Annotated in this window: 873 protein-coding genes, 5 tRNA genes, 34 pseudogenes and 3 riboswitches (2 of these 915 only partly in view); of the genes and pseudogenes, 485 read left to right on the top strand and 427 right to left on the bottom strand. The window is 63.6% G+C overall.

The features are described from left to right. A protein-coding gene (locus EJ070_RS34990; protein ID WP_126095419.1) for a LacI family DNA-binding transcriptional regulator crosses the window boundary here: on the bottom strand, window positions 1-585 show its 5' portion. It extends 438 nt beyond the left edge of the window; only the first 585 of its 1,023 coding nucleotides appear in the window; the start codon lies at window positions 583-585; its stop codon lies off the left edge, out of view. A gap of 231 nt (window positions 586-816) precedes the next feature. Here EJ070_RS34990 and EJ070_RS34985 point away from each other — a divergent pair, with 231 nt between their 5' ends. Together EJ070_RS34985 and EJ070_RS34980 are read left to right on the top strand one after the other, a co-directional pair. Then, window positions 817-1,764 carry a sugar kinase gene (locus tag EJ070_RS34985; protein ID WP_126095418.1) on the top strand — a complete coding sequence of 316 codons (948 nt, stop codon included), beginning with the start codon at window positions 817-819 and terminating at the stop codon, window positions 1,762-1,764. Then, window positions 1,761-3,047, top strand: a complete 1,287-nt coding sequence (locus EJ070_RS34980) for a D-tagatose-bisphosphate aldolase, class II, non-catalytic subunit (RefSeq protein ID WP_126095417.1) — start codon at window positions 1,761-1,763, stop codon at window positions 3,045-3,047. The genes EJ070_RS34985 and EJ070_RS34980 overlap by 4 nt, the downstream gene beginning before the upstream one ends. Here EJ070_RS34980 and EJ070_RS34975 read toward each other — a convergent pair. Next, window positions 3,044-3,583: an Lrp/AsnC family transcriptional regulator gene (locus EJ070_RS34975; protein WP_126095416.1), complete on the bottom strand. Its 540-nt coding sequence runs from the start codon at window positions 3,581-3,583 to the stop codon at window positions 3,044-3,046. The two genes, EJ070_RS34980 and EJ070_RS34975, sit on opposite strands and share 4 nt — an antisense overlap. 47 nt (window positions 3,584-3,630) lie before the next feature. Between EJ070_RS34975 and EJ070_RS34970 the strand changes: the two genes are divergently transcribed. Together EJ070_RS34970 and EJ070_RS34965 are read left to right on the top strand one after the other, a co-directional pair. Continuing rightward, window positions 3,631-4,818 (top strand): MFS transporter, encoded by a 1,188-nt coding sequence (locus EJ070_RS34970; protein ID WP_126095415.1) that lies wholly within the window; start codon window positions 3,631-3,633, stop codon window positions 4,816-4,818. 116 nt (window positions 4,819-4,934) lie between these two features. Next, complete coding sequence (locus EJ070_RS34965) at window positions 4,935-5,357, top strand: GNAT family N-acetyltransferase (RefSeq protein ID WP_126095414.1); 423 nt, start codon at window positions 4,935-4,937, stop codon at window positions 5,355-5,357. Window positions 5,358-5,360: 3 nt separating this feature from the next. On the opposite strand, the gene EJ070_RS34960 is transcribed toward EJ070_RS34965, so the two are convergent. Continuing rightward, a complete protein-coding gene (locus EJ070_RS34960) occupies window positions 5,361-6,476 on the bottom strand; it encodes an anhydro-N-acetylmuramic acid kinase (protein ID WP_126095413.1) in 1,116 nt (371 codons plus the stop codon). Window positions 6,477-6,684: 208 nt separating this feature from the next. Here EJ070_RS34960 and EJ070_RS34955 point away from each other — a divergent pair, with 208 nt between their 5' ends. The 6 genes from EJ070_RS34955 (at window position 6,685) to hpaR (ending at window position 12,464) form a co-directional block, all read left to right on the top strand. After that, a complete protein-coding gene (locus tag EJ070_RS34955; RefSeq protein WP_126095412.1) occupies window positions 6,685-7,374 on the top strand; it encodes an SDR family NAD(P)-dependent oxidoreductase in 690 nt (229 codons plus the stop codon). Between the two features lie 186 nt (window positions 7,375-7,560). Further along, window positions 7,561-8,412 carry a MetQ/NlpA family lipoprotein gene (locus EJ070_RS34950; protein WP_126095411.1) on the top strand — a complete coding sequence of 284 codons (852 nt, stop codon included), beginning with the start codon at window positions 7,561-7,563 and terminating at the stop codon, window positions 8,410-8,412. A gap of 91 nt (window positions 8,413-8,503) precedes the next feature. After that, complete coding sequence (locus EJ070_RS34945; RefSeq protein WP_126095410.1) at window positions 8,504-9,601, top strand: methionine ABC transporter ATP-binding protein; 1,098 nt, start codon at window positions 8,504-8,506, stop codon at window positions 9,599-9,601. After that, window positions 9,582-10,235 (top strand): methionine ABC transporter permease, encoded by a 654-nt coding sequence (locus tag EJ070_RS34940; protein ID WP_126095409.1) that lies wholly within the window; start codon window positions 9,582-9,584, stop codon window positions 10,233-10,235. The genes EJ070_RS34945 and EJ070_RS34940 overlap by 20 nt, the downstream gene beginning before the upstream one ends. Window positions 10,236-10,460: 225 nt before the next feature. Then, on the top strand, window positions 10,461-11,480 hold the full coding sequence (locus EJ070_RS34935) for an isopenicillin N synthase family oxygenase (RefSeq protein WP_126095408.1): 1,020 nt from the start codon (window positions 10,461-10,463) through the stop codon (window positions 11,478-11,480). 579 nt (window positions 11,481-12,059) lie between these two features. Next, window positions 12,060-12,464 carry a homoprotocatechuate degradation operon regulator HpaR gene (gene hpaR, locus EJ070_RS34930; RefSeq protein ID WP_126095407.1) on the top strand — a complete coding sequence of 135 codons (405 nt, stop codon included), beginning with the start codon at window positions 12,060-12,062 and terminating at the stop codon, window positions 12,462-12,464. A gap of 123 nt (window positions 12,465-12,587) precedes the next feature. Here the strand turns inward: hpaR and EJ070_RS34925 are convergent, their stop codons facing one another. Then, window positions 12,588-13,490, bottom strand: coding sequence for a LysR substrate-binding domain-containing protein (locus EJ070_RS34925; protein WP_126095406.1), 903 nt, complete (start codon window positions 13,488-13,490; stop codon window positions 12,588-12,590). A gap of 102 nt (window positions 13,491-13,592) precedes the next feature. On the opposite strand from EJ070_RS34925, the gene EJ070_RS34920 reads away from it, so the two are divergent. From EJ070_RS34920 to EJ070_RS34865, 11 genes and pseudogenes are all read left to right on the top strand, one after another. Further along, window positions 13,593-14,579: a zinc-dependent alcohol dehydrogenase family protein gene (locus tag EJ070_RS34920; protein ID WP_126095405.1), complete on the top strand. Its 987-nt coding sequence runs from the start codon at window positions 13,593-13,595 to the stop codon at window positions 14,577-14,579. A gap of 49 nt (window positions 14,580-14,628) precedes the next feature. Then, complete coding sequence (locus EJ070_RS34915) at window positions 14,629-15,150, top strand: hypothetical protein (protein WP_189350260.1); 522 nt, start codon at window positions 14,629-14,631, stop codon at window positions 15,148-15,150. 262 nt (window positions 15,151-15,412) lie between these two features. Continuing rightward, on the top strand, window positions 15,413-16,063 hold the full coding sequence (locus EJ070_RS34910) for a glutathione S-transferase family protein (RefSeq protein ID WP_126095404.1): 651 nt from the start codon (window positions 15,413-15,415) through the stop codon (window positions 16,061-16,063). A gap of 192 nt (window positions 16,064-16,255) precedes the next feature. After that, window positions 16,256-16,618: a hypothetical protein gene (locus EJ070_RS34905; protein ID WP_126096033.1), complete on the top strand. Its 363-nt coding sequence runs from the start codon at window positions 16,256-16,258 to the stop codon at window positions 16,616-16,618. Between the two features lie 173 nt (window positions 16,619-16,791). Further along, window positions 16,792-17,835 carry a substrate-binding domain-containing protein gene (locus EJ070_RS34900; protein ID WP_126095403.1) on the top strand — a complete coding sequence of 348 codons (1,044 nt, stop codon included), beginning with the start codon at window positions 16,792-16,794 and terminating at the stop codon, window positions 17,833-17,835. 36 nt (window positions 17,836-17,871) lie between these two features. Then, entirely contained in the window at window positions 17,872-19,143 is a 1,272-nt protein-coding gene (locus EJ070_RS34895) for an ABC transporter substrate-binding protein (RefSeq protein ID WP_126095402.1), read from the top strand. Window positions 19,144-19,227: 84 nt separating this feature from the next. Next, window positions 19,228-20,073 (top strand): sugar ABC transporter permease, encoded by an 846-nt coding sequence (locus EJ070_RS34890; protein WP_126095401.1) that lies wholly within the window; start codon window positions 19,228-19,230, stop codon window positions 20,071-20,073. 13 nt (window positions 20,074-20,086) lie between these two features. Next, window positions 20,087-20,932 (top strand): carbohydrate ABC transporter permease, encoded by an 846-nt coding sequence (locus tag EJ070_RS34885; RefSeq protein ID WP_126095400.1) that lies wholly within the window; start codon window positions 20,087-20,089, stop codon window positions 20,930-20,932. Window positions 20,933-20,953: 21 nt separating this feature from the next. Next, window positions 20,954-21,994, top strand: coding sequence for an ABC transporter ATP-binding protein (locus EJ070_RS34880; protein ID WP_126095399.1), 1,041 nt, complete (start codon window positions 20,954-20,956; stop codon window positions 21,992-21,994). A gap of 16 nt (window positions 21,995-22,010) precedes the next feature. Then, window positions 22,011-23,288: a trehalase family glycosidase gene (locus tag EJ070_RS34875; protein ID WP_126095398.1), complete on the top strand. Its 1,278-nt coding sequence runs from the start codon at window positions 22,011-22,013 to the stop codon at window positions 23,286-23,288. A 245-nt stretch (window positions 23,289-23,533) separates the two neighbouring features. Beyond that, window positions 23,534-23,740 (top strand): annotated as a pseudogene (locus EJ070_RS34865) (hypothetical protein); the annotation flags it as partial. A 17-nt stretch (window positions 23,741-23,757) separates the two neighbouring features. Here the strand turns inward: EJ070_RS34865 and EJ070_RS34860 are convergent. From EJ070_RS34860 to mtnK, 6 genes are all read right to left on the bottom strand, one after another. Beyond that, window positions 23,758-24,483 (bottom strand): MgtC/SapB family protein, encoded by a 726-nt coding sequence (locus EJ070_RS34860; RefSeq protein WP_126095397.1) that lies wholly within the window; start codon window positions 24,481-24,483, stop codon window positions 23,758-23,760. A 114-nt stretch (window positions 24,484-24,597) separates the two neighbouring features. Beyond that, complete coding sequence (locus tag EJ070_RS34855; RefSeq protein WP_126095396.1) at window positions 24,598-24,756, bottom strand: peptide ABC transporter permease; 159 nt, start codon at window positions 24,754-24,756, stop codon at window positions 24,598-24,600. Between the two features lie 155 nt (window positions 24,757-24,911). Beyond that, on the bottom strand, window positions 24,912-25,976 hold the full coding sequence (gene fba, locus EJ070_RS34850; RefSeq protein WP_059185845.1) for a class II fructose-bisphosphate aldolase: 1,065 nt from the start codon (window positions 25,974-25,976) through the stop codon (window positions 24,912-24,914). 153 nt (window positions 25,977-26,129) lie between these two features. Then, on the bottom strand, window positions 26,130-26,597 hold the full coding sequence (locus EJ070_RS34845) for a 6,7-dimethyl-8-ribityllumazine synthase (protein ID WP_126095395.1): 468 nt from the start codon (window positions 26,595-26,597) through the stop codon (window positions 26,130-26,132). Window positions 26,598-26,674: 77 nt separating this feature from the next. Beyond that, window positions 26,675-26,819, bottom strand: a riboswitch (FMN riboswitch). Between the two features lie 340 nt (window positions 26,820-27,159). Continuing rightward, window positions 27,160-28,254 (bottom strand): S-methyl-5-thioribose-1-phosphate isomerase, encoded by a 1,095-nt coding sequence (gene mtnA, locus EJ070_RS34840; RefSeq protein WP_126095394.1) that lies wholly within the window; start codon window positions 28,252-28,254, stop codon window positions 27,160-27,162. Next, entirely contained in the window at window positions 28,251-29,519 is a 1,269-nt protein-coding gene (gene mtnK / locus EJ070_RS34835) for an S-methyl-5-thioribose kinase (protein ID WP_126095393.1), read from the bottom strand. The genes mtnA and mtnK overlap by 4 nt, the downstream gene beginning before the upstream one ends. 138 nt (window positions 29,520-29,657) lie before the next feature. Between mtnK and EJ070_RS34830 the strand changes: the two genes are divergently transcribed. The 3 genes from EJ070_RS34830 (at window position 29,658) to EJ070_RS34820 (ending at window position 33,330) form a co-directional block, all read left to right on the top strand. After that, window positions 29,658-31,169 (top strand): sugar ABC transporter ATP-binding protein, encoded by a 1,512-nt coding sequence (locus EJ070_RS34830; RefSeq protein ID WP_126095392.1) that lies wholly within the window; start codon window positions 29,658-29,660, stop codon window positions 31,167-31,169. Between the two features lie 77 nt (window positions 31,170-31,246). After that, a complete protein-coding gene (locus tag EJ070_RS34825; RefSeq protein WP_126095391.1) occupies window positions 31,247-32,242 on the top strand; it encodes an ABC transporter permease in 996 nt (331 codons plus the stop codon). A 35-nt stretch (window positions 32,243-32,277) separates the two neighbouring features. Further along, window positions 32,278-33,330 (top strand): substrate-binding domain-containing protein, encoded by a 1,053-nt coding sequence (locus EJ070_RS34820; RefSeq protein WP_126095390.1) that lies wholly within the window; start codon window positions 32,278-32,280, stop codon window positions 33,328-33,330. Window positions 33,331-33,662: 332 nt separating this feature from the next. On the opposite strand, the gene EJ070_RS34810 is transcribed toward EJ070_RS34820, so the two are convergent. The 4 genes from EJ070_RS34810 to EJ070_RS34795 form a co-directional block, all read right to left on the bottom strand. Beyond that, window positions 33,663-34,739 carry a D-alanine--D-alanine ligase family protein gene (locus EJ070_RS34810; RefSeq protein ID WP_126096032.1) on the bottom strand — a complete coding sequence of 359 codons (1,077 nt, stop codon included), beginning with the start codon at window positions 34,737-34,739 and terminating at the stop codon, window positions 33,663-33,665. Between the two features lie 11 nt (window positions 34,740-34,750). Continuing rightward, complete coding sequence (locus tag EJ070_RS34805; protein WP_126095389.1) at window positions 34,751-35,371, bottom strand: C39 family peptidase; 621 nt, start codon at window positions 35,369-35,371, stop codon at window positions 34,751-34,753. A gap of 218 nt (window positions 35,372-35,589) precedes the next feature. Then, a complete protein-coding gene (locus EJ070_RS34800; protein ID WP_126095388.1) occupies window positions 35,590-37,644 on the bottom strand; it encodes a bifunctional aldolase/short-chain dehydrogenase in 2,055 nt (684 codons plus the stop codon). A 192-nt stretch (window positions 37,645-37,836) separates the two neighbouring features. Beyond that, window positions 37,837-38,802 (bottom strand): sugar-binding transcriptional regulator, encoded by a 966-nt coding sequence (locus EJ070_RS34795; protein WP_126095387.1) that lies wholly within the window; start codon window positions 38,800-38,802, stop codon window positions 37,837-37,839. Between the two features lie 173 nt (window positions 38,803-38,975). Here EJ070_RS34795 and EJ070_RS34790 point away from each other — a divergent pair. Next, a pseudogene (locus EJ070_RS34790) lies at window positions 38,976-40,049 on the top strand (IS630 family transposase); the annotation flags it as partial. A gap of 123 nt (window positions 40,050-40,172) precedes the next feature. Here the strand turns inward: EJ070_RS34790 and EJ070_RS34785 are convergent. Beyond that, window positions 40,173-41,219, bottom strand: a complete 1,047-nt coding sequence (locus EJ070_RS34785; protein WP_210211964.1) for a helix-turn-helix domain-containing protein — start codon at window positions 41,217-41,219, stop codon at window positions 40,173-40,175. On the opposite strand from EJ070_RS34785, the gene EJ070_RS34780 reads away from it, so the two are divergent. Further along, window positions 41,209-41,997, top strand: coding sequence for a class II aldolase/adducin family protein (locus EJ070_RS34780; protein WP_126095386.1), 789 nt, complete (start codon window positions 41,209-41,211; stop codon window positions 41,995-41,997). The genes EJ070_RS34785 and EJ070_RS34780 overlap by 11 nt on opposite strands. A 379-nt stretch (window positions 41,998-42,376) precedes the next feature. On the opposite strand, the gene EJ070_RS34775 is transcribed toward EJ070_RS34780, so the two are convergent. Then, entirely contained in the window at window positions 42,377-42,733 is a 357-nt protein-coding gene (locus EJ070_RS34775) for an MTH938/NDUFAF3 family protein (protein ID WP_126095385.1), read from the bottom strand. Window positions 42,734-43,081: 348 nt separating this feature from the next. Here EJ070_RS34775 and EJ070_RS34770 point away from each other — a divergent pair, with 348 nt between their 5' ends. The 5 genes from EJ070_RS34770 (at window position 43,082) to EJ070_RS34750 (ending at window position 51,067) form a co-directional block, all read left to right on the top strand. Further along, window positions 43,082-44,722, top strand: a complete 1,641-nt coding sequence (locus tag EJ070_RS34770; RefSeq protein ID WP_126095384.1) for an acyl-CoA synthetase — start codon at window positions 43,082-43,084, stop codon at window positions 44,720-44,722. 456 nt (window positions 44,723-45,178) lie between these two features. Further along, window positions 45,179-45,412, top strand: coding sequence for a hypothetical protein (locus EJ070_RS34765; RefSeq protein WP_126095383.1), 234 nt, complete (start codon window positions 45,179-45,181; stop codon window positions 45,410-45,412). Between the two features lie 435 nt (window positions 45,413-45,847). Continuing rightward, the gene (locus tag EJ070_RS34760; RefSeq protein ID WP_126095382.1) at window positions 45,848-46,453 is read left to right on the top strand and encodes a TetR family transcriptional regulator; all 606 of its coding nucleotides are present in this window, start codon (window positions 45,848-45,850) and stop codon (window positions 46,451-46,453) included. Window positions 46,454-46,506: 53 nt separating this feature from the next. Further along, window positions 46,507-47,670, top strand: a complete 1,164-nt coding sequence (locus tag EJ070_RS34755) for an efflux RND transporter periplasmic adaptor subunit (RefSeq protein WP_126095381.1) — start codon at window positions 46,507-46,509, stop codon at window positions 47,668-47,670. Window positions 47,671-47,917: 247 nt separating this feature from the next. Continuing rightward, window positions 47,918-51,067 carry an efflux RND transporter permease subunit gene (locus tag EJ070_RS34750; RefSeq protein ID WP_126095380.1) on the top strand — a complete coding sequence of 1,050 codons (3,150 nt, stop codon included), beginning with the start codon at window positions 47,918-47,920 and terminating at the stop codon, window positions 51,065-51,067. Between the two features lie 156 nt (window positions 51,068-51,223). On the opposite strand, the gene EJ070_RS34745 is transcribed toward EJ070_RS34750, so the two are convergent. The 21 genes from EJ070_RS34745 to EJ070_RS34645 form a co-directional block, all read right to left on the bottom strand. Then, the gene (locus EJ070_RS34745) at window positions 51,224-51,850 is read right to left on the bottom strand and encodes a sarcosine oxidase subunit gamma family protein (RefSeq protein ID WP_126095379.1); all 627 of its coding nucleotides are present in this window, start codon (window positions 51,848-51,850) and stop codon (window positions 51,224-51,226) included. Continuing rightward, window positions 51,843-54,824: a sarcosine oxidase subunit alpha gene (locus EJ070_RS34740; protein ID WP_126095378.1), complete on the bottom strand. Its 2,982-nt coding sequence runs from the start codon at window positions 54,822-54,824 to the stop codon at window positions 51,843-51,845. Before EJ070_RS34740 ends, EJ070_RS34745 begins: the two co-directional genes overlap by 8 nt. A 202-nt stretch (window positions 54,825-55,026) precedes the next feature. After that, window positions 55,027-55,302, bottom strand: a complete 276-nt coding sequence (locus EJ070_RS34735; protein ID WP_126095377.1) for a sarcosine oxidase subunit delta — start codon at window positions 55,300-55,302, stop codon at window positions 55,027-55,029. Window positions 55,303-55,312: 10 nt separating this feature from the next. Continuing rightward, window positions 55,313-56,566 carry a sarcosine oxidase subunit beta family protein gene (locus EJ070_RS34730; protein ID WP_126095376.1) on the bottom strand — a complete coding sequence of 418 codons (1,254 nt, stop codon included), beginning with the start codon at window positions 56,564-56,566 and terminating at the stop codon, window positions 55,313-55,315. 93 nt (window positions 56,567-56,659) lie between these two features. After that, window positions 56,660-57,967 carry a type III glutamate--ammonia ligase gene (gene glnT / locus EJ070_RS34725; protein WP_126095375.1) on the bottom strand — a complete coding sequence of 436 codons (1,308 nt, stop codon included), beginning with the start codon at window positions 57,965-57,967 and terminating at the stop codon, window positions 56,660-56,662. A 36-nt stretch (window positions 57,968-58,003) separates the two neighbouring features. Beyond that, on the bottom strand, window positions 58,004-59,332 hold the full coding sequence (locus EJ070_RS34720; protein ID WP_126095374.1) for an FMN-binding glutamate synthase family protein: 1,329 nt from the start codon (window positions 59,330-59,332) through the stop codon (window positions 58,004-58,006). An 8-nt stretch (window positions 59,333-59,340) separates the two neighbouring features. Then, complete coding sequence (locus EJ070_RS34715; RefSeq protein WP_126096030.1) at window positions 59,341-60,057, bottom strand: GXGXG domain-containing protein; 717 nt, start codon at window positions 60,055-60,057, stop codon at window positions 59,341-59,343. Between the two features lie 19 nt (window positions 60,058-60,076). Further along, on the bottom strand, window positions 60,077-60,973 hold the full coding sequence (locus EJ070_RS34710; RefSeq protein ID WP_126095373.1) for a glutamine amidotransferase family protein: 897 nt from the start codon (window positions 60,971-60,973) through the stop codon (window positions 60,077-60,079). Between the two features lie 84 nt (window positions 60,974-61,057). Beyond that, a complete protein-coding gene (locus tag EJ070_RS34705) occupies window positions 61,058-61,390 on the bottom strand; it encodes a hypothetical protein (protein ID WP_126095372.1) in 333 nt (110 codons plus the stop codon). Then, window positions 61,387-62,076 carry a hypothetical protein gene (locus EJ070_RS34700; RefSeq protein WP_126095371.1) on the bottom strand — a complete coding sequence of 230 codons (690 nt, stop codon included), beginning with the start codon at window positions 62,074-62,076 and terminating at the stop codon, window positions 61,387-61,389. Before EJ070_RS34700 ends, EJ070_RS34705 begins: the two co-directional genes overlap by 4 nt. Before the next feature lie 45 nt (window positions 62,077-62,121). After that, window positions 62,122-63,528, bottom strand: coding sequence for an amino acid permease (locus EJ070_RS34695; protein ID WP_126095370.1), 1,407 nt, complete (start codon window positions 63,526-63,528; stop codon window positions 62,122-62,124). A 13-nt stretch (window positions 63,529-63,541) separates the two neighbouring features. After that, on the bottom strand, window positions 63,542-63,703 hold the full coding sequence (locus EJ070_RS34690) for a hypothetical protein (RefSeq protein ID WP_126095369.1): 162 nt from the start codon (window positions 63,701-63,703) through the stop codon (window positions 63,542-63,544). Between the two features lie 33 nt (window positions 63,704-63,736). Next, window positions 63,737-64,114 carry a hypothetical protein gene (locus tag EJ070_RS34685; RefSeq protein ID WP_126095368.1) on the bottom strand — a complete coding sequence of 126 codons (378 nt, stop codon included), beginning with the start codon at window positions 64,112-64,114 and terminating at the stop codon, window positions 63,737-63,739. Between the two features lie 11 nt (window positions 64,115-64,125). Next, the gene (locus EJ070_RS34680) at window positions 64,126-64,413 is read right to left on the bottom strand and encodes a hypothetical protein (protein ID WP_126095367.1); all 288 of its coding nucleotides are present in this window, start codon (window positions 64,411-64,413) and stop codon (window positions 64,126-64,128) included. A 246-nt stretch (window positions 64,414-64,659) separates the two neighbouring features. Then, complete coding sequence (locus EJ070_RS34675) at window positions 64,660-65,382, bottom strand: XRE family transcriptional regulator (RefSeq protein WP_126095366.1); 723 nt, start codon at window positions 65,380-65,382, stop codon at window positions 64,660-64,662. Between the two features lie 138 nt (window positions 65,383-65,520). Beyond that, window positions 65,521-65,745 carry a hypothetical protein gene (locus EJ070_RS34670; protein WP_189350258.1) on the bottom strand — a complete coding sequence of 75 codons (225 nt, stop codon included), beginning with the start codon at window positions 65,743-65,745 and terminating at the stop codon, window positions 65,521-65,523. A gap of 147 nt (window positions 65,746-65,892) precedes the next feature. Further along, entirely contained in the window at window positions 65,893-66,678 is a 786-nt protein-coding gene (locus EJ070_RS34665; protein ID WP_126095365.1) for a glucose 1-dehydrogenase, read from the bottom strand. Window positions 66,679-66,690: 12 nt separating this feature from the next. After that, complete coding sequence (locus EJ070_RS34660) at window positions 66,691-67,455, bottom strand: SDR family oxidoreductase (RefSeq protein ID WP_126095364.1); 765 nt, start codon at window positions 67,453-67,455, stop codon at window positions 66,691-66,693. Between the two features lie 107 nt (window positions 67,456-67,562). Next, on the bottom strand, window positions 67,563-69,071 hold the full coding sequence (locus tag EJ070_RS34655) for a sugar ABC transporter ATP-binding protein (RefSeq protein WP_126095363.1): 1,509 nt from the start codon (window positions 69,069-69,071) through the stop codon (window positions 67,563-67,565). 29 nt (window positions 69,072-69,100) lie between these two features. Continuing rightward, complete coding sequence (locus EJ070_RS34650) at window positions 69,101-70,039, bottom strand: sugar ABC transporter substrate-binding protein (protein ID WP_126095362.1); 939 nt, start codon at window positions 70,037-70,039, stop codon at window positions 69,101-69,103. Window positions 70,040-70,154: 115 nt separating this feature from the next. Further along, window positions 70,155-71,072: an ABC transporter permease gene (locus EJ070_RS34645; protein ID WP_245464980.1), complete on the bottom strand. Its 918-nt coding sequence runs from the start codon at window positions 71,070-71,072 to the stop codon at window positions 70,155-70,157. 309 nt (window positions 71,073-71,381) lie between these two features. Between EJ070_RS34645 and EJ070_RS34640 the strand changes: the two genes are divergently transcribed. After that, window positions 71,382-72,344 carry a sugar-binding transcriptional regulator gene (locus tag EJ070_RS34640; RefSeq protein ID WP_126095360.1) on the top strand — a complete coding sequence of 321 codons (963 nt, stop codon included), beginning with the start codon at window positions 71,382-71,384 and terminating at the stop codon, window positions 72,342-72,344. Between the two features lie 11 nt (window positions 72,345-72,355). On the opposite strand, the gene EJ070_RS34635 is transcribed toward EJ070_RS34640, so the two are convergent. From EJ070_RS34635 to EJ070_RS34615, 5 genes are all read right to left on the bottom strand, one after another. Then, a complete protein-coding gene (locus EJ070_RS34635; RefSeq protein ID WP_126095359.1) occupies window positions 72,356-72,943 on the bottom strand; it encodes a hypothetical protein in 588 nt (195 codons plus the stop codon). A 68-nt stretch (window positions 72,944-73,011) separates the two neighbouring features. Further along, entirely contained in the window at window positions 73,012-74,496 is a 1,485-nt protein-coding gene (locus EJ070_RS34630) for an FGGY family carbohydrate kinase (protein WP_126095358.1), read from the bottom strand. Between the two features lie 123 nt (window positions 74,497-74,619). Continuing rightward, on the bottom strand, window positions 74,620-75,942 hold the full coding sequence (locus tag EJ070_RS34625; protein ID WP_126095357.1) for a homoserine dehydrogenase: 1,323 nt from the start codon (window positions 75,940-75,942) through the stop codon (window positions 74,620-74,622). A 311-nt stretch (window positions 75,943-76,253) separates the two neighbouring features. Then, window positions 76,254-77,144: a DUF427 domain-containing protein gene (locus EJ070_RS34620; protein ID WP_126095356.1), complete on the bottom strand. Its 891-nt coding sequence runs from the start codon at window positions 77,142-77,144 to the stop codon at window positions 76,254-76,256. Window positions 77,145-77,146: 2 nt separating this feature from the next. Beyond that, window positions 77,147-78,802 (bottom strand): ABC transporter substrate-binding protein, encoded by a 1,656-nt coding sequence (locus EJ070_RS34615; protein WP_126095355.1) that lies wholly within the window; start codon window positions 78,800-78,802, stop codon window positions 77,147-77,149. A gap of 126 nt (window positions 78,803-78,928) precedes the next feature. On the opposite strand from EJ070_RS34615, the gene EJ070_RS34610 reads away from it, so the two are divergent. Next, the gene (locus EJ070_RS34610; protein ID WP_126095354.1) at window positions 78,929-79,837 is read left to right on the top strand and encodes a LysR family transcriptional regulator; all 909 of its coding nucleotides are present in this window, start codon (window positions 78,929-78,931) and stop codon (window positions 79,835-79,837) included. 6 nt (window positions 79,838-79,843) lie between these two features. Here EJ070_RS34610 and EJ070_RS34605 read toward each other — a convergent pair whose 3' ends face one another. From EJ070_RS34605 to EJ070_RS34570, 8 genes are all read right to left on the bottom strand, one after another. Beyond that, window positions 79,844-81,865, bottom strand: coding sequence for an ABC transporter ATP-binding protein (locus EJ070_RS34605; protein WP_245464767.1), 2,022 nt, complete (start codon window positions 81,863-81,865; stop codon window positions 79,844-79,846). Further along, window positions 81,858-82,742 carry an ABC transporter permease gene (locus tag EJ070_RS34600; RefSeq protein WP_126095352.1) on the bottom strand — a complete coding sequence of 295 codons (885 nt, stop codon included), beginning with the start codon at window positions 82,740-82,742 and terminating at the stop codon, window positions 81,858-81,860. Before EJ070_RS34600 ends, EJ070_RS34605 begins: the two co-directional genes overlap by 8 nt. Beyond that, window positions 82,739-83,692 (bottom strand): ABC transporter permease, encoded by a 954-nt coding sequence (locus EJ070_RS34595; protein ID WP_126095351.1) that lies wholly within the window; start codon window positions 83,690-83,692, stop codon window positions 82,739-82,741. Before EJ070_RS34595 ends, EJ070_RS34600 begins: the two co-directional genes overlap by 4 nt. Before the next feature lie 70 nt (window positions 83,693-83,762). Next, window positions 83,763-85,427, bottom strand: coding sequence for an ABC transporter substrate-binding protein (locus EJ070_RS34590; RefSeq protein ID WP_126095350.1), 1,665 nt, complete (start codon window positions 85,425-85,427; stop codon window positions 83,763-83,765). A 262-nt stretch (window positions 85,428-85,689) separates the two neighbouring features. Further along, window positions 85,690-86,874, bottom strand: coding sequence for a mandelate racemase/muconate lactonizing enzyme family protein (locus EJ070_RS34585; RefSeq protein ID WP_126095349.1), 1,185 nt, complete (start codon window positions 86,872-86,874; stop codon window positions 85,690-85,692). 1 nt (window position 86,875) lies between these two features. Next, window positions 86,876-87,979, bottom strand: coding sequence for a mandelate racemase/muconate lactonizing enzyme family protein (locus EJ070_RS34580; protein WP_126095348.1), 1,104 nt, complete (start codon window positions 87,977-87,979; stop codon window positions 86,876-86,878). A 29-nt stretch (window positions 87,980-88,008) separates the two neighbouring features. Next, window positions 88,009-88,701, bottom strand: coding sequence for a GntR family transcriptional regulator (locus tag EJ070_RS34575; protein WP_126095347.1), 693 nt, complete (start codon window positions 88,699-88,701; stop codon window positions 88,009-88,011). 92 nt (window positions 88,702-88,793) lie between these two features. Next, the gene (locus EJ070_RS34570; protein WP_245464766.1) at window positions 88,794-89,585 is read right to left on the bottom strand and encodes a 2OG-Fe(II) oxygenase; all 792 of its coding nucleotides are present in this window, start codon (window positions 89,583-89,585) and stop codon (window positions 88,794-88,796) included. Window positions 89,586-89,686: 101 nt separating this feature from the next. Here EJ070_RS34570 and EJ070_RS34565 point away from each other — a divergent pair, with 101 nt between their 5' ends. After that, window positions 89,687-90,625, top strand: coding sequence for a LysR substrate-binding domain-containing protein (locus EJ070_RS34565; RefSeq protein WP_126095346.1), 939 nt, complete (start codon window positions 89,687-89,689; stop codon window positions 90,623-90,625). A 9-nt stretch (window positions 90,626-90,634) separates the two neighbouring features. Here EJ070_RS34565 and EJ070_RS34560 read toward each other — a convergent pair whose 3' ends face one another. The 3 genes from EJ070_RS34560 to EJ070_RS34550 are packed head-to-tail and all read right to left on the bottom strand — an operon-like array spanning window position 90,635 to window position 95,255. Beyond that, window positions 90,635-91,789 (bottom strand): efflux RND transporter periplasmic adaptor subunit, encoded by a 1,155-nt coding sequence (locus EJ070_RS34560; protein WP_126095345.1) that lies wholly within the window; start codon window positions 91,787-91,789, stop codon window positions 90,635-90,637. 35 nt (window positions 91,790-91,824) lie between these two features. Next, window positions 91,825-95,025: a multidrug efflux RND transporter permease subunit gene (locus EJ070_RS34555; RefSeq protein ID WP_126095344.1), complete on the bottom strand. Its 3,201-nt coding sequence runs from the start codon at window positions 95,023-95,025 to the stop codon at window positions 91,825-91,827. Then, window positions 95,019-95,255, bottom strand: coding sequence for a hypothetical protein (locus tag EJ070_RS34550; RefSeq protein ID WP_126095343.1), 237 nt, complete (start codon window positions 95,253-95,255; stop codon window positions 95,019-95,021). Before EJ070_RS34550 ends, EJ070_RS34555 begins: the two co-directional genes overlap by 7 nt. A gap of 252 nt (window positions 95,256-95,507) precedes the next feature. On the opposite strand from EJ070_RS34550, the gene EJ070_RS34545 reads away from it, so the two are divergent. Beyond that, complete coding sequence (locus EJ070_RS34545; RefSeq protein WP_126095342.1) at window positions 95,508-96,089, top strand: TetR/AcrR family transcriptional regulator; 582 nt, start codon at window positions 95,508-95,510, stop codon at window positions 96,087-96,089. A 285-nt stretch (window positions 96,090-96,374) separates the two neighbouring features. Here the strand turns inward: EJ070_RS34545 and EJ070_RS34540 are convergent, their stop codons facing one another. The 5 genes from EJ070_RS34540 to EJ070_RS34520 all read right to left on the bottom strand — a co-directional run bounded on the left by EJ070_RS34540 (window position 96,375) and on the right by EJ070_RS34520 (window position 101,709). After that, window positions 96,375-97,397 (bottom strand): LacI family DNA-binding transcriptional regulator, encoded by a 1,023-nt coding sequence (locus EJ070_RS34540; RefSeq protein WP_126095341.1) that lies wholly within the window; start codon window positions 97,395-97,397, stop codon window positions 96,375-96,377. A 61-nt stretch (window positions 97,398-97,458) separates the two neighbouring features. Further along, window positions 97,459-98,253 (bottom strand): ATP-binding cassette domain-containing protein, encoded by a 795-nt coding sequence (locus EJ070_RS34535; RefSeq protein WP_126095340.1) that lies wholly within the window; start codon window positions 98,251-98,253, stop codon window positions 97,459-97,461. A gap of 3 nt (window positions 98,254-98,256) precedes the next feature. Next, a complete protein-coding gene (locus EJ070_RS34530) occupies window positions 98,257-99,243 on the bottom strand; it encodes an ABC transporter permease (protein ID WP_126095339.1) in 987 nt (328 codons plus the stop codon). 103 nt (window positions 99,244-99,346) lie between these two features. Next, window positions 99,347-100,279 carry a substrate-binding domain-containing protein gene (locus EJ070_RS34525; protein WP_126095338.1) on the bottom strand — a complete coding sequence of 311 codons (933 nt, stop codon included), beginning with the start codon at window positions 100,277-100,279 and terminating at the stop codon, window positions 99,347-99,349. 272 nt (window positions 100,280-100,551) lie between these two features. Further along, the gene (locus EJ070_RS34520) at window positions 100,552-101,709 is read right to left on the bottom strand and encodes a fumarylacetoacetate hydrolase family protein (RefSeq protein ID WP_126095337.1); all 1,158 of its coding nucleotides are present in this window, start codon (window positions 101,707-101,709) and stop codon (window positions 100,552-100,554) included. Window positions 101,710-101,906: 197 nt separating this feature from the next. Here EJ070_RS34520 and EJ070_RS34515 point away from each other — a divergent pair, with 197 nt between their 5' ends. The 6 genes from EJ070_RS34515 to EJ070_RS34490 all read left to right on the top strand — a co-directional run bounded on the left by EJ070_RS34515 (window position 101,907) and on the right by EJ070_RS34490 (window position 107,965). Then, complete coding sequence (locus EJ070_RS34515) at window positions 101,907-103,190, top strand: FAD-dependent oxidoreductase (RefSeq protein WP_126095336.1); 1,284 nt, start codon at window positions 101,907-101,909, stop codon at window positions 103,188-103,190. Window positions 103,191-103,298: 108 nt separating this feature from the next. Continuing rightward, complete coding sequence (locus EJ070_RS34510) at window positions 103,299-104,186, top strand: ABC transporter permease (protein ID WP_126095335.1); 888 nt, start codon at window positions 103,299-103,301, stop codon at window positions 104,184-104,186. Next, window positions 104,183-105,004: an ABC transporter permease gene (locus tag EJ070_RS34505; RefSeq protein ID WP_126095334.1), complete on the top strand. Its 822-nt coding sequence runs from the start codon at window positions 104,183-104,185 to the stop codon at window positions 105,002-105,004. The genes EJ070_RS34510 and EJ070_RS34505 overlap by 4 nt, the downstream gene beginning before the upstream one ends. A 27-nt stretch (window positions 105,005-105,031) precedes the next feature. After that, window positions 105,032-106,102 (top strand): ABC transporter substrate-binding protein, encoded by a 1,071-nt coding sequence (locus EJ070_RS34500; protein ID WP_126095333.1) that lies wholly within the window; start codon window positions 105,032-105,034, stop codon window positions 106,100-106,102. 179 nt (window positions 106,103-106,281) lie between these two features. Continuing rightward, a complete protein-coding gene (locus EJ070_RS34495; protein ID WP_126095332.1) occupies window positions 106,282-106,890 on the top strand; it encodes a cupin domain-containing protein in 609 nt (202 codons plus the stop codon). After that, a complete protein-coding gene (locus EJ070_RS34490; RefSeq protein ID WP_126095331.1) occupies window positions 106,880-107,965 on the top strand; it encodes an ABC transporter ATP-binding protein in 1,086 nt (361 codons plus the stop codon). The genes EJ070_RS34495 and EJ070_RS34490 overlap by 11 nt, the downstream gene beginning before the upstream one ends. A gap of 18 nt (window positions 107,966-107,983) precedes the next feature. Here the strand turns inward: EJ070_RS34490 and EJ070_RS34485 are convergent, their stop codons facing one another. Continuing rightward, a complete protein-coding gene (locus tag EJ070_RS34485; protein ID WP_189350254.1) occupies window positions 107,984-108,685 on the bottom strand; it encodes a GntR family transcriptional regulator in 702 nt (233 codons plus the stop codon). A 233-nt stretch (window positions 108,686-108,918) separates the two neighbouring features. On the opposite strand from EJ070_RS34485, the gene EJ070_RS34480 reads away from it, so the two are divergent. The 8 genes from EJ070_RS34480 (at window position 108,919) to EJ070_RS34445 (ending at window position 117,762) form a co-directional block, all read left to right on the top strand. Next, window positions 108,919-109,953, top strand: coding sequence for an ABC transporter substrate-binding protein (locus EJ070_RS34480; protein WP_126095329.1), 1,035 nt, complete (start codon window positions 108,919-108,921; stop codon window positions 109,951-109,953). 79 nt (window positions 109,954-110,032) lie between these two features. Continuing rightward, window positions 110,033-111,115: an ABC transporter ATP-binding protein gene (locus tag EJ070_RS34475; protein ID WP_126095328.1), complete on the top strand. Its 1,083-nt coding sequence runs from the start codon at window positions 110,033-110,035 to the stop codon at window positions 111,113-111,115. Then, entirely contained in the window at window positions 111,112-112,035 is a 924-nt protein-coding gene (locus EJ070_RS34470) for an ABC transporter permease (protein WP_126095327.1), read from the top strand. Before EJ070_RS34475 ends, EJ070_RS34470 begins: the two co-directional genes overlap by 4 nt. Continuing rightward, on the top strand, window positions 112,032-112,832 hold the full coding sequence (locus EJ070_RS34465; protein WP_126095326.1) for an ABC transporter permease: 801 nt from the start codon (window positions 112,032-112,034) through the stop codon (window positions 112,830-112,832). Before EJ070_RS34470 ends, EJ070_RS34465 begins: the two co-directional genes overlap by 4 nt. Window positions 112,833-112,855: 23 nt before the next feature. After that, entirely contained in the window at window positions 112,856-114,442 is a 1,587-nt protein-coding gene (ggt, locus tag EJ070_RS34460) for a gamma-glutamyltransferase (protein ID WP_126095325.1), read from the top strand. Window positions 114,443-114,492: 50 nt separating this feature from the next. Then, window positions 114,493-116,022: an acyl--CoA ligase gene (locus EJ070_RS34455; protein ID WP_126095324.1), complete on the top strand. Its 1,530-nt coding sequence runs from the start codon at window positions 114,493-114,495 to the stop codon at window positions 116,020-116,022. Continuing rightward, a complete protein-coding gene (locus EJ070_RS34450) occupies window positions 116,022-116,999 on the top strand; it encodes a 2-dehydropantoate 2-reductase (RefSeq protein ID WP_126095323.1) in 978 nt (325 codons plus the stop codon). The genes EJ070_RS34455 and EJ070_RS34450 overlap by 1 nt, the downstream gene beginning before the upstream one ends. Window positions 117,000-117,408: 409 nt before the next feature. Further along, window positions 117,409-117,762 carry a nuclear transport factor 2 family protein gene (locus EJ070_RS34445; RefSeq protein ID WP_126095322.1) on the top strand — a complete coding sequence of 118 codons (354 nt, stop codon included), beginning with the start codon at window positions 117,409-117,411 and terminating at the stop codon, window positions 117,760-117,762. 93 nt (window positions 117,763-117,855) lie between these two features. Here the strand turns inward: EJ070_RS34445 and EJ070_RS34440 are convergent, their stop codons facing one another. Next, window positions 117,856-118,335, bottom strand: a complete 480-nt coding sequence (locus EJ070_RS34440; protein WP_126095321.1) for an SRPBCC family protein — start codon at window positions 118,333-118,335, stop codon at window positions 117,856-117,858. Further along, window positions 118,332-118,688: a metalloregulator ArsR/SmtB family transcription factor gene (locus EJ070_RS34435; RefSeq protein ID WP_126095320.1), complete on the bottom strand. Its 357-nt coding sequence runs from the start codon at window positions 118,686-118,688 to the stop codon at window positions 118,332-118,334. The genes EJ070_RS34440 and EJ070_RS34435 overlap by 4 nt, the downstream gene beginning before the upstream one ends. A 215-nt stretch (window positions 118,689-118,903) precedes the next feature. On the opposite strand from EJ070_RS34435, the gene EJ070_RS34430 reads away from it, so the two are divergent. After that, window positions 118,904-119,251, top strand: coding sequence for an ArsC family reductase (locus tag EJ070_RS34430; protein ID WP_126095319.1), 348 nt, complete (start codon window positions 118,904-118,906; stop codon window positions 119,249-119,251). 251 nt (window positions 119,252-119,502) lie between these two features. Here the strand turns inward: EJ070_RS34430 and EJ070_RS34425 are convergent, their stop codons facing one another. The 3 genes from EJ070_RS34425 to EJ070_RS34415 form a co-directional block, all read right to left on the bottom strand. Further along, on the bottom strand, window positions 119,503-119,856 hold the full coding sequence (locus EJ070_RS34425) for a DUF488 domain-containing protein (RefSeq protein ID WP_126095318.1): 354 nt from the start codon (window positions 119,854-119,856) through the stop codon (window positions 119,503-119,505). A gap of 80 nt (window positions 119,857-119,936) precedes the next feature. After that, complete coding sequence (locus EJ070_RS34420) at window positions 119,937-121,193, bottom strand: aminopeptidase (RefSeq protein WP_126095317.1); 1,257 nt, start codon at window positions 121,191-121,193, stop codon at window positions 119,937-119,939. Between the two features lie 163 nt (window positions 121,194-121,356). Then, the gene (locus tag EJ070_RS34415) at window positions 121,357-122,271 is read right to left on the bottom strand and encodes a LysR substrate-binding domain-containing protein (RefSeq protein WP_126095316.1); all 915 of its coding nucleotides are present in this window, start codon (window positions 122,269-122,271) and stop codon (window positions 121,357-121,359) included. Window positions 122,272-122,368: 97 nt separating this feature from the next. Here EJ070_RS34415 and EJ070_RS34410 point away from each other — a divergent pair, with 97 nt between their 5' ends. The 3 genes from EJ070_RS34410 to sbmA all read left to right on the top strand — a co-directional run bounded on the left by EJ070_RS34410 (window position 122,369) and on the right by sbmA (window position 125,180). Beyond that, window positions 122,369-122,566, top strand: a complete 198-nt coding sequence (locus EJ070_RS34410) for a hypothetical protein (RefSeq protein WP_126095315.1) — start codon at window positions 122,369-122,371, stop codon at window positions 122,564-122,566. A gap of 71 nt (window positions 122,567-122,637) precedes the next feature. Further along, a complete protein-coding gene (locus EJ070_RS34405) occupies window positions 122,638-123,798 on the top strand; it encodes a YbfB/YjiJ family MFS transporter (protein WP_126095314.1) in 1,161 nt (386 codons plus the stop codon). 122 nt (window positions 123,799-123,920) lie between these two features. Further along, window positions 123,921-125,180, top strand: a complete 1,260-nt coding sequence (sbmA, locus tag EJ070_RS34400; RefSeq protein WP_126095313.1) for a peptide antibiotic transporter SbmA — start codon at window positions 123,921-123,923, stop codon at window positions 125,178-125,180. A 21-nt stretch (window positions 125,181-125,201) separates the two neighbouring features. Here the strand turns inward: sbmA and EJ070_RS34395 are convergent, their stop codons facing one another. Then, complete coding sequence (locus EJ070_RS34395; RefSeq protein WP_126095312.1) at window positions 125,202-126,218, bottom strand: polysaccharide deacetylase family protein; 1,017 nt, start codon at window positions 126,216-126,218, stop codon at window positions 125,202-125,204. A gap of 219 nt (window positions 126,219-126,437) precedes the next feature. On the opposite strand from EJ070_RS34395, the gene EJ070_RS34390 reads away from it, so the two are divergent. Beyond that, complete coding sequence (locus tag EJ070_RS34390) at window positions 126,438-127,103, top strand: tetratricopeptide repeat protein (RefSeq protein WP_126095311.1); 666 nt, start codon at window positions 126,438-126,440, stop codon at window positions 127,101-127,103. A 6-nt stretch (window positions 127,104-127,109) separates the two neighbouring features. Next, complete coding sequence (gene der, locus EJ070_RS34385) at window positions 127,110-128,540, top strand: ribosome biogenesis GTPase Der (RefSeq protein WP_126095310.1); 1,431 nt, start codon at window positions 127,110-127,112, stop codon at window positions 128,538-128,540. Window positions 128,541-128,836: 296 nt separating this feature from the next. On the opposite strand, the gene EJ070_RS34380 is transcribed toward der, so the two are convergent. Next, entirely contained in the window at window positions 128,837-129,757 is a 921-nt protein-coding gene (locus EJ070_RS34380) for a LysR substrate-binding domain-containing protein (RefSeq protein WP_126095309.1), read from the bottom strand. A 116-nt stretch (window positions 129,758-129,873) separates the two neighbouring features. Here EJ070_RS34380 and EJ070_RS34375 point away from each other — a divergent pair, with 116 nt between their 5' ends. The 7 genes from EJ070_RS34375 to EJ070_RS34345 all read left to right on the top strand — a co-directional run bounded on the left by EJ070_RS34375 (window position 129,874) and on the right by EJ070_RS34345 (window position 135,420). After that, window positions 129,874-131,151 (top strand): MFS transporter, encoded by a 1,278-nt coding sequence (locus tag EJ070_RS34375; protein WP_126095308.1) that lies wholly within the window; start codon window positions 129,874-129,876, stop codon window positions 131,149-131,151. A 154-nt stretch (window positions 131,152-131,305) separates the two neighbouring features. Continuing rightward, window positions 131,306-132,487: a cell wall hydrolase gene (locus tag EJ070_RS34370; protein ID WP_126095307.1), complete on the top strand. Its 1,182-nt coding sequence runs from the start codon at window positions 131,306-131,308 to the stop codon at window positions 132,485-132,487. 265 nt (window positions 132,488-132,752) lie between these two features. Then, complete coding sequence (locus tag EJ070_RS34365) at window positions 132,753-133,145, top strand: AtpZ/AtpI family protein (RefSeq protein ID WP_126095306.1); 393 nt, start codon at window positions 132,753-132,755, stop codon at window positions 133,143-133,145. Window positions 133,146-133,211: 66 nt separating this feature from the next. Continuing rightward, entirely contained in the window at window positions 133,212-133,970 is a 759-nt protein-coding gene (locus EJ070_RS34360) for a F0F1 ATP synthase subunit A (protein ID WP_126095305.1), read from the top strand. Window positions 133,971-134,049: 79 nt separating this feature from the next. Beyond that, window positions 134,050-134,274 carry a F0F1 ATP synthase subunit C gene (locus tag EJ070_RS34355; protein ID WP_027164582.1) on the top strand — a complete coding sequence of 75 codons (225 nt, stop codon included), beginning with the start codon at window positions 134,050-134,052 and terminating at the stop codon, window positions 134,272-134,274. 62 nt (window positions 134,275-134,336) lie between these two features. Next, window positions 134,337-134,918, top strand: coding sequence for a F0F1 ATP synthase subunit B (locus EJ070_RS34350; protein ID WP_126095304.1), 582 nt, complete (start codon window positions 134,337-134,339; stop codon window positions 134,916-134,918). A gap of 10 nt (window positions 134,919-134,928) precedes the next feature. After that, complete coding sequence (locus tag EJ070_RS34345) at window positions 134,929-135,420, top strand: F0F1 ATP synthase subunit B (RefSeq protein ID WP_126095303.1); 492 nt, start codon at window positions 134,929-134,931, stop codon at window positions 135,418-135,420. Between the two features lie 252 nt (window positions 135,421-135,672). Here the strand turns inward: EJ070_RS34345 and EJ070_RS34340 are convergent, their stop codons facing one another. Both EJ070_RS34340 and EJ070_RS34335 read right to left on the bottom strand, forming a co-directional pair. Next, the gene (locus EJ070_RS34340) at window positions 135,673-136,374 is read right to left on the bottom strand and encodes a ribonuclease HII (RefSeq protein WP_126095302.1); all 702 of its coding nucleotides are present in this window, start codon (window positions 136,372-136,374) and stop codon (window positions 135,673-135,675) included. A gap of 160 nt (window positions 136,375-136,534) precedes the next feature. Next, on the bottom strand, window positions 136,535-137,689 hold the full coding sequence (locus EJ070_RS34335) for a PA0069 family radical SAM protein (protein WP_126095301.1): 1,155 nt from the start codon (window positions 137,687-137,689) through the stop codon (window positions 136,535-136,537). A 150-nt stretch (window positions 137,690-137,839) separates the two neighbouring features. Between EJ070_RS34335 and EJ070_RS34330 the strand changes: the two genes are divergently transcribed. Both EJ070_RS34330 and EJ070_RS34325 read left to right on the top strand, forming a co-directional pair. After that, window positions 137,840-138,343 (top strand): glycosyltransferase, encoded by a 504-nt coding sequence (locus EJ070_RS34330; protein WP_126095300.1) that lies wholly within the window; start codon window positions 137,840-137,842, stop codon window positions 138,341-138,343. 180 nt (window positions 138,344-138,523) lie between these two features. Beyond that, complete coding sequence (locus EJ070_RS34325; RefSeq protein ID WP_126095299.1) at window positions 138,524-139,498, top strand: hypothetical protein; 975 nt, start codon at window positions 138,524-138,526, stop codon at window positions 139,496-139,498. Window positions 139,499-139,513: 15 nt separating this feature from the next. Here EJ070_RS34325 and EJ070_RS34320 read toward each other — a convergent pair whose 3' ends face one another. The 7 genes from EJ070_RS34320 to EJ070_RS34290 all read right to left on the bottom strand — a co-directional run bounded on the left by EJ070_RS34320 (window position 139,514) and on the right by EJ070_RS34290 (window position 143,782). Further along, window positions 139,514-139,939, bottom strand: coding sequence for an aldehyde-activating protein (locus EJ070_RS34320; RefSeq protein WP_126095298.1), 426 nt, complete (start codon window positions 139,937-139,939; stop codon window positions 139,514-139,516). A gap of 124 nt (window positions 139,940-140,063) precedes the next feature. Further along, complete coding sequence (gene moaB / locus EJ070_RS34315) at window positions 140,064-140,621, bottom strand: molybdenum cofactor biosynthesis protein B (protein WP_126095297.1); 558 nt, start codon at window positions 140,619-140,621, stop codon at window positions 140,064-140,066. Then, on the bottom strand, window positions 140,608-141,504 hold the full coding sequence (locus EJ070_RS34310; protein ID WP_126095296.1) for a 4-(cytidine 5'-diphospho)-2-C-methyl-D-erythritol kinase: 897 nt from the start codon (window positions 141,502-141,504) through the stop codon (window positions 140,608-140,610). Before EJ070_RS34310 ends, moaB begins: the two co-directional genes overlap by 14 nt. A 25-nt stretch (window positions 141,505-141,529) precedes the next feature. Next, window positions 141,530-141,715: a membrane protein gene (locus tag EJ070_RS34305; RefSeq protein ID WP_027164591.1), complete on the bottom strand. Its 186-nt coding sequence runs from the start codon at window positions 141,713-141,715 to the stop codon at window positions 141,530-141,532. A gap of 83 nt (window positions 141,716-141,798) precedes the next feature. After that, window positions 141,799-142,656 (bottom strand): S49 family peptidase, encoded by an 858-nt coding sequence (locus EJ070_RS34300; protein ID WP_126095295.1) that lies wholly within the window; start codon window positions 142,654-142,656, stop codon window positions 141,799-141,801. Between the two features lie 107 nt (window positions 142,657-142,763). Beyond that, entirely contained in the window at window positions 142,764-143,558 is a 795-nt protein-coding gene (locus EJ070_RS34295; RefSeq protein ID WP_126095294.1) for a methyltransferase, read from the bottom strand. Next, window positions 143,558-143,782: a DUF2007 domain-containing protein gene (locus EJ070_RS34290; protein WP_126095293.1), complete on the bottom strand. Its 225-nt coding sequence runs from the start codon at window positions 143,780-143,782 to the stop codon at window positions 143,558-143,560. The genes EJ070_RS34295 and EJ070_RS34290 overlap by 1 nt, the downstream gene beginning before the upstream one ends. A 164-nt stretch (window positions 143,783-143,946) precedes the next feature. Between EJ070_RS34290 and EJ070_RS34285 the strand changes: the two genes are divergently transcribed. The 5 genes from EJ070_RS34285 to EJ070_RS34265 all read left to right on the top strand — a co-directional run bounded on the left by EJ070_RS34285 (window position 143,947) and on the right by EJ070_RS34265 (window position 148,963). Then, a complete protein-coding gene (locus tag EJ070_RS34285) occupies window positions 143,947-144,960 on the top strand; it encodes a polyprenyl synthetase family protein (protein ID WP_126095292.1) in 1,014 nt (337 codons plus the stop codon). A gap of 111 nt (window positions 144,961-145,071) precedes the next feature. Then, a complete protein-coding gene (locus EJ070_RS34280) occupies window positions 145,072-145,737 on the top strand; it encodes a GntR family transcriptional regulator (protein WP_126095291.1) in 666 nt (221 codons plus the stop codon). A 237-nt stretch (window positions 145,738-145,974) separates the two neighbouring features. Next, window positions 145,975-146,574: a biotin transporter BioY gene (locus EJ070_RS34275; protein WP_126095290.1), complete on the top strand. Its 600-nt coding sequence runs from the start codon at window positions 145,975-145,977 to the stop codon at window positions 146,572-146,574. 6 nt (window positions 146,575-146,580) lie between these two features. After that, entirely contained in the window at window positions 146,581-146,997 is a 417-nt protein-coding gene (locus EJ070_RS34270; protein ID WP_126095289.1) for a DUF1284 domain-containing protein, read from the top strand. A 187-nt stretch (window positions 146,998-147,184) separates the two neighbouring features. Continuing rightward, window positions 147,185-148,963, top strand: coding sequence for a tetratricopeptide repeat protein (locus EJ070_RS34265; protein WP_126095288.1), 1,779 nt, complete (start codon window positions 147,185-147,187; stop codon window positions 148,961-148,963). A 265-nt stretch (window positions 148,964-149,228) separates the two neighbouring features. Here the strand turns inward: EJ070_RS34265 and EJ070_RS34260 are convergent, their stop codons facing one another. Then, the gene (locus EJ070_RS34260; RefSeq protein WP_126095287.1) at window positions 149,229-149,690 is read right to left on the bottom strand and encodes a GNAT family N-acetyltransferase; all 462 of its coding nucleotides are present in this window, start codon (window positions 149,688-149,690) and stop codon (window positions 149,229-149,231) included. Between the two features lie 139 nt (window positions 149,691-149,829). Between EJ070_RS34260 and EJ070_RS34255 the strand changes: the two genes are divergently transcribed. After that, on the top strand, window positions 149,830-150,804 hold the full coding sequence (locus tag EJ070_RS34255) for a glycine--tRNA ligase subunit alpha (protein WP_189350252.1): 975 nt from the start codon (window positions 149,830-149,832) through the stop codon (window positions 150,802-150,804). Here EJ070_RS34255 and EJ070_RS34250 read toward each other — a convergent pair. Next, window positions 150,801-150,983, bottom strand: coding sequence for a hypothetical protein (locus EJ070_RS34250; protein ID WP_126095286.1), 183 nt, complete (start codon window positions 150,981-150,983; stop codon window positions 150,801-150,803). The two genes, EJ070_RS34255 and EJ070_RS34250, sit on opposite strands and share 4 nt — an antisense overlap. Before the next feature lie 257 nt (window positions 150,984-151,240). Between EJ070_RS34250 and glyS the strand changes: the two genes are divergently transcribed. Together glyS and EJ070_RS36575 are read left to right on the top strand one after the other, a co-directional pair. After that, on the top strand, window positions 151,241-153,553 hold the full coding sequence (gene glyS, locus EJ070_RS34245; protein ID WP_126095285.1) for a glycine--tRNA ligase subunit beta: 2,313 nt from the start codon (window positions 151,241-151,243) through the stop codon (window positions 153,551-153,553). Window positions 153,554-153,820: 267 nt separating this feature from the next. After that, on the top strand, window positions 153,821-154,165 hold the full coding sequence (locus EJ070_RS36575) for an ATPase (RefSeq protein WP_189350250.1): 345 nt from the start codon (window positions 153,821-153,823) through the stop codon (window positions 154,163-154,165). Window positions 154,166-154,237: 72 nt separating this feature from the next. Here the strand turns inward: EJ070_RS36575 and EJ070_RS34235 are convergent, their stop codons facing one another. Both EJ070_RS34235 and EJ070_RS34230 read right to left on the bottom strand, forming a co-directional pair. Then, complete coding sequence (locus EJ070_RS34235; RefSeq protein ID WP_126095284.1) at window positions 154,238-154,627, bottom strand: hypothetical protein; 390 nt, start codon at window positions 154,625-154,627, stop codon at window positions 154,238-154,240. 117 nt (window positions 154,628-154,744) lie between these two features. Next, a complete protein-coding gene (locus EJ070_RS34230; RefSeq protein WP_126095283.1) occupies window positions 154,745-155,254 on the bottom strand; it encodes a hypothetical protein in 510 nt (169 codons plus the stop codon). 270 nt (window positions 155,255-155,524) lie between these two features. Between EJ070_RS34230 and EJ070_RS34225 the strand changes: the two genes are divergently transcribed. From EJ070_RS34225 to EJ070_RS34210, 4 genes are all read left to right on the top strand, one after another. Further along, on the top strand, window positions 155,525-156,487 hold the full coding sequence (locus EJ070_RS34225) for an L-threonylcarbamoyladenylate synthase (RefSeq protein ID WP_126095282.1): 963 nt from the start codon (window positions 155,525-155,527) through the stop codon (window positions 156,485-156,487). 19 nt (window positions 156,488-156,506) lie between these two features. Beyond that, window positions 156,507-157,949, top strand: coding sequence for an FAD-binding oxidoreductase (locus tag EJ070_RS34220; protein ID WP_126095281.1), 1,443 nt, complete (start codon window positions 156,507-156,509; stop codon window positions 157,947-157,949). A 183-nt stretch (window positions 157,950-158,132) separates the two neighbouring features. Beyond that, window positions 158,133-158,699 carry a DUF6101 family protein gene (locus EJ070_RS34215; RefSeq protein WP_126095280.1) on the top strand — a complete coding sequence of 189 codons (567 nt, stop codon included), beginning with the start codon at window positions 158,133-158,135 and terminating at the stop codon, window positions 158,697-158,699. Between the two features lie 230 nt (window positions 158,700-158,929). After that, window positions 158,930-160,060, top strand: coding sequence for an IS481 family transposase (locus tag EJ070_RS34210; protein ID WP_126091168.1), 1,131 nt, complete (start codon window positions 158,930-158,932; stop codon window positions 160,058-160,060). Window positions 160,061-160,141: 81 nt separating this feature from the next. On the opposite strand, the gene ubiA is transcribed toward EJ070_RS34210, so the two are convergent. Next, window positions 160,142-161,125, bottom strand: coding sequence for a 4-hydroxybenzoate octaprenyltransferase (ubiA, locus tag EJ070_RS34205; protein WP_126095279.1), 984 nt, complete (start codon window positions 161,123-161,125; stop codon window positions 160,142-160,144). Here ubiA and EJ070_RS36570 point away from each other — a divergent pair. Beyond that, entirely contained in the window at window positions 161,124-161,264 is a 141-nt protein-coding gene (locus EJ070_RS36570; RefSeq protein WP_189350248.1) for a hypothetical protein, read from the top strand. The two genes, ubiA and EJ070_RS36570, sit on opposite strands and share 2 nt — an antisense overlap. A gap of 183 nt (window positions 161,265-161,447) precedes the next feature. After that, window positions 161,448-162,728, top strand: a complete 1,281-nt coding sequence (purD, locus tag EJ070_RS34200; RefSeq protein ID WP_126095278.1) for a phosphoribosylamine--glycine ligase — start codon at window positions 161,448-161,450, stop codon at window positions 162,726-162,728. 4 nt (window positions 162,729-162,732) lie between these two features. Here purD and EJ070_RS34195 read toward each other — a convergent pair whose 3' ends face one another. From EJ070_RS34195 to EJ070_RS34170, 6 genes are all read right to left on the bottom strand, one after another. Next, complete coding sequence (locus tag EJ070_RS34195; protein ID WP_126095277.1) at window positions 162,733-164,103, bottom strand: alpha-glucosidase/alpha-galactosidase; 1,371 nt, start codon at window positions 164,101-164,103, stop codon at window positions 162,733-162,735. Between the two features lie 17 nt (window positions 164,104-164,120). Beyond that, on the bottom strand, window positions 164,121-165,791 hold the full coding sequence (locus tag EJ070_RS34190) for an ABC transporter ATP-binding protein (RefSeq protein WP_126095276.1): 1,671 nt from the start codon (window positions 165,789-165,791) through the stop codon (window positions 164,121-164,123). 10 nt (window positions 165,792-165,801) lie between these two features. Next, complete coding sequence (locus EJ070_RS34185) at window positions 165,802-166,935, bottom strand: ABC transporter permease (RefSeq protein WP_126095275.1); 1,134 nt, start codon at window positions 166,933-166,935, stop codon at window positions 165,802-165,804. Next, window positions 166,936-167,943, bottom strand: coding sequence for an ABC transporter permease (locus EJ070_RS34180; protein WP_126095274.1), 1,008 nt, complete (start codon window positions 167,941-167,943; stop codon window positions 166,936-166,938). A gap of 112 nt (window positions 167,944-168,055) precedes the next feature. Continuing rightward, a complete protein-coding gene (locus EJ070_RS34175; protein WP_126095273.1) occupies window positions 168,056-170,140 on the bottom strand; it encodes an ABC transporter substrate-binding protein in 2,085 nt (694 codons plus the stop codon). A gap of 102 nt (window positions 170,141-170,242) precedes the next feature. Then, window positions 170,243-171,709 carry an alpha-glucosidase/alpha-galactosidase gene (locus tag EJ070_RS34170; RefSeq protein ID WP_126095272.1) on the bottom strand — a complete coding sequence of 489 codons (1,467 nt, stop codon included), beginning with the start codon at window positions 171,707-171,709 and terminating at the stop codon, window positions 170,243-170,245. A 247-nt stretch (window positions 171,710-171,956) separates the two neighbouring features. On the opposite strand from EJ070_RS34170, the gene EJ070_RS34165 reads away from it, so the two are divergent. After that, window positions 171,957-172,799, top strand: coding sequence for an AraC family transcriptional regulator (locus EJ070_RS34165; RefSeq protein ID WP_126095271.1), 843 nt, complete (start codon window positions 171,957-171,959; stop codon window positions 172,797-172,799). Between the two features lie 21 nt (window positions 172,800-172,820). Here the strand turns inward: EJ070_RS34165 and EJ070_RS34160 are convergent, their stop codons facing one another. Next, a complete protein-coding gene (locus EJ070_RS34160) occupies window positions 172,821-173,981 on the bottom strand; it encodes a glycoside hydrolase family 25 protein (protein WP_126095270.1) in 1,161 nt (386 codons plus the stop codon). 76 nt (window positions 173,982-174,057) lie between these two features. Beyond that, window positions 174,058-174,294 (bottom strand): hypothetical protein, encoded by a 237-nt coding sequence (locus EJ070_RS34155; RefSeq protein WP_126095269.1) that lies wholly within the window; start codon window positions 174,292-174,294, stop codon window positions 174,058-174,060. 430 nt (window positions 174,295-174,724) lie between these two features. Here EJ070_RS34155 and EJ070_RS34150 point away from each other — a divergent pair, with 430 nt between their 5' ends. After that, window positions 174,725-176,491 (top strand): acyl-CoA dehydrogenase family protein, encoded by a 1,767-nt coding sequence (locus tag EJ070_RS34150; protein WP_126095268.1) that lies wholly within the window; start codon window positions 174,725-174,727, stop codon window positions 176,489-176,491. 26 nt (window positions 176,492-176,517) lie between these two features. Beyond that, a complete protein-coding gene (locus EJ070_RS34145) occupies window positions 176,518-177,273 on the top strand; it encodes a crotonase/enoyl-CoA hydratase family protein (RefSeq protein ID WP_126095267.1) in 756 nt (251 codons plus the stop codon). Between the two features lie 5 nt (window positions 177,274-177,278). Here EJ070_RS34145 and EJ070_RS34140 read toward each other — a convergent pair whose 3' ends face one another. Next, window positions 177,279-177,911, bottom strand: coding sequence for a LysE family translocator (locus EJ070_RS34140; protein ID WP_126095266.1), 633 nt, complete (start codon window positions 177,909-177,911; stop codon window positions 177,279-177,281). 245 nt (window positions 177,912-178,156) lie between these two features. On the opposite strand from EJ070_RS34140, the gene EJ070_RS34135 reads away from it, so the two are divergent. Genes EJ070_RS34135 through EJ070_RS34120 form a run of 4 tightly spaced genes read left to right on the top strand, consistent with a single transcriptional unit; the run spans window position 178,157 to window position 181,223 of the window. After that, window positions 178,157-179,482: a hypothetical protein gene (locus EJ070_RS34135; protein WP_126095265.1), complete on the top strand. Its 1,326-nt coding sequence runs from the start codon at window positions 178,157-178,159 to the stop codon at window positions 179,480-179,482. A gap of 28 nt (window positions 179,483-179,510) precedes the next feature. Next, window positions 179,511-180,068 carry a hypothetical protein gene (locus tag EJ070_RS34130; RefSeq protein WP_245464765.1) on the top strand — a complete coding sequence of 186 codons (558 nt, stop codon included), beginning with the start codon at window positions 179,511-179,513 and terminating at the stop codon, window positions 180,066-180,068. Continuing rightward, entirely contained in the window at window positions 180,065-180,643 is a 579-nt protein-coding gene (locus EJ070_RS34125) for a hypothetical protein (RefSeq protein WP_126095263.1), read from the top strand. The genes EJ070_RS34130 and EJ070_RS34125 overlap by 4 nt, the downstream gene beginning before the upstream one ends. Window positions 180,644-180,653: 10 nt before the next feature. Beyond that, a complete protein-coding gene (locus EJ070_RS34120; protein ID WP_126095262.1) occupies window positions 180,654-181,223 on the top strand; it encodes a hypothetical protein in 570 nt (189 codons plus the stop codon). Between the two features lie 22 nt (window positions 181,224-181,245). On the opposite strand, the gene pdxH is transcribed toward EJ070_RS34120, so the two are convergent. Then, entirely contained in the window at window positions 181,246-181,863 is a 618-nt protein-coding gene (gene pdxH / locus EJ070_RS34115; protein WP_126095261.1) for a pyridoxamine 5'-phosphate oxidase, read from the bottom strand. A 40-nt stretch (window positions 181,864-181,903) separates the two neighbouring features. Here pdxH and EJ070_RS34110 point away from each other — a divergent pair, with 40 nt between their 5' ends. The 4 genes from EJ070_RS34110 to EJ070_RS34095 all read left to right on the top strand — a co-directional run bounded on the left by EJ070_RS34110 (window position 181,904) and on the right by EJ070_RS34095 (window position 184,985). Next, window positions 181,904-182,368 (top strand): RT0821/Lpp0805 family surface protein, encoded by a 465-nt coding sequence (locus EJ070_RS34110; protein ID WP_126095260.1) that lies wholly within the window; start codon window positions 181,904-181,906, stop codon window positions 182,366-182,368. Between the two features lie 118 nt (window positions 182,369-182,486). Further along, complete coding sequence (locus tag EJ070_RS34105; RefSeq protein ID WP_126095259.1) at window positions 182,487-183,419, top strand: DnaJ C-terminal domain-containing protein; 933 nt, start codon at window positions 182,487-182,489, stop codon at window positions 183,417-183,419. 108 nt (window positions 183,420-183,527) lie between these two features. Next, on the top strand, window positions 183,528-184,346 hold the full coding sequence (gene fabI, locus EJ070_RS34100) for an enoyl-ACP reductase FabI (protein ID WP_126095258.1): 819 nt from the start codon (window positions 183,528-183,530) through the stop codon (window positions 184,344-184,346). 51 nt (window positions 184,347-184,397) lie between these two features. After that, window positions 184,398-184,985, top strand: a complete 588-nt coding sequence (locus EJ070_RS34095; RefSeq protein WP_126095257.1) for a histidine phosphatase family protein — start codon at window positions 184,398-184,400, stop codon at window positions 184,983-184,985. Between the two features lie 45 nt (window positions 184,986-185,030). Here EJ070_RS34095 and EJ070_RS34090 read toward each other — a convergent pair whose 3' ends face one another. Beyond that, complete coding sequence (locus EJ070_RS34090) at window positions 185,031-185,291, bottom strand: DUF1344 domain-containing protein (RefSeq protein WP_126095256.1); 261 nt, start codon at window positions 185,289-185,291, stop codon at window positions 185,031-185,033. Between the two features lie 211 nt (window positions 185,292-185,502). On the opposite strand from EJ070_RS34090, the gene aroC reads away from it, so the two are divergent. Then, window positions 185,503-186,618 (top strand): chorismate synthase, encoded by a 1,116-nt coding sequence (aroC, locus tag EJ070_RS34085; protein ID WP_126095255.1) that lies wholly within the window; start codon window positions 185,503-185,505, stop codon window positions 186,616-186,618. 91 nt (window positions 186,619-186,709) lie between these two features. Continuing rightward, window positions 186,710-187,810: a 3,4-dihydroxy-2-butanone-4-phosphate synthase gene (ribB, locus tag EJ070_RS34080; protein ID WP_126095254.1), complete on the top strand. Its 1,101-nt coding sequence runs from the start codon at window positions 186,710-186,712 to the stop codon at window positions 187,808-187,810. Window positions 187,811-188,149: 339 nt separating this feature from the next. On the opposite strand, the gene EJ070_RS34075 is transcribed toward ribB, so the two are convergent. Further along, window positions 188,150-189,370, bottom strand: coding sequence for an MFS transporter (locus EJ070_RS34075; protein ID WP_126095253.1), 1,221 nt, complete (start codon window positions 189,368-189,370; stop codon window positions 188,150-188,152). Window positions 189,371-189,491: 121 nt separating this feature from the next. On the opposite strand from EJ070_RS34075, the gene EJ070_RS34070 reads away from it, so the two are divergent. Beyond that, window positions 189,492-190,085 (top strand): TetR/AcrR family transcriptional regulator, encoded by a 594-nt coding sequence (locus EJ070_RS34070; protein WP_126095252.1) that lies wholly within the window; start codon window positions 189,492-189,494, stop codon window positions 190,083-190,085. Window positions 190,086-190,319: 234 nt separating this feature from the next. After that, the gene (locus EJ070_RS34065; protein WP_126095251.1) at window positions 190,320-191,300 is read left to right on the top strand and encodes a hypothetical protein; all 981 of its coding nucleotides are present in this window, start codon (window positions 190,320-190,322) and stop codon (window positions 191,298-191,300) included. A 32-nt stretch (window positions 191,301-191,332) separates the two neighbouring features. Here the strand turns inward: EJ070_RS34065 and bluB are convergent, their stop codons facing one another. Beyond that, a complete protein-coding gene (gene bluB, locus EJ070_RS34060) occupies window positions 191,333-192,064 on the bottom strand; it encodes a 5,6-dimethylbenzimidazole synthase (RefSeq protein ID WP_126095250.1) in 732 nt (243 codons plus the stop codon). A gap of 40 nt (window positions 192,065-192,104) precedes the next feature. Next, window positions 192,105-192,283, bottom strand: a riboswitch (cobalamin riboswitch). 115 nt (window positions 192,284-192,398) lie between these two features. Between bluB and EJ070_RS34055 the strand changes: the two genes are divergently transcribed. From EJ070_RS34055 to EJ070_RS34030, 6 genes are all read left to right on the top strand, one after another. Beyond that, window positions 192,399-193,325 carry a histone deacetylase family protein gene (locus EJ070_RS34055; RefSeq protein WP_126095249.1) on the top strand — a complete coding sequence of 309 codons (927 nt, stop codon included), beginning with the start codon at window positions 192,399-192,401 and terminating at the stop codon, window positions 193,323-193,325. A 3-nt stretch (window positions 193,326-193,328) separates the two neighbouring features. Continuing rightward, on the top strand, window positions 193,329-193,580 hold the full coding sequence (locus EJ070_RS34050; RefSeq protein ID WP_126095248.1) for an exodeoxyribonuclease VII small subunit: 252 nt from the start codon (window positions 193,329-193,331) through the stop codon (window positions 193,578-193,580). A 23-nt stretch (window positions 193,581-193,603) separates the two neighbouring features. Further along, window positions 193,604-193,870 (top strand): DUF2277 domain-containing protein, encoded by a 267-nt coding sequence (locus EJ070_RS34045; protein ID WP_126095247.1) that lies wholly within the window; start codon window positions 193,604-193,606, stop codon window positions 193,868-193,870. A gap of 8 nt (window positions 193,871-193,878) precedes the next feature. Continuing rightward, window positions 193,879-194,799 (top strand): pirin family protein, encoded by a 921-nt coding sequence (locus EJ070_RS34040; protein ID WP_126095246.1) that lies wholly within the window; start codon window positions 193,879-193,881, stop codon window positions 194,797-194,799. Between the two features lie 279 nt (window positions 194,800-195,078). After that, window positions 195,079-196,992: a 1-deoxy-D-xylulose-5-phosphate synthase gene (dxs, locus tag EJ070_RS34035; protein ID WP_126095245.1), complete on the top strand. Its 1,914-nt coding sequence runs from the start codon at window positions 195,079-195,081 to the stop codon at window positions 196,990-196,992. 208 nt (window positions 196,993-197,200) lie between these two features. Beyond that, complete coding sequence (locus EJ070_RS34030) at window positions 197,201-197,485, top strand: hypothetical protein (protein WP_126095244.1); 285 nt, start codon at window positions 197,201-197,203, stop codon at window positions 197,483-197,485. On the opposite strand, the gene EJ070_RS34025 is transcribed toward EJ070_RS34030, so the two are convergent. Further along, window positions 197,482-197,883, bottom strand: coding sequence for a GFA family protein (locus tag EJ070_RS34025; RefSeq protein WP_126095243.1), 402 nt, complete (start codon window positions 197,881-197,883; stop codon window positions 197,482-197,484). The two genes, EJ070_RS34030 and EJ070_RS34025, sit on opposite strands and share 4 nt — an antisense overlap. A 104-nt stretch (window positions 197,884-197,987) precedes the next feature. On the opposite strand from EJ070_RS34025, the gene EJ070_RS34020 reads away from it, so the two are divergent. From EJ070_RS34020 to EJ070_RS34010, 3 genes are all read left to right on the top strand, one after another. Further along, window positions 197,988-198,761 (top strand): TlyA family RNA methyltransferase, encoded by a 774-nt coding sequence (locus EJ070_RS34020; protein ID WP_126095242.1) that lies wholly within the window; start codon window positions 197,988-197,990, stop codon window positions 198,759-198,761. Continuing rightward, a complete protein-coding gene (locus tag EJ070_RS34015; protein ID WP_126095241.1) occupies window positions 198,758-199,999 on the top strand; it encodes a class I SAM-dependent RNA methyltransferase in 1,242 nt (413 codons plus the stop codon). Before EJ070_RS34020 ends, EJ070_RS34015 begins: the two co-directional genes overlap by 4 nt. A 168-nt stretch (window positions 200,000-200,167) precedes the next feature. Then, a complete protein-coding gene (locus EJ070_RS34010; protein ID WP_126095240.1) occupies window positions 200,168-202,849 on the top strand; it encodes a caspase domain-containing protein in 2,682 nt (893 codons plus the stop codon). 135 nt (window positions 202,850-202,984) lie between these two features. On the opposite strand, the gene EJ070_RS34005 is transcribed toward EJ070_RS34010, so the two are convergent. The 5 genes from EJ070_RS34005 to EJ070_RS33985 form a co-directional block, all read right to left on the bottom strand. Then, entirely contained in the window at window positions 202,985-203,650 is a 666-nt protein-coding gene (locus tag EJ070_RS34005) for a transglutaminase-like cysteine peptidase (RefSeq protein WP_189350244.1), read from the bottom strand. Window positions 203,651-203,764: 114 nt separating this feature from the next. After that, window positions 203,765-204,154 carry a type II toxin-antitoxin system VapC family toxin gene (locus EJ070_RS34000; protein ID WP_126096026.1) on the bottom strand — a complete coding sequence of 130 codons (390 nt, stop codon included), beginning with the start codon at window positions 204,152-204,154 and terminating at the stop codon, window positions 203,765-203,767. Then, a complete protein-coding gene (locus EJ070_RS33995; protein ID WP_126095239.1) occupies window positions 204,141-204,416 on the bottom strand; it encodes an AbrB/MazE/SpoVT family DNA-binding domain-containing protein in 276 nt (91 codons plus the stop codon). Before EJ070_RS33995 ends, EJ070_RS34000 begins: the two co-directional genes overlap by 14 nt. 77 nt (window positions 204,417-204,493) lie before the next feature. Beyond that, on the bottom strand, window positions 204,494-205,906 hold the full coding sequence (tldD, locus tag EJ070_RS33990) for a metalloprotease TldD (protein ID WP_126095238.1): 1,413 nt from the start codon (window positions 205,904-205,906) through the stop codon (window positions 204,494-204,496). Window positions 205,907-206,030: 124 nt separating this feature from the next. Continuing rightward, window positions 206,031-206,573, bottom strand: a complete 543-nt coding sequence (locus tag EJ070_RS33985; RefSeq protein WP_126095237.1) for an invasion associated locus B family protein — start codon at window positions 206,571-206,573, stop codon at window positions 206,031-206,033. A 339-nt stretch (window positions 206,574-206,912) separates the two neighbouring features. Between EJ070_RS33985 and coxB the strand changes: the two genes are divergently transcribed. From coxB to EJ070_RS33925, 12 genes are all read left to right on the top strand, one after another. Next, window positions 206,913-207,785, top strand: coding sequence for a cytochrome c oxidase subunit II (gene coxB, locus EJ070_RS33980; protein WP_189350740.1), 873 nt, complete (start codon window positions 206,913-206,915; stop codon window positions 207,783-207,785). A 38-nt stretch (window positions 207,786-207,823) separates the two neighbouring features. Next, window positions 207,824-209,473, top strand: a complete 1,650-nt coding sequence (gene ctaD / locus EJ070_RS33975) for a cytochrome c oxidase subunit I (RefSeq protein WP_126095235.1) — start codon at window positions 207,824-207,826, stop codon at window positions 209,471-209,473. A gap of 77 nt (window positions 209,474-209,550) precedes the next feature. Further along, window positions 209,551-210,495 carry a heme o synthase gene (locus EJ070_RS33970; RefSeq protein ID WP_126095234.1) on the top strand — a complete coding sequence of 315 codons (945 nt, stop codon included), beginning with the start codon at window positions 209,551-209,553 and terminating at the stop codon, window positions 210,493-210,495. Beyond that, the gene (locus EJ070_RS33965; protein WP_126095233.1) at window positions 210,492-210,674 is read left to right on the top strand and encodes a hypothetical protein; all 183 of its coding nucleotides are present in this window, start codon (window positions 210,492-210,494) and stop codon (window positions 210,672-210,674) included. Before EJ070_RS33970 ends, EJ070_RS33965 begins: the two co-directional genes overlap by 4 nt. A gap of 7 nt (window positions 210,675-210,681) precedes the next feature. Beyond that, window positions 210,682-211,314, top strand: coding sequence for a cytochrome c oxidase assembly protein (locus tag EJ070_RS33960; protein ID WP_126095232.1), 633 nt, complete (start codon window positions 210,682-210,684; stop codon window positions 211,312-211,314). Between the two features lies 1 nt (window position 211,315). Then, window positions 211,316-212,197 carry a cytochrome c oxidase subunit 3 gene (locus EJ070_RS33955; protein WP_126095231.1) on the top strand — a complete coding sequence of 294 codons (882 nt, stop codon included), beginning with the start codon at window positions 211,316-211,318 and terminating at the stop codon, window positions 212,195-212,197. A 140-nt stretch (window positions 212,198-212,337) separates the two neighbouring features. Then, window positions 212,338-212,724, top strand: a complete 387-nt coding sequence (locus EJ070_RS33950) for a DUF983 domain-containing protein (protein WP_126095230.1) — start codon at window positions 212,338-212,340, stop codon at window positions 212,722-212,724. Beyond that, window positions 212,721-213,476, top strand: a complete 756-nt coding sequence (locus tag EJ070_RS33945) for an SURF1 family protein (RefSeq protein WP_189350242.1) — start codon at window positions 212,721-212,723, stop codon at window positions 213,474-213,476. The genes EJ070_RS33950 and EJ070_RS33945 overlap by 4 nt, the downstream gene beginning before the upstream one ends. 76 nt (window positions 213,477-213,552) lie before the next feature. Further along, complete coding sequence (ispH, locus tag EJ070_RS33940) at window positions 213,553-214,557, top strand: 4-hydroxy-3-methylbut-2-enyl diphosphate reductase (RefSeq protein ID WP_126095229.1); 1,005 nt, start codon at window positions 213,553-213,555, stop codon at window positions 214,555-214,557. A gap of 6 nt (window positions 214,558-214,563) precedes the next feature. Continuing rightward, on the top strand, window positions 214,564-215,526 hold the full coding sequence (locus EJ070_RS33935) for a homoserine kinase (RefSeq protein ID WP_126095228.1): 963 nt from the start codon (window positions 214,564-214,566) through the stop codon (window positions 215,524-215,526). Then, window positions 215,523-216,041 (top strand): ribonuclease HI, encoded by a 519-nt coding sequence (gene rnhA, locus EJ070_RS33930; protein ID WP_126095227.1) that lies wholly within the window; start codon window positions 215,523-215,525, stop codon window positions 216,039-216,041. Before EJ070_RS33935 ends, rnhA begins: the two co-directional genes overlap by 4 nt. 145 nt (window positions 216,042-216,186) lie before the next feature. Beyond that, the gene (locus EJ070_RS33925; protein ID WP_245464764.1) at window positions 216,187-216,768 is read left to right on the top strand and encodes a histidine phosphatase family protein; all 582 of its coding nucleotides are present in this window, start codon (window positions 216,187-216,189) and stop codon (window positions 216,766-216,768) included. 5 nt (window positions 216,769-216,773) lie between these two features. Here EJ070_RS33925 and EJ070_RS33920 read toward each other — a convergent pair whose 3' ends face one another. The 3 genes from EJ070_RS33920 to EJ070_RS33910 all read right to left on the bottom strand — a co-directional run bounded on the left by EJ070_RS33920 (window position 216,774) and on the right by EJ070_RS33910 (window position 218,678). Next, window positions 216,774-217,250: a DUF2938 domain-containing protein gene (locus EJ070_RS33920; protein ID WP_126095225.1), complete on the bottom strand. Its 477-nt coding sequence runs from the start codon at window positions 217,248-217,250 to the stop codon at window positions 216,774-216,776. Then, a complete protein-coding gene (locus EJ070_RS33915; RefSeq protein WP_126095224.1) occupies window positions 217,250-217,732 on the bottom strand; it encodes a peroxiredoxin in 483 nt (160 codons plus the stop codon). Before EJ070_RS33915 ends, EJ070_RS33920 begins: the two co-directional genes overlap by 1 nt. Window positions 217,733-217,871: 139 nt before the next feature. Beyond that, window positions 217,872-218,678: a protein-disulfide reductase DsbD domain-containing protein gene (locus EJ070_RS33910; RefSeq protein WP_126095223.1), complete on the bottom strand. Its 807-nt coding sequence runs from the start codon at window positions 218,676-218,678 to the stop codon at window positions 217,872-217,874. Window positions 218,679-218,804: 126 nt separating this feature from the next. Here EJ070_RS33910 and EJ070_RS33905 point away from each other — a divergent pair, with 126 nt between their 5' ends. Beyond that, window positions 218,805-219,413 carry a YqgE/AlgH family protein gene (locus tag EJ070_RS33905; RefSeq protein ID WP_126095222.1) on the top strand — a complete coding sequence of 203 codons (609 nt, stop codon included), beginning with the start codon at window positions 218,805-218,807 and terminating at the stop codon, window positions 219,411-219,413. Window positions 219,414-219,544: 131 nt separating this feature from the next. On the opposite strand, the gene EJ070_RS33900 is transcribed toward EJ070_RS33905, so the two are convergent. The 4 genes from EJ070_RS33900 to thrC are packed head-to-tail and all read right to left on the bottom strand — an operon-like array spanning window position 219,545 to window position 225,753. Then, complete coding sequence (locus EJ070_RS33900; RefSeq protein WP_126095221.1) at window positions 219,545-222,433, bottom strand: EAL domain-containing protein; 2,889 nt, start codon at window positions 222,431-222,433, stop codon at window positions 219,545-219,547. A 3-nt stretch (window positions 222,434-222,436) separates the two neighbouring features. Further along, a complete protein-coding gene (locus EJ070_RS33895) occupies window positions 222,437-223,033 on the bottom strand; it encodes a GNAT family protein (protein WP_126095220.1) in 597 nt (198 codons plus the stop codon). Window positions 223,034-223,048: 15 nt separating this feature from the next. Beyond that, window positions 223,049-224,341 (bottom strand): pitrilysin family protein, encoded by a 1,293-nt coding sequence (locus EJ070_RS33890; RefSeq protein ID WP_126095219.1) that lies wholly within the window; start codon window positions 224,339-224,341, stop codon window positions 223,049-223,051. Window positions 224,342-224,355: 14 nt separating this feature from the next. Then, window positions 224,356-225,753, bottom strand: coding sequence for a threonine synthase (gene thrC / locus EJ070_RS33885; RefSeq protein WP_126095218.1), 1,398 nt, complete (start codon window positions 225,751-225,753; stop codon window positions 224,356-224,358). A 128-nt stretch (window positions 225,754-225,881) separates the two neighbouring features. On the opposite strand from thrC, the gene EJ070_RS33880 reads away from it, so the two are divergent. Then, window positions 225,882-226,625: a hypothetical protein gene (locus EJ070_RS33880; protein WP_126095217.1), complete on the top strand. Its 744-nt coding sequence runs from the start codon at window positions 225,882-225,884 to the stop codon at window positions 226,623-226,625. A 67-nt stretch (window positions 226,626-226,692) separates the two neighbouring features. Here the strand turns inward: EJ070_RS33880 and EJ070_RS33875 are convergent, their stop codons facing one another. Beyond that, window positions 226,693-227,382: an HAD family phosphatase gene (locus tag EJ070_RS33875; protein WP_126095216.1), complete on the bottom strand. Its 690-nt coding sequence runs from the start codon at window positions 227,380-227,382 to the stop codon at window positions 226,693-226,695. A 171-nt stretch (window positions 227,383-227,553) separates the two neighbouring features. On the opposite strand from EJ070_RS33875, the gene EJ070_RS33870 reads away from it, so the two are divergent. After that, window positions 227,554-228,687 carry a site-specific DNA-methyltransferase gene (locus EJ070_RS33870; RefSeq protein ID WP_126095215.1) on the top strand — a complete coding sequence of 378 codons (1,134 nt, stop codon included), beginning with the start codon at window positions 227,554-227,556 and terminating at the stop codon, window positions 228,685-228,687. Window positions 228,688-228,835: 148 nt separating this feature from the next. On the opposite strand, the gene EJ070_RS33865 is transcribed toward EJ070_RS33870, so the two are convergent. After that, a complete protein-coding gene (locus EJ070_RS33865) occupies window positions 228,836-229,447 on the bottom strand; it encodes an HAD family phosphatase (RefSeq protein WP_126095214.1) in 612 nt (203 codons plus the stop codon). A gap of 114 nt (window positions 229,448-229,561) precedes the next feature. Further along, window positions 229,562-230,677 (bottom strand): A/G-specific adenine glycosylase, encoded by a 1,116-nt coding sequence (gene mutY / locus EJ070_RS33860; protein WP_126095213.1) that lies wholly within the window; start codon window positions 230,675-230,677, stop codon window positions 229,562-229,564. A gap of 32 nt (window positions 230,678-230,709) precedes the next feature. On the opposite strand from mutY, the gene EJ070_RS33855 reads away from it, so the two are divergent. The 4 genes from EJ070_RS33855 to smc all read left to right on the top strand — a co-directional run bounded on the left by EJ070_RS33855 (window position 230,710) and on the right by smc (window position 235,716). Continuing rightward, the gene (locus tag EJ070_RS33855; protein WP_126095212.1) at window positions 230,710-231,210 is read left to right on the top strand and encodes a DUF721 domain-containing protein; all 501 of its coding nucleotides are present in this window, start codon (window positions 230,710-230,712) and stop codon (window positions 231,208-231,210) included. Continuing rightward, window positions 231,207-231,368, top strand: coding sequence for a hypothetical protein (locus EJ070_RS36565; protein WP_189350240.1), 162 nt, complete (start codon window positions 231,207-231,209; stop codon window positions 231,366-231,368). The genes EJ070_RS33855 and EJ070_RS36565 overlap by 4 nt, the downstream gene beginning before the upstream one ends. A 40-nt stretch (window positions 231,369-231,408) precedes the next feature. Next, window positions 231,409-232,140 (top strand): DsbA family protein, encoded by a 732-nt coding sequence (locus EJ070_RS33850; RefSeq protein ID WP_126095211.1) that lies wholly within the window; start codon window positions 231,409-231,411, stop codon window positions 232,138-232,140. A gap of 117 nt (window positions 232,141-232,257) precedes the next feature. Beyond that, complete coding sequence (gene smc / locus EJ070_RS33845) at window positions 232,258-235,716, top strand: chromosome segregation protein SMC (RefSeq protein WP_126095210.1); 3,459 nt, start codon at window positions 232,258-232,260, stop codon at window positions 235,714-235,716. 31 nt (window positions 235,717-235,747) lie between these two features. On the opposite strand, the gene EJ070_RS33840 is transcribed toward smc, so the two are convergent. Further along, a complete protein-coding gene (locus EJ070_RS33840; RefSeq protein ID WP_126095209.1) occupies window positions 235,748-237,460 on the bottom strand; it encodes an HAD-IIB family hydrolase in 1,713 nt (570 codons plus the stop codon). Window positions 237,461-237,766: 306 nt separating this feature from the next. On the opposite strand from EJ070_RS33840, the gene EJ070_RS33835 reads away from it, so the two are divergent. The 4 genes and pseudogenes from EJ070_RS33835 to EJ070_RS33820 all read left to right on the top strand — a co-directional run bounded on the left by EJ070_RS33835 (window position 237,767) and on the right by EJ070_RS33820 (window position 239,676). Then, window positions 237,767-238,186 carry a DUF1772 domain-containing protein gene (locus EJ070_RS33835; protein ID WP_245464763.1) on the top strand — a complete coding sequence of 140 codons (420 nt, stop codon included), beginning with the start codon at window positions 237,767-237,769 and terminating at the stop codon, window positions 238,184-238,186. Between the two features lie 414 nt (window positions 238,187-238,600). Continuing rightward, window positions 238,601-238,882 (top strand): annotated as a pseudogene (locus EJ070_RS33830) (transposase); the annotation flags it as partial. A gap of 159 nt (window positions 238,883-239,041) precedes the next feature. Beyond that, a complete protein-coding gene (locus EJ070_RS33825) occupies window positions 239,042-239,275 on the top strand; it encodes an AbrB/MazE/SpoVT family DNA-binding domain-containing protein (protein WP_126095208.1) in 234 nt (77 codons plus the stop codon). Beyond that, a complete protein-coding gene (locus tag EJ070_RS33820; RefSeq protein ID WP_126095207.1) occupies window positions 239,272-239,676 on the top strand; it encodes a type II toxin-antitoxin system VapC family toxin in 405 nt (134 codons plus the stop codon). Before EJ070_RS33825 ends, EJ070_RS33820 begins: the two co-directional genes overlap by 4 nt. A gap of 60 nt (window positions 239,677-239,736) precedes the next feature. On the opposite strand, the pseudogene EJ070_RS37325 reads toward EJ070_RS33820, so the two are convergent. Then, window positions 239,737-240,130 (bottom strand): annotated as a pseudogene (locus EJ070_RS37325) (integrase); the annotation flags it as partial. Window positions 240,131-240,885: 755 nt separating this feature from the next. Between EJ070_RS37325 and EJ070_RS33805 the strand changes: the two are divergent. Genes EJ070_RS33805 through EJ070_RS33795 form a run of 3 tightly spaced genes read left to right on the top strand, consistent with a single transcriptional unit; the run spans window position 240,886 to window position 243,203 of the window. Then, on the top strand, window positions 240,886-241,572 hold the full coding sequence (locus tag EJ070_RS33805; protein WP_126095205.1) for a hypothetical protein: 687 nt from the start codon (window positions 240,886-240,888) through the stop codon (window positions 241,570-241,572). Between the two features lie 12 nt (window positions 241,573-241,584). Beyond that, the gene (locus tag EJ070_RS33800) at window positions 241,585-242,385 is read left to right on the top strand and encodes a type IV toxin-antitoxin system AbiEi family antitoxin (protein ID WP_126095204.1); all 801 of its coding nucleotides are present in this window, start codon (window positions 241,585-241,587) and stop codon (window positions 242,383-242,385) included. Then, entirely contained in the window at window positions 242,382-243,203 is an 822-nt protein-coding gene (locus tag EJ070_RS33795) for a nucleotidyl transferase AbiEii/AbiGii toxin family protein (protein WP_126095203.1), read from the top strand. The genes EJ070_RS33800 and EJ070_RS33795 overlap by 4 nt, the downstream gene beginning before the upstream one ends. 410 nt (window positions 243,204-243,613) lie before the next feature. On the opposite strand, the gene EJ070_RS33785 is transcribed toward EJ070_RS33795, so the two are convergent. Beyond that, a complete protein-coding gene (locus tag EJ070_RS33785; RefSeq protein ID WP_126095202.1) occupies window positions 243,614-243,883 on the bottom strand; it encodes a hypothetical protein in 270 nt (89 codons plus the stop codon). A 100-nt stretch (window positions 243,884-243,983) separates the two neighbouring features. Then, window positions 243,984-244,658, bottom strand: coding sequence for a protein-L-isoaspartate(D-aspartate) O-methyltransferase (locus EJ070_RS33780; protein ID WP_126095201.1), 675 nt, complete (start codon window positions 244,656-244,658; stop codon window positions 243,984-243,986). A gap of 444 nt (window positions 244,659-245,102) precedes the next feature. Between EJ070_RS33780 and metH the strand changes: the two genes are divergently transcribed. The 5 genes and pseudogenes from metH to EJ070_RS33755 all read left to right on the top strand — a co-directional run bounded on the left by metH (window position 245,103) and on the right by EJ070_RS33755 (window position 252,635). Beyond that, on the top strand, window positions 245,103-248,912 hold the full coding sequence (gene metH, locus EJ070_RS33775) for a methionine synthase (RefSeq protein WP_126095200.1): 3,810 nt from the start codon (window positions 245,103-245,105) through the stop codon (window positions 248,910-248,912). A 74-nt stretch (window positions 248,913-248,986) separates the two neighbouring features. Beyond that, window positions 248,987-249,275: riboswitch (cobalamin riboswitch) on the top strand. Beyond that, window positions 249,274-249,591: a co-chaperone GroES gene (locus EJ070_RS33770; protein WP_126095199.1), complete on the top strand. Its 318-nt coding sequence runs from the start codon at window positions 249,274-249,276 to the stop codon at window positions 249,589-249,591. Its footprint overlaps the riboswitch before it by 2 nt. A 105-nt stretch (window positions 249,592-249,696) precedes the next feature. Continuing rightward, entirely contained in the window at window positions 249,697-251,319 is a 1,623-nt protein-coding gene (gene groL / locus EJ070_RS33765; RefSeq protein ID WP_126095198.1) for a chaperonin GroEL, read from the top strand. Window positions 251,320-251,345: 26 nt separating this feature from the next. Continuing rightward, window positions 251,346-251,525 (top strand): annotated as a pseudogene (locus EJ070_RS33760) (hypothetical protein); the annotation flags it as partial. Window positions 251,526-251,612: 87 nt separating this feature from the next. Then, a complete protein-coding gene (locus tag EJ070_RS33755) occupies window positions 251,613-252,635 on the top strand; it encodes a fatty acid desaturase (protein WP_126095197.1) in 1,023 nt (340 codons plus the stop codon). Here EJ070_RS33755 and EJ070_RS33750 read toward each other — a convergent pair. The 7 genes and pseudogenes from EJ070_RS33750 to EJ070_RS33725 all read right to left on the bottom strand — a co-directional run. Further along, window positions 252,636-253,549, bottom strand: a pseudogene (locus EJ070_RS33750) (EAL domain-containing protein); the annotation flags it as partial. A 485-nt stretch (window positions 253,550-254,034) separates the two neighbouring features. Then, window positions 254,035-254,175 (bottom strand): hypothetical protein, encoded by a 141-nt coding sequence (locus tag EJ070_RS36560; RefSeq protein ID WP_189350238.1) that lies wholly within the window; start codon window positions 254,173-254,175, stop codon window positions 254,035-254,037. A 304-nt stretch (window positions 254,176-254,479) separates the two neighbouring features. Next, on the bottom strand, window positions 254,480-255,634 hold the full coding sequence (locus EJ070_RS33745; RefSeq protein WP_126095196.1) for a nucleotidyl transferase AbiEii/AbiGii toxin family protein: 1,155 nt from the start codon (window positions 255,632-255,634) through the stop codon (window positions 254,480-254,482). Further along, window positions 255,615-256,343 carry a DUF6088 family protein gene (locus EJ070_RS33740; RefSeq protein ID WP_126095195.1) on the bottom strand — a complete coding sequence of 243 codons (729 nt, stop codon included), beginning with the start codon at window positions 256,341-256,343 and terminating at the stop codon, window positions 255,615-255,617. The genes EJ070_RS33745 and EJ070_RS33740 overlap by 20 nt, the downstream gene beginning before the upstream one ends. A gap of 452 nt (window positions 256,344-256,795) precedes the next feature. Then, a complete protein-coding gene (locus EJ070_RS33735) occupies window positions 256,796-257,137 on the bottom strand; it encodes a hypothetical protein (protein ID WP_126095194.1) in 342 nt (113 codons plus the stop codon). 255 nt (window positions 257,138-257,392) lie between these two features. After that, a tRNA-Gln gene (locus tag EJ070_RS33730) sits at window positions 257,393-257,467 on the bottom strand. A gap of 134 nt (window positions 257,468-257,601) precedes the next feature. Then, complete coding sequence (locus EJ070_RS33725) at window positions 257,602-257,946, bottom strand: VOC family protein (protein WP_126095193.1); 345 nt, start codon at window positions 257,944-257,946, stop codon at window positions 257,602-257,604. Window positions 257,947-258,164: 218 nt separating this feature from the next. Between EJ070_RS33725 and ppdK the strand changes: the two genes are divergently transcribed. The 3 genes from ppdK to EJ070_RS33710 all read left to right on the top strand — a co-directional run bounded on the left by ppdK (window position 258,165) and on the right by EJ070_RS33710 (window position 263,113). Beyond that, the gene (gene ppdK / locus EJ070_RS33720; protein ID WP_126095192.1) at window positions 258,165-260,846 is read left to right on the top strand and encodes a pyruvate, phosphate dikinase; all 2,682 of its coding nucleotides are present in this window, start codon (window positions 258,165-258,167) and stop codon (window positions 260,844-260,846) included. A gap of 123 nt (window positions 260,847-260,969) precedes the next feature. Further along, window positions 260,970-262,118, top strand: coding sequence for a glycosyltransferase family 9 protein (locus EJ070_RS33715; protein WP_126095191.1), 1,149 nt, complete (start codon window positions 260,970-260,972; stop codon window positions 262,116-262,118). Window positions 262,119-262,372: 254 nt separating this feature from the next. Continuing rightward, window positions 262,373-263,113: a polysaccharide deacetylase family protein gene (locus tag EJ070_RS33710; RefSeq protein WP_126095190.1), complete on the top strand. Its 741-nt coding sequence runs from the start codon at window positions 262,373-262,375 to the stop codon at window positions 263,111-263,113. Window positions 263,114-263,192: 79 nt separating this feature from the next. Here the strand turns inward: EJ070_RS33710 and EJ070_RS33705 are convergent, their stop codons facing one another. Beyond that, window positions 263,193-263,582: a DUF427 domain-containing protein gene (locus EJ070_RS33705; protein WP_126095189.1), complete on the bottom strand. Its 390-nt coding sequence runs from the start codon at window positions 263,580-263,582 to the stop codon at window positions 263,193-263,195. 105 nt (window positions 263,583-263,687) lie between these two features. After that, window positions 263,688-264,043, bottom strand: a pseudogene (locus EJ070_RS33700) (hypothetical protein). A 189-nt stretch (window positions 264,044-264,232) separates the two neighbouring features. On the opposite strand from EJ070_RS33700, the gene EJ070_RS33695 reads away from it, so the two are divergent. Together EJ070_RS33695 and EJ070_RS33690 are read left to right on the top strand one after the other, a co-directional pair. Then, on the top strand, window positions 264,233-265,861 hold the full coding sequence (locus EJ070_RS33695; protein WP_126095188.1) for a fatty-acid--CoA ligase: 1,629 nt from the start codon (window positions 264,233-264,235) through the stop codon (window positions 265,859-265,861). Window positions 265,862-265,938: 77 nt separating this feature from the next. Continuing rightward, window positions 265,939-266,724, top strand: coding sequence for a DUF1499 domain-containing protein (locus EJ070_RS33690; RefSeq protein ID WP_126096024.1), 786 nt, complete (start codon window positions 265,939-265,941; stop codon window positions 266,722-266,724). Between the two features lie 4 nt (window positions 266,725-266,728). On the opposite strand, the gene EJ070_RS33685 is transcribed toward EJ070_RS33690, so the two are convergent. Continuing rightward, a complete protein-coding gene (locus EJ070_RS33685) occupies window positions 266,729-267,637 on the bottom strand; it encodes an MBL fold metallo-hydrolase (protein WP_126095187.1) in 909 nt (302 codons plus the stop codon). A 98-nt stretch (window positions 267,638-267,735) separates the two neighbouring features. Between EJ070_RS33685 and EJ070_RS33680 the strand changes: the two genes are divergently transcribed. The 19 genes and pseudogenes from EJ070_RS33680 to EJ070_RS33590 all read left to right on the top strand — a co-directional run bounded on the left by EJ070_RS33680 (window position 267,736) and on the right by EJ070_RS33590 (window position 285,915). Continuing rightward, on the top strand, window positions 267,736-268,329 hold the full coding sequence (locus EJ070_RS33680) for a biotin transporter BioY (protein ID WP_126095186.1): 594 nt from the start codon (window positions 267,736-267,738) through the stop codon (window positions 268,327-268,329). A gap of 399 nt (window positions 268,330-268,728) precedes the next feature. Continuing rightward, on the top strand, window positions 268,729-270,156 hold the full coding sequence (locus tag EJ070_RS33675; protein WP_126095185.1) for a phosphomannomutase: 1,428 nt from the start codon (window positions 268,729-268,731) through the stop codon (window positions 270,154-270,156). 6 nt (window positions 270,157-270,162) lie between these two features. Continuing rightward, a pseudogene (locus EJ070_RS33670) lies at window positions 270,163-270,306 on the top strand (sugar phosphate nucleotidyltransferase); the annotation flags it as partial. A gap of 80 nt (window positions 270,307-270,386) precedes the next feature. Continuing rightward, window positions 270,387-271,376: a GDP-mannose 4,6-dehydratase gene (gene gmd, locus EJ070_RS33665; protein ID WP_126095184.1), complete on the top strand. Its 990-nt coding sequence runs from the start codon at window positions 270,387-270,389 to the stop codon at window positions 271,374-271,376. Continuing rightward, window positions 271,333-272,355 carry a GDP-mannose 4,6-dehydratase gene (locus EJ070_RS33660; RefSeq protein ID WP_245464761.1) on the top strand — a complete coding sequence of 341 codons (1,023 nt, stop codon included), beginning with the start codon at window positions 271,333-271,335 and terminating at the stop codon, window positions 272,353-272,355. The genes gmd and EJ070_RS33660 overlap by 44 nt, the downstream gene beginning before the upstream one ends. 216 nt (window positions 272,356-272,571) lie before the next feature. Beyond that, entirely contained in the window at window positions 272,572-273,462 is an 891-nt protein-coding gene (gene rfbA / locus EJ070_RS33655; protein WP_126095183.1) for a glucose-1-phosphate thymidylyltransferase RfbA, read from the top strand. Further along, window positions 273,455-274,009 carry a dTDP-4-dehydrorhamnose 3,5-epimerase gene (rfbC, locus tag EJ070_RS33650; RefSeq protein ID WP_126095182.1) on the top strand — a complete coding sequence of 185 codons (555 nt, stop codon included), beginning with the start codon at window positions 273,455-273,457 and terminating at the stop codon, window positions 274,007-274,009. The genes rfbA and rfbC overlap by 8 nt, the downstream gene beginning before the upstream one ends. A 14-nt stretch (window positions 274,010-274,023) precedes the next feature. After that, the gene (gene rfbB / locus EJ070_RS33645) at window positions 274,024-275,175 is read left to right on the top strand and encodes a dTDP-glucose 4,6-dehydratase (RefSeq protein ID WP_245464760.1); all 1,152 of its coding nucleotides are present in this window, start codon (window positions 274,024-274,026) and stop codon (window positions 275,173-275,175) included. Continuing rightward, window positions 275,172-276,074 (top strand): dTDP-4-dehydrorhamnose reductase, encoded by a 903-nt coding sequence (gene rfbD / locus EJ070_RS33640; protein WP_126095181.1) that lies wholly within the window; start codon window positions 275,172-275,174, stop codon window positions 276,072-276,074. Before rfbB ends, rfbD begins: the two co-directional genes overlap by 4 nt. Beyond that, entirely contained in the window at window positions 276,071-277,474 is a 1,404-nt protein-coding gene (locus tag EJ070_RS33635; RefSeq protein WP_189350236.1) for a sulfotransferase, read from the top strand. Before rfbD ends, EJ070_RS33635 begins: the two co-directional genes overlap by 4 nt. A gap of 6 nt (window positions 277,475-277,480) precedes the next feature. Further along, window positions 277,481-278,455 (top strand): glycosyltransferase family 2 protein, encoded by a 975-nt coding sequence (locus EJ070_RS33630; RefSeq protein ID WP_126095179.1) that lies wholly within the window; start codon window positions 277,481-277,483, stop codon window positions 278,453-278,455. Between the two features lie 6 nt (window positions 278,456-278,461). After that, window positions 278,462-279,244 (top strand): hypothetical protein, encoded by a 783-nt coding sequence (locus EJ070_RS33625; RefSeq protein ID WP_145967090.1) that lies wholly within the window; start codon window positions 278,462-278,464, stop codon window positions 279,242-279,244. Beyond that, window positions 279,229-279,675: pseudogene (locus EJ070_RS33620) on the top strand (glycosyltransferase); the annotation flags it as partial. The gene EJ070_RS33625 and the pseudogene EJ070_RS33620, both read left to right, overlap by 16 nt. After that, window positions 279,672-280,610: an NAD-dependent epimerase/dehydratase family protein gene (locus EJ070_RS33615; RefSeq protein WP_126095176.1), complete on the top strand. Its 939-nt coding sequence runs from the start codon at window positions 279,672-279,674 to the stop codon at window positions 280,608-280,610. The pseudogene EJ070_RS33620 and the gene EJ070_RS33615, both read left to right, overlap by 4 nt. 76 nt (window positions 280,611-280,686) lie before the next feature. Continuing rightward, on the top strand, window positions 280,687-281,487 hold the full coding sequence (locus tag EJ070_RS33610) for an ABC transporter permease (protein ID WP_126095175.1): 801 nt from the start codon (window positions 280,687-280,689) through the stop codon (window positions 281,485-281,487). Between the two features lie 36 nt (window positions 281,488-281,523). After that, complete coding sequence (locus EJ070_RS33605; protein ID WP_126095174.1) at window positions 281,524-282,882, top strand: ABC transporter ATP-binding protein; 1,359 nt, start codon at window positions 281,524-281,526, stop codon at window positions 282,880-282,882. Continuing rightward, window positions 282,879-283,715, top strand: coding sequence for a TylF/MycF/NovP-related O-methyltransferase (locus EJ070_RS33600; protein WP_126095173.1), 837 nt, complete (start codon window positions 282,879-282,881; stop codon window positions 283,713-283,715). Before EJ070_RS33605 ends, EJ070_RS33600 begins: the two co-directional genes overlap by 4 nt. After that, on the top strand, window positions 283,715-285,013 hold the full coding sequence (locus tag EJ070_RS33595) for a CmcI family methyltransferase (protein ID WP_126095172.1): 1,299 nt from the start codon (window positions 283,715-283,717) through the stop codon (window positions 285,011-285,013). The genes EJ070_RS33600 and EJ070_RS33595 overlap by 1 nt, the downstream gene beginning before the upstream one ends. Beyond that, window positions 285,010-285,915: a glycosyltransferase family A protein gene (locus tag EJ070_RS33590; RefSeq protein ID WP_126095171.1), complete on the top strand. Its 906-nt coding sequence runs from the start codon at window positions 285,010-285,012 to the stop codon at window positions 285,913-285,915. Before EJ070_RS33595 ends, EJ070_RS33590 begins: the two co-directional genes overlap by 4 nt. A 138-nt stretch (window positions 285,916-286,053) precedes the next feature. Here the strand turns inward: EJ070_RS33590 and EJ070_RS33585 are convergent, their stop codons facing one another. Then, window positions 286,054-286,998, bottom strand: coding sequence for a methyltransferase domain-containing protein (locus EJ070_RS33585; protein ID WP_189350229.1), 945 nt, complete (start codon window positions 286,996-286,998; stop codon window positions 286,054-286,056). A gap of 384 nt (window positions 286,999-287,382) precedes the next feature. Here EJ070_RS33585 and EJ070_RS33580 point away from each other — a divergent pair, with 384 nt between their 5' ends. The 3 genes from EJ070_RS33580 to EJ070_RS33570 all read left to right on the top strand — a co-directional run bounded on the left by EJ070_RS33580 (window position 287,383) and on the right by EJ070_RS33570 (window position 290,942). Then, complete coding sequence (locus EJ070_RS33580) at window positions 287,383-289,404, top strand: nucleoside-diphosphate sugar epimerase/dehydratase (protein WP_189350227.1); 2,022 nt, start codon at window positions 287,383-287,385, stop codon at window positions 289,402-289,404. Between the two features lie 86 nt (window positions 289,405-289,490). Then, window positions 289,491-290,402, top strand: a complete 912-nt coding sequence (locus EJ070_RS33575; protein WP_245464759.1) for a glycosyltransferase family 2 protein — start codon at window positions 289,491-289,493, stop codon at window positions 290,400-290,402. A gap of 30 nt (window positions 290,403-290,432) precedes the next feature. Next, the gene (locus tag EJ070_RS33570) at window positions 290,433-290,942 is read left to right on the top strand and encodes a sugar transferase (RefSeq protein ID WP_126096020.1); all 510 of its coding nucleotides are present in this window, start codon (window positions 290,433-290,435) and stop codon (window positions 290,940-290,942) included. Here EJ070_RS33570 and EJ070_RS33565 read toward each other — a convergent pair. Further along, window positions 290,930-291,868: an NAD-dependent epimerase/dehydratase family protein gene (locus tag EJ070_RS33565; protein WP_126095168.1), complete on the bottom strand. Its 939-nt coding sequence runs from the start codon at window positions 291,866-291,868 to the stop codon at window positions 290,930-290,932. The genes EJ070_RS33570 and EJ070_RS33565 overlap by 13 nt on opposite strands. Continuing rightward, complete coding sequence (locus EJ070_RS33560; RefSeq protein ID WP_126095167.1) at window positions 291,865-293,157, bottom strand: O-antigen ligase family protein; 1,293 nt, start codon at window positions 293,155-293,157, stop codon at window positions 291,865-291,867. Before EJ070_RS33560 ends, EJ070_RS33565 begins: the two co-directional genes overlap by 4 nt. Before the next feature lie 455 nt (window positions 293,158-293,612). On the opposite strand from EJ070_RS33560, the gene cysD reads away from it, so the two are divergent. The 3 genes from cysD to cysQ are packed head-to-tail and all read left to right on the top strand — an operon-like array spanning window position 293,613 to window position 297,254. Next, window positions 293,613-294,518 carry a sulfate adenylyltransferase subunit CysD gene (gene cysD, locus EJ070_RS33555; RefSeq protein WP_126095166.1) on the top strand — a complete coding sequence of 302 codons (906 nt, stop codon included), beginning with the start codon at window positions 293,613-293,615 and terminating at the stop codon, window positions 294,516-294,518. A gap of 2 nt (window positions 294,519-294,520) precedes the next feature. Then, on the top strand, window positions 294,521-296,458 hold the full coding sequence (gene cysN / locus EJ070_RS33550) for a sulfate adenylyltransferase subunit CysN (RefSeq protein WP_145967089.1): 1,938 nt from the start codon (window positions 294,521-294,523) through the stop codon (window positions 296,456-296,458). A 10-nt stretch (window positions 296,459-296,468) separates the two neighbouring features. Next, window positions 296,469-297,254 (top strand): 3'(2'),5'-bisphosphate nucleotidase CysQ, encoded by a 786-nt coding sequence (gene cysQ, locus EJ070_RS33545; protein WP_189350738.1) that lies wholly within the window; start codon window positions 296,469-296,471, stop codon window positions 297,252-297,254. A gap of 12 nt (window positions 297,255-297,266) precedes the next feature. On the opposite strand, the pseudogene EJ070_RS33540 reads toward cysQ, so the two are convergent. The 5 genes and pseudogenes from EJ070_RS33540 to EJ070_RS33520 form a co-directional block, all read right to left on the bottom strand. Further along, window positions 297,267-298,181: pseudogene (locus EJ070_RS33540) on the bottom strand (IS630 family transposase). A gap of 239 nt (window positions 298,182-298,420) precedes the next feature. Further along, on the bottom strand, window positions 298,421-299,563 hold the full coding sequence (locus tag EJ070_RS33535) for a DegT/DnrJ/EryC1/StrS aminotransferase family protein (protein ID WP_126096019.1): 1,143 nt from the start codon (window positions 299,561-299,563) through the stop codon (window positions 298,421-298,423). Between the two features lie 303 nt (window positions 299,564-299,866). After that, window positions 299,867-300,790 (bottom strand): carbohydrate kinase, encoded by a 924-nt coding sequence (locus EJ070_RS33530; protein ID WP_126095163.1) that lies wholly within the window; start codon window positions 300,788-300,790, stop codon window positions 299,867-299,869. Continuing rightward, window positions 300,787-301,233 carry an RbsD/FucU domain-containing protein gene (locus EJ070_RS33525; RefSeq protein ID WP_126095162.1) on the bottom strand — a complete coding sequence of 149 codons (447 nt, stop codon included), beginning with the start codon at window positions 301,231-301,233 and terminating at the stop codon, window positions 300,787-300,789. The genes EJ070_RS33530 and EJ070_RS33525 overlap by 4 nt, the downstream gene beginning before the upstream one ends. A 2-nt stretch (window positions 301,234-301,235) precedes the next feature. After that, on the bottom strand, window positions 301,236-302,462 hold the full coding sequence (locus tag EJ070_RS33520; RefSeq protein ID WP_126095161.1) for an ROK family transcriptional regulator: 1,227 nt from the start codon (window positions 302,460-302,462) through the stop codon (window positions 301,236-301,238). A gap of 268 nt (window positions 302,463-302,730) precedes the next feature. On the opposite strand from EJ070_RS33520, the gene EJ070_RS33515 reads away from it, so the two are divergent. The 8 genes from EJ070_RS33515 to EJ070_RS33480 all read left to right on the top strand — a co-directional run bounded on the left by EJ070_RS33515 (window position 302,731) and on the right by EJ070_RS33480 (window position 315,197). Beyond that, window positions 302,731-303,708 carry a sugar ABC transporter substrate-binding protein gene (locus EJ070_RS33515; protein WP_189350736.1) on the top strand — a complete coding sequence of 326 codons (978 nt, stop codon included), beginning with the start codon at window positions 302,731-302,733 and terminating at the stop codon, window positions 303,706-303,708. 161 nt (window positions 303,709-303,869) lie between these two features. After that, entirely contained in the window at window positions 303,870-304,934 is a 1,065-nt protein-coding gene (locus tag EJ070_RS33510) for an ABC transporter permease (RefSeq protein ID WP_126095159.1), read from the top strand. Window positions 304,935-304,936: 2 nt separating this feature from the next. Then, window positions 304,937-305,719: an ATP-binding cassette domain-containing protein gene (locus EJ070_RS33505; RefSeq protein WP_126095158.1), complete on the top strand. Its 783-nt coding sequence runs from the start codon at window positions 304,937-304,939 to the stop codon at window positions 305,717-305,719. Between the two features lie 145 nt (window positions 305,720-305,864). Next, window positions 305,865-308,327, top strand: coding sequence for a glycogen/starch/alpha-glucan phosphorylase (locus EJ070_RS33500; protein WP_126095157.1), 2,463 nt, complete (start codon window positions 305,865-305,867; stop codon window positions 308,325-308,327). A gap of 184 nt (window positions 308,328-308,511) precedes the next feature. Continuing rightward, the gene (gene glgB / locus EJ070_RS33495; RefSeq protein WP_126095156.1) at window positions 308,512-310,725 is read left to right on the top strand and encodes a 1,4-alpha-glucan branching protein GlgB; all 2,214 of its coding nucleotides are present in this window, start codon (window positions 308,512-308,514) and stop codon (window positions 310,723-310,725) included. A gap of 61 nt (window positions 310,726-310,786) precedes the next feature. Further along, complete coding sequence (glgC, locus tag EJ070_RS33490) at window positions 310,787-312,052, top strand: glucose-1-phosphate adenylyltransferase (protein ID WP_126095155.1); 1,266 nt, start codon at window positions 310,787-310,789, stop codon at window positions 312,050-312,052. A gap of 67 nt (window positions 312,053-312,119) precedes the next feature. Then, window positions 312,120-313,565: a glycogen synthase GlgA gene (gene glgA / locus EJ070_RS33485; RefSeq protein WP_126095154.1), complete on the top strand. Its 1,446-nt coding sequence runs from the start codon at window positions 312,120-312,122 to the stop codon at window positions 313,563-313,565. A gap of 3 nt (window positions 313,566-313,568) precedes the next feature. After that, the gene (locus tag EJ070_RS33480; RefSeq protein WP_126095153.1) at window positions 313,569-315,197 is read left to right on the top strand and encodes an alpha-D-glucose phosphate-specific phosphoglucomutase; all 1,629 of its coding nucleotides are present in this window, start codon (window positions 313,569-313,571) and stop codon (window positions 315,195-315,197) included. A 239-nt stretch (window positions 315,198-315,436) separates the two neighbouring features. On the opposite strand, the gene EJ070_RS33475 is transcribed toward EJ070_RS33480, so the two are convergent. Next, window positions 315,437-316,567 carry an IS481 family transposase gene (locus EJ070_RS33475; RefSeq protein ID WP_126091168.1) on the bottom strand — a complete coding sequence of 377 codons (1,131 nt, stop codon included), beginning with the start codon at window positions 316,565-316,567 and terminating at the stop codon, window positions 315,437-315,439. Between the two features lie 104 nt (window positions 316,568-316,671). Between EJ070_RS33475 and glgX the strand changes: the two genes are divergently transcribed. After that, window positions 316,672-318,669 (top strand): glycogen debranching protein GlgX, encoded by a 1,998-nt coding sequence (glgX, locus tag EJ070_RS33470; RefSeq protein WP_126095152.1) that lies wholly within the window; start codon window positions 316,672-316,674, stop codon window positions 318,667-318,669. Next, window positions 318,669-320,318, top strand: a complete 1,650-nt coding sequence (locus EJ070_RS33465) for an alpha-glucosidase family protein (RefSeq protein WP_126095151.1) — start codon at window positions 318,669-318,671, stop codon at window positions 320,316-320,318. The genes glgX and EJ070_RS33465 overlap by 1 nt, the downstream gene beginning before the upstream one ends. An 8-nt stretch (window positions 320,319-320,326) precedes the next feature. On the opposite strand, the gene EJ070_RS33460 is transcribed toward EJ070_RS33465, so the two are convergent. Both EJ070_RS33460 and EJ070_RS33455 read right to left on the bottom strand, forming a co-directional pair. After that, window positions 320,327-322,081 carry a pilus assembly protein TadG-related protein gene (locus tag EJ070_RS33460; protein ID WP_126095150.1) on the bottom strand — a complete coding sequence of 585 codons (1,755 nt, stop codon included), beginning with the start codon at window positions 322,079-322,081 and terminating at the stop codon, window positions 320,327-320,329. Beyond that, window positions 322,081-322,650 carry a TadE/TadG family type IV pilus assembly protein gene (locus EJ070_RS33455; RefSeq protein ID WP_245464758.1) on the bottom strand — a complete coding sequence of 190 codons (570 nt, stop codon included), beginning with the start codon at window positions 322,648-322,650 and terminating at the stop codon, window positions 322,081-322,083. The genes EJ070_RS33460 and EJ070_RS33455 overlap by 1 nt, the downstream gene beginning before the upstream one ends. A gap of 166 nt (window positions 322,651-322,816) precedes the next feature. Here EJ070_RS33455 and EJ070_RS33450 point away from each other — a divergent pair, with 166 nt between their 5' ends. The 4 genes from EJ070_RS33450 (at window position 322,817) to EJ070_RS33435 (ending at window position 328,260) form a co-directional block, all read left to right on the top strand. Then, window positions 322,817-324,409, top strand: a complete 1,593-nt coding sequence (locus EJ070_RS33450; RefSeq protein ID WP_126095149.1) for a peptide ABC transporter substrate-binding protein — start codon at window positions 322,817-322,819, stop codon at window positions 324,407-324,409. Window positions 324,410-324,585: 176 nt separating this feature from the next. Beyond that, window positions 324,586-325,509, top strand: coding sequence for an ABC transporter permease subunit (locus tag EJ070_RS33445; protein WP_126095148.1), 924 nt, complete (start codon window positions 324,586-324,588; stop codon window positions 325,507-325,509). Next, on the top strand, window positions 325,502-326,626 hold the full coding sequence (locus EJ070_RS33440; RefSeq protein WP_126095147.1) for an ABC transporter permease subunit: 1,125 nt from the start codon (window positions 325,502-325,504) through the stop codon (window positions 326,624-326,626). Before EJ070_RS33445 ends, EJ070_RS33440 begins: the two co-directional genes overlap by 8 nt. Before the next feature lie 17 nt (window positions 326,627-326,643). After that, on the top strand, window positions 326,644-328,260 hold the full coding sequence (locus tag EJ070_RS33435) for an ABC transporter ATP-binding protein (RefSeq protein ID WP_126095146.1): 1,617 nt from the start codon (window positions 326,644-326,646) through the stop codon (window positions 328,258-328,260). 23 nt (window positions 328,261-328,283) lie between these two features. Here the strand turns inward: EJ070_RS33435 and EJ070_RS33430 are convergent, their stop codons facing one another. The 18 genes from EJ070_RS33430 to EJ070_RS33345 all read right to left on the bottom strand — a co-directional run bounded on the left by EJ070_RS33430 (window position 328,284) and on the right by EJ070_RS33345 (window position 342,697). Further along, window positions 328,284-328,619 (bottom strand): hypothetical protein, encoded by a 336-nt coding sequence (locus tag EJ070_RS33430; protein ID WP_126095145.1) that lies wholly within the window; start codon window positions 328,617-328,619, stop codon window positions 328,284-328,286. A 426-nt stretch (window positions 328,620-329,045) separates the two neighbouring features. Continuing rightward, a complete protein-coding gene (locus EJ070_RS33425) occupies window positions 329,046-329,501 on the bottom strand; it encodes a CopG family transcriptional regulator (RefSeq protein WP_126095144.1) in 456 nt (151 codons plus the stop codon). A 5-nt stretch (window positions 329,502-329,506) separates the two neighbouring features. Beyond that, window positions 329,507-331,489, bottom strand: coding sequence for a conjugal transfer protein TraG (locus EJ070_RS33420; RefSeq protein WP_126095143.1), 1,983 nt, complete (start codon window positions 331,487-331,489; stop codon window positions 329,507-329,509). A gap of 22 nt (window positions 331,490-331,511) precedes the next feature. Continuing rightward, window positions 331,512-333,251 carry a VirD2 family relaxase/mobilization nuclease gene (locus EJ070_RS33415; protein WP_126095142.1) on the bottom strand — a complete coding sequence of 580 codons (1,740 nt, stop codon included), beginning with the start codon at window positions 333,249-333,251 and terminating at the stop codon, window positions 331,512-331,514. A 243-nt stretch (window positions 333,252-333,494) separates the two neighbouring features. Beyond that, window positions 333,495-334,268, bottom strand: a complete 774-nt coding sequence (locus EJ070_RS33410) for a lytic transglycosylase domain-containing protein (protein WP_126095141.1) — start codon at window positions 334,266-334,268, stop codon at window positions 333,495-333,497. A 3-nt stretch (window positions 334,269-334,271) separates the two neighbouring features. Continuing rightward, window positions 334,272-334,589 (bottom strand): DUF736 domain-containing protein, encoded by a 318-nt coding sequence (locus EJ070_RS33405; RefSeq protein ID WP_126095140.1) that lies wholly within the window; start codon window positions 334,587-334,589, stop codon window positions 334,272-334,274. A 73-nt stretch (window positions 334,590-334,662) separates the two neighbouring features. Next, a complete protein-coding gene (locus tag EJ070_RS33400) occupies window positions 334,663-335,208 on the bottom strand; it encodes a S26 family signal peptidase (protein WP_126095139.1) in 546 nt (181 codons plus the stop codon). Next, window positions 335,205-335,723 (bottom strand): DUF2840 domain-containing protein, encoded by a 519-nt coding sequence (locus EJ070_RS33395; protein WP_126095138.1) that lies wholly within the window; start codon window positions 335,721-335,723, stop codon window positions 335,205-335,207. Before EJ070_RS33395 ends, EJ070_RS33400 begins: the two co-directional genes overlap by 4 nt. A 99-nt stretch (window positions 335,724-335,822) precedes the next feature. After that, window positions 335,823-336,104 (bottom strand): helix-turn-helix domain-containing protein, encoded by a 282-nt coding sequence (locus EJ070_RS33390; RefSeq protein ID WP_126095137.1) that lies wholly within the window; start codon window positions 336,102-336,104, stop codon window positions 335,823-335,825. 128 nt (window positions 336,105-336,232) lie between these two features. Next, window positions 336,233-336,724, bottom strand: a complete 492-nt coding sequence (locus tag EJ070_RS33385; RefSeq protein WP_245464757.1) for a DUF2285 domain-containing protein — start codon at window positions 336,722-336,724, stop codon at window positions 336,233-336,235. Next, window positions 336,675-336,998 carry a DUF6499 domain-containing protein gene (locus EJ070_RS33380; RefSeq protein ID WP_189350754.1) on the bottom strand — a complete coding sequence of 108 codons (324 nt, stop codon included), beginning with the start codon at window positions 336,996-336,998 and terminating at the stop codon, window positions 336,675-336,677. The genes EJ070_RS33385 and EJ070_RS33380 overlap by 50 nt, the downstream gene beginning before the upstream one ends. 121 nt (window positions 336,999-337,119) lie before the next feature. Then, window positions 337,120-337,380 (bottom strand): DUF2285 domain-containing protein, encoded by a 261-nt coding sequence (locus EJ070_RS33375; RefSeq protein WP_126095135.1) that lies wholly within the window; start codon window positions 337,378-337,380, stop codon window positions 337,120-337,122. 185 nt (window positions 337,381-337,565) lie between these two features. Then, window positions 337,566-337,892 (bottom strand): DUF736 domain-containing protein, encoded by a 327-nt coding sequence (locus EJ070_RS33370; RefSeq protein ID WP_189350224.1) that lies wholly within the window; start codon window positions 337,890-337,892, stop codon window positions 337,566-337,568. A gap of 636 nt (window positions 337,893-338,528) precedes the next feature. Then, window positions 338,529-338,942, bottom strand: coding sequence for a hypothetical protein (locus EJ070_RS33365; RefSeq protein WP_126095134.1), 414 nt, complete (start codon window positions 338,940-338,942; stop codon window positions 338,529-338,531). Continuing rightward, window positions 338,939-339,208, bottom strand: coding sequence for a type II toxin-antitoxin system prevent-host-death family antitoxin (locus EJ070_RS33360; protein ID WP_126096016.1), 270 nt, complete (start codon window positions 339,206-339,208; stop codon window positions 338,939-338,941). Before EJ070_RS33360 ends, EJ070_RS33365 begins: the two co-directional genes overlap by 4 nt. A 182-nt stretch (window positions 339,209-339,390) precedes the next feature. After that, window positions 339,391-340,320 carry a DUF2493 domain-containing protein gene (locus EJ070_RS33355; RefSeq protein WP_126096015.1) on the bottom strand — a complete coding sequence of 310 codons (930 nt, stop codon included), beginning with the start codon at window positions 340,318-340,320 and terminating at the stop codon, window positions 339,391-339,393. Between the two features lie 350 nt (window positions 340,321-340,670). Next, window positions 340,671-341,732, bottom strand: a complete 1,062-nt coding sequence (locus tag EJ070_RS33350; protein ID WP_126095133.1) for a toprim domain-containing protein — start codon at window positions 341,730-341,732, stop codon at window positions 340,671-340,673. Next, window positions 341,732-342,697, bottom strand: coding sequence for a zincin-like metallopeptidase domain-containing protein (locus tag EJ070_RS33345; RefSeq protein WP_126095132.1), 966 nt, complete (start codon window positions 342,695-342,697; stop codon window positions 341,732-341,734). Before EJ070_RS33345 ends, EJ070_RS33350 begins: the two co-directional genes overlap by 1 nt. Window positions 342,698-343,470: 773 nt before the next feature. Here EJ070_RS33345 and EJ070_RS33340 point away from each other — a divergent pair. Continuing rightward, window positions 343,471-344,781 carry a tyrosine-type recombinase/integrase gene (locus tag EJ070_RS33340; RefSeq protein WP_126095131.1) on the top strand — a complete coding sequence of 437 codons (1,311 nt, stop codon included), beginning with the start codon at window positions 343,471-343,473 and terminating at the stop codon, window positions 344,779-344,781. 326 nt (window positions 344,782-345,107) lie between these two features. Here EJ070_RS33340 and EJ070_RS33335 read toward each other — a convergent pair whose 3' ends face one another. The 7 genes and pseudogenes from EJ070_RS33335 to EJ070_RS37315 form a co-directional block, all read right to left on the bottom strand. Then, window positions 345,108-346,898, bottom strand: a complete 1,791-nt coding sequence (locus EJ070_RS33335; RefSeq protein WP_126095130.1) for an alpha/beta fold hydrolase — start codon at window positions 346,896-346,898, stop codon at window positions 345,108-345,110. After that, on the bottom strand, window positions 346,895-349,471 hold the full coding sequence (locus tag EJ070_RS33330) for a glycoside hydrolase family 2 protein (RefSeq protein ID WP_245464756.1): 2,577 nt from the start codon (window positions 349,469-349,471) through the stop codon (window positions 346,895-346,897). Before EJ070_RS33330 ends, EJ070_RS33335 begins: the two co-directional genes overlap by 4 nt. Window positions 349,472-349,494: 23 nt before the next feature. Next, window positions 349,495-350,493, bottom strand: a complete 999-nt coding sequence (locus EJ070_RS33325; RefSeq protein ID WP_126095129.1) for a DUF1839 family protein — start codon at window positions 350,491-350,493, stop codon at window positions 349,495-349,497. A gap of 1 nt (window position 350,494) precedes the next feature. After that, on the bottom strand, window positions 350,495-351,418 hold the full coding sequence (locus EJ070_RS33320; protein WP_126095128.1) for an amino acid--[acyl-carrier-protein] ligase: 924 nt from the start codon (window positions 351,416-351,418) through the stop codon (window positions 350,495-350,497). 1 nt (window position 351,419) lies between these two features. Continuing rightward, on the bottom strand, window positions 351,420-352,559 hold the full coding sequence (locus EJ070_RS33315) for an acyl-CoA dehydrogenase family protein (RefSeq protein ID WP_245464979.1): 1,140 nt from the start codon (window positions 352,557-352,559) through the stop codon (window positions 351,420-351,422). 70 nt (window positions 352,560-352,629) lie between these two features. Then, the gene (locus EJ070_RS33310) at window positions 352,630-352,875 is read right to left on the bottom strand and encodes an acyl carrier protein (RefSeq protein ID WP_066997751.1); all 246 of its coding nucleotides are present in this window, start codon (window positions 352,873-352,875) and stop codon (window positions 352,630-352,632) included. A 222-nt stretch (window positions 352,876-353,097) separates the two neighbouring features. Continuing rightward, a pseudogene (locus EJ070_RS37315) lies at window positions 353,098-353,408 on the bottom strand (type II toxin-antitoxin system ParD family antitoxin). A gap of 97 nt (window positions 353,409-353,505) precedes the next feature. Between EJ070_RS37315 and EJ070_RS33300 the strand changes: the two are divergent. Continuing rightward, complete coding sequence (locus tag EJ070_RS33300) at window positions 353,506-353,703, top strand: DUF680 domain-containing protein (RefSeq protein ID WP_027164757.1); 198 nt, start codon at window positions 353,506-353,508, stop codon at window positions 353,701-353,703. A gap of 367 nt (window positions 353,704-354,070) precedes the next feature. On the opposite strand, the gene EJ070_RS33295 is transcribed toward EJ070_RS33300, so the two are convergent. Then, a complete protein-coding gene (locus tag EJ070_RS33295; protein WP_126095126.1) occupies window positions 354,071-355,381 on the bottom strand; it encodes a type II toxin-antitoxin system HipA family toxin in 1,311 nt (436 codons plus the stop codon). Next, entirely contained in the window at window positions 355,381-355,635 is a 255-nt protein-coding gene (locus EJ070_RS33290) for a helix-turn-helix transcriptional regulator (protein ID WP_126095125.1), read from the bottom strand. Before EJ070_RS33290 ends, EJ070_RS33295 begins: the two co-directional genes overlap by 1 nt. A gap of 290 nt (window positions 355,636-355,925) precedes the next feature. Here EJ070_RS33290 and trbB point away from each other — a divergent pair, with 290 nt between their 5' ends. Genes trbB through EJ070_RS33235 form a run of 11 tightly spaced genes read left to right on the top strand, consistent with a single transcriptional unit; the run spans window position 355,926 to window position 365,571 of the window. Next, entirely contained in the window at window positions 355,926-356,909 is a 984-nt protein-coding gene (gene trbB / locus EJ070_RS33285) for a P-type conjugative transfer ATPase TrbB (RefSeq protein WP_126095124.1), read from the top strand. Continuing rightward, on the top strand, window positions 356,906-357,238 hold the full coding sequence (locus EJ070_RS33280) for a TrbC/VirB2 family protein (protein WP_126095123.1): 333 nt from the start codon (window positions 356,906-356,908) through the stop codon (window positions 357,236-357,238). Before trbB ends, EJ070_RS33280 begins: the two co-directional genes overlap by 4 nt. Beyond that, on the top strand, window positions 357,238-357,519 hold the full coding sequence (locus tag EJ070_RS33275) for a VirB3 family type IV secretion system protein (protein WP_126095122.1): 282 nt from the start codon (window positions 357,238-357,240) through the stop codon (window positions 357,517-357,519). Before EJ070_RS33280 ends, EJ070_RS33275 begins: the two co-directional genes overlap by 1 nt. Before the next feature lie 10 nt (window positions 357,520-357,529). Then, window positions 357,530-359,986, top strand: a complete 2,457-nt coding sequence (gene trbE / locus EJ070_RS33270; protein ID WP_126095121.1) for a conjugal transfer protein TrbE — start codon at window positions 357,530-357,532, stop codon at window positions 359,984-359,986. Further along, on the top strand, window positions 359,983-360,741 hold the full coding sequence (gene trbJ, locus EJ070_RS33265; RefSeq protein WP_126095120.1) for a P-type conjugative transfer protein TrbJ: 759 nt from the start codon (window positions 359,983-359,985) through the stop codon (window positions 360,739-360,741). The genes trbE and trbJ overlap by 4 nt, the downstream gene beginning before the upstream one ends. Window positions 360,742-360,752: 11 nt before the next feature. Next, a complete protein-coding gene (gene trbK-alt, locus EJ070_RS33260) occupies window positions 360,753-361,079 on the top strand; it encodes a putative entry exclusion protein TrbK-alt (protein WP_126095119.1) in 327 nt (108 codons plus the stop codon). 2 nt (window positions 361,080-361,081) lie between these two features. Beyond that, a complete protein-coding gene (gene trbL / locus EJ070_RS33255; RefSeq protein WP_126095118.1) occupies window positions 361,082-362,458 on the top strand; it encodes a P-type conjugative transfer protein TrbL in 1,377 nt (458 codons plus the stop codon). Window positions 362,459-362,460: 2 nt separating this feature from the next. After that, window positions 362,461-363,150 carry a conjugal transfer protein TrbF gene (gene trbF, locus EJ070_RS33250; protein WP_126095117.1) on the top strand — a complete coding sequence of 230 codons (690 nt, stop codon included), beginning with the start codon at window positions 362,461-362,463 and terminating at the stop codon, window positions 363,148-363,150. Beyond that, window positions 363,147-364,208 (top strand): P-type conjugative transfer protein TrbG, encoded by a 1,062-nt coding sequence (gene trbG, locus EJ070_RS33245; RefSeq protein WP_126095116.1) that lies wholly within the window; start codon window positions 363,147-363,149, stop codon window positions 364,206-364,208. Before trbF ends, trbG begins: the two co-directional genes overlap by 4 nt. Then, complete coding sequence (locus EJ070_RS33240) at window positions 364,205-365,344, top strand: TrbI/VirB10 family protein (RefSeq protein WP_126095115.1); 1,140 nt, start codon at window positions 364,205-364,207, stop codon at window positions 365,342-365,344. The genes trbG and EJ070_RS33240 overlap by 4 nt, the downstream gene beginning before the upstream one ends. 2 nt (window positions 365,345-365,346) lie before the next feature. Beyond that, complete coding sequence (locus EJ070_RS33235; RefSeq protein WP_126095114.1) at window positions 365,347-365,571, top strand: DUF2274 domain-containing protein; 225 nt, start codon at window positions 365,347-365,349, stop codon at window positions 365,569-365,571. 10 nt (window positions 365,572-365,581) lie between these two features. Here EJ070_RS33235 and EJ070_RS33230 read toward each other — a convergent pair whose 3' ends face one another. After that, window positions 365,582-366,547: a LysR family transcriptional regulator gene (locus tag EJ070_RS33230; protein WP_126096014.1), complete on the bottom strand. Its 966-nt coding sequence runs from the start codon at window positions 366,545-366,547 to the stop codon at window positions 365,582-365,584. Window positions 366,548-366,654: 107 nt separating this feature from the next. On the opposite strand from EJ070_RS33230, the gene EJ070_RS33225 reads away from it, so the two are divergent. From EJ070_RS33225 to EJ070_RS33175, 11 genes and pseudogenes are all read left to right on the top strand, one after another. Further along, window positions 366,655-366,903 (top strand): helix-turn-helix transcriptional regulator, encoded by a 249-nt coding sequence (locus EJ070_RS33225; RefSeq protein ID WP_126095113.1) that lies wholly within the window; start codon window positions 366,655-366,657, stop codon window positions 366,901-366,903. 410 nt (window positions 366,904-367,313) lie between these two features. Next, window positions 367,314-367,973, top strand: coding sequence for an ABC transporter permease subunit (locus EJ070_RS33220; protein WP_126096013.1), 660 nt, complete (start codon window positions 367,314-367,316; stop codon window positions 367,971-367,973). An 11-nt stretch (window positions 367,974-367,984) separates the two neighbouring features. Continuing rightward, window positions 367,985-368,734 (top strand): ABC transporter permease, encoded by a 750-nt coding sequence (locus tag EJ070_RS33215; protein ID WP_126095112.1) that lies wholly within the window; start codon window positions 367,985-367,987, stop codon window positions 368,732-368,734. Between the two features lie 52 nt (window positions 368,735-368,786). Then, on the top strand, window positions 368,787-369,629 hold the full coding sequence (locus EJ070_RS33210) for a transporter substrate-binding domain-containing protein (RefSeq protein ID WP_126095111.1): 843 nt from the start codon (window positions 368,787-368,789) through the stop codon (window positions 369,627-369,629). A 77-nt stretch (window positions 369,630-369,706) separates the two neighbouring features. Next, window positions 369,707-370,960: a CapA family protein gene (locus EJ070_RS33205; RefSeq protein WP_126095110.1), complete on the top strand. Its 1,254-nt coding sequence runs from the start codon at window positions 369,707-369,709 to the stop codon at window positions 370,958-370,960. Window positions 370,961-371,036: 76 nt separating this feature from the next. Then, window positions 371,037-371,525 carry a helix-turn-helix transcriptional regulator gene (locus tag EJ070_RS33200; RefSeq protein ID WP_245464755.1) on the top strand — a complete coding sequence of 163 codons (489 nt, stop codon included), beginning with the start codon at window positions 371,037-371,039 and terminating at the stop codon, window positions 371,523-371,525. 666 nt (window positions 371,526-372,191) lie between these two features. Further along, on the top strand, window positions 372,192-373,379 hold the full coding sequence (locus EJ070_RS33195) for a TIGR03032 family protein (RefSeq protein ID WP_210211963.1): 1,188 nt from the start codon (window positions 372,192-372,194) through the stop codon (window positions 373,377-373,379). Between the two features lie 50 nt (window positions 373,380-373,429). Beyond that, window positions 373,430-376,696: an autotransporter gene (locus EJ070_RS33190; protein ID WP_126095109.1), complete on the top strand. Its 3,267-nt coding sequence runs from the start codon at window positions 373,430-373,432 to the stop codon at window positions 376,694-376,696. A gap of 350 nt (window positions 376,697-377,046) precedes the next feature. Continuing rightward, window positions 377,047-378,021, top strand: coding sequence for an asparaginase (locus EJ070_RS33185; protein ID WP_126095108.1), 975 nt, complete (start codon window positions 377,047-377,049; stop codon window positions 378,019-378,021). A 43-nt stretch (window positions 378,022-378,064) separates the two neighbouring features. Then, window positions 378,065-378,754 (top strand): class I SAM-dependent methyltransferase, encoded by a 690-nt coding sequence (locus tag EJ070_RS33180; protein ID WP_126095107.1) that lies wholly within the window; start codon window positions 378,065-378,067, stop codon window positions 378,752-378,754. A gap of 86 nt (window positions 378,755-378,840) precedes the next feature. Then, window positions 378,841-379,032: pseudogene (locus EJ070_RS33175) on the top strand (integrase); the annotation flags it as partial. 48 nt (window positions 379,033-379,080) lie between these two features. Here EJ070_RS33175 and EJ070_RS33170 read toward each other — a convergent pair. Next, window positions 379,081-379,842 carry a helix-turn-helix domain-containing protein gene (locus EJ070_RS33170; RefSeq protein WP_126095106.1) on the bottom strand — a complete coding sequence of 254 codons (762 nt, stop codon included), beginning with the start codon at window positions 379,840-379,842 and terminating at the stop codon, window positions 379,081-379,083. A gap of 146 nt (window positions 379,843-379,988) precedes the next feature. On the opposite strand from EJ070_RS33170, the gene EJ070_RS33165 reads away from it, so the two are divergent. The 9 genes from EJ070_RS33165 to EJ070_RS33125 all read left to right on the top strand — a co-directional run bounded on the left by EJ070_RS33165 (window position 379,989) and on the right by EJ070_RS33125 (window position 391,051). Continuing rightward, window positions 379,989-381,131, top strand: coding sequence for an FAD-binding oxidoreductase (locus tag EJ070_RS33165; protein ID WP_189350222.1), 1,143 nt, complete (start codon window positions 379,989-379,991; stop codon window positions 381,129-381,131). Window positions 381,132-381,144: 13 nt separating this feature from the next. After that, entirely contained in the window at window positions 381,145-382,326 is a 1,182-nt protein-coding gene (locus EJ070_RS33160) for an FAD-binding oxidoreductase (protein ID WP_126095104.1), read from the top strand. A 27-nt stretch (window positions 382,327-382,353) separates the two neighbouring features. Continuing rightward, window positions 382,354-383,295: an ABC transporter permease gene (locus tag EJ070_RS33155; protein ID WP_126095103.1), complete on the top strand. Its 942-nt coding sequence runs from the start codon at window positions 382,354-382,356 to the stop codon at window positions 383,293-383,295. After that, window positions 383,292-384,173, top strand: a complete 882-nt coding sequence (locus EJ070_RS33150) for an ABC transporter permease (protein WP_126095102.1) — start codon at window positions 383,292-383,294, stop codon at window positions 384,171-384,173. Before EJ070_RS33155 ends, EJ070_RS33150 begins: the two co-directional genes overlap by 4 nt. Before the next feature lie 62 nt (window positions 384,174-384,235). Next, window positions 384,236-385,963, top strand: coding sequence for an ABC transporter ATP-binding protein (locus EJ070_RS33145; RefSeq protein WP_245464978.1), 1,728 nt, complete (start codon window positions 384,236-384,238; stop codon window positions 385,961-385,963). Further along, window positions 385,960-387,330, top strand: coding sequence for an MmgE/PrpD family protein (locus tag EJ070_RS33140; RefSeq protein ID WP_245464754.1), 1,371 nt, complete (start codon window positions 385,960-385,962; stop codon window positions 387,328-387,330). Before EJ070_RS33145 ends, EJ070_RS33140 begins: the two co-directional genes overlap by 4 nt. A gap of 26 nt (window positions 387,331-387,356) precedes the next feature. Continuing rightward, window positions 387,357-388,919, top strand: a complete 1,563-nt coding sequence (locus EJ070_RS33135) for an ABC transporter substrate-binding protein (RefSeq protein WP_126095100.1) — start codon at window positions 387,357-387,359, stop codon at window positions 388,917-388,919. A 92-nt stretch (window positions 388,920-389,011) separates the two neighbouring features. Beyond that, complete coding sequence (locus EJ070_RS33130) at window positions 389,012-389,728, top strand: SDR family NAD(P)-dependent oxidoreductase (protein WP_126095099.1); 717 nt, start codon at window positions 389,012-389,014, stop codon at window positions 389,726-389,728. 9 nt (window positions 389,729-389,737) lie between these two features. Next, complete coding sequence (locus EJ070_RS33125; protein ID WP_126095098.1) at window positions 389,738-391,051, top strand: FAD-binding oxidoreductase; 1,314 nt, start codon at window positions 389,738-389,740, stop codon at window positions 391,049-391,051. 224 nt (window positions 391,052-391,275) lie between these two features. Here EJ070_RS33125 and EJ070_RS33120 read toward each other — a convergent pair. Then, window positions 391,276-391,697, bottom strand: a pseudogene (locus EJ070_RS33120) (M20/M25/M40 family metallo-hydrolase); the annotation flags it as partial. A gap of 200 nt (window positions 391,698-391,897) precedes the next feature. Continuing rightward, a complete protein-coding gene (locus tag EJ070_RS33110) occupies window positions 391,898-392,092 on the bottom strand; it encodes a DUF6494 family protein (RefSeq protein WP_126095097.1) in 195 nt (64 codons plus the stop codon). Window positions 392,093-392,454: 362 nt separating this feature from the next. On the opposite strand from EJ070_RS33110, the gene EJ070_RS33100 reads away from it, so the two are divergent. Continuing rightward, complete coding sequence (locus EJ070_RS33100; protein WP_126095096.1) at window positions 392,455-392,784, top strand: type II toxin-antitoxin system Phd/YefM family antitoxin; 330 nt, start codon at window positions 392,455-392,457, stop codon at window positions 392,782-392,784. Between the two features lie 431 nt (window positions 392,785-393,215). On the opposite strand, the gene EJ070_RS33090 is transcribed toward EJ070_RS33100, so the two are convergent. Then, complete coding sequence (locus EJ070_RS33090; protein ID WP_245464752.1) at window positions 393,216-393,722, bottom strand: EF-hand domain-containing protein; 507 nt, start codon at window positions 393,720-393,722, stop codon at window positions 393,216-393,218. Window positions 393,723-394,579: 857 nt separating this feature from the next. On the opposite strand from EJ070_RS33090, the gene EJ070_RS33085 reads away from it, so the two are divergent. Further along, window positions 394,580-394,948 (top strand): hypothetical protein, encoded by a 369-nt coding sequence (locus EJ070_RS33085; protein ID WP_126095094.1) that lies wholly within the window; start codon window positions 394,580-394,582, stop codon window positions 394,946-394,948. A gap of 716 nt (window positions 394,949-395,664) precedes the next feature. Here EJ070_RS33085 and EJ070_RS33080 read toward each other — a convergent pair. Next, a complete protein-coding gene (locus EJ070_RS33080; RefSeq protein WP_126095093.1) occupies window positions 395,665-395,850 on the bottom strand; it encodes a DUF3606 domain-containing protein in 186 nt (61 codons plus the stop codon). A 202-nt stretch (window positions 395,851-396,052) separates the two neighbouring features. Here EJ070_RS33080 and EJ070_RS37670 point away from each other — a divergent pair, with 202 nt between their 5' ends. The 3 genes and pseudogenes from EJ070_RS37670 (at window position 396,053) to EJ070_RS37660 (ending at window position 396,771) form a co-directional block, all read left to right on the top strand. After that, a complete protein-coding gene (locus tag EJ070_RS37670; protein ID WP_348639605.1) occupies window positions 396,053-396,316 on the top strand; it encodes a hypothetical protein in 264 nt (87 codons plus the stop codon). Beyond that, window positions 396,225-396,443 (top strand): annotated as a pseudogene (locus EJ070_RS37665) (hypothetical protein); the annotation flags it as partial. The gene EJ070_RS37670 and the pseudogene EJ070_RS37665, both read left to right, overlap by 92 nt. 100 nt (window positions 396,444-396,543) lie before the next feature. Continuing rightward, on the top strand, window positions 396,544-396,771 hold the full coding sequence (locus tag EJ070_RS37660) for a hypothetical protein (RefSeq protein WP_348639604.1): 228 nt from the start codon (window positions 396,544-396,546) through the stop codon (window positions 396,769-396,771). A 301-nt stretch (window positions 396,772-397,072) separates the two neighbouring features. On the opposite strand, the gene EJ070_RS33070 is transcribed toward EJ070_RS37660, so the two are convergent. The 5 genes from EJ070_RS33070 to EJ070_RS33050 form a co-directional block, all read right to left on the bottom strand. Continuing rightward, a complete protein-coding gene (locus EJ070_RS33070; RefSeq protein ID WP_126095092.1) occupies window positions 397,073-398,329 on the bottom strand; it encodes an O-antigen ligase in 1,257 nt (418 codons plus the stop codon). A 178-nt stretch (window positions 398,330-398,507) separates the two neighbouring features. After that, complete coding sequence (gene asnB / locus EJ070_RS33065) at window positions 398,508-400,478, bottom strand: asparagine synthase (glutamine-hydrolyzing) (protein ID WP_126095091.1); 1,971 nt, start codon at window positions 400,476-400,478, stop codon at window positions 398,508-398,510. An 82-nt stretch (window positions 400,479-400,560) separates the two neighbouring features. After that, complete coding sequence (locus tag EJ070_RS33060) at window positions 400,561-401,352, bottom strand: class I SAM-dependent methyltransferase (protein WP_189350218.1); 792 nt, start codon at window positions 401,350-401,352, stop codon at window positions 400,561-400,563. A gap of 41 nt (window positions 401,353-401,393) precedes the next feature. Continuing rightward, window positions 401,394-402,419 carry an NAD-dependent epimerase gene (locus EJ070_RS33055; RefSeq protein ID WP_126095089.1) on the bottom strand — a complete coding sequence of 342 codons (1,026 nt, stop codon included), beginning with the start codon at window positions 402,417-402,419 and terminating at the stop codon, window positions 401,394-401,396. Between the two features lie 26 nt (window positions 402,420-402,445). After that, window positions 402,446-403,726 (bottom strand): nucleotide sugar dehydrogenase, encoded by a 1,281-nt coding sequence (locus EJ070_RS33050; RefSeq protein WP_126095088.1) that lies wholly within the window; start codon window positions 403,724-403,726, stop codon window positions 402,446-402,448. A 243-nt stretch (window positions 403,727-403,969) separates the two neighbouring features. On the opposite strand from EJ070_RS33050, the gene EJ070_RS33045 reads away from it, so the two are divergent. Further along, window positions 403,970-405,094, top strand: a complete 1,125-nt coding sequence (locus EJ070_RS33045) for a glycosyltransferase family 4 protein (RefSeq protein WP_210211962.1) — start codon at window positions 403,970-403,972, stop codon at window positions 405,092-405,094. A gap of 64 nt (window positions 405,095-405,158) precedes the next feature. Here the strand turns inward: EJ070_RS33045 and EJ070_RS33040 are convergent, their stop codons facing one another. Next, the gene (locus EJ070_RS33040; RefSeq protein ID WP_245464751.1) at window positions 405,159-406,958 is read right to left on the bottom strand and encodes an ABC transporter ATP-binding protein; all 1,800 of its coding nucleotides are present in this window, start codon (window positions 406,956-406,958) and stop codon (window positions 405,159-405,161) included. Window positions 406,959-407,137: 179 nt separating this feature from the next. On the opposite strand from EJ070_RS33040, the gene EJ070_RS33035 reads away from it, so the two are divergent. The 3 genes from EJ070_RS33035 to EJ070_RS33025 all read left to right on the top strand — a co-directional run bounded on the left by EJ070_RS33035 (window position 407,138) and on the right by EJ070_RS33025 (window position 411,028). Continuing rightward, the gene (locus tag EJ070_RS33035) at window positions 407,138-408,004 is read left to right on the top strand and encodes a hypothetical protein (protein ID WP_126095087.1); all 867 of its coding nucleotides are present in this window, start codon (window positions 407,138-407,140) and stop codon (window positions 408,002-408,004) included. A 69-nt stretch (window positions 408,005-408,073) separates the two neighbouring features. Next, the gene (locus EJ070_RS33030; RefSeq protein WP_126095086.1) at window positions 408,074-409,300 is read left to right on the top strand and encodes a glycosyltransferase; all 1,227 of its coding nucleotides are present in this window, start codon (window positions 408,074-408,076) and stop codon (window positions 409,298-409,300) included. Next, window positions 409,301-411,028, top strand: coding sequence for an O-antigen ligase family protein (locus EJ070_RS33025; protein WP_126095085.1), 1,728 nt, complete (start codon window positions 409,301-409,303; stop codon window positions 411,026-411,028). A 15-nt stretch (window positions 411,029-411,043) separates the two neighbouring features. Here the strand turns inward: EJ070_RS33025 and EJ070_RS33020 are convergent, their stop codons facing one another. Together EJ070_RS33020 and EJ070_RS33015 are read right to left on the bottom strand one after the other, a co-directional pair. Continuing rightward, window positions 411,044-413,128 (bottom strand): acyltransferase family protein, encoded by a 2,085-nt coding sequence (locus tag EJ070_RS33020; protein ID WP_126095084.1) that lies wholly within the window; start codon window positions 413,126-413,128, stop codon window positions 411,044-411,046. 4 nt (window positions 413,129-413,132) lie between these two features. Next, entirely contained in the window at window positions 413,133-415,145 is a 2,013-nt protein-coding gene (locus EJ070_RS33015; protein WP_189350214.1) for an acyltransferase family protein, read from the bottom strand. Between the two features lie 417 nt (window positions 415,146-415,562). Here EJ070_RS33015 and EJ070_RS33010 point away from each other — a divergent pair, with 417 nt between their 5' ends. Then, window positions 415,563-416,576 carry an NAD-dependent epimerase/dehydratase family protein gene (locus EJ070_RS33010; RefSeq protein WP_126095082.1) on the top strand — a complete coding sequence of 338 codons (1,014 nt, stop codon included), beginning with the start codon at window positions 415,563-415,565 and terminating at the stop codon, window positions 416,574-416,576. 158 nt (window positions 416,577-416,734) lie between these two features. Continuing rightward, entirely contained in the window at window positions 416,735-417,349 is a 615-nt protein-coding gene (locus tag EJ070_RS33005; RefSeq protein WP_245464750.1) for an MraY family glycosyltransferase, read from the top strand. Between the two features lie 659 nt (window positions 417,350-418,008). Here EJ070_RS33005 and EJ070_RS32995 read toward each other — a convergent pair. From EJ070_RS32995 to EJ070_RS32965, 6 genes and pseudogenes are all read right to left on the bottom strand, one after another. Continuing rightward, window positions 418,009-418,437, bottom strand: a pseudogene (locus EJ070_RS32995) (transposase); the annotation flags it as partial. Continuing rightward, window positions 418,433-418,762, bottom strand: a pseudogene (locus EJ070_RS32990) (TSUP family transporter); the annotation flags it as partial. The pseudogenes EJ070_RS32990 and EJ070_RS32995, both read right to left, overlap by 5 nt. Before the next feature lie 64 nt (window positions 418,763-418,826). Then, window positions 418,827-418,944, bottom strand: a pseudogene (locus EJ070_RS37310) (VOC family protein); the annotation flags it as partial. A 63-nt stretch (window positions 418,945-419,007) separates the two neighbouring features. Continuing rightward, window positions 419,008-419,373, bottom strand: a complete 366-nt coding sequence (locus EJ070_RS32980; RefSeq protein WP_126095079.1) for a VOC family protein — start codon at window positions 419,371-419,373, stop codon at window positions 419,008-419,010. A 74-nt stretch (window positions 419,374-419,447) separates the two neighbouring features. Beyond that, window positions 419,448-420,170, bottom strand: a complete 723-nt coding sequence (locus EJ070_RS32975; protein ID WP_126095078.1) for a DUF899 family protein — start codon at window positions 420,168-420,170, stop codon at window positions 419,448-419,450. A gap of 436 nt (window positions 420,171-420,606) precedes the next feature. Beyond that, window positions 420,607-421,533 carry a patatin-like phospholipase family protein gene (locus tag EJ070_RS32965; RefSeq protein ID WP_126095077.1) on the bottom strand — a complete coding sequence of 309 codons (927 nt, stop codon included), beginning with the start codon at window positions 421,531-421,533 and terminating at the stop codon, window positions 420,607-420,609. Between the two features lie 369 nt (window positions 421,534-421,902). On the opposite strand from EJ070_RS32965, the gene EJ070_RS36690 reads away from it, so the two are divergent. Continuing rightward, window positions 421,903-422,139 carry a hypothetical protein gene (locus EJ070_RS36690; RefSeq protein WP_210211961.1) on the top strand — a complete coding sequence of 79 codons (237 nt, stop codon included), beginning with the start codon at window positions 421,903-421,905 and terminating at the stop codon, window positions 422,137-422,139. Window positions 422,140-422,220: 81 nt separating this feature from the next. Continuing rightward, a pseudogene (locus EJ070_RS37300) lies at window positions 422,221-422,454 on the top strand (hypothetical protein); the annotation flags it as partial. Window positions 422,455-422,793: 339 nt separating this feature from the next. Here the strand turns inward: EJ070_RS37300 and EJ070_RS32950 are convergent. Both EJ070_RS32950 and EJ070_RS32945 read right to left on the bottom strand, forming a co-directional pair. After that, the gene (locus tag EJ070_RS32950) at window positions 422,794-423,093 is read right to left on the bottom strand and encodes a hypothetical protein (RefSeq protein WP_126095076.1); all 300 of its coding nucleotides are present in this window, start codon (window positions 423,091-423,093) and stop codon (window positions 422,794-422,796) included. Then, the gene (locus tag EJ070_RS32945; RefSeq protein ID WP_126095075.1) at window positions 423,086-423,361 is read right to left on the bottom strand and encodes a hypothetical protein; all 276 of its coding nucleotides are present in this window, start codon (window positions 423,359-423,361) and stop codon (window positions 423,086-423,088) included. The genes EJ070_RS32950 and EJ070_RS32945 overlap by 8 nt, the downstream gene beginning before the upstream one ends. 745 nt (window positions 423,362-424,106) lie before the next feature. Between EJ070_RS32945 and EJ070_RS32940 the strand changes: the two genes are divergently transcribed. Continuing rightward, window positions 424,107-424,316, top strand: coding sequence for a cold-shock protein (locus tag EJ070_RS32940; protein WP_126095074.1), 210 nt, complete (start codon window positions 424,107-424,109; stop codon window positions 424,314-424,316). 107 nt (window positions 424,317-424,423) lie between these two features. Then, the gene (locus EJ070_RS32935; protein WP_126095073.1) at window positions 424,424-424,621 is read left to right on the top strand and encodes a hypothetical protein; all 198 of its coding nucleotides are present in this window, start codon (window positions 424,424-424,426) and stop codon (window positions 424,619-424,621) included. Window positions 424,622-424,662: 41 nt separating this feature from the next. Here EJ070_RS32935 and EJ070_RS32930 read toward each other — a convergent pair whose 3' ends face one another. Continuing rightward, the gene (locus EJ070_RS32930; RefSeq protein WP_126095072.1) at window positions 424,663-424,845 is read right to left on the bottom strand and encodes a hypothetical protein; all 183 of its coding nucleotides are present in this window, start codon (window positions 424,843-424,845) and stop codon (window positions 424,663-424,665) included. 135 nt (window positions 424,846-424,980) lie between these two features. Between EJ070_RS32930 and EJ070_RS32925 the strand changes: the two genes are divergently transcribed. Continuing rightward, window positions 424,981-425,292: a hypothetical protein gene (locus EJ070_RS32925; RefSeq protein ID WP_126095071.1), complete on the top strand. Its 312-nt coding sequence runs from the start codon at window positions 424,981-424,983 to the stop codon at window positions 425,290-425,292. 299 nt (window positions 425,293-425,591) lie between these two features. Here the strand turns inward: EJ070_RS32925 and rpsU are convergent, their stop codons facing one another. The 6 genes from rpsU to EJ070_RS32895 all read right to left on the bottom strand — a co-directional run bounded on the left by rpsU (window position 425,592) and on the right by EJ070_RS32895 (window position 428,070). Next, complete coding sequence (gene rpsU / locus EJ070_RS32920) at window positions 425,592-425,894, bottom strand: 30S ribosomal protein S21 (RefSeq protein ID WP_126095070.1); 303 nt, start codon at window positions 425,892-425,894, stop codon at window positions 425,592-425,594. A 123-nt stretch (window positions 425,895-426,017) separates the two neighbouring features. Beyond that, window positions 426,018-426,197: a hypothetical protein gene (locus EJ070_RS32915; RefSeq protein WP_126095069.1), complete on the bottom strand. Its 180-nt coding sequence runs from the start codon at window positions 426,195-426,197 to the stop codon at window positions 426,018-426,020. An 819-nt stretch (window positions 426,198-427,016) separates the two neighbouring features. Continuing rightward, window positions 427,017-427,235, bottom strand: coding sequence for a hypothetical protein (locus EJ070_RS32910; RefSeq protein ID WP_126095068.1), 219 nt, complete (start codon window positions 427,233-427,235; stop codon window positions 427,017-427,019). Window positions 427,236-427,362: 127 nt separating this feature from the next. Next, window positions 427,363-427,545 (bottom strand): hypothetical protein, encoded by a 183-nt coding sequence (locus EJ070_RS32905; RefSeq protein WP_126095067.1) that lies wholly within the window; start codon window positions 427,543-427,545, stop codon window positions 427,363-427,365. A gap of 104 nt (window positions 427,546-427,649) precedes the next feature. Next, window positions 427,650-427,841, bottom strand: coding sequence for a hypothetical protein (locus EJ070_RS32900; RefSeq protein ID WP_126095066.1), 192 nt, complete (start codon window positions 427,839-427,841; stop codon window positions 427,650-427,652). Window positions 427,842-427,887: 46 nt separating this feature from the next. Then, window positions 427,888-428,070: a hypothetical protein gene (locus tag EJ070_RS32895; protein WP_126095065.1), complete on the bottom strand. Its 183-nt coding sequence runs from the start codon at window positions 428,068-428,070 to the stop codon at window positions 427,888-427,890. Window positions 428,071-428,662: 592 nt separating this feature from the next. On the opposite strand from EJ070_RS32895, the gene EJ070_RS32890 reads away from it, so the two are divergent. The 7 genes from EJ070_RS32890 (at window position 428,663) to EJ070_RS36550 (ending at window position 430,822) form a co-directional block, all read left to right on the top strand. Continuing rightward, on the top strand, window positions 428,663-428,926 hold the full coding sequence (locus EJ070_RS32890) for a hypothetical protein (RefSeq protein ID WP_126095064.1): 264 nt from the start codon (window positions 428,663-428,665) through the stop codon (window positions 428,924-428,926). Further along, window positions 428,923-429,282 carry a hypothetical protein gene (locus EJ070_RS32885; protein WP_126095063.1) on the top strand — a complete coding sequence of 120 codons (360 nt, stop codon included), beginning with the start codon at window positions 428,923-428,925 and terminating at the stop codon, window positions 429,280-429,282. The genes EJ070_RS32890 and EJ070_RS32885 overlap by 4 nt, the downstream gene beginning before the upstream one ends. Before the next feature lie 88 nt (window positions 429,283-429,370). Continuing rightward, window positions 429,371-429,613, top strand: coding sequence for a hypothetical protein (locus tag EJ070_RS32880; protein ID WP_126095062.1), 243 nt, complete (start codon window positions 429,371-429,373; stop codon window positions 429,611-429,613). After that, a complete protein-coding gene (locus EJ070_RS32875) occupies window positions 429,598-429,936 on the top strand; it encodes a hypothetical protein (protein ID WP_245464749.1) in 339 nt (112 codons plus the stop codon). Before EJ070_RS32880 ends, EJ070_RS32875 begins: the two co-directional genes overlap by 16 nt. Beyond that, window positions 429,933-430,208, top strand: a complete 276-nt coding sequence (locus EJ070_RS32870; protein ID WP_126095061.1) for a DUF1488 domain-containing protein — start codon at window positions 429,933-429,935, stop codon at window positions 430,206-430,208. The genes EJ070_RS32875 and EJ070_RS32870 overlap by 4 nt, the downstream gene beginning before the upstream one ends. 109 nt (window positions 430,209-430,317) lie before the next feature. Then, window positions 430,318-430,542 carry a DUF982 domain-containing protein gene (locus tag EJ070_RS32865; protein ID WP_245464748.1) on the top strand — a complete coding sequence of 75 codons (225 nt, stop codon included), beginning with the start codon at window positions 430,318-430,320 and terminating at the stop codon, window positions 430,540-430,542. A gap of 124 nt (window positions 430,543-430,666) precedes the next feature. Continuing rightward, a complete protein-coding gene (locus tag EJ070_RS36550) occupies window positions 430,667-430,822 on the top strand; it encodes a hypothetical protein (protein ID WP_189350210.1) in 156 nt (51 codons plus the stop codon). Here the strand turns inward: EJ070_RS36550 and EJ070_RS37295 are convergent. Further along, a complete protein-coding gene (locus tag EJ070_RS37295) occupies window positions 430,772-431,143 on the bottom strand; it encodes a hypothetical protein (RefSeq protein WP_245464988.1) in 372 nt (123 codons plus the stop codon). The genes EJ070_RS36550 and EJ070_RS37295 overlap by 51 nt on opposite strands. Here EJ070_RS37295 and EJ070_RS32860 point away from each other — a divergent pair. Further along, the gene (locus EJ070_RS32860; protein WP_245464976.1) at window positions 431,055-431,771 is read left to right on the top strand and encodes an NYN domain-containing protein; all 717 of its coding nucleotides are present in this window, start codon (window positions 431,055-431,057) and stop codon (window positions 431,769-431,771) included. The two genes, EJ070_RS37295 and EJ070_RS32860, sit on opposite strands and share 89 nt — an antisense overlap. A gap of 345 nt (window positions 431,772-432,116) precedes the next feature. Here the strand turns inward: EJ070_RS32860 and EJ070_RS32855 are convergent, their stop codons facing one another. The 3 genes from EJ070_RS32855 to EJ070_RS32845 all read right to left on the bottom strand — a co-directional run bounded on the left by EJ070_RS32855 (window position 432,117) and on the right by EJ070_RS32845 (window position 433,882). Next, window positions 432,117-432,365 carry a DUF982 domain-containing protein gene (locus EJ070_RS32855; protein ID WP_126095059.1) on the bottom strand — a complete coding sequence of 83 codons (249 nt, stop codon included), beginning with the start codon at window positions 432,363-432,365 and terminating at the stop codon, window positions 432,117-432,119. Window positions 432,366-432,746: 381 nt separating this feature from the next. Next, entirely contained in the window at window positions 432,747-433,493 is a 747-nt protein-coding gene (locus EJ070_RS32850; protein ID WP_126095058.1) for a DUF4336 domain-containing protein, read from the bottom strand. Between the two features lie 185 nt (window positions 433,494-433,678). Beyond that, window positions 433,679-433,882 (bottom strand): hypothetical protein, encoded by a 204-nt coding sequence (locus EJ070_RS32845; RefSeq protein WP_126095057.1) that lies wholly within the window; start codon window positions 433,880-433,882, stop codon window positions 433,679-433,681. A gap of 256 nt (window positions 433,883-434,138) precedes the next feature. Between EJ070_RS32845 and EJ070_RS32840 the strand changes: the two are divergent. From EJ070_RS32840 to EJ070_RS36545, 8 genes and pseudogenes are all read left to right on the top strand, one after another. Further along, window positions 434,139-434,870: pseudogene (locus EJ070_RS32840) on the top strand (aldehyde dehydrogenase family protein); the annotation flags it as partial. Between the two features lie 465 nt (window positions 434,871-435,335). Then, entirely contained in the window at window positions 435,336-436,607 is a 1,272-nt protein-coding gene (locus tag EJ070_RS32835) for an ABC transporter substrate-binding protein (protein WP_126095056.1), read from the top strand. 159 nt (window positions 436,608-436,766) lie between these two features. Beyond that, window positions 436,767-437,639 (top strand): branched-chain amino acid ABC transporter permease, encoded by an 873-nt coding sequence (locus EJ070_RS32830; protein WP_126095055.1) that lies wholly within the window; start codon window positions 436,767-436,769, stop codon window positions 437,637-437,639. 1 nt (window position 437,640) lies between these two features. Then, the gene (locus EJ070_RS32825) at window positions 437,641-438,633 is read left to right on the top strand and encodes a branched-chain amino acid ABC transporter permease (RefSeq protein WP_126095054.1); all 993 of its coding nucleotides are present in this window, start codon (window positions 437,641-437,643) and stop codon (window positions 438,631-438,633) included. Further along, window positions 438,630-439,367: an ABC transporter ATP-binding protein gene (locus EJ070_RS32820; protein ID WP_126095053.1), complete on the top strand. Its 738-nt coding sequence runs from the start codon at window positions 438,630-438,632 to the stop codon at window positions 439,365-439,367. Before EJ070_RS32825 ends, EJ070_RS32820 begins: the two co-directional genes overlap by 4 nt. Then, entirely contained in the window at window positions 439,364-440,077 is a 714-nt protein-coding gene (locus tag EJ070_RS32815; protein ID WP_126095052.1) for an ABC transporter ATP-binding protein, read from the top strand. Before EJ070_RS32820 ends, EJ070_RS32815 begins: the two co-directional genes overlap by 4 nt. 623 nt (window positions 440,078-440,700) lie before the next feature. Further along, entirely contained in the window at window positions 440,701-440,832 is a 132-nt protein-coding gene (locus EJ070_RS37530; RefSeq protein ID WP_281059634.1) for a hypothetical protein, read from the top strand. A gap of 653 nt (window positions 440,833-441,485) precedes the next feature. Next, window positions 441,486-441,632, top strand: coding sequence for a hypothetical protein (locus EJ070_RS36545; protein WP_189350208.1), 147 nt, complete (start codon window positions 441,486-441,488; stop codon window positions 441,630-441,632). 278 nt (window positions 441,633-441,910) lie between these two features. On the opposite strand, the gene EJ070_RS32810 is transcribed toward EJ070_RS36545, so the two are convergent. After that, entirely contained in the window at window positions 441,911-442,936 is a 1,026-nt protein-coding gene (locus tag EJ070_RS32810) for a hypothetical protein (protein ID WP_126095051.1), read from the bottom strand. Between the two features lie 285 nt (window positions 442,937-443,221). After that, window positions 443,222-443,698 carry a hypothetical protein gene (locus tag EJ070_RS32805; protein ID WP_126095050.1) on the bottom strand — a complete coding sequence of 159 codons (477 nt, stop codon included), beginning with the start codon at window positions 443,696-443,698 and terminating at the stop codon, window positions 443,222-443,224. 416 nt (window positions 443,699-444,114) lie between these two features. Here EJ070_RS32805 and EJ070_RS32800 point away from each other — a divergent pair, with 416 nt between their 5' ends. Together EJ070_RS32800 and EJ070_RS32795 are read left to right on the top strand one after the other, a co-directional pair. Continuing rightward, entirely contained in the window at window positions 444,115-444,336 is a 222-nt protein-coding gene (locus EJ070_RS32800; RefSeq protein ID WP_126095049.1) for a DUF6471 domain-containing protein, read from the top strand. 332 nt (window positions 444,337-444,668) lie between these two features. After that, window positions 444,669-444,878: a helix-turn-helix domain-containing protein gene (locus tag EJ070_RS32795; RefSeq protein WP_126095048.1), complete on the top strand. Its 210-nt coding sequence runs from the start codon at window positions 444,669-444,671 to the stop codon at window positions 444,876-444,878. A 273-nt stretch (window positions 444,879-445,151) separates the two neighbouring features. Here the strand turns inward: EJ070_RS32795 and EJ070_RS32790 are convergent. Next, a tRNA-Pro gene (locus EJ070_RS32790) sits at window positions 445,152-445,228 on the bottom strand. Window positions 445,229-445,520: 292 nt separating this feature from the next. Between EJ070_RS32790 and EJ070_RS32785 the strand changes: the two genes are divergently transcribed. Continuing rightward, window positions 445,521-447,758 carry an AGE family epimerase/isomerase gene (locus EJ070_RS32785; protein ID WP_126095047.1) on the top strand — a complete coding sequence of 746 codons (2,238 nt, stop codon included), beginning with the start codon at window positions 445,521-445,523 and terminating at the stop codon, window positions 447,756-447,758. Between the two features lie 16 nt (window positions 447,759-447,774). Here EJ070_RS32785 and EJ070_RS32780 read toward each other — a convergent pair whose 3' ends face one another. From EJ070_RS32780 to betI, 7 genes are all read right to left on the bottom strand, one after another. After that, window positions 447,775-448,077, bottom strand: a complete 303-nt coding sequence (locus EJ070_RS32780; protein WP_126095046.1) for a type II toxin-antitoxin system RelE/ParE family toxin — start codon at window positions 448,075-448,077, stop codon at window positions 447,775-447,777. Next, window positions 448,077-448,334, bottom strand: coding sequence for a type II toxin-antitoxin system ParD family antitoxin (locus EJ070_RS32775; RefSeq protein ID WP_126095045.1), 258 nt, complete (start codon window positions 448,332-448,334; stop codon window positions 448,077-448,079). Before EJ070_RS32775 ends, EJ070_RS32780 begins: the two co-directional genes overlap by 1 nt. A 67-nt stretch (window positions 448,335-448,401) precedes the next feature. Then, a complete protein-coding gene (gene betB / locus EJ070_RS32770; protein WP_126095044.1) occupies window positions 448,402-449,865 on the bottom strand; it encodes a betaine-aldehyde dehydrogenase in 1,464 nt (487 codons plus the stop codon). A gap of 54 nt (window positions 449,866-449,919) precedes the next feature. Continuing rightward, window positions 449,920-451,572 (bottom strand): choline dehydrogenase, encoded by a 1,653-nt coding sequence (betA, locus tag EJ070_RS32765; protein WP_126095043.1) that lies wholly within the window; start codon window positions 451,570-451,572, stop codon window positions 449,920-449,922. After that, complete coding sequence (locus tag EJ070_RS32760; RefSeq protein ID WP_189350205.1) at window positions 451,565-452,569, bottom strand: threonine/serine dehydratase; 1,005 nt, start codon at window positions 452,567-452,569, stop codon at window positions 451,565-451,567. Before EJ070_RS32760 ends, betA begins: the two co-directional genes overlap by 8 nt. After that, complete coding sequence (gene betC, locus EJ070_RS32755) at window positions 452,566-454,095, bottom strand: choline-sulfatase (RefSeq protein WP_126095041.1); 1,530 nt, start codon at window positions 454,093-454,095, stop codon at window positions 452,566-452,568. The genes EJ070_RS32760 and betC overlap by 4 nt, the downstream gene beginning before the upstream one ends. Next, window positions 454,092-454,682: a transcriptional regulator BetI gene (gene betI / locus EJ070_RS32750; RefSeq protein ID WP_126095040.1), complete on the bottom strand. Its 591-nt coding sequence runs from the start codon at window positions 454,680-454,682 to the stop codon at window positions 454,092-454,094. The genes betC and betI overlap by 4 nt, the downstream gene beginning before the upstream one ends. 187 nt (window positions 454,683-454,869) lie before the next feature. On the opposite strand from betI, the gene EJ070_RS32745 reads away from it, so the two are divergent. Next, window positions 454,870-456,036 carry an acetyl-CoA acetyltransferase gene (locus EJ070_RS32745; RefSeq protein WP_126095039.1) on the top strand — a complete coding sequence of 389 codons (1,167 nt, stop codon included), beginning with the start codon at window positions 454,870-454,872 and terminating at the stop codon, window positions 456,034-456,036. 30 nt (window positions 456,037-456,066) lie between these two features. Further along, entirely contained in the window at window positions 456,067-457,071 is a 1,005-nt protein-coding gene (locus EJ070_RS32740; protein ID WP_126095038.1) for an asparaginase, read from the top strand. Window positions 457,072-457,127: 56 nt separating this feature from the next. On the opposite strand, the gene EJ070_RS32735 is transcribed toward EJ070_RS32740, so the two are convergent. From EJ070_RS32735 to EJ070_RS32725, 3 genes are all read right to left on the bottom strand, one after another. Then, window positions 457,128-457,613 (bottom strand): GNAT family N-acetyltransferase, encoded by a 486-nt coding sequence (locus EJ070_RS32735; RefSeq protein ID WP_126095037.1) that lies wholly within the window; start codon window positions 457,611-457,613, stop codon window positions 457,128-457,130. Further along, a complete protein-coding gene (locus EJ070_RS32730) occupies window positions 457,613-457,894 on the bottom strand; it encodes a DUF1778 domain-containing protein (RefSeq protein ID WP_126095036.1) in 282 nt (93 codons plus the stop codon). Before EJ070_RS32730 ends, EJ070_RS32735 begins: the two co-directional genes overlap by 1 nt. 78 nt (window positions 457,895-457,972) lie before the next feature. Then, window positions 457,973-459,349 (bottom strand): TIGR03808 family TAT-translocated repetitive protein, encoded by a 1,377-nt coding sequence (locus tag EJ070_RS32725; protein ID WP_126095035.1) that lies wholly within the window; start codon window positions 459,347-459,349, stop codon window positions 457,973-457,975. Between the two features lie 106 nt (window positions 459,350-459,455). Between EJ070_RS32725 and greA the strand changes: the two genes are divergently transcribed. Further along, window positions 459,456-459,938 carry a transcription elongation factor GreA gene (gene greA / locus EJ070_RS32720; RefSeq protein WP_126095034.1) on the top strand — a complete coding sequence of 161 codons (483 nt, stop codon included), beginning with the start codon at window positions 459,456-459,458 and terminating at the stop codon, window positions 459,936-459,938. On the opposite strand, the gene EJ070_RS32715 is transcribed toward greA, so the two are convergent. From EJ070_RS32715 to EJ070_RS32700, 4 genes are all read right to left on the bottom strand, one after another. Then, the gene (locus tag EJ070_RS32715) at window positions 459,935-460,324 is read right to left on the bottom strand and encodes a type II toxin-antitoxin system death-on-curing family toxin (protein ID WP_126095033.1); all 390 of its coding nucleotides are present in this window, start codon (window positions 460,322-460,324) and stop codon (window positions 459,935-459,937) included. The genes greA and EJ070_RS32715 overlap by 4 nt on opposite strands. Then, window positions 460,321-460,542, bottom strand: a complete 222-nt coding sequence (locus tag EJ070_RS32710) for an AbrB/MazE/SpoVT family DNA-binding domain-containing protein (RefSeq protein ID WP_126095032.1) — start codon at window positions 460,540-460,542, stop codon at window positions 460,321-460,323. Before EJ070_RS32710 ends, EJ070_RS32715 begins: the two co-directional genes overlap by 4 nt. A gap of 71 nt (window positions 460,543-460,613) precedes the next feature. Further along, window positions 460,614-462,737 (bottom strand): methylmalonyl-CoA mutase, encoded by a 2,124-nt coding sequence (gene scpA / locus EJ070_RS32705; protein ID WP_126095031.1) that lies wholly within the window; start codon window positions 462,735-462,737, stop codon window positions 460,614-460,616. Beyond that, complete coding sequence (locus EJ070_RS32700) at window positions 462,734-464,176, bottom strand: methylmalonyl-CoA mutase subunit beta (protein WP_126095030.1); 1,443 nt, start codon at window positions 464,174-464,176, stop codon at window positions 462,734-462,736. The genes scpA and EJ070_RS32700 overlap by 4 nt, the downstream gene beginning before the upstream one ends. Before the next feature lie 291 nt (window positions 464,177-464,467). Between EJ070_RS32700 and EJ070_RS32695 the strand changes: the two genes are divergently transcribed. After that, window positions 464,468-465,991 carry a helicase HerA-like C-terminal domain-containing protein gene (locus EJ070_RS32695; protein WP_126095029.1) on the top strand — a complete coding sequence of 508 codons (1,524 nt, stop codon included), beginning with the start codon at window positions 464,468-464,470 and terminating at the stop codon, window positions 465,989-465,991. 31 nt (window positions 465,992-466,022) lie between these two features. Here the strand turns inward: EJ070_RS32695 and EJ070_RS32690 are convergent, their stop codons facing one another. The 6 genes from EJ070_RS32690 to EJ070_RS32665 all read right to left on the bottom strand — a co-directional run bounded on the left by EJ070_RS32690 (window position 466,023) and on the right by EJ070_RS32665 (window position 471,250). Continuing rightward, window positions 466,023-466,940, bottom strand: a complete 918-nt coding sequence (locus EJ070_RS32690; protein WP_126095028.1) for a MurR/RpiR family transcriptional regulator — start codon at window positions 466,938-466,940, stop codon at window positions 466,023-466,025. 15 nt (window positions 466,941-466,955) lie between these two features. Next, window positions 466,956-468,014, bottom strand: coding sequence for a C45 family peptidase (locus EJ070_RS32685; protein ID WP_126095027.1), 1,059 nt, complete (start codon window positions 468,012-468,014; stop codon window positions 466,956-466,958). Continuing rightward, a complete protein-coding gene (gene glnQ / locus EJ070_RS32680) occupies window positions 468,004-468,732 on the bottom strand; it encodes a glutamine ABC transporter ATP-binding protein GlnQ (protein ID WP_126095026.1) in 729 nt (242 codons plus the stop codon). Before glnQ ends, EJ070_RS32685 begins: the two co-directional genes overlap by 11 nt. Beyond that, window positions 468,729-469,385, bottom strand: a complete 657-nt coding sequence (glnP, locus tag EJ070_RS32675; RefSeq protein ID WP_126095025.1) for a glutamine ABC transporter permease GlnP — start codon at window positions 469,383-469,385, stop codon at window positions 468,729-468,731. The genes glnQ and glnP overlap by 4 nt, the downstream gene beginning before the upstream one ends. Before the next feature lie 71 nt (window positions 469,386-469,456). After that, complete coding sequence (gene glnH, locus EJ070_RS32670) at window positions 469,457-470,209, bottom strand: glutamine ABC transporter substrate-binding protein GlnH (protein ID WP_126095024.1); 753 nt, start codon at window positions 470,207-470,209, stop codon at window positions 469,457-469,459. Between the two features lie 168 nt (window positions 470,210-470,377). Beyond that, window positions 470,378-471,250, bottom strand: a complete 873-nt coding sequence (locus EJ070_RS32665) for a 3-keto-5-aminohexanoate cleavage protein (protein ID WP_126095023.1) — start codon at window positions 471,248-471,250, stop codon at window positions 470,378-470,380. Between the two features lie 68 nt (window positions 471,251-471,318). Here EJ070_RS32665 and EJ070_RS32660 point away from each other — a divergent pair, with 68 nt between their 5' ends. Beyond that, complete coding sequence (locus EJ070_RS32660; protein WP_126095022.1) at window positions 471,319-472,209, top strand: MurR/RpiR family transcriptional regulator; 891 nt, start codon at window positions 471,319-471,321, stop codon at window positions 472,207-472,209. Beyond that, window positions 472,206-473,531, top strand: coding sequence for an aspartate aminotransferase family protein (locus tag EJ070_RS32655; protein ID WP_126095021.1), 1,326 nt, complete (start codon window positions 472,206-472,208; stop codon window positions 473,529-473,531). The genes EJ070_RS32660 and EJ070_RS32655 overlap by 4 nt, the downstream gene beginning before the upstream one ends. A gap of 195 nt (window positions 473,532-473,726) precedes the next feature. Here EJ070_RS32655 and EJ070_RS32645 read toward each other — a convergent pair whose 3' ends face one another. Together EJ070_RS32645 and EJ070_RS32640 are read right to left on the bottom strand one after the other, a co-directional pair. After that, window positions 473,727-474,377: a LysE family translocator gene (locus tag EJ070_RS32645; protein WP_126095019.1), complete on the bottom strand. Its 651-nt coding sequence runs from the start codon at window positions 474,375-474,377 to the stop codon at window positions 473,727-473,729. 34 nt (window positions 474,378-474,411) lie between these two features. Beyond that, a complete protein-coding gene (locus tag EJ070_RS32640; protein WP_126095018.1) occupies window positions 474,412-475,035 on the bottom strand; it encodes an FMN-binding negative transcriptional regulator in 624 nt (207 codons plus the stop codon). Window positions 475,036-475,112: 77 nt separating this feature from the next. On the opposite strand from EJ070_RS32640, the gene EJ070_RS32635 reads away from it, so the two are divergent. The 9 genes and pseudogenes from EJ070_RS32635 (at window position 475,113) to EJ070_RS32595 (ending at window position 485,361) form a co-directional block, all read left to right on the top strand. Continuing rightward, the gene (locus tag EJ070_RS32635) at window positions 475,113-476,540 is read left to right on the top strand and encodes a PLP-dependent aminotransferase family protein (protein ID WP_126095017.1); all 1,428 of its coding nucleotides are present in this window, start codon (window positions 475,113-475,115) and stop codon (window positions 476,538-476,540) included. A gap of 182 nt (window positions 476,541-476,722) precedes the next feature. Next, the gene (locus EJ070_RS32630) at window positions 476,723-477,955 is read left to right on the top strand and encodes an MHYT domain-containing protein (RefSeq protein ID WP_126096003.1); all 1,233 of its coding nucleotides are present in this window, start codon (window positions 476,723-476,725) and stop codon (window positions 477,953-477,955) included. A gap of 172 nt (window positions 477,956-478,127) precedes the next feature. After that, window positions 478,128-478,991 carry a xanthine dehydrogenase family protein subunit M gene (locus EJ070_RS32625; RefSeq protein WP_126095016.1) on the top strand — a complete coding sequence of 288 codons (864 nt, stop codon included), beginning with the start codon at window positions 478,128-478,130 and terminating at the stop codon, window positions 478,989-478,991. A 10-nt stretch (window positions 478,992-479,001) separates the two neighbouring features. Then, complete coding sequence (locus tag EJ070_RS32620) at window positions 479,002-479,511, top strand: (2Fe-2S)-binding protein (protein ID WP_126095015.1); 510 nt, start codon at window positions 479,002-479,004, stop codon at window positions 479,509-479,511. Further along, window positions 479,508-481,928 carry an aerobic carbon-monoxide dehydrogenase large subunit gene (locus EJ070_RS32615; protein WP_126095014.1) on the top strand — a complete coding sequence of 807 codons (2,421 nt, stop codon included), beginning with the start codon at window positions 479,508-479,510 and terminating at the stop codon, window positions 481,926-481,928. The genes EJ070_RS32620 and EJ070_RS32615 overlap by 4 nt, the downstream gene beginning before the upstream one ends. Window positions 481,929-481,955: 27 nt before the next feature. Next, a complete protein-coding gene (locus EJ070_RS32610; RefSeq protein ID WP_126095013.1) occupies window positions 481,956-482,837 on the top strand; it encodes a MoxR family ATPase in 882 nt (293 codons plus the stop codon). Further along, complete coding sequence (locus EJ070_RS32605; RefSeq protein WP_126095012.1) at window positions 482,834-484,042, top strand: VWA domain-containing protein; 1,209 nt, start codon at window positions 482,834-482,836, stop codon at window positions 484,040-484,042. Before EJ070_RS32610 ends, EJ070_RS32605 begins: the two co-directional genes overlap by 4 nt. Before the next feature lie 11 nt (window positions 484,043-484,053). Then, a pseudogene (locus EJ070_RS32600) lies at window positions 484,054-484,866 on the top strand (XdhC/CoxI family protein); the annotation flags it as partial. 36 nt (window positions 484,867-484,902) lie between these two features. Continuing rightward, entirely contained in the window at window positions 484,903-485,361 is a 459-nt protein-coding gene (locus tag EJ070_RS32595) for a carbon monoxide dehydrogenase subunit G (protein ID WP_126096002.1), read from the top strand. Window positions 485,362-485,403: 42 nt separating this feature from the next. Here EJ070_RS32595 and EJ070_RS32590 read toward each other — a convergent pair whose 3' ends face one another. Both EJ070_RS32590 and EJ070_RS32585 read right to left on the bottom strand, forming a co-directional pair. Continuing rightward, complete coding sequence (locus tag EJ070_RS32590) at window positions 485,404-486,225, bottom strand: L,D-transpeptidase (protein ID WP_126095011.1); 822 nt, start codon at window positions 486,223-486,225, stop codon at window positions 485,404-485,406. Between the two features lie 173 nt (window positions 486,226-486,398). Next, the gene (locus EJ070_RS32585; RefSeq protein WP_126096001.1) at window positions 486,399-487,061 is read right to left on the bottom strand and encodes a haloacid dehalogenase type II; all 663 of its coding nucleotides are present in this window, start codon (window positions 487,059-487,061) and stop codon (window positions 486,399-486,401) included. Between the two features lie 153 nt (window positions 487,062-487,214). On the opposite strand from EJ070_RS32585, the gene EJ070_RS32580 reads away from it, so the two are divergent. The 4 genes from EJ070_RS32580 (at window position 487,215) to EJ070_RS32565 (ending at window position 490,450) form a co-directional block, all read left to right on the top strand. Next, window positions 487,215-488,090 carry a branched-chain amino acid aminotransferase gene (locus EJ070_RS32580; RefSeq protein ID WP_126095010.1) on the top strand — a complete coding sequence of 292 codons (876 nt, stop codon included), beginning with the start codon at window positions 487,215-487,217 and terminating at the stop codon, window positions 488,088-488,090. Between the two features lie 107 nt (window positions 488,091-488,197). After that, the gene (locus EJ070_RS32575) at window positions 488,198-488,800 is read left to right on the top strand and encodes a superoxide dismutase (RefSeq protein ID WP_095805652.1); all 603 of its coding nucleotides are present in this window, start codon (window positions 488,198-488,200) and stop codon (window positions 488,798-488,800) included. Between the two features lie 255 nt (window positions 488,801-489,055). Beyond that, window positions 489,056-489,493 carry a cytochrome c gene (locus tag EJ070_RS32570; protein WP_126095009.1) on the top strand — a complete coding sequence of 146 codons (438 nt, stop codon included), beginning with the start codon at window positions 489,056-489,058 and terminating at the stop codon, window positions 489,491-489,493. 9 nt (window positions 489,494-489,502) lie between these two features. Next, the gene (locus EJ070_RS32565) at window positions 489,503-490,450 is read left to right on the top strand and encodes a cytochrome c (RefSeq protein ID WP_126095008.1); all 948 of its coding nucleotides are present in this window, start codon (window positions 489,503-489,505) and stop codon (window positions 490,448-490,450) included. A gap of 7 nt (window positions 490,451-490,457) precedes the next feature. Here EJ070_RS32565 and EJ070_RS32560 read toward each other — a convergent pair whose 3' ends face one another. Continuing rightward, window positions 490,458-490,847: an SET domain-containing protein-lysine N-methyltransferase gene (locus EJ070_RS32560; RefSeq protein WP_126095007.1), complete on the bottom strand. Its 390-nt coding sequence runs from the start codon at window positions 490,845-490,847 to the stop codon at window positions 490,458-490,460. 102 nt (window positions 490,848-490,949) lie between these two features. Next, window positions 490,950-493,049, bottom strand: coding sequence for a S9 family peptidase (locus EJ070_RS32555; RefSeq protein WP_126095006.1), 2,100 nt, complete (start codon window positions 493,047-493,049; stop codon window positions 490,950-490,952). A 121-nt stretch (window positions 493,050-493,170) separates the two neighbouring features. On the opposite strand from EJ070_RS32555, the gene EJ070_RS32550 reads away from it, so the two are divergent. Further along, window positions 493,171-493,539: an SH3 domain-containing protein gene (locus EJ070_RS32550; RefSeq protein WP_126095005.1), complete on the top strand. Its 369-nt coding sequence runs from the start codon at window positions 493,171-493,173 to the stop codon at window positions 493,537-493,539. A gap of 409 nt (window positions 493,540-493,948) precedes the next feature. Then, on the top strand, window positions 493,949-494,374 hold the full coding sequence (locus tag EJ070_RS32545; RefSeq protein ID WP_126095004.1) for a MucR family transcriptional regulator: 426 nt from the start codon (window positions 493,949-493,951) through the stop codon (window positions 494,372-494,374). 121 nt (window positions 494,375-494,495) lie between these two features. On the opposite strand, the gene EJ070_RS32540 is transcribed toward EJ070_RS32545, so the two are convergent. Together EJ070_RS32540 and EJ070_RS32535 are read right to left on the bottom strand one after the other, a co-directional pair. After that, entirely contained in the window at window positions 494,496-494,924 is a 429-nt protein-coding gene (locus tag EJ070_RS32540; protein ID WP_126096000.1) for a SufE family protein, read from the bottom strand. A gap of 188 nt (window positions 494,925-495,112) precedes the next feature. Continuing rightward, complete coding sequence (locus tag EJ070_RS32535) at window positions 495,113-495,496, bottom strand: DUF5330 domain-containing protein (RefSeq protein ID WP_126095003.1); 384 nt, start codon at window positions 495,494-495,496, stop codon at window positions 495,113-495,115. Between the two features lie 537 nt (window positions 495,497-496,033). Between EJ070_RS32535 and EJ070_RS32530 the strand changes: the two genes are divergently transcribed. The 3 genes from EJ070_RS32530 to EJ070_RS32520 all read left to right on the top strand — a co-directional run bounded on the left by EJ070_RS32530 (window position 496,034) and on the right by EJ070_RS32520 (window position 498,950). Beyond that, window positions 496,034-497,776 (top strand): HAMP domain-containing sensor histidine kinase, encoded by a 1,743-nt coding sequence (locus tag EJ070_RS32530; RefSeq protein ID WP_126095999.1) that lies wholly within the window; start codon window positions 496,034-496,036, stop codon window positions 497,774-497,776. After that, window positions 497,751-498,533 carry a peptidoglycan-binding protein gene (locus EJ070_RS32525; protein ID WP_126095002.1) on the top strand — a complete coding sequence of 261 codons (783 nt, stop codon included), beginning with the start codon at window positions 497,751-497,753 and terminating at the stop codon, window positions 498,531-498,533. Before EJ070_RS32530 ends, EJ070_RS32525 begins: the two co-directional genes overlap by 26 nt. Before the next feature lie 69 nt (window positions 498,534-498,602). Next, window positions 498,603-498,950: a DUF1491 family protein gene (locus EJ070_RS32520; RefSeq protein ID WP_126095001.1), complete on the top strand. Its 348-nt coding sequence runs from the start codon at window positions 498,603-498,605 to the stop codon at window positions 498,948-498,950. A 13-nt stretch (window positions 498,951-498,963) separates the two neighbouring features. On the opposite strand, the gene EJ070_RS32515 is transcribed toward EJ070_RS32520, so the two are convergent. Continuing rightward, entirely contained in the window at window positions 498,964-499,971 is a 1,008-nt protein-coding gene (locus EJ070_RS32515) for a DUF2336 domain-containing protein (protein WP_126095000.1), read from the bottom strand. A gap of 187 nt (window positions 499,972-500,158) precedes the next feature. Between EJ070_RS32515 and EJ070_RS32510 the strand changes: the two genes are divergently transcribed. Next, entirely contained in the window at window positions 500,159-500,347 is a 189-nt protein-coding gene (locus tag EJ070_RS32510; protein WP_126094999.1) for a hypothetical protein, read from the top strand. A 13-nt stretch (window positions 500,348-500,360) separates the two neighbouring features. Here the strand turns inward: EJ070_RS32510 and EJ070_RS32505 are convergent, their stop codons facing one another. After that, window positions 500,361-500,909 carry a DUF1254 domain-containing protein gene (locus EJ070_RS32505; RefSeq protein WP_126094998.1) on the bottom strand — a complete coding sequence of 183 codons (549 nt, stop codon included), beginning with the start codon at window positions 500,907-500,909 and terminating at the stop codon, window positions 500,361-500,363. Continuing rightward, window positions 500,902-501,486 carry a DUF1214 domain-containing protein gene (locus EJ070_RS32500; protein ID WP_126094997.1) on the bottom strand — a complete coding sequence of 195 codons (585 nt, stop codon included), beginning with the start codon at window positions 501,484-501,486 and terminating at the stop codon, window positions 500,902-500,904. Before EJ070_RS32500 ends, EJ070_RS32505 begins: the two co-directional genes overlap by 8 nt. A gap of 367 nt (window positions 501,487-501,853) precedes the next feature. Between EJ070_RS32500 and EJ070_RS32495 the strand changes: the two genes are divergently transcribed. Both EJ070_RS32495 and EJ070_RS32490 read left to right on the top strand, forming a co-directional pair. Beyond that, on the top strand, window positions 501,854-502,264 hold the full coding sequence (locus tag EJ070_RS32495; RefSeq protein WP_126094996.1) for a RidA family protein: 411 nt from the start codon (window positions 501,854-501,856) through the stop codon (window positions 502,262-502,264). A 106-nt stretch (window positions 502,265-502,370) separates the two neighbouring features. Then, window positions 502,371-503,528, top strand: coding sequence for a DUF930 domain-containing protein (locus tag EJ070_RS32490; RefSeq protein ID WP_126094995.1), 1,158 nt, complete (start codon window positions 502,371-502,373; stop codon window positions 503,526-503,528). A 13-nt stretch (window positions 503,529-503,541) separates the two neighbouring features. Here the strand turns inward: EJ070_RS32490 and EJ070_RS32485 are convergent. From EJ070_RS32485 to EJ070_RS32465, 5 genes and pseudogenes are all read right to left on the bottom strand, one after another. Beyond that, window positions 503,542-504,254, bottom strand: a pseudogene (locus EJ070_RS32485) (IS5 family transposase). A 430-nt stretch (window positions 504,255-504,684) separates the two neighbouring features. Next, window positions 504,685-505,872: an IS91 family transposase gene (locus EJ070_RS32480; RefSeq protein WP_126091547.1), complete on the bottom strand. Its 1,188-nt coding sequence runs from the start codon at window positions 505,870-505,872 to the stop codon at window positions 504,685-504,687. A gap of 13 nt (window positions 505,873-505,885) precedes the next feature. Then, the gene (locus EJ070_RS32475) at window positions 505,886-506,746 is read right to left on the bottom strand and encodes a site-specific integrase (protein WP_126094674.1); all 861 of its coding nucleotides are present in this window, start codon (window positions 506,744-506,746) and stop codon (window positions 505,886-505,888) included. A gap of 184 nt (window positions 506,747-506,930) precedes the next feature. Beyond that, window positions 506,931-509,087, bottom strand: a complete 2,157-nt coding sequence (locus tag EJ070_RS32470; protein ID WP_126094993.1) for a penicillin-binding protein 1A — start codon at window positions 509,085-509,087, stop codon at window positions 506,931-506,933. Window positions 509,088-509,252: 165 nt separating this feature from the next. Continuing rightward, complete coding sequence (locus EJ070_RS32465) at window positions 509,253-509,891, bottom strand: TetR/AcrR family transcriptional regulator (protein ID WP_126094992.1); 639 nt, start codon at window positions 509,889-509,891, stop codon at window positions 509,253-509,255. A 112-nt stretch (window positions 509,892-510,003) separates the two neighbouring features. On the opposite strand from EJ070_RS32465, the gene EJ070_RS32460 reads away from it, so the two are divergent. The 3 genes from EJ070_RS32460 (at window position 510,004) to EJ070_RS32450 (ending at window position 514,529) form a co-directional block, all read left to right on the top strand. Further along, window positions 510,004-512,415 carry an FAD-dependent oxidoreductase gene (locus EJ070_RS32460; protein WP_126094991.1) on the top strand — a complete coding sequence of 804 codons (2,412 nt, stop codon included), beginning with the start codon at window positions 510,004-510,006 and terminating at the stop codon, window positions 512,413-512,415. 10 nt (window positions 512,416-512,425) lie between these two features. Beyond that, a complete protein-coding gene (locus EJ070_RS32455) occupies window positions 512,426-513,979 on the top strand; it encodes a trimethylamine methyltransferase family protein (protein WP_126094990.1) in 1,554 nt (517 codons plus the stop codon). Between the two features lie 142 nt (window positions 513,980-514,121). Next, window positions 514,122-514,529 (top strand): DUF3168 domain-containing protein, encoded by a 408-nt coding sequence (locus tag EJ070_RS32450; protein WP_126094989.1) that lies wholly within the window; start codon window positions 514,122-514,124, stop codon window positions 514,527-514,529. Between the two features lie 114 nt (window positions 514,530-514,643). On the opposite strand, the gene EJ070_RS32445 is transcribed toward EJ070_RS32450, so the two are convergent. After that, entirely contained in the window at window positions 514,644-515,030 is a 387-nt protein-coding gene (locus tag EJ070_RS32445; RefSeq protein ID WP_126094988.1) for an ester cyclase, read from the bottom strand. Window positions 515,031-515,307: 277 nt separating this feature from the next. On the opposite strand from EJ070_RS32445, the gene EJ070_RS32440 reads away from it, so the two are divergent. The 8 genes from EJ070_RS32440 (at window position 515,308) to EJ070_RS32405 (ending at window position 522,596) form a co-directional block, all read left to right on the top strand. Continuing rightward, window positions 515,308-515,607: a hypothetical protein gene (locus EJ070_RS32440; RefSeq protein ID WP_126094987.1), complete on the top strand. Its 300-nt coding sequence runs from the start codon at window positions 515,308-515,310 to the stop codon at window positions 515,605-515,607. A gap of 82 nt (window positions 515,608-515,689) precedes the next feature. Next, window positions 515,690-516,355, top strand: coding sequence for a response regulator transcription factor (locus tag EJ070_RS32435; protein WP_126061966.1), 666 nt, complete (start codon window positions 515,690-515,692; stop codon window positions 516,353-516,355). A 22-nt stretch (window positions 516,356-516,377) separates the two neighbouring features. Further along, window positions 516,378-517,766: an ATP-binding protein gene (locus tag EJ070_RS32430; RefSeq protein ID WP_126094986.1), complete on the top strand. Its 1,389-nt coding sequence runs from the start codon at window positions 516,378-516,380 to the stop codon at window positions 517,764-517,766. Window positions 517,767-517,912: 146 nt separating this feature from the next. After that, the gene (locus tag EJ070_RS32425) at window positions 517,913-518,344 is read left to right on the top strand and encodes a hypothetical protein (protein ID WP_126094985.1); all 432 of its coding nucleotides are present in this window, start codon (window positions 517,913-517,915) and stop codon (window positions 518,342-518,344) included. A 219-nt stretch (window positions 518,345-518,563) separates the two neighbouring features. Further along, a complete protein-coding gene (gene ccmI / locus EJ070_RS32420; protein WP_126094984.1) occupies window positions 518,564-519,700 on the top strand; it encodes a c-type cytochrome biogenesis protein CcmI in 1,137 nt (378 codons plus the stop codon). 3 nt (window positions 519,701-519,703) lie between these two features. Further along, the gene (gene ccmE, locus EJ070_RS32415; RefSeq protein ID WP_126094983.1) at window positions 519,704-520,147 is read left to right on the top strand and encodes a cytochrome c maturation protein CcmE; all 444 of its coding nucleotides are present in this window, start codon (window positions 519,704-519,706) and stop codon (window positions 520,145-520,147) included. Then, window positions 520,147-522,135, top strand: coding sequence for a heme lyase CcmF/NrfE family subunit (locus EJ070_RS32410; RefSeq protein ID WP_126094982.1), 1,989 nt, complete (start codon window positions 520,147-520,149; stop codon window positions 522,133-522,135). Before ccmE ends, EJ070_RS32410 begins: the two co-directional genes overlap by 1 nt. Then, on the top strand, window positions 522,132-522,596 hold the full coding sequence (locus EJ070_RS32405; protein WP_126094981.1) for a cytochrome c-type biogenesis protein: 465 nt from the start codon (window positions 522,132-522,134) through the stop codon (window positions 522,594-522,596). The genes EJ070_RS32410 and EJ070_RS32405 overlap by 4 nt, the downstream gene beginning before the upstream one ends. An 84-nt stretch (window positions 522,597-522,680) precedes the next feature. Here EJ070_RS32405 and EJ070_RS37290 read toward each other — a convergent pair. Continuing rightward, window positions 522,681-522,827: pseudogene (locus EJ070_RS37290) on the bottom strand (CopG family transcriptional regulator); the annotation flags it as partial. 191 nt (window positions 522,828-523,018) lie between these two features. On the opposite strand from EJ070_RS37290, the gene EJ070_RS32395 reads away from it, so the two are divergent. From EJ070_RS32395 to EJ070_RS32375, 5 genes are all read left to right on the top strand, one after another. Beyond that, a complete protein-coding gene (locus EJ070_RS32395; RefSeq protein WP_126094979.1) occupies window positions 523,019-524,569 on the top strand; it encodes a Do family serine endopeptidase in 1,551 nt (516 codons plus the stop codon). Between the two features lie 206 nt (window positions 524,570-524,775). Then, window positions 524,776-525,450 (top strand): response regulator transcription factor, encoded by a 675-nt coding sequence (locus tag EJ070_RS32390; RefSeq protein ID WP_126094978.1) that lies wholly within the window; start codon window positions 524,776-524,778, stop codon window positions 525,448-525,450. An 8-nt stretch (window positions 525,451-525,458) separates the two neighbouring features. Next, window positions 525,459-526,928, top strand: a complete 1,470-nt coding sequence (locus EJ070_RS32385; RefSeq protein ID WP_126094977.1) for a HAMP domain-containing sensor histidine kinase — start codon at window positions 525,459-525,461, stop codon at window positions 526,926-526,928. Then, window positions 526,928-529,945 (top strand): bifunctional [glutamine synthetase] adenylyltransferase/[glutamine synthetase]-adenylyl-L-tyrosine phosphorylase, encoded by a 3,018-nt coding sequence (locus EJ070_RS32380; RefSeq protein ID WP_189350203.1) that lies wholly within the window; start codon window positions 526,928-526,930, stop codon window positions 529,943-529,945. The genes EJ070_RS32385 and EJ070_RS32380 overlap by 1 nt, the downstream gene beginning before the upstream one ends. Window positions 529,946-529,974: 29 nt before the next feature. Beyond that, the gene (locus EJ070_RS32375) at window positions 529,975-530,220 is read left to right on the top strand and encodes a hypothetical protein (RefSeq protein WP_126094976.1); all 246 of its coding nucleotides are present in this window, start codon (window positions 529,975-529,977) and stop codon (window positions 530,218-530,220) included. A 398-nt stretch (window positions 530,221-530,618) separates the two neighbouring features. Here EJ070_RS32375 and EJ070_RS32365 read toward each other — a convergent pair whose 3' ends face one another. Then, entirely contained in the window at window positions 530,619-530,879 is a 261-nt protein-coding gene (locus tag EJ070_RS32365) for a type II toxin-antitoxin system prevent-host-death family antitoxin (protein ID WP_126094975.1), read from the bottom strand. 79 nt (window positions 530,880-530,958) lie between these two features. Further along, entirely contained in the window at window positions 530,959-533,280 is a 2,322-nt protein-coding gene (locus EJ070_RS32360) for a PAS domain-containing sensor histidine kinase (RefSeq protein WP_126094974.1), read from the bottom strand. A 349-nt stretch (window positions 533,281-533,629) separates the two neighbouring features. Between EJ070_RS32360 and EJ070_RS32350 the strand changes: the two genes are divergently transcribed. Next, the gene (locus tag EJ070_RS32350; RefSeq protein ID WP_126091168.1) at window positions 533,630-534,760 is read left to right on the top strand and encodes an IS481 family transposase; all 1,131 of its coding nucleotides are present in this window, start codon (window positions 533,630-533,632) and stop codon (window positions 534,758-534,760) included. A gap of 90 nt (window positions 534,761-534,850) precedes the next feature. Here the strand turns inward: EJ070_RS32350 and pepN are convergent, their stop codons facing one another. Next, window positions 534,851-537,496 carry an aminopeptidase N gene (gene pepN, locus EJ070_RS32345; protein WP_126094972.1) on the bottom strand — a complete coding sequence of 882 codons (2,646 nt, stop codon included), beginning with the start codon at window positions 537,494-537,496 and terminating at the stop codon, window positions 534,851-534,853. A 152-nt stretch (window positions 537,497-537,648) separates the two neighbouring features. Between pepN and EJ070_RS32340 the strand changes: the two genes are divergently transcribed. Next, window positions 537,649-538,596, top strand: coding sequence for a DMT family transporter (locus EJ070_RS32340; protein WP_126094971.1), 948 nt, complete (start codon window positions 537,649-537,651; stop codon window positions 538,594-538,596). 224 nt (window positions 538,597-538,820) lie between these two features. Here the strand turns inward: EJ070_RS32340 and EJ070_RS32335 are convergent, their stop codons facing one another. The 3 genes from EJ070_RS32335 to EJ070_RS32325 all read right to left on the bottom strand — a co-directional run bounded on the left by EJ070_RS32335 (window position 538,821) and on the right by EJ070_RS32325 (window position 541,648). Then, entirely contained in the window at window positions 538,821-539,630 is an 810-nt protein-coding gene (locus EJ070_RS32335; RefSeq protein WP_126095997.1) for a helix-turn-helix transcriptional regulator, read from the bottom strand. Between the two features lie 212 nt (window positions 539,631-539,842). Further along, window positions 539,843-540,757 (bottom strand): uracil-DNA glycosylase, encoded by a 915-nt coding sequence (locus EJ070_RS32330; RefSeq protein WP_126094970.1) that lies wholly within the window; start codon window positions 540,755-540,757, stop codon window positions 539,843-539,845. A gap of 252 nt (window positions 540,758-541,009) precedes the next feature. Further along, complete coding sequence (locus EJ070_RS32325) at window positions 541,010-541,648, bottom strand: hypothetical protein (protein ID WP_126094969.1); 639 nt, start codon at window positions 541,646-541,648, stop codon at window positions 541,010-541,012. 251 nt (window positions 541,649-541,899) lie between these two features. Between EJ070_RS32325 and EJ070_RS32320 the strand changes: the two genes are divergently transcribed. Both EJ070_RS32320 and EJ070_RS32315 read left to right on the top strand, forming a co-directional pair. Next, window positions 541,900-543,579, top strand: coding sequence for an electron transfer flavoprotein-ubiquinone oxidoreductase (locus EJ070_RS32320; protein WP_126094968.1), 1,680 nt, complete (start codon window positions 541,900-541,902; stop codon window positions 543,577-543,579). Between the two features lie 164 nt (window positions 543,580-543,743). Next, window positions 543,744-544,334 carry a DUF922 domain-containing protein gene (locus EJ070_RS32315; RefSeq protein ID WP_126094967.1) on the top strand — a complete coding sequence of 197 codons (591 nt, stop codon included), beginning with the start codon at window positions 543,744-543,746 and terminating at the stop codon, window positions 544,332-544,334. A gap of 28 nt (window positions 544,335-544,362) precedes the next feature. On the opposite strand, the gene EJ070_RS32310 is transcribed toward EJ070_RS32315, so the two are convergent. From EJ070_RS32310 to EJ070_RS32295, 5 genes are all read right to left on the bottom strand, one after another. Next, the gene (locus EJ070_RS32310; RefSeq protein WP_126095996.1) at window positions 544,363-545,373 is read right to left on the bottom strand and encodes an endonuclease/exonuclease/phosphatase family protein; all 1,011 of its coding nucleotides are present in this window, start codon (window positions 545,371-545,373) and stop codon (window positions 544,363-544,365) included. Window positions 545,374-545,523: 150 nt separating this feature from the next. Further along, window positions 545,524-546,984 carry an AMP nucleosidase gene (locus tag EJ070_RS32305; protein ID WP_245464746.1) on the bottom strand — a complete coding sequence of 487 codons (1,461 nt, stop codon included), beginning with the start codon at window positions 546,982-546,984 and terminating at the stop codon, window positions 545,524-545,526. Between the two features lie 127 nt (window positions 546,985-547,111). Beyond that, window positions 547,112-547,306: a hypothetical protein gene (locus EJ070_RS32300; protein ID WP_126094965.1), complete on the bottom strand. Its 195-nt coding sequence runs from the start codon at window positions 547,304-547,306 to the stop codon at window positions 547,112-547,114. A 32-nt stretch (window positions 547,307-547,338) separates the two neighbouring features. Beyond that, a complete protein-coding gene (locus tag EJ070_RS36540) occupies window positions 547,339-547,491 on the bottom strand; it encodes a hypothetical protein (protein ID WP_189350201.1) in 153 nt (50 codons plus the stop codon). 312 nt (window positions 547,492-547,803) lie between these two features. Then, window positions 547,804-548,145, bottom strand: a complete 342-nt coding sequence (locus EJ070_RS32295; RefSeq protein WP_126094964.1) for a DUF2147 domain-containing protein — start codon at window positions 548,143-548,145, stop codon at window positions 547,804-547,806. 436 nt (window positions 548,146-548,581) lie between these two features. Between EJ070_RS32295 and EJ070_RS32290 the strand changes: the two genes are divergently transcribed. Together EJ070_RS32290 and EJ070_RS32285 are read left to right on the top strand one after the other, a co-directional pair. Next, window positions 548,582-548,848, top strand: a complete 267-nt coding sequence (locus EJ070_RS32290) for a sel1 repeat family protein (RefSeq protein ID WP_126094963.1) — start codon at window positions 548,582-548,584, stop codon at window positions 548,846-548,848. Window positions 548,849-549,229: 381 nt separating this feature from the next. Then, window positions 549,230-550,351 carry an ABC transporter substrate-binding protein gene (locus EJ070_RS32285; RefSeq protein ID WP_126094962.1) on the top strand — a complete coding sequence of 374 codons (1,122 nt, stop codon included), beginning with the start codon at window positions 549,230-549,232 and terminating at the stop codon, window positions 550,349-550,351. 140 nt (window positions 550,352-550,491) lie between these two features. On the opposite strand, the gene EJ070_RS32280 is transcribed toward EJ070_RS32285, so the two are convergent. The 3 genes from EJ070_RS32280 to EJ070_RS32265 all read right to left on the bottom strand — a co-directional run bounded on the left by EJ070_RS32280 (window position 550,492) and on the right by EJ070_RS32265 (window position 554,907). After that, the gene (locus tag EJ070_RS32280; protein WP_126094961.1) at window positions 550,492-552,456 is read right to left on the bottom strand and encodes an acetyl/propionyl/methylcrotonyl-CoA carboxylase subunit alpha; all 1,965 of its coding nucleotides are present in this window, start codon (window positions 552,454-552,456) and stop codon (window positions 550,492-550,494) included. 310 nt (window positions 552,457-552,766) lie between these two features. After that, on the bottom strand, window positions 552,767-553,297 hold the full coding sequence (locus EJ070_RS32270; protein ID WP_126094960.1) for an O-acetyl-ADP-ribose deacetylase: 531 nt from the start codon (window positions 553,295-553,297) through the stop codon (window positions 552,767-552,769). A gap of 2 nt (window positions 553,298-553,299) precedes the next feature. Then, a complete protein-coding gene (locus EJ070_RS32265) occupies window positions 553,300-554,907 on the bottom strand; it encodes a carboxyl transferase domain-containing protein (protein WP_126094959.1) in 1,608 nt (535 codons plus the stop codon). Between the two features lie 187 nt (window positions 554,908-555,094). On the opposite strand from EJ070_RS32265, the gene EJ070_RS32260 reads away from it, so the two are divergent. Together EJ070_RS32260 and EJ070_RS32255 are read left to right on the top strand one after the other, a co-directional pair. Beyond that, window positions 555,095-555,265, top strand: coding sequence for a type II toxin-antitoxin system HicA family toxin (locus EJ070_RS32260; RefSeq protein WP_348639569.1), 171 nt, complete (start codon window positions 555,095-555,097; stop codon window positions 555,263-555,265). Next, on the top strand, window positions 555,211-555,630 hold the full coding sequence (locus tag EJ070_RS32255; RefSeq protein WP_348628892.1) for a type II toxin-antitoxin system HicB family antitoxin: 420 nt from the start codon (window positions 555,211-555,213) through the stop codon (window positions 555,628-555,630). Before EJ070_RS32260 ends, EJ070_RS32255 begins: the two co-directional genes overlap by 55 nt. Here EJ070_RS32255 and EJ070_RS32250 read toward each other — a convergent pair. The 3 genes from EJ070_RS32250 to EJ070_RS32240 all read right to left on the bottom strand — a co-directional run bounded on the left by EJ070_RS32250 (window position 555,627) and on the right by EJ070_RS32240 (window position 558,004). Further along, window positions 555,627-556,790: an isovaleryl-CoA dehydrogenase gene (locus EJ070_RS32250; RefSeq protein WP_126094957.1), complete on the bottom strand. Its 1,164-nt coding sequence runs from the start codon at window positions 556,788-556,790 to the stop codon at window positions 555,627-555,629. The two genes, EJ070_RS32255 and EJ070_RS32250, sit on opposite strands and share 4 nt — an antisense overlap. 48 nt (window positions 556,791-556,838) lie before the next feature. Beyond that, window positions 556,839-557,486 carry a TetR/AcrR family transcriptional regulator gene (locus EJ070_RS32245; RefSeq protein ID WP_126094956.1) on the bottom strand — a complete coding sequence of 216 codons (648 nt, stop codon included), beginning with the start codon at window positions 557,484-557,486 and terminating at the stop codon, window positions 556,839-556,841. A 236-nt stretch (window positions 557,487-557,722) separates the two neighbouring features. Next, entirely contained in the window at window positions 557,723-558,004 is a 282-nt protein-coding gene (locus tag EJ070_RS32240; protein ID WP_126094955.1) for an acylphosphatase, read from the bottom strand. Between the two features lie 152 nt (window positions 558,005-558,156). Here EJ070_RS32240 and EJ070_RS32235 point away from each other — a divergent pair, with 152 nt between their 5' ends. Then, on the top strand, window positions 558,157-558,645 hold the full coding sequence (locus EJ070_RS32235) for a MarR family transcriptional regulator (protein ID WP_126094954.1): 489 nt from the start codon (window positions 558,157-558,159) through the stop codon (window positions 558,643-558,645). Between the two features lie 128 nt (window positions 558,646-558,773). Here EJ070_RS32235 and EJ070_RS32230 read toward each other — a convergent pair whose 3' ends face one another. Continuing rightward, the gene (locus EJ070_RS32230; protein ID WP_126094953.1) at window positions 558,774-559,886 is read right to left on the bottom strand and encodes a pyridoxal phosphate-dependent aminotransferase; all 1,113 of its coding nucleotides are present in this window, start codon (window positions 559,884-559,886) and stop codon (window positions 558,774-558,776) included. A 260-nt stretch (window positions 559,887-560,146) separates the two neighbouring features. On the opposite strand from EJ070_RS32230, the gene EJ070_RS32225 reads away from it, so the two are divergent. Then, window positions 560,147-561,823, top strand: a complete 1,677-nt coding sequence (locus tag EJ070_RS32225) for a sulfotransferase (protein ID WP_126094952.1) — start codon at window positions 560,147-560,149, stop codon at window positions 561,821-561,823. A gap of 438 nt (window positions 561,824-562,261) precedes the next feature. On the opposite strand, the gene EJ070_RS32220 is transcribed toward EJ070_RS32225, so the two are convergent. Continuing rightward, window positions 562,262-563,416 (bottom strand): porin, encoded by a 1,155-nt coding sequence (locus tag EJ070_RS32220; protein ID WP_126094951.1) that lies wholly within the window; start codon window positions 563,414-563,416, stop codon window positions 562,262-562,264. A 452-nt stretch (window positions 563,417-563,868) separates the two neighbouring features. Here EJ070_RS32220 and EJ070_RS32215 point away from each other — a divergent pair. From EJ070_RS32215 to EJ070_RS32195, 5 genes are all read left to right on the top strand, one after another. Beyond that, a tRNA-Ser gene (locus EJ070_RS32215) sits at window positions 563,869-563,959 on the top strand. 105 nt (window positions 563,960-564,064) lie between these two features. Further along, window positions 564,065-564,307, top strand: a complete 243-nt coding sequence (locus tag EJ070_RS32210) for a GIY-YIG nuclease family protein (protein ID WP_126095995.1) — start codon at window positions 564,065-564,067, stop codon at window positions 564,305-564,307. Between the two features lie 100 nt (window positions 564,308-564,407). Next, window positions 564,408-565,613, top strand: coding sequence for a porin (locus EJ070_RS32205; protein ID WP_126094950.1), 1,206 nt, complete (start codon window positions 564,408-564,410; stop codon window positions 565,611-565,613). A 239-nt stretch (window positions 565,614-565,852) separates the two neighbouring features. Continuing rightward, a complete protein-coding gene (locus EJ070_RS32200) occupies window positions 565,853-566,929 on the top strand; it encodes a site-specific integrase (protein ID WP_126094949.1) in 1,077 nt (358 codons plus the stop codon). A gap of 208 nt (window positions 566,930-567,137) precedes the next feature. After that, a complete protein-coding gene (locus tag EJ070_RS32195) occupies window positions 567,138-568,442 on the top strand; it encodes an IS4 family transposase (RefSeq protein ID WP_126090276.1) in 1,305 nt (434 codons plus the stop codon). 238 nt (window positions 568,443-568,680) lie between these two features. Here EJ070_RS32195 and EJ070_RS32185 read toward each other — a convergent pair whose 3' ends face one another. Both EJ070_RS32185 and EJ070_RS32180 read right to left on the bottom strand, forming a co-directional pair. Further along, complete coding sequence (locus tag EJ070_RS32185) at window positions 568,681-569,577, bottom strand: alpha/beta hydrolase (protein WP_126094947.1); 897 nt, start codon at window positions 569,575-569,577, stop codon at window positions 568,681-568,683. A gap of 269 nt (window positions 569,578-569,846) precedes the next feature. Then, a complete protein-coding gene (locus tag EJ070_RS32180; protein ID WP_126094946.1) occupies window positions 569,847-571,889 on the bottom strand; it encodes a lytic transglycosylase domain-containing protein in 2,043 nt (680 codons plus the stop codon). A gap of 232 nt (window positions 571,890-572,121) precedes the next feature. Between EJ070_RS32180 and dapA the strand changes: the two genes are divergently transcribed. The 3 genes from dapA to EJ070_RS32165 are packed head-to-tail and all read left to right on the top strand — an operon-like array spanning window position 572,122 to window position 574,284. Continuing rightward, on the top strand, window positions 572,122-573,003 hold the full coding sequence (gene dapA / locus EJ070_RS32175) for a 4-hydroxy-tetrahydrodipicolinate synthase (protein ID WP_126094945.1): 882 nt from the start codon (window positions 572,122-572,124) through the stop codon (window positions 573,001-573,003). 25 nt (window positions 573,004-573,028) lie between these two features. Next, on the top strand, window positions 573,029-573,508 hold the full coding sequence (smpB, locus tag EJ070_RS32170) for an SsrA-binding protein SmpB (RefSeq protein WP_126094944.1): 480 nt from the start codon (window positions 573,029-573,031) through the stop codon (window positions 573,506-573,508). Window positions 573,509-573,540: 32 nt separating this feature from the next. After that, entirely contained in the window at window positions 573,541-574,284 is a 744-nt protein-coding gene (locus EJ070_RS32165) for a GH25 family lysozyme (RefSeq protein ID WP_126094943.1), read from the top strand. Here the strand turns inward: EJ070_RS32165 and EJ070_RS32160 are convergent. Then, the gene (locus EJ070_RS32160; protein ID WP_126094942.1) at window positions 574,253-574,909 is read right to left on the bottom strand and encodes a uracil-DNA glycosylase; all 657 of its coding nucleotides are present in this window, start codon (window positions 574,907-574,909) and stop codon (window positions 574,253-574,255) included. The two genes, EJ070_RS32165 and EJ070_RS32160, sit on opposite strands and share 32 nt — an antisense overlap. A gap of 11 nt (window positions 574,910-574,920) precedes the next feature. Further along, window positions 574,921-575,502, bottom strand: a complete 582-nt coding sequence (locus tag EJ070_RS32155) for an NYN domain-containing protein (protein ID WP_126094941.1) — start codon at window positions 575,500-575,502, stop codon at window positions 574,921-574,923. Between the two features lie 305 nt (window positions 575,503-575,807). Between EJ070_RS32155 and rpoZ the strand changes: the two genes are divergently transcribed. From rpoZ to EJ070_RS32130, 5 genes are all read left to right on the top strand, one after another. Continuing rightward, window positions 575,808-576,209, top strand: coding sequence for a DNA-directed RNA polymerase subunit omega (gene rpoZ, locus EJ070_RS32150; RefSeq protein ID WP_040972027.1), 402 nt, complete (start codon window positions 575,808-575,810; stop codon window positions 576,207-576,209). 126 nt (window positions 576,210-576,335) lie between these two features. After that, window positions 576,336-578,564, top strand: a complete 2,229-nt coding sequence (locus tag EJ070_RS32145) for a bifunctional (p)ppGpp synthetase/guanosine-3',5'-bis(diphosphate) 3'-pyrophosphohydrolase (protein WP_126094940.1) — start codon at window positions 576,336-576,338, stop codon at window positions 578,562-578,564. Window positions 578,565-578,590: 26 nt separating this feature from the next. Next, complete coding sequence (pyrE, locus tag EJ070_RS32140) at window positions 578,591-579,169, top strand: orotate phosphoribosyltransferase (protein ID WP_126094939.1); 579 nt, start codon at window positions 578,591-578,593, stop codon at window positions 579,167-579,169. 9 nt (window positions 579,170-579,178) lie between these two features. Then, window positions 579,179-579,559 (top strand): VOC family protein, encoded by a 381-nt coding sequence (locus EJ070_RS32135; RefSeq protein WP_126094938.1) that lies wholly within the window; start codon window positions 579,179-579,181, stop codon window positions 579,557-579,559. Between the two features lie 470 nt (window positions 579,560-580,029). Beyond that, a complete protein-coding gene (locus EJ070_RS32130; protein ID WP_189350197.1) occupies window positions 580,030-580,770 on the top strand; it encodes a hypothetical protein in 741 nt (246 codons plus the stop codon). A 435-nt stretch (window positions 580,771-581,205) separates the two neighbouring features. Here the strand turns inward: EJ070_RS32130 and EJ070_RS32125 are convergent, their stop codons facing one another. After that, on the bottom strand, window positions 581,206-581,457 hold the full coding sequence (locus tag EJ070_RS32125; protein WP_126094937.1) for a hypothetical protein: 252 nt from the start codon (window positions 581,455-581,457) through the stop codon (window positions 581,206-581,208). Then, complete coding sequence (locus tag EJ070_RS32120; protein WP_245464745.1) at window positions 581,454-581,927, bottom strand: putative toxin-antitoxin system toxin component, PIN family; 474 nt, start codon at window positions 581,925-581,927, stop codon at window positions 581,454-581,456. Before EJ070_RS32120 ends, EJ070_RS32125 begins: the two co-directional genes overlap by 4 nt. A gap of 631 nt (window positions 581,928-582,558) precedes the next feature. Here EJ070_RS32120 and EJ070_RS32115 point away from each other — a divergent pair. Continuing rightward, a complete protein-coding gene (locus EJ070_RS32115) occupies window positions 582,559-582,906 on the top strand; it encodes a hypothetical protein (RefSeq protein ID WP_126094936.1) in 348 nt (115 codons plus the stop codon). A 162-nt stretch (window positions 582,907-583,068) separates the two neighbouring features. Here the strand turns inward: EJ070_RS32115 and EJ070_RS32110 are convergent. Next, window positions 583,069-583,468: pseudogene (locus tag EJ070_RS32110) on the bottom strand (IS21 family transposase); the annotation flags it as partial. A gap of 183 nt (window positions 583,469-583,651) precedes the next feature. Between EJ070_RS32110 and EJ070_RS32105 the strand changes: the two are divergent. The 7 genes from EJ070_RS32105 (at window position 583,652) to EJ070_RS32075 (ending at window position 588,786) form a co-directional block, all read left to right on the top strand. Then, window positions 583,652-583,903, top strand: a complete 252-nt coding sequence (locus EJ070_RS32105) for a transposase (RefSeq protein WP_210211960.1) — start codon at window positions 583,652-583,654, stop codon at window positions 583,901-583,903. Window positions 583,904-584,329: 426 nt separating this feature from the next. Continuing rightward, window positions 584,330-584,917 (top strand): DUF2062 domain-containing protein, encoded by a 588-nt coding sequence (locus EJ070_RS32100; protein WP_126094935.1) that lies wholly within the window; start codon window positions 584,330-584,332, stop codon window positions 584,915-584,917. Further along, window positions 584,914-585,327, top strand: coding sequence for a holo-ACP synthase (acpS, locus tag EJ070_RS32095; protein ID WP_126094934.1), 414 nt, complete (start codon window positions 584,914-584,916; stop codon window positions 585,325-585,327). The genes EJ070_RS32100 and acpS overlap by 4 nt, the downstream gene beginning before the upstream one ends. Window positions 585,328-585,407: 80 nt before the next feature. Then, window positions 585,408-586,157 (top strand): signal peptidase I, encoded by a 750-nt coding sequence (gene lepB / locus EJ070_RS32090; protein WP_126094933.1) that lies wholly within the window; start codon window positions 585,408-585,410, stop codon window positions 586,155-586,157. A 4-nt stretch (window positions 586,158-586,161) separates the two neighbouring features. Then, on the top strand, window positions 586,162-586,878 hold the full coding sequence (gene rnc, locus EJ070_RS32085) for a ribonuclease III (RefSeq protein ID WP_126094932.1): 717 nt from the start codon (window positions 586,162-586,164) through the stop codon (window positions 586,876-586,878). Further along, entirely contained in the window at window positions 586,863-587,795 is a 933-nt protein-coding gene (gene era, locus EJ070_RS32080) for a GTPase Era (RefSeq protein ID WP_189350195.1), read from the top strand. The genes rnc and era overlap by 16 nt, the downstream gene beginning before the upstream one ends. Before the next feature lie 97 nt (window positions 587,796-587,892). After that, window positions 587,893-588,786, top strand: a complete 894-nt coding sequence (locus tag EJ070_RS32075) for an aminoglycoside phosphotransferase family protein (protein WP_126094930.1) — start codon at window positions 587,893-587,895, stop codon at window positions 588,784-588,786. A 39-nt stretch (window positions 588,787-588,825) separates the two neighbouring features. Here the strand turns inward: EJ070_RS32075 and EJ070_RS32070 are convergent, their stop codons facing one another. Beyond that, a complete protein-coding gene (locus EJ070_RS32070; protein WP_245464744.1) occupies window positions 588,826-591,126 on the bottom strand; it encodes a mechanosensitive ion channel domain-containing protein in 2,301 nt (766 codons plus the stop codon). A 379-nt stretch (window positions 591,127-591,505) separates the two neighbouring features. Here EJ070_RS32070 and recO point away from each other — a divergent pair, with 379 nt between their 5' ends. Further along, window positions 591,506-592,264, top strand: coding sequence for a DNA repair protein RecO (recO, locus tag EJ070_RS32065; protein WP_126094928.1), 759 nt, complete (start codon window positions 591,506-591,508; stop codon window positions 592,262-592,264). Window positions 592,265-592,272: 8 nt separating this feature from the next. On the opposite strand, the gene EJ070_RS32060 is transcribed toward recO, so the two are convergent. Both EJ070_RS32060 and EJ070_RS32055 read right to left on the bottom strand, forming a co-directional pair. Next, window positions 592,273-592,737 (bottom strand): NUDIX domain-containing protein, encoded by a 465-nt coding sequence (locus EJ070_RS32060; RefSeq protein ID WP_126094927.1) that lies wholly within the window; start codon window positions 592,735-592,737, stop codon window positions 592,273-592,275. A 15-nt stretch (window positions 592,738-592,752) separates the two neighbouring features. Continuing rightward, on the bottom strand, window positions 592,753-593,007 hold the full coding sequence (locus EJ070_RS32055) for a hypothetical protein (protein ID WP_126094926.1): 255 nt from the start codon (window positions 593,005-593,007) through the stop codon (window positions 592,753-592,755). On the opposite strand from EJ070_RS32055, the gene EJ070_RS32050 reads away from it, so the two are divergent. Continuing rightward, complete coding sequence (locus EJ070_RS32050; protein ID WP_126094925.1) at window positions 592,982-595,753, top strand: DUF2339 domain-containing protein; 2,772 nt, start codon at window positions 592,982-592,984, stop codon at window positions 595,751-595,753. The genes EJ070_RS32055 and EJ070_RS32050 overlap by 26 nt on opposite strands. Here EJ070_RS32050 and EJ070_RS32045 read toward each other — a convergent pair. Both EJ070_RS32045 and EJ070_RS32040 read right to left on the bottom strand, forming a co-directional pair. Next, window positions 595,743-596,138, bottom strand: a complete 396-nt coding sequence (locus tag EJ070_RS32045) for a hypothetical protein (RefSeq protein WP_189350193.1) — start codon at window positions 596,136-596,138, stop codon at window positions 595,743-595,745. The two genes, EJ070_RS32050 and EJ070_RS32045, sit on opposite strands and share 11 nt — an antisense overlap. Beyond that, window positions 596,131-596,382 (bottom strand): type II toxin-antitoxin system Phd/YefM family antitoxin, encoded by a 252-nt coding sequence (locus tag EJ070_RS32040; RefSeq protein ID WP_126094924.1) that lies wholly within the window; start codon window positions 596,380-596,382, stop codon window positions 596,131-596,133. Before EJ070_RS32040 ends, EJ070_RS32045 begins: the two co-directional genes overlap by 8 nt. Before the next feature lie 215 nt (window positions 596,383-596,597). On the opposite strand from EJ070_RS32040, the gene EJ070_RS32035 reads away from it, so the two are divergent. The 5 genes from EJ070_RS32035 to EJ070_RS32015 all read left to right on the top strand — a co-directional run bounded on the left by EJ070_RS32035 (window position 596,598) and on the right by EJ070_RS32015 (window position 600,961). Beyond that, window positions 596,598-597,116, top strand: a complete 519-nt coding sequence (locus tag EJ070_RS32035) for an RNA polymerase sigma factor (RefSeq protein WP_040972071.1) — start codon at window positions 596,598-596,600, stop codon at window positions 597,114-597,116. Beyond that, the gene (locus EJ070_RS32030) at window positions 597,113-597,907 is read left to right on the top strand and encodes an anti-sigma factor (protein ID WP_126094923.1); all 795 of its coding nucleotides are present in this window, start codon (window positions 597,113-597,115) and stop codon (window positions 597,905-597,907) included. Before EJ070_RS32035 ends, EJ070_RS32030 begins: the two co-directional genes overlap by 4 nt. Before the next feature lie 205 nt (window positions 597,908-598,112). Beyond that, the gene (locus EJ070_RS32025) at window positions 598,113-599,210 is read left to right on the top strand and encodes a GNAT family N-acetyltransferase/peptidase C39 family protein (protein ID WP_126094922.1); all 1,098 of its coding nucleotides are present in this window, start codon (window positions 598,113-598,115) and stop codon (window positions 599,208-599,210) included. Window positions 599,211-599,214: 4 nt separating this feature from the next. Continuing rightward, complete coding sequence (locus tag EJ070_RS32020) at window positions 599,215-600,669, top strand: RimK family protein (RefSeq protein WP_126094921.1); 1,455 nt, start codon at window positions 599,215-599,217, stop codon at window positions 600,667-600,669. Window positions 600,670-600,688: 19 nt separating this feature from the next. Beyond that, a complete protein-coding gene (locus EJ070_RS32015; protein WP_126094920.1) occupies window positions 600,689-600,961 on the top strand; it encodes a DUF3303 family protein in 273 nt (90 codons plus the stop codon). Between the two features lie 3 nt (window positions 600,962-600,964). Here EJ070_RS32015 and EJ070_RS32010 read toward each other — a convergent pair whose 3' ends face one another. Next, a complete protein-coding gene (locus EJ070_RS32010; RefSeq protein WP_126094919.1) occupies window positions 600,965-601,873 on the bottom strand; it encodes a LysR substrate-binding domain-containing protein in 909 nt (302 codons plus the stop codon). An 84-nt stretch (window positions 601,874-601,957) separates the two neighbouring features. Here EJ070_RS32010 and EJ070_RS32005 point away from each other — a divergent pair, with 84 nt between their 5' ends. After that, window positions 601,958-602,875: a fatty acid desaturase family protein gene (locus tag EJ070_RS32005; RefSeq protein ID WP_126094918.1), complete on the top strand. Its 918-nt coding sequence runs from the start codon at window positions 601,958-601,960 to the stop codon at window positions 602,873-602,875. A gap of 12 nt (window positions 602,876-602,887) precedes the next feature. Here EJ070_RS32005 and EJ070_RS32000 read toward each other — a convergent pair whose 3' ends face one another. The 3 genes from EJ070_RS32000 to EJ070_RS31990 form a co-directional block, all read right to left on the bottom strand. Continuing rightward, on the bottom strand, window positions 602,888-605,026 hold the full coding sequence (locus EJ070_RS32000; RefSeq protein WP_126094917.1) for an EAL domain-containing protein: 2,139 nt from the start codon (window positions 605,024-605,026) through the stop codon (window positions 602,888-602,890). A 65-nt stretch (window positions 605,027-605,091) separates the two neighbouring features. Continuing rightward, on the bottom strand, window positions 605,092-605,730 hold the full coding sequence (locus tag EJ070_RS31995; RefSeq protein ID WP_126094916.1) for an HD family hydrolase: 639 nt from the start codon (window positions 605,728-605,730) through the stop codon (window positions 605,092-605,094). Beyond that, window positions 605,730-606,605, bottom strand: coding sequence for a folate-binding protein YgfZ (locus tag EJ070_RS31990; RefSeq protein ID WP_126094915.1), 876 nt, complete (start codon window positions 606,603-606,605; stop codon window positions 605,730-605,732). The genes EJ070_RS31995 and EJ070_RS31990 overlap by 1 nt, the downstream gene beginning before the upstream one ends. A gap of 83 nt (window positions 606,606-606,688) precedes the next feature. Here EJ070_RS31990 and EJ070_RS31985 point away from each other — a divergent pair, with 83 nt between their 5' ends. From EJ070_RS31985 to EJ070_RS31960, 6 genes are all read left to right on the top strand, one after another. Next, window positions 606,689-608,020, top strand: a complete 1,332-nt coding sequence (locus EJ070_RS31985) for a dihydroorotase (RefSeq protein ID WP_189350191.1) — start codon at window positions 606,689-606,691, stop codon at window positions 608,018-608,020. A gap of 120 nt (window positions 608,021-608,140) precedes the next feature. Next, complete coding sequence (locus EJ070_RS31980) at window positions 608,141-609,001, top strand: site-specific integrase (RefSeq protein ID WP_126095991.1); 861 nt, start codon at window positions 608,141-608,143, stop codon at window positions 608,999-609,001. A 13-nt stretch (window positions 609,002-609,014) separates the two neighbouring features. Further along, the gene (locus EJ070_RS31975; protein ID WP_126094914.1) at window positions 609,015-610,205 is read left to right on the top strand and encodes an IS91 family transposase; all 1,191 of its coding nucleotides are present in this window, start codon (window positions 609,015-609,017) and stop codon (window positions 610,203-610,205) included. Window positions 610,206-610,596: 391 nt separating this feature from the next. Then, a protein-coding gene (locus EJ070_RS31970; RefSeq protein ID WP_126094673.1) for an IS5 family transposase occupies window positions 610,597-611,348 on the top strand; the annotation gives its coding sequence in 2 pieces (ribosomal slippage) (window positions 610,597-610,927 and window positions 610,927-611,348; 753 coding nt in all). Between the two features lie 62 nt (window positions 611,349-611,410). Next, window positions 611,411-611,635, top strand: a complete 225-nt coding sequence (locus EJ070_RS31965) for a hypothetical protein (protein ID WP_126094913.1) — start codon at window positions 611,411-611,413, stop codon at window positions 611,633-611,635. A gap of 75 nt (window positions 611,636-611,710) precedes the next feature. After that, window positions 611,711-612,055, top strand: coding sequence for a nucleotidyl transferase AbiEii/AbiGii toxin family protein (locus EJ070_RS31960; RefSeq protein ID WP_245464743.1), 345 nt, complete (start codon window positions 611,711-611,713; stop codon window positions 612,053-612,055). Here EJ070_RS31960 and EJ070_RS31955 read toward each other — a convergent pair. The 4 genes from EJ070_RS31955 to EJ070_RS31940 all read right to left on the bottom strand — a co-directional run bounded on the left by EJ070_RS31955 (window position 611,998) and on the right by EJ070_RS31940 (window position 614,648). Next, complete coding sequence (locus tag EJ070_RS31955) at window positions 611,998-612,750, bottom strand: hypothetical protein (protein WP_245464742.1); 753 nt, start codon at window positions 612,748-612,750, stop codon at window positions 611,998-612,000. The two genes, EJ070_RS31960 and EJ070_RS31955, sit on opposite strands and share 58 nt — an antisense overlap. Before the next feature lie 168 nt (window positions 612,751-612,918). Continuing rightward, window positions 612,919-613,176 (bottom strand): hypothetical protein, encoded by a 258-nt coding sequence (locus EJ070_RS31950; protein ID WP_040972051.1) that lies wholly within the window; start codon window positions 613,174-613,176, stop codon window positions 612,919-612,921. Window positions 613,177-613,534: 358 nt separating this feature from the next. Beyond that, window positions 613,535-613,912, bottom strand: coding sequence for a TIGR02301 family protein (locus EJ070_RS31945; RefSeq protein ID WP_126094911.1), 378 nt, complete (start codon window positions 613,910-613,912; stop codon window positions 613,535-613,537). Between the two features lie 319 nt (window positions 613,913-614,231). Further along, window positions 614,232-614,648 (bottom strand): NUDIX hydrolase, encoded by a 417-nt coding sequence (locus EJ070_RS31940; protein ID WP_126094910.1) that lies wholly within the window; start codon window positions 614,646-614,648, stop codon window positions 614,232-614,234. A 119-nt stretch (window positions 614,649-614,767) separates the two neighbouring features. Between EJ070_RS31940 and EJ070_RS31935 the strand changes: the two genes are divergently transcribed. After that, window positions 614,768-615,529, top strand: a complete 762-nt coding sequence (locus EJ070_RS31935; protein ID WP_126094909.1) for an SOS response-associated peptidase — start codon at window positions 614,768-614,770, stop codon at window positions 615,527-615,529. 101 nt (window positions 615,530-615,630) lie between these two features. Here EJ070_RS31935 and EJ070_RS31930 read toward each other — a convergent pair whose 3' ends face one another. Then, window positions 615,631-615,786 (bottom strand): hypothetical protein, encoded by a 156-nt coding sequence (locus tag EJ070_RS31930; RefSeq protein ID WP_126094908.1) that lies wholly within the window; start codon window positions 615,784-615,786, stop codon window positions 615,631-615,633. Window positions 615,787-616,177: 391 nt separating this feature from the next. On the opposite strand from EJ070_RS31930, the gene cysS reads away from it, so the two are divergent. The 8 genes from cysS (at window position 616,178) to rarD (ending at window position 623,608) form a co-directional block, all read left to right on the top strand. After that, the gene (cysS, locus tag EJ070_RS31925; RefSeq protein WP_126094907.1) at window positions 616,178-617,629 is read left to right on the top strand and encodes a cysteine--tRNA ligase; all 1,452 of its coding nucleotides are present in this window, start codon (window positions 616,178-616,180) and stop codon (window positions 617,627-617,629) included. 178 nt (window positions 617,630-617,807) lie between these two features. Beyond that, on the top strand, window positions 617,808-618,212 hold the full coding sequence (locus EJ070_RS31915; protein WP_126094905.1) for a DUF559 domain-containing protein: 405 nt from the start codon (window positions 617,808-617,810) through the stop codon (window positions 618,210-618,212). Then, window positions 618,209-618,595: a VOC family protein gene (locus EJ070_RS31910; RefSeq protein WP_126094904.1), complete on the top strand. Its 387-nt coding sequence runs from the start codon at window positions 618,209-618,211 to the stop codon at window positions 618,593-618,595. The genes EJ070_RS31915 and EJ070_RS31910 overlap by 4 nt, the downstream gene beginning before the upstream one ends. A 21-nt stretch (window positions 618,596-618,616) precedes the next feature. Then, window positions 618,617-619,108 (top strand): GFA family protein, encoded by a 492-nt coding sequence (locus EJ070_RS31905; protein WP_126094903.1) that lies wholly within the window; start codon window positions 618,617-618,619, stop codon window positions 619,106-619,108. After that, complete coding sequence (locus EJ070_RS31900) at window positions 619,105-619,581, top strand: GFA family protein (RefSeq protein WP_126094902.1); 477 nt, start codon at window positions 619,105-619,107, stop codon at window positions 619,579-619,581. Before EJ070_RS31905 ends, EJ070_RS31900 begins: the two co-directional genes overlap by 4 nt. After that, entirely contained in the window at window positions 619,578-620,546 is a 969-nt protein-coding gene (pip, locus tag EJ070_RS31895; protein WP_126094901.1) for a prolyl aminopeptidase, read from the top strand. Before EJ070_RS31900 ends, pip begins: the two co-directional genes overlap by 4 nt. 197 nt (window positions 620,547-620,743) lie before the next feature. Continuing rightward, window positions 620,744-622,360 carry a citramalate synthase gene (cimA, locus tag EJ070_RS31885; protein WP_126094900.1) on the top strand — a complete coding sequence of 539 codons (1,617 nt, stop codon included), beginning with the start codon at window positions 620,744-620,746 and terminating at the stop codon, window positions 622,358-622,360. A gap of 318 nt (window positions 622,361-622,678) precedes the next feature. After that, the gene (gene rarD / locus EJ070_RS31875) at window positions 622,679-623,608 is read left to right on the top strand and encodes an EamA family transporter RarD (protein ID WP_126094899.1); all 930 of its coding nucleotides are present in this window, start codon (window positions 622,679-622,681) and stop codon (window positions 623,606-623,608) included. 9 nt (window positions 623,609-623,617) lie between these two features. On the opposite strand, the gene EJ070_RS31870 is transcribed toward rarD, so the two are convergent. Next, window positions 623,618-624,613 carry a transporter gene (locus tag EJ070_RS31870; RefSeq protein ID WP_126094898.1) on the bottom strand — a complete coding sequence of 332 codons (996 nt, stop codon included), beginning with the start codon at window positions 624,611-624,613 and terminating at the stop codon, window positions 623,618-623,620. Window positions 624,614-624,917: 304 nt separating this feature from the next. On the opposite strand from EJ070_RS31870, the gene EJ070_RS31865 reads away from it, so the two are divergent. From EJ070_RS31865 to EJ070_RS31850, 3 genes are all read left to right on the top strand, one after another. Next, entirely contained in the window at window positions 624,918-625,889 is a 972-nt protein-coding gene (locus tag EJ070_RS31865) for an MBL fold metallo-hydrolase (protein WP_126094897.1), read from the top strand. Between the two features lie 31 nt (window positions 625,890-625,920). Next, on the top strand, window positions 625,921-626,382 hold the full coding sequence (locus EJ070_RS31860; RefSeq protein ID WP_126094896.1) for a tetratricopeptide repeat protein: 462 nt from the start codon (window positions 625,921-625,923) through the stop codon (window positions 626,380-626,382). 360 nt (window positions 626,383-626,742) lie between these two features. Further along, window positions 626,743-627,174 carry a DoxX family protein gene (locus EJ070_RS31850; RefSeq protein WP_126094895.1) on the top strand — a complete coding sequence of 144 codons (432 nt, stop codon included), beginning with the start codon at window positions 626,743-626,745 and terminating at the stop codon, window positions 627,172-627,174. A gap of 9 nt (window positions 627,175-627,183) precedes the next feature. Here the strand turns inward: EJ070_RS31850 and EJ070_RS31845 are convergent, their stop codons facing one another. Both EJ070_RS31845 and EJ070_RS31840 read right to left on the bottom strand, forming a co-directional pair. Beyond that, window positions 627,184-627,966 carry a glucose 1-dehydrogenase gene (locus EJ070_RS31845; protein ID WP_126094894.1) on the bottom strand — a complete coding sequence of 261 codons (783 nt, stop codon included), beginning with the start codon at window positions 627,964-627,966 and terminating at the stop codon, window positions 627,184-627,186. Further along, on the bottom strand, window positions 627,953-628,984 hold the full coding sequence (locus EJ070_RS31840; protein WP_126095990.1) for an L-idonate 5-dehydrogenase: 1,032 nt from the start codon (window positions 628,982-628,984) through the stop codon (window positions 627,953-627,955). Before EJ070_RS31840 ends, EJ070_RS31845 begins: the two co-directional genes overlap by 14 nt. 187 nt (window positions 628,985-629,171) lie before the next feature. Between EJ070_RS31840 and EJ070_RS31835 the strand changes: the two genes are divergently transcribed. Together EJ070_RS31835 and EJ070_RS37285 are read left to right on the top strand one after the other, a co-directional pair. Further along, entirely contained in the window at window positions 629,172-629,888 is a 717-nt protein-coding gene (locus EJ070_RS31835; RefSeq protein ID WP_189350188.1) for a FadR/GntR family transcriptional regulator, read from the top strand. 46 nt (window positions 629,889-629,934) lie between these two features. Further along, window positions 629,935-630,100: pseudogene (locus EJ070_RS37285) on the top strand (efflux RND transporter permease subunit); the annotation flags it as partial. Between the two features lie 121 nt (window positions 630,101-630,221). Here the strand turns inward: EJ070_RS37285 and EJ070_RS31830 are convergent. Then, on the bottom strand, window positions 630,222-630,512 hold the full coding sequence (locus tag EJ070_RS31830; protein ID WP_126094892.1) for a muconolactone Delta-isomerase family protein: 291 nt from the start codon (window positions 630,510-630,512) through the stop codon (window positions 630,222-630,224). A 116-nt stretch (window positions 630,513-630,628) separates the two neighbouring features. Between EJ070_RS31830 and EJ070_RS31825 the strand changes: the two genes are divergently transcribed. After that, the gene (locus EJ070_RS31825; protein ID WP_126094891.1) at window positions 630,629-631,519 is read left to right on the top strand and encodes a LysR family transcriptional regulator; all 891 of its coding nucleotides are present in this window, start codon (window positions 630,629-630,631) and stop codon (window positions 631,517-631,519) included. Between the two features lie 37 nt (window positions 631,520-631,556). Here EJ070_RS31825 and EJ070_RS31820 read toward each other — a convergent pair whose 3' ends face one another. Next, entirely contained in the window at window positions 631,557-632,168 is a 612-nt protein-coding gene (locus EJ070_RS31820; protein ID WP_126094890.1) for a TIGR00730 family Rossman fold protein, read from the bottom strand. A 118-nt stretch (window positions 632,169-632,286) separates the two neighbouring features. Here EJ070_RS31820 and EJ070_RS31815 point away from each other — a divergent pair, with 118 nt between their 5' ends. From EJ070_RS31815 to EJ070_RS31800, 4 genes are all read left to right on the top strand, one after another. Further along, window positions 632,287-633,792, top strand: a complete 1,506-nt coding sequence (locus EJ070_RS31815) for a LysM peptidoglycan-binding domain-containing protein (RefSeq protein ID WP_126094889.1) — start codon at window positions 632,287-632,289, stop codon at window positions 633,790-633,792. 234 nt (window positions 633,793-634,026) lie between these two features. Then, window positions 634,027-634,347, top strand: coding sequence for a metalloregulator ArsR/SmtB family transcription factor (locus EJ070_RS31810; RefSeq protein WP_126094888.1), 321 nt, complete (start codon window positions 634,027-634,029; stop codon window positions 634,345-634,347). 26 nt (window positions 634,348-634,373) lie between these two features. After that, complete coding sequence (locus EJ070_RS31805) at window positions 634,374-636,257, top strand: ABC transporter ATP-binding protein/permease (protein WP_126094887.1); 1,884 nt, start codon at window positions 634,374-634,376, stop codon at window positions 636,255-636,257. A 264-nt stretch (window positions 636,258-636,521) separates the two neighbouring features. Continuing rightward, window positions 636,522-636,863 carry an antibiotic biosynthesis monooxygenase gene (locus EJ070_RS31800; RefSeq protein ID WP_126094886.1) on the top strand — a complete coding sequence of 114 codons (342 nt, stop codon included), beginning with the start codon at window positions 636,522-636,524 and terminating at the stop codon, window positions 636,861-636,863. On the opposite strand, the gene EJ070_RS31795 is transcribed toward EJ070_RS31800, so the two are convergent. Further along, window positions 636,842-637,735, bottom strand: a complete 894-nt coding sequence (locus tag EJ070_RS31795; RefSeq protein ID WP_126094885.1) for an SMP-30/gluconolactonase/LRE family protein — start codon at window positions 637,733-637,735, stop codon at window positions 636,842-636,844. The genes EJ070_RS31800 and EJ070_RS31795 overlap by 22 nt on opposite strands. Before the next feature lie 153 nt (window positions 637,736-637,888). On the opposite strand from EJ070_RS31795, the gene EJ070_RS31790 reads away from it, so the two are divergent. Both EJ070_RS31790 and EJ070_RS31785 read left to right on the top strand, forming a co-directional pair. Then, window positions 637,889-638,626 carry a phosphatidylserine decarboxylase gene (locus tag EJ070_RS31790; protein WP_281059633.1) on the top strand — a complete coding sequence of 246 codons (738 nt, stop codon included), beginning with the start codon at window positions 637,889-637,891 and terminating at the stop codon, window positions 638,624-638,626. Window positions 638,627-638,701: 75 nt separating this feature from the next. Next, window positions 638,702-639,445 (top strand): phosphatidylcholine/phosphatidylserine synthase, encoded by a 744-nt coding sequence (locus tag EJ070_RS31785; RefSeq protein WP_245464975.1) that lies wholly within the window; start codon window positions 638,702-638,704, stop codon window positions 639,443-639,445. Window positions 639,446-639,588: 143 nt separating this feature from the next. On the opposite strand, the gene EJ070_RS31780 is transcribed toward EJ070_RS31785, so the two are convergent. Both EJ070_RS31780 and EJ070_RS31775 read right to left on the bottom strand, forming a co-directional pair. Further along, window positions 639,589-641,811 carry an AMP-binding protein gene (locus tag EJ070_RS31780; protein WP_126094882.1) on the bottom strand — a complete coding sequence of 741 codons (2,223 nt, stop codon included), beginning with the start codon at window positions 641,809-641,811 and terminating at the stop codon, window positions 639,589-639,591. Between the two features lie 302 nt (window positions 641,812-642,113). Next, window positions 642,114-642,521 (bottom strand): 4-oxalocrotonate tautomerase family protein, encoded by a 408-nt coding sequence (locus EJ070_RS31775; protein WP_126094881.1) that lies wholly within the window; start codon window positions 642,519-642,521, stop codon window positions 642,114-642,116. A 112-nt stretch (window positions 642,522-642,633) separates the two neighbouring features. On the opposite strand from EJ070_RS31775, the gene EJ070_RS31770 reads away from it, so the two are divergent. Further along, complete coding sequence (locus EJ070_RS31770; protein ID WP_126094880.1) at window positions 642,634-643,491, top strand: LysR substrate-binding domain-containing protein; 858 nt, start codon at window positions 642,634-642,636, stop codon at window positions 643,489-643,491. 152 nt (window positions 643,492-643,643) lie between these two features. On the opposite strand, the gene EJ070_RS31765 is transcribed toward EJ070_RS31770, so the two are convergent. The 3 genes from EJ070_RS31765 to EJ070_RS31755 form a co-directional block, all read right to left on the bottom strand. Then, on the bottom strand, window positions 643,644-644,561 hold the full coding sequence (locus EJ070_RS31765) for a DMT family transporter (protein ID WP_245464741.1): 918 nt from the start codon (window positions 644,559-644,561) through the stop codon (window positions 643,644-643,646). A gap of 129 nt (window positions 644,562-644,690) precedes the next feature. Next, a complete protein-coding gene (locus EJ070_RS31760; protein WP_126094879.1) occupies window positions 644,691-646,187 on the bottom strand; it encodes a peptidase S10 in 1,497 nt (498 codons plus the stop codon). A gap of 258 nt (window positions 646,188-646,445) precedes the next feature. Continuing rightward, window positions 646,446-646,922 carry a VOC family protein gene (locus tag EJ070_RS31755; protein ID WP_126094878.1) on the bottom strand — a complete coding sequence of 159 codons (477 nt, stop codon included), beginning with the start codon at window positions 646,920-646,922 and terminating at the stop codon, window positions 646,446-646,448. Window positions 646,923-647,059: 137 nt separating this feature from the next. Between EJ070_RS31755 and EJ070_RS31750 the strand changes: the two genes are divergently transcribed. Then, window positions 647,060-647,563 (top strand): OsmC family protein, encoded by a 504-nt coding sequence (locus EJ070_RS31750; RefSeq protein WP_126094877.1) that lies wholly within the window; start codon window positions 647,060-647,062, stop codon window positions 647,561-647,563. A gap of 164 nt (window positions 647,564-647,727) precedes the next feature. Here EJ070_RS31750 and EJ070_RS31745 read toward each other — a convergent pair whose 3' ends face one another. Further along, window positions 647,728-647,952 carry a hypothetical protein gene (locus EJ070_RS31745; RefSeq protein WP_040984608.1) on the bottom strand — a complete coding sequence of 75 codons (225 nt, stop codon included), beginning with the start codon at window positions 647,950-647,952 and terminating at the stop codon, window positions 647,728-647,730. A gap of 260 nt (window positions 647,953-648,212) precedes the next feature. Here EJ070_RS31745 and EJ070_RS31740 point away from each other — a divergent pair, with 260 nt between their 5' ends. From EJ070_RS31740 to EJ070_RS31700, 9 genes are all read left to right on the top strand, one after another. Then, window positions 648,213-649,532, top strand: coding sequence for a site-specific integrase (locus EJ070_RS31740; protein WP_126094876.1), 1,320 nt, complete (start codon window positions 648,213-648,215; stop codon window positions 649,530-649,532). Between the two features lie 160 nt (window positions 649,533-649,692). Continuing rightward, on the top strand, window positions 649,693-649,905 hold the full coding sequence (locus EJ070_RS31735) for an AlpA family phage regulatory protein (RefSeq protein WP_126094875.1): 213 nt from the start codon (window positions 649,693-649,695) through the stop codon (window positions 649,903-649,905). 12 nt (window positions 649,906-649,917) lie between these two features. Continuing rightward, the gene (locus EJ070_RS31730; RefSeq protein ID WP_126094874.1) at window positions 649,918-650,178 is read left to right on the top strand and encodes a hypothetical protein; all 261 of its coding nucleotides are present in this window, start codon (window positions 649,918-649,920) and stop codon (window positions 650,176-650,178) included. A gap of 199 nt (window positions 650,179-650,377) precedes the next feature. Further along, a complete protein-coding gene (locus EJ070_RS31725; RefSeq protein WP_126094873.1) occupies window positions 650,378-652,618 on the top strand; it encodes a VapE domain-containing protein in 2,241 nt (746 codons plus the stop codon). 556 nt (window positions 652,619-653,174) lie between these two features. After that, on the top strand, window positions 653,175-653,927 hold the full coding sequence (locus EJ070_RS31720) for a hypothetical protein (RefSeq protein ID WP_126094872.1): 753 nt from the start codon (window positions 653,175-653,177) through the stop codon (window positions 653,925-653,927). 2 nt (window positions 653,928-653,929) lie between these two features. Further along, window positions 653,930-654,163: a hypothetical protein gene (locus tag EJ070_RS31715; RefSeq protein ID WP_126094871.1), complete on the top strand. Its 234-nt coding sequence runs from the start codon at window positions 653,930-653,932 to the stop codon at window positions 654,161-654,163. Between the two features lie 4 nt (window positions 654,164-654,167). Then, window positions 654,168-654,596, top strand: a complete 429-nt coding sequence (locus EJ070_RS31710) for a hypothetical protein (RefSeq protein ID WP_126094870.1) — start codon at window positions 654,168-654,170, stop codon at window positions 654,594-654,596. After that, window positions 654,577-654,894, top strand: a complete 318-nt coding sequence (locus EJ070_RS31705) for a hypothetical protein (RefSeq protein ID WP_126094869.1) — start codon at window positions 654,577-654,579, stop codon at window positions 654,892-654,894. The genes EJ070_RS31710 and EJ070_RS31705 overlap by 20 nt, the downstream gene beginning before the upstream one ends. Beyond that, window positions 654,891-655,346, top strand: a complete 456-nt coding sequence (locus EJ070_RS31700) for a hypothetical protein (RefSeq protein ID WP_126094868.1) — start codon at window positions 654,891-654,893, stop codon at window positions 655,344-655,346. The genes EJ070_RS31705 and EJ070_RS31700 overlap by 4 nt, the downstream gene beginning before the upstream one ends. Before the next feature lie 97 nt (window positions 655,347-655,443). On the opposite strand, the gene EJ070_RS31695 is transcribed toward EJ070_RS31700, so the two are convergent. The 7 genes from EJ070_RS31695 to EJ070_RS31660 form a co-directional block, all read right to left on the bottom strand. Next, complete coding sequence (locus tag EJ070_RS31695) at window positions 655,444-655,995, bottom strand: hypothetical protein (protein WP_126094867.1); 552 nt, start codon at window positions 655,993-655,995, stop codon at window positions 655,444-655,446. Further along, window positions 655,967-656,590 (bottom strand): hypothetical protein, encoded by a 624-nt coding sequence (locus tag EJ070_RS31690; protein ID WP_126094866.1) that lies wholly within the window; start codon window positions 656,588-656,590, stop codon window positions 655,967-655,969. Before EJ070_RS31690 ends, EJ070_RS31695 begins: the two co-directional genes overlap by 29 nt. Window positions 656,591-656,594: 4 nt before the next feature. After that, window positions 656,595-657,452, bottom strand: coding sequence for a thermonuclease family protein (locus EJ070_RS31685; RefSeq protein ID WP_245464740.1), 858 nt, complete (start codon window positions 657,450-657,452; stop codon window positions 656,595-656,597). Further along, on the bottom strand, window positions 657,449-657,787 hold the full coding sequence (locus EJ070_RS36685) for a hypothetical protein (protein ID WP_126094865.1): 339 nt from the start codon (window positions 657,785-657,787) through the stop codon (window positions 657,449-657,451). Before EJ070_RS36685 ends, EJ070_RS31685 begins: the two co-directional genes overlap by 4 nt. Window positions 657,788-658,534: 747 nt before the next feature. Beyond that, window positions 658,535-659,128 (bottom strand): Swt1 family HEPN domain-containing protein, encoded by a 594-nt coding sequence (locus tag EJ070_RS31670; RefSeq protein WP_126094863.1) that lies wholly within the window; start codon window positions 659,126-659,128, stop codon window positions 658,535-658,537. Beyond that, window positions 659,121-659,762 (bottom strand): DUF5343 domain-containing protein, encoded by a 642-nt coding sequence (locus EJ070_RS31665; RefSeq protein WP_126094862.1) that lies wholly within the window; start codon window positions 659,760-659,762, stop codon window positions 659,121-659,123. The genes EJ070_RS31670 and EJ070_RS31665 overlap by 8 nt, the downstream gene beginning before the upstream one ends. Window positions 659,763-659,929: 167 nt before the next feature. After that, entirely contained in the window at window positions 659,930-660,391 is a 462-nt protein-coding gene (locus EJ070_RS31660) for a hypothetical protein (protein ID WP_126094861.1), read from the bottom strand. A gap of 130 nt (window positions 660,392-660,521) precedes the next feature. Here EJ070_RS31660 and EJ070_RS36530 point away from each other — a divergent pair, with 130 nt between their 5' ends. Further along, on the top strand, window positions 660,522-660,698 hold the full coding sequence (locus tag EJ070_RS36530) for a hypothetical protein (RefSeq protein WP_189350186.1): 177 nt from the start codon (window positions 660,522-660,524) through the stop codon (window positions 660,696-660,698). A gap of 294 nt (window positions 660,699-660,992) precedes the next feature. Beyond that, window positions 660,993-661,259, top strand: coding sequence for a hypothetical protein (locus EJ070_RS31650; protein ID WP_348639567.1), 267 nt, complete (start codon window positions 660,993-660,995; stop codon window positions 661,257-661,259). A gap of 1 nt (window position 661,260) precedes the next feature. On the opposite strand, the gene EJ070_RS31645 is transcribed toward EJ070_RS31650, so the two are convergent. Continuing rightward, window positions 661,261-661,731 carry a hypothetical protein gene (locus tag EJ070_RS31645; RefSeq protein ID WP_126094860.1) on the bottom strand — a complete coding sequence of 157 codons (471 nt, stop codon included), beginning with the start codon at window positions 661,729-661,731 and terminating at the stop codon, window positions 661,261-661,263. Between the two features lie 152 nt (window positions 661,732-661,883). On the opposite strand from EJ070_RS31645, the gene EJ070_RS31640 reads away from it, so the two are divergent. The 3 genes from EJ070_RS31640 (at window position 661,884) to EJ070_RS31630 (ending at window position 665,306) form a co-directional block, all read left to right on the top strand. Beyond that, entirely contained in the window at window positions 661,884-662,744 is an 861-nt protein-coding gene (locus tag EJ070_RS31640) for a site-specific integrase (RefSeq protein ID WP_126094674.1), read from the top strand. 13 nt (window positions 662,745-662,757) lie between these two features. Continuing rightward, window positions 662,758-663,945, top strand: coding sequence for an IS91 family transposase (locus EJ070_RS31635; RefSeq protein WP_126091547.1), 1,188 nt, complete (start codon window positions 662,758-662,760; stop codon window positions 663,943-663,945). 406 nt (window positions 663,946-664,351) lie between these two features. After that, window positions 664,352-665,306, top strand: a protein-coding gene (locus tag EJ070_RS31630) for an IS630 family transposase (RefSeq protein ID WP_281059632.1) whose coding sequence is annotated in 2 segments (ribosomal slippage) — window positions 664,352-664,690 and window positions 664,692-665,306 — 954 coding nt in all. Because the reading frame shifts where the segments join, the coding sequence is not laid out codon by codon here. On the opposite strand, the gene EJ070_RS36525 is transcribed toward EJ070_RS31630, so the two are convergent. The 14 genes from EJ070_RS36525 to EJ070_RS31560 all read right to left on the bottom strand — a co-directional run bounded on the left by EJ070_RS36525 (window position 665,299) and on the right by EJ070_RS31560 (window position 680,239). Then, complete coding sequence (locus EJ070_RS36525; protein WP_189350184.1) at window positions 665,299-665,463, bottom strand: hypothetical protein; 165 nt, start codon at window positions 665,461-665,463, stop codon at window positions 665,299-665,301. The two genes, EJ070_RS31630 and EJ070_RS36525, sit on opposite strands and share 8 nt — an antisense overlap. Window positions 665,464-665,499: 36 nt before the next feature. Then, a complete protein-coding gene (locus tag EJ070_RS31625; RefSeq protein WP_126094859.1) occupies window positions 665,500-666,363 on the bottom strand; it encodes an ATP-dependent DNA ligase in 864 nt (287 codons plus the stop codon). 298 nt (window positions 666,364-666,661) lie between these two features. Next, window positions 666,662-667,405 carry an SDR family NAD(P)-dependent oxidoreductase gene (locus EJ070_RS31620; RefSeq protein ID WP_126094858.1) on the bottom strand — a complete coding sequence of 248 codons (744 nt, stop codon included), beginning with the start codon at window positions 667,403-667,405 and terminating at the stop codon, window positions 666,662-666,664. 222 nt (window positions 667,406-667,627) lie between these two features. After that, window positions 667,628-669,109: an amidophosphoribosyltransferase gene (gene purF, locus EJ070_RS31615; RefSeq protein WP_126094857.1), complete on the bottom strand. Its 1,482-nt coding sequence runs from the start codon at window positions 669,107-669,109 to the stop codon at window positions 667,628-667,630. A gap of 113 nt (window positions 669,110-669,222) precedes the next feature. Beyond that, window positions 669,223-669,906, bottom strand: a complete 684-nt coding sequence (locus EJ070_RS31610) for a CvpA family protein (protein ID WP_126094856.1) — start codon at window positions 669,904-669,906, stop codon at window positions 669,223-669,225. 27 nt (window positions 669,907-669,933) lie between these two features. After that, on the bottom strand, window positions 669,934-671,352 hold the full coding sequence (gene radA, locus EJ070_RS31605; protein WP_126094855.1) for a DNA repair protein RadA: 1,419 nt from the start codon (window positions 671,350-671,352) through the stop codon (window positions 669,934-669,936). A gap of 230 nt (window positions 671,353-671,582) precedes the next feature. Continuing rightward, window positions 671,583-673,073 carry a replicative DNA helicase gene (locus EJ070_RS31595; protein WP_126094854.1) on the bottom strand — a complete coding sequence of 497 codons (1,491 nt, stop codon included), beginning with the start codon at window positions 673,071-673,073 and terminating at the stop codon, window positions 671,583-671,585. Between the two features lie 467 nt (window positions 673,074-673,540). Further along, window positions 673,541-674,506: a small ribosomal subunit Rsm22 family protein gene (locus EJ070_RS31590; protein WP_126094853.1), complete on the bottom strand. Its 966-nt coding sequence runs from the start codon at window positions 674,504-674,506 to the stop codon at window positions 673,541-673,543. Window position 674,507: 1 nt separating this feature from the next. Beyond that, window positions 674,508-674,831: a YnfA family protein gene (locus EJ070_RS31585; protein ID WP_126094852.1), complete on the bottom strand. Its 324-nt coding sequence runs from the start codon at window positions 674,829-674,831 to the stop codon at window positions 674,508-674,510. A gap of 69 nt (window positions 674,832-674,900) precedes the next feature. Beyond that, complete coding sequence (locus tag EJ070_RS31580) at window positions 674,901-676,187, bottom strand: cyclopropane-fatty-acyl-phospholipid synthase family protein (RefSeq protein WP_126094851.1); 1,287 nt, start codon at window positions 676,185-676,187, stop codon at window positions 674,901-674,903. A gap of 271 nt (window positions 676,188-676,458) precedes the next feature. After that, window positions 676,459-677,043, bottom strand: a complete 585-nt coding sequence (rplI, locus tag EJ070_RS31575; RefSeq protein WP_126094850.1) for a 50S ribosomal protein L9 — start codon at window positions 677,041-677,043, stop codon at window positions 676,459-676,461. A gap of 214 nt (window positions 677,044-677,257) precedes the next feature. After that, the gene (rpsR, locus tag EJ070_RS31570) at window positions 677,258-677,506 is read right to left on the bottom strand and encodes a 30S ribosomal protein S18 (RefSeq protein ID WP_006203718.1); all 249 of its coding nucleotides are present in this window, start codon (window positions 677,504-677,506) and stop codon (window positions 677,258-677,260) included. Next, entirely contained in the window at window positions 677,506-677,991 is a 486-nt protein-coding gene (gene rpsF / locus EJ070_RS31565) for a 30S ribosomal protein S6 (RefSeq protein ID WP_126094849.1), read from the bottom strand. Before rpsF ends, rpsR begins: the two co-directional genes overlap by 1 nt. Window positions 677,992-678,310: 319 nt before the next feature. Continuing rightward, window positions 678,311-680,239, bottom strand: a complete 1,929-nt coding sequence (locus tag EJ070_RS31560; RefSeq protein WP_126094848.1) for an LTA synthase family protein — start codon at window positions 680,237-680,239, stop codon at window positions 678,311-678,313. Between the two features lie 297 nt (window positions 680,240-680,536). Between EJ070_RS31560 and fabD the strand changes: the two genes are divergently transcribed. Further along, window positions 680,537-681,478 (top strand): ACP S-malonyltransferase, encoded by a 942-nt coding sequence (gene fabD, locus EJ070_RS31555; RefSeq protein WP_126094847.1) that lies wholly within the window; start codon window positions 680,537-680,539, stop codon window positions 681,476-681,478. A gap of 231 nt (window positions 681,479-681,709) precedes the next feature. Further along, on the top strand, window positions 681,710-682,447 hold the full coding sequence (fabG, locus tag EJ070_RS31550) for a 3-oxoacyl-[acyl-carrier-protein] reductase (protein WP_126094846.1): 738 nt from the start codon (window positions 681,710-681,712) through the stop codon (window positions 682,445-682,447). A gap of 54 nt (window positions 682,448-682,501) precedes the next feature. Here fabG and EJ070_RS31545 read toward each other — a convergent pair whose 3' ends face one another. Genes EJ070_RS31545 through EJ070_RS31530 form a run of 4 tightly spaced genes read right to left on the bottom strand, consistent with a single transcriptional unit; the run spans window position 682,502 to window position 687,103 of the window. Continuing rightward, on the bottom strand, window positions 682,502-683,464 hold the full coding sequence (locus EJ070_RS31545) for a spore coat protein U domain-containing protein (RefSeq protein ID WP_126094845.1): 963 nt from the start codon (window positions 683,462-683,464) through the stop codon (window positions 682,502-682,504). Between the two features lie 14 nt (window positions 683,465-683,478). Beyond that, the gene (locus EJ070_RS31540) at window positions 683,479-685,893 is read right to left on the bottom strand and encodes a fimbria/pilus outer membrane usher protein (protein WP_126094844.1); all 2,415 of its coding nucleotides are present in this window, start codon (window positions 685,891-685,893) and stop codon (window positions 683,479-683,481) included. Next, window positions 685,865-686,584 carry a molecular chaperone gene (locus EJ070_RS31535; RefSeq protein ID WP_126094843.1) on the bottom strand — a complete coding sequence of 240 codons (720 nt, stop codon included), beginning with the start codon at window positions 686,582-686,584 and terminating at the stop codon, window positions 685,865-685,867. The genes EJ070_RS31540 and EJ070_RS31535 overlap by 29 nt, the downstream gene beginning before the upstream one ends. A 21-nt stretch (window positions 686,585-686,605) precedes the next feature. After that, window positions 686,606-687,103: a spore coat U domain-containing protein gene (locus EJ070_RS31530; protein ID WP_189350182.1), complete on the bottom strand. Its 498-nt coding sequence runs from the start codon at window positions 687,101-687,103 to the stop codon at window positions 686,606-686,608. 703 nt (window positions 687,104-687,806) lie between these two features. Between EJ070_RS31530 and EJ070_RS31525 the strand changes: the two genes are divergently transcribed. The 5 genes from EJ070_RS31525 to gmk all read left to right on the top strand — a co-directional run bounded on the left by EJ070_RS31525 (window position 687,807) and on the right by gmk (window position 692,410). Beyond that, complete coding sequence (locus tag EJ070_RS31525; protein ID WP_006203723.1) at window positions 687,807-688,043, top strand: acyl carrier protein; 237 nt, start codon at window positions 687,807-687,809, stop codon at window positions 688,041-688,043. Between the two features lie 34 nt (window positions 688,044-688,077). Further along, a complete protein-coding gene (fabF, locus tag EJ070_RS31520) occupies window positions 688,078-689,340 on the top strand; it encodes a beta-ketoacyl-ACP synthase II (RefSeq protein WP_126094842.1) in 1,263 nt (420 codons plus the stop codon). A gap of 103 nt (window positions 689,341-689,443) precedes the next feature. Then, the gene (gene mltG / locus EJ070_RS31515; RefSeq protein ID WP_126094841.1) at window positions 689,444-690,685 is read left to right on the top strand and encodes an endolytic transglycosylase MltG; all 1,242 of its coding nucleotides are present in this window, start codon (window positions 689,444-689,446) and stop codon (window positions 690,683-690,685) included. Between the two features lie 154 nt (window positions 690,686-690,839). Next, window positions 690,840-691,730, top strand: a complete 891-nt coding sequence (locus tag EJ070_RS31510; protein WP_126094840.1) for a YicC/YloC family endoribonuclease — start codon at window positions 690,840-690,842, stop codon at window positions 691,728-691,730. Between the two features lie 5 nt (window positions 691,731-691,735). Beyond that, entirely contained in the window at window positions 691,736-692,410 is a 675-nt protein-coding gene (gene gmk, locus EJ070_RS31505) for a guanylate kinase (RefSeq protein WP_126094839.1), read from the top strand. Between the two features lie 10 nt (window positions 692,411-692,420). On the opposite strand, the gene EJ070_RS31500 is transcribed toward gmk, so the two are convergent. From EJ070_RS31500 to lptF, 9 genes are all read right to left on the bottom strand, one after another. Beyond that, complete coding sequence (locus tag EJ070_RS31500) at window positions 692,421-692,999, bottom strand: Fic family protein (RefSeq protein ID WP_126094838.1); 579 nt, start codon at window positions 692,997-692,999, stop codon at window positions 692,421-692,423. An 8-nt stretch (window positions 693,000-693,007) separates the two neighbouring features. Continuing rightward, window positions 693,008-693,211 carry a hypothetical protein gene (locus EJ070_RS31495; protein ID WP_126094837.1) on the bottom strand — a complete coding sequence of 68 codons (204 nt, stop codon included), beginning with the start codon at window positions 693,209-693,211 and terminating at the stop codon, window positions 693,008-693,010. 48 nt (window positions 693,212-693,259) lie between these two features. Continuing rightward, on the bottom strand, window positions 693,260-693,553 hold the full coding sequence (locus EJ070_RS31490; RefSeq protein ID WP_126094836.1) for a DUF1330 domain-containing protein: 294 nt from the start codon (window positions 693,551-693,553) through the stop codon (window positions 693,260-693,262). Window positions 693,554-693,583: 30 nt separating this feature from the next. Continuing rightward, window positions 693,584-694,474: a 16S rRNA (adenine(1518)-N(6)/adenine(1519)-N(6))-dimethyltransferase RsmA gene (gene rsmA, locus EJ070_RS31485; protein WP_126094835.1), complete on the bottom strand. Its 891-nt coding sequence runs from the start codon at window positions 694,472-694,474 to the stop codon at window positions 693,584-693,586. Window positions 694,475-694,481: 7 nt separating this feature from the next. After that, a complete protein-coding gene (pdxA, locus tag EJ070_RS31480; RefSeq protein ID WP_126094834.1) occupies window positions 694,482-695,510 on the bottom strand; it encodes a 4-hydroxythreonine-4-phosphate dehydrogenase PdxA in 1,029 nt (342 codons plus the stop codon). A gap of 311 nt (window positions 695,511-695,821) precedes the next feature. Next, the gene (locus EJ070_RS31470) at window positions 695,822-696,745 is read right to left on the bottom strand and encodes a peptidylprolyl isomerase (RefSeq protein ID WP_126094833.1); all 924 of its coding nucleotides are present in this window, start codon (window positions 696,743-696,745) and stop codon (window positions 695,822-695,824) included. A gap of 220 nt (window positions 696,746-696,965) precedes the next feature. Further along, entirely contained in the window at window positions 696,966-699,380 is a 2,415-nt protein-coding gene (locus EJ070_RS31465) for an LPS-assembly protein LptD (RefSeq protein ID WP_189350180.1), read from the bottom strand. Further along, window positions 699,380-700,462 carry an LPS export ABC transporter permease LptG gene (gene lptG, locus EJ070_RS31460; protein ID WP_126094831.1) on the bottom strand — a complete coding sequence of 361 codons (1,083 nt, stop codon included), beginning with the start codon at window positions 700,460-700,462 and terminating at the stop codon, window positions 699,380-699,382. Before lptG ends, EJ070_RS31465 begins: the two co-directional genes overlap by 1 nt. Window positions 700,463-700,464: 2 nt before the next feature. Beyond that, window positions 700,465-701,661 (bottom strand): LPS export ABC transporter permease LptF, encoded by a 1,197-nt coding sequence (lptF, locus tag EJ070_RS31455; protein WP_126094830.1) that lies wholly within the window; start codon window positions 701,659-701,661, stop codon window positions 700,465-700,467. A 347-nt stretch (window positions 701,662-702,008) separates the two neighbouring features. Between lptF and EJ070_RS31450 the strand changes: the two genes are divergently transcribed. Both EJ070_RS31450 and EJ070_RS31445 read left to right on the top strand, forming a co-directional pair. Further along, window positions 702,009-703,520 carry a leucyl aminopeptidase gene (locus EJ070_RS31450; protein WP_126094829.1) on the top strand — a complete coding sequence of 504 codons (1,512 nt, stop codon included), beginning with the start codon at window positions 702,009-702,011 and terminating at the stop codon, window positions 703,518-703,520. 158 nt (window positions 703,521-703,678) lie between these two features. Further along, window positions 703,679-704,128: a DNA polymerase III subunit chi gene (locus EJ070_RS31445; RefSeq protein ID WP_126094828.1), complete on the top strand. Its 450-nt coding sequence runs from the start codon at window positions 703,679-703,681 to the stop codon at window positions 704,126-704,128. On the opposite strand, the gene EJ070_RS31440 is transcribed toward EJ070_RS31445, so the two are convergent. After that, window positions 704,125-705,045, bottom strand: a complete 921-nt coding sequence (locus tag EJ070_RS31440) for a LysR family transcriptional regulator (RefSeq protein WP_126094827.1) — start codon at window positions 705,043-705,045, stop codon at window positions 704,125-704,127. The genes EJ070_RS31445 and EJ070_RS31440 overlap by 4 nt on opposite strands. A 120-nt stretch (window positions 705,046-705,165) precedes the next feature. Here EJ070_RS31440 and EJ070_RS31435 point away from each other — a divergent pair, with 120 nt between their 5' ends. From EJ070_RS31435 to EJ070_RS31405, 7 genes are all read left to right on the top strand, one after another. Further along, window positions 705,166-705,963, top strand: coding sequence for an alpha/beta fold hydrolase (locus EJ070_RS31435; protein WP_126094826.1), 798 nt, complete (start codon window positions 705,166-705,168; stop codon window positions 705,961-705,963). 86 nt (window positions 705,964-706,049) lie between these two features. Continuing rightward, window positions 706,050-707,039: a 3-oxoacyl-[acyl-carrier-protein] synthase III C-terminal domain-containing protein gene (locus EJ070_RS31430; RefSeq protein WP_126094825.1), complete on the top strand. Its 990-nt coding sequence runs from the start codon at window positions 706,050-706,052 to the stop codon at window positions 707,037-707,039. 2 nt (window positions 707,040-707,041) lie between these two features. Next, the gene (locus tag EJ070_RS31425) at window positions 707,042-708,022 is read left to right on the top strand and encodes an NAD(P)-dependent oxidoreductase (RefSeq protein WP_126094824.1); all 981 of its coding nucleotides are present in this window, start codon (window positions 707,042-707,044) and stop codon (window positions 708,020-708,022) included. Next, window positions 708,019-708,852, top strand: coding sequence for an MBL fold metallo-hydrolase (locus EJ070_RS31420; protein ID WP_126094823.1), 834 nt, complete (start codon window positions 708,019-708,021; stop codon window positions 708,850-708,852). Before EJ070_RS31425 ends, EJ070_RS31420 begins: the two co-directional genes overlap by 4 nt. Further along, window positions 708,849-710,105 (top strand): F390 synthetase-related protein, encoded by a 1,257-nt coding sequence (locus tag EJ070_RS31415; RefSeq protein ID WP_126094822.1) that lies wholly within the window; start codon window positions 708,849-708,851, stop codon window positions 710,103-710,105. The genes EJ070_RS31420 and EJ070_RS31415 overlap by 4 nt, the downstream gene beginning before the upstream one ends. Then, a complete protein-coding gene (locus tag EJ070_RS31410) occupies window positions 710,102-711,247 on the top strand; it encodes a GNAT family N-acetyltransferase (RefSeq protein WP_126094821.1) in 1,146 nt (381 codons plus the stop codon). The genes EJ070_RS31415 and EJ070_RS31410 overlap by 4 nt, the downstream gene beginning before the upstream one ends. After that, the gene (locus EJ070_RS31405; RefSeq protein ID WP_126094820.1) at window positions 711,244-712,245 is read left to right on the top strand and encodes a Rieske 2Fe-2S domain-containing protein; all 1,002 of its coding nucleotides are present in this window, start codon (window positions 711,244-711,246) and stop codon (window positions 712,243-712,245) included. The genes EJ070_RS31410 and EJ070_RS31405 overlap by 4 nt, the downstream gene beginning before the upstream one ends. Window positions 712,246-712,451: 206 nt before the next feature. Here the strand turns inward: EJ070_RS31405 and EJ070_RS31395 are convergent, their stop codons facing one another. Further along, on the bottom strand, window positions 712,452-713,618 hold the full coding sequence (locus EJ070_RS31395; RefSeq protein WP_126094819.1) for an ATP-grasp domain-containing protein: 1,167 nt from the start codon (window positions 713,616-713,618) through the stop codon (window positions 712,452-712,454). A gap of 63 nt (window positions 713,619-713,681) precedes the next feature. Continuing rightward, window positions 713,682-714,947 (bottom strand): amidohydrolase, encoded by a 1,266-nt coding sequence (locus tag EJ070_RS31390; RefSeq protein ID WP_245464738.1) that lies wholly within the window; start codon window positions 714,945-714,947, stop codon window positions 713,682-713,684. A gap of 15 nt (window positions 714,948-714,962) precedes the next feature. Between EJ070_RS31390 and EJ070_RS31385 the strand changes: the two genes are divergently transcribed. Then, a complete protein-coding gene (locus tag EJ070_RS31385; RefSeq protein WP_126094818.1) occupies window positions 714,963-715,790 on the top strand; it encodes an AraC family transcriptional regulator in 828 nt (275 codons plus the stop codon). A 46-nt stretch (window positions 715,791-715,836) separates the two neighbouring features. Here EJ070_RS31385 and EJ070_RS31380 read toward each other — a convergent pair whose 3' ends face one another. Both EJ070_RS31380 and EJ070_RS31375 read right to left on the bottom strand, forming a co-directional pair. Next, window positions 715,837-716,613, bottom strand: a complete 777-nt coding sequence (locus EJ070_RS31380; RefSeq protein ID WP_126094817.1) for an OmpA family protein — start codon at window positions 716,611-716,613, stop codon at window positions 715,837-715,839. Between the two features lie 87 nt (window positions 716,614-716,700). Beyond that, window positions 716,701-720,003 (bottom strand): DUF6212 domain-containing protein, encoded by a 3,303-nt coding sequence (locus EJ070_RS31375; protein WP_126094816.1) that lies wholly within the window; start codon window positions 720,001-720,003, stop codon window positions 716,701-716,703. Window positions 720,004-720,142: 139 nt separating this feature from the next. On the opposite strand from EJ070_RS31375, the gene EJ070_RS31370 reads away from it, so the two are divergent. Continuing rightward, window positions 720,143-721,156 (top strand): glycosyltransferase family 2 protein, encoded by a 1,014-nt coding sequence (locus EJ070_RS31370; protein ID WP_126094815.1) that lies wholly within the window; start codon window positions 720,143-720,145, stop codon window positions 721,154-721,156. A 37-nt stretch (window positions 721,157-721,193) separates the two neighbouring features. Here EJ070_RS31370 and EJ070_RS31365 read toward each other — a convergent pair whose 3' ends face one another. Continuing rightward, window positions 721,194-721,484 carry a hypothetical protein gene (locus EJ070_RS31365; RefSeq protein ID WP_126094814.1) on the bottom strand — a complete coding sequence of 97 codons (291 nt, stop codon included), beginning with the start codon at window positions 721,482-721,484 and terminating at the stop codon, window positions 721,194-721,196. 148 nt (window positions 721,485-721,632) lie between these two features. Further along, window positions 721,633-724,335: a glycosyltransferase gene (locus EJ070_RS31360; RefSeq protein ID WP_126094813.1), complete on the bottom strand. Its 2,703-nt coding sequence runs from the start codon at window positions 724,333-724,335 to the stop codon at window positions 721,633-721,635. A 231-nt stretch (window positions 724,336-724,566) separates the two neighbouring features. On the opposite strand from EJ070_RS31360, the gene EJ070_RS31355 reads away from it, so the two are divergent. Further along, a complete protein-coding gene (locus EJ070_RS31355) occupies window positions 724,567-725,082 on the top strand; it encodes a hypothetical protein (protein WP_245464737.1) in 516 nt (171 codons plus the stop codon). A 132-nt stretch (window positions 725,083-725,214) separates the two neighbouring features. Further along, on the top strand, window positions 725,215-725,955 hold the full coding sequence (locus EJ070_RS31350; RefSeq protein ID WP_126094812.1) for a hypothetical protein: 741 nt from the start codon (window positions 725,215-725,217) through the stop codon (window positions 725,953-725,955). Window positions 725,956-726,096: 141 nt separating this feature from the next. On the opposite strand, the gene EJ070_RS36520 is transcribed toward EJ070_RS31350, so the two are convergent. Beyond that, complete coding sequence (locus tag EJ070_RS36520) at window positions 726,097-726,369, bottom strand: hypothetical protein (RefSeq protein ID WP_189350178.1); 273 nt, start codon at window positions 726,367-726,369, stop codon at window positions 726,097-726,099. Between EJ070_RS36520 and EJ070_RS31345 the strand changes: the two genes are divergently transcribed. From EJ070_RS31345 to EJ070_RS37520, 3 genes and pseudogenes are all read left to right on the top strand, one after another. Further along, entirely contained in the window at window positions 726,359-727,603 is a 1,245-nt protein-coding gene (locus EJ070_RS31345) for a sulfatase-like hydrolase/transferase (RefSeq protein ID WP_189350176.1), read from the top strand. The genes EJ070_RS36520 and EJ070_RS31345 overlap by 11 nt on opposite strands. Before the next feature lie 367 nt (window positions 727,604-727,970). After that, window positions 727,971-728,444: pseudogene (locus EJ070_RS37655) on the top strand (sulfatase-like hydrolase/transferase); the annotation flags it as partial. Window positions 728,445-728,513: 69 nt separating this feature from the next. Continuing rightward, window positions 728,514-728,996: a carbohydrate-binding domain-containing protein gene (locus EJ070_RS37520; protein ID WP_348639600.1), complete on the top strand. Its 483-nt coding sequence runs from the start codon at window positions 728,514-728,516 to the stop codon at window positions 728,994-728,996. 26 nt (window positions 728,997-729,022) lie between these two features. Here the strand turns inward: EJ070_RS37520 and EJ070_RS31335 are convergent, their stop codons facing one another. From EJ070_RS31335 to EJ070_RS31325, 3 genes are read right to left on the bottom strand one after another with little or no spacing between them, the layout of a single operon-like run. Beyond that, the gene (locus EJ070_RS31335) at window positions 729,023-730,006 is read right to left on the bottom strand and encodes an NAD-dependent epimerase/dehydratase family protein (protein WP_126094809.1); all 984 of its coding nucleotides are present in this window, start codon (window positions 730,004-730,006) and stop codon (window positions 729,023-729,025) included. A gap of 34 nt (window positions 730,007-730,040) precedes the next feature. Continuing rightward, entirely contained in the window at window positions 730,041-731,117 is a 1,077-nt protein-coding gene (locus EJ070_RS31330) for a glycosyltransferase family 2 protein (RefSeq protein ID WP_126094808.1), read from the bottom strand. 5 nt (window positions 731,118-731,122) lie between these two features. Next, window positions 731,123-732,040, bottom strand: coding sequence for a lysylphosphatidylglycerol synthase domain-containing protein (locus EJ070_RS31325; RefSeq protein ID WP_126094807.1), 918 nt, complete (start codon window positions 732,038-732,040; stop codon window positions 731,123-731,125). Between the two features lie 475 nt (window positions 732,041-732,515). Between EJ070_RS31325 and EJ070_RS31320 the strand changes: the two genes are divergently transcribed. Beyond that, window positions 732,516-733,007, top strand: coding sequence for a DUF995 domain-containing protein (locus EJ070_RS31320; protein ID WP_126094806.1), 492 nt, complete (start codon window positions 732,516-732,518; stop codon window positions 733,005-733,007). A gap of 163 nt (window positions 733,008-733,170) precedes the next feature. Here the strand turns inward: EJ070_RS31320 and galE are convergent, their stop codons facing one another. The 3 genes from galE to EJ070_RS31305 all read right to left on the bottom strand — a co-directional run bounded on the left by galE (window position 733,171) and on the right by EJ070_RS31305 (window position 736,714). Continuing rightward, the gene (galE, locus tag EJ070_RS31315; protein ID WP_126094805.1) at window positions 733,171-734,307 is read right to left on the bottom strand and encodes a UDP-glucose 4-epimerase GalE; all 1,137 of its coding nucleotides are present in this window, start codon (window positions 734,305-734,307) and stop codon (window positions 733,171-733,173) included. Then, entirely contained in the window at window positions 734,304-735,365 is a 1,062-nt protein-coding gene (locus EJ070_RS31310; RefSeq protein WP_126094804.1) for a UDP-glucuronic acid decarboxylase family protein, read from the bottom strand. The genes galE and EJ070_RS31310 overlap by 4 nt, the downstream gene beginning before the upstream one ends. Window positions 735,366-736,240: 875 nt before the next feature. Further along, window positions 736,241-736,714, bottom strand: coding sequence for a carboxymuconolactone decarboxylase family protein (locus tag EJ070_RS31305; RefSeq protein ID WP_126094803.1), 474 nt, complete (start codon window positions 736,712-736,714; stop codon window positions 736,241-736,243). A gap of 84 nt (window positions 736,715-736,798) precedes the next feature. Between EJ070_RS31305 and EJ070_RS31300 the strand changes: the two genes are divergently transcribed. From EJ070_RS31300 to EJ070_RS31290, 3 genes are read left to right on the top strand one after another with little or no spacing between them, the layout of a single operon-like run. Further along, window positions 736,799-737,494, top strand: coding sequence for a TetR/AcrR family transcriptional regulator (locus EJ070_RS31300; protein ID WP_126094802.1), 696 nt, complete (start codon window positions 736,799-736,801; stop codon window positions 737,492-737,494). Between the two features lie 12 nt (window positions 737,495-737,506). Then, a complete protein-coding gene (locus EJ070_RS31295; RefSeq protein ID WP_126094801.1) occupies window positions 737,507-738,130 on the top strand; it encodes a hypothetical protein in 624 nt (207 codons plus the stop codon). Window positions 738,131-738,137: 7 nt separating this feature from the next. Continuing rightward, the gene (locus tag EJ070_RS31290; RefSeq protein ID WP_126094800.1) at window positions 738,138-738,986 is read left to right on the top strand and encodes a 23S rRNA (adenine(2030)-N(6))-methyltransferase RlmJ; all 849 of its coding nucleotides are present in this window, start codon (window positions 738,138-738,140) and stop codon (window positions 738,984-738,986) included. An 18-nt stretch (window positions 738,987-739,004) separates the two neighbouring features. Here the strand turns inward: EJ070_RS31290 and EJ070_RS31285 are convergent, their stop codons facing one another. Then, a complete protein-coding gene (locus EJ070_RS31285; protein ID WP_126094799.1) occupies window positions 739,005-739,760 on the bottom strand; it encodes a helix-turn-helix domain-containing protein in 756 nt (251 codons plus the stop codon). A 174-nt stretch (window positions 739,761-739,934) separates the two neighbouring features. Between EJ070_RS31285 and EJ070_RS31280 the strand changes: the two genes are divergently transcribed. The 6 genes from EJ070_RS31280 to EJ070_RS31255 all read left to right on the top strand — a co-directional run bounded on the left by EJ070_RS31280 (window position 739,935) and on the right by EJ070_RS31255 (window position 743,739). Beyond that, complete coding sequence (locus EJ070_RS31280; RefSeq protein ID WP_126094798.1) at window positions 739,935-740,357, top strand: VOC family protein; 423 nt, start codon at window positions 739,935-739,937, stop codon at window positions 740,355-740,357. Between the two features lie 37 nt (window positions 740,358-740,394). Next, the gene (locus tag EJ070_RS31275; RefSeq protein WP_126094797.1) at window positions 740,395-740,757 is read left to right on the top strand and encodes a DoxX family protein; all 363 of its coding nucleotides are present in this window, start codon (window positions 740,395-740,397) and stop codon (window positions 740,755-740,757) included. 107 nt (window positions 740,758-740,864) lie between these two features. Next, complete coding sequence (locus EJ070_RS31270) at window positions 740,865-741,317, top strand: hypothetical protein (protein WP_126094796.1); 453 nt, start codon at window positions 740,865-740,867, stop codon at window positions 741,315-741,317. A gap of 313 nt (window positions 741,318-741,630) precedes the next feature. Beyond that, a complete protein-coding gene (locus EJ070_RS31265) occupies window positions 741,631-742,245 on the top strand; it encodes a LysE family translocator (protein ID WP_126094795.1) in 615 nt (204 codons plus the stop codon). 79 nt (window positions 742,246-742,324) lie between these two features. Continuing rightward, window positions 742,325-742,906, top strand: coding sequence for a TetR/AcrR family transcriptional regulator (locus EJ070_RS31260; RefSeq protein ID WP_126094794.1), 582 nt, complete (start codon window positions 742,325-742,327; stop codon window positions 742,904-742,906). Beyond that, a complete protein-coding gene (locus EJ070_RS31255; protein ID WP_126094793.1) occupies window positions 742,903-743,739 on the top strand; it encodes a DMT family transporter in 837 nt (278 codons plus the stop codon). Before EJ070_RS31260 ends, EJ070_RS31255 begins: the two co-directional genes overlap by 4 nt. 28 nt (window positions 743,740-743,767) lie before the next feature. Here EJ070_RS31255 and EJ070_RS31250 read toward each other — a convergent pair whose 3' ends face one another. Next, window positions 743,768-744,361 carry a TetR/AcrR family transcriptional regulator gene (locus tag EJ070_RS31250; RefSeq protein WP_126095984.1) on the bottom strand — a complete coding sequence of 198 codons (594 nt, stop codon included), beginning with the start codon at window positions 744,359-744,361 and terminating at the stop codon, window positions 743,768-743,770. 104 nt (window positions 744,362-744,465) lie between these two features. Between EJ070_RS31250 and EJ070_RS31245 the strand changes: the two genes are divergently transcribed. The 4 genes from EJ070_RS31245 (at window position 744,466) to EJ070_RS31230 (ending at window position 747,236) form a co-directional block, all read left to right on the top strand. Next, entirely contained in the window at window positions 744,466-745,026 is a 561-nt protein-coding gene (locus EJ070_RS31245; RefSeq protein ID WP_348627529.1) for a DinB family protein, read from the top strand. Between the two features lie 397 nt (window positions 745,027-745,423). Further along, complete coding sequence (locus EJ070_RS31240; RefSeq protein WP_126094792.1) at window positions 745,424-745,807, top strand: histone; 384 nt, start codon at window positions 745,424-745,426, stop codon at window positions 745,805-745,807. 310 nt (window positions 745,808-746,117) lie between these two features. Further along, window positions 746,118-746,516 carry a GNAT family N-acetyltransferase gene (locus EJ070_RS31235; protein ID WP_245464736.1) on the top strand — a complete coding sequence of 133 codons (399 nt, stop codon included), beginning with the start codon at window positions 746,118-746,120 and terminating at the stop codon, window positions 746,514-746,516. A gap of 123 nt (window positions 746,517-746,639) precedes the next feature. After that, window positions 746,640-747,236: a glutathione S-transferase gene (locus tag EJ070_RS31230; protein ID WP_126094791.1), complete on the top strand. Its 597-nt coding sequence runs from the start codon at window positions 746,640-746,642 to the stop codon at window positions 747,234-747,236. 281 nt (window positions 747,237-747,517) lie between these two features. Here the strand turns inward: EJ070_RS31230 and EJ070_RS31225 are convergent. The 3 genes from EJ070_RS31225 to EJ070_RS36515 all read right to left on the bottom strand — a co-directional run bounded on the left by EJ070_RS31225 (window position 747,518) and on the right by EJ070_RS36515 (window position 749,940). Further along, window positions 747,518-747,594, bottom strand: a tRNA-Pro gene (locus EJ070_RS31225). Between the two features lie 75 nt (window positions 747,595-747,669). Continuing rightward, on the bottom strand, window positions 747,670-748,839 hold the full coding sequence (locus EJ070_RS31220) for an NAD(P)/FAD-dependent oxidoreductase (protein WP_245464735.1): 1,170 nt from the start codon (window positions 748,837-748,839) through the stop codon (window positions 747,670-747,672). Window positions 748,840-748,968: 129 nt separating this feature from the next. Beyond that, complete coding sequence (locus EJ070_RS36515) at window positions 748,969-749,940, bottom strand: NAD(P)H-dependent oxidoreductase (RefSeq protein ID WP_127298802.1); 972 nt, start codon at window positions 749,938-749,940, stop codon at window positions 748,969-748,971. 306 nt (window positions 749,941-750,246) lie between these two features. Here EJ070_RS36515 and EJ070_RS31210 point away from each other — a divergent pair, with 306 nt between their 5' ends. The 3 genes from EJ070_RS31210 (at window position 750,247) to EJ070_RS31200 (ending at window position 751,531) form a co-directional block, all read left to right on the top strand. After that, entirely contained in the window at window positions 750,247-750,552 is a 306-nt protein-coding gene (locus EJ070_RS31210; RefSeq protein WP_126094789.1) for an ETC complex I subunit, read from the top strand. A 125-nt stretch (window positions 750,553-750,677) separates the two neighbouring features. Next, window positions 750,678-750,754 (top strand) — tRNA-Arg (locus tag EJ070_RS31205). Window positions 750,755-750,808: 54 nt separating this feature from the next. Then, a complete protein-coding gene (locus EJ070_RS31200) occupies window positions 750,809-751,531 on the top strand; it encodes a hypothetical protein (protein WP_126094788.1) in 723 nt (240 codons plus the stop codon). A gap of 54 nt (window positions 751,532-751,585) precedes the next feature. Here EJ070_RS31200 and EJ070_RS31195 read toward each other — a convergent pair whose 3' ends face one another. The 4 genes from EJ070_RS31195 to EJ070_RS31180 all read right to left on the bottom strand — a co-directional run bounded on the left by EJ070_RS31195 (window position 751,586) and on the right by EJ070_RS31180 (window position 754,119). Then, entirely contained in the window at window positions 751,586-752,389 is an 804-nt protein-coding gene (locus tag EJ070_RS31195; RefSeq protein ID WP_126094787.1) for a hypothetical protein, read from the bottom strand. A gap of 721 nt (window positions 752,390-753,110) precedes the next feature. Then, a complete protein-coding gene (locus EJ070_RS31190; protein WP_126094786.1) occupies window positions 753,111-753,353 on the bottom strand; it encodes a DUF982 domain-containing protein in 243 nt (80 codons plus the stop codon). Window positions 753,354-753,561: 208 nt separating this feature from the next. Further along, window positions 753,562-753,807, bottom strand: a complete 246-nt coding sequence (locus EJ070_RS31185; protein ID WP_126094785.1) for a DUF982 domain-containing protein — start codon at window positions 753,805-753,807, stop codon at window positions 753,562-753,564. A gap of 114 nt (window positions 753,808-753,921) precedes the next feature. Next, a complete protein-coding gene (locus EJ070_RS31180) occupies window positions 753,922-754,119 on the bottom strand; it encodes a hypothetical protein (protein ID WP_126094784.1) in 198 nt (65 codons plus the stop codon). A 441-nt stretch (window positions 754,120-754,560) separates the two neighbouring features. Between EJ070_RS31180 and EJ070_RS31175 the strand changes: the two genes are divergently transcribed. Both EJ070_RS31175 and EJ070_RS31170 read left to right on the top strand, forming a co-directional pair. Beyond that, complete coding sequence (locus EJ070_RS31175; RefSeq protein ID WP_126094783.1) at window positions 754,561-754,920, top strand: metalloregulator ArsR/SmtB family transcription factor; 360 nt, start codon at window positions 754,561-754,563, stop codon at window positions 754,918-754,920. 295 nt (window positions 754,921-755,215) lie between these two features. After that, window positions 755,216-755,755 carry a cytochrome b gene (locus tag EJ070_RS31170; RefSeq protein ID WP_245464734.1) on the top strand — a complete coding sequence of 180 codons (540 nt, stop codon included), beginning with the start codon at window positions 755,216-755,218 and terminating at the stop codon, window positions 755,753-755,755. 418 nt (window positions 755,756-756,173) lie between these two features. On the opposite strand, the gene EJ070_RS31165 is transcribed toward EJ070_RS31170, so the two are convergent. The 5 genes from EJ070_RS31165 to EJ070_RS31145 form a co-directional block, all read right to left on the bottom strand. Beyond that, window positions 756,174-756,980, bottom strand: coding sequence for an ABC transporter permease (locus EJ070_RS31165; protein WP_126094782.1), 807 nt, complete (start codon window positions 756,978-756,980; stop codon window positions 756,174-756,176). A 4-nt stretch (window positions 756,981-756,984) separates the two neighbouring features. Next, complete coding sequence (locus EJ070_RS31160) at window positions 756,985-757,818, bottom strand: ABC transporter permease (RefSeq protein ID WP_126094781.1); 834 nt, start codon at window positions 757,816-757,818, stop codon at window positions 756,985-756,987. 24 nt (window positions 757,819-757,842) lie between these two features. Then, window positions 757,843-758,955, bottom strand: coding sequence for an ABC transporter substrate-binding protein (locus EJ070_RS31155; protein WP_126095982.1), 1,113 nt, complete (start codon window positions 758,953-758,955; stop codon window positions 757,843-757,845). 79 nt (window positions 758,956-759,034) lie between these two features. Then, window positions 759,035-760,129: an ABC transporter ATP-binding protein gene (locus EJ070_RS31150; RefSeq protein ID WP_126094780.1), complete on the bottom strand. Its 1,095-nt coding sequence runs from the start codon at window positions 760,127-760,129 to the stop codon at window positions 759,035-759,037. 261 nt (window positions 760,130-760,390) lie between these two features. Next, entirely contained in the window at window positions 760,391-761,278 is an 888-nt protein-coding gene (locus EJ070_RS31145) for a LysR substrate-binding domain-containing protein (RefSeq protein ID WP_126094779.1), read from the bottom strand. Between the two features lie 82 nt (window positions 761,279-761,360). Here EJ070_RS31145 and EJ070_RS31140 point away from each other — a divergent pair, with 82 nt between their 5' ends. The 3 genes from EJ070_RS31140 (at window position 761,361) to EJ070_RS31130 (ending at window position 765,516) form a co-directional block, all read left to right on the top strand. Further along, window positions 761,361-762,953 (top strand): amidohydrolase, encoded by a 1,593-nt coding sequence (locus EJ070_RS31140; protein ID WP_189350174.1) that lies wholly within the window; start codon window positions 761,361-761,363, stop codon window positions 762,951-762,953. A gap of 26 nt (window positions 762,954-762,979) precedes the next feature. Further along, window positions 762,980-763,912 (top strand): dimethylarginine dimethylaminohydrolase family protein, encoded by a 933-nt coding sequence (locus tag EJ070_RS31135; protein ID WP_126094777.1) that lies wholly within the window; start codon window positions 762,980-762,982, stop codon window positions 763,910-763,912. A gap of 164 nt (window positions 763,913-764,076) precedes the next feature. Continuing rightward, entirely contained in the window at window positions 764,077-765,516 is a 1,440-nt protein-coding gene (locus tag EJ070_RS31130) for an FAD-binding oxidoreductase (protein WP_126094776.1), read from the top strand. 64 nt (window positions 765,517-765,580) lie between these two features. Here EJ070_RS31130 and EJ070_RS31125 read toward each other — a convergent pair whose 3' ends face one another. Next, complete coding sequence (locus EJ070_RS31125; RefSeq protein ID WP_126094775.1) at window positions 765,581-765,760, bottom strand: hypothetical protein; 180 nt, start codon at window positions 765,758-765,760, stop codon at window positions 765,581-765,583. A 138-nt stretch (window positions 765,761-765,898) separates the two neighbouring features. On the opposite strand from EJ070_RS31125, the gene EJ070_RS31120 reads away from it, so the two are divergent. Both EJ070_RS31120 and EJ070_RS31115 read left to right on the top strand, forming a co-directional pair. Next, the gene (locus tag EJ070_RS31120) at window positions 765,899-766,159 is read left to right on the top strand and encodes a hypothetical protein (protein WP_126094774.1); all 261 of its coding nucleotides are present in this window, start codon (window positions 765,899-765,901) and stop codon (window positions 766,157-766,159) included. A gap of 4 nt (window positions 766,160-766,163) precedes the next feature. After that, complete coding sequence (locus EJ070_RS31115; protein ID WP_126094773.1) at window positions 766,164-766,424, top strand: hypothetical protein; 261 nt, start codon at window positions 766,164-766,166, stop codon at window positions 766,422-766,424. A 10-nt stretch (window positions 766,425-766,434) separates the two neighbouring features. Here EJ070_RS31115 and EJ070_RS31110 read toward each other — a convergent pair whose 3' ends face one another. From EJ070_RS31110 to EJ070_RS31095, 5 genes are all read right to left on the bottom strand, one after another. Continuing rightward, window positions 766,435-767,139 (bottom strand): SOS response-associated peptidase, encoded by a 705-nt coding sequence (locus EJ070_RS31110; protein ID WP_126094772.1) that lies wholly within the window; start codon window positions 767,137-767,139, stop codon window positions 766,435-766,437. A gap of 76 nt (window positions 767,140-767,215) precedes the next feature. Then, window positions 767,216-767,458 (bottom strand): hypothetical protein, encoded by a 243-nt coding sequence (locus EJ070_RS31105; protein WP_245464733.1) that lies wholly within the window; start codon window positions 767,456-767,458, stop codon window positions 767,216-767,218. 643 nt (window positions 767,459-768,101) lie between these two features. Further along, window positions 768,102-768,653, bottom strand: a complete 552-nt coding sequence (locus tag EJ070_RS31100) for a dihydrofolate reductase family protein (RefSeq protein WP_126094771.1) — start codon at window positions 768,651-768,653, stop codon at window positions 768,102-768,104. A 95-nt stretch (window positions 768,654-768,748) separates the two neighbouring features. Then, a complete protein-coding gene (locus EJ070_RS36510) occupies window positions 768,749-768,895 on the bottom strand; it encodes a hypothetical protein (protein WP_189350172.1) in 147 nt (48 codons plus the stop codon). Between the two features lie 106 nt (window positions 768,896-769,001). Next, window positions 769,002-769,235 (bottom strand): hypothetical protein, encoded by a 234-nt coding sequence (locus EJ070_RS31095; protein WP_126094770.1) that lies wholly within the window; start codon window positions 769,233-769,235, stop codon window positions 769,002-769,004. 269 nt (window positions 769,236-769,504) lie between these two features. Between EJ070_RS31095 and EJ070_RS31090 the strand changes: the two genes are divergently transcribed. Beyond that, window positions 769,505-769,942 carry a YqaA family protein gene (locus EJ070_RS31090; protein WP_126094769.1) on the top strand — a complete coding sequence of 146 codons (438 nt, stop codon included), beginning with the start codon at window positions 769,505-769,507 and terminating at the stop codon, window positions 769,940-769,942. On the opposite strand, the gene EJ070_RS31085 is transcribed toward EJ070_RS31090, so the two are convergent. Further along, on the bottom strand, window positions 769,939-770,481 hold the full coding sequence (locus EJ070_RS31085) for a phosphatase PAP2 family protein (RefSeq protein ID WP_126094768.1): 543 nt from the start codon (window positions 770,479-770,481) through the stop codon (window positions 769,939-769,941). The two genes, EJ070_RS31090 and EJ070_RS31085, sit on opposite strands and share 4 nt — an antisense overlap. A gap of 38 nt (window positions 770,482-770,519) precedes the next feature. On the opposite strand from EJ070_RS31085, the gene EJ070_RS31080 reads away from it, so the two are divergent. Next, a complete protein-coding gene (locus EJ070_RS31080; protein WP_126094767.1) occupies window positions 770,520-771,002 on the top strand; it encodes a DUF2127 domain-containing protein in 483 nt (160 codons plus the stop codon). Window positions 771,003-771,159: 157 nt separating this feature from the next. On the opposite strand, the gene EJ070_RS31075 is transcribed toward EJ070_RS31080, so the two are convergent. From EJ070_RS31075 to EJ070_RS31030, 10 genes are all read right to left on the bottom strand, one after another. Continuing rightward, on the bottom strand, window positions 771,160-771,573 hold the full coding sequence (locus EJ070_RS31075) for a hypothetical protein (protein ID WP_245464732.1): 414 nt from the start codon (window positions 771,571-771,573) through the stop codon (window positions 771,160-771,162). A gap of 125 nt (window positions 771,574-771,698) precedes the next feature. Beyond that, a complete protein-coding gene (locus EJ070_RS31070; protein ID WP_126094765.1) occupies window positions 771,699-772,262 on the bottom strand; it encodes a cytochrome c in 564 nt (187 codons plus the stop codon). Continuing rightward, on the bottom strand, window positions 772,259-773,785 hold the full coding sequence (locus EJ070_RS31065; protein ID WP_126094764.1) for a multicopper oxidase family protein: 1,527 nt from the start codon (window positions 773,783-773,785) through the stop codon (window positions 772,259-772,261). Before EJ070_RS31065 ends, EJ070_RS31070 begins: the two co-directional genes overlap by 4 nt. 148 nt (window positions 773,786-773,933) lie before the next feature. Further along, complete coding sequence (locus EJ070_RS31060; protein ID WP_126094763.1) at window positions 773,934-774,491, bottom strand: hypothetical protein; 558 nt, start codon at window positions 774,489-774,491, stop codon at window positions 773,934-773,936. Then, the gene (locus tag EJ070_RS31055; protein ID WP_126094762.1) at window positions 774,488-775,279 is read right to left on the bottom strand and encodes a DsbA family protein; all 792 of its coding nucleotides are present in this window, start codon (window positions 775,277-775,279) and stop codon (window positions 774,488-774,490) included. The genes EJ070_RS31060 and EJ070_RS31055 overlap by 4 nt, the downstream gene beginning before the upstream one ends. A gap of 37 nt (window positions 775,280-775,316) precedes the next feature. After that, the gene (locus EJ070_RS31050) at window positions 775,317-776,051 is read right to left on the bottom strand and encodes an SCO family protein (RefSeq protein ID WP_245464731.1); all 735 of its coding nucleotides are present in this window, start codon (window positions 776,049-776,051) and stop codon (window positions 775,317-775,319) included. A gap of 14 nt (window positions 776,052-776,065) precedes the next feature. Continuing rightward, window positions 776,066-776,599, bottom strand: coding sequence for a TlpA disulfide reductase family protein (locus EJ070_RS31045; RefSeq protein WP_189350170.1), 534 nt, complete (start codon window positions 776,597-776,599; stop codon window positions 776,066-776,068). A gap of 5 nt (window positions 776,600-776,604) precedes the next feature. Beyond that, a complete protein-coding gene (locus EJ070_RS31040; protein ID WP_126094760.1) occupies window positions 776,605-777,045 on the bottom strand; it encodes a DUF411 domain-containing protein in 441 nt (146 codons plus the stop codon). Between the two features lie 34 nt (window positions 777,046-777,079). Beyond that, entirely contained in the window at window positions 777,080-778,516 is a 1,437-nt protein-coding gene (locus EJ070_RS31035; RefSeq protein ID WP_126094759.1) for a multicopper oxidase family protein, read from the bottom strand. A 135-nt stretch (window positions 778,517-778,651) separates the two neighbouring features. Further along, window positions 778,652-779,002, bottom strand: coding sequence for a hypothetical protein (locus EJ070_RS31030; protein WP_245464730.1), 351 nt, complete (start codon window positions 779,000-779,002; stop codon window positions 778,652-778,654). Between the two features lie 395 nt (window positions 779,003-779,397). On the opposite strand from EJ070_RS31030, the gene EJ070_RS36505 reads away from it, so the two are divergent. The 4 genes from EJ070_RS36505 (at window position 779,398) to EJ070_RS31015 (ending at window position 783,062) form a co-directional block, all read left to right on the top strand. Further along, complete coding sequence (locus EJ070_RS36505) at window positions 779,398-779,556, top strand: hypothetical protein (RefSeq protein WP_189350167.1); 159 nt, start codon at window positions 779,398-779,400, stop codon at window positions 779,554-779,556. Between the two features lie 239 nt (window positions 779,557-779,795). Next, window positions 779,796-780,863: a type III polyketide synthase gene (locus tag EJ070_RS31025; protein WP_126094757.1), complete on the top strand. Its 1,068-nt coding sequence runs from the start codon at window positions 779,796-779,798 to the stop codon at window positions 780,861-780,863. Continuing rightward, window positions 780,860-781,630: a methyltransferase domain-containing protein gene (locus tag EJ070_RS31020; protein ID WP_189350165.1), complete on the top strand. Its 771-nt coding sequence runs from the start codon at window positions 780,860-780,862 to the stop codon at window positions 781,628-781,630. The genes EJ070_RS31025 and EJ070_RS31020 overlap by 4 nt, the downstream gene beginning before the upstream one ends. Window positions 781,631-781,811: 181 nt before the next feature. Next, a complete protein-coding gene (locus tag EJ070_RS31015; protein WP_126094756.1) occupies window positions 781,812-783,062 on the top strand; it encodes an NAD(P)/FAD-dependent oxidoreductase in 1,251 nt (416 codons plus the stop codon). Between the two features lie 6 nt (window positions 783,063-783,068). Here EJ070_RS31015 and EJ070_RS31010 read toward each other — a convergent pair whose 3' ends face one another. Continuing rightward, entirely contained in the window at window positions 783,069-783,881 is an 813-nt protein-coding gene (locus tag EJ070_RS31010; RefSeq protein WP_126095979.1) for a methyltransferase domain-containing protein, read from the bottom strand. A gap of 243 nt (window positions 783,882-784,124) precedes the next feature. Between EJ070_RS31010 and EJ070_RS31005 the strand changes: the two genes are divergently transcribed. After that, window positions 784,125-784,604, top strand: a complete 480-nt coding sequence (locus tag EJ070_RS31005; protein WP_245464729.1) for a DUF2231 domain-containing protein — start codon at window positions 784,125-784,127, stop codon at window positions 784,602-784,604. Between the two features lie 120 nt (window positions 784,605-784,724). On the opposite strand, the gene EJ070_RS36500 is transcribed toward EJ070_RS31005, so the two are convergent. Then, on the bottom strand, window positions 784,725-784,895 hold the full coding sequence (locus EJ070_RS36500; RefSeq protein WP_189350162.1) for a hypothetical protein: 171 nt from the start codon (window positions 784,893-784,895) through the stop codon (window positions 784,725-784,727). Between the two features lie 308 nt (window positions 784,896-785,203). Here EJ070_RS36500 and EJ070_RS31000 point away from each other — a divergent pair, with 308 nt between their 5' ends. Beyond that, on the top strand, window positions 785,204-786,787 hold the full coding sequence (locus tag EJ070_RS31000; RefSeq protein WP_245464728.1) for a tlde1 domain-containing protein: 1,584 nt from the start codon (window positions 785,204-785,206) through the stop codon (window positions 786,785-786,787). 80 nt (window positions 786,788-786,867) lie between these two features. Here EJ070_RS31000 and EJ070_RS30995 read toward each other — a convergent pair whose 3' ends face one another. Then, window positions 786,868-787,299, bottom strand: coding sequence for a nuclear transport factor 2 family protein (locus EJ070_RS30995; RefSeq protein ID WP_126094754.1), 432 nt, complete (start codon window positions 787,297-787,299; stop codon window positions 786,868-786,870). 413 nt (window positions 787,300-787,712) lie between these two features. On the opposite strand from EJ070_RS30995, the pseudogene EJ070_RS37280 reads away from it, so the two are divergent. Together EJ070_RS37280 and EJ070_RS30990 are read left to right on the top strand one after the other, a co-directional pair. Then, window positions 787,713-787,766: pseudogene (locus EJ070_RS37280) on the top strand (hypothetical protein); the annotation flags it as partial. Window positions 787,767-787,824: 58 nt separating this feature from the next. Beyond that, complete coding sequence (locus EJ070_RS30990) at window positions 787,825-788,943, top strand: glycosyltransferase (RefSeq protein ID WP_245464987.1); 1,119 nt, start codon at window positions 787,825-787,827, stop codon at window positions 788,941-788,943. A 2-nt stretch (window positions 788,944-788,945) separates the two neighbouring features. On the opposite strand, the gene EJ070_RS30985 is transcribed toward EJ070_RS30990, so the two are convergent. Beyond that, window positions 788,946-789,701, bottom strand: a complete 756-nt coding sequence (locus EJ070_RS30985) for a DUF4239 domain-containing protein (RefSeq protein WP_126094753.1) — start codon at window positions 789,699-789,701, stop codon at window positions 788,946-788,948. Window positions 789,702-789,919: 218 nt separating this feature from the next. Between EJ070_RS30985 and EJ070_RS30980 the strand changes: the two genes are divergently transcribed. From EJ070_RS30980 to add, 3 genes are all read left to right on the top strand, one after another. Beyond that, window positions 789,920-790,705: a ThuA domain-containing protein gene (locus EJ070_RS30980; protein WP_126094752.1), complete on the top strand. Its 786-nt coding sequence runs from the start codon at window positions 789,920-789,922 to the stop codon at window positions 790,703-790,705. A 95-nt stretch (window positions 790,706-790,800) separates the two neighbouring features. After that, entirely contained in the window at window positions 790,801-791,859 is a 1,059-nt protein-coding gene (locus EJ070_RS30975) for a Gfo/Idh/MocA family oxidoreductase (protein ID WP_126094751.1), read from the top strand. A 233-nt stretch (window positions 791,860-792,092) separates the two neighbouring features. Continuing rightward, window positions 792,093-793,085, top strand: a complete 993-nt coding sequence (add, locus tag EJ070_RS30970; protein ID WP_126094750.1) for an adenosine deaminase — start codon at window positions 792,093-792,095, stop codon at window positions 793,083-793,085. A gap of 272 nt (window positions 793,086-793,357) precedes the next feature. Here add and EJ070_RS30965 read toward each other — a convergent pair whose 3' ends face one another. From EJ070_RS30965 to EJ070_RS30945, 5 genes are all read right to left on the bottom strand, one after another. Continuing rightward, window positions 793,358-794,083 (bottom strand): 3-keto-5-aminohexanoate cleavage protein, encoded by a 726-nt coding sequence (locus EJ070_RS30965; RefSeq protein WP_126094749.1) that lies wholly within the window; start codon window positions 794,081-794,083, stop codon window positions 793,358-793,360. 116 nt (window positions 794,084-794,199) lie between these two features. Continuing rightward, window positions 794,200-796,149 carry a Fe(3+)-hydroxamate ABC transporter permease FhuB gene (gene fhuB / locus EJ070_RS30960; protein WP_189350160.1) on the bottom strand — a complete coding sequence of 650 codons (1,950 nt, stop codon included), beginning with the start codon at window positions 796,147-796,149 and terminating at the stop codon, window positions 794,200-794,202. After that, a complete protein-coding gene (locus EJ070_RS30955) occupies window positions 796,139-797,026 on the bottom strand; it encodes an iron-siderophore ABC transporter substrate-binding protein (protein WP_126094747.1) in 888 nt (295 codons plus the stop codon). Before EJ070_RS30955 ends, fhuB begins: the two co-directional genes overlap by 11 nt. 19 nt (window positions 797,027-797,045) lie before the next feature. Beyond that, on the bottom strand, window positions 797,046-799,166 hold the full coding sequence (locus tag EJ070_RS30950) for a TonB-dependent siderophore receptor (protein ID WP_126094746.1): 2,121 nt from the start codon (window positions 799,164-799,166) through the stop codon (window positions 797,046-797,048). 260 nt (window positions 799,167-799,426) lie between these two features. Further along, window positions 799,427-799,846, bottom strand: coding sequence for a helix-turn-helix domain-containing protein (locus EJ070_RS30945; protein ID WP_126094745.1), 420 nt, complete (start codon window positions 799,844-799,846; stop codon window positions 799,427-799,429). A 105-nt stretch (window positions 799,847-799,951) separates the two neighbouring features. On the opposite strand from EJ070_RS30945, the gene EJ070_RS30940 reads away from it, so the two are divergent. Continuing rightward, on the top strand, window positions 799,952-800,539 hold the full coding sequence (locus tag EJ070_RS30940) for a dihydrofolate reductase family protein (protein ID WP_126094744.1): 588 nt from the start codon (window positions 799,952-799,954) through the stop codon (window positions 800,537-800,539). A gap of 89 nt (window positions 800,540-800,628) precedes the next feature. Here EJ070_RS30940 and EJ070_RS30935 read toward each other — a convergent pair whose 3' ends face one another. Further along, window positions 800,629-800,823: a hypothetical protein gene (locus EJ070_RS30935; protein WP_126094743.1), complete on the bottom strand. Its 195-nt coding sequence runs from the start codon at window positions 800,821-800,823 to the stop codon at window positions 800,629-800,631. 146 nt (window positions 800,824-800,969) lie between these two features. Beyond that, entirely contained in the window at window positions 800,970-802,208 is a 1,239-nt protein-coding gene (locus EJ070_RS30930) for a cytochrome c peroxidase (RefSeq protein WP_126094742.1), read from the bottom strand. Between the two features lie 364 nt (window positions 802,209-802,572). Between EJ070_RS30930 and EJ070_RS30925 the strand changes: the two genes are divergently transcribed. The 6 genes from EJ070_RS30925 (at window position 802,573) to EJ070_RS30900 (ending at window position 809,904) form a co-directional block, all read left to right on the top strand. Continuing rightward, window positions 802,573-804,105, top strand: coding sequence for an acid phosphatase (locus tag EJ070_RS30925; RefSeq protein WP_126094741.1), 1,533 nt, complete (start codon window positions 802,573-802,575; stop codon window positions 804,103-804,105). Window positions 804,106-804,326: 221 nt separating this feature from the next. After that, complete coding sequence (locus tag EJ070_RS30920) at window positions 804,327-804,749, top strand: OsmC family protein (RefSeq protein ID WP_126094740.1); 423 nt, start codon at window positions 804,327-804,329, stop codon at window positions 804,747-804,749. A 10-nt stretch (window positions 804,750-804,759) separates the two neighbouring features. Next, window positions 804,760-805,284, top strand: coding sequence for a hypothetical protein (locus EJ070_RS30915; RefSeq protein WP_126094739.1), 525 nt, complete (start codon window positions 804,760-804,762; stop codon window positions 805,282-805,284). A gap of 254 nt (window positions 805,285-805,538) precedes the next feature. Beyond that, window positions 805,539-806,282: a 2OG-Fe(II) oxygenase gene (locus EJ070_RS30910; RefSeq protein WP_126095977.1), complete on the top strand. Its 744-nt coding sequence runs from the start codon at window positions 805,539-805,541 to the stop codon at window positions 806,280-806,282. A 263-nt stretch (window positions 806,283-806,545) separates the two neighbouring features. After that, window positions 806,546-808,168, top strand: a complete 1,623-nt coding sequence (locus tag EJ070_RS30905) for an ABC-F family ATP-binding cassette domain-containing protein (RefSeq protein ID WP_126094738.1) — start codon at window positions 806,546-806,548, stop codon at window positions 808,166-808,168. Between the two features lie 311 nt (window positions 808,169-808,479). After that, complete coding sequence (locus tag EJ070_RS30900; RefSeq protein ID WP_126094737.1) at window positions 808,480-809,904, top strand: hypothetical protein; 1,425 nt, start codon at window positions 808,480-808,482, stop codon at window positions 809,902-809,904. Window positions 809,905-809,969: 65 nt separating this feature from the next. Here the strand turns inward: EJ070_RS30900 and EJ070_RS30895 are convergent, their stop codons facing one another. Both EJ070_RS30895 and EJ070_RS30890 read right to left on the bottom strand, forming a co-directional pair. Then, window positions 809,970-810,863, bottom strand: a complete 894-nt coding sequence (locus EJ070_RS30895; RefSeq protein ID WP_126094736.1) for a hypothetical protein — start codon at window positions 810,861-810,863, stop codon at window positions 809,970-809,972. Between the two features lie 257 nt (window positions 810,864-811,120). After that, window positions 811,121-812,781 (bottom strand): annotated as a pseudogene (locus tag EJ070_RS30890) (acyl-CoA synthetase). A 1,351-nt stretch (window positions 812,782-814,132) separates the two neighbouring features. Between EJ070_RS30890 and EJ070_RS30885 the strand changes: the two are divergent. Both EJ070_RS30885 and EJ070_RS30880 read left to right on the top strand, forming a co-directional pair. After that, window positions 814,133-815,038, top strand: a pseudogene (locus EJ070_RS30885) (KamA family radical SAM protein); the annotation flags it as partial. Between the two features lie 471 nt (window positions 815,039-815,509). Continuing rightward, on the top strand, window positions 815,510-816,331 hold the full coding sequence (locus tag EJ070_RS30880; RefSeq protein WP_126094734.1) for a BA14K family protein: 822 nt from the start codon (window positions 815,510-815,512) through the stop codon (window positions 816,329-816,331). 290 nt (window positions 816,332-816,621) lie between these two features. Here EJ070_RS30880 and EJ070_RS30870 read toward each other — a convergent pair whose 3' ends face one another. Continuing rightward, a complete protein-coding gene (locus EJ070_RS30870; protein ID WP_126095976.1) occupies window positions 816,622-817,755 on the bottom strand; it encodes an alpha-hydroxy acid oxidase in 1,134 nt (377 codons plus the stop codon). A gap of 198 nt (window positions 817,756-817,953) precedes the next feature. Between EJ070_RS30870 and EJ070_RS30865 the strand changes: the two genes are divergently transcribed. Then, window positions 817,954-818,535, top strand: a complete 582-nt coding sequence (locus EJ070_RS30865) for a TetR/AcrR family transcriptional regulator (protein WP_126094733.1) — start codon at window positions 817,954-817,956, stop codon at window positions 818,533-818,535. A gap of 277 nt (window positions 818,536-818,812) precedes the next feature. Continuing rightward, complete coding sequence (locus EJ070_RS30860; protein WP_189350159.1) at window positions 818,813-818,953, top strand: hypothetical protein; 141 nt, start codon at window positions 818,813-818,815, stop codon at window positions 818,951-818,953. Between the two features lie 148 nt (window positions 818,954-819,101). On the opposite strand, the gene EJ070_RS30855 is transcribed toward EJ070_RS30860, so the two are convergent. The 3 genes from EJ070_RS30855 to EJ070_RS30845 all read right to left on the bottom strand — a co-directional run bounded on the left by EJ070_RS30855 (window position 819,102) and on the right by EJ070_RS30845 (window position 821,213). Next, entirely contained in the window at window positions 819,102-820,487 is a 1,386-nt protein-coding gene (locus tag EJ070_RS30855; RefSeq protein WP_126094732.1) for an FAD-binding oxidoreductase, read from the bottom strand. 194 nt (window positions 820,488-820,681) lie between these two features. Continuing rightward, complete coding sequence (locus EJ070_RS30850; protein WP_126094731.1) at window positions 820,682-820,870, bottom strand: hypothetical protein; 189 nt, start codon at window positions 820,868-820,870, stop codon at window positions 820,682-820,684. 133 nt (window positions 820,871-821,003) lie between these two features. Beyond that, window positions 821,004-821,213, bottom strand: coding sequence for a cold-shock protein (locus EJ070_RS30845; protein WP_126094730.1), 210 nt, complete (start codon window positions 821,211-821,213; stop codon window positions 821,004-821,006). A gap of 371 nt (window positions 821,214-821,584) precedes the next feature. On the opposite strand from EJ070_RS30845, the gene EJ070_RS30840 reads away from it, so the two are divergent. Continuing rightward, window positions 821,585-822,016 (top strand): nuclear transport factor 2 family protein, encoded by a 432-nt coding sequence (locus tag EJ070_RS30840; protein WP_126094729.1) that lies wholly within the window; start codon window positions 821,585-821,587, stop codon window positions 822,014-822,016. Between the two features lie 39 nt (window positions 822,017-822,055). On the opposite strand, the gene EJ070_RS30835 is transcribed toward EJ070_RS30840, so the two are convergent. Next, window positions 822,056-822,538, bottom strand: coding sequence for a hypothetical protein (locus tag EJ070_RS30835; protein ID WP_126094728.1), 483 nt, complete (start codon window positions 822,536-822,538; stop codon window positions 822,056-822,058). Between the two features lie 267 nt (window positions 822,539-822,805). Between EJ070_RS30835 and minC the strand changes: the two genes are divergently transcribed. From minC to minE, 3 genes are all read left to right on the top strand, one after another. Then, entirely contained in the window at window positions 822,806-823,684 is an 879-nt protein-coding gene (gene minC / locus EJ070_RS30830) for a septum site-determining protein MinC (protein ID WP_126094727.1), read from the top strand. Window positions 823,685-823,793: 109 nt separating this feature from the next. Further along, the gene (minD, locus tag EJ070_RS30825) at window positions 823,794-824,609 is read left to right on the top strand and encodes a septum site-determining protein MinD (protein ID WP_126095975.1); all 816 of its coding nucleotides are present in this window, start codon (window positions 823,794-823,796) and stop codon (window positions 824,607-824,609) included. Beyond that, window positions 824,606-824,878, top strand: a complete 273-nt coding sequence (gene minE / locus EJ070_RS30820; protein WP_040973218.1) for a cell division topological specificity factor MinE — start codon at window positions 824,606-824,608, stop codon at window positions 824,876-824,878. Before minD ends, minE begins: the two co-directional genes overlap by 4 nt. Before the next feature lie 179 nt (window positions 824,879-825,057). Here the strand turns inward: minE and EJ070_RS30815 are convergent, their stop codons facing one another. The 4 genes from EJ070_RS30815 to EJ070_RS30790 form a co-directional block, all read right to left on the bottom strand. Further along, window positions 825,058-826,830 carry an ABC transporter ATP-binding protein gene (locus tag EJ070_RS30815; protein ID WP_245464727.1) on the bottom strand — a complete coding sequence of 591 codons (1,773 nt, stop codon included), beginning with the start codon at window positions 826,828-826,830 and terminating at the stop codon, window positions 825,058-825,060. Further along, the gene (locus tag EJ070_RS30810) at window positions 826,827-827,852 is read right to left on the bottom strand and encodes a glycosyltransferase (RefSeq protein ID WP_126094726.1); all 1,026 of its coding nucleotides are present in this window, start codon (window positions 827,850-827,852) and stop codon (window positions 826,827-826,829) included. The genes EJ070_RS30815 and EJ070_RS30810 overlap by 4 nt, the downstream gene beginning before the upstream one ends. Window positions 827,853-828,206: 354 nt before the next feature. Next, window positions 828,207-829,313: a glycosyltransferase family 2 protein gene (locus EJ070_RS30795; RefSeq protein WP_126094724.1), complete on the bottom strand. Its 1,107-nt coding sequence runs from the start codon at window positions 829,311-829,313 to the stop codon at window positions 828,207-828,209. Next, window positions 829,310-830,455 (bottom strand): acyltransferase, encoded by a 1,146-nt coding sequence (locus EJ070_RS30790; protein ID WP_126094723.1) that lies wholly within the window; start codon window positions 830,453-830,455, stop codon window positions 829,310-829,312. The genes EJ070_RS30795 and EJ070_RS30790 overlap by 4 nt, the downstream gene beginning before the upstream one ends. A 586-nt stretch (window positions 830,456-831,041) precedes the next feature. Between EJ070_RS30790 and EJ070_RS30785 the strand changes: the two genes are divergently transcribed. From EJ070_RS30785 to EJ070_RS36495, 3 genes are all read left to right on the top strand, one after another. Beyond that, on the top strand, window positions 831,042-831,929 hold the full coding sequence (locus tag EJ070_RS30785) for a DMT family transporter (protein WP_245464726.1): 888 nt from the start codon (window positions 831,042-831,044) through the stop codon (window positions 831,927-831,929). A gap of 208 nt (window positions 831,930-832,137) precedes the next feature. Continuing rightward, on the top strand, window positions 832,138-832,719 hold the full coding sequence (locus EJ070_RS30780; protein WP_126094721.1) for a hypothetical protein: 582 nt from the start codon (window positions 832,138-832,140) through the stop codon (window positions 832,717-832,719). A gap of 594 nt (window positions 832,720-833,313) precedes the next feature. After that, a complete protein-coding gene (locus EJ070_RS36495) occupies window positions 833,314-833,796 on the top strand; it encodes a hypothetical protein (protein WP_189350157.1) in 483 nt (160 codons plus the stop codon). A gap of 152 nt (window positions 833,797-833,948) precedes the next feature. On the opposite strand, the gene EJ070_RS30770 is transcribed toward EJ070_RS36495, so the two are convergent. After that, entirely contained in the window at window positions 833,949-834,593 is a 645-nt protein-coding gene (locus tag EJ070_RS30770) for a response regulator transcription factor (RefSeq protein WP_126094719.1), read from the bottom strand. Continuing rightward, window positions 834,590-835,990 carry a sensor histidine kinase gene (locus tag EJ070_RS30765; protein ID WP_126094718.1) on the bottom strand — a complete coding sequence of 467 codons (1,401 nt, stop codon included), beginning with the start codon at window positions 835,988-835,990 and terminating at the stop codon, window positions 834,590-834,592. Before EJ070_RS30765 ends, EJ070_RS30770 begins: the two co-directional genes overlap by 4 nt. Window positions 835,991-836,197: 207 nt before the next feature. Between EJ070_RS30765 and EJ070_RS30760 the strand changes: the two genes are divergently transcribed. The 5 genes from EJ070_RS30760 (at window position 836,198) to EJ070_RS30740 (ending at window position 839,299) form a co-directional block, all read left to right on the top strand. Further along, complete coding sequence (locus EJ070_RS30760; RefSeq protein WP_245464725.1) at window positions 836,198-837,115, top strand: 2-dehydropantoate 2-reductase; 918 nt, start codon at window positions 836,198-836,200, stop codon at window positions 837,113-837,115. Between the two features lie 33 nt (window positions 837,116-837,148). Further along, window positions 837,149-837,889 carry a class I SAM-dependent methyltransferase gene (locus EJ070_RS30755; protein WP_126094717.1) on the top strand — a complete coding sequence of 247 codons (741 nt, stop codon included), beginning with the start codon at window positions 837,149-837,151 and terminating at the stop codon, window positions 837,887-837,889. A 77-nt stretch (window positions 837,890-837,966) separates the two neighbouring features. Further along, the gene (locus EJ070_RS30750; protein WP_126094716.1) at window positions 837,967-838,173 is read left to right on the top strand and encodes a hypothetical protein; all 207 of its coding nucleotides are present in this window, start codon (window positions 837,967-837,969) and stop codon (window positions 838,171-838,173) included. Beyond that, window positions 838,154-838,885, top strand: a complete 732-nt coding sequence (locus EJ070_RS30745; RefSeq protein ID WP_189350155.1) for a GNAT family protein — start codon at window positions 838,154-838,156, stop codon at window positions 838,883-838,885. Before EJ070_RS30750 ends, EJ070_RS30745 begins: the two co-directional genes overlap by 20 nt. A gap of 201 nt (window positions 838,886-839,086) precedes the next feature. Continuing rightward, on the top strand, window positions 839,087-839,299 hold the full coding sequence (locus EJ070_RS30740) for a hypothetical protein (RefSeq protein WP_126094714.1): 213 nt from the start codon (window positions 839,087-839,089) through the stop codon (window positions 839,297-839,299). Window positions 839,300-839,422: 123 nt separating this feature from the next. On the opposite strand, the gene EJ070_RS36490 is transcribed toward EJ070_RS30740, so the two are convergent. Next, window positions 839,423-839,581, bottom strand: a complete 159-nt coding sequence (locus EJ070_RS36490; RefSeq protein ID WP_189350152.1) for a hypothetical protein — start codon at window positions 839,579-839,581, stop codon at window positions 839,423-839,425. 130 nt (window positions 839,582-839,711) lie between these two features. Then, window positions 839,712-839,915, bottom strand: coding sequence for a hypothetical protein (locus tag EJ070_RS30735; protein WP_126094713.1), 204 nt, complete (start codon window positions 839,913-839,915; stop codon window positions 839,712-839,714). 222 nt (window positions 839,916-840,137) lie between these two features. Between EJ070_RS30735 and EJ070_RS30730 the strand changes: the two genes are divergently transcribed. Continuing rightward, on the top strand, window positions 840,138-840,785 hold the full coding sequence (locus tag EJ070_RS30730; protein ID WP_126094712.1) for a hypothetical protein: 648 nt from the start codon (window positions 840,138-840,140) through the stop codon (window positions 840,783-840,785). A gap of 110 nt (window positions 840,786-840,895) precedes the next feature. Then, window positions 840,896-841,600: an outer membrane beta-barrel protein gene (locus EJ070_RS30725; protein WP_126094711.1), complete on the top strand. Its 705-nt coding sequence runs from the start codon at window positions 840,896-840,898 to the stop codon at window positions 841,598-841,600. A 22-nt stretch (window positions 841,601-841,622) separates the two neighbouring features. On the opposite strand, the gene EJ070_RS30720 is transcribed toward EJ070_RS30725, so the two are convergent. After that, a complete protein-coding gene (locus EJ070_RS30720) occupies window positions 841,623-842,162 on the bottom strand; it encodes a DUF6428 family protein (protein WP_126094710.1) in 540 nt (179 codons plus the stop codon). A gap of 42 nt (window positions 842,163-842,204) precedes the next feature. On the opposite strand from EJ070_RS30720, the gene EJ070_RS30715 reads away from it, so the two are divergent. The 3 genes from EJ070_RS30715 to arsC are packed head-to-tail and all read left to right on the top strand — an operon-like array spanning window position 842,205 to window position 843,717. Further along, window positions 842,205-842,555, top strand: coding sequence for a metalloregulator ArsR/SmtB family transcription factor (locus EJ070_RS30715; RefSeq protein ID WP_126094709.1), 351 nt, complete (start codon window positions 842,205-842,207; stop codon window positions 842,553-842,555). Beyond that, window positions 842,552-843,310 (top strand): MIP/aquaporin family protein, encoded by a 759-nt coding sequence (locus tag EJ070_RS30710; protein ID WP_126094708.1) that lies wholly within the window; start codon window positions 842,552-842,554, stop codon window positions 843,308-843,310. Before EJ070_RS30715 ends, EJ070_RS30710 begins: the two co-directional genes overlap by 4 nt. Continuing rightward, window positions 843,307-843,717, top strand: coding sequence for an arsenate reductase (glutaredoxin) (gene arsC, locus EJ070_RS30705; RefSeq protein ID WP_126094707.1), 411 nt, complete (start codon window positions 843,307-843,309; stop codon window positions 843,715-843,717). Before EJ070_RS30710 ends, arsC begins: the two co-directional genes overlap by 4 nt. Before the next feature lie 42 nt (window positions 843,718-843,759). Here the strand turns inward: arsC and EJ070_RS30700 are convergent, their stop codons facing one another. Continuing rightward, window positions 843,760-844,278, bottom strand: a complete 519-nt coding sequence (locus tag EJ070_RS30700) for a GNAT family N-acetyltransferase (protein ID WP_189350150.1) — start codon at window positions 844,276-844,278, stop codon at window positions 843,760-843,762. A 47-nt stretch (window positions 844,279-844,325) separates the two neighbouring features. On the opposite strand from EJ070_RS30700, the gene EJ070_RS37275 reads away from it, so the two are divergent. After that, on the top strand, window positions 844,326-844,760 hold the full coding sequence (locus EJ070_RS37275; protein WP_245464724.1) for a hypothetical protein: 435 nt from the start codon (window positions 844,326-844,328) through the stop codon (window positions 844,758-844,760). Continuing rightward, a complete protein-coding gene (locus tag EJ070_RS30695) occupies window positions 844,676-845,521 on the top strand; it encodes an MFS transporter (protein WP_245464723.1) in 846 nt (281 codons plus the stop codon). Before EJ070_RS37275 ends, EJ070_RS30695 begins: the two co-directional genes overlap by 85 nt. Window positions 845,522-845,726: 205 nt before the next feature. Here EJ070_RS30695 and EJ070_RS30690 read toward each other — a convergent pair whose 3' ends face one another. Continuing rightward, a complete protein-coding gene (locus tag EJ070_RS30690) occupies window positions 845,727-846,188 on the bottom strand; it encodes a phasin (protein WP_126094705.1) in 462 nt (153 codons plus the stop codon). Between the two features lie 252 nt (window positions 846,189-846,440). On the opposite strand from EJ070_RS30690, the gene EJ070_RS30685 reads away from it, so the two are divergent. Further along, window positions 846,441-847,988 (top strand): CYTH and CHAD domain-containing protein, encoded by a 1,548-nt coding sequence (locus EJ070_RS30685; protein WP_126094704.1) that lies wholly within the window; start codon window positions 846,441-846,443, stop codon window positions 847,986-847,988. Between the two features lie 234 nt (window positions 847,989-848,222). Here the strand turns inward: EJ070_RS30685 and EJ070_RS30680 are convergent, their stop codons facing one another. After that, window positions 848,223-848,405: a hypothetical protein gene (locus EJ070_RS30680; RefSeq protein ID WP_189350148.1), complete on the bottom strand. Its 183-nt coding sequence runs from the start codon at window positions 848,403-848,405 to the stop codon at window positions 848,223-848,225. Window positions 848,406-848,610: 205 nt separating this feature from the next. Between EJ070_RS30680 and EJ070_RS30675 the strand changes: the two genes are divergently transcribed. Beyond that, entirely contained in the window at window positions 848,611-848,760 is a 150-nt protein-coding gene (locus EJ070_RS30675; protein ID WP_095770090.1) for a hypothetical protein, read from the top strand. A gap of 96 nt (window positions 848,761-848,856) precedes the next feature. Here EJ070_RS30675 and EJ070_RS30670 read toward each other — a convergent pair whose 3' ends face one another. Further along, the gene (locus EJ070_RS30670) at window positions 848,857-849,063 is read right to left on the bottom strand and encodes a DUF3606 domain-containing protein (protein WP_126094703.1); all 207 of its coding nucleotides are present in this window, start codon (window positions 849,061-849,063) and stop codon (window positions 848,857-848,859) included. 168 nt (window positions 849,064-849,231) lie between these two features. Between EJ070_RS30670 and EJ070_RS30665 the strand changes: the two genes are divergently transcribed. From EJ070_RS30665 to EJ070_RS30655, 3 genes are read left to right on the top strand one after another with little or no spacing between them, the layout of a single operon-like run. Next, the gene (locus EJ070_RS30665) at window positions 849,232-849,489 is read left to right on the top strand and encodes a metal-sensing transcriptional repressor (RefSeq protein WP_126094702.1); all 258 of its coding nucleotides are present in this window, start codon (window positions 849,232-849,234) and stop codon (window positions 849,487-849,489) included. A 7-nt stretch (window positions 849,490-849,496) separates the two neighbouring features. Beyond that, window positions 849,497-850,825, top strand: a complete 1,329-nt coding sequence (locus EJ070_RS30660) for a cation diffusion facilitator family transporter (RefSeq protein ID WP_126094701.1) — start codon at window positions 849,497-849,499, stop codon at window positions 850,823-850,825. Continuing rightward, entirely contained in the window at window positions 850,822-851,538 is a 717-nt protein-coding gene (locus EJ070_RS30655; protein WP_126094700.1) for an ABC transporter permease, read from the top strand. The genes EJ070_RS30660 and EJ070_RS30655 overlap by 4 nt, the downstream gene beginning before the upstream one ends. Here EJ070_RS30655 and EJ070_RS30650 read toward each other — a convergent pair. Both EJ070_RS30650 and EJ070_RS30645 read right to left on the bottom strand, forming a co-directional pair. Then, on the bottom strand, window positions 851,535-852,005 hold the full coding sequence (locus EJ070_RS30650) for a hypothetical protein (protein ID WP_126094699.1): 471 nt from the start codon (window positions 852,003-852,005) through the stop codon (window positions 851,535-851,537). The two genes, EJ070_RS30655 and EJ070_RS30650, sit on opposite strands and share 4 nt — an antisense overlap. 10 nt (window positions 852,006-852,015) lie before the next feature. Then, window positions 852,016-852,385, bottom strand: a pseudogene (locus EJ070_RS30645) (antibiotic biosynthesis monooxygenase family protein). A gap of 97 nt (window positions 852,386-852,482) precedes the next feature. Here EJ070_RS30645 and EJ070_RS30640 point away from each other — a divergent pair. The 3 genes and pseudogenes from EJ070_RS30640 to EJ070_RS30630 form a co-directional block, all read left to right on the top strand. Then, on the top strand, window positions 852,483-852,962 hold the full coding sequence (locus tag EJ070_RS30640) for a MarR family winged helix-turn-helix transcriptional regulator (protein ID WP_126094698.1): 480 nt from the start codon (window positions 852,483-852,485) through the stop codon (window positions 852,960-852,962). A gap of 163 nt (window positions 852,963-853,125) precedes the next feature. Continuing rightward, the gene (locus EJ070_RS30635; protein WP_126094697.1) at window positions 853,126-853,398 is read left to right on the top strand and encodes a PilZ domain-containing protein; all 273 of its coding nucleotides are present in this window, start codon (window positions 853,126-853,128) and stop codon (window positions 853,396-853,398) included. Between the two features lie 40 nt (window positions 853,399-853,438). Next, a pseudogene (locus EJ070_RS30630) lies at window positions 853,439-853,522 on the top strand (GFA family protein); the annotation flags it as partial. 32 nt (window positions 853,523-853,554) lie between these two features. Here the strand turns inward: EJ070_RS30630 and EJ070_RS30625 are convergent. The 8 genes from EJ070_RS30625 to EJ070_RS30590 form a co-directional block, all read right to left on the bottom strand. Beyond that, a complete protein-coding gene (locus EJ070_RS30625) occupies window positions 853,555-854,025 on the bottom strand; it encodes a nucleoside deaminase (protein WP_126095971.1) in 471 nt (156 codons plus the stop codon). A gap of 157 nt (window positions 854,026-854,182) precedes the next feature. Beyond that, window positions 854,183-854,650 carry an isoprenylcysteine carboxylmethyltransferase family protein gene (locus tag EJ070_RS30620; RefSeq protein ID WP_189350146.1) on the bottom strand — a complete coding sequence of 156 codons (468 nt, stop codon included), beginning with the start codon at window positions 854,648-854,650 and terminating at the stop codon, window positions 854,183-854,185. 194 nt (window positions 854,651-854,844) lie between these two features. Then, entirely contained in the window at window positions 854,845-855,783 is a 939-nt protein-coding gene (locus EJ070_RS30615; RefSeq protein WP_126094695.1) for a S1/P1 nuclease, read from the bottom strand. A 112-nt stretch (window positions 855,784-855,895) separates the two neighbouring features. Beyond that, window positions 855,896-856,219 carry a DUF2934 domain-containing protein gene (locus EJ070_RS30610; RefSeq protein ID WP_126094694.1) on the bottom strand — a complete coding sequence of 108 codons (324 nt, stop codon included), beginning with the start codon at window positions 856,217-856,219 and terminating at the stop codon, window positions 855,896-855,898. Between the two features lie 98 nt (window positions 856,220-856,317). Then, the gene (locus EJ070_RS30605; protein WP_126094693.1) at window positions 856,318-858,756 is read right to left on the bottom strand and encodes an FAD-dependent oxidoreductase; all 2,439 of its coding nucleotides are present in this window, start codon (window positions 858,754-858,756) and stop codon (window positions 856,318-856,320) included. A gap of 162 nt (window positions 858,757-858,918) precedes the next feature. Beyond that, window positions 858,919-859,332 (bottom strand): cupin domain-containing protein, encoded by a 414-nt coding sequence (locus EJ070_RS30600; RefSeq protein ID WP_126094692.1) that lies wholly within the window; start codon window positions 859,330-859,332, stop codon window positions 858,919-858,921. A gap of 191 nt (window positions 859,333-859,523) precedes the next feature. Further along, complete coding sequence (locus tag EJ070_RS30595; RefSeq protein WP_126094691.1) at window positions 859,524-860,522, bottom strand: L,D-transpeptidase; 999 nt, start codon at window positions 860,520-860,522, stop codon at window positions 859,524-859,526. Window positions 860,523-860,850: 328 nt separating this feature from the next. Then, a complete protein-coding gene (locus tag EJ070_RS30590) occupies window positions 860,851-861,738 on the bottom strand; it encodes a transcriptional regulator GcvA (RefSeq protein ID WP_126094690.1) in 888 nt (295 codons plus the stop codon). A 119-nt stretch (window positions 861,739-861,857) separates the two neighbouring features. On the opposite strand from EJ070_RS30590, the gene EJ070_RS30585 reads away from it, so the two are divergent. The 3 genes from EJ070_RS30585 (at window position 861,858) to EJ070_RS30575 (ending at window position 863,760) form a co-directional block, all read left to right on the top strand. After that, window positions 861,858-862,343 carry a VOC family protein gene (locus tag EJ070_RS30585; RefSeq protein ID WP_126094689.1) on the top strand — a complete coding sequence of 162 codons (486 nt, stop codon included), beginning with the start codon at window positions 861,858-861,860 and terminating at the stop codon, window positions 862,341-862,343. Window positions 862,344-862,377: 34 nt separating this feature from the next. Beyond that, window positions 862,378-863,109, top strand: coding sequence for an SDR family oxidoreductase (locus tag EJ070_RS30580; protein ID WP_126094688.1), 732 nt, complete (start codon window positions 862,378-862,380; stop codon window positions 863,107-863,109). A gap of 318 nt (window positions 863,110-863,427) precedes the next feature. Further along, complete coding sequence (locus EJ070_RS30575) at window positions 863,428-863,760, top strand: hypothetical protein (RefSeq protein WP_126094687.1); 333 nt, start codon at window positions 863,428-863,430, stop codon at window positions 863,758-863,760. Window positions 863,761-863,842: 82 nt separating this feature from the next. Here the strand turns inward: EJ070_RS30575 and EJ070_RS30570 are convergent, their stop codons facing one another. Then, window positions 863,843-864,085 (bottom strand): DUF1127 domain-containing protein, encoded by a 243-nt coding sequence (locus EJ070_RS30570; protein WP_126094686.1) that lies wholly within the window; start codon window positions 864,083-864,085, stop codon window positions 863,843-863,845. A gap of 170 nt (window positions 864,086-864,255) precedes the next feature. Between EJ070_RS30570 and EJ070_RS30565 the strand changes: the two are divergent. The 3 genes and pseudogenes from EJ070_RS30565 (at window position 864,256) to EJ070_RS30555 (ending at window position 869,050) form a co-directional block, all read left to right on the top strand. Further along, window positions 864,256-866,245: pseudogene (locus EJ070_RS30565) on the top strand (BTAD domain-containing putative transcriptional regulator). A 241-nt stretch (window positions 866,246-866,486) separates the two neighbouring features. Further along, window positions 866,487-866,768 carry a hypothetical protein gene (locus EJ070_RS30560; protein WP_245464721.1) on the top strand — a complete coding sequence of 94 codons (282 nt, stop codon included), beginning with the start codon at window positions 866,487-866,489 and terminating at the stop codon, window positions 866,766-866,768. Window positions 866,769-867,100: 332 nt separating this feature from the next. Then, entirely contained in the window at window positions 867,101-869,050 is a 1,950-nt protein-coding gene (locus tag EJ070_RS30555; protein ID WP_245464720.1) for a bifunctional diguanylate cyclase/phosphodiesterase, read from the top strand. A gap of 214 nt (window positions 869,051-869,264) precedes the next feature. Here EJ070_RS30555 and EJ070_RS30550 read toward each other — a convergent pair whose 3' ends face one another. The 3 genes from EJ070_RS30550 to EJ070_RS30540 form a co-directional block, all read right to left on the bottom strand. Next, a complete protein-coding gene (locus EJ070_RS30550) occupies window positions 869,265-870,080 on the bottom strand; it encodes an oxidoreductase (RefSeq protein ID WP_126094683.1) in 816 nt (271 codons plus the stop codon). Window positions 870,081-870,141: 61 nt separating this feature from the next. Then, complete coding sequence (fabF, locus tag EJ070_RS30545; protein ID WP_126094682.1) at window positions 870,142-871,440, bottom strand: beta-ketoacyl-ACP synthase II; 1,299 nt, start codon at window positions 871,438-871,440, stop codon at window positions 870,142-870,144. Between the two features lie 40 nt (window positions 871,441-871,480). Then, on the bottom strand, window positions 871,481-872,059 hold the full coding sequence (locus EJ070_RS30540; RefSeq protein WP_126094681.1) for a TetR/AcrR family transcriptional regulator: 579 nt from the start codon (window positions 872,057-872,059) through the stop codon (window positions 871,481-871,483). Between the two features lie 208 nt (window positions 872,060-872,267). Here EJ070_RS30540 and EJ070_RS30535 point away from each other — a divergent pair, with 208 nt between their 5' ends. The 3 genes from EJ070_RS30535 (at window position 872,268) to EJ070_RS30520 (ending at window position 874,106) form a co-directional block, all read left to right on the top strand. Then, on the top strand, window positions 872,268-872,630 hold the full coding sequence (locus tag EJ070_RS30535) for a hypothetical protein (protein ID WP_126094680.1): 363 nt from the start codon (window positions 872,268-872,270) through the stop codon (window positions 872,628-872,630). 313 nt (window positions 872,631-872,943) lie between these two features. Beyond that, entirely contained in the window at window positions 872,944-873,492 is a 549-nt protein-coding gene (locus EJ070_RS30525; RefSeq protein WP_126094679.1) for a cupin, read from the top strand. Window positions 873,493-873,497: 5 nt separating this feature from the next. Continuing rightward, window positions 873,498-874,106, top strand: coding sequence for a dihydrofolate reductase family protein (locus EJ070_RS30520; RefSeq protein WP_126094678.1), 609 nt, complete (start codon window positions 873,498-873,500; stop codon window positions 874,104-874,106). Window positions 874,107-874,118: 12 nt separating this feature from the next. Here the strand turns inward: EJ070_RS30520 and EJ070_RS30515 are convergent, their stop codons facing one another. The 3 genes and pseudogenes from EJ070_RS30515 to EJ070_RS30505 all read right to left on the bottom strand — a co-directional run. Then, window positions 874,119-874,478, bottom strand: a complete 360-nt coding sequence (locus EJ070_RS30515; protein WP_126094677.1) for a hypothetical protein — start codon at window positions 874,476-874,478, stop codon at window positions 874,119-874,121. A 177-nt stretch (window positions 874,479-874,655) separates the two neighbouring features. Further along, entirely contained in the window at window positions 874,656-875,039 is a 384-nt protein-coding gene (locus EJ070_RS30510; protein ID WP_126094676.1) for a VanZ family protein, read from the bottom strand. A gap of 447 nt (window positions 875,040-875,486) precedes the next feature. After that, a pseudogene (locus EJ070_RS30505) lies at window positions 875,487-876,458 on the bottom strand (amidohydrolase); the annotation flags it as partial. A gap of 121 nt (window positions 876,459-876,579) precedes the next feature. Between EJ070_RS30505 and EJ070_RS30500 the strand changes: the two are divergent. The 3 genes from EJ070_RS30500 (at window position 876,580) to EJ070_RS30490 (ending at window position 879,784) form a co-directional block, all read left to right on the top strand. Beyond that, a complete protein-coding gene (locus tag EJ070_RS30500) occupies window positions 876,580-877,440 on the top strand; it encodes a site-specific integrase (protein ID WP_126094674.1) in 861 nt (286 codons plus the stop codon). Between the two features lie 13 nt (window positions 877,441-877,453). Next, complete coding sequence (locus EJ070_RS30495; protein ID WP_126091547.1) at window positions 877,454-878,641, top strand: IS91 family transposase; 1,188 nt, start codon at window positions 877,454-877,456, stop codon at window positions 878,639-878,641. Between the two features lie 391 nt (window positions 878,642-879,032). Continuing rightward, window positions 879,033-879,784, top strand: a protein-coding gene (locus tag EJ070_RS30490) for an IS5 family transposase (protein WP_126094673.1) whose coding sequence is annotated in 2 segments (ribosomal slippage) — window positions 879,033-879,363 and window positions 879,363-879,784 — 753 coding nt in all. Because the reading frame shifts where the segments join, the coding sequence is not laid out codon by codon here. Window positions 879,785-879,800: 16 nt separating this feature from the next. Here the strand turns inward: EJ070_RS30490 and EJ070_RS30485 are convergent. The 6 genes and pseudogenes from EJ070_RS30485 to EJ070_RS30450 all read right to left on the bottom strand — a co-directional run. Continuing rightward, window positions 879,801-879,977: pseudogene (locus EJ070_RS30485) on the bottom strand (amidohydrolase); the annotation flags it as partial. A 129-nt stretch (window positions 879,978-880,106) separates the two neighbouring features. Continuing rightward, window positions 880,107-881,045, bottom strand: a complete 939-nt coding sequence (locus tag EJ070_RS30480) for a GNAT family N-acetyltransferase (protein WP_126094672.1) — start codon at window positions 881,043-881,045, stop codon at window positions 880,107-880,109. A 208-nt stretch (window positions 881,046-881,253) separates the two neighbouring features. Beyond that, on the bottom strand, window positions 881,254-881,505 hold the full coding sequence (locus tag EJ070_RS30475) for a hypothetical protein (RefSeq protein WP_126094671.1): 252 nt from the start codon (window positions 881,503-881,505) through the stop codon (window positions 881,254-881,256). Continuing rightward, window positions 881,502-881,843, bottom strand: a complete 342-nt coding sequence (locus tag EJ070_RS30470; protein WP_126094670.1) for a hypothetical protein — start codon at window positions 881,841-881,843, stop codon at window positions 881,502-881,504. The genes EJ070_RS30475 and EJ070_RS30470 overlap by 4 nt, the downstream gene beginning before the upstream one ends. 857 nt (window positions 881,844-882,700) lie before the next feature. Next, window positions 882,701-882,958, bottom strand: a pseudogene (locus EJ070_RS30455) (proline/glycine betaine ABC transporter permease); the annotation flags it as partial. A gap of 133 nt (window positions 882,959-883,091) precedes the next feature. Further along, a complete protein-coding gene (locus EJ070_RS30450; RefSeq protein WP_126094667.1) occupies window positions 883,092-883,778 on the bottom strand; it encodes a GntR family transcriptional regulator in 687 nt (228 codons plus the stop codon). A gap of 185 nt (window positions 883,779-883,963) precedes the next feature. On the opposite strand from EJ070_RS30450, the gene EJ070_RS30445 reads away from it, so the two are divergent. Then, entirely contained in the window at window positions 883,964-884,944 is a 981-nt protein-coding gene (locus tag EJ070_RS30445; RefSeq protein ID WP_126094666.1) for a GlxA family transcriptional regulator, read from the top strand. Window positions 884,945-885,039: 95 nt separating this feature from the next. Here the strand turns inward: EJ070_RS30445 and EJ070_RS30440 are convergent, their stop codons facing one another. The 4 genes from EJ070_RS30440 to EJ070_RS30425 are packed head-to-tail and all read right to left on the bottom strand — an operon-like array spanning window position 885,040 to window position 889,046. Further along, window positions 885,040-886,194, bottom strand: coding sequence for an ABC transporter ATP-binding protein (locus EJ070_RS30440; protein ID WP_126094665.1), 1,155 nt, complete (start codon window positions 886,192-886,194; stop codon window positions 885,040-885,042). Continuing rightward, the gene (locus EJ070_RS30435) at window positions 886,187-887,329 is read right to left on the bottom strand and encodes an extracellular solute-binding protein (protein WP_126094664.1); all 1,143 of its coding nucleotides are present in this window, start codon (window positions 887,327-887,329) and stop codon (window positions 886,187-886,189) included. Before EJ070_RS30435 ends, EJ070_RS30440 begins: the two co-directional genes overlap by 8 nt. Next, window positions 887,326-888,168, bottom strand: a complete 843-nt coding sequence (locus EJ070_RS30430) for an ABC transporter permease (RefSeq protein ID WP_126095970.1) — start codon at window positions 888,166-888,168, stop codon at window positions 887,326-887,328. Before EJ070_RS30430 ends, EJ070_RS30435 begins: the two co-directional genes overlap by 4 nt. Continuing rightward, window positions 888,168-889,046: an ABC transporter permease gene (locus EJ070_RS30425; protein WP_126094663.1), complete on the bottom strand. Its 879-nt coding sequence runs from the start codon at window positions 889,044-889,046 to the stop codon at window positions 888,168-888,170. The genes EJ070_RS30430 and EJ070_RS30425 overlap by 1 nt, the downstream gene beginning before the upstream one ends. Before the next feature lie 304 nt (window positions 889,047-889,350). Between EJ070_RS30425 and EJ070_RS30420 the strand changes: the two genes are divergently transcribed. From EJ070_RS30420 to EJ070_RS30405, 4 genes are all read left to right on the top strand, one after another. Then, entirely contained in the window at window positions 889,351-889,563 is a 213-nt protein-coding gene (locus EJ070_RS30420) for a hypothetical protein (protein WP_126094662.1), read from the top strand. A gap of 345 nt (window positions 889,564-889,908) precedes the next feature. Beyond that, window positions 889,909-890,916 (top strand): efflux RND transporter periplasmic adaptor subunit, encoded by a 1,008-nt coding sequence (locus EJ070_RS30415; protein ID WP_126094661.1) that lies wholly within the window; start codon window positions 889,909-889,911, stop codon window positions 890,914-890,916. A gap of 6 nt (window positions 890,917-890,922) precedes the next feature. Beyond that, window positions 890,923-892,164 (top strand): ABC transporter permease, encoded by a 1,242-nt coding sequence (locus EJ070_RS30410; protein ID WP_126094660.1) that lies wholly within the window; start codon window positions 890,923-890,925, stop codon window positions 892,162-892,164. Further along, window positions 892,161-892,832 carry an ABC transporter ATP-binding protein gene (locus EJ070_RS30405; protein ID WP_126094659.1) on the top strand — a complete coding sequence of 224 codons (672 nt, stop codon included), beginning with the start codon at window positions 892,161-892,163 and terminating at the stop codon, window positions 892,830-892,832. The genes EJ070_RS30410 and EJ070_RS30405 overlap by 4 nt, the downstream gene beginning before the upstream one ends. 65 nt (window positions 892,833-892,897) lie before the next feature. Here EJ070_RS30405 and EJ070_RS30400 read toward each other — a convergent pair whose 3' ends face one another. Next, entirely contained in the window at window positions 892,898-894,211 is a 1,314-nt protein-coding gene (locus EJ070_RS30400) for an HlyD family type I secretion periplasmic adaptor subunit (protein ID WP_126094658.1), read from the bottom strand. A 3-nt stretch (window positions 894,212-894,214) separates the two neighbouring features. Continuing rightward, window positions 894,215-895,570 carry the 3' portion of a type I secretion system permease/ATPase gene (locus EJ070_RS30395; protein WP_126094657.1) on the bottom strand. Its footprint extends 399 nt past the window's final position, so only the last 1,356 of its 1,755 coding nucleotides appear in the window; the start codon falls outside the window, past its right edge; its stop codon occupies window positions 894,215-894,217.

Here is an 895,570-nt window from a genome sequence, read left to right as displayed (position 1 = left end):
GCGCGAATTGTGGTTGACATGGGGGATGTCGAAATAGACCGGGGCGTCGCCCGAGCGGCAAAGATAATCGACGATTGTCGACACGCTCTGCACGTTGTTGTTGCCGACGAAAGGCGTGTCGCCTTCGAGATAGGTGTCGAAATAGACGATCGGGATCGCTTGCGTCAGCTTCTCGATCGCCTTCGGGTCCGAGCGCCGGCCAAGCGGGGCGACGAGCGCGCCGGAGACTTTCAGCGACAGGATGGTCCGCGTCGCCTCGGCCTCGAGTTCGCTCGATCCATGCGAGGAGATGACGATCGGCCAGTAACCCTCGTCACGCAGCCTGAGCTCGATGCGGCTGACCATCTCGGAATAGAAGGGGTCGGTCACCGTCGGCACGACGATGCCGATGCTGCGGGTGCGCTTGCGGTTGAGATTGCGGGCGAAGAGATTCGGCTGGTAGTCGGACGAGCGAAGCGCGTCCTCGATGCGCTTGCGCGTCGCCGGCTTGACGCTGGTCGGGTCGTCGAAAAATTTCGACAGTGTCGGCCTGGAGACGCCGCAGGAACGGGCGAAATCCTCCATCGTCTTGTGCGTCATCGGCATCCAAACCCTCGCGACATGGATATCCCACCACTGGTCCCATGCGCTGCCCCGGCGCTACATAGGGCGCACCGGCGCGCGACTGCAAGTTGAAACTTTACAGGAAGCTTTGCAAGTTTCAACGCGGAGGGAGAAATTATTGCATGCGTAAATTTATTAATTGACGTTGAAAAGAGCAGGCCGTATCCACTTTTCAGGGAATACGCCGTGCACGGCGAGAGCCGGGAGGACGTGATGAAGAAGCTGGTCTCAGCCGGCGAGATTCTCGTCGAGATCATGGCCGAACGGATCGGCCAGAGCTTCCTCGAGCCAGGGCCGCTGGTCGGGCCTTTCCCGTCCGGCGCGCCGGCCATCTTCATCGGCCAGGCGGCGGCGCTCGGTCAGCCCGCCGCTCTCATCGGCGCCGTCGGCAAGGATGATTTCGGCCAGCTCAACATCGACCGGCTGCGTATGCTCGGCGCCGACGTTTCGGCGATCGCCGTCCATGAAGGCCATGCCACGGGCACGGCCTTCGTCACCTACCGCAGCGACGCGTCCAGGCATTTCGTCTTCAACATCCGCAACAGCGCCGCTGGCCTGCTGGCGATGAACGATGCGGCCAAGCGGCTTCTGGTCGGCGCCGACCATGTCCATGTCATGGGTTCCTCGCTGTTTTCCGATCGCGCCACCGAAGTCGCGCTCGCCGCGATCGCGGCGGTGAAGGCCAAGGGCGGCACCGTGTCCTTCGATCCCAACATCCGTCGCGAGATCATGCAGGCTTCCGGCATGCGCGAGGCGCTCGACAAGGTGCTGGCGCAGACCGATGTCTTCCTGCCCAGCGGCAACGAGTTGTTCCTGTTCTCCTCGACCGGTGACGAGCGGGGCGCGGTCGACGAACTCCTTGCACGAGGCATCTCCTGCATCGTCTTGAAGAAAGGCGCCGAGGGCGCCGCTTATCACGACCGCAAGGGCACGGTCGTCATGCCCGGCTTTGCCGTCAAGGAAGTCGACCCGACCGGCGCCGGCGACTGCTTCGGCGCGGCTTTCGTTTCCTTCTGGCTGCGCGGCGCCGCACCCGCCGATGCGTTGCGCATCGCCAATGCCTGCGGCGCGCTCGCCGTCACCCGCAAGGGGCCGATGGAAGGTATTCATCGGCTGGCGGACGTTGAAGCTTTCATCGCGCAGGCAGGATCACGCGCATGACCGGCGCCACGACAAGATTTGCCGGGATCGCCGCTCGGCGCACGGCAGGCGGGAAGGGCGGCATCGCCTCGATCTGTTCGGCGCATCCGCTGGTGATCGAAGCGACGCTCCGTCACGGTGCGGTGCACGGCGCGGATGTGCTGATCGAGGCGACCTGCAATCAGGTCAACCATGAAGGCGGCTATACCGGCATGACGCCGGCTGCTTTCCGCAGCTTCGTCGAGACGCATGCCGCCGGCACGGGCTTTCCGTTCGACCGGCTGATCCTTGGCGGCGACCATCTGGGACCCAATCCGTGGAAGCATCTGCCTGCTGGCGACGCGATGCGGAAAGCCGCGGCGATGATCGACGCCTATGCCGGCGCCGGCTTCACCAAGCTGCATCTCGATACCAGCATGGCCTGCGCCGACGATCCGGTGGCGCTCGCCGATGAAACGATCGCCGCGCGCGCTGCCGACCTTGCGGCGGTCGCCGAGGCCGCGGTCGCCCGCATAGGCGGCCAAAAACCCGTCTATATCATCGGCACCGAAGTGCCGGTTCCGGGCGGTGCGCTGGAAGCGCTCGACCATATGCATGTGACCGAACCCGCCGACGCGCTGCGCACCGTCGAAGTCCACCGCGAGGCCTTTTCCCGCCTCGGCCTCGATGCCGCCTTTTCCCGCGCCATCGGCGTCGTCGTGCAGCCCGGCGTCGAATTCGGCAATGCCGACATCATCGCCTATGCGCCTCCGAAAGCGACGAAGCTGGTGGCGTCGCTGGAGAGCGTGCCGCAATTCGTCTTCGAAGCGCATTCGACCGACTACCAGACAGGGGAGGCGCTCGCCGCGCTTGTGCGTGACGGCTTCGTCATCCTTAAGGTCGGTCCGTGGCTCACTTTCGCGCTGCGCGAAGCGCTCTACGGACTGAGCTACATCGCCGACCAATTGGTGCCCGATCCATCGCGCGAAAGCCTGCCGGTGGCGATGGAGCGCGTCATGCTGGCTTCGCCCGTCAACTGGCAGAAATACTATCCGGGCACACCCGACGGGCAGCGCCTGCAGCGGCATTTCTCCTTCAGCGACCGCATCCGCTACTACTGGCCGTCGCCCGACGCGCAGCACGCGACCGAAGCGCTGCTGGCTGCACTTGGCGATCGGGAGATTCCCCGCCCTCTGATCAGCCAGTATCTGGCGCATCTCGACACCGAGATCGCCGCTGGCCGGATCAAGCCGACCGCTCATGAGCTTCTGGTCGGCAGCGTCACGCGCGTCCTCGACATCTACCGCAACGCCACGAACGCCTAGTAAACCGGCGTCGCCATATGCCGCGGCGTCGGCCACTCGGCCGTGATGTCCGGCTGCACGGGCCGTTCGAGATAGGTCGATAGCACCACATAGCTGCGCGTCGAGACCACGCCCGGCGTCTCGTAGATGCGCGACAGCAGGCCTTCCAGCGCCCGCGTGTCCTCGGTGCGCACCTTGAGCAGCATGCAGGTATCGCCGGCGACGGAATGGATCTCTTCCACTTCCGGGCATTCCGAAATCGCCATCAGCTCCGGCGTCTTGCCCCAGCCCCTGGTGTCGATATGCACGAAGGCCAGCAGCGGCTTCTTCACCGCCTTCGGATCGATGATTGCCGAGGTGGCGCGGATGGCGCCGCTGCGGCGCAGCCGCTTCACCCGTTCATGCGCGGCCGGCGGCGACAGGCCGACGCGATCGCCGAGTTCGGCATAGCTGATGGTCGCGTCGTCGACGAGAACGCCTAATATTTTTCTGTCGATCGGGTCGATCTCGCGAGCAGGTTGCCTGTTCCGCTGAACGTCATCTGTTTCTGCATCCATATCGAAATTCCCATTGATGCTGAATTAAATTCGGCCACTATGACGATATGTCGAACGGCGATCAATCAGCAATTCTGACCGCGGCGCCCCGCGCGCCGATCCCGGCGGCAGCCTATCTGCTCACCGGCTGCATCGCCGTCATCGGCTCCAACTCCCTGGTTCTCGGACCGATCGCGCCCGCCGTCGCGGCGTCGTTCGGGGCCAGCGTGCCGTCGGTGATGACGGCCGCTGCCGCTTTCGGCCTCGGCACCTCGGCCAGCGCGCTCTTCCTCGCCCGCTACATCGACAGGATCGGCGCGCGCCGCATGCTGCAGGGCGCTTTGCTGTTGCTTGCGCTTGCGCTGGTGGCCAGCGCGCTCGCGCCGACAGTGGCGGCGCTGGTCGCGGCCCAGCTCGTGGCCGGCATCGCCGCCGGCGTCGCCATGCCGGCGATCTACGCCAGCTCGGCGGCGATCGCGCCGCCCGGCCGAGAGAGCGGCACGATCGGCGTCGTGCTGACCGGCTGGACACTCTCCATGGTCGCCGGCGTGTCGCTGTCGGCCGTGCTTGCCGATCTCATCCATTGGCGCGCCGTCTTCGCCGCCGTGGCGCTGCTCGCCGGAGCCACCGTCGCAGGCTTGACGATGAGATCGCTGCGCGACGTCAGGAAAATCGGCCCGGCGCTATCGCCGCTGGGCGCCCTAGCTGTGCCTGGGATCGTCCCGTTGCTCATCGCCTGCGGCGCCTTCATGACTGCCTTCTACGGTGTCTATGGCTATCTCGGCGATCATCTGCACAAGAACCTCGGCGAACCCGTCAGCGCCAACGGCCTTGCGGCGATCGCCTATGGCCTCGGCTTTGGCGCTGCCGCATTGCTCGACGGCCTCATCGACCGTCTCGGCGCCCGCCGCGTCATGCCTTTCGCCTATCTGCTGGTCGCCGCCGTCTATGCCGCGATGGCCATGCTGAGCGGCGGCTTCGGTCTGCTGATGGCGACGATTGCCGTCTGGGGTCTTGCCAATCATTTTGGGCTGAATGTCCTGGTCATGCGGCTGACGGCGCTCGACCCTTCGCGGCGCGGCACCATCATGGGCTTGAACAGCGCGGTCACGTATCTTGCGGTTACCGTCGGCACCGCCGGTTTCGGACCGCTCTACACCAGCCTCGGCTTCGCCAACTGCGCCCTGATCGCCGCCTTGTTGATGCTGGTGGCGGCGTCGGCTGCGGCATGGCGTTCGGCTGGCGCCCGGCAATAGGCTTGCGTCTCCGTCAGCTCCTTCTATCTGTTTGACGCAATTCCGGACGGGAAAACCGTTTCACACTGTTCCTGGAATTGCTCTAAGGCTGGCTTCCGAACCGGACCGGAGCCACAATGAAGACGACGCTCGAGATCACCGCCGAGCCCTTGCCACGGGACCTGGCCTTTGTGGGTGAAAACCTTACTGCTTTCAATGACAGCGACGTCGGCGCCTCGGGCCGGAAGACACTCGCCGTCTTCGTGCGCGACGATGCCGGCGCGATCGTTGCCGGCATATCCGGCTACACCGCCTGGGGCTGGCTCTACGTGCAATGGCTCTGGGTCGACGAAAAGATGCGCGGCCGGCGCATCGCCGCCAGCATGCTGGACGCCGCGGAACGGGAGGCCATTACACGCGGTTGCCACGGTGCCTGGATCGACACCTTCAACCCGACCGCCGCCAAGGTCTATGAGCGCCAGGGCTACCGACCGTTCGGCATGCTTCCCGACTTCCCCGTGGGCCGCAGCCGCATCTTCCTGCAGAAGAAATTGCGCTGACGATCAGCCTGCGAGCTTTCCGCCCTGCATCGGCTGCGGCACGCCGGTGGTGCTCGGGAAGCTGATCGGCAGGCCGCGCAGCACGCGCACCGCCAGGAAGGCGAAGCACTCCGCCTCCACCGCATCGCCCTTCCAGCCAAGGGCCTCGGCTTGCACCACTTCGACGCCGGCGCGGCGGCCGAGCATCGCCATCATCGTCGGGTTGCGGCGGCCGCCGCCGCTCACCGCCAGCCGCTTCGGCCTGCGCGGCAACAGGTCGAGCGCCTTGCCGACGGCGGACGTGGTGAAGGCCGTCAGCGTCGCCGCGCCGTCCTCCGCGCCGAGCCCGTCGGCCATCGCTGCCGTGAAATCGAAACGATCGAGCGACTTCGGATAGGGCTTTGTGAGATAGGGATGCTGCAGCAGCCTGGCGAGCCTTGCCTCGTCGACCGTGCCCGCGGCCGCCAGCTTGCCGTCCCGGTCCATCTCGCCGAGACCTTTCGCCTTGATGAAATCGTTGACCGGCGCATTGGCCGGTCCGGTGTCGAAGGCGACGATATTGTCCTTGCCATCCCACCAGGTGATGTTGCCGACGCCGCCGAGATTGAGCACAGCGGTGTCGCCGCTGGCGTCGGCCTCTTTCAGCAGCGCCGCGTGATAGGCGGCGGCTAAAGGCGCGCCTTGCCCGCCGGCCGCCACGTCGGCCGAGCGGAAGTCATAGGCGACCTTGGTGCCGAGCAGCGCCGCCATCAGCTCGCCGTCGCCGAGCTGGCGCGTCCGGCCGATCCGCCCCGGCTGCGGGGCGCGGTGCAGCACCGTCTGGCCGTGGAAGCCGACGACGCCGATATCGGCCATGGTCATGCCCTGGCTCTCGACGAGATCCTTGACCGCGGCCGACTGAGCCCTCGTCAGCGCCTCCTCGGCCCCGCGGAAGATCGCCGGCTCCGGCCCTTCGAAATTCCACGCGCGGGCTTGGCGCAGGGTCTCTTCCAGAAGCGTGCGGATCGATTGCGGGTAGGGGGCTAAAGTGTAGGTGCCGAAGTCGGCGATGCGCTCGCCGTCGGTCTTGATCAGCGCCACGTCGATGTTGCCGTCGAGCACCGTGCCGGTCATCAGGCCGACGGCCCAGATTGGTTCCATGGTCGTTCCTCGAATCGCCGTTGGACCACGTGTCGGACGGATCGCTTCGGCAGGCAAGCCCTTCGCGACAGCCGGCGCTTGCCGCATAGGTCGGCGGCCTTTTTGCGCCAGACACCAGAAATGGAGTAACGCCGTTCTTGCCTCTTGTCGCGTAAGGCGCGAGCTTGTGCGACCATCGGCACCGGCCGAACGTCCAAGGAGGAACGACATGGCAGCCAACGTCGCAGTGATCGCTGGCGCCGGGCAGGGCCTTAGCGCCTCGCTGGCGCGGCTTCTCAGCAAGGAAGGTTTCCGCGTCGTCCTCGCCGCACGCAATGTCGACAAGCTGGCCGCGCTGGTCCAGGAGACTGGCGCCCAGGCGGTCGAGACCGATGTGTCGGATGCAGCCTCCGTCGCACGGTTGTTCGAGGCGGCCGACAAGGCCGGCCCGCTCGAAATTGCCGTATTCAACGCCAGCGGCCGCACGCGCGGCCCGATCGCCGAACTCGACCCCGAGGCGGTCAAGCAGGCCCTGCTGGTCGGCGCCTATGGCGGCTTCCTCGTCGGCCAGCAGGCGGCGCGCCGGCTCATGGCGCGCGGCTCCGGCTCGATCCTGTTCACCGGCGCCACCGCAAGCCTCAAGGGCTTCTCCGGCTCGGCCGGCTTTGCCATGCCGAAATTCGGGCTTCGCGGGCTGGCACAGTCGATGGCGCGCGAGCTTGGTCCGAAGAACATCCATGTCGCGCACTTCATCATCGACGGCCAGATCGAGCCGCCCGGACAGGCGGCCGATCCGGACCGCCCCGATCGTCGCCTGTCACCCGACGCGATCGCCGAAACATACCTTGCGGTCCACCGCCAGCATCGCAGCGCCTGGAGCTTCGAGGTCGAGCTCAGGCCCTGGGTCGAGGCGTTCTGACGATCATTCGGCAACTGCCCGGTAGCTGCCGTTCTCCAAGTCATAAAATCTTTGAGAGAATATTTTCCGCGTTCCGTTAGATAGGAAATGCGCTTCTTTGCCCGCTCGGGCAGCATTGGCGATGCTGATATCAAGGCTTCGCATTCCGCCAGGCCGAAATGATTTCAGGATCGCAAGGAACGCATCATGCCCGAACGCGGAAACGCTTCAAATTCTCTCGTTACGTCAATTAGCAGGCGAGCCGGACTTGCCGCGCTTCTCGCCGCGACATTTGCCGTCATCGGCCTAACCGCGCCGTCGCCGTCCTTCGCCGAGGACAAGAAGGCGATCAAGGTCGGCATCATCAGCGGCGAGGATGAGGATGTCTGGCGCGTCGTCACCACCGAGGCGGCCAAGAAAGGGCTGACGATCGAGACCGTGGTCTTCAACGATTATACCCAGCCCAACGAAGCGCTGGAACGCGGTGAGATCGACGCCAACGCCTTCCAGCACAAGCCCTATCTCGACAACCAGATCAAGACTCAAGGGTATCACATCGTGCCGGTCGGCTATACCGGCGTCTGGCCGATCGGCCTCTACTCGAAAAAGCATGGCAAAGTCGCCGACCTGCCGGAAGGCGCAGTCATCGGCCTGCCGAACGATCCCTCCAATGAGGGCCGCGCGCTGCATGTCCTGGAGCATGAGGGCCTGATCAAGCTGAAGGACGGCACCGGCATCCTGGCCACGACCGCCGACATTGCCGAGAACCCGAAGAAGCTGGAGATCAAGGAACTCGACGCCGGCATCGTCGGCCGTTCGGTCGACGATCTCGACGCGGCCGTGGTCAACACGGACTGGGCCTTGAAAAGCGGTCTCACGCCGGAAAACCGCATCGCGCAGGAGTCGATTGCCGACAATCCCTACCGCAACTTCATCGCGGTCAAGGCCGGCAGCGAGAACGAGCCCTGGGTGAAAACCCTGGTCGCCGCCTATCAGAACGAGACGGTGAAGGCCGAGTTCGACAAGGTCTACAAGGGCACCGGCATCAGCGCCTACTGATCGCCTTCGGCGGCATCTCGATCAAGCCGGCGGTCCGCGTCAAAGCGGACCGCCATCGCATTGCCGGAAGCGGATGGAAACAGGAACAGCGATGAACCAGCATGTCACGGCGCCGGCCGAAACAACGGACCCGGTGCCGGTCGGCGCGGTCCCGGCGGAAGATGTTGTGCGTCTCGTCGACCTCAAGCGTCGCTTCGGCGCGACGGCGGCGCTCGACGGCGTCTCGCTTACGGTGCGGAAGGGCGAGATCCTCGGCATCATCGGCCGCAGCGGCGCCGGCAAGTCAACGCTGATCCGCTGCCTGAACGGCCTGGAGCAGCCGGATTCGGGCGAGGTCTTCATCGAGGGCCGTGAGATCAGCCGCCTCGGTGAGCGTGAATTGCAGCCGCTGCGCCGTCGCATCGGCATGGTCTTCCAGCACTTCAACCTTCTGTCGGCGAAGACCGTCGAGGAAAACGTCGCGCTGCCGCTCAAGATCGAAGGTCGGCCGCACGCCGAGCGCCTGGCGCGCGCCGCCGAACTGCTGCGGCTCGTCGGCCTGTCCGAGAAAGCCAAGGCCTATCCGGCCTCGCTCTCGGGCGGGCAGAAGCAGCGCGTCGGCATTGCCAGGGCACTCGCCGCGCGACCGGCATTGCTGCTGTCCGACGAAGCGACCTCGGCGCTCGATCCGGAGACGACGCGCTCGATCCTCTCATTGCTCAAGGACATCAATTCCAGGCTCGGTCTCACCATCCTGCTCATCACCCATGAGATGGAGGTGATCCGTTCGATCGCCGACCGCGTGGCGGTGATCGACGCCGGCCGGATCGTCGAGGAAGGCGCCGTGTGGCAGGTCTTCGCCAATCCGAAATCAGAGATCACGCGCAGCCTGCTCGGCGCCATCCGGCCGCAACTGCCGCCCGAGATTGCCAACCGGCTGGTCGCCGGCGAGGGCGCGGAAACAATCCTTAAGGTCGATGTAGCCGGCGAAGCGGCGCGTGGTCCGCTGCTGTCCGATCTGAGCGCCAGTGTGCCCGGCCCGATCCGCCTCGTGCATGGCGGCATCGACCATATCCAAGAGCAACCTGTCGGCACGCTGTTCCTCGCCGTTCCCGGCGCCGACGCGGCGCGTCTTGCGCGAACAATCGCATTCCTGAAGGACCGCCACGCGCGGGTGGAGGTGCTTGGCCATGTCGCCAGTCCTGTTTGAGCTTCTCATCCGCTCGATCTGGGAGACGGTCCTGATGACGGGCGCTTCCGGCCTCATTTCGCTGGTGTTCGGCCTGCCGCTTGGGCTGGCGCTGGTCGCCACCGATCGCGGCGGCATTGCCGAAAACCTGTGGGTGAACCGCATCCTCGGCGCTTTGATCAACGGCTTCCGCTCGGTTCCTTTCATCATCCTTCTGGTGGCGCTGATCCCGGTGACGCGGCTGATCGTCGGCACGTCGATCGGCACCTGGGCGGCGATCGTGCCGCTGTCGATCGCTGCAACGCCCTACTATGCCCGCATCGCCGAAGTGTCGCTGCGCGAGGTCGATCACGGCCTGATCGAGGCGGCCCGCGCCATGGGCGGCAACCGCTGGACAATCATCCGCGAGGTGCTGGTGCCGGAAGCGCTGCCCGGCATCGTCGCCGGTTTCACGGTGACGCTGGTGACGCTCGTCGGCGCCTCGGCCATGGCCGGCGCCATCGGCGCCGGCGGTCTCGGCGACCTCGCCATCCGCTACGGCTACCAGCGTTTCGAGACCAGCGTCATGATCGCCGTGGTTGTCGTGCTGATCGTGCTGGTCTGCGGCATCCAGTGGATCGGCGACCGGCTGGTCGCGCGGCTGGATCATCGCTGATGAGCGACACCCGACTAGCGCATCGAACGCAATTTGCCGCAAAAGCCGGGAATTGAGCGGCGGCTTGCTCCGTTTGCAATGAGATTGGTCGGCGCGTTTCTTCACCCGCAGTGACGCGCATGTCATCGTGCGGTGGGGTCACCAGATCAATTCCAGGAAAAATGCACAGCGGTTTTCCGACCGGAATTGCGAAAGACAAAGAGTTGCCGCAAGAGGAGCCTGTCCATGGCCAGAATAATCCCGGTGCTCGATCTCGACCGCCTTGAGCAGGGCGCGTCGGAACTGCGGACTTTCTTGCTTGATCTGCGAACGGCGGCCCGCGATGTCGGCTTCTTCTACCTCAGCGGCCACGGCATAGCGCAGTCCGATATCGACGCGGTGCTCAATGCCGCGCGCCACTTCTTTGCCTTGCCGGAAGCTGACAAGCTCGCCATCGAGATGGTGAAGTCGCCGCAATTCCGCGGCTACACGCGCGCCGGCGGCGAACTGACCAGAGGCAAGGCCGACTGGCGCGAGCAGCTCGATATCGGCGTCGAGCGCACGACCATCACGCAAAGGCCGGGCGTGCCGGCCTGGACGCGGCTGCAGGGCCCGAACCAGTGGCCTTCGGCGCTGCCCGAGCTGAAGCCGGCGCTGCTTGCCTGGCAGGCGAAGGCGACGGAGGTCGCGATCCGCCTGCTCAAGGCCTTCGCGCTCTCGCTCGACCAGCCGGAAGACGCCTTCGATCCGATCTATCGCGGCGAGCCCAACCATCGCATGAAGATCGTGCGCTATCCCGGGCGCGACACCACCGCCGACGACCAGGGCGTCGGCGCGCACAAGGACGGCGGCTTCCTCACCCTTCTGCTGCAGGACGAGAACAAGGGGCTGCAGGTCGAATATGACGGCAGCTGGGTGAATGTGGATCCGATTCCGCGGACGCTCGTGGTCAACATCGGCGAGCTGCTCGAACTTGCCTCGAATGGGTATCTCAGGGCAACCGTGCACCGTGTCGTCACGCCGCCGGCCGGTGTCGAACGCATCTCGGTGCCGTTCTTCTTCGGCGCTCGCCTCGACGCGACGATCCCGCTGCTCGACCTGCCGGAGGAATTGGCGGCCGAGGCGCGCGGTCCGGCCAGCGATCCCGACAATCCGCTGTTCCGCAACGTCGGAACCAATGTGCTGAAAAGTCGGCTGAGATCGCACCCCGACGTGGCGCGGCGGCACTATGCAGATCTGCTGGAAAAGGCGGCGACAGCCGGCTGAGGTTTCGCGGCTGCCTGAGCGAGATTTTTTCGCATTTTGGACAGTTTTTGGAATTCTGTTCGTCGCAAACCGGCCGGCTGAAGCCCAAATAACGGGTATCGTCCGGTGTTTTCCTCCCATTGCGCCGGGCGATGTTCCCCTCTGAAGGTTATGACCTTCATTCTTTGGCCGGGCCGCTTTCGCGCCCGGCCTTTTTCTTTGGCGCAAGGACATCGCACTGCGGCTACCATCCCGCAATTGCGCAAAAGAAGAGAAGATTGGCGGGGGGCAAGCGAAGGCGATGCGGATCGCACCAAAAAAGGTCCGAAATCCGAAGCGATCTGGTCGTCGTGTCGGCATTCGACCGGCCCGATGAAGGAGCCCGACATCTTATAATTAACATGTAAATTAGGTCTTGACGCGGAATGCCAAGCATCGTTTTTTAAGCCAATGCCTGCTTCCGTGGACGGGATTGCCGCTCTCGGCAAGGCCGCGGATAGAGCTGCGATATGAGCCTTAATATTTTGCCGCAAGTTGTATTGTATTGGATTTCTCGGAGACCTGAATTTGCTGCCGTCCAACCCCCGCCGCTCTTTGCCGATGGCTCTTCTGCGCGCTCGCGAAGTGATCATGGCGCATTTTCGGCCGATGCTTGTCCGCCACGACATCACCGAGCAGCAATGGCGCGTGCTGCGCGTTCTCGCCGAAACCGGGCCGCTGGAAGCGACCGAACTCGCCAACCGCGCCTCGATCCTGCCGCCCAGCCTCACCCGCATCATCAGAGCGATGGAGGAGCGGGCATTCATTACCCGCAACAAGGTCAAGGATGACGGCCGCCGCGCCCTGCTCGCCATCAGCCCGGCCGGCGTGGCGCTGGTCGAAGAACTGGCGCCCGAGCGCTTCGCTATCTACGAGGCGATCGAGAAGCGCTACGGCGCCGAAGAGCACGCGCGCCTGCTGGATATGCTGGAAAACCTGATCCAGTCGGAGTCGACCGAGAGCTGAGGGGCCGAACCTCGTCCGGCCGGGGGCGGGTCACCTGCGACGCGCTCCAGCTTCTTCGGATGCTGTTCCCGCCGAAGGCTGGCGCGGCCGGTCTAATTGCAAAGCCTGAAATCGGCGTAAGAGCTAAGCCATGAATCGCGGCAGCCCTGCCGCCAGCGCATCGACCGCCAGCCGCACCTTCAGCGGCAGATGCGGCGTTTGCAGCCAGAGCGCGTGGCAGTCGTAGAGATAGTCCGCCTGGTCCTGCAGCAGCCGCACCAGCGCGCCGGCTTCGATGCGTCGGCGCACCAGCCAGTGCGGAAGCCAGGCAAGACCCATGCCGTCGGTCGCAGCATCGGCAATCGCGTCGAGGTCGTCGAGCCGTAGCCGGCCGGCAGGTGCGATCTCGGTCACGGAACCGTCGTCGCGCGGGAACAGCCATGGCTGCAACACCTGGCCGAGCCGCCGGTAGATGATCGCCTGATGATCGGCAATGTCCTCCAGGCCAAGCGGCCGGCCGAACCTCTCGATGTATGACGGCGAAGCACAGACGATCATGCGCTGACGCGCGACGCGGCGAGCGATGATGCCGGCCCTGTCGTCGAGCGTACCGGTGCGGATCGCCAGATCGAAGTTGTCCTCGACGAGGTCGGCGAAGCGGTCGCTGAGCGACAGGTCCAACTCCAGCGTCGGATACCGGCGCGCGAGCTCGAGCAGGACCGGCGTGACGCAGTGGCGGCCGAAATGCGCTGGCATCGTCACGCGCAGTTTGCCGTGCGGCTCCGACAACTGGTTGGCCGCCAGCGCATCCGCGGCCTCCACCTCCGCCAGCACGATGCGGCAGCGCTCGTAATAGGCGCGGCCGAAATCGGTCAGGCTCTGCCGGCGCGTCGTGCGGTTGAGAAGCCGGACGCCCAGGCGCTCCTCGAGGAAGCGGACATGCTTGCCGACCATCGGGCCCGACAGGTCGAGCGCCGCCGCGGCGGCCGCGAACGAGCCGAGATCGACAGCCCTGACGAACACCTCCATGCTTTCGAGGCGATCCATATCCCAAACCAACTGTTTCGACTGTTCTGCTTGAAGACCGATTTATCGCCATAAAGGGCGCCCGCATAGTCAACTCCGTCATTTTGATTTGGAGTTGAATGGATGGCGCGAATTGTTCGCTTTCACTGTCACGGCGGTCCCGAGGTGCTGCGCATCGAGGATGTCGAGGTGCCGCCGCCTGGTCCGGGTGAGCTGCGGATCCGCGTCAAGGCGTTGGGACTGAACCGCGCCGAGGCCCTGATGCGCAAGGGCGCCTATATCGAGACGCCGGCGCTGCCGTCTGGCCTCGGCCTCGAGGCGGCGGGCATCGTCGAGGCGGTTGGCGAGGGCGTCGATGGTCTTGCGCCGGGCGATGCGGTCAGCATCATCCCGCCGCGCTCGATGGCGCGCTGGCCGGCCTATGGCGAGCTCGTCACGTTTCCGGCGGAACTCGTCGTCAAGCATCCGCCATCGCTTGGCTTCGAAGCCGCCGCCGCGACATGGATGCAGTATCTCACCGCCTATGGCGCGCTGGTCGACATCGCCCGTCTCGGCCGCGGCGAGCCCATCGTGATCACCGCCGCGTCAAGCAGCGTCGGGCTGGCCGCGATCCAGATCGCCAACAGCATCGGCGCCGCGCCGATTGCCGTGACGCGGACGTCGGCCAAGAAGAGCGCTCTGCTCGATGCCGGCGCCGACTATGTCGTGGCCTCGCAGGAGGAGGACCTCGAAGCGCGGCTGAAGGAGATAGCGCCGCAGGGCGTGCGCGTCGTCCTCGATGCGGTAGGTGGTCCGATCTTCACGTCGTTGACGGCGGCGATGTCGCGCGGCGGCATGCTCCTTGAATATGGCGGCCTGAGCCCCGAGCCGACGCCGTTCCCGCTCTTCGAGGTGCTGGCCAAGACGCTGACGCTGCGCGGCTACCTCGTCCACGAAATCACCGGCGATCCAGCGCGGTTGGAAGCGGCCAAGCGCTTCATTTTGGGCGGCCTCGCGGCTGGCGCGCTGAAGCCGGTGATCGCGAGGACCTTCCCGTTCGACGAAATCGTCGAGGCGCACCGCTTCCTCGAATCCGGCGAGCAGTTCGGCAAGGTCGTGGTGACGGTTTGAAGCCTGCGAAGGATTTGAGCTAAGCTTCGCCGCGCTGGAGGCACATTTCATGGCCGAACGTACGGGTCGAGGAGAAAGCAACGGAGCTGTCGCAAGCGGTCTTGCCGACGACGATCCTCGTCTTGGGCTCATCTACCAGGAGGCGGTGAGAGGTCTCACTCATCAGCAGAGCGTCGTGGAGAATATGAATACCCGCGCCGGCAGCCTTATCTTCGCCACCGCATTCGCAAACTCGTTGCTCGGCGGTGCGGCCCTTTCCGACGGGCTTGGGCTTTGGGACTGGATCGCGGTGGCACTGCTGTTCGGCATCGGCGGGCTGATCGTCTTCATGCTTTGGCCCTATCACCAATACGCATTCCGCTTCGATCCGGAAGAACTGCTCGATCAATATGTCGATGGCGACAGGCCGGCAACGATGTCGGCCATGCGCCGCGCGCTTGCCCTGCGCATCAAGGCGGACATGGCCAGCAACTGGCGGATTATCCAGCGGCTGCGGGTGGCGTTGCAGATCGCGCTGTTCTTTCTGTTGCTCGATATCCTGGCCTGGCTCTTCGCGATTGCCGCCGTTTGATCCGGAGCCGGCGTCATCGGCCCATGGTTCCTGCCGCCGGGCTGATCTCCGATGGTAAGTGCGAAAGGTTTCGGGTTGTCGGTGGCGCCCGCACGCCGAAGGCTCGGACCGTGAAAATCCCACGGTCAAAGAAAACGAGGGGAGTTGTCGGGCGCCGCGGCGGTCGTTCGTCCTTGCGTGCAAAGCGCAAGAACCTGAATAGCTGAAAGATCGTCGCAATCATGCACATCACGCTCGCCAGTCATGCACCCGGAGATCGCCAGTGACTCCCACCATCACCGCCTTCGAGCGGTCGCCCGACGGCGGCAGGGGACAGGCACGCGACATGCGCGTTCGCTGGGCGCTCGAGGAAGTCGGCCAGCCATACGACGTCCGTCTCCTCTCGTTGAGCGCCATGAAGCAACCCGCGCATCTTGCGATCAATCCATTCGGCCAGATTCCGACCTATGAGGAAGGCGATCTCTGCCTGTTCGAGTCCGGGTCGATCGTGCTCCATATCGCGGAACGGCATGCGGGCCTGCTGCCTGAGAACGCAAACGCCCGGGCACGTGCCATCACCTGGATGTTTGCTGCGCTCAGCACGATCGAGCCGCCGATCCTGGAACGCGAAACCGCCGTGCTCCTCGAGCGCGACGCGCCGTGGCACGCTGAACGCCTGCCCATAGTCGAGGATCGCATACGCAAGCGGCTCGGCGAACTTTCCCGTCACCTTGGCGATGCCGACTGGCTCGACGGTGCCTTCAGCGCCGGCGACCTGGTCATGGTCGGCGTGCTGCGCCGGCTGAACAGATCGGGGCTGCTGGGCGAATTTCCGAACCTCGCCGCCTATGTCGCCCGCGCCGAAGCGAGGCCGGCGTTCAGGCGGGCGTTCGATGCGCAGTTGGCGGTTGCCAGGGCTGCGTCGGGTGGGTGACGAGGCGGCTGTCTCGATGCGGCGGCGACGTCGGCAATATGCCGATCTCCGCCGTTCCGCCGGCCTCTCCGTCCTCCAGAGGCGGACGTCTCGACCCGATGCAGATAGGCGGCGGGCACTTCTGCGGAGTGACTTCGGCCGGTAGGGGCTCTAAACTTGAATGCCTTTCTGCCGTCACATAGAGCGCGCCGCATGCCCCGCTTTCTCGCCGTCTACACCATGAAACCCGAAGACCTCGCCCGCTTTCGCAGCCTGCCCAAGCCCGAGCAGGACGCGATCGACGCCGTCGGGTTAAAGCGGTGGGCGGACTGGGAGGAGAGGAACGCCGCATCGTTCCCCGATCGTGGCGGCATGGTCGGCAAGACGATGCGCGTAACCAAGGACGGCATCGCCCGCGCTGTGAACCCCTTCTGCGGCTACATCGTCGTTGAGGCCGAAACCATCGAGGCCGCCGCCCGCCTCTTCGAGAACCATCCGCATTTCTCTGTCTTTCCAGGAGACGGCGTGGACATCATGCCCTTCCTCACCGACCCCGGCGCCCTGACCTCCGCCTGAGTCGCTTTGCCTTTCAATGCACCACCGCTGAAAGGCGTGCGGCCGGATGGTTTCGGACGCGGCAGCTTTGGCGATCCTGACGTCGCAGCTCGCTTTGCGCAAAAATTTAAAACGTTTGCAATTCCAAAAAAGGTGATTACAAACGTTTCAACATCGCGTTCAGGGAGGAACGATTGCCGGCCCGCGTCACCACGCTGAAGGAGCTTGCCGCAAGCCTCGGCCTGTCGATCACGACGGTGTCGCGGGCGCTTGCCGGCCATCAGCAGATCGCCCTGAAGACGCGCGAGCGCGTCGCCCAGGCGGCGCGTCAGGCCGGCTATGTGCCCAACACCGCGGCGCGCACGCTGGTTTCCGGGCGCAGCGGTTTCGTCGGTCTGGTGCTGCCGATCCGCGGGCCCAATCTGGTCGATTCCTTCCTCGGCGAATTCGTCACCGGGCTCGGCGAGGGCCTGGTGTCGCATGGCGCCGATCTCATCCTCGCCACCGCGGCGCAAGACCAGGCCGAGATCGCGGTATTGCGCCATGTCGTCGAATCCGGGCGCGCCGATGGCGTCGTCGTCACCCGTATTGCCGAGGTCGACGAGCGGCTCGCCTATCTGCGCCGGCGCGGCTTTCCCTTCGTCGCCCACGGCCGGCAACTCGACAGCGACTTTGCCTACAACTGGCTCGACACCGACGGCGCGCATGCTTTCGGCGAAGCCTTCGACATGCTCTACGATCTCGGCCATCGCCATTTCGGCCTGGTGACGATTTCCGAGCCGATGACCTTCCGACATCTGAGGCAGGACGGTCTTGCCGCCGCGATTGCGCGTCGCGGCGATCCGTCGGTGCGGCTCGACGTGGGCACTGCCCCGCGCTTCGACCGCGGCGCCCGCATCCAGGCCGTCAACCGGATGCTGCACGGGCCTGAGCGTCCGACCGCCATCGTCGCCCTGTTCGACGAGCTTGCGCTGACCGTGATGGAAGAGGCGTCACGCGCCGGGCTCACGGTGCCGCGCGACCTCTCGGTCATCGGCTTCGACAATGTCCTGGCCTCGGCCTATGCGCCTCCGGGCCTCACCACTTTCGACGCCTCGATCCGCCAGTGCGCGCGCGAGATCGCCGACATGCTGCTCACCGTTATCGCCGACAGACCGGCTGAGCCGCTGACGCGGCTGATCCGGCCGACGCTGGTGCCGAGGGCGAGCCATGGACCCGCGCCGAGAACAAGAAGCTGATGCCGCCATGACGGCGCCTATAGAGGGAGGAAGAGCATGAAGACGATGTTGAAAAGACTGGCGGGTGCCGCGCTGGCCTTGTCGCTTGCCGCCGGCGCCGCCCAGGCCCAGCAGGTGCTGTTCTGGTCGACCCAGGCGCGCCCGGTCGAGGAAACGCAGAAGATGCGCGACCAGGTGCTGAAAGGCTTCGACGGTCCCGTCGACTATCAGGTCGCCGAGGACGGCCCCTGGCTCACCCGCCTGCAGGCTGAGTTGCAGACAGGCTCCGGCACCATCGGCCTGCTCGGCGGCCTGCACGGCGATTTCTCCACCGTCGGCGCCAGCCTTGTCGATCTCTCCGCCGTCGATGTCGGAGGGGTCAAGGTGAACGAGGCCTACAAGAAGCTCGGCATGCTCGGCACCGGCGAGCAGAAATATATGCCCTGGATGCAGGCAACCTTTCTGATGGCGGCCAACAAGCAGGCGCTGCAATATCTGCCGTCGGGTGTCGATCTCAACGCCATCACCTACGACCAGCTTATCGAATGGTCGAAGACTATCGCCGAAAAGACCGGCTCGCCGAAATTCGGCTTCCCGGCCGGCCCGAAGGGGCTGAAGCACCGCTTCTTCGAGGGGTTCCTCTATCCGTCCTACACCGGCTCGATGGTCACCAAATTCCGCTCGGCCGAGGCCGAGACCGCCTGGAACAAGTTCAAGGAGCTGTGGCAGTACACCAACCCGAACTCGACCAATTACGCCTTCATGCAGGAGCCGCTGCTGTCGGGTGAAGTCTGGGTGGCGTTCGACCATGTCGCGCGCCTTGCCGATGCCTTCAACCAGAAGCCCGACGACTTCGTCGCCTTCCCGGCGCCGGCCGGCCCCGCCGGCCGTGGCTTCATGCCGGTGGTGGCCGGCGTCGCCATTCCCAAGACCTCGCCGAATGCGGACAAGGCCAAGGCCCTGGTCGCCTACATGCTGAAGCCGGAAACGCAGATCGCGACGCTGAAGGCGACCAATTTCTTCCCCGTCGTCGACGTCAAGCTGCCCGACGATGTGCCGGCCTCGGTGAAGGCCTTCGCGCCGGTCATCGCCACCATGACCAGCGCCCCGGATGCGTTGCCGGCACTACCGCCGATGAGGCTCGGCGATCTCGGCGGCAAGTTCAACCAGGTCTACACCGACAGTTTCGAGCGCATCGTGCTCGGCGGCGAGGATGTGCACGGCGTGCTCGAAGAGCAGGCGGCGACGCTCAAGGCGATCCTCGACCAGGCGAAGGCGCCGTGCTGGGCGCCCGACAAGCCGTCCGAAGGGGCTTGTCCAGTCGAATAGGATCCTCCCGAGGGGGCGCCCGGAGTTTGTTGCACTCCGGGCGCCCGGACCGCAGCACTGTCGCAGCGCGCAAGGACAAACACCATGAACGGCAAGGCTCTGCCCTATCTGCTGCTGATGCCGGCGACTTTGTTCCTGTGCGTCTTCTTCCTCTATCCCTTCGTGCTCGTCGCCTTCGAGGCGATGACCCGCGACGGCGTCTTCACGCTCGACAATTTCCGCACCATGGCCGCCAGTTGGAAGTTTCCGGCCACCGTCCGCAACACGCTGCTGCTGGCCGCGATCGTCGTGCCGATCCAACTTGCCATGGCGCTTCTGATGGCGAGCGTCGTGTCGCGGCTGGAGACCGGGCGCAGCGCGGCGCTTTACATCTTCGCCATCCCGCTTGGCATTTCCGACCTCGCCGCCGGTTTGATCTGGCTCGCCATCTTCGACCAGTCCGGTTTCCTCAACACGCTGCTTTCCGGCCTCGGCATCGTCGACCGGCCGATCATGTTCCTCGGCTACCAGAGCAAGCTCACGATCTTCATTGCCGTCGTGCTGGCCGAGATCTGGCGAGCCACCGCGATCATGATGGTCATCCTCGTTGCAGGCATGGGCTTGATCCCGAAGGAGTATCACGAGGCGGCCGAAGTGTTTGGCGCCGGCCCGTGGAAGCGCTTCGTGCGCATCACGCTTCCCCTCCTGCGACCGTCGCTGCAGACGGCGATCATCCTGCGCGTCATCCTCGCCTTCGAGGTCTTCGCCGTCGTCGCGGCCCTTGGCGGCGCCAATCTGCCGGTGCTGATGGGCGAGACCTACAACTGGCAATTCACGCTGCAGGACCGCAATGTCGCCGCCGCCTCGGCGCTGCTCATCCTTGCCATCTCGATCGGCTTCACGCTGTTCTTCCTGAGAGTGCTGCGCGTGCCCAAGGAGGCACGGATATGAAGGAGCCCAGGATATGAGCGCCGTCGCCGAGGCGCCGGCTGTCGCGATGGCTGACGCCCGCAAGGCCGGCGACTGGCTGCTCGTCGCCACCGCCATCCTGCTTTGCATCTGGGTGCTGCTGCCGATCTACCTGCTGATCGTCAACGCGCTGTCGTCGCCGCAGGACGTGACCGGCTTTCCCAAGCGCTTCTTCCCGTCCTTCGATCTCGGCAGCCTCGCCTTCTTCATCAACTTCGCCGGTGTCGCCAGGGCGCTGTGGAACTCGGTGCTCGTCGCCACGCTGACGATGATCCTGTCCATCGGCTTCGGAGCGCCGGCCGGTTACGCGCTGTCGCGCTTCGATTTCCCGGGCAAGGGAACGTTCCGCTTCCTGGTGCTGATGACCCGCGCCTTCCCATTGCCGCTGCTCGCGCTGCCGCTGGCGGTGATGTTCATCCGCACCGGGCTCGACGACACCGCGCTCGGCCTGGCGCTGGTGCACACCACGCTGGCGCTGCCCTTCGCCGTGCTCATCACCTTCTCGTTGTTTTCCGGCATCCCGGTCGAGCTCGAGGAGGCGGCGTGGACGCTTGGCTGCACCCGATGGCAGGCCTTTCGCAAGGTGATCCTCCCGCTGGCGCTGCCGGGCATCGCAGCTTCGGCGGTGTTTGCTTTCACCATCTCCTGGAACGAGGTCTTCGCCGCCGCCGTGCTCACCATCGAGAACCGCACGCTGACCGCCTTCCTGCTGCAGAGCCTCGGCGAGTCGCCGCTCTACCTCAAATTCGCCGGCGGCGCGGCTTTGGTCGTGCCGGCGCTGATCTTCATCTTCGCCGTCCGGAAATATCTGTTCGCCATGTGGGGGATCGCCAACCGATGACGCGCGAGAGGAAGAACGCTCATGGCTGAAATCGCCATCAAGGGAGTGGCCAAGCGCTTCGGCGGCTTCACCGCGCTGCATCAGGTCGACCTCGCCGTCGCCGACCAGGAATTCATGGTGCTGCTCGGCGCTTCCGGCTGCGGCAAGACCACGCTGCTCAGGATCGTCGCCGGGCTGGAGACGCCCAGCCAGGGCGAGGTCTGGATCGACGGCCGCCGCGTCGACCATCTGCCGCCGCGCGACCGCGGCATCGCCATGGTGTTCCAGAACTATGCCGTCTTCCCGCATCTGACGGTGTTCGAGAACATCGCCTTCGGCCTGCGCATGAAGAAGCTGCCGCAGGCCGATGTCGAGCGCCGCGTCAATCGCACCGCCGAACTGATGCATATCGAGCAGCTTTTGAAGCGCTACTCGGGCCAGCTTTCCGGCGGCCAGCGCCAGCGCGTCGCCGTCGCCCGGGCACTCGCCATGGAGCCGGACGTCATCCTGATGGACGAGCCGCTGTCCAACCTCGACGCGCTGCTCAGGCTGGAGATGCGGGCCGAGCTAAAAGGCGTGCTCGCGGCCTCGAAGACCACGACCATCTATGTCACCCATGACCAGGTCGAGGCGATGAGCCTCGCCGATCGTATCGCCGTCATGCATCAGGGCCGCATCGTCCAGGCGGCGTCGCCGGTCGAGGTCTACCGCAATCCGGCCGCGCGCTTCGTCGGCTCCTTCATCGGCAACCCGCCGATGAATTTCCTGCCTGCGTCCAAAGCCGCGAATGGAAGCTGGAGCGTAGCCGGGCTGACGCTGCCCGGCCCGAAATCGGACAAGCGAAAAATCGAATTCGCCATCCGGCCCGAGGATGTCGACGCCGGTGACAACGGGTTGCAGGCCACCGTGCGCGTCATCGAGCCGCTCGGACCGCACACGCTGGTCACTTGCGACGTCGAAGGCGGCCTGTTTCGCGCGGTGCTGGACTCCAGCGCCACCGTTGCCGTGGGCGACCGCCTGCGGCTCGCCCCCAAGCCCGACCGCATCCGCTGGTTCGATCCAGAAACCACCAACGCCCTCTGAAAGACCTCGAGCCGCCATGACAGCCTCCGCCGCCCAAGACATCATTGCCCGCGCCGTCGAGGTGCTGAAGGAAAACGACCACGGCGACTACACCATACCGACGAAAGGCCTCTATCCGTTCCAGTGGAATTGGGATTCCTGCCTGACGGCGCTTGGCCTCGCCCACTATGACGAGGCGCGCGCCTGGACCGAGATCGAAACGCTGTTCGCACACCAATGGCCCGACGGCATGGTTCCGCACATCGTCTTCCATGTCTGGAACGACGGCTATTTTCCCGGGCCCGAGGTCTGGCGCACCGATCGGCCGACCGCCACTTCTGGCATCACCCAGCCGGCCGTCGCCGGCTTCGCCGTGCGCCGACTGTTCGACCGGGCATGCGACAAGAAGCTGGCAGCCGAGCGGGCTCGCAGGCTGCTGCCCAGGATCGATGCCTGGCACCGTTGGTTCTACGAAAACCGCGATCACAAGGAGGAGGGGCTGGTTGCGATCATCCACCCCTGGGAGTCCGGCCGCGACAACTCCATCGATTGGGACCAAGCCTTCGAGCGCGTGCCGACCGAAGGTGTCGAGCCCTACACACGCCGCGACATCCTGCACGCCGATCCGGCGCATCGGCCGACCCAGGCGCAGTACGACCGCTATCTCTGGCTGGTGCAGCATTTCAGGGAACTGGGTTGGGACAATGCCAGGCTGCACGACGCCTCGCCATTCCAGGTCGTCGATCCCGGCTTCAACGCCATCCTGATCCGCGCCGCGGCCGATCTTGCCGATCTCGCAGAGGTGCTTGGCGAAATGGAGATCGCCAATGCCAATCGCGCCCGCGCCGAAAAGGGGCTGGCGGCGATGGAGCGCCTGTGGAGCGACGCGCATGGCCAATACCTCTGCCTCGACCGTATCACCGGAAAGCTCGTCGACAGCGCCTCGGTCGGCGGCATGCTGCCGGCTTTCGCCGCCATCCCCAACGCGCGCGCCGCCGCGATCGCCGCGACCGTCGAGCGCCTCGCCGGCAAGGCGCGTCACATCGTGCCTTCGCACGATCCCGACGACCCGCGCTTCGATGCCAGGCGCTACTGGCGCGGACCGGTCTGGCTGGTGGTCAACTACATGATCGCCGACGGCCTTCTCGCCGCCGGCCACCCCGAGGTCGCCCGGCGCATCACCCGCTCCAGCCTCGACCTGATCACCGAAAGCGGCTTCGCCGAATATTACGATCCGCTTACCGGAGAACCGCTCGGCGGCGACCGTTTCACCTGGACGGCGGCGATGGTCATCGAGTTTTTGCGCGGAATGTAAGGGCGCGTTCATCGAGCCTGTAAACTTTGCGGCGGCGGGAGCTACACCAGCGCGCCGCAAACGGCTATCAATCGTCGCGTCATCATGCTTCGGGGGTCATGAAGGGGCGGCTTGCAGCTGGATTTGAAAACAATCGAGGCTTTGGCCCCCGACCAGGCTTCGCTTGGCGCCGCCGCCAAGCTGACCAAGCGCTCGACCTGGCCCCGCCTCGAGACGAACGAGCAACTGGGGCTCATCTGCGGCGAATGCCAGACCAGGGTCGCCCCGGCTACGATCCGTCCATGGCCGGTTCGGTCGCGGCATTGGGCATTCCGGTCTTTGCCTGCACACCGGATCACTTCCCCGACATGATGGCGGCGGCGCTGCGCCGGGAGGATATCGGCGCCTGGGCGGCCGGAGCGGACATCAAGCTCATTCGCGCCGATGCGGACACGCCAGGCGCGGCCGAGTAAGCCTGCCGGCCCGACACTCAGAACGGCTTCTCGCCGACGATCTCGAAGCGCTCGACCGCACAGTCCTCGGAGATCACCGCCAGCACATCGGTCGAAGGCTCGACCGCGTCGGGCTGCTTCCATTGAACATCGAAGGAAAATACGAAGCGGTTGCGGTCGGTATCGTGCTCCATACCGACGAAACGCGCGCTGTAGCCGAGTGGCCGGACCATTTCCTGGAGGTCGGGTGGCGAGTTTTTCGGCCATGAGACCGAAAGCACCGCCTTGTGGTCGCGGGCAATCTTGAGATCGACCCATTTCAGCGCCTGAAGCGTCACCAGGGTCAGCACCGTCGCGATCGCGCCGAGGCCGAACTGGCCGCCGCCGAAGGCGAGCCCGATCATCGTCATGATCCACATCGTGGCGGCGGTGGTGACGCCGGTAACGAGATCGCCGCGCCTCAGGATGGCGCCGCCGCCGATGAAGCCGACGCCGGTGAGCACGCCGAGCGCAAAGCGCATCACATCCATGCGCACGAAGGAGTCCGGCCCTTTGCCGGTCACATCGAGCAGCATGTTGGCCTGGACCATTGCGACGCAAGCCGCCAGGCCGACCAGTATGGTCGTGCGCAAACCGGCGGAGTGGCCGCGCGCCTCGCGGTTCAAGCCGATGAGGAAGCCTGCGAGCAACGTCAGCAACAGCCGCGCGACGAGATCCGGCCAGGTCGGGTGAAGCGGCATATCGCAGCAAAGCGGCTCGAACATCGTCCGTAGGGCAGCCTGCGCGCCCCTCCGTTGCGTCTGGAATGTTCAACTTGGGTTGGCCGCTGATGGTTCCGTGGCCGGCGCCGTTCGATCCCATAGGGCGCGAACGGTCCTTCACCGAATGGCGATGCTCAGCACCAGTGCCAGCACGACGATGCCGACCAGTCCGGCGATGAAGATGATGCGCCTCGCGCGCGTGCGCAGGATGATTTCGCCCTGCCGCGCATCCTGGCCGGAAAAGACCGGGCCTTGCCTGTCGCGGTCCTTGCTCATGATCTGCTCCTTCCCTGCGGGTGGCACGGGAGGTGTCGGAACAGGAACCGATCTGCTGGCATGAAGTTCCGCCGAACTTGGCGGCAATGCCGGCGGGAGCGGCAAGCACTCCCGCCGTCGACCGGCCACAACGCGGCCGGCAAAATTCCCGGCTTTCAGCCGAATTTCGGGTCGAGGCTGCCTGACTTGTAGCGCTTGGCCATGTCCGACAACGGGATCGGCTTGATCTTCGGCGCATTGCCGGCGGTGCCGAACTGCTCGAAGCGCTCCTTGCAGAGCTTCTTCATCGCCGCCATGGCCGGCGTCAGATATTTGCGCGGATCGAACTCGCTAGGGTTCTCGGTCAGCACCTTGCGGATCGCGCCGGTCAGCGCCATGCGGTTGTCGGTGTCGATGTTGATCTTGCGCACGCCATGCTTGATGCCGCGCTGGATCTCTTCCACCGGCACGCCCCAGGTCGGCTTCATCTGGCCGCCATACTTGTTGATGATCTCCTGCAACTCCTCCGGCACGGAGGACGAGCCGTGCATGACGAGATGCATGTTGGGCAGACGGCGGTGGATCTCTTCGATCACATTCATCGCCAACACCGCGCCGTCCGGCTTGCGTGAGAATTTATAGGCGCCGTGGCTGGTGCCCATGGCCACCGCCAGCGCGTCGACATGGGTGTCGCGCACGAATTGCTCGGCCTGCACCGGGTCGGTGAGCAACTGGTCGTGGCTGATCGCGCCTTCGACGCCGTGGCCGTCTTCCTGCTCGCCGCCGCCGCTTTCCAGTGAGCCGAGCACGCCGATCTCGCCTTCCACCGAGACGCCGCCCCAATGCGCCATGTCGACGACGCGCCGGGTGATGCCGGAATTATAGGCATAGTCGGCCGGCGACTTGCCGTCTTCCTTCAGCGAGCCGTCCATCATCACCGAGGTGAAGCCGTACTGGATCGCGGTAACGCAGGTCGCTTCGTTGTTGCCGTGGTCGAGATGCATGCAGACCGGAATGTCGGGGTGGATTTCGACCAGCGCGTCGATCAGCTTGGCCAGCACCACGTCATTGGCGTAGGCGCGGGCGCCACGGCTGGCCTGCAGGATGACCGGCGACTTGGTCTCCTCGGCCGCCTCCATGATGGCGAGCCCCTGTTCCATGTTGTTCATGTTGAAGGCAGGCACGCCATAGCCGTGTTCGGCGGCATGGTCGAGCAATTGTCTCAGTGTGATGCGAGCCACCCAATAGTCTCCTGTATTTGGTTGCAGGCGGGATTTACCAATGGTCAGGCCAGGCCCAACCACTTGCTTCTGGCCGGATTTCCGACGGACCGCAACCACTCTCGTTGCGGTCCTGAAATCCAAATCGGTTTAGTTCTGGCGCACCGGTCGGGCTCAGGCGGCGATGCGTGCGCGCGCGGCGAGGATTTCGACGCAGGCTCTTGCCGCTTCCTTGCCCTTCACCAGAAAATGCTCGTGAAAGAAGCGGTGATGCTCGGCGCTATCGTGAAAATTGTGCGGCGTGAGCACGGCGGAAAGCACCGGAACGCCGGCCGCAAGCTGCACGCTCATCATGCCGTCGATGACGGCGCTGGCGACGAAATCGTGCCTGTAGATGCCGCCATTGACCACGAAAGCGGTGCCAAGGATCGCCGCATAGCGGCCGGTCTCGGCGAGCGTCTTGGCGTGCAGCGGGATCTCGTAGGCGCCAGGCACGTCGAAGATGTCGACGCTGAAACCACCGAGCGCGGCAAGCTCCGCCACGAAGGCCGTCACGCACTGGTCGACGATATCGGCATGCCAGCGCGCTTTGATGACGGCAACGCGGCGGGTCTGTTGATCTTTGGGGAAATGCTGATTCATGGGTCCTTCCTTCCGTTTCGAACCAGAATCAGGACGCACGACACAAAAACCTGCCCGCGCCAGCGGGCCGTCCTTGCGTACGTTCTCTTCCATCCGGACTGTAACCGTCGGCTCCGGAATTACACCGGATCTGCTGACCCTCCCGTTTCCGGAAGGCGCTCGCGGGCTTGGGTCGAAACCCTTACCGCCGGTGGGGACTTTCACCCCGCCCTGAGAACTTAACGCGGTTTGTATGGAGGAGGAGGACCGGCGCTGTCAATTGTCGCCGTCGCCGGAGCTGCGATCTCCCCCTTGGGGGGAGATGGCCGGCAGGGCAGAGGGGGGCGCGAAGGATCGCGGCGCTGCAGGATCAAGGTTCCTCGCCCCCACGAATGTGGGGGAGAGGTGGCTCGGCGAAGCCGAGACGGAGAGGGGAGCGCCCTACGAAGGCCCCCTCTCCGTCCGCTTCGCGGCCACCTCTCCCCGCCTTTGGCGGGGGCGAGGAACCCAGGTATTGAAATGCTGGCGGGACAGCGCCCCCCTCTGTCGCCTTCGGCGACATCTCCCCCTCGAGGGGGGGAGATTACCCCCGCTCCGGAAACATCGCCTTCAGCCCCTCGCGCGAGGCCTTCGCCACGCCGCGCTCGGTGATCAGCCCGGTGACCAGCCGCGCCGGCGTCACGTCGAAGGCGGGATTTGCGGCCGGCGTCGCGTCGGGCGAGACGCGCACCTGCGCGATCTTGCCGTCCGCCGTCTTGCCCCAGACCAGCGAAACCTCGTCACTCGCGCGCTCTTCGATCGGGATTTCGGCAAGCCCGTCGGCCACGGTCCAGTCGATGGTGGGCGAGGGGAGCGCGACATAGAAGGGCACGTCGTTGTCGGCGGCAGCGAGCGCCTTGAGATAGGTGCCGATCTTGTTGCAGACGTCGCCATTGGCGGTGGTGCGGTCGGTGCCGACGATCACCATGTCGATGTCGCCATGCTGCATCAAATGGCCGCCGGCATTGTCCACGATCAGCGTGTGCGGCACGCCATGGCCGGCCATCTCCCAGGCGGTCAGTTGGGCGCCCTGGTTGCGCGGCCTGGTCTCGTCGACATAGACATGCACCGGAATGCCGGCTTCGGTCGCCAGATAGATCGGGGCCGTCGCGGTGCCGTAGTCGACCGTCGCCAGCCAGCCGGCATTGCAATGGGTGAGGATGTTGACCGCCTCGCCGGGCTTCTTGCGCGCCGCGATTTGCCTGATGATGGCAAGCCCGTTCTCGCCGATGGCGCGGTTGAGCCCGACATCCTCGTCGGCGATCTCGGCGGCGCGCCGGTATGCGGCCGCGGCGCGCTCTCCCGGCGCCAACGGCTTGAGAAACCGCCGCATCTCGTCCAGCGCCCAGCGCAGATTGATCGCCGTCGGCCGCGTCTTGTGCAGCGTCTCCCACACCGCATCGAGCGCTTCGTCGGACGGATCGTCCCTCATCTGGATGGCGACGCCATAGGCGGCGGTGACGCCGATCAGCGGCGCGCCGCGCACCCACATGTCGCGGATCGCGGTGGCGATGCCGGCGACGGTTCCGATCGTCTCGATGCGGAATTCATGCGGCAGCCAGCGCTGGTCGATGATCTCGACCGAGCGCTTGTCGTCGCTCAGCCAGATGGTGCGGTAGTGGCGTTCGCCGACGTTCAAATTCTGCTCTCCTGTTCGATCAGCGCGGCCAGAGTGTTGACCTCGTCGATGCTGTGGATCTGACGCCGGTTGACGGCGATGTGGCGGCCGAAGCGCAGCGCCTTGGCCTCACATCTGGCGCGCAGGTTTTCATCGGCAATGGTCTCGAAATCGGCATTGTGGGCGAGGCCGAGGATGCGTCGATGCACCTCGATGCCGGCGAAGCCGAGCAAATCGGTCCAGATGCCGGAAAGCATGTGGTCGAGCGCCTGCTCGGAACCCAAGAGGTCGCCCTGATCCTCGAACAGGCTCTTCTGGTAGAGCATGCCGGTGCGCTCGGTGCGCCACAGATGCGAGAACTCGGCGCGGAACACGGCCCAGGTCTCGGCCGTGACCTTGAGCAGATAGGCGCGCATCGAGTCGCGGCCGCCGTTCTGCTCATGGCCGCGCTGCGAGAAGTAGGCCATCCAGAAATTGGCGAGCAGCATGCCGACATCGAAGGCGATCGGGCCGTAAAAGGCGAACTCTGGATCGATCATCCGGGTCTCGCTGTCGGTGACCATGATCGAGCCGGAATGCAGGTCGCCATGCAGCAGCGTCTCGGCATTGGCGGCGAAGGAATGTTTTAGCCGCTGCGCCTCGACCTTGAGGTCGCGGTCGGCGCGCAATTCGGCCACCAGTCCGTCGAGCTGCGGACTGGTGTGCCGGTTCATCTCGGCGTCGAAATATGGATCGGAGAACACAAGGTTCTCGGTGATGTCGCAGAGCTCGACATTGTCGGCGAATAAAGCGAGGTCGGCCTTGCGCTCTCTGGTCACCATCGACAGGTCCGAGCCGCGGAACAGCGTGCGGGCCATGAACAGGCCGATGTCGCGTGCGATGTTCGGCAGCTCGCGGCCATCGATCAGCGCGCGGCGCAGGATGACGTGCGGCGGCGCCAGATACTCCATGACGATCAGCGCCTGGATTTCGTCGAAATGGTAGATCGCCGGCACCGAGCCCGGCGCGCGTGCCTCCTGCCTGGTCAGCGCATGATATTCGAAGAAGGAGCGCTTCAAGGGCAGCGGCCAGCTGTCGCCGACCAGCCGCACATAGGGCAGCGCCTGCTTCACCACCGCTGCGCCGTGATCTCCCTCGACGATGAAGACGAGGTTCAAATTGCCGTCGCCGACCTCGCGTACCTTCCAGTGGCTGGCATCGTTGCCGATGCGCTCGGTCAGCGCCGTGGTCTCGCCAAGGCGCTTCGGCAGCGTCTCCACCGACAATGCTTCAAACTTCCCGGTCATTCTCTCCCCTCCTGCTCGTGGGTTTCGACGATAGCGGAGCCACGGCGGCGGGGCCAAGCTAGGAAGCGCTCTGGCAAATGTCAATCGTGTTGACAATTGACGAATGAGTCCATAGCGTCACGGGTCAGGGAGGAACGAATGGGCGCAGATGCCGTGTTCCGTGTGGAGGGTCTGAGGAAATCCTTCGGCCAGAACGAGGTGCTTGGCGGCATCTCGATTGAGTTGTTTGCGGGCGAGGTCACCGTGCTGATGGGCGCCAACGGCGCCGGCAAGTCCACGCTGGTCAAGATCGTCAGCGGCGTCTATTCGCGCGACGGCGGCACGATGCGGCTCGCCGGCCGGGCCTTCGATCCCGGCACGCCGGCGGAAGCCATCCGCGCCGGCGTCGTCACCGTGCATCAGAACATCAATGACGGGGTGGTCGCCGATCTCGACGTCGCCACCAACCTGACGCTCGACCGGCTGAGCGGCAAGGGCGCGTCGCTGTTGTTCAAGCCCGCCAATGTCCGCGCCGAGGCCCGGGCCGTCGCCGATCGCATGGGGCTCGCTATCGATCTCAGGGCGCGTGTCGCCGACCTTTCGCTCGCCGACCGGCAGATGGTGGCGATCGCGCGGGCCATGGCGCACCAGCCTAAGGTGCTGATCCTCGACGAGCCGACCTCGTCGCTGTCGAGCGCCGAAGCAGACCGGCTGTTTTCGCTGATCGACCGGCTGCGCGGGCATGGTGTCGCCATCCTCTACATCTCGCACCGCATGTCCGACATCCGGCGGCTTGCCGACCGTATCGTCTCGATGCGCGACGGCGTCATCTCCGGTGTCTTCGACCAAAAGCCGCTAGACTATGAAGGCGCGGTCAACGCCATGCTCGGCCGCAAGATCCTTCTCGACCGGGTCGTCGCCAGAAATTCGGCGCGCGCGGTCTTCACCGCCGAAGGCCTGCAATTGGCGCATGGCGCCAAACCGATCTCGATGACGCTCGGCGCCGGCGAGGTGGTGGCGATCACCGGTCTGGTCGGCGTCGGCAAGACGGCGCTGGCCGAGACGCTGTTCGGCGTGCGCGAGCCGCTGGCAGGCACCATGCACATGGACGGCAAGCCCTATGCGCCGCGATCGGCGCGCGAGGCGATTGCGGCGGGCGTCTTCCTCGTCGCCAAGGACCGCGCGATGAGCGGCATCGTCGGCGGCTTCAACATCGAGCGCAACATCAGCCTGCCTTTCCTCAAGCGCATGTCGGACTTCAGCGTCATGAGGCGCCGCGCCGAGCGTGCCGCCGCACGCCGCCAGATCGATGAGCTCGGCATCGTCTGCCGCTCCGAGAAGGACGAGCTTGCGGCATTATCAGGCGGCAATCAGCAGAAGGTGATGGTGGCGCGCTGGATGTCTCAGACCTCACGCCTGTTCATCCTCGACGAGCCGTTCCAAGGCGTCGACATCTCGGCAAGGCGCGACATCGCCGCCAAGCTGAGGGCAAGCGCCGACGGCCGCGCCACGCTCCTTTTCGTTACCGAGATCGACGAGGCGCTGGAGACTGCCGACCGCATCCTGGTGATGTCGGAACACACGATCGTCGGCGAGCACAGGAACGCCGATATCGACCTCGACCGGCTGCTGGCGCAGGTGGCCGGCGGGCCGCTGCACGGCACGACGTGAGCCGAACCGATGACGAGACTTGGAGTGCATGCATGAGTTCCAGTTTGGCGGAGAGGGCAGCAGAGCGGGAGCGTTCGATGACATTGCGTGACTATGCCATCCGCTACGGCTTCATCGTCCTTTTGTTCGGCCTGATCGCCTATTTCGCGATCGCCGCCGACGGTTTCGTCTCGCCGCAGAGCGCGGTTTTCATCTTCCAGTCGGTGGCGATCACCGGCGTGCTGGCGCTCGGCGTCACCGCGACGCTTGTCGTCGGCGGCTTCGACCTGTCGATCGGCTCAGTCGCCACCAGCGCCATGATGGCGGCGTCCTACGCCATGGTGGTGCTGGAACAGAACGCCATTGTCGCCGTCATCGCCTGCCTGGTCATCGGCGTGGTCGTCGGCCTGATCAACGGCTGGCTGATCGTCTATATGCGCGTGCCGGATCTCTTGGCGACGCTCGGCATGATGTTCCTGCTCCTCGGTCTGCAACGCATCCCGACCGAAGGTCGCTCGATCGCCACCGGTATGACCATGCCCGACGGTTCGGTCGCCAACGGCAAGTTCAGCGAGGCTTTCCTGGCGCTCGGCCGCCACCGCATCGACTTCTTCATCCCGAGCCTGATCCCGGTCTCTGTGGTGGTGCTGGTCGTGCTCGCCGTGCTGATCTGGTTCTTCCTCGAATACACCCGCTTCGGCCGCATGATGTATGCCGTCGGCAGCAACGAGCGGGCCGCCGAACTCGCCGGCGCGCCTGTCAAGGCATACAAAATCTGGGCCTACGTCATTTCGGGAGTTTTTGCCTCGATCGGCGGGATTTTGCTCGCCGCCCGGCTTGGACGCGGCGACATCGCCTCGGGTAATAATCTCTTGCTCGACGCTGTCGCCGCGGCGCTCATCGGCTACGCGGTGCTCGGCGCCGCCAAGCCCAACGCCTTCGGCACGGCCGTCGGGGCGGTGTTCGTCGGCGTCCTGCTGCAAGGCCTGACGATGATGAACGCCCCTTATTACACGCAGGATTTCGTCAAGGGCGCGGTTCTCGTCGTCGCCCTTGTCTTCACCTTCGCCCTTTCCGGCAGGGGCAAGAGATAGTTTCGACCGGGGCATAAACAACGGAGGAAATCGACGTGAGCATCACAAGAAGACTTTTGGGGAAGGCCGCTCTCGGCCTCGCGGGCGCGGCGCTGCTGATGCAGGGTACGGCACTGGCGGCGGACCGTCCGGCACCGTTCGACAAGCCGGGCGTCAAGATCGCGCTGGTGCGCTATCTCTCGACCGGTGACTTCTTCCAGGCCTATCTCTCCGGCGTCGAGGCGCAGGCCAAGGCGCTCGCCGTCGACCTGCGCGTGCTGGACAGCCGCCAGGACGCGGCCCTCCAGGCCGACATGGTCGACCAGGCGATCGCGCTCGGCGTGCAGGGCATCATCATCCAGCACGGCCTGACGGAATCGATGAAGGACGCTGCCCAGCGCGCGGTCGACGCCGGCATCAAGGTGGTCGCCTTCGACGTCAATGTCGAGAACCCGAAGATTCCGCAGATCGAGCAGTCGGACCGCGATCTCGCCCGCCTCGCGCTCGAGCAGGCGGTCACGGACAATGGCGATAGCTGGAAGGCCGGCTATGTCTATGTCGCCGGCATCGCGCCGCTCGACCGCCGCAACGAAACCTGGGTCGACGTGAAGAAGAAGCATTCGGGCATCAGCGAAGTGGCCATGTTCGGCACGCTCGACAACCCGATCGCCAACTCCGTCGCCAACCAGGCGCGCTCGGTGCTGCAGGCGCATCCCGACATCAAGGTGATGTTCGCGCCCTATGACGAGTTCGCCAAGGGCGTGAAGATCGCCGTCGACGAGGCGGGCCTCAACAAGGGCATCAAGATCTATTCGGCCGACATCTCGACCTCCGACATCGCCGCGATGCGCGAGCCGGACAGCGCCTGGGCAGCGACGGCCGCCACCAACCCGGCCGTCGTCGGCCAGGTCTCGGTGCGCGCGCTGGCGCAACTGCTCGCCGGCGAGGATCCCGGTCACAACGTCATCGTGCCGCCGACGCTGATCACGCAGAAAGAGCTCGTCGACAAGGACATCAAGAACATGGAGGACCTGTCGGCCAAGCTGCCGCAGTTCGCCCATGCCGATGTCGCGATGCCAGCCTGGATGCCGAACCCGAACGCGAAGTAAGCTGGTCTGAAAAGCGCTATTGGCAACATTAGAAACGTCGCGCCGCCCCTCATCCGCCTGCCGGCACCTTCTCTCCGTATAGTGACGGGGAGAAGGGGGATGGCCGAGACGCTGGCGCCTCATTCTGCAACGGCGACAAATTGGCGAAACCGTCGGTGACGGCGTGTTTTTCCCCGTCACTATACGGGGAGAAATGCCCGGCAGGGCAATGAGGGGCGGCGCCGACCGACGAAATATGATCAGACCGCCTCGCGTGAGGCGGTTTCAACGTGGCGTGCTTTAGTGATCAGTGAAAAGAGCGGCTCTCGGGCCGCTCTTTTTTCATCCGTCCTTCAGGCCGATCGCGCGGCGCGGGCGAGCCCATGCGCCACCAGCCGGTCGATGACCTCCGGATAGCTGACGCCGCTTGCCGCCATTGCCTTGACGTACATGCTGATGTTGGTGAAGCCAGGAATGGTGTTGAGCTCGTTGACCAGGAACGTCATGTCCGGCATCAGGAAAAAGTCGACACGCGCCATGCCGTCGCAACCGACGGCTCTGAAGGCCCTTGCGGCCATGTCGCGCATGCCTTGCTCGACCTCCGGCGGCAGTTCCGCCGGCACGATCAATGCCGCGCCGTTTTCGTCGATGTACTTGGCATTGTAGTTGTAGAATCCGTGACTTTCCGCGGGCACGATCTCGCCCGGCCGCGAGACGAAGAGTTCGCCCGCGGGGTCCTCCAGCACGCTGTATTCGATCTCGCGCCCCCGAACGAATTCCTCCGCCAGCAGCTTGCGATCGTGCTGGAAGGCTTCCGCGAGCGCCCGATCGAATTCCTGGCTGGCGTTGACCTTTGCGACGCCAACCGACGAGCCTTGGCGCGCCGGTTTGATGAACAGGGGCAGGCCAAGCTGGTCCTCCAGAACGGCGAGGGAAGGCGCCGCATCCTGATCGATCGTCACCGAGCGCGCAACAGGCACCCCCGCCGCCTTCAGAAGCCGCTTGGCGATTTCCTTGTCCAGCGCCGTGGCGGAACCCAGGATGCCACAGCCGGCGAGCGGCACACGCGCCACTTCCGCCAGTCCCTGCACCGCGCCGTCCTCGCCATGCAGGCCGTGCAGGACGGGAAACAGGATATCGATGGCTGGCAGATCGTGCGGTGGCCCGCCGGCCGGAATGGCCAGCATCCGTCCATGCCCGCCCGGCACCAGGCAGATATCTGTGCCGCTTGACGGAGTCGCAAGCGCGCCGTCCCGGTAGCTGCTCAGCAGCCAGTGGCCCTCGCGCGTGACGAAGATCGGAACGGCATCGTACTTCGCCGGATCCAGCGCATGCATAACATTGGCCGCCGAAAGCAACGACACCTCGTGCTCGGCGGACCGCCCGCCGAACAGCACACCAATACGCAATCTTTTCGCGGCCATCGATATCTCCGCAATGGTTAGGGTTTGAGACCGACGGCGATGCCGCGCCTGGCGAAAAAGCGGTCGAAGGCGGCTAGCGGCAGCGTTACGTTCGCCTGGCGCTCCCGATCGTGGCCGGACGGGTTGTGGAAGCGGATTTCGCCGTTCGATGCTGCCGTCACCAGCACCAGATGCCCGCCCTTCGACGGCGGCTCGCGCTCGGGCCAGCGGATCCCGGGATGCACCGAGGCGATGAAGTAGCGCCATCTGGAAAGTAGTCCGGACACCATGGCCATATCAACATTCGTCATCGTCTCGGCAGAGAGGCCGAAACGTTCGCCGACGAACCTGACGAAGGGCTCGTAGATCAGCCCTTTGATCGAGCCGTCCGCCTCGTTCACGACATAGCCGCCGTAGGCCGTGCAGGCGCGGGCGAGCTCGAGCGTCGGGTGAATTTCGCCCCGCGCGGCAAGGATCATCTTCAGGCAGGCCATGCCGCAGACATTGACGGCCCAGCGCGCATAGTCCTCGATCGTATCTGCGCCGGACTTGCGCCACAGCGGATCTCGGCACAGAGCCGACGGCCCCTCCGCCAAGAGCGGCAAAGTCATGCCAGGCGATTCCCACTGGCTGAAATAAGGCACTTCCCTGGATTGCATGCCGGCCCAGCCTTGTGTTTCGCACGCGAGGCGCAAGGCCCCTTAAAGCTGCTCGAGCAATAAGCGAAGGATTTGAGCGGATTTTGGTCAGTTACAGCAGTTTTCTAGCAGAGGTGTGAAACTGGCTTACATTCGGGGAAATGCGTCAGGACAGGAGGAGAGAGCGGTTCGTCGTTCTCGTAAGATGACGAACCGCCCCGGGAAATGTCTTTACTTCTTCAACGCAGCGCTGCTGCTATGTTGCCGCCGTCCACCGTCGTGACGTCGGCCGTGGTGCGTTCCGCGAGCGCCTGGTGCAGGAAGGCCTGCGCCACGTCGTCGGCCGTCACTTCCTGCCCGAGCAAATTGCCGGACATGTATTCCTTTTCCGACACGCCGCGCGCGCCGGAGCGGCTGGCGATCATGGCGTCGGTCAACAGCCCGGAGCGGATGCGGTCGGCGTTCACCGCATTGGAGCGGATGCCATAGGCGCCGTAGTCCAGCGCGTATTGCCTCGACAGGAACAGCGTCGCCGCCTTTGGCAGGCCGTAGGCACCGAACTTCGGCCCGGGATTGACCGCCTGCTTGGAAGTGTTGAAGAGCAGCACGCCGCCCGTGCGCTGTTCGAGCATGATGCGCACCGCATTCTGCGCCGCCGACTGGTGGGCGAAGAAGTTGAGCTCGAAACTCTTGCGCAGGAGCGCGTCATCGAGCTCGCCGATCCGGCCTTCCCAGGCGGCGCCGGCATTCGAGACCAGAATGTCGACGCCGCCATAGACGGCGACGGCCTTGTCGAAGGCCGCGCGCATCTCGGCCGGATTGGTGATGTCGGCGCCGATGCCGATCGAATTGTTGCCTGCCGCTTTCGCCGCTTCCGCAGCCTTGGCCGAATCGAGGTCGACGATGACGGCATGCGCGCCATTGGCGGCGAACAGCTTGGCCGTCGCAGCCCCGATGGCGCCTGCGCCGCCGGTGATCAGCACCACCTGGCCAGTCAGCGGCTTCGGCTTGTTGGAAGCGAGCTTCGCCTGCTCCAGCGACCAGTATTCGAGCGGGAAGAGGTCGGCCTTGGAGAGCGGCTGGAAATTGCCGATGGCTTCCGCGCCCCGCACCGCCTCGATCCACATCTCGCCGACGTCGGAGGCGATTTTCGCATCCTTCAGCGTGCGGCCATGGCCGAACATGCCGAGGCCGGGCACCAGCGTCAGACGCGGCATCGGGTCGAGCATGGTGCGCTTGACGTCGTCCAGCGCGTCATTGGTCTCGAAATAGGCCTGATAATCCTTGGCGAAAGTCTCGACATGGCTACGGATGACGGCCTTATAGTCGCCGAGCTTGTCGGCGTCCGGAGCCGGTATCGCCATCGGGCCGGTCTTGATGCGGATCGAAAGGTCCGGCGTCGAGACGCCGCGCCCGGCATAGTCGGCGATTCTCGCCGAGTTGATGAAATCGACGATCGCGTCGGAAGTGCGGAAATCGCTGATCATGCGATCGAAGCGGCCTTCGCCGCGCGCCACCGCCACCGCGCCGCGCAGCATCGGCGCGATGTCGCCAGGCTTGGCGAGCCTCGCCGGCAGCGCCGCCTTGGCCGCCTGCGCCTTGCCGTTCTTCGCGACATACTCCTCGGCGACGTTCACATAGTGGATCATCCGGTCGTAGGCCTGCCTGGCGTCGTCGCCGAAGGTGAAGATGCCGTGCTTGTCGAGGATCAGTCCCTCGACGGTTGGGTCGGCGTCAAAAACTTCCGCAGCGGCCTTGGCGAGGTCGAAGCCTGGCTTGATGTAGGGCACATAACCCATCTTGTCGCCGAACACCGTCTTCACCAGCGCCTTGCTGTCTTCCTGGTCGACGATGGCGAGGATGGCGGTCGAATGCGTGTGGTCGACGAATTTGTGCGGCAGGAAGGCGTGCAGCAGCGTCTCGACCGACGGGTTGGGGGAGGTGGGGTCGATGAGGTTGGAGCGCTGCAGCGCCACCATGTCCTCGTCGGAGAGGCCGTCCAGCGTGCGTGCCTTGAGCAGCGCGCCCATCTTCACCGCCGGCAGGCCTTGCGGCTCGATGACGGCCATGTCCCAGCCGCTGCCCTTGACGCAGAGCACGTCCCATTCATCGCCGACGAGATCGGTGGCCTTGGTCTTGCAGGAGGTGTTGCCGCCGCCATGCAGCACCAGCCGCGGCTCGCCGCCGAGAAGACGGGTCGTGTAGACACGCAGCGCGAGGTCGCCATCGACGCCCTTCTTCGCATAGTCGGCAACCATCTTTTCCGCGTCGGCGTCATTCCAAAGATTCTTCATTTCGTCCGTCCGATGTCCGTCTTTTGCTCATGAACAGAAAGCCGCGACGTCTTGATGACAGAAGCGGCGAGGGTGGTTTTCCCAGAGCATGATGCCGAAAAGTGTGAAGCGGTTTTCGGACGACATCATGCTCTATCTCTTTGATTTAGAGCCGGATGATCTCAGGTCGATTCGACCTGAGATCATCCGGCTCTAGGAGGCCTTTTTGCCGACCGCGCCGACGTGATCGAGAAGGCGCGCGGCCATATGCGCGCCGACCACCAGATGCGTGCAGAGTCCGCCGGCGATTGCCGCCAGCAGCGGCTCGAACTTCGTGTCCTCCTGCACTACCATCAGCCGCTTCCTGATTGCGCGCAGCGAGGCGAGCTCGGCTGAGATGACTCGCCTGTTGTAATCGCAGTCGAGCACCTCGCCCCTGGCGTCGATGACCTGCCCGGCAATGACGCCGGCGGCGCCTTGCCTGCGCAGCGCGGCCATTTCGGCCGGCGTCAGTGCGCCGCATTTCACCAGATGGCTGTCGGCGTCGACCGCGCCGACCGAATAGAGCGCGAGATCGCAGTCGCTGATGCCGGCAAGCTGGTCGCGGATCACCGGCTCGGCGCGCAGGCCGCGAGCGAGTTCCTCGGTCGACAATACAAGGGGCGCGTAGAAATTCAGGCCCTTGGCGTTCAGCCGCCGCGCGATCTCCATCGTGCACTGGTCGGGCCGGTAGGAATAGGGCGCGCCGAGATTGCCGCAGAGCTGCACCACGGTGACGTCCTGCAGGTCGGCATAGGACATGATGTCGGCGATGGTGTAGACGGTGCGGCCCCAGGCGACGCCGATGCGGTCGCCCTTCTTCACCAGCTCCAGGAAGACGCTCGCCGCCAGCACCGCGATGTCGGTCGACGGATCGGCGACATAGGCGTTCTCGGGCGCTATCCAGACGGCATCGAGCTTGAAGGCGTCCTCAAGCCGGCGCGCCATCACATCGTCGGTGAAGAGTTGCGTCGAGGTCGAGATATTGACGATGCCGGTCTCGCGCGCCTTGCGCAGATACATGGCCACCGATGCGCGCGAAATCTTGAGCTGGTTCGCCACCTCGTCCTGGCGAAGGCCGTGAGCGTAGTAGAGCCAGGCGGCCTTGTGGATGAGCTGTTCTGCCGGTCTGATCGCCATGCCGCCTCCTCGGCTGACATTAGTCACGGCTCTCGACAAAAGTCAAATCAGGGCAGATCGGTGTAATAGTCCGCCGGCACGATGCAATTGAGACAGCCATTCTAGTGGTTTCCACCTAACAGAAGAGTCCAAATTGGGATTCCCCTTTGGCGGCGTGTGTGCGAGTCTGCCGGATGCGCACAGGAATCTCGCTCACCGTTTCTTCGATTGATCGCCAGCGCCTGGCTGCACTGCTCAGGGATCGCAATGCGCCGCAGAAGCACGTCTGGCGGGCCGAAATCATCCTGCTGAGCGCCGATGGCGTCGGCACTGTCGAAATCATGCGGCAAACCGGCAAGTCCAAGACCTGCGTGTGGCGCTGGCAGGAGCGCTTCGCCGCGGAAGGTTTCGAGGGACTGTTGCGCGACAAGACGCGACCCTCGCGCATTCCGCCGCTCCGACCGGAAGTGGCCGAGCGCGTGGTGGCGCTGACATTGAAAGACTCGCCCGGCGAAACGACGCACTGGACCGCCGACATGATGGCGCAAGCAGCCGACATCAGCGCCAGCGCGGTCAGACGCATCTGGAAGGCGCACGGGCTGCAGCCGAACCGCTGGCGGCAGTTCAAGCTCTCCAGCGATCCGCAGTTCGTCGACAAGCTGCGCGACGTGGTCGGCCTTTACGTCGACCCGCCGGCGCACGCCATCGTGCTGTCGGTCGACGAGAAGAGCCAGATCCAGGCCCTCGACCGCACCCAGCCCGGCCTGCCCATGAAGAAAGGCAGGCTCGGCACCATGACCCACGACTACAAGCGCAATGGCACGACCACGCTGTTCGCCGCCCTCAACGTGCTCGACGGCACCGTCATCGGCAGGAACATACAGCGCCACCGCCATCAGGAGTTCATTCGCTTTCTCAACACCGTCGATGCCGAGGTGCCGGCCGACAAGGCCGTTCACGTCATCCTCGACAACTACGCCGCCCATAAGCACCCTAAGGTGCGTGCCTGGCTCAACCGCCATCAGCGCTTCACCTTCCACTTCACCCCCACGTCTTGCTCCTGGCTCAACGCCGTCGAGGGCTTCTTCGCCAAGCTGTCGAAGCGACGCCTCAAGCGAGGCGTCTTTCATTCTGTCGTCGACCTGCAGGCGGCCATCAACCGCTTCCTCGCCGAGCACAATCGACAACCCAAACCCTTCACCTGGACCGCCGACCCCGACAGAATCATCGCCGCCGTCAAACGTGGGCACCAAGTGTTAGATTCAATCCACGTGGTGAAAATTCAACGCTTGGTACCCAAAGCGAAATGCCGCTCAGACCCACTTTCTGCCGTTCCGCTCCAGAACTCGAAAGGAGAGTGCCGACCCAAACTGCTATTTCCGTAGCCAGCCTCAGGTCGAGGCCTTCGCGCCCAAGCGGAAGCTTCGCGGAGTCGCCTGAAATGTCTTCCGGAACGTTCTGGAAAACCCGGCGAGCGAGCCGAAACCGGTGGCGATGGCGATTTCGGTGACCGGCATCTCCGTGCTACGCAGGAGATCGAGCGCATGGTTGAGACGTAGCCGCAGATAGTGGTCCGAAGGCGACGGGCCGAGCCCCTTGTGACAGCGTAGCCGCAGCCGTTTCGGGCTGAGTCGCAAGAGCCGTGCTATCTCCGGAAGCTCCAACGGCTCGGACAGGTGGGCCGCCATGATCTCCATCATCTCCAGCAGCACCGGATCGGACGTGCGCTGTATGCGCTGCCGCTCCGTCCCGGTGCGGATCGCGCCATGGGCCATATCGCCTGAGGTGACAGTGGCGAGCTCCGCGGACGCGATCTGCGCTATCCAAGCCAGCATGGCATCCCCGGTGGCCATGCCACCGGCGGCGGTCAACCGGCGACCGTCCAGGCAATAGATGCTGTCGCTAATCGCGATCTCGGGCCAGGACTCACGGAAGCCCGCCTCGGCCTCGTGATGCAGTACAGCCTGATGACCTGCGAGATATCCGAGCTTCGCCAGCACCATCGTGCCGGTGTCGAGCCCGCCAAGCACCGCGCCTGACCGGTCGGCTCGCGATAGCAAAGCTCCGAGGCCGGGCGGCTGCACCGCGAAGGGTTCGTAGCCCGCGCAGAGCAGCACGAGGTCGAAATCCTCGCCGCCGGCCCAGCCGGTGAGATCGGGCGAGACCAGAGCTCCGTTCGATGCCGTGACCGGTTCCCCGGTGGCGGTGCGCGACTCCCACGTGAACAGCTTGTGGCCCGCGTGCTTGTTCGCAATTCGCATGGTCTCGGTGGCCAGCACATAGGCCAGCATTTGGAACCGCGGGAAGAGAACCAGGCAGACATGAGGCATGTTGGGAGTTTGGTGGATAGTTTTTGTCATTTCAAGGCAAATACCTCCGTTCGGTTCATCTACTCTGCCGGCTATCGACAACACGAGGATTCGCCCCATGAACATCATGACCCCGACGCCTGCTGGCCAGCGCCCTGCCAACTGCTCGGACGCCGAGTGGGAAGCCCGCTGCGAATTGGCCGCCATCTACAACGCGCTGGTTAAGTACCGGCTGACCGACCTGACCAACCAATGGCATGCGATCCGCGTTCCCGGCGAGGAAGCGTTGCTGACCCATCACTATGGCTGGATGCACGAGGAGGTGACGGCTTCGAACTTGATCAAGGTCGGCTTCGATCGCACCAATCACAATCCGGAGAACGGGAAGCCGAACCCCTCGGCCACCGAGATCGGAAAGCTGTTCTTCGAGGCAGAGCCGGACAAGAATTGCATCATGCACATCCACACCAAGGCGATCATGGGCGTCTCGGCCCAGGCCGGGGGTATCGGCCCTTACAGCCAGGCTTACCTGATGATCGGTGGGGGCGATGTAATCGGGTACACGGATTACGAGTTCGAGTGCACCGACAATTTCCTTTCTGGCCTCCTGCGGGCCGGACGCGGCAAGAAGGCGATTGTCGAGGCCTGGCATGGCGCCTTCGTCTTCGGCCGCGACGCGGGCGAGGCTTTCTTCCGCTCCTTCTATCTCGATCAGGCCTGTGCCGTGCAGCTCCAGGTGCAGCAGTCGGCGCCAGCGGGCGCGGAGATCAGGACGATCCCCGAGAACGAGCAGCAGCGTCACCTGCAGGACATGGCAGCCAGCGACTGGTATGCCTATGAGGGCGAACTCGAATGGCTGGCGATCCGTCGCCGGCTCGATGTGGAAATGCCGCGCTACAAGACCTGAACAAGGCAGCGTCGGGGCTGCCTTCTAGAGAATACGCCCCGATCGCGGTCGGCCTCACTTCAGCCGCGTGCTCTCTCGACACGGATCGCCGTTGAACGCTTGGCAGCCACCGGTTGCGGCGCTGGTTACTCGTTCCGGTCAACGAGACGTACGGCAGGAAACCACTCCATGCGGGCTTACGGTGCCGGTACCAAGCGCAGACTTTCATCACTAGCGGCCAGAGCGCGCTCCCGGGCGGTGCCCTTACGGAGCAGCGCTCAGGCAGCTGAGACGGACCGCCCCCGATTGGTCAGCCCGACCGCGAACATGGCGCCGCAGATCGCTCGCATATGCAAAACTGAGCCGGGCCGCCGACGTGTCGATCGCGCCCATCCGCGTTTCAGCAGGTAACGTGAAAAAGGCCGATCTTCTTCGCATGCGACTTGTTGAACACACGGATTGCCTCGGGGGTGGGTTGCAGTAGTACGTTGCAGCCCTTTTTCGCGAAATATGCCTCAGCTTCCGGCGATAGATGAACGTTGCCCATCTGGCCCGAGCCGAGAATGAGCTGCTCGCATCCTCTTTCGAAGACAAACTTCGCCTCGTCTTTCGAGAGGACGTGCGAGGTGCCGTAGTATTTCTTCGACAGCTTCTTCTTCCGCTTCTCCACTTCGCCGGAGAGGCGAACGATCACGTCGTGCTCATAGGTCTTTCCGTCAATCGTAATGGTGCCGAATGTGGTGCCTTCGATCTTCATGGCCTGATCCTCCTAGTTCTCAGCGCGAGGCTTTTCCTCCCGCCTCGGCAGACGGACCCCCTTGGTTCCCATCGACCTTCGGACCCCCCGAGGGTTCCGCGCCATTTCGTCCTCCGAGCCAATTATAGTATGGATCATGGGCCTGCCAAAGCGTGGTACCTTGCCCCTTCGATCTCTGCGAGGGAACGTCCGCTCAGGGTCGAAATCGGTATTTCGACTCCGGTACCAAGCGTCAGATTTCCACCACTAGCGGGCGCGCATATCATAGCATTTCCCGGTCGTTCGGGGGGATGGCGTGATCGCAGAGCTGCGGCTAGAAAGCTCTAAAAGACCTAAGGGGAGGATGGGATGGCCAATCCCTACGAACAGGATCTCGACAGGAACGCCGCCAACCACCAGCCACTGACGCCGCTCACCTATCTTGAGCGCGCTGCCAAGACCTATCCCGACCATGTTGCCATCATCCATGGCAGCCAGCGCATCTCCTACCGCGAGTTCTGGCACCGTTCGCTCAAGCTCGCCTCGGCGCTGTCGAAGCATGGCATCGGCAAGGGCGATACGGTGACGGTGATGCTGTCGAACACGCCGGCGATGCTGGAGGCGCATTTCGGCGTGCCGATGGTGAAGGCGGTTCTGCATTCGCTCAACACCCGCCTCGACGCCGCCGTGATCGCCTTCCAGCTCGACCATGCCGAGAGCAAGGTGTTGATCGTCGATCGCGAATTCTCTGGCGTGGTCAGAGAGGCGCTGGCATTGGCCAAGGCCAAGCCATTGGTCATCGACTATGACGATCCCGACTACGCCGCCGATGCGCCCTATCCGAAAGGCGAGCGGATCGGCACGATCGACTACGAAGACTTCGTCGCCGGCGGTGATGAGGCTTTCGCCTGGTCGATGCCCGACGACGAATGGGACGCCATATCGCTCAACTACACTTCCGGCACGACAGGCAATCCGAAGGGCGTCGTCTACCACCATCGCGGCGCGGCGCTGATGGCCTACACCAACACCATCCATGCCGGCATGGCCAAGCACGCGGTCTATCTCTGGACGCTGCCGATGTTCCACTGCAACGGCTGGTGCTTCCCATGGACGCTCGCTGTGCAGGCCGGCACCCATGTCTGCCTGCGCTGGGTGCGGGCAAGGCCGATGTATGATGCGATCGCCGACCACGGTGTCACCCATCTCTGCGGCGCGCCGATCGTCATGTCGGTGCTGATCAACGCCAAGGACGAGGACAAGCGCCAGTTCCCGCAGACGGTCACCTTCAACACCGCCGCCGCGCCGCCACCGGAGGCCATGCTGTCCGGCATGGCCGATGCGGGCTTCGCCGTCACCCATCTCTACGGCCTGACCGAGACCTACGGGCCGGCGGTCGTCAACGAATGGCACTACGAGTGGGACGAGCTCGGGAAGGGGCCAAGGACGGCGAAGAAGGCGCGCCAGGGCGTACGCTATGCCTCGCTCGAAGGGCTCACGGTGATGAACCCCGAGACGATGGCCGAGACGCCGGCCGACGGCGAGACCATCGGCGAGGTCATGTTCCGCGGCAACATCGTCATGAAAGGCTATCTGAAGAACCGCAAGGCGACCGACGAGGCCTTCGCCGGCGGCTGGTTCCATTCCGGCGATCTCGGCGTCATGCACCCTGATGGCTACATCCAGCTCAAGGACCGTTCCAAGGACATCATCATCTCGGGCGGCGAGAACATCTCGTCCATCGAGGTCGAGGACGCTCTCTACAAGCATCCCTCCGTCGCCTCCTGCGGCGTCGTCGCCCGCGCCGACGAGAAGTGGGGCGAGGTGCCGGTCGCCTATGTCGAGCTGAAGCCCGGCAAGACGGCAACAGAGGCCGAGATCATCGAGCACTGCCGCGGCCTGCTCGCCCGCTTCAAGGTGCCCAAGGCCGTGATGTTCGCCGAAATTCCAAAGACCTCGACGGGGAAGATCCAGAAGTTCCGGCTGAGGGACATGGCGAAGGGGGCGTAGGCCTGCGTCACGCATTTACGCTGTGGCTGCGACCTGGGAGAGTTCGCCTCCGCCGTTCGCGACGTCGTCATTCGAGCAAACGCATTAAATCCGCTCCCGGCGCCCGATGGAGATCCGGTGGGAAAATCGGGTTTTCTGGCGGGATGAATAGCGCGCGCGCCGTCGTTAACTGCAAAGCGAACGGTCGGATCGAGCCATCGGCGCGACCCTGGTAACGGTTGATTTAACCGCTGCTGGTATTGTGAAAGTGGCGGCTCCGACGGTGTGGCAGGGGTGCTGGGCGTCGAAGCCGCCTGCGCGGCCAATGGGCAGTAGACCGCGCTGTCTCAGAATAGGACAGCGCGGTCTATGATTAGTTAATGCTAATGGACATTCCCGGGTAAGCTCTCGCCGTTTCGGGATTGGCCGGCCCTGGCATCCGTGTTGCGCGGCGGTTCCGTCTTGGAGGAAGATGGAATGGGTTTGGCCAATGACCTGTTCGACAAGGCGTTGACGTTTCAGTGTCCGCGCTGCCACGCCGCGTTGATCAAGAAAGGCTCCTGGATCAAGAGCGTCACAACTTTCAAGTGCGAACGGTGCCACAAAACGGTGCGGCTGTCCTATACGGACAAGCTGGCGATTTTCGAACGGCATCGACGTCAGACAGCATTGTCCGCGAGCAACGAGCGGCCCGGCACGCTGGCGGGGTAGGCCAGGACAGGCCGGGCCTCACCGGCGGGGACAGTGACGAAAAACAACCCGCCGGCTGAAATGGTGATATCAGGCATCCCTGGTGTTTTCGCCATGCGAACGAAGGACGCCCGGCGCGGCGCACTTGCGAGCATCAAAGGCTGGGATCGCCGCGATGCAAGGCGCAAACCCGGCTCTACAAAATCGACGCGATTTTCGGACGGGCTCCCCAGTTTCCTCCGCTGGCTCGCGACGTCATCCATCCTGAGGTCTGCGCCTCGCTTCGCTCCTTGCTTGGCCCTCAGATGGCGACGCTCGTGGTAGCCGGCCGCTCCTCACTGTCACCATCTGTCACCATTTTGTACGCGTACATCGATTCCGCGTTGACTCTTCGCTCCTTTCGATTTACGAGTGACGAAAATTGAAATTCGTCACTCGTTATTTGACAGAGAGCTAATGTCCGAAGCTGCCAACATCGTGGCCGACCCCGCCAGACAGGAGAATGTGACGCGCATTCTCGACTGCGCCGAGCGTCTGTTCAGGCACTATGGCTACGGCAAGACTAACGTCGCCGACATTGCCCGCGAGCTCGGCATGTCGCCGGCCAACATCTACCGCTTCTTCGCCTCGAAGGTCGAAATCCACCAGGCCGTCTGCGGCCGCATGCTCGGCGCCAGCTATGCGATGGCCTACGAGATTTCGCGCCTGCCGCTCAGCGCCGAGGAGCGGCTGCGCCGCTACGTGCATGCCCAGTACAAGATGACGCTCGAGGTCATGCTCGATGACCAGAAGGTGCATGAGATGGTCATCGTCGCGCTGGAGCGCGACTGGGGTGTTATCGACAAGCATGTCGACCGCATCCACGACCTGTTCGCCGAGGTGATCCGCGAGGGCATCGAGGCCGGTGAGTTCAGGAAGCAGGATCCGGTGATCGCCTCGCGCTGCTTCGGCGCCTCCACCGTCATCCTGTGCCATCCGCAGATGGTCGCGCAGTGCCTTGCCAAGACCAACCGGGCGATGCCCGACGACCTCATCGACTACGCAATCAGAGCCTTGAAATAGCCGCCGCCCGCCGGGTGTCGGTCGACGTTCATCTCCAGTTCGGGAGTGCTAAGGTGTCTTTGTCCAATTCCATCCTCCGCAAGCTGCCTGCCGCTGGCCTCCCAGTCGTCGGCATCATCGTCGCGGCACTTGGGCTTGCCGGCTGCACCCAGGAGAAGGCGGCGGTCGTCCAGGAAGTCGTCCGTCCGGTGAAGGTCGTCGAGATCGGTAAGGCCGAGACCACACGTCAGCTCGATTATTCCGGTTCGGTGCGCGCCCGCACCGAAATGAATCTCGGCTTCCGCATCGCCGGCAAGGTCACCGAGCGTCTGGTCGACATCGGCCAGCATGTGAACGAGGGCGACGTGCTTGCCCGCGTCGACTCGTCCGACTACGAGCTGTCGGTGAAGAGCGCCCAGGCGAGCCTCGATGCCGCCGAGCGCCAGGTCGAGACCGTCGATCTTGCCAAGAAGCGCGCCGAGCAGCTTTACGCCAAGAACTTCGCGCCGAAGTCGCAGCTCGATCAGGCGGCGCTGACCTACGATCAGGCGGTGGCAACGCGCGATGCCGCCCGTTCGACCCTGGCCCAGGCGCAGAACCAGGTCCACTACACCGATCTCAAGGCCAGCAAGGCTGGCATCGTCACCGCCATCTCGGCCGACATCGGCCAGGTGGTCGGCGCCGGCACGCCGGTGATGACGGTTGCCGTCGATGGCGAGAAGGAAGTGCTGATCGCGGTGCCCGAAATGGACATCGCCGGCTTCCGCCCGGGCAAGGAGGTCAAGGCGGGCTTCTGGTCGGACGATGCGCTCACGCTCGACGGCAAGGTCCGCGAGGTTGCCGGCAGCGCCGATCCGCAGTCGCGCACCTTCGCGGTCAGGGTTTCGCTCCCCAACGATCCGCGCGTGTTGCTCGGCATGACCGCGAACGTCGAGGCGACCGTCGGCAGCAAGGCTGAGCTGGTGTCGATCCCGCTGACCGCGATGGCCGAGAAGGACGGCAAGCAGATCGTCTGGACGGTCGACCGCGCGAGCGACACGGTCCATCCGCGCCCGATCAAGGTCGCCAACTTCACCGCTGACGGTGTCGCCGTGGCCGATGGCCTGAAGCAGGGCGACGTGGTGGTAGCCGCCGGCACGCAATTCATGACCGAGAACCTGAAGGTCAAGCTTTCCGGCGACGTCGCCCAGCAGTCCGCTTCGGCTGAGGAAGACGTCGCCACCAGTAGCCTGCGCTAGCGCGAGGCGTAACGAACGCCTTTCCCGCCTCGCTGCGCGAGCCGCGAGCCGGGGAGGGGCATGGGTTCCGGGCGGCGAACGCGCCCGATCGACGAGATGCCGGCTGTTGGTATCCCCCGCACCATGGCCGCGTCCAGCGCGATTGCGAGTCTCTCTCCGCTTGAGGTGCTCGCCGCCCGGAAGCCCACCGAGCAATTCATGAGTAATGGCAAGCGTGCCTTGCCGGCCAATTGGACTGGACTGCGCCATGACCACCGACAGCAGCACCGAAAAGCGGCCCTTCAACCTCTCGCGCTGGGCGATCGGACATCCGAGTATCGCCCGCTTCCTGTTCGGCCTGATCATCCTGGCCGGCGCGCTCGGCCTGATGCGCATGGGCCAGAAGGAAGACCCCGACTTCACCTTCCGCGTCATGGTGGTGCAGGCGGTCTGGCCCGGCGCCTCGATCCAGGACATGGAGGACCAGGTCGTCAACAAGATCGAGCGCAAGCTGCAGGAAACGCCGCATCTCGATTTCGTGCGCTCCTACACCCGCGCCGGCAGCGCCATCATCACCTTGCAGGTCAAGGGCGACACCAATGCGGAGGAGGTGAAGGACGCCTTCTACCAGGTGCGCAAGAAGGTCGGCGACATTGCCAACGAACTGCCGCAGGGCCTGCTCGGGCCGTACTTCAACGACGAGTTCGGCGACACCTTCATCACGCTGCATTCGATCAGCGGCGACGGCTTCACCTATCCGGAGCTGAAGAAGTTCGCCATCCAGGCGCGCGACATGCTCTTGACGACGCCGGGCGTCGAGAAGGCAGTCATCATCGGCGACCAGCCGGAGAAGATCTACATCGACGTCTCGTCCAAGGCGCTCGCCGAGCGCGGCCTGACCATTATCGATCTGCAGAACGCCGTGAAAGGCCAGAACGCCGTCGATCCGGCGGGCTCGGTCGATACCGGTCTGCGCTCCGTGCGCATCTCGGTCGAGGGCGACGTCACCAGGGCCGCCGACATCCGTGAGCTGAGACTCCGCGCCGGCAACCAGGTGACGCGTCTCGGCGATATCGCCACGGTCACCTCCGGCCTCGAGGATCCCTACCAGCGCAAATACCGCTTCAACGCCCACGACAGCGTCCAGGTCGGCGTCGTCATGGCCAAGGGCTTCAACGTCAGGGACGTGGGCAAGGATGTCGAGGCAACCTACAAGCGCTTCGAGGAAGGCCTGCCCTACGGCGTTGCGGTCGACCAGATCTCCGACCAGCCCGAGGTGGTCAAGGATGCCGTCAACGAGTTCATGGAGGCGCTCGGTGAAGCGCTGCTCATCGTTCTCGTGGTCTCGTTCTTGTCGATCGGCTGGCGCTCCGGCCTGGTGATCGCGATCGCCATCCCGCTGGTTTTAGCCGCCACCTTCGCCATCATGTACGAGATCGGCATCGACCTGCAGCGCATCTCGCTCGGCGCGCTGATCATCGCGCTTGGCCTATTGGTCGATGACGCCATGATCGTCGTCGAGATGATGGAGCGAAAGCTCGAGGAGGGGCTGGTCAAGATCGAGGCGGCAAGCTTCGCCTATACCTCGACCGCCTTCCCGATGCTCACCGGCACGCTGATCACCACCGCCGGCTTCATCCCGGTCGGCTTTGCCGCCTCCACCGCCGGCGAATATGTGCGCACGCTGTTTTACGTCGTCGGCATCGCGCTGGTCGTGTCTTGGTTCGTCGCGGTCTATTTCACGCCGTGGCTGGGCTATATGATCCTGAAGCAACGCAAGCACGCCGGCACCCATCATGATGTCTTCGACACGCGCTTCTATCGGCGCCTGCGCTCGACGGTCACCTGGGCCGTGCGCCATCGCATCATCGTCCTGGTGATGACGCTGGTCACCTTCGGTACCAGTCTCTGGGCCTTCCAGTTCATTCCGCAGAACTTCTTCCCGCAGTCCTCGCGTCCGGAGATCCTGGTCGATCTCTGGCTGCCGGAAGGCACCTCGATCAAGGAGGTCGAGAACCAGGCCAAGGCGCTGGAAGCCAGGATGATGGACGATCCTGACAAGCGCTTCATCGCCACTTATATCGGCGAGGGCGCGCCGCGCTTCTTCCTGCCGCTCGACCAGCAGCTCAGGAACCCGAACTTCGCCCAGCTCCTGGTGATGGCCAAGGACGAGCCGGCGCGCGAGCGGCTGATCGTCAAGCTGCGCGGCATCCTTGCCAAGGACTTCCCCTCGATCCGCGGCAAGGTCGACCGGCTGTTCCTCGGTCCGCCGACCGGCTGGCCGGTGCAGATGCGCATCATGGGTCCGGACCGCCAGGAGGTGCGTCGCATCGCCGACGAGGTGAAGGCGAGGTTCCAGGCGAACCCGCTGCTCGGCGCGGTGCATGACGACTGGCTGGAGCCGGTGCCGGCGATGAAGCTGGTGATCGACCAGGATCGCGCCCGTGCGCTCGGCGTCACCTCGCAGCGCATCCGCCAGATGCTGCAGGCCACCATGTCCGGCGCGCCGCTCGATGATTTCCGCGACGGCGAGGAGACGGTCTCGATCGTTGCCCGCGAGCCGGAGGCGACCCGCAAGCTGCTGTCCTCGGTCGACTCGGTCTACATCCCGACCGACTTCGGCGGCTCGGTGCCGCTGTCGCAGGTGGCCAAGGTCGTGCCCGTCATGGAGCAGGGCATCGAGTGGCGGCGCGACCGCCTGCCGACGATCACCGTGCGCGGCACGCTGCCGGACGGCGTGCAGTCGAACGACGTCGTCACCAAGATGTACAACGACATGAAGGATCTGCGCGCCGGCCTCGCGCCCGGTTACAAGATCGAGATCCAGGGCGGCGCGGAGGACTCGGCTGAAAGCCAGGCCTCGATCGCGGCCAAGGCGCCGATCATGCTCGCCATCATCGTCATATTGCTGATGGTCCAGCTCCAGCATTTCGGCAAGTCTATGCTGGTGCTGGCCACCGGTCCGCTGGGCATCATCGGCGCCGCCGCGGCGCTTCTGATCAGCGGCGCGCCGTTCGGCTTCGTCGCCATCCTCGGCGTCATCGCGCTGCTCGGCATCATCATGCGAAACTCGATCATCCTGGTCGATCAGATCGATCAGGACATCGCGGCCGGCATGGAGCGATCGGAAGCGATCGTCGGCGCCGCCGTGCGCCGCTTCCGGCCGATCATGCTGACGGCGCTGACTGCCGTGCTGGCGCTGATCCCGATCTCGCGCGCCGTCTTCTGGGGACCGCTCGCCTACGCCATGATGGGCGGCATCCTGGTCGCGACCGTGCTGACCATCCTAGTGCTGCCGGCCGGCTACGCCCTGTTCTTCGGCCGCGAGCCAAAGAAGGCCAAGACCGACGAGCAGGCCCCCGAGCCGGAACAGATCGAAGGCATCGAAAGACCGCAACTGGCGCTCGCTGCGGAATAGAGCATGATCCCGAAAAGTGCGTAGCGGTTTTCGGAAAAGATCATGCTGAAATGAGGAGACAGGTGGCAACCTCGGATCATCCGCCATCGGCGAAAGCCGGTGGCGGATGATCTGTATTTAGGGGGTAGCGGCGCGTGAAAGCCGGCTGGCTGGCCGTCAGCCGAGGTCTTCGGAATGGGCGATCGCGACGCCGTATTCAGCGGCCGCATCAAGCATGGTGTGCCAGAGGCTCTCGGCAAAGGTTGCGAAGATCAGCAGGTTGAACACGGCCTGGCCGTCGTCCCGGTCCTTGCCGCGCCAGAGCGTGACGCTGGTGTGATCCACCGACGTTGCCGCCGCCGCGCCGACCGGGAACGCGGCAGGATGCAAATCAATCGAAGACAGCTTGGCGAGCAGCGCGCGCGCCTTCTCGCCTGAAATGCTGATCAGTGCCCGCGCGTGCGATTGGTCGGAAAGGGAGGCCGATCCGGCAAAGACCGGGGCAAGCATCTCCATCGTGTGCTTCCCGCCTTTCGACAGCACGAGGAACTGATCCGGTCCGGACCAGATCAATGTTGCGTGGGCCGCGTCGACCGCCCTTGGCGTTTCCGGAGCCGCGACGCCGAAGTGGGCCTTCGCGGCCTTAGTCATCTCGCCCGTCCTGCCGCGCCGCGCCATCACCTGCACGAGGCCGAAATCGCGGATCTCGGTCAGCGACACGCCGGCTTCGCCCTGCGCGCCATAAGAGCTGGCGACAAGCGCGCGGTCGAGCGGGCTGCGGACATCCCAGGAAAACTCAGCCACGCTGGCGCCCCCCATCCGGATCGTAGAAGACGGAATTGCAGAGCTCGACATCGTAGTCCTCGCCGCGCAGCGGATCGTGCGCGCGCACGATCTCGCCGATGCGCTCGCGGCCGCGCTCGACGAGCCCGAGCCCGATCCATTGATCAAGCATTGGCGAGAAGCAGACCGAGGTGACATAGCCCTGATCGTTGTCGGGTCCGGGGGTCTCGCCCTTCGGAATGATATGCGCGCCGGAGCGCAGGCGGCGCGCCTTGTCGGTCGGCTTGATGCCGACGACCACCTGCCGGTCCGGCGCGACCAGCGCCTCGCGGCCGGCCATGACGCGGCCGACAAAATCCTTCTTGGTCGACATCATCTTGCCGAGGCCGAGGTCGGCGGCCGTGGTGGTGCCGTTGAGCTCCGGCCCTGCGACATGCCCCTTTTCGATGCGCATCACGCCCAGCGCCTCGGTGCCGTAGGGTGTCACGCCGAAAGGCTTGCCGGCGATCATCAGGTTGCGCGCCAGCGCCTCGCCGTAGCGCGCCGGCACCGATATCTCGAACGCCATCTCGCCGGAGAAGGAGATGCGGAACAGCCGCGCCTTGATGCCGCCGCGCAACGCCACTTCGCGGGCGCCCATGAACGGAAAACCTTCGTTCGACAGGTCCTCGGACTCATCAACGATCTGTTTCAGCAACTCCCGCGCGCTCGGCCCGGCGATGGAGAACTGCGCCCACTGATCCGAAACGGAAGTTAGCTGCACGTCGAGTTCGGGGAACAGCACCTGGCGGCAGAATTCGAGGTGCTGCATCACCAGCCCCGCCTTGGCGGTGGTGGTGGTGAGGAAATAATGGTCCTCGGCCAGCCGCGAGGTGGTGCCGTCGTCATAGACGATGCCGTCCTCGCGCAGCATCAGCCCGTAGCGCGCCTTGCCGACAGCGAGACTGGAGAAGGCGTTGATGTAGACGCGGTCCAGGAAGATGCCCGCGTCGGCGCCATGCACGTCGATCTTGCCGAGCGTCGAGACATCGCAGAAGCCGACGCCGCCGCGCACCGCCTTGACCTCGCGGGTCACCGATTCCAGCCAGTCCTTCTCGCCGGCGCGCGGATACCACTGCGCGCGCTTCCAAAGGCCGGTGTCGACGAACACGGCGCCCTGTTCAGCGGCCCAGTGGTGCGAGGGTGTCAGCCGCGTCGCATGGAAATTCTCGTCGCGATGGTGGCCGGCGAATGCGCCTATGGCGACCGGCGCGTAAGGCGGCCGGTAGATCGTCGTGCCGGTCTCGGGAATGGATTTGCCGCTTACCGCCGCCATGATGGCGAGGCCGGTGACGTTGGATGTCTTGCCCTGGTCGGTCGCCATGCCGAGCGTGGTGTAACGCTTCAGATGCTCGACCGATTCAAAGCCTTCGCGCTGGGCCAGCTCGACGTCGGACGCGGTGACGTCGTGCTGTTGGTCGACAAAGGCCTTGCCCTTGCCGGCGACATGCCAAAGCGGCGTCAGCGAAAAGGCCTCGTCGTCGGCGACGGGCATGGACCCGACATTGCCGCTTCGTCCGGCATCGCGCGCTGCGGCGGCGCCGGTCTCAAAACCCTCGCGCAGGCAGGTGCCCAGGCCGAAGGCGCCGTTGGCGGCGCCTGCCGCGGCCATGCCGGGCGGCGCGCCGTCCGGCACGAAGGCGGCGATGTCGTCGCGCCATTTCGGCCGGCCGCGATGGTAGGAGGTGAGGCCGACGGCCGGGTTCCAGCCGCCGGAAATCGCGAGCCCGTCGGCTTCGACTTCGGCGCGCGCGCCGCCGGTCAGCGAAATGGACATCTTGCGCACGCCGTCCTTGCCGCCGTCGACGGCGGAGACGGAGCCGTGCAGCACTGGGAAGCCGCCCTTGGAGGCAAGCGAGCGATGCGCCGGCGAGATCTCGGGCCGCGCATCGATCACGGCGGCGACCTGCAGTCCGGCGGCGATCGCCGTCTCCACCGTGCGCCAGCCATCCTCATTGTTGGTGAAGAGCGCGATGCGCCGCGCCGGCGTCGCCGCGTAGCGGGCGATGTAGCTGCGCATGGCGGACGCCATCATCACGCCCGGCGTGTCGTTGCCGGCAAAGACGATGGGACGTTCGATCGCGCCGGCAGCGACCACGCAGCGCTTGGCGACGATGCGCCACAGCCGCTGACGCACCTGATGCTCGGGCGGCACCGGCAGATGGTCGTTGACGCGTTCGACCGCGCCATAGGTGCCGCCGTCATAGACGCCGAACAGCGTGGTGCGCGCCATTATGCGGACATCCGGCATCGCCGCGAGCTCGCTCAGCGTGCGCGCAATCCACTCCGAGGCCGGCAATCCATCGATCGTGCCACCATCGGCCAGCAGGCGGCCGCCGAGGACAAAATCTTCCTCGCACAGGATGACGCGCGCGCCGCTGCGACCGGCAGCGAGAGCCGCCGCCAGGCCCGCCGGACCCGAGCCGGCGATCACCACGTCGCAATGCGCCCAGGCCTTGTCATAGTGATCCGGATCGGAAACGCCGGCGGCACGGCCGAGGCCGGCGGCGCGCCGGATCGCCGGCTCGTAGATCGCTTCCCAGAATTTTGCCGGCCACATGAAGGTCTTGTAGTAGAAGCCGGCGACGAAGATCGGCGCGAAGAGCTGGTTGACCGACATGACGTCGAAACGGAGCGACGGCCAGCGGTTCTGGCTGGCGGCTTCCAGGCCATCATAAAGCTCTGCCGTCGTCGCCTTGGTGTTCGGCTCACGCCTGGCGCCGCTGCGCAGCTCGACCAGCGCGTTGGGCTCTTCCGAACCTGCGGTCAGGATGCCGCGCGGGCGGTGATATTTGAACGAGCGGCCGACCAGCTTGATGCCGTTGGCGACCAGCGCGGAAGCCAGCGTATCGCCCTTGAAGCCGAAGAGAGTCTTGCCGTCGAAGCGGAAGCTGAGCGCGTCCGAGCGATCGATGAGGCCGCCGGACGGGAGGCGATTGGATTGGCTGGAAATCACGATGCCCGGCCTTCGATTGGTTCGACTTCATGGGAGACGTTTGCGCCGCCCCTTACCCTCCCCCTTGTGGAGAGGGTCGCTGCGAAACAGCGGGGCGGGGGGACGGCGCCGACCCCCACCCGGACCTGCGGTCCGACCTCCCCACAAGGGGGAGGTAGGGAGCTGGCGATCTTCGCCGCAGCACTGACTTCGACAGGAGAACTCATTTCGCAACCTGCCTAGCCCCAGCGCCCGCCGCCGGCTCTACGGCCGAAATCTCATGCGTTAGCGTGTTGCGGGTGACCTTCAGCCAGGCCCGGCAGCCGCCGCCATGGTACCAGTGCTCGCTCATCACGCCGGCGATGTTGTCGCGCAGGTAGACATAGTCGTAGACGGCGTCCTCGCCGGCACCGGCCGCCGGCCGTTCCGGCTTGGCGTCGCCGAGATAGGTGAACTCGCCGAGTTCGCGTTCGCCGCAGAAGGGACAGACTATCCGCATGACAGGGCCTTCAGTGCAGGTTCGGTTGGGCGCCCTGGCCCTTTTCGTCGATCATGGCGCCGCGCTGGAACCGGTCGAGGCGGAAGCTGGCGGCTTCCTTGTGCGGTACGTCGCGCGCGATGAGATGGGCAAAGACCAGGCCTGAGCCGGGCGTCGCCTTGAAGCCGCCATAGCACCAGCCGGCGTTGAGATAGAGGCCGTCGATCGGGCTCTTGTCGATGATCGGCGAGCCGTCCATCGACATATCCATGATGCCGCCCCACTGGCGCAGCAGCCGTATGCGGCCGATCATCGGGATCAGCGCCATGCCGCCTTCGCAGACATCCTCGACGACCGGCAGGTTGCCGCGCTGGGCATAGGAATTGTAGCCGTCGATGTCGCCGCCGAAGACCAATCCGCCCTTGTCGGACTGGCTGACGTAGAAGTGCCCGGCGCCGAAGGTCATGACGTTGGGCAAGAGCGGCTTGATCGCTTCGGAGACGAAGGCCTGCAGGACGTGGCTTTCGATCGGCAGCCTCAGTCCCGCCATTGCCGCGACGCGAGACGAAGAGCCGGCAACCGCCATGCCGACCTTGCCGGCGCCGATCCGGCCGCGCGAGGTCTCGACGCCGGTCACCTTGTCGTTGGCGTCGCGCACGAAGCCGGTGACCTCGCAGTTCTGGATGATGTCGACGCCGAGCTCGCTCGCAGCATGCGCATAGCCCCAGACCACGGCGTCGTGGCGCGCCGTGCCGCCGCGTCGTTGCAGCAGCCCGCCCTGGATCGGAAAGCGCGCATTCTCGAAATTGAGGAACGGCATCATCTTCCGGAGCGCCGCCTGGTCGAGCAGCTCCGCGTCGATGCCGTTGATGCGCATGGTGTTGCCGCGCCGGGCAAAGGCGTCGCGCTGGGCGTCGGAATGATAGAGGTTGATCACGCCGCGCTGGCTGACCATCGCGTTGTAGTTCAAATCCTGCTCCATCCGCTCCCACAGCTTCATCGAAAGCTCGTAGAAGCCGGTGTTGCCGGGCAGGCCGTAATTGGAGCGGATGATGGTGGTGTTGCGGCCGGCATTGCCGGAGCCGATCCAGCTCTTCTCCAGCACAGCGACGTTGCGGATGCCGAACTCGCTGGCGAGGAACCAGGCCGTTGCCAGCCCATGACCGCCGCCGCCGATGATCACCACGTCGTAGCGATCCTTGGGCGCGGCGTCCCGCCAGGTGGGCTTCCAGTTCTTGTGGCCGGAGAGGGCGGCGCGGGCGAGCGAGAAGATCGAGTATTTCATAAAATCATTCCAAGGCCGCTCGCCTTACGCCGAACCTTTCTTGACGCATCGGATTTGCCCGAAGACCGCTTCACCCTTTTCGGTCCGATGCTTCTAGATATCCAGCGTGTGGTCGCGCTCCCACTGCGTGAAGTGCGAAGCATAGGAATTCCATTCCTGCTGCTTCAGCTTTAGATATGCCGACGAAAATTCCTCACCCAGCGCCGCCTTGAGCGATTTGTCGTTGTCGAATTCGCGCAACGCATCGAGCAGGTTGAGCGGCAGTTTCGGCGCATCCGTCACGGTATGGCCGAACTGGTACATGTCGATGTCGTAGCGCTTGCCGGGATCGGCCCTGGAGCGGATGCCGTCGAGGCCGGCGGCGACGATCACGGCCTGCAGCAGGTAGGGATTGGCCGCGCCGTCGGGCAGGCGCAGCTCGAAGCGGCCGGGACCGGGCACGCGCACCATATGGGTGCGGTTGTTTCCGGTCCAGGTCACCGTGTTCGGGGCCCAGGTCGCCCCCGAAATCGTGCGTGGCGCGTTGATGCGCTTGTAGGAGTTCACCGTCGGATTGGTGATCGCGGCTAGCGCCGAGGCATGCTTCATGATGCCGCCGAGGAAGTTCCTGCCCTTGGCGGACAGCCCGAGTTCTTCCGAATTGTCGGCGAAGACATTGGTCTTGCCGGTCTCGTCCCAAACCGAGATATGCGCATGGCAGCCATTGCCGGTCAGGCCCTGGAAAGGCTTGGGCATGAAGGTCGCGCGCAGGCCGTGCTTTTCCGCGACAGACTTGACCATGAACTTGAAGAAGGAGTGCTTGTCGGCGGTTGCCAGCGCGTCGTCGAAGGCCCAGTTCATCTCGAACTGGCCGTTGGCGTCCTCATGGTCGTTCTGATACGGGCCCCAGCCGAGCGCCAGCATGTGGTCGCAGATCTCGGCGATCACGTCGTAGCGGCGCATCACCGCCTGCTGGTCGTAGCAGGGCTTGGACGCAGTGTCGTACTGGTCGGAGATGGCGCTGCCGTCCGGCGAGATCAGGAAGAACTCGGCCTCGATGCCGGTCTTGACATGCATGCCGTCTCGGGCGGCCTCGGTGATCAGCCGCTTCAGCGTGTTGCGCGGCGCCTGCTCGACCGACTTGTCGTCCATGATGCAGTTAGCGGCAACCCAGGCGACCTCGCGCTTCCATGGCAGTTGAATCACCGAATCCGGATCCGGCACAGCCAGCATGTCGGGATGCGCCGGCGTCAGGTCGAGCCACGTCGCGAAACCGGCGAATCCGGCACCGTCCTTCTGCATGTCGGCGATCGCCTGCGCCGGCACCAGCTTGGCGCGCTGCCCGCCGAACAGGTCGGTGTAGGAGATCATGAAATATTTTACGCCGTTCTCCTTGGCGAATGCGGCGAGATCGTTCCCCATTATAGTTCCTCGCTTATGTGATCTTGGAAGTTTGTCTCAGAAGCCGTTCTTCCCCGGTATCCAGTTGGTGCCGGCAAGCGGCACGCCGGCCATGGCAGCCGCTTCGATGGTAAGCGCGACGAGATCCTCGGGCTCGAGATTGTGCAGGCTGTTCTTGCCGCAGGCGCGCGCAATCGTCTGCGCCTCCAGCGTCATCACCTTGAGGTAATTCGCCAGTCGCCGTCCGGCAGCGATCGGGTCGATCCGCTTCATCAGCTCGGGGTCCTGGGTGGTGATGCCGGCCGGGTCGCGGCCTTCATGCCAGTCGTCATAGGCGCCGGCAGTGGTGCCGAGCGCGTTGTAATCCGCTTCCCAGCGCGGATCGTTGTCGCCGAGCGCGACCAGCGCCGCCGTGCCGATCGACACTGCGTCGACGCCAAGCGCCAGCGCCTTGGCGACATCGGCGCCGTTGCGGATGCCGCCCGAGACGATCAACTGCACCTTGCGGTGCATGCCGAGATCCTGCAGCGCCTGCACCGCCGGCCTGATGCAGGCAAGCGTCGGCTGGCCGACATTCTCGATGAACACTTCCTGGGTCGCTGCCGTGCCGCCCTGCATGCCGTCGACCACGACGACATCGGCGCCGGCCTTCACCGCGAGCGCTGTATCGTAATAGGGGCGGGCGCCACCGACCTTGACGTAGATCGGCTTTTCCCAGTCGGTGATCTCGCGCAGTTCCAGGATCTTGATCTCGAGATCGTCCGGCCCGGTCCAGTCGGGATGGCGCGAGGCCGAGCGCTGGTCGATGCCCTTGGGCAGGGTGCGCATTTCGGCGACGCGGTCGGAAATCTTCTGGCCGAGCAGCATGCCGCCACCGCCTGGCTTGGCGCCTTGGCCGACGACGACTTCGATCGCGTCGGCGCGGCGCAGGTCGCGCGGGTTCATGCCGTAGCGCGAGGGCAGATACTGATAGACCAGCGTCTTCGAATGGCCGCGCTCTTCCTCGGTCATGCCGCCGTCACCGGTAGTGGTCGAGGTGCCGGCGAGCGTGGCGCCGCGGCCGAGCGCTTCCTTGGCCGGGCCGGAGAGCGAGCCGAAGCTCATGCCGGCAATGGTGATCGGGATCTTCAGTTCGATCGGCTTCTTGGCGTGACGCGAGCCCAGCACGACGCTGGTGTCGCAGCGCTCGCGATAGCCTTCGAGCGGATAGCGCGAGATCGAGGCGCCGAGGAACAGAAGGTCGTCGAAATGCGGCAGCTTGCGCTTGGCGCCGCCGCCGCGGATATCGTAGATGCCGGTGGCGGCCGCGCGGCGGATTTCAGAGAGCGTGTAGTCGTCGAAGGTCGCGGATCTGCGCGGCGTCGTGGGAGGATTGTGATAGGCCATTTCTGTCCTCAATACGCGTCGGCGTTGTCGATGTTGAAATTGTAAAGCTTGCGCGCCGAGCCGTAGCGCTTGAATTCCGAAGGCTTGACGTCGGTGATGCCGGCGCGGTCGAGCAGGCCCTGCAAGAGTTCGATATGCTCGGGCCGCATCTCCTTGGCGATGCAGTCGGCGCCAAGGCTCTCGACCTTGCCGCGCACGAAGAGCCGCGCCTCGTAGATGGAATCGCCCAGCGCATCGCCGGCATCGCCCAGCACCACCAGATTGCCGGACTGCGCCATGAAGGCCGACATGTGGCCGATATTGCCGCGCACGACGATGTCGATGCCTTTCATCGAGATGCCGCAGCGCGAGGAAGCGTTGCCTTCGATGACCAGCAGGCCGCCGCGGCCGGTGGCGCCGGCATACTGGCTGGCGTCGCCTTTGACCACGATCTGGCCCGACATCATGTTCTCGCCGACGCCGGGGCCGGCCGAACCGTGCACGGTAATAGTGCCGCCGTCATTCATGCCGGCGCAGTAATAGCCGACGCTGCCGCGCACATCGATGCTGATCGGCTGGTCGACGCCGACAGCTACCGAGTGGCTGCCTTTCGGATTGAGTACTTCCCAAGCGGTTTCGTTCGAGCCGGGGCCGAGATCGTGCAGCGCCTGGTTCAGCTCGCGCAGGGACTGCTGGCCGAGGTCGAATACCCTCGCATGGCCTTGCTCGCGCTGCGCCTTCGGCATGGGTGTTGCGGGCATGAACTCAATGCTCCCAGAAATAGACGGTTGCGGGCTCCGGTTCCCAAACCCTCGCATTGTCTATGCCGGGCAGCTTGGTGAGCGCGCGATATTCCGAGCCGAAGGCGACGTACTGGTCGGTCTCGGCCATCACGGCGGGCTTGCAGGCGATCGGATCGCGCACCACGCCGAAGCCGTTCTTGGTGCCGACGACGAAGGTGAAGAAGCCGTCGAGATCGGAAAGCGTGCCTTCCAGCGCCTCGCCGAGATTCTTGCCATGCGCGATCCTGTTGGAGAGATAGGCGGCTGCCACCTCGGTGTCGTTCTCGGTCTCGAAGGTCATGCCTTCGCGCCGTAGCTCGCGGCGGACATTGTTGTGGTTGGACAGCGACCCGTTATGTACAAGGCACTGGTCGGCGCCAGTGGAAAACGGATGCGCGCCCATCGTCGTCACCGCCGATTCCGTCGCCATGCGGGTGTGGCCGATGCCGTGCGTGCCGGTCATCGAGCGCACGTCGAAGCGATCGACGACGGCTTCCGGCAGGCCGACTTCCTTGTAGATTTCGACCGCTTCGCCGGCGCCCATGATGCGGATGTCGGGGCGCAGCGACTGCAGCGCCTCACGTGCGGCGTCGACCTTGTCGGGCGTGGTTCTGACGACCGCGTGCGTGGACTTGACCGCGACGCTCACCGGCGCGCCGATCGCCTTGGCGACCTCGGCATCCAGGCCGCGAAAATCGCGATCGGGCTTCGGCGACTGTACTGTGATCTTGGCCTCATTGCCGGTCGCGGCGCCGTAGATGGCGATGCCGGCGCTGTCCGGACCGCGGTCGCTGAGCGAGATCAGCATCTCCGACAGCATCGCGCCGAGTTTCGGCTCCAGCGCCTTGTCCTTCAGGAAAAGTCCGACGATTCCGCACATGTCAGCCTCCGACGTTTATGGCTCCCTGATGATGTACCGAATGAAATCAGGTAACTCAATGGTATGAAAGAAATTTTCCTCTGATTATATATCAGCCTTCATGCCGCTTGTGGCGCTATCGCCATCGGGGTGGGGCTTGTGGGCCCATATTGCATGGCGGACGCGCGCTATCCTATAGGCGTCGAGGATCGACAGCGCATAGATGAGAAAGCCGCCGGCGTGACGGCCGATGAAGCTGGCGTCCGGCGGCGCCACCTTGGTCGTCACCCAGCCGAGGATCACCATGAAGAACAGGAACTGCAGGCCGCGCGCGGGCAAGCCCAGCATGACATGCCCGCTGCCTGGCAGGACGATTGCGGAGGCCAGCACAAGATAGGGGTTCGAAGGCCTGGCAGTGTGGTCGGTGGCGTCGCTCATGCGGCCTGCCTTTCGCGCCGGTTGATCGCGTGACGAAGCGAGGATGCGGCTTCGACCAGTTCTTCGAGCAATGCCGGATCGAGCCTCGCGTCGACGAAAGCGGCTTGCCGGAAGACGCCGTAGCGCACCCGGTCGGCCTGGGCCAGCAGCCAGACGATGCGCACGCCCTTGGGCGTGATCAGCAGTTCCTTGGCGCGGCCTTCGGCAAAGACCCCGGCATACGCTGCGATCAAGTCTTGCGGGAAAGCAACACCGCGGCGGTCGGTCCTGAGCACCGCTTCGGCGGGCAGGGCGGTTGTTTTGGGCAGCGTGTGCTCGAGATGGTCGAAATTGGAGAAGGTCGTCGGCGATCCCGGCCGCATCATCATGTCGAAAATGCCCGGCACCGCGACCGGCTCAGTGATCGACACACTCAGCCAGCGTGTTGGAAGCTTCCGGGTCGCAAGCGTATCGACGATGGTGCGCACCTGCGCGCGTTCGCCGTTCCACGAACCGGCCCAGGTGGCGACGCCAGCCGCACCATCGGAGACATCGACGGCGTCCGGGATAACCGCGCGAATGCTTGCCTCGTCGGCGGCGCGCGCCGCACTGGCCCTGTTGCGGCTGGCGCGCGCGAGCCAGGCAAGGTGGAGGACGACCGCAAGCGCGATCGCTCCGGTAAGCAAAGCTGACGTCAACTCAGACATCTCGACACGCCAAAACCCGCCGCCCCGGCGGCGGGTTTTTTCCGTTCAATAGCCCTGTGGTTTCGGCCACGGCATGGTGAACTGGTCGCCGCGGCGCACGAACTTGTAGCGGTAGAAGTGGAACCACAGCGAGATCAGGAAATAGAAGATGGTCATCGCGATCAACTGCGAGCCGAAGCCGAGGAAGATGGCGAAGAAGGTCACCACGCACAGGCAGAACAGAACGATCGCCGGCAGCGGATGGAAGGGATGCGTGTAGCCGCGGCGGATCGAGCCCAGCGGCCACTTCTTGCGGAACATCAGGATGTTGATGCTCATGAAGGTGTATTGCAGCACGCCCGACAGGATCGAGAAGGTGATCGCCTGGTTGAGGTCGGCGATGAAGGCGAAGGCCAGCGCGATCGGCAGCAGGAACAGGATCGAGCGATAGGGGGTGCGGTACTTCGGATGCACCGCCGAGAACCAGCTCGGCAGGTAGCGGTCGCGGCCGAGCGAGAACCAGGCGCGCGCCGCGTCGTTGATGCAGCCATTGGCCGAGGCGAGCGCCGCGAGCAATGTCGCGATGAAGAGCAGGTTCTCGAGCAACGGGCTGCCGGTCAGCTTGCCGGCGTCCCAGAGCGGATAATAGGTGATGCCAAGATATTCCCAAGGCATCAGCGAGGCGCAGACATACCAGGTCATGGCGGCGGCGATCAAAAGCGTGATCATGCCGGCCATCGTGCCATAGGGCAGGGAGCGCGCCGGCGAGCGCACTTCCTCGGCGGCCTGCGTGGTGCCTTCGATGCCGAGATAATACCAGATGCCGAACTGGAAGGCGGCGATAACGCCGATCCAGCCATAGGGCAGCGCGTTGCCGGGCGTGACCAACTCATTGAGTTTCAGCACCGCCCCTTGCGTCCAGGGGCTCACCGAGAAGAACAGGATGACGATCGAGATATAGGCGACCGCGGTGATGATGAAGTTGACGTTGAGCGTCATCAGCACGCCGCGATAGTTGAGCCAGGCGAGCACCACGATGGTGGCGGCGATGAAGGAATTGTGCGTCAATCCTTCGACGCCGGCCTTGGCGACGATCGTGTCGCCGAGCAGGATCGCGTCCGACACTTCGAGCATGGTGTAGGCGAAGACCAGGAACAGCGCGACGTTGAAGGCCATCAGCGGCCCGACGATGTGCTTGGCCTGCGCGTATTGCCCGCCGGCCGCGGCGACGGTCGAGGTCACTTCGGAATCGATCATGGCGACCGATGTGTAGAGCAACCCGACGATCCAGCAGACGATCAGAGCGGCAAGCGCCCCGCCCTTGTCGGCCGCAAAGTTCCAGCCGGTGAACTCGCCGACCAGCACGATGCCGACGCCGAGCGCCCAGACATGGGCGGGGCCGAGCACCCTGAGCAGCGAAACCCTGTCGCCGTGGATAGTCGTCGTTAGTCCCGTTTCAACCGCAGCGGTCATCGTCAGTCCCCACTCAGATCCGGTGTTTTTCGGAAACGGCTTCAAGCTCGCCCTCGCGCGAGGAGGTCAAAACACCCTCGGAATAGGTCGTATCGACTTTGAACCAGTCGTAGAGCATCCAGAGCGCCAGCAGGATCGAGATGCCCCAGCATGCGTAAGAGACTGTCATCCACATGATCGTGTCCCTGAATTACGTGTCGTCGAAGGATTACTTGTCGTCGAATTTTTCGTTGATCACCTCGCGATACTCGCGATCGGAGGCGCGGAACAGGAAGACGAAATAGGCGATCAGCACGACCGCCATGATGATCAGCGTCGGCCAGTCGATGATGTAGTGGAAGCGGTTCTGGATGATGTCGTGCGCGGTCTCTGGCGTATAGCCGAGCTTTTCCCAGACCGAGGCCATGGTCGCGTTCTGGCCGAGCGCGTCCCAGGTCTTGGCGTCCAGGGGATCGATGGATTTCGCCGCGCCGGCGAGGCCGAGTTTCAGCGGCAGCCACAGCGCCACGAAGATGGCGACCACGACGACGGCGATGTCGAAGATCTGGCCGGCCTTGCTCTGTTCCGGCGGGATGTAGCGAGACATGGTCTTTCCCCTCAGGACTTGCGGTTGCGGAACGCGTCGGCGTTCTTGATGTCGAGGCCGTAGATGAAGTCCTTGTCTTCCTTGTAGTGATTGAGCATCGCCAGGATGGCGGCGGTGTTGAAGATCAGCACCGCGGCGGCCGCGACCACCACCACGAGCTTGATCCCGCTGTCGGGGATATAAGCCCAGGTCATCAGGAGGACGAAGAGGATCGTTGCCCACAGGCAGACGATCAGGAGCACGGATCCGCGCACGTCGGAACGGTACAGCGCTTCGACGCGCTGCTTAAGGTCGGACATCGGTTTTTCCCCTTTTCTCGACGTCCGGTCCCGAAACGACCGGGCGTCCACTCTTTCAACAGAGTGAAATTTTTTTCATAAGTTCTGCTCGAACCGCGAGATTGTCAAGCCGGTTTTACGCAGCGTAAACGACTTGGCTTCATGGCCCGCCGCTTGCCTGTGGATAAAACCATTTGCCCGCAGGAACTGCATGACGCTGGGCACGAGCCAGCTGAAATGCCTCGCGAGGTAGGGCTTACGCGCTGATCAGCTCGTGCTGTTCTGCGGGTAGCAGATTATGGAAAGATAGCGCATCGGCAGCCGCGTCAGCTCTTCCGGTCCGTGCGGCGCGTCGGCATCGAAGAACAGACTGTCGCCCGGCTTCATCGGGTAGAGGTTGCTGCCATGCCGGTACAGAACCTCGCCCTCGAGCATGTAGAGGAACTCCATGCCTTCATGCTGGAAGGTCGGGAACACATCCGACTCCTCGGTCAGCGTGATCATGTAGGGCTCGACGACGACGCCGCTGGTGTTTGCGCCGATATGGCCGAGCAGATTGTACTGGTGGCCAGCGCGCGTGCCGCGCCGCTCGACATCGACGCCTTCGCCGGCCTTGACGAAGACTGCGCTGTGTTCCTCCTCGAAGCGGCGAAAGAAGGCGGTGAGAGGAACGCCGAGCGCCCGCGACAGCGCCTGCAGCGTGGTCAGCGAAGGCGAGGTGATGCCGTTCTCGATCTTCGACAGCATGCCGAGCGAAATGTCGGTGGCCGCCGCGAGATCGGCGACCGTGATGCCGAGCTTCTTGCGGAAGGCGCGCACCTCATGGCCAATGGCGACCTCCAGCACTTTTTCGCGGGTGTCGCGGATCGCGTGCGGGTCTTGCGTCAGCGGCGTTCGGATCGTGGGCCCATGGGCCGGGATGTTTTTTGGCAGCGTCTTGCCCTTGGCGGCCACGCCGGCAGGCTTGGTATTGGAATTCTTCTTCGCCATGTCGCCCCAAGCCAATGCGGAGTTATTTCACTCCAAGTGAACATATTCGGTGCGACACAGGAGCGCAATCGTGGCGGCAAGCCTTCTTATGTCGCGGGTCCGGCAACGAAATCTTCCGACACGGTCCCGGCGCGGGCGTCAAGCCGCATCCATGATTGATACGACAGCTTGCTTGCCGAGCACGGCAAGCGCCGCTTTCATCAGCGGCAAGCCCGTCGGGTGGTCCGGGTCGAGGATACGACCCGCCTCCGTCTCGCCCCGCCCGAGGCGCCGAGCGAGTTCCGACTTGGAAATGCCGGCAGTGGCGAAGGCCTCTATTACCGCCAGCTTGAAGGCCGTCTCGGGATCGATGGCGACAGGCACCAGACCGCGGCCTTTCACAGTTGGTTGAGGAAGCTTCCGTATGTGCGAAGAACAAAGGTGCGCGCACTATACGTCGGGCAAGGTATTGGCGCCGTCGGCGGGTCGCCCATAAGAGTTTGCCGCCAGCCGAGATACGGTCGTGGCCCCTCACGACATGATCAGGCCGCCGTCGACATTGATGGTCTGTCCGGTGATGTAGGCCGCGTCGTCGCTGGCGAGGAAGCTGACCAGGCCGGACACATCCTCGCCGCTGCCGGCGCGGCCCATCGGGATGTTCTTCACCCATTCCGCCATCAGCTCGCCCGGCTTGTAGTCGCCTAGCAGCTTGCCCCAGGCGGTGTCGTTATAGGCCCACATGTCGGTGTCGATGATGCCGGGGCAGATGGCGTTGACGGTGATCTTCTCCTTGGCGACTTCCTTGGCGAGGCTCTGGGTGATGCCGACGACGCCGAATTTCGAGGCCGCGTAGTGCGGAGTGTAGATGAAGCCCTGCCGCGCCTGGCCGGACGCCGTGTTGATCAGCCGGCCGCCTTGGCCATGCTTGCGCATGCGGGCAATCGCCTCCTGGCAGCACAGGAACACGCCCTTGGTGTTCACCGCCATCACCTTGTCCCACTCGGCTTCCGTCATCGCCTCGATCCTGGCGATGGTGATGACGCCGGCGTTCTGCACGGAGATGTCGACGCGGCCGAATTCCTTCTCGGCAAGATCGTAGAGTGCCTCGACCTCGTCCTTCTTCGTTACGTCCATGCGCATCGAGGCGACCTTCGCACCCGATGCCTTGAGGCTTGCTGCAACTTCGTCGACGCGGGGATCGATGGCGCTGACCACGACCGCCGAGCCTTCCGCCGCGAAGCGCTTGGCCATGGCGGCGCCGATGCCGCCGCTGGCGCCCGTGACGACCGCTGTCTTTCCTTCGAAACGCTTCTGCACTTCAACTTTCCCCTACCAGCAGACGAAGCCGCCATCGACGATGAGGTCGATGCCGGTGACGAAACTCGCGGCCCGGCTTGCCAGGAACACAGTCGGGCCGACCATCTCCTCCGGCGTCGCCATGCGGCCCATCGGCGTGTCGCGCTCGAAGATTTTTATCTGCTCGGCGACCTCTGGGCGTTTGTTCATTGGCGTCAGTGTGTAGCCGGGGCTCACCACATTGACGCGCAGGCCGCGGTCGGCCCACTCCATGGCGAGGCTCTTCGACATGTGGATCACCGCCGCCTTGGAGGAATTGTAGTGCGCCTGCGTCAGGCCGCGATTGACGATCGAGCCCGACATCGAGGCGATGTTGATGATCGAGCCCCGGCGGCGGGGCAGCATGACGCGCGCCTCGGCCTGGCAGGACAGGAAGACGCCGCTGACATTGACGTCGTAGATCTTCTGCCACTTTTCCATCGGCAGCGTCTCGGCGGGTTCTGCCCCGGCGACGCCGGCATTGTTGACGGCAATCGTCAGCGCGCCGAGTTTCTTCTCGATACGTTCCACCGCCGCCGCAAGGTCGCTTTCGGATGTCACCGTGCCGGTCAGCACCAGCGCCTTGCGGCCGAGCGCCTTGATCTTGCCGGCCGTCTCTTCAAGCCCGCCTTTCGAGCTGTGGCCGAAGCAGGCGACATCGGCGCCGGCCTCCGCAAGCCCGATGGCGATCGCCTGACCGATGCCGCTGCCGGCGCCTGTCACCAATGCCACGTCGCCGTGAAGATCGAACAGTTTCATCTCTCTCCCTCTTCCTGAAAGAAGGGGCGCCAGTCCTGCTGGCGCCCCGCGCGGTCCGGTGCCTGGGAGGGTATCACCTGCTGCGCTTTGTTCCCATCCGCCGTGCCTCAGCTCGTGGCGAGCTCCATCACGGCGACATTGCTTGCCTCGTCGCGATCGAGGATGCCGCGCTGGCGGCCGCGGCTCAGCACCAGCACGCGATGCGAGAGCCCCAGCACTTCCTCGAGGTCCGAGCTCACCACCACCACCGCCATGCCCGAGCGGGCGAGGTCGGCGATGACGTCGTAGATCGCCGCGCGGGCTCCGACATCGATGCCGCGCGTCGGCTCGTCGAGGATGAACACCTTGGGCGGCCGCGACACCCATTTGGCGATGATCACCTTCTGCTGGTTGCCGCCGGAAAGTTTTGAGACCGCCTGGTTCGGCCGTCCCTTGACGCCGAGCCTCGAAATGCCGGCCTCGGCGAATCTCTGCACCGCTTTCGGAAACACCCAGCCGTTCGGCGCGACATGATCGAAATTGCCGATGGCGAGGTTCTCGCCGATCGTCTGCTCCAGCACCACGCCCTGTTCCTTGCGGTCCTCCGGCACCAGCACGACGCCGGCCCTGATCGCCGCGGCGGGGCCGCTGAGGCCGATCGGCTGGCCCGCGACGCGCACCGAGCCTGACGAGATCGGGTCGGCGCCGGCGATCGCCCGCACCAGCTCCGTGCGTCCGGCGCCGATCAGCCCGGCGATGCCGAGGATTTCACCCGATTTCACCGAGAAGGAAACGTTGTTGAAGCTGCGCTCCGGAGAGGACAGGTTCTCGACTTCGAGCAGCGTCTTGTCGCCGGGCGGCGAGAGCTTCGGGAACATGCGCTCGACGCTGCGCCCGACCATCTGTTCCACCACGGTGCGCACCGGGATATTGGCGCGCTCGTGCCGCGCGACGATGCGGCCGTCGCGCATCACCACCACGCGGTCGGCGATCTGCGCGATCTCGTCGAGGCGGTGGCTGATATAGATGAAGGACATGCCTTCGGTCTTGAGCTTGCGGATCTGCTGGAAGAGCAGTTCCGTCTCCTCGCCGCCGAGCGCCGCGGTCGGCTCGTCGAGGATCAAAAGCTCCGCGTTCAGCGTCAGCGCCTTGGCGATCTCGACCTGCTGCTGGGCGGCGACGCGCAGTGTGCGCACCTTGCGTTCGGGCGAGACATCGAGGCCGAGGCGCTTCAACTGCGCCGAGGCCTTGGCGTTCATGGTCGCGCGGTCGATGCGGCCGCCGCGCATCGGCAGGCGCCCGACATAGACGTTCTCCGCCACCGACAAGTCCGGCAGCAGCTTCAGTTCCTGATGGATCATGCCGACCCCGGCCTCGATGGCCGCGGCGGGATTGGCGGGGGAGTATGGCTTCCCCCGCCAGATGATGGTGCCAGCATCGGGCTTCGTCGAACCGGCGATGATGTTGGACACCGTCGACTTGCCGGCGCCGTTCTCGCCGAGCAGCGCCACGACTTCTCCCGGCCGCACCTCGAAGCTCGCATCGGCCAGGACCTGCACCGGTCCGTAGCTTTTGCTCAGCCCGTTGACGAAGAGTCCGTTATGCGGGCCTTCGCTTTGGCGAAGTTCAGTGGACATCGTGGCGCTCTCTTGAAGGTGCCGGCTCTTTAGGGATGCTTTTCGATGAACTGCGCGACATTGTCCTTGGTGGTCAGCGTCGCATCCTGCAACTGATCGGCGGCAAGCTTCTCGCCGGCCACGATCTTGATCGCCGAGTCGACGGCGAGCCGGCCCATGCCTTGCGTCTGCTGCGTCGCGGTGACGTCGAACACGCCGTCCTTCAGTGCTTTCAAGGCCGCCACGTCGCCGTCGAAGCCGGCGATCCAGACCTTGTGATCCGGATTGGCGACCTTGACCGCCTGCGCGGCACCCAGCGCCAGCGCGTCGGCCTGACCGAAGATGACCGAGACATTGGGATGGGCCTGCAGCAGGTCCTGCGCCAGCTTGAAGCCCTCGTCCTGGTGCCACTGGTCGCTCCAGAGCTCGCCGACCACCTTGATGTCCGGATAAGCCTTCAGCGCCTCACCGCAGCCCTTGGAACGGTCGACTTCCGGCGTCGTGCCCTTCTGGCCATGGATGATGACCATCTCGCCCTTGCCGCCGGCCTGCTTGGCGATGTAGTCGCACACGCCCTTGGCGGAGTTGACGCTGTCGGTGGCGATGAAGGTGTCGCCGGGCGCGCCGTCGGCGTTGCGGTCGACATTGACCACAGGGATGCCGGCGGCCTTGGCGGTCTTGGTCGGTACGGTCGCGGCGGTGGCGCCGGCCGGGATGTAGATCAGCGCGTCGATGTTCTGCGTGACGAGGTCCTGCACCTGGCTGACCTGCGTTGCCGAGTCGCCCTTGGCGTCGACGGTGATGACCTCGATACCCTTCTCCTTGGCGTAGGCTTCGACAGACTGCTTGATCTGGTTGAAGAAGTCCGCCTGCAGGTTGGCGACGGCCAGCCCGAGCTTCTTGGCGTCCTTGGCCGAGGCGGCGTCGGACAGGCCGAGCAGCGGGACGATGGCCGCGGCCGCAAGCAGCAGTGAACGTTTGGTCAGCATGTTTTTCCTCCGTTGGTGTTCAATTCCGTCCCGCCTGCGCATCGCGGCGCCCCCGGCCGGACAGTCCCAGTCTCGGATCGACCGATCCGTTCCGCCCGGACATCCGGGCGAATTCTCATTGCCTGCGGCGCCGCCACGTGTCGGTGGCGACCGCCAGCGCGATCACCACGCCGATCACCACCTGCTGGACGAAGGGCGAGACGCCGAGCAGGTTGAGCCCGTTGCGCAGCACGCCGATAATCAGCACGCCGATAGCCGTGCCGCCGATCGAGCCGATGCCGCCCGAAAGGCTGGCGCCGCCAATGACCACCGCGGCGATCGTGTCGAGCTCGTAGCCGACGCCCGAGCTCGGCTGCACGGAATCGAGCCGTGCCGCGAGCACGATGCCGGCGAGCCCGGCAAGCAGGCCGCAGACGGCATAGACCCAGTTTGTCAGCGACTTCACCGGAATGCCGGAAAGACGGGCGACCTCGGCGCTGCCGCCGATCGCATAAAGGTTGCGGCCCGTGGCGCGATAGTTGAGGAAGATGGCGAAGATGATCGCCAGCACGATCATCAGCCCGACGGTGACCGACAGGAAGCCGAAATGGCGGACGATCGACAGGTTGGTGAACCAATCGGGAAAGCCGACGATCTGCGAGCCGTCGGTGATCATGTTGGCGAGACCGCGCGCCACCGACATCATGGCGAGCGTCGCGATGAAGGGCGGCAGCTTGGTCACTGTCACCAGCAGGCCGGAGACCAGGCCGCAGAGGCCGGCCACGACCAACGCCGCGGCAATGCCCACCGGAACGCCCAGGTTGAGGTAGTCGGGATAGGCGACATAGCCCATCACCATCGAGGCAAGCGCCAGCACCGAGCCGACCGAAAGGTCGATGCCGCCGATCAGGATGACCAGCGTCATGCCGATCGCCATGATGCCGAGCACGGTGACCTGGTCGAGCACGTTGAGGATGTTGCGAAAGGTCAGGAAGGTATCGGTGGTCAGCGCCAGCGCCAGGCACAAGAGCGCCAGCCCGATCAAAGGTCCCATCGTCCCGGCAAACAGCGCCGAAAGCTTCGCGACCGACGCGGCCTGCGCGGCGCCGGTGCCAGCCTTCAACTCGCTCGTCTCGTTGCTCACGGCCACTTCGTCTCCTCCGTCAGCGGACCGGCGATGGCGCGCCGGCCGCTCTTGTTCACCAGGCACCTCCCTTGTGAACAATTTATCTTTGATATGCAATTTTGTTCAGCTAAAACGTTCATCAGAAAATTGTCAAGTGCCGTGCATGCATTCGGCGATGGTTTGCGCGAACCGACGGTTTGCCATAGGGAAAGTCCAGCGCACCCGGGAGGCACAAGGATGGCGGTGATCGAGAACGAGAGGGCTTCGCGCTTTCCGGATGCCGAGCTCAAGGCCCGCGCTGCCTGGCACTATTATGTCGAAGGCCTGACGCAGGAGCGGATCTCGGAGATCCTCGGCGTCGGCCGCATCAAGGTGCATCGCATTCTGTCGGCCGCGCGTGAGGAGGGCGTGGTCCAATTCCGCATCCGCGACAGCGTCGTCGAATGCGTGCAACTGGAGGAGGGCCTGAAGCAGCGCTTCGGCCTCAGCCAGGCCGTGGTCGTGCCGTCGGCCGCCGACCGCAGCAACACGCCGCTGCTGATCGGTCACGCCGCCGCCGCCTATCTCGCCGACAACGTCAATCCCGGCGATGTGATCGCGCTCGGCTGGGGACGTACATTGAAATTCGCCATCAACGAACTGCCCAGGCGGCCGATCGCCAGGACCACAGTGGTCTCGATGCTCGGCGGCCTCACCCATGCGCAGCCGCTCAACCCGACCGAGAGCGCCTGGGAGTTCGCCGAGAAGATCGGCGCCGAATGCTATCTGCTGCCCGTGCCGGTCTATGCCGACAGGCCGGAGCAGCGCGATGCCTTCATGAGCCAGCGCAGCGTCCAGGACGTGGTCTACAGGGCGCGGCGCGCCAACATCGCGGTGCTCAGCGTCGGCTCCTTCTCCAACGACAGCCCGATCGCCAACTACGGCTTCATCAAGCCGAGCGAGCTGGAGGAACTGCAGGCGGCCGGCGCGGTCGGCGATATCCTGTGCCATTTCATTGATGCCGAGGGCCGCACGGTCGACCATGAAGTCAATCGCCGCGTCTGCGCCTATCCGCTCCAGGACCTGTCCGACATCCCTACCACCATCCTGGTGTCTGGCGGACAGGAGAAGATCGCCGTCATGCGCGCGGCGCTCGCCAACGCGAGAGTTTCCGTGCTGATCACCGACGAGGACGCGGCCAAGGGGCTGCTCAGTCGTTGAAATTCACTGGATCAGAAGCTGCAGATCTTGGGTCGCTTCTCGTAGGACCAGTTCTTCAGCGGCACCGGCTTGAACCTACCCTTGACCGGCTTGCCGGCTTCCAGGTCTCTGGAAGCCGTGGCCTTGCCGGTGAGGTAGTTGATGTCGCAATCACCGATCGTCGTCTCGACGGTTCCGTCTGATTTCTGGATGCCCCAGTCCCAATAGCGGCTGTAGCCGCCGACCAGGAACTTGCCCTGGCGATGGACGATGGTCAGTGTGTCTTCCGTCGATTTGCTGGCGCCGCAACCGAAGCAGGAGGTGATCGCCAGCGATCCCTTGCCCTTGCTTTCGAGATCGAGGATCCGGTCCTCGGTCAGCGCCTTCCGCACGAAATCGGGTTTTCGCGAGGGATCTAGCTTCTCCCCGGCCGTCGCCAGATAGATGTAGAGGTCGGCCGGGCCGTCGTCCTGCACTACCACGGCACGGTCCATCGTGCCGTCCTGGTCGATGTCGAGCGTGAGCTCGAATGCCGGCCTGTCGCCGGCAAGCGCCGGCGCCGGCATTGCCGCCAGGGTGGCAATCAAGGGCAAGGCAGCATGATGAAAAACTGTCTTCATGAGCAATTATCCGCAGCGCCAGGCAACTTAGCATCGGCCGGAGCGCACGCATATGGCGTTGATCACATTCAGGCCGAGCCTAGTCGCGCGTGGATGTCGCGTGTCGCGTGATAAAGGTCGCGGTAGATTTCCTTGCGGGCGCGATAGGTCGGTACCAGCGCCTCGATGGGAACGATCTGCCTTGCCGGTTCCGCAGCCATCGCTTTTGCCGCGTCCTCCGGCGAAGCGAACCAGCCGATTGCCGAGGCCGCGAGCATGGCTGCGCCAAGCGCGGCCGCCTCGTTGACCGGCGAGACGAAGAGCGGCCGCTCGAGCACGCTCGCCATGATCTGCATCAGCAGCGTCGAATTGGTGCCGCCGCCGGCCGCGATCATCGCGCCGGCCTTGCCGGTCTGCTCCTCCATCGCGTCGGTGGCGATCGCCTGTTCCAGCGCGATGCCTTCCAGCACTGCGCGGAAGAGATGCTTTGGTTCGTGATCGAGCGACAGGCCGACGATGGCGCCGCGCGCCGCGCCGTCCCAGTATGGGCTCATGACGCCGGCCCAATAAGGCATGACGAGCAGGCCGTCGCTGCCGGAGGCAACAGTCATCGCCCCCTTTTCGAGCACGGCGGCCGAAGGCGAGCCGGTGGTGCGCACGATCCAGTCGACCAGCTGCATGCCGGAGCGCAGCACGGTTTCCAGCATGAAGCCGGAGCCGGTCGGCGAGACCAGCGTGCGGAATGCATCCGATGTCGTGACCGTGCCGGAATAGTTTCCGCTGACGACGCCCGAGCCCAACGAGAGATAGCTCTTGCCGGGACCGTAGACGCCCATGCCGAGGCCCATCGCCTGGCCGTCGCCGGATCCGGCCACGACCGGCGTGCCGGCCTTCAGGCCTGTCGTCGCCGCGATGTGTTCCGACAGCGTGCCACAAATTTCGCCGGGGGCTGTGAGCTTCGGCAGTTGCTCCGTCCGCAAGCCTGCCGCCTCGACAAGCCGCGGATGCCATGCACCATGCGCTATGTCGAGCAGGCCGAGCGGATCGGCGCTCGCCGTGCTGGTGACGAGGCGCCCCGTGAGCCGGTGGACGAAGAAGGCATGCACGTCGACCAGCGCTGCCGCATCGGCGAGCGCCTGCGGCTTATGCTCCATCAGCCAGGCCAAGGCGTAGAGCGCCGGCGTCGGGTCCGGCGGCTTGCCGCTCCAGTCGCGGATCGCCTCGCGGCCAAGTTCTTCTGAAAGCCGCGCCACCTGGAGGCGGGCGCGCTCGTCCAGCCACAGGATGGCGGGGATGAGCGGCTTGCCGTTCCGGTCGATCAGCGTGAAGCTCTCGCGCTGGTGGGCTATTGCGATCGCCTTGACGCGAGGCGCATCGATCTTGTCGGCAACCTGTCTCAGCGCCGACAGCAGCGCCGTCCACCAATGCTCGGCGTCCTGCTCGAAATGGCCCGGCGCCGGATTGGACAGCGGATAGGTTTCGCGTGCCTGGAAGAGTTCCGTGCCGTCCCGCGCGAAAGCGATCGCCTTCACGGCCGTCGTCGAGGCGTCGATCCCGATTACGACATCGTCCATCAGCCGAGGATCCGCAAGGTTAATGCATGTCGCGCAAAAGTATGCAGCGGTTTTGCGAAAACGGCATGCATGAAAACAAAGACCTAAAGCGCGTCGCCTGGATCCGTTTCAGCGCGACGCGCTTTAGGCCGCGTTGGTAACGAACCGCCCGTCCGACTGGTCGAGACGACGGCGGATCTGGGTTATCACCATCGAATCGTCGGGTACACAATTTTCATAGGTCAGGAAGTCGCCGGCTTTGATCGGCTTCACCACCTTGGCGCGTTCTGCAAGCCCGATCGGCAACACGCCCTTGGCGCGCGCGTCTTCCCAGGTCATGGCGAAGCCGCGATAGTCGTTCTCGCCGATCATGCCCAGCGACTGTCCGGTTCCGAGATTGGTCTTGGCGACCGCCACCGCTTCGGCCACCGGATGGTCGAGCGGCTCCATGTCGGCGCGCTTGTAGACCACGGCGCGCGCCGCCGACAGCGGTACTTCGAGGCTGGTGAGGTGATAGGGGCGGAAGATCGTGAAATAGGGGCCTTTGCCGACCTTGAGGTCGATCATGCGCTCCAGCACGCGAGGGTGCTTCGTCTCGATGATGCAGAACACGCCGGGCGCGACGCCCTTGCCGATCGAATAGTCGACCGCGCCCTTGCGGTGCAGCACGCCGCCGTCCTCGCGCGGGCAGAGCACGCTGGCCAGTTCCTCCAGCGTCGCCGTCGGGCCATGCATGCCGGGCACGTCGGGCACCAGGCCGGTGGCGTTGGCGATCGCCACCATCTCGATCGCCGTCTTCGAGCCGTCGACGAACTCGACCAGCATGCGAGCATTCATGTTGCGCTCGGCCGCTTCCTTCTCGTAGTCGGCGGGCACCGCGTCGATGTTGAGCGGATTGTTCTTGCCCTTGCCGGCGGCGACTATTGTGAAGCCGAGGCTTTTGGCGAAGCCGATGATCTCCAGCGTGCAGGCGGGCTCGTCGCCGGCCGCACCGGTGTAGACGACGCCGGCCTTGCGCGCCTCTTCCTTGAGGAAACGGCCGATGGTGATGTCGGCCTCGACATTGAGCATGACGATATGCTTGCCGTTCTTCATCACTTCGAGCGCGAACAGCGTGCCGATATTGGGATTGCCGGTGGCATCGATGATGACGTCGATGCGGCCGGCGGCGGCGAGCGCATGAAGGTCCTCGGTGACTGCGATCTTGCCGGCCTCGATGGCGCGGTCGATGGCCGCGGCATTGGGCGCCTGCACGATGTCGGAACGGTCATGGCCGGCAAGAAGCGCCGCATCGATTGCCGCCTGCGGCCTGACTTCGGAAATAGCGCCGATGCGCATGCCCGGCATGAGTGCTACCTGGACGACGATATCCGTTCCCATCTGCCCGGCGCCGGCCAGACCGATGGTGATCGGCCCTTGTTTCTCAGCGCGCTGCAGGAGTTCCGCTGCGAATTGCGGATGGGACATGTCGCTTCCTCCACTCATTGGCGCGCCGCCGCGCCGCGATCACCGGTTGAACATTCCTATTTCTATTTGAAAAATATTTCAACCGGCATTTCGGCGGTTGCTACGGGATTTCGAGTGAGATGGAGTGCGCTGGCGGCGGCCACAGCAAGCAATCAACCACCGAGGCGTGCAAGATCGAGGCGGTAAAGTTTTTACGCTGGCGGAACAGCACCCCCCCTCTGTCCTACCGGACAGAGGGGGGTGCTGTGAAGGAACGCCACGAAGACGGTTTTCATTTTGCGCCCTCGCGTTCCTAGCCCAATGGGGACCGCTCAGAAATACCCGTCGGATGCCGCCGTCGCTTCCTTTGGAATCTCCACGCCGTCGACCAGTATCCTGTCGACCAGCTCGTGATGAAAACACACCAGCCCCTTGATGCGCTCGGCCTCATGCACGGGTTCGGGATAATACCAGACCAGGTTCTCGTGCCGCTTCTTAGGTGTGGTCACATGGTAGTAGTTGGAGATGCCCTTGTAGGGGCAGCGCGAGATGTAGCGGCTAGGCGTAAACATATCGAGCCGCGTGTCCGAAATCGGCAGATAGTGGCGCACCGGATGACCGGTCTCGAAAAGGAAAACGCCGCGCCGTGAATCGGCGACTTGCTCGCCGTCGAGGATCACCTGCACGCGCCGCGACGAAGGCAGGCAGTCGACGCGCCGGAACGGATCGCGGGCATGGACGAAGATCTCCTCGTCCTCCTCCCACCAATGCGTCATCTTCGGCCAGTAGAAGGATATGTAGTCCGCGATCGGCGGGCATCCCTTGACGGGGTCGAGATAGCGCCAGGCGCCATCCTCGACCAGCGTGATGCCGGTGTTCAGCGAATAATGCGTGGCCACGCCCTTGAACGGGTCTTCCGTCGTCGTCCGGCTCGGCAGCAGGAACTCCTCGCGCACGTCGCTCATCGGGAAGTAATAGACCGGCAGATGGTCGCTCTCGTAGAACACCAGCGCCTTGGTGGTGTCGGCGACGATCATCGGCCCGACCTGCACGCGCAGCCGCTTGGGCGAGGGCATGGTGAAGGCGACATAGCCGGGCTCGAACTCATATTGCACGATATTGTCGAGCAGCGGGAAATGCGGCCCGCGGCCGCGCAAATGAGGCTTGCGAATGGTAGTCGTCCTTTTTTCGTCGTTGGCAGCCAGGGCCTTGCGCGCGACCATGATCAACCTATCGATACCCGGTCGAGCAGCAGCCCGGCGGCGATCGGCGGCAGGCCGCTGACATTCTTGCGCACCGGCACCAAAAGGTCCGGGAAGTAGCTGAAGATCACCGGCGTCTCGTCGAGCAGCAGCTTTTGGATGTCCGACGCCGCCTTGCGCTGCGTGTCGAGGTCGAGCGCCTTGAGATAGCCGGTCACCAGCCCGTCATAGGCCGTATTCTTGAAATGCGCCGCATTCCACGGACCGTCGCTGACCAACGGGCTTTTCAGGAAGACGTTCGGCACGCTGCGATGCGCGTAGTCGGTGATGCCGAGCGGGCTGTCCAGCCAGTCCGACTGGCCGAACACCGCCTTGCCGTAATATTTGTCCTGGTCCTCGATGTTGAGCGAGATACGGGCGCCGATCTCCTTGGCGAAGTTCTGGAAGAGCTGCGCGTATCCGGGAATGTCGGAATAGAGCAGCGTCGTCAGCGTCATGTCGAAGCCGCTGGCAAGGCCCGCTGCTTCCATCAGCTGCTTGGCCTTGGCGATGTCCTGCGTGCGCTGCGCCACCGACTTGTCGGTCGCGGGGAAAGCCGGCGCGAACGGGCTGTCATTGCCGGTCGCCGCCATGCCGCGGCAGAGCCCGTCGACCAGCTTCGAGCGGTCGATGCACAGCGCCAGCGCCTGGCGCACGCGCTTGTCGGTGAAGGGCGCCATGTCGCAGCGCATATGGAACTGGCGATGCGCGGTGGAGGCGACGCGCAGCACCGTGATGTCCGGATTGCCGAGCACCACCTGGCTGACGTCGAGCGGGATGGCGTCGAGCACGTCGACCTCGCCCGCCTGCAGCGCCAGGATGCGCGGCTGCACGTCACCGTAGAATTTGAACTCCAGCCGGTCGGGCAGCGCCTTCTCGCCCCAATAGTCGGGATTGCGCACGAAGCTCGCGCCGACTTTCGGCGTGTAGCTTTCGAGCCGGAACGGCCCGGTGCCCTCGAAGGTCTTCTCGTAATCGCCCTTGTAGCTCGCCGGCAGGATGACGGCGTTGTAATTGTCGATCGACACCGAATAAGGGAAGCTGCCGTTCGGCGCGTCGAGATGGAACTCGACGGTGTGGTCGTCGACCTTGCGCGTGCCGCCCTTCGACAGCAGCCCCTTGAATACCGACAGCGCGTTGGAGGCGCCGCTCGGATCGGCGAGGCGGTCGAAGGTCGCCACCACGTCGTCGGCCTTGAAGTCCTCGCCATTGTGGAATTTCACGCCCTTGCGCAGCTTGAAGGTCCACACACTTCCGTCGGCATTGGGCGACCAGCTCTCGGCCAGCACCGGCTTCAGCGTCAGGTCGGGCTGCGTCACGCACAGGAATTCGGCCGTCTGGAAGACGAGCTGGTAGCTGCCGCTGTCATAGAAGGTGACCGGGTCGATGGCGCCGCCGGGCACGGCGACGCCTGCACGCACCGTGCCGCCCGGCTTGCCCTCGGCGCGCGCTTCTGGAGCGCCAAGGCCGATCGCCGAGACGATGCCGCCGAGGAATGGCAGCGAAAGGCCGAGCACGCTGCCATGGCGCAGGAATTCGCGCCGGCCGATCCTGCCGGCGAGCAATTCGTCGACAGCGGAATTTTCGATTGCGCTAAGATTTCTGCGAGCGGCATCGATCGTCCTGAAATGCTTCGGCATGGCTGCATTCCTTGGCTGGCGTGGAGGTTCTGCCATCTAGTTCATTGTTGACCACGGCCGAAAAGCGATATTTTTTGATGAGGGCCATCGGAATCTTCGATTGCCGCCGAGCCGGGGGCGAAAGCCATGGACACCGAGAATCTGCGCAGTTTCCTCGAGGTCGCGGAGCATGGCAGCTTCACCGTCGCCGCCCATCGGCTGAACCTCGCCCAGTCCACCGTCAGCGCGCGCATTCGCGGCCTCGAAGAGCAGTTGGGACGCAAGCTCTTCGTTCGCGACAGCGACGGCGTCACGCTGACGCCGGCCGGCCGGCAGTTCCTGCCGCACGCTGCGACGATCACCCGGACCTGGGAGCAATCGCGTCAGGACATCGCCGTTCCCGATGGCTACGAGACGCTGCTGAGGCTCACCGCGCCAGCCTATCTCTGGGACAGCATCACCTCGCCCTGGATCGACTGGATGCGGGCGAGGCGGCCAAACGTGGCGCTTCGCCTCGAAGGGAGTTTTCCCGATCTGGCGATCGACCAGATGGCCGAAGGCCTGCTCGACATCTGCATCCTCTATCTGCCCAAGCCGCATCCCGGCATCGTCTATGAGACATTGGCCGTCGATCAGGTGGTCCTCGTCCAGCATACGGCGCAAGCCGGATCGTGGACGCAGAACTACATACTGATGGACTGGGGGCTGGAGTTCCGCGTCGAGCATGACCGCGCCTTTGCCGGCATGGTGAAGCCTGCGATCTCCGCCGGGCTGGTGTTCATCGGCCTGCAGCATGTGCTGTCGCAACGGGCGGCCGCCTATCTGCCGCTGAGCGCCGTCAGCGGTCACATCGAGCGCGGCGAGTTGCGGCGCGTCGAGGACGCGCCGGTGTTCCAGCGGCCGATTTATCTAGCCTATCCGGAGAACCCGGCCTCTTCCGATGCCCTCGACATCGCCTTGACGGGCCTGCGCACGCTCGCCAGGAACCTGTCGGGCGATCAAGCTTTCGCGGAAAGCGACCGCGCCTTCAGCATGGCAGGCGCGGCGGCATTCTGACGGCGATCACGCCGGCTCCACGGCCGTGGGCTTCTGCAGCCTTGCCAATTCCTCAAAAGGAATATGGCAGCGGATCGTGTGCCCGGGCTCGGCCTCGATGAGCTCCGGCTCCTGCGTCTCGCAAATCGCGCCGATCTTGCGCGGGCATCTCGTGTGGAAGACGCAGCCCGTCGGCGGGTTGGCGGCGCTCGGTATCTCGCCGTCGAGGCGGATGCGCGCGCTCTCGGTCCGGTCGAGTTTCGGCACGGCCGACAGAAGCGCTTCCGTATAGGGATGGTGCGGGCCGGAAAAGACCGCTTCCGACGGCCCGAACTCCATGATGCGGCCGAGATAGAGCACGGCGATCTTGTCGGAGAGATAGCGCACCACGCCGAGGTCGTGCGAAATGAAGATGTAGCTGACGTCCTGCTTCGACTGCAGGTCCGCCAGGAGGTTGAGGATCGCCGCCTGCACCGACACGTCGAGCGCCGAGGTCGGCTCGTCGCAGACGACGATGCGTGGCTCGCCGGCGAAGGCGCGCGCGATCGCCACGCGCTGCTTCAGCCCGCCCGACAGCTGGCGCGGCTTGACCGCGAGATGCCGGTCGGTGAGCCGCACCGAGCGGACGAGCTCTTCCAGCCGCGTGTCCAGCGCCTTGCCGGTCAGCCCGCCCAGCCGCTTCAAGGCGCGGCTCAGGATATGCCGGATCGAATGCGAGCGGTTGAGCGCCGAATCCGGATTCTGGAAGACGATCTGCACCGCCTTGACCTGATCCTCGGTGCGGTTGGCAAGCCGTGGCGCGAGCTCTCTGCCCTCGAGCTCGATGCTGCCGCCTTCGTCCGGCGGTACGAGGCCGAGCAGCAGCCTGGCGAAGGTCGTCTTGCCGCTGCCGGATTCGCCGACCAGACCGAGCGTCTCGCCGGGCCTCAGGCTGACCGAGACGTCCTTCACCGCCCTCAGCGGCCGGCCGTGGCTGGCATAGGTCTTGTTCAGCCCCTCGACCTGCAGCACCGGCGGTGCCTGCTTGGGTGCTGCGGCGGGGATCTCGGCTGGTGTCGCGCGCGGCAGCGACTGCGCCTTGTCATGATAGTGGCAGCGCGACAGTCGGCCTTCCCCCAGGTCGTAGAGCGGCGGCGGCTCGCTGCGGCAGCGCTCCGTCGCCAGGGCGCAGCGATCGGCGAAGGCGCAGCCGGTGATGTTGGCGCCGATGCCGGGCAGGAATCCGGGGATGGTGTCCAGGCGGCCCTGGTCCTTGCGCTGGCCGCCGCGCGGCAGGCAACGCATCAGCGCCACCGTGTAGGGATGGCGCGGATCGTTGAAGACGTCCTTGGTCGAGCCTTCCTCGACCAGCATGCCGGCGTAGAGCACGCCGACACGGTCGCACATCTTCGAGACGACGGCGAGGTTGTGGCTGATGAACAGGATCGAGGCCGAGAGCTCGCGCCGCAATTGCGCGATCAGGTCGAGCACTTCGGCTTCCACCGTCGCGTCGAGACCCGTCGTCGGCTCGTCGAGGATCAGCATCGACGGATCGTTGGCCAAGGCCATGGCGATCGCCACGCGCTGCTGCATGCCGCCGGAAAGCTGGTGCGGGTAGCGCTGCATGACACTTGCCGGATCGGAGATGCGCACCCGGTTCAGCATGGCAATGGCCTTGTCGCTCGCCGCCTGTCCAGTGACACCGGCGAGCTCAAAGATCTCGGTCAGCTGGCGGCCGATGCGCAGCGACGGGTTCAGCGCCTTGCCGGGGTCCTGATAGACCATCGACACGCTTTCCGCCCGCGCCCGCCGCAGCGCTTCGCCATCGAGCTTCATCACGTCCTGGCCGTCGAGCGCGATCGAGCCGCCGGTGATCGAGCCATTGCGCGGCAGGTAGCGGACCACAGCGAGCGCCGCCGTCGACTTGCCGCAGCCGGATTCGCCGACGAGCCCGTAGGCCTCGCCGCGGCCGATGGTGAGGTTGACATTGCGCAGCACCGCCCGGTTGCGGCCGCCGACACGGTAGGCGACGGAGAGATCTCTGAGCTCGAGTGCGTTCTTGTCAGTCATTGAACGCTCCATGGACGCCGTCGGCCACCAGATTGACGCCGATAACCAGGGAGGCGATGGCCAGGGCATCGAACAGCACCGTCCACCAGAAGCCGCCGCCGATCATGCCGTAATTGCTGGAGATGCTTAGACCCCAGTCGGGGGAGGGCGGCTGGATGCCGAAGCCCATGAACGAGAGCGTGGCGACGGCGAAGATCGCGTAGCCGAGACGTACCGTCGTCTCGACCAGGATCGGCGGGATGACATTGGGCAGGATCTCGACGAACATCGTATGCAGCGCGCCTTCGTGGCGCAGCTTTGCCGCCGCGACATAGTCGAGTTCGCGTTCAGCAAGCACCGCCGAGCGCACCGTGCGGGCGATGATCGGCGCGAAGCTCAGGCCGATGACGACGATGACGGTGATCTTCGACGTGCCGAGCGCGACGATGGCGAGCAGCGCGATGATCACCACCGGGATCGCCATGAAGGCCTCGAGAACGCGGCTGATCACGTCGTCGACGATGCCGCGGAAATAGCCGATGAGGAGGCCGAGTGCGGTGCCGGCGACGGTCGCGAGCAACGTGGCTAAAGGCGCCACCGTCAGGATGTCACGCGAGCCGACGATGACGCGCGAGAAGACGTCGCGGCCGATCTGGTCGGTGCCGAACCAGTGCTCGGCCGACGGTGGTGCAAGGGCGTTGATGATGTCGTCGGCGAGTGGGTCGTAAGGCACGAAATGCTCGCCGAACAGCGCGCAGATGATCCAGAACAGGACGATGCCGAGCCCGGTCAGGAACGTTCCTGACCGCAACAGCGAGTGCAACACCTCGCCCCAGGGACCGCGCCGCGTCGCGGCGTCGGGTGTGGGCAGGTTCGCGGGAGTATCTGTCACGCTCATTGCTCTGCTCCCAGCCGGATGCGCGGGTTGAGCACGGAATAGAGGAAGTCGGCGACGAGGGTCGCCACCGCATAGACGATGCCGATGGTGAGGATGCCGGCCTCGAGCATCGGGAAATCCTTGCCGCGTGCCGCGGTGAAGATCAGCGAGCCGATGCCCTGGTAGCGGAACAGCGTCTCGATCACGACCAGGCCGCCGATCAGGTAGCCGGTCTGCGTGGCGATGACGGTGATGGTCGGCAACAGCGCGTTGCGCAGCACATGCCGCCAGATCACCGTGCGCCACGGCAGGCCCTTGAGCACGGCGGTGCGAGTATAGTCGGAATCGAGCGCCTCGATCATGCCGGATCGCGCCATCCGGGCGATATAGCCGAACAGCACCAAAAACAGCGGCAGCGACGGCAGGATGAGATAGTAGAGCTGGGTGAAGAAGCCGGCGCCCTTCGGCCAGGAAGCGGCGATCGGCAGCCAGCGCAGCCACACGCCGAAGATCAGGATCAGGATGATGCCGGTGACGAATTCCGGCAGCACCGTCACCGACAGGCCGCCGAGGCTGATGATGCGGTCGAGCGGCCGGTTGAGGTTGAGCGCGGCGATGACGCCGCCGAGGATGCCGATCGGCACCACCAGCACGAAAGCGACCAGCGCCAGCTTCATCGAATTGCCCAAAGCGTCGATGACGAAGGGCGCGACCGGCGCGCGGAAAATGTAGGACGTGCCCATGTCGCCATGCAGGAAGTTCCAGATCCAGGTTCCGTACTGGACGAGCAGCGGGCGATCGACGCCGAGCGAATGGTTGAGCGCGTCGACGGCGCGCTCATCGGCGAATGGCCCCAATATGGCGCGCCCGACATTGCCGGGCAGCACCTGGCCGCCGAGGAACACCATGACGCTGAGCAGGAACAGCGTAATGAGCGACAGGCCGAGGCGCCGGACGAGGAAGGCGAGGATGGCGAATACTCCTATTGGAGCCGGCTCTCCGCGGAGAGCCGGCTGTCAGGGATAAGCTTGTTCGCTGTCGTCAGGCCTTCGATGCCTTTTCCAGGAACAGCTGCGACATGGCGGTGGGCTGCACGCCCGTCACGCCCTTCGCCGTCGCAGTCAGGTAGTCGTAGAAATAGCCGAAGATCACCGGCGTTTCCTCGAGCAGCAGCTTCTGGATCTTGCCGGCGCTGGCCTTCTGCGCCTCGAGGTCGAGGGCCGCGATATAGCTGGTCGCCAGCTGGTCGTAGTCCTTGTTCTTGAAGTGGGCGGCATTCCAGGTGCCGTCGCTCTTCAGCGGCGCCGCGAGATAGACGTTCGGCACGCCGCGATGGCCGTAGTCGGTGATGCCCATCACCGAGTCCAGCCAGTTCGACTTGCCGAACACCGCATCGCCGTAATAGGCGCCCTGGTCGAGGATGTTGAGCTCGAGCTCGATGCCGATCTCCTTGACCCAATTCTGGATGAGCTGGGCGTATTCGGGGATTTCCAGATAGCGCTCGGTCGTCAGCGTTACCTTGAAGCCCTTGCCGGCGCCGGCCGCTTCCATCAGCTGCTTGGCCTGCGCGATGTCCTGCTCGCGCTGCGGCACGCTGGTGTCGGTCGACGGATAGGCGCTCGCAAACGGGCTGTCGTTGCCTTCCTGGGCGCGGCCCTTCATCAGGCCGGCGACCAGCTTCTTGCGGTCGATGCTGAGCGCGATTGCCCGGCGCACCCGCGGATCCTTGAACGGGTCGGAATCGCAGCGCAGGTGCAACTGCTGGTGCGCCACCGACTTCAGGCTGATGATGTCGACATTCGGATCGTTGAGCAGACCGACGCCGGCCAGCACCGGCATCTGGTTGATGATGTCGATCTGGCCGCCCTGCAGCGCCAGGATCTGCGGCTGGATGTCGGTGAAGAAGGTGAACTCGGTGCGTTCCGGCAAGGCCTTTTCGCCCCAGTAGTCCTCGTTGCGCACGAAAGAGGCGCCGACCTTCGGCGTGTACTTCTCCAGCTTGAACGGCCCGGTGCCGTCGAAGCTCTTTTCGTAGTCGCCCTTGTAGCTCGCCGGGATGATGACGGCGTTGTAGTTGTCGGACGACACCATGTAAGGGAAGTTGCCGTTCGGCGCGTCGAGGTGGAATTCAACCGTGTAGTCGTCGACCTTCTTGGTGTTGCCCTTCTGCAGGATGCCGCTGAACACCGACAGCGCGTTGGACGAGTTGGCGGGATCGGCGAGGCGGTCGATGCTGGCCACCACGTCTTCGGCCTTCATCTCGCCGCCCGAGTGGAATTTCACGCCCTTGCGCAGTGTGAAGGTCCACACCGTGCCGTCGGCGTTCGGCTTCCAGCTTTCCGCCAGCGCCGGCTTCAGCACCAGGTCCGGGCCGTCGATGCAGAGGAATTCAGCCACCTGCTGCATCACCAGCAGGCCGCCGGCGTCCGCGATTGTGACCGGGTCGATCGCTGCGGCCGGCACGCTGCTGCCGACGCGGATGGTGGCGCCCGGCGTCGCTTGAGCGCGGGCAAGCGAGGGCGCGGCGCCAAAACCGGCGGCCATGCCGATGCGGCCGAGAAGCGGCAGCGACAGGCCGAGCAGGCTGCCGTGGCGCACGAATTCGCGGCGGCTGACGCGGCCGTCGATAAGGCCATCGATGAGGTGGTTTTCGAGCGGCGTGCGGTTGCGCCGGATGAGATCGAGAATGCGGTAGTTCTTGCTCATGGGTCTGAACCCTTTCCCCAGTTCTTGTGGTTGGCGAGTGCGTTCCAGTTGACGGTTCCGTGGAGTTCTCCTGTCCCGGCCATCGTCAAGAATTTCTGTCGATCGAACTGTAGCATGCAGGTTGATCCGGTCCATCCGCTCCTTGAGGGGGGAAGGTCAGATTTTCTTGATGCATGCCTTGTCCGGTCTCGCGGTCCGATCGAAATCGCGGCCGCTTCTTCTACTCGGTCTGTCGCCTCCTTTCCTTTGACGGTCTCCTGGTTCAGTTCAGCGGCAGCCGGCGATAGGTGCCGGGCTTCGCCGGGTCGTGATACTTGTTGCAGGGCCCGTTCTCGACGAAGTCGCGATGGCAGGCAGCGAGCCTGTCGCAAGACAGCGTTACGCCGAGGCCATAGCCTTCCGGCACCGGCACGGTGTTGTTCTTCGGCGCGAACGGCCCTTCCTCGATCACGTCCATCGGCTGCATGCGGAACAACGACTGGTTGGGCTCTCTGATCCAGCCGAGTGCTGAGCAAAGATGCAGGTAGCAGGCGCTGCCGATGCCGGTGTCGCCGCTGTAGCACCAGTAATCGATGCCGGAATGCTCGCAGGCGCCGATGAAGCGCAGCATGCGGACGATGCCGCCATGTGCTGTCGGATTGCCGACAAACGCGTCCGGCACTTTGAGATCCATGGCGCGCGCGATGTCGATATTGTGGGTCGAGAACGGGATCGACGTGTGGCGCCGCAGCTCGCGCATTTCCTCGATGGTTGCGACCGGATCCTCCCAGTTGCGCACGCCGAGGTCTTCCAGCGGCCTCGCCAGCTGCCTGGCGGTGGCGAGCGAATAGGCCTGGTTGGAATCGATGCGGATCATCGCATCGTCGCCGAGCTTGTCGCGGATCAGCTCGACCATCTTTAGCGAGACTTTCGGATCCTGCGTCGAGAACTTGCCCTCGAAGAAGGTCGTGCCGTGGCGCTCGTGGAGTTCGACGCAGTAATCTGCGACCGCTTCCGGCGTCTTCTCGCCCTTCACCTTCGACCCGTCGCCGCGCAGCGAGAAATAATCGGTGAAGGGGATATCCTTGCGCACCGCGCCCCCGAGCAACTGGTAGAGCGGCTGCTTCCAGGCCTTGCCGCGCAGGTCCCACAGCGCCATTTCGATGGCGCCGAAGGCCATGATGCGGATGCGGTCGTTGATCGACTGCACGCCGGTCCAGAAGGGCAGGCAGACTTGCTCCGCGCCGGCGATGTCGAAGGCGTCACGGCCGGCGAGCCTGGGTGCCAGCACATCGTCGATGACGGCAGCGGCCGCCGGCGTCGGTGCCTCGCCGAGACCGACAAGCCCGTCCTCCGTCTCGACCTCGACGATGGTGGGCGAGAAGCCGTCGAGCTCGCCGAACACCCAGACGTAGGGCGCTTCGAGCCTGTAGTTGATCGGCGTTGCCCTGACGCGCCTGATCTTCATCTCAGCCGATCTCGAAGAAAGGCTTGCCGAGCAGGTCCGGCACGACATCGATGCCGAGGCCGGGTCCATCGGGAATGCCCATGCGGCTGCCCGTCACGGGCGGCTTGTTGGAGGCGGTGCGCACCGTCACCCATTCGTGGAAGGCGATCGCATGCAGCCGGCGCTCCTCCGGCGTCGACAGCGACAGATGCGCCATGGCGGCGGTGTCGATCTCGGCGCCGCCGGTATCCTCGACCGTGATCATGAAGCCGAGATCGACCGCAACGTCACGGATCTGGCGGGTCTGCGTCACGCCGCCCAGCCGCGAGATCTTCAGCGTCAGCCCGTCGGCCGCGCCGCGGCGATGGATTTCCAGCATCTCCTGCAGCGAGGTAACGGACTCATCCAGCACCATCGGCTTGTCGAGCATGCGGCGCACCGACATGTTCTCCTCGATCGTCGTGCAGGGCTGCTCGAACGTGTAGTCGATGCCGCGTGTTGCGTCGGCGAACTGGCGCGCCTGGTAAGGCGTCCAGCCGGCATTGGCGTCGCAGAAGATCACCGTGCCCTTCGGCACGGCCGCGGCCACCGCGGTGACGCGCTCGATGTCGTCGCGCACATTGCCGCCGACCTTGACCTGCAGCCGGTGGTAGCCTTCGGCGACGATCTTCTTGGCAAGTGCCGCCATCTGGTCGACCGTGCCGTGGGTGACGACCCTGTAGAGCTCCGCCGTCTCGCTCTCGCGGCCGCCAAGCATCGTCACCAGCGGCACGTCGGCGGCACAGGCGGCGAGATCCCAGCACGCCATGTCGAGCGCGGCCTTGATGTAGGGATGGCCCTTGAACACCGTGTCCATCAGCCTGCCGATGCCGGCAAGCCCGCGCGGGTCGTGGCCGATGAGATGCGGCGCGATTTCCGGCACGCCCGCACGCGTTCCCGCCGGAAACGCGGCCGAGTAGAAATTGCCGAGCGGCGCCATCTCGCCCCAGCCGGTCACACCTGTGTCGGAAGTGATGGCGACGATCACCGCGTCGAAACAGTCGGCGACCCGCCCCTTCGACATGCGGTAGGGCCCGTCCACGAAGGGCTGCACGACATGGTAGGCTTTTATGCTCTTTATCTTCACGTTGGTGTCCGTTGTCAGCGAGGGAATGGTCAGGCGCCCTTCGACCCACGCTTTTCAAGGCCGCGCGCGTAGGCAAGCAGCTCTTCGAAATCGAGGTCGATATGCTCGCGCGCGTGGCGCTGGGCGGCGCGCATGTCCGAGCCCTTGAGCAGCGCCACATAAGTCTCGTGCACGTCTTCTGCCGGCACCGGCTCGTTGCGGGCCCGCTGATGCAGGGCGAAATACATTTGCAGGCGACTGGTCAGCCGCTGCCAGGTCTCGAGCAGCACCGAATTGTCGGCCCATTCGTAGATCAGCCCATGCAGTTGTAGCGCCGTCTCGATCTGGCGCGTGGTGTCGAGCGCGCGCGTCGCCGCTTTGACCGTTTCATGGCGGCGGTCGAGCTCGTCGAAGAAGCGCTGGTCGCGCAGCGGCCAGGCGAGCTCGATGGCGAACTCGTCGAGCACCTTGTTGAGCGAATAGACGTCGATGATGTCCTTGGCGGCGACGTCGATGACGAAAGTTCCGGCATAGGGGATGCTGGTCAGGATGCCTTCCTGCACCAGCTCGCGCATCGCCTCGCGCAGCGGCGCGCGGCTCACCCGCATCTGCTCGGAAATCCTGAGCTCGTTGAGCTTTTGCCCAGGCTCCAACTGGCCGGTCAGGATGGCGCGCCTGAGCAGGGCGACGATCTCCGCCCTGCGCGTCGTATCCGCGATCGGACTGAAATCCAGTTTCGCCATGCGTCCCACTCCGGATGAACCGGCTGCAAGACAATCAGATTGTCGACAATCTAACAAGGGGCAATTTGCGAATTCAGGATTTTCATCGATGCTCAAGCCGCGCGGCCGTAGAAGCCGATGCGCTCCTCCTCGGTGAACATGACGCCGGGGCGCTCGTAGTAGGAAAACACCGCGATCATGCGCTCCCGCTCGCCTTCGACCGTGGTGACGCGATGCGCGGTGTTCTTGCCGCGGAAGACATTCAGCGTACCGGCCTTCATGCGCAGGATCTTCGCTTCCGGATCGCGCCCTTCGAGCAGCCTGGCGACGCCGTCGTAGTTCGGATCGTCGTCCGAACGCAGGTCGGTGCGGTATTCGAGGTCGCCGCCGCGCTCCGGAGCCTGGAGCAGCAGCGTCGTGGTGAATTCCGAGCGGTCGAAGTGCCAGTTCAACGCCTCGCCGGCCCGATAGGCCATGACATTGGCGCGGGCGAGCGGATCCTGCATGACATGCAATTGCGGCTTGTCCATCGTCACCGCCAGGAAACGCACCAGGGGCTCGTATTCGTAGATGGCGAGGACAATGCTGCCGGGAATCTGGTCGGCGCAGACCGTGTGGCTGATCGTCTCGACCTTGCGCAGCGCCGGATGGTCGGGCGAAAGCTCCGGGATCGAGGGCTTGAAGTAGATGTTGTGCATGCGCTTGTGCGTATGCGAGCGCGTATCCATCACCGGCCGGATTTCCGCGACGGCCCTCTCGGCAACGCCCGGGCGCAGGAAGCCTTCCAGGTTGAACATGCCGTTGGCGTTGAGCGCCGCGGTCGATTCCTCCACAAGGCGCTGCCATTCTGGGCTGCCCTCGCGGTCGAGCGGGTAGCGGTCGAGGTCGAGAATGTCTTCGATCATTGTGTCCTCCAAAAATCTGAGGTCACTAGACAGCAAGGAAATCTTTCTCTCAACGCGGAAAATTGTTAGGCTTCCGCAAGAAAAACTTGGTGAAGGCCTATATGGAAAAGCTTCCGCCACTCAACGCGGTCAGGGCGTTCGAGGTCGCCGCCCGCGCCGGCAGCTTCACGCTTGCCGCCACCGAGCTCGGTGTCTCGTCGGCCGCGGTCAGCCAGCAGATTCGCAATCTCGAAGACTGGTTCGGCAAGCAATTGTTCGTGCGCAACGGCAACCGCATCACGCTCACCGATGCCGGCCATGCCATCTATCCGCAGACGGCGCGGGCGCTGGGCGAGATAGCCGCTGTCGGCCGGCGCATGCTGGAAGGCGGCTTGCGGACGCGCCTCGTCGTCAGCGTGCCGTTCTCGCTGGCCGAACTGTGGCTGGCGCCGCGCCTGGCCGTGCTGCTCGACGGCTTCCCGCAGATGGCGATCGATGTCCGCGTCGAGGACGATCCCGTCGACGTCGTGCGCCAGAACATCGACCTGCGCATCAGCTACGGCGACTACCACTATCCGGCGCTGAAAATGGTCCGCCTCGTCCATGACGACGTGCTGCCGGTCGCGTCGCCGGAGTTCTGGCGGCGCCACGGCAACGAGGCCCTCGATCTGTCGAACGCGCATGAGAGCCAGTTCATCCACACCAACTGGGGCCCGAACTACGCCTCGCATCCCACCTGGGCAGACTGGTTCGCGGCAGCGGGCGGCAACCGCGCGCCCGATCCTTCGCACGGTCGCCGCGTCGGCCTCTCCAGCCTGGCGATCGGCGCGGCGAAGCTGGGACTGGGAATCGCCCTGGGACAAAGGGTGATGGCCAGCGCCGACCTGCAAGCTGGACGGCTGATCGCGCTCTCGCCGGTTTCAGTGCGCCTCGGCCAGCCCTATTGCGCCTTCATGCTGCCGGCCAAGGCCGAGCGCGCGGACATTGCGGACTTGGTGGAGCTTCTTAGCAAAACGGCGCCCTCGACGTGGGAGTCGAGGGCGCCGTCGGACCGGGACTGATGGGGGTTATCAGCTGGCCGGTTTCGGTTGCGGCAAGGGAGAAACCGGCATTCCGGGTCCGATCTTCTGCAGATTGCCCGTGATCACCTGGTCGCTCTCGGAGATGCCGGAGGTCACGGAGATCAGGTCGCCGTCGGTCGGCCCGAGCGAGACCAGTTTCTGGTCGACGGTATTGCCCTTGCCGAGGACATAGAGGTATTTGCCGAGCTGGCTGGAGCCCAGCGCCACCTGCGGCACCATCAGCGTGTTGGGCTGTTCCTTCACATGCAGCCGCACGCGGACATATTGGCCTGGCAGCAGCCTGAACTTGGCGTTGCCGATCGTTGCGCGGGCCGTGATCGTGCCGGTCGAATGGTCGATCGTGTTGTCGATGAAGGTGAGCTCACCCTTCTGGCTTGGCTCGGTCTCGCCGGGCAAGAGCACGTCGACCGCGATCGGACCGGCCGCCTTGGCTTGCTCGATCTCAACGAGGTCGGTCTCACTCGGATTGAAGGTGACGTAGATCGGGTCGAGCTGCACCAGCGTGTTGAGCACGGTGCCGGCGACGCTCACCAGCGTGCCGACCGAGGCCTGGTTGCGGCCGATGCGGCCCGGGAAGGGGGCTTTGATTTCCGCATAGCCGAGATTGAGCTCAGCCGTTCGCACTGCCGCCTTGTCGAGAAGCAATGCCGCTTCGGCCCCGCGCAAGGTGCTGGTGCGCTGGTCGAAACTATCCTTGGCAAGATAGCCGCTCTTGGCGAGCTCGCTGCCGCGGCCGAGGTTCGAGCGCGCATAGTCGAGCGTCGCGGTATCGCGCTCGACCTGCGCCTTGGCCTGGTCGAGGGCTGCCTGATAGTCTTCCGGCGCGATCCTGTAGAGCAGGTCGCCCTGCTTGACGTCGCTGCCGTCCGCCGCTGTCTGCTCCTGCAGGTAGCCCGGCACGCGCGCCTGCAGGGTGATGCTGCGGATCGACTCGACGCGCGCCGCGTAGTCGAGATAGATCGGCAGCGTCTTCTTGACGACGTTGACCACCGGCACCGGCATGACGAAGGCCGCCGGTGCAGGTGCTGCGCCCGCCGTGCCGCCGTTGAGGCTCAGATTGCCCATGTCGAGCAGGTGGACGCTGGCCACCGAGATCGCGCCCAGCGCGACGGCCGTTCCCAAAGCGATTTTCCATTTACGCATATTGATCTCCAATCCTATTCGGCCGCCTGGGCGAGCTATTCAGCCGCTTGGGCGAGCGGCTGAGGCGCCGGCTCGGCGGTCGGTTCAATCTCTTGTTGGTGCGGGGCATACTGGCGCCCCGTGGCAGGTTCCTGCTCGCCGCCGCGCTCGCGCAGCTTTTCGATGACCGCGTAGAAGACCGGCACGAAGACCAGCGACAGGATCGTCGCCGCCACCATGCCGCCGAAGACGGTGGTGCCGATCGACTGCCGGCTGGCGGCACCCGCGCCCGTCGCGAACATCAGCGGCAGCACGCCGAGGATGAAGGCGAAAGCCGTCATCAGGATCGGCCGCAGCCTCAGCCGTGCGGCTTCCATCGCCGCCTCGACGATGGTCAGGCCTTCCTCGCGCCGCCGTCGGGCGAACTCGACGATCAGGATGGCGTTCTTCGCCGCCAGGCCGATCAGCATGACGAAGCCGATCTGCGAGTAGACGTCGATCTGCATGCCGCGCAGCAGGAGCACCACGAAAGCCCCGAACAGGGCAAGCGGCACGGCGAGCAGCACCATGAAGGGCATCGCGAAGCTCTCATACTGCGCCGCCAGGATCAGGAAGACGAAGACGATCGCCAGCCCGAAGACAACAGAGGCGATCGAGCCGGCTTTGAGCTCCTGATAGGTGATGCCCGTCCACTCATAGCCGAAGTCCCGCGGCAACACATTCGCCGCCGCCCGCTCCATCGCCGCCACCGCCTGCCCGGACGAGAAGCCCGGAGCCGCGCCGCCATTGATGAGAGCCGAGGCATTGTTGTTGTAATGGGGCACGGTCTCGGGGCCGACGATCGGCACCAGTCTGCCCAGCGTGCTCAGCGGCACCATGCCGCCCGACGCGTTGCGCACGTAGAGGCGCGAGATGTCGGTCGCGTCGGCGCGCGCGTCCTTGTCGGCCTGGATGGTCACACGGAAGGTGCGGCCGAACAGGTTGAAGTCGTTGACGTAGAGCGAGCCGAGATAGATCTGCAGCGTGTTGAACACGTCCGGCAGGCTGAGGCCCAGAAGCTTCGCCTTGCTGCGGTCGAGGTCGTAGTTGAACTGCGGCGTCGAGGTCGAGAAGGACGAGAACAGCTGCTGCGGGTTGAGCTCCGGCTGCTTGCGCGCCTCGGCGATCAGCGCCTGCGTCACTTCGTTGAGCGCGGCGCTGCCGCGGCCCGAAAGATCCTCCACCTGGAACTCGAAGCCGCCGGTGGTGCCGAGGCCCGGGATCGAGGGCGGATCGAAGGACAGCGCGAAGGCTTCCGGCATCTGCAGGAGCTTGCTCCGCACCTGCTCGACCAGCTTCGAGGCGTTCTGCTCAGGCCCGCGCTCGTCCCACGGCTTCAGGATCGCGAATTCGACCGCCGAGTTCGACTGCGCGGCGCTGGTCAGGAAGTTGAGGCCGCTGATCGAGCCGACTATGTCGACGCCGGGCGTGTTCTGCAGGATGTCGCGCGCCTTCTGCGCCACAGCATCGGTGCGCTCCAGCGAGGCGCCGTCCGGCAACTGGATGACGACGAAGAAATAGCCCTGGTCCTCCACGGGAAGGAAGGTCGAGGGCAGTTTCTGCCAGACGAAATAGGTGGCGACCAGGCCGGCCGCGAACAGGCCGAGCATCGCCCAGCGCAGCTTGATCAGGATGCGCACGCCATGGGCATAGGCATGCGACAGCCAGTCGAAGCCGGCGTTGAACCAGCGGAACAGCACGAACTGCGTCTCGCCGCGATGGCGCAGGAACGCTGCGCTCAGCGCCGGGCTGAGCGTCAGCGAGTTGAAGGCCGAGATGCCGACCGAGATGGCCACCGTCAGCGCGAACTGGTTGTAGAGCCGCCCCGACACGCCGGGGATGAAGGCGACGGGAATGAACACCGCCGCCAACACAGCGGTGGTGGCGATGATCGGTCCCGTCACTTCCGCCATCGCCGCGCGCGTCGCGGCCAGCGGCGCGAGGCCGGCTTCGAGCTGTCGCTCGACATTCTCGACGACCACGATGGCGTCGTCGACGACGAGGCCGATCGCCAGCACCATGCCGAGCAGCGAGAGCATGTTGAGCGAGAAGCCCAGCATGTACATGATGGCCAGCGTCGCGATCAGCGAAACGGGGATGGCGATGGTCGGGATGATGGTGGTGCGCCAGCTCTGCAGGAAGATGAACACCACGGCAACGACCAGCACCAGAGCTTCGCCGAGCGTGATCAGCACGTCATGCATCGAGGCCGAAACGAAGCGCGTCGTGTCGTAATGCATGGCGTAGTGGACGCCCTTCGGGAAGCGCGCCGACAACTCCTGCATCTTGTCCTTGACCCGCTGCTGCAGGTCGAGCGCGTTGGAGCCCGGCATCTGGTAGACGGCCAGCACCACGGTCGGATCCTTGCCGAAGAAGGCGGATGAGGAATATTGCAGCGCGCCGAGCTCGATGCGGGCGACGTCGCGCAGCCGCACAAGCGAGCCGTTCGCCGGATCGGCGCGCACGACGATGTCGCCGAATTCCTTCGGGTCGCTGAGGCGACCGACCGCGTTGACCTGCATTTCGAAGGCGGTGCCGGCAGGCGCCGGCGACTGGCCGATCTTGCCGGCCGCCACCTGCACGTTCTGTTCGGCAATGGCATTCTGCACGTCGACGGCGGTGATGCCGAGATTGGCCAATTTGTCCGGATCGAGCCAGACGCGCATCGAATAGCGGCGCTCGCCGAAGATCTGCACGTCGCCGACGCCGGGCAGCCGCTTCAGCGGGTCGACCACCTGCAGATAGGCAAGGTTGCTCAGCGCCACCGGATCGACGGAGCCGTCCGGGGAGGTGAGGTCGACGATCAAGACGAAATTGGGGTTCTGCTTCTTGATCGTCACGCCGCCCTGGTTGACGATGGCCGGCAGGGAGGATGCCGCTTGCGAGACGCGGTTCTGCACGTCGACGGCCGCGGTGCTCAGCGGATAGCCGACATCGAAGGTGATGGTGATGGTCGAGGAGCCGTCATTCGAGCTCGTCGACGACATGTAGGTCATGCCTTGCACGCCATTGATCTGCTGTTCGAGCGGCGTGGTGACCGTATCGGCCACCACCTGCGCGCTGGCGCCCGGATAATGGGCGCTCACCACCACTTGCGGGGGCGTGATGTCGGGAAACTGCGAGACCGGCAGCAGGAAATAGGCGATAGCGCCGGCGAGCACCATGATGATGGCGATCGCCGATGCGAAGATCGGACGGTGGATGAAGAAGTTCACCATGATGCGGATGCCTCGCCGAACGGTTTTGCGAAATGGCGCATGCGCCGGGTCCGGCCGGAGCCGGAGTCCTCCAGGAAGGCTGGCGGGACTTCGCCCGGCGCCTGTTCCGCCGCGCGCGAGCGCAGCATCCGTTCGAAGGCCTTGGGATCGACCCCGTCCGCCTTCATCACCAGCCGGATCATCGGATCCCGGATGGCTTCGTCGATCGTCAGATCTTTGCGCTTCTGCATAGGAGCGGCTCCTTGCTTGCGGTCCGCATCGAATGATCGCGGACCGTTTTTCTCGATTTCACCGGCCGAAGCCGCATGACAGGCAGGTCTTCTGTCCTATCTCGCTCTGGCAGGGCCTATCGGTGGGGGCCTTGTCGTTGACGACGGGCGACATAGGTGTTACCAGTAAGTAACATCTAGAAGTTACAGACCGGTAACACCCTAGTCAAGAGGTGGCCGAGGGTTTTTTGGAAACGACGAAAGGAGATCATGATGACAGACGGCGTCGTGGAGCGTTCTCGCCCCCGGGATCGGATCCTGGAGACGGCGCAGGACATGTTCCACAAGCACGGCATCAAGGGCGTTGGCGTCGACGCCATCACCGAGGCTGCCGGCACCAACAAGATGACGCTCTATCGTCACTTCGAATCCAAGGACGAACTGGTCATCGAATGCCTGCGCGCCACGGCGGCGAAGGCCTCGAGGATATGGGACGAGTTCGAGGCCGAGCATCCGGGCGATAAGCTGGCCCAGTTGCACGCCTGGGTCCGCAAGGCTTCGGAACTGCTCAGCGTCGACAGCCGCGGCTGCGACATGGCCAATGCGGCGGTCGAGCTCACCGAGACCGATCACCCGGCAAGGCGCGTCATCAAGGAACTGAAGGAAGCCCAGCGCGAAAAGCTCGTTGCGCTTTGCCGTGATGCCGGGATTGGCCAGGCGGAGCTTCTCGCCGACACGCTGTCGCTGCTGCTTGAAGGCGCGCGCGTCTCGATGCAGAGCGTCGGCGCCGAAGGACCGAGCGCGCAGTTCGTGCGCATGGCCGAGAGCCTGATTGCGTCCTTCAGGGCGCGCTGAGCGCGCTGCCTACCTGTTCCGAGTTCCGAGCGGACAAAGAAAAGCCCGCTGCCGGGAGGAGGAGGAGGCAGCGGGCTTCGATTTCGAATACGGCGCGGGAGGAGGTGCACCGCATTCATCGTCGGCATCCATCTGGGAGGAGGAGATGGCCGACACCAAAATGTATAAGCGTTGCCCAACGATTCGGCAATCATGAAAGTTGCATAGCTGGTGTGCAGAATTGTCGCATCGCCGACCAATCCTCCGACAAATCCGGACAATGCGCGTTTGCCAGGGCGCGCTAACTCATTGAACCGGCACGTTTTCCTTGAAGATCAGTCGCGGCTCGATGAATTTCTTCGTCAGGTACGGCGCCGATGAGGCGATCGAGCCGAGCAGGCGGATCACCGACTGCTCGGCGATCAGCCGCGCATTCTGGTCGATGACGACGTCGGCGAGGTCGTCGACGAGGTACCGGCGCGTTTCCTTCGTCAGGTCATGGCAGATGAAGATCGGCTTCTTGCGCGGTTTGGCCTCAAGCAGAGCCTTTGCCACGCCAGAGTGCCCCGCGCCGACGCAATAGATGCCGAGCAGTTCCGGCTCGTTGTGCAGCGCCTGCACGGTTGCGCGGTAGCTGGCATCCGGTTCGTCATTGATCTCGACCGCGCTTGAAATGGTGAGATTGGAGAACTCCTCGCTGAGCACCGAGCGGAAGCCCATCTCGCGCTCTTCATGGCCGCGATAGGAGCGCGAGCCGACCACCATCGCCAGATGGCCGGTCCTGCCGCCGAGAAAACGCCCCATCAAGAGCGCCGCCGTGCGCCCGGCGACCCGATTGTCGATGCCGACATAGGCCGAGCGGGGTGCAGCCGGCACGTCGGAGACGAGGGTAACCAGCCGGATGCCCGCCTCGACGAGCTCGCGCAGGATGTTGCGCGTGCGCGGATGGTCTACGGCGATGACGCCGACGCCGTTGGCCTTGAGCGAGAGGTTCTCGACCGCGCCCTGCAGCGCGCCGGGCGAAATGCCCGCGAGATTGTGGATGCGGCAGGAGGCGACCAGCGGCAGGCGCGCGGCATAGTCTTCGATGTGATGGGCGAGATCGGCCATGAAGGCGTTGCTGCCGATCGGCAGGAAGAATTCCAGATGCGCCGGCTTCGACGGCAGCACGACCTGGTCGAGCGTCGGCAGATAGCCGAGCTGCTTGGCCGCCTCCATCACCCGCTGCCGGTTGGCAGCACTCGCGCCCGGACGGTTGTTGAGCACCCTGTCGACCGTCGCGGTCGACAGGCCGCAGCTCCGGGCGATGTCGGCTACGGTGGCTTTCATGGGTCCAGTCATAGGATGGGATGCGAGCGCCTGTCAGGCCAAAATCAACTCCAGGCTAAAATCAGCCATGCGGTCTTGGGCCTTCGGCGATGGCGTCGCGGATCTCCTTGTCCGACATGCCGGTGATGATGCGCTCGACCTCGGCGACGGTGGTCTGCTTCGGGTCGATGTCGTCGGCCACCACCTTGCCTCGGCGCATCACCACGATGCGGTCCACCACCTGGAAGACATGGTGGATGTTGTGGGCGATGAAGATGCAGGAGTGGCCGGAATCGCGGGCACTGCGCACGAAGCTCAGCACGCCTTGCGTCTCGGCGACGCCGAGATTGTTGGTCGGCTCGTCGAGGATGATGAGATCGCTGTCGAAATGCATGGCGCGCGCGATCGCCACCGCCTGCCGCTCGCCGCCCGACAGCGAGCCGATCGGCGTCGTCGGCGGGATGTTCTTCGAGATGCCGACTTGTTTCAGCAGGTCGCGCGCCACCGAGTTCATCGCCTCCTGATCCATTCGGTTGAGGAAGCGCGGCGGCTTGATCGGCTCGCGACCGAGGAACAGGTTGCGCGCGATCGATAGCTGCGTGACGAGAGCCGAGTCCTGGTAAATGGTCTCGATGCCCTCAGCGATGGCGTCGCTGGTGCTGCGGAAATCCACCTTCTTGCCGCGAACGAAGATATCGCCGCTGGTCAGCGGCACCGCGCCCGACAGCACCTTGATCAGGGTCGACTTGCCGGCGCCGTTATCGCCGAGCAGGCCGACGATCTCCCGTTCGTTGACATGGAAGTTGGCATCCACCAGCGCTTGCACGCGCCCGTAGGACTTGCGGATGTTCGTCATGCGGATGAGCGGTTCGGCCATAGGTCAAGTCCCTGCCTGGTGCCGGCGTTCGAGCCATGAATGCAGCGCCATCATGCCAAGGATGATCGCGCCGATGAAGATGTTGTAGGCGAGCCCCGGCACGCCGATCAGCACGATGCCGTTGCGCATGACGCGCAGGATCAGGATGCCGAGCACCGTGCCGATGATGGTGCCGCGTCCGCCGGTCAGCGCCGTGCCGCCGATCACCACCATGGCGATCACCTCGAGCTCGTAGCCGGTACCGCTGTTCGGGTTGGCGGCCGAGGTGCGCAGCGACGAGATGACGCCGGCCAGCGATGCCATCACCGCCGAGAGGATGAACAGGCCGACCTTGACGCGGCTGACATTGACGCCGCGCGCACGCGCCGCATTGGGATTGCCGCCGGCCGCCTGGATCCAGTTGCCGGTGCGGCTTTGCGTCAGCACATAGCCCAGCACGATCGCCGCGCCGATGAACCAGAACAGCGATGCATAGATGCGGAACGGCCCGATGTAGAAATCGCCGACCAGCATGTCCGCCAGCCAGCTTCCTTCGGCGCTCCAGGTGCGCTGCGGAAAGCCGTCGGTTACGAACAGCGCGGTGCCGCGCACCACCAGGAGCATGCCGAGCGTGACCAGGAAGGACGGGATCTTGAGCTTGGTGACGAACCAGCCATTGACCAGTCCGATGATGGCCGCGACCACCAGCGCGATGGCGAAACCCATCTCCAGCGAAGTGACGCCGCCGTTGAACAGCGTCCACATCAGCACCGGCGAGAAGCCAAACAATGAGCCGACCGAGAGGTCGAATTCGCCCGATGTCATCAGCAGGGTCATCGCCAGCGCGATCAGGCCGAGCTCGACGGTGAAGGCGAGGATGTTGGAGATGTTCTGCGGCGACAGGAAATCCGGATTGATGCCCCAGAAGACGACGAGTTCGACGATCAGCAGCACCAGCGGGCCGAATTCCGGCCGCGCGATGAAACTTTGGATGAAGGAACGGTTTTCCATGGAGTCCGCGACGTGAATGAACTTGGCTGAAGCCCGCGCGGCGGCAGGCCCGGCGAAAGGAATGGCCGTGGCCGCGGAGGCGGCCACGGCCATCGGTCGCGGATTACTTGCCGGACAGGATCTTATCGTAGACGCCGGCGGTGTCCTTTTCATAGAGCGCGCCGGTGATCACGTTGAAGCCCGGAGGAATGCCGGCAGAGGCCATCGCGGCAAGCGACAGCGCGACATAGCTGGTCGCCTGCGGGTCCTGCCACTGCGCCGCGTTGACATAGCCGTTGAGCACTTCCTGGGTGGTGTCGAGCGAGTTGCCCCAGCCGACGACCGGAATCTCACCCGGCTTGACGCCGACCTGGTCGAACACGCGTTTGATCGAGCCGGTGACGAGGTCGCCGAGGCCGATAATCGCCTTCACCTTGCCCTTGTGGGCGGTGAGGTAGTCGACCATGCGGTTGATCACTTCGGCTTGGTCGAGCGTCGCTTCGGTCACCTCATAGGTGATGCCGAGCGGCCCGAACACGCTCTTGATGCCTTCCTCTTCCTGCACGCCATAGGTGGCGCCGGGAACTTCGACGGGCATCCAGACGAAGTCGCCCTTCTTCACCAGGCCCTTGTCGACCAGATATTGCGCCCAATGCTTGCCGAACGTCGTGTTGTCGCCGCCGACATAGGCGTTGAAGTTCGCCTTCGGGTCGGGCGTGTTGAAGTTGATGATCGGGATGTTGGCCGCGCGCGCCTCCTTGGCCAGTTCGATCAGGCTGCCCGGATCGGGGCTGGTGGTGGCGATGCCATCGGCCTTGGCCGAGATGGCGGCGCGGATAGCTTCCTGCTGCGAGGCGACGTCGCCATTGTGGAACGAGGTGTTCACGGTGTTGCCGGTGTCTTTCGCCCATTGCTTGGCGCCGGCCAGGAAGTAGGTCCAGACCGGATCGGCGGGGCCGCCATGCGAAATCCAGTAGAACGTCTTGGCCTCGGCCATCGCCGGAATGGCGAGTGCCGCGATCAAGCCAAGCACGAGCAGTTTCAGCCTCGAAAGCATTCGATTTCCTCCCATGTTGAAAACTTTCCTCCACATCAGGCGCGATGGGCCCCAAGGACCGCATCTCCTGCCAGCGCCGACCGGATGCATTAGAGCATTCCCTTTTTCGGTCGCTGACAAGCCTTCATCGCCAATGGATGTTGGCACAGCGAAGCGCGCCATCAGCAATCCCATCAGATTGCATCAGTTCAGGTGCTATTTTCCTGGGCAAGCGGTGCCGTCGGCCCGTCAGTTGCCGGACCGTATGTGGTCTAACGGGCTCCGGTGCGATGCTAGAGGAGTCCGGCCCCGGCAAGGTCGCGCATGAGATGGCTGGCGCCGTAGGTCCAGTGCGGACAATCGGGCGACAGGCGCACGCGGTTGACCAGCGCGCCGAGCTTTTCCGACGAGATGGTGACGATGTCGCCGACCTTGTGGGTAAAACCCTTGCCCTTCTCGCCGCGGTCCTTCGACGGCACGAACATTGTGCCGAGATAGAGCGCCAGCCCGTCCGGATATTGATGATGCGGCCCCATCGCCGCCTTGACCAGTTCTTCCGGCGAGCGGCTGATTTCCGCCATCGAGCTTGCGCCCTCCAGCGAGAACCCGTCCTCGCCCTCGACACTGAGCCGCACCGTGGCGCGCTTCACGTCGGCAATGGAAAAGGTCTCGTCGAAGAGCCGGATGAACGGTCCGAGCGCGGCGGAGGCATTGTTATCCTTGGCCTTGCCGAGCAGCAGCGCCGAGCGCCCCTCGACGTCACGCAGATTGACGTCGTTGCCGAGCGTGGCGCCGACGATGCGACCCGAGCTGTCGGCGATCATGGCGATCTCCGGCTCCGGATTGTTCCAGGTGGAGACGGGATGCAAGCCGACATCGGCGCCGAAGCCGACGGAGGCCATCGGCTGGCACTTGGTGAAGATCTCGGCATCGGGACCGATGCCCACTTCCAGATATTGCGACCAGGCGCCACGCTGAATGAGCTTCGCCTTGATCTCCATCGCTTCCGGCGAGCCGGGTTTCAGCTTCGAGAGGTCGTGGCCGATCAATCCGGCGATGTCGGCGCGAATGGCGTCGGCCTTTTCCGCCGAGCCGCGCGCCTGTTCCTCGATGACGCGTTCGAGCAGGCTGACGACGAAGGTCACGCCTGAAGCTTTCACCGCCTGCAGGTCGACTGGCGAAAGCAGGATGGGCTTCTTCGCGTTGCGCTTCGCCTCGAAGCTGTTGGCCGCGATCTCCTCGAGCGACCCGATCGTCTTGCCCTTGGCCGAGCGCACATAGTCGGACGGATCCTTCAGCTCGCAGAGGTCACGCACCGTGGGCGCGGCGTTCGACGTGATGTCGATGACCTCGCCGCCTCGCACCGTGACAACCCGCGGATGGGAGGCTTCGCCGGTCCTGACGCGGCCGACGAAAAGACCATCGGCAGGGAGGTGGGTTGGGTCGGTCATCGTCTTGTCTCCTCTCGATTTTGCGGGCGGCACTTTCCCCGGATTTTGCCCAAACGTCTATCCCGTTGATGGCATCGTTTGTGGGCCAACGGGCTTGCTGTCTCAAAGCATAGGCAGACTGGCCCAAGTGAAACGCGCTTTCAAATTCGTGAAATCTAAAATAGAATTTTCATGAAGCGTCGAACGCTAGGTGATCCTTGCCTGCAGCCTTTTCCGATCCGATCTGGCGGAAGCCTCAGACAGCTCCGGCATTCCAGTCCGAGCTGTCGGCCGGCGGCACGCTCGATGCTGTGATCGTCGGCGGCGGCATCATGGGCCTGTCGACCGCCTTGCATGCGGCCCGCGCCGGGCTTTCGATCCAGGTGCTGGATGCCGGCGCGATCGGGCAGGGCGCGTCCGGCTTGAATGGCGGTCAGGTCATTCCCGGCCTCAAATACGATCCGGAATGGCTGATCGAGCATTTCGGCAAGGAGCGCGGCGATGCCCTGGTCGACTTCGCCGCCTCGACGGCCGATGCGGTGTTCGATGTGATCTGCGACGAGAAGCTCGCGGTGCCGTTCACACGCAACGGCTGGATACAGGCCGCGCATACTGAAACCGCCTTGAAGGCGGCGGCCAATCGCGACCGGCAGTGGCGGGCGCGCGGCGCCGACGTCAAGCTGCTCGACCAGACCGAGATCGCGGCGATGACCGGCGCCAAGGGCTATCTCGGCGGCTGGCTCGACCGCCGCGCCGGCGTCGTCGATCCGCTTTCCTACACGCTGGAGCTGGCGCGCGTCGCCGCGGCTGCCGGGGCGAAGATCGCAGAACGGCAGAAGGTGGTGAAACTCGGCAAGCAAGCGGCCCTCTGGCGGGTTTCGATCCAAGGCGGCGCCGAGCTGCACGCGAAATCGGTCTTGCTCGCCACCAATGCCTATACGGACGGCCTGCTGCCCGGCCTTGCGCAGACGATCGTGCCGCTGCATTCCTTCCAGATCGCCACGGCGCCCCTACCGGCTGATCTCGGCGCCAGCATCCTGCCCGATGGCCAAGCCGTCTCGGATTCGCATCGCATTCTCGTCTACTACCGCAAGAGCGCCGATGGCCGGCTGGTGCTCGGCGGCCGCGGCCGCATGGCCCTGCCGTCCAGCGCTGCGGACTGGGCGCATCTCGAACGCGCGCTCATTCGCCTCTATCCCGCGCTTGGCGGCATCGCGATCGAAAAGCGCTGGTTCGGGCGCGTCACGATGACGCCGGATCACCTGCCGCATCTGCATGAACCGGAAAAGGGCCTGCTCGCCGTGGTCGGCTGCCAGGGCAGGGGCGTCGGCTTGATGAGCGCGCTGGGCAAGCGCATGGCGAACTATCTGGCGAGCGGCGATACCAGGCAATTGCCGTTCCTGCTTTCGCCGATCCGGCCGATCCCGTTCCACGCCTTCCGCCAGGTCGGCGTCGCCGCGACCATCGCCTGGTACCGGATGCTCGACGCATTCGAGCGCTGACGCCGAACGCGTGCAGCGCAGAAGCGATTCTACTTGACAGTTTCATGAATATGAAAAAGCATTGGACGATTTCAAAAATCCGATGGGCAGCCCCCAATAGGCACTCAGATGTCGACCATCGTTGCAGCGCGGCCATCGCCGGAATCCCGCATCTCGCCGGTCTTCCGTTTCGCCATGCTGCTGCCGGGCGGGCTGGTCACCTTCTTCCTGATCCTGTTCGCGCTCGGCCTGGTGATCTTTCTCGCCTTTAGGAGCAATGACGGCTCACTGCTCGGCGCCGGCCTGACGGCCGCCAATTTCGTCACCGTTGCCACCGATCCGCTCTACTGGACGGTGACGCTGCGCTCGCTGGTGATCGCCGGCCTGGTGACGCTGGCAACCGTCGTCACCGCCTATCCGGTCGCCTACTACCTCGCCTTCCATGCCGGGCGCCGACGCAACCTGCTGCTCTTCCTGGTCACGCTGCCGTTCTGGACCAGTTATCTTTTGCGCGTCTTCGCCTGGAAGATCGTGCTTGCCTATAATGGCGTGCTGAATTCGGCTTTCATCGAAAGCGGCCTCTGGTCGGAGCCGACGCTGGCCTTCCTCAACACGCCGGCCGCGGTGGTGGTGACGCTCGCTCACGCCTACGCGCCCTTCGCCATCCTGCCGATCTACGTGGCGCTGGACACCATTCCGAAATCACTTCTCGAAGCCGCCTCCGATCTCGGCGCGCGACCTTTCACGTCGTTCCGCCGCGTCGTGCTGCCGAACTCGATGCCTGGCGTCTTGGCAGCAGCGCTCGTCGTTTTCGTGCCGACGGTCGGCGACTATGTTACGCCGGCGATGGTCGGCGGCCCGACCAGCACCATGATCGGCACGCTGATTCAGTCGCAATTCGGCAAGGCCAATGACTGGCCGTTCGGGGCGGCGCTCTCGGTCTGCGTCATGCTGGTGATCCTGTGCGTGGTGCTGGTCGCGCGCGGCGCCGACCGCAGATTTGGCAGCCGCACATGAGCGAAGCGCGCACAGAGGCAAATGCAGGCGGCCGCTGGCTCGGCCTCTACGTGCTTGCTTATCTCGTCTTCCTCTATCTGCCGATCCTGCTGATCCCGCTGTTTTCCTTCAACGATTCCATCCAGGCGGCATTTCCGCTGCAGGGTTTTACGCTCGGTTGGTATGAGACGCTCTACGGCAATCCCGCACTTTCGGGCGCTTTGGCCAACAGCCTGGTCATCGGCGTCATCGCCGCCTCCGGCGCGACGCTCTGTGGCATCACCGTCTCCTATATGGACCTTTACGGCCGCTCGCCGCTCGCGGCCACGATCAGCGCCGTCGCCCGGCTGCCGATCCTGATTCCCGGCGTCATCGTCGGTATTTCGCTGCTTATCCTGGTCAACCTTATCGGCCTCGGCCCGTCGCGCGTCGCCATCGTGCTCGGCCATATCCTGGCGGCGCTGCCCACGACGGTGGTGGTGATGCGCAGCCGCTTCGCCGCCATTCCAAAAACCATCCGCGAGGCGGCGCTCGACCTCGGCGCCTCCGACTGGACGACGTTCCGGCGCGTCATGCTGCCGCTGAGTATGCCGGCGGTGCTGTCGGCCTTCATGCTCGCCTTCCTGACTTCCTTCGACGAGTTCATCGTCGTCTTCTTCCTGGCCGGCACCGAGCCGACGCTGCCGCTCTACATCTGGAGCCAGCTTCGCTTCCCGCGCTCGCTGCCGACCGTGATGGCGCTCGGCACTGTGATCCTCACCGTGTCCTTCATCATCGCCGCCCTCGCCGAAATCCTGCGCCATCGCGGTCTTGGCGCCGCGCGCCGCAATCCAGCCTGAACCACAACAAAGAAGAGGAGAACGAAAATGACATTCCACCTGAAATCGATCGCCGGACACAGAGCCCGGACCGGCCTTGCCGCACTGGCATTGGCCCTGTCGTCGACCGTCGCTTTGGCCGCCGACAAGCTGCAATACTTCACCTGGTCGGGCTACGAGCTGCCGGACTTCAACAAGAGCTTCCTCGCCGCGCATCCGGACGGCGTCGAGGCGACGATCTTCGGCGATGACGACGATGCCTTCACCAAGGTCAAGGCCGGTTTCCGGCCGGACATTGCGCATCCCTGCTACGACAAGGTGGCGCGCTGGAACAAGGAAGGCCTGCTGCAGCCGATCGACACCAAGCGCATCAAGAACTGGGATTCGATCTTCCCGGTTTTCAAGAACCTGCCCGACCTGCAGGTCGGCGATGGCAAGGTCTGGATGGTGCCGTGGGACTGGGGCAACACCTCGATCCTCTACCGCACCGATCTGGTGAAGAACCCCGAGGCGAGCTGGACCCTTCTGTGGGACAAGCAATATGCCGGACGCATGGCGACCATCGACGCCGTCCACGACACGCCGATCGTCGCCGCACTTCTGGCAGGCGTGAACCCCTTCGACATGACGCCTGAGCAGATAGAGAAGGTCGCCGCGAAGTTGCGCGAGCAACGGCCGCTGCTGTCGAGCTACACCACCGACATGACCTCGGTGGAACAGGCGCTGGCGAGCGGCCAGCTGGTCGCGGCCATGACCTGGAACGCGTCCGCCACCTCGCTGAAGAAGCAGGGCGTCCCGGTGGAATTCATGAAGCCGAAGGAAGGCATGCTCACCTGGGCCTGCGGCTTCGTCATGCTGAAGGACGCCAAGAACGTCGACCTCGCCTATGACTTCATCAACAGCCGGCTCGATGCCGACTCGGGCAAGTATCTGATCCAGTCCTATGGCTATGGCAGCTCGCTCTCAACCGCCTTCGCCGGCGTGTCGAAGGACGAGCTGGAGAAGCTGCAGCTGCCGGCGGACCCGGACGTGATGCTGAAGAGCACCATCTTCACCGGACCGATGAAGCAGAATGACGACGTCGCCAAGATGTTCGAAAAGGTGAAGGCCGGCGGGTGAGCTGAGACGCCCCCTTCTCCCCTTGTGGGAGAAGGTGGCCGCGCAGCGGCCGGATGAGGGGTGTTCCAGGGAAAGCCAACGTCTCACTCCGCTGGAACACCCCTCATCCGTCTCGGCGCTATCGCGCCGATCCACCTTCTCCCACAAGGGGAGAAGGGAAAGACAACGAGGACGAACGCATGGACATTTTCGACGAAGCCGCCGACAGGCCGAAGGACGAGGCCGATGTGCGCGTCGGCCGGCGCGTGCGGGCGCTCAGGTTAGAGCGCAAGCTGTCGCTGGCCGAGCTTGCCGCCAAGGCCGGCATATCCATCGGCGCGCTCAGCCAAATCGAGCGCGGCATGTCCTCGCTGCGCGTCAAGGTGATCTGGCCGCTTGCCGCCGCTCTCGACATCGAACCCTCCGCGCTGATCACCGACGGCAACGAGGCGGTCAACGACCTCTATTGCGTGCGCGCCGACAAGCGGCGCGCGATCCCGGTCAAGTCGGAAGGCATCGCCAAGGCGCTGCTGTCGCCGCCCGCCGCGACGCTCACCGGTATGCTGGTCACGGTCGAGGCCGGCGGCGGCACTGCCGAGGCATACGCCCATGCCGGCCACGAATTCGGCTTCGTGATGACGGGCGAAGTCGAGCTGGTGGTGGATGCGACGACCTACCTGCTCAAGGCCGGCGACAGTTTTGCGTTCAAGAGCACGCTGCTGCACGCTTTCCGCAACCCCGGCGCCGAGCGCTGCCAGATCCTCTGGGTCAACACCACCAAGCCGTCCGAGGTGCGCGATGGCGCCTGATGCGCTCGTCCGGCTTCAGAAAGTATCGAAGGTCTTTCCGGGCGGAGTGGTCGGCCTCGATGCCGTCGACCTCGATATTGCTCCGGGCGAGTTCCTCACTCTGCTCGGCCCCTCCGGCTGCGGCAAGACGACGAGCCTGCGCGTCATCGCCGGCTTCGAGAGCCCGACCAGCGGCAGGGTTCAGCTTGAAGGCTGCGACATCACGGGCCTGAGGCCCTTCGACCGTCCGGTCAACACCGTCTTCCAGGACTATGCGTTGTTCCCGCACATGGATGTCGCGGCCAATGTCGGCTTCGGCCTGTCGCTGCGAAAGCTGTCGGGCGCCGAGCAGGCGCGTCGCGTCGGCGAAGCGCTCGACATGGTAGGCCTCGCCGACAAGCTGCGCGCCCGTATCTCCGAGCTGTCAGGCGGCCAGCGCCAGCGCGTGGCGCTCGCCCGCGCCATCGTCTGCGAGCCGCGCGTGCTGTTGCTCGACGAGCCGCTGTCGGCGCTCGATGCGCATCTGCGCGAGCAGATGCAGGTGGAGCTGAAGCGACTGCAGTCGCGGCTTGGCACCACTTTCGTCATGGTCACCCACGACCAGACCGAGGCGCTGTCGATCTCCGACCGCATCGTCGTCATGAACAAGGGCCGCATCGAGCAGATCGCGCCGCCGGCAACACTTTACGACCGGCCAGCGACGCGCTTCGTCGCCTCTTTCATCGGCACCATGAATCTCTTGCAGTCGCGCTTTGTCGCCCGCGACGGCGAGCGCCTGCGCTTTACCGCCGGCACGCTGCCGCTGGAGGCTATTTCCGACACCGGCGAGATGCCGGCCGCGGGCGATACGCGCACCCTTGGCGTGCGTCCAGAGGATCTTCTGGCAGCCACCGAGGCCGCCGACGGCACAGCGCCGGCACGGGTGAGCGGCATCGTCTTTCACGGCCGCACACTGCGCCTTCACGCCGAGCTGGGGCAGGGGACCTCGATCGTCATCGACGCGCCGCGCCGCGCCGACGGCTCTCAATTCCGCGTCGGCGACGTCGCGCATATCAGCCTGCGGCACGGCGCCAACTGCCCGATGCTTCCCAGCTGATGCGATAGAGCGCCTGGTTCAGGACGCCTTGGCGAAGAACCCCTGATAGTCGGATTTGGCCTGCAGCAGGCGCAGGATGTTTTCGCGTGAGCCGCGCACATGCGCGCGGGCGCGCTCGCCGGCTAAAGCGACATCGCCGTCACAGATCGCATCGACGATGCCGGTGTGCTCCTCGCGGGTGGGCTTCCATTCATCCAGCCAAAGAAGCTCCGTCCAGACATATTGCTGGCACTTGTCGAGTATGCCGCAGAGCATGCCGTAGAGCATCTCGTTGCCGCTGATCTCGGCGATCACCCGGTGCAGGTCGATGCCGACCTGCAATTCCTCGAATTTCTCCCGCGTGCTGCGGTCGGGGATCGCCGCCAGCCGCTCACATTCGGCGAGCATGCCGCGCAGCTTCGCCTTGTCGGCGGCGCTCGCGTTGGCCGCCGCCAGCTCGGTCGCGCGCCCGTCGAGCAGCTCGCGGATGTCGAAGGCCTCGCGGAACATGGTCAGGTTGAATTCGGCAACCACATAGCCCTGGCGCGGGCGCCCTATCACCAGACCGTCGCGTTCCAGCCGGTTGAAGGCCTCGCGCACCGGCGTGCGGCTCACCTTCAGGCGCTCGGCGATCTCGTTTTCCGTGACGCGGCCGCCCGGCGGGATCTGCCCGGTGATGATCATCGCCTTCAGCTTCTCGAACACGGAGTCGCGCAGCGTGTTTTTCCGTTCCTTGCTCAAGCGTCCCGCCTCCAACGGTCCATCGCAGAATCACAGTCTAGTGCATTTTAGCGCCTGCTTGAAACAGGACCGTTTCGCCAGAAACAGGCGCTCCGAGCCGAGCCTCGTTTTATCGCCGCCGAAAAACACACGACTCGTGTTGACATCGGCTTCCTACGAATTACACTCAAAATTGTATACAAATTCGCATACCAAATCAACGATAACGGGAACACCGGTTGGAGAAGCGAAAAATGACGAAGAGACTTTGCATTCACGGCCTTGCCGGCCTGCTGGCTTCGGTCGCCGTTCCGGCATCGGCCGCCGACACCATCACCGTCGCCTCATGGGGCGGCACCTATCAGGAAGCGCAAACCAAAGCTTTCTTCGATCCGACGGCGAAGGACCTCGGCATCACCATCAAGCAGGACACCACCAACGGCCTTGACGACGTCCGCCTGCAGGTCACCGGCAACGCAGTCAAATGGGATATCACCGAGCTCGGCGCCGACGAATGCGCGCGCGGTTCCAAGGAAGGCCTGTTCGAGAAGCTTGACTACAACCTAATCGACAAAAGCGGCATCAACCCGAAGCTCGTCCATGACGACTGGGTGGGCATCTCCTACACCTCCGTCGTGCTGATCTACCGCACCGATGTTTTCGGCGACAAGGGACCGAAGAGCTGGGCCGACTTCTGGGATGTCGAGAAGTTCCCCGGCCGCCGCGCCCTTTCCGGCAGCCAGGCGACGGAAACGCTGAGCGTCGCCGCCCTCGCCAAGGGCACGCCGATCGACAAGGTCTATCCGGTCGACATCGACGGCGCGCTGCAATCCGTCGACAAGGTCCGTGGCCATATCGATGCCTGGTGGACCTCCGGCGCGCAGGCCATGCAGCTCGTCAAGGACGGCGAGGTCGATATGGCGAGCATCTGGAACGGCCGCGCCGGCACTTTGCGAAAGGAAGGCGCGCCCGTCAGCTTCTCCTTCGACCAGGGCGTGCTGACCGCCGACTGCATGGTCATCCCGAAGGGTTCGAAGAACAAGGACATCGCCATGAAGGCGCTGGCCAAATTCGTCAGCCCCGACCTCCAGGCCAACCTGCCGCTCTATGTCGACAACGGCCCGGCCAACGAGAAGGCCTTCGAGACCGGCAAGATCCCGCCGGAGCGGATCAAGGACATCAACTCCTCGCCGGAAAACGTCAAGAAGCAGGTGCTGCAGGATCCGGAGTTCTGGCGCGACAACCTCGTCGAAGCGACCGAGAAGTTCAACAACCTGATCCAGCAATAGCGGGCCCGCCGGAGCGGCGCCCCCGAAGCGCCGCTCCGCACTGTTCGCCGACAATGATCCGGAGTTGAAGGAGATGCTCTTGTCTCTTGCGCCGTCCGCGCTTCCCATCGGCATCCACGGCATCGAGAAGCGCTTCGGCGCCGTCTCCATCCTCAGCGATCTCAGCCTCGATGTCGCCGCCGGAGAGTTCCTGACACTGCTCGGTCCGTCCGGCTCGGGAAAGACGACGCTCTTGATGATCCTGGCGGGCTTCGTGCGAGCCAATGCCGGCTCCATCAAGGTCGGTGGCGATGAGATCATCACCATGCCGCCGCACAAGCGCAACATCGGCATGGTGTTCCAGAACTACGCGCTGTTCCCGCACATGAACGTCTTCCACAACATCGCTTTTCCGTTGAAGCAGCGGCGTGTGTCGGCGGCGGAAACGGCCGAGCGTGTCGAGAGGGCGCTGGACCTTGTGCGACTGAAAGGCCTCGGCGAGCGCCGCGTCGACCAGCTTTCCGGCGGCCAGCGCCAGCGCGTGGCTTTGGCTCGCGCCATCGTCTTCGAGCCGCGCATCGTGCTGATGGACGAGCCGCTGTCTGCGCTTGACAAGGGCCTGCGCGAGCATATGCAGATCGAATTGCGCAACCTGCACCGCCGGCTCGGCATGACGACGGTCTACGTCACGCACGACCAGCGCGAGGCGATCACGATGTCGGACCGCATCGCCGTCATGAATGCCGGTCGCATCGAGCAGATCGACCAGCCCGAAGCGCTCTACGCCAGGCCGAAGACGAAGTTCGTCGCCGGCTTCATCGGCGAATCCAACTTCATCCCAGTCGAATGCCGTAACGGCAGCATCTGGCATGGTGATAGAAAGCTGCGCATGAACGATCCCGTGCCGGCCGTCGGCCGGCACCTCATGGTGGTGCGGCCGGAAAAGCTGCGGCTGGTCGCCGACGGGGAACAGGCCGGAGCCCTCAACATGCTGGCGGCGACCGTCGGCGACGTGATCTATCAGGGCGACAGCTTCATCTGCTACGCGGCGCTCCGGGACGGCCGGCAGGTGACGCTGCGCGACTATTGCCGCTCCGACGTGCTGGCGAAGCTGCCGGCGCCGGGCGAGCCGATCACGCTCGGCATCGATGCGCAGGACGTCGTGCTGGTGGCGGATCAATGAGCGTCGGATCCGCCAGCCTCGATCATGCCGGCAGGCCGGACGGCGTGCTGAACGCCGATGCGCTGCGCGCCGATGCCCGGCGTCAGGCGCTGGGACTGCTGGCGTTGCTGTCGCCTGGTTTGTTCCTGGTCTTTGCCGTCATCATCGTGCCAATCGGCTGGCTGTTCTGGCTCTCGCTGTTCGACGAGACCGGTGAACTCAGCCTCGCCAACTACGCGCGCTTCTTCGAGCAGGCGTCCTACATCAAGACCTTCGCCACGACCTTCGAGGTTGCCTTCGTCGTCACCGGCGCCTGCGTGCTGTTCGGCTATCCGCTGGCCTATATGCTCTCGCAACTGCCGCGCCGCGCGGCCTCGATCTGCCTGATCTTCGTCATCCTGCCGTTCTGGACCTCGGTGCTGGTGCGCACCTATGCCTGGCTGGTCATCCTGCAGCGCAAGGGCCTGATCAACAACTGGCTGATCGACCTCGGCGTGATCGGCCAGCCGCTGCCGCTCGCCAACAATTTCGCCGGCGTCGTCATCGGCATGACCCACATCATGCTGCCGTTCCTGGTGCTGCCGCTCTACGCCTCGATGAAGACGATCGACGTCGACTGCCTGCGCGCCGGCATGAATCTCGGCGCCAGCCCGGCCGCCACCTTCCGGCAGATATTCTTCCCGCTGTCGCTGCCCGGCCTCGCCTCCGGCGTGGTCATCGTCTTCGTGCTTTGCCTCGGCTTCTTCGTCACGCCGGCGCTGATGGGCGGCGGCAAGGTCATCATGTGGGCAATGCGCATGGAACAGGCCACCAGCCTCTATTCCAACTGGGGCGCAGGTGCCGCGCTCGGCGTCGTGCTGCTTGCCGTCACGCTGGCCCTGCTCGGCCTCTTCCAATGGCTGCTCGGCGCGCGCGCCACCGGCGTATGGAGCCGGCGATGAGCGCGGAAAACAGCCTGCCCATCTCGCATCGGCAACGCCTCTGGCTCTACCTGCTGGGCGGCCTTGTCATGCTGTTCCTGATCGCCCCTTCGGTGATCATCGTCATCATGTCCTTCTCCGGCTCGACGCTGCTGCAGTTCCCGCCGCAGCAATGGTCGCTGCGTTGGTATGAGAGCTATTTCGGCTCCGTCGAGTGGCGAGACGCCACTGTCGTTTCGGTCAAGGTTGCGGTTATGACGGCGATCGTCGCAACGCCGCTCGGAACCGCTGCCGCCTACGCCATCAATGCCGGCACGCTGCGGCTGACGGGCGCCATCAACGCGCTGCTCACGGCCTCGCTGATCATCCCGGTCATCCTGATCGGCATCGGCACCTTCTTCCTCTACGCCCGCATCGGCCTCAACAACACGCTGACCGGGCTCGTCATCGCCCACACGGTGCAAGCGCTGCCGCTGGTCGTACTCACCGTCCTGTCGGGGCTGCGCTCCTACGACATGAACCAGGAGATGGTGGCGCGCAGCCTCGGCGCCGGGCGCTTCGCCGCCTTCTTCCAGGTGACCATGCCGCAGCTGCGCTTCTCGATCGTGTCGGGCGCGCTGTTTGCCTTCATCACTTCGTTCGACGAGGTTGTGGTGTCGCTCTTCATCTCTGGTGGCGAGACCACGACGCTGACGCGCCGCATGTTCAACGCGCTGCGCGATCAGATCGATCCGACGATTGCCGCCATTTCGACTTGCCTGATCGTGCTATCGATCGTTTTGTTGTCCGCCGCCCAGCTTTTCGGCCGCGGACGTTGAAGTTGAGGGATAATCAGAACCGCATGCGTGATTTCCAGTACCCAGGCCGCTCGCCGGTCCGCGCCACCGAAGCCATGGCCGCGACCTCGCATCCTTTGTCGACGCTTGCCGCCGTTGAGATGCTGCGCTCCGGCGGCAACGCCATGGACGCGGCGGTCTGCGCGGCGGCAGTGCAGGCCGTGGTCGAGCCGCAATCGACCGGCATCGGCGGCGACTGCTTTGTCCTCTATTGCCCGAAAGGGCAGGGTGAGGTGATCGCCTTCAACGGCTCGGGCCGCGCGCCGAACGCCGCAACGGTCGACTGGTACCTGGAGCATGGCTTCAGCGAGCTGCCGAAGCAGGGCGCGCACGCGGTGACCATTCCCGGCGCCGTCGATGCCTGGTGCCGGCTGCTCGAAGACCATGGCCGCAAGGGGATCGCCGATGCTCTCGCTCCCGCTATCCACTACGCCGAGAACGGCTATGTCGTGCACGACCGCGTCGCCTTCGACTGGGCTGATCCGGAAACCGATCTGTCGGCCGACGAGGTGGCGGCGCGAATCTTCCTGCCGGGCGGTCAACCGCCCAAGGCCGGCGATATCCATCGCCAGCCGGAACTGGCGGAGACGCTGCGCATCATCGCCCAAAAAGGCCGCGCCGGCTTCTACAAAGGCGAAGTCGCGGAGGATTTGGTCGGGCGGCTTCGTGTACTTGGCGGACTGCATACGCTGGACGATTTCGCTGCGACCAGGGGGGATTACAAGACGCCCGTCGGTACCTCCTATCGCGGCTATGACATCCATCAGATGCCGCCGAACAACCAGGGCTTGACCGCGCTCCTGATGCTGAACGTGCTCTCCGGCTTCGAGCTCGGCGCGCTCGATCCGAATGGCGCCGACCGGCTGCATCTGGAGATCGAGGCCGGGCGGCTGGCCTATCGCGATCGCGACAATCTGATTGCCGATCAGGATTACGTCGCGGTGCCGGTGAAGGAGCTTCTCTCCGCTGCCTATGCCGACCGGCTGCGCGTCGCGATCGACCGCGAGCGCGCCATGACGCATCTGCCGCGCGTCGATTTGCCGGGCAGTGATACGGTCTACATCAGCGTCGTCGACCGCGACTTGAACGCGGTGAGCTTCATCAACTCGACCTACTATTCCTTCGGCAGCGGCGTCGTCGGCCCGAAGACGGGTGTCGTGCTGCAGAATCGCGGCACCAGCTTCCGGCTCGATCCCAAGCACCCGAATGCAATAGCGCCGGGCAAGCGGCCGATGCACACGATCATGCCGGGCATGATGACAAGGAATGGCCGCGCGGTGATGCCGTTCGGCGTCATGGGCGGCGGCTACCAGCCCTTTGGTCATGTGCATCTTTTGACCAACATGATCGACTTCGGCATGGACCCGCAGCAGGCGCTGGACGCGCCGCGCGTCTTCTACAACCACGATGTCGTCGAGGCCGAGCGCAGCGTGCGCGCCGATGCCGTCGAAGGTCTCCGCCGCCGGGGCCATCGCGTCGTCGAGCCAGACCATCCGCTTGGCGGCGGGCAGGCTGTATTCATCGATTGGGAAAAAGGCACGCTGACCGGCGCCTCCGATCCGCGCAAGGACGGGCTGGCGCTCGGATATTGAGCAGCCCTTTGCTGGACATTGGCCGATCGTTCGAAACATAGTCTGGAGCCATGACAAGAAGCGAAAACTCCATCGACCTCGCCCACCGTCTTGCGCCCGGCGCCGACAACGCGCCGGCCATTGCTGCGCCTGACCGAACGGCCCTCTCGCATGTCGGGCTGCGCCGGCTGATTGGTGAGACGGTATCTCGGCTGAACGCGCTCGGCATCGGCCGTGGCGATCGCGTCGCCATCGTGCTGCCGAACGGACCGGAGATGGCGACGGCCTTCATCACGGTCGCCGCCGCCGCATCCACCGCGCCGCTCAATCCGGCCTATCGCGCCGACGAGCTCGACTTTTATCTCAGCGACATTGGCGTGAAGGCGATTCTCGTCGGCAAGGACGAGCGGGGGCCATCGGTGGAAGTTGCCGAACGCCTCGGTATCCCCGTGCTGCGCCTTGTCGTACCGGTGGGTGCGCCGGCTGGTGTCTTCATCATCGAGGGCGATCCGGTCGGCCCGCCGGTCGAATCCGGTTTGGCCGAGGACAGCGACACGGCACTTCTTCTTCACACCTCCGGCACCACCTCGCGTCCAAAACTGGTGCCGCTCAGCCACGCCAACCTCGCCGCCTCGGCCGCTCACATCGGCGCGACGCTCGGCCTGACACCGGCCGACCGCTGCCTCAACATCATGCCGCTGTTCCACATCCATGGGCTGATCGCGGCGGTGCTGTCCTCGCTTGCCGCCGGCGGCAGCGTCTTCTGCACGCCGGGCTTCAACGCGCTGCGCTTCTTCCAGTGGCTGAGCGAGGCGAAGCCGAGCTGGTACACGGCGGTGCCCACCATGCATCAGGCGATCCTGCCGCGCGCCGCGCGCAACCCCGAGCAACTCGCCGAGGCGAAGCTGCGCTTCGTCCGCTCCTCCTCGGCCTCCCTGCCGGCGCAGGTGATGGCCGAGCTGGAAGCGACCTTCGGCTGCCCGGTGATCGAATCCTACGGCATGACCGAAGCCGCGCATCAGATGGCATCCAACCGGCTGCCGCCTGGACAGCGCAAGCCGGGCAGCGTCGGCGCGGCGGCTGGACCGGTAGTGGCCGTCATGGCCCCGGACGGACGCTTGCTCAAAGCGGGAGAAGTCGGCGAGATCGTCATTCGCGGGCCGAACGTCACCGCCGGCTATGAGAAGAATGCGGACGCCAATGCCAGCGCCTTCGCGCATGGCTGGTTCCATACCGGCGACCAGGGCGTGCTCGACGAGGACAACTACCTGCGCGTCACCGGCCGGCTGAAGGAGATCATCAACCGCGGTGGCGAAAAAATCTCGCCGCTCGAGGTCGACGGCGTGCTGATGGACCATCCGGCTGTGGCGCAGGTCGTCACCTTCGCCATGCCGCATGACAAGCTAGGCGAAGAGGTCGCCGCTGCGGTCGTGCTGCGCGAAGGCCAGAGCGCCAGCGAGGCCGATATCCGTGGCTTTGCATCGACCCGGCTCGCCGATTTCAAAGTGCCGCGCAAGGTGGTGATCCTCGACGAGATCCCGAAGGGCGCCACCGGCAAGCTGCAGCGTATCGGCCTTGCGGCGAAGCTCGGTCTCGGCTGATGCGCATCACAGTCTTCGGCGCCGGCGCGATCGGCGGCTACCTCGCCGCCAAGCTGGCGATCGCCGGCCGGGTCGATCTGTCGATTGTGGCGCGCGGCGCGCATCTCGAAGCGATCAAGGCCGACGGTCTTCGGCTGATCGAGGACGGCAAAGAGACGGTGGCTTCGGTGCGGGCGGCGGCGCGCGCCGAGGAACTCGGCAAGCAGGATTATGTCGTGCTGGCGCTGAAGGCGCATTCGCTGGCGCCTGCGCTCGACCAGATCGCGCCGCTGCTGGGCGAGGGGACCGCCGTCGTCACCATGCAGAACGGCGTGCCCTGGTGGTATTTCTACAAAATTGGCGGCGCGCTCGAGGGCACCCGCATCCAAGCCGTCGATCCCGGCGGCGCGATCTGGCAAAGCATCGGTCCGGAGCGCGTCATCGGCTCGGTCGTCTATCCCGCTGCCGAGGTCGACGCGCCCGGCCTGGTCCGCCATGTCGAGGGCACGCGCTTTTCGCTCGGCGAGCCTTCGGGCGAGAAGAGCGAGCGTGTGACTGCGCTGGCGCGCGAAATGGTCAAAGCCGGGCTGCAGGCGCCGGTCCGCGAGGATATCCGCTCCGAGATATGGGTGAAGCTCTGGGGCAATCTCTCCTTCAACCCGATCTCGGCGCTGACCGGCAGCACGCTTGCAGCAATCGTTGCCGATGAAGGTACGCGCGCCGTCGCCCGTGCCATGATGCTCGAGGCGCAGGCGATCGGCGAAAGCCTCGGCGTGCGTTTTCCTGTTGCCGTCGACCGTCGCATCAAGGGCGCCGGCGATGTCGGCGAGCACAAGACCTCGATGCTGCAGGATCTGGAGCGCGGCCGCCCGATGGAGATCGACGCGCTGGTGAGCGCCGTGCAGGAACTCGGCCGCCTGACCGGCCAGCCGACGCCCACCATCGACAGCGTGCTGGCGCTGGTGCGGCGGCTGGCGATCGAACACGGGTGTTATTGACGCACCACCGGTGAAATTCGCCGACCTTGCTGCACTTGACTCTTTAACAAAACTTATCGGGAGCGTTCCTCAGCCGAACGAGTTCAGATGTATCGGCAGCAAGAGTTAGATTTCGGCATCCCGCTTCCCCCGAGGCAGCAGATCATTTTGTTCCGCACATGACGCTTGCCTATGACGAGAAATTCATTCCTAGGCAGCCCATCGATCCAATCAGCTTCGTAGCAAGGAAGTTCATTCTTATTCACAGCTTGCGCGGCCTGACGATCTACAGGACCTGGATCGTTGGTCCCTGATCGCCGCGTCGCAATGCGCGACGATCCTGACACGGATTGTCAGCTGCCAGCGGGCCCACGGTGGCCGGCCGGCAGGCGGCGCCCTACTTGGAATGCGTCTGGAAAGAGAGGAAGTCATGACCACTGCCGAAATTGCCAAGGATTTCACCGAACTCCTCAAGCAGGGCGACAGCCACAGCGCTGCCGCGAAGTACAATGCCGACGACATCGTCAGCTACGAAGCGATGGAAGGCCCGATGGCTGTTTGCAACGGCAAGGAAGCCGTCAAGCAGAAGGGCGAGTGGTGGGAAGCCAACCACGAGGTTCATGGCGGCTCGGTCGAGGGTCCCTATGTCAATGGCGACCAATTCGCTTTGCGCTTCAGCTTCGACGTGACGCCCAAATCGACCGGCGAACGCGTCAAAATGGATGAAGTTGGCCTCTATACGGTCAAGAAAGGTAAAATCAGCGAAGAGCGCTTTTACTATTGAGGCCGATCGGCCTCAGGCGTCTCGCCTCTTCGCTGCATAATTTGAAATCAGAGATGGTGGCCAGGATGATATTCCGGCCGCCATGCCAGCTTCTCAAATCGTTTTCACATACTGAGCAAGCTGGTCGGCCACCGTGCCCCAGCCGTCGAAGAAACCCATCTCCTCGTGTTTGTTGCGCGTCGCCTCGTCGCGGTGGATGGCGGTGGCGGTGTAGCGCGTGCCTTTGCCTTCGAGCATGAGAGCGATAACCGCGGTGATGAAAGGCTCGCCGGACGGTCGGTAGCCCGGCAGCAGCGCGTCCGTCCACACCAGCCGTTCATGCGGCACGATCTCGAGATAGCAGCAATGGCGGTCGCTGACCTCTTTTCCGTCGGGCGACTGCATGCGCGTGCGGAACAGGCCGCCGGGCCTGAGATCGATCTCGCAGTCGGTGATGATCCATGGCTTCGGTGTGAACCATTGCTTGACATGCTCCGGCTTCGTCCAGGCGCGCCACAGCAATTCACGCGGCGCATCCAGGAAGCGCTCCAGCGTCAGGTCCAGCTTTGGATTGGGCTTGAACGGATAGCTCACTTTTCGTTCTCCTTGAGGTTCATCACATAGGCGTCGAACTGGTCGAGGCGGCGCTCCCACAGCGCGCGCTGCTCGGCGAGCCAGTTTTCCGCCAGCTTCAGCGGCTCGGGCGAGAGCCGATAGGTCCTGACACGGCCGGCCTTTTCCGACTGCACCAGCCCGCAGCCCTCAAGCACCTTGAGGTGCTCGACGAAGGAGGGCAGCGCCATGGCGAAAGGCTCCGCCAGTTCGCTGACCGAGGCCGGGCTTCTGTTCAGCCGCTCCACCACACGCCGGCGCGTCGGATCGGCGAGCGCGCGGAAGATGCCGTCGATCGGCGGCGTGCTCTGACTGCTGGGCTGCAGGCTGATCATCGGCCATCCGCTCCTTGGGTTTGGATAATACTTCGGAAAAAACCTTAGTATTGGCAAGCGCCAAAATCCAGGTGCGGCAAAGCGCTGGCAAAGCGGGCAGGGCAGGCTCTAAGTCAAGGAGAGAGCATGATGTCATCCGAAAACCGCTTCGCACTTTTCGGCATCATGCTCTAGGGTTCGGCCGGATTCGCAACCCCACCCGCCCGAGGTCTGTCTTGACGATCACTATGTATGGCATCACCACCTGCGACACGATCAAGAAGGCGCGCGTCTGGCTGGAGAGCCACGACGTTCCCTACCGCTTCCACGATTACCGGGCCGAAGGGATCGAGGCGGAAAGGCTGAACGGCTGGGTCGGCAAGGTCGGCTGGGAAAAGCTGCTCAACAAGGGCAGCACCACGTTCCGCGAGCTGCCGCAGAAGGACAAGGAAGCACTCGACGAGAAGAAGGCCAAGGCGCTGATGCTCGCCAAGCCGACCATGATCAAGCGCCCGGTGCTGGAAGTCGGCGACCGCATTCTGGTTGGGTTCAAGGCGGAGGTTTATGAGGGGGCGGTGAGGTAGGGTAGCGGCACGGCGAAGCTGCCAATCTCCCCCTTGCGGGGGGAGATGGCCGGCAGGCCAGAGGGGGTGTGAAGGAACGCGAGGCTGGTCGGTCTGCCCCAGCGCGAACCTGTTTCGGTGCGCGGCAGTGAACGGTTGAGAGGCCGGAGGGACAGCACCCCCCCCTCTGCCCTGCCGGGCATCTCCCCCCTCGAGGGGGGAGATCGGACGTCACCTCGGCTTTCGCAAATCGCGAGCGTTGCGCGAGCCCTTCACGCCTGCCTCAAATACCCCGCCAGCGCCACCGCATTGTTGTGCGCCTCGTCATGCGCGCCGTAGAGCAGCGTCACCTTGCCTTCGCGCAACAGGCCGCGCAGTTGCGCCACCGCTTCCTCATTCCGGTCAAGCTCGGCGTGGTACCGCTTCTGGAACTCGGCCCAACGCTCGGGCTCATGTCCGAACCATTTGCGCAACGCGTCGCTTGGCGCGATCTCCTTCAGCCAGAGCGTCAGCGCGGCATCCATCTTGGCAACGCCGCGCGGCCAGACGCGGTCGACCAGCACTCGCTGGCCGTCGGTCTTTTCGGGTGTCCCGTAAACACGCTTCACCGCAATGTCGAAGGCCATTACGCCTCCCTTGCCAAGCAATTCCAGGAAAAGTGTGTAGCGGTTTTCCGTCCGGAATTGCGTGAAAACAATGAGTCCTGTTATGCCCACTCACCCTTGCGCATGACCGGCACGCGGCTGCCGTCCTTGCCGAGGCCGTCGATGTCGACCTTGTCCGAGCCGATCATCCAGTCGATGTGGATAAAACTCTTGTTGCCGCCGCGCTCGGCGATCTCGTCCTGGCTGAGCGAAGCGCCGTTGACGAAGCACTTCGAATAGCATTGTCCGAGCGCGATGTGGCAGGCGGCGTTCTCGTCGAACAGCGTGTTGAAGAACAAAAGACCGCTCTTCGAGATCGGCGAGGAATGCGGCACCAGCGCCACTTCGCCGAGGCGGCGCGCGCCCTCGTCGGTGTCGAGCACCTTCTTCAAGACGTCCTCGCCCTTCGAAGCCTTGGCCTCGACGATCCGCCCGCCCTCGAAACGCACCGAAATCTCGTCGATCAGCGTGCCCTGGTAGGAGAGCGGCTTGGTCGAGGAGACATGGCCTTCGACGCGCCTTGCATGCGGCGTGGTGAAGACCTCCTCGGTCGGGATGTTCGGGTTGCAGGTGATGCCGTTCTTCGCCGTCGAGGCGCCGCCCATCCATTCATGGCCTTCCGCCAATCCGACCGTCAGGTCGGTGCCCGGCCCGGTGAAATGCAGGGAATGGAAATTGTGGCCGTTCAGCCATTTGGTGCGCTCGGCCAGCGCGGCGTTGTGCGCCTTCCAGTTGCCAATCGGATCCTCGACATCCACACGCGAGGCCGAGAAGATTGCGTCCGCGAGCTTCACCACCGCAACGTCGTCGGGCTCGCCCGGAAAGACCTGCTTCGCCCAGGCGAGGTCGGGATAGGCGACGATGTTCCAGTTGATGTCGAAGCCGGTGATCTTCTCCAGCGCCGGCCGGTAGGCCATCGAGTTCGCCTTGTTGGCGCGCGCCACCTTGGCGGGGTCCTGCGCCGATAACAGCGATGGATCCTCGCCGCGCACCGCGAGCCGCGCGGCATTGTTGGCGAAGGCTTTCGCCATGCCCTCATAGAGCCAGCCGGCGGCGCGGTCGAAGCCGGCATCAGTGCCGTAGCGGAAACGCGCCAGCGTGATCTCGTCGTCGTTGAAGATCGGCGTCACCAGCCCGGCGCCGGCCTTGTAGGCGTGCTCGACGATGCGCCTGGTCAGCGGCAGCGCCGCGATCGACGACGTCAGCACCAGATCCTGTCCGGGCTGCAGTTGCAGCCCGACCTTGATCGCAACCTCGGCCAGTCTGTCGAGCTTCACCGGGTCGATCGTTGCTGAGACGCCGCGCGAATGTGTGGTCATGATCCTGCCTGCCATTTTGTTGGGGTCTGGTCCTTACATAGACCGGCGCGGTTGGCCTTTCCACCGCGATCGACTGGGCTTGTTCAGAGCATGATCCCGAAAAGTGCGCAGCGGTTTTTGCTGCGCTGACCTTCGGTTCGGAAAAGATCATGCTCAGACGAACTCAAGCAGCGCTGTCCAGCGCCCTGAATTGCGCCATCGTCGTCGCGATCTCCTCGCGGATCCAGGCCTTGAAATCGCGCACCTTGCGGCTCTCGCTCTTGGTGGCCGAGGTGACCATCCAGTAGCCGAGCCCGCTCTCGGCGCGCACATCGAAAGGCGCCACGAGCCGTCCGTCGGCCAGTGCATCGGCCGTCAGCAACTGCCAGGCGAGCATCACGCCATGGCCGGCGATCGCCGATTCCAGGCACAGCATCGGGTCGGTGAAGCGCGCACCTTTCAGGAATGTGACCGGCTCCACCTCTGCCGCCTCGAACCAGCTGTCCCAGCTGATCATCGCCCGCTCGTCGGTGATGGCGCAGGTCTGGGCCAGGTCCGCGATCGACTTGAGCTTGGCCGCGATCGAGGGCGCGCAGACCGGAAATACCTCCTGCGCCAGCAGCAGTTCCGCCCGGCCGCCAGGCCATTTGCCGTTGCCGAGCCGGATGGCGATGTCGATGTCAGAATGGTCGAGATCGGCGATCCGGGCGGAAGCATCGATGCGCAGCAGAACATTCGGGTGCCGGGCGAAATGTCGCGACAGCCTTGGCAGCAGCCATTTCGAGGCGAAGGCCGGCGCCACCGAAACCACCAGCGTGCATTCAGTCGCCTCGCCGGCTAGCGCCACCGCCTGCGCGAGCTCGCGGAAACCCGCGCTCAATCTGGTCGTGAAGACAGTGCCGAATTCGGTCAGCACCAGCCCGCCGGGTGTCCGCTCGAACAGTGCCTGGCCGAGCTGCTTTTCGGTGCGCTTGATCTGCTGGCTGACCGCGCTGACCGAAACGTTGAGTTCGGCCGCCGCGGCGGCAAGCGAGCCTAGGCGGGCGACGGTTTCGACGGCGCGCAGGCCATTGAGATGGACGCGGTTCAGCATAGCCATTCAGTTTTTCTAAAACGGTCGGGCCGAAATCTCAATTGAAACCTGACGAGGAAAGGCTGATTCTAGCTGACATAGGCTAGATCTTGGAGGCGATCCGATGAAGATTTTATCTTTGCTGAGGGGGCTTTCCAGCAACGCGCCGATAAAGGACCGGTATGATGACGGCGAGATCGCCCGCTGGGTCGTCGACCCGTTGTCGCATCCGGTGCTCGACACCATGTCGGAGCGCGAGCTCGGCGACATGCCGTTCCGGCTGACGGCCGCCCGCACGGCTTACGAGACGGCCTGCCGCTAAAGCCAGCCTAACCGAACTGCCCAACGCAACCACGGTTGTTTCGCCTGCGCACACACCTATGTTGCGCTGCAATGAACGTCGCTTCGCCATCCCCTTTGCGTCTAGCATTTGCCGGCATGGCAGCTCTTGCCGTCGCCATGGGCATCGGCCGCTTCGTCTACACGCCGATCCTGCCCGGCATGATGGAGGAGCTGCATCTGACGCCGGCCGATGCCGGCTGGATCGCCTCGGCCAACTATCTCGGCTACCTGATCGGCGCGCTCGCCGCTGCCGGCGGCTGGGCGCACGGCCGCGAGCGTCTGCTGATGTTTTCCAGCCTCGCCGCCAGCGCCGTGCTTGCGGGCCTGATGGGCCTGAACGAGACGATGGCGGCATTCATCGTCATCCGCTTTCTCGCCGGCCTGGTCAGCGCTTTCGTCATGGTGTTCATGTCGTCGATCGTCTTCAGCCATCTCGCCGAAGCCGGCCGCAACGACCTGCAGGCGCTGCACTTCGGCGGTGTCGGCCTGGGCATTGCGGTCTCTTCGGCGCTGCTGGCAATTCTCGTCACCGACCATGCCGGCTGGGCTGTTGGTTGGCTTTGGTCGGGAGCGCTTTCGGCGGTCGGCCTGCTTCTCGTCGCGCTGCTCGCCGGCTCCGCCGTACCTGCGAACGGTGTCGACGGGCCTGAACCGGCGCTGCCGAAGGACAGGTCGCTGGCGAAGATGATTCTTGCCTATGGGCTGTTCGGCTTCGGCTATGTGGTGACCGCGACCTTCCTGGTCGCTATCGTGCGCCAGGGCGGCGGCGGGCGCGTCTTCGAGGCCAGCGTCTGGATGGTCACCGGACTTGCCGGTTTTCCGGCGACCTGGTTCTGGCAGAAGTTCGCCGGCAGGATCGGGCTCTACACGGCTTACGCCGTGAGCTGCCTGGTTGAGGTGGTCGGCGTCACCGCCAGCGTCGTCATTAAAGGGTCCACCGGACCGCTGCTCGCCGGCGTCCTGCTCGGCGGCACCTTCATCGCCATCACCGCGCTCGGCCTGCAGGCGGGCAGGCAGCTTGCGCCACAGGCGCCGCGCCGCATCTTCGCGGTGATGACCGCCGCCTTCGGCCTCGGCCAGATCGTCGGCCCGGTCGCCGCCGGCCTGCTCGCGCAGGCGTCGGGCAATTACGTGCTTGCCTCGGCCATGGCGGCTGCCGCTCTGCTGGTTTCCGGTGTCATTGCCAGGACGGCTGCACCAAAATCGCCATGATTATGGTCTTGCTCGGTGCCGGGCATCGGGCAGGGCATTTTCTTTCCCACTAATGTGTGACCTTATGCCCGCCGAACAGCAAACGCCGCTGATTTGCGGTCAGACCGAGGAAACCCGCCACAGTGTTCGTATCCTTCTTCCCGCAGCCGAAGCTTTTCTTCACCTCGGCCGCCGTCTGGAGCCTTGCGGGGATCCTGTTCTGGTTCTTCGGCGGCGAGCAGCTGGGCGCCGTCCTCGGCCTGCCGCCGGCAGCGGCCGGTACTCCGCCCATCATTGGCATCGCGGTCCTGTGGTCGAAGCCGTTCCTGTGGTTCTACATCTACTTCGCGGCTTGCGTGCTGATCTTCTATGCGTTCTGGAGCTGGTATGCCCCGCATCCGTGGCAGAACTGGTCGATCCTGATGACCGCCCTCGTCCTGTTCTTCATCTATTTCAACGTGCAGGTCTCCGTTGCCGTCAATAACTGGTACGGGCCTTTCTTCGACTACGTGCAGGGCCTGATGTCGGGAACGACAGCGTCGACCGACACGGAATTCTACACCGGATTGGCCGATTTCTCCTGGCTGGCGCTGGTCGGCATGAATGTGCAGGTGGTCAACGCCTTTATTGTCAGCCACTGGATCTTCCGCTGGCGCACGGCGATGAACGACTACTTCATGGCAAACTGGGGCCGGCTGCGCCACATCGAGGGCGCCTCGCAGCGTATTCAGGAAGACACCATGCGCTTCTCGCAGATCATGGAGGACCTGGGTTCGAGCTTCGTCCAGTCGATCATGACCCTGATCGCCTTCCTGCCGGTGATGATCCAGCTTCAGGCCCACATCACCGAACTGCCGATCATCGGCGCGGTCCCGCAGCCGCTGGTGGTTGCCGCGCTGGGCTGGTGCGTGTTCGGCACTGCCTCGGTGATGCTCGCCGGTTTCAAGCTGCCGGGCCTGCAGTTCCGCAACCAGCGTGTCGAGGCCGCCTATCGCAAGGAACTCGTCTATGGCGAGGACCACCCCGACCGGGCGCAGCCGGCGACGACCACGGAGCTGTTCACCAATGTGCGCCGCAACTACTTCAGGCTCTATTTCCACTACATCTATTTCAACGTCGTGCGTTACACCTACCTGCAGGCCGACAACATCTTCTCGCTGCTGATCCTCGGACCCTCGCTGGTCGCGCACAAGATCACCTTCGGCGCCCTGAATCAGATCTCGAATGCCTTCGGCAAGGTGACGAATTCGCTGCAGTTCCTGTTGAATTCCTGGTCAACCATCGTCGAGCTGCAGTCGGTGCACAAGCGCCTGCGCGCCTTCGAGGCAACGCTGGAGGGCGAGCCGCTGCCGGACATCGATCAGCGCTATCTCGCCAAGCATGGCGCGGAGGATGCGGCCTGAACCAGGCCAGCCGTGGGCGGCTCAGCCGCCCACGGCGGCCTGCCTTTGATCGGCGCGGTGCCGCTCGACATAGTCGCGGAAGCTGATGCACTCGACCTGCTGCATGACGCACACCTCGCCGGCAAAGCGCTCGAGCGCGTTCCAGTAGGTGCCGCCGTTCATCTGCGTGAAGTGGAAGCCGAGCTCGAGCGGAAGGCGCTTGCCGTTGTACTGCGCATCGAAGGCGGCGCGGAACGCATGATAGGCGCGGTCGGCGAATTCGGACGCCTTGGCCGGCTCCTCGAAGCCGCCCGAATGGCGGACATAGAGATTGTAATCCATGGCGACCACTGGCCTCGACTTCGGTCCTTCCGGAATCAGCGGCAATGCAAAATGCGTGACGCCGTTCCTCGTCGGCGGCGGGGCAGGACCGTTCGAGACGCCGCTCGCGTCGTACTGGAAGCCGGCTTCGGGCAGCGCTTCGTAAAGCGCCTTGTCGGTCGAGAGGTACGGCGCGCGAAAACCGGTCACGGCATGACGGGCGAAATCGCGCCAGCCGGGCGGCTCGGGCGAGATGCCGTTGATCGCATAGGCATTCTCGAAGATGTGCCGGAATGCGCCGAACTCGGCCAGCCAGTCGGCCTTGCTCCAGGCCTTGCCGTCGAAATGGCCGCAGGCATGGCTGCCGATGTCGTGGCCTTCGGCGGCCGCGAGCCGGATCTGTTCGAGCCGGTCCGCCACCTCCTGTTTCGAGGCGGCAAAGCCGATATTCGATTTGCCGGCGCCCTTGCCGGGCGCGATGTACTCAGCGCGCGTGTCCGGCGAGAGCAGGAAGACGCAGGACAGAAAATAGGTGAAATGCGCGCCGGTGCGCTTTGCCAGCGCGCGGCTGCGTTCCCATTGCGAAATCTCGCGCGCGCTGTCGAAGGAGATGAGGACGATCTGCTTCGGCTTCACCGGTATCGGCTCCGGCGATTTGGGCGGATCGGCGAAAGCCCAGGCAACGCAGGTGGCTAGCGAAGCAAGACTGAACGCAAGGACGCGGAACGGATGTGGCACTTGTTGCCTTTCGGGGCGATCTTTCAGACTATTGAAAAGCCGGCTATCGGCCAAATGTGGCATCGGTACGTTCCGGCTCGCCTGCAAGCCGCTCTGGATTGTCCCGCCGATTTTCCGGCCGGACCCCTTCCATGCCGACAAAATTTCGCTAAAACGCGGGCTCAAGAAGCGCCCCGCCAAGGGGCGTGATGGTTTTTTGGCCGCAATGGTTTTTGATTGATGTCGGACGACAGTTTTATCCGCGAAGTCAACGAGGAGATTCGCCGCGACCAGGCGCAGGCGCTGTGGGACCGTTTTGGTCCGGCGTTGCTTGGCCTTGCCATCCTGGTGGTGGTCGGCACTGCCGCCGTCGTTGGCTACCGCTACTGGGACGAGACCCGTGCCAACCGCTCGGGCGATGCCTTCTCAGCTGCCCTCAAGCTTGCCAATGAGGGCAAGAACGACGAGGCGATCGCGGCTCTCGATCAACTGGAAAAGGACGGCTACGGCGCCTATCCGCTGCTCGCCCGCATGCGCGCGGCGACCGTCAAAGCCGACAAGGGCGATGTCGACGCCGCCGTCAAGGACTTCGACGAGGTCGCCGCCGACAGCGCAATTCCCGCCGGCATACGTGATATGGCTCGCCTGAGGGCAGCGCTGCTGCTGGTCGACCACGGCTCCTTCGCCGATGTTTCCAGCCGGGTCGAGGCGCTGACCGCCGACACCAATCCGCTGCGCCATTCCGCGCGCGAGGCGCTTGGTCTTGCCGCCTGGAAGGAAGGCAAGTCGGCCGACGCGCTCAAACTGTTCGACCAGATCTCTTCGGATGACGGCGCCCCGCGCAATGTGCGCCAGCGGGCGCAGTTGATGTCCGAACTGATCCGCGGGTCGGGCAACGCGTCGTGACCTCGGATGGGCTTCAAAGTCGCCATCATCGGCCGGCCTAACGTCGGCAAATCGACTCTTTTCAATCGGCTGGTGGGAAAGAAGCTGGCGCTTGTCGACGACACGCCGGGGGTGACGCGTGACCGTCGTGTGCATCCCGCCAAGCTTTACGATCTTCACTTCGACGTCATCGACACCGCCGGCTTCGAGGATGCGGCGGCCTCGACGCTGCCCGGCCGCATGCGCCAGCAGACCGAGATCGCGATCCGCGAAGCCGACCTGATCTTCTTCACCGTCGACGCCAAATCCGGCCTGATGCCCGACGACCGGACCTTCGCCGAGGTGGTCCGCAAATCCGGCAAGCCGGTCGTGCTGGTCGCCAACAAGGCCGAGGCGCGTGGTGCGCAAGCCGGCATGCTGGAAGCCTGGGAGCTTGGCCTCGGCGAGCCGATCCCCGTCTCGGCCGAGCATGGCCAGGGCATGCCCGACCTGCGCGACGCGGTGATCGCGGCGCTGGGCGAGGAACGCGCCTTCGGCGAGGACGAGGAACAAGCGGGTGACGAGATCGCCGTGAGCGAGGTGCTGATCGGCGAGGATATCGCCGATCCCGATGCCGAGCCCACCTATGACGACACCAAGCCGCTGCGCATCGCCGTCGTCGGTCGCCCCAATGCCGGCAAGTCGACGCTGATCAATGCGCTGATCGGCGAGGAGCGGCTGCTGACCGGCCCGGAAGCCGGCATCACCCGCGATTCCATCTCGGTCGACTGGGACTGGCGCGGCCGCCGGATAAAACTGTTCGACACGGCCGGCATGCGGCGCAAGTCGAAGGTCCAGGAAAAACTCGAGAAGCTTTCGGTGCAGGACGGCCTGCGCGCCATCCGCTTCGCCGAGATCGTCATCATCATGCTCGACGCCACCATCCCCTTTGAGAAGCAGGATCTGCAGATCGCGGACCTCATCATCCGCGAGGGCCGCGCGCCGGTGATCGCCTTCAACAAATGGGACCTGATCGACAACCCGCAGGAGCTTCTGGCCGAGCTGCGCGAGAAGACCGAGCGGCTTCTTCCCCAGGTGCGCGGCATCCAGGCGGTGACCGTCTCGGCCGAAACCGGGCGCGGCCTCGACCGGCTGATGGAAGCCGTCATCAAGACGCACAAGGTCTGGAACAGCCGCGTCTCCACCGGCAAGCTGAACCGCTGGCTGGAAGGCATCCTCGCCCATCATCCGCCGCCCGCCGTCGCCGGCCGCCGGCTGAAGATCAAATACGTCACCCAGGCCAAGACCCGCCCGCCGGGCTTCGTCGTCTCCTGCTCGCGCCCGGACGTGATGCCGCAATCCTATGTCCGCTATCTGTCGAACAGCCTGCGCGAGGCCTTCGACATGCCCGGCGTGCCGATCCGGATGGCGCTGCGCACCTCGGAAAATCCTTTCGCCGGCCGGGCGAAGAAGCGCTGAGGTTTATTCTCCATCGCGGGGTACTAAGATCTTCGGGCCGCTGGCGGGACAGCACCCCCTTCTGTCCTGCCGGACATCTCCCCGCAAGGGGGGAGATCAGCAGCTCTGCTGACGGCGCTCGTCCTGCAACGTTGGAGATTGGCGAAAGCATAAGCGAAATCCAATCTCCCCCCTTGCGGGGGAGATGTCCGGCAGGACAGAGGGGGGTGTGAAGGAACTCGACGGGAAGGATTCTCGCCTCTAGCTTTTAGGTCGCCGGGCCTTCGAATGCCATGGCGACGCCGATTGTCGAAACGCTAAGCGACCTTCAGCAGGCTGTCCTTCACCTCAGCCCCCTCAGGCAGCGCCTCGATCGCCGACTGCAGCAGAATCTCCGCCAGCCGCGCCGCCACCGGATCGAGCTCGGCGTCCTTCTGATGCAGATGCAGCGCCATCTTCGGCAGTGCCGGCAGCCCGAGCACGCCGGGCGCGAGCGCCCTGACGTTGGCGGGCAGGCCGATATCGGTGCGGATCGTCAGGCCCAATCCAGCCGCCACCGCCGCCCAGATGCCGCCAAGGCTTGGGCTGGAGAATGCCATGCGCCAGGCGAGGCCGGCGCGGTCGAGCGTCTCCGTCGCCACGGTGCGCAGCAGGCAGGGTGCCTCGAACACCACCAGCGGCAGCGCCTCGCCGTCGCGGGAGCCTGCATCCACCGGTTTCGCCGAACCGATCCAGCGCGCCTGCACGTCGGCGACATGCCGGCTGTAGGGCAGCGTCGTGCCGTCGTGCCAGGCGAGCGCGATGTCGAGGCTGCCGGACAGGACACGTTCGGCGAGCTCATGGCTGCGTCCGATTCGCGCTTCGATCCGCACCTTGGGATGGGCGCGAGCGAAGCGGCCGAGCACTTCGGGCAGCACAGCCTCGCCGAAATCCTCCTGCAGGCCAAGCCGCACCCAGCCCTCCAGCTCGACGTCGCGGATGGCGGAAGCCGCTTCGTCATTGAGCTCGATCAGGCGCCGCGCATAGCCGAGCATCGTCTCGCCGGCCTCGGTCAGCGCCAGGCCGCGGCCCGCCTTGCGGAAGATCGGCGTCGCCGCCTGCTCCTCCAGCTTCTTCAGTTGCGCGCTGACGGCTGAGGTCGAGCGGCCAAGCCGCTCGGCCGCCTTGGCGAAATTGCCCAGTTCCATGCCGGTGACGAAAGTCCTGAGGACGTCGAGGTCGAAGGTGACGCGTCGCATAAGATCATCCTTGTTTTCAGGATTGTTGATCAAAAACTTCCTGATTTTTCGAATGAAGTTATGGCGCTACATCCATCCGGTCAAGGCCGTCAGCCGGTCGTCAAGGGATTGGAATCATGTCAGCCATCGTCACCCGCAGCGATTGCGAGCCGTCTGAGCGAAGTATCGCCTCCGCCTCGGCCGGCCGGACCTTCGGACCCAACCATCGCTGGAAGGTGCTGGGCATCGGCGTCGCCGCCAACGCCGGCTTCTCCGCAACATTCTCCGGCATCCCGGCAACCGCCGTGGTGATGCGCCAGGGCTATCACCTCGACAATGCCTCGCTCGGCCTGGCGCTCGGTCTGCTCGGCCTCGGCGTGGCGCTCAGCGAATTGCCCTGGGGCGTGCTCACCGATCGCTGGGGCGACCGCCGCGTGCTCTTGACCGGGCTCGGCGCCACGGCGGCATGGCTCTTCATCATGGCCATGCTCGTCGTGCCGACGAAAACAGCCGTTCCAGGCGTCACGCTGCTTTCGGCGAGCCTGCTCGTTGCCGGCCTGCTCGGCGGCAGCGTCAACGGCTCCAGCGGCCGTGCCATCATGGGCTGGTTCGGCGAAGGCGAGCGTGGCTTCGCCATGAGCATCAGGCAGACGGCGGTGCCGCTCGGCGGCGGGCTCGGCGCGCTTGTCCTGCCTTCGCTTGCCTTGGCCTTGGGGTTTGCCGAGGTCTTTGGCCTGCTTGCGGCCATCTCCGCGCTCTCGACTTTCTTTGCCTGGCGCTGGTTGCATGAGCCGCCGGCGCAAGCCGGCGCTCACGCTGCCGCCGCGACGAACGGCCCGGCGCCGCTGCGCAACATCGAGGTCTGGCGCATCTCGACGGCCATCGGCCTGCTCTGCTTCCCGCAGGTGGCGGTGCTCACTTTTGCTTCGGTCTTCCTGCACGACTTCGCCGGCATGGGCACGTGGGTGACCAGCGCAAGCCTTGCCGTCGTGCAGACAGGCGCCATGGTGATGCGCGTCTGGAGCGGCCGCTATACCGACCGTCGCGGTAACCGCCGTCCCTTCCTGAAAATCTCCAGCGCGCTCAGCGCACTGGCCTTCATTCTCCTCTGGCTGCTGGTGATCGCGGCGGCCAGGCAGCCGGCACTGATGTTGTTCCTGCCTGTCATGGTGGTCGTGGCTGGCATCTCGGTTTCGGCCTGGCACGGCGTCGCCTACACCGAACTGGCAACGCTTGCCGGCGCCGGCCATGTCGGCACCGCGCTCAGCCTCGCCAACACCCTTGTCTTCATCGGCTTCTGCCTGGTGCCGATCGCCATCCCTTGGCTCTTGCTCCTGTTCGCATGGCCGGGCGTGTGGCTGGCGGCCGCGATCTGCGCGGCGATCGCCTGGCCGATATTCCTGCGCCCAGCCTGATTCACCCAGCCTGATTCCTGGCCGGCTTTCCGCGGGAGCGGGAAGCCGGCTTGCCGTCAACATGAAAAAAAACACGATCGATGCCGTTAACCGACCATCAAGGTTAATGCTTCATTTTGGCTCTCCGGGGTCAGTAGCGTTTCTGGAGAGTTCCGTGCATCGACGCGTTTTAAAGCGGCTCGTCGCCGCCGCCGTTGCGAATAGACCTTCCTTCCTTCCTCCTTTGGTTCTGGGGCTCGGCTTTTGGATCGGCTTTCCGTCCGTCGTCGCTTACCAGGACATGGCGAGCCTCGTCTCCGGGCTGGAGTCGCCTCACGCCCGCTGGAACGCTTATGTCGAAAAGTCCGTCGCCGGCTCGGTGCATGCCGCCGAGATGCCATTCATCGATTCCGCCGCTACGGGCTCGATCTCTGGCTCTGGCGTGAAACTGCCCGGTGTGGGGGCCGTTGCGTTCCGCGGCAAGGGCAATGCCGCCGGCGCAACGCCCGATGAGGACCGCGTCGTGCGCGCCGACAAGAAGGGCCGCCTCGTCCAGGTGTCACCGGTGGCGCCGCCGAAGAATTTCAGCGCCGGCTCGATCTTCGAGCGCACCTCGTCGCTGCTTCGCCCCGCGATGGACAGCGGCCTGAAGCTCACCTTCGCCAAGCCTGGCATCAAGGGCAAGGAAGTCCAGATCGCCCAAGCCTTCCATATCCGCGAAGACAAGAAGCCCGATCCCGGACTGCCGGCGGCTCTCGTCGCGCTCGTGAACAACGACAAGCCGGATATCCTCGCCACCGCCTATGCCCAGTCAGCGCCGGACTACGCCAAGGCGTCACCTTTCGAGGCGCTGCTGCAGGACGATCCCAACGATGGCCGCTTCATCCCGCCGATGGGCAAAGGCGACCACGCGTGGATGCAGAACCCGCTGCCGGCGGCCGTCTTCTCCAAGCCGGAACAGGAATGCCTCGCCAAGGGCATCTATTTCGAGGCGCGCAGCGAGCCGGTGCGTGGTCAGGCCGCGGTTGCGCAGGTGATCCTCAACCGCGTCCGCAACCCGGCCTATCCGAAGACGATCTGCGGCGTCGTCTACCAGAACGACAACTGGTTCAACCGCTGCCAGTTCTCCTTCGCCTGCGACGGCAGGAAGAAGCGTATCAACGACCCGGTCGCCTACAAGACCGCCCAGGATGTCGCCATGGCGGTGACCGCCGGCAAGATCTTCATCCCCGAGGTCGGATCCTCCACGCACTACTATGCCAACTACGTCCACCCCGGCTGGGCGCGCGCCATGCAGCGCATGACCAGGATCGGCCTGCACATCTTCTATCGCACCTATGGCGGCGGCTGGAGCTGAGCCGTTCGGGCGAGCCTCCGGCGGCGTTCTCCGCGGCTCGCCGCGCGCACCGATCGGCGCGGCTTGCCGCGCGGATTCGCGCCGAGTCCTCGCACGGGCGTGACGGGCACGATGTCGCACCTGAGTAAGTATTTGACTTTAAACAGAAAAATACACCGCTCCGAAGTTCGACCCGTGGCTTGACGGGCGCCGACCCTCTAACTATGTTGCCGGCGACTTTAGAAGCGGACGGACGGTGACAGTCTGCCCGGGCAGGGGGGTTGCGATGGCCAACAAAGACAGGCCAGACGGAACCGGAGAAACCGGCCGCGGCAAACAGCGTGAAGCCGCCATCCGCGACGACGAACTTGAGCGCCGCCGGCGCGAGCTTGAAGCATCTCTTGCATCAAGGCGCACGGACCGGCTCGAGGGGAAAGACGAAGCGAAAGCTGCGACCGGTTACGGTCAGGCACTGAAACTGTCCAGCGAGTTCATCGCCGGAGTGGTGGTTGGTGTCGGCTTGGGCTGGATCATCGACCGCCTGGCGGGAACGGCGCCTTGGGGTCTGATCGTCGGCCTCTTGCTGGGCTTTGGCGCCGGTATACTCAATGTCCTGCGTTCGGCGGGACTTGCACCGGAATTCGGTCAAGGCGGCAAACCGCCCGAGCCGAAGGAATGAGATGAGGCGCCGCAAGGCGCTAAAACGAACTTAAGAAGCCGGTTGCGGCTTTGACGGGGATAAAAAGTGGCTGCTGACAAGGTCGATCCGATCCACCAGTTCCAGATCCATCCGATCATCCCGCTTCATATCGGCGGCTACGACGTCTCCTTCACCAATTCCGCCCTGTTCATGGTCGTGACGGTCATCGTTGCGTCCGCCTTCCTCTACATGAGCACCGCCAGCCGCGCCCTCATTCCGGGCCGCCTGCAGTCGGTGTCCGAGATGGCCTACGAGTTCGTCGGCAACATGCTGCGCGACGCGGCGGGCAAGCAGGGAATGCAGTTCTTCCCGCTGGTGTTCTCGCTGTTCATGTTCGTGCTGGTCGCCAACCTGATCGGCCTGTTCCCCTATTTCTTCACCGTCACCAGCCACATCATCGTCACCTTCACGCTGGCCGCGCTGGTCATCGGCACCGTCGTCGTCTACGGCTTCGCCAAGCACGGCTTCGGCTTCCTCAAGCTGTTCGTGCCGCATGGCGTGCCCGGCTACCTCATGCCGCTGGTGGTGGCGATCGAAGTCATTTCCTTCGTCTCGCGCCCTGTCAGCCTCTCGGTTCGTCTTTTCGCCAATATGCTGGCCGGCCACATCACGCTGAAGGTGTTTTCGGGCTTCGTCGTCAGCCTCAGCGCGCTGGGTGCCGTCGGCGTCGCCGGCTCGATTTTGCCGCTCGCCATGGCCGTCGCCCTGACGGCCTTGGAATTGCTGGTCGCCTTCCTGCAGGCCTACGTCTTCGCGGTGCTGACCTGCATGTACCTGAACGACGCTCTGCACCCGAGCCACTGATCGATCTTCACCGGCGCCCCGGCGCCAGCATACCCAACGTACCAACCGCAACGATTACGAAAACCACAGGAGTTTTGAAATGGACGCAACTGCAGCAGCTGCTATCGGCGCTGGTATCGCCTGCATCGGCATGGGTGGCGCGGGCATCGGCCTCGGCAACATCTTCGGCAGCTATCTCTCGGGTGCGCTCCGCAACCCGTCGGCTGCTGACGGCCAGTTCGGCCGCCTGATCTTCGGCTTCGCCGTGACCGAAGCTCTGGGCATCTTCTCGCTCCTCATCGCGCTGCTGCTGGTCTTCAAGTAAGAAGCACGCGCTGACGAAAGGGGCCGCATGGTGCGGCCCCGCCGTATGGACAGGGGAATGAGATGTTCGTGACATCTGCCTTTGCGCAAGAGTCCGCGCCGGCTGCGGCCGAAGGCGATACGCATGCGGGCACCGCCGTGCCTGCCGAGGAGCATGGCACGTTCCCGCCGTTCAATGCCGAGACCTTCCCGTCGCAGATCCTGTGGCTCGTCATCACCTTCGGGCTCTTCTATCTGTTCCTGAAGCGGGTTGTGATGCCGCGCGTCGGCGCCATCATCGACGTCCGCAACGATCGCATCACCCAGGATCTCGACCACGCCGCAAGGCTGAAGGGTGAGGCCGATGCGGCGGTTGCCGCCTATGAGCAGGAACTGGCGGAAGCCAAGGCCAACGCCAACAAGATCGGCCAGCAGGCGAGCGACGCCGCCAAGAGCGAAGCCGAAAGCACGCGCAAGAAGCTCGAGGCCGAACTCGAGAAGAAGCTCGGCGAGGCCGAGGCGAGCATCGCCTCGATCAAGGCCAAGGCGATGAAGGAAGTCGGCACGATCGCCGAGGACACCACGTCGGCCATCGTCGAGGCGCTCGTCGGCGGCAAGACCGACAAGGCCGAGATCGCGGCCGCGGTCAAATCCGCAGCCCGGTGAGGAGGGCATCATGGACGCCACATCACTCGCTACGCTCTGGGCAACAATCGCCCTGATCATCTTCCTCGGCGCCGTCATCTATCTGAAGGTGCCGGGCATGCTCGCCAAATCGCTCGACGCCCGCGCGGCCAAGATCAGCAGCGAGCTCGAGGAAGCCCGCCGCCTGCGCGAGGAGGCCCAGCAACTGCTTGGCCAGTACCAGCAGAAGCGCAAGGAAGCCGAGAAGGAGGCCGCCGACATCGTCGCCGCCGCCAAGCGCGAGGCCGAGCTGCTCGCTTCCGAGGCGCACAAGAAGACCGAGGACTACGTCGCCCGGCGCACGGCACTTGCCGAGCAGAAGATCAGCCAGGCCGAGCGCGAGGCGATCGGCGAGGTGCGCGCCAGCGCCGTCGACATCGCGGTCGAAGCCGCCCGCGCCCTGCTTGCCGCCAAGGTCGACGCCAAGGCCGGCGCCGATCTGTTCAAGTCCGCGCTGCAGGACGTGAAGGCCAAGCTGAACTGACGAGTTTCGCTTTACGGAATCAAAAAGCCGCCTGGGCAACCCGGCGGCTTTTTTTGTGGCGGAGATAATCTCCCCTCGAGGGGAGATGTCGCCGAAGGCGACAGAGGGGGTCGCCTCCGCTGACGCAGCGCTCTACTGGTGCAAATGCCGTATTGAAAGAAAAAAGAGGTTGGCGCTCTTCGCGAGGCGACCCCCTCTGCCTGCCGGCCATCTCCCCCTCAAGGGGGGAGATTACGCAACTCCCGCGGCGCCTCACTCCAATCCTGCGAAGCTCTCTTCTTCCTCTTCCACCACCTCAACCCCACCCAGTCGAAACGGTGCGAACGACGCCCGGTGCAGCCGCGCCACCGGGCCATGCACTTCGATAGCGGTCCGATGCCGAACGGTCGCATAGCCCATATGCACTTCGAAGCCATAGTGCTCGTGATGACCGCCGCAGCCGCACATCATCCGGTCGCGCATCACCTTGGCGACGATCGAGGCGGCGGCGATCGACTGCGAGCGCTGGTCGCCCTTGATCAGCGCCCGGCCTTCGCAGGGCAGCCCAGGCGGCACGTCGCGGCCATCGGCCAAGGCCAGCTTCGGCTGCAGCGACAGGCCGGCCGCGGCGCGGCGCATCGCTTCCAGGCTGGCTTTCAAAATGTTGCTGTTGTCGATGCCTTCGGCGCTGATCGAGGCCATCGAGACGCTGAGCGCCGAGCCGAGAATCTTGAGGAACAGCGCCTCGCGTTGCAGGTGGGTGAGGCGCTTGGAATCGTCGAGGCCATCGGGAATGTTGGCCGGGTCGAGCACCACTGCGGCTGCAACGACCGGACCGGCGAGCGGCCCGCGGCCGGCCTCGTCCATGCCCGCGACAGGCCACATCCCCTCGGCCATCGCCTTCGTCTCGATGGAGAAGTCGGGCTTCTCGACAAGTTCAAAGAGAAGCGGAGAATCGGAACGCGCGCGAGCCATGGTGCGGCGAGGTTCGCATCGGCTCCGATTCTCCGCAAGTCCCTCCGGGTCGGATGGGGCGTCGGACCAGGGAGGGCACCGTCTCACGGCCGGGGGACAGGGGCCGGACGGGATCGTGGGCCAGGGCACAGCCATGCGGCGCGTCCTGGCCTGGTCTTTGTCAAAGCAACATCAGCTGCTCTCCGGCGCCGGAGCCCGCGACGAATTGATCGGTCCGAAGCTGCCGCCTCTCGACGTTGAGACCGAGCCGCTTGGCCGCCATCTCGAAGCGCCGGCCGATCTGCCAGGCATAGGGTCCGGCGCCTTTCATGCGCTTGCCCCATTCCGAATCGTAGTCTTTGCCGTCGCGCATCGAGCGGATCAGCGACATCACATGCCGATAACGATCCGGATAATGGCGAAGCAGCCAATCCTTGAAGATCGGCGCCACTTCGAGCGGCAGCCGCAGCACGACATAGCCCGCTTCCCTGGCGCCGGCTGCGCGCGCCGAATCGAGGATGCGCTCCAGTTCCGGGTCGTTCAGGCCGGGAACGATCGGCGCCACCATCACCGAGGCCGGGATGCCGGCATCCGAAAGCTGCCTTATCGCCTCCAGTCGCTTGGTCGGGGTCGACGCGCGGGGTTCCATCGTTCTCGCCAGCATGCGGTCGAGCGTCGTCACCGACAGCGCCACCTTGGCGAGGCCGCGTTCGGCCATGCGCGACAGGATGTCGATGTCGCGCGTCACCAGCGCCGATTTGGTGACGATGCCGACCGGGTGGCCGCGCGCCTCCAGCACCTCCAGGATCTCGCGCATGATCCGGTACTGCTTCTCGATCGGCTGGTAGGGATCGGTGTTGGTGCCGATGGCGATGGTGCGCGGCTGGTAGCCCGGCTTCGACAATTCCCTGTCGAGCATGCGCGCCGCATCCGGCTTGGCGAAGAGCTTGGATTCGAAATCGAGCCCCGGCGACAGGCCCATGAAGGCATGCGTCGGCCTGGCGAAGCAGTAGACGCAGCCATGCTCGCAGCCGCGATAGGGGTTGATCGAACGGTCGAAGGAAATGTCCGGCGATTCGTTGCGGGTAATGATCGTACGCGGCTTCTCGACCTGCACTTCGGTCTTGAACGGCGGCAGCTCTTCCAGCGAGTTCCAGCCGTCGTCGAACACATGCCGGCTGACCGGCTCGAACCGGCCGGACGGATTGATGCCGGCCGAGCGCCCGCGATTGCGGTCGGGCCGGACGCGCATGCCGCTCTGTTCGATCATCGCATTGGCCATTTCGGCTCGGCCCGCTCCGAAGGCAGCAATGTCGGCACGCACGATCTGTTCCATTTTCGCCCTCTCCCAAGGACTGTCGGCAGGCTGTCGAATCGCTCTGCTCATGAAACTATTCCTATTTTGCCGAGGAGAACAAAGCAAGAACTTTTTGATCCGCGACGCGCAACTGGCGCAACGCGCGGCTTTCGGCTATTCGGCTGAACGATGCTCAGCGTTCTTATCGAAACCCGGAACGACGAAGAGGGCCTTGCTCGCACGCTCGCCTCGCTGATCGGCGGCGCGGTCGAAGGCGTCGTGCGCGACGTTGTCGTCTGCGACACAGGCTCGACCGACCAGACGCACCGCGTCGCCGAGCACGCCGGCTGCCACTATGTGGCCGGCGGTATCGCGACAGGCATCGGTCAGGCCAAGGGCGACTGGCTGCTGCTCCTTGAGCCTGGCGCACGGCTGGCCGAAGGCTGGATCGAGGAGGTCGTCGCTCACATGGCGAGGCAGACGATGCCCGCGCGCTTCTCGCGCGCCCGCGCCAGTCGCGCGCCCTTCCTGGCCAGGGTTTTTTCCGGCAACCGGGCGCTGGCCGAGGGCCTTGTTATCAGCAAGCGCCAGGCCTCGGCTCTCGCCAAGAGCGCGCGCAGCGCCGAAGCCTTGGTGCGCGGCCTCGCCACCAGAAGGCTCAATGCCGAGATCTGGGTGGCGCCGCCGAAGTGACGACCGACGCTGCGGCGTCAACAGGGAAGCCGGGCGTAAATTTCAGTCCTCGCTTTATTGTGCGTTGCACAAAATTGAAGGTGAGGTTAGCATCCTTCCCATGCGGGACGATCGGGATTGGGTAGTGCCGAAGCGATAGGCAGATGTCGCTTCGATGGACGCCATGCATATGAGGACCCGATGAACCTTGCTCCCCCAGACAATTCCGGCGCGGCCAGCCTGGAGGCCATCGCCCGCAACGGCAGCCTGCTCAAGCGCATCGCTGTGCGCATCCCGACCTATCTGACGGACCTTCGCGAAAACCCGGCCTGGCTGCCGATGTTCGTGCTGGCGCGCACCATGCCGGGGCGCCGCATGCACTGGCTGGGCGCCAAACGCGCCGGCCCGCTGGACAACGCGGGAAAGACGATGTTTGCCGGCATCGAGCGCGAGGCCGTGGTTGAGGCTTTGCGCTCCGATGGGTTGTTTTCGGGCTTCATGCTGCCGCGAGAGATCCACGAGGAGATCGCCGCTTTCGCGCAGCGCACGCCCTGTTTCGGCAACTTCGATCGCCATCTCGAATTCATGCCGGGCGAGCATGCCGAGGCCGAAAAGCTGTATGGCCGCTCGCTGCTCAGCGGCCACTATTTCGAGCGGATCCTGGACTGCAAGGCGGCTCTTGCCATCCAGAAGGACCCGCTGCTCCTCGACGTCGCCCGGCATTATCTCGGTGGCCAGGCGAAACTGATCACCACGCGCGTCTGGTGGAGCTTTCCGACCGGCAAGGCCTCGGATTCCGACAAGAACCTCGCTTCGCTCGGCAAATATCATTTCGATCTCGACGACTGGCGGATGCTGAAGTTCTTTTTCTATCTGGCGCCGGTCGATGCCGGCACCGGTCCGCATGTCTATGTCCGCGGCAGCCACAAGCGCCGCGCGCTCAAGCATCAGCTGACGCTTCTGGTCGGCCATCCGGCGGAAGATGTGCTGAACGTCTACGGTCAGCAAAGCCCCGTGACGCTCACCGGCGAGGCCGGCGTCGGCTTCGTCGAGGACCCGTTCGGCTTCCACATGGGCACGGTGCCGGCGCACACGCCGCGGCTGATGATGGAAATCGGCTTCGGTGTCTCGCGGCCGTCGCGTCGCCGCTTCCACGGCGAGCCCGTCATTCGCTGAACCGGACCCGGCCGATCAAAGCCCCTGAATCTCGACCGGCATCCAATTCGTGCGGCGCCTGGCCAGGCGCTGCTCGCGGCTCTCGGCGTCGTAGCGGACCGGGACCGGTTCGCGGGAGAATCGCTCTCGATCATCGAGCGCGTTGACGATGACGATCGCCCTGGCCTCGACGCCATCGCCGGCGATTGCCGCTACATAGACGCCGCATTCGCGGCACAGCAGATAGTCGGCGGTGCGCAAACCGAAGCGATAGATTTGCAGTCGCGCCCTGTCTTCGACCGAGACGACCAGCTTCCCGTTGGGATCTGCGGCCGCCCGCGAACCATGGCGGGTGCAGAACGAGCATTGGCAGGCGCGGATCTCCAGTCCCGCAGGATCGAGAGCGCTGGAGAAGCTCAGGCGGATGTTGCCGCAATGGCATCCGCCGCTGTGAACGGCCATGGCATGGTCCCTTGTTTCCTTGCACAAGGTACTTTGCCAACATCGGCTTCGGAATGGCGCTTCGAAGGCGGGAACACCATTCCGCCTCGCAAATGAGATCCCGATCGGGCGCTTTGCCTATGCTTTACGAGGCAGGCTTGCCACCCCGCCTGAGATGCTCGTCGAGCCGCGGCATGATCTCGACAAAGTTGCAGGGCATGTGCCGGTAGTCGAGCTGCGGCTTCAGGATGCCGTCCCAGGCGTCCTTGCAGGCGCCGGGCGAGCCCGGCAGCACGAAGACGAAGGTGGCGTTGACGACGCCGCCCGTCGCCCGGCTCTGGATCGTCGAGGTGCCGATCTTGTCGTAGGAGATGCGGTGGAAGACTTCCGAAAACCCGTCCATGCGTTTTTCGAAGATCGGTTCCAGCGCCTCCGGCGTCACGTCACGGCCGGTGAAGCCGGTGCCGCCGGTGGTGATGACGACATCCACCGCCTCGTCCTTCGACCAGCCGAGCACCTTGTCTCGGATCTTTTCGCGGTCGTCGGTGACGATGTCGCGGGCAGCCAATATGTGGCCGGCCTCCGCGATCCGGTCGGCCAGTGTCCGGCCCGATTTGTCGTCGGCGAGGCTGCGCGTGTCGGAAACCGTCAGCACCGCGATCCGCACCGGAATGAAGGGGCGGCTTTCGTCAATTTTGGCCATGAGTGTCAGCCTCCGTGCTGCGCGTCGCGGCGACGAACCAGCCGGGATGACGGCCGCGGATTTCGATCGCCGCGCGCTTGCCGACATTGCCGGTCTCGAACAGGCCGAAACAGGTGGCGCCGGAGCCGGACATGCGCGCGAAGGCGGCCCCTGCTTTTTTCAGCGCCGTGAGCGCTTCGCCGACGGCCGGCTGGATGGCTCGAGCGGCAGGCTCGAGATCGTTGCGGGTCGTCTCGAGCCAATTGCGGATAGTGTGAAAATCCAGACGGCCGGGCAGGAGCGGCAATGCCTCGTTGTCGTGCCTGGAAAGCGCCTTGAACACGTCGGGCGTCGAAACCGTCACGCCCGGATTGACCATAACCAGCGCCAGCGCCGGAAATTGCGCCAGCGGCGACAGCTCGTCGCCGACGCCGCGCGCAATCAGCGGCTTGGTCGCGAGGCACATCGGCAGGTCGGCGCCGAGCGTCAGGCCGATCCGCGCCAGTCCGGCTTCGTCGATATCGAGCTTCCAGAGGCGCGAAAGGCCGTTGAGCGCGGCCGCCGCGTCGCTCGAGCCGCCGCCGACGCCGGAAGCGATCGGCAGGTTCTTTTCCAGCCGGATGGCGACAGGGCGCGTCATTTGCGCCCCAGCCTCTGCGCGTAATGCTTCGCGCGCTTTGATCACCAGATTGTCGCCATCGAGCGGCACACCGGCGGCAAACGGGCCGGACACCGAGAACGCATCACGCTCGGCCGGCTCGATCTGCAGCCGGTCGCCGAAGCGGGTGAAGACGACAAGGCTGTCGAGCAGGTGATAGCCGTCGGCGCGCCTGCCGGTCACATGCAGCGCCAGATTGATCTTGGCAGGCGCCAGCCATGTCCGGGACTTGGCCTCGGGCTCCAGAATGTCGGCTGCTGGCGAGATGGCTTCAGTCCTTGGCCAGACGGTACTCGCCGGTCTTCGGATCCTTGACCAGTGTACCCATCGTGCCGTTGGCCGCCTGTTTCTCGGTGCGCCGGATTTTTGCCGTCACACGCTCGGCCTCACGCACGAACGCGCGATAGCCGAAATAGGCGGCGGCGCCGACGACAGCGAAGAAAATGATCTGCGGCATCTCGAAACTCCTCCCGCGTTAGCGCGGCAAGGCCGACCGTACAGGTCGGTCAAGTGACTATGCTAGACACTTTCATGGCCTTTTCAAAGCCCGAAGCGCGCCCACAGCGCGCGCTCTTCCGCCGCATCGATGATGCCGTTCGCGGCGGCCGCCGCGATATCCGGCGCCGAAAAGCGCGAGCCGAACAGGCCGAAGCGGCCGAAAAACCCGCGCGGCGCGGTGATCAGCTTGAGTTGCGTCTTTTCGCCGAAACGGGTCTTGAGCACGCTGCGCATGTCGCCCAGCGCATCGACGAGACCGAGTTCCAGGCCTCTCTTGGCGGTCCAGAACAGGCCGGTGAACAAATCCGGATCGTCCTTCAGCTTCGTGCCGCGCCGCTCCTTGACGAGGTCGATGAAGGTCTCGTGCACTTCGAGCTGCAGCGCCTTCAGCCGCTCGACGTCCTCCTTCTTTTCCGGCTTGAACGGGTCGAGCACGGCCTTGTTCTGGCCGGCGGTGTGGACGCGCCGCTCGATGCCGATCTTCTTCATCAGTTCCGGGAAGCCGAAGGAGGCCGAGACGACGCCGATCGAACCGACGATAGAAGACGGGTCAGCGAAGATCTCGTCGCCTGCGATCGCGATCATGTAGCCGCCGGAGGCGGCCACATCCTCGACGAAGACCAGCACCTTCTTGTCCTTTTCCGTCGCCAGATCACGGATGCGCCTGAAGATCAGCCGCGACTGCACAGGCGAGCCGCCGGGCGAATTGATCGAAATTGCAACCGCCGGCGCGTCGAAGCCGAACGCCTTCTCGATGAGGCCGGCCGTCGAGGCGAGCGACAGGCTCGGCCGGAACTGGCCGCCGCCGGGCAGGATGGTGCCGTGCAGCCGGATGACGGGAATGGTGACGACTGTCGAGCGCCAGGGTTTCGGCAGCAGTCGGTTGAGGAAGCGTTTCACGAAAGCTTGTCTCCAGAAAGAGGTGCAAGAGCAAGTGAAACCTCATCCTTGCTCCCGGCATGTAGGAATTCGCCAGCCAACGGCAATGCCGCATTGCCGGCCTCTAATCAATCGCCGAACAGCGACGCCAGCCCATTGTTGATCATCTCGGTCCGTTCCGTCGGTTCGTTGCCGGACGGTCCGTGCAAGGTGAGCGGCGGCCGGATCGACAGTTTTCCGCGCGCGCCGAGCATGGCCCTGACGACGATGCGGATCGCCGCGGCGTCCGGGCGCGGGTGGACGCAAAGCATCTCGGCATCGCCGAAGCGGCCTTCGATCGCATCGAGGACCGCGACAAGCTGCTCCGGCCGGGCGATCACCGCCAGCCCGCCGCGCGGCTTGACCACTGCGGCGGCACTCCTGATCCAGCGCTCGAACAGTCCGTCCTCCGTGACATGCGCCTCTCTGCGCAGTGCATCCGGCGTGGCGCGATCCTCGGTGGCGTTGAAAGGCGGGTTCATGATCACGAAGTCGAAGGAATTGTCGGCTAGCCCGGTCTCGGCCCGCGCCCGGCCGGTGAGCGTGACGTCGGCCGTCAGCACCGAGGCGCGGTCGCCGATATGCGCATTGCCCGGATGCGCAAGCGTGGCGGCGGCAAACGCCGCCATCTCGGCGGAGCGCTCGACCAGCACAGCCCGCGCCTCAGGGCAGCGCGACAGCACGGCGAGCGCCGCGGCGCCGGCGCCGGCGCCGAAATCGGCGAGCCGGCCGGAAAAGGTGGACGGGACGGCCGCCGCCAGCATCATGGCGTCCATGCCGGCGCGATGGCCTTGCCTCGGCTGGACCAGCCAGAAGCGCCCGCGATGGAAGGCATCGACCGTGTGGGCCGGGGTGTCGGGGGCAAAAGCGGTTGAAGCTGCCATTATTTCCGGCGGATCTCGTTCTCGATGCCGGCATCCTTCAGGATGCGCCGCGCCGCATCGGCCTTGTCCGCATCGACCATGACGCGCCTGGGCAGGATACCGAGCGATCCGTCGAGCACGCTCATGTTCTGGTCGGCGACGAAACAGGCGATGCCGGCGTCGCGCATCAGCGATTCGATGAAGGAAATGACGACGGCGTCATTGGTGCGGACAAGCTCAATCATGGAATGAAAATCGCAGGTTGCGGCGTTCATGTAAACGTTGAGGCAACCCCGCGCCAGGCCTGCCGCGCCAATTCGCCTCTTGCCGTGCCAGGTTGTACCGACCTAGAGTCCTACCGGGATCAGGGTGTTGTCGTGCGCGCGTCAATGAGACGGGAGTGATCGTGGTGGGTGTCGTTCTGAATATCGAAGGCAAGCGGGAACCCGCTTCCATCAAGGATCTCATCGATCTGACGGCAGCCGACATGGGCCGCGTCAACGAACTGATCCTGTCGAAGGCCGGCTCCGACGTCGAGATGATCCCGGAGGTCGCCAATCACCTGATCTCTTCGGGAGGCAAGCGCCTGCGGCCGATGCTGACGCTCGCCGCCGCCCAGATGTTCGGCTATTCGGGCGACGGTCACGTCAAGCTCGCGACGTCGGTCGAGTTCATGCACACCGCGACGCTGCTTCATGACGATGTCGTCGACGAGAGCGCGCTTCGCCGCGGCAAGAAGACGGCGCGCATGATCTGGGGCAACCAGGCAAGCGTGCTGGTCGGCGACTTCCTGCTAGGCCAGGCTTTCCGCATGATGGTCGAGGTCGGTTCGCTGGAAGCTCTCGACATCCTGTCGAGCGCTGCCTCCATCATCGCCGAGGGCGAGGTGATGCAGCTTGCCGCCGCCAAGAATCTGGAGACCACCGAGGACGAGCATTTCGCCGTCATCAAGGCCAAGACCGCGGCCCTGTTCTCGGCTGCAGCCGAAGTCGGCCCGGTGATCGCGCTAGCCTCCCGCAACGACCGCGCGGCGCTGCGCTCCTACGGCATGAATCTCGGCCTTGCCTTTCAGCTCATCGACGATGCGCTCGACTATGGCGGCTCCAGCAAGGATCTCGGCAAGAATGTCGGCGACGATTTCCGCGAGGGCAAGGTGACGCTGCCGGTGATCCTCGCCTACCGGCGCGGCACCAAGGCCGAGCGCACCTTCTGGAAACGCGCCATCGAGGACAACGTCACCGACGATGCCGGGCTCGAAAAGGCGATCGGCCTGATGACCCGCCACGGCGCCATCGCCGACACGATCGGCCGCGCGCGTCACTTCGGCGAGATCGCCCGCGACGCGCTGGCGCCGCTGGAGGCGACGCCGCAGAAGTCGGCGCTGATCGACGTCATCGATTTCTGCATCAGCCGCGTCAACTGAGAACCTGTCGGATTTTCGGTGCTTTGCCGATGACCGCTGGAGCGGGGCGCGCCTGTGAATCCCGCCTTGGCCGTCTCGACAAACGGCGGCTCTGCAAATTATCTATAAAATATGGCCAACACAGACGACACGATCGCCGTCCGTATCAGCAAGGAACTGGCTGACCGCATCATCTCTGGCGCGATCGAGCCGGGATCGCGGCTGCGCCAGGACCATGTCGCGGAGGAATTCGGCACCAGCCATGTCCCGGTGCGCGAGGCGTTTCGCCGCCTCGAGGCGCAAGGCCTGGCGATCAGCGAGCCGCGCCGCGGCGTGCGCGTTGCCGCTTTCGATCTCGGCGAGGTGAGGGAAGTGGCCGAGATGCGCGCGGCGCTCGAGGTGCTGGCGCTGCGCCATGCCGCGCCGCATCTGACGCCGGCGATCCTCGACCAGGCCGAGGAGGCGACCAAGGCGGGCGACAAATCCCGCGACGTCCGCTCCTGGGAAGAGGCCAACCGCGCCTTCCACCGGCTGATCTTGGCGCCCTGCAACATGCCGCGGCTTCTTTCCACCATCGACGATCTGCATGCCGCGAGCGCCCGCTTCCTGTTCGCGGCCTGGCGCTCCGAATGGGAAACCCGCACCGACCAGGATCATCGGGCGATCTTGAGCGCGCTCAGGCAGGGCAACACGGAAGCAGCTGCCGCCACGCTTGGCCGGCACGTGCAATGGATCGGCCAGAAGCCGGTCAAGACCGCATCCGGCAGGACCCGCGAGGCCTTCGCCATCGTGGGGTAGAGCAATCAGAACAGACCGCGGAAACGGCAACGCTTCCGCGCCTCGGCGCTCTATTTCCGCCAGATGTCGGCTTTGGGCATCCCAAAAGCCTTTGAATGGCCCAGCCTCACTGCTCGTCGATCTGCGATTCCGCGACGGGGCGCTTGCCATCTCTGCAAAAATATGGATTCGATAATAGATCGAGTACAGAAATTATCTATATTTTTGCAGAAACTCAATCCAACCAGGGACATCACCGTGACAAACATCGCCGTTTCGACCCGCAAGCCCCCTTTCAGTCCGCTCCGGCTGGACAGCCGCTCCGTCGCCTGGAAGGTTGGCGCTGTCGTCCTCGGCTCGCTGTTCCTGGCGCTGTCGTCCTATATCGAGGTGCCGATGGTGCCGGTTCCGGTGACCATGCAGACCTTCGCCGTGACGCTGATCGGCGCGCTCTATGGCTGGCGGTTCGGCGCGCTCACCATCGCGGCCTGGCTGGTCGAAGGTGCTGCCGGCTTTCCGGTTCTGGCGGGCGGCGCCGCCGGCGTGCAGCATTTCGTCGGTCCGACCGGCGGTTATCTCTTCTCGTTCCCGGTCGTCGGTGCGGTGGTCGGCTGGCTGGCCGAGCGCGGCTGGAACGGCAATCGGGTGATGCTTGCCTTTGTCGCCATGCTCATCGGCAATCTTCTGTGCCTGGTTCTCGGCACGGCCTGGCTTGCCGTCATGATCGGCGCCGAGAAGGCCATCACCTTCGGCTTCCTGCCGTTCGTCGTCGGCGGCTTGCTGAAGTCGGCGCTGGGTGCCGCGACGCTGAACCTCTTCTCCACCTATCGAACCGAACCGCGCGACCCACGCGCGTAAGACGCTATGACCGTCAGGCTGCGCGCCCACCATCTGCTCTGCCTGCTGACCTATGTCGGCAAGGGCTACTCGCCCGCCTTCACCGCCAACTACGACAAGGTGGTGAAGCGGCTGGGCGAGGGCGAGGCGGTCTTGATCGTCCCCGGGCCGGACGACATCTGTGCCCCGATGCTGGACGAGCCCGAGCCGCATTGCCTGCGCGAGAGCGCGGTCGAGCGGGACCGGCTCGCGGCGCACGATGTCGGGGCTCTTCTCGGCCGGACGATCGAGGCCGGCGAGCCGCTGGTGTTGGACGCCTCCAGCCTGGCACGGATGCGGACGGCGTTTTCCTCCGGTCAGACGCGCCAGGCGTGCTCCGGCTGCGAATGGTCCGATCTGTGCGGCGCGGTTGCCGCCGGCGGATTTCACGATACGCGTCTCTAGGAGCCGATATTTCCGCTCCTGCTCCGGACTTCTTGGCTGCGCGGCATCGTTTTTTAAGCCGGATGATCGCATTGTGATTCGCGCCGGATTGAAGCCCGACCCCAAAAAGGCCATGCTTTGTCTGGAAAAGATCGAGTCTGTGGGCGGTCCGCCAAGGGCGGGATCCCGTCTGGCTGAAAGGGATAAGATGCTGCAAGGACGTGCGCGCTGGCTGACAAGGCTGGCATTTATGACGGGTGTGGCGCTTTCGGTGCTGCCTGCCCATGCCAAGGAAAACGCCCAACCGATCCAGATCACGTCCTTCTCGGGCGCCTATCTCGCTGCTCACATCGCCGAAAGCGACAACGATCTCGACAATGCCATCGCCTACTACAAGCAGGCGCTGGCCTTCGCGCCCAATGACACGGAGCTGCAGCAGAGCCTGATGCTGGCCCTGGTCGCGCAGGGCCGCTTCGAGGAATCGCTGGTCTATGCCGACAAGCTCAAGCAAGTGCCCGATGTCGAGCGCTTCTCGCGCCTGGCGCTTGCCGTCGATTCCTTCCACAAGAAGGACTACACCAAGGCCCAGTACTGGCTGAAGCTGTCGCTCGAATCCGATCTCGATCGGCTGCTCTCCGGCGTCATGGACGGCTGGGCCAAGGAAGGCGCGGGCGATGCCTCCGAAGCGATGGACTCCATCGACAAGCTCAAGGGACCGGACTGGTTTGGCCTGTTCAAGTCGTTCCACCGCGCGCTGATCGCCGACGCCGCCGGTCTTTCCGACAAGGCCGATGAAATCTACGCCGCCACGCTGGCCGATACCGCCGCCGGCAGCTCCGCGCCCGAGACCTGGATGCGCAACGCGCAGGCCTATGCCTCGTTCCTCGCCCGCAAGGGCGACAAGGCAAAGGCGATCACAGTGCTGAACCAGGCAGAAGCCTTCGCGCCGGGCAAGCTCGAAATCACCACGCTGCGCGACAGGATCAGCAAGGGCGACAAGATCGAGCCCTTGGCCGCCGGCCCGGCGGACGGCGCCTCCGAAATCCTGCTCGATCTCGCCACCGCGCTGAACCGTGGCGGCGGCGAGCCTTTCGTACGGCTCTATCTGCAATACGCGCTGGCGCTGAAGCCGGACAGCGACGCCGCTCTCGTCCAGTTGGCCGCGGTTGCCGAGCAGTTGAAGGACGGCGAGGGCGCGATCGCGCTCTATCGCCGCATTCCGGCTTCCTCGCCGCTGAAGGAGCTTTCGGAACTGCAACTCGGCCTGAACCTCGCCGACATCGACCGCCACGACGAAGCCATTGCGCACCTCAAGGGCTATGTCGACGCGCATCCGGCCGACATGCGCGGCTATCTCGCGCTCGGCGGTGTCTATTCTTCCAAGGAGGATTTCCGCTCGGCCGCCAATCTCTATGACAAGGCGGTCGATGAGCTGAAGACGCCGACGGCCGCCAACTGGAACATCTTCTACCAGCGCGGCATCGCCTATGAGCGGCTGAAGGAATGGCCGAAGGCCGAGCCCAATTTCCGCAAGGCGCTGGAGCTGCAGCCCGACCAGCCTCAAGTTCTGAATTATCTCGGCTATTCCTGGGTCGACATGAACACGAACCTCAAGGAAGGCCTGGCGATGATCCAGAAGGCCGTGGATCTGCGGCCAAGCGACGGCTACATCGTCGATTCGCTGGGCTGGGCTTATTACCGCCTCGGCCGCTTCGACGACGCCGTCCGCGAAATGGAGCGCGCCGTGTCGCTGAAGCCGGAAGATCCGGTCCTCAACGATCATCTGGGCGATGCCTATTGGCGCGTCGGCCGCAAGCTGGAAGCGACCTTCCAGTGGACCCAGGCGCGCGACCTGAAGCCGGATCCGGACGTGCTCGCGACCCTGCAGCAAAAGCTGCTCAAGGGCCTGCCGCCGATCGAATCCAACACGGCGCAGGAAACCCCGAAGGTCAAGCCGGCCCCGGTGCTGCCGGCTCCGAAAGGCTGAGGGGCAAGACACGAACGGTTTTGGCGGGGCTCTTCGGGCCTCGCTTCTGTTTCGGCGCAGCGTCTGTCGAGATTCAGGTCAGGCCGAGTCGAAAACGGTGGTTTCCGAGAACCGGAGCGGAGCGTACTAAAGTACGTGAGCACCGGCCTACGCCGGCCGTAGCCTCCATTTAACTGCCACGCCACCACGAGTGCTTCGGCCGGCGAAGGCCGGAAGCGGAGGAACCGGCGTTTGCAGGCCGGCATCACCTGAATATCGATAGACGCTAGAACAGCTTCCGATAGACGACGAAGCCGGATTTCTCGCCGATCTTGTCATAGAGTTTCATCGCGGTGTGGTTGGTTTCGTGCGTCAGCCAGTAGACGCGGCCCGCGCCCGCTGCCTTGGCCCCTTCGTAGACGCCTTCGATCAGCGCCCTGCCGATGCCCCGGCCGCGCGCGGCCTGCGAGGTGAAGAGGTCCTGCAGATAGCAGTTCGGCGCGATCGCCGTGGTCGAGCGGTGATAGAGATAGTGGACGAGGCCGAGAAGGGTGCCGTCGCGTTCCGCCACCAGCGCATGCACCGGCTCATAGGCATCGAAAAAGCGCGACCAGGTCATCTGCGTGATCTCGCCAGCAAGCGCGGTTGCGCCCGAGCGGCCGTAGGAGGCGTTATAGCCGTCCCAGAGCGGCAGCCACTGCTCGTAATCCTGCCGGGCGATGGGGCGGACGGTGAGTTGACCTGGCATGGCGGAACCTTTGTCGTTGCGGCTCAGGCGAGCAAACGGCCAGCCTGAGCGGCCGGCAATGGGCCAGCCGCCGGCAAAGCGTTCAACTCTCCATGATGCGGCGCCCTGCCTTGACGCTCGCCGGCCCGGCAACTAGGGAATGCCCAATCCCGCGCTTTCCGAGGCCGCCGTGACCATCGACATTCCTGCCCATATGCATCCCAGCCGCTCCTTCCAGGGGCTGATCCTGACCCTGCACAATTACTGGGCCGACTATGGCTGCGTCATCCTGCAGCCCTACGACATGGAAGTCGGCGCCGGTACCTTCCACCCGGCAACCACTTTGCGCGCACTCGGTCCGCGTCGCTGGAATGCCGCTTACGTGCAGCCGTCGCGCCGCCCGAAGGACGGCCGCTACGGCGAGAACCCGAACCGGCTGCAGCACTACTATCAGTATCAGGTGATCTTGAAGCCGAATCCGCCGAACCTGCAGGAACTCTATCTCGGCTCGCTCGAGGCGATCGGCGTCGATCTGCTGCTGCACGACATCCGCTTCGTCGAGGACGATTGGGAAAGCCCGACGCTCGGCGCCTGGGGCCTCGGCTGGGAGTGCTGGTGCGACGGCATGGAAGTCTCTCAGTTCACCTATTTCCAGCAGGTCTGCGGCATCGAATGCGCGCCGGTGGCGGGCGAGCTCACCTATGGGCTGGAGCGGCTCGCCATGTATGTGCAGGGCGTCGACAATGTCTACGACTTGAACTTCAACGGCCGCGAAGGTGCGGAAAAGGTCACCTATGGCGACGTCTTCCTGCAGGCCGAGCAGGAATATTCGCGCCACAATTTCGAATTCGCCAACACGGCGATGCTGCTTCGGCATTTCGAGGACGCCGAGACCGAATGCAAGGCGCTGCTTGCCGCAGGCGCGCCCGCGTCGAACGACAATCTGGCGATGCACCGGATGGTCTTCCCGGCCTACGACCAGTGCATCAAGGCAAGCCATGTCTTCAACCTGCTCGACGCGCGCGGCGTGATTTCCGTCACCGAGCGCCAGAGCTACATCCTGCGCGTGCGCAACCTGGCGAAGGCTTGCGGGGAGGCGTTCCTGAAGACGCAGGCGGGCGGTCTGGCGGCTTAACCCAATACGGTTTTTGCGATTTCGGAAGCGGCAGCGATCGGGAACACGCTTTGGCTGCTTACGCTGTCGATCGTGCGCAGTGCTTGTCTGACGCCCGGCATCGAGAACGTGCCATGCATCTGGGCGGCGAAGCAGGCGCTCAGTGCCAGGATCTGCAGGGTTCTCGATGCCGTCTTCATGGTCGTTCAGCCAATAGTTCTCCGCCTGAGCGTAGGTCGCTTCAGCGCCGCGTTCGGTTCATGGGAATTTCTGCTCCAAGGACGGGTGGGCTCGCGCCGTCCCGACAGCGGCGATGAAAATTTCCGGAAACCGGCGCTGGCCAGGGCAAAGCTTGCGGGGTGACAGCGGCCAGCCGAGTTGCTATTTCCCGCGCATTCGTGACACCGGCGCTGACGCGCCGACCCTCCCCATCAAGGGGAGGGTGAGGAGCTAATCAATGCCCGACTTGCTTCTGGAACTCCGCTCGGAAGAGATTCCCGCGCGCATGCAGCGCAAGGCTGCCGGCGATCTGAAAAAGATGCTGACCGACGGTCTGGTCGAGGCGGGTCTGACCTACGAGGCGGCGCGCGAATACTGGACACCGCGGCGCCTGGCGCTCGACATCCGGGGGCTGACCGCGCGCTCGAAAGACATTCGCGAGGAGATCAAGGGTCCCTCGACCACGGCGCCCGAGCAGGCCGTGCAGGGTTTTCTGCGCAAGGCCGGCCTTTCATCGATCGCCGAGGCGCATGTCCATTCCGATCCGAAGAAAGGCGACTTTTATGTCGCCCACATTTCGAAGCCGGGCCGGGCGGCGGAAGAGATCATCGCCGAGCTGGTGCCGAGCATCATCAAAAACTTTCCCTGGCCGAAATCGATGCGCTGGGGGCCGGCATCGGCCAAGCCCGGCTCGCTGCGCTGGGTGCGGCCGCTGCAATCGATCGTCTGCACCTTCGGCCCGGAGACCGAAGAGCCGGTAGTGGTCGATTTCGAGATCGACGGCATCCGCTCCGGCAACGCCACCTACGGCCACCGCTTCCACGCGCCGGGCTTGATCACCGTGCGCCGCTTCGAGGACTACGTCGCAAAGCTCGAGGCGGCCAAGGTCGTGCTCGATGCCGACCGGCGCAAGGAGATCATCCTTCACGACGCTCGCAACATCGCCTTCGCCAATGGGCTCGACCTTGTCGAGGATGAGGGTCTGCTCGAGGAAGTCTCCGGCCTGGTCGAATGGCCGGTCGTATTGATGGGCGAATTCGAGGATGATTTCCTCACCATTCCCGCCGAGGTCATCCGCCTCACCATCCGCGCCAACCAGAAGTGTTTTGTGACCCGGCCGCATGGCGCGGCCGAAGACCTCTCCAATCGCTTCGTCCTGGTCGCAAACATCGAGGCGAACGATGGCGGCAAGGAGATCGCATACGGCAACGGCAAGGTGGTCAGGGCGCGCCTCTCCGACGCGCTCTATTTCTGGAAGACCGATCAGGGCGACCTGCCGGACCTCGACCAGCTAAAAGAGTCCGCGGCAAAGTTCGACCTGGATTTGACGAAGCCGCTCGACCAGCGCATGGCGCGGCTCGATCATCTCAACGTGACCTTCCATGCCAAGCTCGGCACCCAGGGCGAGCGGGTCGCGCGGATCAAGCGACTGGCCGAGGAATTGGCGCCGACGGTGGCGCAGTCGATCTCCCCCCTTGAGGGTGAGATGGCCGGCAGGCCAGAGGGGGTCGCTTCGGCTGATGCGACGCATTCTGGCCTTTCGAAGAGAGAAGACATTGGTACTCCACGCGAGACGACCCCCTCTGTCGCCTCCGGCGACATCTCCCCCTCAAGGGGGGAGATTACCACGCTTGTCACCCGCGCCGCGGTGCTTGCCAAGGCCGACTTGCCGACGGAGGTGGTCGGCGAGTTCCCTGAACTGCAGGGCGCCATGGGCCGCAAATATGCGTTGCTGCAGGGCGAGCATCCGTCAGTGGCCGCGGCCGCCGAGGAGCACTACAAGCCGCAAGGCCCTTCCGACCGCGTGCCGACCGATCCGGTCTCGGTGGCTGTGGCGCTCGCGGACAAGCTCGACACGCTCACCGGCTTCTGGGCTATCGATGAAAAGCCGACCGGCAGCAAGGACCCGTTCGCGCTGCGGCGCGCGGCACTTGGTGTGGTCAGGATACTGATCGAGAACCGCATTCGCCTGGAGCTGACTTCGATCTTCGCCAAGGCCTTTGCCAACTTCACGGGCGGCGCCGGCCAGATATCCGACCTCCTCGCCTTCTTTCACGACCGCCTGAAGGTCTATCTCCGTGACCAGGGCGCGCGGTACGACCTGATCGACGCCGTCATCACGCCGCAGTCCGACGACCTGCTGCAGATCGTCCGTCGTGTCGAGGCATTGGGCTCCTTCCTCGACAGCGAGGACGGCACGAACCTGCTCGCCGGCACCAAACGCGCCGCCAACATCCTGGCGGCCGAGGAGAAGAAGAAAACGCTGATCGCCGAGACTGTTGAGCCGGCGCTGTTCCGCGAGGACGCGGAAAAGAAGCTGTTTGCCGCGGTGAATCAGGCTGAAAAGGAAGCCGGCCAAGCGATTCAAAACGAAGGTTTTTCCGCCGCCATGCTGGCGCTTAGCGTTTTGCGTGAACCCGTTGATTCATTCTTTGAAGGCGTTCTCGTGAATGATGAGGACCAGGCAGTGCGCGCCAACCGGCTGGCGCTGCTTGCCCGCATCCGCGCCGCCACCGACCAGGTCGCCGATTTTTCAAAAATCGTCGGCTGACGGCCAAAAAGTCGCCGATCCGAAGCTGCCTGCGCCCCATAAGGCGCGGGCGCGCTTCGACAATTTCATGGCCCAAATTTAATGCGCCGGAGCCGGCTTACAGTCATATGACGATGACCTCCGCATGGGAGAACCAATGCATGTCGTCCAGAAGTGTTCAGCGATTCTGGAACAACGACATGCATCGAACAAAGACTTGAAGCGCGTCGCCTGAATTCACTTCAGCGTGACGCGCCTTAAGACGTTCCCCAACCACGGAGGCATGCCATGAATTCCGTTCACGACATCGATTTGACTGAAGAAACCCCGGCCGCCGCCGAGTGTATCGAGCCCGCTTCTGAAAGCCTCCTCGACCATGCCGCCGCGGCGGTCGAAGCCGCCGATCCGTCTGAAGACGATGAGGACGAAGGCGACGAGGAAGAAGCCGGCGACGAAGACAGCGACGACGAGGACGACGAAGACGCCGATGAGGAAGCCACTGCCTCGAGCGAGGACGAGTCGGACGACGAGGATGAGGACGACGAAGACGCCAAGGCCTCGGGTGATGACGAGGATGAAGACGGCGACGACGAAGACGAGTCCGACGATGACGACAAGGAAGAAGCGGCCTGAGCCGTTTCTCATCGCTTGAACAACAAAGGGCGGCGCGGTGAGCGTCGCCCTATTTTCGTCAACCCTTGTCTATCAGTCCTCCAGGATGCTGACGCGCACGCTGTCCGGATAGACGTCGACCTCGATCAGCGGCTCGCCATTGACGATGGCGCGCCGGGTCGCGCTGCTCATCGCGCCGCCGCGTTCCAGCATGCGCTCCAGTTGGGCGCGGTCATCATTGCCGCGGAACCATGGATCGCCCTGGTCGTCGGCGTCGCGCCGGCGGAACTTGTGCCAGTTGGCCCGGTCCTGCCGCACCATCTGCGCCGCGCTCCGCAGCGGGTAGCCGTCGCTGGCTTGATGGTCGCGTTCGGAAATGCGCGCAACATAGGAACCCAGCATGTCCTGAGCCTGGGCAGCGGCCGCATTCAGCGCCGACGCAGCCAACAGCCCGGCGACGATCATTGCTTTCGAACCCGTCATGAAATCCCCCTCTGAAAATCACCCTGTTGTGCACGAGCCGGATGACGGAAATCGGACAGCAACGAAAAGTCCACTCGGCTTGGCGCCCGACGCAACCGGGCCGCCGCGAGGGCCGGCCTACATTGCCTTGCCGACCGGCGGCAATGTCGAGGCGTTTTGCGGTTTGGCTTGCGGCTGCGATTGGCCGCCCGATGCATTGGCGGCCGCCTGGTTGTCGGCCGCTTTCGCCTGACCGTTGGCGGCCGTCGTGGCAGTGCCGTTGGGAGGCGTGGCAGCAGCCGGCGCGGCGCCGTTTGCCGGTGTCGTGGCAGCCGGTGCCGTGGTCTTGGCAGCCGCGGTCGCCGCGGGCGTTGCGAAGGCGCCGCCGACGATGCCGCCGCGAATGATCATCGGCGTCTGCGCGCGGCCATGCCCGGATTTCTCCGGGATCGCCGCGACCGTCTCGTCGGTGACGGCGGGTACTGGATCGCCGAGCGCCACCACCGACGGTGTCGAGGCAGCGGAGATCGGGCCAGGCTCGATCGCCGTCAGCCTGACCACGGATGGCGTCGAGGTCGCAACGCCAAGCACGACGATGGACGAAGCTTGCGCCAACCCGGTCGTCGCCAAAATGCCGATACCGACCATTCCCAGAGCAATTCCAGGAGAAGTGTGTAACGGTTGGGCTCGGCGACTTCGCCGTAGCCTTCCGTCCGGAAATGCGTCAAAATAAGGCATACGCATCACGAAAACTCCCCGAGCCCAACAACCGGAAATCCGCACCCTAGTGCGGGCGGATTGATGCCGGCTTGCGCGGAAACTTAACATTTTAGGGATTGATAAATCGCCAACGTCCGCCCTTGCCCCGCCTTCCCAGCCGTACTACGGGGACCGGCGTATCGATGATTGGTGATGAATTTGGCTGAGATACTTGCCGTCGGCGAGGCGATGGAGCGGGCGCTGGCGTTGCTCGAAGGCGGCGACGTCGTCGCCATCCCGACCGAGACCGTCTATGGGCTGGCGGGCGATGCCACCAATGGCGCAGCCGTTGCGCGGATATTCGAGGCCAAGGGCCGCCCGCGCTTCAATCCGCTGATCGCTCATGTCGCCGACCTCGCCATGGCGGAACGCATCGCCACATTCGATCCACTGTCGATGAAACTGGCCGAGGCCTTCTGGCCCGGTCCGCTGACGCTGGTGCTGCCGCAGCGCCCGGAAAACGGCATCCATCCGCTGGTCACGGCGGGGCTGGACACCATCGCGCTGCGCATGCCGAAAGGCTTCGGCGGCGAGCTGATCGCGAGGCTCGGCCGGCCGCTTGCCGCCCCCAGCGCCAATTCCTCCGGCAGGATCAGCGCCACGACGGCGCAAGCGGTCGCAGCCGATCTCGGCGAAAAGATCAAGCTGGTTGTCGATGGCGGCGCGACGCCGGTCGGCCTGGAATCGGCCATCGTCAAGGTCGAGGACGGCAAGCTGAGGCTGCTGAGGCCGGGCGGCATCGCTGCCGAGGATATTGAAGCTGCTGCTGGTGCAAAGCTCATGCGCGACGCTGCGGGCATCGAAGCGCCCGGCATGCTCGCCTCGCATTATGCGCCGGGCGCATCGATGCGGCTCAATGCCGATAGGGTCGCCAGGGGCGAGGCGCTGCTAGCCTTCGGCCGCGATCGTGCCGAAGGCTGGCAGAGTGCGGTGGCGGTGCGCAATCTTTCCGAGGCGGGCGATCTGCGCGAGGCGGCCACCAATCTGTTCGCCTATATGCAGGCGCTCGACCGCAGCGGCGCCGCAACCATTGCCGTCGAGCCGATCCCGCTCGAAGGCCTGGGCGAGGCGATCAACGACCGGCTCGCGCGCGCCGCCGCCCCGCGTGACAAGATCGCCTGAGCGCCATAGTTTGGGCTCCATGAACGATCAATCCGACGACCAGCCTTTCGATATCGATCCCGCCCTCATCGATCGCTTCGCAGCGATCGTCGGCGACAAATACGCGCTGCGCGACCAGGCCGACATCGCGCCTTACATCACCGAAAGGCGTGGCCTCTGGCACGGCCGGACATCGTTGGTGCTGCGTCCAGGCAGCGTCGAGGAAGTAAGCCGCATCATGCGGCTGGCGACCGAGAGCGGAACGCCGGTCGTGCCGCAGAGCGGCAACACCGGCCTGGTCGGCGCCCAGGTGCCGGACAAGTCCGGGCACGACATCGTGCTGTCGCTGTCGAGGCTGAACCGCATCCGCGAGATCGATGTGCTGTCGAACACGATCACCGCCGAGGCCGGCGTGATCCTGCAGACGCTGCAGGAAGCGGCCGACGCCGCCGACCGGCTGTTCCCGCTGTCGCTTGCCGCGCAAGGCTCCTGCCAGATCGGCGGCAATCTCTCCTCCAATGCCGGCGGCACCGGCGTGCTCGCCTATGGCAATGCGCGCGAGCTTTGCCTGGGCGTCGAAGTGGTGCTGCCGACCGGCGAGGTTTTCGACGATCTGCGCAAGCTGAAGAAGGACAACACCGGCTACGATTTGAAGAACCTCTTCGTCGGCGCCGAAGGCACGCTCGGCGTCATCACCGCCGCGGTGCTGAAGCTGTTTCCCAAGCCGAAGGGCAGGGAGGTCGCCTTCGTCGGCCTGTCTTCGGCTAAGGCTGCGCTGTCGCTGTTCACCCTGGCGACGGACCAGGCCGGCGTGGCGCTCACCGCCTTCGAGCTGATCGGCAAGAGGCCTTACGATTTCACGCTGAAGCATGGTCAAGGCATCACACGGCCGCTGGCCGACGACTGGCCGTGGTATGTCTTGATGCAGGTTTCTTCCGGCCGTTCCGAAGAAGACGGCAGGGCGCTGATCGAGGAGATTCTTTCGGCCGGCCTCGAGAAGGGCATCGTCGGCGACGCTGTGGTCGCGGCAAGCCTTGCCCAGGGCGATGCCTTCTGGAATTTCCGCGAGGTGCTGCCCGAGTGCCAGAAGCCCGAGGGCGCCTCGATCAAGCACGACATCTCGGTGCCGATCGCCTCGATCCCGGACTTCATCGAGACGGCCGCGGGCGCCGTCGCATCCGTCAGCCCCGGCGCGCGCGTCGTCTGCTTCGGCCATATGGGCGACGGCAATCTGCACTACAACATCTCGCGCCCCGAAGGCGGTGACGACGAGGCGTTCCTCGCTCTCTACCGCCCGATGAACAACGCCGTGCACGATGTCGTGCGCTCCTTCCACGGCTCGATCTCGGCCGAGCACGGCATCGGCCAGTTGAAGCGCGACGAACTGATCGCCACGGCGCCGCCGATGGCGATCGACCTGATGCGCCGGGTAAAGGCGGCCTTCGATCCGGCCGGCATCATGAATCCCGGTAAGGTTATCTAACTCTTCCCACATCTTGTGGCTGGTCGCATTCCGATAACCATGGCTGAGATCAGCAAAATTTAACCGACTTTCTTAAGCGCGGCGGTAAGAAGCGAGCACTAATGTTTCTCCCATAACGAGGCCGGAAAAACCGGCCCGGAGAGAACCGGAAAACGGCCCTCAGGAGAAACAGGAAGGCATTCGATGAACACTGGACTGAAGCCAGTCTGGGCGGGACGCAACATGCGTCTCGACCCGTTTCGCCTGCCGCAGATGGTGAGCTATGCCACGCGCGACGACTATGGCGATGTTACCTTCACCATCGATCAGCGTGGCGCGATCATCCGGCGCATGCTGGAGATGAGCGGCCTGCCGGCGATCATCGCGCTGCCCGCCAACGCGTTCCGCGGCGTCGCCGCCCGCGCCATGGAAGATCCGGACGGCAATGTCACGGTGACGCTGGAGCTTCTGCACAATGATCCGATGCTGTCGGTGCCGCTTCTGGTCGCCGACGATCTCGACGACGTCGCCGCCGACTGGCGCGCCTGGGCCGATGCCTATCGTCTGCCGATGCTTCTGATCGAGGCCGACGGCATCGCCCGCACGCTGGAGGAATCGCTCGGCGCCGCCATCAAGGCGCTGCCGCCGCAGGAACGCCGCAAGGGCCGTGTGTCCAACACGCGCCGCCCGCGCTTCCTCGCCCGCCGCAGAACCGGCAACCTTGGCCTGAGGCTCGTCATCGGCGGCGAGGAGATTATCGCGCGGGAGTAGCCTTGGCGCCTTTCCTTCTCCCCTTGTGGGAGAAGGTGGATCGGCGCGCAGCGCCGAGACGGATGAGGGGTGTTCCAGCGGAGTGAGACGCTGGCTTTCCCTGGAGCACCCCTCATCCGTCGCCTTCGGCGACACCTTCTCCCACAAGGGTGTTTGGACCGGGGACATCGCGAACAGGTGTGCGAAGACATCGCGAACAGTTTTGCGCGTTTTGCGCGAGGGGGTTCGGGATGCCATTCGAGGCCAGAAGCGTGATGAGCCAGAAAGAAGAGTTCGTGAGATTGGCGCTGGCGCCTGGCGCCAATGTGAGCGCGTTGTGCCGGCGCTTCGGCATTGGCCGGACCTGTGGCCACAAGTTGCTTTCGCGCTATCGGATGGAAGGGGCGGCCGGCCTGGCGGAGCAGTCTCGGCGACCACTGTCGAGCCCGGCACGCAGCGCGCCGGAGGTGGAGGCGGCAGCCGTTTCGGTGCGTGTGGCGCATCCAGCCTGGGGTGGGCGCAAGATCGCGCGGGTGCTTGCCCGCGAAGGCATCGGCACGCCGGCGGCCTCGACGGTCACCGGCATCCTGCGCCGCAACGGTATCGAGCTGGGGGCTTTGGGCGGCGGAGCCCAGCCTTTCATTCGCTTCGAGCATGCCGCCCCCAACCACCTGTGGCAGATGGACTTCAAGGGCCACGTTGCCTTGCGCGCCGGCCGGCTGCATCCGCTTACCGTGCTCGACGACCATTCGCGCTTCTCGATCGCGCTGTCGGCCTGCGCCGACCAGACCACCGAAACCGTAAAAGCCCGGCTGATCGCCGCCTTCCGTCGCTATGGCCTGCCGTGGCGCATCGCCACAGACAATGGTCCGCCTTGGGGCGATGGCGGCCGCAACGACTTCACCTTGCTCACCGTCTGGCTGATCGAGATTGGCATCGCCGTCAGCCACTCCAGGCCTTGCCACCCGCAGACGCTCGGCAAGGACGAGCGCTTCCATCGTTCGCTCAAGGCCGAGGCATTGCAGGGACCGCCCTTCGCCAATCTCGCCGAGGCTCAGGATGCATTCGACCAGTGGCGCCACGTCTACAACGCCCAGCGTCCCCACGATGCCTTGGGCGGCGGCGTGCCGCTCGATCGCTACCAGGCCTCGCCGCGCCAGTATCGCGAAACAGTCGAGCCGTTCGAATATGCCAAGGACGATCTCATCCGCCGCGTTCAGCAGCACGGCTTCGTCTCCATTCTCGGCCGAACCATACGCTTGTGCCGGGCCTTCGCCGGAAAGTCCGTCGCTTTCCGCCCCACCGCCACCGACGGCGTCTTCGACGCCTGGTTCAGACATCAGAAAATAGAAACCATCGACCTCAATGCCCTCGCCCGATAGCATGCAAAACTGTTCGCGATGTCTTCGCACACCTGTTCGCGATGTCCCCGGTCCAAACAAAGGGGAGAAGGGAACGCCCCGCTACACCAGCGGCTTCAACGCCACCCACAGCGCGCCGCCGATCAGCCCCAGAAAGATCAGCCAGCCGACCTGATTGTTCGACTTGAACAGCTTCAGGCACTGATCCGGATTGTCGATGTCGAGCCGGATGATCTGGCGCGCCATATGCGCGCCGGCAGCAATCAGGCCGGCCAGCGCCGGCATCGGCACCTGCGCCGAGGCGAAAGCGATGGCGAAGCAGACGAGCGTGCCGCCATAGAGCCCGACCAGCCAGGTCTTGGTGTTGTCGCCGAAAAGCCGCGCCGTTGAGCGCACGCCGACAAGGGCGTCGTCTTCCTTGTCCTGATGCGCGTAGATCGTGTCGTAGCCGATCACCCATAGGATCGAGCCGATATAGAGCATGATGGCCGGCCCATCGAGATCGCCGAACTCGGCCGCCCAGCCCATCAGCGCGCCCCAGGAGAAGGCCAGGCCAAGCACGAATTGCGGCCAGTTGGTGATGCGCTTCATGAACGGATAGACCGCGACGATCGCAAGCGAGGCGATGCCGAGCGGAATGGCGAAGCTGTTGAATTGAAGCAGCACCGCGAGCCCGACCAGCGCCTGGACGATCAGGAATGCCCAAGCCTGGCGCCGTGTCACCTTGCCGGCCGGCAGCGGACGCGAGCGCGTGCGTTCGACCTGGTTGTCGATGTCCTCGTCGGCGAGGTCGTTGTAGGTGCAGCCGGCGCCGCGCATGGCGACGGCGCCGACGAAGAACAGCAACAGGTACCAGGGCGCCGGCAGCAGCGTCAGCAGCGGATCGGTCGGGCGCGGATAGGCGCTTGCCGCAAGGGCCGCCGACCACCAGCAGGGCCACAAAAGCAATTGCCAGCCGATCGGCCGGTCCCAGCGCGCGAGCTGCGCGTAGGGCCACAGCCAGCGCGGCAGCACCCTGTAGACCCAATGGCCGCTCGGCGCATCAGCTACGCGGCCCTGGGCGGCTTTCGACTGGATGGTTTCCATGGATGCTGGAGTGGCAGCACGGATAGGCGTCGTCAAGCGGCAGCTAGAGCAATTCCAGGAAAAGTGTGAAGCGGTTTTCCGTCCGGAATTGCGTGAAAACAAAGAGATAGAGTGGTTCGCCGTTTCCGTGAAACGGTGAACCGCTCTAGTCGCTCAGCCGGTGAAAACATCGTGAGGCGGCAATGCCATTTCCGTCTGGACGAAAGCCGGCGCGCTCTTGTTCCCGTGTGCAACTGCCGCCAAATTGCCAAGACGCCTTGACCCGTCGCCCGCGGATCAATAGCGGGTTCAGGGCAGACATGATCGGCAGCAAGAGGTGGCCATGAACGTTCTTCTTCTCGGCTCGGGCGGCCGCGAACATGCGCTTGCCTGGAAGATCGCCGCCTCGCCGCTGCTGACCAGGCTTTATGCTTCGCCCGGTAATCCCGGCATCGGAAGCGTCGCCGAACTGGTCAAGCTGGACATTGCCGACCATTCCGCCGTCGCGGCCTTCTGCCAGGAGAAGAAGGTCGATCTGGTCGTGGTCGGCCCGGAAGGCCCGCTGGTCGCCGGCATTGCCGATGATCTGCGCGCCTGGGGCATCCGCGTCTTCGGTCCGTCCAAGGCGGCGGCGCGCCTCGAGGGCTCGAAAGGCTTCACCAAGGACCTTTGCGCGAAATTCAACATCCCGACGGCAGCCTATGGCCGTTTCAGCGACCTCGCCTCGGCCAAGGCCTATGTCGAGAAGACAGGCGCGCCGATCGTCATCAAGGCCGACGGGCTCGCCGCCGGCAAGGGCGTCACCATCGCCATGACGCTGGAGGAGGCGCTGGCCGCGCTCGAGGCCTGTTTCGAAGGTGCTTTTGGCGTCGCCGGCGCCGAGGTCGTGGTCGAGGAATATCTGACCGGCGAGGAGGCGAGCTTCTTCTGCCTCTGCGATGGCGCCACCGCGCTGCCCTTCGGCACCGCGCAGGACCACAAGCGCGTCGGCGACGGCGATACCGGCCCGAACACCGGCGGCATGGGCGCCTATTCGCCGGCGCCGGTGATGACGCCCGAGATGACCGAGCGCACCATGCGCGAGATCATCGAGCCGACCATGCGCGGCATGGCCAATCTCGGCGCGCCTTTCGCCGGCATCCTCTTCGCCGGGCTGATGATCACCGACCAGGGGCCGAAGCTCATCGAATACAACACCCGCTTCGGCGATCCCGAATGCCAGGTGCTGATGATGCGGCTGAAGGACGATCTGCTGGTCCTGCTCAATGCCGCGGTCGACGGCCAGCTCGCGCATATGTCGGCGCGCTGGAGCGACGAGGCGGCGCTGACCGTGGTGATGGCGGCGAGGGGCTATCCCGGCACGCCGGAAAAGGGCTCGGTCATCCGCGGTCTCGACGAGGCCGCGAGCGATGGCGTCGAGATCTTCCATGCCGGCACCGCCATCAACGGCGGCGCGCTGGTCGCCAATGGCGGTCGCGTGCTCAACGTCACAGCCCTCGGCGCCACCGTCGGGGAGGCGCAGAGACGAGCCTACGCCGCGCTCGACCGCATCGACTGGCCGCAGGGCTTCTGCCGCCGCGACATCGGCTGGCGCGCCGTCGAGCGCGAGCAGGCCGGCGCCTGATCCTTCAGGCCGCCTGGGTCTTTCTGCGCGTGCGCGCCCAGGCCGGCAGCCAGTCGCCGTGAGCGGCGATGAGGTCGTCGACCAGCGACCAGATCTGGTCGAGGTCGAGTTCGGCCGCGGTGTGTGGGTCCATCATCGCCGCATGGTAGATGTGCTCGCGGTCCTCGCTCATCAGCGCCCGCACCGTCAGTTCCTGGACGTTGATGTTGGTGCGGATCAGCGCCGTGAGCTGCGGCGGCAGGTCGCCGATATAGGTCGGTTGGATGCCGGAGGCATCGACCAGGCACGGCACTTCGGCCGCGCAGTCGAAAGGCAGCGAGGTGATGCAGCCATTGTTGCGGACATTGCCGTAGATCACCGACGGCTCCCCGGTCCACACCGAGTTCATGATCTCTGACGCATATTCCCTCGACTGCGCCACTTCGATCCGGTCGGCGGACCGATAGGCCTCGGCCTGTTTCTTCCAGCCTTCGATCTGTTCGATGCAGCGTTTCGGATATTCGTCGAGCGGGATGCCGTATTTCTCGATCAGGTCGGGGCGTCCGTCCTTGATGAAATAGGGCGTGTACTCGGCGAAATGCTCCGAGCTTTCGGTGACGAAATAGCCGAGCCGTGTCAGCATCTCGTAGCGCACCTTGTTCGGGCAGCGCGGGTTCCAGCCCGGCTTCGGCGCGCGGCCTTCGCGATAGGCGCGCACGAGGTCGGGATAAAGGTCGCGGTAGGAGCCGTCCGGCTGGCGATGCTCGAACTTCAGGTAGAAGGCCATGTGGTTGATGCCGGCCGAGCGGTAGCGGATCTCCTCATAGGGGAGGTCGAGGTCGTGCGCCAGTTCCATCGCCGTGCCTTGCACCGAATGGCAAAGGCCGACCTGCTTGATTTGGGGGTATTTCTCGGCGATCGCCCAAGTGTTGACCGCCATCGGGTTGACATATTGCAGCATGATCGCCTCCGGGCAGACGGCGAGCATGTCCTCGCAGATCTTCCACAGATGCGGCACGGTTCTGAGACCCCGCATGATGCCGCCGACACCGAGCGTGTCGGCGATCGTCTGGCGCAGGCCGTATTTCTTCGGCACCTCGAAGTCGGTGACGGTGCACGGCTCGTAACCGCCGATCTGGAACGCGACGACGACGAAGTCGGCGCCGGCGAGCGCCTTGCGCTGGTCGGAATAGGTTTCGGCCTTCGCCTTGACGCCGAGCGTCGCGATCAGCTTGTTGACGACGACGGCGCTTTCTTCCAGCCGCTGCGGATTGATGTCCATCAGCGCGACAGTCGCGCCCGACAGCGCCGGACGCTGCAGCACGTCGCCGACGATGTTCTTCATGAACACAGTCGAGCCGGCGCCGATGAAGGTGATCTTGGGATTTCTTGCCACAGTAAGCCTCCGGCACTCTAAGCCACGTCGAATGCGGCCCTGACGAGCCGTTCGGTGTAGGCGGTCTTGGGATTGGTGAGGACCTCGTCGACGGGTCCCTGTTCGACGATCTTGCCGTGCTGCATGACGATGACGCGGTGGCACAGCGCCCGCACCACCTTGAGGTCGTGCGAGATGAAGAGATAGCTCAGCCCTCGCTCGTCCTGCAGCTTGCGCAACAGGTCGATGATCTGCGCTTGCACCGAGAGGTCGAGCGCCGAAGTCGGCTCGTCGAGCAGGATGAATTCCGGCTCCAGCGCGATGGCGCGCGCGATCGCGATGCGCTGACGCTGGCCACCTGAGAATTCATGCGGGAACCGCGACAGGATATCGCCGGGCATGCCGGCGCTGACCAGCGCCTCGCGCACCCGCTCGATGCGCTCGCGCCGCGTCGCACCCAGCTTGTTGACGACCAGTCCTTCTTCGATGATCTGGCCGATCGTCATGCGCGGATTGAGCGAGGAGAACGGGTCCTGGAAGACGATCTGCATGCGCGAGCGCAGCGGCCGCATCTCGGCGCGCGTGAGACCCTCTATCGGCCGGCCGTCGAAACGGATCTCGCCGCGCTTGGCGTCCAGCAGCCGGAGCAGCGCCTGGCCGAAGGTGGTCTTGCCGGAGCCGGATTCGCCGACCAGCCCAAGTGTCTCGTGGCGGCAAAGTTTCAGGTCGAGATCGTCGACCGCGACCAGCTCGCGCCAGTCCGGTTTCAGGAATGTGCCGTGGCGCAGCGTGAAGCAGACGCGCACGCCGTTCGCCTCGAGGATCGTGCCGGACTTATCGGGCAGGGGCTTCGGCCGGCCATGCGGTTCGGAAGCGAGCAGCCGCTTTGTGTAGGGATGTTGCGGGTCGGCGAAGAGCCGCTCGGTGACATTGTGCTCGCGCATCTCGCCATGCTGCATCACATAGACATAGTCGGAGAACTTGCGCACCACCGTGAGGTCGTGGGTGATCAGGATCACCGCCATCCGCAATTCTTTCTGCAGATTGCGGATCAGATTGAGGATCTGCGCTTGCACCGTGACGTCGAGCGCTGTGGTCGGCTCGTCGGCGATCAGCACGTCGGGATCGTTGGCCAGAGCCATGGCGATCATCACGCGCTGCCGTTGGCCGCCCGAGAGCTGGTGCGGATACTGCTTGAGCCGCGCTTCCGGTTCGGGGATCTGCACATGCTTGAGAAGCTCGAGCGCCCGCGCCCAGGCTTGCCTGCGGCTCACCTTGCGGTGCACCCTGATCGCTTCGACGATCTGGCTGCCGACCGTGTAGATCGGGTTGAGCGAGCTCATCGGCTCCTGGAAGATCATCGAGATGCGGTTGCCGCGCAGCTTGCGCCGGGCGCGCTCCGGAAATTTCAGGATGTTCTGCCCGAGATAGTCGACGCTCGACCTCGGCGACACGGTCGCCCGCCGCGACAGCAGCCCCATGACGGTGCGCGCCGTCACCGATTTGCCGGAGCCGGATTCGCCGACGATCGCGATCGTCTCGCCGCGATAGAGCTGGAAAGAGACGTCCTTCACCGCCTCGACGATGCCGTGCTCGACCTTGAAGGCGACCTCGATGTTGCGGGCGTCGATGACGGGCTGGTCATGGCGGCCGTTGTGGTCGAGCCGGACGGCTGGTGCGAAGCTGTCGGCGAGCGCGATCGTCGTCATTCCTTGCACCTCAATAGGGATCGACGGCGTCGCGCAGGCCGTCGCCCAGCGCGTTGAACGCAAAAACGGTGATCAGCACGAAGCCGACCGGCGACAGGATCCACGGATAGGTGCCGATGACCGAATAGGTCGCGGTGTCCTGCAGCATCAGGCCCCAGGAGATCAGCGGCGGCTTCACCGCGAAGCCGAGGAAGCCGAGGAAAGATTCCAGAAGCACCACCGTCGGGATCGCCAGCGTCACGGCGACGATCACATGGCTCATCACATTGGGGAAAATATGCTGCATGATAATGCGCCGGTCGGTGGCGCCGACCGCCATGGCGGCGCGCACATAGTCGATCCGCGCCAGCGCCAGCGTCTTGCCCCGCACCTCGCGCGACATCTGCGCCCAGCCCAGCGCCGACATGACGATGATGACGAAGGCGAGGAAGACATTGGTCGGCGCGGTGACCGGAATCAGCGTCGTCAGCGCGAGATAAAGCGGCAATTGCGGGAAGGCGAGCACAAGCTCGACGAAGCGCTGCATCCAGACGTCGAACTTGCCGCCGAAATAGCCCGAGACCATGCCGACGGTGGTGCCGATGACGGTGACGATGAAGACGACGGTGAGCGCGATCATCAGCGAGACGCGCGAGCCGTGGATGGCGCGCGACAGCACGTCGCGGCCGAACTTGTCGGTGCCGAGGAAATGGACCGGCTGGCCATCCATCGAGCCGAAAAAATGCCGGTTCGCCGGGATGAGGCCGAAAAGCCGGTAGGGCGCGCTCTCGACGAAGAAGCCGAGCAGCCGCGGATGGTCGTAATCCGGGCCGACGATCGGCTGGAAGGTGACCGGATCGAGGTCGGCCGATTCGGCCAGCGCATAGATCCTCGGCCGGGCGACGAAATTGCCGTCCTTGTCGTGGAAGCTTGGCACCTCCGGCGGCGCGAAGGCGATATCGGTCGCCTTGGGGTCCAGAGGCGCCAGGAATTCCGCGAAGACCGCCATCATCAGCAACAGCACGACAAGGCAAAGCCCGGCCATACCGGTCCAGGAGCGCCTCAGCCGGCGCCAGACCAGCGCGATGTAGCTTTCATTGCCGTGTGCGGGCTGGCTCACCGCTCCTTCGGCCGGCGGTGGGGGTGAAGGGTCGCGCGCCAGCATCTAATGTTCCCCGAACTGGCGCACGCGCGGGTCGAGAAGGGCGAGCAGCATGTCGGCGATGATGTTGCCGACGATCAGCGTTGCCGACAGCACCATCATGAAGGTCGCCGTCACATAGACGTCGCCCACCGCCATCGAGCCGACGATCGCCGGGCCGACGGTCGGCAGCGCGAAGATGATCGCCGTCTCGATCTCGCCGGTCAGCATGTAGGGCAGCACCACGCCCTGATACATGACCAAAGGATGCAGCGCGTTGGGCACGGCATGGCGCATCACGACCGCGCCGCCGGTCAGGCCCTTGGCTTTCGCCGTCTCGATATATTGCGCGTTGAGCGTGTCGAGCAGGTTGCCGCGCATGACGCGCATGTTGTAGGCGAGGCCGCCGAAGGTCGCGATCGCCACAACCGGCCAGACATGTTTCACCAGGTCGACGAACTTCGCCCACGACCATGGCGCGCCGCCATATTGCGGCGAGAAGAACGAGCCGATCTCCGAGACGTTGAACTGGAAGACCAGGAGATAGACGATGATCAGCGCCATCAGGAAGCGCGGCACCGTCATGCCGAGGAACGAGATGGCCGAAAGCGTGGAGTCGATCCAGGAATACTGCCGGGTCGCCGCCCATATGCCGAAACTTATGCCCAGCACCGAAGCGAGCAGATGGCAGACCAGTGCCAAAAGCAGCGTGCGCGGCAGCCGCTCGCCCACCACGTCGGCCACCGGCTTGTTGTAGTAGAGGCTGTAGCCGAAATCGCCGCGCGTGACGATGCCGCCGATCCAGTTGAGATACTGGACGGGCAATGGCTTATCGAGGCCGTGTTCGACACGGTAAGCCTGAGCCTGCGCTTCAGCCTCGGCGTATGAGGCGCCGCCCTGGTTGATCAACTGCGAGCGGATATAGTCGGCGTAGTCGCCCGGCGGCGCCTGGATGATGGCGAAGGTGACGAGGCTCAAGATGGCGAGGACGGGAAGCGCCGACGCTATGCGCATGAGCAGGAATCGCAACATCGGATCGTCCGCTTCCTTTCTGCCCGGTCGCTCCCTGGGCGTCACCGGAGATTTGGCTTTGTCCGGCCGCGCCAGCTGGCGCGACCGGAGTTCTCTTCGTCAGGGAGGTTAACTAGTTCATCGGCCCCTTGTCTCCGGGCTTGCCGGGAAGCTCCTCGGGGAAGAGCTCATATTTCCCCTGCTTGTCGGCCGCGACGAAGACGCGTTCGCGTATGATCGAATCCTCGGCCCAGTTGAACATGAAGATCGGTGTTCCCTGCGGGATGTTGGAGAAGCGCTTGTTGACGATCAGCGCGCCTGGATATTCCGTCAGGCCGACATTGTAGACATTTTCCGTCGAGATCTTCTGGAACTTCTTCATCAGGTCGGCGCGCTGATCGTTGTCCTGCGTCGAAACGAACTTGTTGACTATGTCGACGAGGTCTTTCTCGAAGGGCATCAGGTCGACCTCGCCGTTTTCCGGCGCGCGATGGTTCCAGCTGGTCTTGGGGCCGACCGGCGCGAGTTGCTCGGTGTTCTGTACCACCGACGTCAGCTCGGTGTCGTTGCGCCGGATCAGCCAGTCGAAGCGGCCGGAATATTCGGCGGCGTCGCGCTGGGTGCCGTTGAGCCCGTTGAGCACGACCCGTAGCCCAAGCTTTTCCATCTGGGCGACCACGCCCTCGGCGAGGCTCTTGTCGGTCGTGTAGTCGTTGTTGACCAGCATCACGATCTCGACATTCTTGCCGCCGGCGGTGCCTGCCGGGAAGTTCACGAAGCCGTCGCCGTCCGTGTCCTTGAGGCCGGCCTTGGCAAGCTCGGCCTTGGCGCCTTCGAGATCGAAGGGATAGTAGACGGTCGACTTGCGGTCATAGAAGCTGGTGCCGGATGAAAAGCCGCCGGGATAGATGGCGGTGAACGGTCCCTTGACCAGGGAATCGCCGAGCGCCTTGCGATCGAACGCCATGGTGACGGCCTTGCGGAAGTCCTCGTTGCGGTTCAGTTCGCGCAACGCCTGGCCGCGCTCGTCCGGGTTGCCCCAGCCATTGGCGGAGAAGTTGAAGCGCAGATTGTAGCCGATGAGGCGCGGGCCGAAGGCAAGGCGCGCGGGCGCGTTCTTCTCAGCGGCACGCTTCAGCGAGGCGACGAAGTTCTCCGGCTGCTCGAGATTGGAAAAGTCGCCCGAGCCCGCGACCGCCTGGACATCACGGTCGGCCCAGGTCGACAGCTTGTATTGCAGCTCGTTGAGGTAAGGCAGCTGGTTGCCCTTCTCGTCGACCTTCCAATAGTAAGGGTTGCGCCGCATGACGATGATGTCGTCAGGCCGGTATTCGACCGGCACCCAGGCCCCCATCACCGGCATGTTCATGAATTCGGGCGGGAAGGCGTTCTTGAACTGGTCGTAGGTATTCTTCGAATATTTCGGATGCTGCGGCTTCAATATGTGCGAGGGGCCGGGGCAGAAGGTGCCGTAGGCCATCGCATAGAGATATTGCCTCGGGAACGCCTCCTTGAAAGTCCATTCCACCGTGTAGTCGTCGACCTTCTTCAGCGTCGTACCGACGCCGAAGGTTTCGGGCGTCGCGCCGTTCAGCGGCGAGACGTTCGGGTCGACGACCTCGTCATCCCAGTAGAACATGACATCATCGGCGTTGAAGGGCACGCCGTCCGACCATTTGGCGCCTTCGACGAGATGCATGGTGAGCTTGTGGCCGTCCTTCGACCATTCCCAGCTCCTGGCGAGGTTCGGCAGAGGCTCGGTGTCCTTTGCATCGACCTGGAACAGTGGCGCGGTGCGTGTCAGGCATTCGGAAAGCGCGATGTCGATGCCGCCCCAGCCTTGCGTCTGGCCGGCGCCGTAGTTCCAGCCTTCCGGCCTGCCGCCGATGACATGGCGCATCGTGTCGCCATAGACGCCGATGCCGTCCGGCATGTTGGCCGTCTTGAAGACCAGCGGCTCCTTGGGCAGCCGGTCCTTGAGCGGCGGCAGCTTGCCGGTCTTGACGTATTTCTCGGTCACCCAGTCGGGCTCACGATATTCGGGCAGCGCTTTGAACTTCAGGATGGAGTCGCGCGCCACATACTTGATTTTGCCTTCGGCCGGGAACGTTGCCGGCTGCGGCGGCACCGTCGGCTCGGAAGCGATAGCGGTGAGTGCCGGAACTGAAACGCCGAGCATCAATCCGGCGGCAATGCCAATTCTGCGTAAGGTCCTCATTGTCTCCTCCCACATGATCAGGACTTGTTCTGCTTTCGGCCCGTTATTCCAGACGGCTGAACTGGCAGACCCGCCTCCCGGGGCCGCCTCCATGCACGAGCTTCAGCCGGCCTGTTTGAGTGCCGCCTTTTCGGCGCGCAATTCCTCGATCGAGCGCACGCTGCGCCGCGCAGCCCCCGCCCATTCGCGGGTCTTGACCCTGGACTTCGAAAGCCGCTCCTTTGCCGCCGGAACAGCATTGGCGTATTGCGGCAGCCATGCGGCCTGGGCGACGACCATCTCGTCCACCATCTGCCAGACCTCCTCCGGCGTCGACACCGCGCCGACCAGCGGGTCGTGCAGCACGGCGAGCTTCAAGAGGTCGATGTCGCCGGCGATCGCCGCATGCACCGACATGCGCTGGACGTTGATCGAGGATATGCAGGTGGCCGCGCATGCCTCCGGCAGCGTGATGCCGGCGGCCATGTTGATGCCGAAGCGGTCGACGAAGCCGGGCGACTCGATGATGGCGTCCTGCGGCAGGTTGGTGATCACGCCGTTGTTCTTCACGTTGAAATGGCCGCGATAGACGCGGTTGGTCTCCAGCGCCTCCAGAATGTGACTGGCATGCTCGTTGGAGCGTTTGGCTGGGTCGATCGGCTTCGACGCTGCTTCGAGGAACTGCGGATATTCCGTCTCGAACCAGTTGCGGGTCTCGGTCGAGTAGCGGAGGTAGCCGCCGGTCTCGCCGTGGATCCAGTCGGACATGTCGATCCAGCGCGTGATCTCGTCGGGGCGCTTGCGGTACCAGGGCAGATATTCCGACAGATGCCCGTTGCTCTCGGTCGAATAGACGCCGAAGCGCTTCAGCACGTCGATGCGCAGCTTCTCCTGCTTCGAATAGACTGGATGCGCTTCGAAAGCGGCGATCAATTCGTCCTTGCCGATCGGCCGGCCGTTCAGCCGCAATTCGATGAACCAGGTCTGGTGGTTGATGCCGGAACAGACATAGTCGAGTTCCTTGGGCGATTTCGCGCCGAGCACTTCGGCGATCTGCTCGGCGCCGTGCTGAACGCCGTGGCAGAGGCCGACCGTGTCGACCTTGCCATATTCGATCGCGGCCCATGTGTTCATCGCCATCGGGTTGGCGTAGTTGAGGAACTTGGCGTCGGTCTCGGCGACCGCGCGGATGTCCTTGCAGAAGTCGAGGATCACCGGGATGTTGCGCTGGCCATAGAGGATGCCGCCGGCGCAGATCGTGTCGCCGACGCACTGGTCGATGCCATATTTCAGCGGAATACGGATGTCGTCGGCATAGGCTTCGAGGCCGCCGACGCGCACGCAGCTGATGACGTAGCGTGCGCCCTCCAGCGCCTTGCGGCGGTCGGTCGTCGCTGTCACCCTGGTCGGCAGCTTGTTTGCTTCCACGATCCGGTCGAGGATCGCCTTGATCATCCCGAGATTGTGCTCGCTGATGTCGGTCAGCGCGAATTCGATGTCCTTGAATTCGGGCACGCACAGAATGTCGGTGAACAGCTTCTTGGTGAAACCGACGCTGCCGGCGCCAATGATAGCGATTTTGAAACTCATCACCTTCACCTCGATGCAATCGAATGTTAGGCAAGGAGCAGCAAGGGAGGATATGGCCGCACGCCAGCGCGCGCATGCTATTCAAAGCCGGAAATCCGGCTTTTCTCCTCCCGCCCGCTCCTCGACCGCGGGTCTTTCCCGTTCTTGAGGAGCCGGATTATGCGCTTATTCGCAGGCGCGGCCAGAGAAGGATTATGCTTTCGAGGGTAATTTTGTGCTGCAGGACCTGATCGCCAACGGAAAGTTGATGCGGACGATTTCGCTGCCGCGCGGCCGCCAGCGTCTGCATGCCATGCCGACCAGCACGGGCTACGAGCTGCGCGAGGACGAGACCTACGATTGGGACGGCCGCAAGCGCGGCCAGACGCCATTCACGGTTCTCCAGCATACGATCAGCGGCACCGGTCAGTTGCGCTACGAGAGCCGCAATTACCGCCTGCAGGCGAACGACACGCTGCTGGTGCTGGTGCCGCACAACCATCGCTACTGGCTGGCCAAGGGCGACCGCTGGGAATATTTCTGGATCTCGATGAACGGCGAGGAGGCGCTGCGCATCCACAAGTCGATCCTCAGTGTCTCGGGGCCGGTATTCCGGCTGCAGCCGGCGACCATCGATCACCTTGCCGATTGCAGTCTGCGCCTCATCAAGGGAGCCGCTTCGCCCGGCGCGGCTTCGGCGATCGCCTATGAAGCGGCGATGGCGCTCTATGACGATATCTTCGGCTCGCATGCCTTCACCGAAAAGCAGAGCGCCATGCAGCCTGTCATCGACCACATCAACGCCAATCTCGACAAGCCGCTACCGGTGGCGGATCTGGTAGAAATCAGCGGCCTCAGTCGTGCCCATTTCTCGCGCTGCTTTGCCGAAAGCGAAGGATTGCCGCCGGCCGAATTCGTGCTGCAGCAACGGCTGCAACGTGCGGCGAAGCTGCTCACCAAAGCGGATTTCCTGCCGGTCAAGGAGGTTGCGGTCCTCTGCGGCTTCGAAGACGCGAACTACTTCTCCAAGGTCTTTCGCCGCTGCTACGGCATCAACCCGACGCAGTTTCGCACCACCGGCATGTATGCCAGTCGCGGCAACCATCGCTGAAGGGCAGTTGACCTCGAATGGTCAGTGGCGGGGTCGATCGAGTGTCGTCGATGCGGTGCTGACCGGGTCGGCTGCCGCGAAGGCTGCGTCGATCTGTTCGGGCGTTCGCTGCCCGGCTCGCATCCACGCAACATACTGGACGATGCCGAAGCTCGGGCGCTGCGGCACGGTCTTCACCACCGGCATGCGGAAGCCGTCGCGGAATTTATCCCAGCGCGCGCCGAGCACCGCCACCATCTCCTCGAAAGTCGGTGGCGTCGCGACGTCGGCATAGGTGATGGTGACCTTGCCGGCCAGCGCCGCTGCGCGCGGGACCGGCACCGGGATCGAGGCGAGGTAATCCGCCGGCACGTCGATCAGCCCGCCGAAGGCCCATTGCTGGCGCAATTCGTCGGCTTTCATCGGCGCGACGCTGACGTCGATGTCGTTCGGCGTGCCGGGCACGCGATAGGGGCAGCGGAAACGGCCGCAATTCGCCTGCGCCGAGAACTGCCAGAGCGCGTAGCCCTGCCAGTTGCCCATCGGGAAATGCACGCCGATGTCCGGCTTGTAGCGGGCGTACCAGAGCGGCAGCCGCGACAAGAGCCGATAGGTGTAGCGGTTGTCGGCGATGTACTGGGCGGTCTTGCCATTCGAGTAGAGCACAGGGAAACGGCCGAGGCGGCGGTGCACCTGGCGCACGAATTCTTCCGCGTCCTCGAGCGACATCCATTGCGCGGGATCGTTGCCCTCGAGATCGAGGGCAATGAGATCGTCCGGCGCGGGCTCGGCGAAATCGATGAAATTGTTGGCCTGCTCGACCGGGTTGCCGGGCCGGGCAAGATGATAGGCGCCCCATTTCAGGCCGAGCGCCTTGGCCACCACCTTGCGCGTCTGGAACAGCTCGCGCGTCACCGCGTAGCGCTTCCACAGCGCCTTGCAGAGCTTGACGTCGGTTTCGCCGCCGAAGCAGAAATAGGGCGGCGGCAGCCCGTCGGAGGCCTTGTTGATGAAGCCGACGACGCGCTTGTCGGTAGCGAGCTCAGCCCAGTCGATGGAATTGTATTCGTAGGCGTCGATCACCAGCGCGCGGTCGGCGTTCTTCCAAGGCTCGGAGAAATCCGAGGCCTGTGCCGCCGTGCCCAGCGCAACCGCCGCCGCGAGAAGCGCCAGGCGGCGAAGAGGGCGCGCCGGCTGTTTCAATCAGGGTGTCCCCACTGACCAGGGGACGATCCTGAACCGCTATGGTTAAGGAAGTGCTTTCAAGGCCGGCCGGCGTTCAGCGCCGAAACAGCGAATGCACCTCGAACGGATCGGGTGCCGGTTCCTGCGAGAGCGTGCCTTCGGCCGCGCGCTTCTTGTGATGTGCCAGCGAGCATTGCGGCGAGCAGAATATGCCGAGGTCCGACCAGTAGGCCGGTCCATGCTCCATCTTGCCCTCATGGTACCAGAAGCCCGTGGCCCGATAGGGGAGGCCGCATTCGATGCAGCGATAGGCGTCAGGTCTGGCAAGCATGGGATATTCCGGTGCGCTTTGGTCGACAACTCGCGGATCATACCAGCCGGATGTAATTCGTCGTAGAAATTTTGAGCGGCAATTGCAGCCTTGAAAATTGGTCATGGCCTTCGCGACGTCGTCATTCTATGGCGGAGCAAGGAGCGAAGCGACGCGCGTAGACCATAGAATCCATTCCGTGACGTTGAGGCGTTTCGACGATCCGGAATTCTGCTCCGCTGAGCCCTTGCACGAGGTCACGGAATGGATCCTCGGGTCTGCGCGTCCGCTTCGCTCCCGCTCCGCCCGTGGATGACGAAGTCCCACCTCCGCAAAATCCGCGTGACAAAGTTTGACGTTTACGTAAAAAGAAGATGCGGGCCGGCCCAAAGGTGGATGGCCTCGCTTCGGCCACGCGACTACGGTTGGCCGAAACGGAGGAGGAGCAGTCATGTATCGCGCACCGGTCGAGGACATAGCCTTCACGCTGAAGCATGTGGCCGGGCTGAAGCCAGCGCTGGATGCCGGCACCTTCGGCGATCTCGGCGAAGACCTGGTCGACGCGATCCTGGCCGAGGCCGGCCGTTTCGCCAGCGAGGAAGTCGCGCCGCTCTACAAGATCGGCGACGAGCATGGCGCGGTGCTGAAGGATGCGGCCGTCACCACGCCACCCGGCTGGAAGGAGCTTTACCGGCGCTGGATCGAAGGTGGCTGGAACGCGCTGTCGGGGCCGGAGGAATTCGGCGGCCAGGGCCTGCCCACAATGCTCGCCGTCGCCGCGCTCGAAATGTGGAATTCCGCCGCCATGGCCTTCGGCATCGGCCCGACGCTGACCATGGGCGCGGTGGAAGCGCTCGACAAGCACGCTTCCAACGCGCTGAAGGAAAAGTACCTCGCCAAGCTCGTCTCCGGCGAGTGGATGGGCACGATGAACCTGACCGAGCCGCAGGCAGGCTCTGACCTCGCGGCCCTGCGCAGCCGCGCCGAGCCCGCCGGCGGCGGCACCTACCGCATCTTCGGCCAGAAGATTTTCATCACCTACGGCGAGCACGATTTCACCGACAACATCGTCCATCTGGTGCTGGCGCGACTTCCCGACGCGCCGGCCGGGACGCGCGGCATCTCGCTGTTCCTGGTGCCGAAATTCCTGGTCAACGAGGACGGCTCGCTCGGCGCCCGCAACGACGTCTTCTGCTCCGGCCTCGAGCACAAGCTCGGCATCCATGCCTCGCCGACCTGCACGATGATCTATGGCGACGGTTTTGAGGGCATGACGCCTGGCGCCATCGGCTGGCTGATCGGCGAAGAGAACAAGGGTCTCGCCTGCATGTTCACGATGATGAACAACGCCCGCCTTGCCGTCGGCATGCAGGGCGTGGCGGTGGCCGAGACGGCGACGCAGAAGGCGATCGCCTATGCTAACGAGCGCCGCCAGGGCAAGGCGTCGGACTATTCGGGGTCCGGCATGGCGCCGATCGTTCATCACCCCGACGTGCAGCGCAATCTTCTCACCATGCGGGCGCTGACCCAGATCGCGCGGGCCATCAGCTATTCCTGCGCACATGCCATCGACCGCGCCCGCGTTGCCGAGGGCGAGGCCGCCGCCACCTGGCGCGACCGCGCCAATCTGCTGACGCCGCTTGCCAAAGCCTTTTCCACCGATGTCGGCGTCGAGGTCGCTTCGCTCGGCGTCCAGGTGCATGGCGGCATGGGTTTCATCGAGGAGACGGGCGCGGCAGCGCTCTATCGCGATGCACGCATCGCGCCGATCTATGAAGGCACCAACGGCATCCAGGCGATCGACCTCGTCTCGCGAAAACTGCCGCTCGGCGGCGGCGAGCATGTGCATCGCTATATCGGCGAACTGAAGGCGGTGGCCGATGGAGTGCGCACCTCAAACATCGAAGGCTTCGGCCGCACCGCCGACAACCTTGATCGGGCGCTCGCCGATCTCGACGAAGCAACGCGTTTCCTGCAGAGGCTGATGGCCGACGGCAAGGCCGATGCCGCAATGGCCGGCGCCACGCCCTACCTTCGGCTGATCTCACTTGCCGCCGGCGGCGCCTATCTGGCGCAGGGCGGCCTTGCCGACCGTGGCCGGGTTCCGCTTTGCCGCTTCTTTGCCGAGAACCTGCTTGGCGAGACGCGCGCTCTGAAGGAACGCATCATCGACGGCGCCGACAGCCTCGCCGCCGCCGGCAAGGCGCTGATCGCCTGAACAGCCTGTCATTCGAAGGAACCATCGTGACCGACCATATCCTCATCGAGCGCCAGGGCGCAGTGCAGATCATCCGCATGAACCGCCCTGACAAGAAGAACGCGCTGACGCGCGCCATGTACGCGAAAATGTCGGCCGCCCTTGTCGAGGGTGACGCCGATCCGGCGGTTCGCGTCCACGTCTTCCTCGGCGTGCCCGGCGCCTTTTCTTCCGGCAACGATCTTGCCGACTTCCTCGTCGTCGCTACCGGCGGCGAGGGTGGCAACGAGGTCTGGGATTTTCTGATGGCGCTGGCCAAGGCGGAGAAGCCGATGGTGTCGGGCGTCGACGGCATCGCGGTCGGCATCGGCACCACGCTCAACCTGCATTGCGACCTGACCTTCGCCACGCCGCGCACGCTCTTCCGCACGCCGTTCGTCGATCTCGGCCTCGTGCCGGAGGCCGGCTCCAGCCTGCTGGCGCCGCGGATCCTCGGCCGGCAGGGCGCCTTCGCGCTGCTTGGTCTCGGTGAAGGTTTTTCGGCCGAGCGCGCCAATGCCGCCGGCCTGATCTACGACGTGGTCGCGGAAGACGCGCTGGAAGGCGCGGTGCTGGCCGCCGCCAACGACATCGCGGCCAAGCCGCCGCAGGCGCTGAAGATCGCCCGCGACCTGATGCGTGAGCCGCGCGAGGAACTCGTCGCCCGCATCAAGGTGGAGAGCGAGCATTTCCGCGAGCGGCTGAAGTCGGATGAGGCGCGCGCCGCGCTCACCTCTTTCATGACGCGAAAAAAGGCGAGCTGACCGAGCTATCGCTGCTCGGCCGCGATGCGGATGCCGAGGCCGATCAGTAGCGTGCCGCTGACCGCTTCGACGATCCGGCGCACATTCGGTCGGCGCAGCCAGTCGCCGGCCTTGGCGACAACCGTTGCATAGATGGTCAGCCAGCTGAAGGTGATTAGTGCGAAGACGACGCCAAGCAGCAGCAGCGACAGAAAGGACGGCTGTCCCGCCGGCACGAATTGAGGCAACAGGCTCGGAAAGAACACGGCTATTTTCGGATTGCCGAGATCGCTGATGAAGCCCTGCCGGAACGCGGCGACCGGGGCAAGCCGGGTATGCGGTACGGTCGGCGCCTGCGCATGATGGCTTTGCACCGGCCAAATGGCTTCGCGCAGGGCTTGCATGCCGAGATAGATCAGATAGGCGGCGCCGGCATATTTGACGGCCAGGAAAAGCGGTTCGGAAGCAGTGAGCAGCGCGACAAGGCCGACGCTCGTCGCCAGCGCCCAGATCGTCAGCCCGCAGCCGACACCGAGCGCAGTCAAAATTCCTGCGGAGCGGCCGCCGAGCAAGGTGTTGCGGATGGTGATCGCGGTATCCGGACCGGGTGTCACGATCACCATGATCGAGACGCCAAGGAATGCCAGGAAGATTGCCATGCAGTCTCTCCCAAGACCTGAAGTCTTTCCAATAGTATGGCCGGAAATGGCTTCAAGCGTAAGACGAGGTAGCCGGCCAATTTCACCTAAAGGTTGGTGCAGGGGTGTCAAACCGATCCGATCCGCTCTATGTCCCGATTATACTTGGCGGGGGCTCGTGAAATGGAGAGGACATGACCCGAAACGCAGCCATCGATCTGCCGGAGCGATTGGAGGGCGTTCATTGACGCATTGAACGCCTCGACATGCTTGCCGATGCCGCAAAGCCGCTGGCGCTGACCTTCAAGCTCTGGTGGCGCTTCTGGCCGCAACTGATCGCCATGGTGCTACTGGGCATCGTGTTCGGCGACCTGTTCATGCAAATCGCCGCGCGCACCGCCCTCGTCAACCATATGGCGGGGCTCGCCTTGCTGACGCTGGTCGCGCTGACGCAGCTCATCGTCACCGTCGCCATGTTCCAGACGCTGCTGCCGGCCTTGCCGGCAACGCGCGCCGCGCAGCAGGTGGCTCAAGGCGAAAGCTCGGGCGAGGGACGCATCGGCGGCACGCCGCTGGCGCGCATGATCACGGTCGCGCTGCTGCCCTTTTTCGCCTACTACGCCGCCTGGGGCTTTCTCGGCGACACGGTGCGGCAGTATTCGCGCGTCGCGCTCGACATGGCTCCTTTCGGCGGAGGGGAGGGCAACGTTCTCGATGTGCTCGATTCGCGCTGGCTGGTCTTTTCGGTCGTCATCTCCTGGCTGATCCGGCGCTTCGCCACCGGCATGCAGACGCGCGGCCGATCGCGCTCCTTCTGGCAGATCGTCGTGGTCATCTGCGAGACCAACTGGATCTTCATCGGTCTCTATGTGATCTCGCGCTGGAAGGACGAGGTCGTCGACTGGATCATGAGCCGCAATATCTTTTCCTTGCTGCAGGCAGCGGCGGACGGCATGGCCAATCCGATCGCAAGCGCCTTTGCCGATCCGATGGTTCCCGTGGAGGTCACTTCCATCGACACGACCAAAAGGCTGGTCGACCTGTTCTTCTACATGCTCCTGCCGGTGATCTGGCTGGTGCTCGCCGCGCTGATCTACGGCTACGACGTGCGCGACGACAAGGAACTGATGCGCATGCACCGGCGCGCCGAACATTTCGGCGAGCGTTATCGCGCCATTCCGAGATTCCTGCGCGACTTCGTCGAGCACTTCATCTCCGGCTACCGCTCGCGCTATTTGCCGATCGCCAACAGCGTGCGCATCACGCTGAGCTCGGGCTTGGTGCTCGTCGTCACGCTGATCGTCGGCTATCGCCTGATCGACTGGCTGGCGGCCTGGGCCTGGCTCGGCATGACACGGCTATTCGGTCCGCATGAGCTCGATACCTGGCAGGTGCTTTCCGATGGCGTCTCGCTGCTCTTCGGCAGCCCGTTCCAGGACTCTTCGACCGGCATTCTTGTCGAACCGCTCAGGATCTGCTTCCTCGCCGCGATCCTCGAAACGGCATTCGCGCTGCCGAAGCGCCGGACCAGTGAAGATGCTCAACCAGCCGGCTCCCCGGACGGCGCGGAAGTCGGTGCCCAGAATGCTTGAAGACGCCCGCTCTCGCCTGAAAGCTTTGTTGGTCGCTGGCATCGGCACCGCAGCGGCGATTGCAGTCGCCGGTGTCATGGGCGCTTTCGGCGCAAGGCACGAGCCTCTTTCCGTTCTGGCGCCCGCCAGCCCGATCGAAACGGGTCAATGGCTGCTGAGGCCGCTCAAAGCGTATGCCGCCGAAGGCGGGAACCTCTACGGCGTACCGCTCAAGCCTGGCGCGAAGGCGCTGGTCCTCGAGCTCGAAATGACCAACCGGACGGCCAAATCGACAAAGGACTATTTCGATGTCCTGCAGGCGAACCGGGCAACGATCGATCCGGCGACGAAACCGTTCATCGTCCTCACGCGAGATTCCACGCTGTCGCCGGAACTGCACCCCGGCATGCCGGAGCGCATGGCCTACATCTGGCAATTGCCGGACGGCGCGGCTCCGCCGGCGAGCCTCGAACTGACGGTCATCCGCGAGACCTACAAGCAGCGCGACAATCTCCACGGCCTGCCCGGCTGGTTCAATCCGACGCCGATCGGGACGCTGAAGCTGCCCATTGGAAGCGGGCCCGACATCGCGGATATCCGGCCATGATGCGCAAGCTTGCCAACGTCGTCCTGCTGCTCGCCGCAGTGTCGCTCTGCTACGGCCTGCAAGTATCGAAGCCGCATTATGGCGACCTGATCGGGCCGATCCCCGCGCGGGGCGAGCTCGGCGACACGGTCGTCGGGCGAAGCTTCGAGGTCCGCGCCGAAAAGGTGGAGTTCGCCCGCAAGCTGAAAGCGGACAGGTTCGGCGACAGCATGGTTCTGACCACCGGCGGCATCTGGGCCGTGGTCACCGTGGAGTTCGCGGCGCGGGCGCAATCGACGACGGTGGCGGTCGCATCGTGGCGCGGAACGACAGGCCTCACCTATGACCAGACCGAGCGGCTGTCCTTCACCGATGGACTGCTTCCCGTGGCCATCGACCCCGGCCTGCCAAAAAAGGCGAGGCTGATCTTCGAGCTGCGGCCGGACGAGGTCAGCGATGCCACTTTGCTGATTTCGGAAAAGCTGATGTCCGCGCTCGACTCCCAGGCCGTGATATCGCTCGGGGCGGTCGCCATCGGGCCCGACGGCTTGCCGCCCGGCACGGTCGACACGCTGGATATGACGCAGCCGATCTGAGGGGTATCGAATGACGGCACAGGGTCTGGATCGAGAGAGCGGGACGATCGAGCGGAAACGGCGCCGGCGCAGCCTCTGGTCGCTCGTCCTGCTCGTCCCGCTGGGTCTGGCCATCGGGTCCTATGACAGCGTCAAAGCGCTGCTTGGCGGCAACGACCTCTTCCCGCGCCGCGTCGCCTGGGGCGAAAGCGCCCGTTTCGGCGGCAGCGACTGGAAATTGACCGATCTGCGCGGCGCTTTCGGCATGTCGAACCTGCCGCCGGATTCGGTGCCGGTGCTGGCCGACTTCTCAGTGAAGATCGGCGATCCCGATCTGCAGAACCGATGGCTCGGCTGCAAGGTGATGCTCATCGACAAGCACGGCCGGCGCTGGTCGCCGACATCCATCGCGTCGCCGAAAACCACGGACGATGTGCAGACCTGCATTTCGGCGATCTTCTCCGGCGCCAAGAGCGGCGACACGCTCAACCTGCGCGAGACGTTCCTGGTGCCGAAGGAAGCGACCAAGTCCATACGCCCGGCCGTCGGCGTCGCCAGCGAGCGGCCGCATTTCCTGCTGTTCCAACTGGAGAAGGATTGATTTTCCAGCGGGCATTCGAAGGTTAAGGGTACAGCCGCGTCTTGTCCCAACCGCCTTTGGCGTTGCGCGAGAACATGATGCGGTCATGCAGCCGGAATGGGCGGTCGTGCCAGAACTCGATCGTCTGCGGCACGATGCGAAAGCCCGACCAGTGCTTCGGCCGCGGGATTTCGCCGATCGCGTAGCGTGCCGTGTATTCGGCCACCGCCTTTTCCAGCGCGAAGCGGCTTTCCAGCGGCCGCGACTGTTTCGAGGCCCATGCGCCGATGCGGCTGCCGCGCGGCCGCGTCGCATAATAGGCGTCGGCCTCGGCGTCGCTGACGATCTCCACCGGCCCGCGCACGCGCACCTGGCGGCGTAGCGATTTCCAGTGGAAGCACATCGCTGCCTTCATGCTGCCAAGAATCTCGCGGCCCTTGGCGCTCTCGAAATTCGTGTAGAAGACAAATCCCTTTTCATCGAACCCCTTGAGCAGCACCATCCGTACGTCCGGCATGCCGTCGGCATCGACGGTTGCCAGCGCCACGCCGTTGGCGTCGTTGGGCTCGCTCTTGGTGGCGTCCTCCAGCCATGCGGCAAAGAGCCGGAACGGCTCCGCCGCCTCGGTGAAGTCACTGCTTGTTAACTCGGTTTCGTTCATAGTTTTCCAAATTTTTAACACTGCGGGAGGAGTTCGCCGATTGTCGCGTATTGCGCAAGCTTTTGACAGCGGGCAATGGAGCGTTATCGCTTCGGCCAGCGCCAAGGCTGCGCTGCTGACGTTGGCGCTTCCCCTTGCAGGCTGCGGCGCCGGCGGCTTCAGCCTGGAGAAAGCGGAGGTCGACCGCTCGATCGTCACTTCCAGCACGCCTTCCTCTCCCGCCCCGCCGGCAAGCAGCGACACCGATTCGGACCAGACCACCATCGGCAACGCGGTCTCCTCCGCCGACATCCAGGAACTCGGCGGCCAGGCCGTGCCGTGGGCCAATGCCGGCACCGGTTCGCGCGGCGCGATCACCGAACTTGTCGAGTTGAATGATGGCGCCCTGACCTGCCGCCGCTTCACCGCCACCAGGGAGAGCTTCGATGGCGTCGCCTTGTACAAGGGCGAGCTCTGCATGGCCGGCGCCGGCGGCTGGCGCATGCAGGAGTTCAAGGCGCTCTGAATTTCGCTCGGGGCGCTGATTTTCGGTCACGGATCGTTGTTGCGCCACTGGAATTTCTTCCTATCCGAGCGCATATAGGGGACAATTGTGGACTCATCCTCTCGTTCAGGCAGGAAGCATGCGCGACCCCTATGAGGTGCTGGGCGTTGCCAAGAACGCATCGGCCAAGGAAATAAAATCGGCGTACCGCAAGCTCGCCAAGAAGCATCATCCGGACCAGAATCCGAATGATCCGAAGGCGAAGGACCGTTTTGCCGCCGCGAACCAGGCCTACGAGATCGTCGGCGACGAGAAGTCGCGCGCCGCCTACGATCGCGGCGAGATCGACGCCGACGGCAAGCCGCGATTCCAGGGTTTCGAGGGTGCGGCCGGCGGTGGCGATCCGTTCGCCGGGTTCCGTCGTCAGCAGGGCCCCGGCGGCGCGCAGCATTTCGAATTTCGCACGGGACGGCCCGGCGGCGATCCGTTCGACGGCAACAGCGATATCTTCAGCCAGATCTTCGGCGATGCCTTCTCGGGCGCGCGCGGCGCAGGCCGCGGCGACCGTCGCCAGCCGGTGCAGGCGGCGGACCTCAACGTCACGCTCGATATCACCGTCGAAGAGGCAGCTACTGCCGAGAAGGTGACGGCGATGTTCCCCGACGGCCGCAAGATGGCGGTCAAGCTTCCGGCCTATGTCGAAGACGGCCAGACCATCCGCCTCAAGGGCCAGGGCGAGCAAGGGCCTGGCCAGCCGGGCGACGCGCTGGTCAAGATCCACATCCGCCGCCATCCGCGCTACCGCATCGAAGGCCGCGACCTGCATGTCGACCTGCCCGTCGACCTGGCCGACGCGGTGCTCGGCGCCAAGGTGGCGGTCGAGACGCCGACCGGCAAGCTCGCGGTCAACGTCCCGGCATGGTCGAGTTCGGACAAGGTGCTGCGCCTGAAGGGCAGAGGTTTGCCGGAAAAAGCAGGCGGTCACGGCGACCTCTACGCGCATGTGCGGCTGATGCTGCCGGAGGGCGGAGACGCCGATCTCGAAGCCCTGATTCGCCGCCGAAAAGGCTGATCGAGGCAATTTTCTCCGCAAGCCAGTCTGTTTTCGACGCTTGAAGGGGCTCTGTGCCTGTGCGATAGGGCTCCACACAAAACAGACACTCTTGCGGAGAACGCGCACATGGCGGGTGGACAGGGCCTGATGGCAGGTAAGCGGGGCCTTATTCTCGGCGTCGCGAACAATCGGTCGATCGCTTTCGGCATCGCCAAGGCCTGCGTCGATCACGGCGCCGAAATCGCGCTGACCTATCAGGGCGAGGCCTTCAAGAAGCGCGTCGAGCCGCTGGCGGCGGAACTCAATGCGCATGTCGCCGGCCATTGCGACGTCACCGACCCGGAAAGCCTCGACGCCGTCTTTGCCGACATCGCCAAGCATTGGGGCAAGCTGGATTTCCTCGTCCATGCCATCGCTTTTTCCGACAAGGACGAGCTCACCGGCCGTTATGTCGAGACGACGCGCGACAATTTCCTGCGCACCATGGACATTTCGGTGTTTTCCTTCACCACCATCGCCAAGCGCGCAGAGCCGCTGATGAGCGAGGGCGGTTCGCTTTTGACGCTGACCTACTACGGCGCCGAGAAGGTGATGCCGCACTACAACGTCATGGGTGTGGCCAAGGCGGCGCTTGAAGCCAGTGTGCGCTATCTCGCCGTCGACCTCGGCGCCAAGAAAATCCGCGTCAACGCGATTTCGGCCGGCCCGATCAAGACGCTGGCCGCCTCCGGTATCGGCGACTTCCGCTATATCCTGAAGTGGAACGAGTACAACGCCCCGCTGAAGCAGACGGTGACGCAGGAAGAAGTCGGCGATTCCGCCGTCTATTTCCTGTCGGACCTGTCGCGCGGCGTAACCGGCGAGGTTCACCATGTCGATTCCGGCTACCACGTCGTCGGCATGAAAGCGGTCGACGCGCCGGATATCTCGACCGTCAAGGATTAGATCTCTCCGCCTACCCTTCCACCAGGCCCTGGCCCGACCTCGGAAGACCTGATGTATCCGCTCGTCTACATCGCACGCCACGGCCAGACGCAGTGGAATGCCGAGGGTCGGCTGCAGGGGCAGGCGGACACCGACATCAACGCGTTCGGCCGCGCGCAGGCGACCCGAAACGGTCGCCGGCTGGCTGAATTCGTAACCAATCCCGCGGAGTTCGACTTCGTCGCCAGCCCGATGCGCCGCACGCGTGAGACGATGGAGCTGATGCGCGCGGCGATGGGACTCGATCCGTTCGCTTACCGCACCGATCCGCGCCTTGTGGAATTGAGCTTCGGCGATTGGCAGGGTTTCACCTTTGCCGAACTCGAAGCGAGGCTTCCCGGCTCGACGCACCGTCGCCGTTTCGACAAATGGGATTTCCAGCCGCCGGGTGAGGGCGCGGAAAGCTACGAAATGCTACTCGAACGGATAAAGCCGTGGTTTGACGCGCTTGACCGGCAGACGGTATGCGTCACCCATGGCGGCGTCATGCGGTGCCTGTTCCGCTTCGTCGAAGGCATGTCCAAGAAGGACGCGGCCCGCCTGGATATCCAGCAGGATCGCCTGCTCCGGCTGGAGGGCCGCAGCTTGGAGTGGTTGTAGAGCTTACGGCGCGGCGAATTCAGATCGGGCCGGCCTCACCTGAATTTAGTTCTGGTCGCTGTCCGGCAGTTGCATATCGGTCACGATATTCTCGCCGTTCGTCACGTCAAAGGCGATGACGATGTCCATGCCGGGCTTCAGCGCATCGAGATCGGTCTCGGCGTTGAGCTTGTAGGACTTGCCGTCGTCCAGCGTCAGCGTCAGCGTGTCCTTGTCGACCTTCTTGATCAGGCCTTCGGTCTGCCCGGCGAACGCGGCGGTTGAAATCATGAGCATGGCGCCAACAGCGCCAATCAGGGTACGCATCGTCGTCCTCTTTGGTCATTGCGCCGGCTGGTCAGCGGCGGGTCCTCAACGGCGGATGGAAGAGAGCAGAAACCAACCGAATGTGTCAAAACTAAATCGGCTAGATCACAGATTGATGCATCCGATCATCGTTTGACCGCTGTGGAAAACGCCAATAGAAGGCACCCTTGAACCGGCGAACCGGCTCCGCCGCCGGGCAGGGCGTTTTTCCATGTCGCACAACACCTTCGGCCATCTTTTCCGCGTCACCACCTGGGGTGAGAGCCATGGCGCCGCGCTCGGCTGCGTTGTCGACGGCTGCCCGCCGGGCATCCGTTTCAAGCGCGAGGATATCCAGGCCGAGCTCGACCGGCGCCGCCCGGGCCAGTCGCGTTTCGTCACTCAGCGCCGCGAGCCGGACGAGGTGAAGATCCTCTCCGGCTTCATCCTCGACGAGGACGGCGAGACGATGATCACCACCGGCACGCCGGTGTCGATGTTGATCGAGAATGTCGACCAGCGCTCCAAGGATTACGGCGAGATCGCCCGCCAGTACCGGCCGGGCCATGCCGACTATACCTATGAGGTCAAATACGGATTGCGCGATCATCGCGGCGGCGGCCGTTCCTCGGCGCGTGAGACCGCTGCCCGGGTGGCGGCCGGCGCGCTCGCCCGCAAGGTGGTGCCGGGCATGGTGGTGCGCGGCGCCCTGGTGTCGATGGGTGAAAAATCGATCGACCGCGCCAACTGGAACTGGAATTTCGTCGGTGATGCCGAAAACCCTTTCTTCACGCCGGATCCGGCCTCGGTCCCCGTCTTCGCCGCCTATCTCGACGGCATCCGCAAGGCCGGGTCCTCGGTCGGCGCGGTGATTGAGATCGTCGCCGAAGGCGTGCCTGCTGGCCTCGGCGCGCCGATCTACGCCAAGCTCGACCAGGACATCGCCTCGGGCCTGATGTCGATCAACGCCGTCAAGGGCGTCGAGATCGGCAACGGCTTCGAGGCCGCCCGCATCACCGGCGAGCAGAACGCCGACGAGATGCGCATCGGCAATGACGGCAAGCCGGTGTTCCTCTCCAACAATGCCGGCGGCATCCTCGGCGGCATCTCGACCGGGCAGGCGATCGTCGCCCGCTTCGCCGTCAAGCCGACCTCCTCGATCCTGACCCCGCGCAAGTCGATCGACAAGGACGGCAGGGACGTCGATGTCATGACCAAGGGCCGCCACGACCCCTGCGTCGGCATCCGCGCCGTGCCGATCGGCGAGGCCATGGTTGCCTGCGCGATCGCGGATCATTATCTGCGGCATAGAGGACAAACAGGGAAGGGAGTAGGCAGTAGGGAGTAGGCAGTAGGCAGTAGGCCAGCCCGACACAGCCTTTTTCCTTCCCTACTGCCCATTGCCTAATTCCTATTCCCTGCGAGCGAAGCGAGCACCTATGCCTTACGACCAGAAGAAGATCGTCGAAGCGATCCGTGCTTTCGAGCGCGGCGAGATCGTCGTCGTCATGGACGATGACGGACGCGAGAACGAGGGCGACCTGATCGTCGCCGCCGTGCACTGCACGCCGGAAAAGATGGCCTTTATCGTCCGCAACACCTCCGGCATCGTCTGCACGCCGATGCCGCGCGAGGAGGCGAGGAGGCTCAACCTCGCGCCGATGGTGGCCGACAATGATTCGGCCCACACCACGGCATTCACCGTCAGTGTCGACTTCAAGCACGGCACCACGACCGGCATTTCCGCCGACGACCGCACGCTCACAGTGCGCAATCTCGCCAACGGCAATGTCGGCGCCTCAGACTTCGTCCGTCCAGGTCACATCTTCCCTCTCATCGCGCGCGAAGGCGGCGTCTTGATGCGCTCGGGCCATACGGAAGCCGCTGTCGATCTCTGCAAGCTCGCCGGCCTGCCGCCGGTCGGCGTCATTTCCGAGCTGGTCAACGACGACGGCACCGTCAAGCGCGGGCCCGAGGTTCAGGCTTTCGCCAAAGAACATGGCCTGAAGCAGGTTTCGGTCGCCGATCTCATCGCCTACCGGCAGCGCAAGGAAACGCTGGTCGAGCGCGTCGCCTGCTCCGACATCGACACGCCCGGCGGCAAGGCGCAGGTCTTCACCTACACGCTGCCCTGGGATTCCATGCATCACGTCGCGGTCGTCTTTGGCGACATCCGCGACGGCGAGGAGGTGCCGGTGCGCCTCCATTCCGAGGATGTCGTTACCGACGTCTTCGGCACCAGCCATCGTCTGGAAGGCATCATGAAGGCGATGGGCGAGCGCAGGCGCGGCGTCATCGTTTATCTGCGCGAGGGCTCGGTCGGCGTCGCCCACCAGGAGCGCAAGCGGCCAGCGAGCGGTGAGCGCGAGGATCATGAGGAAGCGCGCCGGCGCGAGAACGAGTGGCGCGAGATCGGTCTCGGCGCTCAGATCCTGAAGGATCTCGGCATCTCCTCGATCAACCTGATCGCCTCGCGCGAGCGCCACTATGTCGGCCTCGAAGGTTTTGGCATCCATATCGCCAAGACGGAAATCCTTTAGGCTGTCGGGGGACGCGCCGGAAGTTCCTCCAGGCAGCTCGCCGGCGTTGCTGGCTGACTGAAGCCTCCGCGACGTAGGCGATTGACCGGAGCCTCCGCGACGTCGTCATCCACGGGCGGAGCGACGCGAAGCGGAGCGCAGACCCGAGGATCCATTCCGTTACCTTGATCGTAGAGCGCAGCGGAGCAGAATTCCGAACCGTCGCAACGCTTAGAAGTCACGGAATGGATCCTCGGGTCTTCGCGCGACGCTTCGCTCCTTGCTCCGCCCGTGGATGACGATGTCGCGTAACTTCCAACGTCTTCGATAATCGTTGCACGGCCGGAACGCTTCTTCTTGTCACTCCGCCGGCATTACCGCTTCGCCCCTGTCCACGTCGCACTCGTCCGTCGCCAGCCGGCATTGGCCGGCGAGCACGGTGGCCAAGGCGATCGAGCCTGCCGCTACGGACACCCAGAACCCGTTCTGCGGTTCAAACGTGTCGACCATCCAGCCGGCGGCGAAGGAGCCCAGCGCCATGCCGATGCCGATCCCGGTCGTCACCCAGGTGACGCCTTCAGTGAGCATTGCCGCCGGCACATGGCGCTCGATCAACCCGAAGGCAGTGATGAAGGTCGGCGAGATCGCCACGCCGCTGACGAAGACGGCGAGCGCCAGCGTCGGCACGGTGTCGACGAAAAGCAGCGGCAGCGTGGTGAGCGCGATCACGGTGACCGCGACCGCCAGTTGCCGCTGCAGCGGCGTCTTCAGGCTGAGCGCTCCGACAATGATGCCGAGCACGAAGGATCCCAGCGCATAGACGCCGATGACCAGGCTCGCCGCCTCGGGCTGGCCGAGCGCCTTGGTGATGGCGACGGTGGTGACTTCCGTGGTGGCGAAGGTCGCGCCGACGAAGATCAGCGCGAAGGTGATGATCTGGACCGGCCGCAAGCGGATCGCGGAGCCGGTCGCCGCCTGTTCCGCCGGTCGCACCGGCGGCTCCGTCGAGCGCTGCAGCAGGAATGCCGCCGAGCCGAGAGCGAGCAGCAACGTGCTGGCGACCATGCCCGCTTCCGGGAACAGCGCGGCGCTCAAGCCCACCGACAGCGAGGCGCCGGCGACGTAGACCAGCTCGTCCGCCGCCGATTCGAAGGCGAAGGCGGTGTTGAGCTCGGGCCGGTTGCGGAAAATCTCGGTCCAGCGCGCCCTGACCAGCGCCGGAATGCTCGGCATCAAGGCGGCAAGCAGCGCGGACAAGAACAGGGTCCATACCGGCCAGTGCTGATTGGCCGCCGCGATCAAGGCCGCGAAGGAAAGCGCCGAAACGAGCGTCGTCGGGACGGCTATGCTGGTCTGGCCGAGCCGGTCCACCAGCCGCGAGATCTGCGGCGACAGGAAAGCGTTGACCAGCGCGTAAGTGGCCGAGACGGCGCCGGCCAGCCAGTATTCGCCATGCGTCTGCGACAGCATCGCCACGATGCCGATCGGCGCCATGGCGATCGGCAGCCGCGCCATGAAGGCGGCCGCGGCGAAGCCTTTCGTTCCGGGAGCCCGAAAGATTTCCGAATAGGGGTTTCGCATGGTCCTGCTCCTCGACAAGGAAGGGCGCCGCAATTACATACGCAGCGTATGAATGTCAGATAGTTCATACGTCGCGTATGTCAATCGGCATACGAGACGTATGTGAATAGAGCCAGAAACCGTGCACAGACCCCGCAAGGAGATGATCGCCGAGACGCGCGCCAAGCTGATCGCGGCCGCGCGCCATGCCTTCGGCACGATCGGCTATGCCGAGGCCTCGATGGACGATTTCACCGCTTCAGCGGGCCTGACGCGCGGCGCGCTCTACCACCATTTCGGCGACAAGAGGGGACTGCTGCAGGCGGTGATCGCCGAGATCGACGGCGAGATGGCTGCGCGGGTGAACGAGGTGGCGGCGAGAGCGCCGACCCGCTGGCAGCGCTTCGTCGACGAATGCACCACCTATATCGAGATGGCGTTGGAGCCGGAAATCCAGCGCATCATGTTCCGCGACGGCCCGGCGGTGCTGGGCGATCCGGCGCAGTGGTCGAACGCCAATGCCTGCACCGCGTCGATGACGGATCATCTGACGAGACTGCAGGAAGAGGGCGTCGTCGTGCCCGATCTCGACCCCGAGACCGCCGCGCGGCTGATCAACGGCGCCAGCAGCCAGGCCTCGCAACGCATTGCCAATTCGAACGACCCCGAGGCGACGTCGAAGAAGGCGATAGCGGCGTTCAAGCAGCTACTGGAAGGACTGCGCAAAAAGCCCTGACTGCACGATCGGGTAAGGATATCGCCGGTTTGTGCACCGGTTTTGGGACTGGCGCGGCGCCGTCGCAATTGACAATGACAGGCGCGAGCGCATCCTCCTCGACCATTCTCTTACAGCGCCGCGCGTTCTTCGAACGCGCAAAGGACGCTGTAACACTTTGACTATGCCGCATGATCCTTTCCGAAAATCGATTCCGATTTTCGGGGTCATGCGCGAGGCGGGAGAGTCGGGGCCATGTGGGACTTCAGCATCGGCCGGTCGGTGTCCATCATGATGCGGACATGGCCGTTCATCGTCTTTCGCATGATCGTCTATTTCGGCATCACGTTGGCCTACATCATGGCGACCGGCACCGGCGCCAGCGTCGGCTACGGTGTCGGCCACATCTCCACCGATCCCGATGGACCGATGTCCTTTGCCTTGTGGGGCGGGGTTGTCGGCTTCGGCGTCGTCTCGATCGCCGTCTACTGGATCCGCGAATATATCCTCTATGTGCTCAAGGCCGGTCACATCGCCGTCATGGTCCACCTGATCGATGGCCACGACGTCCCCGACGGCCAGCGCCAGATCGCCTATGCGAAGGAAGTGGTGACCCAGCGCTTCGCCGAGGCCAACATTCTTTTCGTCGTCGACCAATTGGTGAAGGGCGCCATCCGCGCCATCACCGGCCTGATCGGCGGCATCGCGGCGTTCTTGCCCATTCCGGGCTTGAACGGCCTCGTCAGCTTCATCAACACCGTCATCCGCCTGTCGCTGACCTATGTCGACGAGATCATCCTCGGCTACAACATCCGCATCAATTCGAACTCTCCGTTCGAAACCGCCAGGCAAGGCGTCGTGCTCTACGCGCAGAACGGCAAGCACATGGTCAAGAACGCCGTCTGGCTGGCGGTGATCATGTGGGGCGTGTCCTTCGTCATCTTTCTTTTGATGCTGGCGCCGGCAGGCGCGATCCTGTGGGTCATGCCGGGCCAGCTTGCCGGCTGGGCCTTCGTGCTGGCAATCGTCTTTGCCTGGGCCTTCAAGGCGGCCTTCATCGAACCCTTCGCCATCGTCTCGCTGATGCAGGTCTATTTCGACGCCATCGAAGGCCAGGTTCCGAACCCGGAATGGGATCAGCGGCTGGCCGAAGCGTCATCGAAATTCAGAGAGCTTCGCGACAAGGCGCTCGGCTCCTTCGGCGGCTCGCGCTGGGATTCGCCCCGGGCTGCTTGATCGGCAGCCCCTTGATCACGACGGCAGCCCGATCACGGCTTCGGCTGCTCTCCGAGGCGGGCAATCGCCGACTTGAGCGGCGCCTCGCCGGCGCCGCAAAAGGTCTCGCTCATCACCAGCTCGGCCAGCGGCAGGCGCTTGCCCCAGCCATGCGCCTCGAGGTCCGGCCTCGGCGCGAATTCCGAAACACGGCCGACGCAGAGATAGGCAACCGGCGTGACGTGCTCGGGGATCGACAGGAGCCGCTTCAGCGCTTCCGTTTCGATGATGCTCACCCAGCCGACGCCGACACCTTCCGCCCGCGCCGCCAGCCAGAAGTTCTGCACCGCGCAGACGGTGCTGTAGAGGTCCATTTCCGGGTTGTGCCAGCGCCCGAGCGGCGAGTTCCTTGAACGCTGCCGGTCGCAGGTGATGCAGAGATTGAGCGCGCTTTCGCAGATGCCCTCGAGCTTCAGCTTGCGGTAGAGGGCCTGCCGCTCCGCCTCGATCGCCGGCAATTCCTGCTCGCGCGCGGCAAGGAACAGGTCGCGCACCTGCCGCCGCCTTGTCACATCGCGGATAACGATGAAATTCCAGGGCTGCATGTAGCCGACCGACGGCGCGTGATGGGCGGCCGTCAGCAGCCGCGCCAGAACGGCATCGTCGATACCGTCGGCAACGAAATGGCTGCGCACGTCGCGCCGGGTGAACATCGCCCGATAGACGGCATCGCGCGCCAATTGGTCAAAGTCATCGCCGCCCATGGCGGCCGCTTGTGCCTGCATCGCTTGTCCCTTGCGACAGCAGTCCTCCGCCTGACCATGCGGAAGACCATGTCTGCCGGGCCGGTCTTCTGGCTCGGGATCGACCCACGTCCGGCGCCTTCCCGTCTAGGACAGTGGCTTTTGCCGGCGCGGTCCCCCTCACAGCGTTGGGCACGCCACGGAGTTCAACCGTGTTCCCGATTCTCCCGCCTCGCGGGCACCAGGCAGCAGTCCGACCTTATCGCGAAGCAGAGGCCGCGCCAATGCCGCCAGCGACACTATCGGGCGCAATTTTCCCCAGCCATTCGGCCATCAAACATGGTCATCCGGGCCACGCGTGCCTAGATTAGGCGCCATGACCACCCGTCTCTACACCCATCCGGTATTCTTGGAACACCTCACGCCGCCCGGCCACCCTGAAAGGCCGGACCGTTTGCGCGCCATCGAGCGCGTGCTGGATGACGAGGCTTTTTCGGCTCTCGACCGCGTCAAGGCGCCGGAAGGCGACGAGGCGACCATCCTCTACGCGCATCCGGAAGATTTTGTTGCCCGCATCCGCGCGGCCATTCCCGCAAGCGGTATCGTCTCCATCGACGCCGACACCAGCGCCAGCCCGAAGAGCTGGCAGGCCGCGGTGACGGCGATCGGTGCCGCCAACGCGGCGATAGACGATGTCTTCGAAGGCCGCGCCGCCAATGCCTTCGTCGCCGCGCGCCCGCCCGGCCACCACGCCGAAAAGACCACCGCGATGGGCTTTTGCCTGTTCAACACCGCGGCGATCGCCGCCCGTCATGCACAGAAGAAGCATCAGGCCGAGCGCGTCGCCATCGTCGATTGGGACGTCCACCACGGCAACGGCACGCAGGACATCTTCTGGGACGATCCGTCGGTGCTTTATTGCTCGACGCACCAGATGCCGCTCTATCCGGGCACCGGCGCGAAAAGCGAAACCGGCGCCGGCAACATCGTCAACGCGCCGCTGGCACCCCGCACCGGCAGCGAGCTGTTCCGCGACGCCTTCCTTTCGCGCGTGCTGCCGTCGATCGACGCGTTCGCGCCGGACCTGATCATCATTTCCGCCGGCTTCGATGCGCACCATCGCGATCCGCTCGCCGAGATCAACCTGACCGAGGACGATTTCGATTGGGCAACCGGCCAGTTGATGGAGCGCGCCGGGCGCCATAGCGGCAACCGGCTCGTCAGCCTGCTGGAGGGCGGCTACGATCTGCAGGGACTGGCATTTTCGGTCGCCGCCCATGTCGGGCGGCTGATGAAAGGATAAATGATGGCTGATGAAGCTAACCAAGACGTCAAAACGATGAGCTTCGAACAGGCGCTCGACGCGCTGGAGAAGATCGTCGATGATCTGGAGCGCGGCGACGTCCCGCTCGACCAGTCCATCCGGATCTACGAGCGCGGCGAGGCGCTGAAGGCGCATTGCGACCGGTTGCTCAAGGCGGCCGAGGACAAAGTCGAGAAGATCAGGCTTTCGCGCGACGGCAAGCCGGTTGGAACGGAGCCGCTCGACGCCGAGTAAGGTGTGTTGCAAGGAGTTCAAGCATGTGCCGAAACATCAAGACCCTGTTCAACTTCGAACCGCCGGCAACCGACGACGAGGTCCATGATGCAGCCCTGCAGTTCGTGCGCAAGCTGAGCGGCTCGACCAAGCCCTCCAAGCGCAACGAGCACGCCTTCCACCATGCCGTCGAGGCGATTGCCGCCGCGGCGCGCGAACTGCTCGATTCGATGGAAACCACCCAGCATCCGCGCAATCGCGAGGAAGAGGCGGCCAAGGCGAAAGCCAGATCCGCGCTCCGCTTCGCCTGAGACCTGCCATGAGCTTCTTTCCAGGCAACGATCCCGAGGCCGGCGACGCCTTCGCCTGCGACCAGATCGAATTGATGGTGATCCCCAACGCCAAGGACATCGGCGGCTTCGAGGTCCGCCGCGCCTTGCCGACCGCAAAACGCAGGCTGGTCGGACCGTTCATCTTCTTCGACCGCATGGGGCCGGCCATCCTGCGCGCCGGCCATGCGATCGACGTGCGCCCGCATCCGCATATCGGGCTTTCCACCGTCACCTATCTGTTCGACGGCAAGATCCGGCACCGCGACTCGCTCGGCACCGAAATGGTGATCGCGCCAGGCGATGTGAACCTGATGACCGCCGGCCGCGGCATCGTCCACTCCGAGCGCACGCCGGAAGAGCTGCGCGGCGCGCCGATGTCGGTCTCCGGCTTGCAGACCTGGCTCGCCTTGCCCGACGGCAAGGAGGAGATCGCCCCGGTCTTCGCCAACACATCGGTGATCCGCCTGCCCGAGATCGACGCCGAAGGCGTCAGCGGCCGCGTCGTCATCGGCGAATTTTCCGGGCTGCGCTCGCCGGTCGCGACCGCATCGGACACGCTTTATGCCGATCTGCGGCTGGCGGCGGGCGCCAGCGTGAAAATCCCCGCCGATGCCGAGGAACGCGCCATCTATACGCTGGAGGGCGAGGTCTCGATTGCCGGCGATCATTTTCCGGCGGAGCGGCTTCTGGTGTTCAAACCGGGCGAGGAGATCGTCGTTTCGTCCGAACGGGGCGCGCATTTCATGCTGTTCGGCGGAGCGTCGCTGGGCTCCAAGCGTTATATATGGTGGAATTTCGTTTCGTCCTCGAAAGAACGCATCGAGCAGGCCAAGGAAGAATGGAAGACAGGCCGCTTCGATATCGTTCCTGGCGATGAGGAAGAATTCATCCCGTTGCCGGAAGGTTAGAACTGGATGGACATCCTGCGCCAACCGCGTCACTGACACGCATTTACATTCGCTCGCCAGCGGCATATTTCGCGCATGATCAAGGCGCATATTTGTGAAAGTTGGAGCAATTCCAGGAAAAATGTGAAACGGTTTTCCGTCCGGAATTGCGTGGAACAGGGAGCAATTCCAGGAAAAGTGTGAAGCGGTTTTCCGTCCGGAATTGCGTGAAACAGAAAAGACAGAGCGGTCCCGTGAAACGGTTAACCGCTCCCAAAGATCTCAGCAGGCCGCCAAAGAGTGAACCCGAAGCCCGATACGCCACTTCTCGACAAGGTCCGCATCCCTGCGGATTTGCGGGCGCTCGACGAAAGCGAGCTGCCGCAGCTGGCGACCGAGCTGCGCGCCGAACTGATCGACGCCGTTTCGCACACCGGCGGCCATCTCGGCGCCGGCCTTGGCGTGGTCGAGCTGACGGTCGCGCTGCACTATGTCTTCAACACGCCGGAAGACCGGCTGATCTGGGATGTCGGCCACCAGGCTTATCCGCACAAGATCCTGACCGGCCGCCGCGACCGCATCCGCACGCTGCGCCAGGAGGGTGGCCTCTCCGGCTTTACGCGGCGAGCCGAGAGCGAATACGACCCCTTCGGCGCCGCACACTCCTCGACCTCGATTTCCGCCGGTCTCGGCATGGCCATGGGCCGCGATCTGTCGGGCGGCCGCAACAATGTCATCGCGGTGATTGGCGACGGAGCGATGTCGGCCGGCATGGCCTATGAGGCGATGAACAACGCCGGCGCGCTCGACGCCCGTCTGATCGTCATCCTCAACGACAACGACATGTCGATCGCGCCGCCGACCGGCGCGATGAGCGCCTATCTGGCGAGGCTCGCCTCCGGCAAGACCTATCTCGGCCTGCGCGATTTCGGCAAGAAGCTGACCTCCTATTTCGGCAAGCGCGCCGACAGTGCCATCACCCGGGCGGTCGAGCACGCGCGCGGTTACGTCACCGGCGGCACGCTGTTCGAGGAGATGGGATTTTTCCACATCGGCCCGATCGACGGACACAATCTGGAGCATCTGATCCCGGTGCTGAAGAATGTTCGCGACAATGCCGACGGCCCGGTGCTGATCCATGTCGTGACCCAGAAGGGCAAGGGCTACGCGCCGGCGGAAGCCGCCGCCGACAAATATCACGGCGTCAACAAGTTCGACGTCATCACCGGCGCGCAGGCCAAGGCGCCGGCCAACGCGCCGAGCTACACCAAGGTCTTCGCCGAAAGCCTGATCCAGGAGGCCCGCGAGGACGACCGCATCGTGGCGATCACCGCCGCCATGCCGAGCGGCACCGGCCTCGACCTCTTCGGCGAGGTGTTCCCGGCCAGAACCTTCGATGTCGGCATCGCCGAGCAGCATGCGGTGACCTTCGCCGCCGGCTTGGCCACCGAGGGCTACAAGCCCTTCGCTGCCATCTATTCAACCTTCCTGCAGCGCGCCTACGACCAGGTCGTGCATGACGTGGCGATCCAGAAACTGCCGGTGCGCTTCCCGATCGACCGCGCCGGCTTCGTCGGCGCCGACGGCGCCACCCATTGCGGCGCCTTCGACACGACCTTCCTGGCTTCTCTGCCCGGCTTCGTCGTCATGGCCGCCGCCGACGAAGCGGAACTGCGCCATATGGTGCGCACCGCCGCTTCTTATGACGGCGGCCCGATCGCTTTCCGCTATCCGCGCGGCAACGGCGTCGGCGTCGACATGCCGGAGCGCGGCTCGGTGCTCGAAATCGGCAAGGGACGGATCCTGAAGGAAGGGACCAAGGTGGCGCTGCTTTCCTTCGGCACGCGGCTGCAGGATTGCCTGATGGCAGCGGAGGAGCTCGGCGCGGCCGGCCTCTCCACCACCGTTGCCGACGCCCGCTTCGCCAAGCCGCTGGACGAGGATCTCATCCGCCGCCTCGCGCGCTCGCATGAGGTTCTGGTGACGGTGGAGGAGGGCGCTGTCGGCGGCTTCGCCAGCCATGTGCTGCATTTCCTCGCCCATGAAGGCCTGCTGGAAAATGGCCTCAAGGTCCGCCCGCTGATCTTGCCCGACGAGTTCACCGATCACGCCAAGCCGGAAAAAATGTATGCCGACGCGGGCCTCGACGCGGCCGGCATCGTGGGCACGGTCTTTGCCGCGCTCGGCCACGGCGTGCAGGCGCAGCGCGCCTGAATCTAATTCTCAACGCGCTGAATCTGTTTGCCGGCTTTGGAAGCAATCCCAGCGAAAGTGCACGGCGGTTTTGCGTCCGGAATTGCGTTAAACCAGAAATCGTAACTCATTGTTAACGCTTCCGTTTGGCGGTTCGGTTACCCTGTCTTTTGGTCGATTTTCAACGGCGCCCTGCTAAGACCTTGGTCCTTAGGCGGGGATAAGAACAATGAAATCGTTCCTAAGTGGCATGGCCCTTGCGATGGCCATGGCCGCGCCGGCGGCAGCCGAAACGCGTTACGATCGCAACCTCGAGAAAGCGGTGGTCGAGATCGTTGCCGGCAAGATGGGCGATATCCGGGGCGGTTTCTCCTATAAGCAGGTCGCTCAACTGGTTGTGCTGCCGGAAGCGGCGCCGGCTGCGCCCGCTCCGGTCGAGCCGCGCAAGCAGGCCTCCAACAATGACGGCCTGATGCCGGCCGTCGAGCGCCCGGTCTCGCAGACGGTCTTCTAAAACCACATATCGCGCACGCAGCGGCTGTCGCGTGGCAGATCGTCGAACGTGTCGAGACCGTCGAAATGGTTGATCGGCAGATCGGCGACGGCCTCCGGCGGCGCCAGCCTGACATTGACGGCGATGCGCGTACGGCCGCTCGAACTGGACCGCAAGCCGCGCCAGGCAAGTACGCAGGCACATTTCGGACAGAACAATATCTCGAGCGCGGGTTCGGCCACTTCGGCGCGCGTATAGGAACGCATCGGACCTGTGATGTGGATGCGCTCGTCGGCATAATCGTAGGCCCAGAGCGTGCCGTAGCGGCGGCAAAGCGTGCAATTGCAGGCCGTGATCGATCCCGGATCGCCTTCCAGGGTCCAGTGCGCGGCGCCGCAATGGCAGGTTCCCTTGAGCATTGCCTCCTCCTCAGGTTGGATGAAGGCCCGCATTCTGCCGCGCCGCGCGCCATATTCAACAGGCTCCCATTGCCTTCGCGTCCGGCTTTCGCCAATGAAGGCCAATGAACTCTCCTTTGCCAGCCGGCGCGCGCCTCCGGCTCGACGAACTGCTCGTCGGGCGCGGCCTGTTCGCCAGCCGTTCGCGCGCCCGCGACGCGATCGAGCGCGGCACGGTCAGCGTTGACGGCAGCGCTGCCCGCAAGCCCGGACAGTCCGTCGCGCCGGACTGCCGCGTCGCCATCGACGATCCGGCGCAGGCCTATGTGTCGCGCGCGGCGCTGAAGCTGATTGCCGGCCTCGACCGTTTCGGGCTCGATCCTTCGGGGAGCGAGGCGCTCGATATAGGCGCCTCGACCGGCGGCTTCACTCAGGTGCTGCTCGAACGCGGCGCCGCCCATGTCACGGCGATCGATGTCGGCCATGGCCAGATGCATCCCGATATTGCCGGAGATTCGCGCGTGATGATGATCGAGGGGCTGAACGCCCGCGATTTGACGACTGCCGATCTCGGCGGCCGTATCCCGGATTTCCTGGTCTGCGATGTCAGCTTCATTTCTCTGAAACTGGCGCTGCCGCCGGCGCTTGCGTTGGCGGGCGAGGGCGCTAGGGCGCTGCTTCTGGTCAAGCCGCAGTTCGAGGCCGGCCGCGAGGCGATCGGCAAGGGCGGGCTGCTCAGGGATCCAAGCGATGCCGAACGCATTGCCGCAAGTCTGCGCGACTGGCTTTCCGGCATACCGGGCTGGCGCGTGCTTGGGCTGCATCCGTCGCCGATCGAAGGCGGCGACGGCAATCGCGAGTTCCTGCTCGCCGCGATCAAGGATGCGGGATCGAAATGAGCGCGCGCTTCACCATCACCAGGCTTGGCGCTCAGGGCGACGGCATCGCCGGCGCCGATGGAGGCGAGGTGTTCATCCCGTTCACGCTGCCGGGCGAGACGGTCACCGCGGCACGCCAAAAGGACCGCGCGACGCTTATGTCGGTTCTGGAGGCCTCGCCGCTCCGGGTCGATCCGGCCTGCCGCCATTTCACCGAATGCGGCGGCTGCGCGCTGCAGCATTTCGAGGCCGGGGCCTATCGCCAGTGGAAGCGCGAGCGGGTAGTGCAGGCGCTGAAGGCCAAGGGCATCGCCGGCGAGATCGACGCGCTGGTGCCTTGCTCGCCGCAGACCCGCCGCCGCGTTGTCTTCAGCGCAAGGCGTAGCGAGGCCGGCATGCTGCTCGGCTTCGTGCGCGCACATTCCTCCGAAATCATCCCGATCGAGGAATGCCCGATCTCGCTGCCGGTGGTCGTTGCGTCGCTCGATCGCTTGCGGAGGCTGGCCGATCTGGTTTGCGCCACACCCAAAGCCTTCCACATGACGGTCACCGTCACCGCGTCCGGACTGGACGTCGCCGTCCAGGATGCCGGCACGCTCGGCGAGAACCAGCGCCGCATCGCCTCCAATTTCGTGATGGCCGAGGGTTTGGCGAGGCTTTCCGTCGACGGCGAGGTCATCGTCGAGCCGAAAAAGCCGGTGGTGCAATTCGGGCCGGTCGCCGTCGCCGTGCCGTCCGGCGCCTTCCTGCAGGCGACGGAGGCAGCCGAGCAGACGATGGCTGGTCTCGTCGGCCAGCATCTGTCGCGGGCCAAAAAGGTCGCCGACCTCTTCGCCGGCTGCGGCAGCTTCGCGCTCAGGCTCGCGGCTAGGTCCGAGGTTCATGCCGTGGAGGGCGACGCGCCGGCGCTTGCGGCGCTCGACCGCGCCTTCCGCTTCGCCAGCGGCCTGAAGCGGGTGACCAGCGAGCGCCGCGACCTCTTCCGCCGGCCGCTGACCTTCAAGGAACTGAACGGCTTCGACGGACTCGTCTTCGACCCGCCGCGCGCCGGCGCCGAGGACCAGTCGAAGCAGATCGCCCGCTCGGACGTGCCGCTTGTCGCTGCCGTGTCCTGCAATCCGGTGACGCTGGCGCGGGACCTGCGCATCCTCCTCGACGGCGGCTATCAGTTGAGGAGCGTGACGCCGATCGACCAGTTCCTGTGGTCGCCGCATGTCGAGGCGGTCGCGCTGCTGGAGAAGCCGAGACGACGCCGGTAGTCCACAACCGGGTCCGCAGGACGTTTTGTGAAGCCTCTGTTCTTTCGACGAAATTGCGCCCTAAAGCCGCCTTTTTGCGGGGCCTTAATTTCGCGCTGTAGGGAAACATTCCTGCCTCCCCGGCGTTAATGTTCCGAACGGATGGCGGACAACGGACGGCGCATTGCGATGCAAACGCTTCAGAAATTTATCGGCCTCATCGTCGTTCTTGTCGTGTTAACCGTCGCGTCCGCGACGGGAGTGCTTGCGCAAGAGCAAAAACGCCTCGCCTTCGTCATCGGCAATGCCGCGTATTCGTCAGGCGAACTGGCGATCCCGGCGAATGACGCCGGGCTGATCGGACAGACCTTGCAAGCGGCCGGGTTCGACGTGGTCGGGGCGCGCGATGTCGACCAGGAATCGCTGCGCGGCGCCTTCCGCGATTTCCTTGCCAAGGTTTCGGCCGCCGGCCCCGACGCGGTCGTTTTCGTCTACCTTGCCGGCCACGGCGCCCAGTTCGAAGGCGAGAACTATTTCCTGCCGGTCGACGCCAACATCGCCAATCCCGCCGATGTGCCGATCCAGGCCATTCGGGTCTCCGACCTCACCCGGCCGCTTGCCGCGCTGCCGACGAAGGTCAACATCGTGGTGCTCGACGCGGCGCGGCCGAATGCCTTCCCGCAGACGAAACAGCCGCTGGCCGGCGGCCTCGCGCTGGTCGATCCCGACCCGAACATGCTGATTGCCTTCAATGCCGCGCCGGGTACCGTCGCGCCGGAGGGCAAGGGACCTTACGGCGCCTATGCCCAGGCGCTGGCCGAGATGATGCGCGAGGGCGGCCTGCCGCTCGAGGATGTGTTCGACCGCACGCGCCTGCGCGTCAACGAGGTGACGGAAGGCGCCGAGGTGCCTTGGGACGCCTCGAAGATCAGCGCGCCCTTCGTCTTCTTCGACCGCGCGCCGGATGCGCCGGCACCCAAGGTTTCCGAGGCCGAATCCCAAGCCAACCGGACAAGGGAAATTCGCGACTTTGATGCCCGCGACGCCTATGTCGCGGCGCTCGACCGCGACACGCTGCGCGGCTACCAGGATTTCCTGGTCGCTTATCCGCACGATCCGATGGCCAAGCGGGTGCGCGCCATCATCGCCGCGCGGCGGGAGGCGATCACCTGGCGTGAGACCTGGATGCAGGACACGCCGGAAGCCTACTGGTCCTACCTCGAGCGCTATCCGCACGGGCCGCATGCCTGGGACGCGCGGCGCCGGCTGAGACATTTCGATGCCGAGCTCGAGCCGCCGCTGAGCTTCACCGTTATCATCTACGATGTGCCACCGCCACCGCCGGAGGAGATCGTCTATGTCGATCGCCCGGTGCTCTATTTCGACGACCCCGATTTCGACTTCGAACCGCCGCCGCCGGTCACAATCATCTTCCTGCCGCCACCGCCGCCGGATTTCATCGTGCTGCCGCCGCCGCGGCCGCCGGTCGAGGTCTTTGTTTTGCCGGTGCCGGTCTTCGTGCCCGTGCCCGTATGGGTCAGGCCGCCGCATGACATCGTGCCGCCGCGGGACAACATCATCTTCAACAACATCCACAACGCGACGGTCATAAATAACACGGTGATCAACAACGAGATCACCAATCAGGCCGTACAGCCAAGCGGCAATGCCGAGGGCGGCCTCACCACTCGCCAGAAAATGACTGGAGCTGCCGTCGGCACCGGTGCGGCGCTGGCGGCCAGGGTCGCGCTACCGCCGGTGCTGAAAAAGAGGGCGGCCGCGACCGGTCGCGCCCAGTTCAATCAGGAGCAGAGCGGCTTGCCGCTGAAGCCCGGCCAGCGCGCTATCCAGGGTCAGCAGCCTGGTGCCACGACTCCGCAGTCGGAGGTCCCCTCCACAACCCGCAAGCTCTCAACCGACCACGCCTTGCCGGGAGCCGATGGCAAAACGCTGCCGCTCGTCAACGGCAAACCGGTGCTCGACGGCCGGAATTTGCCAGGCAACAAGTCCAGGAAGCAGTTCGGCAAGCAAGGCATTGTAGGCGGCAACCAGGAGGCGACGGGAAATCCCGGCGCCGCGACCGGAGAGCAGGGCAGCGGTCAGCAGAAGGGCAAGAAATTGCGCAGGCTGCCCACCGTCAACGGCATGCCGGCCGACAATGGCCAGAGCGCCCAGCAGAGATTCGGGAAGAACAATCCGAACATACCGTCCGGCAAACCCAAGAAGCTGACGCGCAGGGATTTGTCCGCCGGCCAGTCCATTGTCGAACCGGGCGATCAGGGCTCGGCCAACCGCGACAATAAGAGCAGGAAGTTCCGCAGACTGCCGACCGTCAACGGCGAGCCGGCCGACAACGGGCCGAGCGTGCAGAAGCGGCTTAGGAGGAACAATCCGGACATGTTCTTCGACCAGAGCCAGGGCTCGGTCGACGGGAACGTGAAGAACAGGAAGTTCCGCAGGCTGCCGACCGTCAACGGTGAGCCGGCCGACAACGGGCCGAGCATTCAGAAGCGGCTAAGGAGGAACAATCCGTCCGTGTTCTCCGACGAAAATCAGGGCTCGGCCGGCGGGAACGACCGGAGCAGGAAGTTCCGCAGGCTGCAGAACGAAGAAGGTTCCGGCGGCGCGGGGGTCGACGTCCAGCGCAACTTCAAGGTCAACAGGCCGAACGAGAATGCGCAGCGCCAGTTCAGGCAGGAAAGGCCGAGCGAGCAGATGCTCCGGCCGCAGAGATCGGAGCCGAAGCCGGAATTCCGCGCTGAGCCGAGACCGCAGATGCAAGAGCGGCGTGTCCCGCAGGAGCAGCCGCAGCCGCAGTTCAAGAAGAAGCGGTCTTGCGGACAGCCGGACGAACCGGCTTGCCAGCAATAGGCGTCGAGCAGCTATTCATGGGCCGGACTTCCGGCCCATGAATTGGTAAGGCAGGGGTATCTGTGGACAGACCCGTAAAGGCTGGTCCGCTCCAGGCTATGCGGGCCGCTCAGCCTACGAGCCTGGCGGCATTCGTCAGGTCTTCGGCGTGCCGCCGCGCTGGTTGATCGACACCCAGATATTCGGGTTCTGCTGCGACTGACGCTTCAGGAAATAATAGCCGGTCGCGTTCCAGGGCCGGACTTCGTCGACCAGATTGTCGAGGACGAGATCGCCCTTGTCGGTCTTCACCGTCAGGATGGTGTGCCCTCCATTGTTCAGGTCGCGCACCACCGTCATCAGCAGCGCTTGCCGCGGAAATCCCGCCTCCAGGAGAAGCTTGCGCTTGTAGAGCGCGTAGATCTTGCAGTCGCCCTTGCCATCCACCGGATAGTCCCAGTGGTCCATCATCGTGCCCCAGTGATCGTAGTTGCTGACGGGCTTGATGGCGCGGTTCGCCTTCTGGTTTATGCGCTTGAGGGTGCGCATGTTCTGCGCGGTCAGCTTGACGTTCGCGGCCTGCAGGGCAGGCACCTTGCACTCTTTCGGCCTGCGATGGCAGAAATCGAGCCAGCCGTAGGGAACGCTGGTGCGCCCTCCAACCGAGACGGAGCGAACCCCGTCCGCGGAGGGCTGCGTCGATGGCCGCTTGAACAAGGTCGACTGCGCCGCCGCTGTGTCGACGCACAGCGATGCCGCGCCGATCAACGAGAAAAGGCCAAGCAGGAAAGAAGAGGTCAGGACGCCAAGGGAACGCTGCACTGCCAACACCACCGCAACGAGAAGATTGCTGCCAAGTTAATGCGGAAACGGCGGCCCAAGCAATTGAACATTTAATAATTTGCTAACACGATCGTGTTCGCATCCGGCGGGTAGCTACGCCTCTTGCACGCCACTATGCCCCGCAGCCCGAGCAGCTTTGATGAGTTTGCGGTCGAAGGTCGCAAACCCCGAGCAATGCGCAGACTTGCCGAGATGCAGCGCATCCGCGAAGTCCATCCCTGCCTCAGCCAGGTCAAGCGCGGAGGAGACAAGCGCGGCCTCTTCCATCTCCACTGTGGAAAGCCCGCCGAACGCCCGCAGCGCCCTGACGACTTCGGCCTGGCCGTAGCCATAGGCGCTGCGCAGCACCCACTCAGCCTCCAGGATCACGGTGACGGCGACAAACACAGCTTGACCATCGATCAGCCGCCGGGATCGCGGGGACTGTTCGGGATGGTCGTTCGTCAGGTATCTGACGACAAGGTTGGTATCAATCGCGAGCATGGCGCCGCCGCGCTTCAGCAAGGACGCTCGCGTCCATCTCTTCCAGTGTCTTCGGCTTGCCGCTGTGCGGCAGCACACCAAACACGTCTTCCGGCCGCGTCGGGGTAAAGGCCGGCGCTGGTTTCAGAAGAACACCCTCGGGTGTGTCTTCGACCTGCAGACGCGTGCCGGCGCCCCAGTCCCTCCGTTTCCGGATCGCGCTGGGGAGGATCACTTGTCCCTTGGTCGAGACGGTGGTTATGAGTTTTTCGGCGCCAGCCATCGTAGCTTACCGTGTGTAAGATAAAGGTAAGATACTCTAGCTGCGGGTGCTGTTCAAGCCTGCCGGATTGGGCGTCCTCAAACCCTTGTGCCGCCCACCGTCATCTGGTTCATCCTCAGATGCGGCTGGCCGACGCCGACCGGCACGCCCTGTCCGGCCTTGCCGCACATGCCGATGCCGTTGTCGAGCTTCATGTCGTTGCCGATCATGCTGACGCGGTGCATGGCGTCGGGGCCGTTGCCGATCAGCATCGCGCCCTTGATCGGCTGCGTCACCTTGCCGTTCTCGATCATGTAGGCCTCGGTGCAGCCGAACACGAATTTGCCCGACGTGATGTCGACCTGGCCGCCGCCGAAGGAGACGGCATAGATGCCGTTCTTGACCGAGGCGATGATCTCTTCCGGCGGCGTGTCGCCCGAGGTCATGTAGGTGTTGGTCATGCGCGGCATCGGCTGATGCGCATAGCCCTCGCGCCGGCCGTTGCCGGTCGCCTTCATGCCCATCAGGCGGGCGTTCTGGCGGTCCTGCATGTAGCCGACCAGTATGCCGTCTTCGATCAGCACGTTGCGCGCCGAAGGCGTGCCTTCGTCGTCGACGGTCAGCGAGCCGCGCCGCTCGGCGATCGTGCCGTCATCGACCACGGTGACACCCTTTGCCGCAACCTGCTGGCCCATCAGGCCGGCAAAGGCCGACGTCTTCTTGCGGTTGAAGTCGCCTTCCAGCCCGTGGCCGACCGCCTCGTGCAGCATCACGCCCGGCCAGCCGCTGGAAAGCACGATATCGAAGGTGCCGGCGGGCGCCGGAACCGCCTCGAGATTGACCAGCGCCTGCCTGAGCGCCTCGCTTGCGGCATGCTTCCAGCTTTCCTCGGTCAGGAACTCGCCAAAACTCTTGCGGCCGCCCATGCCGTAGGAGCCGCTCTCCTGGCGATCGCCATCGCCGACCACCACCGAGACGTTGACCCTGACCAGCGGGCGGATGTCTCGCACCATCTGGCCGTCGCCGCGCATGATCTCGACATGCTGCCAGGAGGCGGCGAGCGAGGCAGTCACTTGGCGCACGCGAGGATCGGCGGCGCGCAGCCAGGCGTCGATCTCCTGCAAAAGCTTCGCCTTGGCCTCGAAGGAAGGCGAGGGGATGGGGTTCTCGTCGCCATAGAGGTGGCGGTTGGTACGGGCAGGCGCAGCGGCGAGTGTTCCGGAATAGCCGCCCTTGACCGCCGAGACGGCGTCGGCCGCGCGCAGCAGCGAGACTTCGGAAAGATCGCTTGAGTGGGCATAGCCGCTGGCCTCGCCCGCGACGGCGCGTAAGCCGAAACCCTGGTCGGTGTTGAAATTGGCCGTCTTCAGCCGGCCGTTGTCGAACATCAGCGCTTCGCTCTCGCTGTATTCGAGGAAAAGCTCGCCGTCGTCGGCGCCTTTGATCGTGTCGGCGACGATCTCTTTGACGCGATCGTCGGAAATGTCGAATTGGCCGATCAGGCTGTTCATGGCAGGGCTGTCCGCTGGCGGTTTCGTCATCTCCCCGATGTAGGGGCGAAGACAGGTCAAGACAATCGGCGGCGTTCACACGGGATCGTCATCGCCGCGGGTCGCGGGCAACCGCCGCCACGGCTCAGGGCAGGGCGGCGAAGCCTTCGGCGAACCCCTTGAGATCGACCGGAATGCCGATGCCTTCCTCGGGCGTCTGGAAGACGATGAAGGTGGCCGACGTGCCGGTCTTCAGCGTGTCGAGCAGCGGCTTCTCCAGGATCACCTCGGCATAGCAGCCGTCCTGGAAGCAGCGCACGAAATAGGCGCGGCCGATATCCTTGCCGTCGACATTGAGGCCAAGCCCGTTAGGCAAGAGCACGCCGAGTGGCGCCAGCACCCGCAGAATCTCGGCCTTGTTGTCAGCCGTGCGCAGCACGACCACCGAAAGCCCCATTTCCGGACGGTCCTCGGCGACGACGTTCTGCATCATCACGCATTGCTCGGAAGTCGCGCCGGCCGGCGTGTCGCAAATGATTGACCACGCGCCATGCGTCGACTTGACCGTGCCGCTCGGCGGCGCGGCGGTCTGAGGTGCCGCGGCGTTGGCCGCGCCGGTCAGGCTGGCGCCAAGCAAGGCGGCAAGGAAGACGACCTTCGTCAGGGGTCTCGAAAGCCAGGAAGTCATGACGGCTCCATTGCGAATCACGGCACTTTAAGCCGCGCCAAGGCCAAGTAAAGGACGAGACCGTCGCCGGCCCGTCCCGATACCGGCAATTACGCGCTTTTCCAGAGCAAATTCGCCCGAATTGCGACCGTCCGGCGCGCGGCGCGGCGATGGCCGAGGATGCCCCTCGGGTTGCGCGCAAAAATGCCGCACGGTTTCGCCCGCTCCTTCCTTGCGGAGGGAAATAGAGTATGGTTTGAACCACCTTAGGACAGACCGGGATTCCCAATCCCGGCGTCGTTCGTTATTGGTGCGATCCAATCGCAGGAAGTGGGAGACGAGAGGGCGATGAGAAAATTCATGGCAGGCGCCAGGTTTCTGGCAGGTGCTGCGGCCGCGGGCGCGCTCCTCTCCGGCACATCCGCCCACGCGGATCAGCCCAAGCCATGGGAGACCAGCTTCCAGGCGCCCGCGACCGATATGATGCGGCAGATCGAATGGTTCGGGAACTACACCTTCGTCTTCATCGTGGTGATCACCCTTCTGGTGCTGTTTCTGCTGGCCTATTGCATCCTGCGGTTCCGCGCGAGCGCCAACCCTGTGCCTTCGAGGACCAGCCACAACACGCTGATCGAGGTGATCTGGACTGTCGGGCCGGTCGTCGTGCTGTTGCTCATCGCCATTCCCTCGTTCCAGTTGCTCACCGCGCAGTACACGCCGCCGGAAGAAGCCAATCTCACCGTCAAGGCGACCGGCAACCAGTGGAACTGGGATTACGAATACCAGGTCGACAAGAGCTTCTCCTTCAACTCGGCGGTTCTTCAGGATGCTGACCGCGCCAAGGCCGGCAAGGAAGACCGCAACCTCTACCCGCGCCTGCTCGCCGTCGACAACGAACTGGTGGTGCCGGTCAACACCACGACCCGCGTGCTGATCACGGCCACCGACGTCATTCACTCCTTCGCGGTGCCGTCCTTCGGCATCAAGATGGACGCCGTGCCCGGCCGCACCAACGAGACCTGGTTCAAGGCGGAGAAGGAAGGCCTCTATTACGGCCAGTGCTCGCAGCTCTGCGGCAAGGATCACGCCTTCATGCCGATCGCGGTTCGCGTCGTGTCCGACGCGCAGTTCAAGACCTGGCTGGAGACGGCCAAGACCGACGTGCCGGCTGCCAACAAGGCGCTGATGGCCGAGATCGATGGTACCAACAAGGTAGCGGCCGCCGGCAACTGACGCCGCGGGTTAGCAAGATTTAGGGAACGGAGCGGAATATGGCAGAGGCTGCAGCTCACGACCACCACGACCACAGGCCGCATGGCTGGGTCCGCTGGGTGTACTCGACCAACCACAAGGACATCGGCACGCTCTACCTGATCTTCGCGATCATCGCCGGCATTATCGGCGGCGCGCTTTCGGTTGCCATCCGCATGGAGCTGCAGGAGCCGGGCATCCAGATCTTCAGCGGTCTGGCGCAGATGGTCTATGGCATGCAGGGCGATGCCGCCATCGACGGCGGCAAGAGCATGTACAACGCCTTCGGCGCCGCGCACGGCCTGATCATGATCTTCTTCATGGTGATGCCGGCCTTGATCGGCGGCTTCGCCAACTGGATGGTGCCGATCATGATCGGTGCGCCGGACATGGCCTTCCCGCGCATGAACAACATCTCCTTCTGGCTGTTGCCGCCGGCCTTCATCCTGCTGCTTAGCTCGATGTTTATGCCGAGCTCGCCCGGCGCCTTCGGCCCCGGCGGCGGCTGGACGATCTATCCGCCGCTTTCGACGGCCGGATCGCCGGGCCCTGCGATGGACCTTGCGATTCTCTCGATCCACATCGCCGGCGCCTCCTCGATCCTCGGCGCGATCAATTTCATCACCACCATCTTCAACATGCGCGCCCCCGGCATGACGATGCACAAGATGCCGCTGTTCGCCTGGGCGGTGCTGATCACGGCCTTCCTGCTGCTCTTGTCGCTGCCGGTTCTGGCCGGCGGCATCACCATGCTTCTCACCGACCGCAACTTCGGCACCTCCTTCTTCGTGCCGGACAATGGCGGTGATCCGCTGCTCTTCCAGCACCTGTTCTGGTTCTTCGGTCATCCGGAGGTCTACATCCTGATCCTGCCGGGCTTCGGCATCATCAGCCACATCGTCTCGACCTTCTCGAAGAAGCCGGTCTTCGGCTATCTCGGCATGGCTTACGCCATGGTCGCGATCGGCGCCGTCGGCTTCATCGTCTGGGCGCACCATATGTACACGACCGGTCTGTCGCTCGACACGCAGCGCTATTTCGTGTTCGCCACCATGGTCATCGCGGTGCCGACCGGCGTGAAGATCTTCTCGTGGATCGCCACCATGTGGGGCGGCTCGATCTCCTTCAAGCCGCCGATGCTGTGGGCGCTGGGCTTCATCTTCCTGTTCACGATCGGTGGCGTCACCGGCGTCCAATTGGCCAATGCCGGCCTCGACCGCTCTCTGCACGACACCTATTTCGTGATCGCCCACTTCCACTACGTGCTGTCGCTGGGTGCGGTGTTTGCCATCTTCGCCGGCTGGTACTACTGGTTCCCGAAGATGACCGGCTACATGTACTCGCCGGTGATCGCCAACACCCACTTCTGGGTCACCTTCGTCGGCGTCAACCTGATCTTCTTCCCGCAGCACTTCCTCGGCCTCGCCGGCATGCCGCGCCGCACCGTCGACTATCCGGATGCGTTCGCCGGCTGGAACATGGTCTCGTCCTACGGCTCCTACATCGCGGCCGTCGGCGTTGCGATCTTCCTCTACGGCGTGTTCGAGGCCTTCCAGAAGAAGCGTGTCGCCGGCGCCAATCCGTGGGGCGAGGGTGCCACCACGCTCGAATGGCAGCTGCCTTCGCCGCCGCCGTTCCACCAGTGGGAACAGCTGCCGAAGATCAAGTAAAGGCAGCTTCCCGATGCATGCGAGGCCGCCGGTGAGCCGGCGGTCTTGGCCAACGGAATGATGGACTTTAGGTACGCATGGCTCTTGCCGACCACAAATTGATGGAGGAAGCGGGCTTTCGCATGTCGGAAGCGACCGCGGGCGATTTCTTCGCCCTCCTGAAGCCGCGCGTCATGTCGCTGGTCGTCTTCACGGCCTTTGTCGGCATGGTCGCGGCGCCCGTCGCCATCAATCCGCTGCTGGCGGTGATCGCCATCCTGTCGATTGCGATTGGAGCCGGCGCCTCCGGCGCGCTCAACATGTGGTACGACGCCGATATCGACGCGGTGATGACCAGGACGGCCGGCCGCCCGGTGCCGGCCGGCCGCGTCACGCCCGGCGAGGCGCTGAGCTTCGGCCTCGTGCTCTCCGTGCTGTCGGTGATGACGCTGGGCGTGCTGGTCAACTGGCTGTCGGCGGCGCTGCTCGCCTTCACCATATTCTTCTATGCCGTCATCTATACGATGTGGCTGAAGCGCTGGACGCCGCAGAACATCGTCATCGGCGGCGCGGCCGGCGCCATCCCGCCGGTGATCGGCTGGGCTGCTGTGACCGGATCGGTCGGCCTCGAAAGCCTGATCCTGTTCCTGATCATCTTCCTCTGGACGCCACCGCATTTCTGGGCGCTGGCGCTGTTCAAGTCGGACGACTATGCCCGCGCGGGCATCCCGATGATGCCGAACGTCGCCGGCCATGCCTCGACCCGCCGCCAGATCTTTGCCTATGCGCTGATCCTGGCGCCGGTCGGCGTGCTGCCCTGGGGACTCGGCTACACCACCGTCGCTTATGGCGCGGTTTCCATCCTGCTCGGCCTGGGCTTCATCTGGTATGCCTGGAAGGTACTGGGCATGAGCGACGATGACCGCGCTATGAAGCCGGCCAAGGCGCTGTTCGGCTATTCGCTGCTCTATCTGTTCGCCATCTTCGCCGCCTATCTCGTCGACAGCGTGGTCGGGCGCGCCCTCGTCTTGGGGGGAGCATGATCGTGGCCGACAAGAACCTCGAACTGGTCGCCTTGACCGAGCGTCAGCGGAAGGCGCGGCGCAACCGTTCCGTCGCCATCGGCGTGGCGCTGGCCGCGCTCGTCGTCATCTTCTACGTCGCCACCATCGTGAAGTTCGGCCACCATGCTGCTGGCCTGACGCCGACGAACTTGATGTGAGGCGGCGATGAGTGGCGAGATCATCACCAGACCCGGCAGGAAGAACAGCAACCGCATCGTCGTGGCGGTCTGCCTTGCCTTCTTCACCGGCATGGTCGGCATGGCCTACGCGGCGGTGCCGCTTTACAAGATGTTCTGCCAGGCCACCGGCTATGGCGGCACGACGCAGCGCGCCGAGAAGCAGTATGCCGGCCGCGTGCTTGACCGCGACATCGCCATCCGCTTCGACGCCAACACCAACGGCATTCCGTGGCAGTTCGAGCCCGTCGCGCGCCAGGTCACCATCAAGATCGGCGAAACGACGCAGGCGCATTACAGCGCGACCAACAAGTTCGATCGCCCCATCACCGGCCGCGCCTCCTTCAACGTGCAGCCGGAAATGGCCGGCGCCTATTTCAACAAGGTGGAGTGCTTCTGCTTCACCGACACGACGCTGAAGCCCGGCGAGACGCTGGACATGCCGGTCGTGTTCTATGTCGATCCAGACATCGTCAACGTGCCGGAACTGAAGGACTTGAAGACCATCACCTTGTCCTACACGATGTTCCCGGTCGAAAAGAAACAGCCGGTCGCGTCGTCCGCGCCGGCCGCTGGCAGCAGCAACAAAGTTCCAGATTCCGAAGCAAGCCTCGGGGGTTGATATGGCAGACGCGCACGCAAAACCGAACCACGACTACCATCTCGTCAATCCGAGCCCCTGGCCTTTCCTGGGCTCGATCGGCGCGCTGGTGACCGCCGTCGGCGGCGTCTGCCTGATGCGGTATCTCAAGGCCGACACCTTCCCGGTCTTCGGCCACAACATCGCCAATCCGTGGCTGTTCTTCATCGGCCTCATCATCGTGCTCTACACGATGTTCGCCTGGTGGTCGGACACCATCAAGGAGGCGCATGAGGGCTACCACACGCGCGTCGTGTCGCTGCACCTGCGCTACGGCATGATCATGTTCATCGCCTCCGAGGTGATGTTCTTCGTCGCCTGGTTCTGGGCCTTCTTCGATGCCAGCCTGTTCCCCGGCGAGGCGACGCAATATGCCCGCACCACCTTCACCGGCGGAGTGTGGCCGCCGAAGGGCCTCGAGGTCCTCGATCCCTTCCATCTGCCGCTCTACAATACCATCATCCTGCTCACGTCGGGCACGACGGTAACCTGGGCGCACCACGCGCTGCTGCACGGCGACCGCAAGGGTCTGATCAACGGCCTGGCGCTGACCGTCGGCCTCGGCATGCTGTTCACCATGGTGCAGGCCTACGAGTACATGCACGCGCCCTTCGCGTTCAAGGACTCGATCTACGGCGCCACTTTCTTCATGGCGACGGGCTTCCATGGCTTTCACGTCATCATCGGCACCATCTTCCTGCTCGTCTGCCTGGTGCGCGCGATGCGGGGCGACTTCACCCCGAAGCAGCATTTCGGCTTCGAGGCGGCCGCCTGGTACTGGCACTTCGTCGACGTGGTCTGGCTGTTCCTGTTCAGCTGCATCTATGTCTGGGCTTCGAATGGGGCGTTGATCGAAGCTCACTGATCTGGGCAATCCAAGGAAAAGTGCGTTAGCGGTTTTCCGTCCTGAATTGCTTCAACGATCGAGGCTTCCCGAATTCCAGAAGGCGGCTGCGGCGACGTGGCCGCCTTATCTTTTTGAGCGAAAGGGTCTACGGTGCTGACATGAGCGAAGACAAGGCGATCTGGCCACCCATCGACCCGGTTTCGGCCGGCCTGCATGGTCGCTGCCCGCGCTGCGGCGAGGGTAAGCTGTTCTCCGGCTTCCTCACCGTCGGCAAACGCTGCCACAATTGCGGCCTCGACTATTCCTTCGCCGATGCCGGCGACGGTCCGGCTGTGTTCGTCATCCTGATCATCGGCTTCATCGTCGTCGGCCTGGCGCTGTGGATGGAGGTGACGCTCAGCCCGCCGCTCTGGCTGCATTTCATATTGTGGATCCCGCTGGCGCTGGTGCTTTGCCTGACGGCGCTGCGCCTGATCAAGGGCGTGCTGATCACCATGCAATATAGCAAAAAGGCTTCCGAAGGCAGGCTGGACGCCGGTCAATGAGCGGCGCAACCGGCTCGACTGCCGGCCGTCCGCGGCCGCGCAAGGCGTTGCTGCTTGGGTTCGGCCTTGTCCTATTCGCCATTCTCATAGGACTCGGCACCTGGCAGGTCCAGCGCCTGCATTGGAAGGAAGGGCTGCTCGAGACCATCGACAGGCGCATCCATGCGGCACCCCTGCCGCTGGCGGATGTCGAAAAGGAATTCGCCGCCACCCATGATGTCGACTACACCCCGGTGACGGTGAGCGGCACCTTCCTGCACCAGGGCGAGCGGCATTTCTTCTCCACCTGGGAAGGCGATACCGGCTTCAACGTCTACACGCCCTTGCGGCTCGACGACGGCCGCTTCGTGCTCGTCAATCGCGGCTTCGTTCCCTACGATCTCAAGGATCCGGCCAAACGCCGGCAGGGCGAGGTCGCCGGCACGGTGACCGTGACCGGGCTTGCCCGCAATCCGCTGCCGGAAAAACCCTCGAAGATGCTGCCCGACAACGATGTCGCCAAGAACATCTTCTACTGGAAGGACCGCGACGTCATGGCCGCCAGCGCCGGCCTTCCGGCAGGCGCCGTGCTGGTACCGTTCTTCATCGATGCCGACAAGGCGCCGAACCCCGGCGGCCTGCCGGTTGGCGGCGTCACCATCATCGATCTGCCGAACAATCATTTGCAGTATGCCGTCACCTGGTATGGCCTGGCGGCGACCCTTGCGGTCGTGCTGATCCTCAGGCTTCGCCGCCCGCCGAAAGAAGGGTGAACGCCGCCGCTCTTGACAGGGCAGGGGTGCACGCCTCATTTCGCCTCCAGCTTTCCGACTGAACCGGCTCGTTTTGATGATTGAGAAAAAGCCACCGCTGACGATCAGGCTCTGCCAGCCGCGCGGCTTTTGCGCCGGCGTCGACCGCGCCATCCAGATCGTCGTGCTGGCGCTGAAGAAATACGGCGCGCCGGTCTATGTCCGCCACGAAATCGTGCACAACCGCTATGTCGTCGAGGGGCTGCAAAGCCTGGGCGCGGTGTTCATCGAGGAACTGTCCGAGATCCCGCCCGAGCATCGGAAGTCGCCCGTCGTCTTTTCCGCGCATGGCGTGCCGAAATCGGTGCCGGCCGACGCCGAGGCGCGCGACCTCTTCTATCTCGACGCCACCTGTCCGCTGGTGTCGAAGGTGCACAAGCAGGCGATGCGCCACCAGCGGCTCGGCCGCCACGTGCTGCTGATCGGTCATGCCGGCCACCCGGAAGTGATCGGCACGATGGGCCAGTTGCCGGACGGCGCGGTCACCTTGATCGAGACCGAGGCGGATGCCGCGCGCTTCGTGCCGGCGGACCCGGCGGCGCTTGGCTTCGTCACCCAGACCACGCTGTCGGTCGAGGATACGGCCGGCATCATCCGGGCGCTTGAGCAGCGGTTTCCCGAATTGCACGCTGCTGCTGCCGAATCGATCTGCTATGCCACCACCAACCGCCAGGAAGCGGTGAAGGAAACGGCCGCCGGCGCCGACCTTTTCCTCATCGTCGGCGCTCCCAACTCGTCCAACTCGCGGCGGCTTGTCGAAGTGGCGGAGCGGGCCGGCGCCCGCATGTCGCTTCTCGTGCAGCGGGCTTCCGAAATTCCGTGGGATGAGATCGGCGGGATTTCGACGCTCGGTCTGTCGGCCGGCGCTTCGGCGCCGGAAATCATCGTCGACGAGATCATCGACGCGTTCCGGCAACGCTTCGACGTCACCATCGATCTGGCCATTACAGCCACGGAAACGGAGGATTTTCCGGTGATGCGGGTGTTGCGCGATGTCGAACTGACGGCGGCCGACATGGCCTTCGTCAACGGAGCCGCGTGAACCCAGATGGCCGTCTACACCGACGTCAACGAAGGCGAGCTCACCACCTTCCTGAAAGCCTATCCGGTGGGCGAGCTCCTGTCCTACAAGGGCATCGCCGAGGGCACCGAGAATACGAATTTCCTGGTCCATGCCTCCACCGGCTCCTACATCCTGACGCTCTACGAGAAGCGCGTCGACAAGGACGATCTGCCGTTCTTCCTCGGCCTGATGGGCCATCTCGCGCGAAAGGGCATTTCCTGCCCGCTTCCGGTCACCGCGCATGACGGCACCGTCATCGGCATGCTCGCCGGCCGCCCCGCCGTCATCATCACCTTCCTCGAAGGCCTGTCGCTCAGGCGCCCGACGGCGGCCCATTGCGGCGAGGTCGGCAAGGCGCTGGCTGCGCTCCATCTCGCCGGCCGGAATTTTCCGATGAAGCGGCCGAACGCGCTTGCCATCGACGGCTGGCGCAAGCTCTGGGCCGCGTCGCGCGCCCGCGCCGACGAGGTCGAGCCGGGGCTGGCGGCCGAGGTCGATGCCGACTTCCTCGATTTCGAGCGCAACTGGCCGAAAGACCTGCCGCAAGGCATCATCCATGCCGATCTGTTCCCGGACAATGTCTTCTTCCTTGGCGAGAAGCTGTCCGGCCTGATCGACTTCTATTTCGCCTGCGACGACCTTTACGCCTATGACGTCGCCACCTGCCTCAACGCCTGGTGCTTCGAAAAGGATTTCTCCTTCAACCTCACCAAGGGCACCGCACTCCTTGCCGGCTACCAGTCGGTGCGGCCGCTTGAGGCGGAGGAAAAAGCGGCGCTGCCGATGCTGGCGCGCGGCTCGGCGCTGCGCTTCATGCTGACCAGGCTCTATGACTGGCTGACCGTTCCCGATGGCGGCCTGGTGATGAAACGCGATCCGACCGAATATATCCGCCGCATGCGTTTCCACCGCGCGATCAAGTCTCCATCCGAATACGGACTGACATGAACAAGGAAGTCGAGATCTTCACCGATGGCGCCTGCTCCGGCAATCCCGGGCCTGGCGGCTGGGGCGCCGTGCTGCGCTACAACGGTGTCACCAAGGAGCTGTCGGGCGGCGAGGCCGAGACCACCAACAACCGCATGGAACTGCTTGCCGCCATCACGGCGCTCAACGCGCTGAAGGAGCCCTGCGCGGTCGACCTCTACACCGACAGCAAATACGTCATGGACGGCATCTCCAAATGGATCCATGGCTGGAAGAAGAACGGCTGGAAGACCGGCGACAAGAAGCCGGTCAAGAATGGCGAGCTCTGGCAGGCGCTCGACGAGGCCAACAGGCGCCACAAGGTCACCTGGCACTGGGTGAAGGGCCATGCCGGCCATCCGGAAAACGAGCGCGCCGACGAACTGGCGAGGCAAGGCATGGCGCCGTTCAAGAAAGGGCCGGTCAAACCTGTTGCTGCTTCGCAGCCAAAACAGCCGTCGGTCGCCAAGGCGCGGCGCTCGACCCAGAGCTATTGATCTCCGCTAGAGAACAATTCCAGGAAAAGTGTGAAACGGTTTTCCGTCCGGAATTGCGTCAAAACAAAGAGATAGAATGGTTCTGCGTTCCGTGAAACGCGGAACCGTTCTAGCGGGCCATCTCTCTGACCGGAGGAGTTCCGTCGTGCCGATCGCCTACTACATCACGCATCCCCAGGTTCAGGTCGACGCCAGCATTCCGGTGCCGGAGTGGGGGTTGTCCGATATCGGCAGAGCGAGAGCATCGGCAATGCTCGATCAGCCCTGGGTCGGATCGATCCGGCGTATCGTGTCGTCGGGTGAACGCAAGGCAATCGAAACCGCCGAAATCTTGGCAAGACATCTCCGTGTGGCCGTCGAAGTGAGGGAACGCATGCACGAGAATGACCGGTCGGCAACCGGCTTCCTGCCCCCAACAGAATTCGAAGCGGTCGCTGACCGATTTTTCGCGAACCCGCATGAAAGCATCCGCGGATGGGAGCGAGCTGTCGATGCGCAAAGTCGTATTGTGAGCGAAGTCGAGGCGGCGCTCGCAACCAATGACGGCAACGACATCGCTTTCATCGGCCATGGAGGCGTGGGAACGCTCTTGCTGCTCCATCTCGCCGGACGTGAGATCAGCCGCGAAGCGGATCAACCGGCGGGCGGCGGCAACTATTTCGCCTACGATATCGGCGCGCGACGGATCATCCACGGATGGTTACCGATCGACAGGCCGTCGCTTTGACCCGCCTAGCGGATCGCCAGCGCCGTCGAGAACATGCCGAGCGCGAACACCGTGTGCGAGACGAGGTTGAGCGCGCGCACCAGCATCGGATTGGGCAGTTTGGACGCCGCCCATCCGGCGCCCATGCCGGGCGCCAAAAGGAACCAGCCGGCGCCGACGGTGACGATGCCGAGGATGAAGGCCGGCAGGAAGGTCGGCGCCGCCAGCCAGCCGGCTCCCGCGAGCACCACCAGGATCACGCCATAGAGGATGCCGACGAGATAATGGAACGCCCAGCCCAGCGCCTTTTCATGCGCAAAGGGCGCGGCCTTGCCGATGTCGTCGTGGAAAACCTTCTCGGGCAGGCGCCGGACCCAGCGGCCGACCAGACCCCAATTCGGCCGGGGCAGGCCGAACGCCTTGTTGAGGAAAATCGCCCAGACATCCATGAAGACCGTGGCGCCGATGCCGATCGCGACGGCGCGCCAGACGATGTCGGGCATCAGAGCTGCTCGAGGATCTTGGCCGCGCCGCTCTCGTCGACGCCCGGCTTGGCTTCGACATTGATCGCCTTGACCGTGCTGTCGTCGACGATCATCGAAAAGCGCTTCGAGCGCAGACCCATGCCGTTTGCGGAAAGATCGTTGTCTAGCCCGACCGACTTGGCGAAGTCGCCGCTGCCGTCGGCCAGAAAGAGGATCTTGCCTTCGCCGCCGGTGAAGCGCGCCCAGGCGCCCATCACATGGACGTCGTTGACCGAGACGACCGCGATGGTGTCGACGCCACGCGCCAGGATGGCGTCGTGGTTCTCCAGATAGCCCGGCAGGTGGTTGTTGCTGCAAGTCGGCGTGAAGGCGCCGGGAACGCCGAACAGCACGACCTTCTTGCCCGCAAAGATTTCGGCGCTGGTCATCGGCTTGGCGCCGTCGTCGGTCATCACCTTGAAGGTCGCTTCGGGCAGTTTTTCGCCAACCGAAATGGTCATGGGGTCCTCGCTTGGGAGATTGGGAAGGATCGATCTCTGCGATATCGGACTGGACGGCTTCCCGCAACCGTTCGGAGCAATGCCAGGAAAAGTGCGCAGCGGTTTTCCGTCCGGAATTGCGGCTCCAAAAGGGCCTGGCTCAAGGGAAAGGCAGCAAGCCGTCCACCGAACCCTCGGCGCTTGTCAGTGTGTAGTACAGTCCGCCATCCGTGGGCGTCGCCGACGGCCGGTCGAGGATCGGCACCGTGAAGACGAGCTTGCCGTCCTTTTCGCTGCGCACCGGCGCGCCGAACATGTAATCGCGCTCGCCGGCGATGAAGAAATCGACGGAATCCGGATCGCCTGGCGACTGCGCCTCGACGACGAGGGTCTCGTGGTCGCCGGGCAGCACGCTGATGCCGAAATCAGGCCGCGCCGGTGAGGGGAGCGTTGCAAGCGCCGTCTTCACCAGCGCCGTGTCCGTGGCGTTGTCCGGATCGGAGGCGGGGTCGACGCTGAGCCGCGTCTGCACCGGAATGCAGATCGTCTCGCAGATGCCGAGGAAGATGTTGGCATCGATGGCCGCCGGCTGGTCGGGCGCCGCCACCGTGAAGGTCACCGGCAGCGAGACCGGGCGATCGTAGCCGGCCCATTTGCCATAGCCGTCATCGTGGCGCTGCGGCGGCGGAAACGACAGTCTTGCATCGGCGATGTTGGTGCTGGCCGACACATCGATCTGCGGCGGCACGCCGGCATCGCCAGGATCGCGCCAATAGGTTTTCCAGCCGGGCTTGAGCGCGATGTCGAGCACGCCGTGGAGCTTGCCGGCCTCGTCCGGCTTGCCGCTGGTCACCAGCCGCACCTTGCCGCCTTCGCTGTTGTACCAGGCCGAGGAGGACGCCTCGGCCGGCAGGCCCGCTCCTAGGCCGATGACGGCGCCGAGCGCCACAATGTTCAGGTATCGCATGGCGGTGATTTGATCGCCCGTTCTTGGCCGCGCAATGATTTCATGGTCCTGCCGGTATCATATTTGCGTGACATCCGGCAGCCTCAGCATCTTTTCGGCGCCGCCGAAACGCGTTACGCTTAACCCATGGACTTGTTGCGCCACAAAAAGAGTGCCGCCGGGCGCGGCTTTCTCGATGATCAGTTCCTGATTGCCATGCCCGGCATGAAGGACGACCGCTTCACGCGCTCGGTGATCTATGTCTGCGCCCACAGCGACGAGGGTGCGATGGGCCTGATCATCAACCAGACGCAGCAGATGCTGTTCCCGGACCTCCTGGTGCAGCTCGGCATCATGAACGAGCAGGAGGCGATCCGCCTGCCGGCGCATGCCCGCGACTTCGTCGTGCGCAATGGCGGGCCGGTCGATCGCAGCCGCGGCTTCGTGCTTCACTCCGGCGACTATCGCGTGGAATCCTCGCTCAACGTCTCCGACGACATCTGCCTGACCGCCACGGTCGACATTCTGCGCGCCATCTCCACGGGGCGCGGGCCGCGTCACGCGCTGATGGCGCTCGGCTATTCCGGCTGGGGCGCCGGCCAGCTCGAAAGCGAGATCGCGGAAAATGGCTGGCTGACCTGTCCGGCTACGCAGGAACTTCTGTTCGACGCCGATATCGAGCGCAAGTACGACCGCATCCTTGCCGCGATCGGCATCGATCTCGCCCATCTCAGCGCCGCCGCCGGCCACGCCTGAGCGTCACGCAAAACATCCAGAGGCCGTTTCGACACTCGCTAATGCGAGTCAGATGGTGCTTTCGAGAATGAGTACCGGAAGCGCAGAAAGCGCCATCAGATGGCCGCAGGAGTAGAGTTTCCAAACGGGCTCTAGGCCTGCGTTAGCGGGTACTGCTCCCTCAGCGTCTTCAGCACCTGGTCGCCGGGCATCGGCGCGCCGAACATGAAGCTCTGGACGTATTCGCAGCCCATCTGACGCAGCTCCAGCGCGTCGCTTTCGTCGGAGATGCCTTCGGCAACGACCGACAAGCCGAGCTCATGCGCCATATTGACCATGGATTTGAGCAGCACCGCCCGTTTTGGCGTCGCGTCGTCGACGAAGCTCCTGTCGATCTTGATCGTGTCGAAGGGGAAGCGCGTCAGATAGGAGAGCGACGAATAGCCGGTGCCGAAATCGTCGAGCGACAGTCCGATACCGAGCTGTTTCAGCTTGGTCAGCACATGCGCGGTCTGCTCGGGATTGTCCATCACCAGCGATTCGGTGAGCTCCAGCCGGAAGCAGCGCGGCTTCAAATTGGCGCGCGCGATGACGGAGCGGACGTCGCTGACGAGGTCGCGGCGGATGAGCTGCCGGCTGGAAAGGTTTACAGAGACCGACAGCGGCGCGTCGCCGATCTGCTTCTGCCAGGTCGCCAGGTCCTCGGCCGCCTGCTGCATGGCAAACAGCCCGAGTTGAACGATCAGTCCGCAATTCTCGGCCACCGGGATGAAATCGGCCGGCGGGATCATGCCGCGCCGCGGATGATCCCAGCGCAGCAACGCCTCGAAGCCGGCGACGCTGCCGTCCTCCAGCCGCACGATCGGCTGGTAGGCAAGGGTGAATTCGCGCCGCTCGATGGCGCGGCGAAGATCGGATTCGAACTGCAGCCGGTCGGTGCCCACGGTGCGGAAGGCCGGCCGGAACGGCTCGATTCTATCGCCGCCGAAGCGTTTGGCCTGGTGCATGGCAAGCTCGGCGTCCTTGACCATGTCCTCGGACGAGGTCGGCGCCGTCGTCCAGGTGATCAGGCCGATCGAGGCGGTGAGCACGATCTCGCGCTTGGCGAAGGTGATCGGGTTGTTGATCGCATGCTTGATGGCGTCCGCCATCGCGGCGATGCGGGCCGGTTCCTGCTCGGAGAGCAGCATCAGCGCGAACTGGTCGCCGGCAAAGCGCGACAGCGAATCCTTCGGCTTCAGCAAACGGTGCAGCCGGCGCGCAATGGTGAGAAGAATGGTGTCGCCGGCCGAGATGCCGAGGCCGTCATTGACCTGCTTGAAGCGGTCGATGTCGATGACGAAGACGGTCGGGCGCACCTTGTCCTCGGTGCGGGCGATCGAGATGACCGCCTCCAGCCGGTTCATGAACAGCTCGCGGTTCGGCAGGCCGGTCAAATTGTCGTGCACGGCGTCGTGCAGCAGCCTCTCCTCGGACTTCTTCTGCTCGGTCACGTCGACCATCGTGCCGACGCAGCGGATCACCTCGCCGTCCGATCCGATCACCGGGCGCGCCCTCAGCGAAAACCAGTGATAGTGGCTGTCGGCGCCGCGCAGGCGGAAATTCTGCGCCACCCGGCCACGTCGATGTTCCAGCACCACGTCGAGCGTGGTGCGGAACGTGTCGCGGTCGTCGGCATGCAAAACCGGCAGCCAGTTGCGGGCAGCGCCGCCGAGGCTGTTGGGGGCAAGGCCAAGCTGCAGGCTGACATCCGGCTTGGTCACCACGCGATCGCGCAGCACGTCCCAGTCCCACACGATGTCGCCCGATCCGGCGACGGCGAGCGCCTGTCGCTCGAGGTCGGAGAACAGGCCCTGGTGCAGCGCGCCACCGGCAAAGGCGTGCTGCATGACGGTGAAGCCGATGAGCAGGATGATCAGGATCAGGCCGCCGCCCAGCGCCGGCTGGGCGATGTCGTTGTCCAGCATGCCGGTGATCGCCATCCATGAGCCGCATAGCCATAAGAGCACCATGACCCAGCTCGGCACCAGCATGATCGCGCGGTCATAACCACGAATACCGAGGAAGATGATGAGACCGAGCCCGGTGAGCGCGGTGGCGGCAAAGGAGATGCGGGCGATGCCGGCGGCGACGGCCGGATCGACGATTGCCACGCCTGCGATGAGCAGCAGCCCGAGGATCCAGACCAGCGCGCCATAGCTGAAATGGCCGTGCCATCGGTTGAGGTTGAGATAGGCGAACAGGAACACCACGAAGGTCGCGGCCAAAGCCACCTCGGTGCCGGCCCGCCACATCTGCTCGTTGCCGGGCGAGATTTCGATGATCTTGTTGAGGAAGCCGAAATCGACGCAGATATAGGCGAGCACCGCCCAGGCGAGCGCGGCGGTCGCCGGGAACATCGAGGTCCCCTTGACCACGAACAGGATGGTCAGGAACAGCGCCAGAAGCCCGGCAATGCCGATGACGATGCCGCGGAACAGCGTGTAGGAATTGACCGAGTCCTTGTAGGATTCGGGATCCCATAGATAGACCTGCGGCAGCTTGGGCGAGGCGAGCTCGGCGATGAAGGTGACGACCGTCCCGGGGTTCAGCGTCACCCGGAAGACGTCGGCGTCGGGGCTGGTCTGGCGGTCGAGCGCGAAGCCTTCGCTGGGCGTGATCGCAGCGATGCGGGTCGAGCCGAGATCCGGCCAGAAGATGCCGGAGTTCACCAGGCGGAAATGCGGCGCGACGATCAGCCGGTCGAGCTGCTGGTCGGTGGTGTTGGCGAGCGCGAACACCGCCCAGTCGCCGGTCGAACGCGCGTCGTTGGCTTCGACCTCGATGCGCCGCACGATGCCGTCGGGGCCGGGCGCGGTCGAGACCTGAAAATTCTCGCCCTGGTTCCGGTAGATCTCGACGGCGCCCGAAAGGTCGAGCGCCTTGTCGTCGCGGGCGATCTTGATCGGCTCGACGGCAAGCGCGGGCGCGGCTGCCGAGAGCGTGACGATAACCGCCAGGATGAGGGCGAACAGCGACGCGATTCGCGAAAAATTCGTCACATATCAGCCCTTCGTTCCATCACCCGGCGGATCGTCCGCGATCCGGGCGTAGAGGTAGTGATCCTGCCAGATGCCATTGATCCTGAGATAGGATCGCAGCAGTCCTTCGCGCCGGAATCCGGCTTTTTCAAGCACGCGGATCGACCGGGCGTTGTCGGGAATACAGGCAGCCTCGATCCGGTGCAACCTCAGCGTATCGAAGGCAAATCGGGACACCACCTTGACCGCGTCGGTCATCAGCCCGCGGCCGCCGAAACGCTCGCCGATCCAGTAGCCGATATGGCCGCTTTGCGCGACGCCGTGGCGGATGTTGCCGAGCGTGATGCCGCCGGCAAGCTTGCCGCTCGACTTCTCGAAGATGAAGAAGGCGATTGCCGTACCTTGCGCATAATCCTCGCGGTAGCGGCTGATGCGCAGCCGCCAGGCGGTGCGGTCGAGCTCGTCAGGCTGCCAGCGCGGCTCCCATGGCTCCAGGAAGGCGCGGCTTTCGCCGCGCAGCGTCGACCACTCACGGTAGTCGTTGGTCAGCGGCACGCGCAGCGTGACCTTGTCACCCTTCAGTGCCGGCAGGTCGCGGCGAAAGAAAGGGAGCGCGAACATGGCGCGTGACGAAATTTAGACGGCGAGCTTGCGGGCCGTTGTCTGCGGACCCGAAAGTGAATCGAGGATCGTCTCATAGGGCGCCAGCGTGCCCACGGGGCCGACCGCCGTCAGCGTCGGCTTGGTCGAGAACAGCCGCGACGAGAGGTCGGTCAGCCGGTCGACGGTCAGCGCCGCCAGCCGTTCCATCAACTCCTCCTTGGCGATCGGCCGCCCGAACAGGAGCAACTGCCTGGCGATCTGCGAGGCGCGGCTTGCCGGGCTTTCGGCCGACATGATGAGGCCGGCCCGATATTGCGCGCGCGCCCGGTCGAGCTCATCCTGCTGTATGCTCTCGCCGGCCTTCTGCAGCTCGTCGATGATGACTGGCACCAGCTTGGCGATATCGCTCTGACCGGTCGCGGCATGCACGCCGAAAATGCCGGTGTCGGAAAATCCCCAGTGGAAGGCATAGACCGAATAGCACAGGCCGCGTTTCTCGCGCACCTCCTGGAACAGCCTCGACGACATGCCGCCGCCAAGGATCATCGACAGCACCTGCGAGGCGTAGAAGTCGCGCACATGGTAGGCGCGGCCCTCGAAGCCGAGCACGATCTGCGCGTCCATCAGGTCGCGGTCCTCGCGGAAGTCGCCGCCGACATATTGCGCGTATTGCGGAATGTTGCTCACGGCCTTGGCGCGGAAGCCGCCGAGCTGCTTTTCGACCTCGCGCACGAAATTGTCATGCTTGATGTCGCCGGCGGCCACGATCACCATGCGCTCGGCGCCGTATTGGCGCTCGATGAAATCGTGCAGTTGCCTGGAGGTGAAGGATTTGACCGTCTCTGGCGTGCCGAGGATCGAGCGGCCGATCGTCTGGTGGCGGAAGGCGGTTTCGGTGAAGCGGTCGAAGACGATGTCGTCGGGCGTGTCGTGCGCGGCGCCGATCTCCTGCAGGATCACATGCTGCTCGCGCTCCAGCTCCTCCGGATCGAATTCGGACTCCTGCAGGATGTCGGCCAGGATATCGACCGCCAGCGGCACGTCGCCGGAGAGCACCCTGGCATAATAGGAGGTCGTCTCGACACTGGTCGCGGCGTTGATCTCGCCGCCGACATTCTCGATTTCCGAGGCGATCTGGAAGGCACTGCGCCGCTTCGTTCCCTTGAACGCCATATGCTCGAGCAGATGGGCCATGCCATGCTCTTCGTCGCGTTCATTGCGGGCGCCCGACTTCACCCAGGCGCCAAGGGCAACAGATTCGAGGCTTGGAAGGGTTTCGGTGGCGACTGTCAGGCCGTTCGACAGACGGCTTACCTCAACACCCATATGGCAACTACTCCCTAACGGGCCGCCCGCGTGTGGCGGCTCACGTAATCTTCCACCATTTTTAGCTCAGATGGAAGTATCGTGTATTTTTCGTCGGCTGTCATCAAGCCGCCTAGCCATGCGGGCAGGGCTGGGGCAATGCCGCTGGCGGCCTCGACCGCCGCGGGAAATTTCGCCGGATGCGCGGTGCCGAGCACCACCATGGGGACGGCGCCCGACGCGTGGGCCGCCGCTACATGCACGGCGGCGGCGGTGTGCGGATCGAGCAGGTAGCTGCTCGCTTCAAGCGTCGAACGGATGGTTGCGGCGACCTCGTCGACGCTGGCGCGGCCGGCGTCGAACTCGGCGCGGATCCGCGTCATTTCGTCCGCCTCGATGGTGAAGGCACCGGACTGCTTCAGCCCGTTCATGTAGCGCCTGACCGTCGCGGCATCGCGGCCCGCGGCCTCGAACAGCAGGCGCTCGAAGTTCGACGACACCTGGATATCCATCGACGGCGAGGTGGTGGCGAACACGCCCTTGGTGCGGTATTCGCCGCTCGATAATGTGCGCGCCAGGATGTCGTTGTCGTTGGTGGCGATAATCAGCCGCTCGACCGGCAGCCCCATGCGCTTGGCGGCGTAGCCTGCGAAAATGTCGCCGAAATTGCCGGTCGGCACGGTGAAGGACACTGGCCGGTCGGGCGCGCCGAGCGACAGCGCCGAGGAGAAATAGTAGACGATCTGGGCCATGATGCGGGCCCAGTTGATCGAGTTCACGCCCGACAGCGACACCCTGTCGCGGAAGCCGTGGTCGTTGAACATGTCCTTCACCAGGCCCTGGCAATCGTCGAAATTGCCTTCGATCGACAGTGCATGGACGTTCGCAGCAGCCGACGTCGTCATTTGCCGCTGCTGCACCGGCGAGACCTTGCCGTTGGGGAAAAGGATGAAGATGTCGGTGCGGTCGCGGCCGGCGAAAGCATCTATTGCCGCGCCGCCGGTGTCGCCGGAGGTGGCGCCGACGATGGTCGCGCGCTGGCCACGCTCGGCGAGCACATGGTCCATCAGCCGCGCCAGCAGCTGCATCGCCACGTCCTTGAAGGCGAGCGTCGGGCCGTGGAAGAGCTCGAGGACGAAGGTGTTTGCGCCGGTTTGCACCAGCGGGCACACCGCCTCATGGCGGAAAGTCGCATAGGCTTCGCGCACCAGCTTTTCGAAGACGGGTGCCGCGATCTCGCCGCCGAGGAACGGCGTCAGGACGCGAATGGCAAGGTCGGGATAGGCAAGGCCGCGCATGGCGCGGATGTCGGCGGCCGAAAACTGCGGCCATTCGCGCGGCACGTAAAGCCCGCCGTCGCGCGCCAGCCCGGCCAGCACCGCGTCGGAAAATCCAAGCACGGGCGCATCCCCGCGGGTACTCACATATTGCATCGTCAAAGACCCATTGCTGCCGGTCGCGTCATCCACGGCAATTTGGTTAATTTTCCGAGCCGGCTCAGTCGCATTTTTGCCGTGGCGTTGATATACGTCACCGGCTTTGTGAGAGGGAAGTGCAGTTCATGGCGTTTTATTCGGTCAACCGTCGTTTTGTCGCGGGTCTGGCGCTTGCCGGCTTTATGCTTGCCGCCGCCGGCTGCCAATCGAGCGACAATGGCATTCTCGACTTCGGTTTCGGCAAGAAGGATCCGACCGCGCCGCCGCCGCCGCAGGACCCTCAGGTGCTCGCCAGCCAACTGCGCGCCTACTGCCCGAAGGTGACGCTGCGTGACGGCACCGCCTTCTTCAACACCTATGCCAAGGGCGCCGCCGCCAAGCCGAAGAAAAAGAAGGGCGACGCCACGGCGGACGCCGAAGCCGGGGCAGCCGCCGCGGCCGCGCAGGCCGGCCCCAACGGGGCGCCGATCGATCCCAATCGCGACCCCGCCAAGATCATCTACCAGGCCTCGATCACCGACGTGACACGCGACTGCACCCACGAGAACGGCCAACTGACGATGAAGATCGCAGTCGCCGGTAAGGTGGTGCCGGGGCCGCTGTTCGCGCCAGGCACCGTCACCATGCCGATCCGCGTCGCGGTCCAGCATGGACCCGACGTGCTCTATTCGCAGCTTCATCAGTATCAGGTGCAGGTCACCGATCCGTCGGCCGCGACGCAATTCGTCTTCACGGACGCCAATGTCATAGTGCCGGAGCCGACCGCGCGCGACTACCAGGCCTATGCCGGCTACGACGAGAACACGCCGGCGCCTGCCGCGGACAAGTCGAAGGGCAAGAGGAAGAAGCGCGTCGCGGCGACGAACTAACCGAGGGTTAGCTACCGGAAGCACAGAAGACGCCGCCAGATGGCCGCAGGAGTGTGTACAGCGAATCTCAAGCGTCTTCCGACCACTCCGACAATGCCGCAATCGTGCTGTTCAGTTCCGCCCAGCGGCGGATGACCGTTTCGGCGCCGGCTTCGGTCAGCGCGTCGGCGTGGCCGGGATAGCTGTGGCCGGCGCCGGTGAAGCCGATGACGCGCATGCCCGCCGCCCTGGCGCCGGTGACGCCGTGCACCGAATCCTCGATGACGAAGGTGTTCTTCGGGTTCGCGCCGAGCTGTTCGGCGGCGTAGAGGAACACGTCCGGCGCCGGCTTGGTCTTCTTGCTGGGGATGTCGAGCCCCGAGAAGATGTGGCCGGCGAAGAACGGTAGCAGGCGCACCTTCTCCAGCATGAACTCGATCCGCTCCTTGCGCGAATTGGAGCAGACGGCGCGCGGTGCCGTTACGGCCGCCACCGCCTCACGGGCGCCGTCGATGACGCGCACGTCGCTGCGCAGCTTACGGTCGACCAGTTCCTCGGCGCGGTCGATCAGCGAGGCCTGGAACGGGATGTGCGATTTCTCCTCGAGCCGCAGCATGATGTCCTTGAAGGTCAGCCCGGCATAGGTCTCGAAAATCTCCTCCGCCGAGATCTCGAATCCGGCCGAAGTCAGAAGCTCTGCCTCGACGCGCGCGGCGACGATTTCGGAATCGACGAGTACGCCGTCGCAATCGAAGATGACAAGGTCTGGCTGGGGCATGGCAATCCGAAGCGTGGGAGGAAAATGGCCTGACCGGCCCAAGCGGCGCGGCATACACCAATGGGCCGGTCTTCGCAAATCGCGCGAGGCTCTTCAGCCTTCACCGAATGTTTACGCTGATCGGTAACCATAACAGGCAGTAAACCGTAACGCGTGCCTTTGGGTGTTTTGATGTCTGCCGTGCGTCTTCTCGACGAGCTTTCCCATGCTCCCCAGCAGTCCGAATGGCTGGACACGATCCTGAAAGGCGACTGCGTCGCCGCGCTTGACCGGCTGCCGGAAAAGTCGATCGACGTCATCTTCGCCGACCCACCCTACAATCTGCAGCTCGACGGCGATCTGCACCGGCCCGACCAGTCCAAGGTCGACGCCGTCGACGACGACTGGGACCAGTTCGAGAGCTTCGAGGCCTATGATGCCTTCACCCGCGCCTGGCTGCTCGCGGCGCGCCGCGTGCTGAAGCCCAACGGCACCATCTGGGTCATCGGCTCCTACCACAACATCTTCCGCGTCGGCGCGAGGATGCAGGACCTTGGCTTCTGGATCCTCAACGACGTCGTCTGGCGCAAGACCAACCCGATGCCGAACTTCCGCGGCCGCCGCTTCCAGAACGCGCATGAGACGATGATCTGGGCCTCGCGCGACCAGAAGGGCAAGGGCTACACCTTCAACTACGAAGCGCTGAAAGCGTCGAACGACGACCTGCAGATGCGCTCCGACTGGCTGTTCCCGATCTGCACCGGTGGCGAGCGCCTGAAGGACGACAACGGCAACAAGCTGCATCCGACGCAGAAGCCGGAGGCATTGCTTGCCCGCATCATGATGGCCTCGACCAAGCCGGGCGACGTCGTGCTCGATCCCTTCTTCGGCTCGGGCACTACCGGCGCCGTCGCCAGGCGCCTCGGCCGCCACTTCGTCGGCATCGAGCGCGAGCAGGCCTATATCGATGCCGCCAATGAGCGCATCGCATCCGTTCGCCCGCTTGATGGCGCCGACCTCACCGTGCTTTCCGGCAAGCGCGCCGAGCCGCGCGTCGCCTTCATCAGCCTGATCGACACCGGCCTGGTGACGCCGGGCGCCACGCTCTACGACGCCAAGAAGCGCTGGGCGGCCAAGGTGCGCGCCGACGGCACGCTGGCCATCGGCGACAGCGCCGGCTCGATCCACAAGATCGGCGCCGAAGTGCAGGGGCTGGATGCCTGCAACGGCTGGACCTTCTGGCACTATGAGCGCAGCGGCGGCCTCACCCCGATCGACGAACTGCGGCGCATCGCGCGCCTCGGCATGGAGCGGGCAGGCGGCTGATCCGCCAGAGCAATTCCAGGAAAAGTGCGCAGCGGTTTTCTGTCCGGAATTGCGGAAGAACAATATTCAAGAGCGGTTCGGCGATCCCATGGAATCGTCGAACCGCACTTGAATCAAGACGTGAACGGATCGCCGCAAGCGATTCAGATCAAGCCGCAATCCCAAACCGCTCAAGGTCTGCTTTAAGCGTCTTGGCGTCGGTGAACAGCACCGCCTGCCAGCCGGCGGCCTTGGCGCCGTCGACATTCTTCTGGCTGTCGTCGATGAACAGCGTCGCCGATGGTTCGAGCCCGAAGGCCGCGATGTGATGATCGTAGATGGCGCGGTCCGGCTTGATCAGGCCGATCTCGCCCGAGACGGTGACGCCGCGCGGCCGGCTGAGAAAATCGAAGCGCTGGCGGGCTTCAGCAAGTGTGTCGACGGCAAAGTTGGTCAGCATGGTCACGTCATGGCCGCCTTCGATCAGTTCGATCATGAGGGCGACGCTGTCGTCATAGGCATGCGGCACCATCTCGTGCCAGTGACGGCGGAAATTGCGGATGTTCTCGGCATGATCGGGATGCTCGGCGATCAGCAGCGCCTCGGCCTCTTCCCACGTGCGGCCGCGATCCTGCTCGAGGTTCCATTCGCTGGTGCAGATATTGGCGAAGAACCACTTCCGCTCTTCCGCATCGGGAATCAGGCGGCTGAACGCAAGGTCCGGATCGTAATGGATCAGCACCCTGCCGATGTCGAACACGATGTGACGGATTTCAGTCATTGCCTGCCTTTCAATGTGGACGCTTTCTGATGCATGTCGCCCAAAAGTGCGCAGCGGTTTTGGGATAACGACTTGCACAAAACAAACAACCGAAGCGCTTCGCGAGGGATTGTTTCACACGCGACGCGCTTTGGTCGCGCCGGGTATCGCCGCCTCGATTACCTTTTTCATGACGGTGGGCAGCGCTTCCCCGGAAATTTCATGGGCCAACGACCAGAAATGCCCATCCGGCACATCACCTTTGATGTGGGCATGAAAGACTTCGAGTTCGAGCGCGAAATGCGTGAAGACATGGCCGATCCGCCCGGCGCGCCGCCAGTCGGCCGGAAAGGGTGCTGCATCCTGGGTGGTCGCGCCATCGATCCGCGCCGTCCAGGCAGTGGTGGGCACCTCGGTCATGCCGCCGAGCAGGCCCTTGTCGGGTCGCTTGCGCAGCAGGACGGCGCCATCATTGCGTTGGGCGACAAAGGCAGCACCCCGCCTGAGCGGCTTGTCGTCCTTCGGCAGGCGGACCGGGAGGCGTTCAGGATCGCCTGTGAGGATAGCGCTGCAATCTTCCCGCACCGGGCACAGCATGCAGCGCGGCCGCCGCGGCGTGCAGATCGTCGCGCCGAGGTCCATCATCGCCTGGGCGAAATCGCCGGGCCGTTTATGCGGCACCAGTTTTTCGACCAGGGCGCGGATTTCGGGCTTGGCCTCGCTGAGCGGCGCTTCGATCGAATAGAGCCGCGAGATGACGCGCTCGACATTGCCGTCGACGACGGCGGCCGGCCGGTCGAAAGCGATCGCCGCGATCGCCGCCGCCGTATAGGCGCCGATTCCCGGCAATTGCCTCAAGCCGGCTTCGGTGTCGGGAAAGCGGCCGCCCTGCCGCGCCACGAGATCGGCGCAAGCCTTCAGGTTGCGCGCCCGGGAATAATAGCCGAGCCCGGCCCAGGCCTTCATGACGTCCTCGGCGGGCGCGGCGGCCAGCGCCTCGACGCTCGGCCATTTCTCCAAGAAGCTGCGGAAATAGGCTTTCACCGCCTCGACGGTAGTCTGTTGCAGCATCACTTCGGAGAGCCAGACGCGGTAGGGATCGGGCCTTGTCCCGCGCGCGAATGCCCCCGGCGTCACGCGCCAGGGCAGGTCGCGGTGATGCGCGTCGTACCAGGTAAGCAGGCGGGCGGCGATGCTGCTATCTCCGGATATGGCCTTCGCGGCCTTGCGGGTCTGGTCTTGCGGTGCCATTGATCGGGTGGGTTTGGGATCGGAGAACGCACATGGCAGGGAAAAGGCCCTTCGGCAATCCCGTTCCGGTGAGCGATCTCGCGACCGAGATCCTCGACCCGGTGCTGAGGAAGCGCGCCGGCATCTCGATCGGGCTGGTGCAATCGTGGGAAGAGATCGCCGGCCCGCGGCTTGCCGCTCATTCGCGCCCGGAAAAGATCCAGTGGCCGCGCCGCCTGCACGAGGACGATCCGTTCGAGCCGGCGATGCTTATCATCGCCTGCGAAGGCATGGCGGCGCTGCACTTGCAGCATGAGGCCGGGGAGGTCATCAACCGCGTCAACGCTTTTCTGGGCTTCAACGCCATCGGCCGCATCAAGATTTTGCAGAAGCCGGTTCTTTCGGCAAAAGCCCGTCCGAAACCGGCGCCGAGGCCGCTCAGCGAGGCCGAGAAATCGAAGCTGGCGCGCACGGTCGGCAAGATCGAGGACGATGGCTTGCGCGCTTCGCTCGAACGGCTCGGAGCGACCATCCTGGGACAAAAAAGGCCATGAGCATGTCTCCCGAAAGTGTGCGGCGGTTTCGGGAAAAGACATTCGGCGTGCTGCAAAATCGTCGTCAATATCGCGTATTCGTGATCGCGGCCGAAAAATTTGGCGATTGGATTGGGGACGGCGATGCCTTAATTCGCGCCAACTCTCGCCTTTTCTAGCCCTTGCATTGCAAAATCCAACCGATATCAGGTGATTCGCATGAACCGTTCTTTGTCCCGCAGGAACCTTTTGACCACGCTGGCCGCCGTTCCGGCTGTGGCGCTGCTTGCCGCGTGCAGCGACTCCGGCGAGGACGCGAAGGCGGCCGATGCGAAGCCCGCCAACCCGTCGACGCCAGCCAAGCCGGCCACGCCGGCCGCCGCCGCTCAGGCGCCGGAGGCTCAGGGCACGGTCGACATGGCGGAACTGTTGAAGGCCGGCGCGTTGCCCGACAAGCAGCTCGGCAAGGACGACGCCAAGGTCACCATCGTCGAATATGCGTCGATGACCTGCCCGCATTGCGCACATTTCGCCATGACCACCTTCCCCGAATTGAAGACCAAGTACATCGATACCGGCAAGGCCCGCTACATCCTGCGCGAATTCCCGTTCGATCCCAGCGCCGAGGCAGGCTTCATGCTGGCGCGCTGCGCCAAGGACAACTATTTCCCGATGGTCGACGTGCTGTTCAAGCAGCAGCCGAGCTGGGTTGGCGTCAGCAACACCAAGGAAGCACTGCTGCAGATCTCCAAGCTTGCCGGTTTTACACAGGAGTCCTTTGAGGCCTGCTTGACGGACCAGAAGCTTCTGGACGATGTGAGAGCAGTCCAGAAACGCGGAGCGGACGAGTTCAAGGTCGACTCGACGCCGACCTTCTTCATCAACGGAAAGACCTACAAAGGGGCGATGTCGATTGAGGAAATGTCGGCCATCATCGACCCTCTGCTCTGACGTCCGGGCCGCGCCGAAGCGGTCGCGCCTCGGCGTTCTGGCCCATTTGTCTGGCCGCGGGATCTCGTCGCAAAACCGCGGAACACTTTTGCGGAACCCGCTCACGGGGCGGGGCGAATGAAGTTTTCGCGCCTTCGCCTCCTCGGTTTCAAGTCCTTCGTCGAGCCCGGCGAGTTCGTCATCGAACGCGGGCTGACCGGCATCGTCGGGCCGAACGGCTGCGGCAAGTCGAACCTTGTCGAGGCGCTGCGCTGGGTGATGGGCGAAAGCTCCTACAAGAACATGCGCGCGTCCGGCATGGACGATGTGATCTTTTCCGGTTCCGGCGCGCGGCCGGCGCGCAACACCGCCGAAGTCACGCTTTTCCTCGACAATAGCGACCGCACGGCGCCCGCCGCCTTCAACGATGCCGATGAATTGCAGGTGTCGCGCCGCATCGAGCGCGAGGCGGGCTCGCTCTACCGCATCAACGGCAAGGAAGCCCGCGCCAAGGACGTGCAACTGCTCTTCGCCGACCAGTCGACCGGCGCGCGCTCGCCCTCAATGGTCGGACAGGGCCGTATCGGTGAGCTGATCCAGGCCAAACCCCAGGCCCGCCGCGCGCTTCTCGAAGAGGCCGCCGGCATTTCCGGCCTGCACACGCGCCGGCACGAGGCCGAACTGAGACTGAAGGCGGCCGAGCAGAACCTCGAGCGGCTGGACGACGTCGTCGGCGAGTTGGAAAGCCAGATCGAGAGCCTGAAGCGCCAGGCGCGCCAGGCCTCGCGCTTCAAGAACCTGTCGGCCGATATCCGCAAGGCCGAGGCGACGCTGCTGCATCTGCGCTGGACGCTGGCCAAGACCCAGGAAGGCGAGGCGCGCTCGGCGCTTGCCGTAGCAACCACGCTGGTCGGCGACCGCGCCGCCGCCCAGATGGCGGCCGCCAGGGAGCAGGGCATCGCCGCGCACCGGCTGCCGGACCTGCGCGACGCCGAAGCCGCCGCCGCTGCTGCCTTCCAGCGCCTGTCGATCGCCAAGACGCAGATCGAAGAGGAAGCCGGCCGCATCCGCTCGCGCCAGGTCGAGCTGGTACGCCGGCTGCAGCAACTCGACGCCGACATCGCCCGCGAGGAGCGGATGGTGCGCGACAATGCCGACATCCTGGAGCGCCTGCGCACCGAGGAAGCCGAGCTTAATTCCGAAAACGCCGGTGCGGCCGAACGCGAGGCCACCACGCGCGCCGCTTTCGAGCAGGCCGGCGCGACGCTATCGCAAAGCGAAGCGCGGCTTGCCGCGCTGACCGCCGAACGGGCCGAGGCGGCCGCCTCGCGCCACCAGATTGAGCGCACTTTGCGCGAGACTGCTGAGCGCCGCGACCGCTTCGCCCGCCAGCTTGCCGAGGTCGACCGCGAGCTCTCCGACATCGTCGCGCGCATTTCCGGTCTGCCCGATCCCGCCGAGAAGCGGCTTCTGGTCGAGGACGCGCTCGCCCGCCTAGAGGAGAGCGAGCTAGGTGCCATTGCCGCCGAGCAGGCGGTCGCCGAAGCGCGCGCTGCTGAAAGCGCCGCCCGTCCGCCGCTGCAGGACGCCAAGGCCGAATTGCAGCGCATCGAGACCGAAGCGCGCACGCTGGCCAAGATCCTCAATGCCGCAAGCGGCGACCTCTTCCCTTCGGTGCTCGAGCAGATCAGCGTTGAGCGCGGCTACGAGACCGCGCTTGGTGCGGCGCTGGGCGAGGACCTCGATGTCCCGCTCGACCGCAGCGCCCCGGTGCACTGGGGCGAGAGCGCGGTCCAGCCCGGCGATGCGGCGCTGCCCGAAGGCGTGAAGAGCCTAGCGAGTGTGGTGCGCGCTCCGGCGCAGCTTGCCCGCCGGCTGGCTCAGATCGGCATCGTCGATGCCGCCGATGGCCGCCGTCTGCAGGCGCTTCTGGCGCCGGGCCAGCGGCTGGTCAGCCGCGACGGCGCGCTCTGGCGCTGGGACGGGCTCACCGCCAGCGCCGATGCCCCGACTGCGGCCGCGCAGCGGCTGGCGCAGAAGAACCGTCTGGCCGAGCTCGATGCCGAAGCCGTGCAGGCGACACGCGTCGTGCGCGAGGCCGAGGAAGCACTGGCGCGCGCCGAGCAGGCGATGCGCCAGGCGAGCGAGGCCGAGCGCAACGCGCGCCAGGCCGGCCGCGATGCCCAGCACGGGCTGGATGCCGCGCGCAATGCGCTGGCCGAGGCCGAAAGGGCCGGCGGCGAGCTGGCGAGCCGGCGTGCCGCGCAGGAGGAGGCGCGTGCCCGCATCGTCGACAGCCATGAAGAGACGCAAGCGGCCTTCCTCGAAGCCGAGGAGATGCTGAAGGACGCGCCCGATCTCGGCGATCTCCAATTGCAGCTCGAACAGGTCTCCGCCAACGTCGCGCGCGACCGTGCCACGCTTGCCGATGCCCGCGCCGTGCATGAAGGATTGCGGCGCGAGGCCGAGGCGCGGATGCGCAGGCTCGACGCCATCGGCACGGAGCGCAAGAACTGGCTGGAGCGCGCCGAGAATGCCTCGACGCAGATCGCCGCTCTCGGTGAGCGCAAGGCCGAGGCCGAAGCCGAGCGCGAGAGGCTGGCCGACGCGCCCGATGAGATCGACACCAAGCGCCGCGCGCTGCTGTCGCAGCTTTCCGAGGCCGAGACGCTGCGCCAGGCCGCCGGCGACCGCTTGCAAGAAGCGGAAAACAAGCAGGCCGAGCTCGACAAGGCGGCGACTGCCGCCATCCAGTCGCTCGCCGAAGCGCGCGAAACCCGCGTCCGCGCCGAGGAGCGGCTGACGGCGGCCGACGAGCGGCGCGCCGAGGTCGAGGCGCGCATCCAGGAAGCGCTGAACACGCCGCCGCATCTCGTCATCAAGCATACCGGTCTCGAAGCCGACGATCCGATGCCCGACATGGCCGAGGTCGAGCGCCAGCTCGACCGGCTGAAGATCGAGCGCGAGCGCCTCGGCGCCGTCAATCTGCGCGCCGAGGAGGAGCAGCGGGAGCTGTCCGAGCGTTTGGAGACCATCGTTTCCGAGCGCGAGGACATTATCGAGGCGATCCGCAAGCTGCGTCAGGCGATCCAGAGCCTCAACCGCGAAGGCCGCGAACGGCTGCTGTCGGCCTTCGAGGTGGTCAACGGCCATTTCCAGCGGCTGTTCTCGCATCTGTTCGGCGGCGGCACCGCCGAGCTGCAGCTCATCGAGTCGGAAGATCCGCTGGAGGCGGGGCTCGAAATCCTTGCCCGTCCTCCCGGCAAGAAGCCGCAGACCATGACGCTGCTGTCCGGCGGCGAGCAGGCGCTGACGGCGATGTCGCTGATCTTTGCCGTCTTCCTCACCAACCCGGCGCCGATCTGCGTCCTCGACGAGGTCGACGCGCCGCTCGACGATCACAATGTCGAGCGCTTCTGCAATCTGATGGATGAGATGGCGAAGACCACCGAGACGCGTTTCGTCATCATCACCCACAACCCCATCACCATGGCGCGCATGGACCGGCTGTTCGGCGTCACCATGGCCGAGCAGGGCGTCAGCCAGCTTGTCTCGGTCGACCTGCAGGCGGCCGAGGCGATGCGCGAGGCGAGCTGAGGCGGCTCGGCCGGATCGGCGAGTTCCAATTTTAATTTTCCGGAGCCGTGGCAGGCGCCGTGTAGCGGCGGCGCACCGCCTCCAGCACGAGCTTGCGGCTCTCCTCGGGCGATAGACGCTTGTCCCTCTCGGCCTTGGCCGTCTCGCGGGCCAGCTCCTTGTCCCGGATCTGTTGGCGGAACCATTTGGAATAGTCGCCGGCGTGCAGGTGATATTCCCAGGTCTTGTCGTCGATGCCTTCCGCCATCCGGGCGAAAATGATCAGATTGTGGGCCCGCAGATTCATCGCCTTCTTCGGTCCGGTGAAATAGAAGCTGCCTGCCTCGTTGAGCTCGCCTTCGGCATATTTTCGGCTGTGCCGCTTCAGCGATTGGTCGGGTTCGATCGCCTTGACGGTGAAAGATTTCTTGCCTTTCTGCGGCCGCCACAACAGCACGCGGTCGCCCTTCGGCGTCGGAATATTCTTCGGCGCCTCCAATCCGATCTCCTTGCAGAAGGTCTTGATGACGCCCTTGGCTTTCGGGCCGAGCGCGATCACTGCCGTAACCAGGCGCAAGACACCCGTCGAGATCGCTTCCGGATGCACTGTGATCAGCACCGTGCCGGGTAGCTCGAGCGAAAGCACCGCGCGCGTGTCTTCGCGCTTCTTGGGCAGGAGATGGTGCGCCTCGTCGATGATCAGCCAATGCGGCCTTGCCGTGCGGTAGCGGACGCTCCCAAGCCCGGGCAACAGTTCGGCAAAGAAATCGGGCCGCTCGTCGACCTTCAGCGCCAGCCCGTTGACCACGACATTGGTGCCCGGCCTGTCGATCAGCTCCAGTAGTTGGTCCTTGCTCGGCGCGCTCGAAGCATCGCCGAGGGGCACCGCGCCCTGCAGCCCGCCATAGTCGCCTTCCGGGTCAAAGATGCAGAACTGCAACCCTTTTTCGATAAGCCGTTCGGTCAGCGCCGTGGCCAATGTGGACTTACCGATACCGGAGCTTCCAGCAATCAGAACCGTGTCGACCGGCGACAGATAGACCTCCTTGCCGCGGGCAGTGCCAAGCAGGACACCTCGCGAGCGCTTTCGCGCCACCAGATGGTCGCGCTGGGTCAGCTTGCGAATCAGTTCCTCGACGCCCTTGCCGCGCGCCTCTTTCGTGACGAGATCTGCGGTTTCCTTTACCGCCGGCAATGCGTTGGCGACGGCAACGCTGCAGCCCGAGGCCCTGAGGAAGGCGTGGTCGTTCTCGGCATCGCCGACTGCGACCACATTGTGTGGCGAAAGCCGGAGGTCCGCGAGCGCGGCTGCCAGTCCCGTCGCCTTGTTGATGCCGCTGGGCAGGATCATCACTGCGCCCTTGTTGAAGATGATCTCCAGCTCCAGGCCGAGCTTCTTGATGACGTCGAGCACCGTTGCCTGGTGCGGTTCCCAGGTGGCGACGATCGAGCGCCCGACTGAGAGCGGCTTGACGCCGCGCTTTTTCAGTTTGTCGACGAGGTTGGCGGAAGGGGAGGGCGAGATCGTGCGCTCCTCCTCGCTGGCCGGGGTGTAGATTAGCGCGCCGTTTTCCGCGACCACCTTGTCGAACAGGCCGATCTCTGGAAAAACCTCCTTGAGGTCGGGCAATTCGCGGCCGGTGACCAGGATGAGCTTGCGGCCGGACTCCTTCAGCTTCTCCAGCGCCGAGAGCGTGCTTGCGGCAACCAAGCCGTCTTGCGCCAGCGTGCCATCGTAGTCGGTGGCCAATGCCATGAAATACATCGGGTGGTCTCTCCGCTGGCCGTCGCTCGGTCCGTCTAGAAGGAACAACGTCTGTCGGCGGAAAAGGTTTAGGTCGACGCCTTGCTTCGCAACGACCGGGCGTTCCGCCCAGGTGACGACGCATCCAGCGCGCCATGTGCGACTGGTGTGAGGAAGCCCACGGCAAGCCCCCTTCATCATTGTTAGTCGGCACGCCCTTCTTGCTCGATGGAACCCGGTCTGGACCGTCACGTTCGATCTGAGCGTCACTCGAATTCATCGAAGCTGCTTTTACGAAGCAGTCAGGCCGGAGTGAGAGGTCCATCGATGTATGTTTTCGGGGAGGTCCTGACCGTCATCCTCGTGGCGAGCGCGATGGCCATGGCGCTCGCCCACGCGCTGGAGCTGCCGGGCAAAATGCGGCTCGGCAGGCAAGAGTATTTTGTTGTCCAGCGGATCTACTATCCGGGCTTCACGATCGGAGGCGGTATCGCCGAGGTCGGCGGGATCGTCGCGACATTTGCGTTGATGCTGACGTCGAGCGGCTCTGTCGAGCTCTGGCTGATTGCCTGCGCGTTGACCGGGCTCCTGATTATGCAGCTTGTCTTCTGGTTCATGACCCAGCCGATCAACGAGCACTGGCTGCAAGAGGTGGAATTGACCCGCGCCGGCGAAGCATTTCTTCGCAACCCAGGGCAGCGACAGGGACGCACTTGTGCCGACGCAAGAGTGGACGGCGTTTCGTGACCGGTGGGAACTCTCGCACGTTCTGCGCGCGGTGTTGGCGATGCTGAGCCTGATCCTGCTGACCACGGCAATTGCCATCCAAGGCGCCTGATGTCCGGCCGGGTTTCCGACCGACTCGCTGGAGCTTCAAGGCAGGGTAGGGCTGATCGTCCGGTCTCGGTCGGGCGTCCCTAAAGGCGCAGGAGACCGACGATGCCGGAACGAAGCGCGCATCGAGGCTTATATATCCGCGATGTCCTGGATCGCGACTTGTGGAACGAGCCGTGACAGACCTTTTTCGGGAGCCGGAAGACGCAACTCCGCTGGAGCCGGAGGATGGTAGTGTGCTGAGAGTTCTGCAAATTCGCTGCGAGAGGGCGGTCATGGCAGGCTGGTGATTGTTCACGTCACCGATTCCCGCGAAGGAACGCCACCATGACCAAGACTGAAGATAAATCCGCCATAGCCGCCGTCAAAGACATTCTGCTTTCGAACCCGGATGGATTGCACGAGGTGATCCGCGCGGTGATGCAGGAGGTGCTCGAGGCCGAGATGGACGAGGCGCTGGATGCTTCGAAGAGCGAGCGAACGCCGGAGCGGCTCGGCTATCGCTCTGGCTATTACGGCCGCACCCTTGTCACCCGTGTCGGCAAGCTCGAACTGCGGGTTCCGCAGGACCGGGCTGGTCGCTTCTCCACCGAGCTGTTCGATCGACATGCCGTCACCAGATCGATGAAAATCGCAATCTTTCGACATATGCGGATTGGCTCAAGGGCGCCGTACAAAAAGCGGAGCTACGAGCGAACGATCGGACCTGGTTGAAAATTTGACCCTAAGGTAATACCTTCTGTAAATCTGGTATTACGGAAGGCGACCATGACCACTACAGTCACAGCCAAGGGACAGGTGACCATCCCGAAACCGGTCCGCGATCTCCTCGGCATCGGTCCGGGCAGCAAGGTTGATTTCCGCCGCGCTGCCGATGGTAGCGTGGTGCTTGCACGCGCCGACAAGGAGCCGCCGGCGAGCCGCTTCGCGAAATTGCGTGGTCATGCCGGCAAGGGGCTCGGTACCGACGCGATCATGGCACTGACGCGTGGCGAAGCGTGACACTGGTCGACACCAACGTTCTGCTCGACCTTGTCACTGATGATCCGAATTGGGCGGATTGGTCGATCGCTCAGCTGGAGGCGGCGAGCCTCAATGGACCTCTGCTGATCAACGATGCTGTCTATGCCGAGCTTGGCGTTCGATATGAACGCATCGAGGATCTCGAGGCGTTTGTAGTTGAGGCGGGGCTGGAGATCGCCCCGATGCCGCGAGACGCCCTGTTTCTCGCTGGAAAGGTCTTTACGCAGTATCGCAAGTCGGGCGGATCACGCACCGGCGTGTTACCCGACTTCTTCATTGGAGCCCATGCTGCCGTCAACGGGCTGCCGCTGCTCACCCGCGACGTCGGCCGCTACCGCACCTATTTTCCATCATTGAAACTGATCACCCCGAACAGCTGAGCGATTTGTTCGGACACACAGTCTTGTGGTCAGGCAGGGGAGGGAGGAAGCCTTTTGTTCCTACAGTCCGCTCGCCTTGGCTAGGTTGACTCGGAACCGATCGGGCCGGCGCTGACATTTTCGCGTCATTTCGGCCGAGGCGTGGCCGACCTGCTTTTGCACCTAGCGCTCGTCGACCTCGGCCGAGGAGGCGAGTCCTGCAGTGAATGGCCGGCAAACATTTGGCCGCGTTCGCCTTCCGACAGGTCGCCACGGACGCGGCCGGTGACTGCTGCACGCTTGATCAGCCGGGCCACCTCCTGTTCGTTCAATCGCTCGGCGCCGACAGCCTTGCCTTGCCCAATCACCCGCAGGAACAACGGGCCATTGGCCAACCCGAGCCAACTTCAGCCAGGTTGTCGGGTGCCACGACCGGGGAGGTGGCGTCGGAGGAGCCTCGGCCGATCTCGACCTCGCCGCCCGCGGCAAGCCCCCTCCATCATTGCTAGTCGCCAAATGCACCTACAAAGCTGGATCAGACACCGCGCCGATCTCAACGAAGCCGAGCAGGAGAATATCATCAAGGGCGCGGCCTGGGCGCGCGGCGGACGGGTCCGGCCGGGCGCCCTGCTGAACATCGGCTTCGTGCTGGCGTGCACAAGCGGATGTTCGGCGAGGTGTGGAGATGGGCCGGAACCTTTCGCCGGACGGCGCCGAATAGGTATCGTCGCCTAATGAAGGCCGGCTAGCTCTGCATAGTTTAAGGCGCTCATGGCCAATGCCGGTGCGTCTATGGTCGAGGGCCAGAGGCGCCGTGGCTTCCGCCGGGCGTCATTTGCCGTCATAGGGACGGGAAAGCCGGACGCCTGGTCCGCCGCCATTTTCTGGGATAAATTCGACGCCAGCTGTTTCAAGCGCGCGACGAAGAGCTTCGACAGTAACTTGGTTTGCCCGTAAGGGCCCTGCGAGCGGCTCCAAGCGCTTGATTGTTGCCGTCGAAACTTTTGATGCTGCCGCTAGCTTCTTCTGATCCCATTGCAGCAGAGCCCGTGCCGCCCTCAGCTGCTCACTTGTTATCATTAAATATGATCCTATTGGCATCATATGATGCCTAAGGTATTGAAAATACCCTTGGCATCATTTAAGACTTTTGGGTGCAAAGCGGCCGAACAGGGTGGTGCAACACCCTATTCGACCTCGCCACAACCAAGCTGTTGAGGAGCTCGGATCATGGGTGATTCCGACAATACCACGACTCGGCCTCTCGTCACTCGGAGGAGGGTACTTGCGGGAACGGCAATTGCAATTGTTGGATCAAAGCGAAATGCGTTTGCCCGCAATGATTTGGAAACAGACCAATCCGCGGATCCCGCAGTGGCAGTGTGGCGCAAATGGCAGGCGGCCCACGAGCACACCGAACGGCTGTGCCGTCAGCTGCAGCGCCTTGAGCGGATACTCGCCGAGACCGTTGGCTTTCCTTGCGCAACCATTATGCTGCGCGAGGGGGAGAGCTTGACGCTGCATTCACTTAGAGCGCTTCGCGAAGTGCTCGATCATCGTCCGGAAGATACGGAAATGCGCGCGCGGGGTGAAGCAGACTTCGCGGCTCATCAGGCGCGCTGGGATGCTGCCGATAGGGAAATTGGCTATTCGGCAACGTTGCGGGCCGAGCGCGAGGCTGCCGACCGAGCGGAGGAACTGCTTGAGCTATTGTCCGAAACGCCCCCTGCTTCCCTTGCCGGCGTGGTAGTCAAGCTTGATGCGGTGCTTAAGGTAGGGGAGGGTTCGGGGGACGATGCCGAGTTTCCCCGGCCGCAGATACGCTCGGCACTTGATGACGTTATCCGCATTGGCCGGGGACTCGTTCCTGAACAGAGGTTGGGGCTAGAATTGATTGCGCAAAGTATCGAAAAATGATACTTTGCGCACATGAAATCAGCATCCCGCCTGCACGCCCGTGACTTCATTTCCCGCTCCGCCGCCAGCGGGCGCTATCACTTCAACTCGTCCGACGCCCAGGACGCGCTTGGCGTCTCGGCGGCTGCGACGAAGCTGGCCCTGCATCGCTTGAGTAAACAGGGCCTGATCGCATCCCCGGCACGAGGTTTTTACGTCATAGTGCCCCCGGAGTACCAGTCTCTCGGCAGCCTGCCCGCCGAGCAGTTCATTCCGGCCCTGATGGAACGGCTAGGCCAGCCCTACTATGCGGGCTTGCTGTCCGCCGCCCAGTTCCACGGCGCGGCCCATCATCGGCCCCAGGAATTTCAGGTGATGGTGGCCAGGGCGCGCCGTCCTATCGTTTGCGGCGTGGTACGCGTGGGATTCGTCGTTCGCAAAAAAATCGCGTCTGTGGCCACCCAGAGCTTCAACACGCCGCGCGGGACTGTCCTTGTCTCAACCCCCGAGGCCACGGCGATCGACCTCGTCGGCTATCACGACCATGTCGGCGGCTTCGACCAGGTCGCGACGATCCTGGGAGAACTCGTCGACAGCATCGATCCCGAAAAACTGGTTGCCGCGGCCGAAACCGCTCCCGTGCCGTGGGCGCAGAGGCTTGGCTACCTGATGGATCAGGCCGGTGCGGACGACCGGACGGGACCGCTCAAAGCCTATGTGCGCAAGCACGCGCGCAGCACGGCTGTCCTATTGCCGGCCGCCTCGCAACAAGACGCCGTTCGTGATGACGGCTGGCGGCTTTCCATCAATGTCACTGTGGAGTCCGAGCTATGATCCCGCGCGACTACATCACTGAATGGCGCGCGCAGGCGCCGTGGGTTCAGGACATCCAGGTCGAGCAAGACCTCGTCATCAGCCGAGCGCTGGTGGAGATATTCTCCAACCCGGTGCTGGCCGACGCCCTGGCATTTCGTGGCGGGACGGCGCTCTACAAGCTCTATCTCAAGCCAGCCGCCCGCTATTCCGAGGATATCGACCTCGTGCAGATGCGCGCGGAGTCCGCCGGAGCCGTAATGGACGCCTTACGGTCGGCGCTCGATCCCTGGCTCGGCGCCCCCCGCTGGAAACAGACGGAGGGTCGCCTGACCTTCGTCTATCGGTTCGGCTCCGAAGATACGCCGCCGATCAACATGCGGCTCAAAGTCGAAATCAATTCGCGGGAGCATTTCGCCGTTCACGGCTTTATCCGTCAGCCGTTCGGTGTATCGTCGCGCTGGTACGAAGGTGCATGCAATGTCCCGACCTACGCGCTCGACGAGCTTCTCGGCACGAAGCTACGGGCGCTCTATCAGCGCAAGAAGGGGCGTGACCTGTTCGACCTCGCTGTCACGCTCAAACAGGACGGCATCGACTCCGACCGGATCATCGACGCCTTTACGACCTATATGGATCACGGCGGACACAACGTGACTCGCGCTCTCTTCGAACAGAACATGCACCAGAAATTGTCCGATCCGTTGTTCACGGCGGATATCGGTCCGCTTCTGGCTCCCGGCTATTCCTGGAATCTCGAAACAGCGGCAGAAGCGGTCAACGTCGCTCTCATCCGCCGTTTGCCGGGCGATGCGTGGAAAGGTGTGGCGGAAGACTGAGAGCACACCAAGGCTAGCTTCAGTCAATCGAGCAACATACCTTCTTCCCTTGCGGCAGCCTCGAATAGCGATGCGCACGTCATCGGGCGAGAAATCGCCGGCCAGGGCGGCTAGGCAAGCTTGCACGGCCTTGTTCCAGTGGCGGCCGCGCTTGGCTGGCAGCGTCATCGCAGTGAAATCCACTTAGGCGTTGCGTTCGTTCGCCTCGCTAGGCAGCTTGATGATGTAGTTAATATCGTCGAAATGTTCGATCGTATAATGCGCGTCGGCATCGTATTTTCGCCATCCGCGTTGAATTCAACAGCGAAGAATTTGCGACCGCTGTCAAATGAAGAGATCACCGAATCAGCTAGGAAGTATACCAGCGATCTAGATAGCTCTTAGCCTACGATCACTCCTTTTATTATCCTTCAATCGGCGTCATTGTAAACTATCACCAAAATAAACCTTGGCATGAACTGAAGCTCAGAATAATTGGCGAGGTCCGGTTCGATATAGAGATGCTTGATAAATTCCTCATCTTCAGGGGTAAGCTTGATGTTCCTTCCTAGCTTCATTTCACACAAAGCCCCGTAGTCGAAGGAGTGCCAAACCTTGGACTGGCTGGATGACTTTCTTTCAGCGGCGGCCGCCGCCATAGCTGCCGCCGATTCCTTTTGGCGCCGGCGCAGTCGGATCACAATTCCCAGAGCCACCCGACTTGCTGCGAGAAGAGTGCGGAGCTGCCGGCACCCGGCTGACGGTCGGAAAGGCGAAGTCGCGCCAGTTGTGCGCACCTCGTTAGATGGTTTCAAGCCGGCTGAACCGAACCGGGATGAGTTTCCGAGTCTCGAGTTGCCCAGCAGCATCCTTGTCGATGATAGTCAGAAACTGAACTTCTTCAGACGCCAAAGGCAGAACAAGGCGTCCCCCTGGCTTGAGCTGATTGAGCAATGCCGGCGGCGTCCGCTCAGCCGCCACGCTAACCAGGATCTTGTCGAATGGGGCGTGCTCGGGCCAGCCGCGAGACCCGTCTCCGACACGAATGGCGACATTCGAGAAGCCAAGGCCCTGCAGCAGAGCCTCGGCATGGCTTGCAAATTCCTCGATGATTTCGACGCTCCAAACTTGTCCGGCGAGTTCCGCGAGGATCGCGGATTGATAGCCCAGGCCGGTCCCGATCTCGAGCACCGTTTCGTGTGGTTGGGGAGCAAGGAGATCGGTCATCAGAGCGACAATGAAGGGCTGCGACACGGTCTTATCGAAGCCGATCGGCAGCGGCATGTCCTGATAGGCATAAGGCGCGACTGCAGCTGGCACGAAGAGATGTCGCGGGACCCGCCGCATCGATGCCATCACCCGCTCATCGAGCGTTGCCTTGCCGAGTTCTTCGCTTGCAAGATCGGCATGGATTGCAATCATCTCGACCATGTGCCTGCGTAGGACCGCAAGATGCTCTTCGTTCATGGGTTTCATGACGGTGAGGCTTTCCTCGACCAGCTGCTGCCAAATAGCTTATATCCTGTTCGTCTCGTCACAGTAACCGACAAGGCCGATGCGCTGGGCATTGCCCATTTCGAGAGGAAACGCGCGCTGGCGGGACGTCCTTTGGCTGGCCGTTTCTCCAGATATTGCTAAAATAAGGCCGCTGCCGAACGGAAGGGATATCCCGATGAGCAGACATATCTTTGCCGTGCTGACCAATCCAGTGGAGGGACGCGAGGCAGAGTTCAATGCTCGCCCTTACCCTCTGACCTCGCCTTGACTGACGAGCTCGATGCAATCGCGTTGCGGCGCTGCGTCTTACCCGCATCTAACTCCGGGAAGCTTTAGCGGTAACGGATTGCCTCGCCAAAGGCACGTTGACATAAAGATATCTTTATGTGACTACTGGCTGAACAGTCGCTACAAGGACAAAGAATGTCGCAAAGTCCGTTCTCACTGGACGATCTGTTTGGTCCGGCCGGCGAGAAGCGAGACGGGTCGGAAATCCTGGCTACGCTTCAAGCTACTGCGCGCGAACGCATCCTGATCCTTGACGGTGCCATGGGCACCCAGATCCAGGGTCTTGGTTTCGACGAGGACCATTTCCGCGGCGACAGGTTCGTCGGTTGCGCCTGTCACCAGAAGGGCAACAACGATCTTTTGATCCTGAGCCAGCCCAAGGCGATCGAGGACATTCATTATCAGTACGCTATTGCCGGCGCGGACATCATCGAGACCAACACCTTCTCATCAACCTCCATAGCGCAGGCCGATTACGGCATGGAGAATGCCGTCTACGACCTCAATCGCGACGGCGCTCGGCTTGTCCGCCGTGCTTTGATCCGGGCACAACAGGAAGACGGCAAGCGGCGGTTTGTCGCCGGCGCTCTCGGGCCGACCAACCGCACCGCCTCGATGTCGCCGGATGTCAACAATCCCGGTTACCGCGCCGTGACTTTCGACAAATTGCGCTATGCCTATGGCGAGCAGCTGCGCGGGCTGCTCGATGGCGGCGCCGACATCATCCTGATCGAGACCATCTTCGACACGCTGAACGCCAAGGCGGCGATCTTCGCCTGCAACGAGATCTTTGTCGAAAAGGGCATTCATCTGCCGGTCATGATCTCCGGCACGATCACCGACCTGTCCGGCCGCACGCTCTCCGGCCAGACGCCGACGGCGTTCTGGCATTCGGTCCGTCACGCCAGCCCGTTCACGATCGGCCTCAATTGCGCGCTCGGCGCCAACGCCATGCGCGCGCATCTGGATGAGCTTTCGGGCGTAGCCGGCACCTTTGTCTGCGCCTATCCGAATGCCGGCCTGCCTAATGAATTCGGCCGGTATGACGAGAGCCCGGAATTCATGGCTGAACAGATCGAGGGTTTTGCGCGCGACGGATTGGTCAATGTCGTCGGCGGCTGCTGCGGCTCGACGCCGGACCATATCCGCGCCATCGCGGCGGCGGTTAAGAAATATCCGCCGCGCGCCATCCCGAAGATCGAGCCGAAGATGCGCCTGTCGGGCCTCGAGCCGTTCACGCTGACCGACGAGATTCCGTTCGTCAATGTCGGCGAGCGCACCAATGTCACGGGCTCCGCCAGGTTCAGGAAGCTGATCACGGCGGGCGACTATGTCGCCGCGCTCGATGTCGCGCGCGACCAGGTCGCCAACGGCGCCCAGATCATCGACATCAACATGGACGAGGGCCTGATCGATTCGAAGAAGGCGATGGTCGAATATCTCAACCTGATCGCGGCCGAGCCGGACATTGCCCGCGTTCCCGTGATGATCGACAGTTCCAAGTGGGAAGTCATCGAGGCCGGCCTCAAATGCGTCCAGGGCAAGCCGCTGGTCAACTCCATCTCCATGAAGGAAGGCGAGAAAGCGTTCCTGCATCATGCCAGGCTGGTGCGCGCCTATGGCGCTGCGGTGGTCGTCATGGCCTTCGACGAGGACGGCCAGGCCGACACCAGGGCGCGCAAGGTCGAGATCTGCACCCGCGCCTACAAGCTCCTGACTGAACAGGCAGGCTTCCCGCCCGAGGATATCGTCTTCGATCCGAACGTGTTCGCCATCGCCACCGGCATCGATGAACACAACAATTACGGTGTCGATTTCATCGACGCTGCGCGCGAGATCACCGCGACGCTTCCTCATGTCCATATTTCGGGCGGCGTGTCGAACCTCTCCTTTTCGTTCCGCGGCAACGAACCGGTGCGCGAGGCCATGCATGCCGTGTTCCTCTACCACGCCATCCAGGCGGGCATGGACATGGGCATCGTCAATGCCGGGCAGCTTGCCGTCTACGACACCATCGACCCGGAACTGCGCGAAGCCTGCGAGGATGTTGTCAACAACCGTGAGCCAAAGGGCGGCGGCACGGCGACCGAGCGCATGCTGGAACTCGCCGGACGCTTCAAGGGCACGGCGGGCAAGGAGGCGCAGGAACGCGTTCTCGCCTGGCGCGACTGGCCGGTCGAGCAGCGCATTTCGCACGCGCTGGTCAATGGCATCACCGAATTCATCGACGCGGACACGGACGACGCGCGGCGCGCCGCCGAGCGGCCGCTGCATGTCATCGAAGGCCCGCTGATGGCGGGCATGAATGTCGTCGGCGACCTGTTCGGCGCCGGCAAGATGTTCCTGCCGCAAGTGGTGAAGTCGGCCCGCGTGATGAAGCAGGCGGTGGCCGGCCTGCTGCCGCACATGGAGGCGGAGAAGCTGGCGAACGCCGCCAGCGGGATCGACAATGGCGAGCGCCAGACCGCCGGCAAGATCCTGATGGCGACGGTAAAGGGCGATGTCCACGACATCGGCAAGAACATCGTCGGCGTGGTCCTTGCCTGCAACAATTATGAGATCATCGATCTTGGCGTCATGGTGCCTGCGGCGAAGATCCTGCAGACGGCGCGTGAGCTAAAGGTCGACGTCATCGGCCTGTCCGGCCTGATCACGCCCTCGCTCGACGAGATGGCGCATATGGCGGCCGAGATGGAACGTGAAGGCTTCGACATTCCGCTGCTGATCGGCGGTGCGACGACCAGCCGCGTGCATACGGCGGTCAAGATCCATCCGCGCTATGCGAAAGGCCAGACGGTGTATGTCGCCGACGCCAGCCGCGCCGTCGGCGTGGTGTCGGCACTGCTGTCGAACGAGGCCAAGGCCGGCTATGTCGAGAACGTTCGCGCGGAGTACAAGAAGGTTGCCGACGCGCATGCGCGCAGCGAAGCCGACAAGCAGCGGCTGCCGCTCGCCAGGGCGCGGGCCAATGCCCACAAGGTCGACTGGACGGGCTACGAGCCGCCAAAACCGTCCTTCCTTGGCCTAAAGGTCTTCGAAGGCTGGGATCTGGCCGAGCTTGCCCGCTATATCGACTGGACGCCATTCTTCCAAACCTGGGAGTTGAAGGGCCGCTATCCCAAAATCCTCGACGACGAGGACCAGGGGCCGGCGGCACGCCAGCTCTTCGAGGACGCCCAGGCGATGCTGGCGAAGATCATCGCGGAAAAATGGTTTGCGCCCAAGGGCGTGATCGGCTTCTGGCCGGCCAATACCGCCGGCGACGATATCAGACTGTTCACGGATGAGGCCCGCTCGCACGAACTGGCGACATTCTTCACGCTGCGCCAGCAGCTGGCCAAGCACGACGGCAAGGCCAATGTCGCATTGTCGGATTTCGTGGCGCCTGTGGACAGCGGCAAGGCCGACTATGTGGGCGGCTTCATAGTCACCGCGGGCATCGAGGAAGTGACGATCGCCGAGCGCTTCGTGCGGGCCAACGACGACTATTCCTCGATCATGGTCAAGGCGCTGGCCGACCGTTTCGCCGAAGCCTTCGCAGAGCGCATGCACGAGAAGGTGCGCAAGGAGTTCTGGGGTTACGCGCCCGATGAGAACCTGGCCCCGGACGACCTGATCGGCGAACCCTATCGCGGCATCCGCCCGGCACCTGGCTATCCGGCGCAACCCGACCATACGGAAAAGGCGACGCTGTTTCGTCTGCTCGACGGCGAACGCAATGCGGCCGTCAGCCTGACCGAAAGCTTCGCCATGTGGCCCGGCTCCTCCGTCTCCGGCATCTACCTGTCGCATCCCGAAAGCTATTATTTCGGCGTCGCTAAGGTCGAGCGCGATCAGGTCGAGGACTATGCGCGGCGCAAGGCCATGCCGCTGGCGGAGGTCGAGCGCTGGCTTGGGCCGATCCTCAACTATGTGCCGGCGCGCTACGCCGAAGCGGCGGAGTAAGTCCCTATTACCGCCAGTCGTCCTTGCCCCTGACCGATCTCGCATTCCTGTGGACCGGTTTGGGCGATCGATGATTTGATCAGGGTGCTTAAGGTGCACGTTCGTCTCGCGGATGGGATAATTGGGAAGTCGGTGCCGGCGCTGCCCCCGCTACGGCAGCGGCGCTTTTCGTCTCCACAAGGACCACTGGGCCAAGGCCTGGGAAGCTGCCGAGATGGCGGAACTGTTTTTGATTACCCCTATCTCGATTTCCACTATTTTGGGGCGCTCGAGAATTAAGTTTGGCACTTCTATCTAACGAGTGCCAACCGGGCTATATATATGGGCGTGGCCGCTATGCCGGCCTCAGAAAGAAGCTTCCATGAAATTCCGGCCACTCCAAGACCGCGTCGTCATCAGGCGCGCGGAAAGTGACACCAAATCCAAGGGCCGCATCATTGTTCCCGACAATGCCAAGGAAAAGCCGCAGGAAGGCGAAGTCATCGCCGTCGGCCAGGGCGCACGCGACGAAGACGGCGCGCTGGTCGAGCTCAAGGTCAAGGCGGGCCACCTGATCCTGTTCGGCAAATGCTCGGGCACCGAGGTCAAGATCGACGGCGATGACCTTCTGATCATGAAGAAAGCCGACATCATGGGCATCATCTTCAACAAGACCGTGGCTGCCAAGAGGGCAGCCTGACGTGCGCGCCGCGCGTATTCACCGGACGCGCATAGGACGCTCCCGATTCTGAGTCTCCGGGCGACGCCGTCGGCGTCTTGCCGTCCCAACCGAACTGGAAAAATCATGCCCCCCAAGGAAATCAAATTCTCCACCGATGCCCGCGACCGCATGCTGCGCGGCGTCGAGCTTCTCAACAGCGCCGTCAAGGTGACACTAGGCCCCAAGGGCCGCAATGTCGTCATCGACAAGGCCTATGGCGCGCCACGCATCACCAAGGACGGCGTCGCCGTCGCCAAGGAAATCGAGCTTGCCGACAAGTTCGAGAACATGGGCGCGCAAATGGTGCGCGAAGTGGCCTCGAAGACCAACGACCTTGCCGGTGACGGCACAACCACCGCCACGGTGCTGGCCGCATCGATCCTGCGCGAAGGCGCCAAGCTCGTCGCCGCCGGCATGAACCCGATGGACCTGAAGCGTGGCATCGACCAGGCCGTTACCGCGGTGGTCAAGGAAGTCCAGGCGCGGTCCAAGAAGGTCAAATCGGCCGGTGAGATCGCGCAGGTCGGCACCATCGCCGCCAATGGCGATGCCACCGTCGGCGACATGATCGCCAAGGCGATGGACAAGGTCGGCAACGACGGCGTCATCACCGTCGAGGAAGCAAAGACCGCCGAGACCGAACTCGACGTCGTCGAAGGCATGCAGTTCGACCGCGGCTATCTCTCGCCCTATTTCGTCACCAATGCCGAGAAGATGCGCGCCGAGCTGGAGGACGCCTACGTCCTCATCCATGAAAAGAAGCTCGGCAATCTGCAAACGCTGCTGCCGATCCTCGAAGCCGTGGTGCAAAGTGGCAAGCCATTGTTGATCATCGCCGAGGATGTCGAGGGCGAGGCGCTGGCGACGCTCGTCGTCAACAAGCTGCGCGGCGGCCTCAAGGTCGCGGCCGTCAAGGCGCCTGGCTTCGGCGATCGCCGCAAGGCGATGCTGGAAGACATCGCCGTGCTCACCGCCGGCCAGATGATTTCCGAGGATCTCGGCATCAAACTGGAGAACATTGCCATTGACATGCTCGGCCGCGCCAAGCGCGTGCTGATCGAGAAGGACACGACCACGATCATAGACGGCGCCGGCACCAAGGCGACCATTCAGGCGCGCATACAGCAGATCAAAAGTCAGATCGAGGAAACCACTTCCGACTACGACAAGGAAAAGCTGCAGGAGCGACTGGCGAAGCTCGCCGGCGGCGTTGCAGTCATTCGCGTCGGCGGCGCCACCGAGTCCGAAGTCAAGGAAAAGAAGGATCGCATCGACGACGCGCTGAATGCTACGCGTGCCGCTGTGGAAGAAGGCATCGTTGCAGGCGGTGGCGTGGCGCTCTTGCGCGCCAGATCGGCGCTTGCCGGCTTGAATGGCGCCAATGCCGATGTGACGGCGGGTATCTCGATCGTGCTGAGGGCGCTTGAGGCGCCGGTCCGCCAGATCGCAGAAAATGCAGGCGTCGAAGGTTCGATCGTCGTCGGCAAGCTCTCCAAGGGCAAGGACTACAATCAGGGCTTCGACGCCCAGAACGAGATTTATGTCGATATGATCAAGGCTGGCATCGTCGACCCGGCAAAGGTGGTGCGGACCGCACTCCAGGACGCCGGTTCGATCGCCGCCCTGTTGATCACCGCCGAGGCCATGATCACCGACGTTCCAGCCAAGGATGCCGCGCCATCCCCCGGCGGTGGCATGGGCAATTGACCGACTCCCTGCCGGGAACGCGCTGCGATGCCCATCGCGCCGAGCGCGAAGCGCTGAAGGTCGCCGACAATGAGCGGGTTTTGGCGGAAGCTGCGGCTGCCAAGGCTGAGGTAAGGGCGGAAGCCGGAGCCCGTCAGACAGAAATGGGCAATCGGGTCTCGCGCGTCGTGGCCGACGAGGCGCCCCGCAAGGCCCGTCAGGCCTAATACTTCAACACCTGCGCCCAATCCCACGGGCGCGGCCATTGCCCTAGCAGATGATCGCAGGGTGGCGAAAAAAACGGACTGGTTATAATGAGCGCACATGTCTATCCACCCGCTTCACTTGTTGAAGACAATGCCGGAGCGTGGTTGAAGAAGCTGGCGAAATACCGACAGCCGCGTCTAGGGCGTAGCGCCTTCGAACTGTTCATCACTCTTGTCCCTTTCGCCATCTTCTGGGCGGCTGCTTGTCTTTCGCTGACCAACAGCTTCTGGCCCGGGCTGATCGCGATCCTTCCTGCCAGCGGCTTCCTGCTTAGGCTGTTCATGATCCAGCACGATTGCGGCCACGGCTCGTTCTTCGCCCGTCGCGGACTCGATGACTGGACCGGCCGCCTGCTTGGGGTCCTGACTCTGACCCCATATGACTATTGGAGGCGCGCTCACGCCGCCCATCATGCGACTGCAGGCAATCTCGACGAACGCGGAGTCGGTGACATCACCACGCTGACGATTGCCGAATACCGTGCCCTTTCGCCGATAAAGCGGGTCGGTTACCGGCTGTACCGGCACCCGCTTGTGATGTTCGGGATCGGGCCAGCTTGGCTATTCCTATTCAAGCAGCGCCTACCGTTTGGGATGATGAGCTCGGGTGCGCTGCCTTGGATTTCGACCATGCTGACGAATATTGCGATCGTCACGCTGTCTGCCTTGATGGTATGGACCGTCGGTTTGGCTACCTTTCTCCTAATCCACCTGCCGGTCGCACTGCTGGCAGGTGCGGCTGGCGTTTGGCTCTTCTATGTACAGCACCAATTCGAGGAGACGCATTGGTCGGGGGGCGAGGATTGGCGGTTTCCCCAAGCGGCGCTGCATGGCGCCTCGCACTACGATCTTCCGCCGGTGCTGCGGTGGCTCACCGGCAACATCGGCATCCATCACGTCCATCATCTGTCCAGCCGGATTCCCTACTACCGCTTGCCGGAAGTGCTGCGCGACCATCCGCAACTTGCCTGCATTGGACGTATCACCCTCTGGGACAGCCTCAAATGCGTCAGGCTCGTGCTTTGGGACGACCGGCGCCGGAGGCTGGTTTCATTCCACGACGCAGCCTGATCACAGTCTATGCGGAGGCGGGCTCTGTTTGTGTTGTGCTGCAGGCTCCGTGCGGCGGCTACCGCCGTCTACGGCGAGGACGCGCGCTGCTCGCCATAGCTTCAGGTCTGCCGACCTATTTGCGTACGCCTCAATCGGATGGGGGCGTCCGATCAAATATCCTTGCAGAGCATTGCAGCCTTCCTCGCTAAGGAAGGTCAACTGCTCCAACGTCTCGACGCCCTCTGCAATGATATGCATTGATAGGCCTCGGCCCAGCCCGACGATCGCACGAATGATGGCGGCCGATTGCGGGTTCTTCTGAATCATCCAGACAAAGGACTTGTCGATCTTGATCTTGTCGAAGGGGAAAGACTGGAGATAGGAAAGCGACGAGTAGCCGGTTCCGAAGTCGTCCAGGGCGATCTTCACGCCGGGCGATTTCAGCCGCCTGAGGATCGAACTTGCCCGCGAGAAGTCGTCGAACAGCACACTCTCGGTTACTTCCAGCTCTAGCCGCTTTGGGTCGAGCCCCGTCTCAAGCAGAACCGAGTGCACCAAGTCAGGAAGATCGCCCTGGCGAAACTGCACTGGAGACAGGTTGACGCCACCTGGACCAGTTTCACCCACGAAGCCGCCTCGCGGCATGCCTCCCGCAGCACCCATTCGCCGATAGGCACGATCAGTCCGCTCTCTTCGGCCACCGCAATGAATTCGGCGGGTGGGATCATCCCTCGGTCCTTGTGGGACCACCGGATCAGAGCCTCGAAGCCGACGATTTCGCCGGACATGCCCGCCTGCGGCTGGTAGTGCAGGAATAATTCGCCACCTGCCAGCGCAGACCGCAAGTCTTGTTCGAGGGCACGGCGTTCGCGCAGCTTGCGATCCATGTCGGCCTCGAATATCCGGAAAACACCACGGCCGTCGGCTCTAGCGAAGGGGAGGCCAACCTCACGGTTGATCGCCTCGATGCGATCCATGAGGATGTGCACGGACGAGCTGCCGGCGGAAAGCTGTTCGGCAGGCCGTAGCGGCCGGGTGATGTATCCGATCTCCCGCTGGCCGCGATGCTCGTAGTGATTTCGAGCGCCCAGTGGTCATAGACGCGCTCCGTGCGGGCGCTCGATTCTTCCCAATCCTGAAAGAAGCGCACCTCGCGCGGCACGAAATCGAACCAGTTGGGCTGCAGTTCAAGAAACGGCGTCTGTCCATCGGAGCATCGGAGCCGACCCAAACGCGCCGTTTCATCTCCGGCCGGCGCGCTTCGCGCCTGTCGCGTTCGATCCGGGCGCACCGCGTGAGAAAGTTGCGGACATGCACGATGCCATTCCCGGCTCGGCCGAGCAATCGGCAGAGCGGGCCTGCTACGATCTTCTCGTCGGTCGTCTCGCCGTGCTTGATCCATGCCGGATCGAGCAGATCATTCGCTCTCCAGGGCGGCGATGTTCGGATCGACGATCGGCCCGGCGCGCCATTCGATCTCGCGGCCAAGCGAGATCTGTACATAGTCCGCGGCGCCTGCGCCTGTCGGCACAAAGGCGAAGGCGCTTTGCCATGCCATTCCGAAATCTGGAACTCGCTGCCCCGCAGTTCCACCCACAGCGCCTTTACGTCCCCGCCGCGGCGAGCGAGGGCTTCCGTCATCCAGGGCCGCAACTCAGCGACTCGGCTGCCGTCGGGGGCGAGCACTGATCGCACGTCGCGCCAATAGGCGTCGTCGATACTGGCCGCGGTGAAAGTGAAGCCCGGAAATTTCTTCGTCAACGCGGCCGTAAGCGCTGCCTCGTCTGCACCGGCCGGAAGAGCGGCCAGAACAGCCTCGATTGAGGCGCATTCTCCGAAATCTGCGCCATCGGACGATCTTATCAGTCCGACCCCATCTGGTCTTTTCCCATCTCCACCGCGCTGCCGGTGATGTCAGGTGCGTCGGCCGGCGCCGCGTTGAGGTGATGCTCGAGCGCTTCGATGCTCGTCATGACGTCGGCAAACGCCGGCGGCGTGCCGAAAATCATCGCCGACATGCGTTCGTAGTCGGCCGAGAGCTTGGCGCGCATGTCGGCGGTCGGGACAAGACGATAGCTTCCTGGCACCGCACGATCGTAACGATGATCGGGTGCGCGAAACATCAGTTCCTTGTGCTGCCGGCAGGCTTCGGCGAGATCGAGCATCGACGCCGTGGCCACTCCGTAGTCGGGATGCGTCCAGATCTGATGGACGTCGTAGTAGTGCCGCGAATAACGATTGAGATCCGGCACCGGCCGATCGGGCTGCGCTCCCGCGCTTCGCTTCTCGGTCATTTCGGTCATTGCGTGCAGGATCAGCACCTTCTCCCAGAAGGTCCGTTCCGGCTTCACCGTCATTACATTCGGCACTGATAGGTCCGCGCCGGCTGGCATTTCCGAAGCGATGTAGGGCACGATCTCGCACAGCTCGGCCGGCTCGGGATCGGGACGCGCGCCGCCTTCGATGCGGACGGCGGCCTGAACATATCCGTTGCCGGAATCGAACACGCTCTTGTAGCCGACCACGAGAATATCGAGCGCATCCTTGTTTCGATAAGCATCGAAGCCGAAAGCGAGGGAGAAACCATCCTGCCCGGCCGCTTCTTCGATGGCCGCGGTCTCCTTGGCCAACAGCTCCTTGAGGGGACCAGAAATATATTGCCGTGCTGCCTCGTCAACCTTCTCGGCGAGAGCGCGCTGTTGCTGATTGACGGAGGGGAGGGCAGCGATGTCGGCTTCCAGCGGCACCTTCAGGTCGGCCTTGTAGATTCCGATGTCGATGTCCTCGGAGAACCGACTAATGAGTCCATATGCCTTGCTGAGGCTGGTGCCGCCCTTGAAATAAAGACCTACCGGATCGTTCGGGCGCCGGTTGAACAGAAAGTCGAGCACCCAGCAGACATAGAGGTCCTTCTCGACGTTCTCCGCTCGTGTTTCCAGATGCGCGGCAACGGTCGAGAAGAGCGCTCGACGGTCGTCGACGCTCGAGCGAAGGATTTCAATGAACGTCTGTTGCATGGTCCTCCTTCGCCCGATCCGGGTCTGGCTCGCTTTCGGCGAGCTTTCGGGCGATCGTCTCGAGCAGCGGATACATCCATGCAGGGACGGCATGAATGTTGTCGCGCAGGTCCTGCACGATCTCTTCGCGGTTCGGATCGCGCGACAGATGCCGGACGATGCCGTTCACGGCCGCGTCGAGGCTTGATCGCTCATCACGAAACCACGTCAGCGCCTGGATCACGCGCATCGCCGGCCGGCCGGCCCAGAACGCCGTCTTGGCCGAAACGCGCTTGAAGTCGAGCTTATAGATGACCGGCCGTGCAGCGTTCGGATCGCCGGCGCTGGCCTCGATCTCGATCGTTCGTGGGTAGGTGTCGGCATAGATCGTCGAGCGGGCCGGGACGGCCGTGGTCAAGCCGAGGTCGTTCGCCGCGGTCATGCCGTCGACCAGCACGCGCAGCTTGTCGCGTCGGGCAATGGCGTCGATGAAGGAGGCGCGCGGCGGAAATACCATCTTGCCGGTCAGCTTGCTGATGCCCGGCTTGTCATACAAACCGCGATAGGGACGGCGGATGTCACCGCGCAGGGTCAGCCTTTGCAGCGCCTTCTCGACGGCGTTGGGCGTTCCGATGTCGAGAAAATCGGCGCGTGACCACACACCCGAGGGCGCTGCCTTGGCGATTCTGTCATGAATGCGATCGAGAGTGTCGGACGTGGGGTCTGGCATCGGTCACCATCGGCTGTCCGAAGATTATATATAAAAATTGGTCAGTAGCAACCTCAAAGCCTGTTACTGACCAAAATTTGCATTCAAAGTTTGGTCAGTATCGACGATGATAAGCGAACCGGCGGGTATAGCGGAGGTGTCCGCTCATGCACAATCTGCCGATCGTCCAGGATTTGTGGAGCGCGGAACTAAGACACTCCGGAAGGCGCTCTTGCACCGAAGGCGTGAATCGACCCGAAGCGGACGCTTCATCCGACAAGGTTGGCGATGGCCGAACCCCTCAAAACAATGGGCATCATCTACAGGACTTTCTTAGATCGCCTACTGAAGAAGGATCGGAATTCTATTCCCTCAGGGATCGCCGACAACATCAAGGCCGCAAGCCGTCGGCGACGAAACTCATACGATCGGCGGACGACGAAACTAGAATCGGAAGCCACCTCAAAACAAGGTCACTTTCTCTCGAACGTCCGTGAGATGATCGCTGCCAATTTGTCGGCTAGTCTTATCGGGATCGCGGGATCGGCAGCTTGCGAGACCGTTCTAGGATCGGTGGCCGGATCGGCTGTTTGGGTTTCGGCCTTTCTAGTGAGAGCGCTCAATTTCCGGTCGGTGAACGGATATCGCCCTTCGACATCGAGAAGAACGTCCGCCTTGGCGCGGAAAACTTCAATGAGCGCGCGCTCCCGATTTCGGGAAGTGGACCGCAATTTCAGGTCATGCAGGAGTGTGTTGAGCTTACGCGCGATATAGGCCGCGCGGCCGCGATCGGACTGGTTCAGACTGAGTGACAAATGGCCAGCCGCCTCCTGAAAAGGTGGTGGGGACGCGTGGCCGCCAGTAATAGACGTTCTCGCGCCGTGTCAGGTTCTGAATTTCATGTCGGATCGCCATCGCAAATAGCCCATTTCCGCAAGCCGATGCGCCGGAACCGTGCATCAGCTTTGTGCCTCAGTTTTGGGCACAAACGGTGGCGGGGCCAATTCGAAGGGATTCCCAGCCGGGAAGATTTCCCTTGGAAATCAAAGGCTTGAAAAATAAGCAAATGATGGCTGGGGCGCCAGGATTCGAACCTGGGAATGTCGGTACCAAAAACCGATGCCTTACCACTTGGCGACGCCCCAGCAGCCGGGCCGTGCCCGCTGCGCGCGGCCTTATAGGACGAGGCGGGAGAAAGCTCAATGCCATGATGGCAACTGAACCGGGCTGATCCACGGGTCAGAATGTCGCTTCTCCGCCGCGGCGTTCTTCGGGTTGGCTATTCGCCCCAGACGGCGAGCTCGTTGCCTGCCGGATCGGTGAAATGGAACCGCCTGCCGCCGGGGAAGGAAAAGATCGGCTTGACGATGGCGCCGCCGGCATTCTCGACCGCCTCCAGCGTATCTTCCAGGTTTTCGGAATAGAGCACAGGCAGCGGCCGGGCGGTCGCTTCGCCGGCATCGGCCTGGAAGCCGCCGTCGAGCCCCTCGGCAAAAGCGGAGTAGGTCGGCCCATAATCGGTGAACGACCATGAAAACGCCGCGCTGTAGAACGACTTGACGCTGTCCAGCGTGCCGCCGGTCGCCGGCAATTCCAGATAGTCGAGTTTCCCGTTGAGTTTCATCACGCTACTCCACTCCGTTCTTGTTGTGTTCTATATCGTGGAGCGGATAGCAGCAAGTCTTTTTGACGCAGCTTTTGCTTAATCGATTGTAGCGGCGGCGCTTGCTTTGCCGACACCTTGCCTTTCGCACTGCAGCATCCTATCGCTCGGATCGGAAGGGCGGGGAACCGGGCCGTGGTCCGGGTGTTGTCTATCTTCCAACGACTTGGAGGGCGAGCATGACCAAATGGGTTTACACCTTCGGCGACGGCGCCGCCGAAGGCCGTGCCGGCGACCGCAATCTTCTCGGCGGCAAGGGCGCCAATCTGGCCGAGATGTGCAGCCTCGGCCTCCCGGTGCCGCCGGGCTTCACCATCACCACGGAAGTCTGCAACGCCTATTATGCCAATGGTCGCACCTATCCGGCCGCGCTCGAGGCCAATGTCCTGTCGGCGCTCGACCATATCGGCGCGCTCACCGGCCGCCGTTTCGGCGATCCGTCCAAGCTGCTTCTGGTCTCAGTGCGCTCCGGCGCCCGCGCGTCGATGCCCGGCATGATGGACACCGTGCTCAATCTCGGTCTCAACGACGAGACGGTCGAGGCTTTAGCCACTGAATCCGGCGATGCCCGCTTCGCCTATGACAGCTACCGCCGCTTCATCCAGATGTATTCCGACGTCGTCATGGGCCTCGACCATGAGGTTTTCGAGGAAATCCTCGAGGACCAGAAAGCGAGCCTCGGCCATGAACTCGACACTGGACTTTCGGCCGTCGAATGGCAGGGTGTGATCGCACTCTACAAGGCCAAGGTCGAGGAGGAGCTCGGCAAGCCGTTCCCGCAGGATCCGCGCGAACAGCTCTGGGGTGCGATCGGCGCCGTGTTCTCGAGCTGGATGAACAACCGTGCCATCACCTACCGACGCCTGCACGACATCCCGGAAAGCTGGGGCACGGCGGTGAACGTCCAGGCCATGGTGTTCGGCAATATGGGCGACACCTCGGCCACCGGCGTCGCCTTTACCCGCAATCCTTCGACCGGCGAAAAGCACCTCTATGGCGAATTCCTCGTCAACGCCCAGGGCGAGGACGTGGTGGCCGGCATCCGCACGCCGCAGAACATAACCGAGGCGGCGCGCATCGCCGCCGGCTCAGACAAGCCGTCGCTGCAGAAGCTGATGCCGGAGGCTTTCCAGGCTTTCGTCGACATTTCCGACCGGCTGGAGAAGCACTACCGCGATATGCAGGACCTCGAATTCACCATCGAGCGCGGCAAATTGTGGATGCTGCAGACCCGCTCGGGCAAGCGCACCGCCAAGGCGGCGCTCAAGATCGCCGTCGAGATGGCCAAGGACGGGCTGATCACCAAGGAGGAGGCGGTCGCCCGCATCGATCCTGCTTCGCTCGACCAGCTTCTGCACCCGACCATCGATCCGAAGGCCGCGCGTGATGTCATAGGCATGGGCCTGCCCGCCTCGCCGGGCGCAGCCACCGGCGAGATCGTCTTTTCGTCCAGCGATGCCGAGGATGCCAAGTTGCAAGGCCGCAAGGCGATTCTTGTGCGCATCGAGACCAGCCCAGAGGATATCCACGGCATGCATGCCGCCGAAGGCATCCTCACCACGCGCGGCGGCATGACCAGCCATGCTGCGGTAGTGGCGCGCGGCATGGGCAAGCCCTGTGTGTCGGGCGCCGGCTCACTGCGCGTCGACTACAAGGCCGGCACGCTGATCTCGATGGGCCAGACCTTCCGCAAGGGCGACATCATCACCATCGATGGTGGCAATGGCCAGGTGCTGAAGGGCGCCGTCGCCATGCTGCAGCCCGAACTGTCGGGCGATTTCGCCGCCATCATGGATTGGGCGGACGCCGCGCGCCGCATGAAGGTGCGCACCAACGCCGAAACGCCGCTCGACGCGCGCATGGCGCGCTCCTTCGGCGCCGAAGGCATAGGGCTTTGCCGCACCGAGCACATGTTCTTCGAGGGCGACCGCATCGTCGCCATGCGCGAGATGATCCTGGCCGATACCGAGAAGGACCGGCGCTCGGCACTCGACAAGCTCCTGCCGATGCAGCGCTCGGATTTCCTCGAACTGTTCGAGATCATGGCCGGCCTGCCGGTGACGATCCGTCTGCTCGACCCGCCGCTGCACGAGTTCCTGCCCAAGACCGAGGCCGAGCTCGCCGAGGTCGCGGCGGCCATGAACGTTTCGGCCGACAAACTCAAGCAGCGCACCGAGACTCTGCACGAATTCAACCCGATGCTCGGCCATCGCGGCTGCCGGCTCGCCGTCTCCTATCCGGAGATCGCCGAAATGCAGGCGCGCGCCATTTTCGAGGCGGCGGTCGAGGCCGGCCGCAAGGCCGGCGCGCTGGTGGTGCCGGAAATCATGGTGCCGCTGGTTGGCCTGGTGAAGGAGCTCGAATACGTCAAGGCGCGCGTCGATGCGGTCGCGCAAAGCGTCATGCAGGAGACCGGCACCAAGATCGAATACCTGACGGGCACGATGATCGAGCTGCCGCGCGCGGCGATCCGCGCCCATGTCATCGCCGAGGCGGCCGAATTCTTCTCCTTCGGCACCAACGACTTGACCCAGACCACTTTCGGCATCTCGCGCGACGATGCGGCCTCTTTCCTTGAAACCTATCGGCAGAAAGGTATCATCGAGCAGGATCCTTTCGTTTCGCTGGACGTTGAAGGCGTCGGAGAACTCGTGCGGATCGCTGCGAAGAAGGGCAGGCAGACACGGTCGGACATCAAGCTCGGCATCTGCGGCGAGCATGGCGGTGATCCGGCCTCGATCCGTTTTTGCGAAGAGGTAGGCCTCGACTATGTGTCATGCTCCCCCTACCGCGTGCCGATCGCCAGGCTGGCTGCAGCGCAAGCTGCCGTGCAGATTGCGAAGTCCGCACCGCGTGCCTGAGAGCCCGCCGCGAGCTTACGCTTTTGTAAGCAAAGTCACGCGAACGTGCGCGTGACGGCCCCCAATCTCAACACTGTTTCCACCCAGTTTCGCGGTCTCGAACCCGCTGGTGAAGAGAAACAGATGTTGCAGATTTCCCCCGCCACATTCCAGTCCATCCTTATCCTGCAGACCAAGTTCATCGGCGATATCGTGCTTGCCTCGACATTGTCGAAGAACCTGCAGCTCCAATATCCAGGCGCCAGGATCGTCTTCCTTTGCGAGGCCCGGTTCGCCGATTTCCTCACCGCGCACGGCATCGCTTCGGAGGCCGTGACCTTCCGTCGCTCCCATATGCGCGGCACGCCCTTGCAGCGCGGGCGAGAACTCGTTCAGACGGTGCGAAAACTGCGTCGCTATCGCTTCGACATGACCATCGATCTCGCCGATTCGAAGACTTCGCGGATCGTTTCGGGGCTGGTCAATGCAAGGACCCGCGTCGGATATCATCCGACCGAAAAGCCGTTACGCTGGCTTGAGCGCCAACCCGCCAATGTCAGGGCAAAGCCGTTCGGCTACGGCGAACGACACTTTCTCTATCGCTACCTTTCACCGCTGGAGGCGCTCGGCGTGGATCTGCGCGTGCGGGTCCCCGCCATACGGCCACTGCCATTTGAGACGACACGAGCGGTGACGTTGCTGGACAAGTTCCACCTTCGGCAGAATGGCTTCGTGGCCGTTCATGCCGGAGCCAGCTTCCCCGGTCGCCGCTGGCAGCCCGAGCGCTTTGCCGCCGCGATCGACCGAATATCGACCGAGACCGGCTTGAACGTCGTCCTGGTCGGCGGACCCGACGAGAACGAGGCGACGGACAAGATAATGGCGGCCGCGAAAACGCCGGTCGTCAATCTGGTCGGCGCGCTCTCGCTCGAAGCGCTGCTGGCGCTGCTCAAGGAGGCTCGGCTGTTCGTCGGCAACGAGAGCGGCCCGATGCATATGGCGGCGGCGGCCGGCACTCCGGTGGTCGGCCTGTTCGGCCTGACCAATCCCGTCCGGTGGGGACCGGTCGGCGTGCCCAGCATCTCGTTGCGGCCGTCCATGCCCTGTGACTGTGTCGGCGGCGACCTGTGCCGCCGCACCGACCCGAGCAAGGCATGCTGCGTCTGGCGCCTGGAGGTGGATTCCGTCGTCGCAGCGGTGCGGGAACTTCTGTCGCGGACTGAAGCGGCCCCTGGAGCACCCGGTCCAGCACATGGTCCTTTCCAAAAATCGGAATCGATCTTGCCTCGCTGACCTTCGGCTCGAAAAGGATCATGCGCAAAATCAAGGTGCCGCAGCGCCCTTTGCGCGTCGGAGAGGACGCGCGGCGCTGCAGTGCACGCCGCATCGCGGTTTTTGGGGATAACGACAAGCATGAAAATGAATGGTCCACGCAAATTGTCGCGTTGTTCCTTCTCCGACGCGAGCCGTCCCGATTTTCGCCTAGATGCGGGTCTTGTTGGCGCCGTCTTGCAGTGAACGACTCAACGGGCCGGGGCTTGGAAAGAATGACGGGTCTGCTTCAGAGATATCTGTGCGCGATCGCGCTGTCGGTCGCGGTCGTGTCGGTAGGCAGTGCCGCGACGCTGGTCGAGCCGACCCTGCACGTGAAGCCGCAGGGCGGCGGCGGGCGGGTCGCGCTTACGCTGGACGCCTGCGGCGGGAAGACCGATACGCGCATTCTTTCGGCGCTTGTGGAGAACAGGATCCCCGCGACCATCTTCGTCACCGGCATCTGGCTGAAGCGCAACGGTGCCGCCGTCGAGATCATGCGGGCGCATCCGGACCTGTTCGAACTGGAAAATCACGGCGGTCGCCACATCCCTGCGGTCGACACGCCGCGCAAGGTCTACGGCATCAGCAGCGCCGGCAGTCCCGATGCCGTTCTGGCGGAAGTCGAGTCCGGCGCCGCTGCGCTTGGCAGAGCCGGCGGCCCGGCGCCGAAATGGTTTCGCGGCGCCACCGCCGAATACAGCCCGTCGGCGATCGCGATGATCCGCAAGCTGGGCTTCAAGATCGCCGGCTTCTCCATCAATGGCGACAGCGGCTCGCTGCTTGGGGCGAAGGAGACCGCCCGGCGCATCGCCGCCGCCAAGGACGGCGACGTCATCATTGCCCACATCAACCAGCCGACCCATGCGGCGGGCGAGGGGGTCGTTCAAGGCCTGCTGGCCCTGAAGCAGAAGGGCATGACCTTCGTTCGGCTCGACGATACCGAGGATGTGGGCAACGACGGCACGACGGACTGACCGGGTTTAATAAAGCTGAGCACCGGAAGCGCAGGACTTGCCGTTTGCAGGCCGGCATCACCTGAATATCAATACAGCCTCAGCCCGGCGTGGCTTCGACCGTGACCTTGCTCGTGTAGAACGCGCCGTGATCGCGGATTTCGGCCATTTCGTCGTAGGGGTGCTCATAAGCCCACATAGCGTCCTTTCCGCCTTCGCCGGCCGGCAAGACACTCCAGTAGCTCGCGTCGCCCTTGTAGGGACAATGCGTCGAATGCCCGGTCCTGGCGAGCTTGCTGAAATCGATGTCGTCGAAAGGGATGTAGAAAACGGCCGGGTAGGGCGGTTCCGACAACAGCCTGGCTCGGGTCGACCTGGCGATGACCGTATCGCCTGCGCGCACCGCGACGCTGCCGCGATATGGCTCGACTGTTATTACCTTGTCTGGGTTGCGCTGAAAGCCGGGGGCGGGATTGGCAAGGTCGTCCATGCGGATCTCCTCTGGGGAGACTTAGATGTGTCGAGCACAGCCACGGCGCAAGCTCGCGCCATATGCGCCGTCATCACCATTGATTGAACGTTTGCCGTCCAACCCTCAGGCGGCGGTCTTGAACGCGTCCATGAGCCCGGCATAGGCGGCGGCGATGCCAGCCACCGGATTGGTGCTTCTCGCCGCGGTCTCGACTTTCAGCTCAGCGCCCCGCCCATGGTCGGCAGCGTCAGCAGCAGGAACTGGCGGTTGCCGCCGTCGCCGACGCATGCCACATGCTGGCTTTCGCCGTCATTCTCGACGCACATCTTGAACAGCAGCGTTCCGCCGACAGCCTCCAGCGCGCCACCGACGACTTCGGCAAATTCGTCGTCGGAAACGGTTTTGGAGTCCGGCGTCAGATCGTCCAGACTTTCGGCAAGCGTGCTTTCGAGGGCTTTGTCTTCGAGCTGCGCGTCCATGCGAATCTCTCCATTCGCCAATCTCACCCAGCCCATTAATGAAACTTAACGGCGACGATGGCCGGATTATGGCGGGTTTCACGGGTCGTTCGATCGATCCACCGCTTTGGACTTATGGCTGGACAATCCGCCGGATCATTCCACAATGCGTGAAACAACGACGCAAAAGCGCGAAGGGGAGGAACCGAGATGCTCGGACTGATGCAGGAATGGCCGCTGCTCTGCCACAAGCTCATCGACAATGCCGAACGGCAACATGGCGGACGCGAGATCGTGTCGCGTTCGATCGAGGGGCCGATCGTGCGCACCACCTATGCCGACATCCATCGCCGGGCGCTCCAGGTCGCCGAGCGGCTGGAGCGGGATGGCTTCGGGCTGGGCGACCGTATCGCCACGCTTGCCTGGAACACGGCCCGGCATATCGAGGCCTGGTACGGCATCATGGGCATCGGCGCGATCTACCACACGCTCAATCCGCGCCTCTTTCCCGAGCAGATCGCCTGGATCATGAACAATGCCGAGGATAAAGCGATCTTCGTCGACCTGACCTTCGTGCCGCTGCTCGAAAAGATCGCCGGCCAGGTAAAATCCCTGAGAAAAGTGATCGTGCTGACCGACAGGGCGCATTTGCCGCAAACGTCGTTGCCGAACGCCGTTGCCTTCGAGGAATGGCTGGCCGAGGCCGATGGCACCTTCGCCTGGAAGATCTTCGACGAGAATACCGCCGCCGGCATGTGCTATACCTCGGGCACCACTGGCGACCCGAAGGGCGTGGTCTACAGCCATCGTTCCAACGTCCTTCACGCCATGATCGCCGCAATGCCGGACGCCATGGGCATATCCGCGCGGGATGTGATCTTGCCCGTGGTGCCGATGTTCCACGCCAACGCCTGGGGCCTTGGCCAGAGCGCGCCGATGATCGGCGCCAAGCTGGTCATGCCGGGCTGCAAGATGGACGGCGCTTCGATCTACGAACTGCTCGACACCGAAAAGGTCACGTTCAGCGCCGCCGTGCCGACGGTCTGGATGATGCTGCTGCAATATCTCGAGGAGACCGGCAGGAAGCTGCCTTATCTCAACAAGGTCGTCATCGGCGGCTCATCCTGCCCGCGCGCCATCACCAAGAAATTCCAGGACAATTACGACGTCCAGGTCGTGCACGCCTGGGGCATGACCGAAATGTCGCCGCTCGGCACGCTGTGCACGATGAAGCCGGAACACGAGAACCTCGAAGGGGAGGCCCGCCTTGATCTGCAAGGCAAGCAGGGTTTCCCGCCCTTCGGCGTCGAAATGAAGGTGACCGACGACGACAACAACGCGCTGCCCTGGGACGGCAAGACCTTTGGGCATCTCAAGGTGCGCGGTCCGGCGATTGCCCGCGCCTATTACGGCGGCGTCGGTTCCGAGCAGTTCGACGCCGACGGCTGGTTCGACACCGGCGACGTCGCGCATATCGACGCCAGTGGCTACATGCAGATCACCGATCGCGCCAAGGATGTCATCAAGTCGGGCGGCGAGTGGATCTCGACGATCGACCTCGAGAACCTTGCCGTCGGCCATCCCGATGTGGCGGAGGCCGCGGCCATCGGCGTGCCGCATTCCAAATGGGGCGAGCGGCCCCTGCTGGTTGTCGTGCGCAAGCCGGGCAAGGAGCCGAGCAAGAGCGATATCCTCGCCTTCATGAGCGGCAAGGTGGCCAAATGGTGGATGCCCGACGACGTCACCTTCGTCGGCGAAATTCCCCATACGGCCACCGGCAAGATTCAGAAGGTCAGCTTGCGTCAGCAATTCAAGGATTACCGGCTGCCGACGGATTGAGGATTGTTCAATCAGCGATTCCACCAGACGCTGAACTGCGCTAAGTCTCGGCTCGGGCTGGGGTAATGCGGCAGACGATGGTTACAATTCCTGAACGGCAGACGTCGAAGGCGGCCGGCTGGTCGCGGCGGATCGGGGCATTCTCGCCCGTGCTTCTGCTGACCGCGCTTGCGGGTTATCGGCTCGACCTTATCGACACACTGCCTTTTCTCTGGGTGCTGGCGATCGTCGCGCTGCTTGCAGCGCTCGCGCTGCTGCTCGCCGGACTTGCGCTGTCGAGACTGTGGAATTTCGGCGATCGCGGCGGCCGCGATCTCAGCGTCGGCGCGCTGCTGGCGCTCCTGGTGCTTGCCCCCTTCGGCATCGCCGCCTACTGGGCGACGATTTATCCGCCGCTGCGCGATGTCTCAACCGACCTCGACGACCCGCCGGTGCTGGACACCAGCGACCGGACCAGCGACATGAACGCGCTGTCGCCGCCGACGCCCGGCGAACAGAGCCTGCAGGCGGAGGCCTACCCGCTAGTCACCGGGCGCAGCTACAACCTTCCTTTCGAAACCGTGGTCGACGCCGTCGAAACCGTGCTCGACCGGCGGGACTGGCAACTGACCGCGCCTTATCCCGATATCAACGGGCAAAGCGAGGCGACGATCAACGCGGTCGCCAGGGGCTTCGTGATCGGGCTGCCCGCCGACGTCGCCATCCGCGTCACCGACGATGGCGAATCGGTCATCGTCGACATGCGCTCGGCCTCGCGCTACGGACGTTATGACCTGGGCGACAATGCCGCCCGCATCACCGATTTCCTCGGCGAGCTCGATCAGGAGGTCGCCGGCCAGGTCGGCGCGGCGCCGGCCGAGTGAAAATCTAGCGCGGCGGCGTGAATATACCGTCGATCGCCGGATCGCCTTCGGTGGCGACCAGGCCGCGGACCACCAGGTCCTCCAGATGGGCAAGCACTGAAAGGCCGGCGGCGCCGTGCAGCCGCGGGTCGGTGTCGCGATAGATCGCCGCGACCATGTCCTTGATCGTCCGGTCGCCGTTGCGGATGCGCTCCAGGATCGCCCGTTCGCGCATCTTGCGGTGCGTTTTCAGCCCGCGCATGAACTTTCGCGGCGCGGTGACCGGCCCGCCATGACCGGGCAGCAGCAGTCGGTCGCCGCGCTCGATCAATTTATCGAGCGACCCCATATAATCGGCCATCGCGCCATCCGGGGGCGCGACGATGGAGGTCGCCCAGGCCATGACATGGTCGGCCGAAAACAGGACGCCGGTTCCCTCGAGCGCAAAGGCCGCGTGGTTGGCGGCGTGACCCGGCGTCAGCACCGTTCGGATCGTCCAGCCGTCGCCGTGGGTGAGGGAACCGTCGGCCAGCGCGAGATCGGGCACGAAGTCCAAGTCGGCGCTGGCATCGAGCGGGTTAACCTCGCCGATGCGCAGCGGCCGTGCCGGCCGATGCGGACCTTCGGCAAGCACGGTGGCGCCCGTTCGCTGCTTCAGCCGCGCCGTCAGGGGAGAGTGGTCGCGGTGGGTGTGGCTGACGAAGACGTGGCTGACGGGCCTGCCGCCGATCGCGGCGAGCAAGGTCTGGAGATGCGTGTCGTCATCCGGTCCGGGATCGACCACTGCGAGCGTCTCGCGGCCGACGATATAGCTGTTGGTGCCGTGAAAAGTGAACGGACTTGGGTTGTTGGCGGTGATGCGCAGCACGTCGGGCGCAACCGTGACTGCACGGCCATAGGCCGGATCGAAGCGTGTGTCGAATTCAAGCGCCATGCCGGGCTCCGCTGCGACGCGGCAAAATGATTGCCGCCTGATAAGGAAGCCAATATAGGAAAATTAAAGCCAGCAAATCAGCCACAACGGGGAAGACCATGGCAACTGCAACTACGATGCGTCCGCTTGTTTCTCTCGCTCTGCCCGACCAGGGCGCCGCGCGGCTGGCAACGCAGCTCTTTCTGGCGCTTGCCGGAACCCTCCTGCTGACGCTCTCGGCCAAGACCAAGGTCGTTCTCGGCCCGGTCGACATCTCGCTGCAGACGCTTGCCGTCCTGCTGATCGCCGCCGCCTTCGGCATGCGCCTTGCTGTCGCGACGCTCATTCTCTACCTCGCCGAAGGCGCGTTTGGCTTGCCCGTTTTTCAGGGCACGCCGGAAAAGGGCATCGGCATCGCCTATATGCTGGGTTCCACCGGCGGCTATCTCGCCGGCTTCGTGGTGATGGCGGCGATCGCCGGCTGGGCCGCCGATCGCGGGTGGGACCGCCATCCGTTCAAGCTCTTCGGCGCGATGCTTGCCGCCGAGGTCATCATGATGGCGATGGGCTTCGCCTGGCTGGCGGCCCTGATCGGACCGGAAAAGTCGTGGCAATTCGGCGTCTTGCCGTTTATTGCCGGCGACCTGATCAAGGTGGCTTTAGCCGCCAGCCTGGTGCCGGCCGTCTGGGCGTTGCTGCCAAAGCGGCCCTGAAAAATCCGTTCGAACAAAGCCAACAAAGCCGGCGCTCACCCGCCGGCTTTTTTGTTTGGACGGTTGCCGCGCTTCGATGTCTGCCATTTGACCGAAATCGGCGAGGCGGCTGTGCGCTAGTCAAGCCGGAGATTGACAAGCCACTTCGCGAAACCTAGGCACGCGCTGCTTGCAGGCCGGGGCCCGGCAGCTCACTATCGTCGCCGGAGACAAAGAACACTCATTTGTCTAGTAACATAAGCGAAATCTAACGAATCGCCTGGCAGGCCGCTTATGTGGCTCGCTCTATAGAGGCGCGTTGTTCAATGGTCCACCCATCACGCTGTCGCAGGCTGGGTAAAGTGATGTCGATTTCCCTAACTTGCGCCGGACCAAGTTTCTTCGGAAAGGACGGCAGAGGTGACTTTGAAGTTTGGAACCAGTGGACTGCGCGGTCTCGTCAGCGAGCTTCGAGGACCGCCGGCATTCACATACACGGCCGCGTTCGTGCAAACACTCCAGGGTCGGGGCTCGTTGAAGGAAGGCTCGAAGGTTTATGTCGGACGTGATCTTCGCGCGTCCAGTCCCGAGATCGCGCAACTTGTTCATGCGGCGATCGCCGAGGCCGGCTTGGTGCCGGTGGATTGCGGAGCCTTGCCTACGCCCGCACTCGCGCTTTACGCCAACGGCGAGAACGCTCCGGCCATAATGGTCACCGGCAGTCACATTCCCGAAGACAGAAACGGGCTCAAATTCTACCGGGCGGATGGTGAGATCGACAAGCGCGATGAGGGCGACATTGTCGAAATCCAGGCGGGCATCAAGGATAGGGTACCGTCACCGCCGCCGGTCGAACCAGTTCGGGCGGGCAGCGAGCCGTCCCGCCGCTATGCCGAAAGGTTTCTTAGTTTCTTTGAGAAGGATAGCCTTTCCGGTCTGCGCATCGGCATCTACCAGCATTCATCCGTGGCCAGAGACATCATCGTCGACATTCTTCGCGGGCTTGGGGCCGAAACGATACCTCTGGGCAGGGCCGAACATTTCATTCCAGTCGATACCGAGGCGCTCAGGCGGGAGGATGTGGCGCTTCTGAAGGATTGGGCGGCGGCAGAGCGGTTCGATGCGATCGTGTCCACCGATGGCGATGGCGACAGGCCGCTCGTGGCGGATAGCAGCGGCATTTTCGTGCGCGGCGATCTGGTGGGCGCAATCACCGCAAATGTCCTGGGTGCCGACTGGGTCGTCACACCGGTCAGTTCTAACTCGGCTTTGGAGCGTTGCGGGTATTTCGCAAGGGTCCTTCGCACGCGCGTTGGATCGCCCTACGTCATCGAGGGTATCGGCACGGCTCTCGCCGAGGGCGCAAGAGGTGTCGTGGGGTTCGAGGCCAATGGCGGTGTTCTCCTCGGTTCGGCTGTCGAGAAAGATGGGCGCATCCTACCGGCCTTGCATACGCGGGATTCGCTATTGCCAATTCTTTGTGCGCTTTCAGCGATTGCAACGAACGGCCGCCCGCTCGCGGAGATCGCAGCCGACTTTCGCTTTCTTGCCGGGGCAAGCGGTCGGCTTGAAGGAGTGCCGACCGAGAGCAGCGCGTCCTTTCTCGGAAGGTTGGCAACCGATGCAGCCTATGCCGACAGGATCTTCACGGTTCTCGGGGGTATCGCGAATGTTGACAACAATGATGGTGTGCGCATCACCGCCCGCAACGGAGAAGTTGTGCACTTCCGCGCGTCAGGCAATGCGCCCGAATTGCGTTGCTATGTCGAAGCAAAAGCGGAAACCCGCGCGGACGAATTGCTTGACTGGGGCCTCGCTCTCGGCCGAACTCAAATCTTGGAAAGTTGAAGTTTGATCAACATCGTTCCCGTCATCATAAGCGGCGGCGTCGGTTCCCGGCTCTGGCCGATTTCGCGCGCGTTGCATCCGAAGTCCTTCATCCCGCTGCCGGAGGGTGGGACACTCATCGGCAAGAGCTACGCCTGCGCAGTACGCATCGACGTCTTTGGTCGAACCTGATTACTGACTGGGCCTGCAGGGCCCGGGCCGAGCAATCATCAGATATATTGAGAGCATTGATGAAAAAGACAGCATTGATAACCGGCATCACCGGGCAGGACGGCGCGTATCTGGCGGAGCTCCTGCTCGCCAAGGGTTACGAGGTTCACGGGCTTGCACGGCGATCGAGCACGGCCGACGTCAACACCACGCGACTGAAATGGCTGGGCATCGAGAAGGATGTCCGGATCGTCGACGGAAATCTGACGGACCTGTCCGGTCTGGCGCGCACGATGCGCGACATAAGGCCGGACGAAGTCTACAATCTTGCGGCTCAGTCCTTCGTCAAATCCTCATGGCAGCAGCCGATCCTGACGGGCAACGTCACCGGCATGGGCGTGACCAACGTGCTCGAGGCGCTGCGCCTCGAAATCCCCGAAGCTCATTTCTATCAGGCCTCGTCGTCGGAAATGTACGGTCTTATCCGCGAGCCGATGCAGTCGGAGGCCACACCCTTCTACCCGCGCTCCCCTTATGCGGTCGCGAAGCTCTATGGCCACTGGATCACCGTTAATTATCGCGAGAGCTTTGGCCTGCATGCGTCGAGCGGCATCCTGTTCAATCACGAATCGCCGCTTCGCGGCATCGAGTTCGTGACCCGCAAGGTCACCGACGCGGTTGCGCGCATCAAGAAAGGCATGGCCACGGAATTGCGGCTCGGCAACATTGATGCCAAGCGCGACTGGGGTCATTCGAGGGACTATGTCCGCGCCATGTGGCTGATGTTGCAGCAGGACCAGCCGGACGACTATGTCGTCGCCACCGGCAGGACGACGACCGTGCGCGACATGTGCCGGATTGCGTTCGAGCATGTGGGGTTGAAGATGGACGACCACCTTGTGATAGATCCCGATCTGTTCAGGCCGGCGGAAGTCGCGGTGCTGCTGGGAAATCCGGCCAAGGCCAAGGCAAAGCTGGGATGGGAGGCTGCGATCTCGCTGGAGGAGATGATCCGCGAAATGGTGGATGCCGACCTCGAACGTCATTCCAACCCGCCGAGACGCTGGTGATCGGAAAGCCCTTTTTGTCAAAATGGTCGGTACGTTGAAGCATCGCATCCTGGTAACCGGAGCCAGTGGGTTTGTCGGCACGGCCTTGTTGCAGTTGCTGGAGCGGGAGCACGCTGGCTGCGAGGTGTTCGTTCTCGGTCACGGCGAAGGACGGCGAAACCCGATCGATTTGCGGGACCGGGAGGCGGTCGATGACGCCGTCCGCGAAATCCAACCCACCGCGCTTGTCCATTTGGCGGCGGTCGCCGCTCCTTCCGATGCACGCAACGCGCCGCGGCATGCCTGGGACGTCAATGTGACGGGAACGATGAATCTGGCCGAATCCGTGATGCGCCATGCTCCGGGGGCCAGGTTCGTCTACGTTGGCAGCTCGGAAGCCTATGGGGCCTCTTTCCAGAGCGCGACTGGCCCCGTGACGGAAGACACGCCGCTCCGGCCGCTGAACGTCTACGGTGCCACCAAAGCCGCCGCGGACCTTATGATCGGGCAAATGTCCTATGATGGCCTGCGTGCCATTCGTTTTCGTCCGTTCAATCACACCGGCCCTGGCCAGTCCGACACCTATGTGGTCTCCGATTTCGCACGCCAGGTCGCCGAGATCTTGTCGGGCAAGCGCGAGCCGGTCATTCATGTCGGAAATCTGGAAGCCGAGCGCGACTTTCTCGACGTTCGCGACGTCGTGCTCGCCTATGCGATCGCCGCGATCCAGGACTCAGAGGCCGGACCTGACTGCGTCTATAACGTCGCGTCCGGACGACCTCGCAGAATTCGAGCGATCCTGGATGCGCTTATTGCACAGTCGGGCATCGACATCGAAGTGCGTGCGGACCTGGAAAGACTTCGACCGAACGAGATCCCCGCTGCCTGTGGTGATGCATCCAGGGCACGGGAAAGGCTGAATTGGACGCCTCTGGTGCCGTTCGAACAAACATTAGCCGATGTTTTGGGATATTGGCGCCGGATATGCAGCACCCGCTGACGCTACAAGCCCGCAAAGGTCGAACATATGTTCCGAAGCCTCTGGCAATATCGCCATTTTGTGACGCAGGGTTCGTGCGAGACCGCTGCATGGCGGATGACAGCAAGCAACAGCGTCGAAGAATTCAAAACCGACAATTGACAAGCCAGTGCACGAAACCTAAGCACGGGCAACTTGACGTCGAGGCGGGGGCCGCGGTAGTTCAAGGAGAGCTTGTTGAAAGGAATTGTCCTTGCGGGCGGCAGCGGAACACGTCTCTATCCGCTAACATTAGCAGTATCTAAGCAAATACTGCCGATCTACGACAAGCCGATGATCTACTACCCGCTGAGCGTGTTGATGCTCGCGGGAATCCGCGAGATTTTGGTCATTTCAACGCCACGCGACTTGCCGGTCTTCCGTGAGCTGTTGGGCGACGGTTCCGAATTCGGTGTGGAGCTTTCCTACGCCGAGCAGCCTCAGCCGAACGGTCTGGCCGAGGCTTTCATCATCGGCCGTGACTTCATCGGCAAGGACAGCGTTTCGATGATTCTCGGCGACAACATCTATTTCGGCGAAGGCCTGTCGCAGCTCTGTCGCACCGCGGCGGCATGTGAAAGCGGCGCCTCGGTGTTCGCCTACCATGTCGACGATCCGGAGCGTTACGGCGTGGTTTCGTTCGACAAGGCCACCGGCAGGGCTTTGACGATCGAGGAGAAGCCGCAGAAGCCGAAGTCGAACTGGGCCGTCACAGGTCTCTATTTCTACGACAACGATGTCGTCGACATCGCCTCGACGATACGCCCTTCGGCGCGCGGCGAGCTCGAGATCACGGCGGTCAACAATGTCTATCTCGAACGCGGCGAGCTGCAGGTGCATCAGCTCGGCCGCGGCTATGCCTGGCTCGATACCGGCACGCATGACAGCCTGCATGAAGCTTCATCCTTCGTGCGCACCATCGAGCATCGCCAGGGCATCAAGGTCGCTTGCCCGGAGGAAATCGCCTTCGAGCAGGGCTGGCTCGATGCGGACAAAGTTCTGGAACGCGCCGCGCGCCTGGGCAAGAATGAGTATGCTGCCTATCTGCGCAAGCGCGTCGCCGATCTGACGGAGGAACGAGGTGCTTGAGGTCAGGCCGCTCGGCCTCGAAGGCGTGCTGGAGATCGTCCCGAAGCGGCACGGCGACGCACGCGGTTTTTTCAGCGAAACCTGGAACGCCGCCCGTTTCGCCGAGGCCGGCATCGATCTCGTCTTCGTGCAGGACAATCATTCCTATTCAGCCGCGGCCGGCGTGCTGCGCGGCCTGCACTACCAGTTGCCGCCGCGCGCCCAGGACAAGCTGCTGCGCGTTATCCGGGGCAGTGTGTTCGATGTCGCGGTCGACATCCGTCGCGCCTCGCCGACCTTCGGCAAATGGGTGGCGCTGGAGATATCGGCTGAGAAGGGCAACCAGATCCTGGTGCCGAAAGGCTTCGCGCACGGCTTCGCTACGCTCGTGCCGGATACCGAGGTGCTGTACAAGGTGACCGACACCTATTCGCCCGAGCATGACCGCTCGATCCGTTTCGACGATCCGGCAATCGGCATCGAATGGCCGGCTATTGCCGGTGGCTTCCAGCTTTCGGACAAGGATCGCAAGGCGCCATTGCTTGCCATGGCCGAGGTGTTTGCGTGAGGAGGGACGGCCGCATGAATTTCCTGGTCACCGGCGGCGCCGGCTTCATCGGCTCCGCCGTCTGCCGGCATCTGTGCGCCAACCCGGCCTACCGCGTCACCAATCTCGACAAGCTCACCTATGCCGGAAACCTCGCATCGCTCAGGCCGATCGAGAACGCGCACAACTACCGCTTCGAGCAGGCCGACATCTGCGACGAGCGTGCGGTGCTGGAGATATTGCACCGCGACGACATCGACATCGTCATGAACCTCGCCGCCGAGAGCCATGTCGACCGCTCGATCGATGGCCCCGGCGCCTTCATCGAGACCAACATCGTCGGCACTTACCGCATCCTGAACGTCGCGCTCGACTACTGGCGCGGCCTGTCCGAGGCTCGCCAAGGCCGCTTCCGCTTCCACCATGTCTCGACCGACGAGGTGTTCGGCGACCTGCCCTTCGACAGCGGCATGTTCGTCGAGGAGACGCCCTATGCGCCGTCCTCGCCCTATTCGGCATCGAAGGCCGCCTCCGACCATCTGGTGCGGGCCTGGCACGAGACCTACGGCCTGCCGGTCGTGCTTTCCAATTGCTCGAACAATTACGGCCCCTATCATTTCCCGGAAAAACTGATCCCGCTGGTCATCCTCAACGCGCTCGACGAGAAGCCGCTGCCGGTCTACGGCGCCGGCGCCAATGTGCGCGACTGGCTGTTCGTCGAGGATCACGCGCGGGCGCTGGAGCTGGTCGCGACCAAGGGCCGGCCGGGCGAGAGCTACAATGTCGGCGGCAATTCCGAGCGCACCAATCTCGGCGTCGTCGAGACGATCTGCGATCTTCTCGACCTGAGGCGGCCGCGCGCCGGTGGCGCGAGCTACCGCGACCTGATCACCTTCGTCACCGACCGCCCCGGCCACGATCGCCGCTATGCGATCGACGCCTCCAAGATCGCACGCGACCTCGGCTGGGCGCCGAAGGAGAATTTCGACAGCGGCCTGGCAAGGACGGTGGACTGGTTTCTCGACAACAAATGGTGGTGGGGGCCGATCCGCGAGCAGCGCTACAATGGCGAGCGGCTGGGCCAGGGTTCGATCGGAAACAGTTCGATCGGAAACGGTCCAATCCAAGACAGCCCCATCGAAAGCAGCCCGATCGAGAGCACCGGGAGCAGGAGGGTGGCCACGTGAGGCTTGCCGTCACCGGACGCGAGGGCCAGGTTGCCGCTAGCCTGCTGGAGCGGGCCTATAGCGATGTCGAAGTCGTCGCCGTCGGCCGCCCAGTGCTCGACTTGGCGCGGGCCGACACGGTGTTTGCAGCGCTCGAGGCGGCAAGGCCGGACATCGTCGTTTCGGCAGCCGCCTACACCGCCGTCGACCAGGCCGAGGACGAGAAGGACCTGGCCTTCGCGGTGAACGCAACCGGCGCCGGCAAGGTGGCCGAGGCGGCCACGAAGCTCGGCGTACCCGTCATCCATCTGTCGACCGACTATGTCTTTGACGGCACCAAGGACGGCGCCTATGTCGAGACCGACGCCACCGCGCCGCTCGGCGTCTACGGCGCCTCCAAGTTTGCCGGCGAGCAAGCCGTGGCCGCAGCCAACCCACGCCACCTCATCCTGCGCACCGCCTGGGTCTACAGCCCCTTCGGCAAGAACTTCGTCAAGACGATGCTGAGGCTTGCCGCCGACCGCGACGAGATTTCGGTTGTGGCGGACCAATGGGGCACTCCGACCTCAGCGCTCGACATCGCCGACGCGATCCTGCATGCGGCGGCGAGGCTGCAAGACGAAAAGAATTTCGCCGCCTTTGGTGTCTACCATGTGGCTGGCGGCGGTGAGACCAATTGGAGCGGCTTTGCCCGTCACATCCTCGACACAAGCAGGGCGTTTGGTGGCCCGCATGCGAGCGTGCGCGATATCGCTACGGCGGACTATCCGACCAAGGCGAAGCGCCCGGCCAACTCGCGGCTTTCGAGCGCGAAGTTTGCGTCTGCGTTCGGATGGACAGGGCCGGAGTGGCAGGAGTCAGTGGAAGCAGTTGTGCGCCGGCTGGTGGGGAGCGAGACGAAACAGGCATTGAGCGCATGAACAAGCGTCCGCTATCGGAAAACCTGCGAGGTGCAGCATCCGACCAGCAAGTTGCGGCTCAGGCAGCGCCGGAGACACGCGCCAAGCCAAAACTGGCCAAGCGCACCTGCATTATGGTGCTCGGCATGCATCGCTCGGGGACGAGTGCCCTGACGAGGGCGATCAGCCTGCTGGGCGCGGAACTGCCGAGGAATACACTCGGCGCCAATCCGACCAATCCTGCTGGTCATTGGGAACCGAGTCCCTTGATCGAACTTCATGAGCAGATGCTGGCGGAGGCAGGCAGCCGGTGGGACGATTGGCGGTCCTTCGAGCAAACCGATCTCGGGGCAGCGCGGCTGCGCTTCTACAAAGCCGAGATCGCAAAGCTGATTGATGAGGAATATGGCAGCGCGCCACTTTTTGTCCTCAAGGAGCCGCGCATTTCTCGTTTCGTGCCGCTTTATGCAGAAATCCTGAAGCGAATGAACGTTGAGGTTCGCTACGTCCTGACCCAACGCAACCCCTTGGCAGTGATTGCTTCGCTCGAAAAGCGCGATGGGTTCACATTCGGCTTCAGTGCTCTCTTATGGCTGCGGCACGAGTTGGAGGCAGAACGCGCAACGCGAGGCAAGTCGCGTGTATTCGTGTCGTATGAAGCGATGCTTGACGACTGGCGAGCCGGTGTCGACAAAATTACCGAAGCTTTGCAGGTTAAGTGGCCGCAGCCGTCAGTCGAAGCCATCTCAACACATTTTTCGATGGATCATCAGCATCATACTGCAAGCGCCGACCTGCTGTATGCCGACCCACGGATCGCTGATTGGGTCAAGCAGGCGTACTCGGCGTTGGAAGATCTTGAAAAAGATCCCTCCGATGTCGTGGCGATGGCAAGGCTCGATGCCGTGCGGATTTCCTTCGACAGTGTCGCTCCGGTGTTTGGTGAGGCCTTCTTCCGTGAGGTCGACTCACGCGCCCGAAAATCGGCCCAGGCGGGCTCGCAGTTACAGCGCCTGGCGGATGAGCGGGCTGCGGAAATTGATAGCCAGGCAGCAGAACTGGCAAAGCTTCATCAGGAGATTGAAGCCAAAGATAAATATCTGACGGAGCAGCAGGAAACCCAGCAGCGCTTGGCCGGTGAACACGCCGCAGGACTCGAAAAACTTCAGTTGGAAGCGGCAGCAAAAGACACAGAACTGGCCGAGAAACGGGACGCGCTTCAGCGACTAATTGCCGAGAGCTCAGCGCGTGAGGCTGAGTTAATCGCGGAGATTGAGCACGAACGACGAGGCGCGGCTCGTTTGCTCCAAGAGTCGGAAATTCTTAGAGCGGAAATTAAAGAAATAAAAGATAGCTCTTCGTGGAAGATTACTTATCCGTTCAGGTACGCAAAGTCACTGATTAAGCGGGGGGCCGGGTGACAAGTGATGTCTAGTGGTCAACCGCTTGTATCGATTATTATACCTGTCAAGAACGGCATGCCTTATGTCGCTGATCTGTATAAAATGCTTAAGTGCCAAGAGGTAGATTTTGAGTTCGAGGTAATTGTTATTGATTCCGGTTCTACTGATGAATCGTTAAGCGTTTTTCCTGGAGGTGATGAGCGATTTAGGCTGGTTCAAATCCCATCCTCTTCGTTTGGCCACGGGCGAACAAGAAATTTTGGCGTGGAGTCCGCTCGTGGAGAACTGTGTGCGTTCTTGACGCATGACGCGGTGCCGGCTGATTCCCTGTGGCTGCGAGAGCTTGTGAGGCCGCTGCGCGAAGACGAAAACATTGCTGCGTCATTCGGAAGGCATATTGCACACCAGGGTGCCTCCCCATTCACGACCTGGGAGCTGGAGACGCACTTCAACGGGCTGAAGCAGTGGCCGGTTGTTTGGATATCAGATGCGCGAGAGTATTCGAGAAACCAGGGCCTGCGGCAGGTTTTCCATTTCTATTCTGACAATTCATCGTGCCTGAGGAAATCTGTTTGGAGGAGCTATCCTTACCCAGATGTTTCCTATGCGGAGGATCAACTTTGGGCAAAAATGATTATAGAGGCTGGTTACAAAAAGGCCTTTTCTTGGAATTCTGTGGTACATCATTCTCACGAGTATTCATTCTGGGGTAGGTTATCAAGAAGTTACGATGAGTCAAAGGCGTTAAATAGCCTATTTGGATACAAGATGTCATCGTCAAAAAAGGAATTAATAAGACAAATAGTCAGAACTACAGTTCGGGATATGAAAAATGCCATCGAGAACGGCTGGATTTTCTCCGACTTTGGCGCGGTGATAAGACAGCCATTTGACAATATCGCGCGCCAAGTCGGTTACTATCTTGGCACGGCGAATCTATCGCTTGTGAATAGAAATGAAGCGACGTTTTCACGCGACAAACGGCTGATGGAGCGCTGAGCAGTTATGCTGAACAATCTGAGGCGATTCAGGACCGTCGCAGCGCGTGATGGAATTAGAGTGGCCACTCGAAAGGCGCTGACTAGAGCGGTTGGCAGCGTTCCCAGCGTGCTTCAGGGTAAGATAGATATCTTCCGCCACTACGAGAGCTTGCTGGGCGAAGAGCAGGGGTTTGGAATTAAAATTTCATCGGAAAATGTGCCCGAGGGTTCGATGACCTGGGTCGTGCCGGATTTCAATGCTTCATCCGGAGGGCACATAAACATTCTTCGTTTCATGGCCTTGCTCAAGCAGAATGGTTTTCCAGAGCAGCGCCTAGTCGTTATCGAGCCCCATCGATGGAACTCGAACGCAGAGGCTCAAGCTGCGCTGGATGCAGCTTTCGGCGATCATGGTGTAGTTGTTTCGCTGGGTGCGCGATCGATTGAGCCGTGCCAGTATCTCGTAGCAACTGGCTGGCAGACCGCCTATTGGGTCTCAAAATACAGAGACGCCGCTCGAAAGCTTTATTTCATTCAGGACTTCGAGCCGGCGTTTTACGCCCATGGAACGGAGTATACGCTTGCCGAAAATACCTATAGACTGGGATTAACAGGCATCACCGCTGGACGCTGGCTAGCTGATAAATTACACGAAGACTATGGGATGAGAACCATGGCTTTCGATTTTGCCTGTGATTTGGAACTTTATCAGCGTCAACCGAAACGTCCCTCAAAGACAAAGCATATTTTTTCTATGCCAGGCCTGTCACGCCTCGTAGATGTTTTGAACTCGGGCTTCTCGCGCTAAAAAAGGTTTGCGACCGGATGCCGGAGGCAGCGGTGATCTTTGCCGGCTGGGATGTCAGCGGTTATGAGATTCCCTTTCATCATTTAAATGCCGGCACTTTGGCTGTGTCGAGCCTTCCTGATCTCTATTCGCAATGCGACGTCGCGTTGATTCTGTCGTCTACAAACCTGTCCCTCCTTCCGCTGGAGATGGCCGCTTGTGGCTGCCCGCTTGTCATAAATCGTGGAGCAAATGCGAGTTGGTTGTTGCCGGAAGAGGAGGCCTATTATTGCGACATGGACGTGGATTCGATTGCGGCCCGACTCATGGAAGCGCTTGAGGATCCTGAGGGGGCGGCAAGGCGTGCATCGCTAGCGCTAAAGAGGGCCCAGGGCGCCAGCTGGAAGGTAGAGGCTGAGAAGATTTCTGCGTTTCTGAGAGAGATAGCATGATCGGAGTTTTTGGAGGATCAGGCTTCATCGGCCGCAATCTGGTTGACTGTCTCAACGAGGAGCAACGAAGTTTCCGGGTTTTTTCCAGGCGGAAAGTCGTTGGTCTGCATGCCGAAACCAAAATCATCGATTTTGAGCAGCCAGAAAGTTATCGGGAGTATTTGAAGGGGCTGGAGACGGTCATCCTTCTCGTCAGTGCATCGGTGCCCAGTACCTTTGCCAACGATATCGCATCTGAAGTCGAAAGAAACGTGCTCCCATATTCGCGCTTTCTGCGCGCTGCCCGATCCACTGGGATTCGCCATATCGTCTACGTCTCATCGGGAGGAGCCGTCTACGGACAGCCTATTGCACCGATCATTACCGAAGAGCACCCCACGAACCCCATAAGCCCTTATGGATGTGCCAAGCTGATGATCGAGGAAATGATCCGGACGATGTCGACTGAAGGGGGGTGGACCTATACGATTCTCCGGGCGTCCAATCCAATCGGACGCTATCAATCATCGGAAAAGGGGCAAGGCCTTGTCGCGCGCGCGCTTGACGCCGCCGTTTCAAATACTGCTTTGGATATTTGGGGCGATGGAACCAGCTTGCGGGACTATATCGATGTCAGGGATCTGTGTGATGTCATAGCGCGCTCTCTAACTGCTGAAGTTGTGAAGAATGAGATATATAATGTTGGCTCTGGGAGCGTGTACAGCATAAATGAGATAGTAGAAATATGCTCTTCTGTATCTCGAACTGAAATAAAGAAGAACTATATATCCCAAAAGAGCTTTCTAGTTAAGGACGTTAAGCTAAGCATTGATAAGGCGATGCGTGATCTGAATTGGAAACCGAAATTTGATGTTTGGTCCTCCATAGAATCTGAGTTCACCCATACGATTGCCTTGATTCCCGGTTATAGCGCGGGTCGCACTTCTGTTGTTTGATCTTTATGGCAAGTTAGATCTGACGTTGTGCTATACGTCGGTATAAAATCGTGGGCGTGATAGAACAGTTGCCAGGATGGTAGAACTTCTCTCTCTTTTTCCGTTGACCATATCCTTGATACGTCGCGAGGTAGTTGGTCGCTATCGAGGGTCGGCATTTGGATTATTTTGGTCTCTGCTAAATCCGCTGTTCATGCTAGCCGTCTACACGTTCGTTTTCGGCTTCGTGATGAAATCACGATGGCAGATGCCTGACCAGCAGAACGCTCAACATTCGACTGGCGAGTTCGCGGTGATTTTATTTTGCGGGCTAATCGTCTATCAGTTCTTTGCTGAGGTGGTGTCGTTGGCCCCGGGATTGGTGGTGGCCAATGCAAGCTACGTCAAAAAGGTTGTCTTCCCGATCCAGATACTACCCGCGGTTTCGGCCGGAGCGGCACTGTTTCATGCGGGGGTTAGCCTGATGGTGCTGCTGGTCTTCGCCTACATCGTCTTCGGCCATATTCCATTTACGGTGGTACTCGCCCCAGTGATGTTCGCGCCCCTGATTGTCATGGTGCTCGGTATCGCTTGGGCATTGGCATCGATCGGCGTCTATTTTCGTGACATGGGCCAAATCGTGGCGCCGTTGGTCACCGCGACTCTGTTCCTGTCTCCTGTATTCTTCCAACGAACATCATTGCCAATCTGGCTGCAGCCTTGGCTTTCACTCAACCCGCTTGCGGTCCCGGTCGAGAGTTTCCGCAATGTAGTCATCTTCGGCGTGCAACCAGATTGGACGTCGCTTGGTAATTATTCGGTCGTCGCGATTGCAGTCGCATTTATCGGCTATCAGTTTTTCCAGAAGACTCGCAAGGGATTCGCCGATGTCCTCTAGTAAATCGGATTTCGCTTATTGGATAGATCATCAGTCATGACCAGCGGTGATGTTGCCATCCGCTTGCAGGATGTGACGAAGGTTTATCGAATCTACACGCACCCCAAGGATCGACTAATCCAAATGGTAACGCTCGGCCGTGTTCGGCGGTTTCGAGAGTATCCAGCCATACACGGAGTGTCGTTTGAGGTGCTTCGGGGAGAAACGATCGGTATTATTGGGCGCAATGGGAGCGGAAAGTCGACACTTCTTCAAATGATTGGCGGCGGGTTGTACCCGACATCTGGTACCATCGATCAGAAGGGCAAGCTGTATTCCCTCCAGCTTGGAACTGGCTTTAATCCGGAATTTACTGGACGTGAGAATGCCTATCTTGGAGCCGAGATCATCGGAATGTCGAAATCCGAAGCGAACGCGAGGATGGATTCCATTCTGGATTTTGCCGGCATAGGTGATTTCATCGACCAGCCAGTGAAAACCTATTCAAGTGGCATGTATGCTCGCCTTGCCTTTGCCGTTGCCGCGCATCTGCCCGCAGATATCCTGCTCGTAGACGAAGTCTTGGCTGTTGGTGATCTCGCCTTTTCGCAGAAATGTATGCGTTTCATCCATGAGTTCAAATCGCGCGGGACTCTGCTCTTATGTGCGCACGACCTAGGTTCGGTTATGGCCTTATGTTCCCGCGTTGTTTGGATCGACGGTGGGAAAGTCCGCATGATTGGACCAACGAAAGAAGTTTGCGACGAGTACCGCCGTGCGATCGAACTCGAAGGGGACAGCACCGCGGAGTTAAAATTCGGTGGCCGCCGCGGCGAGCGCCCTCTCGAAAGTCCGCCGCCTCCAGACCACCGCGCGGAAATGTTGCGTTCGTCGGCACTTACCAATGACATCCAGGTTTTCGATTTTGATGATGACGCCGCTTGGATCGGTGCGAGGTCGGGGTCGATCGTTTCTGCAGGGTTAAAAAGCGCGACAGGTTCGCCGGTCGTCAATCTCTCGGGTGGAGAAAATGTGGTCTTTGAGGTCAAAGCAAAGGCGCACGTGGACCTTGAACATCCAATCGTGGGATTTAGTGTGCGTGACCGACACGGCCAGGTTGTCTTTGCGGATAATACGTTTCTGACCTATCGTCACGACGGCGTCGTTGCACGCGCTAGCGAGGCGATCATTGCCCGGTTCGCATTCCAGATGCCCTACCTTCCAACTGGCGATTATGGGATCACGGTCGCGTTGGCGACCGGAAGTCAGGCAGAACACATCAAGCAGCATCGTGTCGATGATGCCATTTTCTTCCACGTTGTTTCATCGCACGTGGCGAAGGGCTTGGTTGGCATTCCGATGCAGTCGATCACGTTGGAGGCCTTCGATGAAGGTAGACAGGAGTTTTCTGCATGACGGCCCGTGACGACCTTTATCTCGATCTTCTAAAGCGCTCGCTGCTTAACTGCGTGTATCTCGATAATGAGCTTCGTATCATCTATCTGCGCAACTGTATTGGCGGGTCCGAGCTGTTTGACAGTCGAGTTCTACACGATATCCGTCGTGAGCGGGCCGAAACTTATGCTGAGATGACGGCTGGGCGCGCTGATGGCAGGTTCCTTGGCCGGGATATCCGCAACGCTGGGTATTCACATACGATGATCGGGCGAGCGCGTTTGGACATGCTCCATAAATGTCTCGACAAGGTGGTTGTCGATGGCGTTCCTGGAGATTTCGTCGAGTGCGGCGTGTGGCGTGGTGGAAGCTGTATTTTTATGGCGGGGTATCTGAAAGTAAATCCAGCCGAGAAACGCCGGATTTTCGTCGCGGATAGTTTCGATGGGTTACCTGCTCCCAGCTTTGAGCAGGATATTGGACTTGATCTGAGTAAAGTGGTCTACCCGGAACTCGCGGTGGATGATGAAACTGTCCGCGAGAACTTTAGAGTTTACGACCTGGATTCCAACGCTGTCGTGTTTGTGAAGGGATGGTTCAAAGACACACTTCCTCAGCTCCAGACATGCGAAATTGCGCTGCTGCGCCTGGATGGCGATCTTTATGAGTCGACGATGGACTCTCTTGAAGCGTTGTATGAAAAAGTTTCGCCAGGTGGAATCGTAATTATCGATGACTACGCAATTGAGCAGTGCCGTCTTGCAGTTGAAGACTATTTCGCGCGAAAGTCGTGGGATCTTCCGCAGATGAACAAGGTTGATTGGACGGGCGTTTGGTTCCGTAAGGCGGCGTAATGGATTATCTTGCAGCCTTATCGTTGATACACAGGATATTGCAACCCCGGAACTATCTCGAAATTGGGTGTCGCTTCGGTCATAGCCTTGCTTTGTCAGAAGCGCCATCGATCGGGGTCGACCCGAATTATGAGATTAGGGCACCGTTACAGGCGCCAACCCGTTTGTTCGCTGAAACAAGTGACGATTTCTTCAAGCGAGATGTCGCTTCGCTTGTGGGTGGCCCGGTCGATCTTGCCTTTATCGATGGCATGCACAACGCGGAGTTCGCGCTGCGTGATTTCATCAATTGTGAACGTGCGAGTCACGCCCAGGGTGTCATTGTAATCGATGATGTGTTGCCGCGGGACATTGCTCACGCGAGTCGGGTACGGAACACTCAAGTTTGGACCGGCGATGTTTATAAGTTGGTTGCAATCTTGCGGAAATTCCGACCCGACTTGATCGTAGAAACATACGATGTCGAGATGAAAGGATTATGCATTGTCTCCGGATTAAGACCAGGCGACACTACGTTGACGGAAGCCTATCGCGACATCGAAGACAGCATCTTACGCGAAGACTATCAACTGGAAACCGTGGAGGAGATCGCGCGGATTGTTGCTCCGCACCCCACTGCATCTTTGGAGGCTGATCTTCTGCGACTGGAAAGATGCCGATCGAAACGAAGCTACAAAACTGGGCTCGCTCGCGTCAATCTCCTTAGCTACCAAGCCGGGACGATGAAGTATCGTTACCGCAACGTTCCATGTCTGAAAAGCCCCATAGACATTGCAATCTATTTGCAATTGCTCAACGAGCGACCGCCTGCTTCGATTATTGAAATCGGTTCCAAGCACGGAGGCAGCGCCTTGTTGCTCCGCGATATGTGTCGCGCGATGGAAATTCCAACCGAAATTGTCTCGATCGATCTAGATCCGCCAAGTCTGTCTGTTTCGGAAGGGATTCGTTTCCTCCGAGGTGACGCAGCCAACCTCGAGGTTCTGTTTCGTCAGCAGAGGCTTTTTGACCTACCGCGGCCTTGGCTGGTTATCGAGGATTCGGCTCATAGCTACGCCGTCTGTACTTCGGTTTTGGAGTTTTTCGAGGAGCATCTCCGCACTGGCGAATATCTTGTTATGGAGGATGGTGTGCTCGACGATCTCGGATGGTCGGCACGTTATCAGGGGGGGCCCAACAGAGCAATCTCCGAATTCCTTGCAAGAGCGCCTCAGTCTTTTGAGATAGACATCGCTTACTGCGATATGTTTGGTCAGAATATGACCTACAATCCCAACGGATACCTACGAAAGATATGAGCTTTTTTTTTCGAAAGCGTCGAACCTTCCTGTCTGTAATCATTTGTATCCATGATATGGCGCGGGAGGCTCCGCGTACAATTCTGTCCGCTTGCTGCCCTTATCAAAAGAATGTTTCGCCTGAGGACTATGAAGTCATTGTAGTCGACAATGGTTCCGCGCATCCTTTTACGTTGCGCGATAGCGAGGAGTTTTCGCCGAAGCCGCGGATCATAAGGGTGCCTAACCCGCAACCGTCACCTGTCTTTGCACTCAATTGGGCAGCAACGCATGTGGCCAGGGGCACTCATATTCTCTTTGCAATCGATGGAGCTCGTATCTTCTCGGACCAACTGATCGCGAACATGTTGAGGGCACACTCAATGTGTACCGATGCGTTTGTCTACACGCTCGGCTGCCACCTCGGGTCGAGCGTACAGATGATCTCGACAACTCAGGGGTACAATGAGGAAGTAGAGGACAAACTTATCGCCGACAGTGGTTGGCCTTCAACGCCATCCGCTATCTATAACATTTCCGTATTTGCGGGGTCTTCCTGCAACGGCTTCTGGAAGCCGATCCTGGAGAGCAATGCGTTCTCGGTATCGCGCCGCCTCCTGGATGCCATAGGTGGTTATCACACAGGCTTTATTTCTCCAGGAGGAGGCTTAGCCAATCTCGAGATTTTCGCTCGATATGTTCAACGTCCTGGCGCAAAAAACGTATGCTTGCTGTCAGACATGACATTCCATCAAGTCCATGGCGGTGTAGCCACGTCAGGGAAGGCTCAGTTCCCCACGCTTGATGAAGAGTATCGTTCAATTTTCAAGCGCGGATATCTTCAGCCGTTCTTTGACGCCATATATCTTGGACCCATTCGCTCAGAGGCCGTAAAGTTTGCAAGGATTGGTCTCGCCGAATAGCTAGAAGTCGTATCGGGAATCCGATCGAAGATGGGTGCGCTGTTATCATGATGATCTCGTGCTGGTCGCGGTGGCACCCATCTGATCTCGCTCCAAGTTGGATGCGTATCTTTTCGCGCCCTATCAGTCCGGTATCGCTCAACTAGCGCGGTGCGCTCTGACCTGCCTCATGGCCATGATTGCTGCGATCTCGACTGTGCGCGAGGCAATCACCATTTTCGGCAACCATCTGAGCCGACCCGATCCCTTGCCTAGTTTTCTTACGATGGCAAGTATCTCAAATCCGTCACGGGGCATGAAGGCATCAACAAGCTGTAGGTCATTTCCTGAAGCTTTCCCGGCCTCTGAAAGGACATCCTTAAGCGCGGCTTCGTCGTAGACGTGATAATGATGTCGGTCGCCTCGGCTGATCCATTCGTCGACCATGGATTGGACAGCTGCCGATTGGCGATCTTGGTCACGCAGGCTCATTGCCATGTCTTCGTAATGGGTGCGGTTTCGCTGCGGTCGATTGTCGGGGTCGACATAATCAAGAGCGAAATGGGGCGCTCGCTCCGGGGTGCGCTTATAGTCGAAGGCATTGCTCCGATAGTTCGGCAGCGTCAGGAACAGCAGACCGCCTGCACGGATGACACGGAGCCATTCGATGACACCGCCCACCGGATCATCGAAATGCTCCAAAACGTGGTTGGCGATCAGGAAATCCTTGGCATCATCAACGTAAGCGGTGAGGTGGTGTCCGTCGACGACATGAGCCAGCGGTACTAGACCATCGGCCGGCAATTTGTAGCGCGAAACCAGTTCGTCGTTGGACAGAACGTCTACATATTCGACATCGACGCCGGGGGCGACTTCTGTTGGAACGTATTGGGCGCCTATTTCGATGCCGCTGCCTGCCAAACGGCGCGCAAAAAAATCTCTGATCTCAAGTCGGCATAATAGCGAAAGATTGAGGGTAATCCGCTGTCGACGGCTTAGGGATTTTCGAACATGATCTTGGAAAGCGACGTGCCAAGGCGGCGTGCTTTCGTTCGTCTGCCATAACGTCTGTTGTGCCAGTGCTATCCTGAAGTCCCGAAGCAAACAGAATCCTCCTGCAGATAATAATGGCAGACACACTCGCATGGGGGGTCCACAGAGAACAACCCTGAATTATCGGCAGTCACGAACTTTTCTATAGCCTCAACCCTGTACGGGGCACCTATCCTCGCCTAGACGATTCAATCGTTCACCGAAGCCGTGCAGGTTAGCTTATACTTTCGAGCCCCCTGTCCGTCGGCAACAGAAGCGTAGCCCTGCGTGTCCCACAACAGGCTGAAAAAACCGCTGGCAGTCCCCGCAACTCCGCGCTAATGCGGTAGACGGGTGACGGGGTCGGGGATTTTTGCAATTCGGAGCGGTTGCGGACAATGGTCGGTCCTGCGCCGTTCTGATAGTATTCCCGCGCCTGGAGTTCAGTACTACCCAATGACCGCCTATGTAGAAGCCGTATCGGACCTCCGACCGAAGATGCGGCGCGCCATCATCATGGTTCAGGACCTTGTCATGGTCCTGGTCGCGGTGGCTCTCAGTCTCACCCTGTCGCAGTCGCGGCTTTCCTTCGACGCGTTCTCCTACGGCGGGCTGGCCTGCTGGGCGATCATCGTGCTCTTCGCCCATATGCTGTTTCGCTATTGCGGCCTCTACAGCACCGTCTGGCGCTTCGCCTCCACGCCCGATTTCTTCAACATCCTCAAGGGCTGCGGCAGTCTGACGATGGTGCTCTACCTGGCCTCGCTTGCCTTCCGTTCCTTCTTCCAGCCCGTCTCGGGTCTCAACGAACGCCAGTTCATCGTCTTTTTCCTGGTCTCCTTCACCATCATTTCCGCGCCCAGGCTCTACTATCGGTTCCTTCGCGACGGCGCGAGCTGGCGCATCCTGCGCCGCGCGTCCGGCGACGCGCCGGTCAAGCAGGCGTTGTTCATCGGCCGGCTGAGCGAGGCCGATGTGATCGTCCGCTTCACCCGCACCGCCGCGCCGGCCGAGTATGCCATTGCAGGCATCATGGCGACCGAGGCCGACGCGCCGCTCGGCACGCAGATCCAGGGCGTTCCCGTGGTGGCGCTCCGTCCGCGTCTGATCGAGGTGCTGGAGGACTATGTCAGGGGCACGCAAAGCCTCGATCTGCTGATTTTCGGCAACGGCGCCGAGCGCGAGATCGAGGACTATGCCGAACTGGTGCGCGTCGCCCGCCACAGCGGCATCGCCGTCGTCCAGTTCTCCGGTCTGTCGGAACTGGGGCAGGGCGGCAAGCTGGTTCTCGACGCCGTCGAGATGGAAACCATCATGCGCCGTTCGGCCGTGGCCACCGACGTCAAGCGCATCGGCGCCTTCGTCGGCGGCAAGCGCGTGCTGGTCACCGGCGGCGCCGGGTCTATCGGCCGCATCCTGGTCAAGCGCGCGCTGGAGCTCGGCGCCGAGGCGGTGCTAGTGGCCGACAATTCCGAGTTCGGCATTTTCCAGCTCGATCAACTGATCGACGAAGAGCACCGCGACCGGCTGACAAGCCGCATCGTCGACGTCACCGACCGGCCTCACATGATGCGCCTCGTCAGCGAGTTCAAACCCTCGATCGTCTTCCATGCGGCGGCGCTGAAACACGTGCCGCTGCTGGAACAAAACTGGGAAGCGGCGATCGAGACGAATATTTTCGGCACACTCGCCTGCGCCGAGGTCGCCGCCAAATGCGGGGTGCCCCAGTTCCTGCTGATTTCCAGCGACAAGGCCGTCGACCCGACTTCGGTGCTCGGCGTCACCAAGCGGGCGGCCGAGCAGATCGTCTCCTCGCTGCATGAGACCCATGCCGAGCCGCCCGATCAATATAGAGGCGCGGTGAACGGCCATCGCGCCGGCGTCCCGGGCACAAAATTCATCGCCGTGCGCTTCGGCAACGTCTTTGGCTCCAATGGCTCGGTGGCGACCATCTTCCAGAAGCAGATCGAGGCCGGCGGCCCGGTCACCATCACCGACCGGCGCATGACCCGCTATTTCATGACGGTGGCCGAGGCTGTCGATCTCGTCATCATGTCGGCCGCCGATGCCGGGCAACGCCAAGGGAGCGACGACTACGCCATCTATATGCTCGACATGGGCAAGCCCGTGCCGATCCTCGAAGTCGCCGAAACCATGATCCGCATGGCAGGCAAAAGCCCTTACACCGAGATTCCCGTCCGCTTTACCGGCATCAGGCCCGGCGAGAAGCTGCACGAGACCCTGCACGGCGAGAACGAAGAGGTGGTCAAGCTCGAAACCGCCAAGATCTTCGGCCTCAGGACCGACGTCGTGGAATGGCCGAGGATCGAGGCCGCGCTGGCGGCACTGCAAGCCGCGATGCGGGATCGCGACAAGGCAGCCGCGCTTGCCATCTTGGCGGGACTGTGCCGGGCGGAGGAAAGCGCCGGTGGCGTGCCCGAGCAGGCAGTGTCGGAAACGGCCGAACAGATCGGTTAGACCCGTGCTGTCCGCTGATGATTGGCCATTGAAGCCTATTCGAATGCCCTGCAGGTTCTGAGGCCGTGATAAGACAAGATCAGCGCGTGGCCGTTCTCATGGGCACGATGGATGGCGCGGCATTCATCGGTGAGCAATTGGAATCCTTGCTTGCGCAGTCCTGGCCTCGCATCGATCTCTGGGTATCCGACGACGGCTCGACGGACGCCACGGTCTCCATCATCGAGGCGTGGCGGTCCGGCTGGAACAAGGGTTCCCTTACGCTGGTGGAAGGCCCGCGAAAGGGCTTCGCCGCCAACTTCCGCTCGATGATTGTCGATCCGCGCATCGATGCCGACTACTATGCCTTCTGCGATCAGGACGATGTTTGGGAGCCGGACCGGCTGGAGAGCGCCATCCGCTGGATGGAGGGGCAGAGCCCGGAAACGCCGCTCCTGTTCTGCTCGCGCACGGCGACCATTTCGGAGACCGGCGATCCGGCCGGCTATTCGCCGCTGTTCGGGCGGCCGCCTTCATTCCGCAATGCGCTGGTGCAAAGCATCGCCGGCGGCAACACCATGTTGTTCAACCGCGCGGCGCGCGACCTTCTGGCGAAGGCGTCCGCGCGAACCGAATTCGTCAGCCACGACTGGTGGGCCTATCTCATCGTCACCGCCGCCGGCGGCAAGGTCCGCTACGAGCCGCGGCCGCTGGTCCGGTACCGGCAGCACGGGGCAAACCTCGTCGGCGCCAATGTCTCATGGAGGGCGAGGCTTTCAAGGCTCGGGCGTCTGTTCCAGGGCCAGTTCGCCACTTGGACCGACAGCAATCTCAGGGGCCTTGCCGTCAACCGCGACCTCATCACGCGCGATGCCGCACTTTGCCTTCGCCTGTTCATCAGGGCGCGCAAGGGCAGTATCTTCAGGCGCTTCAGCCTGCTCGGCAAGAGCGGCGTCTACCGGCAGACTCTCATGGGAACGCTGGGACTCTATCTCGCCTTCCTCTGGCGGCGGATCTGAGCCGTGACGGCAAAGCGCGCCTTCGACCTGATGATCGCGGCCGTGATGCTCGCCATGACGTCGCCCGTCGTGCTGGCCGCCATGCTGGCGATTAGGGCAACGTCGCCGGGACCGGCCATCTTCTCGCAGGTCCGCGTCGGCAGGGGAGGCGTCCTCTTTGCCTGCCACAAGCTGCGCACGATGCACCGGGACACGCCGTCTTTGCCCACCCACGAGGCGCCGGCCGCTTCGGTCACCGCGGTCGGCCAGCTGCTGCGCCGAACCAAGATCGACGAGCTGCCGCAGCTCTGGAACGTGCTCAAAGGCGAGATGAGCCTTGTCGGCCCCCGCCCATGCCTGCCGACGCAGGCGGAGTTGATCGGACACCGGCAGCGGCTTGGCGTGCTCTCGGCACTGCCGGGCATCACCGGGCTCGCGCAGATCAAGGGCATCGACATGTCCGACCCAAGGCTCTGCGCCGAGACCGACGCCGCCTATCAGAAAGTCGCTTCGATCGGCCTCGATCTGCGCATATTGGTGGGCACTTTCTACCGGGCTTGAGAGCTCCGACGCGCCAATTCGCGGAGCCGGCCGGGCGTGTCTGTCTCCGGCGTCCAGTCTTCCGAGGCCAGCAGCGACGGATCGCAGATCTGTGTCGCGGTCAGGGCCTGCCATGACGCCAGCCTGCCGAGCAGCGTCGCCGCGATCCGTAGCGGCAGGGCCGGCACGGGCAGAAGGCGCGGCGGACGGCCGAAACCCTGCCGGAACGCGGTGATGATCTCGGACAGCGCAAGGGGTGTGGCGTTGCCCGCGACATAGGCCGGGCGAAGCGGTCCCGGATGGCTGAGAAGGTGCAGCACCGCGTCCGCGGCTGTCTCGGACGAGATCAGCGAGCGCAAACCTGTCAGGGCGCCGGCCGGCAGCGGCAGGGCGGTGTCGGCAAGCCGCATCACCGCCGCCATATTGCCCTTCATGCCCTCGCCGTAGACGGGCGGCAGGCGCAGCGCCGTGGCGTCCGTGCGTCCTGCCGACGCGTAAGCATTGAGCATCACGATCTCGCCTTCGCGCTTGGAGCGGCCATAGGCGCATTGCGGGGCAGGGGGCGTCGCCTCATTGATTATACCGCTGAAGCCGGGACCGGCCACAGCGCGGATCGAGGAAAGGTAGATGAAGCGCCCGCTGGCACCTGCGGCTGCCGTCTTGGCCAGCCGCCCGGTCAGCGTTGCATTGGCGGCCCGGTAGCCGGCCTCGCCGGCGTCGCGGTCGTTGTTGAGCGCCGCGCAGTGGACGACATGGGTCACATCACGCATCAGCACCAGGAAGGCTTCGTCCGGGGCGTCGGCGCCGGGCAGCGGAAGCGGCTTGCCGATAGCCGACAGCCTTTCTGGTTGGCGGGAAACAACACATATGTCGAAATTGGCCTTGCGCAGCCGGCCGACGACCTGTCGTCCGATCAGCCCCGTGGCGCCGGTAACCAGGACCTTCATGATCGCTGGTCGGCGCCCGATGGGATGGCGGCGGCGCTCTTGCCGGTCGGCGACACCGTTCGGCCGCAAGCCAGATAGGTTCCGGAAACGAGGAACACCATCAGCGTCGCGTCAAGGATGTCATGGCCGACCAGAATGCCGGTCAGCCCGGCGACGAGATAGGTGATGACGGTAACAATGATCATTGTCGCACCGAACCGCTCCACCGGATCAGCGCTGCGGCGCAGCGTCCTTGCCGCGTTCCAGGCAGCAACGACGAAGATAGCGGCCAGCGCGAGAGCCCCCAACAAACCAGCCTGCACCACTGCGGTCAGAAAGCCGTTGTGATAGTGATTGTAACCTGCGTCCATGCCGAATTGAGCGCGAAAACCCTGTTTCATCAGCGCCCGGCTGCCGCTAATGCCATACCCGAAAATCGGAGCATCGTGAAAACCCGTCGCGCCAATCTCCCACATCGCCACCCGCAGTCCGAGCGCCGTCGTGTGGTCGTTCTTGGTGGTCAGTGCATCCAGGTCGCTGAAAAGGAAATCGGCACGGTCAATAATCACGGGCAAGCCGATGGCCGCGACCACTAGGCAGGCCGCGCCCGCGATCAGCGCCAGACGCGTCAGATTGGCGCTGGTGATCCTGCGGCGATTGATCAGAAAAATGACGATGGCGGCGCTCGGCATGGCCACCCAGATGATACGCGAGCCTGAGTAGAGGATGGCAGCCGTTCCGGCGAGCGCGGCGACGGCCAAGAGCTTCCAGCGCCTCTCGATCCCCGAAAGAGCGCCCACGAGGCACATCATCACGGCAAGGCACGTCACTGCCGCGAACACGATCGCGTTTCCGGCACCGCCTTCGGCCCTGGTACCGATCCAGTAATACTGAATGATAGCGAGCAACAACGCGCCGAAACACGCTGCTGTGCTTGCCAGCACGGCTACGCGCGCGAGGGTGGCCTTCTCCGTGATGCTCCAGGTTGAATAGGAGATCGGGAAGAACAGCAGAGTGATCAGCGGCAGGAGCAGCCGCAGATCCGGCCCGAGCGTACCGTTGACGATCGAGGCCAGCACCATGGCTCCGCAATAAGCGTAGATTGCCACCGTCATGGCAAGCATGGGGCGGTCGATGTTGAACTGCCGACGCCGCAGCGCGAGCAGAAACACCGACCAGAGCGCGCCGCCATTGAAGACGAAGCTCACCAGCGATCCCAGCACGGGCGGCGAGAAGAAGCAGACGATCGAGAAGTAGATATTGATCTGTGTCGGCGTGAGATGGCGCCGGAGCGATGAGAACGGGTTCAATGCCTTGCTTCGCAATCTTCCAGGTTGCACGCGGATCCGTGGTGGCGGGCAAACATCTGCCCTCAACCCCGTTCTGTCGCGTCTCGCCCCGTTTCCCGCGCCGGTATAGCGGCTGGCCCTGGTTTCTGATAGGGGGCGGCCGAAGCATGTCCAGCTAAAAATCGCCGGTGGAGATGAAAGACCTTGGAGGTCCAGCTCGCCTGATCGGGGCAATAGCTTTTTCATCGCACTTTTAAACGGTCCTTTTGTCTGGCAGGATTTTCCGCTTTATAGGGCTTGCTTGGAAAATTCATTCGCGAACCATGCCATTCGGCGCGCGTCTTGCATTGTTATGCGCAACGCCGATCTGCTAGAACGCCCGCGAGAAGTGTCCAGGGCTTGACGGGCAGTTTGAGGGGAAACCGCGCCAATCGCCTGCTGCTCCTGGCCGGCACGAAAGAACGCTCGAAAAGTCCATGAACATCGCGCTCACCCATCTGCAGCGGCTCGAAGCTGAATCCATCCACATCTTCCGTGAGGTCGCGGCCTCTTTCTCCAAGCCGGTGATGCTCTATTCGGTCGGCAAGGATTCCTCGGTGCTGATGCATCTGGCGATGAAGGCATTCTATCCCGCCAAACCGCCTTTCCCGTTCCTGCATGTCGATACGACCTGGAAGTTCCGCGAGATGATCGCCTTTCGCGATCAGATGGCGCAGAAGCTCGGCTTCGACCTGCTCGTCCACGTCAATCAAGACGGCGTGCGCGACAACATCAATCCCTTCGACCACGGCTCCAACACCCACACCCATGTGATGAAGACGGTGGCGCTGCGCCAGGCGCTCGACAAATACGGTTTCGACGCGGCCTTCGGCGGCGCCCGCCGCGACGAGGAGAAGTCGCGCGCCAAGGAGCGCATCTTCTCCTTCCGCAACGCCCAGCACGCCTGGGATCCGAAGAACCAGCGGCCGGAAATGTGGAAAATCTTCAACACCCGCATCGCGCCGGGCGAATCGATCCGCGTCTTTCCGCTGTCGAACTGGACCGAGCTCGACATCTGGCAGTACATTTTGCAGGAAAACATCCCGATCGTGCCGCTTTACTTTGCCAAGGAGCGGCCGGTCGTTGAACGCGACGGCATGCTCATCATGAAGGACGACGACCGTATGCAGTTGCGTCCCGGCGAGACGGCCGAGAACCGTCTCGTGCGCTTCCGCACGCTGGGCTGCTATCCGCTGACAGGGGCCATCGAATCGGATGCGGATACGCTGGAAGCCATCGTCGGCGAGATGCTGACCGCCCGCACTTCCGAGCGCCAGGGCCGCCTCATCGATCGCGACGAGGCCGGCTCCATGGAAAAGAAGAAGCGCGAAGGGTATTTCTGAGCATGCGCCACATCATGGCCAAGAGCCTTGCCCCGACCGACTCGATCCGCGACTACATGGCCGCGCAGGAAAAGAAGTCATTGTTGCGCTTCCTCACCTGCGGCTCGGTCGACGACGGCAAGTCGACGTTGATCGGCCGGCTGCTTTCCGACACCAAACAGATTTTCGAGGACCAGCTCGCGGCCCTCGAGCGCGATTCGCGCAAGCACGGCACCACCGGCGACGACGTCGACTTCGCGCTGCTCGTCGATGGGCTGGAGGCGGAACGCGAGCAGGGCATCACCATCGATGTCGCCTATCGCTTCTTCGCCACACCGAAGCGCAAGTTCATCGTCGCCGACACGCCCGGCCACGAGCAGTACACGCGCAACATGGCGACCGGCGCCTCGACCGCCGATCTCGCCATCGTGCTCATCGATGCCCGCCAGGGCGTGCTGCGCCAGACCAGGCGCCATTCCATCATCGCCTCGCTGCTCGGCATCCGGCATATCGTGCTCGCCGTCAACAAGATCGACCTCGTCGGCTTCGACAAGGCCGTGTTCGACCAGATCGTCGAGGACTATAGCGAGTTTGCGCAGAACCTGGGCTTCACCAGCATCGTGCCGATCCCGATGTCGGCGCGTTTTGGCGATAACGTCACCAGTGGCTCGGAGCGCACGCCCTGGTACTGCGGGCCGTCGCTGATCGAGCATCTGGAAACCGTGTCGGTCGACGAGGCCGTCGTCGAGCTGCCGTTCCGGTTCCCGGTCCAGTATGTGAACCGTCCCAACCTCGATTTCCGCGGCTTTGCCGGCACCATCGCTTCTGGCACGGTTTCGCAAGGCGATGAGGTGGTCGTCGCGAAGTCGGGCAGGGCCTCTCGCGTCAAGCGCATCGTCGCGCATGGCGGCGATCTCGAGCTGGCGGTTGCCGGCCAGGCCATCACGCTCGTCCTCGAGGACGAGGTCGAGGTCTCGCGCGGCAACATGCTGGTGTCGCCGGCAGCTAGACCGCAGGTTGCCGACCAGTTCACCGCCAACATCGTCTGGTTCGACGAGCAGGCGCTGCTGCCTGGACGCTCCTACGTTTTGCGTACTGAAACCGACCAGGTGAGCGCGACCGTCACCGATCTGAAGTACCGGGTCAACGTCAACGATTTTGCGCATGAGGCTGCGAAATCGCTCGAGATCAACGGGGTCGGTGTCTGCAACATCTCGACGCGGGCGCCGATCGCCTTCGATCCCTTCGCCGAGAACCGCACGACCGGCGCTTTCATCCTGATCGACCGCATCACAAACGCCACCGTCGGCGCCGGCATGATCCTGCATTCGCTGCGTCGCGCCGAAAACATCCACTGGCAGTCGCTCGATGTCGGCAAGCGCGGCCGCAGCGACCTGAAGAACCAGCGCCCGGCGGTGTTCTGGTTCACCGGTCTGTCCGGCTCGGGCAAGTCGACCATCGCCAACCTGTTCGAGAAGAAGCTGTTCGCATCCGGCCGCCACACTTATATCCTCGACGGCGACAATGTCCGCCACGGTCTCAACCGCGACCTCGGCTTCACCGACGCGGATCGCGTGGAGAACATCCGCCGTGTCGCCGAGGTGGCTAAGCTGATGGCCGATGCCGGCCTGATCGTCATCGTATCCTTCATCTCGCCGTTCAGCGCGGAGCGGCGCATGGCGCGCGAATTGATGGCCGAGGGCGAGTTCGTCGAGGTGTTCGTCGACACGCCGTTCGAGGAATGCGCCCGGCGCGATCCGAAGGGTCTTTACGCGCGAGCGCTGAGCGGCGAGATCAAGAATTTCACCGGCGTCGATTCTCCCTACGAGGCGCCGGAGAACCCCGAAATCCACCTCGAGACTCTCGGCAGGACGCCTGAGGAGATGGCGGAAGCCCTGGAACACTGGCTGACCGAGCGCGACATTGCCCAAGAGCAGTATGACAATGGCGGCGGTATCTGACGACGAGGCCATGCTCGGCGTGTTCGAGCGCCTGGCGCTGGCCGCCGGGCGCGAGGTGATGCGCGTTTTTCACGAAGGCTGCGCGGTCGACAGCAAGGTGGACAACTCGCCGGTGACGGAGGCCGACCGCGAGAGCGAGAAGATCATTCTGGCCGGCCTGCGCGCTGCTTACCCGGACATCCCTTGCGTGGCCGAGGAGGAGGTCGCGGCAGGCGTCGCCACGCCCGACCTCGATGGCGCCTTCTTCCTGGTCGATCCGCTCGACGGCACCAAGGAATTCGTCAATCGCCGCACCGATTTCACCGTCAACATCGCGCTGGTGCGCCATGGCGCGCCGGAAGTCGGCGTCGTCTTCGCGCCCTGCACCGGACGTTTTTTCTCAGGACGGCCGGGCAGGGCGGAATCCATAGAAGTAGATAAGGACTATGGCATCGTCGGTCGCCAGCCGATTGGCGTGCGCGAAGCGGGCGCCCCGCTCGCCGTCGTCGCCAGCCGCTCGCACAACACGCCGGAAACGGACGCTTTCATCCGCGATCTTGGCGCCGCCGAGATCGTCTCGGTCGGCTCCTCGCTGAAATTCTGTCTGGTCGCCGCCGCCGAGGCTGATATCTATCCGCGCTTCGGCCGCACCATGGAATGGGACACGGCGGCGGGCGATGCTGTGCTGCGCGCCGCGGGTGGCATGACGCGCTCCCTGGATGGCCAGCCGCTGGTCTACGGTAAGCGCAACCAGGCGAGCGACACCGATTTCGCCAACCCGCATTTCATTGCGACGGGCAAGAGTGCAGGCGCCTAGAGCAGATCCGGTTTAATCCGGGTCATATCCAGCGGCCTTGAAGTAGTTTTCGCACTCATCCGGGGAGAACATCTGAACGATCGAGCCGACGGCATCCCACAGGGTGCTGATTGTTCGCTCTGCTTTAGCGCGCAGAAGCGACTTTGAGAAGGCGTTCTCGATCGGGCAACAAACTGAATGTCGCGCCGGCCCGCTCGATGGCGTCGCGCACCCCTGCCGCCTTATGTGCTGGCAAGTTATCCATGATAACGATGTCGCCCGGCTTCAGGGTCGGAACGAGGACCTGTTCGACATAGGCCCGGAAGACCGTGCCGTTCATGGCGCCATCATAGACGAACGGCGCGGTCATACCGGTCAGCCGCAGCGCATCGGTGAAAGTGGTGGTCTTCCAGTGGCCATGAGGCACACCAGCCCGGCAGCGCTCGCCGCGTGGCGCACGGCCCCGCAGCCGCGCCATCTTGGTCGACAGTCCGGTCTCATCGATGAAGACGAGCCGGGCTGGATCGAGATCGAGCTGGCCGTCGAACCAGGCGCGGCGGCGCTTCAGGACGTCTGGTCGGGTCTGCTCCAGTGCATGTGCGGACTTTTTTTGAACGTCCAGCCGCGCTTGCCAAGCCAGGCGCTCAAGGCACTGCGACCGATGCGGACCGACGCTTCGACTGCGAGCCGCTCGACCATCTCGTCCAGTGTGATGTCCTTGCGCGCCTCGATCAGCCCGACGATGAAGGCTTCATGCGCATCCAGACTGGAGGCGCGCCGCCAACCCTGGGGTCGAGGCGTTCGCTCGCCGAGCTTGGCTCGCGCGACCCAGCGGATCGCACTCGATATCCCAACGCCGAACCGCGCCGCCGCCTGCCGCGCAGACATACCCTCGTCGGAAGCCTTCAAAACCCGCGACCGAAGATCTTCGCTCAGTGCCCTTGCCATCATCCACCTCATCAAAGTGGACGTTGAATCAGCCCAGCAGGCTTCTGTCACATCACAATCGATTCATCGATCAATGGACGTGCTCTAGTCTCCCCCCTTGAGGGGGAGATGTCGCCGGAGGCGACAGAGGGGGTCGCCTCGCGTGGAGCGCCCACCCCGTTCGTCTGCGATAAGGGCCGCGCCCGGTCGGACCGACCCCCTCTTGCCTGCCGGCCATCTCCCCCTCAAGGGGGAGATCGTCAAGCCGCCGCTACGTGCGCCGAGTTCGAGCCGATATAGTTGCGGATCGTCTCGATGATGCGGTCCTGGTCGGCTTCGGTGAGATAGGCGTGCATCGGCAGGCAGAGGATCTGCTTCGGCAGCTTTTCTGAAACGCCGAGGCCGGTCGGCGTGCGCGGATAGTCCTTGTAGGCGACCTGTTCGTGCAGCGGCTTCACATAATAGATGACCGACGGGATGCCCTTTTCGCCGAGATGGGCCTTCAGCCCGTCGCGCTTCGGCGTCTCGATCGCGTATTGAGCCCAGGCCGAGCGGCCGTGGCCCAGATTGCGCGATGCTTTCACGATGTCGCCGAGCCCCTTGGCATAGCGGTCTGCGACCGCCTGCCGTGCCAGCATCTCTTCCTCCAGGATAGCGAGCTTTTCGATCAGGATCGCCGCCTGCAACGTGTCGAGGCGCGAATTGATGCCGACGCGAACGTTGTCGTACTGCGTCTCCCCCTTGCCGTGAAAGGCGAAGGATCTGAGCTTGTCGGCCAGCACAGCATCATTTGTGAACATCGCGCCGCCATCGCCATAGCAGCCGAGAGGCTTGGCCGGATAAAAGCTGGTCGAGCCGACATGGCCGAAGGCGCCGCACATGGTGCCGTCGGCCGAGCCACCCATCGACTGGGCGGCGTCCTCGATCACCAGCAGGTTCTCGCGCTTGGCTATCGCCATGATCGCTTCATAGTCGGCGGCAAGCCCGAACAGGTCGACCGGGATGATCGCCTTCGGCTTCAGGCGGCCTTCCTTCTTGATCATGTCGATCGCCGCCTCGAGGCTGGCGATGTCGATGTTGTAGGTATCTGGGTCGACGTCGACAAAGACGGGTTCGGCCTTGGCGAGCGCCACCACTTCGGCCGTCGCGGCGAAGGTGAAGCTCGGCACGAACACCGCATCGCCCGGGCCGATGCCGGCGGCAAACAACGGCAGAAGCAGCGCATCGGTGCCGTTGGCGCAGGCCACGACATGCTTGACGCCGACAAAAGCCGCGAGCTTGCTCTCGAATTCGGCGACCTGGGGGCCAAGGATATAGCGGCCATCCTCGACGACACGGTCGATCGCGGCCTTCAGCCGGTCGCGGATTCGTTCGCGCTGCGCGCCAAGATCGATGAACTGCATGTCGGCCTCGATGGCTTCAAACGTGGTGGAGTGCACTCTACGCGTCCGGATGGACGCGCATCGCTCCAATCAATAAACCGGCCCGCTGGTACCAGACTTGGCGCGGCTGAAAAAGCCGGCCACGGCCGGGGCGAATTGCGCAAGTGTCGCAGCCTGTTACCGTCTTTGCCGGCGCATTGCCCGAGGAAGCCGGAAAATCCGGGCTTCAAGCGGCATTTTCAGCGCCATTTATCTCGCTGTTCCGGCCGTTGGAAACATAAAGTGATCGCCGGGCAGGGTCTCCAGCCGGCTTGGGACAGGCAATCAGGCGATTTCGTGCCGCCAGGGCGGGTTGGCGCCGGCCCGCGACACGGTCACTGCGGCTGCCTTCGAGCCGAGTTCCAACGCTTTGCGGATCGCGTCCTCCGACAGGCTGCCGATCGCCGCCTTGGTGAGCAGGCCCTGCTCATGCAGTGAGGCGAGGATGCCGGCATTGAAGGTGTCGCCGGCGCCAACCGTGTCGACCACCTTCACCTTCTGCGGCACGACCGTGACCTTGTGCTCCTTGCTGTAGCCGACCGCGCCTTCGCTGCCATGGGTAACGACGATCAGGCTGGGGCCGCGATCCAGCCAGTTGCGCACGACGTCCTCATGCGAGCCCGCCTCGTCGAACCAGTTGAGGTCCTCGTCGGATAGTTTGACGATGTCGGCCATCGCCATCATCTCGCGGATGCGTCTGAGATGCTTGGCCTTGTCCGGGATGAAGTTCGGCCGGATGTTTGGATCGAGCATCATCACACGGCTGTCGTGCTCGCGCCGCATGAACTCCTCATAGGCCGATCCCGCGGGCTCCGAAATCAGGCTGATAGCGCCGAACAGCATCGCTTCGATCTCGGCGCCAAGCTTCGGCAGGTCCTCGACGGTGAGCATACGCCCGGCGGTGTTCTCGTCGTAGAATGTGTAGGTCGCCTGGCCGTTGGTGAGCCGCACGAAGGCAAGCGTTGTCGGTCTCGCCGAGGTGTGCGCGTAGGTGGAACTCACCTTGCTTGCGCCGAGCGCCTCGCGGAACTGGCCGCCGAACAGGTCGGAGGAGAGGCCGGAAAAGAACCCTGCCGGGGCGCCCAGGCGTCCGAGCGCGATCGCCGTGTTGAAAACGGCGCCGCCGACATAAGGCGCGAAGGCCGCTTCGCCTTCCGTCGTGGTGCGCGGCAGCATGTCGATCAGGGCTTCGCCACAGCAGAGGATCATTGCGTTTTTGTCTCCGGCGGATGGATCACGCCCTTGCGGATGATGATGTTGGCGTAGAACCTGGGTTCGCTGGTCGCGACGATGGCGTGCGCGGCCTTGACGCGTGCATAGAAGTCGGCGCCGGCCAGCGCAATCACCTTGCGGCCCGGTGCGCGTTCCGCGCAGACCACTTCCATCTCGTGATGCACCGGATCGGCGAGCGCCGGATCGCCCCTGACCGAGGCGCGGAACAGCGCCTCCGGCACTGTTTCGTCCACCGGCAGCACGCTGAGGATCGCATCGATCACCGGAATGATGTGATGGCCGTCGGCGCGGATCAGCCTGCGCGCCTGTTCCTCGGCGGGATAGTTGCCGTCGACGATAGCGATCTCGTCGCCATGGCCCATGGCCCTGAGCGTCGCCAGAAGCTGCGGGCCGAGCAGCGACGGGATGCCGATCAGCATGGTCAGGCGCTCCTGGAGATAGAGGTTGGCCCGATCAGGAAACGTTCGGAAAGCGGCAGGCTGGCGCCGCCCAGCGCCCGCGCATGGATGCCCACGGTTCCTTCGCGCACGACGGGCAGCTTCAGTCCCTCGGCGTCGATGCCGGCGATAGCATCCGTGACCGCATCGACGAGCCGCCGCCGCACGCCGAGCGGCATCCAGCCGTCGATAACCGCCGCTTCGAAATCGATGACCGCGGATGCCGCAACGATGGCATAGGCCAGCGCTTGCGAAGCACTGGCGATCCATTGGTCAAGCTCGGCGCCGATATCGCCCCATTCCTGCGGCGAAGTCCAAAGATGCGAGCCGTCTATGCCCTTCGCGTTGAGCGCCTTTTCCAGCATGGCGATCGAGGCGACGTCGATGAGCTGCGTCGGCTTGCCGTCCGGCCCCGGCACCGGCATGGAGCCCAGCGCGCCAGCGTTTCCGGTCGGACCGCCGAACAGGCGGCCGTTGAGCACGATGCCGCCGCCGGCAAAGGCGCCGATATAGAAATACACGAAATCGCGCGCGCCTACCGCTTGGCCGAAGACGAGCTCTGCCCCGCAAGCGGAGGTGGCGTCGTTCTGCAGATAGACCGGAAAGTCGCATTGCGACTGGATGTCGGAGCGGATGTCACGATGGCGCCATTCGTCCATGATCTCGCGTGGCGCGCCTGCGGTGTCGGCCCAACTCCAAAGTTCGAACGGCATGGCGATGCCGAGGCCGGCAATGCGCTTGTCCTGCGCCGGCGTCAGTTCTCCGCGCATTTTTTTGATGCCGGCGCTGACAAACTCGACCGTCTCGCGCGGCGCGGGATAGCGATAGGAATTCCGCAGCATCGAGCGCACATTGCCGAGGAAGTCGATCAGCACCAGCTCGGCGCTGCGGCGGCCGATCTTGAGCCCGATGAAGAAGGCGCCCTCCGGATTGAGCGCCATCGGGATCGACGGCTGGCCGATCTTGCCCCGCAAGGGCGCCTGGCGAAGGAGCAGCTTGTCCTCTTCGAGCTCGCGCATGATGACCGACACCGTCTGGGCCGACAGCCCGGTCATGCGCGCGATGTCGGATTTGGCGAGGCTGCCATGCTGGCGCACCAGCGACAGCACGAGCCGTTCATTGTGGTCGCGCATACCGCTCTGGTTGGTGCCGCGATGCAGGCGGCTCCCCAGAGCCTCGGGCGAACCGTGCCTCGCAATGCCGGTCTCCACCCTGTTCCTCCCGTTGGTTTCCCCACATTGCTTTTCGTTCAGAATGAGTGAACGGCGCAAGCCTGTCAATAATAAATAAGAGTGATTTAATTATTGACAGACGTCTCGGACTGGTGTCTTTTGAGGTGGCGTCCACGCTGGGAGAATGGTTGGATGCGCTCGAGGCGCCGGGTAGGCCGGCGTCCGGAATGGTTCCACTGGGAGGAAAATCGTGACCAAGAAATCGCTGCTGAAGTCTACCGTGTTCGCGGCTGCCGGGCTGGGCTTGATGGCGTTCGCCTCGTCCGCATCGGCCGCGGGCGTCGGCGCCTGCCTTATCACCAAGACCGACACCAACCCCTTCTTCGTCAAGATGAAGGAGGGCGCGACAGCCAAGGCCAAGGAACTCGGCGTCGATCTTAAGACCTATGCCGGCAAGATCGACGGCGACAGCGAGAGCCAGGTCGCGGCGATCGAAAGCTGCATCGCCGACGGCGCCAAGGGCATCCTGATCACCGCTTCCGACACCAAGGGTATCGTGCCGACGGTCAAGAAGGCGCGCGACGCCGGCCTGCTGGTGATCGCGCTCGACACGCCGCTCGACCCGATCGACGCCGCCGACGCGACCTTCGCCACCGACAATCTGGAGGCCGGCAAGCTGATCGGCGCCTGGGCCGCCGCCACGCTCGGCGACAAGGCCAAGGACGCCAAGATCGGCTTCCTCGACCTCACCCCCTCGCAGCCGACCGTCGACGTACTGCGCGACCAGGGCTTCATGATGGGCTACGGCATCGACGTGAAGGACCCGAACAAGATCGGCGACGAGGACGATCCGCGCATCGTCGGTCATGATGTCACCAACGGCAACGAGGAAGGCGGCCGCAAGGCGATGGAGAACCTTCTGCAGAAGGACAACACCATCAACGTCATCCACACCATCAACGAGCCCGCCGCTGTCGGCGCCTACCAGGCACTCAAGGCCGTCGGTCTCGAAAAGCAGGTGCTGATCGTCTCGGTCGATGGCGGCTGCCCCGGCGTGAAGTCGGTGACCGAAGGCGTGATCGGCGCCACCTCGCAGCAATATCCGCTGCAGATGGCGGCGCTCGGCATCGAGGCGATCGCCGCCTATGCCAAGGACGGCACCAAGCCGAAGCCGACCGAAGGCAAGAACTTCTTCGACACCGGCGTCAATCTCGTGACGGACAAGCCGGCCAACGGCGTGAAGTCCATCGACACCAAGGAAGGCCTGGCCAAGTGCTGGGGCTGATGCCGGCCTGACAGGCGCATAAACCTTGCGGCCGGGGCTTGATCCCCGGCCCCATCGGGTGGACGATGCGCTTTCGTAAGCGCTGATAATCCCGGCAATAGACCGGAATGCGTGAACGGCGCGTGGAGCAATGAGCAAGCTCCGCGCAGACGGGAGGTCACATGTCTCAGATGCAGGAATTCGAAAAGGTGCTCACCGGCAGCGACAGCAGCGTCGCAGCCTTCGAGGAGCACGGCAAGTCGTTCGTCAAGCGCGCCCAGCATTTTTTGCATTCCACGCCGGCGGCGGTCCCGCTGATCGTGCTGGTGCTGTCAATCATCATTTTCGGTATCGCGATCGGCGGACGTTTCTTTTCGTCCTACACGCTGACGCTGATCCTGCAGCAGATCGCCATCGTCGGTATTCTGGGCGCTGCCCAGACATTGGTCATCCTGACCGCCGGCATCGATCTCTCGATTGGCGTCATCATGGTGATTTCGGCCGTGATCATGGGCAACTGCGCTCTCACTTACGGGATGCCGACCCTTCTCGCGGTGATCGTTGGGCTTGCCGCCGGCAGCGCCTGTGGCCTGCTCAACGGTCTGCTGGTCGCCTACATGAAGCTGCCGCCCTTCATCGTCACGCTCGGCACCTGGAATATCGTCATGGCGACGAATTTCATCTATTCGGCCAATGAGACGATCCGCGACGCCGACGTCGATGCCCAGGCGCCGCTGCTGCACTTCTTCGCCCTGAGCTTCAGGGTCGGTTCCGCCGTGCTGACGGCCGGCGTCATCGCGATGGTCCTGCTGGTGATGCTGCTCTGGTACGTGCTCAACCACACCGCCTGGGGTCGCCACGTCTATGCCGTCGGCGACGATCCGGAAGCGGCCAAGCTCTCCGGCATCCAGACCAAGAAGGTGCTGATGGCCGTCTATACGCTTGCCGGCCTGATCGCCGCCTTCGCGGCCTGGGTCTCGATCGGCCGCAACGGTTCGATTTCGCCGTCCGCCGCCGTCACCGACTACAATCTGCAGGCGATCACCGCGACGGTGATCGGCGGCATCTCGCTCTTCGGCGGCCGCGGCTCGATCCTCGGCACGCTGTTCGGTGCCATGATCGTCGGTGTCGTCTCGATGGGTCTCAACATGCTCGGTGCCGATCCGCAATGGAAGGTGCTGCTCACCGGTGTCCTGATCATCGGCGCCGTCGCGATCGACCAGTGGATCAGAAAGGTTTCGGTGTAACCATGACTGAGAAGGCTGTCCTCACCGCGCGCGGTCTCACCAAGCGCTATGGCCGCGTGACCGCGCTCAACAACTGCGACTTCGATCTCTACCCCGGCGAAATCCTGGCGGTGATCGGCGACAACGGCGCCGGCAAGTCGACGCTGATCAAGGCGATCTCTGGCGCCGTGCATGCCGACGAGGGGGTGATCGAGTTGGACGGCAAGCAGGTCCAATTCAAATCGCCCATCGAAGCCCGCGAGGCGGGCATCGAGACCGTCTATCAGAACCTCGCGCTGTCGCCGGCGCTGTCTATCGCCGACAACATGTTTCTCGGCCGCGAGATCCGCAAGCCCGGGCCGCTCGGCAGCTGGTTCCGCATGCTCGACCGTCCGGCGATGGAGAAGCGCGCCCGCGACAAGCTGACCGAGCTCGGCCTGATGACCATCCAGAACATCAGCCAGGCAGTGGAAACGCTCTCGGGCGGTCAGCGCCAGGGCGTCGCGGTGGCGCGCGCCGCCGCTTTCGGCTCGAAAGTGGTGATCATGGACGAGCCGACGGCAGCACTTGGCGTCAAGGAAAGCCGCCGCGTGCTGGAGCTGATCCTCGACGTCAAGAAGCGCGGTCTGCCCATCGTGCTCATCTCGCACAACATGCCGCATGTCTTCGAGGTGGCCGATCGCATCCACATCCACCGGCTTGGACGGCGTCTCTGCGTCGTCGATCCCAAGCAGATTTCCATGTCGGATGCGGTCGCGCTCATGACCGGCGCCAAGAAGCCGCCGGAAGACGCGCTAGCGGCCTGATCTCCACGCACCACGGTAAATAGCCGCAGAGGCGCCAGATGGACATCACTGCCTAAATCGATTTAACGTATGCTGCAGCGCGGCAAAGTGGGGTAGGAGAAGCGGTGAAAGCCGGTATGATCAGGCCAACCGAACGAGAGGCAGCATGACACCCGCCATGACGATCGAAGCTCCCGCTCTCGACCATCCCGACCCCAAGACGCTCGCCGAAGAAGTCTTGATGTCGCTCAAATACCGGCTCGGCAAGGACACCACGGTTGCCACGCCCCATGACTGGCTCACCGCCTCGATCAAGGTCGTGCGCGACCGCATCGTCGATCACTGGATCCAGGCGACCAAGGAAGCCTACGACCAGCAGGAAAAGCGCGTTTATTACCTCTCGCTCGAATTCCTGATCGGGCGCCTGATGCGCGACGCCTTCTCCAATCTCGACCTGATGGAGAACATGCGCGAGGCGCTCGCCTCGCTTGGCGTCGACCTCGACCTCATCGCCGGGCTCGAGCCGGATGCTGCGCTCGGCAATGGCGGCCTCGGCCGGCTCGCCGCCTGCTTCATGGAAAGCATGGCGACCGTCGATATCCCGGCGCACGGCTACGGCATCCGCTACGCCAACGGCATGTTCCGCCAGGAGATCCACGACGGCTGGCAGGTCGAATTGCCGGAAACCTGGCTCGACCACGGCAATCCATGGGAGTTCGAGCGGCGCGAGCGCTCCTTCGAGGTCGGCTTCGGCGGTTCGGTGGAATCGATCACTTCCAAGGACGGCCGGCTGGAGCGCCATGTCTGGAAGCCGACCGAGCATGTGCTGGCCGTCGCCTATGACACACCGGTCGCCGGCTGGCGTGCCAGGCGCGTCAACACGCTGCGCCTGTGGTCGGGCATGCCGATCGACCCCATCCTGCTCGACAAGTTCAACGCCGGCGACCACATCGGTGCGCTCGCCGAAAGCAACAAGGCCGACGCGCTGTCGCGCGTGCTCTATCCCGCCGATTCCCACAAGGCCGGCCAAGAGCTCAGGCTGAGACAGGAGTATTTCTTCTCGACAGCCTCGCTGCAGGACATCATCCAGCGGCATCTCAGCCAGTATGGCGACCTAAAATCGCTACCCGACAAGGCCGCGATCCATTTGAATGATACCCATCCGGCGATTGCCGTGGCGGAGCTGATGCGGCTTCTGATGGACGTCCATGGCGTGGACTTCGACCTTGCCTGGGACGTCACCAAGCGCACCTTCGCCTACACCAACCACACGCTGCTGCCGGAGGCGCTGGAAAGCTGGCCGGTGCCGCTCTTCGAGCGCCTGCTGCCGCGCCATATGCAGATCGTCTACGCCATCAACGCGCAGGTGCTGCTCGAGGCTCGCGCCACCAGCCAGTTCTCGGGCGAGCAGATCGCCCGCATCTCGCTGATCCAGGAAAACGGCGACCGCCGGGTGCGCATGGGCAATCTCGCCTTCGTCGGCTCGCATTCGATCAACGGCGTCTCTGCCCTCCACACCGAGCTGATGAAGGAGACGGTGTTCGCCGATCTCCACAAGCTCTACCCGGACCGCATCAACAACAAGACCAACGGCATCACGCCGCGGCGCTGGCTGATCCAGTGCAATCCCGGCCTGACCGCGCTTGCGCGCGAGGCGATCGGCGACCGTTTCATGGACGACATCGAGGCGATCAAGGATCTCGATCCTCTCGCCGACGATGCCGCCTTCCGCGAGAAGTTCGCCGCCGTGAAGCGGCAGAACAAGGCGAGGCTCGCGAACCTCGTCGCCGACCGGCTGGGCATCAGGCTCGATCCGTCGGCGCTGTTCGACATCCAGGTCAAGCGCATCCACGAATACAAGCGTCAGCTTCTCAACATCCTGGAGGCGATCGCGCTTTACGACCAGATCCGCTCGCATCCGGAGCGGGAGTGGATGCCGCGGGTGAAATTCTTCGGCGGCAAGGCGGCGCCCAGCTACCACAACGCCAAGCTGATCATCAAACTGGCCAACGACGTCGCCAGGGTCATCAACGGCGATCCCTCGGTGCGCGGCCTGCTGAAAATGGTGTTCATGCCGAACTACAATGTCAGCCTGGCCGAGGTGATGATGCCGGCCGCCGATCTTTCCGAGCAGATATCGACCGCCGGCATGGAGGCCTCCGGCACCGGCAACATGAAGTTCGCGCTGAACGGCGCGCTGACCATAGGCACGCTCGACGGCGCCAATGTCGAGATCAAGGAGCATGTCGGCGACGACAACATTTTCATCTTCGGCCTCACCACCGCCGAGGTCGCCGACCGGCGCGCCAACGGCTACGATCCGCGTGGCGTGATCGAGGCTTCGCCGGAGCTGTCGCAGGCGGTGTCGGCGATCTCGTCCGGCGTCTTCTCGCCCGACGATCCCAACCGCTACCGCGATCTCATGAATGGCCTCTATCAGGGCGACTGGTTCATGGTTGCGGCCGATTTCGATTCCTATGCAGCCTGCCAGCGCGAGGTCGACGCCGTGTGGCGCAACAGTCCCGACTGGTACGCGCGCGCCATCCGCAACGTCGCCCGCGTCGGCTGGTTCTCGTCCGATCGAACCATCCGCCAATATGCGAAAGAAATCTGGAACGTACCTGTCTGATGTGATTGCATAAGGTCACGAACGATGTGGCCCCCGGTGCATGCCGCCCAAAAAGTGCACAGCGCTTTTGGGATCACGGCATGCGCCAAAACAAAGACTGGTGCATGCCGCCCAAAAGTGCACAACGCTTTTGGGATCACGGCATGCACCAAAACAAAAGGTGCCCGGGGAGGGCGACCGCCTGATGAGGAAGCCGCGCGCGACCGCTGCGACAAGCGGGCCGGACGGACTGGCGCAAGCCGGCGATGTCGCGGCGATTGTCGCCGGAACGCATGGCGATCCTTTTGCGGTTCTGGGCGTGCATGAGGCCGACAAGGGTTTCGTCGCCCGCTGCTTTGTGCCCAACGCCGAATTCGTCACCGCCTATACGCTGACCGGCAAGGAAGTCGGGCAACTCATACGCAGCAACGATGCCGGCTTCTTCGAGGGCAGGCTTTCGATCCGCAAGCGTCAGCCGCTGCGCTATCACGCGAGAAATGCCGGCGGCGACTGGTGGCTGACCGACCCCTATTCCTTCGGCCCGGTGCTGGGACCGATGGACGATTACTACATGGCCGAGGGCTCGCACCTGAGGCTCTTCGACAAGCTCGGCGCCCATATCATCGAGCATGAGGGCGCGACCGGCGTGCATTTCGCCGTTTGGGCGCCGAATGCCAGGCGCGTCTCGGTGGTTGGCGCCTTCAACGACTGGGACGGCCGCCGGCACACCATGCGCGACCGCAAGGACACCGGCATCTGGGAGCTGTTCATTCCCGATCTCCGCGCCGGCCAGCCCTACAAGTTCGAGATCATCGGCCCCGACGGCGTCAGACTGCCGCTCAAGGCCGATCCCTTCGCCTTCGAATCCGAGATGCGTCCGGCGACTGCGTCGGTGACGGCGCCGCCGATGGCGCATCAATGGGGCGACGAAGCGCACCACAAATTCTGGCAAGACGTCGATCCGAGACGTGAGGCGATCTCGATCTACGAGGTCCATGCAGGCTCTTGGCAGCGTCGCGACGACGGCACGTTCCTCACCTGGGACGAACTCGCCGCGCGGCTGATCCCTTATGTGGTGGACGCCGGCTTCACCCATATCGAGTTCCTGCCTGTCTCCGAGCATCCTTATGACCCGTCCTGGGGCTACCAGACGACCGGGCTCTATGCGCCGACTGCCCGCTTCGGTGATCCCGACGGCTTTGCCCGCTTCGTCGACGGCGCCCACCGCGCCGGCGTCGGCGTGATCCTCGACTGGGTGCCGGCACATTTCCCGGTCGACGAGCACGGGCTGGTTCAATTCGACGGCACCGCGCTCTACGAGCATGCCGATCCGCGCCAGGGCTTCCATCCCGACTGGAACACCGCGATCTACAATTTCGGCCGCCGCGAGGTGGTGTCGTTCCTCGTCAACAATGCGCTGTTCTGGGCCGAAAAATACCATGTCGACGGCCTGCGCGTCGACGCCGTCGCCTCGATGCTCTACCTCGACTATTCGCGCAAGGCGGGCGAGTGGATCCCCAACGAGAAGGGCGGGCGCGAGAACCTGCAGGCCGTCAGCTTCCTGCAAAAGATGAACAAGGAGCTTTACGGCCATCATCCCGGCGTGATGACGATCGCCGAGGAATCGACCTCATGGCCGAAAGTTTCGCGCCCCGTGCATGAGGGCGGGCTCGGCTTCGGTTTCAAGTGGAACATGGGCTTCATGCACGACACGCTGGAGTATCTCTCCAAGGAGCCCATCTTCCGCAAGCACCATCACAACGACATCACCTTCGGCCTGACCTACGCTTTCTCGGAAAATTTCGTGCTGCCGCTCTCCCATGACGAGGTCGTGCACGGCAAGGGCACGCTGCTTCACAAGATGGCCGGCGACGACTGGCAGAAATTCGCCACGCTGCGCGCCTACTACGCCTTCATGTGGGGCTATCCCGGCAAGAAGCTTCTGTTCATGGGGCAGGAGTTCGCCCAGCGCCGCGAGTGGAGCGAGGCGCGCGCGCTCGACTGGAACCTGCTCGACTATGCTCCGCATCGCGGCGTCTGGCAGGTGGTGCGGGACCTGAACTACCTCTACCGCTCGCGCCCGGCGCTGCATGCGCGCGACTGCGAGCCGGAAGGCTTCTCCTGGCTGATCGTCGATGATCGCGACAATTCGGTCTTTGCCTGGCTGCGCAGCGCGCCGGACGGCAACCCGATCGCTGTCATCTCCAATTTCACGCCGGTGCCGCGCGAGAACTATCGCGTGCCGCTGCCGAAGGCGGGCGAGTGGCGCGAGATCATGAACACTGACGCAGCCGTTTATGGCGGCTCCGGCATGGGCAATGGCGGCAGGGTCGCAGCCAGCGGGGAAGGGGGTGGCACGTCGGCGACGATGCTGTTGCCGCCGCTCTCGACGATCATGCTGGAATTCGTCGCGGACTGAAGCAGATGATATCTCATGTTGCTCCAGCAATGTTCCGTGCAGCTTACTTGGGAGGGTAACAATGGCAGAGATCAAGAGAACCCAGCCGCTGGCGCGCGATGCCATGGCCTATGTGCTTGCCGGCGGCCGCGGCAGCCGCCTCAAGGAACTGACCGACCGGCGCGCCAAGCCCGCGGTCTATTTCGGCGGCAAGACGCGCATCATCGATTTCGCGCTGTCCAATGCCCTCAACTCGGGCATCCGCCGTCTCGGCGTCGCCACCCAGTACAAGGCGCATTCGCTGATCCGCCATCTGCAGCGCGGCTGGAACTTCCTGCGGCCGGAGCGAAACGAGAGCTTCGACATCCTGCCCGCCTCGCAGCGCGTGTCCGAAACCCAATGGTATGAAGGCACGGCCGACGCCGTTTACCAGAACATCGACATCATCGAGGCCTACGGCCCCGAATACATGGTCATCCTTGCCGGCGACCACATCTACAAGATGGATTACGAGCTGATGCTGCGCCAGCATGTCGACGCCGGCGCCGATGTCACCGTCGGCTGTCTCGAAGTGCCGCGCATGGAAGCGACCGGTTTCGGCGTCATGCATGTCGACGCCAAGGACAACATCATCGCTTTCGTCGAAAAGCCCGCCGATCCGCCCGGCATCCCCGACAAGCCGGAGTTCGCCCTGGCATCGATGGGTATCTACGTCTTCAAGACCAAGTTCCTGATGGAGCAGTTGCGCCGCGACGCCGCCGAACCCGGCTCCAGCCGCGACTTCGGCAAGGACATCATCCCCTATATCGTCCAGCACGGTAAGGCGATCGCCCACCGCTTCGCCAAGTCCTGCGTGCGCTCCTCGCATGAGGCCGAGCCTTACTGGCGCGACGTCGGAACGGTGGACGCCTATTGGGAAGCCAATATCGACCTCACCGACGTCACCCCAGAGCTCGACCTCTACGACCGCGACTGGCCGATCTGGACGTATGCCGAATTGAAGCCGCCGGCAAAATTCGTGCATGACGAGGACGGCCGCCGCGGCGAGGCGATATCCTCGCTGGTGTCCGGCGACTGCATCGTCTCCGGCGCATCGCTGCGCCGCAGCCTGATCTTCACCGGCGCGCGCATCAATTCCTATTCGAAGCTCGAGGAAGTGGTAATGCTGCCCGACGTCCAGGTCGGCCGCAAAGCGCGTCTCACGCGCGTCGTCATCGACCACGGCGTCCACATTCCGGAGGGACTGGTAGTGGGCGAGGACCCGGCACTCGACGCCAAGCGCTTCCGCGTTTCGGAAAAGGGCATCTGCCTGATCACCCAGGACATGATCAACAAGTTGTCGACCTGACAAGGTCGATCAACAAGCTGTCAATTTGATCAGCAAGCTGTCACTTTAACGTCGGAATGTGAGGCGCATGCAGGTTCTGTCGGTCACGCCCGAAATCTTCCCGCTGATCAAGACCGGCGGGCTTGCCGACGTGACCGGCGCGCTGCCGATCGCGCTCGCCGGCAAGGGCGTGGCGATGCGCACGCTGGTTCCCGGCTATCCGGTGGTGATGGAGGCCTTCAAGAAAAAGAAGGCCGTTTACCAGTATCCGCTGCTGCAGGGCGGCAAGGCTTCGGTCCATGCCGTGAAGATCGGCGAGCTCGACCTTTTCGTGCTCGATGCGCCGCATCTCTTCGACCGCGTGGGCGGACCCTACGGCAACTCCTCGGGTGCCGACTGGTCCGACAACTGGCGGCGCTTCGCGGCGCTGAGCCAGGTCGGCGGCGACATCGCCGGCGGCGCGATCTCCGGCTACCAGCCCGACATCGTGCACGCCCATGACTGGCAGTCGGCGATGACGCTCGCCTATATGCGCTACGGCAAGGCCGTCGGCGTGCCGTCGCTGATCACCGTGCACAACCTTGCCTTCCAGGGCCAGTTCGGCGCCGGCATCTTCGGCGAGCTCGGCCTGCCAGGCGTGGCGATGCAGCTCGACGGCGTCGAATACTATGGCGGCGTCGGCTATCTCAAGGCCGGCCTGCAGGCCGCCTGGGCGATCACCACGGTGAGCCCGACCTACGCGCAGGAGATCCGCTCGCCGGAATTCGGCATGGGCCTCGACGGCCTGATCAACATGCGCGCCGTCGACCTCCACGGCATCGTCAACGGCATCGATGTCGATATCTGGAACCCGGCGACCGACAAGCATCTAGTGGCCAACTACTCGGCCGATACGCTTGAGGCCCGCGGCCTCAACCGCAAGGCCGTCGAGGATCGCTTCAACCTTGAGAGCGACGACAGCCCGATTGTCTGCGTCATCAGCCGGCTGACCTGGCAGAAGGGCATGGATATCCTGGCCGCGGTCGTCGACGGCGTCGTTCAGCGCGGCGCCCGGCTGGCGGTGCTGGGCTCGGGCGATGCCGGCCTCGAGGGCTCGCTGCTTGCCGCCGCCGCCCGCCATCGCGGCCGCGTCGGCGTCGTTGTCGGCTATGATGAAGGCCTCTCCCACATCATGCAGGGCGGCTGCGATGCCATCGTCATCCCGTCGCGTTTCGAGCCCTGCGGGCTGACCCAGCTCTACGGTCTGCGCTATGGCTGCGTGCCGGTCGTCGCCCGCACCGGGGGCCTTGCCGACACCATCATCGATGCCAATGAGGCGGCGCTTTCGGCGGGCGTCGCCACCGGCTTCCAGTTCGCCCCGAACAATGGCGGCGCGCTGCTGCATGCCATTCGCCAGTTGGTAGAGGTTCATGCCAGGCCCGCCGCCTGGGCATCGATCCAGCGCCAGGGCATGAAGGCCGATGTCTCCTGGGACAAGAGCGCCGAGAAATATATCGAACTCTATCGCTTGCTGCTTTCGAAAAGGGCTGCCTGAGGCATGATCAAAACCGTCTCCACTAAACCCTACACCGACCAGAAGCCCGGCACCTCCGGCCTGCGCAAGAAGGTGCCTGTCTTTCAGCAGGAGCACTATGCCGAGAACTTCATCCAATCGATCTTCGACGCGCTCGAAGGTTTTGAGGGCAAGACGCTGGTGATCGGCGGCGACGGCCGCTTCTACAACCGCGAGGTGATCCAGAAGGCCATCGCCATGGCCGCCGCCAACGGCTTCGGCAAGGTGATGGTCGGGCAGGGCGGCATCCTCTCGACGCCCGCCGCCTCCAACATCATCCGCAAATACAAGACCTTCGGCGGCATCATCCTCTCGGCCAGCCACAATCCGGGCGGTCCGCACGAGGATTTCGGCATCAAGTACAACGCCGGAAATGGCGGCCCCGCGCCGGAGAAGATCACCGACGCGATCTTCGAGAAAACCAAGACGATATCGAGCTTCAAGATCGCCGACATCGGCCAGATCGACATCGACAAGATCGGCACCGTCGAGGCCGGCGGCATGACGGTCGAGATCATCGATCCCGTCACCGACTATGCCGAGCTGATGGAGAGCCTGTTCGACTTCGACGCCATCCGCGCCAATTTCAAATATGGCTTCCGCATGCGCTTCGACGCCATGCATGCGGTTACGGGGCCCTATGCCAAGGAGATCCTCGAACGCCGGCTCGGCGCGCCGAACGGCACCTGCCGCAACTTCAAGCCGCTGCCTGATTTCGGCGGCCATCACCCGGACCCGAACCTTGTGCACGCCAAACATCTCTATGACGAGATGATGGGTCCGGACGCGCCGGATTTCGGCGCCGCCTCCGATGGCGACGGCGACCGCAACCTGATCATCGGCAAGGGCATCTTCGTCACCCCGTCGGATTCGGTGGCGATGCTTGCCGCCAACGCGCATCTGGCGCCCGGCTATAAGGAAGGCCTGAAAGGCATCGCCCGCTCGATGCCGACCAGCGGCGCGGCCGACCGCGTCGCCGAGAAGCTCGGCATCGGCATCTACGAGACGCCGACCGGCTGGAAGTTCTTCGGCAACCTGCTCGACGCCGGCATGGCGACGATCTGCGGCGAGGAAAGCGCTGGCACCGGCTCCAACCATGTGCGCGAGAAGGACGGGCTGTGGGCCGTGCTTTTGTGGCTCAACATCCTCGCGGTGCGGGGCGAGAGCTGCAAGGAGATCGTCACCAAGCACTGGGAGACCTACGGTCGCAACTACTATTCGCGCCACGACTATGAGGAGGTCGAGACCGAGCGGGCGAATGCGCTGGTCGATGAATTGCGCGCCAAGCTCGGCTCGCTGCCGGGCATCAGTGTGCGCGGCATGACAATCGCCAGCGCCGATGACTTCGCCTATCACGATCCGGTCGACGGCTCGGTGAGCAAGAACCAGGGCATCAGGATACTGTTCGAGGGCGGCTCGCGCGTCGTCTTCCGCCTTTCCGGCACGGGCACTTCGGGCGCCACGCTGCGCGTCTATATCGAGCGCTACGAACCCGACAAGGCGAGGCACGATCTCGACACCCAGGAAGCGCTCGCCGACCTCATCGCCGCCGCCGACGACATCGCCGGCATCAAGAGCCACACCGGCCGTGACAAGCCGAGCGTGATTACTTGAGGGTGGAGGCGGAGGCTTCTCCTCCTCCACTTGTGGGAGAAGGTGGCCGAGCGAAGCTCGGACGGATGAGGGGTGCTCCAGCTTGGCGCAGACCGGCGCCCAGAACACCGACGCCTCACTTCGTCCAACACCCCTCATCCGTCTCGGTGCTGCGCGCCGATCCACCTTCTCCCACAAGGGTGTTTGGACCGGGGACATCGCGAACAGGTGTGCGAAGACATCGCGAACAGTTTTGCATGCTATCGGGCGAGGGCATTGAGGTCGATGGTTTCTATTTTCTGATGTCTGAACCAGGCGTCGAAGACGCCGTCGGTGGCGGTGGGGCGGAAAGCGACGGACTTTCCGGCGAAGGCCCGGCACAAGCGTATGGTTCGGCCGAGAATGGAGACGAAGCCGTGCTGCTGAACGCGGCGGATGAGATCGTCCTTGGCATATTCGAACGGCTCGACTGTTTCGCGATACTGGCGCGGCGAGGCCTGGTAGCGATCGAGCGGCACGCCGCCGCCCAAGGCATCGTGGGGACGCTGGGCGTTGTAGACGTGGCGCCACTGGTCGAATGCATCCTGAGCCTCGGCGAGATTGGCGAAGGGCGGTCCCTGCAATGCCTCGGCCTTGAGCGAACGATGGAAGCGCTCGTCCTTGCCGAGCGTCTGCGGGTGGCAAGGCCTGGAGTGGCTGACGGCGATGCCAATCTCGATCAGCCAGACGGTGAGCAAGGTGAAGTCGTTGCGGCCGCCATCGCCCCAAGGCGGACCATTGTCTGTGGCGATGCGCCACGGCAGGCCATAGCGACGGAAGGCGGCGATCAGCCGGGCTTTTACGGTTTCGGTGGTCTGGTCGGCGCAGGCCGACAGCGCGATCGAGAAGCGCGAATGGTCGTCGAGCACGGTAAGCGGATGCAGCCGGCCGGCGCGCAAGGCAACGTGGCCCTTGAAGTCCATCTGCCACAGGTGGTTGGGGGCGGCATGCTCGAAGCGAATGAAAGGCTGGGCTCCGCCGCCCAAAGCCCCCAGCTCGATACCGTTGCGGCGCAGGATGCCGGTGACCGTCGAGGCCGCCGGCGTGCCGATGCCTTCGCGGGCAAGCACCCGCGCGATCTTGCGCCCACCCCAGGCTGGATGCGCCACACGCACCGAAACGGCTGCCGCCTCCACCTCCGGCGCGCTGCGTGCCGGGCTCGACAGTGGTCGCCGAGACTGCTCCGCCAGGCCGGCCGCCCCTTCCATCCGATAGCGCGAAAGCAACTTGTGGCCACAGGTCCGGCCAATGCCGAAGCGCCGGCACAACGCGCTCACATTGGCGCCAGGCGCCAGCGCCAATCTCACGAACTCTTCTTTCTGGCTCATCACGCTTCTGGCCTCGAATGGCATCCCGAACCCCCTCGCGCAAAACGCGCAAAACTGTTCGCGATGTCTTCGCACACCTGTTCGCGATGTCCCCGGTCCAAACAAAGGGGAGAAGGGAAGGCGCGCCCATGATTCACCTCGGCGCAACCGTTACCAGCGAAGGCATTCGCTTCGCCGCATGGTCGTCGTCGGCGAGACGCCTGTGGGTCTCGATCTTCGATGACAGCGGCACGCACGAGGTCGAGAGGCCGGAGCTGAAGCCGGAAGGCGAGGGCGTTCATGCGCTCTTTGTCTCCGGCCTCGCATCGGACACCCGTTACGGTTTTCGCGCCGACGGCGACTATGCACCCGAAAGCGGCCTCTGGTTCGATCCGGACAAGCTGCTGAGCGATCCCTACGCCGTCGAGATCGACCGGCCCTATCAGTACCACTGGCGGCTTGCAGCCAAACGCAGCGAAGGTGTCGACACCGCCCCACTGATGCCGAAGACGATAGCGCGTCCGCTGCCCAAGCCGCTGGCTTCGAAGCCACCGCTGTTCCAGCCCGGCGGCCTCATCTATGAACTCAACGTCCGCTCCTTCACCAAGCTGCATCCGGATGTTCCCGAAGCGCAGCGCGGCACCGTCGCGGCGCTTGCCCATCCTGCCATCATCGAACATCTGAAGCGTCTCGGCGTCTCCGCGGTCGAGTTGATGCCGGTCACGGCGTCGATCGACGAGCGGCACCTTCCGCCGCTCGGGCTGAGCAACGTCTGGGGCTACAACCCCGTCACCTTCATGACGCTCGACCCGCGCCTGGCGCCCGGCGGCCTTATGGAATTGCGCGACACGGTCGCGGCGCTGCGCGAGGCCGGCATGGGCACCATCCTCGACCTCGTCTTCAACCACACCGGCGAGAGCGACCGGCTCGGCCCGACGCTGTCGCTGCGCGGGCTCGACGCGCAGGCCTATTACAAGCATCTGCCGGACGGCCGACTGGCCAACGACACCGGCACCGGCAACGCGGTCGCCTGCGACCATCCGGTCGTGCGGGAAATGGTGCTCGACACGCTCCGCCATTTCGTACGCTTCGCGGGCGTCGACGGCTTCCGCTTCGATCTGGCGCCGGTGCTCGGTCGGGTCGACGGCGCGTTCGATCCGGACGCGCCGCTGCTCCAGGCCATCGCTGGCGATCCCCTGCTCGCCGACCGGGTGCTGATCGCCGAGCCCTGGGACGTCGGGCCGGGCGGCTACCAGCTCGGCAATTTCCGGCCGCCATATCTGGAATGGAACGACCGCTACCGCGATGACGTCCGGCGCTTCTGGCGTGGCGACGCGGGCGCGATCAGCGCTTTGGCCACGCGGCTTGCCGGTTCGTCCGACGTGTTCGGCAGGGAAGGGCAGCCGGTGAGCCGCAGCGTCAATTTCATAGCCGCCCATGACGGCATGACGCTGGCCGACCTCGTTGCCTATGAGGAGAAGCACAACGCGGCCAATGGCGAGCAGAACCGCGACGGTCACGACGACAACCTGTCGTGGAATAACGGCGTCGAGGGCGAGACGGACGACGCCACGGTCGCCAAGGCCCGCTTCAACGACCAATGCGCGCTGCTCGCGACGCTCTTTGCCTCGCGCGGCACGATCATGCTGACCGCCGGCGACGAGTTCGGCCGCACACAGCAGGGCAACAACAACGCCTATGCGCAGGACAACGCCATCACCTGGCTCGATTGGGCCGGCCGAGATGAGGCGCTCGAGTGCTACGCTTCGGCTCTCTCCGCGATGCGCCGCGCCTTTCCGGCGCTGTCGGACACGCATTTCCTCACCGGGGAGTCATCCTATGCCTCAGCCATCCCGGACGTCGAGTGGCTGACAGAGACGGGCGCGCCGCTCGGCGAGGCCGAGTGGAACGATCCCGGTCGACATCGCTTCGTCATGATGCTCGGCGATAGCAGAGACGGACGCCTTGCCGTCATGGTCAACGGCGACCGCCGCCAATGTGTCTTCACCTTGCCGGCGCGGGACGGGTTCGAGTGGCGACCGGCGATCGAGACACAGCCGGTCGATCTTGCGCGGCCGCTGCCTGGCCGCGGCGTGTATTTCATGATCGAGCGCCGGGTGAAGACCCGCGCCAGGAAGGGTTCTTGATGGCTAGCGAAAATGCGGAGCGAGGCGTCGAGTGGTGGCGCGGCTGCGTGATCTATCAGATCTATCCGCGCTCCTTCCAGGACACGACCGGCAACGGCAGCGGCGATCTCAAGGGCATCACGTCGCGGCTTGCCCATGTCGCCTCGCTTGGCGTCGATGCCATCTGGCTTTCGCCCATCTTCAAGTCACCCATGGCCGACATGGGCTATGACGTGTCGGACTATCGCGACATCGATCCGATGTTCGGCTCCCTGGACGATTTCGACGCGCTGGTCGCCGAGGCGCACCGGCTCGGCCTGAAGCTCATCATCGACCAGGTGATCTCGCATTCGTCCGACAGGCATGAATGGTTCGTCGAGAGCCGCGCCAGCCGCGACAACGCCAAGGCCGACTGGTATGTCTGGGCCGATGCGAAGCCTGATGGCGGCGCGCCCAACAACTGGCTGTCGCTGTTCGGCGGGCCGGCCTGGGAATGGGACGCGACCCGCCGGCAGTATTATATGCACAATTTCCTGGCGGCGCAGCCGGACCTCAACTTCCACACTCCGCAGGTTCAGGACGCGCTGCTGGATACGGTGCGCTTCTGGCTGGAGCGCGGCGTCGACGGCTTCCGGCTGGATACGGTCAACTACTATGTCCACGACCGCTGGCTGCGCGACAACCCGCCGCTGGCTTCGAGCGTTGCCGGCACCAACATGGCGACCACCACCTACGCCTTCCAGGAGCATCTGTTCGACAAGACGCGGCCGGAAAACCTCGACTTCCTGAAACGTCTCCGCGCACTGCTCGACGAATATCCGGACCGCGCCGCGGTCGGCGAGGTGGGCGACGAGGAGCGCTCGCTGCAGACGCTCGCCGCCTACACGTCCGGCGGTGACAAGCTGCAGATGTGCTACACCTTCGACCTGCTCGGTCCGCAATTCTCGGCCGCTCACATGCGCGGCTGCGTCGAGGCCTTCGAGAACGCGGTTGCCGACGGCTGGGTCTGCTGGGCCTTCTCCAACCACGACGTGGTGCGCCATGTCAGCCGCTGGACGCGGCCCGGCGAGGATCCGGATGCGCTGGCGAAATTCGCAATCGCGCTGCTTTGCTCTCTGCGCGGCTCGATCTGCATCTACCAGGGTGAAGAGCTTGGGCTAGAGGAAGCCGAGCTCGCCTATGAGGACCTGCGCGATCCGTTGGGCATCCGCTTCTGGCCGGGCGTGAAGGGCAGGGACGGCTGCCGCACGCCGATGGTCTGGGAGGCAGGCGCCGTCAATGGCGGCTTCACCACGGCCAAGCCCTGGCTGCCGGTGCCGCAGGCGCATCGCGCTCGCGCGGTCGATGTGCAGAACGGCGAAGATGGTTCCGTGCTTGCCGCCTATCGCTCGATCCTTGCCTTGCGCAAGCGCCATCCGGCGCTGATCGGCGGCTCGATCCGTTTTCTCGATGCCGAGGGCGATGTGCTGGCTTTTGTACGCGAGCACGAAGACGAGCAATTGTTATGCGTCTTCAACTTCGCCGTTGAGCCGGTGAATTGGACGCTGCCGGCGGAGATCAGGGATGTCGAAATAACGCCTCTTGATGTCGCAGGCGTTCTTGGCGGGGTTCTTGAAGAGATTGCGCTGGCGCTGCCGCCGGTGGGTTGCTTCGTTGGGAGAATTGGCTGACAGCCCACTTACTGGACGAGCACCGAACGGCCGCAGACCGCGCCGGTGACGCGCACATCGGCCTCGCCGACATGGACGCCAAGTGCTGCAAGCACGTTGTAGACGAGGTTGTCGACCGGCGCAGTCACGCCGTTGAGCAGCGTCGTCACCGCCGGCTTCACCGTGCCGAGCAGTGCGGTCACATCGATGCCGAGGCCGAGCGCGTTGACCGTCAGCGACAGGTTATTGACCAGCGAGGTGGTGAGCGACTGCGTCAAGTTCTTCGTCGACACCGTCTTGACCGCCTTGTTGGCGATATCGGTGGCGCTGAAGCTGAGGTTCGTCGGCGTCATGTTGGTGGCCGAAAAAGCCGAGGAGCCGGTTACCTGCAGCAGCGGAATGAGCGACAGCTTTAGGTCCGCGATGTCGGCGTTAGAGAAGGACTGCGGGTGCGTGAAGTCGGCAAAGCCGCTGGCATTGCTGTTTGCAAGGTGCGCTTCGACGACGCCGGGCTGTGCGGCGATGGAGACCTTGATGCTGGAGGGGCCAGTCGGGCAGCTTATGTCGGTCAGCTTCGCCTCGGCATAGGCGACTTCGACATTGAGCGGCAGGTTGACGGCGAGCAGCTTGATGCCGCCGCCAAGGTTGGACGTGCCGACGGTGACGCTGGCATTGAGCTTGATGCGCGTCTGCGCGGTGCGCACAACCGTGCCCATTTCTCCGACCGCCAGCCAGGGCGAGTTCTGCATCGGCTCGCCGATGGCGATCTGGAGCGTCGTCGATGTCAGCCCGGGTATTGTCGCCCCAAGATTGACCGACACCTGGTTGGTTCCGTTGGCGAGCGCCGCGGCCGCGCTCAGCATGCTCATGGCGCTGGCGTCGACCGAAAGCCCGGCAGGTTTCTGTCCGAGGCCGAGGCTACCCACCGAGCCGAGGTCGACGAGATGGCTGAGCGGGATCTTGACGTTATTCGTGGCGCTGGAAGCCATGGTCTGCAGCGCGAGCTTGGCGGTGCGGTCGAGCCCGGGCACGTTGGCCATGGCGGTGGCGATCTGGCCGATCGTCGCTTTCGAGGCGAGCACGTCCGAATAGGTGACGCCGGTCAGATGCAGTTGCGTCGCCAACGCGTCGGTGAAGGAGAGCACGTCGACATCGGCCGAGATCAGCGAATTGTAGTCCATCACGCTGAGCGAGATGTTGCCGCCGAGAAGTCCGCCGAGCAGCGCGTTGAGAATGCCGCCATTGACGCTGGCGAGCCGCGACCCGACCGAGAATGCCGCTTCGGGCTGGGCGCTTGCGGTGGCGGTCGTGCCGATCACCGGCGGCGTCATCATCGAAGCGGCGAAATAGAGTGTGCCCTGCTTCTTCAGCGACACCTGGACGGCATTGTAGGGCAGCTTGCCGGCCTCGAAGCGGCTGCCGGCGGCTATGGAACTGATCGCGGAATAGCGTCCGGGCACAACCTGAACGACCGCCTTGCTGCCGGTCGGCGCGATGTCGGCGCCCTGCTGCTGCACGGCCACGGAGGTGATTCCGTTATCCTTCAGCGTCGTCAGCACCGCTTGCTCGGCATTGTTGATATGGGCGGCGGCGGTGATCGCGGCGAGGTCGACGATCGACTGCGCGGCGCGGCGCTCGTTGTAGAGCGAGCCCTCATCGACCGCGAATGCGGTCAGCACCAGCGCCACCGGCGTGCAGAGTGCCGTCATGACCGCGAAGTTGCCGCGCCGGTCGGCGATCAGCCGTCGCGTCGCGCCCATCAAACCCCCCGCGCGTTTGCGCATCATATGCCCCCGACCCGGATCGTCGATTGACGCTGGATCGTGGTGCCCGGCAGCGGCAGTTTCGGGAAAAGATTCCAGATCGGCAAGTTGCGCGCGTCATAGCTGACCGAGACGACGAACTGGCTGCCGTCGGCCGCGCTGTCCTGCGCGTTGACCGTCAGCTTGTTGGGGTCGACGAAAGCATAGCCGTCGACATCATGCGCGATGAAATCGCTGACCAGTGCCTGGCGCTCCGTCTGGTTGAGACCGGCAATCGCCGTCCGCGCCGCATCGGCGGCGATCTGCTGCACCGAATGGCTGGCGCCGAAATAGATTCCATATGCAACCATTCCGAGCAATAGCAGGATGAAGATCGGCGCCAGCATGGCGAATTCGACCGCTGACGTACCCGTGGCGTCAGCCCGGAAACAAGACCAAGGAGCAAGGAATTTTCGGTTCTTCAGCATGGTCCGGAGAATGCCAAGACCTGCCTGCAAAAACAGAAAACGGCTGGAACAACCGAAAGGTGCACTAAGTTGAATGACGGGTTTTAGTTTTAGATTTCGCTGTTTTAGCGGGGTGCCGCTCACTCAACGTCAAGCAGTGGGCAGTTGAAATAAGATATTCCTCTGTCTAGTCTCCCGTCACCAGCCGCCGGAAGGGACCGGCGGCACGCTCAGAAGGAACCCGTTGAACGGTTCCGGAGCGTCAACACTCAAGGCGTGGTTGAGGGGCCGCGTCCAAAGGGAGAACTTCATGCTGAAAAATCTGCTGAAGGCGACTGTGTTCGCCACCACCATGGCCTTGGCGACCGGCGCCTTCTACGCGCCGGCCTTCGCCGAAACCGTCTACAACCGCGGATCCGCCGCCGAGGCGGAGACGGTCGATCCGCACAAGACGTCGACGGTCTACGAAGCCGATATCATACGCGACCTGTTCCAGGGCCTCGTCATGCATGACCAGAAGACCAACCTCATTCCGGGCGCCGCCGAAAGCTGGACGGTATCCGACGACGGCACTGTCTACACCTTCAAGCTGCGCAAGGACGGCCTCTGGTCAGATGGTAACCCGGTGACGGCGGACGACTTCGTCTATTCGTTCCATCGGCTGGAAGATCCGGCAACAGCTGCCGAATACGCCTCGATGCTCTATCCGGTGAAGGGCGCCGAGGACTTCAACACCAAGAAAGGCAAGCCGGAGGATATGGGCGTGAAGGCGATCGACGCCAACACGCTTGAAGTCACGCTGAAGGCTCCGACGCCCTACTTCCTCGAGATGCTGACCCACCAGGCGACCTATCCGGTCAACAAGGCTTCCATCGACAAGCTCGGCGCCGACTGGATCAAGCCGGGCAAGCTGGTCTCCAACGGCGCCTATACGCTGGCGGAGTGGGTTCCCAACGACCATATGAAATTGGTCAAGAACCCGAAGTTCTGGGACGCCGCGAGCGTCAAGCTCGACGTGGTCAACTACATCCCGACCGAGGATCGCTCGTCGGCGATGAAGCGCTTCGAGGCCGGTGAACTCGACAGCTATGGTGACCTGCCGACCGAACAGCTTGCCGATCTCAAAACCAAATTCGGTGACCAGGTCCGTGTGGGGCCATATCTCGGCACCTATTATTATGCGGTCAAGACCGACAAGGCGCCTTGGGACAATGTCGAGCTGCGCAACGCCATCTCGATGGCGATCGATCGCGACTTCCTCGCCGAGAAGGTCTGGCAGAACTCGATGCTGCCTGGCTATTCGATGGTGCCTCCGGGCATCGAGGGCTACACGCCGGCACTGGCCAAATACGCCGACATGTCGCAGATCGACCGCGAGGATGCGGCCAAGAAGATCCTGGAAAAGCTGGGCTACACGCCTGAGCATCCGCTGAAGATGGAAATCCGCTACAACACCTCGGAGAACCATAAGAACACGGCGGTCGCCATCCAGGAACAACTGAAGCCACTCGGCGTCGAGGTGACGCTGCTCAACACCGACACCAAGACCCATTACGGCTTCCTCGAGCAGAAGGGCAACTACGACGTCGCCCGCGCCGCCTGGATCGCCGACTACAAGGATCCCGAGACCTTCCTCGGCATCTCACGCAAGGCGAGCGGCAACAACTACTCGAACTACAACAGCCCGGCCTATGAGGCTGCCATGGACAAGGCGGCCGCCGCCGGCGGCAAGCCTGAGGAGCGCATGAAGGAGCTCGCCGCAGCCGAGCGCATCCTCGTCGACGACGTCGGCGAGATTCCGCTTCTCTACTACAGCTACCACGACATCGTTTCCTCGAAGGTGCATGGCTTCGACGACAATGTCATGGACATTCATCCGTCCCGCTTCATCTCCAAGGACTGACAAGAAACCTTGGCCGTGCCGCCGCTCTCTTTTTTTGGGAGCGGCGGCCGCGGTCTGTCGTCGTGCCGGGCCGAAAGTCGGATTGGATTTTCGGGCATCCCGGTGCGAAGATCAGAGATGCCAGCGCGCTACGATCTCGTCTGGAGAGCTGTCGCCCTGGCTGAAGCGGGGCGCCGATGCTGCGTTATGTCTTCCGGCGGCTTTTGACCGCCATCCCGACGCTGTTCGTCATCGTGACAGTGGCGTTCTTCCTGATCCGTGTCGCGCCGGGCGGCCCGTTCAACCAGGAGCGGGGCCTGAGCCCCGAGATCAGGGCCAATCTCGAAGCCCAGTTCGGCCTCAACGATCCGCTCTGGCTGCAATATGTCCACTATCTCGGCAATCTTTTGCGCGGCAGTTTCGGCCCGAGCTACAACCTGCCGGATTTCACCGTCACCGAACTCTTCGCCAAGGGCCTGCCGATCTCGGTGCAGATCGGCACGTCGGCATTGGTGCTGGCGCTGATTCTGGGTTCCATCCTCGGCACGATCGCGGCGCTCAACCAGAACAAAATCGCCGACTATTCGGTGATCGCTTTAGCCACCGCCGGCAGCACGATCCCCACCTTCGTCACCGCGCCGGTGATCCAGCTCGTCTTCGGACTTTCCTGGAAGCTGTTGCCGATCGGCGGCTGGGGTGATGGCGCCTTAATCAACAAGGTCGGGCCTGTGCTGACGCTCGCTCTGCCGCAGATCGCGATCGTCGCCCGCCTGATGCGCGGCTCGATGATCGAGAGCCTGCGCTCGCACCATATCCGCACTGCCCGCGCGCTCGGCCTCTCCGACTGGTCGGTGGTGGTCAAGCACGCATTGCGCGGCGCGGTCCTGCCGATCGTCTCCTTCACCGGCCCGGCGGCCGCGGCGCTGCTTACCGGCTCGATCATCGTCGAGACCATCTTCTCCATCCCGGGAGTCGGCCGCTACTTCGTCGATGCCGCGCTCAACCGCGACTACACGCTGGTCATGGGAACCGTGGTGGTGATCGCGCTCTTCACCATCGTCTTCAACCTGATCGTCGATCTCCTCTACGCGGTCGTTGATCCGAGGGTGCGCTATGACTGAGCTCGCCGTAGCCGTTCCGGACCCGATCGTCGGCCGCTCGCTCTGGGGCAATGCCTGGGCGCGGCTGAAGCGCAACCGCGCCGCCATGTTCAGCCTCTACTACCTGGCGTTTATCTCCATCATCAGCGTGTTCGGCCCGATGGTCGTGCCGCACGAATACACGACCATCTACGGCGACTATGTCCGCACGCCGCCGAGCCTTTCGGCCTATCCCAAGCCGGACATGATCCAGGGCGCTCTGAGCGATGCGATCAAGCGCATGCGCGTCGACATCAAGGAATGGCACCAGGACGGCAGCCGCGTCATCGTCACCGTCACGTCCAAGAAGCCGGTCGACGAGCGAAACATCCGCTATCTCGATCGCTCCGACGCCTTCGACGACACCAGGATCGAAAGCAAGTCGCCCGACGGGCTCGAATTGACGATGAGCTCCGCGGTCAAACAGCAATATTTCTTCTTCGGCACCGACAACACCGGGCGCGACCTGCTCTCGCGCACGCTGATGGCGGGGCGCATTTCTTTAGCCATCGGCCTGCTTGCCGGCGTCGTCGCCGGCGTCATCGGCGTGATCTACGGCGCGACGTCCGGCTTTGCCGGCGGCAGGGTCGACGAGGTGATGATGCGCATCGTCGACGTGCTTTACTCGTTGCCGTTCATCTTCTTCGTCATCATGCTGGTGGTGTTCTTCGGCCGCAACTTCGTGCTGATGTTTTTGGCGGTGGGCGCGGTGCTGTGGCTCGACATGGCGCGTATCGTGCGCGGCCAGGCGCTGTCGATCCGCAGGCAGGAATATGTCCAGGCAGCCGAAGCCATGGGCGTCGGCCATCGCGGCATCCTCGTGCGCCACGTCATTCCGAACCTGCTCGGCCCGGTCGTCATCTACATGACGCTGCTGGTGCCGCAGGTGATCATCCTGGAGAGCTTTCTGTCCTTCCTTGGCCTCGGCGTGCAGGAGCCGATGACAAGCTGGGGCGTGCTGATCTCGGTCGGCGCCAAGAACATCGGCTACGCCAACTGGCTGCTCCTGTTCCCGGCCTTCTTCCTCGTCTCGACGTTGTTCGCGCTGAACTTCGTCGGCGACGGTCTGCGCGACGCGCTCGACCCGAAAGATCGATAAAGATGGGGATCGCTGACATGGCTTCCGAAACGATCCTCAGCGTCAAGGACCTGCGCGTCCGCTTCCAGACCCTCGACGGCACGGTCGAGGCGGTCAAGGGCATCAATATCAACGTGAAGGCAGGAGAGACCGTCGCCGTGGTCGGCGAGTCCGGGTCCGGCAAGAGCCAGACGATGATGGCGGCGATGAGCCTGCTCTCCTCCAATGGCGAGGCGAGCGGCCAAGTCGATTATCGCGGCCGCAATCTTCTGGAGATGACCAAGAGCGAGCTCAACAAGGTTCGCGGTCGCAAGATCAGCATGATCTTCCAGGAGCCGATGACCTCGCTCGATCCACTCTATACGATCGGCAATCAGCTCATCGAACCGATCCGCCGGCATCGCGGCCTGAACGCGCAGGCCGCGCGTGAGGAAGCGCTGAAGCTCCTAAGACTGGTGCACATCCCCGATCCCGAGCGGCGGATGAAATCCTATCCGCATGAAATGTCTGGCGGCCAGCGCCAGCGCGTCATGATTGCCATGGCTTTGGCAAACGATCCCGACATTCTGATCGCCGACGAGCCGACGACGGCGCTCGACGTCACCATCCAGGCGCAGATCCTGATGCTGCTTGCCGAATTGCAGCGCAAGCTCGGCATGGCGATCGTCTTCATCACCCACGATCTCGGCATCGTGCGCCGCTTCGCCGACCGCGTCTATGTGATGCGCCAGGGCGAGGTGGTGGAGGAGGGCGATGCGGAATCGCTCTTCGCCAATCCGCAGCATGCCTATACCAAGATGCTGCTCGCGGCCGAGCCGACCGGCACCAAGGCGGCGCCGCCCACAAATTCGCCGGTGCTGCTCGAAGGCAGGAATGTCGAGGTCGTCTTCAAGATCGGCGGCGGCTTCCTCGGCGGCGAGCCGCTGATGCTGCGCGCCGTCGACAAGATCTCGATCCGGCTGAAGCGCAATCAGACGATCGGCATCGTCGGCGAGTCAGGGTCCGGCAAGTCGACGCTCGGCCGCGCGCTGCTCAGGCTCCTGCCCAGCGATGGCGTGATCCGGTTCGGCGACCGCGACATCTCCGAAGCGGACCGCCAGGCGATGCGGCCGCTGCGGCGCGAATTGCAATTGGTTTTCCAGGACCCGTTCGGCTCGCTGTCGCCGCGCATGACGGTGGGCCAAGTCATCACCGAGGGGCTTCTGGTGCACGAGCCCTCGCTGAGCAGCAAGCAGCGCGACCATCGCGCCGTCGAGGCGCTGCGCGAGGTCGGCCTCGACCCCAACGCCCGCAACCGCTATCCGCACGAATTCTCGGGCGGCCAGCGCCAGCGCATCGCCATTGCCCGCGCCATGATCCTGAAGCCGAAAGTGGTGGTGCTCGACGAGCCTACCTCGGCGCTCGACCGCTCCGTGCAGAAGCAGATCGTCGAATTACTGCGCAAGCTGCAGGCCGACAACGAGCTGTCCTACCTCTTCATCAGCCACGACCTCGCGGTGGTGCGCGCCATGGCTGACTACATCATCGTGATGAAGCAGGGAAAGATCGTCGAGCAAGGGCCGACCGAGGAGATCTTCGGCGATCCGCGCGAAGCCTACACGCGGACGCTGATGAACGCCGCGATCGATACGACTAGGTTCCGGATCAGCGCATAAGACCGCCACCGGCCGCTGCTAGCTCATTGCGATGATGGGCACCTTTGCTTCCTTGCCGCGACAATGGCCTGCTGCTGTTGCTGCAGCTTCTCGATTCGGGCGGTATCGCGATTGGCCACCACCGTCTTGACGCGCTCGCCGCCGAGCAGCCAGCTCGGCACGCTGGTGTTGGCGACCTTGCCGCGGCTGATCGCCGTCCGCGAAATGTCGGTCGCCGTGTCGCCGAGCGCGCTGTTGAGCTCGGCGCAGCTCATCTTGTCGTATTTCCCCGGATCGATCGATGCAACGGTCGAGGAGCAGCCTGCTGCGAGAGTCAGCACCGCCGTCAGCGGCAAAATAGTCGTCGGCGCGAACTTCATACGTCCACCTTGTCTCGCCGCCCCGATCGCCTCTTTTATTCAGGCAAGACGCCATTAGGCCAAGATAAGGGTTCCCCGTCCAGCACAATGATCGGCAACTGCTATTCAAGCTTATTGTTCGGTGCTGGACGTTAACGCAGGGCGGGGGCGACAAGCGCCCAAGTGCTTGCTTTTTTCTGGTCGCAGTAGTCCATATCGAACGTCAGGCTGCGGCCGGTGGCTATCCCTGCGCCGTCATTCCGTGCAAGGCCGCGCCGAATTCATGCCCGCACTCGAGCACGCAATATGGTGCCGCTCAGTCGCTTTGTCGGGGAATTGGCAGTTCGAGGCATGTCGGGGACGACAACCAATACTCCCCGCTGGTTGGGTATCAATGGCGGGCAAACGGCAGAGGAAAATCTCTGGCACTCATGGGCCAACAAGAGCCTACATTCCGGCTGGGGACGGCATTCCCTTATCGTCAACTGGATCGATATCCTCCGATATCTCCTGCCGCAGTTTTGGACCCTTGGCCAAACGTCTGCCCAAGGCTGAGACGAAAGCCTCATAGCGTTCGATCGCCTTGGCGCGAGCCCCCTGGGCCGCAGGTTCCGGCAACGCTGGCGTGGTCGCTAGCCAGAACCGCACGAACACCGCCAGGGTCTCGACCGCGATGCCGATATCGCGCTCCTGCCGGGCGAGGCGGCGATCAACTTGATCGAGGCGTTTGGCGATAGCAGCCTCGCGACGTTCGTCAGCATCTGGCGACAAAAACGACGCGATCGCGGCCTCTGCAATCATCGATTGGGGCTGATCGCGCCGGGCCGCATACTCGGCCAGCATCTTCATGATCGCCCCGTCGAGATAGACGGAGATTTGCGCTTTCTTCTTGCGGCTGATCATGGCGGCTAAAACTCCATGCCGTCATCTCGGTCGAGCGAGACCTGCCGTGCCACGCCCTGCATGAGGCGGGCGAGGCGCCGATTGCGCACAGCACCGTCGTCGTCGCTATCGTCTACCGGACCGATCTCGAACTCATTTTCGATCGGAGCCGCCTTCTCGAACGCCCGCGCACGGTTCAGTTCGGGTTGCAGGCGCCGTTCGGACCCGGTCGGATCTTCATCGCCCCGCGCGCCGGGGGCTTCGTCGACCTCGGGGCGTTTCAGGACCGGTGGGCTGCTCCAATCACAAGCAAAAGCCTTCTCGGCTCGGATCAGCTCGGGCGGCGACAAGACGCGTTCCCGGAAGCGAACATCCTCGTAATAGCGTGCCTTGTTCGCCCTGATCGGTGGGGTTCCCGCCACCATGACGATCTCGTCGGTCGGCGGAAGCTGCATGATCTCGCCAGGCGTCAACAGTTGGCGGGCGGTCTCTTGCCGCGACACCATCAAATGTCCGAGCCAAGGCGAAAGCCGATGACCGGCATAGTTCTTCATCGCCCGCATCTCGGTTGCAGTGCCGAGCGCGTCAGACACACGTTTGGCGGTCCTCTCATCATTCGTTGCGAAGCTCACGCGCACATGACAATTGTCGAGGATGGAGTTGTTCGGGCCGTAAGCCTTCTCGATCTGGTTAAGCGATTGCGCGATCAGGAAGCTCTTCAGCCCATAGCCGGCCATGAAAGCCAAGGCAGTTTCGAAGAAGTCGAGGCGGCCGAGCGCAGGAAACTCGTCGAGCATGAGCAGAAGCCGATGCCGATGACCTTTCGCCCGAAGGTCCTCGGTCAGGCGACGCCCAATCTGGTTGAGGATAAGGCGAATGAGCGGCTTGGTCCGATTGATGTCCGAGGGCGGCACCACCAGGTAAAGTGTCGCTGGTTTGATGCCGCCGACGATGTCGCTGATGCGCCAATCGCAGCGCCTCGTCACCTCGGCGACGACGGGGTCGCGATAGAGACCGAGGAAGGACATCGCCGTGGAGAGCACGCCCGACCGCTCATTGTCAGATTTGTTGAGCAATTCGCGCGCCGCACTGGCGATGACCGGGTGCGGGCCTGCTTCTCCCAAATGGGCGGTCTTCATCATAGCCGCCAGCGTGGACTCGATCGGGCGCTTCGGATCCGAAAGGAAGGCGGCGACGCCGGCGAGCGTCTTGTCCTTCTCGGCATAGAGGACGTGAAGGATCGCGCCGACCAGCAGTGCGTGACTGGTCTTTTCCCAATGGTTTCTTTTTTCCAGGCTGCCTTCCGGATCGACGAGAATGTCGGCGATGTTCTGGACGTCGCGGACCTCCCATTCACCACGGCGGACCTCCAGCAAAGGGTTGTAGGCCGACGATTTCGAATTGGTGGGATCAAAGAGCAGGACTCGACCGTGCAGAGAACGGAAACCGGCGGTGATTTGCCAATTCTCGCCTTTGATGTCGTGGACAATCGCCGAGCCCGGCCAGGTCAACAGCGATGGCACCACCAGGCCAACGCCCTTGCCCGAGCGGGTCGGGGCGAAGCACAGCACATGCTCGGGACCATCATGGCGAAGGTAATGACGGTGATAGCGCCCGAGCACCACACCGTCGGCGCCGAGCAGCCCGGCAGCCTCTATCTGTCTCCTGACGGCCCATCGCGCCGAACCGTAAGTCACGACGTCCTTGGCTTCACGTGCGCGCCACACCGACATGCCGATTGCTACAATGATCGAGAGAAAGCCGCCGGACACGGCGATCAGTCCGCCTTCCACGAAAATGGTTGGGGCGTAGGCATCATAAAAGTACCACCACCAGAACAGGGCGGGTGGATAATAGACAGGCAGGCCGGCGACTTCGAACCAGGTCGGTCCGAGTTGCGCCTGGAACCCAAGCCGCCATGCGGTCCATTGCGTCGCCGTCCAGGTCGTCAACAGGACAATTCCGAAGACAGTGAGGATCTGACCCCAGAGGATTTTCGTGGCGGACATGGCGTGATCCTTTCCAAAACTGTCAGAGACCGAGCCCGCGCTTGCGGGCAAAGCTCCAGTCGATGCCGCCGTCACCACGAGCGACACCGCAGACATGCTGGCCGAGATGTTTTTCGAGGCAGGGCGTCCAGGGTACAAGTTGGAACCCAAGGCCGTCGTCGATCACGGCGAAACGGCCGGATGCGAGGGACAAGCGCTGGCCATAGGTGCCGGCGACGTAGTCGCCGCTGGCGGCACGGTTGAAGGGCCGTCCGCTATCGGACGCGAGCTTGTCGCCAATCATCTCCAGCTCGCGGCGGCGCAGCGTATCGATCAGGTTAGTGGTGAAGATGATCCGGTTGCCCTGCCTCTCGGCGAGCCCATGATTGACCAGATGTTCGGCCCGGCGGTCTAAGGCGTCGCCGACCTCGGCGCCGAAGCCCCCCTCCGCAAGAGCTGCAGGCTCGCCGGCGATTGCCTGGCGGTCGAGCCAGGTCGCACCCGGTGCGGCAACCTGTTCATCCACAGCGAGATCGGAGCACACGGCAAGCGCGATCCGGCGCTGGCCACGCCCATCATCGAACTTGCGCAGCTCGACAATCGATCCCGGCGGGCCGTCGCCAGCGGCGTCCAGAGCGCAAAGTCTGATGTGGTGGATACGTCCGTCAATACCATCGACAACCGCGTAAGCCGCACTGCCCAGATCATCATCGGGTCCGCGTTCGACCAGCCGGCCGACAATGGGTGTATCGAGACTTTCGGCGGCCAACACATACCTGGCCGAACGCCGCTCGATCCCTCGCGCGGACAGTGCGCGATGCATGCGCTTTATGATGTCGCCACGCTCGCCAAGCTCGCGCAACCTCGCTTCGGCCTGGTCGTCGAGGACCCATTGGCCCGGGCCGACCTGGTCGGCGAGAGCAAGCGCTTCAAGCTTCCGCAGACGGCCAATCTTGAGCGCATGATATTCGTCGGGCTGGTTGTGAGGGCGTTGGGCTAAATCGATGACCCCGGTGTCGCGGCTGTCGCAAAGCAACTGGCGATCGAGTTGGGTCCAGCGCTCGGACTGGATCTGGCTTTCGAGTGAGCGGCGGATGTCGAGATCGGTTCGCGGCCCCAGTTCCTGGGTGATCAGGTCGCGAGCCCGGTCTCGCATGCCTTCCTTGATGTAATCGCGCGAGATGACCAGATCCTGGCCGTCGTCGCGCAGGCCGCGCACGATCAGATGAACGTGCGGATGCTCGGTGTTCCAGTGATCGACCGCGACCCAGTCGAGCCGCGTGCCGAGGTCCTTCTCCATTTGCCCCACCAGATTGCGGCTGAAGGATTTGAGGTCCTCCATCTCGAGGGCGTCGTCGGGAGAGACGATGAAACGGAAATGATGCCGATCATCCTTGGCGCGCGCGGCGAAGGCCGCGCCGTCGGCATCCCCCGTCTGCGGCCCGAACAACCCCGCCTTCTCTCCGTTCCGGGTCACGCCCTCGCGACGCAAATAACTGAGATGAGTGGCGAGTGAGGCAGCGCTTGCGGTACGACGGACGACGCGAGCCTTTACGACTGCGCCGCGCGACCGCGAGGTGATAAGGCGATTGGCCTGGATACTTGCGCGCTGTCCGTGACCAAACCGGGAGCGGCTGCCGGAAATGACTTTTCCCGAGCGCGAGACGCCACCGCCAGCTTTTTTCGCCGCCGCTAGCGCCTGGGCGATGAAGGGCCGTGCCGCTTGAGCGCGGGTCGAGCGGATGCGACCTGGCCGAATGCGAAACGCGCGCTCATCAGCCATGGCGCTGTCCGGCAATGTGGAAAAGACGACGCGAACACAAGGCTTCTGGCGCTCCGCGCACATTGCCCATAGGGGCCGCAATGTGCGACGTGGGCCCGAAAACCTGGCAAATCCTACCGTTCGACCGGCGCGCAATGTGCGCCCTTTTATCCTGCCATCGCTCGGTCGGGTTGCCTGCACCTACCCGGTCCGTACGCCATGGCACGCAGAACCACGAGATGGGGCGAAGAGCGTCGGGGCGGCTCATGGCGCGGACTTTTTGCTCGCTTCGGGAACGAACAGGCCGGTCGATCGAGGTGCGGCGTCGGCCAATCCTTCCTTGGGCACAGTCTTTGAAGCGTCATCGCGGGAGCGCTCCGGCCGTGTCGAAGGGTCGCCCGGGGTGTCGCTCGGCTGCGCGACGAACAGCGGAGCGTACTTCCAGCCATACCGTCCGGAGAACGTCGGGCTGTTAGCTTTCATCGTACCAGTGTTGCCGATGGCAGACGCAACGATAGCGACATAGGCAAGCGTTTCCCGAGGCAGCCGCCTGCCTTTCAGCGACGCTTCGTAGCGCCGAGGGCCAGCATTATATGCGGCAATCCAGCCGGGCCATCCGTAGCGATCAACCAACTCGCGGATATAGGCCGAGCCGGCGATGATATTGTCGTGCGGGTCGTAGGGATCGGCGCCGAGTCGGTACCGAACGCGCAGGTCGGACCAGGTGTTGGGCACGATCTGCATCAGCCCCATAGCGCCCTTGCGCGATGTGGCGCGTTGGTCGCCGGCACTTTCGGCGCCAAGCACGGCGCGGATCCAGGTCGGCGGAAGGCGGAAGCGCTTCGCCGCTTCCGCAATGTGATTGTCGTAACGATTGCGGGCCGGCGGCATCACAGCCGGCGGGTTCTTCGCCGGTGCAGAGGCGGCAACCACGCAGGTGATGCAAAGTCCGCCAAGCACAAACAAGGCCGAGCGCCAGAGCGCGCGAGGCAATGCGAGCGCTCCCGCTTGGCTCGCCGGCTGACGGCGCGCCGACATCGCTTAGTCCTTCTCGGCGCGATCGCGCTGGCGCGACCATTGTAAAGACCAGGACTTCTTGTCGTAAGCGCGAATCGGCTGCGCGAAAGTCGGGTCGTCTGTCTGCAGCGATATGAATTCGCCGACCTTCTCGCTGGAGTGTATCCAACCGGCGCCAATCACGACGCCATCTTCGCCACCAGCATGCACACCATGGTCGGGCGCATTGTCCGCATCGCTCGCTTCGGCCGCGACAATTGCGACCTCAAGGTTGAGGCTGAGCGTTTGAATTCGCCCCGAATGCCCAGTCTGATGGCGGTTGAATTCTCCGATCTGCGGCATGTCATTTCTCCTGTCTTTGATGTGCGCGGTGACGATTGGGTGGCGGCACGAAGGGGCGCTGCCGGTGAAGCGCTCACCGCGCTGAAGCGCACCATTGGAAGCGGCCGTCGCCCTGCTCGTCGGTCCACAGCGGGACCGCGCGGCCAATAATGTGATCGGTGGAGATGAGGCCGAAGTAGCGACCATCGAGGCTGTCGCGGATCTGGCGGTTCATGAGGAAAACTGCGCCGACCGGAATGCCTCGGCAGCCCTGCCAGCTCGGCAGTTCACGCCCTGCGCGGTCGCGCTGAAGCGCAACGCCGACGTCGCTGCCATCGACCGAAATCGTGAACTTGTTCCGGCAAACGGTTTGACCGGAAACTGCAAGGATATGCTTCATGAGCAGCACGCCCTTCGGCAGATAGCCGCGGTCAGCCAGGAACGTTGTAAGCGTTTCAGGCGGCTCGACGGCGACGAGGTCATCGGCTCCAAACGGTCCCCTTGCATCGATCCGATAGAGACCGATCGCTGCGCTGGCCGACGCGTTCCAGACAAACTTCGGCGGGACATGCTTGAGAACCGGGCAGAGCGCTCCCATGGTCGCCAGTGCCGTCACAAGGACGATCGGTGACCGCATCATGGCTGGACCCGCCGGCGCAGGAGGTAGGCTCGGTGAAGGTCCATCGTATAAAGACGAGGCGCCTGCCCAACCGTCATTCGGTTGTGGATGTGCCGCCAGTGATCGGGCGAGATCGCTCCCGGATCGATGCCGAGTTGTTCGATGCCATCGATCGTCTGCAGCACGCGCTCGACCTTGGGCCAGCCTTGAGCCGTGAGCAGAATGTCACCGCCGGGCCGCACGAATGGCAGCGTCTGATGGGCTTCGCCCTCGGCGACCACGCGCACGATATCGGCGCGCGAGATGATCGTGTCGTGGTCGTTCGCTGCCCATCTGACGAAGGCGAAGATGTCACCGGGCCGAAAAGAGACGATGCGCCGGCGCCGATCGAGTACCTTTTCCCGAGCGACCGAACCGAAGCGGATCCAGCACTCGATCTTTTTCTCGACCCAGGTCAGTTCGACATCAGTTAAGCCTTCGCCGGCAACAGCGCCTGACGCCGATCGGCATGAACGAAAGTCAACGACAGTGCCCATTGGCCTTTGTCCTGATCTTGCGGAAAGCAACCGCGATGCGTGATTGATGATTGGCGCCGGTGTGTTAGTGCGGCGCTCTTTGCACAGATTGAGCGCAGCTCAACGCACGTAGCGTCCGATCGGCGTGGAAGTTGCAGGGGCATGGCGCTTGGCGGGAAGCACTGAGCCGCGTGGGTCAGAAGTCGAAGTCATAGCGCCGCGCTGGGCCCAGGCCTGAAGGTCGTCAACTGCATAGACGACGCGGCCGCCAAGTTTACGGAAGGCGGGACCCGTGCCGTAAGTGCGGTGTTTTTCGAGCGTGCGCGACGACAGGCTGAGGAACTCGGCAGCTTCCTTGGTGCGCAGAAAGCGCGGCGGCAAAACGGCTAGATCAGGTCGCATTTGTCGAACCTCCGTGGGGCTTCGGTGAACCGCTGACGCTCAGCGGCGGGCGGCGATCACGGTGGCGGAAAGGAGACGTCGTGAGGGATGGGGAAGATTGGGGGGCCTGATATTGCCACCCCAGGGCGCTAAGCCCGCCTGCGGTGGCGCAACAGTTGCAGATAGCCGCCGGAAATCATGGCTCCGCCCCCCTTGACGAGACCGATCACGGTGTCGCGAAGGGACGAGGTTTTCCACGCATTGGAGGCAACACGCCCTGTGCCATAAAAAGCAGTCGCGATTTCACGGTAGCTGGCGCCGTTCTTATGGCCATCGGAGGCCTGCATCATGAGGCGCAGGCGGCGCCTCTGGTGAATCGTCATTCGTGTGTCCGGCGGCACGGGCCGCCTATGACAGGAGCGCCAGAAACGCACGAGGGCCTCAACCCGTCCGAGCGTTTGGGAATCGAGCGGGACCAAGGCCGTGAGGGACCGGCCCGTTGCGCTCCCAGGAAGGAGGAGCAGCTGTGTCGCTATCCCACCGTGGCGAATGGCATGAAATCCCTGGGGACTCTCGTGCTGTTTGCCAACCTCAACGGGCGCTGTCAAAGATTCGCAGGACAGGAAATCTGGCGAGGCCATAAGGGTCACCACCGCGGGGTTGGCGAGAGGTGACCACACAACGTCTTGCGTCAATGCGGATAAGTCGGGTCGGGCCGCGAAATCGCAACCCCCAGCGCTTCTGTGCTTCGGTTGGTAAGGGATGCCTCTCAATTCCCTCACGCACAAGTGCCAGATAATGCCGCTGATAAGAATCTGAGCGGCGAAGACATTCCCAGGCCAGGCCTTCGATTGGCAAGTCGTCGAAGAACTCGTAGCTGCTGTTGTCTCGCCAATGCGACGTGTCGGGCTTCATCGTGCAGCTCCTCGCTAAAACTGCAAGTTGTGCACGAATGGATTCCCGACTCTGGCGACAGGCGGAAGGCCCCCAAAACGCATCGCGTGATGCTCTTTCAGCATCACCCTGGAAATATTCGCTAGGTGTCAGTTTGGCGTAGAAGGTGGCGGTAACCGGTGCGCGTCATCCAGCGCGCCCTCGCCAAGTGGGTATCGTGGACATGTCGAGCGCGCTGCGGCTCCTTTGCAGGGTCGATCCCGAAGAGAACTTTGACCACCTCACGCCAATCAGCACCGTCGGCATCGGCGTCGAACAAGCGCATGTAGAGCTTAACGTGGCTGCGATCATAGTCTGTGAGTTCGTCCCCCGTGGGGGCGGTGTCGTCGAATGGCTCGATCATGATTTGCACATCCCCAACATGCGAGACCTAAAACACGATCCTGACAGATGCCACCTCGGAGGCGGAGGGGCTCAAAGGGCATCACGCGATGCTGTGCTGGCGTCGCTGCGGCTGTGCGCCGTACCACTCCAGTTGGTCACTTGAGGTTCCGCCCGGTTGGCCCGGGCGGAACCTTTTTTTGCCTCCTATTCTGCGTTACGGCGGCTCGGGCGGGACCAGATCAGGCTGTAGCCCTCACCGTCTTCGTCGTCGAAGAGATTTGCGAAGATCGGGGAGGTGAAGCTCGGATCGTCGAGCTTGAGGCCCAGATAGTTGCGGCCCTCGTTGGACTGCTTGGCCCAGGCGGCGCCGATCTCTGCTCGGCCGACGAAGACCCGGTGGCTGGGGGCGTTTTCGCCGTTGGCGCGATTTTCGGGGACGATGCGGACGCCACGGGCCTGGACGCTGAGCGTGACGATTTCGCCAGTGAACTCGTTGTTGCCGGACTTCTTGAAGGTGCCGATGGTAGCCATGATAGTTCTCCTTGATCCTGTCTGTTTTCGAGCCCGCACCATTGCGGTCTCGATGGTGATAGACAGGCCGAAGGCGATCGCTGGCGCACCCTTGGGCCGAAGCGGCAGCGAAGGATGGCGTGGAAGCGACTTTCTTGCTTCGCGAGGAATGACGGCGCAGCCGTCAGGGGAAGAAAGTCGTGACGCGCCGTTGCGTCAAAGGCGATCGAGGCAAAGCCGTCCTGCGGCCAGATACACCCATCGATGAGACCGCGCGTGTGTGCTCGCTGTGACGGCCACGATCAAAGCGATCCGCGATTGCGCCCCAATGCAACCTCACCACTAACCGGCGAGCGGGCTCCCAGCCGATCGTCTCGCTCTCCCTGCGTCCGGGCCCTTGGGTTCGCATTGCCGAACCAGGCCGCACCAATATGTGACGCGCTCCAGCCTCATGATGATGTGTCCGGCCGCTTTCGACCTTGCCGCGTCGGTTATCGTCCCGACGCACGCGTTCTCAAGGGGCCCCCTGCCGATCGCGCGCAGCTCAACGGGATACCTGCTGTCATTTTGACGACAAGGAAGTGTTCTACCCTCGCAATTTGCCTGAAATAGCCAGCGATGATGAATAGGCGGGCGCAGTGTTCTGTCCGCTCAGGCCTATCGGAAGCGGGTAACTTCGGTAAAGGATTTCCGGCGAGCAATGAATTCGCGCAGCAGCGGCAGGAAGAACGCCTTGCCGAAACGGCCAATTGGAGGATCGGGTTCAAGGTAGAACGATTTTCCGACGATGTCGGTATTGAACTCGTCCAGAATGATCCAAAGGCGGAGATCCTGATCGAGGCCGGCGCGCCGCTTCTCGATGGCGGGAATTTCCGCGCTGAAACGGCCGGGGTCGGGCTGCTTGGTCGTGATCGGAAAGAATAGGATCAGATCGCCACTGGATCGTTGGAGGCGCACGCCGACGGCGACGGGACGTTGCTTGCGCCCTTCGGTTTCACCAGCATTAGCCTGCCGTGCCCACAGGTATGGATAGTGGATGACAGTCGCTGTCTGGATCAGGTCATAGCTCAAGACCGGCTGCCTTCGTCATCGTGAGCATAGGTGTCGACCGCGCTCTCGAATTCGCTGAACAGGCTATCTGGCATCGTCTCGATTGTCCCGGACATCCGATGGTCGGATTGGCGCAGCAGCCGCTCGTAGTCTTCGATGTTGAGCAACACCAGGCGCGGTTTGTTGCGCTGGGTGATCGTCACCGGGTGCCGGAGTGCTTCGGCGATGATGTCACCGGACTTTCGGGACAGATCGCTGGTCGAGTAGGAGATATGGGATTGGGGCACAATGGCGCTCCTGTGAATTTCATATTTGCTGCAATATACAGCAAATACAGGAATGTTGCAAACCTCTTTAACTTCCGGCGTCGGCACAGGGATGTCAGGCCCGGCCAAATCAGGTGAGCCTCACTCTCGGCGTCATTGCATAGGGTTTGTCGATCGGCATGGATCGGTGAAGAGGGCGACGCTCACGCGCCTCCCGCCCCGAGGCGATAAACCGGGATACCAAGCCTGCGGGCCTTGTCTGCTAGATTGTCCTGGATGCCAGTGCCCGGGTAGACGATGACGCCGATCGGCATTGCATCTAGCATCGCGTCATTGCGTTTGAAGGGTGCGGCCTTGGCATGCTTTGTCCAGTCGGGTTTGAAGGCGATCTGAGGCACCTTGCGATTGTCGGCCCATTTCGCGGCGATCAACTCAGCGCCCTTCGGCGAGCCACCATGCAACAGCACCATGTCTGGATGCTTGGCGTGAGCTTGGTCGAGCTTTGCCCAGATCAGAGCGTAGTCGTTGAAGTCGAGGCCACCGGTGAAGGCCACCTTCGGGCCGGGTGGCAGGAAGACCTGATTGTCGGCGTGCTTCTTGGCGGCGAGGAAATCGCGGCTGTCGATCATCGCGGCAGTCAGGTTGCGGTGGTTGACCATGGAGCCAGTACGCGGACGCCAGATCGAGTAGGTGTGGCGTTCGAAGTGTTCGGCGGCCTGATCTCGCATCAGTTCGAAGGCGTTGCGGCGTTCGATGAACGTCTGCCCTTGAGCGATAAGGAGCTCCAGTTCCACGGATTTGACCTCGGAGCCGTCCTGTTCGCGCTGCAGGCGCCGCTGGGCGAGTTCGTTGTCGTCGAGTTCGCGTTCGATCCGACCCGTTGCGCGATGGAAGAGGTTTACCGTGCCCCAAAGCAGTTCCTCGAGGTCGGGCTCGAGGCGCGTGTCCGACAGCGCCACTACTAGGGCGTCGAAAATGTCGGCGATGCTGGCTGCGATGACACGGGCCTCCGGAAGCGGTCGCGGATCTGGTTCATCTTCGAACGGACGGTAACCGTAGAGCTGGAGTTCCTGGAGGGCGTGATCCATTGGCGATGACGCGCGTTGCGGTTCGGTGTCGTGCTGGTTGCTCATGGCGGCTTCCTTCGGCAGATCGGCCGCGCCCATCGCGGCCTTCATGGCGACGAAGGCGACGGCCGGTCCGGACTTGCACCCGCAGCATCAGCGCAGGGCCGGAACGGGAGTGGAGGATGGCAAAGCCCGGCTATTTTGCTTCGCGATGGAAAGGCCCGAAGACGGGGTCCCATGCGGCCCGCCGCATGGGCTGGAAGAGGGCCGCCGGAAAATAGCCGGGCGAAGCCATTGCCGGTCCGGACCGGCTGTCGCCCGATCGCCCTCTGGAAGGCCGAGGGCCGGTCCTTTCCAAACGAAGGAAACGCCATGAGCACAAGGACGCGGCTGCCGCCTGTCGCTCTCTCCTCCCGTCAGGCCGCGAGCACCATGAAGCGGGTGACGTCCTGCGGTGCGATCTGAACCCGCAAGGTTGCCCTGAGGGCATCTGGACCGAGCAGACGCAGATCCTCGTTGAAGTCGCCGAGTTGCGGCGTCAGCACGATCGCCTCGATCCCGGCCGAGCTGGCGCGTTCAACGAGGGTCGCCATCGCTCCGTCGCCCGCCGGATCATTGTCGCGGGCAATGTAGAGCCGCCGCAGCGTGTCAGGAAAAAGGATGGCTGATAGATGTCCCGCGGACAGGGCTGCGATTACCGGCATGGCGGGCAGCACCGAGCGTTGCGACAGCATGGTCTCGATGCCTTCGCCAGCGGCCATTACGTCGCAGCCGACGCCGAAGCGGACCGCATGCCCCAACAGTTCGCCCATGGCTCGCCTCGGCGTGTCGATTGGAGCTCGGCCGAAACAGGCCTCACTGAAACCGTTCGGATCGAGCCAGGTGCGGTGCGCGCCGGTGAGTTTCCCGTTGAGGTCGGTAACGGCCGCAATCATCGCAGGCCAGGTTTGGGTCGGGCCGTCCTCGTCGGGCCGATAGTAACAGCGCGGATGAAAGCGAAGGCTGCCGGTTTCGTGGAAGGCCGTTATACCGCGCGCACCCAAATACGTCTCGACAAGTGTCCGCGAGATCGGTCGCGACATGGCAACCAGCCGTCTCGCCGCTTCGGCAGAGCCTGCTGCAGCGCGAGGTGCTTGCGTGTTGCGTTCGGCTGGATCGGACGTCAGCTGAGGCATGGATAAAAAGCTGCGCGCCTCGTCGGCTACGTCCCTGAAGTCGATCAAGCCTAGTGATTCGCGAATGACGTCGAGCAGGTCACCGTGCTCTCCAGTGGCGGCGTCGGTCCACTTGCCTGCCGCGCCCTTGCCGAAATCCGGTCCCTTGAGGCGCACGAACATGGAGCGCCCCGAGGCATTGCGAGCATCGCCAACCACCCAATACCGCCCCACGCGACGACCATTGGAAAGATAGTGTCGGCACACTGCCTCGGCCTGTCGGCCGAGAAAGGATGCCAGTTCGGAGATATTGCGCCGTGACATCAGGCTGCCCTCCTGCTCTGATCGGCATCGGCATCCACCTCGATGGGCAGCGCGACTTCTTCTGGCAGATGGCCGAGGAGCCAGTCGGCCGCCTTGCCCGCCAGGCTGGCGGCGCGCACGACAGCGCGATTGTCCTCCCGCAGCACCTCCAGCCAGGATCCGATGTAGTCGGCATGCCGCACGGTCGGAACGATACCCAAAGCAGCGCACGAGAAGGCGGCGCTGATCTCTGCCACGAGTTCCTCGAACGCATACTTTCTGGTTCCAAACGAGCCGGAGAAGTCGCGAGCAAGACGCGAGGGATGGCCCGTGGCATGGCCAAGTTCATGCAGCGCCGTGCGATGCCAGTTGATAGGCTCGAAGAAGGCTTGAGGCGGGGGTACTTGAACGCGGTCCTGGATTGGCAAGTAATAGGCTCGATCGCCGCCGATGCGGAATTCGATGCCTGTGGCCTTGATCAGGGCTTCGACGCGGGGCTCGATCGGGGCCGGGTCAGGTAGCGGCGAGACTTCGATTTCTTCCGGCAAACCTTCACATTGCTCTGCATTGAACACGGTGAACTTCTTGAGGAATGGAACCGGTCGGGCATCTTCGCCAGTATCTCTGGCGCGTTTCTTCTCATCGTCAGGAACAAAGCAATCGGCGTAAACGATGGTTGTGCCGTGCTCGCCCTTCCGAACGTTTCCGCCGAGCGAGAGGGCCTGGCGGAAAGTCAGCCAGCTTTGGCCCGTATAGCCTTGCTCGACGACGGCGCCCCACAGGATAAGCACATTGATGCCGCTATATGCTCTGCCGGTGCTGGCGTTCCGAGGCAGCGCAAGCGGCGCCTTGGCCGCCGCGCTCCCCCATGGCTGAACCCAAGGAAGCCGGCCCGCCTCCAACTCCTTGATGATCTTGTCGGTTATCTCGTCATAGAGGTTCGACCGGCCGCCGGCGGCTCCGCGTCGGTGATAGTGATTGGACATCGTGATTTCTCCGCGACAGGCGCTGGAGGACTCTCCCCAGCTTTCGACCCGTCGTGGAAAAGCCAATCCAAACTCTCACTCTATCGCGGTGACGTCGCCGCAAGATCGCCGCCTTCGCCGGCGCCGCGCGAGCAGCTCATTGGCGATACCTTCGTGAACCGTCTTGTTGGGCGTTCAGAGCGCGTCGCCGAAGTTGCCCAGTGACGACGTTGGAAGGCGGCCTCATGTCTTGGCTGCTACTGAATTTTGAATATAGACTCGAATGGCAGCGCGATTTTCATAAGTTATTCCTGACCGATAAACAGCCGTTTTTTACGCCAGAGTGTCCTAATCACCACATTAGAGGTCTAGTGCTGTTCACAGACGGCATCTTGGATGCGTACTCTTCGAGCGCATAAACACATGGTGGTGAGAATGACCTCGGAGTGCCAGCTATGCTTTAGCTGTTCGATACCGATGGATCCTGCGCTTACAGGCGAAGAATTTCGGTCATGTCGGGCAACTGTTCTGGCCAGTGCCGGATCATCTCAGGGGCGGCGATGACGCCGAGTTTGTTCTCCGACGTCAAACGAGAGACATGCAATGAGCATCCCAGAGCAGTTGGACGACGATGTGCCGCTCCGCCTCAACATTGCTGCCGAGATCGCGTTCCCGGACGGCTCCATGGGTGCGGCAGGGTTGCGAAAAGAACGAGATGCTGGCCGCCTTCAGACAGAGCTGGTCGCAGGCAAGGAATATGTGACTTTGGCAGCGATCGCTAAGATGAGGGAGCTATGCCGCGGACGTCGAAAGGGGCGCGCCTGGTCTGGCGCGCCGAAAGCAGAAGGGCGGACGGCAGCCTGCGCAACGGAGCCGGCTGGTTCATCCGCGATGGAGCAACCTTCATCAGCGCTTGCGGTAGCACTGGCGACCGCGAACGCGCTGAGAAACGGCTCGCCCAACACATCATCGAAAAATACCGGCCGGCCCGCGAGCGCGGCCGCGATCCGGCCACCGTCCCGATAGCCAACGCCATTAGTGTTTATCTTACCGACGTAGCGCTCTCACACGCCAAGCCAAAGGAAACCGCCGAACGGCTCATCGCCGTGCTAAGGTGGTTCGGCAACACGAAAATCGGCGACATCAATGGCAAGGTCTGTCGTGACTACGCGAAGGCGCACGGCAATGGCGCCGGCGCCAGACGTCAGTTGGAGGATCTGCGCGCGGCGCTGAACAACTATCACCGTGAAGGCTATATAACCTGTGCACCCGCGATCGTGCTGCCAGCGAAGCCTCTACCACGCGACCGTTGGTTGACACGCGATGAAGCAGCCGCGCTGCTTCGCGCCGCATGGCGCATGCGCCAGTCATGGAAGGGCAAGCCAAGCGACCGCCGCACCGCACGCCACGTCGCGCGATTCATCCTGGTTGCTCTGTACACTGGCACCCGGTCGGCCGCGATCTGCGGAGCGGCCATCCGGCCAACAGAGGGTGCCGGATATGTCGACCTCGAACACGGCATTTTCTACCGCCGCGCCGCCCGCCGCAGCGACACGAACAAGCGCCAACCACCGGTCAGGTTGCCTGACCGGCTGCTCGCACATATGCGTCGCTGGGCGGCAACGCCATTGGAGATCAAGACCAAGAACCGCGGGAAGAGCGCAAGCATCGGCCGCATGATCGCGCACGACTACGTCGTAGAGTGGAACGGCAAACCAGTGCAGTCGATCAAGAAAGCCTTCCGCTCGGTGGTCGAGGCAGCCGGGCTCGGCTGGTATGACGACGCGGCAGCACCTGACGGTAGCATACGGCGCGTGTTCCGAACTGACATCACGCCGCACGTCTTGCGCCACACAGCGGCGACCTGGCTGATGCAGCAGGGTACCGACCCGTGGGAGGCCGCGGGCTTTCTTGGCATGACAGTCGAAATGCTGATTGAGACCTATGGGCACCATCACCCCGATTTTCAGGCCAATGCCACCCGGGCGATCGTCTCCAAGTCACCTTCGCGAAGCGTGCCCAAAAACACAGTCAGGAAGCTCGTGGCACAGAAGGAGAACTTTTCCGACTACCCCACAGTTACCCCACAGAATCGCCGGAAATAAACGTGAACGAAGGCTATCTGGCATCATAAGAAATGGCGGAAATCCGGGCTTTTGCTGGCTGGCCTGCTCGTTCGGGACGATGGGGTCGCAGGTTCAAATCCTGCCACTCCGACCAGAACGAAACCTAAAATCCACGTTTTCCGGCGACATTCCAACGGCTTGGCCGGTTTCCGCACTTGGAACATTATCGGAATGTGAGGCGCTGCGAGGTGCCTCACATCTCATGTGGGGCTTTTGCCGTTCTCGGGTTGCTCAGGCGGCCCTGAGATGCAGCCTCTCGCCGATCTATTTCAGGCGGACATGCTCGCCCCGCGCGTCCTTGGCGCCTATGGTGCCAGGAAGGACGGACTTGTCGTCGCACGCACCGGCTCGGAACGAGCGTGGCCGTCACGCCTGATGCCGCCATGATCGATCAGGCGGGCGATCACGGCGCGCCGTGCATGGTACGGCGTCAGCGTGTGGTCGGCATTCGCCAGCGAGACCCTGGTCACGCCACGAATGCTGTCGAGCCGCTCCTCACCCGACCCAAAATGGCGGGCGATCTCCTTCAGGCTCAGGTCGCCTTCCGAGGTCACCAGGAGAACCCGCACGCCTCGGCCGCAAAGGTCGCGCATCCAGCGTTCCACCCGCCGCTGTCCCAATAGAGCGGCCGGATGCAGCATCGACACTGTGGACTTGATCGCCTCCAGCCCGCGCCGGACAATCAGCCGGGCGCTGCGCGAAGCGATCCCGCGCCATGCCGGGGCGTCCGGCTCGCGGCTCTCCTCAATGGCGGCGGCGTTCTGCCCGAGCACGGCCTTGGACGTCTCGTAAGTCTTCCAGACCGCCATCTCCAGCGCGTAGGAACTGTTCCAGGCGAAGCAGAGCGGGTTGATCATGGTCAGCGTCCGCACCCGCCGATCGGCCCGTGCGGTGTGAAAAGCCTGGAATGCGCCGGCGCAGGTGCCGACCAAGCCGACAGTAGGGTAGCCGGCTCGTTCCATCCAGTCGATTGCACGGCCCACATCATGGCGCGTGCGCCCGTCATAGAGGAACAGGCGCCCTTCCTCGGTCGGATCGCTGAGGCCAAGTCCGGGCAGGTCGACGCGCAGCGAAGCTACGCCTTCCGCCGCCAGCTCCCGCACCGCTTCCACCGTGCCACGCGCCCAGCCGACATGCGGCACGCCACCGGCATTTAGGAAGATCACCGGCTCGGCTGCGGCCTGGCGTCCGTGCGGCCGGCAAAGCACGCCGCAGATCATCGGCTCCGGTCCGATCAGGACCGGCTTTTCCGTATAATGCGGACCGTCCAGGGACTCCGACGCATCGTGCGGCATGGCCTTTCCTGCGACCGCTTCGCCTTTATGGTCGGCTATCCAGCCTGCGCAGCGGTCAAGAGCGGCGGCCGGAATCCGGTTAGCGGTCGGGTCGCACATCAAGAGAGGATAGCCATCGAACTCGGCCTCGGCGAAATCCGCAGGGCCCGCCTCGCCGCCACGGATTTCGGCGGCGGCGAGCGGCTTGCCGTTTGTAAGCACCAGCATCGGCAAGGGTGGAAGGCTTGCCGCGGCATGCCGCCAGTCGAGCGCCGAAAGGTCGGCCAGCGTCTCATGCGAAATCCGGAAGCCAGCGGCCTCGCGCCCCTCGGTGAAAACCCCTTCGCCCGCCGAACGGCTGGCCAGCGGCGCGTCGATCATGCGCGACATGGCCGTGATCTCGCGGACATAGGCCTTGCCGGAGGACGGCGGCGCGAGCACCACGAGACCGGCCACGTCGTCTCGTCCGGCCGCCGCCAGCGGCGCCAGCAGAGCGCCAAGCCGGAAGCCGACCAAAATGACGTCCGCCACGCCGCAATCCCGCTTCAGCCGATCGATCGCGGCGCCTATGCTCTGCGTCCACGATCGCACCTGATTGGGCGTTGAATGATCCCCGGCGGCATTGCCGCAGCCGGGATAGTCGAACTGCAGCACCTTCAGACCGTTTTCGGCCACCTTGTCGGCCAGCAGCCTCAGGAAACGCCGGCTGCACAGGTCCTCGTGCCCATGCGCCCCGGCGATGACGACGCCCCGGCCGCGCCGCTCGTTGCCCTTGCCTTCATGAAGCCAGCCGATCGTGTCGGCGAAGACTATCCCCCTCATGCCATGCTCCCAGTGGGCTCCAACGCCCGCATGATCTCTGCCCCGGTTTCTGCCCCGGTTTCCGCCCCGATTTCCGCATTGCCGGCTTGCGGCGCATCGTAGGTTACGTCGCGATCGCCGTTCAGCGCTGTCACGATGCCGGCCGGCGTGGACGAGGCCGGTCCGTCAAGGCCAATTTCCTTCTCCGCACCCGGCATCAGGTGGAAGCCGTTCTCGCGCGGAAGGAACAGCCCATCCTTGATGGCGATGTGATAGGCAGCTCGCCTGCAGGCGAGCCGCAGGCGCCAGCCGTCTTCTCCTCCCCGCACCAACCGCGCCGACAGGCCGACATCGCGTCGCGCGGTCATGGCGCCGGGAAGCACATGAAAGGCTTCGGCCAGGATTTCGCCGTCGCGGCCTTCCAGCCTTGCCACGGTTACCTCGTGACCCGCCGGGCCGAAGCGATAGGCATAAGACAGGTCGAAGAAGGCGCCGAGCAGCGAAAACGCCGACAGAAACTGCGCCCCGCGCGCCTGCACGGTGACCGGCTGGCGCGCCGTCACCACCGGGGTGACGCCATCGCGCAAACAGGCAAGCGACAGCGTCGCCTCGACCGCCTTTGCTCCGTCATTGACGAGATGGACGCCCAGCCCGTTGACGCCCTCGTCGCTCAGCGTCAGCCTGAGCGGCGCGAAGGCGCGTCTCAGCGCATGCCAGACCGATTTCGGCCGTCCGGTGGAATCGACGATGCCCCACCCTGCGCCCGGGCGCAGATCCTTCCAGAAAAACAGCAGCGCACCCGCCGTCGGCGAAGCTGGTCTGCGCCATTCGTCGATCGTGCGCTCAACCACCTCGGCGGTGACGGCGCGTGAGAGGTCGAGGTAGCGCGCGGGATCTTCCATGCGCAGCCGGCGCACATCGACGCCGAACAGCGTCTCCAGATAATGCTCGCGCACGTCCTCGAAATCCCACGACGCACCTGCGTCGCGCGGCACACCGGCCTTCCAGCGCGGATCGTGGCCGGGCGGAACGGGCAGTTGCTCATCCAGCGTCGTCTGTTCCGGCACGTTGGCGAAGGCGAGGCACTCGCTGGCGAAACGCACCTCCGCGCGGCGCGCGTCTTCCAGCGGCCGGCAATAGGCGCCGACGCCATAATAATGCGTCGGGCCGCCATCCGCGGCGAAGGGCAGACTGCCGCCGGAGGGCGACGAGGACACCAGCGCGAGATCGGGCAGGATCGCCTGTGCGGCCGGACGCACGACCGCGTCGAGCCAGGGTGTCGGATCCATCGCCGCCGGCATGCCGAGCATCGCAGCCTGCTGCGCCACCTCGCTGCCGCCGCACAGCACCGCCAGCGACGGCGAATGCCGAAGCCGCTTCAACAGGTTTTCCACCTCGCTCGACAGCGCCGCCCGCCAGGCCTCGCTCTTCGCGGGATAGTCGAAATTGGCGAGCATCAGGTCCTGCCAGACGAGAATGCCCATCTCGTCGCACAGCTCGTGGAACGCATCGCCCTCATAAGCGAAGGTGCCGCCGACCCGCAGCATGTTGACGCCGGCTCGACGCACGAGGTCGAGCTCGAGCTCGATTTCGCCCCGCTCGCATGGCAGCCGCACAGGATCGGACGGCGTCCAGACCGCGCCGCGGCAGAATACCGGCACGCCGTTGACGACGAGGCGGAAGTCGCGTCCGTCGGCGCCGCGATCGATCTCGATACGGCGAAACCCGACCCGGTCGAGCCGGCTGCGCATCGTGCCGATCGTCGCCATCACGTCGTGCAGCGCCGGCTCGCCATGACTGTTCGGCCACCATGGGGCGACATCGGCAATGTCCAGTTCCGCCGTCAGCCGGGTGGGTGTCTCGACCTTGAGGCACGCACGCACTCCAGCGCAGCTGACATGCGCCGTCTGCGCATCGTCGATAGGTTCAGCGAGGGTGATCGCAACGGCAAGATGCCCGGTCGAACCGTCGAGGCTGGCGCGCATGTCGGCATCGAGGATGCGCTGCCCGCCATTTTCGCGGATCAGCTTGACGGGACGCCACGGCCCGACGACATCGAAGGTCGGGCACCAGCCCGGCATGTGTCCGATCAGGGTGGTGCGCACCAACCGCAGCCGCTGATCGTCGATCATGCGAGGACGCCAGCGCGCGCGTGGACCGGTCGCCGTTTCCAGATGGCGGTCGAGACTGCGCAAGACGATGGCGAGCGGCTCGCCGCCTGAAAGGGTCACCGCGGCCTCGTGGCGCTCGAACATCGAGGTCGAGGTAAGCAGCAGCCGGTCGCCAAGCCAGACCTCGGCGACAGTCGCCAGTCCCTCGAACACCAGCCGCGCCGGGCCGGTCGCGTCGAGCCGGCGGCTGTACCAGACATCGCGGTCATGCAGCGGGGTTGGCTGCTTGCGGTCCCAGCGGCCATGCTTTTCCAGCGTGCCCGCCGCCGTGCCGGGACAGGCCGCGTCCAGCCAGTCGGCGTTTGCGTCGATATCATCCGGCGAAGCCCAAGCGCCGGCCGCCGAGACGGCCATCCGCCAACCCCCCTCCAGCAACTCGACAGTGCCGGCGGTCGACACCGTGGCGTCCATTCGCACACCCATGTTCAAATGCGCCTCGCCCGGCCCTACGCCGCCTTGGAGGCGACACCCGCCATGCGGGCGTCCAGCACGTCCATCACCGTTTCGTAGGCCTGCGCCATTGGCGCGATCGCCTCGGCCAAGCCCTCGAAACGCTGCCGCGCCATCGCCCGGGCGAGCTTGAACTGCATGACCTTGGCGCCATCGGCAATGTCGCCGGCGGCTTGCGCCGCCTCCGCCAGGCAGGTTTCGCCGTGCTGCCCCAGCCATTCGAGATGACTGCCGAGAAGTTCGAAATTCGCGCCGACCTGGCGCAGCGTGTTGAAGGCATAGGTATGGAAATAGTCCGGCGACCGCGTCGCCAGCGTTTCAGCGTGGCGGCCGAACGCGGCCGCATAGGCGCCAAGCGGATTGCGCTTCGGCCGCCGCTTCAAGTGATGCGCAAGCAACGCCGCTGCGGTCCCGACCGCGTCACGGGCCGGGCGCGTGGCGTCGAACTTCACGAATTCCGCGTAAGGAAACAGCGGCAGGTCCCCGGCCGACACATCATCCCATTGGCCGAAGATGCCGTCGTAGTCTTCGCCCTCGAGCGCGAAGTAGCCGTCATTGTGGAAGTAGCGCATCCGCCGCCCCTCGGGATCGAGCGCATCGATGCCGCACGTGGTCTTGGAATGGCCGTTGCGATAGGTGATGCCCCTGGTGTCGGGCAGGTAGAAGGCGTCGACCTCGACCAGCGGCAGCCGGCCGAGTTCGATTTGCGCCAGCACATGCGTCTCCAGCCGGTCGAAGACCGCCAGTTCCTGGATGTCCAGCCCGGCCAACTGCTGCAGGTCGGCGGTCGGGAACTTGAAGAAGGTGAACTGATCGCCCTCGAAATCCTGCGCCACGGTGAAACCGAGCGCCGCGACCGGATCGTGGCCGGTCGCGTGCAGTACCTCAATCAGGAGGTCGACATAGCAGTTGGTCTGCGGCCAGCGCCTTTGCGGATCGTGCAGCCAGTGCGGCCGGTAGCTGACCGGATCGAGGCCGGCGATAGCTCCGCGCATGTCACACGCTCCACAGCACGTCGCGGACCGCGGCCGGCCAGGCCTCCGCGTCCGGCCCGTGATGGCGGAACAGCGCCAGCGCCACACGCTCCAGCCCAAAGCCGACGCAGGCCGAGTGGCAGAACTCCCCGTCGGCGAACTTCAGGCCCCAGGTCCGGCCAAAATGGTCCTGGTGATAGTTGAAGCTCAAACAGGCGGTCGGCTTCTCGATGCTGGTCACCGGGATCAGCAGCTCGAATTTCAAGCCCTGGTCGCGCTGATTGTTGGCCATCATCTTGCCGCCGCGGCCGAAGAACGGATCGTTGGCAAGATCGACTTCGCAGGGCAGGTCGAGCTGCTCGATCATCGCCTTGCCGCGCTTCAGCCAGCTTTCGCGGAACGAGCGCACCTGCTCGGCCGTGCCGATCTTGACGAACTCGCGCATGCGAAAGAGCTGCATGCGCGCCGGGTCCTTCGACGGCTCGTGGCGGAAGCAGTACGAGGAGAGCTCGAAAAGCAGGCCCTGCGCCGGCACCGGGCCGCGCGCGGCGATGGTGGGATAGAGCGGATAGCAGGCGGCCGGTGTCAGCGCGACGTCCGTCGCCTTCTGCAGCTCCGTCCAGTCCCCGCCATCCGCTATCATGCCGAGCAGTTGCGCATGCTCCCGCTCGCCGCCCATGAACGAATGCACACAGCCGGCCAGCTGCGGAAAGCTCTTCATATAGCCGCTCTTCTCCAGCGTCGCGCGGCTCATGCCCGGCGGAAAATGAATGCGGGTGGCCTTGTCGGGCGCCCCTAGCCGGGTGACGAGACGCTCGAAGCGCTCGATCACTTCCTCGAATGCGCCCGAACGGCCATAGAGGCCGTCGATGCCGGATTCGAACAGGATGCCGTTCTCGAACAGGCTGTCGAGAAGCGACTTGGAGTCGAATGTCTTGGCGTCCATATCAGCCCCCCAGGCCAGTGTCGAAGCGGCTCATCAGCATGAGCGTCGCGGTATTGGAAAGGATGCGGTCGTTGGAGATCATCACCGGCGCCGAGGTCACATCGCGCAAGTGCCGGCCGACGCTGAACGGGGTGCCGTTCTTGTAGCCAAGGATACCGTTGACCAGCATGGCGAGGCGCACCACGGCGCCCGCCTTCTCGCTGGCCGCGACCTTCAGCGCGTTGATCTCGGCGGCGAAGCCGATCGAAGACAAAGCGTCGTCGTCGCCCTTGGCCGCTTCGAAGCGGTGGATGGCGGCCGTCAGGTGGCCTTTCATCTCCTGTAAAAGCGCGGCCGCCTCGGCCAGCCTCAGCGCGCCCGGCGGCATGGCCTCGGGCTGCTTGCGCGCCGCCGCCTTGACAAATGCCTGCGCCCGATTGAAGGCGTCGGCGGCGATGCCGAACCAGGTCGCCGCCCAGAAGATGTGCGAGCTGGCCAGCATCGACTGCGCCGCGATCTCGGAGAACGGCTTCGGGAATATCTGCGTCGCGTCACCCGTGGCGACCAGATGAAAGCCATCGGAGCAGGTGCCGCGCATGCCGAGCGTGTCCCACACGGACGTGCGTTCCAGCGTGCGGTTGCCATCGACCGGGATGACCACCATCACCTGGTCGGAGCTGGCCGCATCGGGCGCGCGCCGCGCCGTGGCGAGGATGGCGTCGGCGTAGTCGCCATAGGAGATGACGGTGGCTTCCTTGGTCAGCGCGAAACGCCCGCCGGCGACCTCGACCGCGCAGATCGAATTGCGCAAATTGCCGCCGATGCCGGCCTCCGTCGTCGCGGAAGCCATCAGAAGCTGCTCGTCTGCGATGCGCCGCATATAGGCGCGATGCCAGTCGCTGGCGCCGCCGTGAGTGACGAAGCTCGACGTTTTGATCTGGTGCATGGCATAGATCATCGCGCTCGAGCCGCAGGCCTGGCCGAGCTGGACGATGAGGTCGGCGATTTGCATCGTGCCGAGTCCCTCGCCGCCATGCTCGATCGGGATCGCCACGCCGAGCAGGCGCTCGCGCTTCAGCGCCTCGATCGTCTCCGCCGGGAAACGGCCTTCCTTGTCGACGGGATCGGCATGGCTCGCGGCGACCTCGGCGACGCGGCACATGCGTTCAGTTGCGGCTTCCGGCGCCTCCGCGACCGAAGCCGTTTCGATCTTTCTCAACACGTTCATGGCGCTACGCCGCCTTGCGCGTCAATTGCGAAACGGCGTCCGCGATACTGGCCAGCGAAGAGAAGGTCCGCCGCGTCAGCATCGTCTCGGGGAATTCGATGTCGAACTCTTCCTCGAGCGCCAGCATCATCTGCACCGAGGCGAAGGAGGTCAGCCCCGCGTCGTAGAGATTGGCGTCGTCGGCAAGTGCGCCGAAATTCAGCGGAATCATCGGATGCTGCTCGAGCAGCGAGCGAATCTGGTCGATCATGGAGGGCCCCACCCTTGCGTTTGCGTGCTGTGCAGGCGGCAATATCGCAGAGAGAGCGCAACCGTGGCGTTAACGCCGCCGTCCAATTTCAACCATGCCTAAGGATCGGTAACGGACCGCGTACAATTTGTAGCGTTCGGATTCAGATCGGCCTGTATCCGGCGTTTTGACGCGGGCGTGTCCTTTGCACCGACATCACGCCGCACATCTAGCGCCACACCGTCAACCGTCGCCGTAGCTTGTCGGCAAATGGCGTTCGACCAGCGTGCCGGCCTGCCAACCCAGACCGCTAATGAACTCATCCACGCTGCCGTCGTCGATTTCCCTGAACCGGCCTTACTCGATGTCTTGGAACCCGATGCTTGCCACCTCCTTGAGCGCGGCGACCTTTGCTTCCTCTCGCGCTTCGCGCTGCTCGACCAGACGCAAACCTTCGCGCAGCACCTCGCTGGCGTTCTGATAACGCCCGGTCTTCACCAGGTGGGCGATCACCTCTTCATGGTGCTTGGTCAGGACACATTGCGTGTTGGCATCGTGATGTCCGCGTTGCGGCAGCGAGCTTGCCGAAAGTGATTTTGCGGTCGGTGCATGGCGGGTTACGCTGCGTCACCCACGAATAAGGACGATCGGATGAAAACCTTCCTTGCGACAGTCGCAGCATTGGGCCTGTCGATGTCGGGCGCAGCCGCAGAATGCGCGTATCACCAATCAATGGCATCAGCAGCACAGGTCGACACGACCAAAACGGCCAGCGTTGAAAAATCCGACGTGGCGAAGACAACTGACGCGCAGCAGATCAAGAAACCAGCGCCGCCCAAGACGGAATAGCGCCTTACCTGAAACAGTGGAGCGGCGAAAATTCAGACGCCCTCCGCAATATTTAGCATTTGAGGTTGCCGCTAGAAGCCCGTTTCTGCCGGCGCTGGTCGTGTATGACCTGATGAAGGAGCCTTAGTGCCTACGGAATGAAGGAACGCGACAGCCGAGACAGCGGCGAGCGCAGCTTCTCGCTGCAGGCGCGTACCTACGCTCGCCGCCGCGGTGCTGGTCGCGATCGATATTGCCAAGGTGCGCACATGATCCCGGCCGATGCCCCCCTCCAGCGCCGGCCCGCCTCCATCCGATGGCATGCCAGCCGAATCGTCGATGTTCATGTAGGCGATCGATGGCCTGGAATGCCTCTTCTGATCTCGGATCAATTTGCACCAGCAAGAAGCATCGCACGCCTGCCTATGGCCAACCTGACCGAATCGACAACCTGTCCAGGAAAGCCACGCGGTAGTGAGGAGATCACGGTATCAGCCTGCTTTTCCGCGTTTCCGGCAATGTCTTCGAAAATTCGGCGCATGACAGGGGTGCCCACGCCAGCAATGTCAGCGGTCTGTATGAAGTGGCGGGGCACAATCTCATGCACCGAATAGTGCCGGCTTTTGCCGACCGCCATTGCCAACTTGAATTTTTTGCGAGTGATCTGGCCGGCATCAAGGCTGGGCTGCGCGGTCAGCACGTCGTAGAGCGGTGCCATGCGAAACCGGCCGCCTGGACTTAGAAAGATGCTGAAATTCTTGGCGTGGCCGTCGGTCGCCGAGATCAGCCAGAATACGATGCAAGCGCGCAGAAAGACCGCTATGTCGTCTTCCGGCTGGTCACTGCCCTTCAGAAGGTCGATAATCTCCCGCATACCGGGTCCGCCCTCTGACTGGTACTTACGTGTCGGCGGGACCGACAGCGCTTGACACATATCCTCTTGCGGCAGGCGCAGGAGGCGGCCGTCCCTGGCCCAAAGCCGGTCGAAGCGCTCGACGATCAGCGTGCGGCGCTCCCCGAAATCCGCGATCTCCGTCTTGGCGGCAGGAACGCCGAACGCCTCAAGCAGCTTGAGGCACAGATACTCGTTCTCGACGCTATTGGAGAGATCGATGCCGTTGGGCAACCTGCCGATCTGCGGCTTCAGGATGTGGGTGGTGGCAGCCGTGCGGATGGGCTTGAACCAGCGTCCGTCCTTGCGCAACAGCGCCGTCTTTTCCTGGGCGCCGGCGATCGAGATGCGGAAATCCCCATCCTCACCCAGGCCGAGAGGAGCGGCGGTAAGGTTTTCGATTATTCCGGCTATGTCCTTTTTGCTGACTGGCTTGCCATCGCTGCTGCCCGGATTGCCAGGATCAATGCCGTCAGGCAGGAACTGCAGCGCACCGACGCAATCGTGGCCCAGCACGGCGAGCAGGCTGTGGGCATCGGTGCCAGCCGCGCCGACGCGTTCGGCAACCCGCTTGCGGATGGCTTCATTGTCAGGAAGCAGGTTGTCGAAGACGTTGATCACAGGCGCGCCAATATAGCGGTCCTCCCGCAAAGGAAGTGAGAGCGAAACCGGGAAGGTACCGTGCCAGTCCAGCCATTCGCGGGCGTATTGGAAGTCCACGGCGCCGTTTGATTGCCTGCGCAACACGCCCACGAGACGCCCGTTCAGGAAGACATTAAGCGGTGTGTGAGCCGGCCGCCTCGCCATCAGAACAAGTCTTCGATCTCGGTGGCGCTGCTTTTGCTGCGCGGGCGAACGACGAGTTCGAGGTCGAGGGCGGAGAGAGCGGCCATCAACGTGCTGAGCCGCACCGCTGGCTCGCCGGCTTCAAGGCGGGACACGGTGGCCTGGCGCAGGTGGATTTGATTGCCAAGCGTCTCTTGCGTGAGGTCGGCCTGCCGGCGGGCGCGACGCAGGATGGCGCCGAGTTGCTTCTCGTTGCGAGCGATCTGGTCGGTCATGACAAGCCTCCAGAGGGCCATATACGCATTCGCGTATTTCTTGTCAATATACGTAATCACGTATGGAAGCAGCTTATACGCAAATGCGTATGATATGACAATATACGCGGTCGCGTATGGAATCCCCAACCTCATGGAAAGGCTGTACGCGCGAGCGCCGTCCTTCTCCTGTATTTACACGCCACGCTACTACGCCTCGATAAACCTGTTGCAGCAGCTAAGAATACCGTTCTCTTAATCATCCCCGACCGGGGACCGCCTGCATTGTTCCCGACCGAAACGGGGACAAAATGGCAGCTTTGCACAACAACACCGAACGACGCGCGCGCAGTTCGCGCATGCTGCGCACCGCGCTCGGTCAAGCCATCAGCCGGTTCCTCGACGATCCGGCAATCGTCGAAGTGATGTTGAACCCGGACGGCCGAATCTGGGTGGATCGGCTTTCGGAGGGTCTGGCTGACACGGGCCAGATGCTGCCGGCCGCGGATGGCGAGCGCATTGTGCGTCTGGTCGCTCACCATGTTGGCGCCGAGGTGCATACCCGTTCCCCGCGCGTCTCGGCTGAGTTGCCGGAAACCGGCGAACGCTTCGAGGGGCTGCTTCCGCCCGTCGTTTCAGCGCCCGCCTTCGCGATCCGCAAGCCGGCAGTCGCTGTATTCACGCTCGAGGACTATGTCGCGGCGGGCATAATGAGCGCCGGCCAGAAGGCCACGTTGCGCGCCGCAGTAGTAGGCCGCGCGAACATCCTTGTGGCGGGCGGCACCTCCACCGGCAAGACGACGCTGACCAATGCCCTGCTCGCCGAAGTGGCGAAGGGGTCGGATCGCGTCGTCATCATCGAGGACACGCGCGAACTGCAATGCTCCGCGCCCAACATGGTCGCCATGCGCACCAAGGATGGCGTCGCATCGCTCGCCGACCTGGTCCGCTCCTCGCTCCGCCTTCGTCCTGACCGCATCCCCATTGGCGAGGTGCGAGGCTCGGAGGCGCTTGACCTTCTGAAGGCTTGGGGCACCGGACATCCCGGCGGCATCGGCACCATCCACGCCGGCTCCGGCATCGGCGCCCTGCGGCGTCTCGAGCAACTCATCCAGGAAGCCGTCGTCACCGTTCCGCGCGCCCTGATAGCCGAAACCATAGACATGGTCGCCGTTCTATCCGGACGCGGTTCTGCGCGCCGGCTCACCGAGCTCACCCGGGTCGAAGGACTTGGTCCCGACGGCGACTATCGCACTTCCCAAGCCAGCCAGAACAATGAAGGAGACAATTCATGATCCGCGCTCACTCGCGAGGCTACCGGCGTATCGCCGCTTCAGGCACGACGCTCTTCATCAGTCTCATGGCCGCCTCGGCCGCCAATGCCGCCGGATCGTCAATGCCGTGGGAGCAGCCGCTGGAGAAGATCCTCCAGTCGATCGAAGGTCCGGTCTCCAAGATCATTGCCGTGATCATCATCATAGTGACCGGACTGACGCTCGCCTTCGGCGATACTTCCGGAGGTTTTCGGCGACTGATCCAGATCGTCTTTGGCCTCTCGATCGCCTTCGCGGCGTCCAGCTTTTTTCTGTCGTTCTTCTCGTTTGGCGGCGGAGCGCTGATCTGATGGCGACCGCTTTCGAACAGATCGACGCGGTGCCGGGATATGTGGTCTCCGTTCACAGAGCTCTGACCGAGCACATCCTGCTCGCCGGCGCGCCGCGTTCGATAGCGATCATGAACGGCACCCTCGCAGGCGCGGTCGGCCTCGGCCTGCGGCTCTGGCTGGTCGGTCTCCTTCTCTGGGCGCTCGGACACTTCACGGCGGTGTGGGCCGCAAAGCGCGATCCCCTGTTCGTTGAAGTCGTCCGGAGACATCTGCGCCTTCCCGGCCACCTGTCGGTTTGAGGGCGCGGCCATGATGAATCTTGCTGAGTTTCGCCGGGACGCCAACCGTCTGGCCGACTACCTGCCTTGGGCTGCGCTCGCGGCGCCTGGCGTGGTGTTGAACAAGGATGGGAGCTTTCAGCGCACCGCAAGGTTTCGCGGTCCGGACCTGGATTCCGCCGTGGCGGCAGAACTGGTGGCGGTCGCCTCGCGCATCAACAACGCCTTCCGTCGTCTCGGCTCGGGTTGGAGCATTTTCGTCGAGGCGCAGCGCCATGAGGCGGCGACCTATCCCGACAGCCAATTTCCCGATCCCGCCTCCGGCCTGGTCGACGCCGAGCGCAAAGCCGACTTCGAGGAGGACGGCATCCACTTCATATCGAGCTACTTCCTCACCTTCCTCTACCTGCCGCCGGCCGAGGATGCGGCGCGGGCGGAGACCTGGCTCTACGAGGGACGCGAACAGTCCGGCGTGGATCCTCATGAGATCCTGCGCGCGTTTGTCGACCGCACGGATCGCGTTCTCTCTCTTCTCGACGGCTTCATGCCGGAATGCCAGTGGCTCGACGATGCCGAGACGCTGACCTACCTGCATTCGACTGTCTCGACGAAACGCCATGGGGTGCGCGTCCCGGAGACCCCGATCTATCTCGATGCGCTGCTGGCGGAGCAGCCGTTGACTGCCGGGCTCGAGCCACGCCTTGGCGACCAGCATCTACGCGTTCTCACCATTGTCGGCTTTCCGACCGCAACGACGCCAGGCCTGCTCGACGATCTGAACCGGCTCGCTTTCCCGTATCGCTGGGCGACGCGCGCGATCCTGCTCGACAAGCCCGACGCTACCAGGCTGCTGACGAAGATCCGGCGGCAATGGTTTGCCAAAAGGAAAAGCATCGCCGCGATCCTGAAGGAAGTCATGACGAACGAGGCGTCCGTGCTTCTGGACACGGACGCCGCCAACCAGGCCGCGGACGCCGATATCGCATTGCAGGAACTCGGCGCTGACGTTTCGGGCATGGCCTACGTCACCGCGACCATCACGGTCTGGGACGCCGATCCGCATTTGGCGCAAGAGAAGCTGCGCCTTGTCGAGAAAGTCATCCAGGGTCGCGACTTCAGCGCCATGCTGGAAACGGTCAATGCTGTCGATGCATGGCTTGGCTCATTGCCCGGACATGCCTACGCCAATGTCCGCCAGCCGCCCATCTCGACACTCAATCTCGCCCACATGATCCCCCTCTCTGCCGTGTGGGCGGGGCCGGAACGGGACGAGCACCTTGGTAGTCCTCCCTTGCTATATGGCAAGACCGAGGGCTCGACCCCGTTCCGGTTGTCCTTGCATGTCGGCGACGTCGGCCACACCTTAGTGGTCGGACCCACCGGCGCTGGCAAGTCCGTGCTGCTTGCGCTGATGGCGCTGCAGTTCCGACGCTATCTGCACAGCCAAGTCTTCGCCTTCGACTTCGGGGGCTCGATCCGCGCCGCGGCGCTCGCCATGCGCGGGGACTGGCACGATCTCGGGGGCGGCTTAACCGAGGGCAGCGATACCTCCGTCTCGCTCCAGCCTCTTGCCCGCATACACGATACTTATGAACGCGCGTGGGCGGCCGACTGGATCGTTTCGATCCTTGCGCGTGAAGGGATCCCGATCAACCCGGAGGCCAGGGAGCATATCTGGACCGCTCTGACATCGCTTGCCTCAGCGCCGGTCGACGAGCGCACCATCACTGGCCTCAGCGTGCTCTTGCAGGCGAACGACTTGAAAAAGGCTCTGCGGCCATATTGCGTTGGAGGCCCATACGGGCGGCTGCTAGATTCTGAAGCCGAGCATCTCGGCGCGGCATCCGTGCAAGCCTTCGAGATCGAGGGTCTTGTCGGCACCGGAGCAGCACCTGCTGTTCTGTCCTACCTGTTCCACCGCATAGGCGACCGGCTCGATGGACGGCCGACTCTTCTGATCATTGACGAGGGCTGGCTCGCGCTTGATGACGAAGGTTTTGCCGGCCAGTTGCGCGAGTGGCTGAAGACGCTGCGCAAGAAGAACGCCAGCGTCGTCTTTGCCACCCAGTCATTGTCCGACATCGACAACTCCGGCATCGCGCCGGCGATTATCGAAAGCTGCCCAACCCGGCTGCTGCTGCCCAACGAACGCGCCGTCGAACCGCAGATAACGGCGATCTACCGCCGCTTCGGCCTCAGCGACCGCCAGATCGAGATTCTGGCGCGCGCAACGCCCAAGCGCGACTACTATTGCCAGTCGCGGCGCGGCAACCGCTTGTTCGAGCTTGCCCTGTCCGAGGTCGGTCTCGCGCTCTGCACCGCTTCGTCCAAGACCGACCAGGCTCTCATCGCCAGTGTTGCCGCCGAGAATGGCCGCGACGGTTTCCTCGCGGCCTGGCTGCGCGCCAGAAACGTAGCCTGGGCCGCCGACCTCATCTCCGCCCCGCAAATCTCTGCCCCGCAACCCGAAAAGGAGCCCCAATCATGATTACCCGTCACGCCCGCGCACGCGCCCTTACGCTGGCCGCGGCCATGCTCGCCTTGCCCCTCTCGGTATCGCCCATCGTTGTCAGGCCGGCGCACGCCTTCATCGTGTTTGATCCATCGAACTATGCCCAGAATGTGCTGACGGCTGCCAGATCGCTCCAGCAGGTCACCAACCAGATCACCTCGCTGCAGAACGAAGCGCAGATGCTGATCAATCAGGCCCGCAATCTGGCGAGCCTGCCCTTCTCCTCGCTCAAGCAATTGCAGCAATCGGTGCAGCGCACCCAGCAACTGCTCAACCAGGCGCAGAACATCGCCTTCGACGTCCAGCAGGTCGACAAGATCTTCCAGCAGCAATACGGCAGCGTGTCCCTGTCCACGTCCGATCAGCAACTCGTCGCTGATGCGCGCTCGCGCTGGCAAAACACGGTCGGAGGTCTTCAGGACGCCATGCGCGTCCAGGCGGGTGCCGTCACAAACATCGAGACCGGTCGCGCGCAGATGTCGGCACTGGTCGGCGCCAGCCAATCGGCGACCGGAGCGCTGCAGGCCACGCAAGCCGGCAACCAGCTTCTTGCGCTTCAGGGCCAACAGCTTGCTGACCTGACCGCCGTTGTCGCCGCCAATGGTCGCGCCCAGGCGCTGACCGAAGCCGAACGTGCTGCCGCGGCCGAACAGGGTCGCGAGCAACGCCGACGCTTCCTGACTGCGGGCTCCAGCTATCAGGCCAGCAACGTCCACATGTTCAATCACTGAGGGTCATCGCCATGGACGGCAAGACCCTCGCTCGTATCGTGGCTGTCATCTTCGCAGCGGTCGCCGTCACGGCGACCGCACTCGAGATGAGCCGGAAGGAGAACAAGTCGGCGGGGCAGGGCTCACGCACGCCAGCGGGCTCAATGCCTAACCCGCTTCGTGACAGTCTGCGCCGTTGCCAGGTTCTCGGCGAGGCTGCTTTGCGTAACGATGGGTGTGCGCACCTGTGGGCCGAACAGCGCGACCGTTTCCTTGGCCTCGAAAAGCCGACCGCCAGCTCGACCCGCGAGCCGGCCATCCAGCAGTCGCCTGATGCGGCCACACCGGAGGCCCGATAGGCATGGGCAATACCGGCGTCATCGATCAGTTCCTGGCCACCTTCACCCGCTATATCGACAGTGGTTTCGGCCTGCTTGGCGGTGAGGTCGCCTTCGTGGCCACCACGCTGATTGTCATTGACGTGACGATCGCCGCGCTGTTCTGGAGCTGGGGCGCCGATAACGATATCCTCGCGCGGCTCGTCAAGAAGACGCTGTTTGTCGGCGTATTCGCCTACCTGATTTCGAACTGGAACAGTCTCGCCCAGATCGTCTTCGAAAGCTTTTCCGGTCTCGGTCTCAAGGCGAGCGGCACCGGCTTCTCCGTCCAGGATCTGCTGCGCCCCGGCAAGATTGCGCAGACCGGCCTCGACGCGGGACGACCATTGCTCGAGGCGATCTCGGGTTTGATGGGCTACGTGTCCTTCTTCGAAAACTTCATCCAGATCGCTTGCCTGCTCTTTGCCTGGGCGCTCGTCCTGCTCGCCTTCTTCATTCTTGCGGTGCAGCTCTTCGTGACGCTGATCGAATTCAAGCTGTCGACGCTGGCCGGCTTCGTGCTGATCCCTTTCGGCCTGTTCGGCAAGACAGCCTTCATGGCCGAACGCGTCCTCGGCAACGTCATCTCGTCTGGCATCAAGGTGCTTGTTCTTGCCGTCGTCATTGGCATCGGCTCGACGCTTTTTGGCGAATTCACCCAAGGTTTCGGCGGCGAAAACCCCACCATCGACCAAGCCATGGCGATCGTTCTGGCGGCGCTGTCGTTGCTTGGCCTCGGCATCTTCGGCCCCGGCATCGCCAACGGTCTGGTCTCCGGCGGACCACAGCTTGGCGCCGGCGCCGCCGTCGGCGCGAGCCTTGCCGCAGGTGGAGCCGCACTCGCAGCCGGCGGCGCTGGTGGCCTTGCGATGCGGCGCGGCGCGGCCGCTTTTTCAGGAGCAGCTTCGGCCGCGCGTAGCGGCTCGTTCCTCGCGGGTGGAGCATCGACTGCCTATGCGCTCGGCTCCGCCGGTCAGAGCGGCAGTGCGGGCGTCACCTCCGGACTGGGCGGCGCTGCAAGTGCCGGTTTGTCCGCAGCCGCTTCGCCGCTCAAGCGCGCTACCGCTCGGGCCACCCAATCGATGAAATCGAGCTTTGCTGCCGGCGCACATTCCGCCATTGAGAGCACTGGTGGTTCATCGACCATGGGAACGTTCGGAGGCGCCGCCAAGTCGGCCAACGACCCTTCGTTCCACCGCGCCGAGCAAGCAGGCGCCGCGGCGCAAAGCCCACCCGAGTGGGCCAAACGCTTGCAGCGTTCCCAGCGCCTGTCTCACAGCGTCCAGACCGCTGCGCACGCCGTTCGCTCCGGTGAGGCTCACGGCGGTGGCGCCTCGATCTCTCTTTCCGAAGGCAAATGAGCATGAACATCTTTCGAAGACCTGCCGTTCACTACGGCAAGACGCCTCAACCGGAAACGCCTTATCAAAAGGCAGCCCAGGTCTGGGACGAGCGCATCGGTTCGGCCCGCGTCCAGGCGAGGAACTGGCGCGCCATGGCCTTCGGATCGCTGATCCTGTCGGCCGGGCTGGCTGGCTCCCTTGCCTGGCAATCGGCCCAGAGCACGGTCGTGCCGTGGGTGGTTCAGGTCGATCCGACCGGACAAGCGCAGACTGTCGCGCCCGCGACGACGGACTATAAACCAACCGATCCGCAGATAGCTTGGCATCTTGCCCGCTTCATCGAGCAGGTCCGATCCATCCCAGCCGATCCGATCATCGTGCGCCAGAACTGGCTGCGCGCTTATGAATGGACCACCGACCAGGGCGCTGCTGCGCTCAACGACTATGCCCGCGCCAATGAACCTTTCTCCAAGGTCGGCAAGCAGCAGGTCGCGGTCGAGGTCTCCTCGGTCATCCGCGCCTCACCGGGTTCCTTCCGCGTCGCCTGGACCGAGCGTGATTACGAAAACGGCAAGCTCTCCGTCGCCGAGCACTGGACCGCCATCCTGACGATCGTCGTCCAGCCGCCGCGCGACGCCGAACGGCTGCGGGCCAATCCGCTCGGCATCTACGTCAACGCCATTAACTGGTCGCGGGAGATGGGTCAATGAACCAGGCATCGCATGTTGTCACTATTGCGACTTTTCGTGGATCCATGCTCGCCGCGCTTCTGCTTTCGGGGGCCGTGCTCGTTGCCTGTGCCACGCCCCAGAAGCCGCCGCAGATTGCCTACGATGCCTACGTTCCGCCGTTACCGGCCGCTCGCGCTCCCGTGACTGATGAGAAGCCGAAGCCGCTGCATGTTCCGCCCGGCTGGACCCCGGCGTTGGGTGGCGCTGCCGGCAACTCGCCGACGGCGCGCGTCGAAAATGCCAACGCGGCCGCCCGGATTCAACCGCGCCGCGAGGGGTATTTCAACGCCATCCAGATATATCCCTGGAGCGAGGGCGCGCTTTATCAGGTCTATGCTGCTCCCGGGCAGATAACGGACATCGCGCTCGAGCCGGGCGAGAACCTGACCGGCGAGGGCCCGATCGCGGCGGGCGACACCGCGCGCTGGATCATCGGCGATACCGAAAGCGGTTCAGGCGACACCCGGCGCATCCATGTGCTGGTCAAGCCCTCGCGCGCTGATGTCACCACCAATCTCGTCATCACGACCGACCGCCGCAGCTACATGATCGAGTTGCGGGCGGGTGAGAAGCCCTACATGCCGGCCGTAGCATGGGCATATCCGGTCCAGTCCGGCGGTCGGAGACAAGCCGTTCCTGGGACACCGATGGTCCCGGACGTCGCCTCGCGCAACTACCGCTATGGTCTCGCTGGTGATACTCCGCCCTGGAAGCCAGTCGCCGTCTATGACGATGGCCGACGCGTCTATGTCGAGTTTCCACGCGGAATCGTGCAGGGCGAGATGCCGCCGATCTTCGTGATTGGTTCAGACGGTGAAGCCGAGATCGCCAACGGCCGGACCTATCAAAACATCTTGATCATCGACCGCCTCTTCGGCGCGGCCGAACTGCGTCTCGGCAGCGGCAAACGACAACAGACCGTCAGGATCGTCCGCACCGATGGGACGCGGGCGAGCCGACCGTCGTGGATGCCAGGCTTGAGGCCAGCGTCGACACTCACGAACGCACCGAGGCAAAGGGGAGGGGGGCAGCCATGACCGAGAACGATACCGCCGCTGCTCCAATGCGACTTCGCGCCGAGCCGCCGCGAGTGACCCGCCTGTCGCGCAAGGTCCTTGCCGGCATCGGCTTCGTTGCGTCGCTCGGTGTTGGCGCAGCGCTGATCTATGCGCTTCAGACACGCGATACAGATACACGTAGCGAGGAACTTTATTCGACCTCCAATCGGCAGCCCGCCGATGGCCTTGCTAGCCTGCCACGCGACTATACGGGCCCAGTCCTCGGGCTGCCGTTGCCTGGCGACCTCGGCCGGCCGATGCTCGATGCCCAGAACAAAGGGCAGCCCGTTGTGCCGCCGACGATCGTGACAGCGACCGTCGACGAGGCGGAGCAGCGCCGACGCGCAGAGGAGGAGGCGGCCCGGACGTCGCGGGTCTTCTTCCAGATAGGGGCCATGACCGGAGCTGCGGCCGAACCGTCAGGCAACTTGGCAACACCGGTTTCCGGTCCGGACGCGACTGGCCAGACATCGCAGGATCGCCAGGTGGCATTCCTGAACGCCGCCGTCGAGCGGCGCACCGTGGCGCCAGACCGTGTCGTGCCCCCGGCATCGCCCTATGTCCTTCAGGCCGGAGCCGTCATCCCCGCCGCGCTGATAACCGGTATCCGTTCCGATCTTCCTGGCCAGGTCACCGCCCAGGTGACGGAGAATGTCTACGACACTCCCACCGGTCGGTCGCTTCTGATCCCGCAAGGCACCCGCGTCATTGGCCAGTACGACAATGGGGTCGGTTTCGGGCAACGCCGAGTGCTGCTTGTCTGGAACAGGCTTATCTTCCCGAACGGCCGCTCGATTGTTCTGGAGCGGCAGCCCGGCGCCGACGCACAGGGCTATGCCGGGCTCGAGGATGGTGTCGACTATCATTGGGGTGAATTGTTCAAGGCGGCCGCGCTTTCCACCATACTCAGTGTCGGGGCCGAGGCTGGCTCGTCCGGCCAGGAAAGCGACATCTTACGGGCCCTGCGCAGCGGCGCTTCCGACAGTGTTAGCCAGGTCGGTCAGCAGATCGTCCAGCGTCAGCTCGAAATAGCGCCGACGCTGACGATACGCCCGGGTTTTCCGGTGCGCGTCCTGGTCACGCGCGATCTCATGCTCGAACCCTATGGAGGATGAAAATGGCCAAGCTGAAGCTCGCGCCGATTGCCGACGACAAGCCGGTCAAAGTCTCTGTGGAATTGCCCGCACGCCTGCATCGCGACCTGACAAGATATGCCGAGATCCTTGGACGAGAAGCGGGGCAGCCGTCTGCTGATCCCCTACGCTTGATCGTACCTATGCTTGAGCGATTTATCGCCACAGATCGTGGCTTCGCGAAAGCTAAGCAGGAGCGCAAGTCTTAGTCTGGATCTGCTAGGAAGAACGATCAACGACGCGGGCACCAGCGTGCATCGGAAGAACAGTCGGCCCGCTCTGAGCTATGGGGTCAAAAGCCGCCAGCATGGCCTCGAGAGAGACCTCCAACACGTTGGAAAAGACCCTGCCTCTCTGCCAGACCGCGACATAGTGGTAAAGCGCCGATGGGTCGACCGGTCTTGCTTCCAACTCGAACGCTGAATACTCGCGCGCAATGATCTCGTTGGTGATGGATACGCCAAGACCGGCCGAAACAAATCCAACTTCGTAACCGTTGGAGTCGTATTCCACCATTATGTCCGGCTCGACACCAGCGAAGCGCAAGGCGTTGAAGTTCATTTGGTGCGATGCGAATTCAGGGTCAATATCAACGATCGTTTCGCCTGCCAGGTCGTTCGCTTCGACACAAGCCTGCTTTGAGAAGCGGTGCTTTGGATGAAAGATGCATACGTTGCGCGCCGAGCCGAGCGGCGCCCACTCAAACAGGCAAGGATCCAAAGGCAGCCGAGAGATGCCAAGGTCCGCTCGACCGGACAGGATGTGCTCGCCCACCTGGTGATAGTTTCCTGAAATTGATCGGACGCTCGAACCGGTCTTCGAATGGATTGTCGCGACGACCTTCGGCAAGGTCACGAAACCGAAGACCGCGGGTGCGGCGATCGCGATCTGTTGCCTCTCTTCGTTTTTCATCGCGAAGATCGACGCTTCCAGACGATCCAGGGACGTCAGCGCAAGATCGACATTGCGCAGGAGTTCCCACGCCTCTCGCGAAGGAAGGATGCGGTTGGTGGATCTCTCAAACAGCGCGATGCCGAGGAGCGCCTCAAGCTGTTTGATGTGTTGACTCACCGCAGGTTGGCTAATCCCAAGCGCGATAGCTGCTTGCCTCGTTGATCCGGCCCGCAGCACCGCGCGAAAGACCTGCAATTGTCGGAGCTTCAGGCCGCTCTGCAGCAACTCCATTTCCTTGATTGCCATCCCTGCTTTTTCTCAAGCCCTGCAGACTAGGACGAGCGTTTGTAGAGAATACTCCGTGGTGGAATACTCTTCAAGGCGGTGCTCTCGGATACATGGAGATCCGAGAGGTGTTTGCGCGAAACCTAAGAACCTTGCGGCAGGCCAAGGGCCTGTCACAGGAGGAACTTGCACACCAGGCGGGGCTCGATCGGACCTACATCAGTGCTTTGGAGCGAAATGTTTACAATGCGAGCATAGATGTCGTTGATCGGCTGGCTGAAGTGCTGGGTGTGGATGCAACAGAATTACTGAAACGGCCCAAAGCAGGTCTGAGAAGATCGAAGTCTGGACCAGACGAATAACCGGTAAAAGAGTGCTACCGGCGCAGGTCAACGTTATCTGAGCAGAATCAAAAACCGCTATTGCAATCCGTTCGCACTGACGATCGGCTCTGATTTTTCCTTAAGAGTCTTATCCCGTTCGACACGCCCAGGAAGCTGGCGAAGCGCGACGCGGCCTGAATCGGGCTGCAGTAAGGCGAATGCATCGCGCTTTCTACTGAGAAGGAAAGCGAAAGCTATAACCAATAGTTATCGAGAAATTTTTGAAAATTATAGATTGAGAAAAAATAGACAGCCGATAGGTTTAAGAAATTCCCTGAAGTCGTTTGCAGATGTCATAGGTTGGCATCGCAGTCGTAAACGATAAGCTGAATGTGTTCCGCTTGAAATGGCGCAATACATTACGAATCCACGAGCGGATTGGTGACTCAATGCATGGTTTTAGCGCTCAGTTTGCTGCCGCCTTCGTAGTCACCGTCGGCGTTGGTCTTGTCAGCGGATCCATCGGAACGGTATTCGGGCTTTTGTTGGCCATATTGAAGAGCTCTTCCGCTTCCCGTTTCAACGCTGCGGTGACAGCCTACACGACGGTCGTCCGCGGTGTTCCAGAACTCCTCATAATCCTGCTCATCTACTTCGGGGGAACAATCTTCGCCAGTCGGGTCGCCGGCAGGTATGTGGAAGTGAATGCTTTTAGCGCTGGGGTCATCGCGCTCACGGTCGTCTTCAGCGGTTATGCCACGGAAGTTTTCCGTGGAGCGATTGCGGCGGTGCCCGCGGGACAAACCGAGGCGGCGAAGTCGCTTGGGTTAAACGTCTGGCAGCAGTGGGCATTTGTCATTGGACCGCAGATGCTTCGGCTGGCATTGCCGGCCTACGGCAATCTTTGGATATCGCTCTTCAAGGATACCGCGCTGGTTTCGATCGTCGGCCTGACCGACATCATGCGTGTTGCCTTTGTCGGCGCTGGATCGTTGCGCGCGCCCTTGACCTTCTATCTTGCGGCGTGCGCCCTCTATCTGTCGCTTACGACGATCACGTTGCTGTCGATCCGGTTGGCGGAGCGGCGCTATCTCGCCCTGGGTCGATAGAGGAGGTAGCGATGAACCTCAGCTTGATGGTCGAGGCAATGATGGTCCTGCCATCAGGAATCGGCCTCACCGTGACCCTGACAGTTCTGTCGCTGACGGCGGGATTTCTGTTGTCGGTGCCGCTGGCCTTCGCCCGTGCGTTTGGCCGCCCCAGTCTTTCGCTAACGGTGCTAGCCTATACCTACGTCATTCGCGGGACGCCCATGCTCGTACAGCTCTTCCTGCTCTACTACGGTCTGGGCCAGATCGAAGCAGTGAGAACGAGCGTCTTTTGGGTGGTCCTGCGAGATCCATTTTGGTGCGCCCTGCTTGCGTTTTCACTGAACAGTGCCGCGCACACGACCGAAATCCTACGCCGTGGTCTCCAGTCCGTACCGAAAGGTGTCATCGAGGCTGCCGTAGCGCTTGGCCTGAAACGCATCCAGATCGCTCGCCTTGTGACCTTCCCGATTGCTTTAAGGATATCGCTTCCAGCTTACGGGAATGAAGTGGTGGGGATGATCAAAGGTTCGTCTCTGGCAAGCACCATAACCTTGCTCGAGATAACCGGCATGGCCCGACAGCTTGTCTCGTCCACGTTCGCACCTTACGAGATTTTTATTGTTGCGGGCGCGATCTATCTAACGCTCACGACGCTCGCCGTGAAGGCTACCCAGTTCCTGGAACGGCGGCTTTCGACAGACGACCATCCAAAGCAGCGACGCAAAGTGCGGTTCCGCTCGGCCTTGCCTAACCACGAGATCACGACGCCAGTGCCGTGACGTCGCAGCTTCAGGGCTGCCTTCCCACCGACTTCAACAAAAGAGGTGCCTTATGCGCATTCGCTTAGCTATTGCCGTTTCTATCGCCTGCTTGATTGCAGCATTCCCGGCCCAGGCCGAAACCAAGAAAACAATATCGATCGCCACCGAAGGTGCGTCGCCGCCATGGGATGGAACCGATGCGAACGGAAATCTCTATGGTTTCGATGTCGATGTCGGTCTCGAGCTGTGCAATCGCATGAAGATCAAATGCAGTTTTGTGGCGCAAGATTGGGACGGGATCATTCCAGCACTGCTCGTCGGCAAGTACGACGTTATCATGTCCGGCATGGCGATCACGGACAAGCGAAAGCAGCAGATCGCGTTCTCCAGCCCCTATGCCAGCGGCTTCAACCAATTTGTCGTGCGCAAGGAGCTTGGGCTCGACGCCGGCGACACCAAGGAAAAAGTCAACCTGTCGACCGTCGGGGACAAGGAGAAGGCAAGCATCGAGCGCATCAGATCGACCCTCAGCGGGAGAGCTATCGGTGTCCTTCGTTCATCGAATTCGGAGGCAGTCGTGAAGCAACTCCTCGGCGATGTCGTGACCATTCGCAGTTATGACAGCCTGGACAATCTGAAGCTCGATCTTGCTGCGGGACGCATCGATGGCGGCCTTGCCGACTATTTCACGTGGCGCGACTTCCTCGAAACCCCTGACGGCTCTGGTGCCGTCTTTTTCGGTCCGGAACTGAAGGGCGGTCTTTGGGGACCGGGCGTGGGCGCCGGGATGCGCAAGGACGATGCCGAGTTGCTCAACAAGTTCAACGCGGCGATCGACACGGCAACCAAGGACGGAACGATCAAAGCGCTGAGCCTGAAGTGGTTTAAGGCGGATATCGCTCCAGCTTTATAGGAATAGCCGATATCGAGCTGCGACTTCGACATGCGCCGGACGCGTGCGTCCCACCCTCACACCACAGAGCGAGTTTCATGAAAGACTCTTTTTGCGCGGTCGTAACCGGCCAGTCATTGATCACGCACGACATCCGTCATGTTCAAGCCCCGCTCTTCGCTGAGGTTGAACGCTTTCTGCAGCAAGGTGACGTTATCTTCACCAATTTCGAATCGACGATCCTCGGCCAATATGGCGGTTGGCCGACCAAGGGCAAATACTTTGGCTACTCCAAGCCCGAGGTGCTGGACGCCTTGCAAGACATCGGCTTCAACGCGCTTGCCTTGGCAAACAACCACGCGTTCGATCTCGGCCCTTGTGGCATCCAGTCTACACTAGACGAAGTAGAGGTGCGCGGCTTCTTGCATGCCGGGATCGGGATCGACGAGACCGATGCCGCGAAACTCGGTCGGCGCCATCTGGGCTATCGTCATGTCTCTCTGCTTGCGGTCGATGCCGGTCCTGGCCCGGCCAATATGTATGCCGAAAACCACAATACTGTCCGTCCGGCTCGCCCTGGCGTCAACCGGCTCAAGACCGTTCGGAGGATCGGAGTGCCGGACGGCCATTTCAGGAGACTTGCAAGACTTGGCGGCCACCTACAAAGCTCGGACCTTGAACTGACCAATTATGCGCAACCGGAGGATCCGCCGGACGTGGCGAGCGCAAATGAGATCAATTTCTACGGCACGGTTTTCACCCAGGCAGCTGATTTCGGTCGTATGATCGAGATCGATCCGAAAAGCGCGGAAACGCATTTGTCCGCCATCCGGCGGGCAGCCTCGCAAGGCGACTTCGTCATCGCTTATCTGCATCACCACCATTGGGAGCCGGATTGGCAGGCCGTGCCGCGTTGGGTGCAGACCTTTGCCCGGATGTGCGTCGACGCCGGCGCAGATCTCCTCGTCAGCCACGGCGCCCCCGTGCTTCAGGCACTAGAAATCTACAACGGCTCGCCAATCTTTTATGGGCTCGGGAATTTTCTCTTCCACGTGCATCCAGGCGAGAACGAATGGGATCCGCCAGAAGTCTGGCAAAGCATTGTCGCTGCATGCCGCTACGATGCGAGCGGAAACCTCGAACGAATAGACCTTTTGCCCGTCGTCCTCGGCGAGGAAGATCGCTTGTCCAAATCTACCACGCACAGATTGGTTCCCGTCCCAGCCGCCGGACACGTGGCACGGGATATTCTCGAGGGGTTCGCAAGCCGCTCGCGGGCCTTCCGAACCGGGATCGCAATTTCCGGATTCTCCGGCAGCGTCATTGTGCCGCCTGCGCGCAAATTCGGCTGACGATCGACACAAAACCCAGAGCCGACTGCGACGCTTTTCTATGCGAGAATGACCGGGTGGAGCACTGAAAGCATTGTTGAAAGCGAAACGCTCAAACCGTTTCCAGGCAGCGCCAACGATCGGGCGTCAGCCTCACCCCGCCGATCTTCACGTCGGCAGGCAGATAGCGATGGTTCGCGTGCAGTCGGACGTATCGCAAGGTCAGCTTGCTCGATCGATAGGCATCAGCTTTCAACAGCTCCAAAAATACGAGAATGCAAGGAATCGCGTGAGTGCGTCCATGATCTACGAGATTGGCAGGTCGCTGGGCGTCCCCGTCAGCCGCTTCTTCGAAGGCCTTCCGCAGAATGACGAGATCGGCCGTCAGGCTTCACATCTGCCGGTCGATGAGCGCATTGAATTCATTGCCAGCGCAGAAGGTCGCCACCTGATCGAGCGACTTATTCAGCTACCTCCGCGGGTGCGAGCCCGTGTTTCTGCACTGATCGCCGCAATCGGAGAAGAATTGACCCTCCCTCGATACGATGAAGGACAAGAAGACGGCCGGCGAACTGGCGCCGGTTGAAACAAGCTGGCTTGACGGCCGGTTTGGGACATGGGTTCGAACACGCCGGTCCCCATGCGTTTTGCGCCTAACGTCGGCCGTAGCGATCAGCCTCGTCTAGCTGCGAGCGCGCCTGATCCCGACCAACCAGATCGTTCTCGCACAATTACCGCACACTGCCGTGCAGCGTCCGCGCGAACATGATGCCGCGCGACCGTCGCAATTCCGCGCGCTTGACTGCATGCAGAAGCTGCAGGATCGGAAACCCTTCGTCGAAGTAAACGTGCAACAGGTCTGGCTTCAGCTCGTCGAACCGCGCTCTCGCTTCTTCGGGTGGAAATCGCTCGTCGATCGCATAGCAACGCACCCCAGCACCGTGCGCTCACCTGTTGGCACCGGATCTGTGGCTTCCAGAGATAAGTACTGTCACCGGAAAGATGAATCTTGTGACCGCTTCAGCGCCCTTCAAAAGGTAGGACATCTCTGAACGACGCAAAGAAATGCCCGCTCGGTTAGGATTGTGACTCATCCGCGTTGCCGACATGCAACAGTTCAAGTCAAACTGATCGCAATGCTTTCTCTCTCCGGCTTGCAAAAGATTGACGCTGGCCGAAGCCGTACCTAGGCTCTCAATAGCCGGGATTAGTTTGGATATCTGCCTAGTATCTTCAAAGTTGAGGACGCAGCATGGTTGCGCTCGGCAGTGGCGAAGCCGCAGGCGAGCCGGAGCCGGCCGGAGGTGGACCGGTGGAGGGCGCGCCAGCTCCCAGCTATTCGATGTCGGCCGGGCTGGTGGCACGGCTGAGGGCGTTAGATGTTGCCCTCGCAGCTACCTCTTACCAGTCAAGTTTGATCTACCTTATCGGCCGCAATCCGAAGACGGCTGGGCTCAACGTCGACCAAACGCCGATCGTGCGGCCGATGGGACTGGCCCAAACATCCGACGGGGGCTTGATGCTCGCGGCGGGTTTTCATCTGGTGCGCTTTGTCAACACGCTGGAACCACACCAGCGCGCCAACGGGATCTTCGATGCCTGCTACGTGCCGCGCACCGTGCACATCACTGGCGAACTCGACGCCCATGATATCGGGGTCGACGTGGCCGGCCGGCCTGTTTTCGTCAACACCCGCTTCAACTGCCTTGCCACACTGTCGAGCCACCACAGCTTCGAGGAAGTGTGGCGACCGCCCTTCATCTCGGCGCTGGTGGATGAGGACCGCTGCCATCTGAACGGGCTGGCGATGCATGACGGCGGGCCGGCCTACGCGACGTCCATCAGCCGATCCAACACTATCGACGGGTGGCGCGATCGGCGCGCCGACGGGGGCGTCGTGATCGATGTCAGGACCGGCATGGTCGTGTGTGAAGGCCTCTCCATGCCACATTCGCCGCGTCTTCACCGCGGCGCGCTGTGGCTGCTCAATTCCGGCACGGGCGAGCTCGGCTTCGTGGAACTGCCGAACAACGGAGGTATGGGCTGCTTCCAGCCGGTGGCGTTCTGCCCGGGGTTCCTGCGCGGCCTGGCATTTTGCGGCCGCTATGCCTTCGTCGGGCTTTCCAAGCCGCGCTACAAGCGTTTCGAGGGGCTGGCGCTGGATGCCCGCCTGGCGGCCGCCGATTCGGAGCCGTGGTGCGGCATACAAGTCATCGACCTAGAAAAGGGAAACTGCGTCGACTGGTTCCGCATCGACGGTCAGGTGGCTGAACTCTACGACCTCGCCGTGATGCCCGGCGTCGCCTGCCCGATGGCGGTGAGCCCAGGTTCCCCCGAGGCCGCGGTCGTCGTCAGCCATGTGCCAAGCGGCGAGCGATCGCATTTGCCACCGAACGATTCAGTTGCTGAGGCTGTCGTGCTTGGCTCGGCGACCGAATGATCACGGCTGCCACGAGAGGGACTAATATGAGGCAGGGGGCCATACGGGGAGTGAGGAACGCGCCGGGCCTCGGCCTGCGTAGCCGCCTGGTGCTTGGCACCGCGCTCGCGACGAGCGCGTTCGTCGGCGGCTATCGCGGCTATCTGCGCCGCGCCTTCGCGGACTGCGCCGGCGCCGGCGGCACCTACACCTGCAGCGGCGTGACGACGCAGACGCAGACACTGCCGGTCTCGCCGCCCCCCGGTGTGCTCACCGTGACGACAGACCCTGGCTTCAGCATCGACACGACCGGTACCGGCGGCAACGCCTTCACTCTGACCGGCAATGGTGGACTGGCGTTCACTGACTACAACCTGTCCACCATCACCGGCTACCTCAATGGCATCAGCGCCGATAACTCCGGTAGCGGCGCACTGTCGATCACCGTCACCGGCACAGTGACGGGGACGAATCTGACGGCTCCCTACACCGACGGCATCGGCATCATCGCCCGTAACTTTGGCACCGACCTGACGATCAACGCGGTGGATGTCAGCGGTGTGGGAGACGGCATTACCGCCCGCAACTATGGTAGCGGCGCGCTATCGATCAACGCCACCGGCGCCGTGACAAGCGCGGGCTATACCGGCATTTACGCTCTCAACGAAGCTGGCACCGGTCTGACGGTCAAGGCTGTGGATGTGAGCGGTGAGGTCGGCATCACTGCCCGCAACTATGGGACCGATGCACTGTCGATCACCACCACCGGGACAGTGACGGGGACGGACACTACCGGCATCTATGCCAGGAATAGCGGAACCGACCTGACGATCAACGCCGCGGACGTCACCGGTGCAGTTGTCGGCATCACCGCCCGTCAATACGGCAGCGGCGCGCTTTCGATAACGACGACCGGCACGGTAACGGGAACCGCCGGAGTCGGCATCTTCGCCACCGACGAGGCCGGCACCGATCTGAACATCAACGCGGCTGCCGTGACCGGTGCGGACTACGGCATCTACGCCGTGCAGCATGGCACCGGCGCGCTGTCGATCACTGCTACTGGAACTGTGACCGGGACGAATATCGCCGGCATCTACGCAAAAAACTATGGCACCGATCTAACAATTAACGCGGCCGATGTGAACGGGTCCGCCGGCATCGTCGCGCGTCAAAGCGCCAGCGGGGCATTGTCGATCACCGCTACCGGCACAGTGACGGGCAATGGCGGCGCCGGAATTGTCGCTAACAACGAATCGGAAGCCGCCAGTTCGGCCACCACAGTGAACGTGGCAAGCGGCGCGACGGTGAACGGGACCACTGCCGGCGTCGCACTCGTCTCCGACAGCGGCCGTACAGCGAGCGTGGTGAATGCTGGTTCGATCCAGGGTGCGACGGGTATCATCGCGAGCACGGCTGGCCCGGTCACGATAACGAATACAGGCTCCATTACCGGCACTGGCGGCACCGCAATTGATCTTACCGGCACGAGCGGCGCCAACACCGTGAATCAGCAAGGGGGCGTCATCAGCGGCAATGTGAGCGGGGGTGGTGGCGGCGATGCCATCAGCGTCAGTGGCGGCACCATCACCGGCAATGTCACCGGCGGCGGGGGTGCCGATAGGGTCACCGTATCGCGCGGCACAATCGCGGGAGGCATCGACGCTGAATCGGTGACCCTGACAGGCGGCACGATCGGCGGCGACATCACAGGCCTTGGTCCCGATACGTTGATCATCAACGGCTCGGCCGTGCCGCTGGTGCTGCGCAACGGCATCGTCTTCAGCGGCACGAATGCCAACGCCTTCATCACCAACGAGGATCTGGCGCAAGGCGGAGCGTTCACCCAAGTCTTCACTGGCTTCGCCAGTGTCACGTCTGACAACTCGACGCTCGGCTTCGGCACCGGCGCGATCGGGATCGGAACGCTGACGCTGGTAAACGGCTCGATGCTCTACATCAACGGCAACGTCAACATGCCGGGCGGCACGGCCAATGTGACCGGCTCCACGATCCAGATGATCGATGGCGCCACCGATGACGTCTTCACGCTCGGCGGGATCGCGCTCAATGGCGCCACTCTCGGCTTCGACGTGAACCAGCAGACCTTGCAGGCGGACCAGATCGTCGCTGGAACCTTCTCGGCGCTGGGCACCAACACGATCCTGGTCAATATTCTGGGCGCCCCGCAATTCTCACAGCCGACGCAAATCCAGATCATCCAGACAGGCAGCCCCATCACCGGGAATTTCGTGATTGTGGGCGTGCCCGGCACACAGAGCGCGCTCTTCAACTATCAACTGATCTTCGGACCAGGCGGCGGACTGTTCGTCGTGGCGACACCCGACAATGTCGGGGTTGCCCTTGCAGCGCAGAACGCCGTCGATGTCGGGGCCACGAACGTCATGATCGACGCGCTCTACGGCATCAACAACGATGCGATCATGCATGATCTCGGACTTGCGAATGGCGCTGCAGTCGCGAGCCTCTCGGATACGCTGGACGTCTTTGCATCCGGCCAGTTCGCGCATACCGAGCATGACGGGTTCGATGTCAATTTCGGTGGCATCAACGGCGTCGGCCCAAGCTTCGGCCTCGACGAGTTCTCGGCCGCGATCAGCCTCGATTTCAACGCGGCCAAGGCATTCGACTTCGACAAGCAGTATGGGCTGAATCTCGGCATATTCGGCGGCTATGCGTCGGCCGACGTCGATATCGGCGGGTTCCAGACCTTCACCTCCAGCGGCGAGGCTAAGAACCGTAGCGGCATGTTCGGCGCTTATGGGCTGTTCCGCCAGAACCTCACCTATGCGCTGGTCTCGGCGATCGCCTTCCTCGGCCAGACCGACATCACCAACGACATCCTCGGCACCACCGGAGACTACGACACCGAAGGCTACGGCGTGACGGCCTCGGCCGGCCACATCTTCGTGCTGGACGACAAACTTCGCTTCGACCTGCGCGGCGGCATTCTTGGCGTGACCTTCACGGGCGGCGATTACACCGACAGCGGCGGCAACCAGTTCGGCGAAAGCCGCATCTCGTTCGGCGCGCTGAAGCTGGAGCCGGGCATCTATGCCGACTACCCGCTGGAAAACGGCATGACGCTCAGCCCTTATGCCCGTATCGAACTGCAGCAGCGCTTCGGCTATTCCAACAAGGCAAGCATCGACGGCGGCGAGGTGAATTTCGACGATGCGGATTTCTCCGCCGCGGCCTATGGCGGCTTCAACCTGAAAATGTCCGAGCGCTCGACACTCTCCAGCGAAATCCGTGGCAAGTGGTCGGCCGACAGCACCACGATTGCCGGAAAGCTTGGGCTCAAAGTGGCTTTCTGAGGTTCGCCGAGACTACCGCGACTCGCGATCGGACCTTCTGCCCCGATGAGATCTACCGCAACGGGGGCGAGGCCTTCATCGAGCTCCCATGACTCACCTTTGTCGAGCGCCCAAACGAAAAGCGACGGAATCCCCGTTCCGCGCGGGTGCGGCCGGAGGAAGAAGCGCACAGGGAGAATTCTCTGACTACAGCAATGGCGCTTCTGCATCACGATGACAGTCGATCCAATGCAGATAGCGGTGTCCGGGACGATGAATGGCTCGATTTGACGTCCAAAGCGGCCAAACTGCCTAACGAGATTCCGCTGTGCTATGCTTGATCAACTGGCGGACAGAGCAGAGGGGCGGCAGTGACGCATATATGCCTCATCACTACGGGCGGCACGATCGCTTCCAAGCAACTGGAGGGGGCGGGACGGGTCGATGCCGCGATCGCCGGCGCTCGATTGCTGGAGGACTCGCGCTTCGAAGCATTGCCCGGTGAGATTAAGGTCGACGAATTCATAAATATTGTCAGCTGCGCGATGACGCTTCCGCTGGCTTTCTCTCTGGCCCGGCGCATCAATGAACGGCTTTCCGATGATGAATGCCGCGGGGTTGTGGTAACCCACGGCACCGACACGATGGAGGAGAGCGCCTATCTCGCCGACCTTTTGCTGGCCAGCGACAAACCTGTGGTGTTTACCGGAGCGCAAAGACGCGCCGACGATGCAAATCCCGACGGACCCCAGAATCTGCATGAAGCCATCGACCTTGTGGCTTCGACGGTGACCCAGGGGCTCGGCGTGGTGGTCTATTTCGATCAAAGATTCCATGCGGCCAGAGATGTTACGAAGGCCCACACGTCTCGCCTCGATGCCTTGGTATCGCTAAACGCAGGTCCGCTCGGTGACTTTGATCGCGGTGCCTACACGCTTTCGCGTAGGCCACCGGCCCGTCGCAGATACCAAGTCGAGTTGATCGAAACACGGGTCGATCTTCTCCGGATGGTGCAGGGCGCTGATGACAGGCTCATTCGGTTCTGTGCGGCGAGCGGCGCCAAGGCGATCGTGCTGGAGGGGTTCGGCCGTGGCAATGCCACGCCGAGTGTAGCGCAAGCCGTCCGCGAAATCAGCGCGACCGGGATACCAATTCTCATTGCCTCGCGGTGTCACCAGGGCCGCGTTGCTGCGATCTACGGCAATGGTGGCGGCAAAGACCTCGAGGAGGCCGGATGCCTGTTCGGGGGCGACCTAGCAGGTCCGAAACTCCGCTTGTTGGCGAGCGTCTTGTTAGGCGCGGGAATGACACGACAAATGATGGCGAAGGAAGTCGCTCTGGCGTGAGCCCTTCGCGCGTCAGGCAACCCGCGTGCTTTGGGAGAGATGAATGAGTTTAGTCAACGGACCATTGGCTCTCGTCGCGTCGCGGCTTCGTCTGGACGGACTGCGCATCCTCGACATCGGCTGCGGTAAGGGCGGGTTTGCGAAGGAGCTTGCCACCGCCGGTTCACACGTGATCGGCATCGATCCGGAGGCGTCGGCGATAAGTGCCGCCGCTTTGGCAACCAGCGGGGCAACGTTTCAAGTCGCTTCCGCCGAAGCTCTTCCTTTCCAGGACGGCTCTTTCGACGCAGTCACGATGATCAATTCGCTCCACCATGTCCCCGCGGCTCTCATGTCAGCTGCGCTCCGGGAGGCCGCTCGTGTGCTCTCCATCGAAGGATTGCTGTTCATCATAGAGCCACTGACGACGGGGAATTTCTTCGAAGCGCTGAAACCGGTGGAGGACGAGACGGAGGTACGACTTGCTGCTCAAGCAGCCGTGGCGGAGGAGGTCGAGTTCGGTCACCTCAGGCTATTGCAATCCCTCACTTACAATCGAACGGAGACCTTCTCAGATGCAACACAGCTCTTCGATCGCATGATTGCCGTCGATCCTAACCGTGCCGGAACGGTCAAGAGACTTGGCGATACGCTGGTCGATCACGTGGTTAGTGTCGGGCGACGAACTTCTGATGGCAGGATGGCGTACGACCAGCCTATCAAAGCCGATGTTCTCGCAAAGCCGTCGACGTGACGGCCGGAGAGCTGAACCGGTGGCCGCTTCTGGGGCGCATAGCGGCCGCCTGATATTGGCGCGTCGAACTTCTGCTCGCCACCCGAGTCGAGGTCGGGCGCGGCTCATCCGATGCCACCTGCCCGGTGATCGCCCTGCAAACCTGGCTGAAGCTGGCGAGGATTGGCCATGGACCGTTGTTTCGCCACGTCACCGGCCACGGCAAAAAAGTCGGCGCCGAGCGGCTCAACGATCAAGGGGTCGCCCGCCTGGTCAAACGCACCGCGCTGGCGGCCGGCGGCGCAGGTATGCGTTGGGGCGAAATGGGACTACCACCGCGACCATTTTTAGGCGCGAATTCCGAGGTCGGCGAAAATTGTTGAAACCCGGGCTGCTACCTTTGCCAGCGCGTCGATTCCCGAGATCTCGCCATACACCGAGACTGCCACCGAAAGTCCCGAGCGGCGCGGGCCAGCGGCCGGGATGGCCATGCCGATCCCGCCTTCGTTCGGGAAAAAGCAGCCGAAATCGCATGAGTAGCCGTTCGCCCGGGTGTCCTCCACCATTCTGCTTACGATTTCCGCCGACATCGGGCGCAGGGCTGGATAGGCCGCATAGCGTGCGGAATTGTCGCGAATGACCGCACGGCGGCTCTCGGAAGGCATGTCGGCAAGAATTGCAAGACTGCCGGCGGCGATGCCGAGCGGGACACGGCCCCCCGCGCCGCCGGTCAACGAGCGGATCGGCGCGTTCGACACCAATTCCAGGCAAAGAGCGTCCAGCCCCGCTTCGACCATGAGGAAAGTCGCGTAGCCGGTGTCAGCGACGATCGCATAGAGTGCCGGCCTCACCAGCTCCAGCTTTTCGTCAAGCGTCGTGCGACGCAGCGCCAGGCCGTGGATGGCCGGTCCAAGCCGGTAGCTGCCGTGCCGAGCGCCGGGCTCGACGAAGCCTCGTGTCGAAAGAGCAGCCAGCGAGCGATGCACCGTGGAGCGCGGCTCGCCTACCCGTTCGCTAAGTGCCTTCAGGCCGAGACCGGCCGTCCCGGCTTCGCCAAGCAGGAGCAGGATGTCGGCGGCACGGGCCGCGTTTGCCGAAATCTGTGCCATCGCGGCTATTTTCTAACTATCGGAACAGAAATTGCAAACGAGTACTGATTATCGGAAAACATTTGCCAAGAGCCCGCGCCCCTGTCTAATTTTTTGCGTAGACGCGAGAGGGACGGCCAATGCCTGCGGAAAGCCATGACGTCATCGTGATCGGCGCGGGCATAAGTGGAGCCTCAACGGCGCTGGACCTCGCACGGCGAGAGGTGGATGTCCTGATCGTTGATCGCTTCGGTCCCGCGGCCATGGCCTCGGGCTGGACGCTCGCCGGGGTTCGTCAGTCGGGCCGTCATCCGGCGGAACTGCCTTTGGCCCGCAGCGCCGTCGAAATCTGGGCTTCGATGGACCAGGAGCTCGAAGCCGACACGTTCTATCGCCGTACCGGGAACCTGCGCTGCGCACGAAGCGAGGCGGAGGTAAACACCATCCTTGATCTGGTGAAGCAGCAGCAGGCAGCCGGCCTCGACATCGTCCTCCTGAGCGGGCGTGAGGTACAGAAGCTGGCCCCCGCCGTCAGCGATAAGGTTATCGTCGCCTCCTACTGCGCGAGCGACGGACAGGCCGACCCCGTGGCGACGACGAACGCCATCGTCGAGGCCGCCAAGAGAGCCGGCGCTAAGACGCTGTTTGGCGAGCGTGTGCTGAGCCTCGATCGCGATGCCTCGGGCGCGGTCATCGGCGTCACCACCGACAAGCGTAGGCTGGCGGCGGGCAAGGTCGTGCTGTGCGCCGGAATCTACGGCAACGAACTCATCAATCCGCTCGACCTCAATGTCCCGATGGAAGTGCAGATGGTGACGATGATGAACTCGGCGCCCACCGAACGCATCATCGAGCAGGTCATCGGAACCGCCAACGCTACCGGCAGCGGCCGGCAGGAGCCCGACGGCAAATTCCGCTGCGGCGGTGGTCATGAGGCCTGGAACGGTGACATCGTCGTCGAAGACGGGATGCCTCGGGTCCGTCCTTCGGTGAGGAACCTGCTTTGGGCGATGGAGAACTTCTGTGATCTCGTGCCTGCCTTTCGCCAGGCGCGCATAGAGCGGTTCTGGGCTGGCCTGATCGATCAGACGCCGGACGCGCTGCCGGTTCTGGACGAGCCCGGCGGCACCCCCAATCTCGTCATCGCATTCGGGTTCTCAGGCCATGGCTTCTGTCTCGGCCCGGTCACCGGGCGGATACTGGCAGCGCTCGCCAGCGGCGAAGAACCCGGATACGACCTTTCGCCTTTCCGCCTCTCGCGCTTCAATTCCTGGGCCGGCGAAGCGGCGCCATTGAGCCTGCACGGCTGACGGAAGGTGGCAGATGAGCGAGGCTTATGATTTCATCGTCATCGGTGCCGGCATCAGCGGCAGCGCCACGGCCTATCAACTGGCACGGCAAGGACACAAGGTGGTCATCATCGACCGTTTCGCGCCGGCGGCCATGGCGTCGGGCTGGACGCTCGCCGGCGTGCGGCAGTCCGGCCGTCATCCAGCCGAGCTGCCGCTCGCCAAGGCGGCGGTGGAACTCTGGGCAACGCTCGACGAGGAACTCGGCGCTTCCACGCAGTATACGCGCAAGGGAAACGTGCGGCTGGCGCGCAACGAAGAGGAATACGCGCAAATCAGGCGCATGGTCGAGGAGCAGAGCGCCGACGGGCTGGATCTGTCGTTCCTGTCGGACAACGCCGCCCTTCGAACGATCGCGCCAGCCCTCTCGCCGGCAGTACTTGGCGCATCCTTCTGCCCGTCAGACGGGCACGCGGATCCGCATGCCACGGTCGCCGCCTTCGTCGCCGCCGCCGAACGGGCGGGCGCGGTCTTCCGTAACCATGAACGCGTGAGAGCCATTCGCGTAAAAGGCGACCGCGTCACGGGTGTAGTCACGGACAAGAACAACTATTCGGCCCCGCGCGTTATCCTTGCCGCCGGCCTGTTCGGATCCGAATTGCTTGTTCCGCTCGGGATCGACGTTCCCATCGACGCGCGCATGGTAACGGTCATCCGTTCCGTTCCGGTTGAACGGGTGCTCGATCAAGTCATCGGCGTCGCCACCGGCAACTGGGCCGGACGGCAGGAAGTGAACGGCCGCTTTCGGGTCACCAGCGGCGGTCAGGCGTGGCACAAGAGGATGGATGTAAAGGACGGTGTACGCGACCCGCGCCCCACCATCCATCCGCCTATGGCCACGCTCGGCGAGGTTGTCGCTGAGATGGAGCGTCTGCTGCCGGGCACGACCATGCATTCCGTGGAGGAGATCTGGGCCGGGCTGATCGACATGACGCCCGATGCTCTGCCGGTCATCGACACGGCTCCCGAAATCGAGGGGCTGGTCATCGGAATGGGCTTTTCCGGGCACGGTTTCTGCCTCGGGCCGATCACCGGCCAGATCCTTTGTGCGCTGGCGCTCGCAGACAAGCCAGGCTTCGATCTCTCGGCGTTTGCAGCGACCCGCTTCAACACACGCTCGAACCCGCCACAGGAGGCGATGACGCTGCATGGCTGAACAGGCAAGGCACCAGGGCCGCATCGCATGATCGCCTTCGCGCTCAAACGGCTGGGCTTCGCGGCCATCACGCTCTTTCTCGTGCTGACCTGCGTATTCATCCTGGTGCGCGTCATACCCGGCGACCCGGCGCAGGTGATCGTCGGCGAACAGGCCAGCCAGTCAGCGATCGACGCGGTCCGCGTCAAATTGGGGCTCGATCAGCCCATCCTCGTCCAATACGTGCGGTTCATCGGGCAGATCCTTGCAGGTAACCTCGGTGAGTCGATGATCACGCATCGGCCGGTGACCGAGGAGATCGCCGTCGTCCTGCCCTACACCGCTGAATTGACAGTCGCCTCGCTGGTCCTGGGCCTGATCCTCGGGGTACCGGCTGGCGTTCTGGCATCGGTATGGCGCAACCGCTTTCCCGACTATCTCATGCGTTTGGTGTCGTTGATCGGCCTGTCGGCGCCTGCCTTCGTGACGGCCATCGTGCTGATGATCGCCTTCGCCATTCGCTTGCGCTGGTTCCCGGTTATCAGTGCGGGCGGCGGCTCCAATTTCGTCGACCACTTGCGAAACATGGCGCTGCCTACGCTGTCGCTGGCGCTCATCATGATGGCCTACATCACACGGGTCACGCGCTCGGCCATGCTCGAAGTGCTCAACCAGGACTTTGTCCGCACAGCTCGCGCCAAAGGCGCGCCGCGCATGGTGGTCATATGGCGCCACGCCCTCGGCAACTGCCTGATCCCGATCACCACCGTGGTGGGCCTCTATCTCGGCATCCTCATCGGCAATTCCGTTCTGACCGAAATCGTCTTCAACCGACCCGGCCTCGGCAAGCTGATCCTGAACGCGCTCACCCAACGCGACTACACGCTGCTGCAGGGCCTGATCGTCATCTACACGCTGCTCGTGGTCCTGGTGAACCTGCTCACGGACCTGACCTACGGCTTCCTCGATCCGCGGGTGCAGTACAAATGAGCGCCTCGACCTCATCGCCGGCGCGTCGCCGCGCCATCCGCTTGCCGCGCTGGATCAACGGTCCCGTCGTCGTCGGCGGACTGATGCTGCTCACGCTCGTCCTTGCCGCGATCGCGGCACCGCTTTTTGCGCCGTACGATCCGGTCAAGCAAGACATCCTGGCCCAGCTCGCTCCCCCGAGCCACGACCATTTCCTGGGTGCCGACTATTTCGGCCGGGACATCCTGTCCCGCCTCATCTACGGCGCCCGCTATTCGCTGACGATCGGAATCCTCTCTATCGTCATCGCGGTGATCGTCGGAAGCCTGATCGGTATGGTCGCGGGCAATTTCGGCGGCAAGACGGACATCGTCCTCATGCAGGCGATGGATGTCGTGCTTGCTTTCCCTTCGCTTATCCTTGGCCTCACGCTGGTCGCCATGCTCGGGGCGACGATGACCAACATCATCATCGCCATCGCCTTCACGGCCATTCCGGCGTTCGCGCGAATCGCCCGCGGCGCCGTGATCTCACTTCGCGACCGCGAGTTCGTGCAGGCATCGAGAGCGCTCGGCCTGTCGAACCGCTGGATCCTGTTCCGGCATATCCTGCCGAACATCCTTCCCGAAATCCTCGTCATGGCATCGCTTTGGATGGCGACGGCCGTACGAACGGAGGCATCGCTCGCCTTCATCGGCCTCGGCATCGCGCCGCCGGCGCCGACCTGGGGCGGGATGGTGCGCGAGGGTTTCGACAATATCTTGAACTCCATCCATCTGGCGCTCTGGCCGTCGGTCGCCATCCTCATCCTGGTGCTCGCCTTCAACCTCATCGGCGACGGCCTGCGCGATGCGATCGATCCGCGTCTGCGGATGGCGCAGGAGGAGAATGCGGAATGACGGCCGCCGCGGACACGAGGCCGTCGAAGCCAAGGGCAAGGCCGGGGGAAGGCGCGCCGGTGATGGTCGTGGAAAACCTCACCGTCGCCTTCGGTTCCAGCCGGGCCGTCAATCCGATGTCCTACGCCATCCATGCCGGCCGTACGCTGGCGGTGGTTGGCGAATCCGGATCGGGAAAGAGCGTCTCTGCGCTCGCAATGATGGGGCTGCTGCCGCCGACCGCGAAGGTTTCGGGAAGGATACTATTCGAAGGCCAGGACCTTCTGCAGGCGCCCGAGAGCAGGATGCAGCGCATCCGGGGCGGCCGCATCTCGATGATCTTCCAGGAGCCGATGACCAGCCTCAACCCTGTGCAACGGGTCGGCGATCAGATCGCCGAGGCGGTCCGCTATCATCGCGGCCTTAAGGGCGCGGACGCAAAGCACGAGGTGTTGCGCCTGATGGAGCGGGTGGGCATCCTGGATGCCGAACGGCGCATGAGGGCCTATCCGCACACCTTCTCCGGCGGCATGCGCCAACGCGTCATGATCGCGATGGCGCTGGCCTCGAACCCCGCGCTTCTCATCGCCGACGAGCCGACGACCGCGCTCGACGTCACGATCCAGGCGCAGATCCTCGAACTCATCCAGGAGATACAGCGCGAAACCGGGGTCGCTGTCGTGTTTATCACACATGACATGGGCGTGGTCGCCGAAATCGCCGACGAAGTCCTCGTGATGCGCAACGGGGACCTCGTTGAACGTGGCGCGGTGCTCGACATCTTCGACCGCTCGCGGGCCGAGTACACGCAAAGCCTTATCGCGGCGGTCCCGCAACTGGCAGCCGGCGGCAGCGGCAAGCTCAATCCCCTGCCGGCGCCGACGGACAGGGAGGTGCTGCGCCTGAGCGGGCTTACGGTACGCTTCCCGATCCGCAGCGGATTGCTTGCCCGCCGCTCCGGGGTCGTGCACGCGGTCGAAGACGTGTCGCTGGCGATCTCGTCGGGCGAGACGCTCGGCCTCGTTGGCGAATCCGGCTCCGGTAAGTCGACCATCGGCCGCGCGATCATCAACCTCGAGGAGATCCATTCCGGGCAGGTGCTGCTTGCCGGCCAGGCCATCGACTATCGCTCTCAAAGGGGGCTCCTGGCGCTGCGCCGCGAGGTCCAGATGATCTTCCAGGATCCCTACGGCTCGCTCGACAGTCGGCAGACGGTGGGTGACGCGATCATGGAGCCGATGATCTTCCACGAGCTCGCCCGGCCCGAACAAGCGCGCGAGCGCATGAAGGGACTGCTGGAGCGGGTCGGATTGAGCCCCCGGCACGCAGAGCGCCTGCCACACGAATTCTCGGGCGGCCAACGCCAGCGCATCTGCATCGCGCGCGCCCTGGCCATGGAGCCGCGGCTGATCATCGCGGACGAGGCCGTCTCTGCCCTGGACGTCACCGTCAAGGCGCAGATCATCGAGCTGATGATCGGGCTGCAGGAGGAGTTCGGCCTTTCCTATCTGTTCATCAGTCATGACATCGCAGTGATCGAGCGCACCTGCCATCGCGTCGCGGTCATGCATTTCGGTGAAATCGTCGAGGTCGGCCCGCGCGAAGCCGTGATCGGCCATCCCGCCCACAGCTATACGCGACGGCTGCTTTCAGCCGTGCCGGTGGCGCATCCATCGAAGCGCGGGTTGCGCAAGCGCCTGTTGGACGACGGCAAGAAAGCCTCGCCCGTGCGCTCGCTTGGTTATGAACCCCCCAAAGCCAGCTGGCGCACGCTCGGCGAGGGGCATCTGGTGCGGGAGGAGGAGCAATGAGTTCGCGAGCAACCGAATACGTGACGATGACGCTCGGCCGCTTCGCTGCTGAGATCCCCTCGAACCGGTTGCCGTCCGAAGTTCGAAGTCGTGCCACCCTCATGATCCTGGACGCCTTGGCGTCCGCCGCGGGCGGCGTCGAGACGGCGCTCGCGGTGTCGGCTCGTGAGGCCGCCGCCTCGCTCTTTGCAGGCAAGGCAGCCAGTGCCTGGTATGCGGGAAAATCCTTGTCACGGGTCGGTGCCGCCTATTCCAATGCCGCGGCGACCAGCGCCCTCGACATCGATGACGGCCACAGAGGCGCCGCTGGCCATGCCGGCGGCGCGGTCGTCCCCGCCGCGCTGGCCATGGCCGAGGACCAGGATTTCACAGGCGAGGAAATCCTCGATGCCGTGGCCATCGGCTACGACGTGGCGTTGCGGATCGCCGCCAGCCGCAAAGCCGAGCGCATCGATCACTACAACAGCGGAACATGGGCCGCCTACGGCGCCGCCGCCTCGGCCGGACGGCTCCTTCGCCTCGATGCGGCCAGGATGGCGCAGGCTTTGGCGATCGCCGGCGCGGAGGCTCCCGTCAGCCTGCCGACCGGCGCATCCATGCGCATGGGTAGTACCGTCAAGGAAGGCCTCGCCTGGGCGGCGGTGACCGGCCTCGCCGCTGCCGAAAGGGCACGGGCCGGCTCCACCGGTCCCGACGATCTCCTCGATCGCGGCGATGTCTACGATGCCGAAGCGATGGTGGCGGATCTCGGACGGAGGTGGGAGATCATGCAGACCTACCTGAAGCCCTATGCCTGCTGCCGCTATATTCACTCTGCGATCGATGCCATCGCGGAAATGCGCCGTCCGGGCGCTGAGGTTCGCGCCCTGACGGTCGAAATATTTCCCGCCGGGCTGAATCTGCAGAATCAGCCCACGCCGCATAGTCTAGAGGCGGCGCAATATTCCTATCCGTTCTGCTGCGCGCTGGCCGCGCTGCAGGGGCCTGACGCGTTCCGGCCGATGCGCCCGTCCGCCCTTTTCGACCAGCGCGTGCTGGAGCTGGCGGGCAGGATTGACCTGCGCGTCGCGACGGATTTCGCTGACGCCTTCCCCGCGCGCACGCCGGCGCGGGTGACGCTGGACCAGGGCGCGGGACCAGGCACGCTCACCGTCCATCATCCACGTGGCGACGTGGCCAATCCCATGTCGCGCGAAGAGATCGAAGACAAGTTCCGCGTCCTTGCGGAAGGAATCCTGCCGGCGGCGGCGATCGCGAACGTGATCGCCGCCGTCGACGGGCTGGCGCGCGATGGAGCTATGCCGCTTTACGCAGCACTGTCCCGTCGAACGTCGCTCAACCCGCCCGAACTGGCGATAGCAAACTGAAGAATGAGCAAGAAGGGGAACCCGTCATGAAACTGAAAACCGCCTTGTTCTCGAGCCTGCTGGCACTGTCGAGCGCCACCTTCATGGCGACATCCGCTCTCGCAGAACCTTCGACCAATCTCAATCTTGGCTCGCTGGGAGCCGATGTCTCGCAACTCGACCCGGACTATGCGGCCAACACGACCGACCGAACCGTGGTCGCGTGGATCTTCAACGCTCTGGTGCGCTTCCAGCCGGGATCGACCGATCCGTCGACGATCGAACCCGATCTTGCCGAGAGCTGGCAAAGTTCGCCGGACAAGCTGGTTTGGACCTTCCATCTGCGCCATGGCGTCAAGTGGCAGAAGGGCTACGGCGAGATGACGGCGGACGACGTCGTCTATTCGCTGAAGAAGGCGTCCGATAAGAATACGTCGGCCTATGCGCCCGACTATGCCGCGGTCAAGTCGATCGAGGCTGTAGACCCCTACACGGTCACGATAACGCTCGACCACCAGATCCCGAGCCTCCTCGGCCTTATCACCAATTACTCGGGTGGATTCATCATGCCGAAAAAGGCGGTCGAGGAAAAAGGCGCCAATTTCACGCGCGACCCGGTCGGGTCGGGTCCCTTCCAGGTCGACAAGATCAGCCCCGGCCAATCGATCACGTTCAAGGCCAATGAGGACTACTTCCGCGGAGCGCCGCAGATCAAGACGGTGACCCTGCGCTTCCTGCCGGAATCGGCTTCGCGCGATCTCGCCTTTCGTTCAGGCGAAATCGACGCGGCCGCCGGTGTCCAGAACAAGAACTGGCTGAACCGCATGAAGGCCGAGCCCAATATCAAGCTCGATGTCTTCGCTCCGGCCGAGGAAGCGCAATTGCACCTGAACGTGACGAAGGCGCCCCTCGACAAGCTGGAGGTGCGCCAGGCGCTATCGCTGGCCATCAACCAGGACCAGATGGTGCAGTTCCAGGGCGAGCATTTCACGCAGCCGGGACAATCGGCCGTGCCATCCAACAATCTGGGCTTCACCAAGGACAGCGGCGTTCTCGGCTATGACCCCGAAAAGGCCAAGGCGCTTCTCAAGCAGGCGGGCCTTCCTGATGGATTCACCATCCCGATGATCAACAGCCAGGACACCCAGCTCGCCAATCTCGGCCAGCTCGTCCAGGCGCAGCTGGCCGCGATTGGAGTCAAGGTCGACATCAAGCCGGTGGAGCACGCAACCTACCACCAATTGATCCGAAAGGACGCGAGCCCCATGGTCATCTACAGCGCCGCGAGGTTCCCGGTCGCCGACGTCTACCTGACGCAATTCTTCTACGGGCCATCCGCGATCGGCCAGCCGACGGCGGTGACGAATTTCAGCCACTGCGACGTCGCCGATGCCGAGATCAAGGCGGCAAAGACCGAGACCGACTCCGACAAGCAGGTCAAGCTCTGGCAGGAAGCGCAAAAGAAGCTGATGACCAATGTCTGCTCGATCCCGCTGGTGGAAACCCGGCTGATCTGGGTCCGTAAGGATAGCTTGGACTGGGGCTACGATCTCAAAGGCTCCATGTCGCTCGGGCCGCTGCTGACGGAAAAGACCCACTTCACCAACTAGGCTGGCCGGCGGTGGGGCAGGGCTCGCCGCCATCCACTTCGTTGCCGCGTCTCGCGCGCCTCGTTTTTCTCGATCTCCAGGAGGCCAACCAGATGGCCGACGCTTCCAGCCCGGCGCCAGTCGTTCTGCTATCAGGTGCAAATCGCGGCATAGGCGCCGCCATTGTCAACGAACTCTTGCCGCACGGCTACCGACTCAGCCTCGGCGCACGCGACACCGCCTCCCTGGCAGCCGCATTCGGGCCGGAGATGGAAAACATGCTCCACGCGCATTGCGACGCTTTGGAGCCTAAAAGCGCGAAAGCATGGGTCGCGGCCACAGTCGAGAAATTCGGGCGCATCGACGTCCTGATCAACAATGCAGGCAGCAACGAAAAGGTCAGCCTGCTCGAAGAAGACGAAGAGGCGCTCGACCGTCTGTGGGCGATCAACGTCAAGGCGCCGCTGCGCCTGACAAGGCTTTGCGTCCCGTATCTCGAAAGGACGGGACACGGACGCATCGTCAACATCGCTTCGATGTCCGGAAAGAGGGTGCGCAACCCTTTCGTCGGCTACAACATGACGAAGTTCGCGGTGATGGGACTTACCCATACGACACGTCACGTCACTTGGGACATGGGTATTCGCGCGACCGCGATCTGCCCGAGCTTCGTGCGCACCGACATGACGAGGGAAAGCACGAAAATCGCTCGCGACGACATGATTGCGCCGCAGACGTTGGCCCGGATCGTGCGCAACACGATCGAGCTTCCCAACAACGCGGCAACGGCCGAAGTACTCGTCAACTGCCGGCTTGAAGACATGCTGTGAGGTGCCGCGATTCCCATCCCCTCTCTTGATCGTGTCGAAGCGGCGGATGCCGTTCCCGCCTCGACGGACGTCGTCATCATCGGCGGCGGCATAGCCGGCGTGACCGCCGCCTTCTTCCTTGCCGAAAAAGGTATCCGGACCGTCGTCTGCGAAAAGGGACGCTTTGCCGGCGAACAGTCCTCGCGCAATTGGGGCTGGGTGCGCCAGATGGGACGTGACCGGGCAGAGCTTCCGCTTGCGATCGAAAGCCTCAGGCTATGGCGGCAGTTGGAGCCCCGCTGGGGCATTGATGCCGGCTTCCGGCAGACGGGCATTGTCTATGCCTTCCGTGCCGGCGAGGACGAGGAGGGGCTCGCGAACTGGGTCGAGTCCGCCGAGCAGCATCAGCTTCCGATCCGCAGGCTCGATCGAACGGCCATACAGCGTCTTTTGCCTGGCATCGCCCCTGACTTCCATGTCGCCTACCACACGGCCGACGACGGTCGCGCGGAGCCATCGAAAGCGGTCTCGGCGATTGCGAAGGCCGCGCGGGAGCGGGGCGCGGTGCTTGTCGCCGATTGCGCCGTCAGGAGCATCGAAAGGAAGGCTGGAAGGGTATCGGCGGTGATCACCGAGAAGGGCGAGACAGCCTGCTCCGCCGCGATCGTCGCCGGCGGGGTATGGTCCCGCCTCTTCCTCGGCAATCTCGGCGTCACCTTCCCGCAACTCAAGCTGCTCGGCACTGCGATGCGGATCGAGACCGCGGCCGAGCTACCGCAAATGCCGGTCGGTGGGAGCGACTTCGCGTTCCGCAAACGGATCGACGGCGGTTACACCGTGTCGCGCAGGAATGCCAGCCTTGTGCCGATCGTGCCGGACAGCTTCCGCTTGTTCACGCAATTTCTGCCGACGCTGAAGACGAGCTGGCGGGAATTGCGCCTGCGCGTGGGAAAGCAGTTCTTCACCGAACTTGCGATGCCGAGGCACTGGTCGGCTGATGCCATCACGCCGTTCGAGCGCTTCCGGATCCTCGACCCGGCGCCAAGGCCGGCGCTGAACCGGGCCGGGCTGGAAAATACCATCCGGGCGTTCCCCGCCTTCGGCGACGCCAGGATCACCCACCAGTGGGCGGGCTTCATCGATGCGATGCCGGACGGCATTCCCGTCATCGCGCCGGTTCCCTTGGTCCCGGGACTTTTCATCTCATCCGGCTATTCGGGACATGGCTTCGGCATCGGACCGGGAGCGGGGCGCCTGATGGCAGACATCGTCGCCGGCGACAATCCACTCGTCGACCCGGCTCCTTTCGGCCTTGAAAGATTTGGAATGCGCAACCGCGCCTAAGACATGCAGGCTGCGGGCGAAATCTGTCTTTGAACTGACCGACTGCAACGGATGGTCGGCAAGCGACCTCATCGCTCGGTCGCCGATCTTCATCTCATTCCACTCCGAGGCCAGCTGCGATGCCGGCGGCGGCATCACCTGGACGTTCTGAACTTGCCCGTGTGTCGCTGGCTTCAGGAAACAAGATCAGCACCTGCGGCCCTCGATGCGCACGGTCTCACAGGTCACGCCGCCAGGAAGCGTTCGGCGAGCCCAGCCCAAAGTGCGGTTCCCACCGTCAGGTTGCCGTCATTGAAATCGTATTTCGAGCTGTGGAAAATGGCCGAATCCTCGGCGTTGCCAAGGCGCAGGAAACAGCCGGGCTTGTGCTCGAGGAAGTAGGAGAAGTCTTCGCTGCCGGGATCAGCGGGCAGACGGATACGCTCTCCTCGCCGACCAGCTCGGTCACCACCTCGGTCGCGAATGCGGTTTCGCCTTCGGAATTCGTCACGACCGGATAGCCGCGCTCATGGTCGATATCGATGCTTGCGCCATGCGCCTCGGCGATGGACGCCGCGATGCCGCGGATGCGCTGCTCAAGGGTGTCACGGACCCCGGCCGAGAAAGAACGGACGCTGAGCGCGATCTCAGAAATTTCGGGAATGTTGGGCGGATCACAAGTGATCATGGCGAGTGGCTCGCTTGGCGGGTTTCGGTGAGCCAGGTGCTGTGGGAGCTTGGCCGGCAGGCAGGAGGCAACCGGCGATGGCCCGGCGTGGAGCGGTACTGCGTGGATCCGACCAGACCCCATTCCGACTGCTAATCCGTCTCGACGCTTTCGGCCGCGTCGGACAAGCTTCGCCCGGCTTATGGAAGTTCGATCTCGCCGTCCACCACGTGGTTGAGGCCGGTGCCTTCCGCCGTCAGCGTCATGCGGACGTTCAACTTCTTCTCGCCGCTGATTTGCCTTTCACGCACCGTCTCCTCGATCTTGCGCTGGGAGGTGACGCCGACTTCCTTCAGGAACTTGCGGATCGACATGTTGAAGGCGTCTTCGCTCATGGCGGAACTCCTCTGTGTCCGGACGAGATTGTAAGGGAAGGCAAGGGATCAAGGAAGCAGGATGGTGACGCTCGGTCCCACAGAAAAAGATCCCGAGCTGGGACGGGGCGTCGGGTCCTTGAACTTGATCGGCCTTTGGAAGGAGGAAGAGTGGGCGCTTGCTGCCAGCCAGTGAAAGGACAGCTTGCCAAGACCCAGAATGCTGAAACCGTCGCGAGATGGGCCGAAGCCCTCGACGCGCTCGATTCCGTGCTGCCGTTCGACCGCCGCGGTTTTCTGGCCGAACTTTTGACGGACGACGACGTCTCCGTCCGGCTAGCGCCCAATCCTTGTGGAAAGCCCGGAACAAACGAGCCTCGCCGATGACCACCACCGTCACCGCCACCGCCGACTCGAAAATTTTTGGCGCTTATCAGGATGCCGCGGTCCGCGACCAGGTCATCATTACCAAGAACGGCCGCCTGCGCACCGTGCTGCTGGCCTACGAGGAATTTGTCCGGCTGTCGAAGCGCGATCGGCGGGTCGAGCTGACAGCGGAGCTTAGCGCGGACCAGATCGCTGCGGTCGAAGCCTCCGAAATGGCGCCGGATCTTGACCATCTTAACGACGAGCTCCCCCGGGTCAAAACCCTCTGGGTCAAAACCATCGGGGGCAATAGGCCGGACGGCAAAAAATGCTGCCGGCTGAAATGAAGGTCGGCCATGTCTTCCGTTATTCCTATCTCTGTCATTGGCAACACCGCGAGGGCCGCGAAGAAGGCGACAAGGACCGGCTTTTCTTGGTGCTGGCACTGGTCGCCTTGCATGAGGACGGCTCGCCAGTCGACAATGGGTCGGGCCACCGATTTGAGGAGGTCCGAATGCGGACCCTCGCGGCTGGTTTTTTTGCTTGGTGCGCTAGGCTGACAGCCAGCCCACAGACTGTCCTCCAGCACTAGGCAGGCAAGAGGGCCAGCCGGGTAGACTGGGCATCATCTTTTTTGGCCTTTTGCCAAGCATCTGCGCACCATAGCGGCCGCTTGTTTTGTCCTCCGGTCCCGGCGAAGACCTGTTAGCCGGACGTCCGCTATGAAATGGCGGCTCCCTTAATGAGAACGCCTAGCGTCACATATTTCCAGAACAGACTACTTGGCCTCCTCGTTACCCGGCCCGTGGAAGAATGATTGGATCTCCTCCATGTCGACACTGTCATCACCGTTCTCGTCGACGGCGTTGAATATGCGTCCTATGAAATCCTGAACCTCGGTCCGCGAAAGCGCGCCGTCGCCGTCGGCGTCAATTATGGCGAATATCATTCGCATGCCTGCGCCGTGCATCATCCCGGCTTCCATACTGCGCTCCCCCATCATCCGCCGCCCTTCAGGCGGCCCCATTCTGTATTTGCGATGCCAGCGGTCGCCGCCGCGCTGTTCTGGTCGGGGACCACGATCTTCGTGCAATCTTTCTTGCATCATCTCACTCATCATCTGGCGCATCATTTCACGCATCGACTCTTGGCTTTGTCCGTTTGGCGCAGGCGGCTGATGCTGCTCTTGCATCGGTGCGGCGGGCGCAGGAGTAGCGTTGGTTTGTGCGAGCGTGGGCGAAGCAAACATAGCCAGCACCGTAGCAACGGCTGTGGTTTTGCTCATCGTGTTCTCCTTTGAAGTGAATGGGTAGCCCGACTGTTTCGGCATCTGATCAAACCCGCTGCTCACCTCTTGGGTTCCTAACGGGTTGTGAAATGTCCCTACCGGTGGTCTCGTTCGCTCGAGCATCTTGGCGAGACGCAAATCAACCGGCTCTATGGTCGTTCAGGACCTCGACGACGAGATACCCAATCCCACGATCCGTCTGGGGATCGAACATCAGCTTGACCTCGGTGGGTCATTGCAACAGCAGCTCGTCCGGCGCACCCGGGCCACCGACAAGCTCCTTACGATTGACAGCGCCAGCGCAGTAGCCGAATTGACTCGAATTCGTGACCGCCGAGAATGACCGGGATCGCGAATCCCGCGACCGGGAGCCCGATCTTTCGTCTCCGGAACGCTTAGCGGGCAAGGCGGAAGCCGTGGCGCGGCTCAGCGACCTGGCGCTATCTCAGTGACGTCGCTACCTGCCCGAATCCGTTCTCCACCCCGTGATCGCCGCCGGCATACTGCGGGAAGGCCCGCATGGCAGCATGTGGGCATGTCGATGCCGACGGTGCCATCATCGGACGGGAGGAGCATGTGGACCGGACTGGTGCGGCCTTGCAACGGGCGGCGGCAAGGTCCTGTTCCGGATCGGCCGCCCCGAAACACTTCGCCTCTTCGTGAGCGCCCAATGGCCTTGCCTTCGCCCGGCGTCGCCGCGATGGTCCGTGTGTCACTGGGGCGAGACGGACAAAAAGCGCGAAACGGTTGCGCGTCATCTTGCCGCCAAGGGCTACCGGCCGACGTGACTACTTGGCTTTTTGAATGGATCTGGAACTGGGCCTGGCTCGCGCGACCGCAACGACCGGACGACTATGAGATGGCTGAAACGCCAATTCATCGATGCATCATTGGCCCAGCTCCTCTATGACCAAGCCTCGCTGGTGAAATGGTTTGGTCGTGAAGTGCCGGGCATTGCGCTCGGCCACACGCTGCCGTTTTTCGCTGAGATCGCTGACACCGTTCTCGCACGTCTCGTCGCGGCCGGCGTGACGATCATTCCACTTGAAAAGGCGGTCGCCGACCCCGCATATGACGAGGTCGGCTCGACCGCGTCCTCGAAGTTCCTGGTTTTGCAGCAGAAGCTTGCTGATGCGGCTGGGACGCGAATACCCGTGCTCTCACCTGACATCAAAGGCCTTCACCGCCGCATTGTGGAGATGGCGGGAGACAGACGAGACTGACATAGCCGCTCTCACTCATGAAGCTGTTATCGTCCGGTACCAAGCGTCGGGCGTTCACCATTAGGTTGCAGCAGATCATGTGGCGCGCGCCTTGCTGCTCGGCGGGCCGGTTGGCAGTCGCCCTTGAACGCTTCCGGTCTTCGTAAATCCAAACCAGCAAGACGACGGCGGCGCCGGCTATGAAGCCCACAGCGAAGTTCACACCCAGCAAGTTGAAGAGCCGGTCGGCCCCTTGATGGAGCAGCCAGGACGGCAATTGTGATCACTGCCGCGATTAGCTGAAGGATCGACCTGCGCGACTTAGGTGCGGAACGCAATGCGAAACCAGCCAAGGAAAAGGGAGCGCCTTCCTGAAAAAGCGGCCGACGCATACTGTGTTGGGGGGATTGGGTACATGAAAACGTCGGCCGCCGACTTAGGCGGGGAGCGCGTCATCAATGACGCGCGGTGATGTTCAGGCGCGATTGGAACGCCTGCAATCATGATGCTCGCTCATGGTGAACAAGCGGTTACTTTCCACAGCCGTTCGCTGCGGCTTCAGGCATCCAGTTCAAGCGGTTTGTGGCCCGGTTGTTCGTGCCAGATAACTTAGCGCAGATCACGGCGATCGACGACCTGCCCGCACCTCCGGCACTCGTAGAAATGGTCCTGCTGACGCGCCGACATCCCCCCGTGTCGCGTGCCGATAATCGGCGAGCCTAATTCCGAGAGCTTTGTCACCCGTGCAGCTTCCTAGCCTCGCGCTCCAGCGTCTTGCGGTCATTGCCATGCTCAGTGATCAGTTCGAGGACCTGTTCGGGCGTGATGCGGTGTTGCTTGGCGAAATAGCGAACCTCATAGTCTTCGTCCGCTGACACGCGGTCGCGGTCTCGAAAATCGCGCTTCGTCTTGTCGTCTGCCATGAGTTTTCTCCGAGAGACAATCCGCTCCGGGAAGGGGAGAGAAGCCGGAGCGGAAGAATGGGGTCGAGGTAGGATACCCTCGCTAAGAGGGATGCTGGGAAAACATCCAGTCGCCTCAAAGGTTCCGGCTAAATAAGCAATCTCTAACGGAACACTTATGGCTGTACGATATTGAATCAAATTCGAGTTGTGTGGGGTTTCGATGCGTAAGCCCTCCGTCGAGGTCCAGCTATCATTCATCCGTCCAATGGAGCCCGAGCTGGTCGATCAGCCGCCCACGGGCGATGGCTGGTCACATGAGGTGAAGTTCGACGGCTACCGCACTCAGCTCATCAAGGATGCTGACGGCATCCGCCTCTACACCAAGACCGGGATTGACTGGACAGCCAAGTATCGGCCGCTCACCAAGGAAGCCGCTGGAAGCCGAGAACTTCATCATCGAGGCCGAGACGATCATCACCAATGAGAACGGCCTGTCGGATTTTCACGCGCTGCGCTCGGCCATCACCAGACGACCGCAAGACCTCTATCTAGTCGCGTTCGATCTTCTCCACCTCAACGGCCACGATCTTCGCGATATGGCGCTGCAGGATCGGCGCGAGATCCTGCAGGTGCTCATTCCGGCCGGCGGCCACATCCAATTCAGCGAGGCCCTGCCGGGCGCTGGCGACGCCGTCCCACCTGGCTTGCGAAGTGGGCCTGGAAGGCATCGTCTCGAAACGGCTGGACAACGTCTACCGCAGCGGTTCGACGATGAACTGGCGCAAGATCAAGTGCTACGTCGAAAAGGAAATGGACATCATCGGCGTGAAGCGCGAGACGGGGAAGCCGGCGATGGTGCTGATGGCCGACAACGGCCGCTATATGGGCGGCGCGTTCGTCACGTTCAAAGCGGACAAACGGCAGGCCCTCAGAGACTAACATAATCGCTATTCGCCAATAGGTTACAAGGCAGTTCGCCGAAATCGATTCAAGAAGCCGATCCGGCCACTCGCCCATTCCTTTGGCTTCTGTGCACGGCTGCTTTGCGCCCCATGTCGGTTATCCGGGCCTAATACTGCGTTTCCCTAAAGCAGACATTGCGAACACTAGACTAACCGCTTGTCGAGTTTGTGCGGGAGAAGTGGAGAGTAATAGGGCAGAGCACTGTTAATGCTGGCAACGGTTGGACCGTTTGGTACGAGCGGACCAATAGATTACGAATGCGGCTTGCCCATCCATGTCAGCGGCTATCGTGGATCGGCGAAATCGTTTGTCCGCAAGCCAAGTATGTCCCACAAACAAGGAATATCATCAGTGTGGAGTCTAGAATATCGTGGCCGACAAGGATGCCGGCTAGCCCACCAACCAGGTATATTATGACGGCCACGACGATCATCGTTGCCCCGAACCTCTCCAACGGATCGGCGCTGAGACGAAGGACTCTGGTCGCGTTACAGATCGCTACGACGAAGATCGCCGCCAATGCAAGCGCGCCTACAAGTCCAGCCTGCACCAACGCTGTCAAAAATCCGTTGTGAAAGTGATTGAAACCTTTGCTCAATCCAAAGCGATCCTTGAACCCCTGGGTTGAAAGCGCTCGACTGGCCGACATGCCGTGGCCGAAAAATGGTGCTTCGCGAAATGCATCGAGCCCAACGTCCCAGAGCCCAGCCCGCAACCCGAGCGGAGTGGAGTAATCGCCTTTGGTGACGAGGGCATCCCAGTCATTGAGCAGGGAATGAGTGCGATCCACAATAATTGGAAACGTCATTGCTGCAATTAATAGGCTGGAAGCGCCGACTATTGCCAGCAACCGCCTCATATCCGTCAACCGTTGGCGGTTGACCACAACGACGGCGACAGCGGCGATCGGCAAGGCCAACCAGACCATACGCGAGCCCGAATAGACGGTCGCTACGACGCCCGCGAGCGCGGCGGCGGTCAGCGGTTTCCAGGCTTTGTCTACTCCCGACAGAGCGCCCGCGATGCACATCGTCACTGCCAGGCAGGTGACCGTCGCAAATACGATCGGATTTCCGGCGCCTCCTTCGGCTCTCGGCATTCCGATCCAGTGATATTGAACGATGGCCAACACCAGCGCCCCGACGCATGCTACGCCACTGGCCAGCACCACAATACGTGCAAGGGGCGCCTTATCGGTTATGCTCCACGTCGAGTATGAAATCGGGAAAAGCAGCAGGGTGATCAGAGGTAGGAAACGCGTGACATCGGCCCGCAGCGTGCCGTTGACGATCGACGCTAGGACCATCGCCGCGCAATACGCATAGATCGCGATAGTCATGGCAAGCATTGGCCGGTCGATGTTCAAGCGCCGCCGCCCGGCGGCCAGCAGCACCACCGACCAGAGCGCGCCACCGTGAAATACGAAGCTGACCACGGATCCGAGCACAGGTGGCGATAAGAAGCAGGTGATCGAGAAGTATCGGTTGACCTGTTCGGCCGTCATGCGGCGCCGGAGCGATGTCAACGGGTTCAATGCCTTTGCTTCACAATCTTCTTGGTTGCGTGCGGATCGCTTGAACGATCCTCAGTTACCGTTGCCGGCCCATCGTTCCGACTCGATATAGCTGCTCGCTTTGGTATCTGATAGTGCCTAACCCGTTCTCACCTTGCTGCATGACACTTCCCCAACGGAACATTCCGCCTTGTCCTGTTCAAGCCGCAACCGCCGCCGAAGCTCGCTGGATCGATTCCCGCCACGATTGGAACATCAGCACGTCCCAAAGCAGGTACTGATTATTGCGATGACCGGAGAGGTGTTCGGACCAGGCGCGGCGAATCGCGTCGGGCCGAAAGAACCCGTCCTCCCGCAGTCGGCGCTCGTCGAGCAGCGCCTCCGCCCACTCGCGGAGCGCGCCACGCAACCAGGCGTCGATGGGCACTCCGAAGCCCATCTTGGGGCGTTCGACTAGCGCTTTAGGAACATGTCTGTAGAGCAGTTGCCTAAGCGGCCACTTTGTCTGGCCTTCGGCTCGTAGAACGGAAAGCGGCAGCGAGAGCGCAAAGCTTACGAGGTGATGATCGAGCAGCGGCACGCGGGTCTCGAGGCTGACCGCCATGGCCGCGCGATCGACCTTCGCCAGGATGTCGTCCGGCAGATAGCTCATCATATCGATGTACATCATCCGCTCAACGTTTCCCGGCAGCCCCGGAAGCTCTTCCAGTCCCGTCAGCATGGTCGGTGGCTCGACCGCGTCCGGGATGATCTCGGTCGGCTCCCAATGTGAACAGAGCCGACGGTAGACATCATTCATGGTTCGCAGCGAAAGGACCGAGGCCGCCTTGTGGATCTTATCGCCGACACGTTGGCGGCGCAGGCGTTGCGGCAGGAGCGGCATGATCCCGCCCGCGACGTTGTTGTAGAGGTCGGGCGAAGGCAGTCTCGCCAAGCTGGCCGAGGCGCGGCGCAGCCCGATCGGAATGCGGGAAACCCTGTTCCAGAAGGCATCGGCAAGCGCGTAGCGCGTGTAGCCGGAGAACAACTCGTCCCCGCCGTCGCCCGACAATGCCACGGTGACGCTGCCACGCGCCATTTTGGAGACGAGGAAAGTCGGGATTTGCGAGGAGTCGGAGAACGGCTCGCAATAGATGCTGGGCAGTTGCGGCACCACATCGAGCGCGTCCTGCTCGCTGAGATAAAGTTCGGCGTGATCGGTGCCGAGGTGCCGCGCCACTTGCCGGGCATGGTCCGCCTCGTTGTAGCCCGCTTCCTTGAAGCCGATCGTGAACGTCCGAACCGGTCGCGGGCTGATCGACTGCATGACCGCAACGATCGCGGAAGAATCGATGCCGCCCGAGAGGAAGGCGCCGAGCGGCACGTCGGCGATCATCTGCCCCTCGAGCGCGCGCCGAAGATGGCGCTCGACCCCATCGACCGCTTCTTCGGGACTCCCTTGGAAAGGCTCGTGATGACCTTGCTCGGTGATTTGCCTCGCGCTCCAATAGCACTCAATACGCGGCTCGCGCATAGGATCGGAAAGGACGAGAAAGTGACCAGGTCGCAGCTTCCGGATGCCCTGATAGATGCTGTAGGGGGCGGGGATGTAGTTGTGGCGCATCAACAATGCCAGCGCATTCCGGTCGATCTCCGGGCGCCAATCCGGCAGCGGACGAAAGGCCTTCGGTTCTGAGGCAAAGGCGAAGGTCTTGCCGATCCGGCCGTAGTACAATGGCTTCTCTCCCAGGCGGTCGCGCCCGAGAATGAGGGTTCTCTCTCGCCGGTCCCACAAGCCGAAGGCAAACATGCCTACCGCCAGTTCGAGCGCCTTTTTTATTCCATGCGCCTCGATCGCGGCCAGAAGGACTTCGGTGTCGGAATGCCCGCGCCAGTCATGAGCGCCGAACTCCCGATCTAGATGCGTCCGTATCTCGCCGTGATTGTAGAATTCCCCGTTGAAGACGATGACGTAACGGCCGCTGTGCGAGATCATCGGCTGCGCGCCGGCCGATGAAAGATCGATGATTGCCAACCGGCGTTGACTAAGAGCGACACCGGCCTCGGTATCAGTCCAGACGCCGTCGCCGTCCGGTCCGCGATGCCGGATCATATCCGCCATGCGACGCACGGTGAAGCCGCTGCTGCTCGTCGCGGCCGTTCCACCCACGATGCCGACAATCCCGCACATCCGCCGTTACTGCTCCATAATGCAATGGCCCCACTCGTGCCCTCTATGGCGCGAAATCATCTGGAGGAGATTCCGGCTGCCATTAATCCGTTCGCTCGAAACACCATTCGCCACAGCCGGTGCCGAAAAGGCCAATTCCCGGCGTTACATTGAACCGCTGCTTCGTGCGAAACCCAAGTCTTTCAACGGCTGTCTCCAGCATTTTGGCCGAGGTGGATTGATAGGGATAGCCACCGAGCCAGTCGTCGACGTCCGCTAGGAACTCCATGCCTCGACGCGTGCGGTAGTTCTTTACGAAAGAGATCGGGTCCCTGTGGCGCAGCGTCCTGGCCAACATGTATGCCGAAACAAACAGCGCCTTCACCGGAGGCCGCAGCCACCGATGAGAGGAATACAGCCTCTTTTCGATCGTCCATAGTCCGCAGAGCGGCGTCTTCAGGTAGATCGCGATGCCGAATCGTCCGCCCTTTCCAACAAGACGGGACGCGTTTGCGATCGCTGTCCACATGTCTCCGGTATGGTGCAGCACACCCCACGAATAGACGATGTCGCATGTCCCGGTCGGAAGCGATGTCCTGTCGAGGATATCGGCCCGCTCGACGCTCCATTCGGTTTTCGGTGCGAACCGGGAAAGCACGGCCCTCGTCGTTTCGACGCAGTCCGCGTCATAGTCGAGCGCCTTGACCATCGCTGCACCCAGGCGAAGAGCGGCTGCCGAATGCAGGCCCGATCCGCAGCCGATATCGAGAAAAGTCTTGCCCTCCAGATCGCCCACCAGGCGGCGAAGATCCTCGCAAGCCCGATCGACATGTTCGTCCTCGAAGCGTGTGGCGAGTTCGGACCAGTTGCGGCCGAAATCGTAGCGCGCGTTCATACGTTCTCCGTCCGACCTCTGCGAAAGACCAAAGCTTTGGATCATACCCGATAGAATTCCCGATACCATTGCACGAAGCGCGGAACCCCGACTTCGATCGGGATCTTGGGCCTGAAGCCGACCGCCTCCTCAAGCGAGCTGACATTGGCGAACGTTGCCGGAACGTCGCCCGCCTGGATCGGCATCAAGTTGCGGCTTGCCCTGCGTCCGAGCGCATCCTCCAACACTTCGATCAACCGGGTCAATTGAACGGGAGAATTGCCGCCGATGTTGTGGATCCTGAACGGCGCGTTGCTGGTCGCAGGGTCCGGCGCGGCGCTTTTCCACTCAGGATTAGGTGTCGCGGGATGCCGCATGACGCGGACGATGCCTTCGACGATGTCGTCGATATAAGTGAAATCGCGCTGCATGTTGCCGTGGTTGAAGAGGTCGATCGGCTCGCCGGCCAGGATGGCTCTAGCGAAGATGAACAGGGCCATGTCGGGCCGTCCCCACGGACCATAGACGGTGAAGAAGCGCAATCCCGTCGTCGGCAGCGCGAACAGATGGCTGTACGTATGTGCCATCAGCTCGTTGGCCTTTTTGCTTGCGGCATAGAGGCTGAGTGGATGGTCGGCCGAATCATGCACCGAAAACGGCATGCGCGTGCTGCCGCCATAGATCGAACTCGAGGACGCGTAGACCAGATGGCTGACCGATGCATGCCGGCATCCTTCCAGGATGTTGAGGAAGCCGTTGAGATTGCTCTCGGCATACGCATGCGGATTGGTCAGCGAATAGCGCACGCCAGCTTGAGCGGCTAGATTGACGACGATCTCGGGTGCGGCTGATTGAAACAGCGCTGAAATGCGGCCGCGCTCGGTGAGGTCGACATGCTCGAACCGAAAGTTCGAAGATCCTTTCAACCGCTCGAGCCGTGCCTGCTTCAAGGTGACGTCATAGTACTCGTTCATGGAGTCGAGGCCGATGACGTGCCGGCCCTCGGCAAGCAGCCTCTGGCACAGATGAAACCCTATGAAACCGGCGGCGCCGGTAATCAGAACAGGTATGCTTGACGTCAACGACATATCCTAGCGTTGGTTAAGGCCGAGCCTTACAGGCTCCAATATCTTATCTTGTCGGGAACTTCATTGGGCTTGAGGGCCGACTTGATGTCGAACAGCGTTCCGCCCGGCCTAATCATCTGAAAAAGACGCGCTCTCTCGCCGACGAGATAATGCTTGTGAGGCACCGCCAGAACAAGCGCCTGCAGATCGTTTATTTCCTCAAGCGGCAGGATCGTTTCGCCATGCTCGCGTCGGGCGGCTTCGGCATCGGCGAGAGGATCGTGGATTTTGGGGACAATTCCGAACTGCCTCAGTTCCTTGACCATGTCGAAAACGCGGCTGTTGCGCAAATCTGGCACATCCTCCTTGAAGGTCAGCCCAAGAATGCCGACGCAGGCCCCTTTGACGGGAATGTCCGTGCGGATCAGCTGTTTGATAACCTGCTGGGCGACGAAGGCTCCCATGCCGTCATTGATGCGGCGTCCAGCGAGGATGATATGCGGGTGGTAGCCTTCGGCCTCAGCCTTGGCGGTCAGATAGTACGGATCGACGCTGATGCAGTGGCCGCCCACGAAGCCCGGCTTGAAGGGAAGAAAGTTCCATTTCGTCGACGCGGCATCGAGGACGTCCTGCGTTCGTATATCAAGCCGCTCGAAGATCATGGCCAGTTCATTCATCAGCGCGATGTTCAGGTCACGCTGGGTGTTCTCGATGACCTTTGCTGCCTCGGCTACCCTAATCGACTGCGCGCGGTAGACGCCGGCGTCGATGATACGGCCGTAGATGCTGGCCACGCGCTCCAGCGTCTCTGCATTCTCTCCGGAGACAACCTTTACGATTCGCTGCAGCGAATGCTCACGATCGCCCGGGTTGGCTCGTTCAGGCGAATAGCCAAGCGCGAAGTCGTGAGGGTGCCGCAGACCAGAAATCCGCTCGATGATCGGACCGCAGAAGTCTTCGGTCACACCTGGATAGACGGTCGATTCGAACACGACGGCCGCGCCCTTGCTTACCGCTTCCCCGACGAGCTCGGACGCGAGCTTAAGAGCAGTAAGATCCGGCGCGCGATTGATGTCGATAGGGGTCGGCACGGCAACGACAAAGAAAGTCGCTTCTCTCAGCATCTCCCTGTCTGTCGTAAGCACGATTGGGGATTCCTGGAGCGCCGTCGCGTCGACCTCGCCGGTGCGATCGATGCCGTTGCGTAGCTCATTGATGCGATCTTTGCTGATATCAAATGCAATCGTTCCCGGGAAAACTTTCCCGAACGCGACAGCCACCGGAAGGCCGACATACCCCAGGCCGATTACAGCAATGCGTTCGGACATCCGCGGAATTCCTCAGGTCACTTACGAGTTGAGGCGCTTGTATGGCAGGCGATGGGCCAATTCAACGATGCGCAGTTGCGAAGACAAAAGTGTCCACTCAAAAAATCGTCTACGACCAATGTTTGTACCGCCATCCGCCCGTTCTTATCGATGTTGTGGAAAACATGCGGCAGGGTTGGGTTTCGGGTCACCAAAAATCTACAAGGGAATGCCCCTCAGCACTCAGTTCAAGAAATTGAATGCATGATTCGTATCGTAGTTATCGTCAGCGAACCAACGTCCCTTGCAACAACTCGAGGACATCTTCTGCTCGCGCTGCAAGCTGCCGGATATGAAGTCCATGCCGCAGCGCCGGTCGACGCAACGACGGTTCGTTGGCTGACTGAAAACGGGATCCGGTTTCATCCATTGCCGATGGAACGGGCCGCAATTGCGCCGTTCGGCGACACACTTTTGGCCTTTCGGCTTTACATGAAGATACGAGAACTCAAGCCCCAGGTCGTCCTGACCTGCGCGATCAAGCCGATTGTCTATGGAATACCCGCGGCGCTGATTGCAGGGGTATCGCGCCGACACGCACTCATCACGGGCCTCGGCTATGCGTTCACTGATCGGCACAAATCGCTACGCTGGAGGATGGTCAATGCTGTAGCCCGACTTCTTTACGCCGCCAGCCTGCGTGCAGCCACCACGGCCACCTTCCAGAACGAAGATGACCATGATGATTTCCGTCGCCTTGGATTGCTCGGGCTGACGCCAGCCAATGTCGTCAATGGTTCAGGGGTCGACCTGGATCGTTTCAAGGTAGCGCCTCTGCCAGAGAAACCGCGATTTCTCATGATAGCGCGTCTGCTTCGTGACAAAGGTCTCGCGGAATATCTGGGCGCGGCGAGACTGGTGAAGGCGGTTCGGTCAGAGGCTCGTTTCGACCTGGTCGGCGACGAAGATCCCAATCCCGCGGGATTTCCGGTTTCGGAGCTCGAAGCAGCCGTCAAGGACGGCACCATTCACTACCATGGGCCTGTCGAAGACGTCCGCCGGGTGATCGCCGATGCGCGCATTTACGTACTCCCGTCCTATCGCGAGGGCACGTCGCGCTCGGTTTTGGAAGCGATGGCGATGGGACGCCCGATCATAACGACGGATGCGCCGGGTTGCCGTGCGCCAATCGTCCCCGGGGTGAATGGCCTGCTTGTGCCGGTCGGCGCCACAACCCCCTTGGCCGAGGCCATGATCCAGCTGATCGACAACCCGGATGAGGCCGAATGCATGGCCAAAAACAGTCGGTCGATCGCCGAACAGCGCTATGATATCAAGAAAGTTACGGCTCACATGATGGAGATCATTGGCGTCGAAAGACCATTGTAATTCCGACGTTGGCCCGACCAGGATTTGCGTTGGCACGATTGACGGGACTGTCCACCAAGCTCATTTAGGCGATCTTTCCGCCGGCTCTGGTCCAGATATGCGGCCGACCGTTTTCAAGTGTGACGATCTCGTCGCAATTTTCGACAGTCGTGAGGCGGTGGGCGATGATCAGCACCGTCAGCTCAGCGGGCAGATCTTGGATCGCGTCCATGACTGCGGCCTCGGTCTCCGTGTCGAGCGCGCTGGTTGCCTCGTCGAAGACGAGCAAAGTCGCCTGTTTGTAGAATGCCCGTGCGATGCCTATTCTCTGGCGCTGCCCTCCGGATAACCGCACGCCACGTTCGCCGACACGCGTCTCGTAGCTCTGAGGCAAATTTTCGATGAAGTCGGCCAGGGCGGCGCGCTGTGCTGCGTTGCGAACGCGTTCGAAATCGATGCTGGCGGGGTCGATGCCGAACGCAATGTTCTCGGTGATTGAAGCATCGGCAAGGAATATGGCTTGTGGCACATGGGCAATCTGGCTTTGCCATGCACGCCTCGTGTTTCCATCTAGGCGCTGCCCATCGATTTCGATGACTCCGCTTGTCGGCTCGAGGAGACCCATAATTAGATCGACTGTGGTGCTCTTCCCGCTGCCAGTCTTGCCTACAAAGCCGACCTTGGCACCCTTCACGATCGTGAGGCTGAAGCGTTCGATCACCGGTGGCTGATCTGGCGCGTAGCGGAACGACAGATCTTTCAGCACGATTGTCCGACCGAATGGCAGCCGTTTCGGGGCAGGTCCTTGCGATTTAGCTGGGAATGGTGCCTCGATCGTCTTCAGCACCGCTTCGACCCCAGCGATATTGCCGAGGACGAGCGCCCAGTTGGCATAGATCAATTGCATCAGGGGTACTAGACGCTGCGCGCCTAGAGCGAACGTTCCGAGCATTGGCAAAACCTGCCCGGCATCGTTTGTCCGAGTTATCAGCCAGTAGGCGAGTGCGGCGATGATCACCATTCCAGTGGCTTCGATCGCGAAGCGAGGAGTAGCGGCGGCGAGGGCGTTCGCCGAGTACGCGCGCTGCAAATGCCTGTCGAGCTCTTCGAATCGGGAGAGGAAGTAGGGCTGCGTGTCATTTATGATGACGTCGCGAATGCCTCCCAAGCCCTCCTGCACTGCACGAATGTCTTCCGCCTGCATTCGCTCGATCGTCCGGGCATTAGTCTTGAGATGCTTGCGAATGAAAAATGACATGCCGAGGTAGGCCGCACCCAATCCGGCAAAGATCACGAATGTGATGAATGAACTCAGCGCGAACATCGCAGCGACGACAAAGACGCTGATAATCGCTCCGCCAACCGCTTGGAGAAGCGGAAGGAGCACGTTCATGTTGATGATGTGGACTTGCCTGAGTGTCGCGAGCACTGAGCTGGAGCTATTCGAAAGGTGATAGCTATAAGGCTGATAGAGGGCGCGCTTATAAACTTTCACGGCCAGTTCGTGTCCAAGCGAAAACACGAAAGCGTGGGTCGCTCGAGAGAGAAGAATCCGCATCGCGCCAGCGACTATCACTATTGCCGAAAAGAGCGACAGTAAGGGCAGGAGGCTGTCGTTAGAACCGAAGCCCTGCAACTGGCGCGCGATCCATGACTGACCGCCAATTGCATTGGGATCAGCAATTCTAGCGAGAAACGGCAAGAGGGCGCCGAGGGTCGCAGCCTCAGCGATCGCGCCGAAGAACATTAGGACGAGGAGGCCGAGAAACTGCCGCCGTTGGTGCCTCGATAGTTGTGACCACAAGCGTCGAAGCGCGTCGGTCGTGCTGTCTAGAGTTTGGTTTCGGGTCAAAGCCAACGTATCGTCCAAATTGATGACGCTCAATGCGCATGCACGGGACCAGGAAACAAGTCGTAATTGGCGCCAGTCGACTATTTCTCGCGTTGGATCGCACCAACCGCCATCCGCAGGCTGGACCATTCCGACCAACTTGCGAACGTGCCATAATGATATGCTTTATTCTCAGCAGAGAGGAAAAGGCGATTCTAAGCAGGAGCCGTCATTTGGCCGCCGATCGGTTCTGGCAGTCGCTGGGTCTCTGTCTGATGGCAGCGGGGGCAGCATTTCTGCTTTTTGTCGCCGCTTACCCCCTGGGCTTGATCCGCGCCTATCCGGCGCCGCCCTCCGCAGCCATCGAAGGACCGCTCGGGTTCGAAAGGGAAATTGAGGACTTGAATGGCCTTTACCGAGAGCCCGACGAACCTAAGCAGGTTTATCTTGAGCGCCTCACAAAGTCTGTCGCAGGTGGAATGGTGCACTACTGGACAGAAGGGGACCGCTGGACGGCAAGCGACACGCGCTACACCAGGATCAGTGTTTTCGACAACTATGTTATCTGGCTGCTCGGTTTGCTCCCCGCATACCATGAGAGCTTCCAGAACTACGAGTTTTTGACACCGGGGAAGGCTTTGGGCCGCGGATACGGCTTCTGTTCCCAAGTCTCGAAGATTGTCTACTCGATCCTCATCGAACAAGGAATTCAAGCGACTATATATGGTGCGGAGCAGCACACCATCGTGGAGGTCGATGGCAATGTTCTCGATCCCGATTACGGCGTCATTGTCCCGTACCCTCTTGCTCTCGTAGAAAAGGATCCGTCGATAATCGATTCCTATTATTCGGACTACGAGTCTATGCTGCCCCTGTTGCATGAGGCTTATGGTCAACCTTGGCACGCGCTTGGAACCCCGGAAGGTTTCCAGAATATTCGGGCTTATGAGACGGTACTCGAGCGCCTGAAGTGGCTTCCGCCCGTCACGTTACTGGCCATAGGCGTGCTATTTGCCGGCGGCGGGCTGCGTGGGCGCCGACCGTTCGATTCCGTTCCGAAAATATTTACTTTCGGTCGTTCGTCCGATCGTGGCGCTTAGGGAGTGCTTGCCCGAGGGCGATGCGTATGGCAAGCGACGGCAAAGGAAGTCGGCGGCAATAGAATTTCGATGAACTATGCTCCAACGAAGGCATCAGCTATCGTTCCCTCAACGGCGATCACCAAAAAACGCCGCCAAGGTGTCCTCTTTGTCATCGGACAGCTCAACCTTGGCGGAACGGAGAGCCAACTCGTACTGCTCGCCAGAGAACTGGCAAGGCGTGGCTGGAGGGTCGAAGTTTTCTCTCTTACACGGGCCGGTGATGTGCTGGCCGAGCCACTGAGCCGTGCCGGCATACCAGTATTCTATGGCCGTCACCAGCCGAAGGCCTCGACCGGCGTTGCGAAGACTTCGCCAGGCTTGAGGGAGTTGATAGTACTACTGACTGCGGCCATGTGGCTGTTTACGCGCGTCGCCTCGACACGACCGAGTGTGGTCCATGGTTTTCTGCCGCTGACCAACTTCCTTAGCGCCATAGCCGGAAGGATTGCGCTCGCACCGTTCATCGTCACCTCTCGACGCGGCCTCGGCAATCATCAGGAGCGATGGCCTTGGCTAAAATGGATGGATCGGTTCGCTAATCGGTTTTCCCATGTCGTGGTCGCGAACTCCCATGCGGTCGCGGCAGACACGGCGGCTCGTGACAACTACGACGTCAACCGCATCAAGGTTATCGCAAACGCTCTCGATCTAAGTCGCTTCGATAACATCGGCGACCTTCGAGACGAAACCCGGCGCAGACTTGGTCTTGGAGCCGACGAAGTGGCCATCGTCATAGTCGCCAATTTGCTACCATACAAGGGGCATGGCGATCTGATCGAGGCGATCGCTCTAGCGAGCAAAGTGCGGCCGAACATAAAACTATTCATGGCTGGGCAGGATCGGGGCATAGGATCAGCTCTTGCGCAGAAGGCCGATCGCCTCGGCATCGGAGCGAAAGTGGAGGCTATCGGCGTACAGAGCGATATCCCGGCCTTGCTCGCTGGCATGGATATTGGCGTTATCGCGTCTCATGAAGAGGGCTTTTGCAACGCCTTGATGGAGAAACTCGCGGCTGGCCTTCCGGTAGTCGTCACGGACGTAGGCGGAAATCCCGAGGCAGTCTCAGGCCTGCCCGGGTGTGTTTTGGTCCAGCCTCGTACTCCCGCGGATCTCGCTCGAGGTTTGCTCGCCGTGGTCGACGGTCTGCCAGGGCGCAAAACGGAACGGGAGCTTCGCCAGCGGACAATGCGGCAGCGCTATTCGATTGAGGCTATGGTCGACGCCTATGAAACTCTCTACCTCTCGGGGAATTGAATGCGCGCGGTTGCTCACGCGGATCGTTCGTTGAATCCACCGTCCACGCTGCAAGCGAACTTGGCGAATTTTTCTGCCGGATTCTGCGCTTTTACCGTCATCGTATATCAGGCATGGTTCATGCCTTTCGCGTTGCCCTTGTTCGCCGGGAGAGATGGCAGTCTCAGATTGGCGTTGTACGCCCTCTATGGCGTTGTCCTAGTTTTTTCTGTCGCGGTGGTCGCGACACGTCGTGATGTGCGCAAAGCTATCTTTCCGCTGGCTATTGGCGCCATGATGGCAGTCGCGCCGATTGCTCTGCATCCGGTGGGGATCGTCAACAGAAGCTACCTGACAACTCTGGCCCTTGGCGGCTCAACCATCGTTCTGATGCTTGCGTTCGCTCCAATGACAGTGCTGCGGCTCTCTGCATCGGTCACTGCCCTCAATGCCATTCTTTGTTTTCTGGATGTGCTCTTCGTCCACGGCTTTACCAACACCCTGGGTCGTGCGGCGGGCTTGGCACTCAATCCGAACGTTGCCGCCGCCGGGCTGCTGCTCGGTGCCGCAGCGAGCTATCGCGCCGTCGCGAAGGAATGGCGCCTAAGTTTTCTGGTTCTCGTTGGTGGGGCCCTCGTTATCACGGTGTCCCGCTCGACGCTTCTTGCCGCCGTTCCCACCCTTGTTGCGCCAATTGCTGTTGGCATCTGGCAACGCTATCGAACTGCCCGGCAATTCCAGGTCGACACTGCTGGTTGGACGCGGGCATTGGTCGTCGGGCTCGTACTGCTGGGGGCAACTGTCTCCGCCTTCACCGCGAATCGCTATTTTCGTATCGCTACCAGCGAATCTTTTGCTGGCGTGCTATTGTTAAGCGAGGCGCTCAACGATGCAGGCGAAGCTGTCGACACCTCGCTCGACCGGTCAGTTGACGTACCCGTTACTCCATTCTCGCGATCGCTTGATGACCCGGCGTCGTCAGCAACAGTTCGGCCAGAGCATATTCCCCGCGCAGATGACGAACGCCCACTTTCGATCGAGCCGTCCGGAATAGCGCGGTCAGAGAGCGTTCCATCTTCGCCGGAGGCCAGCCCGCCTAGAAACGTCACCCCGCCTTCCGAGGCGGGTCCGTCTGCGACCAGTGCAGCCAGGATTCAAGCCATCAGTGAACGCTTGAGGGATGAAGGCAAGAGAAATTCGATCTCTGCTCGAGCTTTGTTCCTGGAGCGGAGCCTCCTGGCCTACCGGGCGGGAGGATTCTTCGGCCGCGGGCTGGAGGAAGCACACCCCTTTGTTCCCCACAATAGTTTCGTTCTTTTTGCCATCGCCTTCGGCCATATCGGCTGGCTGGTCCCGCTCGGACTCCTCGGCTTCGCCTTTTGCTTCATGCGTGACGCGGAAGACCTTCCTCTCGGAATCGCTCTCGCAGGCGTAATGCTAACGTCACATGACGTCTTGCTGACGCCCAGTCTGTTCGTCCCTGTGGCCATCGGGATAGGAGGCATGCTCGCCGCAAGGATTACTCCCAGCCAAAGCAAAAGAGCACAGTCGAGCTTTTCTTTTGGGGTAGTCGGTGGCGTCGTGTTGTTCGTTATCGGCTACATCGCGGCATTACTTTTTTTGCCACCGACCGACGTCGGGCTTTCGGCTAGCCCACTCTGTTTCGCGCTTTTGTGCACGATCATCGCTTGGTCTGCTGCGACGCTGTATTTGCTTCGCCGTTCGTGTCCCATGGAGATGGGACGATAGGCGGCCGCTGGGGCTCTATCCGGCCCCCGCGAGCTCTTTGGGTGTGACCACCAGATTCTCTCGGAGTTTCTCAATGACTTTCGGAACTACAAGCCTCGCGCCGAAGATTGAGAGGTGGTGCTCGTCGACATAGAGGGTATGTCCTGCACTATCTGTCGTGCGGCAAACGGATGCTGGGCAGATCGTGTCCAACGGATCAACCATTTGAAACTTCGAATGGCGGCTCGCAAAATCTGTGAAGGCCGCTTTGAATGCGACGTGCTCTACCTTCGAGGACACTGGACATGGAAGGGTGAAATAAGTCGGCCTGAGATCGCAGATCAGGTTGCTATTTGGAGCATGTCCGATGACGATTATCGGCCCGGGAAAACCAGAATAGAGCTTGGAGATGTCTTCAAGCATTGTTGGAAACAGCTTTGCCAGATCAGCCATATCGACAGGCGCGCCGTCAGCCTTCCGTTCGAGAATGTTGCGGTACCCGGGCCAGCGCTGAGCGTGGACGATGGCTGCGATTCCGCCGGCGCTCAACCAACGGGTCGCCTGATCGGTCGCGGCTCGGCAATGCTGCGTGACCGCGCCCCTAGGCCGACTTCGAAAATCTGCTCCGAAATAGCAACTGCCGGCTTGCGCTAGCAGGAAGTGGAATTGCTTCCCGCCAAGCTCTTCGAGAGCGCGGGTGTAGTGGTCAACGTGCGAGTCCCCGACGATTAGGATCTTCGTTGGGCTTTGGAGATTTCCGAATTCGCAGAAATCCTCGCACCCAAGCGAACCCGTGATCGATTCCAAGGTCGCGCGATCGGCCAGTTCAACTCCCGCCATGGCCGATGGCGACCGCCACGGCATACCGTCCCACATGGAGTAGCTGAGCAAGGAGAAGGTAAACAGGCCTGCCAACGCAAGCCCAGCAGGTCCGACCAAGCCACGGCCAGCACGATAAGGCTCTTCAACGAACTGAAACATCATGACGGCCAATGCGAGAGCTAGGAACCCGACGAGAACGACCTCTCTCGGAAGCAACGGCCGCAGAAGGCCATATTCCCAGAATACGATCAGCGGCCAGTGCACGAGGTAAAGTGAATAGCTTATGCGGCCGATATAGATTGCCGGGCCGTTGCGTAGGACAAGACCAACATGCCGCGAGCGATCCGCGTACAGCACCATTGCGGCACCGACGGTGGGCACAAGGACATTAAAGGCCGGTGCGTGCGTCGTGCTATTTAGAAAGAAGATGGCGCTGCCGATGAGTGTTAATCCAACCAGGGCGAGCAGTTCGTGAGCAGTCACGACACGCGGCTTCGGAAGCCAGACCAGCGCCGCGCCGCAGCAAAACTCGAAGACACGGAAAGGCATGTTGTAAAAGACGGTCGCGCGGCCGTCCGAAATCCATTCGGCCGCCCGCGTTTGTGAGAGCAGCCACAATGATCCGTCCTGGAATGCAAGGATGAAACTGAAGCCCAAAACAGCAATGGCCAGAATTGCCCAAACTATCCGACGTCGGAACAGGGCGAGCAGACCCGAAAGGAGGAACGGCCACACGCAATAGAACTGCCACTCAACGCTTAGGGACCATGTGTGCAACAGCGGCTTCATGCGCGCGGCGAGGTCGAAGTAGCCGGATTCGTGCCAAAAGAGCACGTTTGAAACCCCGAGGACTGCGGCCAGAAGCGATTCTGCGAAGCTCTCCAAATGCTGTGGCGCAAACAAAAGAATCGCGGAAATGCACGTTAAGGCCAGTGTCGCAAAGAAGGCCGGCAAAAGCCGGCGAGCTCTGCGCCGGTAGAACAGCACCAAGCTGAAGCGCCCGACGTCGATATCGGCTGCGACAATGCGTGTGATCAGAAAACCACTGATCACGAAAAATACATCGACTCCGACAAAGCCACCGGAAAAGCCGGAAACTCTCAAATGAAAAAAGAGCACCGCCAAAACGGCGAGCGCTCTGAGACCGTCTATGTCTGTCCGATGATGCTCCGACCTGCCTGTTGCTGCAAATGCCGCAGACGCGCGAGAACCGTCTTGCTCCGCAATGGAGAGGTCAACGCTGCTTTCCCGCCAGGCTGCGTTAGTCGCTGTGAAAGGCGGGGCTTGGCCGCTTCGCATGGGCTCAATTGCTTATGTGGGTTGTTCGAGGCTGCAGGGCGTTCACCGCGAAAGCCCGAGTTTGGTTAGCTGCCGCGAAGGCCTGATAGAGTCCCATCACCCGCGCAAGAGCATCGTCTGTCTCCGGCTTCAAGTTTCTGCGCATATGAGATCCGTCGCGGTAAATGAACTCGCCGTTGATGTAGGTGGCGCACTGCCTGTTCGGACACATGCCCTTGAGCGGATCGACGAAAAATACCCCATTTTGCTCGGTGAGCGATCCCAGTGCAGTTACCATCGGTGACCACACCCGCAGAATCCGCTCGCTGTCCAGGTCGGTCGAGCAACGTCTCAATATCCTGCTCTCACGCATCGCCGCGCATGAAGTTAAATCCACGCCTGGCCCCGGTACCTGACCGATGATTCCGATGCGCCGTTCCGGGGTAGTGATTTCATTTACGAGGCTAAGCAGGCCGTCGCGCAACAACAGGGCCTTATCCTCCTGCCGCCCGTCATCGGCAACGACCTTGGTGCCCGTGAGGCTTGTCCAGGCAGAGGATAGCACCACAAAGTCCAGGTCTCTGCGCTGTTTCAACATGTCGACCGCGGCCTTTCGTGACGATGCGCAGCTTTCTCGGTAGTTGGGCTGTTCGGGAAAATCGCGATGGACACCTTCTCCGAACGCGGCCGGGCAAGCATGATACAGAAAGAAGGCTGTATTTTCTTGTTGACCGACGGCATCGAACAACGGGGCGAGATGCTCGGCATGGCTGTCACCCCACAGTACAGCGTGAGATCTCGCTTTATCCCACGGGGCCCCGAACGCGCAAAACGAACCGCCGAGTTCCGGAACGACGACCGTCTGGGGGCACGGCCAGTCCCACATTACGTCGAGGCTACGCATGGCCTCAGCTTCTTTCGGAATCCTGCTGACGATACCGTCGGAGTGAAATATTGCTTGGCCGCTCACACTAACGATCGACACAACGGTCGCGCCAACGACGACGGTCCTTAATGGCAGTGCCCGAAGGCGGCGTGCAGGATCCTCGACGAATCGCCAGGAGAGATAAGCCATTAGCCACGCTGCCGCGATGAGGATCGTCGCTTCCAACGCTGTCAGATTCGCGACACCAGCATAGTGACGGAAGAAGACCAGGATCGGCCAGTGCCAAAGGTAGAGACTGTAGGAAATCTTCCCTGTAAACCGCAGTGGCCAACTGGAAAGAACGGCCGCGCGGATGGCCTGCGAGCGCGGCCAGATAAGCAAGACAGCGCCAGTCACCGGGACGAGTGCGCTCAGGTCTGGGAACGGTTGACTCGCGGATAGTAGGAAGACGCTAGCGGCGATGAGGCAAACGCCGACCAGGCCGAACGCTTTGGAAGCGCTTCGCCGCCCGATCGGCGGAACAAATATGAGCAGGCCGCCTAGCGCCAGCTCCCAGGCTCGACTGAAGGGAAGATAAAACGCTTGCTTCGGATCGACCGCCACCAAGTGCAGGGCGATCGAAAAGCTGATCAGCGCGACGAGGCAGATCGCCGCGACGGCAGTTGACTGGCGATCCCGTGACAGGCGGCCGATGACTATCAAAAGAGCCGGCCACACGAGGTAGAACTGCTCTTCGACGCCGAGCGACCAAAGATGCAGAAGTGGCAGAAGCGTCGCCTCGCGGTCGAAATAGCCTGTATTCCACAGGAAGTAGTAGTTCCCCAGGCCGGCAGCGGAAAAAGCGGCGCTCCGTCCTAGGCTGGCATAGTCACCCGGGAGCAGCAGGAACCAACCCGCGACGAGCGATAAGCCGATCATCACCAGCATAGCTGGCAGGATTCGACGCATGCGCCGGCTGTAGAACTCGACCAGTGACAGATCGTTACCCTCGGCGACCAAAAGCCTTGTGATCAGGTAACCAGAAATGACGAAGAAGACATCGACGCCGACGAACCCCCCGGCAAAGCCGGGCACGCCGAAATGGAAAAGAATGACGGCGATCACCGCGATTGCGCGCAAGCCGTCGATGTCGGGCCGATAGTCGAATTTCAACGCTCCCCCCGAGCTATCCCCAAGTGTCATTAGCCTGATTGCGCCTCCTGAGTCGATGGCGAGACCAAACGCGACGGGTGACGCCGCAGTTGCATCCCAATATATTCGAACATTAGCGCCTCCTCGCCATCTAGACTGCGCGAAATATGGGGATAGCCGCACATTTTATTTCACGCTAGAACGACGAAAAACCTAAATAGGTGCTGGAATCAGTGTTGGCCTCATGGGCCGAAGCGTCTGGGTCATGGCACTAGGTTGGGAGGCGTGCCTATTCGTTGAAGGACGTTGAGGACTGTCGAAAAACTCGTCGGCTTAAGTCGGCTTGATAGAAAAACGGGTTGTTCGCCCTGTCTTTGACTGTATAGAAAGACTGTCCCGTGTGTTGCGAGGCCACGGGTCGATCTGGAGGGTGGAACTTTGGACAACCATAGCGCGGACATGGTTGAATTCGGCCCGCATACACATGTATTGGTTACTGGTGGCGCAGGCTTCGTTGGATCGGCACTGGTCGATCTGTTGCTGGCCCGCAATTGTAGCGTAACCGTTATCGACGATCTTTCGAACGGCTCGCTTGGCAATCTTCCCGCCAGCGATCCCCGGCTGGCGATCCGTACCTTCAGGGTTGGCGATCCGGCGTTCAATACTGCGGTTCACGACGAGGTTGGCCGGGCCGACGCCGTGTTCCATCTAGCGAGCCCGATCGGAGTTCAGCGCGCCCACAAGGAACGTTTCGCCGTAACCAGCGGCATTCTTGAGTCGGGCTGCGCAATTATCGAGGCATGCCGGCTGCACCGGCGCCCGCTTCTCTATACATCGAGTTCGGAAGTTTACGGCTCCGGCCGCGACCGCCCGATTACCGAGGCCGATCCTGTGATGACGGATATTCGGCCGCGATGGGGTTATGCCGCCGCCAAGTCGGCGGTCGAGCATCTGGTCGCCGGCCTGTTTTTCGATTTCGGTATCCCGACCTGGATCGTCCGACCCTTCAACATGGCCGGGCCGCGGCAGCGCGCGGCAACTGGCCTGGTGTTGCCGGTCTTTGTCAAAGCGGCCTTGCGGGGCGAGCCGCTCATCGTTCACGATGACGGTGAACAGAGGCGGGCATTCCTTCACGTTAGCGACGCTGCGGAAGGATTGCTCCTGGCTATGCAATGCCGTTCGCTGCGGGGACGGCCGGTCAACTTGGGCGGCAGCGAGGCCGTGCAGATTGGCAACCTTGCAAAGATGGTGGTCGAAGCCACCAAGACGAATGCGCCAATCGTCATGAAGCCTTCCAATGCGGTCTACGGCGAGAGGTTCGCAGTAACGTATGATCGCGTGCCGGACACAAATCTTTTGACCACAATGACGGGCTGGCGTCCTTTGCGAAGCACAAAGCAGACGATTGTCGACTGCATCGAGCATATGCGTGCCGAACGAGTAATGGCTTGACACCTGGACCATTGGTCCCATTCATCGAGGCCCTGCTTATAGCGGTTCCTAGCGTTTGGCTGTTTGCGCGTCTTGCGATCCGTATCGGCGCGGTCTCGAGGGTCAAGAGCGATCGATGGCACACATCGGGTGATGTTCCCCGGCTGGCCGGGCCCGCCATGCTGATCGCGATGTCGCCGTGGCTTCCGGTCGAGCGTGTTCTTCTGCTCGCTGCTTTCTGTCTGATCGGCGCCCTCGATGACGTGCGATCGCTATCCGCCGGTGCCAAGGCGGGGGCATTGGCCGCTGCGGCGATCTTTGCTGGAATTGTTACGGGTTTGTGGTGGGCCCCGATCGTCACCTGGATAGCCTGCAACGCAGTCAATATGCTCGATCACGCGGATGGCCTTGCGGCGAGCGCTGTTGCGGCGGCGTTCCTTGGTCTGGGCGGCGATGTCGGCATGGCCGGCGCGGGCGCCTGTGTCGGCTTCCTCTGCTTCAACTATCCGCCCGCGCGCGTTTTCATGGGCGATAGCGGCAGCCTTCTGCTTGGCGCGGCAATTGTGCTTTGCACCTCCGACAAGGGGCTTGGCCCGTCATTGGTGTGGATCGCGGTGCCGCTGATAGATGCCGTATTCGTTATTATTCGCCGCCTGCGGCACGGGCGCCTGCCGTGGATCGGCGGCACGGATCACCTCGGTCATACCTTGCTGAGGATCGGTGTGAGCAGTAAGATCTTGCCGGCGCTATACGCGGCGGTGGCACTGGCGATTGGACTAGTGGCCACTGCTTAGGTACTCGCGTGGGTGCTAACCTCAATACTGATAGGCTTGATCCCAGCGGGATCGTTCAATGTCCGCCAAGGATATATCAGCGCCAGTCTGAATGTCCGCTTTTGACGTTCCGCGGCCAAGAGCTGCCCATCCGCTAACGTGAAGAGTTTCGGGCGCCGGCAGGCGTACGAAAGTCCCCGAGGAAGGAACCCGCGGGCCACAGGCGATGGCTATGGGGATTTCGATTTTCGGCAGATGTCGGCGATGGTGCGACCGGTGTCGGGAGGCTCTGGGGTGGATGCGGACGGACCGCTTCGTTGCGCCTGCGCGCGGTGTTGTCGGGACGGTGGGCGGCTGGCCGCGGCTCTGTCGGCGTTGATGATCACCATGGACAGGGCGCCGGCAGGCGTACGAAAGTCCCCGAGGAAGGAACCCGCGGGCCACAGGCGATGGCTATGGGGATTTCGATTTTCGGCAGATGTCGGCGATGGTGCGACCGGTGTCGGGAGGCTCTGGGGTGGATGCGGACGGACCGCTTCGTTGCGCCTGCGCGCGGTGTTGTCGGGACGGTGGGCGGCTGGCCGCGGCTCTGTCGGCGTTGATGATCACCATGGACAGGCGTGGATCCGGTGCCGGAGGCTGTGCGCCTACGACTTGAGACGGGATCATGCCATGCCGGGTCATGGGGCGGTCTCCCGGTTCGTCGTCCGTGCGCCCGGCGGTCCGCGCGGCTGCCTCCATCGTTCGAAGGTCTCGATGATGATCATGCGGCCGCCACAGCAGGGGCATGGCGGGCGGAAGTCGTCCGGCTCGTCCGTGGTGTCGTCATCGGACGGTACGGCGACGTTCAGGAGTTCGCGAGCAATCGCGAGGCTGGCCTTGCGAGCGGAGCCGGCAAGCAGGCCGTAGTGTCGGATGCGATGGAAGCCGCGCGGCAGGACGTGCAGCAGGAAGCGGCGGATGAACTCGTCGGTGGCGATCGTCATGACCTGCTGCCGCTCGGCGACAGGGCAACGATAATCCTTGTAGCGGAAGGTGACGCCGTCCTCGTCGAAACGGATGAGGCGGCTGTTCGAGATCGCGACCCGGTGCGTGTAGCGCGACAGATAGAACCGTTGAAATTAGGAAGAGGCCGACGACGATCTGCAGCCACTCCGCAGGGGCCGTGGAGAACAGAACCGCACCGAGGAATCCGCCGATGAGGGCACCCGGAAGCCCGCATTTGACCACCGACCACTCGATGTCTCTCCAGAACGCGAATGCCCGACCGCCGCCCGCTACCATCGTGGCCAGTGTCGTCACCGGAGCCACCGCCTGTGCTCCGGCGATGAAACCCACTAGTGGGACGAGGAGCAATGCTCCGCCACCACCACCGACTGTCGATACGATCCAGGCAACGAAGCCTGACACCACAAGGAGAATATACTCGACCATCCGACCCTCCGCTCACCTGTCTGGCTCGTGCGAATTGTCTTCGAAGTTCGACCGGCAACGGCCTTCAGCGGCCGGCTCGCGGAAACAGCTCGATCGGATTTCCGGAGGGGTCCTCGAGCAGGATCTGGTTTCCCCCGATGCCCTTCCACGATCTCGTTTCGGAAACAGCAATTCGCTCGCCTACCTGGATTGCTCGCGCGAATGCTGGGGATGAATGCTAACGCCAGCGTACCGGTACGCTAGCTTCAGTCCTTCTTGAACTCGAATAGCTCGATGACGTTGCCCGAAGGATCTTCGATCAAGATGGCGCGACCGGCGCCGCCGTCGCTTATATCGCCGCGGAATCGTGCATGAGCCCGGCGCAACCGCTCAATCAGAACGTCGAGCTCCTTCGTGACGATCATAAACCGGTTCCACCCGCCAGGCCTCGGATCGCCGCCCGCCTGACCACCGCTTCCCGCGCCTGGGGCGCTGAGATATAGCGTGAATTCGTCGCGCAACAGCGCGGCGAACTTGCCCGGATTGTGCTTGTCGACCTTGAAATCGAGATTGTCTTGATAGAACTCGACCGCCTCGTCGACGTCGGCAACGATATATCGGACGGAAATCATTCAAACTCCTTCCGTCTCCGATAACCCGCGATGGTATATTCAGTTCCTTCTAAAGGCCGGCCGCGCCTGACCGTTTAGTAGGTGATCTTCGGGTACCAGTCGGTCCCGCGGCCCCCCGGCGTCCAGTCCAGGACATTCCATAGCATCATCAGGTCCGGCTCGGTTGTCGGGTCCTTGCCCGGATCGGCTGACTCGAAACCGAGCTCCGCGCCCCAGAAGTGCCGGATGGTGCCGTCGCGCCGGGTGAAGACGTTCTCGGCGGCCGTGTCGGTCCCATCGTCCATGATGGCGTGGTAGTCCCGGCTGAAATTGCCGTTGAGGTCGGCATAGAGCGGCAGGTTCTTCCAGCCGCGCTCCACCTTGAAGGCGATCTGACGCTCGATGGCCGAAAGGCCTACGACCGCGAGGGCGATCCGCTGGCGGAGGTGGTCGGCGTTGCCGTCCAGGCAGCTCAAGAGCGCGGTGCACATGGGGCAAGGGCGCTGGCGCTTGGGACCGTACATCCAGTTGTAGACGAACAGGGTGTCCTTATCGCCGAAGAGCGCCTCGAAGCCGACGGGATTGGCGCCGGCCACGCTGCTGGCTTCGCCCATGAACTGATAGTCGCCTTTCACCTCACCGCCAGGCGGCAAGGCGCGACGCTGGGCGGCTACACGCGCAATGTGGCGATTGAGTTCGATCTCCTCGGCCAGCAGGGCCTCGCGCGCCTTGCGGTACTCGGCGCTCTCGTTCGGCTGGCGGGCGCGGTTCTTGTGAGCGATTGCAGTGGCGGGTTGCAGAGCGGTGCCGTCGGCCATGACCTTCTCCCAATTCAAACCACTCTAACTGGCTACCCGCCTTAGGGTTCCGCCTGGATCGTTGCCGCGGCCGATGGATGGCGCTCGATACCGATGTCGAAGCTCCCCTATTGATGTGGTCGAAGGAATCGCCGTCCAGATCAACGTTCTCGCCCCGATGCGGGTTGGAGGCCGGCGGCGGCGATGCCGGTAGAGACGCGGGCGAAGACGGCAAGTATGAAGACACCGGCTTGCACGCCGCCTGCGGGCCGCCGATCTGGTAGTGCATGAGCCAGATCCAGACCAGCAGAACCAAGAAGGTGAAGTGCATGCGGATGGTCGTGCCGGCGATCGTGCCCAGGTTCAGTGACCAGCCCAACACCTGTTGGCATAATTGTCCAGCAGCGCTTCACATTTGGCGGCGTTTTATGTCGATTGATGCTCGACCAGGCGTTCTTTAGCGCGACAGCTTGTCCCTAATCGTATCAATCAGCTTTTCGGCTGCGGCACGCCCAGCATCAATGGCTTCTTTCGCTCGGTCGAAATCCATAAGGTTGATCGAGGTAACAGCTGGAGCGATCAGCACGTGCGGCGGCTCGCCGGCTAAGCGCGAGCGGGTGATCCTCTCCTGCATGATATTAAGCGCGTTGACGAGTACGTCGAAATAGCCGGGGGATTGGGGATCGCCCTTTACGAGGTAGGGCAAGATGCGTTCTGCAGGGTTGCGCATGGCGGCTGGTATCTGGCCCAGCAGCTGAGCTACCCGCGCCGCACGTACGGCCTCCCCGTCGATGCCGAGACCAGCGCGCAGCTTCTCCCTCCGCCGCCCGAGAAGGCCCTCACTGACACTAACGGCGATGATAAAGTCCGCACCGAGCGCGCGGCAGGCAGAGACTGGAACTTGGTTGACCAGCCCTCCATCGACGAGCCACCGATCGTCGAACAGCACCGGGCTGAGAATACCCGGCATGGAGATGGAGGCCCGTATTGCTCCAGCAACTGATCCTTTCTCCAACCAGATCTCGCGCCCGTCGGCTAGGTCAGTTGCGATCGCCACGAAGGCGACAGAAAAGGATTCGATCGGCTGGTCTATTCCCAATTCCTCCAAGAGGTTCTGGACCCGCTGTCCCTCGATGAGGCCGCCCCTTTTGAGACTGATGTCGAGAAGCGACATGATCGTACGTCGATCCACTGCTTCGGCCCATCTGCGCAAAACGTCGAACCTGCCGGCCGCAAAGGCCCCGCCCACCAGCGCTCCCATGGAGGTGCCGGCGATGGCCATCGGCTCGATACCGGCTTCGAGCAGTGCTTCGATGACGCCAATGTGCGACCAGCCGCGCGCCGCGCCGCCTCCGAGTGCCAAACCTATTTTGTGGGGAGCCATCTATTAAGCCCTCGCCGTGCAATCTAACCTATTCTCAGCGTTTGAAAGGGAGGCTCCGGCTGGTCACAATCGGAGTCAAGCGCGTTTGCCAGGAATTTCTTGCTTGATGGGCAATGCCATCGACAGCCGGTGGCGAAAACTTTGCGCCGACGCGCCGCATACATTCACTGGAAAAATCCGTGATTGCCGTTGATCCGACCCGCACCCATGACTAATTGGCAGGTTGCGGACCGGGCCCTCTGGCGGACGCTGGTGAAGCTCCGTGATGTCGGACCGCATCGGAACGATCCGATGCCTTGACAGTCCGGCACTCGACGCAACAGGCACGTACGATCGCTCCGATCATCAGTGATCAAGAGGAGCGATACCATGGATTTTTTCTTCGTCGACTGGCTTGGCACGCCTGCCTGGTTCTGGCTGGCCTTTCTCGGCCTCGTTGTCGCGCTCACCGCATTTGATCTCGGCGTCCTTCACAAGGAAGCTGGTGCGCCAGGATCAGGCGATCGCCAGAAACCTCGATCGGCACGGCAAAAACGGCTGACATGCGCGAGCGAGTCTTGCGGTGCCGCTATTCGGTGGGACGCCGGATACGCTCGACGTGGCTAGCGGCGGCGATCACGCAAGGCGACCATTGCGGCAATCGTGGTTGTGGCGGTGACACGTCAGCATGTGGTCGTTGGATTGGCAGATGAAGATGTCGATGGACCCGTCGGCTTCGACAGCGCCGCCCAGCGCAAGCGAGAGTTCGCCGCCGACATGGCGCTCCAGTCCCACGCCTTGCGCATGGCCGCGGAGGGTGCCGTCACCGCATACGAGCAGGTCGTCGGCGAGGCCTGGAAGCCCTTCGAGCGCGCGATCGAGAATCCTGGCAAGACGGTCGACCGGAAGGCGGCCGAGCTGCAGATGGCGGCTCTCGGATGAGCCGCCGAGGGCGGGGCTTCGGCCCCGCCACTTATCGGGCGTGTGCGACAGCGAGATCGATTTGAAAACGGGTGGTTTGCGCCTCATGGCAGTCTTTCCTACGATCCCGCCCATTCACCAAAAGCGGTCATCGCTATTGCAGAGGCCACAGGCAGCTTGGCGCCCAATTTCGGACGCTCAAGCAAGTTTGAACAGCTCCGGAAAGCGGACATATCCTGTATTGGCTCCTTCGTTTTGACTTTCTGATCGTCCGCAAATCCAAGCGGCCCCAAGTTATGACAAAACTCGGCTCGGCTTCAGATCACCGCTTTCTATCAAACGGATCAAAGTGCGGCGCGCTCACTTCTGCCCTCCAGCGATTGAGCGCTTCCTGCTGCCACGCTCCCGCTCGAGCCGGTAGACGTCGGGCAATGGTTGCCAGTCCTTCGGCGTCAGCCGCATGCACCATTTCTCGCGCCTGTAGCCCCAGTGCGCTAGCCCGACCATGTCGGACCCGTCAAACCACACTGACACGTTGAGCTTGGGAAAATGCGGGCACCTGGCCGCCCACCAGACCTTGTCGATGTCGGCCTCGCCGTTGCCTTCCTTCCATGGCGTCCAGCCGCGGCTAGGTCGTTCGGTAAGCTCATCGTCACGCATCGGGTCTCCTCCGCTTGTCTGGCGTCACCGCATGATTCGTGAATTGTAGGTTTCGATCGTCGCGGCCGGCGTTTCGGCACTCGTGACAGTAGATGATTTCGATCAGATCCCAGTGCAAGCACCCATGGTCCGGCCCGAGCCGCTTCACCAGCTCGGCGACGTCTAAATGAGCTTTTCGCTTGCAGGTCAAGCAGTCGACCGAGAGACCTGTGCCAGCCTCCAGCTTCTTGCCAAGCGTGTTTTCTACGAAGGGGAATTTCATTGTCATTGGCGATCTCCGAAAATGAGGTCGCCGCACCAGGGAGGATTATATTCCTGATCGCCTGGCATTTGCCAAGGGCAGGCCGCCGTCTCAATGGAATAAGGGGCTATATGCTTCGTTTATTCGGACCAATGCGCTTGGAAGTCTGAACCTCGGTCGATTTGCGGGCCTGCTGGCAAATCAGACAGTCTCCCGATCGCGCCGGCTGATAAACCCCAAGCCCCCGCCCATCAGTCGGCGCATAGCCCGGCTTGCGAACCTCAATCATAACCCCAAAAGCAAGCCGGGCTCATCTAGCGCCGAGGCCGAACTTAGAAGCGCCGGCCGCCGCGCCGTAGGGCAAGATGCGCTGTTTTGGATAACCAGCGCGCGCTGGCCTGGTCTTGTACTGGCCTGGGTTTGCCAATGTCCCGTTTCGGCACCAAAATGCTGGCACCCGCCTTGCAACTGAAGAGATTGCCGGTGCTAATCCTCCCACCGGGTCCTGATCGGGGGATCAGGAAATAAGCTCTCGCCGGGCTTGAGGTGCTTGGGGTTCCTCGCCCGGCGAGTCTTTCTTTCAGCGCAGCACCAGCGCGCCGACGACCTTGCCGCAGGAAAAAAAGGCGCTATGTTTCGAGCGTCGATCTTGTTGAACGAACGTTGTTTTCGCGCATTGGCGCCCTGACGATTTTCTCTCAATTTCGAAAAACTGGGACGTTTGGTCAGGCGGCCAAACGCGATGATTTGCATCGATTTGAAAGGAAATCGTATGGCTACTGGGACAGTGAAGTTCTTCAACGCCACCAAAGGCTTCGGCTTCATCGAAGTGGGCAATGGGCAGCCGGACGTGTTTGTCCATATTTCTGCTGTGGAGCGCGCCGGAATGCGGTCCCTCGTCGAGGGCCAGAAGGTGAGCTTCGACATCGTCAAAGATGCACGCAAAGGCAAGAGTTCTGCGGAGAACATCCAGGCAGCTTGACGCTGTGCGTCCCATGGCCATTGACCACGGATGTATTGGCAGCGGCCATTGAGGCGAACAGTGGAAGGTCGGGCATGTCCCGGCCTTTTTCGTTGTAAGGAGTTATTATGCCCCCCTCGATTCCGAATGGCGTTTTTAAGCCCAAAGCTTCTCCCGGCGAGGTGAAGCAGGACGCCACAACCAGGGCAGCCAAGGTGATCATTGAGAAGGAGGCCGCAGCGAGGGAGGCGAAAACCGAACGTTTGCGACGTGCGCGGCTTGCTAAAGAAACAGCCGAGCCGAAGACCCCGCCGAAGAAGCGCTAATCGGCGCTTTAGCGCTCCCACCTATGGAAGCCGAGTCGGCGTTAGTGGGGGCGTTTCCTCTGACGGTCCATGTCATTCAGGAAATCGGCCAAGTCGAGCGCCAGCCAGAAAGGCATGCTTTCGAGCAGGAGGCCGCAGATCTCGTAGGGAAGCCCGGTCATAACGTCGATCACCGAAAAGGTGCCGTCCGGGTCGCTTTCGATATCGTAACGCTCTGCCACCATCGGGCGAACATATACGGCAAATGAGGACTGTGGATAGTGACTGGGAATTCACTGTGGCTCAATCCGGGGCAAGACGTGATTTGCCTTGTGAGCGTGGCAGACCTAGCGTGCCCGTTTTAAGGGGGGCCGCTACACATGAAACCAGCAGCATCCAAGCCGGGGCCTTGTCGGCATTTTCTGGTAGTACCGCCGCATGGTGCCAAGTTCGACAACCTAGTGATGCTGATGAGGATCGAGGCCGGCCTGAACGCCGAGTTCGCTGGCTTTACGTTTGTCGTCACCACCGACGGACAGCGCTATGACGACTTCTTTCTGGTGCCAATACTCGGCACTGTGAACGACCCGGCCGCACCCCCTTTGCAGGTCAAGCCGGATGTCCAACTCTGCATGAACATCGCGAGCTTCCTTTCTCGCTACGTCAACGAGGAACGGCCCAGGCTGAACTGACAAAAAAGCCCGCCGACCGGAGCCAGACTTATATGCCGGCCAGCGACTACGAAGACGACGAGATCGGGATCATCTGTCCTGCCTGCGACTATGAGATCAGGAAAAGCATCGGCTGGATTCGCAGGCACGTACAGCTCGAATGTCCCGGTTGCGGGCAGGTGATCGACATCGAGAGCAGGAATTTCCGAATGCCCGGCCGGACACGCCCCCCCGCGATCCATGACGCTGATACAGCGGGGCGAGAGAAGCGCCCTCCGCAGTCGGCAAACAAGTGCGGAGAACCGGTGGCATCCCGCCGCTCACGCGGACGACGGCCTAAAGCTGCCTCCACTTTCGACAGTTCGTTGCGCCCCCGGCGCGGGCCGGCGCGGTAGCGGACCTTTTCCTTTTGGCTGAGGCAGCAGGCCTTCTCTCTGTGCGCGCTTCCTGGCCAGCTTATGTGCTCGTCTGATGGCTTCGGCTCGTTGCCTAGTCTTTCTCTCGGAGGGCTTCTCATAGGCCCGGCGAGCCTTCATCTCACGAAAGATGCCTTCACGCTGCATTTTCCTCTTCAAGACCCGAAGGGCCTGTTCGATATTGTTGTCGCGTACGAGTACCTGCATTGCATCTCCCTTGCTGTCCCGTCGCTTTGCACGGGCGTTGCGGTCTGCCAACCTGGCGAACCGTGAAACGCGCACCATAGTCCTTCTCACAGGAAAGACGACCTCCACCGGGGCCTGTGCATGCTACTTCTTCTTCCTCAGAAGACGCGCCTCGCGAAGAAGCGAGCTCGCATCTAAGCCGATCATACCGACAAGTTCACGAGCCTGGGCCTCGGTAATGCCCGTTTCCTTCATAAGGAACTGCACCCGAAATTCCTTCGCTGCCTGCAATTGCAGTTCGCGCTCTCGCTTGGTCTCGGCCATGGGATGGGCCTTCGCACGAGTCAGTTCTTGTCAGATGCCCTGACCGAGGGTTCTTGCCTGATTTGACCCGCTTTAGAATCTGGTGGGATTGTTCGATCAGGCGACGGCTTTCATCGATGAGGTGCTGTGTCTCATCAGAGCGTAACTCGGCGCGACGTCGAGCGCGGCGAATGCTTCGCAGATAGCTGTCACGGCTGTTGTCGTGGGCTGACATGCCCCCCAACGCCCGAATGCGCCGAATGGTTCAAAAGCTGGACCTGCAATGCGAGTGCGCAACTCTTCAACACTCTTGCTGCAATGCTCTTGCTGCGCTTTTGGAGGATGCGCTCATCCTCATCAGGCAGCTGGCACACGGCACGTGGACTAAAGGTTGGCAAAGCAAGGAATGCAAACCCGAGATGCCTTGAAGGACTCAACTATGTCCTGACCAAGGTGGTTGCGACAGGGCCAACGTCAACAGCCCGATGGCCACCTGGCGGAGCAGTTCCTATTGCTTCAAGCCACGCCTCGGCGGGCGTGGGATCCGAAAGCAGGGCCAAGGCTTCGGTCGGCGTTAGTCTTGGAAGCCGCTGCTGCCGACAAAAAAGCGACAGGCGGCGTTCTGGACGGCCACCGTCTTGCCGATGATGCTAATGATGTTGGTTCCTCCACTATCGGAGCCCACGCCGTCGACACTTGACGCCGGTTCCCGACGAAGCGCCCGGGCGCAAATCGGTCGCTGGATGAACGGTCGGCTTTCTAGCCCAGAGCAACCTGCCAGGTCTTGCATCGTGTCGGGACCAGATCATTGGCACAGTGACTCGTCGCTGCTAAAGACCCCTATTGCTCCGCTCCAAGACGAAGCCGGACCGAAGCCTCTAGGTCTTTGGCAAAACCAAGCGCCAACTGAAGAACCGTCGTTTCATTCGAAGCGACAGATCCTTGGCCCTCGATGGCGATCGGCAGTTCAATTTTGCCAGCGGGTGAGGTCACGCGAACATTAAATAGAAGCTGGCCACCGGGCCGCTCCTCAACTGTTATCAATTCGACAGTTGCCATTGTCACTTTCCCACTCGTCAGCCGATCCCCTGAACCCCAACCTTGCCTCGCTGGGAAATGCAGTTTTCGGCTCTAATCACGATGGCGGTTGTTGCGGTAGACACCTTTTGGCCAACGAAGGCCTGGTTCAAATCAGGCGGTTACGTTCCGCGAGTTCGCGTGCCCGCCTTAGAGTGCCGTCGGTGTCGGCGATCCTGCGCCTTGCTGCCTCGTCCGTTCTGATCGTCAGCCGCGCCGACATAATCTTGGATGATTTGGCGACGGCCACGATCATGATGGGCGGGGCATCTGGTGTTTTCATGGTTCTCATGGGTATTATCCTTTCAAGCGAAATGACTGCAGGAGGCAGTCGACATTCGGCGATTGCTCCATGACCGGGCCAGGAGCGCTGAACCGCAATATCGGCCTTGCCAATCAGGATTCCCGGCCGGCCTCTTCCCGCCGCTTGGCGTCCTGAATGTTCAGTTCGCCAACAATCTTTTCCGCCCGGCGCGTCTTGATCCCGACCATCATCTTCTTCTCGAACTTGGCAGGTTGGCCGGCGAAGATGTCGAAAACGGTCCAGCTATTCGGCTCGTCCATCCGCAGCGCGTAGCGGTTTGCCATGCTCGCATCTTTCTCGTTTTCGCCTCTCGACGAATGCCGACCGGGTTCAGGCTTTTATGCTGACGAAAACCGGGGCCAGCAGAGCGACGATCCAGAGCGCGACATATATCTTCAAGGCGAGTTGACCGTATGAAGAGAACGCCGCCCCCATGCGCGTCGCCACGTTCTCAATCCCATTCGCGCTAGCCCGCCCCGCCGTGACAACGAGCGGCGCCTTCGTGGCAAGCATACCGAACATCCGAGGCGGTTCACGCACGGACACGACCCCGGATATGCTCGGGATGCCAAGCTTCACGGTCGGCATGGCTATCGGGCGACTAAGCTTCAGGGGCAACTTCTTTCTTGTGGCGGAACGGGTGTGCATATCCTTCTATAAACCGCTTGCCTCGCGATAGATAGGAGCACCGAAATTATTTGCCACGCCCGCTAAGTTATCGGTCGGAATAATTGCGAGACTCAGAAAATATCGCCCTGGATGAGGTGAATTCCTGCCGATTTCTTGACCCTGTGTTTGGCTTTTTTATTTAACCAAGAAAAATAAAACGCCGCCACCGCCTTGTTCGCAGCGCAATTGGGGCGCATATATAAAATTCGTTGATTTGGTCGAGGTGGCTTTCGTCATAGTGAATCCTCGCCATCCGCCTCCGAATTTTCGATAGTGAATGCATTGCGCCGCTCCCGGCGCGGCGTCTCGCTTCGTTCGAACCCTGAAATGATGCTAGCGCTGACCACGGATGTACTGGCGGCATCGGACATTGTTTCGCGGGTTCGACTTCGAATTGAAGCGGAAGGCGCATGCGCGCTTCCGCAGAAAGCCGCAAGTGACCACTCGCACCACGCCGACCATCGTTCGCTTCAATGCGGCGTTTATGCTGCCGGGTTTCGATGCGCCGCAGCCGGCCGGAGAGTATCGCGTCGATCTCGATGAGGAGTCTCTCGAAGGGGCTTCCTGCACCGCATGGCGCCGCGTGGCCACGTTCATTCACCTGCCAGCGATCTCCGCGAAGGGGTCCACGCAGCAATTGGTGCCAATCGAACCGGCCTCACTCGAGGCGGCGCTCGACAAGGACCGGAGACAACCATGACCACCCTCATGCAACGCAACGCACGCCCCATCCAGCACGGAGCCCCGGCACGTCTTTTTGACATCGGACAGGCGGTCCGGCTGAAGGGCGGTCTCGGCCTCGGTCCGAATACCGGCGAAATCTACCGCATCACCCGTACCCTGCCGCCGAGGGGAAACTCGCCGCAATACCGCATTCGCAGCGACGCCGAACCGCACGAGCGGGTGGTGACGGAGGACAGGCTGGAGCCGGTCGACGAAGCGTCGGACGGCGGCATAATGCTCATCGAAAGGACATTCGGACATGGCCAAGGGACAGAAACGCTCGAACAGAGAGATCAGGAAGCCGAAGCAGGAGGAGCTTCCGGTGAAGCCTGAGAGTGCGTTCGGCCAAATCAAGGGCGCCGGCGGCACCCAAAGCAAGAGCAAAGGCTGACGGCAGGATGTTTGCGCGCGACAGGCTCGGATGAAGGTCGTGATCGAATTCTATCGCACGCGCGTTGCCGACGACGCGCACGCCGTCGTCGGCCGTGTGACCGTAGACGCGGCCGACCTCGACGCGGCGATCGAGATCGCGCGGCTTCTGGCAAGGACGCTGAACATGCCACAGTGGCCGGATGCCGTCGCAATCGCCGACGCCGACGGCCCGACGATCTATTCCAGCGTCATTGCCGCGCAGGCGGGCACAGACAAATGGCCGACATCATGAACGCCAGCAACCATCCCACCCATGTCGCGCGCAACGCCTGGGCACATCCGGGCCGGGAAGATGCAGGCGGCGCGCAGGCATGCGCCTTTAGGGACCATCAATATGGCCGCCGGGTCGAGCCCGATCGTTCCTGGACCGTCTATCACGTCTTCACCGGCATCCCGGCGTATGTGGACGGCGCTTTCATGATCGGGCTCAGCCGTTCGGAAGCGAACGAAAGCATGCTGTCCCTCAACCTTCGCAACAGCGAGCGCCGCAAGGAGAGGATCGCCGCGCGGTCAGTTCTTGTTGGCGTTCCCGAAATATCGGGAGGCCAATCATGACTCTAGCCTTCCCCAATCCCAGCCGTAGCTTCGATGAAGCGCGCAATGCCGTCTGCTTCATCGGCCATGACGGCATGTTTCAAATCCGTTTCTTCATCGAGGCAGAGGCGCTGGCCAAATCCGGCGTTGCCCTGGGTGGGAAGGTAAGCACCGAGACAGCCTGTCTTTCGGCATTTGACGCCTTACGGACCTCCATTCAGGATGTGGCCGGCAAGGTCTATGCCCGCAGCCGCCGCGACTCCTATACTTTGACCGCCGCCGATTTCCGGTAGCCGCATCCGGAATGCGATCAAGGCGGGTTGAATAATATGCCTACCACGCTCGTCTTTCCACGCAATCGGGCGTAGGGTGCAAGATGGCTGGCAAAAAATCCGGGTTCCCGTGGTTGTCTACATCGCCGGCCCGATCGGCTTCATTCTCATTGAGTCCGTCGCACAGGCATCCGATTTCCTGTTTGACCATTGGCCTGGAAACGACAGCCTGGCTTGGACGGACGCAATGAAGTGCTGCGCCGAAGATAGTGTTGCCGATGACGCGAGTGTCGCATTCCTCACCACGCTTAAGGGTGCGGGGACCAGCTACGATCGCACGGTTGAGATTTGCTGAGCTTGCGACAAGCGACTGCGCGGTTTTTAGCCACGTGCGCTGGCCGGATTGCGATCCACCATTCCAAATCTCAGCGAGCATTTTTGCTTAGCGAGACCACCATACCTGCATACGGAGAGTTCGAATGGCGATGAAGCCGAATTATCGATACGAGCGGAGTCAACGAGACAGGGCCAAGGCGGCCAAGAAAGAAGCCAAGCTTGCGGGGAAAGCTGCAAAGGAGAAACCTTCATCCGTAGAAAAGAAGGAAGCGCAGATGCCCGCTGCTGATGAAAGCTAAGGCATGGCGATGACAGAGCGCGAGACAGACAACTTCGAAATCGACGTAGAATGTCCCCGTTGCCATCATCAGGCAAAGACGCTCGTCGGCTGGATTCGTACTCACACCCAGATGGAATGCTCGAACTGCGGCGACATCATTGACATTGAAAGCAAGAACTTCAGGTGGCATGAACAGCGCTAAGGAAAGCCCTATGACGCCTTCCGAACCTCGGTCGCCGCGCCTTGCCGTTCTGATCGATGCCGACAATGCCTCGGCAAAGATTGCCGACGGGCTGTTCGAGGAGATCGCCAAGATTGGCGAGGCCAGCGTGCGTCGCATCTATGGCGATTTTTCCAGCTCGCGCTCGAAAGCGTGGGCAGACGTCCTTTCGAAGCACGCCATCATACCCCAGCAGCAGTTCGCCTACACGACAGGCAAGAACGCCTCGGACATCACGCTCGTCATCGACGCGATGGATCTGCTGCATAGCGGCCGGTTCGACGGTTTCTGCCTGGTTTCCTCCGACAGCGATTTCACCCGGCTCGCGGCCCGCATCCGCGAGCAGGGCATCGACGTGTTCGGCTTCGGGGAGCAGAAGACACCGGAGAGTTTCCGCCAGGCATGCCGGCGATTTGTCTATACCGAGAACCTGCTGCCGTCCGCGCCCGCGAACGAACCTGAGGCAGTATCGAGCATGAAGCCATTGCAGCCGCCTTCAGCTGCCGTGCCGATCATCCGGAAGATCATCGCGCAGATGGAAAGCGAGGATGGCTGGGTTCCGCTCGGTTCGGTTGGCACGCAGCTTGCCAATCTGGCTTCCGACTTCGATCCGCGCACCTTTGGTTTTCGCAAGCTGAGCGATCTCGTTCGCAAGACGAACGCATTCGAAATCGACCGTCCCGAGGGCGGAGCGTTACGCATCAGAATCAAACCGGAGGCAGCGCGAAGGGGCGGGCGGAAGACCTAATCGGTACGGTGCACGTTACGGAGTCCCTTGCAGGTTGGCTATCTATCGACCGCCTAGCTTTTCCATGTCCTCCCGGTCCTGTTCCGTTGGTCGAGCAGATCGATCAAGGCTTTGCCTTCGGGTGAGCCAGGTCCGCGGGCCATGAACGTCTCGATGTCAACCTCGGAAGGTTGACCGCCCGAGGCCCGGTTTGGCTCATGCCTCACGAAAATCTCGTCGCGCTCGCCGACCCCGACCAGCCAGCGGTCGCCGCTCGAGCTTGTGTAGAATGCCCGGGACGGGTTGGACATTAGAACGTCCTTTGGCCTGTCTGCCAACGACCTGACGAAGACGGTCGTCTTCCGTTTACTGCCCGACCAGAATACCAGCCTCGCGCGCCGCCAAAGCGAACGCCCGCCGAACGCTCGATATGGGCTTTTTGTCCGCGCTGGCATCGTGGCAGGCCTGGAGCGCGGCGCGATGTGACGGCCCACGCTTGCCCGGCCGCTTCCGAAGCAGAAATGACGAGCATTCATAGACGTCGGTGATGACCGTCTCGGGGTCTTGGGTGCTGGCCCGAACCGTCACCGGCTGAATGAATTTGGGATTTTGCATTGCTGTCCATAGGGCATTGCCACACGGATAGCGAGGCAATTCTATATCTCGCTCGGAATTCCCAGCCGAGCTCTTGGTGTTCGCGACCTTCTCCTCTTCGATCGACGAAACCCTACGCTTGATCTTGTTTGCGCAGACGGCATGCCGTCTTGGCGCTCGCAGAGAAGGAAACTTCCTCATCTCGCGCACGTTCACGGCGGAGCGACAGTGGAGGCGATGGCGCGCCTTCCGCGATGCGAGCCGTTACCAGAATGGCGCCTTTCCAGATGGCTGGCCCAGAACCAGACTGTCCGCTGCCGGCCCCCAAACTGCCAGTCAGCAACGCCCAATTGTCGTTATGAGTCGGGGCGGCGCCGATACCCGAAAGCTGCCCTTTGTTCATCAGGAGCGCTCACCAAAAATTCTGCGAATAATCTCGTCGGTATCTGCATCAAAACAGCGCCCATGGCTCAACAGGACTCGCCGGGGGCGCCAAGAGCGAATTCTTTCGGCAACGACCGCCGCTCTATGGCGCTGGAAGAGGAGCGGCAGACGCATTCCAAAGAATGTCCGGCCGTGCGGGTAAGCCATGCCGGAAAGCTTCGTGGCCGTCCTCCAAGGCTCATCCATTTTGTCCAGTTCCAGGTTGATGATCGTGTCCGCGAGGATGAGGCTTCGGGTTTCCCTGTGGAAGAAGATGAACTCCTTAAAATACCCACCGGGAAACAGCATCTGGTCTATGTCCGTGCGCCACTCCTCCGGCGGGGTCTGCCTGAGGTCGCGGTCAAATCGAACGCGGATATGCCGTGCTTTCGCTCGTTTGCGCACACCCGGCGACGCCCACGTGAGCGCCTGGGGAAACGCCTCCGCCCACTCTCCTATGTGAGCGTAATGGAACTGGTTCGGAGAAATGAGGTGGCGGACCTTCCCAAGCCTCTCAAGCTCGGTCGCCAGCTTGGTATCGAACTTAGTGGGCGAATGAAGGAACAGATCACCGTTGGACAATCGGACGACCGTCATCCGAGTGGGGTGCGGCAGTGGAAGCCTGACACCGGCAATGATCACGTACTCGAATGGTCCGTCAACGATGCCGATGTTCGGCCCGACGGCTTTGTAGATGTTGATCGGTTCATAGAGTGATGCGGCCATTGCGGACCCCACCCAACAATTGCATCCCCTCGCCGGCCTGTTCCGGCGGTGTCGTGAACGCAGTGCAGCATTAGCTCGCAGCTGCGTTCTCGAATATTGCAGCAGGCTCTCCAACCGAGCCAGATTTGGCCCGCTGCGATGAAAAGTGCGGCAACATAGGCTGTCGATCGGTTCCCTAGAAATTGTCAGGAATTGGAGTCGGTGTCTGGTGTCGACTGACCGTTCTCTTGCAGCACCTGATTTTGCAACATGTCGAGCGCACCAGTCGCAGCCGCTAAGTCAAGGTGCGACAGAACGAGACCGCCTAGCTTTGCGACCTCTCCGGTGGCGACATCAAAGACTTCCCACGACCCATCCGACCCTTCGCGCTTTGCATATTCCTTGCCCATGCGTTTAGCCTCGTCAAACCCAACGCCAGGACAAGGCGAAGGTTGCCGGTCAGAGAGCGGCAAGGTCGTTTGCTGACGATCGGCCGCTGTTACGGATGCGCTCAATATGGGGCAGTAGAGTCTCGCCGTTCTCTCGCCGGATCGTTCGCGTGTTTTGCGCTGATTTACGGGCGGCCCGACGGGAATCGGTGGGGTCGTCTTTGGAGGCGGCGGCGCCCGCCGCGTTCCATCAATTGGTAGTGGCGGCGGCCCGCAACGGATCCTGCTGCGCGAGGCCGCCAACCGGGTCATCAGTTGTCGATGGAACTCGGTGGCAACGCTCCTTTTATCGTGTTCGATGATGCGGATCTGGAGGATGCCATAGCCGGCGCCATGGTCGCCAAGATGCGCAACGGCGGAGAAGCCTGCACTGCAGCGAATCGCTTCGATGTCCAGCGCGGCATCTACGACGCATTTGTCCGCCGCCTTACCGAGGAAATGTCGTCGCTTTCAGTGGGGCCGGGTCTTGAAGCGAAGACCCAGCTCGGACCTTATTACAGCGACCGCGGTGGAGAAGGTCGATCGCTTATTGAAGGATGCCGTTGCCCGTGGGGCGCGTATCGAAACGGGCGGTAAACCGGGGTCTGGCGAGGGCTTCTTCTATCCTCCTACAGTGCTTGCTGACGTATCTCACGATTCCGATATTGCGAAGGAGGAGATCTTTGGACCAGTCGCAGCGGTATCGCCCTTCGATACGGAAGACGAGGCTGTACGGCTAGCGAACGAAACCGAGTATGGCCTCATATCCTACGTCTTCAGTGGTGATCTCAGGCGCGCCCTGAGCGTCGCCGAACGTATCGAAAGTGGGATGGTCGGCATCAATCGGGGCGTAGTCTCGGACCCGGCAGCGCCGTTTGGAGGGATGAAGCAAAGCGGGCTCGGCCGGGAGGGAGGGCATCATGGCCTGCTTGAATATCTCCAACCAAAATACATCGCGACCAACTGGTAGCGACATGACCAGACCCGGCAACTGGGATCGAAAACGGCCGGCACTGCGCTCACATATGGCAAAATTTGCGAGCAAAATGGCCCCAAAATTCCGCCGCCTGACAGAAAGACTGCAAGGAGGAGAAAATTGTCCAGGCGACGGCTCAGATATGGGAACTGCCAGGTCGGGAGCTATATATGGATTTGGCGAACCGGCGATCGAGTTAGGTCTCGCACGATCGGCCTGTCGGGCTGGAGTCCGTGTACGTCAAATCGATCTCGTCCGCATGAAGGGAGTGTGAATTCAAGCTGCTCGCGAGATTGGCCGATGAGGAGAGTCGTCTTCATTTGAAACCGGCTTCGACACTGAGCGACCGGGCGCTGCCCAAGACGAAGTAAAAGTGCCACCGAGTTTCCAATTGGACCATCGATGGAAAGTTATCGAAAACGGCATCACCGCCATGACAAGCAAGGGAGGATTTGCAAAATGGCTCCAATCGACCGTTCTTTCTCGCGCCGTCGGTTCCTTGGCGGCAGCGCCATGGCCGTCACGGCCGGTGCACTGGGCATGCCGTTCGTGCGAACGGCGCGCGCCCAAGCCGCGACCTTCAAGGCCGGCGTGATTACCTCGCTCTCGGGCGAGAACATTCTTGGCGGCAACCTGACCAAACAGGGCTATGACCTTTGGGCGGACGCGATCAACGCCAAGGGCGGCGTAGAGGTAGCTGGTGACCGCTTCAAGGTCGAGATGTTCTACGGCGACGACCAGAGCAGCCCAGCGACCGGTGCAGACGCCGCCGAGCGGCTGATCGTGCAAAACGGGGTCGATGTGCTGTTCGGTCCCTACACCAGCGGCTCGACCATTGCCGTACAGCCGATCTGCCAGAAGTACCAGGTGCCAATGATCTCTGGTTCGGCCGAATCGCCCAATGTCTGGAAGGCGAGGCCTGAGTTCAATTTCGGCATTATCCCGGCGGTCGATACAACTTCGGGCCTGTCGCTCGGCGTGCTGGCGAAGCTTTCCAAACCGGCCGCGAAGACCGTGGCTGTGATTAGCGTCAACGAACCGTTCTCGAAGGAGACGGGCGAAGGTTTTCGCGACGGCGCCAAGGCCGCCGGCCTCGAACTGGCCACCTACGAGCTGGTACCGCCGGAAGGGGACCTCACGCCGGTCATCTCCAAGATCGCGGCGCTCAATCCCGACATCATCGCGGTCGGTGGCCATGAGGAGGTACTGATCAATGTGGTCAAGACCTCGAAGTCGCTGAACTACCGGCCGAAGGCGCTGATCATGCACTACGGCATCACCAATCCGGCCTTCGCCCAGGCGCTCGGCGCCGATGCCGACGGCACGACGGGCGTGGTGGTATGGCTGCCTACCGTGTCCTACAAGGACGACGTATTCGGCACGGCCAAGGACTTCGCCCAGATAGCGCAGAAGAAATTGGGAGGCGAGCCGGACTATACGGCCGCCGCCTGCGCGGCCAGCGGTCTGGTGCTGGGCGATGCGCTGAAGCGCTTGGGCAAGAAGCCGGCGCTGACGCCGGAGAACCGGGTGGCGTTGAAGGATGCTATCGCCGAAACCGACATCCAGACCTTCTACGGGCCGATCAAGTTCGAGAAGGACGGCCCGCACTACCACGACAACATCCAGCCCGTGCCTGTCCTGGTCCAGATCCAGGGCGGCAAGACCGTCGCGGTCGGGCCGAAGGAGGCTGCGGCAGCCGACTACATCTACCCACTGCCGGCCTGGAAATAGGCGTGCCGGGCAGATGCGGACGGTTTCGCCGCCCGCATCTGCCGATGGGTGCGGCACCGATTGCGTATAGCTTTAAAACGATGGACCGTTCCGCTTCGCCCATCCGGGCTTGCCAGAATAATCCACCTTCCCGTTCCCTGACGAAAAACGGATGCCGCCTTGGATCTTTTTCTCCAGACCTTGCTGAATGGCCTTCTCATCGGCGGTGTCATCGCCACCTTTACCATCGCCTTCCAGCTCGCCTTCGGCGTGTTGCACGTCATCGACTTCGCGGTCGGCGGGTGGGTCGTGCTGGGCGGCTATCTCGGCTACTATATCACCGCATGGCTCGGCCTCGACGGCTTCATCGCGATCCCGCTGGCTTTCGTCGTGTTCGGTGCCCTCGGCTATCTGATCGGCCCGGTGCTTTACAATGTTCGTAAAAGCCGCACGGCGCGGCCGGAGTTGATGGCTCTGGCGCTCAGCTTCGGCTTGTTCACGCTACTGCGCGGCGGCATGCTGACAGCGTGGGGCTTCAATACCCGCAACGTCACAACCACGCTGAGCGGCGAAAGCCTGGCGATCGGCCCGGTCACGGTTCCGTTGATCCGGGTTGTGGCGGCAGTGTTCGCCGCGGCGATCGCCGGCGGGCTCTTCCTGTTTCTCTATCGCACCCGCTACGGACTGGCGATCCGCGCGACTGCCGAGAACCGGCACAACGCCGCGCTGATGGGCGTCAACATCGGGCGTTTGAGCGCCAATGTCTATGGCCTCTATGCCGGCATCACCGCCATGGCCGGTGTCCTGATGGGGGCGATCTATTCGGTCAATCCTGAGGTCGGCTTGCGCTACACACTGTTTGCCTTCTTCGTGGCCGTGCTTGCGGGTCTGGGTTCAGTCGAGGGCGCGCTGGTGGCGGCGCTTTTGCTGGGCGTCATCGAAGCTTTCGTCTCGACCTATGTCGGTTCCAGCTATTCGCTGCTGGCGATCTTCACCACGCTGTTTTTAGTTCTTTTGATATCCCCGCGCGGGATCTTGCGGCGGGGACTCTGATATGGCGCTGTTACCGACCAACCCGCAATGGCGAGGCCTCGTTCTCCTCGCCATCATCATCGTCGTGCTAGGCGTCCTGCCCTGGACGGTGAATAATTACTGGCTGCGCATTGCCACTGGCGCGCTGATGTGGGCGGGGCTCGCTTGCTCATGGAATATGCTGGGCGGATATGCCGGCTACATCAATTTCGGCCAGTCGGCCTTTTTCGGTCTCGGCGCCTATGTGACCGCGTTCCTGATGGGCGATCCGTTCGGCTTGCCTTTCTCGGCTACCATTCCCGCCGGCATGGTGGTGACCGCATTGTGCGCGATCATCATCGGCGCACCGACACTGAGGCTGCGTGGCGCCTACTTCGCCATCGCCACCTGGGCCTTTGCCGAGGTGCTGATCCAGTTCGCTTCGGCGATGGACTTCACCGGCGGCATCGGTGGTATCGGACTGCCCCCGTATCTCAACGAACGCTTCTTCTATTTCGCCATGGTCGGTGCTGCCGCGCTGACGTACTTCCTCACCTGGGCGCTGTTCGAGCGTTCCCGCTTCGGGCTGAAGGTGAAGGCGCTACGCGACCACGAGCCAGCGGCAGAGGCGATGGGCATCAACACGGCCCTGGTCAAGCTGCAGACTTTCGTGCTCAGCGCTGTCACGGCGTCCGTCTTCGGCGCCATCTTCGCTTACTGGGTCACCTTCATCAATCCGAAGTCTGTTTTCGGCGGCGACATCACCGACCAGATGGTGGTGATGGTGTTGCTGGGCGGCCTGGGCACACTGTGGGGACCGGCCATCGGCGGCGTCGCGTTGTTCGTCGTGAACCGGCTGATTTGGATGTATTGGGGCGACACCGCCTTCTACATCGCCATCCTCGGCACCGCCATCGTCTTGGTGGTGCTGTTTCTGCCGAACGGCATCGCCGGGCTGTTCGCAAGGCGCAAGAACGACGCGCTGGACAAGGTCCTGGACAAGCTGGCCGGCAGCGGTGGGGGAGGGCACCCATGAGCGGCGGGATGCAGTCGGCAGCCGATCCGATCCTGAGCGTGCGTGGGCTCTTTAAGCATTTCGGCGGCATCAAGGCCGCCAACGGCGTCGAGCTGGCGGTCGGGCGGCGCGAGATCGCCGGACTCATCGGCCCCAACGGCTGCGGAAAATCGACGCTGTTCAGCCTCGTCTCCGGCGCGGTGATGCCGGACAAGGGCGAGATCCGCTTCGACGGCCATGCCGTCGCCGGAATGAGCGCGCACAGGATCGCCCGGCTCGGCCTCGCCCGTACCTTCCAGATCCCGGCCCTGTTCGACAATATGACGGTGACTGAGAACCTTCTTGCGGCAGCGGCGGAAGGTCACTGGCAGGGCGCACACGAGCGCGCGGCCGAGACCCTTTCCCTCCTCAGGCTCGAGCATGTTGCCGACAATCGCGCCTCGGACTTGTCCGGTGGTCAGCAGAAGCTGCTGGAATTTGGCCGCGCCGTCATGCGGCAGGCATCGCTGATCCTGCTCGACGAGGTAACGGCAGGAGTCCACCCCAACATCCGCAAGATCATCCTGGAAGCGATTGCCCGTCTCCGCGAACAGGGCGTGTCCTTCCTCGTCATCGAACATGACATGGAGATGGTTCGCAACGTCTGCGACCGAATCATCGTCATGGATTCGGGACGGGTGGTAACCAGCGGCGCCTTCGAGGACATCGTGCGCAATTCTGAAGTCATGCAAACCTACCTGGGGCGCCCGCAATGAGCACGCTGGCCTCCGAGAACATCGTCACCGGCTACGGCAAACAGGAGATCGTTCATGGCATCTCGTTAACGGCCGAGCTCGGGAAAATCACTTGCATCTTCGGGCCGAACGGCTGCGGCAAATCCACATTGCTAAAGGCCATCGCCGGGGCGCTGCCGGTGTGGAGCGGCGCCGCCCGCCTTGGCGAGACCGTGCTGTCCAATCTGCCAGTGCACGAGGTGGTACGGCAGGGGCTGGTGCTGATGCCGCAGGGCGGCGGCGTGTTCCCGCGCCTGACGGTGATGGAGAACCTGCGCATGGGTGGTTACGCTATCGCCGACAAGCGGCTGGTGGAAAGGCGCATCGAGACATTGATCGGCCAGTATCCGTCGCTGGCTCGGCGGCGCAAAACGGCGGCCGGCGCGTTGTCGGGCGGCGAGCAGGCGATGCTGTCGCTGGCCCGCGCGCTGGTTTCGGAGCCGCGCTTTATCCTGCTCGACGAGCCTTCCGCCGGCCTATCGCCGGCCATGGTGATCGAGACGCTGGAGCGCATCACCACGCTGACGAAGCAAGGAATCGGCATATTGATGGTCGAGCAGAACATCCGTGAAGCCATGCCGATCGCAGACAAGCTCTACATCTTGGCCGCCGGCTCGAAACGCTTCGAGGGCAGCCCGCAAGACGTACGCGACGACCGTCAGATTATGGACATTTACATGGGTGGAGTCTGAAGTCTCGAAGCTGACGTCATCTTCCCAGTCGTCTAGGAACGACGCAGTCTTTTCAAGCCAAAGGGGCGAGGTGCGCGAGACGGTGTAATCGAAGGCGTCGAGATGCCGAACGGTGAGAAGTCTGCCCGGGATTTTTCTCCTCAGTTCCGGCTCGAAGTCATGGTCTGATATTGCTCCCTGGGGATCGGAAGGAATGACGGTCCCATATCTTCGCCCCTTTGATTAATACGCCCAGAATGCGCACCAGGATACGCATTGAATTCGACGAACCGACGCGTTCGTCGAAGCAAGATCGTTCCGTCTGCATGTCGTTGACGCGACGGATGGGATGTCGCCGCCTTGCTGATCAAGGCTCACACGGGCAAGGAAGTCGCCCGTACGCTCAACATCAGTCTACCCACCTGGTCCCGCAAAATGCAGGTCACGAGCGCGCCAGATTTGGTCCGCCGCCTCGTCTCTGGCTGAGGTTTGACGGACCTGGTGAAGCCGTCGCTGATGCGTCGAGCCCGGCAAGTGTCCTGCGCCACAGCTCCTCATGGGCGTCGTCGGTCATGTAGGCCGCGTGCGCTGTGAGCGTCACGTTTGTCGAGTTTGCGGTAGGCGCTTTCTCCAGGAATCGGTTCTTGCGGGAACACGTCCAAGCTTGCATGGTGCTCTATTGCCATGAATGCCGCGACGCCGGCCGCGATGACCGCAACCTGCATTTCAGCAACGATGCGGTGACGCCGAGCAAGCGCAAAGGCTGGACGCCTTGAAGCGGGAGCGGCCCGGCAAGCCAGTTCAGGAAGACCCGCCGGGCCGACCGGTGGCTGGAACTACCAACAAAACCGCGCACCGGCTGGGCGCATTTATATCAGCTCTCGGGAGAGCATTCCGTCATGCGAATGAAGGGGCCTGGCCTTACGGATTCACGAGCAGGCCAAGCCATAGCGGCCCGGCAAACTGGCGGGGTAGGCCAGCACTCTGCCGGGCCTGGCCGGTGTGGGTCGGGGGACGGGCACCGGTTGTTTGATAGTATATGCGCTATGGCTAATGTGCGCAGCATGCGAACGAAGGACACCTTGCGGGCGCCGCCGGAATCCGCTCTTCTACCTGTCGCTAGTCAAATTCGGATCGAGGTTCTGGTAGCGTCCCAAATGGCCGTCCGACTGGTGGTTGTCCTGGCGCTTCTTTCCGCCCTTCGCCTACGGATCGCGAAACTCGTGGAACGCTATGGCGGGTTGGCGATCGGCCTCTGCGTGTGAGCAACTGTCTGCTCAGGCCCGAACGCGCCGCCTTGAAAGCCCGAATCTAAGGCGGGTTAGCTGCAGCTGAGGCGGTCAGATAGAACATTAGGATGGGCTAATCGTTCATCCTTCCGCAGGAGGGAGATACGATACGCAAGCTCTGGAGTAACGTTGACGAGTGGATGGCCGAAGCTGATCGCTTCGCCGATCGCGAGTTGAATAATCTCACAGACCATCAGCTCTACCAAAAAGCCAACGATCTGCTCGCGGCGCGGGCAATCCTGCGCGAGTTTGAGGCAGAATGGTATGGCCGGCTGGAAGTTCCTTAGTGTCAGGGCGGTAGGATAAGCAGCACTATCGCAATGCGCAGGCCTTGGACGAAACGCCAACCTTCAGCGTTGCGCCGGTCAGGCCGGCACCGGCCGCAGCAAACAGAAGTTTCTCACCCGGTCGAAAGGGACTCCGGACGGCGCTCAACGCGAGCGCGCGACCTCCCGCTCGTGATCCCTGCTCACCACACGCGCCCATCTCGCGCAGCGGGCTCGTTCAACGGCCCCAATCAGACGTTCGATACATCGCTGGTATATGACGTTTGGCGCATCTCTGCTTAAGCAAAAGCCCATTCCGTATCGGCCGTGGTGATCACCTGCTCTTGCAACCGTCGGTGAAGCTCTTGCCACGACGTGTCCGAAACAAAGCTGGTCATGCGTCCACAGGCTTCAGTTAAAGGCATATTGCGGAAGCGGTCGATGATATCGCTGGTTTCGCAAGTGCGTTCATTTCGGATTAATTCGAAAGGGTCGACATCGCATTCAATTACTCGATGTCCCCAAGCGCCCGGTATGTCGTCTGTCGCGAGAGCGTGTCGAAGATCGCTATCCCCCCCGGCGGCTTCCAGCGCTCGGTACAAGACGTAGCGCATTAAGGGAAAATAGACCGGCTGATGACTCCCACCTAGAGCGCGCACGCCCGGCAAGATCGACAAGACTAGAAACATGAGGAACAGGTTGGGGACCAGGCTGCGGTTTGCCAGTTGCTCGACGATATCGGGAGCAGCGAAGCGAGCCACCTTCGTTCGGGTTGCCACATTGATGAGTTCGCCACCCACCAGCCGCAATGGCAGCCGCCTGCCATTTTCATAGAACCAAAAGAAATCCGTACCGCGAGCGAGCCAGCCACCCCACGGGCCTGCCAGCTTGTCGATTTCGGCAAGGATGTTCATTGCGAGCTTTGGGTGGTCCAGCAGCCTCGCCCGTAGCCAGGAATCCTCCTCGGACAGGTGGTCCCCCACCAAATCGGCCATGTCCTCGTCATCGATCTGCAGGAACGCAAAACGGTCTCCGAAGAGTTTTGGCCAAAGGCTGAGATTAGCTGCCTTGATGGCGTGAGCCGGCCGCTCGAATTGGCCCTTCGGCATGAGGTTTTGAAGTAGCGTAAGCGCGTCTCCCTCAGCGCCTTGCTCCGCCGGCACCAGTTCCAACCGATAGGATCCAGGCCCGGTCAGGAGGCTGAATCCGATCATGCGGTTTCGGCTGAGGCCGAAGACGTTGATCGACCTCCTGTCCACCGTCAGCCAGCCAGGGCCCTTGCGAGCCTTTTCAACGAGGCTCACCGTCGAAACAGCATAGGACACGTAGGTCGAGCAACCATGAGCCGAGAGGCCAACGAAGCTAAGAACATGCGTGTAGTGGCGGCCAAGGTTACATACTCCTTGCCGGCGATCATTTCGGCGACCAACCGTCCGCATCTCGCTCCTTGCGTAGGCCCCGTGCCTCTTTCAGCTTTGCCGCCGTCCGCCTACCGCGCTCCTGCATCATCTCCTGCAGGCGATCGAACGGAATGGTCGGCACGAAGTCAACCGAGGCGAGGCCACCGTTAACTTGGTAAGTGAAGCTGAGCCTCATAGCCCCGACCAGTGTCACCTGCCGGCCAAGAAAGGACGCGAGCTCGTTGAGGCCGTGGCCGCCGACGATTTCCGAATAGTGACATTGCTGACCAGCTGCTCATAGCCCCTCCACCACATCAGCTCCCCAAGACCCCGCGACGGGACCGAGTCATAGGATCGGGCCGAGGCCGCATACCTTGCAAGAAAGTCTTCATCATACAGGATGCTGTGGTCACCTCGCGCCCAGTTGATTTCCGCATTGCCCTTCTGGTTGATCCGGGCGTCCAGAAAGACCCTGGGTTTCCTGTTCTCATCGCGCACAGCGGCGCTCCAGTTGGGTGGATCTGTCAGGATGGCGACATGCTCCCTGTTGAGGCCGCAGTCGTAGCCATCCCAGTCCAGCATCCACGCGAGTTCCTCGATCAGCTTGGATGTTCCGGCACGCTGGCGCTCACACGCCAAAGCCAGATAGTCAGAGCTCGAGATGGAAGGATCGAATGGTTCAGTCATTGTTAAAAAAAGTCCTGTGGAGAGAGCAGCTTGGGCGCCGTGGATTTCTGCTGTCAGATCGCTATGTATGTTAGGAGCGAGTCATCCGTTCGTATTGGCCCACGATGTGATGGTAGACTTCCGGGGCTTTGTAGCCGGCGTCCGCCATCAGGGTTGCTGCACGTTGCAGGGTTTCGATCGTTGGCTTGAGGGCGTGGGGATTCTCGTCGTCCTAATGCAGGTCCAGCTCTGAGGAGAGCACCTGAAGGAGAGCGGTCAGCACGTTTGCCGTTGTTTGGTCGAAGGTCATGCCGTGGGTTCCTTTGTAAAGGCAGTCGTTAATCAGAAACAGTGCGTTAGTACTGTCTGCGATACATAAGTACCGAAAAGATGACTTCAATGGGCCGCGCAAGATTTTTTTGCTGGAGAATGTTTGGGTGACCGAAACCGAGTGGGAGCGGCTGATAAGTGGTGTGTTGAAGGCTGAGCTAAAGCTCCGGGGCCTCAGCTACGCCGACCTCGCCGATAAGTTGGCTGCCATCGGCGTAGAGGAGAAAGTGCCCAACATTCGCAACAAGTTGTCACGCGGACGCTTCACCGCCGTTTTCTTCGCCCAGTGCCTCAAGGCGATAGGTTCGCAAAGGCTGAACCTAGACTGACCTCGTGAGCAGGATTGCGCCTGCGCATGGGACACCGCTCCTCCGGTGCCTTCATCCTGTCAGCTCATTCACATAGGGCAGTCGCAGCCATGGGCGCTGGTGCGCGAGCCGGCCCAGGCGTTGGCGCCAGGGTGACTGCGCCGTTCATCGGCACTCTAGGCCCACTGGAATCGTAGAGGGACAGGATTAGGAGCCTCTCGACATACGAAGGATGCGAACTGACTGAAGGCAAATTAATCCGTCTTATCCCATAGTATCGCGCAAGTAAGGTTTGACGAGTTTGTCGTAGCGAGGCCGAATGCGGGTCGGACGAACATAATGAAAGCAAATATTTGACAGTTACAGAAGTCGCCGACTTGCTGGGGGTGCTCAAAGAGGACGTGCTGCGAATGGCTGAGCACGGCGTCCTGCCGCATCCGATCACCATTGATGGCGAACCGCACTTTCCTGAGGAGCCGATCTTGCGCCGACGTGAGGAAGAGGACGACGCCGTCCCCTCAGCCGGAGGAAGACCCCTGCCGACGACGACATCATCGGGCTGACGCCACCGTCCTTACGGCCGGATCTCAGACAGCTGCCGTCGCAGGTTGATCGAATCGTCTTGCGCAGCCGATGGACCGTTGCTGCCCGACCGCACTCAGTCTGCATCGGGAGACTTCGGACGAATAGCCGACTGACCCTTACGGTCCTCTTCCAAGTCAATCGACTGCCAGCGTCGCGACGCCGTGCTGAGCAGTGGAAACGCCTGTCGATCCATTCTGTGGGGATATCTGTGGGGTAGCGGAAATACCAAATCGCTAACCCATTGTTTTTTCTGGTCGGAGTGGCAGGATTTGAACCTGCGACCCCATCGTCCCGAACGATGTGCGCTACCAGACTGCGCTACACTCCGTGACCAGACGGCGGGCTTATAGCCGCCGCTTTCCGATCCTGCAAGCGGGAATGGCTGCACTTGTGTCGCATTTCTTTTGCTTTCACCAAACGCGGTTCGAAAGCTTCGGATTTCGCCGCCTGGCAACAGAGACCCAAAAGCTTGTACGATCGGTCCGGTCTCCAACCCGTGCTCGGAGTTTGGCCCAATAGCTGCGCTCCGTGTCTTGGCCCTTCGCGGATTTCGAATCGGATAAACACCGCCTAAAAGCAGGTATGCTACTTATATCGATCAACTCCCGAGCGAGATCCGAATGAGCCAGCGTATCGTCAGTTTCGTCATGAGCGGCGGCGTCGGCTCGCGGCTCTGGCCGCTGTCGCGCGAGGACAACCCCAAGCAGTTCCATGATTTTTCCGGCGACGGCTCGATGCTGGCCAGGACCTTGCGCCGGCTGGCGGCGAGGCCCGGCGGAGAAACGCCGATCTTCCTGATCGCTTCCGAGCGCCATGCCGAGCGCGTTCATGCCGACCTTGCCGGCTTGGACCTGGCCGGCGGCGGCCCGCTGTTCGAGCCGACCGGGCGCAACACCGCGGCCGCGGTCGCGCTGGCCAGTCTGCGCACGCTCGCCGAATATGGCGACGAGTTGGTACTGGTGGTGCCGTCCGACCACGAGATATCGACACCGCGCCAATTCTGGCTCAGCATCGAGGCGGGCGCGGCGGCGGCCAACTCCGGGCGCCTGGTGGTCTTCGGCCTCAAGCCGGCGCAGCCCGAAACCGGCTATGGCTATATCGAGGTCGCGGCCGATAGGGGCGCAGTGTTCGACGTCTCACGCTTCGTCGAGAAGCCCGATCTCGCCACTGCGCGGACCTATCTCGATGCCGGCACCTTCTACTGGAACACCGGCATCTTCCTGTTCCGCGCCGGCGCCATGCGCGATGCGTTTGCTGCCTTGGCGCCCGATATCTGGCGGGCGACCGAAGCGGCCTACAGGGCGGCGACAAGCGATCTTTCCGGCCTCTATATGCCGCTGGAGCTCTATTCCGAGATTCCCTCGATCTCGATCGACTACGCCATCATGGAGCGGGCGAAGGACATCGCCATGGTGCCGGCCGGCTTCCGCTGGAACGACCTCGGCTCCTGGCAGTCGCTGCTCGATGTCGGCCCTTCTGACAAGGACGGCAACGTCATCGTCGGCGACGTCGTCGCCATCGATTGCGAGAATTCCTACATCCGCGGCGACGGCCGGCTTCTCTCGGCCATCGGCATGAAGGACGTCGCCATCGTTTCGACGGCCGATGCCACCTTCGTCGCGCCGGTCAGCCGTAGCCAGCACGTCAAGAAGATCGTCGAGCAACTGGAGAAATCCGGCCGTCTCGAGACGAGATTCACGCCGGCGCATGACCGCGTCATCGAAAGCGGCGCCTGGCGCCAGCGCGTCCACCACTGGCTGTTCGACGAGACGCTGCCGCTGTGGTCGACGTCAGGCGTCGACGAGCGGCATGGCGGCTTCCACGAGGCGCTCGGCTTCGATGCCTCGCCGCTGATGAAGCCGAAGCGCATGCGCACGCAGGCGCGCCAGGTCTACGCCTTCGCTGTCGCCAAGGAGCGCGGCTGGGACGGCCCCGCCGACCGGCTGATCGCGCATGGCATCGACTTCATGGCGGGCAGGGGCCGCACCGACAGAGGCGGTTGGGTGCGCACGCTCAATATCGACGGCTCGGTCGCCGACCCGGTCGAGGACGCTTACGATCATTCCTGCGTGCTCTTGGCGCTGGCGCACGCCCACATCTCCGGCCATCCCGACGCCTTGCGGCTGGGGGAGGAGACGTTTGCCTTCCTCGACGCCCATCTCGAGGACAGCCGCATGACGGGCTTCCTGGAGACCTCGGATGGGGAGGGCGAGCGCCGTTCCAACCCGCATATGCATCTGCTCGAGGCCTTCCTCGCCTGGCACCAGGCAACCGGCGAGCGCGCCTATCTGCGCCGCGCCTCACGCATCATCGACCTTTTCCGCAGTCATTTCTTCGATGCCGAAAGCTGGACGCTGGGCGAATATTTCGACGACGGCTGGAAACCGGTGGTCGGCGAGAAGGGCGCCTGGACCGAGCCCGGCCATCATTTCGAATGGGCCTCGCTGCTTGTCGATTTCGCGGCCCGCAGCGGCCAGACCGAGCTCACCGCCTTCGCCCGCAAGCTCTATGCCTCCGCCGTCGCCAATGGCCTCAACCGCGCCACCGGCCTTTCCTACGGCGCCGTCTCACGCCAGGGCCTGCCGCTCGACACGGTCTCGCGCAGCTGGCCGCAAGCCGAAGCCATAAAGGCGGCGATCGCGCTCGACGGCTCTGGCGGGCTCGACCTCAAACCCGAGATCGAGGCGCGCGTCGGCCGGCTGTTCCGCTGGCACATCGACCCGGCGCCGCTCGGCCTCTGGATCGACCGCATCGACGAGCGCGGCCGCTCACTGGCGACCGACGTGCCGGCGAGCATCTTCTACCATCTGGTCTGCGCCCTGACGCAGTATCTGGATGGGACGGCGGGGGAGGGGTGAGGCGGCGCCTGCGCAACTAAACGTCGCCGTCCTCGTCGAAAACCGCTTCAATATCACGAGCGCCGTGCAGGACTCGCTCAATGCGCACATTATCGCCTTCAGCCATGTAGAAAACTACATAGTGCTGGAACGGAATTGAACGCAGACTTGGCATTAGCGAGGATCGGAGCGCGCCGCCGCGCGGTGCGTCGGCAATGCGCCCACACCGTACTCTGAGCGCGGCCAGAAAACGCCGAGCCGCAGCTGGGTTTTCAGCATGGATATAGTCGCCGATTTCCTCGACATCCCTTGCGGCGGCAGGTGAGAATGTGACAGCCATTACTTATGGCTTGTGTCGCGGTACTTCGCTTCCAGCTGGTCAAGAACCTCCGATGCCGGAATGCCGGGGCCGCTTTCTTTCCCCTTGCGGATATCATCACGCAAAGCAGCAAGCTTCGCCTGCCGCTGCTCCTCGCGCTCCTCAAGGAGGCGCAGGCTATCACGTACGACTTCGCTGGCGCTTGCATAGCGGCCGCTTTCGACGAGCTCGCGTACCAGTGCCTCATAGCGAGAACCGATGTTATAGCTTGCTGGCATGGCTCAGTTCCTTGCTATTATCCATTCTTATCAATTTATGATAAGCGCGGCCGAGCCGGTTGCCAAGTCAATACGGGCTCGCCACATCCCCCGTCTCAACATACACCGCCTTCAGCTGCGAATAGTGCGCCAGCGCGGCAAGCGAGTTCTCGCGGCCGATGCCGGACTGCTTGACGCCGCCGAAGGGCATTTCTACCGGCGTCAGATTGTAGGCGTTGATCCAGCAGGTGCCGGCCTGCAACTCGGCGATCACCCGATGCGCGCGCGGCAGGTCGCGTGTGAACACGCCCGCCGCAAGGCCGAATTCGGTATCGTTGGCGCGCTCGATGACCTCGTCCTCGCTGTCGAACTTGAGCACGCTCATGACCGGCCCGAAGATCTCCTCGCGCGCGATGCGCATGCCGTCGGTGACGCCGGTAAACACGGTCGGCTCGATGAAAAAGCCGCCCTGAAAACCCTGCAGCGACGGCACGTTGCCGCCGCAGGCGAGCGTCGCGCCTTCCTGCTTGCCGGCCGCGATATAGGAGGCGACCTTGTCCTGCTGCGCCTTGTTGACCATCGGCCCCATCTGCGTTTCCGGATCGAGCGGATCGCCGATGCGGATTTTCTTGGTGCGCTCGATCAGCCGCTCGACGAAGCGATTATGGATGCCGCTCTGGACGAAGACGCGCGTGCCGTTGGAGCAGATCTGGCCGGTGGAGTAAAAGTTGCCGAGCATGGCGCCGCCGATGGCGTTCTCGAGATCGGCATCGTCGAAGACGATCAGCGGCGACTTGCCGCCGAGCTCCATCGTCGCGTGCTTCATCTTCGAGCCGGCGAGCGACAGCACCTTGCGGCCGGTCGGCACCGAGCCGGTCACCGAAACCTTGGCCACCAGGTCGTGGCCGACGAGGCCGGCGCCGACATCGCCAAAACCCTGGACGACGTTGAACAGCCCGTCGGGCAGCCCCGCCTCGCTGTAGATCTCGGCCAGCGCCAGCGCCGAAAGCGGCGTGTTCTCCGACGGCTTGAACACCATGGCGTTGCCCATGGCCAAAGCCGGCGCCGATTTCCAGCCGGCGATCTGGATCGGATAATTCCAGGCGCCGATGCCGACGCACACACCGAGCGGCTCGCGCCGCGTATAGGCGAACGGCCCGCCGAGATCGATCATCTCGCCGTTGAAGGCAGCGACCGCGCCGGCGAAATATTCGAGACAGTCGGCGGCCGAAGGCGCATCGGCCACCAGCGTCTCCTGGATCGCCTTGCCGGTGTCCAGCGTCTCGATGCGCGCCAGATCGGCATTGCGCGCGCGAAGAATGTCGGCGGCGCGGCGCAGGATGCGCCCGCGCTCGACGGGCTTCAGCCGCGCCCAGGCCGGCTGCGCCGCGCGCGCGGCCTCGATCGCCAGCTCCAGCACGTTTGGCGTCGCCGAATGCAGCGTCGCGATGGTCTCGCCCGTCGCCGGATAGATCACCGGCAGGCGCGCGCCGCCTTCGTCCTCGATGTAGCGGCCGTTGACATAATGCGATGCCGTTGGCTGGGCGCGCATGGGCGGTTCTCCAGTTCTCTTTCGAGGGGCGAAGCGATCCGTCCGGATCATGCGCTATCTGTCGGCCACCTGCCAGCGCGGATTGATCCAGGGCGCCTGGTTGGACGGCGCAAGCGGCGTGCGGCCGAGGATGTGGTCGGACGCCTTCTCGCCGGTCATGATCGAAGGTGCGTTGAGATTGCCGTTGGTCACGCGCGGGAAGATCGAGGAGTCGGCGACGCGCAGACCTTCGACGCCGATGATCCGGCATTCCGGATCGACGACGCTGGTCAGGTCGTCGGCGCGGCCCATCCTGCAGGTGCCGCAGGGATGGTAGGCGCTCTCGGCATGGTCGCGGATGAAGGCGTCGAGCTCGTCGTCGGACTGCACATGGCTGCCCGGCGAAATCTCCTTGCCACGGAACCCATCGAACGCCTTCTGGCCAAAAATCTCGCGCGTCAGCCGGATGCAGTGGCGGAACTCGCTCCAGTCGTCCGGATGCGACATGTAGTTGAAGCGGATCACCGGCTTGGCAAGGGCGTCGGGAGAGCGCAGCGTCACCGAGCCACGCGACTTGGAACGCATCGGCCCGACATGCGCCTGGAAGCCGTGTGACTTCGCCGCCTTCTTGCCGTCATAGCGCACCGCCGCCGGGATGAAGTGATACTGGATATCGGGATAGTCGACGCCGGCCTGCGAGCGCACGAAGGCTGCGGCTTCAAAGTGGTTGGTGGCGCCGAGGCCCGTCTTGAAGAACAGCCACTGCGCGCCGATCATCGCCTTGGAGAAGGGATTGAGCACCGAATTCAGCGTGATCGGCCTGGTCGCTTCCTGCTGGATGTAGAGCTCCAGATGGTCCTGCAGATTGGCGCCGACGCCCGGCCGATCGGCGACGACCTTTATGCCGTTTTCCTGCAGATGCGCGCCGGGGCCGATGCCTGACAGCATCAGGATCTTGGGCGAATTGATCGAGGATGCCGCGACGATCACTTCGCGTCGCGCCTTAACGACCTGAATCTTTTTGTTAGCTTCGATCTCGACGCCGATGGCGCGTTGATTCTCGATCACCACACGTCGGGCGAAGCCCTTGACCAGCCTCACATTCTTTCGCTTGAGAGCCGGTTTCAGATAAGCATTGGCCGCCGACCAGCGGCGGCCACCCCAAATGGTTTGCTCCATCGGGCCGAAACCTTCCTGCTTCGATCCGTTGTAGTCGTCGGTGAGCTCGAAACCGGCCTGGCGGCCTGCCTCCATGAAGGCGCCGTAGAGCGGGTTCTTGCGCGTGCCGCGCTGCACATGCAGCGGGCCGCCGTGGCCTCGCCAGCCGTCCTCGCCGCCGTCGGAATCTTCCATGCGCTTGAAATAGGGAAGCACATCGGCGAAGCCCCAGCCGGTCGCGCCCTGTTCGGCCCAGTGATCGAAGTCGCGCGCATGGCCGCGCACATAGACCATGCCGTTGATCGAGGACGAGCCGCCGATGACCTTGCCGCGCGGCGTGGCGAGCACCCGGCCGCCGAGATGCGGCTCAGGCTCGCTGGCGAAGCCCCAGTCATAGAGGCTCATATTGAGCGGGATCGACAGCGCCGACGGCATCTGGATCAGCGGTCCGATATCGGTGCCGCCGAACTCGATGACGATCACCGAGTGCTTGCCGTCCTCCGACAGCCGATAGGCCATGGCCGAGCCGGCGGAGCCGGAGCCGATGATGACGAAATCCGCTTCAAGCATTGTTCATATGAGCCATGAAATCGGCGAGCGAGACATTGCCGCCGGTTGCAACCACAAGGACGGTTTTGTCCTTCACATCCACTTTGCCGCCAAGCAGTGCTGCCAGAGACGCCGCGCCCGAGGGCTCCAGCACCAGCTTCATCCGCTCGAAGGCGATCTTCATCGCGCGCCGCACCGAGGCGTCGTCGACGGTCACGCCGCGAACGCCGGCAGCACGCACCGCGGCGAACGGCGCCTCGCCGGGCTTGCGCGCCATCAGCCCGTCGCAGATCGATTTCGGCCCAATCGGCATGGTTTCGATCGCGCCATGCGCGAGCGACGAGCCCATGCCGTTGAAGCCTTCAGGCTCGACGGCGATGATCTCGGTTTTCGGCGACAGATAATGGAAGGCGAGCGAGACGCCGCCGATCAGCCCGCCGCCGCCGACCGAGCAGAAGACGAGGTCGGCGTGAGCCTTCTTGGCCGCCAACTGGTCGAGCGCTTCCAGCCCGGCGCCAGCCTGGCCGGCGACGATCTCGGGATCGTCGAAGGGATGGAGCAAGGTGAGCCCCTCGGTCTCGGCGATCTCGCGCGCCTTGGCGGCCGCGACTTCCTCGCGGGCGCGATCGCCATGGTCGGTGAGCACCACGCGCGCGCCATAGCCTGCGGTCGCGTCGCGTTTTGCGGCCGGCGCATCGATCGGCATGACGATGGTGACGGGAATGCCGAGCGCCTGGCCCGCGGCCGCCAGCCCTTGCGCGAAATTGCCGGAGGAATAGGCGACGACGCCCTTCTTCGCTTCGTCGGGCGACAGCCGCGTCAGCCGCCAATAGGCCCCGCGCACCTTGAAGGAGCCCGCCCATTGCAGCGATTCCGGCTTGACGAAGACGCGCGCTGCGCCCGTCTCCCTGGCAAGGGCAGCCGACTCCAGCAGCGGCGTCACCTGCGTTGCCGCGGACGTCACGGCATAGGCACGTTTCAGGTGGTCCAGGGTGGGAACGAGAATATCAGCCATCATTCGCCTCGCGGATAGCGTTTGCTTTCCTCGAGATTGTCGAGGTTCATGTGATTGCGCATGTAGCGCTCCGAGGCCTTCTGCAGCGGCTGGAAGTCCCACGGGTAGTAGGCGCCGTTGCGCAGCGCCGGATAGACGACCCAGCGGCGCGCCTGGCTTTCGCGGACTGCGGCATCGAACCCGGTCATGTCCCAGCGCGCCCGGACTTTGTCCATGAAAGCGGCCACCAGGGCTGCGTTCGTCGCATCGTCGGCGAGGTTGTTACGCTCGAGCGGATCGGCGTCGAGGTCGAACAGTTGCGGCGCGTCGAGCTCGCAATGGATGAACTTGTATTTGGCCTCGCGGATGGCGACCAGCGGCGCGTAGGACCCTTCGGCCGCATATTCCATCAGCACCGGCGCGACGCGCGCTTCGCCGTCGAGCAGCGGCAGCAGCGACTGGCCGTCGGTCCACGGCGCGATCCCCGCGATGTCGATGCCGGCGAGGTCGCAGAGCGTCGGGGTCACGTCGAGGTTGGAGACAGGCGCTTTGACCAGCCCGGCCGGCACGCCTTTGCCGGCGATCATCAGCGGCACACGCACGGACCCTTCGAAGAAGCTCATCTTGAACCACAGGCCGCGCTCGCCCAGCATGTCGCCGTGATCCGAGCAGAACAGGATGGTGGTGTCGTCGAGCATGCGGGTACGCTTGAGAACGTCCAGCAACTCGCCAAGCTTGTCGTCGACATAGGAAATGTTGGCGAAATAGCCACGCCGCGAGCGTCGCACTTGTTCGTCGGTGATCTCGAAAGATGCATAGTCGCTGGCGTGGTAAAGCCGTTGCGAATGCGTGTCCTGCTCGTCATACGGGATGAACGGTGTTTCCGGATCGAGCGCCTGGCAGTGTTCGTAGAGATCCCAGTACTGCTTGCGCGCGACATAGGGATCGTGAGGGTGGGACAGCGAAACGGTGAGGCACCAGGGCCGGCGGCCTGGATCGTCCTGCTCGCGCGAAAGCTGGTAGATTTTTTGCTTCGCCAGGAACACGACCTCGTCGTCATACTCCATCTGGTTGGTGGTCTCGGCGACGCCGGCACCGGTGACGGAGCCCAGATTGTGGTACCACCATTCGATGCGCTCGCCGGGCTTGCGATAGTCCGGTGTCCAGCCGAAATCGGCGGGATAGATGTCGGTGGTCAGCCGCTCCTCGAAGCCGTGCAACTGGTCCGGTCCGACGAAATGCATCTTGCCGGACAGGCAGGTGTAATAGCCGGCGGCGCGCAGATGATGCGCGAAGGTCGGGATCGAGGAAACGAACTCGGCCGCGTTGTCATAGACCCCCGTTCGCGAAGGCAACTGGCCGCTCATGAATGAGGCCCGGCCCGGCGCGCAGAGCGGCGAGGCCGTGTAGTTGTTGGCAAAGCGCGCCGAGCGCTGGGCGAGCGCCTTCAGATGCGGCGCATGCAGGAAATCGGCTGGCCCATCCGGGAACAGCGTTCCGTTGAGCTGATCGACCATGACGATCAGGAAATTGGGCCGTCGGGTCGTCAAGGCAGGCTCCGTCCGTTGAGCTTGGTTTCGAGATAGTCTTCGACCAGCGCGATCGCGCTCTGCGCGTTAGGCACGCCGTCCTTCAGCGCGCGCCGGATGTAGAGTCCGTCGATCAGTGCCGCCGTCGCTTCCGCGACGCGGTCTGCCTCGGCTTTAGGCAGGATGCCGGTCAGCCCGCTCATCAGGTTGGAATGCAGGCGCCGCGCATAGATGCGGAGCAGCCGCCGCAAGGCGGAGGACTTCTGCGCCTCGACATAGAAGGCGAGCCAGGCCGCGATCGTCTCCGGCTGGAACTGCTCGTCGGAGAAGCTGACAGCGACGACGGCGGAGACGCGCTGGCGCGGCGTGGCGGCGGGGCGAAACGCGCGCTTCGTATCGGCATTCAGCTCGGCGAGGATGTGCCGCATCGTTGCGAACAGCAGCTCGTCCTTGGCGCCGAAATAGTGATGCGCGAGCGCAGACGACACGCCAGCGCGGCCGGCGATCTCCGACATGGTCACGTCCAGCGAGCCGCGCTCGCCGATCGCCGAGATCGTCGCGTCGATGAGCGCCTTGCGGCGCAGTGGCTCCATTCCGATTTTCGGCATTTGGGGGGTCCGTTTGGCATGAGATTATTTTTTATTGACGGATCAATCAACAAAAAATTCCGACCTGGGATCAACCGATCGTGTCGCTCTGGCCCATCCATGGGACTGGAAAAAAGTTCACTATTGAACAATATTGAGTAACCGGCCGCGACGGGACGTGCTAGGCTCGCGGCAAATGGAGGCTGCCATGACCGCATGCATCATCGGCTGGGCGCATTCGCGCTTCGGCAAGCTCGAAGGAGAGACGCTGGAGGGCCTGATAACCAAGGTCGCCGTGGACGCGCTCGACCATGCCGGCATCGGTCCCGACGACGTCGACGAGATCGTGCTTGGCCATTTCAACGCCGGCTTTTCCCCGCAGGATTTCACCGCGAGCCTGGTGCTGCAGGCTGATGCCCGACTGCGCTTCAAGCCGGCGACCCGCGTCGAGAATGCCTGCGCCACCGGCTCGGCCGCCGTCAGGCAGGGCATCCGCGCCATCGATGCCAACGCTGCCCGCATCGTGCTGGTGGTCGGCGCCGAGCAGATGACGACCACGCCCGGTCCGGAGATCGGCAGGAACCTCCTCAAGGCGTCCTATCTGCCGGAGGAGGGCGACACGCCGGCGGGTTTCGCCGGTGTCTTCGGCAAGATCGCGCAGGCCTATTTCCAGCGCTATGGCGACCAGTCGGACGCGCTTGCCATGATCGCCGCCAAGAACCACAAGAACGGCGTCGACAACCCCTATGCCCAGATGCGCAAGGATTTCGGCTACGAGTTCTGCCGCCAGGAAAGCGAGAAGAACCCGTTTGTCGCCGGTCCGCTGAAGCGCACCGATTGCTCGCTGGTCTCGGACGGCGCCGCGGCGCTGGTGCTCACCGACACCGCGACGGCGCTGAGAATGCGCCGCGCCGTCACCTTCCGCGCCAATGAGCACGTCCAGGATTTCCTGCCGATGTCGAAGCGCGACATCCTTGCCTTCGAAGGCTGCGAGCGTGCCTGGGAGCAGGCGCTGAAGAAGGCTGGCGTCACGCTCGACGACCTTTCCTTCGTCGAGACGCATGACTGCTTCACCATTGCCGAACTCATCGAATATGAGGCGATGGGGCTGGCCAAGCCCGGTGAGGGCGCCAAGCTCGCGCTCGACGGCACGACGGCAAAGGACGGCCGGCTGCCGGTCAACCCTTCCGGCGGATTGAAGGCCAAGGGCCATCCGATCGGCGCCACCGGCGTGTCGATGCATGTGCTCACCGCGATGCAATTGACCGGCGAGGCCGGCGGCATCCAGGTGCCGGGAGCCAAGCTGGGCGGCATCTTCAACATGGGTGGCGCTGCCGTCGCCAATTACGTTTCCATCCTCGATCGGATCAGGTAGAAGCGGCCCGCATTTCATTGCGGGGAAGCCATGAGTAATCCGGTTCTGGTCGAGGTTCTGCGCGGCGCGGTGGTCGAAAGCGCCCATCGCGGCGCTGTTTCTGTCTTCGATGCCGACGGCAAGGCGGTTCTGGAGATTGGCGACACCGCGCGCCCGGTGTTCCCGCGCTCGGCGGTGAAGGCGATCCAGGCTCTGCCGCTGGTCGAAAGCGGTGCGGCCGACGCCTATGGCTTCGGCGATCGCGAGCTCGCACTGGCCTGCGCCTCGCATTCAGGCGAGCCGGCCCATGTCGAACTGGCCGCGGCGATGCTGGCCAAGGCGGGTCTCGACAAGACCGCGCTCGAATGCGGCGCGCACTGGCCGTCGAACCACGATGCGACGATTGCGCTGGCGCGCATCGGCAACGTGCCCAACGCGCTGCACAACAACTGCTCCGGCAAGCATGCCGGTTTCCTCTGCACCTGTGTGCACTCGGGCATCGCCCATGGCGGTTACGTCAAGGCCGGCCATGCTTTGCAGGAGATGGTACGCGACGCCATGCAATCCGTGACCGGCGCCGCGCATGATGTCGGCCATAGCGCCACCGACGGCTGCTCGATCCCGACTTACGCCGTACCGCTGAAGAGTTTTGCGTTGGGCTTTGCGCGTATGGCGACGGGCAGGGGTTTTGCGCCCGAACGCGCCATGGCGGCGAAGCGGCTGCTCTCGGCCTGCATGGCCGAGCCGTTCCTGGTGGCCGGCACCGGCAAGGCGGATCTTGCGCTGATGCGGGCCGCCCCAGGCCGCATCTTCGTCAAGACCGGCGCCGAAGGCGTCTATTGCGCGGCACTTCCCGAATTCGGCCTCGGCATCGCTTTGAAATGCGATGACGGCGCCAGCCGGGGAGCCGAGGTGATGATCGCCTCGGTTCTGGCAAAGCTGCTGCGCGATGATGAGGCGCTGGTGGCGAAGCTCACCGAACTCGCCCATCCGGCTATCGAAAGCCGCGTCGGCGCCAAGGTCGGTTCGCTGCGGCCGACGGCGGCGCTCAGCTAGCGCGGACAATGCCACCCGCAATATGCTGTGGTGGCTCCCCGGGGTGAGCCAGGAAATTACCTCTTCTGAGCCATCTTCAGCGACAGCACCAAAGTCATCGGATTTTTCGGGGGAGCCTGGAAGCCATAGTGCTCATAAAACGCTTTGGCTCCATCCGATATGGCATGAACCAAGAGACCGCGAATGCCGAGGATGGCTGCCGCTTGACCGGTCCGCAGCACCGCGTCCTGCAACAGGGCGCCGCCCAGACCTTTTCCCTGCCAGCTTGCATCGACAGCCAAACGGCCAAGTACAGCCACGGGCACCGGATCGGGCATATTGCGCCGGATCGAACCGGGTGTACCCGCCAGGTCAAGTCCACCTGATGAAAGGCAATAATAACCGACAACACGTGTGGTTTCTGCAATCACATAGGTTCTGGACGCCCCGATGACTTGATTGGCGCGCGCCCGCCGTCGAAGCCATTGATCCAGGCTGTCGTTCCTGCTTTGGAAAAGGTCGAGTTCGTGACTATCGGCAAGAAGGGCTGGTGCCGATAGCATCAGTCCCGCCAAGGCTTCGGCGCATTCATCAGGCGGGCAAATCCCTCGCCGCTCGGAGGCCGATCGAGGATATCGAGATAATGCTGATAGCTTTCGGCATCGACCTTGACGAGCGTCTGGTCGAGCAGCGTGTCTTCGGCCGCACGGTAAGCGGCGTCGATCATGAAGTCGGAGCGAGTCTTCCCGCGTATCTTCGCGGCGCGGTCGATCAGGATGCGGACATCCTCACGGATGCGCAGATTGACGGGCTTGGCGTGGGTGTCCTGGTTTTTCGCGGCCATGGCAATGAATCCTTCCGTCATCAATATGGCATATTTGCATACACAATGTGTATCTAAATCTGAGATCGTGGCTGTAGCCTAGCTCACCTTGTTGCGCTCGACGGTCAGATGCGCGTAGCCCGTCTCGGCTGATCGGGCGAGGTCGCCCGTCACCGGATCGGCCCAGCGCTGGCCGATGATGGCGCCGTTCTGTGCGCCGTCGATGACGTTGTCCGAGATGACGGCGGTGCCGGAACCTTCGACCACGCTGACGACGATGCCTGTCCCGGCTTTGCGGATGATGTTTCCCGTCGCCACGACATTGCGCAGATACGGTCCCCAGCCGAGCTGCATGCCGTAGAGCGGTGCGTTCTCGACCACATTGCCCGAAACCGTGGTGTCGGCCTCGGCGCTGATGCCGACGCCGAAGCCGGGCGGGTCGGCGGTGTAGGGGCCGACCGTCGAGAGATTCCGCACGATGTTGTTCGAGCACACGGCCATGCGGCCGCCCTCGTTGAAGTTGACGATCGAGATGCCGTTGGCGGCGCCATCGACGAGATTGTTGCTGAGGATCGCGCCCTCGAAGGAGAATTCGGAATAGATCCCCGTCTCCCCCGAGCGCGAGCAGGTGTTGCCGGTGATCTGTAAATTGCTCGAGCTGTTGGCGCGGACCGCCGAGAAGGCGCAATCCGAGACGACGTTGCCGGAGATGATGACGTTGCCGGCGCGGAAGGCATTGATGCCGTTGCCGTTCTGGCCGGTGCCGCCGCTGCGCGCCCCGATGCGCTGCACGCGGTTGCCGCTGACGATGGTGCCGTCCTCCGCCTGTTGCCAGCGATGCACCAGTATGCCGCCATTGGCGCAGTCGGACACCGTATTGCCCGAAATCTCCAGGCCGCCGGCCTCGACCGAATAGATACCGGCGTCCGCCGCGCCGGAAATGTCGGAGCGGCCGATGCGGCCGGCGACATGTTCCAGCGCCAGCCCGTTCTTGCCGCTGCCGGTGACCTGGCAATTGTCGACGGCGAGATGCGCGACGCGGCGCAAATCCAGCAGCCCCTGTGCATAGTCGGCCAGCCAGCGGTTGCTGCCGTCGAAAACCAGCCCGCTGAGCTCGATATGTTCGGCCTGTTCGGCCATCATCAGGTGGCCGCTGCCGCCATAGACGATGCGGGTCGCGCCGGGCACGCCCGACAGCCGCACGCGCGCCGGCAGCTTCAGGTTGGAGACCAGATAGGTGCCGGGCGGCAGGAACACCGGCGCGTCGCGATCGCTGGCGTCAGTGAGCATCTTGGCGAAAGCCTTGCTCTGGTCATCCAGCGTGCCCGGCTGCACGCCGATCTCGACGGCATTGATCGAACCGCGCATTGCGGCCATTTCGATGCCGGGCAGCATCTTCGCCGACGCCTTGCCGGCAAGCAGCCCGGCGGCGGCAAAGCCTGCGCTCCGGGCAAGCAGCGTTCGTCTGTTCAACATCGGCACAGGTCCTGGCGTTTCGCCCGGTCCGTCGCAGGAATCGTGCCAAGGCTGGCTCGTTGGCAAATCGCTTGTGCAGTCGCCTCGCCGGGCCTAAGTTCATTGCATGAGCAGAGCTTTTACCCGCGAAGAAGACAGCGAAAATGCCATTGCCGGCGTCGGCGAGCGGCCGATCAGCACGCACCGCAATCTGGTGACGGAGCGGGGCCTAGCGATGATCGAGGACAATCTCGCCGAGCTGCGCGATCTGATGGCCAAGGCTGAAAGGCGGGGTGACCGCGAACGCCTTGCGGTCGTGTCGCGCGACCTGCGTTACTGGACCGCGCGGCGCGAGAGCGCCGAGCTTTCCGAGCCGGAGCCAGGCAGCGACGTTGTCCGCTTTGGCATGGGCGTCACGCTGGAAGGCGACGACGGCAAGAAGGTGCATTGGCGGATCGTCGGCGAGGATGAGGCAAATCCGTCAAAGGGCAGCATTTCCCATGTCTCACCGATGGCTTTGGCCCTCTTCGGCAAGAAAGTCGGCGAGGTCGCCGCCGTCAACGGCAAGGAATGGGAGATCGTCAAGCTCTCGGACAAGGCCGAGAACTAGTTCTCGACCTTGATAGTATGGTCGCGGAAGAAGGCTACGGCACCAGCTTCGTCGATCTCGCCCGCGGCAACGCCCATAACGAATTCGTAGATCGTGCCATTGTCGGCTGTAAGGCCGTAACCCTTTATGATCAGGAAGGCGCCCGCGGCCACTATAGCCGTGCGTTTGTTGCCGTCGACAAAAGCGTGGTTCCTGGCGATGTCGAAAATATAGGCGGCCGCCAGATCCTCGATTGTCGGGTGACGATAATTGGCCTTGTTCTCGGCGCGGGCGAGCGCGGATTCGAGAGCGTTCTCATCCCTCAAGCCCTGCGCGCCGCCATGTCGGCGCAACTGCTCGGCATGCATCGCTTCCACAGCGCGACGCGACAGGAACTGCCAGCTCATTCGGCGAGCTTCTGAAGCGCGACCTTGTACTTGTCCATGACCTTGCGAGCGGCTTCCATCTGCCGCTCGAAGCTGTCGTCCACGGGCTCAAGGGCAATGCCCTTGTCCGTTTCGACAATCTGAAGCTGGTCGCCGGCTTTGATGTTCAGCCGATCGAGGATTTCCTTCGGCAGGATCACACCTTCCGAATTGCCGATCTTGCGAACGGTGGTGTTCATGACGGATCATCCTGTTACAACTTTAATTATAACGCGTAACGCCCAACGTTACAACAGGAATTATAACGACACTACCCGGCCGCCAGCAGCCGATCCATCAGCCGGTCCGCCGCTTGCGGGATCACGGTGCCCGGCGGGAAGATTTCCGCCGCGCCGGCCTTGAGCACCGCGTCATAGTCCTGCGGCGGGATGACGCCGCCGGCGACGATCAGCATATCGCCATGGCCGAGCTTCCTCAGCGCTTCCTTGAGCTCGGGGATCAGCGTCAGATGCCCGGCCGCGAGTGAGGAGGCGCCGATGATGTCGACATCGTGCTGGACGGCAAGCTTTGCGATTTCATCCGGCGTCTGGAACATCGGGCCGACGGTGACGTCGAAGCCGAGGTCGGCAAAGGCGCTGGCGATCACCTTCTGGCCGCGATCGTGGCCGTCCTGTCCCATCTTGGCGACCAGGATGCGCGGCCTGGCGCCGGATTTCTTCTCGAATGCCTCGATCTTTTCCTTGAGCCGGTCGACGGCCGGATTGTCGCCGAGCGCGTCGCGATAGACGCCGGAGATGGTCTGGACGGTGGCCGCATGGCGGCCGAAGACCTTCTCCAGCGCCAGCGAGATTTCGCCGACGGTGGCGTTGGCGCGCGCCGCGCGGATCGCGAATTCGAGCAGGTTCTCGCCGCTTTCGGCGGCACGCGTAAGCGCCGCCAGCGAGTCCTCCAGGGCGGCGACATCGCGTGTGCCCTTCAGCCGCTGCAGCTTCGCCAATTGCCTGGCCTTGACCTCGGCATTGTCGATCTTGAGCACATCGACCTCGATATCGGCTTCCGGCCGGTGCGCGTTAACGCCGACCAGCACCTGCTCGCCGGAATCGATGCGCGCCTGGGTGCGCGCCGCCGCTTCCTCGATGCGCAGCTTCGGAATGCCTTTCTCGATCGCCGCCGCCATGCCGCCGAGGTTTTCGACCTCCTCGATATGGGCCAGCGCGCGGGCCGCCAGGTCATGCGTCAGCCGCTCGACATAGGCCGAGCCGCCCCACGGATCGATCATGCGCGTCGTGCCGGATTCCTTCTGCAGGATGAGCTGCGTGTTGCGGGCGATCCGCGCCGAATGATCGGTCGGCAGCGCCATCGCCTCGTCGAAGGAATTGGTGTGCAGCGACTGGGTATGCCCCTGCGTCGCCGCCATCGCCTCGATCATCGTGCGGGTGATGTTGTTGTAGGGGTCCTGCGCCGTCAGCGACCATCCGGAAGTCTGGCAATGGGTGCGCAGCGACAGCGAGCGATCGTCCTTCGGCGAAAAATTCTTCTTCATCAGGCTCGACCAGAGCAGCCGCGCGGCCCTGAGCTTGGCGACCTCCATGAAGAAGTTCATGCCGATCGCCCAGAAGAAGGAGAGACGCGGCGCGAAGCGGTCGATGTCGAGCCCGGCGGCGACGCCGGCGCGGGCATATTCGATACCGTCGGCAATCGTGTAGGCGAGCTCGAGATCGGCCGTCGCGCCGGCTTCCTGCATGTGATAGCCGGAGATCGAGATCGAATTGAACTTCGGCATATGCCGCGAGGTGTAGGCAAAAATGTCCGACACGATCCGCATCGATGGCTTCGGCGGATAGATATAGGTGTTGCGGACCATGAACTCCTTCAGGATATCGTTCTGAATGGTTCCCGCTAAGTCCTTTTGCGCGACACCCTGTTCCTCGGCCGCAACGATGTAGAGCGCCATGATCGGCAGCACGGCGCCGTTCATCGTCATCGACACCGTCATTTCGCCCAGCGGAATGCCGTCGAAGAGCTGGCGCATGTCGAGGATGGAATCGATCGCCACGCCGGCCATGCCGACATCGCCGGCAACGCGCGGATGGTCGCTGTCATAGCCGCGATGGGTGGCGAGGTCGAAGGCGACCGAAAGCCCCTTCTGGCCGGCGGCAAGATTGCGCCGGTAGAAAGCGTTGGATTCCTCTGCCGTGGAGAAGCCGGCATATTGCCGGATGGTCCAAGGCTGCTGGACATACATGGTCGGATAGGGGCCGCGCACGAAGGGCGGCAGGCCGGGATAGGTGTCGAGGTTGGCGAGGCCCTTGAGGTCGCCCTGCGTATAGAGATGCTTGACCGCGATGCCTTCCGGCGTCATCCGCTGGCCCTTGAGATCGACCGGTATGCGGCGCGGCGCCGACCAGCCGATCTGGCTGAAATCCGGGATCATGATCCGGCTCCGATAGACTGATCGATACGCACTGGAAACAGCGGCTCGCACACGGCCACGCCTTCCGTCAGCGCAGGCCGACGCTCGGCCTTCAATATCTCGACCGGGCGCTCGCTGCCGGCACGGAACAGGGTGGTGCCGATGATCGAGCGCGTCCCGGTCCGGTATGCGGCATTGCGCTTCGCGGCGGCCGTCTGCACGCGGTTCTGGATATAGCCTTGCTGCAGGCTGTCGAGCACGCCGCCCTCGGCTTCGATGCGCTGGAATTCCTCCCAGGCCGCGGCGCAAAGATCCTCGGTCAGCGCCTCGACCGCGCCGGAGCCGTTGGCGGGGTCGGCGACATGGTGGAGATGGCTTTCATGCGCCATGATCAACTGCGCGTTGCGGGCGACCCGCCGCGCGAAGCCGGCCGGCAATCCATGCGCGATGGTGTGCGGCAGGATCGAGATCGAATCGGCGCCGCCGCTTGCCGCCGCGAAAGCGGCGATCGCCGTGCGCAGGATGTTGGTCTCGGGGTCCGCCATTGCCATCATGCGATAGGAGGTCTCGGCGTGGACGTTTGCCGTCGAGGCCGGGATAGAGCAGGCCTCCTGGATGCGCGCCCAGAGCTTGCGCAACGCCCGCACCTTGGCCATCGACAGGAACTGGTCCTGGTCGACGCTGAGCGCGAAGCCGATATAGGGCGCGGCATAGACCAGCGGCTGACGCGCCTTCTCGAACATCCTGAGATAGGAGACGGCGGACGCCATCATCGTGCCGAGCTCCTGCGCCTCGGTGGCGCCGGCATTGTGGAAAACACGGCCGTCGGCTTCGAGCAGCGCGCCCGGCACGCCCATCGAGAAGAAATGCGCCAGCGACTGCGGCATCGATTCCTGCAGCGCCTCGATCGAGGTGCGCAGCCGCCCGGTGCCGGCGAAGATCGCCGCCGGGTCGATGCCGAAGGAAAGGTTGAGCTTCGTCGGATCGGAGCGGCGCCGGGTCAGGAAGGCAAGCAGCCAGTCGGCCACGGCGCGGCTCCAGGGATGCGCGTCGATGCGGACCTGCACACGGTTGAGCGGCACGCCGTCGAGCACCGTCTCCAGCGCTTCCGCGGTTCTGGGCAGGCCGTAGCCGAAGGCATTCGGCGCGCCCTCGAAGACAAGCGACAGCCCGGTAGCGCCCTGCGCGATGTCTTCCAATGCTTGCGCGCTGGCGCGAGCGATATCCGGGTCGTCGACGCGCTGGCTGACGATCCAGGGCAATGTCGGGTTGGTGCGCACCAGCGGCTCGGCGCTGGCCGAGCGTTCGCTGAGCGGCTCGATGCGGATGCCGTCATCGGTGTGCGAAACGAGCTTCTCCTCGAAGGAGCCGCCGGCAAGCGCCTTTTCCGCCAGCGCCAGCCAGCGCTTGGCGTCCGGGTTCGGAAGGTCGACATCCCTGGTCAAGGTGCCGGCGCCCATCGCACTCCTCGTCTCTTGCCGCATCAGCCACCAGTCTAAGGTTCTCGGCCGGATATCACAATCGACATCCGTCGCCGTTGTCCCCGCAGCCGCTAACCGATTGCCAAACATGCTCGAAATCCGCAAGCTCGGTAAGATCGATTTCGATGGCGGCCCCAAATTCGATGATAGGCCTCCGTTTCGATGATGGGCCCCCGTTTCGATCATTGCCATTGTCGCCCGGCCAAGGCGTTACTATACCTCCGATAAGGCCGGGCGTTTTTTGACGGAACAGATTGCGGAGACCGACATATGGCTGACGACACCAGCATCTTCATCGGCGCCAGCCGCAAGCCCGACGATTCCTACCAGCGCGCCGAGGAATTGCTGCTGCGCTACGGCAACCGCCACGGGCTGATCACCGGCGCCACCGGCACCGGCAAGACGGTCAGCCTGCAGGTCCTGGCCGAGGGCTTTTCCAACGCCGGAGTGCCGGTCTTCTGCGCCGATATCAAGGGCGATCTGTCCGGCATCGCCCTGATGGGCGAGGCCAAGGATTTCCTGGTCAAGCGCGCCGAGCAGGTGAAGCTCGATCCCTACCAGTTCCAGGAGTTTCCGGTCATCTTCTGGGACCTGTTCGGCGAGCAGGGCCATCCGATCCGCGCCACCATCTCGGAGATGGGGCCGCTGCTCATGTCGCGGCTGATGAACCTCACGGAAGCGCAGGAAGGCGTCATGAACATCGCCTTCCGCATCGCCGATGAAGAGGGTCTGCTGCTGCTCGATCTCAAGGACCTGCAGGCGTTGCTCGCCAACATCGCCGAGCGCGCCGACGAGCTCAGCGCCCGCTACGGCAACGTCACGAAACCGTCGGTCGGCGCCATCCAGCGCACGCTCCTGGTGCTGGAGCAACAGGGGGCCGCGAATTTCTTCGGCGAGCCGGCGCTGCGTATTGCCGATCTCATGCGCACGACCCGTGACGGCCGCGGCGCGGTCAGCGTTCTCGCAGCCGACAAGCTGATGATGAACCCCAGGCTCTACGCCACCTTCCTGCTCTGGCTGATGTCGGAACTGTTCGAGGAACTGCCGGAGGTCGGCGATCTCGAGCGGCCCAAGCTGGTCTTCTTCTTCGACGAAGCGCATCTTCTGTTCGAGGACGCGCCGAAGGTGCTGATCGACCGCGTCGAGCAGGTGGTGCGGCTCATCCGCTCCAAGGGCGTCGGCGTCTATTTCGTCACCCAGAACCCGCTGGACATCCCGGAAAAAGTGCTGGCCCAGCTCGGCAACCGCGTCCAGCACGCGCTGCGCGCCTATACGCCGCGCGAGCAGCAGGCGGTGCGGACCGCGGCCGAGACCTTCCGGCCCAATCCCGATTTCGACTGCGCCACCGCCATCACCCAGCTCGCCACCGGCGAGGCGCTGGTCTCGATGCTGGAGGACAAGGGCGTGCCGGCCATGGTCCAGCGCACGCTGATCCGGCCGCCATCCTCGCGGCTCGGGCCGATCACGCCGGACGAGCGCCGCAAGATCATCGCCGAGAGCCCGGTCACCGGCCAGTACGACCAGGTGGTCGATCGCGAATCGGCCTTCGAGATGCTTCAGAAGAAGGCCAAGGAGGCGCAGGACGCCGAGGCGCAGGCGCAGCAGCAGAACAGCGGCGGCTCGCGCTGGACAATCCCGGGCTTCGACGACGTTTTGGGGTCTGGCAACCGGCGGTCCTCTAACCGCCAGACGGTGGCGGAGGCCGCGATCAAGTCGGTGGTGCGCTCGGTCGGTTCGTCCGTCGGCCGCGCCATCGTTCGTGGCATCCTGGGCAGTTTGGCGCGCGGGCGGTGAGAAGCGCCGTCACGCTGAACCGCGGTACGGCTCAGCCGACCTCGATGTTCATTTCGGCGATCAGCCGCTCGCGCCCCGCCAGCGAGTTCAGCGCTTTGTCGCCCAGTTCCCGGGCGACGAGGTTGAGCAGCGCTTCGCAAAAGACGATGTAGGCGCCCATGCTGTTCGAATAGAAACTGCTGGCGTGCGGGATGAAGAATGCATGCTCGGCCGGAGGAACGAGCGGCGAGGATCGGGAATCGGTGATCGCGATCACCGACTGACCGTTCGCCGCCGCAACCCGGCCGACCTCGGCGACGCTGCGTGTATAGGGCGCGCAGCTCGCGACGATGACGACGTCGCCCGGCTCGAGCTGCGACAGTGCCTCGGCGACGCCGAGGCGCGGCGCGTCCAGAAGCGCCACGTCGGAGCGCACCATCCCAAGGCAATAGGTGAGGAAGCTCGCCAGCGAATGGAACTGGCGAACGCCGTGGACGCGCACGCGCCGCGCGCTTGCCAGCAGCCTGGTCGCGCCTTTCAGCGAGGCGCCGTCCAACTGGCCGAGGAAACCATCGACATTCGCGGCCGTTTCCCGCGCCAGCTGCCCGAAGACCTCGACGTCGGCGTCGCCGACGGAGGGCGTCGCCATGAGCCGGCCGGCCTGGCGGCTATAGAAATATTGCTGGTCGTTGGCGATGGCCTTGCGGAATACGGCCTGGAAATCGCTGAAGCCTTCGAAACCGAGGCGCTTCGCCAGCCTGGTGAGCGTCGACGGATTGATGCCGAACTGGTTGGCGAGCTCCGAGATCGAGCGGACGGCCGACTGCTCGGGCGCCTCCACCAGCTTGGCGAACACGTCATGCGCCTTGGAGCCGAGTGAAAATCCTGCCTCGTCGCGGCCGACCGAGAGCGCCAGCGCTCTCAGATCCTCGATGGTGCGCGGCGGCTCCGCAATGGCTTCCTCTGGCATCGCCCCCGTTCCTGTTCACCCAGCGACAGGGACCAGCCCATCCCGCATGTCGAAGCGCGCTGCTTCGTGCGCTTTATCGTAGACAGCCCACTCGACCTTGTCAGCCCCGACGCGGAAGACAGCGGTGGCCATGGTGTTCTCGACATCGCTGTCGGCCGGATCGGTGCGATAGATCGGCAGCTCCGGGTCGGCCGCGTCCCACAAGATGCCGCGCGCGCGGTCTTGCGGGTCCGACTGCAGCGTGTGGCCGAGCAACAATTCGCCCCGCCGCTGGCGCACGCCGGACGATCCGGTGACGATCTGCGACATGCGTCCCGTGTCGGCGTGGATGAGGTGGTTCGAATGGACCCGCGCCGCTTCGACCTGGTCGGCCGACAGCGTTTGCGCGGTGAACTCGACGCTGAGCAGCCTCTCGTCGCCGGCTTGCGCCAGGGTCAGGTGAAAGGCGCCGGCGCGCGGCGCCGATCTGAGCAGGGCCAGCACCGCGTCGAGACTGGGCGCATCGAGGATGGCGCGGGCGAGCACCATGCGCGGCGTCCCTGCACCGCCAGCCAGCGGCCTGATGTTGTTGACCGTCTGCACCAGCCCCGCCGACGTGGCCGCGAACGTATGCCCGGGCAGTGAGCCCGGATAGACAAAGGCGGTGAATGAATTGCCGCCTTCGGACGTCACATGGGCCAGCGCGCAGTGGCCGGCGAATTCCGGGTCGCCATCCTCGTTGTGGCCGATGACATGCGGGGAACCGGGCAACTGGACGGTCGTGCAGCCATCCGGCGCCATCGCCCAAATGTCGCCGCGGCAGTTCCACAGGAAGACATCGTCGAAAGCCAATTCCAGCCCGGCGGCAAGACCCTGCAGCTCGGCCCAGTATCGGGGAAACCGTTCCCGCACGATCATCGCCATCGTGCCGATGCGGGGATCGGCGCGGCGTGCGGTCAGCTCGCGCCAGGCGGCGGAAGTACGAAAATGCTCATGCAAGGCCGCTCGGCCAAACTGCCCGAGAGCAGCCCCCACATCATACGGCGACCCCGCGATATCGATGAAGGAAAGCCGGGGGAGCGCGTCATGCGACATGCTGCAGAAACTCTTTCAAGCGAGGGTTTTGCGGGTTTGCAAGCAGCTCCCGCGGCTCGCCGTCAACAGCGATCTTACCGCCTTCCATGAAAATCAGCCTGGTTCCGACCTTGCGGGCAAAGGCCATCTCGTGGGTGACGACGATCATCGTCATGCCTTCCTCGGCCAGCGCCTGCATCACGCGCAACACTTCATGCCTGAGTTCGGGATCGAGCGCCGAGGTCGGCTCGTCGAACAGCATCAGCTTGGGCTTGACGGCAAGCGCACGCGCAATGGCGACGCGCTGCTGCTGGCCGCCGGAAAGCTCGCTCGGATAGTGATGCGCCCGTTCGGCAAGGCCGACCTTGGCGAGCATTTCCAGCGCCTGCTTGCGTGCCTCCTGCCGCGTTTCGCCACGCACCCGGCGCGGGCCGAAGGCGACGTTCTCGAGTGCCGTCATCTGCGGAAACAGGTTGAACTGCTGGAAGACCATGCCGGCTTCCTGGCGGATCAGGCGGACCTTGCGGCCGCCGGACTTGACGCTGATGCCGTCGACGATGAGGTCGCCGCCATTGATCTCCTCCAGCGCGTTGATGCAGCGAAGCAGCGTCGATTTGCCGGAGCCGGAGGGGCCGATCAGGACGACCTTCTCGCCGGCCTCTATCGACAGGTCGACCTGGTCGAGGATCGTGACCTGGCCGAAGCGCTTGGTGACTTTTTTGAACGCCACGATGCTCACAGGATGCGCATCCTCTTTTCGGTCAGCCTGAGGATCAGGGTGAGCGTGCCGGTCATGATCAGGTAGAACATCGCCACGGCCGACCAGATCTCGACGGCTCGGAAGTTGGCCGCCATGATTTCCTGGCCTTGCCGGGTGAGCTCGCCGACCCCGATCACGATGAACAGCGAAGTGTCCTTGAGGCTGACGATGAACTGGTTGCCCAGCGCCGGAATCATGCGGCGGAAGGCAAGCGGGCCGATGATGTAGAAAAGCACTTTCCAGAACGGCAGGCCGAGCGCCAGGCCGGCTTCGCGCAATCCGCGATGGACGGAAAGGAAGGCGCCACGCACGATCTCGGCGATATAGGCGCCGGCATTGATGATGATTGCCATGATTGCCGCCGCCAACGGGTTGATGCGGACATCCGCCAGGATGGGCAGCGCGAAATAGATGAACATCACCTGCACGATGATCGGGGTGCCGCGAATGATCTCGACATAGACCATGGCGATGGCGTTGAGCACGATGTTGCCGTAAGCGCGCGCCAGCCCGGCGGCGAAGCCGATCAGAAGCCCGCCGGCGAGCCCGGCGAGCGCGATCAGCACGGTGAGGCGGGCGCCTTTAAACAGCTCCGGCAGGGCCTGCCAGATGACGGACCAGTCGAAATCCATGAGAGCTATCCTTCAGGGAAGGCACGCCGGCCATGCCGGCGCGCCAGGAGATCCAAGGGAAACCCCGATGATCAGCTCTTCGGCGGCTCCGTGCCGAACCACTTCTCGTAGATGGCCTTGTAGGTGCCGTCGCCCTTCAGCTTGGCGATCGAAGCGTTGACCTTGGCGACGAGCTCGCTGCCCTTCGGGAAGGCGATGCCATATTGCTGGGCCATCATCTGTGGGCCGACGGTCTTCACTTTCCCCTGGCCGTTGGTCTTGATGTAGTAGAGTACGTTCGGCGTGTCGTGCATGGCCGCGTCGGCGCGACCGGTCGCGACTTCGAGATAGGCATTGTCGCTGTTGGGGAAGAGCCGTAGATCGGTGCCCTTGAAGTGCTCCTTGGCATAGTCTGTCGCCGAGGTGCCGGTCTTCACGGCAAGCGTCTTGCCGACAAGATCTTCCGGACCCTTGATCGTGCTGTTGACCGGCACCATCAGCAGGAATCCGCTGTCGTAGTAGCCGTCCGAAAAGTCGATGACCTTCTTGCGCTCGTCCTTGATGGTGATGCCGGCCAGGCCGACGTCGACCTGCTTGGTCTGGAGCGCCGGAATGATGCCGTTGAAGTCCATCGGCTGCAGCGTGTAGGTCACGCCGATATCCTTGGCGATTGCCGCCCACAGGTCGATGTCGAAACCGACATACTTGTCGCCCTCCTTGAACTCGAACGGAACGAAGGCGGTGTCCGTCGCCACGATCAGGTCGTCGGCAAAGGCCGGCTGGCTAAGGACGAGCGTTGCCGCGACGGCCGCGGCGGCGGTGAGGCTTGCAAGTGCGAATTTCATTTTTCGGGTTCCCCTTTTTGTTGGAATTGCGCTGGAAGCCTAACACTGTCGATCCGATATCGCAAATTGAAAATGCATTTAATAGCAATATGCATTTGATATTTGCATATTGCGGCAATGGTGGTTGAATCCGACAAGGGAGCCCCGCCAGCAAAAAATTCAGATGCTCTAGGCAGCGCCCCATTGGTTCCTAAGCGTGTCCGCGTCGGCGAGGGGCAGCCCGCAAGCTTCGACCGCTCGCTTGGCGGCCGCGACCAGGTCCTGATTTCCGAAAGCCGGTGTCCCATTGGGCAGGAAGAGATTGTTCTCGAATCCGACACGCGCATGCCCGCCGAGCAGGGCCGCGGCGGTGACGCATGCGGTCTCCTGACCGCCAAAGGCGCAGACCATCCAATGGCCGGATGCCGGAATGCCGGGCGCCAGGAACGGCAGCAGGTCGGCGGGACGGGACGTCTGCCCGACCGTATAGCGGCCGAGCACGTAGAGAACCGGCAGGTTGTCGAAGGGGATCAGGCCTCGGCCGGCGAGCGCCGCGAGATAGGTGGCCTCCTCGGGGGTATAGAGGATGATCTGCGGCGTGACCTTCTCCCTGCGCAGCGTCTCGAGGAACGACGCGAAAGCCGCTTCATGCGCTTGGTCGGGCACGAGCTCGCGCAAGGCCAGCGAAACCGCTTCGGGGCGTACTTCCAGCGCCACCCGCATCTGCTGCTCCGGCCTATAGATACCCAGCGCCTCACTGGTGATCTGGAGAACGAGCCTGTCGCCGACGCTCGCCCTGATCGCGGCAGTCGCGGCCCGATAGGCCTCGGCGTCGAGCAGGTGGCGACCGTCGCGGCCGCGGACATGGACATGGATCATGGCGGCGCCGGCATCGAGCGAGGCCGCGGCCACATCCGCCAACTCAGCCGGCGTAATCGGCAAAGCCGGATGATCTGCTTTAGTGCGCCGGCCGCCGTTTGGCGCCACGGCGATTGCTACGGGATCGGAGCGCCCGGAACCAGTCTGCCCTTGGTTTGCACCATCTTCCACGGCTTGCTCCATTTGTTGCATAAAATTATCAATTGCTACATATATTGCATGATCTCGCATTCGCGTCTATGGTTGGCGGCATGATCCGCGCGCCGCTCACCGATGCCATCGTCGAAGTTTTCGATGCCTTGCCGTCGCAGCTTCAGGACGCCGCCCGCTATCTTCTCGACAATCCCGAGGATGTCGCGCTGCTGTCGATGCGCGAGCAGGCGCGCCGCGCCGGTCTGCAGCCGTGGACGATGGTGCGCTTGGCAAAGCGGCTGGGCTTTGACGGCTACGAGCCGCTGCGTTCGCTTTACGCCAACGCCATGCGGCAGGGCGAACTCGGCTTTGCCGGCAAGGCCGGCACGCAGCTCGCGCGGCAAAGCGAGGTCGGCGACCGGGCATTGGCCGCCGAGATGATAAAATCACTGTCGAGCCAGATCGCCGAACTTGGCGAGCCGGAGCGGCTCGATTCGCTTGCCGCGGCGGCCGAGCGGCTGCACGCAGCACGCCGGATATTCTGCCTCGGCCTCCGCTCCAGCCATCCGGTCGCCGCGCATTTCGGCTACGTCATGTCCTTCCTTGGCGAGAAAGCCGTGATGCTGGACGGCGCATCCGGGACTGGCACCGACGCCATTCGCCTGGCGACCGCGCAAGACGTGCTGTTTGTCGTCAGCGTCGCACCCTATACCAGGCTGACCGTCGATCTTGCCCGCCGCGCCGCAGCCGGCGGCGTGCCGGTGATCGCGCTCACCGACAGCGCCGTCTCGCCGCTCGCCGGTCTCGCCGGGCTGTCGGTGCTGGTTCCGACGGAAAGCCCGTCCTTCTTCCACACCATGTCGCCTGCCTTCGTGGTCGGCGAGGTCCTCGCGGCGCTGATTGCCGGAAAGGGCGGGGAAAAGGCGCTTGCCGCCATTCGCCGCACCGAGGACCAACTGTCCCAACTCGACATCCACATCTTGCCGCCGCGCGGCCGGAGGAAAGCATGACCCATATCCTGCATCGCCAGATCCACGCCTCGCTTCCCGTCGCCAGCGGCGGCAAGGGCATCGAGCTCTTCGATACGGACGGACGCGCCTATATCGACGCGTCCGGCGGCGCCGCCGTTTCGTGCCTCGGCCACGGCCATCCCGATGTTCTTGCCGCCATGCACAGGCAGGCCGACCGACTTGCCTATGCCCACACCAGCTTCTTCACCAGCGAAGTCGCCGAAGCCTTGGCCGACCGGCTCGTCGCGGATGCCCCGGCCGGCATCAGCCACGTCTATTTCGTCTCGGGCGGTTCGGAAGCGGTCGAGGCAGCGCTCAAGATGGCGCGGCAGTATTTCGTCGAGATCGGCCAGCCGCAGCGCCGCAACATCATCGCGCGCAAGCAAAGCTATCACGGCAACACGCTCGGCGCGCTCGCGACCGGCGGCAATGAATGGCGGCGCGCGCAGTTCCGGCCGCTGCTCATCGAGACGCACCACATCGATCCGTGCTTTGCCTATCGCTTCCAGGAGGCCGGGGAGACGGACGAGAACTATGCCGCGCGCGCGGCGCAGGCGCTGGAGGACAAGATCATCGAGCTCGGGCCTGAGACGGTCATGGCCTTCGTTGCCGAAACGGTTGTCGGCGCGACGGCGGGCGCGGTGCCGCCGGTTGCGGATTACTTCCGCCGCATCCGCGACATCTGCGACCGTTACGGCGTCTTGCTGATCCTCGACGAGGTGATGTGCGGCATGGGCCGCACCGGAACGCTTCATGCCTGCGAACAGGATGGCGTCGCCCCCGACCTGATGACGATCGCCAAGGGGCTGGGTGGCGGCTACCAGCCGATCGGAGCCGTTTTGCTCAGTCAGAAGATATTCGATGCCTTCGCGAACGGTTCGGGTCTCTTCCAGCACGGCCACACCTATATCGGCCACCCGATGGCTTGCGCGGCCGCGCTTGCCGTTCAAGAGGTGATTGCCCGCGACAGGCTGCTCGACAATGTGAAAGCCATGGGCGCGCATCTGGCGCGCCGGCTTGGCGAGCGCTTCGGGAACCACCCCCATATTGGCGACATTCGCGGGCGCGGCCTGTTCATGGGCGTCGAACTGGTGGAGGACCGTTCGACCAGGCAGCCCTTCGATCCGAAACGGAAACTCAATGCGCGCATCAAGAAGGCGGCCATGGCGCGCGGCCTTCTCGTCTATCCCATGGGGGGCACGATCGACGGGGTCAACGGCGACCACGTGCTGCTGGCGCCGCCGTTCATATGCGACGTCTCGGCCATCGACGCGATCGTCGAGCGTCTCGACGACGCCATCTCCGACGCATTGCAGATTTAGTCCGATCGGCCCTGAGAGGCTCCTGCCAGGCGCTGCTGGCAATAGTCTTCAGCCGCGATCAAGTCGGTGGCGCGCCCCTGTCGGTTCTTCTCGGCCGCGCCTATCCCGAGCCGCAGCATGTCGTCTCGATCGCCGACGAGGAGCTTTCCGCTTTCAGAGCGTCGCTGGATCTCTGATGTAACCTGGACTTGGCGATCAGAGGGCAGGGCGCTTGGCTATGGCGAGGCCGATGCCGAGCGCGATCATCGCGCCTCCCGAGGCCTCCCGCAGGCGGCGTATCACGCCCGAACGTCCGGCCGCGCCTTCCCGGATGCGGCTTGCCGCGAAAGCGACCACGACATCGGCGAGCGTGTTGAGCGTCACCGACACGAAGCCGAGGGCCATGAACTGCAGGGCGACGTGGCCGGCGCCGAGGTTCACGAATTGCGGAATGAAGGCCAGGAAGAAGGCTGCCGTCTTCGGATTCAAGGCCTCGACCAGCACCCCTTCGCGAAAGGCGCGCCGCGCGCCGACCGCGGGCGCCGGCGCGCCGCCCTCCAGCATTGTCTTTGCCTCGCGGCGGGCGGACTGGAAGGTGCGGAAGCCGAGCCAGACGAGGTAGGCCGCGCCGATCAGCTTCAGCGCCGTGAACAACTCCGCGCTTGCGAGCACGAGGGCGGAAACGCCAAGGCTGCCGGCAAGCACGTGAACCATGCCGCCGAGGCCCGTGCCGAAACTGGAGGCGATGCCTTCCGCTCGTCCGCCGGCGAGCGTGCGCGCGGCGACGTAGAAGATGCCCGGTCCGGGCGTGATGGCAAGCAGGAACGCTGCGGCGAAGTACAAGGCGAACTGGGTCAGATCCGGCATGATGAACTCGGCTTGAAGCGAACGGGACTATGTCTCACGACGGGATGAGCGGCGCGACCGCACGGTCCGAAAGCCGGTCGCTCGCTGAAAGGCCGGACACGACACCGGCTCGATCGGCCGTGTTGCGGTTCTGGCTCATCTTGCGCTTGCCTTCGAGCTTCGCGATCGGCATGCGCAGACCGACAATGCCTCTCAGTTGCGCCTGGATGAAATCCGGCGGCGCGTCCGATACGGCCCAGGGCGAGGCGCGCCCACTTTCGTGGAGACTGGTCAGACGCGTGACGATTTCGAGCAGCCTGTCGGCATCCTCGAAGAATTCGACCGGCCCATGGGCATGGACGGCGACATAGTTCCAGGTCGGCACGACCTTTCCGGTTTCCTGCTTGGTCTGGTACCAGGACGGCGTCACGTAAGCGTCCGGCCCCATGAATATCGCCAGGCCATCGCCCAGCGGCGGGACACGCCAGTGCGGATTTGCCTTCGCGACATGGCCATAGATCACGCCATGCTCGCCCTCGTCCTCGTCGAGGAAAAGCGGCAATGGCGTCGCCAGCGGCCCTTGCGCCGTCGCCGTGACCAGGGTCGCCAACCGCGCCGCGCGGATCGTTGCCCTGAGGCTCTCATGATCGTCATCGCGGAAGGCGGGCGGGATGTACATGGCGAAAACTCCTTGCGTTGCAAGTGAAGATGCCGGAAAGCTGGCTTGCCTGGAATATCCAGTTTTGAAGGTTTTTTGTGGTCCAGTTGCAACAGGACGGCGTCGCGCGCCGGATCATCGCGGCGATCAAGGCGCAGATCCACAGCGGCGCCTACCGGTCCGGCGACCGGCTGCCGTCTACGCGGGCCTTCGCCGCCGAATGGGGCGCGTCGCGCACCACGGTGACGGCCGCCTATAACCAGCTCGACGCAGAAGGCTATCTGATCATCCGGCAAGGGGCACGCGCGATCGTTGCTCCAGGGCTGGAAAGGGCGTCAGGGGAGGCGCCCATCACGGCTGCTCAGCCCCGCAGTCTCTCGGCATTCGCGCGCCGACTGCTGGCCCTGCCGCCGCCGGTGGAACAGCAGCCGGCCAAGGTCGCCGATTTCCGCTATGGCGACCTGTCCGGAGCGGACTTCCCGGTGCTGGCCTGGCGTCGGGCCTCGACCAAGGCCATTCTGCGGCGCGCCGCGCGGCTGCGATATGGCGACCCTCAGGGGTCTTCCGCTCTGCGCAACGCGCTTCAGGCCTATCTCTGGCGCGCCCGCGGCATCAGTTGCACGCCGGACCGGATCATCATCGTCAACGGCTCGCAGCAAGGGCTCGACCTCTGCGCGCGGCTGCTGCTCGATCCAGGCGATCCGTTCGTGATCGAGAATCCGGGCTATGTACTCGCCCGCCATGCCTTTGTGGCGGCGGGCGGCATTGCCGTGCCCGTCGCGGTCGACGCGGACGGGCTGAGGACGGATGCGCTGCCGCCGGCCCGCCTGGCTTACGTGACGCCGTCGCATCAGTTCCCGCTCGGCGGCGTGCTTTCGGCGACACGGCGGCGTTCCCTCCTGGCCTGGGCCAAGGCGACAGGCGCCACCATTGTCGAGGACGACTATGACGGCGAATACCGCCACGACATCGCCCCCATCCCGCCGCTGCAGACGCTGGACGCTGACTCGGTCATCTATGCCGGCACATTCTCCAAGACACTCTCGCCCACTTTAAGGCTCGGCTATCTCGTCGTGCCCGCCAGCCTGCGCCGGGCGTTCAGCGAGGCGAAGCGCCTGACCGACCGGCATGCTCCGCTGCTGGAACAGGACGCGTTGGCGGACCTGTTGACCCGCGGCGCCTATGAGCGCCACGTCCGCAGCATCCGCAGAAAAAACACCGAGCGCAGACAGGTCCTGCTGCAAGCGCTGACCGATCATCTGGGGACAAGCGTTTCTGTCGCAGGGGCAGAAACCGGACTGCATGTCGTTGCCTGGATGAACGGCATCGCCGCCGAGCGCGAGCCGGCGATCATCGCGGCGGCACGCGCCGCCGGAATCGGCCTCTATCCCGTGTCACCGCTCTATGACTCGAGCGGGCCGCGACCGGGAACGGCCGGCTTCATTCTGGGTTACGCCGGGCCCGACACGGAGGCGCTGCGGCGGGGCATCGCGGTGCTGGCAGCCATACTCGCCGAGCACCGCTGACGAGCCGGCAGCCCTGAATGTCTTGTCGGTAATCTCTTCGATCGGACGCGACTGGGCTAAGCGATGTGGCTCTTTTGCTAAAACAGCAAGCCCAGGGCACACATTGCAAATGCCGCATCTGCCTGTAAACTTCGCCAGCGAGAAGCTGCGGATAGGTGGATGTCTCGTCAGCCGGTACCGACATGTTTGCAGGGCACAACCCCTATCTGGTCGCGCTCTCGGTGGTGATCGCGATCCTGGGAGGATACACAGGTTTCGGGTTGGCAGCCCGCGTGCGCGGCACGCCTGGTGCGAGCCGTCGCGTTTTGCTGGCCGGCGCGGCCTTCTTCCTCGCTGTCGGGATCTGGACCATGCACTTTATTGGCGTGCTGGCCGCGCCATTGCCCGAAAGCACCGTCTATCTCGTTCTGCCCACCATCGTTTCATTTCTGATCTGCGCGCTTGTCGTCGGCGTCTCGCTGTTCTTCGTTTCCATCGGCGAGCCCTCCGGCAGCCGCATCATCGCCTCGGCGCTGCTGCTCGGCACCGGGATCGTCTCGATGCATTATGTCGGCATCCACGGGCTTGCCGGTCCGTTCCACATCCATCACGACAACAGGATGATACTGGTCGCGACGCTGATCGCCGTCGGCACCGCCTATGGAGGGCTGCGGATTCTCCTTGCCCGGCAAGGAGGCATGCGGCTCGCGCTCAGCGCCGTTGCCTTCGGCTTTGCCGTATCGGGGATGCACTACACCGCCATGTATGGCATGCAATTGATGCCCTCGGCAGGTGACGGCATGGATGGTCTCACTGCTTCGCCGCAGATCCTGGCGTTGATCGTATCGCTGCTCTCCTTCCTTGTCGTCGCCGGGTTCCTGCTCTTCCTGGTGCCGGAATCGCAGCAACGCGCCACCGCGACCTCACCCGAATGGCTGGGTGAGCCTCATGCCATGGATACCAGCCAGGAGCAGCCGGGCGATGACGATGCGCTGGGCTCACCAGCAAAGCGACCGCTGCCGCTGCATGGCCTCGGGCGACCGCCGCTGCCGCTGGTAACGCGCTTGCCCGTCGAAGGCGTCGACGGCACGCATTTCGTCGAGGCCGAAGAGATTCGTAGCATTCGCGCCGACGCCCACTACGCGCTCGTCCACGACGGAACCCGCGAGCGCATGAGCCCGTGGTCGATCTCGGAAGCGGAATCCCAGCTCGACCCGTCACGCTTCATGCGTGTTCACCGCAGCCACATCATCTCAGTCCCGCATGTCGTCCTGATCCGCAAGGAGGGTGACGGCGCGGTCGTCGAGCTTGACGGCCCGGCGCCGCATCTGGTGCCGGTAAGCCGCGCCCGCGTCGCTGAGCTCAGGGCGCGGCTGGGCCTTCTCAAGCGAAATGCCCGGGGCACGGCGCTGCCCAAGGAAGGTCAGTCGGCCTGACGCATTTCGTGCGGAAAAAGCCGCGCTTCGTGTGAAATCCGACCTTTCGTGACCCATTCGTCCGGCCTGCCTTGAAGCCGGCAGCGCCGCGCAGCAGCCTTCCCCCAAAACAGCCCAAGTTCGATCCCGATCCCAAAAGGATCCCGAGCGGTAAGGGCCAAGAGGAGGAAACATGATCCCGGGACCATTCACCTATCATCGGCCGGATTCGGTCGCCGACGCCGTCAAGCTGCTCGTCAAACTGGGCGACGAAGCGCGACCGCTGGCCGGCGGTCACAGTCTCATTCCGATGATGAAGCTCAGGCTCGCAACGCCCGACCATCTCGTCGACCTCGCCGGCATCGATGTCTTGAAACGGATCGCACGCGATGGCGACCGGATCGTCATCGGCGCCATGACCACCCAGCATGAACTGCTGGCGTCCGAGACGATCGCATCCGCTCTCCCGATCCTGCGTGAGGCCGCCCTGCTGATCGCCGACCCGCAGGTGCGCTACCGTGGCACCGTCGGCGGCAATGTCGCCAACGGGGATCCCGGCAACGACATGCCGGCCCTGATGTTGACGCTTGGTGCGGACTATACGCTGCAGGGGCCTGACGGCAGCCGCTCGGTCGCGGCGAGCGAGTTCTATCAAGGCGCCTATTTTACCGCCCTGGAGCCTAGCGAGATTCTCACCTCGGTCTCGATTCCCGTGCCGCCGGCCGGCCATGGCTACGCCTACGAGAAGCTGAAGCGCAAGATCGGCGACTACGCGACCGCAGCCGCTGCCGTGGTGCTGACCATGGCTGGCGGCAAGGTCGCGACCTGCTCGATCGGCCTCACCAATCTCGCCGAGACGGCGCTGCTGGCGGAGGGCGCGGCTCAGGCCGTCATCGGCGCGACGCTCGACGACGCGTCGCTCAAAAAGGCGGCCGAGGCGGCCAGGGCAATCATGAGCCCGGCCGGGGACGGGCGCGGGCCGCCGGAATACCGCAAGCATGTCGGCGGCATCATGGTCGAGCGGGCGTTGAAGCGCGCCGCCGCCGTCGCTCGCTAGGGAGGCATCGATGGTTCAGTCAAAGAAAATCCAGATCAGCATGACGGTGAACGGCCAGGCGGTCGACGGATTGGTCGAGCCGCGCACGCTGCTCATCCATTTCATCCGCGAGAACCTGCAACTCACCGGTCCGCATATCGGCTGTGAGACGACCCATTGCGGCGCCTGCACGGTCGACATGAACGGCATGTCGGTGAAGAGCTGCACCGTCTTCGCGGTCCAGGCTGAAGGCGCCGAGATCACCACGATCGAGGGTATGGCTAACCCCGACGGCACGCTGTCGGCGCTGCAGGAAGGCTTCCGCATGATGCACGGGCTGCAATGCGGCTTCTGCACGCCGGGCATGATCACCCGCGCGCATCGCCTGCTGCAGGAGAACCCGAACCCGACCGAGGAAGAAATCCGCTTCGGCATCGCCGGCAATCTCTGCCGCTGCACCGGTTACCAGAACATCGTCAGGGCGATCCAATACGCCGCCGCCAAGTTGAATGGCACCGAATTCAAGGAGGCCGCAGAATGAACGACATGTCTCTCACGCGCGAAGAGCGCGAGGCCAAACTCGAAGGAATGGGCTGCAAGAGGAAGCGGGTCGAGGACATCCGCTTCACGCAGGGCAAGGGCAACTATGTCGACGACGTCAAGCTGCCCGGTATGCTGCATGGCGACTTCGTGCGCTCGCCGCACGCGCATGCAAGGGTCAAGTCGATCAACCCGGAAAAGGCGCTCAAGGTACCGGGCGTGCTGGCGGTCATCACCGCGGAGACGCTGAAGACGGTGAACCTCGCCTGGATGCCGACGCTTGCCGGCGACGTGCAGATGGTGCTGGCCGACGGCAAGGTGCTGTTCCAGAACCAGGAGGTCGCCTTCGTGGTCGCCACCGACCGCTATGCCGCCGACGACGGCGTCGCGGCGGTCGAGGTCGAATATGAGCCGCTGCCCGTGCTCGTCGACCCATTCAAGGCGCTCGATCCGGATGCGCCGCTGCTGCGCGAGGACATCAAGGACAAGAAGGACGGCGCGCATGGACCGCGCAAGCATCACAACCACATTTTCGAATGGACGGTCGGCGATCGGGAACTGACGGATGCCGCCTTCAACAAGGCGGAGGTGACGATCAAGGAGATGATCTCCTATCACCGCACGCATCCGTCGCCGCTGGAGACCTGCCAGTGCGTCTGCTCCTTCGACAAGGTGAAGGGCGAGCTGACCATCTGGGGCACGTTCCAGGCGCCGCACGTGATCCGCACCGTCGTGTCGCTGATCGCCAAGCTGCCGGAGCAGAAGATCCACGTGATCGCGCCCGACATCGGCGGCGGCTTCGGCAACAAGGTCGGCGCCTATCCCGGCTATATCTGCGCTGCGGTCGCCTCGATCGTCACCGGCAAGCCGGTGAAGTGGGTCGAGGACCGCATCGAGAATCTCACCGCCACATCCTTTGCGCGCGACTACCACATGACGACCGAGATCGCCGCGACCAGGGACGGCAAGGTCACCGGCTTGCGCGTCCATGTGCTCGCCGACCACGGCGCGTTCGATGCCTGCGCCGATCCGTCGAAATGGCCGGCCGGCTTCTTCAACATCGTCACCGGATCCTACGACTTCCCCGTCGCCCACCTTGCGGTGGACGGCATCTACACCAACAAGGCGCCGGGTGGCGTCGCCTATCGCTGCTCGTTCCGGGTGACGGAAGCCGCCTACTGCATCGAGCGGGCCATGGACATACTGGCGCAGAAGCTCGGCATGGATCCCGTGGAGCTCAGGCTGAAGAATTTCGTCAAGCCCGAGCAGTTCCCGTACCACTCCGCGCTCGGCTGGGAGTACGACTCCGGCGACTATCACACCGCCATGCGCAAGGCGATGGAGAGCGTCCAGTATGCCGAGCTGCGCTCGGAGCAGGCGGCAAAGCGTGAAGCCTTCAAGCGCGGCGAAACGCGCGAGATCATGGGCATCGGCGTGTCCTTCTTCACCGAGATCGTCGGCGCCGGTCCGTCGAAGAACTGCGACATCCTCGGCATCGCCATGTTCGATTCCTGCGAAATCCGCCTTCATCCGACAGGCGCCGGCATCGCGCGCATGGGCACGAAGTCGCAAGGGCAGGGCCACGAGACGACGTGGGCGCAGATCATCGCGACCGAGATCGGCATCCCGGCCGACAACATCATGGTCGAAGAAGGCAACACCGACACCGCTCCCTATGGGCTGGGCACCTATGGCTCGCGCTCGACGCCGGTGGCGGGTGCGGCGATCGCCATGGCCGCGCGCAAGATCAAGGCCAAGGCGCAGATGATTGCCGCCTACAAGCTCGAGGTCCATGAGGACGACCTCGAATGGGACATCGACGGCTTCCGCGTGAAGGGCCTGCCGGAGAAATTCCTCGGCATGAAGGATATCTGCTGGATCGCCTACAACTCGCCGCCGCCCGGCATGGAGCCGGGGCTGGAAGCGGTGAGCTACTACGATCCGCCCAACATGACCTATCCGTTCGGCGCCTACATTTGCGTGATGGACATCGACGTCGACACGGGCGTCTACAAGGTCCGCCGCTTCTACGCGCTCGACGATTGCGGCACGCGCATCAACCCGATGATCATCGAGGGCCAGGTGCATGGCGGGCTGACGGAAGCATTCGCCATCGCGATGGGCCAGGAGATCCATTACGACGAGAGCGGCAACGTCACCACCGGCTCGTTCATGGACTTCTTCATCCCGACCGCGGTCGAGACGCCGAAGTGGGAGACCGACTACACGGTGACGCCTTCGCCGCACCATCCGATCGGCGCCAAGGGTGTCGGCGAAAGCCCGAATGTCGGCGGCGTGCCCTGCTTCTCCAATGCCGTCAACGACGCCTTCTCCTTCCTTGGCTCCACGCACATCCAGATGCCCCACGACTACTGGCGCAACTGGAAGGCCGCAAAGGACCTGGGGGCGGTGGGTTAGGAAGGGACGGTGAAGGAGCGTCGGTCCATGGGCTCGTTCTCCCGCGACGCGGTTGCCGGCCGCCTTGCCGAGGCTGGCTATATCGCCGATGCAGAGCTTGCCAGCGCGCTCGCGATCCAGTGGATGCTGCAGCGTCCGCTGCTGATCGAGGGTGAGGCGGGCGTCGGCAAGACGGAGGTCGCCAAGGCTCTTGCCTCGGTCCACGGCACCGAACTCATCCGCCTGCAATGCTACGAGGGCCTCGACCAGTCGGCCGCGCTCTATGAATGGAACTACCAGCGGCAGCTGCTGGCCATCGAGGCGCACAAGGGCAGCAGCGATCCGGACAGGATCGAGGACGAGGTCTTCTCCGAACGCTATCTCCTAGAGCGCCCGCTGTTGGCGGCGATCCGCCGCCAGACGCCTCCAGTGCTGCTGATCGACGAGATCGATCGCGCCGATGAAGAGTTCGAGGCTTTTCTCCTCGAGCTGCTCTCCGACTGGCAGGTTTCGATTCCCGAACTCGGCACGGTGAAGGCTGAGGCCATACCGCATGTGCTTTTGACGTCGAACGGCACGCGCGAGCTGTCCGACGCGCTGCGCCGCCGCTGTCTCTACCACTATCTCGACTATCCGGATGTCGAGCGCGAGGCGCGCATCATCATGGCGCGCATCCCGTGCGCCGGCGCGACGCTCTCGCTGCAGATCGCGCGCATGGTCGAGGCCATCCGCAAGGAGGACCTGCGCAAGGTGCCGGGCGTCGCCGAAACGCTCGATTGGGCGGCAGCGCTTGTCGGCCTCGAAGTCGAAAACTTGCACGACCGGCCGGAGATCGTGCACGAAACGCTGATGTGCCTGCTCAAGACGCGCGAGGATTCCGCGCGCATGGCTCGTGCCGTCACCGACCGGCTGCTGGGGAAAGTGGCATGAGCTGTTGCGGCGCCCCTCTCTCACAGGAAGAACTGGATGATGTCTCGCGCCTGGTGTCGCAGCGGCTCGGCGCCTTCCTGAAGACCTTGCGCGGGGCTTCGTTCAGCGTCGGCCTGCAGGAGGGCCAGGACGCCGCCAGATTGCTGGCGGCGGGCTACGGCAAGAGCTCCGGCCTGCTGCGATCGGCTTTCAAGCATCTGTTTTCGGCGCGCAAGGCCGACTGGGACAAGTTCGATGGCATCTTCGACGCCTTCTGGCTGCGCAAGGGCGCGCGCTCCCGCGTCGCTGCCGCCGGATCGCCGGCCAACTCCAACAATCCTTCCATCGGATCGCCGCAAGAGGCATCCGACCGGAATGGCAGGGGCGACATGCTCGATCAGATTCCCTCGGGCGATCTGCCTGAAGAGCGCGAAAGTTCTGGCGAGGGGCGCGCCGAGAGCGCGACGCGCGCCGAGAGGGTGGCCAGCACCGATTTCCGCAAGCTCGCCGATCCCGCCGAAATTGCCGAGGCCCATGCGATCGCAGCACGGCTTGCGCGCGCCATGCGCGCGCGGATTACCCGGCGCGATCTCGCCCGCCGCCGCGGCTACAGGCTCGATATCAGGCGAACCATCCACCGCAACATCAGCCATGGTGGCGCACCGGTCAGCCTCGTCAGGCGCCAGCGCAAGGAAAAGCCGCTGCGGCTGGTCGTCCTGCTCGATGCATCCGGTTCCATGAGCATGTATACCGGCACGTTCCTGCGTTTCATCCACGGCGTGCTGGACGAGTTCCGCGAAGCGGAGGCCTTCCTTTTCCATACGCGCCTTGCCCATGTCTCCGACGCGATGAAGGAGAAAGACGCGGCACGGGCGCTCGACAGGCTTTCGCTGCTGGCGCAGGGCGCCGGTGGCGGCACGCGGATCGGTGAGAGCCTTGCCACCTTCAACCGCTGGCATGCGGCGCGCGTCATTCATTCGCGAACCTGCGTCATGATCGTCTCGGATGGTTATGAGACCGGAGACTCGGCACTGCTCGGGCGCGAGATGGCCGGGCTCGCCCGCCGCTGCCGCCGCATCGTCTGGCTCAATCCGATGATGGGCTGGGAAGGCTATGCGCCGGAGGCCGCCGGCATCAAGGCGGCGTTGCCGCATATCGATCTCCTGGCGCCGGCGCATACGCTGAAAAGCCTGGCGGCGCTTGAATCCTATCTGGTCAAACTGTGACGGAGGCGAAGATGACCGCCCATGTCGACGTATTGGATCTGATGTCCCGCCTGAAAGCGGCAGAAGAGCCGTTTGTCCTCGCAACTGTCGTCCGCACCGTGTCGGTCACGGCGGCCAAGGCCGGCGCCAAGGCGATCATCCGGCCTGACGGTCGCATCGAGGCGGGATGGATCGGCGGCGGCTGCGCGCGTGGCGCGACGCTGAAGGCCGCGCGCGAGGCCCTGGCCGACGGCCAGTCGCGCCTGGTCTCGATCCAGCCGGAAAACCTCCTGGAAGAGCTCGGCGTCAAGCCGGGCGAGGATCGCGACGGCATCAACTTCGCCAGGAACATGTGTCCGTCGCGCGGCACCATGGATATCTTCGTCGAGCCCGTCCTGCCGAAGCCTGTGCTGGTCGTGATCGGCTCCAGCCCGGTGGCGCAGGCGCTGGTCGAGCAGGCCCGGCCGCTCGGCTACCATGTCACCCTGGCGGCGCCGCTCTCGCATTTCGACACCATGCCGGAGGCGGACAACATAGTGGATGGCTTCGTGCCAGACGCTTCCTATCGGGCCCGGCGTTTCGTGATCGTCTCCACGCAAGGCAAGGGCGACGAGGCCGCGCTCAAGGCTGCTGTTGCGATAGAGGCGGAATATCACGGCTTTGTCGGCAGCCGGCGCAAGATGGCTTCACTGCGCGAGAAACTCGCCGCGCAAGGCGTCGTGGCCGAGGCCCTGGATCGCGTCAAGGCGCCGGCCGGGCTCGACATCGGTGGTATCACTCCGGAAGAGATCGCGCTGTCGATCCTCGCCGAAATCACCATCGAGCGCCGCCGCGGGCAGCGGGGGGCACCCATCAATCAGCAACGGAAAGGGCTTGATTTCATGGATATGAACGGGCAGGAGCGAATTGAGGCCCCCGTCGAGACGGTCTGGCGGGCACTTAATGACCCCGAGACGCTCAAGCTATGCATCCCAGGCTGCGAGGCACTGGAAAAGCAGTCGGACACCAATATGACCGCGACGGTCGTGCTGAAGATAGGGCCGATCAAGGCCCGCTTCGATGGCGAGGTCGAATTGAGCAATCTCGACCCGCCGCGCGCCTATACGATCAGCGGGGAAGGGAAAGGCGGTATCGCCGGTTTCGCCAAGGGCCACGCCGACGTATCCCTGGCCGAAGACGGGCCGGGTGTCACGATGCTGTCCTATGTGGTCAAGGCCGATGTCGGAGGCAGGATCGCACAGCTCGGCGGACGCCTGATCGATTCCACCGCCCGCAAGCTCGCGGGGCAGTTCTTCACCAATCTGGGCGAGCGCCTGGCCGTGCAACCCGTCCAGGCATGACGGGCAAGGCGGCGGCTTCCGCCGCCTTGCCTCCCGACCGGCTCAGAAGATCTCGTTGGTGATCCGCTTTACGGGCCCGAGCAGGATCGAACCTGTCGGCACGCCGTTGTCGATCGGGATCGCCCTGCGCTCAGGCAAGTCTGACACAGGCTCGCCGATATCGGCCGTCACGACGACCGGGCTCTTGTTCGGCACGCGGTCGTAGAGGTCGATGATGTCCTGGTTGATCAGGCGCACGCAGCCCGACGAGACCGATTTGCCGATCGACCACCATTCCGGCGAGCCGTGCAGGCGGTAGAGCGTGTCCTGGCTGCCCTGGAACAAATAGAGCGCGCGAGCGCCGAGCGGGTTCTTCAAGCCGCCGGGCATGCCGCCATTCTTGGCGCTGAACTGCGTCAGTTCCGGCTGGCGGGCGACCATCTCGTCCGGCGGCGTCCATTTCGGCCACTTCTGCTTCCACTGCACCACGGCGTCGCCCGACCACTCGAAGCCGGCGCGGCCGAGGCCGACGCCGTAGCGGATCGCCTGGCCGCCCTCGCGCACCAGGTAGAGGAAGTGGTTCGTCGTATCGACGACAATCGTGCCTGGCCGCTGTCCGGTCGGGTCGGGAACGATCTGGCGCAGGAATTTGTGATCGATCTTGTTTACCGGGATGGCCGGCAGGTCGAAGCCGTTGTCGGATATCGGCCCATACATCGTCTCGTAGTCGCCGAGCGGCGGCTCCACATAGGCGGGCGGTGGCGGCTGGACGGGTTCGGGGCCCGGACCGGTGGTGGTGCAGGCGGAAACCGCGGCCGAAGCAGCGCCGAGGGCTGTGAGATTGAGGAAGCCACGGCGGCTGATGCGGAAGGAAGCGTCTGACATGGTTGCCTTTTCTAGGTCTTGAATTCGCAAGAAAGCATGAATCCGCAGGCTGGCCGCCGGCAGCTCCAATAACAGTCGGCGGCGATAGGCGGTTCCAATTCTGGCCTGAGGGTGGACAAACAAAGGCGAAGCTGTGACCGCGACACATCTGTTGCGCTGCAGCAACAGCAAGGTCAGGCGTCTGTCAGCAGGCCCTCGAGCGAGGGCAGGATCAGCCCCGGCGGAAAGTCCCGGTATTCGTCCGGCTGGTTGGTTCGGTTGATCCAGACGGTGCGGAAGCCGAACTTGGTGGCGCCGGCGACGTCCCAGCGGTTGGAGGATTGGAACGACACCGCCTCCGGATAGAGCCGCCAGCCCGTGACCACCATGTCGTAGACCGACGGGTCGGTCTTGAAGCGCTTGATCTCATCGACCGAGAAGACGTCGTCGAGGATCTGGTCGAGGGCGGCGGATTTCACCGCCGCCTGCAGCATTTCCGGCGAGCCGTTGGAGAGGATCGCAAGCTTCGCGCCCGATGCCTTGAGCGCCTTCAGCACCGCCGGCACTTCCGGGTAGCAGTCGAGCCGCCAATACGCTTCCAGCAGCCTGGCTCTTAGCGCCGGATCGGCCGAAGGCACCTTCTTGAACGCGAAGTCCAGCGCCTGCTCGGTCAGTTGCCAGAAATCGGCGTAGGCGCCCATCAGCGTCCGCACCCAGGAATATTCGAGCTGCTTGGCGCGCCAGATTTCGGAGAGAAGCTGGCCGTCCGGACCGATCTCGCCGGCATGGCGGCGCACGGCCGCATGCACGTCGAACAACGTGCCATAGGCGTCGAAGACATAGGCCGCATGGTGCATAAGCAGAGTTTTGCGGCGTGCCGCGGCGTCGCGCAAGCGCTGATTGCGCGCAAGTGCCTCTGGCCTCAACGATTTTGGCCGATGTCGGTTGACGTGGGCCGCCAAAGCATCGTCCTATGGCTGCTCGAAAATCATCGATATGGACGGCAAACGATGACACTGGCGGCGGCGGCGCAGTCCGCGACATGGACCTATGTGGACGGCGACTGGTACGAGGGCAACGTCGCCATTCTCGGACCGCGCAGCCACGCCATGTGGCTGGGCACCAGCGTCTTTGACGGCGCCCGCTGGTTCGAAGGCGTGGCGCCAGATCTCGACCGTCATGCCGCGCGCGTCAACGCCTCGGCGATCGCGCTCGGCCTGAAGCCATCCATGAGCGCCGATGAGATCGTCGGGCTGGCCTGGGACGGCCTGAAGAAATTCGACGGCAAGACCGCCGTCTATATCAGGCCGATGTACTGGGCCGAGCATGGCGGCTATATGGGCGTGCCGGCCGATCCGGCCTCGACCCGCTTCTGTCTCTGCCTCTATGAATCGCCGATGATCCCGCCTTCCGGCTTTTCGATCGGCGTCTCGCCGTTCCGGCGGCCGACCATCGAGACCATGCCGACCAACGCCAAGGCCGGCTGCCTCTATCCCAACGGTCGCGCCATCCTCGAGGCCAAGAATCGCGGCTTCGACAATGCGCTGGTGCTCGACATGCTGGGCAACGTCGCCGAGACCGGCACCTCCAACATCTTCCTGGTCAAGGACGGCCATGTGATGACGCCGGCTGCGAACGGCACGTTCCTGTCCGGCATCACCCGCTCGCGCACGATCAACCTGCTCGGCGACTACGGCTTCAGGACCACCGAAAAGACGCTCACGATCCGCGATTTCCTCGAAGCGGACGAGATATTCTCGACCGGCAACCATTCGAAGGTGGTGCCGATCACCCGCATCGAGGACCGCGATCTCCAGCCCGGACCGGTGGCCAAGAAGGCGCGCGAGCTCTATTGGGATTGGGCGCATTCGACTCCCGCCGCCTGAGCGGATAAAAAGGCGACCGGCGCTTCATTCCGGAGTTGCCCCAATCCATTCCAGACCTATCTTAGTCCGGTAGTTGCACCGGACTTTTTCCTGAGGGAGTACCATCCATGGCTTTTGAGTTGCCCGCTTTGCCTTACGACTATGAGGCGCTGCAGCCCTACATGTCGAAGGAGACGCTGGAGTATCACCACGACAAGCACCACAAGGCCTATGTCGACAACGGCAACAAGCTGGCCGCCGAGGCTGGAATGGGCGACCTGTCGGTTGAAGAGGTCGTGAAGCAGTCCTTCGGCAAGAATGCCGGGCTCTTCAACAACGCCGCCCAGCACTACAACCACATCCACTTCTGGAAATGGATGAAGAAGGGCGGCGGCGGCAACAAGCTGCCGGGCGCGCTGCAGAAGGCCGTCGACAGCGATCTCGGCGGCTACGACAAGTTCAAGGCGGATTTCGTCGCCGCCGGCACCACCCAGTTCGGCTCCGGCTGGGCATGGCTCTCGGTCAAGGATGGCAAGCTCGCGATCTCGAAGACACCCAATGGCGAGAACCCGCTGGTCCATGGCGCTTCGCCGATCCTCGGCGTCGACGTGTGGGAACACTCCTATTACATCGACTACCGCAACGCGCGGCCGAAATACCTCGAAGCCTTCGTCGATAGCCTCATCAACTGGGATTATGTCCTGGAGCTTTATGAGAAGGCTAAAGGCTGACCAATCCGACGAAAAGCCCCGGCATGCCGGGGCTTTTCTTTATCTGCCAACACAGGAGATTGATCACGATCGGGAAATCGTGACGGCACTGGGGGAATATTCCCATCGCTAGGTCCGTTAGCGTTTAGAGCAATTCCAGGAAAAGCGTGGAACGGTTTTCCGTCTGGAATTGCGCCAACAAGGAGATAGAGCATTTCACCGTGAAACGGTGAAATGCCGTAGTCGCTTACTCTCTTCACCGATGGAGCCAATTGAATGAGAAAGCTTGTCCTCGCCATCTCCATGCTCGCTTTTGCCGGTTCGGCCGCCTTTGCCGATCCGATCCAGGATCGCCAGGCTCTGATGAAGGAGCGCGGCAAGCTCGCCGGCCAGTTGTCGAAGGTGGTCAAGGGCGAGGAGGATTTCGATGCCTCCGCCGTGCTGACGACGCTGAAGGCGTTGCAGGCCAATGCCGAGAAGTTCGATGCCGAGAAGCTGTTCCCGGCCGGCAGCGATCAAGGCGACACCACGGCCGCGCCGAAGATCTGGGAAGACATGTCCGGCTTCAAGGCAGCCGAGGACAAGCTGCTGACCAACGTCAAGGAAGCGGTCGCTTCGCCGCCGGGCGATGTCGATGGTTTGAAGGCGCAGCTCAACACGATTGGCGGCGACTGCGGCGCCTGCCATCAGAACTACAGGATCAAGAAGGGCTGACCGCCTGATATGGCCTGGCTGAAGAAGCTCGTCGGTGCCGTTATCGTGCTGGGCGGCGCCGGTGCGGTCGCCGGTTGGGTCCTGGCTGCGCCGGTTCGGCTCGATGACGCGACCGTCGCACAGCTCGGCTCCGGCGACGCCGCCAGGGGCCAGCGCATCTTCAATGCCGGCGGCTGCACGTCCTGCCATGCCAAACCGGGGTCCAAGGGTGATGCCCGCCTGGAGCTTGCCGGCGGGCTGGAGCTGAAGACGCCGTTCGGCACTTTCGTGCCGCCCAATATCTCGCAGGATGCCAAGGACGGCATCGGCGCCTGGAGCGAGCAAGATTTCGCCAATGCCATGCTGAGGGGCGTTTCGCCGTCCGGCGAGAACTTCTATCCGGCCTTTCCCTATGCCTCCTATGCGCGCATGAAGCCGGCCGACATCGCCGACCTCTATGCCTTCATGAAGACGCTGCCGGCGGTCGCCGGCAAGGCGCCGGGCCACAAGCTCGCTTTCCCCTTCAATATCCGTCGCGGCATTGGTCTCTGGAAGCGGCTCTATCTCAGCCCCGAGCCGGTGATCGCCTTGCCCGACGGCACGCCGGACAAGGTGTTGGCGGGCCGCTATCTGGTCGAGGGACCCGGCCATTGCGGCGAATGTCACTCGCCGCGCGACTTCGCCGGCGGCGTCAAGAAGGCCGAGTGGCTGGCGGGAGCCGTGGCCGCCGAGGGCTCGGGCGTCGTGCCCAACATCACCCCCGACGGGAACAGCATCAAAAGCTGGTCAGAGGCCGACATCGCCAACTATCTCGAGACCGGCTTCACGCCCGATTTCGATTCCGTCGGCGGCGCCATGGTCGAGGTGCAGCGCAACATGGCTCAGTTGACGGCCGACGACCGCGCCGCGATCGCGGCCTATCTCAAGGCCGTCCCGCCGCACCCCAACGGCTACCCGGCGCGCAAGCCGTCAAAATGATCTCAGGCTACGCGTGGCGGTCGCCGAGGAAGTCGAAGCCGTTTTCGAAAAAGTGGTTGTAGTCGCAGGTCAGCTCCTCGCCGGGCGCGATGTCGCGCAATGCGTAGGTCTCCTCGGGCGAGGACACGTCGCAGTTCGGCTCGTCGGCGTGGTTCATGTAGCGGGCGTCATCCGCTTCGAAGACGATGTAGTTGGGGTCGCGCCGGTCGGGATAGGAATAGCGGTCGAGATAGGATTTCACCGGGCCGGATTCGTTCTCATAGGTGTCGACGGGAATGCATCGGTCGAATCTTGGATCGAGCTTCCAGATCAACGTGCCTTTTGGAATGCGGTGTTTGGCGAAGACGCCGATGCCCTGGATGGGCGATTTGTCGAGATAGACGTCGACGAGCAGCATGACGACCCTTGCGAATGTATGGCGGGCGCGACCCGAAAGGGCCGCGGCCAAAAAACGACGGCGAATTGCGTAGCGCGTGGCCGTCGCAATTGCGAGTAAAAATCAGACCTTGCCGGTCACTTTCAGGGCATAGGCGTAGATATACGCGATCTCCTCCAGGCGCGAGAACCGGCCCGACGCGCCGGCATGGCCGGATTCCATGTTGATCTTGAACAGCACCGGATTGTCGCCCGCCTTGCGGTCGCGCAGCCGCGCCACCCATTTGGCCGGCTCCCAATAGGTGACGCGCGGGTCGGTGAGCCCGGCCAGCGCCAGGATCGGCGGATAGTCGAGCGCCGCGACGTTGTCGTAGGGCGAGTAGGCCGCGATCGTGCCGTAGTCGTCGGCCGACGCGATCGGATTGCCCCATTCCGGCCATTCGGGCGGCGTCAGCGGCAGGCTGGCGTCGAGCATGGTGGTGAGCACGTCGACGAAGGGCACCTCGGCGACGATGCCGCCGAAGCTTTCCGGCGCCATGTTGGCGACCGCCCCCATCAGCATGCCGCCGGCCGAACCGCCTTGGGCGACGATGCGGTCATGCCTTGTGTAACGCTCGGCCACCAGATGGCGCGCGCAGGCGATGAAATCGATGAAGGTGTTCATCTTGTGCCGACGTTTGCCGTCCTCGTACCAGCCGTAGCCCTTGTCCTTGCCGCCGCGCACATGGGCGATGGCGTAGACGAAGCCGCGATCGACCAGCGACAGGCAGTTGGTGTTGAAGGCGGCCGGAACGGCGATGCCATAGGAGCCATAGCCGTAAAGCAGGCAGGGCGCGGAGCCGTCGAGCGGCGTGTCGCGATGATGGATCAGCGAGATCGGCACCAGTTCACCGTCGGCGGCGGGCGCCATCAGCCGGCGCGTGACATATTGCTCCGGATCATGACCTGAAGGCACTTCCTGCGTCTTCAATAGAACGCGCTCTCGGGTGCGCATGTTGTAGTCGAAGACCTGCGCCGGCGTCGTCATCGACGAGTAGGTGAAGCGCATCACCTCGGTGTCGTATTCGTAGGAGCCGGAGAGGCCGAGCGAGAAGGCCTCCTCGTCGAAGGAAATGAAATGCTCCTCGCCGCTGGCGCGCTCGCGCACGACGATGCGCGGCAGCCCTTCCTTGCGCTCCAGCCTGACCATATGACGCTTGAAGCCCAGCGCCGACAGGATCAACCGGCCGGGCTCGTGCGGCACCAGTTCCGTCCAATTGGCGCGTGTCGGGTTTTCGACCGGCACGGTCATGATCTTGAAATCCTTGGCGCCGTCGGCATTGGTGAGGATGAAGAAGATGTCGCCGCCTTCTTCGAGATCGTATTGCAGGCCGGTCTCGCGGGCCGCCACCAGCTTCGGTTCGGCGAAGGGCTGGTCGGCGCGCAAAAGCCGGTATTCGGAGGTTTCATGGTCGTTGATGCCGATCATGATCCAGTCGTTGGAGCGTGTGCCGCCGACATCCATGAAGAAGCCGGGATCGGTCTCCTCATAGATCAGCCGGTCGTTTTCCGGGCTGTCGCCGAGCGCGTGGAAGAACACCTTGGACGGGCGATGATTGTCGTCGAGGCGAGTATAGAAGAAGCCGCCGTCGCCGGCGTTCCACACCCCGCCGCCACCCGTATCCGGGACCTGATCGGCCAGTTCCTTGCCGCTGGCGATGTCGCGCACGCGCAGCGAGAAGAATTCCGAGCCCTTGTCGTCGAAGGCCCAGAGCAGCTTCCTGTGGTCGGCCGAATGGTCGACGCCGCCGAGGCGGAAATAGGGCTTGCCTTCCGCTTCCTTATCGCCGTCAAGCAGGATCTCGTCCACGCCGCCGTCGCGCGGCGTGCGGAAGTAGCGCGGATGCTCGCCGCCCTGTCGGAAGGACGAGCCATAGGCATAGGGGCCGTCCTTCATCGGCACTGTCGAATCGTCTTCCTTGATGCGCCCCTTCATCTCGGCGAAAAGCTTGGCTCGCAGTTCCGCCGTGTCGGCCATCAACGTCGCCTGGTAGACATTCTCGGCCTCGAGATGGGAGCGGATCGCACCGTCGAGGAGCGATGGGTCCCTGAACATCGCCTGCCAGTTGTCGGCCCGCATCCAGGCATAGTCGTCGGTGCGGGTAATGCCGTGATGCGTGTCGAAGACGGTGCGTTTCTCGGGCCGCGGCGGGTTGGCGGTCGGGAAGGCGGAAGATCTGGTCATTACGTCTCGCTGTGGAATTTGCCTGAAGTTTGCTTGAATGGCGAATGAACACGCCACTCAGCAGCGGTTCAAGGGGCGGGCTTCAAGATCGCCTGCATAAGGTAAGTTGAAGGGGGAAAAGATGAAGTCCTATGCTCGCACTGCAATGGCTTTCGTCATCGCTTCGGCAGTCCTGGCCCTTTCCAGCCAGTCTCATGCAACCGCGTTCGCCGCCTGGCAAGTGGCGGGCGTGCCGTTCGGCGACACGCTCAACGCCCGCAAATTTCCGTCAAACACATCGCAAAAGCAGGCGGCCTATCCCAATGGCACCGTCCTGCAGATGACCGGCCGCTGCACGGGCGGGATAGATCTGCTCGACATTGCCGGCCAACCGCACTGGAAGCAGCGCCAGGCGATCCGCTATCGCTGGTGCGAGGTCTGGCATGATCCGGCGCAGAACGGTCATTTCGTCACCGGCTGGGTCTACGGCAAGTATATCACGCCCTATTGAGAGGTTCCGTCTACCCGCTCCGCGCGAGCAAGAGTGTCCTTGCAGCCTCTGGCACGTGTGACTTTTCGATGCTTGCCGCTGCGGGCAGACAAGCATTAGTCAAGCATTAAGGACTATGTCTGCCGCCGGCCGAGGTGTAAAGCGAACTTGACGCGGCGTCAGGCTGCGCTGGTCCGGCCAGAAGAATCTCGCTAAGTTACACGGCGCACGAATTTTTGAAGCTGAAACGGCAATATTTGATGAATATCGCCGAATATATTTTGATAGGCGAATTGACTTACTTGCAGCACAGCGTCATTAAGATGATGCGACGCGAATCGCAGGGGCTTGCCTGCATGAAATTCGCGCGATGCCCGATCTCAAAGAAGGGCACAGTCTAGAAACAAACTCTCGTTGGGGCCTGAGCACAATGGATATCGTCGAAACACCTTCAAGCAATAGTGACGCGCTGATCGAGCTGACCGCCGATGTCGTCGCGGCCTATGTCAGCAACAACCCGGTGCCGGTCGGCGAACTGCCGAACCTGATCGCCGACGTTCACGCCGCGCTCGGACGCGTCGGCGGCACGACGGAGCAGCCGTCGGCCGAGAAGCAGAAGCCGGCCGTCAACCCGAAGCGCTCCGTGCATGACGACTACATCGTCTGCCTCGAAGACGGCAAGAAGTTCAAGTCGCTGAAGCGCCACCTGATGACCCACTACAACCTCACTCCGGAAGAATACCGCGAGAAGTGGGGCTTGGACGCCAACTACCCGATGGTCGCTCCCAACTACGCCGCGGCCCGTTCGCAGTTGGCCAAGAAGATGGGCCTCGGCCGCAAGCGCAAGGGCCGCTGACAGCGCAGCCAGCGTCTGCAAGTTCGACGGCGTCCCTCGGGGCGCCGTTTGCTTTTTGCGGGAACGGATATTCGAAGCGGATCAGTCGGCTATGGGAAGCTGAACCGCCCTGGAGCCGCGGTCAGGCGGTCTGCCTCAGCGCAGCATCCGCATCGCGCTTGATGCGCTTGACCATCGAGCGCAGGCCGTTGGCGCGCTGCGGCGACAAGTGCTCGTCGAGGCCGAGCTCCTTCAGCGTGACTTCCGCGTCGGTGCTCTGGATCTGGCTGGCCGGCCGCCCCGAGAACAGCGCCAGCATGATGGCGACAAGGCCGCGCACGATGTGGGCGTCCGAATCCCCCTGGAAGCTGATCACCGGATCGACGCCCGGTCCCTGCTCGGTCATCAGCCAAACCTGGCTGACGCAGCCCGGCACCTTGTTGGCCGCTGTGCGTTCGGCCTCGGGAAACGGCGGTAGTCCCTCGCCGAGCTCGATCACATAGCGGTAGCGGTCCTCCCACTCGTCGAGCAGGGAGAAGTCGTCGCGGATCGTTTCGATCGAGGTCGCCATGGCCCGCATATAGTGACTCGGCGCCCCCGCGTCACGGAAAAAGGCGTCACGGAAAAGAAAGACGCCGCGGGCGTCGAGAGGTCGGACGGGCCCGCGGCGTTAGAGCAATTCCAGGAAAAGTGTGAACGGTTTTCCGTCCGGAATTGCGCCAAAACTAAAAAAGCCGGGCGAACGGCTGAAAAGGAATCTCAGTTCTTCATCACCGGGATGTTGACCTTGGCGGGCAGCACGATGCCCTCGGCGACGCTGCCGGTGGTCTCGGCGGACGTTTCCGCCACTTTCGTCTCGGGCGCGGCCGACTTTTCCGACTGCTGGTCGTCAAGCATGGCTGCGGCGATCTTGGCGGTTTCCTGGGCGCGGATGGTAATGGTGTGCATGGCCGATTTGCCGGTCTCGCAGACGTCCGGCTTGCGCTCGCAGATGCCGGCAATGTCGCCGACCGCCTCGCGCGCCGCAAACAGCGCCTGGATCGGCCCGACCGCCTCGCGGCCATCCTCGTCCGGGCCGACGCCGAGCGGCAGCGCCAGGAGCACCAGCGAGAACCAGAAAGCCATCCTGATCAGAAAGCCCATTTCAATGCCTCTCGTCCGTGACCGGGTCATGCATCCCATTGGCATGACCTCTTTTATGGGCGGGATAGTGGCACAGGCGCGCAAAGGACGGCTTGCGCCGAAGCCGCGAATTTTCCTCAAATTTTAGGCAAATTCGAAAGGATTGGTTTTCGAGATTGATTTCATTCAAGTCTCATCGATTGCATTAACTTTACGATAACCATCTATGTTGCTGTTTTAAAAGAAGAATTTTAGATAGAAGAGTTTGTCGGCTCAGGTTTTTGGGAGTCCCGCCGCGCCTGTTCGAGGCTAACGCACCATTTACCATGGCGGCAGATCGATGAGCTTTGCGGTGCCGGCGTCCCAATATTTGCCGTGTGGGCAGGGTGCCCGCCGCGTCTGCCTTATCCATTCCTTAAACGCTGGATGCGAGTTTCAAGCCAATCAAGGGCCACCTGCAAAGCAGGGGCAATTTCACGACCGGGTACGAGTGCGTTGAGTTCGATTGCGGCCAGATACGTTCAGTTGCCCGGCGCGGTTGCCGCCGGCTGCGAACGCATGGTTCATCCGACCGTCGCGGGCGAGGCTGAGCGCTTGTGTCAGCGCCGCTTCATCGGCGTCATGCTTACGGCTCCCTTCCTGGTGGCGGGCGCGGCGGTGACGCTGGTCACGTCCAGCCTCGGCGCGGCTGTCACGATAGCCGCCATCTTCGGCGCTTTCGGTCTGTGCTGGTTCGCGGCGCTTCTGGTTGCTGCCACCGGCCACATGGCGTTCGCGGGCCGCGCCGCAATTGCGGTGGGTGGCTTCGCCCTTGCTGGCGCCGTCGCCGCGGCAGGTGGATTGGCCTCTCCAGTCGCCCTGCTTGCCGCAGCCTTGCCGGTCGAGGCCTGGTGGGTCACCGGATCACGGCGCGCGGCGCTCTCGGGCGCGCTGGCGGCCCTTGCCGCCATTTTACTGCAGCCTTTCGCGAACCAGTTGCTGCCGCTCGGCGCGGCCGGTATCGCCACCTGGCATTGGCTGCTGCCGCTCGCCTGGGCGCTTACTCTGTTGCCTCGCGGGGCGGCCTTCGCCAATCCGGCCAATACGCGCCAGGCAGAGCCTGCGACCGACCGTCTCGAGGACGTCATCGACGCCGTCGTGCTGCGTGTCGGCCGTCAGGGCGAAGTGCTCGACGCATCAGTCAAGGCGCGTTCCATTCTGAAGCTGGCACCGGAGCTTCTGTTCGGCACCGGCCTGTTCGACCGTGTCCATCTCTCCGACCGCGTCGCCTATCTCACCGCGCTCGCGGACATGCGCGAGGGCGCGCCGAAACGCCGGCTCGACCTGCGCATCCGGCTGCCGCGCGACGGCAGCGGTTCGACCGACAATTTTCGCCCGTTCCGACTGGAATGGATGCGCGGCGAGCTCGAACCAGACGTCTTCACCCTCGTGCTGCGCGAGAATGACGACGTCGCGGCGCTCCGCGAGGAGCTTGCCGCGGCCAGGGAGACCGCCGCGGCCGCCGAAGTGGCCAAGGGGCGTTTCCTGGCGGTGGTAAGCCACGAGCTGCGCACGCCGCTCAACGCCATCATCGGCTTCTCCGACATGCTGCTGCACGAGATGTTCGGCGCCTTCCGCGATCCGCGCCAGAAGGAATATGTCGAACTGGTCAGGCAGTCGGGCCAACATCTCCTGTCCGTCGTCACCTCGATCCTCGACGTCTCGCGCATCGAGGCAGGCGCCTATGCGACCGAGCTGGAACCGTTCCGCTTTGTCGAGGCGGTCGATATGTGCCGCTCGATGATGCGGCCGCTGGCGCAGGCGAAGGGCATCGCGCTCGGCGCGCAGATCGCGCCGGACGCCGGCGAGATCAATGCCGACCGCCGCGCCGTGCAGCAGATCCTGATCAATCTCGTTTCGAACGCGGTTAAGTTCACGCCCGATGGCGGCAGCGTGACGATCGGCGCCAAGCGCGTCGGCTCGCGGCTGCATTTCTGGGTGAGCGACACAGGCATCGGCATCGCCGAGGAGGATATGGCCAATCTCGGCAAGCCGTTCATGCAGATCCAGAACGACTATACGCGCCGTTTCGAGGGAACCGGGCTCGGCCTGTCCCTGGTCAAGGGCCTGGTGGCGCTGCATGAGGGCACGATGTCGATCGAGAGCGCCCCGGGTGAGGGCACCACGGTGACGATCAGCCTGCCGGTGAGCGGGCCGAAGCGGCGCACGGGCGCGCCCGTCGGGGTGCTGCCGATGCCGGCTGCAAAGCCGAAGGGGGATGCAAATGGGGACAGCAATGGCTCGCTCCGCAAGACGGCCTAAGGTGGTCGAACCCGAGCGCGGCGTCCTTGCCGAGGGCGCTGTGGCGCTTGGCCAGGTGATCTCGCGCAATCCCGTTCTGGTCGGCGGCTCGACCGCCTTCCTGGTGACCCTGTTCTACGTCTCGGCCAACGCGCTCTGGTATCAGCCTTTTCCGCACACGGGCGCCTTCTTCGCCACCAGGAGCATCGAGAATTTCCCGAACGCCGTCTCCGACGAACCGGAGACCACCATCAACATCGTGCGGCAGGCGCCGGCGCAGCCGGCCGTCAAGCCCGACCCGGTCGTCCAGCAGGTGCAAGGCATATTGAAGGACCTCAACTTCTACGACGGTACCGTCGACGGCCTCACCGGGCCCGCCACGCGCAAGGCCATCCAGGCCTATCAGCTCAAGGTCGGCTTGCCCGGATCGGGAGAGATCGACGGCGCGCTGCTCGATCAGCTCGGCGCCCGGCAGACGACCGCAGCCATCCCGCATCCGGCGCCGCGGCCGGCAACTGCCGCTCCACCGGCTGCGCCGGCTCCAATTCCGGTCTCGGCGCCCGCCGATGGCGCGACGCAAGCGCCCGACGCCCGCATCGTCAAGATCCAGGCCGGCCTCAAGGCCTTCGGCAATGACGACATGCAGCTCGATGGCAAGGTCGGCGCCCGCACCAAGGCCGCGATCAAGGAGTTCCAGGCGTTGTTCGGCTTGCCCGAAACCGGCGAGCCGGACGAAGCGGTCTACGTCAAGATGCGCGAGATCGGCCTGACGAACTGAGAGGCGCAAGCCGTTCCGGTTCCTCTGCCGATGCTGTAAGGAACCGCGCATGCCATCCGGAATCCCGCCATGCGCGTAACCACCGATCTTTGGGTATCGGCTTTGCTTCGCCGCGTCTTCGCCGCCGGCGGTTTTGCCGCCGTGGTCAAGCGCGGGGCGATGGAGGCGGGCGCCGTCTTCGTGTTGTCGCGCGGCCGGCTGGGTGAGGTCGCTCTCTACGGCCCGGCGCCGCAGACGAGCTATGATTCGGCCAAGCCCGATGAGCGCTTCTTCACCTTGCTCGCTTCCAGCGATGATGCCTCGGCATTCGATGTGCGGCTCGAGAAGGAAAAGAGATTCGATCCGGATATCTGGGTGGTCGAGATCGAGGCCGGCTCCGTTCCGGTCGAAGAGCTTGTCTCCGTGAAGACGGAGTAGGTCGGTTCGAAGCTCAGGACGCCTTGAGGCTGGCGGCCTTTCCGTCGCTGTTCGACGCCTGACGCTCGCCGCTTGTCGTCTCGGAGGCATTGCCGCGGATCGCGCGTGACAGGGTTTCGGCCTTCCAGGCCCGGACCTTGTCGAGCGCCGCCTCGCGATGCAGCAGCCGATAGCGGTCGAGGAACAGCCGGATCGCCTGCGGATGCGGGAACTCGCCAGGATAGACGGCGACCGCGATCAGGAAGGCCCTGTCCTCGCTGAGATCGAGCGCCTTGAGCGCTGCAAGCAGCGCACCGTGGCTCGACTGATCGGTCACCGAGCGGGCCGTGGCGAAATCGATGTCGAGCGCATCGGCGAGCGCTGTCTGGAAGAAGGCGGCGTTGCCGGTCAGCGCCGTCTCGCGCAGCTTCACATATGCCGGCTGGCCGAGGAAGGTGTTGATAGCGGCGTTCTCGCCGGCGGGGCGCATCATAGAGCGCAGGCGGCGCCGCGCATTCTCCTCGGCTTCGCCGGCAGACGGGCGTTTGTCTTCGGCGGCATCGATCGCCGCCGACTTCACCGGCGCGAGCTTCGTGACCGTCTCCGGTGGCCGCGTCTTGACCAGCGTCGGCTTCTCCAGCGCGCGGATCAGGTCGGCGATGGTCGAATTGAGCTCCTTGCGGCGCGCGATCGCGCGCGCGTGCGGCAGGCCGTGGCGGCCGATCAGCGCGATCAGGTCGATGTCGCTCAGCGCGTTCGAGCGGGTGAGCAGCGGCGCCGCGATCTCGACCGGCTCCTCGGCCAGCCGCCGCACCAGCGCGGCCGGCGCATACTCGCATTCGGAAAGGGCGGCGGCGACGTAGCGGCGCGATTCGACCGACACCTCGTCGAACAGCGGCAGGGTCAGATCCTCAAGCTGGGCGATCTCGCGGCGCGACGGGCGCGTCAGCGAGCAGAAGGCCGACACCGCGGCGCGGAACAGCCTTTCAGCTTTTCCCGCTTCGGTCCGGATAGCGATATGCCTGAAATCCGAAGATGACACGGAGGATACGCCCGATACTCGACACAGACCTGGCCCGCTCGATCCGGCCGGGCCGGTTTCGCGTCTCCAGGGAACAAAGATCAAATTAGCCGCGATCCGTTAGCGCTCCGTTAACCCTCTGCCCGCCTTAATCGACTTTGGAGGCGTTGCGTTGTGCTCCGGTCAAACCGAGAGGAATGCGCGAACCATGGGCATGGTCCTGTCTTTTGTGCCGAGAACGGCACCGGTCAATCGAGTAAATCACGCTACCGATACGGCGGCGGCAGTCATCATCTTCCCCGGCGTCCGCTACGAACAGCAGCCGCAGATCGGCGCGGCGCGTCCGGACGGCCCGGACAAGCCGGGTTCGCCGCGGCCCACGGCCCCGCACCACTGATCTGTTTGGTTTCTCAGTAGTCCTGCAGCTCGCAGGCGCTCTGCTCGAGAAAGCGTGACACGATCGGCTTCCAGCTCTCGTCCGGCACGAAGGCGCGGACGACGAAGATGCCTTCCTCGATCGGCGCCTCGACGAAGATCGCGCCCTGCAATTCCTCCGGAAGATCGCGCCGCACGTCGATCATCTGCGCCGGCGTCAGCACCACGGCATCGAGCTTCTCGCTGTTCGCGTTGTGGTCGTTGAAGGAATAGATGTTGTGGCCGCTGCGGTCATAGACCGAGGCCGACCAGAACGGCACGTCGCCCGGCGCCTTGATCCGCACCAGCCCGTCGGCGAGATCGAAGCGGCAGGCGGCGGCGTAGAACATCGGGTCGACCGACTTCACCACCGGCGCGCCGCCGGCTTCGGCGTCCAGGCGCGTCATCCTGTAGAGGTCGGAGGTCATCGCCAGCCGCGACCAGGCATCGCGCTCGGAAAATTCAGGCACCAGGAACAGCACCACGATATGCACGATGCCGGCGCCGAGCAGGCCGAGGATGAGCGCGTGCAGCAGCCTACGCATGGCAGCCTGCCTTCAGGATGCGCGGCAGCGTCACGTCGGAAAGCCCGGTGCTCGAGGCGATCGGCGTGTCGTAGAAGGTCAGCACGAAATACATCTTGCCGAAGCCGTTGATGAGCAGCCAGTTGCCGGGGGCAGGGCGGTCGCCGACGGAGATGACGACCGAATTGTCGGGCTGGCGCAGCACCTCGTAGGATTGGAGCGCTGCCTGCCTTGGCTTGCCGGTGTCGATGACGCCGAGCGACCGGTCTGCGGCGTAAAGCGTCCAGAACCGGGCCGTCGGATAGCCACCTTCGATCGTGTAGGCGCATTCCCGTTTCAGCGGCTCGCCGGCCTCGTCGCGCTCGGCGACGAAGGAGAGCCCCTCCGCCCGGCCGAGCGCCAGCACACCCTCGCGCGCCACGCGCGCCTTCGAATAGGGATCGGCCGCCTGGGTGCCGATTTCGGGAAAGGCGGTCCATCGGCCGATGCGGATCGCGCCCACGCCGTCCTGCGCGTTGAGCGCGTACCAGACGCTGCCGCCGCCCAGCCCGATGGCTATGGCAAGCGAAAGCAGCGTGAGGAATGCGTTCTTGAGCATGGGGCCGGAAACAGAGGAGGTTGCTCGGGATATCGCGGCGCGGGGCCTCGTGGCAAGTCGGCTTGCTCCAAGGCGTTGCGATATTCAGGTGATGCGGCCTGCAAATGGCGGGTTCCTGCGCGTCCGGTGCTCATCCAAATGGCACGTTGCCATCAGGTCCTTCTACCGAGCAGCCAGCGGCGCATTCCCCGTGTTGACGACCGGCTTGTCATGGGCGAGATTCCGCCCTTCGACCCCCGGATCATCGATGCCTCATGCGGCGCTGCATCGCCACGCACCAGCGCCGGCGCTTTGCCATCGTCCTGTGTGCCAGCGACGCGGTGATCACCAATGTCGATTTCAGTCGAACGAAGCAGGAGACTATTCAATGGCGCTCGAACTCATCAACCCAGATGGTCTGCCAGTTCCAGAGATGTACACACAGGTCGTCGTCGCGAAGGGATCCAAGCTGGTATTCGTCTCAGGTCAGCAGCCCGAAGACATACACGGCAAGCTCGTTGGGCATGGTGACTTTGCGGCGCAAGCGCGCCTGGCCTTCAGCAATCTCGGCCGAGCGCTCAGTGCGGCAGATGCACGGCCTGAGCAAGTTTGCAAGATCACAATCTACATTGTCGATTACAAGCGCGATGAGCACGTTCCAATCATCGAAGAAGCGCAGATTTCGCTGTTTGGAGATCACAAGCCAGCGAATGTGGTGGTCGGGGTAGCGATAATGTCCCCAGGCTACCTCATAGAGGTCGACGCGATAGCGGTCATTGACGAGGCCGTCAGAAGCTAGCGTCGCACAATGCGGCCCGCGTCTTATCACTGTGAGAAGGTACTGGTTCGCTCCGATCCTATGCCTGTGCTTGAAGCCGCCGCCATTTCGTTCCACATCGATCGGGATGAAGGGCGAGACAGAGGAACGGCGTTGGAATTTGGCGTGGGCCTTGCCCGCATCGCTGATCCTGCATGCGCTCATCGCAGCGTTTCTGGTCTACAGCCTGCCGAGGCCTGCCCAACAGCCGGACCAGGAACAGCCGGTCAATGTCGCGCTTGTGCCTCCGCCCGAGCAACCGAAACCGAAGCCTCCGCCCGCACCGCAGCCAAAGGCCGAAAAGCCGCCGGAACCGAAGGCTGAAAAACCGCCTTCGCTGGAAAGGCAGCCGCCGAAGCCACCAGCTATCGCGGTGCTAAAGCCCGTTTTTCAGTACGGCGACAAGGATACCGGTCCGAGGAAATCCCTGGAAGGAGGCGGCGATCGAGACAACACGCCCTCGCCGGCCAAGGATAACGATTCGAAGCCGCCTGCCGTGCCCAAGCCTGCACAGAACCAATCTGCCGCGCCGGCAGACGCCGATCAGCGGGCAGATCCAAGCAAGGCCGACGACAAGCCGGTAACCGCCGCGACGGACGCCAAGCCCACGCAGAGTGATGAAAAGCAGGCAGACCAGGACACACATAAACAGCAGGCGGACAAACAAGAGGCAGGAGCGCAAACCGCTGAAACAGCCGTAGCGCCGACGCCGTTGGGTGCTGAGAGCGACGGTAAGGTCGAGCTTCCGGCCGCGGCCGAAAAGCCAAAGCCCAAACCCGCAAATGCGCTGAAGTTCAGGCCTGCAAGGGTCTCGAAGTCCCGAAGCAGGAGCGCCGGGACGCCAAGTTCCACCAACGCCGCCGTTGCTGGATCGCCGATCTATTCGGGCCTTCCGGGTGTTCGAAAGCTCTACTCGCAGGGCGCTACCGGCGATGCGCTGGCCACAAGCTCTATGAGCGGCGTGCCTCGCGATCAGAGGGTTGCCAACCTTTGCGGCAGCGTTCTGAATCAGGAATTGCAGGAGGCCTCTTATTCTCCCAAATGGCTGCCGTCCATTCCGCTGAAGGTAGGCAATGTTCTTGCCCCTCCGGAGGCCGCTTTCAGCACGGCAACCACATGGTACCGCCTAGGCTTCCGGTGCGAGGTCGATGCCGAAGCGACGAGGGTCTTGTCGTTCAACTTCCGTGTCGGCGCCGAGATTCCACGCGGCGAATGGGCCCGTCTCAGATTGCCCAGTCTCCACTAAGGCTTGTGGGGATTCATCGAGAGTTAATGACGGCGGCGGCGAGATAGATCATTGCCGCGAAGCTGTTGTCGGTTTTGTCGGCACGCAAGGCGATGCGCTTGAATTCCTTGAGCTTGCAAAAGAAGTTCTCGATGAGGTGTCGCCACGTGTAGAGTTGGCGGTCGAGTGGCAAGGGCCTTGCGCGCCTCGGGTGCTGGGAGATGACAATCTTGGCGCCACGTTCGTTGAGATCGGCAACGATGGCATCACTGTCGAAGGCCTTGTCGGCGATCAGCCCGCCGAAATCTACGCCTTGCAGAAGCGGCTCGACGCCGACCGTGTCGAAGCGGTGCCCCGGCATCAGATGGAAGCGCACAAGGTTGCCGAGTGCATCGGTCAGCGCGAGGATCTTGGTGGTCATGCCGCCTTTGGAGCGGCCTATGGCCTGGCTCTGAGTCCCCCTTTTGCGCCCTGTCCGTGGCGGTGGACCTTGACGATGGTGGCGTCGATCATGGCGTATTCCATATCCGGCTCGTCCGAGCAGGCTTCGAAGAGCTTCACGAATACATCGGCCTTGCGCCAGTCGCTGAAACGACGAAACGCTGTGCTCCAGTTCCCGAAATGGGCAGGCAGATCGCGCCACGGGCTGCCCGTGCGCGCAATCCACAGAACTGCCTCGATGAACAGTCGGTTGTCATTGCCACTGCGTCCGGGATCGCTGGCTTTACCCAGACAATGCGGCTCCATCTTCGCCCATTGGGCGTCAGTCAATACGAATCGGTCCATCAAAAGCTTGAATCACATCGCCAAGCTTTGGTGAATCTGGAGGCTTCTGTGAGGTCCGTTGGCTCGACGGAGCCGCTTGGCACGACGTCGGACCTCATTGCAAGCCGGATTGAACGGAGCCGCGGGTCGGTCTGGCGCTATGGGGATTGTAGCCCTGCGGAGCGGTGGGGATTGTCTTTGCCAGGCCGATGAACGGCGTTCGCGGTTCGACCACGGCGATGGAGAGCATGGCGGAAGGCAAAACCGTGATGGCGTGAACCGTCAGACAGGTAGCAGTGGCCTCTACCGCTGGTCTGGCTGCTTGCGGCTTTGTGCGATGGGGCAAAGGTCTGGGTGCCGGCGCGCAAGGCGACGGGTGCCGAACCAGACGATGTGGACGCACTCGGCGTGATCATGAGGTGTCATTCCAGAAGGGGGTCGGCGCCTGCCCGCATCGCCAGGTGGCGAGCGTGACCATCGCCCCTCCGCAGCATGGGCAGCGATGCGTCAACGCCAGGCGCCCGGCGGCGACAGCGGCGCTTTCGGCACTCGGTTCGAGATTGTTCTGCTGTTGGCTGGCCAGCAGTCGGCGGCACAGGCCGAGCTTGGCGGCGCGATGACCGTTGGCGAGGAAGCCGTAATGACGGATGCGGTGGAAGCCGTCGGGCAGCGTGTGCAGGAGGAAGCGGCGGATGAACTCATCGGCATCGAGCGTCATGACCTTCGTCCTGCCGCCATGACGATAATCCCGCCAGCGGAACGCGACGCGATCGTCGGCCATGCTGACCAGCCGGGAATTGGCGATGGCGACGCGATGGGTGTAGCGGCCGAGATAAGCCAGTACCTGTTGCGGGCCGCCGAAGGGCGGCTTGGCGTAGACGACCCATTCGAGGTGACGGACTTCGGCGAGCAAACGGGCGAAGGCATCGGGCTTTGCCAGGTGGGCGAGATCGCCGAAGAAGCCCAGCCGGCCCGCATCATGGGCCACTCGCAGTTCCTCCAGGAAGCGGCGGCGAAACAGGCGCGACAGCACGCGCACGGGTAAAAAGAATCCCGGCCTGCACGAGATCCAGCGTGCGCCGTCGGGCGAGACGCCACCGCCCGGCACGATGCAATGCAGATGGGGATGGTAGGTGAGAGTCTGGCCCCAGCTGTGCAGCACTGCGATGAGGCCGATCTCGGCGCCCAGATGTCTGGGATCGGCGGCGATCGTGCGCAGCGTCTCGGCCGCCGCCTTGAACAGGATCGTGTAGAGCGCCGTCTTGTTGTGGAAGGCGATCGCGGCGACCTCGGCCGGCAGCGTGAACACCACATGGAAGTAGGGCACCGGCAGCAGCTCGTCCTGCCGCGCGGCGAGCCAGTCCCGGCAGGCCTGGCTCTGGCACTTGGGGCAATGCCGGTTGCGGCAGGAATTGTAGGCCACGCGAATCGACCCGCAGGAGCGGCAGCCCTCGACATGACCGCCCAGTTCGGCGGTCCGGCATAGCTCGATCGCGCTCATCGTGCGGCGCTCGACGCGCCCGAGATGGCCGTCATGGGCCTGCCGATACGCCTCGCCATGGCGGCGGAAGATATCCGCCACCTCCAGTCTCGCCGGCATGGGCGGGACCGGATCAACCCGGCGGCACGACCTCGACGTTCAGCCGGTCGAGCGGGCTCGTCGTGCGCCGGATTAGGCCGTTCGAGACCCTGGTGTAGCGCGCCGTGCTCGACAGGTTGTTGTGGCCGAGCAGAACCTGGATGATACGGATGTCGGTGCCGTTCTCCAGAAGATGCGTGGCGAAAGAGTGCCTGAGCGTGTGGACCGTCACCCGCTTGTCGATGCCGGCGGCCGCACGCGCCGAGCGACAGGCGGAATACAGCACCTGCACATCGATAGGGCGATCGGCGCCGCGCCCGGGAAACAGCCAGTCCTGCGGCTTCGCCAGCCGCCAGTAGATCCGCAGGATGCGCAGAAGCTGCGCCGACAGCATCACGGTGCGGTCCTTGCCGCCCTTGCCATGCTCGATCCGGATGACGCCGCGACCGCTGTCGATGTCGCCGACCTTTAGGCCGACGGTCTCCGAGGCGCGAAGTCCAGCAGCGTAGGCTGTGGTCAGGGCCGTGCGCGTCTTCAGGCTCGGGACCGCTTCCAGGAACCTGACCACCTCGTCGGCGCTCAACACCACTGGCAGCGTGCGTGGTAAGCGGGCGTAGACAATGCGCTCCGGGATCTCGGCATGGCCCAACGTCACGCCGTAGAAGAACCGCAGTGCGCACACCGTCTGGTTCAGCGCCGGCCACGAAATCCCCGTTGAAACCAGATGCACCTGGAAGGCGCGCACGTCCTCAAGGCCAAGCCGGTCAGGGGAGCGGCCAAAGTAGCGCGAAAACTTCGCCACCGCATGCACGTAGGATCGCTGGGTGGCCGGCGACAAATTGCGGATCGTCATGTCCTCGATCATGCGCCGGCGAAGAGGGCTCAACTCGACCATCTCATTGCTCCTGTTCTCGAGATTGCGCTTCAACAGCCACAATCCTTCAAAACAGAAGCGTCACCCGCAAACCGATCCGCCAAATGCCGCGTTAGCGGCTTCGTTCAATCCCCACAGGCCTTAGAGCGTGTCGCCCAAAAGTGTGCAGCGGTTTTGGGAAAACGACATGCATCAAAACAAGGACTTAAAGCGCCGACAGCGTCTCCGGCAGGGTGGGTGCGTTGAGAACGGGTGCCGCCTGGAAAGTCTTGGTCATCTCCCTCAGCGTCTGCGTGGTGCGGCTGGAGAGCACCGGCGGTCGCTCCGCCTGTGCCTGCGCCGTGGCGTCCGAGGCCTCCTTCTTCGCCGCCTCCTCGGCCTTGGCCGCGACCTCCGGGTCGACGAACGGATGATCGAGGCCCGGGATCGGCTTCAGGTCGATATTCTGGTGCGCATAGACCATCAGCCGCTGCCACACCATCGCCGGCAGCGAACCGCCGGTCATCTTGTTGGTCGGCGTGAAGTCGTCATTGCCGAGCCAGACGGCGGCCGTGTAGTTGCCGGTGAAGCCGACGAACCAGGCGTCGCGGTAGGATTGCGTGGTGCCGGTCTTGCCGGCGACGACGATGTTGGGAAGCTGGGCGCGTCGTGCCGTGCCGATCACCGGCACCGCCGCCAGCATGGTGTTCATGTATTTCAACGCCTGTTCCGACAGCACGCGGTGCGGCGGCGTCGCGTCCTTGGTCCAGTCATACACCACATCGCCGGTGCGGGTGACGAGCTGGGTGATGCCGTGCCTGGAGCCGACGAAGCCGTTCTGGGCAAAGACGCTGTAGCCCGTCGCCTGGTCCATCACCGTCATGAGGGACGTGCCGAGCACCATGGTCTTGTGTGATTCCAGCGGCGATTCCACGCCCATCGATTCGGCCATCGCCTTGATCGGGCCGACGCCGAGATGGTCCTTGGCGAGCCGCACCGGCACGGTGTTGATCGACTTGGCGATTGCGGTCAGCAGCGTGACATTGCCGGCCGATCCGCCGCTGTAGTTATGCGGCGACCAGCTGCCCCAACTGATCGGACCGCCGGAAACCACCGAGTCCGGGGTGAAGCCATGCTCCATCGCGGTGGCGTAGACGTAGGGCTTGAAGGACGACCCCGTCTGGCGCAGCGCCTTGGTTGCGCGGTTGAACTGGCTGGCGCCATAGTCTCGGCCGCCGACGATGGCGCGCACCGCGCCGTTGGTCTCGATCACCACCACCGCGCCTTCGGTGACGTTGTATTCCTTGCCGAACTGACGGAGATGGAACTCGACCGATTCTTCCGCCGCCTTCTGGATGTTGGCATCGAAGGTGGTGTGGGCAACCAGCGAATGCTGGCCGGGCTTGGCGATCTTCTTGACCTCGTCGAAGGCCCAGTCGAGGAAATAGTCGGGGCTCTTCTGCTCGCCGCGGTCGACGACGTCGGCCGGGTGCAGCCGCGCCTGCAGCACCTGGCCCTCGGTCATGAAGCCGGCATCGACGAGGTTGGACAGCACCACGTTGGCGCGCGCGCGCGCCGCCGGCAAGTTGATGTGCGGGGCGTACTTGGTCGGCGCCTTGAACAACCCGGCGAGCATCGCCGCCTCCGCGAGGTTCAGGTCCTTGACGCTCTTGCCGAAATAGAAATCCGCCGCCGCCTCGATGCCGAACGTGCCGCCGCCCATATAGGCGCGGTCGAGATAGAGCTGCAGGATATCCTTCTTCGAGAGGTTCGCCTCCAGCCACAGCGAGAGAAAAGCTTCCTTGATCTTGCGCTCGAGGGTGCGCTCGTTGGAAAGGAACAGGTTCTTGGCGAGCTGCTGCGTGATGCTGGAGCCGCCCTGGACCACCGAATTGGCGCGCACATTCTCGAAGACCGCGCGCGACAGGCCGAGGACGTCGATGCCGTAGTGGTCGAAGAAACGCCGGTCCTCTGTCGCCAGCACCGCCTTGATGACGATGTCCGGCATCTCGTCGACCGGCACGGAATCGCGCTGGATGATGCCGCGCTGGCCGATCTCGTTGCCGTAGCGGTCGAGGAAGGTGACGGCGAAGTCGCCCTGGTTGCGCCAGTCGCCGGCAGTGATCTCGAAGGCGGGCATCGCCAGCGCCAGGAGCACCACGAAGCCGCCTGCGCCCATGGTGAAACCTTCGCTCAGCACCTCGATGATGGCGCGCCGCCAGCCATGCAGACGGAAACGGCGGAAAAAGATGGTGGCTGCTTCCCAGAATTCGCGCGCCTTGAAGCCGATTTCGTAGAGCGAGGAATCGAGCCACGCGTCGACAGCAAGAGCCGCCGAGGCAATCCGGCCTCTTCTCTTGCGTGGTTTCGAAGGACTTGCCATTCCAGACTTCCGCCCCGGCGCGCTTTCGCCCGGAAACAGCATGCGGGCAGTTTCAGGGTGGCACCCTGCCAAACTATTCGACCATTTTATCACCGCTCACAAGAGCAGCGAAGCCACACCCAAGCTTTGTTGAACGCTAAGGTTGATCGTGCATGCTTTGCGATATCACCGTGCCGCGATGAAGCGCATGAAATGCGCCACATCCGCCTCGGTCGGCTCCTGCCCGGTGAAGGAGCGCAGATAGGCGGCGAGATGGCTGACCCGGGCCTCGACCGGCTCCTTGAGGTCGAGCACGTAGTAACCGATCTGCATGTAGTAAAGGACGCGAGCGCGGATGAAGGCGTCCTCGTCGTCATAGCCGTGCCGCCGGTACATGTCGCGGATGGCGGTGAGGCGCTCGTCGTCGGCCTGGTCGATCATGCGCCGCACGTCGGCCGAGCGTCTGGCCCATTCGCGCACGGCGAAGTCGAGCCTCGGGTCGAACAGCCGCTCGTCGGCCCAGCATTCGAACACGTTCATCACACCCATGATGATGGTCTCGGCCGGGCGGCGGGCACGCTCGACGATCGCCGTGGTGTTGGTATCGTGCCAATGCTTGAGCAACTGGTCGAGCAGGTCCTGCCGGCTTTCGAAATACCAGTAGAAGCTCGAGCGCGACACGCCGAGCTTCTGGCCGAGTGTAAGCACGCGCACGCTCTCGATGCCGTCCGAAATCAGCGTTTCAAGCGCCAGATTGATCCAGTCCGAGCGCGTGACCTTGATGTTGCCGGGCGATGGTTCGGCCTGGGGAGCGGTCATGATCATGGCCGCACAATAGGCATGGCACGAAACGCTGCGCAAGCTCTGGACAGAAGTGTCTAGACACATATGTCCAGGTCATGTACCGTAAGGGCCTCCAACGAGAGGGGAGAGGCTCGTGAAATCGCATTACCGGGCAGTCGTCATCGGAGGAGGCGTGGTCGGCGCCTCGGTGCTCTACCATCTCACGCGGTTCGGCTGGAACGACGTGGCGCTCATCGAGCGCGCCGAGCTGACGGCCGGCTCGACCTGGCACGCGGCCGCCGGCTTCCATGCGCTCAACGCCGATCCCAATGTCGCGGCGCTGCAGGACTACACGATCAAGCTCTATCGCGAGATCGAGGCCGAGTCCGGCCAGAATGCCGGGCTGCACATGACCGGCGGCGTCAACATGGCGAGCGACCCGCAGCGCTGGGAATGGCTGAAATCGGCCTGGGCGGTGTTCCAGTCGGTCGGCATCGAGACGGCCCGGCTGGTGACGCCCGAGGAAATCAAGGAAATCTGCCCGATCGTCGATGTCAGCGATGTGCTGGGCGGCCTCTACGATTCCAACGAGGGCCATCTCGACCCTTACGGCACGACGCATGCCTATGCGGGTGCTGCGAAAAAGCGCGGCGCCGATGTCATCCTGCGCAACCGCGTCGTCGAGTTGAAGCAGCGTGCCGACGGCGGCTGGGACGTCGTCACCGAGAAGGGCACGATCGTTGCCGAGCATGTCGTCAATGCCGGCGGCCTTTGGGCCAAGCAGGTCGGGTTGATGGCCGGCGTCGACCTGCCGGTGACGCCGATGGAGCACCATTATTTCGTCACCGAGGACATTCCCGAGGTCGCCGCGCTCGACAAGGAGATCGGCGTCGTCGTCGACCTCGACGGCTTTTCGTACCTAAGGCAGGAGCGCAACAGCATCCTGCTCGGTGTCTATGAGCAGAACCCAAAGCACTGGAACATGGACGGCGCGCCCTGGGATTACGGCATCGAGCTGATCCCCGAGGACATCGACCGCATCAGCCCCGAGCTGTCCAAGGCTTATGAGCGCTTTCCGTGCCTGGCGACCGCCGGCGTCCGCAAATGGGTGAACGGCGCCTTCACCTTCACGCCGGACGGCAACCCGCTGGTCGGCCCGGTGCGTGGCCTGAAGAACCACTGGGTCGCCTGCGGCGTCATGGCCGGCTTCAGCCAGGGCGGCGGCGTCGGCAAGTCGCTGGCCGAATGGATGATCTACGGCGAGCCGCAGGCCGACATCTTCGGCATGGACATCGCCCGCTACGGCGCCTTCGCCGCCAACCGCGAATATCTCAAGCAGACCACGCGCCAGTTCTATGCCCGCCGTTTCGTCATGACCTTCCCCAACGAGCGGCTGCCGGCGGGCCGGCCGCTGAAGCGTCCCGGCGCCTATGACGGCATGAGCGCCGCCGGCGCCGCGTGGACGGCGTCCTGGGGACTGGAAATCCCGGCCTATTTCGCGCCGATGGGTTTTCGCGAGGAGACGACGCTGAGGCGCTCCAACGCCTTCGACATCGTCGGCGACGAGGTGCTGCAGGTCCGCCGCGCCGCCGGCCTCGTCGATACGACGGCCTTCTCGCGCTATGTCGTATCGGGCCTGGGCGTCGAGGCCTGGCTCGACCGGTTGCTCGCCTGCAGTCTGCCGAAGCCCCGCCGCGCGAAACTGGCTCCGATGCTCGGCCATGACGGCAGGCTGAAGGGCGATCTCACCCTGCTCAACTGGGGCGGCGGCGAATATTGGATCATGGGCTCCTATTACCTGCGCGAATTCCACATGCGCTGGTTCGAGGCGCATAGGGCGGACGGCGTCTCGACCACCGACATTTCCGATGCGACATCCGGTTTCCTTGTTACCGGACCGAACGCACGCAAGATCGTCGAACGCACCACCCATCAGGATATCTCCGCCGAAGCTCTACCTTTTATGGCTTGCGGCGCGTTCGACATTGGGATGGTGCCGGCGCGGGTCGCCCGGCTGTCGATCGCCGGCGAGCTCGGCTTCGAGATCAACTGCCCGGCCACCCTGCATTCGACCCTGCGCGAGACGCTGCTTGCCGCCGGCGAGGATCTCGGCCTCGCCGAGATCGGCTATTACGCGCTCAATTCGCTTCGGCTGGAAAAGAGCTTCGGCATCTGGTCGCGCGAGTTCACGCAAGGCTATACGCCCGGCCAGACGGGCCTCGATCGCTTCATCGCTTTCGACAAGGGCGATTTCATCGGCCGTGAAGCAGCTCTTAAGGAACGCAAGGCGGGTGTTTCGCGCCGGATCGTTACGCTTGAGGTCGATGCCCTCGATGCCGACGCCAGCGGCTTCGAGCCGGTCTGGCACAAGGGCCGGCGCGTCGGTTTGGTCACCTCGGGCGGCTACGGCTACACCGTCGGCAAGAGCGTCGCCCTGGCGTTGGTGGACGACGATTTCGCCGGGGAGGGGACGGCGCTTTCCGTACACATTGTCGGCGTCGAACGGCCGGCACGCGTCATCGCGGCCTCGCCTTACGACGCGCAAGGCAGGGCGATGCGGGGATGAGGAGGATGCCATGATTGACGAGGCCGCAAGGGATCAGAGGCGCGAACGCCGGCGCGGACGCACCGGTGAGGCCGGTAGCGAGTCGAGCCGCCATCCGAATTACCGTTCGCTGAAGAACCCGTTCCTGCCGCAGCCGGTGTTTTCCGACGACCAGGTCGCCGCGATCCACGACACGGCGCTGCGCGTGCTGGAAGAGCTCGGCATCAAGGTGCTGCTGCCGGAGGCGCGCGCCATTCTTGCCAGGGCCGGCGCCTTGGTCGACGAGGACAGCCAGATGGTGAGGATCGGCCGCGACATGGTCGAGGCGGCCCTGGCTTCCGCGCCGCGCTCGATCCCGGCCTATGGCGGCGACCGCTCCCGCGATCTGATGCTCGAGCTCGGGTCCATGGCGTTCCTCGCCGGCTCGGGCGCGCCCAATGTCACCGATCTCGAGCGCGGCCGGCGGTCGGGAACGCTCGCCGCCTTCGAGGAGTTCATGAAGCTGCTGCAGCATTTCGACGTGCTGCACATGCTCGGCCCCTGCATCGAGCCGCAGGACGTCGACACCCGCTTTCGCCACTACGCCACCGGCCGGGCTCAGCTCATTTTGTCCGACAAGCTCCCGTTCGTCTTCGCGCGCGGCACGCCGCAGGTCGACGACAGCTTCGAGATGGTCCGGCTGGCGCGCGGCCTGTCCGAGGATGATTTCCGCGCCGGCGTCTATTGCTACACCGTCATCAACACCAATTCGCCGCGCCAGCTCGACATCCCGATGGCGCAAGGCATCATCGATTTTGCCAAGGCCGGCCAGGTCTCGATCATCACGCCCTTCTGCCTGGCGGGCGCCATGGCGCCGATCACGGTCGCCGGAGCGCTGACGCTGCAGCATGCGGAGGCGCTGGCCGGGCTGACGCTGGCCCAGCTCGTGCGCCCCGGCGCGCCGGTGGTCTATGGTTCGTTCTCCTCCAATGTCGACATGAAGTCGGGCGCGCCTGCCTTCGGCACGCCGGAGCACATCAAGGCGACGCTGGGCGCCGGCCAGCTCGCGCGCTTCACCGGCCTGCCCTGGCGTTCCGGCGGCGGCAGCGCTGCCAACATTTCCGACGCGCAGGCAGCGCACGAGACGCAGTTCGCGCTGTGGGGTTCGGTGCTTGCCGGCGCGACCGTCTGCATCCACGCCGCCGGCTGGCTGGAAGGGGGCCTGAGCGTCTCCTTCGAGAAGCTGATCACCGATATCGAGGCCTTGCAGACGGTCGCCGAGCTTTGCGCAACGACGCCGGGCGACGCCGACGCCATCGGCTTCGAGGCCATCGCCGAGGTGCAGCCCGGCGGCCACTTCTTCTCGGCCGCCCACACCATGACGCGCTACCGCACCGCCTTCTACGAGCCGCTGGTCGCCGACTGGTCGAATTTCGGCAACTGGACGCAAGCCGGCGGCAAGACCGCCACCGAGCGCGCCACCGGCGTCTGGAAGCGGATCCTTGCCGATTTCCAGCCGCCGCAATCCGCCGCCGCTACCGCCGGCGTACTCGACGAGTTCATCGCGCGGCGCACCGAACAGGGCGGTGCGGCGCCGGTGTCGTGAGTCCGAAAACGTAATATTTTCCAGACTTTCGCCGTTCACGCTACAGTCAAAACGATTCGCGATCTGGTATCGGATCGCGAGCGTGGTTACGTTGGCGATCAGGTTAGCAACGAACCGAAGGCTGTTTTGTGATGGACGGTAAATGACGGCGCCTGGCGATTTGATGCAGGCCTTGTTCCTGAGGCTGAAGACCGACGCGTCGCTTTCGGCGCTGCTGGGCGGCGCCGGCCTGCTCGAGCGCGCCGACGCCAAGGCGGCCTATCCGCACGTCACCTACGGCCGCACCAGCGCCTTCGATCTCGAAACCGGCGCCGACAACGACAATGATCAGCTCATCACGCTGCATGTCTGGTCGAAGGCTCAAGGGGAGGCCGAGACGCGCCTCATCATGGACAGCATCAGGGCACGCCTCGACGGCGCGGCGCTCTCAATCGGCCCGCGCGGCCAGACGCGTCTGTCGCTGGAATTCGCCGAGGCGCGCTATGACGAGGACCTGACGGTCCATCACGGGCTGCTGCGCTTTCGCGCGCTGACGCAGGAAAGCGCTTGAGCGTCCAGTCCTAAAGCGCGTCGCGCTGAAATGGATCCAGGCGACGCGCTTTAGGTCTTTGTTTTTATGCATGTCGTTTTCGCAAAACCGCTGCACACTTTTGCGCGACATGCATCAAAGTTGAGCCTGGATGGCGCCCTTGTCGATGACCGACCAGACCTCGCATATCCGTCCGTCCTGGAATTCATAGAAGACGTTCTCGGCGAAGGCGACGCGCTTGCCCTTCACCGGCAGGCCGAACAGCACGCCCTTGGGCCTGCAGTCGAAATGCAGGCGGGCCGCCACCCGCGGCGGCTCCGAGACCAGAAGCTCGATGTTGAAACGCAGATCCGGAATAGCCTGGAAATCGCCTTCCAGCATCCGGCGATAGCCCGAAAGCCCGATCGTCTCGCCGTTATACTGCACCTGTTCGCCGACGAACCGGTCGAGATTGTCCCAGTCCTGCGCGTTGAGGCAGGCGATGTAACCCTTGTAGCGATCGGCAAGGTCCTCGCTCGTCATGGCATTCTCCCGTCGTCACCGGCTTCACGGCGCAAACTAGCGCATATCCCGCCCGCGAAAACCGTAGCCGCGCCGGTGATTTTCCGGCTATGAATCCCAAGCTTGGCCGGTGGGAGCCGGGCAGCAGGATTCGTCTCGCGCTGGAGCAACTCCAGGAAAAGTGCGTAGCGGTTTTTCCGTCCGGAATTGCGTAAAACCAAGGGGGCATGGCGGGCATGGATTTTCGGCCGTTCACCGTTCATTTCACGTTCAGCACACATGCGTTAGAACCGTGATCATGAAAACGTTCCGCTCCCATATCCGCACCGCGACGCTGGCGCTTGCCGCAGCCGGCGTTCTTGCGTCGCAGGCGATTGCCATGCCGGCCATCGAGCCGTCGGCCGAACAGCCGGTCGTGCTTGCCGCCGGCGACTGCTATGCGATCGGCCAGCAGGTCGCCGCGCAGAATGGCGGCACGCTCGCCAAGGCGTCGCAGTCGACGCGCGGCGGCCAGCCGGTCTGCGTCATCGTCGTGCTCGTCCCCGGCAAGGAAGGCCAACGCCCGCGTCGTTCCGAGATCGTGGTGCCGCTGAACTGACGCCCCATTCCCTTTAACAGGCTTAAGTTTCCCAGGCCGGCGGAATCGGCCTATACCTCCATCCCTCAACAGGCTCAAAACCATGCGCGTGCTCGTCGTCGAGGATGACAAGGATCTCAACCGGCAACTGGCGGACGCGCTGGTCGACGCCGGCTATGTCGTCGACCGCGCCTATGACGGGGAGGAGGGGCATTTCCTCGGCGACACCGAGCCTTACGATGCCGTCGTGCTCGACATCGGCCTGCCGCAGATGGACGGCATCAGCGTCGTCGAGCGCTGGCGCCGTGGCGGGCGCAAGATGCCGGTGCTGATCCTGACCGCGCGCGACCGCTGGAGCGACAAGGTGGCCGGCATCGACGCCGGCGCCGATGACTATGTCACCAAGCCTTTCCACATCGAGGAAGTGCTGGCCAGGGTGAGGGCGCTGATCCGTCGCGCCGCCGGCCATGCCTCGTCCGAGCTCACCTGCGGACCGCTCAGGCTCGACACAAAGGCCTCCAAGGCCGATGTCAACGGCATGCCGCTGAAGCTCACTTCTCATGAGTTCCGTTTGCTTGCTTATCTGATGCACCATATGGGCGAGGTGGTGTCGCGCACTGAGCTGGTCGAGCATCTCTATGACCAGGATTTCGACCGCGATTCCAACACCATCGAGGTGTTTGTCGGGCGGCTTCGCAAGAAGATGGGCATCGACATGATCGAAACCGTGCGTGGCATGGGCTATCGCATGCGAGAGCCGGAGGCGTAACGCGGAACCGCTGAAGCCGACGATGGGAACGTGGCTTTCAAGGCTGCGGCTCTGGCCGCGCTCGCTGACCTTCCGCGTCATCGCCTTCTCCACCATCTGGGCGATCCTGACGCTGGTCGTCATCTTCACCCTCATCACCACGCTTTACCGCCAGGCCAGCGAGCGCGGTTTCGACAGCCTGCTTTCGGCGCATCTGTTCAACCTGATCGGTTCGGTCGGCATTTCCGACAATGGCGCGCTCACCGGCTCGCCCGACCTTGGCGACCTGCGCTTCTCCGAGCCGAATTCTGGCTGGTACTGGTCCGTTGAGCCGGCCTCCGAGGGTGTTCACGGCGAAATCCACTCCTCCTCGATGACGACCTCGATCCTGTCGCCAAGCGTCGCCGAGGTCCCCTTCAACGCGAACTTCCAGCGCAGCTACTCGACCGAGGGCATCAAGGGCGAGGAGCTCGAGGTCTTCGAGAGCGAGTTCATGCTCGACGCCAAGAACCGCGCCGCGCGCTTCCGCGTCATGGGCAACCACAGCGAGCTCGAGCAGGAGATCGCGAGCTTCCAGCGCCGCCTGCTCACTTATCTGTCGCTCTTCGGCGTCGGCATGATCGCCATCAACGCCGTCGCCATTCTTTTGGGCCTGCAGCCCTTGCGGCGCGTGCGCAATGCGCTGGCCATGGTGCGCGAGGGCACGGCGCAGCGGCTCGACGGGCGTTTTCCGGCCGAGATCGAGCCTCTCGCCAACGAGACCAATGCCCTGATCGAGAACAACAGGCGCATCGTCGAGCGCTCGCGCACGCAAGTCGGCAATCTCGCCCATTCGCTGAAGACGCCGCTTGCCGTGCTGATCAACGAAGGCCGTGCGCTGGGCGGCGCCAAAGGCCAGCTCATCTCCGATCAGGCTGCCTCGATGCAGAAGCAGGTCGACCATTATCTGCAGCGCGCGCGCGTCGCCGCCCAGCGCGACAGCGTCGTCTTCCGCACACCGGTTTCGCCGCTGGTCGAGCGCATGGTGCGCGTGCTGCAAAAGCTCAACCCGCGGACGAAGCTCACGCTGTCGCCGCCGCCCGCCGAGATCGTCTTTGCCGGCGAGCGCGAGGATCTGGAGGAATTGCTCGGCAATCTGCTCGACAACGCCATGAAATGGGCGAAGGGCGCCGTCGCCGTCTCGGTCGCCCCTGTCGCGGGAAGCGCCGGCCTGTTTGAAATCGTTATAGAGGATGACGGGCCGGGAATTCCCGAAGACAAGGCGCGAGAGGTGCTGAAGCGCGGGCGGCGGCTGGACGAGACGAAGCCGGGAACGGGGCTTGGGCTTGCCATTGTCGCCGACCTCGTCAACGAGTATGGAGGCGTCCTGGCGCTGGAACGGTCCGGCATGGGCGGCTTGAGGGCGGTGGTCAGATTGCGGAGCCTTCAGTGATGTTTTTTATCGATTTGCGCGCGGCCGGCTGCGGCCAAATTTCCGACAAATATCAACACTATGGCCTTGCCACCCTCCCCGATGGCGCGGCCCCCAGTGCCTTTCGCTCAAGAAGTCCATCCCGCTCAAGAGAACCGGTTGTTGGCATGAAGATTCGCGTCGCGCTCGTTTCCGCCCTGATGGCCGTTTCAGGCTGCACAACGCTGGGCAGGAGCGGTCCCCCGGTCACGCCCGTCGCCACGCCGCCGGCCGCTGGCAAGGTGGGAACCGGCATCGTCGCGGCCATGAATGGCGGACTGGTCGGCGGATCGATCGGCTCGGGCCTCAGCGACGCCGAGAAGCGCAAGGGTCTCGAGGCGGAATACAAGGCGCTGGAATACACCGCGAGCGGCCAGAAGGTGACGTGGAAGAGCGACGGCTCGTCCCATTACGGCGAGGTCGTCGCCGCTCAGCCTTACCGGGTCGGTTCGCAGGACTGCCGGCAGTATACCCACACCGTCTATACCGGCACATCGGGCGTCACCGCACGCGGCACGGCCTGCCGCAACGCTGACGGCAGCTGGACGCCGTTGACTTAGAGCGGTTCGGCCTTCGATCGGAGGGCCGACCCGCTCCAAGTGTTTGTCACGACGCAATTCCGAACGGAAAACCGCTGCGCACTCTTCCTGGAATTGCGCTAATTTCGGCTACAGTCCGGCGAGATTGATATCGATCAAGGTTCTCCGGCGCGTCTGTCGTCAAAGCGTCGCAGTACGCTTGTGTTGGCAGGGCAGGGCTCTGCCTTTATTGGAATAGCCATGCTGTTCTGGGTCATAGCCGCAATCCTCACGCTGGGCGCCAGCCTGGCGGTGCTTCTGCCGCTGGCCGGCGGCACGGAAGGCTCGTCCGCGGCCGGCGATCACGACCTCGAGGTCTACCGCGACCAACTCGCCGAGCTCGACCGCGACATGGCGCGCGGGCTTATCCAGCCGGCCGAAGCCGAGGAAGCGCGCGCCGAGATCGGCCGCCGCATCCTGCGTCTCGGCTCGGCTGACCAGGCAGGCGCGGCGGCGCCGCGCGCCTCGCGAGCCGCAAGGCTTGTGGCCACCGCCGCCGTGCTGGCCGTGCCGCTGGTGAGCTGGGGGCTCTATGGCGAGCTCGGCTCGCCGGACTTGCCGTCGCAGCCATTGGCCGAACGGCTCGCCAAGAGCCCGGCCGATTCCTCGGTCGACGAACTGGTCGCCCGCGCCGAGGCCCACCTCGCCGCCAATCCGTCTGACGGCAAGGGCTGGGACGTTCTGGCGCCTGTCTATCTGCGCCTGCAGCGCTACACCGACGCGGTGACGGCCTATCGCAACGCCATCCGACTCGACGGCGACAGCGCCGTCCGGCAAGCCGGCCTCGGCGAGGCGATCGCCAATGCCGCCGGCGGCATCGTGTCGGCCGAGGCTCAGGATGCCTTCGAGGCGGCCCTGAAGCTCGACCCCGCCAACGCCAAGGCGAGCTTCTATCTGGCGATGGGCCTTGCGCAGGAAGGCAAGAAGGCCGAAGCCGCGGCCGCCTGGCAGAAGATGCTCGGCCAACTGCCGCCGGATTCGCCCTGGCGCAGCGCCGTCCAGCAGGCGCTTGCGGAAACGACCGGGCCGGCAGTGGCCACCGGGACGCCGGTCAATGGCCCTGATGCTCAAGCCGTCGAGGCTGCGCAGCAGATGTCGCCGCAGGACCGGCAGGCGATGATCGAGACCATGGTCGCCGGCCTCGACGACCGGCTGAAGCAAAATCCGCGCGACGAGGAAGGATGGATGCGGCTCATTCGTTCCTATGTCGTGCTCGGCAAGGCCGACCAGGCGCGCGACGCCCTCGGCCGCGCTGTTGCCGTCTTCGGCGCCGACAGCGAGCAAGCCAAGAAGTTCACCGCCTTTGCCGCCTCCCTCGGCGTGAGGGCGACGGAGTAAGAGATGACGCGCAAGCAGAAGCGATTGTCGGTGATCATTGCCGGTCTGGCCTTCCTGGGTGCCGCGGCCGGCCTCACCTTCTATGCGCTCGGCCAGAAGGCCTCTTATTTCTACATGCCGGCCGATCTCGCCACCGCGACCGTCCAGCCCGGCCAGCGCATCCGCCTTGGCGGCCTCGTCGAAAAGGGCACCATCGTGCGCGGCCAAGGCGCCACCGTCGCCTTTTCGGTCACCGATACGCAGAAGTCGGTCAAGGTCACCTATACAGGCATCTTGCCCGACCTGTTCCGCGAGGAGCAGGGCGTCATCACCGAGGGCGCCTTCGGCCCCGACGGTGTCTTCGTCGCCGACAGCGTTTTAGCCAAGCATGACGAGCGCTATATGCCCAAGGAAGTCGCCGACGGCCTGAAGGCCAAGGGCGTCTGGCAGGAAAGCAAGAGCCAATAATGGTTGAGACCGGACATTTCGCGCTCGTCCTCGCCTTTGCGCTGTCGCTGGTGCAGATGCTGCTTCCGCTGGTCGGCGCCCGCAGCGGCAACCGGCGGCTGATGGCGGTCGGCGGCCCGGTCGCGGTCACCGGTTTCGCGCTCACCGCGCTCTCCTTCGCCGCGCTTGCTGGCGCCTATGCCGGCTCCGACTTCTCGGTGGCAAATGTGTGGGAGAACTCCCATTCGCTGCAGCCGATGATCTACAAGATCACCGGCACCTGGGGGAACCACGAAGGCTCGATGCTGCTCTGGGTGCTGATCCTGACCTTCTTCGGCGCGCTCGTGGCCGTCTTCGGCTCCAACCTGCCGGAGACGCTCAAGGCCAATGTGCTCGCAGTGCAGGGCACAATCGGCGCCGCCTTCTTCCTGTTCATCCTGACGACGTCCAACCCCTTCATCCGGCTCAACCCGGCGCCGATCGAGGGCCGCGACCTCAACCCGGTCCTGCAGGATCTCGGCCTCGCCATCCATCCGCCGCTGCTCTATCTCGGCTATGTCGGCTTCTCGATCTGCTTTTCCTTCTCGGTCGCCGCCCTGATCGAGGGCCGCATCGACGCCTCCTGGGCGCGCTGGGTGCGGCCATGGACGCTGGTCGCCTGGATGTTCCTAACCGGCGGCATCGCCATGGGCTCGTACTGGGCCTATTACGAGCTCGGCTGGGGCGGCTTCTGGTTCTGGGATCCGGTCGAGAACGCTTCCTTCATGCCCTGGCTCGCCGGCACCGCGCTGCTCCATTCGGCGATCGTCATGGAAAAGCGCTCGGCACTGAAGATCTGGACGCTGCTGCTTGCGATCCTCACCTTCTCGCTGTCGCTGCTCGGGACGTTCCTCGTGCGCTCCGGCGTGCTGACTTCCGTGCATGCCTTCGCCACCGATCCGGCGCGGGGCGTCTTCATCTTGTGCATCCTGACGCTCTTCATCGGCGGCTCGCTGGCGCTGTTTGCCCTGCGCGCATCGCGGCTGACCGCCGGCGGCCTCTTCCACCCGATCTCGCGCGAGGGCGCGCTGGTCCTCAACAACCTCTTTCTCACCACGGCGACAGCGACGGTGCTGGTCGGCACGCTCTATCCGCTGGTGCTCGAAGCCACTACCGGCGGCAAGATTTCGGTCGGCGCGCCCTTCTTCGACCTGACCTTCGGCCCGCTGATGCTGCCGCTGCTGGCGATCGTGCCTTTCGGTCCGCTGCTTGCCTGGAAGCGCGGCGATGTGCTTGCCGCTTCCCAGCGCCTGATGGCCGCCTTCGCGCTGGCGATTGCCGCGATGCTGGTCACCGGCCTGTTCATCGACGGCGGCTCGGTCTTCGCCGCGCTCGGCGTCGGCATCGCCGTCTGGCTGGTCGCCGGCGCGCTGACCGACCTTGCCGTCAAGTCCGGCGTCGGCTCGGTGACGCCGGCCGTCATGCTGAGGCGCTTCGCCGGCCTGCCGCGCTCGGTCTTCGGCACGGCCCTTGCCCATCTCGGGTTGGGGCTCACCTTGCTCGGCATCGTCGGCACATTGTCCTTCGGCACCGAGAAGATCCTCACCATGCGCGCCGGCGAGACGGTGGACCTCTCCGGCCACACGCTGCGCTTCGAAGGGCTGTTCCCCCGAAAAGGCCCGAACTTCACCGAGGACCGCGGCCGCTTCCTGCTGATCTCAAATGGCAATGCCGACGGCGAGATCACGTCGGCAAAACGCTTCTATCCGGCGCGGCAGACCGTGACGACCGAGTCCGGCATCCGGACGCTGGGCCTCAGCCAGCTCTATCTGTCGCTCGGCGACGAGGGCAAGGACGGTTCCGTCGTCGTGCGCCTGTGGTGGAAACCGCTGGTGACGCTGATCTGGGGCGGCGGTCTGGTGATGATGGCTGGCGCCGCCATGTCGCTGCTCGACCGCCGCCTGCGCGTCGGCGCGCCCGCGAGGCGCCGCAAGCCGGCTGTTGCCGCAGCAACCGCGAGCCCGACATGAAAGCGAAGTTTTCGCTTGGCCTCCTGCTCCTCCTGCTGGCCCTGGTCTTCGCCGGCACGGCGCAGGCGGTGAGGCCCGACGAGGTGCTGGCCGATCCGGCGCTGGAGGCGAGGGCGCGCGCGCTGTCCGAAGGCCTGCGCTGCATGGTCTGCCAGAACCAGTCGATCGACGAATCCGACGCCGACCTTGCGCGTGACCTGCGCATCCTCGTGCGCCAGCGCCTTGTCGCCGGCGACACCGACCAGCAGGTGATGGACTACATCGTTTCGCGCTATGGCGAGTTCGTATTGTTGAAGCCGCGCTTCAGCCTGCGCAACGCGCTTTTGTGGGGCACGCCGGTGCTTCTGCTTCTGGCCGGCGGCATCTTCATCGTGATGAGCGCCCGCTCGCGTCGGCCAGCGCCGGACGGCGCTCTGAGCGCGGAGGAACAGGCGGCGCTGGACAAGCTGCTGCGCGACTGACGCACGAATTGCGGACCTCGGAGGTTGGCCGAGACTCCTGTGCCGTCGCGAGTGCTTCCGCCTAGCCTCCGAGCGCGGCATACCTCACACCTTGCCTGTGCGCTCAGCTTCCACGGCCTCGATCACCGCGTCGATTTCCGCCATCGCAGCTTCGTGAGGCATCACACGGCCCGCCTTTGCATCGGCTATCCCGCGCTTGATGCCTTCAATCATCTTGGTCTCCCAATCGACTGAGACTCGAATTCGGTTGGTATGGCCCGTGGTCATTTTGAACCTCGTGATCCCAACGCATCCCTGCTGATCGCCAAACATTACAAAATTTTCATGTACCGGAAATGGCGCCGTAATGTGCGGCGCTCTAATCCTCTTGCCCGAGGATGCTTCGCCTGAGCGCATCCCTTCGAAAGAGGATACGAAAACCCATGAATATTGCCCCCAATTCATACTCCAGCACCCGCAAGCGCCTGATGGCGGCCGTCGCGTCCCTGGCTGTCGTCGGTGCGGTCGGCGTGGGCGCGCTTGCCACCGGCACCGCCCCCGTGCTGGCCGATGCGGTGCGCGTCGAGGCCCCGCAGGTTCCGAGCTTCGCCGATGTCGTCGAGCACGTCTCGCCGGCGGTCGTCAGCGTCAAGGTCAAGGCCAAGATCCAGCCGACCGCCGATGACGGTTCCGACAATCAGGACGGCTTCGACAACCTGCCCGACAATCCGCAGCTGCGCCGCTTCTTCAAGGAGTTCCGCGGCTTCGGCGACCAGGGCGGCCAGCAGTTCGGCATGCGCCCGTTCAACCATCGCAACCACGGCAATGGCGAGCCGCGTCCGGTCGCCCAAGGCTCGGGCTTCTTCATTTCCGAGGACGGCTACCTCGTCACCAACAACCACGTCGTTTCGGAAGGCTCGAACTTCACCGTCGTCACCAATGACGGCAAGGAACTCGACGCCAAGCTGATCGGCACCGATCCGCGCACCGATCTCGCCGTGCTGAAGGTCGATGGCGGCGGCAAGTTCACCTATGTCGACTTCGCCGACGACTCCAAGATCCGCATCGGCGACTGGGTGGTGGCCGTCGGCAATCCATTCGGCCTCGGCGGCACCGTCACCGCCGGCATCGTCTCGGCCCGCGGCCGCGACATCGGCGCCGGCCCCTATGACGACTTCATCCAGATCGACGCCTCGGTCAACCGCGGCAATTCGGGCGGCCCGACCTTCAACCTCAACGGCCAGGTGATCGGCATCAACACCGCCATCTTCTCGCCGTCGGGCGGCAGCGTCGGCATCGCCTTCGACATTCCGGCCTCGACCGCCAAGCAGGTCGTGGAAGACCTGATGAAGAACGGCTCGGTGCAGCGCGGCTGGCTCGGCGTCGAGATCCAGCCGGTCACCTCCGACATCGCCGAGTCGCTCGGCCTGAAGTCCGACAAGGGCGCGCTGGTTTCGAGTGCCCAGGACGCCGGTCCCGGCAAGAAGGCAGGCATCGTCGCCGGTGACGTCATCACTCAGGTCGATGGCAAGGATGTCGCCTCGCCGAAGGAACTCGCCCGCATGATCGGTGCTTACGCGCCGGGCAAGTCGGTCGACGTCACCGTCTGGCGCAACGGCAAGGACGAGACGGTAAAGGTCGATCTCGGCACGCTGCCCTCGAGCGACAAGCAGGCCTCGAACGAGGACAGCAGCAAGCAGTCGGCGCCCGCTGCCAAGGCCGACACGCTTGCCGATCTCGGCCTCACCGTGACCAAGTCGGAAAACGGCAAGGGCCTGGTGGTGACCGATGTCGATCCGGACAGCGATGCGGCCGACCGCGGCATCCAGCCCGGCGACGTCATCACCTCGATCAACTCGGCCGAGGTCAACACCACCGACGACGTCTCCAAGGCGATGACGGATGCCGCCAAGGCGGGCCGCAAGGCCGTGCTGATGCAGATCACCCGCGACGACTCGAATCGCTTCGTCGCGCTGCCGGTCGGCAAGGGCTGATCGCCAACGGTCAACGACTTTTCCCTGCGACGGTATCAACACCCCCGACCCGCCGCCGGGAAAACATGGGGCCGAGCACGTCAGTCAGTCACCGTGTTTCGCTCCTGGCGGCAGTGGGTTTCCCATCACCCGCTGCCGCTTTAACTTGAAGGCAAGAGCCCATGGCTGCCCCTCAATCTTCCGCTGAAATCGCGTATAACGGCTCCATGAAGATTCTCGTCATGGAAGACGATCGCGAGGCGGCGGACTATATGCAGAAAGCTTTCGCCGAGGCGGGCCATACCGCCCACGTTGCCGGCGATGGCGAGACTGGTTTCGCGCTGGCCGATGCCGGTGACTATGACGTGATGGTTGTCGACCGCATGATGCCGCGCCGCGACGGTCTTTCGGTGATCGCGGCGCTCCGCTCGCGCGGCAACACCACGCCGGTGCTGATCCTGTCGGCGCTGGGCGAGGTCGACGACCGTGTTACCGGCCTCCGCGCCGGCGGCGACGACTATCTGACAAAACCCTATGCCTTTTCCGAACTGCTCGCCCGCGTCGAGGTGCTCAACCGCCGCGCCAGCGCGCGTGAGTCCGAGACCGTCTACCGTGTCGGCGATCTCGAGCTCGACCGCCTGTCGCATTCGGTCAGGCGCGCCGGCCGCGAGATCACGCTGCAGCCGCGCGAGTTCCGCCTTCTTGAATATCTGATGCGCCATGCCGGCCAGGTGGTGACGCGCACCATGCTGCTGGAAAATGTCTGGGACTATCATTTCGATCCGCAGACCAACGTCATCGACGTTCACGTCTCGCGCCTGCGCGGCAAGATCGAAAAGGGCTTCGACAAGCCGATCCTGCACACGATCCGCGGCGCCGGCTACATGCTGAAAGGTGGCTAAAGCCGATCATGGCTCTCTCCCTGCCGGCCATCATGAAGACGACGGCGGCCCGGCTTTCGGCGCTTTACTTCCTGCTTTTCGCGCTCTGCGCCGTGCTGCTGGTCTTCTACATGACCTCGCTGTCGGCGAGCATGCTGACCGGGCAGACCAAGGATACCATCAACGACGAGGTGCTGGGCCTCGCTCGCGCCTACCAGCGCGGCGGCCTGCCGGTGCTGGTGCGCGTGGTCGAGGCGCGCTCCCGCCAGCCCGGCGCCAATCTCTACCTGATCGCCGACGCCAACGGCCAGATCCTGACCGGCAACGTGCAGAGCCTGGAGCCGGGGGTCATCGAGACCGAGGGCTGGACCACCGAACCCTTTTCCTACCAGCGCTTCGGTGAGGGCGAACTCGACCGACTGCGCAGTGGAGACCAGACCGCGCCTTCGACCGGTACAAGCGGCGCGCAATCCGAGGGCGAGAAGGGCCATAACGCCATCGCGCTGGTGCTGAGACTCCCCAACCAGATGATCATGCTGGTCGGCCGCGACCTCGGCGAGCCCGAGCGCTTCCGCGCCGTCATCCGCCGCTCGCTGATGCTGGCGCTGGGGATGATGGGCCTCGGCGGACTCTTGGTCTGGTTCTTTGTCGGGCGCTCGGCGCTGAAGCGCATCGACAGCGTCTCCGACGCCAGCCGCCGCATCATGGGCGGCGACCTCAGCGGACGGCTGCCGGTGACCGGTGCCGGCGACGAGTTCGACCGCCTGTCGGAAAACCTCAACACGATGCTCGCCCGCATCGCGAGGCTGAACGAGGGGCTGAAGCAGGTCTCCGACAACATCGCCCATGACCTAAAGACGCCGCTGACCAGACTGCGCAACCGCGCTGAGGCCACACTTGCCGGCAAGCGCAAGACGACCGACTACCGTCAGGCGCTGGAGAGCACGATCGCCGAGTCAGACCAGCTCATCAAGACGTTCAACGCGATCCTGATGATCTCGCGGCTGGAGGCCGGCTATTCCTCCGAGACGACCAGTCCGGTCGACCTCGCCGCCACCGTGAGCGACGTCGTCGAGCTCTACGAGCCAGTCGCGGAGGAGGCGGGCGTTGCGTTGGAAGCCACCGTGCCGGAAGCCGTCACCATCAACGGCAACCGCGAGCTGATCGGCCAGGCGCTGTCGAACATCGTCGACAACGCGATCAAATACTCGACCGGCGCCACCGACGCGCCGAAAGTGCGCGTCGCGCTGGAGCGCGCCGGCGGCGAGGTCAAGCTCGTCGTCTCCGACAATGGCCATGGCATCCCCGACGATGCCGACCGCGCCAGGGCCACTGAGCGTTTCGTGCGGCTGGAAAAGAGCCGCTCGCAGCCGGGCTCGGGCCTGGGCCTCAGCCTCGCCAAGGCGATCATGACTTTCCACAACGGCAGGCTTGATCTTTTGCCCGCCAATCCTGGATTGTCCGTAGTCATGAGTTTCCCGGCGCGGGAGGCGCATTGATGGCGGCGAGGATGGCGAAGAAAGCAGCAGAACCCGCATGGCAGTTGCGCCCGGCGCTGGTGCTTCACCCATTGGATGGCGACCGTGCCCGGCGCGAACTGTCGGAGATCGCGGACGCCGCCGAAGAAGACGGTCTTCCACGCCTGGCTGCGTTCCTTGCCGGCGAGGGGCCGCCGCAGGATCTGCTCGCCGCCATTTTCGACCTGTCGCCCTTCTTGCGCGATACGGCCCGTCGCCGGCCGGCTATTCTCGATGCGCTGTTCGAGCGGACGGTTGAAGCGCGGCTTACCGAGATCGGCAAGACGATCGATCGCGCGGCGCGGGTCGAGAATGTTTCCGAATCCAGCCTGATGATGGAACTCAGGCAATTGAAGGCCGAGGCGCATTTCCTGATCGCGCTGGCCGACCTTGCCGGCGAAGCCGAGACCGCGGTGACGGTGCGCCGTCTCAGCAACCTTGCCGATGCCTCGACGCGCGCCGCCGTCGATTTCCTGCTTCTGGACGCGCATGGGCAGGGCAAGCTCAAGCTGCCCGATTCCAAGGACCCTGCGCGTGGCTCTGGCTGGATTTTGCTCGGCATGGGCAAGCTCGGCGCGCACGAGCTGAACTTTTCCTCCGACATCGATCTTGTCGTCTTCTTCGATCCCGAGGCGCCGGCTGTCATCGATCCGCTCGATGCGACGGAGCTGTTCTCGCGGCTCACCCGCCGTCTCGTGCGCATCCTGCAGGACCGCACCGAGCACGGATACGTCTTCCGCACCGATCTGAGGCTCCGCCCCGATCCCGGCTCGACGCCGCTGGCGATCCCGGTCGAGGCAGCACTTCGCTACTACGAGGCGCGCGGCCAGAACTGGGAGCGCGCCGCTATGATCAAGGCGCGGCCGGTGGCGGGCGACCTTGCCGCGGGCGCGGCCTTCCTCAAGGAACTGCAGCCCTATGTCTGGCGCAAATACATGGACTATGCGGCGATCGCCGACGTGCACTCGATCAAGCGCCAGATCCATGCCCATAAGGGCCATGGCGAGATCGCGGTCAAAGGCCACAACGTCAAGCTTGGCCGCGGCGGCATCCGCGAGATCGAGTTCTTCGTCCAGACGCAGCAGTTGATTGCCGGCGGCCGCTTTCCGGAGTTGCGCGGCCGCGAGACGGTGCCGATGCTGGGCGCGCTCGCCGCGCGCGGCTGGATCACCGCCGATGCGCGCGATGCGCTTACCCGGCAATACTGGTTCCTGCGCCGCGTCGAGCACGCCATCCAGATGGTGGCCGACGAGCAGATGCATATCCTCCCGGAAGAGGACGAGGAGCTTGAGCGCATAGCGTTGATGCTCGGCTTTGCCGGCGAGGCGGAGTTCGCGCAAGCCTTCCGCGCTTCGCTGCAGCAGGTCGAGCGTCACTATGCAGCGCTGTTCGAGACGGCACCCGAACTGTCCGCCGGCGTCGGCAATCTGGTCTTCACCGGCGACGTCGACGATCCCGACACGCTGCAGACCTTGCATCGGCTCGGCTTCCAGCGCCCGAGCGACATCTGCCGCGTCATCCGCGGCTGGCATTTCGGCCGCTACCGCGTCACCCAATCGGCCGAAGCGCGCGAGCGGCTGACGGAGCTGGCGCCGGCGCTGCTGCAAGCCTTCGGCCAGACGCGCCGCGCCGACGAGGCGCTGATCCGCTTCGACGAGTTCCTCGCCGGCCTGCCGGCCGGCATTCAGCTCTTTTCGCTTCTGCAGTCGAACCCGGCGCTGCTCAAGCTGATGGCGACGATCATGGGCGCCGCGCCCCGGCTCGCCGCCATCATCACACGTCGGCCGCATGTGTTCGACGGCCTGCTCGATCCGGCCTTGCTTACCGAGCTGCCGGACCGTGCCTATCTTTCGGCGCGGCTTGCCGCCTTCATAGAGGGCGACCGCGCCTATGAGGACGTGCTCGACCGCCTGCGCATCTTCGCCTCAGAGCAGAAATTCCTGATCGGCGTGCGCCTGCTTGCCGGTTCGATCGATCCCGCGCGGGCGGGGCGCGCTTTTTCCGATCTGGCCGACCTCACCATCGAGGCCGCGCTCAACGCAGTCACTACCGAGTTCGCACGGCGCCACGGCAGGATTGCCGGGGGCAGGGTGGCGCTGCTCGGCATGGGCAAGCTCGGCAGCCGCGAGCTCACCGCGGGCTCGGACGTCGATCTCATCCTGCTCTACGACCACGACGCGGATGCGGAGGAATCCGACGGAAAGAAACCGCTGGCGCCTTCGCACTACTACACCCGCATGACGCAGCGGCTGATCGCCGCCGTCTCGGCGCCCACGGCCGAAGGCGTGCTCTACGAGCTCGACTTGCGCCTGCGTCCCTCCGGCAACAAGGGGCCGGTCGCCACGCATGTCGACGCTTTCAAGAAATACCAGCATCGGGACGCCTGGACCTGGGAGCACATGGCGTTGGCAAGAGCACGCGCCATCGGCGGCGATGCCGAGCTCTGCGCCGAGGTCGAAGAGGAGGTAGCGGCGGTGCTTGCCCAGCCGCGCGATGTCGCCAAGGTGAGGGCGGAAGCTTCGGAGATGCGGGCGCTGATCGAGAAGGAAAAGCCGCCGCGCGACCACTGGGACATCAAGCTGATCCCGGGCGGCCTCATCGATCTCGAATTCATCGCCCAGGTCGCGGTCATCACTGGCGCGATCGAACCCGGCCGCCGGGTGACGGCGACGGCGGAAGTGCTGGCGCGGCTGGCGCCCGGCTTCGCGGCTGCGGGTGTCCGGCAGGAACTTTGCGAGGCCTGGCAGCTCTATCTGGCCCTGACCCAGATGATCAGGCTTTGTCTTACCGGAGAGTTCCAGCGCGACGACGTGCCGCCCGGGCTTTCGGATCTGCTTCTGGCGGTCACCGACCTGCCGGATTTCGGTGTGCTGGAGGCGCACCTCAAGGAGACGTCGCGGAAGGTCCGCAAGGATTTCGGCCTTCTGCTTCGTGCGGGAGCGTCGCAACGCCCGCCTGGTCGCATCGAAGGTGACGATGCAATAAGAGAAGACCCCTGAGAAAATCCACGAAGCTCACCCTTGGCTTCGTGGCGCTGGCCGGCGCGGTGGGCAGCACGGCTTACGCCGAAAGGAACACCAGTGGCGAGCACATCCCCGGCGGCGTTACCATGCGCCTCGGTAAAGCCATGACAGGTCCGGATAGCACCATCAGCTTCGACCAACTCTCCAGCGCTATGGATGTGCGGCTAAGGAAGTTGATCGCTGACAATGGCGGCAAACTCACTGTTGCCGAACTCGTTGATGCGTTGGAGAAGGCGCACTTGGAGTCCTGAGATCGCGCGACTACTCGGTGCGTTGCACCCGGCGGAGCCGGCGGCGCGCATGCGCCTGCCGTAGTGGAAGCGGGAGGGATTGCTTCCCGGTATTGGCCTGAGATCAGGTCCTGGCCAAAGGAAATCGTTGGTTTCGCTTACTACGACCCATGACGGCATGCCGTCGAGCCCAAGATGAGCCTTGAGAGCCGCGGGCATCTCGATGGCGTCGGCAGGGTCAGACGGGGCAGAATGTGTGATCGGAACCACCGTCACGACCTCGCGCCCCTCCACTATCCGACGCGCGGCGACAATGGCGCAAGGCCGATTCTTGCGACCTTCTTCGACACCGTCCTTGTGCTCGCCCGACCAGAGGTAGGAATAGGAAATTACCAGGCCGGGAACAGGCTTGGGCAGGCTCACGGCGTCCAGTCTTTGAGCATCTGATCCAGCTCATCATACTGAGATGGGACTGCGCTTTCGGCGATAGCCCTCAGCGTCTCTTCGTCAAGGTCCTCGATGGGTCTAGCGACCTGTCCCTTGACCAGCACTTCGAACATTGCCGCCGACAGAAGCACAGTGTGGGTCCGGCCATTCTTGGTTATGGCGACCGGCGCCCGCTGAGCGGCGTCCTGGAAGCGGCCGACATTCTGTTGGAATTCCGTCGATGTCACACGCATGAAAGTCACCTCTTTATCCAAAATAGATAAAATAGATAACTTTTCAAGAGCAGCGCCGCGCGGTCGTCGTCGTCAGCTTTCAGGCCGCCGCCTTCACCGTCGGCGGCGCCTTCTTCAGCGGGATGCGCACCGACACGATGGTACCGACGCCTTCCGTCGAGCGGATCTTCAGCGCGCCGCCCTGCAGTTCGGCGAGCGAACGCGATATGGCCAGCCCGAGGCCGGAGCCGGTATGGTTCTTGGAGAACTGGTTCTGCACCTGCTCGAACGGCCGTCCGAGCTTGCTCAGCGCCTGTTTCGGAATACCGCAGCCATTGTCCTCGATGGTGAGCACCAGCGCGCCCGAGGCGTTGCGCGCCCGAACCGTGATATGGCCGCCCTGTCCAGTGAACTTCACGGCGTTGGAAAGAAGGTTGATGGCGATCTGCTTGATCGCGCGGCGGTCGGCGTAGAGCCGCATCGCATCGGCGATGCGCGTCTCCACCGTGATCGACTTCTCCGCCGCCTGCAGCGAGATGACGCGAACCGTCTCCTTGATCAGCGGACAGAGGTCGATCTCTTCGCGGTCGAGCGAGAACTGGCCGGCCTCGATCTTCGACATGTCGAGTATGTCGTTGATGACGCCGAGCAGGTATTTGCCGCTGCTGTTGATGTCGCTGGCATATTCCTCGTAGCGCTCGGAGCCCAGCGGCCCGAATAGGCGCTGCTCCATCAGCTCGGAAAAACCGATGATGGCGTTGAGCGGCGTGCGCAGCTCGTGCGACATGTTGGCGAGGAATTCGGATTTCGCCCGGTTCGCCGCCTCGGCGCGCTCGGTCTCCTTCATGTATTTGCGGTTGAGCTCGACCAGCTCCTTGGCGCGTTCCTCCTCGGCGCGGCGGGCGAGGCTGAGGTCGTGGATCGTCGCCATCAGGCGGCGCTCGCTGTCGACCAGCTTTTCCTGATGCAGCTTGATCTGGGTGATGTCGGAGCCGACCGAGACGATGCCGCCGTCCCGGGTCCTGAGCTCATTGACTTGCAGCCAGCGGCCGTCGGCGAGCTGGCGCTCCAGCGTGACGCCGCCATGCGGACCGTTGGCATTGGCGAGCCTGCGCTCCGAGGCAAAGGCGAGCATGCGCTCCTCCAGCATGTCGCGGGTCGCGCCCGGCACCACGTCGCGATCCGAGAGGCCGTTGTCCTTCTGGAATTTGGAGTTGCACATGATCAGCCGCTCGGCGGCATCCCACAGCACGAAGGATTCGTTGATGTTCTCGATCGCCGTCCTCAGCCGCATATCCGCCGCTTCCGAGCGCAGCGCCAGGTGACGCTGCTCGGTGACGTCGACGGCGATGCCGATCAATTGGATCTCCGGCGCCTCCGGGTCGATCACCTGGGCGCGGGCGCGCATCCACACCCATTGCCCGTTCGCGTGGCGCATGCGGAAAACCTGGTCGATATGGTCGATCTCGCGCTCGACGATCCGGTTGGCGAGTTGGAACAGATCGCCGTCGTCGGGATGGATGATCTCGTCGACCTCGCCGAACGACAGCATGGTATCGTAGGGCTCGTAGCCCAGCATGTCGTACATCGAGCGCGACCAGTACATCTTGCCGCGCACCATGTCCCAGTCCCACAAGCCGCAGCGGCCGCGCACCAGCGCCATGTCGATACGCTGATGCGCCTCGAGATAGATGCGGTCAGCCGCCTGGGCGCGCGCCGCCTGGCCGAAATAGGCATAGAGGATGACGATCAGCACGCCCGCCGTCAGCACGAACAGCGTGACGTTGAGCGACACCGTCTTGCGCCAGCCGTCGAACACCGCCTCCTTGGGCACGAGAACCGCCGCGGCGTTCTTGCGGTCGCCTGTGAGGCTGACGGCGGCAAACCAGTCCTTGCCGCCGATGCTGACATCCATCACGCCGGCGCGGTCGCCGAACATGAACAGCGGCTGTCCGCCGAGCACGAGGCCGTCGAGCGGGCGCCCCCGCCAGCCGGTCGACAATGGCGATACGGCGATGATCTTGAAGGCGCCATCGGTGATGGCAAGCACATGGCTGCGGCCCATGGCGCCTTGGCGGCTGGTGGTCTCCAGGAGGTCCACGGCATTGGCGCTGGCCGCGCTCGGGTCCGCGGTGATTGCCTGCGCCATCTGTCCGGCGGCCAAAGACAGCACCGCCCTAGTCTCCCGTTCGACCTCGTCGCGCTCGTTCACCAGCGACAGGAAGCGCAGCGCGGCGATGACGATCAGGAAGATGACGATCAGCGCGGGGATCGAGCGGCGCAGCAGCGGCTCCGCCGCCAGCAGCCGCTGGTAGGCGGGCTCGGCGATCAGGCGCGCGTTGCCGGCAAGCCCGTCGCCCCTTGCCGCGCGACGCGCAAAAGCCTTCCCTCCGGGCGCGCCCCACGCGTCCGTCTTGGCCATAAATGGCACTCCCCGATTTGCCGCATACTTGACGATCCGGCTACGCCGCACGCCCGAATCGTCATTAAAGAATCAAAGGTGATTCGCCTTGTCCAGAGGCGCGGCCAAAAAAGATTAAAAGTTGATTGAAATTGACGCTTTTTCCCTTCTCCCCTTGTGGGAGAAGGTGGATCGGCGCGCAGCGCCGAGACGGATGAGGGGTGTTCCAGCGGAGTGAGACGTTGGCGTTCCCTGGAACACCCCTCATCCGTCGCCTTCGGCGACACCTTTGTTTGGACCGGGGACATCGCGAACAGGTGTGCGAAGACATCGCGAACAGTTTTGCGCGTTTTGCGCGAGGGGGTTCGGGATGCCATTCGAGGCCAGAAGCGTGATGAGCCAGAAAGAAGAGTTCGTGAGATTGGCGCTGGCGCCTGGCGCCAATGTGAGCGCGTTGTGCCGGCGCTTCGGCATTGGCCGGACCTGTGGCCACAAGTTGCTTTCGCGCTATCGGATGGAAGGGGCGGCCGGCCTGGCGGAGCAGTCTCGGCGACCACTGTCGAGCCCGGCACGCAGCGCGCCGGAGGTGGAGGCGGCAGCCGTTTCGGTGCGTGTGGCGCATCCAGCCTGGGGTGGGCGCAAGATCGCGCGGGTGCTTGCCCGCGAAGGCATCGGCACGCCGGCGGCCTCGACGGTCACCGGCATCCTGCGCCGCAACGGTATCGAGCTGGGGGCTTTGGGCGGCGGAGCCCAGCCTTTCATTCGCTTCGAGCATGCCGCCCCCAACCACCTGTGGCAGATGGACTTCAAGGGCCACGTTGCCTTGCGCGCCGGCCGGCTGCATCCGCTTACCGTGCTCGACGACCATTCGCGCTTCTCGATCGCGCTGTCGGCCTGCGCCGACCAGACCACCGAAACCGTAAAAGCCCGGCTGATCGCCGCCTTCCGTCGCTATGGCCTGCCGTGGCGCATCGCCACAGACAATGGTCCGCCTTGGGGCGATGGCGGCCGCAACGACTTCACCTTGCTCACCGTCTGGCTGATCGAGATTGGCATCGCCGTCAGCCACTCCAGGCCTTGCCATCCGCAGACGCTCGGCAAGGACGAGCGCTTCCATCGTTCGCTCAAGGCCGAGGCATTGCAGGGACCGCCCTTCGCCAATCTCGCCGAGGCTCAGGATGCATTCGACCAGTGGCGCCACGTCTACAACGCCCAGCGTCCCCACGATGCCTTGGGCGGCGGCGTGCCGCTCGATCGCTACCAGGCCTCGCCGCGCCAGTATCGCGAAACAGTCGAGCCGTTCGAATATGCCAAGGACGATCTCATCCGCCGCGTTCAGCAGCACGGCTTCGTCTCCATTCTCGGCCGAACCATACGCTTGTGCCGGGCCTTCGCCGGAAAGTCCGTCGCTTTCCGCCCCACCGCCACCGACGGCGTCTTCGACGCCTGGTTCAGACATCAGAAAATAGAAACCATCGACCTCAATGCCCTCGCCCGATAGCATGCAAAACTGTTCGCGATGTCTTCGCACACCTGTTCGCGATGTCCCCGGTCCAAACAACCTTCTCCCACAAGGGGAGAAGGAGAGGGGCTACGCCAGCGTGCGCTCCACGATATCCCGCAGATCGGCCGAGAGGTTCTCGACGTTCGCGATTTGCAGCAGCGCCTGCCTTGCCTTGTCCTGCCGGATCGGTTCCAGCGAGCGCCAGGACCGCATCGCCGTCGCCAGCCTTGCCGCCACCTGCGGGTTGCGCTTCTCGACCTCCAGCACGGTCTCGGCGAACAAGCGGTAGCCTTGGCCGTCGGCGCGATGGAAGCCGGTCTGGTTGGCGCTGGAGAAGGTGCCGATCAGCGAGCGCACCCGGTTCGGATTGGCGATCGAGAAGGCGGGATGCCGCATCAGCGCGCGCACCGTCTCGACGGTCCGCGGGCCGGGCACGCCGGCCTGGATCTGGAACCATTTGTCTAGCACCAGCGCATCGCCCCGATATCTGGCCTCGAAGCTTGCCAGCGCTTCCTCCGCCTCGGGAGAGCCGTCATGGCGGTGCGCCAGCACGGTGAGCGCCGCCGCGCGATCCGTCATGTTGGTTGCCGCGCGGAAATGCGCCGCGGCAAGTGCCGTGCCCTCGGGCAGCAGCGAAAGGTAATCGAGCAGGGTGTTGCGCAGCGCCCGCCGCCCGGCGCTCTCCGCGTCGGGGGTGAATGGACCCTTGTCGGCGAGGCTGTCGTAGAGGCCTGAGAAGCTCTCACGATTCGCCTCGGCGATTGTCCGCGCCAGCGCCTCGCGGGCGGCGAAGACGGCGTCCGGATCGATGCCCTTGCCGATATCGCGGGCAATGTCGGCCTCGCCGGGCAGCGACAAGGCCAGCGCCCGGTAGGCCGGCTCCAGGGTCTCGTCGCCGGCGATTCGGCCGGCAAGGTCGGCGAGCTTTTGTGCAAAGGCCGGCTCCTTGCCGCCCAGCACCTGACGGAAGGCAGCAATCAGCGCGTCGGTGAGCAGCGTGTTGAATGCCTGCCAGCGCGAGAAGGAGTCGCTGTCATGGCTGGCGAGGAAGAACTGGTCGTCGGCCTTCTGCTGCACCGAGAGCGTAATCGGCGCCGAGAAGCCGCGGTTGAGCGACACCGAAGGCCGTTCCGCAACCCCCGAGAAGCGCACTGTGTGCCGCCGCTTGCGGACATGGATAACACCGTCCTCGACGGCGGCGCCCTCGACGCTTTGCCAGGCTGCGGGCTTGCCGCCGGCGCCAACCAGGCCGAAGGCCAGCGGAATATGCATCAGCCGCTTGCGGCTTTCCGACGGTGTCGGCGGCACCGACTGTTCGATCTCCAGCGTGAAGGCCTTGGCCGCGGCATTGTAGGAGGAACCGACCGTGAGGTTCGGCGTGCCGGCCTGGTGATACCAGAGCGCGAATTGCGCGAGGTCTCGCCCCGAGACATCCTCGAACACCTTGAGGAAATCCTCGATGGTCGCGGCCTCGCCGTCATGCCGCTCGAAATAGAGGTCCATGCCGGCGCGGAAGGTCTCCGGCCCCAGAATGGTGCGGATCATGCGCACCACTTCCGAGCCCTTCTCGTAGACGGTCGCCGTGTAGAAGTTGTTGATCTCTCGGTAGCGGCGCGGTCTCACCGGATGCGCCAGCGGCCCCTGGTCCTCGGGGAATTGGTGCGCGCGCAGCGTGCGCACCTCGGCGATGCGCTTCACCGCCCTCGAACGCTGGTCGGCCGAAAATTCGTGGTCGCGGTAAACCGTCAGCCCTTCCTTCAGGCAGAGCTGGAACCAGTCGCGGCAAGTGATTCTGTTGCCGGTCCAATTGTGGAAATACTCATGCGCGATGATCGCTTCGATATTGGCGAAGTCGGCATCGGTCGCGGTCTCCTCGTCGGCCAGCACATATTTGTCGTTGAAGATGTTGAGGCCCTTGTTCTCCATCGCGCCCATGTTGAAGTCGGACACCGCGACGATGTTGAAGACGTCGAGGTCGTATTCGCGGCCGAAGGCTTCCTCGTCCCATTTCATCGAGCGCTTCAGCGCGTCCATCGCGTAGCCGGCGAGGTGCTCCTTGCCGGGCTCGACATAGATGCCGAGCTCGACCTCGCGGCCGGACAGGGTGGTGAAGCTGCCGGCCACCTTGCCGAGCGCACCCGCCACCAGCGCGAAGAGATAGGAGGGTTTCGGAAAGGGGTCATGCCAGACTGCATAGTGGTGGCCGCCGGCCAGCGTGCCGCTTTCGACAGGATTGCCGTTGGAAAGCAGCAGCGCTGCTTCGTTGTGCGGCGCCTCGATGCGAACAGTGTAGACCGATAGGATATCGGGCCGATCGAGGAAATAGGTGATGCGGCGAAAGCCCTCGGCCTCGCATTGCGTGCAATAGACATTGTTGGACCGGTAAAGGCCCATCAGGGCTTCGTTGCTGGCCGGCGCGATCTCGGTATCGAGGCGAAGCTCGAAGCTTTGCGCAGCCGGCGGCTTTGCAATGGTCAGTTGGTCCGGCGTCGCCTGATAGTCCGAGGGCGAGAGCACATGCCCATCGATGGCAACGCCAAGCAGCGTCAGCCCGTCGCCGTCGAGCAACAGCGGCGCCGCCGCCGCGACGCCTTCGCGCCGCTCGATGGTGAGCACGGCGGTGACGCGGGTCGCATCCGGCGACAGGCGGAAATCGAGACTGGTCCGCGGAATGAGATAGTCGCTGGGGCGATAGTCTTCGAGCTTGAAGACATGGCCGGTATCGGTGCGCATTCCGTTGGTTTTCCTGTCGATTTTCGGGCGGGCAGCGGGGTTGCTGGCCCAAGAATTTTGAAGTCCGCGCTCTTTACACGAAACGGTCACTCGACAAAACTGCGCCGGGGTCTATTTCTGGGCTTCGTTTCCGACCATCGTCACGAGGCAAGATGACCGTCGATCATGCCGTCGGCCACGACACGCTGCGCGGCATTGCGCTCAAGATCGTCTCCGTGGCGGTCTTCGTTGGCATGCAGACCTGCATCAAGGCTGCCGGCGACGTGCCCGCCGGGCAGATCGTCTTCTTCCGCTCCTTCTTCGCCATTTTCCCGATCATCGCCTTCCTGGCATTCAAGGGAGAGTTGGCCACGGCATTCACGACGAAACGGCCGTTCAACCATATCGCGCGCGGCCTCGTCGGCGTCGGCGCCATGGGGCTCGGTTTCTTCGCGCTGACCAGGCTGCCGCTGCCAGAGGCGATCACGCTGAACTATGCCCAGCCGCTGCTGGTGGTGGTGTTCTCTTCGGTCTTCCTCGGCGAGACGATCCGCGTCTATCGCTGGAGCGCGGTCGCCGTCGGCCTCGTCGGCGTGCTCATCATTTCCTGGCCGGAACTGACGCTGTTGAATTCCGACGAGGCGCTGGACGACCAGGAGGTGCTGGGCGTCATGGCGGCCTTGATCGCCGCGGCAATCTCGGCCGTCGCCATGCTTCTGGTGCGCAATCTCGTGCAGACCGAGAAGACGGCGACCATCGTGCTCTGGTTCTCCTCGACCGCGAGCGTGCTGGCGCTGTTCACATTGCCTTTCGGCTGGCAGGCGCTGACACCGATGCAAGCCGCGTTGCTCGTCGTGGCCGGCTTCTGCGGCGGGCTCGGCCAGATCCTGATGACATCCGCCTACCGCCATGCCGAGGCGTCCGTCGTGGCGCCGTTCGAATACACCTCGATGATCCTTGGCGTCGTAGTCGGCTATTTCGTCTTCGGCGACGTGACGTCGCTCAATACGTTAATCGGCGGCGTGATCGTCGTTGCCGCCGGCATCTTCATCATCTGGCGCGAACGGCAACTGGGCCTGGAGCGCACACGGACGCGAAGAGCGACGCCGCCGCAGGGGTGATCTGTTTCAAAAAGGAAACCTCAAAGGCCGAGTTCCTTCACACCCCCCTCTGTCCTGCCGGACATCTCCCCCGCAAGGGGGAGATTGGATGTCGCTTTGGCTTTCGCCAATCGCCGACGTTGCAGGAAGAGCGCCCGTCGGCAAAGCTGCTGATCTCCCCCCTTGCGGGGGAGATGGCCGGCAGGCCAGAGGGGGGTGCTGTCCCTCGGACCTTTCTGTTTGAGCTATCGAGAGCTCGGCTCCTTCGCCAGCCGCAGCAGCACCGTTCGCGTCTGCTCGTCGGCCGGGAAGAAAGATTCGATCGCCAGTTCCGACAGCGTGACGTCGAGCGGCGTGCCGAACACTGTGATCGTGCTGATGAAAGACAGCACAGTGTCGTCATGCGCGAGCCTGAGCGGATGCACGATGCCGCTCGGCTCGACCGGCGCCGGTCGGCTGCTTTTCAGGCCGGACGGATAGGCGCGCAGCTCTTTCTCCAGGTCGATCAGCACCGGGTCGCCGGTGGCGTCGTTCTGGTGTTTCAGGCGCTCGAGCAGATGCGCCCGCCATTCCGCCAGGTTGACGATGCGTGGTGCGACACCGCCCGGATGCAGGCTCAGCCTCAGCACATTGACCGGCGGCTTGAGCAGCGACGGCTCGGAAACATCGGCGAGGAATGGGCCGATCGCGGCGTTGGCGGAAACGAGGTTCCAGTGCCGGTCGACCGCGAGCGCAGGGAAGGGTTCGTGCCCTCGAAGCACTGTCTCGACCGCGGCAAGTGCCGGCGCCAGCGTCGCATCGCTCAGCGGCCTTTCGCTGAAGCTCGGCGCGAAGCCGGCCGCGAGCAGCAATTGGTTGCGTTGGCGCAGAGGAATGGAGAGCTGTTCGGCCAGATGCAGCACCATCTCGCGCGACGGCTGGGCGCGGCCGCTTTCGACGAAGGAGAGATGCCGCTGCGAGATGTCGGCCTCCATGGCGAGGTCGAGCTGGCTCATACGCCGGCGCGTGCGCCATTCGCGAATGAGGCTGCCGGCGGAGATGTCGGATGTGGTCATGGGGGATGAGTAGGGCGGCGAGAGAGGGATTTCAATTACTTGCGAGGTCATCGGTGAGGCTCGCCGGCGCAGGAATCTCCCCCCTTGAGGGGAGATGGCCGGCAGGCCAGAGGGGGTCGCCTCAACCGCCTCCACGCTAAATGGCGCCGGCGCTCCATGCGAGGCGACCCCCTCTGTCGCCTTCGGCGACATCTCCCCCTCAAGGGGGGAGATTAGCTAATCGCCCTCAGCTTCGCCTTCACCTCGAGGAAATCCCGCCATGCCAGCTTCTTGTGCGCCGGCGTCCTGAGCAGATAGGCCGGATGCAGCGTCGGCATCGCCGGAATGGCGACGCCCGACGCCGTCGTATGCACCCGCCAGTTGCCGCGCAGCCTGAGTATCCCCTCGGTGGTGTTGAGCAGCGTCTTGGCGGAGGGGCCGCCGAGATTGACCAGCACCTTCGGATTGACCAGCTCGATCTGCCTTTCGATGAACGGGCGGCAGATCTCGGTCTCGTGCGGCGTCGGCGTGCGGTTACCCGGCGGGCGCCAGGGGATGACGTTGGCGATATAGGCCGATGTCCGGTCGAGGCCGATCGCGGCCAGCATGCGATCGAGCAGCCGGCCGGAGCGGCCGACGAAGGGCAGGCCTTCCAAATCCTCGTCGCGGCCAGGCGCCTCGCCGACCAGCATCAGATCGGCATTCGGGTTGCCGTCGGCGAAGACCAGGTTCTTGGCGGTGAATTTGAGATTGCAGCCGTCGAAGGCCGCCATATGCCGGTGCAACTCGTCGAGCGTCGAGGCGCTGGTCGCCAGTTGCCGCGCGAGCAGAACCTGCCCCTCGTCAGGCACCGCGGCGGCGGCCATTGGACGCGCAGGCGCATCCGGTATTCCACTTGCATCCAGCCCGGGCGAAGACGGCTGCCGCTCCGCTGTCCTGTTGGCGTCGGGCCCGGATGACTGTCTTTCTTGAAGCCTGCTTTCCCGAACGGGCGCGGCCGGCGCCGGCGGGCGCTCGGCTTGCTTGGGCCTGACCTCGGCGAACCGGTTGATGGGCGCGTCTTCCAGCGCCTCGTCGACGCCCGCGCTGGCATAGAAGGCGAGCAGCTCGGCGATATCGATCGGGGTGTTGGGGGAGGCGGCAGTCATGGCGTCACCATCGTCCGCGCAGCGCAGATTTGCAAGGTTGGCGACCGTTAATCTCCCCCTCGAGGGGGAGATGTCGCCGAAGGCGACAGAGGGGGTCGGTTCGACCGGACGCGACGCCAAGGGGGGCCCGAGCGGGTTGGCGCTTTACGCGCGAGGACCCCTTCTGGCCTGCCGGCCATCTCCCCCTCAAGGGGGGAGATTACGCGTTCCGACGATTTCGCCAATCTCCAAGGGGCGCACCATTCATCCAGATCACCCCGTCGGAATGCGCGGGTCCTGCACCAGATAAAACGTCCAGCGCGGCGTGTAGTCGGTGATCAGGAACTCGAAGGTCGCCGTCTTCAGCGGATCGACCTTGCCGTTTTTGAACAAGAGCCGGTCGTAGGGTTCGAACTGGCGGTCGAAATCGGCGAAGTTGCTCGAGACGATGTTGTCGGGCGCCTTGTTGCGCTGGTCGAAGGACAGGCCGTCGCCGAACACGCTCGGCTGGTCGAGGATCTCCTGCAGTTCGAACTGGAATTCCACCCAGGGGAGCGCGCTGTTGTTGAGCACGTCGATGCGCATGTACATGACGCCATTGGCGACGTCGCCGGCCCTGCCGAAGGCCTCGATCGGCCGGGTGGCGCGGATGGTCAGCGTCACCGGCGTCGCCGAATTCAGCTCCTCGGTGATGATGAGCGGGTTCTCCTTGGTGCCGACGCCGGAGGCGCCGGTGATGCGGAAGCCGCCAAGCTCGTCGGAAAAGGAGTAGGCGCCGGTCGCCCAGACTTTCTGCGGATCGGCTTGCGCCGGGGCGATCAGGAAGAGGAGCGGAAGAACCGCGCGGCAGAGCACGCCGGGCGTGAAGAGTAAGCGCTTCAATGAAAAGCCGGATGGCTCGGGAGTGCGCATGGGCCCAAGTATTGCCGATAAGCAAGCCGCCAAACAATTAAAAACGTGCCGGACAGGCCTGGCCTTCCCACCGAAGGGCTCTGGCCTATGCTTCGCAGTGGCCTATCCGTGGGCCGTTTCGCATGGAAAACCGCGACTTTTTGTCGAATTCGGCGTTGTCACATCAGCGCCGGTTTCGCGTCGCGAATTGATGCGCTATGCAGCGCGTGAGCCAGCAGAATGCGAGAACATGGCGAGCCAGTGAGGGGCCTATGAGCGAAATCGAACGCGAGAGCATGGAATTCGACGTGGTGATCGTCGGCGCCGGTCCCGCCGGGCTTGCCGCCGCCATCCGTCTGAAGCAGCTCAGCCCCGACCTTTCCGTCGTCGTGCTCGAAAAGGGCGGCGAGGTCGGCGCCCACATCCTGTCCGGCGCCGTCGTCGACCCGATCGGCATCGACCGCCTGCTGCCGGGCTGGCGCGAGGAGGAGAGCCATCCGTTTAAGACCCCGGTGACCGACGATCATTTCCTGGTGCTTGGCCCCGCCGGTTCGTTCCGCCTGCCCAACTTCCTGATGCCGCCGCTGATGAACAATCACGGCAACTACATCGTCTCGCTCGGCAATGTCTGCCGCTGGCTCGCGACCAAGGCCGAGGCGCTCGGGGTCGAGATCTATCCGGGCTTTGCCGCGGCCAGCCTCGTCTACAATGAGGCCGGCGCCGTCACCGGCGTCATCACCGGCGACATGGGCGTCGAGAAGGACGGCACGCATGGCCCGGCCTACGCGCCGGGCATGGCGCTGATGGGCAAATATGTGCTGATCGGCGAGGGCGCGCGCGGCTCTCTCGCCAAGCAGCTCATCGCGAAATACCGGCTTGCCGACGGCCGCGAACCCGGCAAATACGGCATCGGCCTCAAGGAGCTGTGGCAGGTCAAGCCCGAGAACCACAAGCCGGGCCTGGTGCAGCACTCGTTCGGCTGGCCGCTCGACATGAAGACCGGCGGTGGCTCCTTCCTCTATCATCTCGAGGACAATCAGGTGGCTGTCGGTTTCGTCGTCCACCTCAACTACAAGAACCCCTGGCTCTCGCCCTTCGAGGAGTTCCAGCGCTTCAAGACGCATCCGGCGATCAAAGGCACCTTCGAGGGCGCCAAGCGGATCGGCTACGGCGCGCGCGCCATCACCGAGGGCGGCTGGCAGTCGGTGCCGAAGCTCTCCTTCCCGGGCGGCGTGCTGATGGGCTGCGCGGCCGGCTTCGTCAACGTGCCGCGCATCAAGGGCTCGCACAATGCGGTGCTGTCCGGCATGCTGGCGGCAGAGCACGTCGCGGACGCAATTGGCGCCGGGCGCGCCAACGACGAGCTCACCTCTTACGAGGAAGCCTGGCGCGGCAGCGACATCGGCAAGGACCTGAAGAAGGTGCGCAACGTCAAGCCGCTGTGGTCGCGCTTCGGCACTATCATCGGCGTCGGCATCGGTGGGCTGGACATGTGGCTGAACACGCTGTTCGGCTTCTCGCCCTTCGGCACGCTGAAGCACGGCAAGGCCGACTACGCGACGCTGGAGCCGGCATCCAAGCATCAGAAGATCGCCTATCCCAAGCCGGATGGCGTGCTCACTTTCGACCGGCTCTCCTCGGTGTTTTTGTCCAACACCAACCACGAGGAAAACGAGCCGGTGCACTTGATCGTCGGCGACATGGCGCTGCAGCAGCGCTCCGAGCACGACGTCTTTGCCGGACCCTCGACCCGCTACTGCCCGGCCGGCGTCTATGAATGGGTCGACAAGGACGGCAATGCCGCCGCCGATCCGTCGGCCAAGGACGTGCGCTTCGTCATCAACGCGCAGAACTGCGTCCACTGCAAGACCTGCGACATCAAGGACCCGAACCGGAACATCAACTGGGTGCCGCCACAAGGTGGAGAGGGGCCTGTCTATCAGGGTATGTAGAAGGGGCAACTGCCAGAGGCTTTGCGCTGCCGCTGACATACCTCTTCGGGGGCGCCACCGCCGGCGGCGCCTGCCTGCGAATAGGTTGCGACATCGCAACCTCAAGGCCGTTGAAACCACCGCCTGCTTGTGTTTCCTTTCCCTGAGGATAGGGAGAAACGGCGATGCGCCTGGCGGTTCTGACATGCCTTGTCGCTCTCGGCGCGTTCTGCGCGCCGCAGGCCTCGGCCGGCACCAGGGTGCTGGTCCAGACGCGAACCTATGACATCGCCGGCAATTCCGGCGCGGCACTTATCGAAGCCATGGACAGCAAAGGCCCCAAGCACGGCTTCATGACGCACGCCATCGCCCAGACCGCCTACACGGCCGACTGGGAGCTCGGCGTCATCCCGGACAAGGGCTCGTGCCGGCTCAAGCAGGCAAATGGCACGCTCAATCTCTTCTACACCTTTCCGCGCGTCGCCTCGGCGACGCCGGCGCTGAAGAAGCGATGGACCCGGTTTTTCGCCGGTGTGCGCGCCCACGAGAAAACCCATGGCCGTATCGCCAGGGAAATGATGCGCGCCACCGAGCGGTCGATCACCGGTCTCAAGGTCGCCGACGATCCCTATTGCTACAAGGCTCGCAGCGAGGCGCGCCAGCGTATCCAGGCCGCCTATGCCGAATACGAGGCCAAGCAGAATGCCTTCGATGCCCGGGAGCACCGCGACGGCGGCCATGTCGAGCATTTGGTCGCGGCTTTGATGAAGCCTTAGCGGCGCGATGCTGCGAAGGATCGCTACGTCAACCCGGTGTCTTCCCGAGCCGCACGAGAGAAGCCAGCGCCGTCTCATGCTCGTCCTTGGGTCCTCTGTCGTCGGACCGCAGCGAGAACTCGATCAGCACCGGCAGATGATCCGAGCCGGTGTCTTCCAGCCGGGTCGCGGAATGGATCGTCACCCCGCCCTTGCTGAACACCTGGTCGATCGGCAGGCCGGCGAAGCGCCGCAGGAAGTCGGGCAGCTTCCGGTGGATCCAGGTCGGCCCGGCTGACGGCATCACCGTCAGCTTGCCGAGCGAAGCGACGCGCCGCACGGCCGCGCTCCAGGGCACGGCGTTGCAGTCGCCGGCCACGATCGCCGTTTCGCCGAGCGCGGTCAGCGGTTCCGACAACTCGCCGATCTGCCAGTACTGCTCGAGCGGCCAGGGCCAGCTCAAATGGATCGCGGCGACGTCGACTCCGGTTCCGCCGAAATCGATCGTCGCGGTCGCCATCGCACCGCGCGGTTCGCAATGCGGCGCTGTGCCGGCGGCGAAGGGCCGGCGCGAGAGCAGCGCGACGCCGAATACGCCGTTGGGGTAGGGGCAGAGGATGCGGTAGGGATAGGCGCCGGTGATATAGCCAAGCTCGGTCGTCCACATCCCCGACACCTCGTCGAGGGTGATCACATCAGGATTGGTCCGGCCGATCAGCGAAAGCACCTTCTTCGGCGTCGGATTGTCGAAGCGCAAATTCATCTGCAGCAGGCTGTAGACGATCCGGTCGGCGGGTCTGGCGATCGCCTGTTGCGGCCACAGCTTGGGCAAGGCGCTAGCCGTCGTGGCGAAGCTGGCGATGGCGAAGAGCAGCACCGCTGTCGCCTGCAGCCGATAGGAGCTGGCCAGCAGCGCCAGCGCCAGCAGCGCCGTAAGCACGCTCAGGTGAATGCGGAAATGCGAGAAGGAATCGAGCGCAGGGTGCAGCGCGCCGAGGAACCCGGCCAGCAGCGCAGCCGACAGTGCCATCATCGCCAGGAATGCCACCCCAGCCGTCATGTTCGAGCGCGCGCCGCCTGTTGTCATCTCGGTCTTGGCCTGCCGAATGCCGCCGGCAATCTGTTTGGAGCGAGATAGTCTCGCTCTGGCCTGCTTATCGGCCAAATTGCGGCCCTTGCAAGACGGCGAATTGCCTCGCCGCGCCGCTGGCTACTGGAAGGCCGTCTCGGAAAAACTTCTCAACTTGCGCGAATGCAGCCGCTCCATCGGCATTTCGGCCAGCTTCTCCATCGCCCTGATGCCGATGGTGAGATGCTGCGCCACCTGCCGCTTGTAGAATTCGGTCGCCATGCCGGGCAGCTTCAGTTCGCCGTGCAGCGGCTTGTCGGAGACGCACAGCAGCGTGCCGTAAGGCACGCGGAAGCGGAAGCCGTTGGCCGCGATCGTCGCCGATTCCATATCGAGCGCGATGGCGCGGGACTGCGACAGGCGCTGCACCGGTCCGCGCTGGTCGCGCAGTTCCCAGTTGCGGTTGTCGATGGTGGCGACGGTGCCGGTGCGCATGATGCGCTTGAGGTCGTAGCCGGACAGGCCCGTGACCTCGGCCACCGCTTCCTGCAGCGCCACCTGGATTTCCGCCAGCGGCGGGATCGGCACCCAGACCGGCAGGTCGTCGTCCAGCACATGGTCCTCGCGCACATAGGCATGCGCCAGCACATAATCGCCCAGCGCCTGCGTGTTGCGCAGGCCAGCGCAGTGGCCGAGCATCACCCAGGCATGCGGCCGAAGCACCGCGATATGATCGGTGATGGTCTTGGCGTTGGAGGGGCCGACGCCGATATTGACCATGGTGATGCCACCATGGCCCGGCTTCTTCAGATGATAGGCCGGCATCTGCGGCAGGCGCGGAGGCGGCGTGCCGTCGCTCGGCGCGCCGGCTCCGGCCTTTGTCACCACATTGCCCGGTTCGACGAATTCACTGTAGCCGCCTCCGCCCTTTTCCATCAGATCCCGGGCACGCGCGACGAACTCGTCGATGTAGAACTGGTAGTTGGTGAACAGCACGAAGTTCTGGAAATGCTGCGGGCTGGTCGCCGTGTAATGCGACATCCGGTGCAGCGAATAGTCGATGCGCTGCGCGGTGAATGGCGCCAGCGGCCTCGGCTCGCCGAACGCCACCTCGAAGGTGCCGTTGGCGATCTGGTCGTCGGTGCCGTCGAGGTCCGGCACGTCGAACAGGTCGCGGATCGGCCGCTTGATGCGCTCGGCCGCCGTGCCGTCGACATAGGTGCCTTCCAGGAAGGCGAAATGCAACGGGATCGGCGTTGTCGATTCCGACACCGTCACCTGCACGCCGTGATTGCGCATGATGAGCCGAAGCTGTTCGACGAGGTAGCTCTCGAAAAGCTGCGGCTGGGTGATGGTGGTGGCAAAATGCCCAGGCGTCGGCATATGGCCGTAGGCTTGGCGCGAGTCGATCTGGGTGAACGAGGTCGTGGTGACGCCGATCTGCGGATAGAAGGCGCGGTAGCGCTTGCTCTCGTCGCCGCCGGCCGCGAGTTCGGCGAAGGAATCGCGCAGGAATTTGGTGTTGCGGTCGTAGAGCCTCTGCAGCGCCGCGACCGCCTTCTTGGCGTCGTCGAAGCTCTGCCTGCCGAAAGGCTCCGGCATGACGACCGATTCGATGGCTTGGGGGTAGATTCGCTTTTCCATGGCCCAATATAGGGATTTGGACGAGCACTTGGGAGGGGGAGGCGGACGCGAAGCTCGCCCTGCGGCGTATTTTTCTTCGACCGTGTCAGCCGCGCTGCAGGCTGACCAGCAGCACGAAGCCGACGCCCGCCTTCTTCGGCGTCGGCGCTTCGATGATCGAGCCGGTGTCGGCGCGCATCATCGGCACCGCCAGCACGGGAGCGGCAAGCAGCATCAGGATGAGCATCGCCCGCGGCAGGAGCCGAAGGGTCTGGAGGGTCGAGGTAGCGATGCGGTTCATGGTGGTGGTTCCGGTTTCGAGTATTGGTCGTTTCAGCGGTCGAAATGGTTCATGCAGTCCAGCCGGCAGGTGTCGGCCATTCCCGACGAGCGGGCCGGACGGCCGGCTTCGGCCACGAGGATGGCGAAGACCATGCCGAACAGGCTCATCAGCAGGCAGACGATGGTGAAGCGGCGGACAAGCATTGGTCTCTCCTTCAATGGCGAGGAGAATGCCCGAATGCCTCTGAACCGGTTCTGAGACCGGTATTCATCTACCGTTCAAAATGATTGATACGGTCGCGATCTGGCTGACGCAGGTCGCCAAAAGTGTGCAGCGGTTTTGGGAAACGACGTGCGGAAAGACAAGAACCTGAAGCTCGTCGCCGGCGACGAGCTTCAGCCGCTGGAAACCGCCGCGTCCGGCAATGCGCTTCGAAAGGGCGCCTGAAAAGAAAACGGGGCCTAAAAAGAAGACGGGGCCGCGCGGCCCCGTTCATCAGGTCATTCAAGCGGCGATCAGAGCTTGTGCCAGGTCTGGCTCTTGCAGATCAGCCCGCCCAGCACGCAGCCGCTCATCTTGAGCGAGGCGCCGGAAATCGTTGCCTTGCCGGAATAGGTCTTGTCGGTTTCCGGGTCGGTTATGGTGCCGGTGTACTTGTTGTCGCCGGCTGCCTTGAAGGAACCGATGGTTTTGCCGGCATATTTGCCGGACTTCAGCGTGATCGAGAACGAGTCGCTGCCGGCGATCGCCGCCGTCGAGCCGGCCTGCGTCTTCCAATTGCCTTCGATCGGGTCGGCCCATGCAGCACCCGCAATCATCAAGGTGGCCGCCAGGGCCAGGCTCACTTTTCGAAACATGTTTATCCTCCCTTCAGAATTCAGGCGGGGCTCGTTCCGCCTCTCTGTCCCTTACGCAAAGGTAAAGCTAATCCAGCCGCCGCCAAAACGAAAGCGGTGCCGCCACGGAAGGTTGCAAGGATTTTTAGCTGCGCTAGTCACTGAAACTGAACGCGAGCGGAAAAGGCTTCGGTTTCCGTGGTTAGCGAAGTCTTGATTGCGGCCCCCGAAATTTTCGTCGAATTTAACGCAAAAAGGCGCAATTGCTGGGTTCCTATGCTTAACAGTTTTCCGCGTTTACCTCTTGTTTTAGCTTTGTTTTCTTCAAATTAAGCAAGCCATTTAACGACGGATTCAAGGCCAGCCGTCATTCTCGAAAGCATCGAAAGAGCGGCCCGCCCCAAGGGACAACTGGGACAGAAGGAGGCAGCTCTCGGGAGCCAGACAGGGGATTGAAATGGCACGTTTTGAAATGCTCGAGGCCGGCTTCGGCGCCATGGGGGCAACTGCCCAGGCCGACATTCTTTTCGAACTGGGCATGATGTATGCGACCGGCCGCGACTGCGAGACCGACGTCGTTGCCGCCCACAAATGGTTCAACATCGCCGCGATCAAGGGTTCGCTCCGCGCCGCCGAACTGCGCTCGGAACTCTCGGCCACGATGTCGAAGGTCGAGATCGCCAAGGCGCTGCGCGAAGCGCGCGAATGGATGACGATGCACTGACCTTGTAGGCCCGAGGTCCGAAAGTCTTCAGGGGACAAGGCCGCAGAAAGACGGCCGGTTGACAAGAGCAAGAACGCGGCAGGCAAGACTTTGCCTAGCTGCGCAGACACAGGGAAGCGAGCGGGTTCAGGCGCGGGGGCGCCGGGAAAGCTCGACTGCAAAAGCCGCGACCGGCCGGGACAAGGCCGGCGCGGCTTTTGCATTTTAGGCGTTCCGCCCGGCCGCGGCTGAGTGCGGCTTGGCCCAAGAAATCCTGGCCGAAATGAACCAAAGCGGTATGTATTGTCCTCTCGACAGTTCCGGCGAAGGGTGGAATTGTCCCGGCTCTCAGGAACAGCGTGGCCGGCACGGCCGCGCGCAAGTGGAGGAGTTCTTATTGCCATGAAAAGATTGGGTATTTTGAGCGCGGCCGCATTGGGCCTGATGATGAGCGCATCGGTTGCTTTCGCCGACGACATCACCATCTCGGTGGTCGGCCCGATGACCGGACAGCTCGCCACGATCGGCGACCAGTTCAAGCAGGGCGCGAAGGCCGCCGCCGACGCCATCAACGCTGCCGGCGGCGTCAACGGCTCCCAGATCAAGCTCGATATCGAGGACGACCAGTGCGACCCGAAGCAGGCGGTTTCGGTGGCCAACCGCATCGTCGCCAACGGCATCAAGTTCGTCGATGGCCATGCCTGCTCGGGCTCGAGCATTCCGGCTTCCGCTGTCTATGCTGAATCCGGCACGCTGATGATGAGCCCTGCCTCGTCCAACCCGGTGCTGACCGACGCCGCGGCCAAGTCTGGCTGGCCGACGATCATGCGCCTCTACACGCGTGACGACGCGCAGGGCGCCTTCATCGGCCCGTGGATCGCCAAGAAATATGCCGGCAAGAACGTCGTCGTCCTGCACGACAAGAGCGCCTACGGTCAGGGCGTTGCCGATGTGGTCAAGGCGACGATGAACGCCGGCGGCCTCAAGGAGGTCGACTACGAAGGCATCAATGCTGGCGAGAAGGACTATTCGGCTTTGGTCACCAAGCTGAAGGAGTTCAAGGCCGATGTCGTCTATTTCGGCGGCTACCATCCCGAGGCCGGCCTCATCCTGCGCCAGGCTGCCGAGCAGAACGTCAAGTTCCAGCTGATCATGCCGGACTCGATCGCCACGCCGGAATTCTGGCAGGTCGCCGGCCCGGCCGGCGAAGGCACCATGTTCGTCTTCCCGTCCGATCCGCAGGCCAAGCCGGAAGCCAAGGACGCCGTGGCCAAGATCAAGGCCGGCGGCTTCACCCCGGAAGGCTTCACGCTGTTCTCCTACGCCGTGATCCAGGCGGTTGCCGAAGGCGTCAAGCGCGCCGGCACCGACGATCCGGCCAAAGTCGCCGAGGCACTGAAGGACGGCAAGCCGATCAGCACCGTCGTCGGCGACGTCATCTTCGACGAGAAGGGCGACCTGAAGAACGCCAGCTACGACATCAACCAGTGGCATGACGGCAAATACGCGCCGATCAAGCCGTAAGCGATCCGTCAGGTAAGTGAAAATGGCCGGTCTCGTCCGGCCATTTTCTTTTTGGCGGCGGTCGGCGCTCTACGACGCCGGCGCCGTCCCGCCATACCCAACTATTTTGTCTCGTTAACGAGACAAACCGAACGGGCGTTTCAGCCTTGCCCTTCTTCCGCGAACCGCACCAGCACCGTGCCGTCGCTCACCTGCGCGCCTTCGGCCGCGATCTCGGCGATCACCCCGTCATGCGGGGCGGCGATGGTGTGTTCCATCTTCATAGCCTCGAGGATCAGGAGCGGCTGGCCTTTGATCACCGTGTCACCCGCTGCCGCGCGCACCAGCTTGACCAGCCCCGGCATCGGCGCGCGCAGGCTGCCTGAGGCGGCCGCGGCCTCGTCCGCCTTGGCCAGCGGATCGGGCACCGCGAAGGTGTAGCCGACCGCGCCTTCGAACACGGTGACGTGGCCCGGCCAGCGGGCGGTGCGCGGCAAATTCCGCAGATCATGCGAATTGATCGCGTCATGCGGCGCCTCCAGCGCCACCTGGAAGCGGCCGTCCGGCCGCGCCGAGACGCGGGCCAGGATGTTCTCCTCGCCGTAGCGCAGGCGGGTGCGTCGTGAAAGCGTATGGAAATGTGTGTAGCCAACAAGCGAGGACCACGGATCGGCGGCGGGACCCGGCGCGCCTGCATCTGTCGCCGCCAGCGCCGCCGCCGCTATCGCTTCATCGCTTGGCGCTGCGACGGCGACGAGAGCGTCCTGATGCCTGCCTATCAGGCCGGTGTCGACATCGCCCGCCACGAAATCGTCGTCCGCGGCGAGCGCCGCAAGGAAGGCGGTGTTGACGATCGAGCCGGCGACTTCGGTCCGGCCAAGCGCATCGCGCAACGCCGCGAGCGCGGCGGTTCTGTGCTCAGCGTGGACCACAAGCTTGGCGATCATCGGATCGTAAAAGGGCGAGATCGCATCGCCGGCCCGCACGCCGGTTTCGATGCGGATGGCGGTGCCCTCGGGCGGCTCGTCGGGGAACTTCAAATGGTGGAGCGTGCCGGTCGCCGGCAGGAAGCCTTTCGATGCGTCCTCCGCATAAAGGCGCGCCTCGATAGCGTGTCCGGCAAGCACGATCTCGTCTTGCGTCTTCGGCAGTTTTTCACCGGAGGCGACACGGAACTGCCACTCCACCAGATCGACGCCGGTGACCATCTCCGTGACGGGATGCTCGACCTGCAGCCGCGTGTTCATCTCCATGAACCAGAAGCGGTCCGCTTTCAGACCATCGGAGGCGTCGACGATGAACTCGATCGTGCCGGCGCCCGAGTAGTTGATTGCCTTGGCGGCCGTCACGGCGGCTTCCGTCATCGCGTCGCGCAACTCGGGCGTCATGCCGGGGGCGGGCGCCTCCTCGATCACCTTCTGGTGGCGGCGCTGCGCCGAGCAGTCGCGCTCGAACAGATGCACCGCGCCGCCAAAATTGTCGCCGAACACCTGGACTTCGATGTGGCGCGGCTTGTCGACATATTTTTCCACCAGCACACGGTCGTCGCCGAAGGCGGCCTTGGCCTCTCGCCGCGCCCCCGACAGCGCCTCGGAGAAATCGTCCGGATGGTCGACACGCCGCATGCCCTTGCCGCCGCCGCCGGCGCGCGCCTTGATCAGAACGGGATAGCCGATCTCTCGCGCCTTGGAGGCGAGCAGCACGATTTCCTGCGCCTCGCCGTGATAGCCCGGCACCACTGGCACGCCGGCCTTTTCCATCAGCCGCTTGGCGGCATCCTTCAGCCCCATGGCGCGGATCGAGGCGGCGGACGGCCCGATGAAGACGAGCCCGGCGGCGGTCACCTGGTCGACGAAGTCGGGGTTCTCCGAAAGGAAGCCGTAGCCCGGATGGATGGCTTGCGCGCCCGTGGCAAGTGCCGCGGCAATGATCTTGTCGCCGCGCAGATAGCTTTCGCCGACGGGTGAGTGGCCGATATGCACCGCCTCGTCGGCCATCTCGACATGCAAGGCGCGGGCATCGGCGTCCGAATAGACGGCGACGGTGCGCACGCCAAGCTTGCGCGCGGTGCGGATGACGCGGCAGGCGATCTCGCCGCGATTGGCGATCAGGATCTTGCCGAACATGGAGCCTCCGCGAGTAGAGCTTGCTTCGCGTTAAGGAGGCGATCCTTCGCGTCCCCCTCTGGCCTGCCGGCCCTCTCCCCCACCAGGGGGGAGATCGGACGTCGCCGCCGGTTTCGCAAACCGCCGACGTTGAAAGGAGAGCGGCAGCGCCGAAGCTGCCGATCTCCCCCCTTGCGGGGGAGATGGCCGGCAGGCCAGAGGGGGGTACTGTCCCGCCGGCCTATCCCGGCAAGCGTTCGTCCAACATGGTAGATCTCTCCCTTACCAAGGGAGTGCTCTACCGAGGTCGTCTTCTTTTTGGTCATCAAGTTCAGCTTTCCCCGATGGCAGCAACGGCTTGCCGGTATAGTTCCGCCGTCGGCTCGTCAAAGCAGCAGAAGGTAACGATCTGCGGTACTGCATTCTGTTGCAGGAAGCCGCTTACAATACCGGCGGCGATCCCGGTCGCCTCGTCCTTCGGAAAGCCGTAAATGCCGGTCGAGATCGCCGGGAAGGCGATCGTTTGGCAGTTATGGTCGCGGGCGATCTCGAGCGAGCGCCGGTAGCAGGAGGCAAGCAGTTCCGCCTCGCCCTTGCCGCCGCCCTGCCAGACCGGCCCGACCGCATGGATGACGTAGCGTGCCGGCAGGCGATAGCCCTTGGTCAGCTTGGCGTCGCCGGTGTTGCAGCCTCCGAGCGTGCGGCATTCGGCGCTCAGTTCAGGGCCTGCCGCGCGGTGGATGGCGCCGTCGACACCGCCGCCGACGAGCAGCGAGGAGTTGGCGGCATTGACGATGGCATCGACCGCGAGCTTGGTGATGTCGCCGGTGTGAACGCGGATCCTGTCGCTGACGCCGCTCATCGTCACATCCTGAACACGCCGAACCTGGTTTCCTCCACCCCGGCATTGAGCGCCGCCGAGAGGCTGAGCGCCAGCACCTCGCGCGTCTTGGCCGGATCGATGATGCCGTCGTCCCAGAGCCGTGCCGACGAATAGAGCGGGTGGCCCTCATGCTCGTATTTCATCAGGATCGGCTTCTTGAATTTCGTTTCCTCCTCGGCGCTCCATTGGCCGCCCTTGCGCTCGATGCCCTCGCGTTTGACCATGGCGAGCACGGTCGCCGCCTGTTCGCCGCCCATCACCGAGATGCGCGCGTTCGGCCACATCCACAGGAAGCGGGGCGAATAGGCGCGGCCGCACATGCCATAGTTGCCGGCGCCGAACGAGCCGCCGATGATCACCGTGAGCTTGGGCACGCGCGCCGTCGCGACCGCCATGACCAGCTTGGCGCCGTCCTTGGCGATGCCGCCGGCCTCGTATTTTCGCCCAACCATGAAGCCGGTGATGTTCTGCAGGAAGATCAGCGGAATGCCGCGCTGGCAGCAGAGTTCGATGAAATGCGTGCCCTTCAGCGCGCTTTCCGAAAAGAGCACGCCATTGTTGCCGAGGATGCCGACCGGCATGCCGTGCATATGGGCAAAGCCGGTGACCAAAGTGGTGCCGTAATTCTGCTTGAACTCGTCGAACTCGGAGCCGTCGACGAGACGGGCGATTACCTCGCGGACGTCATAAGGTTGGCGCAAATCCGTCGGCACGATGCCGTAAAGCTCATGCGGGTCGTGAAGCGGCGGTACAGGTTTCTGCAGGTTGAGGCTTACGGCCTTGTTCCGATTCAAGTTCTTGACGATACGCCGGCAAATGGCCAGCGCGTGCTCGTCGTCCAACGCATAGTGATCGGCGACGCCGGAAAGCCGGGTATGGACATCGGCGCCGCCGAGCTCCTCGGCGCTGACATCCTCGCCGGTGGCAGCTTTCACCAGCGGCGGGCCGCCGAGAAAAATGGTCGCCTGGTTGCGCACCATGATCGTCTCGTCCGACATTGCCGGCACATAGGCGCCGCCCGCCGTGCAGGAACCCATGACGCAGGCGATCTGCGGGATGCCGGCTGCCGACATGTTGGCCTGGTTGTAGAAGATGCGGCCGAAATGCTCGCGGTCGGGAAAGACCTCGTCCTGGTTCGGCAGATTGGCGCCGCCGCTGTCGACCAGGTAGATGCAAGGGAGATTGTTCTGCAGCGCGATCTCCTGCGCGCGCAAATGCTTCTTCACCGTCAGCGGATAGTAGGTGCCGCCCTTCACCGTCGCGTCGTTGACGACGACCATGACCTCGGTCCCTTCGACGCGGCCGATGCCTGTGATGATGCCTGCCGCGGGAATGTCCTCGCCATACATCGACCACGCCGCGAACTGGCCGACCTCGAGGAAGGGCGAGCCGGTGTCGAGCAGTTGCGCCAGCCGCTCGCGCGGCAGGAGCTTACCGCGGCCTTGGTGGCGCTCGCGCGCCTCGTCCGCGCCGCCGCGCTCGATGCCGGCCGCCTTCTCGGCGATGTCGGCGACCAGCGCCCGCATGCGCTCGGCATTGGCGCGGAAGGTGTCGGAGGAGAGGGAGATTTGGGAGGCGAGGGCAGGCATTGACGAACCTCAGATGATATCATATTTTAGTATCACTTTGGGCTCTTGCCCTAACCCTAGAGGAGTCGGCCATCAGGGTACTCGATTTGGGCAGGGCGAAAAGTCATGAAAGCCGCGCACCGGCAGACGCTGGACAGGATTTGCGAACCCGGTCAGCGCCTCGATCAAATGGCGCGATGTCGAGGCGTTGTTGATAGCACTAGGCGCTGAGGTTTCAGAGGGCAGCGGCTCGCGCGTCCGGTTCACAATATCCGGCCAGACGCTGTTCCTCCACCGCCCGCATCCGTCACCCGATACCAAGCGGTGGGCGGTCAGGGAGATCAGAGAGTTTTTGACGAACGTTGGAATAAGGCCATGAAGCTTTACAAGGGATATGCCGGATCGATCGAATTCGACGACGAGGACATGGTATTCCATGGCCGCATCCTTGGCATCCGCGACATCGTTACCTTCGAGGCCGAGACCGCCGAGGAATTGGTGAAATCGTTCCACGACAGCGTCGATGACTACCTTGCCTTTTGCAAAGAGCGTGGCGTCGATCCGCAGAAACCCTATTCCGGCAAGCTCGCTCTCCGCACCACGCCGGAAATCCATGCCTTGCTTGGCAAGGCGGCCGCAAGCGATGGCAAATCGATCAACCAGTGGGTATCTGATACGCTCGCCGAAGCTGCCCGCAAGCGGGTCGATGAAAGCTCGACGAAGGTCACAACCCGAGCGCACTAGTTCCCCTCCGCCATGATCTCTCGGCCGATCAGCCAGCGGCGGATCTCGCTGGTGCCGGCGCCGATCTCGTAGAGCTTGGCGTCGCGCAACAGTCGCCCGGTCGGATAGTCGTTGATGTAGCCGTTGCCGCCGAGGAGCTGGATGGCGTCGAGCGCCATCTGCGTCGCCTTTTCGGCCGCGAACAGCACGCAGCCGGCGGCGTCCTTGCGGGTGGTCTCGCCGCGGTCGCAGGCGGCCGCCACCGCATAGACATAGGCGCGCGCGGCGTTCATCGTCACATACATGTCGGCGAGCTTGCCCTGCACCAACTGGAAGCTGCCGATCGGCTGGCCGAACTGTTTGCGCTCGTGCACATAAGGAACCGCCACGTCGAGGCAGGCCGCCATCAGCCCGATCGGCCCGCCGGAGAGCACAGCGCGCTCATAATCGAGGCCCGACATCAGCACTTCCACACCGCGCCCTTCCTCATGCAGCACGTTTTCGAACGGCACCTCGACATTCTCGAACACGAGCTCCCCGGTGTTGGAGCCGCGCATGCCAAGCTTGTCGAGTTTCTGCGCCACTGAAAAGCCGGCGAAGCTCTTCTCGATGATGAAGGCGGTGATGCCGCGCGAATGGCGCTCCGGATCGGTCTTGGCATAGACCACCAATGTCTCCGCGTCGGGGCCGTTGGTGATCCACATTTTTGAGCCGTTGAGCACATAGCGGTCGTTGCGCTTTTCGGCGCGCAGCCGCAGCGACACCACATCCGAGCCGGCGCCGGACTCCGACATCGCCAGCGCGCCGACCTTATCGCCCGAGCATAGGGCAGGAAGGTACTTCTCCTTCTGCGCAGGCGTGGCCCAGCGGTTGATCTGGTTGACGCAGAGATTGGAATGCGCGCCGTAGGAGAGCCCGACCGAGGCCGACGCGCGCGAAATCTCTTCCATCGCCACGACATGGGCAAGATAGCCCATGCCGCTGCCGCCGAAATCCGGATCGGCGGTGATGCCGAGCAGGCCGAGTGCGCCGAGCTCGCTCCACAGATGCGTCGGGAATTCGTTCGCGCGGTCGATTTCGGCCGCGATCGGCGCGATCCTGTCCTGGGCGAAGCGCCGCACCGTGTCGCGCAGCGCCTCGATATCCGGATCGAGCCCGAAATTCAGTGTGCTCGTGTACATGCCGTTCCTCCCGCGCATGCCCCGATCTTCGTGGGGATCATGCCTGTATCAGAGTGCCACGGCGTCCCCGGCGCGCTCGGAACGACGCGCGGTGCCATGGCTGATTGTCGCGCCGACCAGGCGCATTGTCATCGACAGATATGTCGTGGTGACCTCAGTGATCGACAGCCGCTCGCCCGGCCGGAACCACACGATGACGCCGGTCATCATCTGGATCAGCGCCATGGCGGTGAGCCCGGTGTCGTCGATCTCGAAGACACCGGCTTCCATGCCGTCGCGCAGGATCGCGCGCAACTCCTTCTCATAGGCCGTGCGCATCTTCAGGATCTGCGTCAGCCGCTCATGCGAGAGGCTGCGCAATTCCATGTTGGAGAGATGGGTGGCGTGGCGCCGCTCGATATGGAAGGCGATGTGGTTCTCGACATAGGCGGCGAGCCGCGCCACCGGATCGTTCGTTGCCGGCCGTGCGTTATTCCAAGCCTCCAGCAGGCCTTCCATATGCTCGCGCATCAGCGTGAACAGCAGGTCTTCCTTGGTCGGGAAGTAACGGTAGAGCGCGGCGGCCTGCACCCCGACTTCGGCCGCGAGCTGGCGCATCGACATCGCCTCGTAGCCTAGGCGCGCGATCAGGTTGACCGCCGCCTCGCGGACGGCCGCCTCGGTTTTTTCTCCGTCGGAGCCTGTGGTGCGTGCCATGCTTGCCTCTGACATGCAATAATAAAACGAACGTTCAATTAATTCAAGGCAGCATGGGATAAATTGTTCCTCGCCCCCGCAAAGCGGGGGAGAGGTGGCTCGGGCGAAGCCCGAGACGGAGCGGTGCAGCGTTGGCGGGTTTGCTCTGAAATTCATCAAAGTAGCGCTGTCCCCCTCTCCGTCGCGGCTTCGCCGCGCCACCTCTCCCCCACTACCGTGGGGGCGAGGAAAGGGGCCTAAGCGACAATCGTGAACTCGGCGGGCGCGTCATCCGCGGCTTCCTCGACCTCGACCGCCGAGACCAGCGCGCCCCGCGGCCCTTGCCAAAGGCGGTCGATCATTGCGTCGACCGCGGCATGGGAGCCGGCGATGAGCGCTGTGACCGAGCCGTCGGCCTCGTTGCGCACCCAGCCCGTCACGCCAAGACGCATGGCTTCGCGGTGCGTCCACACCCGATAGCTCACGCCTTGCACCGTGCCGCTTATGCGCGCTCGCACGGCTCTTTTCCGACCCTGCATTGCCCGCTCCAGATCTTTCCCATCAATCTGGAGCAGAACGGATCAAATGCAACGGGCTTCATCGTCAGGTGACCCTGTCAATTAAATAGTTGACCAAGTCAACTGACAGGGAAATTATCGGGACGTCGCAAAGTCTCTGAAAGGAGGTCTGCATGCCGCACGAAGCCCTGGTTGATGAGATCCGCCGCTTCAACCGGTTCTACACCGGGCTGGTTGGGCTGCTCGATGAGACCTTGATGCAGAGCCCTTATACCCTGATCGAAGCCCGCGTGCTGTTCGAGCTTGGCCGCAGGCCCCGGACCGCTGGCGGCCGGGCCGGCTTCCTGGCGCGCATGTTTGATCTCGATCTCGCCCCGGTTGCATCCGAATTGGCCGGCGAACTGGGCCTCGCCCCAGCCTACCTCCTGAGGGTCCTGCGGAAATTCACCGCCATGGGGCTGGCCGAAATGCGCGCCGGCCCGGAGGGTGGGCTGCCCGTTCTTTCGCTGACCTCGCGCGGCGAGGCCGCGCTGGCCGATCTCGAGGCGGCGACGGACCGTGATCTCGCCCGCCTGATCGCCAAGCTCAGCGGCGAGGAAGCCTTGGCGCTTTCGGATGCGCTGAGCTGCGTGAGCCGCTTGCTGGAAACCGCAAGAATGTGAAATTGCCAGCGCCGGGCGCGGCAGACGCTGGTGGCCACGGTTTCCGGCTCTCATGGATGACGCAGCAAACCGCTATTTGCGGCCTGCGCCTCCTGAGTACCGAACACGGCAGAAGCCGGATGCCTGGATCAGTTCCCCCTTGCCGCCGCCAGCGCGCCCGGCAATTCCTCGGCAAAGATGTCGAGCTCATGATCGAGGCCGACGCTGACCCTGATGCAGCGGTCGAGCCGTGGCGCCATCGGCTTGCGGATGAAGACGTCGCGCGACAAAAGGGCCTGCATCACCTTCAGCGCGAAGGCGCCGTCGCGGTCGCAGTCGATAGTGACGAAATTGGTGGCCGAGGGTAGCGGCTTCAGGCCGTTCTCTTCGGCGATGGCCGCGATACGGCGGCGTCCGGCCGCCACGCGCGCCACCACTGAGTTCAGATAGTCCTGGTCGGCCAACGCCTCGAGGCCGGCGATCTGCGCCATGCGGCTGACGCCGTAGTGATTGCGGATCTTCTCGAAGTCGCGGATCACTTCGCGTTCTGCCACCGCGTAGCCGCAGCGAATGCCGGCCAGTCCGTAGGCCTTGGAGAAGGTGCGCATGCGCACGACATTTGGCCGCGCGACATCGATCGGCGGCAGCGCCGAGGCCGGGCCTAACTCGCCATAGGCCTCGTCCAGCACCAGCATGGTGGTTTCCGGCAGCGCCTCTATGAAGCGGATGACCTCCGGCGCCTCCCACCAGCTCCCCATCGGATTGTCCGGATTGGACAGGTAGACCAGCGGCGCCTTTTCCCGGCGAACCGCGGCCAGCAGCCCGTCGAGGTCCTCCCTGTCGTTGGCGTAAGGCACGGTCACCAGCCGGCCGCCGACACCGGCGATGTGGAAGTTGAAGGTGGGATAGGCGCCGAGCGAGGTCACCACCGCGTCGCCCGGCGCGACATACATGCGCGCGACCAGACCGAGCAGCCCGTCTATGCCTTCGCCGACGACCACGTTCTCGACGCCGACATTGTGATGCGCGGCCGCCGCGACCTTGAGGTCGAAATTGTCGGGGTCGCAATACATCCACTGGTCGCGGGCGACGCTCTCCATGCGGGCGATCACGCGCGGCGAGGGGCCGAAGCTGCTCTCATTGGCGCCGATGCGGGCTCGGAAAGGCCGGCCGCGATCGCGCTCCTGCGCTTCCGGACCGACGAACGGAACCGTGGTGGGAAGCGCGCCGATGATCGGCGTAAGGGAAGGGCGCTGGCGCATGGCAAAGGGCTCGGTTGAGAGGAGGCTTCTTGCTAGCGTGAGCGGTGCGTGGGTGCAAGTTGCGCCCGATAAAATGGCCGAGCTTGGTCGACCTTGACGGTCGCAGCTTCCAGCGGTTTGCTGCTTGCGCCGGTCTGGTAGCGTAGTGGCGAGACGCTTGCTGTCGGCCCCCTGACGGTATCGTCCGCCCGACAAATGCCTTCGACACGAACGGCGTGCTTCGACTGGATTCTCCCCGCTGCTTTTGCTAGCGAGGCAGGATGAACAACCGATTGCCGCCCGCTTGGGCCAAGCACCTCAAGACCCAACCCTCGGCGAAGGCGATATCGCCGAAAGCCGCACCGCTGAAAGTCCAGTCGAAGGCCGGTCCACCCCGAAATCAGGCCGACGATATGCTGTTGAGGCAGGCGCTCGAGCTGCAGAAAGCTGAGCAACTGCCGGAGGCCGAGGAACTCTGCCTCAAGGTTCTGGCGCGTACGCCAAACCATCCTTTGGCTTTCTACATCCTGGGAACCCTCGGCATCGGATACGATACCGAGAAGGCCCTGCGGTACTTTGCCCGTGCGGTCGCAGAGGAGCCGCGAAATCCTTATTACCACCTTAGCCTCGGTGAGGCCTATCTGAAGCTTAGCGAATTTACGCCGGCAATCAGGCACATTCAGCAGGCCTTGGCATTGAAGCCGGATCTGGTGGAAGCTCTTTGCGCCTTGGGCGATGCTTATAATTCGTTTGACAAGGGAGAAATGGCGCTGCCGCTTTTTGAGAAGGCGCTCAAGATCGAACGAGATCACCCTCTCGCCCGGATCGGGCTGCCTCGCGCGCTCACAAGCCTCGGACGCATGGACGAAGCCGCACTTCATCTGAAAGAGGCGATAGAACGGCGCATTGCGGTGCCCGCGGCCTATAACGCACTTGTACGCACACGCAAGTACACGGAAGAGCCGACAGAGCTCGCAGCGATTCTAAGGGAGCTTGAGGACCCAAGCCATATGCCGGAGGAAGCGGCAGCGCTCCATCACGCCGCCGGAAAGGTTCTCAACGACCTCCGTCGCTACAAGGACGCGATAGACCACTTCAAGCAAGGGAATCAGGCTAGGGGCCAAATATTCGACATAGGAAGCTATCGTCGCTGGGTCGATGCCATGATCGAAACCTTCACGCCCGAGCTAGTGGCTTCAATGGCCGCTTATGGCAATCCCTCGGAGGCGCCTGTATTCGTCGTCGGCATGCCTCGCTCGGGCACGACGCTGACGGAGCAGATTTGCGCCAGCCATCCAAGTGTTCATGGCGCCGGCGAGCTCAGCAAGCTTGCGCGAACAGCCAATGGACTCGGGCTCAAGGACCGTACCGGCGCAGACCTCGGCAAATCGATCGCCAAAATGACCCCCGATCTGACCAGGACACTGGCAGACGAGCACCTCGCCTATCTGCGTGAGCGAGCACCCGACGCACTCCGAATCGTCGACAAGATGCCCCACAATTTCGAGCTGATCGGCCTTGTCGGCGTTCTGTTTCCCAACGCGCGCATCATTCATTGTCGCCGTGACGCCATCGACAATTGCATCTCCTGTTTCGTCCTGCAATTCAGTGAAGCGCACAGCTACAGCGGCGATCTTCAGACTCTTGGACTCTACTACAGGGAATACGATCGCCTGATGCGGCACTGGAGCAAGGTCCTCCCTGGCCGCATCTTTGAAAACCAGTATGAGACATTGATTGAAAATCAAGAGGAGCAGTCGCACCGCTTGATAGATTATCTCGGGCTGCCCTGGGACGAAGCCTGCTTGCGTTTTTTTGACAGGGCTGGCTCAGTAAACACCTATAGCAATTGGCAGGTGCGCCAGCCGATCTACAAGTCGTCGGTCAAGCGATGGAAGAATTACGAAAGCGAGATCCAGCCCCTGATCGAAGCGTTGGGCGATCTTGCTGAGGTTTGAACGGACAGCGCTTGATGCCGGGCGACATCTTAGGTTGCATCCTATCCCGTCGGCGTAAGCTTTAACGCCGCGTTCCTTCACACCCCCCTCTGCCCTGCCGGGCATCTCCCCCGCAAGGGGGGAGATCGGATGTCGCGCCGGCTTTCGCCAATCTCCAACGTGAAGTTTCGAGCGGGGCGCCGAAGCTGCCAATCTCCCCCCTTGCGGGGGAGATGCCCGGCAGGGCAGAGGGGGGTACTGTCCCGCCGGCATATCCTCCTGGCCGTAGAGCTTCCCGCCGTTTCGGGCGTCGCGCGGATTGCTCTTCCACATCCCAAGCGTGGCAACAGGCGGCCGGCCATGCCATCGGCTGTCCCGAAGTTCAAACGCTTCATACAGACGGGCATGAAAAAACCCGGCGGTTGCCCGCCGGGTTCGATTTCAGTCAGACGCTGCTGATTAGAACGAGCGCTGGAAGCGGAGGAGACCGCCGACGCTGTTCTTCTTGTTGGCAGCGGTCCAGTTGCCGTAATCGGTAGCCTCACCGAAGCGACCGAAGTGATCCCAATCAACTTCGGCCGTGACCGTGAAGCCGGGGACGATGTCATAGGCAACGTTCGCCGCAAGGCCGTAGTTCTTGTCGTCGTCACCCGACACCTGGAGGTTGAACGAGGTCTTCTCGTTGAACTTGTAGGTGCCGCCGGCCCACCAAGCCCAGTTGCCGCCCCACTGCTTGTAGAAGCCGCGACCGCCACCAGGGATTGCCCAGGTAGGATCGGTGAGATTGTCGTCGGTGCCATAGCCGAACATGCCGAACAGCGAGATCGCGTCGTTGACAGTGACGTCCAAACGGACTTTGGTGGCCACTTCCTCGTAGTTGGCGTCATAGGCGACGACGCCGGTGATGGCGCCCCAACCCTGGGTCCACTTCACGCCGCCGACGACATGCGGAACGTAGCTGTCGATGGTGCCCTTCTGGCCCGAACCTTCTTCGAGCGAGACCACGGCCGAGAAGCCGTTGCCGGCGTCGAAGTAGTACTGCACGACGTTGGTGTCGAAGTCGCCGTAGGGAACCAGCGTATCCTGGATGACGTTGCCGGCGTAGCCGATGAACGTATCGAAGGCCGATTCGTCCTTACCGACGCGGAGGCCACCGAGCTGGATCCAGGCGAAGTTCAGCGAAACGCCCTTAAAGCCGGCACCGGCGTGAGTATAGTTAGTGGTGGCGTAGGCGTTGCGGTTACCGAAGTTGAAGCGGGTCTCGGTGTAGGTCTTCAACGTGCCGAGCTCGGTCTCCTGGCCGGTCCAGGTCTTCAGCGTGAAGCGGGCCTGCTTGTACCAGGTGGCCTGGTCGTCGCCGTCCTCATGGTCGAAGGCCCTTGCGCCGTCGAACGAGCCGACGTCGCCAACGCCGATGTCATAACGGACATAGCCGCCGATGCGCAGGCAGGTCTCGGTGCCGGGGATGTAGAAGTAGCCCGAGCCGTACACGTCGCAGATCTTGACGTATTCAGCCGGTTCCGGCTCGGCGACGGTCACCGCGTCGGCGGCGCGGGCGCCCGAAACTGCGATCAGGGCCGCAGCTGAGCCGAGAAGAAGGCTCTTGATGTTCATTTTCTGACCTCCAGTCAAAAGTTAAAAAACGGGTCTGGGTATTTTTTGCTGAAGGACAGCGTTCCCTGCCCCATCCCCACTTACCGAAAAAGATGCGCACCGCGCCGCTCCTTCGAACCAGACCTTTACCCAGGCGGCGGCGGCGTTCAACCACGATCGTGTCGGCGGAAGCCCTGTCCGGGCGCTAATCCCCGGACGTTGTTGCACAAATGACACGATTTGGCCTCACTCCGAAAGTTCTCATTAACCATTAAGGGTCGCGCGGCCCGTGAATCCGGCCGAATCCGGCGATGGCTGGACACAAATGCGGCGCAGTGGCGAGTCGTCGCCCCCAGTTGTCGCCGCAGAATCGCCTCATGCGGAGCCAGGTCGGGTTGGTCTGCTGTTTTTTCAGCGATTCCGGCGCCAGCTTGTTGATTGTGCCGGCGCTTTTCTTTATCCAGCGGCGCGACGGAGAGGTGGCCGAGTGGTCGAAGGCGCTCCCCTGCTAAGGGAGTAGAGGTCAAAAGCTTCTCGTGGGTTCGAATCCCATCCTCTCCGCCATCCTGCTTCGCGCTGCGCGCCTCGCAGGACAAGCCCAACCCGTTCGAGCGAAGCAGGATGGCGGAGAGGATGCCCTCCGAAGCCTTGGCGAAGGAGGGCCGGTTCGTGTGGTACGTCTATCTGCTTGAGAGCGAGGCTTTGGAAGGCGAGCGCTATATCGGCATAACGTCGGATCTGAAGCGGCGGATCGCCGATCATAACGCCGGAAAATCCAGCCACACTTCCAAATTTCTCCCGTGGCGAATCGTGACCTACGTGGCCTTTTCAAGCCGAGCAAAGGCGACTTCATTCGAGCGCTATCTCAAATCGGGATCCGGGCATGCGTTCGCCAGCAAACGCCTTTGGTAGGACCCACCAGAGCAGGAAATGTAGCAATAACAAAGCGCTGACAGCGATGGCAGTCGAATGAACTCGACTCTTCCGTTCGATTCTGACTGGAGGTCAGAAAATGAACATCAAGAGCCTTCTTCTCGGCTCAGCTGCGGCCCTGATCGCAGTTTCCGGCGCCCGCGCCGCCGACGCGGTGACCGTCGCCGAGCCGGAACCGGCTGAATACGTCAAGATCTGCGACGTGTACGGCTCGGGCTACTTCTACATCCCCGGCACCGAGACCTGCCTGCGCATCGGCGGCTATGTCCGTTACGACATCGGCGTCGGCGACGTCGGCGCGTTCGACGGCGCGACGTCCGCCGATGTTGAGGACGGCGGCAGCAACGACACCTTCTACAAGAATGCCCGCTTTGCGCTGAAGACCTGGACCAACCAGGAGACCGAGCTCGGCACGTTGAAGACCTACACCGAGACCCGCTTCAACTTCGGCAACCGCAACGCCGATCTGGGCGCGGATCCTGATGGCGCCGGTCCGCTCATCGGCTCCGTCAATCCGGCCTTCAATAAGGGCGCCTCGCTGAACTTCGCCTGGATCCAGCTCGGTGGGCTGCGCGTCGGTAAGGACGAATCGGCGTTCAATACCTTCATCGGCTACGCCGGCAACGTCATCCAGGATACGCTGGTTCCCTACGGCGACTTCGACACCAATGTCGTCCAGTACTACTTCGACGCTGGCAACGGCTTCTCGGCCGTGATCTCTCTCGAAGAAGGCTCGGGCGCCGGCACTGATGGTGTCTACGGCGTGGGCACGATCGACAGCTACGTTCCGCATGTCGTCGGCGGCGTGAAGTGGACGCAGGGCTGGGGCGCCATCACCGGCGTCGTTGCCTATGATAGCAACTATGAAGAAGTGGCCACCAAGGTTCGTTTGGACGTGAACGTCAACGACGCGATCTCGCTGTTCATCATCGGCGGCTACGGCACCGATGACAACCTGACGGACCCGACCTATGCCTTCGCAGCTGGCGGTCGCGGCTTCTACAAGCAGTGGGACGGCAACTGGGCAGTCTGGGGCGGTGGCACCTACAAGTTCAACGAGAAGACCTCGTTCAACGCTCAGGTCTCGTATGACGAAGGTGAGAACCTCGGCATCGCCGCCAACATCGCCTACGATATTGTCCCAGGCCTGACGGTCACGGCCGAAGTCGACTACATCAATGCAGGCAAAATCGGCGATGCCGATGGCCTGAACCACAACTGGACCGGTATTACTGATGGCGACGACGCCATCGGCGGTCTCCTCCGCTTCCAGCGCTCGTTCTAAGGGCTGGACTGCTACATCTGAAATCCGGCCCGGGCGCTTCAATGCCCGGGCCGTTTTGTTTTCGTGACTGGGCAAGGGCAAGCGAAAAAGGAGAAGGGGGTACTGGTAGCTGAAGTCTGCGAACGGTTTCGTAGGAATCCGCTCTGGCGCGATGAAATCGATTTATCAGACTTAACTCTTGAAAGGACACGTCCAAGCGGTTAGGTGTCGCCTATCCACTCGGGGGTGTGGCAAAAAAAATGTCGAACGAAGCGATTCAAGAGGCGGGGGTCTCTGGTCATTTTGCGGTCTTTTCTTCTCAGAATTCGAAGTTTAGGTACACCTACAACAAGGTTAGAGAAGTAAAATCGTATAGGATCGGCGAGCTCTTTACAGCATACCGGGACATACTCTGGGATGACGGGCGGCATAAATACAATGTCAGCTCTTTCATTGGTGAAATAGACGAAATTCTCCTCGGAGAGCGTTTCAGCACCTTTGACCAGAACACCCTGGACAATCTTATCGGTACCTTGCGCCAGCGCGGGAACAGCAACGCAACCATCAATCGCAAGATGGCTGCTCTCAGCAAACTGCTGCGCAAGGCTCATAAGATGGGGGATATCCACAGCTTGCCCGAATTCCGCCGCCAGAAGGAGCGGGCGGGGCGGATTCGTTTCCTCGAACGGGACGAAGAGGCGAGGCTGTTCGCCGCCATCAGGAACCTCAGCGAGGATGCCTACCGGCTCTCCGTTTTCCTGGTCGATACCGGCTGCCGCCTCGGCGAGGCGCTCGGCCTGATCTGGAACGACATCCAGGAACACCGCGTCTCGTTCTGGATCACCAAATCCGGCCGCAGCCGAACCATCCCGATGACCGAACGCGTCAAGGAAGTGATCAAGCTGCCGCCGACCACCGAAGGCCGCCGGCCGAAAGGTCCGTTCACCAAGCTGACCCAGGCGCAGTACCGCGCCATCTGGAACGAAGCGAAAGCCGAAGTCGGTCTTGGCGCCGACGAGCAGGTGGTGCCGCATATCCTGCGCCACACTTGCGCCTCCCGTCTCGTCCAGGGGGGGATCGATATCCGGCGCGTGCAGATGTGGCTTGGCCATCAGACGTTGTCGATGACCATGCGCTATGCGCATCTCGCCACCAACGACCTCGATGGCTGCGTCGTCGTGCTCGAGAAACCGCGCGCCGATGACGTGCCGCGTGTGGCGGAGGCTTCGGTGTTTGCGTCTCCGTTGACCGCGCCGTCGCCATCAAAGCCGGCGCGCAAGCCAAGGAGCGAAGCGGCCGCAGTCAAGGCGCCGGGCAAGAGTTCCAAGGTGAAGTAGCGCTGGTTCCACCTTCTCCCCTTGTGGGCTAGCGTGCGCACACATTTGCTTCGTGCTGTGGTCAAGCGTGAAGAGGCGCCGTCGGAAAATGGCTTGAAGCGGTTGAATTGTATGTGATTCTGTAGCCGCCATTGTTGATTCTGGAGGTTTTGACGATGGCTTCGTTGCTTGGCTACTTCGGCGACCTGCGCCTGCAAAAAAGGGGAGCATGGTTCTGGAGCGCATGTTTGCGCGTGTCAGCACGGGCATGCGCCGGCTGGCCGACACGCGCGCCGAGAAGGTCGCATTCACACGCCTGTTTCGCAATCGCCACGTGAGCACGCAAGAGATCATCCGCACGGCGGCGGCGCGAACCGCCGAACTGGCCGCCGGCCGCCACGTGCTGATCATCGAGGACAGCAGCGAGATCAACTATGAAGCCAAGGCTTCGCGCAAGCGCGGCCTCGGTCGTGTCGGCAATGGCACCGATATCGGGCTGTTCGTGCATCCGGCGTTGGCCGTGGATGCCGTGGACGGCTCGGTCCTTGGCCTTGCAGGCGCCACGATCTGGCGGCGCGAGGCAGAGAAGGCGGATGACTACCAGGCGCTGCCGATCGAAGCCAAGGAAAGCCACAAGTGGATCGGCACCGCCAAGGCGGCATGCCAGGCGCTGACCGACGCGCCGCAGATGACGGTGATCGGCGACCGCGAGGCCGACATCTACGAAGTGTTTGCAAGGCTGCCCGACGAGCGCACCCATGTGCTCATCCGCGCTGTACGGGATCGGGCCTTGGGCACGCGGGGCGAGCGCCTGTTCGGCGCGATCGCCAAGACGCCGGAAGCCGGCCGCATTGCCTTCGAACTGCAGGCCCGACCCGGCCGGCCGGCCCGCACCGTCGAACTGGCCGTTCGCTTCACCGCGGTGAGCTTGCGCCAGCCCCGCCTTGGCGCCGACAGCCGCGATCCGCGCGAACTCACGCTCAACATGGTGGAAGTGCGTGAGATCGATCCACCTTCGGCCAAGGACGCGGTGATCTGGCGGCTGTTGACCACCCACAGCGTCGAAACGCTCGCCGATGCCTGCCGCATCGTCGACCTGTATCGCTCGCGTTGGAGCGTCGAACAGCTGTTTCGGACCGTGAAGTCGCAGGCCATCGATCTGGAGGAAAGTCTCATCGCCGACGGCGATGCACTCGAACGTCTGGCCGCCACCGCTCTGGTCGTCGCCACCAAGGTCATGCAACTCGTACACGGGCGTGGTTCGCCGGGCCAGCGCTTCCAGGCCGCACACCTCTTCGATCCCACCGAGATCACCGTCCTGGAAGTGCTCATCGCCAAGCTTGAAGGCAAGACCCAAAAGCAGAAGAACCCGCACCCCACGCACACGCTCGCCTGGGCCGCCTGGTGTATCGCCAGGCTCGGAGGCTGGAACGGCTACGAAAAGGAACGCCCGCCAGGGCCCATCACCTTCACCCACGGCCTCAGACGCTTCAACGCCATCACAGACGGCTTCGTTCTGGCCTCGCAAAAATGAGCCCGAAGCAAATGTGTGCGCACGCTAGCCCCTTGTGGGAGAAGGTGGATCGGCGCGCAGCGCCGAGACGGATGAGGGGTGTTCCATCGGAGTGAGAGGCTGGTGTCTTCTGGAGCACCCCTCATCCGTCGCCTTCGGCGACACCTTCTCCCACAAGGGGAGAAGGTAAGGGCGCGATTGCTCGTCGAACCCGCCTATACTGCCGCAGCACCCCAACGCCCGGTTCTGATCTTCGGTTTTACTTCGATACAACCTCACCCGCGGTGCGATCGAGGAACGCGGCAATCTCCTCCAGGAGGTTGCCGGTTTCCAGGAACGGGGCATGACCCTGGCCTTCGACGGTGATCGTCTCCATGCCGGGATGGCGCTTTCCCATCTCCGCGAGCGTCGAGACGGATAGAAGTTTCGAATTGCCGCCGCGAACGGCAAGCATCGGCACGGCGGCGAGCGCGTCGAATTGCGGCCATAGATCCGGCAGCGGCTTGGTGAAGTCCGCGTCTGCCAGCGTGTCGACCAGGGCCGGATCGAAATCCGGCACCAGTCCCGCGTCCGTATCGCGGTAGATGGCGGCTACCATGCGAGCCCAGTCGGCGTCGGACAGCGCCGGGAAGCTCGCGCCATGCACGCGCCGCTGTGCGTCGACCGCCTCGGCGAATGTCTTCGGTCTCGGGTTGCGATCGAGATAGGTGCGGATATGGGCCAAGCCTTGCGCCTCTATCACCGGGCCGATGTCGTTGAGGACGATGGCCCTCAGCGCGGCCGGCTGCAGCGCGCCGAGCACATGGATGATCAGCCCGCCGCGCGAGGTGCCGATGAAGGCAGCTTCTTCGATGCCCAGCGCCGCCAGCCCGGCGAGCACGTCGCCGGCCTCGACGCCGACATTATAATGGCCGATATCGGGATCATAGTCGGATTGCCCGCGTCCGCGATAGTCGAAGGCGACGACCTTGCGCGGCCTCTTCGCCTTGCTTGAAAGGTAAAGCGCCAGCTCATGGAAGTCGCGCGCATTGCGGGTAAGGCCAGGCAGGCATACGACCGGCCAGCCATCCGAGTTTGTCTCGCCGTAGATCCGGGCATGGAGTTTCAGGCCGTCGGGTGCGGCGTAGAAGAAGTCGGAAAAGCCGTCGCTCGCCATCGGGATCCTGCTCCTCGTTGAGGTGACCGACAGCTACAGGCGAGGGCTGGGATCGTCAAATGAGAGACTCCTCCTTCTCCCCTTGTGGGAGAAGGTGGATCGGCGCGCAGCGCCGAGACGGATGAGGGGTGTTGGAAGGAATGCGACGACGGCGATCTGCCGTCGGGTATCCTGGCTGGAAAAGGGCATCGCCAAGCTGGAACACCCCTCATCCGTCCGAGCTTCGCTCGGCCACCTTCTCCCACAACAAGGGGAGAAGGAAAAGGCCCTCAGCCCCGCCCGTTCACCAGATCTCCGACAATATCGTATTTGCCTGAAATACGCATCTTGTAGACCTCGTAATTCTCCATCACGCGCTGCACGTAACTTCTTGTTTCCGTGTAGGGAATCCGCTCGATCCAGTCGACGATGGCGTCCACGTCCTTGCCGCGCGGGTCGCCGTATTTCGCCACCCATTGGGCGGCGCGGTTGGGGCCGGCATTGTAGCCGGCGAAGGTCAGCACATAGGAGCCGTTGAAGCGGTCGAGCTGCTCGCCGAGGAAGGCCGAACCCAGCGTCGCGTTATAGCCCGCATCGCTCGTCAGCCGCGCCTGCGAGAAGATCATTCCGGCCTTTTTCGCCAACTGCCTGGCTGTGCCGGGCATCAATTGCAAAAGGCCGCGCGCGCCGGCGCTGGAAATCGCCCCGACATTGAACTCGCTCTCCTGGCGGGCGATGGCATAGGCCAGCGCCTTGCCGGAACCGGAGATGTTGGCCGAATCGGGAATGACGCCCAGCGGATGCGACAGCGCGCCGACATCGATGCCGCGCTGGGCAGCGATCTTGCCGACCTTCAGCGCCATGAAATGGTTGCCCTGCTTTTCGGCGAGCACCGCAAGCAGCGCGAGCTCGCCCGGGCTGGTCAGTTGTCCCGCAAGGTCGCGGTAGAGTGTTTCGGCATAGCGGTCATAGCCCGCCTCCTGGAGCCGCCTGATCGCGTTCACCGCCTCTCTGGCTTCGAAACTCTGGCGGTCGGCGGCACTCGGCTTCGGATAGGCGATGTTGAGGGTCCTGAGGCCCACGCGTTCGCCGGCGAGCTGGCCATAGAAGGTCGTGCCATAGGCTGCCGCGCGGGTGAAGTAGTCCTTCGCGCTGCCTGGACCGCCGACCTCCGCGGCGCGGCCGAGCCAGTAATAGGCGCGCGACAACGACACCGGCCCCTGGGCGAGGTCGGCGATGCGCGAAAAATGCGCGGCAGCGCACGCCGGATCGTTGAGACCGCGCAATGCGTACCAGCCGGCATGGAACTCGGCTTCGGCGGCGCTGCCCGGGCTCTCGGCCGCATGCATGGAAACAATTCTATAGGCGGTCTTCATGTCGCCCTGGTCGACCAGCTCGCGCGACAGAACGCGGCGTTCCACCCACCAGGCTTCGGGATCGACCAGCGAATCGCGGTCGGTCGGCGCTTTCATCACGATCGCCGCGGCATCGCCGAATTTCTGCTGCTTGCGCAGATATTCGGCCTCGGCGAAGAAATAGCCGGCAGAACGCTGCGCCGCGGGCACGGCCTTCAGCAGCTTCGCCGCGTTCTTGTCGCCTTTGTCGGCCGCGGCCCAGGCATCTGCCAATTGCTGCGCGCCCGCAAGGCCGGCGATCCGCAGCGCCGAGGACGGCCGGTCGGCGTAGAACATGCGCTCCATGCGATAGCGATGGTCGGCTGCTGGAATCAGCGCGCCGAACTCCTTGATGATGGCCGTCTCGTCCTTCTCTTCCAGCTTCTCGCTGCGCCAGAACGGCACCAGCACCGCCCGCGCAGCCGGCTGGTTACCGAGCGCCACCTGCGAGCGGGCGAGGACGATCACGCCCTCCGGCGTCAGCGGCTGGCTGTGGCCGAAGGCCTGCACCACCACTTGCGGCGGGGGATTCTCGCGAAAGAGCGCGCGCTCGCTGTTCTTGCGCAGCGCAATCGTGCCCGGCCATCCGGGCAGCATCTTGGCCGCGTCGGCGATCTCGCCGCTCGGCACCTGGTCGCCGCCATAGAGCGCGATCGCCCAGGCCAGGATGTGCCGGTCGAGCGATGTGGCGGGCAGCGTGTCGCGCGCATTGCGCGCACCGGCGATGTCGTTGGCGGCCAGCGCGTCGAGCCCGCCCTTCAGTTGCGCGATACCGGCTGAAGGTTGAGACGGCTGCGCCTCGCCCGGAGCCTGCGGCGCGCCTGGCGCGGGGATAGCTGCCGTCACGCGCACGTCAGCGCTGCCGCCGATCGCCATCCCAGGCATCAGCGCGACCACCGCGCTGAGGAGCGCGAAGAGATGGGGTCGCCTCGTCGGCATTTTTATCCTAGCACATTGCCAGCAGGCAGGGACCCTGAAGGCCCAGTCCCAAGCCTAAACTCAGGTCGTGAAAGGCTCGTGAACAAAAGGTTATCGAGGCCGTTCGAATTGCCCCTGCTGGTACTATGGCGATGCTTGCCGCTGAACCATGTCGAGACTATGGTGCGCGGCTCCGCTTTCGGTTAGAAGGCGCGCAAACAAAACCGAAAAGTCCCAAAGGAGTTTGGACGACATGCTGAGAGGCTCGCTGACCGCGCTCGTCACACCGTTCGAAAAGAGCGGGCGCTTCGACGAGAAAGCCTTTCGCGCTTTCATCGACTGGCAGATCGCCGAGGGCACCAAGGGCCTGGTCCCGGTCGGCACCACCGGCGAGTCGCCGACGCTGTCGCATGACGAGCACCGCAATGTCGTGAAGGTCTGCATCGAAGCGGCCAAGGGCCGTGTTCCGGTCGTCGCCGGGGCCGGCTCCAACAACACCGAGGAAGCCGTCGGCCTGGTTCAATTTGCCGAAAAGGCAGGCGCGGATGCAGCGCTTGTGGTCACGCCTTATTACAACAAGCCGACTCAGCGCGGCCTCTACGAGCATTTCGCCGCCGTCGCCAGGGCGACCAAGCTGCCGGTCATCATCTACAACATCCCGCCGCGTTCGGTGATCGACATGATGCCCGATACGATGGGCAGGCTGGCCCACGACTTCAAGAACATCGTCGGCGTCAAGGACGCGACCGGCAAAGTCGAGCGCGTCTCGGAACAACGCTTGACCTGCGGCAAGGATTTCATCCAGCTCTCCGGCGAGGATGCCTCGGCGCTCGGCTTCAACGCGCATGGCGGCGTCGGCTGCATTTCGGTGACCTCGAATGTCGCGCCCAGGCTCTGCGCGGAATTCCAAGAGGCAACCCTTTCGGGCGACAGCGCCAAGGCGCTCGACCTGCAGGATCGCTTGCTGCCGCTGCACAAGGCGATCTTCACGGAACCTGGCCTGTGCGGCGCCAAATACGCGCTGTCGAAGCTGGGCAAGGTCGAGAACGTGGTGCGCTTACCGCTCGTGACGATCGAGGCGTCAACCGCCGAAAAGATCGATCAGGCGATGAAGCACGCCGGCTTGATAAATTAGGGATGAGGCGCCACCTCTCCGCATTATGAATCAAGTCAAGAAAGCCGACCCCAACAACAGGACGGTCGCCGAAAACCGCAAGGCGCGCTTTTCCTACGAGGTGCTCGACACGATCGAGACCGGCCTGGTGCTGACCGGCACCGAGGTCAAGTCGCTGCGCCAGGGCCAGGCCAACATCCAGGAAAGCTACGCCTCGGCCGAAGGCGGCGAAATCTGGCTGATCAATTCCTATTTGCCGGAATATCTCCAGGCCAACCGCTTCAACCATGAGCCGCGCCGGCGTCGCAAGCTGCTGGTCAGCAAGCGCGAGATGGCCAAGCTGTCCCAGAGCGTCGAGCGCGAAGGCATGACGCTGGTGCCGCTGAAAATCTATTTCAACGATCGCGGCCGCGCCAAGCTGTTGCTTGCGATCGCGCGCGGCAAGAAGCTGCACGACAAGCGCGAGACAGAGAAGCAGCGCGACTGGGCGCGCGAGAAGGGGCGGCTCCTCAAGGAGCGCGGATAAGACGGCCGCAATGGCGGGCAGGGAGCCAAGGCTTGAGGAACAGCTTGATCGTCCTGGCCCTGGCTTTCGTCTTTCTGGCGCTTGCCATCTGGGCAGAAGGCTTTTTCCGGCCCCGTGCTTTCCCACCGGATCGTGGCGAATTCCCCATAAGGGGCATCGACGTCTCGCATCACCAGGGCAGGATCGACTGGCCGCGCGTCGCGGCCGACGATGTCGCCTTCGCCATCATCAAGGCGACGGAAGGTGGCGACTATGTCGATGAAACCTTTGCCGAGAATTTGGGCCGGGCCCGTGCGGCGGGCCTCGCCGTCGGCGCCTACCATTTCTTCACCTTCTGCCGCCCGGGTGCCGACCAGGCCAAGAACTTCATCTCGGCCGTGCCGCGCGGCGAGCAGCTTTTGCCGCCGGTCGTCGACATCGAATTCCACGGCAATTGTCCGCATCGGCCTTCGCCCGCCGAGTTGAACGCGGAACTCCTTGCATTCCTGGGCCCGGTCGAGGCGGCCTATGGCAAGCCGGCCATCCTCTACATCACCGACGAGACGGCGCCGACCTATTCCGCTCATATCGCGGTTCGCCAGCGCTGGCTGCGCTCGTTGCGGGGGCCGCTGAACGAAGACGATTGGGTCTATTGGCAATATGTCGATACGGGCCGCGTCGACGGCATCGACGGCGATGTCGACCTGAATGTGCTGAAGGGCGGGCCGGCGAGACTCTCGGAGCTGTTCGCGCCGGCGCCTGAATCTAGCTCCTCAGGAACGCCGCGATCTCCTTGAAGACATTGACGAACATCTCTTCCGTCAGCACGCCCGTATTGGTGTTGTAGCGCGAGCAGTGATAGCTCGAAAACAGCGTGATGCCGCCGGCCTCCTGCCGGCCGCCATGGCGGAACGGAAGCGCGGCGACACGTCCGCCCAGCGCCCGCACCGTCGACTGATGCGCGATCGAGCCGAGCGTCAGGATGGCGCGCAGATTGGGGAAGCGCGCGATGGTCGGCCTGAGGAAGGTGCGGCAGGTGGCGATCTCGACGCCGACCGGCTTGTTCTCCGGCGGCACGCAGCGCACCGCATTGGTGATCGCGGTGCCGACGAGCTGCAGCCCGTCATCCGGCCTTGCCTTGAATTCCCCGCGCGCCAGGCCTTGCGCGATCAGCGTGCCGTAGAGCAGGTCGCCGGCATAGTCGCCGGTGAACGGGCGCCCGGTGCGATTGGCGCCGCGCAGGCCTGGGGCCAGCCCGACGATCAGAAGCTTGACCGCCTCCTCGCCCTCCGGCGGCAGGAAGGTCGGCACCGGCGCATTGAACCAGCCCGGCTCGCGCTCGCGCCAACCGGCGATGAAGTCGTGCAGCCGCGGGCAGAGCGGGCAATCACGGTCGGGTTCGGGGGAGGGCGCGGCGCTCAAGGCTGCCGCTCTCAATAATCGTCCTCGTCGACTTCAGCAGGTTCCGGCCGGCGCGCCGGCCGCTCGGACGGGTCGCGGCCGACCTCGCTCTTCAATGTCATCAGGTCGATGAAGTGGTCGGCCTGGCGGCGCAGGTCGTCGGAGATCATCGGTGGCTGCGAGGCCATGGTCGAGATGATCGACACCTTGCGGCCGCGCCGCTGCAGGGCCTCGACCAGAGTGCGGAAGTCGCCGTCGCCGGAGAAGATGACATAGTGGTCGACGACATCGGCAAGCTCCAGCGCGTCCACCGTGAGCTCTATGTCCATGTTGCCCTTGATCTTGCGCCGGCCGGTCGAGTCGGTGAACTCCTTGGCGGGCTTGGTCACCACCTTGAAGCCATTATAGTCCAGCCAGTCGATCAGCGGCCGGATTGAGGAGTATTCCTGATCCTCGACCAGAGCGGTGTAGTAGTAGGCCCTGAGCAGGTAGCCGCGCTTCTGGAAGCTCGCCAGAAGCTTGCGGTAGTCGATGTCGAAGCCGAGCGCCCGCGAGGTGGCATAGAGATTGGCGCCGTCGATGAAAAGAGCGATCTTTTCACGGGGATCGAACATTGAAAAATATCCCTTTCGAAAATTTCTGTCGTCTAAATGGACGTGACGGGCAGGCCCGGTAATGGTCCCTTTTGCCGTCTCATCCGAGATAACGCCAGATTTGTGGATATCCAAGGGCGCGGACGCGCATTGCAAGCAATTGTGATCGGCGCTATGTGAGCGGCGGATAAGGGTGATGTCCGGACATTGAGCCGGCCAAAGGCTCGTGCTTCGGGCGCTGCCGCCATAAAGCTTGTATTTCGGCGGCGTCCGGGTTATGGAGCCCGCCAGTTTTCCATCAAATCCACGCATGAAAGGGGCAGTCCATGGCCCGCGTAACCGTTGAAGATTGCATCGACAAGGTCGATAACCGTTTCGAGCTCGTGCTGCTCGCCGGCCACCGTGCCCGCCAGATCAGCCAGGGCGCGCAGATCACCGTTCCTCGCGACAATGACAAGAATCCGGTCATTGCGCTGCGCGAGATCGCAGAGGAGACGCTGTCGCCCGACGACCTCAAGGAAGACCTGATCCACTCGCTGCAGAAGCATGTCGAGGTCGACGAGCCGGAGGCCGATGGCGAGGCGATCGCCGATCAGACGGGCGCCGCCACCGCCGCTGCGGACACTGACGATGCCGAGGAGAACATCGCCTTCGACCGCATGAGCGAGGAAGACCTGCTCGCCGGTATCGAAGGTCTGGTGCCGCCGGAAAAGAGCGACGACTACTAAGCTTCGTCGGAACTTGCCTGGATCAAGCATCCGGCACTTCCGTCTCGTAAGTTTCGTGGCTATCTATGACATGCGCCGCAAGCAACAGCGGCGCATGATTCATTTCAGCACCGCGAGATCCCGCCCATGATGCGTCAGTATGAGCTTGTCGAGCGCGTGCAGCGCTACAAGCCTGACGTCAACGAGGCGCTGCTCAACAAGGCCTATGTCTACGCCATGCAGAAGCATGGCCACCAGAAGCGTGCCTCGGGCGATCCCTATTTCTCGCATCCGCTGGAAGTGGCGGCCATCCTCACCGAAATGCACATGGACGAAGCGACCATCGCGGTCGCCCTGCTGCATGACACGATCGAGGACACGACCGCGACCAGGGCCGAGATCGACGAACTGTTCGGCCCCGAAATGGGCAAGCTGGTCGAGGGCCTGACCAAGCTGAAGAAGCTCGACCTCGTCTCCAAGAAGGCCGAGCAGGCCGAGAACCTGCGCAAGCTGCTGCTCGCTATCTCCGAGGATATTCGCGTTCTCCTCGTCAAGCTCGCCGACCGCCTGCACAACATGCGCACGCTCGACCATATGCCTGAGTCCAAGCGCCTGCGCATCGCCGAGGAGACGATGGACATCTATGCGCCGCTAGCCGGCCGCATGGGCATGCAGGGCATGCGCGAGGAACTGGAAGAGATCGCCTTCCGCTACATCAATCCGGAAGCCTATCGCGCCGTCACCGCGCGGCTCGCCGAAATCTTCGAGCGCAACAAGGGCGTGCTGGACGAGATCGAAAAGGCGTTGTCGGGCCTGTTCGAAAAGCATGCGATCAAGGCCAGCGTCAAAAGTCGGCAGAAGAAGCCGTGGTCGGTGTTCCGCAAGATGGAGGCCAAGGCGCTGTCCTTCGAGCAGCTCTCCGACATCTTCGGCTTCCGCGTCGTCGTCGACACGGTCGAGGACTGTTACCGCGCGCTCGGTGCCATCCACACCACCTGGTCGATGGTGCCCGGTCGCTTCAAGGACTACATCTCGACGCCGAAGCAGAACGACTACCGTTCGATCCACACCACCATCGTCGGCCCGTCGCGCCAGCGCGTCGAATTGCAGATCCGCACCCGCGAGATGAACAAGATCGCCGAATACGGCGTCGCCGCGCATTCGATCTACAAGGACACGGGCGGCAAGGGGAACGGCGCCGCGCACGCGATCTCCAAGGAGACCAACGCCTATGCCTGGCTGCGGCGCACCATCGAGCAGCTGGCCGAAGGCGACAACCCTGAGGATTTCCTGGAAAATACCAAGCTGGAGCTGTTCCAGGACCAGGTGTTCTGCTTCACGCCCAAGGGCATGCTGATCGCGCTGCCGCGCGGCGCCACCCCCATCGACTTCGCCTACGCCGTTCACACCGATGTCGGCGACACCTGCGTCGGCGCTAAGGTCAACGGCCGCATAATGCCGCTGATGACGGAATTGAAGAACGGCGACGAGGTCGAGATCATCCGCTCCAAGGCGCAGGTGCCGCCGGCGGCCTGGGAATCGGTCGTCGTCACCGGCAAGGCGCGCGCCGCCATCCGCCGCGCCACCAAGAACGCCATCCGCAAGCAATATTCCGGGCTCGGCGCTCGCATCCTGGAACGCGCCTTCGAGCGCGCCGGCAAGAGCTTTGCCAAGGAGAGCCTGAAACCGGTGCTGCACCGGCTGGCGCGCAAGGACATCGAGGATGTGCTGGCCTCCGTCGGGCGCGGCGAGCTGGCATCGACCGACGTCATGAAGGCGGTGTTCCCCGACTACAAGGACGAGCGCGTCACGGTCGCGGCGCCCAAGCAGCGCGAGGAGGGCTGGTCGAAAATCCGCAACGCCGCCGGCATGCTGTTCCAGATGCCCGGCCGCGCCGCGCGCAAGGGCAAGGACCAGCAGCGCGAGGGCGCGGTGCCGATCCGCGGCGTGCGCGGCGACCTGCCAGTGCGCTTCGCGCCGGAAGGGGCGGTGCCCGGCGACCGTATCGTCGGCATCATCCAGCCGGGAACCGGCATCACCATCTATCCGATCCAGTCGCCGGCGCTGCAGGCCTTCGACGACCAGCCCGAGCGCTGGATCGACGTCCGCTGGGACATTGACGAGCGCACCAAGGAGCGCTTCCCGGCGCGCATTTCGGTCACCGCCATCAATGCGCCCGGTTCGTTGGCAGACATCGCCCAGGTCGTTGCGTCCAACGACGCCAACATCCACACGCTGTCGATGGTGCGCACCGCGCCCGATTTCACCGAGATGCTGATCGACCTCGAAGTATGGGACCTGAAGCATCTCAACCGGCTGCTGTCGCAGCTCAAGGACAATTCGAGCGTCAGCGATGCGCGCCGCGTGAACGGCTAGTTTACGATCTATCACTGGGGAACGAGATGAATACCGACGAAGTGCTGGGCATTTTCCGCGAGGCCGGCGCGGTTCTCGAAGGCCATTTCATCCTGACGTCTGGACTGCGCAGCCCAATCTTCCTGCAGAAGGCGCGTGTTTTCATGCATGCCGACAAGACCGAGCGCCTTTGCAAGGCGCTGGCGGAGAAGATCCGCAAAGCGGTGCCGGGCAGGATCGACTATGTCGTCGGTCCCGCGATCGGCGGCCTGATCCCGGCTTACGAGACCTCACGCCATCTCGGTGCGCCGGCGATCTGGGTCGAGCGGGAAGGGGGCGAGTTCAGGCTGCGCCGCTTCGAGATCGACAAGGGATCGCGCGTGGTCATCGTCGAAGACATCGTCACCACAGGTCTCTCGATCCGCGAGACCATCGACTGCCTGCGCGAGCTGGGCGCCGAGGTGGTGGCCGCCGCCTGCATCATCGACCGCTCGGCCGGCAAGACCGATGTCGGCGTGCCGCTGATTGCACTTGCCGAATATGAGGTGCCGGCCTATCCGGCGGACCGCCTGCCGCCGCAGCTAGCCGCCATCCCGGCCGTCAAACCCGGCAGCCGGAACATTTAAGGGTCCAAGATGATCGCTGGCATTGATCATTTCGTGCTGACGGTCCGCTCGGTCGAAGCGGCCTGCGATTTCTACCAACGCGTGCTCGGCATGCGGCGGCTGGATGAGCCGAACCGGCCGACCGCGCTTCTCTTCGGCTCGCAGAAGATCAACCTGCACGAGGTCGGCCGCACCTTCGAGCCGAAGGCGACGGTGCCGACGCCGGGCTCCGGCGATTTCTGCCTCGTCGCAGCGGTACCTCTTGCCGATATCCGTGCCAGTCTCGATGCCAATGGCGTGGCGATCGAAGTCGGTCCGGTCGAGCGCACCGGCGCCCGCGGCAGGATGATATCGGTCTATTTCCGCGATCCCGACGACAATCTGGTCGAGGTCAGCGAGTATCTGGCATAGCCTTCTTTCGGTCAATTCAGACCAAGCTGCATAGCGCAAAGCCTATCGAATGGAGATTGTAACTCAGGTAGTTGGCGAGCCGCTTGGACGGTCGTAACCCCGAGGTCCCCTTTTCTAAGATGAACTCTGCATCGATGGCGCAATCATGGCGCAAACCTATCGGTCATTCTCGGCGTCTCGCGCCTTAATGCCACGACGCTCTGCATACTCGATCAATGCAAGCTCAATGACAGCGGTGATCGAGCGACGTTCGGTCGTTGCGAGTTGTTGAGCCAGTGCTAGCACGGATGGATCCAAACGCGTCGTGAAAGGCTTTTTTGTCATTTTCGCTGTGCGGCTTGAACTTGGCGTCGAAAAAGTACATAAGGAAAGCGCGTGCATTGCACTTGCAGTGTACGTGCAACGACCGATCAGAGTGCGGGAACACTCCGATCGGCCTGACCACTACCAAGCTTCAGGGAGCTCGGATCATGGCTGATTCCGACAATACCATGACTTTGCCTTTCGTCACCCGCAGGCGGGTAGTTGCTGGAACGGCAATTGCAATGGTGGGATGGCAGCCAAGAGCGTTTGCCCGCAACGATCTGGAACCAGACCAATCCGCCGATCCCGCGGTGGCGGTGTGGCGCAAATGGCAGGCTGCACACGAAGAGGCTGAGCGGCTGTGCCGTCAGCAGCAGAACCTGGAGCGGAAACTCGCCGAAATGGTTGGATTTCCTTGTGCAACCATTCCGCTGTGTGACGGTAGGATCGTCAGGCTGCATTCACGCAAGGCGATTCGCGATGTGCTCGATCTCAGTCCAGAAGACGTAGCAATGCGCGCGAAGGCTGAAGTTGATTTTGCAGCTCATCAGGCGCGCTGGGATGCCGCCGACAGGGAAATCGGCTATTCCACCGCGCTGCACGCCGAGCGGAAGGCGGCCGACCGGGCCGAAGACATGCTTGAAATGTTGTCCGAGACCCCCGCTGCTTCCCTTGCCGGTGTGGCAGCCAAGCTTGATGCCGTGCTGAGGGAAGGAGAAGTTTCCGAAGACAGCATTGAGTTTCCCTGGCCGCAGATCCGCTCGACACTCGATGACGTCATCCGCATCGGCCAGAGGCTCGTTCCTGAACAGATGCTTCCAAGCGAGACGCGCCAACCGAAACCTCCCCGAAAACCGAGAGGGAATGGCTTGCGCGTCTGGGCCGAGGCGGACGGAGGCACAACATGAAAAAGCCAGCCGGTGGGTCGCCTAGTATAATGGACGATTCTCGTTGTCACCGGCAGCCTGCAGATAGTGCCGCGTTGTTTGGCGAGTGGTCCGTTATTGAAGTCGCCGACGCTGCGAAAGCGCTTTGGGGCGATTTGGCGGTAACGGCCATCGCCTGGGGCGCCTTAGCGGCGAATTGCGAGAGCGATATGCAGGAATATTGCTTCTGGTTTCAAGCATTTGATTGTCTTCAGGCGGGCTCTTCAGAAGCCGAGCCTGAACTCATAGTGGTAAAAGGCTCGCCTGCGTCCTGTTCATTGCCACCATGCAGAGTTGGGCCTGGTTCCGCTTCGCCGACGCGGGCGTCCCTAGTCCCTAACGGGCCCCCGCGGGCTCGGCGCAGGTTTGGGAAACAGACCAGCTGCCGAAATAAGCAGACCGGCTCTGAAAGTCACCCTATTCCGGAAGCTCATCACCCCTGACCGGCGCCTTGCCTTTTCCGGCTCGTCTCAGGATTTTGAGCGCCTTGGGGATGTCCGCACGGGAAGCCCGTTCCTCAAAGTAGCTTTCCGTCCGCAGCGCCGAGAGCTTTTCGGCAACAGCCACGTTGATGAGCTGGTTGAGCGGCACGCCTTCGCTTTCCGCCACCTTGCGGGCCTCGTCCAGAAGCGAAGGCTGCAGCCGCAGCGCGAAATTGCTTCTCCTCATATCCTTGCCTCCAATCGTTTCAGCGCCTCTCCCGGCGAGATGACCGCGACGCCGAAGCGCTCTGCCGCATTGCCGAAGTCGCGCAGATTGAACGTCACTACAGCATCAGCCTGTCCGTTCACCGCCACTTCGAGCACCATGTCGTCATCCGGGTCGCGAACGGCAGGTCGCCAAAGGAAGAGAAGGCGAACCGGCTCGGCCACGGCCGCAACGGCGTCGAGCAGCCCGTTCACGTCCTCAACCGACAGACCGGAGACCTCCAAGTACTCGGACCTGGTCATGACCGCCTGGTACTCGATCATCAGCGGCACGGAAACGAGCAGCGTCAGCCGACGCTCCAAAGACGCCACCAAGAGCCGGCGCGACGCCCCGGCGTCGCTTCGGATCGCCGCCACGATCACTGCGGTGTCGAGTATCAGCCTCATGTCGACATATTGGATATCGCCGGCGATATTGCAAGGATATTCCATCGTGCGAGCCTCGTGGAGCGGCAAAACCTTCGGACCGCATTGCTCAAGTATTTGCACGCCACACTACGACCGCACGGCGGCTGAACTTGCCTTGCTGATCATCATGCCGCTCAATGCTCCTGATCTTCATGGAAGAACAGGTGCGCCATGGTGGGCGACGCCAAGCCTGCGAACGGCAATTCATGCGTTAGTGACAGCGCCGACATGTCGGCACGGGACATGCCTGAACGAGCTGTCCCGTCCATTGCCCGCCTGCTCGGCCGGCAGGTTGCGCGGCAGCATTTCGAGGAATCGCAGGCGGCTAACGACAACAAATGTCATCGTCCTCAGAGGGCCACATCGGAAGGGAGTGTGAGGGCGGTGGGGATCTGGACCTGTTCGCCCTGCTTGACCATTAGTTCGCAACGCAGAGCCTCAAGGAGAAGACGCGACTATGCACGAGACCTCGACAAATTCGGCTCAGGACCAGCTTTGAATGGATCGACTCACATGGTGGCGGGGCCGCTCAAGCCGGTGCGCCGCCCGCCGGCCGGCGGTATGTCTCTATCCCCAATTTCAGACATGAATGCCCTGAGCGTCGCGACGTTAGGTAGAGATTCCGGTCGGGAAGCCAGTTTGACAGGAGGAAAAGATGTCTCGAAAAATAAGGTTTAGTTCTGCGGCGGAGAAGATTTTGCGGAAACGGCAAAAAGCGTTCATAAAAAATTTTGGACGAGAGCTAAGTAGAGATTACAAAGTATTATTTGTTGACAATTCTGATGTCCCGATACAAATGAGCGAGGAAGAGATGAAGTCGGCAATTAAGAAGGTTATGCTTGCAGCCGGTACTCCTCAGCATTTTATATACGCGTATGAAAAGACTGGCTTTATGGTAACCGAAAACGGATACAGGAATATGAGCCGAGAAGATCGCGCGGAGTATGACCATGCAATTGATGAGTATTTCGAGATGGAGAAGAAACAGAAGTTCACACAATAGATAAATATCTGTGCACTCTCGGACAACTCAGCCGTAAAAATTGTGGAATCGCCAGCCCGGTTGAAACTGTCCATTGTCCACCAGGAAAGCCGTCAGCATCAGGATATAGGAAGCACCCAGCCGGATAGGTGAAGGCGTGGCCATTTCCGCCAGCGGCGCTGCGCGGCGGTTGCGGGTCGGGGGCATTCGGTAACGGGCGCACAGTTTCTCATAGCGATGCGTGAGATCGGCCTTGGCATCGGCAACGAGGTTGCGGAAGGCGGCCGATGGGCTGTCGCTGCGATGATAGAGCGGCGCGCCGCCGACCGACCACAGCGCGTTCTGCAGGCCTTCCGCCAGAGCGACGAAGCTCTCGCCGCCACGGATGACATGGGCGTGCTCGAAGCCCGACCAGACGAGCCGGAAGTGATAGAACAGATGATCGAGCGGCTCACCGGCGATCGTCACGCCGAGGTTGCTCATGTCGCTAAAATCCGAAAGCCCCCGCCGGCCGGGTTCATGGGTCTGGCGGATTCACCTCCTGTTCCTGACCGTGAACGGATCGCCATGACCGGATGCGCCGCGGCGGGGCAACTCCGTTGGGGCTGCGCCCTCCCTACGTCACACCCCCGCCGCAGAGTCTCATCCTGAATGGACGCTGGGTCTCACCTTTGTTTGTCGCCGCGCAGCCAACCCTCACGCCGCCGCAAGACCCAGTTGCTGGCCCGTTTTCGACCGCATCTTCAAACGCCGCGCCGGCTTTGCCATGCTTGATCTCACGCTAGCCAGGCTGCATGGCAACAAGGCCGAGTTGTTGACCGTTCTCGATCGGCCTGAGATCCCGCTCCACACCAACGGCACGGAGAATGACATCCGCTGCCAGGTGATCAGGCGCAAGATCTGCGGCGGTACCCGCTCAGAGGCTGGGCGCTCCTGTCGCGATGCCTTCCTCGGCCTCAGCAAAACCTGCCAAAAGCTCCGCATCTCCTTTTGGGACTATCTCGGTGCCACCTCGTAATAATCGACGATGCTCCACAAATCCAATGCCTGCCAAACATCGTCAGTTGCACCTGACCGCCACCACTCTTGCCCGTTATCGTATTGAGCGCGTTTATCATCGCCGGCGGACCCCAAAATAGGTATCCGGCTCTACGACAGGTCGAAAAATCGTGCACTTCAACGCATTGAAGCGGGATCGAGCGTACTTGAAAAGTGGTAAGCGGGATGATCATCGGCCCTGCCGCCCGGTTCGCTCCTCAGTTTTGCCAGAATGGCGCTCTTGTTACCGCCTGCGGCAGACCATCGCGGCGGCGTTTCGTTGTTCCGTGGCCTGGCAGTCGCTATATCAAAGTTTTGTTGCCTTCCTGCGCCCTCGAAGCGCAAGATATGTCGGCGCGACCCGGGTAGCAGGGGAAGCGTGTGTTGGACCAGGAACTGAAACAGAGTGCTTTTTCGACGCCGAGAGCCTGATGGCCTCCTGGAGCGGTTGCGTACCTATCTGTGGCCGCGCCGTTCGTTCTCGCGCTCTGTGCAATATTTCTCCAAGCGCATCCTGCGGCTGAAGGCGACGCCCCATTCCGTCGCGGCCGGCGTCGCGGCGGGCGTTTTCGCGTCCTTCTTCCCGCTTGGCTTCCATTTCGTCATCGCCGCCGTGCTCTGCTGGGTGATCGCCGGCAATCTGGTGGCGGCGGCGCTGGGCGCAGTGTTCTTCGGCAATCCGCTGACCTTCCCGCTGCTTTGGGGCGCATCCTGGGAAACGGGCAAGCTCATCCTGCATGAACGTCTGCCCAAGCACGGCCCGCCCGAACATCTCGGCGAAATGATGCAAACGCTTTCCTTCGGCAAGTTGTGGCATCCGATCCTGGAGCCGATGCTCCTCGGCGCGGTGCCGCTTGGCCTGGTCTTCGGACTCATCTTCTATGGCATCACCCGCTGGGGAATGACCGTGTTTCGCGAGCAGCGGAAGCGGCGCATGGCCGAGCGGGCCGAGAAGGCCAAGCGCGCTGGCGGGCGGGAAGTTCCCGCGGAATGATCATCGGCATCGGCAGCGACCTGATAGACACCAGACGCATCGAGAAGTCGCTGGAGCGGCACGGCCAGCGCTTTATCCAGCGCATCTACACCGAGGTCGAGCAGGCCAAATCCGAAGGCCGCGCGGCCCGCGCCGCCTCCTACGCCAAGCGCTTCGCCGCCAAGGAGGCCTGCGCCAAGGCGCTGGGCACCGGCATGGCCGAGGGTGTGTTCTGGCGCGACATGGGCGTGGTCAACCTGCCGAGCGGCGCGCCGACCATGGCTCTGACCGGAGGCGCCGCGGCAAGGCTGGAGAAAATCCTGCCCAAGGGCCACCGCGCGCTGATCCACCTCACCATCACCGATGATTTTCCGCTTGCTCAAGCCTTTGTGATCATCGAGGCAGTGCCCGCCGAACAAGCGCCACATTGATTCCATCTGACCACGGGCGGCATGACGTTGCCCAGCGCGCGCCGAGACTCTATACCAACCAACGCATAATCGAGGACGACATGAGCGTGGCTGAAAAATCGCAGAAGAAATCCGGCGGGCTTGGTGAAACCTTCTCCGTCATCATCCAGGCTCTGCTGCTCGCGCTTGTCATCCGCACGTTGCTGTTCCAGCCCTTCTCCATCCCGTCCGGTTCGATGCGGCCGACGCTGCTCGAGGGCGACTATCTGTTCGTCACCAAATGGGCCTATGGCTATTCGCGCTATTCGCTGCCCTTCGGCCCCAACATTTTCTCCGGCCGCATCTGGGGCTCGGAGCCCAAGCGCGGCGACGTGGTGGTGTTCAAGTTCCCGCCGGATCCGTCCGTCGACTACATCAAGCGCGTCGTCGGCCTGCCCGGCGACAAGATCCTGGTCAAGGACGGCCAGCTCTTCATCAACGGCACCGCCGTGCCGCGCGAAAAGGTCGGCCAGATCGACAATCCCGATATCACCGAGGTCGACCGTCCCGTCGACGTCTATCGCGAGACGCTGCCCAACGGCGTCACCTACGACACGCTCGACCTGACGCCCAATTCGATCGGCGACAACACACGCGAGTTCGACGTGCCGCCCGGTCACTATTTCATGATGGGCGACAATCGCGACAATTCCTCCGACAGCCGCTTCACCGTCGGTTTCGTGCCGGCCGAGAACCTTGTCGGCCGTGCCAACGTCATCTTCTTCTCGATCGCCGACGGCGCAAGCCCGTTGGAAATCTGGAAGTGGCCGTCGCTGATGCGCGCCGGACGCCTGTTCCATCTCGTCCACTAAGGTCATGGCGGCCACCAAGCGTTTGACCGCCGATGCCCTCGCCGAAGCGCTTTTCGAGCGCACCGGCCACGCCTTCGCCGACCGCCAGCGTCTGCAGCGCGCGCTGACTCATGCCAGCGCGCGCTCGACCCATGCCGGCGTCGACTACGAACGCTTCGAATTCCTGGGCGACCGCGTTCTCGGCCTTGTCGTGGCCGACATGCTGCTGGCGGCCTTTCCCGATGCCGCCGAGGGCGAGCTGTCGCTGCGCCTCAACGCGCTGGTCAACGCCGAGGCGCTTTCCGAGATCGCCGGGGAGATCGGCCTGCCGGAATTGATCCGCGCCGGCTCCGACGTGCGCAATCTCGACGGCCGCAAGCGAACCAATCTGCGCGCCGACGCGCTGGAGTCGCTGATTGCCGTGCTTTACCTGGATGGTGGCCTTGAGGCTGCCCGCGCGTTCATCCACCGCTATTGGCAGCCGCGCTCGCAGGCGACAGGCGCCGCCCGCCGCGACGCCAAGACCGAATTGCAGGAATGGGCGCATCAGGCGGCTGCCGGCGCGGTTCCGACCTACCGGGTGGATGGTCGCGAAGGCCCCGACCACGATCCGCTGTTCACCGTCAGCGTGAAAGTCGGTTCCTTTGCGCCGGCGATCGGCAGCGGCCGTTCCAAGCGCGAGGCGGAACAGGCAGCGGCGGCGGTGCTGTTGCTGCGCGAAGGCGTGTGGAGCGCGACATGACCGGCACCGAAGCCCCTGAAACACCCGCTACGCGTTCCGGCTTCGTCGCGCTGATCGGCGCGCCCAATGCCGGCAAGTCGACGCTGGTCAACCAGCTGGTCGGCGCCAAGGTGTCGATCGTCACCCACAAGGTGCAGACAACCCGCGCGATCGTGCGCGGCATCGCCACGCATGAGAACGCGCAGATCGTCTTCGTCGACACGCCCGGCATCTTCAAGCCGAAGCGCCGGCTGGACACGGCGATGGTCACCACCGCCTGGGGCGGCGCCAAGGATGCCGATGTCGTCGTGCTTCTGATCGATGCCGAACGCGGCATCAAGGGCGATGCCGACGCCATCCTCGACCGGCTGAAGGACGTCCAGCAGCCGATGCTGCTCGTCCTCAACAAGGTCGACCGGGTCAAGCCGGAGACGCTTCTGGCGCTGGCATCGGCAGCAAACGAAAGAGTTCCGTTCAAGCGCACCTTCATGGTTTCGGCGCTCACCGGCTCCGGCTGCAAGGACCTGCTCGACTATCTTGCCGAGACGCTGCCGGCCGGGCCCTGGTATTATCCGGAAGACCAGATATCCGACCTGCCGATGCGCCAGCTCGCGGCCGAGATCACCCGCGAGAAACTCTATCTGAGACTCCATCAGGAGCTTCCCTATTCCTCGCATATCGAGACCGAGAAATGGGAGGAGAAGAAGGACGGCTCGGTGCGGATCGAGCAGGTCATCTATGTCGAGCGCGACAGCCAGAAGAAGATCGTGCTCGGCCACAAGGGCGAGACGATCCGCGCCATCGGCCAGGCCGCGCGCGCCGAGATCGCCGAGATCCTCGAGCAAAAGGTGCATCTCTTCCTGTTCGTGAAGGTGCGCGAGAACTGGGGCGACGACCCCGAGCGCTATCGCGAGATGGGGCTGGAGTTTCCGCACTGATGCATGTCGCCCAAAAGTGCGGCGCGGTTTTGGGATGACGACATGCATGACTCAGATGCATGCCGTCTAAAACCGCGCAGCGATTTAGGACAACGACATGCATGACCCGACAGTGGAAATCGACACCGATCTCGTGCGCCGGCTGGTCGATGCGCAGTTTCCGGAATGGCGGCATCTGCCGGTGAAGCCCGTCGCGTTCGGTGGTTGGGACAACCGCACCTTCCATCTCGGCGACGAGATGACAGTCAGGCTGCCAAGTGCTGCTCCCTATTCGCTGCAGGTCGAGAAGGAGCAGCGCTGGCTGCCGAAGCTCGCGCCGCATCTGCCGCTGCCGATCCCGGAGCCGCTGGCCATGGGCGAGCCGGTCGCGTTCTATCCGTGGCACTGGTCCGTCTACCGCTGGATCGGTGGCGGGACGGCCAAGAACGGACGCGTCGCCGATCTCAGCACGTTCGCGCTCTCGCTCGCCGATTTCCTCGTCGCCCTGAAACGGATCGATCCGACCGGCGGGCCAGGTCCTGGCCAGCACAATTTTTATCGCGGCGGACCGCTGACGGTCTATGACGGCGAGGCGAGGCAGGCGATCGCAGCACTCGATGGCCAGATCGATACACAAGCCGCCACGACGGTCTGGGAGGCGGCCCTGGCCGCCACCTGGCATGGTTCGCCCGTCTGGTTCCATGGCGATGTCGCCTCGGGCAACCTGCTGGTCGAAGACGGCCGCCTGAGCGCCGTCATCGACTTCGGCACCTCCGGCGTCGGCGACCCGTCCTGCGACCTCGCGATCGCCTGGACCTTTTTCGAGGGCGAAAGCCGGGAGGCTTTCCGCGCCGCCATCGCGGTCGATGAGGCGACCTGGGCGCGCGGCCTCGGCTGGACGCTGTGGAAGGCGCTGATCACCGTTGCCGGACATGACGCCAACCAGGCCGAGGTCGGAAGGCAGCGCCGGGTGATCGACGAGGTGCTCGCCGATCACGAATGCTGGGCGTAACGCGGATCCACGCTTGGACAATCTGCCGAGCGGTCCCTGCTAGGAAACCTCGGTCTGGTCGGGCGCATCGTGCCCTTCATCGGGCGGACCGTCCTGGGTGACCTTGGTCTTGCGCCCGCGTTTGGGCGACTTGGCCAATGCAGCGTTTGTCGCCGCGCTGCGCTTGGGCCTTTCCGTCGTCAGCTTTGGCCCGGGCCGCTTGATGCGCGGCGGCGGTGACTTTCCCGCCTTGTCTTCGCCGCCCATGTAGAACGTCACATGAGGGAAAGGTATCTCGATGCCGCGCTCCTCGAAGACCTCCTTGATGATCTCGTTATAGGCGCGACCGAGGGCAAAATGCTTTCCGGGCTTGGTCTTGATGCGGGCCCGAACCAAAATGGCGGAGTCGGCGAATTCGGTCACGCCATGCATCTCGAGGTCGCCGATGATGTCGCCCGCGAACCCGGCCTCCTTCAGTTTGTCGAAGGCCTCGTGCATCGCCTGCTTCACCTCGGGAATGCTCGCCCCGTAATCCACGCCGATCGATGCGACGTGATAGCTGAAGGTCTTCATGAAGTTCGTCACGGCATCGACGGAAGAGAACGGGATGAGATGATAGGCGCCGTCGAGGGTGCGCAACGACACGGACCGGATTGTCAGCCGCTCAACGGTGCCTGTGACCCCTCCTGCGGTCACCACATCGCCTTCGTTCATCGCGTTCTCGAACTGTATGAAGGCGCCGGTGATGATGTCCTGCACCAGTTTTTGCGCCCCGAAGCCGACAGCGAGGCCGACAACGCCGGCGCCGGCAAGCAGCGGGCCGATGTTTACACCAAACTCGGACAGGACCAGCATGACAATGAGGACGCCCAGCGCGACCACAAAGGCATTGCGGAACAGGGCGAGAAGCGTCCGTTCGCGCGGGGAGGGGACATGGCCGTAATTCGGATTGAGGCGATATTCCACCCACGATTGGACGGCGAGATAGATCAGGCCGCCGACCAGCATTATCAGGATCGCGGAAACGATTGAAACGGCGAAGCGCTGGCCGACTTCGCTCGACAGCCACCCGACGACGTCTGCCGCTCGCCAGAATTGTGCGATGACCAGCAGCACGACCGCGGCAACCAGGATGCGAACTGCCCTGAGCACATTGGGAACGAAGGCATTGAGGCGCCGCTCGAGCAAAGGAAGCCGCTCGCTGACCTCGGCGGGCAGGTTTATCCCCGCTCCGGCGACCCGCGCGATGACGCCCGTCAGCAATACCCCTATGGCTATGGCGATGATCGATTGGACGGTGGCAGCGAGGACGAACGGCAGGGCCATCGCGGGCGCTGCGAGCCACAGAACAAAGACGAGGATCAGGTATCCGATCGCCACGACGTGCCAAAGCCTGGCGAGACCGGCCAGGAACCTGCTCAGAATGTCGGTTCGGCGGGTCTCGCTGCGGCGCAGCAGCCATCGCCGTACCTGATCGCGATTCTGCAGGATGACAATCAGGGCGAGCACCAGCGCGGCAAACATCACGACCACGCGGACCACTTGCGCGGCGTCTTCCGAAACGTTGACCGCAACGATCGGCGCGAGGAAGAACATCGTATAGCCGACCACGCTGACGAAGCGGCTCAGCCAGAAATACCAGTATGCCGCCGTTGTGTCGCCCAATGTCCAGATCCGCAGCGCGGGCCATCTCGGGGCAAGCAGTGTCCGCGCAAGGACCTTGATGAACTCGATGACCAGGAAGGCGTTCAAGAACAGCGCACGGTTCATCTCCGCCTGACCCGCCTGGTCGATAACGAAAGCAGAGAGCGAAGACACCGAACCGATTGCCCAGGCCGCGAGCACGGTGAGCGCGTCGGCCAGCGCCGACAAACTGATGAAGCCGAACCGCTCGAACCTGCCTCCGCGTGTCGCTGCATTGGCGAATGTGCGCTGGAACCGTCCAAAGGCGAACCGCAACGCGAGGTAGACGGCGAAGGTGAGAACCACGACAAGGGCGCTGTTGCGTACGGCGTTCCAAAGGCTCTGCACATCGATCGAGACGCCTCCCGAAAAGACGCCGGCAATTCTCTCGACGAGGGCGGCGGTCGTCTTGATCAGGCCCGAAGCGCTCTCTGCCGCGTCCCTCGTATACGCAGCGACCTCCTGTGCGATCGTCGTTTCAGGCGCTGCCTCGGCCGCCGGCTGGTTGCCTTCCGCGGCCGCGGCGCGCAGCTTGTCGATCAGGCGGTGCCGCGCCTGGTCATTCTCCAGGATGGTGATGAGCGCTTCGACATCCGCGTTCGGCTCGCCGGGCTTGGAACCTCCTTGTGCGGCCGGCTGGGCGAGGCTTGGTGCCCCGCAGAGCAGTAGAAACAACAACAGAGAAATTAGAGTTCGCATTGCTGGCCCTGGCGGAAAACTATCGATCGGAGTGCGCGCTGCCGGCGCCGGCTCGGACATTCTTGCAAAATCGCAGGCAGCCGCATCTTCGCATTGGTGCAGTTCATCTAGGGCGAACCTGCTGGGGTGGAAGTTGGTACCTTCGTCGAGTGCGGCGGGTCCCTCCTTGGCGACGCGCTCTGGGTGCCATAACGAACTTTGCCGCCGATCGTTGCCTGGTTGGCCAAAGACAGCGTCATCGCCAGCGCGAACCGTCTTATGTTGAAGCGCTCGGTTCGCTCGCTGGCTGGTTTCTCTGTGTCAGATACGACACACGCAAATCTTGATTTCACCGTCCAACGGGTGAAAAGCTCGACCCATGGAATGGCGCGACGAGGGAATCATTCTCGGCACCCGCAGGCATGGCGAAACCAGCGCCATCCTCGAGGTGATGACGCGCGCGCATGGCCGCCATCTGGGTCTCGTGCGCGGCGGCCGCTCGCGCAAGCAGCAGCCGGTGCTCCAACCCGGCAACCGCGTCGATCTTCTGTGGCGCGCGCGGCTCGACGAGCATTTGGGCATCTTCCAGGCCGAGGCGATCGAGATGAACGCCGCCCGGCTGATGGACAGCGCGGTCGCCGTCTACGGCCTGCAGACCATGGCCGCGCATCTCAGGCTTCTGCCGGAACGCGACGCCCATGGCGGCCTCTACGAGGCGCTTGCCGTGATGATCTCCCATCTCGACGACGCCGATGCCGCGGGCGAGCTGGTGGCGCGCTTCGAATTGCTGATCCTCGATGAGCTCGGCTTCGGCCTCGATCTCAGCCAATGCGCGGCCACCGGCACGCGGCAGGATCTCGCCTATGTCTCGCCGAAATCCGGGCGCGCCGTTTCGCGCGCCGCCGGTGAGCCCTGGCGCGACAAGATGCTGGCGCTGCCCGCCTTCCTGCAGCGCGGCTCAGGCCTGCGCGCCGACGCGGCCGCGCTGGAGGACGCCTTCCGGCTGACCGGCTTCTTCTTCACCCGACATGTCTATGAGCCACGCGGCCTCGAGGCGCCCGATGCTCGCGCCGGCTTTCTCGCGGCCTTGCGGCGGCATCAGGCGGCGATCAAAGCGATCGAAAACGTCGCACAGTAAGGCAGCGCCTATCTGGCTTCCCGCCGTTCCAGAAAATCGTCGAGGATGGCGCGCTGGCCTTTCAGGATCTTGAGGCCGGCTTCGGGAAGTGAAAACCAGCCGGCTTTGTCCACTTCGGGGAATTCCTTCTTGGCGCCGGACCTTGGCGGCCATTCCATCGTGAACGTATTGCTCCTGACGGCGTCCACATTGATGTCCGCTTCGACGCTCCAGGCGATCACGATCTTGCCGCTCGGCTGCTTGTAGCGGCCGACGGGTTGGAAGTCGCCGTCGATGGCGACGCCGAGCTCCTCCTCAGTCTCGCGCCGGGCGGCCGCGAGCTCATCCTCGCCATCGTCGATGAGCCCCTTCGGGATCGACCACGCGCCTTCATCCTTTTTTGCCCAGAACGGTCCGCCGGGATGGACCAGCAGGAATTCGAACACACCGCCGGTTCGCCTGTAGATCAGCAGCCCGGCGCTTCGCTGCGGCATCGGTCGTCCTCATGGCTATTCCCCCGAAGACCCTAGAATAGCACGAGTATTTCGCGGCAGGTGGCAGGTAATCTCGCCGCCCGAGTCCGGCCGTTCGACGTGTGCCATTGGATAAAGCCCCAAGTTGCTGGCAATCGGCGCCGAAACATGCTCGACCTTGCAGGCCGGCAAGGCGCTGATTTCAATAGCCGTCCCATTGCCGCATTTGTCGGCCACGACTGGCACGGTTTTGAGGGGAGCCGCCATGGATTTTTTCAGCCTGATAGCCATTGCCGCTGTCATCGCCTTATTCGTCATCGTTTCGCGCCAGCAAACCCGCATCGGCCTGATCGAGCGCGAGCTTGGCGCGCTGCGCAGCCTGGTGCTTTCGGGTATCCCGCAGCCCGCGCCGAAAACGGGCGGGGCGGCGGAAGGCGCGCCGGGTGAAGCGCCGGCCGCAGCCGCCGTGGTTGCCGTGCCGAAGGCAAATGAAGCCGTCCCGGCTGAAGCCGCTGCCGCGGCGCCCGATGCTCCTAAAGCCGAGGCGTCCGAAGCGGGCGAGGGGACACCGTCCGAGCCCGCCACGCCAGCCGAAGTGGCGCAACCTGCCGCGCCGGCCGAGGCGGCTGCGCCCGCAATGGCCGCGCGCCAGACCGATGTCGAGACGGCGCTCGGCACGCGCTGGGCGGTCTGGGTCGGAGGCATCGCCCTGGCGCTGGGTGGGCTGTTCCTGATCCGCTACACCATCGAGGCCGGCATTTTCGGCCCCGGCGTGCGCCTCGCCATGGCCGGCATCCTCGGCCTGGTGCTGGTCGCCGGCGCCGAGTTCATCCGCCGCACCGGCTTCAGGGTGCCGGTGCAGGGCGCGGCCGGCGCCTATATCCCGGCGATCCTGACGGCGGCCGGCGCCTTCATCCTGTTCGGCACCGTCTATGCCGCGCATGGCATCTATGGCTTCATCGGTCCGGCGCTCGCCTTCACGCTGCTCGGCGCCATCGGCATTGCGACAATCGCGGTATCGCTGGTCCACGGCCTGGCGCTGGCCGGCATCGGCCTTGTCGGCGCCATGGTCACGCCGGCATTCGTCGCCTCCGAGGCGCCCAACCCTTGGGCGCTGTTCGTCTATCTGGCGATCGTGCTTGCCGCGACGGCGGCAATCGCCCGCATCCGCGACTGGAAGGCGCTCGTCGCGGCGGCTTTCGCCGGCTGCGGCATCTGGACCACCCTCTATATGACCGATGCGCCGGAGGTGAACCTTGCCGCCGTGATGTTCATCAGCCTTGCCACGCTCGCCGTGCTCGCCTTCGTCTGGCTCGACCTTTTCTTGATTACTGGCCGCGACGAAGCGGAATCCGGCTTCGACTGGCCGTCGATCGTGCCCGGCTTTTTCATTGCGCTGACCGCGCTCGGCCTGTCGGTCGATCCGGTCTTTGCCAAGGCGGGCGATGCCTTGCACGGCGCGGTGCTGCTCGCGGCCCTTGTCGCGGTGGCGCTCTACCGCCCCCGCGCACTGCCACTGGTTTTCGCCGCCGGCCTGGCGACGGTGCTGATCTATCTCGGCATCGTCCCGCCCGCCACCATCGGCGCCGATGCGCTGGATGTCGGCCTGGGCGCCGAACCGCTGGCGGCATCCGATGCGCTGACCTTCCGCATCGGCGTCGCGCTCGCCATCGTCTTCATTGCCGCCGGCTTCTGGGCCGCGCGCCGCTTCGCCGCCGCGGCACCCGTCCACGCGGCGTCCTGGGCGGCATGGGGCGTGATCGCGCCGCTGGTCGTGCTGACCGCGCTCTGGCTCACCTTCGGCGATATCGACCGCGACTTCGGCTACGCGCTGCCGGCGCTGCTTCTGGTGTTGATCTTTGCCGCTGGCGGCGAGTGGATCGCGCGTGGCGAGGAACCGCCGCTCGGCGGTGGACCCGCTGTCTCCTTCGCGCTCGCCGGGGCCGGCGTTGCCGCTCTGCTGATGCTGCACATGGCCTTCGGCTCCGGCTGGACCACGGTGCTGCTCGGCGCCGCCGCCGTCGTGCCGGCCTTGGCGACGCGCTGGCGCTCCTATCCGGTGCTGGGCTGGATCGCGGTTGGTACCGCGGTCGCCGTGCTCGGCCGCGTCGCCTTCGACCCGACCATCGTCGGCGCGGCGGCGCTGTCGAGGACGCCTGTCGTCAACTGGCTGCTGCTTGGCTATGGCGTGCCGGCGCTCGCCTTCGGCTTCACCGCCTGGCAACTGGCGCGCACCACCAACGGACGGCCGCGCCTTGTCATGGAGGCGGCCTCGGCCCTGTTCGCGCTGCTCACCGTTGCGATGCTGGTGCGCCACGCCATGCATGGCGGCGTCATCGACACCGGCCCCGTCACCCTTGCCGAACAGGCGATCTACACGCTGATCGCGCTCGGCGCCGGATCGATCCTCGTCGCCATCGACATGCGTTCGCCGAGCTCGGTGCTGCGCTATGGCTCGATGGCCGCCGGCGTGGTTTCGGCGGGCTTGATCGTCATCCAGCATTTCGCGGTGCTGAACCCGCTGGTGACGGATGAATCGACCGGCACCATTCCGTTCTTCAACCTGTTGTTCCTCGCCTATCTGCTGCCGGCGATCGCCGCGGGTGGGCTGGCGCTCTATGTCCGCGACAAGCGCCCAAGATGGTACGCGGCGATGCTGGCGCTGTTCGCTTCGTTGCTTGCCTTCGCTTATGCGACGCTGTCGGTGCGGCGGCTCTTCAAGGGCGAGTTCATCGGCTTGTGGAGCGGCCTTGGCCAGCTCGAGACCTACACCTATTCGGCGCTCTGGCTGGTCATCGGCGTGGCGCTGCTCACCGCCGGCGTCTGGCTGAGGTCGCAGCTGCTGCGCATTGCCTCGGCGGTGCTGATCGCGGTCGCGGTGGTGAAAGTCTTCCTCTTCGACATGTCGGAGCTGGAAGGCGTGCTGCGCGCGCTCTCCTTCATCGGGCTGGGCGCGGTGCTGATCGGCATCGGGCTGTTCTACCAGCGGCTTTTGACGCGGGCGGCGAGAGAGGGTGACAACCCCGCTATTTTCTAACTACGCCGCGCAGACGGCGCTGTCCGGCCGCGCCTTTGATGAGGCCCGCGATCTTGCGGACAAATGCCGGGCTGAAGGAACCGATCGGCTTTGTTGTGACCAGATCATAAGCTTCGTCCATCCGGACGCGGTTGTACTCATCGAGGATCAGCCATGACGGAAAGTCGAGGCCGCCCCTGCGGCACTCGATCTCACTGATGGCGATATGCGTACGGGACCGGTGGGGCTTTTGCGAGGTGAGCGGGAACAGGAATAGCGCCGCAGGCGTGGTCGGCGTTCTGACCACAATGCAGACCGGTCGCGCTTTGCGGCCGGATTCTTCGCCGGCGTCAGCCTGTCGCGCCCATAAATAGTAGTATTGAACCAGATCGCCGGGCTTAAGCATCCGGCTTGTCGCCGGTTATGATGGACTCCAACCCCGACATGAGTTCATCGTGGACCTCGTCCGGCGCATTCTCGAGCGTGTAAGCGGCGGCATGGGACGAGCCGACGAGTTGCCGGTATTGGGTGGCTGACAGGATGATCAGCTTTTCTTTGCCACGTTTTGTGAGAGCGACCGGCTCGATCATCGCCGTCTCCAGGATTTCGCCGGATGCGCGGTTCATATCCGAAAAGGTGAATTGCTTCATTGGTCGTCACCTCATACGTAATTTACCTATTATACCTATCTTACGTAATTAGACAAACAAAAGCATCGCCATTTGGACCGGGAATAAACCGGCATCCGTTGGCGTTGTTAAGGTGCTTGGGTACCGGAGCGGGTGGTCCGCTTCGCGCTGGCTGCTTGCGCCGCGCCGGAAAGGCGCGTTCAATCGGATGGAAAACGACCTCGAAACAAGCGGTCATGGACGACAAGAAGGCAGCGATCCTGAGCGAGATACCGCGTCTGCGGCGCTATGCGCGCTCGCTGCTGCGCGATCGCGATTCCGCCGACGATCTCGTCCAGGACTGCCTGGAGCGGGCGCTTGTGCGGCTCGACAACTGGCAGACTGGAGAAAGCCCCCGGAGGTGGCTGTTTACGATCATGCATCATCTGTTCATCGACCAGATGCGCAAGGTTAACCGGCGTGGCGAGTCGGCGATGTTGCCGCTCGAAGCCGGCGAAGCCCAGGCTGCGCCCGCCGATCAGGTCGAAAGCATCGCCTCGCGCGAGATCATGGATGCCCTGCAGGCGATCAGCCCCGATCGCCGCGCGGCATTGGTGATGGTCGCCATCGAAGGCTTTTCCTATGCCGAGGCCGCCAACATCCTCGGCGTGCCGGCCGGCACACTGATGTCGCGCATCGCGCGCGGCCGCGAGGAACTGCGCGGCCTGCTGGACGACTCTTCGCGCCGCCGCTCGATAAGGATTGTCGAGCGATGACCCGGCGCGATTTCACTGAACGCGATATCCACATGGCCCTCGACGGCGAGCTGCCGGGCGAGGAGCGCATGGCTTATGAAGCCTGGCTCGAAGCCAATCCTGAGATGAAGGCGAAGAGCGCTCGCTACATCGCCGACCGCACGGCGCTGCGCGCCGCCTTGGCTGGCGTCATGGACGAGCCGGTGCCGGCGCGGCTCAAGGCAGCGGTGCTTGGCGAAGCGCCGGCGAAGACGTCTGCATGGCGTTCGCGCTGGTGGCTTTCGGCGGCGGCCGCCGTCGTGCTGATGGTCGGCGGCATCAGTGGCTATGTCGCCGGCATCGGCGGCGTCGGCCGAAGCGATGACAGCGACGAGCAGCTCGTCGAGCAGGCGATCGCCGCCCATGTCATCTACGCCGGCGAGAAGCGTCACGCGGTCGAGGTGCCGGCGAGCGACAAGGACCACCTTCAGACATGGCTGTCCAACCGGGTTGGGCTGAAGCTGGTGGCGCCCGATCTGGCGGCCGAAGGCTTCGAGCTCGTCGGTGGCCGGCTGCTGCCTTCGGGCGAGCACGGCAAGGCCGCGATGCTGCTTTACGAGGACGCCAAGGGCGAGCGCATCTCGCTCTTCGTCACCGCCGAATCGTCCGCGGCCGCCAAGGGCACCTATGCTGCCGAAGCGGACGGCCCTGAGGCGGTCTATTGGTTGGACAAAGGCTATGGCTGCGCCGTCGTCGGCTCGCTGCCGCGCGAGCGGCTGTCGGACGTCGCCAAGATCGCCTATGGCCAGCTTCTCGCCGGTATTTCGAGCTGAAACCGGCTGCGTTTTGCGCAGCCGGCAGCCCTTCCAAACAGCGATCTTGTTCAAACACTTCGCGCTTCCTTGCCGCCACGGAACCTGTCACAATTCGGCCCTAATCAAGGAGCGATAGCGCTTGACGAATACTGGCGCTTCGGCCGGTGTTGCTTTAGTGACCGGGGCCATTTCCGCAATCCAATCGAGGTTCTCCCAAGCCCGCATGCCTGCCGAGATTCGCAAGGCCCGCGCGTCAGACGTCGATGACCTCGCCGCCATCGAGAAGGCCGTCTTCTCGGGCGACCGGCTTTCCCGCCGCTCCTTCCGTCAGTTCATCGAGCGCGAGACCGCCGAGATGCTGGTGGCCGAGAACGACAGCCATGTCGCCGGCTACGCGGTGGTGCTGTTTCGCAAGGGCAGCGGCGTGGCGCGGCTCTATTCCATCGCCGTCGGTCCGTTCTTTGGCAACCTCGGCATCGGCCGCCAACTGCTGGCCGCGGCCGAGGAGGCGGCCTACGAGCACGATCGCATGATGCTGCGGCTCGAAGTGCGCGAGGACAATCAGCGCGCCATCAGCATCTACGAGCAGGCGGGCTACCGCAGGATCGGCCGCGAGCCCGACTACTACGAGGATGGCGCCACCGCGCTGCGTTACGAAAAGACGCTGCGCGGCGACGTCCCGACCGCTACTGGGGTGCCGTTCTACCAGCAGACCTGCGAATTCACCTGCGGCCCCTGCTGCCTGATGATGGCGATGGCCAATTTCGACCACGGCTTCGTGCCTGATCCGGTCATGGAGATCCGCTTGTGGCGCGAGGCGACCACCGTCTTCATGATGTCGGGGCCGGGCGGCTGCGAGCCTTTCGGCCTGGCGGTTGCCGGCTATGAAAGCGGGCTTGCCGCCGAGATCTTCGTCTCCTTCCACGGCGCGCTGTTCCTGCAGTCGGTGCGCAGCGAGGACAAACGCCGGGTGATGGAACTCGCCCAGGTCGACTTTCGCCGTCGCGCGGAACTTTACGGCATCCCGGTGAATTACCGTCCGTTCGGCATCGACGACATCCGTACCGCCCTTGCCGGGGGCAAGCTGGTGCTGGTGCTGATCAGCGGGTTCCTGATGTTCGGCAAGAAGGTGCCGCATTGGGTGCTCGCCATCGGCGACGACGGCGACCATATCCTGATCCACGATCCCTGGGTCGAGGACGAAAGGCAGGAGACAATCCTCGACGCCGCCAACATTCCCGTGCCTTACGCTATCTTCATGAACATGGCGCAGTTCGGCCGCGACGGGTTGCGCGCCGCCATCACTCTGGGAAAACGCTGAAACAATGACCTGGGTCATCCTCACAGGCAGGCAGAACGACCTCGACCAGGTGGCGACGCCGCACAAGATCATCACCAACCGCGACTACCTCGCGCATCCGGCGCTGTTTCGCGGCCAGCGGCCGAAGGTCATCAACCTGTCGAACAACTACGGCTACCAGAGCCGCGGCTACTACGCCTCACTGCTCGCCGGCTCGCGCGGCCACAAGGTGATCCCTACCGTCGAGACGATGATCGACCTGTCGGAGCGCAAGCTCTACGAGCACGCGCTGCCCGAGCTCGAGCTCGCGCTCAACAAATGCCGCAAGGATCTCGGCGGAACCTTCCCGTCGAAGGTCGCCGTCTTCTTCGGCATCGGCCCGTCGAAAGTGTGGGACCGCTTCACCAAGCTTCTGTTCGACTGGTTCCGCGCGCCGGCGCTCGAGGTCCACATCAAGGATAGCGCCGAATGGGCCTCGATCCGAAAGATCGGCTTCCTGCCGCTCGCCCGCATGACCGACGAAGAGGACGCCTTTTTCCTGCAGTGCCTGGACACCTATACCAACCGCGAATGGCGCGACACCAAGGGCCGAACGCCGGCGCGCTATACTTTCGCTACGCTGGTCGATCCGCATGAGGAACTGCCGCCGTCGGAAATTTCCTCGCTGCGCTACTGGGCGCGGATCGCCGAAAAGATGGGCGTCGAGGTCGAGCCGATCACCAGGAAGGATCTCGCCAAGCTCGCCAACTACGACGCGCTGTTCATCCGCGAGACGACGTCCATCTCCAATCATACCTACCGCTTCGCGCGCCGCGCCCAGCAGGAAGGCATGCCGGTGATCGACGACCCATTGTCGATGATCCGCTGCACCAACAAGGTCTATCTCAACGAGCTGATGACCTACAACAAGGTGCCGGTGCCGCCGACGGTGATGATCGCCGGCACCTCGGACCTTGAGCTTGCGGCGCAGACGCTGGGCTTTCCGCTGGTGTTGAAGATCCCGGACTCGTCCTTCTCGCGCGGCGTCAAGAAATGCGAGAACCTCGCCGAACTGACGAAGCTCGCGACCGAGTGGCTGGAGGATTCCGACCTCCTCATCGCGCAGAAATTCATCCCGACCGAATATGACTGGCGCGTCGGCGTGCTCGGCGGCCAGCCGCTCTTTGCCGTCCACTATCTGATGGCCAAGAAGCACTGGCAGATCGTCAACCACAAGGCCAACGGCAAGCCCGACCAGGGCGGCATCAAGACCTTCACGCTGAAGCAGACGCCGCCGCATGTCGTCGAGACGGCGGTCAAGGCGGCAAAGTGCATCGGCGACGGGCTCTACGGCGTCGACCTCAAGGAGACCAAGGACGGCGTCTTCGTCATCGAGGTCAACGACAATCCCAATCTCGACCATGGCTGGGAGGATTCCGGCGAGAAGGACGAGGTCTGGGTGCGGCTGACGCAGTGGTTCCTGGAGCGCCTGGAACGATAGCTGCTCGAATGGGGCAAAGATGCTGTTTTTCGTAATCGAGGATTTCAGCGGCTGCGACCGCAAGGAAATCTACCGCCGCTTCCGCGACAAGGGCCGGCTGAAGCCAGACGAGCTCGTCGTGCACCACAGTTGGATCGCAGGCGACATGAGCCGCTGCTTCCTGCTGGTCGAGGCCGATGACGTCACGCTGCTGCAGCGCTGGGTCATCGAATGGGCCGATCTGGTCGAGTTCGAGATCGTTCCCGTTGCGACCAGCAAGGATATGGTGGCCGCATTGGCTGGACATCTCTAACTGCTAGGCGATCAGCGCCGGAGACCTGACCGCGCGCCGACATTCCTCGATCAGCCATTCGCGGAATGCAGCCACGACATCGCGTCTCGCGCTGCGCTCCGGGATCGTCAGGCAATAGGGCTGGCGCAGTTCCAGCGCGCCGGCCGCAGGGCGCACCAGCCTGCCGTCTTCGAGCGCCCGGGCGCAATAAATGCCTTGCGCTAGCGCCACGCCCAGCCCTGACATGGCGAGGTCGAGTGCCGCCCGAGACGAGTTTGCGGAGAGGCCGCGCCGTGCCGCCCGCCCTGGCTCGATGCCGGCCGCCTCGAACCAGTTGCGCCAGGACGGAAAGGAGGCGCCGGTCGGTCCCCAGTCGGTGTGGATCAACGGCAGACCGGCGAGGTTTTCGGACTTGATTGCGCCGGCAAGGCCCGGTGCGCAGACGGGATAGACCGCGTCCCGGACGATCTCCTCGGTCGGGTGCTCGCGATAATGCGGGCCGTAGGAAAGCCGGATGTCGATCAGCTCATGGTCGAACGGCACCGGGTCGTCGTCGCCTCTGAGCGAGATGTCGGCGGCGCCGTGGCTGGCGACGAAGCCGGCGAGGCGCTCGGAAAGCCAGCCCATCGCCATCGAAGGCGGCACCGAGATGACGAGCCTTGGCCGGAAAGCATCGCCGCCGCGCGCGACGCTGCCGATCTCCTGGAAGGCCATGGTGAGCCTGGGCAGCATCTCGACGCCGGCTTCGGTGAGCACGACGCGCCGGTTGACGCGGTGGAACAGCTTGCGGCCCATCTGCTCCTCGACGGTGCGGATGAGCTGGCTGACGGCGGCCGCCGAAATCGACAGCTCTTCCGCCGCCGCGACGAAGCTGCCGGTGCGCGCAGCCGCCTCGAACGCCTGAAGTCCCCTCAGCGATGGAAGTGCGACCATGGCAATCCGAAAGATAAGGTAATCTTATCTATTTTACAGAAATCCTCGTTTTTCGAAAGGTTTCTTGCTGAGTAGGCTGGTTTCATGCACGCAATCGGCCGCAACGAACCCGTCGACCACCGCGACGTCATCGCCTCGCTGAGCAGTGCGGAGCGCAGCCGGCTGACCGGCAAGTCAGACTGGCCGGGCCTCCTCCAGTTCGCGATCCATCTCGGTGCCATCGTCGGTCTCGGCGCGCTGATCGCGGTCAAGGTTCCGTTCTGGCCGCTGCTGATGCTGCCGCAGGGCATCTTGATCGTGTTCCTGTTCACGCTGCTGCACGAAACGCTGCACAGGACGGCGTTCGAGACGCAGTGGCTGAACGATGCCGTCGCTCGGCTCTGCAGCCTGGCGATCGCGCTGCCCGCCGACTGGTTCCGCTATTTTCATTTCGCCCATCACCGCTTCACCCAGGATCCGGAGAACGATCCGGAACTGGCCTTCCCGAAGCCCGAGACCTTGCGGCAATACATCGTCCATGTCTCGGGCCTGCCGGTATGGTGGGGGCATTTCAAGACGCTCTGCACCAATGCCGGCGGTCGCTGCCGGGACAGCTACGTGCCGCCGAAGGGCTTGCCGAAAGTGCAGGCCGAGGCGCGCGCGATGATCGCTTTCTACGTCGTCTTACTGGCGCTTGCCCTCTGGTTCAAGGCGACCGTGCTGCTTTACGTCTGGATCGTGCCGGCGCTGCTCGGGCAGCCCTTCCTCAGGCTCTATCTGCTGGCCGAGCATGGCCGCTGCCCCTTCGTCGCCAACATGCTGGAAAACAGCAGGACGACGATCACCAACTGGTTTGTCCGCAAGCTCGCCTGGAACATGCCTTACCATGCCGAGCATCACGCTTATCCCGGCGTGCCGTTCCACCAGTTGCCGGCGTTCCATCGGCTGATCGGGCGGCATCTCAAGGTGGTCGAGCCGGGATACGTGAGCTTCCACGAGAAATACATCGAGACGCTGCGCTGACGGTGCCTGGCGTCAGCCGGATTGGCGCAGCTTTTCCTGCGAGCGCAGCAGCCGGCTCGTCTCTGGGGCCTTGGCCGGCACGCCGATAAGAAAACCTTGTGCCTCGCCGCAACCTGCTTTGCGCAGCATCTCGAGCTGCGCTTCGGTCTCGACGCCTTCGGCGGTGACGGTGATGCCGAGCTCGGCGCCTAATCCGATCACGGTGCGTACGATCGCCGCCGTGTCGCGCTTGTCGAGGTCGCGGATGAAGGAGCGGTCGATCTTGATCTTGTCGACCGGGAAACGCCGCAGATAGCCGAGCGAGGAATAGCCGGTGCCGAAATCGTCGAGCGCGATGCGAACGCCGAGCCCGCGCAATTGGCCGAGCGTCTTCAGCACCGTATCGCTCTCGTCCATCATCACCGTTTCGGTGATTTCGAGCTCCAGGCGGCTGGCCGGCAGGCCGGAAAAGGCAAGCGCCGAGATCACGCCGCGGGCGAAGCCGCCGCTCCTGATCTGGGCGGCCGAGACGTTGACGGCCATGCGCACGTCCCGCGGCCAGCTTGCCGCCACGCTGCAGGCCTTGCGCAGCGCCCAGTCGCCGAGCTGCACGATCAGCCCGGTTTCCTCGGCCGCCGCGATGAAGTCTTCCGGCGGCACCAGCCCTCGCGACGGCGAGCGCCAGCGCATCAGCGCTTCGGCGCCGACGATATCGCCGGATGCGATGTCGAGGATCGGCTGAAAATCCAGTTCGAACTCGCGCTTGGGGAGCGCCGCTTCGAGATCGGCTTCGAGTGCCAGGCGCTCCCGCACCATGGCGTCCATGCCGGGCTCGAAGAAGCGGTAGATGTTGCGACCCTCGCTCTTGCCCCGGTAGAGCGCCATGTCGGCATTGGTCAAAAGCGTGTCGGCGTCCCGCCCGTCATCGGGATGGAGCGCGATGCCGAGGCTGACGCCGACATGCATCTCGCGGCCCTTGTCGCGATAAGGCTTGCCGATGATCTCGATGATGCGCTTGGCCAGCTTTTCGGCATCGGCCGCCGCCTTGATGTTGAACTGGATGATGGCGAATTCATCGCCGCCGAAACGGGCCACCACATCTTTCTCGCCGCGCAGGCAGCGCCGCAAGCGCTCGGCCACGCATTTCAGCAGCCAGTCGCCTGCCGGGTGTCCGAACGTGTCGTTGACGGCCTTGAAGCGGTCGAGGTCGATCGAAAAGATGGCCAGCGGCGCGGCGTTGGCCTCGCTCAGCGCCTGGTCGAGCCGCTCGCGGAACATCGAGCGGTTGGGCAGGTTGGTCAGGGTGTCGTGATGCGCAAGATGCGTCATGCGTTCTTCGGCGCGGCGTCGTTCGGTGACGTCGTCGAAGGTCACCACCCAGCCGCCGCTCATCGGCTGGCGTACGACCAGAAACGTCCTGCCGTCGGAAAGATAGCGGTAGGTCGACTGCATCTTCCCCGCCCGCAGGCAGGCTTCGGTCTTGGCGACTTCGCTGTCGACGTCGATCGAGGTGTAGATGCCGAGCTCCATCAGTCGTTCGAGCGCGTCGCGGTGCGTCGTTCCAAACGGGAAGTCCGCCTCGGCGACCTTGTAGAGCTCCAGAAAACGCTGGTTGCGCACGATCATCTTGCCGTCGGTGTCGTACATCAGCAGCCCTTGCGACATGTTGGCTAAAGCGGCGTCGAAGCGGCGGTGCTGCTCCTTCAACTCGTCTTCGGCGCGCCGCTGCTCGGTCACGTCCTCGTAGATCGACACCCAGCCGCCGGAAGCCAGCGGCCGGTGCGAGATGACGATGATGCGCCCGTCCGCCAGCGTCTCCTCATAGGTCGAGGGCTTCGCGCCGTCGATATAGGGCTTGCGGACGGCATAGAGCTCCTCGGCGCTTTGCGAGGCGATGCCGATATCGACGCTGTGCTGTAGGATGTCGAAGAAGCGGATGCCGGGCTTCATCACCTTGGCGTCGAGGCGGAACAGGTCGATGTAGTTCCGGTTGCAGATGATCATGCGCTCATCGGCATCGAACATGCACAGCCCGTGCGACATGTTCTCGACGGCGGCCGAAAAGCGTTCGTTCTGCGCTCGGAGTTCCTCGGCTATCCGCCCGGCCGGACCAACACGGGTTGCTTTCCGCCTGCCGGCGGCCGAACCAGTCTTGACATGAGCGACGGGCATGAGCGCGCCTGCTGACCGTGACTGAACACGTCACTGTCATCGCTGCCGGTTAATTTAGCGTTCTTTTACGTTGCGGAATTCACCGCAAGAAAAGCCTGGCGTTCAGCCTCAAGCGCCGTGAAACGCTTCAGAAATGCCGTCTGCGCCCAGGTCACCGAGCGCGGCGTGATGTCGAAACGGTCGGCGGAAAAGCCGCGTGGCCGGCCGAAATACTCGGTCGCCTCCGCCGTCGAGAAGCCGGCGAGCAGCGTCGCCTCGTAGTAGGCGGCGATCTGGTCGGCGCGCTTGATGTCCTTGCGCAAGGGGGCGCCGAGCTCCGCCGGCAGCGAGAAGCGCAGATGGATGGCGCGCTGCAGCCTCAGCTCGCAGTCCTTGTAGGAGCCGCCCATCACCGACTTGAAGGGCGAGATCATGTCGCCGATGACATATTCCGGCGCGTCGTGCAGCAGCGCGGCAAGCCGCGCTTCGGCAGACGCGGCCGGCACCAACTCGCCATAGAGCGCCTCGACCAGCAGCGAGTGCTGCGCGACGGAAAAGGCATGCTCGCCGCTGGTCTGGCCGTTCCAGCGGGCGACGCGGGCGAGCCCATGCGCGATATCGGCGATCTCGATGTCGAGCGGCGAGGGGTCGAGCAGGTCGAGCCGCCGGCCCGACAGCATGCGTTGCCAGGCGCGCGGCGGCGCGCCTGCCCGGTCGGCCGCCATCAGGCCTCCTCCGCGCTGACCGCGTCCTGCGGAAAGGTGAACTTGGCCCAGGCAGGAATGGCAAGCGTCACTGCGACGTCGCCGGCCATGATCTTCTCGCCGGCATCGAGCGCCGCCTTGACGCGGTCGATGCGGGCGATGGCAAGACCGGTTTTGCCACTGACCGAGCCGAGCGCGCCGACCGGCCGGCCGGCAACGGTGAGCTCGGTGCCGGAAGCGGGCAGGGAACCGTCGGCGGACGCGATCAGCACGCGGCGTCTCGCTGTACCGCGATGCTGCATGCGCGAGACCACTTCCTGGCCGACATAGCAGCCCTTCCTGAAGCCGACGCCACCGGTCTCATCAAGCAAGACATCATGCGGGAAGGCGTCGCCGAGCTGGTAGTCGGAACCGCTTTCCGCGATGCCGTTGGCGATGCGCAGCGCCTGCCAGGCGCCGGGGTCGCCATCCTCGGCCGCGCTGCCATAGACACGCCCGACCGCGACATTGCGGAAACGGGAATCGGCAAGCGTTGTTGAATCAGCCCCGGCTGAATCAGAAAGTGAGGCGTTTGAATCGCCGTCCCACGCAACCGTGACAAACACCTGATTCTGCTTGGCAATCTCGGCCTTTGCCCTTAGCCTGTAAAGCATCAGCCGGCGCAGGAAATCATCGGCTATGTCGGCCCGGCACTCCAGGCGGAAGCCGATGTCGCCGGCGCGCGAGATGAGGAAATCGAACAGGATCTTGCCTTGCGGCGTCAGCAGCGCGCCAGGCTTGGCCTCGCCGGCGGCCAGTGTATCGAGATCGGTGGTCAGGATGTTCTGCAGGAAATGCTCGGCGTCGGGGCCAGACACGGAAATGAGCGCGCGGTCTTTCAGCAGGGCAAAGGGCATGGGCGGAAGTTGGCCTGATCTTGCAAAAACGATGGTCATTACGTAAGCCGGCCACACTCCCCCCGCAAGAGATTGGACCAGCCATGGCAATCACCTTCGACCTCATCCTGACAGGCGGCACGGTGGTCAACCATGACGGCGAGGGCCGGCGCGATATCGGCGTAAGGGCAGGGCGCATCGCTGCCATAGGCGATCTTGGCCAGGCATCGGCCGGTGAGACGATCGACTGCCGCGGCCTGCATATCCTGCCGGGCGTCGTCGACAGCCAGGTGCATTTCCGCGAGCCGGGGCTGGAGCACAAGGAGGATCTGGAGACGGGTTCGCGCGCGGCGGTGCTGGGCGGCGTCACCGCCGTCTTCGAAATGCCCAACACCAATCCGTTGACCACCAGCGAGGCGACGCTTGCCGACAAGGTGCGGCGCGCCACCGGTCGCATGCATTGCGACTTTGCCTTCTGGGTCGGCGGCACGCGCGACAATGCCGGCGATGTCGGCGAGCTCGAACGGTTGCCGGGAGCGGCCGGCATCAAGGTCTTCATGGGCTCGTCCACCGGCGATCTGCTGGTCGAGGATGACGAAGGCGTCGCCTCGATCCTGAGGAACACGCGCCGTCGCGCCGCTTTCCATTCCGAGGACGAGTTCCGCCTGCGCGAACGGCTTGGGCTGCGTGTCGAGGACGATGCTTCGTCCCACCCGGTCTGGCGCGACGAGATCGCCGCGCTGCGCTGCACCGAGCGCCTAGTGGGCATCGCAAGGCAGGCTCGCGCCCGCATCCATGTGCTGCACATCTCAACAGCGGAAGAAATCATCTTCCTCGAACAGCACAAGGATGTCGCGACCTGCGAGGTGACGCCCCATCACTTGACGCTGACGGCGGACGACTATGCGCGACTGGGCACGCTGATCCAGATGAACCCGCCGGTGCGGGCGGCGCGCCATCGCGACGGCGTCTGGCACGGCATCTCGCAAGGCATTGTCGACGTGCTGGGCTCCGACCATGCGCCGCACACGCTGGCCGAGAAGGCGAAACCCTATCCTGCCTCGCCGTCCGGCATGACCGGCGTGCAGACGCTGGTGCCGATCATGCTCGACCACGTCAACGCGGGCCGGCTCACCTTGCAGCGTTTCGTCGATCTTTCCAGCCATGGCCCGCAACGCATCTTCGGCATGGCGCGGAAGGGCCGCATCGCCGCCGGCTACGATGCCGACTTCACCGTCATCGACCTCAAGCGCCGCGAGACCATCACCAACGCGCAGGCCGGCTCCAAGGCCGGCTGGACGCCCTATGACGGCAGGCAAGTCACCGGCTGGCCGGTTGGCACCGTCGTGCGCGGCACCCGGGTGATGTGGGAGGGTGAGATCGTCACGTCCGGCCAGGGTAGGGCGGTGGAGTTCTCCGAGGCGCTGGCGGCCTAAGGCCTGTGGGGATTGAACGAAGCCGCTAACGCGGCATTTGGCGGATCGGTTTGCGGGTGACGCTTCTGTTTTGAAGGATTGTGGCTGTTGAAGCGCAATCTCGAGAACAGGAGCACTGAGATGGTCGAGTTGAGCCCTCTTCGCCGGCGCATGATCGAGGACATGACGATCCGCAATTTGTCGCCGGCCACCCAGCGATCCTACGTGCACGCGGTGGCGAAGTTTTCGCGCTACTTTAGCCGCTCCCCTGACCGGCTTGGCCTTGAGGACGTGCGCGCCTTCCAGGTGCATCTGGTTTCAACGGGGATTTCGTGGCCGGCGCTGAACCAGACGGTGTGCGCACTGCGGTTCTTCTACGGCGTGACGTTGGGCCATGCCGAGATCCCGGAACGCATTGTCTACGCCCGCTTACCACGCACGCTGCCAGTGGTGTTGAGCGCCGACGAGGTGGTCAGGTTCCTGGAAGCGGTCCCGAGCCTGAAGACGCGCACGGCCCTGACCACAGCCTACGCTGCTGGACTTCGCGCCTCGGAGACCGTCGGCCTAAAGGTCGGCGACATCGACAGCGGGCGCGGCGTCATTCGGGTCGAGCACGGCAAGGGCGGCAAGGACCGCACCGTGATGCTGTCGGCGCAGCTTCTGCGCATCCTGCGGATTTACTGGCGGCTGGCGAAGCCGCAGGACTGGCTGTTTCCCGGGCGCGGCGCCGATCGCCCTATCGATGTACAGGTGTTGTATTCGGCCTGTCGCTCGGCGCGTGCGGCCGCCGGCATCGACAAGCGGGTGACGGTCCACACGCTCAGGCACTCTTTCGCCACGCATCTTCTGGAGAACGGCACCGACATCCGTATCATCCAGGTTCTGCTCGGCCACGACAACCTGTCGAGCACGGCGCGCTACACCAGGGTCTCGAATGGCCTCATCCGGCGCACGACGAGCCCGCTCGACCGGCTGAACGTCGAGGTCGTGCCGCCGGGCTGATCCGGTCCCGCCCATGCCGGCGAGACTGGAGGTGGCGGATATCTTCCGCCGCTATGGCGAGGCGTATCGACAGGCCCATGACGGCCATCTCGGGCGCGTCGAGCGCCGCACGATGAGTGCGATCGAGTTATGTCGGACCGCCGAACTGGGCGGTCATGTCGAGGGCTGCCGCTCCTGCGGGTCGATTCGCGTGGCCTACAATTCCTGCCGCAACCGGCATTGCCCCAAGTGCCAGGGCCAAGCCTGCCGGGACTGGCTCGCCGCGCGGCAGGACGAGCTGCTGCCGGTGCCCTACTTCCACGTGGTGTTCACGCTGCCGGCCGAGGTCGCCGCGATCGCCTTCCACAACAAGACGGCGCTCTACACGATCCTGTTCAAGGCGGCGGCCGAGACGCTGCGCACGATCGCCGCCGATCCCAGACATCTGGGCGCCGAGATCGGCCTCATCGCAGTGCTGCACAGCTGGGGCCAGACTCTCACCTACCATCCCCATCTGCATTGCATCGTGCCGGGCGGCGGCGTCTCGCCGGACTGCACACGCTGGATCTCGTGCAGGCCGGGATTCTTTTTACCCGTGCGCGTGCTGTCGCGCCTGTTTCGCCGCCGCTTCCTGGAGGAACTGCGAGTGGCCCATGATGCGGGCCGGCTGGGCTTCTTCGGCGATCTCGCCCACCTGGCAAAGCCCGACGCCTTCGCCCGCTTGCTCGATGAAGTCCGTCGCCTCGAATGGGTCGTCTACGCCAAGCCGCCCTTCGGCGGGCCGCAACAGGTGCTGGCCTATCTCGGCCGCTACACCCATCGTGTCGCCATCGCCAACTCCCGGCTGGTCAGCATGGCCGAAGATCGCGTCGCGTTCCGCTGGCGGGATTATCGTCATGGCGCCAGGACGAAGGTCATGGCGCTCGATGCCGATGAGTTCATCCGCCGCTTCCTCCTGCACACGCTGCCCGACGGCTTCCATCGCATCCGTCATTACGGCTTCCTCGCCAACGGTCATCGCGCCGCCAAGCTCGGCCTGTGCCACCGACTGCTGGCCAGCCAGCAGCAGAACAATCTCGAACCGAGTGCCGAAAGCGCCGCTGTCGCCGCCGAGCGCCTGGCGTTGACGCATCGCTGCCCATGCTGCGGAGGGGCGATGGTCACGCTCGCCACGTGGCGATGCGGGCAGCCGCCGCCGACCCCCTTCTGGAATGACACCTCATGATCACGCCGAGTGCGTCCACATCGTCTGGTTCGGCACCCGTCGCCATGCGCGCCGGCACCCAGACCTTTGTCCCACCGCACAAAGCCGCAAGCAGCCAGACCAGCGGCACAGGCCACTGCTACCTGTCTGACGGTTCACGCCATCACGGTTTTGCCTTCCGCCATGCTGTCCATCGCTGTGGTCGAACCGCGAACGCCGTTCATCAGCCTGGCAAAGACAATCCCCACCGCTCCGCAGGGCTACAATCCCCATAACGCCAGACCGACCCGCGGCTCCGTTCAATCCGGCTTGCAATGAGGTCCGACGTCGTGCCAAGCGGCTCCGTCGAGCCAACGGACCTCACAGAAGCCTCCAGATTCACCAAAGCTTGGCGATGTGATTCAAGCTTTTGATGGACCGATTCGTATTGACTGACGCCCAATGGGCGAAGATGGAGCCGCATTGTCTGGGTAAAGCCAGCGATCCCGGACGCAGTGGCAATGACAACCGACTGTTCATCGAGGCAGTTCTGTGGATTGCGCGCACGGGCAGCCCGTGGCGCGATCTGCCTGCCCATTTCGGGAACTGGAGCACAGCGTTTCGTCGTTTCAGCGACTGGCGCAAGGCCGATGTATTCGTGAAGCTCTTCGAAGCCTGCTCGGACGAGCCGGATATGGAATACGCCATGATCGACGCCACCATCGTCAAGGTCCACCGCCACGGACAGGGCGCAAAAGGGGGACTCAGAGCCAGGCCATAGGCCGCTCCAAAGGCGGCATGACCACCAAGATCCTCGCGCTGACCGATGCACTCGGCAACCTTGTGCGCTTCCATCTGATGCCGGGGCACCGCTTCGACACGGTCGGCGTCGAGCCGCTTCTGCAAGGCGTAGATTTCGGCGGGCTGATCGCCGACAAGGCCTTCGACAGTGATGCCATCGTTGCCGATCTCAACGAACGTGGCGCCAAGATCGTCATCTCCCAGCACCCGAGGCGCGCAAGGCCCTTGCCACTCGACCGCCAACTCTACACGTGGCGACACCTCATCGAGAACTTCTTTTGCAAGCTCAAGGAATTCAAGCGCATCGCCTTGCGTGCCGACAAAACCGACAAAAGCTTCGCGGCAATGATCTATCTCGCCGCCGCCGTCATTAACTCTCGATGAATCCCCACAAGCCTTAGGCCACGTTGGATTTCTTAAGCGCTCCGCACTATGTTTGCAGAACCATGACCGCAAATATCGCGCCGATCGTTCCCGCAGAGTTCCCGCAGCTCCAGGTACTCGCCTGGAGCCGAGACGCGTCGCGTCCGATCCCTGCGGAAGAAGCATTTGCGCTTTACGAACGCAATTGGCGTTTTGTTGATCAAAAAAGCCTTACTGCGCGTGAAAATCTGCTTATTAGGAAACTTGCTGACAAGTTCGGTCATGGCATCCTTTTGACCACCTCGTAAGGTTTCGCTTTCCTCTCTTCTTGAACGTCTTCCCGCAGCAAACAATCAAGGCCGGAAACACCGCGAGTTGAGATCATGAAGGCGTTTGGAAAACCGGAACACAGGATCATTGCCGAAGCTCTCGGGCTGATGGACCGCGAGTTCCTGGCGGCCACCCAGTGCTGGTTCGGCGGTGGCACCGCCATTGTCATGAAACTCGGCGAATACCGGCGGTCACTGGATCTGGATTTCCTCTGCGCCGACGCTGACGGGTATCGCGAACTGCGGACGCGGGCGTCAGAGCTTGGCGTCCGGGCCTTCTTCCCTGAATCCGTCGAAGGAGGCCGATCTCGACAAGGGATGAGGCCGATCGCTGGCGAAACTCAATCCCCGGCGACGAAGAACAGCCACTGGCCGGTGGGCGTGATGCCGACGCGGTAAAAGATGTAGGCGCCGAACTGCTTCATGTCGTCATAGTCGCTTGCCGTGACGAGCTTGAACAGCTCGACGCGTTGCCTGGGATCGAGCTTGTCGAGCGGCAGCGCGAAGAAATATGGCCAGACATAGAGTTCCTGCGGCGTGCCCGTGTCGACGTGGACATAACCGGCGCTGAGCACCTCTTCCAGTATGGCGAGGATCTCCTGGCCGTCGCTGTCGCCGGACAGGCCCTTGAGGAAAGTGATCGGATCGCCGTCGATGTCGCCAAGCGACAGCTGCGTCATGGAATCGCCCGAGCCGATCAGCGACCTCAGCTTCTCGATGTCGCCGCTTTTGCAGGCCTCGACGATCAGCCCATGCATCCGCTTGACCGGTTCCGGCAGCTTGTCGAGGTCGTAGACGACAGCGGGCGGCGGTGCGTCCGGATCGGCGCGCGGGCTGGTGACGCCGCCGCTGCCGGATGGCGCCTCAGGCTCGCTCTTGTTTTTTTCGTCGGCCGGCTGGCTGTTGCCGGAGGGTTTCGTGCCGAGCGGGTCCGGTATCGGCACGGTCGTGTCCGGCGGGGCCGTATCGTCATTGGCGGGTGGCGTGACCGGCGAAGGCAAATCCTGGCGCTGGATCTCGCTCAGCGCATGGGAAGGGGTGCTGGCGAGGCACAAGCCCACTGGAAGGACCAGGCAGAACGCGGCGATCCACATGCCTACGGTCCAGGCGTGCGGCCGGCCTGCCAACGAAAATCTCACCCCTTGCCTCTCCATGGTTCCCGGGCTCGCTCGGTCCGGACAGCGCTTGAGCTGTTAAGGCACCCAGGCATGATGCCCAAATGGCGCGTCGCCGTCAAAAGCCGCTGTTAGACAGCGGGCGGCCTAGTGCTTGAGCCGCTCCGGCTCGAAGGCGCCGGAGATTACCTTTTCGCGCATGCGGTCGAGCAGGGCCAGCGCCGAGGTCTCGCCATTGGCGCGCAGCATTTCGCCAAACGCGGTTTCGAGGGCGGCTTCGGCGATGATCTCGGGCTCGATGCCAGCCGACAATCCCTCAGCCCAAGCTTCGCTGTGGCTCTCCACGGCGGTCAGGCGCTTTTCTTCCCTGACCAACGCGTCGATGTCGCTGACACCATGTTCCATTGCGATGTCCACCTTTTTCAAGCGGCGATCCGGCGAGAGACCGGGCTTGACCTTCCAGTTCATTCGCAGCCCGAGATAAGTGCTTGTAAATACGACATTTTTGCGGTCGTAATCTACATTTCGAGCAAGGCTGCGCTCAATCCGTTCCGAAGCTTAGCCGATTAGACCGGCTTGCGGCATCAAAACCTTCAGTTTGAGTTAATTCCGCAATTGTGCGCTAACGTTTCATTAACATTGTTGCACAAGCGCAACACATCATTGCACCAAGGCGCAGCCGGACACAATAAGGCGCGTCACATTGGGGGCCAGTTCCCGGTGGATTATGCGCAAACCGGATTGGCCGCGATTGGCGCCGGCCTCAATTCCCGTAGCGGGAAGCGATGTCGCGCGACAGCGTCTCGCCTTCCTTCATGTAGCGGGCAATAGCCTCGGTCGCCGAGGGCGTGCATTGCGTATAGGTGCCGCTGAAGGAGCGGTAGCCGCGGTTGAAGGAGGCGATGAAGCGAGCGCGGCGGTCGGGATCGGGGTTTTCCGACTCGAGCAGCTTTTCCATCTCGACCCGCCACTGGTCGCCCTTCTCGCCGCACAGATTGCGCAGGAAATGCAGCGACCCCAGCACCTCGGCGAGCCGCATCAGCCCGGGCTCGAACGGCGCCTCCGCCGCAAGTGTCGGCCGCGCCGTGAGGGTCATGCTGAAGGCGAGGCACGCGGCGAGGAGAGGTGAGGCGCGGGTCATAGGCTTATGTGACCAAACAATTCGCCGCTCGCAAGACGATTTTGGGAGGCCGTCGTCCCTGGCCAGGATCTCTCCCTGTTGAGGTTGGCGCCGCCCCTCATTGCCCTGCCGGGCATTTCTCCCCGTATAATGACGGGGAGAAAGGGCTGGCCGCAGCCTGGGCGCCTTCTTGCAACGCTGGAGATTGGCGAAATCGGCGAAGAGAACGCCCCTCTCCCCGAGAGGATGCCGGTCCACCCTCCGCAGCTGCTGCGGAGGACGGGCAGGCAGGTGAGGGGCGGCGCAGGCGCCTGGAAGTCATGGCGTTGCGCTGTCGAAGCTACTTATGCGAATCGCCCAGCAGCTCTCTTGCGACCTCAAGCACCTCGTCCGCCAGCGGCATCTCCGCCATTTCCGCCAGCGTGTGGAAGGCGGCCGTCTCGGCATCGTCGCTGGCCTCGGGCTCGCCGCCAACATAGGCCGCTCCGAACACCGTCAGCAGATAGTCGACGGCGTGATTCTCGCCGCTGCCGTCGATATGGATGTCGCGCAGCGGGTGGTAGTCCCTGGCCTCGAGTCCGGTTTCCTCGGCCAGCTCGCGCGCCGCCGCCTGCGTTAGCGTCTCGCCAGGCTCGACCTTGCCGCCGGGATAGGCGTAGAGCCCTTGCGAGGGCGGCCGCGCGCGCTTGACCAAAAGTACCGTCTTGCCGCGCACGACGGCGACGGAGACGGCGGGGACGATCTTGCGCGGTTCCATGGAATGCCGAATGTTCCTGCAGCCTGTTGTGGACCGATTGGCCTGATCAAGCTTTAGCCGTTGCAGCGCGGGGGTTCCATCGCCACCTTTGGGAAAATTCCGATCGACGAGCCGAGTTCATGTGCGGACGCTTTGCCCTGACCGCCACGCCAGACCAGACCGCCGCCTTCCTCGGCCTTGCGGAGCTGGAGGAGTTTCCGGCCCGCTACAACATCGCCCCGGCACAGCCCGTGCTGATGGCTCTTGCCGGTCCGCAGCGCGCGTCGGGCTCCAACCTGCCGGACCACCAGGCGATACTGGTGCGCTGGGGCCTGATCCCGGCCTGGGTCAAGGACACGAAGGAATTTCCGCTGCTCTTCAACGCCCGTTCGGAAGGGGTGCTGGAAAAGGCTTCGTTCAAGACCGCGATGCGCCATCGCCGCGCGTTGGTGCCGGCCTCCGGCTTCTATGAATGGCAGCAGTCGGGCAGCGAAAAGGGCCAGCCTTACTGGATCCGGCCGAAGCGGGGCGGGGTGATCGCCTTCGCCGGCCTTATCGAAACCTATGCCGAGCCGGGCGGCTCCGAGATGGATACGGGCGCGATTCTGACGACGCAGGCCAATGCCGGCATCGCCCATATCCACGACCGTATGCCGGTGGTGATCGAGGAGCGCGACTTCGCCCGCTGGCTGGATTGCCGCACGCAGGAGCCGCGCGACGTACTCGACCTCTTGAAGCCCGCCGAACCCGATTTCTTCGAGGCAATTGCGGTTTCCGACCTTGTCAACAAGGTCGCCAACACCGGGCCGGAGATTCAGGAGCGGGGCGTCGTCGGCGAGCGGCCCGAGAAGGTCAGGCGCCAGAAACCCGGCGCGGACGAAAACCAGATGACCCTGTTCTAGAGAGGCTTGCTCTTGGCGTCTGCCTCAGTTCCGGGGCGCGCATTGGCGTCGCCCTCATTGCCGGCGCCCCATCATCGGGGACCGCGCCGGTCGTGCCTTTTTCAGGCGGCGCGCGGCGAAACGATCTTCTGCGCCGGCTTCTTCTTCTTCGCGGTGTGAAGAAGGGCTGCGACGATGGCTGCCGGGCCGATCGCGCGGTAGTGCTTGGTGAGCGGCTGTTGCGCCGGTCGGCTCTGTTCCTGCTTGCTTCGAGGCATTGTTCTCTTCCCTGGTAGTATTTTCGTGTCCGCGTTTGATGGTCGATTCGGACCAAATCGTGACGCCTGGGCGGTCTAGCCCGCGAATGTTTCATCACTGTGCCGACATGTTTAATAAAATGTTTCGGCCCGTCTTTACCTGTGATCCAACGACATGTTTCCGGAACAGAGCGACTTGACGGCAACACCGGCGGGCGCGATAAAGCCGCCCATGAAAACGTCTTTCGCCATTTGTGGCATTTGCATTATTGGCTAGCTTCGCGCTGGTCCGGACGTTTTCGCCTTATCTTTCCCCAGATTGGACAAACGCCCCGGCCAGCAGGCTGGAGCCCGATTTGCGCCTTCGGCGCAGACCTGGTTTCAGCGAACCCAAATCAAGGACCGGGACCGCATGTCTGACGCATCGAAGGGCCTCAGCCTCTACAACACGCTAACGCGGGCGAAGGAGCGTTTCGTTCCGATCGATCCGAAAAATGTGCGCATGTATGTCTGCGGCCCGACCGTCTACGACTTTGCCCATATCGGCAATGCGCGGCCGGCGATCGTCTTCGACGTGCTGTTCCGTTTGCTGCGCCAACTCTATGGCCAGGAGCACGTCACGTATGTGCGCAACATCACTGACGTCGACGACAAGATCAACGCCAGGGCGCTCCGCGATTTCGGCAACGAGATCGCGGCCGGAAAGCTCTCGCTGAACGATGCCATCCGCAAGGTCACCGAAAAGACCGCCGACCAGTACCACAAGGACGTCAAGGCGCTCGGGTGCCTGGAGCCGACCTTCGAGCCGCGCGCCACCGAATTCGTCGCGCCCCGCGCGGACGGCAAGGCCGACATGCTGTCGCTGATCGCGCAGCTGATCGCGCGCGGCCATGCCTATGTCGCCGGCGGCGAGGTGCTGTTCGACACCGCCTCGATGCCGGACTATGGCGAACTGTCGAAGCGCAATCTCGACGAGCAGCAGGCAGGCGCCCGCATCGCCGTCGATGAGCATAAGAAGAACCCCGGCGACTTCGTGCTGTGGAAATTGTCCACGCCGGAAGAGCCGGGCTGGGAAAGTCCTTGGGGCAGGGGCCGCCCGGGCTGGCACATCGAGTGCTCGGCAATGTCGGCCGCCTATCTCGGCGAGGTCTTCGACATCCATGGCGGCGGCCTCGACCTGATCTTCCCGCACCACGAGAACGAGATTGCCCAGTCCCGCTGCGCCCACGGCACCAAGGTCATGGCCAATGTGTGGATGCACAACGGCTTCCTGCAGGTCGAGGGCCAGAAGATGTCGAAAAGCCTCGGCAATTTCTATTCGATCCACGAATTGCTGGAGACGAAAACCTTCGGCGGCCGCAACTGGCCGGGCGAGGTGCTGCGGCTGGCGATGCTGATGACGCATTACCGCGAGCCGATCGACTTCTCCGTGCGCAAGCTGGAGGAGGCGGAAAACACGCTGCGCAAATGGAAGCGCGCCGCGGACCTTGCGCCTACGGCGGCAAAGGAACTGCCGGCCGAAATGGTGGAAGCGCTGTCCGACGACCTCGCCACCTACGCCGCCTTCCAGCGGCTGACGCAGCTTGCCGGCGAGGCGGGTGAATACGGCGGCTCCGGTGAGAATACCGCCGCCGCTTCGCTGAAGGCTGCACTGGCCTTCCTGGGTTTCGATGTCGGTGCCGCTAAGGTGGATGAAGAAGCGATCGCCAAGGCGATCGCCGATCGTCTGGAATTCATCGCCGCCAAGAATTGGGCCGAAGGCGACCGCATCCGTGACGAACTATTGACGCAAGGCGTGCAGCTCAAGGATGGCAAGGATCCAGTCACAGGCCAGCGCGTGACGACGTGGGAGATCAGGCGGTGAGGATGGCGCTAGGCACCCCCCTCTGCCCTGCCGGGCACCTCCCCCTCAAGGGGGGAGATTGGCTGTCACCGCCGCCTTCGCCAATCGCCGACGTTGAAGGGTGGGCGCCGTCGCTGAAGCTGCTGATCTCCCCCCTAGAGGGGGAGATGTCCGGCAGGACAGAGGGGGGCGCTTCGCGATGACGCATTATCCCGTGTCTCCCAACAATCGCGGCAATGCGCGCAAGATGCGCAAGCAAATGACAGACGCCGAACTGAAGCTTTGGAACGAGCTACGCGCACACCGCCTCATGGGGTTGGCATTTCGACGTCAAATGCCAATAGCTGGCTACATCGTCGACTTTGCTTGTCCCGCCAAGAAGCTGATCGTTGAGGTGGATGGCTCCCAGCATGCTTCGCCTGAGGTCTCGGCTTCCGACACTGCACGAACCGCGAAGCTTGAAGCGCTTGGCTGGATCATCCTGCGCTTCTGGAACGACGACGTGATCCGCGATATCGACAATGTCTGCCAGCACATCGTCATCGCGGCCGGCCTGGCCGGCGCCGATGTGCCGGACCAAGCAACGCAGGAACTCGTTCCATGATCGACCATCTCGGCATCACCGTTTCAGATTTCGATGCGTCCAAGGCCTTCTACGACAAGGCGATGGCGCCGCTGGGCGCTTCGCTGCTCTATATGGTGCCGCAGGAATATACCGGCGGCGCCAAGGTGGGCGGTTATGGCCGCGACCGGCCGGTGTTCTGGGTGAGTGCGGGCAAGGAGAAGCCGAAGGACCGCCAGCATGTCGCGTTCACCGCGCGCAGCCGCGCCGAGGTCGACGCTTTCCATGCCGCGGCGCTTGCCGCCGGCGGCAAGGACAATGGCGGGCCGGGACTGCGCCCGCACTATCACCCGAACTACTACGGCGCCTTCGTCTTCGATCCCGACGGCAACAATGTCGAGGCGGTCTGCCATGATCCGGAGTGAGCCCATGAAACGGAGTGAGCGATGAGTCTCGACAACCGGCCGGTCTATACGGGCGGCTGCCAGTGCGGCGCGGTTCGTTTCCGCGTCGAAGGTACGCTGGGCGACGCATCGGTCTGCCATTGCCGCATGTGCCAGAAGGCGAGCGGCAATTTCTATCTGCCGCTGGTTTCGGTTCGCGGCGCCAGGCTCGACTGGACGCGCGGCGAGCCGAAGCGCTTCCGTTCCTCGAGTGCGGCATGGCGCGGCTTCTGCGCCGAATGCGGCACACCGCTGACTTTCGAGGCGCCCGACGGCATGGCGCTGGCGATCGCCGCCTTCGACGATCCAACCGGGATTGCACCGACCATCCAGTGGGGCGTCGAGGCGAAGCTTCCCTATGTCGACGGCATCCCGAAACTGCCGTCCGAGGAGACGATGGGCGATGTCTCGTCAGCGCCCTATCTCGCCGAGCTCGTCTCCTATCAGCATCCCGACCACGACACCGACCAATGGCCGCCGGAGGAAAGATCATGACCGACCAAGTTCGAACAGGCGGCTGCCAGTGCGGCGCCGTGCGCTTCCGCATCAAGGGCAAGCTTGGGCGCCCGTCCATCTGCCATTGCCGCATGTGCCAGAAACAGTTCGGCAATTTCTTCGGCGCGCTGGTGACGGTGCCGAAGGACGGCGTCGAATGGACCCATGAGGAGCCGAGCTATTTCCAGTCCTCGGTCAACATCGATCGCGGCTTCTGCCGCCGCTGCGGCACGCCGCTGACCTACCGCCAGCCGGGCGCGCTGGAGATCGCCATCGGCGCCTTCGACGACCGCTCGGACCTCGCGCCGCAGATCCAGGTCAACTACGCGGTGCGGCTGCCCTGGGTGGAGAAGATCTTCGAGGCGCCGATCCTCGACGACCCCGACTTCTATCGACGGCAGGAGCAGATCATCTCCTTCCAGCATCCCGATCACGAGACGGCCAACTGGCCGCAGCAGGGCCTGAAACTATGACGATCCACAGCGGTTCCTTGCGCACGCTCTATCCAGAGATCGAGCCGTTCGACTCGGGCATGCTCGATGTCGGCGACGGCCACACCGTCTATTGGGAGCGCTGCGGCACCAAGGGCGCCAAGCCCGCCGTGTTCCTGCATGGCGGTCCGGGCGGCACGATTTCGCCGAAACACCGGAGGCTGTTCGACCCGAAACTTTACGACGTCACCCTGTTCGACCAGCGCGGCTGCGGAAAGTCGACGCCCAACGCCTCGCTCGAAGCCAACACCACCTGGCATCTCGTCGCCGACATCGAGCGTTTGCGCGAGATGGCGGGCTTCGACAAATGGCTGGTGTTCGGCGGCTCCTGGGGTTCGACGCTGGCGCTCGCCTATTCCGAGACGCATCCCGAGCGCGTCAGCGAGCTGGTCGTGCGCGGCATCTATACGCTGACGCGCGCCGAGCTCGAATGGTATTATCAGTTCGGCGTCTCGGAGATGTTCCCCGACAAATGGGAACGCTTCCTGGCGCCGATCCCCGAGGCCGAGCGCGGCGACATGATGGCGGCCTACCGCAAGCGGCTGGTCGGCTCTGATCGCAAGGCCCAGGTCGAGGCGGCACTTGCCTGGAGCCTCTGGGAAGGCGAGACGATCACGCTGCTGCCGGAGCCTGAGACCAGCACGCCGTTCGGCCAGGACGACTATGCGGTGGCTTTCGCCCGTATCGAGAACCATTACTTCGTCCATGCCGGCTGGCTGGAGGAGGGACAGCTGCTGCGCGATGCCTGGAAGCTGAAGGATATCCCCGGCACCATCGTCCATGGCCGCTACGACATGCCATGCCCGGCGAAATATGCCTGGGCGCTGCACAAGGCCTGGCCGAAGGCGGATTTCCACCTGATCGAGGGCGCCGGCCATGCCTATTCGGAGCCGGGGATCTTGGACCGGCTGATCCGGGCGACGGATGGGTTTGCGGGGAAAATCTAGTCGATGTACGGCGTTCCGTCCCACCCCCCTCTGGCCTGCCGGCCATCTCCCCCGCAAGGGGGGAGATTGGATGTCGCCTTCGCTTTCGCAAATCGCCGACGCTGTAGGACAAGCGCCGTCGGCAAAGCTGCCGATCTCCCCCCTTGCGGGGGAGATGTCCGGCAGGCCAGAGGGGGGTGCTCAAGCGCCTTGCCATCATGAAAAAGCAAAGACTTTTCCTCTTCGACACCACGCTCCGCGACGGCCAGCAGACGCCGGGCATCGACTTTTCCGTCGAGGACAAGATCGCCATCGCCAAGCTGCTCGACGAGTTCGGCATCGACTATGTCGAGGGTGGCTATCCCGGCGCCAATCCGACCGACACCGCCTTCTTCCAGAAGAAGCGAACGGAAAGCGCGAAATTCGTCGCCTTCGGCATGACCAAGCGGGCAGGGGTCTCGGCCTCCAACGATCCGGGGCTGGCGGCGCTCGTGCAATCGAAGTCGGACGCCATCTGCTTCGTCGCCAAGAGCTGGGACTATCATGTGCGCGTGGCGCTCGGCTGCACCAACGAGGAGAACCTGGACTCGATAAAAGTCTCGGTCGAGACGGCGGTCGCGTCCGGCAAGGAGGCGATGGTCGACTGCGAGCATTTCTTCGACGGCTTCAAGGCCAATCCGGACTACGCGCTGGCCTGTGCCAAGACCGCCTATGATGCAGGCGCGCGCTGGGTGGTGCTGTGCGACACCAATGGCGGCACGCAGCCTTCGGAGGTGCGCGCCATCATCGAAAAGGTGATCGCCAGCGGCATTCCGGGCGATCACCTCGGCATCCACGCCCATGACGACACCGGCCAGGCGGTGGCGAATTCACTCGCCGCCGTCGAGGCCGGGGTGCGCCAGATCCAGGGCACGCTGAACGGCATCGGCGAGCGCTGCGGCAACGCCAACCTGATCTCGATCATCCCCACGCTTTCGCTGAAGCCGGCCTTCGCCGACCGTTTCGAGACCGGCATCTCGGCCGAAGCGCTGACCGGAATATCCAGGCTTTCCCGCGCCTTCGACGAACTCTTGAACCGCGCGCCGGAAGCGCAGGCGCCCTATGTCGGCTCCTCCGCCTTCGCCACCAAGGCCGGCATCCATGCTTCGGCTTTAGCCAAGGAGCCGGCGACCTATGAGCACGTGCCACCGGAATCGGTCGGCAACCGCCGCCGCGTCATGGTCTCCGACCAGGGCGGCAAGGCGAATTTCCTTGCCGAGCTGAAGCGGCGCGGCATCGAGGTGCCGAAGGACGACCACCGGCTCGACGCGCTGATCGCAGTGGTCAAGGAGCGCGAGGCGGAAGGTTATGCCTATGAGGGCGCCGACGCGTCCTTCGAGCTGCTTGCACGCAAGATGCTGCACGGCCTGCCGGAGTTCTTCACCGTCACGTCGTTCCGCTGCATGGTCGAGCGCCGCTTCGACGCCAACGGCAATCTGAAGACGGTCTCCGAGGCGATCGTGAAGGTCGAGGTCGACGGCGAGGAGAAGATGTCGGTGGCCGAAGGCCACGGCCCGGTCAACGCGCTCGACATCGCGCTGCGCAAGGACCTCGGCAAATACCAGAGCGAGATCGTCGACCTCGAGCTCGCCGACTTCAAGGTTCGTATCCTCAATGGCGGCACCGAGGCCATCACCCGCGTTCTGGTCGAATCGCACGATTCCACCGGCGCCCGCTGGTGGACGGTCGGCGTCTCGGAAAACATCATCGACGCCTCCTTCCAGGCGCTGATGGATTCGATCATCTACAAGCTGATGAAGAACCGCGAGATGGCTGGGCTGGTGGCGGCGGAGTAGGGGCTGAAAAATAGCTCTGAGGCCGAGGGACAGCACCCCCCTCTGTCCTGCCGGACATCTCCCCCGCAAGGGGGGAGATTGGCAGTTCCGCCCGCTGCGCTCCTTCCTGCAACGTTGGTGATTGGCGAAAGCCGAAGAGACATCTGATCTCCCCCCTTGCGGGGGAGATGGCCGGCAGGCCAGAGGGGGGTGGGAAGGAACGAGGCGTTTGTGGCCTGGGATTCCGCGCCGCCCCCCTTGAACCATCAGCGGAAGTCCATTGATCCATCATAATTTTGCGATGGTCATCAGCATGCAGCTGGGCGATAGCGTTGGGCCATGGTCACCGCAACAGCCGAACTCGATCAAGACGCCAGGGCCCGCCGCGGCTTTCTTTTGGCGCTGGGCGCCTATTTCCTGTGGGGGCTCCTGCCCTTTTACATGAAGGCGGTCGCGCATCTGCCGCTCGCCGAGGTGATCGCCAACCGCGTCGTCTGGTCGGTGCCGATAGCAGCCTGTGTGCTGGTCTGGGCCGGCCGCACCGCCGATTTCAAGGCGGCGATCCGCTCGCCGAGGAGCATCAGCATGGCGGCGCTCACGGCGGTGCTGATCTCGATCAACTGGGGCATCTATGTCTGGGCGATCGCGGTCGACCGCACCGTCGAGACCGCGCTCGGCTACTACATCAACCCGCTGGTCAACGTCGTGGTTGGTGCGCTGCTGCTCGGCGAGCGGCTCGACCGGCTGCAGATCGCGGCGGTGGCGCTGGCCGCGATCGCTGTGGCGGTGCTGACCGTCGAGGCCGGCAAATTGCCCTGGGTGTCGCTGGCGCTCGCCTTCTCCTTCGCCGCCTACGGCTTCTTCCGCAAGACGCTGCCGATCGGCCCGAGCCAGGGCTTCCTGCTCGAGGTGCTTTTGCTCTCGGTGCCGGCGCTCTGCTATATCGGCTACCTGATCGCCACCGGGCAGGACCATCTCATCTCCAGCAGCGCCACGGACACCGCGCTGCTGATCGGCTGCGGCCCGATTACGGCGGTGCCGCTGCTGCTCTTCGCCTTCGGCGCCAGGCTGCTTCGTCTCTCCACCATCGGCATCATGCAATATATCGCGCCGACCATGGTGTTCCTGATCGCCGTGCTGATCTTCGACGAGCCCTTCGGCACCATCCAGGCCATCGCCTTCGCGCTGATCTGGACGGCGCTTGCGATGTATTCATGGTCGATGTTCAAGGGCCGCGAGGTCCGGGCGACAGCTCCGGCGACACGGTAGAGATCACCCTCAAACCCGTCCCAGCCGTCGCACGATCATGTAAACGATGCCGGCGATGACGATGGATATCGCGGTCACCACCCAGAAACCCATCGGCGTGTCGACCAGCGGCAACCCGCCGACATTCATGCCGAACAGGCCGGAGATGATGGTCATCGGCAACAGCACCGCCGTCATGACGGAGAGGATGTAGAGCAACTGGTTCGACCGCTCGGTGAGCTTTGCCATCAGCTCGTCCTGTAGGAGCCGCGTGCGTGCCTGCAATTGCTCGCCGTCGTGATGCAGCGTATGCGCCCGGTGCGAGAGCCTGGCCGCCATGTCGTTGATCGCATCCGGCAGCTCGTTGCGATGCGAATGGTCGAGATGGCGAAAGAGGTTGGTGAGCGTCGCCATCTGCCGGTGGATGATCACAAGCTGCCGGCGCGCGTCGACCAGCGCCTGTCGCTCGCTGTGCCAGGCGTCGACGACGATGCGGTCCTCGATGCCGTCCAGCGTGTCGCCCATCTTGTCGAGCTCGCCCGCCATGCCGTCGAGGGATTGGCCCATCACCGCCTCGATCAGCTCGGCGGGCGAGCGGAATTTGCGCGCTCCGCTCTCGACCATCTTGCGGATCTTGTCGACCGATTCCAGCGGTTGCTTGCGCGCGCCGACCAGCATCGTGTCGTTGAAGGCGAAGCGGAAATGGGTGAGCCCGCGCGCCTCCGCAAAATCATGCCTGAGGTCCGGCAGATCGCCATAGAGGAAGTCGTCCTCGAAGTCGATGTGGCAGCCATGGCTGGGCGACAGGAAGGCCTCGCGCACCGACGCCGGCAAGGCCTGCTCGGCGGCGATCTCGTGGCGGGCGCGCATGTCGGTGATCTGGTAGCTGCGCCACGTCCAGCGCGCCTCGGCGGGATCCTTGGTGCGCAGGCCCTCGGCGGTGAAATGATAGACGAAGAACAGCCCGTGCTCGTCGGGCAAATAGGGCGAGAGGTCGGTGCCTTCGTTGGGGACAGCGATGTTCATGGCGGCTTCGCCGGCTCTTGATGCGGTCGGGTCGCGGGGGGCGGCCGAGCTGCGTTTCTAGCATGCGCGACCCTGCATTCGTGTGACAGTTCGGTGACTGCGGGCGTGACCCAGCCCTCGACAGTCCTTCCGCGGCGAGATTGCGCGCTTCTCAAAAATTCTTCGTCCATCCGGGAATAAAGCCCGAGCCTTCCGGGTCTTGCTGTGTAGCGGGGCGAACCTTCGGGCCGGACGTCGCCAGCCCCGGAGGAATGCTCACTTCCAGGAAACCACCGCCAACCGCAGTCACCAGAGGAGACTTCTGATGTTCAACATGACACGCCGCATGGTGCTCGGATCCGCCGCCGCTGCGGCCGCCTTCGGCATTGCCGGCAAGCTGGAATTCGCGCCTGCCGCTAACGCCGAAACCCCGGTCGAGCCGCTGGTCGGCTTCTACAAATACAAGGTGGGCTCGCTCGAGGTCACCGCGGTCTATGACGGCATTTGGCGCAAGCCGCACGACCCGGCCTTCATCAAGGACGTCTCGGTCGACGACACCAAGGCGGCGCTCGCCAAGGCGGGGCTGACCACCGACTTCATGCCGATCCCGCTCACCGTCGTCGTTCTGCGGATGAACGGCCGCACCATCATGATGGATGCCGGCTCCGGCGTCGGCCAATGGCAGGCCAACGCCACGCATCTGCCGGCCAACATGAAAGCCGCCGGCATCGACTACAGGGCGATCGACACCATCATGATCTCGCATTTCCACCCCGACCATGTCTGGGGCCTGATGGAGAAGGGCACCAACGCGCCGGTGTTCCCGAATGCCGAGCTGATCGTCAACGCCACCGAATACAATTGGTGGACCGACCCCAGCCGGCTCGTCAAGCTGCCGGAAGGCCGCAAGCCGGCAGGCAAGCGCATCGCCGAGAATTTCCCGAAATGGAAGAACTGGAAGCTGGTCGAGGACGGCACGGAAGTCGTGCCCGGCATCCGCATCATGGCGGCGCCCGGCCACACGCCCGGCCATTCCGTCTACCATGTCGATGCCGGCTCCGAGCAGTTCCTGGTTTCAGCCGACACCATGTATGTGCCGGCGCTGCTCGCACCGCATCCCGAATGGCAGGGCGCTTACGACCAGGACGGGCCGATGGCGATCGCCACGCGCCACAAGCTCATTGACCAGGTGATTGCCGACAATGTCCGCATCTGCGGCTCGCACTTCCCGTTCCCGGGCACCGGCAGCTTCGTCAAGGACGGCAACGCCTACGCCTTCACCCCAACCCAGATCTGAATCGGATCCTGAACAGAAAGAGCCAACTCCCATGAAACATGCACTTTTCGCGGTTCTCGGCGGCATTGCGGTGCTGACCGCGGCCCCGATCGCCATCGCCGTGCCGGCCTATGCCGTGGACGACATCGAAGGCGCCGACGCGCCGGACCTGACGGCCGTAAAGGCCAAGATCGACGCCAAGGACTATCGAAGCGCGCTGGCCGAGCTGCGCGACCTTGCGCAGGACACCCAGCAGGCCGACGTCTACAACCTGCTCGGCTTCACGCTGCGCAAGACCGGCGACTACCAGACCTCGCTGACCTACTACACCAAGGCGCTGGAGCTTAAGCCCGACCACAAGGCGGCGCACGAATATCTGGGCGAGCTCTATGTCGAGACCGGCGACATGGCCAAGGCCAACGAGCAGCTCGCCTCGCTGCAAAAACTCTGCCCGGCGGGCTGCGAGGAGCTCTCCGACCTTAAACAGGCTATCGACACCAAGGCGACGAAGTAAGGCTTTTGGGCGCCGTTCCTTGCCCGGACGAGTGCCGCGAAGTGGCCGCCGACGAAGGAATTCGAGAAGTGCAGACATCGCCAATGCATGCGCCGCCCCTCATCCGCCTGCCGGCACCTTCTCCCCGTATGGTGACGGGGAGAAGGTGGCTGGCCGCGACCTTGGCGCCTTTCCTGCCACGTTTGCGATTGGCGAAACCGTCGGCGAGAGCGCCCCTCTCCCCGTCACTATACGGGGAGAGGATGCCGGCAGGCAGGTGAGGGGCGGCGCGGCGCTCGGGGAAAGTCGCCTTGCCCTTGTGAAGATACACATCGGGCAGGTGTTTCGGAGCATACCGACACAACCTTATCGGAGCTGACCATGTCACCGACCGAACTCACCGAGAAGCTTCACGCCAGGGACGTGATCCTGCTTGCCGGCCGCCTGCTCCTATCCCTGATCTTCGTGCATGAAGGATTGCATCTTGCGGCCCATTTCGAGGGCGCTCAGAAGGCGATGGCCGTGCTCGGCGTCGGCACGCCGCTGCTTCTTGCCACCATCGCGCTGCAGCTCGGCGCCGGCCTGTCGGTCGCGCTCGGCGTCCTGGCGCGCCTCGGCGCGATCGGGCTCGGCCTGTTCTGCCTGATGACGGCCAGCCTCTTCCACACCAACTTCGCCAGCCAGAACGAGCTCTTGCATTTCGAGAAGGACTTGGCGATCGCCGGCGGCATGTTCATCCTGGCGCTCGCCGGCCCCGGCGGATTGTCGGTGGATAGGGTGCTGGCTGGATACGTGAAAAGCCTGCCGGTTTGACCGGCGCCCTCACAACACGCTCGTGATCCCGCCATCCACCAGCAGCGTCTGTCCCGTCACGAAGCTGGCGGCGTCGGAGGCGAGGAACACGGCGGCGCCCGCGAGTTCCTCGACATCGCCCCAGCGCCGCATCGGCGTGCGGCCGGTGAGCCAGCCGGAGAACGTCTCGTCGGCGACGAGGGCGGCATTGAGCTCGGTCTTGAAATAGCCGGGCGCGATCGCGTTGACGCGCACGCCGTGCTGGCCCCATTCGCCGGCCATCGACTTGGTCAGCATGGTGATTGCCCCCTTGCTCGCCGCGTAGGGCGCGATCGAGGGGCGGGCAAGCACGCTCTGCACCGAGGAGACATTGATGATCGACCCCTTGCGTCGCGCGATCATGCCTTTCACCACGGCCCGGCTCACCTTGAACACGCCGTCGAGATTGGTCGCCATCAGTGCGTCCCAGTCGGCGTCGCTGAAACTTTCCAGCGGCGCGCGGCGCTGGATGCCGGCATTGTTGACCAGGATATCGATCGGGCCGGCACCGGCTTCCGTGGCCGCAATGGCGCTATCGACCGACTGCGTGTCGGTCACGTCGATCACCGCCTCCGCCACCGTGTGGCCGTCGCCGCGTAGGCGGTCGCCGGCGGCTTTCAACTCCTCCGCCTTGCGGCCGCCGATCGTGACGCGCGCGCCGGCGCCGGCAAGCGCCTCGGCGAAGGCAAGCCCCAGCCCGCGGCTGGCGCCGGTTATGAAGGCATGTCTGCCCTCGAGGCCGAACAGGCGGCCGAGATAGTCAGTCGAATGCAATTTGCACCTTCATCGATTGCGATTTGTCGCTCGCCAGCTCGAAGGCTTTCCTGGCCTCGGCGAGCGGCAGCGTGTTGCTGAGCAGGGGCGCGACGTCGATGCGGCCCGAGCCGATCAAATCGACGGCCAGAGCGAATTCCGTGTCGAAGCGGAAGCTGCCCTTCAACGCGATTTCCTTGGTGACGATCATCGAAACCGAAAGCTCCGTGGTCGCGCCTTGCCCGACGGTGACCAGCGTGCCGCGCGGCTTGATGAAGTGCAAGGCGCTCGCCACCGTGGCGCCCTGGCCGGCGGCCTCGAAGATGACGTCGAAATAGCCCTTGCCAGCGGCGTAGACATTCATCCCGTCGGCGTGCCTGGCGACATTGATGGTGCGGTCGGCTCCGGCCTTCGCCGCATAGTCGAGAGGCTTGTCCTGGACGTCGGTGACGACGATCTCGCGCGCGCCGGCGAAGCGCGCGGCAAGCACCAAAAGCGTGCCGATCGGGCCGGCGCCTATGATCAGCACCCGGCTGCCATAGACTGGCGCCTGGGCCACCGCATGCAGCGTCACCGCAAGCGGCTCGGCGAAGGCGCCGGCGGAAGGGTTGGAGCCCTTCGTGAGTGGCACGGCATTTTCGGCGCGGCAGATCAGATGCTCGGCAAAGCCGCCTTGCACATGCGGCGTGCGCATCGCCGAGCCCAGGAAACGCATGTCGAGGCAGTGGATCGGCTGGCCGGCGCGGCAGAAGGCGCAGGCTCCGCAAGAGTTGGCGGGATTGACCGCGACAGCCGTGCCGACGGCCGGGCCCGAAACGCCGGCGCCCAGCGCCTCGACCCGACCGGCGATCTCGTGGCCGAGGATCATCGGCTCCTTCATGCGCACGGTGCCGAATCCGCCATGGCGGAAATAGTGCAGGTCCGAGCCGCAGATGCCGCCGCGCTCGATACGCACCAGCACTTCGCCGGCACCGGGCGAGGGGGTGGCGCGCTCCTCGACATGGAGATCGAGCGGCTGACGCAGCACCACGACGCGCATCGAGGCTGTTGGCGACAAACCGGCTCTCCGCTGCTTCGCCCGAATTTTCGCTGCCACAGCTAGCAGGAAAGCCGGGCAGGCTTCAACCACATTTATCTGACAAATCAGATGATATGGACAGCATAACCCCGCTGAGCTATCAACCCTGACCGTTTCAACGCTGGCGTGCGGATTCATGGGCCGGGACTTGGCAGGCAATCAAACCTCGTCGGTGACCGATGAGATAACCAACATTCTCGGCCGCGAGATTCTCGGCGGGCTCTTTCCACCCGGCGCCACGCTGCTTGGCGAGGAGGAGGTCTGCGTCCGCTTCGGGGCCAGCCGAAGCGCAGCGCGTGAGGCGGTGAAGATCCTGTCGGCCAAGGGCCTGCTGCTCACAAGGCCGCGCCGCGGATCGCGCATCCGGCCGATGAAGGACTGGAATTTCTTGGACCCGTCGGTGCTGGGCTGGCTGCGCGAGAGCGCTACGCCGCGCCATTTCATCATCGAACTGCTGGAAGTGCGCCTCGCCTTCGAGTGCGAGGCGGCGGCCCTGGCCGCGAGCCGGAATGACACCAACGAGATCGCCGCCATCCGCGAGGCCTTCGAGGCGATGCGGGCGGCGTCCTCCGGCCAGGGCGATCCGGTGTCGTCGGACGCCGCCTTCCACGAGGCGGTGCTGGCGGCCACCGGCAACCGCTTCTTCCTGCCGCTATCGGCATTGATCCACACGGCGCTGCAATACAGCGTGCCGACCACCAATGCGCTCTTCGGTCACCCGGTGGGCGATCTCCACGCTCATGGAAAGGTGCTGAGGGCGATCGAGGCGGGCGATGCCGCCATGGCGCGCCAAGCCATGCACGAAATGCTGAGCGAGGTGCTGGCCCGAGTCCGCAGCGCGGTGGAATTGACGGGCGCGTCCTAGTCGTGCGGGGCGTTCGCTCCGAGCGCCAGGAAGGGTTGTCCGCGTAGCAATCCACAAGGCGAGCATCCAGCGCTTCCGGCCGATCATGATGCGACCTTCGCGGCCCTGCTCGGCGCGCTGCCACTGGCGCTCGAGACCGGCACCGGGCGGAACTGCGCCAGCCGCTCGGCGTCGCGATCGTCGGCGGCCTCATCGTCTCGCAGTTGCTTACGTGCTCGCCCGCCCTCTGCCGGAGCGCCACATCGATGCGTCGCGGGGTGGCATTTTCCGTCGCATTTTCGGTCGATCGTAGGTGCTGCCGGGGGAGCGGCAGCACCGATCTGCGCCCCGGTCTCAGCGCTTCGGACCGAAGCCAGGATAGGGGTTGAGCGGCACGATCGCCGCGATGTCCATCATGCCGGCCTCGATCAGCGGCAGCGTGGCGAGATGGCCGCGCACCTCCTTCTCGTCCGCCGCCTCGAACATCATGCCGCTGCCGGGGATGTCGCCGCGGTTCCAGATCTGGCGCACGGCGCCTTGCGCATAGAGGGTCTTGCGCTGCTCGGACTCGGGTGGCAGCAGCGGCGCGAAATCGGCGTCGCTGAACTTCTGGGTGTTGCGGGTGAGAAGGGCAAAGAACTGCATGGCGGTCTCCTTTGTGGCCTGTTGATGCGGGAGGTATCGCGCCATATGGTCAGACTGTCCAAGACTGATTAGGATAAAGTTCAGATCTAGAAGGACTTGAGCTATCGGAGCAACAAATGCTCGACCTGCGCCAAATAAGGTATTTCGTCGCCGTCGCCGAGGCCGGCAATGTCGGCCGCGCCGCCGAGCAGCTGCACATCTCGCAGTCACCTTTGAGCCGCCAAATCATGCAGCTCGAGGAGCAGCTCGGCGTGGCGCTGTTCGAGCGCGCCAGGCAGCGTGTCCATCTCAACGCCGAGGGCAGGGCGTTCCTCGCCGAAGCGCGTGCGCTGCTTGCCAACGCCGCCCGGCTGGAAGAGCTCGGCCGCAACCTTGCCAGCGGCGCCGCCGGCAGCCTCGCCATCGGCTATGTCGAAGGCGCGGTGCATGCCGGGCTGGTCGCCGACATGCTGCGCGAATTCCGCCGCGAGCGGCCGGATTTCCATCTACAATTGAAGAGCCGCCGCACGGCGGCGCAATTCGAGGATCTGCGAAGCCGAGCGCTCGACCTTGGCTTCGTCTATGCCCCGGCGCCGAAGGGCGACCCGGATATCGAGAGCATGCTGGTGCGTCGCGAGCCGCTGGTTCTGGCGATACCCGAGGGCGATCCGCTTGCCGGTGTCGCCGACATCCGGCCCGGCCATCTCGACGGCCGCGTCTGGATCACCGTCGTGCGCCAGCCGGACGACACCAACCGCGCCCAGTTCCTGGCGGCCTGCATCGAGGCCGGCTTCGTACCCGAGATCGCCTATGAGACGGCCGACCCGTTGACCTCGCTCGGCCTGGTCAGCGCCGGCCTTGGCCTCGCCACCGTGCAGGAAAGCCTGCGCGACGCGGCGCCAGCCGGCATCGTCTTCCGCGACCTGCCCTGGTTCAAGCGCAGCGTTGAGATCCATCTCGCCTGGCGGCGGAATGACCGGAGGGCGGTGGTTGCGGATTTGAGGAGGGCATTAAGCAGTAGGCAGTAGGGCTGTGTCTCTATTGCCCACTGCCCAATCCTACTGCCTACATCTTGTCTATCACCGCCTGCACGCCTTCCGTCGGCGCGTCGACCGACGAACCCGCCACCATGATGGCGGCGACGATGGCCTCAGGGTCGTTGACCACCAGCGGCTTCACCCGATGCGCGGTGTGGATGAAGCCTTCCTCCGCCATGTGCTCGATCAGCGAAAGCATCGGGTCCCAGAAGCCTTTGACATTGGCGAAGACGATCGGCTTGCGGTGGTGGCCGAGCTGCGCCCAGGTCATGATTTCGACAATCTCCTCGACCGTGCCGATGCCGCCCGGCAGCGCCACAAAGGCGTCGGATTTTTCGAACATCCTATGCTTGCGCTCGTGCATGTTGTCGGTGATCAAAAGCTCGTCGAGCTTGTCGAGAGCGGTTTCCGTCGCCTCCCTGTTGATCAGGAAGCGCGGGATGATGCCGGTCACCTTGCCGCCGGCTTTCAGCGCCCCGTCGGCGACGGCGCCCATGATCCCCTTGGTGCCGCCGCCATAGATCAGGCGCAGGCCGGATTTCGCCAGCGAGCGGCCGAGCAGGTGGCCGGCCTTGACATAAGCCTCGTCGCGGCCCGGAGACGAACCGCAATAGACGCAGACGGATCGAATCGTGTTCATGGCGATGATTGGTGATGGGGACGGTCGGCGTGGTCAAGCCCATGGAGGGGCTTTTTCTTGTAGCACTTGATAAAACACGCTAGACCGGCGTTAGGTGGCTAAGGGGGCAGAAAAGATTATGGCTATCAGTGCTTCAAAGGCGTTTTTGTTCGCGGCGGGCGGCCTTGCCGTCGTCGCGGCGGTCGCCTACGGGTCGGGCGCGCTCGGCCCTTACATCAACGACCAGAAACCGGCAGACGTCGCGGCACTTCCGCAGGCGGGCACGAAGCCGGCTGAATCCAACAGCACCTCCACCGAGGCGCGCCTGCCGCAGACGCAGGCTCCGGCCAGCACCGACAATACGATGGCTCCGGCCAACAAGATGGCACCCGCCAACAACGCGATGGCGCCGGCGGACAACACGACGGCTCCGGCGGCATCCGCACCGGCCGCTCAGGCGCCCGCTGCCGGTCCGACATTGCCGACCTTCGATGTCGTGCGCGTCGAAGGCAATGGCTCGATCGTCGTCGCCGGCAGTGCCGCGCCCAATGCCAGGGTCGAGATCCTGAACGGTGGGGCGGTGCTCGGCTCGACCGATGCCGGCCCCGACGGCGCCTTCGCTATCGTGCTCGACGACCCGCTGAAGCCGGGCGACTACACGATCACGCTGCGCGCCACCGCCGGCGGCGTTGCCGTCGCCTCGGCGCAGACCGCCGTCGTCTCGGTGCCGCAGAGCCCGACCGGCCAGGTGCTGGCGATGGTCGAGGAGCCGGGCAAGCCGTCCGAGCTGCTCACCGTTCCGCAGCCGCAAGCCAAGCCCGCAGCGCCTGCCGCCACGGATCAGACTGCCGCTCAGGCGCCAGCCGCGTCGGCGCCGGCCGCGACTGCCCCAGCCGCTGCCGATCAGGCTTCCGCCCCCGCAACGCCGGCGCCCGCCGCCGGCGAACCTAAGATCGCCGTCGAGGCGGTCGAGATCGACGGCAGCAAGATTTTCGTCGCCGGCACGGCCGATCCCGGCCGCAAGGTGCGCGCCTATGCCGACGATATGCTGCTCGGAGAAGCGCAGACCTCGCCCGACGGGCATTTCCTGATCGAAGCCAAGCGCGACATCCCGGTCGGCAGCTACACCATCCATGTCGATGGCCTTGCCGACGACGGCGCGAAGGTCGTCGCCCGCGCGGCCGTGCCGTTCGAGCGTGAGCCCGGCGAGTCGATTGCGGCCGTTGCGCCGAACGAGGCCAAGCCCGGCGAGGCGAAACCCGCTGAGGCCAAGCCTGCGGCCGAGGCGCCGGCATCCGCCGCAACGAAACCCGCCACGACCGCCCCGGCCGCCGAGGCTCCGGCCAAGGCCGCGGAAGCGACGCCGTCAGCCGGCGTTGCCGAAACCGTGGCACCGAAGCTCGAGCATGCCGACGGTTCCGTCATCATCCGCCGCAACGACACGCTCTGGCGCATCTCGCGCCGCGTCTACGGCCATGGCACTCGCTTCTCGACCATCTATCTCGCCAACCAGGACCAGATCCGCGACCCCGACCGCATCTGGCCCGGCCAGGTCTTCAAGGTGCCCGGCAAGTCGAAGGAAGGCGAGCCGGCCGACATGAAGGCGATGGGCGACCAGATGACCACGCCGCCGAAGACGGAGTAGGGAGCGCCGGCGCACGAGCGCGTAATCTCCCCCCTCGAGGGGGAGATGGCCGGCGACCAGAGGGGCTCCTCGCGCGTCGAGCGCCGGCATCCCCTGCGACGACCTCGGCGATCTATGTGAGACGACCCCCTCTGTCGCCTTCGGCGACATCTCCCCCCTCAAGGGGGAAATTACCGGTGCTACCCACCAGCCTAGCTTGCCCTCTCATCCTTCATCGTCTATCGCCGATGGACGATGATCGAATCCCCATCCGAACCCCACGCCCCCGACAGCCGCGCCGTCGCCGCGACGTTTGCCGCACTCTCGCATCCGGCACGCATCGAGATCCTGAAGCACCTCTCCGCCAGCCGCTGTTGCTCATGCCGCGAAGTGGTCGACCATCTCGATCTCGCCCAGTCGACGGTTTCGCAACATCTGAAAATCCTGGTCGAGGCTGGGCTGGTCCGCTTCGAGCCCGACCGTCAGCGCTCGCGCTACGCGGTCGACCATGCGGCGCTCGCCGGCGTCTCCGCCTCGCTTCGTGAACTCGTCAACGCCTGCTCACCCAGCCGCTGACCCTCTCACCCAAAAGGCTAAGAAAAGTGGCCGAAAAGACCGTATCCGCCGAAGCCGGCACTCTCGCGACCTTGCGCAACCTGTGGCCCTATATGTGGCCGGCCGACCGCGCCGACCTAAGGGCCCGCGTCACTTGGGCGACGCTGCTGCTGGTCGTCGCCAAGCTGACGCTGGTCGCCGGCCCCTATTTCTTCAAATGGGCGACCGATGCGCTGGCTCACGGCTCGAAGACGCCGCCGCCGCTGCCCGCCTTCATGCTCGCGCCGGTGATGCTGGTCGTCGCCTACAACGTGCTGAGGCTGGTGCAGCTCGGCTTCAACCAGTTGCGCGACGCGCTGTTTGCCCGCGTCGGCCAGTATGCGGTGCGCCAGCTTGCCTTCCGCACCTTCGTCCACATGCACCAGCTCTCGTTGCGCTTCCATCTCGAGCGCCGCACCGGCGGCCTGTCGCGCATCATCGAACGCGGCACCAAGGGCATCGAGACGATCGTGCGCTTCATCATGCTGAACACGGCGCCGACCATCCTCGAATTCGCGCTGACCGCCGGCATCTTCGCCTACACCTATGGCTGGAAATACGTGGGCGTGGTGGCGGTGACCGTGTGGATCTATGTCTGGTTCACGGTCAAGGCGAGCGACTGGCGCATCTCGATCCGCCGCGACATGAACGACAGCGACACCGACGCCAACACCAAGGCAATCGACTCGCTGCTCAACTTCGAGACGGTCAAATATTTCACCAACGAGCGCATGGAGGCCGAGCGCTTCGACCGCTCGATGGCCCGCTACGAGATCGCCGCGACGAAAACCTGGACCTCGCTCGGTTGGCTGAATTTCGGCCAGGGCTTCATCTTCGGCCTCGGCACCGTCATCGTCATGTGCATGTCGGCGCTTGAGGTGCAGGCGGGGACGCAGTCGGTCGGCGATTTCGTCTTCATCAACGCCATGCTGATGCAGCTATCGGTGCCGCTCAACTTCATCGGCTTCATTTATCGCGAAATCCGCCAGGGGTTGACCGATATCGAGCACATGTTCGACCTGCTCGACGTGCCCCAGGAGATCGTCGACAAGCCGGATGCAAAGCCGCTGAAGGTCGGCGCCGGCAAGGTCGAGTTCCGCGACGTTCATTTCTCCTACGATCCCAACCGCAAGATACTGAAGGGCGTCTCCTTCGAGGTGCCGGCCGGCAAGACCGTCGCCATCGTCGGCCCCTCCGGCGCCGGCAAGTCGACCATCTCCAGGCTGCTGTTCCGCTTCTACGACGTGCAGGGCGGCCAGGTGCTGATCGACGGCCAGGACATCCGCGACGTGACGCAGGAGAGCCTGCGCGCCGTGCTCGGCATGGTGCCGCAGGATACGGTGCTGTTCAACGACACCATCGCCTACAACATTCGCTACGGCCGCGTCGGCGCCGGCGAGGAGGAGGTGCGCAAGGCGGCCGAGCTCGCCCAGATCGGCCCATTCATCGCCAAGCTGCCCGAGGGCTACCGCTCGATGGTCGGCGAGCGCGGGCTGAAGCTGTCGGGCGGCGAGAAGCAGCGCGTCGCGATCGCCCGCACCATCCTCAAGGCGCCGCCGATCCTGATGCTCGACGAGGCGACCTCGGCCCTGGACACCCAGACCGAGCAGGAGATCCAGGCGGCGCTCGACCTCGTCAGCAAGGGCCGCACCACCATCGTCATCGCGCACCGGCTGTCGACGGTGATCTCGGCCGACGAGATCATCGTGCTCAAGGACGGCCAGATCGCCGAGCGAGGCACCCATGCCGCGCTGCTCGCCAAGCACGGCCTCTACGCCTCGATGTGGGACCGCCAGCGCGAAGCGACCGAAGCCGAGGAGCGGCTGCGAATCGCCCGCGAGAGCGACGAGCTGGGTGTGATCGTGCGGCGGAGGACGTCGGAGGTGAGCTAGCGCCGCGCCGATCTCCCCTCTTGAGGGGGAGATGTCGCCGAAGGCGACAGAGGGGGTCGCCGCGCGTGAAGCGCCAACCTCCATCCGAAGCAGCAGGCCGAGCCCAGTCGAACCGACCCCCTCTGACCGCTTCGCGGCCATCTCCCCCTCGAGGGGGAAGATCACAGGCGCAAAAAATTCCCCTTGACCTCAACTTAGCTTGAGCTTGCAAACCGTCTCCGAGCCCCTGCGAAGCAAGCCTTCCAAGAACGGAGACAGATCGAAATGAGCAATGAGAATCAACGCAATGGCAGCGTCTTCCGGGTCGACAAGTTCGTCGTCCCGGCGGAAGCGCGCGACGAAATCCTGAGCAAGGTCCTCATGACGCACGAACTGCTGCGCCAGCAGGAAGGCTTCGTGCAGGATTTCCTGCTCGAGCAGTTCTCCGGCCCGGGCGAATTCAACATCGTCACCATGGTCGAATGGGAAAGCCAGGCGGCGGTCGACAAGGTGGTGCCGATCGTCAGGGCCGCGCATGAGCGCATCGCCTTCAGCCCGCAGGAAACGATCGCCCGCCTCGGCGTCAAGGCCGACATAGCCAACTATCAGCGCGTACCGGAGGTGTAGGACGGCCAGCCCGCGCCGGGGGAAGACACGGCGACGCCAAGCACTTGGCCGGTGCGGGCGTCGCTGACCATGTTCTCGAAGCCGCGCCATTCGGCGGCGGCGATGAACAGCGTCCTGCCGTCGGCACCGCCCAGCATGCAGGCAAAGCAGCCCCGATCGACCTCGACCCTATCGATTTTCGCCCCGCCCTCGCGCACCCTGACGCAGTGCCGGTTCGGCACGTCGGCATACCAGACACAGCCCTCGGCATCGAGGCAGATACCGTCGGGATAGTCGTTGCCGAGATCCGCCCAGACGCGGCGGTTGGAAAGGCCGCCATCGGCCGCGATATCGAAAGCGGTGAGCCGGTTGGCGTGGGATTCGGCGACGATGAGCGTACGGTTGTCCGGCGTCACCGCCATGCCATTGGCGAAGGCGATGTCCTCGGCCACTTGCCGCACAGTCTCGTCCGACGTGATCAGCACGATGGTGCCCGGTCCGAAATGCTCGCCCGGCGCCGGCGCCGGCCCGCCACCATTGACATAGATGTTGCCGCGCCCGTCGACGACGATTTCGTTCCAGGGGTTTTTCGACAGTCCCCGGAGATCGGCATGCGTGACGAGCGCCCCGTCCGCCTCCTGCCTGAGCAGCAGGCCTTCCCGACCGGAAACCACCAGGAGCAGCCCGTCCGGCAGCCAGTCGATCGAATACGGCAGGACGGCCGGCACGGTTAGCATGACCTCGCTCGTGCCGTCCTCTTCCACGGCGACGATTTCGCCGGTGCCCCAGTTGCAGAGCCAGAGCCGCCCCTCATGCCAGCGTGGCGACTCGCCGAAGGCGAGGCCTTCGGTGATGATCTTTGCTTTCCTGGTGGCGGATTTCGGCGACGGCATGGCTGGCTCCCTGGTTGGGCTGTCCTGCCAAGGACGGGCGAGGGGGCTGCTTTCCGACAGCGGATGCTAAAAGTCCCGCCGGCATCAACAATGCTTGGCATCGGGGAATAGACCTCCCCATTGTTGCGTTGCGGGGAGGGGGGCTTTCGGCTATTGAGGCCGGAACCTGAAACAGGGACCGCCTCCAGCCCTATGACGCTTCTCGATTCGGTCAAGAATACGTTCGTTCCGATCCATCGCGAGGGCTATCCCTTCATCGCCGCTTTCGGCGCGGCAACGCTTTTCCTCGGTTATTTCTCATCGATCCTGTTCTGGATCGGGCTCATCCTCACCGCCTGGTGCGTCTATTTCTATCGCGATCCCGAGCGCGTCACGCCGGTCGACGACCGGCTGGTGGTGAGCCCGGCGGACGGCGTGATCTCGGCCGTCGGCCCTGCCGTGCCGCCGCGAGAGCTTGGCCTGGGCCCCACCGAGATGACCCGCATCTCGGTGTTCATGAATGTCTTTTCCTGCCACATCAACCGCGCCCCGGTGCGCGGCAAGATCACGCGGATCGAGCATCGTCCAGGCAAATTCCTCAATGCCGAGCTCGACAAGGCAAGCTCCGAGAACGAACGCAACGGGCTGGTCATCGACAGCCCCAACGGCACGATCGCGGCCGTACAGATAGCCGGCCTGGTGGCGCGCCGCATCGTCTGCTGGGCAGAGGCCGGCGGCTCGATCGGCATCGGCGAGCGTTTCGGGCTGATCCGCTTCGGTTCGCGCGTCGACGTCTTCCTGCCGTTGAACGCCGTGCCGCGCGTCGCCGTCGGCCAGACGGCGGTGGGCGGCGAGACGGTGGTTGCGGAGTTCGGCGGCGCGGCCGTCGCCCCGCTGGTCAGGATTTCCTGAGCGGTGGGCGCGCCCTTCAAGAAGTTCGAGGCTCACGCCAGCGGCGGTCCGCGCATCCGCGAGATCCCGATGCGCATGGTGCTGCCCAATCTGGTCACCGTGCTCGCCATCTGCGCCGGCCTCTCCGGCATCCGCTTCGCCTTCGAGGACCGTTTCGAGCCGGCCGTCGTCATGGTGCTGCTCGCCGCTTTCCTCGACGGCATAGACGGCCGCCTGGCGCGCATGCTGAAGGCGACCTCCAAGTTCGGCGCGCAGATGGATTCGCTGGCCGACATCGTCAATTTTGGCGTCGCGCCGGCACTGGTGCTCTATGCCTTCCTGCTCGACCGCGCCGGTTCGCCGGGCTGGATCGCGGCGCTTCTGTTCACCATCGCCTGCGGCATGCGGCTTGCCCGCTTCAACGTGCTGGCTGACGACGCCGACCAGCCGGCCTGGCAGAGCGAATATTTCGTCGGCGTGCCGGCGCCGGCGGGCGCGGTTCTGGTCATGCTGCCGCTCTATCTCTATTTCCTGCGGCTCGGGCTCGAACCCAGCCGACCGGCGGCCTTCATCGCCACCGGCTTCACTGTCCTGGTCGCCTTCCTGCTGGTCAGCCGGCTGCCGGTCTATTCGGGTAAGAGCGTCAAGGTGCCAGGCGACAAGGTGCTGCCGGTCATCCTGGGCGTCGTGCTCTACATCCTGCTGTTGATGGCCTATCCCTGGTACACGCTGACGGCCTCGGTCGCCGGCTATCTCCTCTTCCTGCCGTTTTCGGTGCGCGCCTATTCGAAGCGGGCTATGCGCGAAGGCGAGAAGGTGCCGCCTTCGGATATCGGGTAGCGGATGATCTCCCCCCTTGAGGGGGAGATGTCGCCGAAGGCGACAGAGGGGGTCGCTGCGCTTGAAGCGCTAACCTCTTCACTTCCGCAAAGGCGCCGGCGCTCTATGTGAGACGACCCCCATCTCCCCCTCAAGGGGGGAGATTACGCTGCCGCGCTCAGCCCCAACCTGTCGATCGCCAGCTTGCGCGCCGACACATAATCCGTCTTGCCGGAACCCAGCACCGGGATTTCTTCCACCTTGACGATGTCGCCTGGCACCATCAGTTCGGCCGCGCCTGCCTTCTTGCCGAACTGGCGCAGCTCCTCGGCGCTGGCGTCGCCGGCGGTGGTGACCAGCACGATTCGCTCGCCGCGCCGCTTGTCAGGCACTGCCACCGCGGCGTGGTGCTCTTCCGGCCACAGCGACTGCACCAGCATCTCGACCGCGCCCAGCGACACCATCTCGCCGGCGATCTTGGCGAAGCGTTTTGCCCGCCCGCGAATGGTGATGAAGCCGTCGCGGTCGACCGAGACGATGTCGCCGGTGTCGTGCCAGCCTTCGAGCGGCTGCAATTCGCCTGGACGGTCGGCGGTCATGTAGCCCATCATCATGTTCGGGCCGTCGAGCCACAGCCGGCCGGCATCGCCGATGCCCTCGACCGGCTCGAGCTTCATGCGGATCGCCGGCAGCAGACGCCCGACCGTGCCGTCGCGGTTGTGGATCGCGGTGTTCACCGCAACCACAGGCGCCGCCTCCGTCAGCCCGAAACCTTCGATGATCGATGCCTGGAAGCGGTCGCGATAGACGCGCCGTGTCTCGGGCTTCACCGCTTCGGCCCCGGCGACCACGAAACGCAGGCTGGAGAAGTCGCCGTCCTTGGCGGTGCGGGCATAGTTGGCGAGGAAGGTGTCGGTGCCGAACATGACGGTCGGCTTCACCTTGCGGGCGATTTCCGGAATGATCTTGTAGTGCAGCGGCGAGGGGTAGAGGAACAGTTTCACGCCCGTAACCAGCGGCAGGATCGTGCCGCCGGTGAGCCCGAAGGAGTGGAACACCGGCAGCACGTTGAGCAGGATGTCGGCCGGCGAGATCGTCACGCGCGCCTCGGCCTGCATGGCATTGGCCAGCAGACTTCGTTGCGAGAGAACCACCGCCTTGGGCGTGCCCTCCGAGCCCGAGGTGAACAGGATCACCGCCGCCTTGGCCGCTTGCTGCCGCTGCAGCGGGAAGCGCCAGAACAGCGCCGCGGCGACCTTGTCGAGCACCGTCACGCTCTCGCGCACGTCCTCCAGCCAGAGCATTTTGGCACCGCCTGCCTCGACGGCGGCGACGATGTCGTCGATGCCCGCCTTTTCGATGAAGGCGCGGGAGGAGACCACAGTGCGGATGACCGCGGTGCGGATCGCCGCCGTCACGCTCGCCGGACCGGCGGTGTAGTTGATCATCGCCGCGACACGGGCCGCCGAAATCAGCCCGACGAAGGACAGCACCACGCCATTGGCGTTGGGCAGAAGCAGCCCGACCGCTTCGCCGGGCGCCGTCACCGCCTCGAAGCGGCGGCCGAGCACGCGCGCGCCGATGAACATCTTGCGGTAGCTCAGCGCGCCCGAGATGACGTCCTCGATGATCGGGTGCGAGGTGCCGACTCTGGTTGCCGCATCGCGCATCGCCAGGAACAGACCGCGATCGAGATTGGAGCCATAGAGCCGCGCTTCGGCGAAACGGTCGAACAGCGCGTTGGTGTTGGAGGCCATATCAGGATTGCGCGCCACCAGCTCGGCGACCGTCATCGGCTCCAGCACGCTGAGCGACAGGCGCGGGAACCAGTGTCGCGGCGCCCTGTCGGCGGGCGTCAGCGACAGCGGCAGGTGGCGGGCTCCGGCGACGAAGATCGGCACGATGCGGGCGTCCGCCTGCATGGCGATGCGGGTGATGGCGCGAAACAGCCGGAACGACTTGACGTCGGGCTCGACATCGTCGGGCAGGTAGACGGCGAGCCGCCCCTTGCCTTTCAGCACGCGCACCAGCCGGCGGCTGACGAAGACATGCTCGGCGTTGAAGGCAATGGTGCGGCCAAGCTCGCGCCACGGCTCCAGCCAGGGCGAGCGGGCCGAGGCCTCGTCCAGGATGTGCAGCGTGTCGTCGGGTAAGAGCGACAGCATCAGCGCCGGTTCGATCCGCGACTGGTGCGAGACGACATAGATGACCGGCGTGCGCGCGTTGCGGGCAATGCGGATGCGCTCGTCGGCAATGCGGTAGGCGAGCTTGAACGGCACATAGAGCAGCGCCTGGGTGAGGCGCAGGTCGAGCCGGAACCTCTCGATCAGGCCGATCAGCAGCCAGGCAAAGACAAGGCCGGCAAGCAGCGCCAATGTCAGGATCATGCCGCTCTCCCAACGTCCTCCAGGGCGCGGCTCTTGGCGGCCGCTTCGAGCGCAGAGGGTAGCGGAAGTGGGGGCAAGGTCAATGAGGGGGTGGCGCGGCGTCCCCTTCTCCCCTTGTGGGAGAAAGTGGATCGGCGCGCAGCGCCGAGCCGGATGAGGGGTGCTGGAAGAAACGAGGCGTCGGAAAATTCAATGCTTTTAGGTACTTAAACCTGCGACGCCCCATTCCGTCCAACACCCCTCATCCATCCGAGCTTCGCTCGGCCACCTTCTCCCACAAGGGGAGAAGGGGAGCGTCGCCGCTACGCCGCCTTCAGCCGCCCGCTGATGAAGCGGAACTCCTGCGATTTGCCGCCGAAGCCGTAGGCCGCCGCCGGCACCTCATGCACGAAGGCGTAGCTTTCCTCGTGCACGCCGCCGAGCAGGCGGCCGAAGGCTTCGAAGATCGTCTTGAGATAGGCTTCGAGCTCCAACTTGGTGTTGGTGCCATCCACCACCTTGATATCGAGCCAGAAGGTGTTCGTCCCATGCTCGGCCAGCGACTTGCCGCCGGCGAACCAGTGCTGCGGGTCGATATAGCTGACCGCGACGGCGGTGATGGTAGGGTCCTTGCGCAGATGCGTGGCCGTGATCTCGGTGATGTCCTTCGCGATCGCGGCGGAAAGTTTTGCGTCCGGCTTGCCGGTGACGCTGACATTGATGATCGGCATTTTTCTCTCCTGCGTTGGAGCGGCTTCGCGCCGCCGATGGAGGGACCATGCCACCATCATAACATCAAGAAAATCGAATTGTTTTTGACAAAAGATTCGATATCATCGAAGTATGGAAATGCTCGATCCTGATCTCCTGAAAACCTTCCTTGCCTTCGTCGACGGCGGATCGCTGTCAAAGGCTGCATCCACGGTTGGCCGCACGCCGTCGGCGGTGACCGCGCAGATGCAGCGGCTGGAAGAAATCGTCGGCGAGCCATTGCTGGTCCCGCAGGGCAGGGGACGGGGGCTGACGCCGGCCGGCGAGGACCTTGTCGGTCACGCGCGGCGCATCATTGCCGTCCAGACCGAGGCCTGGCTGGCGCTGAAAGGCGCGCGCGCCGGTGGGCGCATCGCTATCGGCACGACGCAGGACTTTGCCGACCACGGGCTGCCCGACCTTTTGCGCGCCTTCGCGGTCAGCCATCCGCGCGTCAGGATCGAGCTGCGCGTCGGCCGCTCCCTGGAGCTCGAGTCAGCGCTGCAGGCAGGTCAGTTGGACCTCGCGATCACCATGCGCCATGCCCCTTCGCCGGATGAAGCGGCCCTCATCAGCGAGCCGATGCTGTGGCTCTGCTCGGAAAAAGGATTGGCGACGCGGCAGGAAGCAGTGCCGCTGGCGCTGCTCGATCCCTATTGCGGCTTCAGGGAGGCTGCGCTCAATGCGCTCGACGCCGCCGGCCGCCGCTACCGCATCGCCGCCGGCAGCGCCAGTCTTGCCGGCCTGCGCACCGCGGTCACTGCCGGCATCGCGCTGACGCTGCGCACGCGGCGCTTTGCACACTCCGGCATTGTCGAAGCGCCGCGCGAGCTCGGCCTGCCGCCGGTGCCCGTCGCCACCTTCACCATCCGGCTCGGCCGCGAGGCCGGCCGCCCGGCGCGGGATCTGGCCGAGCTTCTCGGCGGCGGCCTGGCGTTGCCGCCATCCTGAAAGTCGCTTTGCGCCCTCCAAAGAAAAAGCCGACCTATTTGCAGGTCGGCTTCTAAGTCGGACGGGTCGAGGGGTTTGGGGGGACTTGGGGGGTGACCCGTCGACCCAACAATGCCTGAGTCGGATGATGGTTCCGTGACCTCGAAAATAATTTAAGAACCCGCCGATTTCGCCTTCATCCAGTCGCGTCCGGCATGCGCGAAAACTGCGCAAAGCACGATCGCGCCGCCGATGATGCTGGCCATCGGCGGGATTTCGCCGAGGAACAGCAAGGCAAACAGGATGGCGAAGGGAACTTCCGCCGAGCCGAGCAGGCCGGATTCGGCGGCCGGGATGAGCCGCGAGCCCTCCGTCCACAGGATCGAGGCCAGCGCGAAAGAGCAGCCGAAGGTGGCAAGCAGCACCATGTCGCGGGTCGAGACGGCCAGCGGATCGGTGACGAACCAGCCGAGCACGAAGAGCAGGAAGGCGGACACCGCGCCGGCCCAGACGACGGGCGAGTCGCGGAAGGCTCGCACCATGATCATGTAAAGCGCGCTGCCGGTGGTCATCAGCAGCGCCAGCCCGTCGCCGAACAGATGGCCGCTGCCGAGGCCGCCGCCCACCATGATGGCGACGCCGCAGAGCGACACGGCCGCCGCCAGCATCGTCTGCAGCCGGAATTTTTCCCGCACCAGCGGAAAGGCAAGCAATGCCGCGATGAAGGGCGAGGTCGCATAGATCACCGCCACATTGGCGACATAGGTGAACTTGAACGCCGAGATGAAGGCGATGCTCGCCGCGGCGCCCTCGACGGCCAGCAGCCAGCCGCGCCAGCCGAGCCGCAGGCTCTCGCTCCCGCCCGAACGGCGCCGCCGCCACAGCACATAAAGGGTGATCAGGAACGACCCGAAGAAGCCGCGCCAGCAGGTGATGGTGAGCGGATCGGCATGGATCGACTTGGTCAGCACGCCGGTGAGCGCGAAGGCGACGGCCGACGCCGAGACCAGCACGATGCCGAGCGTGCGTTCGGCCGCGGGGTCGGCGGCGCCCTTGGCAAGCTTTGCGGGCATGTCGAGCGTATCCGTCATGGCACCAGACTATCCCGTTGCTGCTGACAGCCTTCTGTCATGAGCTCTGAACCCGTTCGCGGGAATATCTTTGCTATAGGAAAAGCTGGTGCGGCGCTGCTCCAACCGGGAGGAGAACCCGGTCGGCCTCTATTGCGTCGCCTGGTAGAGCTCCGAGGCCGCCTCCTTCAGCGCGCGCCTTCCGTCAGGCCTCAGATACATCATGTGCCCGCCCTCGACGACATCGAGGCGGATCGGCTTGGCGTCGGCGAGCGTGGGGATCTGGTTCACCAGATAGCGCGAGGCGAGGTAGGGCGTGACGAGGTCGGTGTAGCCGTTGACGATGACGACACCGAGCGCCGGGTTGAGCGAGCGCGCCCGCTGCAGGTCGTTCATCACCCCGGCAAAGCCTTGCCCTGAGTTGCCGTAGTCCCAGTTGTGGCTGACCTCGCCGTTGAGCAGTCGGTAGCTGACATCGGTGCGATAATTCAGTTCGTCGCGGGCGTAGGCGACGAAGGCCGAGGTCAGCACCGGCACGCTGCGGTCGAGCACTGGGTCCGGACCGGCGATATGGGCGCTCTCCGGCGCGATATCGCTGGTCGCGACCATGGCGTCGTAAGGACTGAGCACCTTGCCCTTGGCGCGCTGGAACTCACGGGCGAAAAGGCCTGTCGGGATACGGGCGAAATTGCGCTCGACGAGGTCGAGCGGCAGGCCGGTTATCTCCGCCACGCGCCCGCTGGCGAGCTTGCCGCCTTGCTCCAGCCCGCTGTTCAACGCCGTCAGGTAATCGCCGAGCGCGTAGTGCTCGACCTCGGCAAGCCTGTCGCGCATCGCCTCGCCGCTGACGCCGTCGGCGCGAAGCCGCGTCGCCGCCAGCGAAGGCAGTTCGAGCGCCCAGTGCAACTGGTCGAACTGGTCCGGCCGCACCAGCATGAATTCCAGCGCCGGCGAGATCAGCACGATGCCGCTGGGGCTCAAACCCACGTCTTCCTGCAGCGTGCGGGCAAGCAGCGCCGCGCGAAAACCGCCATAGCTTTCGCCGGCGAGGAAGAGCGGTGAAGCGGTTCGGCCGTTCTGCGCCAGATAGAGCCGGATGAACGCGCCGACCGAGCTGGCGTCCTGGTCGACGCCCCAGAACGTCTTCGTGTCCTCGCCCGGCGCCTCGCGGCTGTAACCGGTGCCGACCGGATCGACGAAGACGAGATCGGTCAGGTCGAGCCAACTGTCGGGATTGTCGATGAGCTTTTGCGGCGGCGGCAGGAACTCGCCATCGGTCGCGGTCGCGATGATGCGCGGCCCGAGCGCGCCGAGATGCAGATAGGCCGACGCCGCGCCCGGCCCGCCGTTGAAGACGAAGGTGATCGGCCGTTCCTTCGCCGGGGCGGGCGACTGCTGCGTGTAGGCGACGTAGAAGATTTCCGCCGTGACCTCGCCCTTGCCGGAGAGCAGCGACAGCGTGCCGGCCTTGGCCTGGTAATCGAGCTTGCGTCCGGCAAGCGCGATCGAATGCTCGGTCACCTGCGGCGGCGGCAGAAGCGACAGCACGCCGCCGGCCGGTGCCGGCCGCTCCGGCGTTTCAGCCGGAGCTGGCTGCGCGAAGGCGGCGAGCGCCAGGAGGATGAGGGGAAAGAGTTTGGACCGCATGAGACCTCCGCGCGAACGACCTCCGCAAAGGTATGGCCAGAGCGGCCGAAGTCAAAGGGGTGGTGCGGGAAGCGTCACAAAACTTGGGTTCCTCGCCCCCGCCAAGCGGGGGAGAGGTGTCCGCGAAGCGGACGGAGAGGGGGCCTTCGTAGGGCGCTCCCCCTCTCCGTCTCGGCTCCGCCGAGCCACCTCTCCCCCACTTTGTGGGGGCGAGGAACCCAGGCTGGAATTGTGCTGGCCTGCCTTCGCGGGCGACATTCACTCCCCAAACGCCTTCTCCAGCGCCGCGACGTCGATCTTGACCATACCCAGCATCGCCTCGGTGGCGCGCCTGGCGCGCTCGCGATCCGGATGCGCGGCCATGTCGCCGAGGATCTTTGGCACGATCTGCCACGACAGGCCCCAGCGGTCCCGCAGCCAGCCGCATTGCTCGGGCTTGCCGCCATTGTCGAGAAAAGCCTTCCAGATGCGGTCGATCTCGGCCTGGCTGTCGAGTTCGACGAGGATCGAGAAGGAATGATTGAACGGGTCGAGCGGGCCGGCTTCGAGCGCGATGAAATTCTGGTCGTCGAGCACGAATCCGATGATCTTGACGCTGCCGGCGGGGCCGCTTGGATTGTCCGCCGCCACGTCCGTGGTGCGGCCGATCGCCGAGTTGGGAATGGTGGCGACATAGAATTCCACCGCTTGCCGCGCGTCCTTTTCGAACCACAGATGCGAGGTGACCTTGGCCATGCTGGATCTCCTTCCTGTCTGACAACGACCGAAGGACGTTCGAGTTTCGCCCGGTCCGACAGGCTTGTCGTTCACCGAGCATTGTTCTGCCCGCCGCGCTAGACAGTGCTATCAGTCGGCATCGAAAAGGATGCACAATGGACGCGACCGCACTCAAGGCCATGCAGGCGCCGCTGAAGGAGGCTTACCGCCAGGACGCCGCCAAGGCCGTGATCACGCTCAGGGCGCGCGGAACGCTCGACGACCGGTCGATCACCTGCAAGGTGGAGACGGGCAGGGCGCTTGCCGTGGCGGGGCTGCATCCGGCCACCGGCGGCTCAGGGCTGGAGCTCTGCTCGGGCGACATGCTGCTCGAGGCGCTGGTCGCCTGCGCCGGCGTGACGCTTAAGGCGGTGGCGACGGCGCTTGAGTTCACGCTCGGCAACGCCACCGTCGTGGCCGAGGGCGATCTCGATTTTCGCGGCACGCTCGGCGTCGCCCGCGACGCGCCGGTCGGCTTCCGCGAGATCCGGCTGAAATTCCACCTCGACACCGACGAACCCCAGGAGCGCATCGATTCGCTCTTGAAGCTCACCGAGCGCTACTGCGTCGTGTTCCAGACGATCAACAACAAGCCGGCGTTGAGTGTGAGCGCCAGCTAATTTCCCCCCTCGAGGGGGAGATGTCGCCGAAGGCGACAGAGGGGGTCGTCTCACGTAGAGTGCCAGCGTCGTCTGATGTCGGAAGGAGTTGGCGCTTCAGGCGCGGCGACCCCCTCTGGCCGCTTCGCGGCCATCTCCCCCTCAAGGGGGGAGATCAGCTCGCGCTACTGCGCGGAGGGCTCCTCGGCATCCCCCTCGTCGGTGAAGGGCGAGGCGCTCGGCACGCATTGCACGGCCCAGCCCTGCGGCGTCGGCTGCTTCTGATATTCGGTGATGGCGTTGGTGCACTGTTCGCGGGTGTCGAAGGTGCTGGGCAGCACCACCATGCCGCCTTGCGGGCCGGCGATCACCAGATACCAGACCAACGCTACGCTGGGGGTGGCAGCCATGGGTATTCCTCACTTTGCTGGATGTGGGAGTCGCGTCGATCCTAGCAACTCCCCTCGGGCGGCGAAAGCAGGGCGGCGGAACACGCTTCATTATTTTTGACTGGTCCCGACTAGTCATGAGAAGTCACAAGTAGCCAACGTGTTGAAAACATTAGGTTTTGTCTAGCCACGGCTAGTCAATGCGGAATGCGGCAGGCTCAAATTGGTTAGTTCAGGACACAGAAATTGATCCGCAACTAACCACTTTGGAGCTAGCAGCAATGGCAACCAAGATCGCCACAATCGACACTCTCAATCGCGAAATAAGGACGCGCCTGAAGGCCGGGCAACCGAACCTTTGGAGCCACGGCAACGGCTTGTGTTTCAGCTTGGCAAAGAACGGCAAGGCCACTTGGGTTTTCCGTTACACAAACGCGGACGGCAGACGCCGCGTCATGACCTTGCAAGCGCACAACGATCCGATTGGCGAAAGGGAACACAAAGCTTTGGAGCTTCGCGCCATAGAATTGCGCGACGCGGTTAAGGCTGGCCGCGATCCGCTGGCAGTTGCCAAACCCAAGGCGGCATTGGCAACTGCAACGCCGGTCAACGAGACATTCGAACAAGCCGCCCGCGATTACGTCAAGACCCACCGCGCCGACTGGAAATCAGATGTCCACGCCGGCCAATGGTCCCGGTCCCTTGAAATGTTTGTCTATCCAAAGCTTGGCAAGATGCTGCCGCACGCGATCAGCGTTGACGATGTACTTGCCGTGCTCAACCAACCACACGCCAAACGTGGCAAGAAATCGACGTTCTGGCTCACTGTCCCGGAGACAGCCGACAGGACTCGGCAAAGAGTGGAAACTGTAATCAACGCAGCAAAGGCGAGGGCGCTCGCCAGCAACGACCCCGACACCAAAGCAAGGTGGATCAATCACCACAACCCGGCGTCATGGGACATCCTGCGGCATATGCTGCCAAAAGACAATTCGAAGCGCGGCCACCATGAAGCAATGCCATTCGCCGACGTGCCGGCGTTCGTCCAAGAGCTTCGCGACAGAACCGACATTCCGGCCAAGGCCTTGCTGTTGACGATCCTGTGCGCCACTAGAACGTCCGAGACGCGGTTTGCCACATGGGACGAAATCGACCTTGAAAACGGCATCTGGACGATCCCTGCGGATCGTATGAAGGCGGCCCAAGAGCACTGCATTCCGTTATCGACCACCGCAATCGAACTGTTGAAAAGCCTGCATCGCTTCCAAGGCCACAAATACCTATTTCCCGGAAAGCATCGGCATCAGCCAATCGGCGAAATGGGGCAACTCGATCTGCTACGCGAAATGCGACCGAAGCAACAACTAACAGTGCATGGCTTTCGTTCGAGCTTTCGTGACCTCATGGCGGAAACCACGTTGCATCCCGACGCATTGGTTGAAATGTGCCTCGCGCATTCGCAGCGTGACAAAACCGTTGCCGCATATAAACGCGGATCGGCATTCGAACGCCGCAAATCAATCATGGAACAATGGGCAAATTATCTCACAGTCGCCAACAACAACGAATACAACAATAAATGGGAAAGATTTATTGCTTAATCAACGTTACTTTTGACGACCGCAACAACGAAACTATTACCTGTGGATAACTATCAAAAAGCCCGGTTTTCCGGGCTTTTTTATTGGTCGTAACACTTCCCATTAAGAGCCCGGGTGTGGTCGGGTCTAGTCATGGTCAACCAATTAAAGGAATGATCCCATGGCTTCGGAAATCCTGCTTACCCGTGATCAGCTTTGCGCGATGCTCATGATCAGCGACACGTCCCGCCAGCGCCTCGAAAAGAACGATCCAAGCTTCCCGCCCAAGCTGCATCTGGGGATGCGAAAAGTCGCTTATCGCCGGGCCGATGTGATTGCGTGGCTTGAGCAACAGCGGCAGGCCGCGCTGAACACGCATCACGCGGCAGCGTAAGGCGGTCCAGTGATGAGCGACCATCGCAACACCGTGACTATCGTCACCACCAACGGCCCGCTGCGTATCGATGCAAGCGACTATGATCCGGCAAAGCACAAGCTGGCATCGGTCCAGATTGACCATGTTCAAGTGGAGGTGCAGCCCGCGCCAGGCGATCCAATTCGAGCGCTCCACGGCATCCGCGACACTTCCCGCATCGTCGGTGTGGGCTGGCCGAGCGAGCAGGATGCATCCGCGCCGGTGTTGTTCTTGCCGCCAATTGGTGGGTAAAACCGTGGTTGGTGCAGCGCGTGGCGCGCCAAAAACAGCGGAATTCCAAGCTTTTCAGGGCTTCAACACGGCGGAAGTAAAAGCTACCGCCCGAAAAAAAGGCCGGCTCGCTGCCAAGCCGGCCAGTCATTTCTCCAAGCAGACAACCGAGAGCCAACAGGCGCGAAAGGATAAACACCAATGTTGAAAGGAACTCGATATGTCTGTTCACGATATAAGCCAATACGTCTCTGTTGACAAGCGATATGGGCAAGCATCAGCATTCACGTCGGCTATAAGTGCATATAACGAAGTCATCAATTTTCGATTTATCCATGATGCAAACAAAAGCGTACCCGCAATTGATCATCGCGACACCCTTGCGAATGCTTGGCCGTCGATCTTGCAATACCAGAAACACGGGTACGGTATCTTTGTTGTCATCGCAGAATTGGACAGCAACGGCCGCAAACTAGAGAACGTCCAATCCATCCGCGCGCATTACGCCGATCTTGACAACATCAATGCGGAACAAAACCTGGACCGCGCCAACGCTTGGACGCCGGCACCGTCGTTCGCAGTGGTATCATCGCCGCGACGCAGGCACGTGTATTGGCCTGTTCAGCGATACGCCGGCAACGACCGCTTTCAGCTTGTGCAGCGCAAGCTCGCGCAATTCTTCGAAGGCGATAAAGCCGTCAACGACGCGGCACGCGTCATGCGTTTGCCCGGAACCTACAACACCAAATACAGCAACCCACAAAGCGACAAATATAGCGGCTCGCAACCGCATCTAGTCACATGCTTCGCCCTGGCTGGCAGCGGCATCACAACGACCGTTGAAGCGCTTGAACAGGCACTTGCCGCCGTCAACGTGATCGAAGGCAGCGGCGGCCGACATGATTTGGGCGATCCGGGCCTTGCCGGGCCGTCGCTGCCTGAATTGGCGATGGCGCTCGATAAGATCGATCCCAACACGCTCGACCGCGCGAAATGGATCAGCACGACCGCAGCATTCAAGCAAGCCGGCTGGACGCTGACAGACGAACTATGGCTGTTCAATACGTGGTCCGCATGGTGCACTCGTTACGCCGGCAACGACGTTGGGGAAAACCTGAAACAGTGGGGATCGATCCGCAACACGGAAGTTGGCTGGCCCGCGCTGCATCGGACGGCATACGGCAGACCGCCGCAACCCGATCCCGCGAAGCTGTTTGGCAGCAACGGCAACACTCTGCCGGCACCGCAACCGGGAATGCCTGTGCCGCAGGCGCACGACGGGTATGTTGAGATCATTTCCACAGCGACCGGCGACAGCGGAAAAAACACGCTTATGGAAACCGTCAAAGTGTTGCACGGCAATCTGCCGGTCGCGTTTGACGAATTCACGCAAACGGTGATCGCAACGCAACCGCTGCCATGGGACAAGCATTCCAGCTACCCTCGCCAATGGACGGAATTGGACACCATCCATTGTCAGCTTTCCGTCCAAGCGCTTTTCGTAAAGCCCGGCAAAGACACCGTGCACGACGCCGTTGCAATCATCGCCAATAAACACAAACGCCACCAAGTCCGCGACTATCTCAACGGCCTAGCGTGGGACCGCATTGAACGCCTGCCACATCTGGCAACCGCATACTTTGGTGCGCCTGATAGCGATTATGCGCGCATCGTCGGCACCAAGTTCATGCTTGGTGCCGTTGCGCGGATCATGTCGCCGGGCAGCAAGATGGACAACGTTGTGATCCTTGAAGGCAAGCAAGGAACCGGCAAATCATCCGCCATCGCCATGCTTGCCGGCCCGCAATGGTTCACAGACGAATTGCCCGACTTGCACACCAAGGACGCCGCAATCCAGTTGCGCGGCAAATGGATTATTGAAGTGGGTGAATTGTCGGCGCTGAAACGGTCGGATGTGGAGACGATCAAGAAATTCATGGCGCGGTCAACAGACACCTACCGTGCACCCTATGAGCGCACGACAGAGGATCACCCGCGCCAATGCGTCTTTGTCGCCACGACCAACGATGAAAATTACCTCAAAGACCAAACCGGCAATCGACGCTTTTGGCCGCTCGCTTGCGGCACCATCAACGTTGATGCGATCCGCCGCGACCGCGACCAACTATGGGCGGAAGCCGTGGCGCGGCTCCGGGCCGGCGAGCGCTGGTGGTTGGAGGGCGATGAGACGCGGCTGGCGGAAGCCGCGCAAGAGGACCGGCGCGAGATCGACGCTTGGGAGGCTCGCATTGCCGAACACGTCGCGGTGATGGCTGGCCTGCCGACGACGATTGAGAACGTATGCGCGATCCTTGGCATCGACTTTGAGCGGCAAAATTCGGCCGTCACCCGACGCATTGCTCAATGTCTCATGCGCGCCGGCTATGCACGGAAACGGTCATCAGGACGGGGCCGACCTTGGCATTACGTGCCAACGGACATCGACAACACCAACAAATAGCCGTTGTGTCTCACTGTCCTACAATGTCCACCGGGACGGCCTATATTACCCTCTTGCGCCTACACGCTGTTGAACGCCTTTCAACAATATCTCTATCAGTTTTACAACTAAGTGGGACAAGTGGGACAGTGGGACAAGGCCAAGAAAATCAACGGCTTGCTGTTCCGGCCCTAGTGGGGACGCAGTAGGACATCTGTGTTAGGTGGGACAGCGGTTGTTGAAGCGCTCCAACCGGGCGGCGGTTGTCCGTTCCGTCTTTGTTGCGATCCAAGTAGTTGAATTCGTTGCCGTAATCGTCAACGGTCCGGTTGCACTAAGCGTTTCCGCTAATCAACGAGGGCTTTGCGGATAGCCTTGTGACACGTAACGCAAAGCCGATGTCGGTAGTTTTGCTGCGGTTATTGATGTGTTAATTGCAGTTTTAGTTGTCGATACACAACAAGGAGTGAATTAAGTAAAAGTAAACTGTGAACAACTATCAAAAATATACTTGACTGGATGGGCGAATGCCTAAAGTATCTCGTCAACGTTATCAATCTATGGATCGGCGAAGACGATGGACAAGCTCACCAATACCCACATTACCGACGCAAACGGCCACAGGATTTGCACGTCCACATGGTCAAACGGGCCAACGGTCCAACTAGTCACCCCCTCGCAGCTTCTGACATCCGCAAAATTTGGGAAGTTGACCGACGCGCTGCACACCAATGCGGCAAACTTCGCATTGAGCACCGAACGCATGCTTGCGACCTTCAACAAGGTAGGCGTGCGCGAGAACGCACCGAAGAACATCAGCGCGGTATCTCGGTCGTTCACCGAGTTGCAAAAGGCAGGCATCGACGGAAAGTCCGGCAACGATCAATTCCGCACAACTTGGGCAAGCAAACGCAACGTTGATCCTGCGTTGGCAGGCGAGATACGAACCTTTTTGCGCACCTCCAAGCCGGGTGATGCGGCAATAGCTGTGCTCGAACACCCGGACTTCGCGGCTGCGGCTTTGGCGGCTTACTCGCTGACAGGGTTGCCGGCATCGCTTCGCCCTCGCGTCGAGGAGGTAGCTATTCGAGCCGCCCTGGCCGATGCCTATGCACCGCAGACGAATGCCAAGGCGACGGCTGCACAGCCGCTGCTTAGCGGCCCTGATCGGCCGGCCCTTGACCGTCTGGTGGCGCAAGCGATCGTGCAGCACGAAGCGGCCTGCGCCGAAGTTGAAATGGTCGAGATCACGCTTCGTGGTGCCGTCGATTTCATTGCTGGCGTGGCGGACGTCCCCCGTGAACAGGCATTCTCGCTGTTGGCTGCGTGATCATGACCGGAATCCGCAACTTACCGCGCATCATCTATTTGCCATCAGATGCGACCGTTGAGGCGAACCAAGCCCGCTTGGCACTTGGTCAACCATCGTTCGCGCTGGTCTCATTCTGGAGAAAAACACGCGGCTTTCCCGAGAGCTTCAAGGGCAACGGCCGCAACCGCTTTCTGCTGACTGATCAACTCGCAAAGTGGATCGAGCAGCAGGGCGCACGTTGCATCAGGATTTGAGCAGATGCAGGCTGATAACGAAAAGATCCATTTTTTATCGGATCGCGATCAACGCGGCCGGTTTGCCATTGGACGATCAAAAGGCCGGCCAGTGGGTGCGAAGGGTCGCGTCAACCGCGAGCTACTCCAGCAAGTAAAGGCGCTTGGACCGGACGCGATCAACAAGCTGAAAGATGCGCTCGACAAGGGCCAGCAATGGGCAATCGAGCTCGTGCTAAAGCATGTGCTGCCGAAGGATGGTCGAACGCTGGAATTCGAAGACGCCACGCCGGACGATCTGCGCGAAGCCTTCCGCAACGGAGACATCAGCATGAGCGAATTCAAGCTTGCCGCTGATGCAATTGGCAAATTGGCGGACGTTGACACCATCGAAGAATTGCAAGCTCGTCTTGCTGAATTGGAACGCTTGATCAATGGCGCGCCGCAACCCTGAACGACAGCGCATCGCAGCTCTCGAGGCGCGCTTGCGGCAATTGCATGGCCTGCCGAGCCTGGACCGCTTGAATGCTGTCCAGCGAGCCGAATGGGACGCCTATAGCGCATCATACAAGAAATGGGCTGCACAGTTCCCGACAAAGGCAGCGCTTTTTGAAGCCATTCTAGATGGCATTTGGGTGCCAACGCCACCAGCCGCCATCGCAAGGCTGATATGGGGCGAACCGCCAATGATCAGCGCAAACATGACCGTTGATCAGCTTCGCGAACTATACCAGAGGATGGCAACGCCATGACCGACGATCTGACCGACACCTTCGGGCTGTTCTACGTCGCTCCGTTGAAGCTGCAATTCGATGTCGTCAACGGCCGTGTCCTGACCATCGAAAGGCGCCCTAAGCCATCACCGCAAGCAACCCGTGTGCATCGGCTCGACGTGACCGACGAGCGGACCCATTGGAACAGGAACCGCGATAGGCTGTATCTGGACGCTCTCGGCTTGCTGCAAGTCAAAGCGTTCATTCGCGATCAATACCCGCGATCATCGCCCAAAACGCGCGAACTCAAACTGCTGCGGATGATATCGGGTTCGATGATGTTTGATGAAATCCACAAGGGCGCGCTGACAGCAATCGGCTTGCGGCGGCACGAGCCGGACGAAATCGGCATGTTCGCCAACCGAGCGCGCGACGCACACCCGCTTGAATTCCGCATGCTGCGCCAGATTATTGAGCGGTGGCGCGCCTGATTGGTTGGTCAATCTAGTTGGTTGTAGCTATCTCGGATCGTCAAGCCCCTTGGGTTCCGGGCCTTTTGAGAGACTTGAAGGGCGGAGCGGCCCTCCGCTATTGGGCTTGCACATCCAGCTTTTCACTTGCTGGCACAATTTGCATGACAGTTGTCCCGTGGCTGTCGACACCCACAACTGACTGATTGCAGTTCCGGATTTGCCGGATGTCAGCTAGCGCCGCCTTTACGGAATCAGATGGTTGCACCTGATTTTGAGCCGCAACATAGGTCGAGCCAACGGTGCTTTTCTCCTGAGCCAGAACTGGAGCGAACGCGCCCCATAATTCGTCGGCATTCTTGCAGCTAACGCCTAGCGGTGCCTGATCGGGAGGCGGCTCTGAGCCGCAATTGAGTTTGGTGCGTTTGAGTTCGCTGATGTCTACATCGAACTTTTCACCGGAGCAGGGTTGAAAGGTTGCCGTAGGCCCCTTGATTGCGGTGACGTATCCGAAAAGAGCTGCTTCGCCCTTTATCTCAAACGGTCCATCGCCAGCGACAATCTTTGTTACCGTTTTCTGTGCGACTTGGACGGGTTCTTCTGCAACAGCAACCGTTGCGACTAAAAGGAGTGAGGTGAGACTACTTATTTTCACAGATTTGGCGAACACGGATATCGCTCCGAATTTCGTTGGCGGTGTAAATGATGCGTCCATCGTCACCGATTGCGTACATTACGCCCCGGTCACATGGCGTTTTCGCGCTGCGGCAAAGCAAGAATAGTCGAGTTGGCAGCCCTATGATCTGGCGCAGCCTTAATTCATTCGCGCAGCGCGTGTACTCCTGATCTGCAGAATTCACGTTTGCGAAGGATTGAATCTTTTGACCCCGCCACACGTTTTCAACCATTTCAGCCGCAGAATTTTTGGCAGCGTAGGAAATCACGATTAGGGCCAGTACAAGGCTGATACTAATGGATGACCACCAGAACGCTTGGTTCCGAACGCCCAGCTTGAATGCAGCGATTGCAACAAGGGCCGCAATGAGAACGAACAGGATCACAGGCCAGGACTGCAAAGGGTGAAAGGCATAGACCAAAACAGTGGGAAAGCTCACCTCCAACTGGGTCGCGTCAATGCCGAACTCGCCTACATACGATGACAGATATGCCCAACCGCTAAAATAAACCAACGTTACGGGGATAACTGCTGCGATCGCTTCCAAGAACGCGACCTTGACGCCACCCATATTTTCGCCTTCTGCCATTCGACTATCTTCTTGACCGCCTCCAGCCAGCCGCAACGGCTTCCGCTTCCGAGCAGAACCAGCGTTCGCCTTTGGCTTGGTTGATGACGGTTGCGTTGTAATATTTCTGTCCCGGCACGTGATAGATGCGCTCGCCATCTGCCGAGATGTTGCCTTTGATATTGCAGGCAGCATTGCCGCTGCCGAACGCGAATAGGGGTGTTGAAGGCGCTTGTACGTCATCGCTGTGTTGCGCTCGCCAATCCCAAGGCGTCTGAAACGATCCTACCCACAGACCAACCTTTGACGCTTCGGCTTTCGCCTGTTGCACCGCATAGGCACCATTGCTGTATTTCGGCCAGTCGAGCGCTTGCCCGTGTTCGACCATCCATGCGGCTACGCTGGCGCCATCAGCCCGCACGCAATCGCCGACGAAGCGTCCGTAGCGATCCCATGTGACGAACGCGCAGTGGACCGGCTTGGAGGCTGCTAGGAAGGCGTCCAGAGCCTCGGCAGAGCGCCGGCCGCAGGGGTATTCGAAGCCTTTTGCGTCGTCGCAATACTGGCGGCTTTCTGGTGCGTCGATCCCGTTGAAGCGGACGCGTTGACCGTGGATTTCAATGGTGTCGCCATCGATGACGGAGGCAACGCCGTCAACAGCTACAGGCTTCGGCTTGATGACGTTCTGCAGATTGATTTCCGGCAGCGATCCGCTGTTGTGGATGACAAATTGCGTCACCAAGGCAGAAGCCGCGGCTACCGTCACGAGCACGAGACAGAGCGGCACGCTCGCCCATCGTCCGGCGCGTGAGCGTTTCCCGCCAGCGTACCGCCGCCATTGATCAGAGCGGTTGTCGTAGCGCGATCTGTCGATGCCGATCACAACGCACCGCCTGGACGGCTTTCAGCGGACCGCTTGCCGCAATTTGAGCCGTCCGCCGCTACGCTGCTATCGGTCGGGCAGTTGCCGGAATAGCCGCCTCCGCCAGAAGCGGGCGATTTGTATTGCTGAATCACGGCGACGCTGCGTTGCCCATCACCCTCGATATGCGTGTTGTTGCTATTCGGATTGAATGGATCGACGGTTTGCATCAGCGAATTGGTGTTGTTCGCATCGCCTGACGCAAGCGTCATCGTGTTGTAATTGTTCAAATAGTCGGCAGCACAGCCGGAAGCGAAAGCCGCAGTTATCGCGCCAAAATACAAACGCCATTTCATGGAAGCATCCCCCGACACCGAACGCTATAATGCGCTTTCTTCACTTTGTTGTCGAATCCGTTGTTGGATTGGCATGCTTCGGATTGAATACCGTTGCGACCATGATATAGAGTTGGCCCGGGTTTTTTAGGGAGGGAACTATGCGAGCATTGTTAATCGGTCTTTGTGCATCCACGTTGATCGGCGCGCCTGCGTTCGCGCAAACGTGCAATGCGATCGGAAATTCTGTCTACTGCTCTAATGGGCTAAGTGCGAACCGCGTTGGCAATACGACATTTTTCAGCGACGGCACGACTTCGAACCGCGTTGGCAATTCAACGTTCTATAGCGACGGCACGACTTCGAACCGCGTTGGCAATTCAACGTTCTATAGCGACGGCACGACTTCGAACCGCGTTGGCAATTCAACGTTCTATAGCGATGGTACGACTTCGCAGCGTATAGGCAATTCAACGTTTTTCAGCGACGGCACGACTTGCCAACAGGTCGGCAATTCCACTTTCTGCAATTGAAACTCACCGGGGTCGAGTTGCGCGGTCCGCACTGGCGGACCGCTTCCGGCGAAGCCGATCTAGAACCGGGTACAGAAGACGCGTTGACGTCCATCGCAATTACACAGGCGCTAAATCAGCTGAACCGGCGTTGAATTCGCAGCAGATGGTTGGTGGATTTCGGTTAGTCGCGTCAAAAGCGACTAGAATTCAACGGTGCACGGCGGAGGGGTTCTCCGTCACGTCTCGGCGTTCCTTAGAGACCGACCGCTTTGTTCCAGTCGGAAATGTACATGTACATTCTCTGAAATTCAGATGGCAGAAGCATTCGGTTGTGCGCCACAAAATTTCTAGCCTTCTCCAACTCCGTCATACGCTGTTTAATCCATTCCTGAGTTGGCATTATATCTTTGAAAAAATCCCAGTTCTGAATGATGACAGCCGCTAAATCGCCAAAGTCGACAAACTCAAGTTGATCATCTTTTGCGCCCTCTAACCAAGAATCCTTTTCGGCGGCTTTCTTGCGGGAGTCGGCTATTTTTTTAACTGCAACAGGCACCGATGCAGTGTCCCACCAAGTCGGGCCTACTTTCTCGACGAGGGTGTCTCGAATCAGGGAACGAACTTCGTTTTCAAAGGCGTGAAGCACCGCGTAAAGCCTCGACATCTCCAATGCCTGATTACGGCGCTGGACACCGAACGGCGCTAACGCCTCCAATAGCAGGCTTTCTTCGGATTGACTAACATCGACTCCAACATTGATGCCCGCTTTTCGAAATATATCTGCTTCAGACTCCAGAAGGAGTCCCCTGAAAACGAAGTCGCGAAAGTCCTTGCTTGGCTTAGTCAATGAGGTGCTCCTTCACTGACTTGAAGATCGCATTGTAAACCTCAACGTCTTTAGTGGCTGGGAGGTGAATCTGGATGTTGTAGTGAAGGCCTCCCATTGACGACGGCTTACCGGCGGTTTTTGTGTTGACTTGAACCGACGAGACCTCAGCATGCTCCGGTTCTTTCGCGGGAGCAAAGTTTGCTGCCACTGCCGGCGCAGAACCGCCATACAGCATGTGTTCGTCGGCTAGGTCCAAAAGCGCAAGGAACGTCGATGCGGAACGTTCTGCCATCTGCTCGGAAAGATTGTAGGCACTCTTGTACTTTCCAGCGATCATATTCTTGTCAGCCTTGGTAGGCTTGGCCTTTAAGATGAAAATGTCGCTGTAGGCTTCCTTTATGGCCTCTGCGACAACTTGCTTCCATTTCGTTGAGTCCAGAAAATCCTTGTACCTCTGCGTCGGTGTCCCTTCTGCATTGAGAAACCCCAGGCCCTTCAGTAGCGGGATAAAGGCGTGATGATTTGAAGAGGTAAAGCCCTTATCCTTCAAGAATTGTCGGGTAAATTTGTCGGGAGCTTGCCCTTGTCTCAGCGCCTCTAACAGCTTTGAAATTTGGCCATATGTTGCAACAGACTGGTTCAGCAATGCCATTAGACGGACTCCCCTAAGCAACCTATCCGTCAATTATATCCTTAGCGAAGGAATCACAATCTAGAACGCAATCTTTCCTGCCGACGGGCCGTGCAGGACGCGCGCCGCTGCACCGATTGCAGCGTTGCGGGGTAGGGGTAATTCGAGGGGTGGATTGATCGCGCTTGTCAATTCCTCGGCAGCTTGTGAATTTCTAGCCTGACCGGCCCGCCACGGTCGCAACTGGTGCAGAAAAGCGCCTTCTCGACCGTACTAAACAGCGCATCTTTTCCGTATCGCTTGATCAGTGCGGCGGGCTTCACCTCTGCATGATGCGAGCAGTTTTTGCACCAAGCTCGCAACCGGTGCCAATCGCGCAAATCACCAAGCGAAACGTCCAATCCGGCATGCACACTGCCGTCCACGATGGTTTGTGGCGGGATCGTCGGTTCCCCCGGCGTGATGATCTTTTCCATCACGTGCTGGCCGTTGCGATGAATGAGCAGCATGCCTGGACGGCGACGAATTGCCGACTGCCACGCCGCCTGGCTTACGAATGAATCCGGCGACCGACAGATTGTCTCGACAAGGGTCGTTTCCTCGCGGTCCCAAACCTCTATCCGGAAGTTGTCTTCGTCGGACTTTGCCATAGCTTCGCCGGTCGCGCCGCAGCGCTCGCCGCAATCCTCTCGCCCTTTGATCGATCCTCAATAAGGAACAAATTCCTAGTCGGTCAATGGCCGCTTGACTCTTTTGTTCCTATTTTGTTCACTATGCAACGTGAGCGACGAAATCAGATTGCCGCGCCCGGAATATGCCACGCAGCCCGGCGTGCAGCATCATTTTTGCGAGCATGCCGGCTGCGGAAAAGATGCCGGTTGGGGCTTTGCCAAACCAAAGCAGGCGCCGCATTGGTTCTGTTTCGAACACCGCGACGAAGGCGAAAAATACCTTTGACGGAGCGCTTGGAATGACACGCATCGCTTTTGCAAGGGAACTAGAGAGCGCATCGGACGCCATCGGCGATATCAGCCTCGCCGATCTTGCAATCATGGCGAGCCGCTATCAGGTTGCGGAACGTTGATGGCGTCGATCTGGAATCGCGCACCGAAGACGCGTTGACGTCCATCGCAACCGAAATGGAAATTCCCAAAGGTGATCTGATTGCGCGGATCGTCCGCGAATGGCTGGAGACGAACGCGTATTTGCCCGTGCCGCCTGTGCTAGATGATGAGAGTGCGACTGAGGGTAATGCCTAAATCGAAGGGGGTTCGCGTGATAACTGCGCCAAAGCAAATCAACGAATACGACGACCGCGAGATTGATTGCCAAGAGGCGATGGAACCGGGCTTTCAAGCCATTGTCGAATGCATGCTGGACGCCGGGTGGACGCGCGGCGAGGTGATCCGTACCCTACGCCGGCTGATCGCAGCCGACAACATAGCTCAAAGGGACATTGCGAAAGTTGAGGCCGAACTTGCCATCGCTAGAGCGAGGGCCAGGGCTGCGAAAGCCTAGTTCAATCGATATCTGTGAACACCAATTGTGGGCCAGCGTTCGACGTAGCGACACGTTCGACAGTGAACGCAATTCGCGCAGCAGTTAGAGCTTCGGTTACGCCCTTTTCGTCGGAGGTCAACACCTCGCCGGTGCCTGTGAAGATCATCAATCCCACAGGTGAGGGATTACCCCCCAAAGTTTCCCAGTGCTCGACCGTCCACCCGGCTTGCGAAAAAAGCTTCCTGACCTGCTTTTGAACACCGCCGCATTCAAGGCTGCCGCCATTGCGCGACACAATCACATGGCCTGGCTGGTGCTTATGCAAAATGTCTGTAAACCGTTTGACCTGTTCAGGTGTTAGCACTCTCGGATCGTGCTCCAGCTTTGATAAACGCGCTCTCAGCTCCTCAATTTCTTCTTTTGCCTCTTGTGGGGAAGCTCCATTCAATTTCGTCTTATAGTCATCGGCTTGCGCTTTGCTGAGGCGCAATTCGCTCTCTAGAGCGGCGGACTGTCAGGTTGAATCGAGAGGGATTGAACGAAGCCGCTAACGCGGCATTTGGCGGATCGGTTTGCGGGTGACGCTTCTGTTTTGAAGGATTGTGGCTGTTGAAGCGCAATCTCGAGAACAGGAGCAATGAGATGGTCGAGTTGAGCCCTCTTCGCCGGCGCATGATCGAGGACATGACGATCCGCAATTTGTCGCCGGCCACCCAGCGATCCTACGTGCATGCGGTGGCGAAGTTTTCGCGCTACTTTGGCCGCTCCCCTGACCGGCTTGGCCTTGAGGACGTGCGCGCCTTCCAGGTGCATCTGGTTTCAACGGGGATTTCGTGGCCGGCGCTGAACCAGACGGTGTGCGCACTGCGGTTCTTCTACGGCGTGACGTTGGGCCATGCCGAGATCCCGGAGCGCATTGTCTACGCCCGCTTACCACGCACGCTGCCAGTGGTGTTGAGCGCCGACGAGGTGGTCAGGTTCCTGGAAGCGGTCCCGAGCCTGAAGACGCGCACGGCCCTGACCACAGCCTACGCTGCTGGACTTCGCGCCTCGGAGACCGTCGGCCTAAAGGTCGGCGACATCGACAGCGGTCGCGGCGTCATCCGGATCGAGCATGGCAAGGGCGGCAAGGACCGCACCGTGATGCTGTCGGCGCAGCTTCTGCGCATCCTGCGGATCTACTGGCGGCTGGCGAAGCCGCAGGACTGGCTGTTTCCCGGGCGCGGCGCCGATCGCCCTATCGATGTGCAGGTGCTGTATTCCGCCTGTCGCTCGGCGCGTGCGGCCGCCGGCATCGACAAGCGGGTGACGGTCCACACGCTCAGGCACTCTTTCGCCACGCATCTTCTGGAGAACGGCACCGACATCCGTATCATCCAGGTTCTCCTCGGCCACAACAACCTGTCGAGCACGGCGCGCTACACCAGGGTCTCGAACGGCCTAATCCGGCGCACGACGAGCCCGCTCGACCGGCTGAACGTCGAGGTCGTGCCGCCGGGTTGATCCGGTCCCGCCCATGCCGGCGAGACTGGAGGTGGCGGATATCTTCCGCCGCCATGGCGAGGCGTATCGGCAGGCCCATGACGGCCATCTCGGGCGCGTCGAGCGCCGCACGATGAGCGCGATCGAGCTATGCCGGACCGCCGAACTGGGCGGTCATGTCGAGGGCTGCCGCTCCTGCGGGTCGATTCGCGTGGCCTACAATTCCTGCCGCAACCGGCATTGCCCCAAGTGCCAGAGCCAGGCCTGCCGGGACTGGCTCGCCGCGCGGCAGGACGAGCTGCTGCCGGTGCCCTACTTCCATGTGGTGTTCACGCTGCCGGCCGAGGTCGCCGCGATCGCCTTCCACAACAAGACGGCGCTCTACACGATCCTGTTCAAGGCGGCGGCCGAGACGCTGCGCACGATCGCCGCCGATCCCAGACATCTGGGCGCCGAGATCGGCCTCATCGCAGTGCTGCACAGCTGGGGCCAGACTCTCACCTACCATCCCCATCTGCATTGCATCGTGCCGGGCGGCGGCGTCTCGCCCGACGGCGCACGCTGGATCTCGTGCAGGCCGGGATTCTTTTTACCCGTGCGCGTGCTGTCGCGCCTGTTTCGCCGCCGCTTCCTGGAGGAACTGCGAGTGGCCCATGATGCGGGCCGGCTGGGCTTCTTCGGCGATCTCGCCCACCTGGCAAAGCCCGATGCCTTCGCCCGTTTGCTCGCCGAAGTCCGTCACCTCGAATGGGTCGTCTACGCCAAGCCGCCCTTCGGCGGCCCGCAACAGGTACTGGCTTATCTCGGCCGCTACACCCATCGCGTCGCCATCGCCAATTCCCGGCTGGTCAGCATGGCCGACGATCGCGTCGCGTTCCGCTGGCGGGATTATCGTCATGGCGGCAGGACGAAGGTCATGACGCTCGATGCCGATGAGTTCATCCGCCGCTTCCTCCTGCACACGCTGCCCGACGGCTTCCACCGCATCCGTCATTACGGCTTCCTCGCCAACGGTCATCGCGCCGCCAAGCTCGGCCTGTGCCGCCGACTGCTGGCCAGCCAACAGCAGAACAATCTCGAACCGAGTGCCGAAAGCGCCGCTGTCGCCGCCGGGCGCCTGGCGTTGACGCATCGCTGCCCATGCTGCGGAGGGGCGATGGTCACGCTCGCCACCTGGCGATGCGGGCAGGCGCCGACCCCCTTCTGGAATGACACCTCATGATCACGCCGAGTGCGTCCACATCGTCTGGTTCGGCACCCGTCGCCTTGCGCGCCGGCACCCAGACCTTTGCCCCATCGCACAAAGCCGCAAGCAGCCAGACCAGCGGTAGAGGCCACTGCTACCTGTCTGACGGTTCACGCCATCACGGTTTTGCCTTCCGCCATGCTCTCCATCGCCGTGGTCGAACCGCGAACGCCGTTCATCGGCCTGGCAAAGACAATCCCCACCGCTCCGCAGGGCTACAATCCCCATAGCGCCAGACCGACCCGCGGCTCCGTTCAATCCGGCTTGCAATGAGGTCCGACGTCGTGCCAAGCGGCTCCGTCGAGCCAACGGACCTCACAGAAGCCTCCAGATTCCGGTAAGGGCTGTTTCGTGATTCACTCCCGCCAGGAGGTGATTTGCGATGCCCAAGCCCTATTCGCTCGATTTGCGTGAACGCGTAGTGCGGTTTGTAGAGGGCGGTCATTCGCGGCACGCGGCTGCGGCACATTTCGGGGTATCGGTGTCGTTCGTCGTTATCCTGATGAGGAACTACCATGCGACGGGAAGCTTGGCGCCCAAGCGGAGTGGTGGGCGTCGCCATTCCAAGCTCGACCCGCATCGTGCGTTTCTGTCGGGCCGCGTGGCCGAGAAGGACGACATCACCATGCCTGAGCTGGCGGCCGAACTGGCCGCTGCTGCCGGCGTCGAGGTGGCTCCCGCCTCGATCTCGCGGTGGTTGATCAGGAATGGCTACAGCTTCAAAAAAAACGCTTCTGGCCAGCGAGCAAGATCGTCCCGACATCAGCAAGGCGCGGCAAGAATGGCGCACCAAGCGCCAGCCCCGGATGCGAGTTGAGCCGCATAGGCTGGTGTTCATCGATGAGACCGGAACCACGACCAAGATGACACGCCTGCGCGGGCGTTGCCGCAAGGGTCGACGGCTGCGCTCGAAGGCGCCGTTCGGACATTGGAAGACCCAGACCTTCATCGCCGGGCTACGCTGTCATGGGCTCACCGCACCGTTCGTCGTCGACGCCCCGATGAACCGGCGCATCTTCGAGACCTATGTCGTGACACAGCTTGCCCCGACGCTGGCAAAGGGCGATGTTGTCATCCTCGACAACCTCGCCGCCCACAAAAGCCCGATGGCCGAGGCGGCGATCCGCGCAAAGGGCGCATGGGTTCTCTTCCTGCCGCCCTACAGCCCCGATCTTAACCCTATCGAAATGGCTTTCGCCAAGCTCAAGGCGCACCTGCGGGCAAAGGCCATCAGAACCATCGACGCCCTTTGGAAGGCCATCGGCGACATCTGCAATCTGTTCTCCCCAACAGAATGCAGAAATTACTTCTCAGCCGCCGGATATGGACTCACATGAACGTCCGATGCTCTAGGTTGCTAATTTGGATCGTGAATTCACGACGTAGAACAGTGCGAATGACCGCAGCAGCCAATGTCAAAGCGATGGCAAACAGGACAGGCGCTTGAACTATTGCAGCGCCTTCTTTTTGGAGGTATTCGAGCAGCTCGACCATGCCTGCTTCATAGCAGTACGCTCGGTGGCCGCCAACCTAGCGCTTTTCTTCTCTGAAATCCTGCAACGAAGCGTGGCGCAAATCTTCCTCGCCGCGCAGGTGCTTCACGCGACCAACCAAGCCCGGCTTGACCCATTGCGTCGCCGGCCTCTTCATGCCCGTTGGTGCCGACCCTAATTGCTCCTGGACGCGTTGCCAAAGTCGCTCGCGCATTTCATGATTCAACGTGATGAAGGCCGCGCCGACGTATCGGCCCGTGCTGCGCTCTGCCATCAATGCGAAGGCTGGTTTGCCGGGTTCGCGCTCGACGCCAAGCAAATCGTATTCATCGACCGCATAGGCTTTCGTCTTTAGCCAAGCCGTCGAGTTGCCGCTTCGGTAAACGCTGTCCTTGCGTTTCGAAACCATACCCTCCAAGCCGGCATTGTCGATTAGATGAAAGATCGATTTTGCATCACCGGGCAGAGCTTCGCTGAATTGGATGCGAGCGCCGGCAGGGATCATCGCTTGCAGAATGTCGCGCCTGTCCACTAGCGGCATGTCGCGTAGATCGTGGCCGTTGAGGTGGAGCAAATCGAAAGCGACAAAATACAAATCGTGCTGCCGGCGTGTGATCGCTTTTCGAAGTTCGCCGAAATCCGAAAAGCCTGCATCATTGAGAACGACAATTTCACCGTCGATAATCGCGCTTTCGGCATAGAGTGATGCAGCCGCTTTGGTGATGTCGCGGTACTTTGCTGTCCAGTCGAGCCCGCGCCGCGTGAAGATGCGCACGCCTTCGTTGTCGATGACGATCTGCGAGCGGTAGCCGTCGAATTTCACTTCATGAATCCACGCTTCGCCGTCCGGTGGCTTTTCAACCAACGTTGGCAGCAGCGGTGGAATGAAACTCAAACGCATACGCACGCCCGACAACCGCGATTCAAGACGCGGTTGCTATTTTAGCTATGGCGCATTTTAGCAAAATTCGATGTTGGAATCGTATGGCAAAAATTGCGGCCCAAACCCCCACAGCGGATAGATTTTGGTTGGTGAGTGGTTAGTAACCGACCAACCAAAAAACTGCCGAAGGCCATGATTTCCGGGCTTTTCAGGGGCTTTACAAACGGAACACGCTTCCGCCACCCCGTTCACAGAGCCGTGAAGAGGGCTTTCGCCAGGCAGGCTCAGTCGACCACGACGCGTTTTTGAACTCGAGTTATTCCGGCTGCCGGTAGGCGACGAAGCGGTTGTGCTTGGCCTGGAAGATCAAGCCGGTCTCCTTCAGCGCCGGGCTTGCCAGCGGCACGATGCGCCTGGCGACCTCGGAGGGATGCGGCAGCGTCTCCGGATCCTCGCCGGGCATCGCCTGGGCGCGCATGGCCGTGCGGGTGGCGCCCGGATCGGCGGCGTTGACGCGGAGCGGCAGGCTCTCGGTTTCATGCGCCCAGGAGCGCATCATCGTCTCGACCGCGGCCTTTGAGGCCGCGTAGGGCGCCCAGAAAGCGCGCGCCGAGTGCGCCGCGTTTGAGGACATGATGATCGCGCGGCCGGCGTCGGAGAGCCTGAGTAGCGGGTCGACCGAGCGGATCAGCCGCCAGGTCGCGGTGACGTTGATGGTCATCACCTTCTCGAAGGTCTTTGCCTCGACATGGCCGATCGGCGAGACAACGCCGAGGATGGCTGCGTTCGCCACCAGAATGTCGAGCTTGCCCCAGCGCTCGTGGATCGCGCCGCCCAGCCGGTCGATGCCGGCCATGTCGGTGAGGTCGAGCGGCACCAGCGTCGCCTGTCCGCGGCCATCGGCCTTGATCTGATCGTCGAGTTCTTCCAGCCCGCCCACGGTGCGGGCGACAGCGATCACATGGGCGCCTGCCGCGGCCAGTTCCTTGGCGATGAAATAGCCGATGCCGCGCGAGGCGCCGGTGACGACTGCCACGCGGCCGGAAAGGTCGAGGGTCATGTGAAAGCTTTCGTAAGGTGGGCGCGAGACACCCCCCTCTGCCCTGCCGGGCATCTCCCCCTCAAGGGGGGAGATTGGATTTCACCGGCGCCGGCGCTTTTCTCGCAGCCTTCGAGATTGGCGAAAGCGATGGCGACATCTGATCTCCCCCCTTGAGGGGGAGATGTCCGGCAGGACAGAGGGGGGTAACTTGGCAAAGGCAAATGAAAGTCCGGCGCGCCCCTACGACCCGCTCGACGCCAGCAGCGACAGCGTGCGCACATTGTCGTGGCCTTCGAAGTCGAGCAGGCGAGTGGGGTACTGGCCTGTGAAGCAGGCGTCGCAGAATTGCGGCTGGTCGTTGTCGCGGCGCGCCTCGCCGACGGCGCGGTAGAGCCCGTCGATCGAGAGAAATCCGAGCGAATCGACGCGGATGAACTCGGCCATCTCCTCGACCGACATGCGCGAAGCGAGCAGCTTCGATTTCTCCGGCGTGTCGACGCCGTAGAAGCAGGATGCGCTGGTCGGCGGCGAGGCGATGCGCATATGCACTTCCTTGGCGCCGGCGTCGCGCACCATCTGCACGATCTTCTGGCTGGTGGTGCCGCGCACGATGGAATCGTCGACCAGCACCACGCGCTTGCCCTCGATCATGCGGCGGTTGGCGTTGTGCTTGAGCTTCACGCCCATATGGCGGATGGAATCGCCGGGCTGGATGAAGGTGCGGCCGACATAGTGGTTGCGGATGATGCCGAGCTCGAAGGGAATGCCCGCGGCCTGGGAAAAGCCGATCGCGGCCGGCGTGCCGGAATCCGGCACCGGCACCACGATGTCGGCCTCGACCGGGTTTTCCTGCGCAAGCTCCGCGCCGATGCGTTTGCGCACCTCATAGACATTGCGGCCCTCGACCGAGGAATCCGGCCGGGCGAAATAGACATATTCGAAGATGCAGAAGCGGGTCTTCTGCGGCTCGAACGGGAACAGGCTCTCGATGCCCTTGGAGGTGACGACCACCATTTCGCCGGGCTTGATGTCGCGCACGAAGCGGGCGCCGATGATGTCGAGCGCGCAGGTCTCGGAAGCGAGGATCCAGGCGCCGTCGAGATCGCCCAGCACCAGCGGGCGGATGCCGAGCGGGTCGCGGCAGCCGATCATCTTCTTGGCCGTCAACGCCACCAGCGAGAAGGCGCCTTCGACCTGGCGCACCGCGTCGATGAAGCGCGAGTTGAGATCGCGCTCTTTGCTGGTGGCGACCAGATGCAAGAGCGTCTCGGTATCGGAGGTCGAGGAGAAGATAGAGCCCTGCTTCTGCAATGCGCGCTGCACGGTGAGCGCATTGGTGAGGTTGCCGTTGTGGGCGACAGCGAGACCGCCTTCGGCGAGCTCGGCGAAGAAGGGCTGGACGTTGCGCAGGCCGGCGCCGCCGGTAGTGGCGTAGCGGGTATGGCCGATGGCGCGGTTGCCCTGCAGGCTGTCGATCACGCGCTGTTTGGTGAAGGTGTCGCCGATGAGGCCGACATGGCGTTCGACATGGAACTGTGTGCCATCATAGGAGACGATGCCGGCCGCTTCCTGGCCGCGATGCTGCAGGGCGTGGAGCCCGAGCGTGACGATGGCCGCAGCGTCCTGCCGGCCGAAAATGCCGAATACGCCGCATTCGTCGTGGAAATGGTCGTCGGCCTCGGCGGAAAGGACTTTGCCTGCGTCTGCCGTTGAGTCTGCCATTTGGTGCTCAAGCTCCGCTAAAGCCGCCATATAGGGCGATCGCCCGTCGAACGCAACGCACGCGATGCCGCATTCATAAAATGCTTTAGGCCAGCGCCGCGCTGGCCTGAATTTCAATTTGCCGGCGCCGGGGCCGGAGCGGGAGCCGGAGCAGGGGCCGGAGCCGGCTCGTTGTCGGCGGGCGCCTCGCCTTCGCTGTCGTCGGGGGCCGGCGCATTGTCCTCGCCGGCGGCCGGCGGCTCGGCCGCGGGCTGGTCGGACGTTGCCGGCGCCTCGGTCGTGGGCGTGCCCTTATGCGTGTATTTGTTGACCAGCTCTTCCGTATTCTCCGGCAGCACGCTTTCGAGCTTGGCGCCGATCGTCTCGAGCAGCGGCCGCGACTTGGCGTTGGCGACCCAGGCAGGAGCCTTGGCGCCGGCCAGCCAGTTGAAGAACAAAAGCGCCACCGCGACGACCAGGACGCCGCGTGCCGCGCCGTAGAGGAAGCCGAGCGTCCGGTCGAGCGCGCCGATGCGCGAATCGATGATCCAGTCGGCGATCTTCATGGTGATCACCGAAACGACGATCAGCGCGATGACGAAGACGATGCCGGCGGCCGCCGCCATGGCGATTTTGTCGTTGTCGACATAGGGCTGAACGTAGGGCAGCACAGGCTTGTAGAAGAAGAAGGCCGCCGCCGCCGCCGCTGCCCACGAAACCACGGACAGCACCTCGCGGGAAAAGCCGCGCACCATGGCAAGCATTGCCGAGACCAGGGTGAAGCCGACGAGAATTCCGTCAAGCAGCGTAATCGGCATGTCTTTCGCCCCACATCATGAGCCGCATCACTCCCCTTCGTCGGCACGGCTGCGGCGTGAGCCGGCTATGCGCGCCACGAGGTCGGCAAGCTCGGTTGGCTGGAAAGCGCCGGCCGCGATTCCCCCGGCCCCATTACCGCCAACGACTTCCTCGCTGCCGAGCGGCAGCACCGCGCTTCCGAAACCCAGCTTTTCGGCCTCTTTAAGGCGCTGCTGCGCATGCGCAACCGGCCTTACCGCGCCCGAAAGGCTGATTTCGCCGAAATAGACGCAATCGGCTGGAAGGGCAAGACCGGTGAGCGAGGAAACAAGTGCGGCGGCGACCGCGAGATCGGCCGCCGGCTCCGAGATGCGGTAGCCGCCGGCGACGTTGAGATAGACGTCGTGCTGGCCGAAACGGACGCCGCAATGCGCCTCGAGCACCGCCAGCACCATGGAGAGCCGCGCGCCGTCCCAGCCGACCACGGCGCGGCGCGGAGTGCCGAGCGAGGAGGGCGCCACCAGCGCCTGGATCTCGACCAGCACCGGCCTTGTCCCTTCCATGCCGGCGAAAACGGCGGCGCCCGGCGATTTCGCGTGGCGCTCGCCGAGGAACAGCTCGGATGGGTTGGCGACCTCGCGCAGGCCCTTGTCCGACATCTCGAAGACGCCGATCTCGTCGGTCGGCCCGAAACGGTTCTTCACCGTGCGCAGGATGCGGAAGTGATGGTTGCCTTCGCCCTCGAAATAGAGCACGCCGTCGACCATGTGCTCGACGACGCGAGGGCCGGCGATCTGGCCTTCCTTGGTGACATGGCCGACGAGCACGATCGCGGCCCCTGTGGATTTCGCATAGCGGATCATCGCCTGGGCGGCGGCGCGCACCTGGGTGACGGTGCCCGGCGCCGAATCGGCAAGGTCGGTCCACAGCGTCTGGATGGAATCGAGGATGACGAGGTCGGGCCGCTTGCCGTCGGCGATTGTTGCAAGGATGTCCTCGACATTGGTTTCGGCCGCGAGCTCGACCGGTGTCGAGGCGACGCCGAGGCGCTGCGCGCGCAGCCGGATCTGCGCGACCGCTTCCTCGCCCGAGACGTAGACGATGCGGTGACCCTTCGAGGCCAAGGCCGCCGCTGCTTGCGTCAGCAGCGTCGACTTGCCGATCCCGGGATCACCGCCGACCAGCAGCGCCGAGCCGCGCACGAAGCCGCCGCCGGTGGCGCGGTCGAGCTCGCCGATGCCCGAAACGATGCGTGGCGCGTCCTCGATGTCGCCGGCAAGGCTGGTGAGCACCACGGCGCGGCCCTTGCGGGCGTTGCGGGTATTGGCCGGTCCCGAGCCGATACCGCCGGCCGTGCCTTCCTCGACGAGTGTGTTCCACTCGCCGCAGGCATCGCATTTGCCGGCCCAGCGCTGATGCACCGAGCCGCAATTCTGGCAGATGAACTGAACGCGGGGTTTGGCCATTAGCGTTGTGCCAATCGCAAATTTTCGAAGGCTGGCGTTCCCGCCCACCCCCTTCTGGCCTGCCGGCCATCTCCCCCGCAAGGGGGGAGATCAGCAGCTTGGCCGCCGGCGCTATTCCTGCAACGTCGGCGATTGGCGAAGGTCGTGGCGGCAGTCAATCTCCCCCCTTGCGGGGGAGATGGCCGGCAGGCCAGAGGGGGGTGTGACGGAGCGCTGACGTCTGCCAAAAGCTACTCAAACCTCTCCGGCAGATGATGCTCTTCCGCCAAATCCGAGAAGCGCGTGAACTCGCCGTGGAAGGCGAGGCTGACCGTGCCGGTCGGTCCGTGGCGCTGCTTGGCCACGATGCACTCGGCCTTGCCGCGCGCCTCGTTCATCTCGTTTTCCCATTTGATGTATTCGTCGGTGCCGAGCTTCGGCTCGCGGTTCTTGAGGTAATACTCCTCGCGGTAGACGAACAGCACCACGTCGGCGTCCTGCTCGATGGAGCCCGATTCGCGCAGGTCCGAGAGTTGCGGGCGCTTGTCGTCGCGGCTTTCGACCTGACGCGAGAGCTGAGACAGCGCGATGATCGGCACGCCGAGCTCCTTGGCCAAAGCCTTCAGGCCCGTGGTGATCTCGGTGATTTCCTGCACGCGGTTCTGCGAGGCCCTGGCGCTCGACCCCTGCATCAGCTGGATATAGTCGATGACGATGAGGTCGAGGCCGCGCTGCCGCTTCAGCCGCCGCGCGCGGGCGGAGAGCTGCGCGATCGAGATACCACCGGTCTGGTCGATGAACAGCGGGATCTTCTGCATCGTCTGCGAGCAGGCGACCAGCTTCTCGAAATCCATCTCGGAGATTTCACCGCGGCGGATCTTCGATGACGAAATCTCGGTCTGTTCGGAGATGATGCGGGTGGCAAGCTGCTCCGACGACATTTCGAGCGAGAAGAAACCGACGACGCCGCCATTGGCCGCCTTGAAGCTGCCGTCGGCCTGCTGCGCCGGCACGTAAGCCTCGGCGATGTTGAAGGCGATGTTGGTGGCTAAGGAGGTCTTGCCCATGCCGGGGCGTCCGGCGAGCACGATCAGGTCGGAGGGCTGCAGGCCGCCCATGCGGCGGTCGAGGTCGCGCAGGCCCGTGGCGATACCCGACAGATGGCCGTCGCGCATGAAGGCGGCGTTGGCCATGTCGACGGCGGTCTTGACCGCATCGTTGAAGCTCTCGAAGCCGCCGTCGTAGCGGCCTGTTTCCGCCAACTCGAAAAGACGCCGCTCGGCGTCCTCGATCTGGTCGGAGGGCGACATGTCGACCGGCGCGTCATAGGCGATGTTGACCATGTCCTCGCCGACGGTGATCAGCGCGCGGCGCGTGGCGAGGTCGTAGATGGCGCGTCCGTAATCGGTGGCGTTGACGACGGTGACCGCTTCGACAGCAAGGCGCACGACATACTGCGCGACCGTCATGTCGCCGACCTTTTCTTCGGCGGGAAGGAAGGTCTTCAATGTGATCGGCGTCGCGATCTTGCCCATGCGGATGAGCTCGGCCGCCACCTCGAAGATCCGTCGATGCAGCGGCTCGTAGAAATGCGCGGGCTTGAGAAAATCGGAAACGCGGTAGAAAGCGTCGTTGTTGACCAGAATGGCGCCAAGCAGCGCCTGCTCGGCCTCGATGTTGTTCGGTGCCTCGCGATAAAGCGGTTGCTCCGCCACGCCGATTTTGCGCGCTGCTTCTGCCATGATGTCCCCGATTTCGATCCCGGCTTCTCGATAACAAGAACGAGATGAGTCGGTGTTGACCTTTCTGCATCACCACGCGGCCAATCGGCCTTGATGCCCGTTGTTCACAGGAACGGCGAACCGTCCACAGGACAGTATTCCGGTGGCCCGATTCCGGTTGACTCGGCAAGTCATGATTCTTATGCGCAAGTATGGAACGAAGCAAGAACAAATTAGATGGCTGATTGCCGTCGGAGGCTCGCTCACAACCGATCTGCCACGTCTGTTCGCGCAGGGTGCCGCGGACGACCTAGATTAGTCGAAACACTCGTCAGGTCGTCATCCTATGGTCTGCGCCGCGTCGCTTCGCTCCCGCTCCGCCCGTGGATGACGAAGTCTGGACGCTTCGGCTAATCTCCAAAGCACGCGAGCCGCCAGCGCACCGGCGATGCGACTCTCTCGATGCCGAGGTCGTCCGGGTATGCGGCCTATGCCAGCGTATCGCCCCAGTCCGCCCGCCGCGCCGTCTTGAACACTTCGCCGTCGCGCTTGCTGAACAGGCGCTCGCCGGCGCTGCCGTCCGGTTGGCAAAGCTTTAGCACCACCTTGCCCGAACCCGCTTTCGGCGGCGCGATCACCCGCGCCGCGCGCGCCGCCGCCGGCTGCCGCGATGCGGCGAGGTAGATGAACTTCTCGTCCTCCCACGGCACGTCGGCCTCCTTGGCCAGCCGATGCAGGCGCGAGCGGGCGACACGGCGCGAGAAGTGACACCAGTCGGGCGGAACAAGCGGGCAGGGCGCCACGTGCGGGCAAGGCGCCGAGACATGCGCGCCGGCTTCGATGAGCTGCGATCGCACGGCAAGAACGCGCTGCCAGCCGGCCGGCGTTCCGGGCTCGACGACGAGCAGCGTGTCGGAGGTCAACCGCCAGAGCCTGCCGACGAGCTTCGGCAGCGAGGCCGGCGCGATCTCGTCCAGAACATAGGCCGCGCTGACGAGATCGGCGGGCCCGAGACCGTCGAGATCGATGGTGGCGTCGCCGGCGACCCAGTCCGCGCGGGCGGCGATCGCGCCGGCTGCCAGCGACTGCCCGATCTTGCGCACCGAAGCACTCGCCTCGACCAGAACCGCCTGCTCGAGCTCAGGCCAGACGTCCACCGTGGCCCAAAGCATGGTGCCAGGCCCGGCGCCGATATCGAGCAGGCTTTTCGGCAGGAACTCGGGTCGAGCCTCTTCCAGCGCATCGAGGCTTGCGCGGACAGCGGCGTAAGTTGCGGGCAGCCTGGTCGCCAGATAGGCCTTCACCGCCATGTCTTCGGCCATGTGCAAACGGCCGTCGCGCAGTTCGGCGCGGTAGCGTTCGGAAAGCGTTCTCGCCGCCTGTTTCAGCGCCGGCAGCGGCACCTTTTCGAGCAGGCCGTCGACGCCTTGCCGGAGCGGGGCGGGCAGCTCCACTTCAGACTCCCCGCGGTGCCAGAAGGATGACCGAGGCGCCGACGATGCAGAGCGCGGCGCCGGCGAGGTCGAAGCGGTCGGGGCGCGCGCCTTCGATCAGCCAAAGCCAGCCGAGCGAGGCGGCGATGTAGATGCCGCCATAGGCCGCATAGGCGCGGCCGGCGGCGTTGGTGTCGACGAGCGCCAGCAGGAAGCCGAAGAGGGCAAGCGAGACGAGGCCGGGAACAAGCCACAGCGGCGACTTCGCCAGCCGCCACCAGGCCCAGAAAGAAAAGCAGCCGGCGATCTCGGCAAGCGCGGCTGCGATGTAGATGAGATAGGTCATGAAAAAGGCCTCGCGAACGAGACCTTTTTCACGGCATCAGCCGCAATGGCAAGCGGCAATCCGCGCCGCCTACTCCACCGCCTTGCGGCGGCGCGCGGGCTTGGCGGCCACCGGAGCCGGCTCCTGATGGCCGAGGTCGCGCATTTCCAACGCCTTCTCGCATTTGGCCATGTAGTCGCGCGTCATCGGCAGCGTGTCGTTCTTCTTGGCGAGTTGGATCTGGAAGATGACCAGGTCCTGCCAGCGGAAGGCGGCTTCCGAGGCGGCGAGGTAGAATTCCCACATGCGGCAGAAGCGCTCGTCATAGATCGCCTTGGCCTTGTCGCGGTTGGCGGCAAAGCGCATGCCCCAGTGCTTCAGCGTCTCGGCATAGTGCAGCCTGAGCATCTCGATGTCGGTGACCACCAGGCCCGACTTCTCGATTGCCGGCATCACTTCGGAAAGGGCCGGGATGTAGCCGCCGGGGAAGATGTATTTACGGACGAAGGCACTGGTCGCCCACGGCACGCCGGAGCGGCCGATGGTGTGGAGCAGCATCACGCCGTCGGGCTTCAAGAGCGTCGCCGCCTTGTCGAAGAAGGTGCGGTAGTGGTTGACGCCGACATGCTCGAACATGCCGACCGAGACGATGTGGTCGAAGCGTTCGTTGAGCGCGCGGTAGTCCTTGAGGTCGAAATGCACCCGGTCCTGCAGGCCCATCGCATGCGCGCGGTCGGTGGCGACGCCATGCTGTTCGGTCGACAGCGTCACACCCTGAACATCGACGTCGAACGTCTTGGCGAGATAGAGACCGAGCCCGCCCCAGCCTGAACCGATGTCGAGCACCGTTTGTCCGGGCTTAAGCCTCAACTTGGCGGCGATATGGCGCTTCTTGGCGAGCTGCGCCTCGTCCAGCGTCATGTCGAGCTGTTCGAAATAGGCGCAGGAATACTGCATGTCCTCGTCGAGGAAGAGCTTGTAGAGCTCGCCGGACAGATCGTAGTGGCGCTGCACGTTGCGGCGCGAGCGCGAGGCGGTGTTGATCTGCTGCAGGCGGCGAAAGGCGTGGCGCAGACCCTCGATCGCCTTCGACCAGGTCGCGTCGATGCCGCCGCTGCCCATGTTCTGGAAAGCGATGCGCATCATGCCCAGCACCCCGCCCTCGAGGATGTCGAGCTCGCCGTCCATATAGGCCTCGGGCACGGCCAGCATCGGATCGAAGCTGATGGCGCGCTCGGCATGCGTGGTCTTGATGTGCATGTGCACGGGCTCGCCGCTGCCGTCGCCGAAAGTAACGGACGAGCCCTTCGGCCCGGTGACCTTGAGATTGCCCGTGCGCACCAGGCCGTCGAGAATGCGCTTCAAAAGAATATTCATGACCAAATGTCCCTCAGGGCAGGCTGACTTCCGCGCAAGGCCCGAAACGGTATCGGTATCGGGCGGGTCCTGCGCGAAAGTCACAGGTACTACGGCGTCATTTCTGCGTCCAAAGGACGCGCGACGCTATAGTCTGCCTCAAGATATAGGGGTTCGAAAAGTTCCATTTGGCATAAAAATGCCCGGGTCGTGTGCCCGGGCGTTAGTCCAGAAATTCTGGAGGCCTGCGAGCCGGAGCAGCGCTCCGGCCCTGTCGATCAGGTGTTGGCGATCAGGCGTTGTCTTCGCCGCTTTCGAATTCGGCGTTCGGGTCGAAGAAGTTCTCCGGCCGGGCGTTGTCGTTGATGTCCTCGCCATAGATGGCTTCGGCCGTCGTCAGCATCTCGCCCTTGGCCTGGCGCTCCGCCTCTTCAGCCGAGCGGGCGACGTTAAGCGTGACGGTGACCTCGACTTCCGGATGCAGCGCGATCGCCACATTGGTGAGGCCGATAGTCTTGATCGGCTGGTTGAGCTCGATCTGGTTGCGGTTGACGCTGAAGCCCTCGGCGGTCAAAAGCTCGGCGATGTCGCGGGTCGACACCGAGCCGTAGAGCTGGCCGGTCTCGCCGGCCGAGCGCACGACGATGAAGCTCTTGCCGTCGAGCTTCTCGGCGACCTGGCTGGCCTCCGACTTGCGCTCGAGGTTGCGGGCTTCGAGCTGGGCGCGCTGGCCCTCGAACTTCTTCTTGTTGGCTTCGTTGGCGCGCAGCGCCTTGCCCTGCGGGAGCAGGAAGTTGCGGGCGAACCCGTCCTTGACCTTGACGGTGTCGCCCATCTGGCCGAGGCGGGAAATGCGCTCGAGGAGAATGACTTCCATGGTTTCGTTCCTTCGGTTTGACGCCATCCGGGATGACGTCGGATTCTGTTGGAACAGGTCAGGAAGCAAGAGGGGCGTCGCCGCCGGTGTCGCTGTCCTGCCTGTCTGGCAGTTAGAGGTTCGTGGCCTCAACTCGGGATTTGAACCTGCCCTTGCGGCGCCCGTCGCCGTGGGGTCGAAGCGGGCGGCAAGCCGCCCGCGTCAATACTCTAGCTTAGCGAACCACGTAGGGCAGCAGGCCGAGGAAGCGGGCGCGCTTGATCGCCTTGGCGAGCTCGCGCTGCTTCTTCTGGCTGACGGCGGTGATGCGCGACGGCACGATCTTGCCGCGCTCGGAAATGTAGCGCTGCAGCAGACGCACGTCCTTGTAGTCGATCTTGGGCGCATTGGCGCCGGAGAACGGGCAGGTCTTGCGGCGGCGATGGAACGGGCGCCGGGTCGGGATCTGGTTGATGTCGACCATTATTCTGCACCCCCTTCAACGTTTTCGCGCGGACGGCGCGGACCACGGTCGCCGCCATCACGGTCGCCGAACGAACGCGGACCGCGATCACCGCGATCGCGATCGCCGAACGAACGCGGGCCACGGTCACGGTCGCCGAAGCCGCCGCGCTCGGAGCGCTCCTCGCGCTTCTGCATCATCGCCGAGGGGCCTTCCTCATGCGCCTCGACCTTGATGGTGAGGAAGCGCAGGACGTCTTCCGACAGGCCCATCTGGCGCTCCATTTCGTTGAGCGCGGCCGGCGGGCAGGTGATGTCCATCAGCGTGTAGTAAGCCTTCCGGTTCTTCTTGACCCGGTAGGTGAGGGACTTCAGTCCCCAGTTCTCGATCCGGCCGACCGATCCGCCATTGGCGGCGATGACGCCCTTGTACTGTTCGACAAGCGCATCGACCTGCTGCTGCGACAGGTCCTGCCGGGCAAGAAACACATGTTCGTAGAGAGCCATTATGTTAAGTGCCTTTCTTCGTTTCTCTCACCGGCCCTCGCGGCTAAGCCTCTGCAACTTGTCTGACCCGGTCGCGAACGAGCGGGGAAGAAAGGAGCATCACGAGACGGTCGAGAGCGGAGACACGGGAGGCCAAAAGCGCTTGTGGCTTCGTGACGTGGCGAATGCCACGGCCCTCCGTTCAGCCCCCAGCAAGGACCGGCAGATTGCGGGCGTCTATACAGCAATTCCCCAGGAAGGCAAGGGCGGGAGACAGGATCGACAATTCCACGATGCCGCAGGGCCGGAAATCTCCGGCGGTCCCGGATTGATGACAGGCTCAGCTCGTATGGGCGACGAGCGGCGCCACCGTCTCGGGGAAGAAGTCGGGCGCGGTATGACGCTTGCCGAACATCATATCGTACTGAATGAGTCGGAAATCGTTGATCTGCGGATCGATCTTCTTCTGCCTCGCCCAGTCGGGCGTCGCTTCGCCGGAGGGCGAAAGCAGAAGGTTGCGGTCGACCACCCGATAACGCTCGCGCAGCGCGCCGAGGAAGCCGGTGTAATAGGGATGCGTGATCCCGGCCGTGGTGAGGATATGGTAGGGCAGGAAGGCCGGGCTCACCGAGCCCAGGTTCTCCACCGGACCGGAGCGGTTCGACCAGATGATCAGTGGCGTGTCGTGATGCTCGAGCGCCGCCTCCGGCGTCGGCTCCCTGCGCGGCGCGACATTGTCCTTGAGGAAGCCGGTCTCGACATAGACGGGACCGAGCGGCGGCAGATGGTCGCCGAAGAAGGCGACGATGGTCGGCCGCTCGCGCTTCTTGGCCCATTCGATCAGCCGCTTAAGGCCGCGATCGGCATCGGCCGAGCCTTCGGCATAAGAGAGCAGCGATTCCCGCGCCCAGGTGCTGATCGGCGCATCGACCGAGTGGGTCGGATTGTAATAGCGGTAGGGTTCGTAAGGCCCGTGGTTCTGCAGGCTGACGGCGAACATGAACACCGGATCCTCGCTGGCATCGGCCTCGCGGATGATCTCGTCGGTCATCGCGGCGTCGGAGGCCAGCGGCCCGCGCTTTTCCATCGGCGGCAGCGTCTCTTCCGAGCGGAAGTCGCTGAAGCCGAAGTCGGCATAGACGGCGCCCCGGTTCCAGAACCAGTTGGTGCCCGGATGGATGGCGCGCGCCCGGTAGCCCTCGCTCTTCAGGAAGGTCGCCAGCGACGGCGTCGGCGTGCGCACATATTGCTGGTAGGGGATCGAGCCCGCCGGCAGGAAGGCGTTCGAGAAGCCTGTCAGCGCCTCGAACTCGATATTGGCGGTCATGCCGCCGAACTCCGGCGAGAACATCGAACCGGAGCGCAGCGCGCGCACCGTCGGGATCGGATCAGGCTTGATTCTGACGCCGGGAAGCTCGGTCGAATCCCAGAAGGATTCGCTCATCACCACGATGATGTCGGGCTTCTCGTCCGGCACCGAGGCGGTAACTTCGGGACGTACGATCGCGTCCATCGTCTTTTCGGAATAGCCGGGCGGCGCTGACACATGCGCCATCGGCACGTTCATCGCGAAGGCGAGCGCGAAGCCGTTGGAGGCGTAGTTCTCCTTCTGGTCCCACATGATCGGGATGATCTGCAGCCTGTCGCGCGTCCATGAGAAGGTGGCATAGTCCATGATCGAGACGAAGAAGGCGAGCAGCGGCACGGCGAGCGTCAGGCGCGCCAGCCGTCCCTTGCGGCTGAGGATCGGAACGCGGCGGCGCCAGACCCGCCAGCCATAGACGAGCAGTGTCAGACCCGCGACGATCGTCACCGCAAGCAGCGCGGCAGTCCACGGGCGCTCGCGCACCAGAAGCGGCATCAGCGCCATGATCTGGCGTGCGTAGAGGAAATCGGTGGGATAGAGCGGGTCGCCGAGATAGTGCGATTTCTGGTGACCGACAAAGGCCAGCGCCAACGTCAGCGGCGTGACGATCATCAGGCTCTGATGGCTGCGGCCAAGGACGGCGTCGAGGCCGATCAGCACCAGCGCAAAGACGATGATGGTTGTCCAGCCAGGCTTGAACGGCTGCAGGAAGAAGTCGACCGTGCCGAAGAAGTCGCCGCGCACGATCCATTCGATGGCGAACACCAGGAGCGCCGAGGCAAGCAGCGTGGCGAGGCCGTAACGGACGATAGGCCATCTCCGCCCCGGCAGATAGCCGGTGGACGGATCGTCTTCCAAGAATTGCGGCACGGGTTTGCCCGCGCCCTTCCTGATCCTTGCCACGTCGCTTCCCCCGGCCCTTGCCGCGCTTGCTTCCGTTCGCGCTTGGCGTCTTCCACACGCGTCACGCTTCTGTCATCGAAATGTCACGCAAAGCTAGCGCCTGTGGCGGAAATAAGAAGAGCCAGCAAACGATTCGTGAGCGGTTTTCATCAGGTGTGATCGCCAAAAAGCCTTTTGGAACAGGCAACTCGGCCGGTTTTCCGGCTGAAATGGGCGCCGAACTGGCGCCTGCGGGCTTGACTTGGTCGTCCGCCTTGCGTCAGAGGCAGGGAAAAACAAGCCGTTGGAGACGCTGAGATGGCCGTCGCATTCACCTTTCCGGGACAGGGCAGCCAGTCCGTCGGCATGGGCAAGGATCTCGCCGATGCCTTTCCCGAGGCCCGCCGCGTCTTCGAGGAAGTCGACGAGGCGCTTGGCGAAGGTTTGTCGAAACTGATCTGGGAAGGGCCGGAGGAGACGCTGACGCTGACCGCCAACGCCCAGCCGGCATTGATGGCGGTTTCGCTTGCGGCCTTGCGGGCGCTGGAATCGCGCGGCTTTTCGCTGAAGGACAAGGTGTCTTACGTCGCCGGCCATTCGCTCGGCGAATATTCGGCGCTTGCCGCGGCCGGCTTCGTCTCGATTGCCGACGCCGCGCGGCTGTTGCGCATCCGCGGCAATGCCATGCAGGCGGCGGTGCCGGCGGGCGAGGGCGCCATGGCAGCCATCATCGGGCTTGAGCAGGCCGGCGTCGAAGCCGCCTGCGCCGAGGCTGCCAAAGGTTCGGTCTGCCAGATCGCCAACGACAATGGCGGCGGCCAGCTGGTTATTTCCGGCGCCAAGGCGGCTGTCGAGCTGGCGGCGAAGCTGTGCACCGAAAAGGGCGCGAAGCGCGCGCTGATGCTGCAGGTCTCCGCCCCGTTCCACTCAGCACTGATGGCGCCGGCGGCCGAGACCATGCGCGAGGCGTTGGCCGGCGTGGCGAAGAACGCGCCGGTCGTTCCCGTCGTGTCCAACGTGACCGTCACGCCCACAGATGACCCGGATGAGATCGCCCGCCGCCTGGTCCAGCAGGTGACCGGCCGCGTGCGCTGGCGCGAGACGGTGGAATGGTTTGGCGCCAACGGCGTAGCGACGCTTTACGAAGTCGGCGCCGGGAAAGTGCTGTCGGGCCTCGCGCGGCGTATCAACCGCGACATCGCCACCGCCGCCATCGGCACGGCAGCGGAGATCGATGCGGCGCTGGCGGCATTGGGCTAGGAAGATCGAACCATAGGTGCGACATGGCCGGATCAAAGCCAGGCCGGAGCAGAGTCCAGCGCGATTTCGAAGAGTATGAAGACTATCGCCTCTCAGCCGAGGTCGTGGAGCGGATCCGGCTTGGCAAGGAAGATATCCTTAAGGCCCAAGATTTCTGGCATGGCTTGGACGATTTAACGTATACGGAACACACATCGCTCGGGGCGTATTCGCGAAAATGAGGTTGGAAAAATGTTCGAACTGACCGGCCGCAAGGCGCTCGTCACCGGCGCATCGGGAGGCATCGGCGAGGCGATTGCCAGGGTGCTGCACAGCCAGGGCGCCATCGTAGGCTTGCACGGCACCCGTGTGGAGAAGCTGGAAGCCCTGGCCGGCGAGCTCGGCGAGCGCGTAAAGCTGTTTCCGGCGGACCTGACGAACCGCGACGCGGTCAAGGCGCTTGGCCAGAAGGCGGAGGCCGACCTCGAAGGCGTCGACATCCTGGTCAACAATGCCGGCATCACCAAGGACGGCCTGTTCGTGCGCATGTCGGATGCCGACTGGGACCAGGTTCTGGAGGTGAACCTCACCGCCGTGTTCAGGCTAACGCGCGAGTTGACGCATCCGATGATGCGCCGCCGCCATGGCCGCATCATCAACATCACGTCCGTGGTCGGCGTCACCGGCAATCCCGGCCAGACCAACTACTGCGCCTCCAAGGCCGGCATGATCGGCTTTTCCAAGTCGCTGGCGCAGGAGATCGCCACCCGCAACATCACCGTCAACTGCGTCGCCCCGGGCTTCATTGAATCGGCCATGACCGGCAAGCTCAACGACAAGCAGAAGGAAACGATCATGGCGGCGATCCCGACCAGGCGCATGGGCACCAGCGCCGAGGTCGCCTCGGCCGTCGCCTATCTCGCTTCCAATGAGGCGGCTTACGTCACCGGCCAGACCATCCATGTCAATGGCGGCATGGCGATGATCTGAGAACGGTCAGCGACATTCGCTAAGCAAACTGATCGCTGCTTCCGTCCCTCGGTCTCAATAAGTGACCGTGACGACCACCGTGTCGGTGTAGACGCCAACTGACGGCGTTACCTGTGGCGGCACGCGGCCATAGACAGTCAGGTTCTGCGCTACCCCGATTCCGGTTCCGGGGACCGTGCTGCCAGGCGTCGACGAGTCGCCCCAAGGTTGAGTCCGATTAACATCCTTGTATAGGCCATAGGTCACGGTTTCCGCACCCTTCGACATCTTGCGCGCCGTCGGAGGCGAGCCGGTGGTGCCGCCGTTCAGCGAGACGGTATACGCTGCCGCTGGCGTGCAGGTGACCGAAACCTGGCCGGTGGCGTCGACATTGGCACTGAGTGTTCCTGTCGATCCGAAATCGATGTTCTGGGTCGACACGAGGCAATTGGCTGCGACCGTAGCATTTACGGTGAAGGTTGGACTTGGAGCTAGGATACCGGCACCCGAACCACAATCGTTGCCGGTGCTGTAGCGATAGCGGAACTCGACATCTGCACCGGAAAACGTCGACAGATAGATTCCGGGCGGCACCGTTCCCTGGCTACCAAATGCGGCGCCATAAATGGTCGCAGTGCCTGTGGCCGTGCCCAAAGTATTCGGCGTCAACGCCAAAGCCGGCGGGCGGGAGGCATATGCCCATGCATAAGAGCCCCACACCACGCTGCGCGCCGAATCCGAATAGAGCTGATAGTTGAGGGTGTTGGCGCCGCTCAACATCTGGCGGGCCGTCGCAGACGTTGCGCCTCCGGTGCCGGCCCCGAGATTCGGGCAAATCAGGATGCGCTGGCCTGCGGTACCGGTGCAATTCATGCTGATTGTCGCCGTCGAGTTGGTTTGGCTGGTCAACAGCGTATCGACCGGGCCGAAGTCCATGCTGGAAACGCCAAAGGCGCAGCTTTGCGCCCAGGCGAGCGAAGGAATCGGTGCGATGGCTGAGAGGATGATAATGCGCAAGAGAATGACGGTGCGGAGCATTTCTTCTCCTGTTTTCAGCGGCAGGCTACGTCCTTGATTGCCACCTGCTGACCTGGCTGGGGCTTGTAGGGGAAGTCGGCCCGGCATGAGGTACCGTCCAGGCGATCGACCACGACGGCGTTCTGGGAGTTGAGGCCGCGAATGTAGGCTTGACCGTCATAGCCGATGACGAACTCTTCCGAGCCACCTTCGATACGACCTTTCAGGCCGGCCTCCAATGGCTCGCCGTTGCTGTCGACCAGGGTGACCAGCGCCGCTTTCGGCGCTTCCGAGACCCCGAACTTCACTACCACGCCGCTGCGATCGGCCGGCATCACGACTTCCTTGGTGGCCGGAACATCCGCATCGACCGGCAGGTTCTTGGGGTCGATCGAAACCGTGTTCGGCTCATAGGAGTTGAGGCCGGGGACCAGAATACGCCCTTGCCGATTGGTCTTTCCCACCGGCCGGTTCTGGAATTGGACATCGACATCGGGCGCACCGACCTCGACGACGGCGAAAGCATCGTCGATACGGTTGGTTGCAAAGACCCCGCCGCCTGCCACGGCAATCGCACCGTCCATTTGCGCGGTCGCCCGAACATCCTTGCCGTATTGTTGAACGCCGGCCTCGAAGCGCGCGAAGGGCGAGCGGTAGCTCGCCGCGGCCGAACGGTTAGGCGTGTCGCCTTCCGAGGTTCGTACCCGCCAGCCAATGCTGCCCTCTTCCAGCCGCTCCGACTTGGCGATGTCCGCCACGACATTCAGACCATCAGGTCCCTGCTCGACCCCTGCGGAGGCCGTGATATCGTCGCCGAACGGGATGGAGACCCCTGCGAAGATACCGAAACTGCCGCGATCCTCGAGGTCGGTAAAAGCCGTGGCATAGAGGCTGCTTCGTTTGAATATCTGCTGGTTGTAGGAAAGGCCGACAATCTGGCTCTTCTGGCCTTCGGCACTTTCGAGATGCGTGTAGGAGAGATTGAGGCTCGAAAAGTCGAGCGGCGTCGGAACGCTGAGAGTGACCTGGTCGATCGCGCGAGGAACGCCTGCGCTGAAGATCGGAACATTGTCGACATCGGAAAACGTTGGTTCGGCTGTCACCGAGGCGATGTCCTCATAGTCGCCGAAGGCGCGCTGAATTCGGCCGTAGATCGACCAGCCTTCGTAGCTCATCTCCAGCGATGCGTTCACAAGCGAGCCGGTGCGCCCGCCATGATGGCTGCCGGCAACCGCAACCGAAGCCGCGCCATAGGGTCCAAGCGGAAAGGCAGCGCCAACTCCGCCATTGATCAAATCTTCGCCGCCCTCTGCATGGCCCTCAAGTGTCAGCCAGTTGGTGAGACCGTAGCGCGCGGTGGCGACGCCAAACACTCGGCTGTCATAGTCGTCGGATTCGATGCCGAAATTGCGCCGTGGAAATCCAATCTCTGCCGAGAAATCGAGCAGACCCTGGCCCAGCATGTCGCTGGACGTATAGAAGGGGAGCCTGGTTGTGGTCTCCCGGCCGAGACTGTCCCTCAGGACAACCTGCGCTTCCCCGGCGCCGGCAAACACCGGCAGGTTGGTGATCTGGTAGGGGCCGGCCGGGATGTTGCCGGTGTAGGTGCGGACGTTCTGGGTGTAGACTTCGAGCGTCGAGGGTACGGCCGCGGTCCCTCCAAAGGAGGGCAGCGGCAACGTGACCAGATCGGGTCTCAAGGCGAAGTTGCGCTCAGCCTGGATGCCGCCGAGGTAGACGGGCCGCGTCCAGGAAAGTCCGCCGGAGATGAAATCCCCAACCCGATAGGTCATCAGGCGTTTCGGGTCGGAGTAGCTCCAGGTCGTGTTGAGTCGTGTAAATCCTCCAAATTCTCCATCCGAATAACCGGCGATAAAATTCTGGCTGAGCGTGCCGAATGGGCTGAACAGACGTGCGTCGAAGCCGCCCGAGATGCTCTGGAACAGATCGACGTCCTTTTCGAACAATTGGTTGGAGCTCGCGAAAAGCGAATAATTAAGCACTGCGCCATAACCGGACTGCGGCTGAATCCGGTCTTCTTTCTCACCCCCGCCAACGTCGACGATGCGAGCGGCGCGCCCCTCGTTCGTGGTAGTGACGTAAAGGCGTTGGGTTGCTTCGTCGATGCGATAGAACACGCCGGGCAGCCGATCCAGCCGGATCAGACCGTTACCGTCTGCAGCGCTCTCTACCGGCTTCAGGCCGACCTGTGTCAGCTCGTCCGGGGTTGCTGCGAAGCCACCGTCAGGCAATTGCGTGAAGGTGCCGATCAGCTCCGTCGAGACGTCATTGATGAACACCTCGAGATAAAGGTCGCGGCGTTCCGTTTGGGCGGGAGCGGGCTCCGCAATTTGGGATTGCGAATCCTGCGCGTTCGCCGGCAGGAGAGGAAGAAAAGTACCTGCAACGACGATCGCGATCCTACTGCCCTTTGATCGCAACTGGAGCATTGAATGGTCCAAAGTCGCTCTGTGCCTTCAACGCGACAGAGCTTCCGGACAGCGATCTGCTGCTGCCGATCGGCCATTGCATGGTGGCGCCGCCCAACACGTAGCCGACAAGTCCGTTGCGGCTTCCAAGCTTTTTGCCGGCTTGCGTCAGATTGACATTGGACAGCCTCAGGCGGCTTTCACCGTTGTTGCGCGCCGTCAGCACGAGGCTTCGGCCTGTCCGCGACAGGCTGAACGATACGTCAGGGCCCTTTGTGTCCGGGTTGCGAAAGAAAACCGGCACGGAATAACGAAGCACCAGGGTGACCGTGCCGGCCTTCCTTCGCGATGGATCGGGCAATTCGTCCACCAGCACGCGGTAGCTCTCCTCGGAGCGTATGGGGGCTTTGCTCGGGCGGACGATGCGAACCACGTAGTCGGCGTTTGGCCCGAGTTGCGTCGAGGGTGGGCTGGCCACCACATCCGAGGTTGGCTCAAGCTTCTCGACACCGTCCGCCTGACTCCATCTGAAAACGCGAAGCTGCACGTTGATCGGCTGCCTGGCATCGTTGTGCAGATTGAGCACGGCGGCGCTGTCGGGGGCGATCAGCTCCAGACTGGTCGGGGCTACTCTGAGAGAGGCTGCCTGTGAAACGCTCGCGCACAGCAGGAAGAGTGCCGCGGCACCAATGCGTGACAGCAAGGGTCGCATGTCGTTCCTCCGTCGGAATGGTCAGTAGGTTACGGTGATCGCAACCGTGTCCGTGTAGACGCCTGCGGCCGGTGTTGCCTGCGGTGGCACTCGCCCATAAACAGTCAGGTTCTGGACATTGCCGGTGCCGGTCCCGGCGACCGTATCTGTGCCGATTGTGTCCCCCCACGGCTGGGTGCGCCCGCTATCGCGATAGAGAGTATAGTTGACCGTGGCAGCGCCCGGCCCGGTCATTTTGCGAACCGCAACAGTCGCGCCGGCGCCGGCGCCGGCACTCAGACCAACGTTGTAGGTCTGACCCGACGTGCATTGCACGCCGATGGTGCTGGTCTGGTCGACATTGGTGTCGATGACGCCTTTCGAGCCGAAATCCAGGTCGCTCGCGGTCTGGACCTTGCATTCGGCCGTAATGGTGATTCGAACCGTCATGTTGCCTGTAGCGACCGCCGCGACGGCAGGGCCCGCGAGGAATGATTGGCACAGGATAACGGCCGAAGCAGCCAAGGGTAGGATGCGCATCCGGTGCTCCGTCCTCAGGGCCTCCTTTCAACCAGAAAGCCCGGCAGCCAGTACCCGCCCCATATATATCCTCCTATGCCACAGTAGGCATAATGTTTCAATCAAGACCTATGTTGCGACGTGTAGAAACCTTTGCCTGTGCCGCATGATCTGCTCACTTCGATGAAACAGACGCCGAGCGACTAAACTCCAGGAGACTTTTTCTTTCGAGTCTGATTCGCTCTTTCATTGATATTTTTGTGCTGCAATATTAGAGTGTTGGAAAATGATGTATTAGAGTATTATAAAATATGAAATCGGCAGAGACACTCCCTTTGGGTTTTGTTGCATGACCATGATGAAGCCGCCTACGGCGGCATGGCGATGATCTGACGGACCTTGTTGATAATTCTACCCTGCCGGTCATCTGCCACGATTATCTGGCTTCCGGTGCTCGCCTGCTGCAGGTACGCGCCGCTCCGGTCCTCGAAAACTGCACCATATGACTCGGCAGGGCGAATTCCGAACAAGGTCGGGTGGGCTGTGAAAACAGCCATTTCGGCTTGGACGCCCGCCATTTTTCGTGTAATGCGGCCGGCAACCCGGCGGTTCGGGCAAAAACCGGTCCTGTGGCGTTGCGTTTCCCGCAAGACCATCTTTCAGCTTGATTAGCGGCAATCGGCCCGCTAACGAAGACAACACAATGTAAGACGAGGATGCCCAAATGAGTGACACCGCAGAGCGCGTCAAGAAGATCGTCATCGAGCATCTCGGCGTCGATGCCGACAAAGTGACGGAGCAGGCGAGCTTCATCGACGATCTGGGCGCGGACAGCCTCGATACGGTCGAACTTGTCATGGCGTTCGAAGAAGAATTCGGCGTCGAGATTCCGGACGACGCCGCCGAGACCATCCTGACCGTCGGCGATGCCGTGAAGTATATCGACAAGGCCTCGGCCTGAGGCTTTCCGCGGGCATCACCGGGGAGGACCTGCGATGAGGCGTGTCGTCGTCACGGGCCTTGGCCTGCTTTCGCCGTTCGGCATGGGTTTCGAGCACAGCTGGAAGGAATTGCTTTCCGGCCGCAGCGCCGCCCGCCGCGTCACCGAATTCGAGGTGGACGACCTTGCCTGCAAGATCGCCCACGTCGTTCCGCGCGGCGACGGCTCCAACGGCACGTTCAATCCCGAGGCTGTGCTCGAGCCGAAGGAACTGCGCAAGATCGGCGACTTCATCCTCTACGGCATCGCGGCCGCCGACGAGGCTCTGGCCGATTCCGGCTGGAAGCCCGAGACGCATGAGGATCAGTGCGCTACCGGCGTGCTGATCGGTTCCGGCATCGGCGGCATCGACGGCATCGCGGAGAACGCGATGATCCTGAAGGAGCGCGGTCCGCGCCGCATCAGCCCGTTCTTCATCCCCGGACAGATCATCAATCTGGTCTCCGGCCAGGTTTCCATCCGGCACGGGCTGAAAGGCCCGAACCATGCGGTCGTCACCGCTTGCTCGACCGGCGCTCACGCCATCGGCGACGCCGCGCGGTTGATCATGTGGGGCGACGCCGACGTCATGGTGGCAGGCGGCGCCGAGGCGCCGGTCACGCGGCTCTCCATGGCAGGGTTCGCTGCATGCCGGGCGCTCTCCACCGAGCGCAACGACACGCCCGAAATCGCGTCGCGTCCCTATGACCGCGACCGCGACGGCTTCGTCATGGGCGAGGGCGCCGGCGTCGTCATCCTGGAAGAGCTCGAGCACGCCAAGGCGCGTGGCGCCAAGATTTATACCGAGGTCACCGGATATGGGCTGACCGGTGACGCCTATCACATCACCGCTCCGGCCGAGGACGGCGACGGCGCGTTCCGCTGCATGACGGCGGCGCTGAACCGGGCGAAGCTCTCACCCGCCGACGTCGACTACATCAACGCGCATGGCACCTCGACCATGGCCGACACGATCGAGCTCGGCGCCGTCGAGCGGCTGGTCGGCAATGCCGCTTCGAAGATATCGATGTCGTCGACCAAGTCGTCGATCGGCCATTTGCTGGGCGCCGCTGGCGCCGCGGAGGCGATCTTCTCGATCCTCGCCATCCGTGACAACATCGCCCCGGCCACCATCAACCTCGACAATCCGGAACGCGAGACGGCGCTCGATCTCGTGCCGAACAAGCCGCGCCAGCGCCAGATCGATGTGGCGCTGTCGAACTCGTTCGGCTTCGGCGGCACCAACGCCTCGCTCGTCTTCCAACGTTACAATGGCTGAGCAGCCAGCAAATCGGCAGGTCAGCCACTTGCCGTCATTTTTGCCAAATTTGCCCCTACGCTTCGGCTAGGGGATTCGTTGCAAGATCAGACGGTAGGGCGCCATGAATACAAATCCGGGCGACGGCGGGGAATTCGGACAGCGTCAGACGCAAGGGCCGATCGTGCCCAAGACAGCCGCCGAGGCCCTGCGGCCCGAGGCCGGCACCCCGCCGCCGTCGAAACGCTCCCGCGCCTCGCGCAGCCAGGTCGTCGTGTTCCTGAATTTCTTCCTTTCGGTGGTTATCCTTCTCGTTCTCGCCTCGGGTGCTGCGCTCTACTTCGGCATGCAGGCTTTCGTTGAGCCGGGCCCGTCCGCCAGCGGCGACACCTTCATGGTCAAGCCGAATACCGGCGTGCAGGAGATCGCCGACCAACTGGAACGTCGCGGCCTGGTCAGCGATGCGCGAATCTTCAGACTTGGCGTTCGCGCCACCGGCAATGACGCTGCGCTGAAGGCCGGCGAATACGCCATCAAGCCGCGCGCCTCGATGCGCGACATCATGGAGCTGTTCAAGAGCGGCAAGTCGGTGATGTATTCGCTGACCATCCCGGAGGGGCTGACGGTCGAGCAGGCGCTGCAGCGTGTGGCCGACCAGGAGGCGCTGACCGGCGACATGCCGGTGACCATGCCGCCGGAGGGCAGCATCGCGACCGACACGCTGCGCTTCACCCGCGGCGCCACCAGGCAGCAGATGATCGACAAGCTGGTCGCCGATCAGAAGAAGCTGGTCGAGGACGTCTGGGCGCATCGCTCACCCGACCTGCCGATCGCCAACATGGAGGACTTCGTCGTCCTGGCTTCGATCGTCGAGAAAGAGACCGGCAGGGGTGATGAGCGCTCGCGCGTCGCCGCCGTTTTCCTCAACCGGCTTGCCAAGGGCATGCGGCTGCAGTCCGACCCGACCATCATCTACGGCCTGTTCGGCGGCAAGGGCAAACCGGCCGACCGGCCGATCTACCAGTCCGACATCGACAAGCAGACGCCCTATAACACCTATCTGGTCAAGGGGCTGCCGCCGACGCCGATCGCCAATCCGGGCCGCGCGGCGCTGGAGGCAGTGGCCAATCCGTCGAAGACCGACGACCTCTATTTCGTCGCCGACGGCAATGGCGGCCATGTCTTTGCCGCGACGCTGGAAGAGCACAACCAGAACGTCGCCCGCTACCGGGCGCAGCAGAAGAAGCAGGCCGACGACGCGGCCAAGGCCTCCGGCCAGACGACGGCGCCAGCCGCTCCCGACGACAATGCCGACGGTGGCAATAGTGGCGCTGACAGCGGCGAGAATGGCGACGCCGCCCAATAGGCTGCAGCCTTGCCGGTTCTGTTCGCCTCCTTTGACGCCGGGCCGTATTCATGTTTTGAGGGGATATCCGATGCCTGGCCGAAGGTCGGGTGTCATATGGGGTATGCACGTTCGGGCAATCGCGCCCGGACCTGCGACAGGGGTGACAGGTATCATGGACGTGCAGAGCATGACCGGGTTCTCGCGCGCCGTCGCTGAACGCGACGGCACGTCGATTGCCTGGGAAGTGAAATCGGTCAACGGCAAGAGCGTCGAGGTGAGGCTGAGGCTGCCGCAGGGCTTCGACCGGCTGGAACCCGCTGTTCGGCAGACCGTGCAGAAGCGCTTCGCGCGCGGCAATTTCCAGGCGACGCTGACCGTCGGCCGCGCCGCCGCGCAGCAGGCGCAGCCGGTGGTCAACGAGGCTTTCCTGAAGGATCTGGCGGGCCTTGCCAAGCGCCTGCAGGAGCAGTTCGGCACACAGCCCGCCACCGCCGACGGACTGCTTGCGCTGCGCGGCGTCCTCGACATTCCGGAAGCCGTCGAGACGGAGGAGGAGCGGGCTGCCCTCGATGCCGCGATCCTGTCGGCGCTGGGGACGGCGCTCGCCGGGCTGGAACAGGCAAGGCGAAGCGAAGGCGCCGCGCTGCGCATGCTGTTGTCCGGCCACATCGACGCCATCGAGGCGCTGACGCTGAAGGCCGAGGCCGACCCGTCGCGCGAGCCGGCGGCGATCCGTGAACGCATGGCCGAGCAGGTCCGCCTGCTGATGGATGCGTCGGCCAATCTCGACGCGGTGCGGCTGCATCAGGAAGCAGCGTTCCTCGCCACCAAGGCCGACATCCTCGAGGAGATCGACCGGTTGAAGACGCATGTCGCATCGGGTCGTGCGTTGCTGGACAGCGGCGGCGCCGTCGGCCGCAAGCTCGATTTTCTGGCGCAGGAATTCAATCGCGAATCGAATACCTTGTGCTCCAAGTCGAACGCCGCCGCGGTGACCGCGATCGGGCTGGAGCTCAAGGCGGTGGTCGACCAGTTTCGCGAACAGGTCCAGAATCTGGAGTGACGGGAATGGTTGCCAAGGAGCCGACGGCTGCGAGGGATTTGGGATCCCGCATCCGCCGCCGCGGGCTGATGCTGGTGCTGTCGTCGCCGTCGGGCGCCGGCAAGTCGACGATCGCGCGCAATCTTCTGGAAAGCGATTCGAGCCTGGAGCTGTCGGTCTCCGTCACCACGAGGCCGCGCCGCGGCTCGGAGATCGAAGGCGTCCACTACCATTTCCGCACCATGCGCGAGTTCGAGCGGCTGCGCGATTCCGACGCGCTGCTGGAATGGGCGGAAGTGCATGGCAACTATTACGCGACGCCGCGCGAGCCGGCGGAAATAGCGCTGGCCGAAGGCCGCGACATGCTGTTCGACATCGACTGGCAGGGCGCCCAGCAGCTCAAGGAGAAGATGCGCGCCGACATCGTCTCGATCTTCATCCTGCCGCCCTCGATGAAGGAATTGAAAGCGCGCCTGAAGCGCCGCGCCGAGGACCAGGAGCAGGTCATCGAGACCCGGCTGAAGAATGCCCGCGTCGAGATCGAGCACTGGAAGGAATACGATTTCGTCATCGTCAACGATGACCTCGACCGCGCCTTCGCCGAGGTCCGCGCCATCGTCACCGCCGAGCGGCTTCGGCGCGACAGACGGCCTGGCCTGTTCGACTTCATCTCGGGATTGCTGGACGAGAAGACGGAATAGGCGTCGTCCCCTAACGATTGGCTATATCCAAGATGAGGCGCGCCAGCGGCGCCTCATCACCCGCAAAGCTCTCGATCATCGCGTGAAGGACACGCTCGCGCTCGAGCATATCGGCATTGAACGGGAATCCTGTGTTCTCCATCAACATCGCCAAGAAGGTGAGCTGTGTGCGGCCATTGCCTTCTCGGAAAGGATGAATGGCATTGATTTCGGCCAGGAAGTGCGCCGCCCGAACAGCGAAGCCTTTGATGCCGAGCCCACGAAGATGATCAGCATCTGCCAACTCTTCGAAGATTCTGCGCATCTCCCGGTCGATGTACTCGGGGTAGCAGAACCAATTGCCGCCTTTGCCGATGCGAATCGTGCGAACCTCGCCGGCCCATTCATAAACGTCCTGGAACAGGTGATGATGAACGGCTTTGTAGTGGCCGTAGTCCAAGTTGCCGACAGGAACCTGTTCATCGGCTCTGGTCAGGAAGAGCGCCAACTCGAATTCGTCGAGTTCGGCCTGGTCCTCAATATTCAGCTTATTGCGAAGAACTGTCGTGCCCGGGTAGCAAAGCGGATCTTCTTCAGCGGCGTAGACCACCTATGATCCTATTTCTTGCGGGATGCCTGTTCCTTGATCAGTGTTCTGCGTTCGTCGCCGCTCAGACCGCGCGCACGGCCTTCCCTCAGAATAGCGGCCATTCGGTGTGACAACCTGAGGCCCTCAACGGCGCTGATTTTTTCACCCCTGTCACTGGTCAGGATAAACTGACCACCTTGGGTCGAGCGAGCGGTGGCAGGTTTCTTTTTCATGCAATGACATTATCATGCCCGATGATTTCCGGGCAATCGCGTGGTGCGTCACGAGCCAATTCCCTCGACCAGAATGAGGTTGCGGCTGAGCGCGGCATCGCGGACCTCTAGTGCCGCCGCGTATTCTGGAGAGCGGTACCAGCGTCGTGCACTCTCCATGTCGGGGAATTCGACGACGATCAGCGGACCCGGCATCCAGTTGCCTTCCAGCTTCTCCACTTGCCCACCGCGTACCAGATAGCGCCCGCCATGCCGCGCAATGGAGGTCGCGGCACGGGTCCGGTAGGATTCGATTGCTTCCGTGTCACGGATTGTGACATCGGAAATGACATAGGCAGGCATCTTGTGCTCCAGGCTTGTTCGCCTGCCTATCTAAGTCGCCGCTTCCGACTTTCCAGCCAAATGCCCTGACTGTTGCAACGCATTCGTCAGCCGCACGAACTCCTCCACGCTGAGCGTCTCGGCGCGGCGGGTCGGGTCGATGCCGGCGCGGGTCAGCAGCGCCTCTCCACCGAGGCTTTTCACGCTTTGCCTGAGCATCTTGCGGCGCTGGCCGAAGGCGGCCTCGGTGACGCGGCCAAGCCTCCTGCCGTCGGCGGGCAGGGGGGATTGACGCGGCACCAGATGCACTACCGAGGAGGTTACCTTGGGCGGCGGGGTAAAAGCCTGCGGGGGCACGTCGAAGGCGATTCTTGCCTCGGTGCGCCAGCCGGCAAGCACGCCGAGCCGGCCGTAGGCGTCGCTGCCCGGGCCGGCGGTGATGCGCTCGGCCACCTCGCGCTGGAACATCAGCGTCATCGATTGATAGAAGGGCGGCCACTCGGCCACCGTCAGCCAGCGGATCAGAAGCTCGGTGCCGATATTGTAGGGCAGGTTGGCGGCGATCTTCACCGGGCCGCCATCCGCCGTGCGGGCGAGCGCGGCGAAATCCGTCTTCAGCGCATCGCCGGGAATGACCTCGAGCCGGCCGGGATAATGGCTGGAGACCTCCGCCAGCGCCTCCAGGCAGCGCTCGTCGCGTTCGATGGCGATCACGCGCCGTGCGCCGTTGAAGAGCAGCGCCCTGGTCAGCCCGCCGGGGCCGGGGCCGACCTCGATCACCGTCGCCTCGCCGAGCTCGCCGGCCGCGCGCGCGATCTTGCTCGTCAGATTGAGGTCGAGCAGGAAGTTCTGGCCGAGCGCCTTCTTCGCCTGCAAGCCGTGGCGCTCGATCACTTCGCGCAGCGGCGGCAATCCGTCGATGGTCGTGCGCCCCCCGTTCAATCGAGCCTCATGCGGCCGCGGCCTGGCGGCCGCTGTCGGCGAGCCGGCGCGCTAGCCTCAGCGCCGCGATCAGGCTGTCGGCACGCGCAATGCCCTTGCCGGCGATGTCGAAGGCCGTGCCATGGTCGGGCGAGGTGCGGATGAAGGGCAGGCCGAGCGTCACGTTGACGGCCTCGTCGAAAGCCAGCGTCTTGGCCGGGATCAGCGCCTGGTCGTGATACATGCAGAGCGCGGCGTCATAGCCCGCGCGTGCCCGCGGATGGAACATGGTGTCGGCCGCCAGCGGTCCGACTGCGTCGATGCCTTCGCTTTTGAGCGCCTCGACGGCCGGAAGGACGATGGACAGATCCTCCGAGCCTATAGTGCCGCCCTCGCCGGCATGCGGATTGAGCCCGGCAATGGCGAGCCGCGGCCGCGCGATGCCGAAGCGGCTTTTGAGATCGGCGGCGGTGATGCGCCCGGTGGCCACGATCAGCACCGTCGTCAGGACCTTCGGCACCTCGGCGAGCGGGATGTGGATGGTGACCGGAACGGTGCGCAGCTCTGGTCCGGCAAGCAGCATCACCGGCGTCACCTCGGCGCCAGTGTGGCGCGACGCCAGATGCGCCAGATATTCGGTATGACCGGGAAAGCGAAAGCCGGCATCGTAGAGTGGCTTCTTGGCGATCGGACAGGTGACCACCGCGGCGGCGTGGCCGGCGAGGCAGTCGGCGACGGCGCGGTCGATCGCCTCGATGGTGCCCGCGGCATTGGCCGGGTTCGGTTTTCCGGGGCTGTCCTGATGGCGGGCATGAAGCGGCACCACGGGCAGCGCGCGGGGAAAATGATGCACCGCTTGCCCCGGCAAGGTTTCGACGATCGCCACGGCAGCACCGGTCTCACGCGCGCGGGCCTCGATCAGGGCCGGGTCGGCGAGCAGGTAGAAAGGCGGCACGCCGGCGCTGTCGCCAGCCTGCCAGGCGGCGATGGCGATCTCGGGCCCGACGCCGGAAGGATCGCCGACGCTGAGCGCCAGCGGCGCATCGGTCCTGCGCATGTTCATGTCATCCTGCGCGGTGCCGTGCCTGCTTGAGGGCAGGGCAGCGGGCTGCAGCCTTGTTCTGTCACGCGCCAAAACCCCGCCGGTCTAGAGCAATTCCAGGAAAAGTGCGAAGCGGTTTTCCGTCCGGAATTGCGGAAAAGCAAATACTTAGAGCAATTCCAGGAAAAGTGCGAAGCGGTTTTCCGTCCGGAATTGCGGAAAAGGGAATGCATGGAGCAATTCCAGGGAAAGTGGGAAGCGGTTTTCCGTCCGGAATTGCGGAAAGGAAATGCATGGAGCGGATCGGCGCAAAATGCCGAACCGCTCTAGCGTTCGACGATCTTGGCCTTCTTGCGCAGTTCGTCGACATATTTCTTGCTGAGCTCGTCGGCGTCCTTGTCGTTGCCGCCCTCTGCCTGGAACACCATCTGCGCGGCCTTGTCGTCGGAAACCTCGCGCGAGGAGCATATGCCGATGAATTCGACGCCGCGCTCGGTCTCGCGCGTCGGCGTCGCGCCGCCGACCTTGGTCGCCTTGATCTGCTCAGCCCAGTCGGACGGCAATTGCGGTGCCAGCACCCGGCCGAGATCGCGCACCGTGACGTCCAGCAGTCCCTTGGCGAATTCGCGTGTGGTGTTGCAGCCGTTGAAGCGGGCGCGCATGGCATCGGCCTCGCGCTTGCGCTTGGCGAGCGTGGCGGCGCGCTCGGAGGCCGGCACGACGAAGATGACCTGCTGCAGCATGTATTCCATGGCGGTCGGCTTGGAGCCGCCCTTGTCCAGCATGCGGCGGACCGCGTCCTGCTCGGTCACCGAACCGCCCTCACCGGAACGGTAGCGTGCGCCAAGCGCCTGGTTCCAGGCCATCTGCGCGCGGATGAATTCCTTGAAATGCTCCTTGGTGACACCCGATTGCGACATGACCGCATCGAGCTTGGCCAGCGGCATCTTGTTGTTGGAGGCAAAGCGCTGATAGGCGGCGTCGACCTGCTGGTCGGTGATGCGGATGCCGAGCCGCTTGGCCTCGGCAAGGCGCAGCGTCTGGTCGATCATTTCCTGCGCCGCATCGCCTTTCTTGCGCTGCAGTTTGAAGAATGCGGCGCGGTGCGCGATGTCGCCGGTGGTGATCGGTATGTTGTTGACGACATATTTGATCTGGCTGGCGAAAGCCGGCGGCGCCATTGCCGTGATCGAAACCGAGGTCGCAGCCACCAGCAGCGCGAATCCTGCCGAAAACAGGTATTTCCTCATCTCACCTTCCCAATTCTTATCCGCCACGACGGCGCGGCACGTCCTCCGAACGCATGCGCTATGTGGTCGACCCCATGCCCGTCCTATGCGGCGAAACAATGTCGCCGGCGCATGACCCGGGAATCAAACCCATTTTCGGAGGATCATGCGCCAAATCAAGGCCCACATATCGTCCCGCGCCGAAGCGGCGCGCAACACGGTGGCCCGCGCCGGCCTCCGCTTACTGGATCGTGTCGACGGCGGCGGTCGACGAGCCGAAATCGCCGAGCGTGCGGAACGACAGGTTGAAGCCGATATTCTGCGACACTTCCTTGGTGACCGTATCGCGCGTTTGCGAGAACGTCATCACATAGGTGAAGCAGGAATCGTTGTAGGCGAAGCCGACACCGTCCTTGACCAGGACGCTTGTCTGTAGATCGTAGGTGCCGGTACCGAAAACCCGCCAGCTCTCCGCCAGATGCGTCGAGGCGCCGAGCGTGACCTCGTGGCGGTCCGTGGTGAAGCCGTAGAGCGGTTGCGCCTGGATGAAGGCATATTTGGCGCTCAGCGAAACCGGCAGGCCGGAATAGGCGGCCTTGACCTCCGCGCGCCTGACCTCGAAGGTCTGCTCGTCGAAACGGCCGCTGAGCGAGCCGGAGAAGCCGCTCGGGCTGTTGAAGCCGACAAGGCCGACATAGTCGGATTTCGCGGTCTGCAGGCCCGAATAGGCGCCGACATTGACGAGGTCCGGCGCATCGAACGAGTTCTCGCCGCCCAATTGGTACGACTGGCCGAAGATGGCGTTGGTGCCCCAGCCATTGTCGTAAGCGCCGGAATAGCGCACGCCGACATTGGCCCGCGTGCCGCCCTCTATGCGATCATAGCCGGAGAACTTGTCGCGCTCGAACAGCGTGGTGGCGTCGAAGACGAAGCTCTGCGCGTCTTCGTTTGGAACCGCGAGCCCACCGACATACTGTTCATTCGGGCGCACGAAAACCTGCGCCGTCGGCTCCAGGATGTGGCTGGAGTTCGGCATCGAGAACAACAGCGGCCAGCGCATTTCCAGGCCGAGGGTCGCCATGTAGCGGGCGAGCGAGGAGCGCATGTCGACGTTCTCGCCGAGATTCGCCGCCATCTGGTTGACCGCGGCCAGCGAGGCGGAAGTCTCCGAGTTGTATCCGGTGTCGCCGCGCAGCGCGAGCAGCGGCGTGAGCTGCAGGCCGCCATCGGTGGTGAAGGTGCGCTTCCATTCGGCTTCCGCCGTCAGCCGGCTGGATTGGCCCTCGAGGCCGCGCACGTTGTTGGTGGAGGTCGGATCGCCGGCATCGGCCAGCACCGCGTCCAGTCGGTCGCGGCTGATGACGCGGGCATTGACGTTGAGCGACAACTGGCCGCCGGCCACCGACGTGTCGGGGATATAGGCGTAGTCGAACGACGGCAGTACCCAAGGCTGCTTCGCGGCGCGCGCCGTCGGATCGCTGGACAGCGTGTCTTCCTGCACCTCGAAGCGCATCGCCCTGACGTCGAAATAATTGCGGTCGCTCAGGCCCGTCAGGTAGACCGACGACTGGTGGACGAGGTCGCCGTAGCCGTCGATGTTGTAGGTGCGTGAAAAGTTCTTGTCGGTCTGCAGCAGCACGTCCCAGCCGAAGTTCCAGCGCTCGTTGATGGCGAACTGGCCCTTGGTGCCCATCATGCCGCGGAACTTGTTGGGATCGCCGGGCTCTCCCGAATCGACCGTATGGCGATTGCCAGTGCCTATGAAGGCGTCGGGATCCTGCTGCTGGATGCCGGCGATCTTCAAGCTGTACTCGCCGTTGTTGAAACGCTGGCGCCATTCGGCCTCGCCGAGGAAGCCCTGCTTGGTGTAGCCGGTGCCGGTGACGGTTAGGTCATAGGTCGGCGAGAGGGCAAAGTAGTAGGGCACCTTCACGCCAACGCCGAGGTCGGTGTTGTAGACGATACCCGGGATCAGGAAACCGCTCTTGCGCTTGACCGTCGGGTCGGCGATTTCGAAGGCTGGCAGATAGGCGAGCGGGAAGCCGAAGAACTCGAAATTCGCGTTCTCGAAGCGAACCGTCTTCTTCTCGCCGTTCCAGATGATCTTTCTCGCCTTGACGCGCCAGGTCGGCGCCTTGTCCGGCTTGTCCTCGCAGGGCTCGCAGGCGGTGTAGACACCGTTGTGGAACGTCGTCAGCACGCCGCCCATGCGTTCGGCGCTTTCGGAAGCGAAATAGGCATCGTTGACGGTCTGGACGCGCAATGCGTTGACGAAGCCGTCGGCGAAGTCGTCAGTGATGTCGATATGGTCGGTATTGATCTTGGTGCCGTCGCTGTTGATCAGCTCGACGGCGCCGCTGGCGACGAGCCGCTTGGTGTCGCGATTGTACTCGACGCGCTGAGCGACCAGCTTGTTGCCGCCATAGTCGATCTGCACGGCGCCGACGGCGGTCACGGTGTGGTTGTCGTTGTTATAGACGAGCGTATCCGCGGCCAGCAGCATCTGCGTGCCGGAGGGAACAGGCTTAGCCGTGATGTCCTGCGCCAGCGCCGGTACCGCCGGTACCGCGCAAGCGAACAGACATGCCAAGGCGGTCGCCCCATAGAGGCGTGCCAAACCGGCCTGCCTATGGCTGCGCAAACCAGCCTCCCTCACTAGCCGTCTTCCTTGTATAGCAGAAACGTCACCCCGAAGAACATAGCCACGACAACCGGAACCCATGCAGCCACCACTGTAGGCACGAATCCGGCGACCCCGAATGCCTTGACCAGTACCGAAACGACATAAAGCAGAAAGCCGGCCAGGACGCCACCCAGAATCATCGTCGCCGACTGCCCCATTCGCGCAAATCGCATTGAAACCGTTGCCGCAATCAGCGTCATGGCGACGAGGAGGAACGGCAGCGCCACCAGCGAATCAAACTGCATGGCGAAGGCATTTGCCTTGAGGCCGAAGGATCGGGCAACCTCGATCTTGCCAGGCAACTCGTAGAACGGGATGGTTTCCGGGCGCGCCAGGCGCTCCTGGACGAATTCCGGCTTGAGGTTGGTCGGCACGCGGTCGGAAGCCTCTGGACGGATGGTACCGTCCTTGAACACCTTGACGTCCTGCAGTTCCCAGTAGCCGTCGCGCAGGAAAGCGCGCGCCGCGTCCTTGCGCTCGACGATGTTGCCCTTCTGGTCCAGCACGAAGAACACCGCGTCCGCCATCTCCAGGCCCTGGTTGAGGATGGCGCGGGCGCCGATGATGGTGTCGCCGGAGCTGGTCTTCTGCCTCAGCCAAGGTGTCGCATCGGAGGGAACGGCGTTCGATTTTCCGGCCCGCAGTTGATTCTCCATCTGCTCGGACCAGGAGAAGCCGTGCGCAGCGATCGGATTTAGCACACCGACGGACAGCACGCCGAACATCAGCGCGCCGACGCAGCACGGGAACAGGAACTGCCAGGCGGAGACGCCGGCCGAGCGCGCGATGACCAGCTCGTAGCGGCGGTTGAGCGACACCAGCGTCGCCATCGCCGAGAACAGCCCGACGAATGGCACCGTCTGCAGCATGATCATCGGCATCCTGAGCGCCGAAATGGCGAAGGCGGTGCCGTAGGTGAAGCCCGGCAGCCCGGTCGTGCGGCCCGAAAGCTCGGTGAAATCGATCAGGAACACCAGCGCAAGCAGGCCGAGGAAGAACCAGACGGTGATCGTCACATAGCGAAAGAAGAAATAGCGGCCCAGCGTCCAGCTCATCGTCAGGCTCCCTGGCCGGCGCCGCGCCGGGCGAGGCGCAACTTGAGCGCGGTCCAGCCCTCGCTGACGCGGCCGGCAAGGTTGGTCATCCAGTCGGCCCAGGCGGACGGCAGTTCCATGCTGCGCGAGGAGACGATGAACCAGACGGAGACCGCCGACGCCACGATCGGCACAGCGTAGACCAGGTAGGCGTAGTACCAGACCTTGTCGGCCTTGCCGGCTGCGAAGAAACCGAGCCAGCGCACGAACAGCGCGATTGCGATTGCCGTGATCAGCGGATGGATGCGCGCCTCGCGATGCGAGCGCGCGTCGACGGCCACGGCAAGCGCGATCAGCGCGAACACCAGCGAATAGGACCATTCGGAGAAACGCTGATCGATCTCGGCCCGGTAGCCGCCCGGGTTGCGCTGGTACATCCTGTCGTTGGGATCCGGGTTGAGCAGGTATGGCGTCGTCCGGTCCTTGGGCAGCAGCGTGATTTCGTTCGCCGCCGACATGAAGGCCGACAGGTCGAAGGCGTAGGAGGTGAAGCGGATGACGGAGAGGTCGCCGGTCACCGATTTGCGGTTGATGACGCCGTCATTCATCATCAGCACCTTCTCGTCGCCTTTTTCGACGATGCTGCCGGTCTTGGCGTAGTAGGTGAGGTTGGCGCCTTCCTCGCGCGAATCGGCGACGAAGATGCCGCCGAGCTTGTTGTCGGGGAGCCGTTCGCCGATCTGCAGGTATAGGCCGTCGTCGATCTTGCGGAACGTGCCTTCCTGGATGATCAGCGACAGAAGATCGGCGCGCGAGGCTGCCACCAGCTGGCGGTTCTTTTGCCTTGCGTAGGGATCGACGCCGTTGTCGACGGCAAAGGAAAAGACGCTGGCCGCAAGCGCCAGCAGGAGGATCGGCCGCGCGATCGTCCAGCGCGAGGCGCCGGCGGCGTTGATCACCGCGAGCTCCGAATCGGTGTTCATGGCGCTCAGCGTCTGCGCCACCGCGACCACCAGCGCGAACGGCACCACGATCGGAATGATCGACGGGATGATCAGGGCCGCGACTTCGAAGAAGGTCAGCGCCGACTGGCCGCTGTCGGTGACGAGGTCGATCTTGGCAAGCACCTGCGTCGTCCACACGATCGCCAGCGTCCAGACCAGCGCCGCCAGGAACATCGCGGTGGTGCGACGCATGATGTAGCGTTCAACGACCTTCATGAAGGCTTTTCTCGATTTTGCCGAACGGCATCATGCCCGCCGACAAGGTAGTCATCCGGCAGGGCCTGCACAACCAGGTCCATAGGCGGCTCATCTGGTTTGTCGCTCCACGCCACGCGCCCCGGCGGCGGAGTGTCTGCGCCAATGGATAAAAAATGCAAAACATTGATGGTTAACAGTAGGTTGCGGCAGGAAGCTTACATCTTGCCGCGACGAATCCTTCGTTGGTTTCGGCGCCGATATAGACAGCGATTTCGGCCGAAGTCTTGCCAAATGGCTGAAAACGACCAAATGTCGCGCACGCTTGAAAGCCGGTTCGCGGCGCCTCACCCCGAAAGCAGGATCTGATGACTTCGAGACCTTCGATTGCCTTCGCCAAATTCGCCGCGCCCAAAAAAGGCAGCGTCTTCGTGCTTGCGGCCGACGGTGGCGGGCTTGGCGAGGCCGCGAAGGCCTGCGATCCGGCGGGTGCGCTTGCCCGCGCGTTTCCGGTCGCCGATTTCTCCGGCAGGTTCGCGAACTCGGCCGAGGTTCTGGCGCCGGAAGGGACGTCGGTCGACCGGCTGGTCGCGATCGGCGCCGGCAAGGTCGCGAATCTCGGCGACCATGCCTGGCTGAAGCTCGGTGGCGCCGTTGCCGCCTCGTTGCGCAAGGCTGCGGAAGTCGCCGTGATCCTCGACCTGCCTGAACTTCAGCCGGACGGCAGGCAGGCGGCGAACCTTGCCGCGGGCATCCTTCTGCGCAGCTATGGCTTCGACAAGTATAAGACCAGGAAAGAGAGGGAAAACGGCCAGCCTGAAGCCAAAAAGGCCGAAGCGGCGAAGCCCGCCAAGATAACCATCCATTGCGCGGATCCCGCCGCTGCGAAAAAAGCCTTCGCCAGCGAAGAGGCGGTGATCGACGGCGTGCTGCTTGCGCGCGATCTCGTCAACGAACCGGCCAATGTGCTCGGCCCCGTCGAGTTCGCCGCCCGCGCCAGGGAACTGGAGGCGCTCGGCGTCGCGGTAGAGATCCTCACCGAGAAGGAGATGAAGAAGCTCGGCATGGGTTCGCTGCTCGGCGTCGCGCAAGGCTCGCCGCGCGGCGCCCGCATGGCCGTCATGCAATGGAAGGGCGGCAAGGCCAAGGACGCGCCGATCGCCTTTATCGGCAAGGGCGTCACCTTTGACACCGGCGGCAATTCGATGAAACCGGCCTCCGGCATGGAGGACATGAAGGGCGACATGGGGGGTGCGGCCGCCGTCACCGGGCTGATCCATGCGCTGGCCGCGCGCAAGGCCAAGGCCAACGTCGTCGGCGTCATCGGCCTGGTCGAGAACGCCGTCGACGGCCACGCGCAGCGGCCGGGCGACATCGTCACCTCGATGTCGGGCCAGACCATCGAAGTGCTCAACACCGACGCCGAAGGCCGCCTCGTGCTCGCCGATGCGCTCTGGTACGCCAACGACCGCTTCAGACCGAAATTCATGGTCAACCTGGCGACGCTTACCGGCGCCATCATGGTTGCGCTCGGCCAGCACTACGCCGGCCTGTTCTCCAACAATGACGAGCTGGCGGGCAGGCTCTTCGGCGCCGGCCAGGCGACGCAGGAGCGGCTGTGGCGCATGCCGCTCGGCGCCGAATACGACAAGCTGATCGATTCCAAGAACGCCGACATGAAGAACATCGGCGGCCGCTACGGCGGCGCCATCATCGCCGCGCAGTTCCTGCAGCGTTTCGTCAAGGACACGCCCTGGGCGCATCTCGACATCGCCGGCACTGCGATGGGCGCGCCGGCGAGCGAGATCAACCAGTCCTGGGGCTCGGGCTTCGGTGTGCGGCTGCTCGACAGGCTGGTGCGCGACCACTACGAGGGGTAAGGCTTGATAAATTCGCTCCACCGGCCATCTGCCGCGGTTTTCTCCGCTTCCGGTGCTCACGGACCTAAAAGTCCGCTTCGCTCCGGTTCTCGAAAACCACGTCATACGACTCGGCGGAACGAAATTTCTCGAAGCCTTCCCTGGCGAGCGGCGTAGCGATGGCCGACATCCTCTTTTACCATTTGACGGAATCGACACTCGAGGAGGCCTTGCCAGGGCTCCTCGAGCGCAGCGTCGAACGCGGCTGGCGCGCCGTCGTGCAGACTGGCACCGAGGAGCGGCGCGACGCCCTCGATCAACATCTGTGGACGTTCCGAGACGATTCCTTCCTGGCGCACGCCACCGACCGCGAAGCCTATCCGGCCGAGCAGCCGATCCTACTTACGACGGGCGAGGGCAACCCCAATGCCGCGCAGATCCGTTTCCTCGTCGATGGCGCGACCCCGCCCGAGCTTTCCGGCTACGAGCGTGCCGTCTTCCTGTTCGACGGCCATGACGCGGCACAGCTCGAAGGCGCGCGCGGCCACTGGAAGACGATGAAGGAAGCCGGCCACGCCGTGACCTACTGGCAGCAGACGCCGGACCGCCGCTGGGAACGCAAGGCTTAAGGAACGCTGCCCCGATTCTCTAGGGTTTGGTCGCGTCCCTGCGCCTGCAAATAAAGCCACAGCGCCTCGGCCACCGGGCCGTGCGGCCGGTCGCGCCGGCGCACAGCCGCCACGGTTTCGGTGCGGCCGGGAATGTGCCTGCCGGCGATCGAGATCAGCCGCCCGTTGCTCAATTCATCCTCGATCAGCCACTCAGGCAGATGGCCCCAGGCCAGTCCGTGCAGGATCAGCTCTTTCTTCATCATGTGGTCCGGCGTCGAGCAGGAATGCGCGCCGTCGAGGACGAAAAAATTCTCTGTCGACGGACGCCGCGCCGTGTCGCGGATCACGCACTGGGTGAATGGGCGCATCGCCTCCGGCGTGATCTCGCGCGTGTCTTGGAATGGCAGGAACCCGGGCGCCACCACGGGCACGAACGCGACCTCGCAAAGGTCGATCCGTTCGAGATGTGGATCGGAAGGATTGGCGCGATGGAAAATGAGATCGACCTCGGCATCCATCAACCGTTCGACCGGCCCGCTGATCGCTTCATATTCCAGATGCAGGCGCGTGCGGGTCCGCTCGGCGAAGAAGCGGCTGAGCAGGCCGAGAATTCTGGGCCGAGGGCAGACGTCGCCCATCACCACACGCAGGAAGGTTTCTTCGCCGCTTGCCAACTGGCCTGCGTAGCTCTGAAGATGTTCGATCTCGTGTAGCGCCAGCCGGGCGCGGGCATGGAACTGCCGGCCTTCATCCGTCAGGCTCACCCGATAGCCGCTGCGGTCGAGCAGGGTTAGGCCGAGTTGTTCTTCCAGTCGTGCGACCGCAGCGAAGACGGAAGGATGCGTCCGGCTCAGGACAACCGCGGCGGCCTGAAAACTGCCCTCGCTCGCCACAGCGTCGAAGCACCTCAGATCGTGGAGCTTCAAATCGTGCATTGTCGTAACATCCTACAGAGACCGTCGAATCATAGTAATTTTCTTCGATAGTAACCAGACCTAACGTCCTCATCGAAACGACGCAGGACGACCTCCCGCCTGATCAAGATGAGGACCAAAATGACCGAAACGCTTCATTTCACGGCGGGCGACGGCACCCGTATCGCCTACAGGTTCGACGGCCCGGAAGACCGGCCGGTGCTTGTGTTGTCCAATTCCATCGCCACGACCTTCCATATGTGGGATGGCCAGGTTGCTGAACTCGCCAAATCCTTCCGCGTGCTGCGCTACGATTTTCGCGGCCATGGCGGTTCCGACGCGCCGGCAGGAGCCTATTCGCTCGACCGGCTGGGCCGCGACGTGCTGGAACTGCTCGATTTCCTCGGGATCGAGCGCGTGCATTTCCTCGGCCTGTCGCTCGGCGGCTTCGTCGGCCAGTGGCTGGGCGTCCATGCGCCGGAACGCATCGAGCGCTTGATTCTCTCCAACACCTCGCCGCATCTCGGGCCGGCGTCCTATTTCGACGAGCAGATCCGCAACGTGCTTGCGGCAAGCGACCTGTCGGCCACGGCGGACATGTTCATGCGCAACTGGTTCCCGGCCTCGATGCTTGGCGGCGAGAACGAGACCGTCGAGGACTTCCACGCCGCGATCCTGGCAATGTCGCCGCAAGGAATTGCCGGATGCTTCGCCGCCGTGCGCGACCCCGATCTGCGCCGCCCGATCTCGCTGATCACCGCGCCGACGCTGGTCATAGGCGGAAAGGACGACAAGGTGACGCTCGCCAGCCACAGCGAGGCGATAGCCGCAGCAATCCCCGGCGCCGAGCTCGTGCTGCTCCCGGGCGTTCATCTGCTCAATGTCGAGCGCCGGGCGGAATTCATGAATGCAGTCACGCGCTTCCTCCAGGCGGACTGACCCGAACTCAGCCGCGCTAGCCTCATGAACATCGCTATCGACCGCATTTTGGTTTAGATAAACGCGAGTTCACGCATGGGGGGAGGATGCGGATCAGGATCGTCGGAACCGGCAGGGCGGTGCCGGCAGAGTGCATCACCACGAGCGCGCTGGAAGCGAGGCTGGGCCTCGGCCAGGGCTCGCTCGAGGCAGCCACCGGCGTCACCGAGCGCTATGTTTGCGCGGCCGAATCGCAGATCGACCTCGCCTGTGATGCTGCGCGTCTTGCACTCGACGATGCCAGGCTCGAAGCGAACGCCCTCGACGTGATCATCGGCGGTTGCGGCGTGCCTTACCAGCCACTGCCGGCGACCGCGCCTTTGGTCATGCAGCGTCTTGGCCTTGCCGACGGTTCGGCCGCCGCTTTCGACGTCAACAGCACATGCCTTAGCTTTCTCACAGCCTTCGATACCGCCGGCCGCATGATCGAGGCCGGGCAATGCGAGACGGCGCTGGTATTTTCCGCCGAAGTCGCCTCGCGCGCTCTGCCGTGGCGCGAGGCACCTGAAGTCGCGGCGCTCTTCGGTGACGGCGCGGCGGCTGCCGTGCTGCGCAGGGCCGGACCTGGCGAGGGCAGGGTGGCGGCGAGCCTGATGCGCACCTATCCGTCGGCCTGGGAAGCTTGCGGCATCGGTTCGGGCGGCACCCGTTTCGACTTCCAGAAGGAACGGGAAGAGTTCGCCCGCCACAGCCTGTTCCACATGGACGGCAAGGAACTGTTCCGGCTGACCTCGCGCCATTTCAACGGCTTTGTCGATGCTTTGCTGGAGCGAGCCGGCTGGCGACATGACGATGTCGACCTCGTCATCCCGCACCAGGCAAGTCCGTTGGCACTTGCGCATATGGCGCGCCAGACCAGCTTCGCGCCGGAAAAGCTCGTCGACATCGCGGCCCGCTTCGGCAACCAGATCGCCGCCTCCATTCCCTTCGCGCTCGATGTCGCGCGCCGCGAAGGCCGGGTGGCGCCCGGCATGAAGCTGCTCTTCCTCGGCACCTCGGCTGGCGTGTCCTTCGGCGGCATGGCGCTGGAGGCCTGACGATGGTCGTGCTCGTCACCGGTGCCAGCGGCTTCCTCGGCTCCCATGTGCTCAAGCGGCTGGCCGCATCGGGCACCCTGGCGCTCGGGCTTGGCCGCGACACGGCACGCTGCGCGGCGCTGGAGGCCGCCGGCCATCGCATCATCCGCCATGATCTTACCCAGCCGCTCGACGGCGCGCTCGATCCGCGGCTCGGCAGGGTCGAACGGATCATCCATTGCGCCGCGCTCTCTTCGCCCTTCGGCCGGCTCCAGGATTTCGTAGCGGCCAATGTCACTGCAACGCAGAACCTCGTCGATTTCGCGATCCGCCAGCGCGTCAGCCGTTTCCTCCACATCTCCAGCCCGTCCGTCTGCTTTGCCTTCCGTGACCAGCTTGGCCTAAGCGAGGACGCCCCCTTGCCCGAACCGGTCAACCACTATGCCCGCACCAAGCGCGAGGCGGAGAGGATCGTGCTCGCCGCACCAGCCGCCCATCCGGTGGTGCTGAGGCCACGTGGCATCTACGGCGCCGGCGACCGCGCGCTGCTGCCGCGCCTCATCAAGGCGGCGAAAAGCCGGCCGCTGCCGCTGTTTCGCGACGGCCGCGCGCAAATAGATCTCACCCATGTCGACGACGTCGTCGATGCGGTGATGGTGGCACTTGCCGCACCCGGGGAAGCCGAGGGCCAGATATTCAACATCTCCGGCGGCGAGGCGCTGCCGGTGCGCCGCGTCGCCGACGAGGCCTGCGCGCGCGCCGGGCTCACGGCGCGCTGGCGGCCGATGCCGCTGGCGCCGGCCATGCTCGCGGCGGGCCTGATGGAAACGGTGGCGCTCATGTTGCCCGGCCGACCCGAGCCACCGGTCACGCGTTATGGGCTCGGCCTCTTCGCCTATGGCCAGAGCCTGGATCTCTCCAAGGCGAGATGTGTGCTCGGCTGGGTGCCCAAAATCTCGTTCGGGGAAGGGCTCGACCGCACGTTCGGCGGGGCCATGCCATGAAGATCGTCTTCGCCAACAGCGCCTGGGTGAATGCTGTCGAGCGGCTGATCCTGCGTAGCGGCGGCTGGCGCAGCGTGCGGCTCCGGGTCCGCTACGGGCTTATCTTTCATCCAACGGAAGGTGCGGTGCTGATCGACACCGGCTACACCCCAGAAGCGCTGACGGGCGAGGGACGCAGTCGGAGGCTGCGCCTCTACGGCGCGGTGTTGAAACCCGAGCTCAACGGCGCCGAACAGGTCTTGCCCATGCTGAAGCGCTTCGGTCTTTCGCCGGACGACATCCGCGCGGTCATCGTCACGCATTTCCATGCCGATCACATTTCCGGCCTGCCGCTGTTTCCCAAGGCGCGCTTCATCGCCAGCGATGCCGCCTGGGCGCGGGTCAAATCCCGGACGCCCCGGCAGAACCTCCGCTACGGCGTCTTCACCGAGCTCTTTCCGGCAGATTTCGGGGACCGGCTCGATGGGCTCTCCACAAAGCGGCAGATCGAGGCGCAGGGCGACGTTCCGGGCGGCGCGGACCTCTTCGGCGACCGCAGCGTGATCGCCGTCGATCTTCCAGGCCATGCCGACGGCCAATTCGGCTTGCTCTTCGCCGGTCTTGAGCGGCCGCTGCTCTATGCCGTCGACGTGCAATGGCTGCTCAGAGCCCTGACCGAAAACCGCACGCCCGGCTTTCCGGCCACGCTGATCGCCGAAGACGCCTCGGCAATCGAGCCGACCAGCGCCATGCTGCGCCGCTTCCTCGCCACGAGCGGCGAGGTGATGCTTTGCCATGATCCTGCGCCGACACCCTACGATCTCGCATTGAGCGATCCGGAGGCGGGATGAACGGACTCGCGGAAGCGGTCAGCTCCTTCGCCTTGACGCGCTGGGTCTCGCGCAAGAGCCGAGCCGAGTTCGAGCACTGGCAGGCGGCGGCCTTGCGGCGCTTCCTCGATCGCGACCTGCCGCGCGCGCCCTTCTATGGCAAGGCGCCGGCGCGTCTCGCCGACCTGCCGGTCACCGACAAGGCGCTGCTGATGCGCCGCTTCGAGGATTTCAACATCCACCGCCTCACCGCCGCGGAAGCGTGGGCGGCGCTGGCGCGCGATGGCCGCGCCGGTTCGCTGACGGTCGGCGCCAGCACCGGCACGTCGGGCAATCGCGGCCTGTTCGTGATTTCGGAGGCCGAGAAATACCGCTGGCTGGGCGCGATCCTCGCCAAGGCGGCGCCCGATCTTTTGTGGCGCGGCATGCGCGTCGCCGTCATCCTGCCGCAGAGCACGGGGCTCTACGACAGTGCCCGCAAATCGCGGCTGATCAAGCTCGCCTTCTTCGATCTGACGCTCGGGCCGGAACACTGGCGCGAGGCGCTGGAAGCTTTCGACCCGACGGTGATCATCGCGCCGCCGAAGATGCTCAGGTATTTCGCTACCGATGGTTTTCGACTCACGCCAAAACGCATTTTCTCGGCTGCCGAGACGCTCGACCCGGTCGACCGACCGGTGATCGAGGGTTTCTTCCGGCTGCCGCTCGACCAGATCTACATGGCGACGGAGGGACTGTTCGCGGTGACCTGCCGACAGGGCGGTCTGCATCTTGCCGAAGACTCCGTCTTCTTCGAATTCGAGCCCGCGGGCGAGGGGCTGGTGACGCCGCTGGTCACCGCCTTTCGCCGCCAGACCCAGATCATGGCGCGTTACCGCATGAACGATCTGCTGCGCCTCTCGGACCAGCCCTGCCGTTGCGGCTCGCCGTTACGCTGTGTGGACGAGATTGTCGGCCGCATCGACGATGTCTTCCGTCTTGCTTCGCCGAGCGGGCCGATCCTCGTCACGCCGGATGTGCTGCGCAACGCCGTGCTCAAGGCCGATCGCCGCATCGACGATTTTCGGCTCGTCCAGACTGCGCCGGATGCGATCGAGCTCAGGCTTCCGCCGACACTGGCCGACGACGCGGCTACCGCTGCTCACAAGGCGATGCGAAGGCTGTTGGAAGCGCGAAAGGCCGATGCGACCGTCGCCCTTGTCCGCGCGCCGCTGCCGCTGGAAACAAGCCGCAAACTGCGTCGCGTCGAATGTCGGCTGGAGAGCGCGCAATGAGCCGGGCAGGCGTCGTCGAAAGGCCGGTTCAGCAGGCCGACCGGGTCGAAAACAATCCGGCCAAGGTCGAAGCGTTCGTGCGGCTCTTCAACGAGATTCCGGTTGGCGATCTCGTCGCCAACCTGACGACCAGGGTCGAGGCTTTCGAAGTCGCCGGGCGGACCTTTCCGCTGACGCTCAACGATGCGAGTGAAGCGCCGAACTGCTACATCTGCTGCCCGTCCAGCGCTTACGTCGACTACGCCGTCGACGAGACGCGCAACTTCGCGGCCCACCCGCTGCTGCGTCAGGGGCTTCAGGCACTGATCAGCGCCTGCGCGCCGCTGGTCAGGGCAAGCGGCCTCGACCATCAGGTGCAGGTCAACAACTGGCTCTATTCGACCAATCCGGTGCCGCTGCTCGACCGGCAGACGGTCGCGGCGCTTCGCTCGGCGCTGGTCGCTCGCTTTCCCGATCGCACGATCGTCATCCGCTCGCTGAACGAGATCGCCGATCCGGCGAGCATAGCCGCCTTGAAGGCGGAAGGTTTCCGCATGCTGGCGGCGCGGCAGATCTACATCTTCGCCGACCGCAGCGCCGCACCCGCCATGACCAAGAACCTGAAACGCGACCGCAAGCAGCTTGGCGCGACGCATTTCGTGCGCGTCGGCGATGCCGATTTCACCGAGGCCGATTTTGCGCGCGCCGAACAGCTCTACAACATGCTCTATCTCAACAAATACACACCGCTCAATCCGCACTACACGGCCCGCTACATCGCCGAGATGCATCGGCGCGGCATCATCAGCCTTGCCGGCCTACGACGGCCGGGTGGCGAACTGGTCGCGGTCACCGGCCTGTTCGAAAATGGCGGCACGCTGACCCAGCCGATCGTCGGCTACGACACCAGCCTGCCGCTCGGCGAGGGGCTCTACCGCATGGTGATGGCGATGGGACAGGACCACGCCACGGAGCGCGGCCTGTTCTTCAACATGAGCGCTGGCGCGGCAGGCTTCAAGCGCCTGCGCGGCGCGGAGGCCGCGATCGAGTACATTGCCGTCTATGCTAGGCATCTTCCGCTTCGCCGGCGCGTCGCTATCCGCATCATGGAGAGCGTGCTGGCCCTGGTCGGCATCCCGCTGCTGAAGAGGTTCGAACTGTGAGCGAACGCCGTGACCACGCGAAGGATTTTTGGCAGGCGGTGGCGCTCTCGGCCGACATCGGCCAGCGGCCGAAGCGCGTTTTCTTCGAGGGCGCGCCGCTGGTGCTGTTCCGCTCGGCGCAAGGCATTGCCGCACTGTTCGACCGCTGCCCGCACCGGCTGGTGGAGCTGTCGACCGGCAAGGTGGTCGGCGGTGAGATCGAATGCCCTTACCATGGCTGGCGCTATGACGGCGAAGGCCGCTGCACCGCCATTCCGGGCCATGTCGGCGCAATGCCGCACTACCGGGTCCGCCGTTACGCCGCGATCGAGCGCGACGGCGTCGTCTTCGTCTCCTCCGGCGCGCCGCAGGGCGAACCCTATCTCCATTGCATGGAGGGCAAGGACATCATCGCGCGGCGGGTGCGCAGCTCGACGCAGTCGACGGTCATCGACGCCGCCGAGAACATTCTGGATGCCACCCACACCCATTTCACCCACAAGGGCCTGCTGCGCGGCCTGACCTCGAAACGTCATCTGGTGCGGGTCGAGGTGACGGGCGGCGAGGGCTGGGTCGAAGCCTGCTACACCGGTGAGGACAGACAGCAAGGATTGATCAGCCGGCTGCTGGAGGGCGAGCGGGCGAAAACCATCGGCCGCTTCCACCATCCCGGCATCGCCGAGCTCGAATATTGGGGCAAGGAGGGGCTGGTGCTCGCCACCACCTTTCATCTGCGCCAGGCGGACGAGCGCACCGTCGAGGGCGTCGGTTGGCTGATCGGCCAGCGGCAGGGCTTGCTCGGCGAGTTGAAGGCGCTCGCCTTCAAGCCGCTGTTCACCATCGCGCTGCATCAGGACCGCCGGGTGCTGAAATCGGCAAGCGACAACGCCCGTTTCGCGCCGCCGGCGCTGCCGGTGATCGGCCCGCTCGATTTCCTGCGCCGCGACATCGCGGCGATCATGGAGGGGAAAATGCCGCCTTCGGCGAGTGAACCGAGGGTGTATCAGATCGAGTTGTGATCGCGACACTAGAAAGCGGCGTCTCATTCCGTCACACCCCTCTCTGTCCTGCCGGACATCTCCCCCGCAAGGGGGGAGATTTGCTGTCGCACCGGCTTTCGCCAATCTCCGACGCTGCAATAAGGGCGCCGAAGGCGAAGCTGATAATCTCCACCCTTGCGGGGGAGATGGCCGGCAGGCCAGAGGGGGGTGCTGTCCCGCCAACGTCAGCGGCAATCTGCCGGCCCGTTCCACTCGATATCGCGCGTCGACGCCGCCTGCAGGCTGATGCGCTGGCACCAAGCCACGCGGGCGATCTCGGCCAATGCCGTCCACTGCGCCTTCACCGGCGCCGGGTCGCCCGGCCAGTCGAGCAATTCCTGGCCTTCGCGCATCGCCGTTCGAAAGTGGGCGAGACCGCCGGAGTGCAAGGCCGCCGGCAATCCATAAATCCACATGGCAAGCCGCACGGTTTGCGGTGCGACCACATCGGGGGCGGCCTCAGGCCCGTCGTCCAGCATCGCATCGGCAAACCGCACCGGATCGCGGAAAAAATGCAGGCCGCTGACGGCGCGCGGATTACATTCCAGCGGCAGCACGCGACCGTCCGCCTCGCGCATCAGGTCGAACGAGATTTGCCCGGTCCATGACGTGCCGGCAACGATGCACTCGACCAGCTCTCGCGCTGCCTGATCCTCGACCCGCTCGAAGAAGATGCCGGCGCCCTTGCCGGCGCGGTAGAGCGAACGATAGAGCGCCAGCCCCTTGAGCCTGCCTTCGCGCGCCACCGCATAGGCGCTGATCTCCTCGCCATCGATGAAACGCTGCGCCACCCAAGGCATGGCGGGAGAGGGGACGATGGCATCGAGGAAGTCCGGCGTCGGACGCAGCAGCACCTGGCTGGCGAAGCGCGACCAGACCGGCTTGAACACCAGGTCGCGCGAGCGGCGGCGGACCGCCTCCAGATCGTCGCGAGAATTGAGCAGAGTGGTCTCCGGCACCGTCAGCCCGAGGCGCTCGGCCAGTCGGACGAAGCTGTACTTGTTGTGGACCTCCGCCAGCAGGTCGATGTCGGGGGCGAGTAGCGGCGCCGGCATCCTTCGACCACGCCAGGCCAGCGCGAGATAAAAGACTTCCTCGCACGTCGGGATGACGAGGTCTACGCCTTCAGCCCGGACCAGCGTCTCGACCATCTCGGCATAAGCCTGCGGCTCGAAGCGCGGCGGCGGCAGGCGATGATAGCGCGCGCAGGCCTTGCTTGCGGCCGCGATCGGCCGCGCCGGCGTGTCGGCCAGGATCACCTGGCGGCCGGCGCCATGAAGCAGGCGCGCCAGATGCAGCGCCACCGGCGCGCGCGCGCCGGTGATGAGCACGGTCTTGTCAGTCCCCGGCATCAGATCTCGCGGTCGTTTCGATCGCTCGACCGTTGCGCGAAATCTCCACGCTTGGCAATCGCGCTACCTCCCGCCGACCGGCAGCGCGCGCTGGACGACATTGAGGAAGAAGCGGATGCCGATCGGGATGATGGCGTCGTTGAAGACGAAGCGGTCGCCATGCAGCCCGGCGCCGGGGCCGACATCGCCGGCGCCGATCCAGACATAGGCGCCGTCGCCGACGCCCTGCAGCAGGAAAGCGAAATCCTCGCAGCCCATGCTGGGCTGGAACTCGGTCGAGACGTGTTCCGCACCAACCGTGTCCGAGCCGGCCAAGGCTGCGAGTGCCGCTCCGTTCGCCGGGTTCACCACCGGTGGATAGCCGCGCTTATAGGACAGTTCGGCGCTGACACCGTGGATCGCTGCCGTGGAGCGCGCCACGCGCTCGATCTCGGCCGCGCAATGGTCCGAGAGCGCGCGGTCGTAGAAGCGGCAGGTGCCTTCGACCTTCACTTCGCCCGGGACGAAATTATTGAAGCGGCCGCCATGGATCTGCGTCACAGACAATACGGCCGGCGACAGCGGATCGACGCTGCGGGAAACCAGCCGCTGGATCGCTGTCACGAAGCTTGCGGCGGCCAGCAGCGGATCGTCGCCCAGATGCGGCATCGCCGCGTGGCAGCCGCTGCCGCGAAAGACGATCTCGAAATCGTCGACCGCCGCCATCTGCGGTCCGGCGCGCACGCCGATATGGCCTTCCGGAAAACCCGGCCAGTTATGCACCGCAAACACCTGATCGACCGGAAAGCGCTTCAGCAGCCCGTCCTCGATCATCTTCTTGCCGCCGCCGAGCACTTCCTCGGCCGGCTGGAAGACAAACACCACCGTGCCGTCGAAGTCCTCGTCCTCGGCCAGCAATTTCGCCGCGCCGAGCAGCATGGCGGTATGGCCGTCATGGCCGCAGGCATGCATGACGCCGTCCTTGCGCGAGGCGTAGGCGACATTGGCGGCTTCCCTGATCGGCAGCGCGTCCAGCTCGGCGCGCAACGCGATGGCCTTGCCGCCCCTGCCTTTCGTCAGCGTCGCCACCACCGCGGTGGCGCTGACATCGGTGTGAACCGCAAGGCCGAATTCCTTCAGCTTCGCCGCGACGAAAGCCGCTGTCTCGTGCTCGGCAAAGCCGAGCTCCGGATTGGCGTGGATCGCCTGCCGCCAGCCGATCACCTCCGGCACGATCGCCGCTATCCTGTCGTTGTTCTGCATCGTCGTGTCTCCGCTCTCGATTGCGGCGATGTTGCCGATGCCTTCGGCTTCCGTCTTGAACGGGATTGACGGGCAGGACGGTTTCAAGAAAGGCTGCTGGCCATGAGCGATGCCGGCGAGCAAAGGGAGCGCGAAGCAGCAAGGCTGACCAGGCATGAGGGCCTTGGCGGCCTGGAAATGCTCGCCGCCCGCTACCGCGACCATGCCTACGCGCTGCACACGCATCCGACCTGGGTGTTCGGCGTCGTGGTGGCCGGCGTCGAGAAGCTGAGGATCGGCCGCCGCCAGCATCTGGCGCCGGCGGGCTCGATCATCATCGTCAATCCGGAAGAGCCGCATGACGGCGAGAAAGGCGCTCCCGCCGGCTGGGCCTACCGCACCTGCTATCCCGACGTCGCGCTGATGGCCGAGATCGCCGAGGATATCGAGCAGTCGCGATTGCCGATGTTCAGCGAGGGCATTGTCGAGGCGCCGGAACTGGCGTGGGCCTTCGTGAAGGCGCATCGCCTGGCCGGGAAGCTCGAGCAGGAAGCGGCCATGCTCATGGCGCTGCGCGAACTGGCCAGCCGCTTCGGCGACCGCAAGGTCCGCGATCGCGCTTCGGATGGCGGTGAAACGGCGCAGCGCTTCCGCCTCTATGGCGAGCTGATTGCCGAAGATCTTTCTGCCGGCTTCGATCTCGCTCGATTGGCGGCGACGGCCGGGGTCACCCGCTTCCAGGTCATCCGCGATTTCCACCGCGCCGCCGGCATGACGCCTGGACAATATCTGCGCGACCGCCGTATCCGCGCCGCCTCGGCGCTGATCAAAACCGACATGCCGCTGGCCGAGATCGCCGCGGCGACCGGCTTCGCCGACCAGAGCCATCTCACCAGGGTGTTCAAGGCGATCAAGGGACTTGCGCCCGGCGCCTGGCGCGCCGCGGCGTGAGCGTCGCGCGGCACGTTGTACCGGCGTTGCGCCGGCGGCCGGCGCGCTACATCAGCGACGCCGTGGCCAGACGATTCTTGGCGGTGTTCGGCTTCTTGTCGCCGACATAGTCCACATGCGTGTCGATGAGCCGGTCGCTGTCGATGCCGGCGGCGGTTAGGATGTCCATGATCGCCTTGACGCGCTGCTTGGCCAGGTCCTTGTTCGTCTTCGCGGTGTTCGCGCCGGTGAATTCCTTCGCTGCCATCGCTGTCAATTCCACGTTGCAGCGCGTGTCTTTGATGCTGGTGGCAAATTTCTCGAGGTCACTTTTGACCTGCGGCGAAATCACAAGAGACTGGCTGTCGAAGAACATGGGGACCTGCAGAGGACTCCTTTTCTCATACTGCCGGCAGGAGATTCCTTGCTTCGGAAGCGCGTACAGAATCGCACTCCGCGCCTGTTTCGTATCCGCGGCGCTGTCATCGACCCAGTGCGAAAGCGCCAGCACCATTTCGGGTTTCACACCTTGCGTCTTGAGAAAATCCTTGGTCGCGTCGAGCCTGCGGCCGGCTATGCCATCGGCCTTGGTGTAATTGCCTTCTTTGCTCGCCGTCGCGTAAAGCCTGTAGCCGCAATCGCGCCCGCTGTCTTTCAGGAACGCCGCCAGCGAATTGGCGGTTTCGTCCGAAATCTTTCCTTCGCCCTTCTTGAACAGGACACGGTACGAATTCCATTGGGTGCATTTCGGCCCGACGTCACGTTCCTGGGCGGTCGCTTTGAACGAAGCCGCGCTGCCAGCGACGATAAAAATCGCCAGGATGAGGCTGAATACAGACTTCATCTTCAAGATACCTCCCCAGGACGACCCCGTCTATTACCGCAGTTCTTGGTGCTGCCAAGTAACGTTCGCGCGACTGCCTCGCCCGCCTCAATCCCACACGAGCAACAGCTTGCGCCAGAAGGCGTTGGACGGCATGGGTTTCGAACCGCGCGGCAGCCGGATCGCCAGATAGATCGTCAGCCATTTGCGATCGATTTCCCGGATGGAAACCTTCAGGTCATGCAGCTCGAAAGGTTTCGAAACCCGTGTCCATCCGGAGAACGCCAAGGCGCCGACGGGAGCGTCGCGGTTCCAAACGAGTTTTTCCTCCGGCCTGCCGAGAGCCATGGCGAACTCGAACGGCGACGCCTCCTCGTGGGCCATCTCCACCGTCGCGATGGCGCTCCTGGCAAATGCCGGAAAAGCGGCGTTGAGCGCGGCTACGACCGGGCCATGCGTGCTCGGCCGCAGGAATATGCCGCCATTGTCGCCAGCGACGAGAAGCAACGGCAGTTCGGAGGGATAATTCGTCACGAGCGTCGAATGCTTCAGTTCCTCGCCTGTCAGCCGCCGCGTGCGTTGGCGCGATTGCGGCGCGTTGAGGCGTGGGCGCCTCGCGTCGGGCGAGACGACACTGCGGATCTTGATGCTTGAAAAACCGCCGAGCACCGGCGCGTCGGGCCGATTGCCGCCACATCTGACGGCAAGCAGCAAATCGCGCCTGGCTGATGCCGGCGTGTCGACGCTCGCCATGATCTCGCGGGGTTCATGCGGGCGGCTGACATCGGCCCAGCCGCTTCCATCGCCATTTTCGAGGAGCCGAGCGAGATCGCTGAAAGTCCGGTTTTCCGCATCGACGATCGCGATCTGAAACTGCGCCGGCCCGGTCAATGCTTCGTCGAGGTAGACCCAGCAATCCGCGCCGACTGTGCCGGGTGGGCAGACGCCCTTCAGCAAAGCCATTGAGACAATATTGCCCTTGGCCTGGACGAACAGTTGGTCCGGCGATTGTTCGACATAGGTCAACAGATCGGGATCGGCATCCGGATACGAGCCGACATGGGCAAGGCGCAGGACCTCGGCCGGGAGGTATCGCTCGCGCTGAAGCGCGGAATACAGTTCCGGCACGGTGTCCTCGGCCGTCGCGTCGAGCAGGTCGACGACACCCAGCGTGAAGTCCGATCGCCCGGAATGGGCGAGAAGCGAAATCGCCGTATCGGGCCTGCCTTCGCGCGCCGCAATCTCGGCCAGCAACTGCATCGCGTCGGTGGAATTGGCGGGGGCCGAGCTTAGCCGCAGATAACGATCATCCTTGACGCGCAGTTCCAGGTTCCAGAGGTTGAGTTCCTTTTCATGATCGGCGGTGTTCGAGCTGATGCCAAGCTGCACGAACATGTCGGTGTGCGCGAATTTGTGCTTTCGGAACACATTGATGATCGGCCTGCGGTTCCTCAGCCATTCTGCATTCCGGTTCATGCCCGTCGGCGAGGAGCGGTACCAGTAGAGCGGCTCCGGGATCGTGACGATCGTGAGACCTGCCAGATCGGCGCGCAGGAAGAACTCCCAGTCGCTCGCCGAAAAGCCGCGCTCCTCGTTGAGGTACCCTACCTTGTCGAACACCTCACGCCGGAACATCGCATTGGCATCGCCATAGGGATTGGTGATCAGGGCGATGTCCGGAGGGCCGCCGACCGGAAAATAGAGCATATAGCCGCTTTTGGTGTCCGGCGGCACGAAGGGCTCATTGAGCCACTTGGCAAAGGTCGTGCAGATGTCGGCGCCGGACTTTTGCACACCGGCGACGAATGTGCTGACCGCATTCGGAAACAGTGCGTTGTCGTCATCCAGGAACAGGATCAACGAACCCTTCGCGGCTCGAATTCCGGTGTTGCGTGCCTTGCCGAGGAAACCATTCTTCTGCCGGATGATGCGCCAGCCGCGCCGCTTGAATTCGGGCTCCAGTTCCGCCAGCAGCTCGATTGCCTCCGGATCCGTGCTGCCGTCATCGACGACGATCAATTCGATGTTGGGGTAGTCCTGGCGCCGAACCGAGGCAATCGCCTGCGGCAGCAGGCGCGCCCGATTGTAATGCGCCGTGATGATCGAAACGAGCGGCAGAGCGCCTCGGCCGCGGCCGGCGGCCTTGCCGGGCTGCCGGCACAGTTTGGCGTGCAGCTTGCTCCAGGCCTTTTCGCGTGCGTCGCGGTTCTGCAGCGGCTTTGCAGGGCGGAACGAGGGGCTCTCCAGCGTTGAAGCGATCTTGGCCGCGATCCCGGAAGGCGACGCCTCCATCATGACGGCGTCGGCGGATTTCGGATGGAGCAGGTCACGCACGCTGCCGACATCCGTCGCGATGAACGGAATCTCCTCGTCGAGGCACGCCACGACATCCAGCGGAAGTTGCGCGGCCGAATGGGTGATTGCCACCAGCGCACGACTCTGCCGTAGGTAACGGAAGATTTCCGGCACGTCCCGGATGGGCAGGAGCTTCAGTTTGAACGGCCATTGTCGAGCCCGCCGAACGATCATGCCGCCCGAGTGCTCGCCGAGCACATGCCCAAACGCTCCGACGACCGTCACGGCGATGTCGGTCACGCTGGCGTCGGCCAGGCGATCGAGCGCGTCGCAGAACAGCGTCAGTCCGCTGCGCGCTTCCGTGCCTGAAAAGTGCACCACTTCCGCAGTCGGCCGGTCTCGTGGCCTGTAGCGGTCGAGGGTGAAGTCCGAACGCCACTCCTCAGGCTCAAGCGGCGTCGCGATGTGCCGGCTGGCGGGCAGCTTCCAGCCCGCCTTGGTCATCCAGTCGAGCAAAGACTGGCCGGTTACGACGATATGGTCGCAGGTTTCCGCCGACATCCTTTCCATATGCGCGACGGTCATCTGCTCCTTACGCTCGACCGCCCGGGCATTCGCCTCCAGTTTCCACATCAGTGGCTCGTGCGCGAGCACCACGAGCACGGGAGGATCGGGAAACACCCCCGTGCGCTTGGCGACGGTCGGGAAGTGCGCCAGTCCGCCCTCGAGCGAAAAATAGACGACGTCGAAAGCGTTCTGCTTGAGGTAATGATAGACGGCTACAGAATTCTTGTCGCTCGACTCCATTCCGCGCAGCAATTCGGGCGATGACGGCAGCAGTTCGAGCCGCACCAGGAAATTATCGAAGCACCATTTGGCGAGCCTCGCGATCTCCTGCTCGTCGGGTTGGCTGCCGAGTGGGTTTGCCACCCATAGCAGCGTGACCGTGTCACCGATCTTCGCCAGATGCTGCGCCAGCGCGTAGGTCGCCGAGCCGGGATCGGCGGTCACCGTCGAGCCGAACGCGACCTCCGAGACGACACACACATTCCGGGGCTTCTGGCTTGCCTGTCGCTTGCGCGCAGCAATCGCGCCTGCCTTAGAACCAATGCTCAATCAGTCCCCCTCGATCATCAGCCGCAGCGGGTCGAGACAGTCTTGCAAAGAGTAGGATAACACTTTGATAATTGTCTCGCGGGGATAATCGGCTTACCCATATCGCACCCGCATTCGCGTAACCCGGATCAACGCTCGGATGCCCATCCATCGGTCTCCAAAACACCTCGAAAGGCTGGACGATCGGCCTATCGATGTGAGCAAAGGCGAGATCCTGTGCTTTGTGGGACTGCGCAACGAAGCGACGTTGCTGCCGCATCTTCTCGATCACTATCGCAGCCTCGGCGTCGACCGCTTCTTCTTCCTGGACAACGGCTCAACGGATGGAACGCGTGAGCTGATACTGGCGCAGCCGGACAGCCATTGCTTTCACACCGAAGGGTCGCATTTCGCGGAGAACATCACTCCGCCGCGATGGATCAACACGCTGATGCGCGTGTTCGGCTCCGGCCACTGGTGCCTATCGGTCGATGCCGACGAACTGCTCGTCTATCCCGATTTCGAGCGTGTGAACCTGCGCCGGCTTTGCGGCTATCTGGACTCGACCGGCGCCGAGGCTGTGATCGGCTCGATGATCGACATGTATGCCGACGGGCCGCTGGCGGAATGCAGCTATGACGGCAAAAGCCCTCTTGTCGAGGCGTCGCCTTATTTCGATCCGGAGCCTGGGTGGCTGCGCGCGCGCGACGGTCTTTATCCGCCCGAGCAGATGTTCGGCGGCGTGAGGGAACGTGCCTTCTGGCACGGCCGGTTCAAGCAGACTTTCCCTCCGTGCCTGACCAAGGTGCCGATCGTGCGATGGGGCAGGAGCACGCACTACCATGCGGCGCAACATACGATCAGCGAGGTTCGTTTCAGCGAACTTCGCATCGCGCTGCTGCATTTCAAATTCATCTGGGGCTTTCAGCAGAAATCGGCATCTTCCCTGGGCGAGAATGCGCAACTCAAGGAAAAGACGCTTGAGGAGCGCGCTGCCTACATGGAAGCACTGGAACGCGATCCGAAATTGTCGCTTCGAAACAGCCGGTCTGTCCACTATCGCGGCGACAGCGCGCAGCTCGTGGAACTTGGCTGGATGAAATCCTCGGACCGCTACGCCGAATACGTCGCGAAAACGACCAAGCCGCGGTCAGAGGAAACCGCGGCCACCTGAGCTGGCGATCTGATGAGTCGGAAGAGGCCGCTGGTGTTTAACCGCCGTAGCGGTGTCCACCGTCGCCGTTGCCGTTGCTGCCGCCATCTGCCGAAAACTGCGCCAGGCTGTTGAGGGCCAGCGCCTTGCAAGCCGTCGGCGCGTTCGGATAACGGTGCAAATAGTCCTCGAGCGCCTCGATCGTGCCGATCTTGAGGGCCTGCTCGCAAGCGAGCTCGGCTTCCTTGACCGGAGCAACTTCGATTTGTGCCTGCGCCGCGTTGGAAAAAGCGACGCTCACGCCCAGAATGCTAAGTCCGCCCAACAGCAGCGACTGGATCTTACGCATGACAAACCCCTTTCCACCACATGCCCCATAAACCTTAATAATATAACCGGTTAATAATTTGTCAACCATAACGGGAGGTTATCGGGGTGAGTGTGGAGCGCCAAGCCGGGTTAACCTTAACCGCGGCAGCATGGGTCTCGGGCAGCGCTCAATCGCTGAAAAGCGTCAGCTTTCGAAAGAAGGCATTGGTTGGAAAACCGTTGGGAGTTTCCGCGAAACGAACCGCCAGAATGATCGAGAGCGGCGTTTTGTGCCGCACGCGAAGCGACGCCACCAGGCGGTGGCGCGCGAACTTGTCCCGAACGGCCGTCCATCCGGAAAAAGCGATGGTTTGCCGAGCGATGTCCTGCTGCCAGTCGATGATCCAGTCGGGGCGGGCGAGGGCAAGGCCGAAGTCGATTGCCGGCGCGTTGGAATGCGCGACTTCCACTGCTGCCTCCAGCCTGCGGAAGAAGGGTGGAAATTGTTGATCGAGCGACGCCGCGACTGGCCCGTCCAGATGCGGTCGCAGGAATATCCCGCCATCGTCCCGCGCCACCAGGAGCAATGGAAGATCGCAGACGCGCGGCGTGAGAAGCCTAGCGCTCCTCAGCGCTTGAAAGGCGAGGCTGCGTGAGCCGTCGGCTCCATCGGCCTCGTCTGGAGTGTCCTCACTGGTCCTGGCTGCGTCCCCCTCAAGCAAGGTCGCCGCGGTATCGGGACGCCCGGTCGCCAGGGCGATGGCGGCGAGGCTTCCGATGGCCGCATCGCTGTTCGGTTCGAGATCGCAGAGTTCGAGATACTTTCGATAGGCGGGGGTATATCTCAGGTTTTCGCGCGCGCTTTCGATTTCGGATCGTGCCGTGTTCTGGGCGATGGCAAGCTGATACAGCAGCCCGGCGTCGTCGAATCGGCCCGACCTGAACGCCTCGATGATGGGACGGCGATTGTCGTACCAGTTCGAGGTCCGGAACATTCCGTCCGGCTTCGAGCGATACCAGTAAAGCGGCTTCGGAATCGGCCGGATCCTCAGCCCGGCAAGGGAAGCTCGCGCGAAGAATTCCCAGTCGTGCATGGCATAGCCAGGCTCTTCGATCAGAAACCCGATCTGTGAGAAAACCTCTCGGCGCACCATTGCATTGGCATCGCCATAGACATTGTGGATCAGGCCGAGAGCGTCGGGGCCGCCGAGCGGCAAGTATTGGATCAGCCCGTCCGCCCGGTCCGCGGGAACGAAATCCTCGTAGAAGATCAGTTGGAAGGCGGTGCAGATATCCGCTCCAGATGCCGTCATGGCGCGGACGAACTGGTCGACGGCCTCTGGAAAAAGCGCGTTGTCATCATCCGCGAACAGGATCAACTCGCCACGCGCGGCGCGGACACCGGCGTTTCGCGCGGCGCCAAGGTGTTTGTGCGGCCGGCGCAAGATCTTCCATCGGCGCTGACGGAAGGCCGGCTCCAGCGCATCCAGCAACCGCCTAGCTTCATCCTGGTCGCTTCCGTCATCGACCAGCACTAGTTCCAGCCGGTCGTAGGTTTGCGCTTCGATCGCCGCGATCGCCTGTTTCAGATAGAGCGGCCGGTTGCGATGGGCCATGACGATCGAAACCAGCGGCGCCGGACCGGCGCGCTTGCCAACGCGCCGGCGTACGGCCGATGCCGGCGGATTGCGTGTGGCGAGCCAGGCCTGCCGACAATGACCAGAAACGTCTATCCGCCGCGGGCGGGGCGGGCTGCCGAGCGCGGCCAGGATCGAGCGGGCCAACTGGCCGGCGTCAGGCTCGACCAATCGAGGCTGCTCCGCCTCTGCGTTCCACGCCTCGGCATTGGCGCCGGCGTTGGTGGCAACGAACGGCAATCCCGCCGCGATACAGGTGGCGACGGCGGCGCCTGTCGATGCGGCAAGCGAAGGGATGACCGCCAACGCACCGTTGCGCTGGACGTAGTCGAGCTTCGCATCCAGATCCGCGGCGGGCAAAATCTTGAGCTTGAACGGCCATTTCTCGGCCCGGCGCAGAAGCAGTCCGCCGCTGTGCTCGCCCATGATCTTGCCGAAGGGAGCAAACGCCGTAAGGGTCAGGCCTGGGGGCGCCGACGGCGCGAGCAAGTCCAGCGCATCGCAAAGCAGCGTCAGGCCATCACGAAACCGCGCCGTGGAGAAGACGGCGAGCTCTCGCACAGGTCCGCTTTTGGGCGCCGGCCGCGCACCGGCCCGGCCGATGCCGGCGGACAGCGGCAACATCGGCATCACCGCCGCCTTGCGGACCTTCCAGCCTTTCGACAGCATCCACTTGCGCAGCGTGGCGGAGGCACAGATCGTCCGGCCTGCCATCTCCGCGCAGTATTTTTCCATATAGGCGATGGCGATCGCCTCGGTGCTTCCCATGAAGGCCTTGTCGGCTTCGCGCGCCCATTCCTCCGGAGCGTTGGCGAAGACAATGATCGGCGGAGGCGCGAAGGCCCCGGTTTCGGCCGCCAGCAGCGTGTAATAAGCCAATCCGCCCTCGAGGGGCGCGTAGACCAGATCGTGATTGGACCGTTCGAGGTAATGCAGCAACGCCGCGGAGCGGCTCTCGGGCGTCGCCAGCGAAGGGAGCAGTTGATCGGACCTGTCGAGAACCTCCAGTTTGACCGAGGCGGCCTCGAATTCCGAGCGGTACGCTGCCACCTCGTCGGCAGACGGCACATCCCGGCCGACAACCCACAGCAGGATGACGTCGTCTCCGTCCTCGGCGAACAGCCTGGCAAGTTCGCCGGGCGCCGTGGCGTCGTCGATGTCGACGTCGAGCCGGATCGCTTGCGTCACCACCAAGATGCGGCGACGACCGCCTTGCGGCTTCGACGGCTTCCTCAGCTTGCTCCCAATGGCCATTGCCGGTTCCTCTGCCCCAAATTCATAAGCAGCGTTCTTCCGCTTCTGTGCCTTTTGACCATCCCTGGTTTACTTTTCGGTGATCATCCTTCTGCGCCGTTGGTAAACCAAGACCATCAAGCGGTCCCTAAAAAGGCTGTACAATCAATCGACTGTTACAAGTTTAGCGACACGGCATAACCAATCTTTACGCGTCCCGGCTAATCGTTCACGGCATAGCAGGAGGCGCAAATGAAAACGACGGTGAAGTTTCTCGCTGCGCTCGGTCTGATGGGCGCGATGGTCTCAACGAGCTCTGCAGGGGAATTGCTGCGTCCGCGCATCAGTCTCGGCACCGCCAACGTCAAGACGATCAGCGGCGATCGCGGTGGCTATGTGATCGACTATGCCATCCGTGCCTTGAAGCTGCGGCGCAGCGGCGGCTTTGTGCGATTCGATGGTGCGTGCGACTCGGCCTGCACGCTCTATCTGTCCATGCCCAAGAGCAAGATATGCGTCACGCGCAACGCATCGTTCGGCTTCCATCTGCCCTATGGTGCCGGTGCGCGGGGCAATCAGGTTGCCGCGAACTTCATGATGAAGAACTATCCTGGCTGGGTTCGCGGATGGATCGCCAAGCGTGGTGGGCTGAAGAATTCCATCGCGACCATGACTTACGCGGATGCGAGCCGCTTCCTCCCGACCTGTCCGTCCGCGCAGCGTACGACCATCGCAAGCCTGAGCCCGACGCGCCTGCGTGGCGGCTGATCCTCGAGCCGGTGCTGGAATAAATCCGACGGCGGGTGCGTCATGCGCCCGCCGTTGCCGATTCATGCGACGGCTCTCAATTGAACGGCCATTGGTGTATTTTCAGACATCTGTTGATTGGGCGTGGTCCGAATGCAGTCTTGCCAAAAGTTCGTGCTGATCGCTTCGCCAAGAACCGGGTCCCAAGCGCTCAATCGCCATCTCAACCAGTATGACGGCATGGTCTTGCACGGCGAAGTCTTCAATCCGGGCTTTGTCGGCTTGCGCTATGACTACCATGAGAAAATGAACCTGCCGCGCGAACGCGTCGATCTGCGGGATGCCGAGCCGGAGCGCTTCATCGCGCGGATTTTCGACGATCCGTCGGCGCGCTTTGTCGGTTTTCACATATTTCCCGATCAGACCCGGCCGGCCATACTCCCCGTGCTCGAAGATGAGGGCGTCAAGAAGCTCTGGCTTGTAAGAAATCCGATCGCGTCCTTCGTCTCGCTGCTCGAGGCGGAGGCTTCTGGGGTCTGGACGGTGCACGCCTCCGATCCCGTCGCGTCCGATAGTCCGAGGAAAAAGGTGTACTTCGACATAGACCGGTTCAACGCCTATCTGCGCGAACTGAACCTGTTTCGCGCGAAGATCAGATCCGTGCTGTTCGAAACCCGGCAGCCATTTTTTCCGATCCATTACAGCGACATCGGCGATCCGCTGGTTGGCAATGCGATCATCGCCTATCTCGGCGGTTCCCAGCGCCTGGATCATTTCGAGACCGAGATCCTGAAGCCGCCGCAGCGGCCTTTCGTCGACCGTATCGAGAATTACTGGGAATTCGTAACCTATTTCAGAGCCGCCTCGACGGACGATCTGTATGCGTTCGGCTGATGTCCGGAAGGGAAGCCGGTTTGGCGAGAACCGGAGTGCCAAGGCCGTCTAGCTCAATCTTGTCGTCGTCGAAATTCGCCGGCTTGCCAATTCCGGCCGGCGCGCCCTTATCCGCCGTCAATCAGCGAAACCAATTGTCTTTCAATATGTTCGGTTAACCAGTTCTGAAGAGACATGGTTAATGCATACTTGATTTTGTTGACTCTTTTTTGGCCCGGGCTGATTCTGCAAGCGTGGGTTTGAAAGCTGCCGGCAGTGGTTGTGGCCGGAGCGCAAACTGGCGGCGGGCAATTGCATGAGTATCGGCGGCAATGTGGGATCGGCGAGCCGATCCGAAAGCGGCCAGGCGCAATCGAAGACGAAAACGGCCTTGACGCGGAACCTGCGCTTCAGGCGCATGTCCTTGCGCATCATTTGCACCAGCCTGTTGTCATGGCTGCTGCTGGGCGTCTACCGGGGCGTCATCCTCGATCCGCAAACGACACTTCAGGGCGTTCTGGCGTCCATCCCCATGGGATTGGCGGCAAGCTACTACGATCTGATCCTCGTTGCGTCACTGACGGCGGCAACGCTGATCCTGCTCTTTGCCGCAAAGGCAAGCAGGCTTGCCTTCGCGGCAATCGTCTTCCTCTTCTATCTCGTCGTCGTGGTGTCGCTGGCTTGGGGGTTTGCCAACATCAATCTCGTCAAGATGCTGGGTGAGCCATTCACGTTCCAGTGGCTGGTCTATGGCGACTTCCTGCAGAATGCCGACGCCAAGAATGCCATGGGCGACGCGCTCAATATGCGAGGCGCCGCGACCCTTGGCGGGTCAATCGTCTTGGTGCTGGTCCTCGGCTCCGCCGCAGGCAGGTGGGGCCACCGGCTGAGTTCCGCGGGTCACCGGGCGTTTCTGATAGCGCTGGTCCTGTGTGTCGGCGCGGCGCTGGCCGCTACCGGTTATCACGTGCGCGCGGAAGCGCTGCCGGCGCCGAAGGTCGACAATCCGCTCGTTTATTTCGTACAGTCGGCCTGGTTCAGTTCAACGCCGGTCATGCTGGCGATCGGCGCCGGCGCCGATGATCCCGATGTCGCCAGCGTCGGCGAGCGTCCGCCGGAAACATCAAGCTTCCAGGCGCCGACACCAAATCCGATCAAGAACGTGCTGATCTTCATGATGGAGTCGGTACCATCAAAGTACATCGAGACCTTTGGCGGCAAGTATCCGATTACGCCGAACATCAAGAGCTATGCCGCGGATTCCATCCGCTTCGACAACATCTATGCGCACGCGCCTTCCACCCACTACTCGATATTCTCCCTGCTGACCTCGATGTATAACGACATCTCGTTCTACGGGATGACCAGCAGGTACCCGTATCTGCCGTTGGATTCGATTTCCAACACGCTGTCCAAGCACGATTTTCGAACCGGGTTTTTCTGGAGTGCGGATTCCCGCTTCCAGCGAGTGGATGAGTTTTTGCTCAACAAGGGACTGGATGTGATCCAGGACTACCGAGGGCAAAAATGCGCCACCCCGACCTTCAAGCTCAGCACCGAGCAGTGGAAGAACATGGACTACAACAGCGATCTCTGCACGGCGCAATCGATCATCGACTGGATGAACAAGGATTCGGAGCAGCCTTCTTCGGCATGTTCACGGCGATGACCCACTCCCACACTCCGACAGCCCGATGCAATGTCGAGATGGATTCACGCATTACGCCTTGAAGGTCGGCGACACGGCGCTCGGTGAAATCCTTGAAGTGGATCGAGTTTTTGCTCACAGGGACTGGATTATCCAGGACTACCGAGGGCAAAAATGCGCCACCCCGACTTCAGCTCAGCACCGAGCAGTGGTCATGGACAAACGATCTGCACGCCATCATCGACTGGAACAAGGATCGGAGCAGCCTTCTCGCATATGTTCCGCGATGACCCACCCCTCTCCGACAGCCCGATGTTCTCGAAGATGACGCCTTCCGCCAAAGACAGGGGCCGATGCACTATGTCGATGATGAGAATTCAACGCCTATCTCAACGCCTTGAAGGTCGGCGACACGGCGCTCGGTGAAATCCTTGAATCGCTGAAGCAGTCAGGGAAGCTCGATTCGACACTTGTCGTCATCCTGGGCGATCATGGCGAGGCGTTCGGGGAGCATGGCGAGTATATCCATGCCAGCGCGATCTACGACGAGAACGTCCACATCCCGCTGATCATGATCAACAAGCGCCTTTTCCATGACGAGGTCGCGCATCCGGTTGGCGGCATTATCGATGTCGCCCCGACGATCTTCGACGTACTCGGACTTCCACTGCCGAAGCAATGGCAGGGACGCAGCCTGTTCAGCGAGCAGCGGCCGAACAAGACCTTCTTCTTCAACCCCTGGGCCGGGTCCTTGCTCGGCTATCGCGAAGACGATCGAAAGGTGATTTTCAACGCGACCACCGGCAAGGTCGAAGAATACGACCTCAGGACGGATCCCGGGGAGAGGGCGAACCTCTTCAACGACGGTTCAAGCGACCGAACGGCGCTTTTGCAGCCGATCGCCGGATGGGTGCAGTCGCAGAAGCGGCGAATGGCAAACCTTGTCGCCGAGAACGAGACGGACGCCGGGCACTGCACCGCCATGTCTCTGGAGATCGACGCGGCCGGCACCGATTACCAGGGTCCGCCTCACTTCGACGTTCTCGTTGACGGCAAGCGACTTGCTGAAATCGCCGTCCAGGGCAAGGGGAGCAAGGCATCGACAAGCGAGGAGCGCGTGGCGGAACTGAACGATGCGGCAATGGACGCGCGGCCGTTCCGCATCGATCTCAGCGGCGCGCCCAATCCAAAGTCAATCGAGATTCGCTATATCAACGACCAGTGGGCCGGAGACGGCTCGCCCGGCGATCGCAACCTTTTCATCAAGAGCATCAAGGTGAACGGGCAGTTGGTGCCCAATGGCAAACTGCATGTCGATGAGCAATCCCATGGCTACACCGACGACAGCGGGACCGCCATGTACACCAATGGCTCGCTATGGGTCAGCGGCCCATTCATCGAAGGATGCATGTAGGGCAGGGGCCGGCGGCGGCTTATGCCCTACCTCTTGCCTTCCGGCCGCCATTCGTGCCGATACCAGTCGACGAACTTCGCCAGTCCTTCCTCGATCGACACTTTCGGCTTGAAGCCGAAGTCGCGTTCCAGCGCGCTGGTGTCGGCATAGGTCTTCTCGACATCGCCAGGCTGCATGGGCAGGTCCTCACGGATCGCCTTGACGCCAAGCAGGTTTTCCAGCGTCTCGATGAAGCGGCCGAGATGCACCGGCTGGCTGTTGCCGATGTTGTAGATCCTGTGGCGCTCAACGCCGGCCCCTGGCGGCTTGTCGAGAACCGCGATCACGCCCTCGACGACGTCGTCGACATAGGTGAAATCGCGCCACATCTCGCCATGGTTGAAGACGCGGATCGGCTTGCCGGCCAGCATTGCCTCGGTGAAGATCCAGGCGGCCATGTCAGGGCGCCCCCATGGACCGTAGACCGTGAAGAAGCGCAAACCGGTCTGCGGCAGGCCGAAGAGATGCGAGTAGGTCGAGCTGATCAGCTCGTCGGCCTTCTTGGTCGCGGCATATATCGACACCGGATTGTCGACGCGGTCGGTTTCCGCGAACGGCACCTTGGTGTTGCCGCCATAGACCGAGCTCGAGGAGGCATAGACCAGGTGCCTGACGCTGGGCGAGGCGCGGTAGAGCTCCAGCACCTCCAGATGGCCTGCGATGTTGGCGTGGATATAGGCGCGTGGATTTTCGAGCGAGTAGCGCACGCCCGCCTGCGCCCCGACATGGACGATGCCGCTGACCTGCGTTCCCTCGAGCTTCCCAGCCAGGGCGCCGGGCTCGGCGATGTCGAGCCGATGGAACGAAAATCCCTTGTATGGGGAAAGCCTGGCGAGCCGCGCCGCTTTCAGCGCGGGATCGTAGTAGGCGTTCATGCTGTCGACGCCGATCACCGCGTCGCCGCGAGCCAGAAGGCGTTGGCAGACATGGCTGCCAATGAAGCCGGCGGCTCCGGTCACCAGGACGGTCATGCGATCTTCACCTTGGGGCAGGGGGTGTTCGGCATCATTTCCGGCGCCGGCTTTTCTTGGCGCCCGCCGGCGGGCTCGGCCAATGCCAGCCGTCGCCTTCGCCATGCGCGGGCTGCGGCCGCGCCACATAAGCGAGGGAGACGTTCGCCTCGAGATAGACGCGCGAAAGCATTTCGGCGAGCACCCCCGATGTCACCGCCTGCAGCCCGGCGATCACCAGGAAGAAGCCGGTGAACAGCATCGGACGCGTTCCGATATCTTGTCCGAAAAACACCTTCAGGGCAAATAGATAGGTCAGGATCAGCGAACCGAGCACGCCGAGCACGATGCCGATGCCGCCGAAGAAATGGCCGGGCCTGGTGCGATAGCGCATGAAGAAGAACATGAAGACGAGGTCGAGCACCACGCGGAAGGTGCGCGAGATACCGTATTTCGACTGCCCGTGGATGCGGGCGTGATGGGTTACCACTTCTTGGGCGATGCGGCGCGGCGTCGTCACCGTCGCCAGCCACGCCGGGATGAAGCGGTGCATTTCGCCATAAAGCCGGACGCTGCGGATGACGCTGCCGCGGAAGACCTTCAGGCTGCAGCCATAATCCTTCAGCCGCACGCCGGTGACGCGCGCGATCAGCGAGTTGGCGATGCGCGAAGGCAGCCTGCGCATCCAGAAACCTTCCTGGCGGTTCTTGCGCCAGCCGGCGACGAGGTCGAGATCCTCGGTCAGCAGCCGGTAGACCATGCGCGGTATGTCGAACGGGTCGTTCTGCAGGTCGCCGTCGAGCGTCGCGATGACGTCGCCGCGGGCGGCGTCGAGGCCTGCCTGCATGGCCGCGGTCTGCTTGAAGTTGCGCACCAGTTCCACGCCATGCACATGCGGACCGTATTCGGCCGCGAGCCTGCGGATTTCGTTCGGCGTGGCATCGGTGCTGCCGTCGTCCACCAGCACCACTTCCCAGGGCTGGCTGTAGTTCTCCATCGCCTGGTGGATGCGCATGAGCAGCGGCTCGACATTGTCGGCCTCGTTATACATCGGAATGACGATGGAAAGCCTGTGCTCGGGCATGACGGCGCCCTCGGGCAGGCCCGAGACAGGAATGGGAAGCACGTTCATTGCGGTCATTTCCTTGCGGGTCCCGTGGCCGGGTTCTCCGGCAGCGTCGATTTGGAGGGAAACAGCCAGGCGATCGCGCCGGTGGCGACGGCCGAGCAGAGGATGAAGAGATGCAGTGCCAGCGCCGCCTGCAGGCCGTCCTTCACGGCGATGCCGGAATAGAGCAACGCCGCCGCGGCGCCCGCCTCGTAGGTGCCGAAGCCGGCAACGCCCTGCACCGGCAGGATGGCCGCGGCCTCGGCTCCGACAGCGCCGGGAAAGGCGGTCTGGAAGGAGGTGCCGAGCAGCATCGCGAGCAGCCATCCCTGCACGGCAAGCTTCAGCGTCCAATTGGCCACTGTCCACCACCAGCCGTAGCGGGAGCGCCCCGTGGCCTCGGTGAAGATGTCGCGCAATTTGCCGAGCTTCGAGACGATGCTGCCGCGATGGGCCCAGTCATGCGGCGCGCGCGCCCAGCGCGGCAGGTACCAGGCGACGGCAATCAGCGCCGCGATGCCCGCTGCCCGGAGCGCCGGATGGAGGCTCGGCCACACAAGGCAGGCAAGCACGCCGACGACGAAGGCATCCTGCAGCCTGAACCACAAGAGCGAGGCGCCGGCGCGCACGATCGAGATGCCGAACACCTGGCGAAGCAGCAGCGGGAAGGCGGTCTCGCCGCCGCGGAACGGCACCACGTTGATCATGGCGTTGTGGATCAGTATGACGCGCAGGCAGGCGCCGAAGCGGCCGTTCACCTCGTCGCGGAATTCGTCACAAACGCGCAGCGCGCGCAGCACATAGGTGACGAACAGCGCCAGCGTCACCGCCGCGAAGGCGCCGGGCGTGATGCTGGCAAATGCATCGCCGACCATCTTCCAGCGCGAGTCGCTGGCAAGCCATGCCAGCAGCGCCAGGGTGACGATTATCGATACCGCTCGCTTCAACCAATTCTCCGATGGCGTCCACCGCCGCGTTACGGCAAATGCTCCACTTTTCGAGGATGCTCCGCGCGGTCGGGGGCGGTTTGCATCGCCGGTTGCCTTGCCGGTTTCCTGTCCGGCGTGCGGCCGCCGAAATTCGGGCCTTGCCTGGTTTGCGGCCCGTTCTACGTCTCCGCTTCCATCAAGGGCGGCTGATCCTATAGACCAGCGGCTTGCTCAAATCCACAAGCTTGGCGCGGCCGCGATCACTGTCCGCAAAGCACTCTTGTTGCCTATGCAACGAAAGGTTGACACCGTTTCTCGGGCGACCATTAATAACACCCGGGGGCGGTAACTGCGATGTTGGGGAAGACCCAGCCTGGGTGGTGACGCCGAAAAGAAAGGCGACATCGGCATGTTATCGTTCATTGTGCAGACAGCTCGAAAAATATGGCCATCCGAACCAGCCAGGGGCGTGGGTCGCGATCGATCCGCCCGGATGCTAATCCTCGCCTGTGGGGGGATGGCGCTTTGCGGCGCCGCTCACGCGGCCGGCGCTCAGGAACCCGCGCCGGCTCACGCAGCCACCACGCCGACGGCGTTCGAGCTGCAGCTTTTCTATGCGGACCGCACCTGGAATTGGGACGACGGAGCCGCCTATTTCGCGCAAGACAGAAAGATGCGGGCCTTCACGTCCAAGCCCGATTCAACTTCTGTCGCCGAGGGCACATGGCATCTCAGCAACGACGGCAAGATGTGCATGGATCTCGTCTGGCGCTCGACCGCCTCTGCCGCAACGCCCGTTCGCACCTGCTTCAGCCATCGCGTCCAGAATGGAACCGTCCAGCAGCGCAGGGATCCGGATGGCCGGTGGTACAGCTTCAAGCACGCCTCGGAAGATCCGGCCGACGAGCTCAAGAAGATCCAGGCGGGTGACACCCGGGACGCCGACTTCGAAAAGACCCGCAAATTGGTCGATTCCAAAAGCTGAACCGCTAATGCATGTCGCCCAAAAGTGCGCAGCGGTTTTGGGCGAACGACATGCATCAAAACAAAGACTTAAAAGCGCGTCGCCTGAATTCGTTTTGCGCGACGCGCTTTTAAGGCATCAAGCCTTAAGCGGATCAAACCTGGAGGCTCGCTGAGACAAGCCCTCAACCCAGCTCAGCGAGCCCACGTCCCGACACATTACTCACAGGGACGGCTGCCAGCCTCGCGGGCTGGCGTTTTTTCGTAGCGCCCCTTCCGCGCGGCGCGCCTTTTGCGCGCGAAACGGCGGCGGACGCATTGAAAATCTCCGGTTTCGCAATCGGCCCGAGCCCGAAGAAGGGCGCGGCTGTCCTGACGATGGCATCGATGTCGGAGAGTTCGGCCACGAAGCCCAACGTCTCGCGCGCCAGGCCGGGGTCGGCGTAAAGCTCGGCCGGATCGCCCGGCCGGCGCGGCTTGTAGATGACCGGAACCGGCCGTGACGTGATGCGGCCGACAGCTTCGAGGATCTCCTTGATCGAAATGCCCCGGCCGGTGCCGAGATTGACGGCCAGGCTGGCGCCGCCGGCCTCCAGATGCATCAATGCCATGAGATGCGCGCGGGCGAGGTCGCTGACATGGATATAGTCGCGCACGCAGGTGCCGTCCGCAGTCTCGTAGTCGGTACCGAAGATCTCGATCGCCTCGATCATGCCGGACGCCGCCATCAGCACCCTTGGGATGAGATGGGTCTCGGGCGTGTGCCACTCGCCGAGCTCGCCTTCGGGGTCGGCGCCGCAAGCGTTGAAGTAGCGAAGGATCGCGTATTTCAGCCCATAGGCAGAGGCATAGTCCTTGATGATCTGTTCGCCCATCAGCTTGCTGCGGCCATAGGGGCTGATCGGCTTCTGCGACGCGGCCTCGCTGACCGGCAGCGCTTCCGGCACGCCGTAGGTCGCGCAGCTCGATGAGAAAATGACCTTGTCGATGCCGTTTGCCCGCGCCGCATCCAGCACCGCGATCGTGCCGCCGACATTGGTCGCGTAGTAATCCGCCGGCTCGCTGACCGACTCGCCGACATAGGCAAGGGCGGCAAAATGGATGATCGCCTGCGGCCTGTGGGCTTCGATTGCCCGCTGCAGTGAATTGCGGCCGCGTATGTCGCCGACGACCAGTGGACCCCAGGCGACGGCCGTCTGGTTGCCACGGCTTAAGTTGTCGTAGACCACCGGCAGGTAGCCCGCGGCCGACAGCAGCTTGCAAGTTTGGCTGCCGATGAAGCCGGCGCCACCCGTCACCAGAACGGGGCGGCGGGTCGTCATGCCGTCGCCTCCCTGACGGAAGACGCGTGGACTCTGCGCGGGGCGACAGGCCGGCGGCGGCCCAGCAGGGTGTCGAAATACGCCGTGGTATGGGCAAGGCCTTCGCTCAAGGCGACCTTAGGCTCCCAGCCGAGATGCTGTCTGGCGAATGAAATGTCGGGCTTGCGCTGCCTGGGGTCGTCGACGGGCAGCGGCCGGTGCACGATGCGCGAGCGCGAATTCGTATAGTCGATGACCAGCTCGGCCAATTCCATGATGGTAAACTCGACCGGGTTGCCGAGATTGACCGGGTGCAGCGGCGCCACCGGGGCATTCATCAGGCGCAAGAAGCCCTCGACCAGGTCGTCGACGAAGCAGAAGGAGCGCGTCTGCGTGCCGCTGCCATAAACGGTGATATCGTCGCCGCGCAGCGCCTGGACGATGAAGTTCGACACCACGCGGCCGTCATCGGGCTGCATGCGCGGACCATAGGTGTTGAAGATGCGCGCGACGCGGACATCGATGCCGTATGTCCTCGAATAGTCGAAGAACAGCGTCTCGGCCGAACGCTTGCCCTCGTCATAGCAGGAGCGTGGGCCGTGCGTGTTGACGTTGCCGAAATAGCCTTCCGGTTGCGGATGCACCTGCGGATCGCCATAGACTTCGGAGGTGGAAGCCTGGAAGATCTTGGCCTTGTGGCGCCTGGCAAGTTCCAAAAGGTTGATCGAGCCGAGCACGCTGGTCTTGAACGTATGGATCGGATCGGCCTGATAGTGCGGCGGGGAAGCGGGGCAGGCGAGATTGTAGATCTCGTCGACGGCGAAGTCCGCCGGCAACGCGTCGACGATATCGTGCTTGATGCAGGTAAAGGAAGCATCGTGCGCCATGCCAGCGAGATTGTGTCTTTTGCCGGTATGGAAATTGTCCAGCGCGATGACCTCATAACCGTCGAAGAGCAGCCTCTCGCACAAATGCGAGCCTAGAAATCCCGCTCCGCCGGCGACCAGCGCGCGACCGCGATCGGCACGCCTCCGTCCCGAATTGTTGTCTAGATTTAGAACCTTGATGACCCTGCCCATGGCGCCCTCATACCGCACACATTCCCCGTCCGGGCCGGGGCAACGGCGTTGCCCGACCAGGCCAAATCACGGCGATCCCTCCGCATGTGCGGAATCGCCACAACTGATGTGTTTTTTCTGAGTTCGCGGGGTCGTTGCCGTACGGCTATTTGCTGCCGCTTAGCGTCCCTTTGCCCCTAAAGTCGCGATCCACGATTATGGTTGCCACCACCGCGGACTGCTCGCCCAAATTGCACACCCAACGCATACAAAGATATACCTGCGCGCGATGTAGTCAACTAAATTAGAGTTCTATTAACCCCACACGTTTGTGATTGGTTAATCATCAGCCGGCCGCTGTGTGGTTGTCCGCCGGTTCGAAGCGGCTCGGCCTTGCCGGTTTTCGCGTGGTAATGAGCCAAGTGACTGCGGAGCCGGCAAAAGCTCGTCGAACGGCAGCAGCGAAAGCCTCAAGGTGAGCGCCCGGAAACGCGATCCGTTCTAGTCTTTCAGGTTCGGAAGTTGCTTTATGTTGCTCTTCGATCTTCCGATTCTCCGAAGAACAAGCCCGTGAAGAGGAGGAGTTCAGTCGCAAATAGGCACGCGCCTCCAGGACAGCGGAATCCAGGCGCCGCGGCGAGGAAGGACGGACGGCGCCGCTGCAGCTCGAGCATTCCGATGTGGTTTCACGCTCCTCGCAAGGGCGCCACCACTTGGAAGTGCAGAGAAAAGAAAAGCGATTTCAGCAATACAGGATGATGGCCGGATCTCCGGAAACGCTCGGTCGGCCCGCTGAGCGGCGGCATCGCGGCCGTCGCAAGACGACCGCAGGCGTTTCAGCAACGGACGCGGCCTGCGATTTCGCGGGCCACGTCCTTGCGTTGGTGGCTCCGGCATCACTCCCCGCCCATATCCTTCTTGAACTGGGCGAGATCGACCTGCATGCCGTTGAAGATGGTGCTCCAGTGGCGGGTCAAGGCGGCCATGGCGACGGCCTCCTGGATCTCTTCGTCGGTGGCGCCGGCGCGTTTGGCATTCTCGGTGTCCGACCAGACGCAATAGCTGCAGGGGATTTGTGCCGCGACCGCCAGCGAGATCAGCGACTTCACCTTCGGCGGCAGTGCCGTCTTGTCGCTGAGCTCGATGGCCTTGACCTCCGCCCATGCGCCGGGCAGACCGGCCTTCGGGAACTGCTTCACGAACCCGGGTACGCCGCCCATCGTCGACTGGATGTCCTTGATGGTGGCATCGTAGTCGTCGGCGCTCGCCGGCGCCGAGGTCAGCATGGCCGCGAGTGTGCCGGCGGCGGCGATGAGGCAAGCGGAACGAAGGCAGGAATGCACATTTGAGACGATGCGAAGGACGGACATGGTTTTCTCCTCTGGTCTTTGTTAGCCTTACGGTGTAAGGTATTTGGAACGTGAACCTTACAGTGTAAGTTGTCAAGCGACGCCATGGACTCATCGATCAAAAAAAAGCGAACCCGCGGCCGGCTGTCCCGCGAGATGATCGAGGACGCCGCATTCGACGTGATCGAGAGGGAAGGGCTCTCCGGCTTTTCGATGCGCAAGCTCGCCGCTGCGCTCGGCTGCGAGGCGATGAGCATCTACCATCACTTCCCCTCGCAGGCGCATCTCTACGAGGCGCTGGTCGACCGGCAGATGAGCCGGCTTGTGATCCCCGATGACGGCCTGCCCTGGCGCGAGCGGGCCCGTATCGGCATGCAGGAATTCCGCCGCGTCGCGACCGAGCATCCGGCCTTCGCGCCGTTCATCGTCGTCTACCGCATGAACTCGCCGCCCTGTCTTGCCAAGCTCAACGCCATCATTGGCCTGTTCGAGGACGGCGGCTTCGGGGTCGAGCTCAGCGCCCGCCTGTTCCGCGCCGCCGGCTACTATCTGATGGGCGCCATCCTCGACGAGACCGCCGGCTACGCCAAGGGGCCATCGGCGGTCACCACGGTCAGCGACGAAGAATTGGCGCGCGATTACCCAAGTGTCGTGGCGGCTGGCGCCTATTTCGGCACGAGCGGTTTCGACAAGACTTTCGAGCTTGGCCTGGAGATGTTTCTGGACGAGATGGAGCGGATTCGCGACGCTGCCCGGGGCGAGGCCGCCAAAAGTGGCGATCGCGCCCGGAAAAAATCGTAACCAGGGTTCTCAATGCGCTTCCTATCGGTTCTCGTCCTCATCGCCGGCGCCGCAATCGGCGTCTTCTATCCCTGGGCGATGAGCAATTTCTCCGGCCATGCGATCGGCACTTACAGGGTCTACGAGGGCGGCCGCTTCCGGTCGGCGACCGTACGGCTGGCGGCAAGCGATGCGCCCGTGCGGGTGCTGGTCGACCTTACCGCGCGGGCCGAGCGCGTCGCCTCGCAGCAGCGCACCGTGCTGACGCTGACCGCGGCAAGCGGCGGCCGCACGGCGCTTGCCTCGACATTGTCCTTCAACCGCACCGACAATCCGCGCCAGGTGAGCCCGCAACTGCCCGACAAGATCTTTCGCGACGAGGCCGGCGTAATCGAGACGGTCGCACCGGGCGCCTATGTCTTCACCGTCGGTCCAGGCGATGCCGACGGCATCGACATGCGTGCCGTCGATCTGATCCTGCGCGCAGGCACCGGCTCGATCGACGAGAGGGCGTGGCCGGTCGGCTACGCGCTGATGGGCATCGGCCTGGCCGGGCTGGTGCTGTCGCTGGTCTTTGGGCGTCGCAACAAACCGCCGCAGAACCCGAACTCGCAGCCGCCACCACCGCGCTGGGGCCGCGGCGGTTCGCCGAGATGAGGACGGCATGAACTACCGCCACGCCTATCACGCCGGCAATTTCGCCGATGTCGTCAAGCACGCCGTGCTCAGCCGCCTGGTCGAGTATCTGAAGCAGAAGGACAAGGCCTTCCGTGTCATCGACACCCATGCCGGCATCGGCCGCTACGACCTCGCTTCTGTCGAGGCCGGCAAGACCGGCGAATGGCAGGGCGGCGTCGGCCGGCTGTTCGAGGCCACGCTCGAGCCTCGGGCGGCAGCGCTCCTTCAGCCCTATCTGGAAGCGGTGCGCGCGGAAAATCCCGGCGGCGGCCTTGGCCGCTATCCCGGCTCGCCGCTGATCGTGCGCCACCTCCTGCGCAGCCAGGACCGGCTGACCGCGATCGAGCTCCACCCTCAGGATGCGGCGCGATTGAAATCCGTCTTTGCCGGTGACTTCCAGACGAGGGTGATCGTGCTCGACGGCTGGCTGGCGCTCGGCGCGCATCTGCCGCCGAAGGAGAAGCGCGGCCTGGTCCTCGTCGATCCGCCCTTCGAGGAAGAGGGCGAGTTCCAGCGCCTCGTCGAGAACCTGCGCCGCGCGCACCGGCGCTGGCCGGGGGGCATCTACGCGCTCTGGTACCCGATCAAGGACCGCAAGGCGGTCGCCGCCTTCCGCGCGGCGCTGCAGGAGACCGGCATTCCGAAACTGCTCGACATCGGCTTCGAGATCCGGCCGGCCTCGAACGAACCCAGCCTCGACGGCAGCGGCCTGGTGGTCGTCAATCCGCCCTTCACGCTGGAGGGCGAATTGCGGGTGCTGCTGCCGGCCCTGCACAAGGTGCTGGCCGTCGAGCAGCCGTCGCGTTGGACGATCGAGTGGCTGGCCGGCGAGTAAGCTCGCGCGAAGATTGAGCTATGTCAGTGCCGATGGCGTGATCCCCGTCAGTCGCCGGCTTTCGCGGATCAGATGCGCCTGGTCGGCATAGCCGGCCTCGATGGCGAGCACGGCGGTCGAGGCATCGCCGGCTTTCCCGCGCAGGCATCGGAAGCGGTGGAAGCGCAAAATGCGGTCGAGCGTTTTCGGGCCATAGCCGAAGGCGCTCTCGAAGCGACGCCTCAGCGTCCGCTCGCTCATATGCAGGTGGCGCTGCAGGAAAGGAACCAAGGGCGTCTCCGGCGGCAGTCCTTCCTCGACAGCGTCAAAGGCTCTGCCCATCAGCGGATCGAGCGCATCGCGCCCTTGCGTGTGCATGCCGACCGTCTCTTCCAGTTGCCGCACCATGGCGTCGAGGTCCGGCGCGGCCTTGATGCGGTCGGACAGCGCCCGGGCGCGCGTGCCCCAGAGCTGGCCAAGGTCGAGGCGTTCGCCGACGATCTCGCTGGCCGGCACGCCGAGCCAACCGGCGGCGGCTCCCGGCCGGAAGCGGAAGCCGACGATCACCGCGCCGGAGGTTGGCCTTTCGATCTGCGGCTCCTTGTCCGGACCGGCGATGCGGAACCGGCCGTCGATCCATTGCAGGTCGATGGTTGCGTCGGGCGTGATCACGATCGGCGGGACAGCCTGATGATCCATGCGATGCACCCAGAGCGCGGAAAAGGCGCCAGCCAGGCCTCGGGCTACGGGCCGCTCCCGAAAGAAGCCGGTGGTCTGCGCCAGAACCGGTTCCATTTCTTCTCCGATCTGCTCCGCCCGGATCGGTGCGACGGTCATTTTGGCCGAAATCTTCAATGCCGGCCGCGTCATCCGTGGCAAAACGGATGCAGCTTTACAGCGCTTCATGCGCTTCTGTCAGACCGCGTCCGTTTCCGAATGTGGTCCCGAATATAGAAAGGAGTGAGAGAAATGAAAGCTCGCATCACCGTCGTCACGCTTGGCGTCGACGACCTGGAAGCGTCGCTTAGATTCTACCGCGACGGCCTGGGCCTGCCGACCGAAGGCATCATCGGCCGCGAGTTCGAACACGGGGCCGTCGCCTTCTTCGAGCTCGCCGGCGGCTTGAAGTTCGCCATCTTCGAGCGTTCGAGCATCGCCCACGACGCCACCGTGCCACAGAGCGGCCGCAGCCCGACCGAGCTAACCATCGGCCACAATGTGGCCAGCGAAGCCGAAGTCGACGCCGTGATGGCAGAGGCCATCAAGGCCGGCGCGCACGTGGTCAAGCCGGCTCAAAAGACCTTCTGGGGCGGCTATGCCGGCTATTTCCAGGACCCAGACGATCATCTCTGGGAGGTCGTCTACAACCCCGCTTTCATCCCTGAGGACTAGGCACTACAGGCCCATATTCCGTCGAAAGGAGGTCGTCATGTTTGTTCAGAACGCTCAGGCGCTTGGCGCGCTTCTAATCGGCGGCGTGTTCATCCTCGCCGGCATCGAGCACTTCGTGAAATTCAAGGCGATGCGCGGCTATCTGGCCGCGCAGCGCTTTCCGGCGCCTTCCTTCATGCTCGCCGCCGGCTCGGCGCTCGAGATCGTCGCCGGCCTGATGCTTGTGCTGGGCCTCGCCATGCCCTTCGCCGCCGGCGCGCTCGTCGTGTTCACGCTGACCGCGAATTTCATGCTGCTCCGCTTCTGGGCATCCGAGGAGCCGGAACGGCAGGTGCTGCGCAATGCCTTTCTGATCAACGTCGCGGTCATTGGCGGGCTGCTGCTTGCGGCAACGACCTAGCCAGTGACATCTGGAACGATGTTTTCTGGAAACCATTGTTTTCGCAACCGCTTGACCGCCGCCAAGCGAATCCGCACAGTGCGCGCAACCGATCTTGAGAGGCTGTCATGACTCGCTTCGCTCATTCCGCTCTTGCCGCGCTGATTTCGCTTCTGACGCCGCTTGGCACGTCGCTTGGCTTCACCCAGGCCGCGCATGCAGCCGACCTTGCCGTCTACACCGAGGATGACGGTGGCGTCTGCGGTCAGCCCTGGGTGCTGAGCAAGATCACCAGCCGCTTCTCATATCAGGTGCGTCACGTGCCGCATCTGCCGGATGTTGCGATCACCGACTTCCATCGCGTTCACCAGCATCGCTATTTGCCGGCCAGCGACGAATGGCCGATCGGCCGGCGCTATTGCGGCGCCACCGTCAGCCTGTCGGATGGCCGCGACCGCACCATCTGGTACCTGATCGAGGAAGGGCAGGGCTTTGCCTCGATCGGCGACAATGTCGAGTTCTGCGTCTCGGGCTTCGACCGCTGGATGGTCTATAACGGTCGCTGCCGCGTGCTGCGGTAAAGGTCAGCCTGCTTCTGATTTAAGAAACTGCGGCGCCCATGGCGGCCGCCGCAGCCATGTGTTGCCAATCAATCGCCGCAACGACGCGATGAACCTTGGATGGAAGCTTGCCGCCACCATCCGTGGCGTCACGTAGGTTCGGTGGTCAGGGAGGCGCGGAATCCGCCTGACTCCTGGATGCCGGACACGCAAGTTCATTCGGAGTGACGCCGACATCGGCCCTATCGCGAATATTGCGGGCTGCCGCCTATCGCCGGAAGGCAAATCGGCTAATCTGACCGCCCGAGAGCACAAATCACTTTCGGGAGTTTTTATGGATCTTGCCACCATATTTGCCTTCGCGGCCGCCTTCTTCGTCTTCGCCGCCAGCCCAGGGCCCGACAATATGACGATCGTCGCCCGCACGATCTCCAACGGCCCGGCATCGGGCATCGCCTACGGCATCGGCACGGTGGTCGGCATCCTGATCTTCCTGAGCCTCGCGGCTTTTGGCCTGTCGATTGTCGCCACCAAGATGGCGATCCTCATGACGGTGCTTCGCTACGGCGGCGCGGCCTACCTGATCTGGATGGGCATCAGGCTATGGAGCGCTGCGCCGGTCGTGCCGGAACTGCAGCCCGTCTCCGAGCGGCGCGGATTGCTTGCTATTTTCGCCACCGGGGTCGCGCTCAATCTAGGCAATCCGAAGATGCCGCTGTTCTACCTGGCGCTGCTGCCCAATGTGGTCGGCACCTCGCTCGACGCCGGTCGTGTCTGCGTGCTGATGGTGGTGATCGTAGCTGTCGAGATCGTGGTGATCGGTGGACATGTCGTGCTCGCCGGCCGCGCCCGCAAACTGCTGCGCACACCGAAGATCGTGCGCCGGGTGAACCGTGCGGCGGGCGGCGTGATGGTCGGCGCCGGCGTCGCGGTCGCCGTAACGCGCTGACGCCGGGCGACTTGCCAATTTGACAAAAAGCAGAGCTACCGCTAGAAAAGAGACAGACCTGTCTCATCACCTTGGCGACATGACCCCTTCATCGCCTTCCGCCAAACGCCAGCATGTTATCGACACGGCGTACGCGCTGTTCAAGCGCGACGGCTTCCATGCCACCGGCATCGACCGCATCATTGCCGAAGCCGACATCGCCAAGATGACGATGTACCGCCACTTCCCGGCGAAGGACGAGCTGATCGTCGCGGTGCTGGAGCATCGCGCGGCGCGTTTCGAACGCCAGCTCGACCGGCTGGCGGCGACGGCGGGCACGGCGGCGGCGAAGATAGCGACGATCCTTGACTGGCACGAGCGCTGGTTTCGCGATCCGGATTTCCACGGCTGCCTGTTCGCGCATGCTCTCGCCGAGTTCGGCGATCCCGATCATCCGGTGTTCAAGGCCGCCAGCCACCAGAAGAACGGCTTGCGGACGCGCATGCGTTCCATACTCGAGAAGGAGATGCCGACCGAGCCGGCCGAGGGCGCCGCGGCGGCGCTGTTGATGCTGATCGAGGGCGCGACACTGATGGCTCAGATGGGAGTGCCAGCTGCCGCCATCGACGGCGCCCGCAAGGCGGCTTCCGCCATCATCGCCAGCGCGCGGGCGCCGCGATGAACGCGACGGTCGTCGGGCTGGCGCTGTTCGCGGCAATTCTGCATGCCAGCTGGAACGCCTTCCTGCGGACCGGGGCCGACAGGCTGTGGACGGTCACCGTCATGAGCTTTTCGAGCACGGCTGCCGCCATTGTCCTGGCGCTCTTCCATCCGCTGCCGGCCGCGCCTGCCTGGCCCTATGTCGTGCTCTCGGCCGTCCTTCAGACCGGCTACAGCGTATTCCTGGTCGCCGCCTACCGCTATGGCGAACTGGGGCAGGTCTATCCGATCGTGCGCGGCAGCGTGCCGCTGCTGGTCGCGCTCGGCGGCTTCGCGTTGGCCGGCCAGCGCCTCACCGCGCCGGAGCTCGTCGGCATCGCGCTGGTCGCCTGCGGCATCATGGGGCTGTCGCTCGGGCGAGGCAGGGCCTCGGTGACATCCATCCTCCACGCGCTCGCCACCGGCGCGATCATCGCAGCTTACGCGACCGTCGATGCGATCGGTGTGCGGGCCGCCGGTGACAGCGGCGCCTACACCGCCTGGGTACTTTTGATCTACGGCGCCCTGCTGTTCGCGACCTTCGTCGGCTTACGCGGCCGGCTCGCCGTCGACCCGCACGCGCCCGAGACCTGGAAGGCCCTGGGCGGTGGCCTGTTCGCGCTTCTGGCCTATGGCGCGGTGGTGGCCGCCTTCGCGCTGGGACCGGCCGGGCCGATCACCGCCATCCGCGAAACCAGCGTCGTCTTCGCGGTCTTCATCGGCCGGCTCTTCCTCGGCGAGGCGTTGACCCCCCGACGTGTCGGCGCTTGCGCCGTCGTCGCGCTCGGCGCGATCTGTCTCGGCTATCGGCCGTGACGGCGTCGGCCGCTGGCTCTCGCCATCGTCACGCTCGCGCGCCCTGGCCGGACAGATAGGCGCAGATCAACTCGCTGAGCTGCTTCTGCAGTTCCGGCGCATCGAGCATGTTACGGCGCGCCGCGTTGTGGATGACGCCCTCGACGGCGGAGGAGAGCACCCGCGCCATCGTCTCGGTATCCTTCTTGCGCCGGCGGTATTGCGCGACCGCCGATGCATAGTGCTCGAGATAGCGGGCCTGGAACGAGGCATGCGCGGCGCGCGAGCCGCGGTCGCCCGGCGCCTCGTCGAGCAGCACCTGATGCAGCGTCGGATGGATGCTGTGCGCCGCGATCATGCCGCGCACCAGCTCGCGCGCGAACTGCCTCAGCGGCTTCTCCTCGGCCGCGGCTTCGCGGATGACCGACAGCACGTGATCGAAGTGGCGGCGCCGGATGGCGTCGACCAGCGCGAGCTTGTCGGGGAAATACTGATAGAGCGAGCCGATGCTCACGCCGGCCGCTTCGGCCACCTTGTTGGTGCTGAAGCCCGCCCAGCCGATCTCGCTCAGAACGCGAGCACCTGCTTCAATTATCGCCTCGACGGTGGCGACCGAGCGCGCCTGGCGCGGTTCCTTGCGCATGCGCGGAGCGGATTTCGCAATGCGAGTAGACATCCTGGCCGGCTCTCCCGAGAATATAAACAGCTTACTCACATTTGACTCCAACGCAAATGGGGCGCGGGCGGATGAGTGCCAGGACGTTGCTGAAGAGCCTGCTTGTCTACCAGGCCTGGGCCAATGACGAGCTCTTGGAGAAGCTCGCCGGTCTCGATCCGCACGACAACGAGATGAAACGCCTCGCCGCGCTGAGGCTGATGAACCCTATCCATGTCGTGTCGCGGATCTTTGCGGCGCGTGTCACCGGCGCTGACCACGGCTATGCGAGCGACAACACCGAAGAAACGCTGGAGCCGGCTGAGCTGCGCGCCGCCATGGCGGAAAGCGACCGCTGGTATCTCGACTATATCGAAACCGTTTCTAAGCAACGACTTGCGCAGCCGGTCGCCTTCACCTTCACCGACGGCGACAAGGGCTGCATGACTAGGCAGGAGATGCTGACCCATGTCGTCCTGCATGGCGGCTATCATCGCGGCGAGATCGGCCGCATGCTGGGCGCAGATCGAGGTCTCGCCGCCTTGGGATACCTATGCCGTCCATCTGCACCGGGCCGAGCCGTCGCGTCGCCTGCACGGCAAGCCAGAGCCGCTCGACGCATGATCCGACAGTTGCTGGAATGCGAGCAATAAGCTCACTTCCCAGCCGGCAAGCTTTGCCGCTACTCCGGTACGGTTTTGCTTCGACTTGACCTGTAGATCTTTCCGCTGGACAAGATGAAACCGCCGCCGAGCCGCTTCGTCTTCATTATGAGCAATGCGCTCACATTCTGCTCTCTGGGCAGCGTCGACACGTCCGGATGATCGGGCGATAGAGAGCGTCGGGAATTCTCGGAGACGCAGTTTCACTTCGACAGACAAAGATTCGTTGTCGTTTTTTGCGTCGTTACCCTTGTCAGGGCGTCTTGTGTAACCAAAATTCAATAACTAAAAATCATTGTGTTGCTTCGCTGGCTAGACAGTCGCGAGTCAGATATGCATGAGCACGCCGGGTCACTCACGACCATCGGCAAAACGCAAGGGGCATCGCATGGCAAAGACGACAACCAAGGCGCCGGCGGCGAAAGCGCCGGCAAAGAAAGCGGCACCGAAAGCTGCCGCGAAACCCGCAGCAGTGAAGAAGGCAGCGCCGAAGGCAGCCGCCAAGGCTCCGGCCAAGGCCGCGGCGAAACCCGCCGCGAAGGCTGCGGCTAAGCCGGCCGCGAAGGCAGCGGCAAAGCCTGCCGCCAAGGCCGCGGCGAAGCCCGCCGCCAAGGCAGCAGCCAAGGCTCCGGCCAAGAAGCCGGCCGCCAAGCCTGCCGCAAAGGCAGCGGCAAAGCCCGCCGCCAAGGCGCCGATGAAAGCAGCAGCCGCCAAATCGACGGCAGCGGTGAAGAAGGCGGCGCCGGCAAAGAAGGCGCCTGCCAAGAAGTGATCGCGTAGCTTCGCTTGCGGGCCGCGATGGGTGAGGGCGGGTGCCGTCGAGGCGCCCCTCCCGCCGGCTCGGCGTGATAGCGAGCGGAGTCGGAACGCACGCTCCTCCTAAAGCTCTCGGAAATTTTGCCATCGGCAAAACTTCCGGGAGCTTTTTGTTGCGGTGACCAGTGCACATTGGCAGGATCGATCCGGCCGTCGGGCGAGGGGAACTGCGTCATGCCAGATTCGCAGCGGCTAGGATGCGAGACGAATGCTTCATGGCTTTGGCACTTATAGTTCGTCCGGCGAGCTAGGACGACGCGGAACCGGTGAGCCGCCTGATCGTGGCCGCTCTGCGTGAAACCAACGCCAGGGACTACTCGCCGGAAATCATCGCCCGCGTCGAGCGGAGCTTCAGCCCTTCGGCAATGCTGCAGCTCTTCAAGCAGCGTCAGGTATTGGTCGCCATCGTCGGCAACAGAATCGTGGGAACTGCGAGTCTGGATAGAGCGATGGTTCGATCCGTGTTTGTCGATCCTGGATTTCAACGGCGTGGCGTCGGCAGGCGGCTGATGCTGGAGATCGAGCAAACCGCGCGGGCAAATGGTGTGACGGTGCTGACAGTGCCTTCCTCGGTCACCGCGGAGCCATTCTATTCTAGGCTTGGCTTCCGACCGGTCCGGGACAGTTTCCACGGCGACGAACGAACCATCATCATGGAACGGTAGCAACGACAGGCATCCCGTCAACCAAAGCTTCTGTCAGGCTGGCGGCAGGTTTTGGCGACGCTGGCCGTTGCCCTCGGAAGCCCATACGGTCAACAGTGCGCGCAAACAACCAGGAACCTGATCATGCCGAAGCTGCTCTACGCCTCCGCCTCACCCTACAGCTCGAAGGTCCGCATGGCGGCCGCCTATGCCGGCATCGCCATCGACCTCGTCCCGGTCAAGACGGAGGACAAGCCGGCGGAGCTGATCTCGGCCAATCCGCTGGGCAAGATTCCGGTGCTGGTGCTGGAGGACGGCCGCACTATCCATGACAGCAGGGCGATCACCCAGCATCTCAACCGGCTGTCGAAGAACGCGCTGTTCCCGCGCAATCCCGACAAGCGGCTCGAGGCCGAAGTGCTGGAGGCGCTGGCCGACGGCATATGCGACTGCGCGCTGTCGATGGTCTATGAGCGGCGCACGCGTCCCGACACCATGGTCTATCAGCCCTGGCTCGACCGCCAGTGGGCGAAGATCACGACCGCGCTCGACCTTATCAACGCCAACCCGCCGAAGCTGCCGAAGAAGATCACCGCCGGCCAGATGGCGCTGCGCGCTGCCCTCGGCTATCTCGCGCTGCGCTTCGCCGGCCAATGGGAAAAGGGCCGCGGCCGGCTGGTCCGCTGGGCCGCGCGCTTCGACGAGAAGTTTCCGGAGCTGAAAGGCTGCGTGCCGGGGTGACGCACCCTTTTCCATAAGACGCATCTCTTTGCCCGCTAGACTAGAAGGGAAGGCCATCCACCGCTGTCCCATTCCGGGACGGTCCCGCTGGCACCCGTCTTGCACCGTGAGATATGCCGGTTGATCCCGGTCCCGATCGCGTTCCAGATCGGGTTGTAGGCTCGCCGGGCTTGAGGTTGTTGGGGACTCGCCCGGCGGGTTTACGGTCCAGTCGCGCCAGTCTCCGGTGGCGCGAGGTGATCCGGGCCGCAGTCAATGAACTGGCTTTGCCGAAAAGTAACTGGTCGGAGTGGCGTGATTCGAACACGCGACCCCCTGATCCCAAATCAGGTGCGCTACCAGGCTGCGCTACACTCCGACGCTCGCGGCGTATAGGGTTCCGTGGGCCGGAAGGCAACCCAAAAACGGAAGCTTCGCATACGGAAATAGCGGCTCAGCGCTTCCGCCCGGCAATCCTGCGGGCGATCGCGGCGCCTTGGATGCGGGCGTTGGCAAAGCAGCCGCGGATGCTCGGCCGCATGCCGGTGAACCATAGGCCCGGCAGCTTCGGGTCGCTGGTCCCGCCGTTGAACAGCGGCACGCCCTTGGCATCGAGCACGCCGAGCCTGCCCACCATCGCTTCCAGCCCGGTGCGGTAGCCGGTGGCGGCAATGACGATGTCGGGCGAGATCGCCTGGCCGTTCTCGAGAACCACGCTGTCGTGCCTGAATTCCTTGACCTGCGGCACGAGGATGATGCGGCCGGCCTTGATCGCTTCGACCGCGCCGTCGTCGGCGGCGATCGCGGTATAGTCCGAGCCGAGGCGGCTGGCGCCGCCCGACGGGGCAGGGGGCAGGCCATATTTCCTGAGGTCGCCGAAGGCCAGCCGCTGCGTCGCCGCCATCACCGCGTCCGCCAGCCTGGCCGGCAGGCGCGCCATGACCGGCGAGAAGCGATGCACGGCGACCTTGCCGATGCGCTTGGGTAAGAGCGAAGGCCCGTTGCGCGCCGCAAGCCACATCTGTCCCGTCTCGACGCCGGAAAGATGGTTGAGCGCGTCGAAGCCGGAATTGCCGGCGCCGACCACCAGCACTTTCTTTCCGGCATAGTCGCTCGCCCGGCCGAAATCGGCCGAATGGATGACCTTGCCCGAGAAATCCTTCATGCCTTTCCAGGCTGGGATGAAGGGTTGCCGGTCGCGCCCGGTGGCCACCACCACATGCCGCGCCGCCCGGGAGCCTGAGCTGGTGTTGACCAGCCAGTGGTCACCACGGAATTCGATTTCCCGAACGACGACGCCGAAGGCGATCGGCAGCCGGTGCGTCTGGGCGAAGTCGTTGAAGAGACGGATCACCGCGCTGCGATGCGGGAAGGCGGGGGTGCCTTTCGGAAAGGAAACGCCGGGCAGCGTCGAGAGGTCGCGATGCGTGTTGAGATGCAGGTTGTCGTGGCGGCGGTGCCAGGGCTCGGCCAGCCGTCCCTCACGCTCGAGGATCTCGGTGGCGATGCCTGCCTCGATCAGCGCGTACGCCACCGCCAATCCGGCCGCGCCTGCGCCGATCACGATTGCGCCGTCGAGGATTGCCGGCTCGCCGGTCCGGTCCGACGAGATTTCCGCTTCCATGCCCATTCTTGTCTTTGTCGTCGTCATGGCCCCAAGTGGCACGACCGTGTATCCGACATATGCCGCCGACGAGGCAATGGGAATAGCCCTTGTTGCGGAGAGTCCCGGCATTGTGTCGCGGATAAGAGGCTAACCGTTGGCGGGATCAGCGTGGCGGTGCACCAGCTTGAAGGCGCCGTCCTCCAGCCGGAACACCTCCGTGACCCGCAGGGTCATCTCGGCAGGCTGGCCGTTCTTGCCCATGCGCGCCTTGGCATGCTGCAGCCCGGTCCAGAACGCCAGCTCGCCGCTCGCGGAGGCCTGCAGCACCTCGAGATCGGTGCTGCCGCCCTGGTGGAAGCTGGCGGCGTCGCGCTCGTAGCGTCCGGCGACGGCTTTGGCGCCTTCGAGATGGTCGCCGCGCGGCGAAAAGAAGGTGGCGGGCTCGCTATGCGTCACGATCGCCTTCAGCGATGTGGCGTTGCCGTTGACATAGTCCTCGGCGATTTTCTCGCGCTGCTTCATGAAGGCGTCGAACGACGAGCCGCCGGGCCGCACGGTTCTGATCCACGTCTCCAGCGCGCCCATGAAAGTCTCCAGAAAGGCGGCGGTATCGCCGTCCTTGACCGCGCCGTTGGCGTCGAGGAGCTCGGCGGCGTTGCTGATATAGGCCTCCGGCTGCTGCATCACCGGCATGTCGAGGAAGACGAAGGTCTGCCGTATCGCATGGTTGGCGCCGAAAGCGCCGAGCTTGTTGGGCGTGACGCTGACAACGCCGGCGGGCAGGCCCTTGAAGACGCTTTTGCCCGATGGGCGCGAGCCGACATCGAGCGCGTTCTTCAGGCAGCCTGGGATCGACCGGTTGTATTCCGGCGTGACGAAGAGCACCGCATCGCATTCCCTGACGGCGGCGCGGAAAGTCGACCAGGCGGCAGGCGGTGTGTCGCCGTCGAGATCCTCGTTGTAGAGGGGCAACTCACCGATTTCGATGAAGCGGCAACGCAGCGAATCCGGCGCGCGGGCCGCCAGCGCCTTGGCGATCTTGCGGCTGAAGGATTGGGCGCGCAGGCTGCCGACGAGCACGGCCAGTTGCAGGACGGGATGTTCGGTTGTCATGATCATGGCGGACTGTCCGGGCTTGGGTGACAAGGAATGGCGACGCTTCGTGGTGCTCTGCCGCCCTGCAAGCCGTCATCCGATGGCTGGAGCGGCTGGTCGCCTGACCTTCCGTTAATGTCCGGGGCGACGCGAGGGTTCCCCGTGCCAGTCACGACCGTCCGCCGGACCATGGCCGCTTGACCATGGCCGCTTGCGGGCGGCGCCGTTGCACAGTATTGACGGGTTGGCGCGCGACCTCAGGCTCCAACCGGGCTTTCGGACGGGCGCCGCGAATAGGGTGCCCGGTCTTCGGGCGGCAACGAGGTGGTCATGTCCGCGCGCATTTTCAGCCCAGCCAAAACCGCGATGCAGTCCGGCAAGGCCAAGACCGGCCACTGGGTGCTGGAGTTCGATCCCGCCGAGCGCAAGAAGATCGACCCGCTGATGGGCTACACGACTTCGGGCGACATGCTGAGCCAGGTGCGGCTCACTTTCGACACCAAGGAAGAGGCGGTCGCCTACGCCGAGAAGCAGGGCATTGCCTTCCGCGTCGAGGAGCCGAAGGAGACGAAGCGCCGGCAGATTTCCTATTCGGACAATTTCCGCTATGACCGCAAGACGCCCTGGACGCACTAAGCAATTCCAGGAAAAGTGCGCAGCGGTTTTCCGTCCTGAATTGCGTAAACAAAAATCGGAGCGGACCATCCATTTTGGATAGAATGGCTCCGCATAGTGGCATCAGCCGGCCCCGGCCGGCCAGCGGTCCCGTAGCTCAGCTGGATAGAGCACCGGCCTTCTAAGCCGATGGTCGCAGGTTCGAATCCTGCCGGGATCGCCATTCCATCGATGAGAGACCCTCTCCGCGAGAGATAGGGCAACCGAGGCGAGATTGATGTGGCTGGTACTGAGGGCCAACGATTCAGACCAGAATACGTGGTTGAAAGTGTTCACGCCACCCTTCGATCCCTACGTTGAATTAATGCCGCATGAGTTCGGCGACCAATTGCTTGTCCTCAAGGCGCAAGACCTGGACAATCTCACCACCCTCAAGGATGTGTACAACGTTGGTGACGGCATAGTCCGCACCTTGAACGGGATCGTTGCGGGCATAATGGGAAAGTCATCTGTTGAACCTGACGGTGCCGCCGAGATGCGCCAAGGCAAGCTGATCCGCCATGTGATGCTGAGGGCGGAAACAGCACATTTTTCCTTTGGCGGTCCGTCAGCTGAATTCCATATCGTCATTCGAGACAAGGACGGCAACATTGTTGTGCCGCCGCCTGCGCCGACTGCGGCCCAAAGCCGATATGCCGCCTCACGGAAAGACGATCTGCTGGCGCATGCGCTCAATTATTGCGCCGGAGAGCCAGGCTGGTTCGACCTGTATAAGGCGATGGAGTGCTTAGAGCAGGCAGGGTATGGGAAAAAGGATAAGGAGATGATCCGGTTCAGCCATACCGCGAACTGGTTCCATCGTCACCATGATACGAAGAATCCTCCGCCGGCGAATCCCATGGATCTGCGAGATGCCCGGCGACTGCTGCGCGGACGCATCAATCACGCTCTCGATGACGTGGCTAAAGTGAACGCCACACAACCCGCCTCTCGCGCTTGATTTCGACCAGCCGGTGGAAGCCGATGCTGTGAGCTTGGCCGCCGAGTCCGCTATCTAACTAGCGCCACGACCTTGCTGGCGCTTCGCAATATCTTGCATCACCTTCTGATAGCGCTCGCCAGCCTGAATCTCGGCCTGAAGGGCGGCGTTCTCTGAGGCTAAGCCTTGAATGGTTCCTTGAAAGTCTGCGCGGAATTCGACCACAGCTCGACCGGTGCGCGCCACATCGCTTGCCACGCCAAAAAGCAAATCCATGAGGGTTATGGCGACGCTGCTAGTTAGCCAAAGGTCAGTCCGGACAAAATACTCATCTTCGATATCGAAGAACGGAGCGTTAGCTGCCGAGCGATCGTCAGCCATGCGAAAGGTACTGTCGCCACTAATGATGTTCGCATGGGCGGCATGGCTATTGATATGGCCCTTAGTGCTTGAAACCCACTCAGATTTATCACGATAATTTTTTTCAAGCCACTTGTAGCGCTTGCTGGTCAATTTTTGCGAGGGATCCATGATCCCGAACGCATCCACGTCCACAAAATGCTCCGTGTCTGGGTGGGCGATCGCGAAAGCAGCTGCTGCACCCGCCTCGAGTACCTGGCGCAGATCCATCATAGCCTGCACCCTGTGAAGCCGGAGGGTCGAGAAAAAGCTGAGAGTGTGGTGCTTCTTCATTAGGGAAAACAAACGGCCGAACATTTCGGCCCGATCCCGCTCGATACTCGCTATGCAGAGCGAAAAGTACATCGTTGCAGCACGGGCATGCTTATAATGCTGCCCGTAGCGCTCGGGGCCATCCAACAGCATTGCCCGCTCGCTATCAATGATCTCCTCTAAGGTCGACTGCGGATAGGTTCGCATCGGATTGCCCTGCTGGAACACACAGAGAACAAAAACCTTGTGGGAAAACCCTGCCTTTGCAGGCGGAGTGACTCAAGTGCCTGTAGATTAGGGATTGCTGGCTGGGGCTGCGGCGTCCCTCGACCAGAGAAAGCGCCGCAACCCGGTGCCAGATGGCGCACCCGCGGGCCGGAGGTGGCTGCAACCACTTCCGGTTCGGGTGTCACCACAATGGTTACAACTTGTAAATTTCGCAACGGGCGAAATTTTAGATCACAGCATTTTGGAGCGGAACCGCATGGCTCGTTATGGCGGTTTCGTGATCGGCAGATCAGGTCCAGAAGACGCCGGACGGCCTGTGGATAGTAACCTCCCATTCACCATGACATGGCCTTCGCGTTGAACACGGACGTCAGACTCGCCGAAATGAAAGGGCCTGAACACACAGGCGCCCCCGCAGCCCAGCGGCCGACGTTTTCATGTACCCCGCGGGATGCACCCTGAACGCTCTCGAGTATACGTCGGCCGCGCTGCGGTTTCCGTCAGATTGCCCGGCACAAAATCAAGCCCGCCCCGGCGATGGGAAGCCGGAACGGGCTCGGCTTGGGTCTGGAACCCTGTAGTCAGCAGACTACAGGGAGGAAACAGGTCGGCGGCTGCAATGTTCCGAAGCTTTTCTCGACTGCGCGGCCAGGGGCGGATGGGGACGCCCGGGCGTGTTCGTTCCGGAATTGCCTGGCGCTCAGGCCAGCAGGCCGGCCGCCTTCGCCGCCCTGCGCAGGGTTTTGCGGGCTTCGGCTGGGCTTCTCAAACCGTCGAGGGCGTCGCGGCAGACGCGGCTTGCCGACCGCCAGGTGCGGTCGCGCGCCCGCCTTGGCCAGCGCTGGTCCAGGCATTCGACGGCCTCGAAGCAGCTTGAGACCCTGTGTTGTCCGCTTGGCTCGAAATCGATCACGACCGGCTCGGAAAACCAGACGTCGTTCATCACATCCTCCGTTCGTATGGCCGTCTTTTGATCAGCAACCGGCACCGGCTGGCGCCCGGTGGGATGTGGGTCCGGCACGATTGGCGGACCCGTGCGTTAACCACCCACCGCCGATAATGTTCCGAAGAATTTTGGATCGGCGATGCGCCACGCTGCCCGGGCCGGCCAGGTCATTCCGGCGGCCTCTCGTCGGCGGAAAATGAGCGCTCTATTCGACCAGCACATGCGCCTCGCGCGCGGCGCTGACGAAAGCTTCCCTGGCATTGTCGGCCGGAACGTCGCCGCTCATTGCCCGGCGGCAGGCGCGCAGCGCCGCGCCGTGCTGCGCGCTGCCGGCGTCGCGCCACTGGCCCGTCAGCAATTCCACGGCCTGCTGCGCGTTGGAAATATGCCGAATCGAGCCCGCTATGCCGACGGTGACTTCGACCGGCCTGGAAAACCATCCCTGGATCATCGCGAAACCCCTGATGCGTTATGGCGGATCAGAAACGCGCAACTGCCCGGCAGGTTTCATCCCGATATTTCAAGAGGATGTGAGCAGCGCGCCGACAGCCGGCATGATCCGCCTCTATCGCCCGAGCGGCTTGCGGGACAGTTCCACGAGTTCGGCCTCGTCGGTGATGCCGGCCATGTAGTTGGCGATGATACGCGAGGCGCGCGCCTGCTTCTGCTCCTCGGTTTCTCCGGCGATGCGGCCGCTCTCGAAGACGCGCCCAAACATGGCGGTCTCGTCCGGTGTGAACGTGTTTCGCGAAATATTGGACATGGCTTTCTCCTCCATGTCCCCCTTCCTGCCCCGGCTGATATTAACACGGGTTCGGAAATGAGGGTGAGTCTCGAAAACATGGTGGCGATGCGCCTTCCTGCGTGGCGCTGTCGCCGCCAGGTTCTTCATCTCGCGCCTGGTCCGAGGCCTGCCGGATGCGGCGCCGGCCTCGCTATATCCTTGCCGAAACAACGAAGCGCTGATACTCATTAGCGGCGTGGAATTATTCCGAGTCTGCGCCAACTTGCGTCACACAATATTGCGGCGCATGCTGTCCGAGGCCAATACCCCGACGTGGTGGCAACCGGGTTACGAAGGGATTTGGTCGACAAAGAAGCAGGGCAGGTTCCGATTCCGTGTCGGAGCAGGTCCACCAAATGCTCTGGAATTCTGAAGCCATTGCCCCCATGGCGTCGGAAGAGCATGAACATGGGGAAATCGATGGTCACGAAGAAACTTACCGCCAACGCAGAAAGCGCGGCAGCCTTTCTCGCGGTGATGGGCAACGAGAAGCGTCTGCTCATCATGAACTACCTGGCAGAGGGCGAACTGTCGGTCGGCATCCTCGCCGACAAGGTCGAACTCAGCCAGTCCGCACTCTCCCAGCATCTGGCCAAACTGCGCAGGTTTGGCCTGGTCGACACCCGCCGCGACCGCCAGATGGTCTACTACTCCTGCAAGTCGTCCGCGGCGCGTGAGCTCCTCGCGCTGCTCGACGGGCTGCTGACCATGGACCGGCCGCTCGCCGGCCCGGCCCGGCAAGCTCTTGTCGAGAGGATGCGGCGGCCACAGGCCGCCTGACCGGCTGCGACGCAGGCGAGGGCAGGTTGCCTTCGCCTTGCGTGGCGTCATTCCAGGAAAAGCGCGCGGCGGTTTTCCGTCCGGAATTGCGAATAGTTTGAGCGGTTTGGCAGAAAGCTGAACCGCTCGAACTGCGCGGACTGCGGATGGTCGGCAACGGGTCGCGTGTGCGGCGCCGGACGTTGCGCTTGGCGCGTCTCCTCAATTGGTCGAAGCCTTACCGATTCTTAATTTAGCGGCCGCAAGTCTGCCAAGAAGGCCCGCGACACCGGGGCTCCTCGATCGGAGTTGTGCAATGGCCATCATCACCACCTACACGTCCACGCAGAAGTTCCTCCATTGGGCTCTCTTTGCCCTCGTCATTCTGCTCTATGCGCTGACCTATGGCGAAGAGTTCTATCCCCGTGGCGATCCCACGGTGGACGCCATTTGGCGATTGCACATTTCCTTCGGCCTTCTGCTTGCCGCGTTCGTGCTTTGGCGGGTGGTTCTGCGCGGCCTGAGAGGGAGGCCGGGTCTCCCGGCAGAGATGTCCGGGCTCGAGCAAACCGCGGCGAAGGCCGGACATGTCCTCCTCTACGGTCTGCTGATCGCGATCCCCGTCCTCGGCATTTTCCTGACCTGGTTCCGGGGCGACGCGTTGAGCTTCTTCGGCCTGTTTGCGGTACCGTCGCCATTCACACCGGACAAGGCGACCGCCAGGAACATCCGTGAACTGCACGAGCTGTGCGCCAACGGCATACTGATCGCCGCTGGCCTGCACGCCTTGGCCGCGCTCTATCATCATTTCGTCCGCAGGGACGGAGTGCTGGCAAGAATGCTTCCCGGCGGCTGATGCACGTCGCCCAAAGTGCTGGAGCGGTTTGGGAGAACGACATGCACAAAATCAGAAACCCTTGGCGCGTGGAGCGAATCTGAAAGATCGCGACGCAGCGGGCTGGTTCCACTCGTCTTGCGCTGCGTCCGGCCGCTCCGGCCATGACGGCTCGGCATCCATCACTTTTCGTTGAAAGACAAGTGCGTGCGAGCCGGAATGCGGCGGTAAGTGACTGAATAAAATCATATTCCGGCACAGCGCCCGGGGCGCGCGCGGCCCGAAGTTTACGGATTTGTAAATCGCCCGCCGGACCGCCCTTGGCTAGACTTTCCGCGATCCACACCCCCGGATCATGACGGGCCAAACTTCCACTTTGGCTTCGTTAAGAGGCTCGCCGCTCCCGGCGGGCCTCTTTCGTTGGGGTAAAGCCACAAGCTTACGGTGTGGCTTGCCGGCGCGTGACGACGCTGCGCACGGCAAGCACCAGCACGGTGATGATGATCAGGATCACCGAGAGCGCTGCGATCGCCGGGTCGATGTTGTCGCGCAGGCCCATCCACATCAGGCGCGGCAGGGTGATGGCGTTCACCGAGGTGATGAACAGCGTCACGCCGATCTCTTCCCAGGAGAGCACGAAGGAGAGGAGCGCCGCGGTGACGATGCCGAACTTGATGTTGGGCATGATGACGCGCGTCGCGCGCTCCCAGACGCTGGCGCCGAGGCCGCGTGCGGCAAGGTCTATGCGCCGGTCGAGCTGGCTGAGCGACACTAAAATAAGCACCGTGGCGAAGGGCACCGTCATCACCGAATGCGCCATGGCCACGCCCAGCCAGGTGTCGTAGCCGAAGAAGGACGAGATGCCGGAGACCGAGGTGAGCAGGAAATAGAGCGTCACCGCCGAGACCACCGGCGGCACCACCATCGGCAGCAGCACGAAGCCGACAAGAGCGGCCGTGAAGCGCGGCTGGAACATCCAGACGCCCAGGCTGAAGGTGAGCGCCAGCACCGTGGAAAGGGCGCTGCTGACCACGCCGATGCGAATCGACAGCAGGATGGAGTCCAGCCAGCGCGGGTCCTCGATCAGCGAGCGGTAGTGGCGTAGCGACAATTCCCCGGTCGGCATGGTCAGCATGCGGCTCGGCGTCAGCGACACCGGGATCACCGCCAGCAGCGGCAGAAGCAGGAACAGCGCCACGAGCACTGCGAGGATGAGCGAGACGGGGCCGGGGCGATAGGTCGGCATCGCGCTACACCAATTGTTTCGGTTTGACGTAGCGGAACAAGAGCGCCATCAGCGCGCCGACGAACACCACCAGCACGACGCTGATCGCCGCGCCCAAGCCCCAGTCCGGGCTCTGGAAGATGCGCAGATAGATCAACTCCGCGATCATCACGCTGCGGCCGCCGCCGAGGATCGCCGGCGTGACGAAGAAGCCGAGCGAGAAGACGAAGACGATCATAGCCGAGCCGATGATGCCGGAGCGCGTCATCGGCACGAACACCGTCCAGAAGGTGCGCATGCGGCTGGAGCCCAGGCCGCGCGCGGCAAGGAGCACGCGCTCGTCCAGGCTGCGCATGGCCGAGGCCAGCGGGAACACCGCGAAGGGGATGAGGAAATGCGACATGCCGACGATGACGCCGAACTCGTTGCGCACCAGCGTCAGCGGCTCGGAGATGAAGCCGATCGATTGCAGCCAGGTGTTGATCAGGCCGCGGTTGGAGAGCAGCGCCACCCAGCCGAAGGCGCGCGTCAGCACCGAGATCCAGAACGGCACCAGGATGCAAAATTCGGCGAGCACGCGCTGCACCGGGCTGCCGCGCACCCAGACCACGGTGATCGCATAGGCTGCGGTGACCGAGACGATGGTGACGATCGCGGCGATGCGCAGCGTGCGGATGAACACCGATTGCACCAGCGGGTCGCTGACCAGCGCGCCATATTGGCCGAGCCCCGGCGTCGGCAAGGTGAAGCTCCACTTCACCACGCCGAGAAAGGGCCAGGCATAGGCAAGGACGAGGAACAGGAGCAGCGGCGCCATCAACAGCGCCGCGCCCATCCTTTCGGAGAGGATGCCTCTCATGTCAGGGTCGCATCTCGGCCTGGATCAGGCGGAGATGATCTTGGTATATTCGTCGAGCGCCTTGCCATAATTCTTGGCGTACCAGTCCATGTCGAGCGGGATCTGCTTCTTCATGTTCTCCGGATCGACCGGGTTGATGCGCTTCTTGTCGGCCGGGATCAGCGCGTCGGCGGCCGGATTGGCAGGGCCTTGGCCGAGCTTTTCGAACATCACCAGTTCCTTCTGCGGGTCCTGGGTGCTGGCGATGAACTTCATCGCCGCTTCCTTGCCGCCGGGATTGTTCTTCAGCACCGCCAGCGCGCCGGGCGAGATCAGGCCCTGGTCCCAGATGAACTTGATCTGGCCGCCGGAGTCCTGCTCGATCAGCGAGGCGCGCGTCGACCACACGATCGCCATCGAGGCTTCGCCATTGAGCAGCACGCTTTGGCTTTCGGCGCCGCCGCCCCAATAGGAGACGACGTTTTCCTTGAAGGCGGCGATCTTGTCATGCGCCCGCTTAAGGTCCAGCGGATAGAGCGAGGCCGGCGCGACGCCATCGGCGAGAAGGGCTGCCTCCCAACTCGACACGCCCCATTTGTAGAGCGAGCGCTTGCCCGGGAATTTCTTGACGTCGAAGAAATCGGCCATGCCGGTCGGCGCGTTGGAGCCGAACTTCTGCGAGTCGTAGGCGATCACATAGGAGAAGAAATAGGTGGACGCCGCATATTCCCAGCCGAAGCCCTCGCGCATTTTCTTCTTGTCGACGATCGAATAGTCGATCGGCTCGAGCATGCCCTGGCCGCCCAGCGTGATCGCCGAGAACGGATCGACGTCGACCAGGTCCCAGGTCGGCGCGCCGCTCTTGAACTGCGCGGCGATCGCGCCTTCCGTCGGGCCAGAGCCGTCCATCTTGACCGGGATGCCGGTGTCCTTGGTGAAGGCCTGGCCATAGGCCGCGTCGTAAGCGGTGATGGCGTCGCCGCCCCAGTTCACCAGCACCAGTCCCTTCGTCTCGGCGAAGGCGCCTGTCGAGCGCAGCAGCATCGGCGTGCCGGCAAGCACCAGGCCCGCGAGCTGCGCGAACTGGCGGCGCGAAATCTCGCCGCGCTTGGTCCTTTCGGACAGAGACTCGATCGCCTGTTTCCGCGTGTGGTTCATATCGTCGGTCATGTCAGTTCCCCTTGTTTTATTGATCTGATCCGGAAGCCGGTGCGGCGATATCAGGCCGCCTCGGCGCTCATTGTCCTCCGCCCGGTAGGAGGAAGCCCTTCTCGGCCGGCCAGGTCAGCCAGACGGAATTGCCCTTGCTCAAAGCCGCCGCCGCCACCTCGTTCGGCACCGAGACGGTGACCTTCGCGCCCTGGCGCGTGGTGAGGTCGAGCTTGGTTGCGGCCCCGAGATAGGTCGAGGCGACAGCGGTCGCCGCAATGCCGTTTTCGCCGGACGCCGCCTCCGGCGCGATCGACATGTGCTCGGGGCGGATGGCGAGGATGGCATCGCCCTTTATCGCTTCGGCCTTGCAGCGCATGTTGACCGCGCGGTCCTCGCAGAGACCGGTGGCGCCGTTGTCGGCCGGCTTGACGCCCTTCACCGGCAGCATGTTGATCTCGCCCAGGAACTCGGCGACGAAGCGGTTGGCCGGGCGGTCGTAGACCTCGTCCGGCCTACCCACCTGCAGGAGCTTGCCGTGGTTGAAGATGGCGACACGCGACGACAGCGCCAGCGCCTCGCTCTGGTCGTGGGTGACGAAGACGAAGGTGGTGCCGGTTTCCTGGTGCAGCCGCTTCATCTCGGCCTGCATCTGGCCGCGCAGGCTCTTGTCCAGCGCCGAGAACGGCTCGTCGAGGAGGAGCACGCCCGGCTCGAACACCAGTGCGCGGGCCAGCGCCACGCGCTGCTGCTGGCCGCCCGAAAGCTGCGCCGGCAGCTTCTTCTCGTGGCCCTTGAGGCCGACGCGCTCGATCATCTCGCCGACACGGCTTTTGATCTCTGAAGCCGATTTCTTGCGCACCTTGAGCGGGAAGGCGATGTTCTGTTCCACGCTCATATGCGGGAACAGCGCATATCCCTGGAACACCATGCCGGCGGCGCGCTGCTCGGCCGGGCGGTCGGTGATGTCGGCGCCGTCGCTGAAAAGGCGGCCTTCGCTCGGCTGCACGAAGCCGGCCAAAATCATCAGGAAAGTGGTCTTGCCGGAGCCCGAGGGCCCGAGCAGGGTCAGGAACTCGCCGCGGCCTATATCGAGCGTCAGATCGTCCAGCGCCCGGAACGAGCCGAAGCTTTTGCCGATCCCGTTCGCCTTGATCTCTGCGGCCCGGCCGGGTTGCTGCATCCTGCCTCTTCCTTGGTCTCAGGTGAAATCGTAGGCAGGGCGGGGGCTCACCGCAACCGAATAGTTTTCGCCTGATCGGCAAATTTGATTCACGGGTGGCGCCAAATCTCCCCCCTTGAGGGGGAGATGTCGCCGCAGGCGACAGAGGGGGTCGCCGCGCGTGGAGCGCCGACGGCCAGCGCGACGCCGATGGTGCTGGCGCTCTTCGTGAGACGACCCCCTCTGACCGCTTCGCGGCCATCTCTCCCTCAAGGGGGGAGATTAGAGCCTGTTCTCCGAAAGCTTCGCCCTAAGCCACTCGCTGAAGGCATTGAGCACAGGGTGCCCCGCCTTGGCATGCTCGAAGACCAGATAATAGGAGCGCGGCGAGGGGACCGACGCTTCGAACGGCTTGACTAGCCGGCCCTCGCTCAGTGCCCGGCGGCCGGTCAGCTCGTCGCCCATGGCGATCCCCTGGCCGGCGATCGCCGCCGAGAAGACGAGGTTCATGTCGGAAAAGAAGATGCCGCCCTCGGTATCGGGATTTTCCACCTTGGACAGCGCCAGCCAGCGCGCCCAGTCCTCGGTGTCGCTGAGATGCAGCAGATTGGCGCGCAGCACGTCGGCTGGCTTGGAAAAGCCGCCGACCTTGTTGAGCAGCGTCGGGCTGCAGAGCGGCGTGAAGGAGACTTCGCAAAGCAGCTCCACCGCCCGGTTCGGCCAGTTGCCGACGCCGAAGGCGATGAAGGCGTCGGCTTCCGGATTGCTGACATCGTCGAGCCGCCGCGGCGTCAGCACCGAGAGCGCGACGTCCGGATACATCTGCTGGAACTCACCGATATGGGTGCACAAGAACATCGAAGCGAAGCCCGGCGGACAGGAGATGCCGAAGGAGCCGCCGACGCCGGCGCCGCTGTTCTGCGTCACCGCGTCGCCGAGCACGGTCAGCGCCTTCCGGACATCGGCCGCGTAGCGCTGGCCGCGCGGCGTCAGCGCCACGCCCTTGCCGATGCGCTGCAGGAGGTCGAAGCCGAGGTCGCGCTCGAGCAGCCGAAGCTGATGCGAGACGGCGCTGCGGGTGAGGTGGAGCTCGTCGGCGGCGCGCCAAACGCTGCCATGACGGGCAAAACTGTCGAGGGCGCGCAGCGCCTGCGTGGAAGGTATTCGCAAGAGGCCTCAGGTGAACCGAATTTGCACGAGCCGGGAAAACATATCACTTTTTGATGAGCCGCTTCACTGCTTTCTTTGCGGCATGGAGAAACCGGTGACGAGTTCCGCGCAGGAGACCGCGCTCGCCTGCATCGACGGCATCCAGCCGCTCCTGTCGGCCTGGACCCGCACCATCTTCGACTTCGGCGAAACCGCCTGGCGCGAGTACCAGTCGGCCGCCTGGTATGTCGATCGGCTGAAGCGCGAAGGCTTCTCCGTCGAGGAAGGTTCCGGCGGCATGCCGACCGCCTTCTGCGCCCATTGGACGAACGGGGAAGGCCCCACAGTCGGCATGTATGCCGAATACGACGCAGTCCCCGGCAATTGCCAGGACGCCGCCACCGTCAAGCGGCCTCGGCCGGGTCTCAGCGTCGAGGCCGGCGGCCACACCGATCCGCATTCGGGCCTCGGCATCGGCAGCCTCGGCGGCCTGCTCGCCGCCAAGGCGGCGATGCTGGAGCACGGCATAACAGGCACGCTGCGCTTCACCGGCGAGCCGGCCGAGAAGGTGAGGGGCTCGAAGCCGATCCATGCGGCCAAGGGCTATTATGACGGCCTTGCCGGCATGATCTCCTTCCATCCCTTCTACATGCTGCCGCTTTGCAACACGGCGCGCTGGGACACGCATTGCGGCGCGGCCTACGCGATGATCTACCGCTTCATCTGCGACGAACCCGAAAATTGGGCACTCGGAGGCGACGGCGCGCCGATCCCGCAGGCGCATTCGGCGGTCCGCGCGCCCGGCGCCAACGATGCGCTGATGATGATGTACATGGCCTCCAAGGCGCTGCGCGATTCCATGCTGCCGCATCAGGGCGGCTGGTCGATCAGCGAGGCGATCCTGACCGCGGGCCAGGCGACCGCCGACAACCTGCCGGCGGGACTGGCCGAGATCCAATACATGATCCGCGTGCCGACGCTTCGTATGGCCGAGCAGGTCACCGCGGTGCTCGACCGCAACGCGGAAGCGGCGGCGAAGATGAGTGGCTGCCGCTACGAGCGCCACTGGGTGTCGAAGTCGCGGCCGGGGCTGGCCAACCACGCCATAGCAGACATCACCTATCAGGCGCTCGCAGCCGTCGGCCCGCCGCAATGGAGCGACGAGGCGAGGGCGGTTGCCCGCGAGGTGCAGGTCAATGGCGGCGGCGAGGCGACCGAGAATCCGTTCATCGACGAGCTTGAGCGGCTCATTTCGCCGCAGGAAGCGGAGGCGATCCTGCGCCACGACCTGCCGCCTTCGCAGGTCAATTCGACCTCCGACGACTACACCGACATGAGCTGGCACGCGCCGACGGCGCGCTTCTATGTCGCCCGGCCGGCGCTGCGCGCAGCCGATGGCCATGCCTACCCGGCCTGGGCGATGAACGCGCTGGGCGGCATTCCGGCCACCATCGACCCGATGGTCACCTGCGCCGCCAAGACCGTCGCGCTCACCGCGCTTCGCCTGCTCGAGGACAAGGCCGCGCGCGAGGCCGCGATGGACGAATTCGTCAAGCGAACCGGCGGCGGCGTCGGCGGTTCGAACTGGATCGTGCCGCTCTGCGATTACGACCCACCGATCAATTTCCGCTGGCCGGAATATGTCACCACGCCGCGCGGGCGCGACTGGTGGATCCCGTCTGCTTCCACCGCATGACAACAAAACCGATCGAGGAGAACCCCATGACCGTCCATGACCGAATCGTCGCCGAGCCGTTTTCGCTGCAGCGCCGCAACCCCAATGGCGGCACCAAGCCGCTGACCGCCTGGGGCTTCGCCAACGAAACCGATGTGCTGACCGACGTGCTGCTCGGCTCGCCCAATTTCCTACGGCATCTCTCGACCAGCTCGCTGTCCAGAAAGCACCTGCGCGAGGCGCCCTGCAACGTCCAGATCGCGCAGGCGCAGCACAAGGATCTTGTCGCCGCCTACGAGCATTTCGGCGTCAACATCCACTGGCACGAGCCGACGCCGGAACTGCCGATGCAGGTCTATTCGCGCGATTCCAGCGTCATGACGCCCTACGGCGCCTTCATCACCGCCATGGCCAATTGGTGGCGGCGCGGCGAGAATTATGCCGCCATCCGCACCTATGAAAAACTCGGCATCCCGATCTACGACATGGTGACGGCCGGCACCTTCGAGGGCGGCGACTTCAACGTCATCGAGGATGGCGTGGTGCTGATCGGCTGCGGCGGTGCCCGCACGCAGGAAGAGGGCGCGCGCCAGGTGCAGGCCTGGTTCGACAAGGAAGGCTGGGAGACACGGCTAGCCTTCATCGACGAATACTATGTCCATATCGACCTGATGGTGGTGCCGATCGCCGAAAAGCTCACCGCAGTGTGCCTCGCCTGCACCGAACCCGGCATCGTCGACTGGCTGAAGGGCAAAGGCCACGAGATCATCGACGTGCCCTTCCAGGACACGATGGCGCTCGGCTGCAACTTCATGTCGCTCGGCAAGGACAGGGTGATCGCGCCGACCTCCAGCAAGACGCTGATCGAGAAGCTGAAGGCACGCGGTTTCGAGGTCGCGGCCGTCGACATAAGCGAGATCTCCAAGACCGGCGGCGGCATCCACTGCATGGCGCAGGCGCTGAAGCGGGTGCCGGCCTGAGCGCGCTGCTTCGGCCGGCGCAGGCGAGGCAGTCATCCAGGCAATCGCCACTGTCCAGTCACGCAAATGGCGGGCAACGAGCCCGCCATAACTTGCGTGATAGCTAACATAAGAGCACACTAAAATTAGGAGAGGGCTTACCAGCAAAAAAACGGGAGGAAAGCATGAATGCAATAAGCTTCACCACCCTTGAACGCGGCAAGGCGACCGTCGACGCCGCCTCCCTCGAAGCACTTTCGGCACAAATTCGCGGCACGGTGCTGCGGGAAGGTGATGCCGCCTATGACGAGGTCCGCGGCATCTGGAATGGCATGATCGACCGCCGGCCCGGGCTGATAGTGTGTTGCGTCGGCGCCTCAGATGTCGTCATCGCCGTGAATTTCGCCAGGGAAAACAGGCTTCTCGTCTGCGTGCGCGGCGGCGGCCACAACATTGCCGGCAGCGCCGTCTGCGACGGCGGCCTGATGATCGACCTGTCGCTGATGAAATCGGTGCGGGTCGATGTCGCGGCGAAACGGGCATGGGTCGGACCCGGCGCAACGCTCGCCGATGTCGACCGGGAAACGCAGGCCTTCGGACTGGCGTTGCCCACCGGCATCAATTCGACCACCGGTATTGCGGGCCTGACGCTGGGCGGTGGTTTCGGATGGATCACCCGCAAATTCGGGCTGACGATCGACAATCTCGTTTCAGCCGACGTGGTCACCGCCGACGGCAAGTTGCTGCGCGCCAGCCAGAGCGAGAACCCCGACCTGTTCTGGGCGCTGCGTGGCGGCGGCGGCAATTTCGGCGTCGTCACGGCGTTCGAGTTCCAACTTCATCAGTTCGGACCGCAAGTGCTGTCGGGGCTCGTCGTCCATCCCTTCGCCGATGCCGCGAAGGTGCTGAGCGAATATCGCGAGGCGCTCGAGACCGCACCCGACGAACTGACCTGCTGGGTGGTCATGCGGCAGGCGCCGCCGCTGCCGTTCCTGCCGGCCGAATGGCACGGCAAGGAAGTGCTGGTGCTGGCCATGTGCTATTGCGGCGACGCCCAGGCCGCCGAAAAGGCGACGCGGAAGCTTCGCGCCATTGGCACGCCGATCGCCGACGTCGTCGGTCTCAATCCGTTCACCGGCTGGCAGCAGGCCTTCGACCCGCTGCTTGCGCCTGGCGCCCGCAACTACTGGAAGAGCCACGACTTCACCGAGCTTTCCGACGGCGTGATCGAGGTAACCACAGAGGCGATCGCCAGGCTTCCGGGTCCGGAATGCGAGATATTCTTCGGCCATGTCGGTGGGGCCGCGGGCAGGGTCGAGGCGGACGCCACCGCGTTTCCGCAGCGCAACTCGCATTTCGTCATGAACGTCCATGCCCGCTGGCGCGAACCGGCAATGGACAAGGCCTGCATCGACTGGGCTCGCGGTATCTATGACGCGGCAAGGCCCTATGCCGCCGGCACGGCTTATGTGAACTTCATGCCGGAGGACGAGGTCGACCGGGTCGAAGCAGCCTATGGCGGCAACTATAGCCGGCTGCTGGAGATCAAGCAGCGCTACGACCCGCAGAACCTGTTCCGCGTGAACCAGAACCTGCGTGCGAAGGAAGGTCTCAGGGCCGCCTGAGGCCAGGCGTCTTTCGGCGGCGGCGCGGTCAGCCGCGCTGTCGCCAAGCTTCGCTTCCTGGTGCTCAACGCGCAGCCCGCTTCGGCGCGCCAAGCGCATCGAGCCGTTCCTGCAGATGCCCGTTGAGCACGATCATCTCCTTCAGCGCCTTCACCGGATCGCCTTTGTGCTCAGCGATGAAGCGCTCGGCGATCGCCTGAAGCGCCGCCTCCTGACGGCTGTCCAACCTTACGATGCGATCCATGGCGGTTGCTCCCGTGCCTTCCATTAGCATGTGAACAAAAAGTGAACAAAAATGTCAAGAGCGAATTGACTTTGCAAGGAATGGGTTCCTATTTTGTCAGGAGATGGGGCGGTTGCTCAGGATTCAGGGAGAGCCGCGTTGGGCAGACGAAAAAGCCGCTATGACAGATTGCTCCAGTCGGACGCGGAGGCGATCATTCGCGACGCGCTGGAACTGCGCAAGACGGTGCTGGCGGCACAAGTCAACCTCAAGGCCAATGGCGAAATGTACTGGCGGCTCAACGGCCTGGTGGACAGGCTGCACGAGGTGATGGGCGCGGTTGCGGGCCGGGAGCCCGATTTCCGCGCCGCCTGGCTCGGCCTATTGCCGCTGCCCGAGGATTACTCAGACCGGACATGAGAAAATGGCCGGACCCATGGACAGCGTTGGCCGGGCGGCCAAGGCCAACATGCTGCTCATCGTCGAATGCCGCCACTGTTACCACGTCGGGCGCTTCAAGGCGAACGACGTGGCCAAGGTGGTGGGCTGGAACAAGCCGCTCGAAGCCATCCGCTTCCGCTGCAAGCGCTGCGGCCGCAAGGACACGGAGATCAAGACCCAGTTCGTCGACCAGGACCATCCGCCCAAGGGCTATATCTGGGTGCTGCAGAAGGCGAGGGGGTAGGGCCCCTTGACTAAAACAACGACCCCTGCGCCGGCGGCTCGGCGGGAAACTTGATCTGCGTCGCCGGTTTTTCCACGATCACCAGCGCGTCGTCCGCTGCCGGCTTCTGCAGCTTCTTCACTTCAGACCACGGCGCGGTCAGCCATAGCTCGGTCTCCTCCGGCGTCGTCAGGATCACCGGCATCGCCTTCTCGTGGATCGGCGCGATCAGCGCGTTGGGCCTGGTCGTCAGGAAGCCGTAGAGCTCGTGGTCGCCGGGGCCTTCCTTCACCTTGCGTACCCCATGCCAGGGAGTCCACAGGCCGGCGAAGAAGAACAGCGGCCGTTCTTGGCTGAGCGCAAACCAGAAGTTCTTCTGCACGCCGGTCTCAGGGTCCTTGTCGCCGGGCGTCGGCGAGGGCTCGGCGAAGCTCGTCACCGGCACCACGCAGCGGTTCTCGATGCCGAGATAGGGCAGCCAGTGGGCATATTGTGGGTTGCGGATGTTGGTGGTGCCGGAATCGGCGTTGCCGCGCATCCGCTCAGGTGGCGTCGGCATGCCCCAGCGCAGATTGGCGAGCTCGCGGCTGCCGTCGGCGGCATTGCGCACCACTGGCGCAGGCTGGTTGGGATAGATGTCGACCGAAGGCTCGAGATTGCCGGAGATGTCGCGCAGCGCGCGCGTCCATTGGCGGATCGCCTCCTGGCTTGTGGTGATGTTGTAAAGATTGCACATCGGCAGCGTTTCTCTGTCCGCCGATTGTTCCAGCATTTTTTCGCGGAGCGCAACTTGCCGGGCATAGCACCGCCGCTCAGCGCCCGCGCCCGCCGCGTCGCCTTGTCTCGACCGGCTCCGCGGTCGGCGGCTCGCCGGGCAGCCCGAGCCGGTGGCGCTCCTCCTCTGCGAAGGCTTCGGCTTCCGCGTGGATATCGAATAGCTGCTGCGTCAGCCTGCCGCCTTCGACGATGCGCACCAGCCATTGGCCATTGATGAATTTCACGCGGACACTGTCTGGTTCGCCTGTCACCATGTGCAGCTCCAGCTCGATGCCCAAAGAATTGCATCCTTGAACAACCTGCGACGGGTTGCCGTAAGCTTTCGTTCATTGGCCATAGCAGGATAGCAGTCGCAGGGCTCGGGTGGACTTGACGTCGAAAATATAGATTTCCCGCAAAGGCCACCCAAAATGGATAAAAACTCTGCGCCGAAACCTTGAAGGAACCCCTCAGCAGAATCCAACTTCGATATGGTGCTCGGTTTGCGAGACGATGCGGCGGTGCATTTCGAATGCGTCTGAGCGGATCTGCAGCGCGAGGGTCTCGGGCACGCCGATGGGAACTGGTCACGTCGAGGCCGGCGGCGAGGCGAGCGATCGGCGTGCCGGCAAGCATACGATGCATGGGCTTTGCCTCGTCGCAAATCCTTACCCGCTCGGCAGCGGATAGGAGACAGCGAACCGGCCGTGACACTCTGGGGGGCGGCGGCGAAACGGACAGGCTAGGGCGGCCCGGCAGCCTGGGGGGGTGTATTGGGTTCGGCGGCCGGGCCTGACCGGAGTTTGCGAGCCTGCCGGCTGCATCGAACATGCGCTTGCGCTCATGCAAGGGCAAGAACGACCTAGGCCCTAAGACCAAAGCAACCGGAGCGGCGCAAACGGCCGAAGCGGCGGGCCCCTGCTGGCCTCAGTCGGTCTTCGCTCAGGCGGGCGCGTAGCGCAGCAGCGTCACGCCCTGGGGAAGGCTCTGCGTTCCGAGCGGCGTCAGCGTGAGCGACAGCCCACGCTGGAAGTACGGCTTGCCGCCGCCCAGCACGACCGGGTGCATATAGAGCCGGTACTCGTCGATCAGGCCCGCGCGTGACAGATGCCCGGCCAATTCGGCGCCACCGACGCTTATCTCGCCATCCGTTTCCGCCTTGAGGGATCTTGCCGCCGCCGCGGCGTCGCCATCCGCCAGCCGGGCATTGGCACCGACCTCGCCGAGCGTCGTCGAAAACACGATCTTCGGCGTCTTCCGCCAGGCTTGGGCGAAATCCCGTTCGACCTCGACGCCGGCCTCCCGCTCCGGACTGTCCCAGAAGCGCATCGCCTCATACAGGCGCCGCCCGCAGAGCGCGATCGCCGTCCGCCACATTTCCCCGTTGAAATGCCGATGCAGTTCTTCCTCGGGCACCGGCAGGTCGATGTCGCCGTCCGGCCCGGCAATATAGCCATCCAGCGACATCAGCATGGAATAGACGATCCTGGCCATCGGCGCCTCCGTTTCGCAGGCCCAAGAATGCACAAATGATTGCATTTTGCAACCAGTTTGCCGTGAGAGCGGAGGAAGCCGCAAGCGAGCTCGGATCAGAAGCCGAAGAACTGCTTGCCGACGAGATAGCCGACCGCCACGACGATCAGCGGGAATAGCGCTGGCGCGATCCTGCCGAGCGGCGAAGGTTTTACCTCTCTCGCTGGAGCATTGGGCTTGGCGTTGCCGAGGTTCTTTGTCATGGGGTCCGTCACCGCGATTTGTTGCCGGGTGACCCATAATATTAGAAATAGCTAATTAATTTTCTCACAATTCGATCGTGCGATTTGTAGCTATCGCCGGTAGTCGCTATTCCGCCTGACGGGTGCGTTCGGCAAGCGCAAAGGCCTGCAGGTTCCTCGATTTGCCGAGGTCCTGGTCGGCATTGGCGATGATGGCGTGGAAGGCGGCGCGGGCGATGTCCTTCTTCTTGGCGCCGGGATGCACCTTGCGGACGGCTTTGACCAGGTCCTTCGGTGTCATGTCGGGGGTGACGAGGCGCATCAGCGTATCGCCTATGGCCTGCAGTTCGCTCGCATCCATAACAATGAACCCTGTCCTGGCTGCATGAGCCTAATGCATGTCGCCCAAACGTGTGTAGCGGTTTTGGGAAAACGACATGCATAAAAACAAAGATTTAAAGCGCGTCGCTCGAATCCGTTTCGACGCGACGCGCTTTAGCATATAGCGTGGCCAGAACGTCACTTTTGTGATGCTCGCCGCTCAAAATCGCGGTGAGGCGCTGGCCTCTAAGACCCAAGTCGTCGATGATCGGTATCCGAAATGACCAAAGGGCGAATTGACGGGCCGCAATGCTTGGTGACCTTGCCGCCTTCGGCGGACTCTTCCTAGCCGCCTTCGTCGCCGCGACCATCCTGCCGCTGCAGTCGGAAGCGGTGCTGGTCGGCCTGCTCTTGGCCGGGACCCATTCGCCGGCCGCGCTGGTTCTGGTCGCGACGATCGGAAATGTGCTGGGCTCGGCGGTCAACTGGCTACTGGGCTGCGGTATCGATAGATTCCGCGACCGCAAATGGTTCCCAGCAAAGCCTGCCGCACTCGACCGCGCGGCGGCGCGCTACCACCGTTACGGAAGATGGAGCCTGCTGCTGAGCTGGGCTCCGGTTATCGGCGATCCGCTGACGGTGATGGCCGGCGTATTGCGCGAGCCCCTATGGAGCTTTCTCGCCATCGTCACCATCGCCAAGGCTGGCCGATACCTGGCGCTGGCGGCCGCTACGCTCGGCCTCTAAAGGATACTCGTGGCGAAGGCATCCAGCCGCGAATTTTCGCGATATCCAAGCCGCACCGCCAGGGCGGCGGCGGCCCCGGTAGCAGCACCGCCGACGATGTCGCCGGCATAATGGATGCCGATGTGCAGCCGCGACCAGCAAATCAGCAGCGCCATGATGAAGAAGGCAAGAGTGCGGCGCGGCAGCGCCTGCATGGCGAAGGCGGCAACGATGGCCATGCTGGCGGTCGCGTGGTCGGACGGGAACGACCAATCGGCGCTGGGCGCGATCAACAGATGCGTGACGCCGGCGTCGTAGGGCCTGATCCGGTGGACGAACAGCAGGATTGCCTGGTTGAGAGCCAGCCCGAGCAGGAAGGAGAGGCCGGCGGAAAGGCAGGCATGGCGCACATGGGCACGATCGGTCCTCGACCACCATTGCAGGGCGACCGCGATCACCATCAGCGGCACGCCGATTTGTGAGATCGCGATCATTGTCCTATCAAGGAGCGGGTTGATGCCGGCTGCGGCATTGATCCAGTGGGTTAAGGCTGCATCCATGCGATCTGATTTCCTTGGGTTGTTGTGAGGGCTGGGTCTTGAAGCCGGTCGATGAGCGTCGCATTCATCAGCTTTTCGAAATCGGCGTGTGGTTGAAGGGCGCGCATGCGCTGATCGAATGCATCGGCGGCATCCTGCTCTATGTCGTCACCACCGACACCATCGCCTCGTGGGTCAATGCCCTCACCCAGGAAGAGTTGATCGAAGACCCGAACGATTTCATAGCTGGCTATCTGTCGCAGATGGCAAGCCAGTTCTCCGTCGCGAGCAAACAGTTCTACGCTTTCTACCTGCTCAGCCACGGCCTGATTAAGCTGCTTCTGGTCATCGGCCTGCTGCGCGGCAAGCTATGGTCCTACCCGGCCTCGCTCGCCGCGCTCGGCGCCTTCATGGTCTACCAGGTCTATCGCTATTCCTACATGCACTCGCCAGGCCTGCTTGTGCTGACCGTCTTCGATGCGATCGTCATGTGGCTGATCTGGCAGGAGTGGCAGGCGGTGCGCCGTCACATGGCCGGCTGAGCGCGCCGAGGCGCAGCCGACTCCACAGGCCTTACGAGCCATGACGTCGCCCTCCGGGCCAGTCTTGGCAGGTCACCAAGGTTGTCCGTCCGGAATTGCGCGAAAAATGATTGGTGCGGTTCGGTGATCCGACCCGGACGCCGCACCGCTCCTTCTTTTACGCGGGGATCAGCATGGCGATGCGATGGACGCCGACCTCCTTGCTTGTGTTCGTCGCCTCGTCGGTCTTGCCCTTGGAGCAGGTGTACACGTCGCCGACCTTGAGCTTGAACTCCTTGTCTACCTTCTTGATGGTGAATGCGCCGGAAGTAATCGTGCACACCATGTCGTTAGGCATCACGCTTTGAGGTGCGTGCGCCCCGGGCTGGAACACCACGTCGACAATTGCGATACTCTTATAGGCGGGAATGTCGGAATTGCCGGTGCCGACTTCGATCATCCTGACGCCGGGCGCTATTTCCTTGCCTTCCTTCGGACCGTATTTCTTCGCTTTCGCGAATGCCGCCGTCGTGAACAGGGGCGCCACTGCGGCAGCCGTCACGCCGAGAGCAATTGCAGATCTGCGATTCATCGTTTTCATCGCATCCTCCCTAAACCTGTCATGCACGGATGAGCATGGCGTGCTATATATTAGCACAAGCTGATTTTATTGTGCAGAAGAGTGCTTGCTTGACCGGACTGCTCAGGGCAGTTTTTTCACTCCGTCTTTTGCCGGAATTTCGAATGGCAGCTCGAACAGTCCTGCAGGATGAGGTGCAGGATATGCTCGGCCGGCATTCCGGCGGGATCTGCTTGCGCCGCGCCCGGGCGCTTGCCGAGCAGGCTGCCGCCATCCATCGGCGGGCCGGCCATCCGCATGTCGGCGGTGATCTCGGCCGGCGCTTTCTCGGCCTTGGCGTCAAGCGCGTCGGCGAGCCGGCCGATATGGCGGGCGAGCGCCTCGAACTCCGGCCTGGCCTGGTCGATCTCCGGTTTGGCGCTTGACGGCGCGCCCAGCGAGCCGGCGGGGAATTCGGCGATCAGGGCAGGGCCGGCGCGGGCGCTGAGCGTGCCCGCCGCCGCCCTGAAAGCTGCCGGCTCATAGGCGCGCCTGCCGTCGAACATCTCCACGATGGCCTTGGCTGCCGCCGCCATCTCCTTCATCGAGCCCTGGCGCGCCTTGACGATGGGATCGCCCGGACCGGCTGCCAGCGACGGGGCAAAGATCAGCGGGCCGGCGAGCGCAAGCATCGCCGCCCCAAGGACGACGCGGAACCTCATGCCTGCACGTCGACAATGCCCATCATGCCGAGCTGCTCATGCTCGAGGATGTGGCAGTGATACATGCGCGCGCCTGGCCGCTCCTGGCGCAACAAGAGCCGCACCGTCTCGCCGCGCGCCACGTTGACGGTGTCCTTCCATGCCCGATAGGGCGGCTTCGAGACCTTGCCGTCGCGCTCGTGCTCGACCACCTGGAACTGCGTGCCATGGAGGTGGAACGGATGGTCCATGTCGGCCTGGTTGACGATTTCCCAGAGCTCGGTCTCGCCGGCCCGGGCGACGATGTCGACGCGCTCCATATCGAAGGCCTTGCCGTTGATCAGGAAGCCCATCTCCATGCTAGTGGCGTTCATCGCCATGGTCTCGGTGAAGACGAGACGGCGGCTGACCGCGGGCTGCCCAAGCGGCGCGATTGGCCTGAGCCGCTCGGGCAGCGGCGGCATCGCTTCTCCCGGCGTTTCCGCTACGTCGGCGGTGAGCAGCGTCAGCCCGGCGTCCGCCGGCCGGCCGGCGCCCATCCAGCCGCGGTCGTAGTCAAGCGTGGTGAGCGTTGCGGCGCCCGGCCTGTCGAAGGCGACGACCAATTCGACGCGCTCGGCCGGGCTGAGCATGATCTCGTTGGCTGCAACCGGCTTCTCCAGCAGGCCGCCGTCTGTGCCGATGATCGTCATCGCCGCGCCGTCGAAGGCAAGCCTCAGGAAGCGCGCATTGGTGGCGTTGTAGAGCCGCAGGCGCCGCTTCGCGCCCATCGCCACGGCGAGTCGCGGGTTCTTCTGGCCGTTGACCAGCACATGGTCGCCGACGCGGCCGTTCATCTGGTCGGCCATGGTGCTGTCGGGCATCGAGCCGTCGGCGGCCAGGCGAAGGTCGGTGAACATAAGCACCGTGTCGCCATAGACCGCCGGAACGGGATCGGCCTTCGCCTTGACGACGAAGGCGCCGGCAAGGCCGCGATAGACCTGCTCGGCCGTGCGGCCATGCGGATGCGGGTGGTACCAGTAGGAGCCGGCGCTGCCTTCGGGCAGCTCGAAGGCATAGACGCGGTCCGCGCCTGCCGCCACCGGGTCCATCGGATTGCCGTCCTGGTCGGCGGGCACCGGCATGCCGTGCCAGTGGATCGTGCTTTGCTCACCCTCGATCCGGTTGGCGAAAGCGATCTCGACGCGGTCACCCTCATAGGCTTCGATCAACGGGCCGGGGCTCGTGCCGTTATAGGCAAGGATCGGCGTGTCCCGGTCCGCGGCAAAGCGCACGGTGGCGGGCTCCGCCGTCAGTCTCGCCTTGAACAGGCCGGACCGGCTGGCCTCGTTGGCAAGCAGCGGCAATTCGCGCAAGGGCTGACCCTCGGGTAGCGCCACGGGACCCTGGCCCATGGCGCCCATGTCATGGCCCGCATGGCCGCCCATGTCCATGCCGGGCATGGAATCCATGTTCGACATGCCGTCCATCTTCATCTGCGCCAGCGCGCGAGAACCTGACAGAACCGTTGCCAGGCCTGCCGCCAGAAAACCGCGTCGATGCATCTTTTTCTCCTCGATCGTGATTGGGAAGGCGCGCCGCTAGCGACCTTCTGCTCACGTTAGGGGTTCCAGTGACTGGAAGGTCAAGCCCTTTAGGGCAGGGCCGCAGGTCCGCCTGCACTCGCCAGGCGAGGGCTTGCGGCAAGGGAGATCAAGCGTCTCCGCCGCAGCCGTCCGAAAGGTCCCACACATCAACGATCTGCTCGCCGGTGAAGCGGTGCTCGTGGATCAGGTATTTCGCCAGTCCGCCATACACCTTCCATCGCCAGCAAGGACAGCAGCAGGGACCTTTCTCCTCGGAATTGGCCATCGCGTAGTCATAGGCCTTCTGCTCGTCTCCGGTGAGCTTCAGATCGTAGTACGGCATCATCTGCTGCGCCGTCGCCACAGCAATGTCGTAAGGATCGCCGGGGATCATCGGGATGGCGCGGTACTTGGCGAGCCCTCTCACCTGCTCGCCATAGCGCTTCAGTTCCATCGGGCTGCAGCACGAGCCCTTGATGCGAGCCGTCGCCGGCATGGTCGCGATCGAATCCGTGAACTTGGCCGAGCAGGTGCTGTTGCCGCTCTCGCTGAGCTCCTTGAAACGCCTTGCCAATTCCGGATCCTCGGCAGCGATTGCCGGTTCCGGCAGCTCGAAAAGTCCTGCGGCCGCGGCGACGCCGAACACGCTTAGAACAACCGTGCGCCGGTTTGGGATGTCGGTCATTTGCCGGCCCTCGCTTGATTGACGAATGTCTTCAGTGTCGCAAGATCGGTCGCGCCGGGATAAATCCTATCGCCGGCGACGAAGCCCGGCGTCCCGGTGATCCGCAGCGCCTGGGCCAGTTCCGTATTGCGGTCGATCGATGCCTGGATATCGGGCTGCCGCATATCGGCCTTCATGCGTTCGACGTCCAGCCCGGCCTCGGCGGCGGTCTTGAGCACGACCGCCTCGGTCACTCTTGTCTTTGCCGCATAGAGCGCCTTGTGAAAGGCTGCGTATTTGCCCTGCTTGTCGGCGGCGAGCGCGGCCTTGGCCGCGAACACGGAATCGGGGCCGAGGATGGGAAATTCCTTGTAGACGATTCTAAGCTGCGGATCGTCGGCCACGGCCTGTTCCATGATCGGCGCCATCATTCGGCAATAGGGGCAATTGTAGTCGAAGAACTCGACCAGGGTGACATTGCCTTGCGCATTACCGCCGACGGGGCTCTGCTTGTCGTGGAAGATGTCGGCCGCTCGCGCCTTGAGCGCCTTCCTGGCCTCGGTCGCCTCCGCTTGACGCTGGCGCTCGTCCAGGCTCTGCAGCGCCTGCACGAGAACCTCCGGGTGCGCCAGAATGTAGTCGTGTATCCGTTGGTCGAGCTGGTCCTGGGACATTTCGCCGGCTGCGAATGCCGGTCCCCGCGCGCCTGGAAGGCCTGGATTGAGCAGGAACCATCCCGCCAGGCCGGCGAGCAGGATGGTGCGAAAGATACTGCCGAAGAATCGGCTCGTGTGCGCCCTGGTGAACATGTGTCTCCCTTCCTTGTTCGAAAGCGGTGGTCCTGCCTCACAGCAGGTTCTTCAGTTTCGCCAGCCAGCCTTCGTGCTGCTCATAGTGCGGGTGCTCGACATTGTTGGTGAGCGCGTTGACGAAGGTGACGAGGTTGATGGGCTGGAAGTTCAGTCCGTGGAAGTTCGCCCGCCAGCGACCCTCCTTGTCGATCACATGGGTGACGATGCCGTGCATCTGGTAGCCGTCGTCGGCGAGGGTGAACTTGTGGCCGAAGGCTTCCGCCAGTTTGCGGGTCGTATCCTCCGGCTGGTCCGGGGCAGTGGTCAGGAACAGCCAGTTGGCCGGGTCCAGCCCGTGCGTCGGCCCGTAGGCCTTGAGCGCATCGGGCGTGTCTTTCCGCGGGTCGGTGGTTATGCTGATGAAGACGACCCGATCCTTCATCGGTGTCGAGTTCACCATCTTCTGGACCTCTGCGATCTTTTCGGCATGCAGCGGGCAAACGTCCGGGCATGAGGTGTAGATGAATTGAAGCACTACGACCTTGCCGGCGAGATCGGCCGGCCGCACCACGCGCCCATCGGCGGCGCGCAGTGTGAAGTCGGGCATCGGCTTGTCGATCTGCTGGAAATACTTCTCGCCGCTCTGGAGCATGGCGTCGATGTCGTCCAGCGAATGCGCCCGCGCACCGTGGGTGAAGCCGAAAGCCAGCACTGCGAGCGCGACAAGCCCGCGCAGCATCAATGCCCATCCATTCCAGGAGACCTCACGCGACTTGGTCTGCAAAAGCATCGGTCATTTCCTTCTCATTTGGCGGCGATGCGGCCGCGGATGAAGTCGACCATGTCGGGGGCATCCCACTCGGCCGGGCCGATCAGCCGGCCGATCTCCCTGCCGCTGCCGTCGATCAGCAGGGTCATCGGAAGGCCGAGGGCGCCGAGCGTGAACATCGCCTTGCCCGAACTGTCGATGTTGAGGGCGAGATGCGTGACGCCGGTCTCGGCGAAGAACTTCTTCACGGCGTCGGGGCCTTTGCGATCCATCGACAGGGCGACGACCTCGAAGTCCGGCCCGCCGAGCTCGGTCTGCAGACGGTCGAGCGTCGGCATTTCCTCGCGACAGGGCCCGCACCAGGTCGCCCAGATGTTGAGCAACACCACCTTGCCGGAATAGGCGGCCAGCGTCTTCGGCTGGCCGGCAGCGTCCGCGAAGCCGATCTCCGGCACTGCGGCGGGCGTATCGAGAACGGCGAAGTTCTGCGGCGCCTCGGCCGCCGCAGCGGGCAGCGAGGCTGCGAGCAGCATTGCCGAAAGGGCGACGGCCAGTTTGCTTGCGGTCATGGAGCTCATTCCGTCGCATAGACGGTCGGCGCCTTGCCGTCCTTGGTAAAGGCGTAGACCGTCCAGGTCTCGTTCTTTGCGCCGCCCATGCCGGGCGCGCCCGCCGGCATGCCGGCCAGCGTGATCCCCGTAATGGCGGGCCGTTCTGTCAACAGCTTCTTGACGACATCGACCGGCACCAGGCCGTCGACCACATAGCCGTCGACCATGATCGTGTGGCAGCCTTCGAGGTCGGTGGGCACGCCGGCATCGCTGCTGATCTGGGACAGATTGTTGACCGGCTTGATATCGACCTTGAAGCCGTTCTGTTCGAGATAGGCGGCATAAGCCTCGCAGCAGCTGCATTGCGGATTCTTGTACATCACCGCATCGATCGTCGCGGCGAGTGCCGGCAGCGGCGTTGCGATTGCAAGGCCGAGGGCGGTCAGCGCGTAAGTCAGTTTCATTTTGCAGTTCTCCTTGGTTGATGGTTGGATTGATTCAGGTCACCCGGAACACGGTCATCAGGCCGGCCATCTGGTGGTCGACGACGTGGCAGTGCAGCATCCAGTCGCCGGGATTGTCGGCGACGAAGGCGCATTCGACCGTGTCCTTCGGCGCAAGCAGCACCGTGTCCTGCCATTGCCGGTGCGGCACGGGCGAGCCGTTGCGGGAGAGCAGCAAAAGGCTGAACCCGTGCACGTGCATTGGGTGCCACCAGGCAGTTTCGTTGCGAATTGTTAGGTGGCAGGTGACGCCCCGCCGCAGCGTAAACTGCGGCGTCATGCCGGCATGACCGTCGCCGGTCATCGATATGCCGTTGATCGACCAGGCCGCCGTGCCGTTCATGCCAGGCATCGCCATGCCCATCATCCCGCCGACGCCAGCGAGCTTGCCGCCGCCCATCATGCCGCCTTGCAGCACGACCTCCTGCCGCACGGCGTTCGCCAGGTCGGGCTCGGGCAGCGGATTCCGCGGCAGGGCCAGTGGCGTGTCGAGCGGATGCGCCCTGAGCGGAGGCGCCTTGTCGTAGGCGAGCGTGGTCAGCCGATAGGCGAGGCCGTCGTAAAAATCGTCGATCACGTCATGCCGGCTGCCGGGATCGCCCTGCATGTCGAGCGCGATGTCGATGCGCATGGCGGGCGCCAGCACCAGACGGCCATCTTCAGGCTCGTGCGGGTCGCAAGGCTGGCCGTCGATCGCCAGGACGACCGGCCGGTGGCCTTCGAAGCGAAGCGCCATCATGCGGGCAAGCGAGGCATTGGCGAGTCGCAGCCTGAGGCGCTCGCCGGCCCGCACGCCTTGACCGCCCTGCGCCTGCCCGTTGACGGTCACGAGATTGCCGACGCGTCCGGACATCGAGGCATCCATCATGCTGCCGAAGCCGCCGGCGATCCGGCCGTCTTTGGTGAGCCGCCAGTCCTGCAGCAGCCACAGGACATCGCGGTCGACTGCGACCGGCTCGGCCTCCTCGACGATCAGCGGGCCGGCCAAGCCGCGGCCGATCTGCACCAGGCTGTCGGCATGCGGATGGTACCAGAAGGTACCTGCATCCGGCGGCGTGAATTCGTAGACGAAGCTTCCGCCCGGCTTGATGGGCGACTGCGTAAGCCCCGGCACCCCGTCCATGGCGTTCGGCAGGCGGATTCCATGCCAGTGGACAGTCGTGTCCTCGTCCAACCCGTTTTCGACGGTGATGCGGACCGGCTGGCCTTGCCTGAGCCGCAACGCCGGACCGGGGACGGTGCCATTATACGCCCAGACAGCGGTTGCAGGGCCGTCCTGCCCGGTGAGCCGCGCCTGGCTGGGCGCGACCTTGATGCTGCGCTCGTCGACGCCGGAGGCCACGGCGGGACGTAACGAAGCGGACACTGCAAGCCCCGCCGCCGCGCCGAGAAAGCCTCGGCGCGATAAGTGGCATTTGAAATCGTAATTCACCCTTCTGACCCTTTGCGATCGCTATCGATGGCGAATGGTTCGGCATCGACCTGGATTGCCATGCGCGCCCACGGCGCAACCATGCGCGCAGGCGATCAGGCGCCGGGGATCAGCCGTGTTGCGGCTGAAACGGCGTCAGGCGCTGGGTCTTGGAGGGTATGGGTCGGGCAGGGAACTTCGCCCGTGCAGGAGCGGAGCTGGCAAGGCCGATGGCTGCTGCCCCAGGGGGGCCGGCGTTACCCCGAAATCTTGCGGCAGCACGGCGAGCGCCGGGGCGATGCAGGCCGGCGGGCACTGCATCGGGCTGCCTTTGTCGCCCGTGTCCTTGAGACAGGCGTTGCAATCGCCCTTCATGTCTGAGCCGGCCATTTTGCCCATGCCCGTATCGGCAGGCATGGCCATGGCGCCCGTCATTCGGACCGACATGGTGCTGGCCTGTACGGCGGACAGACTGAACCCCGCGGTCAGGAAGACCGCGAGCAGCATGACGAGGAGGTGTTTTGGCGATAGCCGAGCCATTGCCCGCTTAGGCTGACGGCAAAATCCGGCTTTTGCAAGATGCAGGCCCGTGATCTCTCCCTGGGCGCGGCATCGAGTCTCATCCTGGCCAAGCCATACTTTAGCCCGATCCTGGCGCGCCTGTCATTTCCTCGGACGAAATCGGCCCTGAGAACGTTATCGAACACGCAACGCTCAATGCCCGCGTCCGCGCTGCGCGCCCGAAGGCGCAGTGTGGGGCCGGAAAAGAGCGGCGGGCTGATGGTGGTCATCGATGTCACGTGATCGCGGCAGGGCGCTCGGCATTCCCCCAATCCGACGAACGCCCTGGATCTCGGAACCCTTGCCGGTCTCGCAGGGTTTATTATGCGAGGCGAACTGCCATGGAAGACAAACCGCCTGCCGATAACCCGGGAAGGATCCTCGCCACCGTGTTGGCGGTCTGCCTCATCATCATCGCCTTGTTCTTTATCGGCTTCAGATATTCGGAGCGCGACCAGGGCGTCTTGATCGTGCCCGGAGTGGTGCAAGGCAGCAAGTGATCGGCCCGAAGTCCTTGCCTGCTGCTAACGGGGCGGAAAAGGCTGTAACACTTTGATTTTGCCTATCATCCCCTCCAAGCCTTTTAGGTTCGGGATCACGCGACGGGGAAGAAACAGGTTTTCCGAAACGTTTATCGAACAGGCAACGCTCAGAGCCTGGCGCCTGACAGGGGCGCTCATGAGCAAGAAACCCCTCCGGCAACAGCGCGCACCGCGCCCGACGCCCAGGGAGACCGTGCATGCCCGTGAACGCCTATATCAACCGGATCGCGACAGCGGTTCCGGAGCATGAGGTCCACCAGTTCTACCTGCGCTACGCCGCCTCCATGCTCGCGGCCGATCGCAGGAGGATATTCGAACGCATGGCCGGCCTTGCCGGCATCGAGCATCGCTTCTCATGCTTTGCGCCCGCTCTCGACCCCGAGGGGCCATCGGCCGATCTTGGCGGAACCTTCAGGCGCGGCGCGTTTCCCGGAACGGCGGCCAGAATGGCGATGTTCAGCCAAGCCGCACCCGTCCTGGCGCAAAAGGCCGTCGACGGGCTGCGCCTTGGCGAAGAGGCATCGCGCGTCACCCACCTCATCGTCACCTCCTGCACCGGTTTCTCGGCGCCCGGCATCGACCTCGACCTGGTTCAGCGCTGCGGCCTGCCGGACGGTGTCGAACGCACGATGATCGGGTTCATGGGCTGCTATGCGGCGATCAACGGCCTCAAGCTTGCCCGCCATATCGTCCGCTCCGACCCGCAGGCCAGGGTCCTCCTGGTCAACATCGAGGTCTGCACGCTGCATCTGAGGGAAACTGCCGAGCTGGAAAAGCTTTTGTCCTTCTGCCTTTGGGGCGACGGCTGCGCGGCGAGCCTCGTCACCGCCGAGCCGACCGGCATCGAGCTCGACAGTTTCCGTTGCACCGTCGCGGACGAGCGGCGGGAGCTGATGACCTGGGATATCCGCGACCATGGCTTCGACATGTTTCTCTCCGGCCAGGTGCCGGCGGCGATCCAGGAAGCGCTGCGTGGCAACCAGGACGCCATCCTCGGCGGCCGGCCGCCGGACGCGATCGACCTCTGGGCCGTGCATCCCGGCGGACGCACCATTCTCGACGCCGTCGAGAGGGCGCTGAACCTCGCGCCGGCCGCGCTCGCGCCGTCGCGCGAGGTGCTGCGCCGATACGGCAACATGTCGTCGGCGACAGTCATGTTCGTGATGGAAGAGATGCTGAAGGCGCCAGGCGGATTGCTCGGCTGCGCCATGTCGTTCGGACCCGGCCTGACGGCCGAGACCATGCTGTTCCGGACCGTCTCATGAGCCCGCTCGCTCAACGCAGCCTCGTTCCGGAAATCCTCGACCGCCTCGCGGCCGACGATGCGCGGGCGCTACGCTCGCGCCGCGATCTGGCCCGCATCAACGCGCTGATGTTCCAGGCGCCGATCATGGCCTCGCTGCTGCGGAAATTCATGGCCAGGCCGCCCGGCCGCATCCTGGAGATCGGCGCCGGCGACGGCACCTTTATGCTCAAGGTGGCGCGGCGCATGGCAAGGGACTGGCATGGGGTGGAACTGACGATGCTCGACCGCGTCGGCCTCGTCACGCCACGGCTCACGGCGGATTTCGCCGGGCTGGGCTGGACGCTCGAAACCATCACCGCCGATGTCTTCGACTGGGCGCAGACGGCGGATGGCAGGGCCTTCGACGCGATCACCGTCAACCTGTTCCTGCATCATTTCGGTGACGACGGACTGCTGCGCCTGTTTTCGCTTTTGCAGCGCAGGGCTCCGCTCATCCTGGCGACGGAGCCGCTGCGGGCAGGCTTCGCGCTGGCCGCGACCCGTCTTCTGCCGGCGATCGGCGCCAATGACGTCACCAGGCATGACGCCGCTCAGAGCGTGCGCGCCGGCTTCCGCGGCACGGAGCTTTCCGACATCTGGAGCGCCGTCGGCGGCAGGCCGCTGGAAGAGCGGCGAGCCGGGCCTTTCTCCCACGTCTTTGTTGGGGCGTGCGGGGATGATGCGAGGGCCTACAAGACAATGGCACATGGAATTATGGCCACGTCCGCCCCTCACAAGTGGGAGTAGGGAGATTGCGGCGCGACCCTACAAAACTTGGGTTCCTCGCCCCGGCGGAGCGGAGGAGAGGTGGCCGCCAAGCGGCCGGAGAGGGGGCCTTCGTAGGGCGCTCCCCCTCTCCGTCTCGGCTTCGCCGAGCCACCTCTCCCCCACCTTCGTGGGGGCGAGGAACCCAAGCTGGAACAACGCCATGAGGCGCACCCACGATGCGGTCGTCATCGGCGCCGGTCCGGCGGGCACGTCGGCGGCGTTGGCGCTCGCCCGGCGCGGATGGGCCGTGGCGATCGTGGAGAAGAGCGTGTTTCCGCGCCGCAAGGTGTGCGGCGAATACATCTCGGCAAGCAATCTCACGCTGCTCGACCGGCTCGGGATCGGCGATGCCTGGCGCGCCGAGGCCGGCCCCGAAATCCGCCGCGTCGGCCTTTTTTCCGGCGACGCCTGTATCGAGGCGCCGATGCCGGGCGCGAAGGCCGCGCTCGCGGCAAGGGGCGGCTTCGGCCGAGCGTTGGGCCGCGACATACTGGATACGCTGCTGCTCGGTGCGGCCCGGTCCGCCGGCGCGCAAGTCTTCCAGCCCTGCCGCGCCGTCGCCATCGAACGCGATGGCGACTGCCAAGCAGTGCGGATCCGGCCAACCGGCGGCAATTCCCGCGACGTGGCGACGGTCCTGCGGGCGCCGGTGATCGTCGCCGCGCACGGTTCGTGGGAGCCGGGACCGCTGCCGAGCCAGGTCGTTAAGAAAAGTCGTCCCTCCGACCTCCTCGGCTTCAAGGCGCATTTCACCGGATCGTCGCTGCCGCCCGACCTGATGCCGCTGCTGACTTTTCCCGGCGGCTATGGCGGCATGGTGGTCGCCGATCATGGCCGCATGTCGATCTGCTGCTGCATCAGGCGCGATATGCTCGCCCGGCTGCGCGGCAGCCTCGCCTGCGAACGCGGCGGCCATGTTTCGGCGGCCGAGGCCGTCGAGCATCATATCAGGGCGACATGCAGGGGCGCGCGTGACGCTCTGGTGGAAGCCCGCCTCTACGGTCCATGGCTTGCGGCCGGTCCGATCCGGCCAGGCATCCGCGCCGGCTACGAACGGGACATCTTCCGCGTCGGCAATGCCGCCGGCGAGTCGCACCCGATCATTGCCGAGGGCATATCGATGGCGCTTCAGTCCGGCTGGCTCTTGGCTCAAGAGCTCGGCGAGGCGGCAGGGGGACAGGCAGGACGCGAGGCGGCCGGCAGACGCTACGAGGCGGCCTGGAGAAGATTGTTCGCGACGCGGATTCTTGCTGCCGAGGCCATCGCCCGAATCGCCCTTGGCCCCGGCGGCGCCGCGCTGATGGAGGCGATCGTCCGCAATTTTCCGCCGGCGCTGACCTTGGGCGCGCGGCTCAGCGGCAAGACGAAACCCGTCCCTGGTTTGGCCGATGCGCGCCTGGCTCGGGGCTGAATCGCTCTACGCCACAGCCACGATCACATGCGCCTGAATTTTGGCGGCAACCTCGCCGCGGCCATGTCTGTCGGCAATCACGGAGGTGGCGTAGTCGGTCGCGGCTTCCAGTTTTCCCGCGTCCCTGGCCTCGATTTCGTTGCGAAGCAGGGTTCCCTGGCAATAGGCAACGGCAGGAACGCGCGGCGAGGATGCGCGGCTTTGTTCGGCTCGCGTCTCGATCGCCACACCGGAGAAACCCGCGTCCGCCAGATCCCTGCGGATCAAGTCCTTGTCGTGGTAGCCGTGCGGCGTTCGCGCCAGGAAGCGCGGCGGATCGCTCGGAAAAATCCTTGCAAGCGCATTCGTCACATCGTCAGCGAAAATATTCTCCTCGATGCGATCCCATACGCTGAACAGGAATCGTCCGCCGGGCTTGAGCACGCGCTTTGCCTCCCGATAGGCAGCCGGGCGGTCGGGAAAGAACATCGCGCCGAACTGACAGCAGACAAGATCGAAGGCTGCGTCCTCGAACGGCAGCGCCATAGCGTCCGCCTGGCGCCATCGGATGCGGCTGTCGGGTCCTTGCCGCGAAGCGGCGTAGTCGAGCATCGGCTGGTTGAGGTCGGTCACAACATAGCTTGCGCCGGGGGACAATTTCGACGCCAGCGCGCGGGTGACGACGCCGGTGCCTGCGGCGGTTTCCAGGACGGCGCCGGGCGACAGCGACGCTGCCCGTCGTGCAAGATCGGCGGCGTATGGCTCGAAAATCAACGGCACCATGTGGCGGTCGTAATTTTCCGGAATCGAGCCGGCGAACACCTTGTCCGTTTCCAACATTGCGATCATCGCCGTTCGTTTGATGCTTCGCATGACTAGCACATAAATGTTTGTTTCGGCTCGTTTTCGATCGGGAGGCGCCCAACGGCATATGCGGCTATGTCGGCTGCTGCCGACGTCGAGGTTATGGAACATTCGGGGGCAAGCTGAGTTCGGTATGTGTCCGGCTTTTTGCCGCCAAGCCAGTGATCCATTGTCTGTGGCCTGAGGGCGGCGCTCGCCACGCCTCCAGGAGGCATTCCGATGGCTCAGCATATGATCCCCCACAATCCGCACAGCACGGCAAGCATTGCCGGCCATCCTGTCCACGCGATGCTGATTCCGTTCCCGATCGCCTTCTTCGTCGCGACCTTCGTTTGCGACCTCGTCTTCTGGTGGACCGGCAATCCGGGCTGGGTCACCGCTTCGCTCTGGCTTCTCGGGGCCGGCCTGATCATGGCCGCGCTGGCGGCTCTTGCCGGCCTGACCGATGTCCTCGGCGATACCCAGATCCGCAATCTTCAGGACGTTTGGCTTCACGCCGGCGGCAACGTCATTGTCGTCCTGATCGAGCTCTACAACTGGTATTCGCGCTTCGCGCACGGCGAGGCGGCGGTGATGCCGGTAGGCCTGGTCCTGTCGCTGGTCGTCGTCCTCATCCTTCTATTCACCGGCTGGAAGGGTTGGGGAATGGTCTATCGGCACCATGTCGGCGTCGCCGATGGACCGGACGAAATGCGCTGAACTCCGCAACGCATGGTTTTCTCGCTTCAAGTCACCTCCGCCCTCCGGCTGGGGTGACTTTTCTTGGGGTGATTTGGTGCCGCAATATCTTCCGTCGGCTTTGCCGGCTGGTCCACCACATCATTGGCAGGCTTGTTCCAGTGCCACGCCGCCCGGTCGCATTTCGACCTTAATCGCTCTATACGCGGCCAGGATTGCTGCGGTTCCGATCTTCACGGTTTCTTGACAGAGGCCGGAAAAACGGGCAGCAAAGCGGGTGAGGAAGAGCATTTTTACCGCGGCGAAGACCATGGAAGGCTCTTTTTTCGTATGGACCGTCGCCACAATGGCGATTGGTGGAGGGATTGGTTAACCATCTTTGTCCATCTTTTGAATCAATCGGCAACAGACGCGTGAAGGTGCAGGGGGCACCAGGCGAACTGTGATCGTGACGGATGCCAGGTCCGCGAACCGGCATGCCGATTGAGAGTGGTCGTATGGCGTTTTTGTGTGTGAAGAACCGGGGTGACGCTCCTGAAGAGGGGGTAACTTCGAAGAAATCTGGTGGTCATCGTTGGGTTGTGGTGCCCGCTGTCGGCGCCGCGCTGGCGCTATGGTCCGTGGCCACCCTGGCTGGCCTTTATTCGGTGAGCACCACGCTTACCGCTGCTTCCAACGGATTGCCGCAGAGCCTGCTCGCGCCGCGCAACATCGCGCTCGCCGATCAGCGCCGCAAGCTTGTCAATGCCTGGGCACCGCGGCTTGCCGCGGCCGGGCCATACAAGACGGGATCGCTCACCAGGGGCTGCGATAGCGGCTGTCTCGGCCTCGCCACCAGCTTCGCGCACTCCACCCCGACCCCCTCCACCTTGGTACATGACGGCAAGGCCGCACGCCTGAAGCCGGCGGCGCCGGACAGCGTCGCGTTTGAAAAGCTCAGGGTTGCCCGTGAGAAGGCCGTGGAGGTAGCCTCCGCCGCGGACGTCGCGGATCGTTTCGACAGCGTCGTCAAGCGCGCCGGGCTTTCGCCGCAGAAACTTGCCGATGCCTTCCAGCGCGCCGAGCGCGCGCCTTTCCTGCTTGCCAGCCTGCCGGCGGCAAGCCGCTTCGGCGGCGCGGCTGAGAACGACCCGACCCAGACCGACCTGGCCGAGACCGGCCCGGCCGAGGCACGCTTCGGCTCAAATCAGGTCGACGTCGAGCGTGCCTCCGAGCTGGCGCTGGCGTTGGCCAATGTCATGCCCGAAGAGACGGTCGACGTGCCGACCGCGGTCGAGCTCGCCAACGGCGGTGCGCCGGATCTGGCAGCCGGCGCCTCTGACGGTGCTGAAGCCTCGGGGCAAGCCGCCGCTGGCCCGGGTGAAGTGCAGGTCGCCTCGCTGCCGCCGCAGGATGATTTGCCCGACAGCATCGCCGTTCCCGGCTTGAGGCCGCGCACCACACTCGAGCGCGCGACCGAGGCGCCCGAACAGAATGCCACGAGGAAGCCTGATCCGGCCAAGCCGCAGGCAACCCAGGCGGCAAAGCCCCAAGCTGCCAGGCCGGAGCCCGCGAAGCCTGAGCCCGCCGTCGATACCGCGGAAGGCCCGCAGTCGCTGCGCTCGCTGAGGAGTTCCGAGCAGGCGCTTCCGGGCGTGCAGGGCTCGAAACCAGTCAATGCCGGGCCGGCCAAGCGCGGCAAGGCGCAGCCTTCCGAGATGCTCGCCTACGCCAAGCCGGACACGCCCGAGCGCGGCGGCCTCGGCAGGGCCTTCGGGAGTCTGTTCAACGGGCCTTCGACGGGCAATGGCGTCGCCGTCTACGACATCTCTGCCGGGACGGTCTACATGCCGGACGGCTCGAAGCTGGAGGCGCATTCCGGGTTCGGCTCGATGGTCGACCAGCCGCGCTTCGTCAACCGCAAGAATGTCGGCCCGACGCCGCCCGATACCTACAATCTGTCGATGCGTGAATCGCGCTTCCACGGCGTCGAGGCGATCCGGCTGACGCCGACCAGTGGCAAGAACAAATACGGCCGCGACGGCCTGCTCGCCCACACCTATATGCTGCATGGCGGCCGCGCCGAGTCCAATGGCTGTGTCGTCTTCAAGGACTACCACCGCTTCCTCGCCGCTTACAAGAAAGGCAAGATCAAGCGCCTCGTGGTCGTCCCGCGCCTGACCAGGTCGCCCACCCGGGTCGCCCAGGAAGGGCGCCAGGGCTAAGCCGGCAAAGCCGGCAGAGGACGCGCCCGCCGAGGCGCAAACTGCGGCTCTCATCGAGTAGGACCCAGACGGGTCCCCTTCTACTCTCCGACTATGGACGCCGGAGGGCGGGCTGAAGTTATCGGATCGGCATGACGAAGGGCGATCCTCCACGCGCCTTCTTCCCGCCGGAAAATGGTGGTGACCCGAAGCGCAATCGGCACCAGTTTGTCGCCACCACCGACCTTGGATCGGAACCGCTCGACCTCGATGACGTAGCCCAAGTCCGCTGTCGCGTACTCGGAGATGCGCTCAAAGCCGGTGGCCTCGCCGTCCCGGTAATTGGTGGCAGCCCGTTCCATGGTCGCGGCGGCCTTTTCCCACCCCTTCGCCGGCGGCCCGAACGGATTGGCGATAATGACGTCATCCCGTCGCGAGTAGAGATCTTTCAGAGGTTCAGGATTGCCCTTCACGAAGGCATCTAAAGCCAGATGATCCTGCTCGATAAATTTCGTTAGGTCAGGGGCCAACATCTTAGCGCCCTCAGATGATCGGAAAGAGAACTTTATCCGAAAAGTCGGCTCCCGGCTCGCGCTATCTCACTTCCCGGCGCTTCTGCCCGTAAATGCGTTCACGCCCTGGTTTTCGTTCAGATTGCCGGCGCCGATTCCCTGAACTTCGGTCGGATCGTATTCTTCGCCGCCATCGGCGCGCCGAGCACGATCAGCGCGCGGGCAAAGGTTTGCCGCAAGCGACGGATTGCGACGCGGCGACCTCGCAAGAGGCGCCCTGGCAAACGTCGGAAATCGGCGGGATTGGCGGGACGGCAAGGATATCTGTCCCTCCCAGAAGATAGATATGGCGCACCCCGGGCTTGCGGCAAGACCCCGGTCATGCCGTATGTACGCTGCCCTTGACCTTATTTTTTGGGAAAGGGAGTTCCTGAATGCGGATTTTGTTGTCGACCTATGGTTCGCGCGGCGACGTCGAGCCGGTGGTGGCGCTCGGCGAGCGGCTGCAGGCGCTCGGCGCCGAGGTGCGGGTGAGTGTCCCCGGTGATGAGGAGTTTGCTGCGCTATGTGCCCGCGCCGGCGTGGGCCTTCTCGCCGGTGCGCGCATGGGCGAAGGAAATGATCAGGCGTTCGGCGGACGCTTCGCCCGAGAGCCGGGCGAAGCTCATCTCCGGCCAGGCGGCCGAGATCCTCGCCAGGCAGTTCGACGCGCTCATGGCGGCCGCCGAAGGCTGCGATGCCGTGGTGGCGTGCGGCCTTTTTCCCTCCTGTGCCGCCGCGCGGCTGGTCGCCGAGCAGCGGGGCATCCGCTGCATCCTTGCCACCTTCTGTCCGATCTGGCTGCCGTCGGCGCTCAACCGGCCCTTTGAATATCCGGGACATCCGCTTCCAGCCGGCGTGACCGACAACAGGGCGCTCTGGGACCATGATATCCGGACCAAGAACGCGCTGTTTGGCGGCGCGATCAACAGCCATCGCGCATCGCTCGGATTGCATCTGTTGGACAATGTCCGCGACTATGTCTACGGCGATCCTGTCCTGCTTGCCTGCGACCCGACACTGGGGCCGTGGCTGCCCTCGGACCTGATCGACGCCGTGCAGACCGGCGCCTGGATCCTGCCGGACGAACGGCCGCTCCCCGACGGGCTGGAAGCGTTCCTCGAAGCCGGCTCGCCGCCGGTCTATGTCGGCTTCGGCTCGATAGCGGTCGCCAGGGAAGCGGGCCGCGCGGCCATCGAGGCGGTCCGCGCCAGGGGCCGGCGTACGGTCATCGCGCATGGCTGGGCCGAGCTCGGCCCGATCGACGATCGCGACGACTGCTTCGCCGTCGGCGATGTCAACCAGCAGGCGCTCTTCCGCCGCGTGGCCGCCGTCATGCATCACGGCGGCGCCGGCACGACCGCCGCCGCGGCGCGGGCAGGGGCGCCGCAAGTCGTCATGCCGCAGATCGGCGACCAGCCTTACTGGGCGCGGCGGGTGGCCGAAGTCGGCATCGGTGCCGCTCATGACGGCCCGACGCCGACTGCGGAATCACTATCGGCGGCGTTGGGGACGGCGCTGGCGCCCGAAACCGGTATCCGCGCAGGCGAGGTCGCCAGCAGAGTCCGCGCCGACGGCGCGGCGGTAGCGGCGAAGCGGCTGCTCGATTTGATGAGTCAGCCGTGAACTCACTGCGTCAGTTCTGCCAGCGCCCTTTGCAGGGGCGCCGGCGAGACCTGGATCGGGCCGGAGAAGGGCGTGTCCATGTCCATGATCAGATAGATCGCCGCGGCCGCCAGCGCCCCCGAGATGAGGAATGTGCCGACGATGGTGGCGTTGCGCGGCGCCCGGAAGCCGAAGCTGGCGAAGATCAGCATCAGCCAGGCGACGAGAAGCGCGATCAGCGGCACGGGGATGATGCCGTCGGACTGTTCGACCAGCACCCAGCGCTGCTCGATCACCTTCTGCAGCAGCTGTTGCGCATTCTGCAGCGTCGCGGCGTGCCTCGCCTCCGGCGGCGTCAGGACCGCCAACTGGTCGCCGACCTGGTTCAGCAGCAGCTCGGACAGCCGGTTGGCGACCGCCGGCGTCTTCTGGGTGGGCGAGGTGGCGTCGACGACCCGCTGCACATAAGCGGCGAGCGAAGCGCGCGCGATGCCTGTCTCGGGTCCGTACTGCCTCAGCGAGCGGTCGAGCAGGATCAGTTGCGTGGCGAAGCTGTGGACGTTGTGGTCGATGGTCTCGAACGTGTTCTTGGCCGAATTGATCATCAGGCCGAGCACCAGCGAGGACATCACCACGAAGAGGTTCGCGGCAAGCCGCACCACGGCGCTGGTGTCGTCCTGACGGTGATGGGCGGGAAAGCGCTCATAGACCATCAGGCTGACCAGCGCCGCCCCGGCCAGACAAGCAAAGATCGCTGTCCCTACAAGCACTTCGCCCATCGCCAATATTGCGCACGGGAAGGGGCGCTTGCCAATCGGCTGGAGGAAGTTGAATCAGTTTGGTGGCATAAAGGCCTATGTCGTTGTTCGGAAAGGATGCTCTCGGCTGAACTCAGTCCGAAGCAGAGCGAAGGTCGAAAACCGCTTCCAATACTGGCGCAAGACGCTATCTATGGCGCGGGGCGGCTCCACCCTCACAATCATGCACGAGGCTATCCATGACAATACGCGCTGTCGTCTGGGGCGAGAACATCCATGAGCGGACCAACGAGGTGGTCGCCGGCATCTATCCGGAAGGCATGCACGCCACCATCGCCAACGCGCTGAATGCCGACCCAGGCATCTCCGCCTCGACCGCGACACTGGAGCAGCCGGAGCACGGCCTGCCGGAGTCCCGCCTTGCCGAGACCGACGTGCTTGTCTGGTGGGGTCACAAGGACCACGGCGCGGTGACCGACGAGGTGGTCGAGCGCGTCGCCCGTCGCGTCTGGGAAGGCATGGGGCTGATCGTGCTTCACTCCGGCCATTTCTCGAAAATCTTCAAGCGGCTGATGGGCACGCCCTGCACGCTGAAATGGCGCGAGGCCGGCGAGCGCGAGCGGCTCTGGGTGACGAGCCCCAGCCATCCGATCGCCGATGGCGTCGGCGAATATTTCGAGCTCGAGAACGAGGAGATGTATGGCGAGCAGTTCGCGGTGCCGGAGCCGCTGGAAACGGTGTTCATCTCCTGGTTCCAGGGCGGCGAGGTGTTCCGTTCAGGGCTGACCTATCGGCGCGGCACCGGCAATGTCTTCTATTTCCGGCCAGGACACGAGACCTATCCGACCTATCATGACGCCACCGTGCACAAGGTGCTGCGCAACGCGGTGAAATGGGCACACAACCCGCAAGGGTCGAAGCCGGCCATCCTCAACGCGCCGAACGTGCCGGTCGACGAGGCGCTGGAGCCGATTGTCGAGCGCGGCGGCAAGCTGCACGCGGCCGGCGAGGCCGGGTTCCGCTAAAGAACTCCAACAGCGGTTTTCCGTCTGGAACTGCGTAGAAATACCACTTAGACACATCCGTCATTGAATCGAACCAATTCCTTCGGAGAAGCATAATGCGGCTTTTGATACTCGGTACCGGCTGGATGGCGCAGGAGCATGCGCGCCGCTTCAGCGCCATCGAGGGCGTCGACATCGTCGGCGCCGTTGATGTCGATCCGGCCCGCGTCGGCGAATATGCCGACGCCTACAAGATCCCGAAACGCTTCACCTCGCTGGAGGCGGCGCTCGACTGGGGCGATTTCGACGCGGTCGCCAATGTCACGCCGGACCGCATCCATCATCCGACCACCATGGCGCTGATCGCCGCGGGCAAGCCTGTGCTGTGTGAAAAGCCGCTGGCCGAGAATTTCGGCAAGGCGAGCGAGATGGCCGATGCGGCGGAAGCGGCCGGTGTCGTCAACATGGTGAACCTCACCTATCGCAACGTGGCTGCGCTGCAGAAGGCGCGCCAGATGGTGCAGGCGGGCGAGATCGGCACGGTACGCCATGTCGAGGCGTCCTATTTGCAGAGCTGGCTGGTGTCGAAATTCTGGGGCGACTGGCGCACCGATCCGAAATGGCTGTGGCGGCTGTCGCGCGGTCACGGCTCGAATGGCGTGCTGGGTGACGTCGGCATCCACATCCTGGATTTCGCGAGCTATGGCGCCGCCCTCGACATCGACCACGTGTTCTGCCGGCTGCGCGCCTTCGACAAGGCGCCGGACAACCGCATCGGCGACTATCAGCTCGACGCCAATGACAGCTTCGCCATGACGCTCGACTTCGCCAACGGCGCCTTCGGCGTCGTGCATGCCAGCCGCTGGGCGACCGGCCATCTCAACGAGCTGCGGCTGCGCATCTATGGCGACAAGGGCGGCATCGAGGTGGTGCACAATCTCGACGGCTCGATGCTCAAGGCTTGCGTCGGCGAGAATGTCGAGAACGCCAAATGGGACGTGCTCGACGCCGGCACGGTGCCGACCAACTACCAGCGCTTCGTCGAGGCGGTGAAGAGCGGCGTGCAGACCGAGCCGAACTTTCGCCACGCGGCGGGTTTGCAGAAGGTGTTGGACCTCTCCGTGGTGTCGGACGAGAAACGCGCCGAGTTGAGGGCCAACGCGGACACGCAATAGCGCCTTTCCTCGCCCCCGCCAAAGCGGGGGAGAGGTGTCCGCGAAGCGGACGGAGAGGGGGCCTTCGTAGGGCGCTCCCCTCTCCGTCTCGGCTTCGCCGAGCCACCTCTCCCCCACTCCGTGGGGGCGAGGAACGGGCTCCCGTGCGCGCCACACAATTCTTTCAATCATTTCTTGAAGCTTGGGCCTGGCGTTTCGTGATTTGATGCAGCCATTAGCTCGGGAGGCTTCCATTGACCGACTACATCGCATTGCCGAAGGCTGAAGTGCACATCCATGTCGAGGGCTGTTTCGAGGCCGACGACGTGATCAGGAATTGCGAGGAGGCCGGCATTCCGCTGCGCGCCCCGCGCGACAGGCTCTTCGAGGCCCACGACCTGAAGAGCTTCCTCGAAATGCTCGACTGGCTGTGCGGCACGTTCCGCACGCGTGAGCAACTGGCCGTCACCGCCTATAAATTTGCGCGGCGCATGGCCAAAAGCGGCGTGCGCTACGCCGACGTCATCGTCAACCCGACCCACTGGCCGCACTGGCACGGGAACATCCCCGGAATGATCGACGCCTTCGATGCGGGTTTCGCGGCCGCCGAGCAGGATGGCTACCCGTCGGTCGGGCTTTGCGTCAGCCTGCTGCGCACCCAGTCGGCCGAGGATGCCATCGAACTGGTGGAGTTGCTGAGCAGGATCAGGCATCCGCGCGTCGTTGCCCTTTCGATCGACGGCAACGAAGCGGCCGCCGGCCGCACCGGTCCGCGCTTCGCCGAGGCATTCCGCCGCGCCGCGGCGGCCGGATTGCGGCGGACCGTCCATGCCGGCGAGTCGAGCGGTCCTGAAGGTGTCCGCGACGCGATTGAACTGCTGGGCGCCGACCGCATCGACCATGGCGTGCGGGCGATCGAGGAGCCGGCCCTGGTCGACCTGCTGGCGCAGCGGCGGATTCCTCTTGGCATCTGCCCAATCTCCAACATCACGCTCGGCGTCTATCCAGCGCTTGCCGAACATCCTATCGATGCGCTCCGCAAGGCCGGCGTCGCCGTCTCGATCAACACCGACGATCCGGCGCTGCTCGACACGACCCTTGAAGCCTCTTACGCCGCCTGCGCCGATACCTTTGGCTGGGACGGCGAAACAATCCGCCAGCTCGCCGCGACATCGGTGCATGCGAGCTATGCCGATCCTGCCGTGAAGGCACGGATCCTGGCGGACCTGGCGATTTGGCGGGGCTGACAAGGCTTCCGTTCCTAGGTGCTCCAACCGAACGAGAGGCGCGGAACTCAGGGCCGATGCGGATAGGCGGTGAGGCCGGAGCGCCAATCTCCCCCCTTGCGGGGGAGATGCCCGGCAGGGCAGAGGGGGGGTGCTGTCCCGCTAGCTTGTCAGCTGTTGTCGGTCACGACATCCGGTGCAAGGTCTATTGCGAGAAACCGCCTGCGCCGGCGATCCTTCACACCCCCCTCTGTCCTGCCGGACATCTCCCCCGCAAGGGGGTAGATAGACCGTCATCTGTTGCCTCGATAAATCCCCACCGCCGCGGCAACCAGCGCGGCGTTCCCCGCAGCCACACTTCCGTCCAGCAACTCCTTGCCGTCCTCCAGTCCGACGCGCGTCGAAAATTTCCGCGCCGCCGCCCGCTCGACGAAGGGCCACACGGTCGCGTTCTCGCCATGCAGCAGGATCGCGCGATGGACGCCTTCGCGTTCCAGCACCTTCACAATGCCGTTTGCAATCGCGAATGCCTCGTCCAGCTTCTGCTCGGAAATCTCGATCAGCACGCGCAGCACCCGCCTGCCATGGTCGAGGCTGGCCAACCTTAGCGCGTCGCCGATCGATGCCAGCCCGGCCTCGATGCCGACGCCGCGGTCGCGCAAGGCCTCCATCACTTCCGGCGCCGCCGCTTCGCTGAGATTGACCGAGGCGTAGTCGGGCAGCTCCTTCCAGCCGGCGATTGCCGCAAGCGTGCGCCTGTCGTCCTTCTCGATCCAGGCGCCGGTGGAGACACCGATCAGCGTGCCCGGACAGGCGCGGCGCAGCGCCGCCACCGTCCGGTCCATCGCTTCCGGGGCGAGGCTTTCCTGATGGTCGGCGCCGCGCGCATGGACATGCAACTCGGCGGCGCCCGCCGCGATCGAGGCCGCGCCATCGCGCGCCATGGCATGCGCGTCGAGTGGCAGGGCCGGATGGAAATCGGCGGAGCGGGCGCCGTTGATGCAAGCCTGGACGATCATGACGATGGCGATCCTGTTGCTGGGCCAAGTCTAGCGCAGGCAGGGCAAAGCGGAAACGGCGGATGGTTAGGCTTGCCGACCTTTGTCCGGCTGGACACGGGGGGCTCGCGGAAACCTCAGGAGGTCTTCCGCCTTCCCATCGCAACCCCCATCACCGCCACGCTCCCGATCAGCACCGACAGCACCCCCGCCGGCAGCTCCGTCGGCGCAAACACCACGCGTCCCATCCAATCCGCGAACACCACCAGCGCAGACCCGATCATCGCGGCGCCGAACAGTTGCGGCCTGGCGCGACGCAGTTCGATGAGCCCGGCCAGGTGCGGCGCGAGCAGACCGACGAAGCTCATCGGTCCGACGATCAGCGCCGCCGCCGCGGTCGTGACCGCCGCCAGCACCAGCACGGTGAGACGCGCTGCGTGCAGCGGAACGCCGAGATTGGTCGCCATGCCTGCTCCCAGCGGCAGGATCTCCAGCCAGCGCCCGGCAAGCGCGGCGAGCAGCAGCCCGGCAATGCCGGCGCCGAGCACGAGGACGGCGAAATCCAGCTCCACCCAATAGGTCGAGCCGCTCAGCCAGGCGAGCACCTGGCCCGAGCGCGGATCGCCGAGCGCCAGGAAAAGCAGGCTCGAGGCATCGAGCAGCGCGGTGATGGCGATCCCGGTCAGCAGCAGCCGCTCCGGCGTGAAGCCGCTGTCGAGCCCGAGCAGCAGGATCGCGCCGGTGACAACCAGCGCGCCGACCGTCGCGCCGACAAGCTGCAGCTCGGCGCCGGCATCGGCGAAGAGAAGCAGCACCGCGATCAGCCCCATGGCGACGCCGCCGCCGATGCCGAGGATTTCCGGGCTCGCCATTGGATTGGCGAACAGGCGCTGGACGAGACAGCCGGCGACGCCGAGCCCCAGCCCCGCGCCGCAGGCGGCGACGACGCGCGGCAGCCGCCAGGGGAAAGCCTCCGAATAAAAGCCGAAACCATCCGGCGCGCGGCCAACGAGGAAGGCTAGCGCGAGCGCCAACGCAAGCGCAATCGCCAGTCCGGCGAGCACAAGCGCCGGCCGCCTTGCGCCGCCGGTACCGAGGCTTGCCACCAGCCCGCCGTCAGTCTTCAGCATCAGGCGCGGCACGCGTCTCAGCAAGAAGATCAGCATCGGCGCGCCGATCAGCGCGGTGACGGCGCCGGTCGGCAGATCGGCGGCCTGGTCGGGCGGCAGGAGCTGGATGAGCTGGTCGACCATCAGCACCAGGGCAGCGCCCGCCAGGGGCGCGGCGACCAGCCGCTCGCCGAGCTTTTCCGCGCCGAGAACGCGCGCCAGATGGGGAGCCGCCAGCCCGACGAAGCCGATGATGCCGACGGCCGCCGCCACGCTCGCCGAAAGCAGCACGGCAATAGCCACAAGCAGCGGCTTCAAGAGCGTGGTCAGGCCGAGGCTCTTCGCCTGCTGGTCGCCGAAGCCGAGGATGAGCAAAGGCCGCGCCAAGGCCATGGTGGCGATTGCGCCGGTCGCGACGCGCAGCGCCAGTTGCTCGACGCCGCTCCAGCCGTCCTCGACCAGTGAGCCGGCGCCCCAGATGAACATCGAGGCGAGATATTGCTGGTTGAGCAGCATCAGGAGGCTGGAGATCGAGCCCAGCGCGAAGCTGACGACGAAGCCGCAGAGTATCAGCGTCGTCGGGTCGGCACGCCAGCGCCAGCCGACCGCGGCGATCAGCCCCCAGGCGGCGAAGGCGCCGGCGATCGCCAGCAGCTCCGGATGCGCGGCATGCAAGGCAGGCGCGGCAAGCAGGCCGATGGTTAATGCCAGATGCGCGCCGGCGTTGACGCCGAGCGTTTCCGGCGCGGCAAGAGGGTTCTGCAGCACCTGCTGCATCAAGACGCCGGCCAGACCCAGCGCCGCGCCCGCCAGCAGCGACACCGTGAGGCGCGGCCAATAGGCGTAGTCGAGGAGCAGCGCGCGCACCGCTTCGCTGCCGCCGATATCGGCGATGTTATGGGCGATCAGTCCGCCGACGAGCAACAAATAGGCGCCGCCCGCGAAAGAGACCGCCAGCCGGCGGCGGTCATGAAGCATGGCCGCGCTCGAAAAGCCGCGTGTGCTTGAGAAGCAGATCGGCGAAGCGGCCGGCCGACGGCAGGCCGCCGAAACCCCAGACGCTCTCCAGGATCGCATGGTTGCCAGGGGCGAAGACCGGCAATTGGCCGAGCAGCCCGTCACGCGCCGCCAGCTTGGCGCGCACGGCTGGCGGCACCGGCTCGATCACCAAAAGGGCCGCGTCGCGGATCGCGAAGAGCTGGTCGACGCCGGCATCGGCAAAACCCCAGAAATTGCCGTCGCTGGTCCAGGCGTTGGCGAGCCCGGCGCGCTTCAGCACGTCGTCGAAGAGGCTGCCGCGGCAGAACACCCAGGCATGGCGGTCGTCCTGGAAATAGAGCACCAGCACCGGCTTGGTCTGCGCCGTTCCGATAGCATCCCTCAACGTCGCAATCTTGCCGTCGGTGGCGGCGATCAGATCGGCCGCCGCCTGCTCGCGGCCCAGCACCGCGCCGAGCCGCATCGCGTTCTCCTGCGCATGGCGGTAGGGCTCGAGGTCGTTGGTGAAGGTGGCGAGGCTGATGACCGGCGCGATCTTGCCGAGCACCGGCTCGATCGCCGTGAACTGCGGCGTCGACAGGATCACGTCCGGTTTCAGCGCCGCCAGATATTCGAGGCTGGGCGTCGCCCTCAGCCCGATCTCGGCGACATTGGCGGGCAGGGCAGGCGAGCCGACCCAGTCGCGGTAGCCGGCGGTTTCGGCAAGCCCAAGCGGCGTGATGCCCAGCGCCAGCAGCGTCTCGGCCGTGCCCCAATCGATGGTGGCGACGCGCTCGGCATGTGAGGGCACGGCCTCGTCAGCCGCCGGCGGCACCGGCAGCAGCGCAAGCAGGAATGCCAAAAGCGTTGCGATCACGAGCCCCGACCGGCGGCCGTTACCATTTGTAGCCCATTGTCAGGCTGATCTCACGGCTCTCGCCGTAGAAGCAGGTGATGTTGCAGGAGGCGACATAGGCCTTGTCGAACAGGTTGGAGACGTTGAGCGCCGCCTTGAAGTTGTCCTTCTCGTAGCGGATCGCGGCGTCGACCACGGCGTAGTCCGGCACCTTCTGGGTGTTGGCGGCATCCGCGTAGGAAGAGCCGACATAGCGCACGCCGCCGCCGATGGTGATGCCTGGCAAGCGGTCGGAGGGGATCGCATAGTCGAGCCACAGCGAAGCGAATTGTTCCGGCGTACCGGTCGTCACCTTGCCGATCTCGGCCGGATTGCCTTCCTCGATCTTGAGGTCGTACCAGGTGTAGGCGGCGGTCAGCTTCAGGTCCGGCGTCAGCTGGCCGACGGCTTCGAGCTCGACGCCGCGCGAATTGACCTTGCCGATCTGCCGGTTGAACAGCACGCCATCGCTGGTCACGACGTTTTCGCGAGTCAGGTCGAACAGCGATGCGGTCAGCATCACATCCGGCAGCCATGTCGGCTGGTATTTGACACCGGCCTCGTATTGCACCGCCGTTTCCGGCTTGAAGGCATGGCCGGTGGCCGTGTCGGTGCCGGTCAATGGCAGGAACGAGCGCGAGACGCTGACATAAGGCGAGATGCCGTTGTCGAAATTGTAGATGACGCCGGCGCGGCCGCTGAAGGCGTCGGCGGAATAGCTGGTGCGCACCCCGGTCGGGCGATCGGTGACCTTGGTCTGCACGTCGTCGTAGCGGCCACTGAACACAAAATTCCAGCGGTCGATCTGCATCGTGTCCTGGGCGTAGAGGCCGGTCTGGTTCTGCAGCGTGTTCGACTGGTCGTAGCGCGATGTGACCGGCGGCGCGCCGCTGTAGACAGGGTTCAGCACATCGAGCGGCGGGGCGTCTTCGTAGCCCGACTCGTCATGCAGGTCGAAGCGCTTGTAGTCGAGCCCGAGAAGCAGCGTGTGGTCGATCAGGCCCGTGGACGTCTGCCATTCGACCTGGTTGTCGACGCTGAACAGGCCGAGATCCGGCTTGGACAGGAAGTTGGCGCGGTCGAGCAACGCCGTGGTGGTGGTCGGCGTGCTTACCCAGCCTTCACCGTAGACGTTGCGGAAATCGACGTTGAGATGGCCGTAGCGCAGGTTCTGGCGCACGGTCACGTCATTGTCGAAGCGGTGCTCGAATTCGTAGCCGACCATCTGCTGCGAGCGCTCGAACTTGTCGACGCTGGGCTCGCTGGTGAATAGTTCGCGCGGGATTTTCCCGAAGGGCGCGTCGACGACCGTACCTTCATACGGCAAAAAGTTCTGGCCGCGCGTCTTCAGCTTCGAGACATTGGCATAGACGGTGAGGCTGGTGTCCTCGTCCGGCTTCCAGGTGATTTCCGGCATGATGGCGAACTGGTCGTTGTCGGTATAGTCGACCTGGGTGCCGCCATAATTGCCGGTGGCGATGAAGCGGTAGGCGAGCGTGCCGTCCTTGTTGACGCCCTCGACGTCGAGCCCGGTCCATAGATTGCCGAACTCGTTGACGCCGATCGCCGTCTCGCCGCGGTTCTGGAAGGTCGGCCGCTTGGAGACGAGGTTGATGAGGCCGCCCGGGTTAGAGGCGCCGTAGAGCGCCGAGGACGGCCCGCGCAGGACGTCGATGCGGTCGAGCAGATAGGGGTTCACCTTCCAGGTCGCGAAACTGTCGCTCGACTGCAGCTGCAGCCCGTCGAGGAAGTAGCTGCTGACTTGCGAGGAGAAGCCGCGGATCAGGAACCAGTCGTTGCGGGTGTCGTTGCCGAAGGTTTCGGAGCGGATGCCCGGCGCATAGCGCGTCGCCTCGACGACGGTCCGCGCGGCCTGGTCCTCGATCTGCCGGCTGCCGACCACGCTCACCGCTTGCGGCGTCTTTTCCAGCGGCTGGGCGGACTTGGCGGCGCTGGCGTCTTTCTTCGCCTTGTAGCCGTCGAAGTCGGAGGCACCCTCGCCGGCCTCGCCCTCGATCTGGATCGGCGCCAGCACTTCCTGTTTCCCCTGCGCCAACGCATGTGGCGGATGCAGGAAAGTCGTTGCCAGCAAAAACCCCGCCAGAACGCGCCGGTTGTTCATCACGCCGATCCCCATCTCGATACCGCCGGCAGCGCTATTCAAGATGAGTAAAAGAGTCAACTTATAATTTGTCGGGCAAATAAGGTGTTGGCGGGGAGGCCTGCTGATCTCCCCCCTCGCGGGGGAGATGGCCGGCAGGCCAGAGGGGGGTCGTTTCATGTAGATCGCCGACGTTGTCTCTCGTCGCGAAAGCGTCGGCGCTCCACGCGCGGCGACCCCCTCTGTCGCCTTCGGCGACATCTCCCCCTCAAGGGGGGAGATCAGCAGGCCAGATGCTCCGCCCGCAGCTTATCCTTCATCCGCTTGATCGCCGGCTCGCCGCCGGCCGCCAACTTATCGGCAACCCGGGCCAGCTCATCGTCGGCCTTGCGATATTTGCTCCCCCAGGCGCCGAGCGTCGCCAGCACCGGCAGCAGGTCGATGCCGGCTTCCGTCAGCCGGTAGATCGCCTTCAGCGAGTGAGAAGGATCTTGGCTGCGGGTGAGGATGCCTTCATCCTGCAGCGTCTGCAGCCGCTCGGCGAGCGTGCGCGAAGAGATGCCCTCGTCCGACTGCAGGAATTCGCGAAAATGTTTTTTCCCGGCAAAGACCAGGTCGCGGACGATGAGCAGCGTCCAGCGGTCGCCGAGCAGTTCGAGCGAGAGGCTGATCGGACAGCCGGACCTATCCCGGGTCGACATGGCTACGGTTCCGTTTTTAAATCACTTTACAATTGACATCATTCATTGAGCGGGTCAATACTTCCAAAAGTAAACCGTTTTCAGAAACACGAGTAGGACCGCCCAATGAAGAAGCTCATCCTGCAGATGCAGATGTCGGTCGACGGCTTCGTCGGAGCTGATCAGGACCATCGCTGGCAGCTTTGGGAATGGGGCGACGACAGAGACTGGGACGACGAACTCAGGCAGGACTTCAACGCTGTGTTCGAGAACGTTGACACCATTCTGCTCAGCCGCAAGATGGCCGAGGAGGGCTACCTGAACCACTGGGGCAATGCGGCGCGGAAGTTCCCACAGGATCGTTTCTATGCCTTCGCCAAGCGTATCGTCGAAGCGCGCAAGGTCGTGCTGAGCGACAGGCTGAAGGTCTCGCGATGGGAGCGCACGAGTATTGCCAGCGGTGACTTGCCGCGCGAGGTCAGTGCGTTGAAGGCGGGCGAGGGCGGCGATATCGCCGTCTTCGGCGGCGCCGGCTTCGCCTCGGCGCTGATCGCCGCCGGCCTGATCGACGAGTTCCAGCTCTTCATCAACCCGGCGGTGCTGGGCAGCGGCCGCCGTATCTTCGACCAGGCCGGCTTCGCCAGGCTGACGCTGATCGGCTCGAAAGCCTATGCCTGCGGCATGGTGGTGAACCGCTACGCGCCGGCCGGGTGAGGGACCTGGATCACTCCGGCAGAAGGCCGTCTCAACCGCTTGTTCGCTGCGCTTTTCCCGGAGGAAAGGGGAACCGCCCGTGGTCCGCCTTACTGGCCTTGACGAGACCCCAGTACATTGATTTCCCGGTATCCCGCCTCATCGTTGGCCACGGCCGCGAGCTGCAGGGCTTCATGCGATGTCAGGCCAATGAGCACGCGGCCACCAAATTCGGCGGGCTCCTCACTAGCCGTATCAAACACCGTCCAGCGGTCGGTCGGGTCCTGTAAAGCGACGAATCTCATCCGAGACTCCATCCATGAAGGACTTCTAATATAGAAGGTGTTTCATGGCGGTCCTGTGATCTAGCCCACATACGCTTTTGTCCGATTCGATACCGGACGGCAAATCCGCGCCGTGCGCTCGGGCAACACAAGAGGCCTCGCCGCCGTCACCGCCCCGCCGCCTGGTCGGCGTCGGTCAACGTGCCGAGGAAGGCGACGATGTCGTCGATCTCGGCGTCGGTCAGCGCCGGCCTGTCGCCCGGCTTCCTGCCATTGAAGGGCGGGTCGGTGTTGAGGTTTCCCCAGCAAACCTTTGGCAGGTCGTCGAATTTATGAACCTTGCCGTCGGCATTCTTCGGATACCAGCGGCCGGGATCTGTGTCGCGGCTGGCGTAGAAGGCGACTGCTTCGCGCAGCGTGTGGAAATAACCGTTGTGGAAAAAGCTTTTGCGCAGCGCGACGTTGCGCAGCGTCGGTGTCTTGAACAGGCCGCAATATTCCACCCGGCCCTTGAAATCGGTGCGCAGTGGGCCACACAGGCCAAGGTCGAAATAGTTGGGATCGGCATTGGCGGCGATAGCCGGGTTGCGCGGCACGGCGATCGCGATCAGGCCGTAATCGGTGAATTGCGGCGGCTTGCCGTCGTTTGCCGGTTCACCTAGATGGCAGCTCGCGCAATTGCCCTTGGCCTCGTCTTCGAACAGCGCGCGGCCGTGCAGCTCCTGCGCGGTAAGCTGCGCCTTACCAGCGAGGAAGGCGTCGTAGCGGCTGGAATAGGGATAGAAGTCGGCGCTGCTCTGCTCGAAGGTGCCGAGCGCCTCGACCGCGGCGTCGAATGCGTCCTGGGGATGATCCAGCACATCGGCGCCAAACGCCGCTTTGAAGGCATCGGCATAAGCCGCCTTGCGCAAGGCTGCGACTATGGCGGCTTCATCTTTGTTGCCCATCTCGAAGGGCGAGAGCAGCGGGATCCTCGCCTGGTCCTTGCCATGGTCGGCGCGTCCGTCCCAGGTCAGCCCGCCGGTCGGCCCGTTGTCGACGATCTCGTCGCCCTCGTCCTCGGAATCGTAGAAATGCTCGGTGAAGGCGGGCGCCGCCTGCAGGTAGCGCAGCGACGGCACTGCGCGTAGGCCGGGCCGGTCGAGGTTCGGCCCGCCCATTTCGACCGGCGCGGCGGAAGCTGGCCCGAAGGCATGGTTGGGGTCATGGCATGACGAGCAGGCCTGCCTGCCCGAGGCCGACAGCGACGGATCGAAAAACATCTGCCGCCCGAGCGCCGTCAGCGCCGCGGCGCGCGCAAAGGCTTCCTGACGTGACATCGCGCCGGGATTTACGCCCGCCGGCAGGCCATAGGCGGGCCAGAGGATAGCGAGGGCGGCGAGCGTGGCGGATTTCCATCGTGGCATGAGGGCGATCCAGTTTGCCTTTTTGCGTAGGGGTGCTTTGCTACGGATTGATGACCGGCAAAACGAATTGCCAAGCTGGAACACCCCTCATCCGTCCGCTTCGCGGACACCTTCTCCCACAAGGGGAGAAGGGGAAGTCCGCGCCTACCTCGCCGCCAATCGCCAACGTTGGTGGTTGGCAGAGGCGCTCGAGACAGCGCCCCTTCTCCCCTTGTGGGAGAAGGTGGATCGGCGCGATAGCGCCGAGACGGATGAGGGGTGTTCCAGCTTGGCGCTATCCAATGAACCTGTCACAAAGCTGACAAGCGCCCGCCCTAGCGTCGCCCGGTTCCTCCAGCCATTCCCCAGCCACGAGGCATCTCCCATGATCCGGTCCTTTCTCTCCCTTTGCCTCGCCTCCACGGCGCTTGCATCGTTCGCTTCCGTCGCCCATGCCGCTCCTCCCGGCTACGACAAGATCGACACTGTCGTGGTGATCTACGCCGAGAACCGCAGCTTCGATAATCTCTATGGCGATTTCCCCGGCGCCAACGGCCTGGCCAATGTCTCGGCCGAGCAGGCCCGTCAGCTCGACCGCGACGGCAAGCCGCTCACCGAACTGCCGCCGGCCTGGGGCGGGCTGACCGGCAAGGGCGTGACGCCGGCCGTCACCGAGGCGCAGACGGCGCATCTCGCCAACGCGGCCTTCGCGATCGACGACCCCAAAGGCTTCAACGAGAATGCCGGGGTGATCACTCGCGACCTCTGGCACCGCTTCTACCAGGAGCAGATGCAGATCGACGAAGGCCGGAACGACAAGTTCGTCGCCTGGGCCGATTCCGGCGCGATGGTGATGGGTCACTATGACGGCTCGGTGCTGCCGATGTGGGATATCGCCAAGAAATACGTGCTCGCCGACAATTTCTTCCAGGCCGCCTTCGGCGGCTCCTTCCTCAACCACATCATGCTCGCCTGCGCCTGCGCGCCGTTCTACCCGCATGCCGACACCAGCCCGGTGAAGGGCCAGATAGCTGTTGTCGAGCCGGACGGCGTGACGCTGAAGGTGGCCGAAGATTCGCCGGCCTCGGCGCTCGCCGGCGCGCCGAAATTCGTCAATGACGGCGCGATCACGCCGGACTTCTACGCCGTCAACACCATGCAGCCGCCTTACCAGCCGAGCGCCAACAAGCCGGCAGAGGGCGGCGACAAGGCGCTGGCCGATCCGGCGCAGCCGACCACGCTGCCGCCGCAGCACGACATCACCATCGGGGATCTGCTTTCGCTGAAGAGCGTGAGTTGGGCCTGGTACGCCGGTGCCTGGCAGGCGACGCTCGACGGCAAGAACGCGACGGCGCTGCCGAACTTCCAGTTTCACCACCAGCCCTTCAACTATTTCGCGGCCTATGCGCCGGGCACGGCCGCGCGGGCCGAACATATCAAGGACGGCGGCCTCGATGGCACCGAGTTCATCAAGGCGATCGACGACGGCAAGCTGCCGGCCGTCACCTTCTACAAGCCGCAGGGCAATTTGAACGAGCATGGCGGCTACGCCGACGTGACCTCCGGCGACAAGCACCTTGCCGATATCGTCGCGCATCTGGAGAAGAGCCCGCAATGGGCGCATATGCTGGTCGTCGTCACCTATGACGAGAATGGCGGCTTCTGGGACCATGTCGCGCCGCCCAAGGCCGATCGTTGGGGCCCGGGCAACCGCGTCCCGGCCCTCATCATCTCGCCCTATGCCAAGATGGGCACGGTCGACCACACGCAGTATGATACTACCTCGATCCTGCGCTTCATCACCGCCCGCTACGACCTGCCGGTGCTGCCCGGCCTCATCGCCCGCGACAAGGCGCTGCGCAACAACGACCAGCCGCCGATGGGCGATCTGACGGCGGCGCTCGATCTGACGAAGTAGCGCGTCTGGGTTGAGTTTCCTCGCCCCCACGAAGTGGGGAGAGGTGGCTCGGCGAAGCCGAGACGGAGAGGGGGAGCGCCCTACGAAGGCCCCCGCTCCGGCCGCTTCGCGGCCACCTCTCCCCTGCTTTCGCGGGCGAGGAAATGGCCTTCCGCGATTGCCCTGACGAATTCCCGTCCGCTATTGATGGCTCTTCAGCCAGATCGGACGAAGGACATTCGATGAGCGAGCTAAAAATCAGAACTCGTGCGACCGGTGCACTCGCCATCCTGCCGCCGGGCGGCCTGCCGGCGGTGACGACGCCGACCGGTGGCACTGTCGACGTGGTGACCTCGGTCAGTGCGCCGGGCTTCAACCCGCTCGACCTGCTCTATGCTTCCTTGGCTGCCTGCATGGTGCTGAGCGCGCGCATCGCGGCGAACCGCCTCGGCGTCGCCGACCGGCTTGGCGAGGTGAGGGCGGATGTCAGCGGCGAGAAGGCGAAGGACGAGCCCTCGCGGGTCGTCACATTCACCATCCAGCTGGAGATCTCCGGCGATCTCGACGCGGCCACCAAGCAGCGCATCGTCGAGGATGCCGAGACGATCTGCACCGTCTCCAACACACTGCGCGGCGCGCCCGCGCTTAACGCGATGCTGGGGTGAGGGGCACCCAGTGGCGCATCTTTCCCCGATCGACTACGCGACCGCCTCTGAAGAAATCCGCGCCGAGCATGACCGGGAGCTCGCGCTGCGCGGCCGCATGACCAACATGAAGCGCATCCTGCTGCACTCGCCGGCAGCCCACCGCATCTACGCCGAGTGGTTCACGCTGCGCGATCTCTTGCGGCCCACGCTCGACGACCGCGCTATCTGGCTGTTCTCGAAGGCGATCGCCGAGACGATGCGCGCCGAAATCCCGGTCACCTTCTTCCGCCGCGCGCTGATCCACAATGGCCTCGATCCGGAAGCGATCATGCCGTCCGCCGACGAGGCATTGTTGATCTCCTTCGGCAATGCCATTGCCGCTGACGCCAACGACATTCCGGACGAAATTTGGACCGCACTCAAGACGCGCTACGACGAGACGCTGCTCGTCAACCTCGTCGCCTTCGCCGGCATCATGGTGGCGACGTGCGTTTTCACCAATGCGGTAAAGGTGGATCTTGATCCGGAGCTCGAAGGCTATCGGAGGCGGTGAGTCGCGGCTTCCCCTTCTCCCCCTGTGGGAGAAGGTGGATCGGCGCGATAGCGCCGAGACGGATGAGGGGTGTTCCAGCCGGGCGATAGGCTTGAAATCGCCACCGCTTCACTCCTTCCAATCCTCCTCATCCGTCGCCTTCGGCGACAGCTTCTCCCACAAGGGGGGAGGGGAAACCCGCGCCCATCTCCGCAGGAATCGGGTGGCCGCGACATCGCCTCCGCCCCACTTTGATCACATCAAAGGAGGCGACCATTACCATCCACTCCCTGAACACGAAGCGCACCAGCCGCTCAGCCGAATCCCGCGTCGCCGCGCAGAACTGGCGCGCTCTGGTCTCGGAGCTCAACACCCACGGCTCAGCCGTCATGCCCGGCCTGCTGTCGCCCGAGGAATGCGCCGAAATCGCCGCGCTCTATCCGCACGAGGAGCATTTCCGCAGCCATGTGGTGATGGCCCGCCATGGCTTCGGCAAGGGCGAGTACCGCTATTTCCGCTATCCGCTCCCCGATCTGATCGAAGGCCTGCGCACCGCACTCTATCCACGGCTCGCCACGGTCGCCAACGACTGGAACGAGAAGATGGGTGCCGCCCTTCGCTACCCTTCCGACCACGCCGCCTTCCTCAAGCGCTGCCATGACGAGGGCCAGACCAAGCCGACGCCGCTGCTCTTGCAATACGGCCCCGGCGACTTCAACTGCCTGCATCAGGACCTCTACGGCGCGCTCGCCTTTCCGCTGCAGGTGGCGATCCTTCTGTCCCAGCCCGGCGAGGATTTCGAAGGCGGCGAGTTCGTGCTGACCGAACAGCGCCCGCGCATGCAGAGCCGCGCCGAGGTGGTGCCATTGAGGAAAGGCGATGCGGTGATCTTCGCCGTGCACAACCGTCCAGTACAGGGCACGAAAGGGTACTATCGCGTCAACCTCCGCCACGGCGTCAGCCGCCTGCGCTCGGGGCGGCGGCATACGGTGGGGATCATTTTTCACGACGCCAAGTAGGGCGCGGCTGATCTCCCCCCTCGAGGGGGAGATGTCGCCAAAGGCGACAGAGGGGGTCGTCGCGCGTGGAGCGCCAGCCTCTTATCCGCTTCGACAAAACGTCGGCACTCTAAGTGAGACGACCCCCTCTGGCCTGCCGGCCATCTCCCCCTCAAGGGGGGAGATCACCTCATCTGCGGCGTTTGCGCTCTTTCCTCCGCTCCCTCATTCGCGTATGCCCCGGGCAAATCCCGCCATCTCAGCGCATCTACCCGGACCGTCCCATGATCCGCCTCGAAAACATCGGCAAGCAGAACGGCCGTCAGATCGTCTTCATCGAAGCCTCGGCCGCCTTGCTGAAGGGCGAGAAGATCGGACTCGTCGGCCCGAATGGCGCCGGCAAGACGACGCTGTTCCGCATGATCATCGGTGAGGAACAGCCCGACGAGGGGCAGGTCTCGATCGATCGCGGCGTGACCATCGGCTATTTCAGCCAGGATGTCGGCGACATGGGGGGATTGAGCGCCGTCGCCGAGGTGATGGAGGGCGCCGGCCCGGTGAGCGCGGTCGCCGCCGAGATGCGCGAACTCGAGCATGCGATGGGCGATCCTGAGCGCGCCGACGAGATGGACGAAATCATCGAGCGCTACGGCGAGTTGCAGCACCGCTTCGAGGAGCTCGATGGCTATGCGCTGGACGGCCGCGCCCGCGAGGTGCTGGACGGCCTGGGCTTCAGCCAGGAGATGATGGACGGCGACGTCGCAAAACTCTCCGGCGGCTGGAAGATGCGCGTCGCGCTCGCCCGCATCCTTTTGATGCGGCCCGACGTCATGTTGCTCGACGAGCCGAGCAACCACCTCGACCTCGAAAGCCTGATCTGGCTCGAAAAATTCCTCAAGGATTACGACGGCGCGCTGCTGATGACCTCGCACGACCGCGAGTTCATGAACCGCATCGTCTCCAAGGTGATCGAGATCGACGCCGGCGCGCTCACCTCCTATTCCGGCAATTACGAATTCTACCAGGAGCAGCGGGCGCTTGCCGACAAGCAGCTTCAGGCACAGTTCGAGCGCCAGCAGGCGATGCTTGCCAAGGAGATCGCTTTCATCGAGCGCTTCAAGGCGCGCGCCTCGCACGCGGCGCAAGTGCAGAGCCGGGTGAAGAAGCTCGACAAGATCGACCGCGTCGAGCCGCCGAAGCGGCGCCAGACGGTGGCCTTCGAGTTCCAGCCGGCGCCGCGCTGCGGCGAGGACGTGGCGACGCTGAAGGGTATCCATAAGAGCTATGGCAGCCGCACCATCTATGCCGGCCTCGACTTCCAGGTGCGCCGGCGCGAGCGCTGGTGCGTGATGGGCGTCAACGGCGCCGGCAAGTCGACGCTTCTGAAGCTGGTCGCCGGCGCCTCCGAGCCGGACCAGGGCACCGTCGCGCGGGGCCCGAGCGTCAAGATGGGCTATTTCGCCCAGCACGCCATGGAGCTGCTCGACGGCGAGCGCACCGTTTTCCAGACGTTGGAAGACAATTTCCCGCAGGCCGGCCAGGCGCCGCTCAGGGCTTTGGCCGGCTGTTTCGGCTTTTCCGGCGACGAGATCGAGAAGAAGTGCCGCGTGCTCTCAGGCGGCGAGAAGGCCCGCCTTGTGATGGCGCTGATGCTGTTCGATCCGCCCAACCTCCTGGTGCTCGACGAGCCGACCAACCATCTCGACATAGCGACCAAGCAGATGCTGATCGAGGCGCTCTCGCAGTACGAAGGCACGATGCTCTTCGTCTCGCACGACCGCCACTTCCTGGCCGCGCTCTCCAACCGTGTGCTGGAGCTCACCCCCGACGGCATCCACACCTATGGCGGCGGCTATACGGAGTATGTCGCCCGCACCGGCCAGGAAGCGCCGGGGCTGAGAGGGTAGAGGAAGGCTGCTCGCCTTAGTGGAATTCAGCCGGCGCCCGGACGGGGAACGTTGCCCCATTGATCGTCGATCAGTCGTGATGTGTTTTTCGTTTGTCAGGCTCCGTCGTTTGAAGGGGTGCCCGCGAGGCCGAAGAGGCACTTATCGGGCTTGAAAAAAGTGACGCTGGCGGAACATCGCGCAAGCGTCTGGAAACCCACGATAACCTTAATTTTTGTTTGTCTCGCGGAGGCTTCCCGTACGGATTGTAAAGGGATAGATTAGCAATTCATTAAGTATTCGGCGGGAGTGAGCGTAAGAGGTGTAGCGTTATGAATTTCAAATCCCTGATCAAGCGTGCCGAAAACGTAGACAAGGAATTTCAAGAGCTCCAGTCGGATCTGGCCGAGGCCTTCGAGGAATGTCTCGCGTCTGACGAACAGACGTCCTTGGAGGACGATACGGTCGCCGGGGAGGAGCTGGCGGCAAGCGATGAGGGTCCGCCGCCCGAAGGCCAGCCGGAGCCGGCGGCATCTCGGCTGACGCCGCATACCCAGACGCGGCTGGCCGCGCTGGAGGCTGTCGCCGGGCTTTTCCGTGACGGACAGGGCCATCTCGAGGAAATCGAGGCGAGGCTGGGCGAGATCGCCACCGCGCACCAGATGACGCGCGAGATCCTGAATGTCCTGCATCGCGATGCGCTCCGCGCCAATGAGCTGGAGCTGGCAAATGCGGCTCTGGGCGCCGAACACAAGACCATGTCGGAACAATTGCTCGACGCCGCCAGGAAGCAGCGCGAACGCGACGGCGCGGCCGAAGCCTGGCAACAGCGCGAGGCAAGCCTTGTCCAGGACCGGGAGTCGCTGCGCGAGGCGCTTGCGGCGGTGCGGCTCGAACTGGTCGAGATGGGCAATGAGAGCGCCAAGCGCGAGGCGGAGTTCGGCGAGATCGTCAAGTCGCTGGCCGCCAAGACCGTCGAGGCCGACAGGCGCGCCGCCGAGAACAAGCTGTTGCGCGAAAAGCAGGTCGGCCTTTCCGTCGAGTTGGAGCAGGCGCAGAAGCGCGAGGCGGAGGCCCGGCACAAGTTCGACGAGTTCGCCGCAACCCATGCCAACGAAACGGCGCGCGTCGCCGACCTGATGGCCCAACTCGGCAGGCACGAGAAGGAAGAGGCCCGGCTGCAGAAGTCGCTGGAGACGACGCAGGCCAAGCTTGCCGAGGTAACCGAGGCGGCCCGCATTGCCGAAAGCGATGGCGCGGCCGAGCTCGCGCGGAGCCATGCCGAGAACCGCGGATTGCGTTCCGAGATCCAGGAACTACAAACCCGCCTCGAGCAGGCCTCGAACGACCAGAGCGAAGCCTCGACCGAGATGACCAGGCTCAAGGTTCAGTTGAACGATGCCGTGACCGAACGGCAGATCGCGGAAGAAAGGCTGGCCGTTCTCAGGGACGAAAGCGAAATCGACAAGAAGAACCTGTCGGTCGCCAGCACCAATCTCTCGCAGCTCACCTTGCAGCAGGCGTCCGACCAGATCCAGCTCGATATCCAGAAGCAGGAATGCGAGGACCTGCGAGCCGAGATCGTGACGCTGAACGCCCGCATCAAGGAGCTATTGCCCTACGAGCGGCTGCACAGGGTGACGGATGCGAGGTCGCGCAGCGACGTTGCGCCTCCCGCGAACGGCATCATCGCGGAAGTGGCGCGTCCCACCGCCCGGCGCACGCCTCGGCGCAACCTGCGTCTCAACGCGGGCTGAGATCAGAGCAATTCCGGGAAAGTGTGTAACGGTTTCCGGAATTGCGCAAAAACAAATAGTTATAGCTACTTGCCGGCCATATGGTCGGCAAGCTCCTGCGCCTGAGCAAGCAGCGCCGGGAAGGTCGGGTCGTCCGGCAGGCGCTCGCCCATGCAGGCGCGATAGTCGCCGTCGCCTTTTTCCCAGGCGGCGTTGGCGGAATCATAGGCCTGCTGGTCCTTGAGGTCCGAACCCTGATATTCCTGCTGGAATTTCTGCGCGGTGGCATCCGCCGCGGTCCACAAGGCCTCGCAGGCCGCAATCTTTGGAACGGCAGGAGCCGCCGGCGCCTCGGCGATCAGGACGCGATCGCCCTTGACGACCGCGACGACGACCTGCTGGTCGTAGATCGGCCCGACGTCCTGCGTCCAGCCGCCGAGCCGAGCGATGGCGATGTCGGCGCCTTCCGGCTTCTTCAGCGCAAAGTCGAGCGTCTTGACGAAAGCGGCGTCGCTGCCGATGGCCTGGGCGTAGAAGCCATCGAGCTTCAGCGCCTCGCCGAGGCCGGTTGGCAGCTTGAGGCTTTCATCGTCCTCGTCGGCCTTGGACTGCAGCCAGCGTTCGGCGAGCCCCCGCGTCGTCGCCACGATGCTTGGGCCCTCGTCGCTATTGGCGTATCGCAGCCCGTCGAGCATGCCGAAGCCGATGTCGGAAGCGCTGAGGCTTTCGAGATTGATCGTGCCGGTCGCTGGAAAATCCTTGACCGAGAGCGGGCCGAGCAGGGCGGACAGGCGCTTTTCGAGATCGGCACGCGCCTTCTCGTTGGCGGCATCGAGCGCTTCCACGGCGGCATTCGAGCTTTCCTGCGCCGCGATGTCGGAAATCGCCTTGTCGCGTGCCGCGATATAGTCGTCCTCCGGCGAGGCGGCGAAAGTCACGCTGCCTGCAAGCGCAAAGAGAAGCGTCCAGATCAACCGCATGATGTAACCCTCGCGCCCGTTCTATCCCAATGACATACGCACATTTGAAGACAAGATTAGGCTAAAAAAAGACTGAGCGCGTGGCGCCGTAGATCTCCCCCCTCGAGGGGGAGATGGCCGCGAAGCGGCCAGAGGGGGGCGCCGCGCGTGGGGCGCCGACGCCTTTCGCGGCGCGAGACGACGCTGGCGATCTATGTGAGACGACCCCTCTGTCGCCTTCGGCGACATCTCCCCCTCGAGGGGGGAGATCGGCAACATCACCCCTTCCGCTTCTCCACCTCCGCCTTCCTGAGCAGAAACCGCTGGATCTTGCCGCTTGGCGTCTTCGGCAGCTCGCCGACGAACTCGACCTCGCGCGGATAGGAATGCGCCGAAAGCCGCTTCTTCACGTGCTGGGCGAGCTCCTCGCCAAGCGCTTCGCTGCCCTTGAAGGCCGGCGCCAGCACGACGAAGGCCTTGACGATCTCGGTACGCTGCGGATCGGGTACGCCGACGACCGCCGCCTCGTTGACGGCCGGATGCTCGATCAGCGCGCTTTCGACGTCGAACGGTCCGATGCGGTAGCCGGACGAGGTGATGACGTCGTCCGCCCTGCCGATGAAGGAGACCGAGCCGTCCGGCTCATACTCCACCGTGTCGCCGGTGCGGTAATAGCCGCCCGATATCGCCGGCGTCGCCGCCTGGTGGTAGCCGTCGAACCAGCGCAGCGGCGAGTTCGCGATATCGACGGCAAGCACGCCCGGCTGGTTGGGGCCGAGCTCGTTGCCCGCTTCGTCGAGCACCACCATGCGGTAGCCCGGCATGGCGAAGCCGGCCGAGCCCGCGCGGACGAGATGGGCCAGTCCGTGGTGGTTGTTGACCATCATGCCGTTCTCGGTCTGGCCGTAATGGTCGTGGATGGGGGCGGCGAGATGGGCGTCGAACCAGCGGATCACCTCCGGATTGAGCGGCTCGCCGGCGCTGCTCACCACGCGCAGCCTGCCCTTGACGCGGGCGGCTGCCTCAGGCCCCTCCGCCATCAGCAGGCGATAGGCGGTGGGCGAGCCGGCGAGGCTGGTGACGCCCAGACGCTCGATGATGTCGTAGGTGCTTTTGGCGTTGAAGGCGCCTTCGTAGAAGGTGGTGGCGATCCCGAGCTGCAAGGGCCCGGCGATGGCGTAGTAGAGCCCATAGGCCCAGCCCGGGTCGGCGATGTTCCAGAACACGTCGTCGGCGCGAAGCCCGATCGCGTCGCGCATATAGGCGCCGAAGGCGAGCAGGGCGTTGAGCGGCACCGGCACGCCTTTCGGGTGCCCCGTCGTGCCGGAAGTCGACATCATCATGAACAGGTCGGAGCCTTTGCGCATCACGGGCTCGCAATCGGGAGAGGCGGCGGCCAGGGCGGCGCGGAAATCGATGTCGCCCGCGGGGAGGGTATCGCCGGCGCCAAGGACGGTCGCGATGCGCGGATGGTTTTCCACCTCGTCGAGCTTGCCGTGGTTGGCGGGGTTGGTCACCACCAGCTTGGCGTGGCTATAGCCCAGCCGATGCTCGATCGCCTTCGGGCCGAACGCGGTGAACAGCGGCTGGTAGACGGCACCGACGCGCCATGCGCCGAGGATCAGCGCCACCAATTCCGGGATGCGCGGCAGCATGCCGGCAACGACATCGCCGGGGCGCACGCCAAGCTCTTTCAGAAGATTGCCGACGCGGCCCGACATGTCGGCGAGATCGTCGAAGGTGAATTCGCCGAGCTCGGCCGGTCGCCGGAGATCGCGCGCAGCGCCAGCCGGTTCTCTCCCGTGTAGCGGCCGCAGCATTCGACATAGGCGTTGATGCCGCTCGCCGGATCGCCGTGAAGTTTTGCGATCTCGTCCTCGATACGGAAGCGCTGGACGGCGTCCTCATAGCGCGGCGTCGCCGTACGCATTTCGGTCATGGAATCCTCCCTCGGCCGCACGCCGCCGCCCCATGGCGTGGACAGGAGGAGAGATTGCCCGAAAAGATGGCTCGGGTCGATTGCGGCGAAAGTCGAGGGGAGCGAGGTCGGCGTTCCGTCACACCCCCTCTGTCCTGCCGGACATCTCCCCCGCAAGGGGGGAGATTGGCAGTTCGAATGGCGGCGCCTTCCTTGCAACGCTGGAGATTGGCGAAAACGCGCGGCGACATCCCGATCTCCCCCCTTGCGGGGGAGAATGGCCGGCCAGGCCAGAGGGGGGTGGGCGGGAACGCCAGCTTCCTAACCCTGTCGGGCTTCACCCTCAGAGCCCGGGAGCGGCGAGGGCGGCCAGAAAGAATGCGCGGAACAGTTGCACGGCAATTTTCTTGGGCGCGGCAGGATGGAGAATCGGCGACGTCTCGCTTCCGATCGCGCTTGACAGTACCGGGCGACGGCCGTAGCGTGGATGGACTGGTCTAGCGCGCCGCTCGTTCGTTTTATTGGGCTGTTTGCCGTTCTGAAACAACTGGTGACACGCGCTCTGCGCTCTCTGGTCGTGGCCGACCGGATAAACGGCGATACGCCGACGCCGCCTCACGCTCGGGAGGAGCCCAATGGCAACCAGGTAGGTGGCACAAATATGGTACTCTGCGACAATTATTTCGAGAATTGCCTAGAGACCGGGTGCGACGTTCGTGCCTGTCGGCCGTTTCGACGCATTGATGTCACCCATCAAGACCGCCGCCGCTTTGAACCAGGTACCCTCAGAAACCGCCGACGCAAATCGAGGTTTTATGCGACGATCTGCATGCGCGTCTGGCCCTATGTCACATCAGACATCAATCCTGCGACGCGGCACTACCCGTCGTGTGACCGGCTCCGAATTCGGATGGCACTGCCAACCTCTTGCGGCGGCAGGTGGCTTGGCTGCCTGCAGATCATCCAACCTCCGGCCTACCGATGGCGGACGGCAATTCTTTGGATGCTACCGGCCGCGGGACCATATTATCGTCGGACGACGGACAGGCGGGAACACCGTCTAAGCCGACAAGCAGACTTTCGGCTGGTCGCTGGCCGGTGCGAACTCCTTCAACCGGCGCCGCGGCGGCCTCGATGCGCCGTAACGCACATCGCCCCCTTCCCTTCGCGCTTTCATGGCGCGGGGCAGCCCACATGCCGGGCTGGTACCGGCAAGCACATCCTCCAACGTATGGCGGCACGGAAAGCTATCGAACCATAGCCAAGCCTCGAACCGACCAGGGTTAAAGAAGGTGCCGATCTCAGGTACCAGATCGACGGCAAGAAAGAAGCGGTCGGTTGGAGATCCCGGGATTAGGCAGAAGTTCACAGCGCGGACCCGATCCGCGCACAGGTGATCCCGTCGCCGGAGGAACTCGTGGCAACCGAGGGCGAGCTCGACGACCCGATCGGCGACCACGAATTCAGCCCGGTGCCCAGGCTGACGCATCGCCATGCCGACCGCGTGCTTTTGTTCCCGACCTATCAATGCGCGGTCTATTGCCGCTTCTGCTTCCGGAAGGAGTCGCTGACGTCGATCGGCCGCGGCTATACGCGCGAGGCGCTGGAGCCGGCGCTGGCATACATCGCCGGCCACCCCGAGATCCGCGAGGTGATCCTGACCGGCGGCGATCCGCTGTCGCTGCCCGACAAGGCACTTGCCGAAATCCGCGCCCGCATCGAGGCGCTGCCGCATGTGCGGCTCTTACGCATCCACACCCGCGTGCCGGTGGCGCTGCCGTCGCGCATCACGGCTGGGTTGGTCGCCACCCTGCAGAGCAGGTTGTTGGTGACGGTGGTGGCCCACTTCAACCATCCCCGCGAGATCACCGCCGAAGCCGAAACGGCCTGCCGGACGATGCGGCAGGCGGGTTTCGTGCTGCTCAACCAGAGCGTTTTGCTCAAAGGCGTCAACGACAATGTCGAGGTGCTAGAAGAACTCTGCCGCGAGCTGATGTACCGGCTCGGCGTCAAGCCCTACTACCTGCACCATGGCGACCTGGCGCGCGGCATGGCGCATCGCCGCGCCACGATCGAGGAAGGCCAGGCGCTGGTCGCCGAACTGCGCGCCCGGCTCTCCGGCATCTGCAACCCGACCTATGTCATCGACCTGCCCGATGGCGGCGGCAAGGTGCCGCTGGCGGCCAGCCACATCGAAGGGCGGGAGGGTGAGACGTGGCGCATTCGCGGGCAGGATGGCGTGGTGAGGGCGTATACCGAGGTGGTGACCGACCTCTGAAGCGCGGGCTTGTGGCCACTAGAGCAATTCCGAACGGAAAATCGCTTCGCACTTTTCCTGGAATTGCTCCAAGGGGCGGCCCGGCAGCCCTGTTGGGGGCAATATGCCGGCTGCCGGGCCTAACCGGCGGGGGGTGGTGGTAGTGGCCGCCGGCTGACGCAAGCATGGGACGGTGCCGTCACGACCGCACCATGTGAACGAAGGATCGCTTGCTTTATTCCTTCGTTTGCACGATGCGGCGGCCCGCAAAAACCCCGATACTGTCATCGATCCTTTTGGATCATCAAAAGTCCTTAGCTGAATAAGTCCCTTAGCTAGGTCCCCCTAGCGATCCTTGAGCCCCGCCTGCTTCTCCCCGGAGCACGCGGGGCTCTCCCGTTTCCTGCCTCGGCGGGCCTCAACATTGCCCTCTTCTCGTGGGAACCGGATCCACGCCGCGCCATTCTTTAAGCGGGGCTGAAGGAACGCGGCGTGAAGGCTTTGTTGGGAATTGTCGCTGGTTTCGTGTTCACCTTGGCGGTGTTTGCCAGCGGGCTCGCCTTCGCCACCTGGCTGCTCGCCGCCAAGCCGGTGCGCCAGGCAACGCCGGCGATCGGTGTCTCAGAGCTGTGGACCAAGGACGCCCGGCCGGTCGATCCGGCAAGGCAGGGGCTCGAACGTATTCCCGCCCAGCAGGCGGCCGGCGCGCCCGCCAAGGCGGACGCGACGGCCAAGGCGAATAGCACGCAGACCGCAGCCCTCGCGACGCCGGCGCCCGCGCCGCGGCAATTGCAGCCATTGCCCGATGTCTCCCAGCCCGGCCTGCCCGCGCCCGACGCCAATGCGGCTGAGCCTTCCCGGCAGGCGGATGCGCCGGCCCAGCAGCAGGCACGGTTGCCCGCCGCCCATCTCGAATGGTGCGCCAACCGCTATCGCAGCTACCGCTCGGAAGAAAACAGCTACCGCTCCTACAGCGGCGAACTGCGGCCCTGCGTCTCGCCCTATTTCGATCCCGGCGGCGACAGCACCGCCTCGACCGACGCGACCCAGAATGAGCAGACCGATCAAGGCCAGGTGATCGACGACCAGGCCGAGATGGAAGGCTACGCCCCGACACGCGACGGCTACGCCACCACCTATGGCGGCCCGCCGGAGGAGATTTCGCCGGAGGAACAGACTCCCAGGGATCGGCTCCTGGGCCCGCAGTTTTCGGGCGACCACATCGACGACTGCTTCAGCCGCTACCGCACCTACAATCCGCAGGACAACACCTACCAGCCCTTCGACGGCGGCCCGCGCCGGGAGTGCGAGTAGGGGCTTCTTCGCGGTGATCACCTGCAAGGCCAGCGCGAGGCACCCCCCTCTGTCCTACCGGACATCTCCCCCGCAAGGGGGGAGATTGGGTGTCGCACCGGCTTTCGCCAATCGCCAATTGTAAAAAGGAAGGCGTCGTCGCCAAAGCTGCCAATCTCCCCCCTTGCGGGGGAGATGGTCGGCAGACCAGAGGGGGGTGCTGTCCCGCCGGCGTCTCTGATGCTCGCTCCGCCCCTCATCCGCCCTGCGGGCACCTTCTCCCCGTGAACGGGAGAAGGGAGCGCGCCACCCTAATTCAGCACCCTGCCGTCGATCTCCGCGATGCTGCGTGTTCCCGTCAGCGCCATGGTGACCGACAGCTCCTTGCGCAGGATCTCGATGGCTGTCGCCACGCCCGCTTCGCCGCCGGCGCCGAGGCCGTAGACATAGGCGCGTCCGACCAGGCAGGCGCGGGCGCCCAAGGCTAGGGCACGCATCACATCCTGGCCCGAGCGCACGCCGCCGTCGAACAGCACCTCGACCTCCGAGCCCACCGCCTCGGCGATCCTCGGCAGCATCGAGATGGTGGACGGCGCGCCGTCGAGCTGCCGGCCGCCATGGTTGGAGACCACGATGGCGTCGGCGCCGGCCTTGCTGGCGGAGCGCGCGTCGTCGACATTGAGGATGCCCTTGAGGATCAGCTTGCCCGGCCAGATGCTGCGGATCCACTCGACGTCGCTCCAGCTCAGCGTCGCGTCGAACTGGTGCGCCACCCAGTCGGCCACCGCCTTGATGTTGTCCTCGCCCTTCACATGACCGGCGAGGTTGCCGAAGGTCCAGCGCCTTGCCGTGAGCATCCGGGCCGCCCAGGCCGGCCGGCTGGCAATGTCGAGGATCGTGCGGACTTTCAGCGCCGGCGGCACCGAAAGCCCGTTCCTGATGTCGACGTGGCGCTGGCCCAGCACCTGCAGGTCGACGGTGAGCACCAGCGCGCTGCAGCGCGCGGCAAGCGCCCGCTCGGCGAGCGCTCGCACGAAGCCGCGGTCCTTCATCACATAGAGCTGGAACCAGAATGGCTTGCCGACGGCTTGCGCGACGTCCTCGATCGATGAGATCGACATCGTGCTCATCGTATAGGGTATGCCGGCAGCCTTTGCCGCGCGGCAGGCAAGGATCTCGCCATCGGCCCATTGCATGCCGCCGAGGCCGATCGGCGCCAGCGCCACCGGCAGCGATACCTTCTCGCCGAGGATCGTGGTTGCCGTGTCGCGCTGCTCGACATCGACCAGCACGCGCTGCCTGAACGTGATGCGCTCGAGGTCGGCGCGGTTGGTGCGCAGCGTCTGCTCGGCATAGGAGCCGGCCTCGGCATAGTCGAAGAAGACGCGCGGCACCCGGCGGCGCGCCGCCCGGCGCAGGTCCTCGATGCAGGTCATGTCCGTCATCAGCCTTGGCGCCGCCGGGGCTGCCCCGATCGCATCAGGCAGCGTCACCATCCCTGTCGGGACATCGAGCGCCGTGGGGACTACTCTTTCCATGGTCGCCTCCCATCGAATATTAGCTTGCACCGATGATTGAAGGCCGCTTGCCCGCCGATGTAAATTCACTAGCAAGTATACTTTCAACGGCCACGGCAGCGCCCCATGCCCAGAGCGTCCGAAGAGACGAGGCCCGAAATACTGCAGGCGGCCTACAAGCTGTTTCGCCGCCGGGGCTTCTTCCGCGTCGGCATGGACGAGATCGCGGAGGCGGCGGGCGTCACCAAGCGCACGCTCTACAATCACTTCGACAGCAAGGACGCGCTGCTGACCGCCGTGCTCGCCTCGCAGCACGAGCGCACCTTCGCAGACTTCCAGAACTACGGCATCGACCTTTCGGGCAGCGCGGCCGAGCTGATCGACAAGCTGTTCGAAGGCCTGGTGAAATGGTCGTCCAAGCCGCGCTGGGCTGGCTCGGGCTTCACCCGGCTGGCCATCGAGCTTGCCGACCTGTCAGGTCACCCCGCGCGCGCCATCGCCCGCCAGCACAAGGCGTTGATGGAGCGGCACCTGGAGACGCTGCTTGGCCAGGCGAAAGTGCCGGCCCCGAAAACGCGGGCGCGCGAGCTGGCCCTTTTGATCGAAGGCGCCATGGTGATGATCCTGATCCATGGCGACCCGAGCTACTGCACGGCCGCGGCGGAGGCGGCGAAGCGGCTGGTCAGTCTGGATTCCTCGCCCCCGTGAAGGGGTGCGTATCCGGGCTGGCGCCGTGATCCCCAATGTCCCGGCGGACATCTCCCGCAAGGGGGGATTGGCGAGAGCCGACGCGCCATCTGATCTTCCTCCTTGCGGGGAGATGGTCGGCAGACCAGAGGGGGTGCTGTCCGCCGGCGGTGCATGATTTCTCGCGCTGGGCGCGAGTAACCTCCTCCCGCTATCGGATACCGCGCGGAGACAAGCCTGAAACACTTCGCCGTGTCACCCGGCATTCCCGCGAAACGGCCGGAGGCGATTGTCGCGCATGTCAGACTCCAGGAGACGCTCGACCCGGGGCCTTGGCCCTGCCTTCACGGCTGACGTGCGCGAAGCCTGGGAAGCCGCTTACGGCCTGCTCGCCGGGGTCATGATCGCGGCGGCGCGCGAGGTGCAATTGGCGGCGTGAATCGCCTTTGGCCCCTCGCCTTGGCGGAGGCGAGGGGCCGAGCGCAGCGAGCCGGAGAGGGGGCCTTTGTAGGGAGTTCCCCCGCTCCGTCTCGGCTTCGCCGAGCCACCTCTCCCCCACTCCGTGGGGGCGAGGAAAAGGCGCCACCTCAGCCGACAACCTTCCCCGGATTCATCACGTTGCCCGGATCGATCATCGCCTTCACCTTCCGCGCCAATTCCCGCTTCACCGGGTCGGCGTGGCGCTCATAGGCGTCGCGCTTGTCGAGCCCCACCCCGTGCTCGGCCGAGAACGAGCCGCCGGCTTCGCAAAGCCCCTCATAGAGCACGTCCTCGATCGCCGCGTGCCGCTCATGCGGGACCGGCCCGTCGGTGTTGATGGAGATGTGCAGATTGCCGTCGGCGAGATGGCCGAACACGTAAGGCGCGTATGAGGCGTCGACCCGCTTCAGCCCCGCCTCGATGCGCGCCACATAGTCGTCCAGCGCGCCGCCCGGCACTGACACGTCGAATGAAGGCGGCAGATGGTGCATGCGCTCGATCTGCTCGGTCTCCTCGCGCAGCCGCCAGATTGCTTCCGCCTGTGCGTCGGAGCTCGCCACCAGCCCGTCGATGATGCCGGCCTCGTCCCAGACCGCCGCCAACCCGTCCTCGAGCGCAGCTCGCGCCGCCTCCATGCTGTCGGCGCCGAGCCCGAGCACCAGCAGGCAGGGCGCCTCCAGCGGCAGGCTGCCGGGCGCATAGCCCAGCGTCCGCTGCATGAGAGCGGCAAAGCGCTGCCACAGGATCTCGGCGGCGCTGAGCCGCGTGCCGGTTTGCCTAAGGAAATGCCGCACGATGCGCTGCGCACTTTGCGCATCTGGCACGCCGACCAGCGCGGTCGCGCTCGCTCCCGCGACCGGGTCGAGCCGGAGCGCCACGCGGGTGACGATGCCCAGCGTACCCTCCGCGCCGATGAAGAGGTGTTTCAGGTCGTAGCCGGCGCTGGTCTTCAGCACCCGGGTGAGGTCTGAAAACACGCGCCCGTCCGGCAGCACCGCCTCTAAGCCGAGCACCCGGTGGCGCATCGTGCCGTTGCGGAAGGCCATGATGCCGCCGGCATTGGTGGAAACCATGCCGCCGATGGTGGCGCTGCCGCGCGCGGCAAGGTCGATGCCGGGGTCGAGCCCATGCTGGGCCGCCGCTTCCTGCAGGAGCCCAAGCGTCGCGCCGGCCTCAACGATCGCCACGCGCGCGGACGGGTCGATCTCCTCGATCCGGTTCATGGCGCCGAGGTCGCAGATCACCTGACCGGCGGAAGTCGCCGCCCCGCCCGCAAGCCCGGTGCGCCCGCCCTGCGCGACGAAGCTAATGCCGCGCTCCGCGCAGAAGGCGACCAGTGCTGCCACGCCCTCGGTATCACGCGGCCGCACCAGCGCCGAGGCGCCGAAATTGCGGGCGTCGAAGCCTGGGTCGCGGGCGGCGAGCTCGACGGCGTCCCAGATGGTGGCGTTGCGGCAGGCGGCGCGCAATTCGGCGACGAGGGAGGCGGACATGGGACGGCTCCGGGGAGGGGAGCGACATCCTATAGAGGAACTCGAGCCTCCGAGTCACGCAGGTGCCGTCGCCGTTGCCGACAGGCGGGCTCGATTTCACACGCGACGGCGCCATCAACGCCGTCACCGGCTGGACGCAACATCTGCGGAACGACCACTTTCGCCTGGCGCGAATATGCCCGGTGCCGCTGTCGCTATTTTCGCCCGGCCTGCTTTTTCTTCGGCGGCGCTTCAACCGCCCCGCGCGCGAGCCTTGCCGCGCGAAGCCGTTCCGTCTTTGCCTGCCGGGCCGCCGCTTCCCGCTCGATGATCGCGCGCGCCGTGTTCGTGGTGGCTTCGCTCTTGGCGTCCGCCTTCGGCTTGAACAAACTCGTTTCGGCCATGGTCTCCTCGCTGTTTGATACGAAGAAGGCCGGGCAAGCCCGACCCTCTCCAGATGCTCCCCAAAATGCTCCCCCAAAGTGCTCCAAGGCCAATGCCGGTACATCCGCGGTCAAAGGCCATGGATGCACCGCATCAGGCCGCCTGCAGGTTCTCCGCGGAGCTCTTGCCGTTCCGCTGGTCCTTCACGATGTCGAAGCTCACCTTCTGGCCCTCCGCGAGCGAACGCATTCCGGCGCGCTCGACGGCGGAAATATGGACGAACACGTCCGGCTGCCCATTGCCCTGTTCGATGAAGCCGAAGCCTTTGGTGGCGTTGAAAAACTTCACTGTTCCGGTTGCCATACGATTTTCCTTCCAAATCGACGCAAATCATCGCCGTCTGGCGTTATGCCAAACGTCGCAGTCTTCGAAATTGAGAGGGAAGATCGTCAGGGCGCCGCGGCGCGGAAACAACATTCGTTCAACAAGATCGATTTGAAAGACATAGCGCTTGAACAAGCTGCGGCAAGGCGCTGACAAACAATATTATCGATGGCCTTTGTCCTGGCGGCCTTAGGCGACGGATGGCGCTTGCTCTTGCCAAAGCTGTTGATTTCGGTGCGTGGCAATCGTGGACGGCTCCGGACCAGCCAGCTAGAATTCCGAGAAACCGATCGCCTGGCTAGGCCCATCGGCCTCTGGATCGGCGCGGCTCATGAGTCCGGGGCTATTCGATGAGTGAAGTGATCGAACAACTCGTCAGCGCCATGAACGCACACGACCTCGATGCCGTCACCGCTCTCATCCACGAGAACTATCGCAGCGTGCAGCCGGTGCACCCGGGCAGGGCCTTCGTTGGGCGGGAACAGATGCGTGCCAACTGGGAGGCCATGTTCGCGGGAATACCCGACTTCCGCGCCACGGTCGCGCGGTCGGTCCAAGACGGTGGCACGACCTGGAGCGAATGGCATTGGTCGGGCACCCGCCGCGACGGCCAGCCGTTCGAGGTGCGCGGGGTCACGCTGTTCGAGATCATCGACGGCAAGATCGTTGCCGGGCGGCTGTACCTGGAGGATGTCGAACGGCAGCTGGTCGGCATCGAAGAGGCGGTCGAAGCCCTCTCCGGCCGCCGTCCAAAGGGGACCAGCAGCAAGGCAGGCCCGTGAGCCCAACCGCTGGCGCCGCTTATTCCGCCCGCAGCACCCCTAACCCACCCAGATCGAGCACCCAATCTTCTGCCCCGTGGCCGCATCCCGCACCGCTTTCGCAAACACCCGCCTCAGACCAACCCTGTTGGCTCTCACTTCCTTGCTCGCGAGGTAGGTCGGGTCGCCGACTTCCCAGTGGTAGCGTGTGTTTGCAGGCGCCCGCTTCCAGGTGAATTTCGATACGTAGGCTACTTGGCCCGGCGTGGCGTCGGCGAACCGGCAGTCGATGGTCGCCGGGATCATTCCTTTCGCCGCCATCGCGTTGACCACCTCGTTGGCGTTCTCCGTCGTCAGCCATTGATCTATGCCATTCTTCTGATACGCGGCGAGGGCGCTCGTCTGGTATGTGTCCCTGCCGCGGAATGACGAGCATCCTGCAAGCAGCAACAGCGCGCCGATTGCTGCGCCTGCCCAGCCTGCCCACTTAATGCCAGCGCGCCTGCTGCCTGCCCGCTCGCTGCTTGCTTGATTGCTGCGCATGCCCCGGTCCCCTTGCTCTGGAGGAAATGGAAAATTAACCGTGCCGGATGCTGCCGGTGGAGCATCGCTTCGTATATTAGGAACTTCACATGCCCGGCTCGTCCGGGCCTGGTCCTGGGCGGGCCGCGGCGCGCAGGCGGGCCGTGTGACCGCCCAGCCACAGAAGTCAGCCGCGCCAGTTCCTTAACGGCCCGCACCCGCAAAATTAACCTTTTGTTAACCATTCACCCGGCACCCTTTAACCATTGAGTAAGGATTCGTCTGGCCGTGACCTTCGCCGCCCCTTTGCACAACAAATCCATCCGCTTCCGCGCCCGCTCATTCGTCGCTTTCACGCTGACGCCGGAGGCGCCGATCGACGACTGGCTGGAGGGGCTCGACCACTGGATCGGCAATTCGCCGGGCTACTTTGCCGGCCGGCCGGTGGTGCTGGATCTGAACACCTTGAAGCCGGGGCCGGAGGAGATCGCCGCACTTGTCGGCACGCTGGCGCGGCGCGGCATCCGCGTCTATGCCATCGAGCTCGAAGGCGCCGAGCTCGGCCACGAACTGCCGCCGCTGCTCGCCGGCGCCAAGGAGGCCACCGCCGAGGGGCTGCTGGGCAGGGCCGCGCGCAAGGCGAAGGCGGAAGAGATCACGGTCGAGACGGCCGCCGTCGAGGACATGCAGCCGGGCCAGGTTAGGGCACCGCAGGAAGAATTTGCAGACACCGGGCTGGCCAAGCTCGATGCTGAGAACGCTGAAGCCGTCGAAGCAGCCAAACCCGAACCGGCGAGGTCGGGGCAGGGCGCTGAGCCGGCGCGGCACGAACCTTCCGCCGGCACGCTGATGATCAAGGCGCCGATCCGCTCGGGACAATCGGTCTTCCACCCGCATGGCGACGTCATCGTGCTGGGCTCGGTCGCATCCGGTTCGGAGATCGTCGCCGGCGGCTCGATCCATGTCTACGGCACGCTGCGCGGCCGGGCGGTCGCCGGCTCGGAAGGCAACATTTCGGCGCGCATCTTCTGCCGCAAGAACGAGGCCGAGCTGCTCGCCGTCGACGGCTGGTACACCACGGCCGAGGAGATGGAGGGCGTGTCGCGCGGCAAGGCCGTGCAGGCCTTCCTCGACAACGATGCGCTGTGCGTGGTGCCGCTCGGCTGAGTTTTTTAGGTGCGGCAAGCTTCGGACCGGTTTCGCGTGCGAGGCTGATTAAAGAATCCGCCGTGCCTTGCACGGTCACATAACAAACGCCAACGGAGGCTGGATGAATATGGGCAAGGTAGTCGTGGTCACTTCGGGCAAGGGGGGCGTCGGAAAGACGACCTCGACGGCCGCGCTCGGCGCTGCCGTGGCCAAGACCGGCAAGAAGGTGGCGCTCGTCGATTTCGACGTCGGCTTGCGCAACCTCGACCTGATCATGGGTGCCGAGCGCCGCGTGGTGTTCGACCTCGTCAATGTCATCCAGGGCTCGGCAAAGCTCTCGCAGGCGCTGATCCGCGACAAGCGGCTGGAGACGCTCTACCTGCTGCCGGCATCGCAGACGCGCGACAAGGACGCGCTGACCGAGGAGGGCGTCGCCGAAGTCATCGCTCGCCTGCGCTCGGTCTTCGACTACGTCTTCTGCGACAGCCCGGCCGGCATCGAGCGCGGCGCCCAGCTTGCCATGCGCTTCGCCGACGAGGCGGTCATCGTCACCAACCCGGAAGTGTCGTCGGTGCGCGACTCCGACCGCATCATCGGCCTGCTCGACGCGCGCACCATGAAGGCCGAGCAGGGCGAGCTGATCCAGAAGCACGTTCTTGTGACCCGCTACGATGCCGCCCGCGCCTCGCGCGGCGAGATGCTGTCGATCGACGACGTGCTGGAGATCCTGTCGACGCCGCTGCTCGGTATCATCCCGGAAAGCCAGGACGTGCTTCGCGCCTCGAACCTCGGCTCGCCGGTCACGCTCTCGGAGCCGATCAATTCCGCCGCCAAGGCTTATCTCGAAGCGGCAAGACGCCTGGAAGGCGAGGACCTGCCGGTGGTCGTCCCCTTCGAACGCAAGGGCTTCCTCGACCGGCTGCTCGGAAGGAGGGCGGCATGAGCATCCTCGACCTCTTCAAGCGGCGCACCAGCGCCCCGGTGGCGCGCGAGCGGCTGCAGCTCCTGCTCGCCTATGAGCGCCAGAGCCGCGGCCAGCCGGACCTCGTCTCCATCCTGCGCGAGGAGATCATGGCGGTCATCGCAAAGCACGTGCAGATCGACCAGGACTATCTCCAGGTCTCGATGGACCGCGGCGCGACCATGTCGACGCTGGAGATCGACATCCAGATCCCCAACAAGAGCGCCGTGCCGCTTGCGATGGCAGGGTGAGTAGCGCCAGCTAATCTCCCCCCTTGAGGGGGAGATGGCCGCGAAGCGGCCAGAGGGGGTCGTCTCACGTAGAGCGCCGACCTCATCTCTGGGCGCGCAGGGCGCTGGCGCTCAACGCGCGGCGACCCCCTCTGTCGCCTTCGGCGACTTCTCCCCCTCGAGGGGGGAGATTCCAGCGCTCACTCCGGCCGATACAGCTCGTCCATGCTGAGCTTCGCCATCTCCGCGAACGGCGCCTGCTTCTTCACCCTGCCGTGCTCCAGGATCACCAGATCGTCGCAGAACGAGATCGTCGAGTGGTGGTGGCTGATGACGATGGTGGTGCGGCGGCCGGCGCGCGATTTCAGCGTCTCTACGATCGCCGCTTCCGAAAGCCCGTCGACCGCGTTGGTGGCCTCGTCGAGGATCAATATGTCGGGGTCGCGCAGCAGCGCTCGCGCCAGCGCGATGCGCTGCCTTTGCCCGGCCGACAGGTTGACGCCGCGATAGCCGACCACCGTCTGGTAGCCTTGCGGCAGCGTCTCGATGAAGGCGTGCGCCTCGGCGAGCTCGGCCGCGCGGCGCGCCTCTTCAGCGCTCGCCGTGTCCTTGCCGTAGGTGATGTTGTCGAGGATGGTGCCGTCGACCAGCTCCAGCTCCTGGCTGGCGAGCGCGATATGGCGGCGCCAGTCGGCCGGGTCGATCTCGCCGAGCGGCGCTCCGTCGACGAGGATCTTGCCCCCGTCCGGCTCGACGAAGCGGCAGAGCAAATTGACGATCGTCGTCTTGCCGGCGCCCGAGCGGCCGATCAGCGCCGTCGAGCGGCCGCTCACGATGTCGAAGCTCGCCGCGTGCAGCACCGCCGCGCGCTGTTCCTCATTGGCATAGCTGAAGCTCACGCCCTCGAAGGCTATTCTGTCGCCAAGGCCGGCGAAGGGGCGGCTGCCCTCAGGCGGCGCGGGCTTGCCGTTGGGATCGAGCAGCCAGGTCACCTCTTCCAGCGAGCCGGAAAGCCCCTGCAACTGGCTCCATGTCATCTGCAGCGCCCTGACATGCGGCTGCAGGCGGTAGAGCAGGATGAGGAAGGACGCGACCACCGGAAAGCTCAAGCCGGCGAGCCAGGCGCCGATCACCACCGCCAGGAACAGCATGGCGTGCAACACTTCGGTCAGCGGCGCCAGCGCGCCCTGCCGGTTGGAGAGCAGGAAGGCCGCCCGCCGCACGCCGTCGGAGGCCTTCTCGAATGCAGCCTTCTCGCGCGCCTCCTGGCCGAAGATGCGGATCAGCCGGCCGGCATGGACGAGGTGCAGCATCTGCGATGCGAGCGCGCTGTTGCGCGCCGAAACACTGCGGCTCGGCGCCCTCAGACGGGCCGACAGCGCCATGTGCGCGGCCTGCACCAGCGCCAGCCCGAGCATCACCAAAAGCGTCATCTGCCAGGATAAGAGCAGCAGGAATGCAAGCAGGATAAGCGCCGCCGAGGCGCTGACGATGGCGCCGAGCACCCCCTGGATGGCGTCCGACGCCCGCCAGGATTCGTTGGAGATGATGTTGAGCAGCCGCCCCGGGCTTTCCCTCAGGAAAAAGGGATAGCCGACGGTCAGCAGCCGTTCGGCCAACGCGCCGCGTATCGTCTGGCTGGCCTTGCCGTAGATGTGGGCAGTGAGCACCGAATTGGCGAAGGCGAGCAGGTTCTTGAAAAGGATCGAGCCGAGGATCGCGGCCGAAATCGCGATCAGCCGCTCGCGCTCGCCGAGCCCGGCGCCGACCTGCTGGAGCAGGGCGGAAAGGCCCGCCATGCCGGTCGCCTCGCCATGCCCCATGATGATGCCGAGCAGAGGGATGATGAGCCCGATGCCGAAACCTTCGAGCGCGGCGCTTGCAAGGCCGAGTACGACGACCACAGGCAGCAGGCCGAGCTGACGGCGGCCAAGCGCGCGCCGCAGCATCGGCAGCGTCGGGCGTCCGGTCATCGCGCGCCGGCCTCCGCCCTGGTCTCGGCGGTCTCGTTGGCGAGCCGCGCTTGTCGTGGCGGCCGTCTGGCCAACACCAGAGCCATGAACTTCGCCGCGCCCGCGAGGTTCATCAGCACGATCGGCCAATGCGACAGCTTGAGCTCGTGATCGAAACGCGGGCCGCCGATCAGCTCACGCAACGCCGACCGCGTCGCCCAGTAGAAGTGGCGCAGCAGCCAGGGCGCGCGGCGGATGTGCTTCAGGCAGAGCGCGCCGTTGCCGAAATGATAGTCGCGGTGCAGCCGGCCGATCGCCTTGCGGTCGCGCCTGCCGTGGTGATGGAGGATCGTCATGTCCGGCACATATTCGACCGCGATGCCGGCAAGCATGGCGCGCACCAGATAGTCCGTGTCCTCGGCCGAACGCAGCGCCCCGCCAGCGCCGAAACGTTCGTCGAAGGGGCCGATCAAGGCGGCGACGTCGCGATGCATGGTCATGTTGCAGCCGAGCACGAAACCGCCCGGATGGACGGCGGGCGTCAGCCGCTCGCGTTTGTCGCAGCGTTTTATCGTGAAAGGCAGGTCGCGCGCGTCGCCGATCTCGACGCGGCCGCCGCGGATCAGCCATTTATCGCCGCTTGCATAATGCCGTTCGAGGTCGACGAGGTAGTTGCGGTCGAGCCTGCAATCGTCGTCGACGAAGACCAGAACGCGCCCGCGCGCCCGCGCCAGCCCGGCATTGCGCGCCGTCGCCAGTCCGGGGCGCGGCTCGCGGATCGTGGTCAGGAGAAGGTCGGAGGCCGCGGCGATCCGGGAAAGATATTCCGCCGTGCCGTCGCGCGAGCCGTTGTCGACCACCACCAGTTCGGCGGCGAAGGTGGGGTGCGCCCTGCAGGCGGCCCGGATCGAGTCGATGCAGGCTTCCAGCACCGTCGCGCGGTCGCGCGTGCAGACGATGAAGGAGACCCGCGGCCGCTGCCTGGGCCAGGGAGGCGCGGGCAGGACCGGGAGCCGCGGCAGCGGATGGCGCGCGTCGTTCATGGCGTGGCCTCGGCGGCTGCCTCGCCCCGACAGATAGATGCGATGCGTCGCGATCCTTCACACCCCCCTCTGTCCTGCCGGACATCTCCCCCGCAAGGGGGGAGATTGGACGTCGCCTCGACTTTCGCCAATCTCAAGCGGCGAATAAGTGGGCGCCGTCGGCGAAGCCGCCAATCTCCCCCCTTGCGGGGGGTGAGGAGTGGTCCGCGAAGCGGACGCGAAGCCAATTGCTTGGCTTCGCGAACGACGAACGCCCGGAGCGGTAGCGAAGGGCCGGAGCCGGCAGGCCAGAGGGGGTGCTGTCCCGCCAGCATTGGCGGTTACAGCCCTGTATGACAACTTGGCCCATCTCCCTCATGCCGTCCCCATCCGATAGCGTGCCAGCACCGATGCCGCCGGCGCGGATTTGAAGCGGTGGGCCATCCGGTCCGCGCGTTTGCCCGCCCACATCGAGGCCTGGCTCAGCCAGGGGGCCCAGGCACCGGGGCTGAGCGCGTATTTCTCGCGGCGGCGGATCGCGTTCCATTTCGCGGCAAGCGTCAAAAGCTCGTGGGTCAGGGCCGGGCGTTCCTCGTCGTTTACGAGCTGGTAGAGAAAATAGAACAGGTTGAGCGCGCCGGCCTCGAAGCTCGGCCGGGTTGCCGCTGGCAGTGCCGCGATATGCTCCTCCAGCGCGCGGATGAAGGCTGCCGCCCGTCGCACGGTGTCGAAGGAAACCTCGTCACCGATGGCGCGTAGGTCTGTGCTGTCCTGCGCCAGGCCCTCGTGCTCGAGATTCTCCGCCACGATCCTGAGATGCGTGCGCCGCATCTCCCTCGTATGCCGGCTGGTCACGCTGCCGGGATGCACGCGGTAGACCAACAGGCTCTCCTCCATCATGGCCGCCGGATAGCAGCCGGCAAGCCGCCGGAAGAGGTCGAAATCCTCGGCATGCCGGTAGGTACCGTCGTAATGGAGGTCGGCCTCGCCGATGATCCGGCGGTTGTAGACCACCGTCGGGTGCATGAAGATCGTGAAGAACTGCGACAGCACGGAGAGGTCGAGGCGGAACACCGGATCGAGCCTGCCCCGTGCGACGCGGCCGTATTGCAGCATGTCGACAAGCGAGCCGCAGAAGCCGAGCTCGGGCCGCGCGGCAAACAGCGCCGCCTGCCGCGACAGGCGCCAGGGATAGGCGAAGTCGTCGGCATCCATGCGCGCGACCAGCTCGCCGCGCGCGACCGCCAGCCCCTCGTTGAGGCTGGCGACGAGGCCGCGGTTCTCGCGCGAGATGATTGAGACGCGGCTGTCGTCCCGGCGGCAGCGCTCGAGGATCTCAAGCGACCGGTCGGTCGATCCGTCGTCGATGGCGATGACCTCGAGCCGACCGTAGTCCTGTCTCAGGATCGATTGGATCGCGGCGCCGACATAGGGCTCGGCATTGTAGACCGGCAACAGCACGGAGATGAGGGGAGCGGTCATGGTCGGCTCCGGTCCGTCGGCCGCAGATCGAGCGCCGGGGCGATGCCGAACCCGCGGGCCTCGCTCGCGCCACGCGGGCGCGAGGGCGCCACATAGGGGAAATAGCGCTTGAGGCTGTTGAGCGGCTTCTCGAACAGCACCCAGGACAGCGAGGCGACGACCAGCGTGGCGGCGCCTGCGACCAGGAAGCGGCCCGGCCCCTGTTCCGAGACGTTGAGTGGCAGCCATGGCTGCGCCTTGACGGCATAGGCGAGCAGGATCGGATGGTAGAGATAGACGCCGTAGCTGATGCGGCCGAGGAAGATGAGCGGCGGCAGTTCGGCCAGCCTGCCGGGCGTGCCGCCAAGGCCGTTCGAGCAGGCGGCGACGATCGCCACCAGCAGCGCCAGCGGCAGCACCTGCACCAGGAACCAGCGCGGCCACTCCCAGGCCGAGCTCGCCGGCCCCGGATCGGACCAGACGACGAGCAGGAAGACCGCGACCAAGGCCGGCCAGCAAAGCCGCATCCATCGCGGCACGTCGGCGCCTCGGGCGCGGCGGACGGCAAGCAGGGCGCCGCAGGCAAGCGCGTCCATCGAGGCCGGCGGCAACAGGTCCCGCGCCAGCGCCGGGTCGGCGGCGATCGGCCAGTAGAAGCGATAGGCGAGCGAGAAGCAGATGACGCCGATGGTGATCGCCTCGATGCGCCTGCGCGGCGCCACGAGCACGATCAGTGGCCAGGCGAGATAGAACTGCTCCTCGATGCTGAGGCTCCAGAAATGGCAGAGCAGCCAGGGCGTCCAGTCGTTACGCTGCGCATACCAGAAATTCGAGAGATAGAGCGCATGCCAGGCGAGCGACGACCTGGACTGTTCCAGGTCGGTGAGCCAGACGAGCCCCAGCACCGCGAAATAGGGCGGGAAAATCCGGATCGCGCGCCTGGCATAGAAGGAACGCAGCGCCGGTCCGGCCTCGAATGCATAGGTGTCACGCGCGTCCAGCAAAAGCCGCGTGATCAGGAAGCCGGAGAGCACGAAGAACAGCCGCACGCCGAGATGGCCGAGGAAGGAGGAGCCGTTCGGCGCAAGGAAATGCGCGTAAAGCACCAGCGTGACGGCAACGGCCCGCAGCATGTCCAACTGGATGTCGCGCTGATTCGTCATCAGCGGCTTCCGACAGATCTTTCGCAGTGCCAGGCGTTGCACGCGCAAAGCCCGTAGGCCCTGCCTGTCGACCAACTTCCGTCCGGAGCGCTGTCGTTGCGGCCCAGCGGAATGCCCATCCGGGTCAAAATAATGGCATCCTCCAACGCACACAGCCCCGCCAACGGATGTCGCGGACTTTGTTGCACTGCAACACAAAATGCTTACGCCGTTGAAATAAAGGCGTGATGCGGACGGTTGTGTGCCGTAGTTGGCTCTGCAAAATCTTCGCAGAGATGCCCAATGGTCCTATATATTCGTGGGCAGTTGGTCTGATTTTGAGAGTATCTGCCGCAAGGGATGTTGAAAAGATATACCGGCAACCATGGCGGGTATTTTAGAAGTATTGAAAAAGCTATCCAATCTAGCGCTTTATGCTTCCATGGCTCGGCGAAAAGAGCTTTTGATTTCAACGTCTTGTGCGACGCAATAGACCCGCCGGGAGATGGGAGGCGCCTGTCCCACCATCGGCCGGCCGCTGCCTCACGACAGCGCAATCGCCAGGCTGTATCTCCGCCTCGGACGGTGCGGGGCAGGGGGAGAAGAAGTGGTATCGACGCAAACCGTAAAACCAGGGACCCAGGCGGGCGCCTTGCCCATTCTCGGGCTGCTCGGCGCCGTTCTTTCGGTTCAGGTGGGCGCCGCTTTCGCCAAGGGCCTGTTCCCGGTCCTCGGCCCACAGGGCACGACGATGCTGAGGCTTCTCATCGGCGCGCTGATGCTGGCCGCGGCGCTGAGGCCCTGGAAGGTGATGCCGTCGCTCAAAACCCTGCCGTGGCTCGCGGCCTATGGCGTCACCGTCTCGGTCATGAACCTGCTGTTTTATACCGCGCTGGAGCGCATTCCGCTGGGCATCTGCGTGGCACTGGAATTCACCGGGCCGCTTTTCGTGGCGACGCTCGGTTCCAGGCGCCCGCTCGATCTCGTCTGGGTGGCCTTTGCCGTCGCCGGCATCGTGCTGCTCTCGCCTTTTGCCGATGTCAGCCGGGGACTTGATCCGATAGGCGTGCTGATTGCGCTTGCCGCCGGCGGCTGCTGGGCGCTCTACATCATCTTCGCGCAGAAGGCCGGCGCCGAGCTCGGCGTTCGCACCTCGGCCTACGGCATGGCGATCGCCGCTCTGCTGGCGCTGCCTTTCGGATTCTCGGCTGCCTGGCCTTATCTCACCGACCCGCATGTGATGGCGGGCGCGGCCGTCGTCGGCCTGTTCTCGAGCGCGCTGCCCTTCTGGCTCGAGATGATGGCGCTCACCAGGATGCCGGCGCGGGTTTACGGCACGCTCACCTCCCTGGAGCCGGCGCTCGGAGCGCTGACCGGCTTCCTGTTCCTGCATGAGAGCTTGAGTGCGCTGCAATGCGCCGGCATCGCCGCCGTGATTGCCGCCGCCTTCGGCACGGCGGTGACGGCAAGAGCGCCGGTCTCCTCGCCGGGGTAAGGGGAAAACGCCGCGCGTTCATGCCGGACTACATCCGGTGGTTGCGATAGGACTTAGGTCCGATATCGTCACGAAAAAGGTCTGAATAAACAAGACAAGGGTCGTGGGCCACTTCCGCACGACACGCTGATTGGGGATGCTAATGCTGCGACATTGCCGGTGGGGTAGTTTGGCCGAAGGGCTGGATGGCCGGTATGGGGAGAATGGGATGCGCGTAGCGCGCATGGGCTGCAGGCTTGTCTTGCAAGCGCTCACTGCGCTGGCGTTGGTTGTCGCGCCTTTTCATCTCTCCATCGGCGGTCCTGTCGTAGCCAAGGCCTATGCCGGCAAAGGCGGCAATGGCAATGGCGGTAACGGTAATGGCGGCGGGAATAGCGGCGGCGGTAACAGTGGCGGTGGAAATAACGGCGGCGGTAACAGCGGCGGCGGTAACAGTGGCGGTGGAAATAACGGCGGCGGTAACAGCGGCGGTGGAAATAACGGGAACGGCAATTCTGGGGGCAACAGTAGCGGCAACAGCAGCAGTGGCGGAAACAGTGGCAACAGCAAGGGCGCAACGAACAGCGCTTCCAACAGTGCCGCAAGCAGCACCGCCGACGTCGACGATCATGTGAACGCCGCGACCGGCGACAAGGTCGAGGTCAGCAGTAACGGCATTCAGGTCACGCACCGCAACGGAATGAAGGAGACGATCGAGAACGGCAGGTTCAGGATGGAGGACAAGTTTGGTCGTACCATCGTCGAGCGCAAGGCCACTATGGCCGATCTCAATCGCCTGAAGAGTTTGTGAGAGCGAGGTTCTATCTGGATTAGATCTTCAAGGGACCAAAGGCTAGCGCTGCAAAATCAGGTTGCCACCTTTTGCTTCGTCTCTTCGGTCCTGATCGTCTTACGACAGAACTCTCGCTGCTCACCTTGCCCCCGCCTTTTGGCGGGGGTACTTTTTTGGTCCTTGGGACAAATGCCGGAAGCGGACCCTTGGCGCATGGCCCCCAGGCCGGGGAAAATGATTCATGCGCAAAAACAAAGCTTTACGACACTTTTTGCGTCCAACGGGGACACCTGCACCGTAGTGTGCCGCGGCGCGTATGGGCGTCCGCGCGGTTCTCGCAGACCTCAGTCATAGAGAATTGCCGGCCATTTTCCAAGCGATTTGGTTAACGCGGCGGCGGTTGCGGGCGGAGCTGTTTCTCCCACTGGTTGCGACGATGGTCCCCAAGCGGCCGCAAAAAAGGTCCGACCGGATATGGCATGGGTCGTGGGCCACTTCCGTCGGCTCACCCGAATGTGAATCCTTGCGCCGTCAAGACACCGGTTCCGCCTTGGTCGGGCTGAGAGCGGAACTTCGGCAAGGCCGAGACGGAACCGGCATAAAAAGGACAGCATGCGCCGACCCGCCTTCAAGAGGTTTGCCCGCCTCACGCTGCGCGCCGCAAACGCGCTGGCGCTTGTTGTCGCGACCTATCATTTCACACCCGATGTCGCTGCCAAGTTCGTCGTGGCCACAGCTTATGCCGGCAACGGCAACGGCGGCAGCAACGGCGGGGGTGGCAATGGTGGGGGCAATGGCGGCGGCAACAGCGGTGGCAATTCGAGCAACGGCAATGCCGGTGGCGGCAATGCCAATGCCGGTCCTGGGAACAACAGCGGCAAGGGCAACACCAGTCCTGGCAGCAAGGGCAGACATGTCAATGCCGCGACCGGCGACACGGTCGAGGTCGACGGCAACAAGATCACCGTCATCCACCGCAACGGCATGAAGGAAGAGATCGACGCCGGCCGCTTCGAGATGACGGATGCGCAAGGCCGCACCATCGTCGAGCGCCAGGCGACGCGGGAGGATTTCGCCCGCCTGCTGAACTTGTGAGGGTTGAGAGAAGCTACCCCCTTTTCCCGCACCCTCGCATGTCACCCCCGTCTTCCGGAGACGGGGGTGATTGCGTTTTAGGGAATAGGCAGTAGGCAGTAGGCAGTCTGCCTAGTCCCCAATCCCTACTGCCTATTCCCTACTGCCTAAACTTATTGCCTGTCTTTCGCCTCATGCATCAGCAGCGCCGCTTCCGTGCGGTTGCGCACGTTGAGCTTGGCCAGCACCCTGGTCATGTGGTGCTTGACTGTCTTTTCCTGCAGCGCCAGCCGGGCGGCGACTTCCTTGTTGCTCAAGCCCTCGGCCACCAGCTTCAGGATCTCGGCCTCGCGGCCGGTGAGCTGGCTGAGCGGGTCGGGCTTGCGGCCGGTGGGCTGCAACAGGTCCGACAGCAGCCGGGCCGAGAGTGTCGGCGAGACATAGCTCTGGCCGGTGGCGACATCGCGCAGGATCTCGGCCAGCGACTTTGAGCCGACGCCCTTCAGCACATAGCCGCGCGCACCGGCCTTGAGCGCCTGGGCGACGTCGGAATTGGTTTCCGAAACCGTCAGCATGACGATCTTCTGCTCGGGCGCCGCCGCCAGGATGCTGGCCAGCGCGTTGAGGCCGCCGCCCGGCATGCTGATGTCGAGCATCAGGATATCGGGAGCGCTGGCGCGGACCAGCCTTTCGGCATCCTCGGCGCTGGCGCCTTCGCCCACAAGTTCGAAGCCGCCGATCTCGCCGAGGCTGCGCGCCACGCCCTCGCGAAACAGCGGATGGTCGTCGACAATGGCTATACGGATGGGTGCGGTCACGGCTGCTCCTCGACAGACAATGTGATTACCAGTCTCGTTCCCCCGGGGCCTGACAGCGTCTCGAACTGCCCGCCAATGCTTTCGATACGCTCCCTGAGCCCGGCAAGCCCGAGGCCTTCGCTCCTTGCGGGGTTGAAGCCTGGACCAGTGTCCTGCACCTCCACCACCAGCTTGCCGCCCTTCATCGTGGCTCTCACCTGCTGGCCCTTGCCCTTGCCGTGTCGGTAAGCGTTGTTCAGCCCTTCCTGCACGAAACGATAGATGCTGATCTTCTCCGAGGTGCCGAGTTCCGGCAAGCGCTCCGGCAGCGTCAGCAACACTTTGGTGTTCGTGCGGCGCTCATGCTCGGCCACGGCCAGCCGCAGTATGTCGGCCACCGCCTGGGTCTCGATCTGCGGCAGCACGAGGCCGTTGCAGATGCCGCGTATCTCGCGCATCGCCTCGCCGAGCGTTTTGTGGATGCCGGCGATCTCGGCCTCGCGCTGCGGTTTCGGCGTCGCGGGGTCGACCAGGATCGGGCTGTCCATCCTGAGCGCGGCAAGCGCCACCAGTTGCGCCGGCCCGTCATGCAGGTCGGCGCCGATGCGCCTCAGATACCGCTCGTTGATGGCGGTGGCGCGGCGCGAGGCGCGCTGCACGCGCTGGCGCAGCGACGAATTCTGCGCAAGTGCCGACTGCAACTCGGTAACCTTGGCCTCCAGCGCGGCGCGCTGTGTCTGGATGGTGCGGCTGCCGCGAAAGACGATGCCCGACAACAGCGCGAGCGAGGTCGCGGTGGCGCTGGCCACCACCAGCCAGGTCCATCTCAGCGCCGAGTTCAGCGTCTCCTGGAAATCGTCGGCGATCTCGTAGAATTCGGACACCGCCACCACTTCACCCGACCATGGCTCGCGCACCGGATTGTAGATCTCGAACAGCGGCGCGTTCACAACTTTCTCCTCGTTGGTTTCGGGGTCGTCGGTGAGATTGTTGTATTCAGCCACGACATTGCCGGCGAAAGCCGACTTCAGGTTGAGGTTGGGGGGAAAGTTCTTGCCGATCAGAGCCGAGTCGTCGGCGTAGAGCACCGTGCCGTCGCGCCGCCACAGCTTGAACGACACCAGCCTCTTTCCGAGCGCGCCCTGGCCGAGCGTTTCGTCCAGCGCCCGCTTGACCGAGTCGTCGAGCTCGCGGCTCTTGCGCAGGTCCGGCAGCAGCGGTGCGATGACGCTGTCGACATAGAGCGCTGTCGTGGTGGCGGAGTTGTGCATCACCCCCTCGCGGATCTGCGACGTTACCCAAAGGCCAACCACGAGCATCACCGCCAAAAGCCCGATGCCGCCGGCAATCACGAACTGCCAGGCCAGCGACAGCCCGCTCCAGACTTGCACAAGTCGTTTCAAGATCTCCCTGAGCATCCGCGTGATTCACCCCGCCGCCGGCCAAGACTATAGGCCAGTCGCGGCGATTGCGACACAGACCTTGGTCCGGCTTCCCGAGGAAGGTTAATCGGGCGGCTGTCGAGCCGGCTGGTCGATTTATTGAGTATCTGCTAATATTATCATGGCTGCGAGCCCGCTGCGGCATTACGCGGCGATGGCATCAGCCGGCGTCGAGGGGACGGCATGCGGATCGCAATGATGGGTGCGGGCGGCATCGGCGGTTACATCGGGGCCAGGCTCGCCGAGGCGGGAGGCGACGTCAGCTTCATTGCTCGCGGCGCGCACCTGGAGGCCATGCGCCAGGGTGGCCTGCGAATTCACAGCGACGCCGGCAATATTTTCCTGCCCACCGTATCCGCAAGCGCTTCTCCGGCCGACATCGGCCCCGTCGATCTCGTGATCTTCGCGGTCAAGCTCTACGACGGCGAGAAGGCCGCCGCGGCGCTCGGACCACTGATTGCCAGGAACACCCGCGTCGTGACTCTGCAAAACGGCATCGACAGCATCGAATTGCTGCGTCGCCATGTTCGCGACGACAAGGTTATCGGTGGCGCCACCTATCTTTCCGGCTTCATCGGCAGACCCGGAGAGGTCGTCCATGCGGGCGGGCTGCAGCAAATTCTCGTCGGCGGTCATCGTGAGCCTCTGATCCGCGAGCTTCAAGCGCTTTGCGATCGGGCAGTAGGGCTCGAACTGAAGCCGGTCGCCGACATCGACAGCGTGCTCTGGGAGAAGTTCGTGACGCTTGCAGCCTTCTCCGGCGCGACGTCGCTCATGCGCTCGGGCATTGGTCCAATCCTTGGCGATCCCGAGGCGCGGATCTTCGTCGAGCAATTGCGGGACGAGGGGATGGCGGTTGCCGCCGCGGCCGGTCATCCGATGGCGGAAGGATTCGAGGAACGCGTCATCACGAGATGGACCGCATTCCCACCGCATGTGAAATCATCGATGGCCAACGACCTTGAAAGAGGCAAGCCCATCGAGGTCGCCTGGCTCTCAGGGCGCATGCATGAACTGGGCATGAAGCTCTCCATTGCGACTCCTGGCCACACCGCGGTGTTCCGCGCCTTGCATCTCCATGCGGCGGGGGCCGCCGCCTAGCGTTGTTCCATCGAGGTTCCCTGGGAGGACATCATGGCAAGTGCGTCGACTGAAAGCGGTCTGGCAACGACGGACAATGGAGCTGCCGGCGCTCAGGACATGTTCAACAGCGAGCTTGAAACCTACCGCAGGATCGTCGGCGCGAACCTGATGTTCCATCAGGAAATCTATCACCTTCTGCGCGACTTGCTTGTCGAGCAAGCGCCCGCCTCATTCCGCTTCCTAGACGTGGCGTGCGGAGATGCCAGTGCCTCCGCCGCGATGCTGAGGACGACCGCGATAGGCAACTATGTCGGTATCGACTTGTCCGAGGCATCGCTGCGGTTGGCGGCCCGGGAGCTGCAGGCCCTTCCTTGCCCCGTCGAGCTGCGCTGCTGCGATTTCGCGCCGGCAATGGCGAAGTGGTCGGAGCCGATCGACGTGATCTGGATCGGCATGTCGCTGCACCATCTGCCGACGGCGGCCAAGGCAAGGCTGATGCGCAACGCCCACAGGGCCCTGGGCGGCATGGGCCTGTTCGTGATCTGGGAGCCGGCGCTGTTCGAGGGAGAGGATCGCGCCGCCTGGCTCGCGCGCTTCTCCTTGCTGCGCGACAAATGGTCGGCCGTTTCCGACGAGGAATTCGCATCGATGGAAAGGCATATGCTTCTGGCCGATTTCCCCGAAACCTCGCGAACCTGGCTTCGCTTAGGGCGGGATGCCGGCTTCTCGCATGCGGAGGACATTTTCTTGATGCCCAATCGAATGGGCAGGGTGTTCCGTTATTGGAACTAGTCGGCCGTTGGGGCGGCCATCCGTCCAGGTTGAACCAGCGGCCGGAGTGAAGACGTCATGCAGGGAGAGGCGCTCCGGTGCTGAAGATCCTGAAACGCCGGCTGCCGGGCGATTTGGCCGGCGCGCTCGAGCATCTTGGCCGCCGATGGCTGGCCGAGCAGCCATTCTCCGGAGAATTGTGCAATATCTATCCCGCGCCGGAAGAGGGGAGGCCGCGGACGCCATTATCGCCGCATGGCAAGGCACGCACCAAGGGAGAGCAGGATGCGGGCAGGCAAGATTGAGCAAGCCGCGGCAAATGCCGAGGCAACCCCGTCGGGCGATGCGCCGGTTCCAGTCGCCGTCCTGGTCGAAGGCCGTTGCGGGCGCTTGCGCCCGCTCGAGGCCGGACGTGATGCGGCAAGGCTCTATCGGCTCTCGCATGACGAGCACACCGAGGCCACCTGGATAGACATGAAGGTGGGACCTTTTGCCACCGAGCAGGCCTTCGCCGAGCATGTCGCCGCGCTGGTGGCGGACCCCAAGCGCGCATTCTTCGCGGTCGACGGTCCCGACGGTGAAGCGCTGGGGTGGCTCTGCCTGATGGAAGCCAGGCCGGTGCACCATGTCGTCGAACTCGGATATGTGCTCTATACGCCGCCGCTGCAGCGCACGCGGCTCGCCACCGAGGCGCTCTACCTCATCCTGCGCCATGTCTTCGACGATCTCGGCTACCGGCGCCTCGAATGGACATGCACATCGACCAACCAACGTTCGCGCGCGGCCGCCGTGCGGCTCGGCTTCGTTTACGAGGGCACGCATCGCCAGGGCCTGTTCCTGAAGGGCAAGCCCTGCGACATCCCGATGTATTCAATGCTTTCGCGTGAATGGCCGGCCAATCGCGCCGCCTTGGAGGCCTGGCTCGATCCCGCTAATTTCAGGGACGGGCTGCAGGTCCGCTCCCTGGCCGAGATTCGTTCACCGCCCGATTTCACGGATCCGCCTTTGCCGATCTGAAGGCCCCGATGGCAAGTCCGTTCGTGGTACCGATTACGATCTTGATCATTGTCGGAGGCGGCCTTGCGGGTTCCTCGCTTGCCATCGCCCTTGCCGGTCGCGGCGCCCGCTATTTCAGAGAGACATAAGGTCGAGCGACCATACCGCACGGCGTTGCGCCGCCAGGGAACGCAAAGCGGGGCGATTGCGTTCTGTGTCGCTATGTCGAGGAGCCCATACAAGGCCGAAAGGCCGGCCCTGACCTCGCTTGCCGAGGCGGAGCGCCAGGCGCGCGCGGAAAAGAACGCCAGGCTGAGGAACCTTCGTACACATACGTCGTGGCTGGTGCTCGATCCCGACGCGCTTTTCCGCGACGAGATCGACTGCTCGGCGCTGTTCGGTGACATAACGATGCCGAAGGTGAGCTCGTCCTAACCAGCAATTCCCCTCAGGCTGCTAGATCGGTTCAGCGTTTCACAGCATCGCCGAACCGCTCTAAGCCTTTGTTTTTGCGTAACTTCGGACGGACAACCGCTGCGCACTTTTCCCGGAATTGCTCTAAGCGATCTGAAGCCGTCCGACTGAATCCGCCCGCGATATCGCGACCAGCCGTGCGACGGCCAATGGCGCCATGACCATCAAAACCGCCGTGGTGCCGAGGAAGATCGACCAAGCCAGATCGATTCCGCTGTGATCATAGCAGACCGCAAGTTCCATCACGCTTTACCCCTTACTGAACCACCCACCCGCTGCGCATCAGTGCCACCCTTGCGTAGGCCAAGCATGATCCTGATTTGCGAGAAATACAAGTGATCGCTAATTTAGGTTATGGGTCAGCTTGAAATATCTAGCTGACCTTTTCGTCCAGCTTCGCTTGAAGCCTGGACGCAGCCCTGATGAGGGCTTCGGCTGCTTCCCGATCCAGCGCAACGTCCAGCAGCCCGCCTGGTGTCTGTATGGAGAGGATGCCAAGGGCGCCTTGCTCGTCATCGACAATCGTTACGTGGAACTCTGTCGGCACGAACGGTGGTGCCTTTTTCGTTTGGGTCATTGGTGTTCGTATCTCTGGGAGCGCTTCGACAATCGCGCAATCCGTAGATGCGTTCAAGCGGTCTCAGGTTGTAGCCATCGGCCGCGCGCCGCGACGCCGATCCAGCAGGCCGTTTGACAAGGCGGCCCGTCCCGCCGAAACATAGACGGCATTTCGTGCCGCCGGAGGGGCGGCGGGGTGGTGGGCTTGCCAAATACCGGGAAGATTGCGCCTGGAGCGCCCTTGCATCTGTCCACGATGAGCGTGCCGCCGCGCGACAGGCTGGGCACCTGGCTCGAATTCTATGGGCAAAAGCTCTTCAACCTGGAGATCGAGCCGTTCGGCGATGAGCCGTTCCGGGCCGACGTGACCTTGCGGTCGCTGCCGGGCGTCAGCCTGTCGACCGGCGCCCGCAGCAATGCTCATTACCGGATCAGGCAGCAGCACCTGAAGAACGCCGGCGACATGGTCATGCTGATTGCGGTGCTTGCCGGGCGCGGCCGCTCGGTGCAGCGCAACCGCGAGGCGCTGACCTTGCCCGGCCAGGCGGTGATGATGCTGACCAGCGAACCCGCCATCCACACGCTGGTCGATTCCGGTCGCTATCTCAGTCTCTACGTGCCACGGGCGGCGCTTGCTTCGATCGCGCCGGGCTTCGACCGACCGCTGGTGAGCTCGATCGACGCTGGCCGCGAAGCGCTTCGCCTCCTCATCGGCTATGCCTGCATGATCAACAATGCCGGCGCTCTCGCATCGCCGGAACTGCAGCTCGGGCTGGCCGCGCATATCCAGGACCTCCTGGCGCTGACGCTGGCCGACAATGGCGAGGCTGTGGAGATCGCCCGTGGGCGGGGCCTGCGCGCGGCCCGGCTGCCACAGTTCCGCCGATAGCTGAGCCACAGTCGCGCCCGGTCCAAGGTGCGGTCGTGTGGGTTCCAAGCCCGCCGGCGATTCGTCGCCTATTGTCCCGCCATTTCTGAAATCCTGCGGGAACATATTCTATGCGACACGGAAATTTCGTCTCGGGCGTGGTGCTCGCTTGCGCGCTGGCGACGCTTGCCGGCCAGCCGGCCGCCCATGCGGCCGACGTCCAGGCCGCACCGGAGGCTTTCGACTGGAGCGGCGCTTATGTCGGGAGTGACATAGGCTGGCTTGGGCCATCCGGACGCTGGGAAAGCGGCAATCCCGGAAACACCTTTATCGGCCCCACCGCATACTCCGGCGGCGGCGTGACCGGTGGATTGCATCTGGGCTACAACTGGCAGATCGACGCGCCTTTTGTGATCGGCATCGAAGTCGATTGGGGTCTTTCCAACGCCGAGGCTTCCAGCCAGACGGTGGGTGGCTTGCCCGCGTTCGGGGGCTCGGCGACCTCGCGTTGGCAAGGCTCGGCACGCGCGCGGGTGGGGGCTGCCTTCGATCGGATGCTGCTATACGGCACTGCCGGCGTCAGCGTGGCGAAATTTGACTATTGGATGGCCGAGTTGCCACCTGTTACCAAGTTCGCATTTTCCGCAACCCGCACCGGAGTCATCGTTGGCGCCGGTCTTGAGTACGCCCTTGCAAGGGACTGGTCGGTGCGGGTCGAATACCGCCATGCCGACTATGGCAAAGCGGTAGCCCAAGTGTCCCCGATCTTTGGGGAACAACGCCACGCGCTGCGGACCGACTCCGTCCAATTCGGCTTCAGCTATAAATTCAATTGAGTTCGAAGAGCACGACGAGATTTCAGCCACAGCAGGCTTTGCCGATCCCAGGCGAACAACAGGATGGGCTCGCCGCCTTCTGCTCTTCCAGCCATCGATCGCGCGGCTTGCAGCTTGCCGGCCGCGGCGCCAGCTCGACCTCGACGGCATCGCCGACCAGCGTCGGCCGCGTTGCCCGGTGAAGCTCCATCGGCCGGATGCCGTCGCTGACTTCGAAGGTCAGCCTGGCGGACTGATCGAGCGCCACGTGATCGGCAACCTTGCGGATGATGGCAGCGAACTTGCCGGCCGGCATGTAGACCGGTCCGCCTTCGTCGACGTCCCATAGCTGCACGAAAATTTCCGACCAGGATTCGGGGTTTGCCCCGCAATCCAGCGCCGAGAACTGCCCCGCCTTGACCTCCGTCACGTGGTAGCCCGGCTTTACCGGCCGGCCGTCATAGCGGAACACCAGCGGCTTGTCCTTGTGGTCGGCCAGCGCATCGAGCAGGTCTCCGATGGTCAGGTCGGATGGCTCCAGTGGAAGGGCAGGAGCGATTTTCCGGTTGTCAGGAGAAAGCATGTCGGCTACTCCTCATTTCGATATTTCAAGGATTATTGAAACATGGATGGACGTCAAGCCCTGATCGCTTTTGGCGCGCTGTCGCAGGAGACGCGGCTCAGGCTGCTTCGATTGCTGGTCGTTGCCGGGCCGGACGGCATCGCCGCCGGTTCGCTTGCCGAACAGGTCGAGGTCTCGCCGTCCAATGTCAGCTTCCATCTCAAGGAAATGGAGCGAGCGGGCCTGGTCACGGCGCGGCGCGATGCGCGTTCGATCGTCTACAGCGCCGAGTACGATGCGCTGTCCGGCCTGATCCGGTTCCTGATGGAGGATTGCTGCTCGGGCCGTCCGGAAATCTGCGCGCCGGCGTTGGCGGCACCTTGCTGTCAGCCGGGCGAGGGGATCCGGCAATGATCATCGAGCCGATCGACGCGAGCGATCCGGGCGGCGTGGGAACGGCAACCTTCGATCTGCCGCGCCGCTTCGCCGCCGAAGCCCTGGGCACCGGTCTTTTGGTGGCGACAGTGGTCGGTTCCGGCATCATGGCCGAGACCTTGACGCACGACACGGCGCTGGCGCTGCTCGGCAACACGCTCGCGACCGGCGCCATGCTGGTGGTGCTGATCACCGTCCTCGGGCCGGTCTCGGGCGCCCATTTCAACCCCGCCGTTTCGCTGGTGTTCTGCCTGAACCGGACCCTGCCGGCCCGCGATCTGCCGGCCTATCTCGCCGCGCAGTTCCTGGGCGGCATCGTCGGCACGATCGCGGCGCATCTCATGTTCGCCCTGCCGGTGCTGGAGATCGCGACGAAGCTCCGCGCCGGACCAGCGCAATGGTTCTCCGAAACGGTCGCGACATTCGGCCTTGTCGCCGTCATTCTCGCCGGCCTCCGCTTCGAGCGGCGAGCCGTGCCATGGCTGGTCGGCCTCTACATCACCGCCGCCTACTGGTTCACCGCATCCACGTCCTTCGCCAATCCGGCCGTCGCGCTGGCGCGCTCGCTCACCAACACGTTTTCAGGCATCAGGCCGATCGATCTGCCAGGCTTCATCATCGCCGAGCTGCTCGGCGCCTTGGTCGCGTTGGCGCTGATGGGCTGGCTGCTGCGGTCCGAAACCGTTCAGCATTCCCAGCCATCGAAAGCCCAGCCATCGAAAGCGAAGCCATGACGGTCACGATCTACCACAACCCCGCCTGCGGCACCTCGCGCAACACGCTCGCCATGATCCGCGCCAGCGGCGAGGAGCCGATCGTTATCGAATATCTGAAGACGCCGCCGGGCCGCGCACGGCTGCTCGAGCTGATCGCGGCGATGGGGATCACCCCGCGCGAGCTGCTCAGGGAGAAGGGGACGCCTTACGCCGAGCTTGGCCTCGGCGATCCGAAATGGAGCGACGATGAGCTGATCGATTTTATGCTCGCCCATCCGATCCTCATCAACCGGCCGATCGTCGAGACGTCAAAGGGCGCAAGGCTCTGCCGGCCGTCGGAGGCGGTGCTGCCGCTGCTCGACAATCCGGTAGCGGAGTTCGTCAAGGAAGACGGCGAGAAGGTCGCATATGCGCCGCCGGCCTAGGATGGAATGAGATCCAGGTCCAGTCGGTTCAGCTGGACTGTCCTAAGGCGCCAGATGCTTCATGAAGTAGATCGAGGCTCGTGGTTTGCCGAACGGATCGACGAAGTGATGCGGCACGACACCGACTTCCCGCCAGTTCATGCGCCGGTAGAGCCGCTCGCTCGCACCGCCCTCGGCGGTGTCGAGAAGGAGCAGGGAGCGATTTCTCTTTCTTGCCTCGTCTTCGATGAATGCCATGAGGGCGGAGCCGATGCCTTGCCGCTGGAAGCCCCGATGCACGAGAAGCTTGTAGACCTCTGCCCGGTGCAGGGCATTCGGTTCCGGCGACAGGTAGAGCTGGACGGTGCCGACGAGGTTGTCATCGACATAGGCGCAGATGAGGAGGCGTTCTCCGTCCGCCAAGGAGTCGAAGATGCCCTGCCAATAAGCCTGCGCCTGCTCGGCGCCGAACGGCAGGACGAAGCCGACCAGCGCGCCGTCCTCAATGGTCTGCATCAAGATCTCGGCAAGAGCGCCGAGTTGAGCCGTTGCCTCGGTTTCGTCGATCACCGCGATGCGCATGCGATCCCCCATTTTGAGCACGATAGATAATGGGCTTTGAGCAATCCGTGAAGGCGGAAGCTCGCGCGCCGGTCGCCCGCAGCCGCCATGTCCTCGTCTCGGCGCTTGGCATCACGCAGATCCTCGCCTGGGGATCGTCCTACTATCTGCCCGCGGTGCTCGCCGCGCCGATCGCCGCCGAGACGGGCTGGTCGCTGGCTTCGGTCGTTGCCGGGCTCTCCTGCGGACTCCTGCTTGCCGGGCTGGCGTCGCCCATCATCGGCCGGCTGATCCAGCGTCACGGCGGCCGGCCGGTGCTTGCCGCGAGTTCCTTGCTCCTGGCCGCCGCTCACCTGCTGCTGGCGGCGGCCACCGTCTATCCGCTTACCTGCTGGCCTGGCTGTTCATGGGCTTGGGCATGTCGAGCGGCCTCTACGATGCCGGCTTCGCCACGCTCGGCCGCCTCTATGGGCAAGGCGCCCGCGGCGCGATCACCAACCTGACGCTGTTCGGCGGCTTCGCCAGCACGGTTTGCTGGCCGCTCAGCGCTTTTCTCGTCGCGCATGAAGGATGGCGCGTCACGTGCCTCTCTTACGCGGCAATCCATCTGTTGATCTGCCTGCCGCTTCACCTTTGGGTGATACCGCCGCCGCCACCGGTCTCAACGCCGGCGCCGGCAACAGCCGAGCGGAAGCAGGCGTCGACCACGGGCCGGGCGAGCACACGCTTCATCCTCCTTGCCTCCATCCAGACCGTATCGGCGCTGATTGCATCGATGCTCTCCGTCCACCTCCTCACTCTCCTGCAACTGCGCGGGGTGAGCCTGGCGGTCGCGGTCGGCCTTGGCGCCCTCGTCGGCCCGTCGCAGGTCGGCGCGCGGGTGGCCGAAATGCTGATCGGCCGCAACCGCCATCATCCGATCTGGACGATGCTGGCGTCGGTGTCGCTGCTTGCGGCTGGGGTCTGGCTGCTCCTGGCAAGCCAGACGCTCATCGCCTTGGCATTGATCCTTTACGGCGCCGGCAACGGCATTCATACCATTGCGCGCGGCGCTCTGCCGCTGGTGCTGTTCGACCCTCAGCAATACGCCGCGCTCATGGGCAAGCTCGCCACGCCGAGTCTGATCGTCCAGGCGGCGGCTCCTTCGATCGGGGCGTTGCTTTTAGGGACGGGCGGCTGCGACCTCGTGCTGATGACGCTCGCATTGGCCGCGACCGTCAATCTGGCGCTCTGCGCCCGTCTGGTTGCGGTCGTGCGCCGATAATCCTTGGAGCAATTCCAGACGGAAAACCGCTGCACACTTTTCCTGGAATCGCTCTTAGGCGCAGTCCTTCAGCTCGACCACTTCGACGCCGAGGCGGAAGGCCTGTCCGTCGGCATAGGAGCGCGCACATTGCTCGGCTTCGGACGCCGGCCCTTCAGTTGATCAAACGCGGCGCCGGCTCCCGAGGGCCTTCACTGCCCGAGCATCAAGCGGCCTTGAGGTCCTTCAAGGCCTTTTCGAAGGCATCCTTGATCGGCTTGGATACGTCCTCACCAGCTCTCAACATCACCGCCTGCAGGGTCTTGGCCTGCTCGATGGAAGCGTCAATCTGTTTGTTCACGAAAGCGGCCTGCAGCTCGAAGAACTCGGACGGCGACTTCACGGCAACCAGGGCTTCGAGGTGCTTGAAGCCGGCTTCGGCATTGGCTCGCAGAACGGCAATCGTCTTCAGTGACACCTCGTTGCGGGTTGTCTTGGCCACTTCAAGGGTCGACTCAAAAGCCTTTTGAGTCGTTTCGGTGTTCGATTCCAGTTTGGAAAATGCTTCCTTCGCCTGCTCGACGCCCTGCTCGGCGACAGCGCGAACCTGCTCGGTAGCCTGGGACGGCTCGTAGGTAGCGGATTCCGTGTTTTCGATCGTTTCGGTCTTGCCGGGGATCTTGGCCATTTTCCCATCCTCTTCCAGAGAGTAGTCTCGAAAACAAGCCCCCTCCCTTATGTACGAAACCGTCGCAACGGATTTGTGAAGCCTACCTGAATTTGCGCGAACGGCTGCACGAACAGGGGTTGGCCAGCAAGGGCATGACGGCGCTTAAGACAATCACGACCACATACCGGAAGGGCGCCGGCCCCCCACGGTCAGTTGCCGGTCCGTGCCGGATGGGTTAGGACTGGAACCGAACTGGCACAAATCCGTCACATGAGCGAAGTCGAGCTGAAATTCATCCTCGACGAAGCGTCACCCAAGGAATTCTGGGTGCGCGTCAAGGCGTCGGGACTGGCCAAAGGCAGCCCAACGACGAAAACGCTGAGAAGCATCTATCTGGATACCTCAGAACACGCGCTGAAGAAGGCGGGGATAGCGTTGAGACTCAGGCGCGACGGGCGGCGCTGGGTCCAGACCGTCAAGACCAGAGCGGAACTGCACGGTGGCCTTTCGCAGGTCGGCGAGGTGGAAAACCCGGCGCCGGGAGGTCGGGTGTGCCTTGAAGCGATTCCCGATGCCTCTGTGCGCGACGAGGTCCTTCAATGCGTCAACGGCGCACCGCTTCAGCCCGTCTGTGAGACGGTGATCAAGCGTTCCGCCAGCGAACTGTCGCTTGCGGACGGCACCCGCGCGGAGCTGGCCGTCGATGTCGGCCAGATTCTCGCCGGGGGGCGGTCGGCCGACCTGAGCGAGGTGGAGATCGAGCTCCTTGAAGGCAGTCCGACAGGATTGTTCGAGATCGCGCATGTGCTGTTTCCCGATGGAGGGCTGAGGTTCTCGCGGCTTTCCAAGGCGGCGCGCGGCTATCTCCTTGCAGAAGAGGGGCGGATCGACCTGCTCCTGGCGCCTCGAAATGCCGAGGATGTTGCGATCGATGCGGATGAGATCGCCGAGCAAGCGGCGCGCAACATTTTGCGCGAGTGCCTGGATCAGGTCGCCACCAATGTCGTGGTGGTCCGAAAGCTGGAGGATTCCGAAGGGCCGCACCAGTTGCGGATCGGCCTGCGCCGCTTGCGCAGCGTGTTCTCCGTCTACGCTCCGGTGCTGGAGAGCCCGGAAATGACACGGCTTAACGACGAAGCGCGCTGGATTGGCCAGGAGGTCGGGAGGCTAAGGGATCTCGATGTGGTGACGAACGACATCGTGCAGCGGGAGGCCGGAACCCATCCGGATGAACCAGGTCTTGCCGCGCTTTCCGGCATGCTCTCACGGCAGGCAACGCAAGTGCGCCAGCGCCTTCGCGAGCTGCTTGCCGGGGCGCGTGTGCAGGCGTTCCTCATCGATCTGACGCGGTTCGTGGAGACACGCGGCTGGCTCGTTCCACAGGATTTCGACCAGACCGCGCGGCTTGCAGAGCCGGTCACCCAGTTGGCCGGCCAGGCGCTCGGCAAGCGCTGGAAGCGGGTCCGCAAGCGCGCACGCGGGATTGAGACGCTTGACCCAGAGCAGCGCCACGAATTGCGCAAGGAACTCAAGAAACTGCGCTATGCAGTCGAGTTCTTCTCTTCGCTCTACCCGGCAAAGCGTGTCGATCCGTTCCTGAAGCGCATGAAGAAACTTCAGACGGTCCTTGGGGACTTGAACGATGCCGCGACTGTCAAAACGGTGCTGCCGGGAACGGATGCCACCGCCGGCGATCCGACCGCGCAGCGCGCCATCGGCTGGGTGATCGGAGCGAGCCAGGCGCGCGCCGAACATGGCTGGAGCGGCGCAAAGGCCCTTTGGCGAAACCTAAAAGGGATCCATCCGTTCTGGAAGTGAGAGGAAGGAAGCCAAAAGCGACGCGACACTAAAGCATGTCTCCCGAAAGTGGGAACCGGTTTCGGGACAAAGACATGCGTAAAATCAAGAAACCTAAAGCGCAGGGAGCGAATCTGAAAGATCGCGACGCGCTTTAGGTCCGATTTGGCGCCCAGCGGATGTGCCGCGACCAGGTGCCCAAATGGCCGCCGGTTTTGAACCCGCTCCGGTCGCGGCATGCACGGGCAAGGAGCCTCAGGCGCAGTCCTTCAGCTCGACCACTTCGACGCCGAGGCGGAAAGCCTGTCCGTCGGCATAGGAGCGCGCATATTGTTCGGCTTCGAAGGGGAAGATCAGCGTGGTGCCGTAGGCGGTTACGCGCACCGTCCACTTGTGGCCCTTGACGAGTTCGACACCGTGAAGCTTCGCCGTCACCATCTCACCCTCCTCCAGTCCTGCACGCTCGCGACGCAGAGATAACGTCGCGGAAGTCATTTGAGTACAAATAATCCGACCGAATTATGTCGCTGGCGCGTCGATTCCGACATTTCGCTTGGCGCTTCCGTGAAATGGATCACGCTCGGTCCTGCCGGAACCCGGGACAGCCCCGGAGGTTAGAGTCACGAAGTCACAGGAGGCTGCCATGATCCGCAAGCTGAAATCCGGCGAATACCGTCTCTATTCGCGCAAGGTCGATCCGAGGACAGGCAAGCGCCGCAACCTCGGCACCTTCAAGTCGCGGGAGGCCGCCGAGAAGCACGAGCGCGAGGTGCAGTACTTCAAGCGTCACTAGCGGCTTTTGAAGTCCGCTGGCAATGATCGGCTCTTTGAATGCGCAGCGTCATCGCCCATGTCGCAGCATTTCGCGGGCAGCAAGCAGGTGCGCGCTCTAGTCCGTCGTGTCGTCGCCGTTCGAGCGTGAACCAAGCGCGTGGGCTTCGCGCTCCAGCACCGCGCGATCATTGCCGTATTTGGCAAAGAGTTGCCGAGCCTCAGGGATCGTAAGCTGGAACTTCCTCGCGAAATGGGCGACGTCGAAATCCTCGCCGATCGAGAGGTGATCAGTGGCATCGCGTGAGCTTTCATTGCCTGACATCGGAATATTCCTCCTGCCAGAAGAAAGGCGCGCGCGACGGCATGGTTCCGAGTTGTTCCCAAGCGATGTTCTGACAGACGCTCGAGACCCGCGGCCAATCCGTTAGGCGTCGGCAGCGGCTCTGGTGGTCCATTGTAATATCCTACCCTGGGGGATAGGATATCGATCATGACGATACACAGCTCGCATCCCGATATCATCGCCCGGCTCAAGCGCGCACACGGCCATCTGGCCGCCGTGCTCACCATGTTCGAGCAGGGGCGTTCCTGCCAGGACCTCGCGCAACAGCTTCATGCCGTCGAAAGCGCGGTCGGCAACGCCAAGCGCGAACTGATCCACGATCATATGGAGCATTGCCTGGTCGAAGGCGGCGAGCCGACCAGGGATATGCTCAAGGAACTGAAGCAGCTCACCAAATATCTGTGAGGCCGCCATGTGGGCAAGAATTCTGGATTGGTTCGGGTTCGGGTCACATGGTCATGGCCATGGCGGGCACGGCCATGATCATCACGGTCCGCACAGCCATACGCATGGCGTGATCGACGCCACGATCGCGACGACCGATCACGGCATCTGGGCGATCAAATGGTCGTTCGTGATCCTGGCGCTCACGGCCGCGCTGCAACTTGTCGTCGTCGTATTTTCGGGCAGCGTGGCACTGCTCGCCGACACCATCCACAACGTTGCCGACGCGACCACCGCCATACCGCTCTGGATCGCCTTCGCGCTGGCGCGCCGCAAGCCGACCAGGACCTTCACCTATGGCCTCGGCCGCGTCGAGGACCTCGCCGGCATCGCCATCGTGCTCATCATCCTGGCGAGCGCCTTGGTCGCCGGATACGAGGCGATCGACCGCCTGCTCAACCCCCAGCCGGTGCGGTTCCTCGGCTGGCTTGCCGCTGCCGGCATCATCGGCTTCCTCGGCAACGAGGCGGTGGCCGTATTCCGGATCCGCGTCGGCCGTGAGATCAACAGCGCCGCGCTGATCGCCGACGGCTATCACGCCCGCACCGACGGCTTGACCAGCCTCGCCGTCGTCATCGGCGCGATCGGCGTCTGGCTCGGCTTTCCGCTGGCGGACCCGATCATCGGCCTCATCATCACCCTCGCCATTTTCGGCATCGTCTGGCAGTCGGCGCGCTCGGTGCTGACCCGTATGCTGGACGGGGTGGAGCCCGGCCTCGTCGCCGAAATCCACCACGCGGCCGAACATGTCGCGGGCATCGACAAGTTGGTCGAGGCGAAGGCCCGGTGGCTAGGCCACAAGCTGCATGTCGACGTGGCGATCGCTGTCAATGACGGGCTGCTGCTCGCCGCCGCGAACAACATCGCCGCGTCGCTGAGAGCCGAGCTTTTCGCGCACATCCCGGCCCTCGATGTCGTCACGGTGCGCTTTGCCGGGGCGCAGGCCGAAGGTGGCCACCATCACGCGCCCGACCCGTTCCTGGTGTCCGGCAAGCTCGCCAGCGGGCTCCTGGAGATCGTCGACACGCCGCAGGGCGAGCGCATGCGCCTGCGGCTCTCGCGCCACGCCGAGGGCCTGCGGGCGAACATCGCCATCGAGCGGTCGGGTGGCGGGGTCGAGCGCCTGCCGCTGTCGCCGCTCGGCGGCGACCACCATTATCTGCAGAGCCTGGTCGCTCCGGCCGAGCCGCATGAATTCAGCGCCAGGCTGCAACTGGTGGCCGGCGCCGACAGCGAGGATCTGCCCTTCGCCATGGCCGAGCCGGACGGCCACCGTCACGGGCACGCGCATGGATGATACAAGCGCTCTTTGATTACCAGCGCGAAATCTATCTGGCGGTGGCGCAGCATCTCAAATCCTTCGCCGCCGATGGCAGTTGGCCCGCCCTTTTTGCCGTGCTGCCGATGGGTGTGGTGTTTGGCGCCGCCCATGCGCTGACGCCGGGCCACAGCAAGACGCTGCTTGCCGCCTATGTCGCCGGCTCGCAGGTGAGGCTGTCGCGTGGATTGCTGGTATCGCTGGCGCTTTCCCTCACGCATATCGCGCTTGCCGTCCTGATTGCGCTGCTGGCGTTGCCGTTGGTCTCGATCGCGCTGGGCAGCGTCGGCCGCGCTCCGGCGCTGGAAGCCCTCAGCCGCGGGCTGCTCGGGCTCGTCGGCGTCTGGATGATCTGGCGCGCGCTGCGCGGCCGACACCAACATACTGCCCATGAAGGCGAAGCGGTTGGTGTCATGGCGGGGCTCATCCCGTGTCCGCTGACGCTTTTCGTGATGACTTTCGCGATTGCGCGCGGAGTGCCATGGGCAGGCCTCGTCTTCGCGGTCGCGATGATGGCGGGTGTGGCGATTACCCTTGGCATCGTCGTCGCCCTTGCGGTCCTGTTCCGCAAAGGCTCCGTCGCTGTCCTCGACCGGTTTGGGTCGAGCACAGCGGCCGTCGCGACGCTTCTGGAGGTCGCGACCGGGCTGATCCTCATCGGCGCGGCGCTGCACCAAGCGTTCGGTATCTAGCTCGAGCCGGCCGCCTGCGAGGACGAAGAAGGTTTCCGCCGCCGCCGCGTGAGCTTCATGCCGTCGCGCATGTTGAGACCGAGCAGCGTGATGTTCGTCGCGCCCGCTATCAGCTCCAGCGCCTGCACCGCGTAGAAGGCGGTATCGAACTCTCCTGCCTTGGCCTTGGAGGCGAGGAACAGCGCCGCCGGGATGAGAACCAGAAGACCGTTCGCGGCAATGAGCGGCATTCGCTTCAGCTTCTTGCCGATCACGCCGGTTCGCACACCCTTCGCCAAGGCGAAGCCCGAGCCTCCTGTCACCGCCAACATGGGGATAAGCAAGAGGAGACCCCACGGTATGGCCGTCTTGACCGCGATGACGGTTGCCTCGGACGCAAACAGTTCGCTGAATGCCGTCGACAGCCAGAAGGTCGCGATCGTGAGGAGCGCGAGTGTGCCGGCCACCGGATGGATGAGCTTGGTCATGGCTTTTCCTCTAGGCGACGCAGATGCCCGGCACCCCGACCTTCTGGAAGAGATGCGGCATGGCGACTGCCGAGGATGGATAGGCCGAGAGTTTTGCAACGAACTCCGGATGCGTGAACGCGGCCCTGAAGTCCGCGGTCGATTCCCAGACTGCATAGTTCAGATAAGTCGGACTCTCGCCGATCGCCCGGTGTAGCTGGGTCGAGATGAAGCCCGGCTGCCGCTTCATGAAATTCGCATCCTTCTCCCAGGCCTGGAGGAAGGTCGGCTCGTCCGCGTTGTCCAGCGTGAAGACATTTCACGAGCACGAGGGGGGCGGCTTCGAGGCCGAGCTGGCGTTCGATCGGGAAGGCGGGATCAAGAGGACGCCTATGGGACATGACAGTCTCCAACAATTTGGTTATATGATGTCAATCTGGTACGATCGATCCCTATCTAATTGACATTATGATGTCAAATAAATTCTATGGTGACGAAATGGATGCAAGCAGGCGAACCCTCACTGGCGATGCCTTGACCGACCTCATTCTCGACCTGTTCAGGGTCAACAACCTGATCTTGACCTGGGGCGACAGGCTTGTGGCGCCGCTGGGGCTCACAAGCGCCCGCTGGCAGATATTGGGTGCCATCGTTGCGGCGGACCGGCCGCAGCCGGTGGCTTGGCTCGCGCGCGATCTTGGCGCCAACCGCCAGAATGTGCAGCGCATCGTCAACGACTTGGTGGCGGAAGGGGTCGTCCGGTTCGAGCCCAATCCGCATCACCGCCGCGCGCACCTTGTCGTGCTGACCGATAGGGGACAGCAGACATACGACGACGCCATCGGCTTGTACGACCCACGGGTCAACGCGCTCGCGGACGGGTTTCCCCTCGAAGACATCCGGACGGCCGGCCGCGTCATGAAGGCGCTGCGGAAGAAGTTCGAAGGCGATGAAAAAAATGCTGGAGAGCAGACCTGATCGCTATGGTTCGACGGCAGGCGGCGCGGTGTGCGGAAACGGGACCGCCCGAGCCGGCTGCGATTAGAAAGCGCTAACGGAACGGAAACGCCTTGCTGCTATGGTGCGGCGTCTGGGCAGGGGAGGCTGAGCCCCGTCGAGGAAGTTTCGGGACGAGTATATCATGGCCACTTTTCCCCACGTCGAGCGCCGTCTTTTTGCGCGAGAGTTCGTGCTGAAGGAGGCCACGATCGTCACCGGCGACGCCAGCATCAGGTGCTCCATCCGCAACCAGCACGAACATGGCGCCGAGTTGCGTGTCGGTGCGCAGGCGGAACTGCCGGACCGCTTCACGCTCATTGTCCCTGACGACGATGCCGTCTACCGCGCCGTGGTGCGCTGGCGCCGCAACGAGCGCGTCGGCGTCCAGGTCTACAGCAATTCGCTGAAGGGCTGACGTCCCAAGGGCGCAGCTCCACTATTCAGTTACACGGGCTATCCGGCTCAACGGCAATGTTCGACTTGTGGCGTCCGGTCGCTCATACGGGGTCGGCATCTGCCATTGTCTCGACTGCCGCAAGAAGGTATTGCGGCCCGCGCCTTGGTCGCCAAGCTACCGCCGCCAGAAGTCGCGGTGCGCGGAGAGAAGCTCGTCCTCGATTTCGGGGAAGGGGCCGTGAACCTCGATTTTCTTCTGCCCGGAGCCGAGCACAACGCGCGAGGACAGGCTCATCGTCGGGTTTTCGGGATGGTCGCCAGTCAGCGCGAGAAGCTTGGTCTCCTCGAAGCCGTAGACCAGTCGACCGATATTCGCCCAGTAGAGCGTTCCGGTGCACATCGCGCAGGGCTCACCGGTTGAAACCAGCGTGCAGGTCCAGAGAAACTCCGGCGAATAGGCAGCCGCCGCACGCCGCGCGAGCTCGGTTTCGGCGTGATGCACGGTGTCGATATTGGCTTGGCGCATGAGGACCGCGTCGTCGGGGCCGACCAGCACCGCGCCGAACGGATGATGGCCATGCGCGACCGCGCCGCGGGCAACGGCATCTGCCTCGAATAGGTGAGCGATCATCCGGTCGCGCGTCATGTCGCGCACTTTATGGCGCGTGAGGCGGCGTGGGAAGGGGCGGCCAAGCTATTTGGATCTTGTCGTCCGTGATCAGGTCCCAACCGGTTTGCAAACGTGCCGACGCTCGCCGACGTCGAGGAATTCGGCCGCTGTTTCGTCTTGAGGCCGCATCGCTTCACAGATAGCGGCGAACGCTGGCCTTGTAGGCGCGGTAGGGCTCGCCGAACTTGCGCTCGAGATAGGCCTCCTCGCGCAGCACCACGCCGAAATGCAGGATGAGGAAGACCGGGACGACAGCGAGCACGCCCCACCAGGTGTCGAAGATGAGCCCGATCCCGAGGAGCAGGCCCATCAGGCCGACATACAGCGGATTGCGGACGAAGCGGAAGGGGCCGCTGGTGACGATGGCGAGCGTCGGCTTCGTGGGTTCGATATTTGTGCCGGCGCGCTGCATCGTCATGCGCCCCCACGCGATGATGGCGATCGCAAGGGCCGCAAGCACGATGCCCAGCACCGTGGTCAGTGGCCGGCCGCCGATCGCGAGCGGAAAGACATGGCGCAGCGCCAGCATCAGGATCAGCGCCACCAGGAACAGCAGCGGCGGGAACACCGCTACTTCGGGATTGTCCTTCTCGTCGTTCATGGCCATTTCCGCGGGTCGACCCACACGTCAATACCGTGCCGCTACTATGCGTCCGCAAGTGCCGCGCGGCAATCGGTGATGGCGCCTGCCAGGCGCATCCCGTCCGCATCGCCGGGACGCAACCCTGTCGTCTCAGTGGCCGGCATATGCCGGCTGCGTCTTTGGCGCTGCTCGAAAAGCGCTTCGCCGGCCGCCTACTTGTCGACCGCCAGCGTCTCGTTGAGCACGGCGGCGAGATGCAAGCCGCCAAGCGCCAGCTGCTGGACGGCTTCCGGCGAGAACCTGTCGAAATAGGCCTGGTCGAGGATCACCGCATGCGGGTTGTCCGCCCTGATCGACGTGCCCCTGGGCAGCGCGCGGTAGGCGTCCTCCGCAATTGCGTGGCACGCGGCCAGCCATTTCTCCGGCGTCTGCTCGGCGGCAGGCCTCGGCGCGAGATTGGGGATGACGTCGGTCTCGAGATCGAGCGCGACCTTGCCCCAGTCATAGTATTTGAACAGGATCAGGCTCGAATCCCACACCGCGTGGAAGGTAGAGAGGTCGCGATAGGTCGAGCCGTCCGGCTTCGGCCGCGAGACGTTGAAGGTCACCGTCAGCGTGTTGCCGCCCTGGTCGCCCTGGTTGCCGTCCAGGCGCTCGACGCAGTGCAGCGGCTGCGACAGGTCGCCGACCAGATGGATGACGAAGGCGAGCGCCTGCCAGCGCTCCTCACCGCTTTTCTTCGGATCGGCGAGGATCTTTTCCTGCGCCGGCAGCGCCTTCATCAGGCAGGTGCCGAAGGTCGCGTCGTCCTTGCAGTCGCGCGCCGGGTCGTAGGCGGTGGTGCTGGCGTTCGCGTCGCCCGGCCTGGAGGCGAGCGGAATGTCGACGAAATGCCAGTTCGACGTCTCCTTGTGGTTCTCGGCGCGGTAGTCGTCAGGCCAACTCGCGACCGAGGCCAGCGAAACCGTCGCCGGCGGCTTGAGCTTGAGATGCGAACGCAGGAGCTGCTCGATCACGTCATAGGCGTTTTGGCTCAGCCTATGCTGCGCGATCTCGGCGATCACCGCATGGCCTTCCTGGCCCCAGGCCAGCGCCTGGCCGCACATCGCCATCGTCGCGAGCCAGGAAACCGCCGCCGCTTTCCAGTCCACAGTCCTGCGTCCTCGAAGTTTCGACCTCGGGAAGTACAACGCAGGCGCGTGTTAGAGACAAGCGGATTCCTTATCGAAAGGATGGTCCGGCAGTCGGTGGACTCCTCGTAAACTAGCGCCGCCGCTTCGCCTGGATGTTCCGCGCCGCCTGCTCGATCGCCGCGCGGTCGTTGCCCAGCCGGTCGAGCAACTCCTGCGCTTCTCCGCTGCTTATGCCGGTGTGCGTTGCGAGCGCCTCTGCCGTCAGAATGTCCGAACTTGAGACCTCGCGCGTTTCAGGCAGTGCGTCGTCCGCCGTCAGCGGCAGGGCCGCCTCGCGATCGATTTCCATCTCGGCTTGGTGCCAGTGCCGCTCATGGTCGCCGTGGATGCTGCCTTCGCGTTGCCAGATTTCATAGGCGCGCTGCCTGATCTTCTCGATCCGATCGTCATCCATTGCCGTGTCCTCCGTGCCTGTCACTCAACGCAGGGCAGGGCGGAACGATCCGTGGCGACGCGATGACCAGTCGCCTTGGAGGCCTTCAGGATCGCCCGTTACATCCGCGCCCTGGCTGAAGTGGGATCGTAGGGCGAATCCGCAATGACTTCGGCAGTCTTCCATTCCCCCAGGATCGCAACGTCGAGTTTCGTGCCGGGTTTGCAAAAACGCTCCGGCAACAACGCCAGCGCCACGTCATGCCCGAGCGCGTAGGCGTAGCCGCCCGACGTGATGCGCCCGACCAGCTCGCCGTCGATGTAGAGCCCCTCGGAGGCAAGCGTGCTCGCGCCGTCGGTTTCGATCTTGAGTGTGACAGAGCGGCGCTGGTTGTTCCGATCCTTATATTTCAGGACCGCGTCGCGTCCGACGAAATCGCCCTTGTCGAGGCGGATGAAACGCTCGAGCCCGCTCTCCAGCGCGTTGAGCTCCGGGTTCATGTCGCGGTACATGGCGCGATAGGATTTCTCCAGCCTGAGCGACTCCAGCGCATGCAGCCCGACCAGGCGCATGCCGTGCTTCTCGCCTTCCTTCAGAATCGCATCCAGCAATTGCCGCTGGTAGGCCATCGGATGGTACAGCTCCCAGCCGAGCTCGCCTTCGTAGTTCACACGCAGCAGCCGCACGTCGCTGGCCAACGCGACGCCGCCGGTCTTCACGCCGAACCAGGGGAACTTTTCGTTCGAAAGATCGATCTCGGTCAGCGGCTGCAGCACGTCTCGCGCGTTCGGCCCGACGACCGTGAAGCAGCCGCGATCGTTGGTGACGTTCTTCAGACTGACGCTGCCGTCCGCGGGCAGCAGTTTCGAAAGATCGTCGAAGTTCCAGCGCTCCGCGCGCGGCGTCGAGATGAGGTAGAAGCTGTCTTTCGCGAGGCGCGCCACCATGTACTCTGCCTGCACGCCGCCTCTCGCCGTGAGGTGATGCGCCAGCGTCACCTTGCCGACCGCGGGCAGGCGGTTGGCGATGATCCTGTCCAGCCATGCAGCCGCGCCTCGTCCGGACACCTCGAACTTGGTCATCGGCGTCATTTCGACCAGGCCGACGGCGTTGCGCACCGCCAGGACTTCCTCGCCGACGAACACGCCCTTGGGCGTCCAGCGCCAGCTATGCTGGTCCTTGGCCTCGACGCCCTTCGGCGCGAACCAGTTGGGCATCTCCCAGCCGTTGAGCACGCCCCACACCGCGCCGAGCTCGGTCAGCCGGTCATAGGAGGGCGCGGTCTTCTGCGGACGGGCGGCGGGCATGTCCTGCCCAGGATATTTCTGCTCGGCGTGGGTGCCCCAGGCTTCGCGCACCTTTTCGCGCGTCCAGGGCTTGTTGGCGTAGTCGCCGAAGCGGCGCGGATCGAGGTCGGATGTGTCCAGGCTGTTGCCGCCCTCGACGATCCGCTCCGACAGATAGTAGCCGATCGTGCCGCCCCACAGGATGCCGCCCGGCACGCCCTCGGCCAGCCAGACATTGGGCAGGCCCCAGGCCGGTCCCATCAGCGGAAGCTCGTCCGCCGTCATCTGGAAGGGGCCGCGCACATTGGCCTTGATGCCCACGCGTCCCAGCGCCGGGACGAGCTGCAGGGCCTGCTCCCAGTTCCACGACACTGCCTCGAAATCCTCCTCGACGAGATCGGCGCCGAACCAGGAAGGGACGCCGTCCTCGGCGAACAGCTTCAGGTTTGCGGTCCGCTCGTAAGGGCCGAACAGCAGGCCGTCGCCTTCCTCGCGTAGATAACCCTCGAACCCTTCGTCGCGCAGGATCGGCATTTCGGGCCGACCCTGCCGTTTGCGATCGATGACCTCCGGCACGGCTTCGGTGATCCAGTACTGGTGCAGGATCGGAATCGCCGGGATTTCGAGGCCGAGCAGCGCACCGGTCTGGCGCGCGTAATTGCCGGTCGCGCAGATCAGGTGCTCGCAGGTGACGTCGCCCTTGTTCGTCTGCACGAGCCACTCGCCACCGGGCGTCCGCTTGAAGCCGGTGACCTCGGTGTTCAAGTAGACCTTAGCACCCAGATCCCGCGCGCCTTTGGCCATGGCATGCGTCACATCGGCCGGCGCGATATGGCCGTCGTCCGGGTGGTAGAGCGCGCCCAGCATATGGTCGTTGTCAAGAAGCGGGCAAAGTTCCCTGACCTCGGCCGGCGTCAGCAACTCAGCTCGCATGCCCTGGACTTCGGCCACGCTCATATAGCTCTTGAATTCGTCGAGCCGGTCCCTGGAATTGGCGATGCGCAACTGGCCGCATTTGTGCCATCCGACCGGCTGCCCCGTCTCGGCCTCCAGCCCTTCATAGATCTCGATGGTCTTCCTGATCATCCGGCCGACATTGATGTTGCGGGCATAGGAGGGGATCAGGCCCGCCGCATGCCAGGTCGAGCCGGCCGTCAGCTGGGTGCGCTCCAGCAGCGCGACGTCGGTCCAGCCGCGCTTGGCCAGGCCATAGAGAATACCCGCGCCGACGCACCCGCCGCCAACGACCACCACCCGCGCATGTGTTTGCATCAGGCCACCAATTTTCGAGCGTCCGGAGAAAGACCGCTGTCGAAGCTACAGGCGCGAAAAGGCCATGTAACGACTTCAAATATTTGGGGTCATGATAAATAGGGCTTATGCATCAGTTCGCCCGGCAGTTTTCCCGACTTGGTGGGACCTCAGGCAGTCGGCTTAGCCACCGGCAGCTTTCTCTTTGACCGCTTGTGCCTGGCTTGCCAGTGCGACGGCGAGCACGATTGTGTCACCTGCGCTGATGTTCCTGGTCATGTGGCCAGCCCCCGTGGTGTCCTCGATGAGAAGCACGCTTCCGGGGGGGAATTTCCTCGTTTCGCCACTGGTGGCGGTAATCTGATACTCCCCTAGCACTGTTACGAAGGCCATACGACGCGGGGCTGTGTGAGGGACGTCGCCTTTCCAGGTCGGCACCGCACCCATCCAGAAAGCCTCCGAGGCGGGCGACAGCTTCGCGGCGTAAAGCGGTTCGGCCGGTGGCGCGGCAAAGCCAAGCTCGAGCTCTGTCTCCACATCAACGAAGCGTGATCCTCCGTCTGAATCTGCAAAGATTCTTGAGTAGCGCATGCGCATGATAGCGGTTCCTCACATGTCGATCTGCGGCGTCTGCCTCGCGCCGGTTCAGGCGTTCCCGCCCTGACCTTGGATGGCCGCAACCGGCAGTGTGGTTCGGTTGGCGATTTAGTCAAGAAGTCGCTAATATATAGCTCGAAGGCGTGCCGGATTTGCAGCAGGGGTGGTAGAGGTTCGCAACGACTGCCGTTTCACTGCGCTTGCCCGTCCTGCGCGGTCTCGTCCTTGAAGTCGACCTTCGTACCCGGCTTGACCATGGCAGCGAGGTCTTCGGCGTCCCAGTTGGTCAGCCGGATGCAGCCATGCGAGAAGGTCGTGCCGATCTTGCCGGGCTCGGGCGCGCCGTGGATGCCGTAGCTTTCGATGGAGAGATCGATCCACACCGAGCCCACCGGATTGTTCGGCCCCTTGGCGATGGTGAAGGGCCGCTTGCTCCTGACCCCTTTGAAGGCGAATTTCGGATTGTAGCGATAGGTCGGGTTGTGCACCACGCGCCGGACCTCCGCCGTGCCGCTCGGCGCCGGCTTTTCCTCGCTGCCGATCGAGGCGGGGTAGACCGCGAGCGGCCTGCCCGACGGATCGAGCACCCGCACTTGGCGAGACGCCTTGTCGACCTCGACGCTCGCGACGGCCGCTGGAGGATCGCCGCGGCCGACATCGGGCACGACCAGGGTCGTGTCGGCTTTCCTGAAACCGTTGCCGGGATTGAGCATCCGCAGCACTTGTTCGCTGACATGGAAGCGCTCCGCCAGTCTTTCCCGCGCGTTGCGGTAGCCGAGCCGCCTGAGGTGTGCCATCCTCTCCATCCGGGTGGGGATACGCTTGGTGAAAGGCCCGCGCACGTCCTTGGGCCTGACCTCGTAGTTGATCAGCACCGGGCCGGCGAACGTCGCCGCGAGCTTGTCCCAGGTCTCGCGCGTGAGCTTGCCGTCCGAGGGCAATCCGCTCGCCGCCTGGAAGGCCGCGACGGCCTTGGCAAAATTGTCCGAAAGGCGGCCGTCGATCAGGCCGGGGGAGAAGCGGGCGCGATCCAGAAGGATCTGCGCCTTGAGCAGCATCGGATCGACGCCCTTCGGTTCGCCTTCGCTGAATTGCGCTTGGTTGACAGCGTCGAGGTCCAGCTTTGTTGCCTGCGTCCCGCCGCATGCAAACGCGAGCGCCACCGCGACGACAAGAAGGAGCCTGATCATCGTGCTGCTCCTCGACAGGAACCTGTCTTTATGACGCGGCACGGCCGATCTGGTTCCTGTCGCGGAAGCGCTTGAAGATCATCCCGGATGTGCAATTTTGGCCATAGGCGTTTGAATTTAAAGCTGGAACCAGTTCCCAAGAACGCGAACTGCTGGCATAATCGTCCCAGGGCCTATGCATTTTCTGATTCCATGGCCCCCCGTCCTGGGTAACCGGCGGCCCCCAACGCCCCCCGCCCACGCCGTCGGTTGCCCCATTGCCGCAGGAAGTGCAGGCTGGCTGCCATGTTTCGAAGGCAGCAAGGCGCTGTGCAGACGGTCGCTGAACTCAGCCCGGCCCGATCTCCGAAAACAACCAATCCCGAAAAGCCTTCACCTTGCGCTGGCGGATCGCCTCTGGTGGGTAGACGAGGTAGAAGCTGGAGACGGCTTTCAACGCGTGGTCGAAAGGCCGAACCAGCCTGCCGGTGGCGAGGTCGGCCGAAACCAGCATGGTGCGGCCAAGCACCACGCCTTCGCCCTGCACGGCCGATTCCACCGCGAAGGTGGCGGAATCGAAGGTGAGCCCGCTGTTCGGGTCGACGCCCTCGACGCCGGCGCTGGCAAGCCAAGCCGCCCAGTCGATCCGATAGCCGTCGCGGATCAGCGTGTGATGTTTGAGGTCCTCAGGCTTCTTGAGCGGATGCGGTCCCTCCAGGAGCCTGGGGCTGCAGACGGGAAAAACCTCCTCGCCGGTGAGGAATTCCGACGTCAGCCCCGGATAATCGCCGCTGCCGTAACGGATGGCGACATCGATGCCGTCGCCGCGAAAATTGGTGAGCTTGCCGGTGGTCGAGACGCGTACGTCGATGTCGGCATGCGCCCGATGGAATCGGTAGAGCCGGGGCACCAGCCATTTTCCGGCAAAGCCGTCCGACGTGCTGACATTCAAGGTCGAGCCAGAGAGGCGGGAGGTCGCCGTGTGGGTGGCGACCGAGAGCTGGTCGAGCGCCTCGCGCACCGCCCGCGCATAGGGCTCGCCGACAGGGGTGAGGCGCACCGAGCGCGTCGCGCGCTCGAAGAGCTGCACGCCGAGCTGGTCCTCGAGATGTTTTACCGCGCGGCTGACGGCGCCATGCGTGACGTTGAGCTCGTCTGCCGCCCTGGAGAAATTCAGGTGGCGCGCGGCGGCCTCGAAGGCCGGCAATGCATTCAACGGCGGCAGCTTGCGGGTCACGGCGAGAAAGTCATTTGTGAGTGACGGTAACAAATACTTGCTAAATTTTGGTTTGTCTGTCGAGCTTTTGCCAGCCAAAAATCCTCACAGGATTTGTGATCAAAAATCACGAGGCAAACGTGGCTACCGTTCATCCCTTCCTCTGGTTCAACCTCGATGCCGAAGAGGCGCGCGACTTCTATCTGTCGGTGTTCAGGAACGGCCGGGCGCTGGGCGCGATCGAATTCACCGACTTCGTCGGCGGCACCAACGGGACGGTGCCGCACGCGATCTTCGACTTCGAGCTCGAAGGGCAGCGCTTCACCGCGCTCAACGCCGGCGGGGTGCCGCCCTTCAATGAAAGGATCTCGCTCTACGTCGAGACCAGCGACCAGGCCGAGACCGACTACTACTGGAATGCGCTGACTGCAGGCGGCGGCTCGGAAAAACCCTGCGGCTGGCTCAAGGACAAATTCGGCGTCTATTGGCAGGTCATCCCGGAGCCGGCGCTGCGCCTGATGAACGATCCGGACCGTGAGAAGGCCGACCGGGCGCGGCAGGCGATGTACAAGATGAGCAAGATCATCCTCGCCGATATCGAAGCGGCCCACGCCGGCCGCGCATAATTTTCAACCCCATAGCTGGAAGACGGAGGACCCCATGACCACGCTCAGGGACAAGAAAATCATCGTCGTCGGAGGCAGCTCCGGCATCGGTTTCGGCGTGGCGGTGGCAGCGCTCGAAGGTGGCGCTAAGGTGGTGATCGCCGGCCGTTCGGCGGACAAGCTGAAGGCCGCCGTAGCGAAACTCGCCGGGGCAGGGCGCGTGATGGGCGTTGCGGCCGACATGGCCAACGAGGGGGACGTCGCCCACCTGTTCGACGAAGCCGGCGCCTTCGATCATCTGGTGGCGACGGCCGGCACGCCGCCGCCCAACTATCCGATCGGCGAGGCCGACATGGATTTCGTGCGCCAGTTCGTCGACGGCAAGCTGGTCGGCGCCGTGATGCTGGCCAAGCACGCCGTGCGCACGCTGAGGAAAGGCGGCTCCATGACCTTCACCTCCGGTATAAACAAGGACCGACCGCCGGTTCCCGGCGGCTCGGTCGTCTCGGCGATCGCCGGCTCCTTCACCTATTTCGCCCGCGCGCTGGCGCTCGAGCTTGCGCCGACCCGCGTCAACATCGTTTCGCCCGGCTGGGTCGATACCGAGATGTGGGACGAGATCGTCGGCGAGGCCAAGGCAGGCTATTTCGACCAGATGGGCGCCCGCATCCCGGCGGGAAAGATCGCGACACCTGCCGATGTTGCGCCCGCCTATCTCTATCTGATGCAGAACGCATTCATGACCGGCGAGACGATCCACATCGATGGCGGGCAGCGGCTGGTCTGAGCGGGCAAGGCAGAAGGCTGGTTCGAAGTCCGGTTTCGACCCAAGCGCCCTTTGTTTTGGCCGGGAGCTAACCAGTCCTCACGCTGTTTGCCTTCCGTAGATGCAGCCGACGCGTAGCCGGACGTCTGTCTACGGAGCTTCGCCGATCTTCAGCCTGTGATGCCGGCGCCCTGCATATCGGCCCAGATGCCGCCCGCCCGCCGCCGATGCAGACCGCGGTGGCCTTGTTGGGCATTCACGGACTAATGGCTTTTCTAGCAGAACGCTAATATACATGATGCTCGAGCGTGCAGCGCCTCCGCATATTCGAGGAATGCCATGCGAAGGTTCATCCTCACAGCTATGTGCCTTGCCGCCGCGACAGGCGCCAATGCTCATGATTGGTACGAAAACAAGGTCGATCCGGTAACGAAATTCAAGTGTTGCGGCGGTTTTGATTGCCGTCCCATACCGCAGTCGTCGGTGCAGTCCCGGGTCGACGGCGGCTACGTTTATTTGCCCGATGATTTCAACATCCCGCGAGACCGGGTGCAGGAATCGCCGGACGACCAATACCATATCTGCGAGAACAACTACGTCATAACCAATCAGCCCTATTTGCGCTGTTTCTTCGCACCACGGGTGAAGGTCTCTCTACTGCCCTCGCGTTGAGGACGCGACCGGGGCAGGCGCGCCGGCAGCCGATCGGCACACCCAGGCAGTCGCGCCGCCGGTCCTTCGAATTTCGCCGACCTCACCTCATCGACATCAGATCGGTCCAGAGGCTGGCTCCTACGACGAACTTTCGCTGATCGGACTCTGAGCAGCCGATATCTTTCAACTGGTCGGGCGTCAGGTCTGCTAACGCCCTGCGCCCTGCGATCGTGCGCCGCCAGGCCGTGCAGGCAGCGACTGCTGTCGCCATGCTGTTCGACGCTGCCCCAAGCAGCCGGTATTTCGATGCGCGGGTCTCCGCGTGAGTGTCCGTGTGTGCCATTTTGCTCTCCCGTTCCAGATTACGGTGGCAGCTTGTCACACACGCGATTTGCGGCTGTTCAGCCAGGCGTGAACCATTGGGGGCAGTCCGGCGGGCCGCCGTTAAATCCGCGTTAAATCGACCGGCGAAGATGCTATTCTGCCGGCGCGTTCGAAATTCGGAGGGGCGTCGTGCGCATCCGGTTGCTTGGCGGTCTCGAAGTGACTTCGGCAGAGGGGCAGCCCGTCCGCTTCGCAACGCGCAAGTCGGCGCTTCTTTTTGCCGCCCTGGTCCTGGCGGGTCGCCGCGGCCACCATCGCGAACGGCTTTGCGAAGGGTTTTGGCCGGGACGGGGCGATGCGCAATCGCGAAACAGCCTGCGCCAGGCGCTGGCCGACATCAGGCGATGGTTTCCCGCCGCCGCCAATGCGGCCATTTCCATCGACGGAGATCAGGAAACGGTGGCTCTGACCGCCGGCCCGGACGAAGCCGATATCTGGCTCTTCGAGCGCCAGCTCGCCGAAAGCGGGACGGCGGACCTCGCCTGCGCCGCCGACCTCTACCGTGGCGATGTGCTTGCGGGCGAAGCCATTCCCGACGGCCTGGATGAATGGTTCAGCCCATATCAGGTGAGATACCGGCAGAAGGCGCAGCAGCTGGCGGAGCGCCTGAGCCTTGCGCCGCCCGAAGCCGGATCCGCGGATGAAGCAGCTTGCGAACGGCTGGCGGAAAGGCTGCTTGCCTCGGATCCGACCGCGGAGCCTGCGCACCGGGCATTGATGCGCATCCATGCAGCGAGGGGCCACGAAAACGCGGCCTTGCGTCAGTTCGAGACCTGCCGCGCGGCGCTGAAGAAGTATCTGGGCGTGGAGCCCGAGGCGCAGACGCAGTCACTGGCGGCGTCGCTGCAAACGCGGAGCGGAAATCGCCCGACCACGTCGACGCACGACACCGCCCAGCCGGTCCAGCCTGTCGCCACGCCCGCGAGACCGCAAGACCAGCCATCGGTGGCGGTGATGCCTTTCGACAATCTCGGCGGGGCGGAGGACGAGTATTTCGCCGACGGCGTTGTCGAGGAGATCACCGCCGCGCTTTCGCGCATCCGGGATTTCTTCGTCATCGCACGCCAGTCCGCCTTCACCTATAAGGGACGCTTCGCCGACGTGCGCGAGGTCGGCCGGGAACTCGGCGTGAATTACGTGGTCGAAGGCACGGTTCGGCGGGGCGGCGACCGGCTGCGCATTTCCGTGCAGCTCGTCGATGCCGACACTCGGACACAATTGTGGTCCGAGCGCTACGAGGGCGCGACCGAGGACGTTTTCGAGTTCCAGGACAGGATCGCGGCGCAGGTGGCCGGCGCCATGCATCCGGCCATCCGCGGCGCCGAGATCGAGCTTGCCAGGCGCAAGCCGCCGACCAGCCTGCGGGCCTATGATTTCGTCATGCGCGCCTATCCGAACATTTGGGGCCGCCGCAAGGACACCAACGACCAGGCAATAGAGCTGCTCAAGAGAGCGATTGCCATCGATCCGGCCTATGGTCGCGCGCATGCGCTTCTGGCGTGGTGCTGCGCCTCGAACGCCGCGTATCTGTGGGCCGAGCAGCCGGAAAGGGAGCTGGAAAGGGCGCGCGCGGCGGTCGAAGCCGCGGGCTCGATCGGCGACGATCCGACCGCTTTGGCCGCCGCCGGATCGGCATTGAGCATGTGCGGCGAGCAGGAGCGCGCCACCACCTTCATCGAAAGAGCGCTCGCGCTCGATCCGAACAATGCTTGGGCATGGGCACGCCATGGCTGGATCGCTATCTACAAGGACGAAGCCGTCCGCGCGCCGGTTCCAGCGGGCGATGACGCTGAGCCCGATGGATCCGTTCGCATTCAACATGAGACTGGGAATGGCCACAGCCCTGGCCAAGACAGGTTCCCTTTCCCAGGCCGTCGCCATCGCCCGCGAGGTGATCGCCGCCCATCCCGACATCATCATGTCCTATCGATACCTCGCGGCCTGGTCGGCGATGAACGGCGACCAGGAGACCGCCCGCTGGGCCGCGCAAAAGCTGCTCACCGCCCAACCGGGCTTCACGATCGAGCGATACCGGTCGCTGCCTATCTTTCGGAACACGCCGGAATGGGCGGACAAGGTGGTCGAAGCCTTGATTCAGGCGGGATTGCCCGAACGCTGATCGCTTAAGATGCGATCGTCTCCGTTAACCATCGATTAACTATCCGATCGCCTTTAATTCGATCTTGGAGGATACTGATTTTGGAGCGAAACGGTGGTTCGCTCCGGGAGCCTGAACAGGAAAAGAGTCGTCGCACCGGCGCACTTGAGATGTTCGCCTGTAGGCGGCCGACCAAAAAAGCGACGGGACACCGTCGTCTCACGGGGAGGCGCAAGCATCGAAGTCGATGAGGAGCGCCAAAATGAAGATCGAAGAAGCAGTTACAGCGGTGACAGCCGAAGCGAGCGCACTTATGTCTTGCCTTGGCCAGCCCGTTGTCGCCTACCACGTCACCGAAATAATGAGGGAGACGGACGTGGAGCACGCTCGCGAGATGCAGCTCGCCTTGATGCGGCGAAGCGTCGAGGCTCTTGTCGATGATGGCTTGGAGGACGTCGCTGCCGAACATTTTGCATCGAAGTTCGATGGTCGCATCGGCTTGACCTGGAGACTTCTGCACTCGTCAGACGGCGCGCCGCACTGATCTCGACCGGTCCAGCGTCGGACGCTACCTCGACCGCCGTGACGCGCGCCCGATTTCAGGCGCGCGCCGGCAGCTTCGGTCGATTTGGCAGCTTCCTTCTACCAATCGAAGCAGCGGGGCAGGGTCGGGACGATCCGTTCGGCCGAACCTGCGGGCAGCCTCAACTCCGACGGCGAAGAGCCCGCCGGGGGCCTGCTCGCCCATCTCTACCCGGTGCCCCGTAAGCTGCTGAAATCCTTAACGTGATTTTCATTCCACTCGCTTAGCCATTTGGCATGAAATATTCCAAGCAGGCTGGTCCAGATTCCGTGCCCCAGGGGCAAAGCGAATCCGTGGAAGCGGGAATCCTGCGGGATCAGCTCGCCGATCTCAGGGTGGGGCTCTTCGTTTCGATGCCCGTCGGTACGGTCCTCTCGGCCCTGGTCCTGGCGGTGCAGATGCTTTCGGGTGGCGGCCTTGCGGCGGTGCTGTGGTTTGCGGCGGTCAGCCTGATAAACGGCGCTCGCATAGGACTTGCGCTTGCCCAATCGGATGTCCCCGATGGTGGGCCCGATGGCGGGTTGAAGCCGGTCGGTGCCCGACTTTCTCTCTACGGGATGCTGGCTCTGGCGTCGGGTATCGCATGGTCTTTTCTGGCCGTGCTGACGAACGGATACACCACTCCACAGGCGCCGCTCTATTTGGTCGTTCTTGCGGGTCTGTCGGCCGGTTCAGTCACCTACGGAGCATCATACGCGCCGGCTTCGATCAACTTCATGACGCTGCCGCTTCTGGTCACCGCCGGATGCGTGCTGGCGAAGGGCGATATCGAAAGCTACGTCCTCGGTTTCACGGTCCTGCTCTTTCTCGCGGGAATGATCAGGGGCTCGCTTCTCGGACAGGCGCGCTTCCGGGAGACGAGCCGCCTCAAATACGAGGCGAGGGAGTTCGCCGCCCGGATGGAACGGAACTCCAGGCGGGATCCGCTGACGGAATTGCTCAACAGGTATGGGCTCGAGCAGGCTATCGGCCAGCTCGGGCTTTCCGACGGTCCGTTCGTGGCCATGCTGATCGACTTGGACGGCTTCAAATCCGTCAACGACACCTATGGTCACAATGTCGGGGACGACCTGCTGGTCAGGGTCGCGCGCAGGATAGAGAAGCACGCGCCGACAGGGGCAACGATCGCGCGCATCGGCGGCGACGAGTTCGTGCTGCTTTTTCCCGCCGACCGGTCTCCGCATTCGACCGACGGGCTTGCATCCTCGATCATCGCGGCCATCGCCAATCCGGATCCGGCGTTGAATTCGGTGCGCGTCGGCGCGTCGATCGGTATCTATGTGTCGGACAAACCGCGATTGACGGAGATGCTGCTGCGGGCGGATTTCGCGCTTTACGCGGCCAAGCGCAGCGGCAGGAACGAATACTGTCTCTTCGATGCCGAACTCGACCATGGGCTCGAACGCAAGCACTGCATCGAGCGCGATCTGCGCGGGGCGATCGAAGCAGGCGCTCTCTGCTCATGGTTCCAGCCCATCGTGCGGCTGGATACCCATGCGGTCGTCGGCTTCGAAGCGCTGCTGCGGTGGCAGCACCCGGTCCATGGGGCCATTCCCCCGCCCGAGATCGTCACCGCGGCGCGTGAAACCGGTCTGCTTTCCCTGCTGACGGAGACGGTATTCCTCAATTGCTGCTCCATGGTCGAGGAGCTGGTGAGAAATGGGCGTCAGGATCTTCGGGTCGCGATGAATCTGTCGCCGCGCGAGCTCGAGGCAGGCAATGTCGATGACATGATATTGGACAGCCTGAAGACGAAGAATGTCCCCGCGGCCATGCTCGAGATAGAGATCACGGAAGAAGCGCCTGTGGATCGCGACAGGGTTGATGAAAAGCTGGAGCGCCTGGCGGATGCGGGCATATCGATCGTGCTGGATGATTTCGGCACCGGCTTCTCGACCCTGGTTTCGCTGAAAGACAGCCGCATCCATAAGATCAAGATCGACAAGAACTTCGTTCGCGATCTCGCCAGGTCCGTGGACGATCAGGCCCTCGTCAAAGCGGTCATCGATCTCGGGCGAACGCTGGGAATAGAGGTGATGGCGGAGGGAGTGGAAACCGACGCCGATCGCCTGATCCTGCGGTCGCTCGATTGCATGATTGCGCAGGGCTTTCTCTTCTCGGCGGCGCTTCCGATGCGGGATGCGCTTGCCTTCGAACCAAGGCATTTCGACAACTCGGCCGAAGCCAAAGCCGCCTTTGATTCCGCGGCGCGCCCATTGCGCCGTACCGGCAGCGCTGCCTGAGCGTGAATGTCGCCAAGGTGCGCGGTGGTTTTGGGTGAATGACATGCGTCAAACAAGGGCTTAAGGAGCCTCGCCTGAATTCGTCGCGCCGCGCCCCAAGGGCGAGCGTCTGCATCAGCTCAAAGGCCGTCGTTCCAACCGCGGCAAGCCTCGGCCCCTGTGCCGCAGCGCCTCGACGATCCATCGCCGGCTAAAGCTCCCGCCGGCTTGGACGTCAGGCCGGCAGGCCTAGCTGCTTTCGCAGGCTCTTGTCGAATGCGGATGCCGGGACGAAACGGCGCAGGACACTGACCTGGCGCGCCATTTTTCCGGCCGCATAGCGCCTCTTCGGAGCGGGATCGGTCGCAGCCGCCAAAACGGCCTTGGCTACCACTTCGGGCGCATCGCCTTTTTCCATCGCCTTCCGCACGGCTATAGTCATGCCGGCGCGCGCGGCGTCATAGATCTCAAGCAAGTGGTCCGGCCTGGCGAGATTGTCTTCGAACGACGTACGGGTATAGGCAGGCTCGACCAACGCGACGCGAATTCCGAACGGTCGCAGTTCGTGATCGAGCGATTCGGAATAGCCTTCAACGGCATGTTTGGTCGCCGAATAAAGCGCGAAATAGGGAGCCGGGATGAATCCCTGCACCGAGCTCAAGTTGACGATCCTGCCCTTGCCTTGGCGGCGCATCGTCGGCAGCACCGCATTGGTCATTCGGATGACGCCGAAGACATTCACGTCGAACAGAGCTTGAGCCTGTGCGGTCGAGGATTCCTCCGCGCCGCCGAACAGGCCCATTCCGGCATTGTTGACAAGCAGGTCGATGCGCCCCGCATCGGCCAGCACGTCGTCGACCATTTTCGCCACGGACGCGTCGTCGGTCAGGTCGCAGGTCAGCATGGTGAGGCCGTCGGATTTCTTGGAGACCGCGCGACGGCTGGTTCCGAACACGCGAAAGCCCGCATTCTGCAGGGTCTTGGCCGTTGCATGCCCGATGCCGGAGGATGCCCCTGTGACGATGGTGACGCCAGGACTGGTCTTGTTCATGGAGGTCACTTTCTTTGCGTTGGGTTGAATTGGAGAAACAGGAAAGGTCCGAGCGAAAGCGTCAGCCGGGAGCGGCTCGATCGTTCACGCCGTGTCCGTCCCAGCGGCGAAACAGCGCGCTGGCGTTGACGCCGCCGAAGCCGAAGCCGTTGGCGATCGCGTAGTCCATCTCCATCGGCCGGGCCCGGTTCGCCACGAAGTCGATCCCGTCACCTGCCGGATCGAGGGCGCTCAGATTGAGGGTGGGCGGCGCCACCTGGTCCCTGAGCGCCAGGATCGTGAAGATCGCGCCAAGCCCGCCGGCGGCGCCGAGCAGGTGTCCGGTCGCCGACTTGGTTCCGCTGACGGCGATCGAGAAATCCGTGCCGAAGACCCTTTTGATCGCTTCGATTTCGCCCAGGTCGCCCACGGGCGTGGAGGTTGCATGCGCGTTGAGATGCCGGATTTCGCGCGGTGAGATGCCGGCCTGGGCAATGGCGATCTCCATGGCACGGCGCGCGCCGTCGCCGTCCTCGGGACCGGACGTGACGTGATGCGCATCCGCCGTCGTGCCGTAGCCGACGACTTCGGCGAGCGGTTCGGCGCCGCGCGCAAGCGCATGGTTCAATTCCTCGATGACCAGGACGCCGGCGCCTTCGCCCATGACGAAGCCGTCCCGCGAGACGTCGAACGGACGGGAGGCTTGGTCGGGACGGTGATTGAAGGAGGTCGAAAGCGAGCGTGCCGCTGCAAAGCCGCCCAGGCTGACGACATTCATGCAAGCTTCAGTGCCGCCGCACACGGCGATGTCGGCTTCATCGGCGCGGATAATGCGGGCCGCATCGCCGATCGCCTGGATGCCGGCGGCGCACGCCGTCACCGGTGCGCCGATGTGACCTTTGAAGCCATAGCGGATCGAGATGTGGCCAGCCGCGAGATTCACCAGGAAAGACGGCACGGTAAACGGCGAAAGACGCCGAACGCCGCGCTGGTCGACTGTCCGCACCGCCTCGGTGATAGCAGGGAAGCCTCCGATACCGGAAGCGATGATCGTCGCGGTGCGGAGCCGCTCCTTTTCCGAGGCCGGCTTCCATCTCGCCTGAGCAAGCGCCTCTTCCGCCGCAGCCAGCGCCAAGAGAATGAAGCGGTCGATCTTGCGCTGATCCTTCGGAGCCAGGAAGGCATTCGCATCGAGGCCGGCTTCGGGGTCTTCCTCCAGGGATGGAACCACGCCGCCGATCTTGGCGGGCAAATCTCCCACCATTTCGTCGGGTAGCCTGCGGATGCCCGAGCGGCCCGCCAGGAGGCGCGACCACGATGTTTCGACATTCGCGGCCAGGGGCGTTATCGCGCCCATGCCCGTGACGACTATCCGTCGCATCTATGCTCCTATCAATCTGAGACGCCCAGACCGGCGCCGGTCAAGCGGCGACGGTGTCGCGAACCTGTTCGGTCGCCGCATCCAGAAAGGCCTGAGCGAGGTCGGGGTCGTTGACGACGCGCGACAACATCAGCCCACCGACCATCGTCGAGAGAACGGCCATGGCTTTGCCATTGGGCTTCTCGCCGTCGGTCTCGCCAATCAAACGGCCGATGATTTCGAGATACCCCTTAATGCCGGTTTCGAACGACGCCTTCACGTCGCTGCCCTGCCTGGCGGCATCCGAGCCGAGCGCTACAACCGGGCACCCGTCCATCCTTTCTCCGCGATGGTCCATACTGAGGTAGAACTCGATCACCGCCCCGAACGGATCGCTTGGGTTTGCTGCCGTCGCCGCCGCCCATCGGTGGGCCGCGCTCTCCATCGCCCGCTTGGACGCCTGTGCAGCCAGGTCCTCCTTCGACGCGAACTGCTTGTAGAAGGCGCCTTGGGTCAGCCCGGCGCCCTTCATCAGATCCTTGAGGCCGATGCCGTCGAAACCGTGCTCCCGAAAAAGCCGGCTGGCCACGTCGATCACGGTTTGCCGGTTCTGCTCAGCCTGAATGCGGCTCACGCGCATCATCGATCTCCTTATTTAGATTGCGTACTAAATCTATATCTCAATTAGAAACCGAACGCAATCTATCAAGGGGGATGCGAAATGGGCGGCTTGCCGTGTGATCGGTGCGGCGGCTTGCCGCGGACTGAATGTCTCTCTTTTTTAGATTGCATTCGACATCTATATGGTATAGAGTTCGATCACAATCTATCAAAGAGGAGACACGAAGATGATCCGCAGGACACTGAGCGCATCGCTTCTGGCCGCGCTGTTCATGGCGACGCCCGCCCTTGCCGAGGAAGCCACCATCGGACGCCCCATCGAAGCCGGCAGCCTGCACAACGGACGCCTCGACATGGTGGTCTATTACGTTCCAACCGACGGCGGTCTCCTGGAGGTTACCGCCACCTTCGCGCCGAAGGGGGAAGGCGATCCGCAGCGGGTCGTCATGGGCCTTGCCGACCGCGACTCCGTGGCCTTCTCCATGCCGGGCTACCGGGGCTCGCTCTACGCGTTCTCGAGGTCCGGCGAGAAGGTGACGGTCTCGACCGAGGCCGACAAGCATCCGCGCTCCAACGCGCTGCCGGACTGACACGCCGCGCGGATCGCAGCCTGCTGCTGACCTCAAGCTGCCGCTGGCCGAGGCGGCCGAAGGCTACCGCGCCATGGACGAGCGCCGCGCCATCAAGGTCATGCTTGAGGTCTAGGAGACATGCGCTCGCAGCGTTTCGCTTTTGGCCATCGAGCTCTTGCTCCGCCGCAGGGTGCGAGCGACAAGTCCGGGAACAAAGCGCGCCGCCACTGGTTGAGACCGGTCGGCAATCGAGCCGGCTAGGCGGCCGTGCCTTGCGAGTCCATCCGCAAGCCGACCGCCTTGAGCGAGGGGCGGACGGAAAGGTCACGGCATGCCAGGAGCGGCGAAACTTGCGGAACTTGTCGAGCAGCTGGAACCGCTCACTTTCCGCTTCCAGGATGACGGCCTTGTGCCCAACCATCCGCGCTGGCCGATGCTCGTCTATCCTGGCGCCGTGACGCTGCCGGACGGCGTAGATCCGGCGTCCGTCTTCGAGGATCTCTTCAGCACGAATGGCTGGGGCGACGGCTGGCGCAACGGCATCTTCGCTTATGTCCATTACCATTCGCGCATCCACGAAGTGCTGGGCGTCGCGCGCGGCACGGCCGAGGTGCGCTTCGGCGGCAACAAGGGCAAGGTGCTTGACGTCAAGGCTGGCGACGTGGCGATCCTGCCGGCCGGCACTGGCCACCAGCGCCTGTCCTCGTCAGCCGATCTGCTGGTCGTGGGGGCCTATCCGCCCTTCGGCACATACGATCTGTGCACGCGTGCCGAACAGCACGAAGAGGCGCTGCGCACCATCCCCAGGGTAGGTCGCCCGGAAAAGGACCCGGTCTATGGCGGCGAAGGGCCGCTGCTTGCCGCTTGGACGAAAAGGTGACGGGAGTGGCACGGATTGTCGCCATCGAGCATCTGACGCTCGACGGTGTGTACCAGGCGCCCGCGCGCGCCGATGAAGACATCCGAAACGGCTTCGAACATGGCGGCTGGGGCAACCCGGGCAGCGACCCGAAGATGCAGGAGGTCATCGGCAGCTACATGGTCGGCGGATGGTCGCTGCTCGCCGGCCGGATGACCTATGAGGACCTCTACGAAGGCTGGGCTGTGCGCCGGCCTGCCAGTCCGATGACCAGGGCGCTCACCGATGCGCGCAAATTCGTCGTTTCGCGTGACACGGGCTATGCGCTTGCCTGGGAGAATTCCACGCTGCTCGCCGGCGAGGTGCAGGTGCGCGAGCTCAAGCAAAATCATGACAGGACGCTCGTCATGTTCGGCAGCGGTAATCTGCTGCGCACGCTGATGCGGCGTGGACTTGTCGACGAATTGACGCTGATGATCCACCCGCTGGTTCTGGGCGAAGGCCTGCGCCTATTCGAGACGGGGCAGCCTCCTTCAAGGCTGAAACTGTCGAGCCACGTCGCTACCGAAACCGGCGTGGCGATCCTCACCTATTCATTTGGCATGGAAGCGGCAAGGGAATGGCGGCCGGAGTAAAAATCAGGGGCGCTACGGATAGTGCGCCTTCTTTGGCGCGTAGATTGCCGGATCGAAATCCAGTTCCTTCGGCAGTGGCTGGCTTGAGCACTGCAGATGCATCTGGCGGGCGAGAAGCCGTCGCTGCTGCTGCTCGTGCTCCTTAACCGCCGCTACCATCCCCATGCTGTACGGGCCGAGCAGGACGCCGAAGCCCCAGCCGGGGTGCTCCTTTTCGCGGGCGGCGTAGTCCGAAGCCGCCATGCGGGCTTGTTGGCATTCCGGCGAGGCCCATTTCGGGTCCTGCTGCGAAAGCTTCGCTCCATAGTCGACCGGAGAGGTCACACATCCCGCCAACGCCGCGGCGAATGCGACGACCATTGCGAATCTCATTCTCAAGCCTCTCCTAAAGTCTGCCGGAGAAAACACAGAACTCCTCTTCCGACAAGCAGACGGCTGCGATGAGGAAGAACCGGGCAGTCCGAATATCGGCCAGCGAGCCATGCACGCGCATTTCGACGGCTTGGATGAACACGGCCGATAATTGTCGCGATCAAGTGGGTGTCTCGATCAAGTGGGGCTTATAGGACGGTTGCGGTTGCCTGGATTGCGGCGTGTGGCGGCCCTCTTCGCGGCTGCAAGGATGAGCCTTCCTAGCGCAATCCCTATGAGGCCGGCCGCTGCTTTGAGAAGTGCGTCTTGCAGTCGAGCATGCCGGCCTGGATCGATCGCCTGGAGCAGTTCCAACACGCCGGCCACGGCGCAGACAAACAGCATTGCTTGCATCAGGCGCGCGCGGAATCCGAAGGCCAGGGCAAGGCCGAACAGGGCATAGGCCAGGGCGCGTTCCACATTCGCGTCACTCAGATGCGGCCGCATTTGGATAGGTGAGAGCGTGGCGAACGTGATGGCCGCAAGCAGTACGAGCGCGGCGAGACGGGAGATCGAGGTCATCCCCGCTCATACAAGCGGTGAGCCGGCATAACAATATCTGCGCCAAGGAGGGGCAGCGCGTGACGCATTGGATCGCGACGCGGAGCCTGCAAATCCCCTGTGCTGTTGCGGCTGAGCTACAGCGCTTGTCCCCCGATAGGCGTAATCTTCATGGTGTGGGAACGCTGGATCATCCATTGGCGGGCCATCCAGCCGACGCCTGATAAAGGCGTCTGTTTCTTGGGGTAGGGGGCGATTGCCCGCCGGCTTCGGCTGGCGGGCTTTTCATTCCAAAATGCCCCCCGGGCTCGGGCCGTCCACTGCGAGCCTAAAGCATGTCTCCCGAAAGTGGGAACCGGTTTCGGGACGAAGACATGCGTAGACTCAAAACCTAAAGCGCATGGAGCGAATCTGAAAGATCGCGACGCGCTTTAGAACGCATTTTGGCGCGCCATTCCTTCAAGCCACTCACCCGAGCAGATTGCGCGCCGTACGCATGAAGATTTTCGAGCCGATCGGGATCAGGTCGTCCGGAAAGTCGTAGTCCGGATTATGCAGCGCCGGGTAGCGTTCGCCGGCGCCGAGGAAGAACATCGCCGATTTGGCATTGTGGCCGAAGATGCCGAAATCCTCCGAGGCGCGCATAGGCAGGGATTCCTCGCCGCGCGAAACACCTTCCTCATCCAGAGCGCGGTTGAGATGCTCCACCGCATCCGGCGCGTTGACGCTGGCGACGAAGATTTCGTGATAGTCGAAGCGCACGGCAAGGCGATGCTCGGCCGCGATCTTCGTGGCCAGCGCCTCGGCGGCGGCGACCAGTTCCGCCATGCGCTCGTCGTGCCTTGTGCGCAGCGTCGCCCACACCTCGGCATATCCGGGCGCGATGCCGAACACGGCTTCACCCATCGAGGCATGGGTGACGGTCACCATGCCGAAATCGTCATCGGCGAAGGTGCCGCGCCCGAGCGCCGGCAACTGCGGCATCAACTGGCTCACCGCCAGCATCGGCGAGGTGCCGGTCTCGGGCATGGAGGAATGCGCGGTCTTGCCTTCGAGCATGATGCGCATGCCGCGCGAGGCGCAGTTCACCACGCCGGTTTTGAGGCGCACTTCGCCGAACGGTACGCCCGGCAGATTGTGCAGCGAGAAGGCGAAGTCCGGCGCGATCTCAGAAAAGCACGGATCGGCGACGACGCCGGCAGCGCCATTGCCGGTTTCCTCCGCCGGCTGGAACATCAAAACGACGCGGCCGCGCGCCGGCCTCTGGCGCCCGAACTGGCGGCCGAGCGCGGCGAGGATCGCGGTATGCCCGTCATGGCCGCACATATGCGACTTGCCCGGCACCTGTGATGAATGCTCGACGCCCGAAAGCTCGTGGATCGGCAGCGCGTCGAGCTCCGAACGGAACAGCACTGTCGGCCCCGCTTGCCCGCTGTCATAAGGCCTGTGGGGATTGAACGAAGCCGCTAACGCGGCATTTGGCGGATCGGTTTGCGGGTGACGCTTCTGTTTTGAAGGATTGTGGCTGTTGAAGCGCAATCTCGAGAACAGGAGCAATGAGATGGTCGAGTTGAGCCCTCTTCGCCGGCGCATGATCGAGGACATGACGATCCGCAATTTGTCGCCGGCCACCCAGCGATCCTACGTGCATGCGGTGGCGAAGTTTTCGCGCTACTTTGGCCGCTCCCCTGACCGGCTTGGCCTTGAGGACGTGCGCGCCTTCCAGGTGCATCTGGTTTCAACGGGGATTTCGTGGCCGGCGCTGAACCAGACGGTGTGCGCACTGCGGTTCTTCTACGGCGTGACGTTGGGCCATGCCGAGATCCCGGAGCGCATTGTCTACGCCCGCTTACCACGCACGCTGCCAGTGGTGTTGAGCGCCGACGAGGTGGTCAGGTTCCTGGAAGCGGTCCCGAGCCTGAAGACGCGCACGGCCCTGACCACAGCCTACGCTGCTGGACTTCGCGCCTCGGAGACCGTCGGCCTAAAGGTCGGCGACATCGACAGCGGTCGCGGCGTCATCCGGATCGAGCATGGCAAGGGCGGCAAGGACCGCACCGTGATGCTGTCGGCGCAGCTTCTGCGCATCCTGCGGATCTACTGGCGGCTGGCGAAGCCGCAGGACTGGCTGTTTCCCGGGCGCGGCGCCGATCGCCCTATCGATGTGCAGGTGCTGTATTCCGCCTGTCGCTCGGCGCGTGCGGCCGCCGGCATCGACAAGCGGGTGACGGTCCACACGCTCAGGCACTCTTTCGCCACGCATCTTCTGGAGAACGGCACCGACATCCGTATCATCCAGGTTCTGCTCGGCCACAACAACCTGTCGAGCACGGCGCGCTACACCAGGGTCTCGAACGGCCTAATCCGGCGCACGACGAGCCCGCTCGACCGGCTGAACGTCGAGGTCGTGCCGCCGGGTTGATCCGGTCCCGCCCATGCCGGCGAGACTGGAGGTGGCGGATATCTTCCGCCGCCATGGCGAGGCGTATCGGCAGGCCCATGACGGCCATCTCGGGCGCGTCGAGCGCCGCACGATGAGCGCGATCGAGCTATGCCGGACCGCCGAACTGGGCGGTCATGTCGAGGGCTGCCGCTCCTGCGGGTCGATTCGCGTGGCCTACAATTCCTGCCGCAACCGGCATTGCCCCAAGTGCCAGAGCCAGGCCTGCCGGGACTGGCTCGCCGCGCGGCAGGACGAGCTGCTGCCGGTGCCCTACTTCCATGTGGTGTTCACGCTGCCGGCCGAGGTCGCCGCGATCGCCTTCCACAACAAGACGGCGCTCTACACGATCCTGTTCAAGGCGGCGGCCGAGACGCTGCGCACGATCGCCGCCGATCCCAGACATCTGGGCGCCGAGATCGGCCTCATCGCAGTGCTGCACAGCTGGGGCCAGACTCTCACCTACCATCCCCATCTGCATTGCATCGTGCCGGGCGGCGGCGTCTCGCCCGACGGCGCACGCTGGATCTCGTGCAGGCCGGGATTCTTTTTACCCGTGCGCGTGCTGTCGCGCCTGTTTCGCCGCCGCTTCCTGGAGGAACTGCGAGTGGCCCATGATGCGGGCCGGCTGGGCTTCTTCGGCGATCTCGCCCACCTGGCAAAGCCCGATGCCTTCGCCCGTTTGCTCGCCGAAGTCCGTCACCTCGAATGGGTCGTCTACGCCAAGCCGCCCTTCGGCGGCCCGCAACAGGTACTGGCTTATCTCGGCCGCTACACCCATCGCGTCGCCATCGCCAATTCCCGGCTGGTCAGCATGGCCGACGATCGCGTCGCGTTCCGCTGGCGGGATTATCGTCATGGCGGCAGGACGAAGGTCATGACGCTCGATGCCGATGAGTTCATCCGCCGCTTCCTCCTGCACACGCTGCCCGACGGCTTCCACCGCATCCGTCATTACGGCTTCCTCGCCAACGGTCATCGCGCCGCCAAGCTCGGCCTGTGCCGCCGACTGCTGGCCAGCCAACAGCAGAACAATCTCGAACCGAGTGCCGAAAGCGCCGCTGTCGCCGCCGGGCGCCTGGCGTTGACGCATCGCTGCCCATGCTGCGGAGGGGCGATGGTCACGCTCGCCACCTGGCGATGCGGGCAGGCGCCGACCCCCTTCTGGAATGACACCTCATGATCACGCCGAGTGCGTCCACATCGTCTGGTTCGGCACCCGTCGCCTTGCGCGCCGGCACCCAGACCTTTGCCCCATCGCACAAAGCCGCAAGCAGCCAGACCAGCGGTAGAGGCCACTGCTACCTGTCTGACGGTTCACGCCATCACGGTTTTGCCTTCCGCCATGCTCTCCATCGCCGTGGTCGAACCGCGAACGCCGTTCATCGGCCTGGCAAAGACAATCCCCACCGCTCCGCAGGGCTACAATCCCCATAGCGCCAGACCGACCCGCGGCTCCGTTCAATCCGGCTTGCAATGAGGTCCGACGTCGTGCCAAGCGGCTCCGTCGAGCCAACGGACCTCACAGAAGCCTCCAGATTCACCAAAGCTTGGCGATGTGATTCAAGCTTTTGATGGACCGATTCGTATTGACTGACGCCCAATGGGCGAAGATGGAGCCGCATTGTCTGGGTAAAGCCAGCGATCCCGGACGCAGTGGCAATGACAACCGACTGTTCATCGAGGCAGTTCTGTGGATTGCGCGCACGGGCAGCCCGTGGCGCGATCTGCCTGCCCATTTCGGGAACTGGAGCACAGCGTTTCGTCGTTTCAGCGACTGGCGCAAGGCCGATGTATTCGTGAAGCTCTTCGAAGCCTGCTCGGACGAGCCGGATATGGAATACGCCATGATCGACGCCACCATCGTCAAGGTCCACCGCCACGGACAGGGCGCAAAAGGGGGACTCAGAGCCAGGCCATAGGCCGCTCCAAAGGCGGCATGACCACCAAGATCCTCGCGCTGACCGATGCACTCGGCAACCTTGTGCGCTTCCATCTGATGCCGGGGCACCGCTTCGACACGGTCGGCGTCGAGCCGCTTCTGCAAGGCGTAGATTTCGGCGGGCTGATCGCCGACAAGGCCTTCGACAGTGATGCCATCGTTGCCGATCTCAACGAACGTGGCGCCAAGATCGTCATCTCCCAGCACCCGAGGCGCGCAAGGCCCTTGCCACTCGACCGCCAACTCTACACGTGGCGACACCTCATCGAGAACTTCTTTTGCAAGCTCAAGGAATTCAAGCGCATCGCCTTGCGTGCCGACAAAACCGACAAAAGCTTCGCGGCAATGATCTATCTCGCCGCCGCCGTCATTAACTCTCGATGAATCCCCACAAGCCTTAGACCGCCGCCACGCCATGGCCGCCCAATCCGGTCAGCACCTTGTCCGGCCCCGTGTCGGCGAGGAAGTCGACGACCTCCTTGGCCGTCTTCTCCTCTTCGTTCGAGATCTCCGGCTGCCGGTGCAGCTTGCGGCGCCATGCCGTCAGCTCGACGATGTCTCGATTGGTCAGGGCCATGGTTTCGACTCCGCTTGGTGCTGAATTCTCCATAGCATGTGCAGCTGGATTGGCACGTCGCAACCGGCTGCAAGTGAGGGGCCAGTGTTCGACATCAGTGAGATACCGGGGGGCGCAATGCAGAGCCCGTTACCTTGCGACCTTGATCTGCGGCAGGTCGCGGCTGATCGGGCGAAAGCCTACGCCGTAATACATGTTGCGGGCCTCGGCGTGCGCCGGCGCGCCAAGGCAGGCGACCAGCATCTGCCTCGCTCCGGCGCGCCTCGCCAGATGCATGCCGTGGAGCTGCAGCGCGGTGCCGAGCCCGCGTCGCCGAAAATCCCGGTGCGTGCCGACGGGCTCGAATTCGGCGGTTTGCGTCGCCTCGTCCAGCCAGATGATCGCGGTCGCGGCCAGCGTGCCGTCGGGCGCGGCGACCAGCACATGCAGGTCGGCCCGATACGGCCAGGTCCGCCGCACCCGTTCGAACGCATGCTCGGTGAAGGCGGACAGATGCCACGCGTCCCGATGCGCCTTGACCGCGTCCGCCGCCGCGACGTCTCCGGCGGTAAGAAACCGGAACCCCTCGGGCAGCACTGGGTACGGCACGTCCGTCAACTCCCTTGTATTGAATTGCACCCAGGAGCCGTTGTCCGAACCGGCTTCGGCGTCGAAGGCATAGCCATGCGCGCCGACGATTGCCTGCGCCTGGGCGTCCGCGGACTGCACCGTCAGCAGCCGGTCGACGCCGCCCGCGACATCGTCATACCAGTCCAGGATTTCGGCAAGCAGCGCCGCGCGGCCCGGATGCGCCTGCCAAAGCAGGTTGGCCGTCTTGCTCTCTCGGAATGTGCCGTCGCCGCGCGGGATCCGGTAAGGCAGATGCGCCCAGCCCCACGCGGCCAGCCGGCCGTCGGTGAACCACAGCCGGTGCCGCCAGGAAGGGTTGAGCGCGTCGAAATCCTTGGCCCAGACCCAGGCCAGCTCACCGACGGTCGCGTCGCCGTTCAGCAGCTCCGGCCGCAATGCCGTCACCTCCTGGGCCAGGCCCTGCATCAGCTTGAGTTCGGTCGGGCCAAGATTCTCCATGCGGGCAGCGTGGCAGGGGTGGACTGTCCTGTCGAGGGAGGCGCTATGCTGGCCGGTGGCGCCATGACCGGGATCGCAGGACCGGCCAAGCTCGCCTCCGGCCCGAGAGAGGCTACTGGACCACTGGGCCAGCCACCTCAGTCACGACAGAAAAAAGGTCGTCCCAGGTGAGTGCAGATGGAACGGCCTTTTCACAACACGGCGAAGCTCAATAGCTTGTTTTGGGCGCTGCTGTTTTGGCCGCCGCAGCCTTCGCAGTGTGCTTCTTGTGCTTCACCGGGCACTTGTGCTTCTTGGTCGGCTTGCAGACCTTCTTGGTGGCAACCTTCTTCGGTGCAGCCTTCGCCGGAGCGGTGGCTGCCGGAGCGGCGGTCGTCGTCGCTGCTGCGTTGCCGGGGACCGGCATGGAGAAAGCGAGCGCAACGGCGAGGCCGAGGGCGGAGAGGAGGGACTTTTTCATGGTTTTTTCTCCTTGCTATGCAGGTCGGTTTTGGGTGTCACTGCATCGGGATCGGCCGGTGTCACGCCAAGCAGCTTCAGGGCTTTTGCGAGCGTCCGGATTCCCTGCGCCTCCTTCTTGTTGGCGCAGAACCGGTTTCCCTTCCTTTGCAGTGCTTTCGCCGCGGTGACCTGCGTTGCCGCAGCATGGGTTTCGAGGGCTTCGTCAACCTGGCGGCTGAGATTGGCGCAGCGCTCGGCGCGGGTCGTCGTAACCTTTGCCCCGCCGGCCTCAACCGGGCCGGTGACGAGCGAAATACCGAGCAACGCACTTATCAGGGTGATCGAGAACCTTTGCATCGCTTGTCGCCAATCCGAACAAGGTGCCGCAGTGCTGCAGCCGATGATCGACCCTCTCCGGTCAATTCTACGCTCGAATGATTTCTGAAGTTTTTCTGGAGTGTTTCTGAATTGTGTCTGAGGCGTCCGCGCAGCGCCTTTTACGACGCGCATTTGGGGCGCGCTCTCGCCGGGCCATTCACCTAAATCTGCCAAGAAATTGGCTAACGTACATATCTACCAAGCTGCTGACGCGCCAACGGTATAATCGCGCGGCCACTCTTTGCCGCCCCATAATCGTTTCTGCATGTTCTGTTGCAAGTTTGAGCAGCGTTTCCGCGACTTCCTGCGCCGACCAGCCTTTAACAACGGAGGCCTTCACCAATGCCTGAAACGCGGGCTCAAGGGCGACCTCGCAGTTGAGGGCGCGGTCGGGGCTACCTTCAGAAAGCAGGGGCGGTTCGACTGGCGGTATCGGAGCCATGCACCCAGAAAGCGCAAACGTGGAAAATCGTTCCGCCTGTCATTGGCTCTGATGGCGGTAGCCGCAGGCATTTCGCGCTCAGACACCGACATTTGATGAAACGTTCAGCGTGCCCTCCCGATTTGGTTCCAGGAGGATGGCATATGAGAGAACACGTCGGAGATGGTTCTCAAGTCCGAGATGGTTCTCAAGTCCGAACTGATGACAAACAGTTGGTCGCCCTGTTGAAAGAAAAAGCAGGAATCTCGGAGGCTGAAGCCTGTAAGCTGATAAAGGAGGTCGGGCACGACCGCCATTCGCTTCTGCGAGAAGCCCGATTTCTGAAAGCGAGGCATTGATCGGTCGCCGCCGTGACGCTTGCCTCTGATCGGCGGTCCGATGTTCGGGACCATCGTCATCGGCCTGCGACGGCACTGCCGGGTGCCCGGCTGCGCTGCAGCGCGCCCCTCGACAGCCTGTCGAGGAAGATGGCGATCGCGACGATCGACAGCCCGACCCTGAGGCCCAGCCCCATCTCCATGCGAGTCAGTCCCCGCGTCACCTCGGCGCCCAGCCCGCCCGCTCCGACAACGTCCGCAAGGACGACCATGGCGAGCGACAAGAGGATGCACTGGTTCAGCCCGACCAGCAGCGTCGGGGTGGCCGAGGGGAGATTTTAAAGCGCGGCGCTCGAATCCGTTTCGACGCGACGCACTTTAAGGCGGCGGCCGCGGATCTGCTTTACAAGAAGGTTCGCCGCCGCTGCCGAGCCCAGGGTCCAGCTTTTTGTAAGGCTGAAGCGGGTGTCAGTTGTCGCCGACGAGGGCGTCTGCTTTCAGTCCCTGGGGCGCGATGAACATCTCCATATTCTCGCGCGACAGTTCCCAATGCTCGAACACGAGGTCGACAACGGCGTCCTCATCATGACCGCCGATGGCCGAGATGAACGCATCATGGTGTTCGACTGCTATTTTTAGGCGCCTGCGCATGTCATCATTGCGCGGGCGGAAGAAGGTGCGGCCGATACGGGCGTGATCGATCAGCAACCTGCCGAGGCTCGGTTGTAGATAGACATTCGCGGACATCTCGCCGATGATCTCGTGAAACCTGTTGTTCTCGATCACCATGGCAAGCGCGTCGCCAGATTTGCTCGCGGCGCGGAAACGCTCCTGCGTGTCCTTCAAGTCTGTCATCTGTGAAGGCTTGAAATTTTGCACCGCCAGCCGGCCGATGGCGGCGTAGACCATCGGGGCGACCAGGAAGAATTGCCGAAGCGTCGAGTGGTTCATCGGAACGACCCTAGCCCCCCGGTTCGCGCGGATTTCGATGTAGCCTTCACCCTCCAGCCGGCGGAAGATTTCCCTGACCGGGGTCCGCGACAGTCCATAGCGTTCGCTCAGCGCCACCTCGTCCAGATCCTCGTCGGGATCGAGCTCCATCGTCAGGATGCGACGCTTCAGATCGTCATAGAGACTGCCCTTGCTTCCCTTCATGGCGCACCTTCGGAATCATATCTGCCAGTCGATCATATTTGGCACGGCTGGAAGAGTCGCATGCGCTCGTGGGCGAGTCCTGGTACACAATATATAGCCAGATGGTCGGTGACCCGTGTGGGGCAGGAAAAGACGATCCCATCCGAATGAGCGTCGGATAACGCGAGGGACGATCCCGGAAGAGAATGGCCAAAAGATTTGCGTTTCTGCTGGTTCGCGACTTCACCCTGTCGCCGCTTTCGCTCTTCATCGACACGCTGCGGCTGGCGGGCGATGAGGGCGACCGCAGCCGCAGGGTGGAATTCGACTGGCAGATCGTCGGCGAACGCGGCCTGCCGATCCGGGCGAGCTGCGGCGTCGAATTGCTGCCGACGAAGGCGATCGGCAATCCGGAGGATTTCGACAACGTCGTCGTGGTCGGCGGCCTGCTCGACACCAACCGCAGTCTCAGTTCGGAAAAGGAAGCATTCCTTTTGCGGGCCGCCGAGAGGGGCGTGCCCATAACCGCGCTTTGCACGGGAAGCTTCGTACTGGCGCGCTACGGCTTGCTGGACGGCTACAGCGCCGCCGTCAGCTGGTTCCACATCAAGGATTTTCGGGCCGAGTTCCCCGACGTGAACGCGCATGCGGACAGTTTGTTTTCCGTCGACCGCGGCCGCGCGACATGTGCCGGCGGCACGGGCGCTGCCGACCTCGCCGGCTATTTCGTGTCGCAGTTCATCGGCCAGAAGGCAGCGGAAAAAGCCGCCAAGATCCTGGTGCTCGATCGCATCCGCAACATCAGCGACGTGCAGCCCGTAGGCGACCTGTTTCCCGAAGCCGCGAGCCGTGCGGTGAAGCGGGCCTTGCTCCTGATGGAAAGCAATCTCCAGGACAAGGTATCGGTTACCGAGATCGCAAGCCGCCTGAATTGCTCGCGGCGCCAGCTCGAGCGTCTTTTCGCGACCGAACTGGGCACCAGCCCGATGGCTGCCTATCTTGCGCTGCGCGTGCATTACGCGAAGTCGCTGCTGGAAGGGAGCGATCTGCAGATAGGCGACATCGCCTACCGATGCGGCTTCGAAAATGCCGGGCATTTCAGCCGGGTGTTCCGCCAGCACACCGGCATCACGCCAACCCATCTCAGGCATCCTGGCCGCTTGGCTGCTCAAGCGACGAAACAATGACTCCCGCGATGAAGGAACGGCGCAGGCGCGGGGCGCGGCGTCCGAGGGTGCGTTGAGATTCAGGTCAGCCGGCATCACCTGAATATCAACACACCCTACGAAATCCGCTGCCCGCTCTCGTCGAGCAGAACGCATCCGGCCGGATCGAACCCGACCTCGATCGGCTCGCCCTCGCGAACGATGCGGCCGTTGATCGGCGCGTTGGCGCGGATGCTGGTCTCGCCGCCGATGTCGATCTCGTAGATGGCGCTGCCGCCGAGATACGAGGTCGAGACGACGCGGCCGGACAGCCGGTTGGTGCTCGCCGTGGCGCCGACCGACAGTTTCTGCGGCCGGACCACGATGGTGACCTTGCTGCCTGGCGCCAGCGGCCGTGGAGACGTCACATCGATCGTCTGGCCGGCGGCGAGCGTGATCGCGATCGCTCCGTCGGACTTGCTCACCGTTCCGGCGAGCATGTTGGCCTTGCCGAGGAAATCGGCGACGAAGGCGGTGGCCGGCATCTCGTAGACCTCCTCCGGCGTGCCGATCTGCTCCACCGAACCGGCGTTCATCACCACGATGCGATCCGACATGGAGAGCGCCTCTTCCTGATCGTGCGTGACGAAGATGGCGGTGATGCCGGTTTCCTTCTGGATCTTCTTGATCTCGACGCGCATTTCCTCGCGCATGTTGGCGTCGAGCGCCGACAGCGGCTCGTCGAGCAAAAGCACCTGCGGCTGGAAGACGATGGCCCGCGCCAGCGCGATGCGCTGCTGCTGCCCGCCCGACAATTGCGAGGGCAGTTTCTTCTCGCTGCCCGGCAGCCGCACCATGTCGAGCGCCCGGCCCACTTTGCGCGCGATCTCCGGCTTCGGCACGTTGCGGTATTTCAGGCCGAAGGCGACATTGTCGAAGACGGTCTTGTGCGGGAACAGCGCGTAGCTCTGGAAGACCAGCCCGATGTTGCGCTTGTAGATCGGCACGTCGTCGACCCGCCGCCCGCCGATCATGATCTGGCCGCTTGAGATGTCGACCAGCCCGGCGATGGAGCGCAGGATCGTCGTCTTGCCGCAGCCCGAAGGTCCGAGCAGCGTGACGAAGCTGCCCTTGCGGATCGACAGCGAAAAATCGCGCACCGCGACGAACTTGCCGTAGGCGATGTCGATGCTGCGGAACTCGACCGCCGGCTTCTCCGTGCTGGAGGCCGTGACGGGGGAGGGCGCCCCGGCCGAGACCGGCCGGGGGCTGAGCGACGTTTCGTCAGGCACCTTTCGCGATCCTGTCCCACTGCTTGGTCCAGGCGTCCTCGTTGGTCGCCCAGTACACCGGATCGGCGAAGGTCAGCGCCTTCATCGAGCCCGTCTTGTCGAAGGCCGGCAGCTTCTCGATCTTCTCGGTGAGCTTGACCTTGGTCGGGTCGAGCGACGGCGGATAGCTCTGGCCCTCTGCCACCGCGATGGAGGTTGCCGGATCGAGCATGAAGTTGATCAGCTCTTCGCACTCGGCCATCGGCGAGCCTTTCAGGATCAGCATGTCCTCCATCCAGGCATAGGAGCCCGCCGGGTCGAGATAGCCGATCGGATGGCCCTGATCCTGCAGGGCGGCGACGCGGCCGGACCAGGCATCGGTGACCACGATCTCGCCCTTGGAGAGCAGGTCCATCAGCTCCGCGCCGGAGCTCCAGAACTTCTTGGCGAGGTCGCGCGTCTCGCGCACCTTGGCCCAGATCGTATCCATGTCCTTGATGTTGTTGGGATCCTGTCCGGTGGCCAGAGCCGCGTACCAGACGCGCGTGGTCATGTCGGCATAGCCGCCGACCTTGCCGGCGTATTTCTTGTCGAGCAGCAGGCCCGCGCCCTTCTCCTTCGCCTCCTCCGGCGAAATCACCTTGGTGTTGTAGGCGATGCCGGTGGTGCCGTAGTCGTAAGGAACGGCCGAGAGCTTCGGCGTCAGCTTGCGGAACGGCTCGATCATCGGCTGCAGCACATTCGCCATGTTGGGAATGTTGGCCTCGTTGATCTCCGAGTTCATGCCGGCATTCACGTACTTGATGTAGTAGTTGACGCCGGACGAATGCACGATCTGGAAGTCGCCGGGCTTCGCCGTCTTGATCTTGGTGATGATCTCGTTCTCGTCGCCGAACGTGCCCTGGACCACCTTGATCTTGGTCTTGGCCGTGTAGGGCTGGAAGGCGTATTTGTCGATCGCGTCCTGCACCGTTCCGCCCCAGCCGTCGAAGCGGACCTGTTCGACCGCGGCGAGCGCCCGGCTCATCCACGGCATGGAGAGGCCCGCGGACGCGGCGGCGGCGGCGGTCAGGCTCAGGAACGTGCGGCGGCTGAGATCGCCGTTGACATAGCGGTCGTGCAGCCGTTCCAGCCGCTTGGTGGTGGTCAGTTTCATCGTGCGTCCTCCTTTGGTTCGCCGCGTCTTTTCAATCGGGTCAGGCTTTGCAGGATCAGGCCGCCGATCAGCGGTATGCCGACGGTCACCAGGATCATCACGGTGCCGAGCGCGTTGATCTCCGGACTGATCGAGATTTTCAGCATCGAAAGGATTTGCGTCGGCATGGTCTCGACCCCGGCCGGCCGCCAGAACAGGCTGGCCGACGTATTGTCGAACGAGATGGTGAAGGCGAGCAGCGCGCCAGCGACCACGGCTGGGATGAGCAGCGGCAGCGTGATCTCGCGGAAGGACGAGAAGCGCGAGGCGCCCAGCGAAAGCGCCGCCTCCTCATAGACACGCCGGATACCGACCATGCGCGCCTGGGTGATCAGCACAACGTAGGGCACGGCGAGCAGGATATGGCCGAGCACCAGCAGAAGCAGGGTCCTCGGCTGGTCGACCGCCTTGATCAGCACCAGCAGGCCGACGCCCAAAATGGTTTCCGGCACCAGCGCCGGCAGGATCACCAGCGTGCTCAGCATCTGCTTGCCGGGGAACTCGAAGCGCACCAGCGCGAAAGACGTGACGACGCCGATCGCTGTGGTGGCGACCGCGGTGACCAGGGCGATCCACAGTGACGTGCGGAAGGCGGCCAGCACCGCCTCATTCGCCATCAGCTTGCCGTACCATTGGAGCGAAAAACCGGTCATCGGGAAGCCGCCGAACATCGAGGCGTTGAACGACAGGATGATGGTCGCCGCAATCGGCGCGAACATGAAGATATAGACGCATAAAGTGACGAAGCCGGTGAGCCGCCAGGCCCATCTGCCTTCCTTGTTCGGCCGGCCCGCTTTCATCACCCACCCAATCCTTTGACGATCTGCGACATGCCCATGTAGCGGGTGTAGATGGCGGCGAAGAAGCCGAGCACGACGAACAGCACGATGGAAAGCGTGGCGCCCATCGGCCAGTTCAGCTCGCCCATGATGGTGTCGTAGATCAGATTGCCGAACAGCGCGTCGCGCCCCGAGCCCAGAAGCTGCGGCGTCACATAACTGCCGGCGGCCAGCACGAAGCAGAGTAGCAGGCCCGCCGCCAGGCCGGGCAGCGAGAGCGGCAGCGTGACCTCGCGGAACGCCTGCGCGCTGGTGCAGCCCATCGAACGCGCCGCCGCGATCAGAGTGCGGTCGATGCTCTCCAGGCTGACATAGACGTTGAGGATCATGTAGGGCAGCAGGAAATGCAGCAGCCCCATGATCACCGCGCCCTCGGTGTAGAGCATCGGCAGCGGCTCGCTGATAATGCCCATCTTCATGAGCGCCACGTTGATGACGCCCTGTTCGCCCAGGATGTTGATCCAGGAGAAGGTGCGGATGGTGAAGCTGATCCAGAACGGCACGATGAGCAGAAGCAGGAGCAGCCACTTGTGCTTGAAGCTCGTGGCCCAGATGAAATAGGCCGGGAAATAGCCGAGCACACCGCAGAGCAGCGCCGTCATGGCGCCGACCCTCAGCGTCTTCAACAGGAAGCCGTGATAGTAGCTGTCGGTCAGGAATTCGTGCCAGTTGGCGCTCGACAAGGCGCTCGTTTCGACGCCGGCGGTGACGAAGGTGAAGAAGGTGTAGGCCGCCATCACGGCGATCGGCAGCACCAGGAAGAAGATCAGCAGCAACAGCACCGGCGCGATCAGCATCCAGGCCAGCCGTGGATCATACAAGGTCCATCGATTTTTCATGCGCACCCGAAGGTCCGCGCTTTCTTCGAAGCGCTTCTTGTTCCCTGGGGGCAAGATTGGGTGATTGGCGCCGCGATGTCTACAGGCGGTGATTGAGCCAGAGGCGGACGCGTATTCGCGTCGCGCGGTGCCGCTTGCGCTTGCCTGGTCGGCCATAGGCAAACTGCGGACAGCCCGTCGAACCGGTGCGAAAACAGACAGGAAGAGCAACCAGATGCAGGTTTTGGCGTTGAGTGACAGGTGCTGAAGTCACAAGGCCGAAAGCCGTGGGCAGCGCCGCGAATGCTCTTCAGGAGCAGAACTCATGCCTCCACTGGTGCTCTTTGTGGTCAAGAATCTCGCTATGGGGGCGATCATCGGGTTGACGGTAGCATGCTGGCTCGTGACTTTCGGCACGGTCGGCAGCCATTTGTCGTCAGACAGCGGCGACTATCTGGCTGTGGGGATGATCGCCTATTCGATGGCATCTTGCTTCGGAATGGGATTTCTGGCCACAGCCCTGATGTTTCTGGAATAAGCCATTCGCCTGGTACCGAAGGCCCGAGAGGTATCTGTTTGCCCCGGGACGAGTGCCCGACGACGGGCCTGCCGCTCTCGGCGCAAAGCGAGCGGCGCGAACGACCGCCGGCAGCCCGCCATCTCGCGCCCTACCTTCCGAAAATGCCCGCGCGAACGAATCCGGCGTCGGCCGCGTGAGGTATTCGACTTTTCACATTCGGCGTGCCCCTACTTGATCGACGTGTCGATCAAGTAGTTTCTTTGCCCTTGGCGTCGGTCGCAATCGTCATGCAATGCTTGGTGGGCTTGGCCGTTTTCATCATTTCGGCGCTCATCTTGGCGGCCGGTATCAAGGGAGCGCTCCATGCGGGTAAGAGGCTCGGTTGCGGGAATTGTCGTCGTTGCGGCCCTGGTTGGCGGCACGGCCTGGTATCTGTTGCGGGCGACGCCTGTTTCAATCGTGACGCCCTGGCGCGGCGACGCCGCCGAGATCGTCTATGCGAGCGGCTCGGTCGAGCCGAATAGCTGGGCCAAGGTGGCTCCGGTTGTGCGCGAAAGGATCGTTGAGCAATGCAATTGTGAGGGAGCAAGAGTAGCGCAAGGCGACGTGCTCGCCCGGCTCGACGACAGCGAGGTTCGAGCAGCGCTGGGAGAACTCGAAGCAAGACGGGCCCTTGCAGAGCAGGAGTTCCAGCGCCAAAGCGTGCTTGCTGAGAAGAACGCGGCGAGCCAGCAGGCACTCGATCGTGCGCGGAGCGAGTTGTCCCAGATCGAGGCGCTCGTGGCCGGGCAGAAGGCCCGCCTGGAAACCTATGTCATCCGAGCACCAAGCCCTGGCGTCGTGCTGAGGCAGGACGGCGAGGTGGGAGAGATTGCCGAACTCGGCACGGTGCTGTTCTGGGTCGGCGAGCCGAAGCCGCTTCTGGTGGTCGCCGAAGTCAACGAGGAGGACATCCCGCGGGTCGAGATCGGCCAGCGCACACTGCTCAGGGCCGATGCCTTTCCCGGACAGAATCTGGAGGCCGTTGTCGATCGCATCACACCGAAGGGAGATCCGGTGACGAAGACCTATCGCGTCTATTTCCAACTGCCGGACGATACGCCGCTCAGGATCGGCATGTCGGCCGACGTCAATATCGTCATCCGCGTCTCGAAGAATGCCCTGCTGGTTCCGTCGGTGGCGATCGAAGGCAATAATGTCTTCGTGGTCGAGGGCGAGACGACCCGGCGGCGTGAAGTCCGCACCGGCATTCGCGGCACCAACGGCGTCGAGGTTCTGTCGGGCATCGATGCGCGGGCGCAAGTCATCTCGCCCTACCCGACCGAACTCGCTGACGGCGCGCGCGTGACGGTCGCGGCAGAGCGGAAGTGAGGTCCGATGCGGCTTATTCTCGACATCGCCATCACACACATCGCCGGCCGAGGCCGGCAGACGCTCGTTGCCGTGCTCGGCGTCGCCGTCGGAGTCGGATTCTCAATCGCCATGGCAGCGCTGATGCAGGGCGGACAGGATGATTTCGTACGGCAACTCGTCGACACAATGCCGCATGTCGACATCACCGATGACCAGCGCACGGCCCGCCGCCAGCCGGCCGAAGACGTTTTCAACGCGGTCGCCATTTCGGGGCTTAGGCCGCGCGACGACCGCCGCGGTATCATCAATCCGACGGCCGCGACCGCGTGGCTGGCGAGTTGGATTCCTGGGCGGTTCGCGGTGAGCCTCAAGACGCAGGGCGTGATCCGCTATTCCAGCCGCGAGGTGGGCGCGACCATCATCGGCATCGACCCCGAACGCGAACCCGGCGTGTCGCCGATCGTGGAGGATTTCGTTCAGGGCAGCTTCAACGCACTCGCGTCCGGCGGCAACAACGTGCTCATCGGCGATACGATGGCGAGCCGGCTCGGCGCGGGGTTTGGCGACACGATAACGGTGGTCTCCTCTGAGGGGCTGACGCGCAACTTCAAGATCGTCGGCCTCTTCCACACCGGCACCACCGCCCGCGACGAGGGCGAGGCCTATGTGCTGTTGAAGAACGCGCAAATTCTTTCGGAGCGACCGAACGCCATCAACGAGATTCGCATCAAGCTGAACGATCCGAACCGCGCTCCGGCGGTTGCGCGCCGCACCGAAGCCGAGCTCGGCTACAAGGCGGTGGCCTGGCAGGAGGCGAACGAGTCCATTCTCCAGGCGCTCGTCATCCGCAATATCATCATGTACACCGTCGTCGGAGCGATCATGCTCGTTGCCGGCTTCGGCATCTACAACATCATTTCCACCATCACGCATGAGAAGGCGCGCGACATCGCGATCATGAAATCGCTCGGTTTCCCGGAGGCCGACATGCGCGGGCTGTTCCTGCTCGAAGGCGTGGCAATCGGTGGCGCCGGCTCCGCGCTCGGTTGGCTTCTCGGCTTCTCCATGGTCTATGGCCTCTCCCTGGTGCGGTTCGAGATCGCCGCGACGGGGCAGGAGATGACGCATCTGCCGATCGCCTGGAGCGTGCTGCACTATGTCATCGCGTCCGGCTTCGCGATCGGCTCCGCCGCGGTGGCCGGGTATCTTCCAGCGCGCCGCGCGGCGCGGCAGAACCCGGTCGATATCATCAGAGGCGCGACATGAGCGTGCTGATCAAGACCGAGAATCTGACGCGCGTGCTGCCGGAAACCATTCCCGTCACGCTGGTCAAGGACGTCACGCTTTCGATCGAGGAGAGGGAGTTCGTTGCCATCACCGGCCCATCGGGCTCGGGCAAATCGTCACTGCTCTATCTGCTCGGATTGCTCGACCGTCCGACTGGCGGAAAGCTCAGCATCGGCGGTCGCGATGCCGATCCGATGGACGAGCGGGAGCGCGCGGCGACAAGGCTGTCGATGCTCGGCTTCGTGTTCCAGTTCCACTTTCTTCTGCCGGAATTCACCGCGCGCGAGAATGTCGAGATACCGATGCGCAAGCTCGGCCGGCTTGCGCGGCCTGCAATGCACGAGCGGGCCGGCGAATTGCTCGCGTCGCTGGGGCTTGGCGAGCATCTCGACAAACGGCCGGACCAGCTCTCGGGCGGTCAGCGCCAGCGCGTGGCCGTAGCCCGTTCGCTTGCCAATGATCCACCCCTGATCCTTGCCGACGAGCCTACCGGAAGCCTCGATTCCAAGAGTTCGGAACAGGTGTTCGCGATCCTGGAGAATCTGGTGCGCGAACGTGGCAAGACGGTCGTTGCGGTAACGCATGACCTCGACATGGCGGGGCGCATGGACCGCCAGATCCATATCGTGGACGGCAAGATAGAGTGAATACTGCCAGAGTTATCGGGACGGGAAACAAGCCCTGGTTTGGAAGGCCGACGCAGGAGCGGCATCTACCTCTCCGCGAATGCACGCGCGAACGAATCCAGCATCGGTCGCACGAGGTACTCGAAGAAAGTCCGGTCGCCGGTGCTGATGAAGGCCTCGACCGGCGTTCCGGGATAGAGCTGCTCGGGCTTGACGCCGGGCGGCAGGGCGTCGGCGATCCTCAGCTTGGCGCGGAAATAGGGTTCGTGCGTGGTTTGATCGACCAGCCGGTCGGCGGAGATCTCCATCACCGTGGCTGACACCTCGGGCGTCAGCCGCATGTTGAGCGCCGACAGCCTGAGCTTCGCCTTCTGGCCGACGCGCACCTGGTCGATGTCCTTCGGCCGCAGCTTGGCATCGACGTTGAGGCCCGATGCCGTGGGCAGGATCTCCATGATCTTCTCGCCCGGCGCGATCACGCTGCCCTTCGAATTATAGGTCGACGACACCACGATGCCCGCTGCCGGCGCCTTGATCGTCGTGCGCTGAAGCACCGCTTCGGCCGCACGCATCTGTTCCGCGATGTCGGCGAGATGGGTGCGGACCTCGTCGAGCTTGGTCAGCGCCTCTTCCACGCGCTGCGTGGTCAAGCGCTCGACTTGCACCTGGGCTTCGACGATCTGGGTGTTGACCGCGGCGAGGTTCGCTTCCATCGCGCCGGCCTGGCCGACGAGATCGGCCTCGCTGCGCAGAAGCTGCGAATATTCGGTGCGGTTGGTTAGGCCTTTGTCCAAGAGGCCGGTCTTGATGCCGAGCTCCTTCTTCACGATATCGGTCTGCTGCTCGATGGCGAGTTTCTGGGCGTTCAGGCCCGCGACCGACTCGCGATGCATAGCGACCCGCTGCGCCATGATCGACTGTTCGGAGCGGAAGCGGGCGAGTCTCGCGTCGAATTCCTTCTGCTGCTCGCGGATGAGATTCTCGAAATCCTGCTGGAACGGCGCGGGTGCCGCCTCGGTGATCGGCGCCAGCCTGTCCAGTCCGTCGCGCTCCGCCCCCAGCCGCGCCGCGGTTGCCTTGAGCGCGATCGACTGCCTCGTCAGCCGGTTGAGCTCGGCCTGCGCCGCCGTTCGGTCGAGGAGGATGAGGTCCTCGCCCTGCCGCACGCGGTCGCCCTCGTGGACCAGCAGTTGCTCGACGATGCCGCCCTCGGGCTGCTGGATCAGGATGTTGCCGCCGGTCGCCGAGATCGTGCCTGGAGTGATCACCGCGCCGGACAGCGGCGCGCTGGCCGCCCAATAGCCGAAGCAACCCACCAGCAGCGCTGTTGCCGCGTATCCGGTAAACGCCACGCGCCTTATGTCGGTGCGTGGTTCCCAGGCAAGGCTCTCGGCGCTCATCGTCTATGATCCGAGGCGGACATTGTGGGGGGTGCCGCGGATCATCGTTGCGAATGATCCGGTCACCACAGTGTTCCGTTGTGCGCCCCTGTCGGCGCCCTTGTCGGTGAGGGGCCGCCGCAACACCTCGCCGCTCGGGCCGAATGCTTCGATCGCGCCGCCGCGCAAAAGCATCACGCGGTCGCAGGCCGCGGCGATGGAAGGGCGATGCGTGATCACGATCACGGTGACGCCGGCGGCCCGCGCCGCGACAAGCACCGCTTCGAGCGCCGCTTCACCGCTGCCGTCGAGATGGGAACTGGGTTCGTCGAGGACGAGAATGCGCGGATTGCCGTAGAAGGCGCGCGCCAGCCCGATCCGCTGGCGTTCGCCGCCCGACAGCCTGTCCGAAGGGCCGATCACGGTCTGGTAGCCGTCGCGCAGCGTCAGGATCAGCTCATGCGCTTCCGCGCGCCTGGCCGCCTCGACGATCGCGGCGTCCTCCGCGTTCGGGTCGAAGCGGGCGACATTGTCGCCGATCGATCCGGGAAACAGCTCCACCTCTTGCGCCAGGTAGCCGATCTTTCTGCCGAGCTGGTTTTCGTCCCAGCTCCTGAGGTCGGCGCCGTCGACCCTGACGGTGCCGCCGGTCGGCTGGGCAGCGCCGACAAGCAGCCGCGCCAGCGTGGATTTGCCGGCGCCGCTCGGGCCGACGATCGCCACCGCCTCGCCGGCGCCGATTTGGAAATTCAGCCGCTTGAGGATGGGTTCGGTGCCTGGCTGGGCATTCGGCGCCATGAAGAAAAGGTCCTGCACGGCAATCGCGCCTAACGGATCGGGCAGGGCGAGCCTGCGCGATTGCGCCGGCTGCGCCGCGAGCGACCTTTCCAGCCGTGTCCACGCTCGACGGGCATCGGCGATCTGGCGCCAGGCGCCGATGAGCTGGTCGAGCGGCTGCAGCGCACGCGACGACACCAGCGAGGAGGCGAAGATCATGCCGGCCGTCATCTGCCCCTCGACCACCAGCCACGCACCGGCGCCGAGGATCGCGAGCTGCAGCATCATGCGCAGCGCCCGCGAGGCGCCGCTGAAGATCGCGTTGGCGCTCGCGGAGCGATCGTGCAGGATGAGCGCTTCGCCGACGTACCGCCCCCAGACCCGCGCGGCGTTGTCGACCATGCCCATGGCGCGCAGCGTTTCGGCATTGCGGGCAAAGACCTGTTCCGCCTGGGCAGCCAAAGCCGAACGTTCCACCGACAAGGCATCGTTTCGGCCGATGGCAAGCTGGTTCGCCACGACCAGGAGAACCAGCAGCACCGTGCCGGCGAGCGTCACCCAGAACAGGACGGGATGGATGAGATAGAGCAGGGCGAGGAAGAC

Source organism: Mesorhizobium sp. M1E.F.Ca.ET.045.02.1.1 (assembly GCF_003952485.1).
Taxonomy (GTDB): Bacteria; Pseudomonadota; Alphaproteobacteria; order Rhizobiales; family Rhizobiaceae; genus Mesorhizobium.
The sequence above is the reverse complement of the archived record's forward strand: the minus strand, read 5'-3'. Positions and strand labels throughout refer to the sequence as shown.

What these genes read in the sequence shown, in the direction of transcription:
- EJ070_RS34020 (WP_126095242.1), top strand. Translation starts at nt 197,988, where the DNA reads ATGAACTCTCCTTTGCCAGCCGGCGCGCGCCTCCGGCTCGACGAACTG.
- purD (WP_126095278.1), top strand. Translation starts at nt 161,448, where the DNA reads ATGAACGTTCTTCTTCTCGGCTCGGGCGGCCGCGAACATGCGCTTGCC.
- EJ070_RS33480 (WP_126095153.1), top strand. Translation starts at nt 313,569, where the DNA reads ATGATCAAAACCGTCTCCACTAAACCCTACACCGACCAGAAGCCCGGC.
- trbB (WP_126095124.1), top strand. Translation starts at nt 355,926, where the DNA reads ATGGCAGCTTTGCACAACAACACCGAACGACGCGCGCGCAGTTCGCGC.
- EJ070_RS33955 (WP_126095231.1), top strand. Translation starts at nt 211,316, where the DNA reads ATGGCAGACGCGCACGCAAAACCGAACCACGACTACCATCTCGTCAAT.
- EJ070_RS34375 (WP_126095308.1), top strand. Translation starts at nt 129,874, where the DNA reads ATGTCAGCCATCGTCACCCGCAGCGATTGCGAGCCGTCTGAGCGAAGT.
- EJ070_RS30850 (WP_126094731.1), bottom strand. Translation starts at nt 820,870, where the DNA reads ATGGCCGAAACGAGTTTGTTCAAGCCGAAGGCGGACGCCAAGAGCGAA.
- EJ070_RS31930 (WP_126094908.1), bottom strand. Translation starts at nt 615,786, where the DNA reads ATGCCTCGAAGCAAGCAGGAACAGAGCCGACCGGCGCAACAGCCGCTC.
- EJ070_RS33210 (WP_126095111.1), top strand. Translation starts at nt 368,787, where the DNA reads ATGCGCATTCGCTTAGCTATTGCCGTTTCTATCGCCTGCTTGATTGCA.
- EJ070_RS31330 (WP_126094808.1), bottom strand. Translation starts at nt 731,117, where the DNA reads ATGAACGTGCTTCCCATTCCTGTCTCGGGCCTGCCCGAGGGCGCCGTC.
- EJ070_RS34505 (WP_126095334.1), top strand. Translation starts at nt 104,183, where the DNA reads ATGAGCGAAGCGCGCACAGAGGCAAATGCAGGCGGCCGCTGGCTCGGC.
- EJ070_RS32020 (WP_126094921.1), top strand. Translation starts at nt 599,215, where the DNA reads ATGACCTGGGTCATCCTCACAGGCAGGCAGAACGACCTCGACCAGGTG.
- EJ070_RS32725 (WP_126095035.1), bottom strand. Translation starts at nt 459,349, where the DNA reads ATGTTGAACAGACGAACGCTGCTTGCCCGGAGCGCAGGCTTTGCCGCC.
- EJ070_RS34560 (WP_126095345.1), bottom strand. Translation starts at nt 91,789, where the DNA reads ATGCGTAAATGGAAAATCGCTTTGGGAACGGCCGTCGCGCTGGGCGCG.
- EJ070_RS31720 (WP_126094872.1), top strand. Translation starts at nt 653,175, where the DNA reads ATGGACAAGCTCACCAATACCCACATTACCGACGCAAACGGCCACAGG.
- EJ070_RS30895 (WP_126094736.1), bottom strand. Translation starts at nt 810,863, where the DNA reads ATGCGGTTGATCTGGACGCTTCTCTTTGCGCTTGCAGGCAGCGTGACT.
- EJ070_RS34025 (WP_126095243.1), bottom strand. Translation starts at nt 197,883, where the DNA reads ATGCTCAAGGGAACCTGCCATTGCGGCGCCGCGCACTGGACCCTGGAA.
- EJ070_RS30865 (WP_126094733.1), top strand. Translation starts at nt 817,954, where the DNA reads ATGCCCAGAGCGTCCGAAGAGACGAGGCCCGAAATACTGCAGGCGGCC.
- EJ070_RS31410 (WP_126094821.1), top strand. Translation starts at nt 710,102, where the DNA reads ATGAGCCGGGCAGGCGTCGTCGAAAGGCCGGTTCAGCAGGCCGACCGG.
- EJ070_RS30665 (WP_126094702.1), top strand. Translation starts at nt 849,232, where the DNA reads ATGACGATACACAGCTCGCATCCCGATATCATCGCCCGGCTCAAGCGC.
- scpA (WP_126095031.1), bottom strand. Translation starts at nt 462,737, where the DNA reads ATGATCCCGGATTTCAGCCAGATCGGCTGGTCGGCGCCGCGCCGCATA.
- EJ070_RS30640 (WP_126094698.1), top strand. Translation starts at nt 852,483, where the DNA reads ATGGATGCAAGCAGGCGAACCCTCACTGGCGATGCCTTGACCGACCTC.
- EJ070_RS32180 (WP_126094946.1), bottom strand. Translation starts at nt 571,889, where the DNA reads ATGCCGACGAGGCGACCCCATCTCTTCGCGCTCCTCAGCGCGGTGGTC.
- EJ070_RS34335 (WP_126095301.1), bottom strand. Translation starts at nt 137,689, where the DNA reads ATGGAACAGATCGTGCGTGCCGACATTGCTGCCTTCGGAGCGGGCCGA.
- EJ070_RS33420 (WP_126095143.1), bottom strand. Translation starts at nt 331,489, where the DNA reads ATGTCCGCCACGAAAATCCTCTGGGGTCAGATCCTCACTGTCTTCGGA.
- EJ070_RS32310 (WP_126095996.1), bottom strand. Translation starts at nt 545,373, where the DNA reads ATGACGGCTGGGGTGGCATTCCTGGCGATGATGGCACTGTCGGCTGCG.
- EJ070_RS32025 (WP_126094922.1), top strand. Translation starts at nt 598,113, where the DNA reads ATGCCTGCCGAGATTCGCAAGGCCCGCGCGTCAGACGTCGATGACCTC.
- EJ070_RS32380 (WP_189350203.1), top strand. Translation starts at nt 526,928, where the DNA reads ATGGCGGCGAGGATGGCGAAGAAAGCAGCAGAACCCGCATGGCAGTTG.
- EJ070_RS32540 (WP_126096000.1), bottom strand. Translation starts at nt 494,924, where the DNA reads ATGGCGACCTCGATCGAAACGATCCGCGACGACTTCTCCCTGCTCGAC.
- EJ070_RS30900 (WP_126094737.1), top strand. Translation starts at nt 808,480, where the DNA reads ATGAATTTCAAATCCCTGATCAAGCGTGCCGAAAACGTAGACAAGGAA.
- glnT (WP_126095375.1), bottom strand. Translation starts at nt 57,967, where the DNA reads ATGGGGAACGATCTCGCCGCATTCGCCAAGGAGAACGGCGTAAAATAT.
- EJ070_RS31300 (WP_126094802.1), top strand. Translation starts at nt 736,799, where the DNA reads ATGGACTCATCGATCAAAAAAAAGCGAACCCGCGGCCGGCTGTCCCGC.
- EJ070_RS33570 (WP_126096020.1), top strand. Translation starts at nt 290,433, where the DNA reads ATGATCGCGGCCGTGATGCTCGCCATGACGTCGCCCGTCGTGCTGGCC.
- EJ070_RS34980 (WP_126095417.1), top strand. Translation starts at nt 1,761, where the DNA reads ATGACCGGCGCCACGACAAGATTTGCCGGGATCGCCGCTCGGCGCACG.
- EJ070_RS31160 (WP_126094781.1), bottom strand. Translation starts at nt 757,818, where the DNA reads ATGAGAGGCATCCTCTCCGAAAGGATGGGCGCGGCGCTGTTGATGGCG.
- EJ070_RS31990 (WP_126094915.1), bottom strand. Translation starts at nt 606,605, where the DNA reads ATGCCCTTTGCCCTGCTGAAAGACCGCGCGCTCATTTCCGTGTCTGGC.
- EJ070_RS34390 (WP_126095311.1), top strand. Translation starts at nt 126,438, where the DNA reads ATGTCGGACGACAGTTTTATCCGCGAAGTCAACGAGGAGATTCGCCGC.
- EJ070_RS30635 (WP_126094697.1), top strand. Translation starts at nt 853,126, where the DNA reads ATGGCCACTTTTCCCCACGTCGAGCGCCGTCTTTTTGCGCGAGAGTTC.
- EJ070_RS31770 (WP_126094880.1), top strand. Translation starts at nt 642,634, where the DNA reads ATGGAAATGCTCGATCCTGATCTCCTGAAAACCTTCCTTGCCTTCGTC.
- EJ070_RS31495 (WP_126094837.1), bottom strand. Translation starts at nt 693,211, where the DNA reads ATGAAAAAGAAACCTGCCACCGCTCGCTCGACCCAAGGTGGTCAGTTT.
- EJ070_RS32660 (WP_126095022.1), top strand. Translation starts at nt 471,319, where the DNA reads ATGATCCGCGCGCCGCTCACCGATGCCATCGTCGAAGTTTTCGATGCC.
- EJ070_RS33880 (WP_126095217.1), top strand. Translation starts at nt 225,882, where the DNA reads ATGGCGTTTTATTCGGTCAACCGTCGTTTTGTCGCGGGTCTGGCGCTT.
- EJ070_RS30925 (WP_126094741.1), top strand. Translation starts at nt 802,573, where the DNA reads ATGATCCGGTCCTTTCTCTCCCTTTGCCTCGCCTCCACGGCGCTTGCA.
- EJ070_RS33110 (WP_126095097.1), bottom strand. Translation starts at nt 392,092, where the DNA reads ATGAGCGAAGACGCCTTCAACATGTCGATCCGCAAGTTCCTGAAGGAA.
- EJ070_RS32465 (WP_126094992.1), bottom strand. Translation starts at nt 509,891, where the DNA reads ATGATCATGACCGCTCCCCAGGCCGAACCATCGCCCGGCAACATCAAG.
- EJ070_RS31280 (WP_126094798.1), top strand. Translation starts at nt 739,935, where the DNA reads ATGAAAGCTCGCATCACCGTCGTCACGCTTGGCGTCGACGACCTGGAA.
- EJ070_RS33235 (WP_126095114.1), top strand. Translation starts at nt 365,347, where the DNA reads ATGGCCAAGCTGAAGCTCGCGCCGATTGCCGACGACAAGCCGGTCAAA.
- EJ070_RS30470 (WP_126094670.1), bottom strand. Translation starts at nt 881,843, where the DNA reads ATGCAAAGGTTCTCGATCACCCTGATAAGTGCGTTGCTCGGTATTTCG.
- EJ070_RS33045 (WP_210211962.1), top strand. Translation starts at nt 403,970, where the DNA reads ATGATTCGTATCGTAGTTATCGTCAGCGAACCAACGTCCCTTGCAACA.
- EJ070_RS31285 (WP_126094799.1), bottom strand. Translation starts at nt 739,760, where the DNA reads ATGGAACCGGTTCTGGCGCAGACCACCGGCTTCTTTCGGGAGCGGCCC.
- EJ070_RS32815 (WP_126095052.1), top strand. Translation starts at nt 439,364, where the DNA reads ATGAGCACGCTGGCCTCCGAGAACATCGTCACCGGCTACGGCAAACAG.
- EJ070_RS32775 (WP_126095045.1), bottom strand. Translation starts at nt 448,334, where the DNA reads ATGCCAGCAAGCTATAACATCGGTTCTCGCTATGAGGCACTGGTACGC.
- EJ070_RS32410 (WP_126094982.1), top strand. Translation starts at nt 520,147, where the DNA reads ATGGTTGAGACCGGACATTTCGCGCTCGTCCTCGCCTTTGCGCTGTCG.
- EJ070_RS31250 (WP_126095984.1), bottom strand. Translation starts at nt 744,361, where the DNA reads ATGCGCAAGGAACCGCGCCAGGCGCGCTCGGTCGCCACCGTCGAGGCG.
- EJ070_RS34690 (WP_126095369.1), bottom strand. Translation starts at nt 63,703, where the DNA reads ATGTGGATGACAGTCTCTTACGCATGCTGGGGCATCTCGATCCTGCTG.
- EJ070_RS31435 (WP_126094826.1), top strand. Translation starts at nt 705,166, where the DNA reads ATGACCGAAACGCTTCATTTCACGGCGGGCGACGGCACCCGTATCGCC.
- EJ070_RS31150 (WP_126094780.1), bottom strand. Translation starts at nt 760,129, where the DNA reads ATGCAGCAACCCGGCCGGGCCGCAGAGATCAAGGCGAACGGGATCGGC.
- EJ070_RS31905 (WP_126094903.1), top strand. Translation starts at nt 618,617, where the DNA reads ATGAGTCTCGACAACCGGCCGGTCTATACGGGCGGCTGCCAGTGCGGC.
- trbE (WP_126095121.1), top strand. Translation starts at nt 357,530, where the DNA reads ATGATGAATCTTGCTGAGTTTCGCCGGGACGCCAACCGTCTGGCCGAC.
- EJ070_RS31690 (WP_126094866.1), bottom strand. Translation starts at nt 656,590, where the DNA reads ATGGCAGAAGGCGAAAATATGGGTGGCGTCAAGGTCGCGTTCTTGGAA.
- EJ070_RS31265 (WP_126094795.1), top strand. Translation starts at nt 741,631, where the DNA reads ATGGATCTTGCCACCATATTTGCCTTCGCGGCCGCCTTCTTCGTCTTC.
- EJ070_RS36540 (WP_189350201.1), bottom strand. Translation starts at nt 547,491, where the DNA reads ATGCTTGTCCGCCGCTTCACCATCGTCTGCCTGCTGATGAGCCTGTTC.
- EJ070_RS31795 (WP_126094885.1), bottom strand. Translation starts at nt 637,735, where the DNA reads ATGCCGTCGCCGAAATCCGCCACCAGGAAAGCAAAGATCATCACCGAA.
- ribB (WP_126095254.1), top strand. Translation starts at nt 186,710, where the DNA reads ATGCCTTACGACCAGAAGAAGATCGTCGAAGCGATCCGTGCTTTCGAG.
- EJ070_RS34420 (WP_126095317.1), bottom strand. Translation starts at nt 121,193, where the DNA reads ATGACCACACATTCGCGCGGCGTCTCAGCAACGATCGACCCGGTGAAG.
- EJ070_RS33460 (WP_126095150.1), bottom strand. Translation starts at nt 322,081, where the DNA reads ATGCGCAAACGCGCGGGGGGTTTGATGGGCGCGACGCGACGGCTGATC.
- EJ070_RS31710 (WP_126094870.1), top strand. Translation starts at nt 654,168, where the DNA reads ATGCAGGCTGATAACGAAAAGATCCATTTTTTATCGGATCGCGATCAA.
- EJ070_RS30720 (WP_126094710.1), bottom strand. Translation starts at nt 842,162, where the DNA reads ATGCTTTCTCCTGACAACCGGAAAATCGCTCCTGCCCTTCCACTGGAG.
- EJ070_RS33050 (WP_126095088.1), bottom strand. Translation starts at nt 403,726, where the DNA reads ATGTCCGAACGCATTGCTGTAATCGGCCTGGGGTATGTCGGCCTTCCG.
- EJ070_RS34120 (WP_126095262.1), top strand. Translation starts at nt 180,654, where the DNA reads ATGACGGCACAGGGTCTGGATCGAGAGAGCGGGACGATCGAGCGGAAA.
- EJ070_RS31395 (WP_126094819.1), bottom strand. Translation starts at nt 713,618, where the DNA reads ATGCCGGGGACTGACAAGACCGTGCTCATCACCGGCGCGCGCGCGCCG.
- EJ070_RS34695 (WP_126095370.1), bottom strand. Translation starts at nt 63,528, where the DNA reads ATGACCGCTGCGGTTGAAACGGGACTAACGACGACTATCCACGGCGAC.
- ppdK (WP_126095192.1), top strand. Translation starts at nt 258,165, where the DNA reads ATGACCAAATGGGTTTACACCTTCGGCGACGGCGCCGCCGAAGGCCGT.
- EJ070_RS32870 (WP_126095061.1), top strand. Translation starts at nt 429,933, where the DNA reads ATGACTCTAGCCTTCCCCAATCCCAGCCGTAGCTTCGATGAAGCGCGC.
- mltG (WP_126094841.1), top strand. Translation starts at nt 689,444, where the DNA reads ATGAATACAAATCCGGGCGACGGCGGGGAATTCGGACAGCGTCAGACG.
- EJ070_RS34855 (WP_126095396.1), bottom strand. Translation starts at nt 24,756, where the DNA reads ATGAGCAAGGACCGCGACAGGCAAGGCCCGGTCTTTTCCGGCCAGGAT.
- EJ070_RS31430 (WP_126094825.1), top strand. Translation starts at nt 706,050, where the DNA reads ATGCGGATCAGGATCGTCGGAACCGGCAGGGCGGTGCCGGCAGAGTGC.
- EJ070_RS34520 (WP_126095337.1), bottom strand. Translation starts at nt 101,709, where the DNA reads ATGACCGACCCAACCCACCTCCCTGCCGATGGTCTTTTCGTCGGCCGC.
- EJ070_RS34265 (WP_126095288.1), top strand. Translation starts at nt 147,185, where the DNA reads ATGCTGCAAGGACGTGCGCGCTGGCTGACAAGGCTGGCATTTATGACG.
- EJ070_RS30425 (WP_126094663.1), bottom strand. Translation starts at nt 889,046, where the DNA reads ATGAAAAATCGATGGACCTTGTATGATCCACGGCTGGCCTGGATGCTG.
- EJ070_RS30415 (WP_126094661.1), top strand. Translation starts at nt 889,909, where the DNA reads ATGCGGGTAAGAGGCTCGGTTGCGGGAATTGTCGTCGTTGCGGCCCTG.
- EJ070_RS34735 (WP_126095377.1), bottom strand. Translation starts at nt 55,302, where the DNA reads ATGCGGATAGTCTGTCCCTTCTGCGGCGAACGCGAACTCGGCGAGTTC.
- EJ070_RS33205 (WP_126095110.1), top strand. Translation starts at nt 369,707, where the DNA reads ATGAAAGACTCTTTTTGCGCGGTCGTAACCGGCCAGTCATTGATCACG.
- EJ070_RS34050 (WP_126095248.1), top strand. Translation starts at nt 193,329, where the DNA reads ATGGCTGATGAAGCTAACCAAGACGTCAAAACGATGAGCTTCGAACAG.
- EJ070_RS31780 (WP_126094882.1), bottom strand. Translation starts at nt 641,811, where the DNA reads ATGATCCTGACATTGGCGCTGCTTGCCGGCCTTGTCTTTGCCTGGCTG.
- EJ070_RS32350 (WP_126091168.1), top strand. Translation starts at nt 533,630, where the DNA reads ATGCCATTCGAGGCCAGAAGCGTGATGAGCCAGAAAGAAGAGTTCGTG.
- EJ070_RS31095 (WP_126094770.1), bottom strand. Translation starts at nt 769,235, where the DNA reads ATGGATGCGAGCGAACTGCAGGCCATAGGCGATACGCTGATGCGCCTC.
- EJ070_RS31350 (WP_126094812.1), top strand. Translation starts at nt 725,215, where the DNA reads ATGCAGTCTTGCCAAAAGTTCGTGCTGATCGCTTCGCCAAGAACCGGG.
- EJ070_RS31960 (WP_245464743.1), top strand. Translation starts at nt 611,711, where the DNA reads ATGAAGGCGTTTGGAAAACCGGAACACAGGATCATTGCCGAAGCTCTC.
- glgC (WP_126095155.1), top strand. Translation starts at nt 310,787, where the DNA reads ATGGCAGAGATCAAGAGAACCCAGCCGCTGGCGCGCGATGCCATGGCC.
- EJ070_RS32045 (WP_189350193.1), bottom strand. Translation starts at nt 596,138, where the DNA reads ATGCTTAAGCCCGGCGATCTGGTTCAATACTACTATTTATGGGCGCGA.
- EJ070_RS32580 (WP_126095010.1), top strand. Translation starts at nt 487,215, where the DNA reads ATGACACTGGCGGCGGCGGCGCAGTCCGCGACATGGACCTATGTGGAC.
- EJ070_RS33840 (WP_126095209.1), bottom strand. Translation starts at nt 237,460, where the DNA reads ATGTATTTCATGGCATTGGCCACCGACTACGATGGCACGCTGGCGCAA.
- EJ070_RS30995 (WP_126094754.1), bottom strand. Translation starts at nt 787,299, where the DNA reads ATGTTGGCCCCTGACCTAACGAAATTTATCGAGCAGGATCATCTGGCT.
- EJ070_RS33910 (WP_126095223.1), bottom strand. Translation starts at nt 218,678, where the DNA reads ATGCGATACCTGAACATTGTGGCGCTCGGCGCCGTCATCGGCCTAGGA.
- EJ070_RS34685 (WP_126095368.1), bottom strand. Translation starts at nt 64,114, where the DNA reads ATGTCTCGCTACATCCCGCCGGAACAGAGCAAGGCCGGCCAGATCTTC.
- EJ070_RS30935 (WP_126094743.1), bottom strand. Translation starts at nt 800,823, where the DNA reads ATGAGATTCGTCGCTTTACAGGACCCGACCGACCGCTGGACGGTGTTT.
- EJ070_RS31020 (WP_189350165.1), top strand. Translation starts at nt 780,860, where the DNA reads ATGAGCCCGCTCGCTCAACGCAGCCTCGTTCCGGAAATCCTCGACCGC.
- EJ070_RS32640 (WP_126095018.1), bottom strand. Translation starts at nt 475,035, where the DNA reads ATGTACATCCCGCCCGCCTTCCGCGATGACGATCATGAGAGCCTCAGG.
- greA (WP_126095034.1), top strand. Translation starts at nt 459,456, where the DNA reads ATGAGCAGAGCTTTTACCCGCGAAGAAGACAGCGAAAATGCCATTGCC.
- EJ070_RS34000 (WP_126096026.1), bottom strand. Translation starts at nt 204,154, where the DNA reads ATGCTCGCGATTGATACCAACCTTGTCGTCAGATACCTGACGAACGAC.
- EJ070_RS32520 (WP_126095001.1), top strand. Translation starts at nt 498,603, where the DNA reads ATGCGCGTAACCACCGATCTTTGGGTATCGGCTTTGCTTCGCCGCGTC.
- EJ070_RS32280 (WP_126094961.1), bottom strand. Translation starts at nt 552,456, where the DNA reads ATGTTCGGCAAGATCCTGATCGCCAATCGCGGCGAGATCGCCTGCCGC.
- EJ070_RS31200 (WP_126094788.1), top strand. Translation starts at nt 750,809, where the DNA reads ATGTGGCTGGTACTGAGGGCCAACGATTCAGACCAGAATACGTGGTTG.
- EJ070_RS33770 (WP_126095199.1), top strand. Translation starts at nt 249,274, where the DNA reads ATGAAATTCCGGCCACTCCAAGACCGCGTCGTCATCAGGCGCGCGGAA.
- EJ070_RS32975 (WP_126095078.1), bottom strand. Translation starts at nt 420,170, where the DNA reads ATGGCCGACGGCACCGCTCTGCAACCCGCCACTGCAATCGCTCACAAG.
- EJ070_RS32050 (WP_126094925.1), top strand. Translation starts at nt 592,982, where the DNA reads ATGGATTTTTTCAGCCTGATAGCCATTGCCGCTGTCATCGCCTTATTC.
- EJ070_RS34185 (WP_126095275.1), bottom strand. Translation starts at nt 166,935, where the DNA reads ATGCTGGCGCGCGACCCTTCACCCCCACCGCCGGCCGAAGGAGCGGTG.
- EJ070_RS34750 (WP_126095380.1), top strand. Translation starts at nt 47,918, where the DNA reads ATGACCACCGACAGCAGCACCGAAAAGCGGCCCTTCAACCTCTCGCGC.
- EJ070_RS34270 (WP_126095289.1), top strand. Translation starts at nt 146,581, where the DNA reads ATGACCGTCAGGCTGCGCGCCCACCATCTGCTCTGCCTGCTGACCTAT.
- EJ070_RS34170 (WP_126095272.1), bottom strand. Translation starts at nt 171,709, where the DNA reads ATGAGTTTCAAAATCGCTATCATTGGCGCCGGCAGCGTCGGTTTCACC.
- EJ070_RS31310 (WP_126094804.1), bottom strand. Translation starts at nt 735,365, where the DNA reads ATGGGCAGGGTCATCAAGGTTCTAAATCTAGACAACAATTCGGGACGG.
- minE (WP_040973218.1), top strand. Translation starts at nt 824,606, where the DNA reads ATGAGCATCCTCGACCTCTTCAAGCGGCGCACCAGCGCCCCGGTGGCG.
- EJ070_RS30780 (WP_126094721.1), top strand. Translation starts at nt 832,138, where the DNA reads ATGCGCGTAGCGCGCATGGGCTGCAGGCTTGTCTTGCAAGCGCTCACT.
- EJ070_RS30755 (WP_126094717.1), top strand. Translation starts at nt 837,149, where the DNA reads ATGGCAAGTGCGTCGACTGAAAGCGGTCTGGCAACGACGGACAATGGA.
- EJ070_RS31015 (WP_126094756.1), top strand. Translation starts at nt 781,812, where the DNA reads ATGAGGCGCACCCACGATGCGGTCGTCATCGGCGCCGGTCCGGCGGGC.
- EJ070_RS32710 (WP_126095032.1), bottom strand. Translation starts at nt 460,542, where the DNA reads ATGAACACCACCGTTCGCAAGATCGGCAATTCGGAAGGTGTGATCCTG.
- EJ070_RS31595 (WP_126094854.1), bottom strand. Translation starts at nt 673,073, where the DNA reads ATGGCAGAAGCAGCGCGCAAAATCGGCGTGGCGGAGCAACCGCTTTAT.
- EJ070_RS32895 (WP_126095065.1), bottom strand. Translation starts at nt 428,070, where the DNA reads ATGCTTGCCACGAAGGCGCCGCTCGTTGTCACGGCGGGGCGGGCTAGC.
- EJ070_RS34280 (WP_126095291.1), top strand. Translation starts at nt 145,072, where the DNA reads ATGGCCAACACAGACGACACGATCGCCGTCCGTATCAGCAAGGAACTG.
- EJ070_RS33400 (WP_126095139.1), bottom strand. Translation starts at nt 335,208, where the DNA reads ATGATGCGGTCACCGATCGTCCTTGTGACGGCACTGGCGACCATGGGA.
- EJ070_RS30690 (WP_126094705.1), bottom strand. Translation starts at nt 846,188, where the DNA reads ATGGCCAAGATCCCCGGCAAGACCGAAACGATCGAAAACACGGAATCC.
- EJ070_RS34590 (WP_126095350.1), bottom strand. Translation starts at nt 85,427, where the DNA reads ATGAGCAAGAACTACCGCATTCTCGATCTCATCCGGCGCAACCGCACG.
- EJ070_RS31705 (WP_126094869.1), top strand. Translation starts at nt 654,577, where the DNA reads ATGGCGCGCCGCAACCCTGAACGACAGCGCATCGCAGCTCTCGAGGCG.
- EJ070_RS30680 (WP_189350148.1), bottom strand. Translation starts at nt 848,405, where the DNA reads ATGGTGACGGCGAAGCTTCACGGTGTCGAACTCGTCAAGGGCCACAAG.
- EJ070_RS34305 (WP_027164591.1), bottom strand. Translation starts at nt 141,715, where the DNA reads ATGCCGCAGATCATTTTCTTCGCTGTCGTCGGCGCCGCCGCCTATTTC.
- EJ070_RS34545 (WP_126095342.1), top strand. Translation starts at nt 95,508, where the DNA reads ATGACAGACGGCGTCGTGGAGCGTTCTCGCCCCCGGGATCGGATCCTG.
- EJ070_RS32550 (WP_126095005.1), top strand. Translation starts at nt 493,171, where the DNA reads ATGAAGTCCTATGCTCGCACTGCAATGGCTTTCGTCATCGCTTCGGCA.
- EJ070_RS30835 (WP_126094728.1), bottom strand. Translation starts at nt 822,538, where the DNA reads ATGCGCAGCAATCAAGCAAGCAGCGAGCGGGCAGGCAGCAGGCGCGCT.
- lptF (WP_126094830.1), bottom strand. Translation starts at nt 701,661, where the DNA reads ATGAAGGTCGTTGAACGCTACATCATGCGTCGCACCACCGCGATGTTC.
- EJ070_RS34180 (WP_126095274.1), bottom strand. Translation starts at nt 167,943, where the DNA reads ATGTTGCGATTCCTGCTCATGCGCATAGCGTCGGCGCTTCCCGTCCTC.
- EJ070_RS36490 (WP_189350152.1), bottom strand. Translation starts at nt 839,581, where the DNA reads ATGGAACTTGCGGTCTGCTATGATCACAGCGGAATCGATCTGGCTTGG.
- EJ070_RS32805 (WP_126095050.1), bottom strand. Translation starts at nt 443,698, where the DNA reads ATGACTGAACCATTCGATCCTTCCATCTCGAGCTCTGACTATCTGGCT.
- EJ070_RS30450 (WP_126094667.1), bottom strand. Translation starts at nt 883,778, where the DNA reads ATGAAGGGAAGCAAGGGCAGTCTCTATGACGATCTGAAGCGTCGCATC.
- EJ070_RS31620 (WP_126094858.1), bottom strand. Translation starts at nt 667,405, where the DNA reads ATGACCCTCGACCTTTCCGGCCGCGTGGCAGTCGTCACCGGCGCCTCG.
- EJ070_RS32700 (WP_126095030.1), bottom strand. Translation starts at nt 464,176, where the DNA reads ATGGGCGCCGGCACCTTGACCAGGGATGTCGACCTTCCGAACCCGGAC.
- EJ070_RS33965 (WP_126095233.1), top strand. Translation starts at nt 210,492, where the DNA reads ATGATCGTGGCCGACAAGAACCTCGAACTGGTCGCCTTGACCGAGCGT.
- EJ070_RS33295 (WP_126095126.1), bottom strand. Translation starts at nt 355,381, where the DNA reads ATGGCGAGGCGGCCGGCTCACACACCGCTTAATGTCTTCCTGAACGGG.
- EJ070_RS32305 (WP_245464746.1), bottom strand. Translation starts at nt 546,984, where the DNA reads ATGCCGGAGCCTTTCGGCAGGCAGAGCTTCGACGACGCCAAGAAGGCG.
- EJ070_RS33680 (WP_126095186.1), top strand. Translation starts at nt 267,736, where the DNA reads ATGGCAACTGCAACTACGATGCGTCCGCTTGTTTCTCTCGCTCTGCCC.
- EJ070_RS30980 (WP_126094752.1), top strand. Translation starts at nt 789,920, where the DNA reads ATGACAATACGCGCTGTCGTCTGGGGCGAGAACATCCATGAGCGGACC.
- EJ070_RS34845 (WP_126095395.1), bottom strand. Translation starts at nt 26,597, where the DNA reads ATGAATCAGCATTTCCCCAAAGATCAACAGACCCGCCGCGTTGCCGTC.
- EJ070_RS33595 (WP_126095172.1), top strand. Translation starts at nt 283,715, where the DNA reads ATGGATTATCTTGCAGCCTTATCGTTGATACACAGGATATTGCAACCC.
- EJ070_RS30600 (WP_126094692.1), bottom strand. Translation starts at nt 859,332, where the DNA reads ATGCGCATGCGCTACTCAAGAATCTTTGCAGATTCAGACGGAGGATCA.
- EJ070_RS34610 (WP_126095354.1), top strand. Translation starts at nt 78,929, where the DNA reads ATGGACACCGAGAATCTGCGCAGTTTCCTCGAGGTCGCGGAGCATGGC.
- EJ070_RS34230 (WP_126095283.1), bottom strand. Translation starts at nt 155,254, where the DNA reads ATGGTCGGTATCGGCATTTTGGCGACGACCGGGTTGGCGCAAGCTTCG.
- arsC (WP_126094707.1), top strand. Translation starts at nt 843,307, where the DNA reads ATGACGGTCACGATCTACCACAACCCCGCCTGCGGCACCTCGCGCAAC.
- EJ070_RS32610 (WP_126095013.1), top strand. Translation starts at nt 481,956, where the DNA reads ATGGGCTCGTTCTCCCGCGACGCGGTTGCCGGCCGCCTTGCCGAGGCT.
- EJ070_RS33195 (WP_210211963.1), top strand. Translation starts at nt 372,192, where the DNA reads ATGGTTGCGCTCGGCAGTGGCGAAGCCGCAGGCGAGCCGGAGCCGGCC.
- EJ070_RS32910 (WP_126095068.1), bottom strand. Translation starts at nt 427,235, where the DNA reads ATGGCAACTGTCGAATTGATAACAGTTGAGGAGCGGCCCGGTGGCCAG.
- EJ070_RS33100 (WP_126095096.1), top strand. Translation starts at nt 392,455, where the DNA reads ATGACCACCACCGTCACCGCCACCGCCGACTCGAAAATTTTTGGCGCT.
- EJ070_RS34450 (WP_126095323.1), top strand. Translation starts at nt 116,022, where the DNA reads ATGCGCATCACAGTCTTCGGCGCCGGCGCGATCGGCGGCTACCTCGCC.
- EJ070_RS36505 (WP_189350167.1), top strand. Translation starts at nt 779,398, where the DNA reads ATGGAAGACAAACCGCCTGCCGATAACCCGGGAAGGATCCTCGCCACC.
- EJ070_RS31935 (WP_126094909.1), top strand. Translation starts at nt 614,768, where the DNA reads ATGTGCGGACGCTTTGCCCTGACCGCCACGCCAGACCAGACCGCCGCC.
- EJ070_RS33890 (WP_126095219.1), bottom strand. Translation starts at nt 224,341, where the DNA reads ATGGGTGTTGAGGTAAGCCGTCTGTCGAACGGCCTGACAGTCGCCACC.
- EJ070_RS34010 (WP_126095240.1), top strand. Translation starts at nt 200,168, where the DNA reads ATGCAAACGCTTCAGAAATTTATCGGCCTCATCGTCGTTCTTGTCGTG.
- tldD (WP_126095238.1), bottom strand. Translation starts at nt 205,906, where the DNA reads ATGAACAGCCTGATCGGCCAATTCGACATTTCCGACGATCGCGTCAAA.
- EJ070_RS31915 (WP_126094905.1), top strand. Translation starts at nt 617,808, where the DNA reads ATGACGCATTATCCCGTGTCTCCCAACAATCGCGGCAATGCGCGCAAG.
- EJ070_RS31580 (WP_126094851.1), bottom strand. Translation starts at nt 676,187, where the DNA reads ATGAATATTCTTTTGAAGCGCATTCTCGACGGCCTGGTGCGCACGGGC.
- EJ070_RS32945 (WP_126095075.1), bottom strand. Translation starts at nt 423,361, where the DNA reads ATGACAATGAAATTCCCCTTCGTAGAAAACACGCTTGGCAAGAAGCTG.
- EJ070_RS31295 (WP_126094801.1), top strand. Translation starts at nt 737,507, where the DNA reads ATGCGCTTCCTATCGGTTCTCGTCCTCATCGCCGGCGCCGCAATCGGC.
- EJ070_RS32500 (WP_126094997.1), bottom strand. Translation starts at nt 501,486, where the DNA reads ATGCTCAAGAACGCATTCCTCACGCTGCTTTCGCTTGCCATAGCCATC.
- EJ070_RS34710 (WP_126095373.1), bottom strand. Translation starts at nt 60,973, where the DNA reads ATGTGCGGAATCGTCGGACTTTTCCTGAAGGACAAGGCGCTGGAGCCG.
- EJ070_RS32760 (WP_189350205.1), bottom strand. Translation starts at nt 452,569, where the DNA reads ATGATGGCTGATATTCTCGTTCCCACCCTGGACCACCTGAAACGTGCC.
- rpoZ (WP_040972027.1), top strand. Translation starts at nt 575,808, where the DNA reads ATGGCCCGCGTAACCGTTGAAGATTGCATCGACAAGGTCGATAACCGT.
- mtnK (WP_126095393.1), bottom strand. Translation starts at nt 29,519, where the DNA reads ATGACCGGGAAGTTTGAAGCATTGTCGGTGGAGACGCTGCCGAAGCGC.
- EJ070_RS31785 (WP_245464975.1), top strand. Translation starts at nt 638,702, where the DNA reads ATGGTGCTGCCCAATCTGGTCACCGTGCTCGCCATCTGCGCCGGCCTC.
- glnP (WP_126095025.1), bottom strand. Translation starts at nt 469,385, where the DNA reads ATGGATTTCGACTGGTCCGTCATCTGGCAGGCCCTGCCGGAGCTGTTT.
- EJ070_RS33755 (WP_126095197.1), top strand. Translation starts at nt 251,613, where the DNA reads ATGAGCGCACATGTCTATCCACCCGCTTCACTTGTTGAAGACAATGCC.
- EJ070_RS32245 (WP_126094956.1), bottom strand. Translation starts at nt 557,486, where the DNA reads ATGGCACGCACCACAGGCTCCGACGGAGAAAAAACCGAGGCGGCCGTC.
- EJ070_RS32900 (WP_126095066.1), bottom strand. Translation starts at nt 427,841, where the DNA reads ATGGCAAACCGCTACGCGCTGCGGATGGACGAGCCGAATAGCTGGACC.
- EJ070_RS32715 (WP_126095033.1), bottom strand. Translation starts at nt 460,324, where the DNA reads ATGAGCTGGCAGTTCCTGTCGCGTCGCGCTGTGGAAGCGATGCATGCC.
- EJ070_RS34140 (WP_126095266.1), bottom strand. Translation starts at nt 177,911, where the DNA reads ATGGCAATCTTCCTGGCATTCCTTGGCGTCTCGATCATGGTGATCGTG.
- EJ070_RS31195 (WP_126094787.1), bottom strand. Translation starts at nt 752,389, where the DNA reads ATGCGAACCTATCCGCAGTCGACCTTAGAGGAGATCATTGATAGCGAG.
- EJ070_RS30905 (WP_126094738.1), top strand. Translation starts at nt 806,546, where the DNA reads ATGATCCGCCTCGAAAACATCGGCAAGCAGAACGGCCGTCAGATCGTC.
- EJ070_RS33415 (WP_126095142.1), bottom strand. Translation starts at nt 333,251, where the DNA reads ATGGCTGATGAGCGCGCGTTTCGCATTCGGCCAGGTCGCATCCGCTCG.
- EJ070_RS31230 (WP_126094791.1), top strand. Translation starts at nt 746,640, where the DNA reads ATGCCGAAGCTGCTCTACGCCTCCGCCTCACCCTACAGCTCGAAGGTC.
- EJ070_RS33300 (WP_027164757.1), top strand. Translation starts at nt 353,506, where the DNA reads ATGAAAACCTTCCTTGCGACAGTCGCAGCATTGGGCCTGTCGATGTCG.
- EJ070_RS34535 (WP_126095340.1), bottom strand. Translation starts at nt 98,253, where the DNA reads ATGGCCGAACCGCTCATCCGCATGACGAACATCCGCAAGTCCTACGGG.
- EJ070_RS34730 (WP_126095376.1), bottom strand. Translation starts at nt 56,566, where the DNA reads ATGAAATACTCGATCTTCTCGCTCGCCCGCGCCGCCCTCTCCGGCCAC.
- EJ070_RS34960 (WP_126095413.1), bottom strand. Translation starts at nt 6,476, where the DNA reads ATGGAACCAATCTGGGCCGTCGGCCTGATGACCGGCACGGTGCTCGAC.
- EJ070_RS30725 (WP_126094711.1), top strand. Translation starts at nt 840,896, where the DNA reads ATGCGACACGGAAATTTCGTCTCGGGCGTGGTGCTCGCTTGCGCGCTG.
- EJ070_RS32730 (WP_126095036.1), bottom strand. Translation starts at nt 457,894, where the DNA reads ATGGCCGCGAAAAACCAGGACACCCACGCCAAGCCCGTCAATCTGCGC.
- EJ070_RS31975 (WP_126094914.1), top strand. Translation starts at nt 609,015, where the DNA reads ATGCCGGCGAGACTGGAGGTGGCGGATATCTTCCGCCGCTATGGCGAG.
- EJ070_RS34165 (WP_126095271.1), top strand. Translation starts at nt 171,957, where the DNA reads ATGCGGACGATTTCGCTGCCGCGCGGCCGCCAGCGTCTGCATGCCATG.
- EJ070_RS32925 (WP_126095071.1), top strand. Translation starts at nt 424,981, where the DNA reads ATGAAACCAGCAGCATCCAAGCCGGGGCCTTGTCGGCATTTTCTGGTA.
- EJ070_RS31415 (WP_126094822.1), top strand. Translation starts at nt 708,849, where the DNA reads ATGAACGGACTCGCGGAAGCGGTCAGCTCCTTCGCCTTGACGCGCTGG.
- EJ070_RS31025 (WP_126094757.1), top strand. Translation starts at nt 779,796, where the DNA reads ATGCCCGTGAACGCCTATATCAACCGGATCGCGACAGCGGTTCCGGAG.
- EJ070_RS31585 (WP_126094852.1), bottom strand. Translation starts at nt 674,831, where the DNA reads ATGACCTATCTCATCTACATCGCAGCCGCGCTTGCCGAGATCGCCGGC.
- smpB (WP_126094944.1), top strand. Translation starts at nt 573,029, where the DNA reads ATGAATCAAGTCAAGAAAGCCGACCCCAACAACAGGACGGTCGCCGAA.
- EJ070_RS34890 (WP_126095401.1), top strand. Translation starts at nt 19,228, where the DNA reads ATGAACGGCAAGGCTCTGCCCTATCTGCTGCTGATGCCGGCGACTTTG.
- EJ070_RS33160 (WP_126095104.1), top strand. Translation starts at nt 381,145, where the DNA reads ATGAGCGAGGCTTATGATTTCATCGTCATCGGTGCCGGCATCAGCGGC.
- EJ070_RS30540 (WP_126094681.1), bottom strand. Translation starts at nt 872,059, where the DNA reads ATGCGCGTGAGCCGCATTCAGGCTGAGCAGAACCGGCAAACCGTGATC.
- EJ070_RS34105 (WP_126095259.1), top strand. Translation starts at nt 182,487, where the DNA reads ATGCGCGACCCCTATGAGGTGCTGGGCGTTGCCAAGAACGCATCGGCC.
- EJ070_RS31665 (WP_126094862.1), bottom strand. Translation starts at nt 659,762, where the DNA reads ATGGCATTGCTGAACCAGTCTGTTGCAACATATGGCCAAATTTCAAAG.
- coxB (WP_189350740.1), top strand. Translation starts at nt 206,913, where the DNA reads ATGGCAGGCGCCAGGTTTCTGGCAGGTGCTGCGGCCGCGGGCGCGCTC.
- EJ070_RS32940 (WP_126095074.1), top strand. Translation starts at nt 424,107, where the DNA reads ATGGCTACTGGGACAGTGAAGTTCTTCAACGCCACCAAAGGCTTCGGC.
- EJ070_RS33225 (WP_126095113.1), top strand. Translation starts at nt 366,655, where the DNA reads ATGGAGATCCGAGAGGTGTTTGCGCGAAACCTAAGAACCTTGCGGCAG.
- EJ070_RS30650 (WP_126094699.1), bottom strand. Translation starts at nt 852,005, where the DNA reads ATGACCAAGCTCATCCATCCGGTGGCCGGCACACTCGCGCTCCTCACG.
- EJ070_RS31445 (WP_126094828.1), top strand. Translation starts at nt 703,679, where the DNA reads ATGGCCGACATCCTCTTTTACCATTTGACGGAATCGACACTCGAGGAG.
- EJ070_RS34940 (WP_126095409.1), top strand. Translation starts at nt 9,582, where the DNA reads ATGTCGCCAGTCCTGTTTGAGCTTCTCATCCGCTCGATCTGGGAGACG.
- mutY (WP_126095213.1), bottom strand. Translation starts at nt 230,677, where the DNA reads ATGGCACCGCAAGACCAGACCCGCAAGGCCGCGAAGGCCATATCCGGA.
- EJ070_RS34510 (WP_126095335.1), top strand. Translation starts at nt 103,299, where the DNA reads ATGTCGACCATCGTTGCAGCGCGGCCATCGCCGGAATCCCGCATCTCG.
- EJ070_RS31005 (WP_245464729.1), top strand. Translation starts at nt 784,125, where the DNA reads ATGGCTCAGCATATGATCCCCCACAATCCGCACAGCACGGCAAGCATT.
- EJ070_RS33060 (WP_189350218.1), bottom strand. Translation starts at nt 401,352, where the DNA reads ATGAACGCGCGCTACGATTTCGGCCGCAACTGGTCCGAACTCGCCACA.
- EJ070_RS31180 (WP_126094784.1), bottom strand. Translation starts at nt 754,119, where the DNA reads ATGTCCAATATTTCGCGAAACACGTTCACACCGGACGAGACCGCCATG.
- EJ070_RS34620 (WP_126095356.1), bottom strand. Translation starts at nt 77,144, where the DNA reads ATGGTCGCGCGCAAGGCCCTGGCTGCCAACGACGAAAAAAGGACGACT.
- EJ070_RS33970 (WP_126095234.1), top strand. Translation starts at nt 209,551, where the DNA reads ATGGCTCTTGCCGACCACAAATTGATGGAGGAAGCGGGCTTTCGCATG.
- EJ070_RS31305 (WP_126094803.1), bottom strand. Translation starts at nt 736,714, where the DNA reads ATGTCCGTCCTTCGCATCGTCTCAAATGTGCATTCCTGCCTTCGTTCC.
- fabF (WP_126094842.1), top strand. Translation starts at nt 688,078, where the DNA reads ATGAGGCGTGTCGTCGTCACGGGCCTTGGCCTGCTTTCGCCGTTCGGC.
- EJ070_RS32555 (WP_126095006.1), bottom strand. Translation starts at nt 493,049, where the DNA reads ATGACCAGATCTTCCGCCTTCCCGACCGCCAACCCGCCGCGGCCCGAG.
- EJ070_RS34570 (WP_245464766.1), bottom strand. Translation starts at nt 89,585, where the DNA reads ATGATCGAAGACATTCTCGACCTCGACCGCTACCCGCTCGACCGCGAG.
- EJ070_RS34065 (WP_126095251.1), top strand. Translation starts at nt 190,320, where the DNA reads ATGTGGGACTTCAGCATCGGCCGGTCGGTGTCCATCATGATGCGGACA.
- EJ070_RS30950 (WP_126094746.1), bottom strand. Translation starts at nt 799,166, where the DNA reads ATGAACAACCGGCGCGTTCTGGCGGGGTTTTTGCTGGCAACGACTTTC.
- EJ070_RS30605 (WP_126094693.1), bottom strand. Translation starts at nt 858,756, where the DNA reads ATGCAAACACATGCGCGGGTGGTGGTCGTTGGCGGCGGGTGCGTCGGC.
- EJ070_RS36565 (WP_189350240.1), top strand. Translation starts at nt 231,207, where the DNA reads ATGAGCATGTCTCCCGAAAGTGTGCGGCGGTTTCGGGAAAAGACATTC.
- EJ070_RS30685 (WP_126094704.1), top strand. Translation starts at nt 846,441, where the DNA reads ATGAGCGAAGTCGAGCTGAAATTCATCCTCGACGAAGCGTCACCCAAG.
- EJ070_RS34040 (WP_126095246.1), top strand. Translation starts at nt 193,879, where the DNA reads ATGAGCTTCTTTCCAGGCAACGATCCCGAGGCCGGCGACGCCTTCGCC.
- EJ070_RS31950 (WP_040972051.1), bottom strand. Translation starts at nt 613,176, where the DNA reads ATGGAACATGGTGTCAGCGACATCGACGCGTTGGTCAGGGAAGAAAAG.
- EJ070_RS34945 (WP_126095410.1), top strand. Translation starts at nt 8,504, where the DNA reads ATGAACCAGCATGTCACGGCGCCGGCCGAAACAACGGACCCGGTGCCG.
- EJ070_RS31385 (WP_126094818.1), top strand. Translation starts at nt 714,963, where the DNA reads ATGAGCGATGCCGGCGAGCAAAGGGAGCGCGAAGCAGCAAGGCTGACC.
- EJ070_RS36520 (WP_189350178.1), bottom strand. Translation starts at nt 726,369, where the DNA reads ATGATGCGCAAGGACATGCGCCTGAAGCGCAGGTTCCGCGTCAAGGCC.
- EJ070_RS36685 (WP_126094865.1), bottom strand. Translation starts at nt 657,787, where the DNA reads ATGAAATGGCGTTTGTATTTTGGCGCGATAACTGCGGCTTTCGCTTCC.
- EJ070_RS31245 (WP_348627529.1), top strand. Translation starts at nt 744,466, where the DNA reads ATGAGTGCCAGGACGTTGCTGAAGAGCCTGCTTGTCTACCAGGCCTGG.
- EJ070_RS32105 (WP_210211960.1), top strand. Translation starts at nt 583,652, where the DNA reads ATGCTTGATCTCACGCTAGCCAGGCTGCATGGCAACAAGGCCGAGTTG.
- EJ070_RS30860 (WP_189350159.1), top strand. Translation starts at nt 818,813, where the DNA reads ATGTCAGACTCCAGGAGACGCTCGACCCGGGGCCTTGGCCCTGCCTTC.
- EJ070_RS30940 (WP_126094744.1), top strand. Translation starts at nt 799,952, where the DNA reads ATGAAGAAGCTCATCCTGCAGATGCAGATGTCGGTCGACGGCTTCGTC.
- EJ070_RS32430 (WP_126094986.1), top strand. Translation starts at nt 516,378, where the DNA reads ATGGGAACGTGGCTTTCAAGGCTGCGGCTCTGGCCGCGCTCGCTGACC.
- EJ070_RS34015 (WP_126095241.1), top strand. Translation starts at nt 198,758, where the DNA reads ATGAGCGCGCGCTTCACCATCACCAGGCTTGGCGCTCAGGGCGACGGC.
- EJ070_RS32220 (WP_126094951.1), bottom strand. Translation starts at nt 563,416, where the DNA reads ATGAACATCAAGAGCCTTCTTCTCGGCTCAGCTGCGGCCCTGATCGCA.
- ccmI (WP_126094984.1), top strand. Translation starts at nt 518,564, where the DNA reads ATGCTGTTCTGGGTCATAGCCGCAATCCTCACGCTGGGCGCCAGCCTG.
- radA (WP_126094855.1), bottom strand. Translation starts at nt 671,352, where the DNA reads ATGGCCAAACCCCGCGTTCAGTTCATCTGCCAGAATTGCGGCTCGGTG.
- EJ070_RS31730 (WP_126094874.1), top strand. Translation starts at nt 649,918, where the DNA reads ATGAGCGACCATCGCAACACCGTGACTATCGTCACCACCAACGGCCCG.
- EJ070_RS32575 (WP_095805652.1), top strand. Translation starts at nt 488,198, where the DNA reads ATGGCTTTTGAGTTGCCCGCTTTGCCTTACGACTATGAGGCGCTGCAG.
- EJ070_RS33985 (WP_126095237.1), bottom strand. Translation starts at nt 206,573, where the DNA reads ATGACTTCCTGGCTTTCGAGACCCCTGACGAAGGTCGTCTTCCTTGCC.
- EJ070_RS33345 (WP_126095132.1), bottom strand. Translation starts at nt 342,697, where the DNA reads ATGTCCAATCACTATCACCGACGCGGAGCCGCCGGCGGCCGGTCGAAC.
- EJ070_RS32935 (WP_126095073.1), top strand. Translation starts at nt 424,424, where the DNA reads ATGCCCCCCTCGATTCCGAATGGCGTTTTTAAGCCCAAAGCTTCTCCC.
- EJ070_RS31155 (WP_126095982.1), bottom strand. Translation starts at nt 758,955, where the DNA reads ATGAACCACACGCGGAAACAGGCGATCGAGTCTCTGTCCGAAAGGACC.
- EJ070_RS32005 (WP_126094918.1), top strand. Translation starts at nt 601,958, where the DNA reads ATGCACGCAATCGGCCGCAACGAACCCGTCGACCACCGCGACGTCATC.
- EJ070_RS33945 (WP_189350242.1), top strand. Translation starts at nt 212,721, where the DNA reads ATGAGCGGCGCAACCGGCTCGACTGCCGGCCGTCCGCGGCCGCGCAAG.
- EJ070_RS33870 (WP_126095215.1), top strand. Translation starts at nt 227,554, where the DNA reads ATGTCTGCCGTGCGTCTTCTCGACGAGCTTTCCCATGCTCCCCAGCAG.
- EJ070_RS30610 (WP_126094694.1), bottom strand. Translation starts at nt 856,219, where the DNA reads ATGGATGACGATCGGATCGAGAAGATCAGGCAGCGCGCCTATGAAATC.
- EJ070_RS30535 (WP_126094680.1), top strand. Translation starts at nt 872,268, where the DNA reads ATGATCCGCAGGACACTGAGCGCATCGCTTCTGGCCGCGCTGTTCATG.
- EJ070_RS34135 (WP_126095265.1), top strand. Translation starts at nt 178,157, where the DNA reads ATGCTTGCCGATGCCGCAAAGCCGCTGGCGCTGACCTTCAAGCTCTGG.
- EJ070_RS34925 (WP_126095406.1), bottom strand. Translation starts at nt 13,490, where the DNA reads ATGGATCGCCTCGAAAGCATGGAGGTGTTCGTCAGGGCTGTCGATCTC.
- EJ070_RS33030 (WP_126095086.1), top strand. Translation starts at nt 408,074, where the DNA reads ATGAACTATGCTCCAACGAAGGCATCAGCTATCGTTCCCTCAACGGCG.
- EJ070_RS30620 (WP_189350146.1), bottom strand. Translation starts at nt 854,650, where the DNA reads ATGAACGACGAGAAGGACAATCCCGAAGTAGCGGTGTTCCCGCCGCTG.
- EJ070_RS34605 (WP_245464767.1), bottom strand. Translation starts at nt 81,865, where the DNA reads ATGACTGACAAGAACGCACTCGAGCTCAGAGATCTCTCCGTCGCCTAC.
- EJ070_RS31030 (WP_245464730.1), bottom strand. Translation starts at nt 779,002, where the DNA reads ATGCTGCTCGCGGTCTTCCTGACCGCGGGGTTCAGTCTGTCCGCCGTA.
- thrC (WP_126095218.1), bottom strand. Translation starts at nt 225,753, where the DNA reads ATGCAATATGTGAGTACCCGCGGGGATGCGCCCGTGCTTGGATTTTCC.
- EJ070_RS31355 (WP_245464737.1), top strand. Translation starts at nt 724,567, where the DNA reads ATGAAAACGACGGTGAAGTTTCTCGCTGCGCTCGGTCTGATGGGCGCG.
- EJ070_RS33715 (WP_126095191.1), top strand. Translation starts at nt 260,970, where the DNA reads ATGTTGCAGATTTCCCCCGCCACATTCCAGTCCATCCTTATCCTGCAG.
- EJ070_RS32300 (WP_126094965.1), bottom strand. Translation starts at nt 547,306, where the DNA reads ATGAACCGCATCGCTACCTCGACCCTCCAGACCCTTCGGCTCCTGCCG.
- EJ070_RS33795 (WP_126095203.1), top strand. Translation starts at nt 242,382, where the DNA reads ATGATCCCGCGCGACTACATCACTGAATGGCGCGCGCAGGCGCCGTGG.
- EJ070_RS30855 (WP_126094732.1), bottom strand. Translation starts at nt 820,487, where the DNA reads ATGTCCGCCTCCCTCGTCGCCGAATTGCGCGCCGCCTGCCGCAACGCC.
- EJ070_RS32560 (WP_126095007.1), bottom strand. Translation starts at nt 490,847, where the DNA reads ATGCTGCTCGTCGACGTCTATCTCGACAAATCGCCCATCCAGGGCATC.
- EJ070_RS30985 (WP_126094753.1), bottom strand. Translation starts at nt 789,701, where the DNA reads ATGGGCGAAGTGCTTGTAGGGACAGCGATCTTTGCTTGTCTGGCCGGG.
- EJ070_RS30475 (WP_126094671.1), bottom strand. Translation starts at nt 881,505, where the DNA reads ATGAAAAAGTCCCTCCTCTCCGCCCTCGGCCTCGCCGTTGCGCTCGCT.
- EJ070_RS32530 (WP_126095999.1), top strand. Translation starts at nt 496,034, where the DNA reads ATGGTTCATCCGACCGTCGCGGGCGAGGCTGAGCGCTTGTGTCAGCGC.
- EJ070_RS30550 (WP_126094683.1), bottom strand. Translation starts at nt 870,080, where the DNA reads ATGAACAAGACCAGTCCTGGCGTCACCATCGTCACAGGGGCATCCTCC.
- EJ070_RS31130 (WP_126094776.1), top strand. Translation starts at nt 764,077, where the DNA reads ATGAATGCAATAAGCTTCACCACCCTTGAACGCGGCAAGGCGACCGTC.
- EJ070_RS34795 (WP_126095387.1), bottom strand. Translation starts at nt 38,802, where the DNA reads ATGGCGATCAGACCGGCAGAACAGCTCATCCACAAGGCCGCCTGGCTC.
- EJ070_RS34640 (WP_126095360.1), top strand. Translation starts at nt 71,382, where the DNA reads ATGGCGGTGATCGAGAACGAGAGGGCTTCGCGCTTTCCGGATGCCGAG.
- EJ070_RS34495 (WP_126095332.1), top strand. Translation starts at nt 106,282, where the DNA reads ATGGACATTTTCGACGAAGCCGCCGACAGGCCGAAGGACGAGGCCGAT.
- fabD (WP_126094847.1), top strand. Translation starts at nt 680,537, where the DNA reads ATGGCCGTCGCATTCACCTTTCCGGGACAGGGCAGCCAGTCCGTCGGC.
- EJ070_RS30580 (WP_126094688.1), top strand. Translation starts at nt 862,378, where the DNA reads ATGACCACGCTCAGGGACAAGAAAATCATCGTCGTCGGAGGCAGCTCC.
- EJ070_RS32330 (WP_126094970.1), bottom strand. Translation starts at nt 540,757, where the DNA reads ATGACTGCCGCCTCCCCCAACACCCCGATCGATATCGCCGAGCTGCTC.
- EJ070_RS34625 (WP_126095357.1), bottom strand. Translation starts at nt 75,942, where the DNA reads ATGTCCCATCCGCAATTCGCAGCGGAACTCCTGCAGCGCGCTGAGAAA.
- EJ070_RS34915 (WP_189350260.1), top strand. Translation starts at nt 14,629, where the DNA reads ATGGCCGAACGTACGGGTCGAGGAGAAAGCAACGGAGCTGTCGCAAGC.
- EJ070_RS34410 (WP_126095315.1), top strand. Translation starts at nt 122,369, where the DNA reads ATGAAGATTTTATCTTTGCTGAGGGGGCTTTCCAGCAACGCGCCGATA.
- EJ070_RS34155 (WP_126095269.1), bottom strand. Translation starts at nt 174,294, where the DNA reads ATGCTTGCCAGACCTGACGCCTATCGCTGCATCGAATGCGGCCTCCCC.
- EJ070_RS31860 (WP_126094896.1), top strand. Translation starts at nt 625,921, where the DNA reads ATGAAACATGCACTTTTCGCGGTTCTCGGCGGCATTGCGGTGCTGACC.
- EJ070_RS33135 (WP_126095100.1), top strand. Translation starts at nt 387,357, where the DNA reads ATGAAACTGAAAACCGCCTTGTTCTCGAGCCTGCTGGCACTGTCGAGC.
- EJ070_RS34825 (WP_126095391.1), top strand. Translation starts at nt 31,247, where the DNA reads ATGACATTGCGTGACTATGCCATCCGCTACGGCTTCATCGTCCTTTTG.
- EJ070_RS33085 (WP_126095094.1), top strand. Translation starts at nt 394,580, where the DNA reads ATGAGATGGCTGAAACGCCAATTCATCGATGCATCATTGGCCCAGCTC.
- EJ070_RS32505 (WP_126094998.1), bottom strand. Translation starts at nt 500,909, where the DNA reads ATGCGTAGGCTGCTGCACGCGCTCATCCTCGGCCTGCTCGGCGCCGGC.
- EJ070_RS32845 (WP_126095057.1), bottom strand. Translation starts at nt 433,882, where the DNA reads ATGGGCAAGGAATATGCAAAGCGCGAAGGGTCGGATGGGTCGTGGGAA.
- EJ070_RS31625 (WP_126094859.1), bottom strand. Translation starts at nt 666,363, where the DNA reads ATGCGTTTGAGTTTCATTCCACCGCTGCTGCCAACGTTGGTTGAAAAG.
- fhuB (WP_189350160.1), bottom strand. Translation starts at nt 796,149, where the DNA reads ATGCTTCATGACCGCCGCCGGCTGGCGGTCTCTTTCGCGGGCGGCGCC.
- EJ070_RS34800 (WP_126095388.1), bottom strand. Translation starts at nt 37,644, where the DNA reads ATGAAGAATCTTTGGAATGACGCCGACGCGGAAAAGATGGTTGCCGAC.
- EJ070_RS31955 (WP_245464742.1), bottom strand. Translation starts at nt 612,750, where the DNA reads ATGTGGATCGCCGCGTTCTGCCTGGTCCTTCCAGTGGGCTTGTGCCTC.
- EJ070_RS31135 (WP_126094777.1), top strand. Translation starts at nt 762,980, where the DNA reads ATGACCGTCCATGACCGAATCGTCGCCGAGCCGTTTTCGCTGCAGCGC.
- EJ070_RS31865 (WP_126094897.1), top strand. Translation starts at nt 624,918, where the DNA reads ATGTTCAACATGACACGCCGCATGGTGCTCGGATCCGCCGCCGCTGCG.
- EJ070_RS31050 (WP_245464731.1), bottom strand. Translation starts at nt 776,051, where the DNA reads ATGCTTTTGCAGACCAAGTCGCGTGAGGTCTCCTGGAATGGATGGGCA.
- EJ070_RS34255 (WP_189350252.1), top strand. Translation starts at nt 149,830, where the DNA reads ATGCCCAATCCCGCGCTTTCCGAGGCCGCCGTGACCATCGACATTCCT.
- EJ070_RS33280 (WP_126095123.1), top strand. Translation starts at nt 356,906, where the DNA reads ATGATCCGCGCTCACTCGCGAGGCTACCGGCGTATCGCCGCTTCAGGC.
- fabF (WP_126094682.1), bottom strand. Translation starts at nt 871,440, where the DNA reads ATGCGACGGATAGTCGTCACGGGCATGGGCGCGATAACGCCCCTGGCC.
- EJ070_RS30920 (WP_126094740.1), top strand. Translation starts at nt 804,327, where the DNA reads ATGAGCGAGCTAAAAATCAGAACTCGTGCGACCGGTGCACTCGCCATC.
- EJ070_RS31165 (WP_126094782.1), bottom strand. Translation starts at nt 756,980, where the DNA reads ATGCCGACCTATCGCCCCGGCCCCGTCTCGCTCATCCTCGCAGTGCTC.
- EJ070_RS33745 (WP_126095196.1), bottom strand. Translation starts at nt 255,634, where the DNA reads ATGCAACAGACGTTCATTGAAATCCTTCGCTCGAGCGTCGACGACCGT.
- EJ070_RS34500 (WP_126095333.1), top strand. Translation starts at nt 105,032, where the DNA reads ATGACATTCCACCTGAAATCGATCGCCGGACACAGAGCCCGGACCGGC.
- EJ070_RS33865 (WP_126095214.1), bottom strand. Translation starts at nt 229,447, where the DNA reads ATGACTGAAATCCGTCACATCGTGTTCGACATCGGCAGGGTGCTGATC.
- EJ070_RS36500 (WP_189350162.1), bottom strand. Translation starts at nt 784,895, where the DNA reads ATGGTCTTCGCCGCGGTAAAAATGCTCTTCCTCACCCGCTTTGCTGCC.
- lepB (WP_126094933.1), top strand. Translation starts at nt 585,408, where the DNA reads ATGAGCGTGGCTGAAAAATCGCAGAAGAAATCCGGCGGGCTTGGTGAA.
- EJ070_RS34095 (WP_126095257.1), top strand. Translation starts at nt 184,398, where the DNA reads ATGTATCCGCTCGTCTACATCGCACGCCACGGCCAGACGCAGTGGAAT.
- EJ070_RS31985 (WP_189350191.1), top strand. Translation starts at nt 606,689, where the DNA reads ATGGCAATCACCTTCGACCTCATCCTGACAGGCGGCACGGTGGTCAAC.
- EJ070_RS32040 (WP_126094924.1), bottom strand. Translation starts at nt 596,382, where the DNA reads ATGAAGCAATTCACCTTTTCGGATATGAACCGCGCATCCGGCGAAATC.
- rpsU (WP_126095070.1), bottom strand. Translation starts at nt 425,894, where the DNA reads ATGCAGGTACTCGTACGCGACAACAATATCGAACAGGCCCTTCGGGTC.
- EJ070_RS32535 (WP_126095003.1), bottom strand. Translation starts at nt 495,496, where the DNA reads ATGGGCTTTCTGATCAGGATGGCTTTCTGGTTCTCGCTGGTGCTCCTG.
- EJ070_RS30930 (WP_126094742.1), bottom strand. Translation starts at nt 802,208, where the DNA reads ATGCCACGATGGAAATCCGCCACGCTCGCCGCCCTCGCTATCCTCTGG.
- EJ070_RS32570 (WP_126095009.1), top strand. Translation starts at nt 489,056, where the DNA reads ATGAGAAAGCTTGTCCTCGCCATCTCCATGCTCGCTTTTGCCGGTTCG.
- pyrE (WP_126094939.1), top strand. Translation starts at nt 578,591, where the DNA reads ATGAATACCGACGAAGTGCTGGGCATTTTCCGCGAGGCCGGCGCGGTT.
- EJ070_RS31055 (WP_126094762.1), bottom strand. Translation starts at nt 775,279, where the DNA reads ATGTTCACCAGGGCGCACACGAGCCGATTCTTCGGCAGTATCTTTCGC.
- EJ070_RS31610 (WP_126094856.1), bottom strand. Translation starts at nt 669,906, where the DNA reads ATGCCGATTACGCTGCTTGACGGAATTCTCGTCGGCTTCACCCTGGTC.
- EJ070_RS33440 (WP_126095147.1), top strand. Translation starts at nt 325,502, where the DNA reads ATGACTGAGCTCGCCGTAGCCGTTCCGGACCCGATCGTCGGCCGCTCG.
- pepN (WP_126094972.1), bottom strand. Translation starts at nt 537,496, where the DNA reads ATGCGCACCGATACCGGCCATGTCTTCAAGCTCGAAGACTATCGCCCC.
- EJ070_RS32655 (WP_126095021.1), top strand. Translation starts at nt 472,206, where the DNA reads ATGACCCATATCCTGCATCGCCAGATCCACGCCTCGCTTCCCGTCGCC.
- EJ070_RS32205 (WP_126094950.1), top strand. Translation starts at nt 564,408, where the DNA reads ATGAACATCAAGAGCCTTCTTCTCGGCTCAGCTGCGGCCCTGATCGCA.
- EJ070_RS36570 (WP_189350248.1), top strand. Translation starts at nt 161,124, where the DNA reads ATGGATGCTGGAGTGGCAGCACGGATAGGCGTCGTCAAGCGGCAGCTA.
- EJ070_RS30870 (WP_126095976.1), bottom strand. Translation starts at nt 817,755, where the DNA reads ATGACGGACATGACCTGCATCGAGGACCTGCGCCGGGCGGCGCGCCGC.
- EJ070_RS30515 (WP_126094677.1), bottom strand. Translation starts at nt 874,478, where the DNA reads ATGAGATTCGCAATGGTCGTCGCATTCGCCGCGGCGTTGGCGGGATGT.
- EJ070_RS34905 (WP_126096033.1), top strand. Translation starts at nt 16,256, where the DNA reads ATGCCCCGCTTTCTCGCCGTCTACACCATGAAACCCGAAGACCTCGCC.
- lptG (WP_126094831.1), bottom strand. Translation starts at nt 700,462, where the DNA reads ATGAGCTGGACGCTGGGCCGCTATTTCTTCTTTCGCTATGTGACGATC.
- EJ070_RS31545 (WP_126094845.1), bottom strand. Translation starts at nt 683,464, where the DNA reads ATGCTCCGCACCGTCATTCTCTTGCGCATTATCATCCTCTCAGCCATC.
- EJ070_RS34955 (WP_126095412.1), top strand. Translation starts at nt 6,685, where the DNA reads ATGGCAGCCAACGTCGCAGTGATCGCTGGCGCCGGGCAGGGCCTTAGC.
- EJ070_RS34775 (WP_126095385.1), bottom strand. Translation starts at nt 42,733, where the DNA reads ATGAAGATCGAAGGCACCACATTCGGCACCATTACGATTGACGGAAAG.
- EJ070_RS30435 (WP_126094664.1), bottom strand. Translation starts at nt 887,329, where the DNA reads ATGAAACTGACCACCACCAAGCGGCTGGAACGGCTGCACGACCGCTAT.
- EJ070_RS30625 (WP_126095971.1), bottom strand. Translation starts at nt 854,025, where the DNA reads ATGACGCGCGACCGGATGATCGCTCACCTATTCGAGGCAGATGCCGTT.
- EJ070_RS36525 (WP_189350184.1), bottom strand. Translation starts at nt 665,463, where the DNA reads ATGGTCGAGCTGCTCGAATACCTCCAAAAAGAAGGCGCTGCAATAGTT.
- EJ070_RS34600 (WP_126095352.1), bottom strand. Translation starts at nt 82,742, where the DNA reads ATGAGCGTGACAGATACTCCCGCGAACCTGCCCACACCCGACGCCGCG.
- EJ070_RS32510 (WP_126094999.1), top strand. Translation starts at nt 500,159, where the DNA reads ATGGGCATGGTCCTGTCTTTTGTGCCGAGAACGGCACCGGTCAATCGA.
- EJ070_RS34885 (WP_126095400.1), top strand. Translation starts at nt 20,087, where the DNA reads ATGAGCGCCGTCGCCGAGGCGCCGGCTGTCGCGATGGCTGACGCCCGC.
- EJ070_RS34645 (WP_245464980.1), bottom strand. Translation starts at nt 71,072, where the DNA reads ATGGGACCTTTGATCGGGCTGGCGCTCTTGTGCCTGGCGCTGGCGCTG.
- EJ070_RS34235 (WP_126095284.1), bottom strand. Translation starts at nt 154,627, where the DNA reads ATGACGGGTTCGAAAGCAATGATCGTCGCCGGGCTGTTGGCTGCGTCG.
- EJ070_RS31040 (WP_126094760.1), bottom strand. Translation starts at nt 777,045, where the DNA reads ATGAAACTGACTTACGCGCTGACCGCCCTCGGCCTTGCAATCGCAACG.
- EJ070_RS32930 (WP_126095072.1), bottom strand. Translation starts at nt 424,845, where the DNA reads ATGGTGGCAGAGCGTTACGATATCGAAAGCGACCCGGACGGCACCTTT.
- glgA (WP_126095154.1), top strand. Translation starts at nt 312,120, where the DNA reads ATGCAGGTTCTGTCGGTCACGCCCGAAATCTTCCCGCTGATCAAGACC.
- cysS (WP_126094907.1), top strand. Translation starts at nt 616,178, where the DNA reads ATGTCTGACGCATCGAAGGGCCTCAGCCTCTACAACACGCTAACGCGG.
- EJ070_RS30745 (WP_189350155.1), top strand. Translation starts at nt 838,154, where the DNA reads ATGCGGGCAGGCAAGATTGAGCAAGCCGCGGCAAATGCCGAGGCAACC.
- EJ070_RS33215 (WP_126095112.1), top strand. Translation starts at nt 367,985, where the DNA reads ATGAACCTCAGCTTGATGGTCGAGGCAATGATGGTCCTGCCATCAGGA.
- EJ070_RS33725 (WP_126095193.1), bottom strand. Translation starts at nt 257,946, where the DNA reads ATGAAACTCAACGGGAAACTCGACTATCTGGAATTGCCGGCGACCGGC.
- rfbB (WP_245464760.1), top strand. Translation starts at nt 274,024, where the DNA reads ATGAATTTCCTGGTCACCGGCGGCGCCGGCTTCATCGGCTCCGCCGTC.
- EJ070_RS31185 (WP_126094785.1), bottom strand. Translation starts at nt 753,807, where the DNA reads ATGATCCAGGGATGGTTTTCCAGGCCGGTCGAAGTCACCGTCGGCATA.
- EJ070_RS33565 (WP_126095168.1), bottom strand. Translation starts at nt 291,868, where the DNA reads ATGAAGGTCCTGGTTACCGGCGCCACGGGGCTGATCGGACGACAGGTC.
- EJ070_RS34290 (WP_126095293.1), bottom strand. Translation starts at nt 143,782, where the DNA reads ATGATTGAGCTTGTCCGCACCAATGACGCCGTCGTCATTTCCTTCATC.
- EJ070_RS33600 (WP_126095173.1), top strand. Translation starts at nt 282,879, where the DNA reads ATGACGGCCCGTGACGACCTTTATCTCGATCTTCTAAAGCGCTCGCTG.
- EJ070_RS33695 (WP_126095188.1), top strand. Translation starts at nt 264,233, where the DNA reads ATGCTCGGACTGATGCAGGAATGGCCGCTGCTCTGCCACAAGCTCATC.
- EJ070_RS30795 (WP_126094724.1), bottom strand. Translation starts at nt 829,313, where the DNA reads ATGACCGCTCCCCTCATCTCCGTGCTGTTGCCGGTCTACAATGCCGAG.
- glnH (WP_126095024.1), bottom strand. Translation starts at nt 470,209, where the DNA reads ATGAAATTCGCACTTGCAAGCCTCACCGCCGCCGCGGCCGTCGCGGCA.
- EJ070_RS33855 (WP_126095212.1), top strand. Translation starts at nt 230,710, where the DNA reads ATGGCAGGGAAAAGGCCCTTCGGCAATCCCGTTCCGGTGAGCGATCTC.
- EJ070_RS31535 (WP_126094843.1), bottom strand. Translation starts at nt 686,584, where the DNA reads ATGCGACCCTTGCTGTCACGCATTGGTGCCGCGGCACTCTTCCTGCTG.
- EJ070_RS32335 (WP_126095997.1), bottom strand. Translation starts at nt 539,630, where the DNA reads ATGACCACATCCGACATCTCCGCCGGCAGCCTCATTCGCGAATGGCGC.
- EJ070_RS31240 (WP_126094792.1), top strand. Translation starts at nt 745,424, where the DNA reads ATGGCAAAGACGACAACCAAGGCGCCGGCGGCGAAAGCGCCGGCAAAG.
- EJ070_RS34675 (WP_126095366.1), bottom strand. Translation starts at nt 65,382, where the DNA reads ATGGCGAAGAAGAATTCCAATACCAAGCCTGCCGGCGTGGCCGCCAAG.
- EJ070_RS33410 (WP_126095141.1), bottom strand. Translation starts at nt 334,268, where the DNA reads ATGTCGGCGCGCCGTCAGCCGGCGAGCCAAGCGGGAGCGCTCGCATTG.
- EJ070_RS32030 (WP_126094923.1), top strand. Translation starts at nt 597,113, where the DNA reads ATGACCCGGCGCGATTTCACTGAACGCGATATCCACATGGCCCTCGAC.
- EJ070_RS31440 (WP_126094827.1), bottom strand. Translation starts at nt 705,045, where the DNA reads ATGCACGATTTGAAGCTCCACGATCTGAGGTGCTTCGACGCTGTGGCG.
- EJ070_RS30410 (WP_126094660.1), top strand. Translation starts at nt 890,923, where the DNA reads ATGCGGCTTATTCTCGACATCGCCATCACACACATCGCCGGCCGAGGC.
- EJ070_RS31980 (WP_126095991.1), top strand. Translation starts at nt 608,141, where the DNA reads ATGGTCGAGTTGAGCCCTCTTCGCCGGCGCATGATCGAGGACATGACG.
- EJ070_RS34935 (WP_126095408.1), top strand. Translation starts at nt 10,461, where the DNA reads ATGGCCAGAATAATCCCGGTGCTCGATCTCGACCGCCTTGAGCAGGGC.
- EJ070_RS33590 (WP_126095171.1), top strand. Translation starts at nt 285,010, where the DNA reads ATGAGCTTTTTTTTTCGAAAGCGTCGAACCTTCCTGTCTGTAATCATT.
- EJ070_RS32225 (WP_126094952.1), top strand. Translation starts at nt 560,147, where the DNA reads ATGAACAACCGATTGCCGCCCGCTTGGGCCAAGCACCTCAAGACCCAA.
- EJ070_RS32360 (WP_126094974.1), bottom strand. Translation starts at nt 533,280, where the DNA reads ATGGCCAAGACGGACGCGTGGGGCGCGCCCGGAGGGAAGGCTTTTGCG.
- EJ070_RS31735 (WP_126094875.1), top strand. Translation starts at nt 649,693, where the DNA reads ATGGCTTCGGAAATCCTGCTTACCCGTGATCAGCTTTGCGCGATGCTC.
- EJ070_RS30495 (WP_126091547.1), top strand. Translation starts at nt 877,454, where the DNA reads ATGCCGGCGAGACTGGAGGTGGCGGATATCTTCCGCCGCCATGGCGAG.
- glyS (WP_126095285.1), top strand. Translation starts at nt 151,241, where the DNA reads ATGCCCGACTTGCTTCTGGAACTCCGCTCGGAAGAGATTCCCGCGCGC.
- EJ070_RS34660 (WP_126095364.1), bottom strand. Translation starts at nt 67,455, where the DNA reads ATGAAACTGTTCGATCTTCACGGCGACGTGGCATTGGTGACAGGCGCC.
- EJ070_RS33920 (WP_126095225.1), bottom strand. Translation starts at nt 217,250, where the DNA reads ATGCCCGACATCGTCTGGCGCGCCGTCGCGATCGGCATCGGCGCCACG.
- EJ070_RS31255 (WP_126094793.1), top strand. Translation starts at nt 742,903, where the DNA reads ATGAACGCGACGGTCGTCGGGCTGGCGCTGTTCGCGGCAATTCTGCAT.
- EJ070_RS33155 (WP_126095103.1), top strand. Translation starts at nt 382,354, where the DNA reads ATGATCGCCTTCGCGCTCAAACGGCTGGGCTTCGCGGCCATCACGCTC.
- EJ070_RS33380 (WP_189350754.1), bottom strand. Translation starts at nt 336,998, where the DNA reads ATGAAGCCCGACACGTCGCATTGGCGAGACAACAGCAGCTACGAGTTC.
- EJ070_RS30975 (WP_126094751.1), top strand. Translation starts at nt 790,801, where the DNA reads ATGCGGCTTTTGATACTCGGTACCGGCTGGATGGCGCAGGAGCATGCG.
- fabI (WP_126095258.1), top strand. Translation starts at nt 183,528, where the DNA reads ATGGCGGGTGGACAGGGCCTGATGGCAGGTAAGCGGGGCCTTATTCTC.
- EJ070_RS34250 (WP_126095286.1), bottom strand. Translation starts at nt 150,983, where the DNA reads ATGAAGACGGCATCGAGAACCCTGCAGATCCTGGCACTGAGCGCCTGC.
- EJ070_RS30810 (WP_126094726.1), bottom strand. Translation starts at nt 827,852, where the DNA reads ATGAACGACGCGCGCCATCCGCTGCCGCGGCTCCCGGTCCTGCCCGCG.
- EJ070_RS34550 (WP_126095343.1), bottom strand. Translation starts at nt 95,255, where the DNA reads ATGCAGAAGCGCAAAGATCTGACGATCGACGAAGCCATCCGGGATCCG.
- EJ070_RS34655 (WP_126095363.1), bottom strand. Translation starts at nt 69,071, where the DNA reads ATGTCCACTGAACTTCGCCAAAGCGAAGGCCCGCATAACGGACTCTTC.
- EJ070_RS33150 (WP_126095102.1), top strand. Translation starts at nt 383,292, where the DNA reads ATGAGCGCCTCGACCTCATCGCCGGCGCGTCGCCGCGCCATCCGCTTG.
- EJ070_RS32455 (WP_126094990.1), top strand. Translation starts at nt 512,426, where the DNA reads ATGATTGACGAGGCCGCAAGGGATCAGAGGCGCGAACGCCGGCGCGGA.
- EJ070_RS32665 (WP_126095023.1), bottom strand. Translation starts at nt 471,250, where the DNA reads ATGGAGCAAGCCGTGGAAGATGGTGCAAACCAAGGGCAGACTGGTTCC.
- EJ070_RS31075 (WP_245464732.1), bottom strand. Translation starts at nt 771,573, where the DNA reads ATGAATCGCAGATCTGCAATTGCTCTCGGCGTGACGGCTGCCGCAGTG.
- EJ070_RS32010 (WP_126094919.1), bottom strand. Translation starts at nt 601,873, where the DNA reads ATGGTCGCACTTCCATCGCTGAGGGGACTTCAGGCGTTCGAGGCGGCT.
- EJ070_RS33450 (WP_126095149.1), top strand. Translation starts at nt 322,817, where the DNA reads ATGCTGAAAAATCTGCTGAAGGCGACTGTGTTCGCCACCACCATGGCC.
- EJ070_RS34780 (WP_126095386.1), top strand. Translation starts at nt 41,209, where the DNA reads ATGAACATCATGACCCCGACGCCTGCTGGCCAGCGCCCTGCCAACTGC.
- EJ070_RS34490 (WP_126095331.1), top strand. Translation starts at nt 106,880, where the DNA reads ATGGCGCCTGATGCGCTCGTCCGGCTTCAGAAAGTATCGAAGGTCTTT.
- EJ070_RS32735 (WP_126095037.1), bottom strand. Translation starts at nt 457,613, where the DNA reads ATGCTATCGGCACCAGCCCTTCTTGCCGATAGTCACGAACTCGACCTT.
- EJ070_RS30740 (WP_126094714.1), top strand. Translation starts at nt 839,087, where the DNA reads ATGTCGAGGAGCCCATACAAGGCCGAAAGGCCGGCCCTGACCTCGCTT.
- EJ070_RS31775 (WP_126094881.1), bottom strand. Translation starts at nt 642,521, where the DNA reads ATGCCGATCATCAATGTCAGCGTCACCGGCAAGCCGGACGCAAAACTT.
- EJ070_RS33435 (WP_126095146.1), top strand. Translation starts at nt 326,644, where the DNA reads ATGGCTTCCGAAACGATCCTCAGCGTCAAGGACCTGCGCGTCCGCTTC.
- EJ070_RS34965 (WP_126095414.1), top strand. Translation starts at nt 4,935, where the DNA reads ATGAAGACGACGCTCGAGATCACCGCCGAGCCCTTGCCACGGGACCTG.
- EJ070_RS31010 (WP_126095979.1), bottom strand. Translation starts at nt 783,881, where the DNA reads ATGTTGGAAACGGACAAGGTGTTCGCCGGCTCGATTCCGGAAAATTAC.
- EJ070_RS34045 (WP_126095247.1), top strand. Translation starts at nt 193,604, where the DNA reads ATGTGCCGAAACATCAAGACCCTGTTCAACTTCGAACCGCCGGCAACC.
- EJ070_RS34540 (WP_126095341.1), bottom strand. Translation starts at nt 97,397, where the DNA reads ATGAAAGCCACCGTAGCCGACATCGCCCGGAGCTGCGGCCTGTCGACC.
- EJ070_RS33005 (WP_245464750.1), top strand. Translation starts at nt 416,735, where the DNA reads ATGCTGATCGCGATGTCGCCGTGGCTTCCGGTCGAGCGTGTTCTTCTG.
- EJ070_RS32480 (WP_126091547.1), bottom strand. Translation starts at nt 505,872, where the DNA reads ATGCCGGCGAGACTGGAGGTGGCGGATATCTTCCGCCGCCATGGCGAG.
- EJ070_RS31850 (WP_126094895.1), top strand. Translation starts at nt 626,743, where the DNA reads ATGTCACCGACCGAACTCACCGAGAAGCTTCACGCCAGGGACGTGATC.
- trbG (WP_126095116.1), top strand. Translation starts at nt 363,147, where the DNA reads ATGAACCAGGCATCGCATGTTGTCACTATTGCGACTTTTCGTGGATCC.
- trbK-alt (WP_126095119.1), top strand. Translation starts at nt 360,753, where the DNA reads ATGGACGGCAAGACCCTCGCTCGTATCGTGGCTGTCATCTTCGCAGCG.
- EJ070_RS34380 (WP_126095309.1), bottom strand. Translation starts at nt 129,757, where the DNA reads ATGCGACGCGTCACCTTCGACCTCGACGTCCTCAGGACTTTCGTCACC.
- EJ070_RS31270 (WP_126094796.1), top strand. Translation starts at nt 740,865, where the DNA reads ATGACTCGCTTCGCTCATTCCGCTCTTGCCGCGCTGATTTCGCTTCTG.
- EJ070_RS33905 (WP_126095222.1), top strand. Translation starts at nt 218,805, where the DNA reads ATGGACTTGTTGCGCCACAAAAAGAGTGCCGCCGGGCGCGGCTTTCTC.
- EJ070_RS31115 (WP_126094773.1), top strand. Translation starts at nt 766,164, where the DNA reads ATGGCCGGACCCATGGACAGCGTTGGCCGGGCGGCCAAGGCCAACATG.
- EJ070_RS33630 (WP_126095179.1), top strand. Translation starts at nt 277,481, where the DNA reads ATGTCTAGTGGTCAACCGCTTGTATCGATTATTATACCTGTCAAGAAC.
- EJ070_RS36560 (WP_189350238.1), bottom strand. Translation starts at nt 254,175, where the DNA reads ATGGCATGGCAAAGCGCCTTCGCCTTTGTGCCGACAGGCGCAGGCGCC.
- ccmE (WP_126094983.1), top strand. Translation starts at nt 519,704, where the DNA reads ATGACGCGCAAGCAGAAGCGATTGTCGGTGATCATTGCCGGTCTGGCC.
- EJ070_RS32780 (WP_126095046.1), bottom strand. Translation starts at nt 448,077, where the DNA reads ATGGCTGTCACATTCTCACCTGCCGCCGCAAGGGATGTCGAGGAAATC.
- EJ070_RS32145 (WP_126094940.1), top strand. Translation starts at nt 576,336, where the DNA reads ATGATGCGTCAGTATGAGCTTGTCGAGCGCGTGCAGCGCTACAAGCCT.
- EJ070_RS34340 (WP_126095302.1), bottom strand. Translation starts at nt 136,374, where the DNA reads ATGGCTCGCGCGCGTTCCGATTCTCCGCTTCTCTTTGAACTTGTCGAG.
- EJ070_RS33275 (WP_126095122.1), top strand. Translation starts at nt 357,238, where the DNA reads ATGGCGACCGCTTTCGAACAGATCGACGCGGTGCCGGGATATGTGGTC.
- rnc (WP_126094932.1), top strand. Translation starts at nt 586,162, where the DNA reads ATGGCGGCCACCAAGCGTTTGACCGCCGATGCCCTCGCCGAAGCGCTT.
- EJ070_RS33350 (WP_126095133.1), bottom strand. Translation starts at nt 341,732, where the DNA reads ATGTCACGGCGCAATATCTCCGAACTGGCATCCTTTCTCGGCCGACAG.
- EJ070_RS31420 (WP_126094823.1), top strand. Translation starts at nt 708,019, where the DNA reads ATGAAGATCGTCTTCGCCAACAGCGCCTGGGTGAATGCTGTCGAGCGG.
- EJ070_RS30500 (WP_126094674.1), top strand. Translation starts at nt 876,580, where the DNA reads ATGGTCGAGTTGAGCCCTCTTCGCCGGCGCATGATCGAGGACATGACG.
- EJ070_RS34415 (WP_126095316.1), bottom strand. Translation starts at nt 122,271, where the DNA reads ATGGCTATGCTGAACCGCGTCCATCTCAATGGCCTGCGCGCCGTCGAA.
- EJ070_RS31540 (WP_126094844.1), bottom strand. Translation starts at nt 685,893, where the DNA reads ATGCTCCAGTTGCGATCAAAGGGCAGTAGGATCGCGATCGTCGTTGCA.
- EJ070_RS32250 (WP_126094957.1), bottom strand. Translation starts at nt 556,790, where the DNA reads ATGTACACGAGCACACTGAATTTCGGGCTCGATCCGGATATCGAGGCG.
- EJ070_RS34455 (WP_126095324.1), top strand. Translation starts at nt 114,493, where the DNA reads ATGACAAGAAGCGAAAACTCCATCGACCTCGCCCACCGTCTTGCGCCC.
- EJ070_RS31360 (WP_126094813.1), bottom strand. Translation starts at nt 724,335, where the DNA reads ATGGCCATTGGGAGCAAGCTGAGGAAGCCGTCGAAGCCGCAAGGCGGT.
- EJ070_RS33385 (WP_245464757.1), bottom strand. Translation starts at nt 336,724, where the DNA reads ATGGCCTCGCCAGATTTCCTGTCCTGCGAATCTTTGACAGCGCCCGTT.
- der (WP_126095310.1), top strand. Translation starts at nt 127,110, where the DNA reads ATGGGCTTCAAAGTCGCCATCATCGGCCGGCCTAACGTCGGCAAATCG.
- EJ070_RS32630 (WP_126096003.1), top strand. Translation starts at nt 476,723, where the DNA reads ATGTTTGCAGGGCACAACCCCTATCTGGTCGCGCTCTCGGTGGTGATC.
- EJ070_RS33915 (WP_126095224.1), bottom strand. Translation starts at nt 217,732, where the DNA reads ATGACCATTTCGGTTGGCGAAAAACTGCCCGAAGCGACCTTCAAGGTG.
- EJ070_RS33170 (WP_126095106.1), bottom strand. Translation starts at nt 379,842, where the DNA reads ATGGCACAGATTTCGGCAAACGCGGCCCGTGCCGCCGACATCCTGCTC.
- EJ070_RS31740 (WP_126094876.1), top strand. Translation starts at nt 648,213, where the DNA reads ATGGCAACCAAGATCGCCACAATCGACACTCTCAATCGCGAAATAAGG.
- EJ070_RS32915 (WP_126095069.1), bottom strand. Translation starts at nt 426,197, where the DNA reads ATGGCCGAGACCAAGCGAGAGCGCGAACTGCAATTGCAGGCAGCGAAG.
- EJ070_RS32745 (WP_126095039.1), top strand. Translation starts at nt 454,870, where the DNA reads ATGACCGCATGCATCATCGGCTGGGCGCATTCGCGCTTCGGCAAGCTC.
- EJ070_RS31700 (WP_126094868.1), top strand. Translation starts at nt 654,891, where the DNA reads ATGACCGACGATCTGACCGACACCTTCGGGCTGTTCTACGTCGCTCCG.
- EJ070_RS33995 (WP_126095239.1), bottom strand. Translation starts at nt 204,416, where the DNA reads ATGGCTGGCGCCGAAAAACTCATAACCACCGTCTCGACCAAGGGACAA.
- EJ070_RS34875 (WP_126095398.1), top strand. Translation starts at nt 22,011, where the DNA reads ATGACAGCCTCCGCCGCCCAAGACATCATTGCCCGCGCCGTCGAGGTG.
- EJ070_RS34330 (WP_126095300.1), top strand. Translation starts at nt 137,840, where the DNA reads ATGCTCAGCGTTCTTATCGAAACCCGGAACGACGAAGAGGGCCTTGCT.
- EJ070_RS30560 (WP_245464721.1), top strand. Translation starts at nt 866,487, where the DNA reads ATGAAGATCGAAGAAGCAGTTACAGCGGTGACAGCCGAAGCGAGCGCA.
- EJ070_RS34030 (WP_126095244.1), top strand. Translation starts at nt 197,201, where the DNA reads ATGAAATCGTTCCTAAGTGGCATGGCCCTTGCGATGGCCATGGCCGCG.
- EJ070_RS33950 (WP_126095230.1), top strand. Translation starts at nt 212,338, where the DNA reads ATGAGCGAAGACAAGGCGATCTGGCCACCCATCGACCCGGTTTCGGCC.
- EJ070_RS32285 (WP_126094962.1), top strand. Translation starts at nt 549,230, where the DNA reads ATGAAAAGATTGGGTATTTTGAGCGCGGCCGCATTGGGCCTGATGATG.
- EJ070_RS33805 (WP_126095205.1), top strand. Translation starts at nt 240,886, where the DNA reads ATGGGTGATTCCGACAATACCACGACTCGGCCTCTCGTCACTCGGAGG.
- EJ070_RS31220 (WP_245464735.1), bottom strand. Translation starts at nt 748,839, where the DNA reads ATGGAAGCGGAAATCTCGTCGGACCGGACCGGCGAGCCGGCAATCCTC.
- EJ070_RS36510 (WP_189350172.1), bottom strand. Translation starts at nt 768,895, where the DNA reads ATGACAAAGAACCTCGGCAACGCCAAGCCCAATGCTCCAGCGAGAGAG.
- EJ070_RS32585 (WP_126096001.1), bottom strand. Translation starts at nt 487,061, where the DNA reads ATGCACCATGCGGCCTATGTCTTCGACGCCTATGGCACGTTGTTCGAC.
- EJ070_RS34215 (WP_126095280.1), top strand. Translation starts at nt 158,133, where the DNA reads ATGAACACTGGACTGAAGCCAGTCTGGGCGGGACGCAACATGCGTCTC.
- EJ070_RS34435 (WP_126095320.1), bottom strand. Translation starts at nt 118,688, where the DNA reads ATGATCAGCCTGCAGCCCAGCAGTCAGAGCACGCCGCCGATCGACGGC.
- ggt (WP_126095325.1), top strand. Translation starts at nt 112,856, where the DNA reads ATGCGTGATTTCCAGTACCCAGGCCGCTCGCCGGTCCGCGCCACCGAA.
- EJ070_RS34530 (WP_126095339.1), bottom strand. Translation starts at nt 99,243, where the DNA reads ATGGAAAACCGTTCCTTCATCCAAAGTTTCATCGCGCGGCCGGAATTC.
- EJ070_RS31940 (WP_126094910.1), bottom strand. Translation starts at nt 614,648, where the DNA reads ATGGAACCGCGCAAGATCGTCCCCGCCGTCTCCGTCGCCGTCGTGCGC.
- EJ070_RS32885 (WP_126095063.1), top strand. Translation starts at nt 428,923, where the DNA reads ATGACCACCCTCATGCAACGCAACGCACGCCCCATCCAGCACGGAGCC.
- EJ070_RS33290 (WP_126095125.1), bottom strand. Translation starts at nt 355,635, where the DNA reads ATGACCGACCAGATCGCTCGCAACGAGAAGCAACTCGGCGCCATCCTG.
- hpaR (WP_126095407.1), top strand. Translation starts at nt 12,060, where the DNA reads ATGGCTCTTCTGCGCGCTCGCGAAGTGATCATGGCGCATTTTCGGCCG.
- EJ070_RS34125 (WP_126095263.1), top strand. Translation starts at nt 180,065, where the DNA reads ATGATGCGCAAGCTTGCCAACGTCGTCCTGCTGCTCGCCGCAGTGTCG.
- EJ070_RS32565 (WP_126095008.1), top strand. Translation starts at nt 489,503, where the DNA reads ATGGCCTGGCTGAAGAAGCTCGTCGGTGCCGTTATCGTGCTGGGCGGC.
- trbF (WP_126095117.1), top strand. Translation starts at nt 362,461, where the DNA reads ATGAACATCTTTCGAAGACCTGCCGTTCACTACGGCAAGACGCCTCAA.
- EJ070_RS31140 (WP_189350174.1), top strand. Translation starts at nt 761,361, where the DNA reads ATGGAGAAACCGGTGACGAGTTCCGCGCAGGAGACCGCGCTCGCCTGC.
- EJ070_RS32595 (WP_126096002.1), top strand. Translation starts at nt 484,903, where the DNA reads ATGGATATGAACGGGCAGGAGCGAATTGAGGCCCCCGTCGAGACGGTC.
- cimA (WP_126094900.1), top strand. Translation starts at nt 620,744, where the DNA reads ATGAAAAAGCAAAGACTTTTCCTCTTCGACACCACGCTCCGCGACGGC.
- EJ070_RS32440 (WP_126094987.1), top strand. Translation starts at nt 515,308, where the DNA reads ATGAAAACGTTCCGCTCCCATATCCGCACCGCGACGCTGGCGCTTGCC.
- EJ070_RS30700 (WP_189350150.1), bottom strand. Translation starts at nt 844,278, where the DNA reads ATGCGCATCGCGGTGATCGACGAAACCGAGGCAACGGCTCAACTCGGC.
- EJ070_RS31190 (WP_126094786.1), bottom strand. Translation starts at nt 753,353, where the DNA reads ATGAACGACGTCTGGTTTTCCGAGCCGGTCGTGATCGATTTCGAGCCA.
- EJ070_RS32965 (WP_126095077.1), bottom strand. Translation starts at nt 421,533, where the DNA reads ATGGCTCCCCACAAAATAGGTTTGGCACTCGGAGGCGGCGCGGCGCGC.
- EJ070_RS34175 (WP_126095273.1), bottom strand. Translation starts at nt 170,140, where the DNA reads ATGAGGACCTTACGCAGAATTGGCATTGCCGCCGGATTGATGCTCGGC.
- EJ070_RS33370 (WP_189350224.1), bottom strand. Translation starts at nt 337,892, where the DNA reads ATGGCTACCATCGGCACCTTCAAGAAGTCCGGCAACAACGAGTTCACT.
- EJ070_RS32135 (WP_126094938.1), top strand. Translation starts at nt 579,179, where the DNA reads ATGATCGCTGGCATTGATCATTTCGTGCTGACGGTCCGCTCGGTCGAA.
- EJ070_RS32825 (WP_126095054.1), top strand. Translation starts at nt 437,641, where the DNA reads ATGGCGCTGTTACCGACCAACCCGCAATGGCGAGGCCTCGTTCTCCTC.
- EJ070_RS32015 (WP_126094920.1), top strand. Translation starts at nt 600,689, where the DNA reads ATGCTGTTTTTCGTAATCGAGGATTTCAGCGGCTGCGACCGCAAGGAA.
- gmk (WP_126094839.1), top strand. Translation starts at nt 691,736, where the DNA reads ATGGTTGCCAAGGAGCCGACGGCTGCGAGGGATTTGGGATCCCGCATC.
- EJ070_RS34405 (WP_126095314.1), top strand. Translation starts at nt 122,638, where the DNA reads ATGAACGTCGCTTCGCCATCCCCTTTGCGTCTAGCATTTGCCGGCATG.
- purF (WP_126094857.1), bottom strand. Translation starts at nt 669,109, where the DNA reads ATGGCAGACTCAACGGCAGACGCAGGCAAAGTCCTTTCCGCCGAGGCC.
- EJ070_RS32605 (WP_126095012.1), top strand. Translation starts at nt 482,834, where the DNA reads ATGAGCTGTTGCGGCGCCCCTCTCTCACAGGAAGAACTGGATGATGTC.
- EJ070_RS34445 (WP_126095322.1), top strand. Translation starts at nt 117,409, where the DNA reads ATGACCACTGCCGAAATTGCCAAGGATTTCACCGAACTCCTCAAGCAG.
- EJ070_RS32545 (WP_126095004.1), top strand. Translation starts at nt 493,949, where the DNA reads ATGGATATCGTCGAAACACCTTCAAGCAATAGTGACGCGCTGATCGAG.
- EJ070_RS36545 (WP_189350208.1), top strand. Translation starts at nt 441,486, where the DNA reads ATGGCCGAAGCTGATCGCTTCGCCGATCGCGAGTTGAATAATCTCACA.
- EJ070_RS33475 (WP_126091168.1), bottom strand. Translation starts at nt 316,567, where the DNA reads ATGCCATTCGAGGCCAGAAGCGTGATGAGCCAGAAAGAAGAGTTCGTG.
- EJ070_RS31510 (WP_126094840.1), top strand. Translation starts at nt 690,840, where the DNA reads ATGGACGTGCAGAGCATGACCGGGTTCTCGCGCGCCGTCGCTGAACGC.
- EJ070_RS32740 (WP_126095038.1), top strand. Translation starts at nt 456,067, where the DNA reads ATGAGTAATCCGGTTCTGGTCGAGGTTCTGCGCGGCGCGGTGGTCGAA.
- EJ070_RS34565 (WP_126095346.1), top strand. Translation starts at nt 89,687, where the DNA reads ATGGAAAAGCTTCCGCCACTCAACGCGGTCAGGGCGTTCGAGGTCGCC.
- EJ070_RS30595 (WP_126094691.1), bottom strand. Translation starts at nt 860,522, where the DNA reads ATGATCAGGCTCCTTCTTGTCGTCGCGGTGGCGCTCGCGTTTGCATGC.
- EJ070_RS31965 (WP_126094913.1), top strand. Translation starts at nt 611,411, where the DNA reads ATGACCGCAAATATCGCGCCGATCGTTCCCGCAGAGTTCCCGCAGCTC.
- EJ070_RS37670 (WP_348639605.1), top strand. Translation starts at nt 396,053, where the DNA reads ATGCGTAAGCCCTCCGTCGAGGTCCAGCTATCATTCATCCGTCCAATG.
- EJ070_RS33685 (WP_126095187.1), bottom strand. Translation starts at nt 267,637, where the DNA reads ATGGCGCTTGAATTCGACACACGCTTCGATCCGGCCTATGGCCGTGCA.
- pdxA (WP_126094834.1), bottom strand. Translation starts at nt 695,510, where the DNA reads ATGCGCAGGACCGATGCGCCGCTGGCGCTCAGCGTCGGCGATCCTTCC.
- EJ070_RS33390 (WP_126095137.1), bottom strand. Translation starts at nt 336,104, where the DNA reads ATGCGACCTGATCTAGCCGTTTTGCCGCCGCGCTTTCTGCGCACCAAG.
- EJ070_RS32470 (WP_126094993.1), bottom strand. Translation starts at nt 509,087, where the DNA reads ATGGCAAGTCCTTCGAAACCACGCAAGAGAAGAGGCCGGATTGCCTCG.
- EJ070_RS33740 (WP_126095195.1), bottom strand. Translation starts at nt 256,343, where the DNA reads ATGCCAGACCCCACGTCCGACACTCTCGATCGCATTCATGACAGAATC.
- EJ070_RS31870 (WP_126094898.1), bottom strand. Translation starts at nt 624,613, where the DNA reads ATGAACATCGCTGTCCCCAACGAAGGCACCGACCTCTCGCCCTATTTG.
- EJ070_RS33625 (WP_145967090.1), top strand. Translation starts at nt 278,462, where the DNA reads ATGCTGAACAATCTGAGGCGATTCAGGACCGTCGCAGCGCGTGATGGA.
- EJ070_RS30990 (WP_245464987.1), top strand. Translation starts at nt 787,825, where the DNA reads ATGAGGAGTTTGCTGCGCTATGTGCCCGCGCCGGCGTGGGCCTTCTCG.
- EJ070_RS32645 (WP_126095019.1), bottom strand. Translation starts at nt 474,377, where the DNA reads ATGCCGGATCTGACCCAGTTCGCCTTGTACTTCGCCGCAGCGTTCCTG.
- EJ070_RS31370 (WP_126094815.1), top strand. Translation starts at nt 720,143, where the DNA reads ATGCCCATCCATCGGTCTCCAAAACACCTCGAAAGGCTGGACGATCGG.
- EJ070_RS33430 (WP_126095145.1), bottom strand. Translation starts at nt 328,619, where the DNA reads ATGAAGTTCGCGCCGACGACTATTTTGCCGCTGACGGCGGTGCTGACT.
- EJ070_RS31765 (WP_245464741.1), bottom strand. Translation starts at nt 644,561, where the DNA reads ATGACGGATACGCTCGACATGCCCGCAAAGCTTGCCAAGGGCGCCGCC.
- EJ070_RS30695 (WP_245464723.1), top strand. Translation starts at nt 844,676, where the DNA reads ATGTCGAGCGGCCTCTACGATGCCGGCTTCGCCACGCTCGGCCGCCTC.
- EJ070_RS32615 (WP_126095014.1), top strand. Translation starts at nt 479,508, where the DNA reads ATGAACGACATGTCTCTCACGCGCGAAGAGCGCGAGGCCAAACTCGAA.
- EJ070_RS33530 (WP_126095163.1), bottom strand. Translation starts at nt 300,790, where the DNA reads ATGATCCTCTGCTGTGGCGAAGCCCTGATCGACATGCTGCCGCGCACC.
- EJ070_RS32620 (WP_126095015.1), top strand. Translation starts at nt 479,002, where the DNA reads ATGGTTCAGTCAAAGAAAATCCAGATCAGCATGACGGTGAACGGCCAG.
- EJ070_RS32525 (WP_126095002.1), top strand. Translation starts at nt 497,751, where the DNA reads ATGGCTCGCTCCGCAAGACGGCCTAAGGTGGTCGAACCCGAGCGCGGC.
- EJ070_RS32695 (WP_126095029.1), top strand. Translation starts at nt 464,468, where the DNA reads ATGGCTGACGACACCAGCATCTTCATCGGCGCCAGCCGCAAGCCCGAC.
- EJ070_RS30510 (WP_126094676.1), bottom strand. Translation starts at nt 875,039, where the DNA reads ATGACCTCGATCTCCCGTCTCGCCGCGCTCGTACTGCTTGCGGCCATC.
- moaB (WP_126095297.1), bottom strand. Translation starts at nt 140,621, where the DNA reads ATGGCCAAAATTGACGAAAGCCGCCCCTTCATTCCGGTGCGGATCGCG.
- EJ070_RS31260 (WP_126094794.1), top strand. Translation starts at nt 742,325, where the DNA reads ATGACCCCTTCATCGCCTTCCGCCAAACGCCAGCATGTTATCGACACG.
- EJ070_RS31320 (WP_126094806.1), top strand. Translation starts at nt 732,516, where the DNA reads ATGCTAATCCTCGCCTGTGGGGGGATGGCGCTTTGCGGCGCCGCTCAC.
- ubiA (WP_126095279.1), bottom strand. Translation starts at nt 161,125, where the DNA reads ATGGAAACCATCCAGTCGAAAGCCGCCCAGGGCCGCGTAGCTGATGCG.
- EJ070_RS34295 (WP_126095294.1), bottom strand. Translation starts at nt 143,558, where the DNA reads ATGGCAGCTTCAACCGCTTTTGCCCCCGACACCCCGGCCCACACGGTC.
- EJ070_RS30790 (WP_126094723.1), bottom strand. Translation starts at nt 830,455, where the DNA reads ATGACGAATCAGCGCGACATCCAGTTGGACATGCTGCGGGCCGTTGCC.
- EJ070_RS30400 (WP_126094658.1), bottom strand. Translation starts at nt 894,211, where the DNA reads ATGAGCGCCGAGAGCCTTGCCTGGGAACCACGCACCGACATAAGGCGC.
- EJ070_RS33535 (WP_126096019.1), bottom strand. Translation starts at nt 299,563, where the DNA reads ATGCAGTTCATCGATCTTGGCGCGCAGCGCGAACGAATCCGCGACCGG.
- EJ070_RS34480 (WP_126095329.1), top strand. Translation starts at nt 108,919, where the DNA reads ATGACGAAGAGACTTTGCATTCACGGCCTTGCCGGCCTGCTGGCTTCG.
- EJ070_RS33395 (WP_126095138.1), bottom strand. Translation starts at nt 335,723, where the DNA reads ATGGGCACTGTCGTTGACTTTCGTTCATGCCGATCGGCGTCAGGCGCT.
- ctaD (WP_126095235.1), top strand. Translation starts at nt 207,824, where the DNA reads ATGGCAGAGGCTGCAGCTCACGACCACCACGACCACAGGCCGCATGGC.
- EJ070_RS34705 (WP_126095372.1), bottom strand. Translation starts at nt 61,390, where the DNA reads ATGAGCGACGCCACCGACCACACTGCCAGGCCTTCGAACCCCTATCTT.
- EJ070_RS36690 (WP_210211961.1), top strand. Translation starts at nt 421,903, where the DNA reads ATGGATTTTTTCTTCGTCGACTGGCTTGGCACGCCTGCCTGGTTCTGG.
- EJ070_RS31100 (WP_126094771.1), bottom strand. Translation starts at nt 768,653, where the DNA reads ATGGCCAGGATCGTCTATTCCATGCTGATGTCGCTGGATGGCTATATT.
- EJ070_RS34260 (WP_126095287.1), bottom strand. Translation starts at nt 149,690, where the DNA reads ATGCCAGGTCAACTCACCGTCCGCCCCATCGCCCGGCAGGATTACGAG.
- EJ070_RS34700 (WP_126095371.1), bottom strand. Translation starts at nt 62,076, where the DNA reads ATGTCTGAGTTGACGTCAGCTTTGCTTACCGGAGCGATCGCGCTTGCG.
- EJ070_RS32855 (WP_126095059.1), bottom strand. Translation starts at nt 432,365, where the DNA reads ATGCAAAATCCCAAATTCATTCAGCCGGTGACGGTTCGGGCCAGCACC.
- EJ070_RS31640 (WP_126094674.1), top strand. Translation starts at nt 661,884, where the DNA reads ATGGTCGAGTTGAGCCCTCTTCGCCGGCGCATGATCGAGGACATGACG.
- EJ070_RS34880 (WP_126095399.1), top strand. Translation starts at nt 20,954, where the DNA reads ATGGCTGAAATCGCCATCAAGGGAGTGGCCAAGCGCTTCGGCGGCTTC.
- EJ070_RS34190 (WP_126095276.1), bottom strand. Translation starts at nt 165,791, where the DNA reads ATGACGACGATCGCGCTCGCCGACAGCTTCGCACCAGCCGTCCGGCTC.
- EJ070_RS30765 (WP_126094718.1), bottom strand. Translation starts at nt 835,990, where the DNA reads ATGCTCAGGGAGATCTTGAAACGACTTGTGCAAGTCTGGAGCGGGCTG.
- EJ070_RS31045 (WP_189350170.1), bottom strand. Translation starts at nt 776,599, where the DNA reads ATGACCGCAAGCAAACTGGCCGTCGCCCTTTCGGCAATGCTGCTCGCA.
- EJ070_RS31335 (WP_126094809.1), bottom strand. Translation starts at nt 730,006, where the DNA reads ATGACCGTCCTGGTGACCGGAGCCGCCGGCTTCATTGGCAGCCATGTC.
- EJ070_RS32875 (WP_245464749.1), top strand. Translation starts at nt 429,598, where the DNA reads ATGGCCGACATCATGAACGCCAGCAACCATCCCACCCATGTCGCGCGC.
- EJ070_RS34465 (WP_126095326.1), top strand. Translation starts at nt 112,032, where the DNA reads ATGAGCGCGGAAAACAGCCTGCCCATCTCGCATCGGCAACGCCTCTGG.
- trbL (WP_126095118.1), top strand. Translation starts at nt 361,082, where the DNA reads ATGGGCAATACCGGCGTCATCGATCAGTTCCTGGCCACCTTCACCCGC.
- EJ070_RS32315 (WP_126094967.1), top strand. Translation starts at nt 543,744, where the DNA reads ATGCGCCTGGCGGTTCTGACATGCCTTGTCGCTCTCGGCGCGTTCTGC.
- EJ070_RS31825 (WP_126094891.1), top strand. Translation starts at nt 630,629, where the DNA reads ATGCTCGACCTGCGCCAAATAAGGTATTTCGTCGCCGTCGCCGAGGCC.
- EJ070_RS33375 (WP_126095135.1), bottom strand. Translation starts at nt 337,380, where the DNA reads ATGATCGAGCCATTCGACGACACCGCCCCCACGGGGGACGAACTCACA.
- EJ070_RS33335 (WP_126095130.1), bottom strand. Translation starts at nt 346,898, where the DNA reads ATGAGGGGGATAGTCTTCGCCGACACGATCGGCTGGCTTCATGAAGGC.
- EJ070_RS30445 (WP_126094666.1), top strand. Translation starts at nt 883,964, where the DNA reads ATGGCCAAAAGATTTGCGTTTCTGCTGGTTCGCGACTTCACCCTGTCG.
- EJ070_RS34970 (WP_126095415.1), top strand. Translation starts at nt 3,631, where the DNA reads ATGTCGAACGGCGATCAATCAGCAATTCTGACCGCGGCGCCCCGCGCG.
- EJ070_RS30815 (WP_245464727.1), bottom strand. Translation starts at nt 826,830, where the DNA reads ATGACCGGACGCCCGACGCTGCCGATGCTGCGGCGCGCGCTTGGCCGC.
- EJ070_RS31910 (WP_126094904.1), top strand. Translation starts at nt 618,209, where the DNA reads ATGATCGACCATCTCGGCATCACCGTTTCAGATTTCGATGCGTCCAAG.
- EJ070_RS34615 (WP_126095355.1), bottom strand. Translation starts at nt 78,802, where the DNA reads ATGCCGAAGCATTTCAGGACGATCGATGCCGCTCGCAGAAATCTTAGC.
- EJ070_RS33140 (WP_245464754.1), top strand. Translation starts at nt 385,960, where the DNA reads ATGAGTTCGCGAGCAACCGAATACGTGACGATGACGCTCGGCCGCTTC.
- EJ070_RS34210 (WP_126091168.1), top strand. Translation starts at nt 158,930, where the DNA reads ATGCCATTCGAGGCCAGAAGCGTGATGAGCCAGAAAGAAGAGTTCGTG.
- EJ070_RS31525 (WP_006203723.1), top strand. Translation starts at nt 687,807, where the DNA reads ATGAGTGACACCGCAGAGCGCGTCAAGAAGATCGTCATCGAGCATCTC.
- EJ070_RS31760 (WP_126094879.1), bottom strand. Translation starts at nt 646,187, where the DNA reads ATGCGGTCCAAACTCTTTCCCCTCATCCTCCTGGCGCTCGCCGCCTTC.
- EJ070_RS30660 (WP_126094701.1), top strand. Translation starts at nt 849,497, where the DNA reads ATGTGGGCAAGAATTCTGGATTGGTTCGGGTTCGGGTCACATGGTCAT.
- EJ070_RS32200 (WP_126094949.1), top strand. Translation starts at nt 565,853, where the DNA reads ATGTCGAACGAAGCGATTCAAGAGGCGGGGGTCTCTGGTCATTTTGCG.
- EJ070_RS33510 (WP_126095159.1), top strand. Translation starts at nt 303,870, where the DNA reads ATGTCTCAGATGCAGGAATTCGAAAAGGTGCTCACCGGCAGCGACAGC.
- EJ070_RS33660 (WP_245464761.1), top strand. Translation starts at nt 271,333, where the DNA reads ATGCCGACCTCGAACGTCATTCCAACCCGCCGAGACGCTGGTGATCGG.
- EJ070_RS32295 (WP_126094964.1), bottom strand. Translation starts at nt 548,145, where the DNA reads ATGTTTCGAAAAGTGAGCCTGGCCCTGGCGGCCACCTTGATGATTGCG.
- EJ070_RS34635 (WP_126095359.1), bottom strand. Translation starts at nt 72,943, where the DNA reads ATGAAGACAGTTTTTCATCATGCTGCCTTGCCCTTGATTGCCACCCTG.
- EJ070_RS31175 (WP_126094783.1), top strand. Translation starts at nt 754,561, where the DNA reads ATGGTCACGAAGAAACTTACCGCCAACGCAGAAAGCGCGGCAGCCTTT.
- EJ070_RS33145 (WP_245464978.1), top strand. Translation starts at nt 384,236, where the DNA reads ATGGTCGTGGAAAACCTCACCGTCGCCTTCGGTTCCAGCCGGGCCGTC.
- EJ070_RS32625 (WP_126095016.1), top strand. Translation starts at nt 478,128, where the DNA reads ATGATCCCGGGACCATTCACCTATCATCGGCCGGATTCGGTCGCCGAC.
- EJ070_RS31210 (WP_126094789.1), top strand. Translation starts at nt 750,247, where the DNA reads ATGTCCGCGCGCATTTTCAGCCCAGCCAAAACCGCGATGCAGTCCGGC.
- EJ070_RS31170 (WP_245464734.1), top strand. Translation starts at nt 755,216, where the DNA reads ATGGCCATCATCACCACCTACACGTCCACGCAGAAGTTCCTCCATTGG.
- EJ070_RS31660 (WP_126094861.1), bottom strand. Translation starts at nt 660,391, where the DNA reads ATGGCAAAGTCCGACGAAGACAACTTCCGGATAGAGGTTTGGGACCGC.
- EJ070_RS34220 (WP_126095281.1), top strand. Translation starts at nt 156,507, where the DNA reads ATGAACGATCAATCCGACGACCAGCCTTTCGATATCGATCCCGCCCTC.
- EJ070_RS34575 (WP_126095347.1), bottom strand. Translation starts at nt 88,701, where the DNA reads ATGGCGAAACTGGATTTCAGTCCGATCGCGGATACGACGCGCAGGGCG.
- EJ070_RS32365 (WP_126094975.1), bottom strand. Translation starts at nt 530,879, where the DNA reads ATGCGTGTGACATCGACGGAATTCCAACAGAATGTCGGCCGCTTCCAG.
- EJ070_RS32195 (WP_126090276.1), top strand. Translation starts at nt 567,138, where the DNA reads ATGGTTCTGGAGCGCATGTTTGCGCGTGTCAGCACGGGCATGCGCCGG.
- EJ070_RS31125 (WP_126094775.1), bottom strand. Translation starts at nt 765,760, where the DNA reads ATGGATCGCATCGTAAGGTTGGACAGCCGTCAGGAGGCGGCGCTTCAG.
- EJ070_RS34975 (WP_126095416.1), bottom strand. Translation starts at nt 3,583, where the DNA reads ATGGATGCAGAAACAGATGACGTTCAGCGGAACAGGCAACCTGCTCGC.
- EJ070_RS31800 (WP_126094886.1), top strand. Translation starts at nt 636,522, where the DNA reads ATGAGCAATGAGAATCAACGCAATGGCAGCGTCTTCCGGGTCGACAAG.
- pip (WP_126094901.1), top strand. Translation starts at nt 619,578, where the DNA reads ATGACGATCCACAGCGGTTCCTTGCGCACGCTCTATCCAGAGATCGAG.
- EJ070_RS34720 (WP_126095374.1), bottom strand. Translation starts at nt 59,332, where the DNA reads ATGGCCTATCACAATCCTCCCACGACGCCGCGCAGATCCGCGACCTTC.
- EJ070_RS30965 (WP_126094749.1), bottom strand. Translation starts at nt 794,083, where the DNA reads ATGATCGTCCAGGCTTGCATCAACGGCGCCCGCTCCGCCGATTTCCAT.
- trbJ (WP_126095120.1), top strand. Translation starts at nt 359,983, where the DNA reads ATGATTACCCGTCACGCCCGCGCACGCGCCCTTACGCTGGCCGCGGCC.
- EJ070_RS32950 (WP_126095076.1), bottom strand. Translation starts at nt 423,093, where the DNA reads ATGCGTGACGATGAGCTTACCGAACGACCTAGCCGCGGCTGGACGCCA.
- EJ070_RS30845 (WP_126094730.1), bottom strand. Translation starts at nt 821,213, where the DNA reads ATGGCAACCGGAACAGTGAAGTTTTTCAACGCCACCAAAGGCTTCGGC.
- EJ070_RS32320 (WP_126094968.1), top strand. Translation starts at nt 541,900, where the DNA reads ATGAGCGAAATCGAACGCGAGAGCATGGAATTCGACGTGGTGATCGTC.
- EJ070_RS33960 (WP_126095232.1), top strand. Translation starts at nt 210,682, where the DNA reads ATGAGTGGCGAGATCATCACCAGACCCGGCAGGAAGAACAGCAACCGC.
- EJ070_RS31490 (WP_126094836.1), bottom strand. Translation starts at nt 693,553, where the DNA reads ATGCCTGCCTATGTCATTTCCGATGTCACAATCCGTGACACGGAAGCA.
- EJ070_RS30735 (WP_126094713.1), bottom strand. Translation starts at nt 839,915, where the DNA reads ATGACCCAAACGAAAAAGGCACCACCGTTCGTGCCGACAGAGTTCCAC.
- EJ070_RS31365 (WP_126094814.1), bottom strand. Translation starts at nt 721,484, where the DNA reads ATGCGTAAGATCCAGTCGCTGCTGTTGGGCGGACTTAGCATTCTGGGC.
- EJ070_RS30675 (WP_095770090.1), top strand. Translation starts at nt 848,611, where the DNA reads ATGATCCGCAAGCTGAAATCCGGCGAATACCGTCTCTATTCGCGCAAG.
- EJ070_RS30760 (WP_245464725.1), top strand. Translation starts at nt 836,198, where the DNA reads ATGCGGATCGCAATGATGGGTGCGGGCGGCATCGGCGGTTACATCGGG.
- EJ070_RS31110 (WP_126094772.1), bottom strand. Translation starts at nt 767,139, where the DNA reads ATGTGCAATCTTTACAACATCACCACAAGCCAGGAGGCGATCCGCCAA.
- EJ070_RS31090 (WP_126094769.1), top strand. Translation starts at nt 769,505, where the DNA reads ATGCTTGGTGACCTTGCCGCCTTCGGCGGACTCTTCCTAGCCGCCTTC.
- rplI (WP_126094850.1), bottom strand. Translation starts at nt 677,043, where the DNA reads ATGGAAGTCATTCTCCTCGAGCGCATTTCCCGCCTCGGCCAGATGGGC.
- EJ070_RS33445 (WP_126095148.1), top strand. Translation starts at nt 324,586, where the DNA reads ATGCTGCGTTATGTCTTCCGGCGGCTTTTGACCGCCATCCCGACGCTG.
- aroC (WP_126095255.1), top strand. Translation starts at nt 185,503, where the DNA reads ATGTCGCACAACACCTTCGGCCATCTTTTCCGCGTCACCACCTGGGGT.
- cysN (WP_145967089.1), top strand. Translation starts at nt 294,521, where the DNA reads ATGCGCCACATCATGGCCAAGAGCCTTGCCCCGACCGACTCGATCCGC.
- EJ070_RS33705 (WP_126095189.1), bottom strand. Translation starts at nt 263,582, where the DNA reads ATGGACGACCTTGCCAATCCCGCCCCCGGCTTTCAGCGCAACCCAGAC.
- EJ070_RS32445 (WP_126094988.1), bottom strand. Translation starts at nt 515,030, where the DNA reads ATGACGAGCGAGGACCTTGCCGATCGCTACAAGGGTTACATCGCCTGC.
- EJ070_RS34860 (WP_126095397.1), bottom strand. Translation starts at nt 24,483, where the DNA reads ATGTTCGAGCCGCTTTGCTGCGATATGCCGCTTCACCCGACCTGGCCG.
- EJ070_RS31840 (WP_126095990.1), bottom strand. Translation starts at nt 628,984, where the DNA reads ATGCGCGTCGTGGTGCTGCGTCAGCCGCTCGATCTCCATGTCGAGGAG.
- EJ070_RS32490 (WP_126094995.1), top strand. Translation starts at nt 502,371, where the DNA reads ATGAAGGGCGAGACAGAGGAACGGCGTTGGAATTTGGCGTGGGCCTTG.
- EJ070_RS31945 (WP_126094911.1), bottom strand. Translation starts at nt 613,912, where the DNA reads ATGACCCGCGCCTCACCTCTCCTCGCCGCGTGCCTCGCCTTCAGCATG.
- EJ070_RS34920 (WP_126095405.1), top strand. Translation starts at nt 13,593, where the DNA reads ATGGCGCGAATTGTTCGCTTTCACTGTCACGGCGGTCCCGAGGTGCTG.
- EJ070_RS34765 (WP_126095383.1), top strand. Translation starts at nt 45,179, where the DNA reads ATGGGTTTGGCCAATGACCTGTTCGACAAGGCGTTGACGTTTCAGTGT.
- EJ070_RS34760 (WP_126095382.1), top strand. Translation starts at nt 45,848, where the DNA reads ATGTCCGAAGCTGCCAACATCGTGGCCGACCCCGCCAGACAGGAGAAT.
- EJ070_RS34785 (WP_210211964.1), bottom strand. Translation starts at nt 41,219, where the DNA reads ATGATGTTCATGGGGCGAATCCTCGTGTTGTCGATAGCCGGCAGAGTA.
- EJ070_RS37520 (WP_348639600.1), top strand. Translation starts at nt 728,514, where the DNA reads ATGGCAAACCTTGTCGCCGAGAACGAGACGGACGCCGGGCACTGCACC.
- EJ070_RS30480 (WP_126094672.1), bottom strand. Translation starts at nt 881,045, where the DNA reads ATGGAGAATCTTGGCCCGACCGAACTCAAGCTGATGCAGGGCCTGGCC.
- groL (WP_126095198.1), top strand. Translation starts at nt 249,697, where the DNA reads ATGCCCCCCAAGGAAATCAAATTCTCCACCGATGCCCGCGACCGCATG.
- EJ070_RS31380 (WP_126094817.1), bottom strand. Translation starts at nt 716,613, where the DNA reads ATGAAGTCTGTATTCAGCCTCATCCTGGCGATTTTTATCGTCGCTGGC.
- EJ070_RS33425 (WP_126095144.1), bottom strand. Translation starts at nt 329,501, where the DNA reads ATGATCAGCCGCAAGAAGAAAGCGCAAATCTCCGTCTATCTCGACGGG.
- EJ070_RS31450 (WP_126094829.1), top strand. Translation starts at nt 702,009, where the DNA reads ATGACTTCGAGACCTTCGATTGCCTTCGCCAAATTCGCCGCGCCCAAA.
- EJ070_RS31820 (WP_126094890.1), bottom strand. Translation starts at nt 632,168, where the DNA reads ATGAACACGATTCGATCCGTCTGCGTCTATTGCGGTTCGTCTCCGGGC.
- EJ070_RS36495 (WP_189350157.1), top strand. Translation starts at nt 833,314, where the DNA reads ATGCGCCGACCCGCCTTCAAGAGGTTTGCCCGCCTCACGCTGCGCGCC.
- EJ070_RS34770 (WP_126095384.1), top strand. Translation starts at nt 43,082, where the DNA reads ATGGCCAATCCCTACGAACAGGATCTCGACAGGAACGCCGCCAACCAC.
- EJ070_RS31470 (WP_126094833.1), bottom strand. Translation starts at nt 696,745, where the DNA reads ATGAGGAAATACCTGTTTTCGGCAGGATTCGCGCTGCTGGTGGCTGCG.
- EJ070_RS33780 (WP_126095201.1), bottom strand. Translation starts at nt 244,658, where the DNA reads ATGAAACCCATGAACGAAGAGCATCTTGCGGTCCTACGCAGGCACATG.
- EJ070_RS32125 (WP_126094937.1), bottom strand. Translation starts at nt 581,457, where the DNA reads ATGAGGAGAAGCAATTTCGCGCTGCGGCTGCAGCCTTCGCTTCTGGAC.
- EJ070_RS32685 (WP_126095027.1), bottom strand. Translation starts at nt 468,014, where the DNA reads ATGTCGCATGACGCGCTCCCCCGGCTTTCCTTCATCGATATCGCGGGG.
- EJ070_RS33055 (WP_126095089.1), bottom strand. Translation starts at nt 402,419, where the DNA reads ATGTCGTTGACGTCAAGCATACCTGTTCTGATTACCGGCGCCGCCGGT.
- EJ070_RS32270 (WP_126094960.1), bottom strand. Translation starts at nt 553,297, where the DNA reads ATGAGCGGCGTCAGCGACAGGATCCGCGTTCACACCGGCGACATCACC.
- glgB (WP_126095156.1), top strand. Translation starts at nt 308,512, where the DNA reads ATGAGGAAGCCGCGCGCGACCGCTGCGACAAGCGGGCCGGACGGACTG.
- EJ070_RS31275 (WP_126094797.1), top strand. Translation starts at nt 740,395, where the DNA reads ATGTTTGTTCAGAACGCTCAGGCGCTTGGCGCGCTTCTAATCGGCGGC.
- EJ070_RS33615 (WP_126095176.1), top strand. Translation starts at nt 279,672, where the DNA reads ATGATCGGAGTTTTTGGAGGATCAGGCTTCATCGGCCGCAATCTGGTT.
- EJ070_RS33825 (WP_126095208.1), top strand. Translation starts at nt 239,042, where the DNA reads ATGACCACTACAGTCACAGCCAAGGGACAGGTGACCATCCCGAAACCG.
- EJ070_RS31995 (WP_126094916.1), bottom strand. Translation starts at nt 605,730, where the DNA reads ATGGCGGCCGACCGGGCAGGCGCGCCGCCGCGCGCCTGGCAACGCATG.
- EJ070_RS34075 (WP_126095253.1), bottom strand. Translation starts at nt 189,370, where the DNA reads ATGCGAAACCCCTATTCGGAAATCTTTCGGGCTCCCGGAACGAAAGGC.
- betA (WP_126095043.1), bottom strand. Translation starts at nt 451,572, where the DNA reads ATGCTTGAAGCGGATTTCGTCATCATCGGCTCCGGCTCCGCCGGCTCG.
- EJ070_RS34150 (WP_126095268.1), top strand. Translation starts at nt 174,725, where the DNA reads ATGTATCGCGCACCGGTCGAGGACATAGCCTTCACGCTGAAGCATGTG.
- EJ070_RS30405 (WP_126094659.1), top strand. Translation starts at nt 892,161, where the DNA reads ATGAGCGTGCTGATCAAGACCGAGAATCTGACGCGCGTGCTGCCGGAA.
- EJ070_RS32590 (WP_126095011.1), bottom strand. Translation starts at nt 486,225, where the DNA reads ATGTCAGACGCTTCCTTCCGCATCAGCCGCCGTGGCTTCCTCAATCTC.
- EJ070_RS32120 (WP_245464745.1), bottom strand. Translation starts at nt 581,927, where the DNA reads ATGGAATATCCTTGCAATATCGCCGGCGATATCCAATATGTCGACATG.
- EJ070_RS31530 (WP_189350182.1), bottom strand. Translation starts at nt 687,103, where the DNA reads ATGCGCATCCTACCCTTGGCTGCTTCGGCCGTTATCCTGTGCCAATCA.
- EJ070_RS34325 (WP_126095299.1), top strand. Translation starts at nt 138,524, where the DNA reads ATGAACCTTGCTCCCCCAGACAATTCCGGCGCGGCCAGCCTGGAGGCC.
- EJ070_RS33935 (WP_126095228.1), top strand. Translation starts at nt 214,564, where the DNA reads ATGGCCGTCTACACCGACGTCAACGAAGGCGAGCTCACCACCTTCCTG.
- EJ070_RS32115 (WP_126094936.1), top strand. Translation starts at nt 582,559, where the DNA reads ATGTCTCGAAAAATAAGGTTTAGTTCTGCGGCGGAGAAGATTTTGCGG.
- EJ070_RS32435 (WP_126061966.1), top strand. Translation starts at nt 515,690, where the DNA reads ATGCGCGTGCTCGTCGTCGAGGATGACAAGGATCTCAACCGGCAACTG.
- EJ070_RS36515 (WP_127298802.1), bottom strand. Translation starts at nt 749,940, where the DNA reads ATGATCATGACAACCGAACATCCCGTCCTGCAACTGGCCGTGCTCGTC.
- EJ070_RS31830 (WP_126094892.1), bottom strand. Translation starts at nt 630,512, where the DNA reads ATGCAGTTCTTTGCCCTTCTCACCCGCAACACCCAGAAGTTCAGCGAC.
- EJ070_RS30655 (WP_126094700.1), top strand. Translation starts at nt 850,822, where the DNA reads ATGATACAAGCGCTCTTTGATTACCAGCGCGAAATCTATCTGGCGGTG.
- EJ070_RS34555 (WP_126095344.1), bottom strand. Translation starts at nt 95,025, where the DNA reads ATGGTGAACTTCTTCATCCACCGTCCGATCTTCGCATCGGCGATCGCC.
- EJ070_RS33320 (WP_126095128.1), bottom strand. Translation starts at nt 351,418, where the DNA reads ATGGACGCCAAGACATTCGACTCCAAGTCGCTTCTCGACAGCCTGTTC.
- bluB (WP_126095250.1), bottom strand. Translation starts at nt 192,064, where the DNA reads ATGCAGGCACAAGCGGCCGCCATGGGCGGCGATGACTTTGACCAATTG.
- EJ070_RS31635 (WP_126091547.1), top strand. Translation starts at nt 662,758, where the DNA reads ATGCCGGCGAGACTGGAGGTGGCGGATATCTTCCGCCGCCATGGCGAG.
- EJ070_RS33355 (WP_126096015.1), bottom strand. Translation starts at nt 340,320, where the DNA reads ATGAGCAACCAGCACGACACCGAACCGCAACGCGCGTCATCGCCAATG.
- EJ070_RS30715 (WP_126094709.1), top strand. Translation starts at nt 842,205, where the DNA reads ATGGATGGACGTCAAGCCCTGATCGCTTTTGGCGCGCTGTCGCAGGAG.
- EJ070_RS33580 (WP_189350227.1), top strand. Translation starts at nt 287,383, where the DNA reads ATGACCGCCTATGTAGAAGCCGTATCGGACCTCCGACCGAAGATGCGG.
- EJ070_RS32820 (WP_126095053.1), top strand. Translation starts at nt 438,630, where the DNA reads ATGAGCGGCGGGATGCAGTCGGCAGCCGATCCGATCCTGAGCGTGCGT.
- EJ070_RS33500 (WP_126095157.1), top strand. Translation starts at nt 305,865, where the DNA reads ATGACACCCGCCATGACGATCGAAGCTCCCGCTCTCGACCATCCCGAC.
- EJ070_RS31425 (WP_126094824.1), top strand. Translation starts at nt 707,042, where the DNA reads ATGGTCGTGCTCGTCACCGGTGCCAGCGGCTTCCTCGGCTCCCATGTG.
- galE (WP_126094805.1), bottom strand. Translation starts at nt 734,307, where the DNA reads ATGACGACCCGCCGCCCCGTTCTGGTGACGGGTGGCGCCGGCTTCATC.
- EJ070_RS30575 (WP_126094687.1), top strand. Translation starts at nt 863,428, where the DNA reads ATGCGAAGGTTCATCCTCACAGCTATGTGCCTTGCCGCCGCGACAGGC.
- EJ070_RS32880 (WP_126095062.1), top strand. Translation starts at nt 429,371, where the DNA reads ATGAAGGTCGTGATCGAATTCTATCGCACGCGCGTTGCCGACGACGCG.
- acpS (WP_126094934.1), top strand. Translation starts at nt 584,914, where the DNA reads ATGATCATCGGCATCGGCAGCGACCTGATAGACACCAGACGCATCGAG.
- EJ070_RS34950 (WP_126095411.1), top strand. Translation starts at nt 7,561, where the DNA reads ATGCCCGAACGCGGAAACGCTTCAAATTCTCTCGTTACGTCAATTAGC.
- EJ070_RS33710 (WP_126095190.1), top strand. Translation starts at nt 262,373, where the DNA reads ATGACGGGTCTGCTTCAGAGATATCTGTGCGCGATCGCGCTGTCGGTC.
- EJ070_RS31650 (WP_348639567.1), top strand. Translation starts at nt 660,993, where the DNA reads ATGCCTAAATCGAAGGGGGTTCGCGTGATAACTGCGCCAAAGCAAATC.
- EJ070_RS34525 (WP_126095338.1), bottom strand. Translation starts at nt 100,279, where the DNA reads ATGCTTTCGAGGCTGAAACTGCTCGTGCTTGGCTTGATCGCGGCACTC.
- glgX (WP_126095152.1), top strand. Translation starts at nt 316,672, where the DNA reads ATGATTCACCTCGGCGCAACCGTTACCAGCGAAGGCATTCGCTTCGCC.
- EJ070_RS36575 (WP_189350250.1), top strand. Translation starts at nt 153,821, where the DNA reads ATGAATTCCGTTCACGACATCGATTTGACTGAAGAAACCCCGGCCGCC.
- EJ070_RS33800 (WP_126095204.1), top strand. Translation starts at nt 241,585, where the DNA reads ATGAAATCAGCATCCCGCCTGCACGCCCGTGACTTCATTTCCCGCTCC.
- EJ070_RS31815 (WP_126094889.1), top strand. Translation starts at nt 632,287, where the DNA reads ATGGCTATCAGTGCTTCAAAGGCGTTTTTGTTCGCGGCGGGCGGCCTT.
- EJ070_RS32835 (WP_126095056.1), top strand. Translation starts at nt 435,336, where the DNA reads ATGGCTCCAATCGACCGTTCTTTCTCGCGCCGTCGGTTCCTTGGCGGC.
- recO (WP_126094928.1), top strand. Translation starts at nt 591,506, where the DNA reads ATGGAATGGCGCGACGAGGGAATCATTCTCGGCACCCGCAGGCATGGC.
- EJ070_RS31755 (WP_126094878.1), bottom strand. Translation starts at nt 646,922, where the DNA reads ATGGCCAAGGTCACCTCGCATCTGTGGTTCGAAAAGGACGCGCGGCAA.
- EJ070_RS32240 (WP_126094955.1), bottom strand. Translation starts at nt 558,004, where the DNA reads ATGCAGGGTCGGAAAAGAGCCGTGCGAGCGCGCATAAGCGGCACGGTG.
- betB (WP_126095044.1), bottom strand. Translation starts at nt 449,865, where the DNA reads ATGCGCGCCCAGCCAACGGCATCGCATTATGTCAACGGCCGCTACATC.
- EJ070_RS34985 (WP_126095418.1), top strand. Translation starts at nt 817, where the DNA reads ATGAAGAAGCTGGTCTCAGCCGGCGAGATTCTCGTCGAGATCATGGCC.
- gmd (WP_126095184.1), top strand. Translation starts at nt 270,387, where the DNA reads ATGAAAAAGACAGCATTGATAACCGGCATCACCGGGCAGGACGGCGCG.
- EJ070_RS33230 (WP_126096014.1), bottom strand. Translation starts at nt 366,547, where the DNA reads ATGGAGTTGCTGCAGAGCGGCCTGAAGCTCCGACAATTGCAGGTCTTT.
- EJ070_RS34630 (WP_126095358.1), bottom strand. Translation starts at nt 74,496, where the DNA reads ATGGACGATGTCGTAATCGGGATCGACGCCTCGACGACGGCCGTGAAG.
- EJ070_RS30670 (WP_126094703.1), bottom strand. Translation starts at nt 849,063, where the DNA reads ATGTCAGGCAATGAAAGCTCACGCGATGCCACTGATCACCTCTCGATC.
- EJ070_RS32055 (WP_126094926.1), bottom strand. Translation starts at nt 593,007, where the DNA reads ATGGCTATCAGGCTGAAAAAATCCATGGCGGCTCCCCTCAAAACCGTG.
- EJ070_RS32405 (WP_126094981.1), top strand. Translation starts at nt 522,132, where the DNA reads ATGAAAGCGAAGTTTTCGCTTGGCCTCCTGCTCCTCCTGCTGGCCCTG.
- EJ070_RS32130 (WP_189350197.1), top strand. Translation starts at nt 580,030, where the DNA reads ATGGCTGATTCCGACAATACCATGACTTTGCCTTTCGTCACCCGCAGG.
- EJ070_RS34350 (WP_126095304.1), top strand. Translation starts at nt 134,337, where the DNA reads ATGTTCGTGACATCTGCCTTTGCGCAAGAGTCCGCGCCGGCTGCGGCC.
- EJ070_RS36550 (WP_189350210.1), top strand. Translation starts at nt 430,667, where the DNA reads ATGGCGATGAAGCCGAATTATCGATACGAGCGGAGTCAACGAGACAGG.
- EJ070_RS32905 (WP_126095067.1), bottom strand. Translation starts at nt 427,545, where the DNA reads ATGAGAACCATGAAAACACCAGATGCCCCGCCCATCATGATCGTGGCC.
- EJ070_RS31060 (WP_126094763.1), bottom strand. Translation starts at nt 774,491, where the DNA reads ATGACCGACATCCCAAACCGGCGCACGGTTGTTCTAAGCGTGTTCGGC.
- EJ070_RS32290 (WP_126094963.1), top strand. Translation starts at nt 548,582, where the DNA reads ATGGCACGTTTTGAAATGCTCGAGGCCGGCTTCGGCGCCATGGGGGCA.
- betI (WP_126095040.1), bottom strand. Translation starts at nt 454,682, where the DNA reads ATGCCGAAAATCGGAATGGAGCCACTGCGCCGCAAGGCGCTCATCGAC.
- EJ070_RS34805 (WP_126095389.1), bottom strand. Translation starts at nt 35,371, where the DNA reads ATGCAATCCAGGGAAGTGCCTTATTTCAGCCAGTGGGAATCGCCTGGC.
- EJ070_RS34345 (WP_126095303.1), top strand. Translation starts at nt 134,929, where the DNA reads ATGGACGCCACATCACTCGCTACGCTCTGGGCAACAATCGCCCTGATC.
- ispH (WP_126095229.1), top strand. Translation starts at nt 213,553, where the DNA reads ATGATTGAGAAAAAGCCACCGCTGACGATCAGGCTCTGCCAGCCGCGC.
- EJ070_RS32425 (WP_126094985.1), top strand. Translation starts at nt 517,913, where the DNA reads ATGAAGATTCGCGTCGCGCTCGTTTCCGCCCTGATGGCCGTTTCAGGC.
- EJ070_RS33605 (WP_126095174.1), top strand. Translation starts at nt 281,524, where the DNA reads ATGACCAGCGGTGATGTTGCCATCCGCTTGCAGGATGTGACGAAGGTT.
- EJ070_RS31290 (WP_126094800.1), top strand. Translation starts at nt 738,138, where the DNA reads ATGAACTACCGCCACGCCTATCACGCCGGCAATTTCGCCGATGTCGTC.
- EJ070_RS33130 (WP_126095099.1), top strand. Translation starts at nt 389,012, where the DNA reads ATGGCCGACGCTTCCAGCCCGGCGCCAGTCGTTCTGCTATCAGGTGCA.
- EJ070_RS34090 (WP_126095256.1), bottom strand. Translation starts at nt 185,291, where the DNA reads ATGCGTACCCTGATTGGCGCTGTTGGCGCCATGCTCATGATTTCAACC.
- EJ070_RS33310 (WP_066997751.1), bottom strand. Translation starts at nt 352,875, where the DNA reads ATGATCGACCAGATTCGCTCGCTGCTCGAGCAGCATCCGATGATTCCG.
- EJ070_RS33850 (WP_126095211.1), top strand. Translation starts at nt 231,409, where the DNA reads ATGAACCGTTCTTTGTCCCGCAGGAACCTTTTGACCACGCTGGCCGCC.
- asnB (WP_126095091.1), bottom strand. Translation starts at nt 400,478, where the DNA reads ATGTGCGGGATTGTCGGCATCGTGGGTGGAACGGCCGCGACGAGCAGC.
- EJ070_RS37295 (WP_245464988.1), bottom strand. Translation starts at nt 431,143, where the DNA reads ATGCGACGCACGCTGGCCTCGCCAATCTTGGCGATCTCCTCGAACAGC.
- EJ070_RS32785 (WP_126095047.1), top strand. Translation starts at nt 445,521, where the DNA reads ATGAGCCAGCGTATCGTCAGTTTCGTCATGAGCGGCGGCGTCGGCTCG.
- EJ070_RS34425 (WP_126095318.1), bottom strand. Translation starts at nt 119,856, where the DNA reads ATGGCCTTCGACATTGCGGTGAAGCGTGTTTACGGGACACCCGAAAAG.
- EJ070_RS30945 (WP_126094745.1), bottom strand. Translation starts at nt 799,846, where the DNA reads ATGTCGACCCGGGATAGGTCCGGCTGTCCGATCAGCCTCTCGCTCGAA.
- EJ070_RS33330 (WP_245464756.1), bottom strand. Translation starts at nt 349,471, where the DNA reads ATGGGTGTGCGAATGGACGCCACGGTGTCGACCGCCGGCACTGTCGAG.
- EJ070_RS32265 (WP_126094959.1), bottom strand. Translation starts at nt 554,907, where the DNA reads ATGCCTGCCCTCGCCTCCCAAATCTCCCTCTCCTCCGACACCTTCCGC.
- EJ070_RS32495 (WP_126094996.1), top strand. Translation starts at nt 501,854, where the DNA reads ATGGCGCTCGAACTCATCAACCCAGATGGTCTGCCAGTTCCAGAGATG.
- EJ070_RS33690 (WP_126096024.1), top strand. Translation starts at nt 265,939, where the DNA reads ATGGTTACAATTCCTGAACGGCAGACGTCGAAGGCGGCCGGCTGGTCG.
- EJ070_RS34320 (WP_126095298.1), bottom strand. Translation starts at nt 139,939, where the DNA reads ATGGCCGTTCACAGCGGCGGATGCCATTGCGGCAACATCCGCCTGAGC.
- EJ070_RS31085 (WP_126094768.1), bottom strand. Translation starts at nt 770,481, where the DNA reads ATGGATGCAGCCTTAACCCACTGGATCAATGCCGCAGCCGGCATCAAC.
- EJ070_RS31900 (WP_126094902.1), top strand. Translation starts at nt 619,105, where the DNA reads ATGACCGACCAAGTTCGAACAGGCGGCTGCCAGTGCGGCGCCGTGCGC.
- rnhA (WP_126095227.1), top strand. Translation starts at nt 215,523, where the DNA reads ATGAACAAGGAAGTCGAGATCTTCACCGATGGCGCCTGCTCCGGCAAT.
- EJ070_RS34680 (WP_126095367.1), bottom strand. Translation starts at nt 64,413, where the DNA reads ATGTCCGACCTTAAGCAGCGCGTCGAAGCGCTGTACCGTTCCGACGTG.
- EJ070_RS34470 (WP_126095327.1), top strand. Translation starts at nt 111,112, where the DNA reads ATGAGCGTCGGATCCGCCAGCCTCGATCATGCCGGCAGGCCGGACGGC.
- EJ070_RS32230 (WP_126094953.1), bottom strand. Translation starts at nt 559,886, where the DNA reads ATGCGCCAGCGCCCTTCCCTTACGCCGATCATCGGCGCGCTTCCCACC.
- EJ070_RS31750 (WP_126094877.1), top strand. Translation starts at nt 647,060, where the DNA reads ATGGACGCGACCGCACTCAAGGCCATGCAGGCGCCGCTGAAGGAGGCT.
- EJ070_RS30840 (WP_126094729.1), top strand. Translation starts at nt 821,585, where the DNA reads ATGAGTGAAGTGATCGAACAACTCGTCAGCGCCATGAACGCACACGAC.
- EJ070_RS32690 (WP_126095028.1), bottom strand. Translation starts at nt 466,940, where the DNA reads ATGCCAGAGGAAGCCATTGCGGAGCCGCCGCGCACCATCGAGGATCTG.
- smc (WP_126095210.1), top strand. Translation starts at nt 232,258, where the DNA reads ATGAAGTTTTCGCGCCTTCGCCTCCTCGGTTTCAAGTCCTTCGTCGAG.
- EJ070_RS33090 (WP_245464752.1), bottom strand. Translation starts at nt 393,722, where the DNA reads ATGAGCAAAACCACAGCCGTTGCTACGGTGCTGGCTATGTTTGCTTCG.
- rpsR (WP_006203718.1), bottom strand. Translation starts at nt 677,506, where the DNA reads ATGGTCGACATCAACCAGATCCCGACCCGGCGCCCGTTCCATCGCCGC.
- EJ070_RS33315 (WP_245464979.1), bottom strand. Translation starts at nt 352,559, where the DNA reads ATGTGCCGCGTCGCCGAGGTCGCCGCGAGCCATGCCGATCCCGTCGAC.
- EJ070_RS33505 (WP_126095158.1), top strand. Translation starts at nt 304,937, where the DNA reads ATGACTGAGAAGGCTGTCCTCACCGCGCGCGGTCTCACCAAGCGCTAT.
- EJ070_RS32035 (WP_040972071.1), top strand. Translation starts at nt 596,598, where the DNA reads ATGGACGACAAGAAGGCAGCGATCCTGAGCGAGATACCGCGTCTGCGG.
- EJ070_RS32235 (WP_126094954.1), top strand. Translation starts at nt 558,157, where the DNA reads ATGCCGCACGAAGCCCTGGTTGATGAGATCCGCCGCTTCAACCGGTTC.
- EJ070_RS32185 (WP_126094947.1), bottom strand. Translation starts at nt 569,577, where the DNA reads ATGGCGAGCGACGGCTTTTCCGACTTCTTCTACGCCGCACCCGACGGC.
- EJ070_RS32385 (WP_126094977.1), top strand. Translation starts at nt 525,459, where the DNA reads ATGGCTCTCTCCCTGCCGGCCATCATGAAGACGACGGCGGCCCGGCTT.
- EJ070_RS34365 (WP_126095306.1), top strand. Translation starts at nt 132,753, where the DNA reads ATGGCCAACAAAGACAGGCCAGACGGAACCGGAGAAACCGGCCGCGGC.
- EJ070_RS32325 (WP_126094969.1), bottom strand. Translation starts at nt 541,648, where the DNA reads ATGCGCACTCCCGAGCCATCCGGCTTTTCATTGAAGCGCTTACTCTTC.
- EJ070_RS33835 (WP_245464763.1), top strand. Translation starts at nt 237,767, where the DNA reads ATGTATGTTTTCGGGGAGGTCCTGACCGTCATCCTCGTGGCGAGCGCG.
- EJ070_RS32850 (WP_126095058.1), bottom strand. Translation starts at nt 433,493, where the DNA reads ATGGCCGCATCACTCTATGAACCGATCAACATCTACAAAGCCGTCGGG.
- metH (WP_126095200.1), top strand. Translation starts at nt 245,103, where the DNA reads ATGTCGCAAAGTCCGTTCTCACTGGACGATCTGTTTGGTCCGGCCGGC.
- rarD (WP_126094899.1), top strand. Translation starts at nt 622,679, where the DNA reads ATGGTCACCGCAACAGCCGAACTCGATCAAGACGCCAGGGCCCGCCGC.
- EJ070_RS33895 (WP_126095220.1), bottom strand. Translation starts at nt 223,033, where the DNA reads ATGTTCGCGCTCCCTTTCTTTCGCCGCGACCTGCCGGCACTGAAGGGT.
- EJ070_RS34715 (WP_126096030.1), bottom strand. Translation starts at nt 60,057, where the DNA reads ATGCCGAAGGCGCAGCGCGAGCAAGGCCATGCGAGGGTATTCGACCTC.
- EJ070_RS32450 (WP_126094989.1), top strand. Translation starts at nt 514,122, where the DNA reads ATGACGGCGCCTGGCGATTTGATGCAGGCCTTGTTCCTGAGGCTGAAG.
- EJ070_RS33875 (WP_126095216.1), bottom strand. Translation starts at nt 227,382, where the DNA reads ATGCCCCAGCCAGACCTTGTCATCTTCGATTGCGACGGCGTACTCGTC.
- EJ070_RS30570 (WP_126094686.1), bottom strand. Translation starts at nt 864,085, where the DNA reads ATGGCACACACGGACACTCACGCGGAGACCCGCGCATCGAAATACCGG.
- rpsF (WP_126094849.1), bottom strand. Translation starts at nt 677,991, where the DNA reads ATGGCTCTCTACGAACATGTGTTTCTTGCCCGGCAGGACCTGTCGCAG.
- EJ070_RS33515 (WP_189350736.1), top strand. Translation starts at nt 302,731, where the DNA reads ATGGCGTTCGCCTCGTCCGCATCGGCCGCGGGCGTCGGCGCCTGCCTT.
- EJ070_RS31810 (WP_126094888.1), top strand. Translation starts at nt 634,027, where the DNA reads ATGATCGAATCCCCATCCGAACCCCACGCCCCCGACAGCCGCGCCGTC.
- EJ070_RS33325 (WP_126095129.1), bottom strand. Translation starts at nt 350,493, where the DNA reads ATGCGCGGAGCTATCGCCGGCCTCGATCCGGTCAGCTACCGGCCGCAC.
- EJ070_RS32980 (WP_126095079.1), bottom strand. Translation starts at nt 419,373, where the DNA reads ATGATTTCCGTCCGATATATCGTTGCCGACGTCGACGAGGCGGTCGAG.
- dapA (WP_126094945.1), top strand. Translation starts at nt 572,122, where the DNA reads ATGCTGAGAGGCTCGCTGACCGCGCTCGTCACACCGTTCGAAAAGAGC.
- EJ070_RS33405 (WP_126095140.1), bottom strand. Translation starts at nt 334,589, where the DNA reads ATGCCGCAGATCGGAGAATTCAACCGCCATCAGACTGGGCATTCGGGG.
- EJ070_RS33025 (WP_126095085.1), top strand. Translation starts at nt 409,301, where the DNA reads ATGCGCGCGGTTGCTCACGCGGATCGTTCGTTGAATCCACCGTCCACG.
- EJ070_RS33465 (WP_126095151.1), top strand. Translation starts at nt 318,669, where the DNA reads ATGGCTAGCGAAAATGCGGAGCGAGGCGTCGAGTGGTGGCGCGGCTGC.
- EJ070_RS30430 (WP_126095970.1), bottom strand. Translation starts at nt 888,168, where the DNA reads ATGAAAGCGGGCCGGCCGAACAAGGAAGGCAGATGGGCCTGGCGGCTC.
- EJ070_RS33020 (WP_126095084.1), bottom strand. Translation starts at nt 413,128, where the DNA reads ATGCGAAGCGGCCAAGCCCCGCCTTTCACAGCGACTAACGCAGCCTGG.
- EJ070_RS30420 (WP_126094662.1), top strand. Translation starts at nt 889,351, where the DNA reads ATGCCTCCACTGGTGCTCTTTGTGGTCAAGAATCTCGCTATGGGGGCG.
- minD (WP_126095975.1), top strand. Translation starts at nt 823,794, where the DNA reads ATGGGCAAGGTAGTCGTGGTCACTTCGGGCAAGGGGGGCGTCGGAAAG.
- EJ070_RS33240 (WP_126095115.1), top strand. Translation starts at nt 364,205, where the DNA reads ATGACCGAGAACGATACCGCCGCTGCTCCAATGCGACTTCGCGCCGAG.
- EJ070_RS34585 (WP_126095349.1), bottom strand. Translation starts at nt 86,874, where the DNA reads ATGAAGATCAGGCGCGTCAGGGCAACGCCGATCAACTACAGGCTCGAA.
- EJ070_RS33525 (WP_126095162.1), bottom strand. Translation starts at nt 301,233, where the DNA reads ATGCTGATCGGCATCCCGTCGCTGCTCGGCCCGCAGCTTCTGGCGACG.
- cysQ (WP_189350738.1), top strand. Translation starts at nt 296,469, where the DNA reads ATGCTCGGCGTGTTCGAGCGCCTGGCGCTGGCCGCCGGGCGCGAGGTG.
- EJ070_RS31745 (WP_040984608.1), bottom strand. Translation starts at nt 647,952, where the DNA reads ATGGCTGCCACCCCCAGCGTAGCGTTGGTCTGGTATCTGGTGATCGCC.
- EJ070_RS31725 (WP_126094873.1), top strand. Translation starts at nt 650,378, where the DNA reads ATGTCTGTTCACGATATAAGCCAATACGTCTCTGTTGACAAGCGATAT.
- EJ070_RS32390 (WP_126094978.1), top strand. Translation starts at nt 524,776, where the DNA reads ATGAAGATTCTCGTCATGGAAGACGATCGCGAGGCGGCGGACTATATG.
- EJ070_RS34355 (WP_027164582.1), top strand. Translation starts at nt 134,050, where the DNA reads ATGGACGCAACTGCAGCAGCTGCTATCGGCGCTGGTATCGCCTGCATC.
- EJ070_RS34650 (WP_126095362.1), bottom strand. Translation starts at nt 70,039, where the DNA reads ATGCTGACCAAACGTTCACTGCTGCTTGCGGCCGCGGCCATCGTCCCG.
- EJ070_RS30710 (WP_126094708.1), top strand. Translation starts at nt 842,552, where the DNA reads ATGATCATCGAGCCGATCGACGCGAGCGATCCGGGCGGCGTGGGAACG.
- fabG (WP_126094846.1), top strand. Translation starts at nt 681,710, where the DNA reads ATGTTCGAACTGACCGGCCGCAAGGCGCTCGTCACCGGCGCATCGGGA.
- EJ070_RS31065 (WP_126094764.1), bottom strand. Translation starts at nt 773,785, where the DNA reads ATGCATCGACGCGGTTTTCTGGCGGCAGGCCTGGCAACGGTTCTGTCA.
- EJ070_RS33080 (WP_126095093.1), bottom strand. Translation starts at nt 395,850, where the DNA reads ATGGCAGACGACAAGACGAAGCGCGATTTTCGAGACCGCGACCGCGTG.
- EJ070_RS32340 (WP_126094971.1), top strand. Translation starts at nt 537,649, where the DNA reads ATGACCGTCGATCATGCCGTCGGCCACGACACGCTGCGCGGCATTGCG.
- EJ070_RS33635 (WP_189350236.1), top strand. Translation starts at nt 276,071, where the DNA reads ATGAACAAGCGTCCGCTATCGGAAAACCTGCGAGGTGCAGCATCCGAC.
- EJ070_RS30525 (WP_126094679.1), top strand. Translation starts at nt 872,944, where the DNA reads ATGCCAGGAGCGGCGAAACTTGCGGAACTTGTCGAGCAGCTGGAACCG.
- EJ070_RS33610 (WP_126095175.1), top strand. Translation starts at nt 280,687, where the DNA reads ATGGTAGAACTTCTCTCTCTTTTTCCGTTGACCATATCCTTGATACGT.
- EJ070_RS31070 (WP_126094765.1), bottom strand. Translation starts at nt 772,262, where the DNA reads ATGAGGTTCCGCGTCGTCCTTGGGGCGGCGATGCTTGCGCTCGCCGGC.
- EJ070_RS32060 (WP_126094927.1), bottom strand. Translation starts at nt 592,737, where the DNA reads ATGCCGCAGCGAAGCGCCGGGCTGCTGATCTACAGGCGAACCGGCGGT.
- EJ070_RS34830 (WP_126095392.1), top strand. Translation starts at nt 29,658, where the DNA reads ATGGGCGCAGATGCCGTGTTCCGTGTGGAGGGTCTGAGGAAATCCTTC.
- EJ070_RS33220 (WP_126096013.1), top strand. Translation starts at nt 367,314, where the DNA reads ATGCATGGTTTTAGCGCTCAGTTTGCTGCCGCCTTCGTAGTCACCGTC.
- EJ070_RS34055 (WP_126095249.1), top strand. Translation starts at nt 192,399, where the DNA reads ATGACCACCCGTCTCTACACCCATCCGGTATTCTTGGAACACCTCACG.
- EJ070_RS32155 (WP_126094941.1), bottom strand. Translation starts at nt 575,502, where the DNA reads ATGTTCGATCCCCGTGAAAAGATCGCTCTTTTCATCGACGGCGCCAAT.
- pdxH (WP_126095261.1), bottom strand. Translation starts at nt 181,863, where the DNA reads ATGAACGAAACCGAGTTAACAAGCAGTGACTTCACCGAGGCGGCGGAG.
- EJ070_RS34895 (WP_126095402.1), top strand. Translation starts at nt 17,872, where the DNA reads ATGAAGACGATGTTGAAAAGACTGGCGGGTGCCGCGCTGGCCTTGTCG.
- EJ070_RS32475 (WP_126094674.1), bottom strand. Translation starts at nt 506,746, where the DNA reads ATGGTCGAGTTGAGCCCTCTTCGCCGGCGCATGATCGAGGACATGACG.
- EJ070_RS32000 (WP_126094917.1), bottom strand. Translation starts at nt 605,026, where the DNA reads ATGCCCGTCGCTCATGTCAAGACTGGTTCGGCCGCCGGCAGGCGGAAA.
- EJ070_RS32395 (WP_126094979.1), top strand. Translation starts at nt 523,019, where the DNA reads ATGAATATTGCCCCCAATTCATACTCCAGCACCCGCAAGCGCCTGATG.
- EJ070_RS32075 (WP_126094930.1), top strand. Translation starts at nt 587,893, where the DNA reads ATGCATGACCCGACAGTGGAAATCGACACCGATCTCGTGCGCCGGCTG.
- EJ070_RS33340 (WP_126095131.1), top strand. Translation starts at nt 343,471, where the DNA reads ATGCCGCGGACGTCGAAAGGGGCGCGCCTGGTCTGGCGCGCCGAAAGC.
- EJ070_RS33180 (WP_126095107.1), top strand. Translation starts at nt 378,065, where the DNA reads ATGAGTTTAGTCAACGGACCATTGGCTCTCGTCGCGTCGCGGCTTCGT.
- EJ070_RS31715 (WP_126094871.1), top strand. Translation starts at nt 653,930, where the DNA reads ATGACCGGAATCCGCAACTTACCGCGCATCATCTATTTGCCATCAGAT.
- cysD (WP_126095166.1), top strand. Translation starts at nt 293,613, where the DNA reads ATGAACATCGCGCTCACCCATCTGCAGCGGCTCGAAGCTGAATCCATC.